The sequence below is a fragment of the Pseudomonas sp. 31-12 genome (genome assembly GCF_003151075.1).
Lineage (GTDB): Bacteria > Pseudomonadota > Gammaproteobacteria > Pseudomonadales > Pseudomonadaceae > Aquipseudomonas.
In genome coordinates, this window is the sequence record NZ_CP029482.1 from 1,999,804 (window position 1) to 2,909,697 (window position 909,894).

Genomic DNA, 909,894 nt, shown 5'->3' on the forward strand with positions numbered 1-909,894 from the left:
CAGGCCCAGCCAAAAGCCACACCTGCCCAAACTCAGGCTGACGGTGAGCTGACGGCGGCGCAGAACTTTGCCGCCGGCATGGCCAGCATGCTCGACGTGCAAGCCGACAAGGACAGCACCAGCCAGGGCGGCGAGAAGGCTTTCAGCGGTCTGATCGATAGCGGCCTCAAGGATTTGACGTCTGCCAGCAGCGACACCCGAGTCGATGACTTCGCCAACCGTCTGGCGGCACTGACTCAGGCGGCCACTCCGAAAACCGCCAATGCCTTGCCGGTGAACCAGCCGATTGCCATGCATCAGAGCGGCTGGACCGAGGAAGTGGTCAACCGCGTCATGTACCTTTCCAGTGCCAACCTCAAGGCAGCCGACATTCAGTTGCAACCGGCGGAACTGGGGCGTCTCGATATCCGGGTCAACATGGTTCCGGACCAGCAAACCCAGGTCACCTTCATGAGCGCCCATCCAAGCGTACGCGAAGCGCTGGACAGCCAGATCCATCGCCTGCGTGACATGTTCACGCAACAGGGCATGGGCCAGGTGGACGTCAACGTGTCCGACCAGTCTCGTGGCTGGCAAGGGCAGGGCCAGGATCAGGCTCAACAGGGGCAGGGCGGTCGGACCAATGCCACCGGCGGACGCCTCGATGGCATGGATGAAGAGGTTGCACCGACCGTCACTGAAGTGGCGGCCACCGCGACCAGCGTGATCGGCTCCAGCGCCGTCGACTATTACGCCTGATCCAACGCAATACCCACTCTGGGAGCGAGCCTGCTCGCGATAGCGGTGTAACAGTCAATGCATATGTTGAATGTTATGGCCTCATCGCGAGCAGGCTCGCTCCCACAGGGGGTTGTGGTGCGCCGCAACTCCCCGCTCAACTCCCTCCCGACACTTCTGGCATAACACTTGCTCTTGCCTTGCCGTGCGACTGTGAAAACTAGAATAGTGACGGATTATTGGCATGGCGAAGAGCGACGCAGTAGTAAAAGACCCCGCAACCAAAGGCAAGATCAAGCTGATCATTGTGATCGTGGTGGCCCTGCTGCTGGCGATCGGCATGTCTGTGGGGGCGACCTGGTTCTTCATGCACAGCGCCCAGAGCAAACCTGCCGCCGCTGAAACTGCTGTCGTCGGCAAGCAGCCCGCGATTTTCGAGCCCATGGCCCCGGCCTTCGTGGCCAACTACAACGTGAGCGGTCGCCAGCGTTACATGCAGGTGAGCATCACCATGCTGGGGCGCAATCAGGCTGATCTGGAAGCGCTCAAAGTGCACATGCCGGTGATCCGCAACAACCTGGTCATGCTGTTCTCCGGTCAGGATTTCGCCACGCTGGCGACCCCGGTCGGCCAGGAGATGTTGCGTCAGAAGGCCACGGCCAGCGTCCAGGAAGTGGCGCAGAAAGAACTCGGCAAAGTGGTTATCGAACAGCTGCTTTTCACTAATTTCGTACTGCAGTAGGAACACGACATGGCCGTGCAGGACCTGCTGTCCCAGGATGAGATCGATGCGCTGTTGCATGGCGTCGACGATGGTCTGGTACAGACCGATACCGCCGCCGAACCCGGCAGCGTAAAAAGCTACGACCTGACCAGCCAGGATCGCATCGTTCGCGGACGCATGCCGACCCTGGAAATGATCAACGAGCGTTTCGCCCGCTACACCCGCATCAGCATGTTCAACATGCTGCGCCGCTCGGCGGACGTTGCCGTCGGTGGTGTGCAGGTGATGAAGTTCGGCGAATACGTACACTCGCTGTACGTACCGACCAGCCTCAACCTGGTCAAGATCAAGCCGTTGCGCGGCACCGCGTTGTTCATCCTCGACGCCAAACTGGTGTTCAAGCTGGTGGACAACTTCTTCGGCGGCGACGGCCGTCACGCCAAGATCGAAGGGCGTGAATTCACCCCTACCGAACTGCGCGTGGTGCGCATGGTGCTGGAGCAGGCCTTCGTCGATTTGAAGGAGGCCTGGCAGGCGATCATGGAAGTGAACTTCGAGTACATCAACTCGGAAGTGAACCCGGCCATGGCCAACATCGTCGGCCCGAGCGAAGCGGTGGTGGTGTCGACGTTCCACATCGAACTCGATGGTGGTGGTGGCGACCTGCACGTGACCATGCCGTACTCGATGATCGAGCCGGTGCGCGAAATGCTCGACGCCGGCTTCCAGTCGGATCTGGATGATCAGGACGAGCGTTGGGTCAACGCCCTGCGCCAGGACGTGCTCGACGTCGACGTGCCGATCGGTGCCACGGTTGCCCGTCGCCAGTTGCGCTTGCGCGACATCCTGCACATGCAGCCGGGGGATGTGATCCCGGTCGAGATGCCCGAAGAAATGATCATGCGCGCCAACGGCGTGCCGGCCTTCAAGGTCAAGATGGGCTCGCACAAAGGCAACCTCGCGTTGCAAGTGATCGAGCCGATCGAGCGCCGCTGACCGGCGCTCCAACCCCCTATTAATTGGCTGCTCTTGATTGAGCAGTTGCCCGCCGAGGACACATGATGAACGACGATATGAACGCCCAGGACGACCAGGCACTGGCTGACGAATGGGCTGCCGCCCTGGAAGAAACCGGTGATGCCGGCCAGGACGATATCGACGCCTTGCTGGCTGCCGACGCCGCCAGTTCTCCGTCCAACCGTCTGCCGATGGAAGAGTTCGGCAGCGTGCCGAAGAACCACGATCCGGTCACCCTCGACGGTCCGAACCTCGATGTGATTCTCGACATCCCGGTGTCGATTTCCATGGAAGTGGGTAGCACCGACATCAACATCCGCAACCTGCTGCAACTCAACCAGGGTTCGGTGATCGAGCTCGATCGCCTGGCCGGTGAGCCGCTGGACGTGCTGGTCAACGGCACCCTGATCGCCCACGGCGAAGTGGTCGTGGTCAACGAGAAGTTCGGCATCCGCCTGACCGACGTGATCAGCCCTAGCGAACGTATCAAGAAGCTGCGCTAAGTGAAAAAGGTTCTGGGGCTTCTGCTTGCGTTGCCGTTCAGTGTTCTGGCAGCCGAACCCGTGGCCACGGTTGCAACGGTCGCTGCTGCACCGGCGACCAGTAGCGGTGTGGCCGGGCAATTGACGCAGTTGGTGTTCGGCTTGCTGCTGGTGCTGGGGTTGATCTTCTTCCTCGCCTGGCTGCTGCGCCGGGTCCAGCAGGCCGGGCCGGCCGGTAAAGGGCAGGTGATCGAGATTGTCGGCTCCCGTGCCTTGGGGCCGCGCGATCGTTTGATGCTGGTGCAGGTCGGCAACGAGCAGATCCTGCTTGGCCTCAGCCCTGGCACGATCACTGCGCTGCATGTGCTTAAAGAGCCGATTGACGTGCCGGCCACCACCGAGAGCGCGACTCCGGAGTTTGCCCAGCATCTGTTGAAGATGCTCGGCAAGGATCAAAAGGATAAGAAGTAATGGGTGCGTTACGCATCGTCTTGACGCTGGCCCTGATGCTGGTCGCGCCGCTGGCGTTCGCCGCCGATCCGTTGTCGATCCCGGCGATCACGCTAGGCACCAACGCCAATGGCGCTCAGGAATATTCGGTCAGCCTGCAAATCCTGCTGATCATGACGGCGCTGAGTTTCATCCCGGCGTTTGTCATGTTGATGACCAGTTTCACCCGGATCATCATCGTCTTTTCGATCCTGCGCCAGGCCCTGGGCCTGCAGCAGACGCCGTCGAACCAGATCCTTACCGGCATGGCCCTGTTCCTGACGCTGTTCATCATGGCGCCGGTATTCGACCGCGTGAATCAGGACGCCTTGCAGCCATACCTGGCGGAAAAGCTCACCGCTCAGGATGCTGTGGCCAAGGCCCAGGTGCCGATCAAGGACTTCATGCTGGCGCAGACGCGCAGCAGCGATCTCGAGCTGTTCATGCGCCTGTCCAAGCGCACTGACATAGCCTCGCCGGATCAGGCGCCGCTGACCATTCTGGTGCCGGCCTTCGTGACCTCGGAGCTGAAAACCGCGTTCCAGATCGGCTTCATGATCTTCATTCCGTTCCTGATCATCGACCTGGTCGTGGCCAGTGTGCTGATGGCGATGGGTATGATGATGCTTTCGCCGCTGATCATTTCCCTGCCGTTCAAGATCATGCTGTTCGTGCTGGTGGATGGCTGGGCGTTGATTATCGGTACCCTGGCGAGCAGCTTCGGTGGTGTGTCGCCATGACGCCGGAAGTGGCGGTAGACATCTTTCGCGAAGCGCTGTGGCTGACCACGATGATGGTTGCCGTGCTGGTGATTCCGAGCCTGCTGGTGGGCCTGCTGGTGGCGATGTTCCAGGCTGCCACGCAGATCAACGAACAGACCCTGAGCTTCCTGCCGCGCTTGCTGGTGATGCTGGTGACGCTGATCGTCGCCGGCCCGTGGCTGGTTCAGACGTTCATGGAATACATCCTGCAGCTGTACGGCAGCATTCCTCAGGTCATCGGCTAAACCATGCCGTCGCTGCTGCAACTGACCGATACCCAGATCAGTACCTGGGTGGCGACGTTCATGTTGCCGCTGTTTCGCATCGGCGCGTTGCTGATGGTCATGCCGGTGTTCGGCACGACCCTGGTGCCCACGCGCGTGCGCCTGTACTTCGCCCTGGCGATCACCGTGGTGATTGCGCCGGGCCTGCCGCCGATGCCACCGATCAATGCACTGGATTTGAGTGCGCTGTTGCTGATCGCCGAGCAGATCCTCATTGGCGCGGTGCTGGGCTTCTCGCTGCAGTTATTCTTCCAGGCCTTCGTGGTCGCCGGGCAGATCGTCTCCATTCAGATGGGTATGGGTTTCGCGTCGATGGTCGACCCTACCAACGGCGTTTCGGTGGCGGTGATCGGGCAGTTCTTCACCATGCTGGTGACGCTGTTGTTTCTGTCCATGAACGGCCATCTGGTGGTCTTCGAAGTCCTGACCGAAAGCTTCACAACGATGCCGGTCGGTAGCGGGTTAATGGTCAATCATTTCTGGGAGCTGGCCGGCAAGCTGGGCTGGGTACTCGGCGCTGCGTTGTTGCTGGTACTGCCGGCGATCACCGCGTTGCTGGTAGTCAACATTGCGTTTGGCGTGATGACCCGTGCCGCGCCGCAACTGAACATCTTTTCCATCGGTTTTCCGCTGACCCTGGTACTCGGGCTATTCATCGTCTGGGTCGGGCTGGCGGACATCATCAATCAGTATCAACCGCTGGCCTCCGAGGCCTTGCAGTTGTTACGCGAACTGGCACGGGCGCGCTGAGTCATGGCTGAGAGCGAAAGCGGTCAGGACAAAACAGAAGACCCCACGGAGAAACGTAAAAAGGACTCCCGGGACAAGGGTGAGATTGCGCGCTCCAAGGAGCTCAACACCCTGGCGGTCATGCTTGCCGGTGCCGGTGCGCTGCTGATTTTCGGCGGCGCGTTGGCCCAGGACCTGATGGAGTTGATGCGGATGAACTTCACGCTGTCGCGGGAAGTGATTCTGGATCAGCGCAACATGGGCACCTTTCTCCTGCACTCGGGGCAGATCGCCCTGCTGTCGATTCAGCCGGTGATGATCACCTTGTTGCTGGCTGCGTTGATCGGCCCGATTTCCCTCGGCGGCTGGCTGTTTGCGGCGAGCTCGATGGCGCCGAAATTCAGTCGCATGAACCCCGGTGCGGGGCTCAAACGAATGTTCTCGGCCAAGGCTCTGGTCGAACTGCTCAAGGCCCTGGCGAAATTTTTCATCGTGCTGTTCGTGGCGCTGGCAGTGTTGTCTTCCGACATCGACGACCTGATGCGCATTGCGCACGAGCCGTTGGACATGGCGATTATTCACAGCCTGCAAGTGGTCGGCTGGAGTACCTTGTGGATGGCCTGCGGGCTGATCATCATCGCCGCCGTCGACGTGCCGGTGCAGCTGTGGGAAAGCCACAAGAAACTGCTGATGACCAAGCAGGAAGTGCGCGACGAGCACAAGGATCAGGAAGGGCGTCCGGAGGTCAAGCAGCGCATTCGCCAGTTGCAGCGCGAGATGTCCCAGCGGAGGATGATGGCGGCCATTCCCGAGGCCGACGTGGTCATCACCAACCCGACACACTACGCTGTCGCCCTCAAGTACGACCCGGACAAGGGCAGTGCGCCGGTGCTGTTGGCCAAGGGTAATGACTTCCTCGCCTTGAAGATTCGTGAAATCGCCGTGGCCAACAATGTGCTGCTACTCGAATCGCCGGCCCTGGCACGTTCGATCTACTACTCCACGGAGCTGGAGCAGGAAATCCCTGGTGGGTTGTATCTGGCGGTTGCCCAGGTATTGGCCTACGTCTACCAGATCCGCCAGTACCGCGCGGGCAAGGGCAAACGCCCGGATCCGCTCAAGGATAATCTGCCGATTCCACCGGATCTGCGCCGCGATTCCTGAGTTTTGCGCTGTCGCTGATGGCCTCTTCGCGAGCAAGCCCGCTCCCACATTTAACCGCGCGCGCTCAGAGAAATGCGGTCGAATGTGGGAGCGGGCTTGCTCGCGAAAGCGCCGGATCAGCCACTGCGATTTCCCTGAGACCCCCTCTATTTCAAGCGCCTGCAAAAGTTGGAAGGTTTCTTGCAATAGCCGCCCTGCGCCTGGTTTGGGCGTCAAAAGTTTGCTTTAAAGAAACGGGGAAAACCGGTGGATCGCTCTCAGTTATTCAACACTGCCCGCACAAACGTTGCCGACTTGAGTCGGGGCAACCTGGGTGTGCCGTTGTTGCTGCTGGTCATGCTGGCAATGATGATGTTGCCGATCCCGCCGTTCCTGCTGGACGTGTTTTTCACGTTCAACATCGCGTTGTCGATCGTCGTCCTGCTGGTTTGCGTCTACGCCTTGCGGCCGCTGGATTTCGCAGTGTTCCCGACCATTCTGCTGGTGGCGACGCTGTTGCGACTGGCGCTGAACGTGGCTTCCACCCGGGTGGTGATGCTTCACGGACAGGACGGTCACGCTTCCGCCGGTAAGGTAATCCAGGCCTTCGGCGAGGTGGTGATCGGCGGTAACTACGTGGTTGGTATCGTGGTCTTCGCGATCTTGATGATCATCAACTTCGTCGTGGTGACCAAGGGTGCCGGGCGGATTTCCGAGGTGAGCGCGCGTTTCACCCTCGATGCGATGCCCGGTAAACAAATGGCGATCGACGCCGATTTGAACGCCGGCCTGATCGACCAGAACCAGGCCAAACTGCGCCGGGTGGAAGTGGCCCAGGAAGCCGAGTTCTACGGCTCAATGGACGGTGCCAGCAAATTCGTGCGCGGTGACGCCATCGCCGGTTTGCTGATTCTGTTCATCAACCTGATCGGCGGCATGGCGGTCGGTATCTTCCAGCACGGCATGACCTTCGGCGACGCCGGCCGGGTGTACGCCTTGCTGACCATCGGTGACGGTTTGGTGGCGCAATTGCCATCACTGCTGTTATCGACAGCGGCGGCGATCATGGTGACCCGTGCGTCCGGTTCGGAAGACATGGGCAAGCAGATCAATCGCCAGATGTTCGCCTCGCCCAAAGCGTTGGCCGTGGCGGCTGGTTTGATGGCGGTGATGGGCCTGGTGCCCGGCATGCCGCACTTCTCCTTTCTGTCCATGGCCGCGTTGGCGGCCGGTGGTGCGTACCTGTTCTGGAAGAAGCAGAACGTCGTCAAGGTTCAGGCCCTGCAAGAGGTCAAGCGTCAGCAAGAGCTGCTGCCATCGCCGGCCCGTGCCATGGAAACCAAGGAGCTGGGCTGGGACGATGTGACGCCGATCGACATGATCGGCCTGGAAGTCGGCTATCGCCTGATTCCGCTGGTGGATCGCAACCAGGGTGGTCAGTTGCTGGCGCGGATCAAGGGTGTGCGCAAGAAGCTGTCCCAGGACCTGGGCTTCCTGATGCCGACTGTGCATATTCGTGACAACCTCGACCTGGCGCCGAGTGCTTACCGCCTGACCCTGATGGGCGTGATCCTGGCCGAAGCCGAGATTTACCCGGATCGCGAACTGGCGATCAACCCGGGGCAAGTCTACGGCACGCTCAACGGCATAACCGCCAAAGATCCGGCTTTTGGCCTGGAAGCGGTGTGGATCGAAATCAGCCAGCGTGCCCAGGCACAATCGCTTGGTTACACCGTCGTGGATGCCAGCACGGTCGTGGCGACGCACTTGAACCAGATTCTGTACAAGCACTCCAGCGAGTTGATCGGTCACGAAGAAGTCCAGCAACTCATGCAATTGCTGGCCAAAAGCTCACCGAAGCTGGCTGAAGAGCTGGTGCCGGGCGTGGTGTCGCTGTCGCAGCTGCTCAAAGTGCTTCAAGCGTTGCTGGCCGAACAGGTGCCCGTGCGGGACATTCGCAGCATCGCCGAGGCCATCGCCAACAATGCGGCCAAGAGTCAAGATACTGCCGCTTTGGTGGCTGCGGTGCGCGTCGGCGTTTCCCGCGCAATCGTCCAAAGCATTGTAGGCACTGACTCCGAGCTACCAGTTATCACGCTGGAGCCAAGGTTGGAACAAATATTGCTCAATAGTCTTCAGAAGGCAGGACAAGGCTCGGAAGAGGGCGTTCTGCTGGAGCCAAGCATGGCTGAGAAGCTGCAGCGTTCGTTGATCGATGCGGCGCAGCGTCAGGAAATGCAAGGTCAACCGGTGATTCTGCTGGTGGCCGGTCCGGTTCGCGCGATGCTTTCGCGATTCGGCCGACTGGCAGTCCCGGGTTTGCATGTGTTGGCTTATCAGGAAATTCCTGACAACAAGCAAGTGACCATCGTTGCGACAGTAGGGCCCAACGGCTGAGGTAGTGGTTTATGCAAGTTAAGCGTTTTTTCGCCGCCGATATGCGTCAGGCCATGAAACTGGTTCGTGATGAGCTGGGCGCTGATGCCGCCATTATTGGCAATCGCCGGATCGCCGGTGGTGTCGAGCTGACGGCTGCGCTGGATTACAAATTGTCGGCGCTGGCCCCGCGTGTTCCGAACATGGAACTCGAGGATGAGCTGCGCAAGACCCAGTCGCGGATCGTCACCGCCCAGGCCGAATTGAGCCTGCGTGGCGAAGGCGAAACCGAAGGCGACAAGACCACCAATCGCCAGTTGTTCGCCGGCCTGCCATTGACCGCTGCCGAGCCGCTGATCGAACCGACCTACGCCGAGCCTCGTCGCTCCGCGCCAGCCCCGGCACCCGCCGCTGGCGGTGTGGACCCACGGGCTTTCGATTCGATGCGTTTCGAGCTCAACAGCCTGCGCGAGCTGATGGAAGTGCAACTCGGCTCCCTGGCCTGGAATCAGCTGCAAGGCAGTCGTCCGGCCCAGGCCAGTCTCTGGCGTCGCCTGCAACGCATCGGCCTGTCCGGCCCGTTGTCCCGCGATTTGCTGGCGATGATTACCGACATTGACGAACCTCGTCAGGCCTGGCGCATGTTGCTGGCGCACCTGGCGCGGATGATCGCCACACCGGAAGTCGAGCCACTGGAAGAGGGCGGCGTGATTGCCATGGTCGGCCCGGCCGGCATGGGCAAGACCACCACCCTGGCCAAGCTCGCGGCCCGCTACGTGCTCAAATACGGCGCGCAAAACATCGCGCTGGTGAGCATGGACAGCTACCGTATCGGTGCTCAGGAACAATTGAAGACCCTGGGCCGGATCCTCAACGTGTCGGTAACTCACGTCGATCCGGGCCAATCGCTGGTGCAGGCGCTGGATCCATTGTTGCGCAAGCGCGTGGTGCTGATCGATACCGCGGGCCTTCAGGCCAGCGATCCGGCCCTGCGCATGCAGCTCGAAAGCCTGGCTGGACGTGGCATCAAGTCAAAAAACTATCTGGTTCTGGCAACCACCAGCCAGAAACAGGTTCTAACGGCCGCTTATCACAGTTACAAGCGCTGCGGGCTAGCTGGCTGCATCCTGACTAAACTGGATGAAACGGCAAGTCTGGGCGAGGTGTTGAGCCTGGCGATCAGTCATGAATTGCCGGTGGCTTACCTGACCGATGGCCCGCGTATTCCAGATGATTTGCATCTGCCGCGTCGTCATCAGTTGGTCAGTCGCGCCGTAAGCGTGCAAATGCAGGAAGAACCCAGCGAAGAAGCCATGGCTGACATGTTCGCTGATATTTACCACAGCCCGACCAGGCAGGTTGGCTGAGGTACTAATGAACAGTTTTTGTACCTACATCGATGGTCTGCCATGCATTGTTCAGTTGATGAACGCGCAGCCAGTAATGTGGCCTCCGTCTATGCAAGACAAGGTAAAGAAATAACATGGGCAGCATGCATCCCGTACAGGTGATCGCGGTGACCGGCGGCAAAGGTGGCGTCGGGAAGACTAACGTGTCAGTGAACTTGTCCCTGGCTCTAGCTGAGCTCGGCCGGCGCGTCATGCTGCTGGACGCCGATCTGGGGCTGGCGAACGTCGACGTCCTGCTAGGGCTGACACCCAAACGTACCCTGGCCGACGTGATCGAAGGCCGCTGTGAGCTGCGCGACGTTCTGTTGCAAGGCCCCGGCGGTATCCGCATCGTCCCGGCCGCGTCCGGCACACAGAGCATGGTTCATTTGAGCCCGGCCCAACACGCCGGCCTGATCCAGGCCTTCAGCGATATCGGCGACAACCTCGACGTCTTGGTGATCGACACCGCTGCGGGTATTGGTGACTCGGTAGTCAGTTTCGTTCGCGCAGCGCAGGAAGTCTTGCTGGTGGTCTGCGACGAGCCGACCTCGATCACGGATGCCTACGCGCTGATCAAACTGCTGAACCGCGATTACGGCATGAACCGTTTCCGCGTCCTGGCCAATATGGCCCAGAGCCCGCAGGAAGGTCGCAACCTGTTCGCCAAGTTGACCAAGGTCACGGACCGCTTCCTCGACGTCGCCCTACAATACGTTGGCGCGGTGCCTTACGACGAAAGCGTGCGCAAGGCTGTGCAGAAGCAGCGCGCCGTCTACGAAGCCTTCCCGCGTTCCAAGTGCGCCCTGGCGTTCAAGGCAATCGCGCAGAAGGTCGACACCTGGCCGTTACCTGCCAACCCGCGTGGGCACCTGGAGTTTTTCGTCGAGCGCCTCGTGCAACAGACCGCAGGACCCGTCCTATGACAGCCAGTGGCTACAACCTCTACAAGAAGTCGGCACGTGACGCGCAGTACGAGCTGATCGAGCGTTACGCGCCACTGGTCAAACGCATTGCTTACCACTTGCTGGCCCGTCTGCCGGCCAGTGTTCAGGTTGAAGACCTGATCCAGGCCGGGATGATCGGCCTGCTTGAAGTATCGACCAAATATGACGCCAGCAAAGGCGCGAGTTTCGAGACGTACGCGGGCATTCGAATCCGTGGCGCGATGCTCGATGAAGTACGCAAGGGGGACTGGGCGCCACGTTCGGTCCACCGCAATACCCGGATGGTCAGCGACGCAATTCGCTCGATTGAAGCTAAAACCGGTCGTGACGCTAAAGATCATGAGGTTGCGGCCGAACTCCAATTGAGTCTCGATGATTATTACGGGATTTTGAACGACACCCTGGGCAGCCGGTTATTCAGTTTCGACGATCTGTTGCAGGACGGCGAACACGAAGGGCTGCACGAGGATGGCGCGAGTGCACATCTGGAGCCGTCACGCGATCTGGAAGATGAACGCTTCCAGGCAGCGCTGGCGGACGCGATTGCCAATTTGCCGGAGCGTGAGCGACTGGTGTTGGCGCTGTACTACGACGAAGAGCTGAACCTCAAGGAAATCGGTGAGGTCCTGGGGGTCAGCGAATCGCGGGTCAGCCAGTTACATAGCCAGTGCGCGGCCCGTTTGCGGGGGCGTTTGGGGGAGTGGCGAGCGCGCTGAAGGCAGTGTGGGGACACTGCGAACGAGACCGGTGGAGTGTTGAACTGCATCGGTCGCGATCTGTTGTGCTCCAGACAGTCATCGAGTGCATTGCCGGATTGATTGAAATGGCGTGTCCAGGTGCTGGGCGCGTTTAAGACTGCTTGGAGGTCGAATTGGACAAGAACATGAAAATCCTCATCGTTGATGACTTCTCAACGATGCGGCGGATCATAAAAAACCTGTTGCGTGACCTTGGGTTCACCAACACGGTCGAGGCTGACGATGGCATCACTGCGATCCCGGTCCTCAACAGCGGCAGCATCGACTTTCTGGTAACGGACTGGAACATGCCTGGCATGACCGGCATCGATCTGCTGCGCCACGTGCGCGCGGATGAAAAGCTCAAGCACCTGCCAGTGCTGATGGTCACCGCTGAAGCCAAGCGCGAGCAGATCATCGAAGCGGCCCAGGCCGGTGTTAACGGCTATGTGGTCAAACCCTTCACGGCCCAGGCGTTGAAAGACAAAATCGAAAAGATTTTCGAACGCATCGGTTGAGCACTGCGTCACCGGGGGAGCTATGGACAATAACGAATCTTCACAGGGCGATTTTGAATCGACCCTGAAAAAACACGCGGTCGAATTGGTCAACAGCCTTGAAAAGGGCAGGTTCGGCGACGCGGTGCAACTGATCCATGAGCTCAATCAGACCCGTGACCGCGGCCTGTATCAGGAAGTGGGCAAGCTCACTCGCGAGCTGCATAGCGCGATCGTCAATTTCCAGATTGACCCGAACATGCCGCAAGCCGAGGAAGTGTCGCAGATCACGGACGCCACCGAGCGCCTGGGGTATGTGGTCAAGCTGACCGAGGCCGCCGCCAACCGCACCATGGACCTGGTGGAAAACGCCACGCCGCTGATCAACAGCCTGAGCGAAGAAGCCCAGTCGTTGAGCACGGATTGGGGTCGGTTCATGCGTCGCGAAGTCGGGGCTGAAGAGTTCCGCGAGCTGGCCCGGCGGGTCGACGGTTTCCTGACGCGCAGCAGCGAGGACAATCGCACGGTGTCGAGCAACCTTAACGACATTCTGCTGGCCCAGGATTACCAGGACCTCACCGGTCAAGTGATCAAGCGCGTGACCCAGTTGGTCACCGAAGTTGAAAGCAACCTGCTCAAACTCGTGCTCATGGCCAGTCAGGTAGACCGCTTTGCGGGTATCGAACATGACCGTGATGCGATGCTCGCTGAAAAAGATCCGCAAAAACATCTCTCTCAGGGTGAAGGTCCGCAGATTCATGCCGATAAAAGAGAAGACGTTGTGTCCGGTCAGGACGATGTGGACGATTTGTTATCCAGCCTAGGATTTTAGAGTTTTAGCATTTTAGGTTTTTTAGGTTTTTAGACCTCAGGAGCACCCCCTTAATGAGCTTCGGCGCCGATGAAGAGATCCTTCAGGATTTCCTGGTTGAGGCCGGCGAGATTCTAGAGCAACTGTCCGAACAGCTGGTCGAGCTGGAAAGCCGACCGGATGATGCGGATTTGCTCAATGCAATTTTTCGCGGTTTTCACACTGTAAAAGGGGGCGCCGGCTTCCTCCAGCTCAACGAGCTGGTGGAGTGCTGTCACATCGCCGAGAACGTGTTCGACATCCTGCGCAAGGGTGAACGTCGCGTCGACTCGGAACTGATGGACGTGGTTCTCGAAGCGCTGGACGCGGTGAACAGCATGTTCACCGAAGTGCGCGAACGCAGCCCTATCACGGCTGCCACGCCTGAATTGCTCGCGGCACTGGCCCGTCTGGCCGAGCCGCAAACGGCTGATGAAGCCGCACCGGTGGCTGAAGTGGTCGAAGCACCGGCCGCTGAAGAATCGGGCGACATCACCGATAACGAATTCGAGCAACTGCTGGACTCGCTGAACGCCGTCAAGGCTCAAGCCGAAGCACCGGCAGCTGCTCCAGTGGCTGCTGCGGATTCCGCGGCCAGCGACGAAATCACCGATGCCGAGTTCGAGTCGTTGCTCGATCAATTGCACGGCAAAGGCCAGTTCGCTGTCGACGCAGTGGCAGCGCCCGCTGCACCGGCTGCCCCGAAAGCGGCAGGCGACAGCTCCGACATCACCGACGACGAATTCGAAGCATTGCTCGACCAGTTGCACGGCAAGGGCAACTTTGCGGTAGAGGCGCTGGAATCGGCCATTGCCGCCGTACCTGCGCCGGCTGCGCCAACCGCTAAAGCGGCTGGTGGCGATCTGATCTCCGATCACGAGTTCGAGTCGCTGCTCGACGAATTGCACGGCAAAGGCAAATTCACCGAAGTCGGTACAGGTGCAGCGGTCGCTGCTCCAGCCGCCAAGGCTGCGGCGCCGAAACCGGTTGCCAAGGCGCCCGAGCCTAAGGCCGAAGCGCCGAAGCCAGCGGCTGCCGCTGCACCGGCTCCAGCCCGTGCACCGTCCGCGCCACCACCGGAAAAACCGGCCAGTGAAGCCGAGACCACCGTGCGGGTTGATACCGCGCGTCTCGACGAAATCATGAACATGGTCGGCGAACTGGTTCTGGTGCGTAACCGCCTGGTCCGTCTGGGCCTCAACAGCGGCGACGAAGCCATGTCCAAGGCCGTGTCGAACCTAGACGTGGTCACGGCCGACTTGCAGACCGCGGTCATGAAGACCCGGATGCAACCGATCAAGAAAGTCTTCGGGCGCTTCCCGCGTCTGGTTCGCGACCTGGCTCGCCAGCTCAAGAAAGAGATCAACCTGGAGCTGGTCGGCGAAGAAACCGACCTCGACAAGAACCTCGTCGAGGCCCTGGCCGACCCGCTGGTCCACTTGGTGCGCAACTCGGTCGACCACGGTATTGAAGAGCCGGCCGAACGCGAAGCGATGGGCAAGCCTCGCAGCGGCAAGGTGATCCTGTCCGCTGAGCAGGAAGGCGACCACATCCTGCTGTCCATCTCCGATGACGGCAAAGGCATGGACGCTGACGTTCTGCGCGGCATCGCCGTGAAGAAAGGCTTGATGGACAAGGATGCAGCCGATCGCCTCAGCGAGTCCGATTGCTTCAACCTGATCTTCGCGCCGGGTTTCTCGACCAAGACCGAAATTTCCGATGTCTCCGGACGCGGCGTGGGCATGGACGTGGTGAAAACCAAAATCGCCCAGCTCAACGGCACCATCAATATCTATTCGACCAAGGGCAAGGGCTCGAAGATCGTCATCAAGGTCCCGTTGACCCTGGCGATCATGCCGACGCTGATGGTCATGCTCGGCAACCAGGCGTTCGCGTTCCCGCTGGTGAACGTCAACGAGATCTTCCACCTCGACCTGTCGCGCACCAACGTGGTGGACGGCCAGGAAGTGGTGATCGTGCGGGACAAGGCACTGCCATTGTTCTACCTCAAGCGCTGGCTGGTCAGCTCCGCCGCTCACGAAGAGCAGCGCGAGGGCCACGTGGTGATCCTTTCGGTGGGCACTCAGCGGATCGGCTTCGTCGTCGACCAGTTGGTGGGCCAGGAAGAAGTGGTCATCAAGCCATTGGGCAAAATGCTCCAGGGAACCCCGGGCATGTCGGGCGCCACCATCACCGGTGACGGTCGCATTGCGCTGATTCTCGATGTACCGAGCATGCTCAAGCGTTACGCCGCACGGCGTATTTGATTCTGGTGGAGCGGGGCGACTGAGCCTCGCTCCGTCCTAACGGAGTGTTTATGGCAGTCAAAGTCCTGGTGGTGGACGATTCGGGGTTTTTCCGCCGCCGCGTCTCGGAAATTCTTTCAGCGGATCCGAATATCCAGGTCGTCGGTACGGCGACCAACGGAAAAGAGGCGATCGATCAGGCGCTGGCCCTCAAGCCAGACGTGATCACCATGGACTACGAGATGCCGATGATGGATGGCATCACGGCGGTGCGGCACATCATGCAGCGCTGCCCGACCCCGGTATTGATGTTCTCCTCGCTGACCCATGAAGGCGCCCGGGTAACCCTCGATGCGCTGGACGCAGGCGCAGTGGATTTCCTGCCGAAGAATTTCGAAGACATCTCCCGTAACCCGGATAAGGTCAAGCAACTGCTGTGCGAGAAGATTCTCAGCATCTCGCGCAGTAACCGTCGTGCCAACACCTACAGCGCACCGGCTCCTGTCGCCGCGCCAGCCCCGACGCCTGCGCCTTCGAGCGTCAGCAGTTACGGCAGCAGCACGCCTGCGCGTCCGGCAGCGGCACCGATTCCGGCGCGTAGCTACGCCCCGGCATCGTCGGGCCCGTCGTCGCCCGCGCCAAAACGCAAAGCCTACAAACTGGTGGCCATCGGCACGTCCACGGGCGGCCCGGTTGCCTTGCAGCGGGTGTTGACCCAGTTGCCGGCCAACTTCCCGGCCCCGATCGTGCTGATCCAGCACATGCCGGCCGCCTTCACCAAGGCTTTCGCCGAACGGCTGGACAAGCTTTGCCGCATCAGCGTCAAGGAAGCCGAGGATGGCGACATCCTGCGTCCGGGCCTGGCGCTGCTGGCGCCGGGTGGCAAGCAAATGATGATCGATGGCCGTGGCGCGGTGAAAATCCTGCCGGGCGACGAGCGTCTGAACTACAAACCGTGCGTGGACATTACCTTCGGTTCCGCCGCCAAGTCCTACGGCGACAAAGTTCTGGCGGTCGTACTGACCGGCATGGGCGCCGACGGTCGTGAAGGCGCGCGCCTGCTCAAGCAGGGCGGCAGTGCGATTTGGGCACAGGATGAAGCCAGCTGCGTGATCTACGGCATGCCGATGGCGATCGTCAAAGCAGACCTCGCCGACGCGATCTACGGCCTGGACGATATTGGCAGACACTTGGTCGAGGCCTGTATCTGATGGATGTTTTAAGCCTTATCGGGATCATCATGGCGTTTGTCGCCATCATTGGCGGCAATTACCTTGAAGGCGGTCACCTCGGCGCATTGGCCAACGGCCCGGCGGCACTGATCGTAATCGGTGGGACCGTCGGCGCGGCGTTGCTGCAATCGCCGATGAGCGCTTTCAAGCGTGCCATGCAAATCGTTGGCTGGATTCTGTTTCCGCCGCGCGTTGACCTGGCCGGCGGTATCGACCGTGTCGTCAACTGGAGCCTGACCGCGCGCAAGGAAGGGCTGCTCGGTCTGGAAGGGGTGGCCGATGCCGAACCTGACAGTTATTCGCGCAAAGGTCTGCAACTGCTGGTGGACGGCGCTGAGCCGGAAGCGATTCGCAGCATTCTGGAAGTGGATTTCTACACCCAGGAATCCCGCGACATCGAAGCGGCCAAAGTGTTTGAAAGCATGGGCGGTTACGCGCCGACCATCGGCATCATCGGTGCGGTAATGGGCCTGATCCATGTCATGGGCAACCTGGCCGATCCGTCGCAACTGGGCAGCGGCATCGCCGTCGCCTTCGTCGCCACCATCTACGGCGTGGCCAGTGCCAACCTGGTGTTGCTGCCGGTTGCCGCCAAGCTCAAGTCCGTTGCCTTGCGCCAGTCGCGTTATCGCGAAATGTTGCTGGAAGGGATCCTGTCGATCGCCGAAGGTGAAAACCCTCGCTCTATTGAGTTGAAGCTTCAGGGCTTCATGGATTGATGGGGGATATGGATCATGGCTCGTCGTCGGCAACCTGAAGAACACGTCAATCACGAACGCTGGCTCGTTTCCTATGCCGACTTCATCACGTTGCTGTTCGCATTCTTCGTGGTCATGTATTCGATTTCTTCGATCAACGAGGGCAAGTACAAGGTCATCTCGCAGGCGTTGATCGGGGTCTTTACGGATGCCGATCGCTCGCTCAAGCCGATTCCGATTGGTGAAGAACGGCCGCAGACCGTGACCCCGGCCAAGCCGCTGGTCAAGGACAGTGAGCAGGTCGATGCCGGTGTTTCCGGTGCCAGCGATCCGCTGAAAAGCATCGCCGATGACATCAGCGCGGCGTTTGGCGACTTGATCAAGTCCAACCAGATGACCGTGCGCGGCAACGAGTTGTGGGTCGAGATCGAACTCAACTCCAGCCTGTTGTTCGGCAGCGGCGACGCCATGCCCAGCGACATGGCGTTCAGCATCATCGACAAGGTTGCCGGCATTCTGAAACCGTTCGACAACCCGATTCACGTCGAAGGCTTTACCGACGATCAACCGATCCGCACCGCGCAATACCCGACCAACTGGGAACTGTCCTCGGCCAGGTCGGCGAGCATCGTGCGCATGCTGGCGATGCAGGGTGTGAACCCTGGCCGCCTGGCATCGGTGGGTTACGGCGAATTCCAGCCAGTAGCCAACAACGCCACTGCCGAGGGCCGGGCACGCAACCGTCGCGTCGTACTGGTCGTGTCTCGAAATCTCGATGTACGCCGCAGCCTCACCGGCACCGGGACCGCCCATGCGCAACCGGATGCGGCGTTGAAGCGTGCTGGCACACAAACTGCACCGACCCCGGTCAAGTCGCCGGTACGAGAGAGCGCCGTCAATTCTCCGTCGCCTGCATTAACACGTTGAGCTATTTCTCGGTCCACCTTGTCGACCGAGTGGAACAATCCGAATGAGAGTCTGGGCCGTTGCCAATCAAAAGGGTGGTGTTGGTAAAACCACTTCCTCTATCGCTTTAGCCGGGTTACTGGCCGAGGCGGGCAAGCGCGTGGTCGTGGTCGATCTCGACCCGCACGGTTCGATGACCAGCTACTTCGGCTACGACCCCGACAGCCTGGAACACAGCAGCTACGACCTGTTCCTGCACAAGGGCAGCGTGCCGCAAGGCTTGCCCGGTCAATTGCTGTTGCCGACCAGTGACGAACGCATTTCGTTGTTGCCTTCGAGCACCGCTCTGGCAACGCTTGAACGTCAGTCGCCGGGCCAGAGTGGCCTGGGCCTGGTGATCGCCAAGAGCCTGGCGCAACTGTGGCAGGACTTCGATTACGCGGTCATCGACAGCCCACCGTTGCTCGGCGTGCTGATGGTCAATGCGCTGGCGGCGAGCCAGCAACTGGTGATCCCGGTGCAGACTGAACACCTGGCCGTCAAAGGCCTGGAGCGCATGGTCAACACCCTGGCGATGATCAACCGCTCACGCAAAGTGGCGTTGCCGTTCACCATCATTCCGACCCTGTTCGACCGCCGCACCCAGGCATCCCTCGGGACCCTTCGCGTGCTGCGCGACAAATACCCGGAAGAAATCTGGCAGGGCTACATCCCGATCGACACGCGTCTGCGGGATGCGAGCCGGGCCGGGCTGACGCCTTCGCAATTCGACGGCAAGAGCCGTGGGGTGCTCGCGTACCGCGCACTGCTCAAGCATTTGCTGGCGGCACAACTTGTCCCGCAGGTGGCCTGAGATGAATCGGCCGGTGAAAATCACCTCGCGTCCGCAACTGGCGCTCCAGTCTTATCTGGATAGCTTGCTGATGGAGGCAACTGAAGAGTTGCCGCTGGAAGTCGAAGCGGTGGCTGAAGTCATTGAGGTCGTTGAAACGGTCGAGGTTGAAGCGGCACTGGACGAGTTCCAGGCAGCAGTGCTTGAAGAGCAGGCGCGTGATGCGCAGAAGTCCGTTGTGGCTGCCGCGCCTGTCGAAGCGCCAGTGCTTGCGCCGGTCGCAAAAGCCCCGGTGGTGATCGAAGAAGCGCCGGCACCGATCCTGGCGCCAGTCTCGACCCTCGCACCGTTGCTGCAAACCCTCGTGCCGCCGTTGGTCGAAGTCCATCTGCCACCGAGCAACACGCCGCCACCGGTGGAAACCGACGGTCGGCCGTCGTGGGCCGCCGAGCCGTTCGAATGCCTGCTGTTCGACGTCGCCGGGTTGACCCTGGCCGTGCCGCTAGTGTGCCTCGGCTCGATTTACTCGCTGGCGGGTCACGAGCTGACGCCGCTGTTCGGTCAGCCGGAATGGTTCCTCGGGATCCTGCCGAGTCAGGTCGGCAACCTGAAAGTCCTGGATACCGCACGCTGGGTCATGCCCGACCGCTACCGCGATGATTTCCGCCAGGGCCTGCAATACGTTATTTCGGTTCAGGGCTACGAGTGGGGGCTGGCGGTGCATCAGGTCAGCCGCTCGTTGCGCCTGGACCCGAATGAAATCAAATGGAGAAGTCACCGAGGTCAGCGGCCATGGCTCGCCGGCACGGTGATTGAGCACATGTGTGCATTGCTGGACGTCTCCGCATTGGCCGAGCTGATCGCCAGCGGCGGGGCAAAGCACATGGGCGGCAGCAAGCCGCTACACAAATCGACATAACAGCCGACATAACAATCATGCGACGGCATTGTTGAATGCCGCCACACAGAACACACGCCGCCAGAAGCGGTTTTTCGAGGGGTCAGGGTATGAGTAATCAAGCGACGAATGCAAAAGGTTCTGAAGATCCGATCCTGCAATGGGTAACCTTCAAACTGGACAATGAAACCTACGGCATCAACGTGATGCGTGTTCAGGAAGTCCTGCGCTACACCGAAATCGCCCCGGTTCCGGGTGCTCCGAGCTACGTGCTGGGCATCATCAACCTGCGCGGTAACGTGGTCACCGTGATCGACACCCGTCAGCGCTTCGGCCTGATGAATGCCGAGATCAGCGACAACACCCGTATCGTCATCATCGAAGCCGACAAGCAAGTGGTCGGGATCATGGTCGACAGCGTGGCCGAAGTGGTTTACCTGCGTCAGTCGGAAATCGAAACCGCGCCAAACGTCGGTAACGAAGAGTCCGCCAAGTTCATTCAAGGCGTGTGCAACAAGAACAACGAACTGCTGATCCTGGTCGAACTGGACAAGATGATGAGCGAAGAAGAATGGTCGGACCTGGAGAACATCTGATTGATTCTTGAGGTAGCGGTCATTGTCCTGTTCCTTTTCTGGGCAGGCACGCTGGCAATGTTCCTGGCGTACATTCGCGCTCAACGGCAAATTGCCGCGCAACAGGCCCAGGGTGATGCGCTGCGCGATCAGCGCATCAAGGACCTGGCCAAGCGCGTTGATGACTATCAGAGCGGCAACGTGCGCATGGGTGAAGACCTGCACGAACTGCGCGCCGTCGTCGGTCCCCTGCCGGACAAACTGGCGCAGCTTGAACAGCGTGATCCGTCGAGCCTGTCGTTTGCCCAGGCGGCACGCCTGGTCGGGATGGGAGCTACCGTTGATGAACTGACTCAGTCTTGCGGGTTGACCCAGGCTGAAGCGGAATTGATGCGCAAGCTGCACAGGAACTGATCATTGCGACTCGGCTGAGATTGCCATCGCGAGCAGGCTCGCTCCTGCATGGGGATGGGGTTGAACACAAATTGTGTGAACACCGCTGAACCCTGTGGGAGTGAGCCTGCTCGCGATGGCATCCGTGAAGTTTTAGTAATCATCCCCGCGTTCGGTAACATCCTTCTCGACCATCACTGCATCCGGATCATGCCCCGCCGGAAACTTGCCCTTCAGGTTCCACGCAAACGCAATAATCTCGGCAATCGTGCGATACAACTCTTCCGGAATACTTTCCCCCAGTTCCATCCGCGCCAGCAGCTTCACCAGCTCGGCGTTTTCATAGATCGGCACTTCATAATCACGGGCAAGCTTCAGAATGGCTTCGGCCAGTGCTTCGTCACCTTTGGCCGTGAGGGTAGGGGCGTGGGTGCCGTCGTATTTGAGGGCGATGGCCTGGCGTGGGGGGTTGGGGTTTCTCATGCGGTTTCGTCGACCCAGCGTTGTTCGAGGCGGGTTTGCGGGCCTTGCGGCGGGGTGCCGAGGTGGCAGTCGAGATCACCGACGTTCAGCCCGGAATCCAGCAAGCGCTGGCGCAGCGCGGCCAGATTGCTTTCGATCAGGCTGGCGGTGTACGGCCGTTCGGCCCACAGCTGGCTGGACAGGCTGCCCTTGATCAGCTGCGCCTGAATCTGCAACGGGCCCAGCGGTTCCATGTCGAACGCCAGGTCCACGCGCCACAGTTGTTGCTTCGGCTCGCGTTCGTCCCGACGTTCGTGCGGCAGTTCTTTCTCCGGCGCTTCTTCGCGCTGGAACTTGACTTGCAACGGCACGATGTCCTGCAAATTGCGCATGGGGATTTCCAGCTGCCACGTGCTGAGCAGTCGACCATCGTCAGTGACGCCGGTCTGCTCAAGACTCGACAATTGATGGCTTTGCAGGCGCGAAACCGCCGCCGCAGCCAGACGCAGTAAATGCTCCAGATCGTTTTCACCGTCCTGGCTTTGCAGCAGGCGTTCGGGCAGCGGGAAACTGGTCGGCAGCGGTTTGGCGCTGACCTGACCGAGCATGCCCAATGCGCTGCGCACGAAACTCGGCATGGACTGGACCAGCGTGTTGGCCGCAATAATCGCGTTGAGATTGGTGTTGGCCGGCAATCCTGGTGTCAGTTGCGCGATCAGCTTGAGCAGATCGCCTTTCATGTCCGGCGCCAGTGTCGGATTTTGCCCGGTCAGCAGTTTCGCTTCGAGGAACACGCCGCTATTGGCCAGCGCCTGGGCCAAACCTTTCGGGGTACTCAGTTGCTGAACGTCCGGCAACCCGGCCAGCAGTTTTTCCACGGCAACCCGCAGGTCGCTGGACGTCTGATCTGACGGTGGCAGGTTTTGCAGGACTTTGATCAAGCCATCCAGCGAGCCTTGGCGGCTCTGCTGACTGACCAATTGCTGGGTGACCGCCAACTGCTCCTGACGATTGCTCAGCGGCACGAATTTCAGGGTTTGCGTGTCCTGCACCAGGGCGCTCAACAACGTGCCGATGCGCAGCGGCGTCGGACTCTCGATGCTCAGCGTGCTGCCGCTCAGCGCAGTGTTCAGCAGGCTCACCATCGAACGAAACACCGTCGGCTGCCCCGACACCTGCGGCAGCACCTGCGAGGTCAGCACTTTGCCTTGCAGCAAGGTGCCGACCGGCAGCTGCGCGGTGTCGATGCGGGTGAGGGTGGCGACGCTGGACGCGATGGCCTGTTGCACCGTGATCGCCAGATTGCTGGCTGACGGCTGGGTGATCGCCAGGCTCGTGCCTTGGGGCAGCGGCTGGGTGCTGGTGGCCTGGACCGTGGTCTGGCGGCCGCTCTCAAGGGTGACTTTGAGCAACAGTTGAAAGGTCTGATCCGCTTGCTTGAGCGACAGCACTTCGGCCTTGGCGGTTTGGCCGGGTGTGATCAGGCCCTCCATCGGCGTCAGCAGCTTGAGCAGATCGCCACTCACCACCAGCGGCCGCGAAGTCGCGGGGGTGGTCTGCGGGAGCGGGAGGATGTTCATTTCGCCTGTCATACGCGGTCACAACCTGAGGAAAATGCACTCTTTAGAGTAGGGCATGGCATGTATAATGCCGCCCGTCTTTCGGGGAGTGGCGAAAACATTGCATTTGTTTGACGCAGCTCTCTAGAACAAGCCGCCAATGCATCTATGCTGCATCTCTTTAGCGGCCGCTCCGCCGCCGACTTGAACCGCAAAAGGCCCGTGATCTCTTGACCAGTCCTGTCCTGCAAACCGTTGCCCTCGCTTGTGAGCGAGACCTTCGGCTGCTCTTCGAAAATCTCGAATTGAGACTGGCCAGTGGCGAAATGGTGCAAATCAGCGGCCCCAACGGCAGTGGCAAGACCAGCCTGCTGCGTCTGTTATCCGGCTTGATGCAACCGACCGCCGGTGAAGTGCTGCTCAATGGCCAGCCGCTGAACGATCAGCGCCTGGAACTGGCGCGCAACCTGTTGTGGATCGGCCATGCCGCCGGCATCAAGGACTTGCTGACGCCGGAGGAGAACCTGACCTGGCTCTGCGCCCTGCATCAACCGGCCCCCCACGAGGCGATCTGGCAAGCGCTGGCCGATGTCGGACTGCGCGGTTTCGAGGATGTTCCCTGTCACACGTTGTCTGCCGGGCAGAAGCGCCGCGTGGCGTTGGCACGGCTGTATCTGGACAGCCCGCCGCTGTGGATCCTCGACGAACCGTTCACCGCGCTCGACAAACAAGGCGTGGCGCAACTCGAAGAACACCTGGCCGCCCACTGCGAGCGCGGCGGCATGGTGGTGCTGACCACTCACCACACGCTGAGCCGCATGCCGGCCAGCTATCGCGATATCGATCTGGGGAAATGGGCCGTATGAGTGTTTTCGGTCTGTTGGTCGCCCGTGAGGCCCGTCTGTTGTTCCGCCGTCCTGCGGAATTGGCCAATCCGCTGGTATTTTTCGCGATCGTCGTTTCGCTGTTCCCTTTGGCGGTCGGACCCGAGTCTCAATTGTTGCAAACCTTGTCTCCGGGACTGGTCTGGGTGGCGGCCCTTTTATCGGTCCTGCTCTCGCTGGACGGGCTCTTTCGCAGTGATTTCGAAGACGGATCGCTTGAACAGTGGGTCCTTTCGTCGCACCCCCTGCCTCTTCTGGTTTTGGCCAAGGTACTGGCACACTGGGCCTTCTCTGGCCTGGCACTGGTTTTGCTCGCTCCACTGCTGGCGTTGATGCTCGGTTTGCCAACCGCCTGTCTGCCGGTGTTGCTGCTTTCTTTATTGCTGGGTACACCGGTGCTGAGCCTGCTTGGTGCGGTGGGCGCAGCCCTGACGGTGGGATTGAAGCGTGGCGGTCTGTTGCTGGCGCTGCTGATTCTGCCGCTGTACATCCCGGTGTTGATTCTCGGCAGTGGTGCCTTGCAGGCAGCGTTGCAGGGCATGCCGACGACCGGTTATCTCTTGTGGCTTGGTAGCCTGACCGCCCTGGCGATAACTCTGACACCGTTTGCAATAGCTGCTGGCCTGAAGATCAGCGTCGGCGAATAATGAGGTCTGGTTAAATTTTGACCACCTCTTTAATAAAAAAAGCAGACCCTTGACTCTTCATAGCGAAGAGCAACCGTGATGGAAACAGTAATGAACTGGACCTGGTTTCATAAGCTCGGCTCGCCCAAATGGTTTTACGGCATCAGTGGCAAACTGCTGCCGTGGCTGAGCATCGCCGCGTTATTGCTGATCGGCATCGGTGTCGTTTGGGGCCTGGCTTTCGCGCCGCCCGACTACCAGCAAGGCAACAGCTTCCGCATCATCTATATCCACGTTCCCGCGGCCATGCTGGCGCAGTCCGTCTACGTGATGCTGGCGGTGTGCGGCATCGTCGGGCTGGTCTGGAAAATGAAACTGGCCGACGTCGCCCTACAATGCGCGGCGCCTATCGGTGCCTGGATGACCGCCGTGGCGCTGGTCACCGGCGCGATCTGGGGCAAACCGACCTGGGGCTCGTGGTGGGTCTGGGATGCGCGACTTACGTCCATGCTTATTCTGCTGTTTCTGTACTTCGGTCTCATTGCGCTGGGCAACGCGATCAGCAATCGTGACAGCGCGGCCAAGGCCTGCGCGGTCCTGGCGATTGTCGGCGTGATCAACATCCCGATCATCAAATACTCGGTGGAGTGGTGGAACACCCTGCACCAGGGCGCGACCTTCACCCTCACCGAAAAACCGGCGATGCCTGCCGAGATGTGGCTGCCACTGCTGCTGACGGTGCTGGGCTTCTACTGTTTCTTCGGCGCGGTGCTGTTGCTGCGCATGCGCCTTGAAGTGCTCAAGCGCGAAGCCCGGGCGAGCTGGGTGAAAGCGGAAGTGCAGAATAGTCTGGAGGCCGTTCGATGAGTTTTGCTTCATTCGGCGACTTCCTCGCCATGGGCCATCACGCCCTGTATGTCTGGTCGGCCTATGGCATCTGCCTGGCGGTGCTGGTCCTCAACGTGGCGGCGCCGATCCTGGGCCGCAAGCGGTATCTGCAACAAGAGGCGCGTCGTCTGCGCCGGGAGAACGGCAAGTGAATCCGCTGCGCAAAAAGCGTCTTATCATCATTCTCGCGATCCTGGTGGGTGTCGGCGCAGCCGTCGGCCTGGCCCTGAGCGCCCTGCAGCAGAACATCAATCTGTTTTACACCCCGACCCAGATCGCCAACGGCGAAGCCCCGCAAGACACGCGCATTCGTGCCGGCGGCATGGTCGAGAAAGGTTCGCTGCAACGTTCCGGCGACTCGCTGGACGTGAAATTCATCGTCACCGACTTCAACAAGTCCGTGACCATCAGCTACCGCGGCATCCTCCCGGACCTGTTCCGCGAAGGACAGGGCATCGTGGCGCTGGGCAAACTGAACGCCGACGGCGTGGTGGTGGCCGACGAAGTGCTGGCCAAGCACGATGAAAAGTACATGCCGCCGGAAGTGACCAAGGCTTTGAAAGACAGTGGTCAATCTGCTCCAACGCCCGCGAAGGAGGGTTGATCGATGACATCCGGACTGTTTATTCCTGAACTCGGCCACCTGGCCATGATCCTGGCGCTTTGCTTCGCGCTGGTTCAGGCCATCGTGCCGTTGCTCGGCGCCTGGCGTGGTGACCGTTTGTGGATGAGCCTCGCGCAGCCGGCCGCCTGGGGTCAGTTCACTTTCCTGGTGTTCGCCTTCGGTTGCCTGACCTACGCGTTCATGGCCGACGACTTCTCCGTCGCCTATGTGGCCAGCAACTCCAACAGCGCCTTGCCTTGGTACTACAAGTTCAGCGCGGTGTGGGGCGCTCACGAAGGTTCGCTGCTGCTGTGGGCCTTGATCCTCGGCGGCTGGACCTTTGCAGTGTCGGTGTTCTCCCGGCAGTTGCCGCAAGTGATGCTGGCCCGCGTGCTGGCCGTGATGGGCATGATCAGTACCGGTTTCCTGCTGTTCCTGATTCTTACTTCGAACCCGTTCAAGCGCATCCTGCCGCAAGTGCCCAGCGATGGCGCGGACCTCAATCCGCTCCTGCAAGACATCGGCCTGATCGTTCACCCGCCGATGCTGTACATGGGTTACGTCGGTTTCTCGGTGGCCTTCGCCTTCGCCATTGCGGCGCTGATGGGCGGTCGTCTTGATGCGGCGTGGGCGCGCTGGTCGCGTCCATGGACCATCGTTGCCTGGGCCTTCCTCGGCATCGGCATCACGCTCGGTTCGTGGTGGGCCTACTACGAACTCGGCTGGGGCGGCTGGTGGTTCTGGGACCCGGTGGAAAACGCCTCGTTCATGCCTTGGCTGGTCGGTACGGCGCTCATTCACTCGTTGGCGGTCACGGAAAAACGTGGCGTGTTCAAGAGCTGGACCGTGTTGCTGGCCATCGCCGCATTCTCGTTGAGCTTGCTCGGGACCTTCCTCGTGCGTTCCGGCGTGTTGACCTCGGTTCACGCGTTTGCGTCCGATCCTGAGCGCGGCGTGTTCATTCTGATTTTCCTGCTGTTCGTGGTCGGCGGTTCGCTGACGCTGTTCGCCCTGCGCGCGCCGGTGGTGAAGAGCCACGTCGGTTTCAACCTGTGGTCCCGGGAAACCCTGCTGCTGGGCAACAACCTGGTGCTGGTGGTGGCGGCGTCGATGATTCTGCTGGGCACGTTGTACCCGCTGATTCTCGATGCGATGACCGGCGCCAAGCTGTCGGTCGGCCCGCCGTACTTCAACGCGCTGTTCATTCCGTTGATGGCGTTGCTGATGATGGTGATGGCGGTCGGCATGCTGGTGCGCTGGAAAGACACCCCGGTCAAATGGCTGATGAGCATGCTCACGCCGGTGTTGCTTGGCAGTGCTGCGTTGGCCGTGGTGGCTGGCGTCGCTTACGGCGATTTCAACTGGGCGGTGATCGCCACGTTCATGCTCGCCGCGTGGGTGTTGCTGGCCGGTGTGCGCGACATCCTCGACAAGACCCGTCACAAAGGCCTGATCAAAGGCCTGCCGACCTTGACCCGCAGCTACTGGGGCATGCAGATCGCGCACTTGGGCATCGCCGTGTGTGCCCTCGGTGTGGTGCTGTCGAGCCAGAACAGTGCCGAGCGCGATTTGCGCCTGGCGCCGGGCGAGTCCATGGACCTGGCCGGTTATCACTTCGTGTTCGAAGGCGCCAAGCACTACGAAGGCCCGAACTTCACCTCCGACAAGGGCACCGTGCGAGTGATCCGCGATGGCAAGGAAGTCAGCGTATTGCACCCGGAAAAACGCCTGTACACCGTGCAGAACTCGGTGATGACCGAAGCCGGGATCGACGCCGGTTTCACCCGTGACATTTACGTCGCACTCGGCGAACCGCTGGGCGATGGCGCCTGGGCTGTGCGCGTGCACGTCAAACCGTTCGTGCGCTGGATCTGGTTCGGCGGGCTGCTGACAGGTTTCGGCGGGTTGCTGGCGGCGATGGATCGCCGTTATCGGGTCAAGGTGAAAAGCCGTGTGCGTGAAGCACTGGGCATGACAGGAGCCACTGCATGAGACGTTGGTTAATGCTGTTGCCACTGGCGATTTTTCTGGTGGTGGCTGTTTTCCTGTATCGCGGGTTGTACCTGGACCCGGCCGAGTTGCCTTCGGCGATGATCGGCAAGCCGTTCCCGGCGTTTTCCCTGCCGACCGTGGAAGGCGACAAGACCCTGACCAAGGCCGACATTCTCGGTAAACCGGCGCTGGTCAACGTCTGGGCCACTTGGTGCATCGCCTGCAAGGTCGAGCACCCGGTACTGAACAAACTGGCCCAGCAGGGCGTGACGATTTATGGCATCAACTACAAGGACGTCAACGCCGACGCGAAGAAGTGGCTGGTGGAATTCCACAACCCTTACCAGTTGGGCATCAGTGATGCGGACGGTTCGCTGGGCTTGAACCTCGGCGTATACGGCGCCCCGGAAACCTTCTTCATCGACGCCAAGGGCATCATCCGCGACAAGTTCGTCGGGGTGATCGACGAGCAGGTCTGGCGCGAAAAACTGGCGGCCCGGTATCAGGCGCTGGTCGACGAGGCCAAGCCATGAAACGCTGGATAGCCGCTGTTGTACTGGGTTTGAGCATGGCCGGCGTCGCGCACGCGGCCATCGACACCTATGAGTTCGCCAAAGAAGGTGATCGCGAGCGTTTTCGCGAGCTGACCAAAGAGCTGCGTTGCCCCAAGTGCCAGAATCAGGACATCGCCGATTCCAACGCACCCATCGCCGCCGACCTGCGCAAAGAGATTTTCCGCATGTTGGGCGAAGGCAAGGACAACCAGCAGATCATCGACTTCATGGTTGATCGCTACGGTGATTTCGTCCGCTACAAACCCGCTCTGAACGCCAAGACCGCCTTGCTCTGGTTCGGCCCTGCCGGCCTGTTGCTGGGCGGTTTTGTGATCATCGCCGTGATCGTCCGCCGTCGTCGCGTGCAACGCACGGACACCAAGGACGAGCTTTCTGCCGAGGAGCGTGAGCGCCTCGACCACCTGTTGGATAAAACCAAGAATGATTGATTTCTGGCTCGCTGCAGGTCTGCTACTTCTGGTTGCCCTGAGTTTTCTGCTGATCCCCGTTTTGCGTGGCCGTCGTGCGCAGCTTGAAGAGGATCGTACTGCCCTGAACGTCGCGCTGTATCAGGAGCGCGTGGCTGAGTTGCAAACCGAACAGGAAGAGGGCGTGCTCAACGCTGCGCAACTGGAAACCGGTCGCGCCGAAGCGGCCCGTGAGTTGCTCGCCGACACCGAAGGCGTCGAGGCACCGCGCGTGGCGCGCCTGGGCAAACCGTTGCCCTTGCTGGCGGCGATTCTGGTGCCGGTCCTGGGGCTGGGCTTGTACCTGCATTACGGTGCCAGCGACAAGGTCGAACTGACTCGCGAATTCGCCCAGGCGCCGCAGTCGATGGAAGAGATGACCCAGCGTCTGGAACGCGCGGTCGCGGCGCAGCCGGATTCGGCTGAAGGCTTGTACTTCCTCGGTCGCACGTACATGGCTCAGGACCGTCCTGGCGACGCGGCGAAGATCTTCGAGCGCACGGTGAACCTGGCCGGTCGTCAGCCGGAGCTGCTCGGTCAATGGGCCCAGGCCCAGTACTTCGCCGATGGCAAAAAGTGGTCGGACAAGATTCAGGCGCTGACTGACGAAGCGCTGAAAGCCGATCCGAAAGAAGTCACCAGCCTTGGCTTGCTGGGTATCGCGGCGTTTGAAAGCCAGCGGTATCAGGACGCCATCGACTACTGGAATCGCCTGTTGGCGCAACTGCCGCCGGAGGACAGTTCCCGTGCCGCGCTGCAAGGCGGGATCACCCGGGCCACCGAGAAACTCGAAGCCAGCGGCGGCAAAGTCGCCCAGGCCCCAGTGGCCAAAGCGGCAGCGAAACTTAAAGTCACTGTCGATCTGGCGCCTGAGCTCAAAGCCAAGGTCCAGCCTGGCGACAGCGTGTTCATTTTTGCCCGCGCCACCTCGGGTCCACCGGCCCCGCTGGCTGCCAAGCGTCTGACCGTGGCCGACTTGCCGGCCACCGTCGAACTGGGCGATGCCGACGCAATGATGCCGCAGTTGAAACTGTCGAACTTCCCTGAAGTCCAACTGGTTGCGCGCATCTCACGCGCCGGCCAACCGACTGCCGGCGAATGGATCGGTCGCAGCCAGCCCCTGGCCAGCAGCACCACTGCGGCGCAAAAACTGACTATCGACAGCCCGGACAAATAACAGCCCGGGATAATTAACAGGAAGCACCGCCATGACCGCCATCGCTCGTATCACCCTGCTCAGTCTGGTTTTGGGGTTAAGCGCTTGTGCGGTCCAACGGCCCCCTGAGCAGCCAACCCCGCCACCGATCCCGCCATCGCAGCCCAGCACCAAACCGGCACCCTCGACGGCCCCGAGCAAACCGACCACCCCGGCCAAACCTGCCAAGCCGCTGCCACGCACTTCCGCGAGCTTTGCGCCACCACCGGGCGGCAACAGCCATTGGGATGCCAAGCTTGGCGTTTACGTGCTGGATGATCAGCCCAATACCTTCTACCGCCAGCGCACCTACTACCGCTGGAACAACGGCTGGAGCCGGTCGATCAGCCCGAACGGGCCATGGGAAGAGACCAATATCCATGGCGTGCCGGGTGGGTTGGGGCGGCAGTTCGGGGAGTAACTATCTGCACAGAACAAGGCGACCTTCGGGGTCGCCTTTTTTGTGCGCGCAGGAAATCGATTCTGGTTTCAACCCAACTCCCTGTGGGAGCGAGCCTGCTCGCGATGATGGCGGCACATCCAACATTAATGTGACTTACAGTCCGCCATCGCTAGCAGGCTAGCTCCCACAGGGGATTTGTGTTGTTGGTCATAACGCGGCTTTGCCGATAGAAGAACCGCCATCGACAAACAAGGTTTGCCCGGTGATAAACCCGCTCTGCTCGGACAGTAAAAACGCAATCGCCGCTGCGATCTCATGCGGCTGCCCCAACCGACCCATCGGCACACCCGCCAGATACCGCGCCTCGCCTTCGCTACCCGGCGGGTTGTTGGCGCGAAACAGCTCCGTTTCCGTCGGCCCCGGCGCCACGGCATTCACGGTCACGCCGGTTTGCGCCAGTTCCAGCGCCCAGGAGCGCGTGAAGCTGATCAGCGCTGCTTTGGCCGCCGCATACGCCGTGCGCTGGGTGATCCCGAGTACGGTCAGGCTGGAAATATTCACCACCCGGCCCCAGCCCTTGGCGCGCATGTTCGGCAGCAGCGCCTGAGTGGCCTGCAACGCCGAATGCAGGTTGACACGCATTACGTCGTCGAAGGTATCGAGGTCGATTTCGCCCAGCACTTGCGGGCGAACCAGGCCGACGTTATTCACTAGCCCATCGAATTCATACGTTCTGGACAAATCCGCCAGCACTTCCTGGGTCAGCGTCCTGTCGCTCAAATCCAGCGGAAACAGAATGCCGGGGAACGACAGGTCCGGGGTTCGGGCAATCCCGACCACCCGATGCCCCGCGCGGTCCAGATGCTCGGCCACTGCCCGGCCAATGCCTTTGCTGGCGCCAGTGATGAGAAAGGTACGTCGGGTCATTGCAAACTCCTTGAAAGAACATGCCGCCGGGGCAGGCAGCCGTTGAACGGGTCAGCCGCGAATCGCATCCAGCATCGCTTCAGGCTCTGGGCGTTGAGTGTAATCCGGGTTGGCCCGGGTCATACACGGATCTGTCGGGACGAGTTTTTGCCCGCGATGTTTTGGGCGCTTTTATGCAGTCGCCAACGAAGCCTTCGGCGAAACGCTCAAGAACCGCAACAACGCCAACAGCGGAAACGCGCTGCCCACGATCACGATCCACAGCCAGCCGCCATGCTCATACACCGCGCTGGCCACCGACGAACCGAACGCGCCGCCGATGAAGATGCTGGTCATGTACAACGCGTTCAAGCGGCTGCGGCTTTTGGCGTCGAGGGCGTAGACCGCGCGTTGGCCGAGGACCATGTTCATCTGCACGCAGAAGTCGAGCACCACACCGGTGACCGCGAGGCCGATGACGCTGTAGACCGGGTGGATGAACGCTGGCAGGAAGCTGAGGCTGGCGAACAGCAGGGCCAGCAATGAGGCGATGCGGGTGTGGCCGGCGTCGGCCAGGCGACCGGCGATAGGCGCTGCAATCGCACCGATGGCACCGACCAGGGCGAAGATCGCGATTTGGGTTTGCGACAGGCCATGATTGCGCGCCAGTTCCAGCGGCACGGCAGTCCAGAACAGGCTGAACGTGGCGAACATGCAGCCCTGGTAGAACGCGCGTTGACGCAACACCGGTTGCTGGCGCAACAGCGTCCATAGAGAACCCAGCAACTGGCCATAAGAGGCGCTGTGATCAGGCTGGCGCTTGGGGATCGTCAGTGCCAGCACCACGCTGATCGCCGCCATCAACACGGCCGCGATCACAAACATCGCGCGCCAGCCGAAGTGGTCAGCCACGAGGCTGGACACCGGCCGCGCCAGCAGAATCCCCAGCAGCAACCCGCCCATGATCCCGCCGACGACCCGACCCCGTGACTCTTCCGGCGCAAGGTGCGCCGCCAGCGGAATCAGGATCTGCACCGACACCGAGCTGAAACCCACCAGCAACGAGATCAGCAAAAACACGTTCGGCTGATCGGTAAACGCCGCACCCAACAAGCTGGCGATCGCCACCACGGTGGTGATGATCATCAGCCGGCGATTTTCCAGCAGATCCCCCAGTGGCACCAGGAAGAACAGGCCCAGCGCGTAACCGATCTGGGTCAGCGAAACGATCAGGCTGGCCATGGTGCTGGTCAGGCCGATGTCCGGCGCGATCAGGCCGATGATCGGCTGGGCGTAGTAGATGTTGGCCACAATCGCGCCGCAGCAGAAGGCGAACAGCAGCACCATGCCTTTGGTCATTGTCGCGGTGCCGTGGGGCACCTGAGTCGCTGGGTTCATAAGGTGTCTCGCTGAACAAAAGGGAATGCGCGCAGGCTAAAGAGCAATCGAATTCGGCAGAAGAGGGATTGGAGTGATAGCAATCATTCCTTTGCGGAATGGGTGACGGACGTGAGTGCTGTCCATCGATGAACCTTGCGTCAAAATATTCAGGTCCGATGATACATTCACTTACATCCTGTTCGATAGCGTGCTTATGTTCTCCTTCACGATTCATAACCGGAAGGCACTTCCATGAATGCGATGTTTCGTCACCTTATTCGCGGCGTTTCAGTGGTCACCTTGATCGGCATGTTCACGGCAGGTTTCGCTCAAGCCGCCGACGCGCCGGGAATGCGCATTGGCGTGCGCGGCGAGATCACCGGGGTGAGCCCCGATGTCTTGAAAGTCCACGTCAATACGGGTGAAAACGTAGTCATCCACCTGACTCAGGACACCAAGGTCCGCGCCGTTACCCTGGCCAATATCGAAGATATCAAACCCGGCAGCTACATTGGTTCGGCGGCCATTCCACAAGACGACGGCACCTTGAAGGCGCTGGAAGTCCACGTCTTTCCACCGGAACTGGCAGGCAGCGGCGACGGGCATCGACCGTTCGACCTGGCCAAGGGCAGCAGCATGACCAATGGCAGCGTGGGCGATCTGGTGGTCAGCAATGGCCGGGTGTTGACAGTCAACTACAAGGGCGGGCAGCAGAAGATCCTGGTGCCGGAGGATGTGCCGATTGTGAACCTGATGCCGGGGGATCGGAGTTTGCTGAAGGTCGGGGTGAAGATCGTCACGTTTGTGACCCAAGGTGCTGACGGGACGCTCACCGCGCAATCGATTTCTGCCGGCAAGGATGGCGTCACACCACCGATGTAAAGCGAATCGAAATCCTTGTGGGAGCGGGCTTGCTCGCGAAAACGGTGTGTCAGTCGACATCAATGTTGAATGGACACACCGCTTTCGAGCAAGCCCTCCCACAGTTGTTCAGTGGACGTGGCTAAAAAACCACAAAAAAAGGCGACCTTATCGGGTCGCCTTTTTGTTGGGCTCAGGAATTACTGACCGCTGTAAATCTGATCAAAGACCCCGCCATCATTGAAGTGGGTCTTCTGCACTGTCCGCCAGTCGCCAAAGGTCTTCTCCACCGACAGGAAGTCCACTTTCGGGAAGCGATCGGTGTACTTGGCCAGCACCGCCGGATCACGCGGGCGCAGGTAGTTGGCTGCGGCAATTTCCTGACCTTCCGGCGACCACAGGTACTTCAGATATTCTTCGGCCGCCGCGCGGGTGCCTTTTTTGTCGACGGTTTTGTCGACCACCGACACCGGCGGCTCGGCTTCAGCGGAGACGCTTGGGTAGATCACTTCAAACTGGTCACGACCAAACTCGCGGGCAATCATTTCCGCTTCGTTTTCGAAGGTCACCAGCACGTCGCCGATCTGGTTGGTCATGAACGTGGTAGTAGCGGCACGGCCGCCGGTATCCAGCACTGGCGCTTGCTTAAACAGTTTGCCGACGAAGTCTTTGGCCTTGTTCTCGTCGCCACCGTTTTTCAGCACATAACCCCAGGCGGACAGGTAGGTGTAGCGACCGTTACCCGAGGTTTTCGGGTTCGGCACGATCACTTGCACGCCATCCTTGAGCAGGTCCGGCCAGTCTTTCAGGGCTTTCGGGTTGCCTTTGCGGACGATGAATACGGTGGCCGAGGTAAACGGTGCGCTGTTGTTCGGCAAGCGGGTGACCCAGTTGTCCGGGATCAGTTTGCCATTGTCCGCCAGGGCATTGATGTCGGTGGCCATGTTCATGGTGATGACGTCAGCCGGCAGGCCATCGATCACCGAACGCGCCTGTTTGCTGGAACCGCCGAAGGACATCTGCAGGGTGATGTTCTCGTTGTGCTCGGCTTGCCAGTGTTTCTGGAACGCAGTGTTGTAGTCCTTGTAGAAATCGCGCATCACGTCGTAAGAAACGTTGAGCAGGGTCGGTGCGGCCTGAGCCATGCTGGTCAGTGCCAGGCCAGCGGCCAGAAGTGAGGCGCCAAAGAGTTTTTTCACTGCGCATTCCTTGTTCTATTTAAAAGTGAGGCAATTTGCCAGCGACTATAGCCGGGCTCGCATAGGCCCTTAAAGATTAAAAAGCTCTTTGCTTATTCCAGTTTCTTAAACAGAGCGTTGCCGCATCGCGAGCAGAATGCCGCACCGTGTTCGTGGCTGTTTTTCTTGCATACCGGGCAATCGTGTTGCAGCTGTTCACCGCGCATGGCATTGGCCAGTTCGGCGGTGAAAATCCCGGTGGGTACGGCGATGATCGAATAACCAGTGATCATCACCAGCGACGAAATCACCTGGCCCAGCGGTGTCTTCGGCACGATGTCGCCGAAGCCCACCGTGGTCAACGTCACGATCGCCCAGTAGATGCCTTTGGGAATGCTGGTGAAGCCGTGTTCCGGGCCTTCGATCACATACATCAGCGTGCCGAACACCGTCACCAGCGTGCAGACGCTGACCAGAAACACCACGATTTTCTGCTTGCTGCCGCGTAGCGCCGACATCAAATAGTTGGCTTGCTTGAGGTACGGGCTGAGCTTGAGGACGCGGAAAATCCGCAGCATCCGGATGATCCGGATAATCAGCAGGTATTGCGCATCGGCGTAATACAGCGCCAGGATCCCGGGCACGATCGCCAGCAGATCCACCAGCCCATAAAAGCTGAACGCATAGCGTAACGGCTTGGGTGAGCAGTACAGACGCAAGCCATATTCGATGGCGAAAATGACGGTGAAACCCCACTCGATGTACGCCAGCACGTCGGCGTAGTTCTTGTGGACCGTGTCGATGCTGTCGAGCATCACGATCACGATACTGGCGAGGATGATCAACAGCAATATGCCGTCGAAGCGCCGCCCCGCCTTGGTGTCGCTCTGGAAAACCATGACGTAAAGCTCTTCACGCCAGTTTTTGCTGCTGTCCATGGATACCGCCTGAACCAATGATCAGCGAAGCCTAGGTTGATTCTCCTCCAGAGTGCAAGGCGTAAGGGCGACAGGAGTCTTGCTGAGCATTTGAACAACGGTGCGGATCAGCCAGCAGGCGAGGATGAACGGCGCGGTCAGCGTTGGCAGACCGATGGCGGCAAACACCGGCGTCAGCAACAGCGCTGATGCAATACCGAGCAGCGGCAGCCAAGGTTTTTGGCGCTGCGAGCTGAAGGCGAGGGCGGCGAGTACGGCGTTGTAGCCACCGAGGCCGATCAATGCGGTATAGAAGTCGTGATGCAGCAGGCTCCAGCCCATGCCCGCGACAGACGCCAATAACGCCCAACAGAATGCGCGGCGATCAGCGATCAGCAAACCCACGGCAATCATCGCGCCGGCCAGGGGATGGCCGAGGAACATCACCTGGCCAAGGCCTTTGAGTGGTGCGATGAGCATGTTCAGCGTATTGATTTCGATCAAGTGTGGAGTTGTCGGGGGCGTGGCGAAGCACAGCAGCAACCAGCCCAGCCCCACAAAGGGCGCGGTGTAGGCAGGCAGGTAGTGGCTGACCCGGACGCGTTTGAGCCACTGTTGAGTGACCATCGCACTCAGCCCACCCGCAGCGATGACCAGCGGTGGCAACAGCGCGGACCAGGGGAAATAGAGGCTCAGCAGCAGGCCGAGCAAGACACCGTTGTAACTGAACAGCCCGGCCTGGCGATCGGCCTTGGCGTAGCCGCGACGTTGTGCGGTGAGCAACCCGGCGACACCGCCCAGCAGTGCACCGCCGAGCAGGGTGGGCGCGGTGAGAAGAATCGCCAACAGGCACAGCAGACCGCACAGCGGATGACGCTGGAGGAAGATCTGGCTGAAACCGTTGAGCAGGGCAGTCGCCCAATCGGGGCAGTGGGTGTTGAAGTGGTTGGCAGGCATGGCAGTTCTAAAAGACAGTGAAACCGAGTCGCCTTCATCGCCAGCAGGCTGGCTCCCACACTGAATCTCAGTTCAGTCTTGATTCAGTGATCGACACAAAACCAATGTGGGAGCCAGCCTGCTGGCGATAAGGCCGGCATGGGCGCTCTAGATCAACGTCTCGATACGCAGTGAGTTAGTCGACCCCGGCTGCCCAAACGGCACACCCGCGGTGATCAACAACGTGTCCCCGCGCTGCGCCATTCCCTGCGCCTGCGCAATCTCCAGCGCCGTCGAGCACACCTCATCCACCTGGCGCAGCCGATCATTGACCACCGAGTGCACGCCCCACGCCACGGTCAAGCGGCGCGCGGTCTGCAGGTTCGGCGTCAGGTTGAGGATCGGCGCGGTCGGCCGTTCCCGCGCCGCACGCAGGCTTGACGTCCCCGACTCGCTGTAATTCACCAGCACCGCCACCGGCAGCACGTTGCTGATGCGCCGGATTGCGCAGCTGATCGCATCGGAAACCGTCGCCTCGGCCTTCGGCCGGCTCACGTCCAGTTGTGCCTGATAATCCGGACCGTTTTCCACTTGGCGAATGATCTTGCTCATCATCTGCACGGCTTCCAGCGGGTACTCGCCGGACGCGGTTTCGGCCGATAGCATCACCGCATCGGCACCTTCGGCCACGGCGTTGGCGACATCGGTGACTTCGGCGCGGGTCGGGGCCGGGGAGAAGCGCATCGATTCGAGCATCTGCGTCGCCACCACCACCGGTTTGCCGAGTTCGCGGCAAATGCTGATGATGTTTTTCTGAATCTGCGGCACGCTTTCGGCCGGGACTTCCACGCCCAGGTCACCGCGAGCGACCATGATCGCGTCGCTCAACTCGGCGATCTCGCGCAGCTGAGTCACGGCCGAGGGCTTCTCGATCTTGGCCATCAAAAACGCTTTGTCGCCGATCAGTTCGCGGGCTTCGCGGATGTCTTCCGGACGCTGCACAAACGACAGCGCCACCCAGTCCACACCCAGTTCCAGACCGAAGCTCAAGTCACGACGATCCTTGGCGGTCAGCGGGCTCAATTCCAGCACCGCTTGCGGCACGTTCACGCCTTTGCGGTCCGAGAGTTCGCCGCCGTTGAGCACGGTGGTATCGATCGCGTCGGCGTACTTGGTGACCACGCGCAGACGCAGCTTGCCGTCGTCCAGCAACAGGTCCATGCCGGGTTCCAGCGCGGCGATGATTTCCGGGTGCGGCAGGTTGACCCGACGCTGATCACCCGGCGTCGTATCGAGGTCCAGGCGCAGGGCCTGGCCGCGGTGCAGTTGCACCTTGCCCTCGGCGAACTTGCCGACCCGCAGTTTCGGGCCTTGCAGGTCCATCAGGATGCCCAGCGGGTAATTCAGCTGGCGCTCGACTTCACGAATCCACTGATAGCGTTGAGCATGGTCGGCGTGATCGCCGTGGCTGAAGTTCAGGCGAAAGATATTGACCCCGGCCTGTACCAGCTCACGGATGTCGTCGATCCCGTCGGTGGCAGGGCCGAGGGTGGCAAGGATTTTAACCTTCTTGTCAGGCGTCATTTTCAGGGCTCTCGAGGATCAGGATGGCGCGGAAGTCGTTGACGTTGGTGCGGGTCGGTTCGGTGACGATCAGTGCGTCCAGCGCTTCGAAATAGCCGTAGCCATTGTTGTTGTCCAACTCGTCGCTGGCGCTCAAGCCGAGGGCGGCGGCGCCGGCGTAGCTGTCCGGGGTCATGATGGCGCCGGCGTTGTCTTCGGAGCCGTCGATGCCGTCGGTGTCACCGGCCAGGGCGTAGACGCCGGGCAAGCCTTTGAGGCTGTCGGTCAGGCTGAGCAGGAATTCGGCGTTGCGTCCGCCACGGCCATTGCCGCGCACGGTGACGGTGGTTTCTCCGCCCGACAAAATCACGCACGGCGCCGCCAATGGCTGGCCATGCAGGACCACCTGGCGGGTGATGCCGGCGTGAACCTTGGCCACTTCGCGGGATTCGCCTTCCAGATCGCCGAGGATCAGCGGACTGAAGCCGGCCTGACGGGCTTTCACCGCGGCCGCTTCAAGGGATTGCTGAGGACGGGCGATCAACTGGAAATGGCTGCGTGCCAGACTCGGATCTCCGGGTTTGACGGTTTCCGATTCCGGGCTCTGCAGCCAGTTGCGCACCGAGGCCGGAACGTCGATGCCGTAGCGTTTGAGGATCGCCAACGCTTCGGCCGAAGTGCTTGGGTCGGCCACGGTGGGGCCGGAAGCGATGACCGTGGCGAGGTCGCCCGGCACATCGGAAATCGCGTAGGTATAAACAGTGGCGGGCCAGCAGGCCTTGCCGAGGCGGCCGCCCTTGATCGCCGAGAGGTGCTTGCGCACGCAATTCATCTCGCCGATGGTGGCGCCGGATTTGAGCAGGGCTTTGTTGATCGATTGCTTGTCGGCCAGGGTGATGCCGGCCGCCGGCAATGCCAGCAGCGCAGAACCGCCGCCCGAGAGCAGGAAGATCACGCGGTCGTCTTCGGTCAGGTTGCTGACCATTTCCAATACCCGTTTGGCTACTGCCAGACCAGCAGCATCAGGCACCGGGTGAGCGGCTTCGACGACTTCGATTTTTTCGCACGGGGCGCCGTGGCCGTAACGGGTGACCACCAGGCCGCAGACTTCACCCTGCCAGCAACGCTCGACGACTTGGGCCATGGCGGCTGCGGCTTTGCCGGCGCCAATGACGATCACCCGACCGCTGCGATCTTGGGGCAAATGGGCTTCGAGGACTTGCTGCGGATGGGCCGCGTCGATGGCTGTGGCAAACAGCTCGCGCAGGAATTGTTGCGGATTGACCGACATGGCGGGCTCCCGGGAATTCTTGTTATTCGAAAGGGCAACTCAGATCCCTGTGGGAGCTAGCCTGCTAGCGATTCAGGCGCCCAGGTCTATCAGACACACCGCGTTGATTTCATCGCTAGCAGGCTAGCTCCCACAGGTTTTGTGCAGGGCTTTGTTACTTATCGCGAATCGAGAAGTTCGCCATGTGTTCCAAGCCCTTGATCAGCGCCGAGTGGTCCCAGTTGCTGCCACCGATGGCCGCGCAAGTGCTGAACACTTGCTGGGCGTTGGCGGTGTTCGGCAGGTTGATGTTCAGCTCTTTGGCGCCTTGCAGGGCCAGGTTCAAATCCTTCTGGTGCAGGCTGATGCGGAAGCCCGGGTCGAAGGTGCCTTTGATCATGCGCTCGCCATGTACTTCGAGGATCTTCGACGAAGCGAAACCGCCCATCAGCGCTTCACGCACCTTGGCCGGATCGGCACCGTTTTTCGCGGCGAACAACAGCGCTTCGGCTACGGCCTGAATGTTCAGCGCGACGATGATCTGGTTCGCCACTTTCGCGGTCTGACCGTCGCCATTGCCACCGACCAGGGTGATGTTCTTGCCCATCGCCTGGAACAAAGGCAGTGCGCGTTCGAAAGCATCGGCATCGCCACCGACCATGATGCTCAGGCTTGCAGCCTTGGCGCCGACTTCACCGCCGGACACTGGCGCATCGAGGTATTGCGCGCCTTTTTCGTTGACCTTGGCCGCAAAGGCCTTGGTGGCGGTCGGCGAGATCGAGCTCATGTCGATGACGATTTTGCCTTTGCCGACACCGGCCGCAACGCCATCGGCGCGGAACAGCACGTCGTCGACCTGCGGGGTATCCGGCACCATGATGATGATGACTTCAGCTTCCTGGGCGACTTCTTTCGGGTTGGCCAGGGCGACGGCGCCACCGGCAACCAGATCGGCCGGTGCGGCGTCGTGGTGCGCCGACAGGAACAGGCTGTGACCGGCTTTCTGCAGGTTCAACGCCATTGGGTGGCCCATGATGCCGGTGCCGATAAATCCGATTTTAGCCATGAGAAATTCCTCTTGTTTTTGTGTAGCCAAATAATGTGCGCGTAGCTGAGGCGACCACTTTCTGTGGCGAGGGAGCTTGCTCCCGCTCGGCTGCGTAGCCGTCGCAAAACCTGAGAACCGGTTCTGCCTGATACACCACGGTGGATGGCTTTGGGGCCGCTTCGCGACCCAGCGGGAGCAAGCTCCCTCACCACAAGTACAAGGCCACAAAAGGCCTGCTTTAGTGTCAGATCGCGTTGTGGGTTTTCAACCACCCCAGGCCCGCTTCAGTGGTGGTCAGCGGCTTGTATTCACAGCCAACCCAACCCTGATAACCGATGCGGTCAAGGTGTTCGAACAGGAAGCGGTAGTTGATTTCACCGGTGCCCGGTTCGTTGCGCCCCGGGTTGTCGGCCAACTGGATATGGTTGATCTCGCCCAGGTGCGCAGCCATGGTGCGGGCCAGGTCGCCCTCCATGATTTGCATGTGGTAGATGTCGTATTGCAGGAACAGATTGGCGCTGCCGACCTGTTCGCGAATCGACAGGGCCTGCGCCGTGTTGTTCAGATAGAAGCCCGGGATGTCGCGGGTGTTGATCGCTTCCATCACCAGTTTGATGCCCGCTGCTTGCAGCTTGTCGGCGGCGTATTTGAGGTTGGCGACGAAGGTTTTTTCCACGGTGGCATCGTCGACGCCTTGTGGACGAATACCGGCCAGGCAGTTGACCTGGGTGTTGCCGAGCACTTGAGCATAAGCGATCGCCAGATCGACACCGGCACGGAACTCTTCGACACGGTCCGGCAGGCACGCGATACCGCGTTCGCCCTTGGCCCAGTCACCGGCCGGCAGATTGAACAGCACCTGGGTCAGGCCACTGGCGTCGAGCTTGGCCTTGATCTCGGCGGAGCTGAAGTCGTAGGGGAACAGGTATTCGACACCACTGAAGCCGGCCTTGGCGGCCGCTTCGAAACGGGCAAGAAAATCCTGCTCAGTGAACAGCATGGACAGGTTGGCTGCGAAACGCGGCATGGTGGTCTCCCGAAAGTATGTGCAGATCCCCCGTGGGAGCCAGCCTGCTGGCGATAGCGGTGGGACAGTCAACATCAATGTTGAATGTGCCGGCCTCATCGCGAGCAGGCTCGCTCCCACAGGGAGAGCGTTCAGCTGTTAATCAAGCAACGAAATCGCGGTCGGCGCGTCGTTGCCGACCAGCGCCAGGTCTTCGAATTCGTTGACGGCGTTGATCTCGGTGCCCATGGAAATGTTGGTCACACGCTCCAGAATAATCTCGACGATCACCGGCACCTTAAACTCTTCGATCAGCTCCTGGGCCTTGCGCAGGGCAGGCTGGATCTGACCCGGTTCGAACACTCGCAGCGCCTTGCAGCCGAGGCCTTCGGCAACCGCGACGTGGTCGACACCGTAACCGTTGAGTTCCGGAGCGTTCAGGTTATCGAAGGACAGCTGCACGCAGTAGTCCATGTCGAAACCGCGCTGGGCCTGACGAATCAGCCCCAGGTACGAATTGTTGACCACGACGTGGATGTACGGCAGCTTGAACTGCGCGCCCACCGCCAACTCTTCGATCATGAACTGGAAATCATAATCGCCCGACAGCGCCACGACCTTGCGGGTCGGATCGGCCTTGACCACGCCCAGTGCTGCCGGAATGGTCCAACCCAACGGACCGGCCTGACCGCAGTTGATCCAGTGACGCGGCTTGTAGACGTGCAGGAACTGCGCGCCGGCAATCTGCGACAGACCGATGGTGCTGACGTAGCAGGTGTCTTTGCCGAACACCTGGTTCATCTCTTCGTACACACGCTGCGGCTTGACCGGCACGTTGTCGAAGTGAGTCTTGCGCTGCAGGCTGGCTTTGCGCTGCTGGCAGTCTTGCAGCCAGGCGCTGCGGTTTTTCAGCTTGCCGGCGGCTTGCCATTCGCGAGCGACTTCGATGAACACGGTCAGCGCGGCAGCGGCGTCGGAAACGATGCCCAGGTCCGGGTTGAACACGCGGCCGATTTGCGTCGGCTCGATGTCGACGTGAATGAACTTGCGGCCTTCGGTGTACACGTCGATCGAACCGGTGTGACGGTTGGCCCAACGGTTGCCGACGCCCAATACCACGTCGGACTTCAGCAGGGTCGCGTTGCCGTAGCGGTGCGAGGTCTGCAAGCCCACCATGCCGACCATCAATGGGTGATCGTCCGGGATCGTGCCCCAGCCCATCAGGGTCGGGATCACCGGAATACCGGTCAGCTCGGCGAATTCAACCAGCAACTCGCTGGCGTCGGCATTGATGATGCCGCCACCGGCTACCAGCAATGGACGCTCGGCCTGGTCGAGCATGGCCAGGGCCTTCTCGATTTGCACGCGGTTGGCGGTTGGCTTGGCCAGCGGCAGTGGTTGGTAAGCATCGATGTCGAATTCGATTTCAGCCATCTGCACGTCGAACGGCAGGTCGATCAGCACCGGGCCCGGACGGCCGGAACGCATTTCGTAGAAGGCTTTCTGGAACGCATACGGCACCTGGCCCGGTTCCATGACGGTGGTTGCCCACTTGGTCACTGGCTTGACGATGGTGGTGATGTCAACGGCCTGGAAGTCTTCCTTGTGCATACGGGCGCGGGGTGCTTGCCCGGTGATGCACAGAATCGGGATCGAGTCGGCCGAGGCGCTGTAGAGCCCGGTGACCATGTCGGTGCCGGCCGGGCCGGAAGTGCCGATGCACACGCCGATGTTGCCGGCCTTGGTGCGGGTGTAACCCTCGGCCATGTGCGAGGCGCCTTCAACGTGGCGCGCGAGGACGTGATCGATGCCACCGACCTTCTGCAAGGCGGAGTACAGCGGGTTGATCGCGGCGCCCGGGATGCCAAAAGCGGTATCAACCCCTTCACGGCGCATCACCAGAACGGCGGCTTCGATTGCTCTCATTTTGCTCATGGTTTTGTGCCTCTTACGTTTTGTAATTGTATACAAGTGGCTTTGCGCAGAGTGTATTCACGGCGGACGGCGCAGGTCAATCCATTTTCTCAAGCGGCCGTTTCATTCGTCGGAAGCCCGTTCTGCTGTGGCTTTTCGTCGCATGTAGCGCTTTTCGAGAATTATTGTATACAAAAAAATAACTCATTGTGTTCTATTTGTTGCATCGGACTGCGGCACAACCGCGCAGGCCACTGGCTTTCCCTATAACAAAATGAGGACGGCACCATGAGCGCTTTAACCTTGAAAGTTGCAGTCAACCTGATCAATCAGGCCATCACCGCCGGGCGTGCAATCTCCGCGGCTCCACTGACCATCGCGGTACTGGATGCCGGCGGGCACGTGATTAGCCTGCAACGCGAAGACGGCGCGAGCCTGCTGCGCCCGCAGGTCGCCATCGGCAAAGCCTGGGGCGCCATCGCCCTCGGCAAAGGCTCACGCCTGCTGGCGCTGGACGCCCAGCAACGCCCGGCCTTCTTCGCCGCGCTGAACAGCCTGGGGCAGGGCAGCGTCGTGCCGGCACCGGGCGGTGTGTTGATTCGGGATCAGGACGGGAACGTGCTGGGGGCGGTGGGGATCAGCGGGGATCTGTCGGATGTTGATGAGCAGTGTGCGATCAGTGCGATCGAGGCGGTGGGGTTGAGGGCGGATGCTGGGGTGGTGGCTTGATTTTGTATTGATTGATCTATCGCCATCGCCAGCAGGCTGGCTCCCACAGGGGATGTTTGTCGCGCACGAATTTTGTGTTCACAGAGATCCAGTGTGGGAGCTAGCCTGCTAGCGATGACGGACTACCAGACACACTCAGCTAAATGTCTGCCCCGCCCTTGGGTGATATCAGGTCTAGCCTTCCAGATGAATTAATCATGCAGGGGCAATGGAATGCCTGATCTACCCGCTTCAAATCGCTTGCGCATCGGCCGCTATACCGAATCCAATCGGATTTACCTGCTGACTACCAATACACACGACCGAAAGCCAATATTCAAAGACTTCACCTTGGGTAGAGTGGTAGTTAATCAATTTCGCTGCGCTCAGGATCAAGGCATCGCGAATTCACTGGCCTGGGTTGTCATGCCCGATCATTTCCATTGGCTGGTCGAGTTACAGCAGGGATCGTTGGGTAATCTGATGCAAAAGACCAAATCACTGAGCACCAAAGCGGTGAATCAGTTCACTGGCCGCAAGGACAATCTCTGGCAGAAAGGCTTTCATGACCGTGCATTGCGGCGGGAAGAGGATTTGGTGAAATTGGCCCGGTATGTCGTGGCAAATCCGTTGCGGGCTGGGCTGGTGGAAAAGCTTGGCGACTATCCGTTGTGGGATGCTGTTTGGGTTTGATCTGAAATCGAGTTGCCTTCATCGCTAGCACGCTAGCTCCCACAGGGGATTGGTGAACGCCACAGATCCAATGTGGGAGCTAGCCTGCTAGCGATAAATGCACCGCGGTCTATCAATCCGGCTCACACCCTTTAAGCACCAACCGGATAATCGTCTGCGCCGCCGCTTCATAGTCCTCTTCATCCAGCTTGGCCTTGCCAGTGATGGCCGTGATCTGCCAGTCAAAGTCGGCGTAGGTCTGGGTCGCGGCCCAGATGCTGAACATCAGGTGGTTGGGATCGATCGGGGCGATTTGCCCGCGGTCGATCCAGGTCTGGATGCAGTCGATGTTGTGCTTGGCCTGGCCGTTAAGCTGTTCGACCAGGTCGGCGCTCAGGTGCGGGGCGCCGTGCATGATTTCGCTGGCGAACACTTTGGAGGCGAAGGGCAGGTCGCGGGAGATGCGGATTTTCGAGCGGATGTAGCCGCTCAGCACTTCGCTGGGCACACCGTCGGCGTTGAACGGCGTCGAGGCCTGCAGAATCGGCTCGATGATGCTTTCCAGGACCTCGCGGTAGAGGTTTTCCTTGGATTTGAAGTAGTAATAGACGTTGGGCTTGGGCAATCCCGCCTTGGCTGCGATATCACTGGTTTTGGTCGCAGCGAAGCCCTTGTCGGCAAATTCTTCACTGGCGGCACGCAGGATCAGTTCTTTGTTGCGCTCGCGGATAGTGCTCATAAACCAGGGGGTTCCTTGCCTGTTCTGGCGGTTGCGCATGGTAGCACCGGCCTCGCGCAGCGCTCAAGAATGCCCCGTGTGGCGCTCGGTCGCGCTATGCTGCGCAGCATTCATTCCAGAAGGACACCTGATTCATGGCAGGAAGCAGTTTGCTGTTGCTGATCGACGACATCGCCGCCGTTCTCGACGATGTGGCGTTGATGACCAAAATGGCCGCCAAGAAGACCGCTGGCGTACTCGGCGATGATCTGGCGCTCAATGCCCAACAGGTTTCCGGCGTACGTGCCGAGCGGGAAATCCCGGTCGTATGGGCGGTGGCCAAGGGCTCGTTTCTCAACAAACTGATCCTGGTGCCGTCAGCCCTGGCCATCAGCGCATTCATTCCGTGGCTGGTCACGCCGTTGTTGATGATCGGCGGCGCGTACCTGTGCTTCGAAGGTTTCGAGAAGCTCGCCCACAAATTCCTGCACAGCAAGGCTGAAGACCAGGCCGAGCATGCGGAGTTGGTCGAAGCGGTGGCCGATCCGGCTGTTGATCTGGTGGCGTTCGAGAAAGACAAGATCAAGGGCGCCATCCGCACTGACTTCATTCTGTCGGCAGAAATCATCGCCATCACCCTCGGCACCGTGGCGGATGCGTCGTTGACCCAACAGGTCATCGTGCTGTCTGGCATCGCTATTGTCATGACCATCGGTGTTTATGGCCTGGTGGCGGGCATCGTCAAGCTTGATGACCTGGGCCTGTGGCTGACCCAAAAGCCTGGGCAGATGGCCAAAAGCATCGGCGGCGGGATTCTGCGCGCAGCGCCGTACATGATGAAAAGCCTGTCCGTGATCGGCACGGCGGCAATGTTCCTGGTGGGCGGCGGGATTCTGACCCATGGCGTGCCGGTGGTTCATCACTGGATTGAGAGCGTCAGTGCAGGGGCGGGCGGTGCCGGGTTTATCGTGCCGACGTTGTTGAATGCCGTGGCGGGGATTGTGGCGGGTGCCGTTGTGTTGGCTGGTGTGATGGTCGTCAGCAAACTCTACAAGGCGCTGAAAGGCTGAAGGCGGACACTGTCCAAATGTGGGAGCGAGCCTGCTCGCGATAGCGGAGTGTCAGTCAGCATAGATGTTGACTGTGCTGGCCCCATCGCGAGCAGGCTCGCTCCCACATTGGTTTTGTAGTGTTTGAAAAATACCCATTAAAAAGGCCATTCGATCCGCATCGAATGGCCTTTTTTGTTGCCGCCGGATTTACTCGGCAATCTGCAACTTGCGTGACTCGGTGTACACGTAACGCACTTTCTCGTACTCGAACGGCGAGTTCAGCTGGCCGTAGCGGAAGCTGTTCTGGTAGCGCTTGTCGACGCCGCGCAGGGCCCAGACTTCAGGATGGTTAGAGCTGACTTCCGAGACGTTCAGGAAGTTGATCGCCGATTCGGCGCTGAAGTCCACCAGCAGGCCGCCGGTGTCGCGGATGTTCGAAGGGCCGAGGATCGGTAACACGAAGTAGGCGCCGCCCGGTACACCGTAGAAGCCCAGGGTCTGACCGAAGTCTTCGGCCTGGCGCGGCAGGCCCATGGAGGTGGCCGGGTCCCACAGGCCGGCAATGCCGATGGTGGTGTTGAGCAGCAGGCGCGCGGTGGTTTCCATCGAACGCTTGCCTTTGAACTGCAGCAGGCTGTTCATCAGGTTCGGCACATCGCCGATGTTATTGAAGAAGTTGCTCACGCCGGTGCGCAGGAAACTTGGGGTGATGTAGCGATAACCGTCGACCACCGGCAGAAACACCCATTGGTCGAAGCGGTAGTTGAAGTGATAAACCCGGCGGTTCCACTCTTCCAGCGGGTCGTAGACGTTCAGCGCGTTGAGCGTGGAACGTTCGAACTCGCGCTGATCCAGCCCCGGGTTGAACTTGAGTTTGCTCAGCGGTTCCTTGAAACCGTCACTGTCGACCACGACAGGGGCGTTGGCTTTGCTGTTGTCTGCATTGGCGACGCCTGCACAGAGTAACGCAGCGATAAGCAGGAGGTATTTAGCCACGGAAGAACTCCAGCATAGCGTCGCTGTTGACGCGGTAATTTAGGTTGCCGCAATGGCCGCCCAGTGGATAAACGGTCAGACGGTCGCCGAAGGTCTTGCGCAGGAAACCGAGGTCGCCTGGGCCGAGGATCACGTCGTCGGCGTTGTGCATGACCGCGATTTTCGGGCTGTCGTGCAGGTAATCCTTGAGGGCATACAGGCTGACCTGATCGATCAGTTGCAGCAGGCTGCCGCCGTCGGTGCGGGCGCGCCACATCGGGATAACCTGCTCGGTGATGTAGCAGTCGAAGTCGCATTGCAGCGCACGCTTGAGGAACGGCGTGAGGCTGGTGCCTTCGGTGATCGGGTATTTCGGCGGGGTGATCAAGCCGCGACGGTTGATCAGGTCCGAGGTGAAGGCAATGTCGGCCGCCGAAAAGCGGAACGAAGTGCCGATCAGCATGGCCATCTGTTCGTTGGTCAGGTGCTGCTTGGACTGCTGGAAGTCGTAGAGCAGGGCATCGTTGAGGTCGATGTAGCCTTTTTGCTGGAAGTAGCGGGTCAGCTTGTTCAGCACCAGTTCATAGAACGTGGTGCTGTTGTTGATGCCCTTGACCTCGGTCTGGACCAGCTTGTCCAGGTTGGTGATCGAGGTGTAGAGGTTGACCGGCGGGTTGAGCAGCAAGACTTTCTTGAAGTTGAAGCTGCGACGGGTTTCGTCCAGGTGCGCGACGAAGGCCGCGTCCAGCGCGCCCAGGCTGTAACCGGTCAGGTAGTAATCAGTGACGGGGACGTTCGGGTTTTGCGCCCGCACGGCCTGCATCACCCGGTACATGTCTTCGGCATCTTCCTTGGTGATACCCGGTGTGGCAAAGCGTGAAGCCGCGCTCATGAAGTCGAAGCTGGTGGGCGACGACAGCTGCACCACGTGATAACCGGCCTTGTAGTAGAGCTTTTTCAGGTACTCGTTGAGGCTGCTGTCATAACGCGCACCGGTGCCGGCGATCAGAAAAATCAGCGGCGCTGCCTTGTCTTGCGTGGCAATGCGGTAGGTCAGCTTTTTGACCGGCCAGAAATTGTCTGGCAGTTCGAATGCACGCTCTGGGCGCAGGGTCACGCTGCGTGTCTGTTGGTCGATGTCGTCGTCCAGCGGCAACTCCGGACGCAGGTCCGGCGGAGTCGTGGCGATAGTCGCCTCGAACGGGTTGGTCAAGGGGTAGCCATAACTGGCGGCGTCGATATCGACCGCCAGTGCGGACGCACTCAAAATAAGGCCGCCAAACAGGGCGGCGAAGCGCAAGGAACGGAGCATGACTAGATCCCTTAGAGGAAGGTGCCGAATGAAGTTCGCAGGCTATGACCACGGGGTTTGCGCCAAAGTGCCATGCTGCGGCACCAATCAGGGCGTATTTCGGATCAATAGTAGCTGGACGATACACTTTGCAGCTATTTCGTGACCAATTATCTGCTATGCGCGTTTGCTAAGTGCTGTCGGGGGATTAAGCTGGCCGCCGTTTTCGTTTATTGGAGTGCTTCATGTCTCGCCGTCTGCCTGTGATTCTGCTACTCGTTCTGCTGCCGTTATGGCTGGCCGCCAGTTATGGCGCGCGTTATGGCTTTATGGAGGATGCGCAGTGGGTTGGCGTCTGTGTGGACGAGTCGAGTCGTTGGGAATGCCAGATTCGTTCGAGCCTGGGCTTGATGATTCACTTCAAGATGTTGGGCTACGCCGCATTGGCCGCCGCGATCATCGGGTTTGTGGTGCCGGGTCGGGCGGGGTGGTGGCTGGCGGTGCTGGCGCTGGTGTTCGGGTTTCCGGCGCTGGCGTTGTACAACACTACTTTGGCTGTTTTTGCGGTGGTGATTGCTGCTCTGCGTCTGGTCAGGGCTTCCCGCAGCGCCTGACAGTCCGTTATCGCGAGCGGGCTCGCTCCCACAGGGATCATCTGAGCGACAGAGATCAACTGTGGGAGCGAGCCTGCTCGCGATGAGGCCGGTAGCCGCGCTGAAGATCAGGCCTTGCGAACCCGCAAACAGCGCCACAACGCGGCAACCATCAACACACTCACCAGAGCCCAACCCCAGGCCTGCTGGTTCTGCAAGCCTTCAACGTACAGCTGCGGCGCAATGCCGGCGCCTATGATGAAGGTCAGCAGGGCGATTTCACGGCGCGGCACGTTCACCGGGCGGCACAGGTAAACCAGTGCCGGCAGGATGAACGCGACACTCGGGAAACTGCGATAACGCGGATCGAACACCAGCTCCAGCATCATCACCGCCGCCGCAAAACCTGCCGCAGCGACCAACCAGCCCGCTCGACGTTCCAGTGCATTGAACGCCCGCTCACGCCAGCCAGTTCGGGCGCTCAGCGTCAGCGCGGCATGCGCCAGTACCAGCAGATTCAACCCCGTCAGCAACGCCACCCACAACCATTCACTCGCAAATCGGGTAGTGACACGCGCCAGATCGCCCCACGCGCCAATCGAGCACGCCGCCAGTGCGCCGAGCAGCGGCAGCACCAAGGCGGCGCGCGTGGTGCGTACACGCCCGCCGAGCATCAGCGTGCCAAGGAAGATCAAACCGCCAACGGCCAGCCACTGCGACCAGTACGGCACGTTCGACACAGGGCCGGCCAGCACGCCTTTGTCCTGGCGATCAGCGTCGAACAGCCCCCAGTAACCACCGACGGCACCTTCGCTGGCGCGTTTCCAGGGTTGGTCGAAGGCTTCGATCAGGTTGTAATGCCAGCCTTGCTGTTCGGCCATGATGACAAAACCACGGATGAACTTGGCTTCGTTAACCCGGCTCGGCAGGGCGGTTTCGCGCTGGCGGCCTTCGCTCGGCCAACCGGTTTCGCCAATCACCACGTCCTTGGGCGCGAATTTGTTGCCGAACACCTGACGCACTTCAGCCACGTGCTGCAGCGCTGCGTCGATGTTCGATGGATCGTCTTCCCAATACGGCAGCAAATGGATGGTCAGGAAATCCACCGCCGGGGCGATTTCCGGGTGCTTGAGCCAAAACTCCCAGACGTCGGCGTAAGTGACCGGCTGCTTGACCTGGCTTTTGACTTTATTGATCAGCTTCGCCAGTTGCGCGCCGGTGATTTCCTTGCGCAGCAGGGTTTCGTTGCCGACGATCACCGACGTCACCACGTCCGCGTTGGCGTTGGCCGAGGCGATCAGCAGGTCGACTTCTTTCTCGGTGTCCACCGGGTTGCTGTTGACCCAGGCGCCGATCATCAGTTTCAGACCATGCTTGCGCGCCAGATCGGGCAGGGCCTCGAGACCGGTCATTGAATAGGTGCGGATGCATTCGAAGCTTTTGGCCAACAGCGCGAGGTCGGCGTCCATGCGCTCGGGGCGCAATTTGAACGGCACGTCGAACGGCGACTGGTCCTTGTCGAACGGGGTATAGGAGGCGCACTGCAGCTTGTGCGTCGCACTGGCCACGTCCGGCAGAACCACCGGTTTGCCGAGGCCGTACCAGAAGCCGCCGAGGGCAAACAGCCCCAGCAGGCAGGCGAAGAGATAAGCCAAAAAAGGAAAGCGTGATGTCGCGGGCATGGTCAGGCCGTCTGGGAGCAAAGCCGCGCATGTTACCTGCATTTACCCCGCGCTTGGGCCCTTGCATGATTTTGACATGCAAAGTTCGGGCGGATTGGCCAGTGTGCTTTCTGTGCACTAAATTAATGGCGATCTGATGTCGTTTCTCGATGCCTTGAGGTCGCTGACAGAGCAGGTCGCGGTTGTCGTCAGGTTGATGATCGACGCATCAGTGCTCTCATTGAAAATCACGCTGATGTTCGAACGAGTTTGCGGTGGGCGTGATGGGGGCGCTGTGCACCATAACAATACGTTGACGCGACTCGGCACCCGTCGAGCGCAGCACTTTCGGGGAAGTAACGATGAAGATGCGACGACTTTTAGGCGCCGGTGCCGCTCTGGTGCTTGCGATTGGCTCCACGATGGCCAATGCCGAGAGCAAAACCCTGAGCATCGGTTACGTTGACGGCTGGTCCGACAGCGTCGCGACCACCCATGTGGCCGCCGAAGTGATCAAGCAAAAGCTGGGTTACGACGTGAAACTTCAAGCCGTCGCCACCGGGATCATGTGGCAGGGTGTGGCCACCGGTAAACTCGACGCCATGTTGTCGGCCTGGCTGCCGGTGACTCACGGCGAATACTGGACCAAGAACAAGGATCAAGTCGTCGATTACGGTCCGAACTTCAAGGATGCAAAAATCGGCTTGATCGTACCGGAATACGTCAAGGCCAAAACCATTGATGATCTGAAAACTGACGACACCTTCAAGAAGCGCATCGTTGGCATCGACGCCGGTTCGGGCGTCATGCTTAAAACCGAACAGGCGATCAAGGATTACGATCTGACCGGGTATCAACTCAAGGCCAGTTCCGGCGCCGGCATGATTGCCGAGCTGACCCGTGCCGAGAAGAAGAACGAATCCATTGCCGTGACCGGTTGGGTGCCGCACTGGATGTTCGCCAAGTGGAAACTGCGCTTCCTGGACGACCCGAAAGGCGTTTATGGCGCGGCTGAAACCGTAAACAACATCGGCAGCAAAGAACTGGCGACCAAGGCACCTGAAGTTGCCAAGTTCCTGAAGAACTTCCAGTGGGCGTCGAAGGACGAAATCGGCGAAGTCATGTTGGCGATTCAAGATGGCGCCAAGCCTGAAGCCGCTGCGAAGGATTGGGTGGCAAAACACCCTGAGCGCGTTGCAGACTGGATCAAGTGATTTGAGCTGAAGCCTCTAATCAGCACCTCTCAAGGCCCTTTGGCAGTTCTGCCAACGGGCCTTTTTCTTTTCCGCAGGAGAAGGGTGCAAAGCTGGCTAATTATTATCTGCTGGAAAATGGCCAGACCGTCATGTCGTTCTAATACTAAGGTCGTCTGGAACCAGTTCCGCAGCCGCATAGAGTGGATAACGTTCCAACTTTAATCTGTGCTGCGAGGATAAAAACAATGAACGACAGCATTTACCTCTCGATTCAAAACAGCCCGCGCTTCAAGGAGCTGGTTAGTAAGCGAGAAAGGTTCGCCTGGATTCTTTCGGCGATCATGCTTGGGCTGTACTCCGGATTCATCCTTTTGATTGCTTACGGGCCGCATATTCTTGGGGCGAAAATCAACCCCGAGTCTTCGATTACCTGGGGGATACCGATTGGTGTCGGGCTGATTCTCTCGGCCTTTGTCCTGACTGCAATCTACGTACGACGCGCCAATGGCGAATTCGACGACCTGAACAATCTGATTCTCAAGGAGGCTCAGCAATGATCCGGCGTCTATTGGCTCTATTGAGCGTTGCAGCATTCGCACCGGGTGCCTGGGCGGCTGAAGCCCTGACCGGCGCCGTGCAGAAACAACCGCTGAACGTCGCCGCGATCCTGATGTTCGTGGCGTTTGTCGGCGCGACTTTGTATATCACCTACTGGGCCTCCAAGAAAAATAACTCGGCGGCCGACTACTATGCGGCCGGCGGCAAGATCACCGGTTTCCAGAATGGTCTGGCGATTGCCGGTGACTACATGTCCGCGGCGTCCTTCCTGGGTATTTCCGCCCTGGTGTTCACCTCCGGCTACGACGGCCTGATCTACTCGATCGGCTTCCTGGTGGGCTGGCCGATCATTCTGTTCCTGATCGCCGAGCGCCTGCGTAACCTGGGTAAGTACACCTTTGCCGATGTGGCGTCCTACCGCCTTGGGCAAACCCAGATTCGCTCGCTGTCTGCTTGCGGTTCGCTGGTGGTGGTGGCGTTCTACCTGATCGCGCAAATGGTCGGTGCCGGCAAGCTGATCCAGCTGCTGTTCGGTCTGGATTACCATGTAGCCGTGATCCTGGTCGGCGTCCTGATGTGCATGTACGTGCTGTTCGGCGGCATGCTGGCGACCACTTGGGTGCAGATCATCAAGGCAGTACTGTTGCTGTCCGGTGCCTCGTTCATGGCGCTGATGGTGATGAAGCATGTCAACTTTGACTTCAACACGCTGTTCTCCGAGGCGATCAAGGTTCACGCCAAAGGCGAAGCGATCATGAGCCCGGGCGGTCTGGTGAAAGATCCGGTGTCCGCGTTCTCCCTCGGCCTGGCACTGATGTTTGGTACCGCTGGCCTGCCGCACATTCTGATGCGCTTCTTCACCGTGAGTGACGCGAAGGAAGCTCGCAAGAGCGTGCTGTACGCAACCGGCTTCATTGGCTACTTCTACATCCTGACCTTCATCATCGGCTTCGGCGCGATCCTGCTGGTCAGCACCAACCCGGCCTTTAAAGATGCTGCTGGCGCGCTGTTGGGCGGCAACAACATGGCGGCGGTGCACCTGGCCAACGCGGTGGGTGGCAGTATTTTCCTGGGCTTCATCTCGGCGGTAGCGTTCGCGACCATTCTGGCAGTGGTTGCCGGTTTGACCCTGGCCGGTGCTTCGGCGGTGTCTCACGACCTGTATGCCAGCGTGATCAAGAAAGGCAAGGCCAACGAGAAGGATGAGATCCGTGTCTCGAAAATCACCACCATCGCTTTGGCGGTGCTGGCGATCGGCCTGGGCATTCTGTTCGAAAGCCAGAACATCGCGTTCATGGTGGGCCTGGCGTTCTCCATCGCGGCGAGCTGTAACTTCCCGGTGCTGCTGCTTTCCATGTACTGGAAGAAACTGACCACTCGCGGTGCGATGATCGGTGGCTGGTTGGGTCTGGTGAGTGCCGTAGGTTTGATGGTGCTTGGGCCAACCATCTGGGTGCAGATCCTGCATCACGAGAAGGCTATCTTCCCGTATGAGTACCCGGCGCTGTTCTCGATGGCCATTGCGTTTGTCGGGATCTGGTTCTTCTCGATCACTGACAAGTCCGCGGCTGGCGTTAATGAGCGTGCGCTGTTCTTCCCGCAGTTTGTTCGTTCGCAGACTGGGTTGGGGGCGAGTGGGGCGGTTTCTCACTAAGGCTTCGAGTTTGTCTGTGTAAGTTGCGTTAAACGAAAAATGCCCCGGTCGAGAGATTGGGGCATTTTTTTGGGCGTTGGGTTGAATCTGTGGGAGCTGGCTTGCCTGCGATGGCGGCCTGATAGCCGACCATGTTCTTTCAGGTGTACATATCCATTCTTGCGGTAACGGCGGCTGGCGGTTTCGCCCTTACGGCGACTCACTTTTTTTTCAAACGCCAAAAAAAAGTAAGCAAAAAAAGGCTCGCCCCGAACGTCCGGCCCCTCGCCTTGGCTCGGCGTTCCTTCGCTCCGGTATCCATCCGGGGACACTGCCCTCCGGTCTGCTTCGCGACGACCTACATGCAGCGTGTTCGACTGCGTCGAACGGCGCTACGCGCCACTCCCCGGATGAACACCTCCACTCAGCCTCCCGAAGGGGCGGGTGGATCAAGATCAAGAGCTGAAGGCGAGCTAACGCTCGGCCTGATGAGTGGTGAGAAGCAGGTGTACGTCGATCTGCTTTATGTGGGAGTGAGCCTGCTCGCGATGGCGGCCTGACAGCCGACCAATCTCTTGCAGGTATACACCGAACCCTGTGGGAGCTGGCTTGCCTGCGAAGGCGGCTTGGTAGCCGACCTGTACTTGCGGATGTACGCAAGCTTCCCGAAGGCTTTGGCTGTGGCTGTGGCTGTGGCTGTGGCTGTGGCTGTGGCTGTGGCTGTGGCTGTGGCTGTGGCTGTGGCTGTGGCTGTGGCTGTGGCTGTGGCTGTGGCTTTGGCTTTTGACGTTGATCTTGATCTTGATCTTGATCTTGATCTCTCGCCCCTTCGGCAGGCCGAGCGTAGGTGTTCATCAGGGGGTTAGGCGCGTAGCGCCGTGCGGCGAAGCCGCACACATCGAGAGGAGGTCGTCGCGAAGCAGACCGTAGGCGATGCCCCCTGATGGACACCGTAGCGAGGGAACGCGGAGCCTCAGCGAGGCGCCGAACGCCGGGGTGAAGCCTTTTGCTTACTTTTCGGCGTCTGGAAAAGTGAGTCGCTGTAAGAGCGAAACCGCCAGTCGCCGTTACCGCAGAAACGGATATGCACCCAACCCAAAACCCAGTCGGCCCACCGGCCGCTGAGACCACTGAAACCGCACAAACAAAAACGGCCTCTATATAAATAGAGGCCGTTCCCGGTACAACTTAAGACGTTATCGCAAGACAGGTCTTATTTGCGGTCTTCCAGCTTGGTAATGTCACGCGACTCGTAGCCAGTGTACAGCTGGCGCGGACGGCCAATCTTGTACGGGCTGGAGAGCATTTCTTTCCAGTGGGAGATCCAGCCGACAGTCCGCGCCAGAGCGAAGATCACGGTGAACATGCTGGTTGGAATGCCGATCGCCTTGAGGATGATCCCCGAGTAGAAGTCGACGTTCGGGTACAGCGAGCGCTCGATGAAGTACGGGTCGGTCAGCGCGATCTCTTCCAGGCGCATAGCCAGTTCGAGTTGCTTGTCGTGCTTGATACCCAGTTCCTTCAGCACTTCGTCGCAAGTCTGCTTCATGACGGTAGCGCGCGGGTCGCGGTTTTTGTAAACGCGGTGACCGAAGCCCATCAGCTTGAACGGATCGTTCTTGTCCTTGGCCTTGGCGATGTACTTGTCGATGTTCGACACATCGCCAATTTCATCGAGCATGGTCAGAACAGCTTCGTTCGCGCCGCCGTGGGCAGGGCCCCACAGTGCAGCGATGCCGGCGGCGATACAGGCAAACGGGTTGGCACCCGAAGAGCCGGCCAGGCGTACAGTGGAAGTCGATGCGTTCTGCTCGTGGTCGGCATGGAGGATGAAAATCTTGTCCATGGCGCTGGCGAGTACCGGGCTGATCGGTTTGATCTCGCACGGGGTGTTGAACATCATGTGCAGGAAGTTTTCCGCGTACGTCAGGTCGTTGCGCGGGTACATCATGGGTTGGCCCATGGAGTACTTGTAAACCATCGCTGCCAGGGTCGGCATCTTGGCAACCAGGCGAATCGCGGATATTTCGCGATGCTGCGGGTTATTGATGTCCAGGGAGTCGTGGTAGAAGGCCGAGAGGGCGCCGACTACACCGCACATGACGGCCATTGGGTGGGCGTCGCGACGGAAGCCGTTGAAGAAGGTCTTCAGCTGCTCGTGAACCATGGTGTGGTTCTTCACGGTGCTGACGAACTGGGCCTTCTGTTCTGCGGTCGGCAATTCGCCGTTGAGCAGCAGATAGCAGGTTTCCAGGTAGTCCGATTTTTCAGCCAGCTGTTCGATCGGGTAACCGCGGTGCAGCAGAATGCCGTTGTCGCCGTCGATATAGGTGATCTTCGACTCGCAGGAAGCTGTCGACATGAAACCAGGGTCAAAGGTGAAACGGCCCGTGGCCGTCAGGCCCCGAACATCGATTACATCGGGACCAACGGTGCCGGTTAAAATGGGCAGCTCGACGGGGGCTGCGCCCTCGATGATCAACTGCGCTTTTTTGTCAGCCATGTGGCCTCCTATTTATGCTTGAAATCATCAGACAGACCCCCCACGCAGGGCCCGCACCACTATAGTGAGATAAATTCGAATGTCAATTTGCCTAAAGTCTTGCTCCAGAAGGCTTTAACCGGACTTTTTCCTCGAAATTGACTGCCATTTACGCCTTTTATCCAACTTGTGCAATGAGCTATTAGGGGAAGGTGAACGCGTTGTCATTAGTAGCCTAACTGTCTATACTCGGCCTCCGACCGCCAGGGGCTTTTGGGCCTGCTTTACTGGGGGTCGCACTCCCTGGGTGGTGGGTACCTGACCAGTGCACTCCCCAACAACTTTGCCCTGATTGTTAGGGGCTCTTCAGTGTGAAAAAAAGCCGTGAATAGCCAACGACCTGTAAACCTAGACCTAAGGACCATCAAACTCCCAGTCACTGCTTACACGTCCATTCTTCACCGAATCTCCGGAATCATCCTCTTCGTCAGCCTGGCCATCATGCTTTATGCATTGGACAAGTCGCTCGACTCGGAAGAAGGCTTCGGTCAGGTGAAAGCGTGTCTGACCAGTCCGCTAGCCAAGCTAGTGATTTGGGGCATCCTGTCCGCCTTGCTGTATCACCTGGTTGCCGGTGTGCGCCATTTGATGATGGACATGGGCATCGGCGAGTCGCTTGAAGGCGGCAAACTGGGCTCGAAAATCGTTATCGCCGTTTCCGTGGTGGTAATCGTTCTGGCAGGAGTCTGGATATGGTAACTAACGTCACGAACCTGTCGCGTTCGGGCCTCTATGACTGGATGGCACAACGTGTGTCTGCGGTCGTTCTCGCGGCTTATTTCATTTTCCTGATCGGATACGTCGTCGCCAACCCTGGCATCGGCTACGCCCAATGGCATGAACTGTTCGCAAGCAACTGGATGCGTATTTTCAGTCTCCTGGCCCTCGTTGCCCTCGGCGCTCACGCCTGGGTCGGCATGTGGACCATCGCGACCGACTACCTGACGCCAATGGCGTTCGGCAAGTCCGCGACTGCAATACGTTTCCTTTTCCAGGCAGTATGCGGCGTTGCGATGTTCGCTTACTTCGTCTGGGGTGTGCAGATTCTCTGGGGTATCTGATTCATGTCTACTACCGTTAATACGCTTTCGTTCGACGCCATCATCATTGGCGGCGGCGGTGCTGGCATGCGCGCTGCGCTGCAGCTGGCACAAGGTGGTCACAAGACTGCCGTGGTTACCAAGGTTTTCCCGACTCGTTCGCACACTGTATCCGCCCAGGGTGGCATCACCTGCGCCATCGCCTCGGCTGATCCGAACGATGACTGGCGCTGGCACATGTACGATACCGTCAAGGGTTCCGACTACATCGGTGACCAGGACGCTATCGAATACATGTGTTCCGTAGGCCCGGAAGCCGTTTTCGAACTCGAGCACATGGGCTTGCCGTTCTCCCGTACCGAACAGGGTCGCATCTATCAGCGTCCGTTCGGCGGTCAGTCGAAAGACTTCGGTAAAGGTGGCCAGGCTGCACGTACGTGCGCCGCTGCCGACCGTACTGGTCACGCGCTGCTGCACACCCTGTATCAGGCCAACCTAAAGGCCGGCACCGTATTCCTCAACGAATACTACGGCGTCGACCTGGTGAAGAACGAAGATGGTGCCTTTGTCGGCATGATCGTCATCTGCATCGAAACTGGCGAAACTTCCTACGTCCGCGCTAACGCCACCGTACTGGCGACTGGCGGTGCAGGTCGTATCTACTCGTCCACCACCAATGCCCTGATCAACACCGGTGACGGCGTCGGCATGGCCCTGCGTGCTGGCGTGCCGGTACAAGACATTGAAATGTGGCAGTTCCACCCGACCGGCATCGCCGGCGCTGGTGTACTGGTTACTGAAGGTTGCCGCGGTGAAGGCGGTTACCTGATCAACAAGCACGGCGAGCGTTTCATGGAGCGTTATGCTCCGAACGCCAAAGACCTGGCTGGTCGTGACGTTGTTGCTCGCTCGATGGTTAAAGAAATCATCGCCGGCAACGGTTGCGGTCCGGATGGCGACCACGTAATGCTGAAACTCGATCACCTCGGTGAAGAAGTTCTGCACAGCCGTCTGCCAGGCATCATGGAACTGTCCAAGACCTTCGCCCACGTCGATCCAGCCGTGGCGCCGATTCCGGTCGTTCCAACCTGCCACTATATGATGGGCGGCGTTGCCACCAACATTCATGGCCAGGCAATCACCCAGGACGCCGACGGCGTCGACCAGATCATTCCTGGTCTGTTCGCAGTGGGCGAAGTGGCGTGCGTATCGGTTCACGGTGCCAACCGTCTGGGCGGCAACTCGCTGCTCGACCTGGTGGTATTCGGCCGTGCGGCCGGCCTGTTCCTGGAGCAGACCCTGAAAGAAGGCGTTGATTACGCCCGTCCTCGCCAGTCCGACATCGACGCAGCCCTGGCTCGTCTCGATGGCCTGAACTCGCGTACCGAAGGCGAAGACGTCGCCACCCTGCGTAAAGAGCTGCAAAGCTGCATGCAGAACTACTTCGGTGTATTCCGTACCGGCGAATACATGCAGAAGGGTATTGCCCAGCTGGCTGATCTGCGTGGCCGTATCGCCAACGTCAAGATCAACGACAAGAGCCAGGCGTTCAACACCGCTCGAATCGAAGCTCTGGAACTGCAGAACCTGCTGGAAGTGGCCGAAGCCACTGCCATCGCTGCAGAGATCCGCAAAGAGTCCCGCGGCGCTCACGCCCGTGAAGACTACGAAGATCGCGACGACGAAAACTGGCTGTGCCACACCCTGTACTTCCCGGGTGACAAGCGCGTGACCAAGCGTGCTGTGAACTTCTCGCCGAAGACTGTTCCGACTTTTGAACCTAAGATTCGGACTTATTAAGGGTGGCCGCCATGTTGCAAGTCAGTGTTTATCGCTACAACCCTGATCAGGACGCTGCGCCGTTCATGCAGGAATTCCAGGTCGACACCGGTGGTAAAGACCTGATGGTGCTGGACGTGCTGGCCCTGATCAAAGAGCAGGACGAAGGTTTCTCCTATCGTCGCTCTTGCCGTGAAGGTGTTTGCGGTTCCGACGGCATGAACATCAACGGCAAAAACGGCCTGGCGTGTGTCACGCCGCTGTCTTCTGTCGTAAAAGGTAACAAGCTGATCGTTCGTCCGTTGCCAGGTTTGCCGGTTATCCGTGACCTGGTCGTCGATATGAGCATCTTCTACAAGCAATACGAGAAGGTTAAGCCATACCTGCAGAACGACACGCCGGCTCCGGCCATCGAGCGTCTGCAGACCCCTGAAGAGCGTGAAAAGCTCGACGGTCTGTACGAGTGCATCCTGTGCGCTTGCTGCTCGACCTCTTGCCCGTCCTTCTGGTGGAACCCGGACAAGTTCCTGGGTCCAGCTGCCCTGCTGCAAGCGTACCGCTTCCTGGCAGACAGCCGCGACACCAAGACTGCCGAGCGTCTGGCTTCGCTGGATGACCCGTTCAGCGTATTCCGCTGCCGCGGGATCATGAACTGCGTCAACGTCTGTCCGAAAGGCCTGAACCCGACTAAGGCCATCGGTCACGTACGTAACATGCTGCTGCAAAGCGGCGTGTGATTCAGCTGTAAAGGCAGGACCGTTGTACCCGTAGATGCTACGGCGCAGGCTTCAACCGGCGCCGTAGTTTTAACCTGAGCAGCAGCTTACAAGGCTGCGGCTCTTATTTTGAAGAAATGAGACAAGCAGGGGCATCCGGGCTGGTACCCGGACTATCAGCGTGATCCTAAGTGGCTTGTTTTGGTCGCTGCATTCGGACTTCTGCAAGTTTGCTCGGTGTCGACGCCGGTGGTGTTCCCCTAACCGAGGGTGACCAAGCATGCAAGAAAGCGTGATGCAGCGCATGTGGAACAGCGCCTACCTTTCAGGTGGAAACGCTGCCTATGTGGAAGAGCTTTATGAGCTCTACCTGCACGACCCTAACGCTGTGCCAGAAGAGTGGCGCACCTACTTTCAGAAGCTGCCTATTGACGGCAACTCTGCCACCGATGTTTCGCACTCCACAATTCGCGATCATTTCGTGCTGCTGGCAAAGAACCAGCGCCGCGCTCAACCGGTTTCCGCCGGGAGCGTGAGCAGTGAGCACGAGAAGAAGCAAGTTGAAGTGCTGCGATTGATCCAGGCCTACCGTATGCGTGGCCACCAGGCAGCCCAGCTTGACCCGCTGGGGCTGTGGCAGCGTCCTGCACCTGCAGACCTGTCGATCAATCATTACGGCTTGACCAATGCCGATCTTGATACGACCTTCCGTGCCGGCGACCTGTTCATCGGCAAAGAGGAGGCGAGCCTACGCGAAATTCACGAAGCGTTGCAGCAGACATATTGCCGCACCATCGGCGCTGAATTTACGCACATCACCGATTCCGAGCAGCGCCAGTGGTTCCAGCAGCGTCTGGAAAGCGTGCGTGGTCGTCCGACGTACTCCGCCGACATCAAGAGCCACTTGCTTGAGCGCGTGACCGCCGGTGAAGGCCTGGAAAAATACCTGGGCACCAAATACCCGGGCACCAAGCGTTTCGGTCTGGAAGGCGGCGAGAGCCTGATTCCGATGCTCGACGAACTGATCCAGCGTTCCGGCTCCTACGGCACCAAGGAAATCGTCATCGGCATGGCCCACCGTGGCCGTCTGAACGTGCTGGTCAACACCTTCGGCAAGAACCCGCGCGAGCTGTTCGACGAGTTCGAAGGCAAGAAGAAGGTCGAGCTGGGTTCCGGTGACGTTAAATATCACCAGGGCTTCTCGTCCAACGTCATGACCACCGGCGGTGAAGTTCACCTCGCGATGGCCTTCAACCCGTCTCACCTGGAAATCGTATCTCCAGTGGTCGAGGGTTCGGTTCGCGCCCGTCAGGATCGTCGTAACGACCCTACCGGCGAGAAGGTTCTGCCGATCTCCATCCACGGTGACGCGGCATTCGCCGGTCAGGGCGTGGTGATGGAAACCTTCCAGATGTCGCAGACCCGCGGTTTCAAGACCGGCGGCACCGTGCACATCGTGATCAACAACCAGGTTGGTTTCACCATCAGCAACCCGCTGGACTCGCGTTCCACCGAGTATGCGACCGACGTTGCGAAAATGATCCAGGCGCCGATCCTCCATGTGAATGGTGATGATCCGGAAGCCGTATTGTTCGTGACCCAGCTCGCCATCGACTACCGCATGCAGTTCAAGCGTGACGTGGTAATCGACCTGGTCTGCTACCGTCGTCGCGGCCACAACGAGGCCGACGAGCCAAGCGGCACCCAGCCGATCATGTATCAGCAGATCACCAAACAGCGCACCACCCGTGAGCTGTATGCCGATCGTCTGACCCAGGGCGGTGTACTCGACGCAGAGCGTGTTCAGGCGAAAGTCGACGAATACCGCAACGCGCTGGACAACGGTCTGCATGTTGTAAAAAGCCTGGTCAAAGAGCCGAACAAAGAGTTGTTCGTAGACTGGCGTCCGTATCTGGGCCACGCCTGGACCGCACGTCATGACACCCGCTTCGACCTGAAAACCTTGCAGGAACTGTCCGCCAAGCTGCTGGAAATTCCGGAAGGCTTCGTGGTTCAGCGCCAGGTTTCGAAAATCTACGAAGACCGTCAGAAGATGCAAGCCGGCGGCCTGCCGATCAACTGGGGTTACGCCGAAACCATGGCGTACGCGACCCTGGCGTTCGAAGGTCACCCGATTCGCATGACGGGTCAGGACATCGGTCGCGGTACGTTCTCGCACCGTCACGCTGTCTTGCACAACCAGAAAGACGCGGGTACCTACGTCCCGCTGCAAAACCTGTACAAGGGCCAGCCACGTTTCGACCTGTACGATTCGTTCCTGTCCGAAGAAGCCGTGCTGGCGTTCGAATACGGTTACTCGACCACCACGCCTGAGGCGCTGGTGATCTGGGAAGCCCAGTTCGGCGACTTCGCCAACGGTGCCCAGGTGGTTATCGACCAGTTCATCACCAGTGGCGAGCACAAGTGGGGCCGTCTCTGCGGTCTGACCATGCTGCTGCCGCACGGTTACGAAGGTCAGGGGCCGGAGCACTCGTCGGCTCGTCTGGAGCGTTACCTGCAACTGTGCGCCGAGCACAACATTCAGGTGGCCGTTCCGACTACCCCGGCTCAGATCTACCATTTGCTGCGTCGTCAGGTGATTCGCCCGCTGCGCAAGCCATTGATCGTTCTGACTCCGAAGTCGCTGCTGCGTCACAAACTGGCCGTATCGACCCTGGAAGATCTGGCCGAAGGTTCGTTCCAGACCGTGATCCCGGAAATCGATGCACTGGACCCGAAAAAGGTCGAGCGCGTTGTTCTGTGTAGCGGCAAGGTCTACTACGACCTGCTGGAAAAACGCCGTGCCGAAGGTCGTGATGACATCGCCATCGTGCGTATCGAGCAGCTGTACCCATTCCCTGAGGACGACTTGAACGAAGTCCTGGCTCCGTACACCAACCTCAAACATATCGTTTGGTGTCAGGAAGAGCCGATGAACCAGGGTGCCTGGTACTGCAGCCAGCATCACATGCGCCGCATCGTTGGCAATCACAACAAGTCGCTCGTACTCGAATACGCCGGCCGTGATGCTTCTGCTGCACCTGCTTGTGGTTATGCATCGATGCACGCTGAGCAGCAGGAAAAACTGCTGCAAGACGCCTTTACTGTTTAACGCCTTCGCGCACCTGAAACCGAATTTAAGGACTCACAGATAATGGCTATCGAAATCAAAGCCCCCACTTTCCCGGAATCGGTTGCCGATGGCACCGTTGCCACCTGGCACAAACAACCGGGCGACGCTGTAAAGCGTGACGACCTGATCGTCGACATCGAAACCGACAAGGTTGTGCTGGAAGTGTTGGCTACCGCCGACGGTGTGCTGGGCGCTATCGTCAAGAACGAAGGCGACACCGTTCTGTCCGACGAAGTCCTGGGCTCCATCGAAGCGGGCGGCGCTGCTGCCGCCCCAGCTGCTGCCGCTGCTCCGGCCGCCGCACAAGCTGCTGCTCCAGCCGCTGAAGGCGAAGACGATCCTGTTGCTGCACCGGCTGCTCGCAAGCTGGCTGAAGAAAACGGCATCAACATCGCCTCCGTTGCCGGCACTGGCAAAGGCGGTCGTGTGACCAAGGAAGACGTGGTTGCAGCCGTTGCTGCCAAGAAAGCCGCTCCGGCTGCCGCGCCTGCCAAGGCTGCAGCCCCGGCTGCCGCTGCTCCTGTGTTCGCCGCTGGCGACCGCATCGAGAAGCGCGTTCCAATGACCCGCGTTCGCGCTACCGTGGCCAAGCGCCTGGTAGAAGCGCAGTCGAACATGGCGATGCTGACCACCTTCAACGAAGTCGACATGACTGAAGTCATGGCCCTGCGTTCGAAGTACAAGGACCTGTTCGAGAAGTCCCACAACGGCGTACGCCTGGGCTTCATGTCGTTCTTCGTCAAGGCTGCCACCGAAGCGCTGAAACGCTTCCCGGCTGTCAACGCGTCGATCGACGGTGCCGACATCGTTTACCACGGCTACGCTGATGTCGGTGTGGCTGTTTCCAGCGACCGCGGCCTGGTTGTACCGGTTCTGCGTAACGCCGAACTGATGAGCCTGGCTGAAATCGAAGGCGGCATCGCCACCTTCGGCAAGAAGGCTCGCGACGGCAAACTGTCGATGGACGAAATGACCGGCGGTACGTTCACCATCACCAACGGTGGTACCTTCGGTTCGATGATGTCGACCCCGATCGTCAACCCGCCACAAGCGGCCATCCTGGGCATGCACAACATTCTGCAGCGTCCTATGGCGATCAACGGTCAGGTCGTAATCCGTCCGATGATGTACCTGGCTCTGTCCTACGATCACCGTCTGATCGATGGCAAAGAAGCTGTGACCTTCCTGGTTACCATCAAGAACCTGCTGGAAGACCCGGCTCGTTTGCTGCTGGATATCTGATTTCGTTGCACGGGCCGGCCAGTGATGGGCGGCCCTCCTGTAATGACCAGCTTCGTCCCACGACAATCCCCAAAAGGGATTGTCCGGTTTGATTCGAGAAGGAATGACACATGACTCAGAAATTCGACGTGGTAGTGATTGGCGCGGGCCCTGGCGGTTACGTGGCTGCCATTAAAGCAGCGCAACTGGGCCTCTCCACTGCCTGCATCGAGAAATACACCGACAAGGAAGGCAAACTGGCCCTCGGCGGTACTTGCCTGAACGTCGGCTGCATTCCATCCAAGGCGCTGCTGGACAGCTCCTGGAAATACAAGGAAGCCAAAGAAGGCTTCGCCATCCACGGTATCAATCACGCTGGCGTGACCATGGACGTGGCGGCAATGGTTGGCCGTAAAGCCAACATCGTCAAAGGCCTGACCTCTGGCGTTGCTACCCTGTTCAAGGCGAACGGCGTCACTTCCCTGCAAGGCCACGGCAAACTGCTGGCCGGCAAGAAAGTTGAACTGACCAAGCCAGACGGCACCGTTGAAATCATCGAAGCCGAGAACGTGATTCTGGCTTCGGGTTCGCGTCCTATCGACATTCCACCGGCTCCGGTTGACCAGAACGTGATCGTCGATTCGACTGGCGCGCTGGAATTCCAATCCGTACCTAAGCGTCTGGGCGTGATCGGCGCTGGCGTCATCGGTCTGGAACTGGGTTCGGTGTGGTCGCGTCTGGGTTCGCAAGTGGTTGTCCTGGAAGCGCTGGAGAAGTTCCTGCCAGCCGCTGACGAAGCCGTTTCCAAGGAAGCCTTCAAGACCCTGACCAAACAAGGTCTGGACATCAAGCTGGGCGCTCGCGTCACCGGTTCCAAAGTGAACGGCGACGAAGTCGTTGTGAACTACACCGATGCCAACGGCGAACAGAACATCACCTTCGACAAGCTGATCGTTGCCGTTGGTCGCCGTCCAGTGACCACCGAACTGTTGGCTGCCGACAGCGGTGTGAACATCGACGAGCGCGGTTTCGTATTCGTTGACGACCAGTGCGCCACCAGCGTGCCGGGCGTTTACGCGATCGGTGACGTGGTTCGCGGCATGATGCTGGCGCACAAGGCGTCCGAAGAAGGCATCATGGTGGTTGAGCGCATCAAGGGCCACAAAGCCCAAATCAACTATGACCTGATCCCGTCTGTTATTTATACTCACCCGGAAATCGCGTGGGTCGGTAAAACCGAGCAGGTCTTGAAGGCTGAAGGCGTTGAAGTTAACGTTGGCACCTTCCCGTTCGCAGCCAGTGGCCGTGCCATGGCAGCCAACGACACCGGCGGTTTCGTGAAAGTCATTGCCGATGCCAAGACTGACCGCGTATTGGGCGTCCACGTGATTGGCCCGAGCGCTGCAGAACTGGTTCAGCAGGGCGCGATCGGCATGGAATTCGGCACCAGCGCTGAAGACCTGGGCATGATGGTTTTCTCCCATCCGACCCTGTCCGAAGCCTTGCACGAAGCAGCTTTGGCTGTGAATGGCGGCGCCATCCACATTGCCAACCGCAAGAAGCGTTAAGACAAGACAATAAGAAACCACGGCGGAAGGCCCGTCGTGAGCCTTGCGTGCAAGACTCACCGCGGAATGTCCGCCGGACGCAGCCTTGCGTAGTCTCACCGGTTATCCGGAACACCTACGCAAGCAGCAGTCACAGGTGGTGCGGCACTTGAACAAGTGCAGCACCGAATGCGCAGTACCTAACGAAGACGGTAATAAGCATGAATCTTCACGAGTATCAGGGTAAGCAGCTGTTCGCTGAATACGGCCTGCCAGTATCCCAGGGTTTCGCCGTAGACACCCCGGAAGCAGCAGCAGAAGCGTGCGACAAAATCGGCGGGACCGAATGGGTTGTCAAAGCCCAGGTTCACGCAGGTGGTCGCGGTAAAGCGGGCGGCGTAAAGCTGGTTCGCAGCAAAGAAGACGCCAAGGCCTTCGCACAGCAGTGGCTGGGCAAGCGTCTGGTGACTTACCAGACTGACGCCAACGGCCAGCCAGTCACCAAGATCCTGGTTGAATCGTGCACTGATATCGCTAAAGAGCTGTACCTGGGCGCTGTCGTTGACCGTTCGAGCCGTCGCATCGTGTTCATGGCTTCCACCGAAGGTGGCGTGGACATCGAGAAAATCGCTCACGACACACCAGAAAAAATTCTGAAAGCCACTATCGATCCACTGGTTGGCGCTCAGCCATTCCAGGGTCGCGAGCTGGCATTCCAGCTGGGTCTGGAAGGCAAGCAAGTTGCTCAGTTCGCCAAGATCTTCGTAGGTCTGGCCAAGCTGTTCAAGGATCACGACCTGGCTCTGCTGGAAGTGAACCCGCTGGTGATCAAGGCTGACGGCGATCTGCATTGCCTCGACGCCAAGATCAACATCGACGCCAACGCCATGTACCGTCAGCCTAAGCTGAAGACTTTCCACGATCCGTCGCAAGACGATCCGCGCGAAGCGCACGCTGCCAAGTTCGAACTGAACTATGTAGCGCTGGAAGGCAACATCGGTTGCATGGTCAACGGTGCTGGCCTGGCCATGGGTACCATGGACATCGTCAACCTGCATGGCGGCAAACCAGCCAACTTCCTCGACGTGGGCGGCGGTGCTACCAAAGAACGCGTTACCGAAGCGTTCAAGATCATCCTGTCCGACACTAACGTCGCTGCAGTACTGGTCAACATCTTCGGCGGCATCGTTCGTTGCGACATGATTGCCGAAGGCATCATTGGCGCCGTGAAAGAAGTCGGCGTGAAAATCCCGGTTGTTGTTCGCCTTGAAGGCAACAACGCTGAGCTGGGCGCTAAAGTACTGGCAGAAAGCGGTTTGAACATCATCGCTGCTACCAGCCTGACCGACGCTGCTCAACAAGTCGTTAAAGCTGCGGAGGGCAAATAATGAGCGTCCTGATCAATAAAGACACCAAAGTTATCTGCCAGGGTATTACCGGTTCGCAAGGTAGTTTCCACACCCAGCAAGCCATCGAATACGGCACCAAGATGGTTGGCGGCGTAACTCCTGGCAAAGGCGGCACCGAGCACCTGGGCCTGCCAGTGTTCAACACCGTGAAAGATGCTGTAGCTGCCACTGGCGCCACCGCCAGCGTGATCTACGTTCCAGCTCCTTTCTGCAAGGACTCCATCCTGGAAGCAGCATTCGGCGGCATCAAGCTGATCGTTTGCATCACTGAAGGCATTCCTACCCTGGACATGCTGGATGCCAAGGTCAAGTGCGACGAACTGGGCGTAGTCCTGATCGGTCCTAACTGCCCAGGCGTGATCACTCCAGGCGAATGCAAGATCGGCATCATGCCAGGTCACATTCACTTGCCAGGCAAGGTCGGTATCGTTTCCCGTTCCGGCACCCTGACCTACGAAGCTGTTAAGCAGACCACTGACGCCGGTTTCGGTCAGTCGACTTGCGTCGGCATCGGCGGTGACCCGATCCCGGGTTCGAACTTCATCGACATCCTGAAGCTGTTCCAGGAAGACCCGAAGACCGAAGCGATCGTAATGATCGGTGAGATCGGCGGTTCGGCTGAAGAAGAAGCGGCTGCCTACATCAAGGCACACGTGACCAAGCCGGTTGTTTCCTACATCGCTGGTGTGACTGCCCCTGCGGGCAAGCGCATGGGCCATGCTGGCGCAATCATCTCTGGCGGCAAAGGCACTGCAGACGAGAAGTTTGCTGCCCTGGAAGACGCAGGCGTTAAAACCGTGCGTTCGCTGGCAGACATCGGCAAGGCTTTGTCCGAGCTGACCGGTTGGGCGATCAAGTAAGCCTCGCGCTTACCTGACGCTTCACCAAACAAAGGCCACCTTCGGGTGGCCTTTGTCGTTTCTGGAGATTGTGATGGGCCGTTGTGGCGAGGCGATTTATCCCCGTTCGACTGCGCAGCAGTCGTAAAACCATTGTATGCGGTGCATCTGATACACCTCGAATTCAGGTTTTGGGGCCGCTTCGCGACCCAACGGGGATAAATCCCCTCGCCACGGGGTTCTGTGCAAGTAAATAAAATATGTAAACGCGACACAGAAATGTCGCGTATCGGATAGATCGCCCCTTAACAGTGCGTTTGTCGGGCAAATTCGTTAGGCTAGCCGCCATTTTTGCGTTTGCGTCCCACAAGGAAGCGTCGCGCTAAACGGGTCAGTCCTATACGGACCGACAGCATTTCCCTCACCCCTCAGGGAAATCCCTCTCTAAATTCCGATTCAGTAGTGTGGTATTTCCTTAATGAAAGTGTTGAAAGGCCAGGACATCCTGGCACTTGGTTTTATGACGTTTGCCCTGTTTGTCGGGGCTGGCAACATCATCTTCCCGCCTATCGTCGGCTTGCAGTCCGGGCCCAATGTCTGGATGGCGGCACTGGGCTTTCTGATCACAGCGGTCGGTCTGCCGGTCATCACGGTGGTTGCACTGGCCAAGGTCGGCGGCGCGATGGATGCGCTGAGCAGCCCGATCGGCAAAGTCGCCGGCGGTTTGCTGGCTGCGGCGTGTTACCTCGCGGTTGGCCCGTTGTTCGCCACGCCGCGCACCGCAACCGTGTCGTTCGAAGTGGGCCTGGCGCCGCTGACCGGCGAAAGCCCGTTGGCGCTGTTCCTCTACAGCTCGGTGTACTTCCTGCTGGTGTTCTTCATTTCGCTGTATCCGGGCCGTTTGCTGGATACCGTGGGACGTTTCCTCGCGCCGCTGAAGATCATCGCCCTGGCCGCCCTCGGCATCGCCGCGTTCGCACTGCCGGCCGGCGATATTGGCGTGGCCACGCCTGAGTATGTCGCGGCACCGTTCTCCCAGGGGTTCATCAATGGTTACCTGACCATGGATACCCTTGGCGCGCTGGTGTTCGGCATCGTCATCGTCAACGCGATCCGCTCCCGTGGCGTCGAGTCTCCAGCGCTGATCACCCGTTACGCGATCATCGCCGGTTTGATCGCTGGCGTGGGCCTGGCGCTGGTGTACGTCAGCCTGTTCCGGCTGGGTTCCGGCAGCCATGAAGTGGCGGCGGGTGCAACCAACGGCGCCGCGGTGCTGCACGCTTATGTTCAGCATACCTTCGGTTCGTTGGGCAGCGGCTTCCTGGCGGTGCTGATCTCCCTGGCCTGTCTGGTCACGGCGGTCGGTCTGACCTGCGCTTGCGCTGAATACTTCAGCCGTGTGCTGCCGTTGTCTTACAAGACATTGGTCATCATCCTCGCCGCATTCTCCCTGCTGGTGTCCAACCTGGGCCTCACCAATCTGATTGCGTTCTCGATCCCGGTGCTGACCGCGATTTATCCGCCGTGTATCGCCTTGGTGGCGCTGAGCTTCTGCAAGGACTTCTGGCATGAACAGGGCCGTATCGTTGGCCCGGTGATGCTGGTGTCGTTCATCTTCGGCATGATCGATGCGCTCAAGGGCGCGGGTCTGGCGGACTGGATGCCGACTCAGCTGTCCCACTTGCCACTGAGCGAGCAGGGCCTGGCGTGGCTGGTGCCGTCGGTGATGACCCTGGTGGTTGCGGTGGTGTGCGACCGTCTGCTGGGCAAGCGCGAAGAAGCGCTGGCTTAAGCGGCTTCATGGCCCGCCACAAGCGGGTCTTGAGCCTCTACAGAAATGCCCCGTATCAATCGATACGGGGCATTTTTTATGCGCGTGATGCGGTGTCTTTTTTTGTCAGCTAACGTCGAAACACTGCAAATCCCCTGTGGGAGCGGGCTTGCTCGCGAGGCGGTGGGTCAGTCGACATCAATGTTGAATGATAAGCCGTCTTCGCGAGCAAGCCCGCTCCCACAGGGTTTCGGTGTACCGATCTCACATCACAAGGACCTGCATGTCGTTCATCCACGCCAACATCATCCACATCCTCGCCGCCGTCTGGTTTGTCATCTGCTGGGGCGGTTACACCCGATACGCCTCGTGGAAAGGCCGCGACACCGCGTGCCTGGCCAGTGTGCTGCACTTGTACCGTGAAGACTGGATGCGCCGTATGCTGCTGCGCGATAACCGCATCGCCGACGCCAGTGTGGTCGGCAACCTTGAGCGTAACGCCTCGTTCTTCGCCTCCAGCACGCTGATTATCCTGGCCGGTATTCTTACGGTGCTCGGCGCGTCCGAACGGGCCGTGTCGTTGCTGGCGGATATTCCGATGGTGCAGCAGGCGTCGCAAGGCATGTCCGAGATCAAGTTGCTGTGTCTGGCGCTGGTGTTTGTCTACGCGTTCTTCACCTTCAGTTGGTGCATGCGCCAGTACAACTTCGCCGCCATTTTGATCGGATCGGCGCCAATGGTTGGCGAGCGCCACGTGTCTGAACAAGAGCGCAAAGCCTTTGCGGCCCGCGCGGCCCGGGTTATCTCCATGGCCGCCAACCAGTTCAACTTTGGCCTGCGTTCTTACTACTTCGGCATGACCATGCTGGCCTGGTTTGTCAGCCCGTGGCTGTTCATGTTGATGAGTGCCGGCGTGGTGCTGGTGTTGTATCGCCGGGAGTTTCATTCCGACGTTCTCGATGTGATGGTCTATACCCCTACAGAGGCGCCATTGCCCGAAGCCAACAAAGAGGCCGCTTGATGAGTATTCCGTTCTGGTGCGTGTTTATCAGCGCCTTGCTGATTTACGTGGCAAAGATTCCGGTGGCCAAGGCCATGAAAGAGCAGGGCGGTTACGACAATCACCTGCCGCGTCAGCAACAAGCGCAACTCACAGGCTTTGGCGCCCGCGCGGTGGCGGCTCATCAAAACTGCTTCGAGGCATTCATATTATTTGCGGTGGGAGTGTTGATGGCGCACACCACGCAAACGGCCGGGTGGCTGATCGATTCGCTGGCAATCATCTTCGTGATCACCCGGATCATTTATTTGCTGTGCTATTGGGCAGATCTTGCCTGGCAGCGGAGTCTGGTGTGGTTCATCGGACTAGTGTGTTCGTTGCTGCTGATGATTAGTCCGACTTTTAGAACTATTTTGCTCTAGCGGGACAAATCACAGGCAAAAGAAAACCCGCACTTGGCGGGTTTTCTTTATCACGCTAAAAACTGTTTTAGTTTTTAGGTGCTTCTTTTGCTGCCGCTGCATCCGATTCAGCCTGAGCTTTGGCGGCTTCGGCGTTTTCTTTCGCAGCGTCGTTCACTTTATCCTGAGCTTTGTTCATGTCTTGCTGAGCTTGCTCGGCATGTTGGTTAGCATCTTGAGCTTTGTCCTCGGATTTTTTATCGCAAGCAGCGAGACCGAGGGAAGCGGTCAACATCAAGGCAATAGCTAAAGTCTTACGCATGGGGTGTATCTCCTTATGGAAAATATCTACTGGCCTTTCGAGCACAGCCATCAGGGTTAAGTTCCTCAATTCGTTCAGATATATAAGATTATTCCCACGGGAACTTTTACGAATACGCTGAATACGATTTTCGAGTACTAAAAAGAGTGTTTATCACATGTCCGAAAACCCCGTTTTTGAGCGCGCGACGCGATTTCTTTCGGCGCTCAGGCATTGTCAGGTATTGGGTTTGCGCGTTCACAGCGCCAGCAGCGACGGACTGACGGTCATCCTGCCGTACAGCCCGCAAATCGTAGGCAATCCGCGAACCGGGGTGATCCATGGCGGTGCGCTGACCTCACTGATGGACACCGCCTGCGGCATGTCGACCCTCTGCGTCCTGCCCGAATTTGAAGTCTGCCCGACCCTCGATTTGCGCATCGACTACATGCACGCCGCCGAGCCTCACAAGGATGTCTACGGTTTCGCCCAATGCTACCGGGTGACCACCGACGTGATCTTCGCCCGCGGCTTTGCCTATCAGGACGATCCCGAGCAGCCGATCGCCCATGTCGTCGGCACATTCATGCGCATGGGCAAGGCCGTCAAAGGCACCAAGGGTTTTGGCGGTGCGATCGCCGGAGGTGCGAAATGACTGACACGTTCAAGGAACAACTTCAGCAGGCCCACGAGCAGGGCGATTACGCCTCGCTGCTGCATTTGCTTCCCTACGCCAAACTGATCGGCATCGAGTGTTCGCGTGTCGGGGATGAGTTGCTGTTTCGCCTGCCGGCCAACAAGGACAACATTGGTAACCCTTTGCTGCCCGCCATCCATGGTGGGGTGATCGCCGGGTTCATGGAGCTGTCCGCAGCGCTGCACCTGCTGATTTTCACCGGCTCGCCCGGTGTGCCGAAGATCATCGACTTCTCCCTCGACTACCTGCGAGCCGGGCAATTTCGCGATACCTGGGCCAAATGTCAGGTTTGCCGCCAGGGCCGGCGCGTGGCAAACGTGGCGATTACGGCCTGGCAAACCACCGAAGCCGAACCAATTGCCACGGCCCGCGGCCATTTCAAAATTGAAGAGCCCTTGAAATCCTGAACTCAGCCCCAAACTCTGATGACAACCCGCCGCCGACCCTCAAGGTCGCGGCCACTGCCATCTGATTGGAGTTTGATGACCATGAGTGTGGAAACTCAAAAGGAAACCCTGGGCTTCCAGACCGAGGTGAAGCAATTGCTGCACCTCATGATCCATTCGCTGTATTCCAACAAGGAAATTTTCCTTCGCGAATTGATCTCGAACGCCTCTGACGCTGTCGACAAATTACGTTTCGAAGCCCTGTCCAAGCCTGAACTGCTGGAAGGTGGCGCCGAACTGAAAATCCGTGTGAGCTTCGACAAGGACGCGAAAACCGTCACCCTCGAAGACAACGGCATCGGCATGAGTCGTGAAGACGCGATCACCCACTTGGGCACGATCGCCAAATCCGGCACTGCCGACTTCATGAAACACCTGTCTGGCGATCAGAAGAAAGACTCGCACCTGATCGGTCAGTTTGGTGTCGGTTTCTACTCGGCCTTCATCGTTGCCGACAAAGTCGACGTGTTCAGCCGCCGTGCCGGTGTTGCCGCCAGCGAAGGCGTGCACTGGTCGTCCAAGGGTGAAGGCGACTTTGAAGTGGCCACCGTCGAGAAAGCCGAGCGCGGTACCCGTATCGTTCTGCACCTGAAGTCCGGTGAAGACGAATTCGCCGATGGCTGGCGCTTGCGCAACATCATCAAGAAGTACTCCGACCACATCGCTTTGCCGATCGAGTTGCCGAAAGAAGTGGCAGCCGTCGAAGGCGAAGAGAAGCCGGCCGTTGAATGGGAAACCGTCAACCGCGCCAGCGCCCTGTGGACCCGTCCTCGCACCGAGATCAAGGACGAGGAATACCAGGAGTTCTACAAGCACATCGCTCACGATTTCGAGAATCCGCTGAGCTGGAGCCACAACAAGGTCGAAGGCAAGCTGGAATACAGCTCGCTGCTGTACGTGCCGACCCGTGCTCCGTTCGACCTGTACCAGCGTGAAGCGCCGAAAGGCCTGAAGCTGTATGTGCAGCGCGTATTCGTCATGGACCAGGCCGAGTCGTTCCTGCCGCTGTACCTGCGCTTCATCAAGGGCGTGGTCGATTCCAACGACCTGTCGCTGAACGTGTCGCGGGAAATTCTGCAGAAAGACCCGATCATCGACTCCATGAAGTCGGCGCTGACCAAGCGTGTTCTGGACATGCTGGAAAAACTGGCGAAGAACGAGCCTGAGCAATACAAAGGCTTCTGGAAGAACTTCGGTCAGGTCATGAAAGAAGGCCCGGCAGAAGACTTCGCCAACAAAGAGAAAATCGCTGGCCTGTTGCGTTTCGCCTCCACTCAGGGCGAAGAAGGTGAGCAGGTTGTGGGTCTGGCGGATTACCTGGCTCGCGCCAAGGAAGGTCAGGACAAGATTTACTACCTGACCGGCGAAACCTACGCGCAAGTCAAAAACAGCCCGCACCTGGAAGTCTTCCGCAAGAAAGGCATCGAAGTGCTGCTGCTGACCGACCGCATCGACGAGTGGCTGATGAGCTACCTCAGCGACTTCGACGGCAAGAGCTTTGTCGACGTGGCCCGCGGTGACCTGGACCTGGGCAACCTGGACTCGGAAGAGGACAAGAAAGCCGCGGAAGAAGTCGCCAAGTCCAAAGAGGGCCTGGTTGAGCGTCTGAAAACCGCGCTGGGCGACTCCGTTGCCGAAGTACGGGTTTCCCACCGTCTGACTGATTCCCCGGCGATTCTGGCCATCGGCGAGCAGGACCTGGGCATGCAGATGCGTCAGATCCTCGAAGCCAGCGGTCAGAAGGTGCCCGATTCGAAGCCGATTTTCGAATTCAACCCGGCTCACCCGCTGATCGAGAAGCTCGACAATGAGCAGAGCGACGAGCGCTTCGGCGACCTGTCGCACATCCTCTTCGATCAGGCGGCCCTGGCGGCCGGCGACAGCTTGAAAGACCCGGCCGCGTATGTGCGCCGCCTCAACAAGCTGCTGGTTGAACTGTCGGTTTAACTGAGTTGTACAAAAACCCGCTTCGGCGGGTTTTTTCATTCTGGTGTCTTTTGCTGGGAGTTAGTCATGAGCCAAATCACTGTTCGTTCCGTCGCTTATCAGATTGATGGCCAGTCGTATGAAAGCCGCCTGGCGTTCGATGCCGGCCACAAAGGCCCACGACCCGGTCTGTTGATGGCGCCAAACTGGATGGGCGTCAGTGCCGGTGCCGAGAAGATTGCCAGGTCGGTGGCAGCGAAGGGTTATGTGGTGCTGATCGCGGACCTGTACGGTCAGTCGGTACGCCCGCAGAACGCCGACGAGGCGGGCGCAGCGATGATGCCGCTGAAGAACGACCGCGGGTTGCTGCGCACGCGCATGCAGGCGGCGTTCGAACAGTTGCAAGGGCAGGGCGAGGCGGCGGTCGATACCTCGAAGCTGGCGACTTTCGGTTTCTGTTTTGGCGGTTGCTGCGCACTGGAACTGGCCCGCACGGGCGCGCCGGTCAAAGCGGCGGTGTCGTTCCATGGCACGCTGGATACGCCGAACGTCAACGATGCGAAAAACATCAAGGGCTCGGTGCTGGTGTTGCACGGCGCGTCCGATCCGTTGGTGCCGAAAGAGCAATTGCCGGTGTTTGAACAGGAAATGAACGCAGCGGGCGTGGATTGGCAACTGCTGAGCTACGGCGGTGCGGTGCATTCGTTTACGGATCCGCATGCGGACGTGCCGGGCAAGATGATGTATGACGCGAAGACGGCGGGGCGGGCGTTTGCCTCGATGCACAATTTGCTGGATGAAGTGTTCAAGGGTTGATTGCTCTTTCGGCCCTGACATCGTTGGTGTCAGTGCCGACCTCATCGCGAGCAGGCTCGCTCCCACAGGGGAAATGCATTCCAGATGTGGGAGCGAGCCTGCTCGCGATGGCGGTGTCACTCACACAGAATATTTCAAGGCAATTCGATTCGCTCAACTTCCCCGGGCACCGTCGGCCAATCCCCGGCCGTCCAGCGTCGCCGCGCTTCATCGATCGCCGCCGGGTCGCTCGCCACAAAATTCCAGTTGATCCGCCGCGGCCCGTCCAGCGGCGCCCCGCCAAACAGCACCGCGTGACAGTCGCTCTCGGCGAACAACGTCATTTCCTCTCCGGCAGGCAACACCACCAGCGCATGCGGTTCCAGCAGTTCGCCATCCAGCTGCGCTTCGCCACTGAGCACATACAGCGCCCGTTCTTCATGCTCGGCCGGAATCAGCAAGGTGGTCGCAGTTTGCAGGTTCAGCTCCGCATACAACGTAGGAGAAAGCACCGGTACCGGCGATTCCAGGCAAAAGCCTGACCCGGCAATCATCCGGATCTTCACGCCAAGGTTATCGCTGACCGGCAACGTCGCCGCCGGGTGATGGCTGTAGTGGCCTGGGCCCTGTTCATGCTCCTTGGGCGATGCCAGCCAGATCTGCAAGCCGTGCATCGTGAAGCCGCTTTCTTTCAAGGCTTCAGGGGTACGTTCAACGTGAGCAATCGCACTGCCCGCCGTCATCCAGCTGACATCACCGGCTTCTACCACCTGATCGGAGCCAAGGCTGTCCTTGTGCTGGATTTTGCCTTCGAACAAGTAGGTGAGCGTGGACAGGCCAATGTGCGGATGCTGACGGATGTTCATGCCTTTACCCGCCGGATAACGGGTTTCGAGCATGTGGTCGAAAAACACGAAAGGCCCGACGCTGCGGCATTTGGCCGACGGCAATGGGCGGAGAATGGGCTGGCCTTCGACATCTTCGGCGCGAGGGCGGATCACGAGCGGAGTGTTCATGGTGCATTCCAGGCTGAGCGGGTGACGCGTGGAGCATAACCCGCTTGCGCAGCCCTTGCCGCTATTGGCTGAAGGCACCTTCGGACAGGTGGGTTTCGATGCTGACTTCAGAGCTGGTCATCAGCTTGTGCACCGGGCAGCGGTCGGCCACGCGGTGCAGCTCGTCGCGCTGTGCGTCGGTGAGCACACCCTTGAGGGTCAGCTTGACGTGCAGGGCGTATTTGCCTTTCTGCTCTTCGCTGTTGTCACGTTTGACTTCGACCGTGACGCCGGTCAGCGGAATGTCTTTCTTCTTCGCGTACATCTTCAGCGTCAGGGCCTTGCAGGCGCCTAGGGCAGCGTCGAAGTAATCGTGTGGCTCAGGGGCCGTGCCTTCGCCGCCGGATGTGGTCGGCACATCGGCAAAGAGTTCGTGGTCATCGATCTGGACGCTGTGGCGAAAACCTTCGGCGGAAACGGTATTGACGGTAACGGTCATGAGAAGCCTCCCAGGCTAAAAAGTCATTCGATCAAAAAAGACCTTGAAGGTATAGAGCATTCCTACTGGTGCGCGTTCCACTTTATTACAGGATGAACCGCTTCGAGTGCGCGGAGGTCTACGTGTTTCCTGCCCCCGGAGATTGCCCGTGCCCTTGTTCCGTTTGAGCCTTGCCTGTTTGCTGGCGCTGTCCAGTGCTTACGCCAATGCACGCGAATACGCCTACAGCGACGCGCACCTGCATTACGTGGACTTTTTCCAGGAAACGGCCGGCATGCCGACATTGCTCAAGGCCATGGACGACAATGCCATTGAGCACGTGATGATTTCCGGCATCCCGGTGGCGAAGAAATGGCACGAAGACGAACCGAAGCGCCCACGCTATTACGCCGGTGATGACGCCGATGCCTATTGGTACAGCGCCACTGATGTGATCGTTGCGGCGGCGGTGAACAAATTGACGCCCGAGCAGCGCCAGCGTTTTCACCCGTTCCTGTCGGGCTTCAACCCCAACGACAAAAACTCCGCGGCCCACATCCAGCGCATGCTCGACCTTAATCCGGGGCTGTGGCAGGGGATTGGCGAAGTGTTTACCCGGCACGATGACCTGACCGCGCTGACTTCCGGTGATACGCCACGGGCCAACAACGAAGCAATGACGCGGATCTATCACCTCGCGGCCGAGAACGACTTGCCGGTGATGCTGCACTCCAACATCACTTCCAAGCGTGAGAAAAATCCGCTGTACCTGTCGGAAGTCGAGGAACCGCTGCGTAATCATCCGCACACGCGATTCATTTGGGCTCACGCGGGCACCAGCGCTGAAGTCCATCGGCATCAGACCCAGCTGGATTTTCTGTTGCCGACCCTGACACGAATGCTCGAGGCTTACCCCAATCTGTACATCGACCTGTCCTGGAGCATGCTGACGCCTTATCTGCTGGATGAGCAGGGCAAACCCTCGCAAGCCTGGCTGAAACTGGTGGAGCGCTTCCCGGATCGCTTCATGCTCGGCTCTGATGTAGTGGGACGATTCAACAAGCTTGGTAAGGAAATGCTCAGCTTCGATCCGTTTCTCGACGCCTTGCCTGAGCAGGTTGCGAGAAAAGTCGCACGGGACAATTTCCTGTCGATTCTGCCGCGTAACCGTTAAGGCGCCAGGCGACCGATTGGCTGCAGGCGGTTGCGGATGACGCAATCCGTGCCTATGTTCCAAGCGAGGCATTATTGGCGACTCGCGTGCGATAACCCGCCGCAGTCGCTGTCCATCCAGTGCGGATTCTCGCAGCGAGGTTACGACATGCCAAACGACTCCCGCCCTGCCGTGCTTGAACTGATCGGCAATACGCCGCTGGTGCGCGTCAGCCGCTTCGATACCGGCCCGTGCACACTGTTTCTCAAACTCGAATCGCAGAACCCCGGCGGTTCGATCAAGGATCGCATCGGCCTGGCGATGATCGACGCCGCCGAACGCGATGGCCGTCTGCAACCCGGCGGCACCATCGTTGAGGCCACCGCCGGCAATACCGGCCTCGGCCTGGCCCTGGTCGGCCGTGCCAAAGGTTATCGAGTGGTGCTGGTGGTGCCGGACAAAATGTCCACCGAGAAGGTCTTGCACCTCAAGGCCATGGGCGCCGAGGTGCACATCACCCGTTCCGACGTCGGCAAGGGCCATCCCGATTACTATCAGGACGTGGCGGCGCGGCTGGCGCAGGAAATTCCCGACGCGTTCTTCGCCGATCAATTCAACAACCCGGCCAACCCGCTGGCCCACGAGTGCAGCACCGCGCCGGAAATCTGGGCGCAGACCCAGCATGATCTGGACGCCATCGTCGTCGGTGTCGGTTCGGCCGGCACGCTGACCGGGCTGACGCGCTTCTTCCAGCGCGTGCAGCCTAACCTGGAAATGGTGCTGGCCGACCCGGTCGGCTCGGTGATGGCCGAGTACAGTCGCAGTGGCATTCTCGGCAAGGCCGGGTCCTGGGCGGTGGAGGGCATCGGTGAGGATTTCATTCCGTCGATTGCAGACCTCTCAAGCGTGCGCCATGCCTATTCGATCAGCGACGAGGAGAGCTTCGATCATGCCCGCCAGTTGCTGCGCGCCGAAGGCATTCTCGGCGGCTCCTCGACCGGCACATTGTTGGCGGCGGCCCTGCGTTACTGCCGTGAGCAAACCGAGCCGAAGCGCGTGGTCAGCTTCGTCTGCGACACCGGCACCCGCTACCTGTCGAAGGTCTACAACGACCAGTGGATGAACGATCAGGGCCTGCTGCAATACAAGCGCTACGGCGATCTGCGCGACCTGATCGCGCGGCGCTTCGAGGATGGCCGCGTGATCAGCGTCGGCCCCGACGACACACTGCTCACGGCCTTCCAGCGCATGCGCCTGGCGGATGTCTCACAACTGCCGGTGCTGGCGGACGGTAAGCGGCTGATCGGTGTGATAGACGAGTCCGACATTCTGCTGGGTGTGCACCAAGACGCTTCGCACTTGCGCATGCCCGTGGCCAGTGCGATGACCGACAAGTTGCAAACCCTGCCGGCGGACGCCAGTCTGGCCGAACTGCAGGCGGAGCTCGATCGCGGGCTGGTGGCGATCATCGCCGATGCCTCGGGCTTCCATGGCTTGATTACGCGAGTCGACATGCTCAATCACTTACGGAGATCCCTTTCATGAGTCAGCACGATGAATCCGGCGCGTCACGTGCCTTCGGCACCCGTGTGATCCATGCCGGACAGACGCCGGATCCTTCCACCGGGGCGCTGATGCCGCCGATTTATGCCAACTCCACGTACTTGCAGCAGAGCCCCGGCGTACACAAGGGCCTCGACTATGGGCGCTCTCATAACCCGACGCGTTTCGCGCTGGAACGTTGCGTGGCAGACCTCGAGGGCGGGACCCGGGCGTTCGCCTTCGCCTCCGGACTGGCGGCGATTTCCACCGTACTGGAGCTGCTCGACGCCAACGCGCACATCGTCTCCGGCAACGACCTGTACGGCGGAACATTCCGACTGTTCGACAAGGTGCGTCAGCGCAGCGCCGGGCATCGGTTCAGCTACGTCGACCTGACCGACCTGTCGGCCTTCGAAGCGGCGTTGCAGGACGACACGCGGATGGTCTGTGTCGAGACGCCGAGCAATCCTTTGCTGCGCCTCTCTGATCTCGCCGCCATTGCGCGCATCTGCCGCGAGCGCGGCATCCTCTGCGTGGCCGACAACACCTTTGCCAGCCCGTGGATACAGCGCCCGCTGGAGCTGGGTTTCGATATCGTGGTGCACTCGACGACCAAGTACCTGAACGGCCACTCAGACGTGATCGGCGGTATCGCGGTGGTCGGGCAGAACGCTGAACTAGCCGAGCGCCTGGGCTTCTTGCAGAACGCGGTGGGCGCTATCGCCGGGCCGTTTGACGCGTTCCTCACCCTGCGTGGGGTGAAGACCCTGGCGTTGCGCATGGAGCGCCATTGCAGCAACGCGCTGGAGCTGGCGCAATGGCTGGAGCGTCAGCCGCAGGTGGCGCGCGTCTACTATCCGGGCCTGCCGTCGCACCCGCAGCATGAACTGGCCCGGCAGCAAATGCGTGGATTCGGCGGGATGATATCCCTCGATCTGAACAGCGACCTGGCCGGCGCCAGGCGCTTCCTTGAAAGTGTGCAGATTTTCGCCCTGGCCGAGAGCCTGGGTGGGGTGGAAAGCCTGATTGAGCACCCAGCGATCATGACCCACGCCACCATCCCGGCAGACACGCGCGCGCAACTCGGCATTGGCGATGCGCTGGTGCGTTTGTCCGTGGGTGTCGAGGATGTCGAAGACCTGCGCGGTGATCTGGCCCAGGCGCTGGCGCGAATTTAGCTTTCAGCAGGCATAAAAAAATCCGGAATCCTTGTCGGATTCCGGATTCTTGTGTCGAACCGGATCAGCTGCCTTTGACGGTCTTGCCGTTGACCTTACCGTCGAGGAGCATGATGTTGTACTCCTTGCCGTCGGTTTCGACCTGTTGCAGGCGGACCAGCAAGTAATCCCAATCCTTGGCGAACCACAGGACGGTGATGCGCTTGCTTTGTGTCGGGTCGCGCACGCGCTCGACCTTGATCGCATCGATCTGGCCAGCCTTGGTGTCGACTTTTTCCGAACCCAGCACACGGAAGTCATAGGTATCGACTTCGCCATCATCAACAACCTGATAGCTCATGCTTTTCTTGCCGGCGGCCACGTCGTGTTGCAAGGCCAGCTGATAGGTGGATTTGTCGACCATGCCGCGATTGAGCGGGATCTTGACCGCGTCACCGCGATCGGTGCCGGTGACCATTTTGTTGGTCCAGTCGAAGTCCAGGTCGGCTTTCTTGGCTTTACCCAGACCGCCGCGTTCGAAGTGGTAGGACTGTGGCAGCAGGGTGTCCTTGTCCACGGTCAGGGTGCTTTCTTCGGTCAGGCTGGCGATCATCATCGAAGCCTTGAAGCTGAGCTTCCAGACACCGTTGGCTTCCTTGGTCAGGCTGCGTTCGGCCGTGCCGCTCATGGGCAGCTGTTTCCAGTCGGCGGTGTAGCTGGCGGAGAACGGTTGAAGTTCTGCAGCCTGCGCAAAAGGCAGTGCGAGCAGAGCGCAAGCGAAGAGCAGGGCGCGACGCATAAAATCTCCTAGTTTCGAATCAAGTGGCCGCTGGCCGCGAGTAACTGTCCATCCAGTAAAGCACCTTGCTCGCCGAGCGATAAACGACCCTCGGCAAACCAGCGTACGGCCATCGGGTAGATCAGGTGTTCCTGAGTGTGGACCCGCTGCGCCAGACTCTGCGGCGAATCGTGCAACTCTACCGGTATTACTGCCTGTACGACCAGTGGTCCGCCATCGAGTTCCTCGGTGACGAAGTGCACGGAGCAGCCGTGTTCCGTGTCGCCGGCTTCCAGCGCGCGCTGATGAGTGTGTAACCCTTTGTATTTGGGCAGCAGCGAGGGATGAATGTTCAGCAGACGACCCGCGTAATGGCGCACGAAGTCGGCGCTGAGAATGCGCATGAAACCGGCCAGTACCACGAGTTTGGGGTTGAAAGCGTCGATCAGTTCGATCAGCGCGGCATCGAAGGCTTCGCGGCCTTCGAAAGCCTTGTGATCCAGGGAGCGGGTGTCAATACCCGCGTCCCTGGCGCGTTGCAGGCCGTAAGCGTCGGCGCGGTTGGAAATCACCGCAGCGATGCGGACCGGGTTGTTGCCGGTCCGCGTGCTGTCGATCAAGGCCTGCAAGTTACTGCCGGTGCCGGACAACAGCACCACCACATCACAGGTCTGGGACATCAATGAGCCTTGAGGTTCTTCAGTTCAACCTGGGCTGCGCCTTCGGCAGCGGTGGCGATCTGACCGATGACCCAAGGCTGCTCGCCGGCTTCACGCAGGACGTTCAGCGCAGTCTCGACGTGCTCCTGGCCAACGCAGATGACCATGCCGACGCCGCAGTTCAGCACGCGGTGCATTTCGTTTTCGTCGACGTTGCCTTTTTCTTGCAGCCAGTCGAACACCGCAGGGCGGGTCCAGCTCGCGACGTCAACCACGGCTTGTGCGCCTTTTGGCAGAACGCGCGGGATGTTGTCCAGCAGGCCGCCACCGGTGATGTGGGCCATGGCTTTGACGGCGCCGGTGTCCTTGATCAGCTTGAGCAACGGCTTCACGTAGATGCGGGTCGGGGCCATCAGCAGGTCGGTCAGCGGTTTGCCGTCGAGCTGGATGTTTTCGATGTCGGCACCGGACACTTCGATGATCTTGCGGATCAGCGAGTAGCCGTTGGAGTGCGGGCCGGAAGACGGCAGGGCGAGCAGGGCATCGCCGGCAGCGACTTTCGAACCGTCGATGATTTCGGATTTTTCCACGACGCCGACGCAGAAGCCGGCCAGGTCGTAGTCTTCGCCTTCGTACATGCCAGGCATTTCAGCGGTTTCGCCGCCGACCAGGGAGCAGCCGGACAATTCACAACCAGCGCCGATACCGGTCACGACCTGGGTCGCGGTTTCGACGTTCAGTTTGCCCGTGGCGTAGTAATCGAGGAAGAACAGCGGCTCGGCGCCGCAGACCACCAGGTCGTTCACGCACATGGCCACCAGGTCGATGCCGATGCTGTCGTGCTTGTTCAGGTTCAGTGCCAGGCGCAGCTTGGTGCCCACGCCGTCGGTGCCGGAAACCAGTACGGGCTGCTTGTAGCCGGCCGGGATTTCGCAGAGGGCGCCGAAACCGCCCAGGCCGCCCATGACTTCCGGGCGCGCAGTGCGCTTGGCGACGCTCTTGATGCGTTCGACCAATGCTTCACCGGCGTCGATGTCTACACCGGCGTCCTTGTAGCTCAGGGAGGGTTGCTTGCTCATGATCCAGGCCTTTAGGGGGGATTCAGGGGTAACGACCGAGTCCAGTGGGACCGCCGAAACAGACGAAGGCGAGTGCCGTCCGCGAATTTCAGGGTGCCCGGCTGTTGCCGGTCTGCGAAGGCGCGCGATTTTATCAGGCTTGAGGGGCAGCGGCCATCCTCACGCCGACGGCAGGGGCATATCGGCTGAAAAAAACCGTTATTGCCCATGTTGGTCGCAGCCGTGATGGCTGTATAAGGTATCGCGATTAACCGTCTATCGTTATGACAGTGCGAAAACTTAGTCAGATCGTGGTGAATGTTTTGCGCAGGGGCGTGGTCACAGCCTTGCTCGATCATCTTCATGCGGTCTGTTCCAGCCGCTCTCGTCGTCAGGAATCTTCCATGCGTTTTTTTTCCAGATTTTTATTCGCAGGCTGTTTGTCACTGGTCAGCCTGGCGAGTCATGCCGAAACCGTCAAAGGCCTGTATCAAGTGCGCGAGCCTGTCAGCAGTCAGTCGGCCGAGGAGCGCGATCAGGCGACCCAGCGCGCGCTGGACACGCTGGTGCTGCGCCTGACCGGCGACCCGAAGGCTGCGCAAAGCCCGGGGTTGGCGGCACTGCGCAAAGACCCGCAACAGATCATCAGTCAATACGGTTTTGACGCCGGCCCGCCGGAAGTGCTGAAAGTCGATTTCGACCCGGCCAGTACCGAACAGGCCTTACGCCGCGCAGGGTTGTCTTTGTGGGGGGCGAATCGGCCTTCGATCCTGAGTTGGTGGCTGAACGATTCCGCCGAGGGTTCCAGCCTGGTGGGGGATGGCCAGGCCAGCGCCGCGCCGTTGCGTCGCGCGGCACAACACCGTGGCCTGCCGTTGCGTCTGCCGCTGGCGGACCTGAGTGAGCAACTGGTCGCTACGGCGCCGAATCTTGAAGGGGCGGATGCCACGCCGCTGCGCAGTGCCTCGGACCGTTACAACGCTGACGCCTTGCTCGCGGTGCATGCCCGGGAAGAGGGTGGCCAGTGGCAGGCCAAGTGGAATTTGTGGCTGGGCGACAAGAAGGAAGCGGGCAGCGTACAGGGGGCGGACCAGGCCGCGGTGGCCGATGCGGTGATGCTGGCGGTGAGTCAGCGTCTGGCGCCGCGGTTTGTCGTCAAGCCGGGGGCTTCGGGGGAACAATTGCTGGAAGTGCAGGGCATGAACCTGGAACGCTACGCCGCCCTTGGTCGTTTGCTGGAGCCTTTTGGGGCGCGCCTGCAAACGGTCGACGGCGATCGCATTCTCTATCGGGTCAATGGCAGTGCCGAGCAGTTACGCTCGCAGCTGTCCCTGGCGAAGTTGCAGGAGGTTCCGGCCGGTGAGGCGCCAGCTCCGGCAGCGCCTGTTCAGCCGGTGGCCGATGGTTCGGCGCCTGTGGTTGCGCCAACCCCGGCACCGGTGCCGCAGTTGAGATTCCGTTGGTAAGGTTTTCTTTCTTTATATAGATGCAGATGGAGTGGTACATGGCCGATACGCGGCGTTGGTTCTGGTTGGGTGGGGTGGTTCTGCTCTGCGTGTTTGTCTGGTTGTTGCATCCGATCCTGACGCCTTTTCTGGTCGCGTTGCTGCTGGCCTATCTGTTCGATCCGCTGGTGGATCGGCTGGAGAGGGCCGGTCTGTCACGGACCTGGGGCGTGGTGGCGGTGTTTGCGCTGTTTACCTTGATCTTCACGACACTGCTGTTGGTGTTGGTGCCGATGCTCGCCAAGCAGTTGTTTCGCTTGTACGAACTGACGCCGCAGATGCTCGATTGGTTGCAGCACACCGCACTGCCGTGGGCGCAATCGAAATTTGGACTGTCGGATAATTTCTGGAAGTTCGACAAGCTCAAGGCTGCGATCAGTGAGCACATGGGCCAAACCACTGACATTGTCGGTGTTGTGCTGAGTCAGGCAACGGCCTCCGGCCTCGCATTGATTGGCTTGCTGGCGAATCTGGTGCTGATCCCGGTGGTGGTCTTCTATTTGCTGCGGGACTGGGACCTGATGATGGCCAAGATCCGCAGCCTGCTGCCCCGTGATCGCGAAGAGCGTGTTGTGACCCTGGCAGGTGAATGCCATGAAGTGCTGGGTGCATTCGTGCGCGGGCAGTTGCTGGTGATGGTGGCGTTGGGCGTGATCTACGCGGCCGGTCTGATGTTGGTAGGACTGGAGCTGGGGCTGTTGATCGGTTTGATCGCCGGTCTGGCGGCGATTGTGCCGTACATGGGGTTTGTCATCGGGATCGGCGCGGCCTTGATTGCCGGTCTGTTTCAGTTCGGTGGCGATCTGTATCCCATGTTCGGTATCGTCGCGGTGTTCATGGTGGGGCAGGCGCTGGAAGGCATGGTGCTGACGCCATTGTTGGTGGGGGACAAGATCGGTCTACACCCGGTGGCGGTGATCTTCGCGATTCTGGCAGGGGGCGAGCTGTTCGGATTTACCGGCGTGCTACTGGCGCTGCCGGTGGCGGCGGTGATCATGGTGCTGGTGCGCCATGTGCATGATTTGTATAAAGATTCTGATATGTACAGCGGTGTTGATGAACCCGAGATTTAAGAGGGCCTGATCAAGCATCGCGGGCAGCCTGGTTCATTGCCAGGTTGACCCGAATCCCTCGCGCTGCTGTCACATGCGCCGCCAAAGAAACTGCCATGAAACCAGGGCGTTAACGCAAACCTTTGATTTTGCTTGTGGTCTGTCGCATTGTGCGACCCGCCCCACGGGTATAAACTTCGCAAACTTTACACAGAGGCCACTAACGGTTCCTTTGGAACTGTTCAGTCAGCATGAAACCGATTCAGCTGCCCCTAGGTGTGCGTCTGCGTGATGACGCTACCTTTATCAATTACTACCCAGGCGCCAATGCCGCTGCACTCGGCTATGTCGAGCGGCTATGCGAAGCCGACGCCGGCTGGACCGAAAGCCTGATTTATCTCTGGGGCAAGGACGGGGTAGGGCGTACGCACTTGTTGCAGGCGGCCTGCCTGCGCTTTGAGCAACTGGGAGAGCCAGCGGTTTATCTGCCGTTGGCCGAGCTGCTGGATCGCGGCATCTCGATTCTCGACAACCTCGAACAATACGAACTGGTCTGCCTCGATGATTTGCAGGCGGTCGCCGGCCGGGCGGATTGGGAAGAGGCGCTGTTCCATCTGTTCAACCGTCTGCGCGACAGCGGCCGGCGTCTGCTGATTGCGGCATCGACCTCGCCACGCGAACTGCCGGTGAAACTCGCCGATTTGAAATCGCGCCTGACCCTGGCCCTGATCTTCCAGATGCGTCCGCTCTCCGACGAAGACAAATTGCGCGCGTTGCAGCTGCGTGCTTCCCGTCGCGGCCTGCACCTGACCGATGAAGTCGGGCATTTCATTTTGACTCGCGGTACCCGCAGCATGAGCGCGCTTTTCGAATTGCTTGAGCGACTCGATCAGGCCTCTCTTCAAGCTCAGCGCAAGCTGACGATTCCCTTCCTTAAAGAAACGCTGGGCTGGTAAGAAAAGTCTGATAAAACCCAAGCCTGGCGCGGGCTTTGGCATATTTCAGGCGCCAGAAAATCCGCTTTCCTACAGGTTGCAGGCAGCGCAGGCGTTTAGAACGGGCTTAAGCGCTTAGATGTAAACCCGGAACCGGGAAGTCACATAAAGTTCGATTGAATTTGCAAATGAGGATGATAGCGGGCATAGTCGCGGCTTCTTTACCCACTATCAGCCACGGTCGTGCCCATGCTAAAGCGCTTCGCACCCCTCGTGCCTCTCGCACTCGTCACCCTGTTGTTCGGTTGCGCTGCCCACTCTCCAGTGCCTCAGCAAGAGCAACAACAGCAGGTCAAGAATTCAGTTACAGCCCAGTCCTCTTCCGTTCTTTTCCAGGAAGATCTTTACCAGGACGGCGTGGCCACCGATAAAGAACTGGCAAACTTCGCCGACGGCAAGTCGTACCAGCTTCCGGTTCTGGCCGACAGCATCCTCGAACGTGGCATGTCCCTGATCGGTACCCGTTACCGTTTCGGCGGCACCTCCGAGGCTGGCTTCGATTGCAGCGGTTTCATCGGTTATCTGTTTCGTGAAGAAGCCGGCATGAACCTGCCGCGCTCCACACGCGAAATGATCAACGTGGACGCTCCGCTGGTGGCTCGCAGCGCGCTGAAGCCGGGCGATCTGCTGTTCTTCGCCACCAATGGTCGTCGCGGTCGTGTCAGTCACGCCGGGATTTACCTGGGCGACAACCAGTTCATCCACTCCAGCAGCCGCAAAAGCGGTGGTGTCCGGGTCGATAGCCTGGGCGACAGCTACTGGAGCAAGACCTTCATCGAAGCCAAGCGCGCTCTCGCGATGGCCCCGACCGTGGTCACTGCACGCAAGTAAGTCGTCGGCTTGTCGCCACGTCAGTGGCGACAAAAAGTCTATTCGCAACGAAGTAGGCGGATAGTTTGTAAGGCGAACTTAAAGTCTTACTTGAAGTTTGGCCGATAGCCGCTAGAATCCAGATCTATTATTGATGGCAAACCGCCTGCGTCCTGCGCAGGCGGTTTTCTTTTCTGCCTTTGCGGCAGGAAAAGCCGCAGCCAGATCAGGATGTTCTGCTTATGACGATGTCGGCCCGCCTCACCATCATGCTCTTCGCAGCCCTGCTCAGCGCCTGCGCCAGTCGCACACCGCCGCCCGCGCCGGTGGTTCGCGCCCCCATTGTTTTCGGTAACCCGCAACCCTTTTCCCCCGAGGCAGAAGACGTGCTGTTCCGCGCGCTTGGCCTGGTGGGCACGCCGTATCGTTGGGGTGGCAATACGCCGGATTCGGGCTTCGATTGCAGCGGCCTGATCGGTTACGTCTACCGTGATGTCACCGGTATTTCCCTGCCGCGTACCACCCGCGAAATGATCAGCATGCAGGCGGCCAGCGTCGGCAAGGAAGGGCTGCAGACCGGTGACTTGATCTTCTTTGCCACCAATGGCGGCTCCCAGGTCAGTCATGCCGGGATCTACGTCGGCGAAGGCCGCTTCGTTCATGCGCCGGCCACTGGCGGCACGGTCAAGCTCGACAGCCTGTCCAAGGCTTACTGGCAGAAAGCGTATCTGAGCGCCAAGCGCGTTCTGCAGCCTGAGCACTTGGCGCGCAACCCGTAGCATTCTGTCCGAAGAGGTTGTCATGACCGCTCGCACGCTCAATCTCGACGATTCCCTGTACCAATACCTGCTCGACGTTTCCCTGAGGGAAACGCCGCTGCTCAAGCGCTTGCGCGACGAAACCCAGGCGCTGCCGATGGCGCGCTGGCAGGTGGCACCGGAGCAGGGGCAGTTCCTCGCGTTACTGGTCAAGCTCATCGGCGCGAAGCGCTTGCTGGAAGTCGGCACGTTCACCGGTTACAGCGCCTTGTGCATGGCTGCAGCGTTATCGGAGGACGGTTCGCTGATCTGCTGTGATATCCCCGGCGACTACAACGCTATCGCACGCCGTTACTGGCAGGAGGCGGGGCTCGCCCATCGTATTGATCTGCGCCTGGCGCCTGCGCTGGCAACCTTGGCTCAGCTGAATCAGCCGGGGCAATTCGATCTGATCTTCATCGATGCCGATAAAGCTAACTATCCGGGCTATCTGGAGCATGCGCTGCGTTTACTGCGCGTTGGCGGGCTAGCAGTGTTCGATAACACGCTGTGGAGCGGGCGGGTGCTTGAGCAGAGTCCCGAGAGTGCAGATACCCGCGCCATCCAGGCGCTCAATCGCGCCTTGAAGGATGACACGCGGGTGGATCTGTCGTTGTTGCCGTTGGGGGATGGTTTAACGCTGTGCCGCAAAAGGTAGGCGCTGAACCGATCTAATGTGGGAGCGGGCTTGCTCGCGAAGACGTCATAACAGTCGACATTGATGTTGAATGTAATGCCGTCTTCGCGAGCAAGCCCGCTCTCATATTGGTTAGATGTTGGCAGTTGAGACCTATTTAGCGGTCGAAACCCGCCACACCTTGTTCCCGACATCATCGGCCACCAGCAAACCTCCCTGCTGATCAATCACCACGCCCACCGGCCGGCCCATAGCCTTCTCATCCTTATTGAGGAAACCAGTCAGCACATCCACCGGTTGCCCGGTCGGCTTGCCTGCGCTGAACGGGACGAAAATCACTTTATAACCACTGTGCGGTTTGCGGTTCCATGACCCGTGCTGGCCGATGAAGGCGCCTTCCTTGAACTGCGCTGGAAGTGTGTTGCCCTCGGCAAACGACAGGCCCAGCGACGCGGTATGCGGGCCCACCGCGTAGTCCGGGGCAATGGCCTTGGCCACCAGGTCCGGGTTTTGCGGCTCGACGCGAATGTCGACGTGCTGGCCGTAATAGCTGAAGGGCCAGCCGTAGAACCCACCGTCCTTCACTGATGTGATGTAGTCCGGCACCAGATCGCTGCCGATTTCGTCGCGCTCATTGACCGCCGTCCACAGCGCGCCGGTCTGCGGTTCCCACGCAAGGCCGTTTGGATTGCGAATCCCCGAGGCGAAGATCCGGTGGTTGCCGGTGGCGCGATCCACTTCCCAGATCGCCGCCCGACCTTCCTCCTGATCCAGACCATTTTCGCCAACGTTGCTGTTGGAGCCGACCGTGACGTACAGCTTGCTCCCATCCTTGCTGGCGATGACGTTTTTGGTCCAGTGATGATTCAGCGTGCCGCCTGGCAGATCGACTACCTTGATTGGTTGCGACTTGATCGCGGTGTCGCCATTTTCATAGTGAAAACGCAGCAAGCGATCGGTGTCGGCGACGTACAGGTCGTTGCCGACGAGCGTCATGCCGAAAGGCGAATTGAGGTTTTCCAGGAACACCGTGCGGGTTTCGGCGATGCCGTCGTGGTCCTTGTCCCGCAGCAGCGTGATGCGGTTCGGGCTGGGAACGCCGGCACCGGCGCGGCCCATGACTTTGCCCATGACCCAGCCGCGAATGCCTTTGCCGTCATCGGGTTTCGGTGGCGCGTTGGTTTCAGCCACCAGCACATCGCCGTTGGGCAGCACGTAGAGCCAGCGCGGGTGATCGAGCCCCTCGGCAAATGCCACCACCTGAGTGCCGGCTGCGGCGGTGGGTTTCGCACCTTCCGGCCAGCCGATCGCCGGGGCGATATTCACCGTCGGGATCAGGGTCTTGTTCGGTTCGGGCAACTTGGGTGACGGGCCGGTGCCGTCGGAGACTTGCAGGCTGGAGGTTTCACCACAAGCGGCGAGCCCTCCGGCGAGCGCGATGACAAGAACGAGCTGGGGCTTGCGCATGCTGGACTTCCCTATGAATGCATTGACTTAATCATAGAGAAGCTTAGACGCGCGATGGTTCAACCGGTCAGCCGCGGGCTTCCTTGAGCAGGACGGCGATGCCAGGGTGATAGTTGCCGGCTTCGTTACGCAACTTGCGATAGGCGTACGGGAAATACCAGGCCACGGCGCAGCTGTGTTCCTTTTGCAGGTCGTCGACCATGTCCTGGAGTTCTTCCGGCGTCGCGCTCTGCTGGGCCTTTTGTGGCGCAACGAACAGGCAGCCGAGTTTCAGGTCGCTGGCGTAGCTGATGCGTTTGGCGTCGCTGGTGATGTCCTGCAATGCCTGGGTCAGGTTCAGGCTATTGACCTTCGGCCAGCGTTGCGTGGCCTGCAGGTAGGCGCGTTCTTCGGCGGTGGCGATAAACAGATCGGCGCGACTGTTGCGTTCGCCTTCTTCGTTCTGTTTACGGGTCGGCGTTTGTTGCAGCGTGACCATTTCCGCCATCCAGGCCGCGGCGGAGAGTAAGCCAAGGTTGGCTTTTTCGTCGTACCAATAAGGCGTGTCGTTATCGCCGCGCACTGCATTGTAGCGGTCAATACAGTCAAACCAGCGTTCCAGCACCGGTCGCAGGAATTCCAGCTTCGGATTGCTGATGATCATGCCTTGCATGTGCTCACCCTTGTAATTTTGTTGTTGGGTTGTGGCTCTTTGATATCACTGCTGGCAGTGTGGTGCAAGTTGGGGTGTCAGTAAATTGACCGGCGGCAGTATATCGCTCGCCCGGGCTTTGTCTTCAATTGACGCTCCACCCCCAACCCTCTAACCTTCGCGCTTGTTTCAGGTGCTCTGTGGCGACGCCGACAGAGTGAAACAGGGAAGCCGGTGAGTGACTATCTTCACGCGACGAAACGTCACGATCCCGGCGCTGCCCCCGCAACGGTAAATGAGTGAAGACTGCGCCTTGAGCCACTGTGTCGACTGTCGACATGGGAAGGCGCGCAGTCCGGCGAATGCTGCTCATGAGCCCGGAGACCGGCCTGATTCATCCAACGGCATCACGGTGGGCGATGCCAGGCTTCTTGCCGTCTATTCTTGTGCCTGCCCGCCGTTATCCAGCCTCAACGGAGAGCTCCCCCATGACTGATTCCCCTGATCGTGACGAACGCCACCTTGCGCGCATGCAGCGCAAAAAAGCCGTGATCGACGAACGCATCGCCAACTCGCCGAACGAGTGCGGCCTGCTGCTGGTGCTGACCGGCAACGGCAAAGGCAAAAGCAGCTCGGCCTTCGGCATGCTCGCCCGCTCCATGGGCCACGGCATGCAGTGCGGCGTGGTGCAGTTCATCAAGGGCCGCAACAGCACTGGCGAAGAACTGTTCTTCCGGCGCTTCCCGGAGCAGGTGCGTTTTCATGTGATGGGCGAGGGCTTCACCTGGGAAACCCAGGACCGTCAGCGCGACATCGCCGCCGCCGAGGCCGCGTGGGCGGTGTCCCAGGAACTGTTGCGTGACCCGTCGATCGGTCTGGTGGTGCTGGATGAGTTGAACATTGCCCTGAAGCACGGCTACCTCGATCTGGATCAGGTACTCAGTGATTTGCAGGCACGTCCGCCGATGCAACACGTGGTGGTCACCGGTCGCGGCGCCAAGCCGGAAATGATCGAACTGGCCGACACGGTCACCGAAATGGGTGTGATCAAGCACGCGTTCCAGGCCGGGATCAAAGCGCAAAAAGGCGTCGAGTTGTGAGCTGCGCTTTATGAATAGCCATCGTCATTGCCCGGCGGTACTGATCGCCGCGCCGGCTTCCGGTCAGGGCAAGACCACCGTCACCGCCGCGCTGGCCCGTTTGCATCGCAATCAGGGACGCAAGGTCCGCGTGTTCAAATGCGGGCCGGACTTTCTCGACCCGATGATTCTCGAGCGCGCCAGCGGTGCGCCGGTGTATCAGCTGGACATGTGGATGGTCGGCGAGCAGGAAAGTCGTCGACTGTTGTGGGAAGCCGCCGGTGAAGCCGACCTGATCCTTATCGAAGGCGTCATGGGGCTGTTCGACGGTACGCCGTCCAGCGCTGACCTGGCGCGGCACTTCGGTGTGCCGGTGCTCGGCGTGATCGATGGCACGGCCATGGCGCAGACCTTTGGAGCGCTGGCGCTGGGTTTGGCGAAGTATCAGCCGGACTTGCCGTTTGCCGGTGTGTTGGCCAACCGTGTGGGCACGCTACGTCATGCGCAATTGCTCGAAGGCAGCCTGACTGAAGGTTTGCGCTGGTACGGCGCGTTGTCGCGGGAAACCGGGATCGAATTGCCGAGCCGTCACCTTGGTTTGGTCCAGGCCAGTGAGTTGAACGATCTCGACCTGCGCCTCGATTCGGCGGCTGAGTCGCTGGCCAGCAGTTGCGATGTGGCGCTGCCGCCCGCCGTGGAATTCGCCGGGCCCGATGTGATCGCCGCCAAGCCTTTGCTTAAAGGCATCCGAATCGCCGTGGCCCGTGATGAAGCATTCGCTTTCACCTACGGCGCGAGCCTGGATTTGCTGCGGGCCATGGGCGCTGAATTGTCGTTCTTCTCGCCGATCCGCGATGCTGATTTGCCGGAGGCGGACAGCCTTTATCTGCCGGGTGGTTATCCGGAACTGCACCATGTGGCGCTGTCACAAAACACCTCGATGCTCGATGCGATCCGCGCCCATCATGCTGCCGGCAAACCGTTGTTGGCCGAGTGTGGCGGGATGTTGTACCTGCTCGACTCCTTGACCGATGTCGAAGGCACTCGCGCCGAACTGGTCGGCTTGCTCAAAGGTGATGCGGTGATGCAAAAGCGTCTTGCTGCGCTGGCGTTGCAAGCGGTTGAGTTGCCGGAAGGTTCGCTGCGCGGGCACACCTATCACCATTCGCTGACCAGCACCGAGCTTGAGCCGATTGCCCGCGGGCTGAGCCCCAATGGCGGGCGTGGGGCTGAGGCGGTTTATCGTGAGGGGCGGATGACCGCCTCTTATGTGCACTATTATTTTCCGTCCAATCCATCGGCGGTTGCAGCGCTATTTGCGCCTGACCAAAACCCTGTGGGAGCGGGCTTGCCCGCGAAGAGGCCATGAGCGACAACGCCTTCTCCGAGGCCGAACGCGAAGCGGTTTATCGGGCAATTGCTGAACGCCGTGACATGCGTCATTTCAGCGGTGGCACGGTCGAGCCCGAGTTACTGCGACGCCTGCTCGAAGCCGCCCACCAGGCGCCGAGCGTCGGCCTGATGCAGCCCTGGCGGTTCATCCGCATCAGCGACCGGACACTGCGCGGCAAGATCCAGCAACTGGTGGAAGAAGAACGCATCCGTACCGCCGAAGCGCTCGGCGAGCGCACCGACGAATTCATGAAGCTCAAGGTCGAAGGCATCAACGACTGTGCCGAGGTGTTGGTCGCCGCGCTGATGGACGATCGCGAGCGCCACATCTTCGGGCGTCGCACCTTGCCGGAAATGGACATGGCCTCGTTGTCCTGCGCGATCCAGAACCTTTGGCTGGCCTCTCGCGCGGAAGGCCTGGGCATGGGCTGGGTGTCGCTGTTCGAGCCGCAAGCGCTGGCGGACTTGCTGGGTTTGCCCGCCGGGGCCAAGCCGTTGGCGGTTCTTTGTCTCGGTCCGGTCAAGGAATTCTATCCGGCGCCGATGCTGGTACTCGAAGGGTGGGCGCAGCCGCGTCCGCTCAGTGAGTTGCTGTATGAAAATTATTGGGGAGTGAGTCAATGAGTGTGGCGTTATTGAGTGTCGCCGCGGTTGCGCTGGACGCGCTGCTGGGTGAACCCAAACGCTGGCATCCGCTGGTGGCGTTCGGCCGTTTTGCCGACCGCATCGAGCAACGTTTCAATGGTGAGGGGCGTGGCTGGCGCAGTCACGGCGTCACCGCTTGGGTGATTGCCGTGTTGCCGCTGACCTTGCTGGCCACGGCGTTTTCCTGGGCGCCTTATGTCGGCTGGATCGTCGAGATCCTTGCGCTCTATTGCGCCCTCGGCATGCGCAGCCTCGGTGAACACGTCGAGCCGGTGGCCAAGGCTCTGCGCAGTGATGATCTGATTGAGGCGCGCATACGCGTGGGCTATCTGGTCAGCCGTCAGACCAGCGAACTGGACAAAACCGAAGTCGCCCGCGCTGCCACCGAATCAGTCCTGGAGAACGGCAGCGATGCGGTGTTCGCCGCGCTGTTCTGGTTTGCCGTGGCCGGCGCGCCTGGCGTGGTGCTCTATCGCTTGAGCAACACCCTTGATGCGATGTGGGGTTATCGCAACGAACGCTTCGAGCGTTTCGGCTGGGCGGCGGCGAAGATCGACGACGTCCTCAACTACATTCCTGCGCGCTTGGTGGCGTTGACCTACGCACTGCTGGGCAAAACCCGACTGGCGTTGAAATGCTGGCGCACCCAGGGCCCGACCTGGGACAGCCCGAACGCCGGGCCGGTGATGGCGGCCGGTGCTGGTGCGCTCGGCGTCGAGTTGGGCGGGGCGGCGATCTATCACGGTGAACTGCATCAGCGTCCGCAACTGGGCGAAGGCATGCCGGCGGATGCCGACTCCATCGACCGTGGCTGGCAATTGGTCCAGCGCGGGGTATGGTTATGGCTGCTGATTCTCTGCGTGGGAGCTGAATTCTATGCTTGAGCACGGTGGCCGGTTGCGCAAGGCGGCGCTCGAATACGGCATTGCCGAAGCCGATTGGCTGGACCTGTCGAGCGGGCTCGCGCCGTGGCCATTTCCGGTTCCGCAGATTCCACTGCGGGCCTGGGCGCGCTTGCCGGAAACCGATGACGGTCTGGAGCAGGCGGCCTGCGATTATTACGGCGCCGCCCAGGTGCTGCCGGTTGCCGGCTCGCAAATGGCCATTCAGTTGTTGCCGCGTTTGCGTCGGGCCGGCAAGGTCGGCGTGCTGTCGCCGTGTTACGCCGAGCACGCGCAAGCCTGGCGGCGTAACGGCTACATCGTGCGCGAAGTGCTGGAGCAGGAAGTCGACTTCTATATTGACAGCCTCGACGTGCTGGTGGTGGTCAACCCCAACAACCCGACGGGCTTGAGCCTGACTCCGAGCCGTCTGCTCGACTGGCATGCCCGGCTGGCGTCGCGCGGTGGCTGGCTGGTGGTGGACGAAGCGTTCATGGACAACACACCGACGCTGAGTCTGGCGCCGTTTGCTCATCTGGTCGGCTTGATTGTGCTGCGTTCCTTCGGCAAGTTCTTTGGCCTGGCCGGTGTGCGGCTGGGCTTTGTGCTGGCTGAGCGCAAGCTGCTCAAATTGCTCGCCGAGCAGGTGGGGCCGTGGGCGGTCAGCGGGCCGACACGCGTGTTGGGCCAAGCCTGTTTGCTGGACACTGAAGGCCATGCAAGGCAGCGGGTGCGCAGCGAAGCGGCCAGCGAGCGTCTGGCATTTTTGCTCGGGCAGTATGGTTTGCAGGCGCAGGGTGGCTGCGCGTTGTTTCAATGGCTGATCACCGAGCATGCTGAAGCGCTTCACGAGTTCATGGCGCGGCGCGGCATTTTGCTGCGGCTGTTCACCCACAACAGCAGCGTGCGTTTCGGCTTGCCTGCCGAGGAGGCCGATTGGCTGCGTCTCGAACAAGCACTTCAGGCCTTCGCCAAGAAAACACAATGTCCACGTTAATGGTGCAAGGCACCACCTCCGACGCCGGTAAAAGCACCCTGGTGACGGCGCTGTGTCGCTGGGTCACGCGTCAGGGTGTGCGCGTCGTGCCGTTCAAGCCGCAAAACATGGCGCTCAACAGTGCCGTGACCGCCGACGGTGGCGAGATCGGTCGCGCGCAAGCGGTGCAGGCCCAGGCGGCCAACCTTGAACCGCACACCGACATGAACCCGGTGCTGCTCAAACCCAACAGCGACACCGGCGCCCAAGTGATCATCCATGGTCGCGCGGTGACGACGATGAACGCGGTCGCCTATCACGACTACAAAACCATCGCCATGCAAGCGGTGCTGGCCTCCCATGGGCGATTGAGCGCGGCGTATCCGGTGGTGATGGTCGAAGGTGCGGGTTCGCCGGCCGAGATCAATCTGCGTGCTGGCGACATCGCCAACATGGGCTTTGCCGAAGCGGTGGATTGCCCGGTGGTGTTAATTGCCGACATCAATCGTGGCGGGGTTTTTGCGCATCTGGTGGGCACGCTGGAACTGCTGTCGCCGACCGAACAGGCGCGGGTCAAAGGCTTCATCATCAACCGTTTTCGTGGCGACATCGCCTTGCTGCAACCTGGTCTCGACTGGCTGGAAGCACGCACCGGCAAACCGGTGATCGGCGTGCTGCCGTATGTGATGGATCTGCACCTGGAGGCCGAGGACGGCATCGATCAGCGCCAGACCGACAAGGCTGAGCGCGTGCTGAAAGTAGTCGTACCGGTGCTGCCGCGCATCAGTAACCACACCGACTTCGATCCGCTGCGCCTGCATCCGCAAGTGGACCTGCAATTCATCGGCCCCGGCCAGGCGATTCCTGCGGCCGACCTGATCATTCTTCCCGGCTCGAAAAGCGTGCGCAGTGACCTTGCGTATTTGCGGGCCAGTGGCTGGGACACGGCCATCAGTCGTCATCTGCGTTATGGCGGCAAAGTGCTGGGGATCTGCGGCGGTCTGCAAATGCTCGGTGAGCAGGTGCACGACCCGCTGGGCCTCGAAGGTGCGCCGGGTTCCAGTACCGGCCTGGGTTTACTGGCGTTCGAAACGCAGCTCGAAGAAGAGAAGCAATTGCGCAATGTGCGCGGTCGTCTGGCGCTGGAAAATGCTGAAGTCAGCGGCTACGAAATCCATGCCGGCGTCACCACTGGGCCGGCACTGAAAAACGCCGCGGTGCAGCTGGACGATGGTCGTTTTGATGGTGCGCAAAGTGCTGACGGGCAGATTTTTGGTACCTACTTGCATGGCCTGTTTGAGTCACCCGCAGCCTGCAGTGCGCTGCTGCGCTGGGCGGGTTTGCAGGATGTGCAAGATGTGGATTACCACGGGTTGCGCGAGCGGGATATCGAGCGGTTGGCGGATCTGGTGGAGAAGCATTTGGATACCCGATTGCTGCGTGAACTCTGTGGGATTTGAGGTGGTTTTGAGTGCCTCATCGCGAGCAGGCTCGCTCCCACATTGGATATATGTCGTACACAAATCCCCTGTGGGAGCGAGCCTGCTCGCGATGACTGAAGTCGCCACGCCGCCAATTAACAGGTAAATGACCATGCTGCAACTGATCCTCGGCGGCGCCCGCTCCGGCAAAAGTCGTCTGGCTGAAAAACTCGCGACAGACAGCCAGCTTCAGGTCACCTACATCGCCACCAGCCAACCACTGGACGGGGAAATGAACGAACGCGTCGCCCACCACCGCGCCCGTCGCCCGGCCGAATGGGCGTTGATCGAAGAGCCTCTGGAACTCGCCCGAGTGCTGCGCGAAAGCGCCCGCGCCGAGCGTTGCCTGCTGGTGGATTGCCTGACCCTGTGGCTGACCAATCTGCTGATGCTCGACGACGCCGAACGTCTCAACGCTGAACGCGAAGCCCTGCTGGACTGCCTGGCCTCGTTGCCGGGTGAAATCATTTTTGTCAGCAACGAGACCGGAATGGGTGTCGTGCCGCTGGGCGAATTGACTCGCCGCTATGTCGATGAAGCCGGTTGGCTGCATCAAGCCCTGGCCGAGCGCTGCCAACGAGTCGTCCTGACCGTCGCCGGCCTGCCCCTGACTTTGAAAGGAACTGCGTTATGACTCAATCCTGGTGGCTGAACCCGTGCAAGCCGGTCGATTCGCAAACCGTCGAACTGGCGCAGGCACGTCAACAGCAACTGACCAAACCCGCCGGTTCCCTCGGTCGACTCGAAGCGGTGGCCGTGCAGTTGGCGGGGCTGCAGGGGCAGGTCAAACCGAGTCTCGATCAGCTATGGATTACCATTTTTGCCGGTGATCATGGCGTGGTGGCGGAGGGCGTGTCGGCGTTCCCTCAGGAAGTCACCGGGCAGATGCTGCATAACTTTGTCAGCGGCGGCGCGGCGATCAGCGTGCTGGCTCGCCGGCTCGGGGCATCCCTGGAAGTGGTCGACCTCGGCACGGTCACGCCGTCGTTGAACCTGCCGGGTGTGCGTCATCTCAACATCGGCGCGGGCACCGCCAATTTCGTCGAAGGCCCGGCCATGACGCAGGCCCAGGGTGAACTCGCTTTGCAGGCCGGTCGCGACAGCGTGCAGCGTGCGGTCGCCGCCGGTGCGCAGCTGTTTATCGGCGGCGAGATGGGCATCGGCAACACCACGGCGGCCAGCGCGCTGGCCTGTGCCTTGCTCGATTGCCCGGTGGTGCATCTGGCTGGGCCGGGTACGGGTCTGGACGCGGCGGGCGTCAGCCACAAAGCCCGGGTCATCGAACGTGCCTTGGCATTGCATGGCGCTCAGCGCGGCGATGCGTTGCAGACGCTGTTCAACCTCGGTGGGTTTGAGATTGCGGCGCTGGTTGGCGCGTATCTGGCGTGCGCCCAAGAGGGTGTTGCGGTGCTGGTGGACGGCTTTATCTGCAGCGTCGCCGCGTTGGTGGCAGTGCGCTTGAACCCGCAATGCCGTGAATGGCTGTTGTTCGGCCATCGCGGCGCCGAGCCGGGTCATCGTCATGTGCTGGAAACACTGAACGCCGAGCCGTTGCTGGATCTCGGCCTGCGTCTGGGCGAGGGCAGTGGTGCTGCGTTGGCTGTGCCGTTACTGCGTTTGGCCTGCGATCTTCACGGGCAGATGGCAACCTTCGCCGAAGCGGCAGTGGCGGACCGCCCGGCATGACGTTGCGTCTGGATCTTCTGCGTCATGGTGAAACCGAACTCGGCGGCGGTCTGCGCGGCAGCCTCGACGATGCGCTGACCGCCAAGGGCTGGGAGCAGATGCGCGCAGCGGTGGTCGAGAAAGGGCCATGGGATCGGTTGATCAGTTCGCCGTTGCAACGTTGTGCGCGGTTTGCTGATGAACTCGGTGCGCAGCTGGGACTGCCCGTGCACCTCGACAAAGATCTGCAAGAACTGCACTTTGGTGCCTGGGAAGGGCAGAGCGCGGCGGCGTTGATGGAAACAGACGCCCAAGGGTTGGGGCTGTTCTGGGCCGACCCCTATTCCTTCACGCCGCTCTTGGGTGAGCCGGTCGGAGATTTTTCGACGCGGGTGCTGACGGCGGTTGAGCGTCTGCACGTGGCGTATGCGGGCGAGCGGGTTTTGCTGATCAGCCATGGCGGCGTCATGCGTTTGTTGCTGGCGCAGGCTCGGGGTTTGCCGCGAGAGCAGTTGCTGAATGTCGAGGTCGGGCATGGCTCGCTGTTTTCGTTGAGCGTCGAGTCAGGCGCCATTCTCAAGGAAACGATCTGAACATGTTGCCCTTCTGGATCGCCCTGCAATTTCTCAGCAGTTTGCCGATTCGTCTGCCCGGCATGCCGGCGCCTCAGGAACTCGGACGTTCGCTGTTGTTTTATCCGCTGGTCGGGCTGCTGTTCGGCGTCATTTTATGGGCGCTGAACTGGCTGTTACTGGGCACGCCGTTGTTGCTTCACGCGGCGCTGTTGCTGACGGTTTGGGTGCTACTCAGCGGCGCGTTGCACCTGGACGGCCTGGCCGATAGCGCCGACGCGTGGCTCGGTGGTTTCGGCGACCGCGAGCGCACGCTGACGATCATGAAAGACCCACGCAGCGGGCCAATTGCGGTGGTAACGCTGGTGCTGGTGTTGCTGCTCAAATTCGCCGCGTTGCTGGCGTTGATCGAGCAGCAGGACACTGTTTTGCTGATCATCGTTCCGCTGATGGGTCGTAGCGCGATGCTGGGGTTGTTTCTGACCACGCCGTATGTGCGTGCCGGCGGGTTGGGGCAGGCGCTGGCCGATCATTTGCCGCGCTCGGCGGGTAAGCAAGTGTTGGCGGTCAGTGCGTTGGCGTGCGTGCTGATCGCAGGGTTCAGCGGTGTCTGGGCGCTTGTTCTGGCGGGCGGGATGTTCGTTTGGTTGCGGCAGGTGATGCTGCGGCGATTGGGCGGGACGACGGGCGATACGGCCGGGGCGATGCTGGAGTTGCTGGAGATGGTGGTGTTGGTGGGTTTGGCGTTGGTCTGATGTTTGTGTGGTGGGTGTGCTGGCCTCCTCGCGAGCAAGCCAGCTCCCACCCTTTGATCGTCGTTGAGTACAAATTCCATGTCCACTGAAGATCCCATGTGGGAGCGGGCTTGCTCGCGAAGGCGGTCTGCCAGACACTCCCATTTTCTGACTGAACCTATCTGTAACTTGATTTAACACACTCGCGGGTATATACACGCACCATGCTCGACTCTCAATGTTTATGCACCAACCTGCGACGCGCCGCCCGTGGCGTCAGCAGGCATTATGACGGCGCTCTCGATGGCTTCGGAATCAACGTCGCCCAGTATTCTTTGCTGTGCAATCTGCAGCGTCTGAATGAACCGAGTATTTCCACCCTGGCCGAAGCCATGGGCCTGGACCGTAGCACCCTGGGGCGCAATCTTCGGGTGCTGGAAGGTGAGGGGCTGGTGGCGCTGGTCGAGGGCGAGGACATGCGTAACCGCATCGTCCGCCTGACCCAGGCGGGTGCTGATCGCCTGACAGCGGCCTTGCCGGCGTGGGAAGCGGCACAGCAGCGGTTGATCGACCGTCTGGGTGCCGAAAAACGCGAAACCTTGTTGCGACTGCTGGACGAACTGGCGTGACGCCGGTTTTTCCGATCATAAGCGGGTATATACCCGCTACCGGAGAATAAGAATGACCTCGATGTGGCGTACATGCGGTTGGGTGTTGGTGGGGAGTGCGCTGATCCTGGCATTGTCTTTGGGCGTGCGTCATGGCTTCGGGCTGTTTCTGGCGCCGATGAGTGCCGAGTTCGGTTGGGGGCGGGAGACGTTTGCGTTTGCCATCGCCTTGCAGAACCTGATCTGGGGCCTGGCGCAGCCGTTCACCGGCGCGCTGGCCGACCGCTTTGGCGCGGCGAAAGTGGTGCTGGTCGGTGGTGTGCTGTACGCCTTGGGCCTGGTGTTCATGGGCTTGTCCGACTCGGCGGTAACTTTGTCCCTGAGTGCGGGCCTGTTGATCGGCATCGGCCTATCGGGCACGTCGTTCTCGGTGATCCTCGGCGTGGTCGGTCGCGCCGTGCCGCCGGAGAAACGCAGCATGGGCATGGGTATCGCCAGCGCCGCCGGTTCGTTTGGTCAGTTCGCCATGTTGCCCGGTACGCTGGGGTTGATCGGCTGGCTGGGCTGGTCCGCGGCATTGCTGGTGTTGGGCCTGCTGGTGGCGCTGATCATTCCATTGGTAAGCATGCTCAAGGACAAACCGCTGCCTGTGCTCGGCCATGAACAGACCCTTTCCGAAGCGCTGCATGAAGCCTGTTCCCATTCGGGTTTCTGGCTGTTGGCGTTCGGCTTTTTTGTCTGCGGTTTCCAGGTGGTGTTCATCGGCGTGCACTTGCCGGCGTATCTGGTGGATCAACACCTTCCCGCCACGGTGGGTACCACGGTGCTGGCGCTGATCGGGCTGTTCAATATCTTCGGCACGTACACCGCAGGATGGCTTGGCGGGCGCATGTCCAAGCCGCGTTTGCTCACCGGTTTGTATCTGCTGCGGGCGGTGGTGATTACGCTGTTCCTGTGGGCACCGGTCACCACGACCACCGCGTACCTGTTCGGCATGGCGATGGGCTTCCTGTGGCTGTCGACCGTGCCATTGACCAACGGCACGGTGGCGACCTTGTTCGGTGTGCGAAACCTGTCCATGCTCGGTGGGATTGTTTTTCTCTTCCACCAGCTCGGCTCGTTCCTCGGCGGCTGGTTGGGCGGGGTGGTGTATGACCGGACCGGGAGCTATGACTTGATCTGGCAAGTGGCAATCCTCTTGAGCCTGTTGGCCGCCGCCCTGAACTGGCCGGTGCGTGAGCAGCCGGTAGCGCGCCTGCAAACCCGGTTGAGTGCGATATGAACAGTCTCTGGCCGCGAATAGCGGTCGCCGCTGTCGGCGCCTTGCTGCTGGCGCTGGCCTGGTGGGGCTGGCATCAAGGCGGGCTGGCGCTGATGCAGTTGGGCATGGGTGCTTGCTAGGAACAGGCGAGGGCGAGTAACTTCGTTTGTGACCATTGATCAAGGATAAACCGACATGCTGATGCGCTGGATTGCAGTCCCCGCGTTGCTGGTGGCGTTTACCGGATTGGCACAAGCGGCCGAGTGCCCGGAGTTGTTGCAGGGTTCGTTGCCCAAGCTGCGCGCCAAGGAATCCATCGACCTGTGCCAGCGGTTTGAGGGTAAACCGCTGGTGGTGGTCAATACCGCAAGCTTCTGTGGTTTCGCCCCGCAGTTCAAAAGCCTTGAGGCGCTGAATCAGCGTTACAAGGATCAGGGCCTTGAGGTGATCGGCGTTCCGTCCAATGACTTCAAGCAGGAGTCCAAGGACGGCGCCGAGACTGCCAAGGTCTGTTACGTGAACTATGGCGTGACCTTCACCATGACCGAGCCGCAGAAAGTCCGCGGTGACGACGCGACTCACCTGTTCAAGGTCCTCGCCAAGCAAACCAGCGCACCGAAGTGGAATTTTTATAAATACGTGGTCGATCGCAAGGGCAAGGTGATTGCCAATTTCTCCAGCCTGACCAAGCCCGACGATCCCGAGTTCATCGAGGCGGTGGAAAAAGCCCTGGCCTCGCAACCCTGATTGACGCCCACTAAAAAGCCCCGCCTCTGTACAAGAGAGCGGGGCTTTTTTGATTCAGGCGGCGAGTGTTTCAGGCTCGCCGTGAATCATCAGAAGCGGTAGGTCGCGCCTACACCGAAACCGTTCGCATAGTTTTCATACTTGGCGTTGTAGTTCTGGCCACGGTTGTTGCTGTTGTCAACTTTGACCGACTCTTCACGCAGGTACGAGTACGCGACGTCGATGGTCAGGTCGTCAGTCGGGCTCCAGCCAGCGCCCAGGCTGAAAATCTTGCGATCGCCAGTCGGAATGCGTGGGGAACGGTCGGTGTTGTTGGTCGGCGCCTGGTCGACGGACAGACCGGTACGCAATACCCATTGCTTGTTCAACTGGTAGGACGCGCCGATGGCGTGAGCCCAGGTGTCGTGCCAGTTCTGTTCTTCGGTGATGGTGCCGAACTGGCCGTTCAGGATCGCCGGAACACCTTTGTTGTCAACGGTGATTTCTTTCAGGCGGCTCCAGCGAGTCCAGGTGCTGCCTGCGTAGAGGGTCCACTTGTCGTCCAGCTGGTGAGTGACCGAGAAGTCCACCGATTCAGGCGTGGTCAGGTCCAGCGAGGCATCGTACTTCTGGCTTGGGTTCTGACCCACGGCAGCGAGGACGTTGTAGTCGACCTTGGTGTTGCCCTCGAGCTTGTACTTCACTTTCGAGTGGTAGGTCAGGCCGACGCGAGTGCTGTCGGTGGCTTGGACCAGCACGCCGATGTTGTAGCCCAGCGCAGTGTCGTCACCTTCGATCTTGACCTTGCCGTCCGGCGCGGCCTGGGTGATCGACAGGTTCGATTCCAGGGTGCCGTCGACGCGGTTGATGGTCGGGCCGAAACCGATGGAGACCTTGTCGTTGAAGGCGTAGCTGACAGTCGGTTGCAGGGTCACGATCTTGACTTCGCTCTTGCTGCCGAAGTAACGGCCGGCAAAGCCTTTCTCGTAGTCGGTCACCAGGCCGAATGGAGCGTAGACGCCGAAACCGACTGCCCAGTGGTCATCGATTGGCTTGACGTAGTAGCCCATCGGCACGCCCATGAAAGGGACCATGTCACCTTTGTTGGTACCGCCATTCGGACTGGAGCTGGCGTCACTGATGTCAGTGTGCGCGTCGATGAATGCAATACCGCCGGTCACTTGTTCGCGCTTGAGGCGGGACATGCCGGCAGGGTTACCAGCAATGGTGGATGCGTCGTCGGCAGAAGAAGATCGCCCGGCAAAACCTGTTCCCATCCCGCTGATGCTTTGTTCGTTGAGGGCAAAGCCACTTGCGAAAATCTGGGTGGATGCCATGGCAACGGCGAGGCTAATGGTGGTTTTGAGCATTACTTTTTTCATTATTAGAACTCCTGGTGATCACCGGGGCGAAAATTACCAACATTTTCGTCCCAGCGCTATAGGCTGTATCGCTTGAGTTAGAGCGGTTTTGTAGGACAATCCAACCAGATTCGCGACCCGTTACAGGATCTTTGGAAACCGGTGGGTCAGCAGGCGACCTGATTCATTGGTGAAACACAGGTTTGCCAAGCGTAGGTGAAGTCGCGAAGGCGACCTTGAGGCTGAAAAGTCTGGCGCCAGATTCGGGCCATTCCCAACAAGTCATCTGCGGCGGGGAGGGGAGTGTTCTGTTCTTCCACCAGCAGCCAGGCGATGGCAGTGGCGTAACGCAGGTTGACGGTCAATTCCAGGTGCGGTCCGCTGAGAAAGGCATGCTGGCTTGCCAAGCCGCGCACGAGACTTGCGCGCTCCGGGTCCAGGGCCAGGTAATGATCCCAGAGAGCCTGGTGGCGGGGTTCGGCAATTCGGTACAGGCCGTGCCCACGGCGGTCATGCAGGGCGGAACCAAGGGCTGACTGACTGGCGGCGATGCCCAGCAGCAAGGATTCGGCAGTTGCGCTATGGCGCCCTAGGTAAATCAAAGTCGGGCGGATCACATAACGGCACAGTTCGCTGGCAGCGATACCCATAAAGCCCTCGGAACATGAAGTGGTCGGCGATACCTGAAGGGAGCGTTGGCAGCTGGTGAATCGAATCAGGCTCGCCGGAAGCGGAACAAGCCGCTTGAGTTGAAGTGTAGTGTCATATTCGCGCTGTAAAGGACTGTTTTTAAAATATTTCCGGCTTCGAGTTATAACCGTTATATCGGTTAGTGCTTAGCCGCAGGCTGCCTGAGGGGAAATAACAGGCAATAAAAAGCCCCGCTTTTTGAGCAGGGCTTTTGAGGTTTGCAGTCTTTCTGGCGTATCAGGCAACCAGTGCCTGACGGGTACGCTCGATCACGGCCTGCAGCGGTTCTGCGCTGGAGTATTGATCGGGGTAGAGGCGTTCGCTGTGACGAGCGATGCCGTGTTCGTTGACCAGAGTGAAGCTGAAGCAGCCTTTGCGAGCAGCCATGATCAGGCAATTCATTGGTGCAAAAGCGTTGGTTAGGGTGCGGATGGCATCCTGGGTGTGGATTTGAGTAGTCATTAAATGGGTGTTCCTACAAGCGACACGGATAAGAGCCGTGCAAAATTAAAACGTTCCAGTGACGACGACCACCATTGGTCGAACGAAGAACCCGACTGGAACAAAGCAGCCAGTTTGAAGCGCTGATAATTGGCGCGCTTGGGCTGGCAGGTAGGTACTTAGGAGGGCAGGCAACACATCAAGGGCAAAGGTTCTGGGCCCGGGGTGAAGATCCTGATCAATTTGCAGGCTGGTTCGGTCAGAGTAAGTGAGCTTCGCAACACCCTTTGCTTTCGATTCAAAGGCTGTGTTGGCGCAAGGTTTACCTGGAAACCATCGAGGTGGTCGATCCCGCTTGTTCGGTAGAGGCTTCCGTTGGGAAGGCTGACCGGGAGGATTTGTTCGACCAGAATTGACTTTCAGCTTGGTACTAACGCCGCGGATACTAACGGATCGAGTGGGCGAAGGGAAGCGTGAAAGCAAAATAATTGCAGAGCCCCGCAATCTCGCTCCGCATTGGGCCGATTTCCGACCACTGGTCATCTGTCCGGCACAAGCCTGGGACAAGGGTTTGCCAAGGTTATCCCCAGAAACGGTCTGCAAAACGCTCCGAAAAAGCGCATCGATATAACTGCCGCGAAGGTACTTGTGCACATAAGTTGCGCAGACTGTAACCGTACTGTCATCCGCGAATCGATCACAGTGGGTGCCTGTATTGAAAATTTAAGTCAATGAAAAACATCGCTTTTTTTTACTGGTGAAAAAATCGTCAGTTTGACTGCGAGCCCCATTCCACAGGGCTTTGCGAGAGTTCAAGGGCGGTTGTCCACTGAGTTATCCACAGCTTCTGTGGATTGTCCCGAGCGCTTGCTCTAGGACGGGCGTGCCGGGTTTTTTTAGGCTTTACCTGTAAGAAAAAAAGAGTAGAGTGGCGCGCCTTCCGATCTGCCCCACAGTGCTTTATGAAGTTTCGCTCCGTATCAGTTTCTGCGACCTCCACACCTCCCGGTGTTACCCCTCCCAAACGCTTTTCGATGCGAGTGGCTGAGTGGTTGCTCGATAGCCCGCGCCTGGGTGAAAACACCAACGTCAAACACTTCGCCGGGCGTTTGCTCAAGCAGCCTGCCCGTGAAGGTGTCGTGGCCGCGCAAAGTCGTCTTGGCCAGCTGATGTGCCGCGAATGCGGCAATGCCCGCGATCGCCGCATTGGCCAGGACCTGCTGCGCCAAGCCGCGCGAGCAGGGGATCGGCGCGCCCTACAGGAACTGGGCCTGGTCGAAGACTGAGCTGTCCAAGTTCTGACGCCTTGGTTACCCTTCAAGCTTTATCTCATCGGCAGGAGTCGCTATGGCTATGGACTTGACCAGCATTTTGCTTGGTCTGGCGGGCGCTGCATTGCCATTGCTGGTACTCGCCTGGCAGATCCAGCGCCGGGCGAGCACGGGGCAGGCCGAGGTGGCCTTGCTGGAAGAGCGTCTGGCCATGTCGCAACTGGCGCAGGACGGTTTGAACGCTCAGCTCGAAGCCTGCCGCGATGAAATCGGTGATCTGAGCCAGGCCAACGGTGCCAAGCAAGCAGAGTTGGCCGCCATGCGCCGTGAAATCGAACTGCTGCAAATCGAGCGCGACGACGCCCGCGATGCATCTCACGCCTGGAACATCGAGCGCGCCGGCAAAGAAGCCGAGCTGCGGCGCCTGGACGCCCGGGCGGCCTCGCTCACCGCCGAACTGCGTGAGCAGCAGGACAGCCATCAACAACGCCTCAACGACCTGCAAGGCTCGCGTGACGAGCTGCGAGCTCAGTTTGCCGAGCTGGCGGGCAAGATCTTCGACGAGCGTGAACAGCGTTTCGCCGAAACCAGCCAGCAGCGCCTGGGCCAATTGCTCGATCCTTTGAAGGAACGCATCCAGTCTTTCGAAAAACGCGTTGAGGAAAGCTATCAGGCCGAAGCCCGCGAACGGTTTTCCCTGGCCAAGGAGCTGGAGCGCCTGCAGCAGCTGAACCTGCGCCTGAGCGACGAAGCCACCAACCTCACCCGCGCCTTGAAAGGGCAGAAAACCCAAGGCAACTGGGGTGAGCTGATTCTTGAGCGCGTGCTTGAACATGCCGGGCTGGAGAAGGGCCGCGAGTACCAGACTCAAGTCACGCTCAAGGGCCCGGACGGTGAGCGCTTCCAGCCGGACGTGATCATTTATCTGCCGGGCGACAAGCAGGTCGTGGTCGACTCCAAGGTCAGCCTCACGGCCTATCAGCAATACGTGGCGGCCGAAGACGATGCCATCGGCCAGATCGCCATCAAGCAGCACGTCCTGTCGCTGCGCAATCACGTCAAAGGCCTGTCGGGCAAGGATTACAAGCGACTCGACGGCTTGCACAGCCTGGATTTCGTCTTGCTGTTCGTGCCGATCGAAGCGGCGTTTTCCGCTGCCTTGCAAGCTGAGCCGACACTGTTCCAGGAAGCCTTCGACCGCAACATCGTCATCGTCAGCCCGACTACGTTGCTGGCGACCCTGCGGGTCATCGACAGCCTGTGGAAGCAAGAGCGCCAGAGTCAGAACGCCCGGGAAATCGCCGAGCGTGCCGGGTGGCTGTACGACAAGTTCGTGTTGTTCATCCAGGATCTGGATGAAGTCGGCAATCGCTTGCAGCAACTGGACAAGGCCTACAGCTCTGCGCGCAACAAGCTGACAGAAGGGCGCGGCAACCTGGTCAGTCGCAGTGAGCAGTTGAAATTGCTGGGTGCGCGCGCCAGCAAGAGCTTGCCGGCTGATCTACTGGAGCGAGCGATGACCGATGTCGATGGATTGGCTGAGTTGCCTGAATAGGTCAAAAGCTTCGCGAGCAAGCCCGCTCCCACAGGTTTTTTGGCTTGCTCACTCGATGTGTGCAACAACTCCGATTCCCTGTGGGAGCGGGCTTGCTCGCGAAGGCGTCAGCACTGCCGCCAAAGAGCTCAAGCCCTCCATCACAACGGCAAATGCCGACTCAACAACGCCCGCAACGCCGCCGGTTTCACCGGTTTGGCCAGGTACTCCAGGCCCGCCGCATGCACCTGGGCCACCGTCTCGGGCCGGCCATCGGCACTGATCACCACCCCCGGCACCGGCTCTCCCAATTGAGTGCGCAACCACGCCATCAACTCGGTCCCGGTCTCGCCATGGTCCAGGTGGTAATCCACCAGCGCCAACTGTGGACGTACACCGTCTTTCAGCAGCGCCGCGCATTCATCGCGGTTGCGCGCGGTCCAGACCTGGCAACCCCAGCGTGTCAGCAAGCTGTTCATGCCGATCAGGATGCTGTCTTCGTTATCGATGCACAGCACCTGCGCGCCGCTCAACACATGGCCATTGAGTTCACTGACCTTGGCCGGCGCGACAGTCTGAGCCCGCGCGAGCGGCACGCTGACACTGAACACGCTGCCACGCCCCGGCCAGGACCGTACGCGCAAGCTGTGACCCAATACGCGACACAGCCCGTCGGCAATCGCCAGTCCCAGACCCAGGCCTTTCTCGGCGCGCGTCTGGTGGCTGTCGAGGCGTTTGAACTCCTCGAAAATCACCTGCAGTTTGTCTTCCGCAATCCCCGGCCCACGGTCCCAGACCTCCAGGCACAACTCGCCCTTGCGCCGCCGGACGCCAAGCAGCACCGGCCCCTTGGCATAGCGGAACGCGTTGGTCAGGAAGTTCTGCAGAATCCGTCGCAGCAGTTTGATGTCGCTGTCGATCCGCAACGTGCTGCCCCGAACCCGGAATTTCAGCCCTTGCTCCTGAGCCAGTGCCTTGAACTCGGCACCGAGCGCATCAAACAGTTCGTTGAGCGCGAAGGGTTTGGGGTCCGGGTTGATCTTGCCGTTTTCCAGGCGGGAAATGTCCAGCAGATCGCTGATCAAGTCCTCGGCAGAACGCAGCGAGCTGTCCAGGTGATGCACCAGTTTCTGCGCCTCGCTGGACAGACCGTCCTCTTGATGGGAAAGAGCGGCGGAGAACAGGCGCGCGGCATTCAGCGGCTGCATCAGGTCATGGCTGACCGCTGCCAGAAAGCGGGTTTTCGACTGGTTGGCCGATTCTGCGGTGCCCTTGGCTTCGGTCAGCGCCACGTTGAGTTGTGACAGTTCATGGGTCCGCTCGGTAACGCGTTGCTCCAGGCCTTCGTTGGCTTCGGTCAGGGCCTGTTCGGCCTCGCGGAACGCGGTGATGTCGGTGAAACTCATGACGAAACCGCCGCCGGGCATCGGGTTGCCGATCAGCTCGATCACACGCCCGTTGGGGAACAGTCGTTCAGAGGTGTGGGCGCGGCCCTGGCGCATCCAGTGCAAACGGCGAGCGACGTGCACTTCGGCCTCGCCGGGGCCGCACAGCCCGCGTTCAGCGTTGTAGCGAATGATGTCGGCAATCGGTCGGCCAAGCCTGATCAGCCCGTCCGGGTAATTGAACAGCTCCAGATAGCGCCGGTTCCAGGCCACCAGTTTCAGCGACTGGTCGACCACGCTGATGCCCTGGGTGATGTTTTCGATAGCGCCTTGCAACAGGGCGCGGTTGAACTGCAGCACCTCCGAGGCTTCATCGGCGATGCGGACGACATCCTCCAGTTGCATTTCCCGACCTTCGATGGCGGCTTTTACCACCGCGCGCGTCGAAGAAGCGCCGAGTACACCGGCCAGCAAACGTTCAGTGTGAGCGATCCATTCACCGTCAGCGTTCTGGTTCGGGTTGAAGCCTTTGCCTTGGCGGTAGGCAAAACGGATGAAGCTCTGCCGCGCCCGTTCTTCACCGACGAAGCGTGCAGCCAGTTGCAGCAAATCGTTGATCTGCACCGCCAACATCGAGCGGGCACTGGGGCGTGCGCTGATTTCCTGGCCGATGAAACGACCGGCCTGCCAGTGCTCCGACACTCGCGTGCGTGACAGCACGGATACCCAGGCGAACAGCGTGAAGTTGGCCGCCAGCGACAGCACCACGCCTTGGGTCAACGGGGTCAGCGGCAGGTTCAGCGGGTTGCTGTGCAACCAGGCCAGCCCTGGAAAGCTACTCAGGGACAAACCGAGGCTGTGGGCGGCGATTGGCAGAATCAGGGTGTAGAACCAGAGGAATGTCCCGGCGGCGAGGCCGGCGAAAACCCCTCGGCGGTTGGCCTGCTTCCAGTACAGCGCGCCGAGCATGGCCGGGGCCAGTTGGGTCACGGCGGCGAAGGCGATCTGGCCGATGGTCGCCAGGCTGGCGGTCGAGCCGAGCAGGCGATAACTGACGTAGGCCAGCAACAGAATCACCACGATGCTGACGCGGCGCACCGAGAGCATCCACTGGCGGAACACTTCGAACGGTCGCTCAGCGTTGTTCCGCCGCAGCAGCCACGGCAGCAACATGTCGTTGGAAACCATGGTCGACAGCGCCACGCTGGCGACGATTACCATGCCGGTCGCCGCTGAGGCGCCACCGATAAAGGCCAGCATCGCCAGGGCCGGGTGGGCTTGGGCCAGCGGCAGGCTGATGACGAAAGAGTCCGGCAGTACCGAGCTGGGCAGCAGCATCTGACCAGCGAGGGCGATCGGTACGACGAACAACGCCGCCAATGCCAGGTAAGCCGGGAACACCCATTTGGCCAAGCGCAAATCCTGAGGATCGATATTTTCCACCACCGTCACATGGAACTGCCGGGGCAGGCAGATGATCGCCATCATCGCCACACCGGTCTGCACCACCATCGACGGCCAGTTGATGGTTTCCTTCCAGTACGCCTCCAGGCGCGGGGCGAGCATGGCCTGGTTGAACAGGTCGTCGAAGCCGTCGTAAAGGCCGTAGGTCACGAACGCACCGACCGCGAGAAACGCGAACAGCTTGACCAGCGATTCGAAGGCAATCGCCAGCACCATGCCGCGGTGGTGTTCCGTGGCATCGAGGTTGCGCGTACCGAAGACAATGGTGAACAGCGCCAACACCAGCGACACGATCAGCGCCGTGTCCTGCGCGCGAGTGCCCATGGCGTCGGCACCGGCGCCGATCAGCAGGTTCACCCCGAGGACGATGCCTTTGAGTTGCAGCGCGATGTAGGGCAACACACCCACCAGGCAGATCAGCGCCACGACCACCGCCAGCGATTGGGATTTGCCGTAGCGGGCGGCGATGAAGTCGGCGATGGAGGTGATGTTCTCCTGTTTGCTGATCATCACCATTTTTTGCAGGACCCACGGCGCGCAGACCAGCAACAGGATCGGCCCGAGGTAGATCGGCAGGAATGACCAGAGCTGCTCGGCGGCCTGGCCGACAGCGCCAAAGAAGGTCCAGCTGGTGCAATAGACCGCCAGCGACAGGCTGTACACCCACGCGCGCACTCGCGGCGGCAACGGTGTGCTGCGACGGTCGCCGTAAAAGGCGATGGCGAACATGATGGCCATATAGGCCAGGGCGACGACGGCGATCAGCCCGCTGGACAGCGACATGGGAACTCCCGGCAAAAGACACCCGGGACTCCCGCCCGGTCAGACAGTCTCGCACGATGGCCGGGGTTAGTCAGTGTCGACCAAGGTCGTGGCGTGGTGGGGTGTCGCAGGGTGTTTGTCAGTTGGATTTTTAGTGTTTGTGCTGGCCTCTTCGCGAGCAAGCCCGCTCCCACATTGGATTTGCGTCGTTCACAAATTCCCTGTGGGAGCGGGCTTGCTCGCGAAGACGGCCTCACTGACTCAACGCAATCTCGATCAACTGATGCAATTCCCCAACCTCCAACGGTGCCGCCGAAAACAGGATGCGAAACACCGTCGGCGCGGCCACCAAATTGATCAATCGATCGACACTCGGCTTCGGCTGATCCGGGTAACGATCCAGAATCGCCTGCAACTGCCCGCCAATGATCGTCACGCAGTAAACCGGTGTGATGCTGCATTGCACGTCGCGCAGCATGTTTCGGCCGGGCTCGGAGCTCATCTCGTCCAGATACTGCTCCGCCCAGGCCCGCACATCACCGCGCAAGCTGCCGGTGACGGCCGGTTCGCTGTCCGGGCGCAGGCGGGCGAGGGCGACGTCGGCCAGCAACACCGACAAATCGCCCCAACGCCGATAGATCGTCGACGGCGTCACCCCCGCGCGCGCAGCGATTTGCGGGACGGTCACGGTGGCGCGATCCTGCTCTTCAAGCAGATCGCGGACAGCCGAATGAATCGACTCTTGCACCCGGGCGCTTCGACCGCCGGGGCGTAAACCTTCTTTAATAGCCATACGGCGGACCTTAACACAAAGAATTTGCTTTAAGCGCTGGCCAGTAGCACACTCCGCAAACGCAATAAATTAGCTTTTGCGGAGTGTGCGCATGTCCAGCTCGATATCAAACCGTTCCAGCCTGTGGTTTCTGCCGATTACTTTACTGAGTTTTCTTGCCGCTTCCACTGCGCCAACGCCGCTGTACCACTTGTATCAGGAACACCTGCAATTCTCGGCAGCGACCCTGACCCTGATCTTCGGCGTCTACGCCATCAGCCTGCTCGCGGCGTTGCTCACCGTCGGTTCGCTGTCGGATTACCTGGGGCGAAAACCGGTGATTTTCACCGCTGTGGTGCTGAACATGCTGGCTATGCTGCTGTTTATCAATGCCGACAGCGTCGCCTGGTTGATCAGCGCCCGAGTGCTTCAAGGCTTTGCTACTGGAATGGCCACGGCTGTATTAGGTGCCGCGCTGCTCGACACTGATCGCCAGCAAGGTCCGCTGGTCAATAGCGTCGCGCCGCTGCTCGGCATGGCGGTGGGTGCCATGGGCTGCGGCTTGTTGGCCGAGTTTGCGCCGTTGCCGCTGCAATTGACCTTTTGGGTGTTGCTCGGACTGTTCGGGTTGCAAGCGCTGTACGTCTGGCGTCTGCCGGAAAGCGTCAGCCCACAAGCGGGGCATTGGCTTCGCTGTTTCCGACCCTGCATGTGCCGGTCCAGGCTCGGCGTGGGTTGTGGCTGGTGCTGCCGCTGAACACCGCCGCGTGGGCGCTCGGCGGCTTCTTTGCCTCCCTCGCGCCGTCCCTTGTACGGACGGCCACCGGATCGACCTCGAATCTGATTGGCGGCGCGACAGTGGCTGCGCTGACCGTCACCGGCGCATTGATGATCTACACCTTGCGCAGTCGCCCGGCTGACAAAGTCTTGCGGATCGGCGCAAGCATTCTGCCCGTGGGTGTAGCGCTGATTTTACTGGCGGTCCACAGCGCCAGCCTGCTGCTGTTTTTCATCGGAACGCTGGTGGCCGGATGCGGTTTCGGGGCCAGTTTCTTGGGTTCGTTGCGCAGTGTCGTGCCGCTGGCCTTGCCTCACGAACGGGCCGGGTTGATGTCGGCGTTTTATGTGCTCAGTTATCTGGCGTTCTGTCTGCCGTCGTTGCTGGCAGGGAACCTGACGCGAGCCTTTGGTCTGGTGGCGACGACCGATGGTTATGGCGCGGTGCTGATTATCCTGTCGGTCAGTGCTCTGCTCGCGTTGATGCGTCAGGAGCCTGTCAAAGTCTGTGGCGCCAATGTTCGATGACCGCTAGCCTTGGCACCGCCACTCATTTCGACGGACCACCCGATGAAGATCATTCGCAGCAAATCCTTCACCGCTGACCGTGCCTGGGGCGCCCTGGATATCGCCAACATGAACGGCATCACCACCCGTTTGCACTGGACCGATCAGCCGTACAAATGGCACGTCAACGATGGGCAGGAAGTATTCGTGGTGCTCGATGGCCAGGTTCAAATGCGCTACCGCGAGGAGGGCGTCGAAAAGGAAACGCTGCTGGACGTGGGCGATATTTTCTATGCGTCGGTCGGCACCGAGCACGTCGCCCATCCGCTAGGTGCGGCGAGGATCCTGGTAATCGAAACTGAAGGCAGCGTTTGATGCTATATCTGCAAAACAGATAACAGTTAGAGATATTACCCGTTATATAGATATTCGATTCGGATCTACCATGAATTCCACCTCACAAGAGGAGAGGAATTCACCATGACATGCCCCAACAGCAGCACCCCCGGTTTAAAACCGCTCAGCCATTTGCAGCACCCGCTTGAAGCCATTCGCCAATTCACGCCCAACTGGTTCGCCGCGACCATGGGCACAGGTGTGCTGGCATTGGCCCTGGCGCAATTGCCCGTCGCCATACCCGGCCTGCACGCAGTGGCCGAAGGTCTCTGGCTGCTCAATATCTGCCTGTTTGTTTTATTCACCGTCGCCTACACGGCACGTTGGGTGTTGTTCTTTGATGAAGCGCGAAGGATTTTTGGCCATTCCACGGTCTCGATGTTCTTCGGCACCATCCCGATGGGGTTGGCGACCATCATCAACGGCTTCCTGGTGTTCGGCCTGCCGCGCTGGGGCGATGGAGTGATTCATGTCGCCGAAGTGCTGTGGTGGCTCGATGTGGCCATGTCCCTGGCCTGCGGCGTGCTGATTCCCTACATGATGTTCACCCGCCAGGAACACAGCATCGACCAAATGACAGCGGTCTGGCTGTTGCCGGTGGTCGCGGCGGAAGTGGCGGCCGCCAGCGGGGGGCTTCTGGCACCACACCTGGCCGATGCCCATTCGCAACTGGTGGTGCTGACGACCAGCTACGTGCTGTGGGCCTTTTCCCTGCCGGTGGCGTTCAGCATTCTGACGATCCTGTTACTGCGCATGGCGTTGCATAAACTGCCTCACGAAAACATGGCCGCCTCCAGCTGGCTGGCGCTGGGGCCAATCGGCACCGGGGCCTTGGGTATGTTGTTGCTGGGCGCCGACGCGCCGGCCATCTTTGTGGCCAACGGTCTGCCGGGTATCGGTGAAATTGCTGAAGGGCTGGGCCTGGTGGCCGGGATCACGCTGTGGGGTTTCGGCTTCTGGTGGATGCTGATGGCGGTGCTGATCACCGTGCGTTACCTGCGCGACGGTATCCCGTTCAACCTGGGCTGGTGGGGCTTCACCTTCCCGCTGGGCGTCTATTCTCTGACGACGTTGAAACTGGGCAGCACTTTGAACCTGGCTTTTTTCAGTGTCTTTGGCTGCGTGCTGGTGGCGATGCTGGCGGTGATGTGGCTGATCGTCTCCAAACGCACGGTGCAGGGCGCGTGGCGCGGCGAGTTGTTTGTCTCGCCGTGCATTGCAGGATTAAACAAATAACCTGCAAAGTTTAGGTAATGTGTGGCCTGGATCGACGTTCGATATTCCAATAACAAATCGCCAAGCCACTCTCTACCCAACATCAGGGACACATGGAAGATGAGCCACCCCTCACAGTTCACCTTGCTTCGCACCCGGCGCTTCCTGCCATTCTTTATTACGCAGTCCCTCGGGGCGTTCAACGACAACATTTTCAAGCAGTCGCTGATCCTCGCCATTCTGTACAAGCTGACTATCGAAGGTGACCGTTCGATCTGGGTCAACCTGTGCGCGCTGCTGTTTATCCTGCCGTTCTTTCTGTTCTCGGCGCTGGCCGGCCAGTTCGGGGAAAAGTTCGCCAAGGACGCGCTGATTCGTCTGATCAAGCTCGGGGAAATCGCCATCATGGCGGTCGGCGCGGTCGGTTTCCTGTTCGATCACCTGTCGCTGATGCTGGTGGCGCTGTTTGCCATGGGCACGCACTCGGCGCTTTTCGGGCCAGTGAAATACTCGATCCTGCCCCAGGCCCTGCGTGAAGAAGAGCTGGTGGGCGGCAACGGGCTGGTGGAAATGGGCACGTTCCTGGCGATCCTCGCCGGCACCATCGGCGCCGGGATCATGATGTCCTCCAGTCATTACGCGCCCATCGTTTCCACCGCGATCATCGGTATCGCGGTGCTCGGCTACCTGGCCAGTCGCAGCATTCCCCGGGCGGCGGCCTCATCGCCGCAAATGCGCCTGAACTGGAACATCTTCAGCCAGTCCTGGGCCACCTTGAAACTGGGCCTGGGGCAAACGCCTGCGGTGTCGCGCTCCATCGTCGGCAACTCGTGGTTCTGGTTTGTCGGGGCGATTTATCTGACGCAGATCCCGGCCTATGCCAAGGAATGGATGCACGGCGACGAGACCGTGGTGACGCTGATTCTGACGGTGTTCTCGGTGGGTATTGCCTTCGGTTCGATGCTTTGCGAAAAACTCTCCGGACGCAAAGTCGAGATCGGCCTGGTGCCGTTCGGTTCCTTTGGGCTGACGGTGTTTGGCTTGCTGCTGTGGTGGCATTCGGGCGGTATTCCAGACAGCGTTGATGGCCATGGCTGGATCGAAATCCTCGGGTTTGGCCACACCTGGCTGGTGCTGATCGACATCCTCGGCCTGGGGATCTTCGGTGGTTTCTACATTGTGCCGCTGTATGCGCTGATTCAGTCGCGCACCCCCGAGAACGAACGGGCGCGGGTGATTGCCGCCAACAACATTCTCAACGCATTGTTTATGGTGGTGTCGGCGATTGTCTCGATCGTTTTGTTGAGCATGGTCGAGCTGTCGATCCCGCAGCTGTTTCTGGTGGTGTCGCTGCTGAACATCGGCGTCAACGCCTACATCTTCAGCATCGTTCCTGAATTCACCATGCGCTTCATGATCTGGCTGCTCAGCCATTCCATGTACCGCGTGGAGCATCGCAACCTCGATCTGATCCCGGATGAAGGCGCGGCGTTGCTGGTCTGCAACCACGTGTCCTTCGTTGATGCGCTGCTGATTGGCGGCGCGGTGCGTCGGCCGATTCGCTTTGTCATGTATTACAAAATCTACAACCTGCCGGTGCTGAACTTTATCTTTCGCACGGCGGGGACGATTCCGATCGCGGGTCGCCAGGAAGACATTCAGATTTACGAAAAGGCCTTCACACGGATTGCTCAATATCTGAAGGACGGTGAGCTGGTGTGCATCTTCCCTGAAGGCAAGTTGACCGCTGACGGGGATATGAGCGAGTTCAAGGGCGGGTTGGTGCGCATTCTCGAAGAGACGCCGGTGCCGGTGATTCCGCTGGCTTTGCAGGGGTTGTGGGGGAGTTTTTTCAGCCGCGATCCGGGCAAGGGGTTGTTTCGTCGGTTGTGGTCGCGGGTGACGTTGGTGGCAGGGCCGGCGGTGGCGGTTGAGGCGGCGGAGCCTTTGAAGTTGCAGCAGTTGGTGGGGGAGCTGCGCGGGACAGTCAGGTAGGCGGTGACTTTGATGGCCTCTTCGCGAGCAAGCCCGCTCCCACACTTGATCGAGTTCTTCCTGAAAGAATGCAATCAAGTGTGGGAGCGGGCTTGCTCGCGAAGGGGGCAGTGGCCTAGGCGCTGACTTTGAGCCCAATCAACCCGGCAATAATCAACGCCACACTGGCCAGCCGGAACAGCGCCATGGATTCACCAAACAAAATGATCCCGGCGATCACCGTGCCCACGGCACCCACACCGGTCCAGATCGCATAGGCCGTGCCCAGCGGCAATTCCTTCATGGCAAGGCCCAGCAAACCAAGGCTGATCGCCATGGCGGCAACGGTCAATGCGGTCGGGAGAGGGCGGCTGAAACCGTCGGTGTACTTCAGGCCAACGGCCCAGCCGACTTCGAACAGGCCGGCGAAAAACAGAATGATCCAGGACATGAGAGACCTCCATCGATTGACGGGGTCGTCCCCAGATTAATGACTCGATCGAGCCGCGAGGTCGTCCTCGCGTTGCGCCATAGAGTGCCCATCATTAATCCGGGGATCAAGTTTGCGGATTACTCGGACGCTTGCTGTGCCGCGGTTTCCCGGTCTTGTTTCTCGCTCATCCGACGGAAATACGTCGAGAGCAACGCCCCGGAAATGTTGTGCCAGACGCTGAATAACGCGCTAGGCACCGCCGCCAGTGGCGAGAAGTGCGCACTGGCCAGCGCGGCGCCCAGACCGGAGTTCTGCATGCCGACTTCCAGCGCCAGGGATTTGCGCTGGGCCAGTGGCAAGTTGAACAGGCGCCCGGTGAAGTAACCCAGCAAATAACCGAAGCTGTTGTGCAGCATGACCACGGCCATGATCAGCAGGCCAGACTCGGCGATCTTCGCCTGGCTGGCGGCCACCACGGCGGTGACGATGATCACGATGCTCACCACCGAAATCAGCGGCAACACTTCCACCGCATGGCGCACTCGATCACCCAGCAGGCGTTGGGCCACCACGCCGAGCACGATCGGTAGCAGCACGACTTGCAGGATCGACCAGAACAGCTCCATGAAGGACACCGGCAGCCACGCCGAAGCCAGCAGCCAGATCAGCGCCGGCGTCAGCAACGGAGCGAGGAGGGTGGTGACAGCGGCGATGGCCACCGACAGCGCCAGGTCACCGCGCGCCAGCCAGGTCATTACGTTCGACGAGGTGCCGCTTGGGCAGCAGCCGACGAGAATCACGCCGACGGCGATTTCCGGCGGCAGGTGAAACGCCTGGCAGAGCAACCACGCCACGCCGGGCATGATCACGAAATGTGCAACCACGCCCAATGCCACGCGCCATGGATGGCGAGCGACTTCGGCGAAGTCTTCGAGTTTGAGGGTCAGGCCCATGCCGAACATCACCAGGCCCAACAGCGGCACGATCGCGCCTTTCAGGCCGATGAACCACGCCGGCTGCAGGAACGCCACGACGGCGAAAATCAGTACCCAGTAAGCGAAGGTGTTGCCGACAAAACGACTCAATGCAGCAAGGGCGCGCATGGCCTGATCCTTTTTATTAAGTAACACCACAAAACCAATGTGGGAGCGGGCTTGCTCGCGAAGAGGCCGGTACATTCAACATTTATGTTGCCTGTAAGACCGCCTTCGCGAGCAAGCCCGCTCCCACATTTAGACCACGTCGGTTTAGATCCCCTGCGGAAGCTCTTCACCGCCCAACGCTTCAACCAGTGCCGGCAGGAAGTCGCCGAAGGTCAGCATCATCAGGGTGAAGCTGGCGTCCAGCTGGCCGAGGGCTTCTTCGCCACCGTCCTGTTCCGCCTGGTCTTGCAGCAGGTCTTCGAACTTCAGGCGCTTGACCACCATCTTGTCGTCGAGGACGAAAGACAGCTTGTCTTGCCAGGCCAGCGACAGCTGAGTCACCACTTTGCCGGTGCTCAAGTGCAGCTGGATTTCTTCGCTGGTCAGGTCCTGGCGCTTGCAACGCACGATGCCACCGTCTTCGTGGGTGTCGCGCAGTTCGCACTCGTCCAGCACAAAGAAGTCGTCCGCGGCTTTCTGGGTGGTGACCCACTCAGTCATGGTCGCGGTCGGCGACATTTTAACGGTCAGTGGACGTACTGGCAGTGTGCCGATCACTTCACGCAAAGTGGACAGCAGGTCTTCGGCACGTTTCGGGCTGGCCGAGTTGACCAGGATCAGGCCCTGTTTCGGCGCAATGGCGGCGAAGGTCGACGAACGACGGATAAAGGCACGCGGCAGGAACGCCTGGATGATTTCATCCTTGATCTGGTCGCGTTCCTTTTTGTAGACCTTGCGCATTTGTTCGGCTTCGATCTCTTCGACCTTTTCCTTCACGGCGTCACGCACGACGCTGCCCGGCAAGATGCGTTCTTCTTTACGGGCGGAGATCAGCAGGAAGTCGCCGCTGACGTGCACCAGGGGGGCATCTTCGCCTTTGCCGAACGGCGCGACGAAACCGTAGGTGGTCAACTCCTGGCTTGCACATGGACGCGCCAGTTTGGTGGCCAGTGCAGTTTCCAACGCCTCGGCATCAAAAGGCAGATCTTGGGTCAGGCGATAGATAAGCAGGTTTTTGAACCACATGGGGCGAGTCTCTCCTTTATACAAAGGGGGGCATTATTCTCTTAGCGAAGCCATAGGCCAACCCTTCTCTAAGCCTTTGGAAGGGCTGCAAAAATTATTTAAAAAAGTGCTTGCCAGAGGTGGGGTCGCTCCGTAGAATGCGCGCCACACCGAAAGTGAAGGGTGATTAGCTCAGCTGGGAGAGCGTCTGCCTTACAAGCAGAATGTCGGCGGTTCGATCCCGTCATCACCCACCATTCGCTTTAGTGTTACGCGCAGCGGTAGTTCAGTCGGTTAGAATACCGGCCTGTCACGCCGGGGGTCGCGGGTTCGAGTCCCGTCCGCTGCGCCATATTCGGTAACCTGGAATGCTGAACGCCAGGTCACCACGGAAAAGCCCGCTAACGCGGGTTTTTTTCTGCCCAAAGTTTGTACGTTGTTCCTGCAGGTCGTGTCGTTTCACCGGATTTCAGATTTTTTTGATAAATTATTCAATTAAATCAACACTTTACGAAAATCTGTGGCACAATGCGCCCCGCAACGAAGGTAACGGGTGATTAGCTCAGCTGGGAGAGCGTCTGCCTTACAAGCAGAATGTCGGCGGTTCGATCCCGTCATCACCCACCACTTACTTTCAACGCTACGCGCAGCGGTAGTTCAGTCGGTTAGAATACCGGCCTGTCACGCCGGGGGTCGCGGGTTCGAGTCCCGTCCGCTGCGCCATATTCGGTAACCTGGAACGCTGAACGCCAGGTCACCACACAGAAAGCCCGCTTTATGCGGGCTTTTTGCTGTCCGGGATTTGGCTTTATTGCTCGGCGTTGCGGCTGTGGCGGTAATCGCTGACCGCTTCGTACACCGCTTTGCGCAAGCGGTTGATGCCACCAATCGGCCGATGAGCCTCAAGCCCGAACCACGGATTGAACGACTGGTTGTCGCATTGCAGGTTCAGCGCCAGCGTATCGAAGTCCTGAGCGGGCAGTTTGATCCGGGCCACGGTTTCGAACGTCGCATCCTTTTCCTTCCATTCGATACTCGTGTCCTCGTTCGGCATGTACTTGCCCGGATCCTGCCGTTGGATCTGCAAGACGAAGCACGCGGGCACCCGATCCGTCGACAATTGCTGATTCAGCGCATTACGCAAAAAATTCGGCAGCTTCTGGTTCTGCGCCGGAAGGGTGTAGGCCGGGCAATTGTCGGGATCCGGCGTCACCCGAAACTTCGCGTTGGCGTCACCAAACTTGTAGGGCGAAACTGAAAAGTATGTCGTCTGCGTCGGACTTTCCGGGGCAGGGGAGAGCGTCGCCAGGGCAATGAACAGATGACGAACCTGCCACGTGCGCGGATCCCAGCCGGGGAAAAACGCCATCAGCTTCTTGCCATCGGCCTGGGCGGCCACATTCTGACGGTATTCGGCGACATCGCTGACGAAGAAGTTCGGGTGGCTGAACATCACAAAGTCTTGTTCACCACGGCTTTTTTGATCGGCGAGCAGTTGTTTGCCGGGCACATCGAGCAACTTGATCGCCATGCCCCGGGCATCGCGGATACTGTCGAACTGTGGATAAGCATTGCCATTGGACAGCCGCACCGTCGCGTTCCAGGTTTTGCCGGGTTCGCTGAACACGCCCTGACGCAGCTCATCCGCCAGATCCGGCAGCACTTGGACTTCGGCCTTCACGCAACCGTGCGCCTTGGCATGCGCATCGCGCAGGTAGCGGGTGTTTTCACGGTGCTGATCGACGATGCGCACGGCCGTCTGGATGATGTCCTGAGTCATCGCCGCTTCGCCGTTCGGGATCAGTTCTTCAGCCGAGACCGGTCCCCGGTGCTGCCAGGCAAACCACGCCGTGGCCAGTGCCCAGCCGAGTAATCCCAGGCCCAGCAACCACAACAGGGTTTTGCCGAGGAACACGCCAAACCACCTCCACAGTCTGCTCATGGCAATTGTGCCTCCAACGGGCCGCCCAACACTTTTAGATATTCCAGCAGCGCCCAGCGCTCCTCCGGTTGCAGCAGGCGACCGATCACGCCGTTGCCGCGCTTGCCAGCCCGGAATTCGTGGCCACTGTTGTGATTGCCGGTGATCCGCGTGTCGAACTTGAAGCCATTGGTGAACGCTTCGGTGCGATAGCCCAGGTGCCTGGGGTCGTACTCGAACGTGCCTTTGTAGAAGGTCGTTGCGCGTTCATCCTGGGGCGAGAGCAGTTGATAGATGCTTGGTACCGAACCGTTGTGCAGAAACGGCGCCGTCGCCCAGACCCCGGCCAATGGTCGGGCTTTGTAGGCGCGCAATTCACGCACGCCAATCGGCAGGCCGAAGCCATCCATGTCCGGGCGCTCGGCCTCGGGAATTTTCGCCTCGCGGTAAGTGCGGTTTCCTACGAATGCGGTGACGTAGGCCAGGCCTTTGGCTGACGAGAGTTTGCTCATGTCCAGCGGCTCGGTGGGCGGCGGCTGCACCTGCACATCCAGTTTCGCCAGCTCTGCCGGGTCCCATTGCAAGGCGCTGAGGTCGAAGCGATGGTCGGCGATGTTGTTGGCGGCGCCCGGGTCTGTGCCGATGTAGTCCACTGGAAGCATTTTCAGGTGCTGCACCCAACGTCCGTTGGTCTGGACCGATCGAGGCACATGGCAACCGGCGCAGTTTTCACTGAACAATTCGCGCCCTTTGGCGGCCAAGGGCTTATCGACAGCGCCGAGCAGGTCTTCCGGCCAGGCAGGTGGTTTGAGCCGTTGCAGGGTTTGTTCGATCTGGTGCAGGTCGCGCAAGCGGACACTCGACGGATAGCGCGCGTCACCTTTCAGCGGTTGGCCGTTGGCATCGAAGAAGCTCAGGGTTGCGCCGACGCCCAGCGCCTCGCCGATGTTGCGGGCCATCGGTTGCTGCGCCGAACCGTTCCATTGCACCCAGTCAAAGGTCCACATGTCCCACAGTTGCGGGTAGTCCACCGGGGCATCCGCCACGCGGTAGTTATCCGCAGAAATCGCGTCGCCGAAGCTGGCATTGGCAATTCGCCCGAAGGCATCGGTGCGGCCGGGGCCTTCCTCGGTCGGGTAGAGCCCGCGATGGGTATCGTTCCACGCCACTTTTACAAAGGTATCAAGCGAGGTCTTGAAGTCTTTTCGTAGTTGTTCGCGGCGGGCGTCGTAGTCCTCGCCAAGCACGTTGCGTGCGAAGCGTTCGAATTTCCACGGGTTGTAGTACGTCGAGGCCAGACTGGCGACAAGCGCTTGTCCGAAACTGCCACCGCGCAATGTAGGAACGCTGGAAGGCAGGACATGCTGCGCCGAACCTCCGTCGATGCGTACGGCCTGGCCGTTGAAACGCAATTCACCGGTGTGGCAGGCAGCGCAGGTGATATCGAGGAACTCGTCCTGACTGTCGGGGTTTTGATGGCGGGCAAACCCCACGGGTAAGTTGCCAGGGTTGTTGTTCGGTGTGTCCTTCTGGTCGCGGTCGATCAGAAAACCAAAGCGCGCGAGATACTCGGGGGCGGCGAATCGTTGTTCCGAGAAGGGCAGTTCAAGTTCCTTGAACCAGTCATAGCGCAAGCCTTTGACTTGGGTGCCTTGGGGGGTGAAGTAGTAAGTCTGGCGGTCGGCGGCGCTCCACTGTTCCAGGTAGTGCACCTGTTGCGCGGGCGACCAGGTCGGCAGTTTCGGGTTGGCGACGTAGTACAGCACCACGGCCAGGCCCAGTCCCAACAGCACAGCAAGCAACACCAGCAGGCGGAATAAGAGGCGCAAGATAAACATCCTTGTCGATTTGTAGCTCTCTTATGCCTCAGTGCCTGAGGTGCGGCAAGTGGCCATTACGTCAGATGCTGTGGGATCCGGTATCTCTCTCTGTGGGCCCAAGATGACAGAAGCTTCATCCTTCCAATCCCGAAATGCGTTAAAACCCCTGAACTTATCAGAAGTTTCCTGCTCTCATGCCGGTAGCCATTGGTCGTGGCCGCCTGATAAGCTCGCGGCTTTACTCGATTGCCCTTTAGGCGCATGAACAAGGAAATAGCATGAAACAGCATCGGTTGGCGGCGGCGGTGGCCCTGGTTAGCCTGGTACTTGCGGGTTGTGATTCGCAGACCAGCGTAGAGCTGAAAACCCCGGCGCAAAAAGCTTCCTACGGAATTGGCCTGAACATGGGCAAGAGCCTGGCTCAGGAAGGCATGGATGACCTGGACTCCAAAGCCGTAGCCCAAGGCATTGAAGATGCCGTCGGCAAGAAAGAACAGAAGCTGAAGGATGACGAGCTGGTTGAAGCCTTCGCAGCACTGCAGAAGCGTGCTGAAGAGCGTATGGCCAAAATGAGCGAAGAGTCGGCAGCCGCCGGCAAGAAATTCCTCGAAGACAACGCCAAGAAAGCGGGTGTCACCACCACTGCTTCGGGCCTGCAATACGAAGTGGTCAAGAAAGCGGATGGCGCACAGCCTAAGCCGACCGACGTAGTGACTGTTCACTACACCGGCAAGCTGACGGACGGCACTACCTTCGACAGCTCCGTCGACCGTGGCAGCCCGATCGATCTGCCGGTCAGCGGCGTGATTCCGGGTTGGGTCGAAGGCCTGCAACTGATGCACGTTGGCGAGAAGTACAAACTGTACATCCCTAGCGAGCTGGCCTACGGGGCCCAAAGCCCAAGCCCGGCGATTCCAGCCAACTCGGTGCTGGTATTCGACCTGGAACTGCTGGCGATCAAGGATCCAGCAAAAGAAGACGCCGCCAAGTAACCAGCGTCTGCTTTAAAAACAACGCCTCGCTTTATGCGGGGCGTTGTTGCATCTGGCGTTCGGCAAGGGTAAACAAAGCGAACGGACGCTGTACGTTGCAGTCATAGCCATTGAGGACGCCGTGCTAGCCGCGCCGACGCGCCAAGTCAATGAAATCTTGGGTTTTTTTATGTGAGTAAAAAACGCCCGATCTGAGTTGAGCCCTTATGAAACGGGGCTTTCAGCCGTGAAATATAGCTCTGTTCACAAGGTTATCCACAATTTGTGTGGATAACATTTCAGCGGGAGGAATGATGAAAGCACCCTGGAATTTTGCTCGTTTCCTGCCACTCGCCGGACGCCTGCTTGCCCGTGGACGCTTGCCGACCCTGCTGTTCGCCGTCGCCAGCAAAGGTGCCAGCCAGGGCAACCGCCTGGGCAAGCTCAAGGACGATTTGCGCCTGTTACAGGCCCTGTGCCTGGCCTACTGGCGTGGCGAGTACCGCGCCATCAGCCCGAAGGCAATAATCTCGGTGGTGGCCGGCCTGATGTACTTCCTCAGCCCGGTGGATGCGATTCCGGACTTCATCCCGATGTTCGGCATGCTCGATGACATCGCCGTGCTGGCCTGGTTGATGAAAGTCCTCGACGACGAACTCAATGCCTTCCGTGCCTGGCGCAAACGCCAAGTGCCGGAGAAGCTTGCGGTGGTCGAACGTCTTCCCGATACCCCTGAGCAACTTCAGCTTCAGGGCCCGAAAAAAACCTGATTCGATTGAGGATCGTCCTTATATTCATACCCCCCGCGACCGTGGCCGCTGTTAGGATTACACTTCTAGGGAAAAGTGCCGACTCGCTAAGTGTCGTTGTCCTACGGGGAAGTCATGGATATTCAGATAATCACACGCGAAGGCGAGCCCGAATACGCGGTTTTGCCGTGGGCTCAGTACCAGGCTCTACTGAAAGCAGCAGGCATCAACCAACAACCGGCGCCCGACACGCCGGTGCGTCACGCAGCATCACCCGACCCGATTCTTCCGGGTCTGGATCAACTACGCAGTTTGCGCGAAGGGAAGGGCATCGCCATTGAGGCGCTGGCCCGCACGGTAGGCATCAGCCCGTCTTATCTGGCCCTGATCGAAAGTGGCGAGCGTCAACCCGACGCTGCGATTCGCCGCAGTCTGGCCTGGGAGCTGACGGTGCCAGGGTGGAGGGATGAATCGTGAGCGTACGCATCAGTCGTCAACATTGGGACGGGTTGCTCGGTGAGCTGGATCAGGCTCGTCGGCAGCGCCATCTGCTGACTTATCGAGCCTTGCTGGAACGTTTGCAATTGCCCACGCCGGCCATGCAAACCCTCACCGCCGCGCTTGAGCACCTGGCCGCGCTGGACGCCAAGGCCGAGCAGCCGCTGCGCAGCTCCCTGGTGATCAGCCAAGGCGCCAGCCGCCTGCCACGCACCGGTTTCTTCGAATGCGTCGAACGTCTGGGGCGTTTCTCCGGTCCGTCCGACGGCGTTGCTGCCGCCTCGTGGCACGCCTCGGAAGTGGTGCGCGTGTTCGAATACGAGTACCCGGAATCGGCGGAGGCCTGAGTGTTTCTGAAGCTCAAGGCACGGGCCGGTTACTGGCTGGCCCGCCGGTTGTTTCACTGGTCGTGGTTCGTGCGTCAGCCGCGCGGCTGGAGCTGGCTCGAAGGCCAGTTCGCCCGCATGGCCAACCTGGGTGACGTCGGCGCGCAAAGCTTCTACGGCCACATCCTGACCTTTCGCGGCGTCGGCCTTGGGGCGCGTGAGGAGGGTGTGCGATTGCTGCGCCTGGCGGCGTTGGCGGGGGATGGCAAAGCGGCGTATCAGGTGGGAGTGATCAGTTTGGCCGGGACACCGAGCAAGGCGCCGGATCCGGATGAAGCGGCGCGGTTTTGGGGGCTCGCAGCGAAGGCCGGGCATCCATTGGCGGAGACGAAGCTTAAAGAGCTGGCGTCTCGCGATTCTGCAAAATAGATCCATAGCTGTTCAACAAATAAACGTGGCGTGAGGGAAACCTCCCGCCACGTTTGCGTTCTGACGTTTCTTTTATTAGCGACGGCGCATTAGAGAATTGCCCTACGCCAACATCGTCCTTTGCTGGCTTCTTTCCTGATTGATCCCCCGCAAAGTGCTGCGCGTTTATTGTTGTGTAAACCCGTCGGAGATTTCCTTCGAGTTGTGGCGGCTTTCATGAACTGGTGCGAAGGAAGTTCACCCGATAGCCTTTGATGGTCACTGAAAACTCAGTGGTGGGGTGTAGGAACCCTTTCAGCATCGGTATTGCGTTAGCGTCGAAACCTGATTTGCGGCCGTCTATGTGCGTCCGTAACATCTGTTGCGGCGGCTGTGCGCGGGCACGCTTCGGCGTGGTCGAGTCTCCGATGCTCGGTATTCCTACCCCGCGTATAGCTGCCACCCAAGCCTGTAGGAAGGCTTTTGGCAGCTCCCATTGTCATCGGAAGGTCTCAAATGCCAACACTTCATCCTGATCCACCCTATGAAAAGCCGGTTTCCCATCCCAAGAACCGCTTCATGGCGCTGACCAGCAACTGCAGCGACATGCCCACCTTGTTCGTCGACACCCATGCGCCGCAGGATATTTTGACCGACGCCGCCCGCTACCGAATCCGAGCCGTCACCCAAGTGCTGGAAAACCTGTCCATGCGCGGTTCGATTGAGTGCGATTCCATGATTCTCAGCGACTTCGCGTTGCTCTGCGCCATTGCGTTGCGTGATGGCTGTGATGTGCTGGATGTGGTTGGGCGGCGGTTGGGGGCGCGGTCAGCGGCTGACTAGATCCTGAGATTTTGGTTGTCTGGTCGGGCCTCTTCGCGGGCAAGCCCGCTCCCACAGGGTTTTGTGTCGTTCACCATAATCACAAACGACACAAAACCCTGTGGGAGCGAGGCTTGCCCGCGAAGGCGTCCGTTCAATCACCGCTGTTCAATGATCAAGTTCACGTCCTGCACCGGCACCACCAAACTATCAATCACATGCACGCTATACCCCGGCACATTTTTCGCGTGATGCTTGGCCTGCGATGCCATCTCCGCCAACTGGCTCGCATCGAGTTGTCCACAGGCCTGTGGATGCAAATGCACCACGCCAATCGACAAGGACAGCAGCGCAAACTCCTGGCGCACGCCCTGGCGATTTGGTGCGATGAAGCAGCCAGCTTCCAGGTGTTCGCTGCGGTAGAAGCGTCGGCACTGGCTCTGGAAGTCGTCCAGCAGCTGGTTCAAACGTCTGCGCCAGTCTTCCGGGCCGAGCACCAGCAGGAAGTCATCCCCGCCGATATGGCCGACAAAGTCGCGGGACGGGTCGACGCGATCGTTCAGGCATTGCGCCAGACACAGCAGGACTTCGTCCCCACGGCCGTAACCGTAGATGTCGTTGAAGGGTTTGAAGCTGTCGATGTCGACGTAGCAGATCACCGATTCCCGCTCCTGTTGCAGCAGCCGCGTCAGGCATTGCTGGATGGGCACGTTGCCCGGCAACAGGGTTAGCGGGTTGGCGTAGCGGGCTTGCTGGATTTTCAGTTCGGTAATCAGCTTGAGCACATCGATCACCCGGCCCAATCCCAGATAACCGCCGTTGAGGGTGATGATGAAATCCTCTTCGATGCGTTGCCGCGCGCGGCTGGTGATCAAGCGGCTGACCTGTTGCAGCGACTGGCTCATTTCCACGGCGAGGAAGTCATCGTTCATCAAGCGGCTGATCGGCTTGCGCGCAAACAGGTCGGTTGCAAAGGGCTTGAGCAACGCGTCCGAGAGCGAATGCCGATGGACGATGCCGCAGGGATGGCCTTGCTCGTCGAGCACCGCCAGTGAGTTCAGGTTGGCCTGGCGGCGGAAGGCTTCCAGCACTGTGGCCGTCGGAGTGTCCCGGGCCACGGCCGGTTGGTCGTTGAGCAAGGCGCTGAGGTCGCAGCCTTCGTCATTCAGCGCCACGGCGGTGCTGTCCTGTTTGGGCATCAAGGCCCGGGCGTCGCGAGGTGGATGTTCCTGGGGGCGGCAAAGCAGATAACCCTGGACCAGATCCACGCCCATCTCGGTCAACACCGCGAGCTCTTCCGGTAGCTCGATTCCTTCGGCAATCACTTTCGCTCGCGAGGCCTTGGCGATTTGCAGGATCGAGCCGACGAACTCACGCTTCAACGCGTCCTGATGAATACCGTCGATGAAATGCCGGTCGATCTTCACATAGTCCGGACGCAGTTCTGACCACAGCCGCAAGCTTGAATAACCAGCGCCCAGATCATCCAGTGCAATGGAAAACCCCATCGCCCGATAGTGATGCAGGGCGTTTTGCAGTAACTGGAAATCGTCGGTCGGGGTCTGTTCCGTGAGCTCGATCACCACCTGGCTCGGTGGGATGCCAAAGTCCTGCAGCAATTGCAGGGTGCGGCCCGGTTGGTGAGCGGCTTCAAGCAGGGATTCCGGAGAGACGTTGAGAAACAGTTTGCCCGGAAGCTGTTGTTCGTTGAAACGTCGGCAAGCGCTTTCACGGCAGGCGATTTCCAGCTCGCTCAAGCGGCCGGCCTGACGGGCGACCGCGAACAACGCGATGGGGGAGTGCAGTGGACTGTTCGAGGGGCCGCGGGTCAGGGCTTCGTAGCCGACAATGCGTCGCTCGGAGAGGGAAATGATCGGCTGGAACAGGCTGTGCAAACCGCTTTGAGTCAGTATTGAACTCAATGCACTCAGCTGTTCGGTCGTGGTCATGGCGATCTCTGGCGATAAAAAAAGGACTGAGCGCCAAAGCGCTCAGTCCTTTATTTCACGACAGAATGATGACTGTATGATGACGCTCCGAAGAGCGTCAGCATTAATTTGCCATCATCTTAATGCTTGGCGACCGCGGTGTTGAGTTTCAGGTAGTCCAACAGAATCCGCCCGGTCTCGCTCAGGTAGGCATCGTCTTCTGGCTTGGTCTTGTCCAGCTCGGCCGCAATCGCGTCTTCGTCTTCTTTCTTGAGCTCTTTGAGCGGTTCTTCGCCCTTGGCCTTGCGACGGAGGTTTTCCATCACCAGTTGCTTGGCTTCGATATCGGCGTGTTGCGCACGACGATCGGCTTCATTGAGGCTGACGGTTTTTTCCGTCATCAGCTTCTGCGCCAGGGCCAGCTTGTCGCGGATGAACACGAACTCTGCGTCTTTGGCCGAACGCACGTCATGCTCGGACTTGAGCTGCGCGATGTACGGTTTGAACGGATCGACCGCCGGCTTGATGGCCGCACGGATGGTGTCCCACGGCATGGCTTCCGGCAGGGCGCTTTCGCCGATTTCCTTGGTGTCGATGATCGACGGGTAATCGATGTCCGGCAGTACGCCCTGATGCTGGGTGCTTTGGCCGGAAACCCGGTAGAACTTGGCCAGGGTCAGTTTCAGTTCGCCATGGTTCAGCGGCTGAATGGTCTGCACGGTGCCTTTACCGAAGGTCTGGCCGCCGATGATCAGCGCGCGGTGGTAGTCCTGCATGGCGCCGGCAAAAATCTCCGAAGCCGAGGCCGACAAGCGGTTGACCAGCAACGCCATCGGGCCTTTGTAGAACGCACCCGGGTTTTCATCTTCCAGCACGTCAACCCGGCCGTCGGCGTTACGCACCAGCACGGTCGGACCTTTGTCGATGAACAGGCTGGTCAGCTCGGTGGCTTCCTGCAAGGAGCCGCCGCCGTTGTTGCGAAGGTCGATGACCACTCCGTCGACTTTTTCTTTCTGCAACTCGGTCAGCAGTTTCTTGACGTCGCGAGTGGTGCTCTTGTAATCCGGATCGCCCGCGCGGAACGCCTTGAAGTCGAGGTAGAAGGCCGGGATCTCGATGACACCGAGCTTGTAGTCCTTGCCATCCTGTTTCAGGTTGAGGACCGACTTCTTCACAGCCTGGTCTTCAAGCTTCACCGCTTCGCGGGTGATCGGCACGATCTTGCTGGTCTGGTCGTTTGGCGCATTGCTGGCCGGAATCACTTCCAGGCGCACCACGGTGCCTTTCGGACCACGGATCAGCTTGACCACTTCGTCCAGGCGCCAGCCGACCACGTCGACCATCTCTTTGTTGCCTTGGGCAACGCCGATGATCTTGTCTGCCGGTGCAACCTGTTTGGTCTTGTCGGCCGGGCCGGCAGGCACCAGACGCACGATTTTTACCTGGTCGTTATCGCTCTGCAACACGGCGCCGATGCCCTCGAGGGACAGGCTCATGTTGATGTCGAAGTTTTCCGCGTTATCCGGCGACAGATAGTTGGTGTGCGGGTCGTAGGACATGGCGAAGGTGTTGATGTACGCCTGGAAGATGTCTTCCGCACGGGTCTGGTCCAGGCGCGCCAACTGGTTCTTGTAGCGCTTGGTCAGGGTTTCCTGAATCTGCTTGGAGTCCTTGCCCGCGATTTTCTGCCGCAAGACTTCGTCCTTGACGCGTTTGCGCCACAGGTCGTCGAGTTCGGCGGTGGACTTGAGCCAAGGGGCGTCCTTGCGATCGATCAGCAAGGTTTCCTTGGTGTTGAAGTCGATTTTGTCGACGCCCTTGTTCAGCTCGGCAAGGGCAAAGTCCAGACGCGCTTTGACGCGGTCCAGGTAGCGCTTGTAGATGGTGAACCCGGCGTTCAGGTCGCCGCTTTTGAGGAAGTCGTCGAACTGGGTTTTCCACTTGTCGAATTCGGCAATGTCGCTGGCCATGAAGTAGCTGCGCGACGGATCCAGCAGCTTGATGTAGCTGTCATAGATGATCACGGAGCGCGCGTCATCGAGCGGCGGCTTGCTGTAGTGATGGCGCTTGAGCAACTCGACGACGTTCAGGCTGGCGATCACTTCGTCACGATCAGGCTGAAGCTTGTCCCAGCTATTGGCTGCGAACGTATTGCTCGACATCGGCATCAGGCCGATACCAATGAACAGGGCTAGGGCGGTGCTGGGGAGAAAATGCTTCATGCTGATTCGACGCGGGGACAATTGATCACGCATATTAGGCCGTCTTTGAAGTCGCCGGTTCCACAAAGGGCCGGTCACATAATGCAAGAAAGCCCGGCGCTACAGCTACGGGCTCAGTCCAGACTCACTATGGAGGCACTGTGAAAGCATTGCAAGGCGTGGAAGGTCAAGTGGAGTGGGTTGAAGAGCCCAGTCCTACATGCGATGTAGGACAAGTTCGAATTCGAGTGGCGGCAGCGGGCCTCAATCGCGCCGATTTGTTACAGAAGGCAGGACTTTATCCGCCACCGCCGGGAGCCAGTCAGGTACTGGGTCTTGAGTGTTCGGGGGTGATCAGCGAGGTCGGTGCGGGCTCGTCCTGGCAGGTCGGCGACCGGGTTTGCGCCTTGCTGGCCGGGGGCGGGATGGCCGAAGAGGTAGTTGTCGACGGACGGCATGTGCTGCCGGTTCCCGACGGTTTGTCCCTGGCCGAGGCCGCTGCGCTGCCGGAAGTTTACGCGACCGTCTGGCTGAATTTGTTTCAACTGGCTGCGCTCAAACCAGGTGAGAAAGTTCTCCTGCACGCCGGAGCAAGTGGAATCGGTTCAGCTGCCATTCAGCTGTGCAAGGCCTTTGGCAACTCGTGCTGGGTCAGCGTTGGTTCTGCCGAGCGTCTGGCGTATTGCGAAGCACTGGGTGCGCAGGGTGGGGTGGTGCGCACCGGCGACCTGGACAGCTTGCGTGATCTGGGGCCGTTCGACGTGATTCTCGACCCGGTCGGCGGCAACTATGCCGCGCTGAATCTGAAAATGCTGGCGCTCGACGGTCGTTGGGTGCTGATCGGTTTGATGGGGGGTCGTGAGGCGAAGCTGGATCTGGCGCAGGTCCTGGCCAAGCGCGTGCAAATACTGGGATCGACCTTGCGCAGTCGCGATGAGCAGTTCAAGGCAGATTTGTTCAGTGATTTGAGCCAGCACGTGTGGCCGCTGTTTGCCGAGGGGCGGTTGAGTCCGCAGTTGGCCAAGACATTCCCGATCAAGGACGCCGAAGCGGCGTTTGCGGAGTTGGCGAGTAATAAGGTGGCGGGGAAGTTAGTGTTGATAATCGACCCAAGCCTGACCTGATCCCCGGCTGAACACAGTCCTGGTGGGAGCGTGGCTTGCCCGCGATTCAGGCGACGCGGTGTATCAGTCAGACCGCGTCATCGTTCATCGCGGGCAAGCCACGCTCCCACAGGGATCTCTGTTACTTCCAGAGATGGATCGGCCAGCCGGCCTTTTCGGCGTGCTCCAGCAACACCGGATCCGGATTCACCACATGTGGGAAATCCACCTTCAATAGCAGCGGCAAATCGTTACGCGAATCGGAATAGAAACTCGCGCCTTCCAGATTTTCCTCTTCCGCATCCAGCCACTCCAGCAATCGAACGATCTTGCCTTCGCGGTACGTCAGCGTTCCAACGGTGTGGCCGCTGTACACCCCGTGCGCCACTTCCAGTTCAATGCCGAGAATCTCGTCGATGCCCAACCGGTCGGCAATCGGCCTGACCAGGTGCGTACCCGACGCCGAAATCACCAGAATCCGGTCGCCGGCCTTGCGATGGGCCGCGATGGCTTTGGTGGCGTCACTGAAAATGATCGGCTCGATATAGTCTTCCACCCAAGGCCCGACCAGATGGTCGACCTCTTCCGGTGTGCGCCCGATCATCGGTTCCAGGCTGAAATCCATGTACTCTTCCATCCGCAACTTGCCGTGGCTGTAAGCGTCCATCAGTTCGTTGTTCTGACGCATGAACGACTCGGGATCGACCCAGCCCAGGCGACCCATTTGCTCGCTCCAGAGGGTGGCGCAGTCGCCGTGAATCAGGGTTTCGTCCAGATCAAAAATTGCCAGGGCCATCAGTGCAGTTCTCTCTTCGACATCAACAAAGGCATCAGGCTACCTCACGCAGGGCCGTCGGATCGATGGAAAGTGCCAGGCGCTGACCATCGGGGTGCAGATCGGCCGCCGAGCGGTTCAGCACATCCACCACCAATTCCACGCCCCGGGCTTCGACCCTATAACGAATCACATTGCCCAGAAGGCTGTGGCTGCGCACTTGCGCATCAAGCTCGCCATTGAGGCTCAGCTCGATGGCTTCCGGACGAATCGCAATGCGATGGTTGATCGGCCGCTGCAGCAGTTTCGAGGCGCTGTCGGCGTCCAGCAGGTTGTAGTTGCCGATGAAACCTGCGGCAAACACATCCACTGGCGCGGTGTAGAGGGTTTCGGCGTCGCCGCTTTGTACGATCTTTCCCTGATTCATCAGGAAAATCCGGTCAGACATGGTCAGCGCTTCTTCCTGGTCGTGTGTGACGAAAATCGTGGTCAGGCCCAGTTCGCGCTGGATCTGACGGATCTGTTCGCGCAGGTGTTTGCGAATCCGCGCATCGAGGGCCGACAGCGGTTCATCCAGCAACAACAGCCGTGGCCGTGTGACCAAGGAGCGGGCGAGGGCCACGCGCTGGCACTGGCCACCCGACAGTTGGTGCGGATATCGCGCGGCGAAGTCCTTCAGTTCCACCAGTGCCAGCACTTCGGCGACGCGCTTTTGGCTGTCGTCGGCGTTGACCTTCTGCATGCGCAAGCCGAAGGCGACGTTTTGCTCTACGGTCATGTTCGGGAACAGCGCGTAGCTCTGGAAGACCATGCCGATCCCGCGTTTCTGCGGGCTCAACGGCACGATGTCGACGCCATCGAGCAGAATCTTGCCGCCATCCACCGACGTCAGGCCGGCGATGCAACGCAACAGCGTGGATTTGCCGCAACCGGAAGGACCGAGGAGGGTGACGAACTCACCTTTCTGGATCTCGCAGTCGATATCGCTGAACACCGTGGTGCCGGCATAGCTTTTTTGCAGGTGTTGGACGCTGACATAGCTCATTCGCTTTTGTCCTTGTTCAAGATATTGGCCGCCCAGGTCAGAACCAGCACAAAGAAGAAGTAAGAAATCACCAGCGCGCTGGTGAAGTGGCCACTGCTGTTACGCATGTTGTTGAGGTAGACCTGCAGGGTTTCGTAGCGGGTGCCGACCAGGATGTTGGCGAACACGAACTCACCGAACAGGAACGAGAACGACAGCAGCAACGCCACCATCAAACCCTTGCGCAGGTTCGGCAGCACCACCAGGAACGCCGCTTGCCAAGCGCTGGCGCCGAGCAACTGCGCGGCGTCCATCAGGTCGCGCAGGTTGATCGCTTGCAGGTTGTTGGTGATCGCCCGGTACATGAATGGCAGCGCGATGGTGAAGTAGCAGCCGATCAGAATCCACGGCGTACCGACCATCGCAAACGGCCCGGAACCATAGAGCTGCAACAGCCCCACCGATGACACTACCGGCGGCACAGCGAAGGGCAGCAGGATCAGGATGTTCATCAGTGCATCAAGTTTCGGGAAGTGGTAATGCACCACGAACAGCAGCGGCAGAATCAGCACCACCGACAAAATCAGCGCACCGACACACACCAGCAGCGACTGCCCGAAGGCATGCAGAAAACGTGGATCGCTCCACAGCTGGATGTACCACTTGAAGGTAAAGCCGCTGGGCAGAATCGTCGCCGACCAACTGCTGGCGATCGAGTAGATCAGCGTCCCGGCCAGCGGCAGCAACAGAATGGCGAACAGCACATACACCACGACGCGGTGATAGACACCGACGGGGCCCAGTTCAGCGCGAGACATGGTAGCTCCTCTTCAACAGCAACTGATGCACGATGGTCACCAGGGTCATCAATGCCACGAGCACCACGGCCAGGGCGCTGGCCAGGTTCGGATCAAGGGAAATGTCGCCGGAGACCATCGCCGCGATGCGGATCGGCAGCACGTTGAAGTTGCCGGTGGTCAGCGCGTAGACCGTGGCGTAGGCGCCAAGGGCGTTGGCCAGCAGGATCACGAAGGTGCCGAGCAGCGCAGGCGTCAGCACTGGCAAGCCGATGTGCCGCCAGAACTGCCAGCCGTTGGCGCCGAGCAGTTCGGCGGACTCACGCCAGTCTTCGCGTAAAGCGTCGAAGGCTGGGTACAACAGCAGCACGCCCAATGGAATCTGGAAGTAGGTGTAGAGAATGATCAACCCGGTTTTCGAGTACAGGTTGAAGTCCTGAATGATCCCGGCCTGCTTGAGCATGATGGTGAAGCTGCCGTTGAAGCCCAGCAGGATGATGAACGCGAAGGCCAAAGGTACACCGGCGAAGTTGCTGGTCATGTTGGCGAAAGCATTCACGAAGTTACGCAGTTTCGAATCGACCCGACGCAGGGAATAGGCGCCGAGTACCGCGATGATGATGCCGAATACGCTGGACCAGAAACTGATCTCGAGGCTGTACTGGATCGCCTGCAAATAGAACTTCGAATTGAAAATCTTGGTGAAGTTGGCCAGGCCCCAGCCGAACTCTTCCGACTGCAAACTGTTGATCATCACCCAGACCAGCGGTGCGATCTCGAACACGATAAAAAACAGGGCGAAAGGTACCAGGCACAACGCTGCCAGCCACTTGCCACGGGTCATGGAGTTCACTTGAGCAGCTCCCGGCAGACAGGTTTGTCGTGGGCCACGCCCAGCAACTCGCAGACAGTGCCGCAGATTTGTGTTTGTTTCGGCGCCGCATCGGCATTGAAACTGAAGGCGTCGCCGAGCACGAACAGCGGCACTTCGCGTTCTTCGGGCAGCAGACCGTTGTGAGAGCGGTCGTTGTTCATGCCATGGTCGGCGGTCACCAGCACCTGATAGCCAGCGTCGAGCCAGCCTTGCAGGTAATCCGCGAGATAGATGTCGGCGAAGCGCGCACTGTTGCGGTATTGCGCAGTGTCGAGGCCGTGCTTGTGCCCGGCGTCGTCGATGTTCATGGGGTGGATCAACAAGAAGTTCGGCGCGTGGCGCAGACGCAGGTTTTCGGCGTCGGCGAACAGGTGCGAATCCGGATAGTGATCGTTCCAGTAGAAGTGACCGTGCTGGATCGGCAGGTCGGGGCTGTCGGTGTGACGATCCCGGGCGGCCACGAACGGCGAGCGGTTATACAGCTCGCTGACCCAGTGATAGGCCGCGGCGGCGGTGGTCAGCCCGGCATCCGTGGCGTAGTGATAAATGCTGCGCTGGTTGGACAGGCGCGAGACGTTGTTGTGGACGATGCCGCTCTCGATCGGCGGGACGCCGGTAAGGATGCATTCGTAAAGCGGTCGGGACAGGGCCGGCAGTTCGCACTCCAGTTTGTAGAGTGCCGCGCGTCCTGCGCCGATATAAGCCTGCAGGTGCCCCATGGCGTGGCGCGCGACCTCGTAGTTGAGGCCGTCGAGCACGACAAGGATGACGTTGTGCTTCATAGGGCAAAACTCCGCGAAACAGATGATTCAGGTACGCAACCAATTCCCCTGTGGGAGCGAGCCTGCTCGCGATGGCGGCGTGTCAGTCAACATATGTGCTGAATGTAAGTTCGCTATCGCGAGCAGGCTCGCTCCCACATTGGATCTCCAGTGGATCTCCAATGTGGGGTTTTACAGGGTTACTTCATCTCGACGAGGACTTCTTCGTTCCACTTCTGCGGCAAAGCCTTGGAAGTCTTTTCCCACGCATCCGCGTCTTTGATCGGCGTGACCTTTTTGTACTGCTCGTTAGGCAGCAGCTTGGCCTGCACGTCAGCCGGCAGCGTGATGTGCTCGGCGCGGATCGGACGGGCGTTGCCTTTCGCCAGGTTGATCTGACCGGCATCGCTGAAGATGTATTCGCGAGTCAGCTTGGCTGCGTTCGGGTTCTTCGCGTATTTGTTGATGATGGTCGTGTAGCCGGAAATCACCGAACCATCGGACGGGATCAGCACCACGTAATCATCCGGGTTGGCCATCTTGGCTTTGTAGCTCAGGCCGTTGAAGTCCCAGACCACGCCGACTTCGATTTCACCCTTTTCCATCGTGGCGATGGTCGGGTTGGCCATGGACAGGCGGCCTTGTTTGGCAATGTCTGCAAACAGCAACAGCGCTGGCTGCAGGTTCTTCTCGTCGCCACCGTTGGCCAATGCTGCGGCCAGAACGCCGTTAGCGGCTTGGGCGGCGGTGCTCACGTCACCGATCGAGACTTTGTATTTGCCGGTTTTCAGGTCAGCCCATTTGGTCGGGGCTTCGGAACCGTGCAGCAACTTCTTGTTGATGATGAACGCGATGGTGCCGGTGTACGCCAGCGCCCAGTTGCCGTCCTTGTCTTTGGCCCAGTCCGGGATCTGATCCCAGGTGCTCGGTTTGTAAGGTTGCACCACGCCTTGTTTGACCGCGATCGGGCCGAAGGCTGCACCAACGTCGCCGATGTCGGCGCTGGCGTTGTCTTTCTCGGCGGCGAACTTGGCGATTTCCTGCGCCGAGCTCATGTCGGTGTCGATGTGTTTCAAGCCGTATTTTGTGGCCAGGTCTGCCCAGGTGCCTTTCCAGTTGGCCCAGTCATCGGGCATGCCGACGCTATTGACCGCGCCTTCCGCTTTCGCAGCGGCTTCCAGGGTTTTCAAATCATCAGCGGCCATGGCGGCGCTGCACATGGCAATGGTCGAGCCTAACAGTGATGCCAGGAAAAGCTTTTTCATCCGAAGCTCCTTTGGGCGTTTTCAACGCTGCGATTGCGGTTGTGTTGGTCTAGGTCAGCAATACCTGAGCCAATTTAGGCGCCGCTGATGACATTTTGATGTCGACGATCGGTCGGCCTACATTTTTCACGCGGTAACGCTCAGGCTTGCGAGTAAGCGTAGACCATGGCTAAAGGGCTGATACGAAAGGACTTGGCCGTGAATTTGCAGGTGTCTTGCGCAACCGTTCGGCGGCTTTGTCATCTGCCAGTCACACGCAGTGCCTAGGCTTGCAGGAAGTTGAAGGAGCCGGTTTGAATCATGGTTTCTGCCCCGAAACAGTGCTGGTCTAGTCCAGATAGGTAACGTTGATGCGCATCGAGACCACCAAAGCGGTGACAGCCATCGGGCAGGTTCTGCAAGAACAGCTCGACCATGGCCTGTTGGCGCCCGGGAGCAAACTGCCGGCCGAGCGCAAGCTCAGTGAGTTGTTCGGTACCACGCGCATTACCGTGCGTGAAGCATTGTTGCAACTGGAAGCCCAAGGGCAGATTTATCGGGAGGAACGCCGTGGCTGGTTCGTGTCGCCACCGCGTCTGGCTTACAACTTGATGCAGCGCAGTCACTTTCACGCGATGGTCAGTGCGCAGGGGCGGGTGCCGTCGACCGAGGTGATCTCGGCGCGGTTACAGCCGGCGTCGGCGGCGGTGTGTGCGTGGTTGCAGTTGCCGGCATTGTCCAGCGTGATCCAGATCTGCCGGGCGAGGTGCATTGATGAGCGGCTGGTGTTGTACGTGGAGCACTACCTGAATCCGCAGTACTTTCCGGGGATTCTTGATTTCGATCTGAATCAGTCGATCACGGAGCTGTACGCCCGGCATTACGACTTGCACTACGGCCGGGTGCGTTTCGAGATCGTGCCGACGGCGTTGTCGGTGGATGCGGCGGCAGCGTTACGGGTGTCGGTGGGGAGCCCGGGGTTGCGGATTGCCCGGGTCAATTACGATCAGCATGAGCGGCTGATCGACTGTGACATGGAGTTTTGGCGGCATGATGCGATTCATGTCGGGGTGGATGTGGTTTGACGGGCGTGGTTTGTCTGTATGACCGTGTCGACCGCATCGCGGGCAAGCCCGCTCCCACAGGAGACGGTGTTGTATCTACAAACGCATATCCTTGTGGGAGCGGGCTTGCCCGCGATGGGGACATGACAGCCACCCTATGAATCAAGTAGCAGACACATCCTTCTGCGGCCCACCACCGGCCGTGATCACCTGCACACTCATCCGTGGTGTCGCCAGATCCATCCCGGCCTCATCCAGATGCCGCTTCAGCGACAAATTGAACGCTCGTGAAACTTCCCACTGTTTGATCGGCGCAGTCTTGAACCGCGCCCGAAGAATCGCATTGCCCGACTCGAAACTCTCGACACCCTGAATCTCCAGCGGCGACCAGATGTTGCGCCGTTGCAGCGGGTCGGTGCGCATTTTCTGGCCGACTTCGCGCATCAGTTTGATCGCCTCGTCGATGTCCATGCTGGCGGGCACCGCCACCCGGAAGATCGCGTAGCCGAATTCCCGGGAGTAGTTCTTGATGCTTTTGATTTCGCTGAACGGAATGGTATGCACGATGCCGTCGATGTCTCGCAGGCGCACGGTGCGGATGGTCAGGCCTTCGACGGTGCCAAGGTGGCCGCCGACGTCCACGTAGTCGTCGATGGCCAGGGAGTCTTCGATGATGATGAACAGGCCGGTGATCAAGTCCGCGACCAGCGACTGCGCACCGAAACCAATGGCCAGGCCGATCACGCCGGCACCGGCCAGCAGTGGCGTGACGTTCATGCCCATGTTCGCCAGCGCGACGATCAGCGCAATGATGAAAATCGCCACGAACAGCACGTTGCGGATCAGCGGCATCATCGTCTGCGCACGGGCGTTGGCCAGGCCTTTGCGCGAGCGGGTGAGGGCGTGATGCACCGCGGTGTCGCTGAGAATCCAGATCAGCCAGGCAAAAATCAGCGTGCCGGCGAGGCTGAACAGTTTGACGCTGACTTCATGGCCTTCGCCTTCAGTGAAGGCAATCAGCGACATGCCCCAGACCCGCAGGCCCAGTTCGATAAAAACCAGCCAGACCACGAGATGGGCGAGGGTGTAGAAGAAGCTTTTCAGGCGCTCCGAATACAACGCATGACGCTTCACACCCCGTTGCGGTTTCAGCGAATGGCGGCGCACCAGGCCGTTGATGACCATGCACAACACCAGCAACACCGTGCAGATCAGTGCCTGACGCAGTGCGGTGCTGGTGTCGCCGGCAGAGACAAACGTGGCGAAGAGCGAGATGCCCACCAGCACCAGAGCCGGTACGTACCAGAAGGTGCCGAGAATATCGATGGTGTCGCTGAGTGCGCGGCGTGTCAGGCGTCGAGACAACGGCTGGTTGCGGATCAAGTGGGCGATCGGCCGGCGGAAGCGCAGGATGAACAACCCGGTGGACAGCGCCGCCAGCACGTTGGCGACGGTGGCGGCGGTGTGAGCCAGGTGACTGCCGAGGCTGGCGACCAGGCGCGGATCGCTAAGCGCTTCACCGAACGCGGCGAAACTGCCGATCAGCCACAGCGGCCGGAAGGCTTGATGGCGCAGGATGTACAAGGCGCGGTGGCGATGCGGGCCGTCGAGCAAGGAAAACGCGATCACGCAGATCGCCGAAAAACAGGTGCCAACCACCAGCGCATAGGCCAGCACCATGGCGAGGCTTTTGCCCAGTGACGAAGGCAAGGCGTAACTCATGTAGACCGTGATGACCAAGGCAATCAGCCACGGCCCGAGTTTGCGCAGTGCGAAGCGCAACATGTCGAGGGCCTTGGGGTGTTGCGGCAGTTCTTCGGTCAGGCCGAAGCGCAGGCGTACCCGGTGACTGACCCAGATCAGCGCAGCGGCCAGCAGGCTCCAGACCATCAGAATCATCGCGAAGGCAAAGATGATCGGCAGCCACTCGCTGGCCGGCAGCATCAGTGCCGCGAGTTCGTCCTTGGCCAGATCAAACTCCTCGGACCAGCGCGTCAGCGGACTGCCCGCTCCGGAGAACTGCTTTTCGAAGGTGGCCAGCGTGCCGCCGATCAGGCCGAGTACGCCTTGTTCAGCGGTCGGCTGGGCTTTTTTGGTGACGTCGCGCAGCTTCTTCAGATCCGCCAGCAGTTTGCTGCGCTGCTGATCGTTCTCCAGCGACTTGATGACTTCGTCCAGCGACTGCCCCAGCGGTTCTTGCGCCTCCGGCTGGGCTTTTGACGAGCTGCCGAGCAGCCCCGGCAAGCCGACCGCCTGGGCAGGCGTCATCGGCAGCAGCGTCATCAGGCAGACAAGGAGGAAACACGGCAGGGCGAAAAGACGAGCGAACACTAGGCGGTCAACCTTGGGATAAACAGATCGGCCGAGTGTACGAGCCCGTCAAAATCAATGCGAGCCAAGGGGGAGGATTTATTCGTTGAGTTTGGCGAGGATCTTGAACACCACGGTGGCGAGGATCGTCAGCATGCCGATCCACATGGCGAACACGCCGGCGTTTTTATCGCGGAAATTGAAGCCGATGGCCAGCATGATCATCCCGGCAAGAATGGGGATGAGCATGGCGTGGAACGAGGACATAGAGATCATGAGCGACTGCCTTGTCGGAGGGAGTATTTAAAGTCTAGGTGGCTTTTGGGCGACCGGTGGTGATGTGAGTCAGAAGTGAGCCTAATGTTGTCGGTTCGATTGCCATCGCGGGCAGCCCGCACCCACAAGGTTTCGCATTAACCTGTGGGAGCAGGCTTGCCCGCGATGCTTTTCAGGGGTTACGGCAATTCCTGGCAGGCGTAGAACGCGCTCAGCACTTTGACCAGGTGGGCCAGGTCATGGCTGCCGCACAGTTCGCGGATCGAGTGCATGGCGAACGTCGGCAGGCCGATGTCCACGGTGCGCACGCCCAGGTGGCTGGCGGTGATCGGGCCGATGGTCGAGCCGCAACCCATGTCACTGCGCACCACGAAGCTTTGCACCGGCACTTCTTCGGCCATGCACAGATGGCGGAAGAACCCGGCGGTTTCGCTGTTGGTGGCGTAGCGCTGGTTGCTGTTGACCTTGATTACCGGGCCGGCGTTGAGTTTCGGGCCGTGGTTGGCGTCGTGCTTTTCCGCATAGTTGGGGTGCACGCCGTGGGCGTTGTCGGCCGAGACCAGCAGGGATTTCTGAATGGTGCGCACGAACTCGTCACCTTCAGGCAGCAGGCGACGCAAGGTTTGCTCAAGCATCGGGCCATCGGCACCGCAAGCCGAGCAGGAGCCGACTTCTTCGTGGTCGTTGCACACCAGCACGCAGGTTTCGTCGGTTTCAGCGGTCAGCAAGGCTTGCAGGCCGGCATAGCACGACAGCAGGTTGTCCAGGCGCGCGCCGGCGATGAAGTCGCCGTGCAGGCCGATGATCGCAGCGCTTTGCGTGTCGTAGAAGCTCAGCTCGTAATCGAGCACCACGTCGGCATTCAAGCCATGTTCCAGCGCCAGCTGATTGGTGAGCACGGCACGGAAGTCCACGCGCTCGTCACCGGCAAATTGCGCGAGGATCGGCGGCAATTCGGTCTGGGCGTTGATGGCCCAGCCCATATTGGCTTCACGGTTGAGGTGAATGGCCAGGTTCGGGATGGTGGCGATCGGTGCCTTGAAGTCGATCAACTGGCTCTCGACTTTGCCGTCGCGGCGGAACGTCACGCGGCCGGCCAAGGACAAATCGCGGTCAAACCACGGCGCCAACAACGCACCGCCGTAGACTTCGACGCCCAGTTGCCAGAAACCCTGGCGCTGCAGTTCCGGCTGCGGCTTGACCCGCAGGCACGGGCTGTCGGTATGGGCGCCGACCAGGCGAATACCGCCATGCAGCGGCGAATGACGCCCCATCTTGACCGCGACAATGGAGGAGTCGTTACGGGTGATGTAGTAACGACCGTTGGCTTCGGTGGTCCAGGGCTCGCGCTCGTCAAGGCGCACAAAACCCGCCGCTTCCAGACGCTGAACAAGGCTGGCAGTGGCATGAAACGGGGTAGGGGAGGCCTTGAGGAAGTCGATCAGGCCTTGGTTCAACTCTTCGCGCATAAGAAGCTCCAGACAGCAGTGGGCGGGAGTTTAACGTATTGGCCGGGGCCTTTGGGCATGACGTGAGCCGGTCACGTCAGCTGGCAGCCTCTACCCGCTTTTTCAGGTACTTCATGATGATCCGCTCATCTTCAGGCTTTTCAGGCTTGGGCAATTGCCGGGGCCAGCCGTTCTGATGGGTCTCCAGCAGCTTTTTCTGTTGCGCCTGGTCCCAACGAAGGATCTCCCGCGAGGCACACTCCCACCATTCGTGGCGGCAGGCCGTGTAGTACGGGTGATCGGGCGCCGCGCTGCCGTAAAGCAGATCGCGGCCGACCTTGCGCAGGGCGCCACTCTGGTTGCGCAGTTTCCATTTGATTTTCAGCCGCTGCCAGGCCGAAGGGAAGGGTTTGACCCGCGGCACGTCCCGGCACAATTCAACCAGCTGCTGGCTGAACCGCTCGCCATGCTGAGAGAAAAAATACGCCTGCATCGCATGGAAAAAGCGTTTTTCCGCAAAGTAGTGATAGATGTATTTTCGGGCTTCATAAATCGGTTTGTCGCGCATGGCGAACGACAAGGCGATCTGCTCGATGGTGTGGATGTCGAAGCCGTCCCGGGTCCATTCGTCGATGTACTTGATGGACTCTTCGAACAGCCCGGCGTCGCGGTCGGTCACGCCACACAATCCGCTGTTGTACAGCTTGAAACCGTTGTCCGCAGTGACGCCGTGAGCGTGCAGGCAACCGCCGAGCTTCACGTATTCGGGGCGCTCACACACGTTCTGCCAGTCGTACTCGAAGCGATCCATCAAGTAGTGCTGCGGCTGGATCTGGTTGAAGATCAGGTTCGGATCGCTGGTGAACAGCGTGTCGGTATCGACGAACAGGGTTTTTTCCGCAAACTGCAGGCCGGCGGCAATCGCGCAGGCCTTGCGGCGATGGTGATAGCCGTTTTCGCCTTGCCACAGGGTCAGGGTTTCCTGGGTCAGCAAGACCGTTTCGACCGGCCAGCCGGCGTAGTCCTGAGGGCGATCCGTGAGGATGCGGATGCTCGGGAGCTTGCCGTTCTTCGCGTGGGACAGCGCGGTCAAGATACTGAATTTGGCTTCGCGCCGGTAAACGTCCTGGCTGCCATAGATCAGGTAGAGCAGTTGATTTCGGGTTTTCTTGACGGGTGTTGCCGGGAATTCGGTAAAGCTCATCGGGATGGGTATCCTTTTGCTAAAGCAGGCGACTGCGTGTCAGGCAGTGCTTAAAACGGTGCGGGGCATTCGAAGCGCAAGCGTTCACCGGTTTGCGGATGGGTGAAGCTGAGCATGCTGGCGTGCAGGCACAAACGCGGCCAGGCGGTCAGGGCCTGTTCGTGGGCATAAAGCCCGTCACCCAGCAGCGGGTGGCCGATGGAAAGCATGTGTACGCGCAGTTGATGGGAACGGCCGGTGATCGGCGTCAGTTCGACGCGGCACCAGTCGCCACAACGTTCCAGCACTCGCCAGAAGGTCAGGGCGTGTTTGCCGAACTCATGATCCACCACGTGGCGTGGCTTGGTCGGCGGATCGTAGCGCAAGGGCAGGTCGATGCTGCCGCTGTCCAGTTCCGGTTGTCCCCAGCACAGGGCGGTGTAGGCTTTTTCGGTTTCGCGGTCGTGAAATTGCCGAGACAGCTCGCGATGTGTGTCTGGGTCGCGGGCCAACAGAATGATTCCGGACGTTTCCCAATCCAGGCGATGGACGATTCGCGCTTCCGGGTAGCCGTTTTCTTGCAGGCGAGTGATCAGGCAGTCCTTGTTGTCATCGGCCCGGCCAGGGACAGAGAGCAGCAGGGTCGGTTTATCCACCACCAGTACGGCGGCGTCCTGATGGATGATGCGGATGTTGGACAACGGCATTAAAACAGCCTCGTAACAAACGCCAACGGCGACTCAGGCCCCTTCCAGTGACAGAAGGGCCCTGAGCCGCCGTGGCTCCCGCTGGATCGACTAGCGATCCGGCAGGGTGATATTGAGTTCCAGAATCGAGCAGCTGCCCTGGTTTTCCAGCGCGACGTGCACGTCGTCGGACCCGATATTGACGTACTTGCGGATCACTTCCACCAGTTCCTTCTGCAAGGCTGGCAAGTAGTCCGGCGTACTGCGCTGGCCGCGTTCATGCGCCACGATGATCTGTAGACGCTCTTTCGCTACCGACGCGGTGCTGACCTTTTTGCTGGCACGAAAGAAGTCAAAAAGATTCATTATCTACCTCCAAACAGGCGCTCGAAGAAGCCCTTCTTCGTCACATCGAGAAAACGATGTTCCACGGATTTGCCCAGCAGACGATCGACCGCATCGCTGTACGCCTGACCGGCGTCGCTCTGGTCGTCGAGAATCACGGGCACGCCCGAGTTGGAGGCCTTGAGTACCGCTTGGGATTCCGGGATGACACCCAGCAGGGCGACCGCCAGGATTTCCTTGACGTCTTCGACGCCGAGCATTTCGCCATCACTGACACGCTGCGGGTTGTAGCGGGTCAGGAGCAAGTGTTCCTTGATCGGGTCTTCGCCCTTTTCGGCGCGACGGGATTTGCTGGCCAGCAGGCCCAGCATGCGGTCCGAGTCACGTACCGAGGACACTTCCGGGTTGGTCACGATAATCGCTTCATCAGCGAAGTACATGGCCAGGTGGGCGCCTTTCTCGATGCCGGCCGGGGAGTCGCAGACCACGTATTCGAAGTCTTCTTTCAACGCCATCAGGACTTTTTCAACGCCTTCCACGGTCAGCGCGTCTTTGTCGCGGGTCTGACTGGCGGCCAGGACGTAGAGGTTTTCCAGGCGTTTGTCTTTGATCAGGGCTTGTTGCAGGTTGGCTTCGCCGTTCACAACGTTGACGAAGTCATACACCACGCGGCGCTCGCAACCCATGATCAGGTCGAGGTTACGCAAACCGACGTCGAAGTCGACGATCACTGTTTTGTGGCCGCGCAGTGCGAGGCCGGTACCGATAGCGGCGCTGGTGGTGGTCTTACCCACACCACCCTTGCCGGATGTAACCACTAGAATCTTGGCCAAGGTGTTTCACCCCTAAGGAAAAGGACTTTTAGCCCCTGAAAAACATCTCTTGAAAAACTACTGCAGTCGGACAGCCTTGGCTGGAATCCGGTCCAGAACAGCGATAAACACTGCGTTTGGCCTTTTTCCTACTTCGTTTGAGCCGTTTTCGCTACGTTTTAGAGATGCTTGGAAAATGCGGCAGTATCCGTTAAAGCCGAATGATGTTCAACACGTCACCTGACAGGCTGACTTGCACGCCCGCCCCCCACAAAGGGTCACGGCGCAAATCCTCGGAAACCTTGTAGTGGCCGGCGATGGAGACCAGTTCAGCGCTCATCTGCTGACAGAAAATCCTGGCTTTCGTGTCGCCTTTGACCCCGGCCAACACGCGACCGCGCATCGGACCGTATACATGGATGTTCCCATCGGCGAGAAGTTCCGCACCCGGGCTGACCGAGGAGATCACCACCAGATCGCAGCCCTGGGCATAAATCTGCTGACCACCGCGTACGGGCGACGTGATGATTTTCGTCGGTTTGATGGTCGGCTCAGGCGGTTTTTCCGGCTTTTTCTTGACGGCGCCTTCGAGCGGATCAAGAGGACGCTCACGGGCGCCGGACGGTGGTAACACCGGCAAATCCACCGCGATGGCGGCGGCGATGTCTTCGATGCGGCTGGCACGGATCGCCAGGGTGCGCAGGCCATGTTGGCGGCACACACGCATCACGCCCGGCAGATCAACGGCGCCTTCACTGGCCGGAAGTTTGTCCAGGGCCAGCACCAGCGGCGCGTTGCTGAAGAAATTGGGCGCCTGGGCGACCTTGGCGGCCAGTTGCCGATCAAGGCTCTCGAGGTCGTTGCGGGCGAGCTCCAGCACCGTAATGGCGAGCATGCTGCCCTTCAACTGGAACACGGGATCCTGGTCTTGCGGTTCGGTTTGGCTCATGGTCGGCATACAACGGCTTGTCACTAAAAGTGCCGAGACTTATAACGAGAACGCCCGCAAGCCGCAAGCCGGGTCGAACGATGTAGAATGCGCGGCCATTGTCTTTCCGGAACCTTTAATGGATCGCCCGCGTTTTCGAAAAACATTTCTTATGCCGCGTTTCTGGCCGCTGTGGTGTGGTTTGGGGCTGTTGTGGCTGATTGTTCAGTTGCCGTATCCGGCGTTGCTGTTTATCGGTCGCCTGCTCGGTGCACTGATGTATCGGCTGGCCGGCGACCGACGGCGCATTGCCAAGCGCAATCTGGAACTGTGTTTCCCTGAAAAGTCCGCCGACGAGCGCAAACGCCTGCTCAAGGAAAACTTCGCCTCCACCGGCATCGCTTTCTTTGAAATGGCCATGAGCTGGTGGTGGTCGCGCGAGCGGCTGGCGAAGCTGGCCCATGTCGAAGGCCTGGAGCATCTGAAAAAGGCCCAGCGCGAAGGCAAGGGCGTGATCCTGATGGCGGTGCATTTCACCACGCTGGAAATCGGCGCGGCGCTGTTGGGGCAGCAGCACACCATCGACGGCATGTACCGCGAGCACAAGAATCCGTTGTTCGACTACATCCAGCGCCGGGGCCGCGAGCGGCACAACCTCGATTCGCTGGCGGTGGAGCGCGACGACGTGCGCGGCATGCTCAAGTTGCTGCGGGCCGGCCGCGCGATCTGGTACGCGCCGGATCAGGACTACGGCGCCAAGCAAAGTATTTTTGTGCCGCTGTTCGGGATTCAGGCGGCGACGGTCACGGCCACCAGCAAATTTGCGCGGCTGGGCAAGGCGCTGGTGGTGCCGTTCACCCAGGAGCGCCTGGCGGACGGCAGCGGTTATCGGTTGATGATCCATGCGCCGCTCGAAGGGTTCCCCGGCGAGACCGAAGAAGCCGATTGCATCCGCATCAATCAGTGGGTCGAAGGCGCCTTGCGCGAGTGCCCTGAGCAATACCTCTGGGCCCATCGGCGCTTCAAGAGCCGTCCACCGGGCGAGCCGAAGCTGTACAAGAAACGCGCCTGAGTCACCCATCCCTTTAAGCACCATGGAGTGTTGCGATGAGTCCTGCTGAACCGGTTACAGGGTTGATTCTTTCCGGCGGCGGGGCTCGGGCGGCGTATCAGGTGGGCGTGCTGGCGGCGATTGCCGAGTTGCTGCCGGTGGGCGCAGACAATCCGTTCCCGGTGATCGTCGGCACCTCGGCCGGGGCGATCAACGCGGTCAGCCTGGCCAGTGGAGCGATGGACTTTCGTGGCGCGATTGAGCGCCTGACCGCTTTCTGGCAAGGCTTTCGCAGTCATTTGGTTCTACGCAGCGACTGGCCGGGCGTGATCCATCAGGCCAGCCGCTTCGTCAGCCACAGTTTGCTCGGCATCGGCGCTCAGGTTCCGGTGGCCTTGCTCAACAGTTCGCCGCTGCGCGGGTTGCTCAACGACAAATTGCACATGAACGGCATTGCCGAGGCCATCGCCCAGAAGCAGTTGCAGGCGGTGGCGGTTACGGCGTTCGGTTACGAGTCCGGGCAGGCCGTCACGTTCTATCAGGGCGGCGGCACCATCGATGCCTGGTTGCGCCATCGGCGGATCGGCGTGCCCACGCAATTGACCGTCGACCACTTGCTGGCCAGTTCAGCCATTCCGCTGTTGTTCGCGCCGGTGAAAATCGGCGAAGAGTATTTCGGCGACGGCGCGGTGCGCCAATCGGCGCCGATCAGCCCGGCCCTGCACCTGGGCGCCAGCCGGGTGCTGGTGGTGGGCGTCAGCGGCAACCCGCGTGGCGTCGACCCGGAGCAGCCACTGCAACGCGCCTACACCGGTCAGCAGCCGACCCTGGCGCAGATCGGCGGGCACATGCTCAACAGTACGTTCATTGACAGCCTGGAAAGTGACATCGAGTTGCTGCAGCGTCTGAATCAGTTCAGTCACTTGTTGCCCGATGGCACGCCGACCCGTGCGCTGGGCGTGGCGCCGGTGGAGGTGCTGGTGATTTCGCCGAGTCAGCCGATCGATGAAATCGCGGCGCGGCATCGGCAGGAATTGCCGGCGGCGCTGCGCCTGTTTCTGCGCGGGCCGGGGGCGACCAAGACGAGCGGGGCGGGGGTGTTGAGTTATCTGCTGTTCGAGGCGGGGTATTGCAGCGAATTGATTGATCTGGGGCGGCGGGATGCGTTGGCCAAGCGCGGGGAGTTGCGCCGGTTTCTGGGGTTGTCGGAGCCGGTGGTTACGGCCTGAGAGCTGCGGTGTTGCTATCGCTAGCAGGCTAGCTCCCACAGTGGATCTTCAGTGTCATTCAGATCAACTGTGGGAGCTAGCCTGCTAGCGATGGCGTCCTTACAGACGCCGCCGGATCAGAAGTGAACCTTGACCAGGAAGCTGGTCACGCTCTGATCAGTCTTGAAACCCTGGCTGTCTTCGATGCCGTACTTGTTTTTCCAGTAGTCATACTCGACGCCGACGTACAACTGCTTTTCGCCCAGGTTCAGTGCCTTGCCCAGGTCGTATTTGACCTGCGGATTGAAGTGCAGGTTGGCGTGATATTCGCCCTTTTTGTTGACGTCGTTGTCGACCACCCAGTCCATGAAACCGTCGATCAGGATGTTCGAATCGCCAACGGGAATGGTGTAGGACCAGACCGGTGTGATCTGCCAGATATCATCACCCGGACGGTCGCCTTCGGTGTGACGGTTGTAGAAGTTCAGCTGGAAGTAGTCGAAACCTGGAATGGCCAGGTCGAAACCAGGACCGATCAGGTAGGACTCGGTATCGTCTTCACCGAACTCATACGTCATGGCCAGCAGCACGTCTTTGACTGGGCCGAATTCGAGTTTCTGGTCGAAGATCTTGTTGAACGACAAGCGTGGGCTGAACTCCCCGTAGTAGGTGTTCTCACCGGCGAAGGCGTCTTCCTTGCCGTTGTAGAAGATCTTGTCGATGAAGAAGAAGTTGTCGCCGTATTTCCAACCATCGGCGTGTTCGAAAGTCACGGTCTGCTGAATGCGCGGGTTGACCTGGAAGTCCTTGCCATACAAGTAAGTCAGGCTGTTGTCCTGCCATTGCAGCAAGTCGCCGGCCATGGCCTGGCCCCCGGCCAGCAGCGATCCCGCGAGCATCAGGCTGGTGCACGTACGTTTCATTCGGTTGCTCCCAAAAAGTAGGTGGTTCCACGTTATTTTTCTAAGGTCGACGCTCTGGTGTGGCGCCTTTTTCTGTAGCGGTAAAAAATCATCCATTCGGTCAGCTTCAGTGCTGTTAGCAAGAGCTGCGCCAAGGCTTTCAAAAAGCAAAAAAACTCCCGCTCGGCGGCTCAAGAGCAGTCGATTGAGAGGGGGGTTGGAGTGCCTTGGAACCGTCCAGAGCCGGGATAAGTTGGCTTTCTGGTCAGGAATTAAATCCGGGCTTTTTTTTAAAGCGGATTCAGGCGGCCGCGGAGAATACTGACTCCTTGGCCAGGTCTCAAGTGCCCCGCAACAGCGCACCGACGACAGGTTTGGAGCACGGTTGCGGGCCATCTTAAAAGTGCACCTTCACCAGCAGGCTGGTGGTGTTTTCATTGGTGTCGAGGTTGCCGTTGTTTTCGATGCCGTACTTGTCTTTCCAATAGCTGTACTCGACGCCGACGTACACCTGTTTCTCCCGCCAGCCGAGGGCTTTGCCCAGGTCGTACTTGATCTGCGGATTGACGTGCAGGTTGGCGTGGTAGGTGCCGTGTGAGTTCTGGTCGTTGTCCACGACCCAATCGATGTAGCCGTCGATCAACAGGTTCGAGTTGCCCAATGGCAGGGAGTAGGACCAGGCCGGCGTGATCTGCCAGACATCGTCGCCAGGGCGCGAGCCTTCGGTCTGGCGATAGTAGAAGTTCAAGGTGAAAAAGTTGAAACCTGGCACCGCGAGGTCGAAGCCGGGGCCGATCAGATAGGCCTCGGTGTCGTCTTCGCCATTCTCGTAGGTCATGGCCAGCAACACGTCCTTGATCGGGCCGAATTCGAAACGGCGGTCGAGGATTTTGCCGAAGGAGAGGCGCGGACTGAACTCGCCGTAATAGGCGTGAACGCCTTTGTTCCGGTCTTTCTCGCCGTTGTAGTAAGTGCTGTCGACGAACAGAAAGTTGTCGCCGTACTTCCAGCGGTCGGCATGCTCAAAGGTTATCGTCTGCTGGATCGACGGGTTGACCGCGAAATCCTTGCCGTACAAATAGCTCAGGCTGTTGGTCTGCCACAGCAATAAATCGCCGGCCATGGCCTGGCTTGCGGCCATGAGACTGCCGCCCAACAGCAGGTTTCTCTGTGTCCGAATCATCTGTTGCTCCCTCTTGTTTTTATTTTTTGAGGCACAGGCAGCCCTGACCTGTGGGAGCGGGCTTGCTCGCGATGGCGTCGGTTCAATCAACATTGATGGTGAATGTGATACCGCTATCGCGAGCAAGCTCGCTCCCACAGGTTTTGGGGCGTTAGTGGTTAGCGCGGGTGAGCGTGGCAGTCGTTGATCGCCGCGCGTTCGCGGCCGCCAAGAATGTTGAACAGCAGGTTCAGCGACAGCGCACTCAGCGTCGCCATCGCGATGCCGCTGTGGGTGATCGGACTCATCCACAACGGCAAGTGCGCGAAGAACTCCGGACGCACCACCGGGATCAGCCCCATGCCGATGCTCACCGCCACCAGCAACTGGTTGCGACGATCACCGATGTCGGCTTCCTGGAGAATCTTGATCCCGGTGGCGGCGACCATGCCGAACATCGCAATCGCCGCGCCGCCCAGCACCGCCGGCGGAATCGATGCCACCAGGAATGCCGCTTTCGGCAGCAGGCTCAGCAGCACCAGCAAACCACCGGCAACGATGGTCACCGAACGGCAACGCACGCCGGTCATCTGCACCAGGCCGATGTTCTGCGCGAAGGAGGAGTGAGTGAAGGTGTTGAAGAAACCGGCGAAGAACGAGGCGCCGGCATCACACAGCAAGCCGCGACGCAGCATCCGTGGGCAGACTTCCTGGCCGGTGATTTTGCCCAGGGCGAGGAACATCCCGGTGGACTCGACGAAGATGATCACCACCACCAGGCACATGGACAGGATCGGTGCGAGTTCAAACTTGGGCATGCCGAAATGCAGTGGGGTGACGATCTGCAGCCATGGCGCATCCGCCATGCCGCTGAGGTCAACCATGCCGATCAGCCCGCAAATCACGTAGCCGAGGCACATGCCGATCAGCACGGAAATATTGACCCAGAACCCTCGCATGAAGCGGTGGACCAGCAGGATGGTGGCCAGCACCAGCGCGGCGATGGCCAGGTAAATCGGTGAGCCGAATTGAGTGGCACCGGCACCGCCGCCCGCCCAGTTGACGGCCACGGGGAACAGCGACAAACCGATCGAGGTGATGACCGTGCCGGTCACCAGCGGCGGGAAGAAGCGCACAACCTTGGACATGAACGGCGCGATGATCATGCCGAAGAAACCGGCGGCGATGGTCGCGCCGAAGATCCCTTGCAGGCCGATGCCCGGCATGCCCGCCATGGCGACCATGCTGCCGACGGCGGCGAAACTGGCACCCATCATCACCGGCATACGGATGCCCATCGGGCCGATGCCCAGCGATTGCACGATGGTGGCGATGCCGGCGACCAGCAGGTCGGCGTTGATCAGGAAGGCGATTTCTTCACGACTCAGGCCGGCGGCCTGCCCGATGATCAGCGGCACCGCGATGGCTCCGCCGTACATCAGCAGAACGTGTTGCAGGCCGACCAGGATCAGTTGCAAAAGGGGCAAACGCTGAATAGCGGGTGCGTCGGGGATGCGCGCTTCGGATAGCTCGGACATGCAACACCTCGGATCTTTTTTATTCTTGTGATTTTTGTATCAGGGGACCGCAGCGCGGCCATTCGCAGGCAAGCCAGCTCCCACAGGATTTAGGTGACCCCTGTGGGAGCGGGCTTGCCCGCGATGCTTTTCAACGGTTAATTGGTCGGCGCTCCCTGAACAATCCACGCACCGATCAGGTCACGTTCCTGCTGGGTCATCTGGGTGATGTTGCCCAGTGGCATGATCTGGCTGGTGACGGCTTGCGCCTGGATCCGCGCGGCGTTCTGGCGGATCTGCTCGGGGGTGTCGAACATCACACCGCCCGGTGCCGCGCTGAACAGCGGGCTGGTCGGTTTGGCCGAATGGCACACCGAGCAACGTTCCTGGATCACGCTGTGCACCTTGTCGAAACTCGGGCCGGCGTTGGACGCCTGCACCGGTGCTTCAGCAGGTTTCGCAGTGGCAGGTTTGGCACCCCCACCGACGGCGGTTTCTGGCAGCGGCTGGTACTCGATGGTGCCGGGTGCCTTGGCGACTTCAGGTGCGCTCGGCATTTGCGCCGGGCCAGTCACGTAGGCCAGGCAGATCATGCCAACAGCCGCGACCGGCAGCGTCCAGGCGAACTTGTGGCTGTCGTGACGGGTGTTGAAGTAGTGACGCACCAACACCGCCAGCACCGCGATCCCGGCCAGGATCAGCCAGTTGTATTGGCTGCCGTAGGTGCTCGGGAAGTGGTTGCTGATCATGATGAACAGCACCGGCAAGGTGAAGTAGTTGTTGTGACGCGAACGCAGCAAGCCTTTGGCCGGCAGCGCCGGATCCGGCGTGCGGTTCTCGGCAATCGCCGCCACCAGCGCGCGTTGCGCCGGCATGATGATGCGGAACACGTTGCCGACCATGATGGTGCCGATGATCGCGCCGACGTGCAGGTACGCACCACGGCCACTGAACACTTTGCTGAAGCCGTAGGCGGCGCCAATGATTAGCACGAACAGGATGAAACCGAGCAGGGCAGGGCGTTTGCCCAGGGCCGAGTCGCAGAGGAAGGAGTAGACGAACCAGCCGACGAACAACGAAGCAATGCCCAGTGCGACCCCTTCAGGGCCGGTCAGGCTGCTGCCGGGTGCCAGCAGGTACAGCGTCGGATTGGAGTAGAACACCACGCACAGCAGCGCGATCCCCGACAGCCAGGTGAAGTAGGCTTCCCATTTGAACCAGTGCAGGTTGTCCGGCATGGTCGGTGGGGCCAGTTTGTATTTTTCCAGGTGGTAGATACCGCCGCCATGGATCGCCCACAGATCGCCGGCCAGACCGCTTTTCGGGTTGACCCGATTGAGGTTGTTTTCCAGCCAGACGAAATAGAACGACGCACCGATCCAGGCCACGCCAGTAATCATGTGAACCCAGCGCACGCTCAGGTTCAGCCATTCCAACAGATGTGCTTCCACAGTCTTTACCTCTCGCCTGTCACTCTGTTGTCGAGTGATCAGACCTTCTCTTATTGGTGGGGGGCAAGGATCAAACGCTCATCCTCTTTGAAAAAATGCTCATCGCAGTTATTGCCTGTGCCACTGCGATCAACCACCAGGAAGTCATCCCGCTTTTCGATCGTCAGCACCGGATGGTGCCAAACGCCGCGATGGTAATTAATGCCCTGCCTGCCGTTGGTGACGAAGGCGCGGACCAAGCCTGATACAGGTTCATCGCCAAGTGGCGCGACCACGATCAGAAAGGGGTTGCCGAGCAGCGGAATGAAAGCCTGGCTGCCCAGCGGGTGACGCTCCAGCATGCAGACGGTCAGCGGCATGTCCTGCGCGTCGGCGCGGAAGATGCTGATGATCGCGTTGTCCTCTGGCGTGGCGGTTTGCACCGTCGCCAGTTTATGGAAGCGCATGGTCGAACCGTTGTTGATCATGAAGTGATCGCTGCCGTCGGTTTCGATCACGTCACCGAAAGGGGCGAAGGCTTCTTTGGTCAGCGGTTCAATCGTCAGTGTGCGCATGCTGGTCTTCTTACCTTGAGTTCTGTGTTGTTTGTTCTATTGCTATCGCTAGCAGGCTAGCTCCCACATTTGGAATGCATTCCCCTGTGGGAGCCAGCCTGCTGGCGATTGGGTTCGGCGCTTATTTAGCGACCTTGCCCAATACCCGCAGGCGGCTAACACCACCATCCGGGAACACGTTCAGGCGGATGTGGGTGATCGGACCCAGCGCCTTGATCTGCTCGGCGAAGGTGTGTTCGGCGTGCATTTCCAGTTTCTGCGCCGGCAGCAATTCGCGCCAGAACAGCGATTGGGTTTCGATCTGGCTGTCGGTGCCGCCCTTCACAAACGCGCCCTGGATTGAGCAGGTGTCCGGGTAGTTGCCCTTGAAGTGCAGGGTGTCGACGATGACTTTTTCGATCTCGCCGGCATGCCCCAGCGCGACGATGACCCAGTCATTGCCTGGCGTGCGACGACGTGCAGTTTCCCAACCGTCGCCCATGTTGATGCCACGGCCCGGGTTGAGGATGTTGCTCATGCGGCCGAAGTGTTCGTCGGAGCAGGCGAGGGCGCGGCCACCGTTGAGGGCTGCAGCCAGGTCAACCTGCTCGTTGTCGCCGACAGCGGACCAGTCGCGGAACGGAATGCCGTACACACGCAGACGGGCCACGCCACCATCCGGATAGATGTTGAAGCGCAGATGGCTGAACGCCTGTTCGTTGCTGATTTCGTGGTAGTGATGGCTGTTGCCTTGCAGCTCGACGGCCGACAGCACTTCAGTCCACTGGGTGTTGTCGTCCGGCTCACCCGAAGCCAGGAAGCAGGCCTCCAGGGACGCCGATGGCGGGAAGTTGCCGGTGAAGAATGAAGTGTCGATGTCCACGCCTTTGATCGAACCCGGTACGCCCAGGCGGATCACCGCGCTGTCGTAGCCTTCGAAGCGCTTGCGGCGCGACTCCCAGCCGTCCATCCACTTGCCGTTGTCATCGAACACGCCTTCTTTCCACACAGCCGGAGTCGGCTGGAACAGGCGGTTGGCATCAGCGAACCAGTCATCGGTGACCGAGATGATTTTGGTGCCCAGACGGGCGTCGGCCAGGTTGACGAACTTCTCGAAAGGTACGGCGTAAGCTTTCATTCTTCTTGTCTGCCTTTAATAAGTTGGCTTGGGATGCTTGCAGGGCCCTGGGAAACGCAAGCGTTCATGAGGTTTCTCGGGCCAGGCTCGCTATAGGGTCAGTAAACGGAACAAGGCGATCTTGTTGATCTCCGCCAGCGCGCATTTGAATTCGGTGTCTGCCGAGTTGTGAATGCGCGTTTCGAACGCCGCGAGGATCTGATGCCGGTTGCTGCCTTTTACCGCCATGATGAAGGGAAACTTGAACTTGGCCTTGTAGGCGTCGTTCAGCTCGGTGAAGCGAGAAAACTCTTCGGCCGTGCATTGGTGAATACCGGCGCCAGCCTGTTCATTCGTACTGGCTTCGGTCAGTTGGCCCTGGACGGCGGCTTTGCCGGCCAGGTCCGGGTGAGCATTGATCAGTGCCAGTTGGCTTTGCTGATCGGCGCTCAACAGGATGTCGCTCATGCGCTGGTGCAGGGTTTCGATCTCGTCGATCGACGCGTCCTGGCCCAAATCGAAGGCCTTCTCGGCCACCCATGGCGAATGTTCGTAGATGTCGGCGAAAGCGGCGACAAACGCGTCGCGGGCCAGGGTCGAGGGTTTCAGCGTTTGAAAGGTGCTCATTTGGCAGCCTCTTGGTACGGGTGGGTTTCGTGCCAGTGGCGAGCGATGTCGACGCGACGGCTAAACCACACCTGTTCATGACTTTTAGCGTATTCGATAAAGCGTTTGAGCGAGGCCAGACGCGCCGGACGGCCGATCAGTCGGCAGTGCAGGCCGATCGACAGCATTTTCGGTGCATCGGCGCCTTCGGCATACAGCACGTCGAAGGCGTCTTTGAGGTATTCAAAGAAGTCGTCGCCCTTGTTGAAACCCTGGACCTGGGTGAAGCGCATGTCGTTGGTGTCCAGCGTGTACGGGATCACCAGGTGCGGCTTGCCGGTCGGGTTGTTCGGTTCCCAGTAGGGCAGGTCGTCGTCGTAGGTGTCGCAGTCGTAGAGGAAACCGCCTTCTTCCATCACCAGGCGACGGGTGTTCGGGCCGGTGCGGCCGGTGTACCAGCCCAGTGGGCGCTCGCCGGTGATTTCGGTGAGGATGCGGATCGCTTCGAGCATGTGCTCGCGTTCCTGCGCTTCGTCCATGTACTGGTAGTCGATCCAGCGATAACCGTGGCTGCAGATTTCGTGGCCGGCCTCGACCATCGCGCGGATCACATCCGGGTGACGCTGGGCGGCCATGGCCACGGCGAAGATGGTCAGCGGAATGTCGAATTCCTTGAACAGTTTCAGAATCCGCCAGACGCCGGCTCGGCTGCCATACTCGTAAAGCGATTCCATGCTCATGTTGCGCTCGCCCTGCAGCGGCTGCGCCGAGACCATCTCCGACAGGAAGGCTTCGGATTCTTTATCGCCGTGCAGGATGTTGCGCTCGCCGCCTTCTTCGTAATTGAGCACGAACGACAGGGCTATGCGGGCATTGCCCGGCCAGTGTGGGTGAGGAGGGTTACTGCCGTAACCGATCAGGTCGCGTGGGTAGTCAGCGCTCACTGCAGTCTTCCTTCTTATTCGTTGACAGGTTGTGTGGCGTGCCTGCAGATGGGAAGTCAGGCTGGCGTCACAGCGATGGGCTGATTGTATACAACTTTATGTTCACTTTGTAAGCCTGATTTTTTGCATTTTTGATGAGCTGTCATTTGTTCATGTTATTGCAAGAAACCTGCCTGAATGGTCAGCTTATGGAGGGAAGATCCTTTGAACGTATGGTTTGGCGTTAGATTTTCCGAATTTCCATGAATGGCAAGGGTAGCGCTAAAAATGTCGTTTTTATTGTGTACAATTTTTCTTAAAAGTGTCTTAATCAATCGCTCGCCGCAGCGTTTCGTGCTCCGAATCGGTGCGGTCTCCTTTTCAACTGACTTCGGGAGGCGCGAGGTCTGACTGCTCCATGCAGCAGGCGCGCAGAATCAATGGGACGTTTGACTACACACGTTTTGGACGCTGCACACGGTTGCCCGGGCAGCTCGATCAAGGTCGAGTTGTACCGCGTTGAAGGCTCGCAGCTGGAATTGGTCGCCAGCGCGATCACCAACAGCGACGGCCGTGTCGATGCACCGTTGCTGCAAGGCGATGACTACCGTTCCGGGGTCTATCAGGTTCAGTTTCATGCGGGCGATTACTACCGCGCCCGTGGCGTTCAGCTGCCGGAGCCGGCGTTTCTGGATGTGGTGGTGCTGCGGTTTGGCATCTCTGCGGAACAGGATCACTACCATGTGCCGTTGCTGATTTCGCCGTACAGCTATTCCACGTACCGCGGCAGCTGATCCCCCAAGCAGCTGCCTCAACCTGGAAGCGACTGCGCATATAGCTTCTTTGGTCTTTCGCCCGCTCACACTGCGGGCTTTTTTTTGCCTGGTGAAACGTGGCGTCCGTGCAGGCGTAATCGCTAGCAGGCTAGCACCCACAGGAGGCTTGCGAACGCCGCAAATCCAATGTGGGAGCTAGCCTGCTAGCGATGCTTTAGACTTTAGCGGCTCAACAACGAAGCCGCACCGGCACCACTGAACAACCCCGCACTCACCCGATTAAACCAACTCTGCCCCTTGCCACTGCGCAAATACCGCGCCGCACCATGCGCACCCAGCCCATAAGCCAACTTGCACAGCAGATCCAGCACGGTCCACGTCGCAATCATCACCAGCAACTGCGGCAGGAAGGGTTGCTCGGCACTCAAAAACTGCGGGAGGAACGCGGCGAAGAACAGAATGTCTTTCGGATTGCTCGCACCCAGCACAAACGCGCGCCCGAACAGTGCGCGAAAGCGTGGCACTGGCGCAGCCTGGGGCACTTCAGCGCCGACCGAGGGCAGCCGCGATTGCTGCCAGCTCTGCCAGGCGAGGTAGAACAGGTACAGGGCGCCGACGATTTTCAGCGCGCTGAACAGCTGTTCCGATGCCAGCAGCAACGCACCCAAGCCAAGTGCGGAAGCGCTTAACAGGCAGATCGAAGCAAACACGCCGCCCAGAAACGCCGGGTAAGAACGGCGCAAACCGTAATTCAGACTGTTGCTGATCATCAGCAAAGACAGGGGCCCCGGGATCAGGATCACCACCAGCGCAGCGGCGCTGAACAGCAGCCAGGTTTCCAGACTCATCACTTTCCTCCATTTGTGCAAAAGCCCCACCCGCCGGGGTGAGGCTGTTTTGAAACACTGTTTTTGAAACGTGGACGGCTTACAAGAAAATGAACTTGGCGATGAAGATCGCGCACAGCACCCACAGACTGACGGAGATTTCCTTGTGCTTACCGGTGAAAGCCTTCAGCACCACGTACGTGATAAAACCCAGCGCGATGCCGTCGGCGACCGAGAAGGTCAGCGGCATCATGATCGCGGTGACGATCGCCGGAATGCTGTCGGTCGCTTCGTCCCACTCGATGTGCGCCATACCGCCCATCATCAGCATCGCCACATAAATCAGCGCACCGGCGGTGGCGTAAGCGGGAATCATGCCAGCCAGCGGTGCGAAAAACATTGCCGCAATAAATAGCACACCTACGGTCACGGCGGTAAGACCAGTCCGACCACCCGCCGCTACACCCGCGGCACTTTCCACGTAGCTGGTGACGGGAGGAACACCCACCACCGCACCAAACACGCTGGACGCACTGTCGGCTTTCATGGCGCGGGAGAGGTTTTCGATGCGGCCGTCAGCGTTCACCAGGTTGGCGCGCTGGGCGACGCCCATCAGGGTGCCGGCGGTGTCGAACATGTGCACGAACAGGAAGGCCAGCACCACGCTGATCATGCTGACGTTGAATACGCCGGCAACATTCATGGCCATCCAGGTCGGCGCCAGGCTCGGCGGGGCAGACATGATGCCTTCGTAGTGGACAAGGCCCAGGCCCCAGCCCGCGAGGGTCACGGTGATGATGCTGATGAGGATTGCGCCGAACACTTTGTGGTAGCTGAGCACGGCTATCATCAGGAAGCAGATGGCGGCCAGCAGCGGGCCGGGTTCGCGCAGAGAGCCGAGTTTGATCAGGGTGGCCGGGCTATCGACGACGATGCCGGCGGTTTTCAGGCCGATCAACCCCAGGAACAGACCTACGCCGGCGCCCATGGCATAACGCAAGCTCACTGGAATGCTGTTGAGCAGCCATTCGCGAATCCGCGAAAAGGTCAGGAACATGAACAACACACCGGAAACAAACACCGCGCCAAGGGCGGTTTCCCAGTTGTAGCCCATGGTGCCGACCACGGTGTAGGTGAAGAACGCGTTCAAACCCATGCCAGGCGCGAGGCCGACCGGCCAGTTGGCGTAAAGGCCCATCAACAGGCAACCCAGGGCAGCAGCGATGCAGGTCGCGACGAACGCGGCACCGTGATCGATCCCGGCGTCGGCCATGATGTTGGGGTTGACGAAGATGATGTACGCCATGGTGATGAAGGTTGTCAGACCGGCAATCAGCTCGGTCTTCACCGTGGTGCCATGCAAGCTGAGTTTGAAGATGCGCTCCAGCCAGCCATTGCGTAACGGCGGCGAGAGTTCCAGCGTCGGGGCTTCGGATTTGCGGCTTTCCACAGCGAATACTCCTCAAGAGTTTTATTTTTATTTCCAGGGCCGGACCCATGAGGGTGGCAGCGGCCCTTTGAGGCACTTGCGATTTGTTGACCGGCTGGTCAGAAACTCGCACGAAGTGGATTATGCTTTTGTATACAAATAAAGCAAATAATGTTTTTGGTTTTGTAGACGAAAAGTTTGGCAATAGGGATATATCGCCGGGAGGGAGGCTTTCGCGAGCCGTCTATCGCCGGTGTGCGGGCGAAAAAAAACCGGCGATCGGCCGGTTTTCTCTGTTCGGGATTTGCAGTGTTGGTGCGGGCCTCATCGCGAGGAAGCCCGCTCCCACAGGTTTTGTGTGCACCACAGATCACTGTGGGAGCGGGCTTGCCCGCGATGGCGTCAGTCAAATCACCACAAAACCATCAGGCCGCTGCGAACCGCTTATCCAGATAATCAATAATCGCCTTGGACTCATACATCCAGGTGGTTTGCCCATTCTCTTCAATGCGCAGGCATGGCACCTTGATCTTGCCGCCTTGCTCCAGCAGGGTCTGGCGATCCTGTTCGTTGTTTTTCGCATCGCGCAATGCCACCGGCACATTCAGGCGACGCAGCGTGCGGCGGGTTTTCACGCAGAACGGGCAGGCGTGGAACTGATACAACGTCAGGTCCTTGGCGGCCGTTTCGACCTGGGCCTGAGCGGCGGCAGGGCGCTGCTTTTTGCCTGGACGGGTGATGAAGTCGATGAAGATGATCAGTTGGCCAAGGCCGACACGAAGCGCTTTTACGAACACGGAATAAGCCTCACAGGGCGAACGGAAGGCGCGCAGCTTACCTGATTTTTCTCGGGCGAAAAAAAACCGGCGATGAATGCCGGTTTTCTTCGTGTAACAAATTACTTGATCAGGCTGAGAAACTCGCTGCGGGTCGCCGCGTTTTCGCGGAACTCACCCAGCATCACCGACGTGATCATCGACGAATTCTGTTTCTCCACACCGCGCATCATCATGCACATGTGCTTGGCCTCGATCACCACTGCAACGCCCAGGGCGCCGGTGACTTGCTGGACCGCATCGGCGATCTGGCGGCTGAGGTTTTCCTGGATCTGCAGGCGGCGGGCGTACATATCGACGATCCGCGCGACTTTCGACAGGCCCAACACTTTGCCGCTCGGGATGTACGCAACGTGCGCCTTGCCGATGAACGGCAGCAGGTGGTGTTCGCACAACGAGTAGAGCTCGATGTCCTTGACCAGCACCATTTCGCTGTTGTCGGAGCTGAACAAGGCACCGTTGGTGACTTCTTCCAGTGTCTGTTCATAGCCGCGGCAAAGGTACTGCATGGCTTTGGCGGCACGCTTTGGCGTGTCGAGCAGGCCCTCGCGGGAGACGTCCTCGCCCAATTGGCCGAGAATCGCGGTGTAATTCTGTTCCAGGGACATGAAACTACCTGTGGGGATTTTCGCAAAGGGCAAGGGTACGGTGGCAAACACGGCGCTGCAAGCGTGAAGCGACAGCTTTACTCGTCACGACCTTCCATCATGGTCCGTTTGAGCATCACATAAACCGCTCCGGCACCGCCGTGTTTCGGTTGGCACGAGGTGAAGCCGAGCACCTGTGAATGCTGACGCAACCAGGTGTTGACGTGGCTTTTGATCATCGGCCGCTTGCCGTCCAGACGCACGGCCTTGCCGTGGGTGACACGCACGCAGCGGATTTCGAATTTGGTCGCTTCGGCCAGGAATGCCCAGAGGGTTTCCCGGGCTTTCTCCACGTTCATGCCATGCAGGTCGAGGCTGCCTTCGAACGGGATCTGTCCGATCTTGAGCTTGCGCATCTGGCTTTCCTGAACACCGTCGCGGGCCCACATCAGTTCGTCTTCCGGACCGACATCGATCACGAACTGGTCAGACAGACCATCAACGGTGGTGGCATCGGTGCGAACGGTCGCGGCCTGGCGTAGCTTGGCGATTTGCGCACGGTCGGCCTTGGGTTTGCCGGTTTCGGCGCGATCGTGCTTGATCGGCTTGACGCCTTGGATCGCACTTTTGAACAGGGAAAAATCGTCGTCTTGCATGTCAGCCTCCGCGAAGGGCGGCCAGTTTACCCAAGTCGAGGCGCTATCCATAACAATTGAGGCCCGCCTGAGCGCCGGGCCTTTGATTCAATCGTGTTTTTTCATCAGGTGCGGGGACATGTTCAGCTCTCGCGACTGGCGCGAGCGGCGACGGCAGCGACGCCACAGCCACACCCCGATATAAAGCACGAACAGGCCAACCGCCAGAATGATCGCCGAGCCCAGCGGGCTGGCATTCAACTCGCCCAGGGCCGGGGGACGGCCCAGCAGACTGGCGGCACCGGCCATGGCCAGCAACACACCGCACGTCGCCAGCAAGGCAGCAAAAGCTGCGCCGAATCGAAAACGCCAGTTGCGTTGGCCCTTGGGCCGCAAGCGGCGTGCATCAAAACCATCGGATAACTTCATTCCGACCTTCCTCAATGGGTATCGGCCCTTCGACCGGGAGTTGTCCGGGTTGTTCCTGAGGCTAAGTCAATTGCAGCAAATGAGAGGCTTTTGCGGATGAGCGGCGGTATTGACCGCTCTTCGAAGCCGATCAAATCAGTTCGTGAGTCAGTGCGAGGGTGGCGAAGTTGTCCGCCATGATCGCCATTTCGGTCTGTTGAACGTGCTCGGCCGTGAGTACACCACCTTTGTAGGGCAAATCGCGCGTCGCGCAGGCGTCTTCAACCAGGGTGCAGCGAAAGCCCAGGTTCTTCGCTGCACGCACGGTAGTGCTGACACTGGAGTGGCTCATGAAGCCGCACACGATCAGGTCCAGGGAACCCAGGTTCTGCAAGCGTTCCAGCAATTCGGTGCCGTGAAACGCACTCGGCAGCAGTTTGCCGATAATGGTTTCGTCCGCCTGTGGCTCCAGGCCCGGGATGAACTCACCGCGTTCGCCCTGTGGATCGAACAGCCCGCCGACAGTGCCGAGATGGCGTACATGCACGATCGGACGACCGGCTGCACGGGCAGCGGCGACCAGTTGCTTGATGTTCGCGACGGCAGCATCCATGCCGCTCAGGGCCAGCGGGCCGCTGAGGTATTCTTTCTGGGCATCGATGATGATGAGGGTCGCTTGGCTCAGTTTGGCCGCCGGGTAACCGCGACCGCTGAGTTGAAACATCGTTTGTGGAACGGACATTCTGGGGCTCCTTGGAGTGGGGCTTTTGCGACATTGTCCTCTGGCTGAGCGGTTCTGTGAATCGCTACTATCGTAGACGCCGTCGTTGCTGGCGTGCAGCCTTGTCAAGATGCAGGTTTTGTTCAATAGCCAACAGCAAAAATGGATGCGTCCTACATCCGATCCGCTGTTTTCCCGCGTCGTCGTGGCGCGTTTTGGCTGTTAGAATCGCCAGTCGTTTTTTCTGGAGTTTACCCCCGTGATCACTTCCCGCCTTCGTACCCTGCGTGACCATATCCGTTGGGCCGTCAGCCACTTCCATGGGGAGGATCTGTTTTTCGGCCATGGGACCGACAACGCCTGGGACGAAGCCCGTCAACTGGTGTTGGGTGCCTTGCACCTGCCGTGGGAAATCGCCGACAGCTACCTCGACTGCAATCTGGAAGAGAACGAGTTGGTCAACCTGCAACGCCTGCTCAAACGTCGCATCGAGGAGCGCATCCCGACTGCTTACCTGCTGGGCGAAGCGTGGTTTTGCGGCATGTCGTTCATCGTCGACGAGCGCGTGCTGATCCCGCGTTCACCGATTGGCGAGCTGATCGAAAAACGCTTTGAACCCTGGCTGGGTGCCGAGCCTGCGCGGATTCTGGACCTGTGCACCGGTTCCGGCTGCATCGGCATCGCCTGCGCATACGAATTCCAGAACGCCGAAGTGGTGCTGGCCGATCTGTCGTTCGAAGCGCTCGAAGTGGCTAACCAGAACATCGAGCGCCATGGCGTTGATGAGCGGGTGTACACCGTTCAGGGTGATGGGTTTGACGGCTTGCCGGGTCAGCGTTTCGACCTGATCGTGTCGAACCCGCCCTACGTCGATGCGGAAGATTTCGCCGACATGCCGGACGAATATCAGCACGAACCCGAGCTAGGCCTGGCCTGCGGTGATGATGGTTTGAACCTGGTACGACGGATGCTCGCCGAGGCGGCAGATCATTTGACCGAGAAGGGCTTGCTGATTGTTGAAGTGGGCAACAGCCAGGTTCACGTCGAGGCGTTGTACCCGGAAGTCGACTTCGCCTGGCTCGATTTCGAACGCGGCGGGCATGGTGTGTTCATGTTGAGCGCAGAGCAGTGCCGCGATCATCAGGCCCTGTTCGCTTCCCGCGTCTGACTGAATTGGCTTTTGTGGCGAGGGGATTTATCCCCGTTGGGCTGCGAAGCGGCCCCCAAAAGAGGGACTGCTACGCAGTCCAACGGGGATAAATCCCCTCGCCACCAAAAGCAATCAGCGGTGCGTAGCAATCCAGATCAACAACCCCGCCTGAAACACCGCAAACGCCACCAGACACGTGATGGTAAAGCGCAGCCCGGCGTCTTCACGCTTGTACTTGCTGACCTTCTCTTCGTGCTTCTTCAGCTTCACTTCCTGCTCGGCCAGATTCTGCTCGGCCTGCTGAAGCATCTGCGCGGCTTCAAGGATTTCCACCAGTTGCAGCTTTTCGCTGTTCCAGTCACCCACAAGGTCTTCGACCTTTACTTCTTTGACGCTGCCTTTCAAATGCTGGGCGTCGGCGTAGACCACTTCAAACCCATGGGCCTTCAGAAAGTGATCGCGGCGCAGGCGGGTGTCTTCGTTCAACGCATCTTTATTGTTCAGATCGGTGCCGTCGACCGTGTAGCCGGGCCAACGCTTCTTCGCCCAAGTGATCCCTTGGGCGGCCATGAACCGGCCGATGCCACGGTTGATCGGTTCAATCTGCAAGCCGCTATCGGGCTCGAAATGCACACGTTTGGTGGTGTGATTGACCCACACGTCCAGGTGATTCTGCTCTTTGCGCACGCGCTGGCCAGGCAACTTGATGCTCATACGCATCAGGCTGTATTCCTTGCTATTGCGGTCGGCGTAACCGAATTCGACGAAGCGCAATGGTCGCCCACCGGTGTTGCGGTCGGTCTGCAGCGGCGCCAGACGGAGCATCTTGTGGTGCTCGACGTGGACGTCCGCCCACGGCAGCTCGACCGCTGGCGGTGCGTCTTTTTCAGCGGTCGTGTCGGGTGAAGTCTGGGTATCAGTCATAACGGCGAGATCCTGTCCAAGCTCTGCTTGTCGCCAGTCATAGCGCTGGCGACAAAGGCTTATCGGCCGTTTTTTTCAGGACTGGAGGGTTAGTAGTGGCTAACTGGTGCGAAGTCCGTCAATAAACCCGAGGATTCGTGCACCAAGTTCGGCGGCCAGGGGCAATTGTGGATCCTTGTACGAGGCCATTTGCCGTTTCACGTCGTTGGGCACGATGCGCATGACGTGGTTCATGCCTTCGATCAGCGCCAGTTCGGCGTCAGGCTTGGCGGCCTTGAGCATTCGGGCGTCACCGACGCCGACCTGGATGTCGTTGCTGCCCTGGATGATCAGCGCCGGCATTTTCAATTTGCTGAACGCCGCCGCCGGATCCTGACGGAACAACGAAATCAGATATGGCTGCACACTCGGGCGGAAGATCACCTGCAACTGCGGTGGCACGTTGTCGTCGGTTTTGCCGGCCTTGAGGCTGTCGAGCAGTTCATTGCTGCGCAGCATCAGCGGCGGTGGCAGGCGATTGCTCAATTGTTGACGCAACACCTCATCGATCGGCCGGGCGCTGCCGGACATGGAGATGACCGCTGCGGCTTCGACGCTCGGTGCCGCGAGGCTGGCAATCAAGGCGCCTTCGCTGTGGCCCAACAGAATCAGCTGGCCAAAGCGCGGATCGGATTTGAGCTTGCGGCCCCAGGCCTCGGCGTCGGCCACATAGGCTTCCACCGACAGATTGCGCTCGTCCGGGGTCGCCGCAAGACTTGCCGCCACGCCGCGCTTGTCATAACGCACGCTGGCGATGTTGTGTTTGGCCAGCACCCAGGCCAGCCGCTTGAGGCTGTCGTTGCGTCCGCCATCGGGGTTATTTCCGTCACGATCCGTAGGACCGGAGCCGGAAATGATCAGGACAACCGGCACCGGGGTCTCGGATTTTGGCAGCAACAGCGAGCCGAAAAGCTCGCCGGTGCCGGTATCCAGAGTGATCGGGCGTTGCAGGACAGTGGCCTGGGCAAAGCCGGTAAACAGGGTAAGGCTCAAGGCTAGAACTCGCAGCATCATCACGCCATCATTCACAAAGGTGCCGGTTGGACTCGCGGGCACCCATAAGGTTCGAGGATGAACTACTTGGGTAGCCTGCGTATACTGGCGCGCATTACGTATTCAGGTTCATTTCACGGAGCGTCCTGCATGTCCGGCAATACCTACGGCAAGCTGTTCACTGTCACCACCGCGGGCGAGAGCCATGGTCCGGCGTTGGTCGCCATTGTCGACGGCTGCCCGCCGGGGCTGGAGATTTCCCTTGAGGATTTGCAGCGCGACCTGGACCGCCGCAAACCCGGCACCAGCCGCCACACCACGCAACGCCAGGAAGCGGACGAAGTCGAAATCCTCAGCGGCGTATTCGAAGGTCGCACCACCGGTTGCGCCATCGGCCTGCTGATCCGCAACACCGACCAGAAGTCCAAGGACTACTCGGCGATCAAGGATCTGTTCCGCCCGGCCCACGCCGACTACACCTACCACCACAAATACGGCGAGCGCGATTACCGCGGCGGTGGTCGCAGCTCCGCCCGTGAAACCGCCATGCGTGTGGCGGCCGGTGCGATTGCCAAGAAATACCTGGCCACCCAGGGCATCGTCATTCGCGGCTACATGAGCCAGCTCGGCCCGATCGAAATCCCGTTCAAGACCTGGGATTCGGTGGAAGACAACGCGTTCTTCAGCCCTGACCCGGACAAGGTGCCGGAGCTGGAGGCCTATATGGACCAGTTGCGCCGTGATCAGGATTCGGTCGGCGCAAAGATCACTGTCGTCGCCGAAGGCGTGATGCCTGGCCTCGGCGAGCCGATCTTCGACCGCCTCGACGCCGAACTGGCCCATGCACTGATGAGCATCAACGCGGTCAAGGGCGTGGAAATCGGCGCCGGTTTCGCCAGCGTTGCCCAGCGCGGCACCGAACACCGCGATGAAATGACCCCGGAAGGTTTCCTCAGCAACAACGCCGGCGGTATTTTGGGCGGCATCTCGTCCGGTCAGCCAATCGTTGCGCACCTCGCGCTTAAGCCGACCTCGAGCATCACCACGCCGGGCCGCTCCATCGACGTTCATGGCAACCCGGTGGATGTCATCACCAAGGGCCGTCACGACCCGTGTGTCGGCATCCGCGCCACGCCGATCGCCGAAGCGATGATGGCCATCGTGCTGATGGATCACCTGTTGCGTCATCGCGGGCAGAACGCCGACGTGCGCGTGAGCACGCCGGTGCTGGGTCAGCTTTGATGGCTGACCTATACGCCGCAGCGGCCTGACGGCCGTGGCGGCACTCCCGTACTGGCGGCTTTCCAGTTTCTATCTGTTCTATTTCGCCTTGCTCGGTTCGACAGCGCCGTTTCTGGCGCTGTACTTCGATCACCTGGGCTTTTCCAGCGCGCGCATCGGCGAGCTGGTGGCGATCCCGATGCTGATGCGCTGCGTGGCGCCGAATATCTGGGGCTGGCTCGGTGACTACACCGGCCGTCGCCTGGCCATCGTGCGCTTCGGCGCCGTCTGCACACTGCTGACGTTTTCGCTGATTTTCGTCAGCAAAACCTACGCCTGGCTGGCGATGGTCATGGCCTTGCATGCGTTCTTCTGGCATGCGGTGTTGCCGCAGTTCGAAGTCATCACCCTCGCGCACCTGAAAGGGCAGACCTCGCGCTACAGTCAGATCCGCCTCTGGGGTTCCATCGGTTTCATCATCACCGTGGTCGCGCTCGGCCGGATGTTCGAATGGCTGAGCCTCGACATTTATCCAGTGGCGCTGGTGCTGATCATGGCCGGCATTGTCGTCAGCAGCCTGTGGGTGCCCAACGCTCAACCGGTTCAGGGCGAGCGAATTGCCGGAGACGGGTTTCTCAAGCAATTGCGCAATCCCGGTGTGTTGGCGTTTTACGGCTGCGTCGCGCTGATGCAGGTGAGCCACGGGCCTTATTACACCTTTTTGACCCTGCACCTTGAACGGCTCGGTTACAGCCGGGGCGTGATCGGCATGCTCTGGGCGGTCGGCGTGGTCGCTGAAGTCCTGATGTTCCTGGCCATGAGCAAGATCCTCGCGCGCTTTTCGGTGCGTCGGGTCCTGTTTGTGAGCTTTCTGCTGGCGGCCGTGCGCTGGTTGCTGCTGGGTTCGTTGGCTGAATTCCTCTGGGTGCTGTTGTTTGCCCAAGTGCTGCACGCCGCAACGTTCGGCAGCTTTCACGCCGCTGCCATCCAGTTCGTGCAACGTAGCTTCGGTGCGCGTCAGCAAGGGCAGGGCCAGGCGCTTTATGCCGCGCTGGCCGGCACCGGCGGCGCATTGGGCGCGTTGTACTCCGGCTACAGCTGGAACGTCCTTGGTGCCACGTTCACCTTTAGTATTGCCAGTCTCGCAGCCTTCGCCGCTGCCGTTATCATTGCCACACGTATGCAAGAGGACAGGCCATGAGCCTTACCCGTGAACACCTCGCCCAGGAAATCATCGACGCCGGGCGTTTTCTCTATAGCCGCGGCTGGTCGCCGGCCACCAGCAGCAATTACTCGACCCGCCTGTCGCCGACCGAGGCGCTGTTGACTGTGTCCGGCAAGCACAAAGGCCAGTTGAGTCCAAATGATGTGCTGGCCACCGACTTGTCCGGCAACAGCCTGGAACCGGGCAAAAAGCCGTCCGCCGAAACCCTGCTGCACACCCAGCTCTACAGCTGGCGCCCGGAGATCGGCGCGGTGCTGCACACCCATTCGGTGAACGCCACGGTGCTGTCGCGCCTGACGCCAGACGCGTTCATCGAGTTCGAAGATTACGAACTGCAAAAGGCCTTCAGCGGCGTCTCGACCCACGAGTCCCGGGTGCGCGTGCCGATTTTCGACAACGATCAGGACATTGCGCGTCTCGCCGCCAAGGTGCAGCCTTGGCTCGAAGCCCATCCCGATTGCGTCGGCTACCTGATTCGCGGCCACGGCCTCTACACCTGGGGCGCGCGGATGAGCGACGCGTTGCGGCAGATTGAAGCGTTTGAATTTCTGTTCGAGTGCGAGTTGAAGATGCGCTCACTCTTGAACCATAAAAGCTGAACCGTTAAGGAGTTGCCCTGATGAGCAGCCTGTCCGTTTACCACGTCTCAAGCCCTGACATTCCGAACAAGGTGCTGACCCATTTCGAAGACATCGCCTCGACCCTGGCCGAGCAGGGCGTGCGTTTCGACCGCTGGCAAGCCACGGCGAAGATCCAGCCCGGCGCCAGCCAGGAAGAAGTGATCGCCGCGTACCAGGAACAGATTGACAAGCTGATGACCGAGCGCGGTTACGTCACCGTCGATGTGATCAGCCTGAACAGCGATCACCCGCAAAAAGCAGAGTTGCGCGCCAAGTTCCTCGACGAACACCGCCATGGCGAAGACGAAGTCCGATTTTTCGTCGCCGGCCGTGGGCTGTTCACCCTGCACATCGACGATTACGTCTACGCCGTGTTGTGCGAGAAGAACGACCTGATCTCGGTCCCTGCCGGCACGCCGCACTGGTTCGACATGGGCGAGCATCCGCACTTCGTCGCGATCCGTCTGTTCAACAACCCTGAAGGCTGGGTGGCCAAGTTCACCGGCGAAGACATCGCCAGCCGCTTCCCGCGTCTTGAGGACTGAGCCGATGCCGATCAAAGCGATTCTCACCGACATCGAAGGCACCACCAGCGCGGTGAGTTTTGTGTTCGACGTGCTGTTCCCATACGCCGCCAAACACCTGCCGGACTTCGTTCGCCAGAACGCCGAGCGCCCGGATGTGGCCGAGCAACTGGCCGCTGTGCGCCGCGACAGCAACGAACCGGACGCTGACGTTGAGCGGGTGATCGAGATCCTGCTGGGCTGGATTGCCGAAGACCGCAAGGCCACGCCGCTGAAAGCATTGCAGGGCATGGTGTGGGAGCAGGGCTATCAGGCCGGGCAGTTGAAAGGCCACGTTTACCCGGACGCCGTCGAAGCGCTCAAGCGCTGGCATCAGGATGGATTCAAACTGTTTGTGTATTCCTCGGGCTCGATCCAGGCGCAAAAGCTGATCTTCGGCTGCTCGGAGGCGGGGGACTTGTCGCCGCTGTTCAGCGGCTACTTCGACACCACGTCGGGGCCCAAGCGTGAAGCGCAGTCTTACGCGCGCATCGCACAGGCTATCGGGGTGGAGGCTGCGCAGATTGTGTTTCTGTCCGACATCGTCGAGGAACTGGATGCCGCGCGCACGGCCGGCATGGCCACGTGCGGGCTGGCCCGAGAGGGCGGAGCGCTGGCGGGGCATGTGACCGTCGACAGCTTTGCGCGGATCGATCCTTCCACCTTCTAAGCAACACCCGCTCCCACAGGGGATTGTGTAAACCCAGAAACTAAACAGGCCGTGGAGCGAAAGCTCTCACGGCCTGTTTGTGTGCAGCGTATTTCTTTACACCACCGCAGGGTTCACGCCGAGTGATAGGTCGGCAGGGCAAACCGTTGCTGGCTTTGCAGCATGGAGATCTGCGGCAGCTCGCTGGCCTGTTCGGCCAGGTCACGGCGAATTGCACTGATCACCCACGACAACTGATCGCCGGCATGCAATTGCTGGTATGAAATCGAACGCTTGAACACTTTGCCTTCGGCGCTGCGCAGGGTCAGCAGAATGCCGCCATCCGGACGTGGTTGGGTGTTCACTTCGAAGTTGGAGAACAGGGAGGTAAATTTTTCTTGGATCAGGCTCATGTCTATCAGCTCCGTTAGCACTTGATTGGCAAGCATGGAGAGGTAGTTGCAGTGATTGTGCCAGCACCTGATATTTTTAAAATGCTTATAAATCAATAAGTTATGTTTTCAGTGGTTTTTTGCTTTCGTGCAATCTGCATGAATGGCCATCGTGCATCCTGCATTTTGCGTGGTCGGCCATGATTCGATGGAACCAATCACCCTCGCTGAGGTTCCCGATCTCGAACGCACCGGGCGCGGATACAAAACATTTCAAAAACCGCGTGTACAGCTCAAGAACCCCTGACGTATTTTCGGGCTCATAGACCGCCACCCGACAATAAAAAGATCGAACGGGAGCAAGCATGAGCGACACGATTACCTGGGGCATGATGCTCCGCAAGCTGCCTTCCATTGCCAAAGCCATTCCGCGAGTGGTGAAAGGCATGAAAGTCGCCAACGTCAAGGACCCGACCCAACCGTGTGGCCTCGGCTGGACGTTCGAGCAAGCGACCTTGCGCAATCCTGACGGCCCAGCGTTGCTGCAGGGCGACGTGACGCTGAGTTATGCACAGGTCAACCAGTGGGCCAATCGCATCGCCCATCACCTGATCTGCGAAGGCATCAGAAAGGGCGATGTGGTCGCGGTTTTTCTTGAGAACCGTCCGGAGTTGCTGGTGACGATATTGGCAGTGGCCAAGGTCGGTGCGATCAGCGCCTTGCTCAATACCTCGCAAACCCGCGACACCCTGGCCCACAGCCTGAACCTCGTGGCACCAGCGGCGATCATTGTCGGCGAAGAACTGGTCCCGGCTTTCAGTGCAGTCCGCGAGCGGGTATCGATCGAGCCGACGCGCACCTGGTTCGTTGCCGATCAAGACACCTACCGGCATCCGGGCAATGCGCCCGACGGTTTCATCAATCTGATGAGTGCCAGCGCCCAAACGTCCAGTGAGAATCCGGCCAGCAGCCAGCAGGTTTTCTTCGACGATCCTTGTTTCTATATCTACACCTCAGGCACCACCGGGTTGCCCAAGGCGGGTGTTTTCAAACACGGTCGCTGGATGCGCAGCTCGGCGAGTTTTGGCCAGATCGCCCTGAATATGCAGCCGCAGGATGTCGTCTATTGCACCTTGCCGCTGTACCACGCCACCGGACTCTGTGTGTGCTGGGGCTCGGCGATCAGCGGCGCCGCAGGATTTGCCATCCGCCGCAAGTTCAGCGCCAGCCAGTTCTGGAATGACGTGCGCAAATACCAGGCGACCACCCTCGGTTATGTCGGCGAATTATGCCGCTACCTGGTGGATCAACCACCCTCGGCCGACGACAACCAGCACCGCGTGACCAAGATGATCGGCAATGGCCTGCGGCCCGGTGCCTGGCGCGAGTTCAAGACGCGCTTTGGCGTTGATCACATCTGCGAGCTGTACGCCGCCAGCGACGGCAACATCGGGTTCACCAACATCCTCAACTTCGACAACACCATCGGTTTTTCCCTGATGGCCTGGGAGCTGGTGGCCTACGACCACGACAGCGGCCTGCCGATTCGGGACGCCAAAGGCTTCATGCGCAAAGTCGCCAAAGGCGAGCAGGGCCTGTTGTTGGCGAGAATCGACGACAAGGCGCCACTGGACGGTTACACCGATCCGCAGAAAACCGAAAAAGTCGTGCTCCACGACGTGTTCACCCAGGGCGACCGCTACTTCAATACGGGCGACCTGCTGCGCAACATTGGTTTTGGCCATGCGCAGTTTGTGGATCGGTTGGGCGACACCTACCGCTGGAAGGGTGAAAACGTCTCGACCACCGAGGTCGAGAACATCCTGCTGCAACATCCGAATATTTCTGAAGCCGTGGCGTATGGCGTGGAAATCCAGAACACCAACGGACGTGCCGGCATGGCCGCGATTACACCGGCGGAATCCTTGGCGACGCTGGACTTCAGCGAGTTGCTGGCGTTCGCCCGTCAGCAAATGCCCGCGTATGCGGTGCCGCTTTTCCTGCGGGTGAAAGTGAAAATGGAAACCACCGGAACCTTCAAATACCAGAAGACCCGGCTCAAGGACGAAGCCTTCGACCCCGGCAAAACCGGCGATGACCCGATCTACGCCTGGCTGCCCGGCACCGAGACTTACGTGCAAGTCACTCCGCAGTTGCTGGCGGATATTCACGGCGGCGCTTTTCGTTATTGAAAGCAGCGCTATTGAATGTGGCTATGACGGCGCTCGAGAAAAAAGAAGTGACAGCCTCGGGGCTGCTCGGGAAACTGTCGGCTTTCCCGAATGACAGAAAGTGGAGTCCCCGATGTCAGACCAAAGCCGCCAGATGACCCCCGAAGAAGCCGCTGAATTTGCCGAACAGGTATTCAACAAGGCGCGCGAGGGCGATGCGGCCATGATGGCTGCGCTGCTGACCAAAGGCCTGCCGCCGAACCTGCGTAACCACAAGGGCGACACCTTGCTGATGCTCGCCGCCTACCACGGCCACGTGGAGACGGTAAAAGTACTGCTGGAGCACAAGGCCGATCCGGAGATCCGCAACGACAACGGCCAGAGCCCGATTGCCGGCGCTGCGTTCAAAGGCGACCTGGCGGTAGTCAAGGCGTTGGTCGAGGGTGGCGCACAGGTGGAAGGTTCGTCCTTCGATGGCCGCACGGCGCTGATGATGGCGGCGATGTTTAACCGCGTTGAAATCGTTGATTACCTGATCAGCAAAGGCGCCGACCCGAAAGCCAAGGATGCCAATGGCGTCACCGCGCTGGATGCCGCGAAAACAATGGGCGCTGTCGATACCACCGCGCAGCTGCAAAAACTGCTGGCCTGATTTCGCACGGTCCCCTGTGGTGGGTCATCCTGTTCACTTAAAATAATCTTCAGTCGAGCAGAATCCTGTGGCGAGGGGGCTTGCCCCCGTCCGGCTGCGAAGCAGTCGCAAAACCGGACAACTCGGTTTGTCTGAGCGGACGCTGGGGGCCGCTTCGCTGCCCAACGGGGGCAAGCTCCCTCGCCACAGGGCGCTCACCATAAGTCCGCTTTTCATGGTTAATGCGCTATCCTTCGCGCCCTCAAAATTCACTCGCTACAGGATCCGCCCCATGAAAGCCGCACTCGTCGAACTCATCACTAAAATCAGCTCCGGGTGCATGAGCGATGACGAAATCCTGAAAGTCGCTGACGAAGCGGCCCAGGCCTACGCCGATCCAGAGGCTTTCCTGACGGCCAATCCGGACATCAACTACGACGACACCTTCCCGATTCCACTGGGCGAGTGGGTGGTGGTCGGCAGCCTGCCGGAAACCGTGCTGTTCCAGGCCGACACCTACGTGGACCTGTTCGCCCAGATCGTCGCTTCGTTTGGCCCCGGTGTTGATTTCAACATCAAGCCCAAGCAACTGGCCAAGACCGAAGCCCTGACCGCGCTCAATCGCATTCAGGTGCAGATGGGCAGCATGAACAAGGAAAACGGCGGTTACACGCTGATGAACTTCAGCCAGTTGCTCGACGACGAACTGCAAGTGGTGCTGGTCTTCGGCAACGACGTACCGCGCGTGCTCGAGTTGTGCGCCGAAGTGGGTATCACCGCCGCACCCTCGCTCGAAGCCCTGAAAATCGCGGTCCACGTTTAAAAAGCGGAACCCTCGCAAGGCCCGGCTATCCTAAGAGTGCACACCACTCTTAGGGAGCGACACCATGGGTTCCACGTTCAACGGCCTGATTGGCCTGATTATTCTTGTCCTGGACATCTGGGCAATCATCAACGTGCTCAAAAGTGGCGCCGACACAGGGATGAAAATCATCTGGGTGCTGCTGATCCTGCTGCTGCCGGTCCTGGGCCTGATCATCTGGGCCATCGCCGGGCCACGGGGCAACGTCCGGATCTGAATACGCAACCAAAGCCATCACTATTCCCCTGTGGGAGCTAGCCTGCTAGCGATAGCGAGTGTCAGCCACAACTTTACTGACTGACACTCCGCTATCGCTAGCAGGCTAGCTCCCACAGGGATTGTGTCGACTCATCAAGTGAGGTTCGACCTGTCATCTTCCGCAACGTAGAATGCGCGCCTTTCCCGGTTAATCGAGTCGATCGATTAGCCGTCATGGGCGGGTAACCGTCCGTTGCCACCGCATTCATCGGAGCACTTCCCATGAGCAACATCACCACCAGCGACTACCTGGAAACCCTCTACGAAGGCTACGGCCAGCGTTTTCGCATGGAAAAACTGCTGCACGAAGTGCGCACCGAACACCAGCATCTGGTGATTTTCGAAAACCCGCGCATGGGCCGGGTCATGGCACTGGACGGTGTGATCCAGACCACCGAAGCCGACGAATTCATCTACCACGAGATGCTCACCCACGTTCCGATCATCGCCCATGGCTCCGCCAAGCGCGTGCTGATCATCGGTGGCGGCGACGGCGGCATGCTGCGTGAAGTGGCCAAGCACCGCAGCATCGAGCACATCACCATGGTCGAGATCGACGGCACCGTGGTCGACATGTGCAAGGAATTCCTGCCGAACCACTCCAAGGGTGCGTTCGATGATCCACGCCTGAACCTGGTGATCGACGACGGCATGCGTTTCGTCGCCACCACCACTGAAAAATTCGACGTGATCATTTCCGACTCCACCGACCCTATCGGTCCGGGTGAAGTGCTGTTCTCGGAAAACTTCTACCAGGCCTGCCGTCGCTGCCTGAACGAAGGCGGCATCCTCGTGACCCAGAACGGCACGCCGTTCATGCAGATCGAAGAAGTCAAAACCACTGCCGGTCGCCTGCGCAGCCTGTTCCCGGACTGGCACTTCTATCAGGCGGCGGTGCCGACCTACATCGGTGGCTCGATGACCTTTGCCTGGGGCGCGACCAACACGGCCTATCGCAAGTTGTCCCGTGAAACCTTGCAGCAGCGTTTCGCCGGCAGCGGCATCATCACCCGCTACTACAACCCGGAAATCCACATCGGCGCCTTCGCCTTGCCGCAATACGTGCTGCAAGCGATCAACAAGCCAAGCAACGACTAAACTCAAGCTGTACGCATAACCCCTTGTGGGAGCGGGCTTGCTCGCGAAAGCGGTTTTCCATTCAACAGTGATGTTGCCTGAAAGACTGCCTTCGCGAGCAAGCCCGCTCCCACAGGTTCTGTGTTTTTCATACTTCTACGCGGTAATCCGTTTGAACGATCACTCAGGCCAAAAGTCCAGATGGTTGTAAGCCCATTTGCGGGTTTGTTCGAGGAGGCACTGATGCAAAAGTGGAAAATCACTTTCGTGGATGATCACGGTGAAACACTCGATGAAGTCTTTGAGTGCGAGGAATGCCCGGACAACGAGCAAGCCGCGAAACTCATCAAGGCCCGGCTCCTTCCTGTCGCCGCCGAACTGGATCTGAACGATCTGGAAGGGCGAACCGCCGACGCAAGCGTCAAAGATCTCAAGACCCAGAACAGCATACAAATCCTCGGCATCACGCCAATCTGAACAACACCTGTCTCATTCTTATCCAGGCCTTGGCAGCGCCTCTGTCTTGGGGCTACTCTGCAAGCGAGATCAGCGAACGGATCGCTAAGGTCTGGTCTTGTCAGCTACATGCTTGCTTCCCACCGGCAACGTTGTTGCCGCATCGCTCGCACCAATCGGTTGCGAGTGCCGGGAATACGGAAAGTCTATCCATCAAGATTGAGGGGGACGTTTCATGAGCACAGCCTATCAAGAAGACATCAGCAGCAGCGTGTTGCGCCGCATGAAAGAAGGCGGTTTCGATTTCTCACGATTCCATCCCATCGAGTTCTACGCCATTTTCCCGGACGAGGAGCGGGCACGCAGGGCGGCAGGGCAATACAAGGGTGAATCGTTGAACGCGCAAATCAGTGTGCGCGATGACGGCGCATGGGCGCTCGAACTGAGCAAAGTCATGTACGCCACCTACGATGACATCGGCGATTTCGAACAGGGTTTCGAGGCGGTGGTTGAGCCTCTGGGCGGTATCATCGAAGGGTGGGGCGTCAAGCAGGAAGTACGAGGGCGACTCGCATAACGTTATGAACAGTGACAACGCTCAGCAACGGCTGACCTTCGGGTTGGCCGTTTTCGTTTATGGCGCCCGGAACATCCCCTCGGCAAAACCCTGAAACAAGAATCCGACGCAAAAAAAACCGCCTGAGCAGGCGGCTAAAGGGAAGTTTTGGTCAGGTTTTGCAGCGAATGCGCGGATTATCCGCAGCGCCGGCCGGGCAGTGAAATCAACTCTGACTATGCTGGTGATAGGCGACACCGTCGCCTTGCAATGAAGCGGGGGCGATCAGGTTGGGGCGTTTGCTGCACAGGATTGGTGCGGTGCAAACGGCGTGATTATCCAACTGGTTGATAACAAAGCGTTTCTGCCGATGGCACGGGCCTTGCGAAGCCTAGATGTCCGGGTGACAAGGAGTACGGCATGATCCGCACCTATTTTGATGAGATGTACGATGCAGGCGGCCAGGTCCGCCCGCATTATCGGGAGTTTGCCCGTTGGCTGGCCGAGACGCCTGACGAGCTTTTGGCACAACGGCGACGCGAGGCCGATCTGTTATTTCATCGCGCCGGGATTACTTTCACGCTCTACGGGGACGAGCAGGGCACAGAGCGCCTGATTCCTTTCGACACCATCCCGCGCAGCATCCCCGCCAGTGAATGGCGGATCGTCGAGCGCGGCTGCATCCAGCGGGTCAAGGCGTTGAACATGTTCCTCGCCGACCTCTACCATGAGCAGCGCATCATCAAGGCCGGCATCATTCCGGCCGAGCAAGTGCTGGCCAACGAGCAATACCAGCTGGCGATGCAAGGGCTCGATCTGCACCGCGATATCTACTCGCACATCTCCGGCGTCGACCTGGTGCGCGATGGTGACGGCACGTACTACGTGCTCGAAGACAATCTTCGTACACCCAGCGGCGTGAGCTACATGCTCGAGGACCGCAAGATGATGATGCGGCTGTTCCCCGAACTGTTCTCGGCCCAGCGCATCGCGCCGATCGATCATTATCCGAACCTGTTGCTCGACACCCTGAAAAGCTCCAGCCCGATCGATAACCCGAGCGTGGTGGTGCTGACGCCGGGTCGCTTCAATAGCGCGTTTTTCGAGCATGCCTTCCTGGCGCGGGAGATGGGCGTCGAGTTGGTTGAGGGCGCGGACCTGTTCGTGCGTGACGACAAGGTGTTCATGCGCACCACGGACGGGCCGAAAGCCGTCGACGTGATTTACCGTCGCCTCGACGATGCGTTCCTTGATCCGCTGGCGTTCAACCCGGACTCGATGCTCGGCGTTCCAGGGCTGCTGTCGTCTTACCGCTCTGGCAACGTGGTGCTGGCGAATGCCATCGGCACCGGGGTGGCGGATGACAAGTCGGTGTATCCGTTTGTCACCGACATGATCCGTTTTTACCTGGACGAAGAACCGATCCTGAAGAACGTGCCGACGTTCCAGTGTCGCAATCCTTCTGAGCTTTCCCACGTACTGGCCAATCTTCCAGACCTGGTGGTCAAGGAAACCCAGGGCTCCGGCGGTTACGGAATGCTGGTGGGGCCGGCGGCGAGCGCGGCGGAAATCGAGTCGTTCCGCGCACGGATAAAAGCCAAGCCCCACGCGTACATCGCGCAACCGACGTTGTCGCTGTCGACCTGTCCGACCTTTGTCGAAAACGGCATCGCGCCACGTCACATCGACCTGCGTCCGTTTGTATTGTCTGGCCGCGAAACCCGGGTTGTGCCCGGTGGTTTGACCCGTGTTGCCCTGCGTGAAGGCTCCCTGGTGGTGAACTCATCCCAGGGCGGCGGCACCAAGGACACCTGGGTGGTCGAGGATTGAAGGAAGCTTGCCATGTTAAGTAGAACTGCCTCGGATTTGTATTGGATGTCGCGTTACCTGGAGCGGGCGGAAAACCTCGCACGGATGCTCGACATCAGTTATTCGCTGTCTCTGATGCCACAGGATGGTCGCGGCGACGGTCTGCACGAACTGGCCATGCCGCTGCTGATCACCGGCACCCTGGACGATTACCTCGAGCGTCACGGAGATTTGCACGCCGAACGGCTGCTGCATTTCTTCGCCCTGGACGCGGCCAACCCGGCGAGCATCTACAGCTGCCTCGGCGCGGCGCGGGCCAGTGCGCATGCGGTGCGTGGGCGAATTACTGCCGACATGTGGGAAAACATCAACGCCACCTGGCTGGAAATTCGCGGGATCGCCGAGCAAGGCTTGAGTCGCTACGGCATGAGCCGTTTCTGCGAGTGGATCAAGGAGCGTTCCCACCTGTTCCGTGGCGCGTCCTACGGCACGATCATGCGCAACGATGCGTTCCGCTTCATTCGCCTGGGGACGTTTATCGAACGGGCGGACAACACGTTGCGCCTGCTTGATGCGCGTTACGAAATGGCCGGCGATCAGGCCGAAGCGGTCAGCGATGGCACGGCGCACGCGTATTACCAGTGGAGCGCTTTGTTAAGGGCGTTGTCGTCGTTCGAGGCCTACACCGAGATCTACCGCGACGCACCCGGCGCCCGGCATGTGGCCGAACTGCTGTTGCTGCGCGCCGATGTGCCACGTTCCTTGCGCGCCTGCACCGAAGAAATCGACCAGATCCTCGCCCAACTGCCGGGGGCCAATGGCCGTCCCGCGCAGCGTCTGGCGGCGGAAATGGACGCGCGTCTGCGCTACACCGGCATCAACGAAATTCTCGACGAAGGGCTGCACGCCTGGCTGACCGAATTCATCCCGCTGGTGCGCCAGTTGGGTAACGCCATTCACAGTTCCTACCTGGAGGCTGCATGAGACTTTCCATTAGCCACGAAACCACCTATCACTACGAAGATCAGGTGCGGGCGAGCATCCAGTACCTGCGACTGACACCCCACGACAGCGAACGCCAGCACGTGCTCAGCTGGCAACTCGACCTGCCGCGCCCGGTGCGTGCGCAACTCGATCCGTTCGGCAACATCCTGCACGTGCTGACCATGGACGAACCCCACGAGGCGATCATCATCGGCGCCCGTGGCCAGGTGGACATCGATGAACTGCGCGAAGCGGAACATGAAAGCCAGTCGGCGTTGCCGTTCCTGCGCTTCACGCGCCTGACAGAAGCCGACGAGGCGTTGCGTGCGTTCGCTGAGAAAGAATGCAAAAAACGCCGGGATCGTACGGCGCTGATCGACTTGATGCATGGCCTGAATTCGCACATGACCTACACGCCGGGCTCAACCGAAGTCGACACTAGCGCCGCCCAGGCCTTCGCCGGGCGTTCCGGCGTCTGTCAGGACCACACCCACGCGTTCCTCGCGTGTGCTCGCAGCCTGGGCATTCCGTCGCGTTATGTGTCGGGTTATTTGTACAGCGAGAACAGCGAACACCTGGCCAGTCACGCCTGGGCGGAAGCCTGGCTGGATGACGCCTGGTACAGTTTCGATGTGACCAACGAACTGGCCCGCCCCGAGCGCCATTTGAAACTGGCCGTGGGCCTGGATTACCTGGACGCCTGCCCGGTACGCGGCATGCGCCGTGGCGGAGGGTGTGAGCAGATGCATGCAAAGGTGTTCGTGTCGCCGACGCCGATGCCGATTATCTCAGTCCAGCAGCAATAACCGCAGCACCACAACCCCCTGTGGGAGCTAGCCTGCTAGCGATAGCGGACTGTCAGTCACAACTGTACTGACTGACGCACCGCTATCGCGAGCAGGCTCGCTCCCACAGGGGAATGGTGTCAGGGCTTAACCTTGCGCCCGGCCATATGCTTCAAATACCCCACCAGCATTTCCAGATCCCCCTCCGGCAATACCGTCGCCGCAAACCCCGGCATCTTCGCCTGAGGCCACTGCCGCAAGCTCTGCGGATCTCGAATGTAGCGCTTTAGAAAATCCGCCCCAAAGTACTCGGTCGGGTTAAACGGAATGTTCAAGTCCGGCCCGAACTGCGCATCCCCGGCACCGTTCAATCGATGGCAGGCCAGGCAATTCTTCTGAAACAACGCAAAGCCTTTATTCACCGGATCATCCGGCTTCAACGCAGGATCAGGCAGCAGGGCAGGGAAGCGCTCGGCCACCGGCGCCATGCGCTTGATGCTCGCCACTTGAAACGGCCATTGCTCAGGGCTGATGTTGCCGGCCTGCGGATCGACCCAAACCAGATAAAACGGCCCGGCGCCGGGTTTCCCTTCGGATAAGGCAGGCCACGGCTTGGCCGGGTCTTCAATCGCCAGCCATGCGCGCGCGCCCTTGGTGTTCAGCAATGGCGCCGCCGACAGTTCTGCGGCAAACCCGTCCAGCGCCACGGCTTGCAGATGATCTTCAGGCTTGATGCCGGTCAACAATGCCGCCAACGGAACTGCGCGATAACTCATCTCCCGCTTGTAGGAAACGTCGTCGCTGATGATGATGGTCTGGGCCTGAGGGTGCTTGAGCAATTCCTCGGTCTGCCAGGTGCGACTGCTCGCGCCCAGCTCGAGATTGAGCTGTGCGGCATACAGAGGCGTGCTGAGCAGCAAGGCCCCGAACAGAATGAGCGTTTTCAAATGATCGCCGTCCATGTCGTGGAAGTGCCGTAAAGGTTGGCACACCCACGCTGGCCCGGGTAGCGAACCAGTCACATTTTTAAGAGGGCGATATAAAAACCTGGCGCCGTATTATTTGAAGTCCGACTAGCCGATCACCTTGGTCAGGTTCGGCAAAATCAACAACAGCGTAGTGGCGAAAAGAATGAGCCCGGCTTGACGTACTTTCGAATGCTTGAACATGGCTTGACCGCCTTTATTGTTATTTCCTGATGCCTGCCTGCATATCTCCATGACGGCAGAGCGCTGAACTTCCTGTAAGACGAGTGCCTCGGCAAAACCCGACGACAACTTCGTATATGTTCACCTTAGAGCCCGCGTCACGCTTGGTTTAGATCCATTTCGTATGGTTTTATCACTTAAAGCTTTTAAAAACGCATGAGGCCTATTGCCAGCTTCTTGGGCGCCCGTCTGCTAGACAGCTTGGTGACGTGAATCGGTTAATCCACACTCGAACGACCGTCCGTCTGAGCGTGACCGTCAACGCCAGTGAGCGCTGCGGTCATTGAATCCATGGCGGCTCGGCCTAAGGTGGAAGCTCAGTATTTACTCACCGCCCAGGTTCGAGGACGTCATGACCCAAGCTTTGATTTTCGACGCGTTACGCACGCCCCGTGGCAAAGGCAAGGCCGATGGCGCCCTGCACAGCGTCAAACCGGTGAATCTGGTGGCCGGGCTGCTCACGGCGTTGCAGCAGCGCACTTCGCTGGATACCAGCCAGGTCGATGACGTGGTGCTCGGCTGTGTCACGCCGATCGGCGATCAGGGCTCGGACATCGCCAAGACCGCGGCACAGGTCGCCGATTGGGACGTCAGTGTGTCCGGCGTGCAGATCAATCGCTTCTGCGCTTCGGGGCTGGAAGCCGTGAACCTCGGCGCGATGAAAGTCCGGTCTGGTTTCGAAGATCTGGTGGTGGTCGGTGGCGTCGAGTCCATGTCCCGCGTACCGATGGGCAGCGATGGCGGCGCTTGGGCGCTGGATCCGGAAACCAATCTGCACAGCCATTTCACCCCGCAAGGCGTCGGCGCCGACCTGATCGCCACGATTGAAGGCTTCAGCCGCGAGGACGTCGATGCCTACGCGCTGCATTCCCAGCAAAAGGCAGCGCGCGCGCGGGCGAACGGCTCGTTCAACAAGTCGCTGGTGCCGGTGCAGGATCAGAACGGCATCATCCTGCTCGATCACGATGAGTTCATCCGCGCCGAATCCACCCTTGAAGGCCTGGGCAAGCTCAAGCCAAGTTTCGAGATGATGGGGCTGATGGGTTTTGACGCCACCGCGTTGCGCGTTTACAGCCAGGTGGAACGGATCAACCACGTCCACACCCCGGGCAACAGCTCCGGCATCGTCGATGGTGCCGCCCTGATGTTGATTGGCTCCGAGGCCAAGGGCCGGGCGCTGGGTCTGCAGCCACGGGCGCGGATCGTCGCCACTGCAGTTACCAGCACCGATCCGACCATCATGCTCACCGGCCCGGCACCGGCCACTCGCAAGGCACTGGCCAAGGCCGGGCTGCGGGTCGAAGACATCGACCTGTTCGAGGTCAACGAAGCCTTCGCCTCGGTGGTGCTGAAATTCATCAAGGACATGGCCATCGACCCGGACAAAGTCAACGTCAACGGCGGCTCCATCGCCATGGGCCATCCGCTGGGCGCCACTGGCTGCGCGATTCTCGGCACGCTGCTCGATGAACTGGAAATCCGGCGCCTGCGCTATGGTCTCGCGACCCTGTGTGTCGGCGGCGGCATGGGCATTGCCACCATCATCGAACGCCTCTGAGCCCCGACCTTAAGGAACAAGTGACATGACCGAAGCCATTCGTTACGAAAAAGGTCAGGACCAGATCGTCGTCCTGACCATCGACATGCCGGGGCAGAGCGCCAACACCATGAACGCGGTCTATCGCGAGGCCATGGCCGCCTGCGTCGCCCGTCTGGTGGCCGAAAAGGACAGCATTGCCGGCGTGATCATCACCTCGGGCAAGAAGACTTTTTTTGCCGGCGGCGACCTCAATGAACTGATCAAGGTTGGCAAACCCGAAGCCAAGGCCTTTTACGACATGGTCCTGACGCTCAAAGGCCAGCTGCGCACCCTGGAAACCCTCGGTAAACCGGTGGTGGCTGCAATTAACGGTGCGGCGCTGGGCGGCGGCTGGGAAATCTGCCTCGCCTGCCATCACCGCGTCGCGCTGGACAATCCATCCGTGCAACTCGGCCTGCCGGAAGTGACCCTCGGTCTGCTTCCGGGGGGTGGCGGTGTAGTGCGCATGGTGCGGATGCTGGGCATTGAAAAAGCCTTGCCGTACCTGCTCGAAGGCAAAAAAGTCCGGCCGCAACAAGCGTTGCAAGCCGGTTTAATCGATGAGCTGGCAGCGGATCGCGATGAATTGCTGAGCAAGGCGCGAGCCTGGATTATTTCCAATCCGGCGGCCGTGCAGCGTTGGGACGTGAAGGGTTATCAGATTCCCGGCGGCACGCCGTCGAACCCGAAAGTCGCGCAAATGCTCGCCATCGCGCCGTCGATCCTGCGCAGTAAAACCCAGGGTTGCATGCCGGCGCCGGAGAAGATTCTCTGTGCCGCCGTTGAAGGCGCCCAGGTGGATTTCGACACCGCACACCTCATCGAAACCCGCTATTTCACGGAACTGACCACCGGCCAGATCTCGAAAAACCTGATTGGCACCTTCTGGTTCCAGCTCAATGAAATCAACGCCGGTGGCTCGCGGCCCAAAGGGTTTGCGCCTTTTGTCACGCAAAAAGTCGGTGTGCTCGGCGCCGGGATGATGGGCGCGGGCATTGCTTTTGTCAGCGCCTCGGCCGGCATCGACGTGGTGCTCAAGGACATCAACCTCGCGGCAGCGGAGAAGGGCAAGGCCCACTCGGCGGCGCTGCTGGACAAGAAAGTCGCGCGCGGCCAGATGCTCCCGGAACAGCGAGAGGCGATTCTGGCGCGGATCCACACCAGCGAAAGCGATGCGGACCTGGCCGGATGCGACCTGATTATTGAAGCGGTCTTCGAAGACCGTGAACTAAAAGCCAAAGTCTCCTCGGCGGCGCGAAAGGTCGTCGGCCCTACCGCCGTGATCGCCTCCAACACCTCGACCTTGCCGATCAGCGGCCTGGCCACCGCGGTGCCGGATCAAGCGAAGTTCATCGGTCTGCATTTCTTCAGCCCGGTGGAGAAAATGCCGCTGGTGGAAATCATCAAGGGCGCCAACACCAGCGACGAAACCCTGGCGCGCGGCTTCGATTTCGTCCTGCAAATCAAGAAAACACCGATTGTGGTCAACGACAGTCGTGGCTTCTTCACTTCGCGAGTGTTCGGCACCTTCACCAATGAAGGCATCGCGATGCTCGGCGAGGGCGTGAGCGCGCCGATGATCGAGACCGAAGCGCGCAAGGCCGGCATGCCGATCGGGCCTCTGGCGATCTCCGATGAAGTTTCCCTCAGCCTCATGAGCCATATCCGCCAGCAAACCGCCAAAGACCTGCAAGCAGAAGGGAAACCGCTGATCGAGCACCCGGCGTTCGCCGTGATTGACTTGCTGCTCAACGAATACAAGCGGCCCGGTAAAGCCGCAGGAGGCGGGTTCTACGAGTACCCGGCCGGTGGCCAGAAACATCTGTGGCCCGAGCTCAAGACCCGTTTCGAGAAAGCCGACGGGCAGATTTCGCCAAAGGATGTGCGCGATCGCCTGTTGTTCGTGCAAGCCATCGAAACCGTGCGTTGCGTGGAGGAGGGCGTGCTGACCTCGACGGCGGACGCCAACGTCGGCTCGATCTTCGGCATCGGCTTCGCGGCCTGGACTGGCGGGGCGCTGCAATTCATCAACCAGTACGGCGTAAAAGACTTCGTTGCCCGCGCGCAATACCTGGCCCGGCAATATGGCGAGCGTTTTGCGCCGCCGGCGTTATTGCTGGAGAAAGCGGCCAAAGGGGAGACCTTCTAAGGGACGTATGACGCCTTCCGGGGCTTGCCTTGTCACGGTGTTTCGAGGCAGGCTCTGGGGTGTGCATTATTCCCATCACGTGTCAGGTATTTTTTATGTCGTTACGCATCTGCATTCTGGAAACCGACATCCTGCGTCCAGAGCTGATCGATCAATATCAGGGTTACGGGCAGATGTTCCAGCATCTGTTTTCGCAGCAGCCTATCGCTGCAGAGTTCACGGTGTACAACGTGGTGCAGGGCGAGTACCCGAGTGATGATTTGACGTTCGATGCCTACCTTGTCACGGGCAGCAAGGCCGATTCCTTCGGCACCGATCCGTGGATTGAAACCCTCAGGGCTTATCTGCTGACTCGCTATAAGCGCGGCGACAAATTGCTGGGCGTGTGCTTCGGCCACCAGTTGCTGGCGCTGTTGTTGGGCGGCAAGAGTGAGCGTGCGACCCAGGGCTGGGGCGTCGGCACTCACCAATACAAACTCGCTGCCAAGGCGCCGTGGATGAGTCCGGTGCGTGAAGAGCTGACGCTGTTGATCAGCCACCAGGACCAGGTGACGTCGCTACCGGAAAACGCCACCGTGATCGCGTCGAGCGATTTCTGCCCGTTTGCCGCGTACCACATCAACGACCAAGTGCTGTGCTTCCAGGGGCACCCGGAATTCATTCACGATTATTCCCGTGCGCTGTTGGAGATTCGGCAGGAGGCGCTGGGCCAGCAGGTGTATACGAAAGGCGTGGCGAGCCTTGAGCAGGAGCATCACGGCACGACCGTTGCGGAGTGGATGATGCGGTTTGTGGCGCACAAGCCAGAAGCTAAAGCGGTTTAAAGCCGTGCAGTGAATGTGTGGCGAGGGAGCTTGCTCCCGCTGGACTGCGAAGCAGGCCCATTTTGGGGCAACTCCGTTGCCCAGCGGGAGCAAGCTCCCTCGCCACAAAAGCGTTTCAAAGCCACCCCGACTTCTTGAAACTCGCCCACAAACTCACGCACCCCACTGCAATAAACCCCAACACCCCGAAATACCCGTAGTGCCAGGTCAACTCCGGCATGTTCTGGAAGTTCATCCCGTAAATCCCCGCCACTGCTGTCGGGAACGCCAGAATCGCCGCCCACGCCGCAAACTTGCGCTGCACCACGCTCTGCCGTGACGCCTCCAGCAACACTCCGACCTCAATGGTCTGGCTGGCAATATCGGCCAGGGTCGTCAGGTCTTCCATCTGCCGTGTTACGTGAATCTGCACATCGCGGAAATACGGGCGCATGTTCTTGTCGATAAACGGAAAGTTCAGCTTCTGCAGTTCCTCACCAATCTCCACCATCGGCGCCGCATAACGACGCAAGCGCAACACGTCCCGGCGCAGGCCATGGAGCTTCTGGATGTCGTGTTCATTCAACGCGCTGCACAGCACGTTGCGCTCCAGCTCATCGATCTCGGCATGGATCGCTTCGCCCATCGGCTGGTAGTTTTCAATCACAAAATCGAGGATGGCATAGAGGACGAAATCTTCCCCGTGCTCCAGCAGGATCGGACGCGCCTCACAACGCTGGCGGACCAGGGCGTAGGACGCCGAGTGACCGTTGCGGGCGGTAATGATGTAACCGTTGCCGGCAAAGATATGAGTCTCGATGAACTCCAGTTTGCCTTCGTGCCGGATCGGCGAATACGTGACGATAAACAAGGCGTCGCCGAAGGTTTCGAGCTTCGGTCGGCTGTGTTTTTCCAGGGCGTCTTCGATGGCCAGTTCGTGCAGGTTGAACTGACGTTGCAGGTTGGTCAGCTCCAGGGCGTTCGGCTCTTCAAGGCCGATCCAGACAAAGTGGCCAGGCTTTGCAGCCCAGGCAGCGCCTTCGTCGAGGGTGATATTGGTGACTTTCTTACCGGCGCTGTAAACCGCAGCAGCAACAACTCTACCCATGATTCAGGTTCACTTCTTATTTGCAGGTGGCAGTGGCAGGCAGTGCTCAGCTTAGCCTTGTCTGCTGCTTGAGAGTCAGTGAAATCTGCCGAGTTCGACGGCAAAAGTCCGCAGGCGAAAAAAACCCGCACTCGGCGGGTTTGTTATCAAGCGGCTTGCAGTTGCCGATCCATCGACTCGATGCACTCACGCATCTGCTCGCGGCACTGGGCCATCAGCAGAGGCATGTCGTCCAGGCTCATTCCCGCCGTAGGAATCGCCGGCAGCGAGCGAATCAGAATTTTCCCACTGCGCCAGCGGTTCAATCGCATGTGTTTGACGTAACTGCTGACACACACCGGCACGATTGGCACGCCCGCGGCGATCGCCATCTGGAACGCGCCTTTCTTGAACGGCAGCAACTCTTCACCGAAGTTGCGCGTGCCTTCGGGAAAGACCCAGATCGAGGTGTCTTCATGCTGCAACGTGTGGGTGGTGGTCAACATCGACTGGCGCGCCTTGTGCGCATTGCCGCGATCGATCAACACATTGCCGGCCAGCCAGAACAACTGCCCGAACAGCGGCACCCACTTCAGGCTCTTCTTGCCAATGCACACGGTGCGGCGGGGCACCACGTTGCCGAACACAAACAGATCGTAGTTGGACTGGTGGTTGGCGACGATCACGCAGCTGTCGGGCTTATCCATCAACGGCCCGACATCGGCCTTCACCCGCAAACGCAAAATACACATCGCCGGCCACGCATACAGGCGCGCGCACAAACGGCTGTTGTCCGGGTTGAACGGACGGCACAGGCCCAGAATCACCCCCAGCACACCGGCCAGAATAAAGTGCAGGCCCATCAATAACATACGAAACACGAACAGCATTTACAGGCCCCACCGGGACAAAAGGTGGCGCAGTGTACGGATGTGCACTGTTTTCGGCAATTGCCGCTATAGAGGGTGGAGATAGGCGATGTTTGTGCGCATGTTTCCGACTTGTGGGTCAGACGCGTCCTAGAGCGGTTGTGAGATTTTCAACAGCGCACGTACGAAAAAGCCCGACACGACGGTCGGGCTTTTCGGTGCAGCGTGTCTGGGCTCAGCCCATGTGTTCCTGATCCAGGATGATCGCGTTGTCCAGCGTATCGAGCAGCGCCTTGCGCACTTTCAGCTTGGTGTTCTTGTGCGCGGTCATGTTGATCTTCTTCAACTGACGCGCCGCTGCCAGCGCAGCACCTTGCAGCTCTTCGGCCGACACCACCAGGTCGAGGAAACCGGCATCCACCGCGCTCTGTGGGTTGAACATCTCACCGTTGATGACGGAGCGGTGGAACGCCGACTTGCGCAGGCGATCACGTGCGATCTCGATACCGGCGTGGTGCATGGTCATGCCGATCTGCACTTCGTTCAGGCCAATGCTGAACGGGCCATCGACACCGATGCGGTAATCCGCCGACAACAGCAGGAACGCGCCCTTGGCCACTGCATGCCCAGGGCACGCCACAATCACCGGGAACGGGTGCGACAACAGACGACGGGCCAGCGTCGAACCGGCCGTCACCAGCGCCACCGCTTCTTTAGGGCCGGAGGTCATCACCTTCAAGTCATAACCGCCGGACAGAATTCCCGGCGTACCGGTAATGATCACTACCGCACGATCAGTCACCGCCTGATCCAGCGCAGCATTAAACGCAGCAATCACGTCCGGGGAGATGGCATTGACCTTGCCATTGCTCAAGGTCAGGGTCGCGATACCGTCTTCGAGGTGGTAGGAAATCAACTCACTCATGACGCTATTCCTTGTATGAAAGTTGGGCAGACGTTACCCACCGCGGCAGGCCAGGTAAAGCGCCGTGACTGACCCGCCAGTCACCGTTTCCCCGCCGGGCAAGCGTAGCCCGCCACTCCTGCCGTGCATTCCTCTCCTTATAGAAGAGGGCGCGAAGCCGGAGATTGGCAGGTTTGCCATCGCCCGGAACCGACAGGAACGACTAAATCGCTAAGCGCATGAAAATTCTGCAAAAAAAGTTTGCCATCAGAAAAGCTTTCGACTACATTAGCGCGCCTCGACAGACAGAACATGTTTGACGAGATACGGTGAAGTGTCCGAGTGGCTTAAGGAGCACGCCTGGAAAGTGTGTATACAAGAAATTGTATCGAGAGTTCGAATCTCTCCTTCACCGCCAAATTCGATGTAACCAGAACCCCTGATTTCGAGAGAAATCAGGGGTTTTGTGGTTTCTGGCGTTAGTATTTGAATCATGGCACCGTTGTTGGCTCAAGCGAATAAGCGAAGTCGCTTCTGAAAATGGTGTAGGAATAGTGAAAGGCGTGTGGGAAGTAACGCAGGAGCGCCAAGCGGATGGGGGCTTCCGACGGTTCAAACGACTCAAATGAACTCTTTCGTGAAGGGGTATTCGTTTCGTACCCCTGGGGTACAAAATGAATCAAAGGCAGCGCATAGGGCGTTCCCCCCACTATTCGGAATGGACCCACGTACGTTATGCAGGAAATGACCATGAAGCAGGCAGAGCTGGAAAAGGTTCATGTGGAAATCGTCAAGCTGATGGCTGAGCAGCGAAAGCTGAACGCTGAAGCCGGCAAGATGACTCGTGAAACCTTCTGGTATCCGGTGGCTGTTGCGACTGGACTGATTGGCACGGTGGCAACCATCACGACGGTGTTGATCAAGCTTCTTTGACTCTGTAAATATGCCTGAAGAACTGTGATACCTGATTATCGAAGCCCAGCCGTTGCTGGGCTTTTTGTTTTCAACGATTGGCCGCAGAGGAATAATGCGTGCCTGAATAAAGAAGGAATTCCCATGATCACCACCACCACCCACGCCATCGAAGGCCGTCAAATCACCGCTTACCTGGACATCGTCAGCGCCGAGTCGGTGCAGGGCGTCAACGTTATCCGCGACATGTTTGCCGGAATGCGGGATTTTTTCGGTGGGCGTTCTCAAACGCTGGAGCGGGCGTTGAAGGAAGCGCGGATTCAGGCGACCGAGGAGATCAAGGAGCGTGCGCGGGCGCTTCAGGCGGATGCGGTGGTCGGGCTCGATTTTGAGATCAGCATGCCGGCCGGAAAGGGCGGGATGGTGGTGGTGTTTGTGACCGGGACGGCGGTCAAGCTGAGGTGAGTGAAGCAATGGGCCTGTTTATTCGCTAGTGGGTTTTGTAGGAAGCGGCGTGGTCCATTCGTCGGGCACGGGGAAATCTGAATTACAAGTCCGGTAATGACCGGCTAGTCTCAAAAGCCTTGGTGGTCGATATTTTTCAGGCAATAGGGCTTGCCGGTATCGATCCCGCTTTGAGAGGGGAAGAGCTATGGCTGATCCGTATATCGAAGACGACGGGGCAGAATTTCCAATCAACAATTGCGTGCAGTGTGGCCAGACGGAGTATGTGGCGAGCTTCGGTGAAGATCAGGTCGAGACCAGCAAAGTCAGATCCGCGGCGACCAAAGTGCTCAGGTCGAAGTTTTTGCCAAAACGAGTGGCATCCAGGAAGTAATGATCAACCGGACGAACCCCACAAATGAGTGGGGTTTTTTTTATTTTTGGAGGGGCTCGATACACGGAAATGGCCCACAGACTCACGATAATTTTTCTGTTGATGTTTTTTCACAAAGTTTTCACACCCGTCTACGTAGTCTCAGCTCATCCGTTAGAAAGCAGTACCCTAGCCCGTTCCCCAGCGGGCTTTTTTTTGCCTGTCATAAAACCTTTTCCATAAAAGCTGTCCAACCGTCGCCAATTGCGAGAAGGGGGGCGATTTTGTGTGGACGTTTCCTCCTCGAAAGCATTCAATCCCCGGCTTTTCGGTTTCCCCCTATTTTTGAGGTTTTTCGTCATGCGTTTAACTCTGCCTGCTCTGGTTCTGGGACTTCTGGTGACTCAAGGTGCGATGGCTGCCGGTGATGGCACCGCTGCGATCGGTGGTGGTCTGGGTGGTGCGTTGGGTAACGTGGTCGGCCAGAGCATGGGCGGCAGCACCGGCGCGGCAATCGGCGCGGGTGTTGCGGGCGCAGCCGGCAGTGCGGTGGCAGCACGTAAAGGCAGCCGCACCAAAGCGGCCATCGGTGGCGGTGTCGGTGCGGCCGGTGGTTCGGTAATCGGCAATAGCCTGGGCGGCAAGACCGGTTCGACCATTGGCGCAGGCTTGGGCGGCGCACTGGGCGGCGGCGTGGGCAGCAATCTGGCCAAAGGTCACAAGCGTCACTGATCCTGATCGATCGGATCGAAAAGCCCGGCTAGATGCCGGGCTTTTCGTATCTGGATGTTTCTTTTTCTCCTACTTCTAATTTACCGCTGTCCAACCTTCATCGCTGGCCGGATTCAGTGAGTGCAGGTGCTAGACTCATGCCCATCCGCAAGGCGTACTTTCACCCCCGATGCGGAATTTGAGGTTCATATCATGCGTTTGACATTGTCCACGTTGTTTCTGGGACTTCTGGTCGCTCAAGGTGCAATGGCTGCCGGTGATGGCACTGCGGCAGTTGGCGGTGGTATTGGCGGTGCACTCGGTAACGTAGTGGGTCAGCAAATGGGCGGCAGCACAGGCGCAGCGATTGGCGCCGGCGTTGGCGGTGCTGCGGGCAGTGCGGTTGGTGCGAACAAGGGCAGTCGCACAGAGGCAGCGATTGGCGGTGGATTAGGCTCGGCAGGCGGATCGGTGATTGGCAATAGCCTCGGCGGTTCTACCGGTTCGACCATTGGCGCAGGCCTGGGCGGCGCAGCAGGTGGGGCAGTAGGCAACAATCTGGGCACCGATAGTGGCAAGTCTCATTCCGGTGGCGGACACAAGCATAAGCACAAGAACAAGCACAGAAACAAAAATCACTGATTCGACATCGAGTGAAACCAGAAACCCGGCCCAGGCCGGGTTTTTCGTATCTGCCTGCAGCGCTCCGGAACGTTTGGCCCCAGGGCGCCTCGAATGTCATACACCCCAAACGTTGTGAGGACTGCCATGACTCCTGAAACCGAAGGCAAGGAAGAAAAAGGCCCGAGTGGGCTTCCGTTCATCAATGACCCCGGCAATGAAGATCCGGGTTCCCTGATGGATGACGCAACGGTACCGCTCAACGATTCCGATGACGCCGGCGATGTGGGAAACCTCGAGTATGAAGACGAGGAAGAAGACGAAGATTGACCTGCATCGTCGCGCAATCGACCGATCGTCCCCCTGATCGAACGCAAGCATTGCCCAGCCCTCGAAATTTCAGGGCCTGCCTTTCAGGCCCTTCGAGAGGTGCTTTATGAACGCTGATCCGAAAGTCGACGATGTCGACGACACCCCTGAATACCCGCTGCCTTCGCCCACCGATTCATTGAGTCGCGATCAGCGCCCGCCTGACGACGACACCGCAGTGGAGCAAGTGCCGACTGATGATGTGAAGCGCGGCGATGTCGAGGCGATCCCCGAAGACCCAGACATTGCCGGTAACGATGGCTCCGGTGAGCCCAGCTGAAAAGCCATTCGTCGATTGAGCGGCACCTTTAAAAAGCCAACGCTGCCAGAAATCAGGTACGCACCTTTTTAAGGAGATGCACCATGATCAGGTCAACATTGATGGTTCTGACGGTGAGCAGCGTGTTGTCGATCAGTTCAATGGCGGCGTTTGCTCAATCTTCCGGCGCGCCGGTTGATAAGGGCGGAATGCCGCCGTCTACTGAAATGAATGCGGGGTCCGGCGATGGGAAGACGCTGCCGCCAGGCTCTATTGGCGGAGGGAACGCTGGTGATGCTAACGGGAGTAGCACCAGCCCGGGGGCGGGAAGCGGGTCGATGAGTGGTGGAAGTTCGACTGGGAGCGGTTCTGGCGGTGGGTCTGGAGGATCCGGTAGTTCTGGTGGTTCGGGAATGAGTGGCGGTGCGAGCGGTGGGAGTTCGGGGAGTGCGGGAGGAGGGACGGGTGGTGCTGGGGGTGGGACTGGTGGTTCGGGTGGTTAATTAGACTTCTTCCCGGGACGATAAGCCCAGTTCTAGCTGGGCTTTTTAGATGAAAGTGGTGTTGCTAAATTAATCTACCCGTCTGTAATTAAGATTTTTATGAGTGTGATCGTTATAACCCCTGACAGCTGATGCTAGTGCGCGAACGATGCGAGCCAACGCTTGTAAAAATCCCTTTGTTGTTGAATGTCAGTTGTGATGTCTTTGTCTTCAAAGTCGAAGATATTAACCACATCTTCAGTTTCAGCGGGCTTTCCCATTTGAAGTTCATACGCCACAATGCCGCCGGCCATTTGCGACGCCATACGCGAGGGATATACATTGAGCTTGGCGCCCTTGCATAGAAAATTTATTTCTGGAAAGTCGGCTCGTAACAGCCCAAAGCATTCGTAAAGATCATGAGCTGTGTACGTTTTTCTGAATCCGTTTTTCGTTGTGAAAAACAACGTCAGATTTTTTCGATCGCATTCAATTGAAACTTTCTCGGTGACACCGCAGGTGTTTATGGTTATTTCTATTGTTTTGGTCATGATCACTTCCTGCGTGGGTTAGGGGTTGAGTAGCCCTTATAGCTGCCATCGGCGTTGACGGGGGTGACGCCGAGAATGTCTCGACTGTCTACTCCTCCAGGCAAAGCTATTTCAACCTCACCTCTATGTGGCGAAATTATGCCCAGTTTTTTATTCACATCTATCCCGCGAATATTTTTTATTACATAGACGAAGCCGTCTTCATACCCGTAGCCCGTTGCAAACTTTATAGCTTCCTTTTCTGAGGTTGAAGTGCTGACAAAGAAGCTGGGAGGGCTTCGATTGTCCAATGCGTGTAAATAGAGGTCCATGCTGTCTCCCAAGGGCTCAAAGCCAGCCTCAAATATCTCCCAAGATTCCCGTGAATCGCCGCGATATAAGTAACGGTTTTTGGGTTTAGGGGATGGGGGGCTGGGCTCACCTTCATCAACCTTAACTGTCCCCGCCGGATCCTCATCCCCAAACGAAGGCCTCTTACACCCATCCCCTCCAGGACAATCATTCAACCCCAGCGGATCAACCCACCCCGTCGGATTGCGCGTGTACTGATACCCGTTTAACCCACCCGCCAACTTGCTCGGATCCGGCGTCAGATACCGTCCCACATCCGGGTTGTAATACCGGTGCCGGTTGTAGTGCAGCCCCGTCTCCGCATCGTAATACTGCCCCTGAAACCTCAACGGCTGATCCAGAACCTGATGGGTATCGCGATTGAGGCGAGTCAGGCGGCCGTAGGTCGTGTATTGCGCGGCCCAGATGATGTCGCCGCTGTAGTCGGTGAGTTCTTGCGGTGTACCGAGGTGGTCGAGTTGGTAGTAGAACGGGCAGGCCTGGCGTGGCCCTCTGCTGTCGAGCATGGCCAGTGGGCGGAAGGTGCCCGGTTCGTAGACGTAACTGCGGTAATGCTCGCTGCCACTTTCGGCGACGAGATTGTCGCCTTGCCAGAAAAACTCGGTGGTGTTGCCATCGACGGTTTTGCTGATGCGGCGGCCGAAGGCGTCGTAGCGGTAGCTGGCGGTGCTGCCGTTCGGGAGCGTGGCGCCGATTAATCGATGCTGGCTGTCGTAGCGGTATTCGGTGACGAGTTTTTGTGCGGTGCCGCGGCGTTCGCGGATCAGGTTGCCAAAGGCGTCATAGTCGAAATGGCGATCGCCTTGCATCAGCAGGCGATTGCCTTTGAGGGTGGCCGGCCCGGGCCGGTCCTGCATCAACAGGTTGCCGGCGGGGTCGTGGGCGAAGCTTTCGGGTTGTTGGTCGCGGGAGTGGCGGACGCGGATCAGGCGGTCGAGCGGATCGTATTGATAGCTGCGTTGGCCATGACGGGTGTCGGCGATGTGTTCGAGATTGCCGTTGGCGCTGTAGGCATAGTCGCGGCGATACAGCTGTTGCTGGGGGTGGCTGATAGCGTGGGCTTTCAGACGACCCTGTTCATCGTAGTCGTATTGGCTCGACAACATGCCTTGCTGACGCTGCAGCTCGCGGCCGGCTTTATACGTATGGCTTGTAAGGCGTGTGCCGTTGAGATCGATGGCTGTCAGCACACCGCCTTTGGCGTGGTGATAGTCGAGCTTGCTGTTGTCCGGCAGACGCAAATGGTTGAGCTTGCCGCAAGCGTCGTAGCCGTAGCGCAACGTGCCCCAACCCTGATGCTCGGTGATCAGCCGATTGTGCTTGTCGTACGCGAACTCCAGCGGATGGTCGTGACCGTCATCGACGCTGGCCAATCGGCCGAGGCTGTCATAGCGATATTCGACGTTGACGCCATCGGGCAGGTTTTTGACCAGCAGGCGTCCGGCCGTATCCCGTTGGTAGCTCGTAAACAGCTGCGAGCCGTCATCGCCGAATTCGGTTTTTTCCAGGAGATGACCATTGAGGTCGTAGGCATACGCCGTGCGTCGGCCATCGAAGCCGGTTTCCTGTCGGATCAATCCACCAGGCGTGTAGTCCAGCCGATAGTGTTCGCCGGATTCGTTTTCGATGTCCGTCAGTAGCAGCCGTGCATTGTCGTAGCGATAACGCAACTGCGTGCCGTCGGGGTTGATCCGGCGACTGACCAGGTGCAAGTCATTGTCGTATTCAAAACGGGTGACGCGCCCCAGCTCATCGCGTTCGGCGGTGATCTTGCCGTAGGCGTTGTAGCTGGACGCGCGGCTGGCGCCGGTAGGATTCACCGTCCTGATCAGTCGGCCAACGGCGTCCCATTGGTGTTGAGTGACGGCGCCGTGTTCGTCCTGACGGGTAATCTGCCGGCACAATACATCGTAGGAAAAACGCCGCTGACTGCCATCCGGCAACGTTTCTTCAATCAGTTGCCCGATTGCATCCCATACGAACACATGACGGCTGTTGTCTGGGTAGCGGATAGGCAGCAACCGTCCTCGAGCATCGTAGTGGTAGTGAGTGATGTGGCCGTCGGGGTCGATTGCCTCGGTGACATCACCCTGAGCATTGCGTTGGTATTTCCACACCGCTTTACCGTGATATCGCGCATGCAGGAAACCGTTGCGATATTCGTAGGACGTTGGCTCTTCTTCAGGAGGAATCAGCGCAATCAGCCGGCCAATCTCGTCGTAGCGGTATTCAGTAGTCGCCCCCAGCGGCCCCTGCTCGGCAATCAACTGGCCTTTTGGGTCGTATGCCTTTAGATACTCGCCGCCATCCGGCTCGACCCGACGCACCAATCGCGCTTTATCGTCATGGACATAGACCTCTTCACTACCATCGGCGTTTTTAACCAGAACCCCGCCGTCGTCGTCCCAGACATAGCGTGTATCCATCTGCGAAAAAGTCGCCCGGTGCCTGACGCATCTGGCGGCTTTGCCGGACCTTTCCCACTCCCAAAAGAAACTGGCCCCACCGGCCAGTTGCCGCTGGAGAATCACGTGTTGATCGTCGTAGTCGTACCGTTCGGCTTCGCCGGCAGCATTGGTCGCTTCGATCAGGCGGTGTCGGGCGTCGTAACGGTAGGCAATCAGCGTTTGCTCTGTATGCCAGGCATCTACCAATCCCTCCGCGGGGTGAAACGACTGATACTCGACCGCCACGATGTGCCTGCGCTCGTAACGCAAAAGCAGTGAGCGGCCTGCGCCGTTGTCGATGCGTTGAATGCGATCCTGGCGGTCGCGGGTGATGTGCAGCCGGTTGTCGTAGGCATCACTGATGGTCGTCAGCCGACCATTCACAAAGTGATAAAACCGCACCTTTGCACCGGCCAGTGCGACCACCAATTCTTCAGGCTTGTTTCCCAGGTAAATCGCGGCCCGCGACAGGCTGTTATGAATTGCCGGACGCGAAAGACTGGGCTGCGGAAACGTCGTACGACGGTTTTCATGGTCGGTCCAGACGACGTGTTCTGCGTCCAGTTCCAGCCGATGTGCCAGTGAATGACTCCAGCCCCGGCCCAGCCCGCAATCGAGTTCTACGGCGCTGGTTCGGTACAACCGGGTAAACGCAAACGGCAGCAAACCGTTCAGCGATCCGTCGTCGAGGGTCAGCAATTCTTCGCCGGTGACCATCGACACCGGGCAACCGTTGGTACAGGTCAACAGCCCGCAATCGGCGCTGTCTCCGTTGGGGTTTTTCGCTTGATCGGGAACGTCGTCACGGTGCTCCTGCCGGCCCAGTCGGGTCATGGCGGCGGATTTGTCACGAGCAATGGCAACCGGGTTTTTCACTAACAAAACCGGCGTAGTGCCCGTGCTGATCTGTAACGGCACGGCGGGCGCGGGGTTCAGAGGAGCATTTCGGACATTGACTGCGAGGGGTTTGAGTACGCCCGCGTGGGTCGTCAGGTCGGACCTGGTGCCAAGCCCGGCCAACCTCAGGCTCGCGGCGGCCAGCCAGTTGCGCGCGCGGTCGGATTTGACCTTGTCCAGCACCTTCGCGCTGATGCCGAACTTCAATCCGGCAGCACCTGTGAAGCGCGCCAGCAGGAAGCCGATCAATATTCCTGTGCGAATCTGCGCCACGACTTCGGCAATGAACTGCGGCGGCAACATCCTCAGCCAACTGGTAATCGCCGCCAGATGAATGAACATCAGCGGTTCATCACTCAACACCAGCAGCAGGTTGGCGATGGATTCCGCCGAAGCCTGCAGCAGTGTTTCAAGTTCGGTTTCGGTCAGGTATTCAAGGAGCTTTTCACTGTTGGCCTGCAGGTTCGCTATCAGCGCGTAGATCTGCTTCACGTCATCCCATAATCCGTTCAACGAAGCCTCGAAACCAAGCCAGTCAGCCTGCTGCAGAAGGCCGTAGCGCTTGATGAAACCGGCTTCGGCGAACTCGGCCCACGAGGGTTCGAACTCAGTCGTCCACTCGTTGCGCAGCCAGCCTTCCAGATCGCTGATGACGCCTTGATAGGAGGCGTAGAGCGCTTTGACATGCTCGGCGGAAACATTCGGGAAGAAGGTGATGCGGTAACGCAGGCTGCGCTCGCACTCTGGGATTTCGAGGATGCCGCTGGAGCCGATCTCGTCATAAACCGGCTCGCCGAATGTGCCGTCAGCGTTCAGAGGCTCAAGCATCACCGGCGTGTTGCCGATCGGCACGAACCGCGCCGCGTCGAACATGTGCACCAGTGTCAGGGGACCTGCTGCCGGGCACGCGGCGACGGTGGAGCTGACGGGAGTGGTGGAGTTTTTCGGCGCGGCCAGGCGAACGTCGTGACCGACCTTGAACACCTGCTCGACATCCAGCGACTGGCCGGTCCAGAAACTTTCAGCCCAGGCGTCGTAGTCATTGAGGCAAAGCCGAAAGTCACTGAGCAATGCTTCGACGTTCGGCTGCTCGGGGTCCATGGCGGCGACCACCAGCAGGCCAATGGCGTTATTCAAGGCCAGTACCTTGTCAGGTACGAACATTCGCAGTCCCTCGCGCAGATCAAGTTTGAGTGCGAGACTTTGCTTGGGATCAACGGGTAAAGAAGTCGGGAAAAGAGGCGTTTTATGTAGGGAAAATCGCTAAATGACGACGAGCACTTTTTGTATCTGTCAGGCATTGCCCGTTGCTCGATGGCTGCCGCGCTCGCTATGCTGCTGAATCCTTTAATCGATCACGGACCCGGCCGCACCTGAGCCGCCTCTGGGATGTCATTAGAAAACGGATCAGATGCGATGAATGCACCGCTGAATGAATTCGGCCCGATCAAGGCCGTGATTTTCGATATGGACGGCTTGCTGCTGGACACCGAGGGCATCTATACCGAGGTTACATCCCTGATTGCTGCGCGTTACGGTCGGGTTTTCGACTGGAGCATCAAACAGAACATCATCGGTCGTGGCGCGGGTGATCTGGCGCGGTATGTGGTCGAGGCGCTGGAGCTGCCCATCACCGCCGAAGAGTTTCTGGTGATTCGCGAGCCGCTGATGCGCGAGCGTTTTCCGCAAGCGCTGGCGATGCCCGGCGCCGAGGAACTGGTCCGGCACTTGAAAGCCAACAACATCCCGATTGCGGTTGGCACCAGTTCTTCGCGCCAGTCGTTCGGCCAGAAAACCACCTTGCATCGCGACTGGTTCGCGCTGTTCGATTTTATTGTGACGGCCGATGACCCTGAAGTCGGCGCGGCCAAACCGGCGCCGGACATCTTTCTGACGGCAGCGCGGCGCTTGGGCGTTGCGCCTGAAGATTGCCTGGTGTTCGAAGATTCGCCGTTCGGGGTTACGGCAGCGAAAGCGGCGGGGATGACGGCGATTGCGATTCCCGATGCGGCGATGGCTGACGAAAAGTACGCACACGCCGATGGGATTCTTCGTACGTTGAAGGCGTTCAAGCCAAGTGCTTGTGGTTTGCCAGCGCTCGAATGGACTTAACGACGATCAATGTGGGAGCGGGCTTGCTCGCGAAGAGGGAGTGTCAGACAACATCAATGTCGCCTGACACTACGCTTTCGCGAGCTAGCCCGCTCCCACATTTGGTTAGCGTTTAAAGCATCAGGCGCCAAAACCACCGTCGATGGTCAGGCTCGCCCCGGTGATGTAACCGGCTTCCGGTCCTACCAGGTAGGCAACGAAGCTGGCGATTTCTTCGGATTTGCCGTAGCGACCCACCGCCATCAGCGGGATCAGGCTCTCGGCGAAGTCGCCACTGGCCGGGTTCATGTCGGTGTCGACCGGGCCCGGTTGCACGTTGTTGATGGTGATGCCGCGTGGGCCCAAGTCGCGGGCCAGGCCTTTGGTCAGGCCAACCAGTGCTGATTTACTCATGGCGTACGGGCCGCCACCGGCGAAGGGCATGCGGTCGGCGTTGGTGCTGCCGATGTTGATGATGCGACCGCCTTCAGTCATGTGTTTGGCGGCGGCCTGGGTGGCGATGAACACGCTGCGCACGTTGATGGCCAATGTCTGGTCGAAATCTTCGAGTTTGAAATCCTCCAGTGGCGCAACAGCCAGCACGCCGGCGTTGTTGACGAGGATGTCCAGGCGGCCAAAGGCTTCTACGGTGGCGTTCACGGCATTGCGAATGGCCTCGGCGTCGGCGCTGTCAGCCTTGATGGCGAGGGCTTTGCCGCCGTTACCGATGATGCTGTTTTGCAAGGCTTCGGCTTTGGCTGTGGAACTGACGTAAGTGAAGGCAACGGTCGCGCCTTCAGCAGCCAGGCGCTGGACAATGGCTGCGCCGATGCCGCGGGACCCGCCTTGAATCAAAGCCACTTTGCCGCTGAGGTTCTGAGTAGTCATGTCGATCTCCAGAGTCCCGAGGCGAGATTGTCTCGGTTGATGGAGCCTAGTATTGATTGAGGATTACACGCTGAGTAGACGGCAATTGCGATAGTCTGTGTAAACCAGAAGTTTATAGTGGTGCCTATGGAAACCTTCAGCAGTATCGAATGCTTCGTGCGCAGCGCCGAGGTTGGCAGCTTCGCCGAAGCCGCGCGACGCTTGAGCCTGACCCCGGCGGCGGTGGGCAAAAGTGTCGCCAAGCTCGAGGCCCGACTGGGTGTGCGGCTGTTCCAGCGCAGCACGCGCAGCCTGACGCTGACTGAGGCCGGTCATCTGTTTCTCGGCGAAGTCAGTTCCAGCCTGCACACGATTCAGAATGCGGTGGCTAACCTCGCCAGCGCCGAAGGGCGGCCGGCGGGAACACTGAAGGTCAGCATGGGTACGGTGTTTGGGCGTCTATATATCGTGCCCTTGCTGGGTGAGTTTCTTCGGCGTTTTCCGGCGATCAACCCGGACTGGCATTTCGATAACCGTCAGGTCGATCTTATCGCTCAGGGTTTCGATGCGGCGATCGGTGGGGGATTCGAACTGCCGCAGGGCGTGGTGGCGCGCAAGCTGACCCCGGCGCATCGGGTGTTGGTGGCATCAACGGATTATCTGGCTGCGCGGCCTGTGATCGTCGAGCCCGATCAACTCAAGGACCACGATGGCATCCTGATTCGCTCCCCACAGACAGGCCGTGTGCGTTCCTGGCAATTGACCAGTCGCACTCAGCAACACAACCCGCTGACGCTCAAGGCGCGAATGACCATGAGCGATTCGGAAGCGGCGTGCGCGACGGCGGCCCAGGGGTTGGGCATTGCATTGGTGAGCATGCCGTTTGCTGTGCAGTATCTGGAGGCCGGGACGTTGCAACGGGTGTTACCTGACTGGTATGTCGACGACGGCAATATTTCTATCTATTACGCAGAACACAAACTGCTGCCGGGCAAGACCCGAGCGTTTGTGGATTTCATTATTGAGCTGTTTGCGGAGCAGGGGTTGGGGCAGCGGTTCAGTGCGGTTTGAGTTTGGCTTGATTGCGAGTAGTCCCCATCGCGGGCAAGCCACGCTCCCACAGGGATTTGTGTCGTTCATAGAACCCTGTGGGAGCGGGCTTGCCCGCGATGGGGTCGACTCGGTCTATCTGCCAAACCGCCCCGGCCAACCAATAATGTTCTTCGGCCGAGGCGTCGCATACGTCCGCACCTTGGAAGTGGACAACCCCAACCGCACCAGCGACTCGGCAATCGTCACCGCCGCCGTCACCCCATCCACCACCGGAACCCCGGTGCGCTGGCGAATCTGTTCATCCAGCCCGGCCATCCCGCCACAGCCGAGGCAAATCACTTCGGCCTTGTCCTCAAGCACGGCCAATTCCGCCTGACGAACAATCGCTTCCAGCGCCCGCTGCGGTTCGGATTCGAGTTCCAGCACCGCCAGGCCACTGGCCCGCACCGACGCGCAGCGGTCCCACAGCCCCGACAGTTTCAGTCGATCCTCGATCAGGGGCACGGTGCGGTCCAGCGTGGTGACCACCGAGTAGGCATGGCCCAGGAACATCGCTGTGCTGGCCGCCGCATCGGTAATGTCCACCACCGGTACGTTGAGCAATTCCTGCAAACCTTCGCGACCGTGCTCGCCATAACCGGCCTGGATCACGGCGTCGAAGGGTTGATCGTAAGCCATCACCCGGTCCATCACCGCGATGGCGGCCAGGTAGCTTTCGAAATTGCCCTCGACGGAGTCGGCGCCAAAGTAGGGCGTCAGACCAATGATTTCGGTACCCGGCGCGGCCACGGCTTGTGCGGAACGAGCGATGGCCTGGGTGATGGATTCGGTGGTGTTGACGTTGACCACGAGTATTCGCATGGAAAATCCTTCTTCGCTGTACAACTACGGCACGTTGATCTGGCCTTTTCGTACAAGCCAGTAGTCGACCGTAGAGCGGCCGAGCAGGGCGCCGAGGCCGGACTTACGGATCTAAGTGTGTGTATGTTTTTAAATGATTGTATACAAAGAATGTATGCGCTTAAGCCAGATCCATGCCAGATACGGATCCATAAAAATCGCTTCTAATTTCGTTTTGTTGATGGATCACAATAAGTGACTGAAAAAAGGCGATATAAATTGACCGGTTGAACAGGTATTTATTTTCCGTCGGAGGATGTGGGAAAGCTCGACTGGGGAAGTCAGGAAAAGAGGGTGTAACCTTTTGGGGCGCACAAATGAAAAGTGCACACAAAAATGGCACCTATGGTGATATTTGTGTACACATCTTTGAGGCAGGTCACAGAACCTGTGGGAACGGGCTTGCTCGCGAAAGCGGTGTCTCAGCAAACGCTGATGTCGACTGAGACGCTCTATTCGCGAGCAAGCCCGCTCCCACATTTGGATCTCCACAAGGCTGGAGGTTATGCCTTGGATTTGCTGATGATATTCCCCGCATGCAACCCGCATTCTTTCTGCGTCGCTTCTTCCCACCACCAACGGCCTTCACGTTCGTGCTGGTTTGGCAGCACCGGGCGGGTGCAGGGTTCGCAGCCAATGCTGATGAAGCCGCGCTCGTGCAGGCTGTTGTACGGCAGTTCGAGCATGCGGATGTAACCCCAGATCTCTTCGCTGGTCATCTGCGCCAGCGGGTTGAACTTGTACAGGGTGCGTTCCGGGGTGGAGAAGGCGGTGTCGATTTCCATCACCGCCACAGCACTGCGGGTACCCGGGCTCTGGTCCCGACGCTGGCCGGTGGCCCAGGCGCTCACGCCCGACAGCTTGCGGCGCAGCGGCTCGATCTTGCGGATGCCGCAGCACTCGCCGTGGCCGTCCTTGTAGAAACTGAACAGGCCTTTTTCCTTCACGAACGGTTCAAGTTTCGTGTAGTCCGGCGACACCAGTTCGATGTTGATCTTGTAGTGCTCACGCACTTGATCGATGAAGCGGTAGGTCTCCGGATGCAAGCGGCCGGTGTCGAGGCTGAACACCTTGACGTTCTTGTTCAGCTTCCAGGCCATGTCCACCAGCACCACGTCCTCGGCGCCGCTGAAAGATATCCACAGGTCATCGCCAAACTCGTCAAACGCGAGTTTCAGGATGTCCTGGGCGGATTTGTTGGCATAGGTCGTGGCGAGTTCCACGACATCGAACGATGGGCTCATCAGGGCGGCTTCCTACAGGTCGGTGGCGCTGGGCGCTCTATATAGGGCCGATGGTAACAAAATCCTGCAACGCCTGGCGCGCCCTCTGCGTTGCGCGGTGCAGCTTGAGTCGCTAGAGTTCGGCAGTCCTTTTACTCGCTCGACTCAATAATCAATACAAATGGGAGTGTCTTGTGGAAATTGCCTGTCTGGATCTCGAAGGTGTACTGGTCCCGGAAATCTGGATCGCGTTCGCTGAAAAAACCGGTATTGAATCCCTGAGGGCGACCACCCGGGACATTCCCGACTACGACGTGCTTATGAAGCAGCGCCTGCGGATTCTCGACGAACACGGCTTGAAACTCACTGACATTCAGGAAGTGATCGCTACGCTGAAGCCACTGGACGGCGCCATCGAGTTCGTCAACTGGCTGCGTGAGCGCTTTCAGGTAGTGATTCTGTCGGACACGTTCTACGAATTTTCCCAGCCGCTGATGCGTCAGCTGGGTTTCCCGACGTTGCTGTGCCATCGCCTGATTACCGACGATTCAGGGCGGGTGACGAGCTATCAGTTGCGTCAGAAAGATCCGAAGCGGCAGTCGGTGCTGGCGTTCAAGAGTCTGTATTACCGGGTGATTGCGGCGGGGGATTCCTACAACGACACCACCATGCTGGGTGAGGCGGATGCGGGGATTCTGTTTCACGCGCCGGACAATGTGATTCGCGAGTTTCCGCAGTTTCCAGCGGTGCACAGCTTTGAGGATTTGAAGCAGGAGTTCATCAAGGCTTCGAATCGGGCCCTAAGTCTGTAAGCACAACCTGTGGCGAGGGAGCTTGCTCCCGCTCGGCTGCGCAGCAGTCGTCAATGCGGCGCACGCGTTCTATCTGACGATGCGCTGTGCCTGGTTTTGGGGGCGCTTCGCACCCCAGCGGGAGCAAGCTCCCTCGCCACAAAAGCCCGGAATCAAAGGTTTTGCAGGGTATCGAGCAGGACCTTCACCTTGGTAATCGACTCTTGATACTCGGCCTGCCACTCCGAGTCCGCAACAATCCCGCCACCGCCCCAGCAGCACACCTGCCCATCCTTGACCAGTAAACTGCGAATGGCGATGGAGCTGTCCATCTCGCCGCGCACGTCCAGGTACAGCAACGAACCGCAATACAACCCACGCCGGGTCGGCTCCAGTTCGTCGATGATTTGCATGGCCCGAATCTTCGGCGCACCGGTAATCGAGCCGCCCGGGAAACTGCCGGCGATCAGGTCCAGCGCGTCCCGGTCATCCGCCAGCTCGCCAGTCACGCTGCTCACCAGGTGATGCACGTTCGGATAGCTTTCCAGGCTGAACAACTCCGGTACCCGCACCGAACCGATGCGGCAGGTGCGGCCGAGGTCGTTGCGCAGCAGGTCGACGATCATCAGGTTTTCCGCACGATCCTTGGGGCTGGCCAGCAGTTCGGCGGCGTTGGCGGCGTCTTCGGCAGTCGTCAGGCCGCGCGGGCGGGTGCCTTTGATCGGGCGGGTTTCCACGTGACGTTCGCTGACTTTGACGAAGCGCTCAGGAGACAGGCTCAACACAGCGCCGCCGTCGGGCAGGCTCTGGAAACCGGAAAACGGTGTCGGGCATGCGGCTCGTAGCGCGACATACGCGGCCCACGGATCGCCTTGGCATTCAGCCCGGAAACGCTGGGCGAAGTTCACCTGATAGCAATCGCCGGCCTGAATGTATTGCTGAATGCGTTCCAGGGCGTGGCGATATTCATCGGTGCTCAGATCGGCCTTCATCGGCGCTTTCAGCTTGAACGGCTCGATCGGTTCAACCGTCGAATGACTGAACAAGGCGATCAAGCGTTGGCGCTCGCTGTCGACCAAGGACGGGTGGAAGACCAACTGACTTGTACTCAATTGGTGATCGCTGATCAATGCCCAGTCATACAGCCCGAAACGCGCGTCGGGCAGTTGCAGGTCGTCCTGCGCCTGGCTCGGCAGATCTTCCAGATGCCGGCCGAAGTCATAACTCAGGTAACCGATCAGGCCACCGGCGAACGGCAGCTCTTCGGGAACGGCCGCTTCGCCGAGTCGCGCCAGATTGTCGCGAAGGCGTTGCAGGAAATGCAGGCCGCTCTCGTCCGGTAATACGGCCAACTGCTCCAGCGGCCAGGCGCTGAGCAGGTCAAAACGCCCGCGATCAGCGGTGGGCCGGCCGCTGTCGAGCAGCACGGCGCCGGGGGCATGACGAATCGCCGCGAAGTACTCGGCGGGGTTGGCGCGATAGGGCAGCGAGTGTACGGAACAGGTCAACATGGGCGGGGCAGATCAGCCATCGAGGCGGGGTGGCGATTGTAGTCCTCTGCAGGATTTGCTCCTAGAGGGGATGTCGGGAACTGACCGATTAGCAGCGGCAATACGAAACCTGTGGCGAGGGAACTTGCTCCCGTTGGGTTGCGAAGCAGCCCCCGGATCATTCACCTTGGGAGTATCAGGCAGATCGCATCAGCCGGTTTACGACTGCTTCGCAGCCGAGCGGGAGCAAGCTCCCTCGCCACAAAGGATCAGCCTTCGACGGCAGGAATATGCCCAAACATCTCCTGAACAAACTCAACCCGCTCCTGAACTGTCTCAACAACCCCGCGCGCCTTCAGCGCTTCCAGCCGCGCTTCAACCGCATGGGTGCGCAGCGTCAGGCCGCAATCGTTGGCAATCTGGATATTCAAACCAGGCCGGGCATTGAGCTCAAGAATCAGCGGGCCCTTTTCCTGGTCGAGCACCATGTCGACACCGATGTAGCCCAAGCCGCACAGCTCATAACAGCCGGCAGCGAGTTTCATGAAACCGTCCCAGTAGGGCAGTTGCACGCCGTCCACCGCATTGGTGGTGTCCGGGTGTTTGGTGATGATGTTGTTCAGCCACGTGCCGCGCAAAGTCTGCCCGGTCGCGAGGTCGACGCCGACGCCGATGGCGCCCTGGTGCAGGTTGGCCTTGCCGCCGGACTGGCGCGTCGGCAAGCGCAACATCGCCATCACCGGATAGCCCATCAACACAATGATGCGAATGTCCGGCACGCCTTCGTAGCTGATGCTTTTGAAGATCTGGTCCGGGATCACGCGGTATTCGATCAGCGCACGGTCGCGGTGACCGCCCAGGGAATACAGGCCGGTGAGGATGCTGGAGACATGGTGCTCGATTTCCTCATGGCTGATGATCTTGCCGGACACCGTGCGATAACGGCCCTCGAAACGGTCGGCAACCACAATGATGCCGTCGCCGCCCGCGCCCTGGGCCGGCTTGATCACGAAGTCGGTGCGCCCGCCGATGATCTTGTCGAGGTTATCGATTTCCTTCTCGGTGGAGATCACGCCATACAGTTCCGGCACATGAATGCCGGCGGCGATTGCGCGCTCCTTGGTGATGATCTTGTCATCGACGATCGGGTACAGGCTGCGCTTGTTGTACTTGAGCACGTAGTCCGCGTTACGCCGATTGATCCCCATGATGCCCCGGGCTTCCAGGGCCTTCCAGGTCTTCCAGAAGCCGAACATCAGGCGTCAGCCTTTTTCAGGAAAGCCTTGAAACGCACCAGTTCGGTCAGGCGGTAACCGCGATAACGACCCATCGCCAGCATGAAGCCCACCAGGATCAGCAGGATCGCCGGGAAGGTGAACACGAAGTACACCAGCTCCGGCACGCTCATGATCAGGTGCGCCAGGGCGGCGGCGAACAGCGTACCGATTGCCACTTTCATCGCATGCCCGGAACCGCGTTCTTCCCAGGTAATCGACAGGCGTTCGATGGTCATGGTCAGAATCACCATCGGGAACAGCGCCACGGACAGCCCGCGTTCCAGGCCGAGTTTATGGCTGAACAGGCTGATCGCCGCGATCAGCACCACCACGAACGTCAGCACCACCGACAGCCTCGGCAGCATCTGCAACTTCAAGTGTTCAAGGTAGGAGCGCAGCGACAGCCCCAGCGCCGTGATGACCGTAAACAGCACGATGCCGAAGCCGAGCTGGGTTTCGCGGAAGGCGAGGGCGATCAGCACCGGGGTAAAGGTGCCAAGGGTCTGCAAGCCGATCAGGTTGCGCAGGATCAGGATCACCAGCACGCCGATCGGGATCATCACCATGATCATGAAGGTCTGCTGAGTTTGCAGCGGCAGACCGTACAGCGAGTATTCGAGGAAGTTGGCGTCGGTGTTTTCGTCGGTCAGCTTGGCCAGGCGAATCGCGTTCATTTCACTGTTGTTCAGGCTGAACGTCACGTTGGCTTTCTTGCCGCCATCGACGGTGATCAGGTTTTCGTCGCCCGTCCACCACAGCAGGCGGTCGGTCGGCAGGCCTTGTTCGCCGGTTTCCGGGTTGAAGTACAGCCAGTCGGTGCCATTGAAACTGCGCAGCCAGAGTTCCGGTGTTTGCGGCTGGTCGGCCACCAGACGAATGGTGTGGACCTTTTCCACCGGCACGTGGGCGATGGACAGGACCAGCTCGACGATTTTCGCTTTGTGTCCAGGGGACGGATCGCCACCCAGCAACAGCTTCACGTTGTCGTCGTTGAGATTGTTGACACGCTTGATGGCTTCGCCGATGAAGGTTTCGACGTCGGCCGAGTGTTGGCGGATTGGCGCGAGCAGCGCTTCGGCGGCGACTTTTTCCGCGCCTTCGACGGCGATGCTGTCGCGGAAGGTCGGGCCTTTGACCTTGGATTTTTCGCCGGTGTAGCGCTTGGTCAGCACCAGGCGGTAATAAAGGGTCTGATTGCCCTTGGCCCGGCGCGCCGACCAGGTCACCTTGCGGTTGCCGTCGACGCGGTTCACGGCCACGCCGTAGTTATTGGAAATGAAACTCTCGTTGAGGCTGACGTAGTCGCGGCTCAGCGGCGGCACGAACATCTGGATCTTGACCGGGTCTTTGGCACTGGCGACGAACTCGACCTTGGCGTCGATGTTCCACAAGTCGTCGGTGGCGTCTTCGGTCACGGGAATGCCGAGCACGAAAATCTGATAGGCCGTAACTGAAATGCCCAGCACCACCAGGATGGCGATCAGGAATTTCAGGTGAAGGGTAAGAGAGCGCATTGGAATTACTCTGCGGTATGTGCGTCGGTGGCGCAGGCGGGTTTGCCAGCAGCGTATTTAAGACTGGGGTCGACCAGCGCGTCGAAGCGTTTCAGCGCTTCGGAGCCGATCAGCAGCGGATATTGGAAGGCACTTCGGTCAGTTAGGTTCACTTCTATGCTGCGTAAAGCCGATCCCATGCAGATATCCAGCTCGATCACCGGACGGGCGGTGTACTTCTTGCCTTCATCCGGGTCGTAGTCGCCAGCACGGCGCTTGATTTTGCTCACACGGGCCAGTGGCCGTTCGATGGGGTGCGAATGCGCGGCGTCGATGGCCAGATAAAAGCGTACCCAGGACTCGCCATTGCGTTTGAAGCGTTTGATATCGCGGGCACTCAAGGACGCTGTTTTCGCCCCGGTGTCGAGTTTGGCGGCGACTTCCAGGTTGATGCCGTTCAGAGACGCGTACTCGTTGAGGCCGTACACGGTCTTTTCCCCCGCCGCGGCGAAACCGGGCAGGCAAAGAAGATAAAGGAAGGTGGGGAAGGGCTTGAGTCTCATAAATCCTGGTGCGCAGCGGTCCGTACTTCGATTCAAGGCCCTGGCATCGCTGCGCAAGCTCCCTCGTATGCCTATCAACTATTTTTGACAAGCCGTGCAGATGTCACAAACAAATGCGGGCGGCATTCTAGCACGGTGGGTTTATGGCGCCACCGCTGGCAGGCGGCTATAAACAGAGGGGCTGCTTCCTTGTGGTGCAGTCGGTTATTAGACGATTGTCGACAATACCTATTTATCCTTTGACTGTTGCGCCTGTTTTCGCTAGTTTTTGCGGCATTGGCTTTCAAGGTGTCGACAATATGCTGGATCAACTCGATCCCCCGGTGATAACGCAAGACGATTCGGAGACGCTGTCCGAAAACGTCTTCCGCCGTATTCAGGCGGCCATCGTCAAAGGCGAGATCGCCCCGGGCAGCAAGATCTCCGAGCCGGAACTGGCCCGTACCTATGGCATCAGCCGCGGGCCGTTGCGCGAGGCGATCCATCGTCTGGAAGGCCAGCGCCTGCTGGTCCGCGTGCCGCACGTCGGGGCGCGGGTGGTTTCGCTGAGCCATGCCGAGCTGCTGGAACTCTACGAGATTCGCGAATCGCTCGAAGGCATGGCTTGCCGCCTGGCGGCCGAGCGCATGACCGTCGAAGAAATCGACGAACTGCGCCGGGTCCTCGAAACCCACGAGCGCGATGAGGCGTTTCAGGCAGGCGTTGGCTATTACCAGCAGGAAGGCGACTTCGACTTCCATTACCGGATCATCCAGGGCAGCGGCAACCGCACCCTCACGCAAATGCTCTGCGGCGAGCTCTATCAGCTGGTGCGCATGTACCGCATCCAGTTTTCCACCACACCCAATCGCCCGCACCAGGCCTTTGCCGAGCACCACCGAATTCTCGACGCCATCGCCGACCGTGACGGTGAGCTAGCCGAGTTGTTGATGCGCCGCCACATCGGCGCCTCCAAACGCAATATCGCCCGTCACTACCAGGACGGCGCTAACCAGACAGCCACTGAACGAGGTGAGTCATGAGTTCCAACAAGAGCACTCCAGGCCAGCGTTTCCGCGATGCGGTCGCCAGCGAACATCCGCTGCAAGTGGTCGGCGCGATCAACGCCAACCACGCGTTGCTGGCCAAGCGCGCCGGTTTCAAGGCTATTTACCTGTCGGGTGGCGGGGTGGCTGCCGGCTCCCTCGGCGTGCCGGACCTGGGCATCACCGGTCTGGACGACGTGCTGACTGACGTGCGTCGCATCACCGACGTGTGCGACCTGCCGCTGCTGGTGGACGTGGACACCGGTTTCGGTTCCTCGGCGTTCAACGTCGCGCGCACCGTCAAGTCGATGATCAAGTTCGGCGCGGCAGCGATTCATATCGAAGACCAGGTCGGCGCCAAGCGCTGCGGTCACCGTCCTAATAAAGAGATCGTGTCGCTGCAGGAAATGGTCGACCGGATCAAGGCGGCTGTTGATGCGCGCACCGACGACAGCTTCGTGATCATGGCCCGCACCGATGCGTTGGCGGTGGAAGGTCTGGAATCTGCTCTGGATCGTGCCGCGGCGTGCATCGAGGCCGGCGCCGACATGATCTTCCCGGAAGCCATCACCGAACTGGACATGTACAAACTGTTCGCCAACCGCGTGAAAGCGCCGATCCTGGCCAACATCACCGAATTCGGCGCGACCCCGCTGTATACCACCGAGCAACTCGCCGCTGCCGACGTGTCGCTGGTGCTGTACCCGCTGTCGGCTTTCCGTGCCATGAACAAGGCCGCGGAAAACGTCTACACCGCGATCCGCCGCGACGGCACGCAACAGAACGTCATCGACACCATGCAAACCCGCATGGAGCTCTACGATCGCATCGACTACCACACCTTCGAGCAGAAGCTCGATGCGTTGTTTGCTGCGAAGAAGTAAGGCACCACTCAACAACTTGCCGATTCCCTAACAAATTCAAGAAAACTGGAGACAGCAATGGCCGAAGCAAAAGTACTCAGTGGCGCCGGGCTCCGTGGCCAGGTTGCCGGGCAAACCGCTCTGTCAACCGTGGGCCAGTCGGGCGCAGGCCTGACCTATCGTGGCTACGACGTTCGCGAACTGGCGGCTGACGCACAGTTCGAAGAAGTGGCTTACCTGCTGCTTTACGGCGAACTGCCAACTAAAGCGCAGCTCGCCGCTTACATCAGCAAACTGGGCAAGCTGCGCGACCTGCCGCAAGCGCTCAAAGAAGTGCTGGAACGCATCCCCGCCGACGCCCACCCGATGGACGTGATGCGCACCGGTTGCTCGTTCCTGGGCAACATCGAACCGGAGAAAGACTTCTCCGAACAACACGACGTGACCGACCGTCTGCTGGCCGCGTTCCCGGCGATCATGTGCTACTGGTATCGCTTCAGCCACGACGGCAAACGCATCAGCTGCGTGAGCGACGAACAATCCATTGGCGGCCACTTCCTGCACTTGCTGCACGACAAGAAGCCGAGCGAGTTGCACGTCAAGGTGATGAACGTTTCGCTGATCCTCTACGCGGAACACGAGTTCAACGCCTCGACGTTCACCGCACGGGTATGCGCTTCGACACTGTCGGACATGTATTCCTGCGTCACTGCCGCCATCGGTTCGCTGCGTGGTCCGTTGCATGGCGGCGCCAACGAAGCGGCGATGGAAATGATCGAGCGCTTCTCGTCGCCTCAAGAGGCCGTTGAGGGCACCCTTGGCATGCTGGCGCGCAAGGACAAGATCATGGGCTTCGGTCACGCGATCTATAAGGACAACGATCCGCGCAATGAGGTGATCAAGGGCTGGTCGAAAAAACTCGCTGAAGAAGTGGGCGACACCGTGCTGTTCCCGGTTTCCGAAGCCATCGACGCCACCATGTGGGAGCAGAAAAAACTGTTCCCGAACGCCGACTTCTACCATGCGTCGACGTACCACTTCATGGGCATCCCGACCAAATTGTTCACACCGATCTTCGTCTGCTCGCGCCTGACTGGCTGGGCAGCGCACGTGTTCGAGCAACGTGCCAACAACCGCATCATCCGCCCAAGCGCCGAGTACGTCGGCGTCGAACAGCGCAAGTTCGTGCCAATCGAACAACGCTGAATGGTGGGGGCCTGAACATCGGTAGCTGAAGGAACCGAAAACCCCTGTGGGAGCGAGCCTGCTCGCGATGACGGACTGACATTCACATCAATGTCGACTGATATACCGCTATCGCGAGCAGGCTCGCTCCTACAAGGGGGCGGTGTGAACTTCAAGCCCTGTGCCAGGCCCCACCTTTTGCAATTACCGTGACCGAGTCCTGACGATGAACACTGAATTCCGCAAACCGCTGCCCGGCAGCCATCTGGATTACTTCGACGTCCGCGCGGCTGTCGAAGCCATCCAGCCCGGCGCCTATGACACCCTGCCGTACACCTCCCGCGTTCTGGCGGAAAACCTGGTGCGTCGCTGCGACCCGGCCACGCTCACCGAATCCCTGAAGCAATTCATCGAGCGCAAACGCGACCTCGACTTCCCGTGGTTCCCGGCCCGCGTGGTCTGCCACGACATCCTCGGCCAGACCGCGCTGGTCGACCTCGCCGGCCTGCGTGACGCCATCGCCCTGCAAGGTGGCGACCCGGCGCAAGTAAACCCGGTGGTGCCGACGCAATTGATCGTCGACCACTCCCTGGCCGTCGAGCGCGGTGGCTTCGATCCGGAGGCGTTCGAGAAGAACCGCGCCATCGAAGACCGTCGCAACGAAGACCGTTTCCACTTCATCAACTGGACCAAAAAGGCCTTCAAGAACGTTGATGTGATTCCACCGGGCAACGGGATCATGCACCAGATCAACCTGGAGAAAATGTCTCCGGTAATCCAGGTGCGTGACGGCGTGGCGTTCCCCGACACGTGCGTCGGCACCGACAGCCACACCCCGCACGTCGATGCGCTGGGCGTGATCGCCATCGGTGTCGGTGGCCTGGAAGCCGAGAGCGTGATGCTCGGCCGCGCTTCCTGGATGCGCCTGCCGGAAAGCGTCGGCGTTGAACTGACCGGCAAGCTGCAACCGGGCATCACCGCCACCGACATGGTGCTGGCGCTGACCGAGTTCCTGCGTCAGCAAAAAGTCGTCGGTGCATGGCTGGAGTTCTTCGGTGAAGGCGCCGCGGCGCTGACCCTGGGCGACCGCGCGACCATCTCCAACATGGCCCCGGAATACGGCGCCACGGCGGCGATGTTCTACATCGATCAGCAAACCATCGACTACCTCAAACTCACCGGCCGTGAAGACGAGCAAGTGCAGTTGGTCGAGAACTACGCCAAGACCACTGGCCTGTGGGCTGACAGCCTGAAAGACGCGCAATACGAGCGCGGCTTGACCTTCGACCTGTCCTCGGTGGTGCGCAACATGGCTGGCCCGAGCAACCCGCACGCCCGTGTCGCGGTGTCGGATCTGGCGGCCAAAGGCATCTCGGGTCAGTGGGATGACGTGCCGGGCCAGATGCCGGACGGCGCGGTAATCATCGCCGCCATCACCAGCTGCACCAACACCAGCAACCCACGCAACGTGATCGCCGCCGGCCTGCTGGCGCGCAACGCGAACAAACTCGGGCTGACCCGCAAGCCGTGGGTCAAATCTTCCCTGGCGCCGGGCTCGAAAACCGTGGCGCTGTACCTCGACGAAGCAGGCCTGACCGACGAACTGGAGCAACTGGGTTTTGGTGTAGTGGCCTTCGCCTGCACCACCTGCAACGGCATGTCCGGCGCGCTCGACCCGGTGATCCAGCAAGAGATCATCGACCGCGACCTTTACGCCACCGCTGTGTTGTCCGGCAACCGCAACTTCGACGGCCGGATTCACCCGTACGCCAAGAACGCGTTCCTGGCTTCGCCGCCATTGGTCGTCGCTTACGCCATCGCCGGGACCATCCGTTTCGACATCGAAAAAGACGTGTTGGGCCTGGACGCAGACGGCAAGGAAATCCGCCTGAAAGACATCTGGCCGAGCGACGAAGAAATCGACGCAGTGGTCAAAGCGTCGGTCAAGCCGGAGCAGTTCCGTCAGGTCTACATTCCGATGTTCGCCATCCACGAAGACACCGGCCCGAAAGTCACGCCGCTGTACGACTGGCGCGAAATGAGCACCTACATCCGCCGTCCGCCGTACTGGGAAGGCGCACTGGCCGGTGCCCGTCCGCTCAAGGGCATGCGCCCGCTGGCGGTGCTGCCGGACAACATCACCACCGATCACCTGTCGCCGTCGAACGCGATCATGCTCGACAGCGCCGCCGGTGAATACCTGGCGAAAATGGGCCTGCCGGAAGAGGACTTCAACTCCTACGCGACCCACCGCGGTGATCACTTGACCGCCCAGCGTGCAACCTTCGCCAACCCGAAACTGTTCAATGAAATGGTTCAGGAAAACGGCAAGGTGAAGCAAGGTTCGCTGGCCCGCGTCGAGCCGGAAGGCCAAGTCATGCGCATGTGGGAAGCCATCGAAACCTACATGGAACGCAAGCAGCCGCTGATCATCATTGCCGGCGCCGACTACGGTCAGGGTTCGTCCCGCGACTGGGCGGCCAAGGGCGTGCGTCTGGCCGGTGTAGAAGCGATCGCCGCCGAAGGTTTCGAGCGCATCCACCGCACCAACCTGGTGGGCATGGGCGTGTTGCCGCTGGAGTTCAAACCGGGCACCGACCGTCACACATTGGGCATCGATGGCAGTGAAACCTACGACGTCATCGGTGAGCGCACACCGCGCGCCGACCTGACGCTGGTGATCAACCGCAAGAACGGCGAACGCGTCGAAGTGCCGGTGACTTGCCGCCTCGATACCGCCGAAGAAGTGTCGATCTACGAGGCCGGCGGCGTGTTGCAGCGCTTCGCGCAGGACTTCCTGGAATCGGCCGTCGCCGTCTAAATCACGACGTGCGGACACGGGATGTTGAGTCCCGTGTCCGCTTTGAAGGAGCACCATGGCTCACGCACCTCAGATCAAAATCCCCGCCACCTACATGCGCGGCGGCACCAGCAAAGGCGTGTTCTTCAGCCTGAAAGACCTGCCCGAAGCGGCACAGATTCCCGGCCCGGCACGCGATGCCTTGTTGCTGCGCGTGATTGGCAGCCCCGACCCGTACGACAAGCAAATCGACGGCATGGGCGGTGCGACCTCCAGCACCAGCAAAACCGTGATCCTGTCGAAAAGCACCAAGGCTGATCACGACGTCGATTACCTGTTCGGTCAGGTCTCGATCGACAAGCCTTTCGTCGACTGGAGCGGTAATTGCGGCAACCTTTCTGCAGCGGTCGGTTCGTTCGCCATCAGCAACGGTCTGGTAGACGCCAGTCGCATTCCGCACAACGGCGTTGCCGTGGTGCGCGTATGGCAAGCCAACATCGGCAAGACCATCATCGCCCACGTGCCGATCACCAATGGTGAAGTGCAGGAAACCGGTGATTTCGAACTCGACGGCGTGACCTTTCCCGCCGCCGAAGTGCAGGTCGAATTCATGGACCCGGCGGCGGAAGAAGAGGGCGGCGGTGGTTCGATGTTCCCCACCGGCAACCTGGTGGATGACCTGGAAGTGCCCGGCGTCGGCACCTTCAAGGCGACCATGATCAACGCCGGCATCCCGACGATTTTCGTCAACGCCGAAGACATCGGTTACACCGGCACCGAGTTGCAGGGCGCGATCAATGGCGATCCGAAAGCGTTGCTGATGTTCGAGACCATCCGTGCTTATGGCGCGCTGCGCATGGGCTTGATCAAGGACCTGGACGAAGCGACCAAGCGTCAGCACACGCCAAAGGTGGCCTTCGTGTCCAAGCCGGCGGACTACGTGGCGTCCAGCGGTAAGGCGATTAAGGCAAGTGATGTCGACCTGCTGGTGCGCGCACTGTCGATGGGCAAACTGCATCACGCGATGATGGGCACGGCGGCGGTTGCAATCGGTACGGCAGCGGCGATTTCCGGCACCTTGGTCAACCTGGCGGCGGGCGGTATCGAACGCAACGCCGTGCGCTTCGGGCATCCGTCCGGCACCTTGCGCGTGGGCGCCGAGGCCAGCCAGGTCAACGGCGAATGGACCGTGAACAAAGCCATCATGAGCCGCAGTGCGCGGGTGTTGATGGAAGGCTTCGTGCGCGTGCCGGGTGATTCGTTCTGACGCAAATCCAGAAATAAACACTAAACCCTGTGGGAGCGAGCCTGCTCGCGATGAGGCCTTCACATTCAACATCTATGTTGGCTGATACACCGCTATCGCGGGCAAGCCCGCTCCCACAGTTGACCGTATTCCAAAATAAGAAAGCAGTATCCCGCTGAGATTGCCCTGAACCGAGGTCCCATCAACGAAGCACTAACCGAGTGAATCGAACATGAGCACCAACGTCGACCTGAACAACCGCCCCGACTACGACACCGTCCTGCAGGACATCGCCGATTACGTCCTCAACTTCAAAATCGAATCCAAGGAAGCGCTGGACACCGCTCGCAACTGCCTGATCGACACCCTCGGCTGCGGCCTGCTGGCCTTGCGTTTCCCCGAATGCACCAAACACCTCGGCCCGATCGTCGAAGGCACCGTCGTCCCGTTCGGCGCGCGGGTTCCCGGCACCCGTTTCCGGCTCGATCCGGTCAAAGCGGCGTGGGACATCGGCTGCATCGTGCGCTGGCTCGACTACAACGACACCTGGCTCGCAGCCGAGTGGGGCCACCCGTCCGATAACCTCGGCGGGATTCTTGCGGTGGCCGACCACGTGTCACAAAAGCGCCTGGCCAATGGCGATGCGCCGCTGACCATCCGCGCGGTGCTCGAAGCCATGATCATGGCCCACGAGATTCAAGGCGTGATCGCCCTGGAAAACTCCTTCAATCGTGTAGGGCTCGATCACGTCATCCTGGTGAAAGTCGCCTCGACCGCCGTCACCGCCAAACTCATGGGCGCCAATCGCGCGCAACTGCTGTCAGCGTTGTCCCACGCCTTTGCCGACGGGCAAGCGCTGCGCACCTATCGGCATGCGCCGAATGCCGGGTCGCGCAAATCCTGGGCAGCGGGCGATGCGTCCAGCCGGGGCGTGCGCCTGGCGGACATTGCGATGCGCGGCGAGATGGGTATTCCCGGCGTGCTGACGGCCAAGCAGTGGGGTTTTTACGACGTGTTGTTTAGCCACACCAACAACGATCTGGCGCTCAAGCCGGGAGACAAGCGCGCGTTCAGCTTCTCCCGCAGCTACGGCACCTACGTGATGGAAAACGTGCTGTTCAAAATCAGTTTTCCAGCGGAATTCCACGCGCAAACCGCCTGCGAAGCGGCGGTGACCCTGCATCCACAGGTTAGAAACCGCCTGCATGAAATCGACAAGATCGTCATCACCACCCACGAATCGGCGATCCGCATCATTTCCAAGGTTGGCCCGTTGGCCAATGCCGCGGACCGCGATCATTGCATTCAGTACATGACTGCCGTGCCGCTGGCGTTTGGCAACCTGGTCGCCGAGCAATACGAAGATGACTTCCATGCGGCGCATCCGATCATCGACGTGCTGCGGGAAAAAATGATCATCGTTGAAGAGCCGCGATTCACCCGCGAATATCTGGAAGCTGACAAGCGCTCCATCGCCAACGCAATACAGGTGTTTTTCAAGGACGGTTCAAGCACCGAGAACGTGGTGGTCGAGTACCCGATTGGCCATCGGCGTCGCCGTGCTGACGGGATTCCGTTGCTGGAGGATAAGTTCAGGGCGAACCTGGCGACACGCTTCACCGCGCAGCGCAGTGAGGAGATTTTCGAGTTGTGCAAGGATCAGGCAGCGCTTGAAGCGACGCCTGTTAATCGGTTTGTGGATTTGTTTGTTATCTAGAGGACCGCGTTATCGTTCAATCGCTAGCAGGCTAGCTCCCACAGTTGATTTGTGTTCACCGCAGATCAACTGTGGGAGCCAGCCTGCTGGCGATGAGGCCATAGCAGGCAATGGAGAGTTACTTGAACCGCCGCTCAACACCTTTTTCGACGAGGATCTTCGCGGAAATTTCTTCTACGGAAAAATGCGTGGAGTTGATGTTGGGAATGTTCTCCCGACGGAACAGGTTTTCCACCTCGCGCACTTCGAACTCGCACTGGGCGTAGCTCGAATAGCGGCTGTTGGGCTTGCGCTCGTTGCGGATGGCGGTGAGACGGTCCGGGTCGATGGTCAGGCCGAACAGCTTGTGCTGGTGAGCACGCAGGGCGTTCGGCAAGGTCAGGCGTTCCATGTCGTCTTCGGTCAGCGGGTAGTTGGCCGCGCGGATGCCGAATTGCATGGCCATGTACAGGCACGTCGGCGTCTTACCACAACGCGACACGCCCACTAGGATCAGGTCGGCCTTGTCGTAATAATGCGTGCGGGCGCCGTCGTCGTTGTCGAGGGCGAAGTTCACCGCCTCGATGCGTTCCATGTAATTGGAGTTGCCGCCAATGGAATGGGACTTGCCGACGGTGTAGGAAGAATGCTCGGTCAGTTCCTGTTCAAGCGGCGCCAGGAAGGTCGAGAAAATGTCGATCATGAAACCATTGGACGTTGCGAGGATCTCACGGATGTCCTGATTGACGATGGTGTCAAAGATAATCGGCCGGAAGCCGTCGGTTTCGGCGGCTTTGTTGATTTGTTGTACCATGGCCCGCGCTTTATCCACGTTATCGATGTACGGACGCGTGAATTTGCTGAAGGTAATGTTTTCGAACTGCGCCAGGAGGCTTTGGCCGAGGGTTTCGGCTGTGATGCCGGTGCCGTCGGAAATAAAGAAAGCAGATCGTTTCATTTGCACCTTGGGCCTTAAGCTAGTGAAGATTTCTGGATATGATAGGCGCGATTTGCCGGCCGCCAGTGGCCCGCATTCTCACTTATTTTCCAGGTCCAGGCCATACAGCCGGTAAACGCTCCCCCGAGCCGCCGGCTTCTGAGCTTTTCCAACACAGTTAGTGGAGAGATCACCTTGGTAGAGTACGTAGTTTCCCTCGATAAGCTCGGCGTCCATGATGTAGAGCACGTAGGGGGCAAGAACGCATCCCTGGGCGAGATGATCAGTAACCTCGCAGGCGCCGGTGTATCGGTGCCCGGTGGCTTCGCCACGACAGCTCAGGCTTATCGTGATTTTCTGGAACTGAGCGGCCTGAACGATCAGATCCACGCCGCCCTCGACGCTCTCGACGTCGACGATGTCAACGCCCTGGCCAAGACTGGCGCCCAGATCCGTCAATGGATCATGGAAGCCGAATTCCCCGAGAAGCTCAACGCCGAGATCCGCACCGCGTTCGCCACGCTGTCGGCCGGCAACCCTGACATGGCAGTGGCCGTGCGCTCTTCCGCTACCGCCGAAGACCTGCCGGACGCTTCCTTCGCCGGTCAGCAAGAAACTTTCCTGAACATCCGTGGTGTCGAAAACGTCATTCGCGCCGCCAAAGAGGTGTTCGCCTCCCTGTTCAACGACCGCGCGATTTCCTACCGCGTCCACCAGGGCTTCGACCACAAGCTGGTGGCCCTGTCGGCTGGTGTGCAGCGCATGGTCCGCTCCGAAACCGGCACTGCCGGCGTGATGTTCACCCTCGATACCGAATCGGGCTTCCGTGACGTGGTGTTTATCACCGGCGCCTACGGCCTGGGTGAAACCGTCGTACAAGGCGCGGTGAACCCGGATGAGTTCTACGTCCACAAAGGCACGCTGGAAGCCGGTCGTCCGGCCATCTTGCGTCGCAACCTGGGCAGCAAGGCCATCAAGATGATCTACGGCGAAGTGGCTACGGCCGGCAAGTCGGTCAAGACCATCGACGTTGACAAGGCTGATCGCGCCCGTTTCTGCCTGACCGACGCCGAAGTCAGCGAACTGGCCAAGCAAGCGATGATCATCGAGAAACACTACAAGTGCCCGATGGACATCGAATGGGCCAAAGACGGCGACGACGGCAAGCTCTACATCGTTCAGGCCCGTCCTGAAACCGTGAAGAGCCGTACCTCGGCCAACGTCATGGAACGCTACCTGTTGAAAGAAACCGGCACCGTACTGGTTGAAGGTCGCGCCATCGGCCAGCGCATCGGCGCCGGCAAGGTCCGCATCATCAAGGACGTGTCCGAGATGGACAAAGTCCAGCCAGGCGACGTACTGGTCTCTGACATGACCGACCCGGACTGGGAACCGGTCATGAAGCGCGCCAGCGCGATCGTCACCAACCGCGGCGGTCGTACCTGCCATGCGGCGATCATTGCTCGCGAACTGGGCATCCCGGCTGTAGTCGGTTGCGGCAACGCCACCCAGCTGTTGAAAGACGGCCAGGGCGTGACCGTGTCCTGTGCTGAAGGCGACACCGGTTACATCTTCGAAGGCGAACTGGGCTTCGACATCAAGAAAAACTCCGTGGACGCCATGCCTGATCTGCCGTTCAAGATCATGATGAACGTCGGCAACCCGGATCGTGCATTCGACTTCGCGCAACTGCCGAACGCCGGTGTGGGCCTGGCCCGCCTGGAATTCATCATCAACCGCATGATTGGTGTCCACCCCAAAGCGCTGTTGAACTACGACGGTCTGCCGCAGGACATCAAGGACAGCGTCGACAAACGCATTGCCGGTTACGACGATCCGGTCGGCTTCTATGTCGATAAACTGGTCGAAGGCATCAGCACCCTGGCCGCTGCGTTCACCCCGAAAAAGGTCATCGTGCGTCTGTCGGACTTCAAGTCCAACGAATACGCGAACCTGATCGGCGGCAAGCTCTACGAGCCGGAAGAAGAAAACCCGATGCTGGGCTTCCGCGGTGCCTCGCGTTACATCAGCGAAGCGTTCCGTGACTGCTTCGAACTCGAATGCCGCGCGCTCAAGCGCGTGCGTAACGAGATGGGCCTGACCAACGTTGAAATCATGGTGCCGTTCGTCCGTACTTTGGGCGAAGCGAGCCAGGTGATCGATCTGCTGGCCGAAAACGGGCTGGCTCGCGGCGAGAACGGTCTGCGCATCATCATGATGTGTGAACTGCCGTCCAACGCGATCCTGGCTGAAGAATTCCTCGAGTTCTTCGACGGCTTCTCCATCGGCTCCAACGACCTGACTCAGCTGACGCTGGGCCTGGACCGTGACTCCGGGATCATCGCTCACCTGTTCGACGAGCGTAATCCGGCGGTCAAGAAGCTGCTGGCCAACGCCATTGCCGCGTGCAACAAGGCCGGCAAATACATCGGCATTTGCGGTCAGGGCCCTTCGGACCACCCTGATCTGGCCAAATGGCTGATGGAGCAGGGCATCGAAAGCGTTTCGCTGAACCCCGATTCCGTACTGGAAACCTGGTTCTTCCTGGCTGAAGGTCAGGCTTCGGCTTGATGTGAATGAAGCCTCGGTCATGTGGCCGAGGCTTTAAGAATCAAGTAGGGCGGGCTCCTCTGGATGCCGCCCTTTTTTGTGCAAGAGCATTATGCAAAGCAGCAGCAACCTATTTCCTGTCGCCCTGATCAGCGCCGAGCGGCGCGGTGATCTGAGCGAAGATGTCTATCGTTTGAAACCCGGTAACAGCCCTGACGGCACCGTCGAACTGGCTGTGACGCGTCTCGGCATGGCCGATGAACCGTCCGTGCGCGGCGTGCCAGTGATTCTGTTGCACGGCAGCTTTTCCAATCGCCGGTTCTGGTTCTCGCCGAAAGGGCTGGGGCTGGGCGCCTACCTGACGCGTCTGGGCTTCGATGTCTGGATTGCGGAGATGCGTGGCCACGGCCTGTCCCAACGCAACCACAACTACCGCAAGAACCGCGTCAGCGACTACGCCCGTTACGATCTGCCGGCCATTGGTGCGTTCGTGCGTGAGCAGAGCGGCCAGGTCCCGCACTGGATCGGTCACTCGCTGGGCGGCATCACGCTGGCGGCGGCACTGGGTGGGGAATACATCGGCGAGCCTGTGGTTGCGTCAGCGGCGTTCTTCGGCACGCAGGTCAGTCGCACTTACTGGCCGTTGAAGATTCCACCAGTGGAGTGGAGCGGGCGCTTCATTCTCAAGCGTTTCGCGCAGCTGTCCGGTTCACGGCTCAAGCGCGGCCCGGAGGACGAGCCGATTGGCCTGGCCCTGGAAAGCATGCGCTGGTATGGCCTGTTCGGACGCTTCGGCGATGCGGACAAGGATTGGTGGGCGGGATTGGCCGAGGTTCAGGTGCCGGTGCTGGCAGTGAGCGCCGCTGGCGATCATCAGGATCCGGCGTGGGCCTGTCGCAAGTTGTTCGATCAAGTGGGTTCCGAACACAAGCAATTCATCAACCTTGGCCGCGAGCAGGGCTTTGGCGATAATTTTGGTCACGTGGAAATGCTCGTCAGCAAAGCCGCTCAAGCCGAAGTCTGGCCGTTGGTGGCGCGTTGGCTGGCGGATCAGCAAACGCCTTTGCTGGGAGAAAAGCCGGATTTGGCCGCGGCAGTCTGAGCCTGATGCTCTAACAAGGGCATTTCGCTCTGTTCGGCTTGAGGCTAAGATATGACGCATTGTGCTGTTCCGGTCACTTTGCGACACACTCGATTGTCTTCCTCTTTACAGGAGTTTCTCGATGAACCATTACCTCACGCCTGACCTGTGCGACGCCTACCCGGAGCTGGTGCAGGTGCTGGAACCGATGTTCAGCAATTTCGGTGGCCGTGATTCGTTCGGCGGCGAAATCGTGACCATCAAGTGCTTCGAAGACAACTCGCTGGTCAAGGAACAAGCCGAGCTCAAGGGCAATGGCAAGGTGTTGGTGGTCGATGGCGGCGGTTCCCTGCGTCGTGCGCTGCTGGGCGACATGATCGCCGAGAAAGCCGCGAAAAACGGTTGGGAAGGGCTGGTCATCTACGGTTGCATCCGTGACGTCGACGTCATCGCGCAAACCGACCTGGGGGTCCAGGCGCTGGCCAGCCACCCGATGAAGACCGACAAGCGCGGGATCGGCGATCTCAACGTGGCGGTAACCTTTGCGGGCGTGACCTTCCATCCGGGCCATTACATCTACGCGGACAACAACGGCGTGATCATCTCGCCAAGCCCGCTGAAGATGCCTGAATAAAGCCGCGAATCAACAAAGGGGTGAGGATGTTCGAGGAAGACAACGCGCAGTGGGGGCTGGTGCATGCCCTGGTGCTGGATGGTAAAGGCGGTGCGCGTTCGATAGCCCGGACTGAACTTGACGACTTGCAGCTGCAGGTCCATGAAAGCCTGTGGCTGCACTGGGATCGCAGTCACCCGCAAACCCAGACCTGGCTGCGCAAATCCAGCGGTCTGAGTGAATTCAGCTGTGACCTGCTGCTTGAAGAGAACACCCGCCCGCGTCTATTGCCGCTGCCGGACTCTGAACTGCTGCTGTTTCTGCGCGGGGTCAACCTGAACCCGGGTGCCGAGCCGGAAGACATGGTCTCGGTGCGGATCTTCGCTTCTGCGCAACGCGTCATTTCCCTGCGTTTGCGCCCATTGCGCGCCACCGATGAGTTGCTGGTGCAGCTGGCTGAAGGCAAAGGGCCGAAAACCGCCTCCGAACTCATCCTTTATATGGCTCAGTACCTCACCAACAAGGTGCAGGATCTGGTCAGTTGCCTCTCGGAAGTGGTCGATGAGGAAGAAGAAAAGCTGGATGCCGACGAACGGTATACGCCCGAGCATGGCGCCATTTTGCAGATCCGTCGAAGGGCTGCCGCACTGAAACGTTTCCTTGCGCCGCAGCGGGAAATTTTCGGGCAGCTGACGCGGATAAAACTGCCGTGGTTCGTCGAAGACGATGGTGATTACTGGAACGAATTGAACAACAGCCTGACCCGTTATCTCGAGGAGCTGGAATTGACCCGGGAGCGGGTGGGGCTGGTCCTCGAGGCCGAGGACAGGCGTTTGAGCGTGCGCATGAACCGCACGATGTACCGCTTCGGGATCATCACCGGGATCTTTTTGCCGATGAGTTTTCTGACCGGTCTGTTGGGCATCAACGTCGGTGGCATTCCGTTCTCGGCAAGCCCTTATGGCTTCCTGATCGCCTGCCTGATGATGGTCTCGGTGGCGCTCGGGCAGTGGTGGTTATTCCGCCGTTTGCGATGGGTGTGACGATGACTCATGTGACCCGGGCAAATTTGACCGCGTCTTTCACAGACATCACGAGAGGTGCGTATGCACGATCCGTTTGAACAGTCTTTGCGCGACATGCTGAACGCTTCGCCGTCCACCCGTGACGACGATGCGTGTCTTGGGCGTGTCCTGAAAACCGCCAACCGCCAGGTCGGCGCTGGCGATCTGTTCAGCCTGCTGGGCCGCTGGTTGCCCGCGCTGATGATTGCCCTCAATAACGGCTCGGCCCACGTCTCGCCGGTATCCCGCCACCGTAAACCTACCGTTCGCACCGCTGATAAGGCTGATTGAATATGGAACTTGATCTCTGGACTCAGAGCCTCGTCACTGCAATGACTGCGTTATGGACCAAGGTGGCAAATTTCATCCCGAACCTGTTCGGCGCACTGGTTGTGTTGCTGTTGGGTTTCGTCGTTGCGAAACTTTTGGACACTTTGCTGTCCAAGTTGCTCGCCAAGCTGGGCCTTGATCGCCTGATGGGTGGCACCGGTCTGACAAAATTACTGTCCCGGGCCGGCCTGCAAGTACCGATCTCGACCCTGATTGGCAAGATTGTCTACTGGTTCGTTCTGCTGATTTTTCTGGTTTCTGCCGCAGAATCCCTTGGACTTGAGCGAGTTTCGGCTACGCTGGATATGCTTGCGCTGTATTTGCCGAAAGTATTTGGCGCCGCGCTGGTGCTGCTGGTGGGTGTTTTGCTGGCGCAACTGGCCAATGGGCTGGTGCGTGGTGCAGCAGAAGGCGTAGGGCTGGATTACGCCGCGGGCCTGGGGCGAATTGCCCAGGGCCTGGTGATTATCATCAGTATTTCTGTCGCAATCAGCCAGTTGGAGGTCAAGACTGACCTGCTCAACCATGTGATTGTGATCGTATTGATTACCGTTGGTCTGGCGGTTGCGCTGGCCATGGGGTTGGGAAGCCGGGAAATTGCCGGTCAGATTCTTGCGGGAATCTATGTGCGTGAGTTGTATCAGGTTGGGCAACAAGTGCGTGTTGGCGAGGTCGAAGGTCAGATCGAAGAGATCGGCACGGTTAAAACCACATTGCTGACCGATGAGGGTGAGCTAGTCTCTCTCTCCAATCGGATCCTCCTGGAGCAGCATGTGAGTAGCCGCTAACCCGGCAAACCCTGCTAATGTATGCCGCCGCAAAGTGCCCTGTAAGGGCTGCGGCGGACATTGACCTGACTGTCGGCCCGACTTGTTTTGAATAAAGCTCAATCGCTCTCCACGCGCTACGACCCCCGCGAGCTCTCTGATGAGGAGTTGGTCGCGCGCTCGCATACCGAGCTGTTTCACGTAACACGCGCCTATGAAGAACTGATGCGGCGTTACCAACGAACATTATTTAACGTCTGCGCACGATATCTGGGGAACGATCGCGACGCAGACGATGTCTGTCAGGAAGTGATGTTGAAGGTGTTGTATGGCCTGAAGAACTTCGAGGGGAAATCGAAGTTCAAGACGTGGCTCTACAGCATCACGTACAACGAATGCATCACGCAGTATCGGAAAGAACGGCGAAAGCGTCGCTTGATGGACGCTTTGAGTCTGGACCCCCTCGAGGAAGCGTCTGAAGAAAAGACGCCGAAACCCGAGGATAAGGGTGGACTTGATCGCTGGCTGGTGTATGTGAACCCGATTGACCGTGAAATTCTGGTGCTACGATTTGTCGCAGAGCTGGAGTTTCAGGAGATCGCAGACATCATGCATATGGGCTTGAGTGCAACAAAAATGCGGTACAAACGTGCTCTAGATAAATTGCGTGAGAAATTTGCAGGCATTGCTGAAACTTAGTTCGGCGCAAATATCTCTTACGTGTAGGCAAGTTCTGATAGACTTGCCGCCGAGTTGTCCCCCGGTTTGCGGGACTGCTTCACAATCACCAGATGGGGATTTAACGGATGAAACTGAAAAACACCTTGGGCTTGGCCATTGGTTCTCTTATTGCTGCCACTTCGTTCGGCGCTCTGGCACAAGGCCAAGGCGCAGTTGAAATCGAAGGCTTCGCTAAGAAAGAACAATTCGACAGCGCTCGTAACTTCAAGAACAACGGCAACCTGTTCGGCGGTTCTGTTGGTTACTTCCTGACCGACGACGTAGAACTGCGTCTGGGCTACGACGAAGTGCACAACGTTCGTTCCGACGACGGCAAGAACATCAAGGGCGCCAACACCGCTCTGGACGCTCTGTACCACTTCAACAACCCAGGTGACATGCTGCGTCCTTACGTCTCTGCCGGTTTCTCGGACCAGAGCATCGACCAGAATGGCAGCAACGGTCGTAACCGTTCCACCTTCGCCAACGTTGGCGGCGGTGCCAAGCTGTACTTCACTGACAACTTCTACGCTCGTGCTGGCGTTGAAGCTCAGTACAACATCGACCAAGGCGACACCGAGTGGGCTCCAAGCGTCGGTATCGGTGTGAACTTCGGTGGCGGCTCCAAGCCTGCTGCTGCTCCAGTTCCAGCACCAGCTGAAGTCTGCTCCGACAGCGACAACGATGGCGTTTGCGACAACGTTGACAAGTGCCCGGACACCCCAGCCAACGTAACTGTTGACGCTGATGGCTGCCCAGCAGTTGCTGAAGTTGTTCGTGTTGAACTGGACGTGAAATTCGACTTCGACAAGTCGGTAGTCAAGCCTAACAGCTACGGCGACATCAAAAACCTCGCTGATTTCATGAAGCAGTACCCATCGACCAGCACCACTGTTGAAGGTCACACTGACTCCGTCGGTCCTGACGCTTACAACCAGAAACTGTCCGAGCGTCGTGCAAACGCCGTTAAGCAAGTTCTGACCAACCAGTACGGTGTTGAATCGTCCCGCGTTCAGTCTGTTGGCTACGGCGAATCCCGCCCAGTTGCTGACAACAAAACTGAAGCTGGTCGCGCTGTAAACCGTCGCGTAGAAGCGCAGGTTGAAGCTAACGCTAAGTAATTAGCGCGCAGCTCTGAGAAAAGCCCGGCTTAGGCCGGGCTTTTCTTTGTCTGCGATTTGGTGAGCGAGGGGGAATCAGGGACATTCAGGCTGATTGATCGGCCGTCATCGCGGGCAAGCTGCGCTCCCACAGAGATGGAGTCGCAACGGCTGCTACAACGCCGATCACCAGAATCGCCGGGCTTTTCAATTCAAAGCTATGGGCATCTTCTTCCATGGCCGTCAGATCGCTCCGACATTCACGTTGGTGCGGCAAAGAAGCGTTTTCAATCATCGCCACCGGCGTATCCGCTGCCATCCCCCCAGCCAGCAGTTGCTCGCGAATCTCGCTCAGCTTCGCCACGCCCATGTAAACCACCAACGTCGTGCCACCCTGGGCCAGGGCCTGCCAGTTCAGGCTGCTGCCATCCTGAGTGTGGGCGGTGACCAGCGTCACGCCACGGGCAACGCCTCTGAGGGTCAGCGGAATATCGCATTGCGTCGCACCCGCCAGCCCGGCAGTGATGCCGTTGACCAGTTCGACTTCAACCCCGCGCTCTCGCAACCACTGCGCTTCTTCGCCGCCACGACCGAAGATGCACGGATCGCCGCCCTTGAGCCGCACCACGCATTTACCCTGGCGGACATAACGCAGCATCAGTCGATGAATAAAGGCTTGAGGCGTGGAGCGACAGCCGCCGCGTTTGCCCACGGGTATGATCCGCGCGCCGGGGCAATGCTCCAGCACCGCGTCATTGACCAGATCGTCGATCAACACCACATCCGCTTCTCTCAACGCCCGAACCGCCTTGAGGGTCAGCAATTCAGGGTCGCCGGGACCCGCACCCACCAGCCAGACTTTTGCGCTCATCGTATTTTCCTCACGAGATGACGGCGATCGGCTGCGCAGTGGCAGCCAGCAAACGCTTGATTTCCGGGACGCAGGAGCCACATTGCGTGCCGCAACCCAATTCTTGTTTCAAACCCTGCAAATCCAGGCCACGGCTGATGCCGGCGCAGACCGCGCCTTGGCTGACGTTCTTGCAGTTGCACAGGATTTTTGTACTCGCTGTGGCAGTTCCAGCGTTGCCCGGTGGCGCGCTCAGCGGTGCCAGCAGCCAGCGCCGCAGTTGTTCGTCGGCGCGCCCCTCAAGCCAAAGGTTTTGCAGCCAGTGTTGGGCGAGGGTTTCGCCGGCCAGGCGAATCGCAGTGATCCGGCCGTTGTCGATCCGCACGCGTTTGCCGATGGCGCGGCGTGGGTCGTCATAGGCCAGTACCGGGCCATCGGTGAGCGCCAGGCATTGATCAATATCGCGCAGCAATTGCGGATCAGGCGCGATGGCGCTGGCAGCGCGTATCAGCAGCGCGGGGCGCTCGCGGCCGACAAGGCTGAGGCTGGCGTAGGAAAACGCCTCACAGAGCGGTCGTAGGGTCTCGAAATGCTGTTGAACATTGCCCTCTACCAGGGCGAATAGCTGCCAAGGCAGGTGCACAGGCTCGATTCGCACGCCGCTGTGTTTCAGTTCCGGTTGTTTCGACAGCGGATCGAAGGCGGGCAGAGTGAGGGTATTTACGCCGCCCTTGAGAAAGCGGTCACCGAAATGCATCGGCAGAAAGGCCTGGCCGGGCCGCATGTTGTCGTCGCTGGCGACCGGCACGATTACCGCGCCTCGCCGACTTTTCAGGCTGATCAGATCGCCGGGTTGCAAGCGATGCCGGCTCAGCTCATCCGGGTGCAGGCTCAACACGGCTTCGCTGACATGTCCGAACAGCTGCGCGGCGGTGCCGGTGCGACTCATGCCGTGCCATTGATCGCGCAAGCGACCGGTGATCAGCGTCAGCGGGAAGTGTGCGCCGCGTTGTTCCTTGGCGGCGCAATACGGATCAGCCACAAACTTCGCGCGCCCGCTGGCAGTCGGGAAAACACCGTCGAGGTACAGGCGCGCAGTGCCTGCGCTGGCGCCAGCAGGGAAAGGCCATTGTTGAGGGCCGAGGCGGTCGATCAGTTCATGGCTGATGCCGGACAAGTCCAGATCACGCCCGCGGGTCAGGTGTTTGTATTCGTCGAAGACCTGCGCCGGCGTTTCAAAGGCAAACAGGCTGTCTTGGCCGGGGCGAAGATGGTGTTCCAGGCGTTGTGCGAAATCCACGGTGATCGCCCAGTCGGCGCGCGCTTCACCCGGTGCGACGATGGCCCGGCGAACGTGGGAAATAAGCCGTTCGGAGTTGGTCACCGTGCCGTCCTTTTCGCCCCAACTGGCGGCGGGCAGCAGCAGGTCGGCGAATGCCGCGGTTTCGGTGGTGCGAAAGGCTTCCTGCAACACCACGAATGGGCAGGCTTCCAGGGCAGCGCGCACAGCGGTCTGGTCCGGCAGCGATTGCGCGGGGTTGGTGCAGGCAATCCACAGGGCTTTGATTTTTCCACTTCGAACCTGCTCAAACAGCTCGATCGCGGTAAGTCCGGTGTTTTCCGGCAGTTGCTCAACGCCCCAATAAGCCGCCACTTCCGCGCGATGCTCTGAATTAGCCGCTTCGCGATGGCCTGGCAGCAGGTTCGACAGACTGCCGGTTTCCCGTCCGCCCATGGCATTTGGCTGACCGGTCAGGGAGAAAGGTCCTGCGCCGGGACGGCCTATTTGCCCGGTGGCCAAGTGCAGGTTGATCAGTGCGCTGTTTTTAGCGCTGCCGGCGGTGGACTGGTTCAGCCCCATGCACCACAGCGACAGAAACGTCTTGGAGGTGCCGACCCATTCGGCGCATTCCTGTAATTGCTCGACCTCGATCCCACACAGTTGCGACACCATTGACGGCGTGTAATCGCGCACCAGGTTTTTCAGTTCGGCCAAGCCTTCGGTGTGAGCCTGGATGAAGTCGCGGTCGATCCAGTCTTCCCAAAGCAGCAGGTGCAGAATCCCATGGAACAACGCGACATCGGTCCCGGGAAGAATCGCCAGGTGCAGGTCAGCCAAATCGCAGGTGTCGGTACGACGGGGGTCGATGACGATGACTTTCATCTGCGGGCGGCGGGACCGGGCTTCTTCCAGGCGGCGAAACAGTACCGGGTGGGCGTAGGCCATGTTACTGCCGACGATCATCACGCAGTCGCTCACTTCCAGGTCTTCGTAGCTGCACGGTGGCGCGTCGGCACCCAGGCTGCGCTTGTAGCCGACCACCGCAGACGACATGCACAGCCGCGAATTACTGTCGATGTTGTTGGTGCCCACCAGCGCCCGCGCCAGTTTGTTGAAGGCGTAATAGTCTTCGGTCAGCAACTGCCCGGAGATGTAGAACGCGACGCTGTCCGGGCCGTGCTCGGTGATGGTTTGAGCGAAGACATTGGCCGCATGATCGAGTGCGGTGTCCCAATCGGTGCGGCTGCGTGCCAGGCCTTTGCCCAGGCGCAGTTCGGGATACAACGCTCGCGCCGTCAGGTCGCCGGTCAGGTGCAGGGTCGAACCCTTGCTGCACAATTTGCCGAAGTTGGCCGGGTGGCTCGGATCGCCGCTGACGCCGAGGATTTGCTCGCCGTCATGCTCGATCAGCACGCCGCAGCCGACCCCGCAGTAGCAGCAGGTGGAAGCGGTGATCTGGTTCATCAGCTTGCTTCCCGGCCGGAGTGTCCTGCGTCGCCGAGGGCCAGCCCCGGAAACGAAGAGCTGCCAAACATCAGGTGGTCGCGAATCTCGTCGATGGCGTGATTCTCACGGATCTGCCGGAAGTACCAACCGCCATCTTCCGTATCGCCATACAGGCAAGCGCCGACCAGCACGTCATCCTTGATCACCAGTTTTTTGTAGATCCCGCTGATCGGGTCGGAGAGGGTGATGGTTTCGGTGCCTTCGCCGCCCATGAAGTCGCCGGCGGAAAACAGATCGATGCCGGTGACTTTCAGTTTGGTCGAGGTCACCGAGCCCTTGTAGGTGGCGAAGCCCAGTTGCGCGAGGTGGTTGGCGCAGACCTTGGCTTGCTCGAACAGCGGCGCGACCAGGCCGTAGGCGGTGCCGCGATGGCTGGCGCATTCGCCGATGGCATAGACCCGAGGGTCGTAGGTTTGCATCGTGTCATTGACCAAGATCCCGCGATGGCAGGGGATGCCGGATTTTTCTGCCAGTTCCGTGCTTGGGCGGATGCCGGCCGCCATGACCACCAGGTCGGCGGGGATAATGTCGCCGTTCTTGAATTCAACCGAGCCGACCCGGCCGTTGCCTGCATCGTGCAGGGCCTGGGTCTGTTCGCTCAGACGAAAATGCAGGCCACGGGCTTCCAGGGCGGTTTGCAGGAGTTGGCCACTGGTTTTGTCCAGTTGCCGTTCCAGCAGCCACTCGCCAATGTGCACCACCGTGACGTGCATGCCGCGCAACATCAGGCCGTTTGCAGCTTCGAGGCCGAGCAGGCCGCCACCGATCACCACGGCGTGCTTGTGGGTTTTCGCGGTGTTGATCATGGCTTGGGTGTCGGCGATGTCGCGGTAGCCGATCACGCCCTGCAAGGTGTTGCCGGGAATCGGCAGGATGAACGGGGTCGAGCCGGTGGCGATCAACAGGCGATCGTACTCGGCCTCGGTGCCGTCATCGGCGATCACGCGGCGTTTGATCCGGTCGATCTCCACCACTTTGCGGTTGAGCAGCAACTTGATGTGGTTGTCCAGGTACCAGTCGAGATCGTTGAGTACGATCTCTTCGAACGTCTGCTCGCCGGCCAGTACCGGCGACAGCAGGATGCGGTTGTAGTTGGTATGGGGTTCGGCGCCGAAGACCGTGATGTCGTACAGTTCGTTACTCAGCTTGAGCAGTTCTTCCAGGGTGCGGACCCCGGCCATGCCGTTGCCGATCATCACCAGTTTTAATTTCTTCATCAGGTTCTCCGGGGAGCTCGGACCCGCCTCATCTGGGCTGTCAGGTCTTGCTCGACATATTTTGCGCAAACAAAAAAAGGCGTCCCGCTAGTTGCCTAGCGAGGACGCCTTTGTCCTGGTCCCGTTCTCTCGGGAAGCGCACCCTTCGTCTTTGAAGGCTGGGCTTTATGTCTGTTGGGAGAGGTAATGCAGTGGTTGTGCCAAGTCGTTCAGGGTTCGGCTTTAGTGGGTTCTGAGTAGGATTTCAGGATCAGAATCACTGTTTCTGCACCGATTCGAGGCGGGCCGCCCGGTCTTGGCGCATGGGGAGCCTGTGGCGAGGGAGCTTGCTCCTGCTGGGCTGCGAAGCAGACCTAAACATTCTGCGACCGCTGCGCGGTCGAACGGGAGCAAGCTCCCTCGCCACAGTGGATCTGGTTCGAGTCAGGATGAGTGAAACAGCAAAACCAATAGCACCAGATTCACCACCAACGACACCAGCGCCAACGTCCGCCAGACCTTCAACGGCTCGCGCTCCAGCAAGGGTCTGGGCCGCACACTCAAACTGCGCCGCTCGCCTTGTTCTAATAGCAGCAACCATTCCTCCGCCGTTTCAAAGCGCTGACCCGGATCCACCGCCACCGCGCGTTCCAGACTTTGCGCGATCCAGTCCGGCAGGTCGGGGCGGTAGCGGCTGGCGCTGACAGGCACGCCAAACCGTGGGCGCTGGAAGGCTTCGATTTCGCCGTAGGGATAATGCCCGGTCAGCAGGAAATACAGGGTTACACCGACTGCGTACAAATCCTGCTGCGGTGTCGGTGCCTCACCGCCAAAGGCTTCCGGCGCGATGTAGCTGGGAGTTCCGGGCAGTGCAGAGGGCTGATCCTCGGACAGACCGGGGCAGTAAGCGAGGCCGAAATCCAGTAGGCGCAACTCACCGTCGTCCCCCAGCAACAGGTTCTCCGGCTTGATGTCGCGATGAAGAATCTGCCGCCGATGCAGCATGCCGACAGCTTTCAGCAGGCGCTCGGCCAGATCCTGCCATTGCGCCAGCGGCAACGCGGCAACCCGTTCGTGCAACTCCGCCAAGGTTGATCCGGAATATTCGCGCATCACGTAGTACAAATGCTGACGGTGACTGGCGGCATGGACTTCAGGAAAATGCCGTCCGGCCACGCGCTTGAGAAACCATTCCTCCGACAGCAATGCCTGCCCGGCCAGATGATCGTCGCGCAGCGCAGCGGGCAAGGTTTTCAGCAGCCAGGGTTGTTGTTGGCTGTCGCGAACCCGATAGAGCAGTGACTGCTGGCTCTGGCCGAGAATCCCTTCGACCTGCCAACCCTCGAACGTATGGCCCGGTTTCAGCGCGGGCGGCAGCGGCCATTGCTGCAAATGAATCAGTGCATCGCCGATGCTCGTTTCACCGAGGGCATCGACCCGCACCAGCAGGGCGCTGGCATTGTCCTGGCTGCCGGCCAGATGCGCCGCGCTGACCAGGGTTTGCGCAGCGCTGTGCAGGTCCGGCTGGTCGCGCAGAATCGCCGCGATAGCCGTGTCACCCAGCACAGCCCAGATACCATCGCTGAGCAGCACAAAGCTCTCATCGAGGCGCAACTCGCCATCGAGGAAGTCCAGGACTAAATGCTGATCGAGCCCCAGCGCACGCTTGAGCACATGCTGCATGCCCGGTTGCTCCCAGACGTGATCCTCGCTGACCCGTTGCAAGGTGTCGGCGTGCCAGCGATAGACCCGGCAATCGCCCACATGCGCCAGGGTAAAACGCCTGCCGCGCATGACCAGGGCACTGACCGTGGTGAGCAGCGGTTGCCCACCGCCATTGGCCTGCAGCCAGCGATTTTGTGCCAACAGCAGGCGGTCCAGCGCTTGCGCGACACCCCAGGTTTCCGGGGTGGCGTAATAGTCCAGCGCCAGAGCCTGCAAGGTCGAACGGGCGGCGAGCCCGCCGTCGGCGCACTGGCTGACCCCATCGGCGATGGCGAACAGGTAACCCTTGCTCGCCGCCAGCGCCGGGGCCGGAGTGACCAGGCGCAGGGCGTCCTGATTTTCCTCGCGAGGACCGATGGCGCTCGCTTCGGCAAAACTCAGTTGCAGGCTCATTGAAGTTTCAGACCCGGGCAGCGGTCACAGCGGCCGAACCCCAGGTGGTTCTCCAGCGACGTTTCACCCCGTGCAGACCGAACCAGGCGAGCACGCCGAGGCTGGCGAACAACCACAAGGCCATTTGATAACTGCCGGTGCTTTGCTTGATCGCACCCATGCCCGCCGCCAGAGCGAAGCCGCCGATGCCGCCGGCCATGCCGATCAAACCGGTCATTACGCCGATCTCCCGACGAAAACGCTGCGGGACCAATTGGAAAACCGCGCCGTTACCCGCACCCAAACCGAGCATGGTGCAAACGAAAAGCGCCAGCGCTGCGTAGGAACTCGGCAGGTTGAAACCCACCGCCGCGATGCAGACCGCTGCGACCGTGTACATCCCCAGCAATGTGCGGATCCCACCAAATCGATCGGCCAGCGCGCCGCCCAATGGACGCATCAGGCTGCCACCGAACACGCAAGCTGCGGTGTAGTAACCAGCGGTCACCGGGCTCAAGCCGTATTGGTCGTTGAAGTAGCCGGGCAGGGCGCTGGCCAGGCCGATGAAACCGCCGAAGGTCACGCTGTAGAAAAACATGAACCACCAACTGTCGCGATCGCCCAACGCCTTCAAGTAATCGGACATAGACTTGGCTTTCGGCCGCTCAGGGGCGTTTTTGGCCAGCCAGGCGAAGACGATGATGGTCAGGATCAGCGGGATCAGGGCGAAACCGAACACGTTGCTCCAGCCGAAGGCGGCCGCCAGCACCGGGGCGATCAATGCGGCGAGCACGGTGCCCGAGTTGCCGGCCCCGGCGATGCCCATGGCCTTGCCTTGGTGTTGCGGCGGATACCATTGCGAGGCCAGCGGCAGGGCGACGGCGAAGGATGCGCCGGCCACACCGAGGAACAAGCCCAATAGCAGCGCTTGTTCGTAACTGTGGATGCCGTGTTTCCAGGCAACGAACAGGGCGCAGATGACGATCACCTGGCCGATCAGGCCAGCGGTCTTGGGCGACAGGCGATCAGCCAGCAAGCCCATCAAAAAGCGCAGTATGGCCCCGGCCAGAATCGGCGTGGCCACCACCAGCCCGCGTTGCTGGGTGGTCAGTTGCAGGTCGGTGGCGATCTGCACCGCCAGTGGGCCGAGCAGGTACCAGACCATGAAGCTCAGGTCGAAATAGAGGAACGCTGCGAACAATGTCGGCGTGTGACCGGATTTCCAGAAGCTTGAATTCATCGCGCACCTCAGCTGTAGGGAGTCTCGAGAAGGAGTCAGGAGCTTGCAGGTGGGGCGCCGCATCGGCCGCACCACCGGCCCCGATCTCTGGGGCCAAAACTAAAAAACGCCGCCACCCGATTCGCCATGGGCAAATGAGGTGAGCGACGTCTTTGTCGTAGGTGGGGCAACCGCCGTTGGTTACCTGTAACGATTACTTAGCCAGATCTGTGCCAACACCCTGCTTTTGTGGCGAGGGGTCAGCCGAGCAATTCGCTCATGGCAATTATCTGCTCCGCCACCTGAATCAGCTTCTGCTGCCGGCTCATGGCCTGGCGGCGCATGAGGGTGTAGGCCTCTTCCTCGTTGCAGTCCTTCATTTTCATCAGCAGCCCCTTGGCCAGCTCGATGCGCTTGCGCTCGGCCAGTTGCTGGTCGCGGGCGTTGAGCTGGGCGCGCAGGGCCTGGTCGCTTTCAAAGCGAGCCATGGCCACGTCGAGAATCGGCTGCAAGCGTTGTGCGTGAATGCCTTCGACGATGTAGGCACTGACCCCGGACTTGATCGCCTGGCGCATCACGTCGGGATCATGTTCATCGGTAAACATCACAATCGGCCGCGGTTGATCGCGGGAAACCAGCACCACTTGCTCCATCACATCGCGGCTCGGTGACTCGGTATCGATCAGAATTACATCAGGACGCACCGTTTCGACGCGCGCGGGCAGGTCAATGGTCAGACCGGATTCATCAATGACCTCAAACCCGGCTTCGGTCAGCGCCGCTTTCAGGCGACCGACTTTCTTCGCTGTGTCGTTGATCAGCAGGATACGCAACATATTCGCAGTCTCCTGTCAGCGGCTGGCGATTCGGTGCGAGCTTTCGCTCATGGCATGCAGCTTGAAACTGCGGGCATAGCCGGCCGGGTCGGAGCCGTCCCAGATTTTGCCGTCGATCAACTGGCTGCTGCGCATTGCCTGGCCCTCGCAGGCAACACCGACTGCGAGGGCGGCCTCTCGGTACAAGTCTAGTTGCTGGACCTGACGGGCCACGCCGAGGTAATCCGGGTCGTCGCGCAACAAACCCCAGCGGCGGAACTGAGTCATGAACCACATGCCGTCGGACAAGTACGGCACGTTGACCTCGCCGTTCGCATGAAAACGCAGCGCGTGCGGGTCCTGCCAACGATTGCCGAGGCCATCGGCGTAGTCGCCGAGCAAGCGCGGTTCGATGCAATCGAGCGGCGCATCGAGGTATTGCGGCGCACTCAACAGCTTCGCGGTGCTGCGGCGGTTTTCGTTGCCGTCTTCGATGAAGCGACTGGCCTCGAGGATCGCCATCACCAACGCCCGAGCGGTGTTGGGGTATTGCTCGACAAAGGCGTGGGTGCAGCCGAGGACTTTTTCCGGGTGGTCGGGCCAGATGGTCTGGCTCGTCGCCATCGTGAACCCCAGGTTCTGTTTCACCGCGCTGGCGGACCACGGCTCGCCGACGCAGAAGCCATCGATGCGCCCGGCTTGCAGGTGCGCGACCATCTGTGGCGGTGGCACCACCACACTGTCTACGTCCTGCAACGGATGAATGCCCTGGCTCGCGAGCCAGTAATACAGCCACATCGCGTGGGTGCCCGTGGGAAATGTCTGGGCGAAGGTCAGTTTTGGGCGACTTTGGTGCACGTGCCGGTCCAGTGCTTCAGGACTGGTCACCCCCAAGGCCTGCAAGCCGTGAGAAAGATTGATGCTCTGGCCGTTCTGGTTCAGGCCCATGAGCACCGCCATGTCGGTCGGCACCACGCCGCCGATGCCCAGGTGCACGGCATAAATCAGGCCATACAGGCTGTGGGCGGCGTCGAGTTCGCCGCTGACCAGTTTGTCTCGCAGGTTGGCCCAGGACGACTGGCGCTTGAGGTTCAGGGTCAGGCCGTAAGGCTGTGCAAAACCTTGCGTGGCCGCGACCACCACCGAGGCACAGTCGCTCAAGGCCATGAAGCCGAGGTTGATTTCAGTCTTTTCCGGGGCATCGCTGCCATTGACCCAGGCCAACGGGCCCGCTGTGGTTTCATTCATGGCTAAACACCTTCCAAAAAAAAGCGCCGTACCGGGCTGCTTGCCAGGGCAAGGCCAAGTGACGACGCCTTTGTCTTTCGACTCATCCCGCCGTTGGCATGAGTGCTGATGTCAGTGTTGGTGCAAGGCATATGCCATCGTCCGCTGATTTTGTTGTGCGCCTCGCTTGCGACCGCGATGCCCGGCTATAATCGCCGCCTCATTTCGCCGCCAATCGAGTCAAAACCGCCCATGTACACCCTGGCCCGTCAGCTGTTGTTCAAACTTTCCCCGGAAACCTCCCACGATCTGTCCCTGGACCTGATCGGCGCGGGCGGACGTTTGGGCCTCAACGGTTTGCTGTGCAAGGCGCCAGCGAAAATGCCGGTGAATGTCATGGGTCTGGAATTTCCGAACCCGGTGGGTCTGGCGGCCGGTCTGGACAAGAACGGCGCGGCCATCGACGGTTTTGCCCAGTTGGGTTTCGGTTTTGTCGAAATCGGCACCATCACCCCGCGTCCGCAGCCGGGCAACCCGAAGCCACGGATTTTCCGTCTGCCGGATGCCGAGGCGATCATCAACCGCATGGGGTTCAACAACCTCGGCGTCGATCACCTGCTGGCCCGCGTGGCGGCGGCCAAGTACAAGGGCGTGCTGGGAATCAACATCGGCAAGAACTTCGATACGCCGGTTGAGCGCGCAGTCGACGATTACCTGATTTGCCTGGACAAGGTCTACGCCCACGCCAGCTACGTGACGGTCAATGTCAGCTCGCCGAACACCCCGGGTCTGCGCAGCCTGCAGTTCGGCGATTCGCTCAAGCAATTGCTGGCTGATCTGGCGACCCGTCGCGCAGAACTGGCGTTGCGCCACGGCAAACATGTACCGCTGGCGATCAAGATCGCACCGGACATGACCGACGAAGAAACCGCGCAGGTCGCGCAAGCGTTGATCGACACCGGGATGGACGCGGTGATTGCCACCAACACCACCCTGAGCCGCGTGGGCGTCGAAGGCATGGAGCATGGTGACGAGGCGGGCGGTCTGTCCGGCGCACCGGTTCGCGAGAAGAGCACCCATACCGTGAAGGTGCTGGCGGCGGAGCTGGCCGGGCGCTTGCCGATCATCGCCGTGGGCGGCATCACTGAAGGCAAGCACGCAGCCGAGAAAATCGCCGCGGGCGCGAGCCTGGTGCAGATCTACTCCGGCTTCATCTACAAAGGCCCGGCGTTGATTCGCGAGTCCGTCGACGCCATCGCCGCCCTGCGCTGAACCCCTGTGGCAAGAGTGCTTCTGGGCTGAGGTGAGTTCTCTGTGGCGAGGGGATTTATCCCCGTTCGGCGGCGAAGCAGTCGCAAATCCGGCCAATGAGTTTTGACTGATTCACCGAGTTGCCTGGGTTTGGGGCCGCTTCGCGACCCAACGGGGATAAATCCCCTCACCACAAAAGCGATTTCCCCAGTGTGTGTTTTTACAGGCATAAAAAAGGGCACCTCGAAGGTGCCCCTGGGCCGGAGCCCGCCGCCCGGATGGGGCGTGCGTGGTAAGTCGTTACGTAATCAGATTGTCGTGTCGGAGTGTTGTGCCCTGTGTTAGCCGACGGCGTGAAGTTCGTTGAGTCTGTGGATTCCCGCAGTGCCGGTCATACCGTCCCAGTTGTCGCCGCGTCCTTCTCGCCAGCCGTTAATCCAGGCTTGGCGTACCGACGGTAGAGTAAATGGGCAAAGCTCACGGGATTTGCCACCAACGCCATATTGATATCCGCGCAAAAATGCTCTTTCCAACGGATCACGCTTAAGTCTTCTCATAGGGTGTTGCCCTCACTTGTTGACTGTATTTATCGCGTCGACCTCAATTGAGGTCTGGCAGAAAAAAACTCCTGCCGTTGGGGCTCGCTGCCGGCGTCGCGAGCCAAGGTGTTGACGCCGTTGCGACGTCAACCTGTGTTGAGTTCTAACCAATGCGTCACATCGAGGGAATGATCGTTTTGTCATAAGAACGTAACCATAAAGATGCTAACGCCATAAGTAACTCGATGTTTGTCCCGTGTTTATTGGTCAAAGCCCTGTATGATCGGCCCCCCGCAGGATGATGGAGTTAATCCTTTAGTGAGAATGTCTCCTGTTGAGCAGGACGACTATTCGACGAAGGGTCGGCTTATGACATTTTGTTGCATCAACTTTTTTATCTGCCTGTGCATCTAAGCTCTTCTAACCTGAGCAGCACAGGTGGGACGGCACACCTTCGTGCCACGCGGGCGCTCTTTTAGAAAAGCGCCTGATTGAAAACCGGGCCGGCAATGCGTTGCCGGTTCACTTAGCTAAAGGCTCTGGAATTACCATGTCCGATCGTTTCGAACTCTTCCTCACTTGCCCAAAAGGTCTTGAAGGCCTGCTTATCGAGGAAGCCGTCGGGCTTGGCCTTGAAGAAGCGCGTGAGCACACCTCGGCTGTGCGCGGCATGGCCACCATGGAAACCGCTTATCGCCTGTGCCTGTGGTCGCGTCTGGCGAACCGGGTCCTGCTGGTGCTCAAGCGTTTCCCGATGAAAGACGCCGAAGACCTGTACCACGGCGTGCTCGACATCGAGTGGCAAGACCACATGCTCAACGACGGCACCCTGGCCGTCGAGTTCAGCGGTCACGGCTCGGGCATCGACAACACCCACTTCGGCGCCTTGAAAGTCAAAGACGCCATCGTCGACAAGCTGCGCACCCCGCAAGGCGACCGTCCGTCCATCGACAAGCTCAACCCGGACCTGCGCATTCACCTGCGCCTGGACCGTGGCGAAGCCATTCTATCCCTCGACCTGTCCGGCCACAGCCTGCACCAGCGCGGTTATCGCTTGCAGCAGGGCGCGGCGCCGCTGAAGGAAAACCTCGCGGCCGCAATCCTGATCCGCTCCGGCTGGCCACGCATTGCGGCCGATGGTGGCGCGCTGGCTGACCCGATGTGCGGTGTCGGTACGTTCCTCGTCGAAGCAGCAATGATCGCCGCCGACATGGCGCCGAACCTGCGTCGCGAGCAGTGGGGCTTCACCGCCTGGCTCGGTCACGTGCCGGCGCTGTGGAAAAAGCTCCACGAAGAAGCCACCGAACGCGCTGCGGCCGGCCTGGCCAAGCCACCGCTGTGGATTCGCGGTTACGAAGCCGACCCGCGCCTGATTCAACCGGGCCGCAACAACGTCGAGCGTGCAGGCCTGAGCGAGTGGATCAAGATCTACCAGGGCGAAGTCGGCACGTTCGAGCCGCGTCCGGACCAGAACCAGAAAGGCCTGGTGATCTGCAACCCGCCGTACGGCGAGCGGCTGGGCGATGAGGCGAGCTTGCTCTACCTCTACCAGAATCTCGGCGAACGTCTGCGCCAGGCGTGCCTGAACTGGGAAGCGGCGGTGTTTACCGGCGCGCCGGACCTGGGCAAGCGCATGGGCATCCGCAGCCACAAACAGTATTCGTTCTGGAACGGCGCCTTGCCGTGCAAATTGCTGCTGATCAAAGTTACCCCGGACCAGTTCGTCACCGGCGAGCGTCGCACCCCGGAACAGCGTCAGGTTGAGCGCGAGCAGGCGGAAGTCGAAGTTGCAGACAACGATGTAGCGCCGGGCAAGTACGAGAAGTACAACAAGAACGGCAACCCGATCAAACCGGCCCCGGTGGTGATCGAGCAACCGCGCTTGAGCGAAGGCGGGCAGATGTTTGCCAACCGCCTGCAAAAGAACCTCAAGGCGTTGGGCAAGTGGGTCAAGCGTGAAGGCATTGATTGCTACCGCGTCTACGATGCCGACATGCCGGAATATTCCATGGCCATCGACCTGTATCAGGATTGGGTCCACGTCCAGGAATACGCCGCACCGAAGTCCATCGACCCGGAAAAAGCCTCGGCGCGCATGTTCGATGCCCTGGCCGCTATTCCCCAGGCGTTGAACATCGACAAGAGTCGTGTGGTGGTCAAGCGTCGCGAGCGTCAGAGCGGCACCAAGCAGTACGAGCGCCAGGCAGCGCAGGGCAAGTTCGTCGAGGTCAACGAAGGCGGCGTGAAGCTGCTGGTCAACCTCACCGACTACCTCGACACCGGGCTGTTCCTCGACCACCGCCCAATGCGGATGCGCATCCAGAAAGAGGCGGCCGGCAAGCGCTTCCTCAATCTGTATTGCTACACCGCGACCGCCAGCGTTCACGCGGCCAAGGGCGGCGCGCGCAGCACCACCAGCGTCGACCTGTCGAAAACCTACCTGGACTGGGCGCGTCGCAACCTGTCGCTGAACGGTTTCTCTGACAAGAACCGCCTGGAGCAGGGTGACGTGATGGCGTGGCTCGACGCCTGCCGTGACGAATACGACCTGATTTTCATCGACCCGCCGACGTTCTCCAACTCCAAGCGCATGGAAGGGATCTTCGACGTGCAGCGCGATCAGGTGCAATTGATCGACCTGGCCATGGCGCGCCTGGCACCGGGCGGTGTTTTGTATTTCTCCAACAACTTCCGTAAGTTCACGCTCGAGGAAAACCTCACCGAGCGTTATGCCGTTGAAGAAATCACCGCCCAGACCATCGATCCGGATTTCGCCCGTAATGGCAAGATCCACCGTGCCTGGAAAATCACAGCCCGTTGACAGATCAGTGATTGGATCCACAGAGCCTTGATTTTTAAAGGCTCTTGGGTTCTTTCTGTGCTGGTCAAATTGATGGCTAATAGCTATAACTCAACTCATGGCCAATGGGCTTTCCCGCACCTGGCGTTTTGAGTTGCGTTTATGTCGTTGCACGCCGTGCGTCCCAAGATCCTGGGTTTTATCAGCGAAGATGTCTCGGCCTGGCTGGTCGCGCTGCTGGTATTGCTCGTCGGCGGGATTCTTACCGGATTGCTGGCCTGGTCGACGCTGAATCTGTATCACCATCAATTACGGCAACGTTTCCAGCTGCTCGCCAGCGAACGTTACAGCCGCATCGAAGAACGTTTCGAAGATCAGGAGCAGCGCCTCGACGGCCTGCGCCGGTTCTTCGCCAATTCCGAGTCGGTCTCCCGCGAGGAGTTCGACGGCTACACCCAACCGTTGCTGCACCGTACTCAGGCGTATTCATTCGCTGCGCGAGTCACCCGCGCCGAGCGGGCAGAGTTCGAGCGCAAGGTGCGCGAAGACGAGGGGTTGAGCGACTTCACCCTGCGTGAGCTCAATGCCGAGGGCCAACTGCAATTGGCCGCCGAGCGGGATGAATACGTGGCGGTGCTCTACAGCCAGACCCGAAGCCGGCTCGGCTCGCCGCTCGGCTACGACTTGTTTGCCCAGCCGTTGCGCCGCGCCACCCTTGATCGGGCCGACAAATCGGGCAGCATGGCGGTGTCGCAACCGATGCATCTGGTCGGCATCGAGCCAGCCTATGCGCGGGGTGTGCTGTTGGTGGCGCCGGTGAAGCGTCAGAGTGATGCGGTGACGCCGGCCGCCAAGCCCTTCGGTTATGTCATGGCTGTGATCAGCATGCGTCAGCTGCTGGCGGACGGGTTGCCGGAGGCCAGCTATGACTACCTCTCGGTACGCATCCTCGACCTGTCCACCGACGACCAGCACGAAGTGCTTTACGAGTCTTTTAACTCGGCAGCGCCCAGCGAATTATCTGCGACACGCTTGTTGCGTATGGCCGACCACGACTATCAAGTCGACATATTACCCAGCGAAGCCTTTCTGAAAGCCAACCATTCCTCGGTGACCAGCCTGGTGGTGCTTGGGGGGTTGCTCAGTGTGCTGCTCAGTGCGTTGCTCTACGTGTTGGTCAGCCAACGCCAGCGTGCGTTGAAAATGGTCGAGCAGCGCACCCAGGAGTTGCACGACCGCGAGCAGGAATTGCGCGGCACTCACGGCCAGTTGCGCGGCGTGCTGGATGCCGCGACGCAAGTGGCGATCATCGCCACCGACCTGCGTGGTGTCATCAGCACCTTCAACGCCGGGGCCGAGCAGATGCTGGGTTACTCCAGCGCTGAAGTGGTCGGGCACATGACCCTGGAAAACCTGCACTTTCCCCGGGAGCTGGTGACTCGCGCGGCGGAGTTGAGTGCGCGCTATGGCAAGCCGATCCCGACCTGTCAGGCGATGTTGGTCGAAGGCGGAGAGGAGGGCGGTCACGAAGCGCGGGAATGGACACTGGTCCGTCAGGACGGCAGCCATTTGACCGTGAACATGCTGGCGACCCCGTTACTCGACGAGCAAGGTCTGTGGATCGGGCATCTGGCAGTCTGCATCGACATCACCGAACGCAAACGCGTTCACGAGGCCCTGGCCGCGCGCGATCTGTTGCTGAAAAAGCTCAGTGCCCATGTGCCCGGTGGCATTTATCAATTCAAGATGGAATTCGACGGTCGTTTCAGCGTGATCTACGCCAGCGACGGGATTCGCGAGATCTACGAGCTCGAACCGGACGTGCTGCTGCTCAACGCGGAAGCGATCTTCACGCGGATTCATCCACAGGACACGACCCGCGTTCGTGCCTCGATTCGCGCGTCGGCGGACACTCTCAGCCCGTGGCGCGAGGAGTACCGAGTGCAACTGCCTCAGCGCGGCCTGCGCTGGGTTCGCGGCGAGGCGACCCCGGAGGAACTGCCTGGCGGCGGCGTGCTCTGGCACGGTTACATCTCGGATATTTCCGACCTCAAGCGGGTGGAAGAAGAGCTGCGGGCGCTGTCGATCACCGACTCGCTGACCGGCATCCATAACCGCCGCTACTTTCAAGAGCGCCTGACCACCGAAATGGCCCGGGTCGAGCGCGGTGGTGGCGAGTTGTCCGTGATCATGCTCGACATCGACCACTTCAAACGCATCAATGACCTGCATGGCCATGCCGTGGGCGACCGGGTGTTGCAAGCCGTGTGCGAGCGCATCGGCCATCGTCTGCGGCGTACTGATGTGTTCTGCCGCCTGGGGGGCGAGGAATTCATGGTGTTGTGCCCGGACATCGATGCCGAACAGGCTCACGTGCTGGCCTTGCAGTTGTGGCAAGGGTTGCGCAGTTCACCGATCGAAGGCGTAGGAACCGTGACCGCGAGTTTCGGGATTGCCAGCTGGCGAGTCGGGGAGGGCGCGGATGCGCTGTTGCTGCGGGCGGATTCAGGAGTGTACGCGGCGAAGCAGGCGGGACGGGATCGGGTCGAGCCGCAAACCAGCTAAAGCCACCTGCAAACCCTGTGGGAGCGGGCTTGCCCGCGATGAGGGTGTGTCAGTCGATATCAATGTTGACTGATACTCCGCTATCGCGAGCAAGCTCGCTCCCACAATGATCTTCAGTGTTTGGAGGGGCGGGTTAGAGCACCGAGGCCGTTTCCGGCACTTTCGGCTGGCGATACAGGTCGAGCAGTACCTGATCCAGCACCGACGATGCGCCAAACGGGGCCTTGTCGTTGAGGATCGCCACCACCGCCCAGGTGTTGCCGTTGACGTCACGGCTGTAACCGGAGATCGCGCGCACGGTGTTCAGGGTGCCGGTCTTGACGTGGGCTTCGCCGCGCATCGCCGTGGTTTTCAGGCGTTTGCGCATGGTGCCGTCGGTGCCGGCAATCGGCATCGAACTGATGAACTCGGCGGAATACGGGCTGCGCCAAGCGGCTTGCAGCATCGCCGCCATTTCACGGGCGCTCACACGTTCGGCGCGGGACAGGCCGGAGCCGTTCTCCATCACCAGGTGCGGCGCGGTGATGCCTTTCTTCGCCAGCCACTGACGCACCACGCGCTGGGCAGCCTTGGCGTCGTCGCCGTCGGCGTCGGTGCGGAATTTCTGGCCCAGGCTCAGGAACAGCTGCTGAGCCATGGTGTTGTTGCTGTATTTGTTGATGTCGCGAATGATTTCCGCCAGATCCGGCGAGTAAGCCCGGGCCAACACCTTGGCGTTGCTCGGCGTCGGAGACAGACGATCCCTGCCCTGAATGCTGCCGCCCAGTTCCTTCCAGATCGCCCGCACGGCCCCGGCGGTGTAGGTCGCGTGGTCAAGCAGCGACAGATAGGTCTGCGAGCTGCAGCCATCGCCCAACTGGCCGCCGACCGTCACGGTCACGCTGCCATCGGGCTGGGTCACCGGGTTGTAACGGACGCCACCGGTGCACTGTTTGGAATTGACCGCTTTGACCTGGTTCTCGATGTTGATGCTGGCAATCGGCGGTTCCACCGACACCAGGACCCGGCCACTGTCATTGCGCGCCACAAAGCGCAGGGCCTTGAGGTTGACCATCAGCGAGTCGGGCTTGACCAGGAACGGCTTGTTGTCGTCATTGCCGTCGTCGTTGAACTCGGGCAGTTGCGGTTGCACGAAGAAGCCGCGGTCGAGCACCAGGTCGCCAGTGATTTGCGTCACGCCGTTGGCGCGCAAGTCACGCATCAGCAGCCAGAGCTTTTCCATGTTCAGTTTCGGATCGCCGCCACCCTTGAGGTAGAGGTTGCCGTTGAGGATGCCGCCGCTGAGGGTGCCGTCGGTGTAGAACTCGGTTTTCCACTGGTGGTTCGGGCCGAGCATTTCCAGCGCGGCATACGTGGTCACCAGCTTCATGGTCGAGGCCGGGTTGACCGACACGTCCGCGTTGTAAATGGTCGGGGTGCCCGGACCGTTCAACGGGATCATCACCAGCGACAAGGCGTTGTCCGGAAGCTTGCTGGCCTTGAGGGCCTTTTCGACATTGGGTGTCAGGCCGGTGTTGATAGTGGCGGCGGAAACGGAGAAGGCCAGAGGAAGAAGGAAACCGGCCAGCAACAATGGACGTAAAGATTTGATCATCTGAAATACAACCCTGCATTCGAGGGGAAAAAAGGCGAGGGCATGAAGATAAATTCCCTCAGTGGTCATGAAAGTGTCGGCATTATGCCCCAAGGTGTAACGGCTTGTGCCTTGCCGTGGCCCTCTAATCCGCAATTTTTTTACCGACGGTCACTGACGCGCCCCAGAGAGTCGGGCAATTAGCGGCTTAAACTGCTAAAGTGCCGCCCGTTATTACTTATGAGGATTGTTCCAATGGCGACTAACCGTTCCCAGCGTCTGCGCAAAAAACTGTGCGTCGATGAATTTCAAGAGCTGGGTTTCGAACTGAACCTGGATTTCAAAGAAGATTTGGCTGATGAAGCCATTGATGCTTTCCTCGACGCGTTCCTGAAAGAAGCCATGGAAGCCAACGGTCTGGGCTATGTTGGCGGCGACGACTTCGGTCTGGTTTGCCTGCAGAAACGTGGCTCGGTGTCCGAAGAGCAGCGCGCTGCTGTTGAAGCCTGGCTCAAAGGCCGCAGCGAACTGACCGAAGCAACCGTCAGCCCGCTGATCGACGTCTGGTACCCGGAAAAGCCGATCAATCCGGTAGCTTGATGTCATAGCTTGATGTCATAAAAGAAGCGGCGACCCAAGGGTCGCCGTTTTTTTATGCCTGCAAGATCAAGAGCTCGCAGCCTCGTTGCACTCGACAGCTGCTACATTGGAATGCGCTCTCTGTAGCAGCTGTCGAGTGAAACGAGGCTGCGTCTTTCAGGCCTTGCGCCAATTCAGAATCACCAGCGTCAACACCCCCGCGACAATCCCCCAGAACGCCGAGCCAATGGAAAACAGCGTCAGCCCCGACGCCGTGACCATAAAGGTAATCAACGCCGCCTCACGTTCCTTCACTTCGGTCATCGCAATGCTCAGGCCATTGATGATCGAGCCGAACAACGCCAGCGCCGCAATCGACAGCACCAGCTCTTTAGGCAGCGCCGCGAACAACGCCGCCAGCGTTGCGCCGAACACACCGGCAATGCCGTAGAAAATCCCGCACCAGACCGCCGCCGTGTAGCGCTTGTTGCGATCCTCATGGGCATGCGGCCCGGTGCAGATCGCCGCGCTGATGGCCGCCAGATTGATGCCGTGGGAGCCGAATGGGGCCAACAGCAGCGAGGCGATGCCGGTGGTGGTGATCAGCGGCGAGGCGGGCACGGTGTAGCCGTCGGCGCGCAATACGGCGATGCCGGGCATGTTCTGCGAGGTCATCGCCACCACAAACAACGGAATGCCGATGCTGATGGTCGCGGCCAGGGAGAAGTGCGGCGTGGTCCAGACCGGCGTCGCCACTTCCAGATGGAAACCGCTGAAATCCAGCAACCCCATAAACCCCGACAGCGCGGTACCGATCAGCAACGCCGCAAGCACCGCATAACGCGGCGACAGGCGCTTGACCAGCAGATAAGTGAAGAACATTCCCAGCACCAGCCCGGTGCGATGCTGCGCGGCGACGAAAATTTCGCTGCCGATCTTGAACAGAATCCCTGCCAGTAGCGCTGCGGCCAATGACGCCGGGATCTTTTTCACCAAGCGTTCGAAGCTGCCGGTCAGGCCGCAAATGGTCACCAGTACTGCGCAAGTGATGTAGGCACCGATGGCTTCGCCGTAGCTCACGCCGCCGAGGCTGGTGATCAGCAACGCTGCGCCTGGGGTCGACCAGGCGATGGTGATCGGCGTGCGATAACGCAGGGACAGGCCGATCGAGCACACCGCCATGCCAATCGAGATCGCCCAGATCCACGAGGAAATCTGCCCGCTGGTCAGGCCCGCCGCTTGTCCGGCCTGAAACATCAGGACCAGGGAGCTGGTGTAGCCGGTCATCATCGCAATGAAACCGGCGACGATCGCCGACGGTGACGTATCGGCCAAGGGGCGGAGCTGCGTGTGCGTGGCGTCGTTCATGACAGCGGTGTTCCTTATGGCTAACGGTGACTTCAGCGTGGCTTTTGTGGCGAGGGAGCTTGCTCCCGCTCGGCGGCGAAGCCGTCGTAAACCCTGCTGACACGTTTTGATTGAAGCTGCGATCAGGTTGGTTTTGGGGCCGCTTCGCAGCCCAGCGGGAGCAAGCTCCCTCGCCACTGAGTTTGTACGGATCTCAAATTTATGGATTCAAGCCTAAACTCAAAAGTAACCAACCGTTGCGATACAGCAGAAGCGACAAACAGCCGTACAGTCGTGTTGCCACCATCCATTGTGTACAATCGCGGTGTTTTTTACGCGATACTTGCCAGCGACCCACTGTGCCGTATTACAGTCACGGTCAATTCGCCGCAGTTCTCCCGACTCGAGTGCCCATGAACGAACAGTTGCAGCCCCTAAAGAAACAACCGCGAGCAGGCAAAGCCGGCCGCAGCGGTACCCAGGACGATATTGTCTACGCGCATATCTTCGAGGCCATCCTCGAACAGCGTCTGGCGCCCGGCACCAAGTTGAGCGAAGAAGCGCTGGGGGAAATTTTCGGGGTCAGTCGCACCATCATTCGCCGCGCGCTATCGCGCCTGGCCCATGAAGGCGTCGTGCTGCTGCGTCCGAATCGCGGCGCTGTCGTTGCCAGCCCGAGTGTCGAAGAGGCCCGTCAGGTGTTCCTCGCGCGGCGTCTGGTCGAGCGCGCGATCACTGAACTGGCGGTTCAGCATGCCACTGCCGAGCAGATTGCCGAGCTGCGGCAGATGGTCGACGACGAACGGGACAGCTTCTCCCGTGGCGATCGCGGTGCCGGCATCCGTCTGTCGGGCGAATTCCACCTGAAACTGGCCGAAGCGGCGAAGAACGCACCGCTGATCAGCTTCCAGCGCAGCCTGGTGTCCCAGACTTCGCTGATCATCGCCCAGTACGAGAGCGGCAACCGTTCCCACTGTTCCTACGACGAGCACACCCAACTGATCGACGCCATTGAAGCGCGCAACGGTGAGTTGGCGGTGAACCTGATGATGCATCACATGGATCACATCGACAGCAAACTCAACCTCGACGAAGAAAGCGCGTCGGATGATTTGCATGCGGTGTTCTCGCATTTGTTGCAGACCAAGAAGCCGGGGCGGCCGGCAGCCAAACTCTGATACCGCGTCGCGCCCATCGCGGGCAAGCCACGCTCCCACAGGATTGCGCAGTAACGCAAATCTTGTGAACCCCACAAATCCTGTGGGAGCGGGCTTGCCCGCGATGGCGGACTGAGAGGCAATAAAAATCCCCCGGGCTGTACAGCGACGGGGGATTTTTTATGGGCGCAACTTTTAGCGCTGATGCACCTGATTACCCGCCGCATACGTCTGCAGAACAGTCCGGTCATCCCCCAGCGTCATCAGCACAAACAACGTCTCGGCAATGTTATTGGCCTGCTTCAAACGATAACTCAGCAACGGCGTGGCGTTGTAATCCAGCACCAGGAAGTCCGCGTCGGTGCCCGGTTGCAGGGTGCCGATCTTGTCTTCCAGACGCAGCGCCTGCGCACCGCCGAGAGTCGCCAGGTACAACGATTTGAACGGGCTCAGTCGAGCACCTTGCATCTGCATGACTTTGTACGCCTCGTTCAACGTTTGCAGCAGCGAGAAACTGGTGCCGCCGCCGACGTCCGTGCCCAAACCGACATTGAGTTTGTGCTTCTCGGCCATCGGCAGGTTGAACAGGCCACTGCCGAGGAAGAAGTTGGAAGTCGGGCAGAACGCAATCGCTGAACCCGTCTCCGCCAGCCGCGCGCATTCGTCGTCGCACAGGTGCACGCCGTGGGCAAACACCGAGCGCTCGCCCAGCAATTGGTAGTGATCGTAAACGTCCAGGTAGCCCTTGCGCTCGGGGAACAGTTCCTTGACCCACTCGACTTCCTTCAGGTTTTCGCTGATGTGGGTCTGCATGTACAGGTCCGGGTATTCACTCAGCAACTGGCCGGCGAGGGTCAGTTGTTCCGGGGTGCTGGTCGGGGCAAAGCGCGGGGTGACCGCGTAGTGCAAGCGGCCCTTGCCGTGCCAGCGCTCGATCAGCGCCTTGCTTTCGACGTAACTGGATTCGGCGGTGTCGGTCAGGTAGTCCGGTGCGTTCCGGTCCATCATCACCTTGCCGGCGATCATCCGCAGGTCCAGCTGTTCGGCGGCCTCGAAGAACGAATTCACCGATTGCGGGTGCACGCTGCCGAACACCAGGGCCGTGGTGGTGCCGTTGCGCAGCAATTCCTTGATGAAAATGTCCGCGACTTCATCGGCGTGAGCCTTGTCGGCGAACTGGCTTTCGCACGGGAAGGTGTAGGTGTTGAGCCAGTCCAGCAACTGCTCGCCGTAGGCGCCGACCATGCCGGTTTGCGGCAGGTGAATGTGGGTGTCGATGAAGCCCGGGGTGATCAGCGCGTCCTGATAATGAGTGATCTCGATATCGGCCGGCAGGGTCGGCAGCAATTCGCTGGCGTGGCCGAGGGCGCTGATCTGGCCGTTATCGACCACCAGCAGGCCGTCTTCGAAATACTCATACGAGGCTTCGATGCCCACTTCGGCAGGGTCGGCGATGCTGTGCAGGATGGCGGCGCGGTAGGCTTTGCGAGTCAAAGGCATGTGATTTCTCAACTGTTGGCTTGGCTGCGGCGTGAAGCAGGCAGCAGTTTGGCAATCGATGATCCGGCGCTGGCGGTTTGCTGGCCGAAACTGGCGTTATAGGTGGCGATGATTTCGCCGGCGATGGAGATGGCGATTTCCACAGGCAACTTGCCTTTGACTTCGCCGATGCCCATCGGGCAGCGCATGCGTTGCAGCACGGCGCTGTCGAAACCACGGTCACGCAAGCGGTGTTCGAACTTCACCCGTTTGGTCTTCGAACCGATCAGGCCGAAGTAGGCGAAGTCGTTGCGCTTGAGGATCGCGGCGGTGAGTTCGAGGTCGAGCTGGTGGTTGTGGGTCATGACGATGCAGTAGCTGCCGGCGGGCAGGTTGTCGATTTCATCCACCGGTTCTTCGGCGACGATTTTGCGCACGCCGTGAGGGATCTGTTCGGGGAATTGCGCTTCCCGCGAATCAATCCAGCGCACCCGGCAGGGCAGGCTGGCGAGCAGCGGCACCAGTGCCCGGCCGACATGGCCGGCGCCGAACACGGCGATCTGCGCCTGGACCTGGCCCATCGGTTCGAACAGCAACACGGTCACGCCGCCGCAGCACTGGCCCAGGCTGGCGCCGAGGCTGAAGCGCTCCAGGTGCGTGTCTTGTTTGCCGCTGGCCAGCATCTCGCGGCCGATCTGCATGGCCTTGTATTCCAGGTGCCCGCCACCGATGGTGTCGAAGGTCTGGGTGGCGCTGATGACCATTTTCGAACCGGCATTGCGCGGCGTGGAGCCGAGCTCTTCGATGATGGTCACCAAGACGCAGGGTTCACCCTGGGATTGCAGGTCGGCGAGGGCGTCGATCCAGTTGTACATATTCACCTCAACATTTCTGTTGTCTGTTCGGGCCTCATCGCTAGCAGGCTAGCTCCCACAAGGGAATGCATTCCAAATGTGGGAGCTAGCCTGCTAGCGATTGGCCGCGCCTCGGTATCAGAGCGAAGCCAACTCCGGCTCAGCCTCAACGGCTTTGGCCGCCTTCAACTGCCGCATCTGCTCACACCCCCACAACACCCGCTCCGGGGTCGCCGGGGCATCGATCTTCGGTTGATGCATGTAGTCACCGAGGCTCGCCACCGCATCTTTGATCGCGCACCACGACGCGATGCCGAGCATGAACGGCGGCTCACCCACGGCCTTGGAATGGAACACCGTGTCTTCCGGGTTCTTGCGGTTCTCAACCAGCTTCACCCGCAGGTCGAGCGGCATGTCGGCCACGGCGGGAATCTTGTAGCTGGCCGGGCCGTTGGTCATCAGCTTGCCCTTGTTGTTCCACACCAGTTCTTCCATGGTCAGCCACCCCATGCCCTGGATGAAACCGCCCTCGACCTGGCCAATGTCGATGGCCGGGTTCAGCGAGTCGCCGACGTCGTGGAGGATGTCGGTACGGAGCATTTTGTACTCGCCGGTCAGGGTGTCGATGATCACCTCGCAACAGGCGGCACCGAACGCGTAGTAATAGAACGGACGACCGCGCGCCTGGCTACGGTCGTAGAAGATTTTCGGGGTCTTGTAGAAGCCGGTGCTCGACAGCGACACCTGGGCGAAATACGCCTGCTGGATCAGCGCTTCGAACGTCAGGATGTGATCGCGAACCCGCACATGGCCGTTGTGGAATTCCACATCTTCTTCGCTGACCTTGTACTGGCGCGCGGCGAATTCCACGAGGCGTTTCTTGATGATCTCAGCGGCGTTCTGTGCAGCTTTACCGTTGAGATCGGCACCACTGGAAGCAGCGGTCGGCGAGGTGTTCGGCACCTTGTCGGTATTGGTGGCGGTGATCTGCACGCGGTCCATTTCCACCTGGAATACTTCGGCCACCACCTGCGCAACTTTGGTGTTCAACCCTTGACCCATTTCAGTGCCGCCATGGTTCAGGTGGATGCTGCCGTCGGTGTACACATGGACGAGCGCACCGGCCTGGTTGAGGAAGCTGGCGGTGAAGGAAATACCGAATTTCACCGGGGTCAGCGCCAGGCCTTTTTTCAGGATCGGGCTGTTCGCGTTGTAACGACGGATCGCTTCGCGGCGCTCGGCGTACTGGCTGCTTTCTTCCAGTTCGGCGGTCATTTCCTCGAGCATGTTGTGCTCGACGGTCTGGTAGTAATGGGTGACGTTGCGCTCGGTCTTGCCGTAGTAGTTGGCCTTGCGCACCGCCAGCGGATCGAGGCCCAGATGACGGGCGATCGCGTCCATCACTTCTTCGATGGCGACCATCCCTTGCGGGCCGCCGAAGCCACGGTAAGCAGTGTTAGACGCGGTGTTGGTCTTGCAGCGATGACCATTGATGGTCGCATCGCCCAGGTAGTACGAGTTGTCGGCGTGAAACATTGCGCGGTCGACAATCGATGCTGACAGGTCCGGCGAGCAGCCGCAGTTGCCGGCCAGTTCCAGGGCGATGCCGTGCAGGCGACCGGTGCTGTCGAAGCCGACGTCATACTCGACGTAAAACGGGTGGCGCTTGCCGGTCATCAGCATGTCTTCGACGCGTGGCAGGCGCATCTTGGTCGGCTGGCCGGTGAGGTGCGCGACCACTGCGCACAGGCACGCCGGGCTCGCGGCCTGGGTTTCCTTGCCACCAAAACCGCCGCCCATGCGGCGCATGTCGACGACGATTTTGTTCATCGACACGTCGAGCACTTCAGCGACAAGCTTCTGCACTTCGGTGGGGTTCTGCGTCGAGCAGTAAACGATCATCCCGCCGTCTTCAGTCGGCATCACCGAAGAGATCTGGGTTTCGAGGTAGAAGTGTTCCTGGCCACCGATGTGCAGCGTGCCTTGAATACGATGTTCAGCGGTCGCCAAGGCGCCGGCCGAATCGCCGCGCTGATGGGTGTGGCTGTCGAGCACGAAATGGCGTTTGCGCAACGCTTCGACCACGTCCAGCACCGGCTCGAGATCTTCGTATTCGATGATCGCGGCCATCGCGGCTTTGCGTGCGGTTTCCAGGTCTTTTGCAGCCACGGCGAGCACCGGTTGACCGACGAATTGCACGTCATCAATCGCCAGCAGCGGATCACCCGGCAGCAACGGACCGATGTCTTTCAGTCCCGGCACGTCTTCGTGGGTAATGACGATGCGCACGCCTTCGAAGGCGTAGCAGGGCTTGGTGTCGATGCTGATAATTTTCGCGTGGGCACGGTCCGACAGGCGTGCGTAAAGGTGCAGCTGATTGGGAAACTCCAGGCGGTCGTCGATGTACTGCGCTTCACCGGACACGTGCTTGGCGGCGCTGTCGTGCTTGACGCTGCGGCCGACACCGGTGGTCAGGTCCTTGGCGAACAGTTCAGCCAGTTCGGCCTGGGTCTTCTCTACGGCGTGATGGTTAGACATAAGCGGTCACCCGAGTCTCGATGTGCGGCGTTTGCAGTTCGATGAAGTATTTGCGCAGCAGGTTTTGCGCGCTGAGCAGGCGATATTCCTTGCTGGCGCGGAAGTCCGAGAGCGGCGTGAAATCTTCGGCCAATGCGGCGCAGGCGCGTTCGACGGTGGCGTGGTTGAACGGTGAGCCGAGCAGCACGGTTTCGCAGTTGTTGGCGCGTTTCGGAATCGCGGCCATGCCACCGAACGCCACACGGGCGTCGGCGATCACGCCGTTTTCGATGCGCAGGTTGAACGCGGCGCAGACGGCGGAAATATCATCGTCCAGGCGTTTGGAAACCTTGTACGCACGGAACAGTTGTTCGGCGCTGGCACGCGGCACGATGATCTTTTCGATGAACTCGCTTTCCTGGCGCGCGGTGACCCGGTAATCGATGAAGTAATCTTCCAGCGCCATCGTCCGGCGGACTTCGCCCTTGCACAAAACGATCTGCGCGCCCAACGCGATCAGCAGGGGAGGCGAGTCACCGATTGGCGAAGCGTTGCCGATGTTGCCGCCGAGGGTGCCCTGGTTGCGGATCTGCAGTGAAGCGAAGCGTTGCAGCAGTTCGCCGAAGTCCGGGTACTCGGCTTTCAAGGCTTCGTAGCAATCGGAGAGGGCCGTCGCGGCGCCGATTTCCAGGCGGTCGTCGAAGCGCTCGATGCGTTTCATTTCAGCGACGTTGCCGACGTAGATCATCACCGGCAATGCGCGGTGGAACTGGGTGACTTCCAGCGCCAGGTCCGTACCGCCGGCCAGCAGCCGGGCCTGTGGATAAGCATCGTAAAGGTCTGCCAGATCGGCCACGGTCAGCGGCACCAGGCAGCGTTTGTCGCCACTGTTGAGTTCGCCGATGTCGGTGGGAGCGATGGCTTTCAGGCGGGCGATGGTGTCGGCTTCGCGAGCGTCGAACTGATCCGTTTGCTTGTCGCAGCAGGATTGTTCGGCGGCGGCCAGAATCGGCCGATAGCCAGTGCAGCGGCAGAGATTGCCGGCCAGCGCTTCGTGGGCTTTATGGGCGTCGGGTTGATCGCTGTTCTTTTGCAGCGCAAACAGCGACATTACGAAGCCCGGGGTGCAGAAGCCGCACTGCGAGCCGTGGCACTCGACCATGGCTTTCTGCACGCTGTGCAGTTCGCCCTGGTGCTTGAGGTCTTCGACGCTGATCAGTTGTTTGCCGTGCAATGACGACACGAACGTCAGGCACGAGTTGAGGCTGCGATAGCGAATGTGTTCGCGGCCATCGTCATCCGTTTGCAGCTCGCCGACCACCACGGTGCAGGCGCCGCAGTCACCGCTGGCGCAGCCTTCTTTGGTGCCGGGTTTGCCCACATGGTCGCGCAGATAATTGAGCACGGTCAGGTTTGGGTCCAGGGCGTGCTCGCTACGGAGTTCCTGGTTAAGTAAAAACTGGATCACGGAAGGCCTCGCAGACTCATTATTGTTGTTAACCGACTTGGACCGAATTTATCAGGTCTGACTTTGCGGTCAATGATTTTCTGACTTAAAGGTCAGGAAACAGCATTTTGTCGATCAACGACTCGTTCCTTCATTATTGACCCTCGCGGGTTAGCCTGCTTTTTGCTTGATTCGTGCCAAAAACCGCTGAGTGGGCACTCCGCCATGACCCTTCATGTGCGCTACACTGCGCCGCTTGTGCAGATCGAAGAATTTGAAGGACACACATGACGTTCAAGGCGCCGGACAGCCTCGCCGAGCAAATCGCCCATCACCTCGCCGAACGCATCATTCGTGGCGAAATGAAGCCGGGAGAGCGCATCCAGGAACAGAAGGTCACGCTGGCCCTCAATGTCAGCCGCGGTTCGGTCCGTGAGGCCTTGCTGATCCTCGAGCGCCGCCACCTGATCGCGATCCTGCCGCGACGCGGTGCCCACGTCACCGAGCTCACCGCCCATAAGGTGCAGAGCCTGTGCACGCTGATGAGCGAGCTCTATATTCTGCTAGGCAATGCCGTGGCCAAAGGCTGGCAGGTCCAGGCCGACATGGCGCCGTTCGTGCAGATCCAGCAGCGCCTGGCCGCGAGCTACGAGCGGCAGGACATCCGCACCTTCGTCGACGACAGCTTCAACGTGATGCGCGCCGCGTACCCGTTTGCCAACAACCCGTACTTGCAGGAAACCGTCGAGAACTTGCAGCCGGCCATGAGTCGCGCGTATTTCCTCGCCCTGGACCAGCGCAAGGCGTCGATGAGCGAGTTCCTCGAACTGTTCGAACGCTTGCTCGCGGCCGTACTGGCCCGTGACTTTCCGCAGATCCGCGAAGTGCTGACGGCCTATGCCCAGCGCAGCAGCGATCTGGTGGTTTCTGCCCTGACGGACGCTTAAGCGTGCGGCTCAAGTGCATAAAACTGGCAGGGTTCAAATCCTTCGTCGACCCGACCACGGTGAACTTCCCGAGCAATATGGCGGCAGTGGTCGGGCCCAATGGCTGCGGCAAGTCGAACATCATCGACGCCGTTCGTTGGGTGATGGGCGAAAGTTCGGCGAAGAACCTCCGTGGCGAGTCGATGACCGACGTCATCTTCAATGGTTCGACCAGCCGTAAGCCAGTGAGCCAGGCGAGTATCGAGCTGGTGTTCGATAACTCTGACGGTACCTTGCTCGGTGAATACGCCGCCTATGCGGAAATTTCCATTCGCCGCAAAGTGACCCGCGACAGCCAGACCACTTACTACCTCAACGGCACCAAATGCCGCCGTCGTGACATCACCGACATTTTCCTCGGCACCGGCCTGGGCCCGCGCAGCTATTCGATCATCGAGCAGGGGATGATCTCCAAGCTGATCGAGTCCAAGCCCGAAGACCTGCGCAACTTCATCGAAGAAGCGGCGGGCATCTCCAAGTACAAGGAACGTCGGCGCGAGACCGAAAACCGTATCCGCCGCACCCATGAAAACCTGGCCCGCCTGACTGACCTGCGCGAAGAGCTCGAGCGTCAGCTTGAGCGTTTGCACCGCCAGGCCGAGGCCGCCAAGAAGTATCAGGAATACAAAGGCGAGGAGCGTCAGCTCAAGGCCCAGCTGTCGGCCCTGCGCTGGCAGGCGTTGAACGAACAGGTCGGGCAGCGCGAAGCGATCATCGGCAATCAGGAAGTCACTTTCGAAGCCTTGGTCGCCGAGCAGCGCAATGCCGATGCGGCTATCGAGCGCTTCCGTGACGGGCACCATGACCTGTCAGAGCGCTTCAATCTGGTGCAGGGACGCTTCTATTCGGTCGGCGGCGACATCGCCCGGGTCGAGCAGAGCATCCAGCACGGTCAGCAGCGCTTGCGGCAATTGCAGGATGATCTGAAAGAAGCCGAGCGCGCGCGCCTGGAAACCGAATCGCACCTGGGCCACGACCGCACCTTGCTGCTGACCCTCGGCGAAGAGCTGGACATGCTCACGCCGGAGCAGGAAGTCACCAGCGCCGCCGCCGAAGAAGCCGCCGCCGCGCTGGAAGAATCCGAGACCACCATGCACGCCTGGCAGGAGCAGTGGGACACGTTCAACCTGACTGCCGCCGAGCCGCGCCGCCAATCCGAAGTTCAGCAGTCTCGCATTCAGCAACTCGAAACCAGCATGGAGCGTCTGGCCGATCGCCAGAAGCGCCTTGGCGAAGAGCGCGCGCTGCTCTCGGCGGACCCGGAAGACGCCGCGATCATGGAACTCAGCGAGCAACTGGCCGCGAGCGAAGCGACGCTAGAAGATTTGCAGGCCAGCGAAGAAGCCCAGGTCGAGCGCCTTGAGCAACTGCGTCAGGAATTGCAGTTGGCTTTGCAAAATCAGCAGCAGGCCCAAGGCGATTTACAGCGCCTTAACGGTCGTCTCGCGTCCCTCGAAGCCTTGCAGCAAGCCGCGCTCGATCCGGGCACCGGCACCGCCGAATGGCTGCGCGAACAGCATCTGGCAGACCGTCCGCGTCTGGCCGAAGGTTTGAAAGTTGAAGCGGGTTGGGAGCTGGCGGTGGAAACCGTGCTCGGCGCCGACCTGCAAGCGGTGCTGGTGGATGACTTCGGCGATTTCGATCTGGCCGGTTTCGCCCAGGGCGATTTGCGTTTGCTCAGCCCGGCCAGCGATGGCGTGCGCGTGCCGGGCAGCCTGCTCGACAAGGTTGAAGCGCGGATCGATCTGTCGCCGTGGCTGGGGCAGGTGAAACCGGTCGAAAGTCTTGAGCAGGCGTTGGCCCTGCGCAGTCAATTGACTGCCGGCCAGAGCCTGATCAGTCGCGACGGCTATTGGGTCGGCCGATACTTTCTGCGTGTGCGCCGGGCCAGCGAAGCGGAGAGCGGCGTGCTCGCTCGTGGTCAGGAAATCCAGCGCCTGAGCATCGAACGCGAAGAGCGCGAAGCCACGGTCGAAACCCTGGAAACCCAACTTCAGAACCTCCGGGCGCAGCAGCGTCAGCAGGAAAACGGTCGCGAACATCTGCGTCGTTTGCTGCAAGACGAAGCGCGTCAGCAAGGCGAATTGAAAGCCCAGTTGTCTGCCGGCAAAGCCAAGGTTGAGCAACTGACGTTGCGTCGTACGCGCCTCGATGAAGAACTCACCGAGCTGGCCGAGCAACGGGCGCTTGAGCACGAAAACATCGGCGAAGCGCGTCTGCAATTGCAGGAAGCCCTCGACGCCATGGCGCTGGACACCGAGCAGCGTGAGTTGCTGCTGGCCCAACGCGACAGCCTGCGCGAGCGACTTGATCGGGTGCGCCAGGAAGCCCGGCAGCATAAGGATCACGCTCATCAACTGGCGGTACGCCTCGGCTCGCTCAAGGCGCAACATGACTCGACGCGTCAGGCGCTGGAACGGCTGGAGATGCAGTCCGAACGCCTGACCGAGAAGCGCGAACAACTGAGTCTCAATCTGGAGGAGGGCGAAGCGCCGCTGGAGGAGTTGCGCCTCAAGCTCGAAGAGTTGCTCGACAAGCGCATGACCGTCGACGAAGAACTCAAGACCGCGCAGATCGCTATGGAAGACGCCGACCGCGAATTGCGCGATGCGGAAAAACGTCGCAACCAGGCCGAGCAGCAATCGCAGTTGATCCGCGGGCAGATGGAAACCCAGCGCATGGAATGGCAAGCCCTGACCGTGCGCCGCAAAACGCTGGAAGATCAGTTGCTGGAAGACGGCTACGACCTGCATGGCGTGCTCGCCACGCTGACCGCCGAGGCCAGCGAGAAGGACGCCGAAGAAGAACTCGAACGCATTGCCGCGCGTATTCAGCGCCTCGGTGCGATCAACCTGGCCGCCATCGACGAATACCAGCAACAATCCGAGCGTAAACGTTATCTGGATGCGCAGAATGACGATCTGGTGGAAGCACTGGACACCCTCGAGAACGTGATTCGCAAGATCGACAAGGAAACCCGCAACCGCTTCAAGGATACCTTTGATCAGATCAATGGCGGTTTACAGGCTCTTTTCCCAAAAGTTTTCGGTGGAGGGCGCGCGTATTTGGAACTGACGGGCGAAGATCTACTCGATACAGGGGTAACGATCATGGCGCAGCCGCCAGGAAAGAAGAACAGCACCATCCATTTGCTCTCCGGTGGCGAAAAAGCCCTGACCGCATTGGCCCTGGTTTTTGCGATCTTCAAGTTGAATCCGGCGCCGTTCTGCATGCTCGATGAAGTGGATGCACCCCTGGATGACGCTAACGTTGGACGCTACGCACGGTTGGTCAAAGAGATGTCGCAGACGGTGCAGTTCATCTACATCACCCACAACAAGATCGCCATGGAAATGGCTGAACAATTGATGGGTGTGACGATGCACGAACCGGGTTGCTCGCGTCTGGTAGCAGTGGATGTCGAGGAGGCGATGGCGATGGTGGAGGCCTGAGTCGGCGCTTGTAGGGCAAGTATTTTGGGTCTGTAGGACTTTTTTACCTGTCTTGACTTGCTGGCCAATCGACATATTCGCGCAAGCCGGTGTGACAGACGGTGTAAAGTTGCCTTTGGTCGTGCTAGTTTAATGTCAATTTTTCGTATACGTGGGCAAAACGCCTGTCAGAACATAGAGTTGGCGCCACGTTTTAAAGCGGTTTACGAGTTGTAAACCCCTTATTTTTCAGCATTTTTTATAGAGGCACGGGATTACATGGAAATCGGTCTGCGCGAGTGGCTGATCGTCATCGGCATTATTGTCATTGCCGGTATTCTTTTCGATGGCTGGCGTCGCATGCGCGGCGGCAAGGGAAAACTGAAATTCCGTCTTGACCGAAGTTTGTCCAATCTGCCGGACGAGGACACCAGCGCCGAGCTGTTGGGCCCGCCCCGCGTGCTGGACACGCATAAAGAACCACAACTGGACGAGCACGATCTGCCGTCGGTGAGCATGCCTGCCCGTGAACCGCGTGAGTCGGGTTCCAAGCGCGGCAAGCGTGGCCACGGCGAACCTTCCCAGGGTGACATGAACCTCAGCCTGGACCTGGACGGCGGCCCGAGCTTCAGCAGCCGTGACGACGATTTCCCGGATGACACCAAGTCCTCGCCTTCGGTCAGCGACAAGGAACAACCGCAAGCCGAAGAAGTGCTGGTGATCAGCGTGATCTGCCGTGACGCTGCCGGCTTCAAGGGCCCGGCGCTGTTGCAGAACATTCTGGAAAGCGGCCTGCGTTTCGGCGAGATGGATATTTTCCACCGCCACGAAAGCATGGCCGGCAACGGTGAAGTCCTGTTCTCCATGGCCAATGCGGTCAAGCCGGGCATCTTTGATCTGGACGACATCGACCACTTCAGCACGCCGGCGGTGAGCTTCTTCCTCGGCCTGCCAGGCCCGCGTCATCCGAAGCAAGCCTTCGACGTGATGGTGGCCGCGGCGCGCAAACTGTCCCAGGAGTTGAACGGCGAACTGAAAGACGACCAGCGCAGCGTGCTGACCGCCCAGACGATTGAGCATTACCGTCAGCGTATCGTTGAGTTCGAACGTCGCGCCCTGACCCAGAAGCGTTGATTCAAAACGAAGCTCTCTATGTCAGGAGAGCTTTTTGTGGCGAGGGAGCTTGCTCCCGCTGGGCTGCGAAGCAGCCCCCTTCATTCAGACACACCGCAATCGCTGGTTTTACGACGGTTTCGCCGCCGAGCGGGAGCAAGCTCCCTCGCCACAGAACATGCGTCGTTACGCTATTGTTTAGAAGATTGAGCAGCCTCGGCTGCTCTTTTGCTTTATGAGAGAACACCCATGACCGCCGCCAAAACCCGCATTCTAGAGCTGCGCGCTGAGCTGGACCAGCACAACTATCGTTATCACGTGCTGGACGAGCCGAGCATTCCGGACGTCGAGTACGACCGGCTGTTCCACGAGCTCAAGGCCCTCGAAGCGGCCAATCCCGACCTGATCACCAGCGACTCGCCGACCCAGCGCGTCGGCAGCGCGGCGCTGTCGGCGTTCACTCAGGTGCGCCACGAAGTGCCGATGCTCAGCCTCGGCAACGCCTTCGAAGAAACCGACATGCGCGAGTTCGATCGCCGGGTGACTGAAGGCCTCGACCTGCCGGTCGGCGACTTGTTTGGTGGCGGCGCGGCGGTGGAATACAGCTGCGAACCGAAGCTCGATGGCCTGGCGGTCAGCTTGCTGTATCAGGACGGCGTGTTGGTGCGCGGCGCAACGCGCGGCGACGGCACCACCGGCGAAGACATCAGCGTCAACGTGCGTACCGTGCGCAATATCCCGCTGAAGCTGCAAGGCACCGGCTGGCCGGCGACCCTGGAAGTGCGCGGCGAAGTGTTCATGTCCAAGGCCGGTTTCGAACGCCTTAACGCCACGCAACTGGAAGTCGGCGGCAAGACCTTTGCCAACCCGCGCAACGCGGCAGCCGGCAGCTTGCGCCAGCTCGATTCGAAGATCACCGCCAACCGTCCGCTGGAATTCTGCTGCTACGGCATCGGCCAGATTTCGGCGGACATTGCCGACACCCACATCGGCAATCTCAAACAGCTCCAGGCGTGGGGCATGCCGATCAGTCGCGAACTGAAACTGGCGCACGGCATCGATGAGTGCCTGGATTACTACCGCGACATCGGTGAGCGCCGTAACGGCCTGGCCTATGAAATCGACGGCGTGGTGTTCAAGGTCAACAGCATCGCGTCCCAGCGTGAACTGGGCTTCCGCGCTCGCGAACCGCGCTGGGCAATTGCCCACAAATTCCCGGCCATGGAGGAGCTCACCGAACTGCTCGACGTGGAATTCCAGGTCGGTCGTACCGGCGCCGTGACGCCTGTGGCGCGCCTGAAACCGGTCAAGGTCGCCGGTGTCACCGTGGCCAATGCGACGTTGCACAACATGGATGAAGTGGCGCGTCTGGGCCTGATGATCGGCGACACCGTGATCATCCGCCGTGCGGGCGACGTGATTCCGCAAGTGGTGCAAGTGGTCATGGAGCGCCGTCCGGATGATGCGCGTCCAGTGCAGATTCCCGAAAAGTGCCCGGTCTGCGGCTCGCATGTCGAGCGCACGCAACTGGTCAAGCGCAGTAAGGGTCGCGAGACCGTCAGCGAGGGCGCGGTGTACCGCTGCGTCGGTCGTCTGGCCTGCGGTGCGCAACTCAAGCAGGCGATCATTCACTTCGTCTCCCGCCGCGCGATGGACATTGAAGGCCTGGGCGACAAGAGTGTCGAACAATTGGTCGATGAAGGTCTGGTGAGTTCTCCTGCCGATCTGTATGCCTTGAAGTTCGATGACATTGTCGATCTGGAGGGCTTTGCCGAGCTGTCGAGCAATAAGCTGCTCGCCGCGATCGAAGACAGCAAGACACCGAGCCTGGCACGGTTTATCTACGCCCTCGGGATTCCCGATGTCGGCGAGGAGACGGCCAAGGTCCTGGCACGGTCTCTCGGCTCGCTGGAGCGGGTTCAGCAGGCGTTGCCGCAAGTGCTCACGTACTTGCCGGATGTCGGCCTGGAAGTGGCTCACGAGATTCACAGCTTCTTTGAAGATGCGCATAACCGGCAGGTGATTGCGGATCTGCTCAAGCACGGTATGCAGATTCAGGATCAGGGCGAGCTGGGTGCCGAGTTTGCTGCCAGCACCACGTTGGGCGGTTTCCTCGACAAGTTGCACATTCCTTCGGTCGGACCGGGCGGGGCGCAGAAACTGGCGGACAAGTTCGGTTCTCTGGAATCGGTCATGAGCGCTGACTGGCTGGACATGCGTCAGGCGCTGCCGGAGAAGCAGGCGAATTCGGTTCGGGATTTTTTTGCGGTTGCTGAAAACCGCCAGATTGCCGAGGCAGCTGAAAAACAGCTGCGCGATTTCGGCATGCATTGGCAGAGCGAGAAAAAAGTCGTCGAAGGCCTGCCGCTTGCCGGCCAGACCTGGGTGTTGACCGGTTCGCTGGAATTGATGAGCCGCGACATCGCCAAGGACAAACTCGAAAGCCTCGGAGCCAAGGTGGCGGGTTCGGTGTCGGCCAAGACTCATTGCGTGGTGGCGGGGCCGGGTGCCGGTTCGAAGCTGACCAAGGCTAACGAATTGGGACTGAAAGTGCTCGATGAAGAAGCGTTCGTCGATTTCCTGAAAAAACACGACATCTCGATCTAACACTGAACTTGTGGTGAGGGGATTTATCCCCGTTCGACGACGAAGTCGTCGCAAGGCCGTTGCCCGCAATCTGTCTGTGATAATGCGGTTGCCGGATCTGGGGTTGCTTCGCAACCCAACGGGGATAAATCCCCTCGCCACAAAAGCAATGCACGCAGGTGTGTTCTCGTGGGAACGATCTTCGCTGGGGAATGATCTAGTCTTGGCAAGCCCCAGGGAGAGATCGTCATGTACCGCTTCTTCGAACAGCTCAGCTCACGCATCGCCGCGCCCTTCGTGGGTGAAAGTACGCGCAACAGCAAGGTCTGGCATTGCCGCTGCGGGCAGTCGCTGTTCTTTCGAAACAGCCAGTGCCTGGCCTGTTCGGCAGCGTTGGGCTATCAGCCGGAGCAAAGTCGCTTGTCCTCGCTGCAACCAGGCTTGCAAGCGGATACCTGGTTGCTCGACGCCGACCCCGAAGCCGGTCTGTTCCGGCGCTGCGCCAACCTCGATTCCCCCGCCGCGTGTAATTGGCTGCTGCCGGCCAATGACCACGATGCGTTGTGCATCGCCTGTAGCCTGAATCGCACCATCCCTGATCTGTCGATTGCCGAAAACCACGAACGCTGGCGCCAGGTCGAAACCGCCAAGCGTCGCCTGGTCGCGCAGTTGATCGGCCTGGGGTTGCAGGTGATTCCCAAAACCGTCGACGAGCAAACCGGTCTGGCCTTCGATTTCATCGGTGTCGACCTTGAAGGCAAACCGCCGACCACGGGTCACGCCAACGGCCTGATCACCCTTGATATCAAGGAAGCCGACGACGCCCACCGTGAAAAGGTCCGGGTGCAAATGCACGAGCCTTATCGCACGCTGCTCGGGCATTTTCGTCATGAGGTCGGTCATTACTACTGGGATCGGCTGATCGCCAACAGTCACTGGCTGGAACCATTTCGCGGGCTGTTCGGCGACGAGCGTGTCAGCTACGCCGACGCCCTCGAACGCCATTATCAGCAAGGCGCGCCGCTCGACTGGCAGCACCAGTGCGTCAGTGCCTACGCCACCATGCATCCGTGGGAAGACTGGGCGGAAACCTGGGCGCATTACCTGCACATGATGGACGCGGTGGACACCGCGCTGGGGTTCGGCATGAGCGCGCGGGAAATGGACTTCGACTACCAGCCGTTTCCGTCCAGCACGCTCTACGATCCGCAGCATCCCGGCGGCGCGGCGTTTCTGTCGTTCGTCAACGCATGGATCGAACTGGCCGGCATGCTCAATGAATTGTCGCGCAGCATGGGCCAGCCCGATTTCTACCCATTCGTCCTGCCGCCGGCAGTGATTACCAAGCTGCACTTCATCCATCTGGTGATCCAGCAAGAGGGCGGCAGGGCGGATGAAGTGTTGCAAGCGCAGTAGCAAGTGCTTGAGCACCTTCATATTTTTAATCCGTCCGAACGGTTGTAACTTCGTCTCAGATAGGTACAATGGCGCGGCTCGCCGTCAGGTGAGCGTCGTTATGGTGACCCCATCGGTCCCCCCGCAACGATTACCCGTGAACCTGGTCAGATCCGGAAGGAAGCAGCCACAGCGGGAACATTGTGTGCCGGGGTGTGGCTGGTGGGGTTACCACCTATTTCTAAGTCCTTGATTTTACAAGGATTTGTCAGTCAAAAATCTCGAAGTGTGACAGCGCTTAGGTACACCTAAGTGGTGCACTGTGCTGGCGATTTTACCTCGAACATTTCTCTCTCGCCATCAAAGCCGTTCAGGTTGCATTGTCATCGTTGAATTCTCGGTGGTTGAGCGAGGGAATTCATAACTCCTTCGTGGTCTTGAAGACGTATAAGGGGCAAATCCCTATCTCTTGACCATGTATAGAAAAGCCCCGAAGATCAAAGTCTTCGGGGCTTTTTCGTTTTTGCATCGTGCGTAAAATTGACCAGCAAAAATTTTAGGATCGGGGAAATTTTGGGTTTCTATTTTTTTTGATCGGCCATGCCTATAAAAAGGGACCCATTAGCCCCTTTACGCCTTTTCTGACAGCATGTAGTCGGGTGCCCGGCCCGTTCAAAGGCTATCGGCGTTACGACACCTCGGGTGCAGGTGAGCCGTTGATGTGGACGGCACTGCGGCTGAGACGACATCGTTAACCTTTGCTGGTAGCGGCTTGCGGTTATCAGTCTGGTTGCATCTACATAGGTCGTTGGGCGAGCCGTAGCATCGCTCCGCCGTGGATCGCTGCTGTTGGATGGCAAGGGGCAGGGAACAACAGCTTCACCTTCCAATCGGGCTCACAGCAGCTAACACTCTTTGAGTTTTGCCAATGACGTGATGAGGTGAAGCGCGTCTATCGACTGGATGTGGTTGTGAACAGTTTTTTCCCTGGACACGCAGTGATGGAATTTTTTACTAAATTCTGAGATGTTATCTCCCGCTTAGGCTTTCACTGCTTAAGTTCCAACGTCTGAGTTTTTCATAACGGATGATGGAATATAACGGAACTGCATGGAGCAAATATAATGGGTGGTTGTTCGGCGCTTTTCTATGATTCAGATAATCAAAATACCCTATTCTCGCGGATATCTCTTTCAGATAAACAGTTAAAAACTGCACGTGAAGGGCGAGATGCTTTATTGGGGTTTGTAAAGCCAAAACTTTCTGAGGTTTTTGATGTTGAAGTCAAACATTGGATACAAGGTTCTCTAAAGAATCATACTTTGATTAGGCCAACATCAAAATTCGAAGAGTTTGATATTGATGTTGGTCTTTACTTGATTGGGGAAGGTGATGAGTCGGGTATTGATGCTGTTGATATTAAATCTGATTTGCATGATGCGATAGTTGATTATTGTCAGTTTGATTCCAATGCACGTGTGCCTGAAGAAGTAAAAGAGCGTTGCGAGCGAGTTGTGTTTTCTGGTGATTTTCATATTGATATGCCAATGTATTATTTTAATTCTCAAAATGATACTGTGGTTTTGGCAACAGAAAATGGTTGGGAACATAGTGATCCAAAAGGTTTTCAAGACTGGTTCGATAACAGCGTCGGTGTTTCTCAGCGACCAATCGTGCGACGTATTATAAAATATCTGAAGGCATGGGCCTCGCTGAAGGCGAACTCATCGCTTGCTAAACCACTTTCATCTATGGCATTGACGATACTCGTTGTAGAATTTATAGAACTTATAGGTTCTTCTGATGATGAGTCGGACTTTGCCGCAGCTGCGCAAAAGATTGTAAACTGTATTTTAGAGTCTGAAAGTGTAATTAATCCACTTACTGGGTCGGATATCCTATCGTTTTCAAAGGCTGATATTGACTATTGGCGTCCGCATTTGCTGGAACTTGAAGAGGTCAGTAACTCTGCAATGAGGATTGAGGATGCATTTGCATCATTCTATCTCTGGGAACGTATATTCGGTCATATGCTGCCGCCGATAAACGAAGCTGCAATTGCTGGCGGGAAAACAGGCTTGCCAGCAGTTACATCACCTGCTCTTACAGAAGTTAGGCATTACGATTCAAAAGGTATTTTGCTGTCTTCTGAAGTGACTTCGTCAGTAATTTGTTATAAGAATGAATCGCTTTCGTTTAGGGTGTTTAACTTCAATGAGTATCATCCCGATGCAAGTATAACTTGGATCGTTCGTAACCAAGGGGGAGATGCAGCGGACTCTAATGATCTTGGGCACAATACACCTCTGAGTATCAGTGAAGAAATATCGCGAAATTGTGCTTATACAGGTGTTCACTATATGGATGCTACAGTGGTATATCGAGGGCAGGTGCTTGGTATTGGGAAGGTTAAAGTAAATATCCAGCCCTACAATAGGCCCGTGAAAAATCCAATTAGAAGAAGAATTTATAAAGGAGGTCGCTAATGTGGGATTTGTTATCTATGAAAGCAAAATCCACTATTGTTGCTTTGTTTACCGCAATATTTGTTTTGGCTTATCCGATTTTGAATATTGGCGTTCCTGATGTTAAATATGAAATTGCCACTGTAAACAGTATTTCAAAATTCGTGTCTCTTTTGACTGCTTATTGGACTTTCATCTATTTGTTTTTTAGATTTTTTGGTATGTTTCTTTGGTCGATACCAGGTCTTTCTAATATTTTGAATAAATATGTTGGTCCAGATCTGCGTGGAGGGTGGACCGCTGACTTTCAATTCAAAGGAGTTAATGGTCAGTCACTTTCAAAAATACTGAGATTTGAAATTACTATGTCGGTTTTTCATTTTTCAATGTCAATGATTTCTGATGATGAATATTCAACTAGTCACGTTGTGTTATCTCGTATTCTAAAAGATGAGATATTCGGTTCGTACGTACTTTACTATGTTTTTGAAAGTGAGGTTGTTAAGCCTCTTGAAACGGACGTAAACTCGTTTCAAGGTGGTGCAAAACTTCGGGTTAAAAGCGGAACGGTTTTGACTGGTACGTACTGGACGAATCGTAATTGGCAGAATCGCATGCAAACAGCGGGCTGTATTAAGCTTGTTCGAAATGTGTAGCCGATCTGAAAATGCAGCCCCAGCATGACCTGCCTCGCTGCTGGATATGAAGCAGGTAGCGTTGATTCTACCTAAAATAGATCGATTGGTCCTAGGTAGTTGGACTAATATCTATACTGTATCTGTAGATTCTTTTGTTTGAATGCGATGCTGAATATAGAATTTTTTTAAATTGTGTTGTTCAACTAGAAGTGCATAGGAGCAAGGCTTGTGGCAAAAGTCGATTTGACATCAAAGATTGAGCGGGTTGAGGCTTTTGAAGAGCGAGTTGGAGTGAGATTCCAGGGGATGTCCGCCTTCTTGGATGCTGATGATGATGACTATATTTCACTACAGGTTCACGGAGAGATACATGCTTCTAGTGGTGCAGAGCTGACGGATGACGTAAACGTAGTTATCGCGGTTTACGATCAGTCGGATAGGGTGATTGGTACGGATACTAGTTATTATGATAGTGAATCATTTTTTGGATTTGAGGCTTTTAGTGAGTCACTGAATATTTCTGTTAAAAATATTTCCAAAATCAGAATTTATCCGAAGAAAGGGTGATTATAATGTTACAGGAAGTTCGCTTGCCTTTGCTGGAAGAAGCACAGCGTTCCCCTCATCTGCTTTCTGATTTGGCAGGTCTAGAGAAGTATGTGGCTGAAAGCTATGACTCTCGATCGTTTATAGAGTTACTTCAGAATGCTGATGATGCAAAGGCTACGAGCTTTCTTGTAAAGAAGATTTATGGATATTTGATAGTTGCAAATAATGGAAATCCATTCACAGTAAATGATTTTGAGTCTATTTGTAGGAGCGCGTCATCTACAAAGTCTCGTGGGAGCAGTATTGGCTATCGAGGAATAGGGTTTAAGTCGGTAGTTGGCTTAGCTGAGGTGGTTCATATTATTAGCGGTGGGCTGGAGGCTACTTTCTCTAGAGATTTGACAGCTAGGGCGGTTCCTCAAGCTAGTCGAGTTCCGCTTATACGAATACCGCATGAGTTGGATGGTGCAACCCGCCAGGCAATTATGCCTGAAGTTGAGATGCTTCGAAAACAAGGCTATGTGACTTTTTTTGTGTTTGGTGACTTTACTGCAAGTGCGATAGATAATGAATTTTTGAATTTTGATGCTACGTCTCTGTTGTTTCTAAGGAATATTCAGAAGTTAAGTCTTGTTGCAGGGGCTGTGGAATCCTACGTGGTCGGTAGGGAGGAATGGGACGGAGCGGTGCGACTGGTGCAGATCAGTTCAGAGCGTGCGGTATCTAATTGGATTGTTGTTGGTAGTCAAGGAGGGGCGGTTGCCTTTTATCAAGACTCCGTTAGCGAGGTGATTGAGAGGCTTCCTGAAAATGACGCGGTAGTTCATGCCTTTCTGCCGACTAATGAGTCTACTGGTCTTGGCGTTAAGCTCAATAGTGATATTAGTACAGACCCTTCAAGGACTAGGATTGTTTTTGATGATAGGACAGATCAAGGAATTTCGGATTTAGCTGCGATATTAGCTGGTTTGGTGAATGATATTATTTTAGATAAGCCAATGCCTGACTCAATCGGAATGCTAAAGGCACTTCTTCCTCTTGATGACCCTAGAATGCATAAATACCAGAAAAGGTCATTTAAGTCAGAGCTATTTAGGAAACTCCAAGAAGTATGTAGGTTGGATATGTTTGTGCTGCGTCCGTCGTGGCTTAACTCCATAGACTTCGAGTTATTGACTAAGTTGAGCGGGCTTGAACCTATGCCTCGATCTATCGAAGGTGTTGAGGGTGCGTCTGCTTTAATGCGATATCTTGGCGCCAAGGACGTCGGCGTTAATGACATATCTAGGTCATTCGTAAGTCAAGATATTTCGCAGAGCGGGTGTTCTGAGATTGTGTCTGAGTTAGTTAGGTTGGCTGATACCAAGCAAATAAGTATTAGTGATATAGATGTGTCTTGGCCCGTTTGGGTGTCTGGAAATAAGAAGCTTTCCATAGCTCAGATTGATGAATGTGAGTCAGTCTTGGATGAGGCTTTCATTGATATGGTAGTTGAAAAAACCGCTGGAGCTGGAGGGATTTTACGTCTGGTGAGTGCCCTTACAAATCAGGGTGTTGCTTCAAGAGTCATTCCTTCTGTTGGTAAGAAAACTGACTCTTTAGATACTGTGCTTCAAAAGAGCTCAGATTGGTCGGTTGATTCTGTTTTAAATCAGGTAACTTCCTTGAGCCTGAAGAAGTGGAGAGGGGCGGAAGAGCAAGTTAAGAATATATTCATTGCACAAGGATGGATTGCTAATGATGTAAGTAGACAGAATCTTGGCTATGATATTGAGTGTGTCGATAAGGAGGGGAGAAAGATTTTTGTTGAGGTCAAGTTGATAGCGTCACCGTCGCAACCATTTACATTGACAAGTAATGAAGAGGCGGTTGCTAGGCAAAATGGTGATTCTTATTATTTGGCGATAGTTCAGCAATTGGGCGATTTTTTGGACGTGTGTTTTATACCTAATCCGGTTGACAAGCTAGAGCTTGTTCGATCTTGTAGGCAGTGGGTGTGGGAGTGTAGTCAATATCCCTTCAATCCTGTTCGATTTGAGCTGTGTTGATAGTTCCTCGGCGGGTTTAGCTCACTTCTAGGGTGGTATTAGTTTCCACCCCGGGGGTATATCCCCAAAGGGGCGGCAGAACATCATGAAGTTAGTTGTGCTAAACACAAGTGGGCACTGATCGCGTCTCAGGCTTTGTTCCAATGACGTTTGACAGTAGCAATGCCAATACCCAGCTCCACCGCTACCTGAGTCTGAGTCATGTCCTGTAACTTGAGTCGTTGCACTGATGCTGTGGTGGTAATGGCTTCAGGTCTACCCAGCTTCTTGCCTTCAGCCTTTGCACGGATCAATCCTTGTTGGGTACGTTCGATCAGCAAGTCACGTTCGAACTCAGCCACAGCCCCGAGCACTTGCATGGTCATCTTGCCTGCTGGGGAGGTAAGGTCTACGCCACCAAGGGCTAAGCAGTGAACACGGATTCCAGTCGAAGCTAGATGCTCTACAGTCTGGCGCACATCCATTGCGTTACGCCCCAATCGGTCAAGCTTGGTAACGATCAGCACGTCACCCGATTCCATACGTTCTAACAGCTTCTGGAAGCCTGCACGTTCCTTTGCAGCAACACTGCCCGACACCGTTTCCTCCACTACACGACTGGACTGTACATCGAAGCCAGCCGCTTTCACTTCCTGGACTTGGTTTTCAGTGAACTGGTTGGAGGTGCTGACTCGGCAGTATAGGAAAGTGCGTGGCATAATATTTGCTCCGGTATCGTTTAACGTGGTATCAGTGTATCAAGGTATCAACAACCGACAAACCCTATATTTATGATGCCTCATGCCGTCCGTCAGATTGGTATCGTTTAACGGTCGTTTGGTGATGCGTTGTTATCATTGTGCCAATCACGTATGGAATTGCTGAGGAGTGAGCAATGGGCATTGCATTGGAAGATTTAAGGCCGACCGGCAAGTGGATGATCATAGATTGCGTGCAAAGCGCGGGTATTGACGTCCGAGCGTGGGGTTTCAGGAAAAAAGATGGCCAGCCAGTCACGCTACCTCAATCAAATGGAGGGTACTGTTATGAATGGTCTTTCCGAAGCATCGATGGACGCATATTGCTGTTGTGCGTTTGGTTCGAAGAAATAGACCTGGACAGCCAAGGACGTGTTTGTTTCGTTGGGAATCTGAGGGCGTATGCAGACACGCTGATCCGACAGCTTGAAAAAGACCCAAAAAACAGAAGCCGAACGATCAAAGATCCGCGCATCAATCGTGCACAGCATTTCAGCTCGACGGTCCAGCTTGCCCATATGAACTCGACGTCGGTACGGGTGGTAATCGTGTCGGGGCCTGTCCGAGAACCAGACGATATTGATGCTGACAATGATCGTGCTGTTGGCCGCTATTTGGACGATGAGTCTTGGCGAGTAGAAAGCTTTGACGATGACACCGGTGCCTTTGTTCTAGTACGTGGGGATAACCGTCGATTGAGTGTAGGGGATGGGACTGACTCTGCCGATATGGTCGACAGTGCAGCCGAAACCGGCGATGTTGATGATGGAAAAATTATTGTGGACCAGTTTCATGCGGATATGCGCCCCTTGGCTTACACCTACAAAGGCGAGCAGAAGTATCGTGACCCAAGGGTCCGAGCGCTCGTACTGGCAAGGTCAAAAGGTCTATGCGAATTGACGTCTGTGCCGGGATTCCAAATGGCGAATGGTGGTGTTTATCTTGAAACCCATCACATCGTTCCACTTTCTGAAGGTGGTCCAGATACAGTTGAAAACGTCATAGCCTTGTCGGCGGATGCACATCGGAGGGCACACCACGCTGTTGGCCGGGATGAGTTGCGTCAACAGTGCTTTGATGTCATCGCTTCTCATTATGTATAAATTTGGTTCGGTTTAAGGCGGGATAAAAGTTGAGGGTGTAAGCCCCGTTTTCTGGGGCTTTTTTCATACGCGTTTATTTCTGAAGGTTATTTGATCTGTTGTATTGTGTCCTCTAGGATACCCCTATTTTATTAGGTCATAGGATGGAATGACTCAGCTTTAAAATATAAAAAGGCACATAAGGCCAGTGCTATGTCGTCTGTTCGTTCTATCATACTATTGTGTAAAGAAATGCCTCTAAATGGCGTATTTTGATGAATTGGTACAATGGTTCTGTCACTTGTCCTTAGGTTTTTAGGCTGTTGTCAGCGAAGGTCGTGGCAAAAAAACAACAAAAAATGCTTTTACATTAATATTTTGTGCTGTTCTATACCGGTTGTGATTTTAGTCAAACTGCATAGCGTTTGATGTAGAACTCCTGGTTAATCCGAGGTAGCGCCGTAGGCAATAGGAACGGATGTGTTTGTTAAAAGTCTAGGCTTTTAAAACATCATAGATGATCGCTAGGGTTATGGTCTGTTAACTTTGATTGCACGAGCTTGCGAGTGCACCCGGTACGGGTGATCAAAATCAATAAAAACCGATATTGCCTTTGGTTTTCTAAATGATTTAATTGCTTTTAGGACGGTTGATGGTGGTTTAAAACCGAAGCCGAAGCCGAAGCCGAAGCCGAAGCCGAAGCCGAAGCCGAAGGCTGAGGGCTGGTTACAGCGGTTTTTAAATCTAGAACTACTATTGTGTTCAAGTCGTTCCAGATACACGCTTCGCGTAGAATGCACTTCGTGCCTTCTGGTTTGATCTGTGTTTAAAATAGCTGTTTGGGTTCTAGACCATGCTTGAGAACTTTAAAAGGCGGCCATATCTCTAAGAAGTATTCTTAGGGTTGCGGCCGTTTTTATGCAGGCTAGCCGCCCAGCTTTCACCGGGCGGAATCAGTATTATACGAAGAACTGTTCCAGGCCTTCGACAGGCTTGACTGGTAAGCTTTCGCGTACGCTCTTTGTCCACGTACGGGCAGTTCTCTCGGCTACCTTCCAAAGCTCCATCACAGCTTTATTGATGTCGGCCTGTTTAAATCCGTTATTGAACCCATGTTTGATGAAATTAATGGCTTTGGTTTTTTCATCGGGTGGGGTTTTAGACCTGCCGTCTGGTTGCGCAGAAATGGTCAACGCCAAACGATGATCAATAATCGCGTCCGTCATATACGTTTGCTTGAAGTAGTTCGCGACTTCTGCATCCTGCACGTAGAAATACACCGGCTTGGTGTTTCCCCAAGTCCGAATTGCGGTGCGGGTGACAGCTTGCAAGCTTGCCTCATGCTTGTTTTTAACGATCCAAGCTTTAATTAGCTCAGTTAAATTAATGTCGTACCTGTCACCTACAACCTTTAGACAGGTTGTATCGTTTGGGCTTGGTTTTCCGGAAAACAACAGTAAGGCAGCGGTACTGTCCTGATAGCAGTTCAATCCGCGACAATCCATCGGGACAAATTTAATTTTAGTATTCGCTTTTTGAGCCTGTGGTTGATATTTTTCGCTGAATTTAGACCACGAGTTCTGAATGACCAAGAAATTTTCATTGGGCGAATGCTGAATTGCTGTTTCAAATACCCGATCAATGATTTGATTATTCTGCCCGTCATGAGTGTATCCCAGGTTTCCTTCTTCATTTGCTAATACTTTTGATTTCGACCAGCTACCATTTAACATTGGATAAATATATATGGGGCAGTTGTACTTGGATGGTTCGGGGGTCAACTTCGAACGTGTGTATTTGTATCCCAGTTTCTTTGCAAAAAGGTCAAACAGTCCTCCATCAATATTTGCAGCCAAGATATGGGTTTCCCTTGCCCGATCAATCTGAGCAAACACGGATTTTTCGACAATAGTGTGGAAGTTGATAATTCCGCCTTTTTCCGTTTCAACGAGCACGATATTTCCGGTCAAGATTGTGTCATAAATCTTGTGTTCAATGGCCGATAATGTAGACGCGTTATCCTTATTCGACATTGACGATTTGTACGTTTTTACCCGAGCCGTTATTTCGGTAAGCAGACCATCCTTGATTCGTAGTTGATTATTAAAAGCTTCGGTGGTTGCAAAGATTGTTTCTGCTTCTTTGGATTTCAAGGTGAAATGATTGATATCCATGAACTCAGGGATTTCATCGATTATCAGGATGTAACCTTTGAGAAGAATCGGGTCGGTGCGCCTCAAAGCATCGTGTGTGACGATAATCAACGGATGAGCCTTGCTCCTAAGAACTTGGGCCAAGACCCTTGTTACTGATGTTTTATTGTGTTTGATTTCATCCTGGTCACTGTTAATGATCAGGGGGGTTAGATTTGCTTTTTTCATTGTTTTCAAGATGTCGTCGTTTAATTTTAACGTTGGAAGTGCCATGACTACTTTGAATCCATTATTAATATAGTCTGGGATTTTATTGACTACGGCCTGCGTCTTCCCTGCACCGGGTGCGGCAATGGCAGTGTAAATAATTTTTTTGGTCATTAGGGTATATACCTTTTTTAGGATGAATTATCCCCGGCTGATAGCGATGACTGTTCATCGCTTTTCAACTGGGAAGTGCGTTTGGATTGACGCTAATATACCGCACGGCGAAGCGATTCTAAACAGTTTCGATGGGTATTTTTACGCTCGGTAAGGATGGGGTAAGGCATGATAACTAACGTGTGGTTGTTCGTGCCAAGTAGTAATTTGATTGAATCGTTATGGTGGTTGTTTTGTTGGTATTGTGGGGTGGTATTAGTTCTATGTTTTTAATTTGATATAATTGTTTGGGGTGCCTTCGTAGGGTTGTAGAACTTTCGCAGGCACCCCTTTTTTATTTGCTGGGTATCAGTCCGGCGGCTTTTGTAATGCTGGAAAGCTTCTGTATTTCCTCTGCCATCCTGGACAAGGGATTCATTCAATAACGGTCACCCTAGTTTGAGTACGCGTGACCGGTGATCCAATCGCTAACCCCTGTGGCGATTCCAACCTGTCTGGCTGGCTGTCGAGGTTATGTCTGCAACGACAAGCGAACCCTTCTTTTCGATCCTCAAAGCAATCTCGTTAACAGTAACGGCTAGGGCCTATTAGTTTTTCAAGCCGGGCGATCATGTCAGCCAGCAAGCGGATGTCATTCATCGCTGGTCTCCATACGCATGGAGGTTTGGTTTGTATAGCCTAGATCTGTTGCTTGGGCTTGAGGTGCAAGTTCGATGTGTCGCAGTGCGTCCGCCATTGCCTTCAATGGGTTGCGACTGCCGTAGATGCTGAACGTCACTGCACCGTGCTCGTGTCCTGCTATTCGCTTGATTAGAGAGTCCTGGACTCCGGAATCCCGAAGATCATCGATCAGAGTATGTCGAAAGCTGTGGAATGTTTTCTTGGGGTCGGTGATCCCGCGTTTCACCTTGTAACGCCCGAACCATTTCGACGGCGCATGGCCCAGCTTCCCCCGAACCGTTTCCAGTTCAGGGAACAGGCGATCCGCACCAGTACTCCTCACCGATTCAACGTGCTGCAACAACCCCAGGTCGATCAGTGCCGGGTGCAACGGGAGAATTCGACGGCTGCTGGAGTTCTTCAGGTTCTGGCCTTCCCTGCTGTCATCGATACGGATGCACTGGACGCCCTGTTGTTCGATAAAATCATCCACACGCAATTGGCAGAGCTCTTCCAGTCGGGCGCCAGTGGCTCGCCCAAGGAACGGCAACCAGTAACGCCAAGGGTGTTTGCGGGCTTGTACCCTGAGTGCAGCCGAATCCAGCAGCGTCGTCAGATCGTGTCGATCAAAAGATGACCGCGCCTCCTTGGCCGATCCCGTCATTACTTTCATGCCCACCAGTGGGTTGTCCGCGATGTACCCGTTTGCCTTGCACCAGCTCAGGAAGGCAGAAAGCTTGCGTAAGCGATTGTTCACGGTGACGGCGGTGATGGTCTTGTAAGTGGCGCCAGACTCCACCACCTGAATAAGAGTCTTGCCTTCATATTCGGGGCGTAGACCGAAGTACTGCGGGCATCGACTCAACCGTTCTTTCAGCAGTCTGGCTTGCTGAGCGTCGAAGGCTTCGACTGGCATGTCACCCATCAGCTCGAACAGATCACGTAGGGAACGTTCCACCTCGAAGGTGCTGACCGTCCGCCATGTACCACCGCGTTTGCCTTCTTCTATATAGATCTTCGACAGGGTAGACAGAGCGGGACCATCAGTGACTAATTTTGCTGGCTTGGCTATGGGCTGGTGTGATCGATGCCAGGAGGATGGGGCAGGGCATGCATCTCGCCATTCAGTGCAAAGCCTACGCAACGTCAGGAGGTCTTCCAGAGGGTGTTCGGATAGGTGTCTATGCACCTGCTGGGCGAGGGAAGTCGCCAGAAATAGGGCGCTCTGACGGTGCCTAATATTCAAGCTCAAACGCAAAGTGTTACAGCGTGGGAAAAGGTGCTTGGGTAGTCGGAGGTTCAGGTAATAGAAGGCTCCGCGTCGGATCAGGTAGGCCATATGTGTGACACCCATGTGTTACAGCAAAGTGTGACAATGCTGGCTACACCCCGAGTGCTGACAGTCCGTGCTGGGTCCTGGAACGGATGATTTGAAGCGACCTTAACAGCCTGAACCCCCCGTAATACATGGCCCCGCAACGATTACCCGTGAACCTGGTCAGATCCGGAAGGAAGCAGCCACAGCGGGAACATTGTGTGCCGGGGTGTGGCTGGTGGGGTTGCCTCCATAACGCACCGCGAGTCCTCTCTCGCGTTATCTATCAAAAAGACTTTTGTTGTGCTGCCATGGCGCTTGTTCCAGGCGGTTTTTTGTCGTTTCCGATTTACCGAATTAACGTAAAAAAGGAGGCCGACGTGTCGTATCAGACACGTCGGCCTCCTTTTTCATTTCCGCCACTAAGGCTTGGACAAGGCCTGGTCAACCGCTGCGATCAGCTTTCCCAGATCCTTCGGGGTGGCTTTGTGGATGACACCGAACAGATATGCCCGCTGTTCCTCTTCATCGCCTAAATCCGCGAAAAAGGCTTTCAGCTTGACGTCCAGCACGTCGGCAAGCAGGAACAAGGCTTCAACGCTGGGGGTATAGGTTCCGGTTTCAAAGCGGCTGATGGTTTTAGGGTCAAAACCGGTTTTTTCGCCGAGTTCAGCCTGAGTAAGCCCCGCGACCTTGCGGTAGCGTCGGATGGCTGGACCCAAACTTGAAATTTGCATCGCTCAATTCCCATTTAGAATCAAGAACTTAACGATAGATTTTTGCATTAGACAACTGCATGATCCATCACCTTGCTTTGCAAAATGTGATGCGTTTCGTAGAATCGCCGCCAATAAGGGGTGATTGGTGACCTGTTTCCCGAAAATGGGCGATGCGAAACCGCCAGCATTGCGCTCCTTTGCGAGCCTTGCACGAGGTTTTTGAGACTAGCTGATCTTCGGTTCTGCGAGTTCATCAAATGCGGGCCATGGAGTGAAAACGTGTTTGCGCAGTCCCACCGCTAGCGACAGCGAGCCTGATTCATGGATGAGAAGTACCGCAGGGCCGTGGATGCCGCCGCCATTTTTTCCGAGACCGACCTGAGCGGCCGGATCACCCACGTCAATGATCAGTTCTGCGCGGTGTCCGGCTATAGCCGCGACGAGTTGCTCGGGCAGAATCATCGTCTCCTCAATTCCGGCGTGCACACCGCGGAGTTCTTCGCCGGCATGTGGCGCACCATCGCGCTGGGCGAAGTCTGGAAAGGCGATATCTGCAATCGCGCCAAGGACGGCAGCCTGTACTGGGTGGAAAGCACCATGGTGCCGGTCCTCGATGACGCCACCGGACGGGTTGATCGATACCTGTCGATTCGTTTCGACATCAGCGAAAAACGCCAGTTGTTGCATTCCCTGCAATGGCGGGTCGGCCATGACGTGCTGACCGGGCTGCCCAATCGCGCATTCCTCTCGGATCTTCTGGATCAGGCGCTGGAGTTTTCCCGGCAGGAAAACATTCCGCTCGCCGTGTGCATGCTCGACCTTGACGGGTTCAAGGCGGTCAACGACGGTTACGGGCACGCCAGTGGCGATCAATTGTTGGTGGAAGTGGCCAAGCGCTTGCGCCAGATCGTGCGCGGCGAAGATGTGGTGGCGCGGCTGGCCGGTGACGAGTTCGTGCTGGTGTTGCGTTACGTGCGGGATCTGCCGGAATTGCGCGCGGCGCTGAACCGGGTGCTGGGGGCGATCTCGGCGCCGTACACCTTGCACGGCAAAGACATCAATGTGTTCGCCAGCATTGGCGTCACGCTGTTTCCCTTCGACAATGAAGACGCCGAAACCCTGCTGCGTCACGCCGATCAGGCCATGTACGTGGCCAAGCAGCGCGGGCGCAACCGCTTCCATCTATTCGATGTGTCCCGGGATCAGGAGGTCAAGGCCACTCACCAGACGGTCGAGCGCGTGCGCCAGGCGCTGGCCGCCGATGAGTTGCGTCTGCATTTCCAGCCCAAGGTCAACATGCGTCTTGGCGTGGTGGTCGGCTTCGAGGCGTTGTTGCACTGGGAACATCCGCAGAACGGCATGGTGCCGGCCCGGGATTTCTTGCCGCTGGTGGAAGAGACCGACTTGATCGTCGACATCGGTGAATGGGTGATGGATCAGGTGCTGACGCAGTTGCACCGCTGGCAGCAGGCGGGGCAGGGCTGGCCGATCAGCATCAACATCGCGGCACGGCATTTTCAGCGCGCGGATTTCGTCGATCGGCTCCGGCAAGTTCTCGCCCGGCATGCCGAGGTTGCGCCGCAGATGCTCGACCTGGAAATCGTCGAGTCGGTGGCGATCGAAAATATCCAGCACGTCAGCGCCTGTCTACAGGCCTGTCAGGAGCTGGGGGTGCAGTTTTCGCTGGGCGACTTCGGCACCGGCTATTCATCGCTGAGCTACCTCAAGCGTTTGCGCACCCAAACCATCAAGATCGATAAATCCTTTGTGCGCGACATTCTGGATGATCGCGATGACCTGGCGCTGACTACGGCAGTGATCGGACTGGCCCGCGCGTTTGGCCGGCAGGTGATTGCCGAAGGGCTGCAAAGTATCGAGCACGGGGAGTTGCTGTTGCGACTGGGGTGTGAAGTGGCTCAAGGTTATTTCATCGCCCGGCCAATGCCGCCCGCCGACGTGCCGGCGTGGGTCGCCGGGTTTGTCGCGCCGCCGCAATGGCAAGCGATGGATCAGGTTGGCTGAAGTCTTGAGATCACCACTGGACTCATGTGGGAGCGGGCCCGAGTTGATTAGAAAGATCGCTAAGGCGCACCAGGCGCCGAACCTATATAAAGCCGGATAATGTCATCAATCTCCCCCGACATTTTCATCCGCAGCAACGTGCGCAATATACGTTGCACCGGCACCTTGGGGTCGTTGCGCATGTAGCAACCGACACTCTGTTCCTGCAGCACCGCCACGCCTTTGAGTTGCTTGTCGGGTAACAGGCGTTGATTGAACCAGTCCAGCGTCCATTGATTGCTCACGGCATAGCGATAGCGCCCGGCGTGGAGTTTTTCCAGCACCTGTTCCTGGTTGCGCGCGTCTTCACGGTGCAGTCGGTCGGTATCGAACAGCGGTTGCAACGTTGGGTAGCTGTAGCCGAGTACGGTGCCGACGGCTTGTCGCGACAGGTTCGCAGGCACTACCGAAGGCAGCGGATCTTGCCGGCTGATCAGCATGTCGCGCTGAAACCAGAGCGGAATGCTCCAGATATAGTCGCCGGACTGATTCGGCAGCCAGGACTGCGCGGCATAGCAGCGGACATCGACCTCACCGTGCTCCATGGCGCCTTGCACCCGCGCCCGCGGCAGCACATGGAACTCGGCCGGAACGCCGACTTGGGTCGCAAGACTGAGCATCACGTCAAACAGGATGCCCTGGGTCACACGCCCGCGTTCCAGTTGCACCATCGGCATCGCCCAACTGTCGGGGACCACGAAACGCAGCGGCGCTTCGGCGGCGGCGACGCTCAGACTTATCCACAGCAGTGCCCCCAAGGCAAAACGCATAAACGCTCCGGCACTTCACAAACCTGAGCCGATAAAAGCCCCCCAAAGTGCATCTTAGCCAGATTAGACGAGCGCACCGGATGCAATTTTGGCCTTGCTCCGCTAGCATTAGCCGCTTGTGTTCCTTCGTTGCGACGGTTTTCGATGAGTTATCAGGTTCTTGCACGTAAATGGCGTCCGCGCTCGTTCCGCGAAATGGTCGGCCAGACCCATGTGCTCAAGGCTCTGATCAATGCCTTGGACAGCCAGCGGCTGCACCACGCCTACCTGTTCACCGGTACACGCGGGGTCGGCAAGACCACCATCGCGCGCATCATCGCCAAATGCCTGAACTGTGAAACAGGTATCACTTCGACGCCTTGCGGCGAGTGCTCGGTATGCCGTGAAATCGATGAAGGGCGCTTCGTCGACCTGATCGAGATCGACGCCGCGAGCCGGACCAAGGTCGAGGACACCCGCGAACTGCTCGACAACGTGCAGTACGCGCCGAGCCGCGGGCGCTTCAAGGTCTACCTGATCGACGAAGTGCACATGCTCTCCAGCCATTCCTTCAATGCGCTGTTGAAAACCCTTGAAGAGCCGCCGCCCTACGTCAAGTTCATCCTGGCGACGACTGACCCGCAGAAACTTCCTGCAACCATTCTGTCGCGGTGCCTGCAGTTCTCCCTGAAGAACATGACCCCGGAGCGCGTGGTCGAGCATTTGACCCACGTGCTGGGTGTCGAGAACGTACCGTTCGAAGACGACGCGCTGTGGTTGCTGGGCCGCGCCGCCGACGGCTCTATGCGTGACGCCATGAGCCTGACTGACCAGGCCATCGCCTTCGGTGAAGGCAAGGTCATGGCCGCCGACGTGCGGGCCATGCTCGGCACGCTTGATCACGGTCAGGTCTACGACGTTCTGCATTCGCTGATCGAAGGCGACGCCAAAGCCTTGCTCGAAGCCGTTCGTCACTTGGCCGAACAAGGCCCGGACTGGAACGGCGTGCTTTCGGAAATTCTCAACGTGCTGCACCGTGTCGCTATCGCCCAGGCCTTGCCTGAAGGCGTCGACAACGGTCACGGCGACCGCGATCGGGTGCTGGCCCTGGCTCAAGCCTTGCCGGCCGAAGACGTGCAGTTTTATTACCAGATGGGCCTGATCGGTCGGCGCGATTTGCCGCTGGCGCCGGACCCGCGTGGTGGCTTCGAGATGGTCCTGCTGCGAATGCTCGCGTTCCGACCGGCGGACACGGCCGACGCCCCGAGGCAACCGCTAAAGCCAGTGGGGATCAGCCAGGCCACAGTTGATTCCGCAAATTCAGTGGCTGCCGCGCCGGTTGTGGCGCCAGTAGTCGCTGCGGCAGTTGCACCCGTTGTGCCCGCGCCTGAACCCGTTGCTGCGGCGGTTGCTGCTCCAGCGCCTGAGCCGGTTGCGCCCGTTGTCGTGACCGAGCACGTGGTCGAGCCTGTCGCGGTTGAAGCGGTGGTCGACTTGCCGTGGAATGACCCGGTTGAGCCCGAACCCGTCCAGCAACCCGCCGTCGAGCCGGTCCTGGAAACCGCCAGCGAACAACCCGATCTGCCGCCCATGCCGTTGCCGACGCCTGACAGCGTGGTGCCGGACGCGCCGGAGTGGGCCGCTGCGCCGATCCCGGAGCCGTCGGTGGCCGAAGTCGATGCCGCCACCCCGGGCGTGGACCTGGATGACGAGCCGCCGCTGGACGAAGACTACATCGAGCCGGACATGGATTCGGCCTACAGTTACCTTGATGAACTGGCCAGCGAACACACCGCTGAACCCGCGCCGGAAGCCGAGCCTGAGCCGGCCGCCATGCCCGCCACCGGTCTGGCGCTGCAATGGCTGGAGCTGTTCCCGAAACTGCCGATCTCCGGCATGACCGGCAGCATCGCCGCCAACTGCACCCTGATCGCCGTCGATGGCGACAATTGGCTGATGCATCTGGACCCGGCTCACAGCGCCTTGTTCAATGCCACCCAGCAACGCCGTCTCAACGATGCGTTGAACCAGTTTCACGGGCGTACGCTGACCCTGACCATGGAGCTGATCAAGCCTGAGCAGGAAACCCCGGCCCAGGCCGCGTCCCGTCGTCGTGCGAACCGTCAGCGCGAGGCCGAGGAGTCGATCCACGGTGATCCGTTCATCCAGCAAATGATGCAGCAGTTCGGTGCGGTGGTCCGCAACGATACTATTGAACCTGTCGAAGCCCTGGTCAGTCAGGGCTAATAACTGAAGGCGCTAGGCCCTTAGGGCCGGGCGCTGTTTAATCCAAGTACTTTTGAGGTGATTCCCATGATGAAAGGTGGCATGGCCGGCCTGATGAAGCAGGCACAGCAGATGCAGGAAAAAATGGCCAAGATGCAGGAAGAACTGGCCAACGCCGAAGTCACCGGTAAAGCCGGCGGCGATATGGTCACCGTGGTGATGACCGGTCGTCACGACGTCAAGCGCGTGACCATCGACCCAAGCCTGGTTGAAGGCCTGAGCGAAGACGACAAAGAGATGCTGGAGGCCGTGTTCGCCGCCGCCGTCAACGACGCCGTGCGCAAGATCGAAGCCAACAGCCAGGACAAAATGGGCAACATGACCGCTGGCATGCAACTGCCACCGGGTATGAAACTGCCGTTCTGATTCGCCAAAGCGCGTCGGATGAGCTACAAAAAAATGCCAGGCATCGCGCCTGGCATTTTTGTTTCTGCCAGGCGAGGTTAATCCCTGTGGCAGCGGGAGCAAGCTCCCTCGCCACAATGAAAGGCAGAAACATCGAACGCCACACCACCACAAAGGTCTTCTCCCCTATACCGCCGAATTCATCGATCACAGGAGACGCTCACATGCCAGACGCATTGACCCTCAACCAACGTATCGTCCTGGCGTCCCGCCCCGTAGGCGCACCGACGCCAGAGAATTTCCGCCTGGAACGGGAGGCCCTGCCGGACCTGGCTGACGGTCAGGTCCTGCTCAAAACGCAATACCTGTCGCTGGATCCCTACATGCGTGGTCGCATGAGTGACGCACCGTCCTACGCCGCACCGGTGGAAATCGGCGAGGTGATGACCGGTGGCGCTGTCAGCCGCGTCGAGCGCTCGCTGAATCCGAAATTCCACGAAGGTGACCTGGTGGTGGGCGCCACCGGTTGGCAGAGCCACAGCATCAGCGATGGCCGCAACATCATTCCGGTGCCGTCCGGGTTGCCGAGCCCATCCATGGCCTTGGGCGTGCTGGGCATGCCGGGCATGACCGCGTACATGGGCCTGATGGACATCGGCCAGCCCAACGCTGGCGAAACCCTGGTGGTCGCGGCGGCGTCGGGTGCGGTGGGTTCGGTGGTCGGCCAGGTGGCGAAGATCAAAGGCCTGCGCGTAGTGGGCGTGGCGGGCGGAGCGGAAAAATGTCGCTACGTGATGGAGACGTTGGGATTCGATGCCTGCGTCGACCACAAGAGCCCGAACTTCGCCGAGGAACTGGCACAAGCGTGCCCCGAGGGCATCGATATCTACTACGAGAACGTCGGTGGCAAGGTGTTCGACGCGGTGGTGCCGCTGCTCAATGCCAAGGCGCGGATTCCGCTCTGCGGCCTCATCGCGTCCTATAACGCCCACGAAGCACCGACCGGCCCGGATCGCCTGCCGCAGTTGCAGCGTACGTTGCTGACCAAGCGCGTACGCATCCAGGGCTTTATCGTGTTCGACGACTACGGTGATCGTCAGCCAGAGTTCGTCAGTGCCATGGCGCCGTGGGTCCGGGACGGCAAGGTCAAGTTCCGCGAAGACGTGGTCGATGGCCTTGAGAATGCCCCCGAGGCGTTCATTGGTCTGCTGGAAGGACGCAACTTCGGCAAACTGGTGGTACGGGTCGCCCAGGACTGAATAATTGACGCTATACAGAGGCGCGGGTATAAACCGCGTCTCGTTGATTTGTCGGACGTTTCCCCATGAGCTTCAGCCCTTTGATTCGCCAACTGATCGATGCCCTGCGAATTTTGCCGGGTGTCGGTCAGAAAACCGCCCAGCGCATGGCGCTGCAACTGCTTGAGCGTGATCGCAGCGGTGGTTCGCGACTGGCGTCGGCACTCAGCCAGGCCATGGAAGGGGTGGGCCATTGCCGGTTATGTCGCACGCTGACCGAAGATGATCTCTGCCCGCAATGTGCCGATACGCGCCGTGACGACACCTTGCTCTGCGTGGTGGAAGGTCCGATGGACGTCTACGCCGTGGAGCAGACCGGGTTCCGGGGTCGCTATTTTGTGCTCAAGGGCCATCTCTCGCCGCTCGACGGCCTGGGACCCGAGGCCATTGGCATTCCGCAGCTGTTGGTGCGGATTGAAGAGGCGGGCACCTTTACCGAAGTCATCCTGGCGACCAACCCGACGGTGGAAGGTGAGGCGACGGCGCATTACATCGCGCAGTTGCTGAGTAATAAAGGCCTGGTTGCTTCGCGTATCGCCCACGGTGTGCCGTTGGGGGGTGAGCTGGAACTGGTGGATGGCGGGACGTTGGCGCATTCGTTTGCGGGGCGTAAGCCGATCGCTTTGTAATGTGCGTTGTTTGGGTTGACGCCTTCGCGAGCAAGCCCGCTCCCACAGGGGGTTCGCATACGCCGAAAGTCCAGTGTGGGAGCGGGCTTGCTCGCGAAGGGTGCGACTCGGTCCAGCTGATTCACACAATCCTGTTGAAAACCAAGCAAGCGCTCGGTTAACTTCGCTGAACCTTCAGTGGAGTTCGCCGATGCCTGCCTTCCAGGAATACTTCGATCCCAGCCACCAATTGGTCCGTGACAGCGTCAGACGTTTCGTCGAACGCGAGATCCTTCCGGACATTGACCAGTGGGAAGAAGCTGAAAGCTTTCCCCGCGAGCTCTATCTCAAGGCCGGTGCGGCGGGCATCCTGGGGATCGGTTATCCCGAATCTTTGGGCGGCAGCCACGAAGGCGACCTGTTCGCCAAGGTCGCGGCCAGCGAAGAACTGATGCGTTGCGGCTCTGGCGGTCTGGTGGCCGGCCTCGGTTCGCTGGACATCGGCCTGCCGCCGATACTCAAGTGGGCCAGTCCCGAAGTCCGTGACCGCGTCGTGCCGCCAGTGCTGGCCGGCGAGAAGATCAGCGCGCTGGCGGTCACCGAACCCAGCGGCGGCTCCGACGTCGCCAACCTGCAAACCCGTGCTGTGCGTGACGGTGATTTCTACCGGGTCAGCGGCAACAAGACCTTTATCACCAGCGGTGTGCGCGCGGATTTCTATACCGTTGCGGTGCGTACCGGCGAGCCGGGTTTCGGCGGAATCAGTCTGCTCCTGATAGAAAAGGGCACACCGGGTTTCACCGTAGGGCGGCAGTTGAAGAAAATGGGCTGGTGGGCGTCGGATACCGCCGAATTGTTCTTCGACGATTGCCGGGTGCCTGTAGGAAATCTGATTGGCGCCGAGAACATGGGCTTCGCCTGCATCATGGGTAACTTCCAGAGCGAACGCCTGGCGTTGGCGTTGATGGCCAACATGACGGCGCAGTTGGCGCTGGAGGAAAGCCTGAAATGGGCGCGTCAGCGTGAAGCCTTTGGCAAACCCATCGGCAAATTCCAGGTGCTCAAGCACCGCCTCGCGGAAATGGCTACGGCGTTGGAGGTGTCGCGGGAGTTCACTTACCGTCAGGCGGCGAAAATGGCGGCGGGGCAGAGCGTGATCAAGGAGATTTCCATGGCGAAGAATTTTGCGACGGACACGGCTGACCGAATTACCACGGATGCGGTGCAGATTTTGGGTGGTTTGGGTTACATGCGTGAAAGCCTGGTGGAGCGGTTGTATCGGGATAACCGGATTCTGTCGATCGGTGGCGGGACGCGGGAAGTGATGAACGAAATCATCAGCAAGCAGATGGGGCTTTAAGTCCTGCGGTGTTGAGGATGGCGCTTTCGCGAGCAAGCCCGCTTCCACATTAGACCGCGTCCGTTTGGGCAACTCGATCAATTGTGGGAGCGGGATTGCTCGCGAAGAGGCCCTTGAGAACGCCGCTTACTTCTCGCTCAACGAAAACTGCGTCAGGCAAAAAGTCGCAATCCCCATCTCTTTCAGCCGTTGCGACCCACCCAGCTCGGGCAGATCAATAATCGCCGCCGCTTCATGAACCCGTGCGCCCATGCGCCGGATCAGGTTCGTCGCTGCGATCAGCGTGCCGCCGGTGGCGATCAAATCATCAAACATCACCACCGAGTCGCCTTCGCACAAGCTGTCGGCGTGTACTTCGAGAAAGGCTTCACCGTATTCGGTCGCATAACCTTCGGATAACACGTCGGCCGGCAGTTTGCCTTGCTTGCGGAACAGCACCAACGGCTTGTTCAACTGATAGGCCAGGATCGAGCCGATGAGGAAACCACGGGCATCCATCGCCCCGATGTGCGTGAAGTCCGCCTCGACATAACGATGGGCGAAGCTGTCCATCACCAGGCGCAGGGCCGTGGGCGACTGGAACAACGGCGTAATGTCGCGAAAGATCACGCCCGGCTTCGGGAAGTCGATCACGGGACGGATGAGGGATTTGATGTCGAAGGCGTCAAAGGCCATGGTCGAAGAATCCTGGCAGGCTGCAAACGTCGCAGTATAACGGCGGCTGAACCGTTTCGCTCAGCCGCAATCGCCAGAATCAGCCTTCGAGGGAACCACCGGCCAAGGCGCAGAGCTGGATCGGGTCGAGGATGTGGATTTCCTTGCCCTCGGCGGCGATCAGTTCGTTTTGCTGGAAGCGCGTGAACACCCTGGACACGGTTTCCACCGCCAGGCCCAGGTAATTGCCGATTTCGTTGCGCGACATGCTCAGGCGGAACTGATTGGCCGAGAAACCCCGCGCGCGAAAGCGTGCCGAGAGGTTGACCAGGAATGTAGCGATGCGCTCGTCGGCGGTTTTCTTCGACAGCAGCAACATCATTTGTTGATCGTCACGAATCTCGCGGCTCATCACTCGCATCAACTGACGGCGCAGTTGCGGCAGTTGCAGGGCCAGTTCGTCGAGGCGTTCGAAAGGGATTTCGCACACCGACGTGGTTTCCAGGGCTTGCGCCGAAACCGGATGCTTCTCAGTGTCCATGCCCGACAGGCCGACCAGTTCGCTTGGCAGGTGGAAACCGGTGAGCTGTTCTTCACCGCCATCGCTCAGGCTGAAGGTCTTGAGAGCCCCAGAGCGAACTGCATAAACGGAATCGAAGGTGTCGCCCTGGCGGAACAGGAACTCGCCTTTTTTCAGCGGACGACCCCGTTTGACGATTTCGTCCAACGCTTCCATGTCTTCCAGATTCAGAGAAAGTGGCAAGCAGAGGGGGGCCAGGCTGCAATCCTTGCAATGGGCCTGGCTGTGAGCGCGCAGTTTTACTGGCTCGGACATTTCTTCAATCCTTGTGGGAAAACACACATAAGCCGTAAGGGTAACTCACGGGAGGACATTCAGGCACGCGGCGATTTTGCCGCAGGGTCGTAAAGCCAGCATTTTGCTAACCGGCAAGTGAGCTGATGACTAGATCACTCGCGAAAACCGCTGGTGATTGTGCTGTTGCAAATAGGCATCGAACACCATGCACACCGAACGCACCAGCAAGCGACCGGCGGGCAGTACGCTGATCCGCTCGTTGTCGAGGCTGATCAAACCGTCATCGGCCATGGTCTGTAGCTGAGGCCACAGTTCACCGAAGTAACCGCGAAAATCGATGTTGAAGGCCTGTTCGATGTCCGCGAACTCCAGGTTGAACGTGCAGATCAACTGTTGAATCACCGCCCGTCGCACGCGGTCATCGGCGTTGCACAGCAAACCACGGCTGGTGGCCAGTTGGGCGGAGGCCAGCGTGTTCTGATACTGATTCAGATCGCTGTTGTTCTGGCAGTAGAGGTCGCCGATCTGACTGATGGCCGACACCCCCAGCCCGATCAAATCGCAATGGCCGTGAGTGGTGTAGCCCTGAAAGTTACGTTGCAGGGTCGATTCTTCCTGGGCAATCGCCAGCTCATCGTCGGGCAAGGCGAAGTGGTCCATGCCGATGTAGCGGTAACCGGCAGCGGTCAGTTGTTCGATGGTGCGCTGGAGCATTTCCAGCTTCTGCGCCGGCGTCGGCAACTCGTTGCTGTTGATCCGCCGCTGCGGCATGAAGCGTTCCGGCAGGTGCGCGTAGTTGAATACCGAGAGCCGATCCGGTTGCAGCGCGATGACTTCGTCGACCGTGCGGGCGAAGTTGTCTGGAGTCTGCTTCGGCAAGCCGTAGATCAGGTCGATGTTGATCGAACGAAATTGCAGGGTCCGGGCGGCGTCGATCACGGCGCGGGTTTCTTCCAGGCTTTGCAGGCGATTGACCGCCCGTTGCACCGCCGGGTCGAGGTCTTGCAGGCCAATGCTGACCCGATTGAAGCCCAGTTCGCGGAGCAGGCCCATGGTCGACCAATCGGCTTCACGCGGGTCGATCTCGATGCCGTAGTCGCCGGAATCGTCGTCCAGCAGGTTGAAGTGCTTGCGCAGATGAGCCATCAACTGGCGCAGTTCGTCGTGGCTGAGAAAAGTCGGGGTGCCGCCGCCGAAGTGCAGTTGCTCGACTTTCTGAGCCGGGTCGAGGTGGCAGGCGATCAGCTGGATTTCCTGCTCAAGGCGCTGCAAATAGGGCAGGGCGCGGCCACGGTCCTTGGTGATGACTTTGTTGCAGGCGCAGTAGTAGCAAATGTTCGCGCAGAACGGCACGTGCACGTACAGCGACAACGGGCGCAGTGCCTTGCGGCTGTCGCGCAGGGCGTGAAACAGGTCGAAGGTGCCGACCTGTCCGTCGAATTGCACGGCGGTGGGGTAAGAGGTGTAGCGCGGCCCCGCCAGGTCGTAACGGCGGATAAGATCAGTGTCCCAACGAATGGCGTCGAGCATCATGCGGGCATTCCCCCGGATAGGCTGGCAGTGTCAGCGAGTCTATGGGGTGGGGCGGCGGGGCATCTTGATTTGCATCAACGGTCATCGGTGGCCGCGGGTGGTTTTGTGGCGAGGGAGCTTGCTCCCGCTGGACTGCGCAGCAGTCCCCCTCTTTTCGGGTAAAGGGTGGGGCCGCTTCGCGCCCCAACGGGAGCAAGCTCCCTCGCCACAGGTTTAGTGCCCCATGAGCCAATGCTGATGCGGCCCCGGCAAGGTCCAGATTCCGAACACCATCACCAGCAACCCACCCGTCATCCGCACATACCGTTTGCGCAACAACGCCGTGACCCGCTCCGCCGCGAGCCCCGTGGCCAGCAGCACCGGCCAGGTGCCGAGCCCGAACGCGAGCATCAGCAGCGCACTGTCCAGCGCATTGCCCTGGCTCGCCGCCCACAGCAACGTGCTGTAAACCAACCCGCACGGCAGCCAGCCCCACAGTGCGCCCAGCAGCAACGCGCGGGGCAGGCTCGATACCGGCAGCAGTTTGTTGGCAACCGGCTGGATATGCCGCCACAGGCCGCGACCGAGGCTTTCGATGCGGGTCAGGCCGCTCCACCAGCCGGCGAGGTACAGGCCCATGGCGATCAATAGCAATCCGGCAATCACGCGCATGAACATGGCCGCCGGACTGTTGGCGACCGCCCAGCCCGCCAGGCCGATCAGAAGACCGGCCGTCGCATAGCTGAGAATTCGCCCCAGGTTGTACGCCAGCAACAGTCGAAAACGCCGGCTGCGTTGCTCCTTGGGAATCGCCAGGGTCAACGCGCCCATCAGGCCGCCGCACATGCCCAGGCAATGCCCGCCGCCGAGCAGGCCGAGAATCACCGCAGACACCAGCAGTGGCGCCAACTCAAGCATGAGGCGGCGCCTTGTCGTCCGGTTTGGCCGGATGGCCGCTGGCTTCGTCGACCGCGGCCTTGTGGTTCGGGTCCTGGTCGTCGAACAGAATGCTGTGGGCCGGGCCGTCGAGGTCGTCGTACTGACCGCTGTCGACCGCCCAGAAGAAGATAAAGATAGCGATGGCCACGATCAGCAGCGCGGCCGGGATCATCACGTAGAGAGCTGGCATCTGGACTCCATGCCCGCGCGGCTCAGGCCGGCAGCGGGCGGGTTTCTGGCGTGGTGTGGGCGGCAGGCGCGCTCGGCAGGCGAGTCAGGCGCAGGGCGTTCAGCACCACGGTCAACGAACTGATGGACATGCCGACCGCAGCCCACACCGGGGTGATCCAGCCGAGGGCGGCGAACGGCAACATGAGGCCATTGTACAGCCCGGCCCACAGCAGGTTCTCGATGATTACCCGGCGGGTGCGCCGCGCCAGGCTGAAGGCTTGCACCAGCGCATCGAGACGGTTGGACAGCAACACCGCATCGGCACTGGTTTTCGCTAGATCGGTGGCCGAACCCATCGCCACGCTGATGTCGGCAGCGGCCAGCACCGGCACGTCATTGACCCCGTCACCGAGCATCAACACCTTGCGGCCTTCCTTGTGCAGCTGTTGCAGGACCTGCAATTTGTCATCGGGGCGCAAACCGCCCCGGGCTTCGTCGATGCCCAGTTCGGCGGCGACGCTGGCGACCATTGGCGAGGTATCGCCCGACAGCAGCAATGTGCGCCAGCCACGGGCCTTGCAGGCTTCCACTAGTGCCGGCGCATCGGCGCGCAAACGGTCATCGAGGACAAACCACGCCAGTGGCCCTTGGCTGTCGCCGAGCAGCAGCCACTGACCCGCTTCGTCGGGCATCACCGGCACGGCGGCGCCACTGAGTTCGCAGACGAAACCCGGCTGGCCAATGCGCAGGCGCTGCGTGCCGACCAAACCTTCGAGGCCCAGCCCCGGCGTGCTGAGGACTTCTTCGGCCGCCAGCGGCGCCCGGCCAAATGCGCGGGCGATCGGGTGTTCGGAACGGTTTTCCAGCGCGGCGGCGAGACTCAGGCATTGATCGCTGTCGAGTGCGCCGAGCGGGCGGATCGAACGCAAGGCCAATCGACCTTCGGTCAACGTGCCGGTCTTGTCGAAAATCACCGTGTCGATCTGGTTCAGACCTTCCAGCACATGACCGCGGGTCAGCAGTAAACCGAGTTTATGCAGCGTGCCGGTGGCGGCGGTGAGGGCGGTCGGTGTGGCCAGCGACAAGGCGCACGGGCACGTCGCAACCAGCATCGCCAGAACAATCCAGAAGGCTCGTGACGAATCCAGTTCCCACCACAACAGGCCAATCGCCGCTGCCGCGATCAATGACAGCAACAGGAACCATTGCGCGGCGCGGTCGGCGATTTCCGCCAGTCGCGGCTTCTCGGCCTGAGCGCGGTCCAGCAGACGGACGATGGCTGACAGCCGCGTGTCCTGACCCAGCGCCAAGACTTCCACGGTCAACGCGCCTTCGACGTTCAAGGTGCCGGCGGTGACCGCATCGCCCTGGGTGCGCGGTTGCGGCAGGTATTCGCCGGTCAGCAGCGATTCGTCGATGCTCGACTGGCCATCGAGGATCTTGCCGTCGGCCGGCAGGATAGCGCCCGGGTGCACCAGCACTTGATCGCCGACACGCAACTCACTAAGCAGGATCCGCTCGCTCTGGCCGTCGGAGCTCAGGCGCAGGCACGAAGCAGGTAACAGGTTTACAAGCTGTGCGGTAGCGGCGGCGGTGCGTTCGCGGGCGCGACGTTCCAGATAACGCCCGGCCAGCAAGAACAGCGCGAACATCCCTACGGCATCGAAATACAGCTCGCCGACGCCGGTGATCGAGGTCCAGATCCCGGCGATGTAGGCACTGCCGATTGCCAGCGACACCGACACATCCATGGTCAGGTGGCGGGTGCGCAAATCGCGCATCGCCCCTTTGAAAAACGGCGCACAGCTGTAGAACACGATCGGTGTGGTGAGGAACAGCGCGACCCAGCGCAGGATGGTGTGCAGCTCGGGGCTGAGGTCGATATTGAATTCCGGCCAGGTGGCCATGGTCGCCATCATCGCCTGGAACCACAGCAGTCCGGCGACACCGAGTTGGCGCAAGGCCAGGCGGTTTTCGCTGGCCAGTTGTTCGCTGGCGCGGTCGGCTTGATAGGGGTGTGCGGCGTAGCCGATGTGGCGCAATTCGCTGAGCACCTGGCTCAACGGCAATTGCGCGTCGGCCCAGCGTACGTGAAGGCGATGGTTGGACAGGTTCAATCGTGCTTCGGCCACCGCGGGCAAGGCGCGCAGGTGTTTTTCGATCAACCAGCCGCAGGCGGCGCAGCTGATGCCTTCCATCAACAGGGTGGTTTCGGCGAGTTCGCCGTCGTGGCGCACGAAAGGCTTTTGCACGTCGGCGCGGTCGTAGAGCGCCAACTCATCCACCAACTGCACCGGCAAGGCTTCGGGGTTGGCCGATGACTCGCTGCGATGCTGGTAATAGCTTTCCAGCCCACCGGCCACAATCGCCTCAGCCACGGCCTGGCAACCCGGGCAGCAGAACTCGCGGGTTTCACCGAGGACCGCAGCGGTGAAGCGGCTGCCGGCCGGGACGGGCAGGGCGCAGTGGTAGCAGGGAGTTGGCGTGGTCATGTCTGTTGCCATGAGAACCATTGTGGCGAGGGAGCTTGCTCCCGTTCGGCTGCGAAGCAGTCGCTATTGCGAACTCGCTATGCCTGAAAGAATCGGTTTGCTGGTTTCAGGGGCGCTTCGCACCCCAGCGGGAGCAAGCTCCCTCGCCACAGTTGACCGAATTCGCTGGATATTACTTCTTCAGGTCTTCCGCGCCTTGCAGCGGCTCGTCACCCAAGAGCAGATCCTTGTCATGGCTGACCAGCTCTTCTTCGAACATGCGCCAGATGTGGTCGTCCTGAGTGCCCAGCAATTCGACGAAACGACGGCCTTCAACCTTGTCACTCAACTGGCCAATATAGCGGCCCTGTTCAGTTTCGCTGCGGGCCAGGGTGATCTTGCGATCCTTCTCCGGCTGGGTCGGCGAGATCAGGTTCAGCTCAAGGGTTTTCGGTTGGCTGTTGCCGCTCAGGCGCAAATCGACTTCGCCGGTCACATCATCCAGATGAACGCTGGCGCGCAGCAACAGGGTCTGGGCCAGCAGCTCGCGGTCAAGGGAGCGGTTGATGCCTTTGCCGGCCTCGTAGTAGTTGTCGTTGACCAGGTTGTCCGGGTTGTTCACCGCGATGGTCACCATGGACAAGGTCAGGGTCACGGAACAGGCCAGGATGGCGATGATGATCCATGGCCAAAGATGCTTGTACCAAGGGCTTGCGGCGTTTGCTGCGGGCATGATCACTTCTCTCAACGAATTTGTGGGCCGATGAATCGGCTCTTGGCTTCAACGTGGACGCTGTCGTCATCGGCATCCTTGAGGATGAATTTCACCTCGTTGGTGCTCGACGGCAGTTTTTCCGGTGCGATCGACAATTCGACCGGCTGGCTGAAAATCTCCCCGGCGGCGACTTTGATCTCGCGCTTGCCTTGCAGCTTCAGGTCCGGCAAACCGGAGGCTTCCAGCACGTAGGTATGGTCGTGCTGGTCTTTGTTCATGATCTTCAGGCTGTAGACGTTTTCGATCCGGCCTTCGGCGTTCTCGCGGTACAGCACGCGGTCCTTGCTGACGTCGAAACCCACCAGCGAACGCATGAAGAACGCGCCCGCCAGCAAGCCCATCATGGCCAGCAGCACCAGGGCATAGCCGATCAGGCGCGGGCGCAGTTTATGGGTTTTTTGCCCGGACAGGTTGTGTTCGGTGGTGTAGCTGATCAACCCGCGGGGGTAGTCCATCTTGTCCATGATGCTGTCGCAGGCATCGATGCACGCCGCGCAGCCGATGCATTCAATCTGCAGACCGTCCCGAATGTCGATCCCGGTCGGGCAGACCTGGACGCACATGGTGCAGTCGATGCAGTCGCCCAGGCCCTGGGCCTTGTAGTCGATGCCTTTCTTGCGCGGGCCGCGGCTTTCACCACGGCGCGGATCGTAGGAAACGATCAGGGTGTCCTTGTCGAACATCACGCTCTGGAAACGCGCATACGGGCACATGTAAATGCACACCTGCTCACGCAACCAGCCGGCGTTGCCGTAGGTGGCGAGGGTGAAGAAACCGACCCAGAAATACGACCAGCCATCGGCTTCGCCGGTGAAGAAGTCGATCGTCAGTTCGCGAATGGGCGAGAAGTAACCGACGAAGGTCATGCCGGTGACGAAGCCGATCAGCAGCCACATCGAGTGCTTGCTGAATTTGCGCAGGAATTTGTTGGCACTCATCGGCGCCTTGTCGAGTTTGATGCGCTGATTGCGGTCGCCTTCGGTGACCTTTTCGCACCACATGAAAATCCACGTCCAGACGCTCTGCGGGCAGGTATAGCCGCACCACACCCGACCGGCGTACACGGTAATGAAGAACAGGCCGAAGGCGCTGACGATCAGGATCCCGGAAAGCAGGATGAAATCCTGAGGCCAGAAGGTCGCCCCGAAGATGAAAAACTTGCGCTCCGGCAGGTTCCACCAGACGGCTTGATGGCCGCCCCAGTTCAGCCAGACCGTGCCGAAATACAGCAGAAACAACCCGGCACCGCCCATCATCCGCAGGTTGCGGAACAGGCCGGTGAAGGCTCGCGTGTAGATTTTTTCCCGAGAGGCGTAGAGGTCGACGCTGGTGTTCGCGTCTTTGGCTGGCGGTGTGACGTCGTGTACCGGAATCTGATTGCTCATCATTGCATCCCACGGCAGTGGAAAAATGCCTCGGTCAGTACATGCCGACCGCGGTCAAAAAGAGGTGTTGCAGTGGCGCAATGATACGCCTGTCGCTCTAGCTCAAGGGTGCGACCTTTGGTCACGTTGGTGGAAATCAACTGACAGTGTAATGACTTGAATCAATTGACTTGTGAATTATGGACGGTTTTGCAGGGCGCGCCGGTCCATCAGCACGGGTTGATCAAATCGCACAGGGCTGGAAGGAGCGTCCGCCACGTTGCGAGTCATTACCTCAGCCTGGGGGGCGCAAATCAGCAGTCACGCTCGTATCGAGCAGGAACATCAGGACAGATCCACAGATCGATGAAGGTGATTGCACGCTCGATTTAGAGGCATCACCAACAAGCAAACAATGGTTGAATTTATGTTCGTTAGTTGGGGGTTTCTCAAATATTTGATAGTTTTAGAAACATAGGTTGTTAATTGCGAGCTTTGCATGGATTTAAAGCGTGGCATAAGTTGTTGGTAGGCTTGTAAGTTGCACGCCTGTTAACTAATCTTGTTATGGAAATGGAATTCTATGTTTTTGACTAAGTGCACCAAGCCACTTACTGTCGTGTTGTTATGTGTTGCCGCGTCGGCTGCCCATGCGAACCCCACCGACTTCTCGCCTCGCCATTTGATATTTACTTCGGATCCGCAATTCCCCTGGACCGAAAGTTCCGATTACGGTTGGGAGGAGTCGGATTCGGACCGAGACAAGCGTTCTCGTTGGTTGATTGAAACCCAGTATTCGGATGTCGCCAGTTTTCGGAGCAACCACAGCCAGGACCCTGGCCATATTCCGGTCATGATCAATGGGGATATGACGGCTTTCGGCCACGGCAGCGAACGCTCCACAACCCAGTCGATTCTGGAGAAGTACCTGGGCGGTGTTTATGACTACGGTCTGGGTAATCACGACTACGAAAACAATATTAATGACTGCAGTTTTCCCGAGAATAATTGCGCCGCTGGTAGCATTGTTGAGTTGCGGGGAAAATATTGGGGGAAGGTCAATACGTTTGATTTTGCAGCTCGGAGCGAGGGGGGTGCAAAAGTTTATTACGGAAGTCTTGCTTATTCAAAGTCTGTGGGTGATGTTCACCTGATACAACTCAATAACGAGCCTACTTACACGGTGAATTTTTCCTCGGGGTTTCCTTTGAATAAGGTTAACTTTGAAATCTCGGATGCGCTGGATTGGCTGGAGCGCGATCTGCTGCAGGCGCGCAATCAGGGTCAGATCATTTTAATTAATATGCACAAACCTGATCGCTGGAAGGGAAGCCCGGAACAGATTGAACGCTTCAAGGCCATGATTGCACGCTACGAGGTCACCGCGGTGTTCGCAGGGCATTTACATAGTGAACCGGGGCGTTTTACCGGATGGAACAGGACGGATTACTTTGGTGACGTTCCGGTGTTCCTGAGTGGCGGCGCTTCCAATCAGACCTACCTGATCGCCAGTTTTGCGCTGGATCGCAAGACGCTGACGGTGCATCAGGTCAACGGTAACAACTGGCCAAGCCGCAAGGAGGTCGAAACCATCGCGGTTCGATAATCCCCACATTCCGGCCCCAAACGAAAACGGCCCCGTCAAATGACGGGGCCGTTTTTTTGTTGCAGCAAGCGTGTGCCTTTACTGAGCGTCTTCCGCCGGCGCTTTCTCACCGTGAGAGAGGCTGTAGACGTAAGCGGCCAGCAGGTGAACCTTGTCGTTGCCTTGCAGCTGTTCTTGCGCAGGCATCTGGCCCTGACGGCCGTAACGGATGGTCTGCTGCAGTTGAGCGAAGCTCGAACCGTAGATGAACGCTGCCGGGTGAGTCAGGTCAGGTGCGCCCATCGCTGGGGTGCCTTTGCCTTCCGGACCGTGGCATACCGCGCAATTGGCGGCGAACAGCTTCTGACCGGCGACCGGATCAGCCTTGGTGCCTTCCGGCAGCTTGCGGCCATCGAGGTTGGTCAGCACGAACGAAGCAACGTCCGCAACGCCTTGCTCGCCGATCACGTCAGCCCACGCTGGCATGACCGCGTGACGGCCACCCATGATGGTGGTCTTGATGGTTTCCGCTTCACCACCCCAGCGCCAGTCGGCGTCGGTCAGGTTCGGGAAGCCATAAGCGCCTTTTGCGTCGGAGCCGTGGCAGACCGAGCAGTTGGAGGCGAACAGGCGGCCACCCATCTTCAGGGCTTGCGGGTCCTTGGCGACTTCTTCAATCGGCATGGAAGCGAACTTGGCGAAGATCGGACCGAACTTGGCGTCCGACTTGGCCATTTCCTTTTCCCACTCGTGAACGCCGGTCCAGCCAGTCTGGCCGTTGGCGAACGCGGTCTGCTTCTCGTTATCCAGGTAGTTGTAACCTGGCAGCAGGCCTTTCCAGTTGCCCAGGCCCGGGTACAGCACCAGGTAGCCCAAGGCGAAGATGATGGTGCCCACGAACAGCATGAACCACCATTTCGGCAGTGGGTTGTCGTACTCCTCGATCCCGTCGAAGGAGTGGCCAACCGTTTCCTCTGTCTGCTCGGCTCGCTGGCCCTTGCGGGTGGACAGCAGCAGCCAGGTCAGGGCGAAGATGGTGCCGAGACTGAGGACTGTGACGTACAGACTCCAGAACGTAGTCATTCTTTGTTACTCCTAGAAGCTTGCTCGACGTGCTTGATGGCTTCGGGATCATCCGCGAAAGGCAGCAAGGTCGCGTCTTCAAACTCCGACTTGCGCTTGGGGCTGAATACCCATAACGCCAGACCGATGAAGGCCACCATCACAACAACGGTGCCCAGGCCACGAATCATCCCGATATCCATCTAAATCACCGTTTGCTTTTGATGATGGTGCCCAGGCCTTGCAGATAGGCCACCAGCGCGTCCATTTCGGTTTTGCCCTTCACAGCATCCTTGGCACCGGCGATGTCTTCGTCGGTGTAAGGGACGCCGAGCGTGCGCAAGACTTCCATTTTCTTGGCGGTGTCTTTGCCGTCGAGCTTGTTTTCCACGAGGAACGGGTAGGCCGGCATTTTCGACTCAGGCACCACGTTGCGCGGGTTGTACAAGTGCGCACGCTGCCAGTCATCGGAGTAACGACCGCCGACACGGGCCAGGTCCGGACCGGTACGCTTGGAACCCCACAGGAACGGGTGGTCCCAGACGCTTTCACCGGCAACGGAGTAGTGGCCGTAACGTTCGGTTTCAGCACGGAACGGGCGGATCATCTGCGAGTGGCAGCCGACACAACCGTTGGCGATGTACACGTCGCGGCCTTCCAGTTCAAGGGCGGTGCGCGGCTTCATGCCTTCGACCGGCTTGTTGGTGACGTCCTGGAAAAACAGCGGAACGATCTGGGTCAGGCCGCCGATGCTGACGGCGATAACCATGAAAAAGGCCAGCAGGCCAATGTTCTTCTCGACTGCTTCATGCTTCATCAGTGAGCTCCAACTACAGCAATCTGAGCGGCGGCTTCGGCTTCAGCCGGGTTCGAGGCACGTACGGTCCGCCATACGTTGTAGGCCATGAACAGCATGCCGCTGGCAAAGAACGCACCGCCCAGGGCGCGAACGATGAAACCAGGGTGGCTGGCTTGCAGGGCTTCGACGAACGAGTAGGTGAGGGTGCCGTCGTCGTTGATTGCACGCCACATCAGGCCCTGGGTGATGCCGTTGACCCACATCGAAGCGATGTACAGAACGGTGCCGATGGTCGCAAGCCAGAAGTGCGCGTTGATCAGGCCGATGCTGTGCATCTGCGCGCGACCGAACAGTTTCGGGATCATGTGATAGATGGCGCCGATCGAGATCATCGCAACCCAGCCCAAGGCGCCGGCGTGTACGTGGCCGATGGTCCAGTCGGTGTAGTGCGACAGCGAGTTCACGGTCTTGATGGCCATCATCGGGCCTTCAAAGGTCGACATGCCGTAGAAGGCCAGCGACACAACCAGGAAGCGCAGGATCGGGTCGGTGCGCAGCTTATGCCAGGCGCCCGACAGGGTCATCATGCCGTTGATCATGCCGCCCCAGCTTGGAGCCAGCAGGATGATCGACATCGCCATGCCCAGGGACTGAGCCCAGTCCGGCAGTGCGGTGTAGTGCAGGTGGTGCGGACCGGCCCAGATGTACAGGGTGATCAGCGCCCAGAAGTGCACGATCGACAGGCGATAGGAGTAGATCGGACGCTCGGCCTGTTTCGGAACGAAGTAATACATCATTCCCAGGAAGCCGGTGGTCAGGAAGAAACCGACCGCGTTGTGGCCGTACCACCACTGGATCATCGCGTCAGTCGCACCGGCGTAGGCCGAGTAGGACTTGAAGAAGCTGACCGGCAGGGACGCGTGGTTGACGATGTGCAGCATCGCCGTCACGACGATGAAGGCACCGTAGAACCAGTTACCCACATAGATATGCTTGGTGTTGCGCTTGGTGATGGTGCCGAAGAACACCAGACCGTAGGACACCCAGACGATGGCCAGCAGAATAGCCAGGGGCCATTCCAGTTCCGCGTATTCCTTGGTGGTGGTGTAACCCAACGGCAAGGTAATGATCGCGCCGACAATGACCGCTTGCCAACCCCAGAAGGTGAAGGCCGCGAGGCTGTCGGAAATCAGTCGCGTTTGGCAGGTTCGCTGCACGACGTAATAAGAAGTGGCAAACAGAGCACAACCACCGAAGGCGAAAATCACCAGGTTGGTGTGCAACGGGCGTAAGCGTCCAAAAGTCGTCCACGGCAGACCGAAGTTCAATTCCGGCCATACAAGCTGTGAGGCGATGAAGACACCAAGCCCCATGCCAAGGATCCCCCAGACCACCGTCATGATGGCGAACTGGCGGACTACCTTATAGTTATAAGCAGTCGGACTGATTGCTGTGCTCATTCTAAGGTTCCACGGTTTGGGTGTTTTATTAGGAGTAAAAATCGGCCGCAAGTATGTAGAAAGCGGGGGGTCATTGCAACGCGCCATGACCTGGGTCAATGCTTTCAAAAGCTGATTCTGCGGCCTTTCCATGCGCCGCGTAAGGACAAAATCGGCCTCGGACAAAATGTCGCAGTGAACGAAAAAGGTGAGGGGGTCAGGTCAGTTGTTACGGGGTGTGTTCAAACACAACGATCGGGTGACCGATGGCAATTGGCACGACAGCCGGTATCTACCAGCCTTTGCGGCCTGTCATCGAGCAGATTCGTCGAACACATCGGGTTGAGTCGACCTGGAACCGGCTCATGCCAGTTCGCATCGGAGCAAGCTTAGACCCGAATCAGGTGAACCGAAAGGAGGACCAACGGAGGGGTGCGACACTTGGTCGCAAAGAGGCAGGGAACTGCCGCATCCGGGGAGAATGCGGCAGTAGAGCGGTCGAGATTTATTCGCGTTTGTCTTCGGCTTGCAGACGGTCGGTGTTCAGACCGTGAGACAGGCTGTAAACGTAGGCGGCCAGCAATTGCACCTTGTCGTTGCCGAGCAGTTCGTTCTGCGCCGGCATATGGCCCTGGCGGCCATGGCGGATGGTCTGTTGCAGTTGCGCCAGGCTTGTACCGTAGATGAATCCGGCCGGTTGCGTCAGGTTCGGCGCGCCCATGGCTTCAGTGCCCTTGCCGGTTGCCCCATGACAGGCTACGCACGTGGTGCTGAACGCTTGCTGTCCAGCGTGCAGATCGGCGGTGTCGTCAGCGGGCAGTGGCAGGCCGGCCAGTTCGTGACGCACATACGCGGCCACGTTCTTCACGCCGGCCTCACCGAGGATTTCACCCCAGGCCGGCATGGCCGCCATGCGACCGCCCATGATTGTGGTCTTGATCATCTCGGCGTCGCCGCCCCAACGCCAGTTGCTGTCGGCCAGGTTCGGGAAGCCGAAAGCGCCCTTGGCATCCGAGCCGTGGCACACCGAGCAGTTGGACGCAAACAGGCGACCACCCATTTTCAGCGCTTGCGGGTCATTGGCCACTTCTTGCACCGGCATGGCGGCGAATTTGGCGAAGATCGGCCCGAACCTGGCGTCTGCCTTGTTCATCTCCTTTTCCCATTCGTGGACGCCGGTCCAGCCGTCCTCGTAACCCGGCAGGATGCCTTTCCAGTTGCCCAGGCCCGGATAAAGAATCAGGTAGCCCACGGCGAATACCAGCGTGCCGGCGAACAGCATGAACCACCACTGCGGCAGCGGATTGTCGTACTCCTCGATGCCGTCGAAGCTGTGGCCCATGGTCTGGTCGACGCTGCCCTTGGTTTCGCCCTTGCGGGTGCCGATCAGCAGCCAGGTCAGGCCGATCAGGCTGCCGATGGTCAGTACGCAGATCCACGTACTCCAGAAGGTGGTCATGGCCGGGTACTCCTTGTTTCAGGTTCTTGGGTGCTATCGGGTTGTGGCTCATCGGCAAACGGCAACAGGCGCGCTTCGGCGAATTCCGGGTTGCGCTTGCTGTTGAACACCCATAGCGTCAGGCCGACGAAGGCCACGAACACGACGACCGTACCGAGACCGCGGATCATTCCACTGCTTATCACGGTCACTATTTCGAAGGGTATGGTCATGGCTCACCTCTTGCTCTTGATGGCAGTGCCGAGCACTTGCAGGTAAGAAACGAGTGCGTCCATTTCGGTCTTGCCCTTGAGGCTGGCGACCGCGCCGCTGATGTCGTCATCGCTGTATGGCACGCCGAGGGTGCGCATGGTGCGGATCTTGGTTTCGGTGTGGCTGCTGTCGACCGCTTGCGTGACCAGCCATGGGTAGGCAGGCATCTTCGATTCGGGTACGACGTTGCGCGGGTTGTACAAGTGCGCGCGGTGCCAGTCATCCGAGTAGCGCGCGCCGACCCGGGCCAGGTCCGGACCGGTACGTTTCGAGCCCCAGAGGAATGGGTGATCCCAGACGCTTTCACCGGCCACCGAGTAGTGGCCGTAACGTTCGGTCTCGGCGCGGAATGGCCGGATCATCTGCGAGTGGCAACCGACGCAGCCTTCGCGGATGTAAATGTCGCGACCTTCCAGTTGCAGCGCGGTGTAGGGCTTCATGCCTTCCACCGGTTTATTGGTCACGTCCTGGAAGAACAGCGGGACGATCTGGGTCAGACCGCCGATGCTCACGGCCAAGACCATCAGCAGCATCAGCAGGCCGACGTTTTTCTCGATTGTTTCGTGTTTCATGGCGGACTCCTCAGGCGATCTGCGCGGCAGCGGTGACTTCGGCAGGCTGCGAGGCCTGCACGGTGCGCCAGGTGTTGTAAGCCATCAGGAACATGCCGCTGAGGAAGATCGCACCGCCCACCAGTCGCACGACGAAGCCTGGGTGGCTGGCCACCAGGGTTTCGACGAAGGAGTAGGTCAGCGTGCCGTCTTCGTTGACTGCGCGCCACATGAGGCCCTGGGCGATGCCGTTGACCCACATCGAGGCGATGTACAGCACGGTGCCGATGGTGGCGAGCCAGAAGTGCGCGTTGATCAGGCCGATGCTGTGCATCTGCGTGCGGCCGAAGATTTTCGGGATCATGTGGTACAGCGCGCCGATTGAAATCATCGCTACCCAACCGAGTGCCCCGGCGTGAACGTGGCCGATGGTCCAGTCGGTGTAGTGGGAGAGGGCGTTGACCGTCTTGATCGCCATCATCGGCCCTTCGAAGGTCGACATGCCGTAGAAGGCCAGCGAGACCACGAGAAAGCGCAGGATCGGGTCGCTGCGCAACTTATGCCAGGCGCCCGACAGGGTCATCATCCCGTTGATCATCCCGCCCCAGCTTGGCGCCAGCAGGATCAGCGACATCACCATGCCCAGCGACTGCGCCCAGTCCGGCAGCGCGGTGTAGTGCAAGTGGTGCGGACCGGCCCAGATGTACAGGGTGATCAGGGCCCAGAAGTGCACGATCGACAAGCGATAGGAATACACCGGACGCTCGGCCTGTTTCGGCACGAAGTAATACATCATCCCGAGGAAACCGGCGGTGAGGAAAAAGCCTACGGCGTTGTGGCCGTACCACCACTGAACCATGGCATCGGTCGCACCGGCGTACACCGAGTACGACTTGGTGAAACTCACCGGCAATTCAACGTTGTTGACGATGTGCAGAATCGCCACGGTGATGATGAACGCACCGAAGAACCAGTTGCCGACGTAGATGTGCTTGGTCTTGCGTTTGGCCAATGTGCCGAAGAACACGATGGCGTAGGCGACCCAGACAATGGTGATCAGGATGTCGATCGGCCATTCCAGCTCGGCGTACTCCTTGGAACTGGTGTAGCCCAGGGGCAGGCTGATCGCCGCCAGCAGGATCACCAATTGCCAGCCCCAGAAGCAGAACGCGGCGATTTTCGGTGCAAACAGCTGGGTCTGGCAGGTGCGTTGCACCGAATAGAATGAACTGGCGAACAGGGCGCAACCGCCGAAGGCGAAGATCACCGCGTTGGTGTGCAGCGGGCGCAACCGGCCGAAACTGGTCCACGGCAAATCGAAGTTGAGTTCAGGCCAGACCAATTGGGCCGCGAGAAAAACCCCGAGCCCCATGCCGACGATGCCCCACACCACCGTCATAATGGCGAATTGGCGGACCACCTTGTAGTTGTAGGCGGTACTGATAGAAGTGTTCATGGTTCCCCATCCACGGTTCAGCCGAAGTGAGCACGCTTGCAACAAAAAGGCAGCGCGTCCTTCGCCTGGAGTTATAGGCAGACTAAAAGCGAGGTAAGCATGGACAAAGAGCACAAGGCCAGTATTGACGGGGATCAATGGGCGCAGTGTGTGCGGGATCATGGATGGTTGTGGAATGCCGCCTCAGGACCTGCATCGGTAACCCTGATCCTCGCCCACGGCGCCGGTGCGCCAATGGACAGCGGCTGGATGAACGACATGGCTGCACGCCTTGCTGCATCTGGGATCAACGTGCTGCGTTTCGAGTTTCCATACATGGCACAACGGCGTATTGACGGGGGTAAGCGTCCACCGAATCCGGCGCCGAAACTGTTGGAATGCTGGCGTGAGGTGTACGCCGAGGTGCGACGCCATGTCACTGGGCGTCTGGCCATTGGCGGCAAGTCCATGGGCGGGCGGATGGCCAGTCTTTTGGCGGATGAGCTGCAGGCGGATGCGTTGGTGTGCCTCGGTTATCCGTTTTATGCGGTGGGTAAACCGGAGAAACCTCGGGTCGAACATTTGTCTTCGTTGAAGACGCCGACATTGATCGTGCAGGGTGAGCGGGATGCGCTGGGCAATCGCGAGGCGGTCGAAGGTTATGAGTTGGCGCCGAGCATCCAGGTGTTCTGGCTGGTGGCGGGGGATCATGATTTGAAGCCGCTGAAGGCTTCCGGGTTTACCCATGAACAGCATTTGGTTGCAGCGGCGCAGAAGGTAACTGGATTTCTTGCGTAATGTTGAAAGGTCCCCCGGCGACTAATCATCCAGATCTGGATAGTGAATCTTGCCAACTACCCAAGGTTCGACAATTTCACAATGCACCGTTCGCAGAAATGAACCCCATTCTCTGCGGTTATGTGCATCCGGGCCGGTGATCGTCAGCAAAAGATACTCATCCCGGAAGGCGTCATAGGCATAGATCAGCCAGAAGTCATTGCCGGGGTCGTCAAGCAGAACCGTTCGATAATATTGACGGTCGATTTTTGCCCAACGTGCTTGAGTTTCCTGAGTGCTGGCCAAATGGATGTGGTGCATATCAATCAGGTCGAGTCGTTCGTCTCGCCCGAAAATGGCTGGCAGTTCATCGCACACTTTGTAGTTGTAGAAGTGTGCGGCGAAGTTCTGCCAGTTGTGGATCTGTTCAAAAAGCGCAGAAATTTTGACGGCTGGCATCCAATGCTACTTTGTAATAGGTAGCTTGCCAGTGATCACAAATTTATCGAACGCTTTCTGCCCATCACGCGCGGCCTGCCGGACATCAAGAAAAGTCAGTTCATCGCGAACGAGCTTTTTGTCGGGTTTGCCAATCTTTCTGGTGGTGGCCATCGGAGGCTCCGAAGGAAATGTATTCATGCTGACCAGCTTAAGTGATTGAGTTTTTGCCAGCAAACAATAGAGTCCGGCCTTGAGGCGGACAAGTCGGCGGATTCCGGTGCGGCTGTAGGCAGTGGCGCAAAGTTGTGTAGCCTGCGATGGTGGGCTTTTGGCATTTGAGCTTTTAAACCGATAATAAAAAACCCGGAAGCTCTCGCCATCCGGGTTTTCTGACTTCACCAAGCCAATCAGCGATTGAACCGCTCCACCAACGAATACTGTGTATTCGCCGTCTTCGTCAGCTCTTCACTTAACAATGCCGAGTGCTGCGCCTGTTCCGACGTCTGATCCGCCAGGTGCGAGATGTTGCTGATGTTACGGCTGATCTCTTCAGCCACCGCACTTTGCTCTTCAGTCGCCGCAGCAATCTGGGTGGTCATGTCGGTGATGTTGGCTACCGCTTCGCTGATCCCCACCAGCGCCTGATCCGCTTCCAGTACCCGCGCCACGCCTTCTTCCGCCTGGCGATGCCCGGCTTCCATGGTTTGCACCGCGGTGCTGGCGGTTTGCTGCAGCTTGGCGATCAGGGCGTGAATCTGCCCGGTAGATTCGCTGGTGCGCTGCGCCAGTTGACGGACTTCGTCAGCCACCACCGCAAAACCACGGCCCATCTCGCCGGCACGGGCTGCTTCAATAGCCGCATTCAGCGCCAGCAGGTTGGTCTGGTCGGCGATGCCTTTGATCACGTCGACCACACCGCCGATTTCGTCGCTGTCCTTGGCCAGTTGGGTCACGGTCGCGCCGGTTTCACCGACCACCACCGACAGGCGCTGGATGGCTTCGCGGGTTTCCCCGGCGATGTCGCGGCCGCGACCGGTCAGGCGATTGGCTTCCTGAGTCGCGTCGGCGGTGCGCTGTACGTGGCTGGCGACTTCCTGCGTGGTGGCGGCCATCTGATTGACGGCGGTGGCCACTTGCTCGGTTTCGACGCGTTGACGTTCCAGGCCAGTGGAGCTGCTGTGAGCCAGGGTGTCGGACTGTTTTGCCTGGTCGCTCAAATGCTCGGCAGTGTCCTGCAAGCGGGTCAGGCAGGTTTTCAGACGCGCTTCCTGGCTGAGGATCGACATCTCCAACCGTGCCTGGGCGCCACGGCTGTCAGTGTACATCTGCGCAATCAGCGGGTCGGAGGTGGTCTGCTCGGCCAAGAGCAGCAAGCGCTTGAGACCACGCTGTTGCCAGCTCAAGCCCAACAGGCCCAACGGCACCGAAAGGCCGGCGGCGAGGGCGAAGCCCCACTGGGAGTTGAGCGACGCACCGATCATGAAGCTCAGTTGGCTGACCAGAATGAACGGCAGCCAGTCCTGAAGCACCGGCAACCATTTGTCTGTCGAAGGAATGGCCGACTTGCCCTGGTTGATGCGTTGGTAGAGCGTTTCGGCACGGCGGATCTGCTCGGCGGTGGGTTTGACCCGCACCGACTCGTAGCCGACCACCTGATTGCCTTCGAACACCGGCGTGACATAGGCGTTAACCCAGTAGTGGTCACCGGTCTTGCAGCGATTCTTGACAATGCCCATCCATGGCAAGCCTTGTTTCAGTGTGCCCCACATGTGTGCGAACACCGCGGCCGGGACGTCGGGGTGACGGACCAGGTTATGCGGCGCACGGATCAGCTCCTCACGAGAAAACCCGCTGATTTCGACGAAGGCGTCGTTGCAGTAGGTGATCACGCCCTTGGCATCGGTGGTGGAAATCAACCGTTGCTGAGCCGGGAAGGTCCGTTCGCGTTGTGTGGTGGGCTGGTTGTTACGCATGGCTTTTTCAATCCGCAAGGCTTTGAGAGGTTGTCGGCGCCGTCAGGAATTTATTGAAATTATTTTTCAGTAATCAGCGGCGCGTCGCAAAACGGCCATTGCCTCAGCCGGCGAGCATCGGGTAGGTGAACAGGGCGAAATGCAGCAGGTTCAAGCCGAAATGGGTGGCGATGGCCGCCCCCAAACCGCCAAAACGGTAGGCTAGACCATAGCCGACACCTGCCAGGCCCGCCAGTAGCACCCAATGCCAACCCGCCCCCACATGCACCAGGCCGAATAACAGCGAGGCGAGCAGCAACGCCAGGTTTTCACCGTGGGGCAGGTGCTTGAAGTGCCGGCTCAGCCCGCCCTGGACGTAACCGCGAAACAACGCTTCCTCCACCAGCGTTACCAGCAGCAAATTGTTCAGCACCCACAACCCGGCTTGATCCGGCCACTTCGGCGCCCAACTGATCATCCCCAGCAAGAGCGCACCGCCCAATGCCAGCACGGCGCTTAACGTGAGCGCCAATGCGGTGGCATAGAGGGAAAGATGCAGTGAGCGCCGGCCGACAATCCATGGGCACACCAGCAACAGCCAGAAGCCGATCAGGGGTTTGTCCTGATTCAGGTACATGGAAAACGGCACGGCATCGACGGTGAAGCGTTGCGGGGCGATGCCGCGACCGTTGTAGAAGCCGGGCAGCCAGTGCATCGCCAGCGCCACGGCGAGGATGATGAACACGCCATGACCGAGGTAGCGTGCAACGGGAATCTTTTGCTGGCGGACAGCGAAACCGGCGACCAGCAGCAACGCGACGGAGATACCGGCCAGCCAGCCGATTTGGCCGTAGGTCAGGGCGAGGGTGTAGCCGAGGGAGAGAAGGGCCAGGTAAGTCCATGGCAGGGCGAGCATTTTAAGTCCTTGTGTCCGAAGTGTTGCGGGTTGGCTCGGTCCATGTGGGAGCGGGCTTGCTCGCGAAGAGGCCATGACATTCACCATCATCGTCGACAGCTAATCCGCTTTCGTGAGCAAGCCCGCTCCCACATTTAGATCAGTGTTGTCTGCACGTTGGGTGCAGGATTATAGAGGCGTAGGCGACTCAAACAAAAACACCGCCCGAAGGCGGTGTCTGTGTCAGCAGGCGGTTACGACGCAATCAGCTGCCGCAACACGTAATGCAAAATCCCCCCTGACTTGAAGTATTCCACTTCATTGAGCGTATCGATCCGGCACAACACCTCGATTTTCTCGCGGCTGCCGTCTTCGCGGGTAATGATCAGTGTCAGGTTCATCCGCGGCGTCAACTCGACGCCGGTCAAACCGAGGATATCCAGCGTTTCTTTGCCGGTGAGGTTGAGGCTCTTGCGGTTCTGATCCAGTTTGAACTGCAACGGCAGCACACCCATGCCCACCAGGTTGGAACGGTGAATCCGCTCGAAGCTTTCAGCGATGACCGCTTTTACACCCAACAGATTGGTGCCCTTGGCCGCCCAGTCGCGGCTTGAGCCGGTGCCGTATTCTTGCCCTGCGATCACCACCAGCGGCGTGCCCGACGCTTGATAACGCATGGCCGCGTCGTAGATCGGCATCCTTTCCCCGGTCGGGATGTAGATCGTGTTGCCGCCTTCTTCGCCGCCGAGCATCTCGTTGCGGATGCGAATATTGGCGAAGGTGCCGCGCATCATCACTTCGTGGTTGCCGCGACGGGAACCGTAAGAGTTGAAGTCCCGCGGCTCCACGCCTTTCTCGCGCAGGTAATGACCGGCCGGGCTGTCGGCCTTGATGTTGCCGGCGGGGGAGATGTGGTCGGTGGTCACCGAATCGCCGAGCAGCGCAAGGACCCTGGCCCCGGCGACGTCCTTGACCACCGGCGGTGGCCCGCCGATGTCATCGAAGAACGGTGGATGCTGGATGTAAGTCGAATCGTCCTGCCACACATAGGTCGCCGCCTGCGGCACTTCAATCGCTTGCCATTGCTCGTCGCCGGCAAACACTTCGGCGTATTCCTTGTGGAACATGGCGGTGTTGACCTGACTCACGGCGTCGGCAATCTCTTGGGTGCTCGGCCAGATGTCCCGCAGGTAAACCGGATTGCCGTCCTTGTCGTTGCCCAATGGCTCGCTGCTAATGTCGGTGCGCACCGTACCGGCCAGCGCATAGGCCACGACCAGTGGTGGGGACGCCAGCCAGTTGGTTTTCACCAGTGGATGCACGCGACCTTCAAAGTTACGGTTGCCCGACAGCACCGAGGCGACGGTCAGGTCGGCGGCCTGGATGGCTTTTTCGATCGGCTCCGGCAAGGGGCCGGAATTGCCGATGCAGGTGGTGCAGCCGTAGCCGACCAAGTCAAAACCCAGTTCATCCAGGTATTGCGTCAGGCCGGCAGCCTTGTAGTAGTCGGTGACCACTTTCGAACCCGGGGCCAGCGAACTCTTGACCCACGGTTTGCGCGTGAGGCCTTTCTCCACCGCTTTTTTCGCCACAAGACCAGCGGCCATCATCACGCTCGGGTTGGAGGTGTTGGTGCAAGAGGTGATCGCGGCGATCACCACCGCGCCGTTTTTCAACCGATAGGTCTGACCGTCGTATTCATAATCGGCTTCGCCCGTCAGATCGGCATTGCCCACCGCCACGCCACCACCGCCTTCACTTTCAAGGCGACCGACTTCCTTGCTGGTGGGTTTGAATTGCAGGTCGATGAAGTCACTGAACGCTTGCGCGACATTCGGCAGCGAAACCCGGTCCTGTGGGCGTTTCGGCCCGGCCAGGCTGGCTTCGACGCTGGCCATGTCCAGCGCCAGGGTGTCGGTGAACACCGGTTCCTGGCCCGGCAGGCGCCACAGGCCCTGGGCTTTACTGTAGGCCTCGACCAGTTTCACGGTTTCAAGCGGGCGACCGGACAGGCGCAGGTACTCCAGCGTGATGTCGTCCACCGGGAAGAAGCCGCAGGTGGCGCCGTATTCGGGGGCCATGTTGGCGATGGTCGCGCGGTCGGCCAGCGGCAGATCGGCGAGGCCATCGCCGTAGAACTCGACGAATTTGCCGACCACGCCTTTCTTGCGCAGCATCTGCGTGACGGTCAGCACCAGGTCGGTGGCGGTGATGCCTTCCTTGAGCTTGCCGGTGAGTTTGAAACCGATCACTTCCGGAATCAGCATCGACACCGGCTGGCCGAGCATCGCCGCTTCCGCTTCGATCCCGCCGACGCCCCAGCCAAGTACGCCGAGGCCGTTGATCATGGTGGTGTGGGAATCGGTGCCGACCAGGGTGTCGGGGAAGGCGTAGGTGCGGCCGTCCTCGTCCTTGGTCCAGACCGTGCGGCCGAGGTATTCCAGATTGACCTGGTGGCAAATGCCAGTGCCCGGCGGCACCACGCTGAAGTTGTCGAAGGCGCTCTGGCCCCAGCGCAGGAACGCGTAACGCTCACCGTTGCGCTGCATTTCGATGTCGACGTTCTGTTCGAAGGCGCTGGAACTGCCGAACTTGTCGACCATCACCGAGTGGTCGATCACCAAATCCACGGGGGACAGCGGATTGATGCGCTGTGGGTCGCCTCCGGCCTTGGCCATGGCGGCGCGCATGGCCGCCAGGTCGACCACGGCAGGCACGCCGGTGAAGTCTTGCATCAAGACGCGGGCAGGGCGGTACTGGATTTCGCGGTCGGAGCGCCGCTCCTTGAGCCAGGCGGCAATCGCCCGGAGGTCGGCGCCGGTGACAGTTTTTTCATCTTCCCAGCGCAGCAGGTTTTCCAGCAGCACTTTCAACGACATGGGCAGTTTGTCGAGATCGCCCAAGCTTTTGGCGGCATCCGGCAAGCTGAAATAGTGATAGGTCTTGTCGTCGACTTGTAAGGTTTTAAGGGTTTTCAGGCTATCGAGGGACGGCATTGCGATCACTCCTTTGAGTCCGCACGGCTACGGACTGAGGGGACGGACAGAGCATTAAAACTAGCCCTGTTTTAAGTAGCTGGCTAATAACTGGACTCTATCGACAAGTCCGAGGTTCCGAACTCGGCTATCATGCGCCGGTTTTCGTGACAGGCTTTGCTTCAACGCAAGCCTGGGCATCGCGCAGTGGCTGAATTCTTCGCCAACTGCCCAGGAGTAAGAATGAACACCCTCTTTATGCACTGCCGGCCGGGCTTCGAAGGCGAAGTCTGTTCCGAGATTTCCGAACACGCCGCACGGCTGAACGTGGCGGGTTATGCCAAGGCCAAGACCGCCAGCGCCTGCGCCGAATTCATTTGCACCGAAGAAGACGGCGCTGAGCGCCTGATGCGCGGTCAGCGTTTTGCCGAGCTGATCTTTCCGCGCCAGTGGGCGCGCGGGATCTTCATCGATCTGCCGGAAACCGACCGCATCAGCGTGATCCTCGCGCACATGGCCGACTTCCCGCTGTGCGGCAGCCTGTGGCTGGAAATGGTCGACACCAACGATGGCAAGGAACTGTCGAACTTCTGCAAAAAGTTCGAAGGCCACCTGCGCAAGGCGCTGATGGCGGCCGGCAAGTTGGTCGAAGACGCGCAGAAGCCGCGTCTGCTGCTGACCTTCAAGAGCGGTCGCGAAGTGTTCATGGGCCTGGCCGAATCCAACAACTCGGCGATGTGGCCGATGGGCATTCCGCGCCTGAAGTTTCCCCGTGAAGCGCCGAGCCGTTCGACGCTGAAGCTGGAAGAGGCCTGGCACCATTTCATCCCTCGCGATCAGTGGGATGAGCGTTTGCACAGCGATATGACCGGCGTCGACCTCGGTGCCGCCCCCGGCGGCTGGACCTGGCAGTTGGTCAACCGTGGCATGCTGGTGACTGCGATCGACAACGGCCCGATGGCTGAAAGTTTGATGGACACCGGTCTGGTGCAACACTTGATGGCGGACGGTTTCACCTTCAAGCCCAAGCAACCGGTGGACTGGATGGTCTGCGACATCGTCGAGAAGCCAGCGCGCAACGCCGCGATGCTGGAAGAATGGATTGGCGAGGGGCATTGCCGCGAAGCGGTGGTCAACCTGAAACTGCCGATGAAGCAGCGTTACGCCGAGGTGAAACGCTTGCTGGAACGGATTGCCGAGGGGTTCAAGGAGCGCGGGATTCGGGTCGAGATCGGCTGCAAGCAGCTGTATCACGACCGTGAAGAGGTGACGTGCCATTTGCGCCGGCTTGACGTGAAGAAACCCAAGTCCCGCTGAAAGGCTTTTGTGGCGAGGGAGCTTGCTCCCGCTGGGCTGCGCAGCAGCCCTAAAATCAGGCACCGAAATCTTCTGATAGACCGCATAGCCAGAATTTGGGCCGCTTCGCGACCCAGCGGGAGCAAGCTCCCTCGCCACAGTTACAGTCAGTACGATTTGTTAAGGCACCCGGCTTTGCGCGACAATGCCGGCCAGTTTCAGGAGTGAATCATGAGTGAAATGCTTGATACGCCGGTAGACGGCACCCTCGACGCCACCGGCCTCAACTGCCCGGAACCGGTGATGATGCTGCACCAGCACATCCGTGACCTGGCACCCGGCGGCCTGCTCAAGGTAATCGCGACCGATCCGTCGACCCGTCGCGACATTCCCAAGTTCTGCGTGTTTCTCGACCATGAACTGGTCGCATGGCACGAAGAGGCAGGCACCTACCTCTACTGGATCCGCAAGAAACTCGCTTAACCCGCCGAATGACTGATGCGGATCCGCTTGCGTGCGCTGCGCGTCAGGCGGATCGACAGCATCAGCGCCGCGCAACTCAAGCCCACGATCAAACCCTGCCACAGCCCGCTCGGGCCGCTCGGCGTGCCGAACCAGTCGGTCAGGCCCAGGGCGTAGCCCACCGGCAAGCCAATCCCCCAGTAGGCGAACAGGGTCAGGATCATCGTCACCCGAGTGTCCTGATAACCACGCAGTGCGCCGGCAGCTGTGACCTGGATCGCATCGGAAAACTGGAACAGCGCCGAATACACAATCAACATCGCCGCCACACGAATCACCGTCGGATCGGCGGTGTAGATCGTTGCAATGTGTTCGCGCAGCAACAGCATCATGCTCGCCGAAATACACGCATAAGCCAGCGCCGTGCCCATGCCGACGCCGGCGGCAAAGCGCGCTTCACGCGGCTCCTGACGACCGAGCGCCTGGCCGACCCGCACGGTCACGGCCATGCCGAGGGAGTAGGGGATCATGAACACCAGCGAGCTGAAGTTCAGGGCGATTTGATGGCCTGCAACCACGGTGGCGCCGAGGCTGCCGATCAGCAGGGCGATCACCGCAAAGATGCTCGACTCGGCGAACACTGCGATGCCGATCGGCAGGCCGATGCCCAGCAGGCGTTTGATCACCGACCATTGCGGCCAGTCGAAACGGCTGAACAACTGACTCGACTGATAGGCCGGTGCCCAGCGCTCCCAGCCGGCCATGCCCAGCGCCATCACCCACATCACAATCGCCGTGGCCCAGCCGCAACCGACGCCGCCCATGGCCGGCACTCCGAAGTGGCCATAGATGAAGATGTAGTTAAGAGGAATGTTCAGCGCCAATCCGCACAAGCCGAGGACCATCGCCGGACGCGTCCGGCCCAGGCCGTCACTGAAGCAGCGCAACACATGGTAGAAGGCGACGGCGGGCAGACCGCTGGCGATGCCGTGCAGGTATTGCATGCACGGGCCGATCAGCTCGGGATCAACCTTCATCAAGTGCAGAATCGGCTCGGCGCTGAGCAGCATGCCGGTCGCCATCAAACCCACCACCAGGGCCAGCCATAACGCCTGACGTACAATCGGGCCGATCTCGCTATGGGTTCCCGCGCCGAAACGCTGGGCGACTTTCGGAGTAGTGGCGAGCAAAGTGCCGGTCATCAACAGGAACACCGGCACCCAGATCGAGTTGCCGAGCGCCACGGCCGCCAGATCACGCGGGCCGACCCGGCCCGCCATCACCGCATCGACGAAGCCCATGGCGGTGGTCGCCAGCTGCGCGACCATGATCGGCAACGCCAGGGCGAGCAGGTTTTTCAGCTCCAGGCGAACCCGGGCAGGGCGGGTGAGGGAAGTAGCGGCGGGGTGATCAGTTACGGAATTCAAGGGCGAAACGTCCAAAGATTTTGATGCACGAGGCGGCGCATTCTACGCCTTGACGCAGTGGTCAGGAAAAGTCCTGTGTTAGCTATTTGTAATCACCTTTCGAACGTTGCGACATTCCCTGTGGCGAGGGAGCTTGCTCCCGCTGGGTCGCGCAGCGGCCCCCCATTCAAGCGACCTGATTTCAACTGATACACCGCCTGCAAAGGTTTTGGGACTGCTGCGCAGTCCAGCGGGAGCAAGCTCCCTCGCCACAGGACCGTGGTGATCCTTAATGCCCGCTGGCCCACTGCAGTCATCTACGCCTACACTGCCAGCCCGCCAAAGGAGCCTGCCATGCTGATTGTTGCCGACGAAAATATTCCGCTGCTCGAGGCCTTCTTCGAAGGTTTCGGCGAAATCCGCCGGGTGCCGGGACGTTCCATCGACCGCGCCACCGTCGAGCAGGCGGATGTGCTGCTGGTGCGTTCCGTGACCAACGTAAATCGCGCGTTGCTCGAGGGCAGCAAGGTGCGCTTTGTCGGCACCTGCACCATCGGCACGGATCATCTGGAACTGGATTACTTCCAGCAGGCCGGCATTACCTGGTCCAGCGCACCCGGTTGCAACGCCCGGGGCGTGGTCGACTATGTGCTCGGCAGTCTGCTGACCCTGGCCGAAATCGAAGGCACCGACCTGACTCGGCGCACTTACGGCGTGGTCGGTGCCGGTGAAGTCGGCGGTCGCCTGGTCAAGGTCCTGCAAGGTCTGGGCTGGAACGTGCTGGTGTGTGATCCGCCACGGCAAGCCGCTGAAGGGGGCGATTACGTCAGCCTCGAACAGATCATCGAGCAATGCGATGTCATCAGCCTGCACACCCCTTTGAAGAAACACGGTTCCCAGTCAACCTGGCACCTGTTCGATAAAAACCGTCTGAATCAACTCAAGCCCGGCACCTGGCTGATCAACGCCAGTCGTGGCCCGGTGGTGGACAACGCTGCCCTGCGCCAGGTTTTGTTGCAGCGCGAAGACCTGCAAGCGGTGCTCGACGTGTGGGAAGGCGAGCCTGAAGTCGATGTGGCGCTGGCCGACCTCTGCGTGCTGGCGACACCGCACATTGCCGGCTACAGCCTCGATGGCAAGCAACGAGGAACGGCGCAGATTTATCAGGCGTATTGCGAATTTATCGGGCAGCCGGCCGAGGTCAGCTTGAGCGATCTACTTCCGGCGCCGTGGTTGTCGCACGTGACCCTGCACGCTGAGAGCGATCCGGCCTGGGCGCTGGCGATGCTGTGCCGCGGCGTGTACGACCCGCGCCGTGACGATGCGGATTTCCGTCGTAGCCTTGTAGGCAATGTGAGCGAGCAGCGTGCGGCGTTTGATGCGTTGCGCAAGCATTACCCGCAGCGGCGCGAGATTGATGGGTTGACGGTGCGGATTGAAGGGAATTCGCCTGAGTTGCTGAAAATTGTGGCGGCATTGGGTGCAACGGCTGTCTGAAGATCGAGTTGACCCCATCGTGGGCAAGCCACGCTCCCACAGGTTTTGGGTCGTCCACCTGTTTTGCGAACAACCCAAATCCTGTAGGAGCGTGGCTTGCCCGCGAATAGCCGCACCGCAAGTCCCGGATAAGCACCCATAAAAAACCCGGCCATCAGGGCCGGGTCAAGAAGACGGTGGCTATATCACTTTTGTTCGGCAGGCTTGACCAATCGCTTTTCCAGTTCGCTGCAGGCTTGCTGGATCATGTCTTCAGTGATCGGTACTTCGCGCCCATCCTTATCAATAATTGAGCAACCCAGAGACTGGTCTGGCTGTGTGCGGATCACTTGAATCTTGTCATCGCTGCTGTTTTGCAAGGACATGGCCTGTCTCCTCATCAGGTTGTGTACCCACTTTAAAACCGCCAGGTGACCGGGCTGTGACAACTCCCTGCGATCTTTCCAGGGCGGCAATATCAGTCCACCAGAAATACCGCAGTGTTGCCACCCGGACTTTAGACCAATAGCGTCTAGGTGCTAGTCGTTGTGGTCATAATTAACCTGACTCATTGTGATTTACAGAGTTCCACCCCACTTAAGCGGTATAGGCTGGCCCCATCACTTGCTTACTGGATAACCCGATGCTCTCTGCCCGTCACCGCCGCGCGATCCGCCTGACCAGCCGTTTTCTTGCACCTTATCGCTGGCCGGCCTTCGGCGCCTTGCTCGCCCTGATCATCACAGCCGGCATCACCTTGTCGATGGGGCAGGGCATTCGTTTGCTGGTGGATCAGGGCTTCATGACCCAGTCGGCGCATCTGCTCAACCAGACGATTGGCTTGTTCATGGTGCTGGTGGTCGGGCTGGCGATCGGCACGTTTGCGCGCTTCTATCTGGTGTCGTGGATTGGTGAGCGCGTGGTCGCGGACATCCGCAAGCAAGTGTTCAACCACCTGGTTTATCTGCACCCCGGTTTCTATGACGACAATCGCAGCTCCGAGATCCAGTCACGGCTGACCGCCGATACTACGTTGCTGCAATCGGTGATCGGCTCTTCGTTGTCGCTGTTCCTGCGAAATTTGCTGATGGTGATCGGCGGGATCATCCTGCTGTTTATCACCAATCCCAAACTCACCAGCATCGTGGTCGTGGCGTTGCCCCTGGTGATCGCGCCGATCCTGATTTTCGGCCGTCGGGTCCGCAGTCTGTCGCGCCTGAGTCAGGACCGGATTGCCGACATCGGCAGCTACGTCTCCGAAACCCTCGGCCAGATCAAAACTGTGCAGGCCTACAACCACCAGATCCAGGACGAGCAGCGCTTTGCCGTGACGGTGGAAGAGGCCTTCAATACCGCGCGCAAACGCATATTTCAACGGGCCTGGCTGATTACGCTGGTGATCGTGCTGGTGCTGGGCGCCGTTGGCGTGATGTTGTGGGTCGGTGGCATGGACGTGATCGCCGGGCGGATCTCGGCAGGTGAACTGGCGGCCTTCGTCTTCTACAGCCTGATCGTCGGCAGTGCCTTCGGCACGTTGAGCGAAGTGATCGGCGAGTTGCAGCGCGCTGCGGGCGCAGCCGAGCGGATTGCCGAATTGCTGCGCTCGGAAAACATTATCCAGCCGCCCACCACAGGCCTGGTGACATTGCCTGACCGGGTGAAGGGCAATCTGGTACTGCACGACGTGCGCTTTTCCTACCCGTCACGTCCAGAAAGTTACGCCGTCGATGGCTTGAGTCTGACTATAAATGCGGGCGAAACCCTCGCCCTGGTCGGTCCGTCCGGAGCCGGCAAGTCCACCGTGTATGACCTGTTGCTGCGTTTTTACGATCCTGCCTCGGGCCAGATCCTGCTCGATGACGTGCCGCTGACCCAGCTCGATCCGCTCGACCTGCGCCGCTGCTTCGCCCTGGTCTCGCAAAATCCGGCGCTGTTCTTCGGCAGCATTGAAGAAAACATCCGCTACGGCAACCCGTCGGCGACCCTGGCCCAGGTTCAAGAAGCGGCAAAAATCGCCTACGCACACGACTTCATCGAGCAAATGCCCAACGGCTACCAGACTCACCTGGGTGACGGCGGCCTCGGGTTGTCCGGCGGCCAGCGCCAACGCCTGGCTATTGCACGGGCGCTGCTGGTGGACGCGCCGATCCTGTTGCTCGATGAAGCCACCAGCGCCCTCGATGCGCAGAGCGAACACCTGATCCAGCAAGCCCTGCCAAGCTTGATGAAGAACCGCACCACCCTGGTCATCGCCCACCGCTTGGCCACGGTGAAAAACGCCGACCGGATTGCGGTGATGGACCAGGGGAAACTGGTGGCGGTAGGGACGCATCAGGAGTTGATTGCGAGTAATGCGTTGTATGCACGGTTGGCGGCGTTGCAGTTTAGTGATGGGAAGGCTGAACTCGGACTTGAACTGTAGGAACTGTCGAGTGAAACGAGGCTGCGATCTTTTGATCTTGTCTTAACAAAAATGCCCGCATCAATCGATGCGGGCATTTTTATTTCCAGTTCAAATCACTATCACTGATCGTCAAAGTACCGCTCATGCCAATCCACCAGCGGCTGTGGCGAGTTGAGTTTCTGGCCGTAGATCACCGAGTACGACAGCACGTTCTGTACATACTGGCGGGTTTCGTCGAACGGGATGCTTTCCACCCACACGTCGAAGCTCAGGTGATCTGCACCGCGCAGCCACTGACGCACACGGCCGGGGCCGGCGTTGTAGGCTGCGGAGGCGAGGACGCGGTTGCCGTTGAACTGGCTGTGGACCTGGCTCAGGTACGCGGCGCCGAGCTGGATGTTCTTGTCCGGGTCGAGCACTTGCTGCGGTGAGGCCAGCGGGATGCTGAACTTGCGCGCGGTTTCCTTGGCGGTGCCGGGCATCAGTTGCATCAGGCCGCTGGCGCCGACGCCGGAGCGGGCGTCGTCCATGAAGGCGCTTTCCTGGCGGGTGATGGCGAACACCCAGCTCGAATGCAGACCACGGACCTTGGCTTCACGCACCAGGGTTTCGCGGTGGGCCATCGGGAAGCGGATGTCCAGATCGTCCCAATACTGCGCCTGACTGATGGTGCGGATCGCCGGGAAATACCATTTCAGGTCGTAGGCCAGTTTCGCCTGGGCGACCATTTCGTCGCGGTTGAAGTGACGGCTGACGTGGTACCACTCGCGACGACCATCGACGATCTGCCCGCGTGCGTGGAATTCAAGGGCGCGACGAATGCCTGGCGTGTTGCGCACCTTGTTGATCAGGGCCTGGCTCAGGACCAAGGGTTTGTTGTTCAACGAATAAGATGATTGCGAACGATCAGCAGCTAGGAAACCATAGAAATCGCGCTCACGGGCGAGGTTCTTGTACAGCGTCTGCGCTTCCGGGTTCTGCGGCTGCGCCAGTTCCAGGCTGCGGGCCTGCCAGTAGCGCCAGCGGTTGGTGGTCGCCAGGTCCTGCGGCAAGCGCCGAGTCAGCTGATAGGCATCGTCCCAGCGGGCCAGACGCAACAGCAGGCGCATACGCCATTCGGACACGGTGTTGTCGCGCAGTTCCGGGTCGTACTTGGTCATCATCTCCAGCGCGCGAGGGTTGAAACGTTTGGCGAGGGTCAGCCCGATTTCACGGGCGATCGCCACTTTTTCATCGCGGGAGAAGTGCATGCTGCTGGCATAGCCGTCGAGCAGGTCCATGGCCTTGTCGGGGTCCTGGCGGGCCAGGCGGCGCAGGCCGAGGCTGACCACGTCAGACATCGGTTCGTCGGCCGGGGTGAAGCGCGATGGCTGGTTCAGCAGTTCAGGTTTCTGCGCGACATCCACCAGCAAGCGACCGCGAGGGGCGAGGGTAGACAGGCCGTTGACCAGGCTGTTGGCCAGCGGATAGTTGCGCGCCTGGGCCGCAAGCTTGACGCGCTCCCAGCGTTTTTGTTCGGTCAGTTGACCTTCCGCGGCCCATTGCCCGAACAGCGCGTCGCAGGCGGCGGGCTGGGATTTGCCGGTCAGCCAGAGTTTGTTGGCGTTGGCGTAGCCTTCGGCTTTCTGGTTGTGACCGATCTGGTACTGCGCGTTCAGGCAATCCAGCTCGGTGAAATTGAGCTTGGGGTCGTAGTACTTGACGAAGGTCGCCCAATCGCCGCGCTCCGCCAGCCAGCGCAACCAGCGCAACTTCATCCAGTTGGCCTGGGGCAGGTCACCGTGTTCGGCGAGGAATTTTTCGATTTCGGCATTGCTGGCGGATTTCAGCCGCGCAGTCAGCTCGTCGTAAGCCAGGTACGGCTCCAGTGGATAATCGCTGAGGGCCTGACTGTAGCGAAAGTAAGGGCCGGTATCGCCCTTGGCCAAGGCACGCTTGGCCTCATCGTAATATTGGCGCTGGGTGGACAGGTCCACCGCCTGAGCGGTTTGAACGGCAGCGGCAGAAAGAAGCAAGCAAGATAAAAGACTGAAGAGGCGACTGCGCATGAGACGTCCGGGCATAGAAATCACGACAAGTGCAGGCATAACCTGCACTGAATTATCTGTAGCTTAGCCTTTTGCCAGCAACGGGCGAAAGCTTTGCCGGCCTCTCGGCACAAGTTCGCAACAATTGTCATGCAGAGTGCTTCGACATTGAAATTGCCGGCCTTCTGAAGCCTCAAGTCAGGTAGAATGCGCGCCCGGTTTTTGGAGAAGCTCATGACCCTGCTCAAATTCAGCGATGTGTCCCTTGCTTTCGGCGCTATGCCGTTGTTGGACAAGGTGTCCTGGCAGATCGCCCGTGGTGAGCGGGTGTGCATCATCGGCCGCAACGGCACTGGCAAGTCCAGCATGATGAAGCTCGTCAAGGGCGACCAGAAGCCCGATGAGGGCTCCGTTTGGCGTGCCCCCGGCCTCAAGATTGGCGAATTGCCGCAAGAATTGCCGGTAGCCGACGAGCGGACCGTGTTCGACGTAGTGGCGGAAGGCCTGGACGGTGTCGGTGAGCTGCTCGCGCAGTACCACCACCTGAGCCAGAACATCGTCACCGACGCCGACCTGGACAAACTGATGCACGTCCAGCACGACCTCGAAGCCCGAGACGGCTGGCGTTTGCAGCAACTGGTGGACAGCACCTTGAGCCGTCTGCAGTTGCCGGCCGACAAGACCCTCGCCGAGCTGTCCGGTGGTTGGCGTCGTCGCGTCCTGCTGGCCCAGGCCCTGGTTTCTGAACCGGACCTGCTGCTGCTCGACGAACCGACCAACCACTTGGACATCGGTGCAATCGCCTGGCTCGAAGAAGCGCTGAAGGATTTCCAGGGCGCCGTGTTGTTCATCACGCACGACCGTTCATTCCTGCAGAACCTCGCGACCCGCATTCTGGAACTGGATCGCGGTGGCTTGATCGACTGGAACGGCGACTACGCCAGCTTCCTGGTGCACAAGGAAGCCTCCCTGGCGGCTGAAGAAACCGCCAATGCGTTGTTCGATAAAAAGCTGGCTCAGGAAGAAGTCTGGATCCGCCAGGGCATCAAGGCCCGTCGCACCCGTAACGAAGGCCGCGTTCGCGCATTGAAGGCTTTGCGCGTTGAGCGTAGCGAGCGTCGCGAACGCACCGGCAAGGCCAACATTCAGTTGGACACCGCTGACAAGTCCGGCAAGCAGGTGATGGTACTCGAGAACGTGAGCTTTGCTCACCCGGGCGGCCCGTTCCTGATCAAGGATTTCTCGATGGTCCTGACGCGCGGCGACCGTATCGGTCTGCTGGGCGCCAACGGTACCGGCAAGACCACACTGCTCAAGCTGATGCTCAGCGGTCTGCAGCCAACCAGCGGCACAGTGGAAGAAGGGACGCGCATCGACGTGGCCTACTTCGACCAGTTGCGCCATCAGCTGGACCTGGAAAAGACTGTGATCGACAACGTGGCCGAAGGTCGTGACTTTATCGATATCGATGGTCAGAGCCGCCACGTGCTGAGCTACCTCGGCGACTTCCTGTTCAGCCCGCAGCGTGCCCGTACGCCGGTGAAGGCGCTGTCGGGTGGTGAGCGTGCGCGTCTGTTGCTGGCGAAACTGTTCAGCAAACCGGCGAACCTGCTGGTCCTCGACGAACCGACCAACGACCTCGACGTTGAAACCCTCGAGCTGCTGGAAGAGGTCTTGCTGACCTTCAACGGCACCGTGCTGATGGTCAGCCACGACCGGGCATTCCTCGACAACGTGGTCACCAGCACCCTGGTCTTCGAAGGTGAAGGCAAGGTTCGTGAATACGTCGGTGGTTACCAGGACTGGCTGCGTCAGGGCGGTTCGCCGCGCCTGCTGGGCGTGACCGAGAGCAAATCCGGCAAGGCCGACCTGACCTCGGCGGTCGTGACGGCGGAAGCGGCACCGGTTGCGGCAGCCGTTGAAGCGCCAGTGGCGAAGAAAAAGCTCAGCTACAAGTTGCAACGTGAGCTGGAAATGTTGCCAGCTCAGATCGAAGCCATGGAACAGCAGATCGCTGCCGTCGAGGCCCAAATGGCCGATGCGGGTTTCTATCAGCGTCCTGCGGCAGAGACCGCTGCGGTGATCGCTCAGCTAGAGCAGTTGCAGGCTGAGCTCGACGTAATGGTCGAGCGTTGGGCCGAGCTGGATGCCTGATTGATCCTGTAATAAAAAAGCCCGGCGTTCAGTGATGAGCGCCGGGCTTTTCGTATGGAATGCGATCTGCACGTTGCTATAGATCTCATGTGGGAGCGGGCTTGCTCGCGAAGAGGAGCTTACATTCAGCATTGATGTCGACTGAATGTCCGCCTTCGCGAGCAAGCCCGCTCCCACATGGTTGTGTGTTGTCAGCTTTTGATCAGGCGCACCGCCAGCACATCACACGGCGCACCGTGCAGCACGTCATTGGCCGTCGAACCCAGCAGCAATGCCAGGCCATGTCGGCCGTGGCTGCCCACCACGATCAGGTCGCAGGTCTGCTCCTTGGCAAGGTGGTGAATTTCCTGGCGGGGCTGGCCGTAGGTCAGGTGGCTGTATTCTTTGGAGAGTTCCGGATACTTGACGATCAGTCGGTCCAGGCGTTCCTTGGCCTGGTCGAACTGCTGTTGTTGCAGTTGTGACAGGTCCATGGGTACGTCACCACCAAAGGCCATGGCCATCGGTTCGACGATGTGGACCAGGGACAATTTTGCGCCATTGCTCACTGAGAGCTCGCGAGCACGGTGGATTACAGGGTCGCACTCTTCGGTTAGATCTACAGCGACCAGAATGTGGTTGTAGGGCATGAGGTGCTCCTCCTGAGGATTGCAATATTGGTAAGTATGGCTGGTTTCAAGCGCAATGGTTCCAAAGTGACTCAAAGCGCCCATCAAGAATCGGGAGTACAGATATGACGGTCTGGATAGTGGTGTCAATCCTGCTGGTGGTCCTGAGTCCGCTGGCATGGTTGCGACCGTCCCGTGGACAGAGCGGGCGCATGGCCCTGCGCATGGAGGCGCGGCGTATCGGCCTGGCCATGCAACTTGCGCCCCAGGAGTGGCCGCACTGGCTGAGCCAGGAGCCGCCAAGCCCTTGCGCCCAGTACCATCGGCCGCGTCGTGGCAATCAGCCGGCGTGCTGGAGTTACTGGCAAAAGTCGCCGGGCGTGTGGGTGAACCAGTGGCAGGAGGTCTGTGAAGATCGAGTGCTACTCAATCATTTCGAAAAATTGCCAGCCAATGTCTACAAGGTCGAGGCGGACAAACAGATGATCACCCTGTATTGGGGCGAGAAGGGCGAGGCGACGGTTTTGCAGGACATCGATGCGGTGCTGAAAGCGCTGGCATGATTCGCAGACATTTCGCGCTGCAATGGCGCGAAATCTCTGACAGACAGGCAATAAAAAGCCCGACATCATCATCGGGCTGGGGTTGGCCAGGCAGGCCGGTAATTCTTTGTGCCGCCGATCTTACGCTTGGCGTTCGCTAAAAGTGTTCAAATTTTTTCTCAAGGTCCCGCCAGCGTAGCTTGTTAAACAAAGGCTGCAGCGAATTAGGGCGACTTTTCTAACTATTGATCCTATGAATGGCCTCACATGCACCTGCGTGTTGTAAACCTTCGTCTTACGGAAATGACTGCAAAGTCGCGTTTCAACCCGCATTTTGGGCGATTGACAATTGCTGGAAATTCCGTGAAGGTGGCGTACCCAAATCAAACGGGCGTATGAATTGAGCGTTTGTATTTAACATCGCTCCTACAGAATCCCGACTATCGCGTTGGCGGGTGTGCCGGGTAGATGGGCGTAGCATTGACGTTAAGCGTCCCTGCCAAGCCATTTGCCTGCGTCCGACGTGTACTGTTCAGCTTCCATATCGTGGAGATCAGTTGATGATTTACGAAGGTAAAGCCATCACGGTTAAGGCTCTTGAAAGTGGCATCGTCGAATTGAAATTCGACCTCAAGGGTGAGTCCGTCAACAAGTTCAACCGTCTAACCCTGAACGAACTGCGTCAGGCCGTAGACACCATCAAGGCAGATGCTTCGATCAAGGGTGTGATCGTCAGCAGTGGCAAGGACGTCTTCATCGTCGGCGCCGACATCACCGAATTTGTCGAGAACTTCAAGCTGCCTGATGTAGAGCTTGTCGCTGGCAACCTCGAAGCCAACAAGATTTTCAGCGATTTCGAAGACCTCAACGTCCCGACTGTCGCCGCGATCAACGGCATCGCGCTGGGTGGCGGTCTGGAAATGTGCCTGGCGGCGGACTTCCGCGTCATGTCCACCAAGGCCAAGATCGGTCTGCCGGAAGTCAAACTGGGCATCTACCCGGGCTTCGGCGGTACCGTGCGTCTGCCGCGCCTGATCGGTGCCGACAACGCCATCGAGTGGATTGCCGCCGGCAAGGAAAACCGCCCTGAAGACGCGCTGAAAGTCGGCGCCGTCGATGCAGTGGTTGCCCCTGAGAAATTGCAGGAAGCGGCCCTGGAGCTGATCAAGCGCGCCATCTCCGGTGAGTTTGACTACAAGGCCAAGCGTCAGCCGAAGCTGGAAAAGCTGAAACTGAACGCCATCGAGCAAATGATGGCCTTCGAAACCGCCAAAGGTTTCGTGGCAGGTCAAGCCGGCCCGAACTACCCGGCACCGGTCGAAGCGATCAAGACCATCCAGAAAGCCGCGAACTTCGGTCGTGACAAGGCGCTGGAAATCGAAGCCGCCGGTTTCGTAAAACTGGCCAAGACCTCTGCCGCGCAGAGCTTGATCGGTCTGTTCCTGAACGATCAGGAACTGAAGAAAAAGGCCAAGGCCTACGACGAAATCGCCAAGGACGTGAAGCAGGCCGCTGTATTGGGCGCTGGCATCATGGGTGGCGGTATCGCTTATCAGTCGGCCTCCAAAGGTACGCCGATCCTGATGAAGGACATCAACGAGCACGGTATCGAGCAAGGCCTGGCGGAAGCCGCCAAGCTGCTGGTCGGCCGCGTTGATAAAGGTCGCATGACCCCGGCGAAAATGGCCGAAGTGCTTAACGGCATTCGTCCGACCCTGTCCTACGGAGATTTCGGTCACGTGGATCTGGTTGTCGAAGCGGTCGTCGAGAACCCGAAGCTCAAGCAAGCCGTTCTGGCCGAAGTCGAAGACAAGGTCAAAGAGGACACCATCCTCGCGTCCAACACCTCGACCATTTCCATCACCTTGCTGGCCAAAGCCCTCAAGCGTCCGGAAAACTTCGTCGGCATGCACTTCTTCAACCCGGTGCACATGATGCCGCTGGTTGAAGTGATTCGTGGCGAGAAGTCCAGCGAGCTGGCCGTTGCCACTACCGTTGCCTACGCCAAGAAAATGGGCAAGAACCCGATCGTCGTCAATGACTGCCCGGGCTTCCTGGTCAACCGCGTCCTGTTCCCGTACTTCGGCGGTTTCGCCAAACTGGTCAGCGCTGGTGTGGACTTCGTCCGTATCGACAAGGTCATGGAAAAATTCGGCTGGCCAATGGGCCCGGCATACCTGATGGACGTGGTCGGCATCGACACCGGCCACCACGGTCGTGACGTGATGGCTGAAGGCTTCCCGGACCGCATGAAAGACGATCGCCGTTCGGCTATCGACGTGCTCTACGAAGCCAAGCGCCTGGGCCAGAAGAATGGCAAGGGTTTCTATGCCTACGAGACCGACAAGAAAGGCAAGCAGAAGAAAGTGGCCGATCCGTCGGTGCTGGAAGTGCTCAAGCCGATCATTCACGAGCAGCGCGAAGTCACCGACGAAGACATCATCAACTGGATGATGATCCCGCTGTGCCTGGAAACCGTGCGTTGCCTGGAAGACGGCATTGTCGAAACCGCCGCCGAAGCCGACATGGGTCTGGTCTACGGTATTGGTTTCCCTCCATTCCGTGGCGGTGCGCTGCGCTACATCGATTCGATCGGTGTTGCCGAGTTCGTTGCCCTGGCTGATCAGTACGCTGATTTGGGCGCGCTGTACCACCCGACCGCAAAACTGCGTGAAATGGCCAAAACCGGCCAACGGTTCTTCGGTTAAGCGTCCCAACACTTGAGCGAGAGTGAAATTTTATGAGCTTGAATCCAAGAGACGTCGTGATTGTCGACTTCGGTCGTACTCCGATGGGCCGCTCCAAGGGCGGCATGCACCGCAACACCCGCGCCGAAGACATGTCGGCGCACCTGATCAGCAAATTGCTGGAGCGCAACGTCAAGGTCGACCCGAATGAAGTCGAAGACGTCATCTGGGGCTGCGTAAACCAGACCCTGGAGCAGGGCTGGAACATCGCCCGCATGGCGTCCCTGATGACGCAGATCCCGCACACTGCGGCCGGCCAGACCGTCAGCCGTCTGTGTGGTTCGTCGATGAGTGCGCTGCACACTGCCGCGCAAGCAATCATGACCGGCAACGGTGACGTGTTCGTGGTTGGCGGCGTCGAGCACATGGGCCACGTGAGCATGATGCACGGTGTCGATCCGAACCCGCACATGTCGCTGTACGCGGCGAAAGCTTCGGGCATGATGGGCCTGACCGCGGAAATGCTGGGCAAAATGCACGGCATCACTCGCGAACAACAGGACGCTTTCGGCGTGCGCTCCCACCAGCTCGCTCACAAGGCGACCCTGGAAGGCAAGTTCAAAGACGAAATCATCCCGATGCAGGGCTACGACGAGAACGGTTTCCTGAAACTGTTTGACTACGACGAAACCATTCGTCCGGAAACCACTCTGGAAAGCCTGGCCGCTTTGAAGCCAGCGTTTAATCCGAAGGGCGGCACCGTGACGGCCGGTACTTCGTCGCAGATCACTGATGGTGCTTCGTGCATGATCGTGATGTCGGCGCAGCGTGCTCAGGACCTGGGCATCCAGCCGCTGGCGGTTATCCGCTCGATGGCAGTGGCAGGTGTGGATCCGGCAATCATGGGCTATGGTCCAGTACCGGCCACTCAAAAAGCACTGAAGCGTGCGGGCCTTGGCATTAACGATATCGACTTCTTCGAGCTCAACGAAGCTTTCGCTGCACAGGCCCTGCCAGTGCTGAAAGATCTGAAAGTGCTCGACAAGATGAACGAGAAGGTTAACCTGCACGGCGGCGCGATCGCCCTGGGTCACCCGTTCGGTTGCTCCGGTGCGCGTATCTCCGGCACCCTGTTGAACGTGATGAAGCAGAATGGCGGCACCTTCGGGGTAGCCACCATGTGCATTGGTCTCGGCCAAGGCATCTCCACCGTCTTCGAACGCGTTTAAGCGTTTCGTTGATGGAAGCCGGGGCCAAGTGCCCCGGTTTTTGTTTTTCTGAATTTATTTTTTGTTTTTATTTTTAAAAGATTTGAGTGAGGGCCAAACCATGCCGATACAACCTGGGCTCTACCAGCATTACAAAGGTCCGCAGTACCGCGTATTCAGCATCGCGCGGCATTCGGAAACCGAAGAAGAAGTGGTCTTCTACCAAGCCCTGTATGGCGATTACGGCTTTTGGGTGCGTCCCTTGAGCATGTTCCTGGAGTCGGTCGAGGTTGACGGCGAACAGGTGCCACGCTTTGCTTTGGTGCAAGCCGAACCGAGCCTTTTTTCGAAGCCATAAGCTGAGTGCGCGCAGGACCCTGCGCTTGACCTCACCTTGTAGCCACTATATATAGCGGTGCCGCGTCAGGCGCCAACCGCCTTTCACTTCTAGAATTCAGGAATTTTCTGATCCATGGGCAAATCGCTGGTCATTGTGGAATCCCCGGCTAAGGCCAAGACCATCAACAAGTATCTGGGTAACCAATACGTGGTGAAGTCGAGTATCGGCCATATCCGAGACCTGCCCACCAGCGGTTCGGCTAGCGCCAGCAAAGAGCCAGCCGCCAAGCGCGGCAAGGCCGCCGCGGGTGAAGGTCCGGTGCTCACGCCGAAAGAGAAGGCGCGCAAGCAGCTGGTCTCGCGCATGGGTGTCGATCCCGATCATGGCTGGAAAGCCAAGTACGAGATCCTCCCGGGCAAGGAAAAGGTCATCGAAGAGCTGCGCCGGCTCGCCAAAGATGCTGACACCATCTATCTCGCAACCGACTTGGATCGCGAGGGGGAAGCCATTGCCTGGCACCTGCGCGAAGCCATCGGTGGTGATGACAGCCGCTACAAGCGCGTGGTGTTCAACGAAATCACCAAGAAAGCGATTCAGGAAGCCTTCTCCAAACCGGGCGAGCTGGACATTGACCGTGTCAACGCCCAACAGGCACGTCGTTTTCTCGACCGCGTGGTGGGTTACATGGTTTCGCCGCTGCTTTGGGCCAAGGTCGCCCGTGGCCTGTCCGCCGGTCGCGTGCAGTCGGTTGCGGTAAAACTGGTCGTTGAGCGTGAGCGTGAAATCCGCGCGTTCAACCCGGAAGAATACTGGGAAGTCCACGCTGACCTCGGTACCACCAAGGGCGCAACCGTGCGCTTTGACGTGGCTCGGGAAAAAGGCGAGGCCTTCAAGCCGCTCAACGAAGCCCAGGCCATGGCCGCGCTGGAGAAGCTCAAGGCTTCCAGCTACAGCATCGTCAAGCGCGAAGACAAACCGACCAGCAGCAAGCCGTCGGCACCGTTCATCACCTCCACCCTGCAACAGGCCGCGAGTAACCGCCTGGGCTTCGGCGTGAAGAAAACCATGATGATGGCCCAGCGTTTGTACGAAGCCGGCTACATCACGTATATGCGTACCGACTCCACCAACCTCTCGGCCGATGCCGTGACGATGGCGCGCACATATATTGAAGGCGAGTTCGGCAAGAAGTACCTGCCGGAAAACCCGAACGTCTACAGCAGCAAGGAAGGCGCACAAGAGGCTCACGAAGCAATTCGTCCGTCTGACGCCAACACCGAGCCAAGCAAGCTGTCGGGCATGGAGCGTGATGCAGAGCGGCTCTACGAGCTGATCTGGCGCCAGTTCCTCGCTTGCCAGATGCTGCCGGCCCAATACCTGTCGACCACGGTCACCGTCGGTGCCGGCGATTTCGAGCTGCGCGCCAAGGGCCGCATCCTGAAATTCGACGGCTACACCCGCGTCATGCCACAAATCGCCAAGCCTGGTGATGACGACGTGCTGCCGGACATGGCCCAGGGCGACGCGATGAAGCTGATCAAGCTTGATCCGACCCAGCACTTCACCAAGCCACCGGCGCGTTATTCGGAAGCGAGCCTGGTAAAAGAAATGGAAAAACGTGGCATCGGTCGTCCTTCGACCTACGCGGCGATCATTTCGACCATCCAGGACCGCGGCTACGTCGCGCTGCACAACCGTCGTTTCTACTCGGAAAAGATGGGCGACATCGTCACCGAACGTCTGGCCGAGAGCTTCTCGAATCTTATGGACTACGGCTTCACCGCCGGCATGGAAGAGAACCTCGATGACGTGGCCCAGGGCGAACGCGACTGGAAAAACGTGCTCGACGAGTTCTACGGCGACTTCAAGAAAAAACTCGAAGTAGCCGAAAGTGCCGAAGGTGGCATGCGCGCCAACCAACCGGTCATGACTGACATTCCGTGCGTGTTGTGCGGTCGTCCGATGCAGATTCGTACCGCATCGACTGGCGTGTTCCTCGGTTGCTCGGGTTACAGCCTGCCGCCGAAAGAACGCTGCAAGGCCACCGTCAACCTGGTGCCGGGCGATGAAATCGCTGCGGACGACGAGGGTGAATCGGAATCCCTGGTGCTGCGTGGCAAGCACCGCTGCCCGATCTGCAGCACGGCAATGGACGCTTACCTGCTGGATGAGAAGCGCAAGCTGCACATCTGCGGTAACAACCCGGATTGCTCAGGCTACGAAATCGAAGAGGGCACCTATCGCATCAAAGGCTACGAAGGTCCGAGCCTGGAATGCGACAAGTGTGGCAGCGAGATGCAGCTCAAGACCGGCCGATTCGGCAAGTTCTTCGGGTGCACCAATCCGACGTGCAAGAACACCCGCAAACTGCTGAAAAGCGGTGACGCGGCGCCGCCGAAGATGGACCCGGTGAAGATGCCTGAGCTGAAATGCGAAAAGGTCAATGACACCTACATCCTGCGCGACGGTGCTTCCGGTCTGTTCCTGGCGGCCAGCCAGTTTCCGAAAAACCGCGAGACGCGTGCTCCGCTGGTCATGGAAATTGTGCCGCACAAGGATGAGATCGATCCGAAGTACCACTTCCTCTGTGAAGCGCCGAAAAAAGATCCGGACGGCCTGCCTGCTGTGATCCGTTACAGCCGCAAGACCAAAGAGCAGTACGTGCAGACAGAAGTCGACGGCAAGCCGACCGGCTGGAAGGCTTACTACGACGGCGGCAAATGGACGGTTGAAGACAAGCGTCCGGCAGCCAAAGCGTAAAAACAGGCTGTACACAAAAGGCCGCATGACAACCCACGGGTTTTCATGCGGCCTTTTTGTTTTGTGCTTGCGGTCAGCTCGGCTGATCCACGACACTGTCTGATCTGCGTGAAGCAATTTTTTCGTTGTGGAGGCTGCCGTCATGGCCCACGAACTCTATACCCGTACTAATCAAAAGATTTATTTCGCCGGCCTGTCGCTCGAAGCGCTTGCCAGAGCCGAAGAGGGGCGGACGATGAATTCCCTGGCGCTGATTCAGGCCGGGCGTGAGTCGGCGTTGTTTCACTTGTACGGCGCGTTGCTGGGGCTGTGCCATGAAATTGCCGGCTTCTATCGCTTGCCGCAGGCCAATGCGCCTCGGGTGGAGATGCTGCTGACTCGGGAAGTGCTGGAAGCCATCGCCATTCCCGAGATGGCTGAGATGGTCGAGCTGGCCCAGAATCCGGAAACCTGGCTGGCCAAGCTGCTGGCGGCTCACGCGGCGATGTTCCAGCCGCCTCGTGCTCCACACAAGCCCAAGGGTGACGTCACTCAGCCGCTCATCCTGGCCGTTAACCTGGATGAAGAAGAGGCGCCAGAGGAGTTGAGTCGCGAAGAGCTGGAGAGCTGGCGCCAGAACCTGAAAGGGTTGGCGATCCGTTTTCGCGAAGGCTTGAACGAGTGCTGATCGACTGAGTGCCGGCGGTGCGATTAAAAGCGCTGCTGGTCAAGTTACCGAGCGAAGCCTGGCCGATGCCTATATAATCCCCGCCTTTCGTGGAGAACAGACCTTTATGCCAACGTCCTTTCTAGAAATTGTCGAGTTACCAGACGGCCGAATCGAGCTGCGCAGGGCTGAGGACGAGGGTTCTCTGGTCACTTTGGATTTCTCCGAGGATGCCAAGGCTTTCCTGCAGGGCCAGCACGTCGAAGTCGCCAAGGCGATGTTGAGCGTCGGTGTTCAGATGGCAGGGCGTCTGGTTGAAGGCGAATTCAATACGGATGAGAGTTCGCGGGTTCTCCACTGATCCCATTCGTCGCTTTCTGCTGATACGGCTTCGGACCGGCTTCTCTATCCTTTGAGAAGCCCCGCGCAATTGATTGCGCGCTTTGTTTACAGGTTAACCCAATCGAATATTCAGGCTCTGCGCATCCCCGGTACGGGCCGCGCTGATCAACTGTTGCCGTGAATTTGTGCTCAAGGGGTTGAGCCAGCTGACAACGGTGTGGCTGCGGCCCAGGCGCAAGGCTTCGCAGGTCAGCTGCTGGGCGCTCTGAGTGCCGCGAGGTTGCAGCAGCAGGATGCGTTCGCGGTTGAGACCGGCGTCCCGCAGCCACGCCTGGGTCAGGCTGGCGGGCGGGGCGATCAGTGTCAGCCATCGCGCGTCCTGATCCTGGCTCAGTTCCCGAAGGATCGGCGCCAAAAGGTTCAGGCAGTTCCCGGCCGCACCACGCAGTGAAAGCTCGCTGAAAACTTCGGGTTCGGCGCTCCAGGGCGTCTCGACCACGTCTTTCAGGATTGGCGCCAACGGTTGCACCATGAATGCCTCGAACAACGGCAGTTGGGCTTGCTGTGATGTGTGTGGGAACTGCATAAAGCCTCCTTTAGCGGCGAATGACGCCGACACTCAAGCCTTCGATCACCAGTTCCTGATCTTTCAGGTTGACTTCGATTGGGGCAAATTCAGGGTTTTCGGCAATCAACCAGACCTTGCTGCCGTCGCGCTTGAAGCGCTTGACGGTCACTTCGTCACCGATCCGTGCCACGACGATCTGGCCATTGCGGGCTTCCCGGGTGGTGTGGACGGCCAACAGGTCGCCGTCAAAAATACCGACGTCCTTCATGCTCATGCCATGAACGCGCAGCAGATAATCAGCGCGCGGATGGAAGAAGGCAGGGTTGATGTTGCAGGACTCTTCGATGTGCTGCTGGGCCAGAATCGGCGCACCGGCAGCGACTCGGCCAATGATCGGCAGAGTAGAATCATCGGCCTTGGCTTCGAAGCCCGGAATGCGAATACCACGGGAAGCGCCCGGGGTCATCTCGATCGCACCTTTGCGGGCAAGCGCCTTGAGGTGTTCTTCCGCCGCGTTGGGCGATTTGAAACCCAGTTCCTGAGCGATTTCCGCACGGGTTGGCGGGTAGCCGTTGTCTTCTAGGCAGCGTTTGATGAAGGCCAGAATCTCTGCTTGGCGTGGCGTCAGCTTTAGCATATTGATCGCTCTGTCTTTTTATACAGTGACTGGGATTATATACAGTGAAACGGTCTTGGCAATGCCCCTTTTTTGGCCGGCCGCTGGACGGTCAATCAGCCTGCTGATTAAAGCCTCGCCGTTGTATGGTTAAATAGCTGACCGACCATTCCCAAAACGAACCGGCAGGCTTGACAATGCACAGGCTGAAACGTATGTTTCAAACAAGTGTTTGTCAGGCGGAGTAGCCATGGCCCAGTCGGAAACCGTTGAACGCATTCTCGATGCTGCCGAGCAGTTGTTCGCGGAAAAAGGTTTCGCCGAAACCTCGTTGCGTCTGATCACCAGCAAGGCCGGAGTCAATCTGGCGGCGGTCAACTATCATTTCGGTTCGAAGAAGGCGCTGATCCAGGCGGTCTTCTCGCGCTTTCTCGGGCCGTTTTGCCTGAGTCTTGATAAAGAGCTGGAACGGCGTCAGTCCAAGCCTGACAACAAGCCGACACTCGAAGAGTTGCTCGAGATTCTCGTTGAGCAAGCCCTCGTCGTGCAGCCTCGCAGCGGCAACGACCTGTCTATCTTCATGCGCTTGCTGGGACTGGCGTTCAGTCAGAGCCAGGGTCACCTGCGTCGTTATCTGGAAGACATGTACGGCAAGGTGTTCCGCCGCTACATGATGCTGGTAAACGAAGCTGCGCCGCGCATTCCACCGATCGAGCTGTTCTGGCGCGTGCACTTCATGCTCGGCGCTGCGGCGTTCAGCATGTCGGGGATCAAGGCGTTGCGAGCGATTGCCGAGACCGATTTCGGCGTCAACACATCCATTGAGCAAGTGATGCGCCTGATGGTGCCGTTCCTGGCTGCAGGCATGCGCGCCGAAACCGGCGTCACCGATGCGGCCATGGCCACTGCGCAACTGCGTCCGCGCAGCAAGTCGACCCCGGCTGCCGCCAAGGTTTAACCGAGCACGGGTGGGCGCGGCGGCTGACATCCGCTAAGCTAGCCGCCCATGCCGACTCTCGTTCTGAACCCGCTCCCCATTGATATCGCCGACCTGCCGGGCACAGCCCAAGGCGGCGAACGCGTGCGAGCCGGGTTTTTCGTTCTCAAGGAATCTCTATGACTGCTGGCCTGCAAGGCTCGTTGATGGTGGACGTCGCCGGTACCTGGCTGACGGCCGAAGATCGCCAATTGTTGCGTCAGCCCGAAGTGGGCGGCCTGATCATTTTCGCCCGCAACATCGAAAGCCCGCGCCAGGTGCGCGAGCTCAGCGCTGCAATCCGCGCCATTCGTCCCGACCTGCTGCTGGCGGTGGATCAGGAAGGTGGTCGCGTTCAGCGTCTGCGCCAAGGCTTCGTCCGGCTGCCGGCCATGCGCGCCATTGCCGACAACCCGAACGCCGAGTACCTGGCCGAGCAGTGCGGCTGGATCATGGCCACCGAAGTGCTGGCCGTTGGGCTCGACCTGAGCTTCGCCCCGGTGCTGGACCTGGATTACCAGCGCAGCGCCGTCGTCGGCACTCGCTCGTTCGAGGGTGATCCGGAGCGCGCAGCCTTGCTCGCGGGTGCATTCATCCGCGGCATGAACAGCGCCGGCATGGCCGCCACCGGCAAGCATTTCCCCGGTCACGGCTGGGCCGAGGCGGATTCCCACGTCGCGATCCCGAACGACGAGCGCAGCCTCGACGAAATTCGCGCCAAAGACCTGGTGCCGTTCGCCAAGTTGAGCAAGCAATTGGCCGCCATCATGCCGGCCCACGTTATTTATCCACAAGTCGATTCCCAGCCCGCAGGCTTCTCACGCCGCTGGTTGCAGGACATCCTGCGCGGCGAGCTGCAATTCGATGGCGTGATCTTCAGCGACGACCTGTCCATGGCCGGTGCCCACGTGGTTGGCGATGCCGCCAGCCGTATCGAAGCCGCGCTGACTGCCGGTTGCGACATGGGCCTGGTATGCAATGACCGCGCTGCGGCGGAGCTGGCGTTGAGTGCCGCCCAGCGCTTGAAAGTCACGCCGTCCGAGCGCATCGCGCGGATGCGTGGCCAGTCGTACGCCAACACTGAATACCGTCAGAACCCGCGCTGGCTGACTGCCATCGGCGCGCTCAAAGAAGCTCAACTGATTGAATAAGGACTTTTCGTTATGACGGTTTACGCGATTATCGGTGGCACCGGCCTGACTCAGCTCGAAGGCCTGAACATTCGTCAGTCACTGGCGGTGGATACGCCCTATGGCGCGCCTTCGGCCGACGTGCAGATCGGTGAATACGCCGGCAAGGAAGTGTTGTTCCTCGCGCGTCACGGTCACCCGCACCGTTTTCCGCCGCATCAAGTGAACTACCGCGCCAACCTCTGGGCGCTGAAACAGGCCGGCGCCGAAGCCATTCTCGCGGTTAACGCCGTGGGCGGAATCCATGCGGCCATGGGCACCGGACATTTTTGCGTGCCGCATCAACTGATCGACTACACCAGCGGTCGTGAACATACCTATTTCGCCGATAACCTGGAACACGTCACCCACATTGACTTCAGCTATCCCTACAGCGAGACGTTGCGTCAGCAATTGATTGCGGCGCTGGCGGCTGAAGGCGTCGATTACAGCAGCCAAGGCGTCTACGCCTGCACCCAGGGCCCACGCCTGGAAACCGTCGCTGAAATCGCGAAGCTGGAGCGTGACGGTTGCGACATCGTCGGCATGACAGGCATGCCGGAAGCGGCGTTGGCCCGTGAGCTGGAACTGGAGTATGCGTGTCTGGCACTGGTGGTGAACCCTGCGGCGGGCAAGTCCGCGGCGGTGATCACCATGGCCGAGATCGAGCAGGCGTTGCATGACGGGATGGGCAAGGTTAAGTCGACGTTGGCGCGGGTGTTAAAAGGCTAGGTTGGTTTCTGATCAGTTTGAAGGCTGGCGGCACAGGTCTGAACCTGACTGCTGCGGATACGGTCATCCATTTCGATCCCTGGTGGAATCCGGCGGTGGAAAACCAGGCGACTGACCGGGCCTACAGGATTGGGCAAAACAAACCGGTGTTCGTCTACAAGCTGATAGCTCGTGGCACCGTAGAAGAAAAAATACAGGCACTGCAGCTGTAGAAGGCGGCATTGGCTGGGGCGGTGCTTGAAGGCGGGACGACTGGCGGGTGGAAGCTTGAGCAGAGTGATATCGAGGCGCTGTTTGCACCGCTGCCAAATCTCAAGTCCTGATTTCCGATCTTAAATGAAACCGAGTTGACGCTATCGCGGGCAAGCCACGCTCCCACAGGATGATCGCTGAACCTGTGGGAGCGGGCTTGCCCGCGAAGGCGATCTACCAGGCGCCGCAGATTTCAGCGCTTCTCCAGCTTATCCGGCAACGGCGCAAACAACGCTTCAATATCATCGCTCTGCAACTTCCAGTCCCCGGTCTTGCGCCCGTCCAGCACGCCCGCCGCCAGATCGGATTTTTCCTTCTGTAGATGCTGAATCTTCTCTTCCACGGTGCCGCGGGCAATCATCTTGTAGACGAACACCGGTTTCTCCTGGCCGATGCGGTACGCCCGGTCAGTCGCCTGATTTTCCGTGGCCGGGTTCCACCACGGATCGTAGTGGATCACCGTGTCCGCCTCGGTCAGGTTCAAACCGACGCCGCCGGCCTTCAGGCTGATCAGAAAAATCTGACGCTTGCCGCTCTGGAAGTCTTTCACCGGCGCCCGTCGGTCCCGGGTCTGACCCGTGAGCAACGCGTATTCAACACCGCGCTTCTTCAGTTCAACTTCGATCAGCGCCAGCATCGAGGTGAACTGTGAAAACAGCAAAATCCGCCGACCTTCCTCAAACAACTCATCCAGCATTTCCATCAGGCTATCGAGCTTGCCCGAGGTGCTGCCGCGCGTCGGCAGTGCGGCATCGTTGACCAGGCGTAAATCGCAGCACACCTGGCGCAGCTTCAGCAGCGCTTCAAGAATGATGATCTGGCTGCGCGCCACGCCTTTGCGGGTGATCTCGTCGCGGACTTTCTTGTCCATCGCCAGGCGCATGGTTTCATACACATCGCGTTGGGCTTCGTTGAGTTCGACCCAATGGATGATTTCGGTCTTGGGTGGCAACTCCGTCGCGACCTGTTCCTTGGTTCTGCGCAACAGGAACGGTTTGATCCGACCATTGAGGTGCTGAAGTCTGACTTCACTGGCGCGCTTTTCAATCGGCACGCGGTAATCGCGGTTGAAGCTTTTGACGTCGCCGAGCCAGCCGGGCAACAGGAAGTGAAACAGCGACCACAGTTCGCCCAAGTGGTTTTCCAGCGGCGTACCACTCAGGCACAGACGCTGACGCGCATTCAACTCGCGGGCCGCCTGGGCAGCCTTGCTGTTGGGGTTCTTGATGTATTGCGCTTCATCCAGCACCAGCACGTGCAGAGGCTGAGCGGCCAGACGTTCGACGTCCTTGGGCAGCAGCGCATAGGTGGTGAGGATCAGGTCGTAATCGGCCAGATGGTCGAAATGCTTTTTGCGACTGGCGCCGTACAGCGCCAGCACGTTGAGTTGCGGCGTAAAGTGCGCCGCTTCGTCGAGCCAGTTCGGGATCAGGCTGGTGGGCATCACCACCATGCACGGCCGGTCGAGGCGCCCGGCGATTTTCTCGCTGAGAATATGCGCCAGGGTCTGTAGGGTTTTACCCAGACCCATGTCGTCCGCGAGAATGCCGCCGACTTCCAGTTGCCGCAACGATTGCATCCAGCTCAGGCCTTCCAGCTGATACGGGCGCAAGGTTGCGTTCAAACCTTCGGGGGCCGTCGCGGTGTAATCCTTGATGTCCCGCAGGCGCTGGGCAAACGTGCGGATCTGCTCGCCACCTTCCCAAAGCAGCGGCATGCCTTCCAACGGGTTCAGGCGTGTCGCGTCGGCCTTGCTCAGGCGCAGCGTGGTTTCGCCGGGCTCTTGCAGGTAGAACTCGCCAAGGGTCGCCAGCACCGGTTTCAACCGGCCGAAGGGCAGGGCGACCTGCAAGGGGCCGTACTCGGAATTCGGGCGGTTGGGGATGTTCACCAGAATCAGTTCGTCGTCACGCCGCCGGGCGAGGCGTTCCGGATTGAGGATTTCGGTGTGGGAGCGCATCAGGTTCAGCAGGATCGGCAGCAAGCTCAGGCGCTCGCCGTTGACGATGATCCCCAGCTCCAGATCAAACCAGTCGCGCTCCGGCGCCTGTTCGACGGTGGCATACCAGTCGTCCACCGCGGTCAGGTCGAAGCCGAAATCTTCGTCGATCTGCAGCTCCCAGCCTTGAGTGCGCAGCTTTGGCAGTTCGTTGAGGGTGAAGGTCAGCCAGGCGCTGTCGTTGACCATCTCATAGAGTTCGCCGGCACTTTCCGGCAAGGCTTTGCTTTGGCGGGTAGCGACTTTGAAACCGAGGATTCGCAGCTGTTCCCTGTAGGTCTGTTCGACTTCCGGGTGGCGTTTTATCCGCAGCGTCTGGGTTTCCTGACGAATCAGGACGTCGGCGTTCTTCTGCCCGGAAACGTATTCATCGAGATAACTGAAAGACAGCGCCGCACGGTGCTGGATGTAGCGCTGCATCTTGCCGTTGCGCGGTTCGAAGGCGCTGAATTCGATGCTCGCCAGCCACAGGCGCGGCACCGGTTGCACGTTATCCACAAGCACTTGGGGCGGCGCCTTCGGACTGCGGTTTTCCAGCACGGCCTGAAGTTTTTCCAGCAGTTCGGCGTCTTGTGCGGCGGCGGGGTAGGCCAGGGTTTCTTGCACCTTCAGCAGCACGGCCGCGCAATGTTTGCAGTTGACGTGAACCGGGCACGTGCACGTGGCGTCGACCATCAGCAAGGTCGCTTTGGCTGACTCGCGCAGGCGGATGGTCTGACGGTAAACGTTACCGCCAGAGCCCTCGCAAGCGGCGATGATCGTGGCGTCGCCGGCCTCGACGATCCTGACGCGGTTTTCCAGTGCGTAGCGACGGCCACGCTCCAGGCTCTGTTCCTTGAATCGGCTGACCCATGAAGGTGCCAGGGGTTTGCTCAGGGTCGCTGACATAAGGACTCAATCAGTCCGGAATTTCATCGGGGACTGGCCGAGGTGCCGGGGCGGTCAGCGAAGTGATCTTGATCAGCAGGCCAAGGTGGCCGTTGTCGAGGAAATTCAGCTGGCCGTTCTTGGTGTGGCTTTCCTGCTTCAGGCGTTCGCTGGCGGTGACCATGCCGTTGGCGTCGATCTGGTTGACCCAGAAGTCGGCGTCGACGTCGGTGAACCGCCCCAGTTTCAAGCTCAACGTGCCCTCGATCGGGAATTGGCCAAATTGTTCGGTGCCTTCGCTGATCGCGACTTTAGTGGCTTCTTCACCGAGCGGTTGCTGCCACGCCTTGTGCAGCAACACCGAGTACTCATTGCTGGCGGTGAGCTTTTCCACTTCGGGATTCAGGCTCGGTGTGCGAAAGCTGTCGGGGCTGATGCGCTGGGCGCCGGCCGCCCAGTCTTCCGGGGCGGCTTTGCTGACAATGGCAGGCACGGCGTTTTGCCGAACCAGGATCATTTCAACCTGGTACAGGTCATCGGCAAATGCCATTGGGGCGACCAGGGTGGTCAGCAAAGTCAGTAAACGAAACAGGCGCATGCGGCGTCCTTCAAGCAGTTTTCGGAATGAGGCACTCAAGCAGCGCCTCTACAGTATTAAAGCGCTCTTGCGGGCTTTCCATCGGGACCATGAATTTAAACATCGTGGCACCTTCGAATTTGTAGCGTTTGGGCTGGCCCTGGATCAGTTTGATCAGGGTCAGCGGGTCGACAGGCGTCTGCGCCGCGAACTCGATCCGGCCGCCTTGCGGGCCACCGTCGACTTTCTTGATGCCCAGCAGTTCGGCTTGCAACTTCAACGCCGTGATGCGCATCAGGTTCTTGGTCGGCTCCGGCAGCAGGCCGAAACGGTCGATCATCTCCACTTGCAGGTCCTTGAGGCCTTCCTCATCGGTGGCCGAGGCAATGCGTTTGTAGAGAATCAGACGGGCGTGCACGTCCGGCAAGTAGTCTTCCGGAATCAGCGCCGGGACGCGCAAATTGACTTCCGGACCACCGCCCAGCGGCTGATCGAGGTTCGGTTGTTCGCCCTTGCGGATCGACTTCACCGCGCGCTCGAGCATTTCCATATACAGGGTGAAGCCGACGGCCTGGATCTGCCCGCTCTGACCGTCGCCCAGCAATTCGCCGGCGCCACGGATTTCCAGGTCGTTGGTGGCGAGCACGAAGCCCGCGCCGAGGTCCTGGGTGTTCGCGATCGCTTCCAGACGCTTTTCCGCGTCCGGGGTGATCTGCTGACGCGGCGGCGTCAGCAAATAAGCATAAGCCTGGTGGTGACTGCGACCGACGCGGCCGCGCAATTGGTGCAACTGCGCCAGGCCGAATTTGTCGGCACGCTCGATGATGATGGTGTTGGCGCTCGGCACGTCGATGCCGGTCTCGATGATGGTCGAGGCGATCAGTACGTTGAAGCGCTTGTGGTAGAAGTCGCTCATCACCTGTTCGAGTTCGCGTTCGCGCATCTGCCCGTGGCCAATGGCGATCCGCGCTTCCGGCACCAGTTCGGCGAGGTCGGCGGCGCATTTCTCGATGGTCTTCACGTCGTTGTGCAGGTAGTAGACCTGACCGCCACGCAGCAACTCACGAAGCAGGGCCTCTTTGACCGTGCTTTTGTTCTGCTCCATGACGAAGGTCCGCACCGACAGGCGACGGGCCGGCGGCGTGGCGATGATCGACAGGTCGCGCATGCCCGACACCGCCATGTTCAGCGTGCGCGGAATCGGCGTGGCGGTGAGCGTGAGGATGTCGACTTCACTGCGCAGGGCCTTGAGTTGTTCCTTCTGACGAACACCAAAGCGGTGCTCTTCGTCGATGATCACCAGCCCGAGGTTTTTGATCTTCACATCATCTTGCAGCAGCTTGTGTGTGCCGATGACGATGTCGATTTTGCCTTCGGCCAGATCCGCAACCGCGGCGTTCACTTCCTTGGTCGACTTGAAGCGGCTCATCACTTCCACGCTCACCGGCCAGTCGGCGAAGCGGTCGCGGAAGCTGTTGTAATGCTGTTGGGCGAGGAGGGTGGTCGGCACCAGAATCGCCACCTGACGACCGCCGTGCACCGCGATGAACGCCGCGCGCATGGCCACTTCGGTCTTGCCGAAGCCCACATCGCCGCAGACCAGGCGATCCATCGGCTTCGGTGCGAGCATGTCGGCGCGCACTGCATCGATGGTGGTTTGCTGGTCTGGTGTCTCTTCGAACGGGAAGCCGGCGCTGAACGTCGCGTAATCGGCTTTCGGGTCTTCGAAGGCATAACCTTCGCGAGCGGCGCGACGGGCATAGATGTCGAGCAATTCGGCGGCGACGTCGCGCACCTGTTCGGCGGCTTTGCGTTTGGCTTTCTGCCAGGTTTCCGAGCCGAGGCGGTGCAGCGGGGCCAAGGCGTCATCGCTACCGGTGTAACGCGCAATCAGGTGCAGGTTAGCCACCGGCACGTAAAGCTTGGCGCCTTCGGCATATTGCAGCGTGAGGAACTCGGCGGCTTGATCGTCGATTTCCAGGGTTGCGAGCCCCAGATAGCGACCGACACCGTGATCGATATGCACGACCGGCGCGCCTTCGCGCAGCTCGGTAAGGTTTTTGATCACTGCGTCATTGTTGGCGTCGGCGCGTTTTTCGCGGCGGCGACGCTGCATCACGCGCTGACCGAACAACGGGCTTTCGGCCACCAGCGCCAGGGCCGGATTGTCGAGCACCAAGCCCTCGTCGAGCGGTGCGATGGTGATCGCCAGGCGCTCCTTGCTCGCGACAAAGTCCGGCCAGCTGTCGACGGTTTTCGGTCGCAGCTTCAGGCGTTCGAGCAATTCCAGCAGCACTTCACGGCGGCCCGCAGACTCGGCGGTGAACAATACGCGGCCGGGGAACTCGTCGAGGAAGCCGGCCAGCGCCGCCAATGGCTGGGTAGCCTTGGCTTCGATGGCCAGGTTCGGCAGTTCGCGCGCCGGGAAACGCTCGCGGCCGACGCCGGTTTCCACGTCCTGTTGACTGGCCACCACACGCGGCCAGTTCTTCAGGCGGGCAAAGCAGTCTTCCACCGGCAGGAACAGCTCGGCCGGTGGCAATAAAGGACGGGAAGGATCGACGCGGCGCTCTTCATAGCGGTTGCGCACATCGTTCCAGAAGTTTTCCGCCGCCTGCTCGATGCCCGGCAGGGAAAACACTTGGGTGTCCTGGGGCAGGTAATCGAACAGCGTCGAGGTTTCGTCGAAGAACAGCGGCAGGTAGTACTCGATACCGGCCGGCGTGATCCCGCTGCTCAAATCCTGGAAGATCGGGCAGCGACGGAAGTCGACATCGAAACGCTCACGGAAGCGCGCCTTGAAACGGGTGACCGCGTCTTTCTGCAGCGGGAATTCCCGCGCGGGCAACAGGCGAACGGTGTCGACTTTATCGATGGAGCGCTGGTTTTCCGGATCGAAGGTACGCAGCGTCTCAATTTCGTCGTCGAACAGGTCGATACGGAAGGGCAGTTTGCTGCCCATCGGGAACAGGTCGATCAGCGAGCCGCGGACGGTGAATTCGCCGTGTTCGTACACCGTGTCGACGTAGCGATAGCCGCTGGCTTCAAGTCGGGTGCGCATCTGCTCGACGTCGAGCTTCTGGCCAACGTCCAGCACCAGGCTGCTGCCGAGCAGGAACTTGGTCGGCGCCAGGCGGTGCAGCGCGGTGGTGATCGGCACGACCAATACGCCATGACTCAGCTCCGGCAACCTGTACAAGGCTGCGATGCGCTGGGAAATGATGTCCTGGTGTGGCGAAAACAGATCGTAGGGCAGGGTTTCCCAGTCCGGGAAATGCAGTACGGGCAAATCCGGGGCGAAGAAACTCAGCTCCTGTTCCAGCCGTTCGGCACTTTGGCTGTCGGCAGTCAGCAGCAGGGTAAAGCGCTTGGCAGCGCTGGCGGCCTCGGCAATGGCCAGGCTCAGGGCGGCACCGGGCAGGTTGCCCCAGTGCTGTTTACCTGCCGCGGCAGGGAGAAGCGGTAGACGCAGAACGGGCACGGAAGGTTGAGCTCCAAGCGTTGCGACAAAGTCGGTAATTGTAGCGGCCCCGGGTGCCGCCTGTCAGTTGCAGATGTGTCTATTACGCCGGTTTGGCGAAATGTAGTGGTAAAGACAAAATTCGCCGGTTTTTTGCTGAAAATTGATGATTATGTAGTGGCAAAACGACCGAGTGTTACGGAGGGTTACGGATAAGACAGCGGTGTCTCCAAAAAATTGACTGCGCTGAAAGCCGCGGTTTTACTGGGCTTTAGCGGTGCGTAATTTTTTTGAACAGGAATTTGTTACGGATCGCGCGACAGGCGCGCATTGCTACGAGAGGCACTCGGCGGCATAATGTAGCCCCTTTTTTCTGCCCCTACATGTGGAAGGTTCCCGTGACTCAGAAGCCCGACCAGTGTCTTGGTGAATGGATCGACCGTGAAGCACTCGCAGAAGCGATGATTCCGCTTATCGGTCAGCTCTACCGCAATAACAACGTGGTGAGCTCGATCTATGGCCGCAGCCTGATCAATCGTTCAGTCATTGCGATTCTCAAAGCTCACCGCTTTGCTCGTCATCGTCAGTCCGATGACAGCGAATTGTCCGTCCACGAAACATTCCCGCTGCTCAAGGCGATGAGCGAGCTCAAGCTCGGCGCCGCTTCGGTTGACCTGGGCAAGCTTGCGGTCAAGTTCAAAGCCGAAGGCAATGGCCGCACTGCCGAGCAGTTCGTCCGCGAAGAACTGGCTGACGTCGTTGGCCAGCAAAACGTTGCCGCCCGCAAAGGCACCGACGTTGTCCTGTACGGCTTCGGTCGTATCGGTCGTCTGCTGGCGCGCATCCTGATCGAGAAAACCGGTGGTGGCGACGGCCTGCGTCTGCGCGCCATCGTTGTCCGCAAGGGCGCCGAGAACGATCTGGTCAAGCGTGCAAGCCTGTTGCGTCGTGACTCGGTTCATGGTCCGTTCGATGGCACCATCACCATTGATGAAGCCAACAACACCATCACCGCCAACGGCAACCTGATCCAGGTGATCTACGCGAAGAACCCGACTGAAGTGGATTACACCCAGTACGGCATCAAAGACGCGCTGCTGGTGGACAACACCGGTGTATGGCGTGACGCCGATGGCCTGGGCCAGCATCTGGCTTGCCCGGGTATCGATCGCGTTGTTCTGACCGCGCCGGGCAAAGGCAAGCTGAAGAACATCGTTCACGGCATCAACCACGGTGAAATCACCGCTGATGACAAGATCGTTTCGGCCGCTTCCTGCACCACCAACGCCATCGTGCCGGTACTGAAGGCTGTCAACGACAAGTTCGGCATCATCAATGGCCACGTCGAAACCGTTCACTCGTACACCAACGACCAGAACCTGATCGACAACTTCCACAAAGGCGATCGCCGTGGCCGTAGTGCCGCGCTGAACATGGTGATCACCGAGACCGGTGCTGCCACCGCTGCTGCCAAGGCTCTGCCTGAGCTGGCCGGGAAGCTGACCGGTAACGCGATCCGCGTTCCGACGCCAAACGTGTCGATGGCCATTCTCAACCTGAACCTTGAGAAAGCCGCGACCCGTGAAGAGATGAACGATTACCTGCGCTACATGGCGTTGCACTCCGATCTGCATAAGCAAATCGACTACGTCAATTCGCAGGAGGTGGTTTCCACCGACTTCGTTGGCTCGCGCCACGCAGGCGTTGTGGACGCTGAAGCGACCATCACCCAAGACAACCGCGTTGTTCTGTACGTTTGGTACGACAACGAATTCGGTTACAGCTGCCAGGTGGTTCGTGTGATGGAAGACATGGCCGGTGTAAACCCGCCAGCATTCCCGCGCTAAGCCTTAGCTGCACATGAAAACGCCCCGACTTTGGTCGGGGCGTTTTTGTTTGTGGCGGTTGTCAGTGGGAGATGTGTTGTTTGTGCTGGCCTCTTCGCGGGCAAGCCCGCTCCCACAGGTTTGGTGGTGTTCACTCGATGGTGTTCGCGCAACAGATCCCTGTGGGAGCGGGCTTGCCCGCGAAAGCGATTTGTCAGGCGCCGCCGACCACAGCGGCCTGCGCCGTCCGCAGTTCATGCCGATTGCCTTTGAACAACACCAGCGTCGCGATCAACCCCAACACCGCCGCGCCACTGAGCCAGATCCCCGGCGCCGCCTTGTTGTCCAGCACGTGGATCAGGTACGTGCACGCCGCCGGTGTAAACCCGCCGAACGTTGCAGTCGCCAGGCTGTAGGCCAAGGAGAAACCAGTCGTACGAACTTCCACCGGCATGATCTCGGTCAGCGCCACAACCATGGCGCCGTTGTACGAGCCGTACAGGAACGACAGCCACAACTCGACGATCAGCAAATGGCTGAAGCTCGGGTTCGCCACCAGCCACGACAGGGCAGGATAGGCGGTGAGGATCGCCAGAATGGTCGCCGCCAACAGTAGGGGTTTACGCCCGACTTTGTCGGACACAGCACCCATCACCGGCAGCCAGAAAAAGTTCGACAGACCGATACACACCGTCACCAGCAACGCATCCAGATCCGACAGGTGCAGTTCGGCTTTGCCGAAGGTCGGGGTGTAGGCGGTGATCAGGTAGAACGACACGGTGGTCATCACCACCAGCGCCATGCCAGCGATGACGATACCGAAGTTCTGACGGATCGAGCGGACGACGTCTCGCAGGGTAGGGCGGTGTTTACGCGCCTGGAACTCCGGCGTTTCTTCCAGTGAACGACGAATCACGAAAATCACCGGCACAATCATGCAACCGATCAGGAACGGCACGCGCCAGCCCCAGTCACCCATCTCTTCCGGGCTGAGCCAGTGATTCAAACCGACGCCCAGCAGGCCGGCGAATACCACTGCGGCTTGCTGACTGGCAGACTGCCAACTGACAAAGAAGCCCTTGCGACCCGGCGTGGAAATCTCCGCCAGGTACACCGACACCCCGCCCAGTTCCACGCCGGCCGAGAAGCCTTGCAACAGGCGGCCGAACAGCACGAGCAACGGCGCGGCGACGCCGAGGGTGGCGTAACCCGGCACGCAGGCAATCAGCACCGTACCGGCAGCCATCATCGCCAGGGTGATGATCAAGCCTTTGCGGCGGCCGTGACGGTCAATATAGGCGCCCAGGAAGATCGCCCCCAGTGGACGCATCAGGAAGCCGGCACCGAACGTGGCCAGCGACAACATCAGGGAAGCGAAAGCGCTGTCGGCAGGAAAGAAGGTTTTGGCGATGGCCGTGGCGTAAAAGCCATAGACCATAAAGTCGAACATTTCGAGAAAGTTACCGCTGACAACACGAAAAATCGCTTTGCCTTTGCTCGTATTGGAAGACATTTTCAGGTACTCACGCTTGTAAGTCTTGCTTGAAACGCTGGACCTGTGGGAGAGAGCAGGCTCACTCCCACAGGTTTTGCGTCTTGCTGATGGGCACTGGCAGACCTCGCTCCCATGCGCTCTGAGGCCCATAATGGCGGGCGCGGTTTTGAGGGGGGATGAAGATTTGTTAACTGGACGGTGGGGTGGACTTGTGGTGCTGGCCGGCGTTTTGTCCGGTTGTGGCAACGGCGACAGCCTGGAGCGCTTCGACGGCCCGACCATGGGCAGTCGTTATTCCATTCAATACGTAAGACATTCCTCCACGCCCGGGCCGAAAGCGGTGCAGGCGCAAGTAGAAAAAATCCTCGCAGACGTCGATCAGCAAATGTCGACCTATCGCAGCGACTCCGACATCGAGCGCTTCAACGACTTGCCTGCCAATCGCTGTCAGAAAATGCCAGCCTCAATCCTCAAACTGGTACGCGTCGGCGAGCAACTCTCAGAACAAAGCGAAGGCTCCTACGACCTGACGGTGGAACCGTTGCTCAACCTTTGGGGGTTCGGCCCGCAGGCCCGCGAGGAAAAAGTCCCCGCAGCTCAAGCGCTCGCCGAAGTAAGGCAGCGGGTCGGCTACCAACACCTGCGCATCGACCGTGATCAGTTGTGCAAGGACGCCGCCGTCGAAGTCGACTTCAACAGCATCGCCGCCGGTTACGCCGTCGACACCATTGCCGAAAAACTCGAAGCGATGGGAATCCACAACTACCTCGCCGAAGTGACCGGCGAGCTGAAGGCTGCGGGCAAAAAGCTCGATGGCTCAGCCTGGAAGATCGCGCTGGAAGAACCCCGTGACGACCAGCAAGTGGCCGAACGCATCATCTCCATCGACGGCTACGGTCTGTCCACCTCCGGTGACTACCGCAATTATTTTCAGCAGGACGGCAAGCGCTATTCCCACACCTTCGATGCCCGCACTGGTGCACCGGTCGCACACACCCTGGCGTCAGTCACGGTGATTAATCCTTCCGCGTTAATGGCCGATGGCTTATCGACGCTGTTGCTGATTCTCGGCCCGGAGCGCGGTTGGGACTACGCAGAAAAACACGATATCGGCGCATTTTTTGTGATTCGTGCCGATACAGGTTTCGTCACACGAACCAATCAGGCTTTTGAGCGCCTCAGTGGTGGTAAAACCAAATGATTGCGGCGATCAGCGCATTGAAGACTGGCGTTGTAGTGCAGGCAAAACTAGCCTACGACGCGACCAAGGGTTAATGTGCCCGGCGTTGACGCTTCTATAGACTGTGTCCGGGTTCTGCATTGGCCCCAAATTGTTCCTTCACGCCACAGATCGGCGTGATTTAGCCGCAGGTGCCGAGGGCGCCGCGGCCTGTTCTGAGGAGTACGCATGGCTGTCTACAACTACGACGTGGTGGTACTGGGTTCCGGCCCGGCGGGAGAAGGCGCGGCAATGAACGCCGCCAAAGCAGGGCGCAAGGTGGCGATGGTCGATAGCCGTCGCCAGGTTGGCGGCAACTGCACCCACCTGGGTACCATCCCGTCCAAGGCACTGCGTCACTCGGTCCGGCAGATCATGCAGTTCAATACCAACCCGATGTTCCGGGCGATTGGTGAGCCGCGCTGGTTCTCGTTCCCGGACGTGCTGAAAAGCGCAGAAAAAGTCATTTCCAAACAAGTCGCCTCGCGCACCGGCTACTACGCCCGTAACCGCGTCGACGTGTTCTTCGGCACCGGCAGCTTCGCCGACGAGCAAACCATCGAAGTGGTCTGCGCCAACGGCGTGGTCGAAAAACTGGTGGCCAAGCACATCATCATCGCCACCGGCTCGCGTCCTTATCGCCCGGCCGACATCGATTTCCATCACCCGCGTATCTACGATAGCGACACCATCCTCAGCCTCGGCCACACCCCGCGCAAACTCATTGTTTACGGCGCTGGTGTGATCGGTTGCGAGTACGCGTCGATCTTCAGTGGCCTGGGTGTACTGGTCGAGCTGGTGGACAACCGTGGTCAGTTGCTGAGCTTCCTGGACTCGGAAATTTCCCAGGCCCTGAGCTATCACTTCAGCAACAACAACATCACGGTTCGCCACAACGAAGACTACGACCGCGTCGAAGGCGTGGACAACGGCGTGATTCTGCACCTCAAGTCCGGCAAGAAGATCAAGGCCGACGCCTTGCTCTGGTGCAACGGCCGTACCGGCAACACCGATCAGCTGGGTCTGGAAAATATCGGCGTGAAGGTCAACAGCCGTGGCCAGATCGAAGTCGACGAAGCCTACCGCACCTGCGTACCGAATATTTACGGTGCCGGTGACGTGATCGGCTGGCCGAGCCTGGCCAGTGCCGCGCATGACCAGGGTCGTTCGGCCGCTGGCAGCATCGTCGATAACAGCAGCTGGCGCTTCGTGAATGACGTGCCGACCGGCATCTACACCATTCCCGAGATCAGCTCGATCGGCAAGAACGAGCAGGAGCTGACCCAGGCCAAGGTGCCGTACGAAGTGGGCAAGGCGTTCTTCAAGAGCATGGCGCGTGCACAGATTGCCGGCGAGCCTCAGGGCATGCTGAAAATCCTGTTCCACCGCGAGACCCTGGAAGTGCTGGGCGTTCACTGCTTCGGTTATCAGGCGTCGGAGATCGTTCACATCGGTCAGGCGATCATGAGTCAGCCGGGCGAATTGAACACGCTGAAATATTTCGTCAACACGACGTTCAACTACCCGACCATGGCCGAAGCCTATCGGGTAGCGGCGTACGATGGCCTCAACCGGCTTTTTTGAGCGGCTCCGGCCGGTGGCCTGAGCCGGCCGGGGAGACCGATTTCAGCAACTCTCGAGGGTGGCGCTGGCCAAACCGGGAAAGTCTGTAATCAGGCTGTCAACGCCGAAGTCGGCGAGTCTGCGCATCAGCGCGGGCTCGTTGACTGTCCACACCGACACATGCAGCCCCTGACGCTGCGCCTTCTGCAGGCGTTCCGGCGTACACAGGGTCCAGTTCAGCGCCAGAATCTCACAGCCATAACTTTGCGCGACCTTCAACGGGTCCAGCCACGCATACTCGGCCACCAATCCACGGGACACGTCCGGCACCAGGTCGAGCGCGGCTTTCAGTACTTCACGTGAGCTCGACGTGATCGTGACCTTGTCGAGCAGGCCGAAACGCTGGGCCATTTCGCGAATCGCCAGCACGGTCGTCGCGGCGCGGGTGCGTGAAGCGCTTTTGACTTCCAGCTGCCAGTGCTCGAAATCGCATTTCTCGAACAGTTCTTCCAGCGTTGGGATCGGGCAGGGCTTGATCCAGCCCGGACCGCCCTTGCGTGCGTCGTAGGTCACCAGTTCTGCCGCCGTGTGCTCGACGACCTTGCCGCGTCGGTCGGTAGTGCGTTTGAGCGTCGGGTCGTGGATGACCATCAACTCGTTGTCCATGGACAGGTTCAGGTCCAGTTCGCAGCGGCGCACGCCGTGCTTGAGGCATTGCTGAAAACTGGTCAGCGTGTTTTCCGGTGCTTCGCCCTTGGCGCCGCGATGGCCGTAGATGAGAGTCACGGTTCTTCCTTAAATTAAATGCCTGATTCGTTTTCGCGGGCCAGACGTCGTTCCTGGGCCTGCTTCTGCAAAATGTAGCGGGCGAGCAATTGGCGCTGGGCATCGGTCGGGTATTCGAACTCGGTGCCGACGTCGTAGGCACCCGCCTTGCGATCGCAATGCGTGACCTTGGCCCGCAGCAACAGGCCGAGGGCTTGCGGCATCAGTACCAGCTTGACCGACAGGTGCGCGCCCACGGCGATGGGTGTCGGGTATTGAAAGTCGATGCCGCCTTCGGAAATGATCACCGGCTGCGGCTCGCCGATCTGCCCGAGCACGGTGATGGCGATCACCTGGCTCAGCAGATCGATGCGTTTGTTCTGGGATTTCAGGAACGCTGCGAGGTTGCGGTCGCGCTCACTGATCTGGCGCAGCAGGTGCTGCGACTCGAATTCGCTCAGGTGCAGTTCGCTGAGCAAGTTGAACAGAGGGGAAGCATCCTGCAACACTTCCTGGCCTGCAGCTTCGGGAGCGGACAGGGGCCGAATTTCCAGTGCGATCGTGTCCTCGATACGGTAGTATTCGCGGCGATCTTCTTCATCTAATGTCGACATGGCGAACCCATGGTAGCGGCGGTGGTCTGAGTGTAAAGCTGGTTATCGACCCCCGCCACAAGGACGTTCCTTTTCCCTCCGAACAAGCCCCGACATGTTCAGACCTCTCTTCGTATTTATTGGCACGCGTTATACCCGTGCAAAGCGCCGCAATCATTTTGTGTCATTCATTTCCCTGACCTCGATGATCGGACTCGCCCTCGGCGTAGTCGTGATGATCGTCGTGCTTTCGGTCATGAACGGCTTCGATCATGAGATGCGCACCCGCGTGTTGGGCATGGTGCCCCACGCGACCATCGAGTCCGGTGAACCGATCAGCGACTGGCAAAGCCTGGCCGCCAAGGTCAAGCAGAACCCGCAGGTGACGGCCGTGGCGCCGTTCACTCAGATGCAGGGCTTGCTGACCAACAACGGCAAGGTCTCCAAAGTCCTGCTCAATGCCATCGACCCTGCGCTGGAACGCCAGGTCTCGATCATTGATAACTTCATGCAGCAGGGCAAACTCGACGATCTCACGCCGGGCAGTTTTGGCATCGTTATCGGCGACAAGGCGGCCGCCAAGCTCGGCGCGGCCATCGGCGACAAGCTGACCTTCGTCGCGCCGGAAGTCACCGTGACCCCGGCCGGGATGTTCCCGCGCATGAAACGCTTCACCGTGGTCGGCATCTTCCATGTCGGCGCCGGCGAGATCGATGGCTATCTGGGCGTCACCAATCTGCAGGATCTGGCAAAGTTGCATCGCTGGAAACCGGATCAGGTCCAGGGGATCCGCCTGAAGTTCGACGACCTGTTCCAGGCCCCGCGCACGGCGTGGAACATCGCCCAGCAACTTGGCGAAGACCATTTCTATGCCCGGGACTGGACACGCACCCATGGCAATCTGTATCAGGCGATCCGCATGGAAAAAGCCATGATCGGCCTGCTGTTGCTGCTGATCGTCGCCGTCGCCGCGTTCAACATCATTTCTACACTGGTGATGGTGGTGAACGACAAGAAGGGCGACATCGCGATTCTGCGCACCCTGGGCTCCACGCCGGGGCAGATCATGGCGATCTTCATGGTCCAGGGCACGGTCATTGGCGTGATCGGTACGCTGATCGGCGCCGTGGTCGGGATTTTCGCCGCGCTGAACGTCAGCGCCGCTATTTCAGCCCTCGAAGGGTTGATCGGCCATAAGTTCCTCAACGCCGACGTCTACTTCATCGATTACCTGCCGTCGCAAGTGCAGAGCCAGGACGTATTGATGGTCTGCGCCGCCGCGTTGGTCCTGAGTTTCCTCGCCACCCTGTATCCAGCATGGCGTGCTGCGCGCACCCAGCCTGCGGAGGCGCTACGTTATGAGTGAGTTGGGTATGAGTGATAAAGCAATCTTGAGCTGCCGCGACCTGGGCAAATCCTACGAGGAAGGCCCGGAGTCGGTCGAAGTGCTGGCCGGCCTGCAACTGGAGCTGCATCCGGGTGAGCGCGTGGCGATTGTCGGCACCTCGGGTTCGGGCAAAAGTACCTTGCTCAACCTGTTGGGCGGTCTCGACACGCCGACCAAGGGCAGCGTCTGGCTCGACGGCGAAGAGTTGTCGGCCCTGAGCGAGAAGAATCGCGGTCTGTTGCGCAATCGATCGCTGGGTTTCGTTTACCAGTTCCACCATTTGCTGCCTGAGTTCACCGCGCTGGAAAACGTCTGCATGCCGCTGCTGATCGGCAAGACCGCGATCCCGGAAGCGCGTCAGCGTGCGACCGCGTTGCTGGAGCGGGTAGGGCTGGGCCATCGCCTGGAGCACAAACCGGCCGAACTGTCCGGCGGCGAGCGTCAGCGTGTGGCCATCGCCCGCGCGCTGGTGAACAAGCCAGGCCTGGTGATGCTCGACGAACCGACCGGCAACCTCGACTCCCACACCGCCCAGGGCATTCAGGATTTGATGCTGGAACTCAGCACCTCGATGCGCACGGCGTTCCTGGTGGTGACTCACGACATGAACCTGGCCCGCCAGATGGACCGCGTCCTGCATTTGCAGGAAGGTTGCCTGACGCCCATCTGATTGACCGAAACCCGACGTGTGAGAACGCGTCGGGTCTTTTATTTTTATACGGTGCCCCAGCGAATGTTCAGACCGTTATCGATCTTTATCGGCACGCGCTATACCCGCGCCAAGCGCCGCAATCGCTTTGTTTCCTTCATCTCGATGACCTCGATGATCGGCCTCGCCCTCGGTGTGCTGGCGATGATCGTGGTGCTGTCGGTGATGAACGGCTTCCAACGCGAGATGAGCTCGCGCATCCTCGGCATGGTGCCGCACGCGACCATCGTTGGCGTGAAGCCGATCGACGATTGGCACCCCGTGGCCGCCGCCGCGATGAAAAATCCGGAAGTCACCGCTGCCGTGCCGTTCACCGAGATGGAAGGCATGCTCTCCTATAAAGGCACGATGCAGCCGATCCAGGTCAGCGGTGTTGATCCGGCGCTGGAAGGCAAGGTCTCTATTGTCGCCAAGCACATTGTTCAGGGCCGTCTCGATGCCTTGAAACCGGGCGAGTTTGGCGTGGTGATCGGCGAAATCACTGCGCGACGTTTCCGCTTGAACGTCGGCGACAAGATCACTCTGGTCGTGCCGGAAATCAGCAGCGCACCGGGGGGCATCACCCCGCGCATGCAGCGGCTGAATGTGGTCGGCGTGTTCAAGGTCGGCGCCGAGCTGGATGGCTCGATGGCGCTGATCCACGTCGCCGATGCCGCGCAGATGCAGCACTGGGAACCGAACCAGGTGCAGAGCGTGCGTTTGGCGGTGAAGGATTTGTACGCGGCGCCGAAGGTCTCCAGTGATGTTGCCAGCGGGCTGGGCACTGCTTACAGGGCTGACGACTGGACCCACACCCAGGGCAGCCTGTTCAGCGCGATGAAGATGGAAAAAACCATGATCGGTCTGCTGTTGCTGATGATCGTCGCGGTGGCGGCGTTCAACATCATCGCAACGCTGATCATGGTGGTGAACGACAAGGGCGCGGACATCGCGATCCTGCGCACCATCGGCGCGACACCGCGGCAGATCATGGCGATCTTCATGGTGCAGGGCACGGTGATCGGGGTTGTCGGCACCTTGATCGGTGGCGTGCTCGGCGTGATTGCGGCGTTGAACGTCAGTGAGCTGGTGGGCTGGATGGAGCGGGTCAGTGGCCAGCACATCTTCAGTTCCGACGTGTATTTCGTCAGCAACCTGCCTTCGGAACTGCAGGGTGGGGATGTGCTGTTGATCTGCTCGGCGGGGTTCGTCTTGAGCTTCCTGGCGACGGTATACCCGGCTTGGCGTGCGGCGAAGATCGAGCCGGCTCACGCGTTGCGGTATTCGTAAGCCCTGATACCGCCTTCGCGAGCAAGCCCGCTCCCACAGTGATCGAGTTGAATCACAATATTGTGAACGGCTCGAAACCCTGTGGGAGCGGGCTTGCTCGCGAAGGGGCCAGGCCTGCTGGCCTCAATCCCCCTTCGGCAACTCAATCACAAACCGCGTCCACCCATTCTCCGATTCACATCGAATCTGTCCACCATGGGCACGAATGATCGACTGCGTAATCGCCAACCCCAACCCCGCATGTTCACTGCTGCCTTCCTGGCGCGCCGGATCACCCCGATAAAACCGGTCAAACAATCGCGGCAGCAACGCCGCATCAATGCCTTCGCCACTGTTCTCAACCGTCAAACTCAAGCCGTTGACCTGATCGACAATCCGCACCCGAACCTCGCCATCAGCGGGCGTAAACCGCATCGCGTTATCCAGCAGATTGGACAGCGCCCGCCGCAACATGCTGCGGTCGCCCGCCATCCGCGCGCAGCCGTCACGGCTCATTGTCACCCGGGCGTCTTCCGCCAACGGCGCAAAGAACTCCAATAACACATCCGCTTCTTCTGCCAGTTCCAGGGGTTCGTGCTTGGGCGTCAGCAAACCATGGTCAGCCTTGGCCAGGTACAGCATGTCGTTGACCAGTTGCGCCATCCATTGCAGTTCTTCGAGATTGCTGTGCAGCGCTTCGCGATAATCCTCTATCGGCCGAGGGCGGGTGAGGGTGACCTGGGTGTGGGTTAGCAGGTTTGACAGTGGCGTGCGCAGTTCATGGGCGATGTCAGCGGAAAACGCCGAAAGACGTTGAAACGAGTCGTCGAGGCGTCCGAGCATGGCGTTGAAGCTGTGGGCCAATTCCGTGAGTTCCGACGGCATATTCGCTTCGGGCAGCCGGGCATTGAGCGATTGTGCCGATACGCCGCTGGCAATCGCACTCATACGCCGCAACGGGCGCAAGCCACTGCGGGCTGCCCATGCACCGAGCAGCGCGGTGGCCAGCGCTGACAAACCGACAGTTAGCCAGATCAGGTGCTGCATGCGTTGAAGAAAGTGCTGGTGATGGGTGATGTCCAGCAGCAAGGTCAGTTGTGGTGAATCGGGGCGGTCGACAAATAACGGCGCATTCAGCACGCGATAATCGGTGCCGTCATCGTTCAGCGTGGATAAACCCGGTTTTTGCGGGGTTTTTTGCGGCAGCCGCGCCGAGCTGTCATACCAGCGCTGGCCATCGCTGCCGGTGATTCGCAGCGACAGATCCGCCTGCTGGCTCAGCTCGTCAGCCAGTTTGACTTCGCTTTCACTCGACTGAATGTCGTGCAGCGCCCGACGCAAACCAATCAACTTGCCCTCCAGCAACTGCTGGTCGAGCTCAATGAAGTGCGCCTCACTGGCGCGACTGAACAATACCCCGGCAAACAATGAAACCACGGCGGTACAGGCCGCAAACAGCAGCGCCAGACGGCTGCTCAGCGAAAGTCGACGCATCAGGCAGGGCGCTCTTCAAGGACATAACCCATGCCGCGCACGGTATGAATCAGCTTGTTGGGGAACTCATCGTCGACCTTCAGGCGCAAACGGCGGATCGCGACCTCGATGACATTGGTGTCGCTGTCGAAATTCATGTCCCAGACCTGGGAGGCGATCAGCGATTTGGGCAACACTTCGCCCTGGCGCCGCAGGAGCATTTCCAGCAGCGCGAATTCCTTGGCTGTCAGGTCGATGCGCTGACCGCCTCGCTCTACCCGGCGGCGGATCAAATCCATGCGCAAGTCGGCCAGTTGCAGGCTGGTTTCCTGCGGCGAAGCACTGCCACGTCGCAACAAGCTGCGGACCCGCGCCAGCAACTCGGAGAAGGCGAACGGCTTGACCAGGTAATCGTCGGCACCCAATTCGAGGCCGTGGACTCTGTCCTCCACCGCATCTCGCGCCGTCAGAAAAAGGACCGGCGTATCGAGACCGGCGCCGCGCACCGCTCGCAGAATTTGCCAGCCATCGCGGCCCGGTAGCATCACATCAAGGATCAACAGCGCGTAATCGCCACTCAACGCCAGTTGTTGCCCGGTATTGCCGTCGGCCGCCAGCTCAGTGGTGAAACCGGCCTCGGTCAGGCCCTGGCGCAGGTAGTGGCCGGTTTTCGGTTGGTCTTCGACGATCAGCAGTTTCATGGGCGACTCGAGGCAAATGGAACGAACGCTTTATACCGTGGGCGGCGTTGATACAGCTCAACCTGACAGAGTTGTAATCTGGCTGTCAGGTTGTGGGCAGTGGCGACAGTTTAGAGTTTTCCACAGGCTGAATCTTATCTTGTTGGAGTACGACTATGTTTTTGCGCAAACCTTTGGGGCTGGCCGCGAGTTTGCTGGCACTGAGCTCGCCGGTGTGGGCATCACCGGCGCCTACCTACGATTTCGGTCAACCGGCCCCGGCGGCCAAGGCGACCCGCAGTGTCGAGGTGGTGATGGGCGACATGTCGTTCACGTCCAAGGCAATCGATATCAAGGCCGGTGAGACGGTTCGTTTTGTGTTGGTGAATAAAGGCCAGTTGCTGCATGAATTCAACCTCGGCGACGCAGCGATGCATGCCCGGCATCAGCAGGAAATGTTGAAGATGCAGCAGAGCGGCATGCTCACGCCTACAGGCATGAAGGAAATGGATCACGGTTCGATGGCCGGCATGGATCACGGAATGATGAAACACGATGACCCGAACAGCGTCCTCGTGGAACCGGGTAAAACCGCCGGGCTGACCTGGACCTTCACCAAGGCCACCAGCCTGGAATTTGCCTGCAATATTCCCGGTCACTATCAGGCGGGCATGGTCGGCAAACTGACTGTCAGTCAGTAAGCACTCAAAGGCGGGCGCAAAGGCTGGTAGAATCCGCTGATTCTTCAGTCAGGTTTCCGCCATGCATCCCGCAGCCGAACACTCGCCGCTGGGCAAATCCAGCGAATACATCGCCACCTATACGCCGTCCCTGCTGTTCCCGATCCCGCGCACTGCGAAATGGGCCGAGTTGGGCCTGACGGCGCAGACCCTGCCCTACAAAGGTGTGGACATCTGGAACTGCTTCGAGCTGTCGTGGCTGTTGCCGTCCGGCAAACCGGTGGTGGCGATTGGCGAATTCAGCATCCCGGCGGATTCGCCGAACATCATCGAGTCGAAGTCGTTCAAGCTGTACCTGAACTCGTTGAACCAGACGCCTTTTGCCGACACCGCGACCCTTGAAGCGACGCTGGTGGAAGACCTGTCGGCCGCTGCCGGCAAGCCGGTTGGAGTGCGAATTCGTAGCCTCAAGGATGTTGAAGCCGAAGGCGTTGTGGCGTTGCCGGGCGTGTGCATCGATGACCTGGAAATCAGCGTCAGCAACTACGAGCATCCGCGTCCGGAGCTGCTGCGTTGCGACGATTCGCGCATTGTCGAAGAGAGCGTGCACAGCCATTTGCTCAAATCCAACTGCCCGGTCACCAGCCAGCCGGACTGGGGCAGCGTGGCGGTGGAATACCGCGGCGCAGCGCTGGATCACGCGAGTCTGCTGGAATACATCGTGAGCTTCCGTCAGCACTCGGACTTTCATGAACAGTGCGTGGAGCGGATTTTCCTCGACTTGCAGCGGTTGCTGAAACCGGAAAAGTTGACGGTCTATGCGCGATATGTGCGGCGTGGTGGGCTGGACATCAACCCGTATCGCAGCACTGAAGACGTGCAATTGCCGAACCATCGGTTGGTCCGCCAATAAAGCCCGCTCCCACAAGGGAAAGCATTTCCTAGAAATGAAAAAGCCCCGCTAGCGATAGCGGGGCTTTTTTGCATCTGGAGGGTTCAGATCCCCATGTTGGCCAAGGCTTGCACGATGTTGCGCAAGGTGCCAGCAAGGGTAGGGTGTTCAATTTCGAAGCGCTCGACGGCCAGGTTCACATTGTCGGCGAGGCTGGAGTCCTGGGTTTTGGTTTCGATCTCGAGCTCCAATTCGATCTGTTGCATCAGCGCGTGCAGGTCTTCGCGCTCGGCTTCCGTCAGGGGCGGATTCTGTTCCAATTGCTCGCGCAGAGTATTGAGCTGTTCTTGCAGTTCGCGGGCAGGCATGGCGTTCTTCCTTTTATCGATAGGCACTGGCATAGACCGCAGCAGCGCGCCAAAGGTCTATGGCTTGCCTTTAGATTAATCCACTCCTGTGCAACGTGCATGATCTCGATCAGGGCTTTTCGCCCTTGAGCCGACGCAGGCTGATGTCGGCCAGGCAGGTATCGAGTTCGCCCAAGTGATCGATCACCGAATGTACGCCCAGACTGAACAGCTGCACGGTCGCTTTACCGCGCCGATGCTCGCGTTCCTTTTGGCTCAAGGCCTGCCATGCGCTGGGTGCCAACCCGCAAAGCGAGCCGCAGGACGCCAGGCCGATCGTCCACAGCCCGGCGTTCAGTCCCGATTGCAGCAATCGCGGTTCGCCGCTGACCAGCACGCAACCGTCCAGTCGTTGGACATTCAAGGTCATCAAGGCTTGCCAACAGGCGTTCGGCGCCGGCCAAGGATTGATTGTTGCGTGGTGTTGCGAGGGTTTGATCCACGCAGGCAGGGCGCCGGCCAGCGAATGGCTGAGGGCGGGGGACAACTCGTCCAGCCAGGCACAAGGAATCTGCTGACGCTGCAAGCCGTTCAGGCTGTCCAGCGCGCCAGGTGTGAGCTCGGCATGTTCGAGCGTGTGAGCATCGTTCTGGCGTATCCGGGCGCCGAAGTCCACCAGGCAACCGCTGAGCCCGAACAATACGGCGGTCAGGCTGGGTGCAGCGAGGGGCAAGGCTTCGGCGTGCGGCATATCAACGTCCCTGAAATAGCGACAAGCCTATGCGTTGCCGGTGACAGTTGAGTGACACTGATATGAAGCGCTCTCAATCAGGGTGAATCATCCACAGGCCAATGCGCGCGAGGCTGCCCTAAATCGGCTTTTCCGTCTTATACTAGCCAGCTTATCGCCTGGGCCAAGTGCCCATGTCAGTACAATCCAAGGAGTTTTCTATGCGCTGGAGCAATCGTCTAGCTCAGCTTAGTGTGTGTGCCAGCGTGTTGCTGGTTCCGTTTGCAGCCCAGGCCGCCACGGAAGAAGACCCTTGGGAAAGCGTCAATCGTCCTATCTTCCAGTTTAATGATTTCGTCGACACCTATGCACTGAAGCCAATCGCTCAGGGTTATCAGTTCGTGACGCCGCAGTTTCTGGAAGACGGGATTCACAACATGTTTCGCAACGTCGGTGATGTCACCAACCTTGCCAACAACGTCCTGCAGGTCAAACCGGCAGCCGCGGGCGTAGACACGGCGCGACTGATCTTCAACACCACCTTCGGCTTGCTGGGCTTCTTCGATGTCGGCACGAAGATGGGCCTGAATCGTAGCGATGAAGACTTTGGCCAGACGCTCGGCTACTGGGGCGTGGGCAGCGGCCCGTACGTCATGCTGCCACTGTTGGGTCCAAGCACGTTGCGTGACGCACCCTCCAAGTACGTCGACGGCTACACCGGCCCGTACCGCTATATCAACGACGTGCCCGTGCGTAACTCGATCTTCGGCCTGAACATCGTCGATACCCGCGCCAGCTTGCTGTCGAGCGAGAAGCTGATCACCGGCGACAAGTACACCTTCATCCGCAATGCGTACTTGCAGAACCGCGAGTTCAAAGTCAAAGACGGCCAGGTCGAAGACGATTTTTGATCTCGACCGGTAAATGAAGAAGGCGGCCAATCGGCCGCCTTCTTTCGTTTGGGTCAGGGCTTATTTCATCTTCAAGATTGTAAGCCCGAGTTTCTGACTGCCACCGTCCTGTTCCTTTACCCAGACCACTTCGGTGTCGGCTTCAAGGCCTTTGAGCGCAGCGTGGTCGGAATCGATGCGCACGTTGATCCGGTCACCGACCTTGAACAGGCGGGGTGCCTCGACCTGCATGCCGCTGCTGGAGAGGTCGATGCAGACGGCTGGCACCTCATCACCTTCGTGAATCAGCGACACATCGGCATCGACCCGCATGCGGATGAAATCGCGCTTTTCGCTGTAGTCCCGATCGGTTTGGCTCATGAGCTTCATCCTTCCATTGGGTTACGGATTTGCCTGTTCTTATAACTCCCGGTGATTTGACAAGTAAAGACGTCAAGCGACCATCGGCGTGAGCTTGAAACGCCCCGCGGATGGGAGTACCGTCTGCGCCTTAGAAGGGCACCTCTGGTGTACCTGTGTGTAGGGCAAATGCCCGATAACGGTGCGACAGAGAGGCTAGTAAGCGAATCCAGTAGTGTGAGCCGGGTTAAACCCCGTGCCTGCTACGCCAACCTAATTCTGGCGCCGTTTGCCCACATGCCAAAAACCAGTGCCACGCTGCTGATAATCGATGATGACGAAGTAGTGCGCGCGAGCCTCGCGGCCTACTTGGAAGACAGTGGTTTCAGTGTCCTGCAGGCCAGCAATGGTCAGCAGGGTCTTCAGGTATTCGAGCAAGACAAGCCCGACTTGGTCATCTGCGATCTGCGCATGCCGCAGATGGGCGGACTCGAACTCATTCGCCAGGTCACGGAGCTGTCGCCGCAAACCCCGGTGATTGTGGTTTCGGGTGCCGGTGTGATGAACGACGCGGTCGAGGCTTTGCGCCTGGGCGCGGCGGACTACCTGATCAAGCCTCTCGAGGATCTGGCTGTGCTCGAGCATTCTGTGCGCCGGGCCCTGGATCGCGCGCGTCTGCTGCTGGAAAACCAGCGCTACCGCGAGAAGCTGGAAAAGGCCAACCGCGAGCTCGCCGCCAGCCTGAACCTGCTCCAGGAAGACCAGAACGCCGGTCGCCAGGTGCAGATGAACATGCTGCCGGTCAGCCCCTGGACCATCGACGAGTTCCAGTTTGCCCACCAGATCATCCCGTCGCTGTACCTGTCGGGTGATTTCGTTGACTACTTTCGGGTCGACGAGCGTCGGGTAGCCTTCTACCTGGCGGACGTTTCCGGTCATGGCGCCTCTTCAGCCTTCGTCACCGTGCTGCTGAAATTCATGACCACGCGCCTGCTGTTCGAATCCAAGCGCAGCGGCACATTGCCGGAATTCAAGCCTTCAGAGGTCCTTGGTCATATCAACCGGGGCCTGATCAGTTGTAAGCTGGGTAAACACGTCACAATGGTCGGTGGAGTCATCGACGAGGAGACAGGTTTGTTGACCTATAGCATCGGTGGTCATTTGCCGTTGCCTGTGTTGTACACGCCAGACAGTGTTCGTTATCTGGAAGGACGTGGTCTGCCGGTGGGCCTCTTTAATGAAGCCACCTATGAAGACCACGTGCTGGAACTGCCGCCGACGTTCAGCCTGACGCTGATGTCCGATGGCATTCTGGACCTTTTGCCAGAACCTACACTCAAAGAAAAAGAAGCGGCTTTGCCCCAGCGGGTCAAGGCAGCGGGCGGCAGCCTGGATGGTCTGCGGCAGGTTTTTGGATTGGCCACGCTAGGGGAGATGCCGGATGATATCGCCCTGTTGGTGTTGAGCAGGAATCTTTGATGAGTACCGGTAGAATCCAGTTCGCCGAGCAGGATGGCACCTTCGTCCTGAAGTTCGTCGGTGAAGTTCGCCTGACCCTGTGTTCGGCGTTGGATGCGACTATTGAGCGGATCTTCACCGCGTTGAACTTCAACGCGATCGTGATCGACCTGACCGAAACCCGCAGCATCGACAGCACCACCCTTGGCCTGCTGGCCAAACTGTCGATCCTGTCGCGGCAAAAGGTCGGCTTGCTGCCGACCGTCGTCACCACCCATGAAGACATCACCCGTTTGCTGCAGTCCATGGGCTTCGAGCAAGTGTTTAACATCGTTGACCGCCCGATCCCGTGCCCTGAGTGCCTGACCGACTTGCCAGACCAGGATCAGTCCGAAGAAGTGGTGCGGATCAAAGTGCTTGAGGCACACAAAATCCTCATGGGCCTGAATGACTCTAATCGTGAAGCATTCCATGACCTGGTGAATGCCCTAGAGCGCCACTAATCTCTATGTGGCGAGGGAGCTTGCTCCCGCTGGGCTGCGAAGCGGCCCCAAAATCTACGCATAAAAAAGGGCGAACCCGTTAAGGTTCGCCCTTTTTGCGTTTGCTCTTGCTGAATCAGAGCTTGGCTTGCAGCAGTGCTTCGAGTTTTTCCTGGTCGCGAGCGAACTGACGAATCCCCTCAGCCAGTTTCTCGGTCGCCATTGCATCTTCGTTGGATAACCACCGGAACTGCGCTTCATTCAGGCTCAAGCGCGCCTCACCCGCATGGCCCGGGGCCAATTTACGCTCCAGTTTGCCAGTGTCCGCTGCCAGCTTCTCCAGCAGGTCCGGGCTGATGGTCAGGCGATCACACCCCGCCAACTGCTCGATCTGATTCAGGTTACGGAAGCTCGCACCCATGACCACGGTCTTGTAGTCATTGGCCTTGTAGTAGTTGTAGATGCGCGTGACGGACTGCACGCCCGGATCATCCGCGCCGGTGTAGTCGTTGCCGTTGGCTTTCTTGTACCAGTCGTAGATGCGGCCTACGAATGGCGAAATCAGGAACACGCCAGCGTCAGCACACGCTGCAGCCTGAGCAAACGAGAACAGCAGCGTCAGGTTGGTTTGAATGCCTTCTTTTTCCAGTTTCTCGGCGGCGCGAATGCCTTCCCAGGTGGAGGCGATCTTGATCAGCACGCGATCGCGGCCAATGCCGGCCTTGTCGTACAGCTCGATCAAACGGTGCGCACGCTTCAATACGGCGTCAGTGTCGAACGAAAGGCGTGCATCCACTTCGGTGGAAATACGGCCTGGTACAACTTTCAGAATTTCTTGCCCTACCGCCACGCCAAATCGGTCGCTGGCCAGGCCCACATCACCCTTGCAGTCGTGAACGCAGGCGTTGAGCAGTTCGGCATAACCGGGGATGGCGGCCGCTTTCAGCAGCAGGGAAGGGTTGGTGGTAGCGTCGACGGGTTTTACGCGAGCGATAGCTTCGAAGTCGCCGGTGTCGGCAACGACGGTGGTCATTTGTTTGAGTTGTTCCAGCTTGGAAGTCATGGGCGTGCTCTGTCCTATGGGTCTAATGACATTACCCGAGCGCTGACAGCCACTCAAGGGTGCATGTACGTATCGGTGGCCCCGTGGGCAACATCCGCGAAACGGATGTTTGAAAGGCGGGGCGCGGGTATCGGTTAATACGATGCCAAAACGCGGCGCAGGTTCAAAGCAACTGACCGTTGACGGCTCTCGGGCAACGCCGGCGCCTGACCTGTCATGCCTGCATGGCGGTGTCCGTGAGTGTTAAAAATGGTCAAGTTCAGACGTTATAAGAAGTCAAAAAGAGCCGCTCGGATGGCGTGTAATGTGGCGCGCATAAATGCAGGTGTTGGATGAGAAGATGATTTCACAGGAGGAACGGGTGTCCGCCATGGTGGAGGCCTTCGATGATCTTATTCTCGGTTATGCCTTGAAAAAGTTGACCAGCGTGTTTGAAGAGTTGATGGCCGCTTCAAAGAAAAACCACCCGGACAATCTAAAGGGGCTGGTGGAGATGGGCAGGGTGAAAGCAACAAAGAAAATCCCTGGCTGGCTGAAACGAGTAAAACACAGTATGCCCAGGCAAGTCACAGGCGTGCTGATGAAGCAAATAAGCGATTCGCAGATGTTCAAACATGACCTGCGCCTCGAAGCGCAAGTCGTATTGTTCGAAGTGCTGGTGGAGGCATCACTGGCAATGGACGCTGCGAGTTATGCGGAGTTGATTAATAGAAGCCAGATTTAACGTAGCGCGGCTTCATTCACCGGGCGACGTTAATAACATTTTGACGGCTGTTTCCGCAGGTTTTGATTGTCCATCAGACGACTTCAATCCGAAACTTCTCTCGCGATCATTACTGCCAGAGTCGCTGTTTTTCCACTCGTAAAGGGAGGTCAGCGGGATATTTAGATTTTTGACATCCGAGATGAATCTTGTGATGCGTGATGCTTGTCCGGCGGTGCCTCCGATGGAACTGAGCGATGGCACACCCCATTCGGTAATGACCCCCGGCACATGGAAGTTCTCAAGGATAAACGCTTGAGTAGTGCTGATCTGCGTGCCCGACATGCCATAGGGGTGGTAAGAAACAGCACTGAGGCATTGCGGATAATCCTTCAGGATTTTAGTCAGTGCGACGGTCGCCTTGGAGTCTTTGGTGGGTGCCTTTGCGAACCCGAACCCGATCAGTGGTGTTGAGTGATCGCGCTTTTGCAGTGTGCTGCACACTGAGCTCATGAAAGGCACAAACGTTACTTCAAAATCCTGGGTAGGCCAGTATTTTGGCAAGTCTGGTTCATTCCAGATTTCAATGGCCACAAGCTGCGTGCTGAAGGCGTTTTCAAGGCCGATGACCGAGTTCGCGAAGGCGTCTCCCGCTGCGGCGAGATCACTGTCACTGCTTTGCGTCTTGTGGGTTAACGCTTTGGTTGAGCGAACAGTCATCAATACCGGTAGATCGGCGGATTTGGCGGAAGCGAAGGCTTCATCAATCTGGTGTTGGTACGCCGGGTTGCCCAGGCTGTTCGTCCATACGCCAAAGCGTACGAATCCGAACCCGGAGGCTTTGATCTGGTGGGCGTCGGCGGCTGAGAAATTCTGAATCTTGACCTGGACGCCTATTGTCTTGTTGTCTTGCGCTAGTGTTGAAAAAGCCTCGCTGGCATCAGCGTGGCTGCATGCGCCAAGTAAAAATAGTGTTGAAGTGGCAATCAGTCGCAAACGCGGGGAGGGCATAGCTGGATTTCCTGATGATTCAATGTGAGCCGGGTGAAAATAGCATTAGTCAGTTAATACAGCGATATCATCATTCCTCTATTCCAGGCGCTTCATTGTTAATTTTTGTCGGATAAACAACTTCCATATCTCAATTGTTATTTATGGTCCGTCTTTCCGGTTGGGCGTTTTTTAGGTGTCGTGGTATTTAATACGAAAGTATTTTCATGATGGATCCCTCTCCGGATGCGGGATGATCTTATCGGTTCAATAAACTCCTCGCTATACGTGGGCCGATTCGACACTACACGGGAAGAGTAGCCTTGTTCAGAAAGATTCTTGTGGTGTGCGTCGGCAATATTTGCCGAAGTCCGACCGCTGAACTGTTGCTTCGTCATGCGCTGCAACCTTCAGGTATTTCAGTGACCTCCGCGGGATTGAACGCGCGGGTGGGTGAGTCTATGGAGCCCGACGCACTTCGGGTTCTGGAAGAGCAAGGGCATGCAGCCCAAGGGTTTAAAGCGCGGCAGATCACGCCAGCCATTGTTAATGAATCAGACCTGATTCTGGTCATGGAAAAAGAGCATGTGCAGGGCGTACTAAAGATTGCATCACACGCCAGGGGCAAAGTGTTTCTTCTGGGGAAGTGGCAAAGCGAGCGCGAAATAAAGGACCCGTATCGTCAAGGAACAGCTGCTTTTGTCCATGCCCACGCATTGATTGAAGATGCCGTTTGCTCATGGGCGCAGCGCCTCGGACGTTGATGGACGAATTTTCAGATTAGTAATAATGGTAAAAGAATAGACCTTATGCAGTTACCGTCAGTAATCAACACCCGGGATCAAGATAAAGACGAAATTGATCTGCTCGGTTTATTAGGCACATTGATTGACCATAAATGGTTGATCGGGGCCATCACCGGGGCGTTCATGGTGACCGGTGCCGCGTATTCGGTTTTATCGCCACCCGTGTATCTGGCGAACGCGCTGGTTCAGGTCGAGCCGAAAAAGAACGACATGCTGGGGTTCTCGGATATTAGCAGCATGCTCGGTGGGCAATCACCGGCGGCAACTGAGATCGGCATCATCAAGTCCCGCGCGGTCATCGGTAAAACGGTCGATGATCTGCGTCTTGATATTGTGATCACCCCCAACACCTTTCCCGTTATCGGCGGCTTTCTCGCACGGCGATATAAAAGTACGCCAACGGAAACGGTTTCGCCGCCGCGCTTTGGCATGAGCAGTTATGCATGGGGCGGCGAGCGCCTTGATATCGAACAGCTGCATCTGCCGAATGAGCTGCTGGGCAAGAAACTGACGCTGGTTGCCGAAGAGCGCAATCGGTTCAAGCTCTACGACGACAATGGCGGTTTGTTGGCCGACGGAGTTACAGGCGAGTCCGTCGCGCAGGAGGGTGTCGAGGTGCTCATCGCGAGCATGATCGCGAATCCAGGCACTAAATTTGAAGTGGTGCGCAATCCACGTATCGTCACCATTCAGAATTACCAGGACGCCCTCGAAGTCTCCGAGCAAGGTAAAGAGTCGGGCATTATAAGCCTGGCCCTGGCCAGCACCGATTACGCCATGGCGGTGAAGATTCTCAACAAGATCTCAAGGCTTTACGTGCAGCAGAATGTGCAACGCACTTCTGCCGAGGCGGCCCAGAGTCTGGAGTTTCTGCAGGCGCAACTTCCGCAAGTCAAAGACGATCTGGTCAAAGCCAGCAACGCGCTGAACAGCTATCAAACCCGCGGCAATACGGTAAACATCTCGCTCGAAACCAAGTCTGTCCTGGAACAGATTGTGGTGCTGGATACGCGCATTTCGGACCTGAAACTCCAGCAAGCGGACATGGATCGAAAGTTCACCCGAGAGCACCCGGCCTACCGTGCCTTGATGGCTCAGATGGGTGATTTGAACAAGCAGCGACAAGGGTTGGAAAAGAAGGTCCAAGGGCTGCCAGCGACACAGCAGGAACTGTTAAACCTGACCCGTGACGTGGAAGTAGCAACACAGATCTATACCCAACTTCTGAATAAATCCCAGGAGCTGGACATCGTCAGGGCAGGGGCGGTCGGCAATGCGCGGCTGATTGATACGGCGGACGTCGACATCACCACCCCGGTCAAACCCCGCAAAGCCCTGATCGTCCTGATTGCAACTTTCCTGGGGGGCTTTGTCGGTGTTGCCCTGGTGTTAGTGCGTAAATCGCTGGGCAGAGGACTCGAAGGGCCGGAAGCCATCGAGCAACTTGGGCTGCCCGTTTATGCCTCCATTCCTTACAGCACCCTGCAACAGGAAGAGGACACTAAAAAAGTCCGGCTCGACGACGGCGACAACAGCCAGTCGTTTCTATTGGCCCTGCGTAACCCCACCGACCTGTCGATCGAATCGATACGCAGCCTGCGAACTTGCCTGCACTTTGCCGGGCTGGATGCGACCAACAACCGGATCATGATTTCCGGTCCGAGCCCTCAGGTTGGCAAGACGTTTGTCTCTTCTAACCTGGCCGCGGTCATTGCGCAAAGCGGGCAGAGGGTCGTCCTGATCGATGCTGATATGCGCAAAGGTCATCTGCACAAAACGTTAGCGACTCCAATCAGCAATGGCTTGTCCGATCTGTTGACCAAGCGCTGCAGCATTGAGCAAGCGATCAATAAGCTAGAAATCGAAAACCTGCATTTCATCAGCCGTGGACAGGTGCCGCCCAACCCGTCAGAGCTGTTGATGCATGCCAACTTCAGAGCGCTACTCGCAGAACTAAGCGAACTCTACGACGTGGTGATCATCGACACGCCACCTCTTCTGGCCGTGACCGATGCGGCAATCGTTGGTCGAGAAGCCGCCATTAATCTGATCGTGACGCGCTTCGGTGTAAATCCAGCCAAAGAGATCGAATTGACGATTCGTCGATTTGCTCAAAACGGTATCGAATTGAAAGGTGCGATTTTTAACGGTGTCGAGAAGCGGGCGTCCAGTTATTACGGTAATGGCAGCTACGGCTATTACAACTATGAATACGCCTCTGACAAGTCGTGATGCGAGTGCTATCTGCCAGGTAATCAGGTTGAGAGTGGATTAACGATCGTTAACCACTTTCCGGGTTTCTTTTGCCCTGCGAATACGTTCATGGAATTGGGTGGATTGTGAAAAAAATATTACACGTAGCAGAAACGATCAAAGGTGGCGTTGCGACGGTCATTCGGACGATATCGACCCCCCCTGAGGACGACGTCCAGCAGTATGAACTGGTCTATTTGATCCCGTTCGACCAGAAGAAAGAACTGCATGGCATTGACGAAAAAGACATCAGGACGTTCTCTCGGAACAAGAGAGATGTTGTCTCCCTGCTGCGGTTTGCCTGGCAACTCATCCGAGTGATCTTCAAGGAAAAACCTGATGTCGTGCACTTGCACAGCACGTTTTCCGGCGTCATAGGTCGATGCGTCTGCCTGGTCATGCGCCCTTGGCGGTCACCGAAAATCATCTATTGCCCGCACGCGTTTTCGTTCTTGATGGAAAGCTCTCCGGCCAAACAGAAAGTGTATTCGCTGATTGAGCGGCTTTTGCAGAAAGTGACGGATGTCATTATCTGTGTCAGCCAATATGAACTGGATAAAGCGGCCTCGTTTGGTATCGACCGTCACCGCATGAAACTGATCTACAACGGCATTCATTATAAAAACGATGAGAGCCTGTCCGATCAGCGTACGGATATTCAGCTCTTGTTTGTGGGGCGACTGGACTACCAGAAGGGCTTTGATGTTTTGCTCAAGGCGTTCACGGACGTCGAGCGCACCGACTTGAAACTGACGGTTGTTGGCAGTGCCGTGAATGAGGAGTCGGTGGAGTGCCCCGTCATTGACGCCGTGGAATACCTGCCTTGGGTGACCCCGGCCGAAGTAAATGCCCTCTATAAAACGGCCGATGCCCTGATTGTCCCCAGTCGCTGGGAAGGTTTTGCCATGGTCCCTCTCGAAGGAATGGCCATGGGCGTCCCCGTTATTGCCAGTGACTGTACATCCCTGCCTGAACTGGTGACGCACAACGTCACGGGCTACATATTTTCAACGGGCGATCACCAAGCGCTGACCAACATTTTAGTGAATATCAAGAAACAGAAGTTGCTGGAACTCGGCACCGAAAGCCGCAAGCGGGTGCGCGAACGGTTCAGCGCATCGCTGATGATCCAGCAAACCTACGACGTGTATTCCGCTCAAACTTATTAAGTAGATATCAAGCTATGAACGTAACTATTTTGCATGGCTACAGTGCATCCAATTCAGGTGACGGCCTTCTCGTGGATTTGGCTATCGCCCTGGTGCTGCGAAACTTTGGTGCTGACACGTTAATCAACGTCGTTGCGTCCGACCCCAAATCATTCAGTTATCTTCCGTATAAGCGGTATGACGCGCCGGTCATGGCGGCTAAAGGGCTGGGGCGCGTAAAAGAAGCGGTGTTCCTTAAACAGTCTTACGCGCCGCTCGCTGACCTCTTGAGCACTACCGATCTGATTGTCGGGGTGGGCGGCGGGTACATGCGGTCAAAAAGCGCCTTTGAACACATCAAGCTGAAACTGGGTCATGCCAAACAACTCGAAACGGCGATCTTGAGCAAGGTGCCGTCGGTTTACCTGCCGCAAAGTATTGGCCCGTTCCACGGTGAGAGCAGTGCCATCGTAAAACACTACGCCAGCGCCGATGCGGTGTTTGTCCGTGACAACAGGTCTTCGGCCATTTTCGAAGCCAATGAAAATGTCTATCGAGCGCCAGACCTGGCGGTCCAGGCGTTGGCGAAAAAGATGTTGATGCAACCCAAGTTCACTCGATGTGCGTCATCGCCTGCCGTGGTTTGCGTGGTTTTACGCAAACCGCCGGAATGGAGCAAAGAGAAGAAAGTTGCCTATGTTGCCAACCTGAAGCTTCTGTTGAAGCGACTAAGGGCGAAGAGCAAAGTGGTCTGCGCTGTCCAGAGCGCCGTCCGTGGCAACGATGACGGGGCGTTCTACCGGGAACTCGGTATTACCGAGGACCTCCTGCCCCTGAAGGCGACACTGGCCAAGTATCAGCCTGATCTGGTCATTTCCGTGAGGCTGCACGGAGCCATTGAATCGCTCCTCGCCGGCGTGCCTGCGTTCCATATCAGCTATGAACGAAAAGGCTTTGGCGCCTATCAGGATATGGGCGTGGAAGACTGGGTGATCAACGGTGGAGATATCAATGTCGACACCATTATCGACACTGTTTACGCGCCAAACGCCTTGTCCCGATTCGGTAAGAAGCTGACGGATACCTGCAAAGAAATCGAAGCCAAAACGGAGCTGATGGACACTATCATCAAAGGGATTGTTCGATGATATTTCGGTTGTTGCTACGGGGAGGGGCATTAGGCGCGAAGTTTTTGCTGGTGTTGGCCATCACTCATTACCTGGGTTATGACGCATTGGGTTTCTACGGTGTGGTGGTCGCTGCCTCTTTGATCGCCTCCAAGTTTTACAGCGTCGGCTTCAGCTCTGAAATCAATCGGCTGATCAGCGTGGGAGGCAGTACAAGGCTCGTCGTTGATAAGGTGCTGATTCTGTACCTGGCCGTTGGTTTGTTGTTATCGGTGGTCACGGTCGCACTCTATTCACTGTTCAGCGATGTTGAGGCGAGTGCCGCGTTGATCGCGTGCGTCACGCTGTTGCTGCTCACCGAGCATCTTTCCTTCGAAATAAACTCGTTTGTCTTTTCCGCACAAAAAGCCAACTGGGGCGCGTTGTTGTTTTTCATCAAGACCGGCCTCTGGGCGCTCGTTGCCGTGGGCGGACTCATGGCGGGCGTGGTGTCCACCATCGCCAGTGTGCTTTGGTTATGGGTGGCGACCAACCTTATGGTGATCGTGGCCGGTTACTTGATTGTGGTTAACGTTCACAAGGGGCGGGACATCAGTGCCGTCACCACGGTTTCGGTGTGGCGGGCAGGGCTGCCCTTTTATCTGGGCGGTGGGCTGATCGCATTAAGTCAGTACGCTGAACGTTTTCTGATTCTGGACTTGGAACCGTATGCCAGCCTCGGCAAGTACGTGTATTCCTGGTCCGCCGCCAATACGTTGCAAGCGCTGTCCTACGCGGTTGTCGCAGTCGTGGGCATTCCCGTGCTCGCCAAGCGTTATAAAGACAACCAGCAGGCGCTGACGGTCCGGCAGTTATTCGTCAATCAATGGGTGCTGCGTTCACTCATTGTTTCCTGCGCGGTGGCTGTGCTGATTTATGCCTTCTTTAACATCCTGCTCGATTACGTGGCCGCGGCAGTTCCGCGTCCGGATAACCGGATTTTAGCGATTCTGATTTTCTCTTTTGCCCTGCGCGCCGTCGGCGACATCGTATGGGGGGGGCTTATCGCCTCCAGGAACAGTCGGGTTTCATTAGCGAGTGCGGCGATCTGCCTGCTGATTTCGTTGCCTGTCAGTTATGTGCTCATCAAGCACTATTCAATTTATGGCGCGGCGTGGGGCAATGTCTTTTCAATTACGGTGCAACTGGCCGTTATTGCGTTGCTGACCAGGTTTGCCCGGGCGAAGGGGAGCTTGTAATGGCTATCTCTCTACCGTCCATAGAGTTTCGCGGAAGAAAACTCGATTCGCCCATTTCATTCCTGATTCTGCTCTGTGGTCTTTTTCTGTCTATTGCGATGCCGCTATTGATGCACCGCGATCCGGGTCCTGATGCAATGACCTTGTGGACGTCATACGTACGTTCAGACAACTGCAATTTCTGGAATCCGTTTTCACCAGACCGGTCCTCTTACGAATGTTCCGCCTACCTGTTGCGTCCCACCGGTATCAACCTGACCAATGCGTGGGCATACGGGATGCTGTGCAATCTGTTTCTGACCTCTATCCCGATCTTCATCTTCAAACGAATACCGATAACGATCTTCCTGACCTTGTGCCTGTGGGGCGTTGTCAGGTCATTTTTCCTGGACAACCTGACCAAGGAAATCATTGTCTCGGTGGCGGTGATCGCCATTTTGTTTTTTTCCTTTTCGAAACGATACCGAGCGGGCTTTTTCCTTTCTGCGCTGTTTTACGGCGTGTTGATTCGCCCTTACTGGATATTGTTTTCACTGGTCTGGGTCGGTGTGTGCTTCATGAAAAAGCATGTATCGCGTTTCAGCTTTTTCGTGATGTTGTTCATGTTCTATCTGGTGATCGCGACGGCGATTCAATTGCTGGTCGGCTATTCCGTCTCGTCCATTCGCGCCAGTAACAATGAACAGCGGACCCTCGGTGAAGAGGGGTCAAAGTCGTTGATCGTGTCGTGGCTCAGTGGCGGTGATTTCGTGTCGCAGGCTGTGGACTCGATGAGCATCTTTTTCAGGCTGTCGTTCCCGGTAGAGTTGATTCTGCTCTCCGGCCTGGGGCAGATCATATTCGTCGTCCTGATGATGATGACCTCGTTGCTGATGTTCAAAATGATGACGTCGAGTCATTACAAGGGCGCAACCATCGCGCCGAAAGTCAAAGAGCTGATTGCGATCCCACTGTCCTTTTTATTGGTGCAGGGTTTGTTCGAGCCTGACTTCGGCTCGTTCGCCCGACATTTCTCCATGGTGGTGCCGGTGCTGTTTCTGGGGCTGGGATTGCAGTTGCGCTCAAGAACACCTGAGTCGGTTGAATCAAGCGTGTTGCGCTGAGGTTTGCGGTTTATGCAAAGCAAGAAAAAATCGTTGGAAATAGAAACGCTCAGGGGCCTGGCGTGCCTGTTGCTGGTGCTCTATCACGTGATAGGTCCGCTGGGTGGCGGACTGAAAATAGACCTGGGCTCGCCATTTCGGATTCTCGCGGATTCGATGGTGTACGTCAGGATGCCGCTGTTCACCTTTATCTCGGGCTATATCTATTCGATTTACAAAATCCGGGGCAATGACTTCTCCGCTTACTGCGTTGGCAAGGTGAGACGGTTGATCGTGCCTTTGTTTTTTGTCGGTATCCCTTTCTCGGTGCTGCAGGTTGTCGGGCCAGGTGTGAACAAGGACCTCGGTTTAATAGACGCCTTGTTGTCGTTCTACGTGCCGGTTAACCATTTCTGGTTTTTGCAGGCGGTTTTTATCATCTTTATGTTTGTCGGGTTTTTACAGTGGCGCGGTCTGTTGCAGACGGCGACGCGGCTGTACCTGCTGTTTTTGTTCTCGGCGGTGGTGTTCTTGCTGCCGTTGTTTCCGGTCGATGCGTTTGGCATCAATGGCGCTGTCTATTTGCTGCCGTTCTTCGTGACGGGGATGATTTGCCACGAAAAGGTCAGTGTTTTAAAGCAGTCACTCAAAGTGACCGGGCCGGTCGTGTTCGTCTTGATATCGGTTGCGCTGCTTTATATCGCCGCGGTGGATCGCGAACTCATTGTCGATCGCCGAAGTCTTGTCGGTTTGCTCGTTGGCTGTACGTCCTGTGTCGCGCTACTGTCGAGTGACATGCGCTCCAAAGCACTGATCTGGCTCGGCGGATATTCTTACGCCATCTTCCTCTTTCACGTGTTGTTTGCCGCCAGTTCACGGTTCGCCTTGGGGCGTTTGGGCGTTACGGACGAAAGCGTTCTGGTCGTCGGCGGTGTGTTGTGCGGGTTGTTGGGGCCGGTGGTGCTGTCGACTATTTTCAGCCGTTTTGCCATGACTTCAGTTCTGTTTTTGGGCGAACGTTCAAGCAGCAAAAAGATTCCAGTGTCAGGGCTCAAGGTGTCTCAATCCTGAGCGCCGATTCTGCCGACCTGCTTATAGATAGATGGATGAGCCAATGGACTATGTCGAAGATGTACGACCCGTTTCGGCTCCGGTGATCGAAGTGAGCCGTCCACGCGAACGGCTTGCCGCAATGGCCAAGGGTAAAGCGGGGGAGGTACTGGCCATCTCGGTGATCGGCGACAGCTACAGCGCCGGGCAGGACTTTTACTTGAATGATCTCACTCAACACCTGGCGAAAGATTTCGGTTTCGCCGGACCCGGTTATGTCGGGTTCAATCACGGCGCCGCACTCGGTGGCTCGAATTTCAAATACACCCGCAGCAGCAAGAAGCACTTCGGTGGGGATTGGGACGTTTCCAGTCTTGGCCAGGCAAGTCCGGACAGCCGCACCGTTTCCGGGCAACCGGGTGCTTATCTAGAAGTGGATTCCAACGAAACGGCGGTCATCAATACCTCCATCGCCCAAGCCAAATTGCTGTATCTGGGCGATGGCAAAACCAGTGAGATGCGCTACCGGTGGTCACCTTCGGACGACTGGCATCCTTTGACGATGACGGGGTCAGGGGTTCAGGAAGTGCAACTAAGCGTTCCCGCCAAGGCTGAATGGGCGCTAAGGCTCGAAGTGGTGAAAGGTGCGCCGACGTTGTTTGGTCTGTGGCTGGCTAATAATCGTGGCGGCGTCAGGGTCTCCAAACTCGCCGCTTCCGGTGCCGCCTCAGGTGACTTTTATAAAAGCGATCGCCAATGGCAGACCCAATGGAAGGCCGTCGTTTCGAAGATACCGGCGGACGTTTACCTGATCATGTTAGGCGGTAATGACCAGGGATTTGGCGTAAAGCCCAAGGACTACCTGGAGAACATGAAAGGGTTGGTACGGATGATTCGTGAAGTTCATCCGGCGGCGAGCATCAACGTGATCCTGCGTCAGGACACGACACGCTCCAGTGCCTATCCGATGACGGAGTACGCCCAGGTGCTTGAACCCTGGGCGCGTTCGCAAAACATCGCGTATTCGAGTTTGCAGTGCACGTTCGGACCCGACTTCAAACGCTACGCCAATGACGGGCCGACCCCCATGATTGGCCCGGACAAAATACACCCGATCCCGGGGGCGGGCGGCCGGCTTATCTCCGATTACGTGTATCGCTTGATTGTCGGTGGAGTCAGTGAATGCGATTCTGCGTTGAAGTAATCACTCACCGTTCAAAGTGTTCCAGATGGCTCAGCAGCTCTGCGGTCTTCACTGGCATCAAGTCAGGATCACGTCGGGTTTCAACATTGATAACGATTGCCGGGTCGCTGTAACGGACGCGAACCCGGAATCGCCAATCGTTGAGAATCACTTTGAGTCCGTCGCGATCATCCATATCCAGAGCCTGGTGCGCGTACAGACTTTTCAGGTGGTCCAAGAGCGCAAAGGGATTGCTGACCGGGCGATGGATATCGCCCGAAGAGGGGAACACCCCGATGCGCTCAACCAGTAAGGGTGTACCAAACCAGGCAGCCGAGGTGGAAGATAACGACGGGTTTTTTGACAGCCAGGCCATCACCCCGAAGTTGCTCGCTTTGTGTTCGATGTCTGCCGAGCGTTTTGCAGTGGTCATAGTGGCCTGCCTGGGTGAATGGGTCGGGTTAAAGACCGTTGAGATACAGCTGCTCGTAGCAAAAGTTGGTGGCGTCGATATAGCCTTCTGCACCACCGCAATCAAAGCGCATTCCTTCGAACTTGTAGGCCAGTACGCAGCCATTTTGCGCCTGCTTCATCAGCGCGTCGGTGATCTGGATTTCACCGCCCTTGCCTGGTTGGGTGTCGGCGATCAGATCAAAAATATCCGGGGTCAGAATGTAACGGCCAATGATTGCCAGGTTGGACGGTGCGTCTTCGGGCGCCGGCTTCTCGACCATGCTGTTGACCCGGTAGATGCCTTCGGAAATCAGCTCGCCGGCGATCACGCCGTATTTGTGCGTCTGATCCCGTGGGACTTCTTGAATGGCCACGATCGAGCAGCGGAATTTTTTGTAGAGCTTGATCATCTGCGCCAGTACGCCGTCACCTTGCAGGTTCAGGCACAAGTCATCCGCCAGCACCACGGCAAAAGGTTCGTCGCCGATCAAGGGGCGACCGCTGAGAATCGCATGCCCCAGGCCCTTCATTTCGACCTGGCGGGTGTAGGCGAACGTGCAGGTTTCAATCAGCTCCCGCGTGCCGGCCAGAAACTTTTCCTTCTCGGTGCCGCGAATCTGGTGTTCCAGTTCATAGCTGATATCGAAATGGTCTTCCAGCGCACGTTTGCCCCGGCCGGTCACAATCGCCATGTGTTGCAGACCGGCGTCCCGTGCTTCTTCAACGGCGTACTGGATTAAAGGCTTGTTGACGATCGGCAGCATTTCCTTCGGCATTGCTTTAGTAGCAGGCAAGAAACGCGTGCCATAACCGGCGGCAGGGAACAAGCATTTACGAATCATAGATATATCCTGGAAAGTCATTGTCCACAGCCATACAGAGAGCAGTGTCGGGAATGGCCGTGAGTTTTGATGTATTGCTGAAGTTGTACTTTAATACCTGAGTGGGGGGTTATTGGCAATTATTAGCGGGTGCAGAGTAGGGTAAATGTTATTAGTTGTCGGGCTTGAGGTTGTTTAGTTAGTTTTAGTCGGTGTCTATCAATAGTGTCGGTTGTTTTGAAGTGCTAATAAGTGTTCGGCGTCACTTCGTTACGTGCGCATCAAACATTGCATGTAATCGAGCACTTCAATACCCCACTATGGACCGCTCTATGAAGATTCTGGTAACGGGTGGAACCGGTTATATCGGTTCTCACACCACACTTGCGCTGCTTGAGGCGGGCTTCGACGTGGTTGTGCTGGACAACCTTTGCAACAGCTCTGACGCGTCGCTGCACGCCATTGAAGCCATCTGCGGCAAAACCCCGTTGATGATTCGCGGGGATGTGTGCGACCGGGCATTGCTGGACCGGATTTTTCAGGAGCACTGCATCGATGCTGTCCTGCATTTTGCCGGGCTCAAAGCCGTAGGCGAGAGCGTGCGCAAGCCGCTTGAGTATTACGAAGCCAACGTCTGCGGGAGCATTACGCTGTGCCAGGCGATGTCCGCGGCCGGTGTATTCCGCTTGGTGTTCAGTTCATCGGCGACGGTGTACGGCGCGCCGGAGCAGATGCCAATTCACGAAGATTTTCCTACAGGCACGCCGACCAATCCTTACGGGCAATCCAAGCTGTTCATCGAAAACGTGCTGCAGGATCTGTGTGCGGCAGAGCCGCGCTGGAGCATTGCGCTGCTGCGCTATTTCAACCCGATCGGCGCACACGCCAGCGGCCATATGGGCGAAGACCCCAACGGGATTCCCAATAATCTGGTGCCTTACATCAGCCAGGTTGCCGTCGGCAGCCTGCAGGAACTGTCGATATTCGGTGACGATTACCCCACCGTCGATGGCACCGGCGTGCGCGACTACATCCACGTGGTGGATCTGGCGGACGGGCACCTCAAGGCATTGCAGTCGATCTCGTCGTGCACCGGCATCAATATCTGGAACCTGGGCACGGGCGACGGTTACAGCGTTCTCGAGGTCCTGCGGGCATTCGAGCAGGCTTCGGGGCGGCCAGTGCCTTATCGCGTGATGCCGCGACGTTCCGGCGATGTCGCCGAGTGTTGGGCCGATCCTTCCAAAGCGGCAAAGGAGCTTGGCTGGAAGGCCACGCGGAGTTTGCAGGAGATGATGGCGGACACCTGGCGTTGGCAATCGAACCATCCCAGGGGCTACATCGACTAATGCTTGAGGGGCCCTTCAACCCATGGTTTTTCTGCTGAACTGTTATATCAGGGCGCGATGTTAATTATGGTCGGGAAAATTGACTGGAAACACAACCGGCAAGTCCGTAGATATAAAGAACACGCAGGAAGGAGTTTGATATGAAAAAGATGATGGTAATTGCCGCGCTGTCCATGATGAGCAGCGGGGCGTTTGCGGTAGAAGCACCTCTTACGCTGGATACAAAAGTGCTGGGTGATGTAACAGCGGCACAAGCTGCACTGGCTAGCACTGCCCTGGTTTCAGGTGCAGTGGCTGCTTCCAGCAGCGGTGGAAGTTCCAACGGCGGAACCACCGGAAGTACCGGGACAACTGGCACTACCGGGACCACCGGCACAAACTGAAAAAATACCGCAGGTGTCACACAAGATTGCCCGGCTAACACTGGGCGATCTTGTTTTGGGTTTGCCCTTGAATAGCGTAGTGCCATTATGATTCGTAGTGTTCCTTTTTTAATGCTGGCAAGTATTGCTTTGCAAGGTTGTATGTTTTCGCCGGGGCAACATATGAGCACCAGCGATATCACTCGCGAAGGCGCCAGTGAAAACAGTCGGGTCGAGCTTATTCCGATTACCCCCAAGCTCATCGCCATGGACAGGGCCACTCAGACACATGAGTCATTGCCTCCGGAATTGCTGACCACGCCCGACGAATACCGCATTGGCAACAACGATGTCTTGTACATCACGGTATGGGATCACCCCGAGCTGACCGCACCTTCTGGCGCGCAACAGCAGATCGATGCGAACGGCCGTCTTGTGCGTTCCGATGGCACGCTTTATTACCCCTACATCAAAGAAGTCCAGGCAGCCGGAAAGACCATCCAGCAACTGCGATCCGACATCGCCGAGAAGTTATCGACCTTCATCTCGGACCCACAAGTGGACGTCGCCGTATTGCGCTTTGCCAGTCAGAAAGTGGTGGTGTCGGGCGCCGTATTGAGAGCTGGCCCGCAAGCGATTTCCACCAACCCGCTCAATGTGGTCGAAGCCTTGGGTTCGGCCGGTGTCGATCCGCTGAATGCGGATTTGTCCGGGTTGCTGTTGACGCGAAATGGACGGAGCTATCCGCTGAATCTCGATGGGCTCAATCAGCAGAATGCCGAGTTGCAAAACGTTTACCTCAGAGGCGGCGATCAGTTGTACTTGCCGTACAACGACAGCAAAAAGATTTACGTGATGGGCGAGGTCAATCAGCCGCGTGCGTTGACGTTCAAGACCCGCACCATGAATCTTTCTGACGTCATTGGCTCGGTAGGCGGATTGAACCAGACCACCTCCAACGGCAACGCCGTGTACGTCATTCGTGGGGTGGAAAACCTCGATGTCGAACCCGCCAAGATCTATCAGCTGCAAGCCGAGTCGCCGTCCGCCATGGCGCTCGCCACTCACTTCGATGTTCGTCCCCAGGACATTGTTTACGTAGGCCCTGCCAACGTCACCCGCTGGAACCGCTTCATCAGTCAATTGGTGCCATCGGCCTCGATTCTCGGCATGGGCGCGGCGGCACAAAACAATTTAAGTGAAGCCAACAGCAGATAAGGTCTGGTCCCACTGTGAGAACGTTGAAAGTTAGCGTCTGCTTGATGGCGGCCTTGCTGTTGTGTGGATGTAATCCGCTGATGAAGGCCACGTTGGCCAACTTCAAAGCCGTGGCCACCGGGCCCGACGACCTGGAGTTGACCCCGGCGCAAGTGGCCGAAGTTCAGTATCCGCAACTCAAATTGTCCACCCCTTCTGGTGAAGGGGTGTTGGCGATGGTGCGTGAGCGAGGCGACTTGCAGTACTGGGTCGCGTCCGGCAAGCAGGTGCTGTTGCTGCGCGACGGCCTGGCGGTTCGTACTGTCGGACTGGGCTTCGAAGGTGACCTGGACGGGACCCGTATCGAAGCGGATTCGCCGTTCAAGCAAGGCCTTCACCGATTGCCCGATGGCTACACCAGCCAGCGCTGGATCGATCTTTATCGCGGATACGAAGTGGGTGTGGTCGTGCGCAGTCGCTTCAACCGAAAACCCATGGAGACCATCAGGATCCTGGACAAGGAATACGCCGTGCTGCGTGTCGATGAGCAGATAGAGGCTCCGGCCATTGGCCTGCGCGCGACCAATCATTATTGGGTCGACCCGGCTAACGGTTTCATCCTCCAGAGTGAGCAGCAACTGACGGGGCAACTCAGGGTGAAGATCGTGCAGTTGACCTCTGAACGCAGGGCTGTCCGTTGAAGTTTCCCAAGGTGTTATGGACGTGCCTGTTGTTGATCGCCGGCGGCGCGAATGCGGCCGTCACCGTCAGCGGCGATGTGCGCAATCCGGGGCCGGTCGAACTGCAACCCGGGGGCCGCGTGCTGGACGTGATGCGTGTCGCGCAACCCAATCCTGAAAGCTACTGGCTGGCGGCCGCCTGGCTGCGACACTCATTGATCGAGGAGCAGACTCGGCTCAAAGCCGGGGTCTTGTTCGATTTGAAGGTGCTGCAACGCACCGCATTGCTCTTCGATCGCCCGAGCCGGGCGGCATTGGCGTTGCGGTTGTACGAGCACGTCAGCCGATTGCCGGTCACCGGGCGTCAGGTGGCGGTGCTGGATCCGGTCGCGGTCGAGGTCGGGTTCGCGCGCAACTTCCGACTCGATGATGGCGACAGCCTGATCTATCCGATGCGTTCCGATGGGGTTGAAGTGCTGGGCGCTGTCGCCGAACCGTGCCGGCTCGCTTATCGCCCGCTGCAGGAAGCCCGCGATTACCTGCAAGGGTGTTCGCCTTTGGTCGATGCCGACGCCGATTACCTCTGGATCATTCAGCCCGATGGTGTCACCCGCCGGGTCGGCATTGCGCCGTGGAATCGCGAAAGCGGGCAGGTGCCTGCGGCCGGTAGCAAAATCCTGGTTCCTGTCAAAACCGATGATCTTAATCCGCCTATACCTGAACTGAATCAGCAGTTGGCCGAATTTCTTGCCACGCAACTGGCTGAGGTGGTTCCTTGAATTTACGTTTTGCTGCAGTGCTGCTGTTGCCGTGTGGTTTGGCTCACGCAGAGCCGCGATTGACTCAAAATGATTTCGGCGGCGTGGGCTTGATGCAGACGCCGACGGCCCGAATGGCCCCGGCCGGTGAACTGAGCGTGAATGCCAGTCGAACCGATCCCTATACCCGTTACAGCGTTTCATTGCAGCCGTTTGAATGGCTGGAAGGTTCGTTTCGCTACACCGCGATCACCAACCGCCGGTATGGCCCCGAGTCGTTGAGCGGCGACCAGAGTTATAAAGACAAGGCCGTGGACCTCAAGGTCCGCCTGTGGCAAGAAAGCCACTGGGCGCCTGAGCTGGCCCTGGGCTTTCGCGACATCGGCGGTACCGGCCTGTTCTCCAGTGAATTCCTGGTCGCCAACAAACGCTATGACGACTTTGATTTCAGCGCCGGTATCGCCTGGGGATACATCGGCAATCGAGGCGATTTCGACAACCCGCTGGGTTGGGCGGCGGATCGCTTCAACACCCGGCCGGACGGCGAGGGCACCGGTGACGTCAACACCAATGCCTATTTCCGTGGGCGACCTTCATTGTTTGGCGGCGTCACCTACCAGACACCGTGGGACCCGCTCAGCCTGAAGCTCGAGTACGAAGGCAACGACTACAAAAACGAGCCGAAAGACAATGCCATCAAGCAAGATTCGCCCATCAATATCGGCGCAGTGTTCAAGCTGACCGATTCGGTGGATCTCAGTGCGGGTTGGGAGCGCGGCAATACCGCGATGTTCGGCATCACACTGCATACCAACTTCGTCAGCCGCAAGACGCCGGCCAAGACTTACGATCCGCCGGCGGAGCGTTTGCCGACACAGGCACCCGCCACCCCTCCGGATCAGGTCAATTGGGCCAACGTGTCCCAACGCTTGCAGAAAAATGCTGGCTACAAAGTCGAGCGCATCACCCAGCGCGGCCCCGAGTTGTTTGTGTACGGCGAGCAGACCAATTATTTCCATTCAGCCAAAGCTGTCGGCCGCGCCAGCCGGATCCTGGACAACAGCGTCAATGACGATATCGACTGGTTCACCTTGGTGAACAAGCGCTACGACATGCCGCTGGAAGAAACCAGCGTGCCTCGCCAGACCTTTCGCGAAGTGGTCAATAACGAGGAGCCGCTGCAAACGTTGCACCGCACGACCGAGGTCAATGGGGCGATGCCGCACAACGAGACCACGCTCTTTACTGCGGCGCGCGATCCGTTCAACTACGGCATCGGGCTGGGCTACAAACAGAACGTCGGTGGCCCTGACGGTTTGCTCTATCAGTTGAGTGCCGATGCGGACGCCGAGTATCGCTTCACGCGCAATACCTGGTGGAGCGGCCTGCTCAGTGCCAACCTGGTGAACAACTACGACAACTTTACCTACGACGCACCGAGTGGCTTGCCTCGAGTACGGACGGACCTGCGCAAGTACCTCACGACCTCTGACGTCACCATGCCCACGTTCCAACTCACCCATGCCGAGCAGTTGGATAAAGACCTGTACGGCATGGTCTACGGCGGCTATCTGGAGTCGATGTTTGCCGGGGTTGGCGGTGAGGTACTGTTTCGTCCGGCAGGCCAGCGCTGGTCGGTGGGTGCAGACCTGAACTACGTGCGTCAGCGCGAGTTCAACCAGGGCTTTGGCCTGCGTGATTACTCAACCGTGACCGGCCACATCACCGGCTATACCGATTTGCCTTTCGATACCCAGGCAGCCGTCAGTGTCGGCCGTTACCTGGCGCGGGATTGGGGCGCCACCGTCGACCTGTCGCGGGAGTTCCGTAATGGTGTGCGATTCGGTGCCTGGGCCACGCTCACCACCGCGACAAAAGAGGAATACGGCGAAGGCAGCTTCGACAAGGGCATCTACATCTCCATTCCTTTCGACGAACTGATGAGCATGTCGACCATGCGTCGCGCCAATATCGTCTGGTCTCCGCTGACCCGGGACGGCGGTGCGCGGCTCAATCGCAGCTACTGGCTGCATTCCATGACCGATAGCCGTGACAGCGATTTGTTCTACCGCAACTTCGACAAAATCACTGAGTGAAGGCGGGCGAACTACAGGGCGACAGGCGTTGTAGTTCGCGACGCGGTCAACCGGAAGGGTGATGCCCGGAAGGTTTTACAGTGAGGACACTTCTGCGCAGGATTCCCTGCGTTATCCCACCTATTCACAACGGTAAGCAGGGGGCTCGCATAGATCCCCTGTTAATGGTCTTGAGTCCGTATCCAAGCCTGATAGACGCCCACGAAAAAGGGGACTTTCGTCCCCTTGTCGTTTTGCGGTTTCTGATTTCTAAGCCATCAATAAATGTCTTTTGACAGCAAGGTGAAAGGTGTCTTTACCAAGATCTTCAGGTCCAGCCACAACGACCAGTTATTGATGTACTTGAGATCGATCTCCACACGCTTCTGCATTTTGTCGATGGTGTCGGTCTCGCCGCGGCAACCGTTGATTTGAGCCAACCCGGTAATCCCCGGTTTGATTCGGTGACGCGCCATGTAGGCGAGAATTTTCCCGGAGTAGTAATCATTGTGCGCAACGGCGTGGGGACGCGGCCCGACCAAAGCCATATGGCCTTGCAGCACATTGATCAGTTGCGGCAACTCATCGAGGGACGTACGGCGGATAAAGCGTCCAACCGGAGTGATCCTTGAATCGTTACGACTGGCCTGCTTGACCTCAAGATCGTCATGCACGCGCATCGAGCGAAACTTCCAGACCTGGATCACCTTGCCATTCCAGCCGTGACGGTCTTGCTTGAAAAACACCGGGCCCGGGGAGTTGAGTTTAACGGCCAGGGCAATCAGCAACAGCAGCGGGCTCAGAAGCACAATGGCCAACAGCGCCACGCTCTTTTCCAGCAGGCTCTTACTCAGTGCCGCGGTCGGCTGGCTGGTCAACGGGCTTTCATTCAAGTAGATCGCCGGCAGGCCGTCCACGACTCTTACCGAGTGGTTGAGCAGCGTCAGACTGTTCAAGTCCGGTACCCAGACCACGTCTACGTTGGCACCCAGCAAATCGATATACATCGCTTCGATTTTTGCCGCTTCACTCAGGGGCAGCGTGATGTACAAACGTCGGATGTCATGGGCCTTGATCAACTCCAGCAGCTGCTCCTGCGGGCCTACGATCGGCGGTGAGCCCATCGCCAGCGGGAGCGTGGTGTCGGTGCTGACCAACCCCACCAGTGGGAAGTGTTCAAGGCTACGCAGCTTCCTGGCGAGTCCCAATGCCAACTCGCCGGTACCGACGATCAGGGTTTTATGCTCGCTTTGAAGTGAGCGTTGATAGTATTGCGAGAAGCCGTGCAGCGGAACGTAAAACAGTGCCTGCCCGATGTAACCGCAGGCGGCCCATACCAGAATCAGTTGACGGGAAAACAGTTCATCAGCCTTGCAGATGAACGCCACACAGGCCAATGCCGCCAGGGTCATTGTCCAGCCCATCAACAAACGTCCCAATCCCTCCAGGTAGTTATCTTTCTTCGCATAGACGCCACACCAGGTATAGGCGGGAACCGAAGCAAGTACCGTCAGAATTGCGCACACTCGATAATAGAACTCTACCGTTCCGGTCTGGTAATAAACCAATAGAAACAACAGGGCTACAACAAAGCCCTGACCCAGTGCCCATTGTCCCCAGAAGGTCAATCCTTTGAGGTGGGTATTTCGATTGATACGAAGATTGTTAACCATGCGATATCCCCAAAATACGTCCATTCGCGCGTCGACAGACAACAGCCAAGTTGATGTAACAAACATTATTATTTTTATAAGAGGGCAAAACATTGACGGTCGAAACGCCACTGTGCGGCGCGCTCGTCAGTGAATAGATTAATTTATTGGGCTGAAAGCTGTCTGACGACTTTTAACGGGTGAGTTATTCGTTTGACGGTTATGTTGGGGGTGGCGAGGTGTTAGAAATAGTCGAGAATTTAAGTTGTTTGAGGGGAGGTTCAAGCGGGATTTATTTGAGAGGAGAGAGGTGCTGAAAAGATGAAGTGGTGGGGTGCTTTTGTTGTTTTTGTATGCACTACCATGGTGGTCATTTCATTGGCTCAGGTGAGGCTTTTCCCCCGAATGATTTTTTGAATCAGGCAATAGCCGCGATTTCTAACCGCTCGGAAAAGACGTTCACCATTACTGGCATTTTTAAACTTTTCCTGTAGCCGGCTCAGGCACATTTCCAAGCCTCGATAGTGTTCGGGTTCTCTGCCAATGCTCCGAATAAGGTCATCTTTACTGACTACCCGGTCATCATGGTGCAGCATCTTTTTGACCAGTGTGGCCTCCAGGCCAGTCAAGACAATTTCGACGTCGTCTTTAATCAAAGCGCCATTGACATTGCTGAGTCGCCAGGCTTCGGTATAAGGGTAGTGGGGGCTGGTCGACACATTGGACGGGGAGTCCCGGGTGTCATCTCGGTCTTCATCTGCCAGTGAAGATCTGTTATTAAACCGTGTTTCTGACTGCGCCGCTCGCCACTCGGATTCGAAGGTCGAGAGTATGCGCTGTGTATCATGTTTGATAACAGGAGGGACAAACCTGTCAAGGTGAGGGGAAATAAACTCCATTAGCTTAGGGGCGGAAGAAGGTAGGGCAACACCTTCGACAAACATCTTTGCCTGCGACGTACCGAATGAATTATATCGCTCGCTCGATAGTAATGCCTCAAGCTCAAGTTGTAATGCCGGGCTATGAGTAACGACGACAAAATATTTTCTGGGGAGGGGTGTACTGCTTTCCATGTCTCTCTCCTGAAGGGGTGCACTCGGATTTTAGTTTAATAGGATGTCGGCAGGGGAGTAATGGCTCCCTTGAAAGTAATCAAAAGGTAATGCGCGTGCCAGTATATGGCTAGCCGCATGCTCGACTCTGTCAGCTATAAACGCGACTTTGGTGGTGTGAGTCAGCATGGTCATGCGTTCGTGCAGACGATTGAATAAATCGGGGTTGCCCGTCAGTTTAAGGCTCAAGTCTAGGGCTGAAAGAGGAATCTTTATATAGTCGAAAAGATTCAGGGTTGTAAATATTTCGATACTTTCGTTTTCGATGTTATAGCCATCGAACGCGATTTCTACACCGTGATCTTTCAACAGATATACGTTGTTGAGGATTTTCTTTTTATCAATAAAGCTGACCGCCGAAAGGGGTAACTCATTGAACGCGATAACCAGTGTCTGGCCAAAGTTGCGAAGGGCGTCGCTGGACTGTATCAACTCTTCCGTGAGTGCGGAATCGGCCAGATCTGACTGCCCAGCGCAAACGAATCGACGGCTTAAGTATTTGTTTTTGCTAGAAATATTATGGTCCTTTAGCGAAAAGGCAATCAGCCGAGTCTGCATGAGAACTTCACTGTAAATGCCGTTTATCTCTTGCGGTACAGCATAGGATGCATGAGTCTGACTGGCGTCAAACTGAATTCTGATCTCACTGCCAAATGGGCAGTCGTCGCGAGTGAGGATCAATTGTCGAGACAGATAATGACTCGCACGATAGATGTGTGACGCGCTCATCGTAGCGTTCATATTGCAATAACTCCCTGCATATTAATCATCAGGCGGTCGAGATCAGACCCCTGACAAGACGATATCCATGCCCACGAATACTTTGAATGGCGTTGGTGCCATACATACCTTTTATCTTTCCGCGAAGGCGGCTGATAGATTTTTCCAAGGCTCTTGGGTCATAAAACGTTATATTCAGACCCATGATTCTGGCGATTTCATCATGGCTCAATATTTGATTTTTCGTTTCGGAAAAAGCTTCAAGGATTTTCATTTCCGGAAACGATACATCCAGCTTCTTGTAGTCTCCAATCAAGCACATGCGCGTCGGATCCAAGAGCAAATTGTGCTGCTTGTGCCATTCTGCGCTATTAAAGAACTCGGAAAGTGCGTCCGTGTTTTCTTCAGGAGTCATGCTGAATTTAATACAATGGTCGGCCCCTGCAAGATAGTATTTCATCTTGTTATAAGTGCCTTTGCCGGTGATGGCCACAAAGATAATAAGGGCGTGGTTGTCGGCACGCATATTTTCCACGAGGGCGAGGCTTTCATCGAATGCCTGAGGGCTATCAATGACTATGAATGCTGCACGGTATGAATAGAGTTCCTTGTTTTTTTTAAACGAGTTGTTGTAGCACATCGTATCAACGGGTATATCCTGCGCTACGTAACTTGCAACTGATGTCTTGAAACCCTCAGCTAAACTATGGGTCCGCCCAATGGTGAGAATACCCGTCACCTCCTTTGCGTGGCTGTGGCTGGTATTCGTTAATTTCCCTGTAAGCATCATGCTTTGACTCGGCTGGGTGCTGACATTTGGATGTTAAAGCACCAATTCTCATTTGTGACTGACAATTGGTAACATTTCACGGATTTTTCAAGCAGGCGTCACAAATTTTTTAACATTGCTGTCAATCTGACGAGATCCTTTGTGCTGCGTGCGCTTGGTTCGCGCAGTGGCAAAGGAGTATCATTGTGCCATCTTTTCGCTCAATGCCCCGCTTTTCCAGTTCAATAAGCATGGCGCCGGTGGCTAGAGCATCCGTAGTTGAATTGGTTAAATGGGTATTATGAGTTGACGTAACTAGTCTGATTTATGTGTCGTTTTGGGCCTGTCGTTAGTTTTGAACTAGGTGATATTGGTTGTTATATAACACCCCGGTTGATGTTGTGGTCATGGACGATTGTTAACGTTGAGTTTTAATAGAAGGCTAAATGCGCTTTACTGACGCGTTGGCGCTAAATTAGAAGTTCGTCAGCGGATTTGCTTTTGTCGATGAGGGGGATTAATGGATTTTTGGACTACCGTAACGGTATTGATTTTAGGCGTGGTGGAAGGGCTGACGGAGTTTTTGCCTATATCCAGTACTGGGCACCAGATCATTGTGGCGGACCTGCTCGACTTCGGCGGTGAGCGAGCGATGGCCTTCAACATCATCATTCAACTGGGCGCCATCCTTGCTGTGGTATGGGAGTTTCGCCGCAAGATCCTCGAGATCTTCACAGGCCTGCCAATCCAACGCAATGCACAACGTTTTACCTTGAACTTATTGATCGGTTTTATGCCGGCCGTCGTCTTGGGCGTATTGTTCGCCGATAAGATTCATGAGTATCTGTTCAACCCAATCACCGTGGCGACTGCATTGGTTGTGGGCGGCATCATCATGTTGTGGGCTGAGCAGCGGGAACATGTGGTGTATGTCGACCATGTCGACGACATGCGCTGGTCTGACGCGTTAAAGGTTGGTTTCGCTCAATGCCTGGCGATGATACCGGGCACCTCACGCTCTGGGTCGACCATTATCGGTGGGTTGCTGTTTGGACTGTCGCGCAAGGCGGCCACCGAGTTCTCGTTCTTCCTGGCCATGCCGACCATGGTCGGTGCGGCGGTCTACTCAGGCTACAAGTATCGCGATCTGTTCCAGGCCGGCGACCTGCCAGTCTTCGCCTTGGGCTTCGTCACCGCGTTCTTTTTCGCCATGATCGCCGTGCGCGGCTTGCTCAAGTTTATCGCCAGCCATAGCTACGCCGCATTCGCCTGGTACCGGATCGCATTCGGTTTGCTGATCCTGGCGACTTGGGTATTCGGTTGGGTTAACTGGACTGAAGCAGCAGCGCTCTGACACTTGAACCAGGCTGCGGACCCGCCAGCCTGGTATTTATAAAGATAAAACGGATTAACGCCCTTCTAGCAACTCCGCCGCCTGATCCAGCAACGCCAAAGGCTCTTTAGCCTTGTGAATATCCACCGACAACAACTGCCGAAACTTGCGCGCCCCCGGAAACCCGGTGCCCAGTCCCAGCACATGCCGGGTGATATGGTGCATTGAACCACCCGCATCAATATGCGCCGCTATATAAGGCCGCAACTGCGCCAGCGCCTCCGCTCGAGTGATCACCGGCGCCGTGCTGCCAAACAACTGCTGATCCACCTCAGCCATCACATAAGGATTGTGATACGCCTCACGGCCCAACATCACGCCGTCGAACGTCAGCAAATGCGCATGACACGCCTCCAGCGTCTTGATCCCGCCGTTGAGAATAATCTCCAATTCCGGAAAATCCTCCTTCAACCGCGCCGCCACGTCATAACGCAGAGGCGGAATGTCACGGTTCTCCTTCGGCGACAACCCCTCCAGAATCGCAATCCGCGCATGCACCGTAAAACTCGTGCACCCGGCATCCCGAACCGTCCCGACGAAATCACACAACTCTTCGTAACTATCCCGCCCATTAATCCCGATCCGATGCTTCACCGTCACCGGAATCGACACTGCGTCCCGCATCGCCTTCACACAATCCGCCACCAACTGCGGGTGCCCCATCAGGCACGCGCCAATCATATTGTTCTGTACCCGATCACTCGGGCAGCCGACATTCAGATTCACCTCGTCGTAACCGTGGTCCTGGGCCATACGGGCGCAGGCGGCCAGGTCCAACGGAACACTACCGCCGAGTTGCAGGGCGAGCGGGTGTTCGGCTTCGCTGTGACGGAGGAAGCGGTCGTGATCACCGTTGAGGAGCGCGCCGGTGGTCACCATTTCGGTGTAGAGGAGGGCGTGCTTGGAGAGTAGCCGTAGGAAAAAGCGGCAGTGGCGGTCAGTCCAATCCATCATCGGGGCGACGGAGAAGCGGCGGGAGAGCGGGGCGGGTGTGGCGGTGATTGAGGGCATTGGGGATCTGGAATCGGTGGGGCTGGGTGGTGGAGGAGTTTATCAGGAATGGGCTTTTGAGGTTGAGGCGAGTCTGACTTGGGGGCGTTGCGGTAGAAGAGAGCGCCCTTTTTTACATCCAAAAACCGCCATAGCTGAACCAATGCTGTCGCACGGTCAGGTTTCATAATGTCTGACGAATCGGCGTCTTAGGATGAGGAGTAGCCGAACTACCACGCTTGCAGTCCCCCAGGAACCTGAAAAATGATCTCAAACCTCTTCAAAGTCGTGATGATCACCAGCGCTTTGCTGCTAAGCGCCTGCTCAGGCGTCAGCACCCGCACCTGTTTTTCAGAAGGCTGCCAATCGTTCGATGGCCATGGCGCCAACAAGTTGAACCTCGGCGCAAGCGCGATCGGTAGCAGTTTCAGCGAGTACAGCTCGGGGTTGCTACACGATGACTAAGGCATGATGCAACGGCGGAAGATGTTTCCGCCGGGGCGCGTTGTTATCTGATGCACCATGGGGGGCTGACTTTGCGACTGCTTCGCAGCCGAACGCAGGCTTCGCCAGCTGTTACAGGGGGCGTGGTGTGGCGGCTATTTGGAGGCGGGCGTTGCGATCCATTGGCTCAGGACTTTCTGATAGGTGCCGGTCACTTTGGCCAAGTGCAGCCATTGATCGACATATAACTTCCAGGTCATGTCATCGCGGGGCAACAAGTAGGCCTTTTCACCGTACTGCATAAACTGGCTCGGATTCACTGCACACAACCCGGGTTTAAGTTTCTGCTGATACAGCGCTTCCGACGCATCGGTAATCATCACATCGGCCTTCTTATCCAACAGTTCCTGAAAGATGGTCACGTTGTCGTGAAGTCTCAGTTGCGCCTTGGGCAGAAACGCGTGAACAAACGCTTCGTTGGTGCCGCCGGCCGGTTCAACCAAACGAACAGAAGGCTGGTTGATTTGTTCGACGGTCTGGTACTGCGCCTGATCTTCGCAGCGCACTAATGGGATTTTGCCGTCGACATCCAGTGTTGTGCTGAAGAAGGCTTTTTTCTGGCGGTCCAGGGTGACCGAGATGCCGCCGACGCCGATGTCGCATTTGCCGGCCAGCATGTCGGGCATCAGCGTTTTCCACGTGGTCTGCACCCACTCAACCTTGACGCCCAGGCTGTCGGCCAATGAGCGGGCCATGGCGATGTCGATCCCCGAATATTCGCCGTTTTCGGCTTTGGAGGTATAGGGTTTGTAGTCGCCCGTCGTACACACGCGCAGTTGGCCTTGCTGGATGATGCTGTCCAGATGCGAAGGGCCGTCCTGTGCCTGAGCGCCGAAGGAGAGCGCGAGCAGGCCACCGAGCATCATAGTGCGTTTTATGGTTTTCATTTTTGGCGGACTTTTATGAGGGTGGGTTTGAAGAAAATGGAGTGTAGTGAAACAGTTTCTCGGCGGCTATCCACGACGAAAAAGGGCGCTCATTGTGGGAGCGCCCTTTTTGTGTTTGCAAAATGCGGTCTGGCCTCGATGTCATCCTGACCGTTCGGACTCAGTGACAGCAGCAACTGGAACCGCCGCACCCTGACTTTTTCTTGATGTTTTCGGGGCTTTCCCCCGTCAACACGCTTGCCGGATACCCAGCCTCATTCAGTGCCGATAACAGGGCATTGCTGTCGGTGTCCCCGGTCACTTTGACCCGGCCGGACGCCAGATCGACAGTCACTTCACCAACCCCGGCCAGCGGCAGCAACGCAGCGTTGACGTGTTTGACGCAGCTGCCGCAGCTCATGCCTTCGACTTGCAGTTCAGTACTGTTCATTACGTAAACCTCTTTTACGGTGAGTGGCAGGTGGTGTGATGACGTGCATCGTGGTTGAACTTGCCACGATGGCAAGGTCAAGCGCTTCTTTCAGGCGGTTACTGCGCCATCGGCATCTTCATCATGCTCGACTGCTGATCCATCATTTTCATCATCATGCCCATCATCTGTTCTGAGTGGTCCTTACCGGCGGACATGCCTTTGCCCATGCCCATACCCATGCCTTGGCAATGGTTGTGCATCATGCCCATGCTGGCCTTCATCGTGGCCATGCCTTCTTGCATGGCGGCCTGGCGCTCGGCCGGGGTTTTGGCGGCGATCATTTTTTCGTGGGCCGCCTGCATTTTTTCCATCTGTTCGCTCATGGCCTTGTCTTGCGTGGCGGCGGTGGCGGTGGCCGGTGTGGCTGGCGCTGTGTCGGGGTGATGTTCCTCGACGGCCATAGCAACCAATGGGCTACTGATGAGCAGTGCGGCGACGAGTGCTTTGAAGTGCGTATGCATGGCAATCTCCAGTGAGTCAGGGACGTACAGGAACTATTGAGCCGCGCTAAAGAGGCGAAGCCAAAGGGGGGGCGGCCGGAACTCCGGACGCTCGAAGAGTGGTTTTAATCGTTGAAGCGAACGAATCGCAGACGCGCTGGCGGCCGGGGTGGCGCCGGGCGGTGTAGGGTGAGAAACGCGAACCGAGTCTGGGAGCGGGCACTCAGAATCAGTGCAGGCAGCAGAAACAGGACGGCCCAAAGGGTGTGTTCGAAGGTGGGCAGGGTCAGAGTGGGGCTCAGCGCTGTGGAGCTGTGTTCGCAGTACTGCAGGCAGCCGCTGGCATGCAGCTCATGACTGTCGACAGGGTCGGCGCTGTGGGTAATTTCATGGGTGGCGGTCAGGTCATGAGGCGGCAGGCTCAGGCATCCCTGGCTCGCCGCTACTGCAAAGGCCAGCAGCCACAGTGCGAGCACTTGGCGGATCAGCAGCGGTAGGTGAGTGCGGAGCCAGAGCATTGTGTGTACCTGATCTGAAGGCTTTTCTTGAGCTTAGCCCCGAGCAAGAGGCCATCATTGATCCATATCAACTGGTGCCCCTTTACGTGACTCCGCGCTCACTTCCATCTCTGGACTCAACGTCCCCAACCAGGCAACCAAACCCACAATCAACACCGCCGCCATCAACTCCACTACCACACTGCGCTGCAATGCATTCGCCGCCACCCGAAATTGCCCCTTGCGCAACGCCAGTTGCAGAGCCGGTCCAAGGTGAAACCGGTTCAACGCGGCGAGCACCAGCATCCCCGTAAACAAGGCGACTTTGATAAACAGCAAAATCCCGTAAGTGCTTAGAAATACTTCATCAAGCTTAAGCCCGACGATGAAGAGATAGTTCACAACACCCGTGACGGTGATGACGACCACAATCAACGCACCCACCGATTCAAACCGTTTCACTGCGCGGGCCAGCAGCCGGATGCGCTCTTCGGTCGGCAGAACATTTTTCGCCATCAACGCAAGCGCCACCAGCGCTCCCAGCCACACGCCAGCAGCCAGCAAGTGCAGGATGTCGGTAGTGAAATGCCAGACACGGCGGATGCCTTCATCCATCGCCCCATGTCCGTTCCAGGCGAGAGAGGCGAGAGCGATACCGCCAGCAATCGCCGCAACCAGCAAGCTAAAGCCGGGGGCACGATGGTTTAGCGTCACCGCCAATCCTCCAACAACCAGTGCGACAAGACGCACGACCCAGGCCAGGCCCATGTCCGTTTCCAACACCATCATCTCGATGTGTGGACGCAACTCGGCAAAGTCCGTTTCACCGCTCATGCCGCTCGCCATCACCACCATGCTCGCGATAGACAACAGCAACCCAAGCGCCGCCGTCCCCGCCAGCATCAACCGAAATGGCAACACAGCGCCCGACACGCGTTCCCGCCCTCTAAGGCTGTAAAACCCAAACAGCGGCAATCCCACCAGCAGCATCAAATCCACATACAAGCCAAACCGCAGGGCAATGCCGATCGAGTCGCTCATTAATCACTTCACTTTGAACGTAACGTTGCCGGTGATCGGGTGTGTGTCCGAAGAGACCGCGCGCCATTCGACTTTGTAGGTGCCGATGGGCAGTGGCGAAAGCGGGGTGATGACCATGGTTTTCGGGTCGCTGCCGCCGGAGACTTTGGCCTTCATCGGCATGGGGGCGTGGGCCATGCCGGGCATTTCGGTCATGACCAGTTTCGCGCCAGAAAACTGGGTCATGAGATTTTCGGAAAAGCGCAGTTCGATTTTGGCGGGTGCTGCGCCGTCTGCACCTTCAGCGGGGGAGGAGGACAGTAGTTTCGGATGGGCTTGAGCGAGTGCGCTCATCAGCAGCCCCAGGGCAACAAGGGTGGTTTTGATCATGCGCATGCGAGGCCTCTTACCGTTTTAAACGGTTGGTTTTTGGTTTTTGTTGAAGCGTTCAGAACCACAGCCGAACGCCGAGGACCAGGCGCGCTTCGCTGCGATCCTCGCCTTCATCGTTGGCGTAGTCGGCGGTTTTGCCGTAAGTGCGGTTCCAGGTTACGCCGATGTAGGGCGCGAATTCCCGGCGGATTTCGTAGCGCAGCCGCAGGCCAGCCTCGGTGTTGGATAACCCGGAACCGATACCCCGTTGCGGGTCGTTTTTGCCGTAGAAGTTGAGTTCGGCTGTCGGCTGCAAAATCAGCCGATTGGTCAGCAGGATGTCGTAGTCGCCTTCCAGTCGTGCGGCGGTTTGGCCACCTTCGCCGATGAAGGCTGTGGCTTCGGTCTCAAGGTTGTACAGCGCCATGCCTTGCACACCGAAGGCGGCCCAGGTTTGTGGTGCGCCGGGTTTGAAATCCTGGCGCACGCCGCTCACCACGTCCCACCACGGGGAGATCGCGTGGCCCCACAGTGCCTGGATTTCGGCGTCTTCGGTCTTGCCGTTGATGCGTTCGCCCTCGGAGCGCAGCCACAGACGGTCGATGTCGCCGCCGACCCAGCCTGATAAATCCCAGGCCAGGGCGCTGCCGTTGTCCGCGTCCTGCCATTCGAGTTTGTCGGCGAGGAAGTAATAGTTGAGTGCGGTGTCATGCACGCCGTGCCCGGTCGGGCTGGCGTACACGGCGGCGCGGTCGGCATCGGTCAGCGTCGGGATCGGCGTGCGGCTTTCGGTCGGCGCGGCGGGCTGCATCTGGCCGTCATCCATGCTTTGCATCTGGCCGTCATCCATGCTTTGCATTTGGCTGTGGTCCATGCCAGTCATCTGGCTATGGTCCATGCCCTGCATGTCGTCGGTGGCGGCCATTGCCGAAGAAAGTGTCAGGCCCGCGGTCACGAGTGCTAAAGAGAGGGGAGTCAATCTGGTCATGGGATGCGCCTCATTCTTCCACGCGAACTTCACGGAACATGCCCATTTCCATGTGGTACAGGAGATGGCAGTGATAGGCCCAGCGGCCCAGCGCATCGGCGGTGACCCGATAGCTGCGCCGGGAGCCGGGCGGCATGTCGATGGTGTGTTTGCGCACCATGAACTCGCCGTTCTCGTCTTCGAGGTCGCTCCACATGCCGTGCAGGTGAATGGGGTGGGTCATCATCGTGTCGTTGACCAACACCACGCGGACCCGCTCGCCGTACTTGAGGCGCAGCGGCTCGGCGTCGGAGAATTTCACGCCGTTGAACGACCAGGCGAATTTCTCCATGTGGCCGGTGAGATGCAGCTCAATGGTGCGGCCGGGTTCGCGGCCGTCCGGGTCTTCGAAGGTGCTGCGCAGGTCGGAGTAGGTCAGGACTCGGCGCCCGTTGTTACGCAGGCCCAGTCCGGGATCGTCGAGCTTGGGCGAGGTGGTCATGGCTTGCATGTCCACCAACGGGTTGTCTTTTTCGGTGTCCGGGTGAGATTGCATACCGGCCATACTGCTGTGATCCATGCCTGCCATATCGCCCATGCTGCCGTGGTCCATCCCGCCCATGCCCATGTCATCCATGGTCACCAACGGACGAGGGTCCAGCGCGGGGATCGGTGCCGACAAACCAGGCTTCGTTGCCAGCGTGCCCCGTGCAAACCCCGTGCGATCCATCGATTGCGCGAACAGGGTGTAAGCCGCTTCGGTCGGCTCGACAATCACGTCAAACGTCTCTGCAACCGCGATGCGAAACTCGTCGACGCTCACCGGTTTGATGTGCAGGCCGTCGGCTGCGACCACCGTCATTTTCAGCCCGGGAATGCGCACGTCGAAGTAGCTCATGGCGGAGCCATTGATAAACCGCAGCCGCAACTTCTCGCCGGGGCGGAATACACCGGTCCAGTTCATGTCGGGTGCCTGGCCGTTCATCAAGTAGGTGTAAGTGGCGCCGCTGACGTCGGCGATGTCCGTGGGGTTCATCTTCATCTCGGCCCACATCGTTCGGTCCGCGACCGTGGCCCCCCAACCTTTTTCGCTGACGTCGTGGATGAAATCACCCACGGTGCGCTTGTTGTAGTTGTAGTAATCCGCCTGCTTTTTCAGCGTCTTCATCAGGCCGACGGCGTCTTCGTCGGTCCAGTCGGTCAACATCACCACGTAATCGCGGTCGTACTGGAACGGCTCTGGCTCCTTGGCATCGATGACCAACGGGCCGTAAACGCCGGACTGTTCCTGAAAGCCCGAATGGCTGTGATACCAGTAAGTGCCGTTCTGACGGACTGTGAATTGGTAGACGTACAGGCCGCCCGGTTCGATGCCGTGAAAACTCAGGCCTGGTACGCCGTCCATGTTGGCCGGCAGCAAGATGCCGTGCCAGTGAATGGACGTGTCGACCTTGAGCTTGTTCCGCACCCGCAACGTCACAGTGTCGCCTTCGCGCCAGCGCAGCAGCGGGCCGGGAATGCCGCCGTTGATGACCATGGCGCTGCGCGGGGTGCCGGTGATGTTGACTGGGGTTTCGCCAATCGACAGATCGAAGTCGGTGCCCGTCAACACCTGGGGTTCGCCAGGGCTGGTAATTGCCCAGACCGGCGTGCGCCATAAGCCGAGACCGCCAAGCAGCCCCCCCGCAGCGAGCCCTTTCACGAAGGTGCGTCTTGTAGTGTTGGAATGCATGCCGTTGTGTTCCCCGTCCGTCAGCCTGGAGCTAGCTTGACGTCGAGGCTAACGAGCGGCACCTTTCAGAAGGCTGAGGCCAAGATTACAATTTTGACAGTTTCGCCGGTGTAGGCGCGTTGAAGCAGGAGGGAGGCGCCACTGAACGGGCGCCTTTTCTTAAAGGTGTTTTTTGGGCCCGGATGTATCAGCCACGGTGCCGCTGCCACAATTGATATACGAAGATGACTTCAACCAACGCTGATCCGGATAGTAAGAAAACAACAGCTGCCCACCCTTCATCGAATCAATCAGGCGGCGAGCAACCGCCGGTCTGACCGCCGGGCAACCGAGGCTCCTGCCAATCCGCCCATTTGCACGGGCCAGGACCGGACTCACATAAGGCGCGCCATGAATCACGATGGCGCGGTCAAACGCGTTGTCATTGAAACCCGGCTCCAGGCCTTCCATGCGCAGCGAGTAGCCATTCTGCCCGACATAACTTGACTGCGTACGGTACAAGCCGAGACTGGTAGCGAAGCTTTCGTTTTGATTGGAAAAGTTGACTGCCATGTTCTCGCCGCTGTTTCGTCCATGGGCGACCAGTTCATGAAACAGCAACTTGCGCTTCTTTAAATCGAACACCCAGAGCCGCTGTTCGGTTGAAGGCAGGGAATAGTCGATGACCGCAAGCCTTTGGGCAGGCGCTTTGCCTTGAGCGATGCTGCATTGAGAGGCGCGAACGGCGAGGTTGATGACGTTGGCGTTAGCTTTCGGCGCCGCTTTGATGAGGGCGGCCGCGAGAGAATCGGCGTAGGCTGACGGTACGGACATTGCAGTCAGTAGCAGGGCCGATAGTAGATAGCCAATACGTAGTGGCGCCATATAGATGTCTCATCATGTTAAGTTCGAGTCTAGCAGTGCGTTGGCAGCCAGGCGTTGAATGCGGGAGATTAAGGATTATTCATGGTGCTTTTAACAAGGTTATTCGTCATAAGCCGCGTATTTTTTATGGGCTTTCTGATCAGCGGCACGGCGCTCGCGGAAACTTCGTCGATTGAGCCTGTAAATGCGCCTAGCTCCATGATCGAGGCTGCAGCGGACGATAACGTCGGTCAAGCGATCCAGGCCTCGCTTGAGCCGTTGAAAACCGCATTTCCGCCGTTGCTCACCGCACCACGCAATCGGCGGGTAGACGTGAGCCATCTGGTCATGGATTTTTATACCCATCGTGCCTATCGCGCGGCGTGGACGAATGACAGCGATGTCGCGCAATTGATCGCCAGCCTGAACGCGACCGAGGCTGACGGCTTGACCCCGGCGGACTTTCATATCGATGAATTGATCCGGTCCCAGACCACGATGCAGACCACGCCGGTAACGCCCGAGCAGCGGGCGGCTTTCGATTTGGCGACAACTCATACTTTCATCACCGCGCTGCTGCAGTTGCGTCGCGGCAAGGTTGACCCTTCGCGGCTCGATATTCACTGGAATTTTGATTCGAATGGCGTCGATCCACGTGACGACGTCAATGCTTTCTTTGCCGCGCTCGACAGTCACGACGTGGCCAAGGCGTTTGCCCAGGCACCGCCGCAAGAGGCGGTGTACGTCGGTTTGCGTCAGGCCCTGGCGCAATTGCGCGGTATCCGCGATCGGGGCGGCTGGCCGAAAGTGGTGGTCGACCATTCGCTCAAACCGGGCATGGACGAACCCGCTATCGCGCATTTGCGCGCGAGGCTGGTCGCGGCCGGTTTCCTCGATCCGCGACTGATCCACGGCACCCAGTACGACGGTGCCGTCACCGCAGCGGTGAAAAAGTATCAAAACGAGCAATACCTGGGCGCGGACGGCATGGCGGGGGCGACGACACTGGCGGCGCTGAACGTGCCGGTTGAGGCGCGCATCGACCAGGTCCGGGTGAACATGGAGCGGGCGCGCTGGCTGCTCTACAAACTCCAGGGCACGTTCGTCATCGTCGATATCGCCGGCTACAAGGTGGCGATGTACCGCGATGGCCTGCCGATCTGGCGATCCCGGGTGCAGGTCGGTAAAGCGGCGCGCAATACCCCAATCTTCCAGGCGCAGATTACCTACATCACGTTTAACCCGACCTGGACCGTACCGCCAACGATCCTCAAGGAAGATATGCTGCCGAAGGTTCAGAGCAATCCCGGCTACCTCGCGGCCAACCGGATTCGAGTGCTGGATCGCGAAGGCAATGTGCTTGATCCGTCGACCGTCGACTGGACTAATCCTCGCGGCCTCACGTTACGTCAGGACGCTGGGCCCGACAGCTCGCTCGGCCAAGTGGTGATCCGGTTCCCCAACGACTATGCGATTTACCTCCACGACACGCCGCATCGCGAGTTGTTTGCCAAAACCGTCCGCGCGACCAGCTCGGGCTGCATTCGGGTAGAGAATCCGCTGCAACTGGTGGAGTTGTTGTTCAACGACCCGGTCCGATGGAACAGCGAAGGCATTCAAAAGCAGTTGGCCAGTGGCAAGACCGAGAACATTCGGCTGCCAGTGAAAGTGCCGGTGTTGCTGGCGTACTGGACCGTGGATTTGGGCAGCGACGGGCGAGTGGCGTTCAAGCCTGATGTGTATGGCTACGATGCGCCGGTGTTGCGGGCGTTGAATCGGCCTTCGCCCGCGCCTGTGATGGAGTTGCACACGGCGGTGGGGTCGGTGGTAGCGGCAGGGCCGGCGCGGCAGTAGGGGCGTGGGCTTGTTTTAATAAGTCCGCCCCCTTTCCGGTTTTTGGTGCAGGCTCTCTAAAGCCCTAGTCCTTCTTGCACCACCGCCAGCAAGTTGTGCTCAGTCAGTGCAACCGCATCCAGTTGCTGTCCGGCCTGCTCTATCGCCTGCAGCCACCAATGCGTCTCGCCATGCTCGTCCACCGTGCGCAGCAATGCGAGTTCTTTGCCTTTGGAGTGAATCTCGACACGCCCGGCGCCATCTTCAGTGAAGCGCGCAACAGGGTCGAAGGTGATGTCATTGCCTTCGATCAGCAATTGATCGATCGCGTAATCGAAAGTCGTACCGTTCGAATCGCTTTCGCACACGTGAGTGGAATTACGCCGCAGTATCAGACCCACCTCGATCAGCGGCAGCAGCCACGCCTCGATCTGCTCATACAGCTCGTAGACTTGGCCGGGCCAGCTGTCGATCATCTGATCCGCGCTGGTAGGCCGGGTATGTTTCAGCTTTGCCGCGAGTTCGTCTGCCTTACTCATTTCGATTCCCTGTCGTGATGTAAGAGTAATCGTAGCTCCTTCAATGCCATCCGGGCTTTGCCCTGCGTCATGTCAGTGACACAAGCGTGACAAATCATTTCTGCTCAACAGTCAGTTGCCCGAGACCGCCAGTTCTCCCCGCAAAAACTCCACCAGATCCCGCTGCAACCCCGTCAACGCTCCCTCGCGGCTGATCAACGCCAACTCCGTCGGCGGCAACTCCGGCAGGTCAGTACACACGCTGTGCTCCGGCAACACTGCCGAAGCCGGCAGCACGGAAATCCCCAACCCCGAAGCCACCGCCGCCTGGATCCCGGTCAAACTGTGGCTGCCAAACGCCACCCGCCAGGGGCGCTGCGCCACGTCCAGCAAACGAATCGCCCGCTGCCGATAAATGCACCCTTGCGGAAACAACGCCAATGGCAACACGCCGTTGGCCGAGTCCACGCCCGCGCCTTTGACCCACACCAGCACTTCCGGCCACGCCGCCCAGCACGGCCCGCTGTCCGGTTCGCGTTTGACCAGGGCGATGTCGATCTCACCCGATGCGAGTTTCTGTTTCAGATCCGTGCTCATGCCGCTGACCGTTTCCAGCCGGGCTTGCGGCCGCGCGCGATTGAAGCCGGCCAGGATCAGCGCCATGCGCCGCGCATCGAAGTCTTCCGGTACGCCGATGCGCAGGATCTCCAGATCCAGGTCGCTGGCCAGCGCTTCAACGGCTTCAGATGACAGGGCCAACAAGCGCCGGGCGTAGTGAATCAGCAGTTCGCCATGCTCGGTGACGTTGACGTTCTGCCCGGTGCGGTCACGCAACAGCAGCGGATGACCGACCAATTCTTCCAGTTTGCGAACCTGCTGGCTCACGGTGGATTGGGTTCGATGCACGCGTTCGGCAGCACGGGTGAAGCTGCCTTCATCGACCACGCAGACGAAAGTCTTGAGCAGTTCAAGGTCAAGCATGGTGGTCTCCTTGATATTTGATTTGCCACTGACGGATCAGTATTAATTTAATTTCACACTATCATCAACGGCTCGTAATCTGAAGATCACCCTTCAGAGGATGCCAACATGACACTCAACAACACCCCGCGCCCCGAATGGCTGACCTTCGATTGCTACGGCACGTTGATCCAGTGGGATGAAGGTCTCAAGGCCGTGGTCGCCGAAATCCTGCACGACAAAGGTGACCACAGCGTTGAAGTCGCTCGTCTGATCGAGGTCTACGACTGCCATGAACATCGGCTGGAGCAGATGCCGCCGCATCGCTCGTTTCGCCAACTGAGCACGCTCGGGTTGCAGCTCGCCCTGGAGGAGTTGGGGTTGGCGAGCCTGCCCGAAGACAGTCAACGTTTGGCCGGCGCGATTCCGCGGATGCCGCCGTTCCCGGAAGTGATCGAGACCCTCGCGAAACTCAAGGCAATGGGTTTCAAACTATGCATCGTTTCCAACACTGACGACGACATCATCGCCGGCAACGTTGCGCAACTGGGCGGGCATATTGATCGTGTGATCACCGCGCAACAGGCGGGGGCCTACAAGCCGAATCCGCGGTTGTTTGACTACGCTCATGAACAGCTCGGTGTCAGCCGTGATCAAGTGGTGCACATCTGCGCCAGCCCGACGCTGGATCACACCGCCGCCCGGGACATGCACTTTCGCTGCGTGTGGATCGACCGTGGCACCGGTCGGCAATTGCTGCCGGACTACCGACCCGATGCGATATTGAGCACGCTGGATCAAGTCGTGCCTCTGTTCACATCCCGGGGCTGGTAAAAACACGGAGACTTCGCCATGGCACACACCCTTGCAGGCCGTTCGCGTGCCGCGCGTTATGCCGACCTCAACCTGGATTCGCAAGCCGTCATCACGGCCCGCACGGAGCTGGCCGCGTGTTTTCAACTGGCCGCGCTGCATGGCCTGGAGGAGGGCATCTGCAACCATTTTTCGGCGATGGTGCCGGGGCGCGATGATTTGTTTTTTGTGAATCCCTACGGGTACGCGTTCGCCGAGGTGACGGCGCAGAATCTGCTGGTGTGTGACTTCCACGGCAACGTCGTCGATGGTGAGGGGCAGCCCGAGGCGACTGCGTTTTACATCCATGCCCGCCTGCATAAACAGCTGCCGAGGGTGAAAGTGGCGTTCCATACCCACATGCCTCACGCCACGGCGTTGTGCTTGCTGCAAGGGCCGCCGCTGTTGTGGTTGGGCCAGACGGCGCTGAAGTTTTACGGTCGCACGGCGGTGGACGAGAACTACAATGGCCTGGCCCTCGATGAATCCGAAGGTGACCGGATTGCCAGTGTCATGGGCGACGCCGACGTCCTGTTCCTCAAGAACCACGGGGTGATCGTCGCCGGGCCGACCATCGCCGAAGCCTGGGATGATTTGTATTACCTGGAACGTGCCGCGCAAGTGCAGCTGATGGCGATGGCAACCCAACGTGACCTCAAGCCGGTGCCCCATGACATTGCCCTGCGGGCCTACGAGCAAATGCGCCGGGGCGATGCCGAAAGCGCACGGGCGCATTTGCACAGTGCGATGCGGCAGCTATCCAAAGGACAATTGCCCCCCATTACTGCGTAGACTAAGCTCACAAAATATAAGGGCTTTGGGCCTTCGCCCATGCCTTGCCCTTACAGGACGAGCTTTGCCAATCCTCACTCAAGACCCACAGCAAACCCCAGGCGGCGCTTTGAAACGGTTATCCCTGCTCAAGGCAGCGGTGCTGTTTATCGCCACGGTGTGCCTGTGTCTCTTTGCTCTGCTTTACCTGCAGCTGGAGCAATCGCGTCGCCACGCGCTGGCAGTGGCGCAAGTCTCGTCGTCGAACCTGGCGCGCGCGATGGCGCAGCAGGCTGAAGACACGTTCATGAAAGCCGACCTGGTGTTGACCAGCCTGGTGGACTGGATTCAGGCCGATGGCTACGGCGCGGCACAAAAACCACGCTTGCAGAAAACCTTCGCCCGGCGGGTGCAGGCACTGGGTCAATTGCACGGGATCTTTCTGTTCGACAAACAAGGGCAGTGGGTCGTGACCTCGTTTGAGGATTTGAATCGTGGTCCGGGCGTGGCGGATCGGGAGTACTTCAAGTTCCACCAGCAGAACGTGTCCACCCTCGCGCACATCGGGCCGGCACTTCGCAGTCGGGAGAATGGCGACTGGATCATTCCGGTCTCCAAACGGTTGAACGACAAGAAAGGCAACTTCCAGGGCGTGGTGTTGGCCGGGATCAAAATGGCCTACTTCGATCAGTTCTTCAAAAGCTTCAGCATCGATGACAACGGCTCGATGTTTTTGGCGTTGACTGACGGCACGTTACTGGCGCGAAGGCCGTTTGTGGAATCACAGATCGGCACGTCCCTGGCCAAGGGCGAAATCTTCCAGAAGCACTTGCCCACTGCGCCTGCCGGCAACGCGATGATCAGCTCGGTGGTCGATGGCGTCGTACGTTTGTATGGCTACCGTCAGCTCGATGCCTATCCGCTGGTGGTCTCGGCGGCATCGTCCAGGGATTCGATACTCAAGGAATGGTACGGCACCGCCTTTCAATCCAGCATTATCGTTGCCCTGGTGGTATTGGGTATCGGTCTGTTTGGATGGGTATTCGTTCGCCAAGTGCGCGTCGGTGTGCGGGTCGAAGCTGATTTGCGCAAGGCCAAGGACGCCCTGAAGCTGATCGCCACTCACGATAGCCTGACCGGCCTGGCCAATCGCCGGCTGTTCGAGCAGGCGCTGGACATCGAGTTTGGCCGAGGCGCCCGGCAGTCGAGTTCGCTGAGCCTGGTCATGCTCGATATTGATTACTTCAAGCGCTACAACGATGCATATGGCCATGTAGCGGGGGATCATTGCCTGGCAGAAGTGGCGCGGGCGGTGAAGGGGTGCTGCCATCGCAAAGCCGATCTGGCGGTGCGTTATGGCGGCGAGGAGTTTGCGGTGTTGCTGCCCGACACCGACCTTCATGGCGCGCTGGTGATTGCCGAACAGATCCGTCGTAGCGTCATGGACAAGAACATCACCCACAGCGGTTCGCCCACGGGTTACGTGACGGTCAGTCTTGGCTGTTACGCGTTTGTACCGACCGGGCACGACAGCATCGAAGTGTTCATAGAGCGCGCGGATGCAGCGCTTTATCAGGCCAAGCATTCGGGTCGAAACCGTTCGGCGGTGCTGTCGATGGAGGGTGGCGTGGAGGCGTTGATGCGCTCTGATCGTTGAAACATTTGTGCCGTTGTTTCAGTGCTGCAACAGTTCATCGTCCGTTTGTCTACCTGTCAGGTCCATCTGCTTTGATCGTCTAGAGTTCCGGTAGCTCTGCTGAACCCGTCAGGTCTCCCCACAGCACGGACGATCGCCAAAATGTTGATACCTCAAGCATTGACAGCCGTTGCTCTAACCCTTGCAGCCTGCGCTGTCTTTCCGCTGGCCAGCCAGGCTCAATCGAATATCTCGCCGCAGGAAGCCAACGCCTTTGTGACGGTGCCTCAGTACCCGTCCGAAGATTTCAAAGCCGTGGTGCAGTCGAATGTCGACACGTTGTATTCGATTGCCTGGCTCGATTTGACCAAAGAGCCGCTGGTGATCACCGCGCCGGACACCACCGGGCATTTTTACGTGTTGCCCATGCTCGACATGTGGAGCGATGTGTTCGCCGCGCCGGGTGGATATGCGACGGACACACAGGCCAGTGAGTTTCTGCTGACGCCACCGGGATGGACCGGAACGGTGCCGGCAGGACTGAATCATTTACCGGCGCCCACGCCCTTCGTCTGGGTCGTCGGTCGCACCGACGTCAGCGGAGCGGTGGACTATGCGACGGTAAACAGGATTCAGGCGGGCTACACCGTGACGCCGTTGTCGCAGGCCGGCAAAAAAACGGAGCCGGTCGCAATCCATGCTCGAGTGGTCACGGCGGGTCGATGAGTGCCGACACTCTCGGCGGGTATGGCAACTACGTTAAGCACACTGAGTAGAGAGCAGCCGAAGATTTCCCGTCATTGGCCGCTTCTACGCGTCCAGCTGCCGGTCCCGCCTCCTGCACCGCCGGTCCCACCGCCGGCAGCGCCCGTGCCGCCGCCCGCACCCGAGCCACTGTTCCCGGCATTTCCACCATTGCCTTCTCTCGATGAGCCGTATCCGCCTTTTTCCCCGTCAGAGGTATATCGCCCTGAGGGTTGATCCGGAGAGTGATTGGGCGACAGGATCGAGCGGCCGCCAGACCAGGGCCGTGTCTCGCTCGCCTCATTGTCGTTGCCGGAGGCTGCGTAAGTGACCCCTGTTGCTGCGGCCAGCAACCCCGTCAACAACAGCGTGGTGATTTTGATATTCATCTGCGCACGTCTCCCAGGATCAGTCGTTACCTGCTGATGGTGTAACGGGGACGGCGGAGGGTGTTGGCGGGATGACGAATGGTGATGACGCCTTCGCGAGCCGGCTCGCTTGTCTCCCGCAGGGATTGCGCTGAACCTGTGGGCGCGAACCTGCTCGCGATGGCGCTATCAAGCGTGACTCAAGCCTCGGGAACACCGTTCTCCCACGCCGACCAATTGTTCAAGATGTCCTGCACCAACGGATTCCCCGTCCGATACAGGTTCTCCAGCGCCGGCACAAACCCGCCCTGATCCGCATACTTGAGCAGGTTATCCACCTCACTCTGACCCGGTGCCGGTCGATCAAAATCGGAACCGGCACGCACCACTGCCAGGCGTTGCACATCCACCAACCCCTCGCGACTGGCGCGCAGCAGCGCTTCATAGGTGGAGTTGTCTTCCTGTTGCGTCGTGCAGTATTCGCCTTTGTTGTCGGTCAGGAGTTTGGTCCAGACCTCGGCACGCTCACTCAAGCGCGTCCCGGAAAACCAGGTGTTGCCCGCCAGCGTGTCGCACCGGGTGACTACCGGCGGCTGATTGGCCGGGGCCGACGGGTACTTCAGACGCCACGCCGCCGATTCCTTGCTCTCGCTCAGTTCAACGTTGTGAGTCAGCGCGAACGCCTTGGCCTGCAACTTCGGATTGAGCTCGAACACTTCGGTCTTGTAATCCAGCGGCGGTTTTTCGTTCGGGCCTTTGGTGTTGATGCCGATGTACCCGGTCGGCCAGTCCTTCGGCGCGTCGCGCGAATCCAGTTCCCACTGGGTGCCGAACTCCACCAGATAATGCGCCCACGCGGCCGTGCCGATGGTCCCGTGTTTCGGGCTGATGCCGGCAATCCCGGCGATCAGGAAATAGCTTTTACGCAGATCGAATTTTGGCGACAGCGCCAGGGCCAGTGTCGAAGCCGCAGCGTTGGTCTGGCCCATGCCGGTGACCATCAGGCACACCTGTTGCGTGTTGCAGCGAATAGTCGGGTACTCGGCGGACAGGCCCGGCACCCGGACTTCCTGCTTGAGTTCCAGGCGATCAATCCAGTTTTGCGCCTCAGGGGCGAACATGGTGATCAGCATCACTTTCGGCTGGATCGGCGCTTCGCTCGCCCAGGCAGTGGAAGAGAGCAGGGCGGCACAGGCCAGGGAAACACGCGTCATTGCATTCATAAAACCTCCAGGTTCAATCAAGCCTCAAAACTGATAACCGATGCCGGCGTAGTAACCCCAGCCATTGGAGCGAGCGCGGAAGTCGCCGTCGCCGAAATTCAACTCGCTGCCATCGTCCCAGTTGCCGCCGTTGTGGAAATAACGGCCGACCAGGGTGAAGCGCAAATGGGTGAACGAGTACAGCAACACGTTGGTGGCGACGGTGGCGTTGGCGGTGCGGGCCGGGTTGTCCTTGTGCAGGTCCGAGCCGAAATCGAAGTTGGTAAAGCCGATGTACGTCAGCGACGCCCCGTTGCTGAAACTGCTGATCGGCACGATGTATTTGAGTTGGGCGCGGTAGCCGTCCCACGAATACTCGTTGCTGGCGCCGTAGTTTTCCCACTGATAACGCCCGTAGAAATTCGCCGACAGATTGACTCGCGAGTGGGTGTCGATGTCGGTGCCCAGGCCGCTGTACAGCGTATTGGCGCGGTTGGCGCTGTTGCTGCCGTGGTCGTAGATCCAGTCGAACGCCACGTAAAGGTTTCTTACCACCCATGGGCACACATAGTGCGCCGTTGTCATGGACATTGAGTTTCTGAGCTTAGGAGCACTCAATGATCCATCGGCGACTTCTCAACTGTCCTAATTCGCACTCCTCTATCCTCAGTAATGAATGGGCTCTTGGTCACTCCATGGGGGCAGCCGTCTCCGATATTCACTTGCCTTGTGCATTTCCACAGGAATCTTATTCATATGATTTTCCCGATGGGAAAGGCTTGCTTTCCTACGTAAGTGCGGTTCGCCCCCAAGCAACGTATATATCCCCTAGCAGGATCTATTCATAAGAAATTGATGCCAATCGAAGTCCTAATTTATGAGCGGTGGTGAGAATCTTGGGGCTTTTTAGGCGGGAGGGGAGAGAAAACCGACTTGAATTCATTGTTTTTTACACTGACAAATTGTAATTGTGTTTTTAACTTATTGATTTATAACGACATTTATTGTCATAGTGTTTTATATAATATTGTATTAACTAAGTTTTTAAAAAGTTGCTTGAAAAAAGAAATAAGTATCTTTAGGGTATGTTGCGTGGAGCTGTTTATCGAGTTTGCAAGAGACTAAAAAATTTCTTGAAGTTGGTTGGCTTTTTTGGTTGGTTGAGATGGCAAGAATTGAGTTCATTAAGTTTGTAGATAAAGAGTTGAATGTTGAGGCGGGGGGTGTTGTTGAGCGGTCAGTGTATGTAAAGACGACTTCTGGGTTCAAAGAAAGAATTGTAGAAAACCTTCCGCAGCTTTATTGGAAAGACGGCACGCCTTGGCGTGAGGCAAATTTGTGGGCAGTAGAGCGCGCTCGGAAAATACTCAGCCGAAATATAAAAATATTTACCATTCAAAATGATTTTTACTCACTGCTTCACTATATGAATTTTTTAGAAGAGAGTGAGATTAGATGGTGGTTTTTTCCCGAACGAAAATCAGAGCGTTGCCTATATCTCTATCGGGGTTATCTAATTGCTTGTCGTGATGAGTATCGAATTCTAGCGCCGTCCACTGCTACAGCTCGAATGAATGACGTATGTAAATTCTACTGCTGGGTTATGAAGAAGCAATTAATTAATTCTGATGCAGTTCCCTATGAGGAAATTCCTGCATCACTGAAGATTATAAATACATACGGCCTATTGCGAACGGTCGATGTAATGAGCAGTGACCTTAGAATTCCAAACGTATCGCGAGAGCGAGATAAACTTGAAGATGGAGCGGTTCCAGTAAGTGAAGGTATGCGAGATCGGATCTTAGATCTAGCGCATCGTTTCAGCTCTGTAGAAATTTACCTGATGTTATTGCTTGGGTTTACAACGGGAATGAGAATTGGGTCAATATGCGATCTGAAAAGATTGACTTTGATTAACGCAGTTAGGGATGTAAAGCAAGGCTCTTATCATTACCTTAAGGTTGGGCCTTCTATTGCGAATGCGCCCGTTGCTACTAAAGGCAATGTAGATGGAGAGGTTATTATTCCATCGGATATTCTTGAGGTTCTAAAGCAATACTTGAGCAGTCCTCGCAGATTAAAGCGAGTTGCCAAAGCTGATCCAGCAGACAAGGATCTTCTTTTCTTGAATTACAATGGAAAACCTTACACTAGGTTGGGTGGAAACAGGAGTAGCGTTGTTAATTTGGAAATTTTTAAGCTTCGAAAAATGTCAAAACTTTGTGGAGAAGATGTGGGGGATTTTAATTTTCACCAAACGCGAGCGACATTTGGGACGCTATTTGTTTTTGGTGCAATGAAGGATGGGGCTAATCTTAATTTCATCCTAAGTACGTTGAAGGGGCTGCTCTTGCATAAGCATGAACGTACCACGATGCTATATATTAAGTTTGTCCAGTCTCATAGTGTAAAGGAAAAATGGGCTAATCGATACACGGAATGCACACTGAGGGATGTTGACTTTAAATGAGTGCCTATCTAAGTATGGATTTCTCCGAGGTGTACGATTACGAAAATAGAACGCCATTAGATCTGAACGTATTTCTCTTTATTGGGGGCGCCTCTAGCAAAGCTAAATCAGTGCAAAAAGCTATTACTTCTGATGGGTTGGGTGAAGTCAGAAAAACAAGATTGCATTTGGTCAGGAAAATTTATGAGTGTTTGAAAGCCAGGCTTGTAAGCGGGTATAAGTTCGTATCTGTTGAATCAGCATTTATTGATCTTCGTTGGTTTTATCGATATGTTGATTCGCTAGAACTCGATCCTACGGTCGAAAATATAATGACCTGTTATATGGGTTGGTCGGTCTCTATTTATAAAAGACAGTTAGAGCATAAAATTTCTGAATCTGTGGGCTTCAAGCAAGTTCGCAGCGTAGGGAAGCTTTTGGAGGACGCCTTAGGGATTTCCCCAGGCAGCCTTACAAAAAAAATCGTTGTGTTAGCCGGGTCTACAAAAAAAAATACCCTTTCAATTGCTGATGATAAGAAGGTCTTGTCCGATTCGATTGTTTTCGGAAGAAATATGGCTGATATAGCTCGATGTCTCACGATGGAGGTTTTCAATGGAAGCCCTCCATTTGAAATTAAATTCGCTGATGGCGCTAGGTTTCAGTACTTTAATAGAAATTCGAAAGCGATTATTTTTAATGGAGATAGCTCACCAGTTATCAATTGTCGAGAGGGCTTTGAATGCTCTTGGTCAGTTGGTCAGTGGAATTCATTTATCAATCTTCGTGTAGAAGCAGAGCTAGAGATTTTCATTTCTCAAACGGGCGCGAATAGTGGTCAGGTTGTCGGGCTTTCCAGAGAAGGAATTCAGATTGGTAGATTTCTGAATGTTTGGAACTTGAAAGCATATAAGCCTCGGCGAGGGGGGGAGGTGATTTACGAGGTTTTTTCTGAGTATCAAAAGCATTTTAAGAAGTATTTAGATTTTTATGATCAGTGCTTTCCCGATGTAAAAGATGGCCCTCTTTTTCCATTGGTTGGCCACAGCGGGTTATCGTTTCGTAAAAAATACACAGGTAATAAAATTCGAAATTTCCTTACGAAATTAGGAAAAAAATATATTGCTTCGAGCTTTAGGCGAAATACACGGGAAAATTGGATAGCACGAAGTAGCGAAGACCCATTTCTCGCTGCAAATATGGCGAATCACTCTTTAGAAACACACGTAAAATCGTACTCTCGCCCGAATCTGATAGTGGCTAGCAAAGAATTTACTGAGTTCTTTTCAATCCAGCACGAATTGCTAATTTCAGTAGATTCAGGTGGATGTGAGGGCTCGTCGCAGCGAGCGAGTTTTGCCAGTGAATTTGCTCCCGCTCCTGATTGTCGTAACGCAGCAGGATGTCTTTTTTGTACCTCTTACAAAGGTATTAACTCATTTGATTATGTTTGGTCCTTGGTGAGTTATCGTAAAATGAAAAATCTAGAGTTGGCAGGAAGCTTCTCTATTAATGCCTCAGACAGTAGCGCTACAGCGGTGTTAGCTAGGATTAAAGAGTTGTTGCAGCAGTTTGTTAGTTTGGGTGATGAGAACAGAGGTTGGTATAGGGATGCAGTAATGCGTGTTGAAGAAGGGAGTTACCATCAGCGTTGGTCTATAGTAATTCAAATTATGGAAAATCTGTAATGGCAGAATATTTTCTTAAAGTTATTGATTGTATCCGATCTGCGGATGCACCAAACTTTGTGTTGCCTTCTTTTCCACCAGCATTAGATTTTCCGGTATCTGTTAACTTTGAGGGCGATGTGGTGTCAAGGTTTGGTTTTGATGTGTGGGATGTAACACAGATGTCAGGACAAGCGAACTCGTTTCATTTTGGAGAATTCGATACACACAGGTCAAAAGCTTGGCAAGACGGAGAGAGTGCTCTTTGTTTTAGGTTGATCATTGCTTACCTTAAGTGGGGTGATAGGCATAGAGTAAAGATGTCTACCATTATTTACTATTACACAAGTCTTAAATCGTTGTTCAAGTATTGTGCGTCAGTTGGGGTTTGTGTTTTAGATCTTCACAAGCGAAACGACTTGGTAAAAGCTATGCCAAGCTTTATTAAAGGGGATTTTCGTAAAACGTTGCATTTGCTTACTGAGTTATATTCGGTGAGAGAGCTTCTTGGTTTTTTTATACTTACGCCATGGCAAATCAGCTCGTTGCTTGAAGTCACCCAAGCTAAGGATTGCAACCAAACTGCTTTCATTCCAGAACGAATTTGGTGTTATCAAGCCAATCGCTGTCTGGAAATGCTTAGAGAGGTCTCAGAAAATAAAGACCGGATTGGTGAGATGTTCAGGTTTTGCGTTGAGGCTTGTATAAAAAATAACGGCGAAATGTCGCGTTGGGAAGGGAAGAAAAAATGGATATCACCATTTGGAGTTATGTCTAAAAGATTTACTAAGGCCACTTATGTTGGAGCTTTCGTAGAAGTTGCTCAATCCTTTGGGCTTAAGGATCTAATGGAAAAATGGATATGCAGGCCAGGAAGAAAACTGGAAGATCTTGCATCCATGGGGGCAGTTCCCTTCTCTACATTTCTTTCTGCTGTGGGGAAGGTAGGTGCGATAACTTTAGTTAATTTTAGCGGTATGCGAGAGGGTGAGGTTATTAAGCTGCGTGCGAATTGTTTTGTCGAGGATGAAGATGAAGATTTTGGTAAGTTTTGTTATTTGCAAGGAGAAACTACCAAGACGATAGAAGAATTCGATGCTCGTTGGGTTACGTCGCCTGCGATGAAAGAAGTTGTTGAGACGATGGCATACATTTCGAAATTAAGAATGGAATGTCTTGAGGCTTTTCCAAATGTAAGTTTTGAAGAGGATGAATTTGAAAATCCTTATCTTCTTCTCCGTAGTTACGAACCCTGGGGGTTGGTTCGGGGAAAAGAAAGAGATACGCCCACCAGCATTCGTACGCATTTGCACTATCGTGAATGGGTTGATTTTTGTCCTGGATTATTTGATCCCTTAAATTTGGTAATTACCGAGGGTGATCTCGCAGTCGCGCAGGCAATTACTCCTACATTGGATTCTTCGCTGTTTGAAGTCGGGAAAATCTGGCCGCTGAGGATGCACCAACTCAGACGAACACTCGTTGTAAACGCAGCTCGGTCAGGAAAAGTGAGTGATAAATCGCTACAGTTTCAGCTTAAACATCTCTATTTAGAAATGAGTCTTTACTATGCGAGGAACTCATCCTTGCTAGGATTCAATTCTGCTATCCGAAAGGAATATGTAGATGCGAGTTTTGAAGCAATTGCAGTTAAGGCTAAACAAGTGTTATCAGACGGGTTTGTATCTTTGCTAAGTGATAAGCACAAGGAAAAACTAGTCGAGTTCATGAATCAATTGGATTTTAATCAATTGATCAGTTTGGCGAGGGAAAGCAAAATTCACATAAGGGAGACGATTTTGGGCGTCTGCATGAACCCTCAGCCTTGTCCTTATGGTGGCTTCGATAACGTAGCGCCATGCGCAGACTGTCTACATGGGTTGGTTAATAGAGAACACCGGCCGATGATTGAAAAGCTGGATAGCTTTTTAGAGAGTCAACTGGCAGGCGAATTGAAGGCTGGGCCGCAGAGAGAAAGTTTTGAGGCGCAGTATAAAGTGACTCAGAGGGTCTTAGATGTTATTGCAATCAGTTAATTTGGTATTTGATACAGCCGAAGCAGCCTTCAGAGCAGCTTTTATAAGACTTAAAATTGATGAGCCGTTAATCCTACCGAAAGGTAGTAAAGTGAGTCAGGCTAATATCGCGAGAGAGGCTGGTTGTGACCCTTCCGCTTTGAAAAAGGATCGATATCCTTTACTCATTCAAGAAATTCAAGATTGGATCAAAGGTAACAACTCTGCCTCTCCAGTTGCAAAGCTAACACTTTCCGCACAACTTAAGGCTAGCAGGGCGCGAAATAGTGAGCTAACAGCCAGGATCATAACTCTTGAAGCGGATCGCGATCATGCGCAAAGTGAAGTGCTTCGTGCGCACGCTCTCATTTTGGAACTGAGCAGTGAGTTGATTAAGTTGCGACCTGAATCGAACGTAAAGGATTTCGAAGCCTTCGCTCGTCAAAGGGCAATGTCGGCGTTTGATGACTTGCTCGATTGATTTGCTTAGTAGGCACGTTCCTAACATTTCTGCGAGTTTCTTCAACGATGCCAGTATGAATTGACCAACCCACTTCAGTCATCATGGAAAGTTTTCACACCATCATTTTCCTCGGCAATGGGCAGCATGCCGGGGATCCAATCTGGGGGCTAAGCATACGTGGTTGCTCTGACGCTCGCACAGGATTGAAGCCTTGAAGGGGGCCATCGATGATGCGTCATAGAGCCGTCTCCTCATGACCTATCGAAGCCCGATAAGCCCTTCAGAGCATCCTATGGATCGAGGCCCCTAAGGCGGAATGTCACCTGTCGCTGTGTATCGATGGCGTAGATGCCTCACCCGTGGTACACAAAGGCTCGAAAGGTGGCTTTTCGCCATCAAACACGGGGTGGGGCAGGGATGCAATTCGTAACGAACGGTCCAGATATCCCAGATGAGCTGCTTCAGGCCCATGAAGAAGGTAGGGTCATCTTCTTTTGTGGGGCCGGTATTTCATATCCAGCTGGGCTCCTGGATTTCAAAGGTTTGGTGCGGCTCATCTACAAGGAGGCGTCGACCACCTTCGATAGCGCCGAGCAGAAAGCTTTTGATAACTATCAGTTCGATGCCACGTTGGATCTACTTGAGCGTCGCTTGCCGAACGGGCGCGCTGCTGTTCGAGATGCTTTGGCGCGGGCTCTCAAGCCCAACATCCGACTCAAAGGCGCGACAGACACGCACGCAGCATTGCTGAGGCTGGGAAAGTGCCGGACCGGTGAAGTGCGTCTTGTAACCACAAACTTCGACCGAGTGTTCGATGCCGCAGGTCGACGCACAAAACAGCGTTTCAATTATTACTCAGCCCCAATGCTTCCTCTTCCCAAAAAAAGTCGATGGGATGGAGTCGTTTATCTGCACGGCCTACTGCCGGATAAACCTACCATTTCCGAACTCAATCGACTGGTCATTACAAGTGGTGACTTTGGACTTGCTTACCTGACTGAGCGTTGGGCTGCCCGATTCGTAAGCGAATTGTTCCGCAACTACGTTGTTTGCTTCATCGGGTACAGTGTCAGCGATCCAGTTCTGCGCTACATGATGGACGCGTTGGCTGCTGACAGAATGCTGGGAGAGATTACCCCTCAGGCATGGGCATTTGGATCTTGTGCGCCAGGAGAGGAAAGCCTGAAGACAGCTGAGTGGAAGGCAAAAGGGGTTTTCCCCATCCTGTACAACACTCAACCTGGGGCAAACTCGCATAGGGGATTGCATCAAACTCTGAAAGCTTGGGCAGAGACATACAGTGACGGAACGACGGGTAAGGAGCGGATCGTCACCACTCACGCTCTTTCCAGGCCTTCGGCCAGCACCCGGCAAGATGATTTCGTGGGGCGTCTGCTATGGGCGCTTTCTGACAAGTCAGGGCTACCGGCGCGCCGGTTTGCAGATTTCAATCCTGCTCCGCCCTTGGAGTGGCTGCTGGGCGCCTTTAGTGACCCCCGGTACTGCTACTCGGATCTCGCGCGCTTTGGTGTTCCTGCTCATGCTGAACATGATCCTAAGCTCAGCTTCAGTCTGGTTCAAAGACCTTCGCCTTACCACTTGGCAGCGCAGATGACGCTGGTGAGCGGGCGCACGGGTCACTGGGATAATGTGATGTTCCAGATCGCTCGGTGGCTTGTTCGGCATCTCGACGATCCAGACCTTCTACTTTGGCTTACTACGCGGGGCGGATGTATCCACGAGCGGCTTGCATTTCTTATTGAGGATCAACTGGGGCGCATTGCCAAGCTTCAGAGCGAAGGAAACACCGCTGAGCTGGATGCGCTTCGCAAAAGCTCACCTAACGCGATACCTGGGCCTCACATGCGCAAACTGTGGGGACTGTTCCTGGCTGAGCGGATCAAGTCGCCTTGGAGAGACCTAGACCTCTATAGCTGGTTGGAGCGGTTGAAGCGAGATGGCCTGACTGCCAGTCTTCGACTGCAACTCAGGGAGTTGCTCTCGCCTGTGGTGTCAATCTCTCGGCCGTTTCGATTTTCAGAAGACCAGGATGTCTCAGCAAAACACCTGCGCGATTTGGTGAATTGGGAGTTGGTTTTAGTCTCCGGCCATGTGCGATCCACGCTCTCCGAGTCGTCTCGTTCGGAGTGGGCACCGGTCTTGCCTTTGCTGCTGGAGGATCTCCAGGCATTGGTTCGTGATGCATTGGATCTTTTGCGAGAACTGGAAAGCGCCAACTCCTTCGAGGATCGTTCGTATTGGGATCTACCGTCTGTTAGTCCTCATTGGCAGAATCGTGGTTTCCGCGAGTGGGTCGTGCTCGTTGAGTTGCTGAGGGATTCGTGGCTGACTAATTTCGAAGAACATCCGGAGGTTGCGGCGAAGATCGCGCACAGGTGGTTTGAGATTCCATATCCAACATTCAAACGCTTGGCGTTCTTTGCAGCCAGTCAGGATGGTGCCATTTCTGCTGATGAGTGGGCTGAATGGCTACTTGTCGAGAATGGTCATTGGTTGTGGTCCACCTCCACTAAACGCGAGGTCTACCGCCTGCTTGTGTTGCAAGGGCGCATGCTGCCCCTTGCCGCTCAAGAAAGGTTAGAGACGGAGATTCTGGCCGGACCTCCTAGAGCAAACTTCGTGGCAGACATTACGGATGATCGCTATCAAGAACACGTAGACCGGGCGATTTGGAGGGTCTTGGCGAAGCTTCAGTACGGTGGGCTTGTGCTGGGTGATCAGGCTCAGCAAAGACTTGATGCGCTGTCCGCAGCCTACCCACATCTGCGCTTGGCAGACAATGAGAGCGACGAGTTTTCTCATTGGATGAGTGGGACCGGAGACCCTGATTATCAGCAGCAGCGTGTTGTCAGGCCTGCACCTTACAAACGTGAGGCACTGGTCCAATGGCTTCGAAATATCCCGGCAGCTGATGAGTATTTCGATGAAGACACTTGGAGAGATGTGTGCCGAAAGCACCTTCTCAACAGCTTGTTTGCTTTGGGTGACCTAGCGGAGGATGGCCAATGGCTCTTGGGTCGCTGGAGGGAAGCTTTCCAAGCATGGAGCGAATCTGGCATTGCTCGAAAATCATGGCGTTATGTTGCTCCGTGGATCAATAGGATGCCAGATCGTGAACTTGAGCAGATTATTCATTACGTAACTCGATGGCTAGATGAGGTATCCAAAGCAGAACTTCAAGATATGGATATGTTTTTGGGGCTTATCCGAAGGGTGATGCATCTGCCCCTGGCAGCGGATACGGGGATGACCAGTAATGGCGAACCGTTAAATCAGCCAGTCACTGAAGCCATCAATCACCCCATTGGGCACGCTACCCAGTCTCTGTTGAATATTTGGGAGAGATCAAGCCTCAGCGACGGTGATGGTCTGCCAGAGAGGATGGGGCAGATTTTCACCGAGCTGTGCGACCCGCAAGTGGAACGATACCGTCATGGCAGGGTACTGCTTGCTTCTAGACTTATCGCTCTGTTCAGGGTAGATGGGGCTTGGACAAGAACAAATCTGCTTCCTCATTTCAGCTGGGCTCGCAATCCTGCTGAGGCTAGAAGGGTCTGGGAAGGCTTCTTGTGGTCGCCCCGCCTGTACCGTCCACTTCTATTGGCCTTCAAAGCCGAGTTTCTCGATACCGCAAGCCATTACGCGGATCTGGGTGAGCACGGGGAGCAATTCGCGGCTATTTTCACTTATGCAGCCTTAGGTCCACTTGATGGGTATACCACGGATGAATTCCGTGATGCCTTCGCGACGTTTCCACTGAAGGCGTTACAGGAGGCGGCTCAAGCTCTATCACAAGCGCTGGAAGGCGCTGGGGAACAGCGGGAGGAGTATTGGCAGACTCGGGTTCAGCCCTTTTGGCAACATATTTGGCCAAAATCCAGGGACCTAGTGACATCTAATATCGCTGAATCATTGACCCGGATGTCCATTGCGGGCGGAAGATCATTCCCGGACATCATTAATGCAATTCACGACTGGCTAGTGCCCATCGGGCATTTGCACTATGTCATCCACCTGCTTGATGAGTCAGGCATGTGCATGGTTTTCCCTGAATCAGCGTTGCGCCTGCTGGCTGCGGTGGTTGGTGAGCAGACTTGGCCGCCTTCTGAGCTGCGCTCTTGTCTTGAATCGATTGCACAGGCCCAGATCGACCTTGCTGAGCGTCCAGAATACCGCAGGCTGACGGAGTACCTGCGTCGTCGTGGTCAGCCATAGTGCGAAGAACCGCTGGTGCAGCGGGCCAGTTGATTTCCTGCAAGGGAAAAAGATGCAGGATGATTGAATCGCGGCTAATGGGTAAAGCAGGGCAAGTAAGAGGTGAGTTTTGTCCGCTCTACAAACACGGCTACGTTAGTGCGATCAAGAAGGTGCTTGCTGAGATTAAGTGATACCTCTGATGAGTAGGGGGGCAACCTAATCGGATACGCTGGGCTCATTCGGGGCGTAGGCCTCGGTCAATACCCGCTTAGGTGGGATGAGTCCAGCGGGTGGTGGTCTTGGTGGTCGTTGCGCTCCCGTTCTTAGTCACCCAGTACTGCGGGGCCAACCAATTTCACCTCAAGTCCATAAGCTCTGTCGGCGCTGATTGAAAACTGACCCACCCTGCCGATTGAAAATTGACCCAGGGCGGATTGCTGATTTTGGCATCAGCAATTGTGGATAAGCTTAGCAGTCGTGTCCCGGTGGAAGAGGCATTAAAGTCCCACCGCATGTGGGCATGCGGCAGGGTATTTTCGGTGCAGATCAAAACAGCTCATCGTCCTCGGCACCATCATTGTCTTTGCGCTTTCGTTCACGTGATTTGATCTTGGTCTGGGCGACCAAGCTGCTGTGTTGCAGGCGGTAGGACTCGTTGCCCGTTTCGACGATGTGGCAGTGGTGTGTCAGCCGATCCAGCAACGCCGTGGTCATCTTGGCGTCACCAAACACACTCGACCATTCCGAGAAGCTGAGGTTGGTGGTGATCACCACGCTGGTGTGCTCGTACAGCTTGGACAGCAAGTGAAATAACAGGGCACCACCGCTCTGGCTGAAGGGCAAATACCCCAGTTCATCGAGTATCACCAGGTCTGTTCGTAACAGCCCTTGAGCGATGCGGCCCGTCTTGCCATCGTACTTTTCGCGCTCCAGCAGATTGACCAGATCCACCGTGGAGTAGAAGCGCACGCGTTTGTGATGCGTCGTGATCCCGGACACAGCCAAGGCGGTGGCGAGGTGTGTTTTGCCTGTTCCAGGCCCGCCGATGAATACGACATTCTGCGCGGTATCGGTGAACTCCAGGTTGGACAGATCCCTGACCAGGCGGGCGTCTGCGCTGGAAGCGCTAAAGTCGAAGCCGGCCAAATCACGATGCATGGGGAGTTTGGCCATATTCATCTGGTGGTTCACTGAGCGCACCGCTCGATCCGCATGTTCTTGTTGGAGAAGATGCTCAAGCAGCCATTTCGACGAGGTTGTTGAGGCTTCGCCTTGCGAGGCCAGTTCTTCCCAGGCGCTGGCCATACCATGCAGACGCAGTTCTTTGAGTTCCGCCTTAAGATCACGCATTGCGAGTCTCCTCATCGGTGGTACGGAGCCGGTCGTAACGTGCCGTATTGGCAACAGGCACTATCTTGAGTTGAAGGCTGGTTTCGGCGGACGGAGGGGCTGCTGTCGATGTCAGTCGAGCCAGGACATTCAGGATGTGGTCAGCACTCAAGCTGCCTGATTCAAGTACCAACTCCACAGCCACTAACACCGCATCGAGCCCGGCGATGGGAACAGCCGCCAGTACCTGCGTCATGATTCGATCACCGTTGGTGTGACGCCTCAGACCGCGTTTTAGCAGTTGCAAAGGCTTCGGCAGATCAGCAAACGGAGCGCCATTGCGCAGCGCTCCGGGCTTGCGCTCGATAAGCGGGATGTAATGCTGCCAGTCAAAACTGACCTGATCTCGATCAAACAGGCGCTCATGACTGGCAATCGTCGTTTCATCGACGATGACTACAATCCGGGAAGGATACAGACGGCTGCTGACCCACTGGCCGACCCGCTCACACGGCACCGAATAGCGATTTCGCGCCACGCTGATCAGGCAGGTGCTGGAGACCCGCACGGTGCGCTCGACGTAGCCATCAAAGGCAGTCGGCATCGGCATCAATTCAGCGCGTTCCAGCTCCAGGACGTCCGCCACGGTCAGCCCGTTGTACTGCGGGTGCAGCAGTTCGCCCCAGAGTGCACGGCAGCGTTGGCCGAGCCAGGCATTCAATTCCTCGAAGGTGTGGAACATGCAGTTTTGAGCATCGAGCCAGATGCGCCGTCGGCTGTCTTGGACGTTCTTTTCAACGATGCCTTTTTCCCAGCCGGAAGCGACGTTGCAGAAGTCCGGGTCGAACAGGTAGTGCGCACACATCACGGCAAACCGAGCATTGACCGTGCGGCCCTTACCCTTGTTGACCTTGTCGACAGCGGTCTTCATGTTGTCGTAGATGCCGCGACGCGGCACCCCACCTAACGCGCCAAACGAGCGGGTATGGGCATCGAACAACATCTCGTGGCCTTGGCTGGGATACGCAACCAACCAAAATGCGCGACTGGCGCACAGCTTCATATGGGAGACCTGGATGCGTCGGAACAGGCCGCCGATCAGCAGACCTTCTTCGCTCCAGTCGAATTGAAAAGCCTCCCCGAGTGCAAAGGTCAGCGGCACAAAGGCTCGTAAAGACTTGCCTTGCTCGCCGCGCCACGAGCGTATAAAGGCGGTGAGCTGGCTGTAGCCGCCGTCGTACCCCTCGGCCTTGATCTGTTCGAAGAGTGCTTTGGCACTTCTGCGGTTGTGCTTTGCCCGAAACGAATCGGCCTTGAGCGCCTGCTCCAGCGTCTCGTGAAATGGACTGAGTTTGTTGAAGGTTGCGCACCGTTGGTACGCCGGCTGAGTGGCTTCGGGTGCTCTGACCCATTTTCGAATGGTGTTTCTCGACAGCCCGGTACGCTTGGCTATCTGATGCAGCGAGAGCTTGTCGCGGAAGTACATCCGCCGGATTTTTCCCAACATTTCCATGCTGATCACCCTGTGTTCTCCTGCTCGAAAAGTGAGCAGAAGCAGTTGAACACCTGGGTCAGTTTTCAGTCGGCAGAACAGCCTTTACTGGGTCAGTTTTCGGTCAGCGGCAACAAGCTACTGAAAGCCGCAGGGTCGTAGCGACAACTGATGGATGGCAGATGAACTGTTTACGAGGTCTCCAGCGAGTACCCGCTTCGCGGAAGTAATCCACAGGGTCTCGCTAGTTAATAGGCGCCGAAGGAGCAGTTTACGTTCGTCTAGTTTGTTCGGTCCTATCGCATCATGTGGTGCAAAGTGGGTGACTGCACAGACTTGCCCACCTACTTGCATTCGGCCTGACCAGTCATTTGCATCGGATTTGACCAGCACAATCCGCAGACATGACTGGCAGAGAACGACCCATAGCCGCCAGTCAGGGGGCAAAGAGAATAGCCGAAAAATGCCATCCACAGTTGTCCGAAGACGGGGAGAATTCGGTTCTTTTACCTTATAGCTGTTAAGATTTTAAATGGTTTCTATCAAATTAAAAAGATTCACTCGAATGGACTGGATTCACACGCCAATCTATCTGTGGAACCTGAGTCGGGTAGCGATAGGGCTGGTATCACTTGCGTCGATGAACGCATTTTCTGGTTGGATAACGTAGAGTTACATTAACAGAAGAGAGAGCTGAAGTTAAACCAATTACAGTGACGAAAAGTCTAACGAAAAGTTTCGAAAGCACTCACTATAGTAAGTATTTCCGGTGATTGGTTTGCCTAGTCATGACAAATTCTAATTTTCTTATTGGTGGAGTCGACGCGTGAACGAAATGAAAATTGCTCTGCCCAATTGCAAACTTGATCGGCCCTGATTGGTTTTGAGATGCCATAACCTTGCGCCATATCACACCCGAGTTGCTTTAATTTAACACAGTGCTCCTCTGTTTCAACACCTTCAGCAACTACTTTCCGGCCAAAAGTTCTTGCAATTCCTATGATGACTTCAGTGAGTGCAAGATCGTCTTTATCTAATAGCATATTACGTATAAATGACTGGTCAATTTTTATTGTTTCTGTGGGTAAAAGCTTTAGATAACTGAGCGACGAATAACCAGTACCGAAGTCATCCAGCGAAAAAGTTACGCCGAGTTTTCGGCAGTTGGAAAGGCACTGAGCCACTTGTTCAAAATTGTCTAGCAACACCGACTCCACAATTTCAATGTCCAACAATTTTGGTGATATGCATGGGTGACAGCTCAATATTTCCTGTAAGCGGTTAGCAAAATTTCGCTTCTGAAAATGAAAGGCAGAAATATTGACACTAATTTGCCATGTATGGCCCATTTTACACCATAATGTAATCTGATCCAGAGCCTGATGAATGGCCCACTCACCTATTTTAACGATAAGATCAGTACGCTCTATCCGCGGCAAAAAAGCCGATGGAAGAACCATTCCCTCCTGCGGATGCTGCCAACGAAGCAATGCTTCAAATCCGATAACAGCCCCGCTGCGCAGATCGACCTTGGGTTGATAGTGCAGCAACATTTCGTTAGCTTCTAAAGCCAAGTCAATTCTTGCAACCGTATCAAAGGCGATTTTCTCTTCTTTTTCCGATGAAACATCAAAGTAACAAACACAATTGCGGCCATTTCTCTTTGCCTGATACATCGCTTGATCAGCATGGCGAAGTAGAGTGTCGGAGTCTTCATTGTCCGCAGGAAACATGGTAACTCCGACACTCGCGGAGATATTTATACCGAAGCCATCAATAAAATAGATCGATGAAATCTCGCCCATGACGCGGTGAATAGCATTTTTCAGCTCTTCAATGTTACTCACGTTCAAGATTAAAACAAATTCGTCGCCTCCTAGGCGGGCCACTATATCATATCCGCGTATAGCTTTTGTCAGGCGTTGGGCTACCGCAATAAGAAGTCGATCCCCGATGGCATGTCCATAAGAATCATTAACTTTTTTGAATCCATCCAAGTCAAGAACCCCTATTGCGAGAGGTTGTTTGTGCCTCGTGGAAATAATCTGGTCTAGTCGTTCGGTCAACAACAGACGATTTGGAAGATCTGTCAGTACATCATGCCCTGCGCGCCATTCCAGAGCTTTAACTAGTTGGTGCTTGTCGGTGACATCAAAACGGATGGCGACATATTTAAGTGCGCAATTTGTTTCTAAGTCGATTAACGCTAATATAGTGCAATCCACCCAGTATAAAGTGCCGTTTTTGGCACGATTACATATCTCACCTTTCCATATTCTTCTATGCAATATGGTGTTCCATAACTCAATAAAAAATTCTGGTGAATGGAAGCCAGAGTTTAATATTCGGTGGTTTTTCCCATACAATTCTTCAGCAGAATAACCGGAAATGGCACAGAATTTGTCGTTCACAAATGTGATATTTCCTGCTAGATCGGTTTCCGAGAAAATGGCGGCCGCATCCACTGCTAAGCGATAACTTTTATACATTTTTTTTCCGCCACGGTGAGGTATGCGCCTAAATCGATATTTGCTATTAAATTGAAGTCGATTGAGAAATTATCTATACGTACATCAGGGTGCACATTGGGTCTGAACTAGAAATGTAGATATTTTCTGAATGAGATGCATTATATGTGTTAAGCAAAAGTTGACATTATCCTAATGTAGGCTAGTTCTCATTTTGAGTTATGTCAAGTATGCGATTTATTGAGATAAAGGAATAGCTTAAATAGCTTTTAGCAATATTAATTACTGAGCATAAATTCTTTTATTTTTACCAAATTTTTTATCGGTTTTGATAGCTCACCGGCAGATCGTCAGATACGTCCGAGCTAAGATTGTCAGGAATTGAAACCTCTTTCAGTTGCCGCAACAACTTAGGCCTAAACGATACCGGCTTGAATTTGCAAAAGCAGTCCCGAGATTCTTCACGGCGTGCACCGTGATTACTCTTGGACGCTATGACTTCAAAACCCAGGCCTTCAATGTGAGAACACCGCAGGGTCGTGGCGGACCCTTCCCGGCTGCCTTTTTCAGGAATATTGGTGACCCTGGTTTGGTGCATGGGTCTGGCTCTAGTAACTTTGAACGAACCGTTTCTGCGACAAGAGCTTACCAAGTCTCTCCGCGCAGCTGGGCTGTTCGAGAAAGCGTGATCGAAGAATCTTTGAAAGACATCTATCTAAGCTCGTTCAGAAGTTTGAAAAGACACGGATCTCTCTATGCATCCCTGGTCTTAGCGTTTTCTGTCGTCCAAAGTAGATGCGGGCCGCTCATTAGGATGGGCATATTGCCTTGCTGGCCACCTTTCAATTCAAGTCGCAAGTTCAAGCTGTTTGTCGATGTGAATCTTTCAGGTATGAATCTAATTTGGGTAACTTGAATGGCCGCTTTTGGCCGATTCTGTTGAAAAAGTCGACCATGGTTTCCGCAGTTGAAAAGTACGCGTCCGAGATTGAAATCTTTACTTTTAGCAGAGGTTTCCAGACGCAGATTTCACGTAGCAGCGTGTAAAAAAGACGTTTTCACCGGTCAATGATCAGGCAGCTTTGGATGACCGACTTTTTGAACAGAATCGGCCGATTGCTGCTGGCCGCAAACGGACCTAGTCGACCTTCAAAAAGGGATTTAGGGCGCTACATGATGTTGTACAAAAACCATTTTCTCCAGAATTTCTTACAGAACCTAAAGATTAAAAAATTGATTTCGACCCCGTTCTTTAGCTATGTAGAGAGCCTTATCGGCTCGGTCCAGTAGTACGTTGTACGGGTGCAGTGGAGCAAATGTATGTACTGAAAAACCAACGCTTATAGTTAAGTGTCCTGTGCTGGAAACTGAGTGCGGTATTCTCAAGTCTCGCACTAGTTGGCATAGAGTTTCGACGTGTCGAGCTGATTGGTCTTTCGTCATGCCGCTGGAAAGAATTACAAATTCTTCACCGCCATACCTGGCTGCAAAATCAGAGCCTCGCTGAAAAGACTTATTCAAACTATCAGCGACACGTATTAATGCTTCGTCGCCAGCTTGATGCCCATAAATATCATTGAATGACTTGAAGTTATCGACATCAATCATGGCGAGAGTCAATGAGTCGCTGTTGCGGCATGCAATTTTACATTGAATTTCGAACTGGGTATCAAAAAAACGACGATTGTAAATGCCTGTCAGCCCATCTTTTATGGATAGTTGTTCGAAGTGTACTTTCATTTCCCTGAGGGACTGGTGTTCGTCGCGAAGTTGCTGCTGTATTAGCATGCGAGGTGTTACATCTTTTTGTATACCTAAAAAATTGCTCACCACGCCATTTTCATCATGAATTGGAGATATGCTTAGCTCATTCCAGAACATCGTTCCATCCTTGCGGTAGTTTCGCAAGGTTACGAGGCAGTATTCCCCTTTTTTAACGGCGTTGTGAATAATTTCAAGCTCAGGCTGTTCTCGATCATTTTTTTGTAGGTATCGGCAGTTAATGTTAGTGATTTCTTCAAACGAGTAGCCGGTCATGCGCTCAAAAGCAGGATTTACAAAAATCAGTGGATTGTCGTCGATAGAATTATCGGAGATGGTGATGCCATCTCGTGAATCCATAACTGCTTGCTTAAGAATTTCAATTTTCATGCAAATTCCGTCGACAGGATTGATTGGAATAGCACTGTTTAAAAAAGGTATAGAATCAAGATGGTACAGCTAATTAACTTGCTTGATGTATAAGTGTAGTCGTTGGAGAAATACAATGTCTGTTTTTTTATGCTTTCGATAGCCGTTGCGATTGATTTCAGTCAATAGCTCCGCAGAAATGGCCCTGGCTGGCTGATTGCGTCAGAAATGACCTGCATCAGGGCATCAGTATTATGGCTTAACTGTTCACTTCTTTTTCGCGCGACCGCTTGCTGGCCGACATCTTTTGGCCGGGGCCGACCCGCTATGAGCGTCCGTATGGCTTCTGAACGGTGTGCAGCAGCATCCTCCGAAAACATTCACTTCGAAGCTGTCTCGATATCGCTTTGATCACCAATTGCTGCAAGAGATATGGTTAAGTCGCGCAGCTTGGCGACGGGAGATCGGAACGCATCATCGCTGATGTGATGAAAGAGCGGGGCGGCGATAGGCCTTTCATCGCGACCAAAGCGGGAAGGCGGTTAGCACCTCATGTTGCTCAAGGATACTCGCGGGCAAATCTGAACGACTTTGTCGAACGATCCCTTATAAACCTGGCCACGGATTGTTTGGACTTAGTACAACTGCATTGCCCACCGACGGAGGTCTATTACCAGCCGGACGTTTTTCAAGTTATGGAGGATATGGTGACCGCTGGCAAGATCCGCAATTACGGGGTCTCAGTGGAAAAAGTCGAGGAAGGCTTGAAGGCTATCGAATATCCAGGGGTTGCGTCCGTTCAGCTGATCTACAACATTTTCCGTCAGAGGCCTGATCAGCTGTTCATGCAGGAAGCCAAACGACGTGGGGTTGCCGTTATCGTTCGCGTGCCTCTAGCCTCCGGTCTGCTTACAGGGAAAATGACCAAGGCAACCACCTTCTCTAAGGATGATCACCGTCAGTTCAATCGACACGGCGAAGCTTTCGATAAAGGTGAAACGTTCGCGGGTGTGCCTTATGACACCGCGTTGGAGGCAATTGAGCAAATTCGTCCGTTCGTACCGGAAGGAGTCACGATGGCCCAGTTCGCTCTGCGGTGGATCTTGATGGAGAGCGGGGTAACCACCGTTATTCCTGGAGCAAAGAATTTACAGCAAGCCAAAGCCAACAGCGCGTCTAGCTCCTTACCGCCTATTCCTGACAAAACTATGCGCGTACTTCTTGATCTGTATAACCGTGAGATTTCGTCCCACGTGCATCATCAATGGTGATCTCTTCGGAGTGCTGAAACTTTAGGCAACCGCGTGATTGCGTCCGACTGACCCTAAGGTGTGAGCTACTTGGCTGACTCTAGCCGGGTAGTCTGCCTAGCCCTTCGACGTAGACATTTCCGTTCTGAAACACCATGACGCTCACCGCCTTCGGTCTCGCCATCACCAGACGCATGCCGACAGGTGCGCCGTAATCTTGCATGAACAGGCTGTATTGCTTGAGCCCGACTACATCTGTGAAGTGTGCAATCAGTGTTGCGTAGTGTTCAAACGTGTATGTGAACTGATCTGGAGTGGGCGCGTCGCTGTTACCAAAGCCTGGGTAGTCCGGCGCAATGAGGTGAAAGCGGTCGCCCAATTGACGCATCAGCCCTTCATACATCCGTGACGAACTTGGCACCCCGTGAAGTAAAAGAACGGAGGGAGCGTTGACGTTGCCTATCTCCCGATAGGCGATGCTCACGCCATCGACCTTCACTTGGCGATAAGACATTTTCGGCATTTCCGCCTGGGCGTGGCCGATGCTTAACATTAGTGGCAATACCAGCAACGTGAAATATTTGAATAGGGGCATCGCCGGTACTCCTGTGAGGTGCACAGCTGTTTTGCGGAGAGGTTTAGGCCAGAGGTGGTTACGCGCTCACACGAATTATCGACAGATCTTCCGATTGGAGGAATGGCTACCAATGACAACACGCTATTTCACAAAGTGAAAGAGTTTCGTCCAAGTTGGCGATGGCAGTCTAGGCGGGTATTCACTGAAAAATGAGATCAAAAGCAAGACGCTGTCGACGAATATGTTTCGCAAAGTTCTTTTGTGTTTTCGGTAGTCTTTACATCGCCTGTGAATTTTGCCGTACCGAAAATGCCGTAGCTAGACGACTTGATTCCCTCGCCGAGCGTCTGTCCATCCAGCTGGAATTTGCGATCCTGAGTTGAGGTCGAGGAAATTCTTCCGTCGACTTCAGCGGGTAAGCGGTCGTTTCTTGGTGCCGGGCTTGTTGTTAGATGAAACATGTAGGTAGGACAGTACACTCTCTGTAAGCTCGGCCGACAATGTTACGGCTTCCTTATTCCGCGTCATAACGGCAGCGACCAAGCCCTCGATCAACGCTAAAACGGCTGAGTTTGAGCTGATCAGTACGGGATGGTTTGCCGCAGCGAACAGTGTGTGATGGCAGATGTTGGCCAGAGGTGATGCGGGCGAATCAGTGATAGCTAACACTGACGCTCCACGCTCTTTGGCAAATCGCGCTAATTGCAGCGTGTCCTGAGAGTAGCGGGGCAATGAGATCGCTAGAAGAACGTCGGCGGGCGTGATGGAGGCCAATCGATAGGCTGCGTTCTCGTTGCCTCCTTCCATACTGATTGCCTGCGCATCAGCAATGAAGGGAATCAGGTTGGAGGCGGCCAGTCCTGCCATGTACGCGCTGTTTCCAAAACCAAGGATGTAGATTTTGCGGGCCTGGATGAGGGCACTGACAAAGGCTTCGAACATCTCTGAAGGATTGTTGGTGTTAGTCGTGCTCAGGTTGCTGGTTGCGATTTGAAGTTGTTCGGTCAAGCCGAATTCGCCCGAGGGTCGATGGGCCATCTCATTGCGCAATTTGTCGACAGGAGAAACCATGTCCTGCAAGGTCGCAACCAGTTCGACCTTCAATTGCGTGTAGCCCTTCAGGCCTATGGCGCGCGCGAGCCGATTGACCGCTGCCGGTGAAGTCAACGACTCCTGGGCCAGCTCCTCGATTGTCAGGGTCGCGGCCTTCAGTGGATGACGCAGGATAAAGTCAGCCACCTTGCGCAGAGAAGGTTGCAAATCCGGTGCAGCCTCGGCGAGGTTGCGCATGATGGGCGCTGTGTAAACGGTGGCATTGCGAGGAGGTTGGAGCATAAGTTGGGCAGGCCTGTCGATCAGTTGCCCCAGTGTATCTGAAGCGAGCGAATTCACGGGAGTGTCGCCTCAATCGGTCAAGAGGCGCCCTTGACGAATGGGTTCGCTACCAGTGACCTTGGCTAGCCAAAGGCCGGGTTGAGCAAACCGCAAGCGCTCACGGGCGTAGAGCACGCCATTCGTGGTGGCGCAAACTCGTGTATGGCGGTCAGTGATTGGATCGAAGACGTCAAACAGCGCGTCCCCTTTGTTTACCCGTGCACCCAATGGTTTCAGGAAAGAGACGACCCCCGCGTGTGGTGCATAAGCATACTGCGCGCCTGCAAATGGCGTAGCTTCACAGGACGAGGAGGGTACTTTGGGCCAGTCACCGCTGATCATCTTCAGGCCCCCCAAGTACGCCAGTATGGCTTCTGCGTGAACTTCGGCCGCGACGTGACCGGTGTCCGCCATACCGCCCAGTTCTATGGTCGTGGCCGTGCAGGCTATCGGAATGGCAGCGTCTGGAAATTGCTTGGCCAACTGGAGCCAAGGGGTGGAGCATGCTTCGTCGAAGGAATCGCCGCCGGCTGATTCGGCCAGTAAAGCCGCACCGGCGCCGAGGCGGTTTGCCAATGGCTCAAGTGAGTCCCAAAGCTGTGGCAGGCTATAAAGCAGAAGAATGGACTCAAAGTCGCAATGCAGATCAAGCACCACATCCGCATCACAGGCGTGAGTCAACAAAAGGCGTTGCAACCCTTCAAGCGTTGAGTTCGCTTGAGGCAGCTCGTTCAGCACTTCGTGCATGGCTGCCCTGATGACCTCCACATTATCCTTGGCCTTGCCGTTCAGGCGCCCGCTAACCCGCGTAGCCACCGCTTCCCCGAGTGACGGGAAATCCCGATTGAAATTTTTGCCGCTGGCAAAGTCGAATCGACCCTGATGAGTGGCTTGAAACATCTGTGACAGCCCTATGGGATTGGCCACCGGAACCAGTTCAATCGTCGCGTTCAGCCGACCCTCTTGCTCCAGCTCGCGCAAGCGCTTTTTCAGCTCGACCGCAACGCGCATACCTGGCAACTCATCCGCGTGCAGCGATGCCTGAATGTAGGCTTTGCGAGGTCCGCTACCAAAACGAAAAACTGACAGACGTCGCTCGATACCCGGGCTGCCCCAGGGCAGCAAGTGCTCAATGTGTTCCATGGAGAGTTCCTGAAGAAAACAAGCAGGAGTCGCAGAATCACAACTCCTGCGCAAGTGATCAGCCGCCGTAGATGTCGTAGTTGAAATACTTGTTCTGAATCTTTTGGTAAGTGCCGTCTGCGCGAACGGCGTCGATAGCGGCATTGAGTTTTTCAGCGGTCGCGGAATCGCTTTTGCGTACTGCAATACCAGCGCCGTTGCCAAAGTATTTTTTGTCGGTGAAGTCGGGGCCTACCAATGCGAAGCCCTTGCCAGCGTCAGTCTTGATGAAGCCTTCATCGATGTTGACGATGTCGGCAAGGGTGGCATCCAGGCGACCGGACGCCAGGTCCAGGAACGCTTCACCTTGGGAGCCGTAGCGCACGACTTCAATACCCGCCGCGGCGAATTTGTCACTGGCATAGCGATCGTAGGTTGACGCGCGCTGAACGCCTACTCGCTTGCCTTTGAGGTCAACCAGCGGATCGTTGATGACGGTGCCGGCCTTCATCGCCAGTTTGCCGGGGGTGTGATAGTACTTTTTGCTGAAATCGACCGATTTAAGGCGGTCGGGCGTGATCGACATGGAGGAGAGGATAGCGTCGATCTTGCGAACCTTCAGTGATGGAATCAATCCGTCGAACTGCTGTTCCGTCCATACGCATTTGACCGCCATTTTCTCGCACAGCGCATTGCCAATGTCGTAGTCGAAACCGGTGATCGCGCCGTCTGCTGTCTTGGACGCGAAGGGCGGATAGGCCGCTTCGATACCTATGCGCAGTGTCTGTTCTTCTGCCATAGCGAATGCGCTCATGGCGCTCATGGCGGTCAGCGCCACGGCGCCGAGAAGTGTGATTGTTTTCATTTTACTACTCCTTACAGCGGGTATCAGGGAGGGTGAATGCGGTCGACGAGCGCGTATGGCGGTTGAGCCGGATCGGGTACGGCACCAGTGATAATGAAACGATTATTTTCACGAAATGTAAAATAAGAAAAATAATATTCTTTGATGGGTGAGGCGATAGTTTTTATTAAAGTGATATAAATAATTGAAAATTAACGATTAATTATTTTTTTGTTACAGCTGTGTGAGTTATTTAGCTCAGATCAGTGGTCTTGATCAGCAAAAAAATGCGGCGTATAAGATTTCGAACTATCTAAGCCTGATAGAGAAATTTTCAGATTGGCGCTTTCAGGATTGTCTGTGAAGCCATTGATGTTCTCCCCACAAAAAGAGCAATACGGATGAGCAAAGTGAGAAAGGGAAGGGTGTTGGTCGCGTTGGCTATCGCTTCTTCGGCGACGTCGGTGCTCGCGGATGGCCATTTACTGGCGGTGGGGGGCATGTTGAGGGCTAGCAATTTGCCCGTGTATCACAAGTTCGTGGATCTGGCGGGCGGGGCTGGCGCGGCAAAGATTGTGATTTTCCCCACCGCCAGTGGCAGCCTGGGTTCGAGCAAACGCTTTCAAGCCGAGCTGGTGGCATTGGGTGTGCCGGCTTCGCACGTCACGATTGCGTCGATCGATAGCAAAAACTACGCGCAAACCATGAATAATCCCGAGGCCGTCAAACCGATCACTGAGGCAAGCGCTGTATGGTTTGTGGGCGGGGACCAAGCGAGAATTGCCAAAGCGCTGTTTAACGCCGATGGAAGTGATTCGCTGGCGATGCAAGCAGTGCGCAAGGTGTATGAGCAGGGCGGAGTCATCGGTGGCACGAGCGCGGGCGCAAGTATTCTCGGCGCGCAGATGCCGACGGCTTACGGGGTTGTCATGGATACGCTGGACTTTGGTGTAGCGAAGTCTGCCGGGCAGCGTGGTGCGGCATTGCTCAAAGGCTCTGGCTTGTTCAAGGCCGGGATAATCGATCAGCACCTGGATCAGCTCGAAGAGACCAGTACCGGGCGAGCCGCGCGCATGGCTAGTTATCTGGTGGGCGATCAGCGTGGCAAGGGGTTCGGGTTGGATACTAACACTGCCATGTGGGTAAAGCCTGACGGTCAGATCGAGGTTATTGGCGAAGGTTATTTGACAGTGATGGACGCCAGCCATGCAACCAAGCAGTTCGGCATCTACGGTACTGAATTGCATAACGTGCAGCTCGCGATGCTTGGCAACGGCGATCACTACAACCTTTCGACAAATGCAGTCTCACCGGCTGAAGGCAAGGAGGTCATCAAGCCGGGCGATGAATACTTGGCAGGTAACCAACTGATCACGGACTTATCTGCTGTGGCAGCGATGCGTCGGGCAGTGCTGTATGGTTTGGCGGATAACACAGCTACGCGTCAGTCGGGTTTGATGACTCGATACAATCCTTCCAATGGATACCATTACGGGTATCGGTTTGATTTCACCAAGGCCCCAGGTTTTGTTGCTCACAGCAAGACTTATGACTCATTGACCAACTACACCGCCCAGGGCGTGAGTCTGGATGTCACGCCGGTTGACGCGTGGTTGAGTCCTCCACAAAAAAATCTGCCCACCGACATCCCGGCGAATCAAGCATCCGATGCGGTGCGAGCGGTGGTTTTTCGCGGGCTCATGACCTGTAACGAGGCCAATGCCTTTGAGCCGGCCCGTGCCATTACCCGAGGGGAGTTAGCCAACACGTTGCAGATGACCTTGGCCGGTGAAATGAAGGTCGACAAGCGAACAGTCTTCACTGATCTGCCGGCGGATTCCCCTTTGTCTGATCAAGTCGGGATCGTGGTTTCCAATGGCTGGATGAAAAGTGGACCAGCGTTCGAAGCGAACAAACCGGTCACCCGGGAAGAGTGGGTTGAAGCCGCCAAAGTTTTGGTAGCTCAAGGTCGCGTAACAACGGTGGTGTCTGATTCGCATAAGGGCGCGACCGTGCGCCGTGATGAAGTGGCCGAACTGATCTCCCGGGCTTACGGCCTTGGAGACAAATCTTGAAGTCGGCTGTGATTCGGCTGCGCAGTCCATGCGCGCTGGCTAAATGAAGTGATTCCGATGCCCCTCGACCAGATTGAGATTTTCGCGCTCTCTAACCTGTTTGCTGGTGAAGAAATAGGTTCGGCTTCGGCTAAGAGTGATAGCCCAATGTTTCGAGTGATTGCGCGCGAGAAAACCAACGCTGGCTTTTACTCGATCATTCAGTGTTCGCTAGAGGGGCGATTGGCAATTGAAGTGAAGGAGCGGTGCTGGACATTCGATCATGCTTCGCTGAGTCAGCGGGGCGTTTTTGTCTGTTGGTCCGATGACAACCAGGCTTTGTGTTTGGAAGCATTCAGTTGTTCGGGTGGATGGCCTGATGTGCTTTTGCCCCAGCAATTGCGTCTCGTGAGCTGCGCCTAGAGCAGACTTCATCGGCAAGCATGTCGATACATCAGGCGCTAACCTCGCGACCTAAGAGGCTCAAGCACTTAGGCAAAGAAAAGCCCGCGTGGGGAGCGCGGGCTAAAGGATTTATAAGGAGCAGAGATCAACGTATCAGATGCGGGTGAAAAATCTGTGAATCAAGCGTATCTGTTACTTTCCAATAACAGGCCGCTGCCCGTCGGTGAACCTCATGGCAGCTATTTCAAGTTTATTTTGCCGCCTTCTCAATCAGGTTAGCCACGGCCTTTGGATTGGACACCATAACAACGTGTGAGCCACCCTTGACCACAACAGTTTGCTTGGAGTGCGCACGCTCAGCCATGAATGCCAGGGCTTGAGGTGGGATGTTCTTGTCTTTGTCGCCGTAAACAAACCACGATGGAACGGTTTTCCAAGCTGGCGTGGTGGCTGCTTCATTCAAAGCAGCGACGGTGACAGGGCGCTGACCAGCAGCCATCAGCCGAGCATCAGCTTCGGATACATCGGCAGCAAACTGGTCGTGGAACTTATCTTGCTGGATGTAGAGATCTTTCCCACCGTCAGCAAGATCAACTGGTGCAGCTAGAGCAGATGCAAGAGTTCCGCCTGGGAAGCGCCCAGACAATTCCGCTGCCGTTTCGCCAGCCTCTGGCGCAAACGCTGCGACGAATACCAAGCTCTTCACGTTTGAGTTGCCATAAGCGGCTTCAGAAATCACAGGTCCACCGTACGAGTGACCGACAAGGACAACAGGCGTCTTGATGCTTTTGATGATGCTTGCAACGGACTGAGCGTCACTTGTAACACCACGCAGTGGATTCGCCGCTGCGATGACGGGGTAGCCGTCCTTTTCCAGAATTTTCACAACACCATTCCAGCTCGACGAATCAGCGAAAGCGCCGTGCACAAGGATCACTGTTGGCTTTACGTCAGCAGCGTGTGCAACGCTTGCGGCAGTGATGGCAGTTGCGAGAGCCAAACCCGAGAGGATCTTTTTCATTTGAATATCTACCAGTGAGGGGGGACGGCGGAATATGTATTGTGCGCTAATTAATCGCTCTAGTAATAATCGTGCAGCATGTAAAATATTTTGTCAATAGCTTGCGATTGAATCGCGCACGTAATAATTTGCTTTCCTAGGTAGCAAGGGAGAAGCAGGTGACCAAATTAAAAATTCCGGAAGACGATTTCGCGCCACTGGATGAGTTTTTATGCTTCACGATCTACTCAACGGGACATGCGCTTACGCAGTTCTACCGTCCGATATTGGAGGCAATAGGCCTAACGTATCCGCAGTATTTGCTGATGGTGGCGCTTTGGGCGAAGGATGATCAGATCATCAAGGATCTGGGTAGCAGGCTATTTCTGGAGTCGAGCACACTAACGCCATTAGTTAAGCGTATGGAAAGCGCGGGACTTATAAGCCGTTGCCGGGATCCAAAAGATGAGCGTCAGGTGCGGGTCAGACTGACGGACAAGGGCAGGACATTGAAGTCGGATGCACTCAAGGTTCCAGGCTGCATTCAGTCGGCAGTAGGGATGACAGCAGAAAATGTCATGGAGATTCAGGCTGCGGTTGCTGGTATCCGTGACCGGTTAATTGAGGGGAGATAACCTTATCTTGTTGGCGCTGATTGAAAATTGACCCACAAGGCATGCGGCAGGGTGTTTATGGTGCAGATCAAGACGGTTTATCGTCCTCGATACTCCTAGGGCACTTACCAACTGGTAAGTACTAGAAAAGCGCCTACCCATTATTCGACAATGACTTCTCAAAACGACCAGAGACTTAATGATCATGAATGGGCAAAACAATCTAGAATTTGCGCAGAACTTCTTACAAAAACTGGGTGCTGGAGACTCTCAAGCACTGGCGCATCTATTTGCTGAGGACGCGCGTTGGGAAATTGCGGGTGATGAGGGGGCACTGCCATGGCTTGGTAAAAAAACAGGCCGAGAGGCTATTGTTGACTTCGTAAGAGATACTGCGGCGTTGATAACAAGCGAGAGTCTCAACGTCCACGATATCCTTGCGAATGAGCATCGCGCATTGATACTTGGTGACCTTGCGTCAGTCGTAAAAGCCACGGGTAAACGTATTGAAACGTCATTTGTACTGGTGCTAGAGGTAGATGACGGATTGATTACGAGCTTTCGAATGTTGGAGGATAGCTTTACCGTATCCCAAGCCGCACGAGGCTAATAAATCTTCCTCATCGTCCGGCATATGGAAATGTCGGAGATGTTACATCCCCCGTCTCACTCTCCCAGGTGCTTCACCGTATATTTCCTTGAGTTCTTTGCTGAAAGCCGCTTGGGATTGATACCCGACTTAGGAAGTAATGTCGCTCAAACCCAAATGTGAATGGTTTAGCAGGTTGACCGCCAACTCCATTCGGACCTGAGTCAATAATACCCAAGGTGAAACTCCAGCCACCCGTACGAAGGCTAGCATAAACGTTGCGCGAGACATGCTTGCGGTTTCAGCGAGACCGTCAACGGTCCACTCATGCGCAGGATCCGCCAGCATGGACTGCCAATCGCGACCTAGCCGCTTATCAGACAGCAACGCCAAGGTGCATGTGTGTTGGCCATGGCTCGCGATGTGCGCGCGGAGGAATTTGACCTTAAAGTACTTTTAGCCCATGTCGATAAAGTAGGGACAAAAAAGGAGACTCTCATGGAAATCAATGCCACTACACGCGCTTCGACTAGAATCACAGAACCCGCAAATACTCCCAAGGCTGTGCCGAGCGAGGCTCCAGGTAACTCCGACCTATCGGCAGTTACCGAAGGTGTAAAAGTGACCTTGTCCGCTGAAGGGGCAGCGAAAGCGTCAAGTGAGAGTGAAAAAAATGCGGACATCGATGCTAGCAATCTGCCGGATGGTGTGAAAAAAATTCTCAAAGTGATCAGAGACATCCAAGAAAAAATTCAAAAGAAAATGGAGGAGTTGGATGCCATTAAGAACGATCACTCTCTGAGCGAAAAAGATCGTGAAGGAAAGGTTCAGGGCATTTTGGCGGAGTTAGGTATTCTCACTAGCCAGCTCACCACTACAACGAATGATCTGCACCGTACAGAAAACGAAATGAAGCTTTCGTCGTCGATGAAAAAACTTTCGAACTCCCTTTCAGCTCCGAGGGACTGACGCACAATGCCGCTGATTGACCCTTCACTACACGTCGCTGGAAAGCTGTGGAGGCGTAACCTGCTTTCAAGGCACCATCGACAGAAGGTTGGTGTACATCTCACTCGCTAATCATTGGCCCCACTGACACGGTCTAGGGCTATCGGTTGAATTGCGACCAACCCCGCCAGTTGACCCCACCGTACCCACGTCGACAGTCATGCGTAAGCGATCTCATGCTACGTATCGCTCTGGGTCTTTTGGACGGGTAGGTTGGATGCGTGTTCGCAAAGCTCTATTAACATTGTTTCACCCTGCACAATTAAGCCATGACATATCTGCCCATTCTCTAAAGCGCCTTTGTTGGTGAAACTGATCCTAGAAGCGATCAACCACTGGAGTTGTCGCAGCGTTCTCCATAACTGGGAGATTCCAATGTTCGGCACTACTCAATCCTGCCCTGGCGGCTCCTATCCGGATACTTCGATCGTTCTTCATCGTGAGCACGAAGCGGGCTTTTTGCTTCCCCAATTCATGGGAGCTTTGGCAAGCGAGGCTAGCGGATTAGGCATGACTGATATGTGCCAACCACGTTCAGACGAAGGTTTTTTTTCAAGGCTTTGTGCCTCACTGATGAAGTCGCTGAAGCTCCGGTTGTTATTCATAAAATGATATTGGACAGCCGGGTGCTGTGCATTCTTACAGAGAACTGAAATGAGCCACGACTTCGATCTATTTGTCATTGGTGCCGGCTCGGGTGGAGTACGGGCTGCACGGTTTGCAGCAGGTTTTGGTGCAAAAGTAGCGGTTGCCGAAAGTCGATACTTAGGCGGCACATGTGTAAATGTCGGCTGCGTTCCAAAAAAGTTGTTGGTTTACGGTGCCCATTTTGCTGACGACTTCCAACAGGCTGAAAGCTTCGGCTGGACAGCTGGCAAGGCGAATTTCGACTGGCCATCGCTTATTGCGAACAAGAACCGTGAGATCGACCGTCTCAATGGCATCTACCGTAAGCTTTTGATTAACAGCGGCGTCACGTTGCTCGAAGGCCATGCACGATTAGCAGATGCGAACCATGTCGATGTAAACGGCCAGCGTTTCAGCGCTGAGCGGATTTTGATTGCGACTGGCGGGTGGCCGCAGATTCCGAAAATTCCGGGACATGAATATGCGATCACTTCAAATGAAGCGTTCTTCCTGGAAGAGCTGCCCAAGCGAATCTTGGTGGTCGGAGGTGGTTATATTGCTGTGGAATTCGCTGGCATTTTCAACGGGCTAGGAGCCGATACTCGGCTGCTGTATCGAGGCGATCTGTTTTTGCGAGGATTCGATCAATCAGTGCGTATTCATTTGGCAGAGGAGCTGACTAAGCGCGGTCTGCGATTAGATTTCAATACTGACATTGTCCAAATTGAGAAGCAGGCCGATGGAAGCTTGCTCGCGACGCTTAAGGATGGGACGCAATTGGAAACTGACAGCATCTTCTATGCCACTGGTCGTAGGCCAATGCTCGATAACCTGGGGTTGGAAAATACGCGCGTAGAGTTCAACGAGGCTGGCTACATTGACGTGAATGAGCACTTTGAAACTCGCGAGCCTTCCATTTTGGCTCTGGGTGATGTCATTGGCGGTGTCCAGTTGACACCCGTTGCGACAGCAGAGGGCATGGCAGTTGCCCGTCGGTTGTTCAAGCCTGAGCAGTATCGACCGGTCGACTATCGCCATATTCCAACTGCTGTGTTCAGCCAGCCAAATATTGGTACGGTAGGACTCACCGAACAGCAAGCGATTGAGCAAGGCCACAAAGTGGTGGTGTTCGAGAACCGGTTCCGACCCATGAAATTGACTCTCACCCAGTCGCCTGAACAGACGCTGATGAAGCTGGTAGTGGACGCAGAATCTGATCGAGTGTTGGGATGCCACATGGTCGGTCCGGACGCGGGGGATATCATTCAAGGCTTAGCGATTGCTCTTAAGGCGGGTGCCACCAAACGACTTTTTGATGACACTATTGGCGTTCATCCGACCTCCGCAGAAGAGTTCGTTACCCTCCGTGAGGCGGTTAGTAGCAGGTGACGGAGGATGGCGATTCCTATACATTTTGCGGCCGCCTCTTGATGGTAAACCTGCTCCATGTCTCTCGCGCTCGAACAACTAGTCGCTGGTACACAGATCCCTTTCGCTGGTAGTCGTGTGACTGTCGTCAGCCCCGAACTGGCAGCGCGTTTCCAGCCGGGGGACCATTTGCTGGTAGAGCAAGTCAGTGGCGAGCTATTGCTGATCCCCCTGCACTCACGACGGCTCAGTTAGCTCAACTGGATTTTGCTTTGCTGACCTCTGACTTCGCTACGCGCATTTGTATCGATGAGTACTTCACCAACGCGAAAATCACGCCAAAGGTGACGATTCAGGTCAACTCCGTAAACACGTTGCTTGAAGTCATCCGAAACACCGCGGTCGCTACCATCCTTCCGAAACCCATCGCCATGCAGGATCGCGCTCTTCAAAAACTGGCCTTGCTCGATAAGGCGCCTCAACGTGGCGTGTCGATTCTCAGGCGGAAAAATAACTACCACAGTACAGCGGCGGTCGCGTTCATGAATTTGATGCTTGGATCCCCGGCAGTGGACTGAGAATAGAGTGCTGACCATTACTCCCAGTGAAATGCTGGATTGTAAATAATGGTAATTCCGCTGTTTGGTAGGGAAGAGCAAGATGACGCCATCGACACGATCACCGGGTCGAATCCAAAAACAACCGGAGTACGTCATGTCCCAACAACCAATCAAGCTTTATCGTCACCCATTGTCTGGCCACGCGCATCGTGTCGAATTGATGCTCTCACTGCTCGGCCAGCCAACAGAGTTGATATTTGTGGATCTGATGAAGGGCGCGCACAAGATGCCCGAATTCTTAGCGCTCAACAGCTTCGGCCAAGTACCGGTGATCGATGATAACGGCACCGTTCTAGCTGACTCGAACGCGATTCTGGTCTATCTCGCTGCTAAATACGGCAACGGTGAGTGGCTGCCCAGTGATCCCTTAGCGCAAGCAAAAGTACAACGCTGGTTGTCAGTCGCGGCCGGTCAGATCAACTCAGGCCCGGCTACGGCTCGACTGATTACCGTGTTCGGTGCCGGTTACAATGCGGAAGATGCGATCAGCAAGTCCCACAGCTTGCTCACGGTCATGGAGCAAGAGTTGGGTAAAAGTAAATTCCTGGCTGGCGATAAACCGACCGTCGCTGATGTAGCAGCTTATACCTACGTGTCCCACGCCCCGGAAGGTAATGTTGCACTGACTGACTATCCTGACGTCCGTGCTTGGTTGAGCAGTATAGAGGCATTGCCAAATTTCGTTGGTATGCAACGTACTGCTACGGGCTTGCAGCAAGCTTGATCGAAATGACGGAGCTACCCGGGAAACATTCCGGGTAAGCTCTGCTGATCGTCTGCGATTTGTCTTCGAATTTTTTGCCTGTCGCGCTAGTCATCTGGACAGGGTTTGCGCGGGTCGCCATTGGCGACACTCTTGGCATTTATGTCTGCTCGCTCTCGCGTTCAGATCTTGCTGTCCCTACGCCACGGCAGAGTCGCCTATGGATCGCTTTCAAGAAATGCAGATATTCATGACGGTGGCTGAAGAAGAAGGCTTTGCCGCCGCCGCACGTCGTCTAGATATTTCACCCCCCAGCGTTACTCGTGCCATTGCTGCCATGGAGGAACGCATCGGCACTCAGCTGCTCTCACGGACCACACGTAGCCTGCACTTGACAGAGGCCGGGCAACGATACTTGGATGATTGCCGGCGAATACTCGGTGAGGTCGATGAAGCGGAGGAGGCTGCTGCTGGCAGCTACTCAATTCCATGTGGGCATCTGACTGTGACAGCTCCCGTGCTTTTTGGTGAGTTGTACATTGCGCCTTTGCTAGCTGAGTATTTGGATCAATTTCCTTCGGTACATCTCAACGCGTTACTGGTTGACCGCGTGACGAGCATGGTTGATGAAGGTATCGATGTGGCGATCCGTATCGGCCATCTGCACGAGAATAATCAGCACGGCATCAAGGTTGGCGAGGTGCGCCAAGTGATTTGTGGCACCCCCGACTATTTTGAGCGATTCGGCAGGCCCCGCCACCCTGGCGAATTAAGCTCCGCCAAAATCGTTATGTCGTCCGCGAGCCATTTGTTAAGCGATTGGCAATTTGAGAATGACGGGAATGCATTGAGCTTTCGCTTCGATCCGCGGTTGGTCGTGACCGCCAATCAAGCTGCTATCAATATTGCCTGCTTGGGCTGGGGCGTGACACGTGTGTTGTCCTACCAGGTGGCTAGTCAGGTAGCGGCCGGTGAATTGGAGGTAGTGCTCCAGGATTTTGAACCACCCGCTTTGCCCATCCAGGTTGTTTATCTTAAGAGCACTCGCGTACCAGCGAAGGTACGTACCTTTGTGGATTTCCTCACGGAACGTCTGGGATGTGATACAGCGCTTAGACCCACTGTTAAAAGTACGCTTTGATGGACCGCTATCATGAAATGCTCATGTTTGAAGCGCTCTCAGAGCGCCCAAGCCTAGCAGGGGCAGCGCGCCGTCTTAATGTCTCTGGCCCGACGGTAGTTCGCGCGATTGCCCGGTTGGAGACGCGTCTCGGAGTGCCGTTATTGCAGCGAAGCACTCGTGGAGTGTCGTTGACTGAGTCGGGTGCGGCATTCATGGCCGATTGCTCCCGCATCCTCAAGGAAATCGAAGACGCAGAAGCATCTGCGAAAGGCCTTCATGTTCAGGCCCAGGGAAATCTGACCGTGTTGCTTCCACTTCTTTTCAGCCGCTATGTGATGACGCCTTTACTCGCGAATTACATGGAGGTTTATCCCGAAGTAAAAGTATTCGCTCATTACCATGATCGTTTTCCGAACATGAACGAGGAAGGTCTTGACGTGGCAGTGCTGGTGGGACATTTGCCCAGTTCATCGTTGATCGCTAGGCCTGTTGGCCATGTTCGTTCGATCGTTTGTGGCAGTCCTGCATACCTCGAAGCCCATGGTGTGCCCGCCGAGCCGGAGGACCTCAAAAGTCATCGGTTGATTGGCATACAAGCTTATCGGGAGAAGATCCACTGGGAGTTTTCCAAACAAGGCATTCAGAACACCATTAAGGCCCGATCACGGGTCAGTTGCACCACTGTTCAAGCTGCCATGGATGCGGCTGCTCATGGTGCGGGGCTTACGCGCTGCTTGAGTTATCCAGCCTACGATTATTTGAATTGCGGTCGATTGCGCCGGGTACTGCAACCTTTCGAGCTGCCAGCGCTTCCAGTACATGTCGTTTACCGAGAAAGGCGTAGGGCCTCGATGAGAGTGCGCAGTTTTGTCGACTACATTGTCGAGGGCCTGCGCGAACATCCGGCAATGCTACCGGATGCTCTTTGAACGATCAGCGACTCACTTTGGCTAGCTGTGTCCCGTATGTGTCCAGGTTTACAGTGTTACGCGTGGAAACGTGTCTGATACCACCTTTGCTACAAACCGACAAACGCACTCCAGCATTTCAGTGAGCGAAACATTGGATTGTGTTTTGTGTTCATTCTCATCGAAGCGATTAAAGCGGAGCATGCGTTTCAAGCAGTTTATTTAAAGCCTCACCGCGGAGATTACTACCCGATGAAACGAGTACTCATGCTGCTAGCCAATGGCGTCGAGCCGATGGAAATGGCTGCGTTTACCGACGTGCTCGGCTGGGCCGATTTGCTCGGTGATTTTCCTCTTGAGTTAGCAAATGCAGGCCTTCGTAGAAAGATCGTAACCACGTTTGGTCTTACGATTAATCCACGTTTTTTGTTGCGCGATTTGGATATCAGTAGCTTTGACGCTTTGGCATTGCCGGGTGGTTTTGAACCGTCGGGATTTTATGAAGAAGCTTTAAGTGAGCCCTTTCTGGAGACCATTCGCTATTTTGTCGAAGCCGGCAAACCCGTTGCCAGCGTTTGTGTGTCGTCGGTATGTCTGGGTGTAGCGGGCGTGTTGCGTGACAGAAATGCGACGACCTATCACCAGGAAGGTGGAAAGCGGAAGAATCAGTTAGTGGAAACAGGTGCTCTGTTCGTCGATCGACCTGTCGTGGTTGACGACAACATCATTACTTCGAGCGGACCAGGCACGGCCACTGAAGTCGCTTTTTTGCTGCTGGAAAAACTCACAGGTTCTGAGAACGCGACGTTTATCCGTCAGAAAATGCGCTTTGCCACTCCTGATCGTAACTGGTTTGAGACGCCACAAGTTCCCGAGGCCCTTATTCAGTAATCAAAAGAGACCGAGCGACTGGAGAAGGTAATGGAGCAGCAGTTGAGCCATCAGCCGTTCATAGCAGGCGAGTATTCGATCGCTGACATGGCGATCTAGCCATGGTTGCTTCAACACGAGAAACAAGGAATGCATTGGACGCCTACCCGCACATTTCCACTTGGCTAGCGAAAATCACTGATCGTCTGGCGGTGATCCGGGCCTACGCTAAAGGAGAGGAAGTTCGTCCATCAGGTCACACCGGTGAAGACAGGAAAAAGTTCTAAAGCTGTCATAGGCACGGTCGCGGGCGACTGATGTAAATGATGTAAATGATGTAAATGATGTAAAGGCGCGCGGGACGCCGTTGTGTCTCGCAAAACCGTGCAGTGCTCCGACCTGCAAGACGCTGGGTTGATGGTATCTAGTGGATGTGTGGTTAGACACATCACGGGGCATCAATCAATACACGTTGGGCGGTGAGTGAACTGCACCTGTTTACGAATACGTAGAGGTGATCATGAATAAAACTGACGAGCCGGGGGGGTCACCTTGGCATGCCGGTGAGCGGCACTTGCAGGAAAGCGTCGGCGTGGCGCAGCAGATGGAGCAATTTGGGCGAAAGGTTGTACGTGACTACATGCCGGATCAGCATCGTTCATTTTACAGCCAGCTCCCGTATCTAGTCCTAGGTGCTGTCGATGAAAAAGGCATTCCTTGGGCGACGTTAATAGAGGGCCCTCCAGGGTTCGTTAACTCTCCCGATTCACGCATTTTGCAAATCGACCGGCTTCCCGCGGATGGTGATCCAGTCAAAGGAGCATTAGATACCGGTGCCGCAGTCGGGCTGCTCGGCATCGATCTAAAGACCAGAAGGCGCAATCGAATGAACGGCAATATCAGCACCGTCTCATCTGGCGGTGTTGCCGTTTCTGTCGTGCACGCTTTCGGCAACTGTCCGCAATACATCCAGTTGCGAAGTGTTGAGCCGGTTAGCGTTGGTCGTTCCTCATCCGATGTTGCAGCGGAATGCCTGAGCGAATTGGACGAGGCTGCAAAAGAGATGATTCGAAAAGCCGATACATTCTTTCTCACCAGCTACGTCGACCTGGACGGCGACTCATCCAGGCGCTCGGTGGACGTTTCGCACCGCGGTGGTAACCCAGGTTTTGTCAGGGTCAAAGGCAATGTGCTGACGATTCCCGATTTTGCCGGCAATCTGCATTTCAATACGTTGGGCAACTTGTTGCTCAATCCCAAGGCCGGTCTGGTTTTTGTCGATTTCTCGTCAGGTGATGTGCTTCAGGTGGCCGGACGCACGGAGCTTATTCTTGAGGGGCCGGAAATCGCAGCATTCCAAGGTTCCGAAAGACTCTGGACCTTAACGGTGGAGCAGGTCGTCAGAAGGCGCGCAGTGCTGGCCCTGCGCTGGGCATTCGAAGGTTTCTCGCCTAACAGTTTGATGACCGGCAGTTGGGAGAAAGCAGAGGGTCGTTTACAGGCTGATGCCCTGCGCGATCAATGGCGGCATCTGCGCGTGACCCGTATCGTTGAAGAGAGCAGCACCATCAGCTCTTTTTATCTGGAACCTGACGATGGCGCGGGGTTGCCGCGTTTCGAGGCGGGGCAGCATTTACCGGTACGGTTTAGCCTGGTTGAAGGGCAGCCTCCCCTTGTCAGAACTTACAGTTTGTCGAGCGCACCTTCTGACAACTTCTTCCGGATCAGCGTCAAGCGCGATGGGTTGATTTCGTCGCATTTGCACGACCAGATTCGGGTCGGGGATATCATCGAAGCCCGCGCCCCTCAGGGACGATTCACAGTGCAGGCCGATGAACATCGGCCATTGGTTCTATTGGCGGCCGGCGTGGGGGTCACGCCCCTGCTATCGATGCTGCGCGAAGTCATTTATGAAGGAGAGCGAATTCGGCGCACCCGGCCGACCTGGTTTATCCAGAGCGCGCGTAGCCTGGCGGAGCTGGCATTTCGGGACGAACTGTTTGAACTGGCGACCCGTGCGAAAGACAAGATTCGCGCCTTGCGACTTTTGAGTCAGCCCGAGCAGCACGCCCGAGAGGGCGAAGACTTCGAGTTGGCCGGTCGTGTGGATGTCGCGCTGCTCAAGGCGCTGTTGCCACTGGACGATTATGATTTTTACTTGTGTGGTCCGGGCGCGTTCACCCAGGCTTTATACGATGGGCTGCGTGAATTACGCATTGGCGACGATCGCATTCACGCTGAGACTTTCGGCCCTTCGACGCTGGTGCGGTTGCGCGACCAGTTGACACCGGCAGTCGAGCAAGTCCCGGCGGCCAGTAGCCCGGTCAAAGTGCTGTTCTCGACGTCTGCGAAGGAGGCGCGTTGGGAGCCGGGAAACGGCAGCTTGCTGGAACTGGCTGAGAGTAGGGGGTTGAACCCGGACTTCAGTTGCCGCGGCGGCTCGTGTGGAACCTGTCGTACGAAGTTGATCAGCGGGCAGGTGCACTATCTGAACTTGCCCGCCGAGATGCCGGAGCAGGGAGAGGTGTTGATTTGTTGCGCAGTCCCTGCGCAGAGCAAGGAGGGCGATGCCCCCCTGGTGCTGGACTTGTAAACGAAACAACGACGGTCTGTTCATCCTGCTGGATGCGGCTGGAGAGCTTCGGCCAATCCGCCTTCGCGCTGGAGTTGGGCCAAATCGTCGTAACCTCCGACATGGCGGTCCCTATGAAAATCTCGGGGACCGTACGCCGACTACTGCGTTTCACCATTTCCTGCTTGATGTTTTGAGTTCCCACATTGGTTTCTGTGTACGGGATCCCTTTGGAGTCCAGCAGCTGCTTCGTACCATTGCAGTACGGGCAGGTACTGGTTGTATACATCGTGACTTTACGCATGAAGAGTACTCCTCGTTTTCGATTACTTTTAGGCAGCGGTTTTTTTTAAGCGGGCTTGTACAGCACAGGCATGGGAGTGCACATGAACGTTGAAAACTCGGAAGCAATACTGCTGATTCCTGGCGGCTACTGGGTTTGGATTGATGTGGATGAGGCCAGCATCGGTGGAACAGGTACTGCTATGCGCTTCGAGTTGCCCTTGCATGCTCACAACCTGCCGTTGATGCATAGCCACGAAACAAAGCTCGTAGTGGCGCTAAGGGGGGAGCTGGATATTCGTATTGGTCGACATAGAATTGCATTGCTGCACGAGGGCGATGCCATACAACTTGAACCGGGAATTGCGCACCGCATCCATCAAGCCGGATCAACCCCGAGTATCGTTGGTGCAGTGCTCTGGCCTGGCGCAGTTGAAGGAGCTTTCCGAGAAATTGCCGCGTTGGTCGAGCGAGGCACCTATCAACGTAGCGAGATGATTCGAATCCTCTCTCGATACGGCGTGATTTGGGCTGAACAACCCCTAACAAATAGTCATCAAACAGTTGTTGTTCGACCTTTCTTCGATTTCATGCGCGAAATGCCTAGTCCGCTGGCTCATGCGCTTGAGCAAATATGGAAATAAGGGGGTGTTTTATCAATTTAGCGTTCAGGGATAGCAAGAGAAAAGAGCCCGCGGATGGCGGGCTCAGTGGCAACAACTGCATCTATTGGGGGGAGGGGGCGTGCAGTCGGTTTCCTCTAACTTCGACCTGTTGACCGATGGCAAACTCTTTGCGCGGCGAGCGCACCACTCGTTCTTCACCGGTATTGCTTCGGACAGCGTAGGCTCGCTCCTCTAGACCTGTAGCCTTTTGCACTTCCCTGCCACCGAAAATCCCTAGTGCAGCTCCGATTAATGCGCCTAAAGGGCCGCCAGCGGCTCCGCCAATTAGAACGCCAGTGCCTGCACCAAATGCTGCCCCTGCCGTAGTGTCCTCAGCTTGCGAGAGGACTTCGTCAGCGCTTGCGTGAGAGAGTGGGAACAGGGAAATTCCAATTGAGAGAGTGACTGCATAAAATTGTCTCATGCTACCTCCGATTGATTAGCATGACAGTATTAGCCATGCAGATCTGGTTAGCGTGCTAATCAACTCGCCGTCTAGCGCTGCTTTTCTATGCGTCTTCGTCAGTTAGCGCAGGTACTCCGCCCTCCTCAAAGACCCAGGTCGGAAAGGCTTGGATGGTCATCCGGGCGACGGCCCAGAGGCCAATGAAACTTTCGTTCTGACTCTTTGATGGGCATGTCGTTGATGCACGCAAAACGGTGCGCCATCAAACCGTTCTCTGCGAACTCCCAGTTTTCATTTCCGTATGAGCGATACCAATTCCCGGAATCGTCGCGCCACTCATAGGCGTATCGCACAGCAATACGGTTTTCGGTGAACGCCCATAACTCCTTGATAAGTCGATACTCCAACTCCTTATTCCATTTTCGCGTAAGGAGCGCCTGAGCCTCAGCCCGGTTGACTGCAAAATCGACGCGATTGCGCCATCTGGTGTCGGGGGTGTAGGCCAATGCGACTTTTTCCGCATCTCGACTGTTCCATCCATCTTCAGCCAGACGAACTTTGAGTGTCGCAGACTCACGGTCAAACGGCGGTAGGGGGGGGCGGGTCTCAGATTCAGCCATGATGACTACTCCACATTGAGGTACATCGGGGATAAAATTTATGGTTCGCTAGAAGCTTAGTTAGGTTAGGAACGATTGGGGCATCTATCGAACATGTTTAGACTAAATAAATCAGCTGGTGTGAAAAGCGACTTCTGGAAGTGATAAACCTTCAGTTAATGCTCCATTGCTTGCACTCAATGTACAAGTAGGTTTTTAGTAATGATGTTAGGGTGGCGGTTTAGAGCAGTCAAAGAACCGAAAGAACTAATGCTGGTTTGGTTATGTAAGATAGGTCTAACGTAAGTTAAGCTTCGTGCTAGATAACATACAGCTGGATGGCATGCTAGCAGTTTCATCTTTCACTTAGTGCAATAGTGAGGGGGTTTACTATTCAATTGATGAGCAAAATATTATGCTGCTTCCTTGGCTGAAACAAGGTGCCCGATGGCTGCACCTTTTTCACAAAGATGACTACTGATACGGGAACGTAACCAGCGTTCACCAGGATCCGTATCTGAAGTCGCACTCCATGACATCGATAGGTCGTCCCCGAAGAGGGCGTTTCGTCGCAATGTCGTAATGTCTATACCTGATCCTACCAACTGGCTTGGTAATTGCTCGCATGGTTGTACTCACCATTCGTTGAGTAGTCGAAACGGGAGATTAGCCTTGTGGAAACGTGCTCAGCTTATCGTGGTTACCCTTGGAATTGGAGTCCTTACATTCGGTTTGGCTGTCAGCACTGTCCTTATGCAATGGCAGCTGAGATAACCAATTGACGCAACCGTTCAGGTGAAGTCCTGCGTCACGGCTGGATTGGCTTGAGTGGCGCCTAGATCTGTTTTGAAAAAATTGCAGATCCAGAAACTGCATGTCAGATACTTTTGTTTAAGGTCGGTAATATTGGCTTAATTCAGGCTGTGTTTTAGCGCATCACTCGGCCATTGGGGTCGACTTCATCCGATTGTAAGAGCCATTTGCAGCGACTACACTCCAGCCCATGAAACGCTATCTGCGGTTTTGCATCATCTTCATGATTAGCTTGGCGCTTCCCCTCAGCGGGATGGCGGGCGTCCAAGCACCGACGGAACCTTGTCCCATGAAGACGATGGGCATGGTGATGATGGATGACATGGGGATGGACTGCTGCAACGAAATGAAAAGCCCTACCGAGCACGGCAAGCCTTGTAAGCCGGGTCAGGAGTGCAAGACGGGCGGCATGCTGCAAGTCTCAATCTTCAAGCCTCCTGTAACTGTATTCAGCCCTGTAGTGCTTTCCTTTTTCATCGATTCCCTACCCGTACAGCCCCCGTCCGGGGTATGGCGACCGCCTCGCGTTTAATTCCTGTCCCATATAAAGCCTCATTCCGCATTAGCGGGATCGACTAGGTGCGCGCATGTCTTTTGACGCGTGCAGTGGATGATCACAGGAATCGTAAACATGAACTCCAAGTGCTATTGCACAGGCTGGTCCTTCGTGGCCGGTCTGGCGGCAAGCGTACTGGCATTGCCGAGCTTCGCTGCCGCATTGACACTCGATGAAGCGTTGCGGCTGGCCGAAAACAATGCACCGTCGCTGACCGCACAAGACGCCAAAATTCAGGCTGCCAGCAGCGCGGCTATACCAGCCGGTGAGCTACCCGACCCCAAGCTGCTGCTGGGTGTTCAGAACTACCCCGTTGGCGGTCCGGATCGCTGGAGCATCGACCAGGACTTCATGACCATGCAAATGGTCGGAATCAGGCAAGAGATGCCCAACAGCGACAAGCGCAAAGCGCGGATTGAGGTCGCCGATGCGGCCGTTGATCGCGCCGCTGCGGAGCGTCGAGTCGAACGTCTGAAGGTACGCCAGTCCACCGCGTTGGCTTGGATCAGTAGCTACTCGGTTGAGCGCAAAGATGCGCTTTTCCAGGACTTCTACAAAGAAAACCGCCTGTTAACCGATACCGTCCGGGCCCAGATTGCCGGTGGTCGCGCTCAACCCGCTGATGCAGTGACACCCAAGCAGGAAGCGGTTCAACTGGCGGAGCAACAGGACGATCTAATTCTCCAAAGAGCACAGGCCCGAGCGGCCCTCAAACGCTGGATTGGTTCCGCCGCCAACGACAAGCCTGTGGGCAGCCTGCCTGAATGGCCTGTCGAAACCTCAAGCTACGCTCATAAACTGCAACACCATCCCGAGTTGGCCGCGTTTGCGCCGATGACCCGTGAAGCGCAAGCCAAAGTCAATGAAGCGGTATCGGAGAAGCAGTCGGACTGGAGCTGGGAACTGGATTACCAGCGCCGAGGCCGTGAGTTCGGCGATATGGTCAGCGTGCAATTTTCCTGGGACCTGCCGCTGTTTCCTGACTCCCGCCAAAACCCCAAAATTGCAGCCAAACAGGCTGAACTCAATCAGCTTGAGGCCGAGCGCGAAGCCCTGTCTCGCGAGCACACCCAGCAACTGGAAAACGAACTCGCTGACTATGAGCGTCTGAATCGTGCTGTGCGCCGCAACCAGGAAAGCCTGTTGCCGCTGGCCAAGGAAAAGGTCGAACTCAGCATGGCCAGTTATCGCTCGGGCAAAGGCGATTTAAACGCCGTTGTTGCCGCCCGGCGTGAACTCATAGAGGCCCGCCTCAAACAGACCGACGTGGAAGAGCAGCGAGCGCTGACCAGTGCGCGTCTGTATTTTGCTTATGGGGAGTCCAGCCAATGATCCTTAAAAAAGGGAACGGGGCATTGCTGGTAGGCATCTCGCTGGCATTAGGTGTTGCCGGGGGTTACTGGGTGGCGCATCAGCGCATGAGTGGACTACCAAATACCACACAGGAGCAGAGCCTCAATTCACCGGGCGAACGCAAAGCACTGTATTGGTACGACCCCATGTACCCGCAACAAAAGTTCGATAAGCCCGGTAAGTCCCCCTTCATGGACATGCAACTGGTCCCTCAATACGCCAGCGGCGCAGGGGATCGTGCGAGCGTCAGCATCGATCCGAGTCTGACCCAAAATCTCGGGCTGCGTTTTGCGACTGTCACCCGTGGGATCTTTGATTCCAGCCTCGACGTGACAGGTGTCTTGGTGTTCAACGAACGTGATGTCGCTGTGATTCAGGCGCGCACCACTGGCTTTGTGGAGCGGGTCTATGCCCATGCTCCCGGTGATGTGCTCAAAGCCAACGCGGCGTTGGCGGATATCTTGGTGCCGGAATGGGCCGCTGCCCAGACAGAGTTTCTTGCCCTGAAGCGCAGCGGGGATGCTGACCTGTTGGCTGCGGCCCGTCAGCGACTGCGGCTCACCGGTATGCCAGCAGCATTGATTGCTCAGGTAGAGCGTGGCGGCAAGGTTCAACCCTACCTGACGCTCACCAGCCCTATTGGTGGTGTGCTGCAAGAATTGAATGTACGTGCGGGTATGACTGTGGCGACTGGCGATACTCTGGCACGCGTCAATGGCTTGAGCAGTGTCTGGCTTGCCGTGGCCGTTCCAGAATCGGATGCCGGAGCGATCACCGTGGGGCAGGCGGTCGAAGTGCGTCTACCAGCCTTCCCCGGGACAATGCTCAGTGGCAAAGTCAGCGCGATTTTGCCCGAGACCAACCCGGACAGCCGCACTCTTCGCGTGCGGGTGGAACTCCCCAATCCCGACGGACGCCTCAGACCGGGTTTGACGGCACAGGTACGCCTGACTCGCTCGACCGGGCAAAGGGTGTTGTGGGTGCCGAGCGAGGCCGTCATCCGCACTGGCCGACGCGCCTTGGTGATGCTCGCCGAAGACGCGGGCCGCTACCGTCCAGTCGAAGTGCACCTCGGGCAGGAAAACGATGGCAAGACGGCGATAGTGACAGGTCTGGAAGAAGGCCAGAAGGTGGTTACGTCTGGCCAGTTCCTGCTCGATTCGGAGGCCAGTCTTAAGGGAATCGTTGCAAACTCGGAGGAAGCGTCACTGCCCAGCGCAGCAACTTCCAGTTTTCATGAGGCGGATGGGCAGATTGTTGAGATCAACGACAAAGAAGTCATGCTCGCCCATGGCCCTTTCAAGACGCTGGGCATGCCTGGCATGACGATGACGTTCCCACTCGCTAACCCGGCGCTGATACAGGGCCTAAAAACGGGTGACAAGGTTCGGATCGCGGTGAGCCAGACCGATGATGGATTGCGTGTTGAGCGCCTGGATAAATCGAGGAGCCAGCCATGATTGCCGCCCTGATTCGTTGGTCAGTGGCCAACCGATTCCTGGTGCTACTGGCGACACTGTTTGTCACGGCTTGGGGTATTTGGTCGGTGCAGAGCACGCCCATCGATGCGCTGCCGGATCTCTCCGATGTTCAGGTAATCATCCGCACTCCTTTTCCGGGACAAGCGCCGCAGATTGTCGAGAACCAGGTGACGTATCCGTTGGCCACCACGATGCTCTCAGTACCGGGAGCCAAGACGGTGCGTGGCTATTCCTTCTTCGGCGACAGCTTCGTTTACGTGCTGTTCGAAGACGGCACTGACTTGTACTGGGCTCGCTCGCGGGTGTTGGAGTACCTGAGCCAAATACAAAGTCGGTTGCCGGCCAGCGCCAAGCCGGCGTTGGGACCGGATGCGACGGGCGTGGGCTGGATCTATCAGTACGCATTGGTAGATCGCAGTGGCGGACACGATCTGGCACAGCTTCGTGCGCTTCAGGATTGGTTTCTAAAGTTCGAACTCAAGACCCTGCCGAACGTTGCGGAGGTGGCCACTGTGGGGGGTATGGTCAAGCAGTACCAGGTGCAGCTTGATCCGCTCAAACTGGCCAGCCTCGGTATCACTCAGGCTGAGGTGACCGACGCTATCGGCAAGGCCAATCAGGAAACCGGTGGTGCCGTGCTGGAGATGGCAGAGACCGAGTTCATCGTGCGCGCTTCCGGATACTTGAAGACGCTTAATGACTTTCGGGCGATCCCGCTCAAACTGGGTTCCGGCGGTGTGCCGGTAACCCTTGGCGATGTGGCCACGATTCAGTTGGGACCGGAAATGCGGCGTGGCATTACTGAACTCGACGGCGAAGGCGAGACCGTCGGCGGCGTGGTGATTTTGCGCAGCGGCAAGAATGCTCGCGAGACCATTGCGGCGGTCAAAACCAAACTCGACGAACTGAAAAGCAGCCTGCCGGCCGGGGTGGAAATCGTCACGACCTACGACCGCAGCAAGCTGATTGACCGCGCGGTGGAAAATCTCAGCCACAAGCTCATCGAAGAGTTCATCGTCGTCGCGCTGGTGTGTGGGATCTTCCTCTGGCACCTGCGTTCATCCCTGGTGGCGATCATTTCGCTGCCGGTGGGGGTGCTGATTGCCTTCATCGTCATGCGCTATCAGGGCCTCAACGCCAACATCATGTCCTTGGGCGGAATAGCCATCGCCATCGGCGCCATGGTCGATGCCGCCGTGGTGATGATCGAGAACGCCCACAAGAAGATTGAGGCTTGGCACGCTGCCAATCCGGGGGAAGAATTGAAGGGTGAGCATCATTGGCATGTAATGACTGAGGCGGCGGCAGAGGTAGGCCCGGCGCTATTCTTCTGTTTGTTGATCATCACTCTGTCGTTCATCCCGGTGTTCACGCTGGAAGCCCAGGAGGGTCGGCTGTTTGGCCCTTTGGCTTTCACCAAGACCTACGCCATGGCCGCAGCGGCGGTATTGTCAGTGACCTTGGTGCCAGTGCTGATGGGCTATTGGATCAGAGGACGAATCCCCAATGAGCAACAGAACCCGTTGAACCGTTGGTTGATCAGGATCTATCAGCCAGCCTTGGATGCGGTGCTACGCCGCCCCAAAGTCACGCTACTGGTGGCGCTGTTGGTTTTTGTCAGTGCGCTGTGGCCAATTTCTCGATTGGGTGGTGAGTTTCTTCCACCGCTGGACGAAGGCGATCTGCTCTATATGCCTTCGGCTTTGCCGGGGCTGTCGGCGCAGAAGGCCGCGCAACTGCTGCAACAGACCGACCGTTTGATCAAGACCGTCCCAGAGGTCGAACATGTCTTCGGTAAAGCCGGACGCGCTGAAACCGCCACCGACCCAGCACCGCTGGAGATGTTCGAAACCACCATCCAGTTCAAGCCGCACGAGCAATGGCGTGCGGGCATGACCCAGGAAAAGTTGGTGGAAGAACTGGATCGAGTGGTACGAGTTCCTGGACTAACCAATATCTGGATACCACCGATTCGCAACCGTATCGACATGCTGGCGACCGGGATCAAGAGTCCCATCGGCGTGAAAGTTGCCGGTACCAACCTGGCGGAAATTGATGCTGCGACTCAGGCGGTTGAGCGAGTAGCCAAGGGCGTGTCCGGCGTCAGTTCGGCTCTGGCCGAGCGTCTGACCGGTGGCCGCTATATCGACGTGGATATCGACCGCAAAGCCGCCGCTCGCTACGGACTGAATATCGCCGATGTTCAGTCCATCGTGGCCGGCGCTATCGGCGGTGAAAATGTTGGTGAGACCATTGAAGGGCTCGCACGCTTCCCGATCAACGTGCGTTACCCACGGGAGTGGCGTGACTCGCTCGGTGCCTTGGAGCAATTGCCGATCTATACCCCGCTAGGTAGCCAGATCACCCTCGGTACAGTGGCGAAGGTCAAAGTTACTGACGGTCCGCCGATGCTCAAGAGCGAGAACGCGCGGCCCTCTGGTTGGGTATACATCGACGTGCGTGGTCGGGACATTGCCTCGGTAGTTGCTGATCTACGCCGGGTCGTCAATGAGCAGGTCAAGTTGCAGCCCGGCATGAGTCTGAGTTACTCAGGGCAGTTCGAGTTTCTCGAACGGGCCAACGCACGACTCAAGCTGGTGGTGCCTGCCACGCTGTTGATCATCTTCGTGTTGCTCTACCTGACGTTTGCCCGCTTCGATGAGGCCTTGCTGATCATGGCCACGCTGCCATTCGCACTGACGGGCGGGGCATGGTTCCTCTATCTGTTGGGATTCAATCTTTCGGTCGCCACCGGCGTTGGCTTTATCGCCTTGGCCGGGGTTTCTGCCGAGTTTGGCGTGATCATGCTGCTCTATCTGAAGAACGCCTGGGCCGAACGTGAAGACCTCGGCGACAGCACTGAGCGTGGATTAGTCGCGGCGATTCGTGAAGGCGCTGTGCAGCGTGTCCGACCCAAGGCCATGACTGTGGCCGTCATCATTGCCGGTCTGTTGCCCATCCTGTTGGGCAGCGGGACCGGCAGCGAAGTGATGAGCCGCATCGCTGCGCCCATGGTTGGCGGCATGATCACGGCGCCCTTGCTGTCCCTGTTTGTCATTCCGGCGGCCTACCGCCTAATGCGGCGACGGCACCTCTCAGTTGAACCCATCAACCCTCAAGGAAAAGTCGTATGAAGCTGACTCTGATTGCATTTACCAGCACCATTATTGCACTGTCAATTTCAGCGCAGGCAGATGACATGCCGGGCATGAAAGTGGACGGTATGGAGGGCATGCAGATGAAGCAGGAAACAACGCAGGCTCCAGTCGCCACCGCCGACGGAACGATCAAGGCTACCGATACTACGAAGCGAACGGTGACCATCGCTCACGTCGCAGCAGCGATTAAGTTAGAATTCGCCCAATGAATCCGACCCATCTGTTGCTCCTGAAGCGCTACGGTCGATACTGAGTTCTTAGGCATTCAATACTGATCAACCAACAAGAGCACACGAGACACCTGCATGAACGAGAATCTGAGCGAAGAAGAAATGCGCCAAGCGCTTTTCGGCACGACGAACAATGATGCCGTACTGGAAGCTCCTGATTTGCGAGTTATGTCAGATCAACAGCATGTCTCGAAAGCCCGGCCGGCTCCGACTTCTCGCTCTCCGAAATTGAAGGTGACGCTTCGTGTAACGGCGGAATTTGAGGGCAAAGCTGAGATGTTTGTTTACGAGGCGAGCACGCTGAGTAGCCTCATTGCTGAGCAGGAAGCGAAGGCGGAAGCGAAGAAGCGCAAGTTTAAGTACTTCGAACTGGTTTCGATTGAATCTGTTTAACTACTTTGCTCGCATCGCCTTAGATTCTCGTTTCAACCAGCAGCTGCGACAGGGCCCGTCAAAAAATTATTGATGCATTGTTGAGTACCAAGCGAGGTAGTGAAAAAGCTGTATATCGTCAGGGGCTATGGCCGAAACCTGTCAAGCGGTTCGCTCGCACAGAAAAGTCGGATGGGAATTTTCCAATCTCGCCACAGTCATTTAGATAACATCAACTGAAAGCGACTTGCGGGTTTCCATTTTGCCTTTGTTTGTTCAGAGCGCAGTCTCCGGTATCGGGTGGTGCTCAGGATAGATGCAGTAATGAGCCGCGCAAGACCTGCTAGATTATCTTTACCACTTGGCTGGAGCCGCTTTCACGAGGCGCGAAAGCAAACTTAACTAGCAGTGACCATTCGACCTGAGGAGCATTACATGTCCAAGCTTTCAGAATATCGTCAGTTAGAAAAACATCTGGCCGAGCAGTTAGAGGCACTTGAAGCACTGAAGGGTGACGCCGGGCTGAAAAAAGAAATTGAATTTGAAACGAAGCTTCGCGATTTACTTGCGAAATATGGCTTCAGTCTCAAGGACGTCGTTAACCTTTTGGACCCAAAAGGCGTACGTCGGGGGGCTGGCGCTGGCGCTGCCGCTGATGCGCCGAAAGCTGGGACTCGGAGACCGCGCGAGGTGAAAATCTATGAACATCCGAAAACGGGTGAGCGCGTTGAAACAAAAGGTGGTAACCACAAGATTTTGAAGCAGTGGAAATCTGAGCATGGGTCTGCGACCGTCGAGTCGTGGCTCAAGAAGTAAAGAACGCGACTTTGACAAAAGGCCCTGTGGGGCCTTTTTTCTGGTCTGAAATCGGTCTGGAATGACTGTGGTGGCTCCCAATAACCTCAATTTTTATGCCTGAACGTTCAGGAGAATTGATAGTCACGCAGCAGGGATGGGTGGCGCCGCAAGCAGAATTTATAGGGAATTATAGAGCGATTATATAGAGGTGCTGGAGATGGCTTTTTCACGACACTGGCCGGTTATCTGTGAGCTATTGATCTTTTCTTGACTCGCGAACTCTGGATGGTACGGGGCGGTGAGTGGTCGCGAGATCGAAGCTCATAAGCGCTCTGGTATGACATATAGCTCCTTGGAGTATGGGGCGCGTGCCAAGGGTCGAAGGTAATTACTCACCAGTGAGCGAGAGTACGTTCACACCGCCACTTCACCTCTGTGCTGAAAAGTGTTCATCAAATGGCAGATTTGTACGAAGAGCGTTGGGACTGGTATCTAAATTTCACGCATTCAGCGTGTAGCCTAGGACTGATCGCCATCCTTTTTCCTAGGCGCGCCGGCAATCATTTCCATCCTGACCTCGCTCATGGCTTTTCCCACCAGGATCTCGATGCTTTTGGATTGATCGCGGTAGAGATAGCACTGGAGTACAAGCGCCAGGGGCGATACACCCATCACCTCGGCCAGATTATCGATCACCTCCAAGCTGGGCGAACGTAGCCCGCGCTCCAGCAGACTGACGTGTTCCCTGCTGACCTTTGGTGGAAAGTCCACCTGAGCGAGATTGGCCTTGAGTCTCATGTCCCTTAAGGCCTTTCCAAACGCTTCATTCAGCTCCCGCATGCGCCACTCCCAAAAAGGAGTATATGGCCACATTGAGAAAATGTTAGCAGCGTACTATAGTACGCATTGCAATGTTCTGGAGACATAATATGTTCGAAACCCGCTCGCAAGCCCGATTGCAGAGTCCGTTTTTCGTCTTGGAAGAAGGGGCGCAACGGTGGGCCTATATCTCACAAACGTCCAATGACGAGTGGTTATTCGTTACGTACGAGACCGTGGATCAACAAATCTCCTCGCAGCAACAGTTCATGATTTCGAGAATACAGTTCTTCTTGGAGCTAGCCACAAGGGACACTCCCGAGCAATTCATTCGCCAAGTGCAGCTCGTATCGCCACCGTGGTTGAATCAAAAAGGTGCCTGGCTGATGGAGCCTCTTTCTGCGATTGGTAGGGTCGATGAGCGGGTCTGCTACGAGCTGATGGACGGACAGGTGTATCCATCAAAATTGCGAGGTCAGACCCGCGTCCCGTTGTGGTCAAAGCGGGCAATGGGTAATGAATAATTTCATCGAAAGGCTTCTCGCAAATCAGTACCGCACTCTGCTCTTCCCGAAAGACTTTTCCGGGGATGCAGTCTTCGGTTTTGAATGCAATGACGGGTGGGCGAATCTCATCGAAGCGACTCTTCGCCTGACCCGGCGACATGCCGAGCTAAAGGCGCTCGACGTGAAGGTTACCCAGGCGAAAGAAAAGTTCGGTCAGCTTCGGATCTACCACAGCGGAAGCGATGAGGATATCGGTTCGGTTTTTGAAATCGCGCAGCTTGCCTCAGGCTGTATCTGTGAGCTGTGCGGCAAGCCTGGCGAAGTGGTAAGTCTTGAGGGGTGGCTCGTAGCTCGGTGCGGGAAACACTCCGCGAGGGGGCATCTCGATCCGATTGAAGCCCACATCGCGGATGAAAAATACATCACCAGCTACACACAAGCCGTGGACGCGATTTTGGCATTTTTCGGAGCCGGCGCAGTGCATTGGGTACAAGAAGAACGCACTGCTTTTGCAGGGCGTCACCCCAGCGAAATGCTGGCGACAGAAGAGGGGTGCCAGGCGATTTTCACTTTTCTGAAGCGGTTAGAACATGGGGTTGGCGTGTGACTTTATGGAACTGATTACTGCCCCAACTGTGGTGATGGCGGATCATCCAAATCTACAGGATCATTTGCGCCGCAAACTGGAATGGGAATTCAGCCAAGGTCCAGTAGATTTGAGGTATGTGCGAAGTCTCGTATCGTCACCGAGGTTGAGGTCGTTCTTCGTCCGTGCTTTCAGCCATTCCGCACTAGCCGAAGCTGGCGACACGTTTCTGGATTCTCGAACGCTGTTGGCGGACTACCCTCAAAAAACCATGGCCATATCGCTCACGAATTATCTGCTTTTGGAGGACGCGGTAGAGGTCGTCGATGAATACAGACCCAACGACTCGTCGCTGATGAAGCTTCAAGTCTGGCCATTCGAGCCAGGAGATCTGAATGAGTTTGCTATGGCGGTCGCGGTGGCGTTGAGTTACACGCCTGCGGAGCTGATGGCCGAGTCGAGGATTTCACTCGCATTAGATGACTTGGTCGGCAAATGGGGTTTCTTTACCGATGAGTTCTGAGCCGATCGATTGAAAAGATTTCGCCTGGTCACAGGGCCGATCGTGCATCGGACAAGTTCGGCGAATCGGATGCCGAGGGCTCCTTGGGGCCGGCAATCCTACCGAGTTAAAATTCATTTCCCTCCGATGCCATTTCTTCCCAAGCTTCGTCTCGATTGTTCTCGGGAGTTTCTGCTAGCAGGCTCTCCAGGGAAAGCCTAGTAGGCTTCAATGGCGCCACAGAATGGACCTGGATCGATGAGCCGGTGGGCGGCTTAACTCTTGGGTCTTCAGGTAGGATCTGTGATGGTTTACGGGTCATGGGTTTGCTCCCCTTGCTCATACGAGTTTAGTGTCCCGCCGGGGGAGCAGGGCTTCAAGGGGATGAATGGCAGGAGCCCTTCAGCCACTGTTGCCTTCGGCGAACCATCGACCAGTGGTGCGAACGCATTAGGACGCTACCGGCACATCCAGATACTCAGGCGGTACCAAAGCGCCCGCGCAGATAAACCTCATTTTCATCTGGAGACGGCTCCAGACCTCGCTATCCCAAGGCGACGCCTTGAGCAAATCACAATACTCGCGAAGCGACTCTTCGAGCGCAGATAGAAATCGTGTGGCATCGATCACCAAGTTTTTCGCGTCAAACAGTTGAGAAGTATCTCTTCGAATTCGCCACCCACCGGTTGTTTCGCCTTGGTGCATGATTCCGCATCGGACGTGCTTGTAGAAGAGTCTGCCGTGCTCTCGCAGGGATGAAAAATGATCAACACGGTCGAAGAAGTGGTTGAAAGCAACTCCGCTGAGACCCGACTTTGCGGAGCCAGTCCAGAAAGCCTCTAGCGTTTCGATCATGAGGCACGCACATGCGATCATCGCGAAGCCGTGCTTATGCTCCTTAGACTCGAAGGGCCTGAGATAGCGCTCCTGAAATCGTTGGTATACAAAATCAGCAATGCTTTCCTTGTCCTTTGCCCGTTTGAAAGCTCGGTAGTCGGCTACGGTAACTGTGCTTGATAGCAGAACAGCTGAGGGGGCGCGTTTGTCCATGATGCGTTGATCCCAGGAGTGTTGATAACTGTAGGAACTAAGTCGTAAGCGTCCGGCCAACACACCTTCCTGATCCAACGCTTAGGGCGATGGTGGACATCTATTTTAAGTGCGCGCCATGTCCTTGCTTCGCAGAGCGGGCTAGATGACTTGGCCGGACCCACTGACTCGACCCGGGCAGGAGTTTGACAGAGTGGATTGACCGAACTTTAATCATGACGCGTTTCCATGGTTTGGAACCGCGTAACAGGGAGAAATTCTCTTTGAGAATTTCAGTAAATACGGAATGAATAAGGAAATTAAGATGTCTCAGTCAACCCAAGAAAAAAGCCAGCAATTAGATCAAGCGCCGGCCCAAACCTTCACGCTGTTCACCCAAAACGGAATCCGGATCACCTTGGATTTGCCCGCCGCATTGCAGATCAACCAGAACAGGCAAGAGCTTTTCTCCTCCGCACCAATCTTGCACAACGACACGACCTTCCCAATTGAATCTGCGACGTTCACCATAAAACTGGAGGACGTGATAGATGCTTCATCCAACGTAATCGCGAACGTGCGTTGGTGGAACAACCAAGTTTTCGAGGGGAAACAGATCATGGAGTTCACTTGTAAAGCGGTTAAGCCCGGCGGAACGGACACGTGTATTCCTGCCTCTTCTGGATACTCTCAAGTCCGGTGGAGCACCTCGGTGTCGAGCGGGCGCGGCACTGAGACCTTCACGAATACCTTGAGCCTTGTCTCGCTCACATACGGACCTTTTCCTCCGAATCATCCGACTGGGCCCACTGGGCCGATTGTCCAGATTGGCTAGCTGATCTGCCACCGCGGCGCCCGGAGTTCCGGGCCTCGCGGTCGTCCTCGGAGCTGCGGTGTAAAGCTAGCTCCTCGCACTCAGCCATGCGTGAAAGCCAAGGGCGAACCATGGGCGCTCGCCTGTTATCAAAAGTCATGGTTGCCAGACGCTGGTTTCCACTTTGGTTTCCAGGGTTTTGCAGTGGTTTCTATGTATGCGTCCGGGCATCCCGTCTTTCGTAACTAAACCGGTTGCCACCGACCCGAACCTCACAGAGAAAGCTACAGCTGCGAACGCGCTGATTGACCCGAATGCGGCAACCAAGCCTATGCGTCCGGCCATCACGCCCTGCGTGATTAAACCGGTTGCCACTTATGCGGCAACAACTGATCGATTTCATTCGCCCGCTGCGTCGGCAGGCGTGTGAGTACATCTTTCAAGTAAGCATACGGATCATGCCCATTCAGCCGCGCAGACTGGATCAAACTCATGATCGCTGCCGCACGTTTTCCGCTGCGCAGCGACCCTGCGAAGAGCCAATTTTTACGTCCAAGAGCCCAAGGGCGGATCTGGTTCTCACACCAGTTGTTATCTATGGGTACGGCCCCGTCACCAAGGTAGCGCGACAGCGCTGCCCAGCGTTTCAGGCTGTAATCGAGTGCTCTGCTGATGGCCGAGCCTTCGGGCACGAGGTCACGCTGGGCGATCATCCAGGCATGCAGCATATTCATCACTGGGACGGCTTTTTCTTGCCGTATTCGGCGCCTTAAATCCGGCTCCAGGTCGCGGACTTCTCTTTCGATTTCGTACAACAACTGGATATAGCGCAGGGCTTGCTCGGCGAGCGTGCTTTTATTCGTAGCGTGCAGTTCGAAGAACTTGCGCCGTGCATGGGCCATGCACCCAATCTCGGTCACGCCGAGTTCAAAGCTGGCCTTGTAGCCGCCAAAATCGTCGCAGACCAGCTTGCCCCTCCAGTCTTGCAGGAAGTTGCGAGCATGCTCACCGGCACGGCTGGGACTGAAGTCATAAACCACCGCTGCCAAGTCCGAGAACTGGCTGGTGGCGTAGGCCCACACATAGGAACGGTGAGTTTTCTTTGTTCCCGGCATGAGCATCTGCACCGGTGTTTCATCGGCGTGGATGACTTGTTGCCCAAGCACTACGTCGCGCAGCGCGTCGACCAGAGGCTGCAACTGCACGCCCGTCACGCCAACCCATTGAGCCAATGTTGAACGTGGAATCGCCAAGCCTGCTCGACCGAAGATCGATTCCTGACGGTAAAGCGGCAGATGGTCAGCAAACTTGGCAATCATGACGTGTGCAAGTAGGCCCGCAGTCGGGATGCCCTTATCAATAACCTGCGCCGGAACCGGTGCCTGGATCAGCGTTTCGCAGTCATCGCAGACCCACTTGCCACGGACATGGCGTTCGACGGTGAACACGCCGGGCATGTAGTCCAGCTTCTCGCTAACGTCCTCACCGATGCGCTTGAGGGCGCAGCCGCATGGGCAGTGAGTGTTGTCCGGTTCGTGATGGATCAGTGTGCGTGGAAACTCAGCCGGTAATGCAGTGCGCTTGGGTTTCTGCTTTTTCTCGGTCGCCGCTGGCACTGTCTGCAAGGCCTGAAGCTCTGCTTCAATCGCTGCGATATCGGTATCGATCAGGTCATCGAGCAAACTGGCCTGCTCAGAATTCATCTGCTCGCTGCGCTTGGCAAACTTCAAACGCTTGAGCTGGGCGATCTCGTGGGTCAGCTTCTCGATCACCGTCTGATCGCGGTTGATCTTCTTGCCCATCGTCTCAACGGTTTTACCCATCGTCTCTACCGTCTTGCCCAGCGTGTCGACCTGGTGGTCGAGCGTTTCGACACGCTGCATCAACTGCGCCGCCAAGGCGCGCAGTTGTTCAGGGGGCAGGTGATCGAGATTGGGTAGCGAAGTCATGGGGCCGATTTTGCCAGAGCAGGCAATTCGCGACGATAGACCGATAGGCTAATGGCAGCCGTTAAAGCAGTGTGATCGAGCCTTCAGAACCTGCGCGTTGCCATGGCAGACCCAGCACCAATGCCTGAAGTTGCTCGGCATCCAGTTCCATCTCAGAACCATGGCGAATGCCAGGCCAGTGGAACTTGCCTTGGTTCAACCGGCGCGCCGCCAGCCATATTCCGAAGCCGTCATGCACCAGCACTTTCATGCGATTGGCGCGGCGGTTGGCGAACAGATAAGCGCAGTGCGGCTGCGCCGCACCGAACACTGCGATCACCTTGGCTAACGCCGTTTCGGTGCCTGCGCGCATGTCCATCGGTTCGGTGGCGAGCCAGATGGAGTCGATGCGAATCATCGCAAAAGGTCTCGAAGAAAAGTCGCACAGGCGGCAGCACTTTCAGTTGGCCAGTTCACTTTGATGGTGCCGCGCGGGTGCTGTATTTCAACGCAGATATTCGATGATGCTGGATGGGAGTTTGCCCCGGCCAGCGGCATGGCTAACGGAATAAATGCAGGTGGGAGCGCCGGGCTTTTCTGCGCTTGCAGCCGAATCCATTTGTGGACGAGGTTTGCGTTGAGGCTATGGCCGAGCGCGACGCTGGCAATCGAAGCGCCGGGCTGTGCACACTCTTGAATGACCTGGGCCTTGAAGGACTTGGAATAGGAACGGCGTGTTGGCTGCATGAAATACCCGCTTAAAAGGCTAGAACTGGTGCCCACTTAAATTTAAGTGCACACCATGTCTTGGCTTTGCGGGGCTGGGTAGATGACTTGGCCGGACGGTTACACTAAGTCGGCCAAGAGCCCGGATACTAAAGGATGTCTCGAAGCTGACGAGCAACCAAATCCATGCGGAAAGTTCGCTTGCCCACTCAGTTTTGCACCGAACGCCGTCAGTCAGATACGGGAATGACGATTTCCTATCTCGCGATGAAGGACTATTTCAAGGCTCGAAAAGTCTTTCATAAATCAATGCCCTGAGAAGGGCGAGAGCACCTAGGTGTCTAATCTAATCAGTCAAGTCCTTTGGTCGTTAGAAAGAGTAAGAGGGGCCGTAATTTCACGCTTACCCGCTGTGCGTCAATCAAGCAAGCGTCCGATGGAGCGATAGCTGTTGCCGGGCAAGCGGCAACAGCTCAGTTCCGTAGCTGTTGAGATCCAGATGTACCAAGCCCCCTATGGACGACCTACACCAGCGTCGCTCCAGGGAAGGTCGGTGCACGTTGAAGCTGCCATTCAATTTGTCGACGTGCTGTGGAAATAATGTCTGTAAACAATAGGCAGCTGACACCTGGTTCAAGTTCTCGGGAGGGGAAGCCATCAATCCGTCCTCCTATTACTAGAATTTTTATTGGCTTACCGGTATATCCGGAAAGCTCATTCCGATACCTAGTTGCTTGCTGGTAGTCCATATAGCTCAGAGAGTGGGAAGGACGCTTAAACTCGATCAGCAAGAACTCCCCAAGCAGGCTTTCATTCAGCAATAAGTCCGGACGAGTCGTGCCTTGTGCCCCAGAATACTTCTGATCCAGTAGCTCTTCGATCTGCCGTTTCAACGTGATATTGGAGCTGAAGATTGTGAACGCAGCGCCCAAAATCCAAAGGTTCACTTCTATAGCTTTGTGTACCGTCGACTCAAGGCAGGCTTCATTTCGGACTAGGCGTTCCAAGTCGTCCAAGAACTGCAATCTGGCCTTGGCTTGATCGACTAGAACGGCCATGTCTGCAAGACCAAAACTCTCCAGTGCATCAGCAAGGTTCACGATATCACCGCGATTTGCTTCAGCGAGGTGCTCGACGATAGAGCGGTATTCGGTACGCTCTACGGCCTCAAGAACGACAAATGCCAGAGCCTGTACCTTGTGGGCAGGTTCGTCGTAATACTTCTTCAAAACTTTTTTGATTGCTCGATCCGCGAACTCGCGCTTGTGCTGCGGCAGCTTTTCCAATCGGCCGGAGACTGCTTTTTGCAAGCGAGCGTGCGCCATCCGCATTTCCATGCCGTGCGTGGCGCGGAAAGCCTCAACCAAATTCTGTTGTACGAAGGCGACGATCTGTAGGTAGGCCTCACTGTTTTCGATTACCGAGTCCCAACCTGCTGTCACATAATCGATCAGCCCGTCGGCCTCGACCTCGCCATACAGCTTCTTTAACAGGCGAGCAGGAATCTCATCGTTATTCTCCAGGCCAAAAGAACCAGGCTTGCCGACCGCTTTTCCTTCCACCATCAGATTAATGCCGGGGCGTCTCAGGCCACTTTTCTTTTTGCTGATCGCGAAACGAAGAATCACCTCTCCTGCATGGGGAAATGTGCCCCGCACCTCAGCAAATTCGCCCTCAAGGTCATCAATACCCAGGGGTTTGCCATTGATGATGATCTTGAAGTCCTTTTGTCGACCGTACTCCATGATCAGCTCTTGGCGCAGGCGGTCAGCACTTGGGTAACGAAGCCCCTGGCGAAGATGCGTCAGTGTCACGCAGGTTCCGTGGTCTTCGGAGCTGCAATCGCTCACCTCTAACGGCAACGTCAAGTGCTCGATATCAGACGCCGACTCAAGATCCTGAATGCCGAGCGTGAACGAAATCTGCTGGCCACGAGCCTTTGTTGTGAGGCACATTACCGAAGCGGACATGAGCCCGGCGAACTTTCCGATCCCTTTCTTACCTTTGATCGGGCGCCGCTTTTTTGATGTGCGTCCATCATTCCGCATCCGCCGATCAGACGCGATTTTCAAATAGTGAGACTCAAGCTCCTGACGCGTCATCCCGTTGCCATTGTCACTCACGACTATCGGACCATCAGTCAATGGCTCAGGCAGTTCTATCACCACCTCTTCAGCATCTGCATCCCATGCGTTATCAACCAGCTCTTTAAGAGCTTTTTCTGTCGTCGAGTAGTCTTGGCTGAGCAACGTTGCCAGTCGGGAGTCAACCTGAAAGTTTGCTTGCTGCATCTCGTATTCCATCACGGAAGGTCGTTGGCCCTCAGGCACATCCAGGACATGCGCGAAAGGCTGTTTCAGCTCATTCTACACGGATGGCCTAATGATGGCTCGATGCGTATGAGAAGTGCGGGCCGTATCGAAATCAATCTTTCAACGTTCAGCCTTAGACGTTGAACCGCGCCGCTGAATCGAGTCCGTCAATGTCGCCTTCTTCAATTTTTAGATCCAGCATCTGGATAACGAGGTCAGCCATGTCGTCTTTAAAATTACGTTCCCCGTCATGGTTAAGAATTCGACCTATCGCTCCAGCGATCACATCTGACAATTGGATCAGAGCGCTATTTTTTGACGAGGCGGTCTGTAACGAGGTCAGTCGCAGCTTATCCTCATACCGTTTTTTGAAGGTTTCCCCTACACGGTCTCTTAGGTCAGAAATAACAAAGGAGTCCAGCGATTGCTCTTCATCCACAGTTACTTCCATCTCTCTGGGTAGATCTATCCTTCCACTTTCTAGCTCATGAGCAGCACCACGCGCAAGCATCAGCTCATGCAGCTTGAGAATTGTTTCTTCAATTGGACGATTGGTTTTTGCTCGCTCGACTGCTATATATTTAAATCCCAGATACTCACGATTTTCTACAATTATTCCAAGGTATGATTTAAGGGTTTCGTAATCGCTTTTACCAAATTTTGTAAAATGAACTTCTCTATTTTTCCATATGGATTTAGCTTTCCATTCGCTTATGGCTTTGCTGATGGCGAATACCGCTCTGCCATTGAGAACCCAAACGGATGCGACAATTACGAATTTGTGCGTTTTCCCTGTTTCATCTGAAAATATATGCACCTTCTTGACGGGTGGGGAGTCATCAATGACTGCCCCTTCCATTTTCTCTTCATTTCTTCTGCGGCCTTTCTTGATTTCACTGTCTGCTAAAAATAGCTCGTACTCGTTTTGTATTTTAGCGCGGGCACGGACTATGTAATGAAGCCGTTCCAGCTTGAAAAGATCTTTCGGTTGAATCCCGCTTTCTTTGTACAGGTCTGGTTGGAATATTTCCCAGTATTTCAATGAAAGTGAAATATCGCTGTTTCGAGTGTGAGGATAAAGGTTGAGTACGTATGCAACTCTAGGCTTCAAGGAAGAAAAATCAGCGGCAGCTACCGAAGATAGAAGCTCTTTTTTCTCCTTCTCAATTTTTTCGTCCTTGGTTAAAACCTTCTTCTCCGATTTTTTCTCGCCATCATCAGGTGGCAGCGGAACAGCTTCTTCAATGGGATAAACCGTGCTCATTACACATTCCTTGTTTTCAAGCTGTACGGGTTTTCGTTGAGTGCTTACAGGTGCAGTATTCCTTGATGATAGCCTATGGCTTGCATTACGTTAGGTGGGCTTTTCAGCTAGCCCGTAGCTAACGGCTGCCGGCAGTATGGTTCGATATAGAGCGTTTCATTGTAGGGGTAGGCATGAAGATTTGGGCGTGTGCGAAGGGTGCTAACGGCTTCATCAATCGGGAGGACGGTCGGTACAAGCTGTTCTTCATTTGGCAAGTCCTCAAGATGCGCCGCCTGAACCCTGCCGAATTCAGCGCGCTTACCTTCTTCAGTACCCATTCCCGCGTAGAGAAGCGCCGTGAGATGGTCGCCGTCAAGAATGGGTATTTTCGGTACAAGAGCGTCGATGTTCAGGCTACTCGATCTGATGATAGCGACGGAGAATCCCTTCCACACGCCTATCTGATAGCCATCCTCTCCCAGCTTCAAACGATCAATTTCAAGATTGGTGATGAGGTCGTCCCATTCACGTTCACACGCCTTGTAGCAGAGGAAACCCGGCTGCGATTCGGGAACGGCAATGTCTACGTTCCGGATCTATATGGCGAGTTCACCTCTGATAACCCCTTCTACCAGAGGTGGGACTGTAGTGGTCAACTAATCCCGGACACGACGTTAAGTTTTTCCTCGGCCCGCGCTGGAGCCAACCCATCGTTGAATTGATGAGGCCGAATCCAGTTGTAGCGATGCATCAAAAAATGGCTGATATCGCGCTGTGCTTCCTGCGCAGTTCGATAGCCCACGGTCGGTATCCATTCTGTTTTCAAGCTGCGAAATACGCGCTCCATCGGTGCGTTATCCCAGCAGTTTCCTCGTCGACTCATGCTTTGGCGCATGCGGTATCGCCACAACCGCTGGCGAAAGAGTCGGCTTGCATATTGCGATCCCTGGTCTGAGTGGAATAGCAGATCCGAAGGCCTGCCACGCTGCTCGTAAGCCATATCCAGCGCTTTGATCACCAGCTCAGCGTCTGGCTTTTCCGACAGCGCCCAGCCCACGATCCGACGCGTACAAAGATCCAGGACGACAGCCAGGTAATGCCACTTTCCTTGCGCCCAAATGTAGGTGATATCGCCGCACCAGACTTGATTGGGCGCAGGCACGTCGAACTCGCGGTTCAATGTGTTCGGGATATCCAGTCTTTCAACTGTTGCTCGTTTGTAGGCATGGGAGCCGGGTTGTTTGCTGACTAAATCAAGCTCGCGCATCAAGCTACGCACTTTGAATCGACCGAGTTGCTCACCGTCTTCACGCATCAGTGACAGGATGCTGCGACTGCCCGCAGAGCTGCGACTTTGCGAGAACAGCTCACTTACGCGACTACGCAATCGAAGCCGTTCAACATCCGGCGTGCGGCGCCGCAGGCGCTGGGCGTAGTAACACGAGCGAGTGACATCAAACACCTTGCACAGCCAATCAACCGGCTCATGTGCCCTCAACTGGTCAATCAGCGCGAACGCTCGTGATCTTCCGACATCAAGAGCGCGGTAGCCTTTTTTAGTATTGATTTCTCTCGCTCAAGCCGAGCAATCCGGGCTTCCAGCTCCTGAATTTTTTGCTGTTCCGGAGTCAGTGCCTTGCTCTGCGGGGTGACGCCTTTATGTTCTTTCTGAATCTGGTCAACCCAGCGGCGTAATGCCGATTCACCAATGCCGAGTGAACGGCTGGCTTCGATGTAGCTGTAGTTTTGTTTGAGCACAAGGTCGGCAGCCTCGCGCTTGAATTCAGGAGTAAAGGAGCGGCGTTGTTTGGTCATCTGACACCTCGATCTGGCGAGCATTCTCGCCTAAATGGGTGTCCGGTTTCATTAGACCACTACAGGCGGCAAGCTGGCGATTGAGATCCGCTACTCCAATTCGTGCAGCATGCAAAAGATCGTCGATTTCCGTGACCACGGGATCCCCATTATCGAAATCAAGATTGCCAAAAGCATTAATATTGAGACCTATATTGATAAAAATGACATTGAGGGAAGCATTGAGCGGGGATATCAGAAAATTAACGACATCGCTTCAACCCAGTTGTTTTGCAGAGTCCTCTCTAACCCAGTGAGTATTGAGTTTCATCAGGATTATGTTAGGCAAACTGAAAAGAATCGATTGGAGCAGGCAGAGAAAAACAGACATGACATGCTGGAAGTTGCCAGGAAGTACCGAGAGGCAGAATCTCTTGCTGCTGATGTTTCCAGGCAGCGAGACAATATTGCTGAAGCAAAAGATTTGCTGGCAAAGGACATGGCGGCTTTGGCGGTTTCAAATGATGGTCTGACGCAAACCGTGCAACAACTAAACGTCGAGCTGGGGGAATACAAGACGGCATATACGAGCAGGGTCAATGAGATCAAAAGCTTGAAGGGCGAATTGGAGAATGCCCAGGCGGGGTTTTGGACGAAAGTCTGGCGGGCTATCAGCTCTGAGAAGGTGTAATCGAAAGCACCTACAAGGGGCTTTTGGGTTTACAGATTATGTTTTTACCTTTTGCTTGGTTTTTTTCTTACTCGATAGCACTGATAATTTCGCTGAAAATACGGAATCGTTTACCCCGTAAGCTCCTTTCAAAGCAATCTTGAATGGGTCGCTCGGTTTCAGGCTCCGTATTGGCTGAGCGACCAGCATTGCGCGTTTTCAACATTGCAACCGAAAAGAACAAAAAATCTACGGAAGCCGGCATATAGGCTGCACCGCTCGATCCTAAGACCTTCGCCTCGATCCGCTTTCCGAAATTGAGGATGACTGCCTAGGCTGGATCAGAAAGATCAGAAAAGGCTGAGGTACGTATTTATGACGCCGATGCGTTGATCAGTGTCTTCCAAACAGGAAGTGATGGGAGTGGGGCCCCCGGCTTTTTTAAGACCTGAGGCGTCGTGGCAAATCGTGGACATGGCACTGATGCGAGTAAACCCTTGCAGGCACGGTGTTTCACGCTTGTCCGTCCATGAGTGATAAACCTTTGCACTCCTACCATTCCTTGAACGGCCCAATGGCCAGGCTGCGGCCGGCGAGGTAGTCGATGGAGATGCGCGGTTCGTGCTCCATGAACACAGGTGAACCGTGGTCCCATGCGCCTTTGTCATGACTGTTGCCGATGTCGAAGATCTTCGGGATGTCGATGTAGCCGTACAACTCGAACGGCCCCTTGCGCCCGAAGTACTCGTACTCCAGGTAAATGTCGTCGGCCGGTTGCGGGCCGAAACTGATGTCTTTGCTGCCGATGACGGTCAAGTCCTGGTTGAACCAGTCCGACAGGTAGACGCCTTTTTTCGGCGGGCTGGCTTCGGGGCTGAGGGTTTCGCCCTGGGCGGATTCTTCGGCGGGGGCCGGTTGCGCCAAAACGGTGCTGCTGAGTAGTCCTGTAACGCTGGCCAACAGCAAGGAAACAGCAAAGGTGCGCGAGCAAGTCACGCGGCTGGACGTGCGGTGCATTAAAAGTCCCTTTTCGTGCGGATCGAAGGCCCGATTCTTCGGGCTTGCGCAGTAATGTCGCGAAAACGTCTGTATCAGCGACTCGCAAACGTTTGCACAAGAGATGCCAATTATTTCAATTCCATGAAAAATAGATGAATTCAGAGTTTTTATTGTCGTTTTGGTCAGGTACGTGGGTAGCTGCTACAAAGCGTGTGGTGTTGCGCCTTGGATTGGCCGCCAATGCTAGACTCGCCCCCATTGTCTTCACGAGGTTATTCCCCCATGAGCGAGCCGATTCGTCTGACTCAATACAGCCACGGCGCAGGCTGTGGCTGCAAGATTTCGCCGCAGGTGCTGGAGGTGATTCTGGCCGGCAGCGGGGCGCAGAATCTGGACCCCAAACTCTGGGTCGGCAACGCTTCGCGCGATGACGCGGCGGTGTATGCGATCGACGACGAACGCGGCGTGGTCTCGACCACCGACTTCTTCATGCCGATCGTCGATGACCCGTTCGATTTCGGCCGCATCGCCGCCACCAATGCCATCAGCGATATCTACGCCATGGGCGGTGATCCGTTGATGGCGATTGCGATCCTCGGCTGGCCGGTGAATGTGCTGGCGCCGGAGATTGCCCGGGAAGTGATTCGCGGCGGTCGCTCGGTGTGTGACGAGGCGGGTATTCCGTTGGCCGGTGGGCATTCCATCGACGCGCCGGAGCCTATTTTCGGCCTGGCGGTGACCGGGCTTGTGCAAAAACGCCACATGAAGCGCAACGACACTGCCACCGCCGGCTGCCTGCTCTATCTGACCAAACCGTTGGGCATCGGCATCCTCACCACCGCCGAGAAGAAGGGCAAGTTGCGCACGACCGACATCGGCCTGGCCCGCGACTGGATGTGCACCCTGAACAAACCCGGCAGCCGCTTCGGCAAGCTCGACGGCGTAACCGCAATGACCGACGTCACTGGCTTCGGTTTACTGGGTCATCTGGTGGAAATGGCCGATGGCAGCAACGTCACCGCGCGCATCGAATACAACCGTGTGCCGCGTCTGCCGGGGGTCGAGTATTACCTCGATCTGGGCTGCGTACCGGGCGGCACCTTGCGTAATTTCGACAGCTACGCCAGCAAGGTCGGGCGCGTGCAGGAACTGCATAAACGGGTGCTGTGCGATCCGCAGACCAGCGGTGGCCTGCTGGTTGCGGTCACGCCGGAAGGCAACGAACAGTTCCTCAAAGTGGCCAGCGAACTGGGCCTGTCCCTTGAGCCGATCGGTGAGCTGGTTGAGCGACAGACCAACGCGGTCGAGGTGTATTGATGTCAATCGACTTCACCGATTACCGCGACATCTTCCTCAACGACCGGCCGATGATGGATACCCGCGCGCCGGTCGAATTCCACAAGGGTGCATTCCCCGGTGTGGTCAATCTGCCGCTGATGAATGACCACGAGCGGCAACGGATCGGCACCTGCTACAAACAACACGGCCAGCAAGCGGCGATCACCCTGGGGCATCAACTGGTGTCCGGCGAGATCAAGGCAGAACGGATCCAGGCCTGGGCCGATTTTGCCCGGGCGCATCCTGAGGGTTATCTGTATTGTTTTCGCGGCGGCTTGCGTTCGCAGATCGTCCAGCAGTGGCTCAAGGACGAGGCCGGCATCGACTATCCACGCGTCGGTGGCGGCTACAAGGCGATGCGCAGCTTCCTGCTGGACACGATCGATCAAGCCGTTGCTCAGTGCGATTTCGTGTTGCTGGGTGGCATGACCGGCACCGGCAAGACCGAGGTGCTCACGCAGCTGCGCAACGGCCTCGATCTCGAAGGTCACGCCAATCACCGCGGTTCCAGCTTCGGCAAACGTGCCACCGGCCAACCCTCCAATATCGACTTTGAAAACCGCCTGGCGGTGGACGTGCTGAAGAAGCGCGCCCATGGCATCGAGCAGTTTGTGCTGGAAGACGAAAGCCGCGCGATCGGAAGCTGCGCGTTGCCGTTGCCGCTGTTTCAAGGCATGCAGCAGTTCCCGATGGTCTGGCTGGAAGACAGTCTGCAAGGGCGGGTCGAACGGATCTTGCGCGATTACGTCGTGGACCTGTGTGCCGAATTCATCAGCGTGCATGGCGATGAGGGTTTTGCGCTGTTTTCCGAGCGTCTGCTGGAGAGCCTGAACAACGTGCAGAAGCGTCTGGGCGGTGAACGGCATCGGCGGATGTTGATCTTGATGGAAGACGCGCTGGCGGAGCAGGCGAATAGCGGGGTGGTGGATTTGCACCGGGGCTGGATCGAAGGGTTGCTGCGTGAGTATTACGATCCGATGTATGCGTTTCAGCGGGAGAAGAAGGGCGCGCGGATTGAGTTTGTCGGGGAGAAGGGCGCGGTTCTTGAGTACCTGCGCGAGCGTGCTATCCAGCGAGGATAACGTTGTTTTTGCCGGCCTCATCGCGGGCAAGCCCGCTCCCACAGGGTTTGTGTTCACCACGGATCCCTGTGGGAGCGGGCTTGCCCGCGATGAGGCCCAAACAGGCGCTATAAACTTTAATGCCGGGAAGGGGCCCGACAGCTTAAGTCGGACACGTCTCCCGTCCATTATCCAGCCCTTGCTTATAACTGTGGCTCTGCAGACTCGCCTTGCCGTTGTGCCACGTCAGCGTAAGCACAAACAGCGAGTCGTAGTCGCTGGATTCCCAGTCTTCAGTGATCTTCTGTTTCTTGCCGACCGCGTCGCCCGCGACCTTGTTGATCAGCTCGGGCAGGTAACCGTGGGACCAGGCCGTGTAGATGACCGAGTTGTGATACTTGTCGTGGAGTAATTCGTCCGCCAGGTCGCTGGTGTCGTTGGCCGAAAAGTTGATGTTCACTGGCAAGCCGAGCTTGATCGCGCTGGGGCTGATGGTCATCAGCGGGCGGATGTAGCTGTAGGAATTGTCCAGTTCGCCTTCCTCGACATTGCGGGTCGGGTTGGCGGCAAAGACATAATTGGCCTTGCCGAATTTTTCCGGCAGCAAGGTGGCCAGATCGATGGCGCGGTTCAAGCCCTGGCAATTGAGCTGGCCCAGGCCGCCTTCGGGTTTTTCCGCGTGACGCAGGAACACCAGGGTCTGGGTGCCGTCTGCCGGTTGGGCGCGGCTCTCGCTGGACTCCAGGGAAAGGAACAACGCGCTCACCGCCAGCAGGGAGGGCAGGACGACATACGCACGTTGCTTGAAGCGATTGGCAAATTTCAAAAGGTTCATCATTTGAATAGGTGATCTTCAGCTTATTCGGTTAAGGCTGACAAACCTTTACACCACGAGCTCCCCGCATCGGGTGTTTTCCATGTCGTTGGGCCGGTCCGTTTCCGAAAGGGCAGTTCTCAGAGTCCTCTGAAGCCCATTTGGTTCGATTCCGGCGAGTGCACCGCAATGTACCGGTTACCTTGCATGGGTTGGATCAGAGGTTATCGACAGGATGTTGCGGATTTATGGACACGGTACACGTAGAGGCGCCGAAGAAAGACTGCAATGTTTTGATCTTGTTCATCAGCAAGATTGATACGAAAAAAGCCGGCTCCTCCATTATGATCAGCGCTACTTTTCCCTGTGGATGCTCCCATGACCGATCTGTCCGCGTTCCCGATTACCCACAAATGGCCGGCTCAATACCCAGACTGGATCCAGCTGTACTCCTTGCCGACCCCCAACGGCGTCAAGGTGTCGATCATGCTCGAAGAGATTGGTCTGCCTTACGAGCCCCATCGCGTGGGCTTCGACACCAACGATCAAATGTCCCCTGCGTTTCTGTCGCTGAACCCCAACAACAAGATCCCGGCGATCCTCGACCCCCACGGTCCCGATGACAAACCCCTGTCGTTGTTCGAATCCGGCGCGATCCTGATTTACCTCGCCGACAAGAGCGGCCAGTTGCTGGCGCAGGAATCGGCGGCGCGTTACGAGACGATCCAGTGGTTGATGTTCCAGATGGGCGGCATCGGGCCGATGTTCGGCCAACTCGGTTTCTTCAACAAATTCGCCGGCAAGGACTACGAAGACAAGCGTCCGCGTGACCGTTACGTCGACGAAAGCAAGCGCCTGCTCAAAGTGCTGGATGGCCGTCTGGACGGACGCGACTGGATCATGGGCGAACGCTACACCATCGCCGACATCGCGACCTTTCCGTGGGTGCGCAACCTGATCGGCTTCTATGAAGCCGGCGATCTGGTGGGCATCAAGGATTTCCCCAATGTCACACGCGTACTGGAGCGTTTCCTGGCGCGGCCGGCGGTGATCCGAGGGCTGGAAATTCCCAAGTAAACCTCTTCGACTTTCTCAAGACCAAGGCAGGCAATGAGCTCATACGATTTCAAGCAAGTGGATGTCTTCAGCCGGGTTGCGCTCAAGGGCAATCCGTTGGCGGTCGTATTTGGCGCAGACAGGCTCAGTGATGAACGCATGGCGGCGTTCGCGACCTGGACCAACCTCAGCGAAACCACGTTCATCCTCGAACCGCGCGACCCTCGCGCGGACTATCGGGTACGGATCTTCACCACCCTGAACGAGTTGCCGTTTGCCGGTCACCCGACGCTCGGCACCTGCCACGCATGGCTTGAAGCCGGTGGCGTGCCCAAGGGCGACGAGATCATTCAGGAGTGCGGCGTCGGTCTGGTGCGGGTCCGCAGGCAAGGCGCGGAGCTGGCCTTTCTTGCGCCGCCACTGATCAGGACCGGGCCGGTGGACGCCGACGTGGTCGAGCGCGTGCGCCGTGGGCTGCGGTTGGAGCCGGGTGCGATTGTCCGGGCTCAGTGGGTCGATAACGGAGCCGGCTGGTTGGCGGTGATGGTCGAGGATCGCCGGCAGGTCCTGGATTTGCAACCGGATCATTCACAAATGCTCGGCCTGGCCGTCGGCGTGATTGCGCCGTGGCACCCCGAGCGCGATGGCGATAACGCGCAGTTTGAAGTGCGCGCCTTCATCTCCGGCGACGGCATGCCGGAAGACCCGGCCACCGGAAGCCTGAACGCCGGGATTGCGCAGTGGTTGCTTGCTGAAGGCCTGGCGCCGGCGTCTTACGTGGTCAGCCAGGGCCTGACCATGGGGCGCGCGGGGCGCATTCAAGTGGAGCAGGTGGGGGATGAGATCTGGATTGGCGGGTCTGTGGTGACCTGCATAAGCGGCACATTGACGCTTTAACCCTTAACCCTGTGGGAGCGGGCTTGCCCGCTCCCACAGGGTTTTGTACTGGACGCGCGATTGTTGCCGAACCGGTAACGGTGTGTTTTGCGCCTGAGGTTTGTGCCCTGCGCCTCGCAGGGCATAAGCTTCGCCCCCTACGACTTTCGTCTTGCCCTCGGTTTTTCAGGAACCCCTCATGTCCAGCCAGTTCCCCGAAGCACGTCCACGCCGTTTGCGCCGCAATGCGAGCCTGCGCAGCTTGTTCCAGGAAACCGAGTTCAGCCTGAACGACCTGGTGCTGCCGATTTTCGTCGAGGAAGAAATCGATGATTTCGTGCCGATCAAGAGCATGCCGGGCGTGATGCGCATTCCGGAGTCGAAACTGGCTGGCGAGATCGAACGCTACGCCCGCGCCGGGATCAAGTCGGTGATGACGTTCGGCGTGTCCCATCATCTGGACAGCAGCGGCAGTGATACCTGGAACGACAACGGCCTGGTGTCGCGCATGTCCCGTATTGCCAAGGATTCGGTGCCGGAGATGATCGTGATGTCCGACACCTGCTTTTGCGAATACACCGATCACGGCCATTGTGGCGTGATGCACAACCACGAAGTCGACAACGACCAGACCCTGATCAACCTCGGCAAACAAGCCGTGGCGGCAGCCCGGGCGGGGGCTGATGTGATTGCTCCGTCAGCGGCCATGGACGGGCAGGTCCAGGCCATTCGCCGGGCACTCGACGCAGCCGGTTTCACCCAGACTGCGATCATGGCCTATTCGACCAAGTTCGCGTCCGCGCTTTACGGCCCGTTCCGCGAAGCCGGCGGCAGCGCGCTCAAAGGCGACCGCAAAAGCTACCAGATGAACCCGATGAACCGCCGCGAAGCGGTGCGCGAGTCGCTGATGGACGAGCAGGAAGGCGCCGATGCGTTGATGGTCAAGCCGGCCGGCGCGTACCTGGACATCATCCGCGACATTCGCGAAGTTTCGCGTTTGCCGCTGTCGGCGTATCAGGTCAGCGGCGAGTACGCGATGATCAAGTTCGCCGCACAGGCCGGGGCGATTGATGAGGATCGCGTGGTGCGTGAAAGCCTTGGGGCGATCAAGCGTGCGGGGGCGGACCTGATCTTCACCTACTTCGCGATGGACCTGGCGCTGGCCGGGATCTAACGGCTAGCACTCATCCCTGTGGGAGCGGGCCTTTGTGGCGAGGGGGCTTGCCCCCGTTGGACTGCGTAGCAGTCCCATAACCTGAAAGCGCGGTGTGTCAAATTTGGCCCGAGCTCAGATATTGGGGCCGCTTCGCGACCCAACGGGGGCAAGCCCCCTCGCCACAAAAGCCCGCTCCCACAGGGATTTTGGGTGTCTTCAGGGGCTGCCAATAAACGGCCGGATTCCGTGCTCCTTGAAGTAGCGCTCAATCACCTTGGGATCGGCCGAGTTGTCGGCAATCGCCACATACGTATCCGGCCGCAGCAGGTAAAACCCGTTACGCCCCAACCCCGCTGCTTCAAACGCCGGCCGCCAGTCGAACACGTGCAACGGCACGTGATGCTCGTGGCACCAGGCGATCATTTCGTCGCTGGTGTCGCCATACACATGCACTTGCCAGGTCAGGCACTTCAATGATTCGAAATTGTCCCCCTCACCGTCGTGCGCCCAGGGCAGGCGATCGCCGCCATGAACATGGCCGGAGACACCCGTGCTCAAGGCTGTCCCACGATAGTTCAGGGTGATCTGCGACACGGTGCGAAACAGAAACTCGCGGGAGGTCTCGAATGAGGCCATTTTCGGGATCAGGAACGGCGCCAGGCGGGTGCGCAGCAAATCGGCCAGGCGCCCTTCGGCGGTGACGAAGGTGAACACCCGGTCGGTGGTGGCCACCAGTTTTCGGGCAAAAGCGATGCGTTCGGTTTCGTAGGAGTCGAGCAGCGTGGCCGTGGCGCCGCCGCTTAAGACGGCCGCGAGTTTCCAGGCCAGGTTGATGGCATCGCCGATCCCGGTGTTCATGCCCTGGCCACCCGCCGGGCTGTGGACGTGGGCCGCGTCGCCCAATAGAAAGGCGCGACCGTTGCGAAAGTGATCCGCCACGCGGTGATGCACCCGATAAGTCGAGAACCAGTTCACCTGATCAATCTGCACCTTCATATGCTCGATGGCCCGGCTGCTGACGTCCTCAAATTGCAGGGTCTCAGCACGGTCGGCGCGCTCGTCGCGCACGGTGCCGATCAAGCGGGCGCGGCCTTCACCGGCTAACGGAAACACCGCGAGAAAGTCCGCTTCATCCAGGTCCAGGTGCAGTTCACCGTTGAACGTCGGCCCGCGAGCCTGGACGTCGGCCACGTAGAAAATCTGCTGGTAGGTGCCGCCGGGAAAACCGGTGTCCAGGGTTTTGCGCACGATCGACCGGGCGCCGTCGCATCCCGCCAGATAACACGCCTGGCAGATTTCCTGCTGGCCATCGGGCAAACGCAGCCTTGCGCTGATGCCATCGCCGGTTTCTTCAAAATTTTCCAGTTCGGTGTTGCGCTCGACCTTGATGCCGAACCCTTCGAGGCGTTCAATCAGCAACTGTTCGTGTTCGTCCTGAGGGAACATCTCGAGAAACGCGTAAGGCGTCAGCCCCTCGCCGATACCGGTCAATGGCAGGCGCGCCACGGGCTCGCCCTTGACCCAGAAATTCGCCGCGTCCACTCGATGACCTTTCTGTACCACGGCATTGCTGAGGTCGAGCTGGCGATAAAGCTCCAGCGTCCGCGCCTGGACCGCCAGCGCCCGCGACGTGGTGCCGGGGGCCGACGTCTTGTCGATAATCCGTACCCGAATTCCCAGTTTGCTCAGCCACAGCGCCAGTACCAGCCCGGTCGGGCCAGCGCCGACGATCAGTACGTCACTACGGTTCATGAGCCTGTCCTCCTCGGTGTGTGGCTCCAGTATGGTCTAGCACGGGCATATGAAAAGGCCGGCCGCCCAACGGAAAAAGGCCCCGCAACCGTGAAGTGGCGGGGAGATGCCGGGCAAGGGGAACGGGGCGTTGCGGCAGGAGTCATAGCCTGCGCCATGCCTTTGATCGTATGGTTAACCCGGTTCAGCAGCGTTGATGGAGCACCATGCAAGCCAATCGATTGATCATGAGCGTCGCTGCATTGCTGGTGCTGGCCGGTTGCGGCACCCAGCGCACTCAGGAGTTGCCGGCCCGAAAACCCGCCGAGGTCAAGGCCGAGATCGTGCGCCTGCTGCCGGCGAAAACCGTCGACCGCCAAGGCTGGGCCACGGACATCTACGCTGCTTTCGCCGCGCAGAACATCTATCCGTCCACGCAAAACCTGTGTTCGGTACTCGCGGTCACCGAGCAAGAATCGACCTTTCAGGTCGACCCACCCGTGCCGGGCCTGGGCAAGATTGCCCGCGAAGAGATCGACCGTCGTGCCGCCAAAGTGCATATCCCCAGCCTGCTGGTCAGCGGTGCACTGCAGGTCAGTTCATCCAACGGTAAAAGCTACAGCGACCGGTTGAATGCGGCGCGCAGCGAAAAAGAGCTCAGCGCGATTTTCGATGACTTCATCGGCATTGTGCCCATGGGGCGAACCTTGTTTGCAGGGCTCAACCCGGTGCACACCGGTGGGCCGATGCAGGTCAGCATCGATTTTGCCGAGCAGCAGGCGCGGGATTATCCGTATCCGGTGGACGGCTCGATCCGTCGTGAAGTGTTCAGCCGTCGCGGCGGCATGTACTTCGGCATTGCTCACTTGCTCGGGTACCCCGTGAGCTACAAGCAACCGCTGTATCGCTTCGCCGATTTCAATGCCGGCTGGTACGCCAGCCGCAATGCGGCGTTTCAGAACGCGGTGAGTCGTGCAACAGGTATCCCTTTGGCGCTGGATGGGGACCTGGTGCGTTACGACGCGATCATGCCGGGCACTACGGAGTTGGCAGTGCGTACGTTGGGCAAACAACTGGGCATGCGCAACACGACCATTCGGGATCAATTGGAGGAGGGCAAAAACCTCCAGTTCGAAGATACCCAGCTCTATTCGCGGGTGTTCGACCTGGCCGAGAAGGCGCAAGGTCGCCGGTTACCTAGGGCGGTGTTGCCGGGAATCGTGCTGCAAAGCCCGAAAATCACCCGCAAACTCACGACAGCGTGGTTTGCCAAGCGGGTCGATGAGCGTTATCAGCGATGCATGACGCGGGTGGGCAAGTGATCGGTCGCAAAAAACAGGCGTAAAAAAACCCGGCTGATAAGGCCGGGTTTTTCGTCGAGTACTGCGGTGAAACCAATCATTTATGCAGCGCGGCTTTCGATCAGGCGGTCAGAGCCACCTTCAGCAACGCGGTTTTCGATCAGACGGTCGGAACCACCTTCAGCAACGCGGTTTTCGATCAGACGGTCGGAACCACCTTCAGCAACGCGGTTTTCGATCAGACGGTCGGAACCACCTTCAGCGACGCGATTCTCGATCAGACGATCCGAGCCACCTTCAGCAACGCGATTCTCGATCAGACGATCCGAACCACCTTCAGCGACGCGGTTTTCGATCAGGCGGTCGGAACCACCTTCAGCCACACGGCTTTCAATCAGACGATCCGAGCCGCCTTCAGCGACAACCGGGTGAGCAGAAGAAGCGGCGAAAGCGTTAACTGCGAAAACCGAGAAAGCGATGCTGAGAAGGATTTGGCGTTTCATGATGGTGTGCTCCGGGGTGTAGTTGTTTGGTATGGAGCCGATCTTACGCCGCGGATTTTTTATGAGAACTTCATTGAGGTGATGGTGAACATCGACGGCAATGATAGGTCGCGCGATACCCCCTCGTGGGCGTGATGGTTCAGTCGTCGGATGGTCGCGATTGGATTGAGCGGCGCTTCTACACTGGATAGCTGGCGCGTGCCCTTGCCCTTGAGGAGTCAATCATGAATGCCAGTGCCTACGTTCCAGCCCACACCGGCCTGCTGCTGGTGGATCCTTACAACGACTTCCTCAGCGAAGGCGGCAAGCTCCACGGCCGCGCTCAACCTGTGGCTGACAGCGTCGGTACGCTGGCCAACCTGAAGAACGTGGTGGCGGCCGCTCGCAAGGCCGGCATCCAGGTTTTCTACGTTCCGCATCACCGCGCCGAACCAGATGAACTGGCGCGCTGGAAACACCCGAGCCCCTATCAACAAGGTGCCAGCCGTGCGCAAGTGTTTGCGCTCGGAACCTGGGGCGGAGAGTGGCACCCGGACTTTCAGCCCGCGGCCGGTGACGTGCTCGTCAAGGAACACTGGGGCGGCAGTGGTTTCGCCAACACCGATCTGGATTACCTGCTCAAACAACACGGGATCGACAAGGTCGTGGTGGTAGGAATGCTCGCCAATACGTGCATCGAAAGCACCGCCAGATTCGCCGCTGAACTGGGCTATCACGTGACGCTGGTGCGCGACGCCACTGCCGCTTTCAGTACCGAGGCCATGCACGCCGCCCATGAGATCAACGGGCCGACCTATGCCCACTCGATTGTCACGACGGCGGAGTTGATCGCGGCGCTCGCCTGATCGCGGTCAGATGACTTTCACTGCCCGTCCGATGAACTGGATCGGTCCGGTGGGCTTGCCGATCGGTGAGCCCTGCGGGTTTTCCAGAGTCAGTTCGAACAGTTGGTTGGGTTGCAGCGGCGGCAATTTGTCGAGCGGGATGGACAGCGTCTGTCCCGGTTTGACCAACCCCAGTGACACCGGTCCTTGCCAGCCATCGGCCTTGGTCCAGAACTCCAGCGCCTTGTCGGCCGGGACCTCGACGATGCCCAGCGGAATCAGCTGGATTTCCCGCGGGTTGCTGGCCTGGATCACCCAGCCCGGTGCCTTGTCCTGGGGGCCGACCAACACCACCAGGTAGGTCGGCTTGACGGTGGTCTGCGTCAGCATCAATGCGCCGAGCAGCAACGTGGCAGCCAGACCTGCACCGGCGAGCCCGCGCCAGAGCGGCAACAGATTCCACCAGGATGAAGACTGAGCCGCGACAGGCGAAGTCGGCCGATTCACGTTATTCACGCTGCGCTCGATACGCTGCCAAAGGTGGGGTGACGGCGGGTGAGGCGCGGCCAGATCGGTCAGGCCGAGCAGTCGACGTTCCCAGGCATCCACGGCGGCCCTTAGCTCAGGTTCGTCGCGCAGGCGCTGCCGGACCTGAGTGCGAAGCTCTGCCGACAGTGTGCCCAACACATATTCGCTGGCCAGTTCATCGAGTTCTTCCGGGGTTTCATTCGTTGGTTTGCTGATCATCCCATGCACTCCCGCAATGCCGTCAGGCTCCGCTTGATCCAGGCTTTGACGGTGCCCAGCGGGGTGCCGAGTTTGTGTGAGATTTCAGCGTGAGAGTACCCGTCGACGTAGGCATGCAGGATACAGACGCGCCTTGCAGGGTCCAGTTGTTCCAGGCAGTGATAAATGCGCCCCGAATGAGCCTCAGCATCGAGTGTTGCGGTGTCCTCCACCTCATCGAAATCGCTTTGAATCTCGCGGCTGTTGTCACGGATGAAGTTCAGTGCCAGATGCCGCGTCAAACTGAACATCCAGCCCCGTGCCGAGCCTCGCGCCGGATCGAACTGCGCGGCGCCATTCCATATCTTGATGAAGGCGTCGTGGACGATGTCTTCCGCCAGCGCAGTGTCACGCACCAGGCGTTTGGCAACGCCCAGCAGGCGCTGACTCTCCTGCACATACAAATCACGCAGGGCCTGACGTTCACCGCGGGCGCAGGCGGCGATGTGGGCTTCGTAATCGAAAAGAGTTTCGGGCAAGGACACTGTATTCAGCCGTCAATAATGGGTCGCAGCCCCGGGCCACAGGACCGGGGCCAGTGCTGAGCAGCGTAGACCAATTTCCCGCAGGCCTTGTTTCAGTTGGCCGCCCAGAAAATGTAATCCGCCTGGTACTTCACCACTTCTTGCTTGCCCTTGTTGGCGGTCGAACATTCAGTGCTCGGGGCCACGCCACCTTTGAGGGCGACGCGCTGGATGTAGCTGACGCCGGTCATCGCACCTTTGCCTTCAGCCGGATTAGCCTTGACCAGTTGGTAGGGCAGGTTGCCCGGACTCGAAGGCGCGACAGCCAACTGGGTGCCGGTGACTTTCGAGCCATCTTTCGCCTGCCAGGTAGCTGGCGGCCCGAAATAGGTGCCGATCTGTTTGCCGCTGCGATCATTGAGTACCGCTTTGGGACCGACAAACAACCATTCGGTCTGGCCGGCAGGATTGATCTTGCATTCGTAAGTAATCTCGCCGACACCGGTGGTTTCGAGGGCGACCTTGTGCCCGTCCGGGACCTTGATGCTGTCGGGCACGCCTGGCTGGGCGTAGGCCATGGAACCTGCGACGAACAAACCGGCAAGGCAAATCAGCTGTCTGGCGTTCATGAATAGCGCTCCGTAAATGAGTAATCTGCTCGGCAGCCTCAGGGCTGCTACAGGTACTACCCATCGGAAAGCGATTTGGATGCAGTGGTATAAAAAGAAATTTTCCAGCATGGTCAGTATCAGATGCTACAACGAGACAATCTTGAAGGGGGGTGCTTATGTATCAGCTCTACGGACACCAGAACTCCGGCGCCGCCGCGATAGAAGCCGCCCTCGAGCTCTGTGAAATCCCTTATCGCTTCATCGACGTCGAGTCGTCTGCAGAGGCCGCCAAAGCCCTGGAGAAACTCAACCCGCTCAAGCAGATTCCCACCTTGCAACTGCCCGACGGCAGCATTCTCACCGAGAGCGCGGCGATCCTGATTCATCTGGCGCTGGCGTTTCCCGAGTCGAACCTGCTGTCGAAAACCCCCGCCGAGCGGGATCAGGCCATCCGCGGCCTCGCGTTCATCGTCAGCAATTGCTACGCGGCCATCGGCATCATCGATTACCCCGAGCGCTGGCTGATCGAGGCGAATCAATCGGCCATGGAAAACCTCATGACCGGCGCCCGTCGACGGTTGCACTGGAGTTGGGAGGTGTTTGCCGATCAGTTCTCGGGCGAGTTGTACCTGGACGACGAGACGCCGGGCGCACTGGATGTGCTGGCGGCGGTAGTGACGCGGTGGGCGGGCAGTCGCGAGCATCTGCGCAATGCCCGACCCGGTTTTTATGCCTGGCTGACACGCATCGACCGCCATCCCACGCTGGCCCCCGTCTTCGCCCGCCACTGGCCAACCTGAAAACACCACCAACCCAATGTGGGAGCGACCTGTGGAGAGGGGATTTATCCCCGTTGGGTCGCGAAGCGGCCCCAAAACCTGCAGCCGCCGTCATTCAGGTAAACCACTTGCATAGGTTTTACGACTGCTTCGCAGCCGAACGGGGATAAATCCCCTCGCCACAGTTCGCTCCCACAGGGATATGTGGTGTGTTGGAATCACTCGCCGCGAATGTACTGCTCCAACTGGCGAATCAATTCAGCCTGTTCGGCGATGGCTTCCTTGACCAGGTCGCCGATTGACAGCAAGCCGATCAACTTGCCGTTTTCCACCACTGGCAGGTGGCGCAGGCGTCTGTCGGACATGATGCCCAGGCAGGTATCGACGGTTTGATGGGTGTCCACGGTGATCACCGGCGACACCATGATGTCGCGAACCGGCGTGCCCACCGAAGAACGGCCATGCAGCACCAGTTTGCGCGCGTAGTCCCGCTCGCTGATGATGCCCAGCACTTCGTCATTCTCCACCACCAGCAAGGCGCCGACGTTCTTTTCGGCCATCTTCATCAGGGCTTCCAGCACCATGTGATCGGGTTTGATCTGGTGCACTTCCTGATTTTTCTGATCTTTCAACTTGAGCAGTTGGGCGACGGTTTTCATGATGGCTTCTCAGGTGTTGTCGTTGTTCTTGAAGAATCGTAGACCCGAGCGCAGAGGGCAAGGCAGAAAGCGGCAGATAACGCGCAAAAAACGTCATTTGGCGGTTTTTCTTCGGTAAACCGGAAGTTTATCGCTAATCCATGGGCTGAACTCAATCCTGTGGGAGCGGGCTTGCGTCCACCTCGCAGAGGGGGCTATCCCCCGCAATGACGCGTAGAATTGCCGCCTGAATCAAATCTTGAGGTTGCAGTGGTGGATTTACAGCAGGGTTTCGTCCTGACCCGGCATTGGCGCGACACCCCGGCCGGTACGCACGTCGAGTTCTGGCTGGCGACGGACACCGGTCCCCAGCGTATCCGTCTGCCTCATCAACCGTCGGTGGCGTTCATCCCGGCTGTCCAGCGCGAGCAGGCCGAAGCCGTTTTGCGCGGCGAAAAAAATGTCGAGCTAAAGCCATTGGCCCTTCAGGACTTCGAGCACCGCCCGGTACTCGGCCTGTATTGCCAGCAACACGGTCAGTTGATGCGCCTGGAAACCGCGCTGCGCAAAGCCGGCGTCGAGATGTTCGAGGCCGACGTGCGCCCGCCGGAACGCTACATGATGGAGCGCTTCATCACCGCACCTGTCCTGTTCGGCGGCACGCCAGGCGACGACGGTCTGCTGCTCGACGCACAGATGAAACCGGCTCCCGACTACCGGCCCAACCTCCGGCTGGTGTCCCTGGACATCGAAACCACCGCTCAGGGCGAGTTGTATTCCATCGCCCTGGAAGGCTGCGGCGAGCGCCAGGTCTACATGCTTGGCCCGCCGAATGGCGACGACAGCGCGGTGGATTTCCAGCTCGACTACTGCGACTCGCGAACCGTGCTGCTCAAAAAGCTCAACGAGTGGTTCGCCCGCCATGACCCCGACGCGATCATCGGCTGGAATGTCGTGCAGTTCGACTTGCGGGTGCTGCACCAGCACGCCCGACAGCTGGGCGTCCCGCTGAAACTGGGGCGTGGCGGTGAAGAAATGCAGTGGCGCGAGCACGGCAGTCGCAACCATTACTTCGCCTCGGCCGCCGGCCGGTTGATCATCGACGGCATCGAGTCCCTGCGCTCGGCGACCTGGAGCTTCCCCTCGTTCAGCCTGGAAAACGTCGCGCAAACCCTGCTCGGCGAGGGCAAGGCGATCAGCACGCCGTATCAGCGCATGGACGAAATCAATCGCATGTTCGCCGAGGACAAACCGGCACTCGCCACGTACAACCTCAAGGACTGCGAGCTGGTAACGCGGATTTTCGCCAAGACCGAATTGCTGACGTTCCTGCTGGAACGCGCCAGTGTCACCGGTTTGCCGGCGGACCGCAGCGGCGGTTCGGTGGCGGCGTTCACGCACCTGTACATGCCGCTGATGCACCGCCAGGGATTCGTGGCGCCGAATCTAGGGAACAAGCCTGCGCAGGCCAGCCCCGGTGGCTTCGTCATGGACTCGCAACCGGGTCTGTACGAGTCGGTGCTGGTGCTCGACTACAAAAGCCTCTATCCGTCGATCATCCGCACCTTCCTGATCGACCCGGTCGGGCTGATCGAAGGCTTGCAGCATCCCGATGACAGCGAGTCCGTACCGGGTTTCCGTGGCGCGCGTTTTTCCAGGACCCGGCACTGCCTGCCATCGATCGTCGCCCGGGTGGCCGAAGGCCGCGAGACCGCCAAGCGCGAACACAACGCGCCGCTGTCGCAAGCGCTGAAGATCATCATGAACGCCTTCTATGGCGTGCTCGGTTCCAGCGGCTGCCGCTTCTTCGACACGCGACTGGCGTCGTCCATCACCTTGCGTGGCCACGAGATCATGCTGCGTACCCGGCAGTTGATTGAAGCCCAGGGGCACACGGTGATTTACGGCGACACCGACTCGACCTTCGTCTGGCTCCGTCGTGCCCACGGCCAGGAAGAAGCGGCGCAGATTGGCCGCGCGCTGGTGGACCACGTCAACCAGTGGTGGCGTGAGCATGTGCGGCAGGAATACGGGTTGGAAAGTGCCCTGGAATTGCAGTTCGAGACCCACTACAAACGCTTTCTGATGCCGACCATTCGCGGCGCCGAGGAGGGCAGCAAGAAGCGTTACGCAGGGCTGGTCACCCGCGCCGATGGCACTGACGAAATGGTCTACAAGGGCCTGGAAACCGTGCGCACCGACTGGTCTCCGTTGGCCCGGCAATTCCAGCAGGAGCTGTACTCGCGGATTTTCCATCGTCAGCCGTATCAGGATTATGTGCGCGACTACGTGCGCAAAACCCTGGCCGGCGAGTTCGACGACCGCCTGATCTATCGCAAGCGCCTGCGCCGTACCCTGGACGACTATGAGCGTAACGTGCCGCCCCACGTTCGCGCAGCGCGGATCGCCGATGACTACAACGATCAGCAGGGCCGCCCCCGGCAATACCAGAACGGCGGCTGGATCAGCTACGTGATCAGCGTCGCCGGGCCCGAGCCGCTGGAGATTCGCAGCGCGCCCATCGACTACGACCATTACGTCACCCGGCAATTGCAGCCGGTGGCGGATGCAATTCTGCCCTTCGTGGACGACGACTTCTCAACCTTGATTGGTGGGCAACTGGGCCTGTTTTGAGTCCAGCAGCTGCAGCGTCCAGTCATCCCGTATGCCGTGGAAATACTGATCCAGTGCCTTATGGAACACGCTGCCTTTGGGGGCGATCTGGGCGAACAGGGTCATCGACGAGTGAAACTTGAGGTTGTCGGGATGTCCGAAAATCTCGGTAATCGTGCGCTGTTTGCTGTCCAGGACCAATTGCGTGCAGGTTCGCAGGCGGGCGCCCAGCTTTGGATGTTCAAGGTAGGCCGCGGCTTCTTCGCGGGAACGGATTGCATAATGTCGGGACATCTCGCTACCGCCCAGTCCGGCGAATTGCGGAAAGACGAACCACATCCAGTGCCGGCGCTTGCGGCCGGCTTTCAACTCTTCCTGGACCCACTCGAACACCGGGTCTTGCGCTTGCACAAAGCGTGGCAAATTGAAGTCGTCGAGCTGATCAGTGCTTCTCATGCAGAAGCCCTCTGACAGTACCGCGATGGCTTAGACCATGGCCAACCGGTGCTTGCGTTGTGGCGCGTGAAACGCGTGGTCCAGCGCCTTCAGGTCCTCGTCTTCGAGCCGCAATTGCGCGGCCTGCGCATTCAGTTGCACATGTTCAGGTCTGACCGCCTTGGGGATGGCGATCACGTCTCTTTGTCGCAGAATCCATGCCAGTGCTACTTGAGCCGGCGTCACGGCGTGATGGGTGGCGATCTGCTTGAGCGCCGTATGAGCCAGCATCGTTCCTCCCTGACCGATAGGACAGTATGCCATCAACGGCTGCCGATGCTGTTGGCACCAGGGCAACAGGTCAAATTCGATGCCGCGCTCTTCCAGGTTGTACAGCACCTGGTTGGTGGCGCAGGCCGGCGAGTTCAATTCCTGCAGATCGTCTATGTCGAAGTTGGACACGCCCCAACGGCCGATCTTGCCTTCTTCACGCAGGCGTTCGAAGGCTTCGACAGTTTCCGCGAGCGGATACTGGCCGCGCCAGTGCAGCAGGTATAAATCGATGTAGTCGGTATTCAGACGGCGCAGGCTGCGTTCGCAGGCCTGGGGGATGCCTTTGCGGCTGGCGTTGTGCGGGTAGACCTTGCTGACCAGAAAGACCTTGTCGCGCAGACCGGCGATGGCTTCACCCACCACTTCCTCGGCGCCGCCTTCGGCATACATCTCGGCGGTGTCGATCAGGGTCATGCCCAACTCGATGCCCAGACGCAGCGCGGCGACTTCCTTGCTGTATTGCGAGGGATCTTCGCCCATGCGCCAGGTGCCTTGGCCGATGACCGGTACGTTGACGCCGGCCAATTCGAGGGTCCGCATGAAAACCTCCTTTTTCCAATCGATAAGTGCTCTCTGGTTGGCAGCAGAATAGCCCGGTGGTTCCGTAGATGTGTAGCTGCCCTGTGGCGAGGGGATTTATCCCCGTTCGGCTGCGAAGCAGTCGTTAAACCAGCAAGCGCTTTACGTCTGAAGGAATATAGGGGCCGCTTCGCAGCCCAACGGGGATAAATCCCCGCGCCACACAAGCCCGCTCCCACAGGTGGGGCAGGCTCGGAAGCTGCATCGAGTGATGCCGGAGGTTTAGTTAGCCGAAAACTTCAGCACGGTGCTCTGGGTATAGGTTTTACCCGGGTCGAGTCGCGTGGACGGGAAGTTCGGCTGGTTTGGCGAGTCGGGATAGTGCTGAGTCTCCAGCGTGAACGCGCCCCAATGCGGATAAACCTTGCCACCCTTGCCCTTGACCGTGCCATCGAGGAAGTTGCTGGTGTAGAACTGCACGCCGGGTTCGCTGGTGTAGAGCTGCAAGCGGCGCCCCGATTGCGGATCACTGACATCGGCGGCCAGTTTGCCAACGTCACCCTTGGCGTCCAGGACCCAGTTGAAATCGAAACCGCCTTGTTTGGGCTCGGCGAATTTCAGTTGCGGGTGATCGGCCTTGATGTTTTTACCAATGGCGGTGGGCTGCGTGAAGTCCATCGGCGTACCGGCGACCGGAGCCAGTTCGCCGGTCGGAATCAGCTTGGCGGTGACCGGCGTGTAGTGGGTCGAATGCAGGGTGACGAGCTGTTTCAGCACATCCCCGTTGCCGGCGCCGGCGAGGTTGAAGTAGCTGTGGTTGGTCAGGTTCAGCACGGTCGGTTTATCGGTGCTGGCCTTGTAGTCGATGCGCAACTCATTGTTCTCGGTGAGGCTGTAGGTGACCTCGGTTTTGAGGTTGCCGGGGAAGCCCATTTCACCGTCCGCCGACAGATATGTCAGGGTTACGCCCACCGAATCCTTGCCTTTGCTCGGCTGGGCTTTCCACACGTGTTTGTCAAACCCTTGCGGGCCGCCGTGCAGCGAGTTGGAGCCGTCATTAAGCGGCACTTGATAGCGTTTGCCATCCAGTTCGAACGCGCCGTTGGCCAGGCGATTTCCGAAACGCCCGATGGTCGCGCCAAAGTACGCGGTGCCGCTCTGATAGCCCTGCACATCGTCGAAACCCAACACCACATCGTCGAGCTTGCCGTTTTTGTCCGGTACTTTCAGCGACTGCAAGATGCCGCCGTAGGTGATGACCGTGGCTTGCAGGCCATGGCTGTTGCGCAAGACGTATTGCTCGACGGGGGTGCCGTCGTTGGTCTTGCCGAAGACTTTGTGTTCGCTGGACAGGCCAGCCGCTTGAGCGGTGAGGGTGGCGATCATCAGGGACAGTCCGAGGCCGGAGAGCAGGTGTCGGGATTGCAGCATGGTTGACCTTCCTTCTTGTTGTTTTTGGTATGTAGTCATACTAATGATCGATTTAACAGGCGATCAAGGAAGGATTTATAGCCTATGTGCAACGCGTTGCAATTAAAAAGTATGACTAATGTGATAGTAGTCGTTCTGGACGCCAAGGTTTACGGACCATCGGCACTGCACTTTTTCAGCTTTGGCGGCTCTATCCTTGGCCAGCCTGCGGCGATCCCCTCCGCCGGCCAATGCCCAAGTTCAAGCACCCATGGCTCGAGTTTTACCCTGTTTCACTTCATCAATCCGTCGCCAATGCCTGCTGCTGGCCAGCCTGTCGATGCTCTTCGCCAGCGGTTGCAGCCAGCAACAGGGCAGCGACTTCGTCAGCCAGTTCCGCGAGGGCAGCCCCCAGGAATTCCTCCAGACCAGCGTCGACCGCATGGCGACCCTGGCGATGCGCGACAACCTCGACAGCCTCTACTTGCTGATGAGCAAGCTCTACCTGCGCAACCCGGACGAGTTGAAAAAATCCGGCTTCCTCGACGCCCGCACCGCAGGCAAGCAAGTGCGCCTGGCCATCGAACAACAACAGCCGCTGCCCACCCTCGGGGGCAAGAAAGACCTGGCGGCGCTGAGTTATGCCATGAGTCCGGAGTTTCTCGGCGACCGGGTCGGCGCCTTCATCTACGCCATCGGCAGCATGTTGGTCACGGCCCACGGCAATCGCCTCGAGTTCTACATGACCGATGCGATCAACCCGACCTTCGTCAACAACGCTGCACGCAACATCGAGAAAGCCACCTGGATCCTGAGCCAGCGGCAAAACAAAAACGGTGAGCCCTTGCTGTTCTCCAACGAAATTTCGGAGGAGGGCAGCAACCTCAGTTTTGCCGTGGAGTTCGGCAAGATCGTCGCGCGGCTGGACCTGCTGACGCAGATGCTGGACGAGCGCTACCGGCGGATCGGTCTGAACTACGCGCAGAGCTTGCTGTTCTTGAATTTCTTGCCTGTGCAGTAAATCAACCCACCGCACTCCTGACACAGCAGATCCCCTGTAGGAGCGAGCCTGCTCGCGATAGCGTTGGCACATTCAATATCAATGTGACTGAAACACCGCCATCGCGAGCAGGCTCGCTCCCACAGGGGATTTGCGTAAACAGGAAGAATAGTAAGTTGTGGAATAACGATAGTCCGCATCGATATAAGTGGTTATAAGAAAAATCGCTATGCTGCGGGCAGTTTTTTCATGCGTTTTTTGCGGGCGTGTTAATGGATTTCGTTAACTTCGGGTTGGTGGTTGCAGGATTGGTCGTCGGCTTTATCGTCGGCATGACTGGCGTGGGCGGAGGGTCGTTGATGACCCCGATTCTGTTGTGGTTCGGGATCAATCCGGCCACGGCGGTGGGCACCGACTTGCTGTACGCGGCCATTACCAAATCCAGCGGTGTGCTGGTCCATCGCAAGAACAACAACATCGACTGGGCGATTACCGGTTGGCTTACTCTCGGCAGTGTGCCGGCGGTGGCGCTGACGCTGTGGTTCCTCAGCAGTTTGCAGACTTCACCCGATGCGATGAACGCCGTCATCAAACAGGCGCTCGGCTTCGTTCTGTTTGCCACGGCCCTGGCGATTTTCTTCAAAAAACGCCTGCTCGACTTCGCCCACAAACGGGCGGGCGGCCATTACAACCCCAGCGGTTCGCGCCTGAATTTTCTGACGGTCATCACCGGCCTGGTCCTGGGCAGCATGGTCGCGCTGACCTCGATCGGTGCCGGCGCCCTCGGCACCGTAGCGCTGTTCATCCTCTATCCGTTGCTGCCGACACGCCGCCTCGTCGGCACGGAAATCGCCCACGCCGTGCCCCTGACCCTGGTCGCCGGCCTGGGTCACGCGAGCATGGGCAACATGGATTGGCACGTGTTGGGTTACTTGCTGATCGGTTCGCTGCCGGGGATTTACCTGGGCAGTCACTTGACCGGTCGCATCTCTGACGAAGTGCTGCGTCCGTGCCTGGCCACGATGCTGGTGCTGATCGGCTACAAACTGGCGTTCTGAGCCGGCACGGCTTGCCGCATCAGGGCCGTGTGAGAATCTCCAGCAGATGCCCGTCCGGGTCATCGAAATAAACCCGCCGGCCACCGCCGTAATCGTTGATCTCGTACGGCCGTTGCTTGCCGGGATCAGCCCACCAGGGTTGCTTGCGCGCTTGCAGGCGTGCGAAGGCCGCATCGAAATCCTCATCGCCGATCAAAAACGCATAGTGCTGGGAAGCGATGGGCGGGTCGTTGTCATAGAAATCCAGCGACACGCCATTGTCGAACTTGACGACCAGCATCGGCCCGAACGGCTCGGGAGCGGGCAGGCCGAGGATCTCGGCGAGGTAATGGGCCGAGATCTGCTTGTCTCGGCACCAGACAATGGTGTGGTTTAACTGAGCGCTCATGCTGGGGGCCTCACGGCGGATCAGGTGGGTCGTTATGGGTGTGAGATTAGCTCAGCCTGTTGCGCAATGACTGCCCTGACCTAAGCTTGGGTCAAGGCGGAACACAATTGCGGTGCGTCACCCGGAACGATCGCCGCGATGCGCAATCATTAGAGCGTGGATATCAAAAGGAGATGCGCATGCTCATCAGGTCTTTGACCCTGACTACCTTGCTGGCTTTCGCCGGCCCCTTGCTCGCCGCCGAAGACGGCTCGCCTCTGGACATTGACAAGGGCAGGGCCCGGCCACTGATTGTGATTGCGCCCAGCACCGTAGACCCGGTCTGGACGGGCCTGAAAAAGTCGCTGAGTGATCCGGCCAACAAGGACGGTATCGCCCAACGCAATATCAGGGTGTACACGGTGCTGAACATGTTCGGTCAACAGGACGGCAAGGACCTCGGCCAACAGGACACCATGGCGCTGATCCGTTCGCTGAAGCTCGGCGCGGGGGCGTTGCCCAAAGTCATCCTGGTGGGCAAGGACGGCGAGAAGAAGTTCGAGAGTTCGGGGGATGAATCAAGGTCGGTCGATTTGAAGAAAATCTTCGACACCATCGACGCCCTGCCGGCGACCGAGAAAGAAGCCGCGCCGCCGACAGTCGCAACGCCCGTCGTCGCCGAACCGGCCGCCAAAGGCGCCAAGGGCGCAAAACCGGGTAAACCGGCGAAACCGGCCAAGCCCCCTGAAATGCCGGACGATTGAACACCCACTGACTCCTGTGGGAACCGGCCCGGTCTTTGTGCGCGCCGCCAACCCCTTGTGGGAGCGGGCTTGCTCGCGAAGGCGTCAGTTCAATCGATATCAATGTTGAATGTGCCGGCCTCTTCGCGAGCAAGCCCGCTCCCACAGGGTTGATGTCGTTACCAGGTGTAGCGATAGCCGACCGTCACTGCCCAAGGCTGTTCGATATCGTTGCCTTTGGTATAGCCCGCTTCGGCGAAGAAGTTGTGTTTTTCAGCCGCCGTCACCCTGACGCCACCCCCCACCTCGGCCCGTGAGCCCGGCAAGCTGCTCGGCAGTTGCTACAAAAAAAAGCGTGTTCGGCGCGGAGATGTCTTGGTTTCATTGGTCTCGGAAATTTCCTGCAAGTCCTGTCGGACTTCATGAACTGGTTTCTGTCAGAGCGCGCCGTTAGCCTTCGTCAGCCACCGCACAAATCGCGGTCGGACGTGGGAATCCGCAACACTGAGGGATCCAGGGACGAAAAAACCAATGGCCAGAAAGGAGCCTCGTCTATGAAGAAGTTCGGCAAGAATGATCCGCAACGCCCAACCGATGCCAGTCACCTGAAGCTCGTCAGGCTGGGAGAAACGACCGGGCACGGCACCAGCATTCGCGTGCGCAAGCCAAGGCGTTCCGTCCCGATCAACCAAATCTTGTCAGTTGCCCCGGGCGTCGACACCATCACCCTCTTGCATCAGGCCTGCGAGACCCTTGCTTCGCTGAATGCCGTGATTATGAGTTTTGCCGACAAGCTGGATGGCTCGAACCGAGCGATGTTGGGGGCGATTCAGCAACTGACAGGGATTGCGGAGTTGATGGTGAATCAGGTTCGGGGCAACCTTGATCCGAGGAACGATGCGCCTGACCCTCAGACGCCGACCCGGCATTGAGCTGACGTAATAACGACAATGGGCGACCTCAAGAGGTCGCCCATTTTTATTGTCAGCATTGACCCCTGTGGCGAGGGAGCTTGCTCCCGTTGGGCAGCGAAGCGGCCCCAAGACCATTTACCTCGGTGTATCTGATAAACCGTGCTGAATGGTTTTGGGTTGGCTGCGCCACCCAACGGGAGCAAGCTCCCTCGCCACAGTTAAGCAGCGTGGGTTATTCGGTCAGGGCACTCAGTATGTTGTGAGCCAGCTTTATTCGCTCCGAGTTCGGGTAATTCTTGTTCGCCAGAATAACGATACCGATATCTTCCGAAGGCACGAACGCGACATAAGCCCCGAAACCACCCGTCGACCCGGTCTTGTTGAACCATGCCGCGTCTTGCGCAGGTTGCGGTGGGTTCAGCCACTGGACTTTATGCGCCGCCATCGCCATCTCCGTCGAGTTGCCATTCAGCAACGTATCGAGGCTGGCCGGATAGTGGTAGTGCTCCCATCCCAACCCCTGCGTCATCTTGCCCACGGTGTAGTAACCGCTGTGAGTCAGGGCGATCGCTTGCTGCAATGGCTTCTCCAGCGTCGCCGGTTTCAGGTTCGCTTCAACATAACGAAGCAAATCCGCCGCGCTGGTTTTTACGCCATAGGCCTCCGAATCCAGTGCGCCCGGGCTCACCCGCACCGGACTGCCATCCTTGCCGTAACCCTGGGCATAAAGCCCCATCTGATCCTGCGGCACTTTGAGGTAGGTGTGCTTGAGGCCGAGTTTCGGTAGCAGGGTTTTTTCCATCAACTCATCAAACGGCTGGCCCATGCTTTTGGCCGCCAGATAACCGGACAGCCCAAGGCTGGGGTTTGAATACTGGCGGTGGGTGCCTGCGGCATACACCGGTTTCCATTGTTTGAAATAGGCCAGCATTTTGTCTGGACGATCGGCCTCGTCAGGGAACTGCAGCGGCAGCCCGCCAGCGGTGTAGGTGGCGAGTTGCAACACGCTGATAGTGTCGAACGCACTGCCTCGCAAGTCAGGCCACACCTGGCTGGCCCGGTCAGACAGGGACAACTTGCCGCTGGCCTGGGCATAAGCTGCCAACGTCGTGGCGAAGGTTTTACTCACCGAACCAATTTCGAACAGGGTGTCTTGGCTGACCGGTTTGCCGTCCTCTTTCGAGGCCACGCCGTAGTTAAAGTAATGCTGTTGGCCATTCAGGGTGATCGCGACGGCTACGCCGGGAATATTCTGTTGTTGCATGACCGGGCCGATGGCGGCTTTCACCAGGGCATCGAGTTGATCGTCGGATTTTGTGGCGGCCATACAGTGACTTGCGCCGAGCAACAGGGCGAAAGCGCTGAAGGACGCCAATCTTGGCAGATGAAATTTGTACATGATTGGAACCACTCTCCATGAGTTGCCATTACTTTAACCGCTACACTCCGAACGGATTGAAAACCGGACGGCTAACGGGCGCGCCAAATCTAGGCAGTCGGGCGACAATCGACAAACGACGATATTTCGGGTTAGCCATTAGAAAAATTTGGGAGTGGACATGATTCGTCCTCATCTGCCGCTGAATGCATTGCGCGCCTTCGAGGCTTCCGCGCGCCATTTGAGCTTCACTCGGGCGGCGGTGGAGTTGTTCGTCACGCCAGCGGCGGTCAGTCATCAAGTCAAAAGCCTTGAAGCCCAGCTTAACGTGACGCTGTTCAAACGCTTGCCCCGCGGCCTGATGATGACCAGTGAGGGTGAAACCTTGCTGCCGGTATTGCGCGAGTCTTTCGACCGGATTGCCGAAACCCTTGAGCGTTTCGAAGGGGGGCATTTTCGTGAAGTGTTGACGGTGGGCGCGGTGGGAACGTTTGCGGTGGGTTGGCTGTTGCCGCGACTGGCGGACTTCCAGTCGAAACATCCGTTCATAGATTTGCGCCTGTCGACCAACAACAACCGGGTGGACGTGGCCGCCGAAGGGCTGGATTACGCCATCCGATTTGGCGCCGGCGCCTGGCACGGGATCGAAGCGCTAAAACTGATTGAGGCGCCGTTGTCGGTGCTCTGCGTTCCGGAAATAGCCGGGCAGTTGCAAGAACCTGCCGATCTGCTCAAGCAGACGCTGTTGCGTTCCTACCGCACGGATGAGTGGCCCGAATGGTTTCTGGCTGCCGGGTTGCCAGCCAATACGCCGGCGCCGAAAAGCATTGTCTTCGACTCTTCGCTGGCCATGATGGAAGCCGCCCTACAGGGCGCCGGCATCGCCTTGGCGCCGCCACTGATGTTTGCCCGGCAACTGGCGGCGGGGGCGATCGAGCAACCGTTCGACATCGGCATCACCACCGGCAGTTATTGGCTGACTCGTTTGCAGTCGCGCCCTGAAACGTCGGCGATGACGATGTTCAAGGAGTGGCTGCTGCAAGCTTCGGGCTGATACAAAAACCTGTGGGAGCGGGCTTGCTCGCGAAGGGGCCATAACATTCAACATCAATGCCGACTGTACGGACGCCTTCGCGAGCAAGCCCGCTCCCACAGGGAATGAGGGGGTGTCGAAAGGTCAGCGCACCAGGCACGGCCGCTTGTTATCGAACTGCCATCCCGGAATCAGAAACTGCATCGCCACGCTGTCATCCCGCGCGCCCAGTCCCATGCCTTTGTACAACTCATGGGCCTTGGCCAGTTGATCCAGATCCAGCTCAACCCCCAGCCCCGGTTTCTTCGGCACCTGCACGCAACCACCGACAATTTGAAGCGGAGCCTTGGTCAGGCGCTGGCCGTCCTGCCAGATCCAGTGCGTGTCGATGGCGGTGATATCACCCGGCGCGGCCGCGGCGACATGGGTGAACATCGCCAGGGAAATATCGAAATGGTTGTTGGAATGCGAGCCCCAGGTCAGGCCCCATTCGTGGCACATCTGCGCCACGCGAACCGAACCCTGCATGGTCCAGAAATGCGGGTCGGCCAGCGGGATGTCCACCGATTGCAGCTGGATCGCATGACCCATTTCCCGCCAGTCGGTGGCGATCATGTTAGTCGCGGTTTTCAGGCCCGTGGCACGGCGGAACTCGGCCATGACTTCACGACCCGAATAACCGTTTTCCGCCCCGCACGGATCTTCAGCGTAGGCGAGCACGCGATGCTGATCACGGCACAGGCGGATGGCTTCCTTGAGTGACCACGCACCATTCGGATCGAGGGTAATGCGCGCATCAGGGAAGCGTTCGGCCAGCGCGGTGACGGCTTCGATTTCTTCGTCGCCACTGAGCACGCCGCCCTTGAGTTTGAAATCCTTGAAGCCGTAGCGAGCGTGCGCGGCCTCGGCCAGGCGCACCACGGCGTCGACGCTCATGGCTTTCTCGTGGCGCACGCGGAACCAGTCGTTGTCGGCGTCCGCTTCGCTGCGATAAGCCAGGTCGGTTTCATTGCGGTCACCGACATAAAACAGATAACCGAGCATCTTCACTTCGTCGCGCTGCTGGCCTTCGCCAAGCAGGGCGGCGACCGGCACGTCCAGATGCTGGCCGAGCAGGTCGAGGAGGGCGGCTTCCAGGCCCGTGACCGCGTGAATGGTGATGCGCAGGTCGAAGGTCTGCAAGCCGCGACCGCCGGCATCGCGGTCGGCGAAGGTCTGGCGCACCTGATTGAGGATCTTCTGATAAGTGCCGATCGGACTGCCGACCACCAGCGAACGTGCGTCTTCCAGCGTCTGGCGAATGCGCTCGCCGCCCGGTACTTCGCCGACCCCGGTGTGCCCGGCGTTGTCCTTGAGGATCACGATGTTGCGGGTGAAAAACGGGCCGTGGGCGCCGCTCAGATTGAGCAACATACCGTCATGACCGGCCACTGGAACCACCTGCATGCTGGTGATGATCGGGGCTTTGGCGGTGTCTTGTGGGTTCATTGTCTTGTCCTTCAAAACAGAGATTCAGGCGTGATTGGACGCTGGTTTGCCCAAGGCAACGACAGGTGCGGTTTTCGGTGTGTTGCGTGCGGCGAAGACGATGATCGCGGCGATGATCGACGTTGCGGCCAGGCCATACAGCCCGCCCTGAATGGAGCCGGTGTGTTCTTCAAGCAGGCCGAAGGTGGTCGGCGCAACGAAGCCGCCGAGGTTGCCCACCGAGTTGATCAGCGCGATCACACCCGCCGCGATCCGCGCATCCAGATAAGCCTGAGGGATCGGCCAGAACAGCGACGACGCGGACTTGAAACCCAGCGCCGCGAAGCAAATCGCCACGAAGGCAAAGATCGGCCCGCCGGTGGTGGACATGAACATCCCGGCTGCCGCAATCAGCAGTGCAGCGGCGACCCAGGCTTGCTGGTGTTTCCATTTCGCCGACAGCGAAGCGAAGGCGTACATGCCGACGATCGAGAGCAGCCACGGGATCGAGTTGAACAGCCCGACCTGAATGTCGCTGAGGTCGCCCATCTTTTTGATGATGCTCGGCAGCCAGAAGGTCGCGGCATAAATGGTCAGCTGGATGAAGAAGTAGATCAGGCAGAACAGGATGATCTGGCGATCCTTGAGCAGCGTGCCCAGCGACGGCTTGATCGGTGTCGCCGCTTCCCGGGCCAGTTGTTCGTCATCGATGGCTTTGACCAGCGCATCTTGCTCGGCACGGGTCAGCCATTTGGCGTCGTGGGGTTTGGAATCCAGCCAGAACCATAAGAACACGCAGAGCCCGACTGAAAACATCCCCTCGATGAAATACATCCATTGCCAGCCGTGCATGCCGAATCCGCTGATCTGCAACAGCAACCCGGACAGCGGGCCGGAGATCAGCGAAGCAATGGCCGAACCGCTGAGGAAAATGGCAATCGCCTTGCCGCGCTCGACGCCAGGCAACCAGCGTGTGAAGTAATAAATCACCCCGGGAAAGAACCCCGCTTCAGCCACGCCCAGCAGGAATCGCAGGATATAGAAGTGGGTTTCGTTCTGGATGAAGGCCATGCAGGCGGCGACCAGGCCCCAGGTCAGCATGATGCGGGTCAGCCAGATGCGGGCGCCGACTTTTTGCAGAAGCATGTTGGAGGGGACTTCGAACAATGCGTAACCGATGAAGAACAGGCCGGCACCGAGGCCGTAGGCGGCAGCGCCGATGCCCAGGTCCTGTTCCATGTGGGCGCGGACGAAGCCGATGTTCACGCGGTCAATGTAGTTGACGATGAACATGATGACGAACAGCGGCAGGACATGGCGTTTCACTTTCGAGATGGCGGACTTCAGGACCGAATCGGCGCCCTCGTGCATCCCGGATACGGATGTATTCACTTGGTTTTCTCCCACTGATTATTTTTATGCGGGGTGTAGCTGGATGTTGCGGTGTTGATAGACATCATACAACTAGCTTTTTTCGTCTTGCAAGCACTGCTGTCCAGCTAAATGGCGCTTTAATGCCGATTTCTTATTCTTTTTGCGGTTTCGTCTGATCTTCTGGAAGGCCATTTACGTCCACTTGTTGAGTGTTGTCATACAAGTGCTGGGTTGATTTCTTGGGGATTCCAGCCAAGCGCAGTGCTACGATTCCGTTAGCCCAGCTTCCGGATGATCGCCATGCAAGAAGACCTCGACGCGCCCGCGCGCAAGCGCACCCACAACCTCGCTCATGACCTGGTGGCCAAGCTGAGCCAGAGCATCTTGCTCGGGCAGATGTTGCCGGGAGACAAGCTGCCGTCGGAGAACACGATTGTTCAGGAGCACGGGGTCAGTCGCACGGTGGTGCGTGAGGCGATCTCGAAGTTGCAGGCATCAGGCCTGGTGGAAACCCGTCACGGCATCGGCACCTTTGTGCTGGAGCGCGCACCGGAGCAGGGGCTGCGATTGAATGTCGATACCGCGCTGGGGGTACGCAGCATTCTGGAGTTGCGCATGGGCCTGGAAACCCAGGCCGCCGCACTGGCGGCTAGCCGTCGCACCGAGCAGCAGTTGATGCAGATGCGCGAAGCGCTCGATGACTATCAAAGTTTGCTCGCCAACAACGACAGCTGCGTCGAGGCCGACAAGCGCTTCCACCTGCTGATCGCCGAAGCCACCGGCAACGTGTGCTTCACCGAAATCATGCAGCATCTGGGCAGCGCCATGATTCCGCGGACCCGGGTCAACGCCGCCGAGCGTGGCGCCGCGGATCTGAGCAAGCTCGGGCAACTGGCCAACCTCGAGCACGAGGCGATTCTCAACGCGATCAAACGGCAAGACCCGGACGCCGCGCGCGCCGCCATGTGGCTGCACCTGACCAACAGCCGCGACCGGTTTTCGGCCGGTGTCTGACGACCGTTTGTCTACTCGATAGCACGCCATTCGCGCGCCTGCTTCCAACGAGTACGGCCCAGATTTGCTGGACCTCATCAGTGAGGTGCGTCATGGCTAACGACTCAATGTTCCAGGGTGGAACACCCAATACCGACCCCACCAGACCCATGCCAGGCACCGACGAGCCGACGCTGGATCACGATGCTCCGCCCGGCAGGGACCCGTCGCTGGACCCGGCTGCCGCAAACGCTGATCGACCTGAAGACTGGAAGGATCCGACTGCTGACGAGGACGTTCCGCCAGCGGATGAGCCAACCCCTTTGTCCGACGACAGGCGATAAAGAGAACCCGGCCAATGTGCCGGGTTTAATGAGATGGTCAGCGATGGCCGGGCAGGCTGGTCGCGATGACGGTGGGACGCCGCTCCAGATTCAACGCCAGCACACTGATCAGCACCACCACCGCACCGACCCCGACCATCAACGTCGGCTGTTCACCCAGGGCAAACGCTGCAATGACCATGGCCGTCGGCGGAATCAGATACAGCGTCATGGTTGCCCGACTCAAATCGATGTGGGCCAGCACAAACGCCCAGGCCAGGTAGGCGAGGGCGCTGGGGAACACACCCAATGCGATCACTGCCATTTGCACCGGCATCGGCGCACTGACGACCTTGCCGGCCAACCCCGGCAGATAAATCAGCAACAGCGCGGTGCCCGACCAGACCGTGTAGCAGACCAGCGTCAAACCGTCGTAGCGCCCGGAATGATGCTTCTGCAACGCGAAGTAGAAACTCCACGACACCGCCGCCAGCAAGATCAGCAACCCGTGCGCATCAAGGCTGCCCAGCCCACGATCACCGGCCACCACAATCACCACGCCGATCAATCCCAACAACACACACGCCCAGCGCCAGGCGCTGACCCGGTCCTTGAACACGAAGCGCGCCAGCAAGGTGCTGAACAGCGGTGTCGATTGCGCCAACACACTGGAGGCGCCGGCGCTGACACTTTGCTGGCCGATATTCAGGGCGACGTGGTGCAGGCTCACGGCAAAGAAACCCAGGACGAGCAGCAGCGGCAAATCGCCAAGCCTCGGCAGGCTGATGCCTTTGAACGCGGCGACGACAGCCATGAATACCGACGCAATCAGAAAGCGCAGCAGCGCCAGGTGGCCGGGGTCATAGGCCTGCAAACCAATGTGAATGCCGGTTGGTGAGTAACCCCAGCAGGCGACGATAAACGCCATGGCCAGGAGAATTTTGAGCGTGTGTGTGGAGGGCTTCATGGTCGATCACCGGTGGGTTGATGCACCGAGTATCGGAAGCCTGATCATTCGCCACAACTGACTTATACTGCGCAAACTGTTCACTTTTGGTGATGTATGGAGCTGGCGCAGATTCGCATGTTCAAGACCGTTGCCGAGGTCGGCAGCATCGCCCGGGCGGCGGAGCTGTTGCATTGCGTGCCGTCGAACATCACGGCACGCATCAAGGCGCTGGAAGCGGAGTTGGGGGTGGCGTTGTTTCTGCGCGAGGGTCGAGGTTTGCGCATCAGCCCGGCGGGGCAGACGTTTCTGTCTTACGCCTCGAAGATTCTGGCGCTGACCGTTGAAGCCAAACGCGCCGTTGACCCTTCGGCCGAACCTTCCGGCCCGCTGCGTATCGGTGCCATCGAGTCCTCGGCCACCGGTCGTCTGCCGCGCCTGCTGGCCAAGTTTCACAAGCGTTATCCCGGCGTCGCGTTGGAACTGACCACCGGCCCCTGGAGCCAACTGCTCGATGAGACCCTCAATCATCGGCTCGACGGTGCAATCGTGGCGGTGGATGTCGAGCGCTCGCAACTCAAACGCACGCCCATGTACCGCGAAGAGCTGCTGCTGATTGCCTCGACATCCCTGGGGCCGGTACGCGATATCTCGGATTTGCAGGACAAGACCGTGTTCATGTGGCCCCAAGGCTGTCCTTACCGGGCGGCGCTGGAGCACTGGTTGCTGCGCCAAGGTCATGCGCTGCCGATTGTCAGCCTGGCCAGTTACGGCGCGATTGTCGGGTGTGTCAGCGCCGGGGCCGGTGTCGCGCTGGTGCCCAAAGGCGTGTTCGATCAGTACGCCAAAGGGGCGGGGTGCGCGGGGTTTGAGTTCCCTGAGCTGACGGCCATCGACAACCTGTTTTACTGGCATGAAAACGCCGGGGTTCACCCGGCGCGGGAAGCGTTTGTGGCGATGTTGCGTGAGGAGTTCGTTTGATCTACGCCCTGACATCCCGCATCAACAACCCGAACCGCAAATCCACCGCATCCGGAATCGGCACATACACCGTATGTCCATCCCCCGGCGCCACTTCGATCGCTTCACCTTTGCCGTTCTGCATCTGATGCAGATCGAAGTGGAAGTTACCCTGGGGCGTCATCAGTTCCATGTGATCGCCCAGGCCAAAGCGGTTCTTCACCTTCACTTGCGCAAAGCGATCACGACGCTCACCGGTCAACTCTCCAACAAACTGCTGGCGCTCTGAAACCGAGCTGCCGTGCTGATAGTTCTGGTATTCGTCATGCACATGTCGGCGCAGGAAACCTTCCGTGTAGCCGCGCTGGGCCAGGGACTCCAGATCCGTCATCAAGCCGCGATCAAATTCGCGACCGGCCACGGCATCATCAATCGCGCGGCGATAGACCTGCGTGGTGCGCGCGCAATAGAAGTGCGATTTGGTCCGGCCTTCGATTTTCAGCGAGTGCACGCCCATCTGCGTCAGGCGTGCGACATGCTGCACGGCGCGCAGGTCCTTGGCGTTCATGATGTAAGTGCCGTGCTCGTCTTCGAAGGCCGGCATCAGTTCATCCGGGCGATTGGCTTCCTGCAACAGGAACACCTGATCGGTCGGCGCTCCGATGCCCAGGGTCGGTTCAGGCCGGAACTGCTGGACGATTTCACCGAGCTGATTTTCCATGGCTTGCGTCGCCGAATACTTCCAGCGACAGGCGTTGGTGCAACTGCCCTGATTGGCGTCGCGCTTGTTCATGTAACCCGATAACAGGCAGCGGCCGGAATAGGCCATGCACAGCGCGCCATGGACAAACACCTCAAGCTCCATCGCCGGGACGTGCTGGCGGATCTCGGCGATTTCTTCCAGCGACAGTTCCCGCGACAGGATGATCCGGCTCAAGCCCTGTTGCTGCCAGAACTCGACGCTGGCCCAGTTCACCGTGTTGGCCTGCACCGACAGGTGGATCGGCATCTGCGGGAAGTGCCGGCGCACCAGCATGATCAGGCCCGGGTCGGACATGATCAACGCGTCCGGGGCCATGGCAATCACGGGGGCCAGGTCATTGAGGAAGGTCTTGAGCTTGGCGTTGTGCGGCGCAATGTTCACCACCACATAGAAGCGCTTGCCTTGGGCCTGTGCCTCTTTGATGCCGAGCGCGAGATTGGCGTGGTCAAATTCGTTGTTGCGCACCCGCAGGCTGTAACGCGGCTGGCCGGCGTAGACCGCATCGGCACCGTAGGCGAAGGCGTATCGCATGTTTTTCAAGGTGCCGGCGGGAGCGAGCAGTTCGGGAGCAAGGAGCGTCATGGCAGTGTCGATCGCAAAAGTCCGCGAGGGTAATCGGCTTGCCCATGGGGTTCATTGATCTGGATCTATGCTTGATGAATAAACGGATGGCACTCGCGCGAACCGTGGCGGACTAAGCATCAGCACGGCTCTTCAATACGAGAGCGCACTGACATGGATCGGACATGAACGAACAGACGGTACACAACAAATCGCTGGTGATCTTGCTCGGGGTGGTCACCGCCGCCTTTATCTGGATTTTGCTGCCGTTCTACGGCGCGGTGTTCTGGGCGGTGATCCTCGGGATTCTGTTCGCGCCGCTGCAACGCCGGATACAACTGAAGTTCAGCTGGCCGCGCAACCTGACGTCGTTGCTCACCCTGAGCATCTGCCTGGTAATCGCGATCCTGCCGGTGATTATCCTCAGCATCTTGCTGGTTCAGGAAGGGGCTGCGCTGTACAAGAGCATCGAAAGCGGCGAGCTGGACATCGCGGGGTATGTGACGCATTTCAAACACAGCCTGCCGCCGTACTTCCAGCATTTGCTGGATCGGGCCGGGCTCGGCGAGCTGGACGGGCTGCGGGAGAAAATCATCAAGAGTGCGGTGACGGGCAATGAGTTTGTCGCCACGCAAGTCTTCAGTTTCGGTCAGGGCACGTTCGATTTTGTGGTGGGTTTTTTCATCATGCTCTACCTGCTGTTCTTCTTCCTGCGAGACGGTGCGGAACTGGCGCGTAAAGTTCGCTCCGCCGTCCCGTTGCAGGAGCACCAGAAACGCCGTTTGCAGCTGAAGTTCAACCGTGTGGTGCGGGCGACCGTAAAGGGCAACCTGCTGGTGGCGATTACTCAGGGCGCATTGGGCGGTTTGATTTTCTGGTTTCTGGACATCCCGAGCGCGTTGCTCTGGGCGGTATTGATGGCGTTTCTATCGCTGTTGCCAGCCGTGGGGGCGGGGATTGTGTGGGCGCCGGTGGCGGCGTTCTTCCTGTTCACCGGGGCGATCTGGCAGGGCGTGGTGCTGGGGTTGTTCGGGGTTTTCGTGATCGGCCTGGTGGATAACGTGCTGCGACCGATCCTGGTGGGCAAGGACACGAAGATGCCGGACTATCTGATCCTCATCTCGACCCTGGGCGGCCTGGCGATTTTCGGCCTGAACGGCTTTGTCATCGGGCCGCTGATTGCAGCGCTGTTCATGTCGAGCTGGGCGATCTTCATCGAAACCAAACCAAGGGTGCAGCTGCCTTAAGCGCTGAGCTGCCCCTGGCCGATTTGTTGCGACAGTGCCTTGGCGGCTGGCAGCGAAGTGAGCGGTCCGCTGATCGGTTCGCCGTCCTGAACCAGATACCAACAGGCGAGCAATCCTAGCTCTCTGAGCGGTGCGGGAACGGCGCTGCCGATGACGGACATGATTTGAACCTGGGCCATAAGTACCTCCACTAATCTATGGAGCCACCTTACGGACCAGCCACTAAAACGGACAATCAACACTTTCGATAGTCGTCATTGATGACAGTGAGTCTTGGGATCAGTCGACCACCAGATCAAGCATGTGGACCACTTCCTGCTCGTTGAGCAGGCCTTTGCGCACCAGGTTTTCGGCCAGCAGCGAAAGAAACTTGGCGCTGCGATGGCCTTCCAGGTGCTTGAGTTCGGTCAACGCGTTGTACACCTTGCTGGAAGTGCACAAGCCGACGATGCGGTGCGGGTTTTGCGTGGGCATGAGGTCGTCCTTGTTTTTATCAACCTGTTGTTTACGGACAGATCCAAGCTTGCGGACCTGGCGTGACATAAATATGACCGTTTTACCCAATGCGGGGGAAGGGCGGGCGCGTCAATCTTGCCAACTTGAACCGCCCACACTGTCCCGACAGCGACCTTGACGCGATTTTTCCAGACCTTTGCCGACGAACGGTCACAAAAAAGCCCCGCTGATAAGGCGGGGCCTGATCGAGGCTGTTACCAGCGGCCATACCCGTGGGGATGGCCGTAGTAGCCGCGCGGTGGACCGTAATAGCCACGTGGCGGGCCGTAGTAAACCGGCGGTGGCGCGTAGTAGACCGGTTGCTGCACGTAGACCGGCGCAGGCTGGTAATAAACCGGTGGCGGTTGTTGTACATAAACCGGCTGTGGCTGGGCGTAGACCGGTTGCTGTACGTAGACAGGCCGGTTGCTGTTGATGATGGCCGAGCCGACGATTGCCGAACCAACGATCGCGCCAAATACCGCTGGACCCTGCCAACCGTGACCGCCGCCAGCCTCTGCCTGCCCTGTGATAGCAAGAGCACCGAGCAGCAAGGCAACTGTGGGGATTTTACGGATCATGATAATTCCTCGGTTCTTCGACCCGGCGCTTGCGTCTGCAATAGACCCAAGGATCGTCGCGGGGATACATCTAAGACAGCGTTTTCTTGAAAATCAGCACAGCCGTTGGGTAAATTTTGTGTAAGGTCTGTACCGGCTTCTTTACGGCCCTTGCGAACCTGCACTGGCACGCCTTAATGATCGATCAGAACGCGATGGAATGGCTAATCCCGTCCATCTGAAAGTGCTTATAGAAGGAGATGTTTCATGCAGATGAACCCCAACCGAGACACCCAACTGTGCATGTCGCTGTCCGGGCGCCCCGGCAACTTCGGCCTGCGGTTTCACAATCATCTGTATGAACAATTGGGCCTGAATTTCTACTACAAGGCGTTCAGCAGTCAGGATCTGCCGGGTGCCGTTGGCGGCATTCGTGCACTGGGCATTCGTGGTTGCGGCGTGTCGATGCCGTTCAAGGAAGCCTGCATTGCGCTGGTCGATGAGCTGGACGCGTCCGCAGCGGCCATTCAATCGATCAATACGATCGTCAACACCGACGGCCATCTCAAGGCCTACAACACTGATTACATCGCCATCGCCCAACTGCTTGATACCCATCGGGTGCCGAAGGAGTCGACTTTTGCCCTGCGCGGCAGCGGCGGCATGGCCAAGGCCGTGGCCAGTGCCTTGCGCGATGGCGGCTATAAAAACGGCCTGATCGTGGCCCGCAATGAGCGCGCCGGTCGGGCGTTGGCTGAATCGCTGGGTTATCAGTGGCAGGCAGAACTGGGTGCCCAGCGTCCGCAGATGTTGATCAACGTCACGCCGATTGGCATGAGCGGTGGTCCTGAGGCCGATCAACTGGCGTTCGACGCTGAAACCATCGCTAGTGCCGAGACTGTCTTCGATGTGGTGGCGATACCCTCGGAAACACCGCTGATCGTGCGCGGTCGCGCCGAGGGCAAGCGCGTCATTACCGGGCTGGAAGTGATCGCGATCCAGGCGCTGGAGCAGTTTGTCCTGTACACCGGTGTGCGGCCGACGGATGAGCAGTTCAAGAAAGCGGTGGAGTTTGCTCGGGGCTGAATCCTCAGATTATTGGTTGCCCGTACAGGCCCCTTCGCGAGCAGGCTCGCTCCAAATGGATTGGTGTCGTACACACATGTTGTGATCGACAGAGACCCTGTGGGAGCGAGCTTGCTCGCGAATGCCGCACCTCGGTCCCCAGGCAAGCCCAATCAGTGGCCGCCACTTTCCCCGCCTATACTCCCCGCCAGCCAGCAAAGACTTGCCGTCCCAACCAACAAACCGTGCCCGAGGTTCCCATGCATCCCCCCATTCTCAACCTGAATCAGGTCGAACTCGAACCGCTGCCGGAAGCCCTGGCGCCCACCGGTGAAACCGCCGGCCGCTACCATCAGAAAATGGCCCGCGTCGGCCAGCAACTGGGCGCGCAAAAGCTCGGTTATCGGCTGTACGTTCTGGAGCCGGGCATGCGTGGCAGCCCGTTTCACAGCCATCGGGTCAACGAGGAGATGTTTTATGTCGTGGCCGGGGAAGGGGAGGTGCGCCTCGGTGCCGAGCGTTTTCCGATCCGCGCCGGCGACGTGATCGCCTGCCCAGCGGGCGGTCCTGAAGCTGCGCACCAGATCATCAACACCAGCAAGGGTGAACTGCGCTACCTGGCGGTCAGCACCCAGCAATCGCCGGAGATTTGCGAGTACCCGGATTCCGGCAAATACGCGGTGATGGACGATTTCAAGATCGACGCCGAAGGCAATGCCTCAGGCTTCGTCGCCATCGCCCGGCCGGGTGACGGCGTTGATTACTGGGATGGCGAGTAGCCCCCCATATCCACTGTGGGAGCGGGCTTGCTCGCGAAGGGGCCATGACATTCACCGTCATCGGTGACTGTTACACCGCTTTCGCGAGCAAGCCCGCTCCCACATTGGGATGTGTGTTGCCGGGTTATTCGAGGCGAGCCAGGCGTTCTTCCAGCGCTGAAATCCGTGCCTCAAGCTCTTCGATCCGCTCTACGGAGACGCCGCTGCTGGTGCCACGTTCGGCCGGGTTTTGCCGGGCGGCGAGGATGACTTCGATATCCGCCGGATCGCCCAGCGCATGCATATATCGGTCTTCGCGCTGCCCGGCCTGGCGCGGAATCAACAACGCCAGCCCACGAGCAATCAAGCGTTCCAGTTGATGCACCACCTGCTCGGCGTCTTCGAAATCATGCATGCGGCCGCTGCGGGTCAGCAGTTCATTGACCGTCTGCGGCCCGCGCAGAAACAGCAGTCCCGCCAGAATCACCTGGGCTGGCACCAGTTCCAGCGCCTTGTCGACCTTGTGCTCCCAGCGATCGGCACGGCTGCCCATCACCAGTTTGGTAAAGCCGCGACCTTCAAGGGCGCGCAGGCTTTGGCCGACCTGGCCTTGTGTCAGGTTCATCACCGGTTCACGACTGGTTTTCTGGTTGCAGGCGATCACCAGTGCATTAAGGGTCAGCGGATAGGTTTCCGGGCTGGTGGCCTGCTTCTCGATCAACGAGCCCAGAATGCGGATTTCCGTGCTGTTGAGCCGCGGTTCGTCGAAGGTCGTTTCTTGCTCAGTGCTCATCGCGCTTTTCCCTATGCAGTCGAAGCATGCAGTCGAAGCCGCCTAGCCTAATCCTTGCTGGATAAAAGACAAGCCGCAGGAGGGGTGGGCATGGCTATAATCGGCCCACGTTTTCCTCCTGTCACCACATGAGACTGTCATGACTATTTCCCTGTATGCCGCTTCCGTTCCTGTTTTCAAACAAATGCTCAACGCCCTGAGCGACGTTCTGAACAAGGCCGAGGCCCACGCCACCGCCAAGAACATCGACCCGAACGCGTTCCTGCAAGCCCGCCTGTACCCGGACATGTTCCCGCTGGTGCGTCAGGTGCAGATCGCCGTTGATTTCGCCAAAGGCGTTTCCTCGCGCCTGGCCGAGATCGAAGTGCCGAAGTACGACGACACCGAAACCACCTTCGCTGAACTGCAAGCCCTGATCGCCAAGGTTCTGGCTTACATCGGCGAGATCAAGCCTGAGCAGATCGACGGCAAGGAAGGCATCGAGATCGTCACCCGTCCAGGTACGCCGAAAGAGAAGCGCTTCAGTGGCCAGGCTTATCTGTTGAGCTATGGCCTACCGCAGTTCTTCTTCCACGTCACCACCACTTACGCACTGCTGCGTCACAACGGTGTGGAAGTGGGCAAGCGCGATTACATGGGCGCGTTCTAAACCGCCCAGGTACAAAAAAGCCCCCGCAGCCTGAGGTTGCGGGGGCTTTTTCATGGGAGTGCACTTTTCACCTGCACCGCAGAACCTGTGGGAGCGGGCTTGCTCGCGAATGGGCCATCCGCTTCAACATAAACGTTGACTGATACACCGCTTTCGCGAGCAAGCCGACTTCCACAGGATAGGGGGTTACGCCAACCGTTCTGCTTTTGCTTCTTCACCCAGGCAAGCCGCGGCGGTGAACAGCACGTCAGTGGAGGAGTTCAGCGCAGTCTCCGCAGAGTCCTGCAACACCCCTATAATGAAACCTACTGCCACCACCTGCATGGCGATTTCACTCGGAATGCCAAACAGGCCGCACGCCAGCGGAATCAGCAACAACGAACCGCCGGCCACGCCCGAAGCGCCACACGCACAGATCGCTGCCACCATACTGAGCAGAATGGCTGTCGGAATATCCACGGCGATGCCCAGGGTATGCACGGCCGCCAAGGTCAGCACGGTGATGGTGATCGCCGCGCCGGCCATGTTGATGGTGGCGCCCAGCGGAATCGATACCGAATAAGTGTCTTCGTGTAGGCCCAGGCGCTTGCTCAATTCCAGGTTGACCGGAATATTCGCCGCCGAGCTGCGGGTAAAGAACGCGGTGATGCCGCTTTCCCGCAAGCACATCAGCACCAGCGGATACGGGTTGCGACGCAGTTTCCAGAACACGATCACCGGGTTCATCACCAGCGCCACAAACAACATGCAGCCCAGCAGCACGGCCAGCAGATGCACGTAGCCGATCAACGCACCGAAGCCGGAGGTGGCAAGGGTCGACGCGACAAGGCCGAAGATCCCCAGCGGCGCGAAACGAATCACCAGGCGCACGATCAGGGTCACGCCATTGGACAGGTCGCCGAGCACCTCGCGGGTCGTGTCACCGGCATGGCGAATCGCAACACCCATGCCAATCGCCCAGGCCAGAATGCCGATGAAGTTGGCGTTCATCAGCGCACTGACCGGGTTGTCGACCACGCTGAGCAGCAGACTCTGCAACACTTCGCTAATGCCACCCGGCGCAGTCACGGCGACGTCATGGGTAGACAGCACCAGACTGGACGGAAACATCATGCTGGCAACCACCGCGACCACCGCGGCGGCAAACGTGCCCAGTAAGTACAAAAACAGAATCGGCCGGATGTGGGTTTCCTGGCCGTGCTTATGGTTGGCGATCGAGGCCATGACCAGCACGAACACCAGAATCGGCGCGACGGCTTTCAGTGCCGAGACGAAGACTTTGCCGATGAACGCCGTGGACTTCGCCACCTCAGGCGCGATCAGCGCCAGGGCAATCCCGGCGATCAGGCCGATGACGATTTGCGAGACCAGGCTCAAGCGTTTCAAGCGTTGCAATAGCGAAGGGGATGAAGCAGTCATAAAACGGCATCTCTGATTATTAGGTGCGGGGGTATCGCGACATCAATGCCAGTGAATGGCCGATGATCAAGGTGTACGTATCGCAGGGCGCGGACTTTATCACAGCGTGGTCTTGATCCTTCAGACCTGTGACGATCTGCCACCCGCACGTTCAACGAGATCGGCAGGTTCGTGCAACCCTGATCGGAAACACTCTGTTAAGATTGCGCATCCTCATTTCAAAGTCATGCCAGTGGGCCTTCGGGCTATCGCTGGTGTCGTCGTTTTCTGGAGTTCTGCATGCTGTTGCCCATCCTTCTGTTGTCAGCCGCCGGTTTTACCGTGCTGACCACGGAATTCATCATCGTCGGCCTGTTGCCGGCGATTGCCCGAGACCTTGAAGTCAGCATTCCCCAAGCGGGTTTGCTGGTGACTTTGTTCGCCTTCACCGTCGCCGCGTTCGGGCCGTTCCTGACCGCCTACTTCGCAAGGTTCGAGCGGCGCAAGCTGTTCATCTCGGTGCTGATCATGTTCGGCCTGGCCAACACCCTCGCGGCGTTTGCGCCGAACATCTGGGTAATGGCCATCGCCCGGTTGATCCCCGCGCTGGGGCTGCCGGTGTTCTGGGCGTTGGCCAGTGAAACCGCGGTTGACATCGTCGGGCCGGATTTCGCCGGGCGGGCGATTGCCAAGATCGGGTTCGGCATTGTCTGCGCCACAGTGTTCGGCATTCCGGTGGGCACGCTGATTTCCGATGCGTTCGGCTGGCGCAGTGCCTTTGGCATTCTGGCGGTGATCGCGTTTGCCAAGGCGTTGCTGCTGTTTATCTACCTGCCGAAAACCAACCTGCACCAGCATCAGGTGAGCTTTCGTTCGCAGTTCAAGATCCTGCGCAGCCCGTTGATGCTGGGCCATGTGCTGCTGTCGATACTGGTGTTCAGCGGCATGTTCACCGCTTACACCTACCTGGCGGACATCCTTGAACGCCTCGCCGGTTTCAACGGCACGGTGGTCGGTTGGTGCCTGATGGGCTTTGGCGCAGTCGGGCTGATTGGCAACTCGTTGGGCGGTCGTGCGGTGGATCGTCATCCGCTGATGGCTTCGGTGATGTTCTGCGCGTTCATGATCGCCGGCATGGTGGCGTTGGTGCCGAACATTCATTCGCCGCTGGGCCTGGCGGCGGCGATGGGGATTTGGGGCGTGACCCAGGCCGCGCTGTTCCTGGTCAGCCATGTGCGATTGATGAAGGTCGCGCCCGAGGCGCCGGCCTTTGCGGCGTCGCTGAACATCGCCGGGGCCAACCTCGGGATTGGCTTGGGCGCGATGGTTGGCGGGCGGGTGATCGACAGCGTTGGCCTGGGCGGGCTGGGTTTTGCAGCCGCCGCGTTTATCCTTGTGTCGATTCTCTTGGCCATGGCGCTGATGACCATGAAGCCGCGCGAAGTCTGCGCCTGACCTTTCACACCTCGGTGAACAGTTCGCGTCGCGCACCTTCGGTAATCGCCACGATGCCGGGGTGCTTGACCTTGCGTTCCACTGAAATGGCGTAGAACGACTCCGTCACGGCGTCGGTCTGGCCAATCAACTCCACGCCGTATTGGCGTTTCACCTCGTCGGCAATCACGCTCGGACCGATGAAAATCCCGCTGCCGGACTGACCGAAAGCCTGCATCAGGGCGCTGTCGTCGAACTCGCCGACGATGCGTGGCTGGATCTGCTGCTCGGCAAACCAGCGTTGCAAGCGGCTGCGCACCACGGTTTCCGGCCCGGGAATCAGCAGCGGTGCGCCATGCAGGCTGCGTGGGAAATCCTGACCGTACTGCGCCGCCAGTTCAGCTGTGGCGAAGAAGCTGATCCCGCATTCACCGAGTTTCTGGCTGTAACCCTTGATGTCCAGGTGCGACGGCATCGGGCTGTCGGAAATCACCAGGTCCAGGCGTTGGATCGCCAGGTCGGCGAGCAAACGTTCGAGTTTGTCTTCGCGACAGGTGATGCGCAGCGGTTCACTCAATTCCATGGTCGGCGCGATGAGGCGATAGACGATGGATTTGGGCACCACATCGGCGACGCCCACCCGGAACAGGATCTGCTGTTCGTTGGGTTGCGCCCGCAGCATCAATTCCAGTTCGCCGCCCAGCTGAAACATTTGCTCGGCGTAGGGCAGGGTCTGACGCCCGGCCTCCGTCAGTTCAAGCTGCCGACCGACTCGTCGGAACAGCTCGATGCCATAGGTTTGTTCGAGCAAGGATATCTGCCCGCTGATGGTCTGCGGTGTCAGATTCAGTTGCTCGCAGGCGCGTACGATGCTACCGGTCTTGGCTACCACCCAGAAATAATGCAATTGCCGATAGTTGAGCATGACGACCTACAGTTCGTAAAAACCGAAGTATAGCTGCTAAAAATACGAATTTTCCTGAAGTGTTTGCCTCCCTAGAATGCCTCGCTATCAACGGGCCATCGTTTCGGCCCGTTCTGTTCATCGAGGAAGGCATCATGAAGCTTAAAACCACGGCACTGCTGATCGCGTCTTTACTGGTACTGGCCGGTTGCGACCAGGCCGAGAAAAGCGCGCAGCAATTGATGGGCAAGGCTGCCGAAACCGCCAAACAGGCGATCGACGACACCCACAAGGCCGCCGAACAAGCGATCAGTGATGCCACCGGCGGCCTGATCAGCAAGAAAGAACCATCGGCCGAAGACAAGCGCAAAACCGAATCTTCGTCCCAGGAAATCTAAACCGTCACAACGAGTCAGGACTGACCCATGGAATACCTTTTAGAACTTGCTGCAAGCCCCACCGCCTGGGTCGCCCTGGCCACGTTGATCGTGATGGAAATCGTGCTCGGCATCGATAACCTGATCTTCATCTCGATCCTGACCAACAAACTGCCCGAGCAGCATCGGCAGAAAGCACGCCGCATCGGTATCGGCATGGCGTTGATTCTGCGACTGGGCCTGTTGAGCACCATCGCGTTCATCGTCCAGTTGACTGAGCCGGTGATCGATATTCTCGGCCACGCGTTCTCCTGGAAGGACATGATCCTGATCGCCGGTGGCCTGTTCCTGTTGTGGAAGGCGACTACCGAGATCCATCACAGCATGGACCCGGCCCCGGATGATCCGATGTCGGCGACCTCGACCGTGACCCTGGGCTTTGCTGCCGCGATCGGTCAGATCCTGATGCTGGACATGGTGTTCTCCATCGACAGCATCATTACCGCAGTGGGCATGACCGAGCACTTGCCAATCATGATCATCGCCGTGGTGGTGTCGGTGCTGGTGATGTTGCTGGCGGCTGATCCTCTGGCCAAATTCATCAACGACAACCCGACGGTGGTGATGCTGGCGCTGGGCTTCCTGATCATGATCGGCATGACGCTGATCGCTGAAGGTTTCGGTGCTCACGTGCCTAAGGGCTACGTCTATGCAGCCATGGCCTTCTCGGCGACGATCGAGGGCTTGAACATGATGTCGCGTCGGGCCAGGCAGAAGAAAATAGCGGCTGAAGCTTAACCCGCGAAAAACGAAACGGCCGCCTGCGCTCGAAAGAGCCCAGGCGGCCGTTTTTGTTGGCGAATCCGAAAGGATCAGTGCGCGGTCGCGTGGTGGACCGGTGGTTTATCGGTCTTGGCCAAAGGCGCCGATTGAACGGGGTGGTGATGGTGCCGACGGGTAATCCGCAAAACGCCCCACAACATGGCGGCGGCCACGGCCAGCCAGCCGGAAATCAACATCACGATTGTCATTGTCAGGCTCATCAGTGCCTCCTCTTTGCCCTGCCTCGGGCACACACTCTTTGCAAATGACAGTCTAGTCGCTGCTGTGTTTCAGGCTATTGACCAAAGGTCGGCTGTCATCAACCAGTTCGCTCTATCGAACGCACTCAACTGCGGTTTAAGGCTATACCGCCGCTGCGTGGCGTCCTATGATCGACGGCCAAGCCGGGAGCGTTTTGCCTGGCGTCTGAACAAGAGAGTGATGATCGTGCGGGTATTTTCTCGAATTCGAACGGCGGCGCTGATAGTCGGCTGCGTTGCAGGTTTGGCCGGATGCGCGGGGAGTGTGGTGCCGGAGATCAAGCGACTGCCGGAACGCGTCGAACTCAGCGGCACGTTCTACCGGGGCCAAGACCATCAAAGCGGGCCTCAGGTGCTGGCCAGCCTGTTGTCGCAGCAGGGCATCGTGATTACGCCTGGATTGCTCGAAAAACCCCTGCACTTGCCGGGCGCCGAGGCCCAGTTGCAGCAGAACATGCAAAACCTGGCGCGTGAGTACGGGATGGTGGTGTATCCCCTCGACAGCAATTTGCCGGCGCTGTTGACCCAGGTCGCGGCCGGCTATCCAGTGATGGTGCGCTTCACTGAAGGCTCGGCGCTCTGGGCTGAGCCGCGTTATGCCCTTCTCGCCGGATACAATCGCCAGAAGCAGACGGTGTTGCTGCGTGCCGGGATGAATCGCCGGAACTTGATGAGCTTCAGTTCATTTGAGTCGGCGTTCAAGGATGCTGGCGGCTGGGCCGTCCTCATCCAGAAACCCAATCAGATCCCCGCCAATGTCGATCAGCAGCGCTGGCTCAAGGCAGCGAGTGATCTTGGCCAGGCCGGTCAGGAACAGGCCGCTGCCCGTGCGAAGAAGGCGCTGACCGCGCAATAACGTTCCGTTCGTCATGTGCCCGGCACCGCCGGGCATACCTGGCCTCTAAAGGACAAGACCCGGTTTCTCCGGGCCAGATCCCAGGAGGCGCCCCCATGGCACATTCCAATACCCCCGACGGTCCGCATTCATCCGAGCATTCTTCGGGTGACGAGTTGGGGTTCGACCCCGATTCGCCGGATCTCGCTGACCCTCAGGTCGATCCCATCGGCCCCGCCAAGGCGCCCCGGGATGTGAAGCCGGGCGACAATCCCAAGGCTCCGGCGAAGCCTTACGACCCACTCGCTGATCTGAAACCCTAACCCTTGGTGAGGTGCGTATGTCTACTGATTCGAGTTTCAACGACAAACGTCCGGACAGTGTTCCTACAACCCCTGAAAAGGGTGTTGATCCGGTGATGGATCCTGATGACCCGCTAAGAGATCCGTTGGCGCGTCCGATGGTGGTTCCGACGGAGCATCCCCATGGCATGAAAGATCCAAGCGCCGGCGATGGTATTCCGGATGACGATCAGATGCCGTTGCCCAACGATTAATGCTAGACGAAAAAAAGCCCCGAATGGTCGGGGCTTTGTTTTTGCTATCGCTGACTTACTTTGACGCTTCAACCACACCGCTCTGACGGTGCTTGAGGTTCTTGTCCGACTTGTACTGCAAGGCTACCGACGGCACGTCTGCGCCTTTGCCGGTTTCCACCCAACTGCGGATGCGGGCGGCATCGGCAAAATGCGTGTACTTGCCGAAGGCGTCGAGGATCACCAGCGCTACCTGGCGATTGCCCATGCTGGTCACCAACACCAGGCAGTGACCGGCTTCATTGGTGAACCCGGTCTTGGTCAGCTTGATGTCCCAGTTTGGCTTGCGGACCAAATGGTCGGTGTTGCGGAAACCCAGGCTGTAGTTGGGTTTGCGGAAGGTGACGGTTTTTTCCTTGGTGGTACTCAACTCGGTCAATAACGGGTACTTGTGCGCGGCGATCAGCAACTTGCTCAGGTCGCGGGCGGTAGAGACGTTACGAGGGGAGAGGCCCGTCGGCTCGACGAAGTGGGTGCTGGTCATGCCCAGCGCCTTGGCCTTGGCGTTCATCGCGGCAATGAATGCGACATAGCCGCCCGGATAGTGATGGGCCAGGCTCGCGGCAGCACGGTTTTCCGAGGACATCAGGGCGATCAGCAGCATTTCCCTGCGCGGCAATTCGCTTTTGAGTTTGACTCGGGAAAACACGCCTTTCATTTCTGGCGTGTCGCTGATGTTGATATTGATGTACTCGTCCATGTTCTGTCGGGCTTCAACCACAATCAGGCCGGTCATCAATTTGCTGACGGAGGCGATAGGGACAACCACATCGGGGTTGCTGGCATAAATGACTTTGTTGGTCTGCATATCCAGCAGCAAAGAGCTGCCGGAAGCGAGCTTGAGTTGTTTCGTGTCTCGGGGTGCCGCGGTGGTCTCCGCAGCGCTGGCGATTGGCGTGATGAACGTCCCTGTAAATGCAAAAAATAGGCTCAGGATGGAAAGACGGATTTTCACGCTGGCAGACTCATAAGGTGTTGATAAGCCGTTATGTAACGGGCTATTTCGTAAAAGCGCGACATTCTGGAGTATGGCTGAATAACTGTCGATGGTTGTTCAAGCAGGACGTAAAAGTCCTTGGGAACATGAAAAAAAAGTCATTTTCCGGCGGATGGTCGATCTTTTACTTCAGGCAAAAAGAACCCCGCCATTGGCGGGGTTCTTTTATTCGTCGCTTATGCCAAAACGGGCACTCAGCTGTGCAGTGTTTCCGCAGCGTACAACGTGTTTTCCAGCAGGCAGGCGCGCGTCATCGGGCCCACTCCACCCGGTACCGGAGTGATCCAGCCGGCGCGAGGCAGGGCGGTTTCGTAGATCACGTCACCGACCAGTTTGCCGTCTTCCTGGCGATTGATGCCGACGTCGATCACGATCGCGCCTTCCTTGATCCACTCACCTTTGACCAAGCCCGGCTTGCCGGCGGCGACGACGACCAGATCGGCACGGCCGACGTGGTCCGCCAGATCCTTGGTGAATCGGTGGGTGACGGTCACGGTGCAGCCGGCCAGCAGCAACTCCATCGCCATCGGACGGCCAACAATGTTGGACGCTCCGACGACCACGGCATTCATCCCGTAAAGGCAAGCACCGGTGCTTTCCAGCAGGGTCATGATGCCTTTGGGGGTGCACGGACGTAGCAGCGGGATGCGCTGTGCCAGGCGACCGACGTTATAAGGGTGGAAACCGTCGACGTCTTTATCCGGACGAATGCGCTCCAGCAATTTGGAGGCATCCAGGTGTTCAGGTAAAGGAAGCTGAAGCAGAACGCCGTCAATTGCCGGATCGTCGTTCAGGCGATCGATCAGATCGGTCAGTGCTTCTTGAGTGGTTTCGGAAGGCAGGTCGTAGGCTTGGGAAATGAAGCCGACCTCTTCACAGTCTTTACGCTTGTGCGAGACATAAACCTGAGAGGCAGGATCGCTGCCGACCAGGATCACCGCGAGGCCCGGCGTGCGCAGGCCTTGCTCGCGACGCTCGTTGACCCGTTTGGCGATCTGCTGGCGCAGGCTGGCGGCGATCGATTTGCCGTCGATTAGTTGTGCAGTCATTGCGCGTGATTAACCATCGAGAGGGGAAAAAAAGAGAACGCATTCTCGCATGTCATGCGGTGAGGGCAAAGGCGCTTGGTCTGCAAATTCCTCTAAGCCCTTTAATTAAATGAATTTTTTATAAAAAGGATTTGACGACCCTCGGGGCGCTCTATACTATTCGTCGCACTTGTCGGGCACAGCCTAGCACTGGATGAGAAGGTCGAGCGGAATTACGGTTCTGCGAGGCTGGAAAGCTCTTAGTTTGTAGTCCTCCAAGAGTACAGATTAATAAGGCGCCCGTAGCTCAGCTGGATAGAGCATCCGCCTTCTAAGCGGATGGTCGCAGGTTCGAGTCCTGCCGGGTGCGCCATTAGGCAGCTTTGGCACAAGTAGCGCAATATGGTGGGCGTAGCTCAGTTGGTAGAGCACGGGATTGTGACTCCCGTTGTCGAGGGTTCGATCCCCTTCGTCCACCCCATATTTCGAAAGGCGCCAGATTAACAGTCTGGCGCCTTTGCTTTAACAGCTTCAAACGCGGATGTGGTGGAATTGGTAGACACACTGGATTTAGGTTCCAGCGCCGCAAGGTGTAAGAGTTCGAGTCTCTTCATCCGCACCAAATAAGCTTCACTCAGGCCGGCTGGCTTGATTGGGGCGCAGCAAGGGAGTTGTTTGGCTTCTTTGCAAGGCAATATGGTGGGCGTAGCTCAGTTGGTAGAGCACGGGATTGTGACTCCCGTTGTCGAGGGTTCGATCCCCTTCGTCCACCCCATATTTCGAGAGGCGCCAGATTTAACAGTCTGGCGCCTTTTTTGTTTTAGCGGTTCGAGTATCAAGCGGCTGCATGTTCTGGGTCGCAGGGGTGGGGTGTTTCATCGTATTTATGTTTCTCGATGATGCCGCGCCGCCCGCCGGCCTTGCTCGCAAGACCGGCTGTCAGGGAGATGATTGGCAACTTCTTCTATATATAGAAGGATGGGTGCAGGGCCCTGGCGTGACTGGCTGTATTTGCTAACAGGGCGAGGCACAACCGTTTGTCCCTCGCCTATAAATTGCCTGCTGCTTTTTTACCCGTTTTCAGTAGGGTGACTTCTTGAGTTTGACCCACTAGAATGCATGCCCTTGATTCTGGGGTCGGAAACGGCCGGCTAACGTCTGTGCAACGAGGAATATCCATGCAAGTTTCTGTTGAAAATACTACTGCTCTCGAGCGCCGCCTGAGCATCACCGTGCCGGCAGAGCGTATTGAGACTGCGGTCAACAAGCGTCTGCAGCAGACTGCCCAAAAGGCCAAGATTGCTGGCTTCCGTCCAGGCAAAGTGCCAATGAGCGAAATCAAGCGCCGTTTCGGTGCCGATGCGCGCCAGGAAGCCGTGGGCGATGTGATCCAGTCTTCGTTCTACGAAGCGGTTGTCGAGCAGAAGCTGAACCCGGCTGGCGCTCCTTCGATCGAGCCTAAATCGATGGAAGCTGGCAAAGATCTGGAATACGTTGCAGTTTTCGAAGTGTTCCCTGAGTTCACCGTTGCTGGCTTCGACGGTATCACCGTAGAGCGCCTGAGCGCTGACGTGGCTGATGCTGATCTGGACAAAATGCTTGACGTGCTGCGCAAGCAGAACACCCGTTTCGAAGTGGCCGATCGCGCTGCCCAGAACGAAGACCAGTTGAACATCGATTTCGTTGGCAAGGTTGACGGTGAAGTGTTCGCTGGCGGTTCCGCCAAAGGTACTCAGCTGGTGCTGGGTTCTGGCCGCATGATCCCTGGTTTCGAAGACGGTCTGGTTGGCGCTAAAGCCGGCGAAGAGCGCGTTCTGAACCTGACCTTCCCAGAGGACTATCAGAACCTCGACCTGGCGGGCAAAACCGCTGAGTTCACCGTGACTGTGAACACTGTTTCCGAGCCAAAACTGCCAGAGCTGAACGAAGAATTCTTCGCTCAATTCGGCATCAAGGAAACCGGTCTGGAAGGCTTCCGCACCGAAGTTCGCAAGAACATGGAGCGCGAACTGCGTCAGGCGATCAAATCCAAGGTCAAGAATCAGGTAATGGACGGTCTGCTGGCCACCAACCCGATCGAAGTGCCTAAGGCTCTGCTGTCCAACGAAGTTGACCGTCTGCGTGTGCAGGCTGTTCAGCAGTTCGGCGGCAACATCAAGCCTGATCAACTGCCGGCCGAGCTGTTCGAAGAACAGGCCAAGCGCCGCGTTGTGCTGGGTCTGATCGTGGCGGAAGTGGTCAAGCAATTCGACCTCAAGCCAGACGAAGCCCGCGTTCGTGAAATGATTCAGGAAATGGCTTCGGCCTACCAGGAGCCTGAGCAGGTTGTGTCTTGGTACTACAAGAACGACCAGCAACTGAACGAAGTCCGTTCGGTTGTGCTGGAAGAACAAGTTGTGGATACTGTTCTGCAGAAAGCTAGCGTGACCGACAAATCGGTCTCTTACGAAGAAGCAGTCAAGCCGGTAGAAGCTCCACAAGCCGACTGATCGTTTTTGCGATAAGAAGTACACACCATAAGCCAGCCTTCGTGCTGGCTTATGCGTATTCAAGACATAACTATTTGGGAGTGACTGCAGAGCATGTTCCGTAATTCGTATATTCAGCAGAACTCTGATATCCAGGCCGCAGGCGGCCTGGTCCCGATGGTTGTCGAGCAGTCTGCTCGTGGCGAGCGCGCCTATGACATTTACTCGCGCCTTCTCAAGGAACGAGTGATCTTTCTGGTTGGTCCGGTAGAGGACTACATGGCCAACCTGATCTGTGCGCAACTGCTGTTCCTTGAAGCGGAAAACCCGGACAAGGACATCCATCTCTATATCAACTCCCCGGGCGGTTCGGTGACAGCAGGCATGTCGATCTACGACACCATGCAGTTCATCAAACCCAACGTATCGACCACCTGTATCGGCCAGGCGTGCAGCATGGGCGCGTTTCTGCTGACCGCCGGTGCTGCCGGCAAGCGTTATTGCCTGCCGAATTCGCGCGTGATGATTCACCAGCCGCTGGGCGGTTTCCAGGGGCAGGCGTCGGATATCGAAATCCATGCCAAGGAAATTCTCTTCATTCGTGAGCGTCTCAACACGCTGATGGCCAAGCACAGCGGCCACACTCTTGAAGAAATCGAGCGCGACACCAACCGCGATAACTTCATGAGTGCAGAAGCTGCGCGTGAGTACGGGTTGATCGATGAAGTGATCGCCCAGCGCCCAGCTTAAAAATAAGCAGCTCAAAATAGGCTTGGTCGGCTGGTCTGATCATTAGCGGGCTTGAAAAAGCCCGCAATAGCCTTCATCTTGTGTTGCAAGCCTATCGGATTTGGATCGAACGAATGACTGACACCCGCAACGGCGAGGACAACGGCAAGCTGCTCTATTGCTCCTTCTGTGGCAAAAGCCAGCATGAAGTGCGCAAATTGATTGCCGGCCCCTCGGTCTTTATCTGCGACGAGTGCGTCGACCTGTGCAATGACATCATCCGAGAGGAGGTGCAGGAAGCCCAGGCCGAAAGCAGCGCGCATAAATTGCCTTCGCCTAAAGAAATCAGCGGCATCCTTGATCAGTACGTGATTGGTCAGGAGCGTGCGAAAAAGGTTCTGGCCGTAGCGGTGTACAACCACTACAAGCGTCTGAATCAGCGTGACAAAAAGAATGACGACGTCGAGCTCGGCAAGAGCAACATCTTGCTGATCGGCCCGACAGGCTCGGGTAAAACCCTGCTTGCCGAAACACTGGCCCGTTTGCTGAACGTTCCGTTCACCATCGCTGACGCAACCACCCTCACCGAGGCGGGTTACGTGGGTGAAGATGTCGAGAACATCATTCAGAAGCTGCTGCAGAAGTGCGATTACGACGTAGAAAAAGCCCAGATGGGCATTGTCTACATCGATGAGATCGACAAGATCTCGCGCAAGTCTGACAACCCGTCGATCACCCGGGACGTTTCCGGTGAAGGCGTGCAGCAGGCCCTGCTCAAGTTGATCGAAGGCACGGTCGCTTCCGTTCCGCCGCAAGGTGGTCGCAAGCATCCGCAGCAGGAATTCCTTCAGGTCGACACCCGTAACATTCTGTTCATCTGCGGTGGTGCGTTCTCCGGTCTGGAAAAGGTTATTCAAAACCGTTCGACCAAGGGCGGCATCGGTTTCAACGCGGAAGTTCGTAGCAAGGAAGAAGGCAAGAAAGTCGGTGAATCCCTGCGTGAAGTCGAGCCTGACGATCTGGTCAAGTTCGGTCTGATCCCGGAATTCGTCGGTCGTCTGCCGGTCCTTGCCACGCTGGACGAGCTTGATGAGGCTGCATTGATGCAGATTCTCACCGAGCCGAAAAATGCTCTGACCAAGCAGTATGCCAAGCTGTTCGAGATGGAAGGTGTGGACCTGGAATTCCGGGCCGACGCGCTGAAATCGGTCGCCAAACGTGCCCTGGAACGCAAGACCGGTGCCCGTGGACTGCGCTCGATTCTCGAAGGTGTATTGCTCGACACTATGTATGAAATCCCCTCGCAGTCCGAGGTGAGTAAAGTAGTGATCGACGAAAGCGTGATAGAAGGCAAGTCCAAGCCACTGTATATCTACGAAAACAGTGAGCCGGCTGCCAAGGCTGCGCCAGACGCTTAAGCGTCAGGCAGCTGGAATAAAGAAGGGGCCTTCGGGCCCCTTTTCTTTTAAAGAGTTTTTAACACCCTCATTGCGCTTGTTTTTTTTCAAAGCAGCCCCCATCTTGGTTTCAAGCTTACTTCCATCTGTTTACGGCCTTATGGCCGCCGTAGAGGCGAAATCATGAAGACAACCATCGAATTGCCTCTCCTGCCATTGCGTGATGTTGTGGTTTATCCGCACATGGTTATCCCGCTGTTCGTGGGGCGCGAGAAATCCATCGAAGCCCTCGAGGCTGCGATGACGGGCGACAAGCAGATCCTTCTGCTGGCTCAGAGAAACCCTGCTGACGACGATCCCGGTGAAGATGCACTTTATCGCGTAGGTACAATTGCGACCGTTCTGCAGCTGCTCAAGCTGCCTGACGGCACGGTCAAGGTTTTGGTCGAAGGCGAGCAGCGGGGCGCCGTGGAGCGCTTCAGCGAAGTGGACGGCCACTGCCGTGCCGAAGTCTCGCTGATCGACGAAGTCGACGCGCCAGAGCGCGAGTCGGAAGTATTTGTCCGTAGCCTGCTGGCTCAGTTCGAACAATATGTGCAGCTGGGCAAGAAAGTCCCGGCTGAAGTCCTCTCGTCGCTCAATAGCATCGACGAGCCAGGTCGCCTGGTCGACACCATGGCCGCGCACATGGCCCTGAAGATCGAGCAGAAGCAGGAAATTCTCGAAATCATCGATTTGTCGGCCCGGGTCGAGCACGTCCTGGCGTTGCTGGATGCCGAGATCGATCTGCTGCAAGTCGAAAAACGCATTCGCGGTCGCGTCAAGAAACAAATGGAGCGCAGCCAGCGCGAGTACTACCTGAATGAGCAGATGAAGGCCATTCAGAAAGAGCTCGGCGACAGCGACGAAGGCCACAACGAAATCGAAGAGCTGAAAAAGCGCATCGATGCCGCCGGCCTGCCGAAAGATGCCTTGGCCAAAGCCCAGGGTGAACTGAACAAGTTGAAACAAATGTCGCCAATGTCCGCGGAAGCGACCGTGGTGCGTTCGTACATCGACTGGCTTGTTCAGGTGCCGTGGAAGGCCCAGAGCAAAGTGCGCCTGGACCTTGCTCGCGCAGAAGACATTCTCGATGCAGACCACTATGGTCTCGAAGAAGTCAAAGAGCGGATCCTCGAATACCTCGCCGTGCAAAAGCGCGTGAAGAAAATTCGCGGTCCTGTGTTGTGCCTGGTCGGTCCTCCGGGGGTGGGTAAAACCTCTCTGGCGGAGTCGATCGCTCACGCCACCAACCGCAAATTCGTCCGTATGGCCCTTGGTGGCGTGCGTGACGAAGCGGAAATTCGTGGTCATCGCCGGACTTACATCGGTTCGATGCCAGGAAGATTGATTCAAAAAATGACAAAAGTGGGCGTCCGCAACCCGCTGTTCCTGCTCGATGAGATCGACAAAATGGGCAGCGACATGCGTGGCGATCCGGCGTCGGCGTTGCTGGAAGTGCTCGATCCTGAGCAGAACCACAACTTCAACGATCACTATCTGGAGGTCGACTACGACCTGTCCGATGTGATGTTCCTTTGCACCTCCAACTCCATGAACATTCCGCCGGCGCTGCTCGACCGGATGGAAGTGATTCGTCTGCCGGGCTACACCGAAGACGAGAAGATCAACATCGCCGTCAAATACCTTTCGCCAAAGCAGATTACGGCCAACGGCTTGAAGAAAGGCGAGCTGGAATTCGACGCTGAAGCGATCCGCGACATCATCCGCTACTACACCCGCGAAGCCGGTGTACGTGGGCTGGAGCGCCAGATTGCCAAGGTTTGCCGCAAGGCAGTCAAAGAGCATGCAATGGAAAAACGCTTCTCTGTGAAGGTCACTGCCGAGATGCTGGAACACTTCCTGGGCGTGCGCAAATTCCGCTACGGTCTGGCCGAATCGCAGGATCAGATAGGTCAAGTGACCGGGCTGGCATGGACTCAGGTGGGTGGCGAATTGCTGACCATCGAAGCAGCTGTCGTGCCGGGTAAAGGCCAGTTGATCAAGACCGGTTCGCTGGGCGATGTGATGGTCGAGTCGATCACCGCCGCGCTGACCGTTGTCCGCAGCCGCGCGAAGAGCCTGGGGATCCCCCTGGACTTCCACGAGAAGCGCGACACGCACATCCACATGCCGGAAGGGGCGACTCCGAAAGACGGCCCTAGCGCCGGTGTAGGTATGTGCACGGCCCTGGTGTCGGCATTGACCGGGATCCCGGTGCGTGCGGATGTCGCCATGACAGGTGAAATCACCCTTCGTGGCCAAGTGTTGGCAATCGGCGGTCTGAAGGAAAAACTGCTGGCGGCTCACCGTGGTGGAATCAAGACCGTGATCATTCCTGAAGAGAACGTACGCGATCTGAAGGAAATTCCTGACAATATCAAGCAAGATCTGCAGATTAAACCGGTTAAATGGATTGACGAGGTCCTGCAAATTGCGCTGCAATACGCGCCGGAACCGCTGCCTGATGTGGTTCCAGAGATAGTTGCAAAGGATGAAAAACGCGAGTCTGACTCTAAGGAAAGAATTAGCACGCATTAGTACGCATTTGCCTGAGTGGCTTGTTGACAGCTTTTTAGAGCCCTTGTTATAAAGCGGCTCTTAAGTGTCTGTAGGCCATTCAGCACACGTTTTTGCTTTCACCAAAAAACTTAGAATCATACTCAAATAGATATAAGGGGACTTAGAGTGAACAAGTCGGAACTGATTGATGCTATCGCTGCATCCGCTGATATCCCGAAAGCTGCTGCTGGCCGTGCGCTGGACGCTGTAATCGAATCCGTCACTGGCGCTCTCAAGGCTGGCGACTCTGTTGTTCTGGTTGGTTTCGGTACCTTCTCCGTTACCGATCGTCCAGCTCGCATTGGTCGTAACCCACAGACCGGTAAGACGCTGGAAATCGCTGCAGCCAAAAAACCAGGTTTCAAAGCCGGTAAAGCACTGAAAGAAGCTGTCAACTAAGTTCGCTTCAGGTTTTTGCCTATCCGGGTCGGGGTCATGCCTGACCTGGCAGCGGAGCGGTAGTCCAGTCGGCAATTTGCCGGTCCGAGACACCGAGGGTCGCAAGTTCGAACCCTTGGTCCGCTCCGCCAGTTACGAGAAGGCGCATCCTCGGATGCGCCTTTCTTCTATCCGGATTCTACCCACGCTCCACGGTTGCCTAATTTTGAAGTTCAACCGTTTCTGGGGGACGCATGCTGCAGAATATCAGGGACAATTCACAAGGCTGGATTGCCAAGACCATTATCGGGATCATCGTTGTACTGATGGCTTTCACCGGTATCGAGGCCATTTTCCAAGCTACGACCAACAGCCAGGATGCGGCCAAGGTCAATGGCGAAGAAATCAGCCAGAACGAGCTGAGCCAGGCGGTCGATATGCAACGCCGTCAGCTGATGCAACAGCTGGGCAAGGATTTCGACGCTTCCTTGCTCGACGAAAAAATGCTGCGCGAATCGGCCCTCAAAGGCCTGATTGATCGCAAACTGCTGCTGCAAGGCGCAGAAGAATCGAAATTCGCTTTCTCCGAAGCGGCTTTGGACCAAGTGATCCTGCAAACGCCTGAGTTTCAGGTGGATGGCAAGTTCAGTCCCGATCGTTTCGACCAGGTGATCCGTCAGCTCGGCTACAGCCGCATGCAATTTCGCCAGATGCTGGCTCAGGAAATGCTGATCGGTCAGCTGCGTGCTGGTTTGGCGGGTAGCGGTTTCGTCACCGACGCACAGGTTCTGGCGTTCGCCCGTCTGGAAAAACAGACCCGCGATTTCGCTTCCCTGAACGTCAAGGTTGACCCGGCAGCGGTGAAGCTGACCGACGATGAGGTCAAGGCTTACTACGACGAACACGCCAAGGAATTCATGACGCCGGATCAGGTGGTCATCGACTACCTGGAATTGAAGAAGTCTTCCTTCTTTGATCAGGTCGCCGTCAAGGACGAAGACCTGCAAGCGGCGTATCAGAAAGAAATCGCGAACCTGTCCGAGCAACGCCGGGCTGCGCACATTCTGATCGAAGTGAACGACAAGGTGACCGAAGCGCAAGCCAAGGCCAAGATCGAAGAAGTTCAGGCGCGCCTGGCCAAAGGCGAGAAATTCGAGGCCCTGGCCAAGGAGTTCTCCCAGGATCCGGGTTCGGCGAACAACGGCGGTGATCTGGGCTACGCAGGCCCTGGCGTTTACGATCCAGCATTCGAAACCGCGCTGTATGCGTTGGCCAAGGATCAGGTGTCGGCACCGGTTCGCACTGACTTCGGTTTCCACCTGATCAAACTGTTGGGCGTTGAAGCACCTGAAGTGCCGACGCTGGCCAGCCTGAAAGACAAGCTGACCCGCGAGCTGAAAACCCAGCAGGTCGAGCAGCGCTTCGTCGAGGCGACCAAGCAACTGGAAGACTCCTCTTTTGAATCTTCCGATCTGGCCCAGCCGGCGCAAGACCTCAAGCTGACCGTTCATACCTCCAAGCCGTTCGGCCGCGAGGGTGGCGAAGGTGTTACGGCCAACCGTGCCGTGGTCACCGCTGCGTTCAGCCCTGAAGTGCTGGATGAAGGTGCCAACAGCACCGCCATCGAACTGGACCCGGAAACCGTGATCGTGCTGCGCGCCAAGGAGCACCTGAAGCCTGCGCAACTGCCGCTTGAAAGCGTCAATGCCAGCATTCGTGCGCAATTGGCCAAGGAGCACGCCAGTGCTGCCGCCAAGACCAAGGCTGATGAGCTGATCGCCAGCCTGCGCGACGGCAAGACGCCACTGGACAAGGCGATTGACGGCCAGAGCTGGAAAGTCACCGCAGCAGCGACTCGCGCTCAGGAAGGGATTGACCCAACCGTGCTGCAAGCACTGTTCCGCATGCCTAAACCTGTCGCCAAGGACAAGCCGACCTTCAGCAGCGTGACCCTGGCCGATGGTAGCCTGGTGATCGTGCGCCTGAACGGCGTGAACGAAGCCGCCGCGCCGACCGAAGAAGAGAAGGCTCAGTACCGTCGCTTCCTCGCCTCGCGCATTGGCCAGCAGGACTTTGCGGCTTACCGCAAGCAGCTGGAAAGCGAGGCCGAGATCAAGCGTTTCTGATGCTTGATTGAGTTGTCCGCTACACAAAGACCCCGGCCGAAAGGCCGGGGTTTTTTATGGAAGAAGCAAAAGCATATTGGCGATCCGTCGGCTGCGTATGTACCGCCCGACTTTTTCCTGTAAATGACCGTCAGTAGATTTGTAAACGTTTTAAGACACTAATCGATGCTCCGCTAAGCATCGATCTGTTGCACAATACGCCCCGGATCGTTTTCCTCAGGATGTTCAATGTTTAAATCAATTCCCATGCGTGTTGCCGGGCTGGCGCTGATGCTGGCCACTGCTGCCGGCTGCTCGTCAAAGAAAGCCCCCATCTATGAGCATGAGAACTTCGATGACTCCGGGACGTTTTCGCGCAATTACCCGGTGACGGATGCGCAAACCTGCGAAGCCGCCCGTCGGGCGTTGCTCAGCCAGGGCTACATCATCACCAGCGCCGACCCGAAACTGGTCAGCGGGCACAAAAGCTTCCAGCAGACCGGCGAGACCCACATGGAGATCAGCTTCAGTGTGGTCTGTGCCGATGACGGCAGCGAAGGGCATCATGCGACCATGTTCGCCAACGCCCTGCAGGACCGCTATGCGCTGAAGAAAACCAATAACTCCGCCAGTGTAGGTGTAGGCGTGTTGGGTTCGGTATCGATGCCGATCGGCTCATCCGACGATTCGATGGTCAAGGTCGCCAGCGAAACCGTCTCGTCGGCCAAGTTCTACGAGCGATTCTTTGCGCTGGTCGAGTTGTTCCTGCCGCCGGAAGCAAAGAAGGCTGCGCACATCCCCGAGAAACCCAAGACCGACCTGGGCATGCCTGAGGCCAAGGCTGCTCCGGCGCCTTTGGCCCCAACGCCGGCTCCTGCGGCGGAACCCGCGCCAGCGCCTGCGGCTGAACCAGCTCCAGCTCCAGCACCTACTGCCTCGGAACCCGTCGCACCGCCGCCTGAAACAGCGCCGATCACCCCGGTTGAAAACCCGGAACCGGCGCCGTCCTCGGAAACCGTTACGCCACCGCCGCAATCCAGCCTGCCGCCACCGAGCGAGCCTATTTCGGCCATGCCTGGCGCTAGTCAGTAATCGATCTACATTTCGGGACCGTGTCAGATGACACCGTTCCCGAAATGGCTTTTTGATTGATCCGCGTCAACCCGGGCTGCAGTCCTACAGCCTCTATCGAAAAAATCCTGTGATAAATTCCTGACCGCCTGCTACGTTTTATAAGTAGCCGCTGAGCGGTGCGCCCGCGTCATTTTTCTTTCACGTGGGCACTTTATGCTCAAGGCGTTGGTCATTTATTCAGGCATTTTTTAAACGAGCGGCAGGGGGATTTCACAATGGACGATTATCAAGAAGAGCTGCTCGAGTATCAGGCGTTTGAACTGGACCCATTGGAGCCAGCGGAAGACGCCACAGAGCTGTAAGCATCACGCGGATTGGCGATGACTGCGGCGAAACTCGCCGGGGGTCTGGCCGTTCCAGCGTTTAAAGGCCCGTTGGAACGCTTCGGCTGAGGCGAAACCCAGCAGGTAGGCGATTTCACCGAACGCCAGTTCCGTGTCGCGAATGTAGGTCATGGCCAGGTCGCGCCGCGTGTCGTTGAGAATCGCGCGAAATTGCGTGCCTTCTTCGGCGAGTTTGCGACGCAAAGTCCAGGTCGGCAGCTTCAGGCGTGCCGCCACTTCTTCCAGGTCGGGTTCCCGGCCACCATTGAGCAACGGCCCCAGCAACTGAGTGATCCGTTCACGCAGGCTGCGGGTGCGTGTCAGTTGCTCCAGTTCCCGTTCACAGAGTTGCAGCAAGTGTCGCCAGGTACTCGGGCAGTGCTCCGGGTTGCGTTGGGCGAGGCTGGCCAGGCTCAGGCGCAGTTGATTCTGTTCGGCGCCGAACTGAATCGGGCAATCGCCCAGCGCGGCATACGCCTCACGATAATCCGGTTCGGCAAACTCGATCTCGATACGCTCGGCGCGTAGCGGGGCAGGGCTCACGCTGGACAATTGGTGCAGCCAGCCGGCGATGATCGAATCCACCACGAAGCGGTTGTAGGCGTTGTAGGGGCTGATGGAATAGAACCGCAGCCACGCGCCCTGAGCGTCTTCATGAAAGCTCGATTGGCCACGATAGTTGGAGCCATACAAGGCTTCGAAGCGAATCAGGCACCGCGCCGCTTCTCGAACCGTCGGTGCCTGGGCGGCGGTGACCCCGGCCAGACCGGCCTGACTCAGACGACTGAGCTGGCCCATGCGCAAACCCAGCGCCGGGTCGTCGGTCAACTGAATGGCACCGTGGCCCAGGCGCATGTAGCGCGGGATCGACAGCCGGGCGCCTGCCTCGGCCAAACGCGCGGCATCGAGGCCGTATTGCTCAAGCAACGGTTGCGGGTCCACACCGTGGCTGCGCACGGCGTCGGCCAGGCTATGAACAAAGCCCACCGACAGATCCCCAAGGCGCATCGGCAGCGGTTTCATGGTTTACAACCAGAGGTTCAGCAAACGCGCGCCACGGGCATTGCCGTCGGCGAATTGTTGCCCGTTGTTGCTGAGGAAACTTTGCCCGGCGCTACCCTTGTCCCAGAACTGACCGCGCAGGAACACGCTCATGCCGGCAATGGCCTGGCTGCTGGGCGGTTGGCCGGTCAGTGTCAGGCGATGCCAGGCCTGGCCTTCACTGAGTTCACCGGCCTTGAGGCTGACGGAGCCTGGCGTCGACAGCCCCTTGTAACCCCGCCACGGTTTGTCCCAGGTGTCGCGGCCGACGACATACGCAGGAACCGCCACCAGATGGGCGCCCTGGGCGTCGAGTTTGCGGTAGTTGTCCGGGTACCAGCTGTCGCTGCCGATCAGTACGCCCAGGCGTCCTGCCGGGGTGTCGACGACGTTGAGCGTGTGCTCGCCATTGGCTTCGATAACGTCTTTTTCAGCGAAGACCGGATGCATCTGGCGTTGCGGCTGGCCTAGTGGCAGCCCGTCGCGGCCGAACACCACGCTGCTGTTATACAACGCACCGTGGCCGACCTTCAGCGTGCCGTCGATGATGCTCGGCTCGGGCAACACAATCGTGCCGGCCACCAGGGTCACGTTGAACGCCTTCGCCAGCCCGCCGAACAGTGCCTGATAGTCCTTGGCCATGCCTTTGGCCTTCATCCGCAAGTGAGCGTCGTCGAGACGGCTTTCGCCCTTGGCGCTGATCAGCGCACGGACGAACTGCACGGGATTGCTCACCGCCAGCCAGTTCATCGCTTCCTTGAGGGTGGTCGCCTGGTACAGCTCATCTTTCTCGCCACTGACCATCAGCCAGGTGCCGATGTGTTCGGGCAGCACGACGATGGTCTTTTCATTGAGCAGGCCTTGGTCCTGAGCCTGCTGCAAATAGGCGGCGAGCTTACGGTGCAGGCGTTCGGGGCTTTGATAGTCGGTGGGGAACAGCTCGGGCTGGATGCCCAGTAGATTGCCGCGATCCGCGGGCGTGCCTTGATCGACCGCGAGGTGGATACGCAGGTCCGACAGGTAATGACCCGCCGGACGGTCCGCAGCCCACATGGCGTAGGTCGTCAGGGCGGCAATCAATGCCATGGAGAAAGTCAGGTACAGAAGTTTGCGCATGGGGAAACAGTCGACAGCCGTGTGCAGGGTTCGCGACTAGGGTAGGGCGCATGCCGGCGCTTGCCAAGGGGCGCTGCACATTTGGATCAATAAGTTGTCAGTTTCGGTCATTGAGTGACAAGGGCGCGACTCTTAGTCTGTCCAACATGACTGACGGGGGCCGAAGAGCTCCTGCATATTTTCCGTGATCGCTCGATGTGGAGTTACAAATGCCCGCCGCTCATTACCCGCACCTGTTGGCCCCGCTGGACCTGGGTTTCACCACGCTGCGCAACCGCACCCTGATGGGTTCGATGCACACCGGTCTGGAAGAGAAACCCGGCGGTTTCGAACGCATGGCGGCGTACTTCGCCGAGCGTGCTCGCGGCGGTGTGGGCTTGATGGTCACCGGCGGCATTGGCCCGAACGATGAGGGCGGGGTGTATTCCGGCGCGGCCAAACTGACCACCGAAGAAGAAGCGCTCAAGCACCAGATCGTGACCCGTGCGGTGCACGAGGCGGGCGGCAAGATCTGCATGCAGATCCTCCACGCCGGCCGTTATGCCTACAGCCCGAAACAGGTCGCGCCGAGTGCCATTCAGGCGCCGATCAACCCGTTCAAGCCAAAAGAGCTGGACGAGGAAGGCATCGAGAAGCAGATCAGCGATTTCGTCACTTGCTCGACCCTGGCGCAAAAAGCCGAGTACGACGGCGTCGAGATCATGGGTTCGGAAGGTTATTTCATTAACCAGTTCCTCGCCGCCCACACCAACCACCGCACCGACCGTTGGGGCGGCAGCTACGAAAACCGTATGCGCCTGCCGGTGGAAATCGTCCGTCGGGTACGTGAAGCGGTCGGCCCGAACTTCATCATTATCTTCCGCTTGTCGATGCTCGATCTGGTGGAAGGCGGCAGCAGCTGGGAAGAGATCGTGACTCTGGCCAAAGCCATCGAGCAGGCCGGTGCGACCATCATCAATACCGGCATCGGCTGGCACGAAGCGCGGATTCCGACCATCGCCACCAAGGTGCCGCGTGCGGCGTTCAGCAAGGTCACGGCCAAGCTGCGCGGTTCGGTGAGCATTCCGCTGATCACCACTAACCGCATCAACACCCCGGAAGTGGCCGAGCAGATTCTGGCCGAGGGCGACGCCGACATGGTGTCCATGGCGCGGCCGTTCCTCGCCGACCCGGACTTCGTCAACAAGGCGGCCGCTGGCCGTGGCGATGAAATCAACACCTGCATCGGTTGCAACCAGGCGTGCCTGGACCACACCTTCGGCGGCAAGTTGACCAGCTGCCTGGTGAACCCACGCGCTTGCCATGAAACCGAACTCAACTACCTGCCGGTGCAGCAGATCAAGAAAATCGCCGTGGTCGGAGCCGGTCCTGCGGGCCTGTCCGCTGCCACAGTGGCGGCGGAGCGTGGGCACTCGGTGACGCTGTTCGATTCGGCCAGTGAGATTGGCGGCCAGTTCAACATTGCCAAGCGTGTACCGGGCAAGGAAGAGTTTTTCGAAACCCTGCGCTATTTCAACCGCAAGTTGCAGACCACCAATGTCGAGGTGTGCCTGAACACCCGTGTCGATGTGGCGAAACTGGTGGAGGGCGGTTATGACGAAATCATCCTGGCCACCGGCATTGCCCCAAGAACCCCGGCGATTCCCGGCGTTGAGAACGCCAAGGTGCTGAGCTACCTCGACGTGATCCTGGAGCGTAAACCGGTGGGCAAGCGCGTCGCGGTGATTGGCGCAGGCGGTATCGGTTTCGACGTATCGGAATTCCTCGTTCACCAAGGCGTGGCCACCAGTCAGGACCGCGAGGCGTTCTGGAAAGAGTGGGGCATCGACACGCATCTGGAAGCGCGCGGCGGTGTTGCCGGCATCAAGGCTGAACCGCATGCACCGGCGCGTGAGGTGTTCCTGCTGCAACGCAAGAAATCCAAGGTCGGTGACGGCCTGGGCAAGACCACTGGCTGGATTCACCGGACCGGTCTGAAAAACAAGCAGGTGCAGATGCTCAACAGCGTCGAATACCTGAAGATCGACGATGAAGGCCTGCACATCCGCATCGGTGAAACCGGTGAGCCGCAGGTGCTGCCGGTGGACAACATCGTGATCTGCGCCGGGCAGGACCCTCTGCGTGAATTGCAGGATGGCTTGGTCGCAGCGGGGCAGAACGTGCATTTGATTGGTGGCGCGGACGTGGCGGCGGAGCTGGATGCCAAGCGCGCGATCAACCAGGGTTCGCGTCTGGCTGCTGAGTTGTAATCAACTCAATCCCTGTGGCGAGGGAGCTTGCCCCCGTTGGAGTCCGAAGGACTCCCTCTATCAGCGATCGTGGTGTGTCAGGTTCATCACTGTCGCCGGTTTGCGGCCGCTGCGCAGCCGAGCGGGAGCAAGCTCCCTCGCCACACATTGGCTGCTAAGATGCCGGTTCTTCAAACAGAGCCGGCATCAATGTTTCTCCCCTCAAACGACTGGCTCCCCCAAGCCCCACTCCAACCCCTGCACCTCGACTGGCTCACCACAGCCAACATCGAAGTCGCCATCCTGCGCCTCGACCAGATCGACCCGCTGATCAGCGGCAACAAGTGGTTCAAGCTCATCGAGCATCTCAAAGCCGCTGACCAGATCGGCGCCCAAGGCATCATCAGCCTCGGCGGTGCGCATTCAAATCATCTGCATGCACTGGCCGCCGCCGGCAAACGCTTCGGTTTCAAAACGGTCGGCCTGCTGCGCGGTCATCCGCAGGAAACGCCGACGGTGAAGGACTTGCAGGCGTTCGGCATGCAGTTGCACTGGCTGGGTTATGGCGGCTATCGCGCGCGGCACGAGGCGGATTTCTGGCTGCCATGGCAGGCGCAATATCCCGACCTGCACCCGGTGCCTGAAGGTGGCGGTGGTCTGCGTGGGGCGCGTGGCTGCATGCAGTTGAAGGCGATGGTCCTTGAGCAACTGGGCAATTTGGGCTGGAGCGATTACGACGGTTGGTGGCTGGCCTGCGGAACTGGCACGACCCTGGCCGGCCTGGCGCTGGCCGAGGCGGGCGAACATCCGGTGTATGGCGCGCTCGCCGTGCCCGACGATCATGGTGTGGCACAGCAGGTTGAATCAATTGTCCGAGAGGCCGGTTTGCAGGAACCGGCTTATGAGCTGTTCGATGCCAGCCGTGGCGGCTTTGCCAAAGTCGATCCGTTGTTACTCGACTTCATCGACCAGACCGAGCAGGTCACGGGTATTTCGTTTGAACCGCTGTACACCGGCAAGGCGTTGCTGATGCTCAAGCAGCACGTCGAGGCTGGAAAATTTGAAAAGGGCACGCGCCTGATCTTCATCCACACTGGCGGTTTGCAGGGCCGTCGGGGGTTCAGTTCAACACTGTAAAAGACACCGAATGCTTTTGTGGCGAGGGAGCAAGCTCCCTCGCCACAAGGTTGGTTACCGCTCACCCGCGCTTGGGCATCATCCGCAGCAGCGTGTTATCGCGCACCACATAATGGTGATAAATCCCCGCCGCCGCGTGCAGGCCGATCAGCCAGTAACCAATGGTGCCACCGAGCTCATGCCAGCCCTCGATTTGCTTGGCCAGTACTTTGTCCTCCGAGATCAGCAACGGCAAATCAAAGCCGTAAAACATCACCTGATGCCCCTTGGCACTGGTCACCAGCCAACCGAGGATCGGCATCGCGATCATGAATATGTACAACGCCCAGTGCATCAACCTGGCGAGCACCGTCTGCCACCGGGGCGAGGCCGGGAAGATTTGAGGCGCGGGGCCCAGGCTGCGGGCGAACAGCCGCAGCCAAACCAATACGAACACCGTCAAACCGAGCATGAAGTGCGATTCGGTGATCAGCGTCCGGCCACCGCTGCCTTTGGGGAAGAACCCGCGAAGCTCGATACAGGCGTAAACCAGCGCCAGCAGAACCAGCATCAACCAATGCAGCGTGATCGACACGGTGCTGTAGCGTGAGTCGGAGTTCTTCCACGGCATACGGTGTTCCTCACAGGGTGGTCTAAAGCGCACCGTTCTTGTTCGACGATGTTCTTTAACTGTAATCCCCTTTGATGGATTTGCCTGTGGCAATTGCAGCGTTCAATGCTCTGGCTCAAGTCTTCGCATAAAAAAAGCGCCAGTTCCGAAACGGAGCTGGCGCTTTTTTGTGGAGCAAGAAACGTTATCAGCTGCTTTGCGGCATCTCACCCTTGGCCAGACGCTTGTTGATGTCGACGATCACTTGCGGCAAGTCGGTGATGGTGTCGATCATGTAGTGCGGCCGCGAACCTTCGAACATGGCGTGGATGCGTTTGCGTTCACTCTCGAGTTGGTCGCTGCCCAAGGCGCGGAAGCCTTCGTAATCCAGACCCAGCGCGTTACCCGAGCAGATCAGCGCCACGGTCCACATGCCGGCGCGACGGCCTTCGAGAATGCCTGGCACGGTGTCATCGATCTTCACGCAAGCCGCGACGTCGTCGATGCCCAGCGCAATCACGTTGGCCAGTGCCTGAGCAGGCCATGGGCGGCCGTTCGGCACTTCATCGGTGGCGACCACGTGATCGGCCACGTAACCGTTGGTGGCGGCCAGTTCGACCACCTTGTCCATGACCTGTTTCGGGTAGCCGGAGCAGGAACCGATCTTGATCCCTTGCTGACGCAGGTTGGCGATGGTATCGAGTGCACCCGGAATCAGCGCCGAGTGCTCTGCGATTTTCTCGATCTGCAGCGGCATGAAACGTTTGTAGATGGCGGTGACGTCATCGTCGGTCGGCGTGCGGCCGAACACGGCACGATAGCGCTCGGCGACTTCCGGCTGATCGCACAGGGTGCGGATGTGGTCCCACTTGCCCATGCCCATCGGCCCGCGGGCTTCTTCGATGGAGACCTGGACGTCGAACTCGGCGAAGGCTTCGACAAAAATCTGCGTCGGCGCGAAAGAGCCGAAGTCGACCACGGTGCCGGCCCAGTCGAGGATGGCGGCCTGGAGTTTGGTTGGGTTTGCGTAGTTCATGGTGATCAGATTCCTGTAATGGCTGGCTAGTCGGTTCTTTGTGGGAGCGGGCTTGCTCGCGAAGGCGGTGTGTCAGTCGACATCAATGTTGAATGTCAGGCCTCTTTCGCGAGCAAGCCCGCTCCCACAGGGGAAATGCGGTGTGGTTCAGATTTCGAGGACTTCCATCTCGCGCAGCACTTCGGCGACCGCCGCCACGGCCGCGTGCATCTCGGCCTGGTTGACGTGTCCGATGCAGCCGACGCGGAAGGTTTCGACCTGGGTCAATTTGCCGGGGTAGAGGATGAAACCCTTGGCCTTGACGCGTTCGTAGAATTCCTTGAACTGGTAGCGCGGGTCTTTCGGCGCGTGGAACGTGACGATGATCGGCGCCTGGATCTCAGCGGGCAGGAAGCTGCGCAAGCCGAGTTTGGCCATGTCATCGAGCAGCACCTGGCAATTGTTGGCGTAGCGCTGATGCCGCGCCGGCAAACCGCCTTCTTCGTTGTATTGCAGCAGGGCTTCGTGCAGCGCGGCGACCACGTGGGTCGGCGGTGTGAAGCGCCATTGGCCGGTCTTGGCCATGTAGGTGTGCTGGTCGTACAAATCCATCGCCAGGGAGTGAGAGTTGCCGGCCGCGTTGGCCAGCGCGTCTTTGCGGGCGAAGACAAAACCCATGCCCGGCACGCCTTCCAGGCATTTGCCCGAGGCGGCGATCATCGCGTCGAAGGGCACCTGTTGTGCGTCGACCGGCAAGGCGCCGAAGGAGCTCATGGCATCGATGATCAGGCGTTTGCCGTGTTGCGCGATGACGTGGGCGATTTCCGGCAGCGGGTTGAGGATGCCGGTGCTGGTTTCGCAGTGAATCAGCGCGACGTGGGTGATGCTGGCGTCGGCGTGCAGCAGACGGTCGACGTCGGCGGCGGTGGTCGGTTCGTCTTCGGCGGTTTCGAAGGTGCTGAACGGGCGACCAAGTACTTCGCAGATTTTTGCCAGGCGTTTGCCGTAGGCGCCGTTGATCAGCACCAGCACTTTGCCGTCGCGGGGTACCAGGGTGCCGATTGCCGCCTCGACGGCAAAGGTGCCGCTGCCTTGCAGGGGCACGCAGTGGTGGCTGTTGCCGCCGTTGATGATTGCCAGCAATTGTTCGCACAGGCTGGCGGTCAGTTGATTGAAGCGATCATCCCATGAACCCCAGTCGACCATCATCGCCTGACGGGTGCGGGCCGATGTGGTCAGTGGGCCGGGGGTGAGCAGGATTGGCTCGGCAGTGCTCATTCTTGTGTCCTCGCAAAAGCTCTCTGTGGGATGAAGCTACGGGACATAAATTGCAATTTCGGGTGCTATCAATCAAATTGTTTGTTGTTATGCCAGCCATCAGTGAGAGTTATCCATGAACCTGTTCCAGCTTCGAGCGTTCGACGCCGTGGCCCGCGAAGGCAGCTTCACCCGCGCGGCCGAGCGGCTGTTCATCAGCCAACCGGCGGTCACCGGGCACATCAAGGCTCTGGAAGAGCATTACCAGATCACCTTGTTGCGCCGCACTGCGCGACGCGTGGAGCTGACGGAAGAGGGCACCAAACTGGCGGCGATCACTCGGGCGATGTTCGGCCTGGCCGAAGAAGCGCAAGTGCTGCTGGAGGCGAATCGGCAGTTGCTGACCGGGCGTCTGGAGGTCGCAGCGGACGGGCCGCACATGGTGATGCCGATGCTGGCCAGTCTGCGTGCGCGCTATCCGGGGATTACTGTGAACCTGCGCTTGGGCAATGCTCAGGAAACCTTGTCGGCGTTGTTGTCCGAGCACGCCGACGTGGCGGTGTTGACTGAAGTCGAGCCGCGCAAAGGCCTGCATCTGCAAGCGTTGAGCGAATCACGGATTTGCGCGCTGGTGCCTGACAGTCATCCCTGGGCCAAGGCGTCCAAGGGCGTGAAGCTCAAGGAGCTGGATCAGGTGATCATGGTGTTGCGCGAGCCGAGCTCGATTACCCGACGGACATTCGATGAGGCTTGCGCGATGGCGTCGGTCAATCCTCGGGTGCTGTTAGAACTGGACAGCCGCGAGGCGGTGACCGAGGCCGTTGCGGCCGAGTTGGGGGTTGGCGTGGTGTCGTCGGTGGAGGTCAGCCACGACCCGCGGGTGGTGGCGGTGCCGATTCAGGGTGAAGGGTTGGTTAACCGGCACATGATCGGGTGCATGGAACGGCGGCGGGATTTGCGTTTGATTCGGGCGTTTTTTGAGTTGGCGCCTACCCGATAGACCGAGGCGCGGCCTTCGCGGGCAAGCCACGCTCCCACAGGGTTTTATGCTGGCCGCAGATCTTGTATACGACGCATAACCTGTGGGAGCGTGGCTTGGCCGCGAAGCGGCCAGACCTGCCTACACCAGACTCTCGCGCACCATCTCCAGAAACGTCGCCACCACCCGCCGCGAACTCTGCTCGCGCAAGCACACCAGCGTCTCTGTCAGGCGCCGTGTGCAATCGGTGATCGGCAACGCACACACCCGCGAATCCGCGCCAAACTCGGCGGCCGACACCACGCCAACCCCAATCCCCACGACCACCGCCTCACGCGCGGCTTCCCGACCTTCCACCTGGATCGCCGGGCGGATGGAAAACCCGGCCTGGGCCATTTCCTCTTCCAGTGTCTGGCGCGTCACCGAACCGATTTCCCGCAGTACCAGTGGTGTGTCGTGCAAATCCGCCAGGCAAATCGATTCGCGATCTGCCCACGGATGATTGCGTGAGACGAAAGCGACCATCGGGTCATTGCGCAGCGGCAGCGAGATCAGCCGCTCGTCACTCACCTCCCGACCCAGCAACGCCAGGTCGGCCTGATAGTTGAACAGGCGAAACAGCGATTCGTCGGTGTTGCCGGTTTCGATTTTCACGCTGATGCCGGGGTAGCGCTCACAGAACCGCGCAATCTGCGGCAACACATGCACCGGCGCATCCACGGCGAGAATCAGGGTGCCGGTTTGCAAGGCCCTGGAGTCGTGCAAGAGCTCCTGCGCCTCGGCCTCGATGACGAACAGCCGTTGGGTAATGGTCAACAAGCGCTCGCCCAGATCAGTGAGGCGCACCGAGCGTTTGTTGCGGTGGAACAGCAGCACACCGAAGCGCTCTTCGAGCTTGCGCACTTGGTCGGAGATCGCCGGTTGCGTGAGAAAAAGCCGCTCGGCGGCTTTGGTAAAGCTTCCGTGGACGGCCACGGCGTGGAAGGCTTTGAGCTGGGCGTGGGAAACCGACATCGGAACCTCCAGTAACAAGCTGAGCTTATATTGGAAATACGATAAATCGATTTCACTTATTAATCAGTAATTGTTTTTATCGACCTCAGCCCCGGTGACTGGTCAGTCGAACAGCATCGGCGGCCATGAGCCTGTGCGTGCAATTGCAGGCCTCATCTGACCGGTATCGCCAAAGGGAAGCCGCGGTATCGAAGTGCTCAACAATAAAAAAACAGGCGTTATTTCTCAATTTCTGCCGGCACACTCACACCCTGAGGTCAGAACCACAATGAACAAGCACATCGGCACTATCAAGCGTTGGCGCGTGCAGATCTTCGCGATCACCTGGCTCGCTTACGCCGCTTTCTACTTCACCCGCAAAGCTTTTTCCGTGGCAAAACTGGGGATCGCCGAAGACCCCACCTTCATGCTCGACAAAATGGCCATGGCCAACCTCGACGCCATCTACCTGACGGCTTACGCCATCGGGCAATTCACCTGGGGCATCCTGGCCGATCGCTTTGGCCCAAGGGTCGTAGTGTTTGGCGGGTTGCTGATTTCAGCGGCAGCAGCCTTGGTGATGGGCAGTTTTGCGACGTTACCAATCTTCGCCACCTGCATGTTGATTCAAGGGTTTGCTCAGTCCACCGGCTGGTCCGGGCTGTGCAAGAACCTCGGTAGCTTCTTTCCCTCTGAACAGCGCGGGCGGGTGCTGGGGTTGTGGAGTTCCTGCTACGCCTTTGGCGGGTTGGTGGCTTCGCCGTTTGCAGGCTGGTGGGCGTATACGCTGATCGGCACCTGGCATGCGGCGTTCTTTTCCAGTGCGGCGGTGGTTGGGCTGGTCGCCGTGCTGTTTTTTATTTTTCAACGCAACAAACCGGAAGACGTTGGCTTGCCGGCGGTGGAACCGGAGCCGCAACTGACGGCGCAAGAGGCCGACGCGCAAAGCAAGATCAGCATGCTGGAACCGTTAAAAGAAATTCTGCGCAACCGCACCGTGCTGGTTCTGGGCCTCGCGTACTTTCTGCTGAAACCGGCGCGCTACGCGATTCTGCTCTGGGGGCCGGTGATCGTCTTCGAGCAGATGCCCTCGGTGGGCAAGGTCGGCGCGGCGATCATTCCCACCGCGTTCGAACTGGCCGGGCTGCTGGGGCCGATCCTGCTCGGGCTGGCCTCAGACAAACTGTTCGGCGCCCGACGCATGCCGGCGTGTGTGCTCAGCCTGTTGGCGCTGACCGTGACCTTGACCTTGTTCATGGGCGCCCTGCATACCGGCAGCGTGATGCTGGTGGTGGCGCTGCTGTTCGTCATGGGCCTGACCCTGTACGGACCGGACTCGATGATCAGCGGCGCGGCCGCGATCGATTTCGGCACCGCCAAGGCGGGTGCCACAGCGGCCGGTTTCGTCAACGGTTGCGGCTCCGTCGGGGCGATTCTCGGCGGATTGCTGCCGGGCTACTTCGACTCGGTCACCGTGTTCATCGTCTTCGCCGGCTGCGCGTTGTTCTCCGCCCTGGTGCTGATCCCCCATTGGAACAGCCGTCCGGCTGGCCTGCTGATCAAAAGCGCTTTCGTGCCTAACCAGGCAATGACCGTAAAACCCCTGCGTACCTGAGGAAAAACCGATGAGACCTTTCTGGCTAGAACAGGCGCTGGAGGCTGAGTCCTGCGTGCCGTGTGAACCTTTGGCTCGTAATACCCGGGCTGACGTGTGCATCGTCGGCGGTGGCTACACCGGGTTGTGGACCGCGATCATGCTCAAGGAGCAGAACCCCGAGCTGGATGTGCTGCTGATCGAAGCGGACATCTGCGGAGCCGGCGCCAGCGGGCGAAACGGTGGCTGTGCATTGTCGTGGTCGGCCAAGTATTTCACCCTGGAAAGGTTGTTCGGCGTCGAGGAGGCGGTGCGGCTGGTCAAGGAATCCGAACGCAGCATTTATGCGATCGGCACCTTCTGCGAACAGTACGGCGTGGACGCCGATTACCGCCTCGATGGCACGCTCTACACCGCCACCAACCGCGCGCAATGCGGCTCGACCGATGCGGTTATCGCGGCGCTGGAGCGCAACGGCATCAACTCCTTCACGCAAAGGCCGGTCGCTGACGTGCAACGGATGGCCGGCTCCAGCAAGCACCTGGAAGGCTGGTTTTCCCCGGCGGCGGCAAGTGTGCAGCCGGGCAAACTGGTGCGCGGTTTGCGCCGGGTTGCCTTGCAACTGGGCGTGAGGATTCATGAGAACACGGCGATGACCGGCCTGGAGGAGGGCCGGCCGGCGAGGATTCAAACCCCCAACGCCACCATCCACGCTGACCGGGTGGTGTTGGCCATGAACGCCTGGATGGCCCGCGCGTTCCCGCAATTCGAGCGCAGCGTGGCGATCGTTTCCAGCGACATGCTGATCACCGAACCGCGGCCCGATCTGCTCAACGAAATCGGTTTGACCAGCGGCGTCACGGTGCTCGATTCGCGGATTTTCGTGCACTACTACCACAACACCCCGGACGGTCGGATCATGCTTGGTAAAGGTGGCAATACCTTTGCCTACGGCGGGCGAATGTTGCCGGTGTTCGATCAACCGTCACCCTGTGCCGGTTTGTTGAAACACAGCCTGAGCGAGTTCTTCCCGGCGTTTGCCGAGGTCAAGGTCGATGCCACCTGGAATGGCCCCTCGGACCGTTCGGTGACCGGTTTGCCGTTCTTCGGCCAGATGAGTGCCAGCGGTAACGTGTTTTACGGTTTCGGTTATTCCGGCAGCGGCGTCGGCCCGTGCCATATGGGCGGGCAGATCCTCGCCTCGATGGTTCAGGGGCTGGACAATGCCTGGACTCGCTCGCCCTTGGTCAATGGCCCGTTGGGTTTCTTTCCGCCGGAACCGATTCGTTACCTCGGCTCATTGTTGGTGCGCAACGCCATCCGCCGCAAGGAGCGCGCCGAGGATCACGGACGCCGGCCACGGCATCTGGATGTGCGACTGGCCAAATTCGCGGCGGCTGCGGGCAAGGCTGACAAGGGCTGATCAATCCTGACGGTTGACCAGCCAATCGAGCAGAAGTCGGCCGTCACTGCGGGGCTGGCGAGCGAGTCGAGGCGCGGGCGGGTTGCTCGCCGCGACGCAAAGCACCGGGCGATCCGGGTCGCTGTCGAGAAAACTGATCAGCACCTCGGTGCCCGCGAGCGGCAGCCTCGACGGATCGATCCGACCGTCCGCCGCGGCGAGTGCCACGGGTAGCCAAAGGCCGGTGGATTGATCGTCATCGGCCGGCGCTGTGGGCCACAACCGAACCTCAATGCGCCCCTGTGCATCCAGCACCGCCGGTTGACCGGCAGGGCCCAACACTCGCGCCGGTTGATAGCCCGGAATGCTCGGCCTGGCCTCAGTCAGCGCGGGGCGGAACACCGTTGACCACGCAATGGCTGTGAATTGGTTGCAGTAACGCCGGGTCATGTTGAAGGTGTCCTCGGCGAGAATCGACGGCTGTTGGCCCTGATGCCGGATTTCGGTGAGCAGCCACTGATCGTTGAAGTTCGCGATGGGATGTTCCGATACTTGCACGATGCAGCCACTGCGCAATTCACTGTGGTTACTTTGCCCCTGTATCTGCCGATGTTGGCAGCGCAGGCGTTCGAGTAAGCGACGACTCGATTGCTCACGCTCGAGCTGTTGCGGCGCAGGCGCCACGGTCAGTGGGGGCGAGGCATGACGCTGGAACAACTCACTGATCACCGGCGCGTGGGTGCCTTGAGTTGATTCGTCGTAAAACGGCATCAACAGCGGTTCCTGGGGAAAGCTCAGGCTGTCATCCGCCAGCACCAGCACATGGCCGTCGCGCTGATGTTCGAAGTGATAGTGGATGCCTTCCTCTTCGCAGAGCCGTTGCAGGAAGGCCAGGTCGGTCTCGTCAAACTGAATGCAAAACGGTCGCACCGGATAACGCCCGTTCGGTAGTTCAAGACGGTAGCTGTGTTCGGGAATTGCGTTGTCGACGAGCAACTGGTGCAAGATGTCGGGCACGCCGAGTTGATGAAACACCCGACGGCAAGGGCGATGGTCCAGTTGTTGAAGCCAGGGCACCAGCACCAGGTCGTAGCCGACCCGGTGCGGGCCACGGTATTCGCGACTGGCGGTGTGCAAGATGCCGTGAATGCCGGTTTCATCCCCCAGGCTCAGGAACGCCGGTTGCTGCAGCAACTGCGTAAGGTTCATGGCCGGTGCCAGGCCGATCACTTCGATCTCGAAACGATAGGGCTGATTGAGACGTTCACGGCCACTGAACCGCAACACCTGCAGACTCAATCCACTGTCCAGGAGGGTCAGGGTGTAGGGACTTTCCTTGTCGTTGTGCATCGAACGCGCTTCTGCCATGGGATATGGGCGCAGAGGGTACGAAACCACGGCCCCTTATAGTCACCGCAAATCGACTTTTCAGAATCGCCCTACAAGCACTGGTGAATATGTCGATTGGTCACGCCGGTGGGCCGGGTGGAATTTTTGGTCGATTGCCAACTTTAGGCCGTATAAACTTGGCGCCATGCGTCGGCCAATAGATGTCTCGGCGCCACAGATCAAGAGAGTGAGTAATGGGCGCACAGTGGAAGGTTAAACACAAAGAAGCGGCATCTAACGCCAAGGGCAAGATCTTCGGCAAACTGGTGAAAGAAATCACCATAGCTGCCCGCAACGGTGCCGATACTGCCACCAACGCACACCTGCGCCTGGTGGTCGAGCAGGCCAAGAAAGCCTCGATGCCCAAGGAAACCCTGGATCGCGCGATCAAGAAAGGCGCGGGCCTGTTGGGCGAAACCGTGCAGTACCATCGCGTGACCTACGAAGGTTTCGCCCCGCATCAGGTACCACTGATCGTTGAGTGCGTGACCGACAACATCAACCGCACCGTCGCGGAAATCCGCGTGGCCTTCCGCAAGGGCCAATTGGGCGCGTCCGGTTCGGTGGCGTGGGACTTCAACCATGTGGGCATGATCGAAGCGTCCCCGGACAGCCCTGACGCCGATCCGGAAATGGCCGCGATCGAAGCTGGAGCCCAGGATTTCGAGCCAGGTGAAGAAGAGGGCACCACCCTGTTCCTGACCGAACCTGGTGACCTGGACGCCGTTCAGAAAGCGCTGCCTGAGCAAGGCTTTACCGTGTTGGCGGCCAAGCTGGGTTATCAGCCGAAAAACCCGGTGAGCGGTTTGAGCGACGAGCAGATGGCTGAAGTCGAGGCGTTCCTGGAAGGCCTCGATAACCATGATGATGTGCAGGATATGTTTGTTGGGTTGGCCGGTTAAGCCGAACTGTTTGTGATTCTATTGTGGCGAGGGAGCTTGCTCCCGCTCGGGTGCGCAGCAGCCGTCGTTTTTGGGACGGCTCCGCCGTCCAGCGGGAGCAAGCTCCCTCGCCACAGGTTTTGTATTTGCCTTCAGCTCAGTGGGAGGCAGCTAACTCCAGTCCTATCTCCCTGAACCCCGGCCGCGCCAACACCTGCGCCTGACAGCAACGCCGTTGCAATTCCTCCAGCTGAACACGCCCGTCATCACTCAACCCCGAATCGATCCGCGCCAGCAATTCCCCCAGCAACACCCCAAATGCCCGCACTTCAATGCGTTGCAGCGCACGGCTTTCAAGGCTGTCGGATGTCGCATGGAACGACGCCGCGCCAAAGTCCCCCAGCAAGCAATCCCCGTGCTCGTTCCACAAGATATTGTGGCCATAGAGATCGCCGTGGGTGATGCCTTGGCGGTGCAAATGCTCCGCCACCGAGGCGATGCCACGGGCTATGCGCAGCGCCACCTCAGCACTGAAACGGGTGTCATCGGCATAGACGTCACGGGTGCAGGACGCCAGGCTCGGCAGCCCGGCGAGATTGCGATAACTCGGATCAATCAGTTGCATCACCAGCCCGGCCTGCTGTTCGGGATGCCCGACGATGCGGCCTTCGACCCGGATCAGATTGGGGTGAATGCCGGCGGTGATGCAGGCGTTCATTTCGTGCAGCGGTGAACCATCGCTGGTCATTTCGCCTTTGTAGAGTTTGACCGCGACTTGAGTGGCCGGTTGGCCCGGTCGTCCCCACGTGGCCCGATGAATCACCCCCGAAGCGCCTTCGCCCAATTGTTGCTCCAGGCGCAGCCCGGACCACGGGATGCTCGCCGTGGCATTGAGGGCCGCCGCATCGGCTTCGGTTTCCAGGGGATTACCGGCGTAGGCCAGCCAGGTCAGGCTCGGCAGGGTCAGCAGCCACTCGGGCAGCTCGGTCAGCTGATTGGCAGCGATGCGGATCAGTTCAAGTCGATGGCATTGGCTCAGGCTTTCGGGCAGGCGCTGCAAGCGGTTGCCGGCAAGCATGAGTTTTTGCAGGTGTGGGCGATGACCCAACTCGGCGGGCAGTTCACGCAGGCGGTTATCGGTCAGGATCAGCCAGCGCAACAGCGGCGGCAGTGCAGCGGCGGGGACCATTTCGATGGCATTGGCCTTGAAGCCGATCATCGTCAGCGCGGCGCATTGGCCGAGGCACGCGGGCAGTTCGGTGAACCGGTTGTCCGAGCAAAACAGCACGCGCAAACGGGTCAGGCGATGCAGGTCATCCGGCAGGCAGCTCAAGGCGTTGCCGCTGAGGTTGAGCACTTCCAGTGAGTCCGCCAGATCGAAGATTTCGCGTGGAAATTCGGTCAGGCCGCAAGCCAGGTCCAGACGGGTGATGCCTGTCAGTTGACCGGCGCGCAGTTGGGCGAGGGTATCCATGGGCGGGTTCGCTTTTGATCGAGGGAGGGCGCGGGGGCCTGGAAATGGGCGACATGATAGCGGCAAAGGCAGGTTGCCTGTGAGGCCGCCTTCGCGAGCAAGCCCGCTCCCACATGAGTCCGAGTCCACCCAGGCAACTCGGTCACCAGTGGGAGCGGGCTTGCTCGCGAAGAGGCCGAAACTGCGACACAAAAACTACGGCTCCCTGACCTCCATCAACTGCCCCAACCGACTCCGCGTACGCGCAAAGTCAATCGCATCGCCCCCCAGGCTTTCACGCAACGACTGCTCACCGACCAACGTCAGGTGCTTGTCCTGATCGTACAAAACGTCAATCAGATTGACGCTGTTGCGCCGCCATCGAGCACGCTGCCAGGTTGGGCAGCTGGTCGATGGTCCAGTCATCGAAACGCCGGCACAGCTCCAGGTAATCCATGACTGCCGTGGGGTGTTCGCACAGGTCGTCAAAGGTAAAACCGATGCTGCGGTCTTCGCAGCGTCGCGCTTGAAGGTGCCGTGCGCCGACCGGCAGTTGCAGGGCCGGTGCGCCACGTTCCGGCAGTTTCAACGCCTGACGTTGCTCCACGGTGCCCGGCCAGACGTACCGTCCCTGGGTAAACACCTGATGCGCGTGGGTTTTCATCTGACTGCGGTAGTCATGGGGCCCGCCGACTTCCATGACCTGCATGCGCGCGTGGATCAAGTCGATCACCGGTTTGAACCGGGCGTGGTAGAGCGGGTTGGGCAACAAACCTTCCGGCGGATAATTGGAGGTCACCAGCAGCAGGATACCCCGTTGGAACAAAGCCTTGAACAGGCGCGTGATGAGCATCGCATCGCCGATGTCGTGGACGTGGAACTCGTCGAAGCACAACACGCGGCAGTCGTTCAGCAACTCATCAAGGGTGACGGCCAGCGCATCGGGCTGATCACGGTGAGTGAACATGCCCTGGTGCAGCCGGGCAAAGAACTGATGAAAGTGCAGGCGCTGTTTTTCCGTGATCGGGATGGCCTGGAAAAACCCGTCGAGCAACCAGCTCTTGCCGCGACCGACCGCACCATGCAAGTAAAGGCCGGGGAGTGTTTTCGCCGATGCACCGAGCAGTGCCGTGGCGTGCTGCGCCATGCAGTCGATCACGCGCTGTTGGCTGTGGCTGAGGGTGTACCCCTGGGCGTGAGCCTTGTGGCGGAAGTAGTCGTGGATCACTCGACCGGACGCACTGGCTGGCGTAGCCGACACCTTGCCGAACAAGCGGCGAAGCGCGGGCCAGCGCGGTGTGAGTCGAGAACGGTTGGGCGGTCGAACAGCCACTGTGAGGTCACCCCGTAATCGTCAGGCAGGCTGCCCGAGCTGCGGCGGAGTAGTGTAACCAAAGGCTGAATTTGCCTGCCAGTGCTGTCGACCGATGACCCGATATCTCAACAGGATTCTTTGGGTTGTAGAGCTTTTTTAAGCCGTTATATCGGTGTTATTCCGCCAAATCCCGGTAGAAAACGCCTGTTGCAGAGGTGCATTGACGATCAGCGGCTGGCGAAATTCGGGTCCATTGCTACCCTGATGTCTAGTAGCCACCCCACACAAGGAAATGGGACCGTGAAAGGAATTAGGGTCGTGGCAATTATAGGTCTGGCGCTCAGCGCGCAAGTGTTTGCCGCCGAACTTCAGGTCGACGTGCGCATCGACGTGCAGCGTGGTTGCCAGGTGATTGGGCAGCAACACCGAGCAGGAATCGAGCAACTGGGCGTGCTCGACTTCGGCAGCACCGCGCGACTGGATGACCCGGCCGGAACGCTGGGCGCGGCGCTGATGAATGAGCGACTGCCACGGCTCGAATGCAACCCCGACACCCCTTATCAATTACGCGTCGACGGCGGCCTGCACGGTGGTGTCGGTGACGTGCGCTACATGGCCGGTTCCGCCGGCAGCAAACCCATCCCTTATCGGCTCTACCAGGACCGGGCGCGACTGATCCCGCTGGCGGTGAATGTCCCGGTGAGTGGTCGTGTACCGGATTCCGGTTCAGTGGATTTGCCCTTGTATGCCCGTATCGAACGGCTCGCGGAGATTCCCCGTGTCAGCCGCTATTCAGACGTGGTGAAAGTGACGGTCACCTGGTAACGAGGAGTGGGTTGGCGCCATGACAAACAGGCACTGGAGGGTGATCGCCGCGAGCTTGCTGGTTCTGCTGGCCGAAGACGCGCAAGCCGCGGTCAGCGGGCAGATTCATGCGCGGCTGACCATTACCTCCGGATGTGAAGTCACCAATGGTGCTGAACCTGGCAGTGCGCCCAGCGATTTCGGCACGCTTGATTTCGGCCAGCAAGGCCCGACCTGGAATCGTCCGATCAACGCCAGCCTGGGCGACGACGGTAACGGCAGGCTGAACGTCGTGTGCAATCCGTCGGTCACCGGGTTCACCGTTACCATTGATGGCGGCGCCCATGGCGACGGCACGACTCGTCGCCTGAGCAACGGCAGCGAGACCGTCCCTTATCAGTTGTTCCTCGATGCGTCCGGAAGCCAGCGCTACAGCATCGGCCAACAACACAATTTCGCTGTCACCAGCGGGGCCCGGATACCGATCCCGGTATTTGGCTCGGTGGTGGCGAATGCCCGAGCGCTACCGGCCGGTGTCTATACCGACACCCTGACGGTAACGCTGGATTGGTAACCCCGTAGAGGACGGACACCATGCACATGCTCGTATCAAGGATAGGTTTGTCATTGCTCGGCCTGACGCTGGTGTCCAGTGCCCATGCCGCGACCACGGTCACCGGCCAGATCACCTCCAGCCTGATCCTGACCAACAGTTGTCAGGTCAACGGTGCCGGTGGTTCCAGCGGCCTGAACTTCGGTGCTTTGAATTTCGGCACCGAAAACAGCCTGTTCACCACCGCCAATGCGCAAGTGCTGGGCGGCGGTGGCGGGGCGTTGTCGATCCTCTGTTCCAGCGGCACCACGCCGGCGGTGAAGGTCCGGGCGGGTGCCAATGACGGCCTTTCTGCCGGCGGTACCCGGGCGCTGGCAGATGGCAGTGGCAACTACGTGCCGTATGACCTGTACACCGACTCCGGGCATTCGCAGATTCTGGCCATCGACGGGGTGATCAACCTTGCGACCAGCACCGGGGTGGCGCAGACCGTGAACCTCTACGGAAAAGCCGTGGGCAAGGCCGGACTGCCGGCCGGCACCTACACCGACACCGTTGCCGTCGAACTGACGTTCTAGCGCGATGACCCAAAAGCACGGCTATGCGGCACTGATCCTGCTGTGTGCGGGGAGCGTGCCGTTGCCGCTGGCGGCGGTGACCAGCCAGAGTTTTCAGGTCAGCGCCACGATCACCGCCGGGTGCCTGGTGGTGGGCGGCGTATCGAATTACGGCAGTCTCGACTTCGGCAGTCAGTCAGCCCTGGCCACCGACACGGTGCAGGTGGCGTTGAGCGCTGGTGTGCAGTTGCAATGCACACCGGGGGTGACGATGAACATGAGTGTCGATGGTGGCCAGTACAACAACAGCGGGCGGCATATGCAGCTCACCACCGGCAGTAACCGTGTGGCGTATCAGCTGTTTCGCGATGCGGCTTTCAGCCAGAGCCTGGGGATTGGCCAGAGTGTTGCCGTGGCCTACAGCGATGCCAATAACATCAGCCTGCCGATTTATGGACGGGTGCAATTACCGGGCAATCAGCCTGGGGGGACGTACAGCGATGTGTTGCAGGTGCAGCTGTCGTGGTAACGCGTCGTTTTGAATAAGGAGCAGGCCTATGAGTTCACCTTCGCAGCGGCATTCAGTCATGCGTTGTGTGGTGTTGATGTGGGTGTTACTGGGGACGGTCGAGGTGCAAGCCGCCAGTTCGGTGCTGATCTGGCCGATCGACCCGGTGCTGGAGGCCGATCAACAGGCCAGTGCCTTGTGGCTGGAAAACCGCGGCAATGAGACCGCCAACCTGCAGATCCGGGTATTCGCCTGGAGCCAGAGCGGCTTCAACGATCAGTATCAGAATCAGCGCGATGTGATTGGCAGCCCACCGGTGGCGAAGATTGAACCGGGTCAGAAACAACTGGTGCGCCTGACCCGCACCCGGGAGATTCCACCGGGGCAGGAACTGGCTTACCGCATCATCATCGATGAAATTCCCTCGGCTAAAACCCCGGCTTCCGAAAACGGCAAGACCGCTGCGGCGATTCGTTTTCAGATGCGTTATTCCGTCCCGTTGTTCGCCTATGGCGCCGGGCTGTGGAGCAAGGAAGACACCACCCGCCAACGCGATCCCAAAGGCGTCGGCTTGCCCGATCTGAGCTGGCGTACGGTGGCGGTGGACGGTCGGCCCTATGTCGAAGTGCGCAATCAGGGCGCAGTGCATGCTCGGCTGACCGATGTGGCACTCAAGCAAGGCGGCCAGACCCAACCCCTGGTGGAAGGCCTGCTGGGTTACGTGTTGCCCGGCGCAATCATGCGCTGGCCGGCACCGGGACCGATGGCCGCCAATCCGGCGTTGCAGGTGCGGATCAATGGCGCGCCGCAGGTTCAGAGCATCACGCCGGCACGTTGACCACATTCCCTGTAGCAGCTGGCGAAGCCTGCGTTCGGCTGCGAAGCAGTCGCAAAACGGTCTCCGCGATTTACCTGAATAACCCCGGTGCCTGATCAAGCGACTGCTACGCAGCCGAACGCAGCCTTCGGCAGCTGCTACAGGTCGTGTGTGCTGTGACAAGGAGGGATCTGTCCATAGACGGACCTAATGCGCGAATGAGCCAACGCCTGGCTCGCAGTTTCCAGCGGCCGTTGTGGGCATTGAGCTGCGCGTGCTGGTTGGTGTTCAACTCTCAGGCCCGGGCCGGTGATCTGCCGCCCCCGCCCAGCGGCATGGAGGCTGTGGCCGATGCACAGTTGTTTCTGGAATTGGTGGTCAATCAGATGAATACCGGACGAATCGTGGCGGTGGAGCAGCGGGGCGGACGCTTCTTTTTGAGCGCCAGCGCATTGCGCGACAGCGGCATCAAGCTGCCTGAAAACACCGGCACCGAAGTCGACCTCGACAGCCTGCCGGGCCTGCGCAGCGAGTACGACAGCGGCGCTCAACGGCTGCTGCTGGAGGTGCCGCCGGACTGGCTGCCGGAGCAGTTCGTCGGCAACCGCCAAGCCTATCCGCGAACGCCAGCGCTGAGCAGTTTCGGGGCCTTGCTCAACTACGACCTGTACCTCAACGACACCGATGACGCCGGCACCTACCTTGCGGCGTGGAACGAAGTAAGGCTGTTCGACAGCTGGGGCACGCTGTCCAACACCGGGCAATACCGCCGCACCTTGTCGGGGAATGCGGTCAGCACACTGAACAACGGTTACCTGCGCTACGACACCACCTGGCGTTACTCCGACGACGAGCGATTGCTCACTTATGAGGCCGGCGACCTGGTCAGCGGCGCCTTGCCCTGGAGCAGTTCGGTGCGCCTGGGCGGTGTGCAGGTGTCTCGCGACTTCGGCGTGCGCCCGGACCTGGTGACCTATCCGTTACCGCAATTTGCCGGGGAAGCGGCAGTGCCGTCCTCGGTGGACCTGTTCATCAACGGCTACAAATCCAGCAGCGCCGAACTGCAGCCCGGGCCTTACACACTGACCAATATCCCGTTCATCAACGGCGCCGGTGAAGCGGTCGTGGTGACGACGGATGCACTCGGCCGACAGGTCTCGACCACGGTGCCGTTCTACGTCACCAGCAGCTTGCTGCAAAAAGGCTTGAGCGATTTTTCAGTGACGGCGGGCACCTTGCGGCGGGACTACGGAATACGAGATTTCAGCTACGGCCCCGGTGTCACTTCCGGCAGCCTGCGTTACGGCTTGAGCGATAACCTCACCCTGGAAAGCCATGCCGAGGCTTCGGATTCCCTGAGTCTCGGTGGCGTGGGCGGTAACCTGCGGCTGGGCAATTTCGGGGTGCTCAATACCGCGCTCAGCCAAAGCCGTTTCGAGGGCGAAAGCGGTCAGCAATTGAGCCTCGGTTATCAGTACAGCAGCCAGCGCTACAGCTTCTCCTGGCAACGCCTGCAACGTCGCGACCACTACGCCGACCTGACCGTGATCGACAGCCCTTACACCACCCTGAGCACACGCAGCGAACAAGCGACCCTGAGCCTCAACCTCGACACCTGGGGCAGCCTCGGTGTCGGTTATTTCGACGTGCGTGCGGCGGATGATTCGCGCACCCGGCTGCTCAACATGACCTGGAGCAAACCCTTGTGGCGCAACAGCAGTTTCTACCTGTCGGCCAACCGCGAAATCGGTGACAGCAACTGGGCGGTGCAGGCGCAACTGGTGATCCCCTTCGATCTGCGCGGCAGCCTGGCCATCAGCAGCGAGCGCAGCAAGAACGGGCAAAACCAGCAGCGGGTCAACTACAGCCGCGCGGTGCCCACCGAAGGCGGGGTGGGTTTCAACCTCGGTTACGCCCAGGGCGACGGCCCGGATTATCGTCAGGCCGACCTGACCTGGCGCCTGCAATCGGTGCAGTTGCAGGCGGGTGTCTACGGCAACAGCGACGCTGAAACCCGTTGGGCCGATGCCAGCGGTTCGCTGGTGTGGATGGACCGTCAGGTCTTCGCGGCCAACCGGATCGACGACGCGTTCGTGGTGGTCAGCACCGAGGGTTTCGCCGACATTCCCGTGCGCTACGAAAACCAGCAGGTCGGCCAGACGGATCGCAACGGCCACTTGCTGGTGCCGTGGAGCAGCGCCTATTACCGCGGCAAATACGAGATCGATCCGCTGAATTTGCCGGCCAACGTGCGCAGCCCCAATGTCGAGCAGCGGATCGCGGTACGCCGGGGCAGCGGTTATCTGCTGGCGTTTCCACTCAGCAAGGTGATTGCGGCGAGCATCGTGCTGGTGGATGCGCAGCAACAGGAATTGCTTTTGGGCAGCAACGTTGTGCACGAGCAGAGCGGCGCACAAACCGTGGTCGGCTGGGACGGTCTGGTGTATCTGGAAAACCTTCAGAAGCAGAACAGCTTGCGGGTGTCCCTGGGGGATGGAAAGACCTGTCAGGTGCAGTTCGCCGTGGACTTGAATCAGGATCAGATTCCGTTGATCGGTCCGTTGGTGTGCCAATGAAATGGCTGGTGTTTTTGGCACTGTGGCTGCCGGGTGGCGCCTGGGCGCTGTGCTCTGTGGTCAGCACCACAGCGGCGGGGTTCGGTTCCCAGAGTTCGATTGCGGTGCGCACCACGGCTCAAACCAGTTCCACCCCCAATGCGGGGTTGAGTTGCAGCGGTTCACTGCTGTCTTTGCTGACCAATAATGACCACTTCTACGCAACAGTCTCATCGACTCAATCCGGCTTGCTCGGGCCGACCGGGGACGTCATCGGCTACACGTTGTACGCCGACAACAGCACCAGCTATCCGATCAACCGGGCCGTGGCATTCGATTTCGCCCGCAATGGCATCATCGACGCCCTCGGCCTGCTGGGCAGCGTGATACCGAAAACCGTGCCCGTTTATTTGCGAACGACCATTGGCAGCAACGTGGCGGCGGGCGTCTACAGCGAGACCCTGAGTATTTTCTGGAACTGGAATTATTGCGCGGGCGTCGGTGCCGGCAGCATCTGCCTGGGGCGCGACATCGGCAGTGGCACTGCGACGTTAACCGTTAACATGACCGTGGCCAACGACTGCACCATCACCGCGCCGAACATCAGTTTCGGCAGTGCGCCGGTGGTCAGCGCCTTCACCGCCGTCACCGGCCAGACCATCAACCTGGCCTGCACCAAGGGCAGCGCGTACACCGTGGGGCTGGACGACGGCCAGCATGCGGCCGGTATCGGCGGGCGTCGTCAGATGATCTCCGGGGCCAATTACCTGGCCTACGACATCTTCAAGAGCGCCGGCACCACCCGCTGGGGCAATGTCGGCAGTGCGCGCCGGGCCAGTTCCGATGCGGAGGTCAACCCAGGCAATGGCTTGGGCACGGGCAGCCAGGTGTTTAACTACAACGCAAAAATCTACACCGACCAGACCACACCGCCGGCCGGGACGTATCTGGACAGCGTGATCCTTGATGTCGGGTTCTAAGGGGCAGGCCGATGTCTTGTGGCGAGGGAGCTTGCTCCCGCTGGGCTGCGAAGCGGCCCCAAAACCATTCACCACGGTTTATCTGAAACACCGAAGTGAATGGTTTGGGGACTGCTGCGCAGTCCAACGGGAGCAAGCTCCCTCGCCACAGTTTCTGTGGTGCTTGTTCGATATCAGGGGGGCAGTGACTACCGCTCGATACTGCGATTCCACCGCGCATTCCACGCCGGGCGCTGTTCGTTGACCTGATCCCAATCAATCGCAATCGCGGTGGTCAGGTACTGCTTCATCGCCTCGACCTGGCCACGTGTCTTGTCGGTGGTCGGCGTGTTCGGGTTGGACGGGATCTGGTCGCCATCCTCCAGCGCAGCGGCCTGGGCTTCAGGTGTCAGCAAAAACGCAGCGAGTTTCTGCGCCAGCTCCGGTTGGGTGTTGTTGGCGATGGCGCACTCGGCCACGTTGAGCACCACGGAGCCTTCCTTCGGCTGCGCATATTCCACCGGCATGCCTTTGAGTTTCAGCGCGGTGACTTGAGTGGGCGTTAACGGGAACAGCGCCGCTTCGTCGGTCTGGAGCATTTCGGAAATCTTCGCCGAACTTGGAATGTACTCCAGCACGTTGCGCCCGACGGTATTCGGCCAAGCCTTGAAGCCCGGTTCGACGTCGGTTTCGCTGCCGCCCTGAATCCGGTTGAACATCAGGAAGCCGTGCAGGCCGAAGGTCGAGGAGGCCATCGACTGGAACACCAGTTTGTCCTTGAAGCGCGGGTCGGCCATGTCCATCCACGACGTCGGCGCGGCCCAGCCGTTCTCCTTGAACAGGCGCGTGTTGTACGCCAGCCCGGTCACGCCGAGACTGACCGCCACGGCTTGATCCTTGATGCGACCCTTGGCCGGAATCTGCGAAAGCGGCGCGCTGTCTTCGAGTTTGTCGCACAAGCCCATGGCGATGGCGCGGTACATAATGCCGTCGTCGAGGAACATCACGTGCATCTGCGGGTTGCCCTTGCTGGCCTGGACCTTGGCCAGGATATCGGCGGAAGTCCCCGGCACGATCACCACTTTGACGTTGTTGGCTTTCTCGAACACCGGCAGCACCTTGTCGGCGTAGAGCCGCTCCATGGTCCCGCCGTTCATGCCCAGATAAAGCGTGGGTTCGGCCTGGGCCTGGGTGACTGTGAACAGGGCAGTCAGACAGGAGAAACCGAGCAGTGCAGTGCGTTTGACGTTATTCATTGGCGCGACCTTCCTCTATCAAGCAACGGAGATGGAGTGAAACCGGGTGATGGAAAACGCATCCAGTGGCGTCTTGGAGGCGCCGCTGCAGATGATCTCGGTGAGCGCCAGGCCCACCGCCGGACCGATCTGGAAACCCGCGCCGGCAAAGCCGAAAGCGTGCAACAGACCGGGCCGGGTGCTGCTATGCCCGATCACCGGTTGGCGATCAGGCAGATAACCTTCGGTGCCGCTCCAGGTACGAATCGCCTGGGCACCTTCAAGAAACGGGTAGAGCTCGACGGCCTGGCGCAAGATCTCGATCACGGCGTGCTGGCCGGGGCGGGCGCGCGCGTCATCGAGGGCAAAACCCTGGCCGCCGCCGAGCACGCAATTGCCGCGCGCCACCTGGCGGGCGTAGATGCCGCCACCCTCGACGCCGGTGCTGGCATTCATCACCAGCGGCAATGGCTCGGTGACCAGCATCGCCGGGTGGCCGGCGTGCATGGGCACCGCTTCGCCAAACTGTGCGGCCAGGTGTCCGGCCCAGGCCCCAGCGCAGTTCAGCAACCAGGGCGCGTGCAATTCGAGGCCGGTTTGAGTGCTGACACGAAAGCGCTGACCGTCGTGTTCCACCGCCGTTACGGCGCATTGTTCATGGACTTGCGCGCCGTGCCGACGAGCCGTTTGCGCGAAGGCGGGGGACACCAGTCGCGGGTTGGCGTGGCCGTCGTCCGGGCAAAACGATGCGCCCACTGCGACGTCGCCGACCCACGGAAAACGCGCGCGCAATTCGCGTCGGTCGAGCACCTGCAAATCGAGACCGAAGCCCTGGCTACTGACGGCATAGTGCTGCAAGGCATGCAGATCGCTGAGGCTGCGGGCCAGTTTCAAGTGACCGCTGCGCTGGTATTCGCCGTCGATGCCGATCAGTTGCGGCAACTGTCCCCATAGCTCGTGGGCCCGTTGCGACAATGGCAACTGCGACAGCGGACGGCCCTGGCGTCGCACGCCGCCGTAGTTCACGCCGCTGGAATGCGAGCCGCAAAAGTCGCGCTCCAGCAGCGCGACACGACGGCCGGCCTTGCTCAGAAACAGTGCGGCCGAGGCCCCGACAATGCCGCCGCCAATGATCACCGCATCGACTTCGATCATGGCTCGACCTCCAGACCAAACGGCAGCGGTTTGATCGGCGCCTGCGCCCGTAATCGACCGATTTCCGACACCGGGCGCCGGCTTTCGCAGGCAATGATTTCCGCCGCTGCGGCACCGCACATCCGCCCCTGGCAGCGACCCATGCCAATGCGGCAATGCGCCTTGACCCGATTGATCTCCCAGTGACCTTCACGCACCACCTGGCGGATCTCGCCGGCGCGCACTTCTTCGCAGCGGCAGACGACCACCTCATCGGCGGTTTCGTTGGCCCAGTGCTCGGGAAAGGCGAAGGCGCGCTCCAGTCCGTGGCGGAATTCGCCGATGCGTTGCAGGGAGCGTTCAAGGTTATCGGGACGTTGCGGTGGAATCAGGTAGCCGATGTCTTCGAGCAACGCCAACGCCGCGCGTTCGCCCGCCATTTCAGCGGCATCGGCGCCCATGATGCCGGCGCCATCACCAGCCAGATAAACCTCGGCGACACTGCTGCGGCCGGCGTGGTCGCGCTGCGGCAACCAGGCGCGGTTGAGTGGGTTCCAGGCGAATGCGCAACCCAGCAAATCGGCGAGTTGGGTTTCACTGCGCAGGCCATGGGCGAAGGCGACGGCGTCACAATCGATCTGCTGTTCACCTTTGGCGTTGGACCAGTCCAGCGAGTGCACGCGTTGTTCGCCGTTGATGCGTTTCAGGGTTGCGCCCTGATGCACCGGGATGCCGTGGGCGGTCAGCCAGCTGCGGTAATAGATGCCTTTGGCCAGCGTCGACGGTTGCGCGAGAAGGCCGGGCAGGGCGCGGGCCTGCGCGCTGAAAGGGGAGCTGTCGAGCACCGCGACCACCTTCGCGCCGGCCTTGGCGTATTGATACGCCACCAGGTACAGCAACGGGCCGCTGCCGGCGAACACCACGCGTTCGCCGATGGCGCAGCCCTGGAATTTGAGCGCGATCTGCGCAGCGCCGAGGCTGTACACACCCGGTAGCGTCCAGCCCGACACCGGAAGAATCCGGTCGGTGGCACCGGTGGCGACGATCACGCGGGAGAATTCCAGTCGTGCGGCACGGCCCACATGCAAGGTGTCCAGCGCACCGTCTTCGGCGTTCCAGACTAGCGTCTCGGGGCGGTAGTCGAGGTGTTCGCGCAGCGCGTCGATCGTCTGATGCAACGCACTGGCCTTACTCGCCTCGAAGCCATACAGCTTGACCGCCGAGCGCTTGAAATTCTCCGGCTGGCGCCGATAAATCTGCCCGCCACCGCGCGCCGCTTCGTCCAACAGAACCGGACGAACCCCATGCGCCACCAACGTCTGCGCCGCACGAATCCCCGCCGGGCCAGCGCCGATGATGACCACCGAATTCATACCCACCTCATGTGTGAACGCCGCTGAACCCCTGTGGGAACGAGCTTGCTCGCGATGACGGCGGTACAGTCAACAGATGTGGTGTCAGACAGTCCGCTATCGCGAGCAAGCTCGCTCCCACAGGGGATCCGGTTTCTGCTGGTAGGAAATGTGTTCATAGGCTGCGCCCCGGTTCGCGGCTGATGTGTTGGCCGGCTTCAAGCAGTGTTGAACAGGCGCGTACGCGGCGGCCATCGCCCAGGCGCACCCAGCAGTCCTGGCAGGCGCCCATCAGGCAGAAGCCGGCGCGGGGTTCGGCGCTGAAGTCGCTGCCGCGCAGGTGTTCGCTGCAGGTCAGCACGGCGGTCAGCAGCGTGTCGCCGAGCAGGCCGGTCGCCGGTTTCCCGTCGAGGGTAAATTCCACAGCCGGGCGGTCGCCTTCGGCCAGTCGTTTCAGCAGTGCCATGGCGCCCTCATTGTTTACCCACCAGCACCCGATCCAGGCCATACACCCGATCGAGCAGAATCATCGTCAGCGCAGTCAGCCCGATCACCAGTGCCGACACCGCCGCCATCATCGGATCGATGGATTCGGTGGCGTACACATACATGCGCACCGGCAGGGTTTGCGTGGCCGGCGAGGTGACGAAAATCGACAGCGTGACCTCGTCAAAACTGTTGATGAACGCCAGCAGCCAACCGCCGGCGACCCCCGGCAGAATCATCGGCAAGGTGATTTCCCGGAACAGCGTGAAACGCCCGGCACCGAGCGATTGCGCCGCGTGTTCGGCGCTGCGATCCAGGCCAATGGCCGAGGCCAACACCAACCGCAACACATACGGCGTAATCACCAGCACATGGGCGAAGATCAGCCAGGCGAAGCTACCGTTGACGCCCATCAGCGCAAACAAACGCAGCAATGCGACACCCAGCACCAGGTGCGGAATGATGATCGGTGACAGAAACAAACCGTTGAGAAAATCCCGGCCCGGAAACTCGAAACGCGTGATCGCCAGCGCCGCCGGCACCGCAATCAGCGTCGCGATACTGGCCGCGCAAAATGCCAGAATCAGACTGTTGTAGAACGCATCGACAAAGTCGGCGCGCTCGAACACCGCGCGGAACCAGCGCAGGGAAAACTCCGTGGTGGGCAGGCTCAGGGTGTTTTCCGGGGTGAAGGCCACGAGGCACACCACCACCAGCGGCGCGAGCATGAACAGCACCACCAGGGCATGGAACAGCAGGGCGAAAGGACCGTTCTTGGACATGACGAGTTATCCCAATGACTTCTTGTATCGGCCTTCGATCATCCGGTTCCACGACAGCATGATCAGCAGGTTGAGCAACAGCAGCGCCACGGCGATGGCTGCGCCCATCGGCCAGTTGAGCTCCGACAGGTATTGGTCGTAGATCAGCGTGGCGACCATCTTCAGGCGTCGTCCGCCGAGCAGACCAGGAATGGCAAAGGAACTGGCGGCGAGGCCGAATACGATCAAGGTGCCCGACAGCACGCCCGGCATGATCTGCGGCAATACCACCTGGCGCATCACGGTGAAGTGGCTGGCGCCCAGCGACAGCGCGGCCTGCTCGGCGGCGGGGTCGAGTTTCTGCAGCGAGGTCCAGACCGGAATAATCATGAACGGCAGCATCACGTGGACCAGCGCAATCACCACTGCGAACGGCGTGTACAGCAACTTCATCGGCGAGCCGCCGAAGGCTTGCAGGGTCTGGTTGACTAGCCCGTCGGCACCGAGCAGCAGGCTCCAGCCGAAGGCGCGCACCACCACTGATATCAGCAGCGGCGTGAGGATCAGAATCAGGAAAATCGAGCGCCAAGGCGCGCCCATGCGGCTGAGGATGTAGGCCTCTGGCACACCGATCACCACGCAGAGCAGGGTGGTCAAGGCGCTGATCCACATTGTGCGCAGGAAGATTTCGTAGAAGTACGGATCGCCCAGCAAGCTGCTGTAGTGATCAAAAGTGAAAGCGTCGCCATTGATCCCCGAGCTGTAGTCAAAGACGTTGAACGACAGCACCAGGGTCAGCAGCAGCGGGATGATCAGCAGCCCGAGGTACAACGCCAGGGCCGGTGCCGACAGCCAGTAACCCTGGCGCCCTTGGCGAATGGCGGCAAGCGTACTCATGCCGGCACCTCATCGACAGTCAGCACCCGCAGCAACGTTGCGTCCCAATCGAGCCCGACTGCCGTGCCTTCGGTCAGCGGTGCCGAACCGTCGTTGCGGCGCACCACGCTGAGTTCGCCCAAGGTCGTCGAGACGCCGTATAACCATTGGCTGCCGAGGAAGAAACGGCTGACAATCTTGCCTTGCAGGCGACCCTGGCCCTGGTCGCGCAAATCGATTTTTTCCGGGCGCAGGCTCAGGGTCAGGTCACCGTCTCTTTGCACCTGGACCACGCCGGCGGCATCACGCTCGCCGGGCAGCAAATTGGCTTTGCCGACGAAGCCGGAAATGAACTCGGTGCGCGGGTGTTCGTAAAGGGTGTAGGGCGCATCGATCTGGGTGATGCGCCCGGCCTGCATCACCACCACGCGGTCGCTGATCGACAGCGCTTCGGATTGATCGTGGGTCACCATCAATGTGGTGATCCCGACTTCGCGCTGGATGCGGCGGATCTCGAATTGCATCTCTTCGCGCAAGTTGGCGTCGAGGTTGGACAGCGGCTCATCGAGCAGCAGCACCGGCGGCTCGATCACCAGGGCCCGGGCCAGTGCAACACGCTGGCGTTGGCCGCCGGAGAGTTCCCGAGGGTAACGCTCGGCGTGCTGATTGAGGCGCACCAGTTTGAGCACGCGATCGACCCGCTGTTGCAACTCGGCAGCGGGCACTTTGCGCATCCGCAAGCCAAAGGCGACGTTGTCTTTGACGGTCATGTGCGGGAACAGCGCGTAACTCTGGAACACCACGCCCAAACCACGGCTGGCGGGTTTGGCGTGGGTGATGTCGCGACCGTCGAGCAGGATGCGCCCGCTGCTGACTTCGACGAAGCCGGCGATCATTTGCAGGGTGGTGGTTTTGCCGCAGCCGGAGGGGCCGAGCAGGGACACGAATTCGCCTTTCTCGACCGAGAGGTCGGTGGCGACGACGGCGTCGATCTCGCCGTAACGTTTGCCGAGTCCTTCAAGTTGCACAAAAGCCATGACTGCGCTCCACCTGAGATTGTTATGCGTCGCCCGAAGGCGCGCTTTTTTGTATGGGCAGATACGAAAGGTGTTGCTGGGTGCGTTGGCGCTCGACTTCAGTCGGCTGCCGCTGTTGTTCGAATCGCCCCTGTCTGGACGCAGAGTAGGACGAAGCCTAGGATGGGCTCAATGGCCTATTTCACTGAAGCGATGACTATTTTCAGTTTCATTCAGTGAGTAAATTTATTGTCGAGAAATCACATGCCTGATTCCATTGAGCGGAATGAAAACAAAAATGAAGTCGGTGTCGGGGCTGTTTCCAGACTGTTTGCGGTATTGCGCAGCCTGGGTGACACCGTCGAGGGCGGGGAACGAGTGACGCAACTGGCGCAGCGCATCGGGCTGTCGCAACCGACCACCCACCGCTTGTTGCGCAGTTTGATGGACGAAGGCATGGTCGAGCAGGATGCACGCAGTAAACGCTATCGCCTGAGCCTGGAGTTTTTCGCGTTGGCGGCGCGGGCCGGCAACACCGGAAACCTGCGCGAACTGGTGCGGCCGTCGTTATTGCGGCTGTCGGCTTCGTTGGGGGATTCGTTGTTTTTGCTGGCGCGCAGCGGCTTTGATGCGATCTGTCTGGACCGCAGCGAAGGGCCGTTTCCGATTCGCACCTTTACCGGCGATATCGGTGGGCGGGTGGCGCTGGGTGTGGGGCAGGGCAGCTTGGCGATTCTGGCGTTTCTGCCGGAGGAGGAGCGCGATACGGTGATCCATTACAACTTGCCGCGGCTCAAGGATTTTCACCTGTACGACGAGGTGTTCCTGCGTTCGGAAGTCGAGAATGTGCGCACGCTGGGTTACGCCGGGCGCAACACTGGCGTGCTGCAAGGCATGGCCGGGGTGGCAGTGCCGATTCTGGATCGCGAGGGGCGGGCCGTGGCGGCGTTGAGCGTAGCCACGGTGAGTGATCGCCTGGGGCCGGATCGTTTGCCGACGGTGGTGGAGATGCTCAAGCGCGAAGCGGCGTTGATCGGGCCGCGGATCAATCCGTTTGATCCGTTGTTGCGCAGGCCATCCCAAGTATTCGGGCAGGGCTGACTACAGGCCAAAATCCACCACATGTCCCTGTGGGAGCGGGCTTGCCCGCGATAGCGCTGGATCAGTCACCATCATTGGTGGATGTGCAACCGCTATCGCGGGCAAGCCCGCTCCCACAGGGTATGTGGTGTGGTCAGAACTGGGTGGTCTGCTTGAGCATCTGCGCCGCCGGTGTATCGCTCGGGCTGACCATCGCATAGTTGTAACCGGCGCCGGACCAATACTCGGCCTGTAATTCACCATCGCTGCGACTGCCCCGAGGCAGCAGGTTGTTTTTCGGCCCGGGTGGTCGCACGTAGAAGCTGATCTTGTGCCCGCCCTGATCCTCGTAAACCACCATCGCCGCCGGCCCTTGCTCGGTGCTGAGCAAACGGCCGCTGACCGGTTTGAATCCCGAATCCGACAAGTCCGGCAGGCGATTGGCGTGAGAGAAATAGCGGTCGAGCCAACCCTGCATGTCGCCGTCGTCGCTGACCTTGTAGTCGGCCGGCAGGATGCCTTGCTGGGCGATCAAACGGTAAGCCTGCATCGCATCGGTCATCGGCGGTGACGCGCTGACCAGCGTCATTTCCCGCGCCTGCCAGCCGCTCAATCCGCCCACGCTGACGGCGATCAACAGCACCGCAGCGCTGGCCAGATGACGGCGGGACTGGCGTTTGATTCGTTGGCGGATCAACGCCGGGTCGAGGTCCGGGTTGGCCGTGTAGTGCAACGCGCCGCTCATGGCCGCGCGCAGTTGTTGGGCGTCCTGCTGCCAGTCGCGCACTTGCGCGGCGGTTTCCGGATTGCTCGCCAAGTAAGTCTCGACCAGGCGTCGGTCGGCGTCGTTGAGTTGATGATCGACGTAGGCGTGCAGGTCGCGTTCGCTCGGGGGCATGCTGATCATTTGAGTATCCGCAGAGAAGGGCTGGTGATTTCGCCGTCGCTGAGTTGGCGCAGGGCCTGACGGGCGCGGGACAGGCGGGACATCACGGTGCCGGTCGGGACGTCGAGAATCTCGGCGACCTCTTTATAACTCAAACCTTCCACCGACACCCAGAGCAGCAGCGCGCGCTGTTCAGTGGTGAGCTGGTCGAAGGCTTGCAGGGTGGATTGGGCAATCACGGTGCGTTCTACCGACGGCTCGGCATCGTCACGGCCGGTAAAGAATTCGAGCATCCGCGCGTAACGCCGGGTGCGCCGATGAGCGTCGAGAAATTGCCGGTAAAGAATAGAAAACAGCCAGGCGCGCAAGTCGCCCTCGGCGCGTTTGTCGCCCCAACTCGACAGGGCGCGCTCCAGGCTCGACTGCACCAGATCGTCTGCGCTGCTGGGATTGCGTGTCAACGACACGGCAAACCGGCGCAGTCTGGGAATGATTTCTCTGAGTTGTTCGTCGATATCGTTCATGAAGTTCTGACTAGTCACTACGCTGTGGTGAGTGTCAGGGAGACGCCCGCCATTGGAGGTTATTCCACGCCTGAAAAAATAAATACCGGGCGATGGAATAAAGCGGTGTGGCGTACGTCTGCTTGTTTCTTCTCACTTGTGGCCGATGGCCCTGGAGTCATTCATGGTAGATCGCTCATCTCCGCCCACCCGGCCACCCTTGAGTGCCGCGAGCCGGGCATTTCGCCTGGCCGGCATTGCTGTGGTCGTCGCTGTTTTGGCCGGGGCTTTTGCCTACGTCAACGGCACACTCGACCCACAGCGCTTGACGCCGAAAAAGCTGATCAATGTGCTGGAAACCAACAACGGCGTGCACCCGGGGTTTCGCCGTAACCACTCCAAAGGGGTGTGCGTGATCGGGCATTTCGAGAGCAGTGGCGAGGCACGCAGCTATTCCAGCGCCCAGGTCTTCAGCGAGCCGCAGACCCCGGTGGTCGGGCGTTTCGCATTGCCTGCGGGCAATCCCTACGCGCCTGACAACAGCGTGCCGATCCGCAGCATGGCGTTGCGTTTCACCCAGGCTAACGGTCAGCAATGGCGCACCGGGATGAACAGCATGCCGGTGTTCCCGGTGGGCACGCCTGAAGCGTTCTATCAATTGCAGCAAGCGCAATCGCCGGACCCGGCCACCGGCAAGCCGAACCCCGCGGCGGTTCCGGCCTTCTTTGGCGCTCACCCGGAAGCCGCGCCGTTCCTGGCCTGGATCAAGACTGCCAAGCCGTCGGCCAGTTATGCGACGGAGACCTACAACAGTGTCAACGCGTTTTACCTGGTGAACGCGGCCGGTCAGCGCCAGGCGGTGCGTTGGAGCATGACGCCGATTGCTCAGGATGCGGCGGGTGCCACGGCGCCTGAAGGGGCTGACTTCCTGGAAAAAGACCTGGTGCAACGTTTGTCCGCCGGGCCGCTGCGTTGGCAGTTGAACATCACCCTGGCGAACGCCGGTGATCCGGTCAACGACGCCAGCAAGGCCTGGCCTGACGGCCGCAAAGTGGTGAACGCCGGCACCTTGGTGCTGGAACGCACGCAACCGCAACTCGACGGCGAATGCCGTGACATCAACTACGACCCCCTCGTATTGCCGGCCGGTATCGAAGGTTCCGACGACCCATTGCTCGCCGCGCGCTCGGCGGGGTACGCCAGTTCCTACCTGCGCCGCACCAGTGAAGTCAAACAGTTGCCTGCCGCCAACGCTAAACAGGAGGCTCATCAATGAGCGCTCAACCTAACCATTTCGCACCGTTGGCGCGGCTGCTGCATTGGCTGATGGCGCTGATGATCATCGCAATGCTGTTTATCGGCGCGGGCATGGTGGCCTCGGTGTCCGAGCGGCATGAATGGCTGATCCATCTGCACGAACCCTTGGGCATCGCGATTCTGTTGCTGGTGATTGTGCGGCTGGTGGTGCGTTTTTCCACGCAGCAACCCCCGTTGCCGGCGGACTTGCCCGGTTGGCAGGTGATAGCGGCGAAGGCTTCGCATGTTTTGCTGTACGCGTTGATGCTGGTTTTGCCGCTGCTGGGCTGGGCGATGATTTCGGCGGCGGGGGACCCGGTGATGCTCAGCAATTCGATTCAGTTGCCGTCGATCCTGCCGGCCAATGCACAGATGTTTGCGTTTCTGCGCAAGGCTCATGGGTATCTGGCGTATCTGCTGTTTCTAACCGTGCTGTTGCATCTGGCAGCAGCGTTGTTTCACGGTTGGGTGCGACGTGATGAGGTGCTGGATAGCATGTTGCGCGGGAAGGATCGCTGATGACCTGTAGCAGCTGGCGCAGCCTGCGTTCGGCTGCGAAGCGGTCGTAATTCGGACACCTCGGTTGATATGAAAGACCGCGGTGTTTGGTTTTACGACTGCTTCGCAGCCGGACGCAGCCTTCGGCAGCTGCTACATGGACCGCGTTGTCAGCGCAGGGTATCGACCATATCGGCAACGGTCGTCAGCACGTCCTTGCCCAATTGCTTGGAGCGCTTGCCCGACCAACCAGTCAGTGCGTTGGGCGCGTCGTTGTTGTCCTTGAAGGGCATTTCCAGGGTCAGCGACAGGCAGTCGTACTTCTGACCAACACTGTTACAGGCCAGCGTCATGTTGGCCTTGCCCGGTTCGTCGCGGGTGTAGCCGTGCTTGGTCTGGAAGTCCTTGGTCAGGTGTTTCAGATGATCGCGGAAGTGGGTTTCGAGTTTTTCAATCCGCGGCGTATAACCCGGGTTGCCTTCGCAACCGGCGGTGAACACGTAGGGGATTTCCTCATCGCCATGGATGTCGAGGAACAAGTCGACGCCGTACGCTTCCATTTGTTGCTGAACGAACAGCACTTCCGGGCTGATTTCCTGGCTGGCGCTCTGCCAGGCGCGGTTCAGGTCCTGGCCCATGGCGTTGGTGCGCAGGTGACCGTGAAAGGCACCGTCCGGGTTCATGTTCGGCACCAGGTACAGGTCGGCGCTGGCCAGCAGTTTGTTCAGGACCGGGTCGTCGTGCTTTTCCAGACGTTCGATCACACCTTCCATGAACCACTCGGCCATGTGTTCGCCGGGGTGTTGCTGGGCAATCATCCAGACCTTGCGCTGACCTTCGGCGCCGGTGCCTTTACGCAATAACTGGATGTCACGACCTTCCGCGCTTTTGCCGGTCGCCAGCAGCTCGGCGCCGGCCTTGGTCTGCGCCTGTTCGATCAGCCAGTCATGACGGCCACGGCTGTAGGGTTCGAAATAGGCAAACCAGGCGTGGGTGGCCGTGGCTTCGAGGCTGAAACGCAGGCAGTCGCCTTCGAAGATGGTCGGCACGCGGAACCAGTTGACGTGGTCGTAGGACGCCACGGCCTGATAACCGTCCCAGGCCTTGTTATACGAGGACTTGCTGGCATTGTTCAGTCGAAACCAGTGCTCTTGACCGACGTGCAGACCGCTGGCCTTGAAATGGAACCACTGGAAATGTTGGCTGCGGGTGTCGGGTTTGATGGCGAGCAGGGCTTGAAGTGGATTGCTGATGTCCAGCACTTCAATGTTGCCGCTGTCGAAATTGGCGCTGATGTCGAAAGAAGATTTAGCCACGGTCATAGTCGATTCCTGAATATGATTTTTATGGCTGCTACTTTACACGCTGGGAGGGGAAAAACCGGGGGAAATTGCGGGTTAAAAGGGGGGCGTCTTCCTTGACGCAGACGCAGCTTAGAGACTGTGCTAGTGATTCTCAAGTGCTATTTTTCTTTAGTTTGGGCCAATGATGCCGGGCTTCTCTTGCCAATGGATATTCTTTTGATATCATCCGCGCCAATCGAATTCGCAACACTTGAAGACTTCATTAGCCTGAAGCCAAAGCCAGAATAACTGGCAAAAAAAAGACCCGGCAAAAAGCCGGGTCAAAAACCGTGATTAGCCTGATGAGGAGATAGTCCAGGAGACCGACCTAAGGTCTCTTGGTCCATCGACTGATCTCGCGATCAGCTGAATGCAATAATAATCATTCTCGTTTGCAAGTCAAATGATTTTATCTGCTCGATTGGAAAATTCTTTTCCGTCTTCCTCAGCAGAGCGTCCGACTCAGACGCTCTGATGCCCCTGTAAAGAGCGATCAATCATCGCCTTGGCCATGTCGATCATATGCACCGTCGAAAAGGCCAGATCGCGCCTTGCGCCGTTCAGGTTGCTGGCCGACTCGTAGGCCGTCGCCGCGGCACACCGCAACAGATCCGACGCATGCACCAGCGCCTCTTCACCGCTGACGGCAGGGTTCACATCAAAAAATCGCTCCTCGACCACCGCTTCTGACACAGTTGGTTTCAAGTAATAGTCCAAGGCTTTTTGCGCGGCGGCGTTACCTTTGGGCGAGGTGAGGGTGGTGTCCATTTGCATATCCGACAGGTCATTGCTGGGTAACGTCATGGCGATGGCAAGCTCCGTGATAGATTCAGATCCGTGAAACAATCCTAGTACGAACTGTATTTGTGACGAGAATTTAAATACTACAATTTGTGTTTTGTTGCTCGGAGTCCGCGACGTATCGTGCCGCCCATGGATAAATGGATTGAGTTGGTCAAAGCCAAGATGAGTGAACTCAAAGTCACTCAGGAAGTACTCGCCGATCGCCTCGGGATGTCCCAGGGTGGCGTGGGTCATTGGCTGAATAAACGCCGTCAGCCGAGCATCGAAGACATGAATCGTGTCTTGCGCGCGCTCGGGATGGATTTTCTGGAAGTGGCGATGGTGATCCGGGAACCCGTGGTGCTGCAGGACGACGAGATGTCCCTGACGCACAAGTACAACCCGTACTTCCGTTACCCGGTCAGTGACTGGCGCCTGCCTGCCGAGGTGCGTGACGGCGAGCTCTCGGTCTACGGCAAGCCGCGATTCGAACTGACCGATTACCACGCTCAGGGCGCGGCCTTCTGGCTCGAAGTGGTCGGCGACGCTATGACCGCGCCGAGCGGAATCAGCATTGCCGAGGGCATGATGATCCTGGTGGACCCGGCCATTGTGCCGGAACCCGGAAAACTGGTGATCGCGCAATGGGCGGACAGCGTCGAAGCGATCTTTCGCAAGCTGATCGAGGAGGGCGGGCAGCGTTACCTGGTCCCGCTCAATCCGACGTATCCGAAAGCCCTGTTCACCGAAGAGTGTCGAATCCTCGGCGTAGTGGTTCAGGCAACGGCTAAATTCTAGTCAGATCGGTCCTCGCAATGCGTAGGACCGATCTTCATTTCACGCTTCTTCCAACTCGACCAACGCACTGCCTTCGCTGACCATCTCGCCTTCCTGGCAATACAGCGCCTTGATCACCCCGGCGTGAGGCGCGCGAATGCTGTGCTCCATCTTCATCGCTTCCAGCACCACCAGTTGCGCCCCGGCTTCGACCGTTTGCCCGGCCTCGACCAGTACGCGCACGATACTGCCGTTCATGGGCGCGGTGAGCCCACCTTGATGGCTGTGGCTGGCTTCGACGGCACTGATCGGGTCGTAGGCCTCGATGCGGCGCAGTTCACCTTCCCATTGCAGATACACCACCTCGCCACGACGGATTGCCCGGTGCTGGCGACGCACGCCGTCGTGTTCGGTCAGCAACTGCTCACCCTTGAGCTGTGCGGTGTGGGTGTCAACGTTACCCAGCGTCAGCGCCCGGTCCTGTCCTTCACAACTCAAATGAAGGGTGGTTTCTCTTGGCAGTCCAGCCCGGAAACCATTGCCCACAGCCCAAGGCGAACTCAGGTCATCAGCCCGCGGAGTACCCGGCTGGCTCTGCGCAAACGCCTGGGCGGCGGCTTGCCAGAACTCATCACTGAGGTCCGCAGGCTCTGGCAACAATTGCTCCTGATAACGCGGAATAAACCCGGTATCCAGTTGCGCCGCAGCGAATGCCGGGTGAGCGATGATCCGGCGCAGGAAGTTGATGTTGGTCTTCAGCCCGCCGATCGCAAACTCATCGAGCATGCTCAACAATCGCAGTCGCGCCTGCTCACGGTCCTCGCCCCAGGCAATCAGCTTGCCGAGCATCGGGTCGTAGAACGGCGAAATCTCATCGCCTTCTTCGACGCCACTGTCGACCCGACGTCCCGGGCCTTCGGCTGATTCGCGATACAGCGCCAGGCGCCCGGTGGCCGGCAGGAAATCATGGCTTGGGTCTTCGGCATACAGCCGCACTTCAATCGCATGGCCGATCAACGGAACCTGTTCTTGAGTCATCGGCAACGCTTCACCGCGCGCCACACGAATCTGCCACGCCACCAGATCGAGGCCGGTGATCGCTTCGGTGACCGGGTGCTCGACCTGCAGGCGCGTGTTCATCTCCATGAAGAAAAACTCGCCGCGCGAATCCAGCAAAAACTCCACGGTGCCGGCGCCGACATAGCCGATGGCCTGTGCCGAACGCACGGCGGCTTCGCCCATGGCGCGACGCAGTTCCGGGCTCAAGCCGGGAGCGGGCGCTTCTTCGACGACTTTCTGATGGCGACGCTGGATCGAACAGTCACGTTCGTTGAGGTACAGGCAGTTGCCGTGTTGATCGGCGAACACCTGGATTTCCACATGACGCGGCTTGAGCAGGTATTTCTCCACCAGCATCCGCGAATCGCCAAACGAGGATTTCGCTTCACGTTGCGCAGAGGCCAGGGCTTCGGCCAACTGGCTGACGTCCTCAACCACTTTCATGCCTTTGCCGCCGCCGCCCGCCGTGGCCTTGAGCAGCACCGGATAACCGATGCGTTCGCAGGCGTCGCGGAAGGTGTCGAAGTCCTGGGCTTCGCCGTGATAGCCGGGCACCAGGGGCACGCCGGCGGTTTCCATCAAGGCCTTGGCGGCGGACTTGCTGCCCATCGCGTCAATGGCCGAGGCAGGCGGGCCGAGAAAGATCAGGCCGGCGTCTTCAATGGCACGGGCGAACCCGGCGTTCTCGGACAAAAAACCATAACCGGGATGAATCGCCTGAGCGCCGCTGGCCTTGGCCGCCGCGATCAATTTATCGATTTGCAGATAGCTGTCAGCCGCTTTGCTGCCGCCGAGGTCGACGCGGATATCCGCTTCGCGGCTGTGCCGGGCGTCACGGTCCGTGGCGCTGTGCACGGCCACGGTGGTCAGGCCCAGCGCCTTGGCGGTGCGCATCACCCGGCAGGCGATTTCGCCACGGTTGGCCACCAGCAGGGTGGTGAGAACAGGTGCGCTCATCAACGCGGCTCCTTGGTGGTGGTCGGGGCTTGCCAGCTCGGCGGACGCTTCTGCAGAAAGGCGCGCAGGCCCTCCTGGCCTTCGGGGCTGACGCGGATGCGGGCGATGGCATTCTCGGTGTAACGACGTAGCGCCGGGGTCAGCGCGCCGTTGCCGACTTCGCGCAGCAAGTCCTTGCTGACGCGCATGGCGGCCGGGCTGTTGAGCAGCAGGTTGTCGATCCACTTTCCCACGTTCTGTTCCAGCTCAGCGACCGGATAGCTCTCCGATAACAGGCCAATCTCCCGTGCCCGTTGCCCGCCGAAACGCTCGGCGGTCAGCGCATAGCGACGTGCCGCGCGTTCGCCAATGGCTTGCACCACGAATGGGCTGATGACCGCCGGCGCCAGGCCGATGCGTACTTCCGACAGGCAAAACTGCGCGTCATCGGCGCCAATCGCCATGTCGCAGCAACTGATCAGGCCCAGCGCGCCGCCATAAGCCGCGCCCTGAACCACGGCCAGGGTCGGGATTTTCAGTTTGGCGAGGTTGTACATCAACTCCGCCAGTTCCCGGGCGTCGTCGAGGTTGGTGTGGTAATCGAGCTCGGCCGATTGCTGCATCCAGGCCAGGTCGGCACCGGCGCTGAAATGCTTGCCGCGGCCGCGCACCAGCAGAAACCGCAGGCTGGAATCGGTCGACACCTTGTCCAGCGCGAGGATCAGTTCGCGGATCATCTCGGCGTTGAACGCGTTGTTCTTTTCTTCACGGCTGAGCCACAGGGTCGCGAAACCTCGTGGGTCGGTCAGCAGTTCGAGGGTGTTGAAGTCGCTCATGATTTTCTCCCGATCACATCCGGAACACGCCAAAGCGGCTCGGTTCGATTGGCGCGTTCAGCGACGCAGACAAGGCCAGGGCCAACACGTCGCGGGTTTGCGCCGGGTCGATGACACCGTCGTCCCACAGCCGTGCGCTGGAGTAGTAAGGGTGGCCCTGTTCTTCGTATTGATCGAGGATCGGCTGCTTGATCTCGGCTTCCTGCTCGGCGCTGAAACCCTGGCCACTGCGCTCGGCTTGCTCGCGTTTGACCTGGACCAACACGCCTGCCGCCTGTTCGGCGCCCATCACGCCGATGCGCGCGTTCGGCCACATCCACAGGAAACGCGGATCGTAAGCCCGCCCGCACATCCCGTAATTACCGGCGCCAAAACTGCCGCCAATGATCACGGTAAATTTCGGCACCTTGGCGCACGCCACCGCGGTCACCAGTTTCGCGCCGTGCTTGGCGATGCCACCAGCCTCGTATTTCTGGCCGACCATGAAACCGGTGATGTTTTGCAGGAACAGCAACGGAATGCCGCGCTGGCAGGCCAGTTCGATGAAGTGCGCGCCTTTCTGCGCGGCTTCGGCGAACAGGATGCCGTTGTTGGCGAGGATTGCGATCGGGTACCCGTGCAGATGCGCGAAGCCGCACACCAATGTGGTCCCGAACAGCGCCTTGAATTCGTCGAACACCGAACCGTCAACCAGCCGCGAGATCACTTCGCGCACATCGAACGGTTGTTTGGCGTCGGCCGAGACCACGCCGTACAACTCGTCGCTGGCGTAGAGCGGGGCGATCGGCGTGCGCAGTTGCAGTTCGCCCAGTTTGCGCCAGTTGAGATTGGCAACACTGCGTCGCGCAATGGCCAAGGCGTGTTCATCGCTTTCAGCGTAATGGTCGGCAACACCGGAAATCTTGCAGTGCACATCGGCGCCGCCCAGATCTTCAGCGCTGACCACTTCACCGGTCGCGGCTTTCACCAGCGGCGGACCAGCGAGGAAAATGGTGGCCTGCTGGCGCACCATGATCGCTTCGTCAGCCATCGCTGGCACGTAAGCGCCACCGGCGGTGCAGGAGCCCATGACCACCGCGATTTGCGGAATGCCCATGGCGCTCATGTTGGCCTGGTTAAAGAAGATCCGCCCAAAATGCTCACGGTCCGGAAACACTTCATCCTGACGCGGCAGGTTGGCGCCGCCGGAGTCCACCAGATAGATGCACGGCAAGCGGTTTTGCTGAGCGATGGTCTGCGCGCGCAGGTGTTTTTTCACGGTCAGCGGGTAATACGAGCCACCTTTCACGGTGGCGTCGTTGGCGACGATCATGCATTCGACGCCTTCCACACGGCCGATCCCGGCAATCACGCCAGCCGCCGGAACGTCTTCGCCGTACACCGCGTAGGCCGCCAGTTGGCTGATCTCGAGAAACGGTGAACCCGGGTCGAGCAGACGATTGATCCGCTCACGCGGCAGCAGTTTGCCGCGCGAGGTATGGCGTTCTTGCGCCTTCGGGCCGCCGCCTTGCTGCACTTGGGCGAGCAGGGTGTGCAGGGCGTCGACCTGTTTGAGCATCGCCGCGCTGTTGGCCGCGAACTCCGCCGAACGGGGGTTGAGCTGGGTATGCAGGATAGCCATGGACAGCTCCGTTTAGCGGGTTTCGTTGAACAGTTCGCGACCGATCAGCATGCGACGAATCTCACTGGTGCCTGCGCCGATTTCGTACAGCTTGGCGTCACGCAGCAGACGACCCGCTGGGAATTCATTGATGTAGCCGTTTCCGCCGAGAATCTGGATCGCGTCGAGGGCCATTTGCGTGGCGCGTTCGGCGCTGTAGAGGATCACGCCGGCGGCGTCCTTGCGGGTGGTTTCGCCACGCTCACAGGCCTGGGCCACCGCATAAAGGTAGGCGCGGCTGGCGTTGAGTTGGGTGTACATGTCGGCGACTTTGCCCTGGATCAGCTGGAACTCGCCGATGCTTTGGCCGAATTGCTTGCGGTCGTGGATGTACGGAACGATCAGGTCCATGCAGGCTTGCATGATGCCGGTCGGGCCGCCGGACAGCACGACGCGTTCGTAGTCGAGTCCGCTCATCAGCACTTTCACGCCGCCGTTGAGCATGCCGAGGATGTTTTCTTCCGGTACCTCGACGTCATCGAAGAACAGCTCGCAGGTGTTGGAGCCGCGCATGCCGAGCTTGTCGAATTTGTTGCTGCGGCTGAAGCCTTTCCAGTCACGTTCGACGATGAATGCGGTGATGCCGTGGGGACCTTTTTCCAGGTCGGTCTTGGCGTAGATCACGTAGGTGTTGGCGTCCGGACCGTTGGTGATCCAGGTTTTGCTGCCGTTGAGAACGTAGTGATCGCCACGTTTATCGGCGCGAAGTTTCATCGACACCACGTCGGAACCGGCATTCGGTTCGCTCATGGCCAGGGCGCCGATGTGTTCGCCGCTGATCAGCTTGGGCAAGTACTTGGTTTTCTGTTCGTGATTGCCGTTGCGGTTGATCTGGTTGACGCAGAGGTTGGAATGCGCGCCGTAGGACAGGGCGACCGACGCCGAGCCGCGGCTGATTTCTTCCATGATCACTACGTGCGCCAGATAGCCCAGGCCAGCACCGCCGTATTCTTCCGGCACGGTAACGCCGAGCAGGCCCATGTCGCCGAATTTGCGCCACAGGTCGGCCGGGAACAGATTGTCGATGTCGATCTGAGCGGCGCGCGGGGCGATCTCTTTGGCGACGAAGGACTGAACCTGATCGCGCAACATATCGATGGTTTCACCGAGGGCAAAGTTCAGGGATGGGTAGCTCATGGGTCACCTTTTGGCTTTTTTGTAGGGTGGGGAGGGCAGTGTTTCGGCTCTCACCTTTACGTTAACGTAAGCCTGTGACGAATGGCTGTCAATCACCCTTTACGTTAACGTCAACTTGAGCGACAGTAGGGCCAGTTCATAGAAGGCGAGCCAACCCTGTGGAGGCCGCCCAACACCCACTAATAAAGACAATAGGGGTCGTCATGGATCAACCCAGTGCAAGCCCGCAGCGCAGCTATACCCGTGGTTCCCAGGACAAAGCCTTGCTAGCGATGACCATCGGCGAGAAGTTCGATCAGACCGTCACGCAATACCCGGACGGGGAGGCGCTGGTCGTGCGCCATCAGCAGTTGCGCTACACCTGGCAGCAACTGGCCGATGCCGTCGACCTGCACGCCAGAGCCCTGTTGGCGCTGGGCTTGCAGGCCGGCGACCGCCTCGGCATCTGGGCACCGAATTGCGCGCAGTGGTGCATCAGCCAGTTTGCCAGCGCGAAGATCGGCGTGATTCTGGTCAACATTAATCCGGCGTATCGCAGCTCCGAACTCGAATACGTATTGAAGCAATCCGGCTGCCAATGGCTGGTCTGCGCCGGTGCCTTCAAGACCTCCGACTATCACGGCATGCTGCAAGGCCTGGTGCCTGAATTGGCGGAGGAATCCATCGGAAAGCTGCACAGCGAACGCCTGCCGGAATTGCGCGGCGTCATCAGCCTGGATGCGCAACCACCGTCGGGTTTCCTGCCGTGGTCGCAATTGGGCGATCTCGCTGCCAGCGTGTCCGCTGAACAATTGCGCGAACGCCAGGACAGCTTGAACTTCGACCAAGCGGTGAACATCCAGTACACCTCCGGCACCACCGGTTTCCCGAAAGGCGCGACCCTCAGTCACTACAATATTCTCAACAACGGTTACATGGTCGGCGAAAGCCTCGGGCTGACCGCCGATGATCGCTTGGTGATCCCGGTACCGTTGTATCACTGCTTCGGCATGGTCATGGGCAATCTCGGCTGCATCACCCACGGCAGCACCATGATTTACCCCAACGATGCGTTCGATCCGCTCTTGACCCTGACCACGGTAGCCGAAGAAAAAGCCACCGCGCTCTACGGCGTGCCGACCATGTTCATCGCGATGCTCGATCAACCCAAGCGCGCCGAGTTCGATCTGTCGAGCCTGCGCACCGGGATCATGGCCGGGGCGACGTGTCCGATCGAGGTCATGCGCCGGGTCATCAATGAAATGCACATGAGCGAAGTGCAGATTGCCTACGGCATGACGGAAACCAGCCCCGTGTCTTTGCAGACCGGTCCTTCAGACGAGCTGGAATTGCGCGTCACCACCGTCGGCCGCACCCAGCCGCAACTGGAAAGCAAGATCATCGACGAAGCGGGCAACCTGGTGCCGCGCGGCACCATTGGCGAACTCTGCACCCGCGGTTACAGCGTGATGCTCGGCTACTGGAACAACCCGCAAGGCACCGCCGAAGCCATCGATCAAGCGGGCTGGATGCACACCGGCGACCTGGCGAGCATGAACGACGAGGGTTACGTATGCATTGCCGGGCGTAACAAGGACATGATCATCCGCGGCGGTGAGAACATTTACCCGCGTGAACTGGAAGAGTTCTTCTTCACCCACCCGGCGGTGGCGGACGTGCAGGTGATCGGGATTCCGTGTTCGCGCTATGGCGAAGAGATTGTTGCCTGGATCAAGTTCCACCCGGGCCACAGTGCGACCGAGCAAGAGCTGCAAGCCTGGTGCAAGGAACGCATCGCGCACTTCAAGACGCCGCGTTACTTCAAGTTTGTGGAAGAGTTTCCGATGACCGTGACCGGCAAGATCCAGAAATTCCGGATGCGCGAGATCAGTATCGAGGAACTGCGCGAAAAGCAGGTCTGACAACTTCTCCCTTGTGGGAGCCGGCCTGTTGGCGATAGCGGAGTGTGCGAACCACCGCGATCGCCAGCAGGCTGGCTCCCACAGGGGCGGTGGTGAAAATCTGAATCGCAGAAAGCACAAAGGGGAGCCGAAGCTCCCCTTTAATTTTCGTTGCGCGTGCTCTTTTTTTATTATTGAGGGGCGGCCTGTTGTTGTTTTTAGTGACCGTGGCCCTTTACCGCTGTTTTTGTCGATCCCCATCCGGGATCAAGAGCAAACGTATTTTTTTGAGCGCTGATCTACTTTTTCGCTGAGCGATCCAACCAGTTCGGGAGCTACCTGAAGGTAGTTTTATTGTTCTCTGTCCGGTTGCGGGTTACTCCGAAAAGCACCCTGAAAAGCACATCCTCTCCAAAAAAATCTGTTAGCTGCGTCTCTGCCGTGTTGTTTTTGTTATGTCAGAGTCGTTACGTCTTATTTTTATTAGGTTTGCCGCTTTTTTTGTTCTTGTTATGCAGTAGAGATAGCAGAAGCCGTGCCAACTTTTAAAAATCGTTATAAATCAAATAGTTAAGATTTTGTCGGATTTTTCCTTCGGGCGAATCCAGACAATTTGTTTCCGTGTTACTCGCTTACGCCCCACGTTTCAGGCGCAGCGGTAACACCTCACGCCTCACTGTGCGCTACGAGCCTTGGCCACGCGCGAGCCGGTTGGTCGCCCCAGCACTGCGCAAATCTGCTGACCGGCCAGAATCAACGCGTCCAGGTCAATGCCGGTCTTAATTCCCAGGCCGTTGAGCAGGTAAACCACGTCTTCGGTGGCGACGTTGCCGCTGGCGCCCTTGGCGTACGGGCAGCCGCCGAGGCCGGCGATGGAGCTGTCGAACACCGAGATGCCTTCCAGCAGGCTCGCATAGATGTTGGCCATGGCCTGGCCATAGGTGTCGTGGAAGTGCCCGGCGAGTTTTTCACGCGGTACATCGGCCGAGACCACGTCGAACATTTTGCGGGTCGCGCCGGCGGTACCGGTGCCGATGGTGTCGCCGAGGGAGACTTCGTAGCAGCCCATGGCGTAAAGCTCGCGGGCGACCCGGGCGACTTGTTCCGGCGCGACGTTACCCTCGTAGGGGCAGCCCAACACGCACGACACGTAACCGCGCACGCTGACGCCGTTTTGTTTGGCCGCTTCCATGATCGGCACGAAGCGCTCCAGGCTTTCGCTGATCGAGCAATTGATGTTGCGTTGGGAAAACGCTTCGGACGCCGCCGCGAACACCGCGACTTCCTTGACCCCGGCCGTGATCGCATCCTCAAACCCGCGCAGGTTGGGGGCGAGGGCGCCATAGGTCACGCCCGGTTTGCGCTGGATCTGCGCGAACACTTCGGCGGAACCGGCCATTTGCGGCACCCACTTGGGCGAAACGAAACTGCCGACTTCTATATAGCCAAGGCCCGCTGCGGTCAGCGCGTCGACCAGTTGCACCTTGTCGGCAACGCTGATGGGTTGGGCTTCGTTTTGCAGACCGTCGCGGGGACCGACTTCGACCAGGCGTACGTGGGTGGGGAGAGGCATGGGGATTCACCTGTGATAGTGGGTGAACGACGATCTACTGTGGGAGCGGGCTTGCTCGCGAAAGCGTCAGGTCTGTCGAAATCAGTGTTGAATGACACACCGCTTTCGCGAGCAAGCCCGCTCCCACACTGGATCTTCGTACGATTATTGGACGGCCTGCTGGCTCTTGATCGTCTGCTCCAGCGCCTGGGTGCAGCGTTCCTGCGCCGTGTCCAGTTCCAGCTTCATCTGCTCGATGTCGAGCATCTGCTGCTCCAGCTGTTCGCGGCGCTCGGCGATCTTGCTCAGCATGGTTTGCAGTTGTTTCTGGTTGCCGCCGGTCGGGTCGTAGAGTTCGATCAGCTCGCGGCATTCGGCCAGGGAAAAGCCAATGCGCTTGCCCCGCAGGATCAGCTTCAGGCTGACCTTGTCACGGGGCGTGTACACGCGTTCCTGGCCACGCCGCTCAGGGCTGAGCAGGCCTTGCTCTTCATAAAAGCGAATGGCCCGCGTGGTGATGTCGAGCTCGCGGGCGAGGTCGGAAATGCTATAGGTCTGGCTGCTCATGGAAGCGCTCGAAGAAGGTCATGGCGCTAAGCTAATGGCAGGTTGACGTTTACGTCAAGGGGCAGGGATCTTCATTGATATCACTGGCCTCTTCGCGGGCAAGCCCGCTCCCACAGAGATCGCGTTATACCTGTGGGAGCGGGCTTGCCCGCGAAGAACGATAACGCGGTCCAAAGCCCTAAACCTTATCGAGCTTCTTCTCATGCGCCGTCACTTGCTGGCACAACTCAATCATTTGTTCGCGCATCCAGCGGTTGGCCGGGTCCTGGTCGGTGCTTTCGTGCCAATAGAGGTGCGTTTCCACCGGCGGCACGTCGTTGACCGGCAAGTTCACCGAGTACAAGTCATGACGACGGGCAAAGCGCTCCGGCACGGTCATGACCATGTCGGTCTGCTGCAACACCTGGGACGCCATCAGGTAATGCTGCGAGCGCAGGGCGATCTTGCGCTGGATGCCCATTTTCCCCAGGGCCAGGTCGACATGCCCCAGGCCGCTGCGGCGGCTGGAAATATGAATGTGCGTCAGCGACAGATAATCATCGAGGGTGAATTTCTCCTTGCCCGCCAGCGGATGACCCTTGCGCATCGCACACACGTAGCGGTCTTCCATCAACTTGACGTGACGCACCTGAGGGTCGGTGTTGAGCGGCGCATCCACTGCGAAGTCGAGACGCCCGGCGGCCAGTTCCTTGGTGGTCTCACGGCGCTTGGACAGAAAACTTTCGATGATCACCGTCGGCGCCAGGCGGCGCAGGCGCTGGAACAGCGGCGGCAGAATGACCGCTTCGGTCAGGTCGGTCATGCTGATGCGATACGTCTTGACCGCCTGCAACGGGTTGAAGATCCGGCTTTCCTGCACCGACACGCGCAACAGGGAGAGGGCGTTACGCACCGGCCCGATGATGTTCTGCGCCATCGGCGTCGGCACCATGCCCTGCGCAGTACGCACGAACAACGGGTCGTTGAAGGTCTCGCGCAGGCGGGCCAGAGCGTTTGAAACGGCTGGCTGGGTAATGCCGACAATCTGCCCGGCGCGGGTCAGGTTGGCTTCGGTGTAGATCGCGTCGAAGACGATGAAAAGGTTGAGGTCGACCTTGCTCAGATTCATTACGCGGCTCTCTTGTTGTAGGGGCGTTTTTGGCCTTGATGATCAGCCGATCATATATCGGTGATGAATGTTAATACACGCCGAGAATAGGCTAGGTAAATTTTCGTAGCTGTTCTAGCATCGATTACATGACCTGAACAACTCCTCTGAACCCAGTCAAAAAGGTAGAGCTGCCCATGGATTTCGCTTATTCGCCCAAGGTGCAAGAACTGCGTGAGCGCGTGACCGCGTTCATGGACACCTACGTTTATCCCGCCGAAGCGGTGTTCGAGCGCCAGGTCGCCGAAGGCGATCGCTGGCAGCCGACCGCGATCATGGAAGAGCTCAAACTCAAGGCCAAGGCTGAAGGGTTGTGGAATTTGTTTCTGCCGGAGTCCGAACTCGGCGCCGGCCTGACCAACCTCGAATACGCGCCATTGGCGGAAATCATGGGCCGTTCGCTGCTCGGTCCTGAGCCTTTCAACTGCTCCGCGCCGGACACCGGCAACATGGAAGTGCTGGTGCGTTACGCCAACGAAGAGCAGAAGCAACGCTGGCTCGAACCGCTGCTGCGCGGCGAAATTCGCTCGGCGTTTGCCATGACCGAACCGGACGTCGCTTCGTCCGACGCCACCAACATGGCCGCCCGCGCTGTGCGTGATGGCGACGAGTGGGTGATCAATGGCAAGAAATGGTGGACCTCAGGTGCCTGCGACCCGCGCTGCAAGATCCTGATCTTCATGGGCCTGAGCAATCCCGACGCGCCGCGCCATGCCCAGCACTCGATGATTCTGGTACCGGTGGATGCCCCTGGCGTGAAGATCGTTCGTCCGTTGCCGGTGTTCGGCTACGACGACGCGCCTCACGGCCACGCCGAAGTGCTGTTTGAAAACGTCCGGGTGCCGTACGAAAACGTTCTGCTGGGCGAAGGGCGCGGCTTCGAAATCGCTCAAGGTCGCCTTGGCCCTGGCCGCATTCACCACTGCATGCGTTCGATCGGCATGGCCGAACGTGCGCTGGAGTTGATGTGTAAACGTGCGGTGAGCCGTACCGCATTCGGAAAACCGCTGGCCCGTCTGGGCGGCAACATCGACAAGATCGCCGACTCGCGGATGGAAATCGACATGGCACGCCTGCTGACGTTGAAAGCGGCGTACATGATGGACACCGTCGGCAACAAAGTGGCCAAGAGCGAGATCGCGCAGATCAAAGTCGTCGCGCCGAACGTGGCCTTGCGGGTGATCGACCGGGCGATCCAGATGCATGGCGGAGCAGGGGTTTCCAACGATTTCCCGCTGGCCTACATGTATGCCATGCAGCGCACCCTGCGCCTGGCCGACGGCCCGGACGAAGTGCACCGCGCGGCGATCGGCAAGTTCGAGATCGGCAAGTACGTGCCGAAAGAGATGATGCGTAGCGGGCAGTAACCCTGTGGGCTGTTGTGGCGAGGGAGCTTGCTCCCGCTGGGGCTCGAAGCGGCCCTGAAATACGGCAACCCGGTGTTTCAGATGTACCGGGTTGCCTGATTTTGCGACTGCTGCGCAGCCGAGCGGGAGCAAGCTCCCTCGCCACATTTGCTCGCATGCAGGTTCAATATACCCAAACCTCAACCCGCCGATTCTTGATCCGCCCCTCATCCGCGCTATTCGCCGCCACCGGCATCTCGGCGCCAAAACCGCGGATCTCGCGAAACACCACACCGCTTTTCACCAGTTCCCGCCGCACTGCCATCGCCCGCAGCTTCGACAACAGATCGGCACGCGCCGGATCGCTCTTGGCATCACCAAACCCAACCAGCGTCACCTGTCGATTGGTTTTGTCGCGCTGCTTTATATAGTCGAGCACCCGCGACAAGTCTTGCCGGGCCTTGTTGTCCAGCGTCGCGCTGCCTTCCTCGAAGCGGAAATTCACCGACAACCGTTGGGCGTGGCGACTTAGCGCTTGATAACCCTCGGGCATCAAGGCGTTCGGCGTGACACTCATGGCTTGCACGGTCTGCGCGATAAAACCGTTAGACGCGACGATTTCCTGCCCTTTGCTGCTTTGCGCGAACGCCACCAACGCTTGTGCCCACGGATTTTTCCCGTTGGGTGGCAGGTAAAAGAACAACCGCCGGGACAGCGGATAATCTTCCGTGGCAATCAGGTTATTGAGCGGCAACATGGCCTGGGACTGGCCATCGGCGATCGCCACGGCTTTGGCCTGGCGCACGTATGGCAAACCGATAAAACCGATGCCTTGCGGATCCTGGCTGACGGCGTCGGACAATTGCTCGCTGGATTCGAAGCGTTTCGCGGCGCTACTCAGCGTTTTCCCACGACGACTGAGGACCAATTCCTTGAAGGTGTCGTACGTGCCCGACTGATCATCACGTGCATACAGATGAATCGTCCCACCACGGCCGCCGAGTTCTTCCCAGGTTTTTGCCTCGCCGCTGAAGATTCGCGCCAGTTGTTCGGTGGTGAGTGGGTTCAGCGGATTTTGCGGATGGAGGATGATCGCCAGTCCATCGATGGCGATGACTTGTTCCGCGCCGGGGCTTTTAAAGTCGCCCAAGGATTTGAGGTCTTCCCGTTCGCTGTCCTTGATCGGGCGCGAGGAGGCAGCAAGATCGGCGGAGGCGGTTTTCAGGGCGCTGAACCCGGTGCTGGAACCATGGGCCGCGACTTCCACCACAACCCGACGCCCCTGAACGGTTTCGCCGACGATGCGTTGTTCGTTGGCTTTATCCGGGATTTCGCTGTGGACCTTGATGAGGCCCTGTTCGCGCATCAGGCCTTCGACCAGCGCCGGCCCCAATGCGGCGCCGATGGTGTTGGAGCCCTGGATGCGCAGGACCGGGCCGTTTTCGGGTGTCGGCAAATCGCCGGCCGAAGCCGTCAATGGCAAACAGGCGCACAGCATCAACAGGAACGATATGCGCAGCGTCATGCCGGCACCTTGTTTGGCCAAAGGAAGTGCCGGGAGAATAAGTCAGTAAGATTTCTAAAAGATGACAGCTGCTAAATGTGGGAGCGAGCCTGTGGTGAGGGGATTTATCCCCGTTGGGGCGCGAAGCGGTCCTGAACCTGTGATTACGGTCTCTCAGAAGAACCGCATTCTCCGGTTTTACGACTGCTTCGCAGCCGAACGGGGATAAATCCCCTCGCCACAGTTCGCTCCCACAGTTGATTTATGTAGATGTCGAGAGGATCAGCTCAACTCAAGCCAGATCGGCGCATGATCGGACGGTTTTTCCATCCCGCGCAGTTCGTAATCCACGCCTGCATCCTTCACCCGCGGCAACAGTCCATGGGACGCCATGATCAGGTCGATCCGCAGCCCGCGCTTGGGCTCGTCCTCGAAGCCGCGGCTGCGGTAGTCGAACCAGCTGAAACGGTCGGCCACGTCCGGGTTCAAGTGGCGGAAGCTGTCCACCAGGCCCCAGTTCTTCAGGCGGGCCATCCACTCGCGTTCTTCCGGCAAGAAGCTGCATTTACCGGTTTTCAGCCAGCGTTTCATGTTGTCCGGGCCGATGCCGATGTCGCAGTCTTCCGGGGAAATGTTCACGTCGCCCATTACCACCACCGGCTGTTCATTGCTGAATTGGCTTTCCAGCAACTGTTGCAAGTCGCCGTAGAAACGCTCCTTGGCCGGGAACTTGGTCGGGTGATCGCGGCTTTCGCCCTGTGGGAAATAGCCGTTCATTATGGTCACCGGCACGCCATTGGCGTCGGCGAAAGAGCCCCAGATGAAGCGGCGCTGGGCGTCTTCTTCATCGGTCGCGAAACCTTTATGCAGCGCAATCGGTTCTCTACGGGAGAGCAGGGCGACGCCGTAATGGCCTTTCTGCCCGTGGAAATACACGTGATAACCCAGCGCCTGAACCTCGGCCAGCGGGAACTGGTCGTCGTGGACCTTGGTTTCCTGCAGCCCGATCACGTCCGGCTGGTGCTTTTCGATCAGCGCCGCCAGCTGATGCGGGCGAGCGCGCAGCCCGTTGATGTTGAAGGAGACGATCTTCATGGTCGGCAGTCCTGGCAAAAGGGCGATGCTAGCTGACCTGTAGGAATCGGGCCAGTGTTGGGGTGAGGGGATTCACTTTGTTCTGTCAGATCTGTATTGGCAGTCAGGGCCTCATCGCGGGCAAGCCACGCTCCCACAGGGTTCTCGAGTGAATACTAAATTTATGTAAGCCACAGAACCTGTGGGAGCGGGCTTGCCCGCGATGAGGCCAGTCCAGTCGATGAAGATCCAGCCTTGGTCTATACCTGTGGGGGAACTGTATTACCACCCAAAGGCTCGTACCAATAAGAGCGCCGCCATTTTGAGTGGCGCCCCCGGGGAGATCTACCGTTATGCCCGAAACCTCGACCGCCATTGCCGATATCCACATGCTCGACAGCGGCTACGCCCACGAAGCGCGCTCCCTGCTTTACCACGCTTACCGGCACGAACCGACCTTCGGCTACCTGTTCGAGGCTGAACGCCCCGGCTACGAGCATCGCGTGCGGGCGACCGTGCGGGAACTGGTCAAACAACACTTTCTCCAGGACTTGCCGGCGATCGGCCTACTAGTCAACGACCGCCTGATCGGCATTGCCCTGATCGCCCCGCCGCAACGCCGACTGGGCATCACTGAAAGCTGGGCCTGGCGCTTGCGCATGGTGCTCAGCACTGGTTTCCGTTGCACCCGCCGCTACCTGGATTACCACGCCGCCGTTGCCGCTTGCGTGCCGTCCGACTCGGTGCACGTTCTGCCACTGCTGGGGATTCATCCGCAGTTCCAGGGCAAGCACTTTGGCGAGCAACTGCTGCAAGCGGTGCACAACTGGTGCGCCGTGGATGAAACTTCCAAGGGCGTGATCCTTGATACCGGGAATCCACGTTATCTGGAGTTCTATAAACGGCAGGGCTACGAGGAAATCGGCGAGGTCGCCGTTGGACCGATCCGCGAACACGTGTTTTTCCACGCCAATCCCCAGGTGTTACAAACAGCAACGGCATAAAGGTAGAACTTTCACGCCACGCCAGGCTCTATCACGCTCCCAAGCTCGTGATAGCATCCGCGCCTATGAAGTTTCCAGGAAGAATTACCAGTGGCGTGCTGATGCTGATCACCAGCTGCGCGGCACTGGCGCAAAGTGAATTGGATGTGCGGATCAAACCGTCCAACGATGAACTGAAAGCCAATATAGAGGGCTATATCGGCAGCCTCGGCGATCGTGACGAAGAAGCCTTGCTGCGCTTCAGTCGTGGCGCCGAGGAACAGGCGCGCAAGGCCGCCCAGGCCTTGGGGTATTACCAGCCGCAGATCGACAGCGACGTGAAGGGCGGCAAGACGCCGCGCCTGATCCTCAACATCGATCCTGGCGAGCCCGTGCATTTGCGCAATGTCACGATTCGCGTCGACGGCCCGGCGGCCTCGCTCAAATCCTTTCGTGTCCCCAAAAGCGCTGCGCTGACAACCGGCGCGGTGCTTAACCATGGCCGTTATGAAGACGCCAAGAAACTGATCCAGAATCAGGCCTCGCGTTATGGCTTTTTCAGCGGCCACTTCACTCATCAAACATTGTCGGTGGACCCGCGTGCCGGCGTCGCCGACATCGACCTCGTCTACGACAGCGGTCCGCGCTATGCGCTGGGCAAGGTCAGTTTCGAGGGTGACACGCCGTTCGATGAAGACCTGCTGCGGCGCATGGTGCCGTTCAAGGAAGGCGCACCCTACGACTCCGAACTGATCGCCGAGCTCAATCAGGCGATGCAATCGAGCGGCTATTTTGAAAGTGTGCGGGTGGATGCGGCACCGACCGCGTCGAAGAACGACGTGATCCCGGTCGATGTCAAACTCGAAACCCGCAAGCCACGGACCATGGGCCTGGGGCTTGGCTATTCCACCGACGTCGGCCCCCGGGTCAAGGCCAACTGGACCCGGCACTGGGTCAACCCGCAGGGGCACAGCTATGGCTGGGAGACCGAAGTTTCTGCGCCAAGGCAGAACGTGGGTGTGTTTTACGACATTCCCCTGGACCCGCCGCTGACCGACAAATTGCGTTTCGCCGGCGGTTACCAAAACGAAGAAATTGCCGACAAGGACTCCCTCAGCAAACTCTTGACCCTCGGCCCTGAGTGGCACAGCAAGTTGCCCAGCGGTTGGCAGCGCGTGGTGTCGCTCAAGTGGCAGCGCGAGGAATACCGGCTCGGCGACGACTCGGGGCTCAGCACATTGCTGATGCCCGGCGTCAGCTATTCCTACCTGAAAAGTGACAACCGCATCGACCCGCACAACGGTTATCGCCTGGAATTCGAAACCAAAGTGGCCAAGGAAGGTTTGGGGTCGGACACCAACCTGGTTTACGGCACTGCGCTGGCCAAAGGCTTGACCACGGTCTTCGATAAACACCGTTTCCTTGGTCGAGTGCAGGTCGGCGGCAGCGCCACCAACGGCTACAAATCCGTGCCGCCGTCGCTGCGCTTTTTCGCCGGTGGCGATCAGAGCGTGCGCGGCTATGACTATCAAAGCCTGTCCCCGGAAAACTCCGACGGCGACCGCATCGGTGGCCGCTACATGATCGCCGGTAGCGTCGAATATCAGTATTCCGTGGCCGAAAAATGGCGGGTCGCGACCTTCGTTGACCAGGGCAACTCCTTCAATACACTCGAACTGCCGAACCTCAAGACCGGCGTGGGCATCGGCGTGCGCTGGGTTTCCCCGGTGGGGCCGATTCGTCTCGACCTGGCCCACGCGATGGACGACGACGGCGGCATTCGACTGCACTTTTCCATGGGGCCTGAGCTGTGAAGCGTGGTTTGAAAATAACGCTGCTGGCGATTCTGGCGCTGCTGATGCTGGTCATCGTCGCCGTGACCACGGTGCTGGGCACAGCGACGGGCAGCCGTTGGGCGCTCGGCTGGGTGCCGGGTCTCACTGTGGAGAATTTCCAGGGCCGACTGGGCGGGCAGTGGAGTGCCGATCATCTGCTGTGGCAGCAGGACACCAGCCGGGTTGAGCTGAGCAAACCGATATTCGCCTGGTCGCCGCTGTGCCTGTTGCGCATGACCTTGTGCATCGAGCAACTGAAGGCCGATCAGGTCAGCCTGCAATTCCCGCCGGGCACCGAAGAAGACAGCGACGGGCCGATCACGCTTCCGGATCTGGACTTGCCCCTGGCGATCGAACTGGGTGATGTGCAGGTCGGCAGTCTGTTGTTCAACGGCAGCGAAGAACTCAAGGGCTTGCAACTGGCCGCGCACTGGACGGCGCAGGGCTTGCAGATCGACTCGGTGAAGTTGCAGCGTGACGAACTCAGCCTGAACCTGTCCGGCCTGCTGCAACCCAGCGGCAACTGGCCGCTCAAGGCCGAAGGCACGTTGACCTTGCCGGCTCCCGAGCCTTGGAGCCTGGCGTTGAAGGTCGACGGCGACCTGCTGAAAACCCTGAACCTGAAAGCCGACAGCAGCGGTTACTTGAATGGCCAGCTGACTGGCGAGCTGCAACCGCTGGTCGACAACCTTCCGGCGAAAGTACGGATCACCGCCGACGGCTTCAAGCCCAGCGCCGATTTGCCGGAAACCTTGCAACTCAATCAACTGGAGCTCACGGGCGACGGCGACCTGAAAAACGGTTACCAGTTGCTCGGCAAAGCCACGCTGCCTGCTGAAAAAGGCCCGGTGGCCCTGGTGCTGCAAGGCAAGGTCGACGCCAACGGCGCACAGATTGCTGCCCTCGACCTGACCGCCAACGACAAGCAAAACCTCAAACTCACCGGTAACCTCGACTGGAGCAAAGGCCTGAGCGCCGACGCGAAAATCGATTGGCTGGATTTCCCCTGGCACCGTCTCTATCCGCTGATCGACGAGCCAGAAGTGGCATTGCGCAGCTTCAATGGTGAAGTTTCCTACACCGACGGAAAATACATCGGTCACTTCAAATCGGCACTCGATGGCCCGGCAGGTGCGTTCAGCCTCGAAAGCCCGTTCAGCGGCGACCTGACAAAAATCTATCTGCAACAAATTCAACTCGAAGCCGGGCAGGGTAAGGCGGTCGGGCATCTGAACCTGCAATTTGCCGACGGCATCGCCTGGGACACCGCGCTCGACCTCTCGGCGATCAACCCGGCGTATTGGGTCGCGGAGTTGCCGGGGACGCTGGCCGGACCCTTGCGCAGCAAAGGCGAGATGAAGAATGAAAAACTCAGCCTGAACGCCGACCTCGACCTCAAAGGCAAACTGCGCGGACAACCGGCGGTGATCCAGGCCAAGGCCGATGGCGCCGGTGAACAATGGAACCTCAACGCGCTGCACATCCGCCTCGGTGACAACAGCATCAACGGCAAGGGCAGCCTGCAACAGAAGCTCGCCGGCCAGATCGACATCAAGCTGCCGCGCCTGGCCCAACTCTGGCCGCAACTGCGCGGTCAGCTCAACGGTCGCCTCGACGTCGCCGGCACGCTCAAAGCGCCGCAAGGCAAGCTCGGGCTGCAAGGCACGCAACTGGCCTTCCAGGACAATCGCCTGCAAAGCCTGAACCTGGACGCGACCCTCGATAGCGCGCAACGGGCGAAAATCGACCTCAAGGGCAGCGGCATTCAGGCCGGTGACACCTCGCTGGGCACGCTGACGGCCAGCGGCCAGGGCGATATCAAGAACCAGAAACTCACCCTGGATCTGCAAGGGCCGAAGCTGAAACTGGCGCTCGGCCTGGACGGCAATCTGGACAAGGGCAACTGGCGCGGACGCCTGGCCAGCGGCGATATCCAGGCCGGCGGTCAGGACTGGAAGCTGCAAGGCCCGGCGAAACTTGAACGGCTGGCGGACGGCAAGATCAACTTTGGCGCCCATTGCTGGATGTCTGGCGCGGCCAGTCTGTGTGGCGAAGACCAGCGTCTGATGCCGGAGCCGAAGCTGCGTTATCACCTCAAGCAATTCCCGATTGAAAGCCTCGCGCAATGGTTGCCGAAGGAGTTCGCCTGGAAGGGCCGGCTCAATGCCGACCTGCAACTGGACCTGCCGGCCAGCGGCCCGAACGGCCAGATCAGCGTCGATGCCAGCGGTGGCACGTTGCGCATGAAGGAAAAGGATCAGTGGCTGGACTTCCCGTACCAGACCCTGCAACTCACCAGCAAACTCACGCCTAAACGCATCGACACCGATCTCAATTTCGTCGGCGGCAAGCTCGGCGAACTGATGGTGCAGGCGCAGATCAATCCGCTGCCGAAAAACAAACCGCTTACCGGTTCGTTCCGTCTCACCGGACTGGATCTGTCGGTGGCGCGGCCGTTTGTGCCGATGGTCGAGAAACTCACCGGGCGTTTGAATGGTAGCGGCACGCTCTCCGGCGATCTGCTGGCGCCGCAGGTAAACGGCAATCTGCTGCTCAGCGACGGCGAAGTGTCCGGGCCTGAACTGCCGATGGAGTTGCAGGGCTTGCAGCTTCAAGCGCAGATCGCCGGCGAAGCGGTGCAATTGAACGGTGGCTGGAAAAGCGGCAAAAGCGGGCAGGGCAGTCTTGACGGCAACATCGCCTGGGGTCAGGCGCTGGTGGTGGATCTGACGCTCAAGGGCTCGCAATTGCCCGTCACCGTCGAACCGTACGCCAAGCTGGAAGTGGCGCCGGACCTGAAAATCTCGATGAAGGATGAGCAACTGGCGATCGCCGGCAAAGTGCGGGTGCCCAAGGGCGAGATCACCGTGCGCGAGTTGCCTCCGTCCACGGTCAAGGTCTCCGATGACACGGTGATCATTGGCCAGCAGACCGAAGAGGGCAAACCGCCGCTGGCCATGAAGATGGACATCGACGTGGTGGTGGGTGAGGACAAACTCAGCTTCGCCGGGTTTGGCCTGACCGCCAACCTGCAAGGGCACGTGCACATCGGCGACAACATGGACACCCGCGGCGAGCTCTGGCTTAACGACGGCCGTTACCGGGCGTACGGTCAGCGGCTGACGGTGCGCCGTGCGCGGCTGCTGTTCGCCGGGCCGATCGATCAGCCGTATCTGGACATCGAGGCCATTCGCCAGACCGACGACGTGATCGCCGGCATTCGCCTCAGCGGTAGCGCCGAGCAGCCGACCACGCAGATCTTCTCCGAGCCGGCGATGAGCCAGGAGCAGGCGTTGTCCTATCTGGTGCTGGGGCGTCCGCTGAGCAGCAACGGCGAAGACAACAACATGCTGGCCCAGGCGGCGCTCGGGTTGGGCTTAATGGGCAGCTCTGGGGTGACCGGCAAACTGGCCAACGACCTGGGGATTCAGGACTTCCAGCTCGATACTCAGGGCAGCGGCAACACCACCAGCGTCGTGGCCAGCGGCAATATCTCCGAGAAGCTCAGCCTGCGTTATGGCGTGGGCGTGTTCGAGCCGGCCAACACCATTGCCTTGCGCTACAAGCTGAGCAAAAAGGTCTACCTCGAAGCCGCCGGCGGCGTGGCCAGTTCGCTGGATATCTTCTACAAGCGGGATTTCTAAGTCCCTCCTGTCCGGGTGCGGTCCCCTGTGGCGAGGGGGCTTGCCCCCGTCGGGCCGCGCAGCGGCCCCAAAACCTGCAACTTCATTCCTTCTGAAATTCGAGAAGCGACGACTGCTGCGCAGCCGAACGGGGGCAAGCCCCCTCTCCACAAGGGATTTGTGAACCGCCATTTATCAGCTCAATAGCAAGCAACCTAACTATTACGTTGACATTCGCTGCCTAGGCAGTAACATCTCGACATACATTCTCTGCCTAGGCAGCTAATTGGTGGTCAGATGAAACACTTCACCCCAGACGAATTCCACACTTGCCATCTCGGCCTCCTGCTCGGGCGCGCTGCGCTGCTCAAGGACCGGATCATCGACACGCACATGGAACCCCACGGCATCACCGCCGCGCAGTTCAAAGTGCTGATCATCATGGCCCAGTTCGGCGTCGATACCCCGGCCGAGCTGTGCCGGCACCTGTCGCTGGACAGCGGTTCGATGACTCGCATGCTCGACCGTCTGGAACAGAAAGGTTTCCTCGCCCGCCAACGTTCCGAGGCGGATCGCCGTCAGGTGCAACTGGTGCTGACCGAACAAGGCCAGCAATTGACTGACCGCCTGCCGGAGATCGGCGCTGATGCCATGAATGAACTGGCTGGCGCGATCACCCCGGATGAGCTGAAAACCCTGGAACAGATCCTCAAGAAAATCCTTGTGGCGGCCGGTGACTCGATCACCTTGCTGCGGGTAGGTGACAAATGAGCAGTAAAACCCTGCGTGTCGGCCTGAGCCTGGTGCTGGCGGCCATGACCCTGGCCGGTTGCGCCAGTTACAGCGGCCTGAATACCGAAGGCGTCAGCCTTGATGCGAAAAACCTCAAGGCCGGGCAATCCCTCAGCGGCGTGACCCTGTCGCCCGCGGCCTGGCCGAAAAGCGACTGGTGGGCAAGCCTCGGCGACCCGCAACTCGACGGCCTGATCCGCGAAGCCTTGCACGACAGTCCCGACATGCAAATCGCCGACGCTCGCGCCCATCAGGCCAGCGCCGCCGCGTACGCCGCCGATGCCGCGCGCATGCCGACCCTCGATGCCAGCGCCGGTGTCAGCCGTTCGCGTCTGGCCCGCGATCAAGACCCGAGCGGGCAGGGCGGCACGTATTCCACCGTGCGTAACATCGGCGCCAGTTTCAATTACAACTTCGACCTCTGGGGCGGTCAGCGTGACGCCTGGGAAGCTGCGTTGGGTGAGGCCCGTGCGGCCGAAGTCGATCAGCAGGCCGCACAACTGACCTTGTCCGCCGACGTCGCCCGCGCCTACAGCGATCTGGGCCAGGCGCACATCGTCTACGACCTGGCCAACGAAGACCTCAAGCGCACCAAACAAATGCTCGACCTGAGCCAGCGTCGCCTGAGCTCGGGGATCGACAGCCAATACCAGTTCCAGCAAACCGAAAGCCTGGAAGCCAGCTCCGAAGCGAGCCTGATCGACGCCGAAAAACGCCTGCAAAGCGCGAAGATTGCGTTGGCCGTGCTGCTCGGCAAAGGCCCGGATCGCGGCAACGAAATTGCTCGGCCGAAGATCCTGCAAGCCAGCGCCGTGGCATTGCCGTCGGTATTGCCCGCCGAGTTGCTCGGTCGTCGTCCAGACCTGGTCGCCGCGCGCTGGCGGGTCGAGGCCGCGAGCAAGAACATCGCCGCCGGTAAAACCCAGTTCTACCCCAACCTCAACCTGAGCGCAGCGGCCGGTGCCGAGTCGTTGCTGGGTGATGCAATGTTCGGTTCGGCCAGTCGTTTCTTCAATATTGCGCCGACGATTTCCGTGCCGATTTTCGACGGCGGCCGCTTGCGTGCCGACCTTGATTCCCGCGACGCCGATTACGACCTCGCGGTGGCGCAGTACAACAAAAGCCTGGTGAAAGCCCTGGGTGATGTCAGTGACACCATCAACCAGTTGCGCGATATCGGCCGGCAGATCGGGGCGCAGCAACACGCCACCGACATTGCCCAGGATTCTTACAACACCGTGGTCCAGCGGTACGGTTCCGGCATCGGTAACTACCTGGACGTACTCAGCATCGAGCAGCAATTGCTCCAAGCCCAGCGTCAGTTGGCCAACCTGAATGCCGAGCAGATCGACCTGTCGATCCAACTGATGCAAGCGCTGGGCGGCGGCTTCCAGGGCGAAACCCTGACCGCAGCCAACGCACTCCCAGCCACGCAGCACAACTAATTCAAGGTATTTGTCATGGCCACTGCCGAAACGACAACACAAACTCCTGACAATGCTCAAGACACCAGCAACCCGCGCAAACGCAAAGTCATGCTGGTGATACTCGCGATCGTGGTGATCCTCGCCGGTGTCGGTGTCTGGGGTTATCACGAACTCTACGGCCGCTGGAACGAAAGCACCGACGATGCCTATGTGAACGGCAACGTGGTGGAAATCACCCCGCTGGTCACCGGCACCGTGGTCAGCATCGGCGCCGACGATGGCGATCTGGTCCATGAAGGCCAGGTGCTGGTCAATTTCGACCCGAACGACGCCCAGGTCGGTCTGCAAAGTGCCCAGGCCAACCTGGCCCGCACCGTGCGTCAGGTGCGCGGCTTGTACAGCAACGTCGATGGCATGAAAGCCCAAGTCAACGCCCAGCAGGCCGAAGTGCAAAAGGCCCAGGACAACTTCAATCGCCGGAAAAACCTCGCCGCTGGCGGGGCGATTTCCCAGGAAGAACTGTCCCACGCCCGTGACGACCTGACCTCGGCGCAAAACGCCCTGGCCAACGCCGAGCAGCAACTGAAAACCACCAGCGCGTTGGTGGATGACACGGTGGTCTCGTCGCATCCGGACGTGATGGCGGCGGCTGCGCAATTGCGTCAGGCCTACTTGAACAATTCCCGCAGTACCTTGATCGCGCCGGTCACCGGTTACGTGGCCAAACGCTCTGTGCAACTGGGCCAGCGTGTCCAGCCGGGCACGGCGCTGATGGCGGTTATTCCGCTGGATCAGCTGTGGATCGACGCCAACTTCAAGGAAACCCAGCTACGTGACATGCGCATCGGCCAACCGGTCGATATCGAAGCCGACCTCTACGGCAGCGACGTGAAGTTCAGTGGCACCATCGACAGCCTCGGCGCCGGCACCGGCAGCGCGTTTGCCCTGCTGCCGGCGCAGAACGCCACCGGTAACTGGATCAAGATCGTGCAGCGGGTGCCGGTGCGGATTCACATCAACGCCGAACAACTGGCCAAGCACCCGTTGCGCGTAGGCCTGTCGACCCAGGTTGATGTGAACCTGCATGACCAGAGCGGCCCGGTGCTGGCGCAACAGCCGCCGCAAAAGGCGTCCTTCAGCACCAACGTCTACGACCGTCAGTTGGCTGAAGCCGACGCGATGATCACGCAGTTGATCCACGACAACAGCGCAGCGGTCAGCAAAACCGCGCAGCGCTGATTCGCCATCACACCAACCCTGTGGGAGCGAGCTTCTGTGGTGAGGGGATTTATCCCCGTTGGGTCGCGAAGCGGCCCCAAAAGCTTTGCGACTGCTTCGCAGCCGAACGGGGATAAATCCCCTCGCCACACAAGCGCCCTCACCACAAAGGCTTGCTCCCACAAGGTCAGCTGCGTCTGTAACAGGCGCAGCGTCCATCAGGTTTCAAAGGATTTGCGATGAGCAATAACGCGTCTTTCACGCCGCCCAGTCTGCTGCTCAGCACCATCGGCCTGTCGCTGGCGACTTTCATGCAAGTGCTCGACACGACCATTGCCAACGTGGCGCTGCCGACGATTTCCGGCAACCTGGGCGTGAGTTCGGAGCAGGGCACCTGGGTGATCACTTCGTTTGCGGTGAGCAACGCCATCGCGCTGCCGCTGACCGGTTGGCTCAGCCGGCGCTTTGGTGAAGTGAAGCTGTTTCTCTGGGCGACCATTCTGTTTGTGCTGGCCTCGTTTCTCTGCGGCATCTCGACCTCGATGCCCGAGCTGATCGGCTTCCGGGTGTTGCAAGGCCTGGTGGCCGGTCCGTTGTACCCGATGACCCAGACGCTGCTGATTGCGGTCTATCCGCCGGCCAGGCGTGGCATGGCCCTGGCGTTGCTGGCGATGGTCACGGTGGTCGCGCCGATTGCCGGCCCGATCCTCGGCGGCTGGATTACCGACAGTTACAGCTGGCCGTGGATCTTCTTCATCAACGTGCCAATCGGCATCTTCGCGGTGATGGTGGTGCGTCAGCAACTCAAGGCACGCCCGGTGGAAACCAGCCGTCAACCGATGGATTACGTCGGGCTGATCACTTTGATCATCGGCGTCGGCGCGTTGCAGGTGATCCTCGACAAGGGCAATGACCTCGACTGGTTCGAATCGAACTTCATCCTCATCGGCGCGGCGATTTCAGTGATCGCGCTGGCGGTGTTCGTGATCTGGGAAATGACCGACAAGCATCCGGTGGTCAACCTGCGGCTGTTTGCGTATCGCAACTTCCGCATCGGCACCATCGTGCTGGTGCTGGGTTATGCCGGGTTCTTCGGCATCAACCTGATCCTGCCGCAATGGCTGCAAACCCAGATGGGCTACACGGCAACATGGGCGGGACTGGCGGTGGCGCCGATCGGGATTCTGCCGGTGTTGATGTCGCCGTTTGTCGGCAAATATGCGCACAAGTTCGACCTGCGGCTGCTGGCCGGTCTGGCGTTTTTGGCGATTGGCCTGAGCTGTTTCATGCGCGCCGGGTTCACCAACGAAGTGGACTTCCAGCACATCGCGCTGGTGCAGCTGTTCATGGGTATTGGCGTGGCGTTGTTCTTCATGCCGACCTTGAGCATCCTGATGTCGGACCTGCCACCGAGCCAGATCGCCGACGGCGCTGGTCTGGCGACGTTTCTGCGGACGTTGGGCGGTAGTTTTGCGGCGTCGCTGACCACATGGATCTGGATTCGCCGAGCGGATCAGCATCACGCCTATATGAGCGAAAGCATCACCACTTATGAACCGGCGACCCGTGAGGCACTGAATGCGCTGGGCGGGGCGGGCAACCCGGCGTATGCGCAGCTGGATCATGTGCTGACCAGCCAGGCGTACATGCTCTCCACCGTGGATTACTTCACGTTGCTGGGGTGGGCGTTCATGGGCTTGATCGTGATTGTGTGGCTGGCGAAACCGCCGTTTGCGGCGAAGGCGGGGCCGGCGGCGTCTGGGCATTGAGTGTACGGCTCAGGAGCCACCCCTCACCCTAACCCTCTCCCCGGAGGGGCGAGGGGACTGACCGAGTTGTTCTTTTGATTTACATCGACCTGGAAGCCCGAGTCGAACTCAGGTCTGGAAAATGATGGAGATCTGCTCCCTTTCCCCCTCTCCCCACTGGGGAGAGGGCTGGGGTGAGGGGTGGCGCTCAGCCGTTTGGCAATGCCAATTGTGGCGGCGTACCAAAATCAAACGGCGCCAGGGCAAACCCTTGCTCATCCACCTGCAACGCCCAGCCCTGACGATCCCAATCCCCCAGCACAATGCGCTTGGCTGCTTGCTCGCCAATCTGCAACTTGTGGATGGCGGGGCGATGGGTGTGGCCATGGATCAAGGTCTTCACGCCATATTCCTGCATGATCCGTGGCACTTCTTCCGGCGTGACATCGACAATGTCATTGGCCTTCATCCGCGTCTGCGCCCGGCTTTCGCTGCGCAGTTTGCGCGCCAGTTTATGCCGTGCGCGCAGTGGCAAGTGCCGCAGGATGAACAGGGTGATCGGGTTGCGCAGATAGCGACGCAGCTTCATGTAAGCCTCGTCGCGGGTGCAGAGGCTGTCGCCGTGCATCAAGAGCACCGGCTCGCCGTTGAACTGCACGACACTCGGGTCCTTCAGCAATGTGCAGCCGGCCTGTTTGCAAAAGGCCTGGCCGAGCATGAAGTCGCGATTGCCGTGCATCAGAAAAATCGCCGTGCCGCTGTCGCTAAGGGTGCGCAGGGCCTGGCAGATGGAACGCTGGAATGGCGTCATGGCATCGTCGCCAATCCACGCCTCGAAAAAGTCGCCCAGAATGTACAGCGCACTCGCCGAGCGGGCGCGTCCGGCGAGCAAATCCAGAAACGCCCGGGTAATGTCCGGGCGCTCCTCTTCCAGATGCAAGTCTGAAATCAGCAGTATCACGCTTCGATGATCTCGGCTTTCTCGATGATCACGTCTTCTGCTGGCACGTCCTGGTGGCCGGACTTCATGGTGGTGGAAACACCTTTGATCTTGTCGACAACGTCGGTGCCTTCAACGACTTTGGCGAATACGGCGTAGCCCCAGCCCTGAGTGGTCTTGGCGCTGTGGTTCAGGAAGCTGTTGTCAGCCACGTTGATGAAGAACTGGGCGGAAGCCGAATGCGGCTCCATGGTGCGAGCCATGGCGACGGTGTATTTGTCGTTCGGCAGGCCGTTGTCGGCTTCGTTCTGGATGCTTGGGCGCTTGTCTTTCTTTTCTTTCATGCCTGGCTCGAAACCGCCGCCCTGGATCATGAAGTTACCGATGACGCGGTGGAAAACGGTGTTTTCGTAGTGACCGGCGTTGACGTACTCGATGAAGTTGGCAACGGTCAGCGGTGCCTTTTCAGCGTTCAGTTCCAGGACGATGTCGCCATGGTTGGTGGTGAGTTTGACTTGGGTCATGATCGTGGACTCTTTTAGGAGATGCGTTTTATATGAATTCGTGGGTTTCGGGGCGTTACAGCCCCCAACCGGTCTGGCCAGCAACAGCCAAGGTGCGCAGTTTAGCGTGCCGGGCGCGAATTTCGAGGCTGTTTTTCATTTGCATCCGATTAAATGCAGCCGTTTTCGGGCCTGCTCTGTCAGCGACTTGACGGCATCGGCTATGATAAGCCCCTTTGTTTTAACAGCCGCTTTGATTTGGCCAACTGGCCGCGCACTTGTACGTTCAAGGATCCTATGAGCAAGCCCACTGTCGACCCTACCTCGAATTCCAAGACCGGCCCTGCCGTGCCGGTCAATTTCCTGCGCCCGATCATCCAGGCGGACCTGGACTCGGGTAAGCACACGCAGATCGTCACCCGTTTCCCGCCTGAGCCCAACGGCTACCTGCACATCGGTCACGCCAAGTCGATTTGCGTGAACTTCGGCCTGGCCCAGGAATTTGGCGGCGTCACGCACCTGCGTTTCGACGACACCAACCCGGCCAAGGAAGACCAGGAATACATCGACGCGATCGAAAGCGACGTCAAATGGCTGGGCTTCGAATGGTCCGGTGAAGTGCGCTATGCCTCGCAGTATTTCGACCAGCTGCACGACTGGGCCGTCGAGCTGATCAAGGCCGGCAAGGCCTACGTCGACGACCTGAGCCCGGAACAGGCCAAGGAATATCGTGGCACGCTGACAGAGCCAGGCAAGAACAGCCCGTTCCGTGACCGCTCCGTGGAAGAAAACCTCGACTGGTTCGCCCGCATGCGTGCCGGCGAATTCCCGGACGGCGCACGCGTGCTGCGGGCCAAGATCGACATGGCTTCGCCGAACATGAACCTGCGCGACCCGATCATGTACCGCATCCGTCACGCGCATCACCACCAGACCGGCGACAAGTGGTGCATCTACCCGAACTATGACTTCACCCACGGTCAGTCGGACGCCATCGAAGGCATCACCCACTCGATCTGCACCCTGGAGTTCGAAAGCCACCGTCCGCTGTACGAGTGGTTCCTGGAGAACCTGCCGGTCCCGGCGAACCCGCGTCAGTACGAATTCAGCCGCCTGAACCTGAACTACACCATCACCAGCAAGCGCAAGCTCAAGCAACTGGTCGATGAAAAGCATGTGTTCGGCTGGGACGATCCACGCATGTCCACGCTGTCGGGCTTCCGCCGCCGTGGCTACACGCCGAAATCGATCCGCAACTTCTGCGAAATGGTCGGCACCAACCGTTCCGACGGCGTGGTCGACTTCGGCATGCTCGAATTCAGCATCCGTGACGACCTCGACCACAGCGCCCCGCGTGCCATGTGCGTGCTGCGTCCGCTGAAAGTCGTGATCACCAACTACCCGGAAGGCCAGGTCGAGAACCTCGAACTGCCGTGCCACCCGAAAGAAGACATGGGCATGCGCGTTCTGCCGTTCGCCCGTGAGCTCTACATCGACCGTGAAGACTTCATGGAAGAGCCGCCAAAAGGCTACAAGCGCCTGGAGCCGAACGGCGAAGTGCGTCTGCGCGGCAGCTACGTGATTCGTGCCGACGAAGCGATCAAGGACGCCGACGGCAACATCGTTGAACTGCGTTGCTCCTATGACCCGGAAACCCTCGGCAAGAACCCTGAAGGCCGCAAGGTCAAAGGCGTGGTGCACTGGGTGCCGGCCGCGGCCAGCGTCGAGTGCGAAGTGCGTCTTTACGATCGCCTGTTCCGCTCTGCGAACCCTGAGAAGGCCGAAGACAGCGCCAGTTTCCTGGACAACATCAACCCTGACTCGCTGCAAGTCCTCACCGGTTGTCGTGCTGAGCCTTCGCTGGGCAATGCACAGCCGGAAGACCGTTTCCAGTTCGAGCGCGAAGGTTACTTCTGCGCGGATATCAAGGACTCGAAACCAGGTGCTCCGGTATTCAACCGTACCGTGACCTTGCGTGATTCGTGGGGCCAGTGATTCAAGGAACCTCTAACGTGCTTTCGATCTACAACACGCTCACCAAGAGCAAGGAAGTTTTCAAGCCGCTGGATGGCAACAATGTGCGCATGTACGTCTGCGGGATGACCGTGTACGACTACTGCCACATTGGCCATGGCCGCAGCATGGTCGCGTTCGACCTGGTGACCCGCTGGTTGCGGTTCAGCGGTTATAACCTGACGTATGTGCGCAACATCACCGACATCGAAGACAAGATCATCAATCGTGCCAAGGAGAACGGCGAGCCGTTCGACGTGCTGACCGAGCGCATGATCACCGCGATGCACGAGGACGAGGCGCGCCTCAACATCCTCAAGCCGGACATGGAACCGCGGGCCACCGATCATATTCCGGGCATGCTGAGCATGATCCAGACCTTGATCGACAAGGGTTACGCCTACGCCCCGGGCAATGGCGACGTCTACTACCGCGTCGCCAAGTTCATGGGTTACGGCAAGCTGTCGCGCAAGAAGATCGAAGACCTGCGCATCGGCGCACGGATCGAAGTCGACGAGTCGAAACAGGATCCGCTGGACTTCGTGCTGTGGAAAGCCACCAAGCCGGGCGAACCGAGCTGGGAATCGCCGTGGGGCGCCGGGCGTCCGGGTTGGCACATCGAATGCTCGGTGATGTCGACCTGCTGCCTGGGCGAGACCTTCGACATTCATGGCGGCGGCAGCGACCTCGAGTTCCCGCACCACGAAAACGAAATCGCCCAGAGCGAAGCGGCCACCGGCAAGACCTACGCCAACGCGTGGATGCATTGCGGCATGATTCGCATCAATGGCGAGAAGATGTCCAAGTCCTTGAACAACTTCTTCACCATTCGCGACGTGCTGGAAAAGTACCACCCGGAAGTCGTGCGTTACCTGCTGGTGTCGAGCCACTACCGCAGCGCGATCAACTATTCGGAAGACAACCTCAAGGACGCCAAAGGCGCACTCGAGCGTTTCTACCATGCGTTGAAAGGCCTGCCGAACGTGGCGCCGGCTGGCGGCGAAGCCTTTGTCGAGCGTTTCACCCAGGTGATGAACGACGACTTCGGCACGCCGGAAGCCTGCGCGGTGCTGTTCGAGATGGTGCGCGAGATCAACCGTCTGCGTGAGAGCGATCTTGATGCGGCGGCGGGTCTGGCGGCGCGCTTGAAGGAACTGGCCAGCGTGCTGGGCGTGTTGCAGCTTGAGGCGGATGACTTCCTGCAGGCCGGTGCCGAAGGGCGGGTGGATGCGGCTGAGGTTGATGCGCTGATTGCTGCGCGTCTGGCGGCCCGTGCGGGTAAGGACTGGGCTGAGTCCGACCGTATCCGCGACCAGTTGACCGCCATGGGCGTGGTACTGGAAGACGGGAAGGGCGGCACGACCTGGCGTCTGGCTGACTGATTGCTGTGTTTGCTACAAACAAAACCCGCCTTGTGCGGGTTTTTGTTTTTTGGGTAGCTGCAAGTCTGGTGGCGCCTCGACTGGCGCCATCGCGAGCAGGCTCGCTCCCACATTGGGTCTTCGCCAGGTTGAGCTCTGTGTTCGACACCATTCCCTGTGGGAGCGAGCCTGCTCGCGATGGTCTCCAGCCGAACGCAAACAGTGCGGCCTGCTTGTCATTCAGCCTGGCGCAACCGCTTGTATAAGGTGTTGCGGCTGACTCCGAGACGCCGGGCGAGGTGCGAAATATTCCCCCCAGCCGCCTGCAACAACCGATTCAAATCCTCGGCATCATTCAAATCCACCGCCAGCGGCTCTTGCGATTCCACCGGCTCCATCTCCAGATCGACAAAAAAATCATCCGGCAAATGCTCCGGCCGTACCGGTTGTTCTTCGGCCATGGCCAGCGCCACCTGCATCACGCTGCTGACCTGACGTAAATTCCCTGGCCACGGGTGGCGGCCGAACAACTCCATCACTTCACGGCTCAATCCGGCCCACTGCGATGGCTCGCGATGCTGTTCCCACAAGCGCTTGAACAGCGCCTGTTTGTCACTGCGTTCCCTGAGCGGCGGTAATTCCAGGGTCAAGCCGCCGATCCGGTAATAAAGATCCTCACGAAACCGGCCGAGCTGCACCTGTTCGCGCAACGAACGGTTGGTCGCCGAGATGATGCGGATGTCCACCGGGAACAGCTCGCTACTGCCCACCGGTTGCACGCAACGTTCCTGCAACACCCTCAGCAGCCGTGCCTGGGTCGGTAGCGGCATGTCGCCGATTTCATCGAGAAAGAGGGTGCCTTTGTCAGCCTTGCGGATCAGACCGATGCTGCCTTTCTGGTTGGCGCCGGTGAATGCACCTTTCTCGTAGCCAAATAACTCGGATTCCACCAGTTCAGCGGGGATCGCTGCACAGTTGACGGCAATGAACGGTTGTTTGCTTCGCGAACTGGCCTGATGCAGGGCTTTGACGAAGACTTCCTTGCCGACCCCGGTTTCACCGTGGATCAACAGCGGAATGTCTTTTTCCAGCAAGCGCTCGGCCTGGCGTACGGCTTTTTCCACGCGACTGTCGCCGAAATGCAGGGTATTTAGGCTGATCGCAGCGGGCGCGGCCACGGCCGGTTCCGCGCTTTTGGTTTCAGAAAACAGTCTAGCTTGAATCGGCATCTGTTTCGGCCGTTTCAACAGGCATTGAAAACGGTTGCGCCCGGAGGCTTGCAGCGCAAAAGGCAGGCCTTCCGGCTGGTTCAGCAATTCCAGCAGCGACACCTTGAATAGGCTCTCGACACTGACCCGGGACAGGCTGATACCCAGCAGATTGTCAGCCCGGCGATTGGCGGACAGCACCTGGCCGGTTTCATCGAAGATCAACAAGCCGGCCCATTGGCTGTCGAGGTTGTTCAACCCGGTGTTGAAGGTCAGTTGAAAATGCTGGCCGTGGAAGAGGTTGAGGATCAGCCGGTTTTCCACGGTCTGGCTCATCATCTTGACCATGCCGAGGGTGTGGGACGGCGGAAGGTAGCTGTCGCTGGACACGTCCAGCACCGCGATCACCTTGCGTTCGGCATCGAAAATCGGCGCGGCGGAACCGGTCATGAAGCGGTTGGCCTTGAGGAAATGCTCATCGTGCTCGATGTGCACCGCTTGCTCGCAGGCCAGGGCAGTGCCGATCGCGTTGGTGCCGCTGCAACGCTCCATCCAGCTGGCGCCGGCGCTAAAGCCGCGGGTCAGGCTCGGCTCGATAAAACGCTGGGTGCCCCAGGACGTCAGCACCTGGCCCTGATTGTCGGCGAGCATGATCAGGCAATTGGAGTTGCTCAGGATATTTTCGTAGTACGGCAGGACTTCCTGGTGGGTGGTCTGCACCAGGGAATGCTGGCTTTCCAGCAACTGGGCGATGCCTTCGGCCGGGAGCTGATCGAACGCCGGGGCGCTTTGATGGTTGAGGCCGAACGCGCGACAGCGGGACCAGGAGTCCTGGATGATGGTGTCGTGGGACAAAACGGGGGCAGGTGCGGCCATGACAGTCAGCCTCTGAATAACGCTTTTATTGTTGTTATAGGTATTTCCCTTGTGGGAGCGGGCTTGCTCGCGAAAGCAGTGGGGCAGTCGACATCAACATTGACTGATCTACCGCTTTCGCGAGCAAGCCCGCTCCCACAGGTTCTGTAATTCTGGCCTTGCTTAAAGGGAGGCACAAAGCCCCAGTAGAGTGTTGTTCACTATTGTTCATTGTCAACGGCTGGATTGTTCAATTGTTCAGTCGCGGTTGTTCATTTCTGTTCAGCAACGAAAGCGGTTTTGTCGCTGCCTTGAACATTTTCAAGGTAGTTCAACAACTTACATTTTTTGGCATGAAACTCGCTCTACAGCCTGGGTCGCTTGACTCCAAATAATAAAAAGGCCGAGCCATGTCATTAACCCTGGAGCACGTCAGCCGCACCGTCGAGGGCCAGACCTGGATCGACGATGCGTGCCTGAGTTTCGAACCCGGATCCTTCAACGTTTTGCTCGGGCGCACGCTGTCCGGCAAGACCAGTCTCATGCGCCTGATGGCCGGGCTGGACAAGCCTGACAGCGGCCGCATCCTGATGAACGGCGTCGACGTCACGCAGCGCCCGGTGCGTTTGCGCAATGTGTCGATGGTCTATCAGCAGTTCATCAACTACCCGACCATGACCGTCTTCGACAACATCGCTTCGCCATTGCGCCAGGGCGGTGTTTCCAACGAGCTGATCCAGAGCAAAGTGCTGGAAACCGCGAAGATGCTGCGCATCGAGAAGTTTCTTCAGCGCTATCCGCTGGAACTCTCCGGCGGCCAGCAACAACGTACTGCGATGGCCCGAGCGTTGGTCAAGGATGCCGAACTGATCCTGTTCGACGAGCCGCTGGTCAACCTCGACTACAAGTTGCGCGAAGAACTGCGTCAGGAAATGCGCGAGCTGTTCAAGGCCCGGCACACCATTGCCATCTACGCCACCACCGAACCCAATGAAGCGCTGGCCCTGGGCGGCACCACCACCATTCTTCACGAAGGCCGGGTGATCCAGAGCGGCAAATCCTCGGAGGTCTATCACCAGCCAAAAACCGTGCTGGCTGCCGAATTGTTCTCCGAGCCGCCGATCAATCTGATGCCGGGCCGCATCGCCGGAAACGAAGTGAGCTTCGCCAATTTCGTGCATTTCCCATTGAATGTGGATTTGCGCCCTGTCGGCGAGGGCGAGTTCCGTTTCGGCGTGCGCCCAAGCCATATCTCACTGGTGCCGAGCAACGACGATGACCTCGAACTCGCGGTGACCGTCGAGGTCGCCGAGATCAGCGGTTCGGAAACCTTCCTGCATGTGCGCAACGAGCATTTCCTGCTGGTGCTGCACTTGCCCGGCGTTCACGAATACGACGTCGATGCGCCGATCCGGATCTATATCCCGACCCATAAACTGTTTGTGTTCGATGCGCAGGGGCGGCTGGTCCAGGCGCCCGGTCGCCGCATCGCGAGGGTTGCCTGATGGCCGAAATCCGTTTGCAGAACCTCGCCCACAGCTACACCAGCACGCCGACCGGTCCCGAGGATTACGCGATCCGCGAGATGGACCACGTCTGGGAGCAGGGCGGTGCTTATGCCTTGCTCGGGCCTTCGGGCTGCGGCAAGTCGACGTTGCTCAACATCATTTCCGGGTTGCTCAGCCCGTCCCAGGGCCAGGTGCTGTTCGACAGCAAAGTGGTCAATGACCTGACTCCCGAGAAGCGCAATATCGCCCAGGTTTTCCAGTTTCCGGTGGTGTACGACACCATGACGGTGTTCGACAACCTGGCGTTCCCGCTACGCAATCAAGGCATGGCCGAAGCAAAAATTCACAGCAAGGTGCAGGAAATTGCCGAGGTCCTTGACCTTCAAGCGCTGCTGAGCAAAAAGGCGCGCAACCTCACTGCCGATGAAAAACAGAAAGTCTCCATGGGCCGTGGGCTGGTGCGCGACGACGTCTCGGCGATCCTGTTTGATGAGCCGCTGACGGTAATCGACCCGCACCTGAAGTGGAAACTGCGGCGCAAGCTCAAGCAGATCCACGAGCAGTTCAACATCACCATGGTCTACGTCACCCATGATCAGCTCGAAGCCTCGACCTTCGCCGACAAGATCGCGGTGATGTACGGCGGCCAGATCGTGCAATTCGGCACCCCGCGGGAATTGTTCGAGCGGCCGACCCACACCTTTGTCGGCTATTTCATCGGCAGTCCGGGAATGAACCTGATCGAGGTGCAGCCACAACCGGGCGGCGTCGGTTTTGCTTCGACGCACCTGCCTTTGTCCGACGCGCAACAGAAACGCATCGCCGAATCGGAATGGAAAACCCTGAAGGTCGGCATCCGTCCGGAGTTCGTGCACGTGTGGGACGAGCCGTTCGATGACGCGATGCAGGCACAAGTCGTACACGTCGAAGACCTCGGCACCTACAAGATCATGACCCTGAACCTCGACGGCGCGCCGTTGAAAGTGCGTCTGGCCGAAGACAAACCGGTGCCGGAAGGCACGGCCTGGATCAGCTTCCCGGCGCAGTGGTTGATGGTCTATGCGGACGATTACCTTCTGCCAGCGCAAGCCAATCATGAGGTGCAGCCATGAACAAGGTGCAGAACAACAAGGCCTGGTGGCTGGTGCTGCCGGTGTTTCTGCTGGTGGCGTTCAGTGCGGTGATCCCGATGATGACCGTGGTCAACTACTCGGTGCAGGACATCTTCGACCAGTCCAGCCGCTACTTCGTCGGCGCCGACTGGTACAAGCAGGTGCTGCTCGATCCACGGTTGCACGACTCGCTGCTGCGGCAATTCATCTATTCCGCCTGCGTATTGCTGATCGAAATCCCCCTGGGCATCGCCATCGCCCTGACCATGCCGACCAAGGGCCGCTGGTCGTCGCTGGTGCTGATTATCCTGGCGATTCCGCTGCTGATTCCGTGGAACGTGGTCGGCACTATCTGGCAGATTTTCGGTCGTGCGGACATCGGTCTGCTCGGGGCCAGCCTCAAGGCGATGGGCATCAACTACAACTACGCGGCCAACACCATGGACGCCTGGGTCACGGTGCTGGTGATGGACGTCTGGCATTGGACGTCGCTGGTGGCGCTTTTGTGCTTCTCCGGGTTGCGGGCGATTCCGGACGTGTATTACCAGGCCGCGCGGATTGACCGGGCATCGGCCTGGGCGGTTTTCCGACACATCCAGTTGCCCAAGCTCAAGAGCGTGCTGCTGATCGCGGTGATGCTGCGCTTCATGGACAGTTTCATGATCTACACCGAGCCCTTCGTCCTCACGGGCGGCGGACCGGGGAATGCCACGACCTTCTTGAGTCAGACCTTGACTCAGATGGCTGTAGGGCAATTCGACCTCGGCCCGGCGGCAGCTTTCTCGCTGGTGTACTTCCTGATCATCCTGTTGGTGTCCTGGCTGTTCTACACCGCCATGACTCACTCTGACGCCAACCGCTGAGGTCCGCCATGAGCAAGAGAAAGCTGATTCCGTTGCTGATCTACATCCTGTTCCTGCTGGTGCCGATCTACTGGCTGCTGAACATGTCCTTCAAGAGCAACACCGAAATCCTCGGCGGTCTGACGCTGTTTCCGCAGGATTTCACCTTTGCCAACTACAAGGTGATCTTCACCGATCCGAGTTGGTACAACGGTTACCTCAACTCGCTGTACTACGTGAGCCTGAACACGATCATTTCCCTGAGCGTGGCGTTGCCGGCGGCCTACGCGTTCTCGCGCTATCGCTTTCTGGGTGACAAGCACCTGTTTTTCTGGCTGCTGACCAACCGCATGGCGCCACCGGCGGTGTTCCTGTTGCCGTTCTTCCAGCTGTATTCCTCGATCGGTTTGTTCGACACGCACATCGCGGTGGCCCTGGCCCACTGCCTGTTCAACGTGCCGTTGGCGGTGTGGATTCTTGAAGGCTTCATGTCCGGCGTTCCGAAAGAAATCGACGAAACCGCTTACATTGACGGCTACAGTTTCCCCAAGTTCTTCGTGAAGATCTTCGTCCCGCTGATCGGCTCGGGGATCGGCGTCACGGCGTTCTTCTGCTTCATGTTTTCCTGGGTCGAACTGCTGCTGGCACGGACGCTGACATCGGTGAACGCCAAACCGATTGCGGCGGTGATGACCCGCACGGTCTCGGCGTCCGGCATCGACTGGGGCGTGCTGGCGGCGGCGGGGGTATTGACCATCCTGCCGGGCATGCTGGTGATCTGGTTTGTTCGCAACCACGTGGCCAAGGGCTTTGCCCTGGGCCGGGTCTGAGGAGCTGATGATGGAATGGATGAGCTGGACTGTCCCCACGGCGGCGTTCTTCATCGCCATTGGCCTGATCCTGGCGGGCATGACGACCTGGGAATTACGTTCGCCGAGTGTCCCTCGGCGTGGTTTCTTGCCGATTGCCACCACCCGTGGCGATCGGCTGTTTATCGGTCTTCTCGGCAGCGCCTACCTGCATTTGCTGGTAATCGGCGTCACCGACTGGAGCATCTGGGTTGCGTTCGCGTTGTCCCTGGTGTGGCTGTTGGCTGTGATGCGTTGGGGCTAGTCGAAATCGATCGGCAATGTTGCTCCGAAAATCAAACAGGAGGTCTCTATGTTCGACAAAAACAATAAGCTGCGACATAGCATTTCATTGGCAGCCATGCTGGCACTCAGCGGTCTGAGCGCTTCGGCCTGGGCCGATGCCTACGAAGACGCCGCGAAGAAATGGATCGGCAGCGAATTCAAACCGTCCACCCTCACGCCCGAGCAGCAGCTCGAAGAGCTGAAGTGGTTCATCAAGGCCGCGGAGCCTTTTCGCGGGATGAGCATCAAGGTGGTTTCGGAAACCATCGCGACCCACGAATATGAATCCAAAACCCTGGCCAAGGCCTTCACCGAAATCACCGGGATCAAGCTGACCCACGACTTGCTGCAGGAAGGCGACGTGGTGGAAAAGCTGCAAACCCAGATGCAGTCGGACAAAAACATCTATGACGGTTGGGTCAACGACTCGGACCTGATCGGTACGCACTTTCGCTACGGCAAGACCGAATCGATCACCGACCTGATGGCCAACGAAGGCAAGAACTTCACTTCGCCGACCCTGGACCTCAAGGACTTTATCGGCATTTCGTTCACCACTGCACCGGACGGCAAGATCTATCAATTGCCTGACCAACAGTTCGCCAACCTGTACTGGTTCCGCGCCGACTGGTTCGAACGGCCGGAGCTCAAAGCCAAGTTCAAGGAAAAGTACGGCTACGAATTGGGTGTGCCGGTGAACTGGTCGGCCTATGAAGACATCGCCAAGTTCTTCAGCGAAGACGTCAAGGAGATCGACGGCAAACGTGTCTACGGGCACATGGACTACGGCAAGAAAGACCCGTCTCTCGGCTGGCGCTTCACCGATGCCTGGTTCTCCATGGCCGGTGCCGGCGACAAAGGCATTCCCAATGGCTTGCCGGTGGACGAGTGGGGCATCCGCGTCGAGGATTGCCACCCGGTCGGTTCCAGCGTGACCCGTGGCGGCGACACCAACGGCCCGGCGGCGGTCTATGCGACGCAGAAATACGTCGACTGGCTCAAGGCCTACGCACCACCGGAAGCGGCAGGCATGACCTTCTCCGAATCCGGCCCGGTGCCGTCCCAAGGCAACATCGCCCAACAGATCTTCTGGTACACCGCGTTCACCGCCGACATGACCAAACCGGGCCTGCCGGTAATGAACGCCGACGGCACGCCGAAATGGCGGATGGCGCCATCTCCACGCGGACCGTATTGGGAGGAGGGCATGAAGCTGGGGTATCAGGATGTGGGTTCCTGGACGTTCATGAAATCCACGCCTGAGAAGCAGAAACTGGCGGCCTGGCTCTATGCGCAATTCGTGACCTCGAAAACTGTGTCGCTGAAGAAAACCATCGTCGGCCTGACGCCGATTCGTGAGTCGGACATCAACTCGCAAGCCATGACCGACCTGGCACCGAAACTCGGCGGCCTGGTCGAGTTCTATCGCAGTCCGGCCCGCGTGCAATGGACCCCGACCGGGACCAACGTGCCGGACTATCCACGCTTGGCACAACTGTGGTGGAGCCACATCGCGGAAGCGGCCAGTGGCGAGAAGACTCCGCAACAGGCGCTGGATGGCCTGGCCAAGGATCAGGACGCGATCATGGCGCGTCTGGAACGCTCGAAGGCGCAAGCCACCTGCGCACCGAAAATGAACCCGGAGCGCGATGCTCAATACTGGTTCGATCAGCCGGGTGCTCCGAAGCCGAAACTGGCGAACGAGAAGCCTAAAGGTGAAACCGTGAGCTATGCCGAACTGCTGAAATCGTGGGAGGCGGCGCGCAAGTAACAGACCATCTGCACTGTTGAACGGCACCTTCGGGTGCCGTTCTTGTTTAACGCTCACTTTCACGTTTCAGCGACTGGCGCACGGCTTTCAGAATCGGGAGGTCGAAGGCATTGTGTCCGGCGAAGAGTAGCCGGCACCGCAGCGGCTGGCGCTGCCGAAGCCACCGCACGCTGGACATGCCGAAGGTGTCTCTGATGCCTTGGATCACTTCAGTATGGGCATCAAGCGAAGGCGCTTCGTCCGTGCATGTGAAGAAGTACTGGTTTACGTGGTAATGCAATTCCAGGCGGATAGCGCGCACGGCTTCGTCGTCCACGAATTCTTCGAGTGCGCTCGGCTGCATCGATTGTCCGCTCAATTGCAAAGTCGCCCTTAACCAGTGGAGGGCCGCCTGACGCTGCTGGATTGCGCAGCCATTGTCCAGGAGTTGGTAGATCGCACCGGCACTGACGGCGCATGCCCCATGTGCCATGGCCGACAGGCCGTCATTCAAGGTTTGATCGTAGGCATTTACGTTGGCTGCAAACGGTACGAATACTGAGACCAGTGTGGTTTTCAGAACGGCCTCTGGATAGCGTTGCTGGTATTGAATGGCCAGCCAGCTGCCCCATGAGACGCCGAGCATGCTGATTTTTTCGAACCCCAGATGCTGCCGCAGGGCGTCGATGTCTTCGACGCAAAGCCCGGTGTCGTTGTGTTGGCGTTCGCCGTGGGGAACGGAGCGGCCGCAGCCGCGCTGGTCGAACAGGATAATGTCGAAACAGCGTTCATCGAAGAACTCGAGATGACGGCTGTCGCTGCAACCCCCCGGTCCGCCATGCAGGAAAAATATCGGTTCGCCACCGGGTGTGCCGTGCCGCTCCCAATAGAGTTGGTGACCGTCGCCGGTCGAGTAGTAGCCACTGTTCACCATTAGGCGGGTGTCCTCAGCCTGTAGAATTGAAACAGTTCTGTGTGGCCGGGCCGGGCCGCTACGCTGGATATCAGTTCAAGCTTCAGCGCCTGCGCCATATAGGGCACGGCGATCAGTACCGGCGTATGGCCGAAAAGGAAAATCGTGCCACCCGGTTTAACGCCGGCTGCCATATCGAGGAGCGCTCGCTGCGCGTCCTTGCGCGTCATCACTTCGGCATTGAGGAAACGAATGATCAGCACATCGCATTGAATACCTGTTGTCGCGATGTGGTGGGCATCGGCCAGGTAGAACCGGGCGGCTGAAGTGCCATGATGCTTTTTGGCATAGTCAATCATCGACGCTGAGCGATCAGACCCCAGGCATTGGCGATCCGGGAGTTCGCCAGCGAGGTGCGCGATGAACTCGCCCGTCGAACACGCCGGGTCATGGATCACCGCGCCGGGTGATGACAGGTTTTTGAGCAGGCTTGTGCAATGCTGGCGAAAATGCCCTTCGTCAGCATCCAGCTGTGTGGCGAGCGATTCATTGCATTGCCAATACTCGGGCGGGCAGACGCACTCTCGGCCGCTGTCATCCATGGCAGGAAACGGAAAACTCACTTCGCTGCCCGACTGCGTCAATGCGTTATGGAACGCGGTTTCTTTCTCCTGCGCAGATACTGCACGGAAATAGATCACGGTGCCTTGATTGCCCCAATGCCATTGCACCAGCGGTCCGAGCAGCATCCAGGGTTGGAGCACGCTGCTGATGTGCCAGCCGACCGTCTCGCAGTATTGCAGGACTTTGCGGCCGACCCATTCGTTGCCGCCGACACGCAATACAAACACATGATGCAGGCCTGAGCCGAAGGGTTCGATGAAACGATCGAGCTCGCCCGGCGATGCCTCGCGCCGGGGGAATGATTGAGCGAGGTGGTGTTCTCGACAAAGGGCAGGGGTCATGCTGCTACTCCCTGATTCCTTTGCAGGCGCCGCCCTCGTGCCTGCGGTATCACCACATTGCCACTGGACACCACAAAAAAACGCTCCAGCCCCGGAATGACGACGTTGACCAGCGTGGTCCCCAACGAGGTTTGATGGAGTTGGGTGACCCCCAGCGCGCGTCCATGCTGGTGGAGATCTTCTGCCAGCAAGTTGATTTGCTCGGCCAACGGGCGTTCATTGATTGTTTCGGGTAAGTCGACCGTGACTTGCTCGCACAAGGTAAGCAGTGGATACAGGTCGAATTGCAGGCAGCGGAGCAGGCGAGGAAATTTGCTCAAGTGCCGTTGCGCGTTACTCAGGTAGTGTTGCAGTCCTGGCTCCGAGGCCCCGTGATGGAGTTGGACGAGTTCGGTCAGCGCCCGCCAGGCGCCATGTCGGGCGCTGATCGAACTACCGCTGCCAAACACGCGAGGATGGGAGGCGGGTTCGGTTGAGAACGCCAGAAAGGTGTGTGGCAGGAATTCAGTGCTGATGTCGATCAGGATGATTTCCGCTCCGATCTCCGCTTCGGCATCCGACCACAGTTGGCCCAATTGTTCGTGATCTGCCACGCGACCGACCCGGCGCAGCACAGGCCGGTTCTCGTAGTAAAAATGCTCCAGCAGAAACAACGAAACCGCATCGCGCTCGATGCATTCATTTGCCGCATGCAAGACCGCTTCGTCGTAGCTCGCGCCAATGGCCGTTCCACTGTTAGAGGCATAGCGCCGTAATACGCCGTAGTTCGTAGAGTCTTGTTCCAGTGGCTGGCGTGAATAGTCGGGAGTGCATAATGCAACGGGGTAAGAGAATAAAGTTTTTTTGAATATGTCCGTGTAAGTTCTGCAGGCTGTCAAAGCATCGGGTTGGTCGGTGAGAGTAGAAAGAACCGTGTCATCGAAAAATAGTGGAGAGTCAGAAAAGTAATGCGGGGCAATACAGTGAATATCGCAGGCGCTGAAATGATCACTTAGATGGTGTTCCAGTGTTTCGTAAAGTGCACCCACCTGGGCGTGATGGAGGTAACCTTTTCCCGCTCCCCTGGCGATGCCCTGTTGATTGCCAGCACTCGCCGAGACATGCACCGCGACAATTTTTTGCCCGAGTATGCGGGGTTCTGCGCGAAGCCCCAGGTTTTCCAGTTCGGCGTGAATCCTCTTTTCAGCCTGCGCAAGGGTGAGTTCTCGTTCTACACGTGTAAAGTTATCCATCGTTCCCTCCCTTGAAAAAAACGGGGGGCATTTGCCCCCCGCTTTCTTAAACGGCTTCCAGTTCTGCTTGTTCATCCTCGGTCAGTTGCAGTTGTTCAATTTGCTCTGCTGTGGGGGTGTCCTGTTGTTCCAGGTCGATAACTTTGTTTGCGTTCCAGCTGACAAGGTAACCCATAGGTAAACTCTCTTTTTTGTTGGATAGTGGAGTGCTTAATCAAGCACGGAGCAACTGTATAAGTTGAAAGTTGGTCGGTCAAAAGTGACGGGGAGTTACGGTGTCGTTATTTCTGGTGTGAGGAAATACATACACATTAATCCGCGATTGACGACTTTGATTCGTAAACAGGGGCGGACGCCGAATAAACGCCGCATTTGCTGCAGCGAAGGGGGAAATGGGATGTGGGAAAATTCAGATAGTTGGGTAGCCAAATTGCAATGATGAGTCTGTTTTCGTTCCTTTACAGATATGCGCGGAGATTTTTCCTACCGCGTTTGAAGTCTCCTCAGACGGCGACGCGTGTTTACCCCTCGAATTCAACCGGCAGAAGTCTTTGCTTTCTGCACAAATGAAAACGCCCCGAACAAGTCGGGGCGTTTGCTTGAGACCACCTTCAGTGCTTTTTCACTCAGTCTTGAGAGGTGCCGTTTTTGTTTGTGCCAGTTCCAGCGCTTTAGCGAGCAGGTCCGTCACTGCGGGCAACGATCCAATGAACGAGCAATTAAAATGGTGCAGACAATTCAAGTCAGTGCAGCCAGTTGCGCTACTGTCTCCGGAAAACGCTCAACCAGGCGGATCAGTGTCGTGGCTTGGGCATTGGGAATTGCCCGTCCCTGCTCCCAATTCTCGAGGGTTCGGGTGTTGGTGCGCAGATACATGGCGAACACGGAACGGGAGAGGTTGAGCTGTTGGCGGATGGCTACCACTTCCTCGGCAGTGATGGGCACCAGCTTTGGCAACTGAACCTTGTGTGTTCGCAATGTGATCTTGCCTAGGCGCTCATCCGCCAGGGCTTCGAGGCCATCCATCAGTTCGGGCGTCAGAGCCATCCTTTTCGTTCCCGATTTCAACGGTAGACCCCGGTCGTAAAAACACCTGTAGGAGAAGTCGACCAGTACGGTGAGCGCATTCGATAAAGGGGAGGAATACCTGGCAGTGGGGCTGGTCTGAAAACGGTGTGTCAATCGATGTCTGAAAACCGCTATACCAAACGCAAAAACGGCACCCGAAGGTGCCGTTTTTTGTGCCTAATAGTCCGCCATCGCGAGCAGGCTCACTCCTACAGTATTGCGAGGTGCCAGCAGGCTTCGTGTACACCGCTAAAGCTGTGGGAGCCGGGCTTGCCCGCGATAGCGGTGGGGCAGTCGATAAAGATGCTGGATGGGCCGGCCCTTTGGCGGGCAAGCCTGAGCGGGCTTGGTATTTCCGTGCACCACAGTTCGTATTTCAATGCTGTATGTTTAAGCGTTTAGGTGTATGAGCAGAACCGTCCCACAATGTTTTCAGGTTGTCCGTCGGACGTCCGTTCTCTAGCCTGTGCACGTCGTTGCCAAATCAGCGATCGGGATTGGAACCCCGCGACTCCACTGAAAGCAAAAGCACCTTTCATGACGTATGCTTGCGCACCTTGATGGTGTGCACTCCGTTATGGCGGCTGTGCGCGGGAGACTTCGAGTCTGTCGGGTTTTCGGTGGCCCGGGTTCCAACCTGCGTACAGCTGCCACCCCTTCGATTGGAACCGAATGGGCCAGCTCCATAGCCACACACCGGAGTTACTTATGAAAAAGCCAACACCCAACCCTCCCGAAGCAGACGCCGTTGCGGACGCCGACTCAACATCCCCTTATGCTTCCGTTGACACCCGAAAACTCCACGAAGCCGCCGACCGCGCGCTCGACTACTACCTCAACCCCACCGCCCAAATCATGGCCGCGCCATACACCCCCAACGAAATGTTCTTCGTAAACCCCAAAGCAGACACAGAGTCGTTGCTGGCCAATGCCTGTGAATCCCTGGCATCGGCCACGGTCATGCTCGGTGACTTTGCTGCGCTGCTGGAAGGCACGCATCGCAGAACGCTGTTGGGGATCGCACAGGTGGTGATGTTGGGCGAACTGGCGGTGAACAAGGCGTTGGACAACGTCGACCCCGCTGGCTGATCAGCGGGACTGAGCAGACACAAAAAAACGCGGCGCCAGAAGGTCCGCGTTTTTACTGAATGGCTGACAGTCGGTTTCGCTTCTGTCAGGCAAGTACCCCAAAGAGTGTTCCGCCGAGATAGGTCACGCAATAGCCTAGAAAAGAATAACCAAGCAATCGAGCGGAAATGATGACCCAGCGTCGTGCGGGTAATGGGAAACTAGCGATCTCGTTTATTGCGTCCGGATCACTTCCCGACAAAAAATCATGGTCCAGTAAAAGTATGGGCGAGATCAGGGAGGATCATAGATAACCCGTAACATTGATCCAGACAAGTATTAAAAAAAACCACAAGGCGCAAATTGTGTTGATGTGACCGGGAATGACCACCCAAGGGCGCAACGTTTTTGGAAAGATCTCTACCTCATCAATCGAGTCTGGATCCATATTGCGAAAGAATTTCAAGGTTAGTAGGGCATATATAATCTCCAGATTTCCTACTTTGAAGATGATCGCAGTATTCTTGTCTCCTCGATGAGATGCGACGAAACGAGAGTTGGTGAAGTGGCTTTGAATCTCTTCTAGTTTGTGGGTTGCTACGTACGCTGAGAATAAGTAGTTCACAAAAAACAATACGAAAAGTGGGACTCCGGATAAGCCAATTAATTGGTCAAAGGTCATTGCTGGTTCACCTCGTACAGTTTTTCGCCGATAAATTCTCCAGCTTGACCACCGCTATCTCCCATTTGTGCGGCAAGCATACCGCTCACAACTAACATGCACGCTAATCCTCCAGTACCAACTGTTCCCACCCCAATCGCAGCACATGTCATTTGTGCAAAAACTGGCGCCAGTCGGCTAGCAATCATTCCGCCTGCAACGTTTCCAGATAGTTTCGAGCCCTCCACATATTTTGCCTGACGACATTCCTCCTCGCGTCCGGTGCGACATGCCTCGTGAATCTTCATCGCCGCTGAACCAGCACCTAGACCAATCGCCACATAACCGCCCGCCTTTATGTATTTAGAGGCTCGCGCCACGCCTTCGATATGAGTTGCATAGCCCGGCAGTTGAGTCGGTACGCCAGCCTTGTTCCAGTTGTGCACGATTCTTCGCGTTGACAAACCTAGCGCCCGTTTAAGTTTCGGATGATCCGGAATACCCGTTGTCTTGCGAACCAAAGGCCCTAAATCGACATCCAGTTTCGTCATCAGCCTTTTGCGTTTCGCAAAAAAATCCGGGGATTTCAGATGGCCATACTGGCGGTACTGCTCCATGTGTAACCGCTCCAGTTCTTTAAGTGTGTTTTTTAGCGTTTCCATATGCTGACCCACCATAAATGACGCTACACCCAACGCTCCGGAAGAAACTCCCAAAAACGGTTCAATCACTTCATGATGCTCAACCATGAACGAAGCCTCTTCATCAGTCAGATCCTTCAGCGCTTCATTCACTTTTTCCGCAGCCGCCATCATCTGCGCCTCTTCGCGTCGGCACATGTAGTTGCGCGAGTCGCTAAAGATGACCATTTGCCCCGGTTTTACCTGTTCACCGAGATGGCGATTGAGCGAGCGGAACTCGCGGCGCAGCACATCGCTGGGTGTAACTTCGTACAGCGAGCGTTCCTGCGCTTCGAGGGTCATGGGTGTCTGGACGATGTGGAAGCCGGACTCTGCCGGTTTGGGCAGAGTGAAGGCGTGTTCTTCTACCAGATGGTGTGCGGGTGCTGGCTCGGGTTTGGGTTTGAAGGCGTTCCAGGAGGCACCGCCGCTATCACCAGTAACGCGCGGTTTCACCAGTGCCCAGTCACCGTTACTGACGGCATCGATGAGTTTTCGTTGGTTGACACCCTGCAGGTAATTGGAGCGATGGAGGCCTACCGCGTTTAGCAGATCGTCGAAGCCGGGCAGATCGTCGGGGCGATTCAGAGACTGGCGGAACTCTTCCATGGCTTGGTAAGGGTCGAGTAGTTGGCTACGTTGGCCATTGAGTTCGCTTTTGGGGATGAGTCTAGTCACGTTCGTGTCCCGATTCGTAAAACGGGGACTTTGGCGAGCAGCCTCAATTTTAAATGCCGGGTGATTCCGTTTTAGGTGTAGGGAAAGTCCGATTTATCCCCAAAGAATTAGCTTTTCCAAAGGAACCGACAATCCCGCATGAGCTTTCAGGGATTGCAGAAGGAGGGCAGGGCAGCGGTAACAAATCCCACAAATGCAAAAACGGCACCCGAAGGTGCCGTTCTTGTTTGTAGCCAGATATCGCCGAGCGATCAGCCCGCCAGACCCGACTGCTGAACCAGCGTCAGCAGCGGTTGTGGGTAGACGCCGAGGAAGAATGCCACCAGAGCGATGGCCAGCAGCATCACGCCGCCTGCACGTTGTTCCCAGTGCAGTTGCGCATCGTGGCGACGCAGGTTCGGCTCGATCAGGTACAAAGTGACCATGACGCGCAGGTAGTAGAAGACGCCGATGGCGCTGCCCAGTACCAGGGAACCGACCAGCCACCATTGGTGCGACTCGACACCGGTGGCGATGATGTAGAACTTGCCGATGAAGCCCGCGGTGAGCGGGATACCGGCCAGGGACAGCATCATCACGGTCAGGACGGCGGTCAGGTACGGACGACGCCAGAACAGGCCGCGGTATTCGTACAGGGCATCCGCGTCACGGCCGTTGTACGGCGAGGACATCAGCGTGATCACACCGAACGCGCCGAGGCTGGTGATCACGTAGGTGACCAGGTACACGCCGATGGCTTCCACGGCCAGACCCTTGCTCGCCACCAGGGCGATCAGCAGGTAGCCGAAGTGAGCGATGGACGAGTAACCCAGCAGACGCTTGAGGTTGCTCTGGGTCAGTGCCAGCAGGTTACCGAACAGGATCGACGCAATGGCGATGATGGTCAGCACGTCGCTCAGCACACCGCTGCTTGCTGCAGGCGAGATCTGGAACAGACGCACCATCACGGCAAACACGGCCACTTTCGAAGCAGTGGCCAGGAACGCCGCCACCGGTGCCGGAGCACCTTCGTAAACGTCCGGGGTCCAGAGGTGGAACGGTACCAGCGACAGTTTGAACGCCAGACCGATCAGCATCATGCCCAGGCCCAGTTGCGCCAGCGAGCTCGGCAAGCCGGTGGCGGCCAGCGCTTGGCCGATACCGACAAAGCTCAGGCTGCCGGAGTCGGCGTAGAGCAGGGCCATCCCGAACAGCAGGAACGCGGAACCGGCAGCCGACAGCACCATGTACTTGATACCGGCTTCCAGCGAACGCTTGTTGAAGAAGGCATAAGCCACCAGACCGTAGACCGGTACCGAGAGCAGTTCCAGACCGATGAACAACCCGGCCAGGTGCTGCGCGCTGACCAGCACCAAGCCACCGGCGGCGGCCATCAGGATCAGCAGGTAAAGTTCTTCACGGTTGCCCGGGTAACCCGAACCGCCATCGCCGAGGTAGGCGTGGGCGAGGGTGACACAGGCGAGGGTGGCGACCAGGATCAGCGCCATGTACAAGCAGGCGAAGGTGTCGATCTGCAGCAACGGAGTCACGGCCAGAGGCGCGACTTTCAGGGCTGGCAGGATCGACAGCAACGCCAGGTTCAGACCTGCCACGGAAATCAGGAAGGTCTGCGAGTGGTTGCGGCGCCAGGCAATCGCCAGCATCACCACGATGATCGTGGCGCTGGTGATCAACAACGGCGCAAGCGCGATAAAGTGTTGAGTCGTGAATTCCATAGCGCTCTTACCGGGCCGAAGCGAGTTGAGTGAAGGCGGTGCCGAGCCACTGCTGCACGCCATGCATCGTCGCGGCAGAGGTGTCGAGGAACGGTTGCGGGTACACGCCGATGTAAATCAGCAATGCCGCCAGACCGACCACCATGATCAGTTCGCGACCATCCATGCCATGCAACACCGCGTCCGACTTGGACGGGCCGAAGTAGGCACGGTGGATCATGATCAGCGAGTAGACCGAACCGAACACCAGACCGGACGTCGCGATGATGGTGATCCATGGGGCGGCCGGGAACGTGCCGATCAGAATCAGGAACTCACCGACGAAGTTACCGGTGCCCGGCAAGCCCAGGGACGCGGCGGCAAAGAACAGGCTGATGGCCGGCAGGTAAGCGATCTTCGACCACAGGCCACCCATTTCACGCATGTCGCGGGTGTGGGTGCGCTCGTACAGCTGACCGCTGAGGATAAAGAGTGCCGCGGCCGACAGACCGTGCGCCAGCATCTGCATCACTGCACCCTGCAGCGCCAGTTGGCTGCCGGAGTAGATGCCGATCAACACGAAACCCATGTGGGAAACGGAGGAGTAGGCGATCAGACGCTTGATGTCGGTTTGTGCAAAGGCCAGGAACGCACCGTAGAAGATCCCGATCAGACCCAGGGTCATGGCGATCGGCGCAAACTCGGCCGAGGCATTCGGGAACAGCGGCAGGGCGAAACGCAGGAGGCCGTAAGCCGCCGTCTTCAACAAGATACCGGCCAGGTCGACCGAACCCGCTGTTGGCGCCTGGGCGTGAGCATCAGGCAGCCAGGAGTGGAACGGTACGACTGGCAGCTTCACCGCGAAGGCGATGAAGAAGCCGAGCATCAGGATGTACTCGGTAGTGAGCGACATCTTGGTTTTCAGCAGATCGGCGTAGTTGAACGTGATCACGCCGGTGCTGTTGAAGTTGACCAGCACCAGGCCCAGGATCGCCACCAACATGATCAGGCCGGACGCCTGAGTGAAGATGAAGAACTTGGTCGCCGCGTAGATCCGGGTTTTCTTGCCGTCCGAAGAACTGTGACCCCAGAGCGCGATGAGGAAGTACATCGGCACCAGCATCATTTCCCAGAAGAAGAAGAACATGAACAGGTCGAGGGCGAGGAACACGCCGACGACACCGCCCAGGATCCACATCAGGTTCAAGTGGAAGAAGCCAACGTGACGCTGGATCTCTTTCCACGAGCAGAGTACCGAGAGGATACCCAGCAGACCGGTCAACAGGATCATCAACAGCGACAGGCCGTCGAGGGCCAGGTGCACGCTGATGCCGAAGCGCTCGATCCAGATGTGCTTGAACTCAAGCGCCCAGGTCGGATCGGCGCCAGGCGCCGGAGCAAATGAATAATCACCGTGGGCCCACAGCCAGAGGCCGAGCGCGAGTTCCAGGGTCATGGTCAACAGCGCAATCCAGCGGGGGAGGGTAGCGCCGAAGCGCTCACCCATCCAGCACAGCAGGCCGCCGATGAAGGGGATCAGGATTAGCCAAGGCAGAATCATGACGGGCTCAATTCCTTTCGCAAGTTCGCAAGGTTCATATCAGACCGCTACCAGCACGATGGCGCCGATGACCAGCACGGAGCCGGCTGCCATCGATGCCGCGTACCAACGCAGTTGACCGGTTTCGGTACGGCTCAGGGCGGTGTGACCGCCTTTGGCCATACGCGGGATCAGACCGATGGTCTGGTCGAGCGGGTCTCTGCGCAGTGCGTGGCTGATCGCAAGGTATGGCTTGACGAACAGTTTGTCGTAGATCCAGTCGAAGCCCCAGGCAGCGAACCACCAGGCCGAAAGGAAGCGGCCGATGCCGCTGTTGGCGATTGCAGTGACGAAACGACGCTTGCCGAGGAACAGCAGCGCGGCCAGCAGGATACCGGCCAGGGCGATGGCGCCCGAGGCGATTTCCAGACTGTGCTTGGCTTCGCCGCCGGCATGGCCGACGCTTTCCGGCAGCACACCGTGCAGTGGCGGAACGATCATGGCGCCGACGAAGGTCGACAGCACGATCAGCACCGACAGCGGCAACCAGTGAGCGATGCCGTGACCGGCGTGCGCTTCGGTCTTCGCTTCACCGTGGAACGCGATGAAGATCAGGCGGAAGGTGTACAGCGAAGTCATGAACGCGCCCACCAGACCTGCGTAAAGCAGACCGTGGTTGCCGCTGGCAAACGCTTCCCAAAGGATTTCGTCCTTGGAGTAGAAGCCTGCGGTCACCAGTGGCAGGGCCGACAGTGCCGCGCCGCCGACGATGAAGCTGGCGTAGGCCAGTGGCAGTTTCTTCCACAGGCCGCCCATCTTGAAGATGTTCTGCTCGTGGTGGCAGGCAACGATCACCGCACCGGACGCAAGGAACAGCAGCGCCTTGAAGAAGGCGTGGGTCATCAGGTGGAAGATCGCGCCATCCCATGCGCCAACGCCCAGCGCCAGGAACATGTAGCCGATCTGGCTCATGGTCGAGTAGGCGAGGATACGTTTGATGTCGGTCTGAACCAGTGCGGCAAAACCGGCCAGCACCAGGGTCACACCGCCAACGACGCCAACGAGGTGCAGGATGTCCGGCGCCAGGGCAAACAGACCGTGGGTACGGGCGATCAGGTAGACACCGGCGGTTACCATCGTTGCGGCGTGAATCAGTGCCGAAACCGGAGTAGGACCGGCCATCGCGTCCGCCAGCCAGGTTTGCAGCGGCAGTTGCGCGGATTTACCGACAGCGCCGCCCAGCAGCATCAGGGTGGCCATGACCATCCAGAAGTCGCCGGCCTGGAATTTCTGCGGTGCCAGCACCAGCAATTCCTGGATGTTCAGCGTGCCCAACTGTTGGAACAGGATGAACAGGCCGATCGCCATGAACACGTCACCGATACGGGTGACGATAAAGGCTTTCAGTGCCGCGTTACCGTTGTTGCGGTTGCTGTAGTAGAAACCGATCAACAGGTACGAGCACAGGCCCACACCTTCCCAACCGAAGTACAGGAACAACAGGTTATCGCCCAGGACCAGGAACAGCATGCTGGCGATAAACAGGTTGGTGTAGGCGAAGAAGCGCGAGTAACCGGCTTCACCGCGCATGTACCAGGACGCGAACAGGTGGATCAGGAAGCCGACGCCGACGACCACACCGAGCATGGTCAGGGACAGACCATCCAGGTACAGCGCGAAGTTAGGCGTGAAGCCTTCCACCGCCATCCACTGCCACAACACCTGGGTGTAGTGACCGCCTTCAGGTGGCGCGACGTTGAATTGCCAGATCACGTAAGCCGTGACGATCGCAGACAGGCCGATGGAACCGACGCCAATCAGCGCCGACAGGTTTTCCGAAAAGCGGCCGCGTGAGAACGACAGCAGCAGGAAACCTATGAGAGGGAATACGAAAGTCAGATAGAGAAGATTCATCCGCGCATCTCGCTGGCAGCGTCGATATCGAGAGTGTGGAAGCGGCGATACAGCTGCAACAGAATCGCCAGGCCAATACTGGCCTCGGCGGCTGCCAGGCTGATCACCAGGATGAACATGATCTGTCCATCCGGCTGACCCCAGCGGCTACCGGCGACGATGAAGGCCAAGGCGGAGGCATTCATCATGATCTCCAGGCTCATCAGCACGAAGAGAATGTTGCGGCGGACCATCAGGCCGACCAGACCGAGGCAGAACAGGATGCCGGCGACCGCCAGACCATGCTCCAAAGGGATAGCAGGCATCGTCATTGCTCCTTGGCTTCGTTACGGCCCAAGTGGAACGCCGTGACGGCTGCGGCAAGCAGCAGCATCGAGGCGAGTTCGACCACCAGCAGGTAAGGACCGAACAGGCTGATGCCCACGGCCTTGGCGTCTACGGTGGTGTGGCCGATGGCCTCACCGCTGGAGTGGCTGAACAGCACGTACAGCAGTTCAACCAGCAGCAGGGTGCCGAGGGCGACCGGGCCGAGCCAGATGCCGGGCTTGAGCCAGACGCGCTCTTGCTGAACCGAGGCGGGACCGAGGTTCAGCATCATCACCACGAACACGAACAGCACCATGATGGCGCCAGCGTAGGCGATCACTTCCAGAACACCGGCAAACGGTGCGCCGAGGGCGAAGAACGTCATGGCCACGGCGATCAGCGAAATGATCAGGTAGAGCAGGGCGTGCACAGGGTTGGTGTTGGTGATCACGCGAAGCGTGGACACCACAGCGATACCCGATGCGAAATAGAAAGCGAATTCCATCTTTCTTCCTTAAGGCAGCAAGCTCTTCACGTTGATCGGCTGGGCTTCATTCTGCGCGGAGCCTTTCGGCTTCCCGGCAATCGCCATACCTGCAACACGATAGAAGTTGTAATCAGGGTTTTTGCCGGGGCCGGAGATCAACAGATCTTCTTTCTCGTAAACCAGGTCCTGACGTTTGAACTCGGCCATCTCGAAATCCGGTGTCAGCTGGATCGCGGTGGTCGGGCAGGCTTCCTCGCAGAGGCCGCAGAAAATGCAGCGCGAGAAGTTGATGCGGAAGAAGTCCGGGTACCAGCGACCGTCTTCGGTTTCAGCTTTCTGCAGCGAGATGCAGCCAACCGGGCACGCCACGGCGCACAGGTTGCAGGCAACACAACGCTCTTCGCCATCAGGGTCGCGGGTCAGGACGATACGCCCACGAAAGCGCGGCGGCAGGTACACGGCTTCTTCCGGGTACTGCAGCGTGTCGCGCTTGCGGAAGGCATGGCCGAAGATCATCACCAGGCTGCGAAGCTGGGTGAAGAAGCCATGCACGATGTCAAATATGTACTTCATGATTCTCTATCCTCACTGAGCCGCGACGGCGGGCGTGTTGAGCAACACGATCGCAGCGGTCACCAGCATGTTGACGAGGGTCAGCGGCAGGCAGAACTTCCAGCTGAAATCCATCACTTGGTCATACCGTGGGCGCGGGATCGAGGCGCGCAGCAGGATGAAGAACATGATGAAGAACGCGGTTTTCAGCGCGAACCAGATGAACGGGATCTGCGGCAGAATGCCGAACGGGCCGTGCCAGCCACCGAAGAACAAGGTCACCAGCAGCGCCGAAATCAACACGATGCCGATGTACTCGCCGACGAAGAACATGCCCCATTTCATGCCGGCATATTCAATGTGGTAACCGTCGGCCAGTTCCTGCTCCGCTTCCGGCTGGTCGAACGGGTGACGGTGAGTCACGGCGACGCCGGCAATGAAGAAGGTCAGGAAACCGAAGATCTGCGGAATCACGAACCACAGGTTCTGCGCTTGATATTCAACGATGTCGCGCATGTTGAACGAGCCGACCTGGATCACGATGCCCATCAGCGACAGGCCCATGAACACTTCGTACGACACGGTTTGCGCCGAGGCCCGCAAGCTGCCCAGCAGGGCGAACTTGTTGTTGCTGGACCAGCCGGCGAACAGCACCGCGTAGACCGACAGACCAGCCATGGCGAAGAAGAACAGGATGCCGATGTTGATGTCCGCTACACCCCAGGTCGGGGTGATCGGGATGATCGCGAAGGCAATCAGCAAGGCGCTCATGGCCACGACCGGCGCCAACGTGAAGATCACCTTGTCGGCGAACGGCGGGGTCCAGTCTTCCTTGAAGAACATCTTGATCATGTCGGCCGCGATCTGGAACGCGCCGAACGGGCCGACGCGGTTCGGACCGTAACGGTCCTGCCAGAGGGCGAGCAGACGACGCTCGACCCAGCTCAGCAGCGCGCCGCACACCACCACGGCGAGCAGAATCACGATGGCTTTTAGGACCGCGATGATCACGTCAATCACTTCAGGCGTGAACCAGGTCATTGAGCTGCCTCCTGCAGACCGTCAACGGATTTGCCAAAGATCGCGGGCGGAATGCCGGCGATACCGGCCGGCAATGCGACCAGGCCGGCACCCAGCTCTTCGTTGATGCGCAGCGGCAGACGCAAGGTCTGGCCAGCGACGTTCAAACTGAGCAAGGCGCCGTCATTGACACCCAGGCGATCGGCTTCGGATTTGGCCAGCGACACGTAAGCGGCCGGAATGCGTTCCTGAACCGGCGCGGCTTTGGAAGAGTTCTCTTCGCTGCCGAACAGGTGGAAGAACGGTACGACTTGCCAGGTGCCCGGTGCCGGGTTGAACGCACGCGGAACAGCAGCGAACCAGTTCAGCGAATCACCGGTGCTTTCGATCAGGCGGGTGCCCGGGTCGCCAGCGCGGATGTGACCACCGACTTCGTCCTGGAACTTGTTCCAGGCTTGCGGCGAGTTCCAGCCCGGAGACCAGGCGAATGGCACTTGCTGACGCGGTTCGACCGAGCCCGAGTAACCTTCCATGGAGAACGAGAACGCAGTGTCGTTATCCTGGGAAGTACGCGGTTCGTGCACGCTGATGTCGGCGCGCATGGCGGTACGACCGGAGTAACGCAGCGGTTCGCGCGCCAGTTTCAGGCCTTTGATACGGAACGCGGCAGACGGTGCGGCATCGACGATGCGCGCCAGTTGCGGCGTGCTGGCGGCGCAGGCAGCAGTGACGTGGTCCAGTTGGGTCCAGTCGATCGGCTGGTTCAACAGGGTTGCGCGCAGGGCATGCAGCCAGCGCCAGCCTTCGTGAACCAGGATGCTCGCGTCGAGGTAAGTCGGGTCGAAGACCTGGAAGAAACGCTGGGCGCGGCCTTCCTGGCTGACCAGCGTACCGTCGCCTTCAGCGAAGCTGGCGGCTGGCAGGACCAGGTGCGCGCGATCGCTGGTGGCGGTCTTCTGATGGTCCGCCACGATCACCACTTTCGCGGCGTTCAGGGCAGCATCGACACGGGCTTTGTCGGTGCGGGTGTACAGATCGTTTTCCAGCACGACGATGGCGTCGGCTTTACCGTCGATCACCGCTTGCAGCGCTTCGTCGACCGAGTTGCCACCGAGCATGGCCAGGCCAAGGCTGTTGGCCTCTGGCACGATCAGGCTGATGGAACCGTTCTTCTCGCGCAGCTTCAAGGCTTTGGCGATGTTGGCGGCGGCTTCGATCAGCGCCTTGGAACCCAACGAGGTGCCGGCGATGATCAATGGACGCTTGGCCGCGAGCAGGGCGTCAGCAATGCGCTTGGCCAGCTCGAGGGCTTCAGTGTCGAGGCCTTCAACCGCTGGAGCGCTGGCGTCGAGGGCGTGAGCCACGGCGAAACCGATGCGGGCCAGGTCGTCCGGTGCTGCGTGAACGCATTCTTCAGCAATGTCGTCGAGCTTGGTTTCAGCCAGGCTGGCGATGAACAGCGGGTTCAGCGCGTGCTGACCGATGTTTTTCACTGCAGCGTCGAGCCAAGGTTGAACGCGCATGGCATCGGCCATGTCTTCGGCTTTGCCCTTGACCGATTGACGCAGGGACAGCGCCATACGGGCAGCGGTCTGGGTCAGGTCTTCGCCAAGCACGAAGATCGCATCGTGATCTTCGATGTCGCGCATGTTCGGGATTGGCAGCGGGCTGTCTTTCAACACCTGCATGACCAGACGAATGCGTTCCAGCTCGGCGGCTTCGATACCGGAGTAGAAGTGCTCGGCGCCGACCAGTTCGCGCAACGCGTAGTTGCTTTCGAGGCTGGCACGGGGCGAACCGATACCGACGATGTTGCGACCGCGCAGCAGGTCAGCGGCTTTATCCAGTGCTTCGTCGAGGGTCAGCTTGGCGCCGTTGGCCAGCTTCGGCTGACGCGGGCGGTCTTCGCGGTTGACGTAGCCGTAGCCGAAACGGCCACGGTCGCACAGGAAGTACTGGTTTACCGAACCGTTGAAACGGTTTTCGATACGACGCAGTTCACCGTAGCGCTCGCCCGGAGAGATGTTGCAACCGCTGGAGCAGCCATGGCAGATGCTCGGCGAGAACTGCATGTCCCACTTGCGGTTGTAGCGCTCGGAGTGAGTCTTGTCGGTGAATACACCGGTCGGGCAGACCTCGGTAAGGTTGCCGGAGAACTCGCTTTCCAGGGTGCCGTCTTCAACGCGACCGAAGTACACGTTGTCGTGGGCGCCGAACACACCGAGGTCGGTGCCGCCGGCGTAATCCTTATAGAAGCGCACGCAGCGGTAGCAAGCGATGCAGCGGTTCATTTCGTGGGAAATGAACGGGCCCAGTTGCTGGTTCTGGTGAGTACGCTTGGTGAAGCGATAACGGCGCTCGTTGTGGCCGGTCATCACGGTCATGTCTTGCAGGTGGCAGTGACCGCCTTCTTCACAGACCGGGCAGTCGTGAGGGTGGTTGGTCATCAGCCATTCAACGACGCTGGCGCGAAACACTTTCGCTTCTTCGTCGTCGATGGAGATCCAGCTACCGTCGGTCGCTGGCGTCATGCACGACATGACGATCCGACCGCGTTTATCGTTTTCGTCGGTGTACTGCTTGACCGCGCACTGGCGGCAAGCGCCAACGCTGCCAAGGGCGGGGTGCCAGCAGAAATAAGGGATATCGAGGCCTAGCGACAGACATGCCTGTAACAGGTTGTCTGCCCCATCGACTTCGAGCTCTTTGCCGTCTACGTGGATAGTGGCCATGGTTCAAAGTTCTTCGTTGGCCCGGTGTCAGCGGGCGTGGCTAATGGAATCTTGTTATTCGTCCGAATCCAAACAGCCCATAAAAGGCGTCATCGAACGAGAAGGCGAAGGGCACGGACCCTTCGCCTTTTTAAGCGTTTACGCGCCGACTACGATCGGCCTTGCCAGAGGCGGGACGACGGCGCTGGTAGGCGCGATGCCGGCTTCGAACTCTGGACGGAAGTATTTGATTGCGCTGCCCAACGGCTCCACGGCGCCCGGTGCGTGAGCACAGAAGGTCTTGCCCGGGCCGAGGAAACCGACCAGACCCAGCAGGGTCTCGATATCGCCGGCTTGCCCTTCACCGTTCTCGATCGCGCGCAGCAGCTTGACGCTCCACGGCAGACCGTCACGGCACGGGGTGCAGAAACCGCACGACTCACGGGAGAAGAACTCTTCCATGTTGCGCAGCAGGGAAACCATGTTGACGCTGTCGTCCACCGCCATGGCCAGGCCGGTACCCATACGGGTGCCCACTTTGGCGATGCCGCCGGCGTACATTTGTGCGTCGAGGTGTTCAGGCAACAGGAAACCGGTACCGGCGCCGCCTGGCTGCCAGCACTTGAGCGTGTAACCGTCGCGCATGCCACCAGCGTAGTCTTCGAACAACTCGCGACCGGTGACGCCGAATGGCAATTCCCACAGGCCCGGGTTCTTCACCTTGCCGGAGAAGCCCATGAGCTTGGTGCCCATGTCTTCGCTGCCTTCGCGGGCCAACGATTTGTACCAGTCCACGCCGTCGGCAATGATCGCCGGCACGTTGCACAGGGTTTCAACGTTGTTCACGCAAGTCGGCTTGCCCCACACGCCAACGGCGGCCGGGAAGGGCGGCTTGGAGCGCGGGTTGGCGCGGCGGCCTTCGAGGGAGTTGATCAGTGCGGTTTCTTCACCGCAGATGTAACGCCCGGCGCCGGTGTGGACAAACAGCTCGAAATCGAAGCCGCTGCCCAGGATGTTTTTACCCAGCAGGCCCGCTGCCTTGGCTTCTTCCACCGCACGGTTGAGGTGCTTGGCGGCGGTGGTGTATTCGCCACGCAGGAAGATGTAGCCACGGTAGGTTTTCAGCGCGCGAGCACTGATCAGCATGCCTTCGATCAGCAGATGGGGCAGTTGCTCCATCAGCATGCGGTCTTTCCAGGTGTTCGGTTCCATCTCGTCCGCGTTGCACAGCAGGTAGCGGATGTTGATGGATTCGTCTTTGGGCATCAGGCCCCACTTCACGCCAGTGGGGAAGCCTGCACCACCGCGACCTTTAAGGCCGGAGTCTTTCACGGTCTGGACGATGTCGTCCTGAGCCATGTCGGCGAAGGCTTTGCGCGCGGCGGCGTAACCGTTCTTGGCCTGGTACTCGTCAAGCCAGACAGCTTCGCCGTCGTCGCGCAGACGCCAGGTCAGCGGGTGAGTCTCGGCCGAACGCTTGATGCGGTTGGCAGGACCGAAGGAAGTCAGGGTCATACGTAGCCCTCGAGCAATTTGGCAACGCCGGCAGGCTGCACATCACCGAAAGTGTCGTCGTCAATCATCAACGCCGGCGCCTTGTCACAGTTGCCGAGGCAGCAGACCGGCAGCAGGGTGAAACGACCGTCGGCGGTAGTCTGACCCAGGCCGATGCCCAGATTGTTCTGGATTTCGCTGACTACCGATTCATGGCCGCCGATGTAGCAGACCATGCTGTCGCAGACGCGAATGATGTGGCGACCGACCGGCTGACGGAAGATCTGGCTATAGAACGTCGCCACGCCTTCAACGTCGCTGGCCGGGATGCCGAGGATCTCGCCGATGGCGTAGAGCGCGCCGTCAGGCACCCAGCCACGTTCCTTCTGGACGATCTTCAGGGCTTCGATCGACGCCGCGCGCGGGTCTTCGTAGTGATGCAGCTCGTGCTCGATGGCCGAGCGCTCGGTTTCACTCAAGGTGAAACGGTCTGTCTGGATAAGCGTGCTGTTCATGCTTAGCGGTCCACGTCGGCCATAACGAAATCGATACTACCCAGGTACGCGATCAAGTCCGCGACCATGCTGCCTTTGATCACCGAAGGGATCTGCTGCAGGTGCGGGAAGCTTGGAGTACGAATCCGGGTGCGGTAGCTCATGGTGCCGCCATCGCTCGTCAGGTAATAACTGTTGATGCCCTTGGTCGCTTCAATCATCTGGAAGGATTCGTTGGCCGGCATGACCGGGCCCCACGAAACTTGCAGGAAGTGCGTGATCAGGGTCTCGATGTGCTGCAGCGTGCGCTCTTTCGGTGGCGGCGTGGTCAGCGGGTGATCCGCCTTGTACGGGCCTGCCGGCATGTTGCGCATGCACTGCTCGATGATCTTGATGCTCTGGCGCATTTCTTCGACGCGCACGATGCAACGATCGTAGGCATCGCCATTGACGGCCAGTGGCACTTCGAATTCGAAGTTCTCGTAACCGGAGTACGGGCGCGCCTTACGCAGGTCGAAGTCGCAACCGGTCGAACGCAAGCCTGCACCGGTGACGCCCCATTCGAAGGCTTCCTTGGTGTTGTAGGCAGCGACGCCGATGGTCCGGCCTTTGAGGATGCTGTTGTCCAGCGCGGCCTTCTGGTATTCGTCCAGACGCTTTGGCATCCACTCGACGAAGTCTTTGACCAGTTTTTCCCAGCCGCGCGGCAGGTCGTGAGCGACGCCACCGATGCGGTACCAGGCCGGGTGCAGACGGAAACCGGTAATGGCTTCGATCACCGTGTACGCCTTCTGACGGTCGGTGAACGTGAAGAACACCGGGGTCATGGCGCCGACGTCCTGGATGTAAGTCCCCAGGAACAGCAGGTGGCTGGTGATCCGGAAGAACTCGGCCATCATGATGCGGATGACGTCGACCTTCTCGGGCACCTTGATGCCGGCCAGCTTCTCGACCGAGAGCACGTACGGCAGGTTGTTCATCACACCGCCGAGGTAGTCGATACGGTCGGTATACGGGATGAAGCTGTGCCAGGACTGACGCTCGGCCATCTTCTCGGCACCACGGTGGTGGTAACCGACGTCTGGCACGCAGTCGACGATCTCTTCACCGTCCAGCTGCAGGATGATGCGGAACGCACCGTGCGCGGAAGGGTGGTTGGGACCGAGGTTGAGGAACATGTAGTCCTCGTTCGCACCGGAACGCTTCATGCCCCAGTCTTCAGGCTTGAAGCGCGCGGCTTCTTCCTCAAGCTGTTGCTTGGCCAGGGTCAGGCTGAACGGATCGAACTCGGTGGCACGGGCTGGGAAGTCCTTGCGCAGCGGGTGACCTTCCCAGGTCGGCGGCATCATGATGCGGGTCAGGTGCGGGTGGCCGGCGAAATTGATGCCGTACATGTCCCACACTTCACGCTCGTACCAGTTGGCGTTCGGCCAGATACCGGTCACGGTCGGCACGCTAAGGTCGCTCTCGGACAAGGCGACCTTGATCATTACGTCACTATTACGTTCGATCGACATCAAGTGATAGAACACTGTGAAGTCGGCGCCGCTTGGCAGCCCTTGACGCTTGGTGCGCAGGCGCTCGTCCACGCCGTGCAGGTCATAGAGCATGACGTACGGCTTGGGCAGGTTGCGCAGGAAGGTCAGGACTTCGACGAGTTTGGCGCGGGCAACCCAAAGCACCGGCATGCCGGTGCGGGTAGGCTGGGCGGTGAACGCCTCGGGGCCAAAACGGTTGTTCAGTTCGACGACCACATCCTGGTCGTCTGCCTTATAAGGCGGGATGTACAGAGCACTGCCTGTAGTCATGGTTATTTATCGCTTTCGGTCAACGTAAAGAATGAAGCCAGTGTCTCGTTCTATAAAAGAAGCAGATCTGGATCAGACTTCGTCGGGGCTGCGCAGGTTGGTGACTGCGATTCGCTGTTCGCGGCGCTGTTCCTTTTGCGAAGGCATCTCGGCGCGGTACACGCCTTGATCACCGACGACCCAGGAAAGCGGACGACGCTCCTGTCCAATCGACTCTTGCAAGAGCATCAAGCCTTGCAGGAAAGCTTCAGGACGGGGCGGGCAGCCAGGCACGTAGACGTCCACGGGCAGGAACTTGTCCACCCCTTGAACGACAGAGTAGATGTCGTACATGCCACCGGAGTTGGCGCACGAACCCATGGAGATAACCCATTTAGGTTCGAGCATTTGCTCGTAGAGACGCTGAATGATCGGCGCCATCTTGATGAAGCAGGTACCGGCGATAACCATGAAATCCGCCTGGCGCGGCGATGCCCGGATAACCTCGGCGCCAAAGCGCGCGATGTCGTGGGGCGCCGTGAAGGCGGTGGTCATTTCCACGTAGCAGCACGAAAGACCGAAGTTATACGGCCACAGGGAGTTCTTGCGCCCCCAGTTGATCGTGCCGTTAAGCACGTCTTCGAGCTTGCCCATGAAGATGTTTTTGTGGACTTGATCTTCTAACGGATCGGAAACGGTTTCCCGTTCGCCAATCGGATACTGCTCGTTAGGAGCATCGGGGTCGATCCTGGTGAGATTGTATTGCATTGCCAAAGCCTCATTGTTTCAGCTTCGCCTGCCGCTTGCGACGAGCTTCCGGAGCCCAGTCAAGGGCGCCCACTCGGAACAGGTAGACAAGACCTGCCAACAGAATTGCTATGAAAACGAGAGCTTCGACGAATCCGGTCCAGCCGCTTTCGCGGACGGACACAGACCAGGCAAAGAGAAAGAGGGCTTCGATATCGAAGATCACGAAGAGCATCGCGACCAGATAGAATTTGGCTGAGAGCCGCAAGCGGGCGCCACCTGTAGGTAGCATGCCGGACTCGAACGGTTCGTTTTTGCTGCGGCCCCAGGCTTTTGACCCGAGGAGGCTGGAGACGCCGAGCATGAAGGCGCAAAGGCCGACGACGCCCAGAAGGAAAATGGCAAAGCCCCAGTTGTGGGCCATGAGTCCTGTCGCTTCGGGCATGCTGGTAATCCTTAACAGAGAGCAAAGGTCTCTGAGCTTGAAAAGAAACAAAGCAGTGACGATATGTCGCAGCAATCAATCCCGCTGATTTTATGGCACAACACGGTGCAAGTAAAATTCAGATAGCGAAATTATTTAATGGAATAAGGACATAGCGCACCTCCGAAGCCCCGCAGCCCATGCGTTGCGGGCATTAGCCGGGTTTTCATCAATATTGTTTTGTAGGGAATGTAACGAACATAGTTGTAGCTAAATGATAATCAATATTGTTTGGCTTGGTTTTTAAACTGTTTAACGGCTGGGTGACTGGGAAGTTGTCTTATATGGCTGTTACTACAAGTAGCGGAGATGGACGTTTTACCTCGGTTTTCTGCGCGCGGTACCGCTCTGGATCAATGTTTTTCGTAGGACTTGAAGGTGCATGCATTCCTGTGGGAGTCGGGCTTGCCCGCGATGGCGGCCTTTCAGTCGACATCTGCAGTGACTGACACACCGTCATCGCGAGCAAGCCCGCTCCCACAGGGTTATGTGGTGTTTGGTAAATCGCGGGCAAAAAAACGCCCCGAACCAGTCGGGGCGTCAGATGTGCGGCGTTGCGGTTAGCTTTCTATTCGGTCCGCAACGGCCGTTAGCTCAGGCGAAGCAGATCAGTGGAACTGTTCTTCTTCAGTCGAACCGGTCAGCGCGGTCACCGAAGACGAGCCACCTTGAATCACGGTGGTCATGTCGTCGAAGTAGCCGGTGCCCACTTCCTGCTGGTGAGCCACGAAGGTGTAGCCCTTCGAAGCGTCAGCGAATTCCTGCTCTTGCAGCTTCACGTAGGCAGTCATGTCGTTGCGGGCGTAGTCGTGCGCCAGGTTGAACATGCTGTGCCACATGTTGTGAATGCCGGCCAGGGTGATGAACTGGTGCTTGTAACCCATGGCGGACAGTTCGCGCTGGAACTTGGCGATGGTCGCGTCGTCCAGGTTTTTCTTCCAGTTGAAGGAAGGCGAGCAGTTGTACGACAGCAGTTGGTCCGGGTATTCCTTTTTGATCGCTTCAGCGAAGCGACGAGCCTCGTCCAGATCCGGCTTGGCGGTTTCGCACCAGATCAGGTCGGCGTACGGCGCGTAAGCCAGGCCGCGAGCGATCGCCTGGTCCAGGCCGGCGCGCACTTTGTAGAAGCCTTCCTGAGTGCGTTCGCCAGTCACGAACGGCTGGTCGTACGGGTCGCAATCAGAGGTCAGCAGGTCAGCTGCGTTAGCGTCGGTACGGGCCAGGATGATGGTCGGAGTACCGGCAACGTCAGCCGCCAGACGGGCAGCGGTCAGCTTCTGTACAGCTTCCTGGGTAGGAACCAGTACCTTGCCGCCCATGTGGCCGCATTTTTTCACGGAAGCCAGTTGGTCTTCGAAGTGAACGCCGGCGGCGCCTGCTTCGATCATACTCTTCATCAGCTCGTAAGCGTTCAGAACGCCGCCGAAACCGGCCTCGGCGTCAGCAACGATGGGTGCGAAGTAGTCGATGTAGCCTTCGTCGCCCGGGCCTTTGCCGGCTTTCCACTGGATCTGGTCAGCACGACGGAACGAGTTGTTGATGCGCTTGACCACGGTTGGAACCGAGTCCACCGGGTACAGCGACTGGTCCGGGTACATCGATTCGGCGGAGTTGTTGTCCGCAGCCACTTGCCAGCCCGACAGGTAGATTGCCTGGATGCCGGCTTTGACTTGTTGTACAGCCTGGCCGCCGGTCAGGGCGCCCATGCAGTTGACGAAATCTTTATCAGGACGGAAGGATGGCTTGGCGCCCTGGGTCACCAGGTTCCACAGCTTCTCGGCGCCCAGTTTTGCAAAGGTGTGCTCAGGTTGAACCGAGCCACGCAGGCGGACGACGTCAGCAGCGGAGTAAGCGCGTGTCACGCCTTTCCAGCGTGGGTTTTCAGCCCAATCTTTTTCGAGGGCTGCAATTTGCTGTTCGCGTGTCAGTGCCATGGAGATAAACCTCGTCGCATAGGTCTGGGGTGGAAAATTCCTGCTCCTGCCAACTACGCAAATTAAAGAAGCGTAAAAGGCTGCTCGCTGACCAGAAGCTTAGGTGGTCAAGTCGGATTCGGCGGGGTTGGCGACGGGATGAACGATGGGCTCGAGGGGAAGTGAGCAGGTAAGGGCGAACTGGCGAGCGGATTCGGGCGTCGTGGGCCTTTATACGAACTTCAGTGTGGAGCCGGGTTACCTAATTACGCTTCCGTCCCTCGGGACAACTTCGTTCCAGTCGGCAACCTCGTCAAACACACCTTGTGGGCGGTACAGACACGAAACGGCTCGCTGGGGTAGATGCGAGCGGCGCCTCGAAGGCCCTTGCCAGGGCCCCTGATTAGCGGGAGCGAGGCCATCATGCCTTTGCTTTTTTCGATCGTCAAACGTTTTGTAGTGCTTTTTTTCAAGCACTACATCTTTGGTCTAATACGACTAATCAGTCAGTTTCCGGTGGTTTAGTCCAAAGTATCGACTTTCACCCGCAGGGTCATGTCATCCCGGCCTTGAGTCGAGTAGCTGCGGGTCAGACCCTGTTTGTCGGCTTGAGTCTGACGGTTCACGCCGGCCAGGGTGATCCACTCGCCCAAGCGTCCCGTGACAGTTGTGTCGGTACTTTGCACATTCACTACATCGGGACGTTCCTGGCTCATACGGTCACGGTTAGTACTGATCGACAAGTGAACGATGTCGCCGGTGACGCTGGCGGTGACATAGAAACCCTGGGTGACGTTGCGGTATTCGGTCTGGCTGCGCAGATCGCCGTAGGAATCGGTCTGGCTGCTGGTGAGCGGCACGCTCTGGCCGACCTGAATCAGTGCCGGTGCGCCTTCGCTGGCCTGAATCTGCTGGATGCCGCCATCGCGGCTGTCGGTGCTGCGGTTGATGATGCGCGTCTGGCTCGGCTTGGCGCCGTTGACTGAGTAACCCTGGTCGCCCTGGAAGTTGTTTTCGTTGGTGTCGACGGTGATGAGCAGGCGCTTGGCGGCAACGTCGAGTTGCGTAACAAGGGCCTTAAGTTCGTCGATCTTGCGCTGATCGGCATTAACGATCAGCTGGTTGCCGTAGGCGCTGACCTGGCCATCCTTGCCGATGAAATCCTGTGCCATCGGCAACATATCGGCACTGGTGCGGTAGTTCAGGGGCACGATCTCGGTGGCCGCCATGGCTGAAAAACTGCACGTCAGCAGCAGCGTGGTGAGCAGGGTGCGTAGGGACATATCCGTTATCTCCGACATCTTGAAGTGTTGATATTGCCAGTTTGTCGGCCCGGCGTGGGGCAAGTTGAATCGCAGACAGCAAAACGCCCCGGCATCGGTCGATGGCGGGGCGTTTTGTGGTGTTCTTGTGGGCCTTTGTGGCGAGGGAGCAAGCTCCCTCGCCACAGGTGTCAAGCGGAGTGCCGCACCATGTCCACATGCGGAATCCCGGCTTCCAGGAACTCCTCACTGACCAGGCTGAAACCCAAGCGCTCATAGAACGCCGTGGCCTGGACCTGTGCGCTCAGCATCTGCTGCTTCAGTCCACGCTTCTCGGCTTCACCGATCACCGCTTGCATCAGCGCATCGCCGACTTTCAGGCCGCGCCAGTCTTTAAGCACCGACACCCGGCCGACGTGACCATCGGGCAACAGGCGTGCGGTGCCGATCGGAAAGTCGCCTTCGAAGGCCAGGAAATGCACTGCCGTAGCGTCATCGGCATCCCATTCAAGCTCGGGTGGAACGGATTGCTCGGCAATAAACACCGTCTCACGAATGCGCCGGATCTCGGCGTTGTCCTTTTGCCAGTCTGCGACACGTACGTGAATTTTATTCATCAGCGAACCCCAGGCTCCCTTGCTTGATCAGTTCGCACAGCAGGCCGCGACCGTCTTCGTCGCTCAGCCATTCGCCCAGGTTGTCGCTGTGCAGGGCGTCGGCAGCGCAGATCATTTTCAGCAGCTCGCGCAGCTTGCCTGGCAGATAACGGCTCTGGCCGCTGGCGAACAGCAGCAGGTCGTCATCGACTTCGGACCAGGCCAGGCGCGCGCTCGGGTTGCGGATCAACACAGCGCCTTGTTCGAGGCTGGCGAGGAAGTCTTCTTCTTCGATTTCTTCCGGGCCGGCAACCAGTTCCGGGTAGCGCGGCTCGGTCATGTACTGGCCGAACCAGGTCAGCAGCAGGCGCTCGTCGCTCATGTGCTCGGCCAGCAAGGCTTTCAGGCGATCAAGGGCGTCGTGCTGGATCTGATGCGGATCGACAGCAGGCACTGCGTCGGCGTCGGTGTAACGCTCTTCGTCGGTCAGGAACTGGCTGAGGAAGTCGGTGAAGTGTGTTAGCACTTCCGAGGCGCTTGGGGCGCGGAAGCCGACCGAGTAGGTCAGGCAGTCATCGACGGCCACGCCGCAATGGGCCAGGCGCGGCGGCAGGTAGAGCATGTCGCCCGGTTCCAGGATCCACTCATCGGTGGCTTCGAAATCAGCGAGGATGCGCAAGTCCGCGTGTTGCAGCAACTTGCTCTCGGAATCGCACATCTGGCCGATTTTCCAGTTGCGCTTACCGTGCCCCTGCAGCAGGAACACATCATAGTTATCGAAGTGCGGACCGACGCTGCCACCCGGGGCGGCAAAGCTGATCATCACGTCGTCGACGCGCCAGCTCGGCAAGAAGCGGAAGTTCTCCAGCAGCTCAGCGACTTCCGGTACGAATTGGTCAACCGCTTGAACCAGCAGGGTCCAGTCGCGTTCCGGCAGTTTGCTGAATTCATCTTCGGCGAAGGGGCCGCGGCGCAATTCCCAAGGACGCTCGCCGTTCTCGATCACCAGGCGCGACTCGACTTCTTCTTCCAGCGCCAGGCCGGCCAGTTCGTCGGCGTCGATCGGGCTTTCGAATTCAGGAATCGCCTGACGGATCAGCAGGGGTTTTTTCTGCCAGTAGTCGCGCAGGAATTCGCGCGCCGTGATGCCGCCCAGAAGTTGAAGAGGAATGTCAGGATTCATGTGTAACCTATTGAAAAAATGCACTTTTCAGACGGGAATAAAAACGCCCGGCGCTGCCGGGCGTCTCAAACGGGTAAAGCGGTCGATCAGATGCGTTTGGCTTGTGCCACAGCGTTACCGATGTAGTTCGCCGGGGTGAGCAGTTTCAGCTCGGCCTTGGCGGCGGCTGGCATGTCCAGGCCGTCGATGAAAGTTTGCAGTGCTTCAGGGCTGATGCCCTTGCCGCGGGTCAACTCTTTCAGCTTTTCATACGGGTTTTCGATGTTGTAGCGGCGCATTACGGTCTGGATCGGCTCGGCCAATACTTCCCAGCACGCGTCCAGGTCAGCGGCGATCTTCTGCGCGTTGAGCTCCAGTTTGCTGATGCCTTTGAGGCTGGCTTCGTACGCGATCACGCTGTGGGCAAAGCCGACACCGAGGTTGCGCAGCACGGTGGAGTCGGTCAGGTCACGCTGCCAGCGGGAGATCGGCAGCTTGCTCGCCAAATGCTGGAACAATGCGTTGGCGATACCCAGGTTGCCTTCGGAGTTTTCGAAGTCGATCGGGTTGACTTTGTGCGGCATGGTCGACGAACCGATTTCGCCAGCGATGGTGCGCTGTTTGAAATAGCCCAGGGAGATGTAGCCCCAGATGTCGCGGTCGAAGTCGATCAGGATGGTGTTGAAGCGCGCGATCGCGTCGAACAGCTCGGCAATGTAGTCGTGCGGTTCGATCTGCGTGGTGTACGGGTTGAAGCCAAGGCCCAGTTCGTCTTCGATGAAGGCGCGGGCGTTTTCTTCCCAGTCGATCTCAGGGTAGGCCGACAGGTGAGCGTTGTAGTTGCCGACAGCGCCGTTGATCTTGCCCAGCAGCGGAACGGCAGCGACCTGAGCGATTTGACGCTCCAGTCGGTAAACCACGTTCGCCAGCTCTTTGCCCAGAGTGGTCGGGGAGGCCGGTTGACCGTGGGTGCGCGACAGCATCGGCACGTCAGCGAAACGGATGGCCAGCTCGCGGATGGCGTCGCAGGTCTGGCGCATCAGCGGCAGCATCACGTCATCACGGCCTTCGCGCAGCATCAGGGCGTGGGACAGGTTGTTGATGTCCTCGCTGGTGCAGGCAAAGTGGATGAACTCGCTGACCTTGGCCAGTTCCGGCAGCTTGGCCGCTTGTTCCTTGAGCAGGTACTCAATGGCTTTGACGTCGTGGTTGGTGGTGCGCTCGATCTCTTTGACGCGCTCGGCGTGCTCCAGAGCGAAGTTGTCCGCCAGGGTGTTCAGCACCGCGTTGGCTTCGGCGGAGAACGCCGGCACTTCGCTGATGCCTGGATGAGCGGCCAGGCGCTGGAGCCAGCGCACTTCAACCAGAACGCGAGCACGGATCAGGCCGTACTCACTGAAAATTGGGCGCAGGGCCTGGGTTTTGCCGGCGTAGCGGCCGTCAACAGGGGAAACCGCAGTGAGCGAAGAAAGCTGCATGGGGTGTTCTCGGACAGTCGGGCAACGAAATGGGGCGCGTATCATACATGAAAAAATCCGCCGGTCCGTTGCCAACTGACCGGCGTATTACGCGTTACAGATCTAAAGCGGTATTGCGGGCGCGGTTCAGCTGCTGCGCATCAGCGGGTAAAGCTCTTTGAGCAACTTGCGGCGGCTGATCACCAACTGCCAGCGATGACCGCCCAACTGCCGCCACAGACGCGCGGAACGAATCCCGGCCAGCAACAGGGCGCGGATCTTCGAGGCGTTGCTCGGTTGCTGCAGGTTGCGCATGTCGCCGTGGACCTGAATTCGTTGGCGCAAGGTGCTCAGGGTGTCCTGGTACAGCGCGCCGCAAGCAGCAATCACGTTTTCATGCGCCGGGCCGAAGTGCTCGACCTGGGATTGAATCTGCGGCAGACGCTTGCCGATCACATCAAGCATGTCATCGCGCTTGGCCAGTTGACGTTCAAGGCCCAGCATGGCCAGGGCGTAGCGCAGCGGTTCGCGCTGCAGGGTGCTCGGGTCGCGCTCCAGGGCGCCGATCAATGCGCGATAGCCTTCGCGCAGATTGATGTCGTCGCCGCCGTACACTTCCAGGGTGTCCTTGGGGTCGCGGATCAGCAGACTGCCGAGCATGCAGGTCAGGCCGGCTTCGGTGGTCTGGCCGGTCTTGGCAATCTTGTCGACGAGGACCGCGGCGAGAAACACGCCGCCCAGCGCCGTCAGTTGCTCCTGAGTGGGGTTCATGCCTTGCTGCTCCATGGCTCTGCGACTTCAATCACGCCGCCGCCCAGGCAGATTTCACCGTCATAGAACACCACCGACTGGCCCGGGGTGACCGCGCGTTGCGGGTCATCGAATGTGGCGCGGTAGCCGGTGGCGGTTTTTTCCAGCGTGCACGGTTGATCGCTTTGGCGATAACGAACCTTGGCGGTCAGCTTGCGCGGCTCGGTCAGATCGATCGGGTTGACCCAATAGATGTCCGAGGCGAGCAGGGCGCGGGAGAACAGGTAAGGGTGGTCGTTGCCCTGGCCGACGATCAGCTCGTTGTTTTCCAGGTCCTTGATCAGCACGTACCACGGCTCGTCGCCGGCGTCTTTCAAGCCGCCGATGCCCAGGCCCTGACGCTGGCCGATAGTGTGGTACATCAAGCCGTGGTGACGGCCGATGACTTCACCTTCGGTGGTCTTGATCTCGCCCGGTTGTGCCGGCAGGTATTGCTTGAGGAAGTCGCTGAAGCGGCGTTCGCCGATAAAGCAGATCCCGGTGGAGTCCTTTTTCTTCGCGGTCGCCAGGTCGTGTTTCTCGGCAATCGCGCGCACTTCGGGTTTTTCCAGTTCGCCGACCGGGAACAGGGTCTTGGCGATCTGTTCGCCGCCGACAGCGTGCAGGAAATAGCTCTGGTCCTTGTTCGGGTCCAGGCCCTTGAGCAGCTCGGTGCGACCATCGATGTCGCGGCGGCGCACGTAGTGGCCGGTGGCGATCAGGTCGGCACCGAGCATCATGGCGTAGTCGAGGAACGCCTTGAACTTGATCTCGCGGTTGCACAGGATGTCCGGGTTCGGCGTGCGCCCGGCCTTGTATTCGGCCAGGAAATGCTCGAACACGTTGTCCCAGTACTCGGCGGCGAAGTTGGCGGTGTGCAGCTTGATGCCAATCTTGTCGCACACGGCCTGGGCGTCCGCCAGGTCGTCCATGGCGGTGCAGTATTCCGTTCCATCGTCTTCTTCCCAGTTCTTCATGAACAGGCCTTCCACCTCATAACCCTGCTCGATCAGCAGGAGAGCGGAAACGGAAGAGTCCACGCCGCCGGACATGCCGACAATGACGCGCTTCTTTTGTGTGTCAGAAGGGGCTGGATCACGCATAGGGATTCAATGAGTGTCTTTAAAAAGGACGCGATTCTAACAGGCCGAAGCCCGCAAGGCTAAAGAGAAGGGCGGATCAGTTCGAGACCGAAGTGAAAGCCTCCCAGATAATCATCGATACAGCGGATGATCAGCTCACTGCGCCAGTTTGCGCGCTGTGCCAGCAATTCGTCACGCGTCAGCCATTTTGCGCCGATGATGCCGTCATCCATTTGATAGTCGGGGTGATGTTTGAGCGGTTTCGCGGTGAAACAGACCCGTTGGTAGGTCACGCCGTTGCTCGGGGCGGTATAGAGATAAATGCCCACCACGCCTGTCGGTTCGACGTCCCAGCCGGTTTCTTCCAGGGTTTCGCGCACGGCGGCTTCGATCAGGGTTTCGTCCGGGTCGAGGTGGCCGGCGGGTTGATTGAGCACCGTTCGTCCGTGCTTGGATTCTTCGACCATCAGGAAGCGGCCGTTGTCTTCGACGATGGTGGCGACGGTGATGTGGGGTTTCCAGTCCATGAGGCATCCTCATATTCGAATAGTGAAACACGGACCCTGTGGGAGCGGGCTTGCTCGGGAAAGCGGTGGGTCAGTCAATGGAAATGTTGAATGTTAAACCGTATTCGCGAGCAAGCCCGCTCCCACATGGGTTCTGTGGTGAGGTCAGAAACAGAAACCCCGGCACTAGGCCGGGGCTTCTTTGCATCCTTGCAACCTTAAACCAGCGCAGCGATCGCGACGTTGAAAGTGTTGCTCGGGCGCATGGCCTTGCTGATCAGCTCGGCATTGGCGTGGTAGTAACCGCCGATGTCCACTGGCTTGCCCTGAACGGCGTTGAGCTCGGCAACGATGGTTGCTTCGTTCTCGGTCAGGGTCTTGGCCAGTTGGCCGAACTGCGCTTGCAGTGCGGTGTCTTCGGTCTGGGCCGCCAGGGCTTGAGCCCAGTACAGCGCCAGGTAGAAGTGGCTGCCGCGGTTGTCGATGTTGCCGACTTTGCGCGATGGCGACTTGTTGTTGTCCAGGAACTGGCCAGTGGCCTGATCCAGAGTCTTGGCCAGAACCAGCGCTTTCGGGTTGTTATAAGTAACACCCAGATGCTCGAGGGAAGCGGCCAGGGCCAGGAATTCGCCCAGGGAATCCCAGCGCAGGAAGTTCTCTTCCAGCAGCTGCTGAACGTGCTTCGGTGCCGAACCGCCGGCGCCGGTTTCGAACAGGCCACCGCCATTCATCAGCGGAACGATCGACAGCATCTTGGCGCTGGTGCCCAGTTCCATGATCGGGAACAGGTCAGTCAGGTAGTCGCGCAGTACGTTGCCGGTCACCGAGATGGTGTCCTTGCCTTCGCGAGTGCGGTCCAGGGTGAACTTCATCGCGTCGACAGGCGCCATGATCTGGATGTCCAGACCGGCAGTGTCGTGATCCTTCAGGTAAGCCTGAACTTTCTCGATCACCACGCCGTCGTGGGCGCGCATCGGGTCCAGCCAGAAAATAGCCGGGGTTGCGCTTGCACGGGCACGGTTGACGGCCAGTTTGACCCAGTCCTGGATCGGCGCGTCTTTGGTCTGGCACATGCGGAAGATGTCGCCGGCTTCAACCGACTGCTCCAGCAAGGTGCGGCCAGCGCCATCGGAAACCCGAACGACGCCGTTGGCCTTGATCTGGAAAGTCTTGTCGTGCGAGCCGTACTCTTCGGCCTTCTTCGCCATCAGGCCAACGTTTGGCACGCTGCCCATGGTGGTCGGATCGAAAGCACCGTTTACCTTGCAGTCTTCGATGACCGCTTGGTAGATGGTCGCGTAGCAGCGATCCGGGATCACAGCCTTGGTGTCGTGCAGCTGACCGTCAGTGCCCCACATTTTGCCGGAGTCACGGATCATGGCCGGCATCGAGGCGTCGACGATCACGTCGCTCGGCACGTGCAGGTTGGTGATGCCTTTGTCGGAGTTGACCATGGCCAACGACGGACGAACGGCGTAGACCGCCTGGATGTCTGCTTCGATCTGCGCTTGCTGTTCAGCCGGCAAAGCCTTGATGCGAGCGTACAGGTCGCCGATGCCGTTGTTCAGGTTGAAGCCGATCTGTGCCAGCACGTCAGCGTGCTTGGCCAGTGCGTCTTTATAGAACTCGGCAACGATCTGGCCGAACATGATCGGGTCGGAGACCTTCATCATGGTGGCTTTCAAGTGAACCGACAGCAGCACGCCTTTTTGCTTGGCGTCTTCGATTTCGGCAGCGATGAAGCTGCGCAGAGCGTTTTTGCTCATGACCGCGCAATCGAGGATCTCACCGGCTTGCACGGTAGTTTTTTCTTTCAGGACGGTGGTGGTGCCGTCTTGAGCGATCAGTTCGATTTTGACGGCGTCAGCGGCGTCGATCAGGGCAGCTTTTTCGCTGCCGTAGAAATCGCCGGTGCTCATGTGCGCGACGTGGGACTTGGAGTCCGCAGCCCAGGCGCCCATTTTGTGCGGGTGCTTGCGCGCGTAATTCTTGACCGACAGCGGCGCGCGACGATCGGAGTTGCCTTCGCGCAGAACCGGGTTTACGGCGCTGCCCTTGATCTTGTCGTAGCGCGACTTGGCGAGCTTGTCGGCGTCGCTGGTCACGGTTTCCGGGTAGTCCGGCAGAGCGAAGCCCTGGGCTTGCAGCTCTTTGATCGCGGCTTGCAGTTGCGGAACCGAGGCGCTGATGTTCGGCAGCTTGATGATGTTGGCTTCAGGCGTAACGGCCAGGTCGCCTAGTTCGGCGAGGTGATCGGCTACGGCTTTGTCACCCAATTGCTCGGGGAAGCTGGCCAGGATGCGCCCTGCAAGAGAGATATCGCGAGTTTCCACGGCGATATCAGCGGAGGCGGTGAAGGCCTCTACGATAGGCAACAGTGAATAGGTGGCGAGGGCGGGAGCTTCGTCGGTGAAGGTATAGATGATCTTCGAGCGGGTGGGCATATTCGGATTAACTCTCTCTTCTTTGCTAAAGCGTGCGCAGAAAAACTCGAGGGGCGCCGGGTAAGCGCGTTCGTTCAAAGTCGTCCATGAGCCGAATGTCGAGATTTGTGCGCGGTGATGTTGGGTGCATCAGTCGAGCGTCAAGCGGGTGGGTTGCGGTAACAACCCTGCTTTTTCAGGCCCAAGTCTCGGCTACTTATTCAGTTGCAGGAAAGGTTGGCCGTCGTGACTCTGTGGTCAGCGGGCGGCATTATACATAGGTAGCTGGCAATCTGCCGATGGTTCATACGTAACGATTCTCGTCCATTGGTCTAAAGGTCGCAGGGGCGAGTGGGGCGTAGAGTCTTGCACCGTGCTTGAGTTTGGCGCTTTTCCCTTTGCTTTCAGGCTTGTACGTCGCGAACTGTGCAGCTTTGCGGCAGATGGTTGGAACATAGGGTTTGCGTGCCGATTTAACTGGGGTACGCTCGAACGAAGCCAGATGTTCAATCCAAACAATGGAGTTCAGCATGGGATACAAGAAGATTCAGGTTCCAGCAGTCGGCGACAAAATCACCGTCAACGCGGACCATTCTCTCAATGTTCCTAACAACCCGATCATCCCCTTCATCGAAGGCGATGGTATCGGCGTTGATATCAGCCCGGTCATGATCAAGGTTGTCGATGCTGCTGTTAAGAAGGCTTACGGCGGCGAGCGCAAAATTTCCTGGATGGAAGTCTACGCCGGGGAGAAAGCGACTCAGGTTTACGATCAGGACACCTGGCTACCTCAGGAAACCCTGGACGCAGTTAAAGATTACGTGGTTTCCATCAAGGGCCCTCTGACCACCCCGGTCGGTGGCGGCATCCGTTCCCTGAACGTGGCCCTGCGTCAACAACTCGACCTGTATGTCTGCCTGCGCCCGGTGCGCTGGTTCGAAGGCGTGCCTAGCCCGGTCAAGAAGCCAGGCGACGTCGACATGACGATCTTCCGTGAGAACTCGGAAGACATCTACGCCGGTATCGAGTGGAAGGCAGGTTCGCCGGAAGCGACCAAGGTCATCAAGTTCCTTAAAGATGAAATGGGCGTCACCAAGATCCGTTTCGACGAAAACTGCGGTATCGGCATCAAGCCGGTTTCGCTGCAAGGCACCAAGCGTCTGGCGCGAAAAGCGCTGCAGTATGTAGTCGACAACGACCGCGACTCGCTGACCATCGTGCACAAAGGCAACATCATGAAGTTCACCGAAGGTGCCTTCAAGGAATGGGCCTACGAAGTGGCCGCTGAAGAATTCGGCGCGACCCTGCTCGACGGCGGTCCGTGGATGCAGTTCAAAAACCCGAAAACCGGCAAGAACGTTATCGTCAAGGATGCCATCGCCGACGCCATGCTCCAGCAGATCCTGCTGCGCCCGGCCGAATACGATGTGATCGCGACCCTGAACCTGAACGGCGACTATCTCTCTGACGCCCTGGCGGCGGAAGTGGGTGGTATCGGTATCGCACCGGGTGCCAACCTGTCCGACACCATTGCCATGTTCGAAGCGACCCACGGTACTGCGCCGAAGTACGCCGGCAAGGACCAGGTCAACCCGGGCTCGCTGATCCTGTCCGCGGAGATGATGCTGCGCCACATGGGCTGGACCGAAGCGGCTGATCTGATCATCAAGGGCACCAACGGCGCGATTTCCGCCAAGACCGTGACCTATGACTTCGAACGTCTGATGGAGGGCGCGAAACTGCTGTCTTCTTCGGCGTTTGGTGATGCGCTCATCTCGCATATGTAAGCGAATCGGCATAAAAAAACCGCCCTCGGGCGGTTTTTTTTTGACTGGATGACGGGGAGCTTCAGCTCGACACTTTCTCCTGCTGGATGGCAGGGGCAGCCTTTTCATTCTCGACAGGGGCGGTTGTAATGTTTACCGCGTGCAGCCCTTTGGGGCCCTGGATGATCTCGAAACTTACGATTTGCCCGGCCTTCAGTGTCCTGTACCCGTTCATATCGATGGCCGAGTAGTGGGCAAAGAAATCAATAAGACCACCGTCCTCGTCACGACCTTCTCTGGCATCGGTGTTAATGAAACCGAACCCCTTGGCATTGTTGAACCATTTCACCTTACCGACTGACATACCCATATCCCTCTGCAACAGACTCCATCACTGGAGTATCATCCAGTACATCCGCAGTCAGATCTTTAAATAAGATTGACTCCGCGGACCTTTTTTACCCACTGTGGGCTCTATTGGTTGTAACACCGTTTTGCCGATAGTCAAGGTGACCGGGCGGTCGGAGTTGAAATCGTCCATAGCCGCCCCCACCACTGTATTTGAACAACTGACGAACCTTTCTTTCCATGCATGCAATCAGCCAGATTCGACTAACATTCAATCAGGATCGCCCGGCTCTCCAAAAAGATCACCCGGAGCCCCACGACGACGATTCCGCAGGCATTGCTGTTCAGGAGGCAAAGCCTGCTTTACAGGCGCCGCCGATGTACAAGGTGGTTTTGTTCAACGATGACTACACACCGATGGATTTCGTCGTCGAAGTGCTCGAGGTGTTTTTTAACCTGAATCGGGAGCTGGCGACCAAGGTCATGCTGGCCGTCCACACAGAAGGACGGGCAGTATGTGGAGTGTTTACCCGCGACATCGCCGAGACTAAGGCCATGCAGGTCAACCAGTACGCCAGGGAAAGCCAGCATCCGCTACTCTGTGAAATCGAGAAGGACGGTTAATCGCCGACCACTTGGGTATGAGGTGAAGCTATGTTAAACCGCGAGCTCGAAGTCACCCTCAATCTTGCCTTCAAGGAGGCTAGATCGAAGCGTCATGAATTCATGACCGTCGAACACCTCCTGCTGGCCCTATTGGACAATGAGGCTGCCGCCACCGTTTTGCGTGCCTGCGGCGCAAACCTCGACAAACTCAAGCACGATCTGCAGGAGTTCATCGACTCCACCACGCCATTGATCCCTGTCCATGACGAGGATCGCGAAACCCAGCCAACCCTGGGCTTCCAGCGTGTACTGCAACGTGCTGTTTTCCACGTACAGAGCTCGGGCAAGCGCGAAGTGACTGGCGCTAACGTGCTGGTCGCCATCTTCAGTGAGCAAGAGAGTCAGGCAGTGTTCCTGCTGAAACAGCAGAGCGTTGCGCGCATTGATGTCGTCAACTACATCGCCCATGGCATTTCCAAAGTGCCTGGGCATGGCGATCACTCTGAAGGTGAGCAAGATATGCAGGACGACGAGGGCGGTGAGTCTTCTTCTTCAGGCAATCCTCTGGATGCTTATGCCAGCAACCTCAACGAACTCGCGCGCCAGGGTCGTATCGATCCGTTGGTCGGCCGTGAGCTGGAAGTCGAGCGCGTCGCGCAGATCCTGGCGCGTCGTCGCAAAAACAATCCGCTGCTGGTGGGCGAGGCGGGCGTGGGTAAAACCGCGATTGCCGAAGGCCTGGCCAAACGCATTGTCGACAACCAGGTGCCGGACTTGCTGGCCAACAGCGTGGTGTATTCCCTCGACTTGGGCGCCTTGCTGGCCGGGACCAAATACCGTGGCGATTTCGAGAAGCGCTTCAAGGCGCTGCTCAATGAGCTGAAAAAACGTCCGCAGGCGATCCTGTTCATCGACGAAATCCACACCATTATCGGTGCGGGTGCTGCGTCCGGTGGCGTCATGGATGCCTCGAACCTGCTCAAGCCGCTGCTGTCGTCGGGCGATATTCGTTGCATCGGATCGACCACGTTCCAGGAATTCCGCGGGATCTTCGAGAAGGACCGTGCCTTGGCCCGGCGCTTCCAGAAGGTCGACGTGTCGGAGCCTTCGGTGGAAGACACCATTGGCATCCTGCGCGGCCTGAAAGGTCGTTTCGAAGCGCACCACAACATCGAATACAGCGATGAAGCGTTGCGTGCCGCCGCTGAACTGGCGTCGCGCTACATCAATGACCGGCACATGCCGGACAAGGCCATCGACGTCATCGACGAGGCCGGCGCCTATCAGCGTCTGCAGCCAATCGAGAAACGCGTGAAACGCATCGAAGTTCCTCAGGTCGAGGACATCGTTGCGAAAATCGCGCGGATTCCACCTAAGCACGTCACCAGCTCCGACAAAGAGCTGCTGCGTAACCTTGAGCGTGACCTGAAGCTGACCGTATTTGGCCAGGATGCCGCGATCGACTCGCTGTCGACCGCGATCAAACTGTCCCGTGCCGGCCTCAAGTCGCCTGACAAGCCTGTCGGTTCGTTCCTGTTCGCCGGTCCTACCGGTGTCGGTAAAACCGAAGCGGCACGTCAGCTGGCCAAGGCGTTGGGCATCGAGCTGGTTCGTTTCGACATGTCCGAGTACATGGAGCGCCACACCGTATCGCGTCTGATCGGTGCGCCTCCAGGCTACGTCGGGTTCGATCAGGGCGGTCTGCTGACCGAAGCCATCACCAAGCAGCCTCACTGCGTGCTGTTGCTCGATGAGATCGAGAAGGCGCATCCGGAAGTCTTCAACCTGCTGCTGCAGGTCATGGACCACGGTACGCTGACCGATAACAACGGGCGCAAGGCGGATTTCCGTAACGTGATCGTTATCATGACGACCAACGCCGGTGCCGAAACAGCTGCTCGCGCTTCGATCGGTTTCACCCATCAGGACCACTCGTCTGATGCGATGGAAGTGATCAAGAAGAGCTTCACGCCGGAGTTCCGCAACCGTCTGGACACCATTATCCAGTTTGGTCGCCTCAGTCATGAGGTCATCAAAAGCGTGGTGGACAAGTTCCTTACTGAGCTTCAGGCGCAGCTGGAAGACAAGCGGGTGCAGCTGGAAGTGACCGACGCAGCGCGAAGCTGGCTGGCAGCCGGTGGCTACGACTCGGCGATGGGTGCTCGACCAATGGCGCGTTTGATCCAGGACAAGATCAAGCGTCCGCTGGCGGAAGAGATCCTCTTCGGCGAACTGGCCGACCATGGCGGCGTGGTGCACATCGACCTCAAGGACGGCGAGCTGACCTTCGAGTTCGAAACCACGGCTGAAATGGCCTGACGTTAACCGCAACAAAGCAAAAGGCGCCGAGAGGCGCCTTTTTGCTGTCTGGGGTTTGTACACCGCACCCTGTGGGAGCGAGCCTGCTCGCGATGAGGCCCGCACATTCAACATCAATGCAAGCTGATCCACCGCTATCGCGAGCAGGCTCGCTCCCACAGGGGGCAGAGTTGATCCATCAAATCGCAGACAAACAAAAACGCCCGGCATAAACCGGGCGTTTTGTATTGACTTGATTAGCGAGCGCGGTAAGTGATGCGCCCTTTGCTCAAGTCATAGGGCGTCAGCTCGACGCGCACTTTGTCACCGGTAAGAATACGAATGTAGTTCTTGCGCATCTTGCCGGAGATATGCGCGGTTACGACGTGCCCATTTTCCAACTCCACACGAAACATGGTGTTGGGCAGGGTGTCGACGACAGTGCCTTCCATTTCGAAGCTGTCTTCTTTCGACATGCAGTAAAGCCCTCGGTGTCCAATGAATGGCCCGGTGCAACTGCGCCAGGCAAAAGCGGCGTGCATTGTGCCCGAAAAATGGGGTTTAAGCCAAGGGGTTCTAGTTCAGGATGACCCAGCGCTGATTAATCAGCAGTTCGATAGGCCGATATTGCGTCTTGTAGCTCATCTTTTTGCAGTTTTTGATCCAGTAGCCGAGGTAGACGGCTTCCAGCCCGAGGCGCTGGGCCTCGGCGATTTGCCAGAGGATCGCGTAGCGACCCAGGCTGCGGCGTTCTTCATCGGGTTCGTAGAAGGTGTAGACCGCCGATAGACCGTTCGGCAGCAAGTCGGTCACGGCCACCGCCAGCAGTCGGCCTTCGAGACGAAATTCGTAAAAACGCGAGAACGGCAGGTCACGTACCAGGAACGTCGAAAACTGGTCGCGACTCGGTGGGTACATGTCGCCATCGGCGTGACGCTGTTCGATGTAGCGCTGATAGAGATCGAAATACTCTTCGCTGAATGTCGGCCGGGCCGGGCGCACTTGCAGGTCGGCGTTGCGTTTGAAGATGCGTTTCTGCTGACGGTTGGGTGCAAATTGCGCCACAGGGATGCGCGCCGGGACGCACGCATTGCAATTCTGGCAATGAGGCCGGTAGAGATGATCGCCGCTGCGACGAAAACCCATCTCAGACAGGTCTGCGTAGACATGCACATCCATGGGCTGACTAGGGTCGAGGAACAGCGTCGTGGCCTGCTCCTCGGGCAGATAACTGCAAGAGTGGGGCTGAGTGGCATAAAACTTCAAACGCGCCAACTCGGTCATGATCAACCCTCGGGAATAAGCTTTGGATTAAGTGTAAGCCACGCGCGCAAAAGTCGCTCAGCAAACCCAGGTGGCGCGGCTGGGTTGATCCAGATGCTGCGCGAGGAAGTTGGCGAAATCGCGTCTAGGAATCGCTCGGGCGCCGAGACTGTGCAGATGGTCGGTCGGCATCTGGCAGTCGATTAGCACAAAACCTGAATCTTTCAGATGTCGCACCAGAGTGGCAAAGCCATATTTCGAGGCATTATCAGCGCGGCTGAACATCGATTCGCCGAAGAACAGCTGACCCATCGCCAGGCCATAGAGCCCGCCGACCAGCACGCCATCATCCCAAACCTCCACGGAATGCGCGTAGCCACGCTTGTGCAGTTCGAGGTAAGCCGTCTGCATCGCGTCAGTGATCCAGGTGCCGTCGGCATACTCCCGGGGTGCGGCGCAGGCGCTGATCACCGAGGCAAAATCCTGATCAAAGGTCACTTGATAGCGTTGCTGGCGCAGCAATTTATTCAGGCTGCGCGAGACATGCAGTTCGTCGGGAAAAAGAACGGTGCGCGGATCGGGCGACCACCAAAGGATCGGCTGGCCTTCCGAGAACCATGGAAAGCAGCCGTGGCGATAAGCCTGAATCAGGCGATCGGCGGACAGATCGCCACCCGCGGCCAACAATCCGTTGGGGTCGCGCATGGCTTTTTCCAGCGGAGGGAAGCTCAGGGTGTTGCGTTGTAACCAAGTCAGCATGGCATCCGGGCTTGCAGAAGGGGAGGGCGGTGGCGGGCTGGAGGGCCCGCCGTAAAGTGTGCCGTCAAACGGTGGGGATGTCGTCGAGGTATTTCTCGGCGTCCAGCGCGGCCATGCAGCCAGCCCCGGCGGAGGTCACGGCCTGGCGGTAAACGTGGTCGGCCACGTCGCCGGCGGCGAACACCCCCGGGATCTCGGTGGCCGTGGCATCGCCTTCGCTGCCACCCCTGACCAGCAGATAACCGTCACGCATTTTCAGCTGGCCCTCGAACAGGTCGGTATTGGGCTTGTGACCGATGGCGATGAACACACCAGCCACCGCCAATTCACTGGTTTCGCCAGTATGACTGTCGCGCAGACGGGCGCCGGTCACGCCGCTGGCATCACCCAATACTTCATCGAGATTCTGATTCCAGTGCAGGCGGATATTGCCGTTGGCGGCTTTTTCGAAGAGCTTGTCCTGGAGAATCTTCTCCGAGCGCAACTTGTCGCGCCGGTGAATCAAGTGGACTTCCTTGGCGATGTTCGACAGGTACAGCGCCTCTTCAACCGCTGTGTTGCCACCGCCGACAACCGCGACCACATGATTGCGATAAAAGAACCCGTCGCAGGTGGCGCAGGCTGAAACCCCACGGCCGGCAAAGGTTTCTTCCGATGGCAGCCCCAGGTACTGCGCTGAAGCGCCGGTCGCGATAATCAGGGCGTCGCAGGTGTAAGTGTCGCCATCACCGATCAGCTCGAACGGCCGTTGCTGCAACTTGGCGGTGTGGATGTGGTCGTAAACGATCTCGGTGGCAAAGCGCTCGGCGTGTTTTTGCATGCGTTCCATCAGCACCGGACCGGTGAGGCCTTCGACGTCGCCAGGCCAGTTGTCGACTTCAACGGTGGTGGTCAGCTGGCCACCTGCCTGTATGCCGGTGATGACAACGGGTTTGAGGTTGGCGCGGGCGGCATAAACGGCTGCGCTGTATCCGGCAGGGCCGGAACCCAGAATGATCAGGCGGGAATGCTTCGGTTCGCTCATAAAAACACCTCATAAGCCTTTGTCACAAAAGAGAATGCATGCTCAAATTGAACCGCGCGTAACGTGCTGCTGGCTATGCTACACCGAAGGGCTTCAAGCATGGCATCGGGCGAACAAACCCGTACAATGCCGTCTGTAACAGTGGTTGTAACAAAATAAGCTGTGCGTGCCGTGTTTATAAAAACCGGGGTGCAGTGTTAAAAGTAGTCCCAGTTGTGCGTGTTAACTTTTTTACCTGCCTGGATTGGGCAGTTTTTATAGTCATTCAACAGATGGACGCGCCACAGGCGCAGGAAAAGAAGCGTTTTGAAGAAATCCACCGCAGCACCTAAACCAGCCGTCGTTCCACTTTGGCGCCAGCATTTGCACTACCGGCTCAAGGAAGGTGCATTGATCGCCATCGGCGGCTTGTGCCTGTTCCTGATGATGGCCTTGTTGACCTATGGCAAGGACGATCCAGGCTGGAGCCATAACAGCAAGATCGACGACGTGCAGAACTTCGGCGGACCGGTCGGCTCCTACAGCGCCGACATCCTGTTCATGGTGCTGGGTTACTTCGCCTACATCTTCCCGCTGTTGCTGGCGATCAAGGCCTATCAGATCTTCCGTCAGCGCCACGAACAGTGGCAGTGGAGCGGCTGGCTGTTCTCCTGGCGCCTGATCGGCCTGGTGTTTCTGGTGCTGTCGGGCGCCGCTTTGGCGCATATCCATTTCCATGCGGCCACCGGTCTGCCGGCCGGTGCTGGCGGCGCGTTGGGCGAAAGCCTTGGCGACCTGGCCAGGAACGCGCTGAACATCCAGGGCAGCACGCTGTTGTTCATCGCACTGTTCCTGTTCGGCCTGACCGTATTCACCGACCTGTCGTGGTTCAAGGTGATGGACGTCACCGGCAAGATCACCCTCGACCTGTTCGAACTGTTCCAGGGCGCGGCCAATCGCTGGTGGGCCGCCCGTGTCGAGCGCAAACAGCTGGTTGCGCAGTTGCGTGAAGTCGACGATCGCGTGCATGACGTGGTCGCCCCGACGGTGACCGACAAACGCGAGCAAGCCAAGGTCAAGGAACGCCTGATCGAACGTGAGCAGGCCCTGAGCAAGCACATGTCGGACCGCGAAAAGCAGGTGCCGCCTGTCATCGCACCTGCGCCGCCCAAGCCGGCAGCGCCGAGCAAGCGCGTAGAGAAAGAGAAGCAGGCGCCGTTGTTCGTTGACAGCGCCGTCGAAGGCACCTTGCCGCCGATCTCGATTCTCGACCCGGCCGAAAAGAAACAACTCAATTATTCGCCAGAGTCGCTGGCCGCCGTCGGCCACTTGCTGGAAATCAAGCTCAAGGAATTCGGCGTCGAAGTCTCGGTGGATTCGATCCATCCGGGCCCGGTCATTACCCGTTACGAAATCCAGCCGGCCGCCGGCGTCAAAGTCAGCCGCATCTCCAACCTGGCGAAAGACTTGGCGCGATCCCTGGCCGTGACCAGCGTTCGTGTGGTGGAAGTGATTCCGGGCAAGACCACCGTCGGTATCGAGATTCCCAACGAGGACCGCCAGATCGTGCGTTTCTCCGAAGTGCTGTCGACGCCTGAGTACGACAACTTCAAGTCGCCGGTCACCCTGGCCCTGGGCCACGACATCGGCGGCAAGCCGGTCATCACCGACCTGGCGAAAATGCCGCACTTGCTGGTGGCCGGTACGACCGGTTCCGGTAAGTCGGTGGGTGTGAATGCGATGATCCTGTCGATCCTGTTCAAGTCCGGCCCGGAAGACGCCAAGCTGATCATGATCGACCCGAAAATGCTCGAGCTGTCGATCTACGAAGGCATTCCGCACCTGCTGTGCCCGGTCGTGACCGACATGAAGGACGCGGCCAACGCGCTGCGTTGGAGCGTGGCGGAGATGGAGCGTCGCTACAAACTGATGGCGAAGATGGGCGTACGAAACCTGTCGGGCTTCAACGCCAAGGTCAAGGAAGCCCAGGACGCCGGCACGCCGCTGACCGACCCTTTGTACAAACGCGAAAGCATCCACGACGAAGCGCCGCTGCTGACCAAGCTGCCGACCATCGTCGTGGTGGTCGACGAATTCGCCGACATGATGATGATCGTCGGCAAGAAGGTTGAAGAACTGATCGCCCGTATCGCCCAGAAGGCCCGTGCGGCCGGTATCCACTTGATCCTCGCGACCCAGCGTCCGTCGGTGGACGTGATCACCGGTCTGATCAAGGCCAACATCCCGACGCGTATGGCGTTCCAGGTGTCGAGCAAGATCGACTCCCGGACCATCATCGACCAGGGCGGCGCCGAGCAACTGCTGGGCCACGGTGACATGCTCTACATGCCGCCGGGCACCAGCCTGCCGATTCGTGTCCATGGTGCGTTCGTGTCCGATGACGAGGTTCACCGGGTGGTTGAAGCCTGGAAACTGCGTGGCGCGCCGGAGTACAACGACGAAATCCTGGCCGGTGTTGAAGAGGCCGGTAGCGGTTTCGACGGCGGCAGTGGCGGTGGCGACGAAGACAGCGAATCCGATGCGCTTTATGACGAAGCGGTGCAGTTCGTCCTGGAAAGCCGTCGTGCGTCCATCTCTGCGGTTCAGCGCAAGCTGAAAATCGGCTACAACCGCGCTGCGCGCATGATCGAAGCCATGGAAATGGCCGGGGTCGTGACGTCCATGAATACCAACGGTTCGCGTGAAGTCCTGGCGCCTGGCCCGGTACGCGACTGATTTGATTTTGAAAGGATGGCGCAGAGATGCGCCACCCGAACTCCCACGAATGTTATGAGGACTCCCATGCGTCTTATCCGCATGCTGTTGCTGCCGGTACTGGCTTTGACCACGCTCTCGGCCCACGCCGATGACAAGGACGTGGCGCGTCTGACCCAACTGCTCGAAAAATCCCAGACCCTGACTGCGCGTTTCTCTCAGCTGACGCTGGACGGCAGCGGCACCCAGTTGCAGGAAACCGCGGGTGAAATGTCCTTGCAGCGTCCTGGCTTGTTCTACTGGCACACCAACGCGCCAGCCGAACAGACGATGGTTTCCGACGGCAAGAAGGTAACGTTGTGGGATCCGGACCTGGAGCAGGCCACCATCAAGAACCTCGACCAGCGTCTGACCCAGACGCCGGCACTGTTGTTGTCCGGTGACGTGTCCAAGATCAGCCAGAGCTTCGACATCAGCGCCAAGGAAGCCGGCGGCGTGATCGATTTCACCTTGAAGCCGAAAACCAAGGACACCCTGTTCGACAGCTTGCGTCTGTCGTTCCGCAACGGCCTGGTCAATGACATGCAGATGATCGACAGCGTCGGTCAGCGCACCAACATCCTGTTCACCGGCGTGAAGGCCAACGAGCCGATCCCGGCCTCCAAGTTCAAGTTCGACATCCCTAAAGGCGCGGACGTCATCCAAGAGTAAAACGCAAAACCTGTGGGAGCGGGCTTGTGTGGCGAGGGAGCTTGCTCCCGCTGGGGCGCGAAGCGCCCCCCAAAATGGGACTGCTGCGCAGTCCAGCGGGAGCAAGCTCCCTCGCCACAGGATTTCGCCAGACTTGAGAACTGCGTAATAAAGCGAGGTTTCAACCGCACGTGATGGACCTGTTTCGCAGCGCCCCGATAGCTCAACCATTGGCAGCACGCCTGCGCGCAGCCAATCTGGACGAGTACGTCGGTCAGGAACACCTGCTCGCTCGCGGCAAGCCTTTGCGCGAAGCGCTGGAGCAGGGTGCCTTGCACTCGATGATCTTCTGGGGGCCGCCGGGCGTGGGCAAGACCACCTTGGCGCGGTTGCTTGCGGAAGTCTCGGATGCGCACTTCGAAACGGTCTCGGCGGTGCTGGCCGGCGTTAAGGAAATCCGTCAGGCGGTGGAGATCGCCAAGCAGCAGGCCGGCCAGTACGGCAAGCGAACCATCCTGTTCGTCGATGAGGTGCATCGCTTCAACAAGTCGCAGCAGGATGCATTCCTGCCGTACGTCGAAGACGGCACACTGATTTTCATCGGCGCGACCACGGAAAATCCCTCGTTCGAACTCAACAACGCGTTGCTCTCCCGGGCACGCGTCTACGTGCTCAAAAGCCTCGACGAATCGGCCCTGCGCAAACTGGTGAGTCGGGCGTTGACCGAAGAGCGTGGCTTGGGCAAGCGGCAACTGACCCTCAGCGATGAAGGCTTCCAGATGCTGTTGTCCGCCGCCGATGGTGATGGTCGGCGCCTGCTCAACCTGTTGGAAAACGCTTCCGACCTGGCCGAAGACAACAGCGAGATCGGTGTCGATCTGCTGCAAAGTCTGCTCGGGGATACCCGTCGGCGTTTCGACAAGGGCGGCGAAGCGTTCTACGACCAGATTTCCGCGCTGCATAAATCGGTGCGCGGCTCCAATCCCGACGGTGCGCTGTACTGGTTCGCGCGCATGATCGACGGCGGTTGCGATCCGCTGTACCTGGCCCGGCGCGTGGTGCGCATGGCCAGCGAAGATATCGGCAATGCCGACCCGCGTGCCCTGAGCCTGTGCCTGGCGGCGTGGGAAGTGCAGGAACGCCTCGGCAGCCCCGAAGGTGAATTGGCGGTGGCCCAGGCCATAACCTATCTGGCTTGCGCGCCGAAAAGCAACGCGGTGTACATGGGCTTCAAGGCCGCCATGCGCAGCGCCACCGAACACGGTTCGCTTGAAGTGCCGCTGCACCTGCGCAACGCGCCGACCAAACTGATGAAGCAATTGGGTTACGGCGATGAATACCGTTATGCCCACGATGAGCCGGATGCTTATGCCGCCGGCGAAGACTATTTCCCGGAAGAACTCGAGCCGCAACCGTTCTATCAGCCCGTGCCCCGTGGCCTGGAGCTGAAAATCGGCGAAAAGCTCAATCACCTCGCACAACTTGACCGTCTAAGCCCCCGGCAGCGGAGAAAATAAGTGATTCCTTTAGTCATTGCGGTCTCCGTCGGCGGTGTCGCCGGAACATTGTTGCGCTTTGCCACCGGTAATTGGGTCAACGCTAATTGGCCGCGGCACTTCTATACCGCAACGCTGGCCGTTAATATCGTCGGCTGTTTGCTGATCGGCGTTCTATACGGTCTGTTTTTGTTACGCCCGGAGGTGCCGATCGAGGTGCGCGCCGGGTTGATGGTCGGCTTCCTCGGGGGGCTGACGACTTTTTCATCCTTTTCACTGGATACGGTGCGCCTGCTCGAAACCGGGCAAATGCCGCTGGCCCTGGGCTATGCTGCCATCAGCGTATTCGGCGGGCTGCTCGCCACCTGGGCTGGCCTGTCCTTGACCAAACTTTGATAACGAGAGACCGATATGCTCGATTCCAAACTGTTACGTAGCAACCTTCAGGACGTAGCGGACCGCCTGGCATCCCGTGGCTACACGCTGGATGTTGCGCGCATCGAAGCGCTGGAAGAACAGCGCAAGACCGTCCAGACCCGCACCGAAGCACTGCAGGCTGAACGTAATGCGCGCTCAAAATCCATCGGTCAGGCCAAGCAGCGCGGCGAAGACATCGCGCCGCTGATGGCCGACGTCGAGCGCATGGCGAACGAATTGAGCGCCGGTAAAGTCGAGCTGGACGCGATCCAGACCGATCTGGATTCGATCCTGCTCGGTATCCCGAACCTGCCGCACGAATCCGTGCCGATCGGTGATGACGAAGACGGCAACGTCGAAGTGCGCCGCTGGGGCACCCCGACCGCTTTCGATTTTCCGGTTCAGGATCACGTGGCCCTGGGCGAGAAGTTCGGCTGGCTGGACTTCGAAACCGCCGCCAAGCTGTCTGGCGCCCGTTTCGCCTTGTTGCGCGGCCCGATCGCCCGTATGCACCGCGCCCTGGCGCAGTTCATGATCAACCTGCACACCAGCGAACACGGTTACGAAGAGGCTTACACGCCGTATCTGGTCCAGGCGCCAGCACTGCAAGGCACTGGTCAGCTGCCGAAGTTCGAAGAAGACCTGTTCAAGATCAGCCGTGAAGGCGAAGCGGATCTGTACCTGATCCCGACCGCTGAAGTGTCGCTGACCAACATCGTCGCCGGCGAGATCGTCGATTCTAAACTGTTGCCGATCAAGTTCGTTGCTCACACGCCGTGCTTCCGCAGTGAAGCCGGTGCGTCGGGCCGTGACACCCGCGGCATGATCCGCCAGCACCAGTTCGACAAGGTTGAGATGGTGCAGATCGTTGAGCCGTCGACGTCGATGGAAGCACTGGAAGGCCTGACCGCCAACGCTGAAAAAGTCCTGCAACTGCTGGAACTGCCTTATCGCACGATTGCCCTGTGCACCGGCGACATGGGCTTCAGCGCGGTCAAGACTTACGATCTGGAAGTGTGGATCCCGAGCCAGGACAAGTACCGCGAGATCTCGTCGTGCTCCAACTGCGGCGACTTCCAGGCCCGTCGTATGCAAGCGCGTTTCCGCAATCCGGAAACCGGCAAGCCTGAACTGGTTCACACCCTCAACGGTTCGGGCCTGGCAGTCGGTCGTACGCTGGTGGCAGTGCTGGAAAATTACCAGCAGGCCGACGGTTCGATCCGTGTGCCAGAAGTGCTGAAGCCGTACATGGGTGGCCTTGAGGTCATCGGCTAAATGGACTATCTGCCGCTGTTTCATAACCTTCGCGGCAGTCGTGTGTTGGTCGTCGGCGGCGGGGAGATTGCCTTGCGCAAATCCCGCCTGCTGGCCGAAGCCGGTGCGCTGCTGCGGGTGGTTGCACCTGAAATCGAACCGCAACTGCGCGAGCTGGTTGTCGGCAGCGGTGGCGAGTGTCTGGTGCGTGGCTACGTCGAAGCGGACCTGGATGGTTGCGGGCTGATCATTGCCGCCACCGATGACGAACCGCTGAACGCGCAAGTCTCCGCCGATGCCCATCGGCGTTGCGTGCCGGTCAACGTGGTGGATGCGCCGGCCTTGTGCAGCGTGATCTTCCCGGCGATCGTCGACCGTTCCCCCTTGATTATCGCGGTGTCTAGCGGCGGCGATGCTCCGGTGCTGGCGCGGCTGATCCGCGCCAAGCTGGAAACCTGGATTCCTTCCACCTACGGTCAACTGGCCGGTCTGGCGGCGCGTTTTCGCAGCCAGGTCAAACGCCTGTTCCCGGATGTGCAGCAGCGTCGGGCATTCTGGGAAGATGTGTTCCAGGGGCCGATTGCCGACCGCCAACTGGCCGGGCAAGGCACCGAAGCCGAGCGCTTGATGCTCGCCAAGATCAATGGCGAAGCGCCGGTCGCCACGGGTGAAGTGTATTTGGTCGGCGCAGGTCCAGGTGATCCGGACTTGCTGACCTTCCGTGCCTTGCGCCTGATGCAGCAAGCCGATGTGGTGCTCTACGACCGCCTGGTCGCCCCGGCGATTCTCGATTTGTGCCGTCGCGATGCCGAGCGGGTCTATGTTGGCAAGCGTCGCGCCGATCACGCCGTGCCTCAGGACCAGATCAATCAGCAATTGGTGGATCTGGCCAAGCAGGGCAAGCGGGTCGTGCGATTGAAGGGCGGTGATCCGTTCATCTTCGGTCGCGGCGGTGAAGAGATCGAAGAGCTGGCGGCCCATGGCATCCCGTTCCAGGTGGTGCCGGGTATCACGGCCGCCAGCGGTTGCGCGGCGTACGCCGGGATTCCGCTGACTCACCGTGATTACGCGCAGTCGGTGCGATTTGTCACCGGGCATTTGAAGGACGGCTCCACCGATTTGCCGTGGGCCGACCTGGTCGCGCCGGCGCAAACCCTGGTGTTTTACATGGGGTTGGTGGGCTTGCCGATCATCTGCGAGCAGTTGATCAAGCACGGTCGCGGGGCGGACACCCCGGCGGCGTTGATCCAGCAGGGCACCACGGTCAATCAGCGGGTGTTTACCGGCACGCTGGCTGATCTTCCTCGACTGGTGGCGGAGCATGAAGTGCATGCGCCCACGCTGGTGATTGTTGGGGAAGTGGTGCAACTGCGCGAGAAACTGGCGTGGTTTGAAGGGGCTCAGGCGCAAGTCTGAACACTGAGTCGCCCCAATCGCTAGCAGGCTAGCTCCCACAGGGGATTTGTGAACGACACAAATCCAGTGTGGGAGCTAGCCTGCTAGCGATTGGGGTCCTCAAAAACGGTACAAACCTCAGGCCCTGCGCCATACCCCTTTCCCACTCAACCGCGCTCGATCATGAGCCGCGGTGAAATCCTGCGCCGGCCCCTTCGGCACAACCCCGGTCGGGTTGATGGTCTTGTGGCTGCCGTAGTAGTGATTTTTGATGTGCTGGAAATCCACCGTCTCGGCAATCCCCGGCCACTGATACATCTCCCGCAGCCAGTTCGACAGATTCGGATAATCGGCGATCCGCCGCAGGTTGCACTTGAAGTGGCCGTGGTACACCGCATCAAAGCGAATCAGCGTGGTGAACAGCCGAATATCAGCTTCGGTCAGGTATTCACCGGCCAGGTAACGATTGGCATCCAACAGCTGCTCCAGTCGATCCAGTTCGGCAAACACATCATCGAACGCTTCTTCATACGCCTGCTGTGAGGTGGCAAACCCGGCGCGGTAAACGCCGTTGTTCACGGCCGGGTAAATCCGCTCGTTCAACGCATCGATCTCACCGCGCAGGGGCGCCGGATAGAAATCCAGGTCATTGCCGGTCAGGTCGTCAAAGGCGCCATTGAACATGCGGATGATCTCCGCCGATTCATTGTTGACGATGCGATTCTGCTGTTTGTCCCAGAGCACCGGCACGGTGACACGACCAGTGTAATCGGCGGTATCGGCGGTGTAGCGCTGGTGCATGAAATCGAAATGATCGAGCTTGTCGCCGGTCGATCCGAGGTTCTGGTCGAAGGTCCAGCCGTTTTCCAGCATCAGCCAGCTGACCACCGAGACGTCGATGAGGCTTTCGAGGCCTTTGAGTTTGCGCAAAATCAGCGTGCGATGCGCCCACGGACAGGCGAGGGACACGTAGAGATGATAACGACCGGCCTCGGCTGCAAAACCACCGACACCTGTGGGGCCGGGCTTGCCGTCGACGGTCAGCCAGTTGCGACGTTGCGCCTGTTCACGCTGGAACGCGCCGTCCTTGCTGCTTTCATACCACTGGTCCTGCCAGCGACCTTCAACTAACAAACCCATGTTCAAGACTCCTCAACCGATAAGCGTTGGAGAGGAGTCTATTCGCATAGGTTCGATAAAATAGCGCAAAGGTTCGGGGGTTATGATCGGTTAAATCGATCTGTCCCGAGCGTCCCAATACTGCTGGGCGGTTTTGAAGGCCTGTTCGCGTGTCTGACCGAGGCCGCGCAGCGCGAGGGCCATGGTCGAGATCAAGGCCATTTGCGGGTAGCTGTCGACCACATCACCACGCCAGACGGCTTTCAAATGCTCGGGATCGAGCGCGGCGGGTTTGACGTGGCGCTGGCTCGACAACTGCGGCCATTCCTCGTCCCAGCTTTCGCCGCCGGTGGTGCCGTACAAGTGGCTGTCGGCGTCCGGGTTGATCTCGATTTCGCCACCGTCGCCCTTGACCACAATCGCCGTGTCGCCGAGCAAGCCGCTGGCATCGCGATGCACCGCCTGGTAACCGGGGTGGAAAATGCTTTGCAGGCCGCAACGAGCGCCCAACGGATTGAGGATCCGGGTGAGGGAATGGATCGGCGAGCGCAGGCCCAAAGTGTTGCGCAGGTCGATCATGCGCTGAAGTTGCGGCGCCCAGTCCACCAGCGGCATGAACGCCAGGCCACCGTTATCGAGTGCCGTGCCGACCTGCTGCCAGTCGCGGCACAACGGAATGTTCAACCCGTCCAGCAATTGCTCGCTGTACAGCCGACCGGCCGTGTGCGCGCCAGCGCCATGCATGAAGATGCGCACACCGTTCTGCGCCAGGCATTTGGCCGCCAGCAAGTACCACGGCAGGTGACGCTTCTTGCCGGCATACGTCGGCCAGTCCAGGTCTACCGCCAGGGCTGGCGGGTTCAACCGTTCACGCAGGGCTTCGGTGAAGCCGGCCATTTCCTCGGCGCTTTCTTCCTTGTGCCGCAACAGCATCAAGAACGCACCGAGCTGGGTGTCCTCGACCTTGTCGTCGAGCACCATGCCCATGGCTTCCCGCGCTTCAGCCCGGGTCAGGTCGCGGGCGCCACGCTTGCCCTTGCCGAGGATGCGCACGAACTGGGCAAACGGGTGTTCGGCGGGCGTTTCGAGAGTCAGCGCTGGAAAGTCGGTCATAAGCAATTCGTCGGTTTGGGCAGGCCCGCCAGTTTCGCGGCGAGTTTGGCAGGGGTGCCTTTGAACAGTTTATTCAGGTGCAGGCTGTTGCCTTTTTCCGGGCCGAGCTTCAACGCGGTGTACTTGATCAGCGGGCGGGTGGCCGGGGACAGCTGGAATTCGGCGTAGAAACTGCGCAGCAATTCGAGGATTTCCCAGTGGTCTGGACTCAGCTCGATGTCTTCGGCGGCGGCGAGGGCGGTGGCCACCTCGTTCGACCAGTCGCTCAGTTCGACCAGGAAACCGTCCTTGTCCAATTCGATGGCGCGAGCGCCGACGGTCATTGAATTCATAACCAGCTGTTGACCTTGTCGTAGTGAATCGACAGCTCGACGAAGGCTGGGTAATCAATGGCTTCGGCTGCGGCGGGAATCTCCAGCGCCCGGGCCTGGGCGTCTTCGGCCAGTACGAACAGTTTCAACGGGCGAGCAGTCAGCGCGTTGAACGGCGTGGTGCCCGGCTGCAACGCGTATACCGCGTCACCGGTCAGCAACAGCGCGTCGTTCGTGCCGATCACGCGCAGGCAACTGGTCAGGCGGTCATCGCCGAACGGGGAATGAGACAACACATGCAAAGTCGACATCAGAGGGTGATCACCTGGTCGTAACGGTCAATAAGTGCAGTGATTTCCTGAGCGGCCAGCACTTGGGCTTCTTCAAGCGAGCGACCGTTGAGGTCCAGACCCCGTTCAGCAGCGCTGTCGCCACAGACAAACAGGTCTTCAACACCGAACATCGGCAGCGCTTGCAGGTTGGCGCTCAGGTCTTTCTGTTGCAGCGCCTTGGCGTTCTGTTTCGCAGCGAGCTGGAACACCCCGTCATCGAGAAACAACAAGCCGATGGGCAGGTCGAACGCGCCGCCGGCCAGCACGATGTCCAGTGCTTCCCGGGCGCTCGGTCCGGACCACGGGGCCTGACGGCTGATGATCAGCAGGGATTTAGCCATCTCAAGCGCCTCCGAAACAGATCAGGCGGTCAGCGTCTTGCACCGCGTCATGCAACTGGCCGAGGCCGGACAATTCCCACGGCGCGCCCACGGCAACGGCGTCACGCTGATAGCGTCCGGCTTCCTCTGCGTTCAACACACCACGGCGCAGGGCTGCGGCGATGCACACCACGCCGTCCAGCTGATGCTCGGTGACAAAGGCGCGCCATTGCTTGGGCAGGTCCTGCTCATCCTGCGGGGTGACTACGCTGCCGGAGGCGTTGTAGACGCCGTCCTGATAGAAAAACAGCCGGACAATCTCATGCCCGCCGGCCAGTGCAGCCTCGGCAAACAGCAAGGCACGGCGCGAGGAGGGCGCATGGGCGGCGGAAAACAGCGCGATGGCGAACTTCATGACGGACTCGATCAGCAAAACTGTGGCCATGATAAAGCTTTATCGGCGGGGCGGCGAAGGGCGTTTACTCCTAGACCGAGTCGCGGCCATCGCGAGCAGGCTCGCTCCCACAAGGGATTTGTGTCGTACACGAAATCGAAATTCTCTACAAAACCCTGTGGGAGCGAGCCTGCTCGCGATGGCTGACTCTCAGGCACCGCTCAACGCGGCATATACCCCAACTGCCACCGCCGCGGAATCTTCAGCGACAGCAACCCGATCGCCCCCGCCAGCAACCCGCTGACAAACATCGCTTTAAGCCCAAGGTAATGTTCCAGCACTGCGCCGAGCACCGCACCGGCAAACATCCCGGTCCAGGGAATCAACTGAACCCGCCAGCCATTACGCCGCTCACCGAGCATCCACCGTCCCAGCCCACGGCCGAAGCGCGACAGGGCGCCGGTGACGTAGGTGAGGCCGACCGGCAGGCCATTCACTTCTTCCACCGCGGCATTGAGCATGCCCATGGCGATGATGGCTGCCAGCAGCGCCGGCAACTGTTCTTCATAAGGCCATGCCGCGGTGCCGCAGAGCAGCATCGCGATGCACAGCAGCAAGGGCAGCGCCCGGCGACCAGCGAGGCGGCTGACGACAATGCCCAAGGCGTTACCGACGACGAAGGTCGCCACAAGAATCAACAGACGCAGTGTCAGCCCGAGATCGCCGTCGCTGATGGCCACGGCGAGGCGGGTGGTGTTGCCGCTCATGAAGGAGACAAAATCGCCGCTGGCCATGAAGCCGATGGCGTCGGTCATGCCGGCGAGTACCGAAAGGGCGGCCACCAGCACCATGCCGATGCGTCCGCGCCATTTCTGTATATGCAGGTGGCCCGGACTGGCGCGAGAAGTCGAAAGGGATGGCAACATCGGCGGAGGTCGTCCTCAGGCAGCGACCGTCACGGTCACTTGGTCAAACCATATAACTCGCAATAGTCCAGCCAGTCCATACCAGCCATCTCGGCCACTTCCTTGTGCACTTCCCTACGCTGGGCCTCGTAGTCTTCAGGCGTCGCGGCAGTCAGTTGCAAGGTCAGCTCCCAGGCAAACAGACCCAGGCGCTCGGCCTCGGCTTCGAAGGCCTCATGCAGGCGCTCGTCGCGGTACTGCGCTGCGGTCTCGCCCTTGGCCTGAGCCAATAGCGGGTTGAGGTTGTCGAGTTCGACCCGCAGTTCAGGGCGCTCATCGAGAAACTTCTTCAGCGCCTGTTCGTGTTGCTGTTCGGTTGCCGCCATGGTCGTTCCTTGAGGCTGGGGTTACGAAGATTGCTTCTTGCTGGCTTTGGCCGCAGCGGCCAGGCACTCGAGGGCAAACTGCTCGGGGTAGGTCATCTGGATCGGCGTGGTTTCGCCTTTGACGGTGCGTTCGCCGTCGAGGATGTAACGAATCCGTTTGTCGGTGACCCCAATTCGCTTGGCGATCCAGGACGGTGTCTGACCAATCTGGCTGATCAGCTTGTCCGCGTATTCGGCGGTCGGTTTGTAATACTCGGCGTTGGGTGTCATGACCTTTCCAGAAAAATGAGCCCGGAAAAATGGGCGATGCAACGTTAATGGCGCGACAGGGTGCGCGAATCGTCACGCGGTGTCGCGGTATAAATGAAGTAAAGCAGAACGATACGCCGTGCCACGGTGATACAGTCCGCTTTTTCTTGATGAGCGAACACAATGCGAATTCTGATGGTGGCGCTGGCCGCAACGTTGCTGGCGGGATGCGCCGGCTCGGTGATGAACGATGCCCGCACCAAAGCCCCGTACAAGACCCTGAACTCGGACAAACCGGAAAAAGTCGTTGCCCAGTGCGTGCAGTTTTCCTGGCAGGACGAGGCGGTGTTCGGTGTTGATGCCGGCGCTTATTTGCAGCCGGGTGAGAAGGGTGGCTCCACCGTCTACACGCGTTCGGCGGAGTCGTTTGTCGACGTGACGACCGATGCTTCCGGTACCGTGCTGAGTTACTACGCGCAGCAGGATGACTTCGTGGCCAAGCGCCGCCTCGCGGCGCTCGCGACCTGCCTCTGATCTGAAGGCTGACGCAATTCCCCCTGTGGGAGCGGGCTTGCTCGCGAAGAGGCCGTGTCCGTCGACATAGATGTTGTCTGACACACTGCGTTCGCGAGCAAGCCCGCTCCCACAGGGGTTTGGTGTGAAGCGCATAAAGGGTTACACGTCGTTGATCAGGCGCTTCTGGAAAAACAGGCGCTTGTGCCCCGGCGGATAGTCGACGATCTGCCCCAACTCGCTATAACCCAACTTCTTGTAGAACTCCGGCGCCTGGAAGTCGAAGGTGTCGAGCCATACCCCGACGCATGCCTTCTCCCGCGCAAGGTCTTCGGCCATTCGCATCAGCTTTGAGCCCAGGCCTTGTCCCCGGGCCTGCTCAGGCACTGATAGCAATTCGATAAACATCCATTGGTAAAACACTCGACCGTAGAGACCACCGAGGATCTCGCCGTTGTCGTCACGCACCAGCAAGGCAAATGTCTCCTGCGTCGAGACACCGGCCTTTGAGGCGTTATAGGCACGCAACGGCAGCAGGATCGCTTGCCGTTCTTCATCCGTGGGGTTCAGCGATTGTTCGATACGCAGGGTCATCCGCTACATCCTTATGGCTTTGGAAAAAAACAGGCCCAAGCCTATCGCGCCAAGCAGCCGTAGTTCCAGCGCTTCAGGTGGAACCCTCGCTCGCGCCTGGATGTCTAGCCTAAACAGCGTCATTCCTGAACGCGGCCAATGAGGATCACCCCGTGAATATTTTTGAAGCCCTGCGTGAAAGTCACGACCGCCAGCGCACCTACGCCAAAGCCCTCATCAAGACCAGCGGTGACACCCCGGAGCGGGTTGAGGCTTACAAACAGCTCAAGTCCGAACTCCAGGCCCACGAAACCGCTGAAGAACGCCACTTCTACATTCCGCTGATGGAGTTTGACAATGGCGTCGATCTCAGCCGCCACGCCATCTCCGAGCACCACGAGATGGACGAAATGATGGAAGAGCTGGATGAGACGGAAATGTCCAGCCCGTCCTGGCTGGCGACCGCCAAGAAGCTGTCCGTTAAGGTTCATCATCACTTGGAAGAGGAAGAGCAGAAATTCTTCCAGATGGCCGGCAAGCTGCTCGACGACAAGCAGAAAGAGACCCTGGCTGGCCAATACGAAAAGGAATACAAGGCACAGCTTTCCTAAGCGTCACCATGACCCCGATTGCTGCCTTTCGTTGTAATCCTTTTGCTACACAGGGCGTAGGATTTGAATCAGGACACTGGTTATATATCCAGTATTTGCAGGTGATCAGCCAAAGCGGCCTCATCCGGGCCACAAATGGGTCGATGGACAAAAAAACCAGCTCCGTTAGGTTGAAGGCCTCTCCTCAGGAAGGAGAGTTCTTAAATCAACGGAGTGAAAAAAATGAACCAACCACAGACTCAACCGCAACTTCGACACGGTCGTGTCACCTCTCCCTCCAGCCGCGGTGCGGTCGCCGTCGAGCTGGGGCTGCTGGGTAACTGGCAAGTCAACGAAATGGAAGGCGGCAAGAACTTCCCATCGCTGACGGCGGGGCCATTTGCGGTGCCGTATCAAACCGACAGCGACAGCGTCACGCCCCCCGCAGATGGCAACATCCTCAGCGGTGGCAAGACGGATGCCCGTGACTGCATCAACTTCACTAACGAAGAAATGAGCCTCAAGCTTGGCCGCCCGTTCACCTGGCCTTTGCTGAACGTCGATCCGGGTCAGACCTTCAAGGTCACCTGGGAATACACCGCGCCCCACGTGACCCGCGGCTACAGCTGGTTCATCACCAAGGATGGCTGGAACCCGAAACAGCGCATCAACCGTGCGCAACTGGAGCCGAAATCGTTCTTCGACGACTTCTATACCCAGGTCCCGTACTTCAGCCATTCCGCTGAAATGAAGGCCAAGGTCAACCACGAAGTGAAACTGCCCGGCAACAAAAAAGGCCATCACGTCATCGTGCTGATGTGGATCGTGGCCAATACCGGCAACGCCTTCTACCAAGCGTTCGACGTGGACTTCAAGTAAGCCTTTGGTGTTCAAACCCCACACGTTCAAGGAATAGAACATGTCAACTTTCGACTTTACGTCACTGAAATCGCCACTCGCCGACGCCGCTTCGTTGATGCCGAGCATTGCCGGCAAAAAGATCCTCATGGGCTTCTGGCACAACTGGCCCGCTGGCCCGAGCGACGGTTACCAGCGGGGCCAGTTCGGCAACATTTCGCTGCAGGATGTGCCCAAGGATTACAACGTGGTGGCCGTGGCCTTCATGAAGGGCAACGGCATCCCGACCTTCAAGCCATACAACCTGTCCGACGCCGAGTTCCGTCGCCAGGTCGGTGTGCTGAATAGCCAGGGCAGGGCGGTGCTGATTTCCCTCGGTGGCGCCGACGCGCACATCGAGTTGCACAAAGGCAACGAACAACCGCTGGCCAACGAAATCATCCGTCTGGTGGAAACCTACGGCTTCGATGGGCTGGACATCGATCTTGAACAGAGCGCGATTGATTTCGCCGACAACAAGAGCGTCCTGCCTGCCGCGCTGAAGCTGGTCAAGGACCATTACGCCGGTGAAGGCAAGCACTTCATCATCAGCATGGCCCCGGAGTTCCCATACCTGACCACTGCCGGCAAATATGTCGGTTACCTTCAGGCCCTGGAAGGCTACTACGACTTCATCGCCCCGCAGTATTACAACCAGGGCGGCGACGGAATCTGGGTGCCGGAAGCCAATAACGGCAATGGCGCGTGGATCGCGCAGAACAACGACGCGCTGAAAGAGGACTTCCTGTTTTACCTGACCGAAAGTCTGGTGAGTGGCACTCGTGGGTTCACGAAGATCCCAGCGGACAAATTCGTGATCGGCCTGCCCGCCAACGTCGATGCGGCGGCCACCGGCTACGTGATCAACCCGGCGGCAGTGGTGAATGCCTTCAAGCGTCTCGACGCCAAGGGGCTTGCGATCAAGGGCCTGATGACCTGGTCGGTGAATTGGGACAACGGGGTCAATAGGGACCGCGTGCCTTACAACTGGGAGTTCAGCCGTCGTTACGGGCCGATGATCAATGGCAAGCAGCTCTCTTCACAGGAAGACAGCGCGCTGCCTGACGTCGCCAGCCAGCTGTAAAAGAAGCCCGGCAGAGATGCCGGGCTTTTTCGTTTTCGCCTACCATGTGGATCTTCTGACGAAAAAAAGGATGCGTTGTGATGGCGAACACAGCCGAAAGGGTCAACATCATTGAGTCCCAGGTGTTGTCCCACGACTGGTACCTGCTGAAGAAAATCACCTTCGACTATCTGCGTAACAATGGCGATTGGCAGCGCCAGACTCGCGAGGTGTACGACCGTGGCAATGGCGTGGCGATTCTGCTGTTCAATCGCGAGAAAAGAACCGTGGTGCTGACGCGTCAGTTTCGGTTGCCGGTGTTCGTCAACGGCCATGATGGTTTGCTGATTGAAGTGGCGGCGGGGCTGCTCGAAGGCGCTGCACCTGAAGAGCGCATTCGCGCCGAAGCCGAAGAAGAAACCGGCTATCGCGTTCACCACGTGCAAAAGGTCTTCGAGGCCTACATGAGCCCAGGCTCGGTAACCGAAAAACTGCACTTCTTCATCGCCGAATATGACGCTGCGTCGAAAGTCAGCGAGGGCGGCGGGCTGGAAGAAGAGACCGAAGAACTGGAAGTGCTGGAGTGGACATTCGACGAAGCGCTCGAGGCGTTTTATCGCGGTGAGATCTGCGATGCGAAGACCATCATGTTGCTGCAGTTTGCGGCGATGAAAAATATCTTCGCAGAGTCCTGAATTTGACTCAGTCCAGTGTGGCGAGCGAGCTTGCTCGCGCTGGGCTGCGAAGCGGCCCCAAAATATTGGCTTCATCGCAGATTTTTGCCAGCGCCGCGCACTGGAGCGGGAGCAAGCTCCCTCGCCACAGAGGTTCCGGGGGATCTGGTTAAAACAGATCGCCCGTTCGGCTAACCCCTGACCACTCGCAACCCTCCAGCGTCAACAACCGCTCCTTCGCCTCAAGCCCACCCGCAAACCCGGTTAACTTCCCCGACGCCCCAATCACCCGATGGCACGGCGCAATAATCGAAATCGGGTTCCTGCCATTCGCCGCGCCCACCGCCCGCACCGCACTCGGGTTGCCAATCTGTTCGGCGATTTCGCTGTAACTGCGCGTCTCGCCAAACGGAATGGTCAGCAGCGCCTGCCACACCTTCTTCTGAAAGTCCGTTCCGGCAAAATCCAGTTCCAGCTCGAAGCGATTCCGCGTGCCGGCGAAGTATTCCTGCAGCTGTTGAACGGCGCGCACGAGGATCGGATTGTCCGGGGCTTCGCTCATCGGCCCGAGCCGTACGCGGTTCGGCTTGTCGTTTTCCCAGAGGATGGCGGCCAGTCTTGAATCTTTCGCAACCAGCTTCAGCTCGCCGACCGGAGACGCCAGGGTGGTGAAGGTGTAGGTCATGCCGGCGAACTCCGCGCAAGGGCTGGACAGAGGCCAAGCATACTGCCTCGACGGGGAGGCGCAATACGCAATCCCAGCCATACTTGCCTCTGCTTTGAAACGTTTCCTCCGTTTTTAAACAGAGCCAAAAAACAAAAAGAGACCGACTCATGAAGTTCGAACCTTTTGCCAAATCGCTGATTGCGACCTCCTTGGCGCTCAGCTGCCTCAGTGCTTACGCGGCCTCGGTGGCCCCGGTAGCGGCCGAAAACGGCATGGTCGTCACGGCCCAGCATCTGGCCTCCCATGTGGGCGTCGACGTACTCAAGAACGGTGGCAACGCCGTCGATGCCGCAGTCGCGGTGGGTTATGCGCTGGCGGTGGTTTATCCCGCTGCGGGTAACCTGGGTGGTGGCGGTTTCATGACCGTTCAACTGGCGGACGGGCGCAAGACTTTCCTCGATTTTCGCGAAAAAGCCCCACTGGCTGCCACCGCCAACATGTACCTCGATAAAGAGGGTAATGTCGTGCCGGAGCTGAGCACCCGTGGCCACTTGGCGGTTGGCGTGCCCGGCACCGTATCCGGCATGGAACTGGCGCTGAAGAAATACGGCACCAAACCGCGCAAGGAAGTGATAGCCCCGGCGATCAAGCTCGCCGAAGACGGATTCGTGCTGGAGCAGGGCGATGTCGAATTGCTGGAATACGCCACCGACGTGTTCAAGAAGGACATCAAGGATTCCGGCGCGATCTTCTTGAGCAATGGCGAGCCGATGCAAGTCGGGCAAAAACTGGTACAGAAGGATCTGGCGAAAACCCTGCGGGAAATTTCCGAGAAGGGCGAAGACGGTTTCTACAAAGGCTGGGTGGCCGACGCTATCGTCACCTCCAGCCAGGCCAACAAGGGCATCATCACCCAGGCCGACCTCGACAAATACAAGACCCGTGAACTGGCGCCGATCGAGTGCGACTACCGGGGTTATCACGTGGTCTCGGCACCGCCGCCCAGCTCCGGTGGTGTGGTGATCTGCGAGATCATGAACATCCTCGAAGGCTACCCGATGAAAGACCTGGGCTACCACTCGGCCCAAGGCATGCATTACCAGATCGAAGCGATGCGCCACGCCTATGTGGACCGCAACAGCTACCTCGGCGACCCGGACTTCGTGAAAAATCCGATCGCCCACCTGCTGGATAAAAACTACGCGACTAAAATCCGTGCCGCGATTGATCCCAAGAAGGCCGCCGTATCGAGCGAACTCAAACCCGGCGTAGCGCCCCATGAAGGCAGCAACACCACGCATTACTCCATCGTCGATAAATGGGGCAACGCGGTATCGGTGACCTACACCCTCAACGACTGGTTCGGCGCCGGTGTCATGGCCAGCAAAACCGGGGTCATCCTCAACGACGAAATGGACGACTTCACCTCGAAAATCGGCGTGCCCAACATGTACGGCCTGGTGCAAGGCGAAGCCAACGCCATCGCACCCGGCAAGGCACCGCTGTCGTCCATGAGCCCGACCATCGTCACCAAGGACGGCAAGGTTGTGATGGTCGTCGGCACCCCCGGCGGCAGTCGCATCATCACCGCGACCTTGCTGACGATCCTCAACGTGATCGACTACGGCATGAACATCCAGGAAGCGGTCGATGCGCCCCGTTTCCACCAGCAATGGCTGCCGGAAGAGACCAACCTGGAAACCTTCACCACCAGTCCGGACACGGTGAAGATGCTCGAAAGCTGGGGCCACAAGTTCGCCGGGCCGCAAGATGCCAACCATGTGGCAGCGATCCTGGTGGGCGCGCCTTCGCTGGAAGGCAAACCAGTGGGCAACAATCGCTTCTATGGGGCCAATGACCCGCGCAGGAATACCGGATTGTCGCTCGGTTATTAAGGGTTGTTTTTCAAAGGGGACAGATCTATTTTCTGTCCCCTGATCCACCGACCTCTCAAGGAAGGAACCATGACTACTGCACTGCTGATCATCGACGTCCAGCATGCCTTGTGCACTGGCGAGTACGAATGCTTTGAGATCAAGCGCGTCATCGAGAAAATCAACGGCCTGAGCGCCAAGGCCCGAGAGGCCAAGATACCGGTCATCCTCATCCAGCACGAAGAAAAGGGCGACCTGCTGCAACAGGGTTCTGAAGGCTGGCAACTGGCCGAAAGCCTGATGACTTCACCGCAAGACCTTCGCGTGCGAAAAACCACGCGAGACTCGTTCTACAAGACCCACTTGCAAGCCCAACTGCAAGATTTTGCCATCGACCGCCTGATCATCTGCGGGCTGCAAACCGACTATTGCGTCAACGCCACCGTCCGCCAGGCCCTGAACCTGGGCTATGACGTGGTGCTCGCCGCCGACGCGCATTCCACCGTCGACAACGGCAACCTCGCCGCCGAAGACATCATCGCCGAGCACAACGCAGACCTGGCGCACTTGACGGGGCCCGTTGCACGGATCGACGTCATCCCGGCCAGCGAAATAGCGATCAAGAACTGAAGATATCGATCAGCTCGCTCAGAAACGCGCTGACCAAATCGCGCTGCCGCGCCGAATGCCGAACCGCCGCATGAAAGCCGACCTCATAACGCAACAGCTCAGGGTTGAGCGGATGCAACTGTCCCAGCTGTTCATGCTTCGCCGCATAGTGCTGCGGCAGAAAGCCCAGGTGCTGGCCCGACAGAATGAGCAGCGCCGCGCCGTCCATGCTGTCGGTGAGCACGGTCAGGCGTTCGATCGAGGTGGGCGCGGGCATTTCCGGCAAGGGGTGGCTGGGCCATACCCAGTCGTAGTCACTGACGTCATCCCGGGTCAGCTCGCCCACCTTCTCGAACAACGGGTGGGCCGGGGCGCAGTAGGCGATCTGGGTTTCCTGGAACAAGGGGAAGTAATCGATGTTGGGCAAGCGGTGCCAGAAGTAACCGATCGCCAGATCGATATGGCTGTTGATGATTTTCTCTTCCAGCAGCGACGACGACAGTTCCGTGAAGTGGAAATACAGGCCTTCATGGCGGGCCCTTAAACGCGCGATGGCCAGGGCGATTTTCTTGTTGGCAACGGGGTCGATCTGACCGAGCAAACCGATGTTGATGTTGCCCGACACCTTGCGATTGATGTGCTGGACCTCAACCCGAAAACCTTCAGCCGCCGCCAGCAACCGGCGGGCCGCCTCGACAAACTGTCCGCCCTTGGGCGTCACCGAAAAACCGCCGCGCCCGCGCTCGCACAGACGAAATCCCACCCGCGCTTCCAGCGTCGCCAATTGCGCACTGATGGTGGGCTGGGTGGTGTTTAGCGCGGTTTGCGCAGCCGAGATGCCGCCCGCCTCAACGACGGTCAGAAAGACCCGGATCAAACGCAGATCCAGCTCCGATACAGTGCCCAGCATGGGGTGTCCCTCAATGTTCATTCACATAGATTCGGATCTATGTAAACAGTGTGCCCGCGATATTTTACAGCCCTGTCTGAGGCCCTACATTGCAATGAAACCGGCGCTTTGCCCATAAAAACAACAATCAACTGCATAGGAACAATCGTATGTCAGGGTCTCCTCATTCTGCGCACGCCCTCGAGGCGAGTGGCGGGTTGGCCATCGAAGGCCACTCGATCGATTACATTCCGGAAAACGAACGTCACGCCAAGCTCAGCAGCCAAGGCCCTTTCTGGTTTTTGGGCAACTTCCACTTCTTCACCATCTCCATCGGCTTTGTCGGCCCAAGCCTCGGATTGTCGGCGCTGTGGACGATGCTGGCCGGTGCGCTCGGGATCATGTTCGGCACGATCTTCATGGCCTTTCACGGCTCGCAAGGTCCCGAAATGGGCCTCCCGCAAATGATCCAGTCCCGCGCCCAGTTCGGTTATCGCGGTGTGATCCTGGCCTTGATGGCGACGATGTTTGTGTTCGTCGGCTTCAACGTGGTGAACATCTCGCTGATCATGAACGGCCTCGAACACGTCTTTGGCATCGACCCGACCATCGTCGCCGTTGCGGTGGTGCTGATTGGTGCGCTGCTGTCGATCTACGGCCACGACCTGATGCACAAAGCCTTCAAATGGGCGTTGCTGGCGACCTTACCGCTGTATGCGCTGGTCACCATCGCCTTGATGTTCGGCGCCGGCCAAGAGGGCGTCGCCCCGGCGACCGATTTGGGCTTCAACTGGGTAGCATTCGCCACGCTGTTTGCCATCGGCGCGAGCTACAACATTTCCTATGCGCCCTATGTCTCCGACTATTCCCGCTACCTGCCGAAAAACACCAGCCGACCAAAACTGATCGCCGCCATCTTCATCGGCGCATCGTTGTCGGGCGGCTGGATGATCGGCCTCGGCGCCTGGCTCGCGCAGCAGTTAAAAGCGGCGGATGCGCTGGTGGCGCTTAACCAGGTCGGATCGTCGATGATCCCGGGCTTGGGCAATGTGCTGGTCATCGTCTCGGTGGCGGGCTTCCTGCCGATCATCGCGCTCAACACCTACAGCGCGATGCTGACGTTATTGACGGGCGTCGACTCGATCAAAAAGATCACGCCGACACCCCGCGCCCGGGTCATGTCGATCTCCGCGATCAGCCTCATCCTGTTGACCTGCGTGCTCTCGATCAAAGGCGACGGCATCGCGCTGTTGAACACCTTCCTCGTGCTGCTGTTGTACTTCCTCGTGCCCTGGACCGCGGTCAATCTGGTCGACTACTTTTTCGTGCGCAAAGGCCGCTACGCGATCCCGCACTTCTTCACGCCGAAGGGCATCTATGGCGCCTGGCAATTCCGCGGGATCGTCTCGTACCTGATCGGCTTTGCCGCAATGGTGCCATTCTTCTACATCTTCGATGCCGCCGCCGGCAAAGAAGTGTTCGTCGGACCACTGGCGCGCATGCTCGAAGGCGTGGACATCGCCTGGCTGGTGGGCCTGGTGGTTTCAGGCCTGACGTATTACCTGCTCAGCCGTTCGATCGACCTCGAATACGAACGCCGAATCATCGACTCCATCACCGAGAGCGACATTGTTTCCATGGCGCATCAACCAGTGGAGGAGGGACGTTGAACAGCGTGAAAAATACCGTGGTCGCCTGCTGCCAGGTGGCACCGAAAATAGGCGACCTCGCTTACAACCGGACCCTGACAGAACGTGCGATTCGCTCGGCGGCGTTGCAAGGTGCCCAAGTGGTGGTGCTGCCTGAACTGGTGCAGAGCGGCTACCTGTTTGCTGACCATGACGAAGCGTTGTCCTTGTCCGAAACAACCGACGGACCAACCTTGCGTCTGTGGACGGCGCTGGCGAAGGAATTGAACGTCGTTGTAGTGGGCGGATTCTGCGAGCGACTGCAAGGCGATGAACTGGCCAACAGCGCGGCGATGATCGATCCCCAGGGCCTGCGCGCCGTGTACCGCAAAGCACACCTGTGGGACGCCGAGAGCGAAATCTTCAGCCCCGGCAACGACGCGCCGCCAGTGGTCGAAACGGTCCATGGACGGATCGGCATGCTGATTTGCTACGACCTGGAGTTTCCGGAATGGGTGCGCCTGCCGGCACTGGCCGGCGCAGAGTTGCTCTGCGCGCCCGTCAATTGGCCCGATGGACCGAGGCCGCCAACTGAGCGTCCGGCGGAAGTGGTGCGGGTTCAGGCTAATGCGTCGGTGAACCGGATGTTCATTGCCGCGTGTGATCGGCATGGGCATGAGCGTGGGGTTGGTTGGGTGCAGGGTTCGGTGATTGTTGATGCGGATGGTTATCCGCTGGCAGGGCCGGCGGAGCAGGGTGGGGAGCAGATTTTGTTGGCGACGCTTAACCTTGCTGAGGCGCGGAATAAGCGGATTAGTGCGCGTAACGATTTGCATCGGGATCGGCGGTTGGGGTTGTATGGATGTGTTGAGGGGTGAAGCGGTATCCCGTTCCTGTTTTGGCATATCAGATGCCGAGGTAGGGAGGGGGCGACTTCTACTTTTTTGTGTAAACCGCTCATGAGTTTTTTAGCGACGTACTGTTCAGGGGCGGGATCTGCCTTACTGCCCACACATCTTCTGGCCGATTTCTGCCTGATACGAAGGACAGAAATCGGCCAATACCTGCCATTAGCTTCGGCAATTTAGGCCTATTCTAAATTGCCTCACTAACCAAAGGACACAGGATGCTCATCGTCTTCAGCGGCCTACCCGGTACGGGAAAAACGACTATCGCAAATGACCTTGCCGTCAGAACAAGTGCCGTGTATCTGCGGATCGATACGATTGAGCAGGCTATCCGAAACTCCGGCGTTCTGGAGAGAGATGTCGGGCGAAGCGGTTATATGGTCGCTAATGAGCTTGCTCTCAGCAATCTTCGTTTCGGAAGCACTGTGGTAGTCGACTGTGTTAATCCAGTCATGGAAAGCCGAAATGCGTGGACCGAAGTCGCTACACGCTCGGGTGCTCTTTTAGTGAATATCCAGGTGGTTTGCTCTGATAAATATGAGCACCGCCGACGGGTAGAAACCAGGAAGATTGATATTCCTGGGCTGACGCCACCAACTTGGCAGTCTGTGTTGGATCATGAGTATGAGCCGTGGGATAACTCTACGTTTGATATAGATACTGCCCTGACGTCTCCGGCGGAGGCAGTGGCAATGATTACTAAACGTTTCTTAATCGAGGAATAGCTTCAGCCAAATGCCCAACGTCGCAAGGGGTGATCACCAGACGCTTACTGCTTTTGACATACGCTTGTGGTCGTGAGCGGCTGCTTTCGGCCGAGGCTGTGTAAAAACGTTTTTCAGCGCGACAGATACTCAAAACCGGACTGGAAATCGCGCTTCTACGCAAAATCCACATCTGCTGACGTGCCGATAAATTTCAGATTTAACGTAGACGCGCACATCTCAATTTTAGCGAAGCGTTTTTACACACTCTGGGCCAAAAGCTGTCATTCCGCGTCGGTTGTTTTCGACCCAGGCTGTGTGAAAACGTTTTAGAGCAAGTTATAGCCAGAATCGGAACGAAACTCGCGTTCCTACGTAAACTTCAGGTCTGCCGACTACTGGCAGATTTACGTAGCAATGCAGACTTCAAAACGGTGGATGCGTTCTAACACAGCCTGGGTCGATTGCTGCCCTTCAAGATGGACACCAATCGGCCAGAAGCGCACGCATAGATTTATCGAGGCCAGCGCGACTCACGCGGGGCCATTAGGAGGCCTCTCTGATCATTTTGAGCGGCCCGCAAATTTCTGAATCAGATGAGTCGAGCCAGAGACGATGAGTAAATCGCCTGGCAGGATCAGGGTGCTCGGCGTGGCATGCTGGAAGTCTTCGTTGGCGCGCTTGAGCCCTACGACCGTTACGCCATATTTTTCACGAATATTGGCGTCGGCAAGTGTGTTGTTTTGAGTCGGCAGCGGGGCGTGAATTTTGGCGATTGCAAAGCCGTCATCAAACTCGATGAAATCAATCATCCGCCCGGAAATGAGGTGCGCGACACGTTCCCCCATATCCGCCTCCGGGTAGACAACATGATGGGCGCCAATACGCTGAGCAAGATGTCCATGTTCGGCAGTCAGTGCTTTGACCCAGATATCCTTGATGCCCAGTTCGGTCAACGCCATGATGGTCATCAGGCTGGCTGCCAAATCGGTACCGATCCCCACGATGGCATGGGCAAAGTCGGCAACGCCCAGTTGGCGCAAGACCATGAGGTTGGTGGAGTCGGCCTGGACTGTATGAGTCAAGAGATCCGCCCAGTCATGGACAGGTTCAGCATCCCTGTCGATGCCCATGACGTCATGGCCCAACCGCATCAACGATTGGGCCACAGAGCTGCCGAAGCGGCCGAGGCCGATCACCACAACGCTATCGCCTTTGGAAAAAGAAAACTGCTCTGTAAACAGAAATTTAGCCAACAATTGGATGCTCCTCTGGATAGCGATAGGGCATGCGGTGCTCGCCCAGGGCCAGTGACGCTGCAAGCGTGATGGTGCCGACCCGCCCGACATACATCAGCAGAGTCAGCATCAATTGGCTCGACTCAGGAAGATTGCCAGTGATTCCGGTGGAAAGGCCGACTGTGCCAAACGCAGAGATGACTTCGAATATGACCTGGTCGGTGGGGAAATCAGTCTCGCGCAAGATAACCAGCGTCCCCAACACAATCATGGCACTGGCAAGCACGAGCACCGTGATGGCTTGGCGTTGTGCTGAGGCGCCGACTCTCCGGCCAAATGCCTCACTGTCACTGTGGCCTCGAATTTCAGCAATAATCAGTATGGCGAGGATGGCGGCGGTACCGACTTTGACACCACCAGCGGTTCCCGCACTACCGCCCCCCACAAACATCAGTAAGTAGTGCATTGCCCAACTTTCTTGGGTCAGCGCGCCGACATCAACAGAGTTAAACCCGGCTGTACGTGCAGAAACAGAAGCAAATGCCGCCGAGAGAACTTTATCGGCAAACGGCATGGGGCCGAGTGTTGCCGAGTTGGACCACTCAAACACCAGCAAAGTAAAAAAACCGCCCAGCAGCAGTATTGTCGTACCAATCAAAGTGAGCTTGGTATGCAGAGACCAATGGCGGGGATCGTTAAATCTGCTACGCAAGTCATGCAGGACGGGAAAGCCGATGCCACCGATAACAATCGCGGTCATGACCGGTAGCAAGATAGATGCGTCGGTGGCATAGCGCATCAGGCTGTCCGGATGGATGGAGAAGCCCGCATTATTGAATGCCGATACGGCATGAAACAGACCGCTCCACGCTGCTTCAGCCCATGACAGGTCATAGGCCAGATGTAATCGGAGGGTGAGCGACAGGGCAATAATGAGCTCCAGGGCAAACGTCACCACAAGCACGAGTTTGGCCACACTGGCAATGTCGCCCATCCCCAATGAGCGTGACTCGAACTGGGCGACCATTTTGGTGCGTAGACGAAAGGAGCTATTGACCATCAAGCCCAGCAAGGTCGCCACAGTCATCATGCCGAAGCCGCCTAGCTGGAACAGCAGCAGAATCACCGACTGACCGAAGGTTGACCAGTAAGTGCCGGTGTCCACTACTACCAGACCGGTAACGCATACGGCCGATACCGCTGTAAAGAATGCAGTCACCCAGGGCGCAGCAGTACCTCCGGCGTGGGATATCGGGAGCATCAGAAGGGCGCTGCCGACGAGTATTGCGGCCAGAAAAACCAGAGCGACAGCCCTGGCTGGATGAAGCAATGATTTCATTTAACGGTCGCCAGCAAGGTCGGGAGGCACGGGCGAGAGCGTATGCGCATCAAGGGCCTCTCAAAATAGGTACAACGGTAGCTCACAGGCACGGTACATTCAGCCGTGTTCCAGAGCATAACCCTGATGCTGGGCGCGAACCCGGGAGCAAGAGGCTCTTTTCTGCGAGAGCCAATTCAGGTGCCGGATGCTACCCCAGATTCAATACCTACATGTATTGCACGGCTGAATGTGGGGCGAAAATTTACTATTTTTTTACGCGCCGTCGGTCCCTTTGTATCAGAGCTTTATGTCAATCACTCAAAAAAGGTGCTAGCCATGTGGAAAGCCCGGGGCCGGAAACGCGGATGACAACAAGCTCATAAATATTTGATTTATCTAGGTTTTACGGTTTTTTTTGGACTTCCCTGGAAGACAAAATGGTGGGCGGGGTAATCTGAACCTACTTTTATCATATTGATTTTTATAGTTGGAATACCAACTGGAATACCTTGCGAAATTACACTCCACTTGACCGCCCGCTTGAACTCAATCTGACAACCAATAGCATCAAAGCTGACCAGCTTGCTTTGTATCCATTATCAGCAGTGAATTGCGCATAGCTGCCGGTGGCGACAGGCTGGAATTGGCCGATAGCTGACTGATTCAAGAGAGCACGTTGCTTTCACACTTGCGACGGTCATCTTGTAAATTCGGCAGTGGCTTCCTGAGTTTTTTCGAAGCTTCCACCGCCTGTAGGAAGTGCGTATCAGCTTTTTCAACAACTCTAGAGGGTGCGTGTTTAAACGCCCTCAAGGTTACGTCCTGAAAGCTACAAAACCTTGCGCCGTTGCCTACGGCTGCACCAGAATCCGCCGGCTTGTGCGCTTTTGGGACGCTCGGTAACTTGATTCGTGTCACTGCCCTTCAGTGATCGGGTTTAGCAGCCCGTCGTGACGAAGCGCATCTGCATCCAGACAGTCAGGTCATTTCATGCCTGCACTTTATGGTAGCTGTGCGCAGGGCGCCCTCGGGCGCGCCGGAGTTCGTCTCTGCCGGTCTGCTAACCTGCACACAGCTGCCACCTTACGTTTAGCAGCGTTCGGTGATGGCTCCATATGTTGGAGACAGAAATATGTTTAAGGCCACACCGAATCCACCAGACACCGATCCAGTTTCCCCCTACGAACCCGATTCAAAAAAACTCAACGAAGCCGCCGAACGCGCCCTCGACTTCCACTTCCCATCAAACGCCGATATCAAAGCCGCCCCGCGTACCTCCAGCAAGCTGTTTTCCGTGGACCCAGAAGCCACTGCCGAAACCCTGGCAGTTTTCTTGGTCGAGACGCTGGCGTCGGTCGATGTGATGGTTCATCAGTTGGTGGATCATTTGGAGGGGGGGTCGCGTTATGCCTTGCTGGGCATTTCAAACAGCATCATGGTGGCGGAAATTACGGCGAACCGGGTGTTGGATAGGGTTGAGCCGTCTAAGTAGTCGCTGACCTGTGGCGAGGGGGATTGCTTCGACTGGATAGCGGGGCGGGCCTAACAGATGGGCCTGCTGCGCAGGCCAGCGGGAGCAAGCTCCCTCGCCACAGGTTGTTTGTTGTTTGTGCTATTTGTGTTCGTAAAAAACGGGACGCTTGGCGTCCCGTTTTTTGGTGGTGGTATCAGCCTCCAGCGCGTTTATTCAACGCCTCTACCGCAGCAGCGCCTGCGCGAGCCAGCAGTCAAGTAGCGGCAAGCCCTCCATCAATCAGGTAGATCGCGAAGGAAAACGTCACGATCGACAGCACGGTGCTGACCAGAATGGAGGTCGCTGCTTCGCTTTGATAGGCGCCGGTCTGGTTCGCAAACATCGCCGGGATCGTCGCCGATGGAAGGGCGCAAAGCAGGATCATCTGTTGTGCGTACAGGCCATGAGTGCCGAGCAGTACCGTGGCGCCGAACATTAACACCGGGTGAATGAGCAGCTTGAGCCCAAGGTTGCCCCAGACTTCACCGGACATTTTCAGTTTCTCCGACGACATGATCAGTCCCAGGCACAGCAGGGATACACCCGGCGTGGCCTTGCCGAGAAGGGTGAAAGACTCCGCCGCAAGCGCAGGCAACTCGACCTGCAGCACGGAAAGCAGAATCCCCAAGGCCGGCGCCCACATCAGCGGACGACGTACCGCCCCTGAAAGGCTCGACAAAAACGCCTGGCCGCCACTGGCCTTTCCATCGGCGATGGTGAGCAACATGGTCGTCAGTGGGATCATCACCAGGCTCGCGACCAGGTTCAGCACCAGCACCGAATAGATGCTGCCCGCGCCGTACATTGCACCCAGGATCGGGATGCCCATGAAGGCGGCGTCGGGATAACCGTTCACGAAGCCCTTGAGCGTTGCCACCTTGAGATCGCGAGTGCTGAACCAGCCGATTGCCAGCGCTATCGTGTACATGCCCATGATGCCGATGAACGTCGCCACGATGAACTTGAAGTCGAAGAGCTGTTCACGGGGCGTGCTCGCCATCCCGACAAAAAGCAACGCCGGGAATATCCAGCCCAGCACCAGCCGGCTGATCAGCAGGCTGTCCGAATGGGTCAGCCGTCCGCGCTTGCCGGCGATGTAGCCCAGCGCGATCACAAAGGCGACGGGCAAGATGGGTCCTACGATCCTGTCTAACATGTCATCAATCCTCGTATTTATTTTTATCAAGAATGTCGTCATGGCTGATCGAGGCCGACACGTCGGCGTCGATCAACGCTGCAATGAACCAGCGGCTTATGGGGTCAAGGTTTGAAGCGGTAGTCCCGGATGACGTCCTGGTCCGGCTCGATGCCGAGCCCCGGCCCTTGAGGTACGTCGATGCGTCCGTCACGCGGAATGATGGCGTCGCCATAGAGTTGCGCTTCGAGATCGAAGTAACGCCATTCGACCAGTGACTTGGCGCCGCCCAGGGCCGCACTTCCATGCACCGCCGCCAGCAGGCCGGGGCCGTCATAAAAGGCGTGGACCATCACGGTGACGCCATGGGCGTTGGCCAGTGCATAGACTTTTTGCAGTTCGGTGATGCCGCCCATTTTGGCGGGGCTCGGCTGCACGAAATCCACCGCGCCGGCCTCAAGCAGGTGCTGGAAGTCCATGAGCGTCGAGGCATTCTCGCCAGCCGCAACCGGGATGCCGCCGTGCGCGCGCACCCTTGCCAGCCCCGAGTAGTCTTCCGGCGGCCACACCGGTTCTTCGATCCAGCGCAGGTTCAACGGGCGAAGTTTTTCGGTCATGTCCAGCGCTTCGCGCACCGTCCACGGAGCGTTGACGTCGAGGGTGATTTCCACGCCGGGACCGGCGGCTTCGCACGCAGCGCGGATGACGTCGATATCCACTTCGTGCAGCTTGAGGTGACGGAAACCGCTGTTGACTGCGCGCTGCACATTGACGCGGATGAGTTCGGGATCGGCATACCGGATCAGGCTTGCATACGCCGCAAGAGACGTGGCCTCACTGCCGCCCAGCAACTGGTAGATCGGTTTTTCGGCGGTTTTGCCCGCGATGTCCCACAGCGCGATGTCAATCGCCGAGAGGCCATAGATGAACGCGCCGCTGCGACCGAAAACATGAAACTTCTTCTGCAGATCGCCCTGTAATTTCTCCCGTCGAGTGACATCGCTGCCAATCAGTTCAGGCGCAAGGATGGTGTCGATCACCACTTTTACCGCAGGGATCGCGGTGAAGCCGAAGGTTTCGCCCCAGCCAACGATGCCGTCATCGGTAGTGATCTTGACCACGAGAGAGTCGACCATTTGCAGGTCTTTCGGCCCCCAGACCCCGCCGGCCGACGGGCCACCCGTGGTGAAGGGAATACGAAGCGGAATGGTTTCAATGCTGGCAATTTTCATAGGATTGCGCCTCAGGCGGGTTGCGAAGCTGGCACGGCGATTTTTTTATTCGTCCGTGCCAGGTTGAGGGCAACGTACATCACATCCTGTTGTCCTTCAACAGAACAGCTGCGCCATTTCGGCAGATTTTGAACTGCTCTTTCTATAAGTAATTGTTTTAATTGAATAATGTGTTTTGTGCGTTCAGCGAATTTCAGTTTCAACTGTCAGGAACAAGTCTTCTGATGTAGATTAAGAAGACAAGTGAGGGGAGAAAAAAGAATGAGTGAAATGAATGTGCAACCCGTAACCCGCCGACCTCATCTGGCCGAGCACATCGCCCGCTCGCTGAGCGACGAGATTGCTTCCGGGCGGCTGCGGCCGGGAGACCGTTTGCCCACTGAACAGTTTCTCTCGCAGAACTTCGGCGTCAGCCGCAACGTGGTGCGCGAGGGCATCGCCACGCTGCGGGCGCAGGGGCTGATTCAGTCTCGCCAGGGCGTAGGTGTGTTCGTCTCCGCCACCTCCCAAGCGTCAGAGCCTTTGGCACCACAGGCGAGTGCGCCGATGCTGGACGGTGACAACACCATCCGAAACATGTTTGAAGTGCGGGCCGTCCTGGAAAGCCAGGCCGCCGCGCTCACCGCGTCGCACATGACTCCGGCCAAGCTGAAAGTCATTCAGGCCGCGGTCCTGCGCATGCAATACGAAGGCGAACCGACCCTGGAAACCGTCAACGCCGACCTCGATTTTCACAGGGCCGTTGCGGCAGCGTCGGGCAACGATTATCTCGAGACGATGATTCGCACAGTGCTCGAGCCAATGCGCGCACTGATCACCATGAACTTCGCGCGGCGAGGCCCGGTGTTCAGCAACATTCCGCATGCAGCGCGCGGGGAGCATGAAGAACTCGTGCAGGCGTTTATCGATCGAAATGCGACGGCGGCACGCCAGATCATGGGGGAACATATCGTCAACGCAGCCTCGCGATTCGGCTACGAAATCACATTTTTCTGATGGTTTGAGTCGAGCGGATCTTGTTTCGTTGTTCTACAACCTGGTCAGGTTGTTCCTTTGGCCTTCCGAGCATCTCGAACACGTCTGTTCCATCAGGAGAGAAGGCGAGGGAATAAGGATGACTTGTCTCTGGTCAGGCACTCGGCACTCCTGTACCAGACGCAAACATCGGCAAGCGTTGCAACATCCAGTTCAGCAGCTCTTGAGCAGGGGCGGCCAACGGTCGGCCGGACTTCACCAACAGTTTTGCTTCAACCCCAAGAAACAACGGATGGTCGATCGGCACCGCCGCCAGGCTGCCATTAGCGATTTCCCGATAGGCCGCGAATTCACCGAGCAACGAAGCAAAACCGCCGTCCTCCACCATGCGCTTGAGCGCCGCGAGGGAGTTGCTGACGAGTACCGGGCGGATCTCGATTTTCTCGGCATACTCGAGCATCTTGATCGCATGACCGATACCGAACGTCGTGGGCGTCAGGACCAGTTGGCAGGCGAGGATATCCTCGACGGTTGCCGCCGCGCCCCGCGATGCCAGCGGATGATCCGGGCGAACCAACAGCATCACTGGTTGCGAAAACGTCGCGCGGTAGTCGATGTGCGGATGCGGCGGCGGATTGTACGCAAGGCCGATGTGCGCACGGTTTTCGGCGACTTCGTTGAGGACATCGTCGACGGGCAGGATGTCCAGCCGCACATCAAGTTTGGGGTACTGCTTGCAGAACGGCGCGAGCACGTTGTCGACCAACGCATCGACATAGCCCTCGCTGATGACGACGCGCACATGGCCTTGCTGCAGGCCCTTGATCGCTTGCAACTGATCTTCGAGTTTCTCTTGGTGCGATCGATAGCCGCGCCAGAACTCCAGTAGGTGCGCCGCAGCCTCGGTGGGCTGAACGCCCCGTGCCTGGCGCTCGAACAGTTTTGCGCCGATTTCCTCTTCCAGCAGCTTGATCTGGCGCGTGATCACTGAGGGCGACGTATTGATGTTGTCGGCCGCGCCACGAATCGATCCGTGAGTCAGCACCTCATGAAAATACCGAAGCCGTTGTTGATTGATTTCGCGCATGCCAGGAACTCTCTCCAGAGATGTAGCGTTGCCTATAAAGCAACACTACACGAACTTAGTTGCTCTTGCTGGTCCTGAGGTGCCGGTGCAACATTCTTTGGCACGAACGCGGACCAACAAGAATAACGGGAGATTCGCATGTCAATTCTTCAGGCGCAGGCACGAAGTGATGCCCTTTCAGCCCTTTACCGCAAACTCAACTGGCGGCTGCTGCCGCTGCTGTTCATCTGTTACGTATTTGCGTATCTGGACCGGATCAACGTCGGCTTCGCCAAACTGCAGATGCAAAATGACCTTGGGCTTTCCGATGCGGCCTATGGCGCGGGCGCCGGTATTTTCTTTCTGGGGTATGTGTTGTTCGAGTTGCCGAGCAACCTGATGCTGCCGAAGGTCGGCGCACGGAAAACCTTCAGCCGTATTCTGGTGTGTTGGGGCATCACCTCGGCCTGCATGTTGTTCGTGCGCAACGTGCCGATGTTTTACGCCATGCGCTTTCTGCTGGGTGTGTTCGAAGCCGGTTTTGCACCGGCATGATTTATTACCTGTCCTGCTGGTACGGTCCCAAGCGTATGGCGCGGGCCATTGCGATCGTGTTTATCGCTGGCCCCATTGGCGGCATTGTGGGTGGCCCCCTGTCTGCGTGGTTGATCACCACGTTCGAAGGCGTTGGCGGTCTGGCCGGCTGGCAGTGGATGTTTTTGATTGAAGGCTTGCCGTGCGTTTTCCTCGGTGTGCTGACTTATTTCATCCTTTCCAATCGACCCGCTGAGGCGCGCTGGCTGAGCCATGAAGAGAAGGGCTTGCTGGCCAGTGAGCTGGGTGAATCGACCGGGCGCGTCTATTCGTTCCGTGCGGTGTTGCGCGACCCGAAAATCTACATTCTCGCCAGCGCCTATTTCTGCATCATCTTCTCGATCTACGCCATGAGTTTCTGGCTGCCGGCAATCCTCAAGGCCCAGGGCGTCAACGACACCATGCAACTGGGCTGGTACGCCGCGATTCCCTATGTCGCCGCCGCTTGCGGCATGTACTGGATAGGGCGCCGATCCGACCGTGTCGGTGAAAGGCGCTATCACTGCGCAGTGCCTGCGGGGATCGGCGCGATCCTGCTGCTTCTGTACCCCTTTGCCGACGGCAACCTGACGGCCGCGTTGGCACTGCTGACCCTGGCAACCGCCATGATGTTCATGGCCTACACCGTGTTGTGGGCGATGCCCTCCGAACACATCAAGGGCGAGGCGGCGGCAGGCGGTATTGCCTTGATCAATACCATCGGTCTTTCCGGCGGCTTCTGGGGGCCGGCCATAATCGGCTGGGCAAAAACCGCAACCGGCAGCGCGAATCTTGGCATCGTTATCGTGGGTGGCGTATTTCTGTGCGCAGCGTTGGTGATCCTGTCGACCAAGCCGAAAACGCGTGACGGCGCGGTGCCTGAATACAGTGCGGGTTGATCTGTCACCTCCCGCGTTCTATGTCATGTTCCGCAAGGAACCCTTTAAAAGAGAGAACTCAAATGCTTTTACACCTGTCGACCTGGGCCGAGATCGGCCAATTTCTTCAACGCAGCCGCACCATCGTGATCCCGATCGGTTCGAACGAACAACACGGTCCTACCGGTCTTCTGGGGACCGACTGGATGTGCCCGGAAATCATTGCCGGTGAAGCGCAAAAAAACGCAGACATCCTGATTGCACCGACCTTCAATATCGGCATGGCCCAGCACCATCTTGGGTTCCCTGGAACCATCTCGCTGCGTCCGTCGACCTTCATTGCGGCGATTGGCGATTGGGTGCGCTCGCTGGCCGCTCACGGGTTTGAAAAAATCCTCTTCCTCAATGGACACGGTGGCAACGTTGCATCGATTGAGGCGGCGTTCTCTGAGCTCTACGCCGAAGCCAGCTTCGCTCGACGCCCAGCAGGGTTCGCGCTGAAGTTGTGCAATTGGTGGGACCTTGAGGGGGTAGGGGAGCTTGCGCGCGAGCAGTTCCCTACGGGGCACGGCGTTCACGCCACGCCGTCCGAGATCGCGGTCACACAATGGGCCTACCCGGACTCGATCAAATCGGCTGAATACTCGCCGCAGATCGCCCCCTGGGGCCCGATCCGCGAAGCGATGGACTTCCGCGCACGCCATCCTGATGGCCGCATGGGCTCGGACCCGGCGCTGGCGACGCCAGAAAAAGGTCGTGACCTGGTCATGCTGGCAGCACAGAGCCTGGTGCGGGAGTTGGACGCTTTCAGCCGCGAATCAATGCCTGGCTAAACCATCGCATCAAGTCTTTTCCATTGGCCAACGCCCGGTATTTCCGGGCGTTGGCACGTCCTGTTTGAGGAAATCCCTATGATCGTTGATACGGAGGGTTATCCATGCCCCGGAGTTTGCACCGAGAAAATTTCAACCACAGGCCTAGCACTTCAGCGACAGCAAGTCCCCACTATTGATTACTCGGTGTAATAAGTGAAATTCAATTCAGGGGCTCTATCACTGTCTGCTCTAGTAATAAGATGGCGCCAACAAACCATTGCTACTGGATAATCGCGTGAAAAAAACCATTATTGCCGCCCTGCTAACCGCTGCCGCTAACTATGCCAACGCCGGCACGGTATTGGTTGTACTGTCGGATCAGGCTCAACTGGACCTGAAAGACGGCAAGGTCATGCAAACAGGCTTCTTCCTGAACGAATTAATGCAACCGGTGCAGACCTTCATCGAGGCGGGTCAAACCGTCGTATTTGCCACCCCTAGCGGCAAGGCGCCAACCGCGGACCAGAAATCCAATGATGTGAGCTTCTGGGGCGGCGATGAAAAGGCCCGTCAGGAAAGTCTTGCGCTGCTGGACACGCTGAAGCTGACCTCGAAGAGCGGCTCGCCGGCAATCAGCTTCGCGCAGGTTCAGAAAATCGGCTACGACAAGTTCGATGCCGTATTCGTGCCTGGCGGCCATATCCCGATGCAGGATCTGCTGAAGGACAAGCAACTGGGCCAACTGCTGACCAACTTCCATGAAAAAGGCAAGGTCACCGGCTTCACCTGCCATGGCACCATAGCCATGTTGTCGGCGATCCCGGACGCGCACGGTTTTGTCTCCGCGCTGGAATCGGGCAAACAGCCGGCAGCGCCAGCCAATTGGATTTACAAGGGCTACAAAGTCACCGCCTTCACCGACGCGGAAGAGGAGCAGGCCAAAGGTTTCCTCGGCGGCGGCCATATGAAACTGTTCCCGCAGGATGGCCTGACGGCAGCCGGTGCTAACTTCTCCGAAGCCAAGCCATGGAGCGAGAACGTGATCGAAGACCGAGAAGTCATTTCCGGCCAGAACCCACAATCGGCCAAGGCAGTCGCCGTAGCCATGCTGGCGAAACTGAAGTAATTCTGGGCGGCCGTCCCGGGCAATCCGGGCCGTAGGTGCTGGGGGTCGATCTGCTTTGGCTCCAGCACCACCGTCTATCCCTTGGTATTGGGCCTCGTACCCAGTACCGGATTGGTCCGAGCCGAAGTCAAGATGTGATCGATAATCTGCCAAGTCGCATCTCACCTGCCTACTTATATGCGTTCGACCTGACCAATTATTTGCATTGCACCTGACTAACCAGATACCAAAGTCGTAAGCGACCGGAATCGACCCGGTGAGGCTGGTGACAGACAGAAATCGGCCATAACCGGCCGCTCGAAAGACGCCTGAGAACATCAAGTCGGAGCTTCGGATGATGTGTTTCTGCTTTGATCATGAGCCAATACAAAACCTCGCGCTGTCAGCCTGGCAGTTAGGAAGCTTAATGCTCGACGGAAGACCGGATGACAGTCGGCATACGGCAAATTATCGAGCGGAGCCCAAAAAAAGCTGAAGGTATGGCCATGGTCATCGAGCGTGTGATGAGTCCATTGCTCCGGCAAGGATGCCCGCGTGAAACACAGCTGGAATGACCATATCTGGTCGAGATGCCCGGCGTCCCAGCAGCCCATTTGCTGACAACCGAGGCGGCTATGCCTGATTCTTCGCTTAATTCGCGCAGAGCGGTCTCAGCTGGAGTTTCACCTTTCTCGATTGTCCCTTTGACCAGTTGTACGCCTGCTATTGGATGGCGGAACAGAAGGATGTGTGCACCAGGAATGCTGGAGAGGATGACGGGGCAAGCCTTGTTCGGTGACATGGCGATTTCCTTATCGACAACGAAGCACACATCTTGCGACCTTAGCCTCGATGTTCAGCTTGAATAAAGCGCTTCATGGGCAATCCTTGCGATGAAATCCTCAGAAATCATAGAAGGGTTCTCGACAATGTTTTGTTCACGATTTCAGCCAAAAATATATCCTACACTTGATCTATTCTGGATCGTGACAACAGACGCAAAGCTTGTTTCCTTCAGGGTCTCGAAAGTACGCCCCATAAAAATTCGGGTGGTATTCGGGTCGCAGGCCCGGAGTGCCTTCGCATGTTCCATCCAATACCAACGCCAAAGCATGGGCGTTGTGTACGATCTGTCGATTAGGTGCTAGCAGAGCAATCATTTGCCCATTTCCTAGCGTCGTAGATTCGCCGTCGAACGGTTTGCCCACCACGAAAAGAGGGCGTGCAGTGTCGGGGTGTTTCCAGCCAGCCCATGGGCGTTCAAGGTCTGTGAACTTGAGATCAAGTCCGAGTATCTGCATGACCCCTTGATAAAACACAAGTGCTCTATTGAAGTCATTCACTCCGATGAATACATGTGAAATCATTTTTGTCCTAAAAAGAGGAAGCCTTCTCGCACCATACCAAGAATTTTCAGGCTGTTTTTAATTCCTAACCTGAAACATACTCCGTCGACCTTGGAAGCTGTTTTTACACAAACTGGGCCGATTGCTGCCTGTTGTGAAGGGCTGCTATCGACCCAGGCTGTGTGAAAGCACAAGCAGCATTTTGAAGTCCTCGCCTTTACGTAAAATCTGCCAGCGTTCGGTCAGTCGGCGAACTTGGAGTTTGCTCAGAAACGCGATGTCCACTCCGATTACAATCGCCGCCGCTGATCGAAAGCGTTTTTCGATTGGTACCCTGTACCTATTCCCGAAGCTGCTTGCGTTACATCCGGCCATCGAGAATGGGTCCCAGGCCTAGTTTCTGAAACGAGCCCGAAACCCTCTCTCTAAAAATAAGCCGCTCTCCATAAAATGATACGTGTGCCGACTACATCGGAGGACGTTGCAATTTGACCCACTCCTGTACGGTTGGTCGTTGCCATTGGCGCTGCGCGTACTCCACCAGCGCGGGTGGTACGGAGTCACCATTGAATATCAGCCGGTTGAGCATCAAGGCCAGATCCACATCGGCGATCGACCATTGGCCGAACAGGTACTCGGGGCTGTCGGCCAGTAGCGTTTGTGCGGCACCGAACAGCTTGCGCGCTGCCGACTCGGCAGCTGGCGACAAGGGGTTTGATTTGAGTCCATAAAACACAACCAATGTGGATCGTTCCTGCCGAATGGGCAGCAGGTCACTTCGCACCCATGCCTGGACTTGTCGTGCCTTTGCATGCTGCATCAGGTCTTGTGGGTAAACCGGCGCCTGGGGGAAAACGTCTTCTAGGTACTCAGTGATCGCCGACGATTCAGATAAGGCGAAGTCGCCGTGCACAAGTGTGGGTACCCGCTGGGTCTGCGAGAGGCTGGCATAGTCCTCTGACTGGTTTTCGGATGCGTCGAGGTCTAGCGGGATCATTTCAAATTCGATGCCCTTTTCGCGGAGTACCACGAAAGCCGACATGGCATAGGGGCTGGAAAATTGAGAGTCAACGTACAAGCGCAGGCGGGAATTATTCACAGGGTCATCTCCTTATGCAGAAGGAGGCACGCTACGAGATCCACAGTGATAAATAAAATTCATGATTTTCATGGGCGTATTCCTGACCGGAATACCTTGTTGCCGCCCGCCCTCGTCTGGCTTCCTTCAGATTGGGCGCGCTCGGTTTTGAGGGTGTTTACCCCGCCACGACAGGTCGCCCGGCTTATCATTCAGCGGTCGTGCTGAAGATCTGTCTCACGGCTATCTCAATCGGATTCAGTCCAGCCGCCAGCTTGAACGGGAGGCCGAGCGCAACCCACGGGGACCAGAGCCCCCTGAGTCGGTCCACGCATCCACATACCGGTCTGAATGGTCTGCGTGGACCAATCGGGTACTTCTTTTTCCAACCCCTCAGGTGAGCTGCGCAAGTTCTAGCGTTTAATTCATCCAGCGAGATTTCACACAGCCTTGGCCGATTGCTGCCCATCGCCAAGGGTTGCTCTGGGTCGAATAGCGACCACCACTCATTGTGACTGATCCACCCTTGTCCTCCCTGAGCGTGGAGGACAAGCCATGAACACTATTGCTACATACAGCCATCAGCCTTGGAACAAGGGAAAGATTGTCGGGCAGAAAGCCCCATTGCGGCAAAAGATTTGTAGGTTGAGCCCGCCAGACACGTCGATGATCTAGAATCGCTCTTGGAAATAAAAGGCGAAGGGAGACGCTGATGAGATTTGAGCTAGATCGATATAATGGAGTCGTGATCGATCCGACTTCACTGCCGGCAGACATTAATAATCTGATCATTGATCTCGAAGAATTAATCACCTATTTGATTCGGCAGCGAAAATCGCTTGCCTGGATCTCAGTCCCGATCGCGTCCGCAGCAAGCATTCCTCTTTTCATCAATGCAGGCTTTACGTTCCATAGCTGCCTGCGAGATGAGCTGACTTTGGTTCGACAACCGGAATATCCAACCTTCGTACCGTTTGTGCCAACACATACCATTGGTGCAGGTGCAATCGTTCTGAGCGACACAAACGAAATTTTGGTCGTGAAAGAACGGGGTAGCAAAGGATTCAAGCTGCCCGGCGGTCACGTCGAAGCAACGGAACGAATTCAAGATTCAATCCAGCGAGAAGTGCTGGAAGAAACAGGAATCGATGCAAAATTTGAGTCAATTGTCGGTTTTACGTCCAAACACCCCTATCAGTTTGGCAAATCCAACCTCCATTTCATCTGCCAGATGAGAGCCTTGACGCATGCTATTAACATCTTGGACGTTGATGAGATCGAGGACGCAAAATGGATTTCGCTGAACGCGTACATTTCGGACCCCACCAACAGCCTCTCAAATCGCGAGATGATTAGCCGTGTTGCTTTCAGCTCAGGGCTGATGGCAACGGACGTTTCAGGGAATAACGGACCGCACCGCAAACATGAAATTTTTATGGCCGTGCCTGCGGTCGTGGCCCATCTTTAACGCCGTTCTCAGAGTGCTCATATCAAATATGACCGCTTTGGGTCGTTCATTTGTGTCTATAAAATCCAGGGACCATTCGGCGAATAGTAGCGGGAGTAAAAGGTGCTTTCAGACAGCTTGCGGAATGTGAACCAGCAAATCGAAAAAACTATCGCTGCAATTCGAGACAAATGCATCGCATCTGATGAAGTCGTCGTAGCTGATTACTTAAAGCAGTACGAGGCAAGCTTGGCGCTAATCGGTACTGGCTCAAAACAAAAGCTGGAGGCGAGCTTGAAGGGGCTCTTGAACTGCACGCGAGGCTACCTGGAAACCATCAGTCATTATGATCAGGAATTTCTCGGTGAAATGTGTGAGACGGAACGACTGATCAAGCAGCTGCTGAAGGACAAACTGCTGTGAGTTGGTGAAAAAGCCTGACATCTACCAAAAAAATATCTTCCCAAGTACGGGCTTATTGGCGGGGAAGACCGTCCGCTTCTGGCCGAAAGCGGTCCTTTCTGATGGGTGTTTTTTGGCCGAAGGGGGGTAGCTTGCACTGGTTTGTAGACCCGTACGCGAGTAGACCGGCAGGCTCGAAAGCGCCCTGTGCATGACAACCATCAAACCGGGTTGAATGAACGCCCCAACGGTGTGTTGCCTCCCTTTTTGTATATCGCAGGGCCAATCAATCTCATCTTCCCCACAGCAACCTTTCAACCTCATCAAATTTGCCGGCGACCTTCAAATAAGTCTCAGCCCATCCACTACTCATGCCCAGCTCCTGCAACGGTCCGGTGGGCGCAAACAACACGGCGACGTTCAACCGCTCAGGCAAGGTACCGGTTTTTAATGAGTGGATCAGGGCGTGTAGTTCAGCTTTCGCCTTGAACTCATCAGCCCAATACGACCAGCAGAAATCATTTCCCGGAATCGACACCAGTTCAACAGCGGCCTCAAGTATGAGGATGAGAGACTCGACAGCGGAATTACACTCCGCTGTTCCCTGGAGTAAGCGATGCAGGTGGCGGGTTTCCATGGGGTATTCCAGGACAGTTTGGACGATAAAAAGTGGGCGAAACATGATCAAACCACCGTGGGCCGCAACTCCTGCGCCAGTTCAATCAGTGCGCGCAATCGCGCCGGCACGAAGCGATGGCCCGAGTAGTAGAGCCTCAACCCGCCAAACGACGGGCACCACGGCATCAACACCGGCACCAGGGCGCCGCTCGCCAGTTCTTCCTGGATGAACCACTCGGAAATGAAACCAATGCCAAGGCCCAACACCACGGCCTGTTTGATGGCCAGCACTTCGTTGGAGGCGAAGCGCACCGGCAGATCCATCTGCACCTTCTGGCCATCGCGCTCCAATTCCCACTGGTAGAGGCCACCATGGGCCATGCGCATGCCGATGCTCCGGTGGGTGAGTAGATCTCGCGGATGCTCGGGCACGCCGTGGCGTTCGAGGTACTCGGGCGTTGCTACCACGAGCATCCGGATGTCACCTGACAGTGCCACGGCAATCATGTCTTGCGGCACAGACTCTGCCAAGCGAATCCCGGCGTCGAAGCCACCGGCGATGATGTCGACCATGCTTGATTCGCTGACGATGTCGATGCGCACTTCGGGATAGCGCTGAGCGTACTGCTTCAATAGCGGATCCAACAGCAGGTAGGCCGCGCCATGCGGTGCATTGATGCGCAATGTGCCGCTGGGTTCATCGGGGCCGACGCTGGCTTCTTCGCCGGCACTTTTGATCTGCGCCAACGCAGGTGCGATGCGTGCCACATAGCGTTGCCCGATGTCGGTGAGGGCCACGCTGCGCGTGGAGCGATTGAACAGGCGCACTTTCAGGCGTGCTTCCAGGCTGGCCACCGCGCTGCTCACGGCGGTAGTGGACATGCCCAACTCCTGTGCTGCGCCGCGAAAACTGCTGCGGCGCGCAACGGCCAGAACCACTTCCAGCTCGGTCATTCCTGTTCTGTGCATGGATTGTCCTGAATATAAGGATGCTTCATAAGCCAAAGGATGGCTTATCGGAATAATGAACCCTTCTTAGACTTCATCACAGAGGCTCGATTCAGGCGAGTCATTTTGAGCGAGGAGTCGCCATGCAACGCAATGAACATATCTACATCAACGGCGAGTTCGTCATTCCACACGGTCAGGAATGGTTCGACCTTCATAACCCGAGCACCGAGAAAGTCATTGGTCAGGTTCGATTGGGCGATGCACTGGACGCTCAGCGTGCCATCGCAGCAGCCAAGGCTGCGTTCCCGGCGTGGGCTCGTACAAGCAGGGAAGAACGAATTTCGGCATTGCAACGCATGCACCAGGCCGTGGCGGCAAAGGAGGAAGAGCTGCTGGAAGCCATCCTCACGGAATACGGTGCGCCTGCGGCTCGCGGGCGCTCGATGGCGACTTATCCGGCCGACGTGATCGCGCAAGCAATCGGTGCCCTGCAGGCGTTCGATTTCGAGGAGCAGGTCGGTATGGCCAGGGTCATTCTCACGCCCGTGGGCGTTGCCGGTCTGATCACCCCCTGGAACAGCAATGCGGGCTTCATCTGCAACAAGCTGGCCACCGCGCTGGCAGCAGGCTGCACTGCCGTCATCAAGCCAAGCGAGATGAGCGCGTTACAGACGCAGGTCGTGGTCAGGGCATTGCATGAGGCGGGTCTGCCACCGGGTGTATTCAATATCGTCAACGGACGAGGCGATGTAGTAGGTGAGGAAATCGCCCGTCATCCCGACGTTGCCAAAATCTCGTTCACGGGCTCGTCCGCTGTCGGTCAGCATCTGGTAAGAACCGGTGCCGACACCATGAAGCGCGTGACGCTCGAGCTCGGCGGCAAGTCGCCCACCGTGGTGCTTGACGATGCGGATTTCCAGGCAGTCATGCCGCTGGTGCTGCAAGCCGGATTTCTCAACAGCGGCCAGGCTTGCATCGCCGGCACTCGTATCCTCGTGTCGCGCAGCCGGTTGGCAGAGTTCGAGCGGATTGCGAAGGAGGGTGTCTCACAGATTCAATCGGGCGATCCACGCAACGTCGACACCGACATCGGTCCGATGGTGAGCCAGAAACAATGGGAACGGGTGCAGCGCTACATCCGTACCGGCCAGGAAGAAGGCGCGAGGTTGTTGGCGGGTGGCGAAGGTCGACCGGAAGGCTTGCATGCCGGATGGTTCGTGAAGCCCACGATCTTCACTGATGCCCACAACCGGATGCGCATCGCGCGTGAGGAAATCTTCGGGCCCGTGTTGACGATCATCCCCTACGAGGATGATGCCGATGCGATCAGCATTGCCAACGATACGGACTACGGTCTGAGCGCCCTGGTGCTGGGGAAAAACTCCGAACGTTGTATGAACGTCGCCCGTCAGATCGATGCGGGACGCGTGCTCATCAACACCCTGGCCCACGAACCGCGTGCCCCCTTCGGTGGATTCAAGCATTCAGGCCTTGGGCGCGAAATGGGCAGGTGGGGGATGAGCGCGTATTTGGAGCCGAAGACGTTGATCAGGTATGACCCGTTGAAATGACTGGGTTCTATCCCGGCAGCCGTAGAGCTCGTTCTCCTTGCCGCCTCGTTTGTGACACAAAACGCCGTTCGCGAATTTCCGTCGCCTTACGCACCGGTGGCGATCATCCAGACGGCTCTTCAATAATGGGGAACAATATGACTTGGCTCAGTGGAAAAGTGCCATTGTCACCGGCACCGGTGCCCATGCGCCGCGTTAGTAGAAAGCCTCACCGCGTAGAGCATTCAGAACGAGTGAGAAGGCTGGAGTTGGCAAACGACGGCTTGGGTAGTACAGGTGATAACCCGAGAACAAAGGACACCAGTCTTCCAGTACTCGTATCAAGCGGCCATCCTCAATATGCGGTGCAAATTCTTCCTCCGGTAAATAGGCGATGCCTAATCCGTTAACTGCCGCAGCCGGGACGTGTGCGCTGGTGTTCACAATGACCTGGCCAACGACACGCACGTTGATCTTGCGACCGCGTTTTTCGAATTCCCAGGCATCAAGTCCGCCAAGGGTTGGATAGCGTATGTCGATGCAGCTGTGATTCACCAAATCTTGCGGATTCTTTGGCACACGATTGCTCGCAAAATAGGAAGGCGAGGCCACTGCTGCCATCCGTACCTTGGGACCGATTGGAACGGCGATCATATCTTTATCGACGGTGTCGCCAAATCTGATGCCCGCATCGAAGCGGTCAGCAACGATGTCTCGAAAACCGTAGTTGATATCAAACTCAACCTTGATATCGGGGTATTCAAGGAGCAAAGGCGTGAGTCGCGGAAGGAGGATTGTCTTCAGGATAAAATCACCACAGGTGATGCGCACGGTGCCCGCCGGCTTGTCACGAAGCTCGGTCAAAGCATCCAGTTCGGCCTCGATCTCGTCGAAACGATGACCAATGGCGTGCATCAGGCGTTCACCCGCGCTAGTCGGCGAAACGCTGCGAGTGGTGCGCGTAAGAAGACGAATCTTCAGGCGCTTTTCAAGCCCGGAAACAGCCTGGCTCAGGGCGGACTGCGTAACACCCAAGTGGGCAGCCGCTCGGGTAAAACTGCCTTCTCTGGCGACCGTCACAAAGGCCAGAAGGTCGTTCAGGTTATGTCGTGGCATCGAAGCCCGCCTATCCAGATTGATTAGCTGTGCTTATAACTACAACAAGCTTTCATTAGATTATCAAGCATGACGCATTCCCGGAGAATGGGGCAAGCCTCACCTGTAATCACAGGCGTGGCTCATACCTCTCGCTGATCCAGACCCATTAATCAGGTCGATCAGCACCTGTTCACTGATGGGAGCACCTCATGAGAAAACTCGTTATTTTGCTCGGCCTTTTGATGGCGTCGCTCTCCGCACTGGGAGCCGACATGTCTAACGGAGCCGATAACTTTTATAAAAGTGAGAAGGTCACGGTGAAGAAGGTGACCTTCCACAATCAGTACCAGATGAAAACTGCAGGAAATCTGTTTGTCCCTAAAGATTTGAAACCCGGGAGCAAAAGCGCAGCGATCATCGTTGGCCATCCCATGGGCGCAGTCAAAGAGCAGAGTTCGAATCTGTATGCCCAGAAACTGGCGGAGCAAGGATTCGTGGCCCTTGCCATCGATCTGTCGTTCTGGGGCGAAAGTGATGGGCAACCGCGCAACGCGGTTTCGCCGGAAATCTATGCTGAAGACTTCAGTGCAGCCGTAGATTACCTTGGCACGCAGACATTCGTTGATCGAAACCGGATCGGTGTCCTGGGCATTTGTGGCAGCGGGAGCTTCGTCATCAGCGCTGCCAAGATCGACCCTCGGATGAAGGCCATTGCCACGGTCAGCATGTACGACATGGGCGCAGCCAACCGAAACGGCTTGAAGCACTCCGTCACTGTCGAGCAAAGGAAGCAAGCTATCGCCGCGGCTGCCGAGCAGCGCTATGCCGAGTTCACCGGAGGCGAAACCAAGTACACCAGCGGAACTGTCCATGAGCTGACGGACAAGTCCAACGCTATCGAGCGCGAGTTCTACGATTTCTACCGCACGCCACGCGGTGAGTTCACTCCCAAAGGCCAGTCACCGTTACTGACCACTCACCCGACGCTGACCAGCAATACCAAGTTCATGAATTTCTATCCGTTCAACGATATCGAAACGATCTCGCCGCGCCCGATGCTGTTCATCGCCGGCGTAAATGCTCACTCCCGTGAGTTCAGTGAAGAGGCCTATCGTCTGGCTGGTCAACCCAAAGAGCTTGTCATCATTCCAGGTGCGGGCCACGTGGATCTCTATGATCGGGTCGATCTTATCCCGTTTGCCAAGCTGACCTCGTTCTTCCAAACCAACCTTAAGTGACACGGATTTGTGAGCTACCAAGCCATGCGCTCTTCGCGGGCGTTGGCGCTTTACGTATTGAAGGAGATCAGATGAGCAGCACTGCCTTACCTATTCAAGCCGCGAGCCGACAGGTATGGGGAGCCGTCCTGGCGATGTCGCTGTGCGCCTTCGCCCTGGTGACTTCGGAGTTTCTGCCGGTGAGCTTGCTCACACCGATTGCGACCGATCTCGCGCTGACAGAGGGGCAGGCCGGACAAGCGATTTCAATTTCTGGCCTCTTCGCGGTCGTCACCAGTCTGTTCACCTCTTCAGTCATTCGCCGGCTCGACCGAAGACCCGTTTTGCTTTTCCTGACAGCCTTGATGATTGCCTCTGGCACGCTCGTCGCTTTTGCCCCGAACTACTCGACCCTGATGGTGGGTCGAGCCATTTTGGGGATCGCCATTGGTGGCAGTTGGTCAATGTCGACCGCCGTCATGATGCGGATTGCACCCGAGAGTTTCGTGCCTAAAGCCATCGCTTTGATCCAGGGCGGTACCGCGCTCGCCACTGCAGTCGCAGCTCCCATTGGCAGTTTCATGGGCGGGCTGATCGGCTGGCGAGGTGCATTCTTCTGCGTGGTTCCGGTCGCCGCTCTGGCGCTCTGTTGGCAGGCATTCACGTTGCCGAAAATGCCTGACCAAAATGAGTCTGAATCTGCACTTGATGTGTTTCGGCTGTTAGGTAGCGCCAAAGTCTCGCTGGGCATGGCCGCAGTGGCATTTTTGTTTATGGGGCAGTTCGCGTTATTCACCTATCTGCGTCCGTTTCTAGAGTTGGTGACCCGCGTTGATGTGTCTGGACTCTCCCTGCTATTGCTGATTATCGGAATGGCCGGATTGGTGGGCACCATGGTGATCGGCTCGGTGTTGAACAGAAGCCTTTATCGAGTGCTGATGATCATTCCACTCCTGATGTCGGGGATTGCTGCGGCTCTACTCGTCTTCGGCAGCTCGATGTGGGCGACAGCCGCTTTGCTGGGTGTGTGGGGTCTGATTGCTACGTGCGCGCCTGTGGGCTGGTTCACCTGGCTATCACGCACGCTTCCCCGTGATGCCGAAACCGGAGGCGGTTTGATGGTGGCGGTTATTCAGTTGGCTATCACGCTCGGCGCGACGCTGGGTGGGCTGCTTTATGACGGAGCTGGCTACCAGGCTACGTTCATCGCGAGTGGACTATTTCTTCTGGTGGCTGCCGTGCTTGCACTGTTCGTATCACGATCGGATCGGCCCCCATTACGATGACAATGCCGCTGTTGCGTAGGGGGAAGTGTGTGAATTTGGGAAGAAACTCCGTGCATTGATGGCGGCAGGGAAAACGGGACGCTTGGCGTCCCGTTTTTTATGGCGGTGGTATCAGCCTCCCGCGCGTTTGTTCAACGCCTCTTCCGCTGCAGCGATTTCAGCCTGGCGCCTGATGATCACGTCGCCTATCGGCGGTCCCTGGAAGCGGCGGGCTTCGAAACCGAACCAGACAATGGCGGTCAGCACCAGGAAGCCAATGGTGATGTACAGCGCCCAATCGTTCGGTGGCTGGATGCCGATGATGAAGATGATCACCATCGAGAGGATCGAGAGCAGGGCAAACACGGTGAACCAGAAGCGCCCCATGTTCCACGGTCCCATGGTCGGCCATTTCGACGTCCCGTAGGTGAACAGGCCGAGCACGATGGGGATGACGAAGGAGAAGAACAGGAAGATCACCGTGCAGGACACGACGATGGTGTAGACCGGTGTTTCACCGATTGAGATCACCGACGATCCCCAGACGAACAGCACCGCGAGGGTGGCGCCGGTCCAGATCGCTGCGACCGGGCTGCGCAGGGTCGGCGAGACCGAGGCCAGTGCTCTGGAGAAGGGCAGGCCGCCGTCGCGGGAGAAGGCGAAGATCATCCGTGACACCGAGGTCACGGTCGCCAGTCCGCAGAGGAATTGCGAGATGAAAATGGCCACGTACAGCGCCGTTTTTACCGTCGGGTTCACTTGCGTATCCATCGCCCAGAAGAACACGGTCCAGCCATGCTTCGCGGCCTCGTCCATGCTTGGCAGCATCAGCACAAAGGAGCTGAGCATGACCCAGCCGAACAGCAACGACCAGACCACCGACATAACCATGCCGCGGGGCACCGACATGGCGGCGTTGCGGGTCTCTTCCGAGGTGTGCGCGGAGGCGTCGTAACCGGTGATGGTGTAGATCGGCAAGAGCAGGCCAAGCATGAAAACCCAGCCGTTCGAGACCTGCGGCCAGACGCTGCCGCCCGCTTCGCCGGAGTAGTTGCTGAAGGTCCACAACCGGGCGAACTCATAGCTGGGCGCCGAGATCAGGCAGACGATGGTCAGCGCCAGTGCCGTGGCGAAGATCAGGTAGCCCGAGAAGTCGGTGAGCTTCGCGGTCAGGCCGATGCCCAGATGGTTACACAAGGCTTGGAGACCCGTGAGGATCGCCAGGAAAATCACCCGTGTCGTGGTGGTGTCTTCCATGCCCATTGCCGGTCCGAAGGCGCCGAAAAAGAAGTAATAAGTACCGACGTTGATCGCGCCGAGCACGGTCACCAGCCCTAGCAAGTTGAACCAGGCCGTCAGCCAGCCGGTGAAGCGGTTACCGAGAATCGAGCCCCAGTGATAGAGGCCGCCAGCGGTGGGGTAGGCGGAGGAGATCTGCGCCATGGCCATGGCGAAAACCCCGGAGATCAGGCAGCCGATTGGCCAGCCGATACCGATGGCCGCGCCGCCTGCGCCGGAGGTGCCCTGGGCGAGTGAGTTGATGCCACCCGAGAGGATGCAGATGATCGAAAAGGAAATGGCAAAGTTGGAGAAAACGCCCATGCGTCGCGAGAGCTGCTGGGCGTAGCCCATGCTGTGCAACACCTTGACGTCATCGTCTTGCGGCTCGCTCGTGCCGGGCTGACTTGCTGGATTCATGTTGTGTGCCCCTTCAGGTTTTGATACGCATCCATCCGGGTCCCGGACGGCCTGGCTTTCAACCCCTTGTCGTACTGCTCCTTTTCCAACCGCTACACACTGTCCATGCCTTATGTCTGGACAGACAACTGCTCTAAATACGGCCGTGATAAGCCGCCGCGAAAATGTTTGCCGCGCCTTCCCGGGTCAATGGCAATGGATTGCCGCCGGCAGAGGGATCGACAATGGCCATGTCCGCGATCAAGTCTGCTTGCCGATCATCCACGCCCAATTCAACCAGCGTGTGCGGCACGCCGATGTCTTTGCGCAGTTTGAGGATGAAGGCCAGAAAGCTGTCGAACCCGGGCGAGGGCAGGCGCAGATAAGCCGCCAGGCGTGTGATGCGCTCTTCGATGGCCGGGCGATTGAATTGCAGGACGTAGGGCATGAAGGTGGCGTTGGTCATGCCGTGATGGGTGTCGTACAGCGCGCCGACCGGGTGCGAGAGGGCGTGCATGCCGCCCAGGCCTTTCTGGAATGCCGTGGCGCCCATCGCGGCGGCGGCGAGCATTTGCGCACGTGCATCAAGGTCGGAAGGGGTGTGGACGGCCCGCACCAGGGCGCTGGCTACCAGGCGCATGCCTTCCACCGCGATGCCATCGGCCAGCGGGTGAAAACCAGGCGCACAGTAGGCTTCCAGGCAATGCGCCAAGGCGTCCATGCCCGTACCGGCGGTGACTTTTGCCGGCATGCCGACGGTCAGGGCCGGGTCGCTGATGACCACGCGAGGCATCATTTTCGGGTGGAAGATGATGCGTTTGGTGTGGGTGCGCTCGTCGATGATCACCGCCGCGCGACCGACTTCCGAACCGGTGCCTGCGGTGGTCGGCACCGCGATTACCGGGGCGATGCTGCTTTCGTCGGCGCGTGTCCAGTAGTCGCCGATGTCTTCGAAATCCCAGACCGGCCGGGTCTGGCCGCTCATGAAGGCGATGAGCTTGCCCATGTCCAGGCCGCTGCCGCCGCCGAAGGCGACCACGCCATCGTGTTTGCCGGCGCGCCAGGCATCGAGCCCGCCCGCGAGGTTGGCTTCGACGGGATTGGGCTTGAGGTCGCAAAACAGCGCGACACCGAGGCCGGCATCACGCAAGGCGTCCAGCGCCGCCGTGGTGATCGGGGCGCGCGCCAGGCCGCTGTCGGTGACCAGTAACGGTCGCTGGATACCCTGGCTGCGACAGACCTCGGCCAGCTCGCTGATGCGGCCGACGCCGAAGCGGATGCTCGTGGGGTAGTTCCAGTTCCCGGTCAGGCTCATGGCTCAGATCTCATGGCGCAAATGGAAGGATTTCGCTCGGGTCAGATGCTCGTAACCCAGGCGCGACAGGGTCACGCCGCGGCCGCTGTTTTTCACGCCGGTCCAGGCCAGGGCCGGGTCGAGGTAATCGCAGCGGTTCATGAACACGGTGCCGGTGTCGATCTCGTTGCCGAGGCGTTCGGCGGCGGCGAGGTCCTGGGTCCAGAGGGAAGCGCTGAGCCCGAACTCGCTGTCGTTCATCAAAGCGATGGCGTCGTCATCGCCGGCCACCGGCATGATGCCGACTACCGGACCAAAGCTTTCCTCGCGCATCACCGACATTTGATGAGTGACGTCGACCAAGACCTGTGGTGCGAGGTAGGCGCTGCCCGGCGCGTCGAAGGGGAAGGCCTTCGGATCGATCAATGCCTTGGCGCCTTTTGCCAGCGCATCGGCGATCTGTCCACGGACGAATTCAGCAGCGCCCGGGTTCACCAGTGGGCCGAGCGTGGTGGCTTCATCCAGTGGATTGCCCAGCACGTATTGATTCGTCAGCACGACGAAGCGCTCGACAAAGGCCGGGTAGATTTTTTCATCGACATAGATGCGCTCCACGGCACAGCAGCTTTGCCCGGAGTTGAAGAAGCTGCCGTCCACCAGGTTTTCCACCGTGTGGTCGAGGTTGGCATCTGCGCGAACGTAGGCCGGGTCCTTGCCGCCGAGTTCCAGGCCCAGGCCGAGGAAGCGGCCCGTGGCGGCGGTTTCCATGGCTTTGCCGGCGTCGACCGAACCGGTGAAGTTCACCTGGTGCACGCGGCCGGAGGCGATGATCTCGCCAGTCTGGCGATGATCGAGCAGCAGGTTCTGGAACAGGCTTTCGGGCAGATTGGCGCGGCGAAATGCTTCGGCGAACCGTTCACCCACCAGCAGCGTTTGCGAAGCGTGTTTGAGGGTGACGCTGTTGCCGGCCATCAACGCCGGAATGATCGTATTCACTGCCGTCAGATAGGGGTAATTCCACGGGGCGACGACCAGCACCGTACCGAGCGGCTCACGTTTGATGTGTCGTCGAAAACCGGCGACAGGCGTGGGTTCAACGGCTGCCAATGCGTCAGGCGCAATGGCGATCATGTGCCGGGCGCGCTCTTCGAAGCCGCGCAGTTCGCCCGCGCCAAAGCGCACCGGGCGGCCCATCTGCCAGGCCAGCTCCGGGACGATTTCGTCTTTCATGGCCAGCATCGCGTCCACCGCAGCGCTGCAAAATGCGGCGCGCTCGCTCAGTGGCCGGCGTCTCCATAAAGCCTGGGCCGTTGCGGCTGCCGTCAGTGCCTGTTCGAGTTGAGTCTCATCGGCACAGCGACGTTCGACATAGACCCGGCCATCGACCGGTGAGATGAGTTGAATCGTTGCAGTCATGATGTCGGTCTCAATAGCGCTCGAAACCGCGCTGCAATTCCCAGTCGGTGATACGCCGGTCGTACTCTTTCTGCTCCCATTCGGCGGTGTGCACGTAGTGGTCGATCACTTCATCACCGAACGCTTCGCGCAACATCGTCGAGCTCTGGAGCGCGGCGCAGGCTTCGCGCAAAGTCTTCGACACCTCCGGCAGATGTTCGTCAACGTAGGCATCGCCTTCGAAGGGCGGCGTGAGGTTGAGCTTCTCGTCGATACCCGCCAGGCCCGCGGCAATCAACGCGGCGAACGCAAGATAAGGGTTGAGATCGGCGCCGCCGATGCGGCATTCGATGCGGATGGATTTGCTGCTTTCCGCACACAGACGAAAGCCTGCGGTGCGATTGTCGCGACTCCAGACCGCCCGGGTCGGCGCAAAGGTGCCGGCCTGGAAACGCTTGTAGGAGTTGATATAGGGCGCGAGAAAGCAGGTGATGTCGTTGGCATATTTCAGCTGCCCGGCCACCCACGCACGCATGAGTTTCGACATGCCGAACTCAGCCTTGGCGTCGAAGAACAGCGGTTTTTTGCCGTTCTTGTCCCATAGCGAATTGTGGATATGGCTGCTGGAACCGGCGGCGTCATACCGCCACTTGGCCATGAACGTGATCGCCTTGCCTTGCAGCTGCGCGATCTCTTTGCAGGCGTGCTTGATGATGACGTGGTGGTCGGCCATGGTCAGCGCATCGGCGTAACGAATGTTGATCTCTTCCTGGCCCGGGCCCCATTCACCCTTGGAGTTTTCCACGGGAATGCCGGACGCCTGCAGATGCTTGCGAATCGCCCGCAGCACCGGCTCCTCGCGAGTGGTCTGGAGGATGTTGTAATCCTCGATGTAGTGGCCGGCAGTCTTCGGCTTGAGGTAATTGCGTTTGTGGATAGCCTCGTAGCTTTCGTCGAACAGATAGAACTCAAGTTCCGAGGCGAACATGCCGGTGTAGCCGCGTTCGCGCAGTCGCTCGATCTGCTTTTTCAGGATCGCCCTCGGGCTGTGCGGCAGGTCGCGCCGATGGTGGTGATCGAGCACGTCGCACAACACCAGCGCCGTGCATTCGAGCCAGGGCACTCGCCGCAACGTCGACATGTCAGGCTTGAGGACAAAGTCGCCGTAGCCTTTGCTCCAACTGGCAGCGGCGTAACCCGGCACGGGTTCCATGTCGATGTCGTCGGCCAACAGGTAATTGCAGCAGTGGGTTTCTTCATGGCCGCTGTCGATGAAAAACTCGACCTGGAATCGCTTGCCGACCAGTCGGCCTTGCATGTCGACCATGCAAACAAGAACAGTATCAATTTCGCCGGAGGCGGCAGCACGCTTGAGTTGATCAAAACTGAGGAGGGGCTCGGTCATCACGTAGTCCTGCGTGAAATGGTTGGGCCTGTCTGAAATAGCTGTTGCAGACGCTCTCCAGAACAACCCAAAACCTGCAGACGCGAGCATCGTGTGCAATAAGCTGCTCTAAGCTTAGCCTACGGTTGCTGAACGCAAGTTTGGCGATCGACGCCAAGTGAATAGGGCTGGGCCTGTGCGCCTATACCGCCCCGCGCCAGAAACAGCGCAATTTTTAAACCTTTCATGTCGTTCACCTTTTCGTCTTGATTGAGCCGGGCTCACCGGGTAGAGACGATGCTAGGGGCTTGGCGCTTCCCCAAATAGCGGTCCGCTGGACAAACACTGTTGCCGGATCGGGCATGAATGGCAGGCGTCGAAAAAGCCAATGGCGCTGCGTCTGCGCCTATGGCATCGTCGAAACAATAAGTCGTACAGCAAACAGGATCAGCACGATGAAGGAGGGTGATGAGGTCGGCGCGCAGCCGTCGATGGCAACGCTCAAGGCGTTCAATCGTTGCGTGCTGCACCTGGGGCGGCTGGCTCGGGAGCGCGGCGCCTCGCAGTTCATCGCTGAAGGCCTGCAAGCGTTCCGCCAACTGGTGCCCTTTGCGTCGGCGTGGTGGGGCGAGATGTCCGCGTCAGCCGGCAACGCACCGCCTAAAAGCTGGATGCACGGGCGCATTAACCTGCCCGAATCGTTTGCCGTTGAATGGCACAAGAGTGCGGGCAGCGACAAATTTTCCCACGACACCTTGAGCCAACCCGGTGCGGTGGTGCGCGACAGCGGCTTCACCGATCCTGATGAAGCGGTGGACGCCTTTGCCCGGCGCCATGACCTCTATCATCCGATGTGCATCACCTTCGAGTTGCCCGAAAGCGGCTTGATGTTTTTCGTCTGCCTCTATCGTGGCATGGATGCTCCGGCGTTCAGCGATAGCGAGGCCGCGTTGTTTTCGGCCTTCTGCGATCACCTGTTGCAGCTGTGGCGATTTCAGGTGCAAGACATGATCCGCGTCGACACGGGCAACGGCGCGAGCGACTTCGGTGTGGCGCGCATGGACGGCAGTCTGCTGTACGTGGGCGCCAGCCTGTGCGCCGCCATCCAGCGCGAGTTGCCCGGGTGGAGCGGTTCGATGCTGCCGGCCGAGGTGATCGGGCAACTGCAAAAGGCCCCTTGCGTGATGCGTCTGGGCCGGTGTGCGCTGACGCTGAGTCCCAACGCAGAGCATGTGATTCTGTCGCTCGAAGCGCAGTCGCGCGCAGCAGTACTCCCGCCACGGGAACGGACGGCGGCGATGCTGTTTGCGGCGGGTCATTCCTATAAAGAAATTGCGAAAATCCTGACCCTGAGCCCGGCGACCGTGCGCACTTATCTGCGCAACTGCTACTTGCAGCTCGGCGTGAAAAGCAAGGTCGAACTGGGTTCCGTCCTGCGAGACGCCACACGCCGCGATTAACGCCACAAATCTCTCCAACTAAAATACAGGCCCCATGTGGGAGCGGGCTTGCTCGCGAAAGCGGTGTATCAATCAACGTTAATGTTGAATTTGATTGCCTCTTCGCGAGCAAGCCCGCTCCCACAAGGGGAAATTGTTGCTGGGCTATTTTTGTTGCCCCTCCTCATTTGTGGAGGTCCCGCAGGCGGCGGCGCTCTATAGGGTATGCCCTGCATATCAGGGGCTTGCACGGCAGTCTGTCCGGGCCACTTCCAAAACTATAAGAACAGAGGTGAGGCAGTTGAAATTTTCCAGGCTGTTTATCGCGGTTGCGACCACTACGGCACTTGCTTCCATGGCGCTCGTGGGGTGCCAGACCCAAAGCACGACGCCCGCCGACACGGTGATGCGCAACGGCTACGTCTACACCGTCGATGGCCAGAACTCCGTGCAGCAGGCGATTGCCGTTTCGGGCGGGAAGATCGTTTATGTCGGCAGCGACGAAGGGGTTTCTGCGTACATCGGCAAGCAGACCCAGTTGATCGATCTGGCCGGGCGCATGCTGATGCCGGGTTTCATTGATGCGCACATGCACCCGGGGGACGGCGGTCGCGCCATGACCTTGTGCGACCTGAAATACCAGACGATGACGCGCAAGGTATTCCAGGAAACCATTCAAGCCTGTCTGGACGCCGACAAGGACAAGGGCCCCGACGTCTGGCTCGAAGTCGGCAGCTGGGATCGCATGGGCATGGACGGACTCGACGGCGACCCGGACAAATCAACGCTGGACGCGCTCAAGACCCAGCGTCCGATCCAGGTCCGCTCCACCGACTTCCATACCGTGCTGACCAACTCCCGCGGCCTGGCCGTGGCCGGCATCAACAAAAACACCGCCAATCCGAGCGATGGCAAATACGTGCGTGACAGCGCCGGCAACCCGAACGGCATCTGCGAAGACGGCGCGGCCGATGCCATGGCCGCCGTGGTGCCGCCCGCCACCGACGCCGAAAAACTCAACCAGACCCGCGCCGCGCTCGACGCGATGCGCCAGCAAGGCATCACCAGTTTCTTCGATGCCTTGTCAGGGCCCGAAAACGGCAAGGCGTTCACCAGCCTGCAGCAGTCGGGCGAGCTGACCGCCCGGGCCTTGCTGGCGATCAAACTGGCCCCGGCCGCTGCTGCTGCGGATCCAACAAAAACCATCGCCGAAGCCAAGGCATTGGCCACGACTTACGATCAGGGCGAAGCCAAAGTCGCGCCGGGCGTGAGCATGCGCCACGTCAAATTGTTCATGGACGGCATCATCAATGCCCCGGCGGACACCGGGGCAATGCTGACGCCGTACTTGAAAAATGCCGGAACCGAAAAGGCACCGAAGTGGACAGCGGGCAAGAACGTCGGTGAGCTGTACTTCCCGTCGCAAGTGCTCAAGCCGTTGCTGTTGCAAGCCGTACAGGCCGGCCTCGACCCGCACCTGCACGCCACCGGTGACCGCGCGGTGCGTGACTCGCTGAACGGCATCGAATACGTACGTCAGCAATTGCCTGGCAATGGTTTTCGCCCGGCGATCACTCACAACGAGTCCGTGGACCCTGCCGACTATCCACGCTTCAAGGCCCTCGACGTGACCGCCAACATGTCCTTCCAGTGGGCCCAGCAGGCACCGTCCACCATCGACGGCACCAGCGATCACCTCGGTGCCCAGCGTTTCGCTCGCATGGAACCGTCGGGCAGCATCGCCCGGGCCGGCGGTCGCGTGGCGTATGGCAGTGACTGGCCTGTCGACCCGCTCGACGAGTTCCTCGCGTTGAAGATCGGCGTCACCCGCTCAGGCGATCCGCAAAACCCACACAGCTACGGCCCCAAGTACGCCGGCCGGCTGAATGCCGACCCGGCACTGTCGCGCACGGAGGTGCTGCGCACCATCACCATCAACGCTGCCGAACAGCTGAAACTGGACGCGGTGGTCGGCTCGGTGGAAGTGGGCAAGTTCGCCGACCTGATCGTCCTGGACAAGAACTTCATGCAAGTGCCTGAGGATGAATTGGCCCGAAATGAAGTGCTGATGACGGTGGTCGGCGGCAAGGTTGTGTGGGCCAAGGCGCCGCTTGTGGCTGGCGTACAAAAGCCGATCCAATAAAGGCCAAACACAAAACCCTTGTGGGAGCGAGCCTGCTCGCGATAGCGGTGTGTCAGCCAGCATAAATGTCGACTGACACTCCCTCATCGCGAGCAGGCTCGCTCCCACAGGTTCTGCGCCATAGATGATCGTCAGTAGCGTCCACCCATAACAAGAGAACACCGTAATGACCCAACAACGAAGTCCCCTGATCGAGACCCGTTCGATCGATTTCATCCCCGAGGCCGAGCGTCATGGCAGCCTCTACAGCCAGTTCACCCTGTGGCTCGGTGCCAACCTGCAAATCACCGCCATCGTCACCGGCGCACTGGCCGTGGTGCTGGGCGGTGACGTGTTCTGGTCGCTCATCGGCTTGCTGATCGGCCAGGTGCTCGGCGGCGCGGTCGTGGCCTTGCACGCCGCCCAGGGACCTAAGCTCGGGCTGCCGCAGATGATCTCCAGTCGTGTGCAATTCGGAGTCTATGGGGCGGCGATCCCGATTGTGCTGGTGTGCCTGATGTACCTCGGTTTCAGCGCCACCGGCGCGGTCCTGTCGGGGCAAGCCATTGCGCAACTGATCCATGTCAGCGACAGCGCCGGCATCCTGATTTTCGCCGCCTGCATCGCGTTTCTGACGATCTTCGGCTATCGGGTCATTCATCTGGTCGGACGGGTGGCCAGCGTGTTGGGCATCATTGCCTTTGCCTATCTGTTTACCCGGCTGATGACGCTCAATGATATCGGCCTGTTGCTGGAAAACCGTCACTTCGGCTGGAGCACCTTCCTGCTGGCCGTGTCGCTGTCCGCGTCCTGGCAAATCGCCTTCGGCCCCTACGTGGCCGACTACTCACGCTACTTGCCGAGCAAAACCTCGTCCTGGAAGACCTTCGCTGCCGTCGGCCTGGGCACCGTGCTCGGCGCCCAGGCGTCCATGGTGCTGGGTGTGTTTGCCGCAGCGTTGGCCGGCGTGAATTTTCGCGGTCATGAAGTGGCAACCATCGTCGGCCTGGGCAGTACCGGGGTGATGGCCTCGCTGCTGTACTTGAGCGTGGTGTTCGGCAAGGTCACGGTGTCGACGCTCAACGCGTATGGCAGCTTCATGTGCGTGGCGACGATCATCAGTGGCTTTCGCAGCCGTCTCGAAATCACCGCCCGCCAGCGCATGGTGTTTGTGCTGTTGATTGTCGCGGCGTCCACCACGTTGGCGCTGCTGGGGCAGTACTCGTTCCTAAACTCGTTCAAGTACTTCATCCTGTTTCTACTGACCTTTTTCACGCCGTGGAGCGCGATCAACCTGGTGGATTACTACTTCATCAACAAGGAACGCTACGACATTCCGGCGTTGTCCGATCCGGCAGGCCGTTATGGTCGCTGGAACGTACGCGGGATCAGCGTGTATGTCATCGGCGTATTGATCCAGTTGCCTTTCGTCGACACGCATTTTTACTCCGGACCGATGGTCGCGCAGCTCGGTGGTGTCGATATTTCCTGGATCGTCGGGCTGGTGGTGCCGGGCATTCTCTACTACCTGCTGGCGAGAACATCAGCGGTGGCGGTGGTGCCTGAGGAGCCTTCAAAGGCCTGAATCAACGACTTACAAAGTGAATGCGCCGGTCTCCGGCAGGTCTTGAAGCGTCTCCTATACTGATCCGCGTTGACAGGTTCAACACAGATCCCGAACGCCGTTGGAACCGCGACTCGCGTTCCGACGGCTTCCCTACGAACTCACCCTCAGGAGAACAATCATGACCATCCGCATTGGCGACGAAGCACCGGACTTTACCGTCGAAAGCACCGAAGGCACGCTGCATTTCCATGAGTGGATCGGCGACAAGTGGGCAATTCTGTTCTCGCATCCCAAGGACTTCACCCCGGTGTGCACCACTGAACTCGGTTACATGGCAGCGCTCAAGCCGGAGTTCGACAAACGCAACACCAAGGTGGTCGGCCTCAGCGTCGACCCCGTCAGTAACCATGCAAGCTGGGCCAAGGACATCGAAGAAACCCAGGGGCATGCGGTCAACTACCCCATGATCGGCGACGAGAACCTGGTGGTGGCCAAGCTCTACGACATGATCCATCCAAATGCCAGCGGCGGCGCACGCACGGCCGTGGACAACGCCACGGTGCGTTCCGTGTTCATCATCGGGCCGGACAAAAAGGTCAAGGCGATGCTCATCTACCCGATGAGCGCCGGGCGCAACTTTGATGAGGTACTGCGCCTGCTCGATGCGCTGCAATTGAATGCCAAGCACACCGTTGCCACCCCGGTTAACTGGCGTCCGGGTGAAGATGTGATCATTCCGACTTCGGTGTCCGATGAGGACGCGAAGAAGAAATACCCGGATGGTTTCAAAACGGTGAAACCTTATTTGCGCACGGTGGCGCAACCGAAGTAACTCATACGTACGGAGACCCTCAGCATGGCCGTTCAAGTCTTGCGCGTCGACACAACGCACATCGACAAAATCGCGAGTCTCTTCGACGCTTATCGAGGCTTTTACGGCCAGCCTTCGAACTTGCAGCAGTCCCGCGGTTTCATCGCCGAACGTATTGACCGGGACGAATCCGTGATCTTTTTCACATCGGACCTTTCCGGTAATGCGTTGGGGTTCGTCCAGCTGTACCCAACATTTTCCTCCATCGACGCCCACCGGACCTGGCTGCTCAGCGACCTGTTCACCGCTCCCGAAGCACGGGGGCAGGGTGTGGGGAGGCTACTGATGAAAGCTGCCCGAGACTTTGCGCTATCGACTGGCGCCAAGGGCATGGTGCTGGAAACGGCTACGGATAATTTCGGCGCTCAGCGGTTGTATGAGTCGTTGGGTTACGTGCGCGACACCGGTTATTACACCTACTGCCTCGACTTGAAGCAGGGTTGACTGAGTCACGTTACCCCTGTTGCCACTGGCGAAGCCTGCGCAGACTCGGCAGCTACACGGCAGGCGGTGATTTTGGCACCAGAAAGATGACCCCATGCGCTTCGGCAATCTCGAGTATCCGCGGCAAATCCTCCGGCACCCTTAATTGATCCACCGCCGCAAAAAACTGCCCGCCCCGTGGATCCGACACCACGCCAATCATCTTCGCGGTAGGGCTGATGTTCTTGTAGGCATGGATGGATCCGCCGGGGATATGCACGTACCCCCCGGCAGAGACAGTGGTGGACTTGCCCGCCACAGTCACTTCGACCTGGCCGTCGACCACGTAGAACGCTTCGTCCCAAGGATGAAAATGCGGCGGCGGTCCACCGCCTTGCACGCCTTCCTGAATATGCATTTCAAAGGGCTTGCTCAGGTCGCCGCCCGCGAGAATCGTGATCGCCTCGCCCACGACATTCACCGGCGCAGGCGCTTGTTCGATGACGTGCACCGTTCGCATGATTACTCTCCGAAGATGAGTCAACACCCACTGAGTATATGCCTGGCGCGTCAGCCAAGCGGCGCCCCCACAAGCCCGTCCGTCAGGGCAAATTCAACGCCAATTGAATTTTTATCCAGGCAAATCGCTCTGCTGATGTAGAGACCTGTTGATTCAGCGTCCTGCCACTGGCCTCAGACCGAGAGATGCGCCCATGACTGCCCTGACACGACTTGAATCGCGGACTGCCGACGAACACCCGATCCCGGACGCCGGAAGCCTGAAACAAGCCTATGAACAACTGCTACTGAGCGACGACCCCGAGCAACGGCGCGCACTTGCCCGAAGCTTTCTTGAGGCGCAGATCGAACACGCCACCGACCTGCCTCAGGAGATGCCGACGGACCTGTCGGCGCTGCAATCGTTCGTCGAGCAGCACAGCGTCGAGGTCGCCCGCCAATACGCCGACTACTTGCAACAACGCAAGGCAGGCGGGCCGCGCCAGTTCTTTACGAACAAGGCGCACGCGCTGTTTTTCCTGCAAGCCGTGGCTCCGACCAAACTGGTTGACGGCGCCTGGCTGTACGGCCTGTTACGTCAGTGGCGCGACCCGCGTTTTGAAGGGCTGATTTGCACTTATCTGGAAGAGTTGGGCGACGGCAACCCGGCGCAGAATCACGTGGTGATCTACCGCAAGCTGCTCGCCGAACATGGCCTGCAAGACACCGGGGTGATCGCCGACGAGCATTATCTGCAAGGCGCGATGCAACTGGCGCTGGGCGAATCCGCCGACGAGTTTCTGCCGGAGGTGATCGGCTACAACCTCGGCTACGAACAACTGCCGCTGCATTTGCTGATCAGCGCCTATGAACTCAGCGAACTGGGTATCGATCCGTATTACTTCACCCTGCACGTGACCATCGACAACGCCAGCACCGGCCACGCGCACAAGGCCGTGCAGTCGGTGCTGCAGCTGCTGCCGGTGGAGGGCGATCGTGAAGACTTTCTGCGCCGGGTCGGGTTGGGTTATCGGCTTAATGATCTGGGGCAGGGCAGTCGCGCGATCATCGAATCGTTCGATCTCGACACCGAGCTGCTCAACATGCTTGAGCGCAAGCGTCCGTTCGGCCAGCACATGCATTCCGACTACTGCCGCTTCGAAGGCAAGACCGTCAACCAATGGCTGTCGGCACCCGAGCAGTTGCCCGGTTTCCTCACCGCCATGGAAAACAAAGGCTGGATCAAGCGTCAGCAGGACCCGCAAGCCAGCCGGTTCTGGCAGTTGATCGAGGGTGACGGTGCCGCGATGTTCGGGGTGTTCAGCCCTTACGAAAAACAGCTGTTGCATGACTGGATCGCCGGCGACTGGACGCCTGAGCACCCGGCCAAAGCGGTTCGCCGGGGCACGAGCGTCGCGACAGAACCGCCGGTGCCCGAAAACGATCCGGACATCCAGAGCCTGCAAACCTCGCTGGACGGGCTTGCCGCACACGAACAGATGCCGGTGTTGATCCCATGGTTGTCGGCGCATCGGCATTCTCATCCGGCCGGCCTGATGGCCACGCGACGGTTCATCGAACTCAAATCCCGCCTGCGATAGGAGCACGGCATGAATCAGGAAGAGCAACTGGGCACGGCCGATCTGGCGCTGGTGCAACTGGGGCGCCGCTTGCAGGCCGATGGCTACCGGTTCATCACCCCGACGCCGCTCACCCATCAGCGGGTCAACGACCGCGCTTTCGGACAGAGCGCTCGGACCCTGCGTGATGTGTTCGGTTGGTCGCGCTCATTCGAACCGGGCCTGCTGTCGACGGATGAACAGTTGCAGTTAGAGCAGGCGGGTGTCCTTCAAGAAAGCAACGGCCGACTCAAAAGCCGCGTGCGCTGGTCCAGTCTGGATGACCTGCTGTTCGTGCATTCAGGGTTTCCGACTGACGCCGCCGATGCGGTGTTCTTCGGCCCGGACACCTACCGTTTCGCGCAGCTGATCCACGCCCATCTGCAGCAAACCTTCGCGCCCATCCGACGCGCCGTGGACATCGGCTGCGGCGCGGGTGTCGGGGCGATTGTGATTGCCCGCGCACGCCGTGAAGCCGAAGTGCTGGCCGTGGACATCAACCCCGCGGCGCTACGCTTGACGGCCGTCAACGCAGCGCTGGCCGAAGTCGCTAACGTTACGGTCGAGGCCAGCGATGTGTTGCAAGACGTCGACGGCAATTTCGATCTGATCGTTGCTAATCCGCCCTACATGGCCGACCCAGCCGAGCGTGCTTACCGCCATGGCGGCGGCGAATTCGGTGAGCAATTGTCCTTGCGCATTGTCGAGCAGGCGTTGTATCGCCTGGCGCCGGGCGGCTCTTTGGTGCTGTACACCGGGGTGGCAATGATCGATGGCCAGGACCCGTTTATCGAGGCGCTGACCCCGCATCTCGAGGCGTCGATGTTCGGCTGGACCTACCGCGAACTCGATCCCGATGTGTTCGGTGAAGAGTTGCTGACACCGGGCTATCAACGGGTGGAGCGGATTGCGGTCGTGGCCTTGATCGTCACGCGCATCGGCTCTGGCATTGGGGGAAGCGTTGAGCCAGCAGGTGCGCCATGAGCAAGAATCTCGACGACTACAACCGCATGCGCGATTTCTCGGCGACCTCTGAACCCGCCGCGAAACGCTCGGGCAAAAAAGCCGCGAAAGACCACGCCTTGCAGTTCTGTATCCAGAAGCACGATGCCTCGCGCCTGCACTATGACTTTCGCCTGGAACTCGACGGTGCATTGAAGAGTTGGGCAGTGCCCAAAGGCCCTTCGCTGGACCCCAAGGTCAAGCGCCTGGCGGTCCACGTTGAAGACCATCCGATCGATTACGCCACGTTCGAGGGCAGCATTCCAGAAGGGCATTACGGCGCCGGCGACGTGATTGTCTGGGACCGGGGCGTATGGATTCCGCAGGAAGACCCGGCCAAGGCCTACGCCAAGGGAAAACTCAAGTTCGAACTCAAAGGCGAGAAACTCGGCGGCCTGTGGAATCTGGTGCGCACGCACATGCCCGGCAAGCAGGAGCAATGGTTTCTGATCAAGCACCAGGACAGTGCGGCGAAACCCGAAAGCGATTACGACGTGGTCGTCGCCGAACCGGACAGCGTGTTGAGCGACCGAACCATCGTCCCCAGGAAGGCAAAGGCCGAGGCTAAACCCAAACCGGTCAAGAAGCCTGCGCGCAAGGTCACGCCGAAAGAACAGTCAGCGCAACTCACCGGCGCGCACAAGGCCAAGCTGCCTGACCAGCTCAAACCGGAATTGGCGACGCTGGTGGAAAAAGCCCCGCAGGGCGAGTGGAGCTATGAGATCAAGTTCGACGGCTACCGGATCATGGCCCGCATCGACCACGACGAGGTGAAACTCTTCACCCGCAACGGCCACGACTGGACCCACAAGCTGCCGAAACAGGCCGAGGCGCTGGCGGCGCTGGGCCTGGAATCCGCCTGGCTCGACGGTGAAATGGTGGTGGCCAACGAGCAGGGCGTGCCGGACTTTCAGGCGCTGCAAAATGCCTTCGAAGCCAACCGCAGTGGCAACATCCTTTACTACCTGTTCGACATGCCGTACCTCAATGGCGTGGACCTGCGCGAAGTACCGGTCGAGGAGCGGCGGGTCGCGCTGGCGACGGTGCTCAAACCCAATCAAAACCCGCTGTTGCGCTTCTCCGACGCGTTCGGCGAAGAACCGGAAGCCTTGCTCAACAGTGCGTGCCAGATGCAGATGGAAGGGCTGATCGGCAAGCGCCTGGGTTCGCCTTACGTGTCCCGGCGCAGCAACGACTGGATCAAGCTCAAGTGCAAGCATCGGCAGGAGTTCGTTGTGGTCGGTTTCACCGATCCCAAAGGTGCGCGCAATGCCTTCGGTGCGTTGCTGTTGGGCCTGCATGACCGTGACAGCGGCGAGTTGCGCTACACCGGCAAGGTCGGCACCGGGTTCAACGAGACCACGCTCAAGCACATCTACGAACAGCTGAAACCGTTGCAGGTGAAAAAGCCGGCAGTGGTCAATCCACCGACCGGTTTTGACGCCAAGGGCGTGCATTGGCTCAAACCGGTTTTGCTCGCCGAAGTTGCGTTCGCCGAGATGACCAAGGACGGGTCGGTACGCCACGCGGTGTTCCATGGCTTGCGCGATGACAAACCCGCCGAAGACATCACTGAGGAGCGTCCGAAAGCCGTGAAAGCCCAGACCAGCAAGAAAGCCGCTGCTGACAAGCCTGCCGCCGCGGCGAAAAAGAAACCGGCCAAGGCAGCGCCCGCGCCCTCACAAATCGGCCTCGGCGAAGGCAAGGTGCGCATCACCCATCCAGACCGGGTAATCGATGCCAGCAGCGGCACCACCAAAGTGCAGCTGGCGGAGTATTACGCCAGTGTTGCCGAATGGATCTTGCCCGAGCTCAAGGACCGGCCAGTGGCGCTGGTGCGCGCCCCGGACGGCATCTCCGGCGAGCTGTTCTTTCAGAAAAACGCCGAGCGCCTGGCCATTCCAGGCATCACTACGCTGGACAAGGACGTAACCGGCCAACCGGTGATGATCATCAACAACGCCGAAGCCTTGATCGGTGCGGTGCAGATGAGCACCGTCGAGCTGCACACCTGGAACGCCACTTCGGACAATCTCGACAAGCCTGACCGCTTCGTCCTCGACCTCGACCCGGACCCGGCGCTGCCGTGGAAAAGCATGGTCGAGGCGACTCAATTGACGCTGTCGGTGCTTGATGAATTGGGGCTCAAGGCCTTTCTCAAGACCAGCGGCGGCAAGGGGATTCACCTGGTGGTGCCGCTGACTCGCAAATTGGGTTGGGACGAGGTGAAGGACTTCAGCCATGCGATTGTCAGCCACATGGCCAAGTTGCTGCCGGAACGTTTTTCTGCGGTGTCGGGGCCGAAGAATCGAGTCGGGCGGATCTTCATCGATTACCTGCGCAATGGTCTGGGCGCCACCACCATTTGCGCCTATGCCGCCCGCACCCGCGAAGGCCTGCCGGTGTCAGTGCCGATCTTTCGCGAAGAGGTCGCCGAGTTGAAAGGCGGTAATCAGTGGAACATCCACAACGTGCAGGAACGACTGGCGGAAGTGGGCGATGAGCCCTGGGCGGACCTGAAGAAAACCCGGCAAGCGATTACCGCCGACATGCGTCGGCGGGTCGGGATGAAAAAATAGCGCCCGGCACAGGTTGCTACCGGATAAACGCCTGCAAATCGCTGGTCAGTTTATCGATCGCCACTTTGAAATCCTTGGCAGTGATTTTCTGGCTGGCGTTTTCCAGTGTGCTGCCAAACACCTTGCGCACCACCTTGGCCACGGTCTGGTTGTTGCTGGGATCGATAAATTCAGCCTCGATGAACAGCGTGGTGTCCTGATCCCGATGCCCGCTGGCTGCGGAAACGCCACCGACGACAGCCGCGACAGGCACCACTTCATACCATTTCATGCCTTCGTTTTCCGCATTCACCCCGGTGATCGCCGCGCGCATGATCAGCTTTTTTGAACCGGCCGGCGCTGACTGTTCGCTCGACACCACCCGGTATCTCTGGCCCAGCACGCCTTTGGTCTTGCTGGTCATGTAGCTCTGCAGTTCATCCAGGGTTTGCCGATTGACCCGCTCGTTGGGCTTGGGCGCCGGATAGAGCTCAAGCTTATTGAAGACGACGGTGTCATAGGCTTTTGGATTCCATGACGGGCTGACCCAGCGCATGGCGGTCTCGCCGCTGCTGGTGGTGACTTGCTGCAAGTTGTTGTAGTTGGACAGGAAGCCTGAGTACTGGTCTTTTTCCGTGACTTTCGAGGTGCACCCGCCGAGCAACAGGCTGGCAAGTGCAGCGCCGATGAACAGTTTCTTCGACAGGTTCATATGTTTTCTACTCCGTAGGTTCAGCGCAGGGTCGGCCCGGTCAGTCCAGGCCGGGGCAAACCCTGGCTCAAACCGGATCCTTCGCCATGAGCGTAGGTTCGGTCGCAGAATTTTCCAGTCGGTTTCAGTGGTTCGACAGAGGATGGGGCGGCGAGCAACATCCGCCGCCCCGATGACAGCTATTTGCCGACCGTACCTGCCAGCAGCGGTGCCATTTGTTCATCGGTCAATGCCGCCTGGACGTCCATCTTCATGATGTCGTTCCACTCCAGCACCCACTTCTGAATAAGCACCAGATCATTGGCTTCTGCGATGCCAAAACCGCTCGAACCACCGACGGCATGCCAACGCCCGAGCATCTGCACGCCGGCCGGTGGGACGGCGCCGGACTTGAGGAAGCGCTCGATCGCTTTGTTACGGTTGTCCGAATTTATCGACCAGCTGACGATGAATAACATTTGCCACCTCCTGTTACGGATTGGCACCTGTTTGTCTGCACGCACCGGGTTGGCGCCGGGACCACGGTGACGCTGTGTCTAGCGCTACTTGCCCCCTGTGAAGGCATAGCAGCGCCCGGCCGTGTGCGTACGACCGCTGATCCTCTTTAATGGCTTTTTTCGAGGTTTGAGCGACGCCTGTTTCACCAGCGAAACATTGGCAGCGGCTTGAGCGGGGAGCGCAGGAATTGCCGCGCGGTTTGCCGGAGCAGCATCCCGTGAAAGCCATGATTGGGCAGCGCCAACTTCACTGATTTGATGTAGGCCCGTGGCAGACCGAACGTCAGCAGGCCGAGGGACACATCAATGACATCGGCGCGTCGGAAGGGCTCGACGCTGAGCGCATGGTCGGCAGCGTAAGGCCGCACTTTGTGGTGCTCCAGAATCAGCGCCGTCACTTCGCCACTCAGGTGCGACAGTTGCCGCTTGGCGAGGTAGTCGGTGGCCAGGCGAACCGAGGGTTCCAGGTAATCGATGGTCTGGTCGGTCCAGATGCCCAGGTCGTGAAACGCCCCCGCGATCTGCACGGCTTCGGAGGGCAGGCCTTCAATACCGCTGATCGCGCGGTAGAAGTTCAGCACCCGGTAAATGTGATTGCGATAACCCGGCAGATCGGTGCCGATCGCCAGCGCATAGGACGTGAGTATTTCGTCGGTAACGGGGAATTCGAGAAGGAGGTTCATCGGTGCGGACCTCAGGCGTCGCGCAACAGGTCATTGGCGTTGAGGATCTCGAAGGCGATCTCCGGGCGCTTCTCCAGGCTGCGACGAATCGCGGCCGGGATCGACTGCCGGGTCTTGCGACACAGACCGGGCAATTCGCCGAGGGTGATGCCGATGCCGCGCATGGTGCGTACTTCGTTGAAGCTGGGGACGATGTCCACGCGGATGCCCAATTGTTCGTACATGCGGTTTTGCAAGCGTTCGAGGTCAGCCAGGCTTTGCAGGTTTTCCAGACGATCGAGCAGACGCTTTTCTTCCTGCCGGGTCAGAAACAGGATGCGCACGTCCGCCCCCGGTGTTTCCAGCAACGGGTCTCGCCCGCAGATGCAGGCGCCGGGCGGGCAGGGTGAGCGGATCGGGGTCGAGGTCGTCATGGGCCTTAATCATAGAGCGGCCCGGACAAATCGTCAGTCGGAAATATCGCTCACAGGAATGATCTGTTCGCCATCGGGCTGAGTCCCGGTGGCGGTTTTCTTTTCCCGACGATCATTGATCCAGTTGTCCACCTGGGCGCCGAACTCGGCCGGGGCTTTGCGCCCGACCCTGCGGGCAAGGTCGAGAATGGTCTGCTGGGCGAGGGCATCTTCCATGCGTTGCTGTGCGGTCATCATCACCGCGTGAACCGAGCAATGTCCTTCCACGGCCCACGTCGGCGGGGAACCGTCAAACAGCGCGCAACGCCCGCGGATATCACGACAATCGAAGATGAGTTTCTGGCCGTCGATGGCGTTGACGATGTCCAGCACGCTGATTTCATCCGCCGGCCGCGCCAGTTTGAACCCGCCGCGCACACCCTCGGTCGCCACCACCAGTTTGGCCTTGGCCAGCTTGGTAAAGATTTTTGCCAGGTAGTCCAGGGGCACGCCTTGCAGTTCAGCGAGGTCGCGCACGCTTGCCTCACGGCTATCGCCGTAATCGCCCACCAGAAAAAGCAGGCAGTGAATGCCGTACTCAACGCCCGCGCTGTAAAGAGACATGGTTATCTCCGACTGAATGAGTCGCCAATGTTACCAGCCGATGGTCAGTGCTGCAACGAGCCATCGGCATGGCTTGAACACCTTTATGCACTGCGAAGCTTGTGGGTAGAAGCTCGCGTGAGGACGGCCGAGGTATCTGTATGAGTGATGATAACCATCGATAGAAGGTCATTGCTTACGTTAACTCGGATCATTATAGTCGCCGTTGTCAGCTCAGCAACGAGTTCAGTCTTTAGTCTTCTTCGGAGTTAAAACAATGAAACAGCACATTCTGGTAATAGGCGCAGGTTTCGGTGGCATGTGGACGGCATTGAGCGCCACGCGCCTGTTGGACATTCACGATCACAACCACGTAGAAGTCACGGTACTGGCGCCTCAGGCCGAGCTGCGGGTACGTCCGCGCTTCTACGAGCCGAATGCTCATCAACTCGCTGCACCCCTCGGCGACCTGTTCGATGCGGTCGGTGTGAAGTTCATCAAGGGCGCCGCAGAAACCATCGACGTGCAGCAAAAACGCGTCGGCTACACCGATGCGTCGGGTGCCAAACAAGTGTGCAGCTACGACAAACTCGTTCTGGCCACCGGCAGCGGTCTCGCGCTGCCCAACACCCCGGGCGTGGCCAAACACGCCTTCGACGTGGACCAGATCGAACAAGCCGTGCGCCTGGAAAACCATCTGAAATCCCTGGCCAACCTGCCGCAAAGCAAAGCCCGCAACACCGTCGTGGTGGCCGGCGGTGGTTTCACCGGGATTGAAACAGCGACCGAAATGCCGGCGCGACTGCGGGCCATCCTCGGTGAAGACGCCGACATCGAAGTGATCATCGTTGATCGCGGCGAAAAAGTCGGGGCGTCCATGGGCAGCGAAATCAGCCATTCAATCGCCGAAGCCAGCTCTGAGCTGGGGGTGAAATGGCGCTTGAAGTCGTCGGTAGTGGCCGTCGATGAAAACGGTGTGACCCTGGACAATGGCCAGCGCATCGACGCCAAAACCGTGGTCTGGACCACCGGTGTACGGGCCAGCTCGCTCACCGAGCAGATCCCGGCCGAACGCGATCACCTCGGCCGCCTGCACGTCGATGCGCATCTGAAAGTCATCGGTCAGGACGACATTTTCGCCACGGGTGATGTGGCCTATGCCGCCACTGACGACATCGGCAACTACGCCTTGATGACCTGCCAACACGCGATCTCGCTGGGGCGTCACGCCGGCAACAACGTTGCTGCGCAAATTCTGGGCGTGGATCCGAAGGCGTACAGTCAGCCCAAGTACGTTACCTGTCTGGATCTGGGGGCGTGGGGCGCGGTGTACACCGAGGGCTGGGATCGCCAGGTGAAACTGGTCAAGGAGGAAGGCAAATCGCTGAAGACCCAGATCAACACGGTGTGGATCTACCCGCCGGCGGCTGACCGTGCAACAGCGCTGGCGGCAGCGGATCCGATGATTCCGGTTGTGGCCTGAGAGGTTGGCAGCGGTGTCTCGATGATACGGCCTGCCTGAAAAAATCCCGCTCAAGTGATCTTTGGCGGGATTTTTTATCAGATGCGGAAGGCTTGTCGGCCTACCAGCAACCATTTGCCAGCCTTCTTCTGCCAGATCTGGAAGTTCTCGATTTCAGTCGGGACCAGCTCAGTGCCCTTGATCGCCTGTGCCGAAAAATGATGGCGAACCAACGCAACATCACCCGAGACGGTGATGGTCTGGTTCTGCATTTCCAGGGTTTTGAAAGCGCTCTTGCCCGTTTCGATATCGGCGATGAAGTCTTTCTTGTCCTGGACCTTGCCGCTGGAGTGCCCGTAGGTCAGGTTTTCAGCGGTCAACGCTTTCAGTTCGGGGATGTTCTTGTGGAGCATGGCTTGCGTCAGATGGTCCACAGCGTCCGCGACATCCTTCTCGCCCGCCGCCGGGGCCGCTGCCACGTAGCCACTGAACAGGCACAGAAAACCAATCAGCACGTTCACTTTTTTCATGGGTATTTCCTTGTTGTTATGAATGACTCGTCGGTCATCGTATAACTTGGCAGAATTAAAATGAAGAGTGGCAAAACGACGAAGCAAGACTTCTATGCTGATAGAAGTCTTGCCGGGTAAAGGGAAGGGCGTCTGGATTACAGCTTCAGGCCAGCATCGACAGCAGAGCACCTTGACGGTCCAGTTTGGCCAGGTCGTCGAAGCCTCCTACATGGGTGTCACCGATGAAAATCTGCGGCACGCTGCGACGACCGCTGCGGGTGAGCATCTCCTGGAATTTGCCGGGTTCCGATTGAACGTTTATTTCCCGGGTGGCGATCCCTTTGCTGGCCAGCAACGCCTTCGCATTGCGGCAATAGGGGCAGGTGTCAGTGGTGTAAAGCGTCACAGTATTCATGGTGTGTACTCCTCGAATTAGAGATCCGCTTCAAGCGTCGATGGCCGGGAAGTCGATGTCGGTCAGCGCCAGATTGTTCAGGTAGTTGGTCAGGGTCTGCGAGGCAATGTGGGCGACCACCTCGATGATCTTGGCGTCGGAGATGCCGGCTGAGCGCGCCGCTTCAATCTGCTCGTTGCTCACGTGGCCGCGACTTTCGGTGATCTGCCGGGCAAGCGTGGCAAATGCGTTGAGTTGGCCGTGTCGGGCGCTGACGATGTCTTGCGCAGACAACCCGGCCTTGCCGGCAAACAGCGTGTGCGCCGCCAGGCAGTAATCGCAGCCGTTGACTTGCGAGGTGGCCAGGAAGATGGCTTCTTTTTCAGGCGCGCTCAGGGACGTTTTGCCCAGGGCCACCGACTGTTGCAGATAGGCAGACAGCACAGCGGGGGCATGGGCCAACGTCTTGAAGACGTTGGGCAAAAAGCCGATTTTCTTTTGCACGCCTTCCAGCAGCGGGCGAGTGGTTTCGGTGGCTTGGTCAAGGCTCAGGGTGTTGATGCGGCTCATGGTGAGACTCCGTCGATTCAAGCGCGGTATGCGCTGGGTACGGGGTCCATGCTAGGGATCTGTGCTGGCTTTGAGGGTGCAAATCGTCGAGGATATGCGACAGATCGTCCAAATATGCTCCCGGGGAGTCGTTCCATGGATCGCTTGTCCACCTTGCTCACGCATTTCGGTGTCAGTGCCGGAACCTTCCACAGCGGGGATTTTTGCGGCGTCACGGCGTTTGATGGCGACCAGGCCACCGGACACATGCATTTGCTTCAGGCCGGCGAACTGACGCTCAAACTCGCGGATGGGCGAGACCTGCAACTCAATGAGCCGACGTTGATTTTCTTCCCGCGACCTTATCGCCATCGGTTGCTCGCCAACGAAACGTCGGGCACTCAATTGGTCTGTGCCACCCTGGAATTCGATGGCGGGGCGGGCAATGCCCTGGCGGCCGCGCTGCCTGATTACCTGGTGCTCGAACTCGAGAGCATCCCGACCCTGGCCGGCACGCTGGACTGGTTGTTTAGCGAAGCCTTCGGCGGCATTTGTGGTCGCGAGGCGATGATGGACCGGCTGTTCGAACTGCTGGTGATTCAGTTATTGCGGCACATTCTGACCAGCCGCGATCAGACGCCCGGGATGATGGCCGGCCTTGCCGATCCACGCCTGGCGCGTCCCTTGAGCCTGATGCATGACTCGCCCGGCAAAGCCTGGACGGTGGCTGAACTGTCGGCAGCGGCCAATATGTCCCGGGCCAGTTTTGCTGAATACTTTCGTTCCGTGGTGGGGCAGACGCCGGTCGACTATCTGGTGAGCTGGCGTATCAGTCTGGCGCAGAAACGTTTGCGTGAAGGCAAATCCATCGCACTGATCGCCGATGAAGTCGGCTACGAAAGCCCCTCGGCGCTGGCCCGGGCGTTCCGGCGCAAAACCGGCACCAGCCCGCGCGAATGGGTGCAGGACGCCAAGCGCCCGCGGTGACCACTCCAGCCGACTGAGCGCATTCCAGTGAGGGAGCGGCGGTGCGGCGATCGGGATTGTGCTCAATCGCCGGGCTGTTTGGTGGGCGTGAGATAGACTCATCAACGGGCATCGAACCGTGGGAGTGACACCTGTGGCGCAATTCAAATGGATTCGTTGATCACCGCTGCAGCGCACGCACTCGCGGCGGGTGATCCCCTCGGCGCGTTGAACCGGGTTGCCTTGCGCGACGATGCCCCTGCGCTGGCACTTCGCGGCATCGCCATGGCGCAGTTGGGCGATCTGGTCCGGGCCAAGGCATTGGTGCGCAGCGCCGCACGCGCCTTCGGTCCGAAAGCGCCGGTAGCCCGGGCGCGGTGCGTGGTCGCCGAAGCCGAAATCGCCCTGGCTTCGCGGGATCTGGCTTGGCCAGTGAAGACGCTCGAAGCGGCGCGAGTGACGCTGGAGGCCCATGGCGATCACTCGAACGCGGCCCATGCGCGGTATTTGCAGATTCGCCGTTTGTTGCTGATCGGGCATCTGGATGAGGTCGAAGGGATGCTCGCCGAGCTCGACCCTGCGCCGCTGCCGCCGGCATTGCGTGCCGTTCATGAACTGGTGGTGGCCGGGATCGCCGTGCGGCGACTCGAAACAAAAAAGGCGCGGTCTGCGCTCGAAAGGGCTCAACGTGCTGCGTTCGACGCCGGCATTCCCGCGCTGACCGCCGAGGTCGAACACGCCGCACAGGTCCTCGACACTCCCGTGGCACGACGGATTGCCCGTGGTGAAGAGCGCCCCCTGTTGCTGGATGAAGTGGAAGCGCTGCTGAGTTCACCGTCACTGGTGGTGGACGCGTGTCGATACGGCGTACGCGGCGCGGGGATGTCGATATCCCTGGCCAAACGCCCGGTGCTTTTTACCCTCGCGCGGGCATTGGCCGAAGCCTGGCCCGCGGATGTGGCGCGGGAAACGCTGATCACCCAGGCCTTTCGCTTGAAGCTCACCGACGAGTCCCATCGCGCACGGTTGCGCGTCGAAATCGGTCGGCTTCGTGCGGCGCTGAAGCCTCTGGCCGGTGTCAGTGCGACGAAGCGCGGGTTTGCGCTGCAACCGCAGATTGCTGACGAGGTTATGGTGCTGGCGCGGCCCGTCGAAGAGCCGCAAGCGGCGCTGCTCGCTTTCCTGGCCGACGGCGAGTCGTGGTCGAGTTCGGCGCTCGCCCTGGCGCTGAAGGCCAGTCAGCGCACGGTGCAACGGGCACTCGATTCGCTGGCGGCGGCGGGCAAAGTGCAGTCCTTTGGCCGCGGGCGAGCACGGCGCTGGATGATGCCGCCGCTGCCCGGATTCGCGACGACTTTGTTACTCACAGCTTGGGTGCCGGGTGACTAGGATCCATTCCACCACCCAACGAAGAGGATGCAACCATGAAGCAATCATCTGCCGAAATCATCCGCGAATACGGACCCTTTCCGGGCGTCGACAGCGTGCATGGCGTGTCTTATGACGGTCAGCACGTCTGGTTCGCTTCCGGAGAAAAACTCAATGCCCTCGACCCGACTAGCGGGAAGACACTGCGCTCGCTTGATATCGCCGCACATGCCGGGACCGCCTTTGACGGCCAGCACCTGTTCCAGATCGCCGAGGATCGCATCCAGAAGATCGATCCTTCGAACGGCCGGGTACTCGGCAGCATTCCTGCGCCTGGCGGCGGTGGCGATTCAGGGCTCGCGTGGGCGGAAGGAACACTGTGGGTCGGGCAGTATCAGGAACGCAAGATCCATCAGATCGACCCGGACACCGGCAAGATTCTTCGCACAATCGAGTCCAACCGCTTCGTCACCGGCGTGACCTGGGTGGAAGGTGCTCTCTGGCACGGCACATGGGAAGGAGAGGAAGGGGAATTGCGGCGAGTAGACCCGAACACCGGCGAGGTGCTGGAAAGCCTTACGCTGCCGACCGGTGTCGGCGTATCGGGGCTTGAGTCCGACGGCGCGGAGCGGTTTTTCTGCGGCGGAGGGAACAGCGGCAAGGTGCGGGCCGTTCGTCGGCCCGCCTCATCCTAGAACGTGAACGCGCGGGACGACCGAGGCGCGCTTTGAGCCAATTCGATCTCCAGCAGGTGTTCAACCAAAACGTCATTGAGAAACCGGAACTGATCGTTGAGCCCGACCACTTCATTGTTGAAGTGGTTGGCGGCGGCCGGTATCAGCAATGCCTCGAAGTTTTTGTCGAACACCAGCGACAGCACCTTGCGAGAGACGAATGGCTGCGAATAGAAGTTGTTGCCGAACACCGGGAAGCTGACGGAGAGGGTAATGGCGTGGATCATGATCTGCGCTCCTCGGCGAGGACAATGTAGGAAAAAACGGTCAAGGTCACGGCCGTCAGGGCCAGACAGGTCAGTAGATGGATCAACATGATTTTCCCCTCCGGTGTGGGGTTTTGCCTTGGGATGGGTTGATCCTGCGCCTGGCGGTTTTTTAGCGGAAGGCAATCATCGCGATGGTGAATATCGACGCCGTTGATGGTGGATTTTTTGGTGTTCTGGAGGGCCTCATCGCGAGCAGGCTCGCTCCCACAATGGTCTTTGGTGAACCACAGATTGGCGAACGACGCTAATCCCTGTGGGAGCGAGCCTGCTCGCGATGAGGCCCATGAAAAATCACTACCAATCCCAAGCGAACAAACCCCGCCACCTATACTCAAATAAATAGGCTTTTCGAGCACCGGACATACCGCCCGGGGAACACTGTAGGAACCGCGATCTTGAACCTGCGTTCGCTGATCGTCGCCGTGATGGTGGTGTTGGCGGGATGCGCCACGCCCCCGCGTGCCCCGGTGGTAGCGCCGATCGTGGTGGTGTCCGAAAGCACCTGGCGCCAAGTGGATCAGGAGATTGTCGCAGCCTCCCAATCGGCCACCGAACAGACCAAAATCTACGCTCGCGGCGCCATGGATTACTGGCGTACCCGGGTCTACCAACTGACCGAAGAGAACTTCATTCCCTGGTTCAGCAGTTACTGGACCCAGGAATGGCTGTCGATGAAGGTCAGCTGGTACAGCCTCAGTGCCCAGGGCGAGCAGGATGCCTCGGCCAAGCGCCTGGCCGCCTATCTGCTGGAGCAATACCAGAAGCGCGTGCTGGCGCCGGTCGCGGTGGAGATCGATCCCGACGCGATTCTCGGCCTGGCAACGGCCTTCTACGTGGACATTGTTCAGGAAGAGCTGCAGCGAATCTCTCAGCGCCACGGCATACCGATGACCCAGCTCAACGGCCGCATCCAGAAAATCCCCGCCATTGCACTGGGCCCGCCGCCCGCCCGGGACGCTTCGCTGTATCAAGTGGTGCGCACCCAGCCGTTGAACAGCTTGCCGGCGTATGCGGCGCTGATCGAGAAGATCCACAAGGCGGGCGGCGACAAAGGGGTGGATAACACGGAGACCGCCATGGCACCGGTGGCCAAGCGCGCCAGTAAACGGATAGAAGCGGAAATGGCCCCGCGAGGAGCGGCCAGTGCGGTGGCGGCGGCCGCCGGGAAACTGGCCGGCGCCCTGATTTCGGTGGGGGTAGCGGGCGTTCGGGCGATTATCCAGGCCAACGATCGGCCGGACAGCGAGGCGCTGATTCGCAGCAGCCTGGGCAACACGTTCGACAAAGCCTGGACGAAACTGGTGCAGAACCCGACCACCGGCGTGATGGCGGGGACGTTGTACATGGCGGCGCAGATCGAGGGCAACCTGGCGGGGAGCGCCGACGTACCGTCGGTCAGTTCGAGCAGCGGCGCTGTCGATTGGAGCCCGATGGAAACGACTAGCCAGCAGACCGTTCCATAACCGAAGGAGAAACACCATGTCCTACGTTGATGGCTTCCTTGCTGCCGTACCCACCGCCAATCGCGAAAAATTCAAGAAACACGCCGAAACCGCCGCAGTCATTTTCAAGGAAAGCGGCGCGCTCAGCGTCGCTGAATGCTGGGGCGACGATGTGCCTGAGGGCAAAGTGACTTCGTTTCCCATGGCGGTAAAACTCAAGGAAGACGAAACCGTAGTCTTCAGCTGGATCATCTGGCCAGACAAGGCCACCCGTGATGCGGGTATGGACAAACTCATGAACGATCCGCGGATGCAGCCGGACGTCAATCCGATGCCCTTCGATGGCCAGCGCCTGGTCTATGGTGGTTTCGAGATGATTGTGAAGGCCTGATCCCGACGAAAGGATCACTCCGGCGACGGGGTGATCCTGCAGCTTTTGCGGTTGCGGATCTCGCTGTCCGTCGGCCGCTCCCTGACGAACTCGAAGCGCGGCTCACCTTCGCTATAGTGAACCAGCCAGCCCCATTCCAGCTCGGACTCATCCTGCCCCGGTTTCGGTGGCGTCGCCCACCATGGCTCTTTGCTGATGATTGCTCGCATGGCCCCCTCCCGTTGATTCGGTTGGTTCAACTATAACGTGCATGTCAGGAGCTGCCAGGCATGACTGACGAATCCCATGAACCGTCCAAACGGCTGTTCTTTGCGCTGAATTGCCCGCCGGAGCAACGCAAGGCCATTGCCCAATGGCGCAGCGCCCTTGAGCTGCGCAGCGGGCGCCCGGTGCCGGCGGACAACTTTCACCTGACGTTGTTGTTTTTAGGGGCTGTCGGCGTGGCGCAGATCGGCGAGATCTGTGTGGCGGCTGCGAAGGTTCGCGTACCGGGTGCGCCACTGAGCCTGGCGCTGGATCGGCTGGATGTCTGGCGCAGGGCAGGGGTGTTGGTGCTGGCGCCAGAACAGGCACCACCGAAGTTGTTGCGTCTGGTGTATGCGCTCGAGCAGGCGATGCTGCCGTTTGGTTTTGAGGAAGCGTCGAAAGAGTTTCGGCCGCATTTGACGTTGATGCGCGACTATCGACTGCCGGTGCCTGAATCTGCGGCGCCACCCGAGTTTTTCCTGCGCGCCGATCGTTTTGTCTTGTTTGAATCCCATAAGGGACGGTATCGGGCGCTGGCGGAATGGTCTCTCGTTCCCGCATAAAAAAGGCGCCCGAGGAGGGCGCCTGAATTCACCTGAACCGAGGAAGCCAGGTGAGGCCGTTCGTCAGAGAGGGTGCAGCGGTGGTAAGTCGCTGCGTGAACGGAAACGGTAATACCTGCCAGCATTGATGGTGAAAGCTCTGGCCTCATCGCGAGCAGGCTCGCTCCCACATTATTCCGTGGTGGAACACAGGCTTGTGAACGACACGAATCCCCTGTGGGAGCGAGCCTGCTCGCGATGGCGGTTTCAAATTCAGCAATTACTTCCCGAGCTTCACCCGCGTCCAGCCCCGGGTCATCACCCGTTGAACACCGATCGGCATATCCGGAATCGCATACAACGTCGCCATCACCGCTTGCGGCGGGTACGACCCCGGGTCATTCCGGATCGCCTCATCCACCAGCGGTGTGGCCGCTGCGTTGGCGTTGCTGTAGCCGATGTTGTTGGTGATCTCGGCGATGATGTCCGGGCGCATCAGGAAGTTCATGAACAGGTAGGCGTTCTCGACGTTTGCCGCGTCCCGCGGGATCGCGACCATGTCGTAGAAGCTGCCGGCCCCTTCTTTCGGAATGCTGTAGTCAATCTTCACCTTGTCGCCCGCTTCCTGGGCGCGCGCTTTGGCCTGCAGCACGTCGCCGGAGTACCCGACCGCGACGCAGATATTGCCGTTGGCCAGGTCGGAGATGTATTTCGACGAATGGAAATACGCCACCGACGGCCGAATCTTCATGAACAGCGCTTCGGCTTCGGCGATCTGCGCCTTGTCCTGGGAGTTCACCGGGTAGCCCAGGTAGTGCAGGGCGGCCGGCAGCATTTCCGTCGGCGAATCAAGGAAACTGATACCGCAGGCTTTCAGCTTTTCCGCGTTTTCCGGTTTAAACAGCAAGTCCCAGGAGTTGGTCGGTGCGTTGGCGCCGAGCACTTCCTTGACCTTGGCCGGGTTGAAACCAATGCCGATCGAGCCCCACATGTACGGGAAGGCGTGGCCGTTATCCGGGTCGCTCGCGGACGCGTTTTTCAGCAGCACCGGATTGAGGTTTTTCCAGTTCGACAGCTTCGACTTGTCCAATTCCTGGTAGACACCGGCTTTGATCTGCTTGGCCAGGAAACTGTTGGACGGCACAACGATGTCATAGCCTGATTTGCCTGCGAGCAGCCGCGCCTCAAGGGTTTCATTGCTGTCGAACACATCGTAGGTCACGCGGATGCCGGTCTCGTCTTCGAACTTCTTGACCGTGTCCGGGGCGATGTAATCCGACCAGTTATAGACGCGCAGAATCTTGTCATTGGCCTGGGCGCCAGTAGCCATTGCGCCCAATAAGGACAGTGTCAGCAGAGTCCTGCCAAACATTTTCATCGGTACAACTCCATTTCTTTTTTATTCAAATCACACAGCAAAATGCAGTGAACACAAAACCCTGCAGTAAGGGGATTTACCTGTAGTGAAGGGATCTATTTGTGGCGAGGGGATTTATCCCCGTTCGGCTGCGAAGCAGTCGTAAAACCATCACACGCGGTGTACCTGATACACCTCGGTTGCAGGTTTTGGGGCCGCTTCGCGACCCAACGGGGATAAATCCCCTCGCCACAGGTTTTGTGTGTATTCCACAGTTTTTGTGTTCACTCACCTCATCAACAACGGCACTACGCCGTCGCTTCTACCCTTCGCTTTTCAGGTTGCTGCCACGACTCGCTCGCGGTCTGGTCCATCGCTTCCTGAATCGCCCGTTTACGGGTGGCTTCGGCGCGACGGCTGAAGTACCAGACCATGAACGTCACGATCGATACCGCCAACAGAATCAAACTGGCCACGGCATTGATCTCAGGCTTCACCCCCAGACGCACCGCCGAGAACACTTCCATCGGCAGGGTCGTTGAACCCGGACCGGACACGAAGCTCGCCAGCACCAGGTCATCCAGCGACAAGGCAAACGACATCATGCCGCCGGCCGCCAGTGAAGGCGCAATCATCGGAATGGTGATCAGGAAAAACACCTTGAACGGCTTCGCCCCAAGATCCATGGCCGCTTCTTCGATGGACAGATCCAGCTCTCGCAAACGCGCCGAGACCACCACCGCCACATACGCCGCACAGAACGTGGTGTGGGCGATCCAGATGGTGACGATGCCACGCTCCATCGGCCAGCCGATCAACTGCGCCATCGCCACAAACAGCAGCAACAGCGACAGACCGGTAATCACTTCCGGCATCACCAGCGGCGCCGTCACCAAACCACCGAACAACGTGCGTCCCTTGAAGCGCGTCACCCGAGTCAATACAAACGCGGCCAACGTCCCCAACGCTACAGCGGCAATCGCGGTGTAGCAGGCGATTTCCAGCGAACGCACCACCGAGCCCATCAGTTGCGTATTGTCGAGCAAACCGGCGTACCACTTGAACGACCAGCCGCCCCAAACGGTGACCAGCTTGGAGGCGTTGAACGAGTAAATCACCAGAATCAGCATCGGCAGGTAGATAAACGACAGGCCGAAAATCAGCATGAACTTTGAAAATCCGAAGCGTTTCATCCCCGACCCTCCATCTCTTTGGCCTGGCTACGGTTGAACAACAGGATCGGCACAATCAGGATCAACAGCATCACCACCGCCAGGGCAGACGCCACCGGCCAGTCGCGGTTGTTGAAGAACTCTTGCCACAGCACACGGCCAATCATCAGCGTCTCCGGGCCGCCCAACAGTTCCGGAATCACGAACTCACCGACCACCGGAATGAACACCAGCATGCAGCCGGCAATGATCCCGTTCTTGGCCAGCGGCACAGTGATTTTCCAGAAGTTGTTGAAGTTGCTCGAACCCAGGTCGGACGCGGCTTCCAGCAAGCTTTGATCGTGCTTGACCAGGTTGGCGTACAGCGGCAGCACCATGAACGGCAGATACGCATACACCACGCCGATATACACGGCAGTGTTGGTGTTGAGGATCTCGATCGGGTGATCCGTCAGCCCGGTCCACATCAAAAACCCGTTGAGCAAACCGTTGTTGCTGAGAATGCCCATCCATGCATACACGCGGATCAGGATCGCGGTCCAGGTCGGCATCATGATCAGCAACAGCAAAACGTTTTGCGTTTCCTTGTTCGCCTTGGTGATCGCGTAGGCCATCGGGAAACCGATCACCAGGCACATCAGCGTGCTTAAAAACGCGACCTTCAACGAGCCGAAGTAGGCCGAGATGTACAACTCATCTTCGGTCAGCAGCGAGTAGTTGCCGATGTTCAGCAGCAGCTGGAATTTCTGCTCGGCGAAGGTGTAGATCTCGGAGTAGGGAGGAATGGCCAGGGCCGCTTCCGAGAAGCTGATCTTCATCACCAGGAAGAACGGCAACAGGAAAAACAGGCACAGCCACAGGAAAGGAATCCCGATGACGAGCTTTCGACCACTCGGCATCAGCCGCATGAACTGCTGATTGAGTGTTTTCATGAGCGCAGTACCACGCCGCTGTCGTCTTCCCACCACACGTAGACCTTGTCGTCCCAGGTCGGACGGGCGCCACGGCGTTCGGCGTTGGCCATGAACGATTGCACGACTTTGCCGCCAGGCAGCTCGACGTAAAACACCGAGTGACCGCCGAGGTAAGCGATGTCATGCACCTTGCCTTCGGACCAGTTGTAACGGGTGTCCGGCTTGAGGGTGCTGACCAGCATTTTTTCCGGACGGATCGCGTAGGTGATCGACTTGTCCTGCACCGAAGTGCTGACGCCGTGACCGACGTAAATCTTCTGCTCCAGGTCCGGGCTGTGAATGATCGCGTGACCTTCCAGGTCTTCTACCACCGTGCCTTCAAAGGCGTTCACGTTGCCGATGAATTCGCAGACCATGCGGCTGACCGGCGCTTCATAAATGTCGATCGGGCTGCCGATCTGCGCGATCCAGCCCAGGTGCATGATCGCGATGCGCTGGGCCATGGTCATGGCCTCTTCCTGGTCGTGGGTCACCATCACGCAGGTCACGCCGACGCGCTCGATGATTTCCACCAACTCCAGTTGCATCTGCGAGCGCAGCTTTTTATCCAGTGCGCCCATCGGTTCGTCGAGCAACAGCAACTTCGGACGCTTGGCCAGGGAGCGGGCGAGGGCCACGCGCTGACGCTGACCGCCGGACAACTGATGAGGTTTGCGTTTAGCGTATTGAGTCATGTGCACCAGGCGCAGCATCTCTTCAACGCGGGCGTCGATTTCGCTGGCGGGCAAACGGTCCTGTTTGAGGCCGAAGGCAATGTTCTGCGCCACGGTCATGTGCGGGAACAGGGCGTACGACTGGAACATCATGTTGATCGGCCGTTCGTACGGCGGCATGTCGGTGATGTCGACACCGTCGAGGAAAATCCGTCCTTCGGTCGGGCGCTCGAAGCCGGCGAGCATGCGCAGCAGGGTCGATTTTCCGGAGCCGGAACCACCGAGCAGGGCGAAGATTTCCCCTTGATGAATCTCAAGCGAGACATCGTCTACGGCGCAGGTTTCGTCGAACTTCTTGGTGACGCGGTCGACTTTCACCAACACCTTTTTCGATGTCTGGTGACCTTCAAGAGCCTTCCTGTAAGTGCTGGAGGCGTTTGCCATGTGAAACTCCCAACAGGTTTCAGTCGTCGGGCCAACTCGGCCTGACTTAAGAGTGGATTGCTAGCCCGGGGCGTGTGGTGCCAGTGAATCCAGCAGTGGCCACCTGTGGGAGCTAGCCTGCTAGCGATGGCGGTGTGTCAGTCGACATTAATGTGACTGGGCCGCCCTCATCGCTAGCAGGCTAGCTCCCACAGGGGGGATTGCGTTTGCTTCACTGGCATCGCCCGGCCTGGGCTAATTCGGCGCCGCCATCCTGGCTGCCTGGGTCGTACTTGTTGTTATTGCAGTGTGTTGTTTCGCAAGTCACGGACGCGCAAAGGCACGCCCGCCGGACTCGCGGGGGCAGTAAAGGGGTGTTTTAAGTCAGCGGGTTTTACGCAGCGCGGCCCGTTGCCGGCACGCATCGCCGAACGCCTGGAAAATACTTAAATAGGGTGGATTCGAAAGGACCTGCCATTCCGGATGCCATTGTACGCCGACGGCAAACGCCTTGCTGTGTTCCACCGAAATCGCCTCGATCAAGCCGTCCGGCGCAACTGCTTCCGAGCGCAATCCCGGCGCCAGTCGGTCAATGCCTTGGCTGTGAATCGAATTGACCATGAACTCCGCCGGCAACTCCAGCGCTTCGAATACACCACCCGGCTGCACCGTCACCGCATGGGCCGGTGCGTATTGCACCGCCAGCTCGGGACTGTCCGCTTCCCGGTGATCGAGCATGCCCGGCAGTTCATGCACCTTCTGATGCAGGCTGCCGCCGAACGCCACGTTCATTTCCTGGAAGCCGCGGCAGATGCCGAGCACCGGAACGCCCGCCGCAATGGCTGCACGCAATAAAGGAAGGGTAGTGGCGTCCCGCGCCGGATCGTGATCCGTGCCGGGGGCACTGGCCGGGCCTTGATAGTGGAAAGGTTCCACGTTTGAAGGAGAGCCGGTCAGCAGCAGACCGTCGAGATGCGCCAGCACATCTTCGATTTCAGTCAAATCGCCTAAGGAAGGAATGACCACGGGCAGCCCCAAAGCCGCAACGCTGACAGCACGCAAGTACTTGTCGCCGCTGATGTGGTAGGGGTGCAGGCCAATCTGTTTGACGCACGCTGTAACGCCGATCAATGGCTTGAATGCCATTTTTATCACCTCGAAGTTTCACACTTGAACGAGCTTTTCTGGAGCTTAGCCTTGTTGATTTTAATTAACAACTCTCATGTAAAAAATTCTAAACGCCGCACGTCTGATCATCAGGGTTTACGCAGTGCGCATGACTAAATTGGCACTCTCGTCCCCCAAAAAGGCCTGAAAATAAAGGTTGAGAGGCCAGGTGTTCGCTATTGACTTCACTTTGCCGTTCGGGTTGACTGGGCTCGCAACAAGGTAGTGAACATAATAATTAACAGCTAATAGGTGCATCATGTCGGTCCCTCTGCGTACCGTTCAACTCAACGAAGCAAACGCATTCCTTAAGAAATATCCTGAGGTTTTGTACGTCGACCTTCTGATTGCGGATATGAACGGTGTGGTGCGCGGCAAGCGCATCGAACGCACCAGTCTTCATAAGGTTTACGAGAAAGGCATCAACCTCCCGGCGTCACTGTTTGCTCTGGACATCAACGGTTCTACGGTGGAAAGCACCGGCCTGGGTCTGGACATCGGCGACTCGGACCGAATCTGCTTCCCCATCCCGGGCACCCTGAGCATCGAGCCGTGGCAGAAGCGCCCAACCGCTCAGTTGCTGATGACCATGCATGAACTGGAAGGCGAGGCGTTCTTCGCCGATCCGCGCGAAGTGCTGGCCAATGTGGTGCGCAAGTTCGATGAGCTTGGCCTGACCATTTGCGCGGCATTCGAACTCGAGTTTTATCTGATCGACCAGGACAACGTGAACGGTCGTCCACAGTCGCCGCGTTCGCCGGTGTCGGGCAAGCGTCCGGTGTCGACCCAGGTCTACCTGATCGACGACCTCGACGAGTACGTCGATTGCCTGCAAGACATCCTCGAAGGCGCGAAAGAGCAGGGCATTCCTGCTGACGCCATCGTCAAGGAAAGTGCTCCGGCGCAGTTCGAAGTGAACCTGCATCACGTTAACGACCCGATCAAGGCCTGCGACTACGCGGTGCTGCTCAAGCGTCTGGTGAAGAACATCGCCTACGACCACGAGATGGACACCACGTTTATGGCCAAGCCGTATCCGGGCCAGGCGGGCAACGGTTTGCACGTGCACATTTCGATTCTCGACAAAGAGGGCAACAACATCTTTGCCAGCGAGGATCCCGAGCAGAACGCCGCGCTGCGACACGCGATCGGCGGTGTGCTCGAGACCCTGCCGGCGCAGATGGCTTTCCTGTGCCCGAACGTCAACTCGTACCGTCGCTTCGGCGCGCAGTTCTATGTGCCGAACTCGCCGAGCTGGGGCATCGACAACCGTACCGTTGCAGTGCGTGTACCGACCGGTTCGCCGGACTCCGTGCGCATCGAGCATCGCGTAGCCGGCGCCGATGCCAACCCGTACTTGCTGATGGCGTCGGTGCTGGCCGGTATTCACCACGGCCTGACCAACGAAATCGAGCCGGGCGCCCCGGTGGAAGGCAACAGCTACGAGCAAAACGAGCAGAGCCTGCCAAACAACCTGCGCGATGCCCTGCGCGAACTGGACGACAGCGAAGTCATGTCGCGCTACATCGACCCGCTATACATCGACGTGTTCGTGGCGTGCAAGGAAAGCGAGCTGGCCGAGTTCGAGAACTCCATCTCGGACCTTGAGTACAACTGGTATTTGCACACCGTTTGAGTCTGAAAGGCCCTCACCCTAACCCTCTCCCAGAGGGAGAGGGGACTGACCGAGTTATCTCAGGACATTCAGCGACCTGACCGATCCAGTCGATTATGGAGTCGGTACAAAAGCTTCAGGTCGCAGGAGTTCCCGAGCATCCCCCGATCAGTCCCCTCTCCCCCCGGGAGAGGGCTAGGGTGAGGGCTGGACCCCAAGCCAAACACATCAGCCAGACACCCCCCCAATTTCCTCTGCGTCGAGTCACAACCATGACAAACACTCGCAGCGACTGGGAGCAACGCTTCCAGTCCCTCACCATCGAAAGCCGCGCCTTCATCGACGGCCAATACCGCCCGGCACTCAGCGGTGACACTTTCGAATGCATCAGCCCGGTCGACGGCCGCTTCCTGGCCAACGTCGCCAGCACCGACGAAGCCGACGCCAACGAAGCCGTGGCCGTCGCGCGCCGCACTTTCGAATCAGGCATCTGGGCCAACCTTGCCCCGGCCGAGCGCAAGCGCATCCTGATCCGCTTCGCCGACCTGATCCTGGCCAACCAGCAAGAACTGGCCCTGCTCGAAACCCTCGACATGGGCAAGCCGATCAACGATTCGATGAACATCGACATCCCGGCGACCGCCAACGCGATCCGCTGGAGCGCCGAGGCCATCGACAAGATCTACGACGAAGTCGCCGCCACGCCGCACGACCAGTTGGGCCTCATCACCCGCGAACCTGCGGGCGTGGTCGCCGCGATTGTGCCGTGGAACTTCCCGTTGATCATGGCCAGCTGGAAGTTCGCCCCGGCCCTGGCCGCCGGCAACTCGTTCATCCTCAAGCCTTCGGAAAAGTCGCCACTGACCGCGATCCGTATCGCTCAGTTGGCGCTGGACGCCGGCATCCCCAAAGGCGTGTTCAACGTCCTGCCAGGCTACGGTCACACCGTCGGGAAGGCGCTGGCGTTGCACATGGACGTCGACGTGCTGGCCTTCACCGGCTCCACCGCGATTGCCAAGCAACTGCTGATCTACGCCGGGCAAAGCAACATGAAACGCGTCTGGCTCGAAGCAGGGGGGAAGAGTCCAAACGTGGTGTTCGCCGACGCGCCGGATTTGCGCGCGGCAGCACAAGCGGCGGCCGGTGCGATTGCCTTCAACCAGGGCGAAGTCTGCACTGCCGGTTCGCGCTTGCTGGTGGAGCGTTCGATCCGCGAGCAGTTCATTCCGCTGCTGGTGGAAGCACTGCAAGCCTGGAAACCGGGACACGCTTTGGACCCGGAAACCACCGTCGGCGCGGTCGTCGATCAGCGTCAACTGGACAACGTGCTGCGCTACATCCAGGTCGGCAAAGACCAGGGCGCGCAATTGATCGCGGGCGGTAGCCGCACCCTCGAAGACACCGGTGGCCTGTACGTGGAACCGGCGATTTTCGACGGCGTGACCAACGCCATGACCATCGCCCGTGAAGAAATCTTTGGCCCGGTGCTGTCGCTGATCACCTTCGACACCGAGGAAGAAGCGCTGGCGATTGCCAACGACAGCATCTTCGGCCTGGCGGCAGGCGTGTGGACCAGCAACCTGAGCAAGGCCCACACCTTCGCCCGTGGCTTGCGTGCCGGCAGCGTCTGGGTCAACCAGTACGACGGCGGCGACATGACTGCGCCGTTCGGCGGGTACAAGCAGTCGGGTAACGGTCGGGACAAATCGCTGCACGCGTTCGACAAATACACCGAACTCAAAGCGACCTGGATCAAGCTCTAATACCTATAAAAAAGCGACGGTCGCCGGCACGCTGCCGGTGGCCATCGGAGAAAGCTATGAAACAAGATTCTGTGAAACAAACCCACGTAAACAGCTACTACGCCGCCACCCGCAACTTCACCGGCGATTTCCCGGTATTGGAGCAAGCGGTGGATTGCGACGTCTGCGTGATCGGCGCCGGCTACACCGGTTTGTCCTCGGCGCTGTTCCTCTGCGAAGCGGGCTACAGCGTGACCGTGCTGGAAGCCGCCAAAGTCGGTTTCGGCGCCAGCGGTCGCAACGGCGGCCAACTGGTCAACTCCTACAGCCGCGATGTCGATGTGATCGAAGAACGCTACGGCGACAAGACCGCCGAGGTCCTCGGCAGCATGATCTTCGAAGGCGCCGACATCATTCGTCAGCGCATACAACACTACGACATCCAGTGCGACTACAAGCCGGGCGGCATCTTCGCTGCGTTGAACAAGAAGCAGCTCAAAGGCCTGGCCGAGCAGAAAAGCAGCTGGGAACGTTACGGCAACAAAAACCTGAAAATGCTCGACGCCGCGGATATCAAGCGCGAAGTCGGTTGCGACAACTACGTCGGCGGCCTGCTCGACATGCAGGGCGGCCACATCCACCCGCTGAACCTGGCCCTCGGCGAAGCCTCGGCCATCATCGGCCTGGGCGGCAAAATCTACGAACAATCGGCAGCCGTGGAAATCACCTACGGCGAACCGATCACCGTGCGCACCGCCAAAGGCCTGGTCCGCGCCAAGTACTTGTTGATCGCCGGTAACGCCTACCTGCCGCAGGGCCTCGACAATCGCGTGACCAGCAAAAGCATGCCGTGCGGCTCGCAAATCGTCGTCACCGAGCCGTTGTCCGAGCAAGTCGCGCGCAGCCTGATCAAAAACAACTACTGCGTCGAAGACTGCAACTACCTGCTCGATTACTACCGCCTCACCGCCGACAACCGTCTGCTCTACGGCGGCGGCGTGGTCTACGGCGCGCGCGAACCGGACGACATCGAGCAACTGATCAAACCGAAGATCCTCAAGACCTTCCCGCAACTGAAGGACGTGAAAATCGATTACCGCTGGACCGGCAACTTCCTGCTGACCATGTCGCGCATGCCGCAATTCGGCCGCATCGAGAAAAATGCCTACTACATGCAAGGCTACAGCGGCCACGGCGTCACCTGCTCGCACCTGGCCGGCAAACTGATCTCGGAAATGATCCGCGGCGACGCCGAACGCTTCGATGCCTTCGCCTCGCTGCCGCACATGCCCATGCTCGGCGGCCGCACCTTCCAGGCCCCACTCACCGCCATGGGCGCCGCGTATTACGCACTGCGGGACCGGTTTGGCATCTAACCCCAACGCGATCCCTGTAGGAGCCAAGCTTGCTGGCGAAGACGGCGGCACAGTCAACATCGATGTCGCCAGAACCACCGCCATCGCGAGCAGGCTCACTCCCACAGGGATTAGCGGTGTACACAAACTCGGCTAACGCACAGATCAATCTGTGGGAGCGAGCCTGCTCGCGATGAGGCCCTATCAGTCACCATCGATATCGCCTGACTCACGCTCATCACAAGCAGACTCAATCCCGCAGCTTGCGTCGCTGAACTGGCTGGCATCAGCGCCCAACAACCTTTTTACCCAACCACTTATCGAACCTGCTGAGCAACACCACCAAACGTGATTTAATACCCGCCTTTCACATTTCCGGGACAGGGAAGCGGTACTTTCGCGGCCAAAAGTCGCCCGCCATCCACCCCCATAACCCTTAAGTATTCCTCGCATAAGGCTGTCATGGACACGGGCTCACGACTCAAACTAGTACGCGAAAGCTACAAACTCTCCCAGCGCGAGCTGGCCCGGCGTAGCGGCGTCACCAATGCCACCATCTCCCTGATCGAACAGAATCGCGTCAGTCCCTCCGTCAGCTCCCTGAAAAAACTGCTGGAAGGCATTCCCATGTCCCTGGCGGACTTCTTCACCTTCGACCAACCGCCGCGCGAGCACCAATACGTATTCCGTGCCAATGAACAGCCGGATCTCGGGCGACATGGCCTGCGGTTGCTGCTGATTGGCGCTTCCGTGCCGAGCCGGCAGATGCGCCTGTTGCGGGAGCAATACGCACCGGGGGCGAGCTCGGGGGAAGAGCCGATTGTGCATTCGGAAGGGGAGGAGTGTGGGCTTGTGACTCGGGGCACTGTTGAGCTGACGGTTGATGGGCAGATCAGTGTTCTCAACGCGGGCGACGGGTATTACTTTCCGACGACGCTGCCTCACAAGTTTCGCAATATCGGCCAGGATGAAGCTGAAATCATCAGTGCCAACACGCCGGCTAACTTCTGATAGCAAAACGGACACCCTGTAGCACCTGCCGTAGGCTGCATCCGCAGCCAACGCCGATGGGCAGTTGCTGCTACAGGGTTTAAACAAAGTAAATGGACTTCACTTCATGACTGCACATCGCATCCGCCCCCTCGCACTCTGCATCTTCCATCACGACGGCAAGATACTGGTCAACGAAGCTCACGACCCCGTTACGGGAAAGCCATTCTTGCGCCCAATCGGTGGCGGAATCGAGTTTGGTGAAACCAGCGCCCAAGCCGTAATACGTGAAGTCGATGAAGAACTCGGTTTATCCATCACCGAAGTTCGCCTGCTCGGCACGCTCGAAAACATCTTCACCTATGCCGGCACGCCCGGGCACGAAATCGTTCAGGTCTACGATGCGAAATTCGTGGATGCCAGCGTCTATGAGCGGCCCCACTTGAACGCTCACGAAAGCGATGGCGCTGCCTTTATTGCGAAGTGGCTGCCGCTCGACAGCATTACTGGCGATACGCCGCTGGTTCCTGCCGGGTTGTATGAGCTGCTAAAGAAGGTTGCACTGCTGGACTGATGCTCGGCCATTAGCAATGGCGCTGTTTGACTTATCGATCGTCAGGATGCGATCACCTTTCAAGGAGCGAAAATGACATTGACTGCTGAAAAGCTGGTCAGCCTGGCGATGGCCAACCCAATAAACGCTGAAATCACCGCACGCTTGCCTTCACTCGGTTTGAATCAATGCATGCTCACGGCTGGCTGCCTTTTCCAGGCTGTCTGGAATCATCAGTCAAACCTGTCGCCAGCGTGGGGGATCAAGGATTACGACGTTTTTTACTTCGATGAGGATTTGTCGTGGGAGGCCGAGAATGAGGTCATCAACTCGGCACAGCGCCTCTTTCAGGATCTTGGCGTTAGCGTCGAGATCAAGAACCAAGCTCGCGTCCACCTGTGGTACAGCCAGCGGTTCGGCGGATCTTATCCTCGGCTTCAGTCAACTACCGACGGCATTGATCGCTACCTGATCGCCGGCACGTGTATCGGGCTGGATATTGAAACGGGTGAGGTCTATGCACCCAACGGTCTGGCCGACACGGAGCAGGGGATTCTTCGCATTAACCCGAAAACTCCCCAGCCGGATTTATTTGAACAGAAGGCGAAGAGTTATCAGGCTCGCTGGCCTTGGCTCAGGATTCATGAGCACGGGTTCATGACTTAGCTTGTAAAAGTGTTGAAAGGTGACTTTCAGGTGTAGGCCAACAGTCGACCGCAGAACACCACGCTGACCCATAACATAATCGAAAAGATCGCCTGGATTTTTGCTATTCCAGGCGCCGCGATGTCGGTGTTCCACCGGTCTACTGAACGGAAGACACCCACATGAAAAAGAGCCGCATTGAGGCCCGCAATACCGATCAAGCAAAGCTTAAGAATAAAAACGCCGTTGGATGCGAAGTCGTGCGGATGGGCTGAAAACATCATCAGCCCTGCCGGGACGATCAATAGCAGGGCCGCCACGCCCCACCTCAGGAGGTGACGAGCCAGTGCCGTCACCGGAAGAGCTCTCGACAGCCCGAGAACCCGCAGATCGAACATGACGACCGAGCCTACCAGCACCACGAAACCAAGGATGTGAACCACCTCGACGATCGGATACAGCCATAACTCGCTTCGCATGGCCGACCCGAGTGGCGAGTCACCCACATAGTCCAGCCAGCCGTCCAGAGCCGATCCACCGCTGGTGCCAGTTGATTGCATCAACGTAACTCGGTGGTTTTGTTGTCGACCGTGATCCGCTCTGCACGCAGTTCATCGGGGTTACTGCGATTCTGATAGCCCACCACCGTAGCCCGTTTGCTAACACTCAGCATTTCCTTGGAAAGACCACGGTTCTCCATGCGCGAGGGTGGCGCCAGCACGACGTTCCAGGTCTTGTCGTCTGTCTTCAGGCGAACGAACCCATGCGGGTGGGAATAACCGGACTCCTCGATCGTTCCGTCCAGCTGCAAGGCTTTGCTCGAGTCGTACTCACTCCAGCCGTGATGAGCAAACACCGCCGATGCCACCAGTAACAATGAGAATCCAAAGGACCCAAGCAAGCGCTTCATGATGCGATCTCCTGTTACGGATTATTGATGACCGTCAGCCTGTTCTGATCAGGAACAGGTCAATCCAGAGAATCTATAAAAATAGTACAAATTCGTGACGAGGGGAGGCCGACCTATTCCCCCTCAAAATTGACAACCCGGATCATTCAAAACACTATCGACCCATGACCTACATCCGCCGCATGAACATGATGTGCTCCTCCATGACCGCCGCTGGCGGGCCGTGAGGTCACGCGTTCATCAGATTTGACGTAGTTACCCAAGGCCCCGCCAGAAATGGACGGGGCTTTTTAGTTCTCCGTCCACCGATTGCTCAAGGAGAACGAAATGTTTGAGATCAGACGCGCCCAGCCAAGCGATGCCCAAACCGCATTCGATATCCGCCTTCAAGCGATACGGCACCAATGCATTGGTGCCTATACCACGGAACAAATGCTTGCCTGGACAGCCGGAGCCTCCAAGGATGGGTATGGCGATTTAATGGATAAGCACTTTTACCTGGGCTGTATTCAGGGTGAACCGGTGGCGACAGGGATGCTTGATCTGGAGAACAGCGAAATCGGCGCGATCTTTGTGCTGCCGGAATTCATGGGGCAAGGTATCGGCTTGAAGATGCTCAACCATCTGGAATGCCTGGCGCGGGAGTTGGGCCTGAAGGCAGTCAATCTGGACGCCACGTTGAACGCGGCTGATTTTTACCGGCGCTGCGGTTTCGTGGGTGACGAACCTGCTATTTACCATTCACCTTCAGGGCTTCAGTTGGCGTGTGTGCCGATGGTGAAGGGGCTTTTGCGTTAATCGGGAAAGGCGGGCAGGGGTAAAAAAAGGTCATGAAAAACCCGCAGTGATGCGGGTTTTTTGTGGCTGAAAAACGCGGACAAGATCTGTTCACTTTTTAATGGCTAGGCCACTTAAGATTCCACCACCTCAATCGTCCATTCTGCCTGCACGTTCTTCGTGACGTATTGGAACGGCACAAACATTCCATATGCTTCGAGGTAGACGTAAATGTCGGTGCTGTATTGGTAAGCATCTTGTACGCAGCTGATTACCTTGGCAGTCCCGGTCAAACTCGGGTGAAACGTGCTGGCGGGTTTCTGCGACTGCACCTCACAGCTGTATCTGTTGTCGACCGGCACCAAGGCTCTGGGACCTTTCCCGTTGTTGGTATAAAGAAGCTGCATATCCTGCGCCGTGTATCGCAGGAGGGCGCCGACCGGCATGTGCGCCCAGTCGCCCTCGAAGCTGAGGTTCGTCAGCGCCTTATCCTCAATCGATATCTCACCTGCACGAGTGCTGAATTCACTTTCCGCCAGGACAATTAGGCCTCGGAACGTGGCTTTGACCCAATGACCGCGTCGGTCTTCATAACGCTCCGTCAGTTGATTGCCTGCCTCGCTTGAAAGGTATGTCGAGTCACGCCCGTTGAGCCGCAAGCCTTCATCTGAATACTGTCTTGGCTCGGAGTTATCCTTGAACACCCGACGCAGGTGCTGAATGCTTTTCTCCGGTTTAGGCATATTCAATGCCTCGATGGCTTTCAACACCGGGGCAGCAACGACGGGGGCCGGTGGTTCGAAGGGCGACTGCTCACGCCCTTCAAATGGTTTGTATTGGTCAAGCGATTGCGGTGTGCCACAGGCCACTTGAATCAGCTGACGCTCATCGGCGCCGAGGCTTTGCAGGCCGATGGCTTTAGGTTCCGTCTGCATGCTTCCAGCGAGCACACGACTGTGAGTATCAAGGTAGAAATGGCTTAACGCAGTCAGTTGTTGCAGGCCGCAGTTGGCCGTCCACCGCTGGCGTACCTGCCCATACAAGGCGTTTTTGCCGGGCATCAACATCTCGCCGGGCAGTACCCGAGCCGTCCAGAAAGTCACCTCATCACCTTTTACTGTCAGGCTGCTGCGGTCGATCATCTGCCAATCCTGATGATCGGGTGCTGACAACACGCGCCATTGAGGAGGTGTTGTCTGGGCACACACCTGCTTCAACTGCGCACTTTGCAGGTACTGACTCTTTTGTTCAGCAGGCAATTGCCGGGCGTCCTCCGAACGCCCCCGCGGGTTGGCGGCGAATAGCGACATTCCCGCTTTGCTGCGGTAAGCCATTTGCGCATCCGGCTGGCTGCAGTGGGCGTCGAAACGTGCCAGATAGTGGAGATCCGGACTTGGGGACGAAGTCACTAGATAGGTGATCCGATCGCCCTCGCGCACGATCGAGTTCGGCTCCGGTGTCTCGAGCAGCACACTGTTGAAAACCGCAAAACCCGGCTGGGCCTCAGGTGTTTTGATTTGAGCGGGTGTTGTTGCTTGGCATCCAGAGAGGATCACGGCAACGGTCAGCAGTGAAAAAAAGCTGAAAGGGCGGAGGAACGTGGCATCCATGCGGGTGTACTTCATTGATAGGGTGATGGCATATTAACATGAGTGCTGGCTGCCAAATAGAACGGCGCTTACAGCGACAAACAGGCATCTGGAGTTCAGGGCTGCGACTCAAACTATGGAGAGGCAAAGATGACTGGGCAGGTTTTGAAGTCGAAGTTGGTGAATTTTCTGCTGGCCGATGCCGATGTGAATTACGACAACGTGGACAATATATATTCCATTGCTGAGGCGGGCAATGTGGGCGCGTTAGGCGATGTGCTGGAGGCTTTCAAGGAAGCCTACGGAGGACTTTGGGTTGGCGGGAAGATGGAGCTGATCCAATCGATGGTTCGTTTGAGTGCCAATGCCATGAATCGCCTCGTTCAGGATGGGACACTGGATATTGAACTCCCACTGGCATTAATCCGGAAGGTCACGATTGAAGGCGGGTTCATGACGAAGATCATCCGACTGGATACCGGCGCTGGCAGCGTTAAGTTTCGGTGTTTTGGTGCGAAGGATGTTGCTGCGATGATAGAGAAGACAATCCTCTTGCCAACTCGACAGGGCTGAACAACACAAAAAACCGCAACTCAATGCGGTTTTTTTTACGATTTAACTTTGATCACTGACTCTTTGGTACATCAAACCCCCGCTGCTCAATCACCCGAAACACATCGCTCACATCCTGGACCATGATCCGGGCGATGTTGGTGACGGTGTTGATGTCGTGTTCGGCGTAGTCGGGGAGGCTGGTGCAGGCCATGAGGTTGAGGTATTTGAGGACGGCGTTGAGGCGTTCGCTGACGCAGTTGTGGAGTTCGCGCAGTGGCGCGTCGTAGTCGATGAGCAGGACGGGGTAGTCGGTGGCGAGTTGGGACATTGGGGTGAAGCGGCGGGGCGTGTTGTTCGTGGTCATTGGGTAGTTCTCTACGAGAGTAAATAGAGGCTCCACCTTTTTGCTGCGAAACAAGTGGGTGGCAGCTGTACGCGGGTTCGCAGACCGAGATGACCTAAACCCGGCAGACTCGAAAGTCTCCCACGCACAACCGCCATGAAATGAAACGCGGGCGAATTTTGCCAGAATTTTCATTCGACGGTTAAGGCCATCTCTTTTTTGGGCTGCGAAACCCTATCGCTAACTTTGGTCAGCGACGGGTCGAATATAGGCGGCGATTTTGGCGTCTGCAAACGGGGTTGTAGGACCGAAATCCGGATTTTGTAGGTGATGGTGGAGACTGCGTTTGGCTGAGTAATTGACGTGAATCCAGAGGTGTTTAGTGCCAGGTGAACCGTGCGCGCCGGGATTGCGGCTGCTGCGCAGCCGAACGCAGGCTTCGCCAGCTGCTACAGGATGTGGACACGTTTAAAAGTTTGGCGGGGTTTGGGGCGGCTTCGCCGCCCAGCGGGAGCAAGCTCCCTCGCCACGGAGGGTGGTTTCCTACACGATTTTCGGAAGGCAAAATCAAAAGATTATGGCTGTCGGCGGCTCATACGCTGATCGAATGGCCAGAAACAACAAAGCCCCAAATCATCGGGGCTTTGTCATTTTGAATTGTGCAGTTTCCAAATCGTTATCGCGGACCATCCGACCTCATTGTCTAGCCTGCGGTGAATGCGGGTTGTGTTCGGTGTGTTTCGGCCCTGCCAACGCCCACGCCACCAGCCCGATCAGCGGCACAAACACGATCACCACGATCCACAGGAGTTTGTTGCTCGATTTGCCTTGGGCTTTGCGCACTCGGTTGATGGCCCATAGTTCGACCAGCAAAAGAACGGCTGTGAGTACGATCCAGATTGTTTCGATTTGCATGGGTCACCCTCCAGATAGTCTCTCTGTTAGGTGGGGTGTGCTGGGCAGGGTTCATTTAATTTTGGGGAGACGTAAGTGGGGCTGCTCGCGATGGAGGTCTGTCAGTCAAATTGATATTGGCTGTCAGGGCCTCATCGCGAGCAGGCTCGCTCCCACAGGGGATTGGGGGATTAGTTAGATCGAGTTGGCCAGTTTTCCGGTCGAGAGGCGGCGTTTGTAGGCGGTGTCGCGGTTGGCCAGCCAATAGTAGAGCGGGGAGGTGATGAGCAAACCGACTAGCCAGGACAGGTCAGCGCCGTTGATGTGTTCGGAGATCGGGCCGACGTACAGCGGCGTGTTCATGAACGGAATCTGCACCGCGATCCCGATCGCATACGCCAGCAATGCCTGCGGGTTGTACCGGCCGTAGATTCCGCCATCGACCTGGAAGATCGATTTGATGTCGTACTGACCTTTGTGAATCGCGTAGAAGTCGATCAGGTTGATCGCGGTCCACGGCACCAGCACCACGAGCAGCACCAGCACCATGTCGACGAAGTGGCCGATGAAGTTGGCGGACGCACCGACGGCGGCGAAGCAGCAGGCGGCGAGGATGATGAGGGACAGGACTGCTCGGCTTTTGGCGGTGGGGATCCAGCGGTAGGCGAAGGTTTGCACCAGAGTGATCAGCGACAGCACGGCGCCGTAGAGGTTGAGGGCGTTGTGGCTGATGACGCTAAGCAGGAACAGCACGAGCATCAGCGGGCCGATGGACCCGGTGGCGAGTTTGACGGCGTCCATGGTGTCCATGCCGACGGGCGTGGCGAGCACGGCGACGGCGCCGAAGATGAACGAGAGGCTGGAGCCGAGGACGGTGCCCAGGTAAGTGGTCCAGAACGTCGCGGCCACGGGCACGTTGGCCGGCAGGTAGCGCGAGTAGTCGGAGACGTACGGCGCGAAGGCGATCTGCCAGAGCGCGGCCAGCGACACGGTGGCGAGCCAGCCGGAGATGTTGAAGCTGCCGCGGGTGAGGAAGTCGGCGGTTTGCACGTGGGTGAAGATGTAGCCGAAGCCGAGCACGATGCCGGCGCCGAGTACCCAGGTGCCGATGCGGTTGAGCACGTGGATGAAGCGGTAGCCGATGATGCCGATGATGCCCGAGCCGAGGGCGCCGATGACGATGCCCACCGGCACCGGAATGCTGTCGACCACGCCGTGCAGGGATTTGCCGGCGAGGACGATGTTGGAGGCGAAGAAGCCGATGTACATGATGCCGGCGATCAGCACCACCAACAGTGCGCCGAGGGAGCCGAACTGGGCGCGGCTCTGGATCATTTGCGGGATGCCCATCTGCGGACCTTGCGCCGAGTGCAACGCCATCAGCACGCCGCCGACCAGGTGGCCGACGAGGATGGCGACGATGCCCCACACCAGGTTGAGGTGGAACATCTGCACGCCGAGGGCGCCGGTGACGATGGGCAGCGGGGCGATGTTGCCGCCGAACCAGAGGGTGAACAGGTCGCGGGTTTTGCCGTGGCGATCTTCGGGCGGCACGTAGCCGATGGTGTGTTTCTCGATGAGCGGGGCGGCGGTTGTTGCTGTGGTAACCATGACGGACTCCAAGGCAATTTGAGTACGTGGACGTACTTCGGTGAGCGCCACGCGGGGGCGACGCTTTTCTTGTTGGAGTGGATGATGTGCGGTGGGGGCGGATAGATAAATTAGTAAGATTGTGGGTATAGACGTTAAAAAATGTATGTCGCCGGGTCGCCGAAAAACCTGTGGGAGCTAGCTAGCTAGCTTGCTGGCGATAGCGGTTTGACAGTCAACATTGATTTGGCTGACAGATCGCTATCGCTAGCAGGCTAGCTCCCACAGGGGGTTTTTTGGGGGTTCAAGATCTTTGCTATTCGGTGATCGATAGCAGCATCCGTTGCAGCATGGTGTCGCAGGCAGTGAGTTGTTCGAGGCTGACGAATTCGTCGGGTTTGTGGCCCTGGTCCATGCTGCCGGGGCCGCAGACGACGGTGGGGATTCCGGCGGCGTCGAACAGGCCGCCTTCGGTGCCGAAAGCCACGGTGCCGAACTCCCGGGAGTCGCAGAACATGGCGATCAACTCGGCCGCTTCGCTGTGCACATCGGTGGCCAATCCGGGATACGCCGACAACTGGCTAAACCGAATCTCGCTCTGTTCACTCACCGCACGCATACGCGGTAAAACCTGCTGCTCGGCGTAGACCTTCAACGCCTGCGCAACCTCACCTGGATCATGCGAAGGCAGCGCGCGGATTTCGAAGTCGAAGCGGCAATCGGTGGGGACGATGTTCAGTGCTTTGCCACCGGAAATCACCCCGGTTTGCACGGTGCTGAACGGCGGATCAAACCGCGTGTCGTGATGCTCAGGCGCTTTGAGTCGGTTGCCGATCCGCCCCAGTTCACCGATCAGTTCGGCGGCGTATTCAATGGCGTTGACCCCAAGCGGCGCGTACGCCGAATGGCATGCTTCACCGTGAACATCACAGCGCATCGCCAGTTTGCCTTTATGCCCGAGCACCGGTTTCAGTTCGGTCGGTTCACCAATGATGCAGAGCATCGGTTTGACCGGACGCTGCTCCAGTTCCGCCAGCAACGAGCGCACGCCGAGGCAACCGACCTCTTCATCGTAGGACAGCGCGATGTGCACCGGCAGCCGCAACCGGGCGTTCACCAACGACGGCACCAAGGCCAGTACGCAAGCGATGTAGCCCTTCATGTCCGCCGTACCGCGCCCGAACAATTTTCCATCGCGCTCGGTGAGTTGAAACGGCGCAACCGTCCACGGCTGGCCGTCGACGGGCACCACGTCGGTGTGCCCCGACAGCACGATGCCCGGCCGAGCCGCCGGGCCAATCGTCGCGAACAGATTGGCCTTGCTGCGCTGCTCGTTGTGGATCAGTTCGCACGGCACATCGAAACCCGCGAGGTAGTCTCGAACAAACTCAATGAGGTGCAGATTCGATTCGCGGCTGGTGGTGTCGAACGCCACCAGGGTTTTCAGCAAATCGCGGCTTGCGCTCATCGGTCGTCTCCGGCAACGCCGTAGCCTGGGGATTTGTCGGGGGCGAGGGCGCGGTCGATGTAGTCCTGAACTTGCGGGCGATAGGCGTCCCAGAGTTTTTCCAACTGGCCGATCGGGTTTTCATCGGCCCAATCCACACGCAGGTTGATGATCGGCCAGGTCAGTTCGCCCACCACCACCAGCGCCGCCGAATGCACCGGCCCGGCTTCGCCACCGGCGGCAATGGCCGCTTTCATCGCAGCGAGCAAGCGGTCGGCGAGTTGGCCTTCGCCGTGTTCGAACGCTTCGACCATGGCTTCGATCACCGCACGATCCGCGAGCATGTTGCCGGCAGCGACGCATTGTTCTCCCGACACCGCGTTGTGGTTGCCGAGGGTTTGCGCGCCACTGAAATGCGCGGTCTGGCCGAGGTGGTCAATGGCGGTGATCTGGCGGTATTGGCTGTAGCCGTTGCGGGTCAACACCTTGTCCAGCGCCTCGGCGGGGGCGAGGCCCTGCTCCATGAGGGCGAGGACTTCCGGGCCTAACGAGGGCAGGGTGATGTTTTGTGTGGAGACGGCGCCGACACCCGGCAGCAGCCATGGGCAACGGGCGCCGACGGCGATGCTGGAGGAACTGATCGCAATGCCGAACTGACCGGTTTCGGGGCAACGGGCGGTGATGGAGAAGGTCATGGGTTTTGCTCCTTGGTTGGCCTTGGCAAATAAAGTGTCTGTGCGGGCCTCATCGCGAGCAGGCTCGCTCCCACAGGGGTTCTTCGGCGAACACAGATTTTGTGTACGACGACTAACCCTGTGGGAGCTGGCCTGCCAGCGATGGCCGCGACTCGGTCTACTCAGGAATCACCGCAATCACATCAATCTCCATCAACCACTGCGGTTGCCCCAGCGCCGACACCACCAGTCCGGTCGAAATCGGAAACACACCTTTCAGCCACTTGCCGACTTCCTGATAAACCGGCTCGCGATACCGCGGATCAATCAGATAAGTCGTGGTTTTCACGATGTGGCTGAGGTCACTGCCAGCCTCTTCCAGCAACTGCTTGACGTTGCGCATGGCCTGCTCGGTTTGCGCGCGCGGATCACCGAGACCTACCAGTCGGCCCTCGAAATCGGTCCCGACCTGGCCGCGAACATAAACGGTATTACCGGCCCGGACCGCTTGGCACAAGTCGTTGTCCAGGCTCTGGTTCGGGTAGGTTTCCTTGGTGTTGAACATGCGAATTCGGGTATGGGTTGGCGTGGACATGTTTAGCTCCTGACAGAAAAAGGCTTAGGCACTGACTGTGGTTTTATGGGCGACCGCGGCCTGTTCAGCCTCGCGTTGCGCCGCATCGTGGTAGTCGAGATAAGAGCGCTGGATGGCGATGTGATCAGCCACGTACTTCGCGTCATGCCACACGCCCCAGATGAACGAAGAGCCGCGACGCGACTGCCACGGCAGGCCAAGGAAATACACGCCAGCTTCGCTCGATACGCCGCGCTGATGCTGCGGCTTGCCGTTGTCGTCGAAGGCATCGACCTTGAGCCAGCTGTAATCGGTGGCAAAACCGGTGGCCCAGATGATCGAGGTGACGCCGGCCATGGTCAGGTCGAGTTCAAGAATCGGATGGGTCACGCATTCGGGATCCGGGAACACGTGGCGGGCTTCAGGTTCTTCCGGCAAGTCCAGACCGTTGCGTTCGATATAGGCGTCGGCGGCATTCAGCAGCGCCAGGTAGTTCTCATCGCCACGGGCCAGGTTGTCGGCCAGGTTCGGCTGGAACGTCGCCACGCCACCGTTGAACGATTGAGTCAGACCGACCAGCGTCATGCCGCGATGAGCCAATCCACGGAAGTCCACGGTGCGGCCGCCATGGGCGCCGCTGACCGCGATGGTCACGTGTTCCCGGCCCGGTTTCATCGCCGCCTGATCCCACTCGCCCAGCACCCCGAGCCACCAGCAGAAATCACGGTTGCGATAAGCGCGAGGAGGGCGGTCGTGAGCGCCGACCGAGAGGTAGACCTTCTTGCCGGCGCGCTGCAATTCATCGGCAATCTGCACGCCGGACGAACCCGCGCCGACCACCAGCACCGCGCCTTCAGGCAGCTGCGCCGGGTTGCGGTAGTCGGCGGAGTGGATCTGCATGAAAGGCTGATCTTTGGGCGCAATCGGCGGAATCACCGGCCGCTGGAAAGGCCCGGTGGCCGCGACTACGCGGTTGGCTTCAATCACGCCTTCGGAGGTTTCAATGGTGAAGCCCGGGCGACCGACATTGCGCTCGACTTTGAGCACGTCGACGCCGGTGCGGATCGGCGCGTTGAATTTCCTGGCGTAGGCTTCGAAGTAATCGGCGACGCGTTCTTTCGGGGCAAATTCGTCGGGGCTGAGGTCGTCAAAATCAAGACCGGGAAAGCGGTCATGCCACGCCGGACCATTCGCCACCAGCGAATCCCAGCGCCCGGTACGCCAGCGCTCGGCAATGCGGCTGCGCTCCAGCACCAGGTGCGGCACGCCAAGTTTGCTCAGGTGTTCACTCATGGCCACGCCAGCCTGACCGGCGCCAACAATCAGCGTATCTGTTTTTATTTTTTCAGTGGTCATCTCAATACCCTTCGAAGTTGGAGTGAGGTCGCGAACGACCTGCCATTTCTTGGGCTCAAGACTAGGGATGACCCTGGTATCGGTAAAATATTATTAAGCTGGCATTTGAGTATAAATAACTGAGGCAGCGGGTTTGCTTGCGCTCTATCGAGCGTACGCCGTAGTGGCGTTGCGGGGTAAGATGGCGCTTTATCAAAGCACCAGACAACCTGTTCGGTAACGTAATGGAGTGGGGCGAGCATTGATCGAACGACGCCAATTTAGCGGAGGCATGAAGGGCAAAAACCTTCGCTACCTGAATGAGCACCCGGATGGGATCCAGCAAACGGTCCGCGCAGGATTCCTGCTGCTCGAACATTTCTCGCTGCCTGCGTTCACCCAGGCGCTGGACACGGTGGTTACCGCCAATCTGCTGCGGCCGGAGTCGTTTTCTTCGCGCACGTTCGGCTTGAACGACGGCGAAGTCATCAGCGATCTGGGCCTGGTCATTCGGCCCGATGCCCGTATCGATTGTTCGGCGGTCAAAGAGTTGGACCTGCTGGTGATTTGCGGCGGCTACAGGACAGAACTCAAGGCCAGCGAAGGCTTGATCAGTCTGTTGCGCACGGCATCGGACCAGGGCATCAGCCTGGCCGGTTTGTGGAACGGTGCATGGTTTTTGGGGAAGGCCGGTTTGCTCGACGGTTACCGTTGCGCGATTCACCCGGAACATCGCCCGGCGCTGGCGGATTTCTGCAAGGCCACGCAGGTCAGCAGCGAGCCCTACATCATTGATCGGGACCGGCTGACGGCGTCCAGTCCTTCCGGGGCCTTCCACATGGCGCTGGACTGGATCAAGGGGCTGTATGGCAAAGCGCTCGTCGAGGGAATCGAGGACATCCTGGCGTTCGAGGAATCTCGCTACCGGCGCATCAAACCGACGGAAAATGTCTGTGTGAGCGCGCCGTTGCGCGAGGTGGTGAAGCTGATGGACGCCAACCTCGAAGAGCCGCTGGAGTTGGAGCAACTGGCGGTTTACGCCGGCCGCTCACGGCGACAACTCGAGCGCTTGTTCAAGGAGCAACTGGGCACCACGCCGCAGCGCTATTACATGGAGCTGCGGATTACCGAAGCGCGGCGGTTGCTCCAGCATACGGAGCTGTCCCAAGTGGACGTGCTGGTGGCGTGTGGCTTTGTGTCGCCGAGTCATTTCAGCAAGTGCTACAGCTCGTATTTCGGCTACCGGCCATCCAAGGAGAAGCGACTCGTTAAATAAGACTCGCTCGGCCACAGAAACCCTATCCTTAATTTAATGCTGTTCACTCAAGACAATGTTCAGCCGAGCATAAAACCTCTGCCGAGGGGGCTTTTGTGGCGAGGGGGCTTGCCCCCGTTCGGCTGCGAAGCAGTCGCAAATCCGGACAACTCGTTTTGTCTGAATGGACGCGGGGGCCGCTTCGCGACCCAACGGGGGCAAGCCCCCTCGCCACAAACGCTCCACCAGGCCACAAATATGGGTGGCATTGCTTGGGAGAGCAGCGTTAATGCATCTTGCTGTGATCAGCCATGCCCAGTGCTCGGGCCTCGGCGTCCACCTTAACGGTCTCTTTCTCGCCCTTGGCGTTTTCCACGGTCAGGGTCAGCGGCACTTTATCGCCTTCCTTCACCTGCGCCGTCAGGTCCATCAGCATCACGTGGTAGCCGTGGGGATCAAAGCTCACCGGCTTGCCGGCCGGCAGCGCGACGGACTCGACCTGACGCATGCTCATCACATCGTCTTTCATGCTGGATTGGTGAATTTGCACGGTGTTGGCGACAGGCGATTGCACGCTGAGCAACTTGCTGTCGCTGTCGGCCTGCAGGGTCATGAACGCACCGGTCGATGGCTGGCCGGCCACGGTTGCGCGGACCCAGGCGTCGTCGACTCGGGTTTGCGCCGATACCTGCCAGGCCATGCCGATCAGGGCGCAGCCCAGGACCAGTTGCTGGACGCGTCGCGAGAACGCGGTGTTTGCGTGAATCGAATTCATTAGCAGACTTCCATGACGGTGAGCAGGTCTTCTGCGCACTCTTTAGCCGTAAGGGACGCGGACAGCCCCAGGCGCAGGTTGCCCCGGGAGTCGAAGACGTAGCTGGTCGCGGTGTGGGAGAGGGTGTAGGTCGAACCGCTCGGGATCTTTTCAAAGAACACACCGAACTCTTTGGCGGTGGCGGCGGTTTCTTCCAGCGTGCCGTGCAGCGCCTCGAAACTCGGATCGAACGATTTGACGTAGGCATCGAGCATTTGCGGGGTGTCGCGTTCGGGGTCGAGGGTGATGAAGATCACCTGCAACTTCTCGCCATCGCGGCCCATCAGTTTCTTGGCTTGCGCCGCACGGGCCAGGGTCGTGGGGCAGACCGCCGGGCATTGGGTGAAACCGAAGAACACCATCGGCATCAGGCCGCGATAGCTGGTGAGCATCTTCGTTTCGCCCTGGGCGTCTTTGAGCTTGAAGGTACGTCCCATGATCTTGTCGCTGAGGTCTTTGCCATACTTGAACGACAGCTTGGGGCTGTCATCGCAGCCGGCGAGCAGGCCAAGCCCCAACAAGCCCATACCGCGCAGGACCGTGCGACGGGTAAACAACGTACTCATGAAAAAACATTCCTGTGTTGCGACGTGAAATCTGCAGCGCCTGATGAGTCAGACGAAAAAAACGCGTGGATATTAACAAACTGTGGCCGTACGTCGCGCATTGTTGGACGAGGGGTGGGTTTGCTACAGGTTATGCGTTGCGGTTGATGGCGAGTATTGGACACATTGTCGCGCGGACACATTCCAGATACATAAGTGCGCTTTGATGGGCACGTCCCCCCATCACAATGAGAGCGTTGCCATGTTCCGTAAACTGCAACAAGCCGCCCGCGTCCTCCGCCAGAGCGCACGTTTGATGGTCGGCGTCCCCGATTACGACAACTACGTCGCCCAGATGGCGCTCAAACACCCGGAAGAACCGGTGATGAGCTATTCGGCGTTTCTTCGTGAGCGTCAGGAAGCCCGCTACGGCGGCAAGCAATGCACCACGCGTTGCTGCTGAATGCCGCCGGGAATGCGCTGATCAGCACAATCTCCTCGCCATTGCGTAACGGCTGCTAAGCTTCGACGTTGCAGCGTCCGAGTCTTCCCGGGATCGGGCGTTGAGCGTGGCCATGGAGTACGACTTCAGTATCAATATCCACTTCTGACAGGGGTGGCGAACGATTGTCGGTAACCTGCACGGAGGCAGGCAATGGTGATCAAGCACGTAGGCCATTCGAGTGCCGAGGGTATTCCCGAGCCACTCGATCGTGAAGAGATGGAACGGGTGCTGGCGTTGTTGCTGGCCAGTCCGGTGTTTGCCAAGTCCAGGCGCATGGGCAGTTTGTTGCGGTTCCTGGTCGATCACGATCTTCAATTTTCCAACATTCCGCTCACTGAACATGCCATCGGCATTGCGGTGTTTCGCCGTGACCCGGCGGTTTACTGCACGGGCGATGACCCGGTGGTGCGCGTCCAGGTGGGCCGGTTGCGGCGCAAGCTCGCGACCCATTACGCCACCCTGGGGCAGCAGGATCCGGTCCGTCTGAGCATACCGGCCGGTTGTTATCGGCTGGCTTACCAGCGACTCAGGCCCAAAAGCACCGCGACTCGCCATCCAGTCCTACAGATTCAGCCGTTTACCTGCATCACCCGCGACGGCGATGACTTCACCCGGGGCTTGTGTGAAGAGCTGAGCTGCCGGCTGTTCGAGTCGTTCGAGCAGACGCAAAGCCATGGTAACCATGTGTTGATGAAGGTGCCGCGAAGCAGCATTAAGGCACTGGACGTTATGCGAGCCGGGCGCGGTAACTATTCCCTTGAAGGCAGCGTGAGGGTGGAGCCGAGCCGTGTCCGGACGTCGGTGCGCCTGATTGATGTCGCTCAGGGGCGCATCCGCTGGTCCGAGCAGTTCGATCGCAATCGACCTTACGGCATCGCGACCCAGGAAGACCTGGCGGAATCTATCTGTCGATCATTGACGGGCTATTTCGCCCGGGGCGGTGGTGACGTTTCCTGAGTAGAAGGGGCAACCGCGAGGTTGCCCCTCGATGCGACGGTTATATCGTTTTCCATTCGCCGCCTTCGTAGAGGCGGGCTGCATCATTAGCGAAGGTAAGGTCGATTTCGATGGACTTAGAGCGTGAGGTGCTGAACATGGTGCTGGTCTGCATATTCTGTTCGAACCACACGAGAATGGTCTCGACGGGGGTCAAAACGGTGTTGCCGGTGACGACCTGGTTGACGGCTACGTAGATGGGTGTACTGATCTGAGTGCCATCGATGCCCGTAGACAACTGGTTAACTCCTGGGTGAATGGGCGCGTAGTTGTTCACCATTGTGAAGGAGGTGGCAGGGCCGCCTGTCACCGCAGGGCCCATCACACCACTGGAATCGAGTATCGCGGTTTGCCCAAGGCCAATGTCAACGGGTTTGGTTGAGGCTTTGACTGTTACGTTGTCCTTGAACACGTTGGAGGCAAACAACTGATACTGAGGCGTCCAGCTGAAGTCGTTGTTGCTCAGGTATGCGTCATAGGACTGCCAGACCACGTTGTAATCTTCGGTACCCACCTTTTTGGCAAAGCACAGCTTGTATTTAGACTGCTTGAGCATTTTCAGATCAGCGTCGGCGATCTCGATCGTGACCACTTTTTGAGTAGCTGCCAGAGTCGACCTCAACACCTTGCCATAGTCGGCAGGGCTCAAGGCCGTGGTGGCTCCAAGAATCGCCTGGACGGCCTCTTGCACGTCATTTTGAAGTTGTTGGCTACGATTGCTTACTGCGGTTGACTTGCTCATGGTTTCCCTCTTCCTTGGTTGTGTTGGGCAATCAATGGGCAGCGGGCAGCGAATCCGACAAGTGATCGGGCAGCACCCTCTAAACACATTGACGGCTTCACAGTAGGCGCACGATTCAGGGCGGCGAAGTGTCTTGGCGTTACAGCGGGAGGGGGGTTGAGCCGGCGAGGTAACAGCCTGCGTAACCGGGTTGTATCAAGGAGTCTGCGAGGTGAAACAGCGGGGCGGCCGCGCGACCGCCCCACCGTGGCCTCATGCCGCCGGGCTGCTCACCTTCGCGTCGGCCCAGACGAAGTTCCAGCTGGTTCGTTTGCCTTTGGCAATCTCGATCAGCTTGTTCTCATACACGGTGTGATTGACCGTGCCGGTGTAAGTCAGCTTCCGGGCCGCGTTGGTCCCGGTGACTTCCCCGGGTTTGCCGCCAGAGTCGGTCATGGCCTTTTTCATATCGGCTTCCGACGGGGCGCTGCTCTGGTTTTTTTCAACGGTTACGAAACTCATGGTGTCACCTCTTCCGTGATGGGGGGATCGGTGGACTGCCGGGTCGAAACATTCTCGAACCGGCCAACACACCGAAGCCAATACTCTATTGGCCCGCCGGGCACCGCAGAAGTGACAACACGCTCGGTAAGGTAACAACGCGGATACAGCAAAAAGCGCGATGTAACGGCTACGTATCAGCCAGCGACATCACTTCGCTTTCCAGTGCCCACCGCCCGATTCGCAATCAATCTTCGATTGGTTCAAGTGTTCCGCGCCGTAGTAATAGGTGGTCACCTGGGCGTTGTCGGGGATGTTGAGCGACTTGCTGTTCTTGTCCTTGCTGGTGGAGTGAGGGTTGGCCAGGGATTCCTGGGTCAAGGTCGCGATGCAGGTGGCCTGGTAATGGTCGTCACACTGTTCGACTTTTTTCTTGGTGCTGCTGAGCATTTCCTTGCTTTCGTTGCTGCATGACCAATCGATGGCGTTCACCGGCATGCCTTCGTACTCATAACAGCTATGGGACTCGACCACCGGAACGGAAGGACTTTGGGATCGGGTCAGGACGTCACAGCCTTCAGCGAATACCAGCGTGGGGCTCAGGCTGGCGAGCAGAAACAGCAGTCTACGGTTCATCGGGATTACCTCTCCAATGGCGCTGCTCAAGATCAAAGATCGGCGCTTATAGGGTTTCGAAAACGTGAAGAGGCGTGGGGTTCAATTCGTTTTGTGATCCCGCAGAAGGACTGCCCTCTCGCTCGCACGAGAGGGCAGGTGCCAGGCTCAGGTGTGATGAATCTCCCGATCCTTGGTTTCCGGCATGAAGCATATGCCCAGAACGGCGGTCATCACGGCGATGACAATCGGGTACCAGAGGCCGTAGTAGATATCACCCGTGGCCGCGACCATGGCGAACGCCACTGTCGGCAGGAAGCCGCCGAACCAGCCGTTGCCGATGTGGTACGGCAGCGACATCGAGGTATAGCGGATGCGCGCCGGGAACAGTTCCACCAGCCAGGCGGCGATCGGGCCGTAGACCATGGTCACGTAGATCACGAGGATGGTCAGGAGCAGCAGGACCATTGGGTAATTGGTCTTGGCCGGGTCGGCTTTCTCGGGGTAGCCGGCCTCTTTGAGCGAGGTGCCGAGGGCGGCGGTGAAGGCGTCGTTCTTGGCCTTGAAGTCGGCGGCCGGCATGCCGGTGCCCTCGAAGCTCTGGATCACCTTGTCGCCGATGCGTACTTGCGCGACGGTGCCCGGTTCGGCTTTCTCGTTCTTGTAGGGGATGGCCCGCTTCGCCAGCACCGTCTTGGCGAGGTCGCAGGAGCTGGTGAATTTGGCCTTGCCCACCGGGTCGAACTGGAACGAGCACTGGTCGGGATCGGCGATCACCGTGACCGGGTTCTTCTCTTGCGCGACGAACACGTCGGGGTTTCCGTATTGGGTCAACGCATGGAAGATCGGGAAGTAGGTCAGCGCTGCGATGATGCAGCCGGCCATGATGATGCCCTTGCGGCCGATGCGATCGGACAGGCTGCCGAAGATGACGAAGAACGGCGTGCCGATCAGCAGCGAGCCGGCAATCAGCAGGTTCGCGGTCTGTGGGTCGATCTTCAGCGTCTGCAGGAGGAAGAACAGCGCATAGAACTGCCCGGTGTACCAGACAACTGCCTGGCCAGCCGTACCGCCGAGCAGAGCCATGATGACGATTTTCAAGTTGTCCCAGCGGGCGAAGGATTCGGTCAGCGGCGCCTTCGAGGACTTGCCCTCAGCCTTCATTTTCACGAACACCGGCGACTCGCTCAGTTGCAAGCGGATGTACACCGAGACAATCAGCAGCAGGATCGACAGCAGGAACGGAATCCGCCAGCCCCAGGCCTCGAAGGCTTCGTTGCCGAGGATCGTCCGGCAAGCAAGGATCACCAGTAGGGAAAGGAACAGGCCCAGGGTCGCGGTGGTTTGAATCCACGAGGTGAAATAACCGCGTTTGCCTTTCGGCGCATGCTCGGCGACGTAGGTCGCCGCGCCGCCGTACTCGCCACCCAGCGCCAGGCCTTGCAACAGGCGCAAGGTGATCAGGATGATCGGCGCCGCCACGCCGATCGTCGCGTAGCCGGGCAGAAAGCCCACGATGGCGGTGGAGATACCCATGATCACAATGGTGATGAGGAAGGTGTGCTTGCGCCCGATCATGTCGCCCAGTCGACCGAACACGATCGCGCCGAAGGGACGCACCGCGAAGCCCGCGGCGAACGCGAGCAGCGCGAAGATGAAGGACGTTGTCTCGTTGACGCCTGCGAAGAAGTGCTTGGCGATGATCGCGGCCAGGGAGCCGTAAAGGTAAAAGTCGTACCACTCGAATACGGTGCCCAGGGACGAGGCGAAGATAACCTTGCGCTCCTCCTTGGTGATGCCGTGGTGGGGCGCGCTGCCCGTGGAAGTGTTGTCGATTGCGGCCATGAGTCTTCTCCGTCGTTCTTGTTATAGGCCGGAGTACCTAATACCTCTTTGCCGCACCCAGGCCCTTGGGCTGATGTCGTCGGATTACGGATTTCGCGAAGCATGCACACAGGTTGACGGCCTCGCATCGCTGCAAGGTTTCCTGAAGCATAATCGGCTTCGCGCAGATATCCACTCGCCATCACTTTCAACCGCTGGATCAGGCCGCAGGGCTCACTTCGCAACCATTCGTTTAATCAATAATCACCATCAAGGAAGGCAAGTTCCGTTTTTCTGTCATGAGAGGAGGATAGCGTCATACCAAAGTCGCCTCTGAAGGAACCTGCGCGATGAGAATCTCTACCATGTTGGCCCTGGCCGCCGTTTTGACCGGCAGTGTTGCCGCCACCGCACCGGCCTACGCGGCTGACCCGTCCTGCCATTTCCTGCCGATGGCCGACAGCCCCGCCAGCTTGCAGCACACTCAATCGGTGGGCGTGCTCTACAGCGAAAACACCCTCAACACCCTCGAATACCTTGAGCAGTACCATTCTGTCGCACTGAACGGCGCGAAGAACCCTGCGCTGGATTCGCGCATCAGCAACGCCTTCGTCAACAGCTCCGATCCGAAGCGGGCGATCAACTGGCTGATGGGCTCGCTGCAAAAACAATTCGCTTCGGTGACCGTCTACGACAACCTCGACGCCGTGGTGCAAGCCCATCCCGATGTGGTGGTGATGCTGGACACCTACAATCGCCTGGTGTCAAAGCGCAACAACCAGGTCGAAGCGCGCTTCCTGGCCAAGTTCTACGACTCGAACCTGCAATACATCGGCAAGGCCGAAGGCTCACGTGAACAGCAGATGCCTTCGGTCTGGGTGCAAGGCAAAGCGGCCCCGGAGATTGCCGCGCAGATTGACCAGCAAAACATGGTGCAGGTGAATGCGTTGAAGCAGTTTGATGCGTCGTTGAAGGCGTTGGTGACGTCTGGTAATGGGGCGCAAGTCGCCAGCTACTGATGCACATTCAACGTGATCCGTTAATCCGCCAAATTTGTGAATTTTCCACATCGAGGTCTGACTGCGCACAATCCTGTGGCGAGGGGGTTTACCCCCGTTCGGCTGCGCAGCAGTCGCAAATCCTGCGCACGCGGTTTATCTGAATAAATGCGGTGGCAGGTTTTGGGGCCGCTGCGCGACCCAACGGGGGCAAGCCCCCTCGCCACAGGTTTTGTGTGCTCCCCTGCATTGAGGTATTGCCGCCCCCCTTGAGGCGGAGGTCGGACAGATGATTCTCGGATCTAATCAAGCGCCGCGCTCATCAGGTGGCGCACGACCTGGGCCTCCACAGCGCCTTCCTCTCCACCTTCACGAAAAACCGCGCAACTCGCCGTGCGGCCGCCATCGACGCAGCGGTAGACCGCAACGACGCTGCCCGGTCCAGCTCCCGTGTGACCGCTCAAGGTGAGCCCACCCTCCACAGTGCCCTGCATCAAACCAAGGCCGTAACCCGGAGCAACCCAGGGACGTCCAGCCATCGGTCCGCCCAGCGTGCGTACGGTTTGCATCTCCCGCAGCAATGCTTGCGGCAACAGATCTCCACCCAACAACCGGTCCAGGCACAGGGCCGCGTCAGCAAGCGAACCGACCAGCAAACCGTGATAGACCCAACCCGGATCGTAACTCGCGGCCGCTCCCATCTTCACGCCATCCAGATCGCCGCGCTTCGTGGCCAGGCGCACCCGCGATAAACCGAGAGGGGACAACACGCGTTGCGTCAGTGCTTCCTCAAGCGCGAGACCTGTCACGCGCTCAATGAGTCTGGCGATGTACAGGTAGCCAACGTTCGAATATCGCCAGCCGTCTCCCGGTGCATAGCGCAACCGGGCGGCATCCAGCCGCTGCAGCATTTCAGCGGCTGGCCAAGATGCCTCATGGCGAGAAACAGCGGCGTGGTAGTCAGCGAGTTCACCATAATCCGCCAACCCCGCCTCATGCCGCAGCAGTTGACGCAACGTGAAAGGACCTTCAGGCACAACATCGTCCAGACCGATCAATCCATCACGCACCAACGACAACGCCGCGGCGGCGAGCACCGTCTTGGTGAAACTCCACCACGGCACGGTTATGTCGGGCTGTTCAAGCGTGAGGAGTGAACCGTTTGAGACAAGGGCGAAATGCATGGGGTGAATGCTCTCGATGGACGCGCCGGGGAGTTTGCCAGAAAACAAAACCGCGATTGTGTTTGCGCAGCGCTTTGGCTAATCTCGCACAAACACGCAAAATCAGGCACAAACATGCAAGATCAGCATTTGGCAAATGAGCTTCCTTCCGTGCGCCGGCAAAAAATCCTTCTGATTCTTGAGCGCGACGGCAAGGTCATGGCCTCGGAATTGAGCCAGCATTTCGCCGTTTCAGAAGACACCATTCGCCGCGACCTGTCGGAGCTGCACAGCGCCGGTCTGGTGCAACGCGTGCACGGTGGGGCGCTGCCTCGTCCCAAGGACACGGGCAAGGATTTCCTCACTCGGGTGGGTGAAACCGATGAGGTGAAAGTGCACCTCGCACAACTCGCCGCGCGACACGTCCGGGACGGTCAGATCGTGATGTTCGATTCGGGAAGCACCACGCTGCAGATCGCCCGGTCCTTGCCTTCGACTATTTCCATCACGGCCATCACCACATCGCCGTTGACCGCGATCACCCTCGCGGAATACCCAGGCATCAAGGTGATTCTGGCGGGTGGGCAACTTAACCTGGCGACGATGTCGGTCAGCGGTCACGAAACCGTGCGTTTGTTGCAGGGCATCAAGGCTGACGTGCTGTTTACCGGGGTGTGTGCGATTCATCCGGAGGTCGGCATCAGCTCGCTGCATTTTGATGAGGTGCCCGTGAAGCAGGCGCTGTTCGACAGTGCCTCTCAAGTGATCGCCGTCACCACGGCCGACAAACTGGGGGCGGTGGAACCGTACATCGTCGTGCCGTGCTCACGTTTGCATACCCTGATTACCGAGCGTCACGTGGCGTCGGGCGACATCGACGACTATCGCAAGCTGGGAATCGAAGTGGTGCAAGCGCACGCCTGAGCGATCAGCCATGCCCCAGCGCAATCGCAAACGACACCACGATCAAGCACGCAAACGCAAAATTGATGTTCATGAAGCTTTCGCCCGAATTATCAGAGGTGGCGCCATCCTGAACTCGCCGCTGAAAAATAAAAAATTCGGCTTCATGATTTAAAAGATCGAAGCAATTGATAGCTGGGTCGCCCACACCTGCAAACAACCCCAAAGATCGCCGCCTCGTTTCACTCGACAGCTGCTACAAGCAACCGGTGTAGCAGCTGTCGAGTGAAACGAGGCTGCGATCTTTCGAACTTAAATCAGGTATTTGTTGAACCAGGCCACTGTCCTGTCCCACGCGAGTTTCGCCGCGGCTTCATCGTAGCGAGGCGTGGAGTCGTTATGAAAACCGTGATTGCAGCCTGCATAAATGTAGGCCTCGTAGGTCTTGCCCGACGCTTTCAACGCTTTTTCATACGCCGGCCATCCTTCATTGATGCCCTTGTCCAGTTCACCGTAATGCAGCAGCAACGGTGCCTTGATTTTCGGCACATCCTCAGCCTTTGGCTGACGGCCATAAAAGGGCACGGCCGCCGCCAGTTCCGGGTAGGCCACCGCCGCCGCATTGGAAACGCCGCCGCCATAGCAGAACCCGGTAATGCCGACTTTCCCGGTGGTCTTGTCGTTTTTCATCAGCCATTCAATCGCCGCGAAAAAGTCATTCATCAGTTTTTCCGGGTCGACAGCCGCTTGTAATTCCTTGCCTTTTTCATCGTTGCCCGGATAGCCGCCCACCGAACTCAGGCCATCGGGGGCGAGGGCGATGAACCCTGCCTTGGCAACGCGTCGGGCGACGTCCTCGATGTAAGGATTGAGCCCACGGTTTTCATGCACCACCACCACCGCCGGCACCTTGCCGGTGGCTTTGGTCGGTCGCACCAGATAGCCGCGGACATTGCCGTGGCCCTTGGGCGATGGATAGGACATGTACTCGGCGAGGATGTCCGGGTCGGTGAATTCAACCTGCTCGGCGAGCGCGTAGTTCGGGCTCAGGGCGGCGAGGAGGGCGCTGGCCGTCAGACCGCCCAACGTGAACAGCGCCGCCCGATCAAGAAACTCGCGTCGGTTGATCTTGCCGTGCGCGTAGTAGTCGTAGAGCTCAAGCAATTCCGGGGCGAAGTCTTTGGCGGTGAGACGGTCCATGGGGGCGCTTCCCGTTGGTTCAGGATCTGAATCAGTAAAGCAGTGTTTGGCGCACGGGCTCAGTTTTCGAAGCACGACGCCAGAAAAACCCATCACCGCCTGCACCGACGGGGTGTGCCGGATATCGCTGTGCACCACCAGCCAGACTTCACGCGCAAGGTCCGCACCCACAGTCTCCATCGCTTGCAAGCCGTAGTGCTCGCCCAGGAAGTATGGCAATGCCGCAACGCCGATGGTCGCCTGGATATTCAGATCATTGCTGTGCAGCAGGATCGGTCGATCGCCCACTTGTTGCTTGAGCCAGAGCTGTTGCGGAGTTTGCTCCATGGTCTGGTCGTAGGCGATGAAGGCCAGATCTTCCGGGGCTGTCTTGGCCAGATAGTCCGCCGAGCCGTACAGGTGGAACTGCACGGTCGCGACCTTGCGTGCCACCAGGTCCGGTTCCTTGGGCCGGCTCAGGCGTACGGCTATGTCGGCTTCGCGCCGCGACAATGAGGTGTGGGAAGCTGGCACCAGGTGAATAAACATCGCCGCAGAGTCTTTGTTTAAACGTCCCCAAGGTTAGCGATTTCGCTCCACGCCCTTCGGCTTTCGATTACTGGGTTGACACAGTCAACTATGACCGTGCTGCCGAAACGAAGATTGCTCAAAGCAAGCTCATTAGCGACAGCACTCGCCCGTTGAGTCGGCAGGCGCGTGAGAACATCTTTCAGATAAGCATAGGGATCATAATGCAAAGGCAGGATCGAAATAATCAGGCCGCCACCTTATTTCCTGTCACGCCATCGACTTCGGGCATGCAGATAGGCAGTCAAATCGCTGTAGCCCAATTGAGCTGCAATCTCCGTTAACGACTCTCCTTGCAACTCAAGATGCAGTTCCAGTTCTGCACGAATCTGATCGAGTAATTGTCTGAAGGTCGTGCCTTGCTCTTCCAGGCGTCTGCGTAGAGTCCTGGGCGTCTGGTGCAGCGCCTTTGCCAGATTTTCCAGGTTAGGAGTTTCACCCCTCGCCAGAGAACGTCGCGCACCTTCGGCAACCTTGGCTGACCAGCCGCTGAAATTGCGATGCGCGGCAATTCGTCGATCTAGCTCCTGAGTCAATAACTCCAACATCCCGTGATGACGGGTCTGCATCGGCAGGCTCAAGCTTTGCGCATGGAAATAGAAGCAGTTAACCGGGCAGTCAAACTCGATACGGTCTCCAAACCACTGGGTGTATTGCTTGTAATACGGCGGACGCGAATGAACGAATTTTGCCAGAATCGGCTGCACATCCTGCCCCGTTCCACGTCGCAATTGCGCGATGGACATCACGCCGTAGTGTTCGATGACATACCGCGCCAACTCTCCTGGTGCATCGACGCAAACCTCGATCCCGACGCCATTTTCATCATTCACCAACCTCACAATGTCTGTGTCCGATGCAAGCGGTGCGTACCGGGCCCAAAGGTGCATGGACGACAAAACGTCGGGGCTATACAGGCAAAGATAAGCCAGGACGTGCCAGTCCTGAGGCGTGAACAGCGCGAACAGTTTTAACCCGATAGCCGGATCAATGCGCGCCGCCTCGCGCCAAAGCTGATTCAGCTCGATCAGGCTGTAATCCGTGCTTTGTCGGGAAACCTGGCTGTCAAGGAAGCGCTCCAGCACTTGGCCCAGCTTGCCTCGATGAAAGCGCTGGGGCGGGCGATTGGCCGGTTCTAGCTCAATTCTGTCCATTTCGCGCATTGGGAAGGCTGACTCCTGAGTTTCTAATGACAAGGCATTGCCCACAAGGGCCTAAATCGAGAGTGCCATGAATATAACAATGCTCGCCAATAACCCTGCTGTGATAGTGGCCGGGATTTTCCTTGCCTTCATTTTGCTAGAGCTTGCCTGTTCCTCGTTTCGTCAGTCGTCAGGCGGCAAACGTGACGTACTTATTGAAGTCGTCGGTTCTGGAATACTGCTGGCGGTCACATTCCCTTTAGTCATGTGGCTAAGTGGCAAGATGTTAAATCAGGCTGTACCGGACATGAAGGACGCGTTGGCCGGAATTCCGTGGATTGCAGGATTTGTATTGTTCTTACTGCTGGATGACATGACCCAATATTGGTGGCACCGTCTGACTCACCGGGTTCCTGCACTTTATGCATTGCATCGTGCGCATCATTCCGCGCCTTACATGAGTGTTCGCATCGTCTATCGCAATAACAGTTTCTACTATCTTCTGATGCCCGGCATCTGGTTGTCTGGCATGCTGATTTATCTTGGGCTTGCTCCTGTTTATTATGTTTATTTGATTTTGAAAATGACCGTGATCTTCGCTGCACATAGCAGCATCGCGTGGGACGACAAACTTTATCGCATCCCCGCGTTACGCCCAATTATTTGGGTTTTGGAGCGAACCTTCTCCACACCGTCCACTCACTCTGCGCATCACGGTTTGACTGCAGAGGATGGCGTTACGCATTACAAAGGCAATTTCGGCAACCTGTTATTTCTCTGGGACGTACTGTTCGGAACCGCAAAAATTACCCGTCGGCGTCCGCCAGCCTACGGAATCGAACACTTGTCAGCGATAAGCTGGAAAGAAGAATTGTTCTGGCCAATCGTGCGCTCCCGCCGTACCGCCCCCAAGGTAGACGCTAACCAGAAGGTGGCGCGATGAGTCGTCATATCGTTTTGCTGTCTGGATCGAACAGATCAAATAGTCAATCAGTCAAGGTCGCCAGGTTTCTGCGCGATCGATTAGAGAAACTTGAGCTTTGTGACTCAAGTGAATTGATAGACCTGGCTTCTCATCGGTTACCGCTTTGGCCAGAAGAAGACACCGAGAGAGTCTGGAATGCCCAGCAATCCATCCTCCAAAGAGCAACTGCACTGATCGTGATCAGCCCTGAATGGAATGGCATGGCTTGCCCAGCCCTGAAAAACTTCTTTTTGTACGCAGGGCTCAATGAACTTGGACATAAGCCTGCGCTCTTGGTGGGCGTTTCAGCAGGGCTTGGCGGGGCATATCCAATTGCTGAGTTACGTGCATCGAGCTACAAAAATAGCCGGATCATGTATTTGCCTGAACAACTCATCATTAGAAACGTAGAGTCGATGTTAAACAGCGAAGAGCCTTCAGATGAAAATGATAGTCGCATTCGGGCACGTGCCGACTGGGCTCTGCAAATACTATGTCGATACGATGCAGCCTTACTCACCCTACGATCTGCAATCGAACACCCGCCAGAGTTCTCTGCCGGAATGTAAAGCCCCGGATGCTGAAGATCGAAAGATCGCAGCCTTCGGCAGCTCACGTTCCACCGTCGGACGGGAGTGGGCGTCAGCCTGTCTGGCCAGCAATTTGATGGGCGTTCAGGCGGCCGTTGCCGGTGGTTTGGGAATTACGGCGTTGGGAACGTCGTTTTTGCAGGAAGGGATGCGGATACTGGAACCGTCGGAAAAGTTACCGGCCTTGCCCTGCACCGAAGTGGCGGTGATTGGCGATGATGTTCGGACTCAGCACTTGGTGCAGCCGTTGATGTCGTTGCTGACGGAGGGGGTTGATGTCGGGGAGCCGTCTGACTTGAGTCGCGTGTTGCAAGCCATAACCCGGGCAACTCGCCCGGGTTATGGACCGTTTGACGTCTAGTGCCCGCCCACCACCATGCTGCTGAACGGCGCCACATACGCCTGCAACGTCACCAATCCACCGACCAGAATCGCCAGCACAATCGAGTGGAAGAACACATAACGCAGAATCTCCCCTTCATGCCCGTACCAGCGAGTCGCCGTGGACGCGACCACGATCGACTGCGCGTCGACCATTTTGCCCATGACCCCGCCGGAACTGTTGGCCGCGGCCATCAGCACCGGGCTGATCCCCAGTTGCTCGGCGGTCACTCGTTGCAAGCCGCCGAACAACACGTTGGAAGCCGTATCGGAGCCGGTCAACGCCACGCCGAGCCAGCCGAGGAGGGTGCCGAACATGGGGTAGAAAATGCCGGTCGCGGCGAAGGCCAGGCCCATGGTCGCGTCGAGGCCCGAGTAACGGGTAAGGAAACCGAGCGCGAGCATGGCCACGATCGTGATGAGTGAGTAACGCACCACCCACAGCGTTCGCAGGTATTGGCGTGCCAGTTGCGGGATGGAATAGCCCATCAGCAGGCCGCCGACGATGGCCGCCAGGAGGATGCCGCTGCCGGTGCTGGTCAACCAGGTGAACTTGTAGACCGCTTCCTCGGTTTTAGCCGTGGGCACCACAGGTGGCACCTTCTCGATCTGCTGGTGAATGGTGGTGAAAGTCACGACCGGGGCGAAGATCGGGTTGGCTTCGCGCATCGGTTTACCTTGTGGATCGAGCTTGGCCGAGTTGGTGGCCGGATCGATCGCCGGACGGGTATCGAACATGTTTTTGAAGCTTTGGGTGCCCCAGGCGAACACGAAGACCGTGAGGATGATCCACGGCATCCACGCGCGCATCACCGCCGGTTTGGCGTCGCTGGCGAAGGCCCCGCTGGCCTCGGGTTTTTGCTGATGCTCCTCGTCGATCTTCGAGTTGTCGACGCGCCCGGACAGGGCGGCGGAGGTGTGGATCGTGGCCGGTTTCCAGACCTTGAGGAAACCGGTCAGGCATGCCATGGAGATCAGCGCGGCGATCACGTCCACCAGCATCGGCCCGTGGTAGTTGGACACCAGGAACTGCGGCACGGCGAAACTGACCCCGGCCACCAGAATGGCCGGCCAGATTTCCAGCATCTTGCGCCAGCCGGCAAAAGCCCAGATCAACCAGAACGGTACGAGCACCGAGAAGAACGGCAATTGTCGGCCGACCATCATCGACAGCTCCATTTCATCCAGGCCGGTGACCTTGGCCAGCGTGATGATGGGCGTACCCAGCGCGCCGAACGCCACCGGTGCGGTGTTGGCGATCAACGCCAGGCCGGAGGCGGCCAGCGGCGAGAAGCCCAGCCCGATCAGAATCGCCCCGGTCACCGCCACTGGCGTGCCGAACCCGGCAGCCCCTTCGAAGAAGGCGCCGAAGCAGAAGGCAATCAGCAGCAGTTGCAGGCGTCGATCGTCGGTGATACGCGCCAGGGAATCCTGCAGCACTTTGAATGAGCCGTTTTCGGTGGTCAGCCGGTGCAGGAAGATGATGTTGAGCACAATCCAGCCAATCGGCAGCAAGCCGTTGGCGGCGCCGTAAAGTGCCGCCGAGCCGGCCATGTTCGCGGGCATGCCGAAGGCGAAGATGGCGATCAATAGTGCCGAGCCAAGGGCCAGCAGGGCCGCCAGATGCGCCTTGATATGGAAAAACGCCAGGGATGCCAGCATCACCACCACGGGCACTGCCGCCATGAGGGTTGAGAGCACCGGGTTACCAAAGGGATCGTAGATTTGCTGCCAGACCATGTTCCACCTCTGCTTTTTATTGTTGGTAGTGCAGGCCCCGGGCGGGGTTGGTGGCATGGAGTATAGGTGGCATTACGCCGCTGTCCTGTGAGGTTCATTTCCGATAACGCCGAGCGTCGGCGTCCAGCGTTTATCCCGGCCGAACTTCTACTACGCTCAGAAAGAATGACTGCAAACCCTGTCCATTCACCACGAGAGGGAGACAGCGATGACTGAACGCCATGAGGAACACAAGGAAACGCTTTCCAACGGATGCAGGATCGAGGTGAAAGCCGAAATATTGAAAGACGGCTCCCTGAAGATGTTCATCGGAGTCTACCGGCCGGACGGCTCGGTCATTGAAGAGGACAATCGCCCGTCCCCCCATATGCTGGACATGGAGGCGGCGTTGGAATGGGCAATCGAAAAAGCCAAAGACATCGGTAACCAACAACATACGTTGTAAGAGCGGTGAACCACCGCTCTTGCCACCGCCGTTATTGCGTACCGAACATGGCGGTCCAATAAATCCCGGCGTCACTCTTTGGATCAACCGCATAGGCCGCGCCCAGTTCGCGGAACTTCGGGTTCATCAGGTTGGCGCAATGCCCGGCGCTGGCCAGCCAGCCATCGACGACCTTGCGCGGGGTGTCTTGCCCGGCAGCGATGTTCTCGCCGATCTCCTGAAAGTTGTAACCCGCCAGTTCCGCGCGGTCACCCGGCGTGCGGCCGTCGCGGTCCTTGTGGTCGAAGAAATTGTTATTGGCCATCGACCGGGAATGTTCCTGGGCCGCAGTCGCCAGCGTTGCGTTCCAGGCCAGCGGCGTGGTTGCGGCGAACGGTTGACCGCCGCACTGGCGCGGCTGGGTGCGGGCGGCGTTGAGCATTTCCAGGAGCTTCTGGCCTTCAACCGCGGCGTCGCCCAGGCGTGCGGTCAATAGGGGGCGCGCGAGCACAATGCGCCAGTCGCGTCCCTCGTGGCTGACACCGACGTCGACGAACTGCGAGTCCAGCACCACTTGGCAGAAACTCTCCTTGATCGCCGTGATGGCGGACTGCGCATCACGCGGCCCGGACAAGGTGATCGCCTGCACGTTGACCATCGGGTACGACGCCCGGGCCATGGCTTGCTGCAAGTCGACGGGCCCGCTGGCCGATAAAACCAGACGCTGATCGCTCGTCAGCGGTGGCAATTCCTGTGACGCCTGACCGGCACACTTTTGCGCCTGGCTGCGGTAAGCGTTGATCGACTCGACCAGTTGCGTTTCTTCGGTGGCCACGGCAGTGGCGGCGAATACCAACCCCAGCGGCAACACGGCAAAACGCACAGCGGATGACAGGACGCGCATGGAATTCTCCCTTGAATTGACTGCGCCCATGATGCGCGATTCCACCCCATGCCGCGCAATGCCTTTTTGTGCTTTGTTGCCAGCGTTTGACATGATTTGGCTACTACACTGAAGCCAAGTCGCCAGACGGGCGCTTCCCTCGACGCCACACAGAGTGTCTCCATCATGTCCTTCAAATGGTCCGTTGTGATTCTTGTGGTTACCCTTGTCGCAGGCCAGGTTATTGCCGACGACCAGCAGCAGAAAAAAGAAGTGGCTGAAGACAAGGCCCAAGTGCTTGAGCACAAGGCCGCTGAGAAGGGCGGCGATCTGCCCGTACCGAAATCCGAGGCGATCACTCAGTCCGAAGTCCAGGCCGTCGACCCGGCCGGCAAGTCCCCGCTGGACGATGCGATTACCTGCATGGCACGCTCCATCTATTGGGAAGCCAAAGGCAAAAACACGGCCGACATGGAAGCGGTCGCCAACGTGGTTATGAACCGCCTCGGCCACGAAGGTTTCCCCGACACGGTGTGCGCGGTGGTCAAGCAAGGTTCCGAAACCAAGAGCTGCCAGTTTTCGTGGTGGTGCGATGGGAAATCGGACACGGTCCAGGAAGAAACCCAATATGCCCTCGCCAAGGAAATCGCGCGCAAGGCGTTGAACAAGCAGCTGCCCGACCGCACCGGCGGCGCGATGTATTTCCATGACCGCACGGTGAAACCGGACTGGGCCAGGTCGTACACCAAAACCTTTGAGACCAAGATGTTCCGGTTTTACAAACCGCATGATGGGTCGGCGAAGTAGGCCGACAGCCATCTGCTTTTTTGATCTACGGCTGATTCCATTTTGGAGGGCGTGGGGTTTTACTACGATGGCTTGAAACCCGTCATGCCACGTAATCGGACAGCCGCCATGCACACCATCGGACTCATCGTTTACCCCGGCTTCCAGGTGCTGGGCCTCGCCATGTGCGCCACCTTCGAGTTGGCCAACATGGCAGCCGACGAGCCGGTGTACAGCATCGCGTTACTTTCCGAGCACGGCGGCACGGTGAAAACCTCTGCCGGATTCGGCGTGGAAACCAGCGCATTCGACCAGCGGATGTTCGATACGCTGCTGGTGATGGGCGACAACCTGATCCGCCCGACATCACCGGGCATGGTCGAGTTTTTGCGCAATGCCAGCCTGACCACTCGACGTCTGGGTTCTATCTGCACCGGCGCGATTGCGCTGGCGGAGGCCGGTTTGCTGGATGGTCGGCGGGCGACGACTCACTGGTGTCATGCGCCGGCCTTGCAGCGGGCGTATCCGAAAGTGAAGGTCGAAGAAGACCGCATCTTCATCAACGACGGCCACATCTGGACTGCTGCGGGCATGAGCGCTTGCGTCGACCTGGCTTTGGCCCTGGTGGAAAAGGATTTGGGCGCGGACGTCGCCCGTCGGGTGGCCCGGCAACTGGTGGTGTATCACCGACGGTCGGGAGGGCAGTCGCAGTTTTCCGTGATGCTCGAACTGGAGCCCAAGACCGACCGCATCCAGGCCGCGCTGACCTACGCCAAACACAACCTCAAATCAGCGTTGTCGGTCGAAGAACTGGCCAACGCCGCCCATCTCAGCCCACGGCAGTTCAGTCGGGTGTTCCAGGCTGAAACTGGCCAATCCCCGGCCAAAGCCATCGAAAACCTGCGGGTGGAAGCGGCCCGGCTGATGATGGAAACCGGCCGGCACTCGATTGATGTGGTGGCCACCGACACCGGTTTTGGCGATCGCGAGCGCATGCGTCGGGCGTTTATCCGTGCGTTCGGGCAGCCGCCGCAGGCGATCCAGCGCGCCCATCGTGCGTGACGTTAGTTGTGTCCTAAAAGGTGGTGTATTCGGCATTTGAGACAAAATATGATTGCCGTAATCTAGATCTCATCGAAGTCCAACCCTCAATGAGATCACCGCCATGACCCTCGTCAAAGCCGCCGCCGTACAAATCAGCCCGGTGCTCTACAGCCGCGAAGGCACCGTCAATAAAGTCGTACAGAAGATTCTGGAGCTCGGCGACCAAGGCGTTCAGTTCGCCGTGTTCCCGGAAACCATCGTGCCGTACTACCCGTACTTTTCCTTCGTGCAGTCGCCGTTCGAAATGGGCGCCGAGCACCTCAAACTGCTGGATCAGGCCGTCACGGTGCCTTCGGACGCCACCGATACCATCGGCGCCGCGGCCAAACAAGCCGGCATGGTCGTGTCGATCGGCGTCAATGAACGTGACGGCGGCACGCTGTACAACGCGCAGTTGCTGTTCGACGCCGATGGCACGCTGATCCAGCATCGCCGCAAAATCTCCCCGACTTACCACGAACGGATGATCTGGGGCATGGGCGATGGCTCTGGCCTGCGCGCCACCGACAGTTCGGTCGGGCGCATCGGTCAACTGGCGTGCTGGGAGCATTACAACCCGCTGGCCCGTTACGCCTTGATGGCCGACGGCGAACAGATTCACGCCTCGATGTACCCGGGGTCGTTTGCGGGACCTCTGTTCACGTCGCAAATGGAAGTCAACATCCGTCAGCATGCCCTCGAATCGGCATGCTTCGTGGTCAACTCCACGGCGTGGCTCAACCCTGAGCAGCAGGCACAAATCATGGCCGACACCGGCTGCCCGATCGGCCCGATTTCCGGTGGTTGCTTCACGGCGATCATCAGCCCGGATGGCGTGGTACTGGGTTCCCTGCAGGAAGGCGAGGGCGAGGTGATCGTCGACCTCGACATGAGCCTGATCGACAAGCGCAAACGCATGATGGATTCCCGAGGCCACTACAGCCGCCCGGAATTACTCAGCCTGCTGATCGACCGTACGCCGGCAGCCCATGTGCATGAGCGTGGTGCTCATCCGCAGGTGGCGGTGATTGATTCTGTGGAAGAGATCAGCCGCTGATTGGCTTGAGACCGCGCCGCCCCCTTCGCGGGCAAGCCTCGCTCCTACAGGTCATACGCCACATCAAAATGGGCGCATGACCTGTAGGAGCGAGGCTTGCCCGCGAAGAGGCCATCACAGGCGCAACAAAAAAAGGGACTTGTCTTTACAGTTCCTGCCCCAAAAAGATCAACGTATTGCCATGGGCCTCAGCCGCGGCACGCTGGTTGTAACTGTCGCGGTGCGAGCAGTTGAAACCATGCTCGGCCTCCGGATACACGACAATTTCCACGTTGTCGTTATTCTCGAAACGCTCGGCGATTTTCTCCACGGCTTCCAGGGAAATGTGGCTGTCCTGCTCACCGAAGTGCATCAGCAACGGCACCTCGATTTCATCGGCGCGGTCCAGATAATTCTGGATGCCGCCGCCGTAGTAGGCGATGGCCACATCCACCAGGCCATTGGTGGCGGTCAAGTAGGACAGCAAGCCGCCAAAGCAGTAACCGATGGACGCGATCCCGCCTTCCAGGCCAGGTTGCGCATCCAGCGCGTCGATGGCCAGTTTGATGTCGGCCTGTGCCTTGTCGATGTCGGTGGCGTTCATCAGTTCGACGGCGCGTTTCCAGCCGGCTTCGTCGTAAGTCAGCTCGATACGGTGGCCGTTGCGCCAGAACAGGTCCGGCGCGATCACCAGGTAACCATCGGCGGCGTATTGCTCCGCGACCGATCGGATGTGTTCATTCACGCCGAAGATCTCCTGGATCAACACGATCCCCGGGCCTTTGCGGGTATGCGGAATCGCCAGGTAAGCGCCGAAGGTGCCTTCGTCGCTGTCGATCTCGATCCATTGGGTGGTCACGCTCATGGTGGCTCCTGTCTACGCAAGTGAGAGGGGAAAGCTTATTGCGGTGGTGTGGCCTGAAAGCTCGGCAATGCCTGAACCCGTTTCCACCAGTCATCGAAGCCATTAACGGCAAACACCTGCGGTGCATCCGGGGTCATTGCCATGTAAGCACAAGCCGGTGCCAGGTAAAAGTCACCGAGGCTCGGATCCTGGCCGGCGACGAAGGGGTCGGAGCCTTTGATTTTCATCAATTCACGCAGGACCATTTTCGAGGTCTCGATGCCTTTGCGACGGGATTCTTCGTTCTTTCCGCCGATAAAGTCGGGGAACAAGTGATAGCCGAACACCGAGCCTAGTGCACCGTAGCCATAAGAATCGTAAATTCCCATGACCATATGTGTGCGGGCACGGTCGTGGGCATTGTCGGGCGTCAGGGAAGGGCCCGGCAGGACTTCGTCCAGATAGGCCACGATCGCGTCGGTTTCGATGATCCGGAAACCGTCGTGATCGATGACCGGCACCTTGCCGAATGGATGGCGCGCCAGGTGTTCGGGCAGGTGCGGTTCGCCTTTCATCACATTGACCTGCAACTGGTCGAAATCCGCACCTTTTTCCGCAAGCAGCATCTTCACTGTGCGCACATACGTACTGCCGTCAAAACCGTAGAGAGTGAGGCTCATGGCGAATGCTCCGTGTTTATGGGAGTGGAGGACGCGCCGGGCTCTGGTCGGTCAACGGTTATGGCGACGCCAGAAGAATCGAGCCAACAGTGCATCCAGGCTGAGCTTGCCGGCACCCGAGAGCAACAGTGGCATAAGGGCGGCGAGGTAGATCAGCGGCAGTTTGAAGTTGCCGTGGCCCTTATTGCTGATGGAGTAACCCTGGGCAAGCTCACTCAATGTAGACCAATCGGCCGGCCAGTGAACGGCGGCGGTCGCGACGATGGTGACAACAATCAGAATGATGGCCGATACCCGTGTTCCGAGGCCGACCAGGATGGCCAGGGCGCAGATCAGTTCAGCCCACATCGACAGTTCCCAGTTCAGCGTGGCCGGCACGTGGTTGAACGGAAACGGGAAGGCGTCCTGGATGTCGGCGAACCAGTTCTCGCCGTTCCATTTTTCCAGGCCCGACTCGAAAAATTCCCAGGCAATGAACAGCCGCAGCGTCAAAGGCGCGAGCCAGCTGCCGGCACGGTCGAGGTTCAGGTGCAGGCCTTTGACGGCCGATGAAATTGAGGTGTTCATGAGCTTGATCTCCGTTCAGTCAGGTGTGCGGGGCAGCAATGGCCCCGCGGCAATGAATTACTCGCCGGAACCGCACTTGCCTTCACCGCATTTGCCTTCAGCGGGTTTTTCCGCGGAGTCGGCCTGGGCCTGGCTGTAGCCGTGGGCCAGTTGCTTCATGCTGAACGCTTCGGATTCGGAAGCCGAAACCACGTTGGACAAGGCCAGGCCGCCGGCAATGATCAGGCCGAGGGTCAGGGAAGAAGTCGAGAGTTTGAACATGGTGATACTCCGTAGCGTTGAGTGAGTTGAGTGCTTTGATCGGCTTGGCCAATCGACAGGCACAGTTCATCAAGCGGGTGTATCTGCGATGTGTCGTTGGTGCGGGGTTTTATGGATGGGGTGTGTCGCAGGCGGGTCTGTACACACTGCGATACATAGCTACTAAAACCTCGAGCTGATGCCCCCCCCTGTGGGAGCTAGCCTGCTAGCGATAGCTGACGGTCAGTCGACATTGATGGTGTCTGACACACCGCTATCGCGAGCAGGCTCGCTCCCACAGGGGGCATGGGTGATTTTGAGATTGTGGTCGGTCAATCTGTGGCCTGGCGCCAGCCAACAGCGTCTAGCCTCCGTGTCCCCGCAATCCCTCGGGGCGAGACTTCGGAACCCGGCATGCAAGCGCTGTTGAACGAGATCCTTGACGCTGTCCGGCCGCTGATCGGTCAGGGCAAGGTGGCTGACTACATTCCCGCCCTCGGCACGGTGCCGGCCAATCAGTTGGGCATTGCCGTGTATGGCAACGACGGCGAGCTGTATTGCGCGGGCGATGCCGACACGCCGTTCTCGGTGCAGAGTATTTCCAAGGTGTTCAGCCTGGTGCAGGCCATCGATCACTCCGGCGAAGCGATCTGGGAACGCCTCGGTCACGAACCCTCCGGTCAACCGTTCAACTCGCTGGTGCAGCTGGAATTCGAGCGCGGCCGCCCGCGCAATCCGTTCATCAACGCCGGTGCCCTGGTGATCTGCGACATCAACCAGTCACGCTTCGCCGCACCGGCGTTGTCGATGCGCGACTTTGTCCGTCGGCTGTCCGGCAACCCGCAGGTCATGGTGGACGGCAAGGTCGCCGAATCCGAATACCAGCACCGCGCGCGCAACGCGGCCATGGCGTACCTGATGCAATCCTTCGGCAACTTTCACAACGACGTCGAGGCCGTGCTGCGCAGCTACTTCAGCCATTGCGCGGTGCGCATGAACTGCGTGGACCTGGCCCGGGCGTTCTGCTTCCTGGCCAACGACGGGTTCTGCAAACACAGCGGCGAACAGATCCTCACCGCGCGCCAGACCCAGCAGGTCAACTCAATCATGGCCACCAGCGGGCTGTACGACGAAGCCGGCAACTTTGCTTATCGCGTCGGCTTGCCGGGCAAGAGCGGCGTCGGCGGCGGGATTGTCGCGGTGGTGCCGGGGCAGTTCACGGTGTGCGTCTGGTCACCGGAATTGAACGCCGCTGGCAACTCGCTGGCCGGCATGGCGGCACTGGAGTTGTTGAGCCAGCGGATTGGCTGGTCGGTGTTCTAAGGCATAGGGGCTGGCGCGGTTAATGACGTTCCGTGGATTTTCCTATACATTTTCCAGCCGCCCCCTGCATGGTGAAACCGCTTCATGTCTCTTGCGCTCGAACGTCTAGTCGCTGGCACGCCGATCCCTTTTGCCGGTAATCGTGTCACTGTCGTCAGCCCCGAACTGGCCGAGCGCTTTCAGCCCGGGGACCACCTGCTGGTGGAGCAGGTCAGCGGCGAGTTGTTGCTGATTCCGGTGGCTGACCAGCAAGCGGCGGCCGTCGCCATCGAGCGCGCCGAAGCAGCATTCACCGCACTGTCCAGCGTCTCGGATCAGGCGATCAGCGCGTTCTTCGATCTCTTCGCTCAGCGCTTGGAAAACCCGGATTGCTGGGCCTTGATCGAGGCCGCCAACCTGGCTGACATCGAACGCGCCAAGGCCCGCGGACGTTCCACCACGCGCTTGCTGGCCGACGAACGCATGCGCCGTGACATGATCGCCGGCCTGCGGGCCTGGCGCGATGCGTCGGCGACTCGCGGCAAGGTCATCAGTTGCGTCGAGCACGACGGCTGGAAGGTCGAGCAAGTGGTGTCGCCGCTGGGCATCGTCGCGTTTGTGTTCGAAGGCCGACCGAATGTGTTCGCCGACGCCGCTGGTGTGTTGCGCACCGGCAACACCGCCGTGCTGCGTATTGGCAGCGATGCGCTGGGCACCGCTCAGGCCATCGTCACTCACGCACTGAACCCGGCCCTCAGCGACGCCGGTTTGCCGACCGGCGCGGTGTCCTTGGTGGAAAGCGTCAATCACGCCGCCGGTTGGGCGATGTTTGCCGACCGCCGTTTATCGCTGGCCGTGGCCCGGGGTTCGGGCCGTGCGGTCAGCCAACTGGGCAGCATCGCCCAGCAGGCCGGCACCGCGGTCAGCCTGCACGGCACCGGTGGCGCCTGGCTGATTGCTGATAAAGACGCTGACGCCCAGCGCTTCGCCGCCGTGGTGCGCAATTCTCTGGACCGCAAGGTCTGCAACACCCTGAACGTCTGCCTGATCCAGCGCGACCGTGCCGCAGAACTGGTGCCGTTGTTCCTCGACGCACTGCAACAGGCCGGCACCGCTCGGGGCCAGGGCTGCAAGTTGCACATCGTCGAGGGCAGCGAGTCGTGGCTGCCGACTGAATGGCAAACCGGCAGCGTCGAGGTGTACCGCGCCGAAGGCTACCAGACCGAAGCGCTGACCGAACCGTTGCCAGAAGATCAGTTGGGCCGCGAGTGGGAGTGGGAAGAAACCCCGGAAGTCAGCCTGAAAATCGTTGATGACCTGGACAGCGCCATCGCCTTGTTCAATCGCTACAGCCCGCAGTTCACCGTGTCGCTGATCAGTGAAGAGGGCGCGGCGCATGAGCGTTTCTACAATGCGGTCAACGCACCTTTTGTCGGCAACGGGATTACTCGCTGGGTCGATGGGCAGTACGCGCTGAACAAGCCGGAACTGGGGCTTTCGAACTGGGAGAGCGGTCGCCTGTTCGCCCGCAGCGCGATTCTTTCGGGAGATGGCGTGTTCACTATCCGTAGCCGCATGACCCAGACGGATCTGTCGGTCAAACGCTGAGCATTCCGGGCGCAGGCAACGATCGCACTATAATTAAGGGTGTGTTTGCGTCTGTGTTCTGAGTGAGGGCTGCGTCATGAAACTTCATTCTTTTCGGAATTACTCCCACGATCTGGAAACGGTCGTCCACGACACATGGATTACCACCAAGGTGAAATCTGCCCTGACCAGGGCCGAGCCGGCCCTTGGCATGAATATCCATGTCAAAACCCATGCGGGCACGGTCTCACTGAGCGGTCGCGTCAACACGCACCGCCAGTGTGAGCAGGTGGTTGCACTGGCCCGGTCGGTGCCGGGTGTCGTCGAAATCGACGCCCGGGACTTGCTGACCCACGTGTTCACGCCTGGCAGTCATCCAGTTCCCCCCAACGCCGAAGAAACTACCGAGCGTCGGCCTTCATCGGAAGACCAGGACGACCACTGATCAGGGCAACCGTGTGAATGCGGCGCTCCCGTGAACCGGGAGCGCCGCGATGCGGGCATTTCAGTTCAAGCAACAATGGATTGCGTTTTCTGGGTGTTCTCTCATGTAAGGCAAAGGCCGACTATCGGCCGATCCCTGAGAGGTGTACCCGATGAAACGCGTCCTCATGTTGTTGGCCAACGGTGTTGAACCGCTGGAAATGGCGGCTTTTACCGATGTGCTCGGTTGGGCCAATCTGCTTGGCGACCAACCCGTGGAATTGATCAATGCCGGCCTGCGGCCGCAGATCGTGACGACCTTCGGGCTGTCCCTCAACCCGGCTCATTTGTTGAGGGACCTTGACCTGGACAGCTTCGATGCCTTGGCATTGCCCGGAGGTTTCGAACCGTCGGGCTTTTATGAAGAAGCCTTGAGTGAGCCGTTTCTGGAGGCCATCCGGCACTTTGTCGCGGCCGGTAAAACCGTCGCCAGTGTCTGCGTGTCTTCGGTGTGCCTGGGCGTTGCCGGGGTGCTGAAAGGCAAAGACGCCACGACCTATCACCAGGTGGGTGGCAAGCGCAAAAACCAGCTGGTGGAAAGCGGTGCGCGTTTTGTCGACTGGCCTGTTGTAGTCGATGGCCGCATCATCACCTCAAGCGGTCCCGGCACGGCAACGGAAGTCGCCTTCGTGCTGCTGGAACAGCTGAGCAGCCCCGCGAACGCCGCGCATATCCGGCAGAAAATGCGATTCCCGACGCCGTCTCGCCAATGGTATGAAACGCCGCAAGTGCCTTGATCTGGCCCGTACATCCGACGACCCGCCACAGGCCGTTTTAGCGAACTACGCTTGAACGCCTGAGCCACAAAAGCCATCACGGGCTTTCGGGCGAAAGACACCTGTTTACGAAGGCGTAGAGGTCGTCATGAATCAGTCGCAGGAGCAGGGCGCGTCACCTTGGCACGCGGGCGAACGGCAGTTGCAGGAAAGCGTCGGTGTGGCCGAGCGCATGGAGGTGTTCGGGCGCAAGGTGGTGCGCGATTACCTGCCCGAGCAGCATCAATTGTTCTACGCGCACCTGCCTTATTTACTGGTGGGCGCCGTCGATGAACACGGCGTGCCATGGGCGACCCTGATTGAAGGGCCGCCCGGATTTGCGCATTCGCCTGATCCCCGTCAGTTGTTACTCGACCGCCTGCCCGCCGAAGGCGATCCCGTCAGGCCCGCGCTCAAGGCGGGTGCCTCGGTGGGGCTACTCGGTATCGACCTGAAAACCCGCCGACGCAACCGAATGAATGGTCGCATCAGCACCGCCACCCAAGACGGTTTTGCCGTGGCCGTCGAACACGCCTTCGGCAATTGCCCGCAATACATTCAACTGCGCGCCGTCGACCCCGGGTCAGTGGGCCGCGCTTCGTCTGCTGTGGCGGTCGAGCGATTGGATGAGCTCGACGAAGCCGCCCGGGCGACCATCGGCAACGCCGATACCTTTTTCCTTACCAGCTACGTAGACCTTGATGGCGACCCGACAAAACGTTCGGTGGATGTCTCGCACCGTGGCGGCAATGCCGGCTTCGTGCGGGTCGAGGGCAACGTGCTGACGATCCCCGATTTCGCCGGCAACCTGCATTTCAATACCCTGGGCAATCTGCTGCTTAATCCGCAGGTGGGCCTGCTGTTTGTCGACTTCGAATCCGGTGATGTGCTGCAAGTCGCGGGGCGCACCGAGATCATCCTGGAAGGCCCGGAAATAGCAGCGTTCCAGGGCGCCGAACGGCTCTGGCGAATGACTGTGGAACACGTCGTGCGTCGCGCCGGTGTGCTGTCGCTGCGCTGGCAATTCGAAGGGTTCTCGCCCAACAGCCTGATGACCGGCAGTTGGCAGCAGGCCGAAGGGCGTTTGCAGGCCGATGCCCTGCGCGATCAATGGCGGTTGCTGCGCGTGACCCGCATCGTTGAAGAAAGCACCCGTATCCGTTCGTTCTATCTGGAGCCGACCGACGATGCGGGCTTGCCGCGCTTCGAGGCCGGGCAGCATTTGCCCGTGCGCTTTTGCCTGGCGGAGGGGCAGGCGCCTTTGGTGCGCACGTACAGTCTGTCGAGCGCACCGTCGGACAGCTTTTTCCGGATCAGCGTCAAGCGTGAAGGCCTGATTTCATCGCATCTGCACGAGCGTGTCCGCGAGGGCGATCTCATTGAAGCCCGCGCGCCACAGGGCCGGTTCACGGTGAAAGCGGATGAGCGTCGACCGCTGGTGCTGCTGGCCGCCGGCGTCGGCGTGACGCCCTTGTTGTCGATGCTGCGCGAAGTGATCTACGAAGGCGAACGCATCCGCCGCACTCGACCGACCTGGTTTATTCAAAGTGCCCGCAGCCTCGCCGAACTCGCGTTTCGCGATGAGCTGTACGAACTGGCCACTCGTGCCAAGGACTCGGTGCGAGCGCTGCGCCTGCTCAGCCAACCCGAGGATCATGCCCGTGAAGGTGAGGATTTCGAGGTGGCGGGGCGCGTTGACATCGAGTTGCTCAAGGCGTTACTGCCGCTGGACGATTACGATTTCTACCTGTGCGGCCCCGGTGCATTTACCCAGGGAATTTACGACAGCTTGCGGGCCTTGCGCATTGGCGACGAGCGCATTCATGCGGAGACGTTCGGGCCTTCCACGTTGGTCCGTCTGCGCGACCAACTCAGCCCGGCCCCGGCACAGGTGCCGGCAGCGGACAGCCCGGTGAAAGTGGTGTTTTCCGGGTCGGCGAAGGAGGCGCGGTGGGAGCCGGGTGGCGGGAGTTTGCTGGAACTGGCTGAAAGCCGTGGCTTGAATCCGGACTTCAGTTGCCGTGGAGGTTCGTGCGGGACGTGCCGCACCCGGTTACTCAGCGGGCAGGTGCATTATCTGAACATACCCGCCGAGCTGCCGGCGCCAGGGGAAGTGCTGATCTGCTGCGCGGTGCCGGCCAAGGGTGATGAGCCCTTGGTGCTAGAGATCTAACGCGGCCACCCATCAAGCAGCTTCGACCGCTTTGCCATACACGGCGCAGGTGGTCGGGTGATCGGCGAGCGACACAAACGCGCGGCTGCCGGCCTCCAGGGCGTCGATCGAACCGGTCTCGATGTCGTAGACCCAGCCATGCAGGTTCAGCTGACCTTTTTCCTGGGCCAGGCGCACGCTCGGGTGCGTCTGGATGTTGGCCAGTTGCGCGATGACGTTCTCCCGGACCATCGAACTCACCTTCGCCGCGTCATCGGCGTGAGGGCGGGATTCGTTGATGACCTTGGCGGATTCGGCGTGTTGCAACCAGCCGCTGACGGCGGGCAGGTGATCCATGCATGTGCACTTGGCGATGGCGGTCATGGCGCCGCAGTCCGAGTGGCCGCAGATCACGATGTCCGTCACGCCCAGTACTGCGACTGCGTATTCGACCGTGGCCGAGACACCGCCCGGATGCGGGCTGTAGGAGGGCACGATGTTGCCGGCATTGCGGATCACAAACAATTCGCCGGGTTCTTGCTGGGTCAGCAGTTCCGGGACCACGCGGCTGTCGGAACAGGTGATGAACAACGTGCCGGGATGCTGGGTGGTGGCCAGGTGTTTGAACAGGTCGGTGCGTTGCGGGAACGCTTCGTTCTGGAACTTCAAGAAACCTTCGATGAGCGCTTTCATGGTGACGTCCTCATAAGTGATGAACAGTGGCTACTCAGTTCGAGCAACCGGTGCCGAATTCGCTGTATTGCAGAATGTGAGTCGCGCCTTTGGAGTCGAGGTAAGTCATCTCCACCGGAACCACGCCGCAGACATCAGCGGCCGGGGTGATTGCGACGACGTGGGCGATGTCCAGGTTCATGCCGTATTGGTAGGCAACGGCGGCGTCCTGGGCTTGAGCCTGGGCCGATACGCCCGCTATCAACGAAAGAACCAGCAGCATTTTTTTCATGGGGCATCCTCCAGACGAATGTGGTGGCTGACAAAGTGTTTGGGGTGTCGGGTCTGGCCCGCACCGGAGTGCGGACCGGTATCAACTCAGAAAGGACGCAGTGGCAGGAACTTGCCGTCGAGGGTGATGACTGCGCGGTGGCCGCCTTCCGGGTCTTCGACTTTCTTCATGTCGAGCTTGAAGTTGATCGCGCTGATGATGCCGTCGCCGAACTGCTCATGAACCAGGGCTTTGAGCGTGGTGCCGTAGATCTGGATCATTTCATAGAAGCGGTAGATGGTCGGGTCGGTCGGCACGCCGGAGAGGCTGCCGCGCAGTGGAATGATTTGCAGGCGGGCCACGGCGTCGGCGTCCAGGTCGAGTTTTTCGCCGACCACTTTGGCGGCGGATTCCGGCAGCGGGTGCTGGCCGAGCAGGGCTGCGGTGACGTAGGCCAGGCTCAGGCCGGTGCCCTCGGCCATGTCTTCGAATGACAGGTTTTTGCGAGCTTTGGCGTCCAGAATTTTGGCGGTCAGTTCGAGGTTGGTGTCGTTATAAGCGTGGGACTGTTGCACGGTGCTTCTCCTATCGGCGTTGTGTTGCTTGGGTGTGAAGCAATCTTCTGCCGATTGATCCATAGCGTCCAAGACCGATATACAATGCTTTGCATAAGTCCTGCCTATAGATGGTGTTCACCATGTTGCTGCGACATCTGCGTTACTTGCTGGCGGTTGCCGACCACGGCGGCTTCACCCGCGCCGCCGAGGCGCTGCACGTTTCACAACCGACCCTGTCCCAGCAGATCCGCCAACTGGAAGAAACTCTGGGCGTGAGCCTGTTCGACCGAACGTCGCGCACGGTCAAGCCGACCGATGCGGGCGAGGCCTACATCGAATGTGCACGTCGAGTGTTGGTGGAACTGGAGGCCGGCAAACGGGCGCTGCATGACGTGAAGGATTTGTCGCGCGGCACCTTGCGCCTGGCCATGACGCCCACGTTCATGGCGTATCTGGTGGGACCGTTGGTGCGCGACTACGTGGCACGATTTCCCAACATCCACCTGCAGATTTTCGAGTTGTCGATGGATGACATTGAGGCGGGGCTGGCGGATGACTCGCTGGACATCGCCATCGCCTTTACTCAGGTGCGAAATGCCGACATCGAGTCGATCCCGGCGTTTACCGAAACCCTTGGGGTGATGGTAGGGCGGGATCACCCGTTATATGAACGCCAGGTCGCGTTGTCCGCTGAAGAGGTGGCGCAACTGGACTTTGCGCTGTTGGCCCAGGACTTCGTCACCCGCACTCGCATCGATGAATATTTTGCCCAGGAGCAAATCACGCCCAAGGTGGTGATTGAGGTCAACTCGGTGAGCACCTTGCTGGAGGTGATTCGACATACGGGCATCGCCACCATTCTCCCTGAGCCTATTGCCACTCAGGACCGGGCACTGCGCAGAATTCCGTTGCTGGGTGAAGCGCCTACGCGCGGGGCGGCGCTGCTTCGGCGCAAGAACAACTATCACAGCGCGGCGTCGGTGGCGTTCATGAATCTGGTGTTGGGCGCGGTGGCGACGGAGTCAGTCGTCCAGTGATTGGCAAACGCCGTTGGGGGCCTTGCCCGTGGAGCTTACGGTCACCGAGTCATCATCGGCGAGAACGATCGAAATCGTCACGCCTGATCCCTTGGCTTCGAAGCTGCGCTCTTTGATCATGGCTTTGGTTTCGGCTTCTACGTTGTTGATCAACACCGGTCCGTCCTGATCCGCGTGAACGATGATTTTTCCGGGGCATTCGACATCGAATGATGGAACACCTTCGATCTTGTTTGCGTGAGCAATCGTTGCAGTGGATAGCAACAGCAGAAATGTCAGGGCATTTTTCATCGCAAGTCTCCATGGGCACAGCAGCGAATACGCTTAACGATAGCTGCATTTGCCGCGCACGAGACAAACAAAAAAAGGCCCCGCTCGATATTACGAGCGGGGCCTTTTTATTGTTGAGCGGCGGGGGAGATATCAGTAGAACCGGTCAATCACCCGAACTTCGTTCTGGTTCTGCATCGAGGCCCACGCCTGTTTCAGCGTTTGCAGAACATGACCGATGAAGTCCTTGTCGGCTGCGGCTTTCTTGCCGACATAGCCTTGGCCGCGACGGTACATCTTCAGTCGGGCCAGCAGGTTCTGGTTGTTCTGGTCGAACTCCGCTTCATGGGCGTGTGGCGACAGGCAATCGATATGAACCTGGCCCGATTTGCTGATCCACAGAATGTGGCTGTCGTGGCTGTCTTTTTGCGCCGCGAAGATGCGAGCCAGTTCATCGATAGTAGGTTGATTGTTCAGATTCATAATATGCCCCTTGACCATTTGGTGATCTTTCAAAGTTGATTCGCTAATACAGGTAGCCCATCGGTTAGTTGATCCCTGGCACCGAAACCAGGACGTCAGCGGTCAGCCGTCAATTCGACGGGGTCTCGCGTCTGTTGCATGTAGTCGTGTTGAATAACTGCTACGCAATAGCGTCACAACGAAGAGAAGCAGCGAAAACCTGGAGGCCACCGCCGACTTTTGAGGGTCGGCCACAAGCTTCATGAGGATTGATCGCCAGCGCTTCTCGTCTTTGTACTGGACGTTCGGGCCAGGTCAGCTTCTTCAATCTGCCTTGTGGGCAGCGTGTATCCGGGAAAAACAGCTCGGCGGTCAGACGAGCTTGCTCAAACATGTTGCCTTACTCCCGATCGGGGAGATGTCTGCATCATGCAAGGGCAAATCGGAGGCGTCAACCGTTATGTAGTGATTATTTTCAGTCACTACATATTGTCGGACAAAGCGCTTTGGAATTAAAAACGGGAGTCGCGAGGTGCCAGTCAGGACGATGGCAGCGGGTGTTGGAAGCGGTAGAAGGTGCAAGGATAACCGTCTACCGGCAGCTGATGCAGGGTGAATCCATCGTCCGCGAGTTCAGGCATCACCGTGGCCCAGAACCGCCGTGCAGGCAGGTTCGCGTCGATGTGGAAAATCTGCCATTGACCGGGGAACCGGCTCAAGAGGGTAGACACGACAAACTTCGCGACACCTTGGCCACGAAAGCGCCGACTGACAAACAAGTAGCCGATGTTGTGCTCGGCGCCGTCGATATGCGTGTCGTCGTCCACGGTCACGAAACCGGCGAGTTCACCGCCCACCTTGACCAGAAATGGCTGGGTCCCAGGCTTGCGCCAGTAATCTTGGTTGGATCGGATGTCGAAGAAACCGTGCTCGCCGAGTTTCAGCGGTAGAAACTCGCTGAAGTCGTGCATGTAGAACTGCATCAGGTTTTCGATCGTTTCCAGTTCGTCGCGGTGTGCGGCGTGCAGTTCAATCGAAGGCATGCTGGGCATCTCTCCAGATGCGGGCCGTCCGTGGCCCTTTCGGGATCACTCAGTGGGGCGCGAAGTCGTACGTGCCACCCGTCTTCAACGCCGCCGCGTAAGCAGGACGTGCCTGGAAGCGTTCAACCCAGGCCGTTACATGAGGGTAGTTGCCCAGCTTGCCCTGGGCGCGGGCAATCTCACCGATAAAGCTCATCTGGATGTCGGCGGCGCTGAACTCGTCACCGAGCAGGTAATCGGACTGGCTCAAGGCCGTGTCGAGGTAGCCGAGGTAGTTGGCCACTTCCGAGTTGATACGCGGATGCAGCGGCGCACCGGCCTCACCCAGGCGCCCGACGTACAGGTTCAGCATCAGCGGCAGCATGGCCGAACCTTCGGCGAAGTGCAGCCACTGGACGTATTCGTCGTAGGCGGCGGTGGACGGGTCCGGTTGCAGGCGGCCTTGGCCATGACGGCGGATCAGGTAGTCAATGATGGCCGAGGATTCGATCAGCTTTTGCGCGCCATCTTCGATGACCGGCGATTTGCCCAGGGCGTTGATCGCTTTCAATTCCGGCGGGGCCAGATTAGTTTTCGGGTCACGCTGATAGCGTTTCAGCTCATAAGGAATGGCCAGTTCTTCCAGCAGCCAGAGAATCCGTTGGGAGCGGGAGTTGTTCAGGTGGTGCACGATAATCATAAACAAGATTCCTGTAGCAGCTGTCGAGTGAAACGAGGCTGCGTTGCTTTTTAGAAAAGGGGGCCATCGCCGGGCTTGAAGAACACTAGACCATCACGGCCCATCCGAAGTGCCCTCACGCTTTGCTGGTCGGTTTCGCCGCGCGCTTGGTGCCCGTCGCTGGCTTGCGCTTGGCAGTTTTTCGTTTGTTTTTCCACGGTGTGGCACCCCGTCCGGCCGGGCTCGCCGGCCCGCTGATGGTCAGGCTCAGGCCGGCGCAACGGGCGACCTGCTTGCTCATCCACGCGGCCTGCTTGGTGACGAATTCTTCCAGACTCATCTCGCCGCTCTGCACCATGTCCAGCGCCTGTTCCCAGATCGCCGTAGTGCCGGGATCGGCAATCGCGCGCGGCACCGCATCGATCAGGCTGAAGGCGGCCGGAGTCGCGGCCAGGGCCTTGCCGTTCTTGATCAGATAGCCGCGGTCGAGCAGGCCCTGGATGATCGAGGCGCGAGTCGCTTCGGTGCCAATGCCGGTGGTGTCCTTGAGCTTCTGTTTGAGCAGCGGGTCTTCCACCAGTTTGGCGACGTTCTTCATCGCCTTGATCAGGTCGCCTTCGGTGAATGGCTTGGGCGGTTGCGTCCAGAGGTCCTTGAGCTTCACGTCGGCCACCGCGTAGTCCCGCCCTTCGGCCAATGCCGGCAGGGTTTGCGGTGCCGGTGCCTCGCGACCCTTGGCCGGGGCGAGCGCTTCAGGCAGGGCGCGTTTCCAGCCCGGCTCGACGATCTGCTTGCCGACGGCACGCAAGGCTTCACCGGCGCAATCGAAGTCCGCCTGGGTGCGGTCGTATTCATGGTTGGGAAGGAACTGCGCCAGATAACGCGCACGGATCAGCGTGTAGACCGCTCGTTGCTTGCCCACCAGTCGATCAAGATTCTTTGCGGCAGCCGTGGGGATGATGCCGTGGTGAGCCGTGACCTTGGCATCGTTCCAGGCCCGTGAACGGCGCTGTGGCTCCAGGTGATCGTTCAAGGCGTCAAGAGACGGATCGGCCTGCCGGAGCGCGGCGAGAATGCCCGGGGCTTCGCTGTGCTGGCTCAACGGCAGGAAACCGCAATCGCTGCGCGGGTAGGTGATGACCTTGTGGGTTTCGTAGAGCGCCTGGGCGATGTCGAGGGTTTCCTGGGCGCCGAGCCCGAGCTTCTTCGAACAGACTTCCTGCAAGGTGCCCAGGTCGAACGGAAGGGGCGCGATTTCACGCATCCGCTCGGTGCGCAACTTGATCACCCGGGCGCTCGCCGCGCTGCTGATGGCGGCGGCCGCTTGCTGGGCCAGCGCCTGATTCAGGCAGCGATCCTGATCGTCACAGACGTCGGAGGCCGCACGCCACTGGGCGGTGAACGCCGTGCCGTCGTGCAACAACTGCACGTCGATGGCCCAATAGGCGACCGGCACGAAATCGGCAATGCTGCGATCGCGATCCACCACCAGCCGCAAGGTTGGTGTCTGCACCCGGCCCACCGGCAACACGCCCTGATAACCGGACTGCCGGCCCAGCAACGTGAACAAGCGGCTCATGTTCATCCCGATCAGCCAGTCGGCCCGGGAACGCCCCAGCGCCGAATGATAAAGGCTGAACGTCTCGGCCCCCGGCTTGAGCGCCGCCAGCGCCTTGCGTATCGACGCATCGTCCAGCGCCGACAGCCACAGTCGCCGGATCGGCCCGCGATAGCGGCAATGCTCCACCAGCTCCCGGGCAATCATCTCGCCCTCACGGTCGGCGTCGGTGGCGATGACCAGTTCATCAGCCTCGCCGAGCAAGCGTTTGACCGCCTTGTACTGGCTGGCCGTGCGCGGTTTGACCGTCATCTTCCATTTTTCCGGAATGATCGGCAGGTCCGCCAATACCCAGCGCTTGTAGCGTGCGTCGTAGGCATCCGGCGGCGCGGTTTCCAGCAGATGGCCGATGCACCAGGTCACCGTGACGTCCGTCCCCAGCCAGCAACCGTCGCCCCGACGCTTGGCGCCGAGTACCGCCGCGATGTCTTTGGCCTGGGAAGGTTTTTCACAGAGGTACAGCTGCATAACCACCATCGTTCATCAAGTGTGCAAGAGGCGCACAGAATGGCCGGTGATGAGCAATGGATCAATCATTATCTGTATGGATGTACAGCAAAGCTGTTGCGTTTGTTTGCGGCAGCCAAAACACCCCGTTCGGCTGCGAAGCCGTCGTGTCGGCGAATTTTGGGTTATACCTGACACTTCGCAGTCTCAGATTCTGAGGCCGCTGCGCAGATGAGAGGGAGCAAGCTCCCTCGCTACATGAGCGGGGCGTAAATCTTGCCCCACAGGTCCATCACCGTCATGAGGAATGCATTCCATGAGCACCGGTCCCAGTCCTGTCATCACCATCGCCGAGCAGCCGGGCTGCCTGTTGGTGAAGTTTCACGGTATTCAAGTGGCCGCGTCGACGCGTGCGCTGGTGCTGCTGGAGGCCAATTATCCTCCGGTGTATTACGTGCCCTGGGAGGACATCGCCGAAGAGTATTACGCCCGGACCGACCACACGAGCTATTGCCCGTACAAGGGTGATGCCACTTATTACAGTTTGCAGATCCCGGGGCATGAGGGCGCTAATGCGGTGTGGCGCTATGAGAATCCCAAAGTGTCGGTGGATCAGATTCGCGGGTATGTGGCGTTCTATCCCGATCAGGTCACGTTTGAGGTGCTCAAAGACGTTGAGTGAACCGCATTGACGGCAACGCAGTGCTCTCAAACCATCCTTGTCGAACACAAAACCTGTGGCGAGGGGATTTATCCCCGTTGGGCTGCGAAGCGGCCCCCTGCGTCCGTTCAGACCGACCGAGTTGTCTGGATTTACGACTGCTTCGCAGCCGAACGGGGATAAATCCCCTCGCCACAAGGGCCCCTTGCCACAAACGTTAAGTAAACGACATTGCCCGCACCCTCAGCGAACAGCTCCCACCAACGTCGATTCATCAATCTGACCAATCGAAGTTACCCCGGTCAGCGTCATGGCCACGCGCATTTCCTTGGCGAAAATATCCAGCATGTTCTCCACCCCGCGTTGCCCATCGGCGGCCAGCGCATAGGCCATGGATCGCCCGAGCAATACGCCTTTCGCGCCCATGGCCAGCATCCGCACAACATCCAGCCCCGAGCGGATGCCCGAGTCGACCAGCACCGTCAAATCATTGCCCACCGCCTGCATGATCGGCGGCAACGCCTTGGTGGTGGAGAGCACGCCGTCCAGCTGCCGTCCGCCATGGTTCGACACCACAATGCCATCCGCGCCGAAACTGACCGCGTCCTTGGCATCCTGAGGGTCGAGGATGCCCTTGATGATCATCGGGCCTTTCCAGAATTCACGAATCCACTCCAGATCGCTCCAGCTGATCGACGGGTCGAAATTGTTGGCCAGCCAGCCCATGTAGTCTTCGAGCGTGACGGCTTTGCCCAGGTACTTCGAGATGTTGCCCAGGTCGTGCGGACGGCCCATGACGCCGACGTTGAACGCCCAGTCGGGTTTGGTCATGGCCTGAAGCATTCGCCGCGATGACGCAAATGGCCCCGACATGCCTGAATGCGCGTCCCGGTAGCGGGCGCCGGGGGTAGGCATGTCGACGGTAAACACCAGATTTTTCACGCCGGCGGCCTTCGCGCGCTCCAGCGCGTTTTTCATGAAGCCCCGGTCTTTCAATACGTACAACTGAAACCAGATGGATTGCTGGCTCTGCGCCGCGACTTCCTCGATCGAACACACCGACACCGTTGAAAGGCACAGGGGAATGCCTTTGTTCTCTGCCGCTCTGACCGCCTGTACTTCACCTCGGCGGGCGAACATGCCCGTCAGGCCGACCGGCGCCAATATGACGGGCATTGAAAGTGGTTGATCGAAAAGGGTGGTTTCCAGGCTCAGGGTTTCGACGTTTTTCAGAATGCGTTGACGCAGGCTGATGCCTGTCAGGTCGGCGCTGTTGGCCCGTAGCGTGTGCTCGGCATAAGCCCCGCCATCGATGTAATCGAACAGAAAACGGGGGAGTTTGCGGCGTGCTGCCTCGCGGTAGTCGGATGCGGATGAAATGATCATGGTGCCTCGGTCTGGTGAGTGTCGGGGCTGTAGAGACCGTTGAGCTTACCTGTGGTGAGGGGATTTATCCCCGTTGGGCTGCGAAGCGGCCCCAGCGTTCTTTCATACTGAATGAGTTGTCTGGATTTACGACTGCTTCGCAGCCGAACGGGGATAAATCCCCTCGCCACAAAAGCCCCCTCGCCACAAATGTGTCGCCCCGGGCTTGAGTGAACAGTATCACCGCAGCGCGGGGCGTTATTTCACGGTCGCTATCAGTTGGTATCCAGATCCACGTTTTTCGTCTCACGCAGGCAAATCATCCCCACCACCAAACTCACGGCGGTAATCACCACCGGGTACCACAGCCCGTAGAAGATGTCCCCGGTATACACCACCAACGCAAAGGACACGGTCGGCAGGAACCCGCCAAACCAGCCGTTGCCGATGTGGTAGGGCAGGGACATCGAGGTGTAGCGGATGCGCGTCGGAAACAGTTCGACCATCAGCGCCGCCAGCGGGCCGTAGCACATGGCGGAAATAATGATCAGCACCACCATCAGCCCCACGATCATCGGCTTGTTGACCTGTTGCGTATCGGCTTGTGACGGATACCCCGCCAATGTCACCGCGCCACGCAAGGCCGCTTCGTCGAAGCCATCCAGTTTCACGTCACCGACGCTGACTTGCACGGCGCTACCGGCCGGGGCCGCTTCGCTCTTGTAAGGCAGGCCCTGTTTCACCAGGAAGGTTTTGACCTTGTCGCACGGGCTGTCAAATTTCGCCTTGCCCACCGGGTCGAACTGGAAGGTGCAGGTGGCCGGGTCGGCCAGTACGGTGATCGGTGCCTGACGGCTGGCCTGGTCAATGGCCGGGTTGGCGTAGTGGGCGATGGACTTGAAGATCGGGAAGTACAGCGCGGTCGCCAGCAGCAAGCCGATCATCAACACCGGTTTGCGCCCGACCTTGTCCGACAGCCAGCCAAAAAAGATGAAGAACGGCGCGCCGATGATCACGCTGACAATCAGCAGGCTGTTGGCCAGGGCCGGGTCCATCTTCAGGAACTGGGTGAGGAAAAACAGCACGTAGAACTGCGCCGCATAGAAGGTCACGGCTTGCCCGGCGTTGATGCTGAACAGGGCAATCAGAACGACTTTGAGGTTTTCCCATTTACCGAAGGAATCGCGCAGCGGCGACTTGCAAAGCTTGCCTTCCTCTTTCATTTTCACGAAGGCCGGCGACTCGTGCAGGCTCAAGCGAATCCAGGTCGAGATGCCCAGCAGCACGATGGAAAACAGAAACGGAATCCGCCAGCCCCAGACTTCAAACTGGTCACCGGTGAAGTAACGGCAGCCGAGCACCACCAGCAGCGACAGCAGCAACCCGAGGGTCGCGGTGGACTGAATCCAGCTGGTGTGGAAACCACGTTTACCCATCGGCGCGTGTTCCGCGACGTACGTCGCAGCACCGCCGTACTCACCGCCCAGGGCCAGGCCCTGGAGCATGCGCAGCACCACGAGGATGATCGGCGCGGCGATGCCGATGCTGGCGTAGGTCGGTAGTAACCCGACGCAGAAGGTCGCCAGGCCCATGAGGACGATGGTCGCGAGGAACGTGTATTTACGCCCGATCATGTCCCCCAATCGCCCAAACACCAGCGCACCGAATGGCCGCACGATGAAACCGGCGGCAAACGCCATCAGCGCAAAGATAAACGCCGTGGTGTCGTTGACCCCGGCGAAAAACTGCTTGCTGATTACCGCCGCGAGGGCGCCATAGAGAAAAAAGTCGTACCACTCGAAAACCGTCCCGAGCGACGACGCGAAGATGACCTTGCGGGTGTCGGGGCTGGTGTCGACGCTGAGCGTGGCGTCCAGCGGCTGAACATGTTCTGACATATCGGTATCCCTCACAGTGATTGTTTTTGTTGTTCCACTGGTGTTGCGTGTTCCTTGCAGCGGGTAATTTTCTACGTCCGTAAATCTGATGCGATCCCCTGTGGGAGCGGGCTTGCCCGCGATGGCGGAGTGTCAGTGCACATCAATGTTGAAGATCCACCGCTTCCGCGGGCAAGCCCGCTCCCACAGGTTCGGTGTGTACTGCAGGGTTGAGGATCAGTTGCGCAGCCTTTTCGGCAATCATCAACGTAGGCGAACAGGTATTGCCCGAGGTGATGCGGGGCATGATCGAAGCATCAGCAACGCGCAGACCGGGAATCCCATGAACGCGAAGCTCGGCATCCACCACCGCATCCCCATCATTGCCCATGCGGCAGGTGCCCACCGGATGGAAAATCGTCGTGCCAATCCGCGCCGCGGCTTCGTGCAGTTCTTCTTCCGTCTGCAAGCTGTCGCCGGGCAAATACTCAATAGGTTTGAACGCTTGCAGGGCAGGGGCGGCGACGATGCGCCGGGTCAGGCGAATAGCATCAGCCGCAACCCGCAAATCCTCCGGATGGCTCAAATAATTGGGTTGAATCAACGGCGCTTCCTGCGGATCAGTGGAACGAATTTCCACGCGCCCGCGACTCTGCGGCCTCAGATCGCAAACCGACGCCGTAAAAGCAGGAAACGCATGCAACGGCTCGCCAAACCGCTCCAGCGACAACGGCTGCACGTGGTATTCAAGATTGGCCGACGTCTGCTCCGGCCCCGACCGGGCAAACGCCCCGAGCTGACTCGGCGCCATCGACAGCGGGCCGCTGCGGTCATACAGATAACGTAGGCCCATGCCCATCTTGCCCCACACGCTGCCGGCGATCTGGTTCAACGTGCGCGCATTTTCCAGTTTGTAGATCAGCCGCAGTTGCAGGTGATCCTGCAAACTACCGCCCACCCCGGGCAGCTCATGGGCCACGCCGATGCCCAGTTTTTCAAGCAGCGGGCGAGGGCCGATCCCGGAGCGTTGCAGGATGCTCGGCGAGCCGACGGAGCCTGCGCACAACACAATTTCCTTGCGTGCCTTAAAGGTTTTCGCCTGACCTTGATAACGCGTACTGACCGCCGAAGCCCGGCCGTTTTCCAGCAGCACGCGGTCCACTTCGACGTCGGTCAGCACGGTGAGATTGACGCGGTTACGGATCGGTTTGAGAAACGCCTTGGCCGCGTTCCAGCGAATCCCGGCCTTCTGATTGACCTGGAAATAGCCGCAGCCTTCGTTATCGCCCTGGTTGAAGTCATCGATGCTGGCAATGCCGGCTTGCGCGGCGGCGCTGCGGAACGCGTCCAGAATCGGCCACGACAGCCGTTGACGCTCGATCCGCCATTCCCCGGCGGCGCCGTGAAATTCCGAGTCGCCGGCAAAATGGTTTTCACTTTTCTTGAACAGCGGCAGGACGTCGTTCCAGCTCCAGCCCGGATTGCCATCGGCGGCCCAGCTGTCATAGTCGCCGGCCTGGCCGCGCATGTAGATCATGCCGTTGATCGAGGAGCAGCCGCCCAGCACTTTGCCGCGCGGGTAACTCAAGGCGCGACCTTGCAGGCCGGGTTGCGCTTCGGTCTTGAAGCACCAGTCGGTGCGCGGGTTGCCGATGCAGAACAGGTAACCCACGGGGATGTGAATCCACGCATAGTTATCGCGGCCGCCGGCTTCGAGCAGCAATACGCGGTGTTGCGGGTTGGCCGACAGCCGATTGGCCAGCAAACACCCGGCCGGCCCGGCGCCGACCACGATGTAGTCGAATTCATCAAGGGAAGTCTGCATCCCTGACCTCGTATTGTTGTTCTTGTTGTCGGTCATCCTAGTTGTTAGCTTTCGTCAAAAGAATGTTAGTTTTTGCGCAGCCGCTGTGCGTTTTTAGACAGCACCTCACCCAGCGTAGACCCAAGGACGACTCATGTTCGACTGGAATGACCTGCGGTTTTTTCTCGAATTGCAGCGCAGCGGGCGTTTGCTCACCGCCGCCCGCCGTTTGAACACCACGCACGCCACCGTCGCCCGGCACATCGAGGCCATCGAAAAGAGCCTCGGCACCGCGCTGTTTGTCCAGCACGCCCAGGGCTACGAACTGACCCCGGCCGGCGAAGCGCTGCTCAAACACGCCGAAGCCATGGAAAACGTCGCGTTGCTGGCGCAAGAGGAAATCACCCAGTCCACCGCGCCACTGGGCAAAATCCGCGTCGGCGTCACCGAAGGGCTGGGCATCATGTTCCTCGCCAGCCGCATGAACGGCCTGTTCGAACGCTACCCCGGACTGGAAGTGGAACTGGTGGCGGTGCCGCGCTTCGTCAGCATCCTCAACCGCGAAGCCGAGATCAGCATCCACCTCGAACGCCCGGCCGCCGACATGCTGGTCACGCGCAAACTCACCGACTATCGCCTGGCGCTCTACGCCAGCCAGGCCTACCTCGACAAGGCGCCCCCGCTGCACAGCCGCGAAGACCTCGGCCGGCACGCGTGGATCGGCTACGTCGACGATTTGCTGTTCAGCCAGGAATTGATGTTCCTCAACAGCTTCTGCCGCAACCCGCAGGTGGTGTTCCACAGCACCAGCGTCATCGCCCAGCAACAAGCGGCGCGCTCGGGATTGGGGATCGCGGTGCTGCCGTGCTACATGGCCAGCGCCGACCCGGAGCTGGTGCCGCTGTTTCCGGATGAGAGCATTGAGCGCAGCTACTGGATCAGCACGCGGCGGGAGTTGCACAAGTCGGTGAGATTGCGGGTGATGTGGGATTACGTAGTGGAGTTGTGTGAGGCGGAGCAGGGGTTGTTGATGGGATAGCCAGGCAGCCCATCACAACACTCTGATCAGCCAAGCAACGAAGCAACCAACACAACCCCTGTGGCGAGGGAGCTTGCTCCCGCTGGGTCGCGCAGCGGCCCCGTCTCTCCCGAAAACACAGGGGACTGCTGCGCAGTCCAGCGGGAGCAAGCTCCCTCGCCACGGGTGGGAGAGTGCCAGATACATTTTCCCAATTGCTCACTCACGCCTCAGAGTCTGCCGATACTCGTTGTCCTGAAAGCCAACTTAACAATGTTGTTGGGATTGCCCTGCCACTTCTGCACGTCGGTCGGGATCGTCTCGTTGCGCACAATACACTTCCATTCCACATCTTTGCCGTCGTCCGCGCCTGGGAACTCTACCCTGCCGGTCCAGGTAGGGTACGCAACAGGACCGAGCTTCACGGCCTTGGCCGGATCCCAGTCCCCTAACTTCGGATGGTTGCCGACAACATAGACGCTGTAGCCCTGCGCCGTGATGCCGTTGTCGCACTGAAAGTTCACTTCGTCTGTTAAGGGCGCCCACACGCCACCTTGGGCCTCGCGGAGCATCGGCAGCATCGCCAACAAGCAAAGGCCCAATGGCAACAGGTAACGATTGCGAAACATGATGAACACCTCAATTCACTCCAATGAACGCAGCGTATCCCCGACCAAACTAAAAATGACCTGTAAGAACTGACAGTTCGTTAGAGCACTTCGCGATAGCTTCCCTCTTTGCTTATCAACCAAGGGCTTGTCCCCACTGGACTGCACCGTCTTCTGGAGTTCAATTCGTGGGCAGTGACTCATTTTTTCTGCATGAAGGCCGATGAAGTTCAAACGATTTCAACGGATGCAGTTCATGAACAAGGCTGTTGCTTTACTGGCGTTCACTGCTCTCATTGCAGGATGCCAATCCATCCTCCTTCCAAGCGGTCTGGACAATAAAGTTTCCCCCGGCTTGCGTTGCTTTGGTTACTGGGGTCATGAGTCCACCAACGCGCTGGAGGCCGCCTATATCCAGGAACTTAGCAAAAGCGGCGATAGCTTATGCAGATCGATCCTCGGCAGTCTTTACGAGAATGGCCATGGTGTGCCCCAGGACATACCGAAAGCCAAGGCTATCTATCAGTCCTTGGCCGACGCCGATCCGAGGGCCTATGGCGAACTCGGCCGCATGGCGGAAAAAGGCATTGGCGGGCCGCCCAACCTGGTTGAGGCCCGACAGTTTTATCAGCGTGCCGTCGCCAAACCCGGGGCTCCCGACAATGAAGTCAAACTGGCTGAGTTCATGGAGTACGGCATAGGTGGCCCCCAGGACTTCCAAGGTGCGCTGAAGCATTACTTGAATTCCGCCGGAGTCATCGACAGCGCCTCATGGGAAGGTGTGGCACGGATGCGCGCCAAAGGGCTGCCCCTGACGACTGAACAGCAGCAGCGCTACAACTACGTCTTCGCCAGCCGCGTGCAGGACGGCGTCAGAAAGAAGAGCGAGGCCATCAAGGAGACCCTGGCGGCGGAGCACACGCCGGTGCCTGCCAGCAAACGTGTGCAAGTACAGCTGGTATATACGCCGGGGTCGGTGGTTCCTGCGATCTCGTTGCTGGAAAGTTCGGGTAATAGAGCAATCGACCAAAAGGTAATGCAGGGCTTCAGCGACTATCGATTCCCCGCCGATCCAATAATGCCCCCGAGCCAGAAGACTTATAAGGCGATTGGTACCCTTAATGGAGAGTTGAAGTGACAGGCTCCAGCCAACACCGCTGAGTTACTCGCAATGACGAGGCGGGTCGAGTGAAGGCGGGGCAGGGTGGTTGCCGGAATTGCACTTGGCGTCCAATCTTAGGCGTGACGACAAGGAGCGTTATCCGACACTCCGTCGCGAAACAGGGAGCTTGCAACATGAGCGAAGAGACAAAAGTGAAAGGCCCGGCGTCGTACTTCCCGTCCATCGAGAAAAAGTACGGCCAGCCGATCAGCCATTGGCTGGATCTGCTTGGGACAGTGAGTGGCAAGAAGCATATGGAAATGGTGGCTTGGCTGAAGGATGAGCACGGTATGGGGCATGGCCATGCCAATGCGTTGGTGGCGCATTATTTGGCGAGTGCTAAAAAGTGAGGCAGCTGTTAACGGCTGGCTAAGTTGTATGGCAATGACTTCAAGGCTGGATGTGCCACCGCCATCGCGAGCAGGCTCGCTCCCACATTGGTTCGGTGTCGTTCGCGAGTGTTGTGGTCGACACCGGCCCCTGTGGGAGTGAGCCTGCTCGCGATGGCGTCGGATCTGACACACCGCATTCAGGCGAGGATTACTCGCTCGGCGGTATCGGGATCACTCAAGCACTCGGCGGCAACTCGCGGGTGGTGCGCTGCAGCGGATCGCGGGGCTGGCTGTCGGGAATGGACAGCGTCGCGCACAACCCACCTTCGGGGCGGTTGGCCAGCGTGATGTGTCCGCCCATCCGCGTTGCGATGGTGTTGACGATGGTCAGGCCCAGACCCGCTCCATGGGCATTCCCTCGGCTGTAAAAACGTTCGAACAACCGCGCGCGATCCGCTTCGTCGATGCCGGGCCCCTGATCCTCGACGCTCAACGAATAGAAACCGTCCGCCTGACTCAACTGCACCGTGATAACGCCATGTGCGGGAGAAAAGTTGGCTGCGTTGCTGATCAGGTTGTTGAGGGCGATGTCGATGGCGGCGGCGTCGGCCACCACTTCAAAAGGGCGATCCGTAACGTCGAAGGCCAGCTCAAGGTTTTTGCTCAGCAACCAGGGCGTCAGTTGCACGAGGCTGTCGCGCACGGTGGCGGCCAGGTCGATGCGCTGCAACACCGGGTCCATGCCTTTGGGTTCGAGGCGGGCCATGGTCAGCAGTTGATTGACCAGCCGGCTGGTGCGGTCGACACCGGCGATCAGGAATTCCAGTGATTCACGGCGTTCCTGTTCAGTGCCGGCCTCCAGCAGGTTTTGCGCATGCACACGCAGCACGGCCAGCGGGGTGCGCATTTCATGGGCGGCGTCGGCGATGAAGCGCCGTTCGCGGCCCAGCACTTCCTGAATCTGCGCGAGCATGCGGTTGAGCGCCGCTTGCATCGGCTCCAGTTCACTGGGCAACGGCGTCAGTTGCAGCGGCTCCAGCGAACCGCTGTGCCGCGCGCGCAAGGTCGCCGCCATGTCTTCCAGTGGCTTGAGGCCCCAGCCGATGGCCATCCAGATCATCGCTGCCAGAATCAGGCTGCCCAGCACATTGGGCCACAAGGTGTGCCGCACGATCCGGTCCACCAGGTCCGAACGCACGTCGTCCCGTTCGCCCACCCAGATTCTCAGGTCGTTCTGTTTGTCTTCCAGCAGGAACGCGCGCCAGTCGCGGTTGTTCAGGTCCACCACGTCGCTGAAACCGGGTTTGGTCGGCGGCGCGTTGAAGGAGGGCGCGCTGGCGGTGTGCACCAGCACTTCACCGTTGCGGTTCCACACCTGAAAGGCCATTTTGGATTCGTAGGGATGGCCGTCAACCCGAGGCTCCGCTTCGCCCAGCGCCTTGTTGAAGGCCTGATACAGATCGGCGTGTTCCTTGCTGGCCATCGGCATGCGCATCACGCCCTGCAACAGCCGGGCGTTTTGCGCGAGTTGCGCATCGTAGACTTCGGCGATTTCGTGGTTGCTGTCGTGCAGGTTGAACAGACTGATCACCGCCACCCCCACCAGCATCAGGCCAATGATCAACGTGAGGGTGCGGCGCCGGATCGACGTCATCGACGCTCCTCCACCAGGTAACCGACACCGCGAATGGTGCGGATCAGGTCGGTGGAGAATTTTTTGCGCAGGTGATGAATGTGCACTTCGAGGGTGTTGCTTTCGGCTTCTTCGTTCCAGCCATACAGCAACTGCATCAGGTGATCGCGGGTCATGACCCGGCCCGGCGGCGAAAGTAATTCGTGGAGCAACTGATATTCCTTGGGCGTCAGCGCCACTGGCTCGCCCTGATAACTGACTTGCTGGGTGCCGGGGTTCAGGCTGATGCCAGCGTGTTCGATCAGCACCTGGGCGCGGCCGGCACTGCGACGCAACAAGGCCCGCAAGCGAGCCTTCAGTTCCGCCAGATCAAACGGCTTGATCAGGTAATCGTCGGCCCCGGCATCCAGTCCGGCAATGCGGTCTTCGGTCGCGTCCCGCGCGGTGAGAATCAGCACCGGCAGGTTGGAACCGCTGTCGCGCAAGCGCCGCAGCACTTCCAGCCCGTCCATGCGCGGCAGACCGAGGTCGAGCACCGCCAGGTCAAAGGTTTCACTGAGCAGCGCATGCAAGGCGCTGGCGCCGTCCTTTAGCCAGTCGACGGTGTAGCCTTCGCGGCCGAGGGCCTGATGGATGCCCTCGCCGAGCGCAACGTCGTCCTCAATCAGTAATAAGCGCACACGGACTCCTGTCAGTTAAGTTTCTTGTTCACGTCCACCAGCAACGTTTCGATCTCTTTGCGTCGCCCGGCGTCGGCGAGTTCCCGGCCTGGTCTTGGGGCGGCTTGCAGGGCCTTTTTCAATGCGGCCTGCGCTTCGTTGTAGCGTTTTTGACGGTAGAGGTGATCGCCCCAGAAGTACAGACTATCGATGCCCTCCGGGTTGAGTTGCAAGGCCTGTTTGAGTAACTGTTCGGCCTTGTCCGAGTCGCCGAAACCGATCGGCCAGCCGGGGACGCGGTCATACAACGCGCCGAGGCTGGTGTAGGCCGAGCCTTGCAGGGCTTTGGGGTCCAGCGTCATGGCTTTTTCCAGATCGGCTTTCGCCGCTTTCACCTTGCTCAGCGCACCGAGTCCACCCTGCGCACCGGCCCAACTGCTGCTGACGATACCGGACCAGATCCACGCTTCCGCCACCGATTGGCGTTCCTGAGTGAACGCGGAGGCCTGGGCCGCCAGCTTCTCGAAGGCGGCGGTGCGTTGCGCTTCCGGGACTTCGTATTGAATGTGCGCCCAGCTTTGCTGGATGCCCTGAAGGCGTTGCTGGTCGGCGGGTTCCAGTGCCCAGACGCTTTGGCTCAGGGCCCCCAGCAGCAGGCACGCGATGATTTTTTTCATGGTTTGAGGTTCTCGTTGTCAGGCTTTTGACTCAGGCGACGGATCAGCGGCAATTGCTTGCGCAAGCCCCGGTCCACCAGATTGGGCAGCAAGCTGTTCAGGCGCACGAAAAAGCGCTCCGGCCAGCCCAGGTACAAGTCGCGGCGGTCACCGGCAATCGCATGCATCACCGCAGCGGCGACGGTTTGCGGATCATCGACGTTGGCCTTGAGCGCATCGTTCAACGCCTGCGCGGCCGGGCTGTTCATGCTGGTGCGGGTGGCGCGTGGGGCGACGTAGAGCACGCTGACCCGGGTGTCCGCCAGCTCCCGGCGCAAGGCTTCGGAAAACCCGCGCAAGGCAAACTTGGTGGCGCAATAACTGGCGTAACCGGGGTAGCCGATGGAGCCGTAAGTCGAGCCGACGTTCACCACCATCGCGCTCTCGGCTTGCTTGAGCAGCGGCAGCAGGGTTTTGGTCAGGCAGATCGGCGCGCTGATGTTCACCGCCAGCATCGCGTGGACGTCGCTGTCCTCCAGCTGTTCGAGCATGGCGAAGTGATTGACCCCGGCGGCGTTGATCAGCAGGTTGACTCCGCCAATCGCTTCGGCCGCGCTCAGCACCTTGCGCCGGTCGGACAGCACGGTCAGGTCCGCACCGATCCAGCACAGGTGTTGCGGATAGCGCTCAAGCAAAGGCAGCAGCGGTTCCTGGTGCCGCGCCACCGCCAGCACCCGGGCGCCACTGGCACACAGCGCGGTCGCGATCGCCAGGCCGATGCCGCCGCTGGCGCCGGTCAGCACCACGCGAGCTTCATGCAACTTCATGCAGGGCCTCCCCGTCACGCGGCAAGCCGCGGAACATGTCGGTGTAAAGCCTGTACACCACTTTGGAAGCGTGAATCACCGCCGCCTGGTCCGCCGGATCGTCAAGGGTGTTCATCAACCGGCGATAGGTTTGCATGTGCTCGATGTCCAGCGAGCCATGGGAACTCAGGTAGCTGAAGGCGTTTTCCGGCAACGCCAGACGCTCGCGAATGCTGCCGGCTGCGTGGGTGGCCAGGGCAATGCTGGTGCCTTCCAGCACGTTGACCATGCCGAACAGACCGACCGGGTTATCGCGAGCAATCAGGTCGTAGAGGTAGCTGACCATCAATTCAATCGGCAGGCTCGGACGACCGTCGCGCACGGCAATGCGGTCGCCGCCGCAGGCTTCGATATCGTCCAGCACCCACTGCTCGTGACCGTATTCCTCCTCGATGTACTCGCACACCGCTTTACGCAGCCATTCCAGGCGCGACGGCAATTTCGCCCCGCACGCCATCATCAACGGCACCGTGTGGCGCACGTGGTAATAGGCTTGCGCCAGGAAAGCCCGGTAGCTTTCGAGGCTGACCTTGCCCTCAAGGGCATCGCGGATGACCGGCAGGTTGAACAGTTCATGGCGTTCGTGTTGCGTGGCTTCTTGCAGCGTGTCGAAAAAACTCATGATGCGGATTCCTCGGAAAATACAGATTCAGTCAGTTGCGCCCGGTAGCGCTCGACGATGGCGTCACGGCGCGGGCGGCCATTGGCGGTAAGCAGGCCATTGGCGGGGGTGAACGGTTGATCGAGACGGGTCCAGTGATGGACCTGCGCATAACCGGGCAGGGCCTCGTTGGCCTCGGCGACGGCGGCAGCCAGTTCGGCGTCGGTGCAGTCCGGGCGATGGGGCCAGAGCAGCGCGTGGTTGTGCGGCATGGCTTCGCCGTAGACGAAGGCCTGTGCGATATGGCGGCGCTGGGTCAGTTCGGCCTCGACCCATTCCGGGTTGACGTTGCGCCCGAAACTGGTGACGAATTGATGCTTCTTGCGCCCCTTGAGGTAGAGAAAACCGTCCGGGTCGAACTCGCCGAGATCGCCGGTCGGCCACCATTCATCGCTGTGCGGCGCCTCGCCCAGATAACCGAGCAAGGTCGAACCCTTGACCAGCACTTCGCCGTCCTCGGCGAGGCGAATCGTGACGTGGGGCAGGGGCTTGCCAACACTGCCGGCACGGCGCGCTTCGGGGCGATTGAGGCACACCACCGAGGCGCATTCCGACAGCCCATAACCTTCATAAACGGGGATGCCGATGCGTTGTGCACGATGCAGCAACTCCTCGGACACCCGAGCGCCACCCACCGCGGCGAAACGCAACGAATAGGGGCTGAAGGCTTTCTGCTCGGCGGCGCTGACCAGCATCAGCAACAACTGCGGCACCAGGATCAGGCTCTCGGGCGCACGGGTCGCCAGGCAACCCAGCAACCGCGGCACATCAACACCGCTGGCCCCCTGAATCCCCAAGGTTTTCTGACTGGGCAAACTCAACTTGGCACCGGCATACAACGCCGCGTAGCACCCGAGGTTTTCCAGCAAAATCGCCAACGGCAGCAGGGCCAGGTGATGCTGCGGATCGCTGGGTTTGCTGGCCTGGTTCAGTTCGCGAGCGACCGTCAACAGGCTCTCGGCGCTGAGGCACACGCCTTTGGGCGTGCCCGTGGTGCCCGAGGTGAAGGTCAGTTTGGCGGTCCCTTGCGGCATACGGTTCGGGCCGCTGAACGTGCGGCGCCAGAATTCCCCGTTTTTCTCGTAACCGGCCGTTTGCAGCTCGTCGTCCAGCGCAGGCTCGGCAATCACCCGTTCCGCCTGACTTTGTTCCAGGCAATGGGCACGTTGAGCCGGGCTGAAAAACGGCGGCAGCGTCAGGCACGCCAAGCCTTCAAACAGCGCCGCTAGGTCCCAGAGCATCGCTTCGACGCCATTGTCCAACGCCAGCGCGATCACCTTGACCTGCTCATCGCGCAGCCGTTGCTGGCGATACACCACCTCGGCGTACAGCGTGGCGTAATCCACCGTCTGCTGGTCACCCCACAACGCGATGGCGCTGGTCTTGCGCTCAGCGTGGCTGCGCAGGGTCTGTTTGAAACGCTCGGTTTCAGGCGACATGGCTGGATTCCTCAACGGACGTCGGCAAACCCAGGCGATTGAACATCCCGATGTTGCGCAAATGAATGAAACCGGCGCGGATGTTGCCGACGTGCACCCAAGGCTTGCTCTCGTAATAACTGCCCCAGTGCTGGCGCTCATCCCCCAGCCGCTCAGGGTCGGCCGCGCACAGCGTCACCGGTTTCAAACCGAGGCGATGAAAGCTGTTGACCAGGCCGATGTTGCCGGTGAACGCCACCCACTCCAGGCCGCCCATGGCCAGCAAGTAAGTGATGGCGATGATGCTCATCCGCGCGCTGCCGGTGTCGCTGGCGGCCAGATTGCCAACCTCGACAATGCCGGCGCGATCCACCGGGCGGTCAGCCGCAGCACTGATCAGCGGCTCGATCGACTCGTCCAGATAACGTTCCAGAAACAACGATTCAGCATTGGCCATGCGCACACCGGCCACCGCACACAGCGTGCCGGCGGCATCGCTCATGCCGAACAGCTCCGGCATGAAGTGGCGGATATCGGCGCCATGAGCCTTACGAAAACGTTGCTGGATAAAGCCTTCGAAGACAGGCCGCTCGACGTCGTCCGGCAACGCTCTGGCCAGGTTCATCGGCGCGGTCTCGGCCTGGCCGAAGCGCAGGGGTAGAGGAATATTCCATTCAAAGTCAGGCATTGGAAGACGCCTCCCGGGTAAGTGTGGGAGGAGTATCGGAGGCATTTCTTAACGGAGTCTGAAGGTGGCAAAAAGACCATAAGTCGCTGTCTTCAGATTGCCTTAAGACTCGGCGGGCAGGGTGTGGCCCGTCGGTGCGGTGACACACCGGACCCCGGCCGCACGAATGACTCGGCAGCCGGCAATGACATTCAAGAGGCCCGTTATGACCCGCGAATCAATGACCCATCGCTATGGAAAACTTTCAATCACCTTGCACTGGCTGATGCTGGCGTTGTTCGTGGGCGTGTATGCCTGCATCGAAATCAAAGGCCTGCTGCCCAAAGGGCATGCCTTAAGGGGAATGTTTCTCGGGCTGCACGGCCTGTTCGGCTTGAGCATATTTGCCCTGGTGTGGATCCGCCTGCTCGGACGCCTGACGCCCCGGCCACCGATTACCCCGGCACTGCCCAAATGGCAGACCGGCGTTTCGCACCTGATGCATCTGGCGTTGTACGTCTTGATGATCGCCACACCGTTATTGGCCTGGCTGATGCTCTCGGCCGGCGGCAAGCCGATGCCCTATTTCGAGTTCTACCTGCCATCGCCGGTGGCGGTCGATCCGGACCTGGCCAAGCAATTCAAGTACTGGCATGAACTGCTCGGCAGCGCGGGTTACTGGCTGATCGGCTTGCATGCGGCGGCGGGGTTGTTCCATCACTACTGGGTCCGCGACAACACCCTGACCCGCATGCTGCCCGGCCGGTCCGACAATGTGGTTAACCAGCGTCAGCTATAAACCCGAACCCGGTGTCGACCAGACACCGGCCATTTCCATTGCCAGCCCGAGACCTCGAATTCACCCCTAACCCCCTGTGGGAGCGAGCCTGCTCGCGATGGCGTCATCCCAGACGCCATCAATTCCAGCCAAGGATTCCCACTTCGATATTCACTGCCTTAAACATGTTTGAGCACCTACGTTTAGAGACACTCAGTGTTACGTCCCAACGGCTACAACGCCTTGCGTCATTACCTACGCGTACGCCAGAATCCGCCGGCTTGTGCGCCTGTGGGGCGGGCTATATCGTTTCCCGGTCACTGAAAAACAGTGATCGGGTTTGGTAGCCCGCTTGTGACAGTCGCATGGCGACACCTTTCACAGTCTCCTTTTTTGGACGCTGCTTTTATGGTGGTCATGCGTGGGGCTCCTTTGCGAGCGCCGGGTTTCCTGTCGCAACCGGTCTACCAACCCACGTATGGCCGCCACTCTTCGTTTGGTAGCGAGGGTGATGGCTCCTTAAATTTGCGATGGGAGCTTCATCTATGATCAAACCAACACCAAACCCACCGGACACCAATCCGGCATCCCCCTACGAATCCCTCGATTCCAAAAAACTCCACGAAGCCGCCGAACGCGCCCTCGACCACTACCTCAACCCAGGTGCCAACATCATGGCCAGCACCCACGAACCCGAACCCATGTTCCTCGCCAACCCCAATTACGACACCGAATCCCTGCTGGCCAACGCCAGCTAATCACTGGGTTCGGCGACGACCATGCTCAGCAATTTCGCAGCGTTGCTGGATAACTCGCACCGCAAGACGCTGCTGGGGATTACGCAGGTGGTGATGTTGGGGGAATTGGCGGTGAATCAGGCGTTGGATAAGGTTGAAGTGAAGGAGTGATTCACTAACCCTCCGTGGCGATCGGGACCTCCGTCGCCATAGAGGGGAGGTTAGTAAGTCAGTAACCGTATGTCGAAGCCTTCGGGTGAAATCGGATCAATGTTGGCTGCTATCGACCAGAAACGGATATTCGCCACAGAGTCGCAATCGACCTATTCGTTAATTCGACCCACAGACTCCTCGCCGGATTATTTGATGGCTAGCCGGCTCCGGCTGATTCGTGCAAAGATCGGAACCGTCTATGGCTTTATGCCGCCATGCTCCCGGCCTTGGAGCATTTTTGCGCGCACGATAGGGAAGTCCAAGTGAACATTGACACTGGTTTTTTTGCCTATGCATCTTATCCCGCAGATATTGGACAAGTTATTGAAAACGCTATGGAAAGCGTTGGTAAACATAATAAAGCTGTATCGGTTGATACCTGGAAAGCCCTTGATATTGCAGGGCATTTCATAGCCGGAGAAGTCTTAGGTGGGATAGATGGCGCAGATTTCTTTCTGGCTGATATTTCAATATTGAACTTCAATGTTACATATGAGATCGGGTATGCAATCGGTAAGTCGAAAAGAGTGCTGCTCGTTAAGAACAAAAGCTTGGCACCTCAAGGGGAGAAAATTTCTGACGTTGGAATATTTGACACTCTAGGATATCGGGAATATCAGAACTCTGCTGAACTGATCAGTATTGTTAACAGTGCAAATTTTACAAAACCAATTGAAATTTCAAATACACCAAATGTTAAAGCCCCGATTTATTTGTTAGATACTCCATTCAAGACGGATTGGTCAACTAGGATAATTTCAAGAATAAAAAAAGCGGGTTTTATATTTAGAAATTTTGACCCAAATGAAATGCCGCGCCTTTCAGCATACGATGCGATATCACAAGTGTCTCAGTCGCACGGTGTAGTAGTTCCACTTCTTTCTTCAAATTCTGCGGGCCATCAAATTCATAATCTACGAGCAGCATTCATCGCCGGCTTAGCTGATGGAATGGGAAAAGCTCTCAGCATTTTGCAAGCTGGTGATGACCCTGTCCCTCTGGACTATAGAGATTTTGTACACGTTACCTATCATCCTGATGATGTTAATCAAGCAATCGAACTCTTCGCTAGCGAGGTGACTCAGGCCTTTCAAAAGCTTGAGCCAAGTAGTAGTAAACAAGAGCGATCATTTCTTAAAAAGTTAAATCTTGGCGCTACCTCCGCAGAAAATGAAATGCGTGATCTAGATAAATATTATTTAGAGACTGATCAGTTTTTAAAGTCTTTAAGGGGTGAGGCCCATCTCGTAGTTGGAAGAAAGGGATCAGGAAAATCCGCGATTTTTCTGCAGATTCGAGACGGTGAACGCGATAAAAATCGAAACAAGAATATTGTTCTTGACTTGAAACCGGATGGTTACAAGCTAATAAAATTTAAAGAAAGGATACTTAGTTTTCTCGAAGAAGGTACATACCAGCACACGGTTACGGCGTTTTGGGAATATGTGCTCTTACTAGAGATTTGTTACAAGATTCTAGAAAAAGATAAAACACGACACATTCATGACCACCGCCTTTACGATGGCTACCGTGAGTTATCAGAACTATTTCATTCTGAAGGGTACGACTATCAAGGCGATTTTTCAGAGCGTATGTCTGTTTTGATGGAGCGAATATATTCGGAATACCAATCAAAATTTGGAGAGGCGAGCAAAGTCAGCTTGTCATCTTCTCAGGTCACCGAGCTTATATATACTCATGATGTTAAGCAACTCAAAACTAAACTTGGCTCCTATTTGGAAAACAAAGAGCTTCTGTGGCTGCTTTTTGATAATCTCGATAATGGCTGGCCAACCTCAGGCCTCCAGCATGAAGACCTTCTAATAATTAGAGCATTAATTGAGGCCACTAGAAAAATAGAAAGACAATTCAGTCGGTCGAACTTTAATGTTAAGACAGTAGTATTCTTAAGAAATGATGTATATGAGCTCCTTGTTAAGGAGACATCAGATCGTGGCAAAGAAGCAAGCGTAGTGCTCGACTGGACAGATCCTGATTTGCTTCGAGAGTTGGTGCGATTACGTATTATTTCTAATGGTCTTGATAGTGGGCTGGACTTCAAAAATGCCTGGCTACGTGTATTTACAAGTCATTTCAGAGGAGAAGAAACATCGCAATATCTAATAGATAGGTCACTGATGCGCCCTCGTTTTTTGTTGAATCTAATCAATCACTGTAAAAGTTTTGCCATTAATTTAAATCATGACCTGGTAGAAAGTGCGGATATAGAAAAAGGAGTTGCAGCCTACTCCTCCGATCTCCTTCGAGATATCGGATACGAGTTAAGGGATATTTCAAAGGAAACAGAGAGTGTGCTGTATGCCTTTATTGCTTCTCCCTCTGAACTTAGCGAAGCAGAAGTGACGGAGACCCTCGTAGCGTCTGGGCTTGATTTGCCGCAGGCAATTAGCGTAATGGACTTATTACTTTGGTACGGATTTCTAGGGATTAGAATAAACTCCGATGAACCTAAATTCATATATGACTTCAATTACAACAAGACATTGATGGATGGAGTAAAGCGCAAGTCGAAACAAGCCGTTAACCTGGTGATTAATCAAGCTTTTTGGCCAGCATTGATGATTGAATGACTATCAATATATTGACGGGTGAGAACTGCAAATTCCATTTGTTGAAGTGCGCAGCCTATTCAAACATAAATACTGCTTAAATATACTTGATGTCAGGTGATATATGGCTAAGAATGATCAGATTTTACTTGATGGAATAATAGATGATCGAATGGAGATAAAGCTTCCATCTGATCGGCGAGACGAAGTTTTCGAATATCTAGCATTCGAACAAATTCTGAAAAATTATGCACTGTCCAAAGATGAAATTGAAGCTGGCTGGGTAGACGGTAGAAATGATGGCGGCATTGATGGGTTTTACATATTTGTTAACGGGAACTTTTTATCTGAGCCCGAGAGTTTTGTGTGGCCGAAGTCAGGATCACAATTAGAGGTTTGGATTGTGACGTGCAAACATCACGATACTTTCAAGCAGGCTACTCTTGATAATCTAGTTGCTACTATTTCCGAGTTGCTCGATTTATCTGTGGCGAGCAATGAACTGCAGGGCGCTTATTCTGATCTTATACTGCGGGCTCGGGAAAATTTAAAACTGGCGTATAAAAAGCTTTCCTCAAAATTAACTGAGTTTTCGTTTAATTTTGCCTATGCCTCTAGAGGCGATACGACCTCAATCGGTGAATCAATCCTGTCCAGGGCGCAGCAAATTGTTTCGCTTACAAAGAATTCATTTAGCTCGTGCGCAGCCAATTTTGTGTTTTTTGGAAGTAGTGAACTCGTAGAGCTATATAGAAAAAAGCCAAATTATTCCCTGGATTTGGAGTTTAATGAGTCACTTTCAAGAGGAGAAAAATATGTTTTGCTGACAAGTCTAAAAGATTATTATCGTTTTATAACCGATGATAATGCCCTGCGCAGGTACCTTTTTGATTCCAATGTAAGAGATTTTATGGGGGCAAATAGGGTCAATGAAGATATAAAATCAACGTTGGAAAGTGACGAGGGACCTGACTTTTGGTCTCTCAATAATGGGGTTACAATACTAACAACCTCTGCCAGCATTATTGGTAAATCCATACGGCTGGATGACATACAGATTGTAAATGGACTTCAAACGACGGAGTCTATATTTCGTTATTTTCAATCTGGGGGTGTTGATAAGGAAAATCGTTCAGTTCTCGTTAAAATCATAGTTTCAACTGAGGATTATGTTCGAGACGCAATAATTCGAGCTACAAATAATCAAACTGTAGTAGAGCTAGCATCACTCCATGCCACTGATAAAATACAACGCGACATAGAAGAAGTGTTGGAGAGAAGCGGCTACCACTATGAGAGACGAACTAATTATTACAAAAACCTAGGGCATCCTCCCGCACTAATTGTGACACCTCTATATTTGGCCTCGGGATTTGTTAGTTTGATATTGAAGTCTCCGCATACTGCAAGATCTCTTAAGTCAAGGTTTATGAGGTCAGATGAATCCTATGATATGGTTTTTTCGCAGAGCGCTCCTATAAATGTCTGGTCGAAGATTGCTGCAATATTAAAGTTCATAGATTTAAACTTGGAGGGCTTTCGTCCGTTGGGGACAAGTGCGAACGAACGATTTCTAAAGAACTGGAGGCATTTGGTAAGTTTTATTTTTGCAGCGAGAAAGTTAAACTCTTTTGACTATAGCGCAAAAGATCTTGCAAGTTTTGATATCGAGAAAATGAATGGCTCAGAAGTTAGGGATGTTTGGGAGTTCATACTAAAAAATTATTCACTAACTCCTTCGGATAATATACACAAGAAAAAGAGCTTTTATGTTGAGGTCGCGAGATTGGCGTCGGAGGAATTTAGCATTCCAGGATTCGATCGAGTGGAAAAGCTTGCTCGATTTGGAGTACAGAAAAAGCCACCTGTGGCTACGCCTCTCCAACAACAAAGAATCCCTAAGGTAAGTTTAGAATTCGCGCTTAGACTGAACGATTACTTACCACCTCAGCCTTGGAAGCCTGGTATTCATCGTGAAGTCTGCAAGTTTTTTAGCTGTTCTAGCAATGATTATTTTGACGCGGTAGGTATTTTAATCAGTGAGGGCTTAAGAAATATCCAGAAAGATGGAGTTGTTTACGATGGTGACGGTAACGTTATCGCTTTTGACTCTGAACGAGTAGACCCCAACTCCTTGGGGCTTTTAAAGAAGTTCGATTAATTATAGTATTCAAATTGAATATATGAATGCTCGCTACTTTGGATCTATTGCTACGGTTCATGAGAGGATGCTTTCGACCCAACGCGGATGTTCGTGAAAAGCAGTAATTGACCGAAAGACCAGGCGCTAACGTTTAGGGCAGAGGAGGCTCTAACATTTGCAGTTTTTGTGCAAATGTCATGATAGCCCCCAACAACGCCTATTAGAGGCCTGCCACGAGATTCGAGCCGAATTCAACTATATGTGTTGCGCTTACAGTTCAGCCTATGTCTATTTGATGCACAGAGCAGGCCATCCGTATTCGATGCGCCAACATGTCTCAACTAGATCCCGACTATGCTTTTCAGCGATTAGTGTCCGAAGAAATTGCCGATCCTCAGGCCCTAGATCCTTCAATTGATCGATCATTCCTTCGTGGAAAAAACTCGCTCGCCATTTTTTGTTACTTAGCGGATAGCGAGAGATTCCGAGCGCTCCGGTTCCAGTATTCTGCTCAGTTAAGGAAAAGTGTAGTCTTAGACGAGAAAAAACGCGTCCTTCCTGACCACTATATACCACATTTAGCTGCTCTCCCTGTGGCGTATATATGTCTGAGGGGGCTAGCCGGTTTTTGTTAAATCGAGCCACCTCATTAAATTTTGTTGCCTTCGCTGGAAGGTTGGAGGGCAAGCTGAGTTTCTCTAATTCGTCTAGCGTAATATCAGATTCAAACCAATACCAGCCAGGCCGGTTCGCCCACAATTCAGCATTCTTATTGCCAACCCACGAGTGCAGAAATGTATTTTCATTCCATTCAGATGAACAACCAAAATCTATCGATCTTCGATTGGACCAAACAACGTTTGCAAGTTTTTTGAGCGTGACCATCAGACTTCTCTGTAGTTATAACTTTTGATTAAGAGGCAGGATTTAACCTGTCTAAATGAGCGCAACGAACGTTTTAAAGCCGTTATGTTGAAATCGTGCGAAGTAACTAAAAAGCACTTGCCCACCGCTCGTATTCTGGACGGAACTCGCCATTTTTCATCATCATCATTTCGGCTTTTAAGAGTTGTTGATCAAGAAGATTTAGATTGAGGTTTAGCCAGTTGCATGCTTGATGAAAGTCGTGGATTTGCTTCTCTCCAATGTTGATTTCTAGCCCTGTGTCGGTGCTTATAGGATAGTTTTTTCTTTTGATGCCTTGAATGACATGTTCGATAAAACCTAGCAGGGTTGTGCCGGAAAAAGGTGAAAGGCTGCATATGTCATGGCGCAAATTATAGTCTCGCCTTATGCGTTTGGGATGAGCCCAGTATCTAGCATGAAGCAGTTTAAGTCTTAATTCGTAATGCTTGATTACTTCTGTATTTACAAAGTCCTTCGTAGATTCTTTGAATTCTTCGAAATTTGCTAGGGTGATATTGGTATTTCTTACGCACTCAAGAGCAGCTTTCTGAAAGCCTTTGTTTGAAATTATGAAACCTCTGTCAGCACCTATGTCTTGGACGATGCTAAGCAAGGCCATTACCTTTTCTTTAGACACATTATTAGACCAGTTCTTGGCTTCGACAATCCAAGTTATCTCTTTGCCGAAGAATTTTGGACTAACCAATATATCAATATCATGACTTGCGCGCGCGCCTTGGGTTCTCACGTTTGTGCGTGCAATTGCGCCAAGAGACTCGAAGTGTTCTTTGATTTTTTCTTGGAACTTATACCAGTCGGAGTTTTTTCTTTTTTGGCTCATGCCGATTCTGATCCTGCTGCACAAAACTATAAATAGACGCCACATGGCGCATTTAAACGTGCCATGTGGTGAGCATTGCGTATAGAGAACAGCGCAACTACTCCGGAATAGAGAGGGCAAGGTGAAGGGTGGATTACGTGCACCATTTCCTGCAGTTCCCTTAGCTGGTGGTGTTTAGGCTTTCGTAAGGCTAACCTCGGAGAGAACCGATCACAATCTCTGACCCTCTGATCAATTTCGCTTGGCTGCTTTTCACCGATTACAGCCTGCCGTAAATCCTGAGATCGACCTTAAGCGGACGGCGCAATGGGCTAATTTATTTGTTGCGATAATGCGGCAGGTCAGGCTTAACACTATCGCGAGCAAGCTTTGCTCCCACAAAAGAGCAGTATGTTTCAGGCAAGAATTTCGAAAGAGGTGCTGGCTAGGCGTTCGCCATTCACCAGAATGTGCACTGCGTGATTGCCTACGTAGTGCTTCCTAGTGGTGAGCTCCTTGATCTGTTGACCACGGCTGACCCGTTCAGTCGCCTTGCCAGCCAACGTCAACGCCTTAAGCTTGAACACCTTCGCCGAAGTGCTGCCATTGGCTTTGACGTAATCAATCGCATAATCAATCACCAACCGCTGACTCTCCGCCACCGTGGATTTCACCGCAAACGACAGGGTGATTTTCTCCCCCAACCGAATCACCGCCGGCTCGACCTTCACCCCAACAATCTCAACCTCAGCCTTGCCACTCGCCCCAATAATCGCCAACGCCCGCTGGTTTCCCTGCTTGATCAAGCTGCGCAGCGCATGCTTAGCAATCCACGCGGTGTGCTTGTTCTCCAGCGACCACCCCTCAATCAAGTCCAGCACCCACTCCGGATGGTCCTTGGTAATGTCATTCAGGTGATTGGCTACCGACTTGCGCACGTAAAGGCTTTCATCCGCCTTGAGGTTGTCGAGAATCGCCGCCGCCAACGTAGGATCACTCTGAATCTGCTCCAACCGAAACGACCACGGCAAGCGCGGTCGACTGCCTTCGCTGGCCAGACGCCGAACATGCTCATTCTCATCCCGAGACCATGCCTGCATCAGCGCCAACGACCGCTCCAGATCGCTGCGCAGAAAATACCGAATCGCAAATTCCGCAGAGCCAAACGCGGTGAAGTATTTGAGCGCTTCCATCGAGCGCTCGAAATCATGCGCGCCATACATCGCCACGTAATGCGGCAGGGAGATGCTGACAAACCCGCTGTTCAGGCGCGGGGCGAGGGCGCGCAGCACTTCGAGGGATTTGTCGTAGTCCAGCGGCAGCACGGCGTGCAGGCATTCGCTGACGCGGGCCATGCGCTGCATGATCGACAGGTCGGCGAGGCCGTCGTTGGCCATTTTCAGGAAGGCTTTGGCGTTGAATGCCGGGTAGACCGCCGTCATTTCAGTTGCGATGTGTTTGAGGCGTTCGGCGTTGAAGATTTCCTTCAGGGCCGGGGCAGGTTGTTCGGCGGCGGTCATGGTCGGGTCCGTTCGAGGGGGCCGGTCAGGTTATCGGGGTACTGATGAAAGCCTCAAGCTTTTCTGTCTGTGCGGCGAATTCCGTGATAGTGGCAGGCTCACGGGTCAAATCATTCCCCTGGGGGATCGACGTTCGCTGACGCTGACGATGGACGCTCGGGCCGGTTCAGGAGGGGAGTTGAGTGGGTCCATACGGACGGTGCCTGTGAAGTACGCTTCCGGGCCGTTTATCGAGGGTTGCGAGCCTGCGCGCTTGAGGATCATGATCCGGTCCTATTGATAAATGAACAGGAAATTTTATGGGCCTCACGCTCCACATACACTCTATGCATATCCTGGAGTAAAGCGCGCCATGGAAGCCAACCGATTGGGTGACATCGCTGCATTTGTCTGCGCCGTAAAGGCTGGAAGCTTTACTGCGGCGGCGGCTTCTCTTGGCCTGACCCGGTCGGCGGTGGGGAAAAGTATAGTTCGCCTGGAAAGCCGGATGGGCGCACGGCTTCTCAATCGCACGACGCGCAAACTGAGTCTGACTGACGAGGGACAGGTCGCCTATGAGCGCTGGCGTCAGATTCTTGAAGACCTGGATGAAGTGGAAGCGACCATGGCCTTGCGTCGTGGGCGGCCCACCGGGACCTTTAAGCTCACGGCACCGCTGTCCTTTGGTCAGCGCCACATTCTGTCGATTCTGGATGCTTATCTGAAGCAGTGGCCTGAACTGCGGGCGGATGTCTGGTTTACCGACCGCTTTGTTGATCTGGTCGAGGAGGGCATCGACATCGCCATACGAATTGGCACGCCCAAAGATGACTCCCAATTATTTACTCGTACCGTGGCTTGGCAGCAATTCGCGACGTGTGCATCGCCTGCTTATCTGGCCCAACGCGGCGTGCCGCAAACGCCCGCTGACCTTGTCGGGCATGACACCATCGCGTTGTTCAGTGGCGAGCGGCCGACCGTCTGGCGTTACCAGACACCTGCCGGCCTTCATCTTTACGAACAGCCGGGGCGACTGAACATCGACAGTTCAGAAGCCACGCGAGAAGCGGCGCTGGCAGGCATCGGCCTGATTCATCTGCCGACCTACATTACGGGTAACGACCTGCGCGATGGCACGTTAGTGGAAGTGTTGAAACCCTATCGCGCACCTCCTGATCCCATCCGAGTCGTCTACACCAGCAAGCGTCACCTGTCCCCCCGCGTTCGCAGGTTTATTGACCTGTTGATCGAGCGTTGGGAAACAGGCGTGCCTTGGGAAAGATAGCGATATTGGGGACTCAGCGGACCGTGTAACGGTCGCGAACTGCTGTTTATCCAGCCTGAGGAATCAATAAATATGTCAGTCATCGTCACTCACGGGACTGCCATTATGACTACCGCCACCCACTTCTCGCCGCCAGCTCAACCGGCCACTTTACCGACCGCCCATCCTTCGCTTGAGCGCCATCCCGGGTTTCAACGCTTGTTTAAACCGCAGGCGCTCACGATTGGCCTGATTTTGCCCCTCGAAACCCACCCGGGCAGACCGGCGCCGACCATGCGTGATCACGTGGAGATGGCGCAACGCGCCGAAGCGCTGGGCTTTGGTGCCTTGTGGATGCGCGACATACCTTTCTACGACCCGGATTATGGCGATGTGGCGCAGATCTTTGAGCCGCTGGTCTACATCGGTTACCTGGCCGCCGCCACCCGCAGCATTGTCCTGGGCACCACGGGTATTGTGCTGCCGACCCGTGATCCGATGTATCTGGCCAAGCAAGCGACGTCCCTCGATCAACTCAGTGAAGGTCGACTGGTGTTGGGGCTGTCCTCGGGTGATCGATACAGTGATTACCCGATGCTGGGCATCGATTATGAATCCCGTGGCGATCGCTACCGTGACGCCTTTTCGGTGTTTCGAACCCTGATCGAGCAGAGCTTTCCGCGTTTTCGCTCCGAGCGATTCGGTGGCTCACACGGAAACCTGGACCTGGTGCCGAAGGCGCCGTATGGCCGCGTCCCGTCAATTGCTGTCGGCCAGGCGCAACAGAGCGTTGAATGGTTGGCTCAGCATCTTGATGGCTATCTTGCCGGCGTCCAAAGCCCGGAGCGGTTGCCATCGTTGGGAGAGACCTGGCACGCCGCCGTGCAGGAGGCAGAGAACCGCAACGCTTTCAAACCGTTGGGCCTGGGCGGCTATTTCGACCTCAGCGACAACCCGGATCAGCCATTCCAGCGCATCCAGGGTGGCTTCCGGGCAGGGCGCAATGGTCTGCGCAATTACCTGGAGCACGCGCAATCTGCCGGTGTCTCGCATATCGCGCTCAACCCCAAGGTCAGCCGTCAACCCTATGGCGAAATCCTCGATGAACTCGGCGAGTACGTTCTGCCGTACTTCCCGTCACATGCCTGAGATCACGCGGAGGAATCACTCATGTCATCACTTTTCGAATCTTATGACCTTGCGGGTCAGCAGTTGCCCAATCGCATCGTCATGGCGCCGATGACCCGCGCTCGCGTCGAGGGCACCGTGCCCTCTGAAGACATGGCGACCTATTACGCCCAGCGCGCCGGAGCCGGCCTGATCATCAGTGAAAGCGCGCAGGTGTCTCCACAGGGACGCGGCTACCTGTATACCCCGGGGATCCACAGCGCAGCGCAAATTGAAGGCTGGAAGCGCGTGACTGATGCGGTTCATCAAGCCGGGGGACGCATGTTCCTCCAGCTCTGGCATGTGGGGCGCGTCTCGCATTCTTCCTTGTTGGACGGACGCTCACCTGTCGCGCCTGTGGCCATGCCCGCCGGTCAAACGCTGGTGCATGCCTACGACAGCGACGGCAAGCCTGCGCAAGTTCCGGTGAGTGCGCCCGTGGCGTTGGATGCCGAGGGGATCCGGCAGGTCATTGCAGACTTTCGCCTGGCCTCGGCCAATGCAATGTCGGCAGGTTTTGACGGCGTCGAAATTCACGCCGGCAACGGGTATCTGTTTGAACAGTTCATCAACGGCGTCTTCAACACGCGTGAAGACCGTTACGGTGGTGCACCGATCGCGAATCGCCTGCGATTGCTGCTTGAGACGGTCGATGCGGTGAGTGCGCAGATCGGCAGTTCGAAGGTGGGTGTGCGCGTGTCGCCTTTTGCCCACCTGGCGGATCTGCACCCGTTCGATGGCGAAGAGGCCACTTGGCTCGCTCTGGCCGGAGCACTGTCGCAACGCCAGATTGCCTACTTGCATGCGAGCCATCTCGGCACGCCGGACTTTCAAAAAGACTTCCGCGCAGCTTACGACGGCACCTTGATGGTGTCGGGCGGGTTCACCCTTGAAACCGCGCAGCAGGCCATCGAAGAAGGTTTAAGCGACCTGGTGGTTTTTGGCCGGCCGTTTATAGCCAATCCCGATCTGGTCAATCGCTTGCGCCATGGCTGGCCACTGGCCGAAGCGGGAAGGGAGGCTTACTACGGCGGGGGAGCGCATGGCTACATCGATTATCCCGCGTACTCGTCGCCAGTCGCAGAAAGTGCATAGTGGACCCGTCGTGCAGCGCCGGGGCAGGTTGTTCGGCGGCGGTCATGGTCGGGTCCGTTCGAGGGGGCCGGTCAGGTTATCGGGGTACTGATGAAAGCCTCAAGCTTTTCTGCCTGCGCGGTGAATTCGGCTATACGCGGGAAGCGTGTGGCATCGACTTGATCCGGTGTCACCAGGTTGGTGAAGCTCCAGGCGACGGCGAGGGTGATGCCGTCTTGTTCGATCAAGGCACCGTTTGCCAGAGGCTGTTTTTCCAGTTCGCGTTCAAGCGCTGAATAGGCTGCGGCGAGTTGGCCTTCGACCCGCTCAACCCAAGGCTGGTATTGAATCTCGGCGGGGCGCAGGTTGCGTTCGTAGTAAAGCTGAACGGACTTTTCGCACGCTGCCAACCCGAGCCCGATCAGACGCCATGCGCGCAGTCGCTGCTTAAGGTCGCCGGGCATCAGGCTTTTGCCGGGACCGGCCAAGGCTTCGAGGTAGTCGATGATCAGTGTCGAGTCGATCAACACTTCGCCGTCGTCCAGCACCAGGGTCGGGGCCTTGACCACGGGGTTGATCTGCTGGAAGTGCTCGAAGTGGCGGAACACGGAAACCGACTCGTGCTCCAGGTCGATGCCCAAATGCTTAGCGGAAATGGCCACGCGCCGCACGTAGGGCGAATCCAGCATGCCGATCAGTTTCATTGCGCCACTCCTTCAGGTGTCCATGTCGGGATGGACTACCTTAGCTGAGGTTCGGCGACCTGCAAACGGCGCGGGGCTAATCCTCGAAACCGACCTGTTCGTGAATCTCGTCGACCTTCAGTTCCAGGCGATAGGCCACGGCGATGAACAGCGCCTGGCACAGGCACAAGGTCGCGCTCAACGAGCGGAAGGCGAACGAGCTGCCTTCATTGACCAGCAGCACGGTGTTGGCGCGTTTGGCCAGCGGCGAGAGGTTGCTGTCGGTGATGATCAGGGTTTTCGCCTGGTTGTGCTGGGCGATGCGCAGGCAGTGTTGGGTTTCTTTGCCGTACGGGGTGAAGCTGATGGCGATGACCAAGTCATTGGCGCGCACGCTGCGCATCTGCTCGCGGTAGCTGCCGCCGAGGCCGGAGACCAGATGGATGCGTTTGTTGGTGTGTTGCAGGTTGTAGACCAGGTAATCGGCCACGGCGAACGAGCGGCGCACGCCGACCACGTAGATGTTGTCGGCATTGACCACCAGGTCCACGGCTTTGTCGAAGGCTTCGTCATCGAGCTCTTGCCCCAGTCGCTCGATGCCGGACAGGGTCGCGTCGATGCATTCGCGGGCGAGGTCGCCGCCGCTGGCTTTCTGCGATTTGTTGGCGATCATGCTGCGAATGCGCTGCTGGTAGTTCTGCACCGGCGTGGTTTTGTGCGTGTACGCCTCGCGGAACAGGGCCTGCATTTCGCTGAAACCGCTGAACCCGAAGCGCTGGGAGAACCGCACGATGGCCGACGGGTGCACTTCGCACTCGCGGGCGATGTCGCTGATGCGGTCGACCATGATCCGGTCGCTTTGCTGGCTCATGTAGCTGGCGATGCGTTTGAGCTGGCGCGGCAGGCTTTCGTATTCGTTGGTGATCAGCTGCAGCAGACGCTCGGCATTGATCGGGGGGCTGACGAGATCGCTGTCGGGCGTGCTCTCGGTCGTAGCCGGCTGATCGGTGCGGGACATAGGGAATCCTTCTGGCTTGTTCTTATAGGGCTGACTTGCGTGTCATCCCCTGACAATAGGTTGGCTGTGCGCAGTCTACAGGGTAGGCCGGAATAAAATCTTGAGCTTGCGGCCGGCGTGAGGTTTGCTGAAACGATGCACTGTGTCTGGAATGCTTTTGTAAAAGTTTATTGGAAAAAATATTCCACGTAAAAATTATTTGGAATAATTATTGATTATTCGGTCCCGGTCGTTTTAGTCTGCATCCCACCAAGAGCGTTCGGCGCCTGAAACGCCCCGAACGCAGGCTGATAAAAATAACAGGAGCCAGCATGGGCCAGACTCGTTTTGCCAGTGGGCGTCAATTGGATCTGATTTGCCTGGGGCGCCTTGGCGTCGACCTCTATGCGCAGCAAGTCGGGGCGCGGCTGGAGGATGTTTCAAGCTTCGCCAAGTACCTTGGCGGATCGTCCGCCAACATCGCTTTCGGCACCGCTCGGCTGGGGCTGAAATCGGCGATGCTGAGCCGGGTAGGGGACGACCACATGGGTCGGTTCCTGCTGGAATCCCTGGCGCGTGAAGGCTGTGATGTCAGCGGCGTCAAAGTCGATCCGGAGCGCCTGACCGCGATGGTCCTGCTGGGTCTCAAGGACCGCGAAACCTTTCCTTTAGTCTTCTACCGCGAAAACTGCGCCGACATGGCGTTGCGGGCCGAGGACATCAACGAAGCCTTTATTGCCTCCAGCAAAGCCTTGCTGATCACCGGCACCCATTTCTCCACCGACGGCGTCTACAAGGCGAGCATCCAGGCGCTGGATTACGCCGAGAAGCACAGCGTCAAACGGGTGCTGGATATCGACTATCGCCCGGTGCTGTGGGGGCTGGCCGGTAAGGCTGATGGCGAGACGCGATTCGTCGCCGATCAGAATGTCAGCCAGCATGTGCAGAAAATCCTGCCGCGTTTTGATCTGATTGTTGGCACTGAAGAAGAGTTTTTGATTGCTGGCGGTTCGGAGGATTTGCTCACGGCGTTGCGTAATGTCCGGCGTTTGAGCGATGCAACGTTAGTGGTGAAGCTCGGGCCGCAGGGTTGCACGGTGATTCACGGGGCGATTCCGGTGCGCCTTGAAGACGGGGCGATTTACCCTGGCGTTCGGGTGGAAGTGCTCAACGTGTTGGGGGCCGGCGATGCCTTTATGTCGGGCTTCCTCAGTGGTTGGCTGGAGGATGCCAGTGACGAGCGCTGCTGCCAGTTGGCCAATGCCTGCGGCGGTCTGGTGGTGTCGCGTCATGCTTGCGCCCCGGCGATGCCGACCCGCGCCGAACTCGATTACCTGTTTAACAGCCCGGTGCCGATTACCCGGCCGGATCAGGACGCGGTGTTGCAGCGGCTGCACCAGGTCAGCGTGCCGCGCAAACAGTGGCGGCAGCTGTTCATCTTTGCCTTTGATCATCGTGGGCAACTGGTGGAACTGGCGCACAAGGGCGGCCGAGACCTGAATGCTATCTGCGAGCTCAAGCAACTCTTTATCAAAGCCGTGGAGCGGGTTGAAACCGATTTGCGTGAGCAGGGTATTGATGCCGATGTCGGGCTGCTGGCTGATCAGCGTTTCGGCCAGGACTCGCTGAATGCCGCCACCGGTCGTGGCTGGTGGGTGGCGCGGCCGGTGGAAGTGCAGGGATCGCGGCCGTTGGCGTTCGAACATGGACGCTCGATTGGCAGCAACCTGATTGCCTGGCCGCAAGAGCAGATCATCAAGTGCCTGGTGCAATTCCATCCCGATGATGAGCCGTTGCTGCGCCTGGAGCAGGAAGCGCAGATCAAGGGTTTGTATCAGGCCTCCCAAGTCAGTGGGCATGAACTGCTGCTGGAAATCATCCCGCCGAAGGATCATCCGTCGACCCACCCGGACGTGCTGTATCGCGCGCTGAAGCGACTCTACAACCTGGGGATTTACCCGGCGTGGTGGAAGATCGAAGCGCAGAGTGCCGAGGAGTGGAAGCAACTTGATGAGCTGATTCAGGAGCGCGACCCGTATTGCCGCGGCGTGGTGTTGTTGGGGTTGAATGCGCCGGCGTCTGCGCTGGCCGAAGGGTTTCAGCAAGCGAGCCAGAGCCAGACCTGTCGCGGGTTCGCGGTGGGGAGGACGATTTTCCAGGAACCGAGCCGCGCGTGGCTGGCTGGTGAAATCGATGATGAGGAGCTGATCCGCCAAGTGCAGGGCACCTTCGTCGAACTCATCGATGCCTGGCGCACAGCCCGCGCCTGAACAAAGTTATGGGGTTGATTGGGCTTGTTGTGGCGAGGGGGCTTGCCCCCGTTCGAGTGCGTAGCACTCGCTATTTTGGGACCGCTTCGCGCTCCAGCGGGGGCAAGCCCCCTCGCCACAAAAGCACCACTGGCCACAAATGATTGGCCGAACATTTTAGAAAAAACAACAAAAGGTGCAGCCATGCCCGCTATCCGAATTGGCATCAACCCGATTTCCTGGAGCAACGACGACTTGCCGTCCCTCGGTGGCGAGACGCCGCTGAGCACTGCGTTGAGCGAAGGCAAGGAGATCGGTTACGAAGGTTTCGAACTCAACGGCAAATTCCCCAAGGATGCCAAAGGCGTCGGTGACGTGTTGCGGCCCTATGATCTGGCGTTGGTCTCGGGCTGGTATTCCAGCCGTCTGGCCCGTCGTTCGGTGGCGGAAGAAATCGACGCCATCGGCAGCCATGTCGAGCTGCTGGCGAAGAACGGCGCCAAGGTCCTGGTTTACGGTGAAGTGGCGGACTCGATCCAGGGCCAACGCATTCCCTTGGTCGAACGCCCGCGCTTCCACACCGAACAGGCCTGGCAGGAATACGCCGACAAGCTCACCGAACTGGCACGTTTCACCCTGTCCCAAGGCGTGCGCCTGGCGTATCACCACCACATGGGCGCTTACGTCGAATCCCCGGCCGACATCGACAAGCTGATGGCGCTGACCGGCAGCGAAGTCGGTCTGCTGTTCGATTCGGGCCATTGCTATATGGGTGGTGGCGAGCCGTTGCAGGTGCTGCGCAAACACATCGAACGCATCTGCCACGTGCATTTCAAGGACGTGCGCAAACCGGTGGTGCAACTGGCGCGCAACAATCTGTGGAGCTTTCCGGACTGCATCATCAACGGCACTTTCACCGTGCCCGGCGATGGTGACATCGACTTTGCCGCGCTGCTCGATGTGTTGCTGGCCAACGATTACCACGGCTGGCTGGTGGTCGAGGCCGAGCAAGACCCGGCCGTGGCCCCGAGCTACGTCTACGCGAAAAAGGGCTACGACACCCTGCGTGCGTTGCTCGACGAGAGGATTGCCTTATGAGCCTGCTGGTCAAAAGCAACGCCCGTGGCCGGACCATGGTCGAGTTGGGCGAGGGTGAACTGGAATACGTCGGCTTCGCCGCATACCGCTTGAGCCTGGGCGAAACCTTGCCGGTGGCGGCGGGTGATAAAGAACTGTGCCTGGTGCTGCTCAGCGGCCGGATCAGCATCAAGGGCGAAGCGCCGGGGCAGGGCGCCTTCGACTGGGACAACCTCGGCGATCGCCAGTCGGTGTTCGAAGACAAATCGCCGTTCGCTGCTTATTTGCCGCCGGGCAGTCAGGCGCAAGTCGTTGCGCTGAGCGATGTGCAGATCGCCGTCTGCGCCGCCCCGGGCTCAGCCGAAAAGGGCCTCGGCCCCCGTCTGATCAAACCCGACACCATGAAGCGCAGCGTGCGCGGCAAGGGTGCCAACACCCGTTACGTCTGCGACATCTTGCCGGATACCGAGCCCGCCCATTCGCTGCTGGTGGTGGAAGTGCGCACGCCGTCGGGACACTCGTCGAGCTATCCGCCGCACAAACACGACACCGACGACCTGCCGCACCAGAGCTTTCTCGAAGAAACCTATTACCACCAGATCAACCCGCCCCAGGGCTTCGTGTTCCAGCGCGTCTACACCGACGACCGCAGCATCGATCAAGCCATGGCCGTGGAAAACAGCGACCTCGTGGTCGTGCCCAAGGGCTATCACCCGGTCAGCGTGCCGTATGGCTACGAGTCGTATTACCTGAACGTGATGGCCGGCCCGAAACGCGTCTGGCAGTTCCATAACGATCCGCAGCACAGTTGGCTGCTCGACCTCTGATTTCACTTTCTGCACGGAGAACAAGAACAATGAGCAACGCCCCGGTCATCGGCCATTACCTCGACGGTCAAGTGCAAGACAGCGGCAGCGAGCGGTTCAGCAATGTCTTCAACCCGGCGACCGGCGAGGTGCAAGCGCGCGTCGGGCTGGCCAGTCAGAAAACCGTCGATGACGCCGTTGCCTCGGCCCTGAAAGCATTCCCGGCCTGGTCCGAGCAATCGTCCTTGCGCCGTTCGCGGGTGATGTTCAAGTTCAAGGAACTGCTCGACCGTCATCACGATGAACTGGCGGAAATCATCAGCCGCGAACACGGCAAGGTATTCTCCGACGCAAAGGGCGAAGTCACCCGTGGCATCGAAATCGTTGAATACGCCTGCGGTGCGCCGAGCCTGCTGAAAACCGAGTTCAGCGACAACATCGGCGGCGGCATCGACAACTGGAACCTGCGCCAGCCACTGGGCGTGTGCGCCGGCGTCACGCCGTTCAATTTCCCGGTGATGGTGCCGCTGTGGATGATCCCGCTGGCGTTGGTCACCGGTAACTGCTTCATCCTCAAAACCTCCGAGCGCGACCCGTCCGCCAGTTTGCTGATGGCCCGCTTGCTGACCGAAGCCGGGTTGCCGGACGGCGTGTTCAGCGTGGTCCAGGGCGACAAGACCGCCGTCGATGCGCTGCTGCAACATCCGGACATCGAGGCGATTTCCTTTGTCGGCTCGACGCCGATTGCCGAGTACATTCACCAGCAAGCCACCTCGCGCGGCAAGCGGGTTCAGGCGCTGGGCGGTGCGAAGAATCACATGATCGTCATGCCCGATGCGGATCTGGATCAGGCCGCAGACGCCTTGATCGGCGCGGCTTTCGGTTCGGCGGGCGAGCGCTGCATGGCGATCTCGATTGCCGTTGCGGTGGGCGATGTTGGCGACCAGTTGATTGCCAAGCTGCTGCCGCGCATCGATCAGCTCAAGGTTGGCAATGGCATGCAGGGCGACAGCGACATGGGGCCGTTGGTGACGGCCGAACACAAGGCCAAGGTCGAAGGCTTCATAGATGAAGGCGTGGCCCAAGGCGCGCAGCTGATTGTCGACGGTCGCGGGTTCAAGGTGCCGGGCGCGGAGAACGGCTTCTTCGTCGGCGCGACGCTGTTCGATAACGTGACCACCGAAATGAGCATCTATCAGCAAGAGATCTTCGGCCCGGTGCTGGGCATCGTCCGCGTCCCGGATTTCGCCAGCGCCGTCGCTTTGATCAACGCCCACGAATTCGGCAACGGCGTGTCGTGTTTCACCAGCGACGGCGGCATCGCCCGCGCGTTTGCTCGCACCATCAAGGTCGGCATGGTCGGCATCAACGTGCCGATTCCGGTGCCCATGGCCTGGCACTCGTTCGGTGGCTGGAAGCGCTCGCTGTTTGGTGATCATCACGCCTATGGCGAGGAAGGCATTCGCTTCTACAGCCGCTACAAAAGCGTGATGCAGCGCTGGCCCGACAGCATCGCCAAGGGCCCTGAGTTCAGCATGCCGACAGCCAAATAATTCACCTGTGCGGAGAACAACAATAATGAGCAAGCCCCTGCGTTTCGCCCTGAACCGTATGGTCGCCCCACGTTTGTCACTGCCCGCGTTCATCGACCTGGCGGTGGCCCTCAAGGCCGATGCCATCGAGATTCGTAACGACCTTAAAGGCGTCGAGATCGAAGACGGTACTTCGGCCGAGCATGTCCGTGAATTGTGCGTGGCCCAAGGCATCACCGTGCTGTCGATCAACGCGCTGTATCCGTTTGATGTGTGGAGTGACGAGCGCCGGGTTCAGGCCTTGAAACTGGCGGCTTATGCCCGGGATTGCGGCGCGCAGGGTTTGGTCATGTGTCCGCTGAATGATCGTACCGATACGCGCAACGAAGCCGAACGCGCCGCCGGCTTGCGCACCGCGTTGAGTGAACTGGCGCCGATCCTGCGTGATCACGGCATTCTCGGTTTCATCGAGCCGCTGGGGTTTGAAGAATGCTCACTGCGCCTCAAGCGCACGGCGGTGGAGGCGATCAAGGCTGTCGGTGGGCTGGATGTGTTCCGGCTGGTTCACGACACCTTTCACCATCACCTTGCCGGCGAGTCCGAGTTTTTTCCCGAGTTGACCGGGCTGGTGCACATCTCTGGCGTGGAGGATGCCGAGGTGCCGCTGGCGACCATTCGCGACGGCCATCGCGTGCTGGTGGGCGAGGGCGACATTCTTGGCAACGCCGCGCAGATCGACACCTTGCTCAGCAGCGGTTACAGCGGCTACCTGTCGTTCGAACCGTTTGCCGACAGCGTCCATGGCCTGGCCAATATCCAGCAGGCCATCGGCGCAAGCATGGATCACCTGAACAAATCCCAGGCCTGACATCGTATTCGAATTGATGGAGATCAACTGTGGGAGCGAGCCTGCTCGCGATGACGGCGGCACATGCAAAATTAATGTCGCCTGAAACACCGCCATCGCGAGCAGGCTCGCTCCCACAGTGATCGCATTTCACAGCACACACCGGATTCAGCTTCAAAGGAAGGTGCCGCATGACCACAACAAGACTGACCATGGCCCAGGCCCTGGTGAAATTCCTCGATAACCAGTACATCGAGGTCGATGGCGTCCAGAGCAAATTCGTCGCCGGGATCTTTACCATTTTCGGCCACGGCAACGTGCTGGGCCTGGGGCAAGCCCTGGAGCAGGACAGCGGCGACCTGATCGTCCATCAGGGCCGCAACGAGCAAGGCATGGCCCATGCCGCCATCGGTTTCGCCAAGCAACACCTGCGGCGCAAGATCTACGCCTGCTCCTCATCCGTCGGCCCGGGCGCGGCGAACATGCTGACCGCCGCCGCGACGGCCACCGCCAACCGTATTCCCTTGCTGTTGTTGCCCGGTGATGTCTACGCCTGCCGCCAGCCGGACCCGGTGCTGCAACAGATCGAACAGTTCCACGACTTGAGCATCAGCACCAACGACGCGTTCAAGGCCGTGAGCAAATACTGGGACCGCATCAACCGCCCCGAGCAGTTGATGACCGCGGCGATCCACGCCATGCGCGTGCTCACCGACCCTGCCGAAACCGGCGCCGTGACCCTGGCCTTGCCGCAAGACGTGCAAGGCGAGGCCTACGACTATCCTGATTACTTTCTGCAAAAACGCGTGCACCGCATCGAGCGTCGTCCGGCCACCGAAGCGATGCTCGGCGATGCCTTGGCGCTGTTCAAAGGCAAGCGCAAACCGCTGATCATCTGCGGTGGCGGGGTTCGTTATTCCGGTGCCAACGAAGCGTTGCAGGCGTTTGCCGAGCGTTTCGATATTCCCTTCGCTGAAACCCAGGCCGGCAAGAGTGCGGTGGTGTCCAGCCATCCGTTGAACGTCGGCGGAATTGGCGAAACCGGTTGTTTGGCGGCGAATCTGCTGGCCAAAGAGGCGGACCTGATCATCGGCATCGGCACCCGCTACAGCGATTTCACCACCGCGTCGAAATCTCTGTTTCAGCATCCGGACGTGCAATTTCTCAACCTCAACATCAGCCCGTGCGATGCCCTGAAACTGGATGGCGTGCAACTGCTGGCGGATGCGAAAGCCGGTTTGCAGGCCTTGACCGATGCCTTGGGCGATTACCGTTCCGCGTGGGGCGATCAACCGCGCCAGGCCAAGGCGCAACTGGACGAGGAGGTCGATCGTCTCTATCAGGTCGAGTACCAGACCCAAGACTTCTCCCCGGAAATCAACGACCACATGGACCCGGCGGTCCTGCGTGAATTCATCGAGCTGACTGGCTCCTGCCTGACCCAGAGCCGCGTGCTCGGCGTGCTCAACGAAACCCTCGACGATGACGCCGTGATCGTCGCCGCCGCCGGCAGTCTGCCCGGTGACTTGCAGCGCAGCTGGCGCAGCAAGGGCGTGAACACCTATCACGTCGAATACGGTTATTCCTGCATGGGTTACGAGGTCAACGCCGCACTGGGCGTGAAGCTCGCCGAACCCGAGCGCGAGGTCTATGCGCTGGTCGGCGACGGCTCTTACATGATGCTGCACTCGGAACTGGCGACCTCGATCCAGGAGCGACGCAAGATCAATGTGGTGCTGCTGGACAACATGACCTTCGGCTGTATCAACAACTTGCAGATGGGCAACGGCATGGACAGCTTCGGCACCGAATTCCGTTTCCGCAATCCGGACACCGGCAAGCTCGATGGTGGTTTTGTGCCGGTGGATTTCGCCATGAGTGCGGCGGCCTATGGCTGCAAGACTTACAAAGTGAACACCGCTGACGAGCTGAAATCCGCGCTGGCGGATGCGCGCTTGCAGACCGTGTCGACGCTGATCGACATCAAGGTCCTGCCCAAAACCATGATTCATGGCTACCTGTCGTGGTGGCGGGTCGGCGTGGCGCAAGTCTCCACCAGCGCCCGCACCAACGCGGTGGCCAAGACCCTGAATGAACGACTGGCCAAGGCCCGTCAGTACTGATTGCCCTGAATCGAACACCAAGGAGTCCTTACATGTCATTAAAGTTAGGCGTCATCGGCACCGGGGCCATCGGCCAGGACCACATTCGTCGTTGCAGCCAGACCTTGCTCAACAGCCAGGTGGTCGCTGTCACCGACATCAATTTGCAGCAAGCGGTCAAGGTCGTTGCCGACCTGAAGCTGACCGCCGAGGTCTACCCGGACGGCCTGGCGCTGATCAACGCGCCAGAAGTCGAAGCGATCCTCGTCACCTCCTGGGGGCCGAGCCACGAAGCGTTTGTATTGGCGGCGATTGCGGCGGGTAAACCGGTGTTCTGCGAGAAGCCGCTGGCCGTCACCGCTGAAGGCTGCCGCAACATCGTCGAGGCCGAAGTGGCCCACGGCAAGCGCCTGGTCCAAGTGGGTTTCATGCGCCCCTATGACGAAGGGTATCGCGCCCTCAAAGCGGTGATCGACAGCGGCCAGATCGGCGAACCGCTGATGCTCCACTGCGCCCATCGCAACCCGACCGTGGGCGAGAATTACAAGACCGACATGGCCATCACCGACACGCTGATCCATGAACTCGACGTACTGCGCTGGTTGCTCGACGACGATTACGTGTCGGTGCAAGTGGTGTTTCCGCGCAAGAGCAGCAAGGCCCTCGCACATTTGAAAGACCCGCAAATCGTGCTGCTGGAAACCGCCAAAGGCACGCGCATCGACGTGGAAGTGTTCGTCAATTGCCAATACGGCTACGACATTCAGTGCGAAGTGGTGGGGGAGACCGGCATCGCCAAACTGCCGGAGCCTTCGCAGGTGCAACTGCGCAGCGGGGCGAAGCTGTCCAACGCGATTTTGATGGACTGGAAGGATCGCTTCATTGCCGCCTACGACGTTGAGTTGCAGGCGTTCATCGACGGCGTGCGTGCCGGGCAAGTGGGCGGTCCGTCGGCATGGGACGGCTTCGCCGCCGCAGTAGCTGCCGACGCCTGCATCGAAGCCCAAAACAGCGGCCAGATCGTAAAAGTCGCACTCCCTGACCGCCCCCACTTCTACGGTTGAGCACCGTCCCCTGTGGGAGCGAGCCTGCTCGCGATAGCGCCAGCACATTCAATATTAATGTCGACTGACACTCCGCTATCGCGAGCAGGCTCGCTCCCACAGGGGGCGTGTACATCCGGCAGCTATTTATAAGGAGAACATTTTCATGCGCATCGGACTTGTCGGCTACGGCCACGGCGGCCGGTTTTTCCATGCTCCGCTGATCAGCAGCCTCCCAGCAACGACGTTCGTGGGCGTGGTCACTCGCTCCCCGGAACGCCGACAACTGCTGGCGACTGAGCACCCGAGCGTACCGGCCTTCGACAGCATCGGCCAACTGGTGGAGGCCGGGATCGATGTGCTGGTGGTGTCCACGCCGCTCAAGGGCCGTCCGGCACTGGTGCTCGATGGCATCGAGCACGGTGTGGCGGTGGTCAGCGACAAACCGTTCGCCGCCGATGCGCAGCAAGCCCAGACCCTGATCACCATGGCCGAGCGCCAGGGCGTACAACTCAGCGTCTACCAGAACCGCCGCTGGGACTCGGACTTCCTCACCGTGCGCAAACTCGTCGAGTCCGGCGCCCTGGGCCCCATCACCCGTTTCGAATCACGGATCGAGCGTTACTCGCCGCAGTCGGTGAACAACGGCAGTGGCGGCGGCTTCCTGCGCGATTTGGGCAGCCACCTGGTGGATCAGGCGTTGCTGCTGTTCGGCCCGGTGACCCGGGTGTACGCCGAACTGGATTACCTGGAAAAAGACCAGGCCTTCGACAACGGCTTCTTTGTGTCCCTGACCCACGCCAACGGAGTGATCTCGCGCCTGGGCGGCAGTTGCCTGCAAAACACCCCCGGCCCGCGTTTTCGCGTGACGGGCACCCAAGGTTGTTACAGCGTCGATGGCCTGGACGGGCAGGAAGCTTCAGCGCTCGCCGGGCTCTCGCCGAAATCCGAGGGTGAGCGCTGGGGCGTAGAAGAGCATCGGCGCTGGGGCTGGTTCGAACAGGGCGAAGTGCGCGAGCGGGTTCCCTCGGAGCGCGGGTGCTGGAACCAGTTCTATTTGCAGCTACAAACCGCGTTACAGAGCGGTGGCCCACTGCCTGTGGAGGCCCGTGATGCACTGGCGACCACCCGCGTTCTAGACGCTGCGCGGTTGAGTTTCGAACGGCGTAAGGTGGTGGAATTGAGCCCGTTTGAGAGCCATGGAACAAAATCAGAATAAAATTCTAAAATGAGTTGATATAGAAATAATATTCCAATAAAGTCATTTCCAGCGAACTGCCTCTCGCTCGTTTTCTCAGCTCTCCCGCTTGCCTGCTTACTGAAAATCGTCACGCCTCATCCATAAAACCAACAAGAATGTGGAGAAAGACTTTTCATGAAGACCAAGATCCGTTTTGCCTCACTGGCCTTGTCCCTGATGTTCGCCAGTGGCGCTGCCCTCGCCGACATGAAGATCGGCGTCAGCATGTCCCAGTTCGATGACACCTGGCTGACCTACCTGCGCGAATCCATGGACAAGAAAGCCAAGTCCTATCCCGACGGCGTGCAGTTGCAGTTCGAAGACGCCCGCAGCGACGTGGTCAAGCAGTTGAGCCAGGTCGAAAGCTTCATCAGCCAGAAAGTCGATGCCATCGTGGTTAACCCGGTGGACACCGCCGCCACCAAGAAAATCACCGAAGCCGCCGTCAAGGCCGGCATCCCGCTGGTCTACGTCAACCGTCGCCCCGATGACCTGAAGCTGCCCAAAGGCGTGGTCACGGTGGCCTCCAACGACCTCGAAGCCGGTGAAATGCAGATGCAATACCTGGCCGACAAGATGGGCGGCAAGGGCGATATCGTGATTCTGTTGGGCGACCTTGCGAACAACTCCACCACTAACCGCACCAAAGGCGTCAAAGAGGTGCTGGCCAAATACCCGAACATCAAGATCGAACAAGAACAGACCGGCACCTGGCTGCGGGATAAAGGCATGACCCTGGTCAACGATTGGCTGACCCAGGGCCGCAAGTTCGATGCGGTCGTGGCCAACAACGACGAAATGGCCATTGGTGCCGCGATGGCCCTGCAACAGGCCGGCGTCGACAAGGGCAGTGTGCTGATCGCCGGTGTCGACGGTACGCCGGACGGCTTGAACGCGATCAAGAAAGGCAGCCTGGCGGTTTCAGTGTTCCAGGACGCGAAAGGTCAGGCCGACGGCTCCATTGACACGGCAGTGAAAATGGCCAAAAACGAGCCGGTTGAACAGGCCGTATGGGTGCCATATCGCTTGATCACTCCGCAAAACGTCGACACGTTCAAATAGCTCGTCCGCCCCATAACAACAATAAGCACGCAAGGTCGCCACCGCGACCTTGCTGATGGAGTACCTGATCATGTTCGCTTCAGCGACTGCTTCAAGCACCCCGTTGGTGGGTATCCAGCCAACCGCAACACTTGTCGATGAGCCGTACCTGCTGGAGATCATCAACGTCAGCAAGGGTTTTCCCGGTGTGGTGGCGTTGTCCGACGTGCAGCTGCGGGTTCGCCCCGGCTCCGTGCTGGCGCTGATGGGCGAGAACGGCGCGGGCAAATCGACCCTGATGAAAATCATCGCCGGCATCTACCAGCCGGACGCAGGCGAACTGCGCCTTCGGGGCAAACCGGTGGTGTTCGACACGCCGCTGGCCGCGCTCCAGGCCGGGATCGCGATGATCCACCAGGAACTCAACCTGATGCCGCACATGAGCATCGCCGAGAACATCTGGATCGGCCGCGAGCAGCTCAACAGCCTGCACATGATCGACCATCGCGAGATGCACCGCTGCACCGCGAAATTGCTCGAACGCCTGCGGATCAACCTCGACCCGGAGGAGCAGGTCGGCAACCTGAGCATCGCCGAACGGCAGATGGTCGAGATCGCCAAGGCCGTGTCCTACGACTCCGACATCCTGATCATGGACGAACCGACCTCGGCCATTACCGACAAGGAAGTCGCGCACCTGTTCTCGATCATTGCCGACCTCAAGAGCCAGGGCAAAGGCATCATCTACATCACTCACAAAATGAACGAAGTGTTCGCCATCGCCGATGAAGTGGCGGTGTTTCGTGACGGCGCCTACATCGGCCTGCAACGGGCCGACAGCATGGACGGCGACAGCCTGATTTCGATGATGGTCGGCCGCGAGTTGAGCCAGTTGTTTCCGGTGCGTGAAAAACCCATCGGCGATCTGTTGCTGTCGGTGCGCGACCTCAAGCTGGAGGGGATTTTCAAAGGCGTGTCCTTCGACTTGCATGCGGGCGAGATTCTTGGCATCGCCGGGCTGATGGGCTCGGGTCGCACCAACGTTGCCGAAGCGATTTTCGGCATCACTCCTAGCGACGGTGGCGAGATTCGCCTCGACGGCGAAGTGGTGCGCATCAGCGATCCGCACATGGCGATCGAGAAGGGCTTCGCGCTGCTGACCGAGGATCGCAAGCTCAGCGGCCTGTTCCCGTGCCTGTCGGTGCTGGAGAACATGGAGATGGCAGTGCTGCCGCATTACGCCGGCCACGGCTTCATCCAGCAGAAAGCCTTGCGCGTGTTGTGTGAAGACATGTGCAAGAAACTGCGGGTGAAAACCCCGTCGCTGGAGCAGTGCATCGACACCTTGTCCGGCGGTAACCAGCAGAAAGCCTTGCTGGCGCGCTGGCTGATGACCAATCCACGGATCCTGATCCTCGACGAGCCGACCCGCGGCATCGATGTCGGCGCCAAGGCCGAGATCTACCGGCTCATTTCCTACCTCGCCAGCGAAGGCATGGCAGTGATCATGATTTCTTCGGAACTGCCGGAAGTGCTCGGCATGAGCGACCGGGTGATGGTCATGCACGAGGGCGACCTGATGGGCACCCTCGACCGCAGCGAAGCGACCCAGGAACGAGTCATGCAACTGGCCTCGGGTATGTCCGTACGCCATTGAATCAAGGGTGAGCAGAGTCCAGGGGTGAGCTGAGTTCAGTGGTGATCAGGGATTCTGTGGCGAGGGGATTTATCCCCGTTGGGCTGCGAAGCGGCCCCAAAAGAATGGGACTGCTGCGCAGTCCAACGGGGATAAATCCCCTCGCCACGAACAAGCTCTCTCGCCACATGCATTTTATTTAAAGGGTGGGTTATGAACGCAATTCTGGAAAACAAGCCAGCAACGGCACCGGTCAAGAGTCGCCGGCGCTTTCCGACCGAGTTAAGTATTTTCCTGGTGCTGATTGGTATCGGCCTGGTCTTCGAAGTGTTCGGCTGGATCGTGCGCGACCAGAGCTTCCTGATGAACTCCCAGCGCCTGGTGCTGATGATCCTGCAAGTGTCGATCATCGGCCTGCTCGCGATTGGCGTGACCCAGGTAATCATCACCACCGGTATCGACCTGTCCTCCGGTTCGGTGCTGGCGCTGTCGGCGATGATCGCGGCCAGCCTGGCGCAGACTTCGGACTTCTCCCGTGCGGTGTTTCCGTCACTGACTGACTTGCCGGTATGGATACCGGTGATCGTCGGGCTCGGCGTAGGACTGCTGGCGGGCGCGATCAACGGCAGCATCATTGCCATCACCGGCATTCCGCCGTTCATTGCCACCCTCGGCATGATGGTCTCAGCCCGTGGCCTGGCGCGTTACTACACCGAAGGTCAGCCGGTGAGCATGCTCTCGGATTCCTACACGGCCATCGGGCATGGCGCCATGCCGGTGATCATTTTCCTGGTGGTCGCGGTGATCTTTCACATAGCCCTGCGCTACACCAAGTACGGCAAGTACACCTACGCCATCGGCGGCAACATGCAGGCGGCGCGCACTTCGGGGATCAACGTCAAGCGTCATCTGGTGATCGTCTACAGCATCGCCGGTTTGCTGGCCGGCCTGGCGGGAGTGGTGGCCTCGGCACGTGCCGCGACCGGGCAGGCGGGGATGGGCATGTCTTATGAGCTGGACGCGATTGCCGCGGCGGTGATCGGCGGCACCAGCCTGGCCGGTGGCGTCGGGCGCATCACCGGCACCGTGATCGGCGCGTTGATTCTCGGGGTGATGGCCAGCGGGTTTACCTTTGTCGGGGTTGATGCGTATATTCAGGACATCATCAAGGGACTGATTATTGTGGTAGCGGTGGTGATCGACCAATACCGCAACAAGCGTAAACTCAAGCGCTGAGTCGTAGAACAGACAGCCAATGCGCCACGCCTGACCCGCGTGGCGCAGCCGTTTGTCTTCTCTATACAGCCGCTCGATTGAATTTCTTGCTATAAACGCACTCCGATAACCACCGCAAAGACTGCCATAGAGCACTTTCCGGGCTTTGTCGGACAAATTCGCTGTCTTTTCAGTTGCTGAGGCCTCAAGTCGGCCTTAGACTGCCGGCCCTCGTAAATTGAGTGCCGGGTGGCGCTTGGAATAAACGGCGCCTTTGCGACGGCCAGACCTGGTCCGCCGGAACGCTCCCTAATTCGCCTTAATGCACGTTTTTTTATAGAGATATCAATGACAAAGGACAAGTTGCTGGCCATGCCGGCGGATGACTACATGAATGCCGAGCAACATGCTTTCTTCTCCGAGCTGTTGCAGAACATGAAAGTCGAAACCCATGAGCGCATCGAACAGAACCGCATCGCCATCGAGAGCCTGGACACCCCAGCCGATCCGGCCGACGCTGCTTCTGTTGAAGAAGAGCGCACCTGGCTGGTGAACGCGATCGATCGCGACCAGCGCATGCTGCCTCAGTTGGAACAGGCTCTGGAACGCATCAAAGAAGACAGCTTCGGCTGGTGCGACGACAGCGGCGAGGCCATCGGCCTGAAACGCCTGCTGATCAGCCCGACCACCAAGTACTGCATCGAAGCTCAAGAGCGTCACGAACAGATCGACAAGCACCAGCGTCAGGCCTGATTTCGTAGCGCCCCGCATCGCGGGCAATCCCGCTCCCACGGTTCACGATGAACCTGGAGTGAGGCTTGCCCGCGATGCTTTTTGCTGTCTGCGAAAACCTCAAGCACTTCTATTGATCTGCTGCAACGCCCACTACTAATGGACCATAGATAATGGCCCTGTAGTGGCGTTTAATGCATGCACAACAATTAGAAGGTTCATGGGGTGACGAAGATGACGAGAGACGGATCTCTGGTTGCGGCAGTGCCTGCACCAGTGTTTTTGCCGAAAAACCCTTGGCTGACGCCAACCCTGCAAAGCGTCGCCCTGATGCTCTTGCTGTGCGGCATGGCGCTGGGTGGCTGGTCGCTTTACCTTTGCCTGCCACTGGCGGTGCTGGTGATCTGGCTGCCTCGACTGCGCACGCGCGCCACTCCCGAAGCAACGGCTGTCGACGGCGCCAGCGCCATCGCCGAGTTGACTCGCGATCTTTCCTACACCACCAGTCATAACGCCTTGTCGGCCGCAGGCGTCGCCTTTTCGGTCAAGCAACTGGCGGACAAACTGCAATCGCAACTCGACGCGGCGGCGCGAATCGTCAGCAACGCCGAAGTGATGATCGCGACCGAAAAAGCCACCTCGACACTTAGCCGCGAAGCCCTCAGTGCCGCCAGCGAAGCTCATCAGAGCAGCGCAGCCGGGCGCACGGAACTGATCAAGTCCATCAGCCGCATGCATCAGCTCAGTCAGCGCGCCAGTAACAGCCGCGAACTGATCGAGGCCCTGAGCCTGCGCAGTGACGATATCCAGCGGGTCACGTTGGTGATTCAGTCCATCGCCAGCCAGACCAACTTGCTGGCGTTGAACGCCGCGATCGAAGCGGCCCGGGCCGGGGAGCACGGTCGTGGATTTGCGGTGGTGGCGGATGAGGTTCGCGGTCTGGCGGCGCGCACGGCGACGGCGACTGGTGAAGTCGGGGAGATGGTCGCCGATATCCAGCAACGCACGGCGCAAGTGGTGGAGCAGATCCGCCAACTGTCCAGCGACCTCGACATCGGTGTCCAGCAGGTCGAGCACACTGGCCAGCACCTGGAAAACATTGCGCGCCTGGCCGCTGGCGTCGAGAGTCAGGTCGGAGAAATCGCCAAGGGCGCGGACACCAACCGCGAGCAACTCGACAGCCTGTTCCACGCCATCGAACAAATGCGCAGTGACCTGGCGGTCAGTGACCAACAGACCCAGCGACTGGCCCAGGCGGCGGTGCAAATGGAAGGTCAGGCCGAAACCATCAGCGAGCGTCTCGCCGAAGTCGGACTGGATGACTACCACCAACGGATTTATGACCTGGCCCGCGAAGGCGCCAGCCAGATTGCCGCGCGTTTCGAAGCGGATATCGATCAGGGTCGGGTCAGCCTCGATGACCTGTTCGATCGCAGTTACCAGCCGATCCCCAACACCAGCCCGGCCAAGTTTCAGACCCGCTTTGATCGCTACACCGATCAGGTTTTGCCGGTCATCCAGGAACCGTTGCTGCCGCGTCATGAAGGTCTGGTGTTTGCCATCGCCTGCACCCAGCAGGGTTACGTGCCGACCCATAACAAAATTTTCAGTCAGCCGCTGACTGGCGATGCGCAGGTTGATACGGTGCAAAATCGCACCAAACGCAAATTCGCCGACCGCACCGGCATCCGCTGCGGCAGCCATCAACAGCCGGTGTTGTTGCAGACCTACACCCGCGACACGGGCGAACTGATGCACGACCTCTCGGTGCCGATCATGGTCAAGGGGCGGCATTGGGGTGGGTTGCGGTTGGGTTATAAACCCGAGAGTCCTCGCTAGAAGCCTGATAACCGGTGAGCGAGCCTGACACTGAACTGTGGCGAGGGAGCTTGCTCCCGTTGGGCTGCGAAGCGGCCCGAAGATGGGACTGCTGCGCGGTCCAGCGGGAGCAAGCTCCCTCGCCACAGGTTATTGTTGACGCAAGACAGCCGAGCTAGTGAACCTGATGCATACGCAGGTTCAGGTCATCGACCACCCGCGCCCAATCGGCGTCTTCACGTAATTGTTCTTTGAGGAAGCCGGCTTGTTGCGGCGTCCAGAACTCGGCATCGATCAATTTCTTGTCGTCGGCCAAAGGCGAATGGCGGGCGATGAAATCGTCGATGGCTTTCTCGCTGGAGTTCAGGCCGAGCTGGTCGAACAAGCCTTTCAAGTCGTGTGTAGGTGAATCCATCTTTATCTCCTTGCGGTCGCGATCTGAGGTGCGGCTTCATTGCATCTGAGGGGGCCGCGCGTCAGGAGTTCGAAAGCGGTGTTGGAAAGCAGGAGAGAGCATAGACGGCAAATCCGACGATCAGGCTTTCAATGCACCGTTATCGACAGCAGTTTTCAGAGCCTGGGCAGCTTCTTTGGCGGCGATGGCAGCGACGTCCGAGGTTTTGAACCAGCGATCCTTCTCGACCTGGTGATACGTCACCGCGGTCAAGGGAGGTTTGGCACGCATGACAATGACTGCCTGGAATTCGCCTTCGACCTCTCTGGCTTCGCCCCGGATAAAAAATTCACCGATATCAAATTCCGTCACGTAGCTGCCTTCCCTTGGAAATATGTTGTTGTATTGAACGCCGTCCGTCCTGGGGACGGATTTCATTGGTCGGGCAGTATGGCAGCAGTTGCCTGCCGGCGGCTGAGTTAAGTCGCCGGTGTGACGAAACGTCTATAGGCATGAAGACAGACGAGGGCGTCAGCCGCGTAGCTCGAATGAGCGGGCGAGGGCGCAGGCTTCGTTATGGCAGCCACGGAAACCTCTTACACGACCCGTGGAAATTTCCTTGATATGGAAGAAGGAACTGCCCGCCAGCACGACCTGAAAGCGCGGCAGCAGAAGGCTTTCAGGCTGCAACTCATGGGGCTGGTACATCGCCGGGTGCAAGGGGGCGGAGCTGTTTGCGCGCGTTGCCTGCGAGGAAGCGAAGTGAGTCATGGTGCACATGTGAAGTCCTTTTCATTGTTTTACCGACGTGTGTACGTCGTTTTGGGTAGTCTCGGTGAGCATGGCTGCTCTAGAATCACCAACACCGGTTGGCGAATGGTGTTCATCTAAAGCAATTTTTTACTGGCGATATGTCGGAAAAGTGCTTTTTTTAGAGAGAAACTTCCCTAAAGTTGGTAATCCGGTTTCCTCTGGCTGCAAGAAGGGCGTTTTCCTTCAACACCTGACGACTTTCACAGAGGACGGCGCGAGGGGTATTCCAGTAATCTCACTGTCCTCGCGAGGCATGAGCACTCTGCTCGGCTCAGGATTTCAATTCGGGTCTTACGGTAAAACTTCGGCATGGCCGCTTTTTTCTGCTGTGCGCTTTTTCTGCGTGCGGCATCAATTTCAGATGTGGGGATGTTTCCTTGGCAGTAAGTAATCTCGATATGCATGCTTTGTTCGTGCTGGGTGATTTGCGCGCAAAGCTGGTTAAACAGTTCCAGTCACGTTTCGTTTACATCACCGAACAGAACGCTGAAGGCATTTACATTGCCGAGATCGACACCGAAGAGGCGTTGGTGGTCGATGACAAGCCAGGGCTCAAGCTCAAGGTCGGTGATCATTTCAGTGCTTCGGTATTGCCCAGTCGTGAAGGCGGCAAGCTCGACATCAAGTTCCGTGAAATCAAACTGACGGTGTACGGGCTGGGCGATTACGCCTTTGTCACCACCGCAGACGGTCACGCGATTGTGTTCAAGGAAGGTCATAGCGTGGTGATGGTCTTCGCCGCCCACCAGCAGTTGCAGGAAGGCCTGACCAAAACCCTGAAAGCCGTAACCGCCAAAGCCGCCAAGTGGCGCAAGGGCGAACTGGTGACGTTCAAGGCCAGCGAGTAATGACCCTGGCCCGCGCCGATTTCCACGAACAGAACCAGGCCAGTGCGCAAGTCGAAGCCCGGCGACTGTTCGAGCAGAAGGCTGTTCTGCAGGGAGGCTGGCTGAATTGGGTGGCGTCACAGATCTACACGCTGCGCCCGGCGGCGTACGCCAGCATGGTAAGAAGAGAGCTGGCAAGCTTGCAGGAAACTTCCGAAAAGTAATTCATGCCCTCTCGAAAGCAGGAACCTCTACTACAGTCAGTTGACTGAGTATTCAGAGGCTTGCGGTCTTCTGTCAGGCCATCCTGCTATTGCTGTGAACAGCACGAGGTGCAAAAGCATGAAAGGATTTCGACGGTTGCTGGCCGTTGCCCTGGCCACGTTGGGTGTGTTGAGTTCACCCGTTCCGGTATCCGCTGCCCAGGCGCCGATTCACTTCGCCGACCTGAACTGGGAAAGCGGCAGCCTGATCACCGACATCCTGCGGATCATCGTCGAGAAGGGCTACGGCCTGCCGACCGACACCTTGCCCGGGACCACCATCACCCTGGAAACCGCCTTGGCCAACAATGACATTCAGGTCATTGGCGAAGAGTGGGCCGGTCGCAGTCCGGTCTGGGTCAAAGCTGAAGCCGAGGGCAAAGTCGTGAGCCTGGGCGATACGGTCAAGGGCGCGACTGAAGGCTGGTGGGTGCCCGAATATGTGATCAAGGGCGACCCGGCCAAAGGTATCAAGCCGCTGGCCCCGGGTTTGCGAAGTGTCAGCGACCTGCCCAAGTACAAGGACGTGTTCAGCGATCCGGAAAGCCCGGGCAAGGGACGCTTCCTCAACAGCCCGATTGGCTGGACATCGGAAGTGGTGAACAAGCAGAAACTCACCGCCTATGGCCTGAACGACAGCTATGTGAATTTCCGTAGCGGTTCCGGGGCGGCGCTGGATGCAGAGATCAGTTCGTCGATCCGTCGTGGCAAGCCGGTGCTGTTTTATTACTGGTCACCGACGCCGTTGCTTGGGCGCTTCAAGCTGATTCAGCTGGAGGAACCGCCCTTTGATGCCGAAGCCTGGAAAACCCTGACGGACGCTGACAATCCCAATCCGAAACCGACGCGCTCGCTGGCCTCGAAGCTGTCGATCGGCGTGTCCACGCCCTTCCAGAAACAGTATCCGCAGATTGCCGATTTCTTCAGCAAGGTCGATTTTCCGATCGAACCCTTGAACAAGGCACTGGCCGAAATGAGCGAAAAACACACCCCGCCACGGCAGGCGGCAGAGGCGTTCATGAAGGCGCACCCAGAGGTTTGGCAGGCATGGTTGCCGAAGGATGTGGCGGATAAAGTCTCCGCCGAGTTGAAGTGATGAGTTTGATACCGCCTTCGTGAACTGGCTCGCTCACACATTGGATCTGCTGTGTTCACAAAAAACACGACGCAGCGATAAAGCAACGCGGCCATCTATGTGCGAGCAGTGCGGGCGAGTTTCATTCAGCGGCGCTTTACCGGCGTCGATAACAAATACCCTTACAAAAACGTTCAAGGAGGTTCATCCTGCTGCGACATTTCACGCTGGATGTCTGAATATGAGCCTGATGATCGCGCAAGGGATGGCTGCCATCTTCCTGTTGATCAGCCTGATCCACCTTTACTGGGCGGCAGGCGGCAAGTTGGGTAGCGAGGCGGCGGTGCCGCGAATATCGCCAGAGGGCGGCGGGGAACCCAGGCCGGCGTTCAAGCCGTCGGGGTTTGCCACGTTGCTGGTCGCGGTGGGATTGCTGTTGATCGCGATGCTGGTGTGCCTGCGGGTCGGGCTGTATTTGCCGACGGTGCAGCACTGGGCGCTGCAATGGGTGATCAGCGCCATTGCGATGCTGATGTTTGCCCGGGCGATCGGCGATTCGAATCTGGTCGGGTTCTTCAAGCAGGTCAAGGATTCGAAGTTTGCCCGGCTCGACACCTGGGCGTATTCGCCGTTGTGTGTGGTGTTGGGGGCGGGGTTGTTGGCAGTTGCCTGGATCTGAGTCGTTGCAGTAATAGCCATCGCGAGCAGGCTCGCTCCCACATTGGATTTTCAGTGAACACAGATTTTGTGTCTGACAGAGATCAACTGTGGGAGCGAGCCTGCTCGCGATGAGGCCCGCCCAATCAACAAAAACGTCTGAACCTAACTCCCGCTTTCCGTGCGCCGGCTACTCACCTCAGCCGGCACATCATCCCCCGCCATGCGCTTGCGAAACAGCGCCGCCCGCGCCAGCAGCAATGTTGTTACCGGCACCGTGATCGACAACAAGATCGGAATCAGCCAGGCATGCAGCACCGGCCCGGACTTGAGCGCCGAAAAGTAAATGATCGACGCCAGCGCCACACACCACGCCCCCAATGTCGAAGCCAGCGCCGGCGGGTGCATGCGCTGGAAATAATCCTTCATACGCACCAGGCCAATGGCGCCGATCAGCGCAAACACGCTGCCAAGCACCAGCAGGATCGCCACCGCAATCTCAATCCACAGAGACAGTTGCGTGTTCATTCGATCACCTCGCCACGCAGCAGGAATTTGGCCAGGGCAAACGAGCCGACGAAGCCGAACAGGGCGATCAGCAGCGCCGCCTCGAAGTAAGTGTCACTGGCATAACGAATGCCCAGCGCCAGCATCATCAGCATCGCAATGATGTACAGGTAGTCCAGCGCCAGAACCCGGTCCTGGGCCGACGGGCCTTTGAACAGGCGAATCAGGGTCAGAATCATCGCCAGGGAAAAAATGAACAGGCTCAGCAGGATCGCGTTCGACAGCAATTCGCTCATTCGAAGATCTCCATCAGGGGGCGCTCATAAGTCACCTTGAAGTGCTCGATAAACAGCGCTTCATCGTCCAGATCGAACACGTGCAGCAACAGGATGCTGCGGTCCAGCGCCAGTTCCGACCAGACGGTGCCGGGCACCACCGTGCAGATCATCGACAGCGCCGCGAGGCCGTTGGCGTCGCGCAAAGCCAGCGGTACTTTAACGAAACGCGAGCGCGGTGGGCGGCGACCAGCGTTGAGCACGCCCCAGGCGACGACGAGGTTGGACACCAGCACGTCGCGACCGACCATAAAGAACAAGCGCAGGATCACCCCTGGTCGACGAATTCGGATCGGCAGCGGCCGCAGCTTGCGCATCATCAGCGGCGCGCAGAGCCCCAGCATCGCGCCGAGCAACAGATTGCCGGGGCTCAGCGAGAGGTTCAGCAGCAGCCACAGCAGCCACAACGCCAGTGACAACCACGGTGCCGGAAACAGATGCTTCATGGCTGCACCTCCAGCATCGCCGCACGGGCTTCCGGGCTCGGCACCACACGCGTACCCAGCACCGCCATGACGTATTGCTGCGGATTGTTCAACGCATTAGCGGCCGCCTGGGTGTAGCGCAGCAGGGGTTCGGCCTTGAAGGTCAGCGCAACGCTCAGCCCCAGCAGGACGATGATTGGCACGCATTCGAAACGGCGCAGCAAGGGTGACGGCCGTTCTTCGGGGGTCCAGAAACGCTGGATGCCCAAGCGTGAGAAGGCAATCAGCGACGCCAGCCCGGACAGAATCAACAACGCCAGCAAGCCCCACGCCGCATTCGACACCGGTTCATCAGCGCCATTGCCCAACCCCAGCGGGTTAAGCAGGGCGCTGAGCAGGCTGAGTTTGCCGATAAACCCGGACAGCGGTGGCATGCCGATGATGAGCAGCGCGCAGGCAATGAAGCTCAAGCCGAGGAACGCCACGGTCCAGGGAATCACCTGGCCGACCACGGCTTTCTGCTCGTCATCGAGGTTGATGCCTTTGGGCGGTTGCAGGGATTCCATCGGCCGTGGCAGCAGGTCGCCGTCGTCGAACAGCGGCATTTCGTTGGCCGAACGGGAGCGCTCGATCAACTCGGCCAGAAGGAACAGCGCGCTCAACGCCAGGGTCGAGCTGACCAGATAGAACAGCGCCGCACCGATCAGGTTCGGCTGGGCGAAACCGATGGCCGACAGCAGGATCCCGGCCGACACCAGAATGCTCAGGCTGGCCAGGCGTTCCAGCCGTTGCGCGGCGAGGATCGCCACGCCGGCGCAGGCGATGGTCGCCATGCCGCCGTAGATCAGCCAGTCTCCGCCAAAGTACGCCGACGCCCCGGCCTGCCCGGAAAACAGCAGGGTCCACAAGCGCAGCAAGGTGTACACGCCGACCTTGGTCATGATCGCGAACATCGCCGCCACCGGCGCGCTGGCCGCCGAATAGGCCGGCACCAGCCAGAAGTTCAGCGGCCACATCCCGGCCTTGGCCAGGAACGCTACGGCGAGAATTCCCGCGCCGGCATGCAGCAGGCCGCGATCGGCTTCCGGCACCAGCGGGATTTTCAGCGCCAGGTCGGCCATGTTCAGCGTGCCAGTGACGCCATAGATCAGCGCCGCGCCGATCAGAAACAGCGACGACGCCAGCAGGTTGATCGAGATGTAATGCAACCCCGACGACACCCGCGCCCGGCCCGAACCGTGGAGCATCAGGCCGTAGGAGGCTGCCAGCAGCACCTCGAAGAACACGAACAGGTTGAACAGGTCCGCCGTCAGGAACGCGCCGTAAAGTCCCATCATCTGAATCTGGAACAACGCATGGAAACTCGAACCGGCGCCGTCCCAACGGGCCATGGCAAACAGCAAGGCGCTGACGCCGATGATCCCGGTCAGCACCAGCATCAACGCCGACAGGCGATCGACCACCAGCACGATACCAAACGGCACCTGCCAGTTGCCCGGCAGGTAGACACCGATCGAGCCCGGCACGCCGGTGGTTTGCGTCCATTGCAGCAACAGCACGGAAATCCCCAGGCCCAGCAGGCTGGAGAACAGGTTGATCTTGGCTTTCAACGGGCGGTGTTTCTCGCCGAGCATCAGCATGATGGCGGCGGTCAGCAGCGGCAGCAGAATCGGTGCAGCGATCAGGTGCGTCATCGCAGTCATTCTTTAGGCTCCCGGCCATCGACATGGTCGGTCCCGGTCAAGCCCCGGGAGGCGAGCAACACCACTAGAAACAGCGCGGTCATGGCGAAGCTGATCACGATGGCGGTCAGCACCAGCGCTTGCGGCAAGGGGTCGGTGTAATGCAGCAAGTCCTGCGGCACGCCGTCCTTGATGATCGGCTCCTTTCCGATAAACAGGCTGCCCATGCTGAAGATGAACAGGTTGACGCCGTAGGACAGCAGGCACAGGCCCATCACCACCTGAAACGTCCGTGGTCGCAGGATCAGCCAGACGCCGGACGCGGCCAGTACGCCGATGGCGATTGCGATGACTTCTTCCATCAGACGGCTCCTTTGGTGGCGACGGATCTGGGCAGGGCTGCGGTCTTGTGACCCCGAACCGATTGGTGGGCGAGGGCGGTGAGGATCAACAGCGTCGAACCGACCACCACGGCGTACACGCCGATGTCGAAGAACAGTGCGCTGGCGATGTGAATGTCGCCGAGCACTGGCAGTTCGAAATGCCAGGTGTGGGTGGTCAGGAACGGATACCCGACCGCCATCGCACCGAGCCCGGTGACCGTGGCGAACAGCAGGCCGGTACCCATCCAGCGCAGCGGTCGCAAGCTCATTTGCGCCTCGACCCACTGGGTGCCGGCGACCATGTATTGCAGGATGAACGCGACCGACATCACCAACCCGGCGACAAACCCGCCGCCCGGTTGGTTGTGCCCGCGCATGAACAGGTAGAAGGACACCACCACTGCAATCGGCAACAGCAGGCGCACCAGCACCGCCGGAACCATCATGAAGCCGAGCGCGGTGTCGCTGGCGTGACGCGGGTTGACCAGGTCGGTGACGACGTCGGGTGCGAGCAGGCGTTGCTGGGCCGGTAACTGCAGGCTTTCTTTCGGCGGACGGAAGCGTCGCAGCAGGGCGAATACGGTCAGGGCTACGGCCGCCAATACGGTGATTTCACCGAGGGTGTCAAAACCGCGGAAGTCCACCAGCATCACGTTGACCACGTTGCTGCCGCCGCCTTCGGGCAGGGCGCGGCTGAGGTAGAACGAGGAAATGTGGTTCGGCGTCTGGCGCGTCAGCATCGCGTAGGACAGCAACGCCATGCCGCCACCGACCACGGTCGACAGCAGCAAGTCGCGGATACGCCGCACGCGCGCCTTGCGCAGGGTGCTCGGCAGTGGCGACACCTCTTCGATCCGGCGGGGCAACCAGCGCAGACCGAGCAGGATCAATACCGTGGTCACCACTTCGACCACCAGTTGCGTCAGCGCCAGGTCCGGCGCCGAGAACCACACGAATGTGACGCAAGTCATCAGGCCGCAGACGCTGACCATGGTCAGGGCCGCGAGCCGGTGATACTTGGCCTGCCACGCCGCGCCGAGGGCACAGGCAATCGCCAGCAGCCAGAGGGTCACGAACACGATCGAGCCGGGAATCTTCGGCCGGTCGCCCCAGCTCAGGCTGCTGTGCAGCATCGGGATCAATCCGGCAAACACCGCTGCGAGGACCACCAGGAATAATTGGGTTTGCAGGCGTTTGGTGCTGACCCGCCGCTCCAGCCGACGGGCCAGGCGCATCATGATCACCAGGCTGCGCTCGAACTGGCGCTTGCCGTTGAACCGGCCAATGATCGGCGGGTATTTGAAGCGCCCGAGTTTGAGCTGATTGCGCAACAGCAGATAGAGCAAGATGCCGCAGGACATGGCGATCAGGCTCATGATCATCGGCGCGTTCCAGCCGTGCCAGATCGCCAGGCTGTATTCGGGCAAGGTTCCGCCCACCACTGGCAGGGCCGCCGCGGCCAGCAACGGGCCGACCACTTGCGCCGGGAAAATCCCCACGATCAGACACGCGAACACCAGCAACTCGACCGGCGCGCGCATCCAGCGTGGCGGTTCGTGCGGGGTGTGGGGCAGGTCGGTGGCGGTCGGGCCGAAGAACACGTCAACGGTGAAGCGCAGCGAGTAGGCGACGCTGAAGGTGCCGGCGATGGTCGCAACGATCGGCAAGGTCATCTCGACCCAGGCCGTGGCGTTGATGAACACGGTTTCGGCGAAGAACATTTCTTTTGACAGGAAGCCGTTGAGCAGCGGCACACCGGCCATCGAGGCGCTGGCGACCATGGCCAGGGTAGCGGTGAACGGGATCAGCTTGATCAGGCCACTGAGCTTGCGAATGTCACGGGTGCCGCTTTCGTGGTCGATGATCCCGGCGGCCATGAACAGCGAGGCCTTGAAGGTCGCATGGTTGAGGATGTGAAACACGGCGGCCACGGCGGCCAGTGGGCTGTTCAGGCCCAAAAGCAGGGTGATCAGGCCGAGGTGGCTGATGGTCGAGTAGGCCAGCAAACCCTTGAGGTCGTTCTGGAACATCGCGCAGTACGCGCCGAGCAACAGGGTGCACGCGCCGGCGCCGCTGACGATGTAGAACCATTCTTCACTGCCGGACAGCGACGGCCAAAGTCGCGCGAGCAGGAACACCCCGGCCTTGACCATGGTTGCCGAGTGCAAATAGGCCGAAACCGGTGTCGGTGCCGCCATCGCATGGGGCAGCCAGAAGTGGAAGGGGAATTGCGCACTTTTACTCAGGGCGCCGATCAGGATCAGGGGTAGCAGGATAGGGTAGAGGTGGTTCGCGCGAATCAGGTCGCCGGCGGCCAGGACCTTGTCCAGGTCATAGCTGCCGACCACATGGCCGAGCAGCATGACCCCCGCCAGCAAGCACAAGCCGCCGGCACCGGTGACCATCAATGCCATATAGGCGCCGCGTCGCGCATCGGCGCGGTGATGCCAGTAGCCGATCAACAGGAAGGAAAAGAGGCTGGTCAGCTCCCAGAAAAACACGATCTGGATCAGGTTGCCGGAGATCACCAACCCAAGCATCGCGCCCATGAACGCCAGGAAAAAAGCGAAGAACCGCGGCACCGGATCGTCCGGCGACATGTAATAGCGGGCGTATAAAGAAACCAGCGTGCCGATGCCCAGCACCAGCATCGAGAACAGCCAGGCGAAACCGTCCATGCGCAGGACGAAGTTCAGGCCCAGGCTGGGCAGCCAGAAGAACTCTTCACGAATGACGCCGCCATCGGCGATTTGCGGGTACAGAAGGGCAACCTGCACGGTGCCTATCAAGGCAACCAGGCCAGCCAACAAAGATTCGGTGTTACGCGCGTTGTGAGGCAGCAATGCCGCCAGACAGCTGCCGATAAAAGGCAGAAGCAGTAGAACTATCAGGGACATAGGCTTCTAATCTGCGGAAGTTTGTGAAGCATCATACGTGCCAGCTCCCCGATCACCAAACGCCAAGCTGTCGCAGAATCCTACAAGGTAGACGGAAAAACCCTGATTCACATTGTTTCAACGGGCTGTATTCAGCAGGTCTGGCCTCTTCGCGAGCAAGCCTGCTTCCACAGTGGATTTACTGTGTACACATAACCTGGGCACAACACAGTTCCAGTGTGGGAGCGGGCTTGCTCGCGAAGGCGATCTACCATACGCCACAGATAATGCGGCTTAACCCTGAGTTTCGCGTTCCAGCTCTTCCTCCGCCGCAGCCGCCTTACCCTTGGTCTTCAACTCACTCACAATCACCGCCGCCACAATCAAACCCGCACCCACCAGCGCAATCGCCGGCAACCGCTCCCCGGCGATCCGCCCGACAATCCCGGCCCACACCGGCTCGCCCGCATAGATCAGCGTCGCCCGGGTCGGCGAAACGCTTTTCTGCGCCCAGTTCATCGCCACCTGGATCGCCGCACTCGCCGCGCCCAAGCCCAGCGCACTGCACAGCAACAACCATGAGAAATCCGGAATCACTTCCTGAGTCGGCACCACCATCAGGAACGACAGCACCGACGTGGTTGCCAGTTGCACCACCGTTACCCGCCGCACATCGACCTGGCCGGCATAGGTGCTGATCAAAATGATCTCCGCCGCAATCGCCACGGCGCTGATCAACGTGGCGATTTCACCGGGACTGAAATTAAAGGAAGCACCAGCCGGCCCGGACAGCAGCATCAACCCGGTAAACGCCAGCATGATGCCGATGCTCGGCATCAGCCCCGGACGCCGCCCCAGCACCAGCCATTGCAGCAATGGTACGAAGGGCACGTACAACGCGGTGATAAACGCCGACTGACTGCTGGGAATGCTCTGCAAACCCACGGTCTGCAAGCCGTAGCCAAGCATGATCGCCACGCCGATAAAGGCACCGGCCTTGAGTTCGAACAGGGTCAGTTCCCGCAGATAACGCCAGGAGAACAGCGCAACAATGATCGCCGCCGCGGCAAAGCGCAGGCCGACGAAAAACATCGGTCCGCTGACGGTCATCGCATGCTGCACCAGCAAGAATGTCCCGCCCCAGACCATGGTGATCAGCACGAGCACGCACTCGGCTTTGCTGAACCGCGAGAAACGGGAAGAAGTGTTCACAGACGTCATGACCTTGCGTACTACCTGAGGGCGACGCACAATGCGCCGAATGTTGCGCAGTATACTGCCCAACCCCACCGAGTGAGCAATATAGTGCACAAAGATTCTCCCCAGCGGGCTTCGGTCCTCCAGCACGTCAGCCAGAACGTCCGACGCCTGCGCCATGCCGCCGACATGAGCCAGACCGCGCTGGCCGAAAAGTCCGGGGTCAGTCGCCGCATGCTGGTGGCCATCGAGGCCGGCGAGAAGAACGTCAGCCTGACCACCCTCGACCGCGTGGCCGAAGCGCTGGACGTGGCGTTCAGCGATCTGATCCAGGCCCCGGATGCCCGCGACCCGAGCCGCATCAACGAAGTCGCCTGGGCCGGGACGATTCCTGGCAGCAAAGCCGTTTTGCTGTCCAAAGCCACCGCCACTCGCGAAGTGGAACAGTGGGAGTGGTGCCTGCAACCGGGGGAGGTTTATCCGTCGCAGCCGGATGCGGAGGGCTGGAGTGAACAGATCTATGTGTTCGAAGGCTGCCTGACGTTGATGCTGGGCGATACCCCCCATGAGATCGCGGCCGGCGAGTTCTACATGTTTGCCAGCGACCAGCCCCATGCCTATCGCAACGAGGGGCCGGTGGCGGCGCGATTTGTGCGAAACGTGGTGATCTAAGCCCTGATTACCGCTCATCGGAAATGAGCGCATACCTGTTATTTCTGACAGTAGACGTTAAACGTCATTGAGCTCTCAATAGCGTTCAGCGCTTCATAACTTCAGCGGTGCAAATTATCTGCTGATAGCGCTTCTCTCGAACGTGTACTAGAAGGAATCAGGAAATGGATTTGGACCCGCTTAAAATTAAAGAAGCTATCGATGGGGTGATCACGATGTCGGCGGTCGAAGAGGGCGGGACGGCTATTATTCCTCCTCTGACTAATCCAAGACCTAATGATGAATGTGAAATTTTCATTAACGGAAAACCTGTTGTCTCCATTTCTTTCCCGGAGCCGGACGATGAAGAAAGAACAGTGCTGATACCAAAACAGGCCTTCCTAGATAACTCCGGTCAGGGGCCGGTACCATTTCGATATGTTATCTATTCGGGAGGCATGGGTAACGACATCCCATCCAAATCAGTTGATTATAAAATTCAGTTGGCTTGAGGTCGGTTTAAGCCTTCCTGTCTTTAAGCAGAGAGGCTACGAAATTAATTTTGACTGTGGTTCAACTGAATGCCCGGCGCTCTGTCAACCAGAGCGCTGAGTATTTCCTTTACATGCTGTTGCTCAAGCAACAGGTAAACGTCAGTTCGCTGCATATTCTTTATCGGATAATGCATGTTTTTTTGCATAACCAGTTGAATAATAAGGAATAGATATTCTGGCACGACTTGTGAAAGAGATCTCGGGTACTTACCCGAAATCCGGAGTCGGCCCATGACAACCTCTGTCCAAACCTCTCGCACCGCCCACGTCATCCACTCTGACGCCGAAGCCATCGCCGTCGCTCACAAGCTCGCCGCACGCTTCGCCGTCGAGGCCAGTGTCCGCGACCGTGAACGACGCCTGCCCGTCGCCGAGCTCGACGAGTTCTCCGCCAGCGGTCTCTGGGGCATCACCGTTCCCAAGCCATACGGCGGCGCCGGCGTTTCCTACGTGACCGTCGCCGAAGTGATCAAGATTATTTCCGTCGCCGACTCATCCCTTGGCCAAATTCCGCAAAACCACCTCGGCGTCCTCGACATCCTGCTGCAAACCGCCACCGAAGAGCAGAGGCGCTACTACTTCGGCAAAGTGCTGCAGGGCTATCGTTTCGGTAATGCCTTCTCCGAATCCAAAAGCAAAAACGCCGGTGCCTTCGAAACCCGCATTCGTTTCGACAAAGCCGGCACGGATTTCGAGATCCACAAACGGCTCAAGCAGAACATCCTCGACAAGGGCAAAAGCGACCTAAAGGACCTGAAGAATTTCGGCAGCGTCTACTACAACTCCGGGCTGGTGAACGCCGCCGTAATGGTTGAAGCGATCCGCACCGCCCAAGGCAAGTTCGGCAAGCGCCCGCTCAATGGCGAGGAAGGGCGCTGGGGACTGGAACACTTGAACATCGACGATGCGCGGCTCAAGGACATGGGCTACTTCGGTTTGATGCAGAACCTCAAGCTGTCCTGCAAGGATCACGAGGGTGGCGGGTCGGCGCGGGTCCAGCAGTGGGACGGCGCCAACTGGACGGTGATCAGCGACTGGATCGCGGCCGACCGCGCGCTGTTGCGGCCATTGATCGACGAGAGATCCACCGCCTTCGCCAAGGAAAAAGGCCTTACGCCACGCACCTGCACCGGGGATGAATAAACCATGAGCCACGCCGCCAGCGACATTGCTGCCCAGGACCTGTTGCAGGTCAAAGACATCGAGGTGATTTACGACGGTGCGATCCTGGCCGTGGCGGGCGTGTCGCTGACGGTGCCCAAGGGCGGCATCGTTGCGTTGCTCGGTGCCAACGGCGCGGGCAAAAGCACCACGCTCAAGGCGATTTCCGGGTTGGTGCGCGCCGAGCGGGCAGAGGTCAGTCATGGGAGCATCGAGTTTCTCGGGCGCGATACGGCCGGTGTCGATCCCAACCTGCGGGTGCGCCAGGGCATGGTCCATGTGCTGGAAGGTCGCCATGTGTTCCCGCAACTGACGGTCGAGGACAACCTGCGCAGCGGCGGGTTTGTCCGGCGTTTGAGCCGTCAGGACATGGCCCGTGATCTGGAGCGCATCTACGCTTGGTTTCCGCGCCTGAAAACCAAGCGCAAGACCCAGGCCGGGCTGACATCCGGCGGCGAGCAGCAGATGGTCGCCATCGGTCGGGCGTTGATGACGCGTCCTACTTTGGTACTGCTTGATGAACCTTCCATGGGTTTGGCGCCTATTATCGTCCAGGAGATTTTCGAGATCGTCGCGCCACTCAATCGCGACGAGCAGGTGAGCTTCCTGATTGCCGAGCAAAACATTAACGTGGCACTCAACTACGCATCGACGGCCTACGTCCTCGACACCGGTCGAGTGGTGCTGTCCGGGAGCAGCGAGGCACTGCTGGTGCGGGGCGATCTGCACGATTTCTATTTAGGTAAACATTGACCAGTGAGAGCGCCATGACTCAAACCCAACGCGCACAGGCGACCGACGCCATCCGCCACGCGGACATCCTGATCGTCGGCGGCGGCCTCAGCGGCGCGATGCTGGCGGCGCAGTTGCTGCGATTGCCCGGCAAGCGTTCGGTGCTGGTGATTGAGCCGCGCGCTGAACTTGGCCGGGGCGAGGCGTACAGCGCGGTCGAGCTGGGCCATACGCTCAACGGCAACGCCGCCCGTATGAGCGTGGAACCAGACAACGCCGACGACCTGACCCAATGGCTGACCGAGCACATCGCGGCGGGTGGCTGGCCGGAGTCGGATGAGCAGCATGTGCCGGTCAGCGAATTGTTCCCGCCTCGGGGGCTGTTCGGTGTGTATGTGCAGCAGCGTCTGGCCGAGGCGCAAGCGGTGGGGGCGGTGAACGGTTCAACGGTCGAGCATGTGCGGGCCGAGGTGGTTGATCTGCAAACCCGCGATGATTCGGTGTTGCTGACCTTGAGTGACGGGCAACGCTTGCAAGGCGCCTACGCGGTGCTGGCCACAGGGATGTTTCCCGCTGCGCGCACACCGCAGACCGAGTCCAGCGGCTTGAACGCTGCGGCGCTGGACCCGTGGGACGTCGCGGCCATGCGCCGGTTGGACCCGCAGTCGACGGTGCTGATCATCGGCTCGGGCCTGACCATGGTCGATGCCGTGGTGTCGCTGGAGCAGGCCGGGCATCGCGGGCCGATCGAAGTGTTTTCCCGTCACGGCTTGCTGCCACATGTGCGCCGGCAACCGCCGGCCTGGGTGGATTTTCTCGCCGAGGATCAAAGCATTCGCACACCTCGACAGTTGGTGCGCGAGCTGCGCTGGCACTGCCGGGACGCCATCGCTCAAGGCATCGACTGGCAGGCGCCGCTCGACACCGTGCGGGCACATATTGGCCGGTTGTGGAATCAGGCGACGGACGTGCAGCGACGGCAATTTGTGCGGCATGTGCGGCCATGGTGGGAAAGCCATCACCACCGCTCGCCACCGTTGAGTGCCGAACTGGTTGCACGGCTGCACGAGGAAGGGCGGTTGCGGATTCAGGCGGCGTCGTTCAAAGGGCTGGAATCGACGGTCGAGGGGCGGGTGAGCATTCGCATCCGCCGTCGTGGTGAGGTTGAAACCACGGTTGTGAGCGGCGCGGCGTTGATCAATTCCAGCGGCATTGAATACGACTGGCGCCGGGTGGCTCGACCGTTACCGCAGCAACTGTTGGCTCGCGGGCTGATTCAACCGGGGCCGTTGGCGTTGGGGATTGCGGCTGCAGTTGATGGCGCAGTGCTGGACGCTGACGGGAAGATCGCCGAACGCCTGTTCGCCATGGGCCCGCCGTTGCGCGGCATGTGGTGGGAAAGCACGGCTGTCACCGACGTGGCGAGCCAGGCCAAAGCCCTCGCCGAACGACTCGCCCGGATTTTGTAGCAGCTGCCGTTGTGGCGAGGGGATAAATCCCCTCGCCACAATGCAAGCTCGACAGCTGTTACGGGATCAATGATCACCTGAAATGAAGAAACCCCGGGTAGATCGGATCTACCCGGGGTTTCTTGTTTCAAGCAGGCCAAAGCCGTTAATCAATAACGCTGATACTTCGAGCCAAACTCAGGGCGGTTTTCAGCGACGTAGAGTTTGCTGGCCTGGCTGTCTTTGTGATCAACGCCGACAGTGTTTACGTTCACTGTTGCCGGTTGGCTGACTTTAGCGGCTGCAACAATTTGCGAGGTGGCGTGTGGGGCAGCGATGGCGGAAGTAGCGCCAAGGACCGACAGGGCGAAACCGAGACCGATGATGCTTTTCATGATGTTGCTCCAGTAGAGTGGGGAGAAGATGTGGCCACTGTAGGGCTGGAGCGTCGCAATGAGAAAACACCTTTGCGCATAGTTGTTATCACGCGCGTTGATCCACGGTCAGCGGGGCAGGTTATCGCTGAGCCAGCGTTGCTTGAGTTGTTCGAGGCGTCCGTCGCGGCTCATTTCCTCCAGGGCCTGCTGCCAGCGCGCCACCTGACGGGCATCGATGAGCGGAGAAAACGCAATGTAGGCGCCTTGCTTCATCAGCGGCATCTGGTAATGCAATTGACTCGGCGCCAGGCCTTCTTCCCGCGCCAGGGCGGCGATGGAGAGGGTGTCCGCCACCACGAATTCGGTACGGCCGAGGCGCGCCAGACGCATCATTTGTTCGGGCGTTTCCACGCCGTATAGGTTGTTCAAACCCTGCTTCTGCAAGTAGCTGTAGACCAGCCATTTTCGTGGGACAACGATGCGGCCCACGCTAACGGCGTCCTGCAAGCTGCGCACCGGTTGTTGGGCGTCATTGGCGGAGTAGAGCGCCGTTTCCACTTCCATCAACGGGCCGACCCATTGGTACTGGCCATCGCGCTCGGCGGTGCGCAACACGGTAAACACCGCGGTGGCCGGCTCGGTGGCGGCGACACGCAAGGCGCGCAGTAAAGGGACTTGTTGAAAATGCACCTGATCGCCGGCGCTTTCGGCCAGCGCCTGCACCACATCCACACCAAACCCCACCAGTTGGTTGCCTTGCTGGAAATGCAGGGGCGGATGGTTGTCGGTGAGCAGGTCCAGATCGGCCGCCACCGCAGTGAATGTCAGGAAAGACAGCAGGCAACCGGCAATGCGCTTCATGAATCGTCCTTGATTGAATGAGGTGCAAATCTTAGTACGGGCTCATTCAGCTGTCTCGGGAATTTGTCGGACTATTTCGACAGATTTCAGGATTTATGGCTTTAGTGCAGGAACATAGGCAAAACACTAAACAACTGTGGGAGCGGGCTTGCTCGCGAAGAGGTCCTGTCAGTCGACATCATTGCCGTCTGACACACCGCTTTCGCGAGCAAGCCCGCTCCCACATTTCGATCTCTGCTGTGTTGTCGAGCTTGCTCAGTAGCGCTGATATTTCGAACCGAACTCAGGGCGGTTTTCCGCGACGACCACACCCCCTTGTACGGCATTCTTCGGGCTGATCAGCGCGACACGTTCGCGCAGTTCTTGCAGACGATCAGCGCCACCTTCGGCGACGCGATTCTCGATCAGGCGATCGGAGCCGCCTTCAGCGATACGGTTCTTTTGCAGGTTTTCAGAGCCATATTCAGCGACGCGATTCTGTTGCAGGCGGTCCGAACCACCTTCCACCAGCAGTTGCTGGATCTGGCTGTGGGACGCAGCGCTTGAGGTATTCGCCGATGCCAGGTTCGACAGGCCGAGACCGCCTACCAGTGCCAGACCGAGTGCCAGGGACGAGACTTTCGAGAAGTTGAACATGGTTGATTCTCCGTGCGCTTGAGTGTGTGGGTCGGTAGCTGCTGCTATCCGGTGAACACAGTTAAACGCCGGGGTGTATCGGTGATGTGTGCTTGAACGAGCTGAAATCGGCTTCTACGTATCCGTTCGGGGTTCTTATACAGACGGATACAAAACCCTTCGATTTTCTACTCCTGTAGCAGCTGCTACAGGGTTTGTGGCGGGAGGGTGAGTTCAGCGCACAAACCGCCGCCTTCGCGGTTGCTCAAGGTCAGCGAGCCGCCGATGGCCAGGGCCAGTTGTTGCGCGATGGCCAGGCCCAGGCCGGTGCCGCCGGTGCTGCGGTTGCGCGAGTTTTCGACGCGGTAGAACGGCATCAGGACTTGCGCCAATTCTTCTTCGGCAATCCCCGGCCCTCGGTCCAGCACCTTTATTGAATGGCTGCCGTCGGCCTTCGATACCACCTGCAATTCGGCGGCACCGGCGAACTTCAGCGCGTTATCCGTCAGGTTGACCAGTACCCGGCGCAGGGCATGCGGGCGCGTGTCGATGACCCCGGCGTTGTCGCCGCTAAGCTCCACGGCCTTGCCCATGTCCTGATAGTCGTAGACCAGGCTGTTGAGGAACGAGTCCAGATTGATCCGGCAACTGGCTTCGGTGGAACCGTGAACGCTGCGGGCATAGGCCACGCCTTCGCGCACCAGGTGCTCGATTTCGCTGAGGTCGTTGGAGAGTTTTTCTTTCTCGCTGGAATCGTCCATGAATTCGGCCCGCAGTTTCATGCGGGTGATCGGGGTTTGCAGGTCATGGGAAATCGCCGCCAGCAGCTGCATGCGTTCTTTCAGGTAGGCGGCAATGCGCGCCTGCATGGCATTGAACGCCCTGGCGGCATGGGCGACTTCGGTCGGGCCTTTTTCGTCCAGATGCACCGCGTGGGTGTTCGGGTCCAGGGTGTCGACTGCTTGAGCGAGGCGGGTTAGGGGGCGGATGGCGACCCGTACCGCGAGCCAGGTGCAGATCAATAGAAGGGTCAGTTGCACCAATAGCACCATCGGCAACCAGGAGGACAACGGCATCACCGACGGCCGGACATCGATGGTCAGCGGGCTGCCGTCGGCGAGTTTCAGATGGGCCTGGAAATGCTGCTGCGCGCCTTCGATGCGAGTGAAGGTGAGGGCATATTGCTCGCCGACAGCGTCCTGGATGGACTGCACCGCGTCGTGGGCATCCTTGAGATTGATTGGCGTGCCTGGCAGGCCTTCGCCCAGCGAGTAGCGATAGGTGCGGCGCTCGAAGCGGGGCACCCAATCAGCGCGCTCGGCGGCCGGCAAGCGGTCGAGGATCGAGACCGCGATCGACACGTCATTTTCCAGGTTGCCCAGCAGCATGGCTTCGGCGCTGCGATAACGCTCGTAGAACTGCACGCCGAACGACAGGCCATGGGCGACGATCAGGCCGGCCAGGAAAATCAGCGACAACCGGGACGCCAGCGTACGCGGCCAATACAGGGCTAGCTTCATGATTCTGTGCCGAGCAATTCCACGGGGTAGGAGAAGACGTAGCCTTCGCTGCGCACGGTCTTGATGTAGGTCGACTCCCGGGAGTCATCCATCAGCCGTTGGCGCAGGCGGCTCACCAGCAAGTCGATGGAACGGTCGAACAGGTCGGCGTCGCGGCCCTGGGTGAGGTTGAGCAACTGGTCGCGACTGAGCACGCGCTGCGGGTGATCGAGGAACACCCGGAGCAAGCGGTATTCGGCGCCACTGAGCGCGACCATCGTGCCGTCTTCGTCCAGCAGATGGCGGGCGGTGGTGTCCAGGCGCCAGCGGCCGAAACCCAGCAACCGGCCGCTTTCGGTGATCAGCAGGTTGGGCGGCAGCATCCGGGTGCGGCGCAGCACGGCGTTGATCCGTGCCAACAGTTCGCGGGCGGCGAACGGTTTGGTCAGGTAGTCGTCGGCGCCCATTTCCAGGCCGAGGATGCGGTCGGTTTCGTCGTTGCGGGCGGTGAGCATCAGGATCGGCGTGGCCTTGTGCTTGCCCGAGCGCAGCTCGCGGCACAGCAGCAGGCCGTCATCGCCGGGCATCATGATGTCGAGCACGATCAGGTCCACGGTGTTGGTTTCGAGAAAGCTGCGCATCTGCCGGCCGTCGGCGACCACCGTGGTGCGCAGGCCGTTCTTCTTCAGGTAATTACCGACCAGTTCGCGGATCTCGCGATCGTCGTCAACGATCAGGATGTGGTTCACGTGTTCCATTGTTCAACCCTCTTGTTATTCGCACGTCGCGCATTCTAGGGAGCCGCATCGCGCCTGCCTGCCGGCCTTTGTATCTCACTGTATCTGGAGGCGACTTTGATACATGGGCATACAAGGCGGCTTTTTTCAGGTGTGGGTGTATCGAACTGTATCGGGTGCGCTGTGTGACACCTTACACCTTGATAATCCCGGTTTTGCGACACATGGCAGATACCTCGGGCCGGTTAAATGGGTTCCATCGAGGCAGGATGACTTGCCTCGCTCCACTGCCCATCGACTTAGAGGACATGATCATGAATTGGAACAGATTGGTTGCCGCTGGCTTCTTTGCTGTCCTGAGCGTTGCGGCGTTTTCGGCGCATGCGGATGTTCAGGCTCGCAGCAGCCACCTGGACATCAAGAAGGTGATTTCAACTGTAGAAGATGGCGGGGCGAATTGCGGGATTGTGAATGCGCGGATGACGTATCTGGATTCGAGCGGTACGCAGAAGGTGCTGGATTACAGCAAGTTCGCGGCGTGTGGCAATCAGGGCGGTTGACCTTGGCGGCCTTCGGGCCGACCAGGTTTCCCCCAGGTGTACAGACATTCCCTGTGGGAGCTGGCTTGCCTGCGATGGCGGCCTGAAAGCCGACCAATTTCTAGCGGATGTACACCAAACCTTGTGGGAACGGGCTTGCTCGCGAAGGCGGTGTGCCATTCAACATTAATGTTGGTTGACACTCCACCATCGTAAGCAGGCTCGCTCCTACAAGGGTATTGGGTGTTTGTCAGACGCCATTTATCACGCAACCACCCGGTAACACGGAACATAAGCCGCGCCACCCGGCAGTTTCATCCGATGCTGCGCAACAAACGCCTTGAGCAGTTGATCAAGCGGATGCATGACCGCCGCATCGCCACGGATCTGATACGGCCCGTGTTCTTCGATCAGGCGGATACCCTTGTCCTTGACGTTGCCGGCGACGATGCCGGAGAACGCGCGGCGCAGGTTGGCGGCCAGTTCGTGAGGGGGCAGGTCGCGGCTGAGTTTCAGGTTGGCCATGTTTTCGTGGGTCGGGTCGAACGGGCGCTGGAAGCCTTCGTCGATTTTCAGCAGCCAGTTGAAATGGAACGCGTCATTGCGCTCGCGGCGGAACTGTTTGACCGCCTTGAGGCCTTGGGTCATGTGGCGCGCGACTTCAGCCGGGTCATCGATGATGATTTCGTAGTGTTGTTTGGCGGCGTCACCCAGTGTCGCGCCGACGAACGCGTCCAGTTGTTCCAGATACGGCGCCGCATGTTTCGGCCCGGTGAGGACGACCGGGAAGGGCACGCCGGCGTTGTCCGGGTGCATCAGGATGCCGAGCAGGTACAGGAACTCTTCGGCCGTGCCGGCGCCGCCCGGGAAAATGATGATGCCGTGGCCCACGCGCACGAAGGCTTCCAGACGTTTTTCGATGTCTGGCAGGATCACCAGTTCGTTGACGATCGGGTTCGGCGCTTCGGCGGCGATGATGCCGGGCTCGGTCAGGCCGAGGTAGCGGCCACCGTGGATACGCTGTTTGGCGTGGGCGATGGTCGCGCCTTTCATCGGGCCTTTCATCACGCCAGGGCCGCAACCGGTGCAGATGTCGAGGCTGCGCAGGCCCAGTTCGTGGCCGACTTTCTTGGTGTATTTGTATTCTTCAGTGTTGATCGAGTGGCCGCCCCAACACACCACGATCTTCGGTTCGACGCCGGGGCGCAGGGTGCGGGCGTTGCGCAGCAGGTGGAAGACGTAGTCGCTGATGCCTTGGGAGGTGCTCAGGTCGATGCGCTGGGCGTCGAGTTCGTTTTCGGTGTAGACGATGTCACGCAGGGCGCTGAACAGCATTTCCCGGGTGCTGGCGATCATTTCGCCGTCGACGAAGGCGTCGGCCGGGGCGTTCAGCAGTTCCAGGCGCACGCCTCGGTCCTGCTGATGGATGCGGATTTCGAAGTCTTTATAGGCTTCGAGGATGGTCTTGGCGTTATCAACATGGGCGCCGGTATTGAGGATGGCCAGGGCGCACTGGCGAAATAGGGTGTAGGTGCTGCCGGATCCGGCTTCGCTCAGTTGCTGTACTTCACGTTGAGAAAGGGTTTCCAGGCTGCCTTTAGGGCTGACGGAGGCGTTGATTACTTGTCGTTGGGTCATTCAATGATCCTTAAAACGATGCCGTTCATACCCGCAAATGGCATCCGAATAGTATGTATCCATGAAAGAAGATGGCACGAACTGCGCGGTATCGCCATGTTCCCCGATTGACGATGAAAAGATGAAGAGGCGCCCAGCATAGCTAAATCCTGCGCAGGGGCGATAATGCCCCGCAGTCTTTTTGCTCACCGAGCCTTTTACCATTGATGCAAGGAACCCCGTCACGATGTTCGAAATCCAGCCGATGAACGCCGAACGCTTTCGACAACAGACGCGACGCAGTACGGTGATTATTGCCCTGATTTTCCTGGCCCTGGCGATGGTGCTGTCCACCACGGCGGTGGCGTTGTTCGGTGAACCCGGGGGCGACAATCTGCGGTTTAACGTCGGCGGCGTGTTTGTCGCGGTGTTGGCGATGGTGGCGCTGATGCGCGGCACGTTCTGGTCTCAGGCGTGGATGGCGCCGGCGGTGTATGGCTGGCAGCTCAAGCGCAGCCTGATGAGCATCACCAATGTGATGCATCAGTTGACGGCGGCGGTAGAGGCGGGTGATCCGACGGCCATGAAACTGCTGCGTTTCTACCACCTTGGCTTGAGCCAGATGCACGAACTGGATGGCAATTCCAGCGATCATGGCCAGTTGAGCCGGGAAATGGAGCAACACAAGGCGCGGATGGAAGCGCTGGGCCTCGACACCGAACAGACGCAGTTGAATCCCGCCTGGCTTGAAGCGGTCAAGCAGACGTCGAATTAAAATCCGTGGTGTGGCTCATCACCCCGACATAAACCCTTCACAACGCTAACAGATCGCCTATCTTGTTTCTGATGGGGCACCGCGATCCACAACTGGATGGGGCTAAAAGGGCGAACGGGAAAAGTCGCCATGTCATAACGATTCAGGGAGCGTCATGGGACATCCGTCCATCAACGACCGAATTGAACACACCCGGCCCACCGTGCCTTGGGAGCCCGAACCGATTGAGTCCCGGGTCAGGGTTCGCTATGCGGTTGTCCTGCTGGTGGCGGTGTGTCTGTCGTTAACGACCATTGTGATCTGGGAAGCCTGGAGCTCACGTCAGTACCATTTGCATGACAAAGAAGTGGCGATGTCCAACCTGGCCCAGACCTTGGCATCGCAAGCGCAATCGTCGATCAAGCAGGCCGATACGCTGCTGTTTACCTTGGTGGACCGCATCGAAAACGAGGGCTTGAACCCGGTGCAGTTGCCCAGATTCAGACGTTTGCTCGCCACCCAGCGCAGTGAGCTGGCCCAGCTCCATGGCTTGTTCGTATTTGACGAAAAAGGCGGGTGGATCGCCAATTCCAACGGCGCGGATATGCCCGGTGCGAACAATTCCGACCGTGAATATTTCATTTACCATCGTGATCATCCTGACCGAGGCCCCCATATCGGTCCGTCGATCAAGAGTCGCTCGACCAGCGAATGGATCATGACCGTGTCACGCAGGATCAACCACCCGGATGGCAGTTTCGCCGGTGTGGCGCTGGCAACGATCTACCTCAACCATTTCCTCGGGCTGTACGACAGCATCGACATGGGCAAGAACGGCGTGATCAACCTGATCGCCGACGACGCCAGCATCGTCGTTCGCCGACCATTCAACGAAGCAGAAGTGGGCACCAGCGTCGCCAAGGGGCCGCTGTTCATGCAGCTGTTGCCCAAGGGCAATTCCGGCACAGCCACCGTCCAGTCTTATGTGGATGGTGTCGAGCGCGTGGTCGGGTTCCGAAGAGTCGATGGTTATCCGCTGATCGTCTTCGCCGGCCTGGACAAGCAAGACGTCCTGGCCGGTTGGCGCGAGGAGTCAATCCTCAGCGCCGGCATCGTGCTATTGCTGCTGGTGTTCCTGGGAGGGCTCGGTTATCGCCTGATTCGCTTCATGAAGCAGCAGAATCACATTCAAAGCGTATTGCTCGATGCCCAAGAGAAGCTCATCGAGGTCAACCGCAGCCTTGAATTGCTGGCGCTCGAAGACGCACTGACCGGGCTTTCCAACCGGCGTCAGTTCGATCTGTTTATTCTCGCGGAAATGGGCCGTGCCCGGCGCACGGTGACTCACCTCGCCATGCTGATGATCGATGTCGATCACTTCAAGAGCTTCAACGATCGATACGGGCACGTGGCAGGCGATGAGTGCCTGCGCAAAATCAGCGCGATCATCAAGGACAACATAAAGCGCCCCGGCGATCTGGCCGCCCGCTATGGCGGCGAGGAGTTTACGGTGGTGCTGCCCGGCACCGATTATGTGGGGGCGTTCCTGGTCGCTGAAAAAATCCGCCGCGCGGTCCAGCAGGCCGGTATCGAACACAGCGAATGCCCGGAAGGGACGGTGACCGTCAGTGTCGGGGTGTGCGCCTACAACCCGTCCTCCCAGGATCAGCCCGACGACCTGGTCAGCGCTGCGGACAAGGCCTTGTATGTGGCCAAGGCCAGTGGGCGGAACATGAGCGTCATTGCCAACTGAATTCAAACGAAGCGATCACTACTTTTTCTCTCTGTTCTCGGCGGGTGTTTCAGGCGGCTCGGCGTAACTTCCACAACCTGATCAGCCGAAGATAGACCACGACGTTGATCGCCAGCACCACACTGCCCAGCGCCAGTTGAATCGCGGGTGTCAGCCCGGCCGGGTAGATGACCGGCCACACGTAATGTTCAATGAAACCACCGCCGTAACCGGTTTGCCCGGCGGCCTGGCGCATGAGGTTTTCCCATTGCGTCAGCGGGCATGGCAGGTGAAAAACCTCCACACTCACGCCCCACACAGCCGCGGGCAGGTGCCACCAGATCAGGGGGCGCCATTTGAGCACCAGCAGCCCGCCGAACAGCACGAACAGAATGAACAGCAAGTGAAACAGCACCAGCCCATCGGCTGCGATCCGGTAAAGCATGTCGACTCCCTGACGCGTTAGGCGAATGGCTCCATGGTACTCGCGTTCTCTTCATTACAGCGGTTCAGCGCCATTCGGCAGGCGTTGCCCGCAAGTGCGCAAGATTGTTCAAGCCATCGACCGCAACTGCTGGCACAGTCTGGCGTCTTTCCCTGGTTGTAGAGCGTTATGTCGAACTCACTCATGCCGCGCAGTGCCTTTCTTCGCGGCGCCGTAGCGATCATGCCGTTGTCCCTGGCGACTGCGCCCTGGGGGTTGCTGGCCGGGTCCATGGCCATCGAGGCCAATCTCACGCCGCTGCAAGGTCAGGGCTTGTCGAGCATCGTGTTTGCCGGTGCAGCGCAACTGGTGGCCATCGGCATGCTCAAGGGCGGTGCCGGGATCTTTTCGATTCTGCTGACCACGCTGCTGCTGACCTCGCAGCATTTGCTGTACGGGATGAGCATGCGTTCGGTGATTTCACCGCTGCCGGGCCGTTGGCGTGTGGGGCTGGGCTTTTTGCTCACTGATGAGCTGTTCGCCCTGACCAGCCAGCATGACAAGCAGCAGTTCAATCGCTGGTATGCCCTGGGCGTGGGCCTGACGTTCTACATCGCCTGGAACCTGTTCACGCTCGCGGGCATCGTCCTGGGCAGCAGCATTCCCGGACTCGAACACCTGGGGCTGGACTTTTCCATTGCCGCGACTTTTATCGCCCTGATCACCCCGGTGGTGCGCAGCGTTCCCACGGTGGTCTGCGTCGCGGTTTCGCTGTTTTGTTCAGTGCTGTTCAGCTACTGGCAATGGGGCTCGGCGCTGGTGCTGTCGGGGTTGGCGGGCATGACTGCAGGTTTCATCTGCAACAAACTCTACATGGGGCGCACATGATGGTCTGGGCTGTGATTATCGGGATGGGCGTGCTCGTCTTTCTGAACCGCTACGTGTTCCTCGAACCTCGACTGCCGCTGCGCCTGAGCAGCAATGCCCGGCAGTTCCTCGGTTTTGCCGTGCCGGGGATGTTGACCGCGATCTGCGGACCGATCGTGTTCATGCCGGACAAACAGCTGAATCTGCAGTGGGACAATCCGTACCTGATCAGTTCGCTGGTGGCGGTGGGGTTGGTGCTGTACACCCGCAATACTTTGCTCAGCATGTTGTTGAGCATGGGGTTTTTCTTTTTGCTGCGTTGGTGGCTTTGAGTCGGGCTTTGGAAATTGTTCTACGCTTAAAGGGGTAATCCTTCAGGAAGAGAGGTGAGCATGGCTAACGAAACCAAGGGTACGGATCTGGATGAAGAAGAGGATGACCCCACGGAGGAAGAACTCGAGCGGCAGAGGCGTTCAAGCCAGACCTGGAAACATGACGACAGTCGAGAGCTGTCAGACCGTGACGAAGAGCGTCCACTGAAGCCTTGAGCGGTCAGCACAAACCAAAAGCTCGCGATCAAGCGCAATGTTGTTCACTCAATCTTCAATCGAGCAAGAAACCTGTGGCGAGGGAGCTTGCTCCCGCTTGAGTGCGCAGCACTCACAACAATCGGCATGGTTATCACATTTTGGGGCCGCTACGCAGCCCAGCGGGAGCAAGCTCCCTCGCCACAAAGACAGGCGTGCCTGAAGTACTGTGATGAGTGAACAGCGCTGCGCAATCAAGCGCAGCGGATGAAGGGGTCAGATCGCCTCATTCCAGCGTATCTGCGTGATGCCCAATTGTTGAGCGCTCAAGCGCGCCGCTTCGAGAGAGGCATGTGCGGCGATCTTTCGCTCGGATTGCGGAAAGGCATGCGCGGAGGCCGAATGAATCGCGTCCACGTCGGAGAACTGTTCAGCCAGTTTGAAAAAGTGCTGACGAACGCCGTCGAGCAAATAATGCACGGCATAGGGAACGAGTTCGCTCATGTATTCCTCCTTAACTGCGCAGGGCTTTGGTTCAGTCTTCGAATGGGTCATTGAAAAAGTCTGCGGTGTCATCCTTGCGCAGATAATGAGGGTTGAAAAAAAGAGGCCCGGTGGCCTCTTCTTCAGAGTGCAAGGGTTTCCGGTTCGTTCAGTCGTGAGTTGAACTGAACCGCGCATCACTTCAAAGATCTTCCAGTGGCGGAAAATCCGGGTGGGAGGCCCGATAGCCCAACGTCTTGTCGAACCAGGCATTCAGCTCGTTGACCATGACCGGCGGTTTGCCGGAGTAGGCCGCGAGGGTGGAACGCAGGATGTCGTTAATATTGGGAATGGAACGCAGGTTTCGGGTCTTTATGTATTGCCCGATAAAACAGTCAAGTTGAAAGCGTTCTGTCAACGACAGGTACACGCAGTCCAGACCGCTGACTTGATTAATTACAAGATCGTCGCGCAACTTAGTTCTCTGCAAGGCTTGTTAAATTTCGGGATTTCCTTGTTTATTGACTCTTTGGTCAATGGGGTGCTGCCGAGGGAAATGCGGCGCGCATGCTAGCTGTAGCGTTTCTAAATGTATGCACGATGATTCAATTGTCAGACAAGCGGTTAATGCGTCCTTTTGCCGCATTCCGGCAAGTGTTTCTATTATGAAACAGTCTGCGTAACGTCTATCTCGTTTGGTTATTCAGGCTCAGGAATGGATCCACTTTAAACCAGCTTGTTAATCAAAATCGCACCCTGGTTCCTGACATTTCCCACCGCTTTATCGACCCTGTACCACTCGAACACTTCGCTGGCTTCACCTTGCATCAGCACCATCTGCTCGGCGCGCTCTTTGGGTGTGGCCGGGTCCAGCCATTCACGGGCCAGTTCCGCTGACAACACCACCGGTCGCCGGTCATGAATGTCGAGCATGCCGCCGGCGCTGTCCGCGGTGATGATGACAAAACCGTCGCCTTCCTTTTGCTCGCTGCCACTCGATGGGAACTGGCCGATCGCCGCGCAGCAGATCGGCGCCCGATCCCGTCGACGAATCAGCCACGGTTGCCTCGTCGAATCGCCGGCATCCACCCATTCGAACCAGTTGTCAATCGGCACAATCGCACGGTGCGGCCAGATCGCCCGGAAAAACGGGCCATGAGCGACTTTCTCGACGCGGGCGTTGATCGGCGCCGCGCGATCCGTCGCCCAATGCGGCCGCCATCCCCAGCGCAACGAATCGGCGTGCAACCCGTCGGGCTCAAGGTGCAGCAGGGCGAGCTGGGTAGTAGGCGCGGCATTGTAGCGGGCCAGCGGTTCATCACCGACATGGTTGATCAGCGCGTCGGGAATGCTCAGCACCGCGACAAAGTCGTGGATGCCACGGTACTGCGAGAGTCGTCCGCACATCGGCTGATCTCCGGCTGGAAAGCGCTGGCTGGAGCGTTCAGCTTAGTCTTCAAATCACAGGGGCACGCTGCAACTCGGTCAGCGACAACGCCTTCAGTTGCGCGAGCAACGGGTCTCGCCGGTCACGAGGATGTGGCAATTCCACAGCCAGCTCCTGACGAATGCTGCTCGGGCGAGCTACGAGGGTGAGCGCTGGAACCAAACACTGTGTAACCTGATCCAACCTCGTCCCGTAGCCACCTGCGGGCCGACAATGGATCAATGGGCGAAGGGTTTTTGCCGTTTAACGTGATGACCTTAACGGTCTGGCCCAAGGCAAACCATGAAACAGCTGTTCAAGGTTCTCTGTGCGCTCGCCATCGCTGTCGCGCTGGCTGGCTGCATTGCCTCACCGATCGAGCTGACCCCGCAGACCGAACAGCGTTTGCGCGAGCAACCACCGATCCGCTTCCTGCTAACCTTCGACGACGGTCCCAGCGCGTCGAGCTTCTGGAACCCGAGCATGACGGTGCTCGACAGCCTTGCGCAGAACCCGGTGCAACCGGGGATCAAAGCAGTGTTCTTCGTCCAGACCGGCGCGCCACGGGCCGGCGACAGCGACATCGGACGCGCAGTCATGCGCCGGGAACAGGCGGAAGGGCATGTGCTGGGTTTCCACACGGCGACTCATTCGCACACCAATCACCGCTCGCTCAGCCCGCAAGAGCTGGAGCAGTCGCTGAGCAAAGGCAGTGCCGACATCGCCGCGATCACCGGCGCGCCGCCTACCCTGGTGCGTCCGCCATTCTGGAATTACGACAAACGTGTGTTCGCCGCCTACCAGCGCCACGGCATGCAACTGTTGCTGACGGACCTGAGCGCCAACGACGGCAAGATCTGGGGCTTCAACGCCAGCCCGCGTCGGCGGGCCAACATGCTGCTGCAACTGTCGGAAGTTCGTGAACGCATTGCGCTGGGCGAGCTGCCGACGGTGGACGGTGTGGTGCCGGTGGTGGTGACCTTTCATGACCTGAATCGCTATACCGCCCGGCATGCCCGCGAATATCTGCAAATCCTCCTGGACAGCGCCCGTGACACCGGGGTGACGGTGGCGCAAAAGCCGTTTTACGATGACACGGCGGCGCTGCGACGGGCGGCGTTGGCGCGCACCGTCACCGACAGTTCCCAGCCAGTGGAATTACCGGGGATCTGGAACTGGCTTTGGGATGGGGATTCTCATTAGAGCGTGAGAAATATGAGAAACGGCCCGTAGGAGCGTAATACTGTTCACTCAAACGCGAGCCCACACATTTGTGGCGAGGGGATTTATCCCCGTTGGGCTGCGAAGCGGCCCCAGCGTCATTTCAGGCAGAATAAGTTGTCTGGATTTACGACTGCTTCGCAGCCGAACGGGGATAAATCCCCTCGCCACAGGTCATTTTTTGGCTGCTCCATCACCGGGGCAGCAACTCATCAATCATTTTCAAGCAATGATTCAACCCCGGCGTCACATCGCCCACGCGCCGGCTGAGGATGATCGGTGAGGTCGCGTTGTCTTCCAGCAGCGGGGTAAAACCAATGTCATCTCGGTGCAGCAACTGCACCGACGCGGGTACCAGCGTGACGCCGATTCCAGCCCCCACCAGACCAATCGCCGTTTGCAGTTCATTGGTCCATTGCGCCACGTGAATGCTCACGCCGTAGGATTCGAACAGTGCAATCACATGATCGGCGTAGCTGGGGCGCGGGTTGCCGGGGTACAGCACAAAGGGTTCCTTGGCCAGTTGGCGCAGGCTGATCGGCCCGGCCAGTAGCGGATGGCCGGCGGGCAGGGCGGCGACCAGCCGGTCTTCGGTCAATACGGTCTGAATGATCGCCGGGTCGTCGATGCGAATCCGCCCGAACCCGATGTCGATGCGCCCGGCCTTGAGCGCCTGTACCTGTTGCAATGTGGTCATTTCCGAAAGCCCGAGCTCAAGCTCCAGGGGCTCGCCACTGCGTAAACGGCGGATCAGTTCCGGCAGCACGCCGTAGAGGGTCGATGGCGCAAAGCCGATGCCCAGCCAGGTCTTTTCCCCCAGACCGATGCGCTTGGTGTTGTCGCATACCTTGGCCAGCTGTTCGAGCAGGGCGGTGGAGTGTTCATGGAAGAAGCGCCCGGCGTCGGTCAGCTTCAGCGGACGGCCGCGCTCAAGCAATAACACCCCGAGTTCATCTTCCAGTTGCTGGATCTGCCGGCTCAGGGGCGGCTGGGCAATGTGCAGCAGCTCGGCGGCGCGGGTGAAGTTGAGGGTTTGAGCCAACACCTGAAAATACCGCAGGTGACGCAGTTCCATGGGGCCTCCAGGCATTGATCAGTTGAATACCTTTAAGGTATCGAGCCAGACCAATTCTATATTGGCCGTGGGGAAAAAGCCGTACGAGAATCCATTTCAGAACTTCAAGAACCTGACGGGTATCGACATGCGTGCAACTGCCATTGAATCGATCGAGACGATCATCGTCGATCTGCCGACCATTCGCCCGCACAAACTGGCCATGCACACCATGCAGAACCAGACCCTGGTGATCATCCGCGTGCGCTGCGCCGATGGCATCGAAGGCATTGGCGAGTCCACCACCATCGGTGGCCTGGCCTATGGCAACGAAAGCCCGGACAGCATCAAGACCAACATCGACAAACACTTCGCGCCCCTGCTGATCGGTGAGGACAGCGGCAATGTGAACGCCGCGATGTTGCGCCTGGAACGCAGCATCCGTGGCAACACTTTCGCTAAATCCGGTATCGAAACCGCCTTGCTCGACGCCCATGGCAAACGCCTTGGCCTGCCGGTCAGCGAGTTGCTGGGCGGTCGCGTTCGTGATGCGCTGCCGGTGGCCTGGACCCTGGCCAGCGGCGACACCGACAAGGACATCGCCGAAGCAGAAAAAATGCTCGACCTGCGGCGCCACCGGATCTTCAAACTGAAAATCGGTGCCGGCGAAGTCAATCGCGACCTGGCCCACGTCATCGCCATCAAGAAAGCCCTGGGCGACCGTGCCAGCGTGCGGGTCGATGTCAATCAGGCCTGGGACGAGGCGGTCGCACTGCGCGCCTGCCGGATCCTGGGCAGCAATGGCATCGACCTGATCGAACAGCCGATCTCGCGCAACAACCGTAGCGGCATGGCACGCCTGAATGCCGTGAGCCCGGCGCCGATCATGGCCGATGAATCCATCGAGTGTGTGGAAGACGCCTTCAACCTGGCGCGCGAAGGGGCCGCTTCGGTGTTCGCCCTGAAGATCGCCAAGAACGGCGGGCCACGCGCCGTGTTGCGCACCGCCGCCATCGCCGAGGCCGCCGGTATCGGCCTGTACGGCGGCACTATGCTGGAAGGCGGGATCGGCACGCTGGCCTCGGCGCATGCCTTTGTCACCCTGAATAAACTGGCCTGGGACACCGAGTTGTTCGGCCCGTTGCTGCTGACGGAAGACATCCTCAGCGAGCCGCTGGTCTATCGCGATTTTGCGCTGCATGTCCCGCAAACACCGGGCCTTGGCCTGAGCCTGGATGAAGAGCGCCTGGCGTTTTATCGCCGCGACAAAACATCCACTTCCGTTCATCAAGCCTGAGGAGAGCATCATGCTATTCCACGTAAAAATGACCGTGAACCTGCCGGTCGACATGAATCCTGAAACAGCCACCAAGCTGAAGTCCGACGAGAAAGCCCTGGCCCAGCGCCTGCAAGAGCAAGGCAAATGGCGTCACCTGTGGCGCATCGCCGGGCACTATGCCAATTACAGCGTTTTCGACGTCGACAGCGTTCAGGAATTGCACGACCTGCTCATGCAATTGCCGCTGTTTCCGTACATGGCGATCGAGGTCGACGCGATGTGCCGGCATCCTTCTTCCATTCGAGACGATGACCGCTGAACCCAGCCTGTTCAGTTCGCTACGCTAATAATTACAAGATGAGGAACCGCCAAAAATGAACGTCAAGATTTCCCACACTGCCAGCGCCCAGAAGTTTCTCGAAGATGCCAGCGGCTTGCTCAACGACGCTGGCGACCCACGGGTCAAAGCCCTGATTTACCGCATTCTGCGTGATTCGGTGAACATCATCGAAGACCTCGCCGTGACCCCGGAAGAATTCTGGAAAGCCGTCAACTACCTCAACGTACTGGGCGCGCGTCAGGAAGCCGGTTTGCTGGTGGCCGGGCTCGGCCTGGAACACTACCTGGACTTGCTGATGGACGCCGAAGACGAGCAGGCCGGGAAGGCGGGCGGTACGCCGCGGACCATCGAAGGTCCGTTGTATGTGGCGGGTGCGCCGCTGTCTGACGGTGAGGCGCGACTGGATGATGGCGTTGATCCGGGCGTGGTTCTGTTCATGCAGGGCCAAGTGCGCAATACCGCTGGCGAGCCGTTGGCCGGCGCGGTGGTGGATGTCTGGCACGCCAACACCGGCGGCACTTACTCTTACTTCGATGCCACGCAATCGGAGTTCAACCTGCGCCGCCGTATCGTCACCGATGCCGAGGGTCGCTATCGCTTCCGCAGCATCGTGCCGTCGGGCTACGGTTGCCCGCCGGACGGTCCGACCCAGCAACTGCTCGATCAACTGGGCCGTCATGGCCAGCGTCCGGCGCATATTCACTTCTTCATCTCCGCGCCGGATCACCGTCACCTGACCACTCAGATCAACCTCGACGGCGACCAATACCTGCACGATGATTTTGCCTATGCCACTCGCGATGAACTGATCGCCCACATCGCTTTCAGCGACGATCCGCAACGTGCGGCGGCCCATGGCGTCAGTGGCCGGTTTGCCGAGATCGAATTCGATTTCACCTTGCAGACCTCTGCGCAACCTGACGAACAACAGCGTCACGAACGGGTTCGTGCACTCGAGGATTGATTGCTGCGCCTTGTGGGAGTGGGCCTGCTTGCGAAAGCGGAGTGTCAGTCAACGTTGATGTGAGGCTGATGGCCCTATCGCGAGCAGGCTCGCTCCCACATTTTGACCGCGTTGGCCCTGAAGAAACCCGGCCAACTGTGGGAGCGGGCTTGCTCGCGAAGGGGCCAGAAGCTTCCACAGGTCAGCCCACTGACACACCGTTGCAGCTACTGCCTTAGAATGGCCCGACAACACCTATAACAACAACGAGAGTGACCCGATGATGCACGCGCAACTATTGAGTCAGCGCAGCAGAATATTCGACCACGCCGACCCTTACGCGGTGTCGGGTTATGTGAATCAGCATGTCGGCAACCATTGCATCCTCATGCCCAGGGCCGGCAGTCCGCTGGCCAGCCTCGGTCATCGCAAATTCGCCAGCCTCGACCTGTGCCGTATCAGCTACGGCGCCAGTGTGCGAGTGACCTCCGGCGCGCTGGAAACGATCTATCACCTGCAAGTGTTGCTGCGCGGCAACTGCCTGTGGCGCGGGCACGGTCAGGAGCATTACTTTGCGCCGGGCGAATTGCTGCTGATCAACCCCGACGACCCGGTGGACCTGACGTACTCCGACGATTGCGAAAAATTCATCCTCAAAGTGCCGACCCGACTGTTTGAGTCGGTGTGCGAGGAGCAGCGCTGGCGCTATCCGGGGCAGGGCGTGCGGTTTCTGGAAAACCGTTATCAGCTCGATCAACTGGAAGGCTTCGTCGGCCTGCTGGCGATGATTTGCCAGGAAGCCGAAGCCACCGAGCAGATCCCACGGGTGCAGGAACACTACGCGCAGATCATCGTCAGCAAGATGCTCAGCCTGATGAAAACCAACGTCATTCGCAGCAGCCTCGGTTCGTCGTCGGCGACGTTCGAGGGGATTGCCGATTACATCGCGCGCAACCTCAAGCAGGACTTCGACAGTGAAGAACTGGCGCGCCAGGCCAGTATGAGCCTGCGTTCGCTGTACGGCTTGTTCGAGCGCAACGCCGGCACCTCGCCGCAAAACTACATCCGGCAGAAGAAACTCGAACGCATCAACCTGTGCCTGAGCGACCCGACCTGCAACGTGCGCAACGTCACGGAAGTGGCCATGGATTACGGCTTCCTGCACTTGGGGCGGTTCTCCGACAACTACCGCAAACAATTCGGCGAATTGCCGTCGGACACCCTCAAGCGCCGGCACTGACTGCAGACGACGAGCACCTGTGGCGAGGGAGCTTGCTCCCGCTCGACTGCGCAGCAGTCGCAAACCTGTGACCCCGGTTTTACAGAATGATCGCGGTTGCAGGTTTTGGGGCCGCTTCGCAGCCCAGCGGGAGCAAGCTCCCTCGCCACAAAGTCAGCGTCGCCCATAGACATCACCCATTGCAGTAATCGGATACACGTCTGCACCTATCGGATAGTCCGCCACATCCCCCCGTCCTAGCATGGCCCTGCCTGAATAAAAACAATGGAGGCGGCGGCCATGTCCCTGCGACCCGAATACCTTCACTCCCTGCTCGAAGACGACAAAGAACAGGGCATCTACCGCTGCAAGCGCGAGATGTTCACTGACCCACGGCTGTTCGACCTGGAGATGAAACACATCTTCGAAGGCAACTGGCTGTACCTGGCGCACGAAAGCCAGATCCCCAACATCAATGACTTCTACACCACCACCATGGGGCGCCAGTCGATCTTCATCGCGCGCAACAAGGAGGGTGTGCTCAACGCCTTCATCAACGCTTGCAGCCATCGCGGCGCGACGCTGTGCCGGCACAAGACCGGCAACAAGAGTTCCTACACCTGCCCGTTCCACGGCTGGACCTTCAACAACTCCGGCAAACTGCTCAAGGTCAAAGACCCGGCAGCTGCGGGTTACCCCGCGAGCTTCAACTGCGAAGGCTCCCACGACCTGACAAAAGTCGCGCGTTTCGAGTCCTATCGCGGCTTCCTGTTCGGCAGCCTCAATGCCGATGTCGTGCCGCTGGTTGAGCACCTGGGCGAGTCGGCCAAGATCATCGACATGATCGTCGATCAGTCCGCCGATGGCCTCGAAGTGCTGCGCGGCTCCTCAAGCTACATCTACGAAGGCAACTGGAAACTCACGGCGGAAAACGGCGCCGACGGCTACCACGTCAGCTCCGTGCACTGGAACTACGCCGCCACCCAGAATCAGCGCAAACAGCGTGAAGCCGGTGACAGCAATCCGACCATGAGCGCCGGGACCTGGGCCAAGCAGGGCGGGGGGTTCTACTCGTTCGACAAGGGCCACATGCTGCTCTGGACCCGCTGGTCCAACCCTGAGGATCGTCCGCTCTACGAGCGCCGCGACGAACTGTCCCGGGACTTCGGCCAGGCCCGCGCCGACTGGATGATCGAGAACTCGCGCAACCTGTGCCTGTACCCGAACGTGTACCTGATGGACCAGTTCAGCTCGCAGATCCGCATCGCCCGGCCGATCTCGGTCGACCGCACGGAAATCACCATTTACTGCATCGCCCCCAAAGGCGAAAGCGACCACGCCCGGTCGAGCCGGATTCGTCAGTACGAGGATTTCTTCAACGTCAGTGGTATGGCCACCCCCGATGATCTGGAAGAGTTCCGCTCGTGCCAGACCAGCTATCAGGGCAGCGTCACGACGTGGAACGACATGTCCCGCGGTGCCGAGCACTGGGTCGAAGGTGCCGATGAGGCGGCCAAGGAAATTGAGCTGCATCCGCTGCTCAGCGGCGTGCGCACCGAAGACGAAGGCCTGTTCGTGCTGCAACACAAGTATTGGCAGCAAACCATGCTCAAGGCCCTGGCCGCCGAACAGTCCGAATTGATCGCAGTGGAGGCCGTGCAATGACCATCACTTATGACGCCGTGCGCGATTTCCTCTACCGCGAAGCACGCTACCTCGACGACAAGCAATGGGACGACTGGCTGGAAATGTACGCCGCCGATGCCTCGTTCTGGATGCCGTCATGGGACGACAACGACGAGTTGACCGAAGACCCGCAGCGCGAGATTTCGCTGATCTGGTACGGCAACCGCACCGGCCTGGAAGATCGCATCTTCCGGATCAAGACCGAGCGCTCCAGCGCGAGCATTCCGGACACCCGCACCTCGCACAACATCAGCAACATCGAGCTGCTCGAACAGGCTGACGGTCTGTGCAAGGTGCGCTTCAACTGGCACACCTTGAGCTTTCGCTACAAGACCGTCGACAGCTATTTCGGCAGCAGTTTCTACACCCTTGATGTGCGCGGTGAAAACCCGCTGATCAAGGCCAAGAAAGTGATCCTGAAGAACGATTACGTTCGCCAGGTCATCGATGTCTACCACCTCTGAGGCGGCCGTCATGACTCATTCCATTGCATTCAATTTTGAAGACGGCGTCACCCGGTTCATCGACGCCGATGTGGGCGAAACCGTGGCCGATGCTGCGTACCGCCAGGGCATCAATATTCCGCTGGATTGCCGCGACGGCGCGTGCGGCACTTGCAAGTGTTTCGCCGAGGCCGGCCGTTACGATTTGGGCGAGGAATACATCGAAGACGCGCTCAGCGCCGAGGAAGCGCAGCAGGGTTTTGTCCTGACTTGCCAGATGCGCGCCCAGAGCGATTGCGTGGTGCGCGTGCCGACTTCATCGCAGGTGTGCCGTACCCAGCAGGCCAGTTATGACGCCACGATCAGCGCCGTGCGGCAGCTGTCCGACAGCACGATCGCGCTGTCGATCAAAGGCGAATCGCTGAGCAAACTGGCGTTTCTGCCGGGCCAGTATGTGAACCTCGGGATTCCCGGCAGCGAGCAGACCCGCGCGTATTCGTTCAGCTCGTTGCAGCGTGACGGCGAGGTCAGTTTCCTGATCCGCAACGTGCCCGGCGGCTTGATGAGCAGCTTCCTGACCGGCATGGCCAAGGCCGGCGACAGCATGCGCCTGGCCGGGCCGTTGGGCAGTTTCTATCTGCGCGATATCCGCCGGCCGTTGTTGCTGCTGGCTGGCGGTACGGGCCTGGCGCCTTTCACTGCGATGCTGGAAAAAATCGCCGAGCAGGGCAGTGAGCATCCGCTGCATTTGATCTACGGCGTGACCAACGATTTCGACTTGGTGGAACTGGATCGGCTTGAAGCGTTCGCCGCGCGAATTCCGAATTTCAGCTTCAGTGCCTGCGTCGCCAACCCCGACAGCCAGCACCCGCTCAAGGGCTACGTAACCCAGCACATCGAGCCACGGCATTTGAACGATGGCGACGTCGACGTCTACCTGTGCGGCCCGCCGCCGATGGTCGAAGCGGTCAGCCAGTTCATTCGCGAACAGGGCGTCGCCCCGGCGAACTTCTACTACGAGAAATTCGCCGCCAGCGCGGCTTGAGTATCAGCAACGACACCGTCTCTGTAGCAACTGCCGAGCCTGCTACAGAGATAGCCGTTCCCGCGAAATTGATTTTCGTATTGAGGTGACCATGAACAGATTTCACGAAAAAGTCGCGCTGATCACTGGCGCGGCGCAAGGCATCGGTCGGCGGGTGGCGGAGCGCATGGCCGCTGAGGGTGCGCGATTGATTCTAGTTGATCGCTCGGACCTGGTGTTCGAGGTGCAGCAACACTTGGCGCAGGACAGTCAGGTGCTTGCCCTGACCGCTGACCTTGAGCAATACAGCGAATGCAGCCGTGTGATGCGCACCGCCGTCGAGCGTTTCGGGCGTCTGGATGTGCTGGTGAACAACGTGGGCGGCACGATCTGGGCCAAGCCTTTCGAGCACTACGAAGAGCAGCAGATCGAGGCTGAAATCCGCCGTTCGCTGTTTCCGACGTTATGGTGCTGCCATGCCGCGCTGCCGTTCATGCTGGAGCAGGGCAGCGGCGCCATCGTCAACGTATCCTCCATCGCCACCCGCAGCATCAATCGCGTGCCGTACGGCGCGGCGAAGGGCGGCGTCAACGCGCTGACCGCCTGCCTGGCGTTTGAAACCGCCGGGCGAGGGGTTCGGGTCAATGCCACTGCGCCCGGTGGCACGGAAGCGCCGCCACGGGTCATCCCGCGAAACAGTGAAGAGCAGAGCACCGAAGAAAAGGTCTGGTACCAACAGATCGTCGACCAGACGCTCGACAGCAGTTTGATGAAACGCTACGGCACGCTGGATGAGCAGGCAGGCGCTATCCTGTTTCTGGCCAGCGACGAAGCGTCGTACATCACCGGCATGATCATGCCGGTGGGCGGCGGCGACCAGGGCTGAGATGACTGCACAAACTTACAGGCGACGCTGAAAGGCTCTGACGATCTTGAGCGTGGCGTCGCTGGTGTTCAGGTTTTGAACCGCGTCCAGCGGATACCACATGCAATCGAAGATTTCATTTTGCGGCCGGGCTTCGTCCGAATTGAGCACCGACGCCTCATAAACATGGTGTCGGGTGCTGCCCGTTTCCAGCTCCATCAGGTACAGCATGCCGTCGACCCCCAGCCCTGTTTCTTCCTGCAGTTCGCGCATGGCCGCACCTGCCGTGGTTTCACCGCGCTCGACTTTTCCTCCGGGCAAGGTCCAGCGGCACCTGGGTTTGCGCACCAGGAGAACATGCCGATCCTGCTCGCAAATGACTGTTGCCCGTACTTTCATGTGTTACTAAACCGTCGCTTGTCATAAAACAGTCATAAAAATGCAATATTCAGGCCGAGGCCCGTGTTTCAAGGGTTGGAGTCGTGGGAGCTGCAGAAAGTGCAAAGGAATGTCGTAAACCCGGCGCGACGTCTGGTCGGCACTTGGGCGAAGGTCGGGTGTAAGGTAGCCAAGTCAATCGTGGCTTATCACTGCCGAAAAGGAGGTGACTATGAGCGTTCCGATGCTGAATAAAATGCACATGAACGGTTATGACGTACTCAGCGTAAACAACGGCCCCTGGCGGGTGTGCACCAAAGGCGACCGGCTCGGAGCCTTTGGCAGCAGAGAGGAGGCACTGGCGTTTGCAGCCGCTCTTCCCGCCTACAAAGCTAGAGCGGGTCGATCGACTGCAAGCCAGAAATCAGAATGAGCGAGCGTTTGAAGCCCTGGTATGCCGGGGCTTTTTTTTGTCTTCAAACCAGGGGCGGGAGGATTTTAAACGTGACATTTGGGTGATAGGGTGGCCGCTTTCAATTCAAGGAAGAAAGCATGTTGAAAGGTCGCTGGGCTGCTCTGGCAATGTTGTCTGCTCTTTGCCTCGCGGGTGTCAGTCAGGCTCACGCCCAGACGCAAGGCGAGATTCACACCAATCAAAAGGTCTGCGATGTTTTCCGTGTTTTGGCCGGATCGATCATGCAGTCCCGGCAAAATGGGGAATCGAAAGAAAGTCTGCTGGCGGTGAAGTCGGGTAATCCCGAGCATGACAAGTTGGGCGCAATGTTGATCAACGAAGCTTACAAAGAGCCCGTTCTCGATTCTCCTGACCTCAAAAGCGAAAAGATCACTTCGTTCGCGGATAAATGGCGAGACACTTGTAATAAACCTGTTTCCGGCTAGCCCGGTACGCCGCACTGGCTAGTAACCTCCACCGCCAGCACGACGACCAGCGCGAATAGAAGCTTGTTCATGACAAGGCTCCCGCTATCGCGCTTTTTGAGTTTTAGTCCGACTGATGATTTTGGCTTTCACTTCTTCGGCATAGCCCGCCAGTCGCTCTTCATCGCCTTGAAATAGATTGCACAACTTCATGGCCGCTTGCGCATCAACATCATTGCCAGCCAGGCGTAGTTGCTCTGCAATGCGCAAGAGTTCCACCGCCGACCACCTCAGGTCTGACGCAAGTCCTTGCAGATCACGCCGAAGTTCATTTTCATCCTCGTTAAGCCACATGATGACCTCCTGCAAATACCCCGCTACAAAAGAGTAGTCCCAATTAACGGACAAGGCGTCTGTTCGTCGGCTGCTCAATGAATGGAAGACGCACCGCTTGTCGGGAGAATGAGCGCGAACGAACAGACGTGATGTCGTACTGAGGTGGCGAATTTTCGCTAGGGCAAGGGAACCTCAAATGACCAGTACCGATGATTTCAGATTCCATGCACATGAGTTGATTGTTGACCTGGACGCAGCCACCACGGAGATGATGAAGCTGATTACGGCCCATCAGTTGAGCGGGCCGGAGTGGGAACGGGTCACTCTATGGCAGCATGAAGCGTATGAGCGATGGATGACGTATTTGAACGAACGGTCTTATCCAGCGCCCGGCGATCACAATGCGGCTCCCTGAGGGCTGATTCTATTGATGGATGTCCGGTCCGCTACGCGCTACATTTCCCGTTTTTCAGGATAAGGAAGCGTCATGCGAATGTTGATTGGGGGATTAGCGATGACGATGCTGGCGGGTTGTTCATTGCCGGCATCCCTGGTTCCAGGTGAGCCTAACGTCAGCAAGTACAGTAATAAACCGCCCAAAGAGTACGCCGCGTGTCTTTTGCCATTATGGCAACAGGAAGTCTCCAGAACGACTCAGACTGCGATTTCCAATGGTTACCGGATCAACGCGCCCAGCATCATCACGGCTGACGAGATTCTGGACATCGTGAAATACAAGGACGGCAGTCGCGTATCGCTGTATCAGGGGCCGCCATGGGCCAAGTCGGACGCGATGCGTAAAGCGGTTCGCAGCTGCTTGTAACACTCGCTTCTTCTGAGCTTCATAGATAAGCGCCGTACGTCGGAATCGAGGAACGGTCATTCATTCAGAAACTTCCAAGTGAAAAACTGGCCTTGGAGGTGGGTGATGAATGACGATCAAAAGAAACAAGCCCTGGCGGCCTGGTACAAACTTCTGAACGAGCCGGAAATTCGCATGGATGTTGAAGAGCAGTACGACGAGTTGCTCAAGACCGCCGACGAGATGGAACGTATCGGGCTGATCAACAGCACGGAATGGCGCAAGTTAGTGAAGGAAGCGGGTACTGCATTTGCAAAAGCGATAGAGGGTGTGGACGGCGGCACGTAGGTGGGCCGCACACTGGCGTTTAAGGTAACTCCTCCCAATTGACCTGTATCAAGCCATGTTCCTGTGCATGGCTGCGCACAGCATCGAAATTTTGTTGGTCGTGATTGTCCCCGTACGAAAGCCCGATTCCCGAATGCAGGCAGGCGTAGTACCAAGCGTCTGCCTCAGTCATGTGGGAGTCGGGTTGTACAAAAATATGCCGAGTCTTGTTGAAGCCATACGTGATTTGAAAATATCGAGGGCGGGTCATCCGAATCTCCAGGTGCTGCCACTACGACATTGATGGCGTAGTGCCAGTTCCTTCTATTTTCGGACTTTTGTCTGCTTCAACAAAACGCCAGGTTTTTCCGGCATTCACTCATGCACGCGCTCATGGCGTGTTCTCGCGGGGGCGCTCAGCCAGCATGCATTGAAGGCACTCAGTGTTGAGCTGCAAGCATTCCTTGTCGGCCTCTATCCGTGTCAGGTAGGTGGTGGGAAGTCTTCGTTTTTCTTCATTGTCGTAGAGGTTGAACCCGATGGGGGCGGTTTTGCAGTAGAAGCGCGTTCCGTTGCGCGTTGATCCCGTTTCCGTGGGTATTGCAGGAACAACAACGAATCTTGGAATCATCCTCGCGTACTCCTTCCGAATTCACCTTAACGTGTAGCGGCTACTGGCCACCACCGCAAGGGAGCGCTTGAAGTATCCGATGAACAGAGCAGATCTGTTGAACTGTACGGACAGAAGCCATCAGGAAGTCGGGCGGCGGCGCTCGACGCCAGAAGGGTTTCCGGTGTCTATCAGCCTTCGCTCTGCCAGGACATTATCAAGAGCCTGGCGGGCATTGCGGTCCAGCTCATTCTCTCTCTCTTTGAGTGCAAGCAAGATTGGGTTGGACCAGGCGCGATAGGTTTTCTCGGCTTTGTAAATGGACGTCATCTATCCTCCTTGATCACGCGCCCGCTGGGGAAGCAGGGCCTCTCGATTCGGTAGAAACCCTAGTCGAGGAAACGGCTTTGCGCCAGTGAGGCGCACTGCAATGGTGCGCCTGGGGGGAGCGTTGCTTGCTCTCTACAGGAGCGCCATTTCGCTTTGATTAGAGGTTTAGAGGCGTAAATCAAATACACAGCAACGATCAGGGATGAACCGGGTAATCACGTTCCGGGGCGACGAGCAAACGATCCAGCTCAACGTGCATGGCCGCCTGCAAAGTAACAACGCCGACACCTTGCGCGAAGCGGCAATCGCGGGCGGCGGCGTGACCCTGCTGGCCGACTGGCTGGTGCGCGACGATGTCGCCGCAGGCCGGCTGACCCGTTTGCTGGAACATTACGAAGTCAATCCCGGCAGTGCGAGCAGTTGCATCAATGCGCTGTATTTACCCAATCACCGGGGTTCCAGCCGCATCAATGTATTCATCGACTTTCTGGAGGAGATCCTCACGCCGCTCACTCCGTGTACCGTCAACCCTTGAGCTCGCGCGGGTCGCTGATCAACATCACTTTGCCCTGAATAGCGGCCAAGGTGTATTCGAGCAATGACGTGCCCCCGTCCCAGTGTCGCGGCCTTGTCCTGCTCCAGTGCCTGTTGCAGAACGACGAGGAAATTTTGCGTCTTCGAGGCCGAGGCAGGGATCACATTGTCCTCTTCCAAATGCCCCTTTACGTATTTGGAAATGCGCGTGGACTGGCTCGCCGAATGGCTGACGGAGGCTTCGACCAACTCACCTTCGACATAACCGATGCGGCTGGTGCTGCAGGCCTGATCGTTGATCTGGTAGTACCGGTAATTCTGCGATTCCGAGTCAGTGGTCAGTTCCAGCTTTTGCCCGGCATACAGTGGCTTATGGTACTGGGCTGTCAGATGTGATTGCTGGTTCTGGACAAGGGTGCGGTTGAGCCGATTCAGACCTTTGGATTGCGTGGCTTGGGAAAAGTCGTAGCTAAACGAATCGAGCTCGCCAGGCCGTGCGGGATTGCCATTTACAGTCTTCTCGGTGACCGTAGCGCTGAAATCGGCGAGGCCGGAGAGTAAGCTGCGGTCGGTGTCTGTCAGGTGGTTCGAGCCTGGGGGCTGCTGCACGGTCACCGCTCATGCGCACGCGGCGCTGGCTTACATCGGCATGCAGATCAAGGGCCTGCGTGCTGTCATCGCTGAGTTTGAACCGTGTGACCAGATCGACCGAAGAAAACACCTTGGAATCGAACTGCATCAGCGCGTCCAGCTTGAGTTGCGGCGGCACCGCAGTCAGTCCTTGAATGGCCGACTCAAAGCCATCCGCCATTGCGCCCAGCGCAGCCAGTTCTTCTTTGCTCAGATCGTGACAACTTGAGGTTTGGGTGCGGGAGGTAAACCTGCGAATTGAAACTTTGAACACCTTCCATCGCGACCGGCCTAATCCTCTATATGAATCAGGAGGGCATGATCATGTCCGAAGCCGCCAGTTATTTCGCGATTGCCGTAGCAGTGATCATCTTGCTCGTTGACCTATGGGCAATTGTCAGTGTGTTCCGCAGTGACAAGCCTGTGGGCATCAAAGCCGCTTGGGCCATCGGGTTGATCGTTTTCCCGGTGCTCGGATTGATTGTCTGGGGGATTGCCGGACCGCGCGGGATCAAGGAAGGGCCTACATCACCTGAACACAGCAAGGGGTGAGCCGATTCAGACGGAGCAAAAAAATCGCCTGATCGCCGGGCCTTTTTCGCCGTTCGTCCAATGCCTGGCACTTGCTCTGCGCTCTCTGCTCTCAATTACTAGCACGGACATCCCGCGCATCAGAACGGAGAACCCGCATGGACATTGATGAAAATGCACCTGGAAACATTTCTCAGGCAGGCGTAACGAGGGGCACGGATAACGAAGCAGGTCACGATCCCAAGGGGAAGGACCCTGAGGTTGCGCTGCCGCCTGTCGATGAAGAGAGGGCGGACGTGGACGCCAACAACTCGGTGTCGAGCGAGCATCCCAGGCCGTAAAGATTTCCAACGCCATGGCAAGACGTCCCGCTGACGGCGATGACATTGGCGACCAAGCCGAAAGGGGCAAGTGTGTCCTGCGCACTTGTCGACCACGTTGATTCTGGTTTTTATCTAAGGTATCGCATAGACCTTGAAGAGCTTTCTGGCCGTCTCGCTGACGCCACCGAGGTACTTGTCGAATGCCTGCTCAATCTCGCCCGACCTGTACATTTCACTGAGCGCAGTATCAACCAGCAAACGGAAATTCTCATCGTTTCGGTCCACTGCCATTGCGGTGGGTGAGTACTCAAAAATGCGTTCGAGCAGCACCAGGCTGGTTGCCGACTTATCTGTGGCGAGGAGGTTCCGGAGCATCATGCGTTCGGCGAAGAACGCGTCGGCTTTGCCTTCGGAGACCAGCGTGAGGCCTGCGGCGGTGTTTTCGACGGTGACCAGAGTGGCCACCACGCCCAGTAGTCGCATCTGCTGACGAATCCATGTTTCGGTGACACCGCCAGCCGTGGCGGCATACGTTTGGTTGGACAGCCCATGGTTGACCGTCGCTCGCCAGGTTGGCCCGGTCCGAGCCACCTTGCCATTCAGCACATTGAGCAACGCCTCTGATGCATCTTGGCGCACCACGGCCGAGAGGCCGGCCGTGTAGATCGGTACCGAGTAGCTCACTACCTTGCGCCGCTCCAGTGTGGGGGGCGTCGGCGTACAAAGAATATCGACCGTCCCCGAGCTGACGGCGCTCATCTCGTCGGTGACCGTGACGGGCAGGTAACGTATTTGCAAGCCGGGCAAACCCAACTCAGTCTTCACCTTGTCGGCGATTTTCAGGCAGAGATCGATGGCATAACCGCTGGCTTTATCGGCTGCCTGGACACTGAAAGGTGCAAAGTCCGGCAGGTAACCGAGGGTGAAGGTATTGCTCGCCCGCACGCGTTCAAGGGTATTGGCATTGGCCAGTACGGACACCAGCATGAGCAAGCAGACGAGCAGCAGGTTGTTGGTGTTGGTCAGTTTCACGTTCATATCCTGATTCCCCGAATTCAGATGTCTGTGCAGTTCTGAAATCAACGGTCAAGGGGTGTCGGCCCGGGTCTGCGCGGCGGGAGATGCCTCGACACTACGTTTGGCGAGGAAACCATAAAGCAGGTAGCCGAACACCAGGACGAGGGTGCCGCCGAACACGGCGTCTCTGCCGCAGGCATACAGGGCGTACAACGAATAGGCCACGGCGACCAATAACAATAGGGTGTTGCGGGTGTACACGCCGAAACCGACTTTGGCTTTGTACATCATGATCAGCAGGCCGGTGGCCGCCGTCACGTAGGGGATGAGGTTGGTCACTGCCGCCAGGCTGACAAGTTTTGCGAATTGGGCACTGGCATTGGGCGAGATGGTCGATAGCGCCAGCAACGTCTGCAACACACCGCAGACCAGCATTCCGACTATAGGGGCATTCCGTGCGCTGACCTTGGCGAACAGTTTCAGGAACATACCCTGGTCAGCCGTCATCTTGGCGGTTTGCGCCAAGGTGAACTGCCAGCCCAGCAGCGAACCGACACAGGCCATCACCGCCAGCGCCATGATGATGTTGCCCACCGTGGGGTTGAACATGTGTGCATAGACGAGCGCGAAAGGGGCCGATGAGTTGGCCAGTTCGGCATTGGGGATGATGCCTTGAATAACGGTTGTCGACAGCACATAAACCACTGCCGCACCCAGCGTGCCAAACAGGCACGCCAGCGGTACCGTGCGTTTGGGATCTTCCACTGCATCGGAGGCCTGTGCTGCCGATTCCATGCCGAGGAAGGCCCACAGGGTCAGGGGAATCGCCTTGCTGATGGCTTCAGAGATGGGCAAGTCGTTCGGGTTCCAGGCGGCAGCCAGCACATCGGGCTTGAACCAGAACCAGCCGATGATGCTCAAGCCGGCCACCGGGATGATCACACCCCACACGGTAATCGCACCGATCTTGCCCGTGATGTCGGGGCCGCCAAAGTTGGCCACGGTGGTCAACCAGAGCAAGCCGACCGTTCCGATGAACAGCGGAATGGCGCCGCTCCCCAGCCACGGCACGAACGATGTCATATACCCCACTGCGGAGATGGCGACCGCCACGTTGGCGATGGCCAGCGAAAGGAAGTACAGATACGAGCAAAGGAAGAACCCTGATTTGGCGTGCGCCTCTTCGGTATAGGCGGATAACCCGCCTGGACGCGGACAGTAGATGCCACACTGGGAAAAGCAATACGCGATGGCCATGGAACCGACGGCAGTGACGATCCACGACAACAATGAAACAGCGCCGAGCTGAGCCATGCTTGTCGGTAACATGATGATGCCCGAGCCCATCATGTTAACTGTCACCAGTGTGGTGAGCCCCATGAGGCTCATTTTCTTGCTTGAGTCGGCCATCGAAAACTCCTTGATCTGCTCAACGCATTGAGCCTGAATCCGGCGTTTGATTACGTGTTGTCGGGCAAGGGGCCGTCCAGAGAAAACACGGCGCCAGCACCATCGGTATAGTCGGTTTGATCGAGAGCGGAAATCTTTGTGAAAGTGCGAAAGCAAATTTCATATTTAGTTGGCGACCGCTTGCTTGAAGGCGCAGAGATAAGCAGGTTGAATTCGTCAGTTGTTGAGTCATCTGATTTGAATCAATCAATCGACAGATTCTTTCCTCCTCGCATTTGAAATCCACACAAAAAATCAGACTTCAACGGGTCTCGAACATCTCGCGAATCAAGTTAGGCGTGCTGCCGGTCCAGCGCTTGAAGGAGCGCCGAAAGTTCGCCGCATCGTTGAATCTCAGGTAGTCCGCGACTTCTTCGTTACTGAATCCCTTGATCTGATAGAGGTACAGCGCCACATGCTTGCGCACCAAATCCACCTGCTGTTGAAATCCTGTGTCGTGTTTTTGCAGTTTGCGCTTGAGCGTGGCGGGGCTCATGGCGAAGGCCAGGGCGGCCTGTTCGAGGTTGGGGGCTTGGCGAACATGGGTTTGAAGGTAGCGATAAACACAGTCGATGAAGCTTGAGGCAAATCCCAATTGTTCGATTTGTCGGTGGGCTTCCTGGCGGGCAACCTGGCCTGCTGTGGCCGAGGCGTCGGGCCAGGACTGAGTGAGATATTCCCGGGGGATGCGCATTTGGTCCAGCGGGCGCTTGAACTGTGTGTGCTCACCCAGATGCACCCAGTATTGCTCGACATAACGTGGCTCGGCATGGCTGAAGCTGCATTCCCACGGCAGGCGCTGGCCACTCTGTGACCGGCTCATGGCCACGATCGAGGTCATGCTTGCCTCCAGCACAAAACGCCACTGTTCACCCGCTCCGCAGCTGTCCAGCCAGTAGAAATAGGCGTGTTTTTCATCCAGCACCAGTCGCGGGGTGGCCAGCGGGCTGAGCAGCGCCTGTAGCTGCACCAGCGTGTCGAGGGCCTGGTGCAGGTTTTGGGCGTGGCGCAGGGCGTGGCTGGCGGGGCCGTAATGCCCCGGTAGCAGGCGCTGGCCGAACAAAAAGCTGCTGTCGTCGGCATCCAGTAAGCGCCGGCTGTTGCCGATCAACCCGAGAAACTGCTGCGGGCTGAGGCGAGTCTGGCCGGCCAGGATGTCGTCATGAAACAGTCCGGTGCCGCGTAACAGACGATGGCTGTCGATTCCCCGGGACAGCGCCAGATCGATCAGGGTTGCTGGCTGGTAATGCCCGGGAATGAAACGGCTGTCGGTTTCGTACCAAGTGGTTTTCAGGGTCATGGCCGGGTCTCAGGCCGTTCTGGCCAGAGGCTGCTTGGCCCGGGCCAGCGCCAGGTTAAGGCGCTTGAGCAGGGCGTCTGGTGACTCGTTCAGTGCCATCACCACCGCCGTGCTCGCCGACAGTTGCAAGCGTTCGCCGTGCTGCCGGGTTTTGTGCGCCAGGCCCTGAACCGCTTGCTGCAGTTCCAGCGCCAGCAACCGTGCCTGGCTCTCGCCGGTGTTGGGCAGTAGCACCACGAAACGGTCGCCGGCCAGTCGGCAGAGCAAGTCCTGTCGGCGCAGGTTGAGCAGCAGCAAATGACTGAGTGCTTGCAGCACGGCGTCGCCTTCGGCATGCCCGAAGGCCTGATTGATGGCCGAGAAGTTGTCCAGGTCCAGCGCCAACAATGATAGCGGCTGTTGTTGACCATGACTTTCCTCAAGACTGCCGGTCAGTTGCCGCTTGAGGTAATCGGCGCCGCCCAATGGCGTGAGTTTGTCGAACAACCGATGCTCGCGGAACAGCCGCTCGCGTTTCTCCATCTGTGCGCTGATTGCCAGTTGTTCGCGGTGCCAGTGATAGATGCCGAGGGTCAGCAATATCATGCCCACCGGCATCGGCCCGGACTCGAGCCAGTGATCCCAGGTGATGCTGTCGGGCAGGCGGATGAACTCGTCGAGGCTGTCGATCCACCAGGAGAAAAAGATGCAACTCAAACCCAGCACCAGGTAATGGGTGACGCGCCCGGCCGGCCGACTCTTGAGCACCAGTCCCAGCCAGACCAGCGCGAGCAGCGCCGAACCGCCTTCACCGACGATGTCCAGCCAGACCCATTCGCTGACCGGTTTGACCTCGCCGCAGGCCAGATGCACAAGCAACCCCAGGTTGGCGGCCAACAGCAGCAGGGCGAGTTTCCAACGGTGAGGTTTGAGCACTGAGAACATGGCCGCGATCCTTTGGCGAAGAAGCAATTCGCGCCAGCACAGCAGATGTTTGTGACACTCGGGTGACTGGGGTGTGAGGTCGAATCAGCTCATGGTCCTGTGGGATTTTCTGGCGAGTGAGGACCTGTGGCGAGGGAGCTTGCTCCCGCTGAAGTGCGCAGCGCTCCCCAACTTCAGTGGGTCATGTAAAACTCATGCGGCCGCTGCGCGACCGAGCGGGAGCAAGCTCCCTCGCCACAGAGCCCGTGTCGATCGGATGCAAACAAGTCATTTCAGCTCACTTCCCTCCCCGAAACCCGGCAAAACCCCGGTTTACCGCACCTCCCGCCAACCCCTGTCACAGAACCGTCATCCCCCGTGCCTAGCGTGCCCTCCCAGTTGCCGGGCCACTTGCCTGGCGTTATCGGACTCTTGGGGGAGGACCACCATGTATAAGCGCAGCAGCACCGCTGGAGTCGTCGGCTTCACGCTCACCGCCCTGGCTATGGCAATCGCCAGTGAACGCCTGAGCGCCGCCGAAGCCGTGGCGAACACCGAACACGTCGAAGTGGTGGGCCAGGCGGCGAGCATTGATCAGGCGCTCAAGGAGCAGCGCAGTTCCGACAGCATCAAGAGCGTGGTGCATGCCGACGGCGTGGCGCAGTTGCCGGACGAAAACGTCGCCGAAGCGGTGCAGCGTCTGCCGGGCGTCAGCGTCGAGCGCGACCAGGGCGAAGGGCGGTTTGTCAGCGTGCGCGGCCTCGGTCCGGATCTGAACAGCGTGACCATCAACGGCACACTGGTGCCATCGCCGGAAAGCGAACGGCGGGCCGTGGCCCTCGATGTGCTGCCCTCGGAATTGGTGCAGTCATTGTCGGTGATCAAAACCCTGACACCGGACATGGACGCCAACTCCCTGGGCGGCACCGTGGATGTTAAAAGCCTCTCGGCCTTTGATCACAAAGGGCTGTTCTACACCGGCAGCAGCGAAGCCAGTTACGACAAAAACACTCACCAGACCAGCCCGAAATTTTCCGGTGCCATCAGTGATCGCTTCAGCCTTGGCGACGGCATCGACAACTTCGGCGTCGCTGCGGCGCTGAGCTGGCAGAAGCGCGACTTCGGCTCGGACAACGTCGAAACCGGCGGCGCCTGGGACTTCGAGCAAGGCGCCAAATTGCAGGAGTTCGAGCAACGCGATTACGACATCAGCCGTGAACGCTCCGGTGGCGGCCTGAACTTCGATTACAAACCCGACGACCTCAGCAGCTATTACCTGCGCACCCTGTACAGCCGCTACAAGGACAGCGAGACGCGCAATTCCACCAGCCTGGAATTCGCCGACCCACTGGCGGCGGGGGAGTTGGGCGATGCCGAAGGCGCCCGAAAACTCAAACAACGGGAAGAGACCCAGGAAATCCAGTCTTACGTATTGGGCGGCGAACGTATGTTCGGCCTCTGGACCCTCAGCGGCCAGGCCGGCTACAGCCGCTCCAGTGAAGACAGCCCGGGTCATATCGCCAACGCCGCGTTCAATGGCACCGACGACTTCGCCGACAGCGGTTTCTACGACACCAAAAAACCGCGACCCCTGATCGGTCAGGGCTTCTACAACCCGGACAACTTCAGCCTCGACAAGGTCGATTGGGAAAAACAGAAAACCACCGACACCGAGAAAAACCTGCGACTGGACCTGGCCCGCGACTACGACCTCAGCGGCTATGCGTCCCAGGTCAAATTCGGCGGCAAGGTCAGCCGCCGCAACAAAGACAACAACCTCGATGCCTGGGTCTATGAAGATTTCGACGATCTGGGTTTCAGCGATGAACAGCTCAACCTCAGCCGATTCCAGAAAGGCACCGTGGACTATCGCCTCGGCCAGTTCGGCCCGGGCATCAGCGGCAGCGGCATCAAGCAGTTGATCGGTGGCCTGAATCAAGCGGACTTCTATGACGAGACCGAATCGCGGGTCAACGACTTCAAGATCAGCGAAGACATCGACGCCGGCTACCTGATGAACACCATCGATATCGATGACTGGCGTTTCATTGCCGGCATGCGCTACGAAGGCACCGAGTTCGAAGCCAAGGGCACGGGCGCCACCGATGGCGAGTTCCAGTCCACCGAAACCAAACGCCGTTATCACCACTGGCTGCCGGGCTTGCATGCGCGCTATCAACTGGACAAGAACACTCAGGTGCGCGCGGCCTGGACCAAGTCCGTGGTGCGCCCGACGTTCGGCCAACTGGCGCCGGGTTTTGTCATCGACGATGACGAGGCGACCTTCGGCAACCCGGACCTCAAGCCGCTGGAATCCAGCAACCTCGACCTGGGCATCGAGCACTACATGGGCCATGCCGGCACGGTCTCGGCGTTCGTGTTCTACAAAGACATCAAGAACTTCGTCTACAACACTGACCTGGCGGGCACCGGCGCCTGGGCCGATTTCTCCGAGGCTCATACGTTTGCCAATGGCGACAGCGCCAAGCTCTATGGCCTGGAACTGGCCTACTCGCAAAAATTCGACTGGCTGCCGGCGCCCTGGAATGGTCTGCTGCTGGGCGCCAACACCACCTTCAGCCGCTCCGATGCCGAAATCGAAGGCTTCGACGCCGCCAGCGGTATCGACCGCAAGCGCAGCATCGATTTGCCCAACCAGTCGGACACTGTCGGCAACCTGATGCTCGGTTGGGAAGATGACAAGTTGAGCCTGCGCCTGTCGGCCAACTACAAGTCCGATTACCTCTTTGAGCTGGCCTCGATCAACGACAAAGCTCACGACCTGCACGTCGATGCCCAGACCTTCGTCGATTTCAGTGCGCGGTATTCGCTGACCAAAAACCTGCAAGTCAGCTTCGAGGCGCAGAACCTCACCGACGAGCCGTATTTCGTCTACACCGGTAACCGCTCCTATAACGGCCAATACGAAGAATACGGCCCGACCTACAAGCTCGGCCTGACCTTTACCCACTTCTAAGCCCCGGGGCGGCAGCCCGGTGCTGCCGCCGTGATGGATGCACGACAAGGACTTTGCCTGTTCATGAGTATTTCGTGGTTACCCAAACACGGTCTGCTGACCACCCTGATCAGCTTGACCATCGGCCAGGCCATGGCGGCCGCGCCGAACCTGAGCCTCACACCCTGGGCGCCGAACCTGGCAGTCGACGCGGTAGCGTTTTTGCCCGCTGAGATTGGCCCTGAACGCCTGGCCGCCAGCGAACGCGACGGCTTGCTGCTGCTCGACGCGCAAGGCAAAGAGTTGGCGCGCCTGAAAGGTTCGTTCAGTAGCCTGGACAGCCGCGCCGCCGGTCAACACGTCTTGGTGGCCAGCCTCGACAACGCTCGCCAACAAGCGTTGCTGGTCAGCCTCGATCCGGCCAAGCGCAGTTGGGGGCAACCGGTGTATCTGCCAACGCGGGATTACCCGGTGAACGGTTTGTGCCTGTACCGCGACGAAGCCAGCAATCTGTTCCTGTTTCTGGTGGGCGAGGAGGGCAAGGGTGAGCAATGGCTGGTGGGCAACGGCGCCACTTTGAACCCGCAACCGCAACCGCAACGGGTGCGCGGTCTGCCACTGCCGCCGTCGGCACAGTTCTGTCAGGTCGACGACGCGGCCAATCAACTGGTGGTCAATGAAGAGAACGCCGGTTGGTGGGCCTACCCGGCGCATGCCGAGGCAGATGTAACACGCACACCTGTGGCGATGCGCGAACCGTTCGGCGAGATCAAACAGGCCGCGGGTGCGATGGCCCTGGTGCCGGGTGGCATCGTCGGACTCGATCCGAAAGCCGCGCAACTGCATCTCTATCAGCAGCAGGGCGAACGCTGGACGGCTCAGGCCACCTTGGCGTTGCCAGGCTTGAGCGAGCCGGAAAACCTCGCCCTGCGCCCGACGGCCAAAGGCTTGCAAGTACTGTTGCGCGACGATGAAAACGGCCTTCTGTATCAGGGCGAACTCAACTGGCAAGCCACGCCGGTGCCCTTGGCGCCGGCGCTGCCGAACGTAAAAGCAGTCAGCCAAAGCGACCCGGTTGGGCGCCAGGGTGATGCCGCGGATGATCCGGCGATCTGGATTCATCCGCAGCAAGCCGCCCTGAGTCGGGTGCTGGGCACCAATAAAAAGCAGGGGCTGATGGCGTACGACCTGCAAGGCAAACTGCTGCAGGAGTTGCCGGTAGGCCGCCTGAACAACGTCGACATACGGCCGAATTTCAAGCTCGGTCAGCAGACCGTCGACCTCGCGGTGGCGAGCAATCGCGATCGAAACAGCCTCAGCCTGTTCAGCATCGACCGCACCAACGGTGAGTTGCGCGAAGCCGGTGAGATCCCCACGCCGCTCAAGGACATCTACGGCATCTGCCTGTTTCAACCGGCCAGCGGCGAACTTTACGCGATCGCCAACGGCAAGGATGGCACCTTCCTGCAATACCGCCTGAGCGCGCCGAACGGCAGCGTACAGGGCGAGCTGGTGCGCCAGTTCAAGGTCGACAGCCAACCTGAAGGCTGCGTCGCCGACGACCAGCGCCAGCGCCTGTTTCTCGGTGAAGAGGACGTCGGCGTCTGGGCGGTGGACGCCCGCGCCGATCAGCCGGCGACACTCAGCAGCGTGATCAAAGTCGGCGCGCAGTTGCAGGCAGATGTGGAAGGGCTGGCGCTTTATCAAAGCGCGGCGCAGGACTATCTGGTGATCTCAAGCCAAGGCAACGACAGCTATGTGGTGCTCGATGCCGAACCGCCGTTTGCGTCTCGCGGTGCATTGCGCGTAGGGCTGAACGCCGAGCTTGGTATCGACGGTGCGTCGGAAACCGACGGCCTGGAAGTCACCTCGGTGAACCTTGGCGGGCGTTGGAGCCAAGGCCTGCTGGTGGTGCAGGACGGCCGTAAACGCATGCCCGAGCAAACCCAGAACTTCAAATTCGTGCCCTGGGCCGAAGTCACCCGGGCCCTGAAGTTGCCTTGACCCGGTCTGTCATCAACGCGTCATCACATTTTCATCGAATAGCTCAACGGCCGTCGCGCATCGGCGGCCCGAGAGCATCAGACAAGGAGTTTCACCATGCAGGCCACACTCGAACACATGACGATCTGGGGGCAGATCAGCGACGCCAGCCTGTTGGTCAAGGCGGTCATGCTCACCCTGTTGCTGGCCTCGTTACTCAGTTGGTACCTGATCATGCAGCGCAGCCTCGTGCTGCAACAGCGCGAACGGCAGATGAATGCGTTTGTGAAGCGCTTTCGCAGCAGCTCGGATCTGCTGCCGCTGTACCGGGACACTACTGACAGCGAGAACGGCGTCGAGCCGATATTTCACGCCGGGCTTCACGAGTTCAACCATCTTCATCAGCACACGGGCAATGCCGCCGACGTGGTGCTCGAAGGTGTGGAACGCGCGCTGTACGTCGCCATCAGCGAGCAGGAAGTGCAGCTGGAGAAAGGCTTGCAGTTTCTCGCGACCGTGGGTTCGGTCAGCCCTTACATCGGTTTGTTTGGCACGGTTTGGGGAATCATGAATTCGTTTCTCGGCTTGTCTCAGGTACAGCAAGCGACGCTGTCGACCGTGGCCCCGGGCATCGCCGAAGCGCTGATCGCCACGGCCATCGGCCTTTTTGCGGCGATTCCGGCGGTGATTGCCTACAACCGCTTTTCCTCGCGCAGCCAGACCTTGCTCACCCGTTACTACGCCTTCGGCAATGAGCTTCAAGTGCGCCTGCATCGCACGTTGCATGGCAAGCCGTTGAACCTGGCCGCCGCAGCCTGAGAGGAGAATGAAGATGCTGGTCAGACCGCAACGCAAGCACGGGCCCAAGGCCGAAATGAACGTGGTGCCCTACATCGATGTGATGCTGGTGCTGCTGGTGATTTTCATGGTCACCGCACCGATGCTCACCCAGGGCGTGAAGATCGAATTGCCCAAGGTCGCCAGTGAAGCGTTGGCCACCGATACCCGCCAGCAAATCCTTACCCTGTCGGTGAAGGCCGAGGGCAGCTACTACTGGAACCTCGGCGGAGAACTGGATACGCAGCACCAGACCGACAGTGCGGTGGGGCTCGATGAGATGCGGGCCAAGGTCGCGCAAATCGTTGCCGAGCGTCATGACACTCAGGTTTACATTCGCGCCGACAAGGACGCCGGTTACGGCAGCGTGGTCGCGGCCATGGCGGCACTGCAACAGGGCGGGGTCAGCAACCTCGGGCTGGTGACCGAGGCTGCGCAATGACGGCGATGATCATGCACGACTCCACCATGACGTTGCCGCGCAGTGCTCCCGGCGGGTTCTGGCAGAACAGTCTGGCGGCGGGCCTGGCCGTGGCGCTGCACGTCATCGTTCTGGCGTTGTTGGTACACGGCTGGTCGCTGGAGAAAACACCAGTCAGTCAGCCGGCAGTTTTGAAAACCCAATTGGTGATGTTGCCGCCGGAACCTCAGGTGCAGGCTCCCGAACGGGCACCCGCAATCGAGCAGCCAGCACCTCCTGAGCCCGTTGCAGCCGCACCCGTCGAGCCGATCAAACCTGCTGTCGATCCACAACTCCAGGCTCAAAAACGCGAACAGGCGGCTTTGGCGCGAAAACGGGTCGAAGATAAAAAACTCGAGCAGCAAGCCGAGCAGCAACGCGAGCGACTGGAGACGCAACGACGTGACCGGGAGACCCAGCAGCGGCAACTCGCCCAGCAGCAAGAACAACGTGCCGAGCAGGCCAGACTGGCTGCCGAACGCTCGCGCCGACCAGCCGCACAGAACGCTGCCGACATTCGTCAGTATTTACCTCTGAGCAAGGAAGCACCGGACTATCCGCAGCGGGCTCTGGACAAGAACATAGAGGGCGATTGCTCGGTGGAATACACCGTCAACCCACAAGGCAAAGTCGAGAATCCCAGGGTGCTTGATGGTTGCCATCCGCTGTTCATTCGACCATCGCTGGCAGCCGCTAACACCTTCCGTTACCAACCGCGAGTCGTCGACGGCCAAGCCGTTGCGGTGCCGGCTGTGCGCAATACGTTCCATTACCGGATCAAATAAGTGCCCAGCCCTCAAATCATTCACTTTGCTCGGGTCTGCTCGATGGTTTCGACAAATGCCTTGACCAGCGGGCTGCGTTCGCGTTTGCGCGTCAATATCAGCAAGGGTGCGGTGGCCCCGGGTTCAGCCAGGGGCCGATAGGTCACGCCGCGCTTGACCAGGGTCTGGGTGCATTGGGGCACCACGGCGACGCCACGGCCTGCGGCGACCAGGGCGATGATGGAGGTGATCTGCTTGCCCTTCGGCGCGGGCAGGGGGATCAGCGCCTGGCGCCGATATAGCGCCTCGATGATCTCGTTCAACCCGGAACCGTAGTCGGTCGGGAAGGCGATCAACGGGTAGGCGCTCAAATCGGCGAGTGTCACCTGTTCTTTCCGGGTGAGCGGGCTGTCACTGGCAATGGCCGCGACCAGCGGCTCGTTGTCCAGGCAGATGGCTTGAATCTCGGCATCGTCGGCGGGCGGCTGCATACGGCTCATGCCGATATCCAGACGTCCCTCGATGAGCTGCGACCATTGGGTGCTGGACGCGCCTTCTTCCACCGTCAGTTGCACATCCGGGTACGCCGAGCAGAAGGTCTGAATGGTCTGGCTGAAAATGTCCGACAGCGCAATCGAACTGGCGTAGCCCACCGCGAGATGACCCGCGGACCCCGCCGCCAGCTTGCTGGTAATGCTCGCCGTCAGATCGACTTGCTCCAGCACCGCCCGGGCGTAGGGCAGAAAGTGCCGGCCCTCGGAGGTGAGCCTGACATTGCGGGTGCTGCGATCGAACAGGCGAAAACCCAGATCCGCCTCCAGTGCCGAAATCTGCCGCGTCAGCGGCGGTTGGGCAATGTGCAGGCGTGCCGCGGCACGGCCAAAGTGCAGCTCGTCGCTGACGAGCAGGAAGTAGCGCAGGCGGCGGAGGTCAATCATCGTCATCCTTGAGGTATCAATCGGTCAGAAATAGGTATTGGATCCTTTCGACGGTCTATCTTATAAAATTGTAAAAATACATTACAGATAATCCAGGGAATCGTCGCGTGAGTTGTCCTCGAGTTGCCTTGTTTCTGGCTGGGTGCGCCGCTTTTATCAACCTTTATGCCACACAAGGGCTGCTCAACGAGTTGGCTGCGGCGTTTCACATTTCCGCCAGGCAAGCGAGCTGGAGCATCACCGTCACCACCCTGGCCGTGGCAATCACCGCTCCCTTTGTCGGCCGGTTGACGGCGCGGGGCGAGCAGCACCGGGTCATCGCCGTGGCCGCGATATTGCTGGCACTGCCTGCGGTGATGGCGGCCTGCTCGGGCAGTTTCAGCGAGCTGCTGCTCTGGCGAGCGGTGCAAGGCATGCTGATCCCGGTGGTGTTTGCCACCAGCGTCGCCTACATCGGCGTGCGCTGGAGCGGCGAGTCAGTGACGGAAATGACCAGCCTCTATGTCGCGGGCACGGTTCTGGGCGGCTTTAGCGGGCGCTTTTTGTCCGGCCTGGTGACCGAGTTCGATGATTGGCGCCTGGCGTTGGCAGTGCTGGCCGGCTTGAATCTGATCATCGGTCTGGGGATTTTCCTGCTGTTGCCGCGCAATCTTCGGTCACCCGTACAAACGCCTGCCGATCGCAAGGCGATGCGCAGCGAATTGCTAAGCAGGCCGTTGCTGGCCACCTACGCCGTGGGTTTCTGCGTGCTGTTCGCCCAAGTCGCAATGTTTACCTATGTCGGCTTACACCTGAGCCGGGCGCCGTTTGCGCTGGGCACCGCTGCGCTTGGTTCGATTTATGCGGTGTTCCTGCTGGCACTGGTGGTGGTGCCGATCGCCGGGCGCATGAGCAAGGCCCGCCCTCGCAGTGAATGGGTGAGGGTGGCGGCATGGCTGGGCGTCAGCGGCTCGGTGCTGACCCTGTGGCCATCGTTGTGGCTGATCGTTGCCGGTCTGGCGCTCAGTTGCACCGGCGTGTTTCTCGCCCAGTCCGCGGCCAATGCCTTTATCACCGCTCATGCCCGGCAAAACAAGGCCGGCGCCGTGGGCGTGTATCTGACCTGCTACTACCTGGGCGGCAGCTTCGGCGCGTTTGTGCCTGGCGTGCTGTGGGAGCAATGGGGCTGGCCTGGCTGTATCGCGTTGATCGCGGTTTTCCAGTTGCTGCCGCTGCTGATCGTGCGCAGTGGCTGGAAGTATTCCCCATTGCCATCAATGCCGCTCCCGCGCCCGCGCCCGTGAATGTGCCTGAAATCATCATCCAACAAGGAAAAAAGAGATGACCGTGAGTAACCTGCTGACGCTGCAAAGCCAGTTGTTGAACGTGATAGAACCGGTGCTGGAGCTGATGCCGGCCGGGGTTTTGAAGCAAGCGTTGGTGGATGCGTTTCGCAGCCAGGAATCGGAATTGCTGGACATCGAAAGTACGTTTCAGACGCTCACCTCACGCCGCCATGCGGCGCCGCAGTTGCGCAAGTTCTTTGGCAGTTGGTCGAAAACCAACAACTCGGCGGCCAGTGTGTCCGGCCTGGCCAACCGCATCACGCTGCTGGCGCGTTCCGAGCAGTGGGGCGAAGCGGCGCAACGGCTCTACCGAATCTGCGGCAACCTGCAACGGATCACCGACGAGGACCTCGGCGCACTGAGCAACACGCTGCATTCCGAACTTTTTTACAACATGGCAACGCGGATCTGCGGTGACGATCAGTGGCTGCTGACAGGCAATTGCCTGCCATCGGCGCAGGCCTTCAAGGACTGGACGGACGCGCAACGCCTGCGTGACCGCGACCTGTTGCAGGGGCTGTTGGTCACCCTGGTTCACGAGGTCTACACCCACGGTGAAGTGGAGTTCATTCATCCGCTGTTCAAGCAATGGTTCGAACGTGACATGGGCGTGCCGCCCGCGAAGGTACGGGCCACCGTTGCCTGGGTCACCGTGCACACCGGCGGCACCGAAAGCAATCACTTCGCCCACGCGGTGGCAGCGGTCGAGGAGTTCGTCGATGTCATGGGCATCGTGGTGGTCAAGTTCGCCGCCCAGGAAATCTTCGGCCAATACCTGCAGCGCAAGGCTGCGGTGATGCGTGAGTGCGGCCAATACCTGGGCTGACAGACCACGATCTGACCAGCGCTTGGGAAAGTATCAATAACGACGGCATCGGTATTGGCCTGTCCTTCAGGTTTTTATCAAGATACTGAGGCTCCGGATCCGGCGTGGATGTGATGTGCCTGAAGTTGGAGATTTACAAACTATGGAAGATTGCAAGGAAAGCCGCATGCAGCTCATTGTTTTTTGCCCGCCGAAAATTCTTTTCCAGCACTCTGCCGCGAGCTGGTCTGCCGCGCTTGGCCAGGGGGGCATGCTGTTGAGCTGTGCCTCGCGATCTCAAGAGATTGCGGCGCATCTGGGCCATACCGTCCACTTTCAGCTCTTCGACAACTTTAACGACAGCGCGCTGGTCGAGATCGATGTCTATGAGCTTGCACGGGAGCTCCATGCGCCGCTGTGTGTGGCGCTGGCCGAGATCGATGTGCTGCGGGTGGCGCGCATCAATGATCGGCTCGGGATTACGGTGGGTGCCGAGGATCGCGCCTCGTTTTACCGGGACAAGTTCCTGATGAAACAACGCACCAGGGACTGCGGGTTTGCCATCGCCGAAATGGCATTGATCAGCAATGCCACGCAAGCGGTTCGCTTCAGCGAGCGCTTCGGTTTCCCGGTGGTCATCAAGCCTTGCGATGGCCGCGGCTCGAACGGCGTGGAGGTGCTCGACGATGCGCAGCAGCTGCGCGAATGGCTGGCCGGGCGCACTTCAAGCACGTTCCACAACCTGATGATCGAAAGCTATGTACGTGGCCGCCATTACATCGTCAATGGCCTGTACATCGATGGCCGCCCGATCCTGGTTTCACCGGTTCGGGTCATGACCTCGGCGCTGGATTTCCTCGGCGGCAAATCACATGACCTGCACATGCTCGACGCCGAGAACCCGATGCGCGACAGGCTGGTTCGCTATGCGCGTTCGCTGGTTGAAGAGGTGCTGCCATCTGATCCGACCATGCTGTTTCATCTCGAACTTTTCGTGGATGGAAATGACGAGATCGTCCTCTGCGAAATCGCCTCGCGGTTGGGTGGGGTGTTCTTCAATCAGGAGCTGACCCACGCCTGGGGCATTGATCCGCGGATGAGCTTCCTGCGCGCGCTGCATGATCCGTTCTACCGTCCTGAGCCAATGGCCGCGCCGCTGCGGATGGTCGGGCATATCAGCATCCCGCCACGGGTCGGTCTGCTGCGCGACGTTCCGCAAACCTGCCCGCTCGACGGTGTCCTGGAGTACCGGATTTCCGCCAGGAAGATGACTTCCTATGGCGGCATGGAATTCACCAACTCGGAAATCCTCAACGCCATCGTGGCAGGTCGGGATGAGGCCGAGTTGCGCGACAAGCTGCATCAGGTCGAGGCCTGGTTCCACGAGAGTTGCGACTGGTCGGACAGCGAAATCGCCGCCGCGATATAGACCCTGCCGTACTCTCATTCGACATTAATCGAGCTGACCTCCCTGGGCTGGACGGACTCGTCACGCCTGCAGAAAAGTGGATATCCAATGAAGACAGTGTTTGAAAGCCTTATCCCGATTCCCGTGGCGGCCCTGGGCGCATGGCTCGGTTACCTGACCGGGCTTCCACTGGGTGAGCTGATCGGCGCGATCTGCCTGGTCACGGCGCTCAGTAAAATGGGCGTGCGCATGCGCATGCCGTATCCGTTCGTGGCCACCGTGCAGTTGCTGCTCGGGGTCAGTGTCGGCTCCATCGTCACCGCCTCGATGATGCATGAGCTGACGGACTTCAGCATTCTGGTCGGTCTGCTCATCTGCATGACCACGCAGGTTTTCGTCGGCTACAACTGGCTACGGCGCATGGAGCGCTGGGGGCATATAGAAAGCCTGCTCGGGTCGATTCCCGGCGCAATGGCGGCGGTGATGACCGTCTCGGGAGAGGAGGGCCCGGCCTCCGGGCGCATCGCGTTCGTGCACATTGTCCGCTTGCTCGCGCTGTTGCTGGTGGTGACGATCATTGCCGGTGGGCACGCCGAAAGCGCGGCGCCGGTACTGGGCACGCTTGATAATTACCTTGGCGTGATCCCTCCGGCGATCGCGGCGGTGGTGGCCGGTTATCTGCTGGAGCGCTTCGATGTTCCCGCGCCTTACATGTTGACCGGGCTAGTTTGCAGCGCGGCGGTCAACGTCGGTTTTCCTCAAGTCCATCTGCATGTTCCCGATCCGCTGGCGATCGTTGCGCTGATCCTGCTCGGCGGCCTGATCGGCATTCGCCTCAAGGACATCACGTTTAAGGATTTCGTGCGTTACATCCGCGCCGGGCTGGTGGTTACTGCCCTGACGTTCTGCACGACACTGCTGGTCGCCTTCGCGTTCAGCAAGCTGACTGGCAAGCCGTTTCTTTCGCTGTTCATGTCGTGGGTTCCGGGCGGTGTCGAGGTGATGACCGCAGCGGCTTTGCTGCTCAAGCTCGATCCTGCCTTTGTGATGCTCAATCACGTGGTGCGGATGTCGATCATCCATATTTCGCCGGCGTTCCTGCCCAAACGGCTGCTGCAGGAAAAACCCTCAGCCTGAACGTAATGGCTGCAAAAAACTTCGAATGACAAGGACTTGATCTCGATGAGTATTGCAATTCACGACCCAACGCTGCGCGACGGAAATCATGCTGTCTCCCATACGCTGAGCCTGCAGGACATTGCCGCCTACTGCCGCGCGGTCGATGGCTGCGGCCTCAGCGTTGTAGAAGTCGGCCACGGAAATGGCCTGGGTGCGTCCTCCCTGCAACTCGGACTTGCGCGCTACAAAGACAGCGAGATGCTCGAAACGGCGCGAGCCAACCTGACGCATTCCAGGCTCGGCATCCACATGATTCCCGGGTTTGCCAGGCTGAGCGATATTGATACCGCACTGCAGATCGGCGTCGACGTACTGCGCATCGCGTCCCATTGCACCGAGGCCAGCCTGACCGAGAGCTACATTGAGCATGCGCGGTCCAAGGGCGCGTACGTCCAGGGCGTGCTGATGATGACTCACATGGCCAGCCCCGAAACGTTGCTCGAAGAAGCATTGAAGCAGCAGGGCTATGGCGCCAATGCCCTGGTTCTGATGGATTCGGCGGGGCACTTTGACCCGGACAGCACCCGCGAAAAAATCGGCCTGCTGGTCAGGGAGCTTGCTATTCCCGTGGGCTTCCATGGCCACAACAATCTTGGATTGGCGGTCGCCAACTCGCTGGCAGCCGCCCAGGCCGGGGCGACCATCATTGATGGCTGCATGCGCGGATTTGGCGCGGGTGCCGGCAATACCCAGCTGGAGGTGCTGTGCGCGGTGCTTGAACGCTACAAATTCGAGACCGGGGTGAAGGTTTTTGACCTTTGCCGCGCCGTCGAGAGCCTTGAGGACTCAGCTCCGGTCAGGACTCCCACGGTGGTGAAGACTGCCAATCTGATCAGCGGCCTCTACGGCGTTTGCAGCGGGTTCGAGAAGCACGTCGCGCGCGCGGCGGCGGAATTTCACGTCGAGCCGCGAAAAATCTATGAAGAGCTTGCGCGATGCAACGCAGTGGCCGGCCAGGAAGACCTGATCATCTCGGTGGCCAGCCGCCTTTCACAACCCGTCGTCGCCTGACTCTGGAGCTGAAAAAAAATGACTTTGAAAACCGCCATCATCGGCAGTGGCAATATCGGCTGCGACATCCTGTGCAAGGTGCTGGCCCATCCGAATCTGGATTGCACGCTGGTTGCCGGTCGCTCCTTGCACTCATCAGGCCTTGCGTTTGCCCGTGAGCGCGGGGTCGCCACCACCGCGGACGGCATCGACGGCCTGTTTGCCCGGATCAACGAATTTGATCTGGTGTTCGATGCCACCTCGGCTGCCGACCATGAAGCCCACGCACCGCGCCTGATCGAGGCCGGGAAAGCGATCATCAACCTGACCCCGGCCTCTCTGGGCGCGTTGTGCGTGCCGTCCCTCAACGGCGAGGAGCTGACCGAGGCGAGCAATATCAACATGATCACCTGTGGTGGCCAGGCTTCCATCCCGCTTGCGGCCGCGATCGCCCGGGCTAATCCGGGCGTGCGCTACATCGAAGTGGTGTCATCGATCAGCGCCGAAAGCGCCGGCCCGGCCACTCGGCGAAACCTGAGCAACTACATCACTACCACCGAGCATGCGCTGAGCCATTTCACCGGCTGCAAGGACGTCAAGGCGATCCTCAACATCAATCCGGCCAAGCCGAATGTCTTTATGCAGACCGCGGTTTCGGCGCTGATCGAGACGGTGGATCTGGCCGCCACCCGTCGTGAAGTGGAACGTGCCGTGGCCCAGGTGCAGTCTGCCGTGCCTGGGTATCAGGTCATCGTCGATTTGCATTACAGCGAGGGCCGCTTGTTCACCATGGTGCGCGTTGAAGGGGCAGGGGACTTTCTCGATCCAAGCGCCGGCAACCTCGACATCATCACGGCGACCGCCACTCACATGGCCGCGCTTATGGCCCGAGCCCGCGTGACCGAACGCGCAGCCTGACTCAGCGTCACGGAGCCACTTTTATGCCTACTCTTTCGCCAGATCTCGAATTTGCACGGTTTTGCCCGATCCTGGGTGTCGTTCAGAAAGTCAGGGAAACCCTGCATCCAGTGATCGATCTCGGTGTCGGTGTGCCGGGTTTTCTTCCGGCGCCGCACATCGTCGAAGCGGCCGTCAAAGCTGCCTGCGAACACACCGGCGGTTATGGCTCAAGCCGCGGAGATGAAGCGCTGCTGGCGGCGTATCTGGGTTACCTGCATGGACAGGGGTTCACGCACTATCGCGAGCAGAATCTGGTGGCCGGCCTCGGCGCCAAGCACCTGTTGTTCAGTGTGCTGCGCGCGATCATCCGCCCCGGCGACGAGATCCTCGTGTCCACCCCTTGCTGGCCGACCTATTTCGACATTGCCGATCTGGTCGGAGCGGGCGTGGTCAACGTCACCTGCTCGGCGCAAACCGGTTTCAAGATGACGGCGCAAGCCCTTGAAGAAGCCTTGTCCGACAAGGTGCAGGTGGTGATGCTGAACTCGCCGGGCAACCCTACCGGCGCCGTGTATTGCGCCGAGGAACTCGCTGCGTTGGCACAGGTGCTGCGTAAAAAGGATGTCTGGATCATTTCGGATGACGTCTATCAGCGATTCGTCTACGACATGGATAGCTGCCCCAGTCTGCTGTCGGTCGCACCGGATCTGAGCGACCGCATCATCAAGATCGACAGCGTATCCAAACTCTATGGAATGCCGGGCTGGCGCGTCGGGCTGTTGGCGGCCAATGAACGAATTGCCGCCGCAGTCACCACGCTCAATTCCAACTCGATCTCCAATATCCCGCCGATCGCGGCGGCTGCGGCAGCGGCGGCCTTCAGCGGTGACCAGGCGTTCTCCTACGCCGCAAGAGACCGCTTGTACAGTCAGCGCCAGGCATTGCTCGCCGACTTGCAGGGGGCGCCACACCTGAGGTTCTGCGAACCAGCGGGGGCGTTTTATCTGTTCATGGATATCAGCCAGGTCCTGGGCAAATCCCTGCACGGCAGGTTGATCGCCGATGACGAGGCATTTTGCGCCTTGCTGCTGGAGGAATACGGCGTCGCGCTGATTCCCGGCAGCTTTTTTGGCGCACCGGGTCATGCGCGATTGTCGTACTCCAGCGATGTCGAGCAGGTCAGGTCCGGGGCCGCGCGCTTGAGAGAGTTCCTGTCTGCCGTTTCGTGATTACCGGTCTGGCAGGGGCGAGGTCTGGCGACGTTGAAGTGTCCTGGAACGGGGGGGGCTGGCTGCGCCACGTCTGCTGCCGGGAGGAAACACACGTAAGGGAAGCGGTTCACTATAAGGAAATACCTTGATGAAAAATGCCTTTGCAATCGTAGGCTGCGGCGCGACGGCTATCGCATTCCTGCAACGTCACCTGGATCGCGTCGCGGCATGCAACGCACCGGCCGGGACCATTTACCTCTTCGAAAAACGCGAAGACTTCGGGCGCGGCGCGGCATATGAGGCTGATTTGCAGAGCAACATCCTCAATACCAAGACAGGTTTCATTACGCCCTATCCGCATCTCCTTGGTCATTTCCAGCGTTGGTTAGAGGACCATCCCGGGGCGTGGCGGCATGCCTTTCCCGAGTTTTGTCCGACCCCGGAGAGCTTTGCTCCGCGGGCCTTGTTCGGCGTTTATTTGCAGCACCAGATCAAGAAGATCGTATTGCGTGGCGCCTCGCTCGGCTGCCAATTGGTGCTGATGAATGCCGAGGTCTGCGCTATCGATCTGATTGACGGAATGGAGACCGTGCGGACGCAATGCGGGCTGAGTATCGCCACGCACAAGGTCTTGCTGTTCTGCGGGCCGTTGGCCAAGAAAATTGATCCGGACCAGCACGACGAGCGCGTCCTGGCGACACCCTATCCGGTTGCGCGCCTGCTCAAAACAATCTCCCCGGACGAGCGGGTGGCCGTCATCGGTGCGCGGTTGAGCGCCATTGACACGGTGATCGCGCTGATCGAGGGCGGGCATCGCGAGTTGATTCGCATGCATTCGCGTAGCGGCTATTTCCCCGTGGTTCGCGCAACCCAGGAGCGCGTCGAGCTCCAGCACCTGACCCGCGAGGGTGTTCGCGCGCTGGTCGCGCAAAACGGGCCTTTGCAGATTAGTGATCTGGTCGCACTGTTTCGCAAGGAACTGGCCGCCCACGACCCGGCCTCGGCGAGTGCCGTGATCCCTCTGCCAGCACCGCCGGCTGACGTCATCAGCTTCATCGAAAACGAGATCAATGCCTCGCAAGCACCGCGTATCTGGCAGGCCATCCTCTATGCAACCAACGGCTTCATCGAACACCTTTGGCAGGCGCTGGACGACACTGCACAAGCCAGGTTCATGAAAGAGTATTTCAGCTTCTTCATGGCTTACCGCGTCTCCATCCCGGCGGAAAACGCGCGCAAGATCCTCGGTTACCTGCGAAGCGGCCAGCTGGAGTTCATCCCCGGTGCGTTTACCGCACCCGAGCCAGTTGATGTGCCGGGACTGAGCATTCGGGTGGCGGGCTGTGAGCATGTCTATGATCGGGTGATCTACGCAACGGGCTTTCCTCGAGATGCGAACCTCATTGAGTCGACCTTGCTGAGCTCGCTGATCAACAACGGCACGGCCACCTGTCATCCTATGGGGGGCATCTGCGTCGACCCGGATACCTACCGCATTCAGGGCCGGACGGGCTCGGCGCGGCAGATTTATGCGGTTGGCGAGCTGACCGTGGGACAGTTCTTCTTCACCTCTGCGCTGGAAATCAACGGGCGACACGCCTTCTGTTGCGCGGACGCGCTGCAATGGCGCGAAGAAACGCACAGGGTTGAGCGCGTGGAAGAGCATGTCTGAAAATCAGCGGCGCGGCAGTGGTGAGTGGCCTGACATTCCGAACGTCTGCCTCTACACACTGGCGGACAGTTATCGAGAGTGGGCAAAGACCTATTTGAAGTCAGAACACGATGAGAATCGAGTTTGAAACAGGTGAAATGAAGCGTCATGAAAAAGACAACCCTGGCCTTCAGTCGCGTCTCACCCAGCCAGGCATTTACTCAAGTATGGCTTTTCACGCAGGGCGGCGAGTTCGGCTGGTATCCCTGGATGGCGGACACCCGAATTGACGACTGTATTCTCGGCTGAATTGCGATGGGCTTTCGTAGCCCACTCGATAACATGCACTCGCCACATCCAGCCCTTCGCCGAGCATCAGACGGCGGGCTTCCTGCAGACGGAGTTGCTTCTGATACTGCAGCGGACTCATGGCCGTCACTGCCTTGAAGCGGTGATGCAAAGTAGAGCTGCCCAAATTGGCTACCCGGGCAAGCTCTTCGATGCGTAATGGTTGGGTGTAGTGGTTATTCAACCAATCGATTGCTCGCGTCACCCGCCGCGTTTGCGAATCACCGAGGGCCAGCTCATACAGACGGCGGCCGTGTACACCTCGTACGAGGCGATAATACAGTTCCCGCAAGGCAAGCGGCGCCAGCATGCCGATGTCCCGTGGCGTCTCTAGCAATCGCACCAGCCGAAGCATTGTTTCCAGCAGGGGAACATCGACTTTTTCAAGGAAAAGACCAAGTTCCGGTTCGTCCGGGACTCCCGTCGGAGGAGCATCGGCGATGACCTGAGCGATGTCCGTAGCCTCGAAATCAAAACGGATACACAGATAGGGCGCCTCGGGGCTGGCCACCAGCACACGACCAGAAACCGGAAGTGTCACCGATACCACCAGGTAACTGAGTGGGTCGTACAGGTAACGGTCGTCACCCAGGCCGATTTCCTTTTGCCCTTGCACGATCAGGCAAAGTGCCGGCTTGTGAACGGTATGGATAAGCTCGGAGGGAGTGTCAAAACGAATGACATGCAGAGGCGCTATGGCGGTCTCATAGAGACCCGGCGCCGGAAACCGTTGTGTCAGTAGACGGACCAGTTCGTCGCGGTAAATGGCTGTGTTTTGAAGGATGAAAGCATCGCTTTGTTCCATTTCAAAGCTCTCACAAATGTTTAATAGGGCCTGCCTGGGGCTGTCCAGGCAGACGGCATACACCCGACATCATCAAATCGCTCATTGCCGAAAAAGAACCATGCCGGCGTGATACAGCACATCGTCCTGAAAATACCCATCGGCGGTGAAGCCGCTATCGTCCCAGTACTGGATGTAGTTGCCCACCATTTCGTAGCGGCCTTGATAGGCGCTCCTGTTTTTACCACGGGCCTCATCGTAACGCCCAGTCTCCAGAAGCTCGTGACGGATGAACCCATCAGCAGTGACCCACATGCCTGCGTAACGATGATCGTGAACGGCGTCTTTGGCATTTTTCATAAGGTGCTCTCCTCGATTCATTGACGTTGCTCAGCTGAGGGGCCTGCCGTGGCCTGTTTCTGCATCCGTTGCGTGTTTTCAGATTACGTAGCTGAGTGGAGCGGCGTTAGATCGAAACTGTCGCAGATTTGCCTGATCCTCTCGGGATCGCCGGCAATGCCTGGCAGGTTCATTGCTGCGGCTGTTCACCCGGCAGTCACGGTCATGCCGCCGTCGGCCATGACCACCGAGCCGACCAGGAAACTGGCCCGATCCGAGGCGACGAAGGCGACCACTTCAGCGATTTCCTCCGGTTGTGCTGCGCGGCCGATGGGGGCGGCTTCACCGTGTCTGGCAAGAAATGCAGGGCCATCGTCGACCACCTCGTTGAGGATATTGGTCACCACATCCCCCACGCCGATGGCATTGACACGGATGCCGTGGGCAATGACCTCGAGCGCCAGGGTGCGCGTCAGTTGGGCAAGCGCACCTTTGGAGGCGGTGTAGGCTGAAATGGTAGGGAAAGCGAAATACGATGCGTAGGACGCGATGTTGACAATCGAACCGGATTGATTAGGGATCATCGCTTTGACCGCTTCGCGACTATGCAGGAATGCCGCCGTGGCATTGACCGCTTGAATGCGCTCCCAATCTTCACGGGTCATGTCGATGACCAGTTTGTTGATGATGATGCCGGCGTTATTGACCAGGATGTCCAGCCGACCGAATTGTTCGACAGCCAATGCGACCGCGCGCTCCGCGGCGCCGTCCTGAGTGATGTCGGCTACCAGGGGGACGAGGCCCGGGCGAGCCAGCGTCTCCACCTCGGGGTTCATATCTTCGGCGATGACCTTCGCCCCGCGGGCGTGCAGCAAAAGCGCGATCGCCTTGCCGATGCCACTGGCCGCGCCAGTTACCAGAGCGACTTTGCCTGCTACTTCGTTTGGCGTGCTGTTGTTGATATCGGTCATGATGTTCTCCAGCGTTGTGATCCAGTAAGGGTGTGCCGTTCCTGCGCCTGCAAGGCGCTGTCATCGGCGACAGGTGTACTTTCACGCAACGAGGGGAAGCCGGCTTTCGCGGGTTTGCCGAAGCTGTCGGAGTTTTGCGCTGAATGTAATTGGGCAAGGCTTGGCGCTCTGTTCAATGAGCGGGAGAAGCGCACCTGGCTTTGCGTAACCGAGTTGAAAAGGACATGTTCATGGCGAATACCGAGCGGCCGTCCCTGGAACAGGCGTCGACATCCTCCCCAGGCATACGCATCACTGGGGAGTCGATGCGTGAATACCTGCCAGGCGAGCCGCAGGCTTTATCCGCGCACCCGGAAATCAAGGACATTGTGATTCAGTTGTTCACCCATTGCAGCGTCATTGAACCCATTCTGGTGCCTGCGGTGGTGGAGCCGCTGCTCGTACTGGTGCTGGCGGGGGCGGCGAGGGTGGAGGAGCGCGTACTGGGTGGAGAGTGGGAAGCGGCAGATGTCAGCGCTGGCGATTTCTTCCTCACCAGTTCCGATGAGCCGTATGAAATGCGCTGGCAGACTCGCGGGGGCGATACCTTCGAAGTCATGCACCTCTATCTGGGTTTACCGCTGATCGAGCAAGCTTCGAGGGAGCTGCTGGGTGAACACGTAAGGGCTGTACGGTTGCGCGATGTATCAGGTGCACGGGACGCACGAGTTGCGTTTGTCATGGAGCAGTTGCGCACTGAGTGGGTCGAAGAGCGCTCGCCCAGCTCCCTTTTCGCCCGCTCTCTGGCACAAGCGCTGGCAGTACATCTTGTGCGCACCTATCTCTGCGACATCCAGCCTGGGCGTCGGGTCAACGCATTACAAGCGTACAAGCTGCGCAAAGTCACTGACGCGATGACTGCGCATCTGAGCGCTGAATTCAGCCTGGCAAAGCTGGCAAGGCTCGCCGAGCTAAGTGACTACCACTTCAGCCGCATGTTCAAGCGTGCTACGGGACTGTCGCCTTCACAGTATTTCATTCGCTTGCGCATGGTCCGCGCGCGGCAGCTGTTGCTTGAGACCCGGCGTAGCGTCATCGACGTCGGACTGGAGGTCGGCTACTCAAGCCCAAGTCACTTCTCCCAGGTGTTTCGTCGTGAGGTTGGCGTAACGCCCAGCGAGTTTCGTGGGGCTTGAGTGCCGCCCCTTAAGCCAGACGATACCATCATGTGCCAGCCCCTGCGCACAGACACGAATAGGCAAAGATTGCGCAGGTTTCGGCACGCGTCGATCAGGCAAGTGCCCTTAACCTTTTCGACGTACCCAGCAGCCGTGCCCGCGCTACCAGCGGTCAGCGCTGACATTCAATGCATAGAGCAGGAGATAAGGATATGTCGAGCATCCACAACAAAGTCGTACTGATTACCGGGGCAAGCAGTGGTATTGGCGAAGCTGCGGCCAGGCTGATCGCAGCCAAAGGTGCCAGCGTGGTGCTTGGTGCCCGTCGTACTGAGCGTCTGGAAAAACTTGTGAGCGAGATCCGGGCCGAAGGTGGCTCGGCAAGTGCCTGCGCGCTGGACGTTACGGATTTGAGTGCAATGCAGGCGTTCGTGGATTTTGCCAAGGCGCAATACGGCAAGGTGGATGTGATCATCAACAATGCCGGCGTGATGCCGCTGTCTCCTCTGGCCTCGTTGAAGGTCGCGGAATGGAACCAGATGCTCGACGTCAACGTTCGCGGGGTGCTGCATGGCATTGCCGCCGTCTTGCCGGGCATGGAGGCGCAAGGGTACGGGCAGGTCATCAATATTTCATCGATCGGCGGCCTTGCGGTGTCCCCGACAGCCGCAGTGTATTGCGCTACAAAGTTCGCGGTCAGGGCTATCTCGGATGGCTTGCGACAGGAAACGGACAAGATTCGGGTAACCGTGGTCTGCCCGGGAGTTGTCGAATCCGAACTGGCCGATTCGATTTCCGATGAGGTGGCGCGAGAGGAAATGAGAGCCTTCCGTCGCGTGGCGCTCAACGCAGATGCCATTGCGCGAGCGCTCGCCTATGCCATCGAACAGCCCGACGATGTTGATGTCAGTGAAATTGTCGTTCGTCCTACTGCTAGCCCGCATTGAGCAGTCTTGGGGAGAAAGCCTGCTTTTTTGACTCGGGCAATTTCAGTTGACCGCAAAGCGCTAGAGTCAGGGTGGGGCTGGGCAAATTACGGAAAAAATGCGGAAACGGGCCATGACGACGTAACAGGAATCGTCTGCCCCAGAAACGACAAAGCCCTGAATAATCAGGGCTTTGTCGGTACAAATATGGCGGAGGCGATGGGATTCGAACTCATGGACCTGTTACAGTCGACGGTTTTCAAGACCGTTGCCTTAAACCACTCGGCCACACCTCCGTTTGCGTTGCGGGCGCCATAATACCTGAATGAAACACACTGTCAAACTCTCTGCATGGCTTGTTACAGAGCGTCTGTTATGATCTTTGCGACTGAACGTTTCAAACCAACAGGAGTGTCGCCATGCGCGAACAGGATTACGCAGTTAATAACAGCGTGCAGGCTGAGCAGCTAGAGGTTAGCCGCGTCCTGCGCAACACATACGGCTTGCTCGCTCTCACCCTCGCATTCAGCGGCGTGATGGCGTTCGTCGCTCAGCAGATGCGTGTCGGCTACCCGAATATTTTCGTGGTGCTGATCGGTTTCTACGGGCTTTTCTTCCTCACCAACAAGCTCCGTGACTCGGCCTGGGGCCTGGTGTCGGCATTTGCCCTGACTGGTTTCATGGGGTTCCTGCTCGGCCCGATCCTCAACCGGTACCTGGGCATGCAGGGCGGCGCTGAAGTCGTCAGTTCGGCTTTCGCGATGACAGCGCTGGTGTTCGGTGGTCTGTCGGCTTACGTGCTGATCACCCGTAAGGACATGAGCTTCCTCGGTGGTTTCATCACGGCAGGCTTCTTTGTGCTGCTGGGCGCGACGCTGGCGAGCTTCTTCTTCCAGATCAGCGGTCTGCAACTGGCGATCAGCGCAGGTTTCGTGCTGTTCTCCTCGGTCTGCATTCTGTTCCAGACCAGCGCCATCATTCATGGCGGCGAGCGTAACTACATCATGGCGACCATCAGCCTGTATGTATCGATCTACAACCTGTTCGTCAGCTTGTTGCAGCTGTTCGGCATCATGAGCCGCGATGATTAATCGCAGGCTCTAAGTAAAAAACCCGCTCAGGCGGGTTTTTTATTGCCCGGAATTAGGGCTCATTCCGTGATGATAATGCTGCCATCGGCCTGCTGGCGGTAGATTGTATAGGGCAGGAGCAACGTATCGAGGGCGCCGGAAATGACTACGTCGATGAGGACAATGGCCGGAGCACTGTCATGCACCTGCGCATCCCGTCCTTTTTGCAGGGGGGCATTGAGCATGCAGAAATCGTAAGTCACGCCGCTGTAGATACGGGGAACGGCACCGCAGTAACTTTTGTACTCCTTGAGATCCTTCGCCGCCACTTCGTCACCGCGAAGCACAGTCTGTACCGTACCGCAACCCGTCAGCATCAACGCCGCGAGTAAAACCACCTGAATTTTCATACCGCCAATCCTTCGCCGGAAAACTGTCAATTTACGCGTTTCCAATCAAAACCGCACTCATGCCATCGGTGGCAAGCGGCGCTTGACCGGTGTCTTCTTGACGATGGCGGTGTTGGTTTCGGCGTGGGTGTTGAGGCGATCGAGCAGGGTGTCCAGTTGTTCCATCGAGCGTACATGCAGGCGCGCGATGAAGCAGTCGTCGCCGGTGACCTTGTCGCACTCGGTGAACTCGGGGATGGCCTGAATCTGCCGCTCGACTTCCTGCAACTGGCCCGGCAACGGGCGTATCCGTACGATGGCCTGGAGTTGATAGCCGAAGCATTTCGGGTCGATTTCGACGGTGTAACCCTTGAGCACGCCACGCTCTTCCAGCCTGCGCAAACGCTCGGCAACGCTGGGTGAGGACAAGCCGCTGATCTGCGCCAGGGCCTTGAGCGAACGGCGGGAATCTTCCATCAATGCGCTGATGAGCACTTGGTCGATGTTGTCGGTCATGGCAAATCCCCTGTTAGGCAGTTGACGGAATACGCCTTGATAAAAAAGGCAGAAACCGAGTTTAGCCTGCTTTTTGCGCTGGAGAAGCCCTTGGGCGGATTGTCATAATTTGGGCTCAATCACAGGAGTCTGATGATGGACAAAACAATACGTCGCGGTTCATTTGAAATGACCGCCGCCATGCTGATCTCCGGGACCATCGGTTGGTTCGTGCTGGTGTCCGGGCAGCCCGTGCTGGACGTGGTGTTCTGGCGGTGCGTGTTCGGCGCCGGCACGCTGTTGCTGATCTGCGCGGCATTCGGCTTTCTGCGCCCGGGCATCCTCACCCGCACCACGTTCTTGCTGGCGGTGCTCAGCGGCGTGGCGATTGTCGGCAACTGGGTGCTGTTGTTCGCCTCTTATTCTCGTGCATCGATTGCCATCGGCACGGCGGTTTATAACGTTCAACCGTTCATGCTGGTGGGGTTGGCGGCGCTGTTCCTGGGCGAGAAAATCACCCTGCAAAAGCTGTTCTGGCTGGGTATTTCGTTTCTCGGGATGCTGGCGATTGTCAGCGCACATGGCGAGCAGGGCGCGAGTGGCAACGATTACCTGATGGGCATCGGCCTGGCGTTGGGCGCTGCGTTTCTGTACGCGATTGCGGCGTTGATCATCAAACACCTGACCGGCACGCCGCCGCACTTGATTGCCCTGATCCAGGTCAGCACCGGCGTGCTGTTACTCGCACCTTTCGCGCATTTTTCGGCATTGCCACAAGCGCCAAGCGCCTGGGCCAGCCTGGTGACGCTGGGTATCGTTCACACCGGCGTGATGTATGTGCTGCTGTACGGCGCGATTCAGAAACTGCCGACGGCATTGACCGGCGCGTTGTCGTTCATCTACCCGATTGCGGCGATTTTCGTGGACTGGTTTGCCTTCGGCCACCGCCTGGAGCCGCTGCAATGGATCGGTGTTGCCGCGATTCTGCTGGCCGCCGCTGGCATGCAGCAGGGCTGGGGCCTGAAGACTCGTCGCGCGGTCACCCAATAAACAGGCGTCAGATGTTCCAGCGCGGCGCGGTCTTGGCCAGTCGCTGGCGCATCTCGCCGATGTTCGATGCGAACTGGCGGATCAATAACCGATACCCGTCCAGCGCGTTATAAACGGGCGCTTCGAGACTTGAATCAACCGGCACATCGACGGGGCGACTGAGGCGCTGTGATGCGCCGGTTTTCAGCGCCCGGGCCATGCCGATCAGTTGCACGCGAATCTGTCGGTGCTCGGCTTTGAAACTCGATTGCAGATGGGCCATGGCGTCGCGATCGTTGGCATCGGGCCGGGTGTTGCCGAGGATCTCCAGGGTGCTGACGCACATCCGCAAATTGCGCTGGATGGCATCGAGCTCAGTCATGGAAATCTTCACTTCCTTGGACACCGACGGCATCAGCGAACGCAGTTGCACCATCGCTGCGTTCAGGCGATTCATGAGCTTCAGGTGTTCGTCATCGGAGACGGACTGACCATCGATGATGCGCCCGTAAATCGTCGCGCAATCGCGCAGCGAGTTGGCCAGGTTGTAGCGCCAGGAATAAACCGCATACGACGGCAGGGCGAAGGAAAAGGCCAGGGCCAACGCCACGCCAATCAGAATATCCACGCCGCGCCACAGTCCGTCGGAGATCGGGTTGTCACCATGCCCGGCGACAATAAACACCGTGATCCCCGCCAGCAACGCGGTGTAACCGCCCTTGCCGATGGCGTGATACGAGAAGAATCCGCACACCACCGACATCACAAAATAGGTCAGCCACGGCATTCCGAGCCAGGCCTGTTGCGCCACCAACAGCAAGCCGATGGTGGCGCCGATCAACGTGCCGACGGCGCGCTCGGCGGCTTTTTTGCCGATGTTGCCGTGGTGCTGCAAACCGCCGATCACCACCAGCATCGTCACCGACGCCCACTCACCGTGGGGCAGGTTGATGCCGGTGGTCAGCATGATCGATGCCAGCAACCCCAGCGACACGCGGACCGCGTGGATCAGCTTGGCGTAGCGATAGCGCCGATACGGGTCCAGCAACGGACGCAGTAGCCGACGCAGCAGCGGTGGCAGTCGATGGGCTCTGAACGTGTTCAGGCTTGGTGTCCTCAGAAGATGTAATCGGTGGTCAGGAAACTCGAACTGCGTCCGCTGATGATCTCGCTGATGAGTTCCTTGTTGGTTTCCTGGAATTTGGTGGCCACCAGCGTGCGAATCGAGAACACTCGCAACGCGTCATGTACCGACAGCGTGCCTTCGGCGGAGTTTTTGCGGCCGTTGAAAGGATAGGTGTCCGGGCCGCGTTGGCACTGGGCGTTGAGGTTGATCCGGCCGACCTGGTTGGCAAAGGTGTCCACCAGCCGACCGACCGCCACCGGGTTGGTGCCGAAGATACTCAACTGCTGGCCGAAGTCCGATTCCAGGACGTAGTCGATCACCGTGTCGAGATGCCGGTAAGGCACGATTGGCACCACCGGGCCAAACTGCTCTTCCTGATAGACGCGCATCTGCGGCGTCACCGGGAACAACACCGCCGGGTAGAAGAACGACGCCCGCGCCTCACCGCCATTCGGGTTCACCACCTTGGCGCCTTTGCTGACCGCGTCCGCGACCAGCGAGTGCAGGTAATCGACCTTGCTCGCTTCCGGCAGCGGCGTCAGCGCAACACCGCTTTCCCACGGCATACCCGGTTTCAGGGTGGCCAGTTTGGCGTTGAATTTCTCGATGAACGATTCGACCACGTCTTCATGGACGAAGAGGATTTTCAGGGCGGTGCAACGCTGACCGTTGAACGACAGCGAGCCGGTCACTGCTTCGTTGACCGCGTTGTCCAGATCGACCTCCGGCAACACGATCCCCGGGTTCTTCGCATCCAGCCCCAGTGCCGCGCGCAAGCGGTGGGGTTTCGGGTGGAGTTTTTTCAGGTCGCTGGCGGCTTTGTTGGTGCCGATAAACGCAAAGATATCGATCTTGCCGCTGGCCATCAGTGCGCTGACGGTCTCGCGGCCGCTGCCGTAGATCACGTTGATCACTCCGGCCGGGAAGCTGTCGCGAAAAGCTTCCAGCAGCGGACGAATCAACAGCACGCCCAGCTTGGCCGGTTTGAACACCACGGTGTTGCCCATGATCAGCGCCGGAATCAGCGTGGTGAAGGTTTCGTTCAGTGGGTAGTTGTAAGGGCCCATGCACAAGGCGACGCCCAGTGGAACGCGGCGGATCTGCCCGAGCGTGTCCTGTTCCAGCTCGAAGCGGCTGGAGCGGCGGTCGAGTTCCTTGAGGGCGTTGATGGTGTCGACAATGTAATCGCAAGTGCGATCGAACTCTTTCTCGGAGTCCTTGAGGTTCTTGCCGATCTCCCACATCAGCAGCTTGACCACCGCCTCACGCTGTTCGCGCATGAGGCCCAGAAATGTTTCGACGTGCTGGATGCGTTCGGCCACGCGCATGGTCGGCCACAGTCCCTGACCCCGGTCATAGGCGCGGACGGCGGCGTCCAGCGCGGTCAATGCAGTTTCAGCGTCGAGCAGCGGCGTGCTGCCGAGGATCACTTGTTCGTCGCCATTTTCGCCGGTCAGGTACACCGGGCTGCGGACTTGGGCGAGGGGGCCGGACCAGGTTTTCAGTTCGCCATCGACCAGGTATTCACGCTGCTCGGTCTGACCGTCGAGGCGGTATTTTTCCGGGATGTCACTTGAATCGGGAAACAGGTTGCCAAGGATATGTGCTGTGGTCA

General features: G+C 58.6%; 851 protein-coding genes, 10 tRNA genes, 2 other RNA genes, 24 pseudogenes and 1 riboswitch (2 of these 888 cut by a window edge). Of the genes and pseudogenes, 473 read left to right on the top strand and 414 right to left on the bottom strand.

All coding sequences use genetic code 11. The annotated features are described in order from the left end of the window. The 23 genes from DJ564_RS09235 to DJ564_RS09345 all read left to right on the top strand — a co-directional run. Positions 1 to 738 carry the 3' portion of a flagellar hook-length control protein FliK gene (locus DJ564_RS09235; RefSeq protein WP_109628588.1) on the top strand. The gene continues 639 nt to the left of window position 1, outside the view, so 738 of the gene's 1,377 nt are visible here — the last part of the coding sequence; its start codon lies beyond the left edge, outside the window; the stop codon is at positions 736 to 738. A 223-nt stretch (positions 739 to 961) separates the two neighbouring features. Then, positions 962 to 1,459, top strand: a complete 498-nt coding sequence (fliL, locus tag DJ564_RS09240; RefSeq protein WP_109628589.1) for a flagellar basal body-associated protein FliL — start codon at positions 962 to 964, stop codon at positions 1,457 to 1,459. Between the two features lie 9 nt (positions 1,460 to 1,468). Beyond that, the gene (fliM, locus tag DJ564_RS09245) at positions 1,469 to 2,437 is read left to right on the top strand and encodes a flagellar motor switch protein FliM (protein ID WP_109628590.1); all 969 of its coding nucleotides are present in this window, start codon (positions 1,469 to 1,471) and stop codon (positions 2,435 to 2,437) included. A gap of 65 nt (positions 2,438 to 2,502) precedes the next feature. Next, positions 2,503 to 2,961 (top strand): flagellar motor switch protein FliN, encoded by a 459-nt coding sequence (gene fliN, locus DJ564_RS09250; protein ID WP_109628591.1) that lies wholly within the window; start codon positions 2,503 to 2,505, stop codon positions 2,959 to 2,961. Further along, positions 2,962 to 3,411: a flagellar biosynthetic protein FliO gene (fliO, locus tag DJ564_RS09255; RefSeq protein WP_109628592.1), complete on the top strand. Its 450-nt coding sequence runs from the start codon at positions 2,962 to 2,964 to the stop codon at positions 3,409 to 3,411. Then, a complete protein-coding gene (gene fliP, locus DJ564_RS09260; RefSeq protein WP_010456947.1) occupies positions 3,411 to 4,169 on the top strand; it encodes a flagellar type III secretion system pore protein FliP in 759 nt (252 codons plus the stop codon). The genes fliO and fliP overlap by 1 nt, the downstream gene beginning before the upstream one ends. Beyond that, complete coding sequence (fliQ, locus tag DJ564_RS09265) at positions 4,166 to 4,435, top strand: flagellar biosynthesis protein FliQ (protein WP_007948918.1); 270 nt, start codon at positions 4,166 to 4,168, stop codon at positions 4,433 to 4,435. The genes fliP and fliQ overlap by 4 nt, the downstream gene beginning before the upstream one ends. Before the next feature lie 3 nt (positions 4,436 to 4,438). Beyond that, on the top strand, positions 4,439 to 5,224 hold the full coding sequence (gene fliR, locus DJ564_RS09270; RefSeq protein WP_109628593.1) for a flagellar biosynthetic protein FliR: 786 nt from the start codon (positions 4,439 to 4,441) through the stop codon (positions 5,222 to 5,224). Between the two features lie 3 nt (positions 5,225 to 5,227). Further along, complete coding sequence (gene flhB, locus DJ564_RS09275; protein ID WP_109628594.1) at positions 5,228 to 6,367, top strand: flagellar biosynthesis protein FlhB; 1,140 nt, start codon at positions 5,228 to 5,230, stop codon at positions 6,365 to 6,367. A gap of 246 nt (positions 6,368 to 6,613) precedes the next feature. Beyond that, complete coding sequence (flhA, locus tag DJ564_RS09280) at positions 6,614 to 8,743, top strand: flagellar biosynthesis protein FlhA (protein WP_109628595.1); 2,130 nt, start codon at positions 6,614 to 6,616, stop codon at positions 8,741 to 8,743. Between the two features lie 11 nt (positions 8,744 to 8,754). Continuing rightward, the gene (gene flhF, locus DJ564_RS09285; RefSeq protein ID WP_109628596.1) at positions 8,755 to 10,089 is read left to right on the top strand and encodes a flagellar biosynthesis protein FlhF; all 1,335 of its coding nucleotides are present in this window, start codon (positions 8,755 to 8,757) and stop codon (positions 10,087 to 10,089) included. Between the two features lie 116 nt (positions 10,090 to 10,205). Beyond that, complete coding sequence (gene fleN, locus DJ564_RS09290; RefSeq protein WP_003222917.1) at positions 10,206 to 11,036, top strand: flagellar synthesis regulator FleN; 831 nt, start codon at positions 10,206 to 10,208, stop codon at positions 11,034 to 11,036. Beyond that, positions 11,033 to 11,773, top strand: a complete 741-nt coding sequence (gene fliA, locus DJ564_RS09295; protein ID WP_007894214.1) for an RNA polymerase sigma factor FliA — start codon at positions 11,033 to 11,035, stop codon at positions 11,771 to 11,773. The genes fleN and fliA overlap by 4 nt, the downstream gene beginning before the upstream one ends. Positions 11,774 to 11,940: 167 nt before the next feature. Then, the gene (locus DJ564_RS09300) at positions 11,941 to 12,312 is read left to right on the top strand and encodes a chemotaxis response regulator CheY (protein WP_008072643.1); all 372 of its coding nucleotides are present in this window, start codon (positions 11,941 to 11,943) and stop codon (positions 12,310 to 12,312) included. A 22-nt stretch (positions 12,313 to 12,334) separates the two neighbouring features. Continuing rightward, positions 12,335 to 13,123, top strand: a complete 789-nt coding sequence (locus DJ564_RS09305) for a protein phosphatase CheZ (RefSeq protein ID WP_109628597.1) — start codon at positions 12,335 to 12,337, stop codon at positions 13,121 to 13,123. Between the two features lie 53 nt (positions 13,124 to 13,176). Continuing rightward, entirely contained in the window at positions 13,177 to 15,408 is a 2,232-nt protein-coding gene (locus DJ564_RS09310) for a chemotaxis protein CheA (protein WP_109628598.1), read from the top strand. 50 nt (positions 15,409 to 15,458) lie between these two features. After that, positions 15,459 to 16,598 (top strand): chemotaxis response regulator protein-glutamate methylesterase, encoded by a 1,140-nt coding sequence (locus DJ564_RS09315; RefSeq protein ID WP_109628599.1) that lies wholly within the window; start codon positions 15,459 to 15,461, stop codon positions 16,596 to 16,598. Continuing rightward, positions 16,598 to 17,338, top strand: coding sequence for a flagellar motor protein (locus DJ564_RS09320; protein ID WP_109628600.1), 741 nt, complete (start codon positions 16,598 to 16,600; stop codon positions 17,336 to 17,338). The genes DJ564_RS09315 and DJ564_RS09320 overlap by 1 nt, the downstream gene beginning before the upstream one ends. A 12-nt stretch (positions 17,339 to 17,350) precedes the next feature. Beyond that, positions 17,351 to 18,244, top strand: coding sequence for a flagellar motor protein MotD (gene motD, locus DJ564_RS09325; protein ID WP_371922077.1), 894 nt, complete (start codon positions 17,351 to 17,353; stop codon positions 18,242 to 18,244). A 43-nt stretch (positions 18,245 to 18,287) separates the two neighbouring features. Then, complete coding sequence (locus DJ564_RS09330) at positions 18,288 to 19,076, top strand: ParA family protein (protein WP_109628602.1); 789 nt, start codon at positions 18,288 to 18,290, stop codon at positions 19,074 to 19,076. A 1-nt stretch (position 19,077) separates the two neighbouring features. Beyond that, positions 19,078 to 19,974, top strand: coding sequence for a CheW domain-containing protein (locus DJ564_RS09335; protein ID WP_109628603.1), 897 nt, complete (start codon positions 19,078 to 19,080; stop codon positions 19,972 to 19,974). Between the two features lie 89 nt (positions 19,975 to 20,063). Further along, on the top strand, positions 20,064 to 20,549 hold the full coding sequence (locus tag DJ564_RS09340) for a chemotaxis protein CheW (protein WP_008155806.1): 486 nt from the start codon (positions 20,064 to 20,066) through the stop codon (positions 20,547 to 20,549). After that, positions 20,550 to 20,942 carry a DUF2802 domain-containing protein gene (locus DJ564_RS09345; RefSeq protein WP_109628604.1) on the top strand — a complete coding sequence of 131 codons (393 nt, stop codon included), beginning with the start codon at positions 20,550 to 20,552 and terminating at the stop codon, positions 20,940 to 20,942. It begins immediately after the preceding gene. Positions 20,943 to 21,074: 132 nt separating this feature from the next. Here DJ564_RS09345 and DJ564_RS09350 read toward each other — a convergent pair whose 3' ends face one another. Both DJ564_RS09350 and DJ564_RS09355 read right to left on the bottom strand, forming a co-directional pair. Continuing rightward, positions 21,075 to 21,404: an EscU/YscU/HrcU family type III secretion system export apparatus switch protein gene (locus DJ564_RS09350; RefSeq protein ID WP_109628605.1), complete on the bottom strand. Its 330-nt coding sequence runs from the start codon at positions 21,402 to 21,404 to the stop codon at positions 21,075 to 21,077. Then, positions 21,401 to 22,975: a flagellar hook-length control protein FliK gene (locus DJ564_RS09355; protein WP_109628606.1), complete on the bottom strand. Its 1,575-nt coding sequence runs from the start codon at positions 22,973 to 22,975 to the stop codon at positions 21,401 to 21,403. The genes DJ564_RS09350 and DJ564_RS09355 overlap by 4 nt, the downstream gene beginning before the upstream one ends. A gap of 197 nt (positions 22,976 to 23,172) precedes the next feature. Between DJ564_RS09355 and ccmA the strand changes: the two genes are divergently transcribed. From ccmA to DJ564_RS09405, 10 genes are all read left to right on the top strand, one after another. Further along, positions 23,173 to 23,808 carry a cytochrome c biogenesis heme-transporting ATPase CcmA gene (gene ccmA, locus DJ564_RS09360; protein ID WP_109628607.1) on the top strand — a complete coding sequence of 212 codons (636 nt, stop codon included), beginning with the start codon at positions 23,173 to 23,175 and terminating at the stop codon, positions 23,806 to 23,808. Continuing rightward, entirely contained in the window at positions 23,805 to 24,473 is a 669-nt protein-coding gene (gene ccmB / locus DJ564_RS09365) for a heme exporter protein CcmB (RefSeq protein ID WP_109635981.1), read from the top strand. Before ccmA ends, ccmB begins: the two co-directional genes overlap by 4 nt. A 90-nt stretch (positions 24,474 to 24,563) precedes the next feature. Next, the gene (locus DJ564_RS09370; protein WP_109628608.1) at positions 24,564 to 25,319 is read left to right on the top strand and encodes a heme ABC transporter permease; all 756 of its coding nucleotides are present in this window, start codon (positions 24,564 to 24,566) and stop codon (positions 25,317 to 25,319) included. Further along, positions 25,316 to 25,492 carry a heme exporter protein CcmD gene (ccmD, locus tag DJ564_RS09375; RefSeq protein WP_109628609.1) on the top strand — a complete coding sequence of 59 codons (177 nt, stop codon included), beginning with the start codon at positions 25,316 to 25,318 and terminating at the stop codon, positions 25,490 to 25,492. Before DJ564_RS09370 ends, ccmD begins: the two co-directional genes overlap by 4 nt. Next, entirely contained in the window at positions 25,489 to 25,944 is a 456-nt protein-coding gene (gene ccmE / locus DJ564_RS09380) for a cytochrome c maturation protein CcmE (RefSeq protein ID WP_008026817.1), read from the top strand. Before ccmD ends, ccmE begins: the two co-directional genes overlap by 4 nt. A gap of 3 nt (positions 25,945 to 25,947) precedes the next feature. Next, positions 25,948 to 27,936: a heme lyase CcmF/NrfE family subunit gene (locus DJ564_RS09385; protein ID WP_109628610.1), complete on the top strand. Its 1,989-nt coding sequence runs from the start codon at positions 25,948 to 25,950 to the stop codon at positions 27,934 to 27,936. Further along, a complete protein-coding gene (locus DJ564_RS09390) occupies positions 27,933 to 28,469 on the top strand; it encodes a DsbE family thiol:disulfide interchange protein (protein WP_083375996.1) in 537 nt (178 codons plus the stop codon). Before DJ564_RS09385 ends, DJ564_RS09390 begins: the two co-directional genes overlap by 4 nt. Further along, positions 28,466 to 28,939 (top strand): cytochrome c-type biogenesis protein, encoded by a 474-nt coding sequence (locus DJ564_RS09395; protein WP_109628611.1) that lies wholly within the window; start codon positions 28,466 to 28,468, stop codon positions 28,937 to 28,939. The genes DJ564_RS09390 and DJ564_RS09395 overlap by 4 nt, the downstream gene beginning before the upstream one ends. After that, positions 28,932 to 30,134 carry a c-type cytochrome biogenesis protein CcmI gene (gene ccmI, locus DJ564_RS09400; RefSeq protein WP_077748640.1) on the top strand — a complete coding sequence of 401 codons (1,203 nt, stop codon included), beginning with the start codon at positions 28,932 to 28,934 and terminating at the stop codon, positions 30,132 to 30,134. The genes DJ564_RS09395 and ccmI overlap by 8 nt, the downstream gene beginning before the upstream one ends. 31 nt (positions 30,135 to 30,165) lie before the next feature. After that, positions 30,166 to 30,573 (top strand): hypothetical protein, encoded by a 408-nt coding sequence (locus DJ564_RS09405; RefSeq protein WP_109628612.1) that lies wholly within the window; start codon positions 30,166 to 30,168, stop codon positions 30,571 to 30,573. Positions 30,574 to 30,762: 189 nt separating this feature from the next. Here DJ564_RS09405 and DJ564_RS09410 read toward each other — a convergent pair whose 3' ends face one another. Further along, positions 30,763 to 31,482, bottom strand: coding sequence for an SDR family oxidoreductase (locus DJ564_RS09410; protein ID WP_109628613.1), 720 nt, complete (start codon positions 31,480 to 31,482; stop codon positions 30,763 to 30,765). 171 nt (positions 31,483 to 31,653) lie between these two features. Continuing rightward, complete coding sequence (locus DJ564_RS09415; RefSeq protein WP_109628614.1) at positions 31,654 to 32,859, bottom strand: MFS transporter; 1,206 nt, start codon at positions 32,857 to 32,859, stop codon at positions 31,654 to 31,656. Positions 32,860 to 33,093: 234 nt separating this feature from the next. On the opposite strand from DJ564_RS09415, the gene DJ564_RS09420 reads away from it, so the two are divergent. Beyond that, positions 33,094 to 33,723 carry a hypothetical protein gene (locus DJ564_RS09420; RefSeq protein ID WP_109628615.1) on the top strand — a complete coding sequence of 210 codons (630 nt, stop codon included), beginning with the start codon at positions 33,094 to 33,096 and terminating at the stop codon, positions 33,721 to 33,723. A gap of 179 nt (positions 33,724 to 33,902) precedes the next feature. Here the strand turns inward: DJ564_RS09420 and DJ564_RS09425 are convergent, their stop codons facing one another. The 8 genes from DJ564_RS09425 to gcl all read right to left on the bottom strand — a co-directional run bounded on the left by DJ564_RS09425 (position 33,903) and on the right by gcl (position 43,555). Continuing rightward, complete coding sequence (locus tag DJ564_RS09425; RefSeq protein ID WP_109628616.1) at positions 33,903 to 34,901, bottom strand: sulfate ABC transporter substrate-binding protein; 999 nt, start codon at positions 34,899 to 34,901, stop codon at positions 33,903 to 33,905. Between the two features lie 92 nt (positions 34,902 to 34,993). Further along, positions 34,994 to 35,818, bottom strand: coding sequence for an ion transporter (locus tag DJ564_RS09430; protein ID WP_109628617.1), 825 nt, complete (start codon positions 35,816 to 35,818; stop codon positions 34,994 to 34,996). Positions 35,819 to 35,839: 21 nt separating this feature from the next. After that, positions 35,840 to 36,754 (bottom strand): urea transporter, encoded by a 915-nt coding sequence (locus tag DJ564_RS09435; RefSeq protein WP_109628618.1) that lies wholly within the window; start codon positions 36,752 to 36,754, stop codon positions 35,840 to 35,842. Between the two features lie 147 nt (positions 36,755 to 36,901). Further along, positions 36,902 to 38,317 carry a pyruvate kinase gene (gene pyk / locus DJ564_RS09440; RefSeq protein WP_109628619.1) on the bottom strand — a complete coding sequence of 472 codons (1,416 nt, stop codon included), beginning with the start codon at positions 38,315 to 38,317 and terminating at the stop codon, positions 36,902 to 36,904. Next, positions 38,307 to 39,587, bottom strand: coding sequence for a glycerate kinase (locus DJ564_RS09445; protein ID WP_109628620.1), 1,281 nt, complete (start codon positions 39,585 to 39,587; stop codon positions 38,307 to 38,309). Before DJ564_RS09445 ends, pyk begins: the two co-directional genes overlap by 11 nt. A gap of 154 nt (positions 39,588 to 39,741) precedes the next feature. Then, positions 39,742 to 40,632 carry a 2-hydroxy-3-oxopropionate reductase gene (locus DJ564_RS09450; RefSeq protein WP_109628621.1) on the bottom strand — a complete coding sequence of 297 codons (891 nt, stop codon included), beginning with the start codon at positions 40,630 to 40,632 and terminating at the stop codon, positions 39,742 to 39,744. A 226-nt stretch (positions 40,633 to 40,858) separates the two neighbouring features. Beyond that, positions 40,859 to 41,641 (bottom strand): hydroxypyruvate isomerase, encoded by a 783-nt coding sequence (gene hyi / locus DJ564_RS09455; RefSeq protein ID WP_109628622.1) that lies wholly within the window; start codon positions 41,639 to 41,641, stop codon positions 40,859 to 40,861. A 138-nt stretch (positions 41,642 to 41,779) separates the two neighbouring features. Further along, positions 41,780 to 43,555 carry a glyoxylate carboligase gene (gene gcl, locus DJ564_RS09465; protein ID WP_109628623.1) on the bottom strand — a complete coding sequence of 592 codons (1,776 nt, stop codon included), beginning with the start codon at positions 43,553 to 43,555 and terminating at the stop codon, positions 41,780 to 41,782. Positions 43,556 to 43,822: 267 nt separating this feature from the next. Here gcl and DJ564_RS09470 point away from each other — a divergent pair, with 267 nt between their 5' ends. Beyond that, a complete protein-coding gene (locus DJ564_RS09470; protein WP_109628624.1) occupies positions 43,823 to 44,263 on the top strand; it encodes a heme-binding protein in 441 nt (146 codons plus the stop codon). A 213-nt stretch (positions 44,264 to 44,476) separates the two neighbouring features. Continuing rightward, positions 44,477 to 44,935 (top strand): transposase, encoded by a 459-nt coding sequence (locus tag DJ564_RS09475; protein ID WP_109628625.1) that lies wholly within the window; start codon positions 44,477 to 44,479, stop codon positions 44,933 to 44,935. A gap of 112 nt (positions 44,936 to 45,047) precedes the next feature. Here DJ564_RS09475 and DJ564_RS09480 read toward each other — a convergent pair whose 3' ends face one another. Further along, a complete protein-coding gene (locus DJ564_RS09480) occupies positions 45,048 to 45,653 on the bottom strand; it encodes a TetR/AcrR family transcriptional regulator (protein WP_077748647.1) in 606 nt (201 codons plus the stop codon). Positions 45,654 to 45,787: 134 nt separating this feature from the next. Between DJ564_RS09480 and DJ564_RS09485 the strand changes: the two genes are divergently transcribed. Continuing rightward, complete coding sequence (locus DJ564_RS09485) at positions 45,788 to 46,702, top strand: DUF808 domain-containing protein (RefSeq protein WP_109628626.1); 915 nt, start codon at positions 45,788 to 45,790, stop codon at positions 46,700 to 46,702. 189 nt (positions 46,703 to 46,891) lie between these two features. Here the strand turns inward: DJ564_RS09485 and DJ564_RS09490 are convergent, their stop codons facing one another. Beyond that, entirely contained in the window at positions 46,892 to 47,680 is a 789-nt protein-coding gene (locus tag DJ564_RS09490) for a VacJ family lipoprotein (protein WP_109628627.1), read from the bottom strand. Next, the gene (locus DJ564_RS09495) at positions 47,673 to 48,971 is read right to left on the bottom strand and encodes a serine/threonine protein kinase (protein ID WP_109628628.1); all 1,299 of its coding nucleotides are present in this window, start codon (positions 48,969 to 48,971) and stop codon (positions 47,673 to 47,675) included. Before DJ564_RS09495 ends, DJ564_RS09490 begins: the two co-directional genes overlap by 8 nt. Positions 48,972 to 49,195: 224 nt before the next feature. Between DJ564_RS09495 and DJ564_RS09500 the strand changes: the two genes are divergently transcribed. Further along, positions 49,196 to 49,564, top strand: coding sequence for a hypothetical protein (locus DJ564_RS09500; protein ID WP_109628629.1), 369 nt, complete (start codon positions 49,196 to 49,198; stop codon positions 49,562 to 49,564). Positions 49,565 to 49,671: 107 nt separating this feature from the next. Here the strand turns inward: DJ564_RS09500 and DJ564_RS09505 are convergent, their stop codons facing one another. Further along, positions 49,672 to 51,267 (bottom strand): beta (1-6) glucans synthase, encoded by a 1,596-nt coding sequence (locus tag DJ564_RS09505; RefSeq protein ID WP_109628630.1) that lies wholly within the window; start codon positions 51,265 to 51,267, stop codon positions 49,672 to 49,674. A 299-nt stretch (positions 51,268 to 51,566) separates the two neighbouring features. Here DJ564_RS09505 and DJ564_RS09515 point away from each other — a divergent pair, with 299 nt between their 5' ends. From DJ564_RS09515 to DJ564_RS31950, 4 genes are all read left to right on the top strand, one after another. Beyond that, positions 51,567 to 52,418, top strand: coding sequence for a glycine betaine ABC transporter substrate-binding protein (locus tag DJ564_RS09515; protein ID WP_109628631.1), 852 nt, complete (start codon positions 51,567 to 51,569; stop codon positions 52,416 to 52,418). A gap of 227 nt (positions 52,419 to 52,645) precedes the next feature. Then, positions 52,646 to 52,957 carry a DUF485 domain-containing protein gene (locus tag DJ564_RS09520; protein WP_109628632.1) on the top strand — a complete coding sequence of 104 codons (312 nt, stop codon included), beginning with the start codon at positions 52,646 to 52,648 and terminating at the stop codon, positions 52,955 to 52,957. Continuing rightward, the gene (locus DJ564_RS09525) at positions 52,954 to 54,612 is read left to right on the top strand and encodes a cation acetate symporter (protein ID WP_109628633.1); all 1,659 of its coding nucleotides are present in this window, start codon (positions 52,954 to 52,956) and stop codon (positions 54,610 to 54,612) included. Before DJ564_RS09520 ends, DJ564_RS09525 begins: the two co-directional genes overlap by 4 nt. Positions 54,613 to 54,743: 131 nt before the next feature. Further along, positions 54,744 to 55,151, top strand: coding sequence for a hypothetical protein (locus DJ564_RS31950; RefSeq protein ID WP_162556142.1), 408 nt, complete (start codon positions 54,744 to 54,746; stop codon positions 55,149 to 55,151). Positions 55,152 to 55,804: 653 nt separating this feature from the next. Here the strand turns inward: DJ564_RS31950 and gltA are convergent. Further along, positions 55,805 to 57,094: a citrate synthase gene (gltA, locus tag DJ564_RS09540; protein ID WP_109628635.1), complete on the bottom strand. Its 1,290-nt coding sequence runs from the start codon at positions 57,092 to 57,094 to the stop codon at positions 55,805 to 55,807. Positions 57,095 to 57,457: 363 nt separating this feature from the next. On the opposite strand from gltA, the gene sdhC reads away from it, so the two are divergent. The 12 genes from sdhC (at position 57,458) to DJ564_RS09600 (ending at position 72,010) form a co-directional block, all read left to right on the top strand. Then, entirely contained in the window at positions 57,458 to 57,832 is a 375-nt protein-coding gene (gene sdhC, locus DJ564_RS09545) for a succinate dehydrogenase, cytochrome b556 subunit (RefSeq protein WP_082555868.1), read from the top strand. Further along, on the top strand, positions 57,826 to 58,194 hold the full coding sequence (gene sdhD, locus DJ564_RS09550) for a succinate dehydrogenase, hydrophobic membrane anchor protein (RefSeq protein ID WP_007945134.1): 369 nt from the start codon (positions 57,826 to 57,828) through the stop codon (positions 58,192 to 58,194). The genes sdhC and sdhD overlap by 7 nt, the downstream gene beginning before the upstream one ends. Positions 58,195 to 58,197: 3 nt before the next feature. Beyond that, positions 58,198 to 59,973 (top strand): succinate dehydrogenase flavoprotein subunit, encoded by a 1,776-nt coding sequence (gene sdhA, locus DJ564_RS09555; RefSeq protein ID WP_008032662.1) that lies wholly within the window; start codon positions 58,198 to 58,200, stop codon positions 59,971 to 59,973. A gap of 11 nt (positions 59,974 to 59,984) precedes the next feature. Beyond that, the gene (locus DJ564_RS09560; protein ID WP_010456852.1) at positions 59,985 to 60,689 is read left to right on the top strand and encodes a succinate dehydrogenase iron-sulfur subunit; all 705 of its coding nucleotides are present in this window, start codon (positions 59,985 to 59,987) and stop codon (positions 60,687 to 60,689) included. A gap of 259 nt (positions 60,690 to 60,948) precedes the next feature. After that, on the top strand, positions 60,949 to 63,780 hold the full coding sequence (locus DJ564_RS09565; protein ID WP_109628636.1) for a 2-oxoglutarate dehydrogenase E1 component: 2,832 nt from the start codon (positions 60,949 to 60,951) through the stop codon (positions 63,778 to 63,780). Between the two features lie 42 nt (positions 63,781 to 63,822). Continuing rightward, the gene (odhB, locus tag DJ564_RS09570) at positions 63,823 to 65,043 is read left to right on the top strand and encodes a 2-oxoglutarate dehydrogenase complex dihydrolipoyllysine-residue succinyltransferase (protein WP_033056077.1); all 1,221 of its coding nucleotides are present in this window, start codon (positions 63,823 to 63,825) and stop codon (positions 65,041 to 65,043) included. Between the two features lie 110 nt (positions 65,044 to 65,153). After that, positions 65,154 to 66,590: a dihydrolipoyl dehydrogenase gene (lpdA, locus tag DJ564_RS09575; RefSeq protein WP_077749772.1), complete on the top strand. Its 1,437-nt coding sequence runs from the start codon at positions 65,154 to 65,156 to the stop codon at positions 66,588 to 66,590. A gap of 200 nt (positions 66,591 to 66,790) precedes the next feature. Beyond that, positions 66,791 to 67,957, top strand: coding sequence for an ADP-forming succinate--CoA ligase subunit beta (gene sucC / locus DJ564_RS09580; RefSeq protein WP_008148602.1), 1,167 nt, complete (start codon positions 66,791 to 66,793; stop codon positions 67,955 to 67,957). Further along, the gene (gene sucD, locus DJ564_RS09585) at positions 67,957 to 68,838 is read left to right on the top strand and encodes a succinate--CoA ligase subunit alpha (RefSeq protein ID WP_008148605.1); all 882 of its coding nucleotides are present in this window, start codon (positions 67,957 to 67,959) and stop codon (positions 68,836 to 68,838) included. Before sucC ends, sucD begins: the two co-directional genes overlap by 1 nt. 457 nt (positions 68,839 to 69,295) lie before the next feature. After that, positions 69,296 to 70,609 carry a branched-chain amino acid transport system II carrier protein gene (gene brnQ / locus DJ564_RS09590; protein WP_109628637.1) on the top strand — a complete coding sequence of 438 codons (1,314 nt, stop codon included), beginning with the start codon at positions 69,296 to 69,298 and terminating at the stop codon, positions 70,607 to 70,609. A gap of 262 nt (positions 70,610 to 70,871) precedes the next feature. After that, positions 70,872 to 71,609: a DUF599 domain-containing protein gene (locus tag DJ564_RS09595; RefSeq protein WP_109628638.1), complete on the top strand. Its 738-nt coding sequence runs from the start codon at positions 70,872 to 70,874 to the stop codon at positions 71,607 to 71,609. Beyond that, the gene (locus DJ564_RS09600; protein ID WP_109628639.1) at positions 71,609 to 72,010 is read left to right on the top strand and encodes an MAPEG family protein; all 402 of its coding nucleotides are present in this window, start codon (positions 71,609 to 71,611) and stop codon (positions 72,008 to 72,010) included. Before DJ564_RS09595 ends, DJ564_RS09600 begins: the two co-directional genes overlap by 1 nt. Positions 72,011 to 72,077: 67 nt before the next feature. Here the strand turns inward: DJ564_RS09600 and DJ564_RS09605 are convergent, their stop codons facing one another. Beyond that, positions 72,078 to 72,311, bottom strand: coding sequence for a hypothetical protein (locus tag DJ564_RS09605; protein ID WP_109635983.1), 234 nt, complete (start codon positions 72,309 to 72,311; stop codon positions 72,078 to 72,080). A gap of 157 nt (positions 72,312 to 72,468) precedes the next feature. Here DJ564_RS09605 and DJ564_RS09610 point away from each other — a divergent pair, with 157 nt between their 5' ends. From DJ564_RS09610 to DJ564_RS09625, 4 genes are all read left to right on the top strand, one after another. Next, complete coding sequence (locus DJ564_RS09610; RefSeq protein ID WP_109628640.1) at positions 72,469 to 72,945, top strand: PaaI family thioesterase; 477 nt, start codon at positions 72,469 to 72,471, stop codon at positions 72,943 to 72,945. Next, the gene (locus tag DJ564_RS09615) at positions 72,942 to 73,394 is read left to right on the top strand and encodes a PaaI family thioesterase (protein WP_109628641.1); all 453 of its coding nucleotides are present in this window, start codon (positions 72,942 to 72,944) and stop codon (positions 73,392 to 73,394) included. Before DJ564_RS09610 ends, DJ564_RS09615 begins: the two co-directional genes overlap by 4 nt. 81 nt (positions 73,395 to 73,475) lie before the next feature. After that, positions 73,476 to 75,380, top strand: coding sequence for a molecular chaperone HtpG (gene htpG / locus DJ564_RS09620; RefSeq protein ID WP_109635985.1), 1,905 nt, complete (start codon positions 73,476 to 73,478; stop codon positions 75,378 to 75,380). Between the two features lie 66 nt (positions 75,381 to 75,446). Continuing rightward, complete coding sequence (locus tag DJ564_RS09625) at positions 75,447 to 76,175, top strand: dienelactone hydrolase family protein (RefSeq protein WP_109628642.1); 729 nt, start codon at positions 75,447 to 75,449, stop codon at positions 76,173 to 76,175. Between the two features lie 134 nt (positions 76,176 to 76,309). On the opposite strand, the gene DJ564_RS09630 is transcribed toward DJ564_RS09625, so the two are convergent. Both DJ564_RS09630 and DJ564_RS09635 read right to left on the bottom strand, forming a co-directional pair. Beyond that, positions 76,310 to 77,170, bottom strand: a complete 861-nt coding sequence (locus DJ564_RS09630) for a pirin family protein (protein ID WP_109628643.1) — start codon at positions 77,168 to 77,170, stop codon at positions 76,310 to 76,312. A gap of 61 nt (positions 77,171 to 77,231) precedes the next feature. Then, on the bottom strand, positions 77,232 to 77,648 hold the full coding sequence (locus DJ564_RS09635; protein WP_109628644.1) for an OsmC family protein: 417 nt from the start codon (positions 77,646 to 77,648) through the stop codon (positions 77,232 to 77,234). Positions 77,649 to 77,796: 148 nt separating this feature from the next. Between DJ564_RS09635 and DJ564_RS09640 the strand changes: the two genes are divergently transcribed. The 3 genes from DJ564_RS09640 to DJ564_RS09650 all read left to right on the top strand — a co-directional run bounded on the left by DJ564_RS09640 (position 77,797) and on the right by DJ564_RS09650 (position 81,500). Continuing rightward, positions 77,797 to 78,801 (top strand): amidohydrolase family protein, encoded by a 1,005-nt coding sequence (locus DJ564_RS09640; protein ID WP_109628645.1) that lies wholly within the window; start codon positions 77,797 to 77,799, stop codon positions 78,799 to 78,801. A 147-nt stretch (positions 78,802 to 78,948) separates the two neighbouring features. Next, positions 78,949 to 80,325, top strand: coding sequence for a pyridoxal-phosphate dependent enzyme (locus DJ564_RS09645; protein WP_109628646.1), 1,377 nt, complete (start codon positions 78,949 to 78,951; stop codon positions 80,323 to 80,325). Next, positions 80,322 to 81,500: a PLP-dependent aspartate aminotransferase family protein gene (locus DJ564_RS09650; protein ID WP_109628647.1), complete on the top strand. Its 1,179-nt coding sequence runs from the start codon at positions 80,322 to 80,324 to the stop codon at positions 81,498 to 81,500. Before DJ564_RS09645 ends, DJ564_RS09650 begins: the two co-directional genes overlap by 4 nt. A 64-nt stretch (positions 81,501 to 81,564) precedes the next feature. Here DJ564_RS09650 and DJ564_RS09655 read toward each other — a convergent pair whose 3' ends face one another. The 3 genes from DJ564_RS09655 to purM are packed head-to-tail and all read right to left on the bottom strand — an operon-like array spanning position 81,565 to position 83,995. Then, the gene (locus DJ564_RS09655; RefSeq protein ID WP_109628648.1) at positions 81,565 to 82,278 is read right to left on the bottom strand and encodes a DUF3108 domain-containing protein; all 714 of its coding nucleotides are present in this window, start codon (positions 82,276 to 82,278) and stop codon (positions 81,565 to 81,567) included. Positions 82,279 to 82,286: 8 nt separating this feature from the next. Then, positions 82,287 to 82,937, bottom strand: a complete 651-nt coding sequence (gene purN / locus DJ564_RS09660; protein WP_109628649.1) for a phosphoribosylglycinamide formyltransferase — start codon at positions 82,935 to 82,937, stop codon at positions 82,287 to 82,289. Next, a complete protein-coding gene (gene purM, locus DJ564_RS09665; protein ID WP_109628650.1) occupies positions 82,937 to 83,995 on the bottom strand; it encodes a phosphoribosylformylglycinamidine cyclo-ligase in 1,059 nt (352 codons plus the stop codon). Before purM ends, purN begins: the two co-directional genes overlap by 1 nt. Positions 83,996 to 84,378: 383 nt before the next feature. Between purM and DJ564_RS09670 the strand changes: the two genes are divergently transcribed. From DJ564_RS09670 to DJ564_RS09695, 6 genes are all read left to right on the top strand, one after another. Beyond that, positions 84,379 to 85,440 (top strand): DUF2066 domain-containing protein, encoded by a 1,062-nt coding sequence (locus tag DJ564_RS09670; protein WP_109628651.1) that lies wholly within the window; start codon positions 84,379 to 84,381, stop codon positions 85,438 to 85,440. A gap of 38 nt (positions 85,441 to 85,478) precedes the next feature. Beyond that, the gene (locus tag DJ564_RS09675) at positions 85,479 to 86,552 is read left to right on the top strand and encodes an AI-2E family transporter (protein ID WP_109628652.1); all 1,074 of its coding nucleotides are present in this window, start codon (positions 85,479 to 85,481) and stop codon (positions 86,550 to 86,552) included. Between the two features lie 230 nt (positions 86,553 to 86,782). Further along, positions 86,783 to 87,487, top strand: a complete 705-nt coding sequence (gene hda, locus DJ564_RS09680) for a DnaA regulatory inactivator Hda (protein ID WP_010456804.1) — start codon at positions 86,783 to 86,785, stop codon at positions 87,485 to 87,487. A gap of 228 nt (positions 87,488 to 87,715) precedes the next feature. Continuing rightward, a complete protein-coding gene (locus DJ564_RS09685; RefSeq protein WP_109628653.1) occupies positions 87,716 to 88,357 on the top strand; it encodes a C40 family peptidase in 642 nt (213 codons plus the stop codon). A gap of 221 nt (positions 88,358 to 88,578) precedes the next feature. Further along, entirely contained in the window at positions 88,579 to 89,115 is a 537-nt protein-coding gene (locus DJ564_RS09690; protein ID WP_109628654.1) for a C40 family peptidase, read from the top strand. Positions 89,116 to 89,137: 22 nt separating this feature from the next. Beyond that, positions 89,138 to 89,791 carry a class I SAM-dependent methyltransferase gene (locus tag DJ564_RS09695; RefSeq protein WP_109628655.1) on the top strand — a complete coding sequence of 218 codons (654 nt, stop codon included), beginning with the start codon at positions 89,138 to 89,140 and terminating at the stop codon, positions 89,789 to 89,791. 132 nt (positions 89,792 to 89,923) lie between these two features. On the opposite strand, the gene DJ564_RS09700 is transcribed toward DJ564_RS09695, so the two are convergent. Together DJ564_RS09700 and DJ564_RS09705 are read right to left on the bottom strand one after the other, a co-directional pair. Further along, complete coding sequence (locus tag DJ564_RS09700) at positions 89,924 to 91,237, bottom strand: sorbosone dehydrogenase family protein (protein ID WP_109628656.1); 1,314 nt, start codon at positions 91,235 to 91,237, stop codon at positions 89,924 to 89,926. 67 nt (positions 91,238 to 91,304) lie between these two features. Next, on the bottom strand, positions 91,305 to 91,889 hold the full coding sequence (locus tag DJ564_RS09705; protein ID WP_109628657.1) for a hypothetical protein: 585 nt from the start codon (positions 91,887 to 91,889) through the stop codon (positions 91,305 to 91,307). Between the two features lie 153 nt (positions 91,890 to 92,042). Further along, positions 92,043 to 92,276, top strand: a riboswitch (cobalamin riboswitch). 80 nt (positions 92,277 to 92,356) lie between these two features. Here DJ564_RS09705 and cobO point away from each other — a divergent pair. The 14 genes from cobO (at position 92,357) to DJ564_RS09770 (ending at position 103,909) form a co-directional block, all read left to right on the top strand. Further along, the gene (gene cobO, locus DJ564_RS09710) at positions 92,357 to 92,968 is read left to right on the top strand and encodes a cob(I)yrinic acid a,c-diamide adenosyltransferase (RefSeq protein WP_010456792.1); all 612 of its coding nucleotides are present in this window, start codon (positions 92,357 to 92,359) and stop codon (positions 92,966 to 92,968) included. Positions 92,969 to 92,978: 10 nt separating this feature from the next. Next, positions 92,979 to 94,316: a cobyrinate a,c-diamide synthase gene (locus DJ564_RS09715; protein ID WP_109628658.1), complete on the top strand. Its 1,338-nt coding sequence runs from the start codon at positions 92,979 to 92,981 to the stop codon at positions 94,314 to 94,316. Continuing rightward, complete coding sequence (bluB, locus tag DJ564_RS09720) at positions 94,313 to 94,963, top strand: 5,6-dimethylbenzimidazole synthase (protein WP_109628659.1); 651 nt, start codon at positions 94,313 to 94,315, stop codon at positions 94,961 to 94,963. Before DJ564_RS09715 ends, bluB begins: the two co-directional genes overlap by 4 nt. Beyond that, positions 94,960 to 95,868, top strand: a complete 909-nt coding sequence (cbiB, locus tag DJ564_RS09725; RefSeq protein ID WP_109628660.1) for an adenosylcobinamide-phosphate synthase CbiB — start codon at positions 94,960 to 94,962, stop codon at positions 95,866 to 95,868. The genes bluB and cbiB overlap by 4 nt, the downstream gene beginning before the upstream one ends. Continuing rightward, entirely contained in the window at positions 95,861 to 96,862 is a 1,002-nt protein-coding gene (cobD, locus tag DJ564_RS09730) for a threonine-phosphate decarboxylase CobD (RefSeq protein ID WP_109628661.1), read from the top strand. The genes cbiB and cobD overlap by 8 nt, the downstream gene beginning before the upstream one ends. Then, positions 96,850 to 98,301: a cobyric acid synthase gene (locus DJ564_RS09735; RefSeq protein WP_109628662.1), complete on the top strand. Its 1,452-nt coding sequence runs from the start codon at positions 96,850 to 96,852 to the stop codon at positions 98,299 to 98,301. The genes cobD and DJ564_RS09735 overlap by 13 nt, the downstream gene beginning before the upstream one ends. 133 nt (positions 98,302 to 98,434) lie before the next feature. Beyond that, positions 98,435 to 98,956 carry a bifunctional adenosylcobinamide kinase/adenosylcobinamide-phosphate guanylyltransferase gene (cobU, locus tag DJ564_RS09740; protein ID WP_109628663.1) on the top strand — a complete coding sequence of 174 codons (522 nt, stop codon included), beginning with the start codon at positions 98,435 to 98,437 and terminating at the stop codon, positions 98,954 to 98,956. Next, complete coding sequence (gene cobT / locus DJ564_RS09745) at positions 98,953 to 100,008, top strand: nicotinate-nucleotide--dimethylbenzimidazole phosphoribosyltransferase (RefSeq protein ID WP_109628664.1); 1,056 nt, start codon at positions 98,953 to 98,955, stop codon at positions 100,006 to 100,008. Before cobU ends, cobT begins: the two co-directional genes overlap by 4 nt. Continuing rightward, a complete protein-coding gene (gene cobC / locus DJ564_RS09750) occupies positions 100,005 to 100,580 on the top strand; it encodes an alpha-ribazole phosphatase family protein (protein ID WP_109628665.1) in 576 nt (191 codons plus the stop codon). Before cobT ends, cobC begins: the two co-directional genes overlap by 4 nt. A 2-nt stretch (positions 100,581 to 100,582) precedes the next feature. Next, complete coding sequence (locus tag DJ564_RS09755) at positions 100,583 to 101,314, top strand: adenosylcobinamide-GDP ribazoletransferase (RefSeq protein ID WP_109628666.1); 732 nt, start codon at positions 100,583 to 100,585, stop codon at positions 101,312 to 101,314. Between the two features lie 203 nt (positions 101,315 to 101,517). Further along, positions 101,518 to 101,922 (top strand): MarR family winged helix-turn-helix transcriptional regulator, encoded by a 405-nt coding sequence (locus tag DJ564_RS09760; protein WP_109628667.1) that lies wholly within the window; start codon positions 101,518 to 101,520, stop codon positions 101,920 to 101,922. 52 nt (positions 101,923 to 101,974) lie between these two features. Further along, a complete protein-coding gene (locus DJ564_RS09765; RefSeq protein WP_109628668.1) occupies positions 101,975 to 103,183 on the top strand; it encodes an MFS transporter in 1,209 nt (402 codons plus the stop codon). Continuing rightward, positions 103,180 to 103,302, top strand: a complete 123-nt coding sequence (locus tag DJ564_RS32345; protein WP_256597486.1) for a hypothetical protein — start codon at positions 103,180 to 103,182, stop codon at positions 103,300 to 103,302. The genes DJ564_RS09765 and DJ564_RS32345 overlap by 4 nt, the downstream gene beginning before the upstream one ends. A 55-nt stretch (positions 103,303 to 103,357) precedes the next feature. Then, positions 103,358 to 103,909: a glutathione peroxidase gene (locus DJ564_RS09770; protein ID WP_109628669.1), complete on the top strand. Its 552-nt coding sequence runs from the start codon at positions 103,358 to 103,360 to the stop codon at positions 103,907 to 103,909. Between the two features lie 89 nt (positions 103,910 to 103,998). Here the strand turns inward: DJ564_RS09770 and DJ564_RS09775 are convergent, their stop codons facing one another. The 3 genes from DJ564_RS09775 to DJ564_RS09785 form a co-directional block, all read right to left on the bottom strand. Continuing rightward, positions 103,999 to 105,270, bottom strand: a complete 1,272-nt coding sequence (locus tag DJ564_RS09775) for an OmpP1/FadL family transporter (RefSeq protein WP_109628670.1) — start codon at positions 105,268 to 105,270, stop codon at positions 103,999 to 104,001. Between the two features lie 146 nt (positions 105,271 to 105,416). After that, complete coding sequence (locus DJ564_RS09780; RefSeq protein WP_109628671.1) at positions 105,417 to 105,899, bottom strand: hypothetical protein; 483 nt, start codon at positions 105,897 to 105,899, stop codon at positions 105,417 to 105,419. Positions 105,900 to 106,176: 277 nt separating this feature from the next. Then, a complete protein-coding gene (locus DJ564_RS09785; protein ID WP_008031832.1) occupies positions 106,177 to 106,401 on the bottom strand; it encodes a hypothetical protein in 225 nt (74 codons plus the stop codon). Positions 106,402 to 107,342: 941 nt separating this feature from the next. Here DJ564_RS09785 and DJ564_RS09795 point away from each other — a divergent pair. Together DJ564_RS09795 and rmuC are read left to right on the top strand one after the other, a co-directional pair. Further along, positions 107,343 to 107,666: a hypothetical protein gene (locus DJ564_RS09795; protein WP_109628672.1), complete on the top strand. Its 324-nt coding sequence runs from the start codon at positions 107,343 to 107,345 to the stop codon at positions 107,664 to 107,666. A gap of 175 nt (positions 107,667 to 107,841) precedes the next feature. After that, the gene (rmuC, locus tag DJ564_RS09800) at positions 107,842 to 109,206 is read left to right on the top strand and encodes a DNA recombination protein RmuC (RefSeq protein WP_178082342.1); all 1,365 of its coding nucleotides are present in this window, start codon (positions 107,842 to 107,844) and stop codon (positions 109,204 to 109,206) included. A gap of 140 nt (positions 109,207 to 109,346) precedes the next feature. On the opposite strand, the gene DJ564_RS09805 is transcribed toward rmuC, so the two are convergent. Together DJ564_RS09805 and DJ564_RS09810 are read right to left on the bottom strand one after the other, a co-directional pair. Beyond that, complete coding sequence (locus DJ564_RS09805) at positions 109,347 to 112,817, bottom strand: hybrid sensor histidine kinase/response regulator (RefSeq protein ID WP_109628674.1); 3,471 nt, start codon at positions 112,815 to 112,817, stop codon at positions 109,347 to 109,349. A gap of 232 nt (positions 112,818 to 113,049) precedes the next feature. Further along, entirely contained in the window at positions 113,050 to 113,589 is a 540-nt protein-coding gene (locus DJ564_RS09810; RefSeq protein WP_109628675.1) for a TetR/AcrR family transcriptional regulator, read from the bottom strand. Between the two features lie 91 nt (positions 113,590 to 113,680). Here DJ564_RS09810 and DJ564_RS09815 point away from each other — a divergent pair. From DJ564_RS09815 to DJ564_RS09830, 4 genes and pseudogenes are all read left to right on the top strand, one after another. Further along, positions 113,681 to 114,873 (top strand): annotated as a pseudogene (locus DJ564_RS09815) (MFS transporter). 42 nt (positions 114,874 to 114,915) lie between these two features. Beyond that, on the top strand, positions 114,916 to 115,227 hold the full coding sequence (locus DJ564_RS09820) for a cupin (protein ID WP_109628676.1): 312 nt from the start codon (positions 114,916 to 114,918) through the stop codon (positions 115,225 to 115,227). Positions 115,228 to 115,332: 105 nt separating this feature from the next. Continuing rightward, a complete protein-coding gene (locus DJ564_RS09825; protein ID WP_109628677.1) occupies positions 115,333 to 116,484 on the top strand; it encodes a TDT family transporter in 1,152 nt (383 codons plus the stop codon). 99 nt (positions 116,485 to 116,583) lie between these two features. Next, positions 116,584 to 118,458, top strand: a complete 1,875-nt coding sequence (locus tag DJ564_RS09830; protein ID WP_109628678.1) for an MFS transporter — start codon at positions 116,584 to 116,586, stop codon at positions 118,456 to 118,458. A 115-nt stretch (positions 118,459 to 118,573) separates the two neighbouring features. On the opposite strand, the gene sugE is transcribed toward DJ564_RS09830, so the two are convergent. From sugE to rdgC, 3 genes are all read right to left on the bottom strand, one after another. Then, positions 118,574 to 118,888, bottom strand: a complete 315-nt coding sequence (gene sugE / locus DJ564_RS09835) for a quaternary ammonium compound efflux SMR transporter SugE (protein WP_010456757.1) — start codon at positions 118,886 to 118,888, stop codon at positions 118,574 to 118,576. Between the two features lie 119 nt (positions 118,889 to 119,007). Continuing rightward, positions 119,008 to 119,973: a bile acid:sodium symporter family protein gene (locus DJ564_RS09840; RefSeq protein WP_109628679.1), complete on the bottom strand. Its 966-nt coding sequence runs from the start codon at positions 119,971 to 119,973 to the stop codon at positions 119,008 to 119,010. Between the two features lie 144 nt (positions 119,974 to 120,117). Continuing rightward, complete coding sequence (gene rdgC / locus DJ564_RS09845) at positions 120,118 to 121,038, bottom strand: recombination-associated protein RdgC (protein ID WP_109628681.1); 921 nt, start codon at positions 121,036 to 121,038, stop codon at positions 120,118 to 120,120. A 160-nt stretch (positions 121,039 to 121,198) separates the two neighbouring features. On the opposite strand from rdgC, the gene DJ564_RS09850 reads away from it, so the two are divergent. The 4 genes from DJ564_RS09850 to DJ564_RS09865 all read left to right on the top strand — a co-directional run bounded on the left by DJ564_RS09850 (position 121,199) and on the right by DJ564_RS09865 (position 121,740). Then, positions 121,199 to 121,274, top strand: a tRNA-Val gene (locus DJ564_RS09850). Between the two features lie 18 nt (positions 121,275 to 121,292). Further along, positions 121,293 to 121,369: transfer RNA gene (locus DJ564_RS09855), tRNA-Asp, on the top strand. A 199-nt stretch (positions 121,370 to 121,568) separates the two neighbouring features. Continuing rightward, a tRNA-Val gene (locus DJ564_RS09860) sits at positions 121,569 to 121,644 on the top strand. Positions 121,645 to 121,663: 19 nt separating this feature from the next. Continuing rightward, a tRNA-Asp gene (locus tag DJ564_RS09865) sits at positions 121,664 to 121,740 on the top strand. Between the two features lie 85 nt (positions 121,741 to 121,825). Here DJ564_RS09865 and DJ564_RS09870 read toward each other — a convergent pair. Together DJ564_RS09870 and DJ564_RS09875 are read right to left on the bottom strand one after the other, a co-directional pair. After that, positions 121,826 to 122,959, bottom strand: coding sequence for a catalase family protein (locus DJ564_RS09870; RefSeq protein WP_109628682.1), 1,134 nt, complete (start codon positions 122,957 to 122,959; stop codon positions 121,826 to 121,828). After that, positions 122,956 to 124,767 carry a di-heme-cytochrome C peroxidase gene (locus DJ564_RS09875; RefSeq protein ID WP_109628684.1) on the bottom strand — a complete coding sequence of 604 codons (1,812 nt, stop codon included), beginning with the start codon at positions 124,765 to 124,767 and terminating at the stop codon, positions 122,956 to 122,958. The genes DJ564_RS09870 and DJ564_RS09875 overlap by 4 nt, the downstream gene beginning before the upstream one ends. 269 nt (positions 124,768 to 125,036) lie before the next feature. Between DJ564_RS09875 and DJ564_RS09880 the strand changes: the two genes are divergently transcribed. The 6 genes from DJ564_RS09880 (at position 125,037) to DJ564_RS09905 (ending at position 128,553) form a co-directional block, all read left to right on the top strand. Next, positions 125,037 to 125,750 carry an FKBP-type peptidyl-prolyl cis-trans isomerase gene (locus DJ564_RS09880; RefSeq protein ID WP_109628686.1) on the top strand — a complete coding sequence of 238 codons (714 nt, stop codon included), beginning with the start codon at positions 125,037 to 125,039 and terminating at the stop codon, positions 125,748 to 125,750. A 293-nt stretch (positions 125,751 to 126,043) separates the two neighbouring features. After that, positions 126,044 to 126,499 carry a YkvA family protein gene (locus DJ564_RS09885; protein WP_109628688.1) on the top strand — a complete coding sequence of 152 codons (456 nt, stop codon included), beginning with the start codon at positions 126,044 to 126,046 and terminating at the stop codon, positions 126,497 to 126,499. 114 nt (positions 126,500 to 126,613) lie between these two features. Beyond that, positions 126,614 to 126,955, top strand: coding sequence for a helix-turn-helix domain-containing protein (locus tag DJ564_RS09890; RefSeq protein ID WP_109628690.1), 342 nt, complete (start codon positions 126,614 to 126,616; stop codon positions 126,953 to 126,955). Further along, positions 126,952 to 127,323, top strand: a complete 372-nt coding sequence (locus DJ564_RS09895; protein WP_003223109.1) for a hypothetical protein — start codon at positions 126,952 to 126,954, stop codon at positions 127,321 to 127,323. The genes DJ564_RS09890 and DJ564_RS09895 overlap by 4 nt, the downstream gene beginning before the upstream one ends. Continuing rightward, positions 127,324 to 127,731 (top strand): sel1 repeat family protein, encoded by a 408-nt coding sequence (locus DJ564_RS09900; protein ID WP_109628692.1) that lies wholly within the window; start codon positions 127,324 to 127,326, stop codon positions 127,729 to 127,731. Between the two features lie 495 nt (positions 127,732 to 128,226). Beyond that, positions 128,227 to 128,553, top strand: a complete 327-nt coding sequence (locus DJ564_RS09905) for a hypothetical protein (protein ID WP_109628694.1) — start codon at positions 128,227 to 128,229, stop codon at positions 128,551 to 128,553. A 137-nt stretch (positions 128,554 to 128,690) separates the two neighbouring features. Here DJ564_RS09905 and DJ564_RS09910 read toward each other — a convergent pair whose 3' ends face one another. Continuing rightward, the gene (locus DJ564_RS09910; protein WP_109628696.1) at positions 128,691 to 130,481 is read right to left on the bottom strand and encodes a bifunctional diguanylate cyclase/phosphodiesterase; all 1,791 of its coding nucleotides are present in this window, start codon (positions 130,479 to 130,481) and stop codon (positions 128,691 to 128,693) included. Between the two features lie 119 nt (positions 130,482 to 130,600). Then, positions 130,601 to 132,682: a carboxy terminal-processing peptidase gene (locus DJ564_RS09915; protein WP_162556189.1), complete on the bottom strand. Its 2,082-nt coding sequence runs from the start codon at positions 132,680 to 132,682 to the stop codon at positions 130,601 to 130,603. Between the two features lie 140 nt (positions 132,683 to 132,822). Between DJ564_RS09915 and DJ564_RS09920 the strand changes: the two genes are divergently transcribed. Next, on the top strand, positions 132,823 to 133,785 hold the full coding sequence (locus DJ564_RS09920; protein ID WP_109628700.1) for a zinc-binding dehydrogenase: 963 nt from the start codon (positions 132,823 to 132,825) through the stop codon (positions 133,783 to 133,785). A 121-nt stretch (positions 133,786 to 133,906) separates the two neighbouring features. On the opposite strand, the gene DJ564_RS09925 is transcribed toward DJ564_RS09920, so the two are convergent. The 6 genes from DJ564_RS09925 to DJ564_RS09950 all read right to left on the bottom strand — a co-directional run bounded on the left by DJ564_RS09925 (position 133,907) and on the right by DJ564_RS09950 (position 139,260). Further along, positions 133,907 to 134,560, bottom strand: coding sequence for an HAD family phosphatase (locus tag DJ564_RS09925; protein WP_109628702.1), 654 nt, complete (start codon positions 134,558 to 134,560; stop codon positions 133,907 to 133,909). A 34-nt stretch (positions 134,561 to 134,594) separates the two neighbouring features. After that, positions 134,595 to 135,584: an ABC transporter ATP-binding protein gene (locus DJ564_RS09930; RefSeq protein WP_109628704.1), complete on the bottom strand. Its 990-nt coding sequence runs from the start codon at positions 135,582 to 135,584 to the stop codon at positions 134,595 to 134,597. Continuing rightward, the gene (locus tag DJ564_RS09935) at positions 135,581 to 136,381 is read right to left on the bottom strand and encodes an ABC transporter permease (RefSeq protein WP_109628706.1); all 801 of its coding nucleotides are present in this window, start codon (positions 136,379 to 136,381) and stop codon (positions 135,581 to 135,583) included. The genes DJ564_RS09930 and DJ564_RS09935 overlap by 4 nt, the downstream gene beginning before the upstream one ends. Then, on the bottom strand, positions 136,368 to 137,204 hold the full coding sequence (locus DJ564_RS09940; protein WP_154501365.1) for an ABC transporter permease subunit: 837 nt from the start codon (positions 137,202 to 137,204) through the stop codon (positions 136,368 to 136,370). Before DJ564_RS09940 ends, DJ564_RS09935 begins: the two co-directional genes overlap by 14 nt. 5 nt (positions 137,205 to 137,209) lie before the next feature. Further along, a complete protein-coding gene (locus DJ564_RS09945; protein ID WP_109628710.1) occupies positions 137,210 to 138,016 on the bottom strand; it encodes an alkaline phosphatase family protein in 807 nt (268 codons plus the stop codon). A gap of 179 nt (positions 138,017 to 138,195) precedes the next feature. Continuing rightward, entirely contained in the window at positions 138,196 to 139,260 is a 1,065-nt protein-coding gene (locus DJ564_RS09950) for an ABC transporter substrate-binding protein (RefSeq protein ID WP_109628712.1), read from the bottom strand. Between the two features lie 350 nt (positions 139,261 to 139,610). On the opposite strand from DJ564_RS09950, the gene DJ564_RS09955 reads away from it, so the two are divergent. Continuing rightward, positions 139,611 to 140,324, top strand: coding sequence for a UTRA domain-containing protein (locus tag DJ564_RS09955; RefSeq protein WP_109628714.1), 714 nt, complete (start codon positions 139,611 to 139,613; stop codon positions 140,322 to 140,324). Between the two features lie 141 nt (positions 140,325 to 140,465). Here the strand turns inward: DJ564_RS09955 and DJ564_RS09960 are convergent, their stop codons facing one another. The 8 genes from DJ564_RS09960 to minC all read right to left on the bottom strand — a co-directional run bounded on the left by DJ564_RS09960 (position 140,466) and on the right by minC (position 148,312). After that, positions 140,466 to 142,634, bottom strand: coding sequence for a mechanosensitive ion channel family protein (locus tag DJ564_RS09960; protein ID WP_109628716.1), 2,169 nt, complete (start codon positions 142,632 to 142,634; stop codon positions 140,466 to 140,468). A gap of 78 nt (positions 142,635 to 142,712) precedes the next feature. Then, a complete protein-coding gene (locus DJ564_RS32155) occupies positions 142,713 to 142,889 on the bottom strand; it encodes a hypothetical protein (RefSeq protein ID WP_178082289.1) in 177 nt (58 codons plus the stop codon). Between the two features lie 179 nt (positions 142,890 to 143,068). Further along, the gene (locus tag DJ564_RS09965; protein ID WP_109628718.1) at positions 143,069 to 144,358 is read right to left on the bottom strand and encodes a M18 family aminopeptidase; all 1,290 of its coding nucleotides are present in this window, start codon (positions 144,356 to 144,358) and stop codon (positions 143,069 to 143,071) included. Positions 144,359 to 144,434: 76 nt separating this feature from the next. Further along, positions 144,435 to 145,541: a hypothetical protein gene (locus tag DJ564_RS09970; protein ID WP_109628720.1), complete on the bottom strand. Its 1,107-nt coding sequence runs from the start codon at positions 145,539 to 145,541 to the stop codon at positions 144,435 to 144,437. A 50-nt stretch (positions 145,542 to 145,591) separates the two neighbouring features. Beyond that, positions 145,592 to 146,227: an RluA family pseudouridine synthase gene (locus DJ564_RS09975; protein ID WP_109628722.1), complete on the bottom strand. Its 636-nt coding sequence runs from the start codon at positions 146,225 to 146,227 to the stop codon at positions 145,592 to 145,594. A gap of 90 nt (positions 146,228 to 146,317) precedes the next feature. Beyond that, on the bottom strand, positions 146,318 to 146,572 hold the full coding sequence (gene minE, locus DJ564_RS09980) for a cell division topological specificity factor MinE (RefSeq protein WP_007898843.1): 255 nt from the start codon (positions 146,570 to 146,572) through the stop codon (positions 146,318 to 146,320). Continuing rightward, on the bottom strand, positions 146,572 to 147,384 hold the full coding sequence (gene minD, locus DJ564_RS09985; RefSeq protein WP_109628724.1) for a septum site-determining protein MinD: 813 nt from the start codon (positions 147,382 to 147,384) through the stop codon (positions 146,572 to 146,574). The genes minE and minD overlap by 1 nt, the downstream gene beginning before the upstream one ends. 190 nt (positions 147,385 to 147,574) lie before the next feature. Next, positions 147,575 to 148,312 carry a septum site-determining protein MinC gene (gene minC / locus DJ564_RS09990; protein ID WP_109635986.1) on the bottom strand — a complete coding sequence of 246 codons (738 nt, stop codon included), beginning with the start codon at positions 148,310 to 148,312 and terminating at the stop codon, positions 147,575 to 147,577. 118 nt (positions 148,313 to 148,430) lie between these two features. On the opposite strand from minC, the gene DJ564_RS09995 reads away from it, so the two are divergent. Together DJ564_RS09995 and DJ564_RS10000 are read left to right on the top strand one after the other, a co-directional pair. After that, positions 148,431 to 149,363, top strand: a complete 933-nt coding sequence (locus DJ564_RS09995; RefSeq protein ID WP_109628726.1) for a lipid A biosynthesis lauroyl acyltransferase — start codon at positions 148,431 to 148,433, stop codon at positions 149,361 to 149,363. A 35-nt stretch (positions 149,364 to 149,398) separates the two neighbouring features. Beyond that, positions 149,399 to 150,571 (top strand): patatin-like phospholipase family protein, encoded by a 1,173-nt coding sequence (locus tag DJ564_RS10000; RefSeq protein WP_109628728.1) that lies wholly within the window; start codon positions 149,399 to 149,401, stop codon positions 150,569 to 150,571. A gap of 116 nt (positions 150,572 to 150,687) precedes the next feature. On the opposite strand, the gene DJ564_RS10005 is transcribed toward DJ564_RS10000, so the two are convergent. The 8 genes from DJ564_RS10005 to puuE form a co-directional block, all read right to left on the bottom strand. Continuing rightward, on the bottom strand, positions 150,688 to 151,473 hold the full coding sequence (locus tag DJ564_RS10005) for an outer membrane protein OmpK (RefSeq protein ID WP_109628730.1): 786 nt from the start codon (positions 151,471 to 151,473) through the stop codon (positions 150,688 to 150,690). 376 nt (positions 151,474 to 151,849) lie between these two features. Then, positions 151,850 to 152,635: an outer membrane protein OmpK gene (locus DJ564_RS10010; RefSeq protein ID WP_109628732.1), complete on the bottom strand. Its 786-nt coding sequence runs from the start codon at positions 152,633 to 152,635 to the stop codon at positions 151,850 to 151,852. Between the two features lie 158 nt (positions 152,636 to 152,793). Then, a complete protein-coding gene (locus DJ564_RS10020) occupies positions 152,794 to 154,152 on the bottom strand; it encodes a nucleobase:cation symporter-2 family protein (protein WP_109628733.1) in 1,359 nt (452 codons plus the stop codon). A gap of 137 nt (positions 154,153 to 154,289) precedes the next feature. Further along, positions 154,290 to 155,582: a urate hydroxylase PuuD gene (locus DJ564_RS10025; protein ID WP_109628735.1), complete on the bottom strand. Its 1,293-nt coding sequence runs from the start codon at positions 155,580 to 155,582 to the stop codon at positions 154,290 to 154,292. 50 nt (positions 155,583 to 155,632) lie between these two features. Continuing rightward, on the bottom strand, positions 155,633 to 156,136 hold the full coding sequence (locus tag DJ564_RS10030; protein WP_109628737.1) for an ureidoglycolate lyase: 504 nt from the start codon (positions 156,134 to 156,136) through the stop codon (positions 155,633 to 155,635). A gap of 121 nt (positions 156,137 to 156,257) precedes the next feature. After that, complete coding sequence (gene alc, locus DJ564_RS10035; RefSeq protein WP_109628739.1) at positions 156,258 to 157,253, bottom strand: allantoicase; 996 nt, start codon at positions 157,251 to 157,253, stop codon at positions 156,258 to 156,260. A 90-nt stretch (positions 157,254 to 157,343) separates the two neighbouring features. Continuing rightward, positions 157,344 to 157,859, bottom strand: a complete 516-nt coding sequence (uraD, locus tag DJ564_RS10040; RefSeq protein WP_109628741.1) for a 2-oxo-4-hydroxy-4-carboxy-5-ureidoimidazoline decarboxylase — start codon at positions 157,857 to 157,859, stop codon at positions 157,344 to 157,346. After that, complete coding sequence (puuE, locus tag DJ564_RS10045; protein ID WP_109628743.1) at positions 157,856 to 158,782, bottom strand: allantoinase PuuE; 927 nt, start codon at positions 158,780 to 158,782, stop codon at positions 157,856 to 157,858. Before puuE ends, uraD begins: the two co-directional genes overlap by 4 nt. 419 nt (positions 158,783 to 159,201) lie before the next feature. Between puuE and uraH the strand changes: the two genes are divergently transcribed. Continuing rightward, positions 159,202 to 159,555: a hydroxyisourate hydrolase gene (uraH, locus tag DJ564_RS10050; RefSeq protein ID WP_010456673.1), complete on the top strand. Its 354-nt coding sequence runs from the start codon at positions 159,202 to 159,204 to the stop codon at positions 159,553 to 159,555. A 203-nt stretch (positions 159,556 to 159,758) separates the two neighbouring features. Here uraH and DJ564_RS10055 read toward each other — a convergent pair whose 3' ends face one another. From DJ564_RS10055 to DJ564_RS10085, 7 genes are all read right to left on the bottom strand, one after another. Beyond that, complete coding sequence (locus tag DJ564_RS10055) at positions 159,759 to 160,385, bottom strand: LysE family translocator (protein ID WP_109628745.1); 627 nt, start codon at positions 160,383 to 160,385, stop codon at positions 159,759 to 159,761. Positions 160,386 to 160,464: 79 nt separating this feature from the next. Next, the gene (locus DJ564_RS10060; RefSeq protein WP_109628747.1) at positions 160,465 to 161,814 is read right to left on the bottom strand and encodes an NCS2 family permease; all 1,350 of its coding nucleotides are present in this window, start codon (positions 161,812 to 161,814) and stop codon (positions 160,465 to 160,467) included. A gap of 404 nt (positions 161,815 to 162,218) precedes the next feature. After that, entirely contained in the window at positions 162,219 to 162,590 is a 372-nt protein-coding gene (locus DJ564_RS10065) for a glutathione S-transferase N-terminal domain-containing protein (RefSeq protein ID WP_109628749.1), read from the bottom strand. Between the two features lie 101 nt (positions 162,591 to 162,691). Next, on the bottom strand, positions 162,692 to 163,237 hold the full coding sequence (gene folE, locus DJ564_RS10070; protein ID WP_003204506.1) for a GTP cyclohydrolase I FolE: 546 nt from the start codon (positions 163,235 to 163,237) through the stop codon (positions 162,692 to 162,694). A gap of 77 nt (positions 163,238 to 163,314) precedes the next feature. Beyond that, positions 163,315 to 163,872 (bottom strand): Smr/MutS family protein, encoded by a 558-nt coding sequence (locus DJ564_RS10075; RefSeq protein ID WP_007898817.1) that lies wholly within the window; start codon positions 163,870 to 163,872, stop codon positions 163,315 to 163,317. 87 nt (positions 163,873 to 163,959) lie between these two features. Then, entirely contained in the window at positions 163,960 to 164,280 is a 321-nt protein-coding gene (locus DJ564_RS10080) for a hypothetical protein (RefSeq protein ID WP_010456650.1), read from the bottom strand. A 130-nt stretch (positions 164,281 to 164,410) separates the two neighbouring features. After that, positions 164,411 to 165,001 carry a cysteine hydrolase family protein gene (locus DJ564_RS10085; protein ID WP_109628751.1) on the bottom strand — a complete coding sequence of 197 codons (591 nt, stop codon included), beginning with the start codon at positions 164,999 to 165,001 and terminating at the stop codon, positions 164,411 to 164,413. A 238-nt stretch (positions 165,002 to 165,239) separates the two neighbouring features. On the opposite strand from DJ564_RS10085, the gene prmB reads away from it, so the two are divergent. Further along, positions 165,240 to 166,148: a 50S ribosomal protein L3 N(5)-glutamine methyltransferase gene (prmB, locus tag DJ564_RS10090; protein WP_109628753.1), complete on the top strand. Its 909-nt coding sequence runs from the start codon at positions 165,240 to 165,242 to the stop codon at positions 166,146 to 166,148. Between the two features lie 114 nt (positions 166,149 to 166,262). Here prmB and DJ564_RS10095 read toward each other — a convergent pair whose 3' ends face one another. Both DJ564_RS10095 and DJ564_RS10100 read right to left on the bottom strand, forming a co-directional pair. Further along, positions 166,263 to 167,054, bottom strand: coding sequence for a hypothetical protein (locus DJ564_RS10095; protein WP_109628754.1), 792 nt, complete (start codon positions 167,052 to 167,054; stop codon positions 166,263 to 166,265). A 99-nt stretch (positions 167,055 to 167,153) separates the two neighbouring features. Then, a pseudogene (locus DJ564_RS10100) lies at positions 167,154 to 168,153 on the bottom strand (alpha/beta hydrolase). A gap of 83 nt (positions 168,154 to 168,236) precedes the next feature. Between DJ564_RS10100 and aroC the strand changes: the two are divergent. The 5 genes from aroC to mtnC are packed head-to-tail and all read left to right on the top strand — an operon-like array spanning position 168,237 to position 172,385. Further along, entirely contained in the window at positions 168,237 to 169,328 is a 1,092-nt protein-coding gene (gene aroC, locus DJ564_RS10105; protein ID WP_109628758.1) for a chorismate synthase, read from the top strand. A 34-nt stretch (positions 169,329 to 169,362) separates the two neighbouring features. Beyond that, positions 169,363 to 170,508: an MFS transporter gene (locus tag DJ564_RS10110; RefSeq protein ID WP_109628760.1), complete on the top strand. Its 1,146-nt coding sequence runs from the start codon at positions 169,363 to 169,365 to the stop codon at positions 170,506 to 170,508. Beyond that, on the top strand, positions 170,505 to 171,131 hold the full coding sequence (locus DJ564_RS10115; RefSeq protein WP_109628762.1) for a methylthioribulose 1-phosphate dehydratase: 627 nt from the start codon (positions 170,505 to 170,507) through the stop codon (positions 171,129 to 171,131). Before DJ564_RS10110 ends, DJ564_RS10115 begins: the two co-directional genes overlap by 4 nt. 20 nt (positions 171,132 to 171,151) lie before the next feature. After that, positions 171,152 to 171,697, top strand: a complete 546-nt coding sequence (locus tag DJ564_RS10120; RefSeq protein WP_109628764.1) for an acireductone dioxygenase — start codon at positions 171,152 to 171,154, stop codon at positions 171,695 to 171,697. A 4-nt stretch (positions 171,698 to 171,701) separates the two neighbouring features. Then, positions 171,702 to 172,385, top strand: a complete 684-nt coding sequence (gene mtnC, locus DJ564_RS10125; protein WP_109628766.1) for an acireductone synthase — start codon at positions 171,702 to 171,704, stop codon at positions 172,383 to 172,385. Positions 172,386 to 172,498: 113 nt separating this feature from the next. Here mtnC and DJ564_RS10130 read toward each other — a convergent pair whose 3' ends face one another. Next, positions 172,499 to 172,777: a DUF3509 domain-containing protein gene (locus DJ564_RS10130; protein WP_109628767.1), complete on the bottom strand. Its 279-nt coding sequence runs from the start codon at positions 172,775 to 172,777 to the stop codon at positions 172,499 to 172,501. Positions 172,778 to 173,121: 344 nt separating this feature from the next. On the opposite strand from DJ564_RS10130, the gene DJ564_RS10135 reads away from it, so the two are divergent. From DJ564_RS10135 to DJ564_RS10180, 10 genes are all read left to right on the top strand, one after another. Further along, entirely contained in the window at positions 173,122 to 174,948 is a 1,827-nt protein-coding gene (locus DJ564_RS10135) for a long-chain-acyl-CoA synthetase (protein ID WP_109628769.1), read from the top strand. Positions 174,949 to 175,060: 112 nt separating this feature from the next. Next, the gene (locus tag DJ564_RS10140) at positions 175,061 to 175,579 is read left to right on the top strand and encodes an ankyrin repeat domain-containing protein (RefSeq protein WP_010456625.1); all 519 of its coding nucleotides are present in this window, start codon (positions 175,061 to 175,063) and stop codon (positions 175,577 to 175,579) included. A gap of 271 nt (positions 175,580 to 175,850) precedes the next feature. Continuing rightward, positions 175,851 to 176,381 (top strand): hypothetical protein, encoded by a 531-nt coding sequence (locus DJ564_RS10145; RefSeq protein WP_109628771.1) that lies wholly within the window; start codon positions 175,851 to 175,853, stop codon positions 176,379 to 176,381. Between the two features lie 64 nt (positions 176,382 to 176,445). Continuing rightward, entirely contained in the window at positions 176,446 to 176,637 is a 192-nt protein-coding gene (locus tag DJ564_RS10150; protein ID WP_010456621.1) for a PLDc N-terminal domain-containing protein, read from the top strand. Between the two features lie 263 nt (positions 176,638 to 176,900). Then, positions 176,901 to 177,776 (top strand): polyamine aminopropyltransferase, encoded by an 876-nt coding sequence (speE, locus tag DJ564_RS10155; RefSeq protein WP_109628773.1) that lies wholly within the window; start codon positions 176,901 to 176,903, stop codon positions 177,774 to 177,776. 222 nt (positions 177,777 to 177,998) lie between these two features. After that, entirely contained in the window at positions 177,999 to 178,232 is a 234-nt protein-coding gene (locus DJ564_RS10160; RefSeq protein ID WP_109628775.1) for a hypothetical protein, read from the top strand. A 214-nt stretch (positions 178,233 to 178,446) separates the two neighbouring features. Then, positions 178,447 to 178,788, top strand: a complete 342-nt coding sequence (locus DJ564_RS10165; RefSeq protein ID WP_109628776.1) for a ribonuclease E inhibitor RraB — start codon at positions 178,447 to 178,449, stop codon at positions 178,786 to 178,788. A gap of 399 nt (positions 178,789 to 179,187) precedes the next feature. Next, on the top strand, positions 179,188 to 180,597 hold the full coding sequence (locus DJ564_RS10170; RefSeq protein WP_109628778.1) for a circularly permuted type 2 ATP-grasp protein: 1,410 nt from the start codon (positions 179,188 to 179,190) through the stop codon (positions 180,595 to 180,597). Between the two features lie 12 nt (positions 180,598 to 180,609). After that, positions 180,610 to 181,560: an alpha-E domain-containing protein gene (locus DJ564_RS10175; RefSeq protein WP_010456611.1), complete on the top strand. Its 951-nt coding sequence runs from the start codon at positions 180,610 to 180,612 to the stop codon at positions 181,558 to 181,560. Then, positions 181,557 to 182,366, top strand: coding sequence for a transglutaminase family protein (locus DJ564_RS10180; protein ID WP_109628780.1), 810 nt, complete (start codon positions 181,557 to 181,559; stop codon positions 182,364 to 182,366). Before DJ564_RS10175 ends, DJ564_RS10180 begins: the two co-directional genes overlap by 4 nt. Before the next feature lie 119 nt (positions 182,367 to 182,485). Here DJ564_RS10180 and DJ564_RS10185 read toward each other — a convergent pair whose 3' ends face one another. Then, positions 182,486 to 183,307, bottom strand: coding sequence for a cytochrome c (locus DJ564_RS10185; protein ID WP_109628782.1), 822 nt, complete (start codon positions 183,305 to 183,307; stop codon positions 182,486 to 182,488). Positions 183,308 to 183,905: 598 nt separating this feature from the next. Between DJ564_RS10185 and DJ564_RS10190 the strand changes: the two genes are divergently transcribed. From DJ564_RS10190 to DJ564_RS10200, 3 genes are all read left to right on the top strand, one after another. Next, positions 183,906 to 185,111, top strand: coding sequence for an acetyl-CoA C-acetyltransferase (locus DJ564_RS10190; protein ID WP_109628784.1), 1,206 nt, complete (start codon positions 183,906 to 183,908; stop codon positions 185,109 to 185,111). Between the two features lie 25 nt (positions 185,112 to 185,136). Further along, positions 185,137 to 187,281, top strand: a complete 2,145-nt coding sequence (locus tag DJ564_RS10195) for a 3-hydroxyacyl-CoA dehydrogenase NAD-binding domain-containing protein (protein ID WP_109628786.1) — start codon at positions 185,137 to 185,139, stop codon at positions 187,279 to 187,281. 95 nt (positions 187,282 to 187,376) lie between these two features. After that, on the top strand, positions 187,377 to 188,105 hold the full coding sequence (locus DJ564_RS10200) for an amidotransferase (protein WP_109628788.1): 729 nt from the start codon (positions 187,377 to 187,379) through the stop codon (positions 188,103 to 188,105). Between the two features lie 115 nt (positions 188,106 to 188,220). Here the strand turns inward: DJ564_RS10200 and DJ564_RS10205 are convergent, their stop codons facing one another. From DJ564_RS10205 to DJ564_RS10215, 3 genes are all read right to left on the bottom strand, one after another. After that, a complete protein-coding gene (locus tag DJ564_RS10205) occupies positions 188,221 to 189,192 on the bottom strand; it encodes a magnesium and cobalt transport protein CorA (RefSeq protein WP_109628790.1) in 972 nt (323 codons plus the stop codon). A gap of 146 nt (positions 189,193 to 189,338) precedes the next feature. Next, a complete protein-coding gene (locus DJ564_RS10210; RefSeq protein WP_109628791.1) occupies positions 189,339 to 190,061 on the bottom strand; it encodes a 1-acyl-sn-glycerol-3-phosphate acyltransferase in 723 nt (240 codons plus the stop codon). 214 nt (positions 190,062 to 190,275) lie between these two features. After that, complete coding sequence (locus DJ564_RS10215) at positions 190,276 to 190,965, bottom strand: crotonase/enoyl-CoA hydratase family protein (protein WP_109628793.1); 690 nt, start codon at positions 190,963 to 190,965, stop codon at positions 190,276 to 190,278. A gap of 307 nt (positions 190,966 to 191,272) precedes the next feature. Between DJ564_RS10215 and DJ564_RS10220 the strand changes: the two genes are divergently transcribed. The 8 genes from DJ564_RS10220 to DJ564_RS10255 all read left to right on the top strand — a co-directional run bounded on the left by DJ564_RS10220 (position 191,273) and on the right by DJ564_RS10255 (position 194,654). Further along, positions 191,273 to 191,362: transfer RNA gene (locus DJ564_RS10220), tRNA-Ser, on the top strand. A gap of 332 nt (positions 191,363 to 191,694) precedes the next feature. Beyond that, positions 191,695 to 191,877 (top strand): hypothetical protein, encoded by a 183-nt coding sequence (locus DJ564_RS10225; protein WP_109635988.1) that lies wholly within the window; start codon positions 191,695 to 191,697, stop codon positions 191,875 to 191,877. 123 nt (positions 191,878 to 192,000) lie between these two features. Continuing rightward, entirely contained in the window at positions 192,001 to 192,321 is a 321-nt protein-coding gene (locus DJ564_RS10230; protein WP_109628795.1) for a YbjQ family protein, read from the top strand. Between the two features lie 187 nt (positions 192,322 to 192,508). Next, complete coding sequence (locus DJ564_RS32350; RefSeq protein ID WP_109628797.1) at positions 192,509 to 192,694, top strand: hypothetical protein; 186 nt, start codon at positions 192,509 to 192,511, stop codon at positions 192,692 to 192,694. A 339-nt stretch (positions 192,695 to 193,033) separates the two neighbouring features. Beyond that, positions 193,034 to 193,405, top strand: coding sequence for a hypothetical protein (locus DJ564_RS10240; protein WP_010456583.1), 372 nt, complete (start codon positions 193,034 to 193,036; stop codon positions 193,403 to 193,405). Between the two features lie 192 nt (positions 193,406 to 193,597). Continuing rightward, entirely contained in the window at positions 193,598 to 194,026 is a 429-nt protein-coding gene (locus DJ564_RS10245) for a glycine zipper domain-containing protein (protein WP_109628799.1), read from the top strand. 126 nt (positions 194,027 to 194,152) lie between these two features. Continuing rightward, the gene (locus DJ564_RS10250; RefSeq protein ID WP_109628801.1) at positions 194,153 to 194,335 is read left to right on the top strand and encodes a hypothetical protein; all 183 of its coding nucleotides are present in this window, start codon (positions 194,153 to 194,155) and stop codon (positions 194,333 to 194,335) included. Positions 194,336 to 194,441: 106 nt separating this feature from the next. Then, a complete protein-coding gene (locus tag DJ564_RS10255; RefSeq protein WP_109628803.1) occupies positions 194,442 to 194,654 on the top strand; it encodes a hypothetical protein in 213 nt (70 codons plus the stop codon). Positions 194,655 to 195,270: 616 nt separating this feature from the next. Here DJ564_RS10255 and DJ564_RS10265 read toward each other — a convergent pair. Together DJ564_RS10265 and DJ564_RS10270 are read right to left on the bottom strand one after the other, a co-directional pair. Beyond that, positions 195,271 to 195,666, bottom strand: a complete 396-nt coding sequence (locus DJ564_RS10265; protein WP_109628807.1) for a hypothetical protein — start codon at positions 195,664 to 195,666, stop codon at positions 195,271 to 195,273. 2 nt (positions 195,667 to 195,668) lie between these two features. Next, positions 195,669 to 200,525 carry an RHS repeat-associated core domain-containing protein gene (locus DJ564_RS10270; RefSeq protein WP_109628809.1) on the bottom strand — a complete coding sequence of 1,619 codons (4,857 nt, stop codon included), beginning with the start codon at positions 200,523 to 200,525 and terminating at the stop codon, positions 195,669 to 195,671. 252 nt (positions 200,526 to 200,777) lie between these two features. On the opposite strand from DJ564_RS10270, the gene DJ564_RS10275 reads away from it, so the two are divergent. Then, positions 200,778 to 201,473: an HAD-IA family hydrolase gene (locus DJ564_RS10275; protein WP_109628810.1), complete on the top strand. Its 696-nt coding sequence runs from the start codon at positions 200,778 to 200,780 to the stop codon at positions 201,471 to 201,473. Positions 201,474 to 201,593: 120 nt separating this feature from the next. Here DJ564_RS10275 and DJ564_RS10280 read toward each other — a convergent pair whose 3' ends face one another. After that, on the bottom strand, positions 201,594 to 202,340 hold the full coding sequence (locus DJ564_RS10280; protein ID WP_109628812.1) for a 3-oxoacyl-ACP reductase family protein: 747 nt from the start codon (positions 202,338 to 202,340) through the stop codon (positions 201,594 to 201,596). 126 nt (positions 202,341 to 202,466) lie between these two features. Between DJ564_RS10280 and DJ564_RS10285 the strand changes: the two genes are divergently transcribed. Further along, positions 202,467 to 203,390 (top strand): LysR family transcriptional regulator, encoded by a 924-nt coding sequence (locus DJ564_RS10285; protein WP_109628814.1) that lies wholly within the window; start codon positions 202,467 to 202,469, stop codon positions 203,388 to 203,390. A 114-nt stretch (positions 203,391 to 203,504) separates the two neighbouring features. Here DJ564_RS10285 and DJ564_RS10290 read toward each other — a convergent pair whose 3' ends face one another. Together DJ564_RS10290 and DJ564_RS10300 are read right to left on the bottom strand one after the other, a co-directional pair. Beyond that, a complete protein-coding gene (locus DJ564_RS10290; protein WP_109628816.1) occupies positions 203,505 to 204,233 on the bottom strand; it encodes an aspartate/glutamate racemase family protein in 729 nt (242 codons plus the stop codon). Positions 204,234 to 204,775: 542 nt separating this feature from the next. After that, entirely contained in the window at positions 204,776 to 205,516 is a 741-nt protein-coding gene (locus DJ564_RS10300; RefSeq protein WP_109628819.1) for a phosphoadenylyl-sulfate reductase, read from the bottom strand. A gap of 173 nt (positions 205,517 to 205,689) precedes the next feature. Between DJ564_RS10300 and thrH the strand changes: the two genes are divergently transcribed. Then, positions 205,690 to 206,307 carry a bifunctional phosphoserine phosphatase/homoserine phosphotransferase ThrH gene (gene thrH, locus DJ564_RS10305; RefSeq protein WP_109628821.1) on the top strand — a complete coding sequence of 206 codons (618 nt, stop codon included), beginning with the start codon at positions 205,690 to 205,692 and terminating at the stop codon, positions 206,305 to 206,307. A gap of 152 nt (positions 206,308 to 206,459) precedes the next feature. Here thrH and pabB read toward each other — a convergent pair whose 3' ends face one another. The 4 genes from pabB to DJ564_RS10330 all read right to left on the bottom strand — a co-directional run bounded on the left by pabB (position 206,460) and on the right by DJ564_RS10330 (position 211,109). Further along, a complete protein-coding gene (gene pabB / locus DJ564_RS10310; RefSeq protein WP_109628823.1) occupies positions 206,460 to 207,797 on the bottom strand; it encodes an aminodeoxychorismate synthase component I in 1,338 nt (445 codons plus the stop codon). Positions 207,798 to 208,045: 248 nt separating this feature from the next. Further along, entirely contained in the window at positions 208,046 to 209,032 is a 987-nt protein-coding gene (locus DJ564_RS10320; protein WP_109628825.1) for an alpha-L-glutamate ligase-like protein, read from the bottom strand. Further along, on the bottom strand, positions 209,032 to 210,567 hold the full coding sequence (locus tag DJ564_RS10325) for an inactive transglutaminase family protein (protein WP_109628827.1): 1,536 nt from the start codon (positions 210,565 to 210,567) through the stop codon (positions 209,032 to 209,034). The genes DJ564_RS10320 and DJ564_RS10325 overlap by 1 nt, the downstream gene beginning before the upstream one ends. Before the next feature lie 5 nt (positions 210,568 to 210,572). Next, positions 210,573 to 211,109: an ATP-dependent zinc protease gene (locus DJ564_RS10330; protein WP_109628829.1), complete on the bottom strand. Its 537-nt coding sequence runs from the start codon at positions 211,107 to 211,109 to the stop codon at positions 210,573 to 210,575. A 302-nt stretch (positions 211,110 to 211,411) separates the two neighbouring features. Between DJ564_RS10330 and DJ564_RS10335 the strand changes: the two genes are divergently transcribed. The 6 genes from DJ564_RS10335 to prpD all read left to right on the top strand — a co-directional run bounded on the left by DJ564_RS10335 (position 211,412) and on the right by prpD (position 219,945). Next, entirely contained in the window at positions 211,412 to 212,131 is a 720-nt protein-coding gene (locus DJ564_RS10335; protein ID WP_178082343.1) for a GntR family transcriptional regulator, read from the top strand. Next, positions 212,128 to 213,018 carry a methylisocitrate lyase gene (prpB, locus tag DJ564_RS10340; protein WP_010456549.1) on the top strand — a complete coding sequence of 297 codons (891 nt, stop codon included), beginning with the start codon at positions 212,128 to 212,130 and terminating at the stop codon, positions 213,016 to 213,018. The genes DJ564_RS10335 and prpB overlap by 4 nt, the downstream gene beginning before the upstream one ends. A gap of 57 nt (positions 213,019 to 213,075) precedes the next feature. Further along, entirely contained in the window at positions 213,076 to 214,203 is a 1,128-nt protein-coding gene (prpC, locus tag DJ564_RS10345; RefSeq protein ID WP_109628833.1) for a 2-methylcitrate synthase, read from the top strand. A 205-nt stretch (positions 214,204 to 214,408) separates the two neighbouring features. Then, positions 214,409 to 217,003: a Fe/S-dependent 2-methylisocitrate dehydratase AcnD gene (gene acnD / locus DJ564_RS10350; RefSeq protein ID WP_109628835.1), complete on the top strand. Its 2,595-nt coding sequence runs from the start codon at positions 214,409 to 214,411 to the stop codon at positions 217,001 to 217,003. A gap of 55 nt (positions 217,004 to 217,058) precedes the next feature. Then, the gene (gene prpF, locus DJ564_RS10355) at positions 217,059 to 218,249 is read left to right on the top strand and encodes a 2-methylaconitate cis-trans isomerase PrpF (protein WP_109628837.1); all 1,191 of its coding nucleotides are present in this window, start codon (positions 217,059 to 217,061) and stop codon (positions 218,247 to 218,249) included. Between the two features lie 211 nt (positions 218,250 to 218,460). Beyond that, positions 218,461 to 219,945: a 2-methylcitrate dehydratase gene (gene prpD / locus DJ564_RS10360; RefSeq protein WP_109628840.1), complete on the top strand. Its 1,485-nt coding sequence runs from the start codon at positions 218,461 to 218,463 to the stop codon at positions 219,943 to 219,945. 118 nt (positions 219,946 to 220,063) lie between these two features. On the opposite strand, the gene DJ564_RS10365 is transcribed toward prpD, so the two are convergent. Further along, complete coding sequence (locus DJ564_RS10365; RefSeq protein WP_084318745.1) at positions 220,064 to 220,882, bottom strand: pyruvate, water dikinase regulatory protein; 819 nt, start codon at positions 220,880 to 220,882, stop codon at positions 220,064 to 220,066. A gap of 174 nt (positions 220,883 to 221,056) precedes the next feature. On the opposite strand from DJ564_RS10365, the gene ppsA reads away from it, so the two are divergent. The 8 genes from ppsA to DJ564_RS10405 all read left to right on the top strand — a co-directional run bounded on the left by ppsA (position 221,057) and on the right by DJ564_RS10405 (position 229,107). Then, the gene (gene ppsA, locus DJ564_RS10370) at positions 221,057 to 223,432 is read left to right on the top strand and encodes a phosphoenolpyruvate synthase (RefSeq protein ID WP_109628842.1); all 2,376 of its coding nucleotides are present in this window, start codon (positions 221,057 to 221,059) and stop codon (positions 223,430 to 223,432) included. A 91-nt stretch (positions 223,433 to 223,523) separates the two neighbouring features. Further along, complete coding sequence (locus DJ564_RS10375) at positions 223,524 to 224,513, top strand: alpha/beta fold hydrolase (protein WP_109628843.1); 990 nt, start codon at positions 223,524 to 223,526, stop codon at positions 224,511 to 224,513. Positions 224,514 to 224,634: 121 nt separating this feature from the next. After that, positions 224,635 to 225,126, top strand: a complete 492-nt coding sequence (gene rraA, locus DJ564_RS10380) for a ribonuclease E activity regulator RraA (RefSeq protein ID WP_027922555.1) — start codon at positions 224,635 to 224,637, stop codon at positions 225,124 to 225,126. A 26-nt stretch (positions 225,127 to 225,152) separates the two neighbouring features. Further along, positions 225,153 to 226,148, top strand: coding sequence for a zinc transporter ZntB (locus tag DJ564_RS10385; protein WP_109628845.1), 996 nt, complete (start codon positions 225,153 to 225,155; stop codon positions 226,146 to 226,148). A 63-nt stretch (positions 226,149 to 226,211) separates the two neighbouring features. Beyond that, the gene (locus DJ564_RS10390; protein WP_007944521.1) at positions 226,212 to 226,460 is read left to right on the top strand and encodes a hypothetical protein; all 249 of its coding nucleotides are present in this window, start codon (positions 226,212 to 226,214) and stop codon (positions 226,458 to 226,460) included. Positions 226,461 to 226,462: 2 nt separating this feature from the next. Then, entirely contained in the window at positions 226,463 to 227,287 is an 825-nt protein-coding gene (locus DJ564_RS10395) for a mechanosensitive ion channel domain-containing protein (RefSeq protein ID WP_008027407.1), read from the top strand. A gap of 87 nt (positions 227,288 to 227,374) precedes the next feature. Then, complete coding sequence (gene sigX / locus DJ564_RS10400; RefSeq protein WP_010456518.1) at positions 227,375 to 227,965, top strand: RNA polymerase sigma factor SigX; 591 nt, start codon at positions 227,375 to 227,377, stop codon at positions 227,963 to 227,965. Positions 227,966 to 228,072: 107 nt separating this feature from the next. Beyond that, positions 228,073 to 229,107, top strand: coding sequence for an OmpA family protein (locus DJ564_RS10405; RefSeq protein ID WP_109628847.1), 1,035 nt, complete (start codon positions 228,073 to 228,075; stop codon positions 229,105 to 229,107). Between the two features lie 85 nt (positions 229,108 to 229,192). On the opposite strand, the gene cobA is transcribed toward DJ564_RS10405, so the two are convergent. The 7 genes and pseudogenes from cobA to DJ564_RS10440 all read right to left on the bottom strand — a co-directional run bounded on the left by cobA (position 229,193) and on the right by DJ564_RS10440 (position 239,299). Then, entirely contained in the window at positions 229,193 to 229,957 is a 765-nt protein-coding gene (cobA, locus tag DJ564_RS10410; RefSeq protein WP_109628849.1) for a uroporphyrinogen-III C-methyltransferase, read from the bottom strand. 10 nt (positions 229,958 to 229,967) lie between these two features. Beyond that, positions 229,968 to 232,682, bottom strand: coding sequence for a molybdopterin-dependent oxidoreductase (locus tag DJ564_RS10415; protein WP_371922061.1), 2,715 nt, complete (start codon positions 232,680 to 232,682; stop codon positions 229,968 to 229,970). 2 nt (positions 232,683 to 232,684) lie between these two features. Continuing rightward, positions 232,685 to 233,941, bottom strand: a pseudogene (locus DJ564_RS10420) (NAD(P)/FAD-dependent oxidoreductase); the annotation flags it as partial. A gap of 423 nt (positions 233,942 to 234,364) precedes the next feature. Beyond that, the gene (locus tag DJ564_RS10425; RefSeq protein WP_109628852.1) at positions 234,365 to 236,038 is read right to left on the bottom strand and encodes a bifunctional protein-serine/threonine kinase/phosphatase; all 1,674 of its coding nucleotides are present in this window, start codon (positions 236,036 to 236,038) and stop codon (positions 234,365 to 234,367) included. A gap of 7 nt (positions 236,039 to 236,045) precedes the next feature. Next, positions 236,046 to 237,257: a NarK/NasA family nitrate transporter gene (locus tag DJ564_RS10430; protein ID WP_109628854.1), complete on the bottom strand. Its 1,212-nt coding sequence runs from the start codon at positions 237,255 to 237,257 to the stop codon at positions 236,046 to 236,048. A gap of 239 nt (positions 237,258 to 237,496) precedes the next feature. Continuing rightward, complete coding sequence (locus tag DJ564_RS10435) at positions 237,497 to 238,072, bottom strand: ANTAR domain-containing response regulator (protein WP_008146285.1); 576 nt, start codon at positions 238,070 to 238,072, stop codon at positions 237,497 to 237,499. A 15-nt stretch (positions 238,073 to 238,087) separates the two neighbouring features. Further along, positions 238,088 to 239,299 (bottom strand): CmpA/NrtA family ABC transporter substrate-binding protein, encoded by a 1,212-nt coding sequence (locus DJ564_RS10440; protein WP_109628856.1) that lies wholly within the window; start codon positions 239,297 to 239,299, stop codon positions 238,088 to 238,090. Between the two features lie 231 nt (positions 239,300 to 239,530). Here DJ564_RS10440 and DJ564_RS10445 point away from each other — a divergent pair, with 231 nt between their 5' ends. Continuing rightward, on the top strand, positions 239,531 to 240,550 hold the full coding sequence (locus DJ564_RS10445) for a quinone-dependent dihydroorotate dehydrogenase (protein WP_109635990.1): 1,020 nt from the start codon (positions 239,531 to 239,533) through the stop codon (positions 240,548 to 240,550). Between the two features lie 320 nt (positions 240,551 to 240,870). On the opposite strand, the gene rmf is transcribed toward DJ564_RS10445, so the two are convergent. After that, a complete protein-coding gene (gene rmf / locus DJ564_RS10450) occupies positions 240,871 to 241,086 on the bottom strand; it encodes a ribosome modulation factor (RefSeq protein WP_003223300.1) in 216 nt (71 codons plus the stop codon). A 532-nt stretch (positions 241,087 to 241,618) separates the two neighbouring features. Between rmf and rlmKL the strand changes: the two genes are divergently transcribed. Continuing rightward, positions 241,619 to 243,889, top strand: coding sequence for a bifunctional 23S rRNA (guanine(2069)-N(7))-methyltransferase RlmK/23S rRNA (guanine(2445)-N(2))-methyltransferase RlmL (rlmKL, locus tag DJ564_RS10455; RefSeq protein ID WP_084318668.1), 2,271 nt, complete (start codon positions 241,619 to 241,621; stop codon positions 243,887 to 243,889). 141 nt (positions 243,890 to 244,030) lie between these two features. Beyond that, the gene (locus DJ564_RS10460; protein WP_109628858.1) at positions 244,031 to 246,433 is read left to right on the top strand and encodes a GGDEF domain-containing protein; all 2,403 of its coding nucleotides are present in this window, start codon (positions 244,031 to 244,033) and stop codon (positions 246,431 to 246,433) included. Positions 246,434 to 246,566: 133 nt separating this feature from the next. Here the strand turns inward: DJ564_RS10460 and dacB are convergent, their stop codons facing one another. After that, the gene (dacB, locus tag DJ564_RS10470; RefSeq protein ID WP_109628862.1) at positions 246,567 to 248,027 is read right to left on the bottom strand and encodes a D-alanyl-D-alanine carboxypeptidase/D-alanyl-D-alanine-endopeptidase; all 1,461 of its coding nucleotides are present in this window, start codon (positions 248,025 to 248,027) and stop codon (positions 246,567 to 246,569) included. A gap of 234 nt (positions 248,028 to 248,261) precedes the next feature. On the opposite strand from dacB, the gene DJ564_RS10475 reads away from it, so the two are divergent. Then, entirely contained in the window at positions 248,262 to 248,606 is a 345-nt protein-coding gene (locus tag DJ564_RS10475; protein ID WP_007896965.1) for a YggL family protein, read from the top strand. Between the two features lie 156 nt (positions 248,607 to 248,762). On the opposite strand, the gene DJ564_RS10480 is transcribed toward DJ564_RS10475, so the two are convergent. Further along, complete coding sequence (locus tag DJ564_RS10480) at positions 248,763 to 249,953, bottom strand: benzoate/H(+) symporter BenE family transporter (RefSeq protein ID WP_109628864.1); 1,191 nt, start codon at positions 249,951 to 249,953, stop codon at positions 248,763 to 248,765. A 392-nt stretch (positions 249,954 to 250,345) separates the two neighbouring features. Here DJ564_RS10480 and DJ564_RS10485 point away from each other — a divergent pair, with 392 nt between their 5' ends. Further along, a complete protein-coding gene (locus tag DJ564_RS10485) occupies positions 250,346 to 251,110 on the top strand; it encodes a GntR family transcriptional regulator (RefSeq protein WP_109628866.1) in 765 nt (254 codons plus the stop codon). Between the two features lie 174 nt (positions 251,111 to 251,284). Here the strand turns inward: DJ564_RS10485 and guaD are convergent, their stop codons facing one another. The 4 genes from guaD to xdhA all read right to left on the bottom strand — a co-directional run bounded on the left by guaD (position 251,285) and on the right by xdhA (position 257,407). Further along, positions 251,285 to 252,589 carry a guanine deaminase gene (gene guaD, locus DJ564_RS10490; protein ID WP_109628868.1) on the bottom strand — a complete coding sequence of 435 codons (1,305 nt, stop codon included), beginning with the start codon at positions 252,587 to 252,589 and terminating at the stop codon, positions 251,285 to 251,287. Positions 252,590 to 252,597: 8 nt separating this feature from the next. Next, entirely contained in the window at positions 252,598 to 253,443 is an 846-nt protein-coding gene (xdhC, locus tag DJ564_RS10495; protein ID WP_109628870.1) for a xanthine dehydrogenase accessory protein XdhC, read from the bottom strand. A 117-nt stretch (positions 253,444 to 253,560) separates the two neighbouring features. Next, positions 253,561 to 255,960 (bottom strand): xanthine dehydrogenase molybdopterin binding subunit, encoded by a 2,400-nt coding sequence (xdhB, locus tag DJ564_RS10500; RefSeq protein WP_109628872.1) that lies wholly within the window; start codon positions 255,958 to 255,960, stop codon positions 253,561 to 253,563. Further along, positions 255,953 to 257,407, bottom strand: coding sequence for a xanthine dehydrogenase small subunit (gene xdhA, locus DJ564_RS10505; protein ID WP_109628874.1), 1,455 nt, complete (start codon positions 257,405 to 257,407; stop codon positions 255,953 to 255,955). The genes xdhB and xdhA overlap by 8 nt, the downstream gene beginning before the upstream one ends. A 266-nt stretch (positions 257,408 to 257,673) precedes the next feature. Here xdhA and DJ564_RS10510 point away from each other — a divergent pair, with 266 nt between their 5' ends. The 10 genes from DJ564_RS10510 to DJ564_RS10555 all read left to right on the top strand — a co-directional run bounded on the left by DJ564_RS10510 (position 257,674) and on the right by DJ564_RS10555 (position 272,597). Beyond that, complete coding sequence (locus DJ564_RS10510; RefSeq protein WP_109628876.1) at positions 257,674 to 258,333, top strand: GntR family transcriptional regulator; 660 nt, start codon at positions 257,674 to 257,676, stop codon at positions 258,331 to 258,333. Positions 258,334 to 258,335: 2 nt separating this feature from the next. Then, on the top strand, positions 258,336 to 261,824 hold the full coding sequence (gene smc / locus DJ564_RS10515; RefSeq protein WP_109628878.1) for a chromosome segregation protein SMC: 3,489 nt from the start codon (positions 258,336 to 258,338) through the stop codon (positions 261,822 to 261,824). Positions 261,825 to 262,082: 258 nt separating this feature from the next. After that, positions 262,083 to 262,937, top strand: coding sequence for a cell division protein ZipA (gene zipA / locus DJ564_RS10520; RefSeq protein ID WP_109628880.1), 855 nt, complete (start codon positions 262,083 to 262,085; stop codon positions 262,935 to 262,937). Positions 262,938 to 263,165: 228 nt separating this feature from the next. Further along, positions 263,166 to 265,523: an NAD-dependent DNA ligase LigA gene (gene ligA, locus DJ564_RS10525; protein WP_109628881.1), complete on the top strand. Its 2,358-nt coding sequence runs from the start codon at positions 263,166 to 263,168 to the stop codon at positions 265,521 to 265,523. Between the two features lie 228 nt (positions 265,524 to 265,751). Beyond that, positions 265,752 to 266,918 carry a putative zinc-binding metallopeptidase gene (locus DJ564_RS10530; RefSeq protein ID WP_109628883.1) on the top strand — a complete coding sequence of 389 codons (1,167 nt, stop codon included), beginning with the start codon at positions 265,752 to 265,754 and terminating at the stop codon, positions 266,916 to 266,918. Positions 266,919 to 267,028: 110 nt separating this feature from the next. Then, positions 267,029 to 267,125, top strand: an RNA gene (ffs, locus tag DJ564_RS10535) — signal recognition particle sRNA small type. 896 nt (positions 267,126 to 268,021) lie between these two features. Continuing rightward, entirely contained in the window at positions 268,022 to 269,383 is a 1,362-nt protein-coding gene (locus DJ564_RS31955) for a nucleotidyltransferase (protein ID WP_162556190.1), read from the top strand. Beyond that, positions 269,383 to 270,018 carry a hypothetical protein gene (locus tag DJ564_RS10545; RefSeq protein ID WP_109628887.1) on the top strand — a complete coding sequence of 212 codons (636 nt, stop codon included), beginning with the start codon at positions 269,383 to 269,385 and terminating at the stop codon, positions 270,016 to 270,018. The genes DJ564_RS31955 and DJ564_RS10545 overlap by 1 nt, the downstream gene beginning before the upstream one ends. 210 nt (positions 270,019 to 270,228) lie before the next feature. Then, a complete protein-coding gene (locus DJ564_RS10550; protein WP_109628889.1) occupies positions 270,229 to 270,567 on the top strand; it encodes a hypothetical protein in 339 nt (112 codons plus the stop codon). A gap of 23 nt (positions 270,568 to 270,590) precedes the next feature. Then, positions 270,591 to 272,597 (top strand): DUF3883 domain-containing protein, encoded by a 2,007-nt coding sequence (locus DJ564_RS10555; protein ID WP_162556191.1) that lies wholly within the window; start codon positions 270,591 to 270,593, stop codon positions 272,595 to 272,597. 128 nt (positions 272,598 to 272,725) lie between these two features. Here DJ564_RS10555 and DJ564_RS10560 read toward each other — a convergent pair whose 3' ends face one another. Beyond that, entirely contained in the window at positions 272,726 to 273,295 is a 570-nt protein-coding gene (locus DJ564_RS10560; protein ID WP_109628893.1) for a recombinase family protein, read from the bottom strand. A gap of 176 nt (positions 273,296 to 273,471) precedes the next feature. On the opposite strand from DJ564_RS10560, the gene DJ564_RS10565 reads away from it, so the two are divergent. Beyond that, positions 273,472 to 274,437 carry an HNH endonuclease signature motif containing protein gene (locus DJ564_RS10565; RefSeq protein WP_109628895.1) on the top strand — a complete coding sequence of 322 codons (966 nt, stop codon included), beginning with the start codon at positions 273,472 to 273,474 and terminating at the stop codon, positions 274,435 to 274,437. 938 nt (positions 274,438 to 275,375) lie between these two features. On the opposite strand, the gene DJ564_RS10575 is transcribed toward DJ564_RS10565, so the two are convergent. Both DJ564_RS10575 and DJ564_RS10580 read right to left on the bottom strand, forming a co-directional pair. Continuing rightward, positions 275,376 to 276,950 (bottom strand): hypothetical protein, encoded by a 1,575-nt coding sequence (locus tag DJ564_RS10575; RefSeq protein WP_109628899.1) that lies wholly within the window; start codon positions 276,948 to 276,950, stop codon positions 275,376 to 275,378. Positions 276,951 to 277,581: 631 nt separating this feature from the next. Continuing rightward, a complete protein-coding gene (locus DJ564_RS10580) occupies positions 277,582 to 278,949 on the bottom strand; it encodes a site-specific integrase (protein ID WP_109628901.1) in 1,368 nt (455 codons plus the stop codon). Between the two features lie 128 nt (positions 278,950 to 279,077). Here DJ564_RS10580 and ffs (DJ564_RS10585) point away from each other — a divergent pair. Continuing rightward, an RNA gene (ffs, locus tag DJ564_RS10585) (signal recognition particle sRNA small type) lies at positions 279,078 to 279,162 on the top strand. Between the two features lie 185 nt (positions 279,163 to 279,347). Here the strand turns inward: ffs (DJ564_RS10585) and DJ564_RS10590 are convergent. After that, positions 279,348 to 279,662, bottom strand: a complete 315-nt coding sequence (locus DJ564_RS10590; protein ID WP_109628903.1) for a helix-turn-helix domain-containing protein — start codon at positions 279,660 to 279,662, stop codon at positions 279,348 to 279,350. A gap of 303 nt (positions 279,663 to 279,965) precedes the next feature. Between DJ564_RS10590 and DJ564_RS10595 the strand changes: the two genes are divergently transcribed. Further along, the gene (locus tag DJ564_RS10595) at positions 279,966 to 281,666 is read left to right on the top strand and encodes a bifunctional diguanylate cyclase/phosphodiesterase (RefSeq protein WP_109628905.1); all 1,701 of its coding nucleotides are present in this window, start codon (positions 279,966 to 279,968) and stop codon (positions 281,664 to 281,666) included. Positions 281,667 to 281,725: 59 nt separating this feature from the next. Here the strand turns inward: DJ564_RS10595 and DJ564_RS10600 are convergent, their stop codons facing one another. After that, positions 281,726 to 282,475, bottom strand: a complete 750-nt coding sequence (locus DJ564_RS10600; protein ID WP_109628907.1) for an ABC transporter substrate-binding protein — start codon at positions 282,473 to 282,475, stop codon at positions 281,726 to 281,728. Between the two features lie 144 nt (positions 282,476 to 282,619). Here DJ564_RS10600 and dnaX point away from each other — a divergent pair, with 144 nt between their 5' ends. From dnaX to DJ564_RS10625, 5 genes are all read left to right on the top strand, one after another. Beyond that, positions 282,620 to 284,701 (top strand): DNA polymerase III subunit gamma/tau, encoded by a 2,082-nt coding sequence (dnaX, locus tag DJ564_RS10605; RefSeq protein ID WP_109628909.1) that lies wholly within the window; start codon positions 282,620 to 282,622, stop codon positions 284,699 to 284,701. Positions 284,702 to 284,767: 66 nt separating this feature from the next. Then, entirely contained in the window at positions 284,768 to 285,106 is a 339-nt protein-coding gene (locus DJ564_RS10610; RefSeq protein ID WP_109628912.1) for a YbaB/EbfC family nucleoid-associated protein, read from the top strand. Between the two features lie 203 nt (positions 285,107 to 285,309). Next, positions 285,310 to 286,344, top strand: a complete 1,035-nt coding sequence (locus DJ564_RS10615; protein WP_109628914.1) for an NADP-dependent oxidoreductase — start codon at positions 285,310 to 285,312, stop codon at positions 286,342 to 286,344. Between the two features lie 65 nt (positions 286,345 to 286,409). After that, positions 286,410 to 287,012: a recombination mediator RecR gene (recR, locus tag DJ564_RS10620; RefSeq protein ID WP_109628916.1), complete on the top strand. Its 603-nt coding sequence runs from the start codon at positions 286,410 to 286,412 to the stop codon at positions 287,010 to 287,012. A gap of 190 nt (positions 287,013 to 287,202) precedes the next feature. Beyond that, positions 287,203 to 288,351, top strand: a complete 1,149-nt coding sequence (locus DJ564_RS10625) for an acyl-CoA dehydrogenase family protein (RefSeq protein ID WP_109628918.1) — start codon at positions 287,203 to 287,205, stop codon at positions 288,349 to 288,351. 126 nt (positions 288,352 to 288,477) lie between these two features. Here DJ564_RS10625 and DJ564_RS10630 read toward each other — a convergent pair whose 3' ends face one another. The 8 genes from DJ564_RS10630 to ccoG form a co-directional block, all read right to left on the bottom strand. Continuing rightward, complete coding sequence (locus tag DJ564_RS10630; protein WP_109628920.1) at positions 288,478 to 289,026, bottom strand: adenine phosphoribosyltransferase; 549 nt, start codon at positions 289,024 to 289,026, stop codon at positions 288,478 to 288,480. A 79-nt stretch (positions 289,027 to 289,105) separates the two neighbouring features. Further along, the gene (fnr, locus tag DJ564_RS10635; protein ID WP_109628922.1) at positions 289,106 to 289,840 is read right to left on the bottom strand and encodes a fumarate/nitrate reduction transcriptional regulator Fnr; all 735 of its coding nucleotides are present in this window, start codon (positions 289,838 to 289,840) and stop codon (positions 289,106 to 289,108) included. Between the two features lie 129 nt (positions 289,841 to 289,969). Next, positions 289,970 to 291,352: an oxygen-independent coproporphyrinogen III oxidase gene (gene hemN / locus DJ564_RS10640; RefSeq protein ID WP_109635992.1), complete on the bottom strand. Its 1,383-nt coding sequence runs from the start codon at positions 291,350 to 291,352 to the stop codon at positions 289,970 to 289,972. A 216-nt stretch (positions 291,353 to 291,568) separates the two neighbouring features. Beyond that, positions 291,569 to 292,252, bottom strand: a complete 684-nt coding sequence (locus tag DJ564_RS10645) for a sulfite exporter TauE/SafE family protein (RefSeq protein WP_109628924.1) — start codon at positions 292,250 to 292,252, stop codon at positions 291,569 to 291,571. Continuing rightward, positions 292,245 to 292,463, bottom strand: a complete 219-nt coding sequence (gene ccoS / locus DJ564_RS10650) for a cbb3-type cytochrome oxidase assembly protein CcoS (RefSeq protein WP_109628926.1) — start codon at positions 292,461 to 292,463, stop codon at positions 292,245 to 292,247. Before ccoS ends, DJ564_RS10645 begins: the two co-directional genes overlap by 8 nt. Before the next feature lie 22 nt (positions 292,464 to 292,485). Further along, on the bottom strand, positions 292,486 to 294,936 hold the full coding sequence (locus DJ564_RS10655; RefSeq protein WP_109628928.1) for a heavy metal translocating P-type ATPase: 2,451 nt from the start codon (positions 294,934 to 294,936) through the stop codon (positions 292,486 to 292,488). 172 nt (positions 294,937 to 295,108) lie between these two features. Beyond that, complete coding sequence (locus DJ564_RS10665; protein WP_109628930.1) at positions 295,109 to 295,648, bottom strand: FixH family protein; 540 nt, start codon at positions 295,646 to 295,648, stop codon at positions 295,109 to 295,111. A gap of 11 nt (positions 295,649 to 295,659) precedes the next feature. Beyond that, positions 295,660 to 297,075: a cytochrome c oxidase accessory protein CcoG gene (gene ccoG / locus DJ564_RS10670; RefSeq protein ID WP_109628932.1), complete on the bottom strand. Its 1,416-nt coding sequence runs from the start codon at positions 297,073 to 297,075 to the stop codon at positions 295,660 to 295,662. A 562-nt stretch (positions 297,076 to 297,637) separates the two neighbouring features. Here ccoG and DJ564_RS10675 point away from each other — a divergent pair. Continuing rightward, positions 297,638 to 298,660, top strand: coding sequence for a metallophosphoesterase (locus tag DJ564_RS10675; RefSeq protein ID WP_109628934.1), 1,023 nt, complete (start codon positions 297,638 to 297,640; stop codon positions 298,658 to 298,660). Positions 298,661 to 298,738: 78 nt separating this feature from the next. Here the strand turns inward: DJ564_RS10675 and ccoP (DJ564_RS10680) are convergent, their stop codons facing one another. The 8 genes from ccoP (DJ564_RS10680) to ccoN (DJ564_RS10715) form a co-directional block, all read right to left on the bottom strand. Continuing rightward, complete coding sequence (gene ccoP / locus DJ564_RS10680) at positions 298,739 to 299,722, bottom strand: cytochrome-c oxidase, cbb3-type subunit III (protein WP_109628936.1); 984 nt, start codon at positions 299,720 to 299,722, stop codon at positions 298,739 to 298,741. Next, positions 299,719 to 299,904 (bottom strand): CcoQ/FixQ family Cbb3-type cytochrome c oxidase assembly chaperone, encoded by a 186-nt coding sequence (locus DJ564_RS10685; RefSeq protein ID WP_003175465.1) that lies wholly within the window; start codon positions 299,902 to 299,904, stop codon positions 299,719 to 299,721. Before DJ564_RS10685 ends, ccoP (DJ564_RS10680) begins: the two co-directional genes overlap by 4 nt. A gap of 5 nt (positions 299,905 to 299,909) precedes the next feature. Further along, complete coding sequence (gene ccoO / locus DJ564_RS10690) at positions 299,910 to 300,518, bottom strand: cytochrome-c oxidase, cbb3-type subunit II (RefSeq protein ID WP_009042961.1); 609 nt, start codon at positions 300,516 to 300,518, stop codon at positions 299,910 to 299,912. Then, positions 300,518 to 301,960: a cytochrome-c oxidase, cbb3-type subunit I gene (ccoN, locus tag DJ564_RS10695; protein ID WP_109628938.1), complete on the bottom strand. Its 1,443-nt coding sequence runs from the start codon at positions 301,958 to 301,960 to the stop codon at positions 300,518 to 300,520. Before ccoN (DJ564_RS10695) ends, ccoO (DJ564_RS10690) begins: the two co-directional genes overlap by 1 nt. Before the next feature lie 484 nt (positions 301,961 to 302,444). Next, entirely contained in the window at positions 302,445 to 303,398 is a 954-nt protein-coding gene (ccoP, locus tag DJ564_RS10700; protein ID WP_109628940.1) for a cytochrome-c oxidase, cbb3-type subunit III, read from the bottom strand. Further along, complete coding sequence (locus DJ564_RS10705; protein WP_256597487.1) at positions 303,395 to 303,610, bottom strand: cbb3-type cytochrome c oxidase subunit 3; 216 nt, start codon at positions 303,608 to 303,610, stop codon at positions 303,395 to 303,397. Before DJ564_RS10705 ends, ccoP (DJ564_RS10700) begins: the two co-directional genes overlap by 4 nt. A 3-nt stretch (positions 303,611 to 303,613) precedes the next feature. Next, positions 303,614 to 304,222 (bottom strand): cytochrome-c oxidase, cbb3-type subunit II, encoded by a 609-nt coding sequence (gene ccoO / locus DJ564_RS10710; protein WP_109628942.1) that lies wholly within the window; start codon positions 304,220 to 304,222, stop codon positions 303,614 to 303,616. Between the two features lie 10 nt (positions 304,223 to 304,232). After that, the gene (gene ccoN / locus DJ564_RS10715; RefSeq protein ID WP_109628944.1) at positions 304,233 to 305,657 is read right to left on the bottom strand and encodes a cytochrome-c oxidase, cbb3-type subunit I; all 1,425 of its coding nucleotides are present in this window, start codon (positions 305,655 to 305,657) and stop codon (positions 304,233 to 304,235) included. 99 nt (positions 305,658 to 305,756) lie between these two features. On the opposite strand from ccoN (DJ564_RS10715), the gene DJ564_RS10720 reads away from it, so the two are divergent. Next, a complete protein-coding gene (locus DJ564_RS10720; protein WP_109628946.1) occupies positions 305,757 to 306,434 on the top strand; it encodes an alpha/beta family hydrolase in 678 nt (225 codons plus the stop codon). Positions 306,435 to 306,455: 21 nt separating this feature from the next. On the opposite strand, the gene DJ564_RS10725 is transcribed toward DJ564_RS10720, so the two are convergent. The 5 genes from DJ564_RS10725 to acnA form a co-directional block, all read right to left on the bottom strand. Beyond that, complete coding sequence (locus tag DJ564_RS10725) at positions 306,456 to 306,872, bottom strand: type II toxin-antitoxin system YafO family toxin (RefSeq protein WP_109628948.1); 417 nt, start codon at positions 306,870 to 306,872, stop codon at positions 306,456 to 306,458. 6 nt (positions 306,873 to 306,878) lie between these two features. Further along, positions 306,879 to 307,253 (bottom strand): hypothetical protein, encoded by a 375-nt coding sequence (locus DJ564_RS31960; protein ID WP_162556144.1) that lies wholly within the window; start codon positions 307,251 to 307,253, stop codon positions 306,879 to 306,881. An 8-nt stretch (positions 307,254 to 307,261) separates the two neighbouring features. Next, positions 307,262 to 308,827, bottom strand: coding sequence for a PAS domain-containing methyl-accepting chemotaxis protein (locus DJ564_RS10730; protein ID WP_109628950.1), 1,566 nt, complete (start codon positions 308,825 to 308,827; stop codon positions 307,262 to 307,264). A gap of 103 nt (positions 308,828 to 308,930) precedes the next feature. Continuing rightward, the gene (locus DJ564_RS10735) at positions 308,931 to 309,722 is read right to left on the bottom strand and encodes a CPBP family intramembrane glutamic endopeptidase (RefSeq protein ID WP_109628951.1); all 792 of its coding nucleotides are present in this window, start codon (positions 309,720 to 309,722) and stop codon (positions 308,931 to 308,933) included. Positions 309,723 to 309,955: 233 nt separating this feature from the next. Further along, the gene (gene acnA, locus DJ564_RS10740) at positions 309,956 to 312,697 is read right to left on the bottom strand and encodes an aconitate hydratase AcnA (RefSeq protein WP_109628953.1); all 2,742 of its coding nucleotides are present in this window, start codon (positions 312,695 to 312,697) and stop codon (positions 309,956 to 309,958) included. Between the two features lie 222 nt (positions 312,698 to 312,919). On the opposite strand from acnA, the gene rlmM reads away from it, so the two are divergent. Together rlmM and tusA are read left to right on the top strand one after the other, a co-directional pair. Next, positions 312,920 to 313,993: a 23S rRNA (cytidine(2498)-2'-O)-methyltransferase RlmM gene (rlmM, locus tag DJ564_RS10745; protein ID WP_109628955.1), complete on the top strand. Its 1,074-nt coding sequence runs from the start codon at positions 312,920 to 312,922 to the stop codon at positions 313,991 to 313,993. A 210-nt stretch (positions 313,994 to 314,203) separates the two neighbouring features. Then, positions 314,204 to 314,455: a sulfurtransferase TusA gene (tusA, locus tag DJ564_RS10750; RefSeq protein ID WP_109628957.1), complete on the top strand. Its 252-nt coding sequence runs from the start codon at positions 314,204 to 314,206 to the stop codon at positions 314,453 to 314,455. Here the strand turns inward: tusA and DJ564_RS10755 are convergent. After that, positions 314,452 to 315,861, bottom strand: coding sequence for an MATE family efflux transporter (locus DJ564_RS10755; RefSeq protein WP_109628959.1), 1,410 nt, complete (start codon positions 315,859 to 315,861; stop codon positions 314,452 to 314,454). The genes tusA and DJ564_RS10755 overlap by 4 nt on opposite strands. A gap of 333 nt (positions 315,862 to 316,194) precedes the next feature. Here DJ564_RS10755 and pdxB point away from each other — a divergent pair, with 333 nt between their 5' ends. Continuing rightward, positions 316,195 to 317,337 carry a 4-phosphoerythronate dehydrogenase PdxB gene (gene pdxB / locus DJ564_RS10760; protein WP_109628961.1) on the top strand — a complete coding sequence of 381 codons (1,143 nt, stop codon included), beginning with the start codon at positions 316,195 to 316,197 and terminating at the stop codon, positions 317,335 to 317,337. A gap of 185 nt (positions 317,338 to 317,522) precedes the next feature. Here pdxB and DJ564_RS10765 read toward each other — a convergent pair whose 3' ends face one another. Further along, the gene (locus DJ564_RS10765) at positions 317,523 to 317,702 is read right to left on the bottom strand and encodes a PA1571 family protein (protein ID WP_109628963.1); all 180 of its coding nucleotides are present in this window, start codon (positions 317,700 to 317,702) and stop codon (positions 317,523 to 317,525) included. Between the two features lie 257 nt (positions 317,703 to 317,959). On the opposite strand from DJ564_RS10765, the gene DJ564_RS10770 reads away from it, so the two are divergent. Continuing rightward, complete coding sequence (locus DJ564_RS10770; protein WP_109628965.1) at positions 317,960 to 319,738, top strand: ABC transporter transmembrane domain-containing protein; 1,779 nt, start codon at positions 317,960 to 317,962, stop codon at positions 319,736 to 319,738. A gap of 101 nt (positions 319,739 to 319,839) precedes the next feature. Here the strand turns inward: DJ564_RS10770 and DJ564_RS10775 are convergent, their stop codons facing one another. Then, on the bottom strand, positions 319,840 to 321,768 hold the full coding sequence (locus tag DJ564_RS10775; protein WP_109628967.1) for a transglycosylase SLT domain-containing protein: 1,929 nt from the start codon (positions 321,766 to 321,768) through the stop codon (positions 319,840 to 319,842). Between the two features lie 213 nt (positions 321,769 to 321,981). Here DJ564_RS10775 and DJ564_RS10785 point away from each other — a divergent pair, with 213 nt between their 5' ends. Beyond that, positions 321,982 to 323,901, top strand: a complete 1,920-nt coding sequence (locus DJ564_RS10785) for an ATP-binding cassette domain-containing protein (RefSeq protein ID WP_109628971.1) — start codon at positions 321,982 to 321,984, stop codon at positions 323,899 to 323,901. A 191-nt stretch (positions 323,902 to 324,092) separates the two neighbouring features. Here the strand turns inward: DJ564_RS10785 and DJ564_RS10795 are convergent, their stop codons facing one another. Beyond that, positions 324,093 to 324,530, bottom strand: a complete 438-nt coding sequence (locus tag DJ564_RS10795) for a universal stress protein (protein ID WP_008151425.1) — start codon at positions 324,528 to 324,530, stop codon at positions 324,093 to 324,095. A gap of 104 nt (positions 324,531 to 324,634) precedes the next feature. Between DJ564_RS10795 and DJ564_RS10800 the strand changes: the two genes are divergently transcribed. From DJ564_RS10800 to DJ564_RS10830, 7 genes are all read left to right on the top strand, one after another. Then, positions 324,635 to 325,072: a hypothetical protein gene (locus DJ564_RS10800; protein ID WP_109628973.1), complete on the top strand. Its 438-nt coding sequence runs from the start codon at positions 324,635 to 324,637 to the stop codon at positions 325,070 to 325,072. A gap of 539 nt (positions 325,073 to 325,611) precedes the next feature. Next, complete coding sequence (gene fadB, locus DJ564_RS10805; protein ID WP_109628975.1) at positions 325,612 to 327,759, top strand: fatty acid oxidation complex subunit alpha FadB; 2,148 nt, start codon at positions 325,612 to 325,614, stop codon at positions 327,757 to 327,759. A 32-nt stretch (positions 327,760 to 327,791) separates the two neighbouring features. Next, positions 327,792 to 328,967, top strand: a complete 1,176-nt coding sequence (gene fadA, locus DJ564_RS10810) for an acetyl-CoA C-acyltransferase FadA (protein ID WP_010456360.1) — start codon at positions 327,792 to 327,794, stop codon at positions 328,965 to 328,967. Positions 328,968 to 329,067: 100 nt separating this feature from the next. Continuing rightward, positions 329,068 to 329,304 (top strand): DUF1653 domain-containing protein, encoded by a 237-nt coding sequence (locus DJ564_RS10815; protein WP_046047845.1) that lies wholly within the window; start codon positions 329,068 to 329,070, stop codon positions 329,302 to 329,304. Positions 329,305 to 329,418: 114 nt separating this feature from the next. Beyond that, positions 329,419 to 332,046, top strand: a complete 2,628-nt coding sequence (topA, locus tag DJ564_RS10820) for a type I DNA topoisomerase (protein WP_109628976.1) — start codon at positions 329,419 to 329,421, stop codon at positions 332,044 to 332,046. 142 nt (positions 332,047 to 332,188) lie between these two features. Then, positions 332,189 to 332,713 (top strand): DUF6586 family protein, encoded by a 525-nt coding sequence (locus tag DJ564_RS10825; RefSeq protein WP_109628978.1) that lies wholly within the window; start codon positions 332,189 to 332,191, stop codon positions 332,711 to 332,713. A gap of 106 nt (positions 332,714 to 332,819) precedes the next feature. After that, on the top strand, positions 332,820 to 333,053 hold the full coding sequence (locus DJ564_RS10830; protein WP_010456352.1) for a hypothetical protein: 234 nt from the start codon (positions 332,820 to 332,822) through the stop codon (positions 333,051 to 333,053). A gap of 93 nt (positions 333,054 to 333,146) precedes the next feature. Here DJ564_RS10830 and sulA read toward each other — a convergent pair whose 3' ends face one another. Both sulA and lexA read right to left on the bottom strand, forming a co-directional pair. Next, positions 333,147 to 333,620, bottom strand: coding sequence for an SOS-induced cell division inhibitor SulA (sulA, locus tag DJ564_RS10835; RefSeq protein WP_109628980.1), 474 nt, complete (start codon positions 333,618 to 333,620; stop codon positions 333,147 to 333,149). Between the two features lie 10 nt (positions 333,621 to 333,630). After that, positions 333,631 to 334,239, bottom strand: a complete 609-nt coding sequence (gene lexA, locus DJ564_RS10840) for a transcriptional repressor LexA (protein ID WP_046026989.1) — start codon at positions 334,237 to 334,239, stop codon at positions 333,631 to 333,633. 229 nt (positions 334,240 to 334,468) lie between these two features. Between lexA and DJ564_RS10845 the strand changes: the two genes are divergently transcribed. The 4 genes and pseudogenes from DJ564_RS10845 to DJ564_RS10860 all read left to right on the top strand — a co-directional run. Next, positions 334,469 to 335,176: a TetR/AcrR family transcriptional regulator gene (locus DJ564_RS10845; RefSeq protein ID WP_109628982.1), complete on the top strand. Its 708-nt coding sequence runs from the start codon at positions 334,469 to 334,471 to the stop codon at positions 335,174 to 335,176. A 170-nt stretch (positions 335,177 to 335,346) separates the two neighbouring features. Then, positions 335,347 to 336,345, top strand: a complete 999-nt coding sequence (gene nagZ, locus DJ564_RS10850; protein ID WP_178082344.1) for a beta-N-acetylhexosaminidase — start codon at positions 335,347 to 335,349, stop codon at positions 336,343 to 336,345. A gap of 12 nt (positions 336,346 to 336,357) precedes the next feature. Then, entirely contained in the window at positions 336,358 to 337,095 is a 738-nt protein-coding gene (locus tag DJ564_RS10855) for an S-methyl-5'-thioinosine phosphorylase (protein ID WP_109628986.1), read from the top strand. Between the two features lie 5 nt (positions 337,096 to 337,100). Beyond that, positions 337,101 to 337,418, top strand: a pseudogene (locus DJ564_RS10860) (helicase-related protein); the annotation flags it as partial. Between the two features lie 122 nt (positions 337,419 to 337,540). Here DJ564_RS10860 and DJ564_RS10865 read toward each other — a convergent pair. The 3 genes from DJ564_RS10865 to mfd are packed head-to-tail and all read right to left on the bottom strand — an operon-like array spanning position 337,541 to position 344,271. Beyond that, complete coding sequence (locus tag DJ564_RS10865; RefSeq protein WP_109628988.1) at positions 337,541 to 340,234, bottom strand: DEAD/DEAH box helicase; 2,694 nt, start codon at positions 340,232 to 340,234, stop codon at positions 337,541 to 337,543. Between the two features lie 10 nt (positions 340,235 to 340,244). Beyond that, positions 340,245 to 340,811, bottom strand: coding sequence for a CsiV family protein (locus tag DJ564_RS10870; RefSeq protein WP_109628990.1), 567 nt, complete (start codon positions 340,809 to 340,811; stop codon positions 340,245 to 340,247). A gap of 10 nt (positions 340,812 to 340,821) precedes the next feature. Beyond that, positions 340,822 to 344,271 carry a transcription-repair coupling factor gene (gene mfd / locus DJ564_RS10875; RefSeq protein WP_109628992.1) on the bottom strand — a complete coding sequence of 1,150 codons (3,450 nt, stop codon included), beginning with the start codon at positions 344,269 to 344,271 and terminating at the stop codon, positions 340,822 to 340,824. Between the two features lie 362 nt (positions 344,272 to 344,633). Here mfd and DJ564_RS10880 point away from each other — a divergent pair, with 362 nt between their 5' ends. Then, positions 344,634 to 346,097, top strand: a complete 1,464-nt coding sequence (locus DJ564_RS10880) for a glyceraldehyde-3-phosphate dehydrogenase (protein WP_109628993.1) — start codon at positions 344,634 to 344,636, stop codon at positions 346,095 to 346,097. A gap of 193 nt (positions 346,098 to 346,290) precedes the next feature. Here the strand turns inward: DJ564_RS10880 and DJ564_RS10885 are convergent, their stop codons facing one another. Continuing rightward, positions 346,291 to 347,589 carry an MFS transporter gene (locus tag DJ564_RS10885; RefSeq protein WP_109628995.1) on the bottom strand — a complete coding sequence of 433 codons (1,299 nt, stop codon included), beginning with the start codon at positions 347,587 to 347,589 and terminating at the stop codon, positions 346,291 to 346,293. Between the two features lie 196 nt (positions 347,590 to 347,785). On the opposite strand from DJ564_RS10885, the gene DJ564_RS10890 reads away from it, so the two are divergent. Further along, positions 347,786 to 348,772, top strand: coding sequence for an FAD:protein FMN transferase (locus DJ564_RS10890; RefSeq protein WP_256597491.1), 987 nt, complete (start codon positions 347,786 to 347,788; stop codon positions 348,770 to 348,772). 207 nt (positions 348,773 to 348,979) lie between these two features. Then, on the top strand, positions 348,980 to 350,374 hold the full coding sequence (sthA, locus tag DJ564_RS10895; protein ID WP_109628999.1) for a Si-specific NAD(P)(+) transhydrogenase: 1,395 nt from the start codon (positions 348,980 to 348,982) through the stop codon (positions 350,372 to 350,374). A 42-nt stretch (positions 350,375 to 350,416) separates the two neighbouring features. Here sthA and DJ564_RS10900 read toward each other — a convergent pair whose 3' ends face one another. Both DJ564_RS10900 and DJ564_RS10905 read right to left on the bottom strand, forming a co-directional pair. Continuing rightward, positions 350,417 to 351,139 (bottom strand): glycerophosphodiester phosphodiesterase family protein, encoded by a 723-nt coding sequence (locus DJ564_RS10900; protein WP_109629001.1) that lies wholly within the window; start codon positions 351,137 to 351,139, stop codon positions 350,417 to 350,419. 14 nt (positions 351,140 to 351,153) lie between these two features. Further along, positions 351,154 to 351,732, bottom strand: coding sequence for a PilZ domain-containing protein (locus tag DJ564_RS10905; RefSeq protein WP_109629003.1), 579 nt, complete (start codon positions 351,730 to 351,732; stop codon positions 351,154 to 351,156). A gap of 94 nt (positions 351,733 to 351,826) precedes the next feature. Here DJ564_RS10905 and DJ564_RS10910 point away from each other — a divergent pair, with 94 nt between their 5' ends. The 3 genes from DJ564_RS10910 (at position 351,827) to DJ564_RS10920 (ending at position 355,076) form a co-directional block, all read left to right on the top strand. Continuing rightward, positions 351,827 to 353,077, top strand: coding sequence for a lipoprotein-releasing ABC transporter permease subunit (locus tag DJ564_RS10910; RefSeq protein WP_109629005.1), 1,251 nt, complete (start codon positions 351,827 to 351,829; stop codon positions 353,075 to 353,077). A 7-nt stretch (positions 353,078 to 353,084) separates the two neighbouring features. Then, complete coding sequence (lolD, locus tag DJ564_RS10915; protein WP_178082290.1) at positions 353,085 to 353,768, top strand: lipoprotein-releasing ABC transporter ATP-binding protein LolD; 684 nt, start codon at positions 353,085 to 353,087, stop codon at positions 353,766 to 353,768. A 63-nt stretch (positions 353,769 to 353,831) separates the two neighbouring features. Then, positions 353,832 to 355,076 (top strand): lipoprotein-releasing ABC transporter permease subunit, encoded by a 1,245-nt coding sequence (locus DJ564_RS10920; protein WP_109629009.1) that lies wholly within the window; start codon positions 353,832 to 353,834, stop codon positions 355,074 to 355,076. Positions 355,077 to 355,199: 123 nt separating this feature from the next. Here DJ564_RS10920 and DJ564_RS10925 read toward each other — a convergent pair whose 3' ends face one another. Next, positions 355,200 to 356,549 carry a heavy metal sensor histidine kinase gene (locus tag DJ564_RS10925; protein WP_109629011.1) on the bottom strand — a complete coding sequence of 450 codons (1,350 nt, stop codon included), beginning with the start codon at positions 356,547 to 356,549 and terminating at the stop codon, positions 355,200 to 355,202. Further along, complete coding sequence (locus DJ564_RS10930) at positions 356,549 to 357,229, bottom strand: heavy metal response regulator transcription factor (protein ID WP_109629013.1); 681 nt, start codon at positions 357,227 to 357,229, stop codon at positions 356,549 to 356,551. Before DJ564_RS10930 ends, DJ564_RS10925 begins: the two co-directional genes overlap by 1 nt. A 155-nt stretch (positions 357,230 to 357,384) precedes the next feature. Between DJ564_RS10930 and DJ564_RS10935 the strand changes: the two genes are divergently transcribed. Beyond that, positions 357,385 to 357,909 carry a plastocyanin/azurin family copper-binding protein gene (locus DJ564_RS10935; protein ID WP_109629015.1) on the top strand — a complete coding sequence of 175 codons (525 nt, stop codon included), beginning with the start codon at positions 357,385 to 357,387 and terminating at the stop codon, positions 357,907 to 357,909. Between the two features lie 61 nt (positions 357,910 to 357,970). Beyond that, positions 357,971 to 358,801 (top strand): NADPH-dependent 7-cyano-7-deazaguanine reductase QueF, encoded by an 831-nt coding sequence (gene queF / locus DJ564_RS10940; RefSeq protein ID WP_109629017.1) that lies wholly within the window; start codon positions 357,971 to 357,973, stop codon positions 358,799 to 358,801. Positions 358,802 to 358,884: 83 nt separating this feature from the next. On the opposite strand, the gene DJ564_RS10945 is transcribed toward queF, so the two are convergent. After that, positions 358,885 to 359,148: a DUF4404 family protein gene (locus DJ564_RS10945; RefSeq protein ID WP_109629019.1), complete on the bottom strand. Its 264-nt coding sequence runs from the start codon at positions 359,146 to 359,148 to the stop codon at positions 358,885 to 358,887. Positions 359,149 to 359,257: 109 nt separating this feature from the next. Continuing rightward, entirely contained in the window at positions 359,258 to 359,878 is a 621-nt protein-coding gene (locus DJ564_RS10950; protein ID WP_109629021.1) for a phosphatase, read from the bottom strand. Positions 359,879 to 360,078: 200 nt separating this feature from the next. On the opposite strand from DJ564_RS10950, the gene DJ564_RS10955 reads away from it, so the two are divergent. After that, positions 360,079 to 360,768, top strand: coding sequence for a VacJ family lipoprotein (locus DJ564_RS10955; protein WP_109629023.1), 690 nt, complete (start codon positions 360,079 to 360,081; stop codon positions 360,766 to 360,768). 60 nt (positions 360,769 to 360,828) lie between these two features. Here DJ564_RS10955 and DJ564_RS10960 read toward each other — a convergent pair whose 3' ends face one another. After that, a complete protein-coding gene (locus tag DJ564_RS10960; RefSeq protein ID WP_109629025.1) occupies positions 360,829 to 361,128 on the bottom strand; it encodes a PilZ domain-containing protein in 300 nt (99 codons plus the stop codon). Between the two features lie 276 nt (positions 361,129 to 361,404). Between DJ564_RS10960 and rssB the strand changes: the two genes are divergently transcribed. Both rssB and rssC read left to right on the top strand, forming a co-directional pair. Further along, positions 361,405 to 362,586, top strand: coding sequence for a two-component system response regulator RssB (gene rssB / locus DJ564_RS10965; protein WP_010456296.1), 1,182 nt, complete (start codon positions 361,405 to 361,407; stop codon positions 362,584 to 362,586). Then, positions 362,586 to 363,068 carry an anti-sigma factor antagonist RssC gene (gene rssC, locus DJ564_RS10970; RefSeq protein WP_007935262.1) on the top strand — a complete coding sequence of 161 codons (483 nt, stop codon included), beginning with the start codon at positions 362,586 to 362,588 and terminating at the stop codon, positions 363,066 to 363,068. Before rssB ends, rssC begins: the two co-directional genes overlap by 1 nt. Before the next feature lie 115 nt (positions 363,069 to 363,183). Here rssC and tal read toward each other — a convergent pair whose 3' ends face one another. Further along, positions 363,184 to 364,110 carry a transaldolase gene (tal, locus tag DJ564_RS10975; RefSeq protein WP_109629027.1) on the bottom strand — a complete coding sequence of 309 codons (927 nt, stop codon included), beginning with the start codon at positions 364,108 to 364,110 and terminating at the stop codon, positions 363,184 to 363,186. Positions 364,111 to 364,429: 319 nt separating this feature from the next. Here tal and DJ564_RS10980 point away from each other — a divergent pair, with 319 nt between their 5' ends. Beyond that, on the top strand, positions 364,430 to 364,834 hold the full coding sequence (locus DJ564_RS10980; RefSeq protein WP_256597492.1) for a hypothetical protein: 405 nt from the start codon (positions 364,430 to 364,432) through the stop codon (positions 364,832 to 364,834). A gap of 12 nt (positions 364,835 to 364,846) precedes the next feature. On the opposite strand, the gene DJ564_RS10985 is transcribed toward DJ564_RS10980, so the two are convergent. Then, complete coding sequence (locus DJ564_RS10985; RefSeq protein ID WP_109629028.1) at positions 364,847 to 365,824, bottom strand: glycosyl hydrolase family 5; 978 nt, start codon at positions 365,822 to 365,824, stop codon at positions 364,847 to 364,849. A 302-nt stretch (positions 365,825 to 366,126) separates the two neighbouring features. Between DJ564_RS10985 and DJ564_RS10990 the strand changes: the two genes are divergently transcribed. The 8 genes from DJ564_RS10990 (at position 366,127) to DJ564_RS11025 (ending at position 375,711) form a co-directional block, all read left to right on the top strand. After that, positions 366,127 to 366,567, top strand: a complete 441-nt coding sequence (locus tag DJ564_RS10990; protein ID WP_109629030.1) for a low molecular weight protein-tyrosine-phosphatase — start codon at positions 366,127 to 366,129, stop codon at positions 366,565 to 366,567. A gap of 45 nt (positions 366,568 to 366,612) precedes the next feature. Then, the gene (locus DJ564_RS10995; RefSeq protein ID WP_109629032.1) at positions 366,613 to 368,841 is read left to right on the top strand and encodes a polysaccharide biosynthesis tyrosine autokinase; all 2,229 of its coding nucleotides are present in this window, start codon (positions 366,613 to 366,615) and stop codon (positions 368,839 to 368,841) included. Between the two features lie 107 nt (positions 368,842 to 368,948). After that, positions 368,949 to 370,031 carry a glycosyltransferase gene (locus DJ564_RS11000; RefSeq protein WP_109629034.1) on the top strand — a complete coding sequence of 361 codons (1,083 nt, stop codon included), beginning with the start codon at positions 368,949 to 368,951 and terminating at the stop codon, positions 370,029 to 370,031. A 14-nt stretch (positions 370,032 to 370,045) separates the two neighbouring features. After that, positions 370,046 to 371,158, top strand: coding sequence for a polysaccharide pyruvyl transferase family protein (locus tag DJ564_RS11005; RefSeq protein WP_109629036.1), 1,113 nt, complete (start codon positions 370,046 to 370,048; stop codon positions 371,156 to 371,158). Further along, positions 371,155 to 372,375: a phosphoribosylaminoimidazole carboxylase gene (locus DJ564_RS11010; protein ID WP_109629037.1), complete on the top strand. Its 1,221-nt coding sequence runs from the start codon at positions 371,155 to 371,157 to the stop codon at positions 372,373 to 372,375. Before DJ564_RS11005 ends, DJ564_RS11010 begins: the two co-directional genes overlap by 4 nt. Further along, positions 372,375 to 373,478 carry a hypothetical protein gene (locus DJ564_RS11015; RefSeq protein ID WP_109629039.1) on the top strand — a complete coding sequence of 368 codons (1,104 nt, stop codon included), beginning with the start codon at positions 372,375 to 372,377 and terminating at the stop codon, positions 373,476 to 373,478. Before DJ564_RS11010 ends, DJ564_RS11015 begins: the two co-directional genes overlap by 1 nt. Positions 373,479 to 373,490: 12 nt before the next feature. Further along, positions 373,491 to 374,528: an acyltransferase family protein gene (locus DJ564_RS11020; protein WP_109629041.1), complete on the top strand. Its 1,038-nt coding sequence runs from the start codon at positions 373,491 to 373,493 to the stop codon at positions 374,526 to 374,528. 43 nt (positions 374,529 to 374,571) lie between these two features. Further along, positions 374,572 to 375,711, top strand: coding sequence for an SGNH/GDSL hydrolase family protein (locus DJ564_RS11025; RefSeq protein WP_109629043.1), 1,140 nt, complete (start codon positions 374,572 to 374,574; stop codon positions 375,709 to 375,711). Between the two features lie 4 nt (positions 375,712 to 375,715). Here the strand turns inward: DJ564_RS11025 and DJ564_RS11030 are convergent, their stop codons facing one another. Together DJ564_RS11030 and galU are read right to left on the bottom strand one after the other, a co-directional pair. Continuing rightward, positions 375,716 to 376,123, bottom strand: coding sequence for a mannose-1-phosphate guanylyltransferase (locus DJ564_RS11030; RefSeq protein WP_109629045.1), 408 nt, complete (start codon positions 376,121 to 376,123; stop codon positions 375,716 to 375,718). A 28-nt stretch (positions 376,124 to 376,151) separates the two neighbouring features. Continuing rightward, a complete protein-coding gene (gene galU, locus DJ564_RS11035; RefSeq protein WP_109629047.1) occupies positions 376,152 to 376,985 on the bottom strand; it encodes a UTP--glucose-1-phosphate uridylyltransferase GalU in 834 nt (277 codons plus the stop codon). Positions 376,986 to 377,296: 311 nt separating this feature from the next. Here galU and galE point away from each other — a divergent pair, with 311 nt between their 5' ends. The 6 genes from galE (at position 377,297) to DJ564_RS11065 (ending at position 383,406) form a co-directional block, all read left to right on the top strand. Then, positions 377,297 to 378,313: a UDP-glucose 4-epimerase GalE gene (galE, locus tag DJ564_RS11040; RefSeq protein WP_109629049.1), complete on the top strand. Its 1,017-nt coding sequence runs from the start codon at positions 377,297 to 377,299 to the stop codon at positions 378,311 to 378,313. Between the two features lie 140 nt (positions 378,314 to 378,453). Continuing rightward, entirely contained in the window at positions 378,454 to 378,696 is a 243-nt protein-coding gene (locus DJ564_RS11045; protein ID WP_109629051.1) for a hypothetical protein, read from the top strand. Positions 378,697 to 378,837: 141 nt separating this feature from the next. Then, positions 378,838 to 379,893 (top strand): polysaccharide biosynthesis/export family protein, encoded by a 1,056-nt coding sequence (locus tag DJ564_RS11050; protein ID WP_109629053.1) that lies wholly within the window; start codon positions 378,838 to 378,840, stop codon positions 379,891 to 379,893. A gap of 14 nt (positions 379,894 to 379,907) precedes the next feature. Further along, positions 379,908 to 380,573, top strand: a complete 666-nt coding sequence (locus DJ564_RS11055; RefSeq protein WP_109629055.1) for a YjbF family lipoprotein — start codon at positions 379,908 to 379,910, stop codon at positions 380,571 to 380,573. After that, complete coding sequence (locus DJ564_RS11060; RefSeq protein ID WP_109629057.1) at positions 380,570 to 381,331, top strand: capsule biosynthesis GfcC family protein; 762 nt, start codon at positions 380,570 to 380,572, stop codon at positions 381,329 to 381,331. The genes DJ564_RS11055 and DJ564_RS11060 overlap by 4 nt, the downstream gene beginning before the upstream one ends. Further along, positions 381,328 to 383,406 carry a YjbH domain-containing protein gene (locus DJ564_RS11065; RefSeq protein ID WP_109629058.1) on the top strand — a complete coding sequence of 693 codons (2,079 nt, stop codon included), beginning with the start codon at positions 381,328 to 381,330 and terminating at the stop codon, positions 383,404 to 383,406. Before DJ564_RS11060 ends, DJ564_RS11065 begins: the two co-directional genes overlap by 4 nt. 257 nt (positions 383,407 to 383,663) lie before the next feature. Here the strand turns inward: DJ564_RS11065 and DJ564_RS11070 are convergent, their stop codons facing one another. The 4 genes from DJ564_RS11070 to DJ564_RS11085 form a co-directional block, all read right to left on the bottom strand. Continuing rightward, a complete protein-coding gene (locus DJ564_RS11070; RefSeq protein WP_109629060.1) occupies positions 383,664 to 385,058 on the bottom strand; it encodes an undecaprenyl-phosphate glucose phosphotransferase in 1,395 nt (464 codons plus the stop codon). Between the two features lie 362 nt (positions 385,059 to 385,420). After that, the gene (locus DJ564_RS11075) at positions 385,421 to 386,110 is read right to left on the bottom strand and encodes a helix-turn-helix domain-containing protein (protein ID WP_109629062.1); all 690 of its coding nucleotides are present in this window, start codon (positions 386,108 to 386,110) and stop codon (positions 385,421 to 385,423) included. A gap of 30 nt (positions 386,111 to 386,140) precedes the next feature. After that, the gene (locus DJ564_RS11080; protein ID WP_109629064.1) at positions 386,141 to 386,890 is read right to left on the bottom strand and encodes an EAL domain-containing protein; all 750 of its coding nucleotides are present in this window, start codon (positions 386,888 to 386,890) and stop codon (positions 386,141 to 386,143) included. 28 nt (positions 386,891 to 386,918) lie between these two features. After that, positions 386,919 to 387,659, bottom strand: coding sequence for a winged helix-turn-helix domain-containing protein (locus DJ564_RS11085; protein WP_109629066.1), 741 nt, complete (start codon positions 387,657 to 387,659; stop codon positions 386,919 to 386,921). A gap of 499 nt (positions 387,660 to 388,158) precedes the next feature. Between DJ564_RS11085 and DJ564_RS11090 the strand changes: the two genes are divergently transcribed. Further along, a complete protein-coding gene (locus tag DJ564_RS11090; RefSeq protein WP_109629068.1) occupies positions 388,159 to 388,992 on the top strand; it encodes an undecaprenyl-diphosphate phosphatase in 834 nt (277 codons plus the stop codon). 54 nt (positions 388,993 to 389,046) lie between these two features. On the opposite strand, the gene dusA is transcribed toward DJ564_RS11090, so the two are convergent. Continuing rightward, on the bottom strand, positions 389,047 to 390,042 hold the full coding sequence (gene dusA, locus DJ564_RS11095) for a tRNA dihydrouridine(20/20a) synthase DusA (RefSeq protein ID WP_109629070.1): 996 nt from the start codon (positions 390,040 to 390,042) through the stop codon (positions 389,047 to 389,049). 243 nt (positions 390,043 to 390,285) lie between these two features. Between dusA and DJ564_RS11100 the strand changes: the two genes are divergently transcribed. After that, the gene (locus DJ564_RS11100; protein WP_109629071.1) at positions 390,286 to 390,486 is read left to right on the top strand and encodes a hypothetical protein; all 201 of its coding nucleotides are present in this window, start codon (positions 390,286 to 390,288) and stop codon (positions 390,484 to 390,486) included. Between the two features lie 134 nt (positions 390,487 to 390,620). On the opposite strand, the gene DJ564_RS11105 is transcribed toward DJ564_RS11100, so the two are convergent. The 9 genes from DJ564_RS11105 to DJ564_RS11145 all read right to left on the bottom strand — a co-directional run bounded on the left by DJ564_RS11105 (position 390,621) and on the right by DJ564_RS11145 (position 397,776). Continuing rightward, positions 390,621 to 391,412 carry a transporter substrate-binding domain-containing protein gene (locus tag DJ564_RS11105; RefSeq protein WP_109629073.1) on the bottom strand — a complete coding sequence of 264 codons (792 nt, stop codon included), beginning with the start codon at positions 391,410 to 391,412 and terminating at the stop codon, positions 390,621 to 390,623. 160 nt (positions 391,413 to 391,572) lie between these two features. Continuing rightward, positions 391,573 to 391,842: a heavy-metal-associated domain-containing protein gene (locus DJ564_RS11110; RefSeq protein ID WP_109629075.1), complete on the bottom strand. Its 270-nt coding sequence runs from the start codon at positions 391,840 to 391,842 to the stop codon at positions 391,573 to 391,575. A gap of 98 nt (positions 391,843 to 391,940) precedes the next feature. Continuing rightward, a complete protein-coding gene (locus DJ564_RS11115) occupies positions 391,941 to 392,345 on the bottom strand; it encodes a hypothetical protein (protein ID WP_109629077.1) in 405 nt (134 codons plus the stop codon). A 104-nt stretch (positions 392,346 to 392,449) separates the two neighbouring features. Beyond that, positions 392,450 to 392,842, bottom strand: a complete 393-nt coding sequence (locus tag DJ564_RS11120) for a hypothetical protein (RefSeq protein ID WP_109629079.1) — start codon at positions 392,840 to 392,842, stop codon at positions 392,450 to 392,452. Between the two features lie 54 nt (positions 392,843 to 392,896). Further along, the gene (gene copD / locus DJ564_RS11125; protein WP_109629080.1) at positions 392,897 to 393,862 is read right to left on the bottom strand and encodes a copper homeostasis membrane protein CopD; all 966 of its coding nucleotides are present in this window, start codon (positions 393,860 to 393,862) and stop codon (positions 392,897 to 392,899) included. Positions 393,863 to 393,865: 3 nt separating this feature from the next. After that, positions 393,866 to 394,237, bottom strand: coding sequence for a copper homeostasis periplasmic binding protein CopC (gene copC / locus DJ564_RS11130; protein ID WP_109629082.1), 372 nt, complete (start codon positions 394,235 to 394,237; stop codon positions 393,866 to 393,868). A gap of 52 nt (positions 394,238 to 394,289) precedes the next feature. Beyond that, positions 394,290 to 395,201: a copper resistance protein B gene (locus tag DJ564_RS11135; protein WP_109629084.1), complete on the bottom strand. Its 912-nt coding sequence runs from the start codon at positions 395,199 to 395,201 to the stop codon at positions 394,290 to 394,292. Positions 395,202 to 395,211: 10 nt separating this feature from the next. Further along, positions 395,212 to 396,912, bottom strand: coding sequence for a copper resistance system multicopper oxidase (locus tag DJ564_RS11140; protein WP_109629086.1), 1,701 nt, complete (start codon positions 396,910 to 396,912; stop codon positions 395,212 to 395,214). A gap of 159 nt (positions 396,913 to 397,071) precedes the next feature. Continuing rightward, positions 397,072 to 397,776: a murein L,D-transpeptidase catalytic domain family protein gene (locus tag DJ564_RS11145; protein WP_109629087.1), complete on the bottom strand. Its 705-nt coding sequence runs from the start codon at positions 397,774 to 397,776 to the stop codon at positions 397,072 to 397,074. A gap of 81 nt (positions 397,777 to 397,857) precedes the next feature. Between DJ564_RS11145 and DJ564_RS11150 the strand changes: the two genes are divergently transcribed. Then, a complete protein-coding gene (locus DJ564_RS11150; protein WP_109629089.1) occupies positions 397,858 to 399,609 on the top strand; it encodes a murein L,D-transpeptidase in 1,752 nt (583 codons plus the stop codon). Positions 399,610 to 399,665: 56 nt separating this feature from the next. Here DJ564_RS11150 and DJ564_RS11155 read toward each other — a convergent pair whose 3' ends face one another. Continuing rightward, entirely contained in the window at positions 399,666 to 400,127 is a 462-nt protein-coding gene (locus DJ564_RS11155; RefSeq protein ID WP_109629090.1) for a hypothetical protein, read from the bottom strand. A gap of 111 nt (positions 400,128 to 400,238) precedes the next feature. Further along, positions 400,239 to 401,087, bottom strand: coding sequence for a LysR substrate-binding domain-containing protein (locus tag DJ564_RS11160; protein ID WP_109629092.1), 849 nt, complete (start codon positions 401,085 to 401,087; stop codon positions 400,239 to 400,241). 108 nt (positions 401,088 to 401,195) lie between these two features. Between DJ564_RS11160 and DJ564_RS11165 the strand changes: the two genes are divergently transcribed. The 4 genes from DJ564_RS11165 (at position 401,196) to DJ564_RS11180 (ending at position 405,051) form a co-directional block, all read left to right on the top strand. Further along, positions 401,196 to 401,900: a haloacid dehalogenase type II gene (locus DJ564_RS11165; protein WP_109629094.1), complete on the top strand. Its 705-nt coding sequence runs from the start codon at positions 401,196 to 401,198 to the stop codon at positions 401,898 to 401,900. A gap of 18 nt (positions 401,901 to 401,918) precedes the next feature. Continuing rightward, positions 401,919 to 402,710 carry an aldolase gene (locus DJ564_RS11170; RefSeq protein ID WP_109629096.1) on the top strand — a complete coding sequence of 264 codons (792 nt, stop codon included), beginning with the start codon at positions 401,919 to 401,921 and terminating at the stop codon, positions 402,708 to 402,710. A gap of 64 nt (positions 402,711 to 402,774) precedes the next feature. Then, complete coding sequence (locus tag DJ564_RS11175) at positions 402,775 to 404,346, top strand: GGDEF domain-containing protein (RefSeq protein WP_109629097.1); 1,572 nt, start codon at positions 402,775 to 402,777, stop codon at positions 404,344 to 404,346. 141 nt (positions 404,347 to 404,487) lie between these two features. Further along, positions 404,488 to 405,051 (top strand): DUF1254 domain-containing protein, encoded by a 564-nt coding sequence (locus DJ564_RS11180; RefSeq protein WP_109629099.1) that lies wholly within the window; start codon positions 404,488 to 404,490, stop codon positions 405,049 to 405,051. Positions 405,052 to 405,637: 586 nt separating this feature from the next. Here DJ564_RS11180 and DJ564_RS11190 read toward each other — a convergent pair. Beyond that, on the bottom strand, positions 405,638 to 406,660 hold the full coding sequence (locus DJ564_RS11190) for a purine nucleoside permease (protein WP_109629103.1): 1,023 nt from the start codon (positions 406,658 to 406,660) through the stop codon (positions 405,638 to 405,640). Positions 406,661 to 406,684: 24 nt separating this feature from the next. After that, a complete protein-coding gene (locus tag DJ564_RS11195; protein ID WP_256597494.1) occupies positions 406,685 to 407,230 on the bottom strand; it encodes an outer membrane protein OmpK in 546 nt (181 codons plus the stop codon). A 520-nt stretch (positions 407,231 to 407,750) separates the two neighbouring features. Here DJ564_RS11195 and DJ564_RS11200 point away from each other — a divergent pair. The 5 genes from DJ564_RS11200 to dsr1 all read left to right on the top strand — a co-directional run bounded on the left by DJ564_RS11200 (position 407,751) and on the right by dsr1 (position 417,469). Further along, a complete protein-coding gene (locus DJ564_RS11200; RefSeq protein ID WP_109629105.1) occupies positions 407,751 to 409,109 on the top strand; it encodes a site-specific integrase in 1,359 nt (452 codons plus the stop codon). Continuing rightward, positions 409,106 to 410,776 carry a hypothetical protein gene (locus DJ564_RS31965; RefSeq protein WP_162556192.1) on the top strand — a complete coding sequence of 557 codons (1,671 nt, stop codon included), beginning with the start codon at positions 409,106 to 409,108 and terminating at the stop codon, positions 410,774 to 410,776. Before DJ564_RS11200 ends, DJ564_RS31965 begins: the two co-directional genes overlap by 4 nt. Further along, positions 410,776 to 412,791, top strand: a complete 2,016-nt coding sequence (locus DJ564_RS11205; RefSeq protein ID WP_109629107.1) for a hypothetical protein — start codon at positions 410,776 to 410,778, stop codon at positions 412,789 to 412,791. The genes DJ564_RS31965 and DJ564_RS11205 overlap by 1 nt, the downstream gene beginning before the upstream one ends. After that, positions 412,772 to 413,251 (top strand): hypothetical protein, encoded by a 480-nt coding sequence (locus tag DJ564_RS11210; RefSeq protein WP_178082291.1) that lies wholly within the window; start codon positions 412,772 to 412,774, stop codon positions 413,249 to 413,251. Before DJ564_RS11205 ends, DJ564_RS11210 begins: the two co-directional genes overlap by 20 nt. A 399-nt stretch (positions 413,252 to 413,650) precedes the next feature. Further along, the gene (gene dsr1, locus DJ564_RS11215) at positions 413,651 to 417,469 is read left to right on the top strand and encodes an anti-phage defense-associated sirtuin Dsr1 (protein WP_109629109.1); all 3,819 of its coding nucleotides are present in this window, start codon (positions 413,651 to 413,653) and stop codon (positions 417,467 to 417,469) included. 528 nt (positions 417,470 to 417,997) lie between these two features. Here the strand turns inward: dsr1 and istB are convergent. From istB to DJ564_RS11240, 4 genes are all read right to left on the bottom strand, one after another. After that, positions 417,998 to 418,801, bottom strand: a complete 804-nt coding sequence (gene istB, locus DJ564_RS11225; RefSeq protein WP_090321778.1) for an IS21-like element helper ATPase IstB — start codon at positions 418,799 to 418,801, stop codon at positions 417,998 to 418,000. Continuing rightward, positions 418,794 to 420,293, bottom strand: coding sequence for an IS21-like element ISPpu27 family transposase (gene istA / locus DJ564_RS11230; RefSeq protein ID WP_109635997.1), 1,500 nt, complete (start codon positions 420,291 to 420,293; stop codon positions 418,794 to 418,796). Before istA ends, istB begins: the two co-directional genes overlap by 8 nt. A gap of 761 nt (positions 420,294 to 421,054) precedes the next feature. Then, entirely contained in the window at positions 421,055 to 422,761 is a 1,707-nt protein-coding gene (locus tag DJ564_RS11235) for a bifunctional diguanylate cyclase/phosphodiesterase (RefSeq protein ID WP_109629115.1), read from the bottom strand. A gap of 1,197 nt (positions 422,762 to 423,958) precedes the next feature. Next, entirely contained in the window at positions 423,959 to 424,891 is a 933-nt protein-coding gene (locus tag DJ564_RS11240; RefSeq protein ID WP_109629117.1) for a GGDEF domain-containing protein, read from the bottom strand. Between the two features lie 443 nt (positions 424,892 to 425,334). On the opposite strand from DJ564_RS11240, the pseudogene DJ564_RS11245 reads away from it, so the two are divergent. Further along, positions 425,335 to 426,141, top strand: a pseudogene (locus tag DJ564_RS11245) (aldo/keto reductase); the annotation flags it as partial. 79 nt (positions 426,142 to 426,220) lie between these two features. Here the strand turns inward: DJ564_RS11245 and DJ564_RS11250 are convergent. From DJ564_RS11250 to DJ564_RS11265, 4 genes are all read right to left on the bottom strand, one after another. Then, a complete protein-coding gene (locus DJ564_RS11250) occupies positions 426,221 to 426,715 on the bottom strand; it encodes an alpha/beta fold hydrolase (RefSeq protein WP_218277779.1) in 495 nt (164 codons plus the stop codon). Positions 426,716 to 427,105: 390 nt separating this feature from the next. Beyond that, positions 427,106 to 428,032, bottom strand: a complete 927-nt coding sequence (locus DJ564_RS11255; protein WP_109636000.1) for a MurR/RpiR family transcriptional regulator — start codon at positions 428,030 to 428,032, stop codon at positions 427,106 to 427,108. 69 nt (positions 428,033 to 428,101) lie between these two features. Further along, positions 428,102 to 429,214 carry a succinylglutamate desuccinylase/aspartoacylase family protein gene (locus DJ564_RS11260; protein ID WP_109629120.1) on the bottom strand — a complete coding sequence of 371 codons (1,113 nt, stop codon included), beginning with the start codon at positions 429,212 to 429,214 and terminating at the stop codon, positions 428,102 to 428,104. 58 nt (positions 429,215 to 429,272) lie between these two features. After that, positions 429,273 to 430,058: an ABC transporter substrate-binding protein gene (locus tag DJ564_RS11265; RefSeq protein ID WP_109629122.1), complete on the bottom strand. Its 786-nt coding sequence runs from the start codon at positions 430,056 to 430,058 to the stop codon at positions 429,273 to 429,275. Between the two features lie 380 nt (positions 430,059 to 430,438). On the opposite strand from DJ564_RS11265, the gene DJ564_RS11270 reads away from it, so the two are divergent. Both DJ564_RS11270 and DJ564_RS11275 read left to right on the top strand, forming a co-directional pair. Beyond that, the gene (locus tag DJ564_RS11270) at positions 430,439 to 432,112 is read left to right on the top strand and encodes a cyanophycinase (RefSeq protein ID WP_109629124.1); all 1,674 of its coding nucleotides are present in this window, start codon (positions 430,439 to 430,441) and stop codon (positions 432,110 to 432,112) included. A 57-nt stretch (positions 432,113 to 432,169) separates the two neighbouring features. Next, a complete protein-coding gene (locus DJ564_RS11275; protein ID WP_109629126.1) occupies positions 432,170 to 432,514 on the top strand; it encodes a hypothetical protein in 345 nt (114 codons plus the stop codon). A gap of 232 nt (positions 432,515 to 432,746) precedes the next feature. Here the strand turns inward: DJ564_RS11275 and DJ564_RS11280 are convergent, their stop codons facing one another. After that, complete coding sequence (locus DJ564_RS11280; RefSeq protein ID WP_109629128.1) at positions 432,747 to 433,517, bottom strand: alpha/beta fold hydrolase; 771 nt, start codon at positions 433,515 to 433,517, stop codon at positions 432,747 to 432,749. Between the two features lie 158 nt (positions 433,518 to 433,675). Between DJ564_RS11280 and DJ564_RS11285 the strand changes: the two genes are divergently transcribed. Both DJ564_RS11285 and DJ564_RS11290 read left to right on the top strand, forming a co-directional pair. Continuing rightward, complete coding sequence (locus DJ564_RS11285; protein ID WP_109629130.1) at positions 433,676 to 434,131, top strand: MarR family winged helix-turn-helix transcriptional regulator; 456 nt, start codon at positions 433,676 to 433,678, stop codon at positions 434,129 to 434,131. Positions 434,132 to 434,315: 184 nt separating this feature from the next. Beyond that, positions 434,316 to 434,720: a nuclear transport factor 2 family protein gene (locus DJ564_RS11290; RefSeq protein WP_109636002.1), complete on the top strand. Its 405-nt coding sequence runs from the start codon at positions 434,316 to 434,318 to the stop codon at positions 434,718 to 434,720. A 42-nt stretch (positions 434,721 to 434,762) separates the two neighbouring features. Here the strand turns inward: DJ564_RS11290 and DJ564_RS32365 are convergent. Next, positions 434,763 to 435,134: pseudogene (locus tag DJ564_RS32365) on the bottom strand (helix-turn-helix transcriptional regulator); the annotation flags it as partial. A gap of 63 nt (positions 435,135 to 435,197) precedes the next feature. Between DJ564_RS32365 and DJ564_RS11300 the strand changes: the two are divergent. The 10 genes and pseudogenes from DJ564_RS11300 to DJ564_RS11340 all read left to right on the top strand — a co-directional run bounded on the left by DJ564_RS11300 (position 435,198) and on the right by DJ564_RS11340 (position 444,519). Further along, entirely contained in the window at positions 435,198 to 435,668 is a 471-nt protein-coding gene (locus DJ564_RS11300) for a hypothetical protein (protein WP_162556193.1), read from the top strand. A 414-nt stretch (positions 435,669 to 436,082) separates the two neighbouring features. Then, positions 436,083 to 436,319, top strand: coding sequence for a hypothetical protein (locus DJ564_RS31970; RefSeq protein ID WP_162556194.1), 237 nt, complete (start codon positions 436,083 to 436,085; stop codon positions 436,317 to 436,319). Positions 436,320 to 436,361: 42 nt separating this feature from the next. Beyond that, positions 436,362 to 437,723: a glutathione-disulfide reductase gene (gene gorA / locus DJ564_RS11305; RefSeq protein ID WP_109629134.1), complete on the top strand. Its 1,362-nt coding sequence runs from the start codon at positions 436,362 to 436,364 to the stop codon at positions 437,721 to 437,723. A 57-nt stretch (positions 437,724 to 437,780) separates the two neighbouring features. Beyond that, positions 437,781 to 437,936 (top strand): annotated as a pseudogene (locus DJ564_RS11310) (glutamate-5-semialdehyde dehydrogenase); the annotation flags it as partial. A gap of 17 nt (positions 437,937 to 437,953) precedes the next feature. Further along, positions 437,954 to 438,280: pseudogene (locus DJ564_RS11315) on the top strand (LysR substrate-binding domain-containing protein); the annotation flags it as partial. A 136-nt stretch (positions 438,281 to 438,416) separates the two neighbouring features. After that, positions 438,417 to 439,046, top strand: coding sequence for a glutathione S-transferase family protein (locus DJ564_RS11320; RefSeq protein ID WP_109629137.1), 630 nt, complete (start codon positions 438,417 to 438,419; stop codon positions 439,044 to 439,046). Between the two features lie 199 nt (positions 439,047 to 439,245). Continuing rightward, positions 439,246 to 440,166, top strand: a complete 921-nt coding sequence (locus tag DJ564_RS11325) for a LysR family transcriptional regulator (protein WP_109629139.1) — start codon at positions 439,246 to 439,248, stop codon at positions 440,164 to 440,166. Beyond that, on the top strand, positions 440,166 to 441,077 hold the full coding sequence (locus DJ564_RS11330) for a LysR family transcriptional regulator (protein WP_109629141.1): 912 nt from the start codon (positions 440,166 to 440,168) through the stop codon (positions 441,075 to 441,077). Before DJ564_RS11325 ends, DJ564_RS11330 begins: the two co-directional genes overlap by 1 nt. Before the next feature lie 147 nt (positions 441,078 to 441,224). Continuing rightward, complete coding sequence (locus DJ564_RS11335) at positions 441,225 to 441,947, top strand: DJ-1/PfpI family protein (RefSeq protein WP_256597495.1); 723 nt, start codon at positions 441,225 to 441,227, stop codon at positions 441,945 to 441,947. Between the two features lie 499 nt (positions 441,948 to 442,446). Then, a complete protein-coding gene (locus DJ564_RS11340) occupies positions 442,447 to 444,519 on the top strand; it encodes a pyridoxamine 5'-phosphate oxidase family protein (protein WP_109629143.1) in 2,073 nt (690 codons plus the stop codon). A gap of 20 nt (positions 444,520 to 444,539) precedes the next feature. Here the strand turns inward: DJ564_RS11340 and grxC (DJ564_RS11345) are convergent. Then, a pseudogene (grxC, locus tag DJ564_RS11345) lies at positions 444,540 to 444,802 on the bottom strand (glutaredoxin 3). 82 nt (positions 444,803 to 444,884) lie between these two features. Here grxC (DJ564_RS11345) and DJ564_RS11350 point away from each other — a divergent pair. Continuing rightward, complete coding sequence (locus tag DJ564_RS11350; RefSeq protein WP_109629145.1) at positions 444,885 to 445,424, top strand: cupin domain-containing protein; 540 nt, start codon at positions 444,885 to 444,887, stop codon at positions 445,422 to 445,424. 570 nt (positions 445,425 to 445,994) lie between these two features. Here DJ564_RS11350 and DJ564_RS11360 read toward each other — a convergent pair. Beyond that, positions 445,995 to 446,471 (bottom strand): nuclear transport factor 2 family protein, encoded by a 477-nt coding sequence (locus tag DJ564_RS11360; protein ID WP_109629148.1) that lies wholly within the window; start codon positions 446,469 to 446,471, stop codon positions 445,995 to 445,997. A gap of 982 nt (positions 446,472 to 447,453) precedes the next feature. Here DJ564_RS11360 and DJ564_RS32370 point away from each other — a divergent pair. The 7 genes and pseudogenes from DJ564_RS32370 (at position 447,454) to DJ564_RS11395 (ending at position 455,229) form a co-directional block, all read left to right on the top strand. Then, positions 447,454 to 447,795 (top strand): hypothetical protein, encoded by a 342-nt coding sequence (locus DJ564_RS32370; RefSeq protein WP_109629150.1) that lies wholly within the window; start codon positions 447,454 to 447,456, stop codon positions 447,793 to 447,795. A 99-nt stretch (positions 447,796 to 447,894) separates the two neighbouring features. Then, positions 447,895 to 449,151, top strand: a complete 1,257-nt coding sequence (locus DJ564_RS11370) for a TolC family protein (RefSeq protein WP_109629152.1) — start codon at positions 447,895 to 447,897, stop codon at positions 449,149 to 449,151. After that, positions 449,148 to 450,632 (top strand): efflux RND transporter periplasmic adaptor subunit, encoded by a 1,485-nt coding sequence (locus tag DJ564_RS11375; RefSeq protein ID WP_109629153.1) that lies wholly within the window; start codon positions 449,148 to 449,150, stop codon positions 450,630 to 450,632. Before DJ564_RS11370 ends, DJ564_RS11375 begins: the two co-directional genes overlap by 4 nt. After that, positions 450,629 to 453,787, top strand: coding sequence for an efflux RND transporter permease subunit (locus tag DJ564_RS11380; protein ID WP_109629155.1), 3,159 nt, complete (start codon positions 450,629 to 450,631; stop codon positions 453,785 to 453,787). Before DJ564_RS11375 ends, DJ564_RS11380 begins: the two co-directional genes overlap by 4 nt. After that, a pseudogene (locus DJ564_RS11385) lies at positions 453,784 to 453,990 on the top strand (heat-shock protein HtpX); the annotation flags it as partial. The gene DJ564_RS11380 and the pseudogene DJ564_RS11385, both read left to right, overlap by 4 nt. A 126-nt stretch (positions 453,991 to 454,116) precedes the next feature. Then, positions 454,117 to 454,434 (top strand): hypothetical protein, encoded by a 318-nt coding sequence (locus DJ564_RS11390; RefSeq protein ID WP_109629157.1) that lies wholly within the window; start codon positions 454,117 to 454,119, stop codon positions 454,432 to 454,434. A gap of 414 nt (positions 454,435 to 454,848) precedes the next feature. Continuing rightward, the gene (locus DJ564_RS11395; RefSeq protein ID WP_109629159.1) at positions 454,849 to 455,229 is read left to right on the top strand and encodes a histone-like nucleoid-structuring protein, MvaT/MvaU family; all 381 of its coding nucleotides are present in this window, start codon (positions 454,849 to 454,851) and stop codon (positions 455,227 to 455,229) included. Positions 455,230 to 455,730: 501 nt separating this feature from the next. On the opposite strand, the gene DJ564_RS11400 is transcribed toward DJ564_RS11395, so the two are convergent. Continuing rightward, positions 455,731 to 456,051: a helix-turn-helix domain-containing protein gene (locus tag DJ564_RS11400; protein WP_162556195.1), complete on the bottom strand. Its 321-nt coding sequence runs from the start codon at positions 456,049 to 456,051 to the stop codon at positions 455,731 to 455,733. Between the two features lie 89 nt (positions 456,052 to 456,140). On the opposite strand from DJ564_RS11400, the gene DJ564_RS11405 reads away from it, so the two are divergent. The 3 genes from DJ564_RS11405 to DJ564_RS11415 are packed head-to-tail and all read left to right on the top strand — an operon-like array spanning position 456,141 to position 457,645. Continuing rightward, positions 456,141 to 456,554, top strand: a complete 414-nt coding sequence (locus tag DJ564_RS11405; RefSeq protein ID WP_109629163.1) for a hypothetical protein — start codon at positions 456,141 to 456,143, stop codon at positions 456,552 to 456,554. Further along, complete coding sequence (locus DJ564_RS11410) at positions 456,547 to 457,143, top strand: antitoxin Xre/MbcA/ParS toxin-binding domain-containing protein (RefSeq protein ID WP_109629165.1); 597 nt, start codon at positions 456,547 to 456,549, stop codon at positions 457,141 to 457,143. The genes DJ564_RS11405 and DJ564_RS11410 overlap by 8 nt, the downstream gene beginning before the upstream one ends. Before the next feature lie 4 nt (positions 457,144 to 457,147). Further along, complete coding sequence (locus DJ564_RS11415; protein WP_162556196.1) at positions 457,148 to 457,645, top strand: hypothetical protein; 498 nt, start codon at positions 457,148 to 457,150, stop codon at positions 457,643 to 457,645. Between the two features lie 429 nt (positions 457,646 to 458,074). Here DJ564_RS11415 and DJ564_RS11420 read toward each other — a convergent pair whose 3' ends face one another. After that, complete coding sequence (locus tag DJ564_RS11420; RefSeq protein WP_109629169.1) at positions 458,075 to 458,674, bottom strand: hypothetical protein; 600 nt, start codon at positions 458,672 to 458,674, stop codon at positions 458,075 to 458,077. 304 nt (positions 458,675 to 458,978) lie between these two features. Between DJ564_RS11420 and DJ564_RS11425 the strand changes: the two genes are divergently transcribed. Beyond that, entirely contained in the window at positions 458,979 to 459,488 is a 510-nt protein-coding gene (locus tag DJ564_RS11425) for a hypothetical protein (RefSeq protein WP_109629171.1), read from the top strand. 338 nt (positions 459,489 to 459,826) lie between these two features. Here DJ564_RS11425 and DJ564_RS11430 read toward each other — a convergent pair whose 3' ends face one another. From DJ564_RS11430 to DJ564_RS11455, 5 genes are all read right to left on the bottom strand, one after another. After that, positions 459,827 to 461,416: an IS66 family transposase gene (locus DJ564_RS11430; RefSeq protein WP_109629173.1), complete on the bottom strand. Its 1,590-nt coding sequence runs from the start codon at positions 461,414 to 461,416 to the stop codon at positions 459,827 to 459,829. 61 nt (positions 461,417 to 461,477) lie between these two features. Further along, positions 461,478 to 461,813: an IS66 family insertion sequence element accessory protein TnpB gene (gene tnpB, locus DJ564_RS32375; RefSeq protein WP_109629175.1), complete on the bottom strand. Its 336-nt coding sequence runs from the start codon at positions 461,811 to 461,813 to the stop codon at positions 461,478 to 461,480. Beyond that, the gene (locus DJ564_RS11440) at positions 461,810 to 462,142 is read right to left on the bottom strand and encodes a transposase (RefSeq protein ID WP_256597419.1); all 333 of its coding nucleotides are present in this window, start codon (positions 462,140 to 462,142) and stop codon (positions 461,810 to 461,812) included. Before DJ564_RS11440 ends, tnpB begins: the two co-directional genes overlap by 4 nt. A gap of 503 nt (positions 462,143 to 462,645) precedes the next feature. Further along, entirely contained in the window at positions 462,646 to 464,412 is a 1,767-nt protein-coding gene (locus DJ564_RS11450) for an ATP-binding protein (RefSeq protein ID WP_109629179.1), read from the bottom strand. A gap of 154 nt (positions 464,413 to 464,566) precedes the next feature. Continuing rightward, positions 464,567 to 465,697 (bottom strand): DUF3800 domain-containing protein, encoded by a 1,131-nt coding sequence (locus DJ564_RS11455; RefSeq protein ID WP_109629181.1) that lies wholly within the window; start codon positions 465,695 to 465,697, stop codon positions 464,567 to 464,569. 173 nt (positions 465,698 to 465,870) lie between these two features. On the opposite strand from DJ564_RS11455, the gene DJ564_RS11460 reads away from it, so the two are divergent. Beyond that, complete coding sequence (locus DJ564_RS11460) at positions 465,871 to 466,401, top strand: hypothetical protein (RefSeq protein WP_109629183.1); 531 nt, start codon at positions 465,871 to 465,873, stop codon at positions 466,399 to 466,401. Here DJ564_RS11460 and DJ564_RS11465 read toward each other — a convergent pair. Then, positions 466,332 to 467,494, bottom strand: a protein-coding gene (locus tag DJ564_RS11465; RefSeq protein WP_109627876.1) for an IS3 family transposase whose coding sequence is annotated in 2 segments (ribosomal slippage) — positions 466,332 to 467,239 and positions 467,239 to 467,494 — 1,164 coding nt in all. Because the reading frame shifts where the segments join, the coding sequence is not laid out codon by codon here. The genes DJ564_RS11460 and DJ564_RS11465 overlap by 70 nt on opposite strands. Positions 467,495 to 467,603: 109 nt before the next feature. Here DJ564_RS11465 and DJ564_RS11470 point away from each other — a divergent pair. Beyond that, positions 467,604 to 468,164 (top strand): hypothetical protein, encoded by a 561-nt coding sequence (locus DJ564_RS11470; protein ID WP_109629185.1) that lies wholly within the window; start codon positions 467,604 to 467,606, stop codon positions 468,162 to 468,164. A gap of 534 nt (positions 468,165 to 468,698) precedes the next feature. Here the strand turns inward: DJ564_RS11470 and DJ564_RS11475 are convergent. Beyond that, positions 468,699 to 469,160 (bottom strand): annotated as a pseudogene (locus DJ564_RS11475) (outer membrane protein OmpK); the annotation flags it as partial. 264 nt (positions 469,161 to 469,424) lie between these two features. Here DJ564_RS11475 and selD point away from each other — a divergent pair. Beyond that, a complete protein-coding gene (gene selD, locus DJ564_RS11480) occupies positions 469,425 to 470,459 on the top strand; it encodes a selenide, water dikinase SelD (RefSeq protein ID WP_109629187.1) in 1,035 nt (344 codons plus the stop codon). Continuing rightward, entirely contained in the window at positions 470,459 to 471,562 is a 1,104-nt protein-coding gene (gene mnmH, locus DJ564_RS11485; RefSeq protein WP_109629189.1) for a tRNA 2-selenouridine(34) synthase MnmH, read from the top strand. Before selD ends, mnmH begins: the two co-directional genes overlap by 1 nt. Before the next feature lie 142 nt (positions 471,563 to 471,704). Here mnmH and DJ564_RS11490 read toward each other — a convergent pair whose 3' ends face one another. Continuing rightward, complete coding sequence (locus tag DJ564_RS11490) at positions 471,705 to 472,379, bottom strand: histidine phosphatase family protein (protein ID WP_109629191.1); 675 nt, start codon at positions 472,377 to 472,379, stop codon at positions 471,705 to 471,707. Between the two features lie 354 nt (positions 472,380 to 472,733). On the opposite strand from DJ564_RS11490, the gene DJ564_RS11495 reads away from it, so the two are divergent. The 3 genes from DJ564_RS11495 (at position 472,734) to hemB (ending at position 475,461) form a co-directional block, all read left to right on the top strand. Next, complete coding sequence (locus tag DJ564_RS11495; protein WP_109629193.1) at positions 472,734 to 473,432, top strand: glutathione binding-like protein; 699 nt, start codon at positions 472,734 to 472,736, stop codon at positions 473,430 to 473,432. 33 nt (positions 473,433 to 473,465) lie between these two features. Continuing rightward, positions 473,466 to 474,308 carry a PhzF family phenazine biosynthesis protein gene (locus DJ564_RS11500; RefSeq protein WP_109629194.1) on the top strand — a complete coding sequence of 281 codons (843 nt, stop codon included), beginning with the start codon at positions 473,466 to 473,468 and terminating at the stop codon, positions 474,306 to 474,308. A gap of 178 nt (positions 474,309 to 474,486) precedes the next feature. Beyond that, positions 474,487 to 475,461 (top strand): porphobilinogen synthase, encoded by a 975-nt coding sequence (gene hemB / locus DJ564_RS11505; protein WP_109629196.1) that lies wholly within the window; start codon positions 474,487 to 474,489, stop codon positions 475,459 to 475,461. Between the two features lie 198 nt (positions 475,462 to 475,659). Here the strand turns inward: hemB and DJ564_RS11515 are convergent, their stop codons facing one another. Continuing rightward, on the bottom strand, positions 475,660 to 477,195 hold the full coding sequence (locus DJ564_RS11515; protein WP_109629198.1) for an FAD-dependent oxidoreductase: 1,536 nt from the start codon (positions 477,193 to 477,195) through the stop codon (positions 475,660 to 475,662). A gap of 206 nt (positions 477,196 to 477,401) precedes the next feature. Here DJ564_RS11515 and DJ564_RS11520 point away from each other — a divergent pair, with 206 nt between their 5' ends. Continuing rightward, the gene (locus tag DJ564_RS11520; RefSeq protein WP_109629200.1) at positions 477,402 to 478,496 is read left to right on the top strand and encodes a DUF1615 domain-containing protein; all 1,095 of its coding nucleotides are present in this window, start codon (positions 477,402 to 477,404) and stop codon (positions 478,494 to 478,496) included. A gap of 80 nt (positions 478,497 to 478,576) precedes the next feature. Here DJ564_RS11520 and DJ564_RS11525 read toward each other — a convergent pair whose 3' ends face one another. Next, positions 478,577 to 478,978 carry a hypothetical protein gene (locus DJ564_RS11525; protein ID WP_083377053.1) on the bottom strand — a complete coding sequence of 134 codons (402 nt, stop codon included), beginning with the start codon at positions 478,976 to 478,978 and terminating at the stop codon, positions 478,577 to 478,579. 224 nt (positions 478,979 to 479,202) lie between these two features. Here DJ564_RS11525 and DJ564_RS11530 point away from each other — a divergent pair, with 224 nt between their 5' ends. Further along, the gene (locus tag DJ564_RS11530; RefSeq protein WP_109629202.1) at positions 479,203 to 479,823 is read left to right on the top strand and encodes an isochorismatase family cysteine hydrolase; all 621 of its coding nucleotides are present in this window, start codon (positions 479,203 to 479,205) and stop codon (positions 479,821 to 479,823) included. A 6-nt stretch (positions 479,824 to 479,829) separates the two neighbouring features. Here the strand turns inward: DJ564_RS11530 and DJ564_RS11535 are convergent, their stop codons facing one another. The 3 genes from DJ564_RS11535 to DJ564_RS11545 all read right to left on the bottom strand — a co-directional run bounded on the left by DJ564_RS11535 (position 479,830) and on the right by DJ564_RS11545 (position 481,681). Next, positions 479,830 to 480,549 carry an anti-sigma factor domain-containing protein gene (locus DJ564_RS11535; RefSeq protein ID WP_109629203.1) on the bottom strand — a complete coding sequence of 240 codons (720 nt, stop codon included), beginning with the start codon at positions 480,547 to 480,549 and terminating at the stop codon, positions 479,830 to 479,832. Continuing rightward, positions 480,546 to 481,067, bottom strand: coding sequence for a sigma-70 family RNA polymerase sigma factor (locus tag DJ564_RS11540; RefSeq protein WP_371922062.1), 522 nt, complete (start codon positions 481,065 to 481,067; stop codon positions 480,546 to 480,548). The genes DJ564_RS11535 and DJ564_RS11540 overlap by 4 nt, the downstream gene beginning before the upstream one ends. A 98-nt stretch (positions 481,068 to 481,165) precedes the next feature. After that, on the bottom strand, positions 481,166 to 481,681 hold the full coding sequence (locus tag DJ564_RS11545) for a DUF3455 domain-containing protein (RefSeq protein WP_109629207.1): 516 nt from the start codon (positions 481,679 to 481,681) through the stop codon (positions 481,166 to 481,168). Positions 481,682 to 481,839: 158 nt separating this feature from the next. Here DJ564_RS11545 and DJ564_RS11550 point away from each other — a divergent pair, with 158 nt between their 5' ends. Then, complete coding sequence (locus DJ564_RS11550; protein WP_109629209.1) at positions 481,840 to 482,463, top strand: glutathione S-transferase; 624 nt, start codon at positions 481,840 to 481,842, stop codon at positions 482,461 to 482,463. Between the two features lie 197 nt (positions 482,464 to 482,660). Here the strand turns inward: DJ564_RS11550 and DJ564_RS11555 are convergent, their stop codons facing one another. Then, positions 482,661 to 483,101, bottom strand: a complete 441-nt coding sequence (locus tag DJ564_RS11555) for a CBS domain-containing protein (protein WP_007944798.1) — start codon at positions 483,099 to 483,101, stop codon at positions 482,661 to 482,663. Positions 483,102 to 483,353: 252 nt separating this feature from the next. On the opposite strand from DJ564_RS11555, the gene DJ564_RS11560 reads away from it, so the two are divergent. Continuing rightward, a complete protein-coding gene (locus tag DJ564_RS11560; protein WP_162556197.1) occupies positions 483,354 to 485,714 on the top strand; it encodes a DNA polymerase II in 2,361 nt (786 codons plus the stop codon). Here the strand turns inward: DJ564_RS11560 and DJ564_RS11565 are convergent. The 3 genes from DJ564_RS11565 to DJ564_RS11575 all read right to left on the bottom strand — a co-directional run bounded on the left by DJ564_RS11565 (position 485,679) and on the right by DJ564_RS11575 (position 488,411). Further along, positions 485,679 to 486,149 carry a DUF1810 domain-containing protein gene (locus tag DJ564_RS11565; protein WP_109629212.1) on the bottom strand — a complete coding sequence of 157 codons (471 nt, stop codon included), beginning with the start codon at positions 486,147 to 486,149 and terminating at the stop codon, positions 485,679 to 485,681. The genes DJ564_RS11560 and DJ564_RS11565 overlap by 36 nt on opposite strands. Before the next feature lie 30 nt (positions 486,150 to 486,179). Next, on the bottom strand, positions 486,180 to 487,001 hold the full coding sequence (locus tag DJ564_RS11570; protein WP_109629214.1) for an aldo/keto reductase: 822 nt from the start codon (positions 486,999 to 487,001) through the stop codon (positions 486,180 to 486,182). 261 nt (positions 487,002 to 487,262) lie between these two features. Continuing rightward, entirely contained in the window at positions 487,263 to 488,411 is a 1,149-nt protein-coding gene (locus DJ564_RS11575; protein WP_109629216.1) for an aldose epimerase family protein, read from the bottom strand. A 250-nt stretch (positions 488,412 to 488,661) separates the two neighbouring features. Here DJ564_RS11575 and DJ564_RS11580 point away from each other — a divergent pair, with 250 nt between their 5' ends. Beyond that, positions 488,662 to 489,411: a hypothetical protein gene (locus tag DJ564_RS11580; RefSeq protein WP_109629218.1), complete on the top strand. Its 750-nt coding sequence runs from the start codon at positions 488,662 to 488,664 to the stop codon at positions 489,409 to 489,411. A 251-nt stretch (positions 489,412 to 489,662) separates the two neighbouring features. Beyond that, positions 489,663 to 490,448 (top strand): sulfite exporter TauE/SafE family protein, encoded by a 786-nt coding sequence (locus DJ564_RS11585; RefSeq protein WP_109629220.1) that lies wholly within the window; start codon positions 489,663 to 489,665, stop codon positions 490,446 to 490,448. Between the two features lie 19 nt (positions 490,449 to 490,467). On the opposite strand, the gene DJ564_RS11590 is transcribed toward DJ564_RS11585, so the two are convergent. Beyond that, positions 490,468 to 490,836, bottom strand: a complete 369-nt coding sequence (locus DJ564_RS11590) for a VOC family protein (RefSeq protein ID WP_109629221.1) — start codon at positions 490,834 to 490,836, stop codon at positions 490,468 to 490,470. A gap of 179 nt (positions 490,837 to 491,015) precedes the next feature. Here DJ564_RS11590 and DJ564_RS11595 point away from each other — a divergent pair, with 179 nt between their 5' ends. Beyond that, on the top strand, positions 491,016 to 491,579 hold the full coding sequence (locus DJ564_RS11595) for a DUF4174 domain-containing protein (protein WP_109629223.1): 564 nt from the start codon (positions 491,016 to 491,018) through the stop codon (positions 491,577 to 491,579). Between the two features lie 158 nt (positions 491,580 to 491,737). On the opposite strand, the gene DJ564_RS11600 is transcribed toward DJ564_RS11595, so the two are convergent. Continuing rightward, on the bottom strand, positions 491,738 to 491,884 hold the full coding sequence (locus DJ564_RS11600; RefSeq protein WP_256597496.1) for an autotransporter outer membrane beta-barrel domain-containing protein: 147 nt from the start codon (positions 491,882 to 491,884) through the stop codon (positions 491,738 to 491,740). Positions 491,885 to 492,112: 228 nt separating this feature from the next. Here DJ564_RS11600 and DJ564_RS11605 point away from each other — a divergent pair, with 228 nt between their 5' ends. Continuing rightward, complete coding sequence (locus DJ564_RS11605) at positions 492,113 to 492,490, top strand: DUF6124 family protein (protein ID WP_109629227.1); 378 nt, start codon at positions 492,113 to 492,115, stop codon at positions 492,488 to 492,490. Positions 492,491 to 492,704: 214 nt separating this feature from the next. Here DJ564_RS11605 and ampC read toward each other — a convergent pair whose 3' ends face one another. After that, positions 492,705 to 493,871 carry a class C beta-lactamase gene (gene ampC, locus DJ564_RS11610; RefSeq protein WP_109629229.1) on the bottom strand — a complete coding sequence of 389 codons (1,167 nt, stop codon included), beginning with the start codon at positions 493,869 to 493,871 and terminating at the stop codon, positions 492,705 to 492,707. A gap of 160 nt (positions 493,872 to 494,031) precedes the next feature. On the opposite strand from ampC, the gene DJ564_RS11615 reads away from it, so the two are divergent. Continuing rightward, positions 494,032 to 494,904, top strand: coding sequence for a LysR family transcriptional regulator (locus DJ564_RS11615; RefSeq protein WP_109629230.1), 873 nt, complete (start codon positions 494,032 to 494,034; stop codon positions 494,902 to 494,904). Positions 494,905 to 495,027: 123 nt separating this feature from the next. Here the strand turns inward: DJ564_RS11615 and gudD are convergent, their stop codons facing one another. Next, positions 495,028 to 496,371 (bottom strand): glucarate dehydratase, encoded by a 1,344-nt coding sequence (gudD, locus tag DJ564_RS11620; protein ID WP_109629232.1) that lies wholly within the window; start codon positions 496,369 to 496,371, stop codon positions 495,028 to 495,030. A gap of 24 nt (positions 496,372 to 496,395) precedes the next feature. Beyond that, positions 496,396 to 497,742, bottom strand: coding sequence for an MFS transporter (locus tag DJ564_RS11625; RefSeq protein ID WP_109629234.1), 1,347 nt, complete (start codon positions 497,740 to 497,742; stop codon positions 496,396 to 496,398). Between the two features lie 282 nt (positions 497,743 to 498,024). Here DJ564_RS11625 and DJ564_RS11630 point away from each other — a divergent pair, with 282 nt between their 5' ends. Both DJ564_RS11630 and DJ564_RS11635 read left to right on the top strand, forming a co-directional pair. Further along, complete coding sequence (locus DJ564_RS11630) at positions 498,025 to 498,738, top strand: FadR/GntR family transcriptional regulator (RefSeq protein WP_109629236.1); 714 nt, start codon at positions 498,025 to 498,027, stop codon at positions 498,736 to 498,738. Between the two features lie 92 nt (positions 498,739 to 498,830). Further along, positions 498,831 to 499,061 carry a hypothetical protein gene (locus DJ564_RS11635; protein WP_109629238.1) on the top strand — a complete coding sequence of 77 codons (231 nt, stop codon included), beginning with the start codon at positions 498,831 to 498,833 and terminating at the stop codon, positions 499,059 to 499,061. A gap of 37 nt (positions 499,062 to 499,098) precedes the next feature. Here the strand turns inward: DJ564_RS11635 and DJ564_RS11640 are convergent, their stop codons facing one another. Further along, complete coding sequence (locus DJ564_RS11640; RefSeq protein ID WP_109629240.1) at positions 499,099 to 500,007, bottom strand: DMT family transporter; 909 nt, start codon at positions 500,005 to 500,007, stop codon at positions 499,099 to 499,101. A 96-nt stretch (positions 500,008 to 500,103) separates the two neighbouring features. Here DJ564_RS11640 and DJ564_RS11645 point away from each other — a divergent pair, with 96 nt between their 5' ends. Further along, positions 500,104 to 500,967: a LysR substrate-binding domain-containing protein gene (locus DJ564_RS11645; RefSeq protein ID WP_109629242.1), complete on the top strand. Its 864-nt coding sequence runs from the start codon at positions 500,104 to 500,106 to the stop codon at positions 500,965 to 500,967. Between the two features lies 1 nt (position 500,968). Here the strand turns inward: DJ564_RS11645 and yegQ are convergent, their stop codons facing one another. After that, entirely contained in the window at positions 500,969 to 502,291 is a 1,323-nt protein-coding gene (yegQ, locus tag DJ564_RS11650; RefSeq protein WP_109629244.1) for a tRNA 5-hydroxyuridine modification protein YegQ, read from the bottom strand. A gap of 164 nt (positions 502,292 to 502,455) precedes the next feature. Here yegQ and DJ564_RS11655 point away from each other — a divergent pair, with 164 nt between their 5' ends. Beyond that, complete coding sequence (locus DJ564_RS11655; protein ID WP_077749986.1) at positions 502,456 to 503,517, top strand: AI-2E family transporter; 1,062 nt, start codon at positions 502,456 to 502,458, stop codon at positions 503,515 to 503,517. Here DJ564_RS11655 and DJ564_RS11660 read toward each other — a convergent pair. From DJ564_RS11660 to DJ564_RS11670, 3 genes are all read right to left on the bottom strand, one after another. Then, entirely contained in the window at positions 503,514 to 503,696 is a 183-nt protein-coding gene (locus tag DJ564_RS11660) for a hypothetical protein (protein ID WP_109629246.1), read from the bottom strand. The two genes, DJ564_RS11655 and DJ564_RS11660, sit on opposite strands and share 4 nt — an antisense overlap. A 100-nt stretch (positions 503,697 to 503,796) precedes the next feature. Beyond that, positions 503,797 to 503,991 (bottom strand): hypothetical protein, encoded by a 195-nt coding sequence (locus tag DJ564_RS11665; RefSeq protein ID WP_003179723.1) that lies wholly within the window; start codon positions 503,989 to 503,991, stop codon positions 503,797 to 503,799. A 236-nt stretch (positions 503,992 to 504,227) separates the two neighbouring features. Continuing rightward, a complete protein-coding gene (locus tag DJ564_RS11670) occupies positions 504,228 to 504,593 on the bottom strand; it encodes a hypothetical protein (RefSeq protein WP_109629248.1) in 366 nt (121 codons plus the stop codon). Positions 504,594 to 504,839: 246 nt separating this feature from the next. On the opposite strand from DJ564_RS11670, the gene DJ564_RS11675 reads away from it, so the two are divergent. Then, positions 504,840 to 505,658 (top strand): shikimate 5-dehydrogenase, encoded by an 819-nt coding sequence (locus DJ564_RS11675; RefSeq protein ID WP_109629250.1) that lies wholly within the window; start codon positions 504,840 to 504,842, stop codon positions 505,656 to 505,658. Positions 505,659 to 505,897: 239 nt separating this feature from the next. Next, the gene (locus tag DJ564_RS11680; RefSeq protein WP_109629252.1) at positions 505,898 to 506,416 is read left to right on the top strand and encodes a cupin domain-containing protein; all 519 of its coding nucleotides are present in this window, start codon (positions 505,898 to 505,900) and stop codon (positions 506,414 to 506,416) included. 124 nt (positions 506,417 to 506,540) lie between these two features. Here DJ564_RS11680 and DJ564_RS11685 read toward each other — a convergent pair whose 3' ends face one another. Further along, a complete protein-coding gene (locus DJ564_RS11685; protein WP_109629254.1) occupies positions 506,541 to 507,188 on the bottom strand; it encodes a YceH family protein in 648 nt (215 codons plus the stop codon). Between the two features lie 139 nt (positions 507,189 to 507,327). On the opposite strand from DJ564_RS11685, the gene DJ564_RS11690 reads away from it, so the two are divergent. Further along, entirely contained in the window at positions 507,328 to 507,837 is a 510-nt protein-coding gene (locus DJ564_RS11690; protein ID WP_109629256.1) for a DUF1993 family protein, read from the top strand. 186 nt (positions 507,838 to 508,023) lie between these two features. On the opposite strand, the gene sstT is transcribed toward DJ564_RS11690, so the two are convergent. Next, positions 508,024 to 509,256, bottom strand: a complete 1,233-nt coding sequence (gene sstT, locus DJ564_RS11695) for a serine/threonine transporter SstT (protein WP_109629257.1) — start codon at positions 509,254 to 509,256, stop codon at positions 508,024 to 508,026. A gap of 279 nt (positions 509,257 to 509,535) precedes the next feature. Here sstT and DJ564_RS11700 point away from each other — a divergent pair, with 279 nt between their 5' ends. After that, positions 509,536 to 510,690, top strand: coding sequence for an MFS transporter (locus DJ564_RS11700; protein WP_109629259.1), 1,155 nt, complete (start codon positions 509,536 to 509,538; stop codon positions 510,688 to 510,690). 4 nt (positions 510,691 to 510,694) lie between these two features. Here DJ564_RS11700 and nhaR read toward each other — a convergent pair whose 3' ends face one another. Then, positions 510,695 to 511,594 (bottom strand): transcriptional activator NhaR, encoded by a 900-nt coding sequence (gene nhaR, locus DJ564_RS11705; RefSeq protein WP_109629261.1) that lies wholly within the window; start codon positions 511,592 to 511,594, stop codon positions 510,695 to 510,697. Between the two features lie 134 nt (positions 511,595 to 511,728). Here nhaR and DJ564_RS11710 point away from each other — a divergent pair, with 134 nt between their 5' ends. Then, a complete protein-coding gene (locus DJ564_RS11710) occupies positions 511,729 to 511,971 on the top strand; it encodes a hypothetical protein (protein WP_109629263.1) in 243 nt (80 codons plus the stop codon). A 27-nt stretch (positions 511,972 to 511,998) separates the two neighbouring features. After that, positions 511,999 to 512,748 carry a TerC family protein gene (locus tag DJ564_RS11715; RefSeq protein ID WP_109629265.1) on the top strand — a complete coding sequence of 250 codons (750 nt, stop codon included), beginning with the start codon at positions 511,999 to 512,001 and terminating at the stop codon, positions 512,746 to 512,748. A gap of 74 nt (positions 512,749 to 512,822) precedes the next feature. Here the strand turns inward: DJ564_RS11715 and DJ564_RS32160 are convergent, their stop codons facing one another. Then, a complete protein-coding gene (locus DJ564_RS32160; protein ID WP_178082292.1) occupies positions 512,823 to 512,993 on the bottom strand; it encodes a hypothetical protein in 171 nt (56 codons plus the stop codon). Between the two features lie 167 nt (positions 512,994 to 513,160). Here DJ564_RS32160 and DJ564_RS11720 point away from each other — a divergent pair. The 3 genes and pseudogenes from DJ564_RS11720 (at position 513,161) to DJ564_RS11730 (ending at position 514,423) form a co-directional block, all read left to right on the top strand. Beyond that, a pseudogene (locus DJ564_RS11720) lies at positions 513,161 to 513,888 on the top strand (peptidase C39 family protein). 95 nt (positions 513,889 to 513,983) lie between these two features. Continuing rightward, positions 513,984 to 514,190, top strand: coding sequence for a DUF6021 family protein (locus DJ564_RS11725; protein WP_010458694.1), 207 nt, complete (start codon positions 513,984 to 513,986; stop codon positions 514,188 to 514,190). A 17-nt stretch (positions 514,191 to 514,207) separates the two neighbouring features. Next, entirely contained in the window at positions 514,208 to 514,423 is a 216-nt protein-coding gene (locus tag DJ564_RS11730) for a hypothetical protein (RefSeq protein ID WP_109629269.1), read from the top strand. Positions 514,424 to 514,478: 55 nt separating this feature from the next. Here DJ564_RS11730 and pbpG read toward each other — a convergent pair whose 3' ends face one another. Together pbpG and folD are read right to left on the bottom strand one after the other, a co-directional pair. Continuing rightward, the gene (gene pbpG, locus DJ564_RS11735; RefSeq protein WP_109629271.1) at positions 514,479 to 515,417 is read right to left on the bottom strand and encodes a D-alanyl-D-alanine endopeptidase; all 939 of its coding nucleotides are present in this window, start codon (positions 515,415 to 515,417) and stop codon (positions 514,479 to 514,481) included. A gap of 236 nt (positions 515,418 to 515,653) precedes the next feature. Beyond that, complete coding sequence (gene folD, locus DJ564_RS11740; RefSeq protein ID WP_109629273.1) at positions 515,654 to 516,508, bottom strand: bifunctional methylenetetrahydrofolate dehydrogenase/methenyltetrahydrofolate cyclohydrolase FolD; 855 nt, start codon at positions 516,506 to 516,508, stop codon at positions 515,654 to 515,656. A gap of 275 nt (positions 516,509 to 516,783) precedes the next feature. On the opposite strand from folD, the gene DJ564_RS11745 reads away from it, so the two are divergent. The 11 genes from DJ564_RS11745 (at position 516,784) to DJ564_RS11795 (ending at position 527,257) form a co-directional block, all read left to right on the top strand. Beyond that, positions 516,784 to 516,860: transfer RNA gene (locus DJ564_RS11745), tRNA-Arg, on the top strand. Positions 516,861 to 516,892: 32 nt separating this feature from the next. Next, positions 516,893 to 516,968 (top strand) — tRNA-His (locus DJ564_RS11750). 56 nt (positions 516,969 to 517,024) lie between these two features. After that, positions 517,025 to 517,109: transfer RNA gene (locus DJ564_RS11755), tRNA-Leu, on the top strand. A gap of 77 nt (positions 517,110 to 517,186) precedes the next feature. Further along, a tRNA-His gene (locus tag DJ564_RS11760) sits at positions 517,187 to 517,262 on the top strand. Positions 517,263 to 517,665: 403 nt separating this feature from the next. After that, positions 517,666 to 518,976, top strand: a complete 1,311-nt coding sequence (tig, locus tag DJ564_RS11765) for a trigger factor (protein ID WP_109629275.1) — start codon at positions 517,666 to 517,668, stop codon at positions 518,974 to 518,976. 93 nt (positions 518,977 to 519,069) lie between these two features. Further along, entirely contained in the window at positions 519,070 to 519,705 is a 636-nt protein-coding gene (clpP, locus tag DJ564_RS11770) for an ATP-dependent Clp endopeptidase proteolytic subunit ClpP (RefSeq protein ID WP_095167796.1), read from the top strand. Between the two features lie 113 nt (positions 519,706 to 519,818). Further along, the gene (clpX, locus tag DJ564_RS11775) at positions 519,819 to 521,102 is read left to right on the top strand and encodes an ATP-dependent Clp protease ATP-binding subunit ClpX (RefSeq protein WP_007946893.1); all 1,284 of its coding nucleotides are present in this window, start codon (positions 519,819 to 519,821) and stop codon (positions 521,100 to 521,102) included. A 162-nt stretch (positions 521,103 to 521,264) separates the two neighbouring features. Continuing rightward, a complete protein-coding gene (gene lon / locus DJ564_RS11780) occupies positions 521,265 to 523,661 on the top strand; it encodes an endopeptidase La (RefSeq protein ID WP_007946894.1) in 2,397 nt (798 codons plus the stop codon). 147 nt (positions 523,662 to 523,808) lie between these two features. After that, positions 523,809 to 524,081: an HU family DNA-binding protein gene (locus DJ564_RS11785; RefSeq protein WP_002552737.1), complete on the top strand. Its 273-nt coding sequence runs from the start codon at positions 523,809 to 523,811 to the stop codon at positions 524,079 to 524,081. 233 nt (positions 524,082 to 524,314) lie between these two features. Continuing rightward, a complete protein-coding gene (locus tag DJ564_RS11790) occupies positions 524,315 to 526,186 on the top strand; it encodes a SurA N-terminal domain-containing protein (RefSeq protein ID WP_109629277.1) in 1,872 nt (623 codons plus the stop codon). 228 nt (positions 526,187 to 526,414) lie between these two features. Next, positions 526,415 to 527,257, top strand: coding sequence for a DUF2242 domain-containing protein (locus tag DJ564_RS11795; RefSeq protein WP_109629279.1), 843 nt, complete (start codon positions 526,415 to 526,417; stop codon positions 527,255 to 527,257). A gap of 347 nt (positions 527,258 to 527,604) precedes the next feature. Here DJ564_RS11795 and DJ564_RS11800 read toward each other — a convergent pair whose 3' ends face one another. Beyond that, positions 527,605 to 528,645, bottom strand: a complete 1,041-nt coding sequence (locus DJ564_RS11800) for an AraC family transcriptional regulator (protein ID WP_109629281.1) — start codon at positions 528,643 to 528,645, stop codon at positions 527,605 to 527,607. Positions 528,646 to 528,648: 3 nt separating this feature from the next. Next, entirely contained in the window at positions 528,649 to 529,779 is a 1,131-nt protein-coding gene (locus DJ564_RS11805; protein WP_109629283.1) for a carbon-nitrogen hydrolase family protein, read from the bottom strand. A gap of 209 nt (positions 529,780 to 529,988) precedes the next feature. Between DJ564_RS11805 and DJ564_RS11810 the strand changes: the two genes are divergently transcribed. Both DJ564_RS11810 and DJ564_RS11815 read left to right on the top strand, forming a co-directional pair. Next, positions 529,989 to 532,028, top strand: a complete 2,040-nt coding sequence (locus tag DJ564_RS11810; RefSeq protein ID WP_109629285.1) for an FAD-dependent oxidoreductase — start codon at positions 529,989 to 529,991, stop codon at positions 532,026 to 532,028. A gap of 189 nt (positions 532,029 to 532,217) precedes the next feature. Next, complete coding sequence (locus tag DJ564_RS11815) at positions 532,218 to 533,144, top strand: 1-aminocyclopropane-1-carboxylate deaminase/D-cysteine desulfhydrase (RefSeq protein ID WP_109629287.1); 927 nt, start codon at positions 532,218 to 532,220, stop codon at positions 533,142 to 533,144. A 61-nt stretch (positions 533,145 to 533,205) separates the two neighbouring features. Here the strand turns inward: DJ564_RS11815 and DJ564_RS11820 are convergent, their stop codons facing one another. From DJ564_RS11820 to DJ564_RS11835, 3 genes are all read right to left on the bottom strand, one after another. After that, complete coding sequence (locus DJ564_RS11820) at positions 533,206 to 533,754, bottom strand: cytochrome b (RefSeq protein WP_109629289.1); 549 nt, start codon at positions 533,752 to 533,754, stop codon at positions 533,206 to 533,208. Between the two features lie 187 nt (positions 533,755 to 533,941). Continuing rightward, positions 533,942 to 534,769 (bottom strand): phosphonoacetaldehyde hydrolase, encoded by an 828-nt coding sequence (gene phnX, locus DJ564_RS11825; RefSeq protein ID WP_109629290.1) that lies wholly within the window; start codon positions 534,767 to 534,769, stop codon positions 533,942 to 533,944. Between the two features lie 147 nt (positions 534,770 to 534,916). Further along, complete coding sequence (locus DJ564_RS11835) at positions 534,917 to 536,026, bottom strand: 2-aminoethylphosphonate--pyruvate transaminase (protein WP_109629292.1); 1,110 nt, start codon at positions 536,024 to 536,026, stop codon at positions 534,917 to 534,919. 115 nt (positions 536,027 to 536,141) lie between these two features. On the opposite strand from DJ564_RS11835, the gene DJ564_RS11840 reads away from it, so the two are divergent. Continuing rightward, the gene (locus DJ564_RS11840) at positions 536,142 to 537,005 is read left to right on the top strand and encodes a LysR substrate-binding domain-containing protein (RefSeq protein WP_109629294.1); all 864 of its coding nucleotides are present in this window, start codon (positions 536,142 to 536,144) and stop codon (positions 537,003 to 537,005) included. 120 nt (positions 537,006 to 537,125) lie between these two features. Here DJ564_RS11840 and DJ564_RS11845 read toward each other — a convergent pair whose 3' ends face one another. Next, positions 537,126 to 537,998 (bottom strand): LysR family transcriptional regulator, encoded by an 873-nt coding sequence (locus DJ564_RS11845; RefSeq protein ID WP_109629296.1) that lies wholly within the window; start codon positions 537,996 to 537,998, stop codon positions 537,126 to 537,128. A gap of 268 nt (positions 537,999 to 538,266) precedes the next feature. Here DJ564_RS11845 and DJ564_RS11850 point away from each other — a divergent pair, with 268 nt between their 5' ends. Both DJ564_RS11850 and DJ564_RS11855 read left to right on the top strand, forming a co-directional pair. Beyond that, positions 538,267 to 539,592, top strand: a complete 1,326-nt coding sequence (locus DJ564_RS11850; protein ID WP_109629298.1) for an MFS transporter — start codon at positions 538,267 to 538,269, stop codon at positions 539,590 to 539,592. A gap of 10 nt (positions 539,593 to 539,602) precedes the next feature. Next, positions 539,603 to 540,994, top strand: a complete 1,392-nt coding sequence (locus DJ564_RS11855) for an FAD-dependent oxidoreductase (protein WP_109629300.1) — start codon at positions 539,603 to 539,605, stop codon at positions 540,992 to 540,994. Here DJ564_RS11855 and DJ564_RS11860 read toward each other — a convergent pair whose 3' ends face one another. Continuing rightward, the gene (locus DJ564_RS11860; protein WP_109636005.1) at positions 540,995 to 542,323 is read right to left on the bottom strand and encodes a type VI secretion system Vgr family protein; all 1,329 of its coding nucleotides are present in this window, start codon (positions 542,321 to 542,323) and stop codon (positions 540,995 to 540,997) included. A gap of 233 nt (positions 542,324 to 542,556) precedes the next feature. On the opposite strand from DJ564_RS11860, the gene DJ564_RS11865 reads away from it, so the two are divergent. After that, complete coding sequence (locus DJ564_RS11865; protein WP_109629301.1) at positions 542,557 to 543,264, top strand: YebC/PmpR family DNA-binding transcriptional regulator; 708 nt, start codon at positions 542,557 to 542,559, stop codon at positions 543,262 to 543,264. A 136-nt stretch (positions 543,265 to 543,400) separates the two neighbouring features. On the opposite strand, the gene DJ564_RS11870 is transcribed toward DJ564_RS11865, so the two are convergent. Further along, positions 543,401 to 544,717: a leucine-rich repeat-containing protein kinase family protein gene (locus tag DJ564_RS11870; protein ID WP_109629303.1), complete on the bottom strand. Its 1,317-nt coding sequence runs from the start codon at positions 544,715 to 544,717 to the stop codon at positions 543,401 to 543,403. A 195-nt stretch (positions 544,718 to 544,912) separates the two neighbouring features. Continuing rightward, positions 544,913 to 546,029, bottom strand: a pseudogene (gene zapE, locus DJ564_RS11875) (cell division protein ZapE). Between the two features lie 300 nt (positions 546,030 to 546,329). Here zapE and DJ564_RS11880 point away from each other — a divergent pair. From DJ564_RS11880 to DJ564_RS11910, 7 genes are all read left to right on the top strand, one after another. Next, entirely contained in the window at positions 546,330 to 546,836 is a 507-nt protein-coding gene (locus tag DJ564_RS11880; RefSeq protein WP_371922063.1) for a spore coat U domain-containing protein, read from the top strand. Positions 546,837 to 546,855: 19 nt separating this feature from the next. Beyond that, positions 546,856 to 547,389 carry a spore coat U domain-containing protein gene (locus DJ564_RS11885; protein ID WP_109629305.1) on the top strand — a complete coding sequence of 178 codons (534 nt, stop codon included), beginning with the start codon at positions 546,856 to 546,858 and terminating at the stop codon, positions 547,387 to 547,389. A gap of 20 nt (positions 547,390 to 547,409) precedes the next feature. Further along, positions 547,410 to 547,946: a spore coat U domain-containing protein gene (locus tag DJ564_RS11890; protein ID WP_109629307.1), complete on the top strand. Its 537-nt coding sequence runs from the start codon at positions 547,410 to 547,412 to the stop codon at positions 547,944 to 547,946. Positions 547,947 to 547,950: 4 nt separating this feature from the next. Continuing rightward, positions 547,951 to 548,454 (top strand): spore coat U domain-containing protein, encoded by a 504-nt coding sequence (locus DJ564_RS11895; RefSeq protein ID WP_109629309.1) that lies wholly within the window; start codon positions 547,951 to 547,953, stop codon positions 548,452 to 548,454. Between the two features lie 28 nt (positions 548,455 to 548,482). Beyond that, complete coding sequence (locus DJ564_RS11900) at positions 548,483 to 549,271, top strand: molecular chaperone (RefSeq protein ID WP_109629311.1); 789 nt, start codon at positions 548,483 to 548,485, stop codon at positions 549,269 to 549,271. Positions 549,272 to 549,468: 197 nt separating this feature from the next. Further along, a complete protein-coding gene (locus DJ564_RS11905; protein ID WP_109629313.1) occupies positions 549,469 to 551,826 on the top strand; it encodes a fimbria/pilus outer membrane usher protein in 2,358 nt (785 codons plus the stop codon). After that, positions 551,823 to 552,785, top strand: a complete 963-nt coding sequence (locus DJ564_RS11910) for a spore coat U domain-containing protein (protein WP_109629315.1) — start codon at positions 551,823 to 551,825, stop codon at positions 552,783 to 552,785. Before DJ564_RS11905 ends, DJ564_RS11910 begins: the two co-directional genes overlap by 4 nt. A gap of 188 nt (positions 552,786 to 552,973) precedes the next feature. Here the strand turns inward: DJ564_RS11910 and DJ564_RS11920 are convergent, their stop codons facing one another. The 7 genes from DJ564_RS11920 to DJ564_RS11950 all read right to left on the bottom strand — a co-directional run bounded on the left by DJ564_RS11920 (position 552,974) and on the right by DJ564_RS11950 (position 559,645). Continuing rightward, entirely contained in the window at positions 552,974 to 554,020 is a 1,047-nt protein-coding gene (locus DJ564_RS11920) for an ABC transporter substrate-binding protein (protein ID WP_109629317.1), read from the bottom strand. Positions 554,021 to 554,038: 18 nt separating this feature from the next. Beyond that, positions 554,039 to 555,154 carry an FAD-binding oxidoreductase gene (locus tag DJ564_RS11925; protein ID WP_109629319.1) on the bottom strand — a complete coding sequence of 372 codons (1,116 nt, stop codon included), beginning with the start codon at positions 555,152 to 555,154 and terminating at the stop codon, positions 554,039 to 554,041. Further along, a complete protein-coding gene (locus DJ564_RS11930) occupies positions 555,151 to 556,506 on the bottom strand; it encodes an NAD(P)/FAD-dependent oxidoreductase (protein ID WP_109629320.1) in 1,356 nt (451 codons plus the stop codon). The genes DJ564_RS11925 and DJ564_RS11930 overlap by 4 nt, the downstream gene beginning before the upstream one ends. A 154-nt stretch (positions 556,507 to 556,660) precedes the next feature. Beyond that, positions 556,661 to 556,951, bottom strand: coding sequence for a (2Fe-2S)-binding protein (locus DJ564_RS11935; RefSeq protein WP_109629322.1), 291 nt, complete (start codon positions 556,949 to 556,951; stop codon positions 556,661 to 556,663). A gap of 7 nt (positions 556,952 to 556,958) precedes the next feature. Continuing rightward, positions 556,959 to 557,753, bottom strand: a complete 795-nt coding sequence (locus tag DJ564_RS11940) for an ABC transporter permease (protein WP_077749753.1) — start codon at positions 557,751 to 557,753, stop codon at positions 556,959 to 556,961. A gap of 6 nt (positions 557,754 to 557,759) precedes the next feature. Next, positions 557,760 to 558,629, bottom strand: coding sequence for an ABC transporter permease (locus DJ564_RS11945; RefSeq protein ID WP_109629324.1), 870 nt, complete (start codon positions 558,627 to 558,629; stop codon positions 557,760 to 557,762). Beyond that, positions 558,626 to 559,645, bottom strand: a complete 1,020-nt coding sequence (locus DJ564_RS11950; RefSeq protein WP_109629326.1) for an ABC transporter ATP-binding protein — start codon at positions 559,643 to 559,645, stop codon at positions 558,626 to 558,628. Before DJ564_RS11950 ends, DJ564_RS11945 begins: the two co-directional genes overlap by 4 nt. Before the next feature lie 243 nt (positions 559,646 to 559,888). Between DJ564_RS11950 and DJ564_RS11960 the strand changes: the two genes are divergently transcribed. Further along, on the top strand, positions 559,889 to 560,725 hold the full coding sequence (locus DJ564_RS11960; RefSeq protein WP_109629330.1) for an IclR family transcriptional regulator: 837 nt from the start codon (positions 559,889 to 559,891) through the stop codon (positions 560,723 to 560,725). A 133-nt stretch (positions 560,726 to 560,858) separates the two neighbouring features. Here DJ564_RS11960 and DJ564_RS11970 read toward each other — a convergent pair whose 3' ends face one another. Together DJ564_RS11970 and DJ564_RS11975 are read right to left on the bottom strand one after the other, a co-directional pair. Continuing rightward, the gene (locus tag DJ564_RS11970; RefSeq protein WP_109629331.1) at positions 560,859 to 561,611 is read right to left on the bottom strand and encodes an anti-sigma factor; all 753 of its coding nucleotides are present in this window, start codon (positions 561,609 to 561,611) and stop codon (positions 560,859 to 560,861) included. After that, on the bottom strand, positions 561,608 to 562,114 hold the full coding sequence (locus DJ564_RS11975) for an RNA polymerase sigma factor (RefSeq protein WP_109629333.1): 507 nt from the start codon (positions 562,112 to 562,114) through the stop codon (positions 561,608 to 561,610). Before DJ564_RS11975 ends, DJ564_RS11970 begins: the two co-directional genes overlap by 4 nt. A 163-nt stretch (positions 562,115 to 562,277) precedes the next feature. Here DJ564_RS11975 and DJ564_RS11980 point away from each other — a divergent pair, with 163 nt between their 5' ends. After that, a complete protein-coding gene (locus DJ564_RS11980; RefSeq protein WP_109629335.1) occupies positions 562,278 to 563,369 on the top strand; it encodes a catalase family peroxidase in 1,092 nt (363 codons plus the stop codon). Further along, positions 563,366 to 563,908, top strand: coding sequence for a cytochrome b (locus DJ564_RS11985; protein WP_109629337.1), 543 nt, complete (start codon positions 563,366 to 563,368; stop codon positions 563,906 to 563,908). The genes DJ564_RS11980 and DJ564_RS11985 overlap by 4 nt, the downstream gene beginning before the upstream one ends. Positions 563,909 to 564,057: 149 nt before the next feature. Here the strand turns inward: DJ564_RS11985 and DJ564_RS11990 are convergent, their stop codons facing one another. Beyond that, positions 564,058 to 565,209, bottom strand: coding sequence for a M14-type cytosolic carboxypeptidase (locus DJ564_RS11990; protein WP_109629339.1), 1,152 nt, complete (start codon positions 565,207 to 565,209; stop codon positions 564,058 to 564,060). 483 nt (positions 565,210 to 565,692) lie between these two features. After that, positions 565,693 to 566,034: a DUF6124 family protein gene (locus DJ564_RS11995; RefSeq protein ID WP_109629340.1), complete on the bottom strand. Its 342-nt coding sequence runs from the start codon at positions 566,032 to 566,034 to the stop codon at positions 565,693 to 565,695. A gap of 129 nt (positions 566,035 to 566,163) precedes the next feature. Here DJ564_RS11995 and DJ564_RS12000 point away from each other — a divergent pair, with 129 nt between their 5' ends. Beyond that, the gene (locus DJ564_RS12000; protein ID WP_109629342.1) at positions 566,164 to 566,811 is read left to right on the top strand and encodes a LexA family transcriptional regulator; all 648 of its coding nucleotides are present in this window, start codon (positions 566,164 to 566,166) and stop codon (positions 566,809 to 566,811) included. Positions 566,812 to 566,850: 39 nt separating this feature from the next. Here DJ564_RS12000 and DJ564_RS12005 read toward each other — a convergent pair whose 3' ends face one another. The 4 genes from DJ564_RS12005 to DJ564_RS12020 are packed head-to-tail and all read right to left on the bottom strand — an operon-like array spanning position 566,851 to position 572,418. Further along, a complete protein-coding gene (locus tag DJ564_RS12005) occupies positions 566,851 to 568,806 on the bottom strand; it encodes an acetyl/propionyl/methylcrotonyl-CoA carboxylase subunit alpha (RefSeq protein WP_109629344.1) in 1,956 nt (651 codons plus the stop codon). Continuing rightward, complete coding sequence (locus tag DJ564_RS12010) at positions 568,806 to 569,621, bottom strand: gamma-carboxygeranoyl-CoA hydratase (RefSeq protein ID WP_109629346.1); 816 nt, start codon at positions 569,619 to 569,621, stop codon at positions 568,806 to 568,808. Before DJ564_RS12010 ends, DJ564_RS12005 begins: the two co-directional genes overlap by 1 nt. A gap of 13 nt (positions 569,622 to 569,634) precedes the next feature. Beyond that, positions 569,635 to 571,242, bottom strand: coding sequence for a carboxyl transferase domain-containing protein (locus DJ564_RS12015; protein ID WP_109629348.1), 1,608 nt, complete (start codon positions 571,240 to 571,242; stop codon positions 569,635 to 569,637). A 12-nt stretch (positions 571,243 to 571,254) separates the two neighbouring features. Beyond that, positions 571,255 to 572,418: an isovaleryl-CoA dehydrogenase gene (locus DJ564_RS12020; RefSeq protein ID WP_109629350.1), complete on the bottom strand. Its 1,164-nt coding sequence runs from the start codon at positions 572,416 to 572,418 to the stop codon at positions 571,255 to 571,257. Between the two features lie 203 nt (positions 572,419 to 572,621). On the opposite strand from DJ564_RS12020, the gene DJ564_RS12025 reads away from it, so the two are divergent. Beyond that, positions 572,622 to 574,319 carry an AMP-binding protein gene (locus DJ564_RS12025; RefSeq protein ID WP_109629352.1) on the top strand — a complete coding sequence of 566 codons (1,698 nt, stop codon included), beginning with the start codon at positions 572,622 to 572,624 and terminating at the stop codon, positions 574,317 to 574,319. Positions 574,320 to 574,971: 652 nt separating this feature from the next. Here the strand turns inward: DJ564_RS12025 and DJ564_RS12030 are convergent. The 3 genes from DJ564_RS12030 to DJ564_RS12040 all read right to left on the bottom strand — a co-directional run bounded on the left by DJ564_RS12030 (position 574,972) and on the right by DJ564_RS12040 (position 577,525). Beyond that, complete coding sequence (locus tag DJ564_RS12030) at positions 574,972 to 575,871, bottom strand: hydroxymethylglutaryl-CoA lyase (RefSeq protein WP_109629354.1); 900 nt, start codon at positions 575,869 to 575,871, stop codon at positions 574,972 to 574,974. Positions 575,872 to 576,015: 144 nt separating this feature from the next. Continuing rightward, positions 576,016 to 576,417, bottom strand: a complete 402-nt coding sequence (locus DJ564_RS12035; protein ID WP_109629356.1) for a MerR family DNA-binding transcriptional regulator — start codon at positions 576,415 to 576,417, stop codon at positions 576,016 to 576,018. A gap of 178 nt (positions 576,418 to 576,595) precedes the next feature. Beyond that, on the bottom strand, positions 576,596 to 577,525 hold the full coding sequence (locus tag DJ564_RS12040) for a LysR family transcriptional regulator (RefSeq protein ID WP_008148497.1): 930 nt from the start codon (positions 577,523 to 577,525) through the stop codon (positions 576,596 to 576,598). Between the two features lie 176 nt (positions 577,526 to 577,701). Here DJ564_RS12040 and DJ564_RS12045 point away from each other — a divergent pair, with 176 nt between their 5' ends. Then, positions 577,702 to 578,931, top strand: a complete 1,230-nt coding sequence (locus DJ564_RS12045) for an acyl-CoA dehydrogenase (RefSeq protein WP_010458791.1) — start codon at positions 577,702 to 577,704, stop codon at positions 578,929 to 578,931. A gap of 163 nt (positions 578,932 to 579,094) precedes the next feature. Here DJ564_RS12045 and DJ564_RS12050 read toward each other — a convergent pair whose 3' ends face one another. Both DJ564_RS12050 and xthA read right to left on the bottom strand, forming a co-directional pair. Further along, complete coding sequence (locus DJ564_RS12050) at positions 579,095 to 580,435, bottom strand: substrate-binding domain-containing protein (protein WP_109629358.1); 1,341 nt, start codon at positions 580,433 to 580,435, stop codon at positions 579,095 to 579,097. A gap of 261 nt (positions 580,436 to 580,696) precedes the next feature. After that, positions 580,697 to 581,509, bottom strand: coding sequence for an exodeoxyribonuclease III (gene xthA / locus DJ564_RS12055; RefSeq protein ID WP_109629360.1), 813 nt, complete (start codon positions 581,507 to 581,509; stop codon positions 580,697 to 580,699). 332 nt (positions 581,510 to 581,841) lie between these two features. On the opposite strand from xthA, the gene DJ564_RS12060 reads away from it, so the two are divergent. From DJ564_RS12060 to DJ564_RS12090, 7 genes are all read left to right on the top strand, one after another. Further along, positions 581,842 to 582,492 (top strand): N-acetyltransferase, encoded by a 651-nt coding sequence (locus DJ564_RS12060; RefSeq protein WP_109629362.1) that lies wholly within the window; start codon positions 581,842 to 581,844, stop codon positions 582,490 to 582,492. Positions 582,493 to 582,557: 65 nt separating this feature from the next. Continuing rightward, positions 582,558 to 584,285 (top strand): autotransporter assembly complex family protein, encoded by a 1,728-nt coding sequence (locus tag DJ564_RS12065; protein WP_109629364.1) that lies wholly within the window; start codon positions 582,558 to 582,560, stop codon positions 584,283 to 584,285. Next, positions 584,282 to 587,950 carry a translocation/assembly module TamB domain-containing protein gene (locus DJ564_RS12070; protein ID WP_109629366.1) on the top strand — a complete coding sequence of 1,223 codons (3,669 nt, stop codon included), beginning with the start codon at positions 584,282 to 584,284 and terminating at the stop codon, positions 587,948 to 587,950. The genes DJ564_RS12065 and DJ564_RS12070 overlap by 4 nt, the downstream gene beginning before the upstream one ends. 276 nt (positions 587,951 to 588,226) lie before the next feature. Beyond that, positions 588,227 to 588,700, top strand: coding sequence for a MarR family winged helix-turn-helix transcriptional regulator (locus DJ564_RS12075; RefSeq protein WP_010458806.1), 474 nt, complete (start codon positions 588,227 to 588,229; stop codon positions 588,698 to 588,700). Then, complete coding sequence (locus DJ564_RS12080) at positions 588,697 to 590,166, top strand: efflux transporter outer membrane subunit (protein ID WP_109629368.1); 1,470 nt, start codon at positions 588,697 to 588,699, stop codon at positions 590,164 to 590,166. Before DJ564_RS12075 ends, DJ564_RS12080 begins: the two co-directional genes overlap by 4 nt. 15 nt (positions 590,167 to 590,181) lie before the next feature. Then, positions 590,182 to 591,387, top strand: coding sequence for an efflux RND transporter periplasmic adaptor subunit (locus DJ564_RS12085; protein WP_109629370.1), 1,206 nt, complete (start codon positions 590,182 to 590,184; stop codon positions 591,385 to 591,387). 218 nt (positions 591,388 to 591,605) lie between these two features. After that, entirely contained in the window at positions 591,606 to 593,135 is a 1,530-nt protein-coding gene (locus tag DJ564_RS12090) for a DHA2 family efflux MFS transporter permease subunit (protein WP_109629372.1), read from the top strand. Between the two features lie 187 nt (positions 593,136 to 593,322). Here the strand turns inward: DJ564_RS12090 and lpxH are convergent, their stop codons facing one another. Beyond that, complete coding sequence (lpxH, locus tag DJ564_RS12095; protein ID WP_109629374.1) at positions 593,323 to 594,075, bottom strand: UDP-2,3-diacylglucosamine diphosphatase; 753 nt, start codon at positions 594,073 to 594,075, stop codon at positions 593,323 to 593,325. After that, a complete protein-coding gene (locus DJ564_RS12100) occupies positions 594,072 to 594,578 on the bottom strand; it encodes a peptidylprolyl isomerase (protein WP_109629376.1) in 507 nt (168 codons plus the stop codon). Before DJ564_RS12100 ends, lpxH begins: the two co-directional genes overlap by 4 nt. A gap of 276 nt (positions 594,579 to 594,854) precedes the next feature. Between DJ564_RS12100 and DJ564_RS12105 the strand changes: the two genes are divergently transcribed. Then, positions 594,855 to 596,552, top strand: a complete 1,698-nt coding sequence (locus tag DJ564_RS12105) for a glutamine--tRNA ligase/YqeY domain fusion protein (protein WP_109629377.1) — start codon at positions 594,855 to 594,857, stop codon at positions 596,550 to 596,552. 17 nt (positions 596,553 to 596,569) lie between these two features. Beyond that, the gene (gene cysS, locus DJ564_RS12110; protein WP_109629379.1) at positions 596,570 to 597,952 is read left to right on the top strand and encodes a cysteine--tRNA ligase; all 1,383 of its coding nucleotides are present in this window, start codon (positions 596,570 to 596,572) and stop codon (positions 597,950 to 597,952) included. 215 nt (positions 597,953 to 598,167) lie between these two features. Here cysS and DJ564_RS12115 read toward each other — a convergent pair whose 3' ends face one another. After that, positions 598,168 to 600,015, bottom strand: coding sequence for a sigma-54-dependent Fis family transcriptional regulator (locus DJ564_RS12115; RefSeq protein WP_109629381.1), 1,848 nt, complete (start codon positions 600,013 to 600,015; stop codon positions 598,168 to 598,170). Positions 600,016 to 600,404: 389 nt separating this feature from the next. On the opposite strand from DJ564_RS12115, the gene DJ564_RS12120 reads away from it, so the two are divergent. Genes DJ564_RS12120 through DJ564_RS12145 form a run of 6 tightly spaced genes read left to right on the top strand, consistent with a single transcriptional unit; the run spans position 600,405 to position 606,360 of the window. After that, positions 600,405 to 601,499 (top strand): ABC transporter ATP-binding protein, encoded by a 1,095-nt coding sequence (locus tag DJ564_RS12120; RefSeq protein WP_109629383.1) that lies wholly within the window; start codon positions 600,405 to 600,407, stop codon positions 601,497 to 601,499. Next, complete coding sequence (locus tag DJ564_RS12125) at positions 601,499 to 602,614, top strand: ABC transporter ATP-binding protein (protein WP_109629385.1); 1,116 nt, start codon at positions 601,499 to 601,501, stop codon at positions 602,612 to 602,614. Before DJ564_RS12120 ends, DJ564_RS12125 begins: the two co-directional genes overlap by 1 nt. After that, complete coding sequence (locus tag DJ564_RS12130; protein ID WP_102595558.1) at positions 602,611 to 603,477, top strand: carbohydrate ABC transporter permease; 867 nt, start codon at positions 602,611 to 602,613, stop codon at positions 603,475 to 603,477. The genes DJ564_RS12125 and DJ564_RS12130 overlap by 4 nt, the downstream gene beginning before the upstream one ends. Before the next feature lie 8 nt (positions 603,478 to 603,485). After that, entirely contained in the window at positions 603,486 to 604,286 is an 801-nt protein-coding gene (locus tag DJ564_RS12135) for a carbohydrate ABC transporter permease (RefSeq protein ID WP_010458825.1), read from the top strand. 10 nt (positions 604,287 to 604,296) lie between these two features. Continuing rightward, positions 604,297 to 604,569 (top strand): DUF2160 domain-containing protein, encoded by a 273-nt coding sequence (locus DJ564_RS12140; RefSeq protein WP_109629387.1) that lies wholly within the window; start codon positions 604,297 to 604,299, stop codon positions 604,567 to 604,569. A gap of 48 nt (positions 604,570 to 604,617) precedes the next feature. Further along, positions 604,618 to 606,360, top strand: coding sequence for an ABC transporter substrate-binding protein (locus DJ564_RS12145; protein ID WP_109629389.1), 1,743 nt, complete (start codon positions 604,618 to 604,620; stop codon positions 606,358 to 606,360). Between the two features lie 46 nt (positions 606,361 to 606,406). Here the strand turns inward: DJ564_RS12145 and DJ564_RS12150 are convergent, their stop codons facing one another. The 5 genes from DJ564_RS12150 to DJ564_RS12165 all read right to left on the bottom strand — a co-directional run bounded on the left by DJ564_RS12150 (position 606,407) and on the right by DJ564_RS12165 (position 610,496). Next, on the bottom strand, positions 606,407 to 607,273 hold the full coding sequence (locus DJ564_RS12150) for an alpha/beta fold hydrolase (RefSeq protein ID WP_109629391.1): 867 nt from the start codon (positions 607,271 to 607,273) through the stop codon (positions 606,407 to 606,409). After that, positions 607,273 to 608,217 (bottom strand): trans-aconitate 2-methyltransferase, encoded by a 945-nt coding sequence (locus DJ564_RS12155; RefSeq protein WP_109629393.1) that lies wholly within the window; start codon positions 608,215 to 608,217, stop codon positions 607,273 to 607,275. The genes DJ564_RS12150 and DJ564_RS12155 overlap by 1 nt, the downstream gene beginning before the upstream one ends. Continuing rightward, complete coding sequence (locus DJ564_RS12160; protein ID WP_109629395.1) at positions 608,214 to 609,449, bottom strand: YcaO-like family protein; 1,236 nt, start codon at positions 609,447 to 609,449, stop codon at positions 608,214 to 608,216. Before DJ564_RS12160 ends, DJ564_RS12155 begins: the two co-directional genes overlap by 4 nt. Positions 609,450 to 609,495: 46 nt before the next feature. Then, complete coding sequence (locus tag DJ564_RS32380; protein ID WP_256597498.1) at positions 609,496 to 609,624, bottom strand: hypothetical protein; 129 nt, start codon at positions 609,622 to 609,624, stop codon at positions 609,496 to 609,498. A 563-nt stretch (positions 609,625 to 610,187) separates the two neighbouring features. Then, on the bottom strand, positions 610,188 to 610,496 hold the full coding sequence (locus DJ564_RS12165) for a DNA-binding transcriptional regulator (protein ID WP_109629397.1): 309 nt from the start codon (positions 610,494 to 610,496) through the stop codon (positions 610,188 to 610,190). A gap of 729 nt (positions 610,497 to 611,225) precedes the next feature. Between DJ564_RS12165 and DJ564_RS12170 the strand changes: the two genes are divergently transcribed. Next, positions 611,226 to 611,606: a DUF6124 family protein gene (locus DJ564_RS12170; protein ID WP_109629398.1), complete on the top strand. Its 381-nt coding sequence runs from the start codon at positions 611,226 to 611,228 to the stop codon at positions 611,604 to 611,606. Between the two features lie 283 nt (positions 611,607 to 611,889). Here DJ564_RS12170 and DJ564_RS12175 read toward each other — a convergent pair whose 3' ends face one another. From DJ564_RS12175 to DJ564_RS12295, 24 genes are all read right to left on the bottom strand, one after another. Next, positions 611,890 to 612,267 carry a hypothetical protein gene (locus DJ564_RS12175; RefSeq protein ID WP_109629400.1) on the bottom strand — a complete coding sequence of 126 codons (378 nt, stop codon included), beginning with the start codon at positions 612,265 to 612,267 and terminating at the stop codon, positions 611,890 to 611,892. After that, positions 612,264 to 613,604 (bottom strand): hypothetical protein, encoded by a 1,341-nt coding sequence (locus DJ564_RS31975; RefSeq protein ID WP_162556198.1) that lies wholly within the window; start codon positions 613,602 to 613,604, stop codon positions 612,264 to 612,266. Before DJ564_RS31975 ends, DJ564_RS12175 begins: the two co-directional genes overlap by 4 nt. Before the next feature lie 251 nt (positions 613,605 to 613,855). Continuing rightward, positions 613,856 to 615,319: an NADH-quinone oxidoreductase subunit NuoN gene (gene nuoN, locus DJ564_RS12190; RefSeq protein ID WP_109629405.1), complete on the bottom strand. Its 1,464-nt coding sequence runs from the start codon at positions 615,317 to 615,319 to the stop codon at positions 613,856 to 613,858. Between the two features lie 7 nt (positions 615,320 to 615,326). After that, positions 615,327 to 616,859, bottom strand: coding sequence for an NADH-quinone oxidoreductase subunit M (nuoM, locus tag DJ564_RS12195; protein WP_109629406.1), 1,533 nt, complete (start codon positions 616,857 to 616,859; stop codon positions 615,327 to 615,329). Positions 616,860 to 616,898: 39 nt separating this feature from the next. Then, positions 616,899 to 618,752 (bottom strand): NADH-quinone oxidoreductase subunit L, encoded by a 1,854-nt coding sequence (gene nuoL / locus DJ564_RS12200; protein ID WP_109629409.1) that lies wholly within the window; start codon positions 618,750 to 618,752, stop codon positions 616,899 to 616,901. Beyond that, positions 618,749 to 619,057, bottom strand: coding sequence for an NADH-quinone oxidoreductase subunit NuoK (gene nuoK, locus DJ564_RS12205; RefSeq protein ID WP_010458852.1), 309 nt, complete (start codon positions 619,055 to 619,057; stop codon positions 618,749 to 618,751). Before nuoK ends, nuoL begins: the two co-directional genes overlap by 4 nt. Positions 619,058 to 619,059: 2 nt before the next feature. Then, positions 619,060 to 619,563 carry an NADH-quinone oxidoreductase subunit J gene (gene nuoJ / locus DJ564_RS12210; protein WP_109629413.1) on the bottom strand — a complete coding sequence of 168 codons (504 nt, stop codon included), beginning with the start codon at positions 619,561 to 619,563 and terminating at the stop codon, positions 619,060 to 619,062. A 9-nt stretch (positions 619,564 to 619,572) separates the two neighbouring features. Beyond that, positions 619,573 to 620,118, bottom strand: a complete 546-nt coding sequence (gene nuoI / locus DJ564_RS12215) for an NADH-quinone oxidoreductase subunit NuoI (protein ID WP_007905075.1) — start codon at positions 620,116 to 620,118, stop codon at positions 619,573 to 619,575. Between the two features lie 12 nt (positions 620,119 to 620,130). After that, a complete protein-coding gene (gene nuoH / locus DJ564_RS12220; protein ID WP_008146046.1) occupies positions 620,131 to 621,138 on the bottom strand; it encodes an NADH-quinone oxidoreductase subunit NuoH in 1,008 nt (335 codons plus the stop codon). Continuing rightward, on the bottom strand, positions 621,135 to 623,849 hold the full coding sequence (nuoG, locus tag DJ564_RS12225; protein WP_109629415.1) for an NADH-quinone oxidoreductase subunit NuoG: 2,715 nt from the start codon (positions 623,847 to 623,849) through the stop codon (positions 621,135 to 621,137). The genes nuoH and nuoG overlap by 4 nt, the downstream gene beginning before the upstream one ends. A 138-nt stretch (positions 623,850 to 623,987) precedes the next feature. Then, positions 623,988 to 625,343: an NADH-quinone oxidoreductase subunit NuoF gene (gene nuoF, locus DJ564_RS12230; protein ID WP_109629418.1), complete on the bottom strand. Its 1,356-nt coding sequence runs from the start codon at positions 625,341 to 625,343 to the stop codon at positions 623,988 to 623,990. Beyond that, positions 625,340 to 625,837: an NADH-quinone oxidoreductase subunit NuoE gene (nuoE, locus tag DJ564_RS12235; protein WP_003223804.1), complete on the bottom strand. Its 498-nt coding sequence runs from the start codon at positions 625,835 to 625,837 to the stop codon at positions 625,340 to 625,342. The genes nuoF and nuoE overlap by 4 nt, the downstream gene beginning before the upstream one ends. 2 nt (positions 625,838 to 625,839) lie before the next feature. Continuing rightward, positions 625,840 to 627,624 carry an NADH-quinone oxidoreductase subunit C/D gene (gene nuoC / locus DJ564_RS12240; protein ID WP_109629421.1) on the bottom strand — a complete coding sequence of 595 codons (1,785 nt, stop codon included), beginning with the start codon at positions 627,622 to 627,624 and terminating at the stop codon, positions 625,840 to 625,842. A gap of 72 nt (positions 627,625 to 627,696) precedes the next feature. Further along, positions 627,697 to 628,371: an NADH-quinone oxidoreductase subunit B family protein gene (locus DJ564_RS12245; protein WP_008146035.1), complete on the bottom strand. Its 675-nt coding sequence runs from the start codon at positions 628,369 to 628,371 to the stop codon at positions 627,697 to 627,699. 10 nt (positions 628,372 to 628,381) lie between these two features. Beyond that, a complete protein-coding gene (locus tag DJ564_RS12250) occupies positions 628,382 to 628,795 on the bottom strand; it encodes an NADH-quinone oxidoreductase subunit A (RefSeq protein WP_003223812.1) in 414 nt (137 codons plus the stop codon). A gap of 647 nt (positions 628,796 to 629,442) precedes the next feature. Continuing rightward, entirely contained in the window at positions 629,443 to 630,768 is a 1,326-nt protein-coding gene (gene aceA / locus DJ564_RS12255) for an isocitrate lyase (protein ID WP_033057066.1), read from the bottom strand. Between the two features lie 500 nt (positions 630,769 to 631,268). Then, positions 631,269 to 632,030 (bottom strand): secretin N-terminal domain-containing protein, encoded by a 762-nt coding sequence (locus DJ564_RS12260; protein WP_109629424.1) that lies wholly within the window; start codon positions 632,028 to 632,030, stop codon positions 631,269 to 631,271. A 170-nt stretch (positions 632,031 to 632,200) separates the two neighbouring features. Beyond that, positions 632,201 to 632,626, bottom strand: coding sequence for a GNAT family N-acetyltransferase (locus DJ564_RS12265; RefSeq protein WP_017339601.1), 426 nt, complete (start codon positions 632,624 to 632,626; stop codon positions 632,201 to 632,203). Further along, a complete protein-coding gene (locus tag DJ564_RS12270) occupies positions 632,619 to 633,788 on the bottom strand; it encodes a cupin domain-containing protein (RefSeq protein ID WP_109629427.1) in 1,170 nt (389 codons plus the stop codon). Before DJ564_RS12270 ends, DJ564_RS12265 begins: the two co-directional genes overlap by 8 nt. 86 nt (positions 633,789 to 633,874) lie before the next feature. Further along, positions 633,875 to 635,245 (bottom strand): adenylosuccinate lyase, encoded by a 1,371-nt coding sequence (gene purB, locus DJ564_RS12275; RefSeq protein WP_109629430.1) that lies wholly within the window; start codon positions 635,243 to 635,245, stop codon positions 633,875 to 633,877. Between the two features lie 126 nt (positions 635,246 to 635,371). Then, positions 635,372 to 635,995, bottom strand: coding sequence for a high frequency lysogenization protein HflD (gene hflD / locus DJ564_RS12280; RefSeq protein WP_109629433.1), 624 nt, complete (start codon positions 635,993 to 635,995; stop codon positions 635,372 to 635,374). After that, the gene (gene mnmA / locus DJ564_RS12285; RefSeq protein WP_109629435.1) at positions 635,992 to 637,116 is read right to left on the bottom strand and encodes a tRNA 2-thiouridine(34) synthase MnmA; all 1,125 of its coding nucleotides are present in this window, start codon (positions 637,114 to 637,116) and stop codon (positions 635,992 to 635,994) included. Before mnmA ends, hflD begins: the two co-directional genes overlap by 4 nt. Positions 637,117 to 637,175: 59 nt before the next feature. Then, complete coding sequence (locus tag DJ564_RS12290; RefSeq protein WP_109629438.1) at positions 637,176 to 637,622, bottom strand: NUDIX hydrolase; 447 nt, start codon at positions 637,620 to 637,622, stop codon at positions 637,176 to 637,178. Positions 637,623 to 637,819: 197 nt separating this feature from the next. Next, the gene (locus DJ564_RS12295) at positions 637,820 to 640,045 is read right to left on the bottom strand and encodes an NADP-dependent isocitrate dehydrogenase (RefSeq protein ID WP_109629441.1); all 2,226 of its coding nucleotides are present in this window, start codon (positions 640,043 to 640,045) and stop codon (positions 637,820 to 637,822) included. 509 nt (positions 640,046 to 640,554) lie between these two features. On the opposite strand from DJ564_RS12295, the gene icd reads away from it, so the two are divergent. Then, the gene (icd, locus tag DJ564_RS12305; RefSeq protein ID WP_008146904.1) at positions 640,555 to 641,811 is read left to right on the top strand and encodes an NADP-dependent isocitrate dehydrogenase; all 1,257 of its coding nucleotides are present in this window, start codon (positions 640,555 to 640,557) and stop codon (positions 641,809 to 641,811) included. A 61-nt stretch (positions 641,812 to 641,872) separates the two neighbouring features. Here the strand turns inward: icd and DJ564_RS12310 are convergent, their stop codons facing one another. After that, positions 641,873 to 642,154, bottom strand: coding sequence for a cold shock domain-containing protein (locus DJ564_RS12310; protein WP_109636008.1), 282 nt, complete (start codon positions 642,152 to 642,154; stop codon positions 641,873 to 641,875). Between the two features lie 224 nt (positions 642,155 to 642,378). Here DJ564_RS12310 and clpS point away from each other — a divergent pair, with 224 nt between their 5' ends. After that, the gene (clpS, locus tag DJ564_RS12315) at positions 642,379 to 642,762 is read left to right on the top strand and encodes an ATP-dependent Clp protease adapter ClpS (protein ID WP_010458899.1); all 384 of its coding nucleotides are present in this window, start codon (positions 642,379 to 642,381) and stop codon (positions 642,760 to 642,762) included. Between the two features lie 30 nt (positions 642,763 to 642,792). Further along, entirely contained in the window at positions 642,793 to 645,063 is a 2,271-nt protein-coding gene (gene clpA, locus DJ564_RS12320; RefSeq protein ID WP_007946437.1) for an ATP-dependent Clp protease ATP-binding subunit ClpA, read from the top strand. Between the two features lie 236 nt (positions 645,064 to 645,299). On the opposite strand, the gene infA is transcribed toward clpA, so the two are convergent. The 4 genes from infA to trxB form a co-directional block, all read right to left on the bottom strand. After that, positions 645,300 to 645,518 carry a translation initiation factor IF-1 gene (gene infA / locus DJ564_RS12325; protein WP_002553999.1) on the bottom strand — a complete coding sequence of 73 codons (219 nt, stop codon included), beginning with the start codon at positions 645,516 to 645,518 and terminating at the stop codon, positions 645,300 to 645,302. A gap of 100 nt (positions 645,519 to 645,618) precedes the next feature. Beyond that, positions 645,619 to 646,326: an arginyltransferase gene (locus DJ564_RS12330; RefSeq protein ID WP_109629446.1), complete on the bottom strand. Its 708-nt coding sequence runs from the start codon at positions 646,324 to 646,326 to the stop codon at positions 645,619 to 645,621. Positions 646,327 to 646,383: 57 nt separating this feature from the next. Continuing rightward, a complete protein-coding gene (gene aat, locus DJ564_RS12335) occupies positions 646,384 to 647,064 on the bottom strand; it encodes a leucyl/phenylalanyl-tRNA--protein transferase (protein ID WP_109629449.1) in 681 nt (226 codons plus the stop codon). Between the two features lie 64 nt (positions 647,065 to 647,128). Next, positions 647,129 to 648,088, bottom strand: coding sequence for a thioredoxin-disulfide reductase (gene trxB, locus DJ564_RS12340; protein ID WP_109629452.1), 960 nt, complete (start codon positions 648,086 to 648,088; stop codon positions 647,129 to 647,131). 306 nt (positions 648,089 to 648,394) lie between these two features. On the opposite strand from trxB, the gene DJ564_RS12345 reads away from it, so the two are divergent. The 6 genes from DJ564_RS12345 (at position 648,395) to cysG (ending at position 656,055) form a co-directional block, all read left to right on the top strand. Continuing rightward, positions 648,395 to 650,803, top strand: a complete 2,409-nt coding sequence (locus tag DJ564_RS12345) for a DNA translocase FtsK (protein WP_109629455.1) — start codon at positions 648,395 to 648,397, stop codon at positions 650,801 to 650,803. Between the two features lie 66 nt (positions 650,804 to 650,869). Then, positions 650,870 to 651,493 (top strand): outer membrane lipoprotein chaperone LolA, encoded by a 624-nt coding sequence (gene lolA / locus DJ564_RS12350; RefSeq protein WP_008154853.1) that lies wholly within the window; start codon positions 650,870 to 650,872, stop codon positions 651,491 to 651,493. A 173-nt stretch (positions 651,494 to 651,666) separates the two neighbouring features. Next, a complete protein-coding gene (locus DJ564_RS12355; RefSeq protein ID WP_109629457.1) occupies positions 651,667 to 652,989 on the top strand; it encodes a replication-associated recombination protein A in 1,323 nt (440 codons plus the stop codon). After that, the gene (gene crcB / locus DJ564_RS12360; protein WP_010458911.1) at positions 652,990 to 653,364 is read left to right on the top strand and encodes a fluoride efflux transporter CrcB; all 375 of its coding nucleotides are present in this window, start codon (positions 652,990 to 652,992) and stop codon (positions 653,362 to 653,364) included. 15 nt (positions 653,365 to 653,379) lie between these two features. Then, positions 653,380 to 654,660, top strand: a complete 1,281-nt coding sequence (serS, locus tag DJ564_RS12365) for a serine--tRNA ligase (protein ID WP_109629460.1) — start codon at positions 653,380 to 653,382, stop codon at positions 654,658 to 654,660. Beyond that, positions 654,661 to 656,055: a siroheme synthase CysG gene (cysG, locus tag DJ564_RS12370; RefSeq protein ID WP_109629463.1), complete on the top strand. Its 1,395-nt coding sequence runs from the start codon at positions 654,661 to 654,663 to the stop codon at positions 656,053 to 656,055. Positions 656,056 to 656,172: 117 nt separating this feature from the next. Here the strand turns inward: cysG and DJ564_RS12375 are convergent, their stop codons facing one another. From DJ564_RS12375 to DJ564_RS12415, 9 genes are all read right to left on the bottom strand, one after another. Beyond that, positions 656,173 to 657,174 carry a glutathione S-transferase family protein gene (locus DJ564_RS12375; RefSeq protein WP_109629466.1) on the bottom strand — a complete coding sequence of 334 codons (1,002 nt, stop codon included), beginning with the start codon at positions 657,172 to 657,174 and terminating at the stop codon, positions 656,173 to 656,175. 90 nt (positions 657,175 to 657,264) lie between these two features. Beyond that, complete coding sequence (locus tag DJ564_RS12380) at positions 657,265 to 658,266, bottom strand: glycosyl transferase family protein (protein WP_109629469.1); 1,002 nt, start codon at positions 658,264 to 658,266, stop codon at positions 657,265 to 657,267. Next, positions 658,263 to 658,598 carry a TusE/DsrC/DsvC family sulfur relay protein gene (locus DJ564_RS12385; RefSeq protein ID WP_109629474.1) on the bottom strand — a complete coding sequence of 112 codons (336 nt, stop codon included), beginning with the start codon at positions 658,596 to 658,598 and terminating at the stop codon, positions 658,263 to 658,265. The genes DJ564_RS12380 and DJ564_RS12385 overlap by 4 nt, the downstream gene beginning before the upstream one ends. Then, entirely contained in the window at positions 658,595 to 658,888 is a 294-nt protein-coding gene (gene tusB, locus DJ564_RS12390) for a sulfurtransferase complex subunit TusB (RefSeq protein WP_109629476.1), read from the bottom strand. The genes DJ564_RS12385 and tusB overlap by 4 nt, the downstream gene beginning before the upstream one ends. Next, positions 658,888 to 659,250, bottom strand: coding sequence for a sulfurtransferase complex subunit TusC (gene tusC, locus DJ564_RS12395; protein WP_109629479.1), 363 nt, complete (start codon positions 659,248 to 659,250; stop codon positions 658,888 to 658,890). The genes tusB and tusC overlap by 1 nt, the downstream gene beginning before the upstream one ends. A gap of 1 nt (position 659,251) precedes the next feature. After that, positions 659,252 to 659,644 carry a sulfurtransferase complex subunit TusD gene (gene tusD / locus DJ564_RS12400; protein ID WP_109636010.1) on the bottom strand — a complete coding sequence of 131 codons (393 nt, stop codon included), beginning with the start codon at positions 659,642 to 659,644 and terminating at the stop codon, positions 659,252 to 659,254. Positions 659,645 to 659,844: 200 nt separating this feature from the next. Next, complete coding sequence (locus tag DJ564_RS12405; protein WP_109629481.1) at positions 659,845 to 660,549, bottom strand: YoaK family protein; 705 nt, start codon at positions 660,547 to 660,549, stop codon at positions 659,845 to 659,847. A 35-nt stretch (positions 660,550 to 660,584) separates the two neighbouring features. Next, positions 660,585 to 660,914 (bottom strand): DUF6388 family protein, encoded by a 330-nt coding sequence (locus DJ564_RS12410; protein WP_109629484.1) that lies wholly within the window; start codon positions 660,912 to 660,914, stop codon positions 660,585 to 660,587. A 21-nt stretch (positions 660,915 to 660,935) separates the two neighbouring features. Continuing rightward, complete coding sequence (locus DJ564_RS12415) at positions 660,936 to 661,184, bottom strand: hypothetical protein (RefSeq protein WP_008154823.1); 249 nt, start codon at positions 661,182 to 661,184, stop codon at positions 660,936 to 660,938. Positions 661,185 to 661,346: 162 nt separating this feature from the next. Between DJ564_RS12415 and DJ564_RS12425 the strand changes: the two genes are divergently transcribed. Beyond that, on the top strand, positions 661,347 to 661,697 hold the full coding sequence (locus DJ564_RS12425) for a hypothetical protein (RefSeq protein WP_109629487.1): 351 nt from the start codon (positions 661,347 to 661,349) through the stop codon (positions 661,695 to 661,697). Between the two features lie 141 nt (positions 661,698 to 661,838). Here the strand turns inward: DJ564_RS12425 and DJ564_RS12430 are convergent, their stop codons facing one another. Then, complete coding sequence (locus DJ564_RS12430; protein WP_109629490.1) at positions 661,839 to 662,270, bottom strand: GNAT family N-acetyltransferase; 432 nt, start codon at positions 662,268 to 662,270, stop codon at positions 661,839 to 661,841. A 152-nt stretch (positions 662,271 to 662,422) separates the two neighbouring features. On the opposite strand from DJ564_RS12430, the gene DJ564_RS12435 reads away from it, so the two are divergent. From DJ564_RS12435 to DJ564_RS12450, 4 genes and pseudogenes are all read left to right on the top strand, one after another. After that, positions 662,423 to 662,860 (top strand): hemerythrin domain-containing protein, encoded by a 438-nt coding sequence (locus DJ564_RS12435; RefSeq protein WP_109629493.1) that lies wholly within the window; start codon positions 662,423 to 662,425, stop codon positions 662,858 to 662,860. A 222-nt stretch (positions 662,861 to 663,082) separates the two neighbouring features. After that, complete coding sequence (locus tag DJ564_RS12440; protein ID WP_109629496.1) at positions 663,083 to 663,718, top strand: lytic polysaccharide monooxygenase auxiliary activity family 9 protein; 636 nt, start codon at positions 663,083 to 663,085, stop codon at positions 663,716 to 663,718. A 40-nt stretch (positions 663,719 to 663,758) separates the two neighbouring features. Next, positions 663,759 to 664,793, top strand: a pseudogene (locus DJ564_RS12445) (chitinase); the annotation flags it as partial. A gap of 107 nt (positions 664,794 to 664,900) precedes the next feature. Continuing rightward, on the top strand, positions 664,901 to 665,494 hold the full coding sequence (locus DJ564_RS12450; protein WP_109629501.1) for an NUDIX domain-containing protein: 594 nt from the start codon (positions 664,901 to 664,903) through the stop codon (positions 665,492 to 665,494). Between the two features lie 148 nt (positions 665,495 to 665,642). Here the strand turns inward: DJ564_RS12450 and DJ564_RS12455 are convergent, their stop codons facing one another. Then, positions 665,643 to 666,158 carry a methylated-DNA--[protein]-cysteine S-methyltransferase gene (locus tag DJ564_RS12455; protein ID WP_109629503.1) on the bottom strand — a complete coding sequence of 172 codons (516 nt, stop codon included), beginning with the start codon at positions 666,156 to 666,158 and terminating at the stop codon, positions 665,643 to 665,645. Positions 666,159 to 666,307: 149 nt separating this feature from the next. Here DJ564_RS12455 and ggt point away from each other — a divergent pair, with 149 nt between their 5' ends. Beyond that, positions 666,308 to 668,035, top strand: coding sequence for a gamma-glutamyltransferase (gene ggt / locus DJ564_RS12460; protein ID WP_109629505.1), 1,728 nt, complete (start codon positions 666,308 to 666,310; stop codon positions 668,033 to 668,035). 69 nt (positions 668,036 to 668,104) lie between these two features. Next, positions 668,105 to 668,644, top strand: a complete 540-nt coding sequence (locus DJ564_RS12465; RefSeq protein WP_109629508.1) for a cysteine hydrolase family protein — start codon at positions 668,105 to 668,107, stop codon at positions 668,642 to 668,644. Here the strand turns inward: DJ564_RS12465 and DJ564_RS12470 are convergent. Then, positions 668,634 to 669,533, bottom strand: a complete 900-nt coding sequence (locus DJ564_RS12470) for a LysR family transcriptional regulator (RefSeq protein WP_109629510.1) — start codon at positions 669,531 to 669,533, stop codon at positions 668,634 to 668,636. The genes DJ564_RS12465 and DJ564_RS12470 overlap by 11 nt on opposite strands. 149 nt (positions 669,534 to 669,682) lie before the next feature. On the opposite strand from DJ564_RS12470, the gene DJ564_RS12475 reads away from it, so the two are divergent. The 3 genes from DJ564_RS12475 to DJ564_RS12485 all read left to right on the top strand — a co-directional run bounded on the left by DJ564_RS12475 (position 669,683) and on the right by DJ564_RS12485 (position 672,773). Further along, complete coding sequence (locus DJ564_RS12475; RefSeq protein WP_109629513.1) at positions 669,683 to 671,182, top strand: cytosine permease; 1,500 nt, start codon at positions 669,683 to 669,685, stop codon at positions 671,180 to 671,182. Beyond that, entirely contained in the window at positions 671,179 to 672,018 is an 840-nt protein-coding gene (locus tag DJ564_RS12480) for a nitrilase family protein (protein WP_109629516.1), read from the top strand. The genes DJ564_RS12475 and DJ564_RS12480 overlap by 4 nt, the downstream gene beginning before the upstream one ends. A gap of 248 nt (positions 672,019 to 672,266) precedes the next feature. Continuing rightward, entirely contained in the window at positions 672,267 to 672,773 is a 507-nt protein-coding gene (locus tag DJ564_RS12485; protein ID WP_109629519.1) for an AAA family ATPase, read from the top strand. 542 nt (positions 672,774 to 673,315) lie between these two features. Here the strand turns inward: DJ564_RS12485 and DJ564_RS12490 are convergent. Together DJ564_RS12490 and DJ564_RS12495 are read right to left on the bottom strand one after the other, a co-directional pair. Beyond that, on the bottom strand, positions 673,316 to 674,011 hold the full coding sequence (locus DJ564_RS12490; protein ID WP_178082293.1) for a TrkA family potassium uptake protein: 696 nt from the start codon (positions 674,009 to 674,011) through the stop codon (positions 673,316 to 673,318). Continuing rightward, the gene (locus DJ564_RS12495) at positions 674,001 to 675,329 is read right to left on the bottom strand and encodes a TrkH family potassium uptake protein (RefSeq protein WP_109629522.1); all 1,329 of its coding nucleotides are present in this window, start codon (positions 675,327 to 675,329) and stop codon (positions 674,001 to 674,003) included. The genes DJ564_RS12490 and DJ564_RS12495 overlap by 11 nt, the downstream gene beginning before the upstream one ends. A 1,114-nt stretch (positions 675,330 to 676,443) precedes the next feature. On the opposite strand from DJ564_RS12495, the gene DJ564_RS12500 reads away from it, so the two are divergent. After that, the gene (locus DJ564_RS12500) at positions 676,444 to 676,803 is read left to right on the top strand and encodes a DUF6124 family protein (RefSeq protein WP_109629526.1); all 360 of its coding nucleotides are present in this window, start codon (positions 676,444 to 676,446) and stop codon (positions 676,801 to 676,803) included. A gap of 235 nt (positions 676,804 to 677,038) precedes the next feature. On the opposite strand, the gene DJ564_RS12505 is transcribed toward DJ564_RS12500, so the two are convergent. From DJ564_RS12505 to DJ564_RS31980, 3 genes are all read right to left on the bottom strand, one after another. Beyond that, positions 677,039 to 678,022: an AEC family transporter gene (locus tag DJ564_RS12505; RefSeq protein ID WP_371922064.1), complete on the bottom strand. Its 984-nt coding sequence runs from the start codon at positions 678,020 to 678,022 to the stop codon at positions 677,039 to 677,041. A gap of 62 nt (positions 678,023 to 678,084) precedes the next feature. Next, complete coding sequence (locus DJ564_RS12510; protein ID WP_109629531.1) at positions 678,085 to 679,191, bottom strand: mandelate racemase/muconate lactonizing enzyme family protein; 1,107 nt, start codon at positions 679,189 to 679,191, stop codon at positions 678,085 to 678,087. Positions 679,192 to 679,202: 11 nt separating this feature from the next. Further along, on the bottom strand, positions 679,203 to 679,394 hold the full coding sequence (locus tag DJ564_RS31980; RefSeq protein WP_162556199.1) for a hypothetical protein: 192 nt from the start codon (positions 679,392 to 679,394) through the stop codon (positions 679,203 to 679,205). Positions 679,395 to 679,452: 58 nt separating this feature from the next. Between DJ564_RS31980 and DJ564_RS12515 the strand changes: the two genes are divergently transcribed. Next, positions 679,453 to 680,187, top strand: a complete 735-nt coding sequence (locus DJ564_RS12515; protein WP_010458990.1) for a FadR/GntR family transcriptional regulator — start codon at positions 679,453 to 679,455, stop codon at positions 680,185 to 680,187. Between the two features lie 133 nt (positions 680,188 to 680,320). On the opposite strand, the gene DJ564_RS12520 is transcribed toward DJ564_RS12515, so the two are convergent. Continuing rightward, complete coding sequence (locus DJ564_RS12520; RefSeq protein ID WP_109629534.1) at positions 680,321 to 681,253, bottom strand: LysR family transcriptional regulator; 933 nt, start codon at positions 681,251 to 681,253, stop codon at positions 680,321 to 680,323. A 138-nt stretch (positions 681,254 to 681,391) separates the two neighbouring features. Here DJ564_RS12520 and DJ564_RS12525 point away from each other — a divergent pair. The 3 genes and pseudogenes from DJ564_RS12525 (at position 681,392) to DJ564_RS12535 (ending at position 684,624) form a co-directional block, all read left to right on the top strand. Next, positions 681,392 to 682,704: pseudogene (locus tag DJ564_RS12525) on the top strand (MFS transporter). A gap of 62 nt (positions 682,705 to 682,766) precedes the next feature. Then, on the top strand, positions 682,767 to 683,516 hold the full coding sequence (locus DJ564_RS12530) for a creatininase family protein (RefSeq protein WP_109629537.1): 750 nt from the start codon (positions 682,767 to 682,769) through the stop codon (positions 683,514 to 683,516). 277 nt (positions 683,517 to 683,793) lie between these two features. Then, entirely contained in the window at positions 683,794 to 684,624 is an 831-nt protein-coding gene (locus DJ564_RS12535) for a type 1 glutamine amidotransferase domain-containing protein (RefSeq protein WP_109629539.1), read from the top strand. 317 nt (positions 684,625 to 684,941) lie between these two features. Here DJ564_RS12535 and DJ564_RS12540 read toward each other — a convergent pair. Beyond that, positions 684,942 to 685,405 (bottom strand): annotated as a pseudogene (locus tag DJ564_RS12540) (NUDIX domain-containing protein). 1,010 nt (positions 685,406 to 686,415) lie between these two features. Next, positions 686,416 to 687,048: a glutathione transferase gene (gene yfcF / locus DJ564_RS12550; RefSeq protein ID WP_109629543.1), complete on the bottom strand. Its 633-nt coding sequence runs from the start codon at positions 687,046 to 687,048 to the stop codon at positions 686,416 to 686,418. A gap of 131 nt (positions 687,049 to 687,179) precedes the next feature. Between yfcF and DJ564_RS12555 the strand changes: the two are divergent. The 4 genes and pseudogenes from DJ564_RS12555 to DJ564_RS12565 all read left to right on the top strand — a co-directional run. Further along, positions 687,180 to 687,325 (top strand): annotated as a pseudogene (locus tag DJ564_RS12555) (transposase); the annotation flags it as partial. Positions 687,326 to 687,582: 257 nt separating this feature from the next. Next, positions 687,583 to 687,663: pseudogene (locus DJ564_RS32775) on the top strand (integrase); the annotation flags it as partial. A 76-nt stretch (positions 687,664 to 687,739) separates the two neighbouring features. Next, positions 687,740 to 688,495: an NUDIX domain-containing protein gene (locus tag DJ564_RS12560; RefSeq protein ID WP_109629545.1), complete on the top strand. Its 756-nt coding sequence runs from the start codon at positions 687,740 to 687,742 to the stop codon at positions 688,493 to 688,495. A gap of 102 nt (positions 688,496 to 688,597) precedes the next feature. After that, positions 688,598 to 688,897, top strand: coding sequence for a hypothetical protein (locus DJ564_RS12565; RefSeq protein ID WP_109629548.1), 300 nt, complete (start codon positions 688,598 to 688,600; stop codon positions 688,895 to 688,897). 271 nt (positions 688,898 to 689,168) lie between these two features. Here DJ564_RS12565 and DJ564_RS12570 read toward each other — a convergent pair whose 3' ends face one another. Together DJ564_RS12570 and DJ564_RS12575 are read right to left on the bottom strand one after the other, a co-directional pair. Then, the gene (locus DJ564_RS12570; protein ID WP_109636014.1) at positions 689,169 to 689,513 is read right to left on the bottom strand and encodes a hypothetical protein; all 345 of its coding nucleotides are present in this window, start codon (positions 689,511 to 689,513) and stop codon (positions 689,169 to 689,171) included. 47 nt (positions 689,514 to 689,560) lie between these two features. Then, positions 689,561 to 690,463: a LysR family transcriptional regulator gene (locus DJ564_RS12575; protein WP_178082294.1), complete on the bottom strand. Its 903-nt coding sequence runs from the start codon at positions 690,461 to 690,463 to the stop codon at positions 689,561 to 689,563. 122 nt (positions 690,464 to 690,585) lie between these two features. On the opposite strand from DJ564_RS12575, the gene DJ564_RS12580 reads away from it, so the two are divergent. Then, positions 690,586 to 692,016 (top strand): aldehyde dehydrogenase family protein, encoded by a 1,431-nt coding sequence (locus DJ564_RS12580; RefSeq protein WP_109629554.1) that lies wholly within the window; start codon positions 690,586 to 690,588, stop codon positions 692,014 to 692,016. 195 nt (positions 692,017 to 692,211) lie between these two features. Here DJ564_RS12580 and DJ564_RS12585 read toward each other — a convergent pair whose 3' ends face one another. Beyond that, the gene (locus DJ564_RS12585) at positions 692,212 to 693,111 is read right to left on the bottom strand and encodes a LysR family transcriptional regulator (RefSeq protein ID WP_109629557.1); all 900 of its coding nucleotides are present in this window, start codon (positions 693,109 to 693,111) and stop codon (positions 692,212 to 692,214) included. A gap of 191 nt (positions 693,112 to 693,302) precedes the next feature. On the opposite strand from DJ564_RS12585, the gene DJ564_RS12590 reads away from it, so the two are divergent. After that, positions 693,303 to 694,331 carry an alpha/beta hydrolase gene (locus DJ564_RS12590; protein ID WP_109629560.1) on the top strand — a complete coding sequence of 343 codons (1,029 nt, stop codon included), beginning with the start codon at positions 693,303 to 693,305 and terminating at the stop codon, positions 694,329 to 694,331. Between the two features lie 71 nt (positions 694,332 to 694,402). Further along, positions 694,403 to 695,596 carry an MFS transporter gene (locus tag DJ564_RS12595; RefSeq protein ID WP_109629563.1) on the top strand — a complete coding sequence of 398 codons (1,194 nt, stop codon included), beginning with the start codon at positions 694,403 to 694,405 and terminating at the stop codon, positions 695,594 to 695,596. Positions 695,597 to 695,707: 111 nt separating this feature from the next. Here the strand turns inward: DJ564_RS12595 and DJ564_RS12600 are convergent, their stop codons facing one another. From DJ564_RS12600 to DJ564_RS12615, 4 genes are all read right to left on the bottom strand, one after another. Beyond that, the gene (locus tag DJ564_RS12600) at positions 695,708 to 697,273 is read right to left on the bottom strand and encodes an amino acid permease (protein WP_109629566.1); all 1,566 of its coding nucleotides are present in this window, start codon (positions 697,271 to 697,273) and stop codon (positions 695,708 to 695,710) included. 133 nt (positions 697,274 to 697,406) lie between these two features. Continuing rightward, a complete protein-coding gene (locus DJ564_RS12605; RefSeq protein ID WP_109629569.1) occupies positions 697,407 to 698,567 on the bottom strand; it encodes an iron-containing alcohol dehydrogenase in 1,161 nt (386 codons plus the stop codon). A 3-nt stretch (positions 698,568 to 698,570) separates the two neighbouring features. Further along, positions 698,571 to 699,962 carry an aldehyde dehydrogenase family protein gene (locus DJ564_RS12610; protein ID WP_109629572.1) on the bottom strand — a complete coding sequence of 464 codons (1,392 nt, stop codon included), beginning with the start codon at positions 699,960 to 699,962 and terminating at the stop codon, positions 698,571 to 698,573. A gap of 10 nt (positions 699,963 to 699,972) precedes the next feature. After that, positions 699,973 to 701,346, bottom strand: coding sequence for a glutamine synthetase family protein (locus tag DJ564_RS12615; protein WP_109629574.1), 1,374 nt, complete (start codon positions 701,344 to 701,346; stop codon positions 699,973 to 699,975). A gap of 434 nt (positions 701,347 to 701,780) precedes the next feature. Here DJ564_RS12615 and DJ564_RS12620 point away from each other — a divergent pair, with 434 nt between their 5' ends. The 5 genes from DJ564_RS12620 (at position 701,781) to DJ564_RS12650 (ending at position 707,768) form a co-directional block, all read left to right on the top strand. Beyond that, on the top strand, positions 701,781 to 702,785 hold the full coding sequence (locus DJ564_RS12620; RefSeq protein ID WP_109629576.1) for a helix-turn-helix transcriptional regulator: 1,005 nt from the start codon (positions 701,781 to 701,783) through the stop codon (positions 702,783 to 702,785). Between the two features lie 280 nt (positions 702,786 to 703,065). Beyond that, complete coding sequence (locus DJ564_RS12630) at positions 703,066 to 704,907, top strand: amidohydrolase (protein ID WP_109629579.1); 1,842 nt, start codon at positions 703,066 to 703,068, stop codon at positions 704,905 to 704,907. A 166-nt stretch (positions 704,908 to 705,073) separates the two neighbouring features. After that, the gene (locus tag DJ564_RS12640; RefSeq protein WP_109629582.1) at positions 705,074 to 706,471 is read left to right on the top strand and encodes a cytosine permease; all 1,398 of its coding nucleotides are present in this window, start codon (positions 705,074 to 705,076) and stop codon (positions 706,469 to 706,471) included. 160 nt (positions 706,472 to 706,631) lie between these two features. After that, complete coding sequence (locus DJ564_RS12645; RefSeq protein WP_094467986.1) at positions 706,632 to 707,285, top strand: peroxiredoxin; 654 nt, start codon at positions 706,632 to 706,634, stop codon at positions 707,283 to 707,285. 24 nt (positions 707,286 to 707,309) lie between these two features. Further along, the gene (locus tag DJ564_RS12650) at positions 707,310 to 707,768 is read left to right on the top strand and encodes an N-acetyltransferase (protein WP_109629586.1); all 459 of its coding nucleotides are present in this window, start codon (positions 707,310 to 707,312) and stop codon (positions 707,766 to 707,768) included. Positions 707,769 to 707,820: 52 nt separating this feature from the next. Here DJ564_RS12650 and DJ564_RS12655 read toward each other — a convergent pair whose 3' ends face one another. After that, positions 707,821 to 708,267 carry a cupin domain-containing protein gene (locus tag DJ564_RS12655; RefSeq protein WP_109629589.1) on the bottom strand — a complete coding sequence of 149 codons (447 nt, stop codon included), beginning with the start codon at positions 708,265 to 708,267 and terminating at the stop codon, positions 707,821 to 707,823. Positions 708,268 to 708,460: 193 nt separating this feature from the next. Between DJ564_RS12655 and DJ564_RS12660 the strand changes: the two genes are divergently transcribed. From DJ564_RS12660 to ligD, 3 genes are read left to right on the top strand one after another with little or no spacing between them, the layout of a single operon-like run. Further along, positions 708,461 to 709,846, top strand: a complete 1,386-nt coding sequence (locus tag DJ564_RS12660; protein WP_109629592.1) for an iron-containing redox enzyme family protein — start codon at positions 708,461 to 708,463, stop codon at positions 709,844 to 709,846. A 9-nt stretch (positions 709,847 to 709,855) separates the two neighbouring features. Next, a complete protein-coding gene (locus DJ564_RS12665) occupies positions 709,856 to 710,848 on the top strand; it encodes a class I SAM-dependent methyltransferase (RefSeq protein WP_109629594.1) in 993 nt (330 codons plus the stop codon). Then, entirely contained in the window at positions 710,845 to 713,445 is a 2,601-nt protein-coding gene (gene ligD, locus DJ564_RS12670; protein ID WP_109629597.1) for a DNA ligase D, read from the top strand. Before DJ564_RS12665 ends, ligD begins: the two co-directional genes overlap by 4 nt. A 16-nt stretch (positions 713,446 to 713,461) precedes the next feature. Here ligD and DJ564_RS12675 read toward each other — a convergent pair whose 3' ends face one another. From DJ564_RS12675 to DJ564_RS12695, 5 genes are all read right to left on the bottom strand, one after another. Then, a complete protein-coding gene (locus DJ564_RS12675; protein WP_109629602.1) occupies positions 713,462 to 714,136 on the bottom strand; it encodes a DUF3313 domain-containing protein in 675 nt (224 codons plus the stop codon). Between the two features lie 179 nt (positions 714,137 to 714,315). Next, a complete protein-coding gene (locus tag DJ564_RS12680; RefSeq protein ID WP_109629606.1) occupies positions 714,316 to 714,594 on the bottom strand; it encodes a DUF3303 domain-containing protein in 279 nt (92 codons plus the stop codon). 182 nt (positions 714,595 to 714,776) lie between these two features. Beyond that, positions 714,777 to 715,316, bottom strand: coding sequence for an HD domain-containing protein (locus DJ564_RS12685; protein ID WP_109629609.1), 540 nt, complete (start codon positions 715,314 to 715,316; stop codon positions 714,777 to 714,779). 11 nt (positions 715,317 to 715,327) lie between these two features. After that, positions 715,328 to 715,729: a hypothetical protein gene (locus DJ564_RS12690; RefSeq protein WP_109629612.1), complete on the bottom strand. Its 402-nt coding sequence runs from the start codon at positions 715,727 to 715,729 to the stop codon at positions 715,328 to 715,330. A 33-nt stretch (positions 715,730 to 715,762) separates the two neighbouring features. After that, positions 715,763 to 716,332 (bottom strand): Rrf2 family transcriptional regulator, encoded by a 570-nt coding sequence (locus DJ564_RS12695; protein WP_109629614.1) that lies wholly within the window; start codon positions 716,330 to 716,332, stop codon positions 715,763 to 715,765. 256 nt (positions 716,333 to 716,588) lie between these two features. Between DJ564_RS12695 and DJ564_RS12700 the strand changes: the two genes are divergently transcribed. Next, complete coding sequence (locus DJ564_RS12700) at positions 716,589 to 717,794, top strand: NAD(P)/FAD-dependent oxidoreductase (RefSeq protein ID WP_109629617.1); 1,206 nt, start codon at positions 716,589 to 716,591, stop codon at positions 717,792 to 717,794. 77 nt (positions 717,795 to 717,871) lie between these two features. Here the strand turns inward: DJ564_RS12700 and DJ564_RS12705 are convergent, their stop codons facing one another. The 3 genes from DJ564_RS12705 to DJ564_RS12715 all read right to left on the bottom strand — a co-directional run bounded on the left by DJ564_RS12705 (position 717,872) and on the right by DJ564_RS12715 (position 719,249). After that, complete coding sequence (locus tag DJ564_RS12705; protein ID WP_109629619.1) at positions 717,872 to 718,303, bottom strand: nuclear transport factor 2 family protein; 432 nt, start codon at positions 718,301 to 718,303, stop codon at positions 717,872 to 717,874. 145 nt (positions 718,304 to 718,448) lie between these two features. Next, positions 718,449 to 718,700, bottom strand: coding sequence for a glutaredoxin 3 (gene grxC, locus DJ564_RS12710; protein WP_109629622.1), 252 nt, complete (start codon positions 718,698 to 718,700; stop codon positions 718,449 to 718,451). A 30-nt stretch (positions 718,701 to 718,730) separates the two neighbouring features. Beyond that, entirely contained in the window at positions 718,731 to 719,249 is a 519-nt protein-coding gene (locus tag DJ564_RS12715; RefSeq protein ID WP_109629625.1) for a carboxymuconolactone decarboxylase family protein, read from the bottom strand. A 135-nt stretch (positions 719,250 to 719,384) separates the two neighbouring features. Between DJ564_RS12715 and DJ564_RS12720 the strand changes: the two genes are divergently transcribed. The 3 genes from DJ564_RS12720 to DJ564_RS12730 all read left to right on the top strand — a co-directional run bounded on the left by DJ564_RS12720 (position 719,385) and on the right by DJ564_RS12730 (position 722,257). Then, positions 719,385 to 720,215 (top strand): AraC family transcriptional regulator, encoded by an 831-nt coding sequence (locus tag DJ564_RS12720; protein WP_109629628.1) that lies wholly within the window; start codon positions 719,385 to 719,387, stop codon positions 720,213 to 720,215. Positions 720,216 to 720,362: 147 nt separating this feature from the next. Next, positions 720,363 to 721,583 (top strand): helix-turn-helix domain-containing protein, encoded by a 1,221-nt coding sequence (locus DJ564_RS12725; protein ID WP_109629631.1) that lies wholly within the window; start codon positions 720,363 to 720,365, stop codon positions 721,581 to 721,583. 35 nt (positions 721,584 to 721,618) lie between these two features. Further along, positions 721,619 to 722,257 (top strand): DUF5074 domain-containing protein, encoded by a 639-nt coding sequence (locus DJ564_RS12730; protein WP_109629634.1) that lies wholly within the window; start codon positions 721,619 to 721,621, stop codon positions 722,255 to 722,257. On the opposite strand, the gene DJ564_RS12735 is transcribed toward DJ564_RS12730, so the two are convergent. Together DJ564_RS12735 and DJ564_RS31985 are read right to left on the bottom strand one after the other, a co-directional pair. Next, entirely contained in the window at positions 722,254 to 722,523 is a 270-nt protein-coding gene (locus DJ564_RS12735; protein WP_109629637.1) for a hypothetical protein, read from the bottom strand. The genes DJ564_RS12730 and DJ564_RS12735 overlap by 4 nt on opposite strands. Further along, entirely contained in the window at positions 722,520 to 722,921 is a 402-nt protein-coding gene (locus DJ564_RS31985) for a hypothetical protein (RefSeq protein ID WP_162556146.1), read from the bottom strand. Before DJ564_RS31985 ends, DJ564_RS12735 begins: the two co-directional genes overlap by 4 nt. Before the next feature lie 39 nt (positions 722,922 to 722,960). Between DJ564_RS31985 and DJ564_RS12740 the strand changes: the two genes are divergently transcribed. Next, positions 722,961 to 724,028, top strand: coding sequence for a hypothetical protein (locus DJ564_RS12740; RefSeq protein ID WP_109629640.1), 1,068 nt, complete (start codon positions 722,961 to 722,963; stop codon positions 724,026 to 724,028). 16 nt (positions 724,029 to 724,044) lie between these two features. Continuing rightward, the gene (locus DJ564_RS12745; RefSeq protein ID WP_109629643.1) at positions 724,045 to 724,398 is read left to right on the top strand and encodes a DUF1428 domain-containing protein; all 354 of its coding nucleotides are present in this window, start codon (positions 724,045 to 724,047) and stop codon (positions 724,396 to 724,398) included. A gap of 14 nt (positions 724,399 to 724,412) precedes the next feature. Here the strand turns inward: DJ564_RS12745 and DJ564_RS12750 are convergent, their stop codons facing one another. After that, entirely contained in the window at positions 724,413 to 724,607 is a 195-nt protein-coding gene (locus DJ564_RS12750; protein ID WP_109629645.1) for a hypothetical protein, read from the bottom strand. 60 nt (positions 724,608 to 724,667) lie between these two features. Between DJ564_RS12750 and thpR the strand changes: the two genes are divergently transcribed. Continuing rightward, positions 724,668 to 725,207 (top strand): RNA 2',3'-cyclic phosphodiesterase, encoded by a 540-nt coding sequence (thpR, locus tag DJ564_RS12755; RefSeq protein ID WP_109629648.1) that lies wholly within the window; start codon positions 724,668 to 724,670, stop codon positions 725,205 to 725,207. A 259-nt stretch (positions 725,208 to 725,466) separates the two neighbouring features. On the opposite strand, the gene DJ564_RS12760 is transcribed toward thpR, so the two are convergent. The 5 genes from DJ564_RS12760 to DJ564_RS12780 form a co-directional block, all read right to left on the bottom strand. Next, the gene (locus DJ564_RS12760) at positions 725,467 to 726,564 is read right to left on the bottom strand and encodes a polyamine ABC transporter substrate-binding protein (protein WP_109629651.1); all 1,098 of its coding nucleotides are present in this window, start codon (positions 726,562 to 726,564) and stop codon (positions 725,467 to 725,469) included. Positions 726,565 to 726,851: 287 nt separating this feature from the next. After that, positions 726,852 to 727,736, bottom strand: coding sequence for an ABC transporter permease subunit (locus DJ564_RS12765; protein WP_109629654.1), 885 nt, complete (start codon positions 727,734 to 727,736; stop codon positions 726,852 to 726,854). Continuing rightward, a complete protein-coding gene (locus tag DJ564_RS12770) occupies positions 727,733 to 728,614 on the bottom strand; it encodes an ABC transporter permease subunit (protein ID WP_162556267.1) in 882 nt (293 codons plus the stop codon). The genes DJ564_RS12765 and DJ564_RS12770 overlap by 4 nt, the downstream gene beginning before the upstream one ends. Positions 728,615 to 728,643: 29 nt before the next feature. Beyond that, on the bottom strand, positions 728,644 to 729,786 hold the full coding sequence (potA, locus tag DJ564_RS12775) for a polyamine ABC transporter ATP-binding protein (protein WP_109629660.1): 1,143 nt from the start codon (positions 729,784 to 729,786) through the stop codon (positions 728,644 to 728,646). A 363-nt stretch (positions 729,787 to 730,149) separates the two neighbouring features. Then, positions 730,150 to 730,911 carry a gamma-glutamyl-gamma-aminobutyrate hydrolase family protein gene (locus tag DJ564_RS12780; RefSeq protein ID WP_109629663.1) on the bottom strand — a complete coding sequence of 254 codons (762 nt, stop codon included), beginning with the start codon at positions 730,909 to 730,911 and terminating at the stop codon, positions 730,150 to 730,152. Positions 730,912 to 731,191: 280 nt separating this feature from the next. Between DJ564_RS12780 and DJ564_RS12785 the strand changes: the two genes are divergently transcribed. The 6 genes from DJ564_RS12785 to DJ564_RS12810 all read left to right on the top strand — a co-directional run bounded on the left by DJ564_RS12785 (position 731,192) and on the right by DJ564_RS12810 (position 737,853). Beyond that, positions 731,192 to 732,568, top strand: a complete 1,377-nt coding sequence (locus DJ564_RS12785) for a glutamine synthetase family protein (protein WP_109629666.1) — start codon at positions 731,192 to 731,194, stop codon at positions 732,566 to 732,568. A 251-nt stretch (positions 732,569 to 732,819) separates the two neighbouring features. Next, complete coding sequence (locus tag DJ564_RS12790) at positions 732,820 to 734,310, top strand: aldehyde dehydrogenase (RefSeq protein WP_109629668.1); 1,491 nt, start codon at positions 732,820 to 732,822, stop codon at positions 734,308 to 734,310. A 71-nt stretch (positions 734,311 to 734,381) separates the two neighbouring features. Further along, complete coding sequence (locus DJ564_RS12795; RefSeq protein WP_109636016.1) at positions 734,382 to 735,665, top strand: FAD-binding oxidoreductase; 1,284 nt, start codon at positions 734,382 to 734,384, stop codon at positions 735,663 to 735,665. A gap of 441 nt (positions 735,666 to 736,106) precedes the next feature. Further along, entirely contained in the window at positions 736,107 to 736,655 is a 549-nt protein-coding gene (locus tag DJ564_RS12800) for a cupin domain-containing protein (RefSeq protein WP_007946335.1), read from the top strand. Between the two features lie 106 nt (positions 736,656 to 736,761). Further along, positions 736,762 to 737,208, top strand: coding sequence for an NUDIX hydrolase (locus DJ564_RS12805; RefSeq protein WP_109629671.1), 447 nt, complete (start codon positions 736,762 to 736,764; stop codon positions 737,206 to 737,208). A gap of 72 nt (positions 737,209 to 737,280) precedes the next feature. Then, positions 737,281 to 737,853, top strand: a complete 573-nt coding sequence (locus DJ564_RS12810; protein WP_109629674.1) for a nucleotidyltransferase family protein — start codon at positions 737,281 to 737,283, stop codon at positions 737,851 to 737,853. A 26-nt stretch (positions 737,854 to 737,879) separates the two neighbouring features. Here DJ564_RS12810 and DJ564_RS12815 read toward each other — a convergent pair whose 3' ends face one another. Beyond that, complete coding sequence (locus DJ564_RS12815; RefSeq protein ID WP_109629677.1) at positions 737,880 to 738,392, bottom strand: DUF6644 family protein; 513 nt, start codon at positions 738,390 to 738,392, stop codon at positions 737,880 to 737,882. After that, positions 738,392 to 738,742 (bottom strand): DUF6152 family protein, encoded by a 351-nt coding sequence (locus tag DJ564_RS12820; protein WP_109629680.1) that lies wholly within the window; start codon positions 738,740 to 738,742, stop codon positions 738,392 to 738,394. The genes DJ564_RS12815 and DJ564_RS12820 overlap by 1 nt, the downstream gene beginning before the upstream one ends. A gap of 327 nt (positions 738,743 to 739,069) precedes the next feature. On the opposite strand from DJ564_RS12820, the gene DJ564_RS12825 reads away from it, so the two are divergent. Continuing rightward, positions 739,070 to 739,540, top strand: coding sequence for a GNAT family N-acetyltransferase (locus DJ564_RS12825; RefSeq protein ID WP_109629683.1), 471 nt, complete (start codon positions 739,070 to 739,072; stop codon positions 739,538 to 739,540). Between the two features lie 113 nt (positions 739,541 to 739,653). On the opposite strand, the gene DJ564_RS12830 is transcribed toward DJ564_RS12825, so the two are convergent. Next, positions 739,654 to 741,129: a hypothetical protein gene (locus tag DJ564_RS12830; RefSeq protein WP_109629686.1), complete on the bottom strand. Its 1,476-nt coding sequence runs from the start codon at positions 741,127 to 741,129 to the stop codon at positions 739,654 to 739,656. A 129-nt stretch (positions 741,130 to 741,258) separates the two neighbouring features. On the opposite strand from DJ564_RS12830, the gene DJ564_RS12835 reads away from it, so the two are divergent. Then, positions 741,259 to 741,681, top strand: coding sequence for a hypothetical protein (locus tag DJ564_RS12835; RefSeq protein WP_109629689.1), 423 nt, complete (start codon positions 741,259 to 741,261; stop codon positions 741,679 to 741,681). A 52-nt stretch (positions 741,682 to 741,733) separates the two neighbouring features. On the opposite strand, the gene DJ564_RS12840 is transcribed toward DJ564_RS12835, so the two are convergent. From DJ564_RS12840 to DJ564_RS12870, 7 genes are all read right to left on the bottom strand, one after another. Further along, positions 741,734 to 742,027 carry a fructose-bisphosphate aldolase gene (locus DJ564_RS12840; protein ID WP_109629692.1) on the bottom strand — a complete coding sequence of 98 codons (294 nt, stop codon included), beginning with the start codon at positions 742,025 to 742,027 and terminating at the stop codon, positions 741,734 to 741,736. A 675-nt stretch (positions 742,028 to 742,702) separates the two neighbouring features. Continuing rightward, on the bottom strand, positions 742,703 to 742,921 hold the full coding sequence (locus DJ564_RS12845; RefSeq protein WP_109629695.1) for a PLD nuclease N-terminal domain-containing protein: 219 nt from the start codon (positions 742,919 to 742,921) through the stop codon (positions 742,703 to 742,705). Positions 742,922 to 743,095: 174 nt separating this feature from the next. Beyond that, complete coding sequence (locus DJ564_RS12850; RefSeq protein WP_109629698.1) at positions 743,096 to 744,511, bottom strand: cytosine permease; 1,416 nt, start codon at positions 744,509 to 744,511, stop codon at positions 743,096 to 743,098. Between the two features lie 295 nt (positions 744,512 to 744,806). Continuing rightward, a complete protein-coding gene (argE, locus tag DJ564_RS12855) occupies positions 744,807 to 745,958 on the bottom strand; it encodes an acetylornithine deacetylase (RefSeq protein WP_109629701.1) in 1,152 nt (383 codons plus the stop codon). Continuing rightward, positions 745,955 to 746,632 (bottom strand): DUF1028 domain-containing protein, encoded by a 678-nt coding sequence (locus DJ564_RS12860; RefSeq protein ID WP_109629704.1) that lies wholly within the window; start codon positions 746,630 to 746,632, stop codon positions 745,955 to 745,957. Before DJ564_RS12860 ends, argE begins: the two co-directional genes overlap by 4 nt. Positions 746,633 to 746,789: 157 nt before the next feature. Beyond that, a complete protein-coding gene (locus DJ564_RS12865) occupies positions 746,790 to 747,206 on the bottom strand; it encodes a RidA family protein (protein ID WP_008038953.1) in 417 nt (138 codons plus the stop codon). A gap of 24 nt (positions 747,207 to 747,230) precedes the next feature. After that, entirely contained in the window at positions 747,231 to 748,541 is a 1,311-nt protein-coding gene (locus DJ564_RS12870) for an NAD(P)/FAD-dependent oxidoreductase (RefSeq protein ID WP_109629707.1), read from the bottom strand. A 271-nt stretch (positions 748,542 to 748,812) separates the two neighbouring features. Here DJ564_RS12870 and DJ564_RS12875 point away from each other — a divergent pair, with 271 nt between their 5' ends. After that, on the top strand, positions 748,813 to 749,796 hold the full coding sequence (locus DJ564_RS12875) for a GlxA family transcriptional regulator (RefSeq protein WP_109629710.1): 984 nt from the start codon (positions 748,813 to 748,815) through the stop codon (positions 749,794 to 749,796). Positions 749,797 to 750,061: 265 nt separating this feature from the next. Here DJ564_RS12875 and DJ564_RS12880 read toward each other — a convergent pair whose 3' ends face one another. Then, positions 750,062 to 750,550 carry a copper chaperone PCu(A)C gene (locus DJ564_RS12880; RefSeq protein WP_109629713.1) on the bottom strand — a complete coding sequence of 163 codons (489 nt, stop codon included), beginning with the start codon at positions 750,548 to 750,550 and terminating at the stop codon, positions 750,062 to 750,064. Next, complete coding sequence (locus DJ564_RS12885; RefSeq protein WP_109629716.1) at positions 750,550 to 751,155, bottom strand: SCO family protein; 606 nt, start codon at positions 751,153 to 751,155, stop codon at positions 750,550 to 750,552. The genes DJ564_RS12880 and DJ564_RS12885 overlap by 1 nt, the downstream gene beginning before the upstream one ends. A 241-nt stretch (positions 751,156 to 751,396) precedes the next feature. On the opposite strand from DJ564_RS12885, the gene DJ564_RS12890 reads away from it, so the two are divergent. Together DJ564_RS12890 and DJ564_RS12895 are read left to right on the top strand one after the other, a co-directional pair. Next, positions 751,397 to 751,597: a YbdD/YjiX family protein gene (locus DJ564_RS12890; RefSeq protein ID WP_109629718.1), complete on the top strand. Its 201-nt coding sequence runs from the start codon at positions 751,397 to 751,399 to the stop codon at positions 751,595 to 751,597. 192 nt (positions 751,598 to 751,789) lie between these two features. Continuing rightward, positions 751,790 to 752,596 carry a hypothetical protein gene (locus DJ564_RS12895; protein WP_109629721.1) on the top strand — a complete coding sequence of 269 codons (807 nt, stop codon included), beginning with the start codon at positions 751,790 to 751,792 and terminating at the stop codon, positions 752,594 to 752,596. A 40-nt stretch (positions 752,597 to 752,636) separates the two neighbouring features. Here DJ564_RS12895 and DJ564_RS12900 read toward each other — a convergent pair whose 3' ends face one another. The 4 genes from DJ564_RS12900 to DJ564_RS12915 all read right to left on the bottom strand — a co-directional run bounded on the left by DJ564_RS12900 (position 752,637) and on the right by DJ564_RS12915 (position 756,317). Continuing rightward, positions 752,637 to 753,377: a hypothetical protein gene (locus tag DJ564_RS12900; RefSeq protein WP_109629724.1), complete on the bottom strand. Its 741-nt coding sequence runs from the start codon at positions 753,375 to 753,377 to the stop codon at positions 752,637 to 752,639. Between the two features lie 252 nt (positions 753,378 to 753,629). After that, complete coding sequence (locus tag DJ564_RS12905; protein WP_109629727.1) at positions 753,630 to 753,878, bottom strand: hypothetical protein; 249 nt, start codon at positions 753,876 to 753,878, stop codon at positions 753,630 to 753,632. Between the two features lie 189 nt (positions 753,879 to 754,067). Then, the gene (locus DJ564_RS12910; RefSeq protein WP_109629730.1) at positions 754,068 to 754,493 is read right to left on the bottom strand and encodes a hypothetical protein; all 426 of its coding nucleotides are present in this window, start codon (positions 754,491 to 754,493) and stop codon (positions 754,068 to 754,070) included. Between the two features lie 147 nt (positions 754,494 to 754,640). After that, positions 754,641 to 756,317, bottom strand: a complete 1,677-nt coding sequence (locus tag DJ564_RS12915; RefSeq protein ID WP_109629733.1) for an MFS transporter — start codon at positions 756,315 to 756,317, stop codon at positions 754,641 to 754,643. 329 nt (positions 756,318 to 756,646) lie between these two features. On the opposite strand from DJ564_RS12915, the gene DJ564_RS12920 reads away from it, so the two are divergent. Next, complete coding sequence (locus DJ564_RS12920) at positions 756,647 to 757,315, top strand: ATPase (protein ID WP_109629736.1); 669 nt, start codon at positions 756,647 to 756,649, stop codon at positions 757,313 to 757,315. 281 nt (positions 757,316 to 757,596) lie between these two features. Here DJ564_RS12920 and DJ564_RS12925 read toward each other — a convergent pair whose 3' ends face one another. Continuing rightward, a complete protein-coding gene (locus DJ564_RS12925; protein WP_109629739.1) occupies positions 757,597 to 758,478 on the bottom strand; it encodes a serine hydrolase in 882 nt (293 codons plus the stop codon). 114 nt (positions 758,479 to 758,592) lie between these two features. On the opposite strand from DJ564_RS12925, the gene DJ564_RS12930 reads away from it, so the two are divergent. Further along, positions 758,593 to 759,381: a DeoR/GlpR family DNA-binding transcription regulator gene (locus tag DJ564_RS12930; RefSeq protein WP_109629742.1), complete on the top strand. Its 789-nt coding sequence runs from the start codon at positions 758,593 to 758,595 to the stop codon at positions 759,379 to 759,381. 4 nt (positions 759,382 to 759,385) lie between these two features. Here the strand turns inward: DJ564_RS12930 and DJ564_RS31990 are convergent, their stop codons facing one another. From DJ564_RS31990 to DJ564_RS12945, 6 genes and pseudogenes are all read right to left on the bottom strand, one after another. After that, entirely contained in the window at positions 759,386 to 759,586 is a 201-nt protein-coding gene (locus DJ564_RS31990) for a hypothetical protein (protein ID WP_162556148.1), read from the bottom strand. Positions 759,587 to 759,672: 86 nt separating this feature from the next. Beyond that, positions 759,673 to 760,560 (bottom strand): YghX family hydrolase, encoded by an 888-nt coding sequence (gene yghX, locus DJ564_RS32245; protein WP_218277782.1) that lies wholly within the window; start codon positions 760,558 to 760,560, stop codon positions 759,673 to 759,675. 144 nt (positions 760,561 to 760,704) lie between these two features. After that, positions 760,705 to 761,088: pseudogene (locus tag DJ564_RS32250) on the bottom strand (LysR substrate-binding domain-containing protein); the annotation flags it as partial. A 35-nt stretch (positions 761,089 to 761,123) separates the two neighbouring features. Then, positions 761,124 to 761,228 (bottom strand): annotated as a pseudogene (locus DJ564_RS32385) (kinase); the annotation flags it as partial. Continuing rightward, positions 761,214 to 761,291, bottom strand: a pseudogene (locus tag DJ564_RS32780) (transposase domain-containing protein); the annotation flags it as partial. The pseudogenes DJ564_RS32385 and DJ564_RS32780, both read right to left, overlap by 15 nt. A gap of 36 nt (positions 761,292 to 761,327) precedes the next feature. Then, positions 761,328 to 762,290, bottom strand: a complete 963-nt coding sequence (locus DJ564_RS12945) for an AraC family transcriptional regulator ligand-binding domain-containing protein (protein WP_109629748.1) — start codon at positions 762,288 to 762,290, stop codon at positions 761,328 to 761,330. 67 nt (positions 762,291 to 762,357) lie between these two features. On the opposite strand from DJ564_RS12945, the gene DJ564_RS12950 reads away from it, so the two are divergent. The 3 genes from DJ564_RS12950 (at position 762,358) to DJ564_RS12960 (ending at position 764,184) form a co-directional block, all read left to right on the top strand. Then, positions 762,358 to 763,212 carry a sterol desaturase family protein gene (locus DJ564_RS12950; RefSeq protein ID WP_109629751.1) on the top strand — a complete coding sequence of 285 codons (855 nt, stop codon included), beginning with the start codon at positions 762,358 to 762,360 and terminating at the stop codon, positions 763,210 to 763,212. Next, positions 763,209 to 763,802, top strand: a complete 594-nt coding sequence (locus tag DJ564_RS12955) for an NADPH-dependent FMN reductase (RefSeq protein ID WP_109629754.1) — start codon at positions 763,209 to 763,211, stop codon at positions 763,800 to 763,802. Before DJ564_RS12950 ends, DJ564_RS12955 begins: the two co-directional genes overlap by 4 nt. 97 nt (positions 763,803 to 763,899) lie before the next feature. Next, positions 763,900 to 764,184 carry a hypothetical protein gene (locus DJ564_RS12960; protein ID WP_178082296.1) on the top strand — a complete coding sequence of 95 codons (285 nt, stop codon included), beginning with the start codon at positions 763,900 to 763,902 and terminating at the stop codon, positions 764,182 to 764,184. Here DJ564_RS12960 and DJ564_RS12965 read toward each other — a convergent pair. Next, the gene (locus tag DJ564_RS12965) at positions 764,181 to 765,944 is read right to left on the bottom strand and encodes an L-lactate permease (RefSeq protein ID WP_109629757.1); all 1,764 of its coding nucleotides are present in this window, start codon (positions 765,942 to 765,944) and stop codon (positions 764,181 to 764,183) included. The two genes, DJ564_RS12960 and DJ564_RS12965, sit on opposite strands and share 4 nt — an antisense overlap. 208 nt (positions 765,945 to 766,152) lie before the next feature. On the opposite strand from DJ564_RS12965, the gene DJ564_RS12970 reads away from it, so the two are divergent. Next, positions 766,153 to 766,389, top strand: coding sequence for a hypothetical protein (locus tag DJ564_RS12970; protein ID WP_109629760.1), 237 nt, complete (start codon positions 766,153 to 766,155; stop codon positions 766,387 to 766,389). A gap of 31 nt (positions 766,390 to 766,420) precedes the next feature. Here the strand turns inward: DJ564_RS12970 and DJ564_RS12975 are convergent, their stop codons facing one another. Further along, complete coding sequence (locus DJ564_RS12975; RefSeq protein ID WP_109629762.1) at positions 766,421 to 767,272, bottom strand: CAP domain-containing protein; 852 nt, start codon at positions 767,270 to 767,272, stop codon at positions 766,421 to 766,423. 165 nt (positions 767,273 to 767,437) lie between these two features. Here DJ564_RS12975 and DJ564_RS12980 point away from each other — a divergent pair, with 165 nt between their 5' ends. From DJ564_RS12980 to DJ564_RS12990, 3 genes are all read left to right on the top strand, one after another. Next, complete coding sequence (locus tag DJ564_RS12980) at positions 767,438 to 768,058, top strand: cell wall hydrolase (protein WP_109629765.1); 621 nt, start codon at positions 767,438 to 767,440, stop codon at positions 768,056 to 768,058. Between the two features lie 108 nt (positions 768,059 to 768,166). Next, the gene (locus DJ564_RS12985) at positions 768,167 to 769,099 is read left to right on the top strand and encodes a GlxA family transcriptional regulator (RefSeq protein WP_109629768.1); all 933 of its coding nucleotides are present in this window, start codon (positions 768,167 to 768,169) and stop codon (positions 769,097 to 769,099) included. 103 nt (positions 769,100 to 769,202) lie between these two features. Continuing rightward, positions 769,203 to 770,177, top strand: a complete 975-nt coding sequence (locus DJ564_RS12990; protein ID WP_109629771.1) for a nitrilase-related carbon-nitrogen hydrolase — start codon at positions 769,203 to 769,205, stop codon at positions 770,175 to 770,177. A 145-nt stretch (positions 770,178 to 770,322) separates the two neighbouring features. On the opposite strand, the gene DJ564_RS12995 is transcribed toward DJ564_RS12990, so the two are convergent. Genes DJ564_RS12995 through DJ564_RS13010 form a run of 4 tightly spaced genes read right to left on the bottom strand, consistent with a single transcriptional unit; the run spans position 770,323 to position 772,508 of the window. Then, positions 770,323 to 771,021, bottom strand: a complete 699-nt coding sequence (locus DJ564_RS12995; protein WP_109629774.1) for a dienelactone hydrolase family protein — start codon at positions 771,019 to 771,021, stop codon at positions 770,323 to 770,325. Positions 771,022 to 771,056: 35 nt separating this feature from the next. Then, entirely contained in the window at positions 771,057 to 771,680 is a 624-nt protein-coding gene (locus DJ564_RS13000) for a glutathione S-transferase family protein (RefSeq protein WP_109629777.1), read from the bottom strand. Positions 771,681 to 771,731: 51 nt separating this feature from the next. Continuing rightward, the gene (locus DJ564_RS13005; protein WP_109629779.1) at positions 771,732 to 772,247 is read right to left on the bottom strand and encodes a DoxX family protein; all 516 of its coding nucleotides are present in this window, start codon (positions 772,245 to 772,247) and stop codon (positions 771,732 to 771,734) included. 57 nt (positions 772,248 to 772,304) lie between these two features. Next, positions 772,305 to 772,508: a hypothetical protein gene (locus DJ564_RS13010; protein WP_109629782.1), complete on the bottom strand. Its 204-nt coding sequence runs from the start codon at positions 772,506 to 772,508 to the stop codon at positions 772,305 to 772,307. Between the two features lie 393 nt (positions 772,509 to 772,901). Between DJ564_RS13010 and glsB the strand changes: the two genes are divergently transcribed. The 5 genes from glsB (at position 772,902) to DJ564_RS13040 (ending at position 778,787) form a co-directional block, all read left to right on the top strand. Further along, positions 772,902 to 773,810, top strand: a complete 909-nt coding sequence (gene glsB, locus DJ564_RS13020; protein WP_010459549.1) for a glutaminase B — start codon at positions 772,902 to 772,904, stop codon at positions 773,808 to 773,810. An 84-nt stretch (positions 773,811 to 773,894) separates the two neighbouring features. Then, positions 773,895 to 775,397, top strand: coding sequence for an aldehyde dehydrogenase family protein (locus DJ564_RS13025; protein ID WP_109629785.1), 1,503 nt, complete (start codon positions 773,895 to 773,897; stop codon positions 775,395 to 775,397). A gap of 76 nt (positions 775,398 to 775,473) precedes the next feature. Continuing rightward, positions 775,474 to 775,821: a BON domain-containing protein gene (locus DJ564_RS13030; RefSeq protein WP_109629788.1), complete on the top strand. Its 348-nt coding sequence runs from the start codon at positions 775,474 to 775,476 to the stop codon at positions 775,819 to 775,821. Positions 775,822 to 775,972: 151 nt separating this feature from the next. After that, complete coding sequence (locus DJ564_RS13035; RefSeq protein ID WP_109629791.1) at positions 775,973 to 776,596, top strand: DJ-1/PfpI family protein; 624 nt, start codon at positions 775,973 to 775,975, stop codon at positions 776,594 to 776,596. A gap of 127 nt (positions 776,597 to 776,723) precedes the next feature. Then, positions 776,724 to 778,787 carry a pyridoxamine 5'-phosphate oxidase family protein gene (locus tag DJ564_RS13040; protein ID WP_109629794.1) on the top strand — a complete coding sequence of 688 codons (2,064 nt, stop codon included), beginning with the start codon at positions 776,724 to 776,726 and terminating at the stop codon, positions 778,785 to 778,787. A 12-nt stretch (positions 778,788 to 778,799) separates the two neighbouring features. Here the strand turns inward: DJ564_RS13040 and DJ564_RS13045 are convergent, their stop codons facing one another. The 3 genes from DJ564_RS13045 to cynS all read right to left on the bottom strand — a co-directional run bounded on the left by DJ564_RS13045 (position 778,800) and on the right by cynS (position 780,284). Then, complete coding sequence (locus tag DJ564_RS13045; protein ID WP_109629797.1) at positions 778,800 to 779,459, bottom strand: carbonic anhydrase; 660 nt, start codon at positions 779,457 to 779,459, stop codon at positions 778,800 to 778,802. A gap of 34 nt (positions 779,460 to 779,493) precedes the next feature. Continuing rightward, entirely contained in the window at positions 779,494 to 779,730 is a 237-nt protein-coding gene (locus tag DJ564_RS13050; RefSeq protein WP_109629800.1) for a DUF2790 domain-containing protein, read from the bottom strand. An 86-nt stretch (positions 779,731 to 779,816) separates the two neighbouring features. Continuing rightward, positions 779,817 to 780,284, bottom strand: a complete 468-nt coding sequence (gene cynS / locus DJ564_RS13055; protein WP_109629803.1) for a cyanase — start codon at positions 780,282 to 780,284, stop codon at positions 779,817 to 779,819. A 122-nt stretch (positions 780,285 to 780,406) separates the two neighbouring features. Between cynS and cynR the strand changes: the two genes are divergently transcribed. Then, a complete protein-coding gene (gene cynR / locus DJ564_RS13060; protein WP_109636018.1) occupies positions 780,407 to 781,303 on the top strand; it encodes a transcriptional regulator CynR in 897 nt (298 codons plus the stop codon). Here the strand turns inward: cynR and DJ564_RS13065 are convergent. The 6 genes from DJ564_RS13065 to DJ564_RS13085 form a co-directional block, all read right to left on the bottom strand. After that, a complete protein-coding gene (locus DJ564_RS13065) occupies positions 781,289 to 781,594 on the bottom strand; it encodes a hypothetical protein (RefSeq protein ID WP_010459562.1) in 306 nt (101 codons plus the stop codon). The genes cynR and DJ564_RS13065 overlap by 15 nt on opposite strands. 132 nt (positions 781,595 to 781,726) lie before the next feature. Continuing rightward, on the bottom strand, positions 781,727 to 782,056 hold the full coding sequence (locus tag DJ564_RS13070) for a hypothetical protein (protein ID WP_109636020.1): 330 nt from the start codon (positions 782,054 to 782,056) through the stop codon (positions 781,727 to 781,729). Positions 782,057 to 782,216: 160 nt separating this feature from the next. After that, positions 782,217 to 782,429: a hypothetical protein gene (locus DJ564_RS31995; RefSeq protein WP_162556200.1), complete on the bottom strand. Its 213-nt coding sequence runs from the start codon at positions 782,427 to 782,429 to the stop codon at positions 782,217 to 782,219. A gap of 145 nt (positions 782,430 to 782,574) precedes the next feature. Next, positions 782,575 to 783,078 carry a GNAT family N-acetyltransferase gene (locus DJ564_RS13075; protein ID WP_109629806.1) on the bottom strand — a complete coding sequence of 168 codons (504 nt, stop codon included), beginning with the start codon at positions 783,076 to 783,078 and terminating at the stop codon, positions 782,575 to 782,577. 49 nt (positions 783,079 to 783,127) lie between these two features. Continuing rightward, the gene (locus DJ564_RS13080) at positions 783,128 to 783,757 is read right to left on the bottom strand and encodes a glutathione S-transferase family protein (protein WP_109629810.1); all 630 of its coding nucleotides are present in this window, start codon (positions 783,755 to 783,757) and stop codon (positions 783,128 to 783,130) included. 115 nt (positions 783,758 to 783,872) lie between these two features. Continuing rightward, positions 783,873 to 785,822 (bottom strand): DNA topoisomerase III, encoded by a 1,950-nt coding sequence (locus DJ564_RS13085; RefSeq protein ID WP_109629813.1) that lies wholly within the window; start codon positions 785,820 to 785,822, stop codon positions 783,873 to 783,875. A 295-nt stretch (positions 785,823 to 786,117) separates the two neighbouring features. Between DJ564_RS13085 and DJ564_RS13090 the strand changes: the two genes are divergently transcribed. After that, positions 786,118 to 786,483: a DUF427 domain-containing protein gene (locus DJ564_RS13090; protein WP_109629816.1), complete on the top strand. Its 366-nt coding sequence runs from the start codon at positions 786,118 to 786,120 to the stop codon at positions 786,481 to 786,483. A 222-nt stretch (positions 786,484 to 786,705) separates the two neighbouring features. Here the strand turns inward: DJ564_RS13090 and lldD are convergent, their stop codons facing one another. The 3 genes from lldD to DJ564_RS13105 form a co-directional block, all read right to left on the bottom strand. Continuing rightward, positions 786,706 to 787,848 carry an FMN-dependent L-lactate dehydrogenase LldD gene (gene lldD / locus DJ564_RS13095; RefSeq protein WP_109629819.1) on the bottom strand — a complete coding sequence of 381 codons (1,143 nt, stop codon included), beginning with the start codon at positions 787,846 to 787,848 and terminating at the stop codon, positions 786,706 to 786,708. 254 nt (positions 787,849 to 788,102) lie between these two features. Continuing rightward, entirely contained in the window at positions 788,103 to 789,725 is a 1,623-nt protein-coding gene (locus DJ564_RS13100) for an MFS transporter (protein ID WP_109629822.1), read from the bottom strand. A gap of 142 nt (positions 789,726 to 789,867) precedes the next feature. Then, entirely contained in the window at positions 789,868 to 791,529 is a 1,662-nt protein-coding gene (locus DJ564_RS13105; RefSeq protein ID WP_109629825.1) for a GMC family oxidoreductase, read from the bottom strand. A 133-nt stretch (positions 791,530 to 791,662) separates the two neighbouring features. Here DJ564_RS13105 and DJ564_RS13110 point away from each other — a divergent pair, with 133 nt between their 5' ends. Then, positions 791,663 to 792,547: a LysR family transcriptional regulator gene (locus tag DJ564_RS13110; RefSeq protein ID WP_109629829.1), complete on the top strand. Its 885-nt coding sequence runs from the start codon at positions 791,663 to 791,665 to the stop codon at positions 792,545 to 792,547. A 209-nt stretch (positions 792,548 to 792,756) separates the two neighbouring features. On the opposite strand, the gene DJ564_RS13115 is transcribed toward DJ564_RS13110, so the two are convergent. Beyond that, a complete protein-coding gene (locus tag DJ564_RS13115) occupies positions 792,757 to 793,155 on the bottom strand; it encodes a carbohydrate-binding module family 20 domain-containing protein (RefSeq protein ID WP_178082297.1) in 399 nt (132 codons plus the stop codon). A gap of 202 nt (positions 793,156 to 793,357) precedes the next feature. Between DJ564_RS13115 and DJ564_RS13120 the strand changes: the two genes are divergently transcribed. Beyond that, positions 793,358 to 794,272 carry a tetratricopeptide repeat protein gene (locus DJ564_RS13120; protein WP_256597499.1) on the top strand — a complete coding sequence of 305 codons (915 nt, stop codon included), beginning with the start codon at positions 793,358 to 793,360 and terminating at the stop codon, positions 794,270 to 794,272. 158 nt (positions 794,273 to 794,430) lie between these two features. Next, on the top strand, positions 794,431 to 794,646 hold the full coding sequence (locus DJ564_RS13125) for a DUF4287 domain-containing protein (protein ID WP_109629835.1): 216 nt from the start codon (positions 794,431 to 794,433) through the stop codon (positions 794,644 to 794,646). Between the two features lie 217 nt (positions 794,647 to 794,863). On the opposite strand, the gene DJ564_RS13130 is transcribed toward DJ564_RS13125, so the two are convergent. Genes DJ564_RS13130 through DJ564_RS13160 form a run of 7 tightly spaced genes read right to left on the bottom strand, consistent with a single transcriptional unit; the run spans position 794,864 to position 801,209 of the window. Continuing rightward, entirely contained in the window at positions 794,864 to 796,282 is a 1,419-nt protein-coding gene (locus DJ564_RS13130; RefSeq protein ID WP_109629838.1) for an ATP-binding protein, read from the bottom strand. Continuing rightward, a complete protein-coding gene (locus tag DJ564_RS13135) occupies positions 796,279 to 796,941 on the bottom strand; it encodes a response regulator (RefSeq protein ID WP_109629839.1) in 663 nt (220 codons plus the stop codon). Before DJ564_RS13135 ends, DJ564_RS13130 begins: the two co-directional genes overlap by 4 nt. A gap of 11 nt (positions 796,942 to 796,952) precedes the next feature. Further along, on the bottom strand, positions 796,953 to 797,597 hold the full coding sequence (locus tag DJ564_RS13140; protein ID WP_109629842.1) for a tetratricopeptide repeat protein: 645 nt from the start codon (positions 797,595 to 797,597) through the stop codon (positions 796,953 to 796,955). Continuing rightward, complete coding sequence (locus DJ564_RS13145) at positions 797,594 to 798,403, bottom strand: SDR family oxidoreductase (protein WP_109629845.1); 810 nt, start codon at positions 798,401 to 798,403, stop codon at positions 797,594 to 797,596. The genes DJ564_RS13140 and DJ564_RS13145 overlap by 4 nt, the downstream gene beginning before the upstream one ends. Then, positions 798,390 to 799,064 carry a TenA family transcriptional regulator gene (locus DJ564_RS13150; protein ID WP_109629847.1) on the bottom strand — a complete coding sequence of 225 codons (675 nt, stop codon included), beginning with the start codon at positions 799,062 to 799,064 and terminating at the stop codon, positions 798,390 to 798,392. Before DJ564_RS13150 ends, DJ564_RS13145 begins: the two co-directional genes overlap by 14 nt. Next, the gene (locus tag DJ564_RS13155) at positions 799,061 to 800,542 is read right to left on the bottom strand and encodes an AMP-binding protein (protein WP_109629852.1); all 1,482 of its coding nucleotides are present in this window, start codon (positions 800,540 to 800,542) and stop codon (positions 799,061 to 799,063) included. The genes DJ564_RS13150 and DJ564_RS13155 overlap by 4 nt, the downstream gene beginning before the upstream one ends. Beyond that, a complete protein-coding gene (locus DJ564_RS13160) occupies positions 800,532 to 801,209 on the bottom strand; it encodes a thermostable hemolysin (RefSeq protein WP_109629855.1) in 678 nt (225 codons plus the stop codon). Before DJ564_RS13160 ends, DJ564_RS13155 begins: the two co-directional genes overlap by 11 nt. 205 nt (positions 801,210 to 801,414) lie before the next feature. Here DJ564_RS13160 and DJ564_RS13165 point away from each other — a divergent pair, with 205 nt between their 5' ends. The 4 genes and pseudogenes from DJ564_RS13165 to DJ564_RS13185 all read left to right on the top strand — a co-directional run bounded on the left by DJ564_RS13165 (position 801,415) and on the right by DJ564_RS13185 (position 807,647). Next, the gene (locus tag DJ564_RS13165) at positions 801,415 to 801,987 is read left to right on the top strand and encodes a cytochrome b (protein WP_109629858.1); all 573 of its coding nucleotides are present in this window, start codon (positions 801,415 to 801,417) and stop codon (positions 801,985 to 801,987) included. 524 nt (positions 801,988 to 802,511) lie between these two features. Beyond that, positions 802,512 to 802,874, top strand: a pseudogene (locus tag DJ564_RS13175) (DUF6124 family protein). Between the two features lie 305 nt (positions 802,875 to 803,179). Further along, positions 803,180 to 805,507 carry a P-loop ATPase, Sll1717 family gene (locus DJ564_RS13180; RefSeq protein WP_109636023.1) on the top strand — a complete coding sequence of 776 codons (2,328 nt, stop codon included), beginning with the start codon at positions 803,180 to 803,182 and terminating at the stop codon, positions 805,505 to 805,507. Between the two features lie 103 nt (positions 805,508 to 805,610). Beyond that, the gene (locus DJ564_RS13185) at positions 805,611 to 807,647 is read left to right on the top strand and encodes an AIPR family protein (protein ID WP_109629860.1); all 2,037 of its coding nucleotides are present in this window, start codon (positions 805,611 to 805,613) and stop codon (positions 807,645 to 807,647) included. A gap of 270 nt (positions 807,648 to 807,917) precedes the next feature. On the opposite strand, the gene DJ564_RS32000 is transcribed toward DJ564_RS13185, so the two are convergent. From DJ564_RS32000 to DJ564_RS13195, 3 genes are all read right to left on the bottom strand, one after another. Next, a complete protein-coding gene (locus tag DJ564_RS32000; protein WP_162556201.1) occupies positions 807,918 to 808,514 on the bottom strand; it encodes a hypothetical protein in 597 nt (198 codons plus the stop codon). Between the two features lie 106 nt (positions 808,515 to 808,620). Beyond that, complete coding sequence (locus DJ564_RS13190) at positions 808,621 to 809,376, bottom strand: restriction endonuclease (RefSeq protein WP_109629863.1); 756 nt, start codon at positions 809,374 to 809,376, stop codon at positions 808,621 to 808,623. A gap of 395 nt (positions 809,377 to 809,771) precedes the next feature. Further along, on the bottom strand, positions 809,772 to 810,875 hold the full coding sequence (locus tag DJ564_RS13195; protein ID WP_109629866.1) for a DNA alkylation repair protein: 1,104 nt from the start codon (positions 810,873 to 810,875) through the stop codon (positions 809,772 to 809,774). 352 nt (positions 810,876 to 811,227) lie between these two features. On the opposite strand from DJ564_RS13195, the gene DJ564_RS13205 reads away from it, so the two are divergent. The 3 genes from DJ564_RS13205 (at position 811,228) to DJ564_RS13215 (ending at position 814,380) form a co-directional block, all read left to right on the top strand. Next, on the top strand, positions 811,228 to 812,139 hold the full coding sequence (locus tag DJ564_RS13205; RefSeq protein ID WP_109629869.1) for a LysR family transcriptional regulator: 912 nt from the start codon (positions 811,228 to 811,230) through the stop codon (positions 812,137 to 812,139). Between the two features lie 105 nt (positions 812,140 to 812,244). Then, a complete protein-coding gene (locus tag DJ564_RS13210) occupies positions 812,245 to 813,267 on the top strand; it encodes an LLM class oxidoreductase (protein WP_256597500.1) in 1,023 nt (340 codons plus the stop codon). A gap of 21 nt (positions 813,268 to 813,288) precedes the next feature. Continuing rightward, positions 813,289 to 814,380, top strand: coding sequence for an alkene reductase (locus tag DJ564_RS13215; protein WP_109629874.1), 1,092 nt, complete (start codon positions 813,289 to 813,291; stop codon positions 814,378 to 814,380). 71 nt (positions 814,381 to 814,451) lie between these two features. On the opposite strand, the gene DJ564_RS13220 is transcribed toward DJ564_RS13215, so the two are convergent. Both DJ564_RS13220 and DJ564_RS13225 read right to left on the bottom strand, forming a co-directional pair. Next, the gene (locus DJ564_RS13220) at positions 814,452 to 815,063 is read right to left on the bottom strand and encodes a glutathione S-transferase (protein WP_109629877.1); all 612 of its coding nucleotides are present in this window, start codon (positions 815,061 to 815,063) and stop codon (positions 814,452 to 814,454) included. Between the two features lie 76 nt (positions 815,064 to 815,139). Next, positions 815,140 to 816,060, bottom strand: a complete 921-nt coding sequence (locus DJ564_RS13225) for a MurR/RpiR family transcriptional regulator (RefSeq protein ID WP_109629879.1) — start codon at positions 816,058 to 816,060, stop codon at positions 815,140 to 815,142. Between the two features lie 311 nt (positions 816,061 to 816,371). Between DJ564_RS13225 and iolC the strand changes: the two genes are divergently transcribed. From iolC to DJ564_RS13290, 13 genes are all read left to right on the top strand, one after another. After that, positions 816,372 to 818,309: a 5-dehydro-2-deoxygluconokinase gene (gene iolC / locus DJ564_RS13230; protein WP_109629882.1), complete on the top strand. Its 1,938-nt coding sequence runs from the start codon at positions 816,372 to 816,374 to the stop codon at positions 818,307 to 818,309. A 183-nt stretch (positions 818,310 to 818,492) separates the two neighbouring features. Then, on the top strand, positions 818,493 to 819,386 hold the full coding sequence (iolE, locus tag DJ564_RS13235) for a myo-inosose-2 dehydratase (RefSeq protein WP_109629884.1): 894 nt from the start codon (positions 818,493 to 818,495) through the stop codon (positions 819,384 to 819,386). Next, complete coding sequence (gene iolB, locus DJ564_RS13240) at positions 819,383 to 820,192, top strand: 5-deoxy-glucuronate isomerase (RefSeq protein ID WP_109629887.1); 810 nt, start codon at positions 819,383 to 819,385, stop codon at positions 820,190 to 820,192. Before iolE ends, iolB begins: the two co-directional genes overlap by 4 nt. Positions 820,193 to 820,221: 29 nt before the next feature. Next, positions 820,222 to 821,724 carry a CoA-acylating methylmalonate-semialdehyde dehydrogenase gene (locus DJ564_RS13245; RefSeq protein ID WP_109629890.1) on the top strand — a complete coding sequence of 501 codons (1,503 nt, stop codon included), beginning with the start codon at positions 820,222 to 820,224 and terminating at the stop codon, positions 821,722 to 821,724. A 25-nt stretch (positions 821,725 to 821,749) separates the two neighbouring features. Further along, positions 821,750 to 822,571: a TIM barrel protein gene (locus DJ564_RS13250; RefSeq protein WP_109629893.1), complete on the top strand. Its 822-nt coding sequence runs from the start codon at positions 821,750 to 821,752 to the stop codon at positions 822,569 to 822,571. A gap of 170 nt (positions 822,572 to 822,741) precedes the next feature. Further along, entirely contained in the window at positions 822,742 to 824,673 is a 1,932-nt protein-coding gene (gene iolD, locus DJ564_RS13255) for a 3D-(3,5/4)-trihydroxycyclohexane-1,2-dione acylhydrolase (decyclizing) (RefSeq protein ID WP_109629897.1), read from the top strand. Between the two features lie 32 nt (positions 824,674 to 824,705). Beyond that, positions 824,706 to 825,716: a Gfo/Idh/MocA family protein gene (locus tag DJ564_RS13260; protein WP_109629901.1), complete on the top strand. Its 1,011-nt coding sequence runs from the start codon at positions 824,706 to 824,708 to the stop codon at positions 825,714 to 825,716. 145 nt (positions 825,717 to 825,861) lie between these two features. After that, a complete protein-coding gene (locus DJ564_RS13265; protein ID WP_109629904.1) occupies positions 825,862 to 826,914 on the top strand; it encodes a Gfo/Idh/MocA family protein in 1,053 nt (350 codons plus the stop codon). A 156-nt stretch (positions 826,915 to 827,070) separates the two neighbouring features. After that, entirely contained in the window at positions 827,071 to 827,997 is a 927-nt protein-coding gene (locus tag DJ564_RS13270) for a sugar ABC transporter substrate-binding protein (protein ID WP_010459630.1), read from the top strand. A 70-nt stretch (positions 827,998 to 828,067) separates the two neighbouring features. Continuing rightward, positions 828,068 to 829,633 carry a sugar ABC transporter ATP-binding protein gene (locus DJ564_RS13275; protein ID WP_109629907.1) on the top strand — a complete coding sequence of 522 codons (1,566 nt, stop codon included), beginning with the start codon at positions 828,068 to 828,070 and terminating at the stop codon, positions 829,631 to 829,633. Between the two features lie 192 nt (positions 829,634 to 829,825). Next, positions 829,826 to 830,848, top strand: a complete 1,023-nt coding sequence (locus tag DJ564_RS13280) for an ABC transporter permease (protein ID WP_109629909.1) — start codon at positions 829,826 to 829,828, stop codon at positions 830,846 to 830,848. Positions 830,849 to 831,175: 327 nt separating this feature from the next. Continuing rightward, the gene (locus tag DJ564_RS13285) at positions 831,176 to 831,580 is read left to right on the top strand and encodes a TraR/DksA family transcriptional regulator (protein ID WP_007907888.1); all 405 of its coding nucleotides are present in this window, start codon (positions 831,176 to 831,178) and stop codon (positions 831,578 to 831,580) included. A 594-nt stretch (positions 831,581 to 832,174) separates the two neighbouring features. Next, a complete protein-coding gene (locus DJ564_RS13290) occupies positions 832,175 to 833,398 on the top strand; it encodes a methyl-accepting chemotaxis protein (RefSeq protein WP_371922078.1) in 1,224 nt (407 codons plus the stop codon). 154 nt (positions 833,399 to 833,552) lie between these two features. Here DJ564_RS13290 and DJ564_RS13300 read toward each other — a convergent pair whose 3' ends face one another. The 3 genes from DJ564_RS13300 to DJ564_RS13310 form a co-directional block, all read right to left on the bottom strand. After that, positions 833,553 to 833,792 (bottom strand): DUF2789 domain-containing protein, encoded by a 240-nt coding sequence (locus DJ564_RS13300; RefSeq protein ID WP_109629915.1) that lies wholly within the window; start codon positions 833,790 to 833,792, stop codon positions 833,553 to 833,555. Positions 833,793 to 833,912: 120 nt separating this feature from the next. After that, positions 833,913 to 834,143 carry a hypothetical protein gene (locus tag DJ564_RS13305; RefSeq protein WP_109629917.1) on the bottom strand — a complete coding sequence of 77 codons (231 nt, stop codon included), beginning with the start codon at positions 834,141 to 834,143 and terminating at the stop codon, positions 833,913 to 833,915. A 159-nt stretch (positions 834,144 to 834,302) separates the two neighbouring features. Further along, on the bottom strand, positions 834,303 to 834,551 hold the full coding sequence (locus DJ564_RS13310) for a hypothetical protein (RefSeq protein WP_109629920.1): 249 nt from the start codon (positions 834,549 to 834,551) through the stop codon (positions 834,303 to 834,305). 410 nt (positions 834,552 to 834,961) lie between these two features. Between DJ564_RS13310 and DJ564_RS13315 the strand changes: the two genes are divergently transcribed. The 4 genes from DJ564_RS13315 to DJ564_RS13330 all read left to right on the top strand — a co-directional run bounded on the left by DJ564_RS13315 (position 834,962) and on the right by DJ564_RS13330 (position 837,428). After that, a complete protein-coding gene (locus DJ564_RS13315; RefSeq protein ID WP_109629923.1) occupies positions 834,962 to 835,432 on the top strand; it encodes a hypothetical protein in 471 nt (156 codons plus the stop codon). Beyond that, on the top strand, positions 835,432 to 835,635 hold the full coding sequence (locus tag DJ564_RS13320) for a hypothetical protein (RefSeq protein WP_109629926.1): 204 nt from the start codon (positions 835,432 to 835,434) through the stop codon (positions 835,633 to 835,635). The genes DJ564_RS13315 and DJ564_RS13320 overlap by 1 nt, the downstream gene beginning before the upstream one ends. A gap of 118 nt (positions 835,636 to 835,753) precedes the next feature. After that, positions 835,754 to 836,770 (top strand): ABC transporter substrate-binding protein, encoded by a 1,017-nt coding sequence (locus DJ564_RS13325; RefSeq protein WP_109629928.1) that lies wholly within the window; start codon positions 835,754 to 835,756, stop codon positions 836,768 to 836,770. 220 nt (positions 836,771 to 836,990) lie between these two features. Next, positions 836,991 to 837,428 (top strand): DUF3995 domain-containing protein, encoded by a 438-nt coding sequence (locus tag DJ564_RS13330; protein ID WP_109629931.1) that lies wholly within the window; start codon positions 836,991 to 836,993, stop codon positions 837,426 to 837,428. A 143-nt stretch (positions 837,429 to 837,571) separates the two neighbouring features. On the opposite strand, the gene DJ564_RS13335 is transcribed toward DJ564_RS13330, so the two are convergent. From DJ564_RS13335 to DJ564_RS13365, 7 genes are all read right to left on the bottom strand, one after another. Next, positions 837,572 to 837,934, bottom strand: coding sequence for a Na+/H+ antiporter subunit G (locus tag DJ564_RS13335; protein WP_109629933.1), 363 nt, complete (start codon positions 837,932 to 837,934; stop codon positions 837,572 to 837,574). Further along, positions 837,931 to 838,209 (bottom strand): K+/H+ antiporter subunit F, encoded by a 279-nt coding sequence (locus DJ564_RS13340; protein WP_007935991.1) that lies wholly within the window; start codon positions 838,207 to 838,209, stop codon positions 837,931 to 837,933. The genes DJ564_RS13335 and DJ564_RS13340 overlap by 4 nt, the downstream gene beginning before the upstream one ends. Further along, positions 838,206 to 838,694 (bottom strand): Na+/H+ antiporter subunit E, encoded by a 489-nt coding sequence (locus DJ564_RS13345; RefSeq protein ID WP_109629936.1) that lies wholly within the window; start codon positions 838,692 to 838,694, stop codon positions 838,206 to 838,208. The genes DJ564_RS13340 and DJ564_RS13345 overlap by 4 nt, the downstream gene beginning before the upstream one ends. Next, entirely contained in the window at positions 838,691 to 840,376 is a 1,686-nt protein-coding gene (locus tag DJ564_RS13350) for a monovalent cation/H+ antiporter subunit D (protein WP_109629939.1), read from the bottom strand. Before DJ564_RS13350 ends, DJ564_RS13345 begins: the two co-directional genes overlap by 4 nt. Further along, the gene (locus tag DJ564_RS13355) at positions 840,373 to 840,717 is read right to left on the bottom strand and encodes a Na+/H+ antiporter subunit C (RefSeq protein WP_007986256.1); all 345 of its coding nucleotides are present in this window, start codon (positions 840,715 to 840,717) and stop codon (positions 840,373 to 840,375) included. The genes DJ564_RS13350 and DJ564_RS13355 overlap by 4 nt, the downstream gene beginning before the upstream one ends. Continuing rightward, complete coding sequence (locus DJ564_RS13360) at positions 840,717 to 843,635, bottom strand: monovalent cation/H+ antiporter subunit A (RefSeq protein ID WP_109629941.1); 2,919 nt, start codon at positions 843,633 to 843,635, stop codon at positions 840,717 to 840,719. Before DJ564_RS13360 ends, DJ564_RS13355 begins: the two co-directional genes overlap by 1 nt. Before the next feature lie 273 nt (positions 843,636 to 843,908). After that, positions 843,909 to 844,925, bottom strand: coding sequence for a DMT family transporter (locus tag DJ564_RS13365; protein ID WP_109629944.1), 1,017 nt, complete (start codon positions 844,923 to 844,925; stop codon positions 843,909 to 843,911). Between DJ564_RS13365 and DJ564_RS13370 the strand changes: the two genes are divergently transcribed. The 5 genes from DJ564_RS13370 (at position 844,920) to DJ564_RS13400 (ending at position 849,378) form a co-directional block, all read left to right on the top strand. Further along, on the top strand, positions 844,920 to 845,483 hold the full coding sequence (locus DJ564_RS13370) for a helix-turn-helix domain-containing protein (RefSeq protein ID WP_109629947.1): 564 nt from the start codon (positions 844,920 to 844,922) through the stop codon (positions 845,481 to 845,483). The genes DJ564_RS13365 and DJ564_RS13370 overlap by 6 nt on opposite strands. Positions 845,484 to 845,647: 164 nt before the next feature. Beyond that, a complete protein-coding gene (locus DJ564_RS13375) occupies positions 845,648 to 845,974 on the top strand; it encodes a hypothetical protein (protein ID WP_109629949.1) in 327 nt (108 codons plus the stop codon). A 273-nt stretch (positions 845,975 to 846,247) separates the two neighbouring features. Next, positions 846,248 to 847,159, top strand: a complete 912-nt coding sequence (locus tag DJ564_RS32785; protein ID WP_371922065.1) for an acyl-CoA dehydrogenase family protein — start codon at positions 846,248 to 846,250, stop codon at positions 847,157 to 847,159. A 3-nt stretch (positions 847,160 to 847,162) separates the two neighbouring features. Continuing rightward, positions 847,163 to 847,930: an ABC transporter ATP-binding protein gene (locus tag DJ564_RS13395; protein WP_109629954.1), complete on the top strand. Its 768-nt coding sequence runs from the start codon at positions 847,163 to 847,165 to the stop codon at positions 847,928 to 847,930. 14 nt (positions 847,931 to 847,944) lie between these two features. Further along, positions 847,945 to 849,378, top strand: a complete 1,434-nt coding sequence (locus tag DJ564_RS13400; RefSeq protein WP_109629957.1) for an FAD/NAD(P)-binding protein — start codon at positions 847,945 to 847,947, stop codon at positions 849,376 to 849,378. Between the two features lie 149 nt (positions 849,379 to 849,527). On the opposite strand, the gene DJ564_RS13405 is transcribed toward DJ564_RS13400, so the two are convergent. The 5 genes from DJ564_RS13405 to DJ564_RS13430 all read right to left on the bottom strand — a co-directional run bounded on the left by DJ564_RS13405 (position 849,528) and on the right by DJ564_RS13430 (position 853,467). Continuing rightward, complete coding sequence (locus DJ564_RS13405; protein ID WP_109629960.1) at positions 849,528 to 849,752, bottom strand: hypothetical protein; 225 nt, start codon at positions 849,750 to 849,752, stop codon at positions 849,528 to 849,530. A 108-nt stretch (positions 849,753 to 849,860) separates the two neighbouring features. After that, the gene (locus DJ564_RS13410) at positions 849,861 to 850,595 is read right to left on the bottom strand and encodes an ABC transporter substrate-binding protein (protein WP_109629963.1); all 735 of its coding nucleotides are present in this window, start codon (positions 850,593 to 850,595) and stop codon (positions 849,861 to 849,863) included. 255 nt (positions 850,596 to 850,850) lie between these two features. Further along, a complete protein-coding gene (locus tag DJ564_RS13420) occupies positions 850,851 to 851,231 on the bottom strand; it encodes a hypothetical protein (protein WP_109629965.1) in 381 nt (126 codons plus the stop codon). Positions 851,232 to 851,416: 185 nt separating this feature from the next. Next, entirely contained in the window at positions 851,417 to 852,730 is a 1,314-nt protein-coding gene (locus DJ564_RS13425; RefSeq protein WP_109629968.1) for an ATP-binding protein, read from the bottom strand. Continuing rightward, on the bottom strand, positions 852,727 to 853,467 hold the full coding sequence (locus DJ564_RS13430) for a response regulator (RefSeq protein WP_109629971.1): 741 nt from the start codon (positions 853,465 to 853,467) through the stop codon (positions 852,727 to 852,729). The genes DJ564_RS13425 and DJ564_RS13430 overlap by 4 nt, the downstream gene beginning before the upstream one ends. 293 nt (positions 853,468 to 853,760) lie before the next feature. On the opposite strand from DJ564_RS13430, the gene DJ564_RS13435 reads away from it, so the two are divergent. Further along, positions 853,761 to 854,006: a DUF2790 domain-containing protein gene (locus DJ564_RS13435; protein ID WP_109636025.1), complete on the top strand. Its 246-nt coding sequence runs from the start codon at positions 853,761 to 853,763 to the stop codon at positions 854,004 to 854,006. Between the two features lie 243 nt (positions 854,007 to 854,249). Here the strand turns inward: DJ564_RS13435 and ppnN are convergent, their stop codons facing one another. Beyond that, the gene (ppnN, locus tag DJ564_RS13440) at positions 854,250 to 855,623 is read right to left on the bottom strand and encodes a nucleotide 5'-monophosphate nucleosidase PpnN (RefSeq protein WP_109629974.1); all 1,374 of its coding nucleotides are present in this window, start codon (positions 855,621 to 855,623) and stop codon (positions 854,250 to 854,252) included. Positions 855,624 to 855,849: 226 nt separating this feature from the next. Between ppnN and DJ564_RS13445 the strand changes: the two genes are divergently transcribed. Together DJ564_RS13445 and DJ564_RS13450 are read left to right on the top strand one after the other, a co-directional pair. Further along, complete coding sequence (locus DJ564_RS13445; protein ID WP_109629976.1) at positions 855,850 to 856,377, top strand: DUF3087 domain-containing protein; 528 nt, start codon at positions 855,850 to 855,852, stop codon at positions 856,375 to 856,377. A 154-nt stretch (positions 856,378 to 856,531) separates the two neighbouring features. Further along, positions 856,532 to 858,109 (top strand): sensor domain-containing diguanylate cyclase, encoded by a 1,578-nt coding sequence (locus tag DJ564_RS13450; protein ID WP_109629979.1) that lies wholly within the window; start codon positions 856,532 to 856,534, stop codon positions 858,107 to 858,109. Positions 858,110 to 858,158: 49 nt separating this feature from the next. On the opposite strand, the gene DJ564_RS13455 is transcribed toward DJ564_RS13450, so the two are convergent. Then, positions 858,159 to 858,533, bottom strand: coding sequence for a DUF2784 domain-containing protein (locus DJ564_RS13455; RefSeq protein ID WP_109629982.1), 375 nt, complete (start codon positions 858,531 to 858,533; stop codon positions 858,159 to 858,161). 168 nt (positions 858,534 to 858,701) lie between these two features. Here DJ564_RS13455 and DJ564_RS13460 point away from each other — a divergent pair, with 168 nt between their 5' ends. Genes DJ564_RS13460 through DJ564_RS32165 form a run of 3 tightly spaced genes read left to right on the top strand, consistent with a single transcriptional unit; the run spans position 858,702 to position 859,927 of the window. After that, positions 858,702 to 859,400, top strand: a complete 699-nt coding sequence (locus DJ564_RS13460) for an AzlC family ABC transporter permease (RefSeq protein WP_109629984.1) — start codon at positions 858,702 to 858,704, stop codon at positions 859,398 to 859,400. Then, complete coding sequence (locus DJ564_RS13465; protein ID WP_010455066.1) at positions 859,400 to 859,711, top strand: AzlD domain-containing protein; 312 nt, start codon at positions 859,400 to 859,402, stop codon at positions 859,709 to 859,711. Before DJ564_RS13460 ends, DJ564_RS13465 begins: the two co-directional genes overlap by 1 nt. A 60-nt stretch (positions 859,712 to 859,771) precedes the next feature. After that, positions 859,772 to 859,927 carry a hypothetical protein gene (locus DJ564_RS32165; RefSeq protein ID WP_178082298.1) on the top strand — a complete coding sequence of 52 codons (156 nt, stop codon included), beginning with the start codon at positions 859,772 to 859,774 and terminating at the stop codon, positions 859,925 to 859,927. 255 nt (positions 859,928 to 860,182) lie between these two features. On the opposite strand, the gene DJ564_RS13470 is transcribed toward DJ564_RS32165, so the two are convergent. From DJ564_RS13470 to DJ564_RS13485, 4 genes and pseudogenes are all read right to left on the bottom strand, one after another. Next, positions 860,183 to 860,410 (bottom strand): DUF6555 family protein, encoded by a 228-nt coding sequence (locus DJ564_RS13470; RefSeq protein ID WP_109629987.1) that lies wholly within the window; start codon positions 860,408 to 860,410, stop codon positions 860,183 to 860,185. A gap of 181 nt (positions 860,411 to 860,591) precedes the next feature. Further along, the gene (locus tag DJ564_RS13475) at positions 860,592 to 860,864 is read right to left on the bottom strand and encodes a hypothetical protein (protein WP_109629990.1); all 273 of its coding nucleotides are present in this window, start codon (positions 860,862 to 860,864) and stop codon (positions 860,592 to 860,594) included. Positions 860,865 to 861,115: 251 nt separating this feature from the next. After that, positions 861,116 to 861,796, bottom strand: coding sequence for an SOS response-associated peptidase (locus DJ564_RS13480; RefSeq protein WP_109629992.1), 681 nt, complete (start codon positions 861,794 to 861,796; stop codon positions 861,116 to 861,118). Positions 861,797 to 861,845: 49 nt separating this feature from the next. Continuing rightward, positions 861,846 to 861,986: pseudogene (locus DJ564_RS13485) on the bottom strand (ABC transporter ATP-binding protein); the annotation flags it as partial. Positions 861,987 to 862,118: 132 nt separating this feature from the next. Between DJ564_RS13485 and DJ564_RS13490 the strand changes: the two are divergent. Continuing rightward, complete coding sequence (locus DJ564_RS13490; RefSeq protein WP_109629995.1) at positions 862,119 to 863,018, top strand: polysaccharide deacetylase family protein; 900 nt, start codon at positions 862,119 to 862,121, stop codon at positions 863,016 to 863,018. A 211-nt stretch (positions 863,019 to 863,229) separates the two neighbouring features. Here DJ564_RS13490 and DJ564_RS13495 read toward each other — a convergent pair whose 3' ends face one another. After that, complete coding sequence (locus DJ564_RS13495; RefSeq protein ID WP_077749269.1) at positions 863,230 to 864,111, bottom strand: LysR family transcriptional regulator; 882 nt, start codon at positions 864,109 to 864,111, stop codon at positions 863,230 to 863,232. 127 nt (positions 864,112 to 864,238) lie between these two features. Here DJ564_RS13495 and DJ564_RS13500 point away from each other — a divergent pair, with 127 nt between their 5' ends. The 8 genes from DJ564_RS13500 to DJ564_RS13535 all read left to right on the top strand — a co-directional run bounded on the left by DJ564_RS13500 (position 864,239) and on the right by DJ564_RS13535 (position 871,910). Further along, positions 864,239 to 865,387 carry a muconate cycloisomerase family protein gene (locus tag DJ564_RS13500; protein WP_162556202.1) on the top strand — a complete coding sequence of 383 codons (1,149 nt, stop codon included), beginning with the start codon at positions 864,239 to 864,241 and terminating at the stop codon, positions 865,385 to 865,387. Positions 865,388 to 865,397: 10 nt separating this feature from the next. Next, the gene (catC, locus tag DJ564_RS13505; RefSeq protein ID WP_109629998.1) at positions 865,398 to 865,688 is read left to right on the top strand and encodes a muconolactone Delta-isomerase; all 291 of its coding nucleotides are present in this window, start codon (positions 865,398 to 865,400) and stop codon (positions 865,686 to 865,688) included. Positions 865,689 to 865,743: 55 nt separating this feature from the next. Further along, the gene (gene catA, locus DJ564_RS13510) at positions 865,744 to 866,673 is read left to right on the top strand and encodes a catechol 1,2-dioxygenase (protein ID WP_109630000.1); all 930 of its coding nucleotides are present in this window, start codon (positions 865,744 to 865,746) and stop codon (positions 866,671 to 866,673) included. A 259-nt stretch (positions 866,674 to 866,932) separates the two neighbouring features. Beyond that, complete coding sequence (locus DJ564_RS13515) at positions 866,933 to 867,892, top strand: AraC family transcriptional regulator (RefSeq protein WP_109630003.1); 960 nt, start codon at positions 866,933 to 866,935, stop codon at positions 867,890 to 867,892. Between the two features lie 279 nt (positions 867,893 to 868,171). After that, complete coding sequence (gene benA, locus DJ564_RS13520; RefSeq protein WP_109630006.1) at positions 868,172 to 869,536, top strand: benzoate 1,2-dioxygenase large subunit; 1,365 nt, start codon at positions 868,172 to 868,174, stop codon at positions 869,534 to 869,536. Then, complete coding sequence (benB, locus tag DJ564_RS13525) at positions 869,533 to 870,021, top strand: benzoate 1,2-dioxygenase small subunit (RefSeq protein WP_109630009.1); 489 nt, start codon at positions 869,533 to 869,535, stop codon at positions 870,019 to 870,021. Before benA ends, benB begins: the two co-directional genes overlap by 4 nt. A gap of 10 nt (positions 870,022 to 870,031) precedes the next feature. Then, positions 870,032 to 871,045, top strand: a complete 1,014-nt coding sequence (gene benC, locus DJ564_RS13530) for a benzoate 1,2-dioxygenase electron transfer component BenC (protein WP_109630011.1) — start codon at positions 870,032 to 870,034, stop codon at positions 871,043 to 871,045. Between the two features lie 91 nt (positions 871,046 to 871,136). Next, positions 871,137 to 871,910, top strand: a complete 774-nt coding sequence (locus DJ564_RS13535) for a 1,6-dihydroxycyclohexa-2,4-diene-1-carboxylate dehydrogenase (RefSeq protein ID WP_109630014.1) — start codon at positions 871,137 to 871,139, stop codon at positions 871,908 to 871,910. A gap of 15 nt (positions 871,911 to 871,925) precedes the next feature. On the opposite strand, the gene DJ564_RS13540 is transcribed toward DJ564_RS13535, so the two are convergent. Beyond that, positions 871,926 to 872,288: an NUDIX hydrolase gene (locus tag DJ564_RS13540; RefSeq protein ID WP_109630016.1), complete on the bottom strand. Its 363-nt coding sequence runs from the start codon at positions 872,286 to 872,288 to the stop codon at positions 871,926 to 871,928. 211 nt (positions 872,289 to 872,499) lie between these two features. On the opposite strand from DJ564_RS13540, the gene DJ564_RS13545 reads away from it, so the two are divergent. Together DJ564_RS13545 and DJ564_RS13550 are read left to right on the top strand one after the other, a co-directional pair. Further along, complete coding sequence (locus DJ564_RS13545) at positions 872,500 to 872,700, top strand: DUF2188 domain-containing protein (RefSeq protein WP_109630019.1); 201 nt, start codon at positions 872,500 to 872,502, stop codon at positions 872,698 to 872,700. Between the two features lie 119 nt (positions 872,701 to 872,819). Then, positions 872,820 to 873,167, top strand: a complete 348-nt coding sequence (locus tag DJ564_RS13550) for a hypothetical protein (RefSeq protein WP_109630022.1) — start codon at positions 872,820 to 872,822, stop codon at positions 873,165 to 873,167. An 84-nt stretch (positions 873,168 to 873,251) separates the two neighbouring features. On the opposite strand, the gene DJ564_RS13555 is transcribed toward DJ564_RS13550, so the two are convergent. After that, positions 873,252 to 873,500 (bottom strand): hypothetical protein, encoded by a 249-nt coding sequence (locus DJ564_RS13555; RefSeq protein WP_109630025.1) that lies wholly within the window; start codon positions 873,498 to 873,500, stop codon positions 873,252 to 873,254. Positions 873,501 to 873,678: 178 nt separating this feature from the next. On the opposite strand from DJ564_RS13555, the gene DJ564_RS13560 reads away from it, so the two are divergent. The 3 genes from DJ564_RS13560 to DJ564_RS13570 all read left to right on the top strand — a co-directional run bounded on the left by DJ564_RS13560 (position 873,679) and on the right by DJ564_RS13570 (position 874,632). Next, complete coding sequence (locus tag DJ564_RS13560) at positions 873,679 to 873,897, top strand: hypothetical protein (protein WP_109630027.1); 219 nt, start codon at positions 873,679 to 873,681, stop codon at positions 873,895 to 873,897. Positions 873,898 to 873,969: 72 nt separating this feature from the next. After that, complete coding sequence (locus DJ564_RS13565) at positions 873,970 to 874,305, top strand: hypothetical protein (protein ID WP_109630030.1); 336 nt, start codon at positions 873,970 to 873,972, stop codon at positions 874,303 to 874,305. A 105-nt stretch (positions 874,306 to 874,410) separates the two neighbouring features. After that, a complete protein-coding gene (locus DJ564_RS13570) occupies positions 874,411 to 874,632 on the top strand; it encodes a hypothetical protein (RefSeq protein WP_109630033.1) in 222 nt (73 codons plus the stop codon). A gap of 19 nt (positions 874,633 to 874,651) precedes the next feature. Here DJ564_RS13570 and DJ564_RS32790 read toward each other — a convergent pair whose 3' ends face one another. From DJ564_RS32790 to DJ564_RS13585, 3 genes are all read right to left on the bottom strand, one after another. Then, positions 874,652 to 874,882, bottom strand: a complete 231-nt coding sequence (locus DJ564_RS32790) for a DUF6555 family protein (protein WP_109630035.1) — start codon at positions 874,880 to 874,882, stop codon at positions 874,652 to 874,654. Between the two features lie 120 nt (positions 874,883 to 875,002). After that, positions 875,003 to 875,242 carry a hypothetical protein gene (locus DJ564_RS13580; protein WP_109630037.1) on the bottom strand — a complete coding sequence of 80 codons (240 nt, stop codon included), beginning with the start codon at positions 875,240 to 875,242 and terminating at the stop codon, positions 875,003 to 875,005. Between the two features lie 120 nt (positions 875,243 to 875,362). Beyond that, entirely contained in the window at positions 875,363 to 875,551 is a 189-nt protein-coding gene (locus DJ564_RS13585) for a hypothetical protein (protein WP_109630039.1), read from the bottom strand. A gap of 217 nt (positions 875,552 to 875,768) precedes the next feature. Between DJ564_RS13585 and DJ564_RS13590 the strand changes: the two are divergent. Then, a pseudogene (locus DJ564_RS13590) lies at positions 875,769 to 876,086 on the top strand (LysR substrate-binding domain-containing protein); the annotation flags it as partial. On the opposite strand, the gene DJ564_RS32005 reads toward DJ564_RS13590, so the two are convergent. Beyond that, positions 875,999 to 876,694, bottom strand: coding sequence for a hypothetical protein (locus DJ564_RS32005; protein WP_162556203.1), 696 nt, complete (start codon positions 876,692 to 876,694; stop codon positions 875,999 to 876,001). The pseudogene DJ564_RS13590 and the gene DJ564_RS32005 sit on opposite strands and share 88 nt — an antisense overlap. A 40-nt stretch (positions 876,695 to 876,734) precedes the next feature. Here DJ564_RS32005 and DJ564_RS32010 point away from each other — a divergent pair, with 40 nt between their 5' ends. The 3 genes from DJ564_RS32010 to DJ564_RS13610 all read left to right on the top strand — a co-directional run bounded on the left by DJ564_RS32010 (position 876,735) and on the right by DJ564_RS13610 (position 877,587). Then, positions 876,735 to 876,944 carry a hypothetical protein gene (locus tag DJ564_RS32010; RefSeq protein WP_162556204.1) on the top strand — a complete coding sequence of 70 codons (210 nt, stop codon included), beginning with the start codon at positions 876,735 to 876,737 and terminating at the stop codon, positions 876,942 to 876,944. 95 nt (positions 876,945 to 877,039) lie between these two features. Next, positions 877,040 to 877,267 (top strand): PLD nuclease N-terminal domain-containing protein, encoded by a 228-nt coding sequence (locus DJ564_RS13605; protein ID WP_109636028.1) that lies wholly within the window; start codon positions 877,040 to 877,042, stop codon positions 877,265 to 877,267. A 137-nt stretch (positions 877,268 to 877,404) separates the two neighbouring features. Next, on the top strand, positions 877,405 to 877,587 hold the full coding sequence (locus tag DJ564_RS13610; protein WP_109630048.1) for a hypothetical protein: 183 nt from the start codon (positions 877,405 to 877,407) through the stop codon (positions 877,585 to 877,587). Positions 877,588 to 877,701: 114 nt separating this feature from the next. On the opposite strand, the gene DJ564_RS13615 is transcribed toward DJ564_RS13610, so the two are convergent. From DJ564_RS13615 to DJ564_RS13630, 4 genes are all read right to left on the bottom strand, one after another. Beyond that, positions 877,702 to 878,607: an amino acid ABC transporter substrate-binding protein gene (locus DJ564_RS13615; RefSeq protein ID WP_109630051.1), complete on the bottom strand. Its 906-nt coding sequence runs from the start codon at positions 878,605 to 878,607 to the stop codon at positions 877,702 to 877,704. A 48-nt stretch (positions 878,608 to 878,655) separates the two neighbouring features. Next, a complete protein-coding gene (gene potE / locus DJ564_RS13620) occupies positions 878,656 to 879,996 on the bottom strand; it encodes a putrescine-ornithine antiporter (protein WP_109630054.1) in 1,341 nt (446 codons plus the stop codon). Positions 879,997 to 880,297: 301 nt separating this feature from the next. Beyond that, positions 880,298 to 881,335 carry an AraC family transcriptional regulator gene (locus tag DJ564_RS13625; RefSeq protein WP_109630057.1) on the bottom strand — a complete coding sequence of 346 codons (1,038 nt, stop codon included), beginning with the start codon at positions 881,333 to 881,335 and terminating at the stop codon, positions 880,298 to 880,300. Positions 881,336 to 881,344: 9 nt separating this feature from the next. After that, positions 881,345 to 882,259 carry a GGDEF domain-containing protein gene (locus tag DJ564_RS13630; RefSeq protein ID WP_109630060.1) on the bottom strand — a complete coding sequence of 305 codons (915 nt, stop codon included), beginning with the start codon at positions 882,257 to 882,259 and terminating at the stop codon, positions 881,345 to 881,347. Between the two features lie 427 nt (positions 882,260 to 882,686). Between DJ564_RS13630 and DJ564_RS13635 the strand changes: the two genes are divergently transcribed. The 5 genes from DJ564_RS13635 to DJ564_RS13655 all read left to right on the top strand — a co-directional run bounded on the left by DJ564_RS13635 (position 882,687) and on the right by DJ564_RS13655 (position 889,259). After that, complete coding sequence (locus tag DJ564_RS13635) at positions 882,687 to 885,215, top strand: TonB-dependent receptor (RefSeq protein ID WP_109630061.1); 2,529 nt, start codon at positions 882,687 to 882,689, stop codon at positions 885,213 to 885,215. Between the two features lie 63 nt (positions 885,216 to 885,278). Continuing rightward, entirely contained in the window at positions 885,279 to 887,198 is a 1,920-nt protein-coding gene (locus DJ564_RS13640; protein WP_109630064.1) for a phytase, read from the top strand. Positions 887,199 to 887,294: 96 nt separating this feature from the next. Beyond that, positions 887,295 to 887,996, top strand: coding sequence for a protein TolQ (gene tolQ, locus DJ564_RS13645; RefSeq protein ID WP_109630067.1), 702 nt, complete (start codon positions 887,295 to 887,297; stop codon positions 887,994 to 887,996). Between the two features lie 13 nt (positions 887,997 to 888,009). Further along, a complete protein-coding gene (tolR, locus tag DJ564_RS13650) occupies positions 888,010 to 888,456 on the top strand; it encodes a protein TolR (protein WP_109630070.1) in 447 nt (148 codons plus the stop codon). After that, positions 888,453 to 889,259: an energy transducer TonB gene (locus DJ564_RS13655; protein ID WP_109630073.1), complete on the top strand. Its 807-nt coding sequence runs from the start codon at positions 888,453 to 888,455 to the stop codon at positions 889,257 to 889,259. Before tolR ends, DJ564_RS13655 begins: the two co-directional genes overlap by 4 nt. A gap of 20 nt (positions 889,260 to 889,279) precedes the next feature. Here DJ564_RS13655 and DJ564_RS13660 read toward each other — a convergent pair whose 3' ends face one another. Continuing rightward, on the bottom strand, positions 889,280 to 890,176 hold the full coding sequence (locus DJ564_RS13660) for a LysR family transcriptional regulator (protein ID WP_109630076.1): 897 nt from the start codon (positions 890,174 to 890,176) through the stop codon (positions 889,280 to 889,282). Positions 890,177 to 890,283: 107 nt separating this feature from the next. Here DJ564_RS13660 and DJ564_RS13665 point away from each other — a divergent pair, with 107 nt between their 5' ends. The 8 genes from DJ564_RS13665 to DJ564_RS13700 all read left to right on the top strand — a co-directional run bounded on the left by DJ564_RS13665 (position 890,284) and on the right by DJ564_RS13700 (position 899,666). Next, positions 890,284 to 891,459 carry an MFS transporter gene (locus tag DJ564_RS13665; protein WP_256597501.1) on the top strand — a complete coding sequence of 392 codons (1,176 nt, stop codon included), beginning with the start codon at positions 890,284 to 890,286 and terminating at the stop codon, positions 891,457 to 891,459. 43 nt (positions 891,460 to 891,502) lie between these two features. Continuing rightward, positions 891,503 to 892,327: a hypothetical protein gene (locus DJ564_RS13670; protein WP_256597513.1), complete on the top strand. Its 825-nt coding sequence runs from the start codon at positions 891,503 to 891,505 to the stop codon at positions 892,325 to 892,327. Positions 892,328 to 892,493: 166 nt separating this feature from the next. Beyond that, the gene (locus tag DJ564_RS13675) at positions 892,494 to 893,735 is read left to right on the top strand and encodes an acetyl-CoA carboxylase biotin carboxylase subunit family protein (RefSeq protein WP_109630084.1); all 1,242 of its coding nucleotides are present in this window, start codon (positions 892,494 to 892,496) and stop codon (positions 893,733 to 893,735) included. Between the two features lie 87 nt (positions 893,736 to 893,822). Next, complete coding sequence (locus tag DJ564_RS13680) at positions 893,823 to 894,851, top strand: AbrB family transcriptional regulator (RefSeq protein WP_109630087.1); 1,029 nt, start codon at positions 893,823 to 893,825, stop codon at positions 894,849 to 894,851. Positions 894,852 to 894,896: 45 nt separating this feature from the next. Continuing rightward, a complete protein-coding gene (dmpG, locus tag DJ564_RS13685; protein WP_109630090.1) occupies positions 894,897 to 895,904 on the top strand; it encodes a 4-hydroxy-2-oxovalerate aldolase in 1,008 nt (335 codons plus the stop codon). A gap of 18 nt (positions 895,905 to 895,922) precedes the next feature. Next, on the top strand, positions 895,923 to 896,801 hold the full coding sequence (locus DJ564_RS13690) for an acetaldehyde dehydrogenase (acetylating) (protein ID WP_109630093.1): 879 nt from the start codon (positions 895,923 to 895,925) through the stop codon (positions 896,799 to 896,801). 23 nt (positions 896,802 to 896,824) lie between these two features. Continuing rightward, positions 896,825 to 898,012, top strand: a complete 1,188-nt coding sequence (locus DJ564_RS13695; RefSeq protein WP_109630095.1) for an aminotransferase class I/II-fold pyridoxal phosphate-dependent enzyme — start codon at positions 896,825 to 896,827, stop codon at positions 898,010 to 898,012. 130 nt (positions 898,013 to 898,142) lie between these two features. Continuing rightward, positions 898,143 to 899,666 carry an FAD/NAD(P)-binding protein gene (locus tag DJ564_RS13700; RefSeq protein ID WP_109630098.1) on the top strand — a complete coding sequence of 508 codons (1,524 nt, stop codon included), beginning with the start codon at positions 898,143 to 898,145 and terminating at the stop codon, positions 899,664 to 899,666. A gap of 214 nt (positions 899,667 to 899,880) precedes the next feature. On the opposite strand, the gene DJ564_RS13705 is transcribed toward DJ564_RS13700, so the two are convergent. The 3 genes from DJ564_RS13705 to DJ564_RS13715 all read right to left on the bottom strand — a co-directional run bounded on the left by DJ564_RS13705 (position 899,881) and on the right by DJ564_RS13715 (position 902,087). Beyond that, on the bottom strand, positions 899,881 to 900,798 hold the full coding sequence (locus tag DJ564_RS13705) for an AraC family transcriptional regulator (RefSeq protein ID WP_109630100.1): 918 nt from the start codon (positions 900,796 to 900,798) through the stop codon (positions 899,881 to 899,883). An 81-nt stretch (positions 900,799 to 900,879) separates the two neighbouring features. Further along, positions 900,880 to 901,137: an Atu4866 domain-containing protein gene (locus DJ564_RS13710; protein WP_109630103.1), complete on the bottom strand. Its 258-nt coding sequence runs from the start codon at positions 901,135 to 901,137 to the stop codon at positions 900,880 to 900,882. Positions 901,138 to 901,322: 185 nt separating this feature from the next. After that, positions 901,323 to 902,087, bottom strand: coding sequence for an SDR family NAD(P)-dependent oxidoreductase (locus tag DJ564_RS13715; protein WP_109630106.1), 765 nt, complete (start codon positions 902,085 to 902,087; stop codon positions 901,323 to 901,325). A gap of 230 nt (positions 902,088 to 902,317) precedes the next feature. Here DJ564_RS13715 and DJ564_RS13720 point away from each other — a divergent pair, with 230 nt between their 5' ends. Both DJ564_RS13720 and DJ564_RS13725 read left to right on the top strand, forming a co-directional pair. Beyond that, positions 902,318 to 903,262, top strand: coding sequence for a helix-turn-helix domain-containing protein (locus tag DJ564_RS13720; protein WP_109630109.1), 945 nt, complete (start codon positions 902,318 to 902,320; stop codon positions 903,260 to 903,262). Between the two features lie 194 nt (positions 903,263 to 903,456). Beyond that, a complete protein-coding gene (locus DJ564_RS13725; protein WP_109630111.1) occupies positions 903,457 to 904,191 on the top strand; it encodes an SDR family oxidoreductase in 735 nt (244 codons plus the stop codon). Positions 904,192 to 904,378: 187 nt separating this feature from the next. On the opposite strand, the gene DJ564_RS13730 is transcribed toward DJ564_RS13725, so the two are convergent. Beyond that, positions 904,379 to 904,466: transfer RNA gene (locus tag DJ564_RS13730), tRNA-Ser, on the bottom strand. 123 nt (positions 904,467 to 904,589) lie between these two features. Between DJ564_RS13730 and DJ564_RS13735 the strand changes: the two genes are divergently transcribed. Further along, positions 904,590 to 905,261: a Bax inhibitor-1/YccA family protein gene (locus DJ564_RS13735; protein WP_008006561.1), complete on the top strand. Its 672-nt coding sequence runs from the start codon at positions 904,590 to 904,592 to the stop codon at positions 905,259 to 905,261. Between the two features lie 59 nt (positions 905,262 to 905,320). On the opposite strand, the gene DJ564_RS13740 is transcribed toward DJ564_RS13735, so the two are convergent. Together DJ564_RS13740 and DJ564_RS13745 are read right to left on the bottom strand one after the other, a co-directional pair. Beyond that, a complete protein-coding gene (locus tag DJ564_RS13740) occupies positions 905,321 to 905,650 on the bottom strand; it encodes a YceK/YidQ family lipoprotein (RefSeq protein WP_109630114.1) in 330 nt (109 codons plus the stop codon). Positions 905,651 to 905,707: 57 nt separating this feature from the next. Then, a complete protein-coding gene (locus DJ564_RS13745; protein WP_109630117.1) occupies positions 905,708 to 906,145 on the bottom strand; it encodes an Lrp/AsnC family transcriptional regulator in 438 nt (145 codons plus the stop codon). A gap of 135 nt (positions 906,146 to 906,280) precedes the next feature. Between DJ564_RS13745 and DJ564_RS13750 the strand changes: the two genes are divergently transcribed. Then, positions 906,281 to 907,174 carry a DMT family transporter gene (locus DJ564_RS13750; protein ID WP_109630120.1) on the top strand — a complete coding sequence of 298 codons (894 nt, stop codon included), beginning with the start codon at positions 906,281 to 906,283 and terminating at the stop codon, positions 907,172 to 907,174. Between the two features lie 7 nt (positions 907,175 to 907,181). Here DJ564_RS13750 and DJ564_RS13755 read toward each other — a convergent pair whose 3' ends face one another. Beyond that, positions 907,182 to 908,201 (bottom strand): FUSC family protein, encoded by a 1,020-nt coding sequence (locus DJ564_RS13755; protein WP_178082299.1) that lies wholly within the window; start codon positions 908,199 to 908,201, stop codon positions 907,182 to 907,184. A gap of 68 nt (positions 908,202 to 908,269) precedes the next feature. Beyond that, positions 908,270 to 909,894 carry the 3' portion of an NADP-dependent glyceraldehyde-3-phosphate dehydrogenase gene (locus tag DJ564_RS13760; RefSeq protein ID WP_109630126.1) on the bottom strand. Its footprint extends 1 nt past the window's final position, so the window shows 1,625 of its 1,626 coding nt (coding positions 2-1,626); its start codon straddles the right edge of the window (only 2 of its three bases are visible, at positions 909,893 to 909,894); it ends in the stop codon at positions 908,270 to 908,272.

Coding starts and splice junctions, on each gene's coding strand:
- DJ564_RS13125 (WP_109629835.1), top strand. CDS start 794,431: ATGAGCGAAGAGACAAAAGTGAAAGGCCCGGCGTCGTACTTCCCGTCC.
- DJ564_RS12815 (WP_109629677.1), bottom strand. CDS start 738,392: ATGCAATCAACTGGCACCAGCGGTGGATCGGCTCTGGACGGCTGGCTG.
- DJ564_RS11590 (WP_109629221.1), bottom strand. CDS start 490,836: ATGAGCGCTCAGTTAAACCACACCATTGTCTGGTGCCGAGACAAGCAG.
- DJ564_RS12915 (WP_109629733.1), bottom strand. CDS start 756,317: ATGGCCGCAATCGACAACACTTCCACGGGCAGCGCGCCCCACCACGGC.
- DJ564_RS11180 (WP_109629099.1), top strand. CDS start 404,488: ATGTTGATACCTCAAGCATTGACAGCCGTTGCTCTAACCCTTGCAGCC.
- DJ564_RS12155 (WP_109629393.1), bottom strand. CDS start 608,217: ATGACCCCTGCCCTTTGTCGAGAACACCACCTCGCTCAATCATTCCCC.
- nuoJ (WP_109629413.1), bottom strand. CDS start 619,563: ATGGAATTCGCTTTCTATTTCGCATCGGGTATCGCTGTGGTGTCCACG.
- DJ564_RS09625 (WP_109628642.1), top strand. CDS start 75,447: ATGAGCCAAATCACTGTTCGTTCCGTCGCTTATCAGATTGATGGCCAG.
- DJ564_RS09445 (WP_109628620.1), bottom strand. CDS start 39,587: ATGTCGGTCAATCCGCAACAATTCCTGCGCGAGCTGTTTGCCACAGCC.
- DJ564_RS12295 (WP_109629441.1), bottom strand. CDS start 640,045: ATGCCCACCCGCTCGAAGATCATCTATACCTTCACCGACGAAGCTCCC.
- DJ564_RS10580 (WP_109628901.1), bottom strand. CDS start 278,949: ATGGCCTACCTGATCCGACGCGGAGCCTTCTATTACCTGAACCTCCGA.
- DJ564_RS13290 (WP_371922078.1), top strand. CDS start 832,175: ATGATCGCGACCGAAAAAGCCACCTCGACACTTAGCCGCGAAGCCCTC.
- tusB (WP_109629476.1), bottom strand. CDS start 658,888: ATGTCGACTTTGCATGTGTTGTCTCATTCCCCGTTCGGCGATGACCGC.
- DJ564_RS10160 (WP_109628775.1), top strand. CDS start 177,999: ATGCAAAAGTGGAAAATCACTTTCGTGGATGATCACGGTGAAACACTC.
- DJ564_RS12100 (WP_109629376.1), bottom strand. CDS start 594,578: ATGACCCAAGTCAAACTCACCACCAACCATGGCGACATCGTCCTGGAA.
- fleN (WP_003222917.1), top strand. CDS start 10,206: ATGGGCAGCATGCATCCCGTACAGGTGATCGCGGTGACCGGCGGCAAA.
- DJ564_RS13395 (WP_109629954.1), top strand. CDS start 847,163: ATGAGCCACGCCGCCAGCGACATTGCTGCCCAGGACCTGTTGCAGGTC.
- DJ564_RS11290 (WP_109636002.1), top strand. CDS start 434,316: ATGAATGGGCAAAACAATCTAGAATTTGCGCAGAACTTCTTACAAAAA.
- DJ564_RS10645 (WP_109628924.1), bottom strand. CDS start 292,252: ATGCTTGAGTTGGCGCCACTGCTGGTGTCTGCGGTGATTCTCGGCCTG.
- DJ564_RS11920 (WP_109629317.1), bottom strand. CDS start 554,020: ATGAATAACGTCAAACGCACTGCACTGCTCGGTTTCTCCTGTCTGACT.
- pdxB (WP_109628961.1), top strand. CDS start 316,195: ATGCTGATTGTTGCCGACGAAAATATTCCGCTGCTCGAGGCCTTCTTC.
- DJ564_RS12510 (WP_109629531.1), bottom strand. CDS start 679,191: ATGAAAATTGCCAGCATTGAAACCATTCCGCTTCGTATTCCCTTCACC.
- DJ564_RS09775 (WP_109628670.1), bottom strand. CDS start 105,270: ATGAAAAAAGTAATGCTCAAAACCACCATTAGCCTCGCCGTTGCCATG.
- DJ564_RS13165 (WP_109629858.1), top strand. CDS start 801,415: ATGACCCGCGAATCAATGACCCATCGCTATGGAAAACTTTCAATCACC.
- DJ564_RS11495 (WP_109629193.1), top strand. CDS start 472,734: ATGACCGATCTGTCCGCGTTCCCGATTACCCACAAATGGCCGGCTCAA.
- DJ564_RS09830 (WP_109628678.1), top strand. CDS start 116,584: ATGAGCCACCCCTCACAGTTCACCTTGCTTCGCACCCGGCGCTTCCTG.
- DJ564_RS09415 (WP_109628614.1), bottom strand. CDS start 32,859: ATGAACCCAGCGACTCAGGTGCCCCACGGCACCGCGACAATGACCAAA.
- DJ564_RS12425 (WP_109629487.1), top strand. CDS start 661,347: ATGCGAATTCTGATGGTGGCGCTGGCCGCAACGTTGCTGGCGGGATGC.
- DJ564_RS11790 (WP_109629277.1), top strand. CDS start 524,315: ATGCTGCAGAATATCAGGGACAATTCACAAGGCTGGATTGCCAAGACC.
- DJ564_RS11325 (WP_109629139.1), top strand. CDS start 439,246: ATGGATCGCTTTCAAGAAATGCAGATATTCATGACGGTGGCTGAAGAA.
- DJ564_RS10920 (WP_109629009.1), top strand. CDS start 353,832: ATGTTCAGACCGTTATCGATCTTTATCGGCACGCGCTATACCCGCGCC.
- infA (WP_002553999.1), bottom strand. CDS start 645,518: ATGTCGAAAGAAGACAGCTTCGAAATGGAAGGCACTGTCGTCGACACC.
- DJ564_RS11900 (WP_109629311.1), top strand. CDS start 548,483: ATGAGTTCACCTTCGCAGCGGCATTCAGTCATGCGTTGTGTGGTGTTG.
- DJ564_RS11145 (WP_109629087.1), bottom strand. CDS start 397,776: ATGGCGCCACTACGTATTGGCTATCTACTATCGGCCCTGCTACTGACT.
- DJ564_RS13040 (WP_109629794.1), top strand. CDS start 776,724: ATGAATCAGTCGCAGGAGCAGGGCGCGTCACCTTGGCACGCGGGCGAA.
- DJ564_RS10395 (WP_008027407.1), top strand. CDS start 226,463: ATGGAACTTGATCTCTGGACTCAGAGCCTCGTCACTGCAATGACTGCG.
- DJ564_RS11340 (WP_109629143.1), top strand. CDS start 442,447: ATGAATAAAACTGACGAGCCGGGGGGGTCACCTTGGCATGCCGGTGAG.
- uraD (WP_109628741.1), bottom strand. CDS start 157,859: ATGAGCACCTTTCAAACGCTGAAACCCTCGACCCTGGCCCGCGACGCG.
- DJ564_RS12605 (WP_109629569.1), bottom strand. CDS start 698,567: ATGAGCCTGACCGGGAACTGGAACTACCCCACGAGCATCCGCTTCGGC.
- DJ564_RS32345 (WP_256597486.1), top strand. CDS start 103,180: ATGAACAGTCTCTGGCCGCGAATAGCGGTCGCCGCTGTCGGCGCCTTG.
- tolR (WP_109630070.1), top strand. CDS start 888,010: ATGCTGGTCAGACCGCAACGCAAGCACGGGCCCAAGGCCGAAATGAAC.
- DJ564_RS11685 (WP_109629254.1), bottom strand. CDS start 507,188: ATGAGCACTGAGCAAGAAACGACCTTCGACGAACCGCGGCTCAACAGC.
- DJ564_RS11440 (WP_256597419.1), bottom strand. CDS start 462,142: ATGCAGCCAACACGCCGTTCCTATTCCAAGTCCTTCAAGGCCCAGGTC.
- tnpB (WP_109629175.1), bottom strand. CDS start 461,813: ATGATTCGCATCGACTCCATCTGGCTCGCCACCGAACCGATGGACATG.
- DJ564_RS11350 (WP_109629145.1), top strand. CDS start 444,885: ATGAACGTTGAAAACTCGGAAGCAATACTGCTGATTCCTGGCGGCTAC.
- DJ564_RS11005 (WP_109629036.1), top strand. CDS start 370,046: ATGAACGTAACTATTTTGCATGGCTACAGTGCATCCAATTCAGGTGAC.
- prpB (WP_010456549.1), top strand. CDS start 212,128: ATGAGTTCCAACAAGAGCACTCCAGGCCAGCGTTTCCGCGATGCGGTC.
- DJ564_RS09420 (WP_109628615.1), top strand. CDS start 33,094: ATGAATGCGATGTTTCGTCACCTTATTCGCGGCGTTTCAGTGGTCACC.
- DJ564_RS13735 (WP_008006561.1), top strand. CDS start 904,590: ATGCGCGAACAGGATTACGCAGTTAATAACAGCGTGCAGGCTGAGCAG.
- fliQ (WP_007948918.1), top strand. CDS start 4,166: ATGACGCCGGAAGTGGCGGTAGACATCTTTCGCGAAGCGCTGTGGCTG.
- ccmI (WP_077748640.1), top strand. CDS start 28,932: ATGATTGATTTCTGGCTCGCTGCAGGTCTGCTACTTCTGGTTGCCCTG.
- DJ564_RS12660 (WP_109629592.1), top strand. CDS start 708,461: ATGACTGCCCTGACACGACTTGAATCGCGGACTGCCGACGAACACCCG.
- DJ564_RS10730 (WP_109628950.1), bottom strand. CDS start 308,827: ATGCGTAACAACCAGCCCACCACACAACGCGAACGGACCTTCCCGGCT.
- DJ564_RS13265 (WP_109629904.1), top strand. CDS start 825,862: ATGCGCATCGGACTTGTCGGCTACGGCCACGGCGGCCGGTTTTTCCAT.
- gcl (WP_109628623.1), bottom strand. CDS start 43,555: ATGAGCAAAATGAGAGCAATCGAAGCCGCCGTTCTGGTGATGCGCCGT.
- DJ564_RS11520 (WP_109629200.1), top strand. CDS start 477,402: ATGCAAGCCAATCGATTGATCATGAGCGTCGCTGCATTGCTGGTGCTG.
- DJ564_RS09525 (WP_109628633.1), top strand. CDS start 52,954: ATGATCCGGCGTCTATTGGCTCTATTGAGCGTTGCAGCATTCGCACCG.
- minC (WP_109635986.1), bottom strand. CDS start 148,312: ATGAGCCAAACCGAACCGCAAGACCAGGATCCCGTGTTCCAGTTGAAG.
- DJ564_RS11855 (WP_109629300.1), top strand. CDS start 539,603: ATGAGACCTTTCTGGCTAGAACAGGCGCTGGAGGCTGAGTCCTGCGTG.
- ccoG (WP_109628932.1), bottom strand. CDS start 297,075: ATGAGCAATCAGATTCCGGTACACGACGTCACACCGCCAGCCAAAGAC.
- DJ564_RS09785 (WP_008031832.1), bottom strand. CDS start 106,401: ATGACTACTCAAATCCACACCCAGGATGCCATCCGCACCCTAACCAAC.
- DJ564_RS13455 (WP_109629982.1), bottom strand. CDS start 858,533: ATGCTTTACCGGATCGCAGCCGATGGGCTGGTGCTGTTTCACTTGCTG.
- nuoM (WP_109629406.1), bottom strand. CDS start 616,859: ATGATTCTGCCTTGGCTAATCCTGATCCCCTTCATCGGCGGCCTGCTG.
- DJ564_RS12135 (WP_010458825.1), top strand. CDS start 603,486: ATGAGCAAGAGAAAGCTGATTCCGTTGCTGATCTACATCCTGTTCCTG.
- DJ564_RS13705 (WP_109630100.1), bottom strand. CDS start 900,798: ATGGAACAAAGCGATGCTTTCATCCTTCAAAACACAGCCATTTACCGC.
- sucD (WP_008148605.1), top strand. CDS start 67,957: ATGAGCGTCCTGATCAATAAAGACACCAAAGTTATCTGCCAGGGTATT.
- DJ564_RS10855 (WP_109628986.1), top strand. CDS start 336,358: ATGACGGTTTACGCGATTATCGGTGGCACCGGCCTGACTCAGCTCGAA.
- DJ564_RS12310 (WP_109636008.1), bottom strand. CDS start 642,154: ATGTCAGTCGGTAAGGTGAAATGGTTCAACAATGCCAAGGGGTTCGGT.
- DJ564_RS13690 (WP_109630093.1), top strand. CDS start 895,923: ATGACTTTGAAAACCGCCATCATCGGCAGTGGCAATATCGGCTGCGAC.
- DJ564_RS10055 (WP_109628745.1), bottom strand. CDS start 160,385: ATGAGTCTGGAAACCTGGCTGCTGTTCAGCGCCGCTGCGCTGGTGGTG.
- DJ564_RS11015 (WP_109629039.1), top strand. CDS start 372,375: ATGGCTATCTCTCTACCGTCCATAGAGTTTCGCGGAAGAAAACTCGAT.
- DJ564_RS12845 (WP_109629695.1), bottom strand. CDS start 742,921: ATGCAAATCGAAACAATCTGGATCGTACTCACAGCCGTTCTTTTGCTG.
- DJ564_RS12580 (WP_109629554.1), top strand. CDS start 690,586: ATGCAACGCAATGAACATATCTACATCAACGGCGAGTTCGTCATTCCA.
- DJ564_RS10625 (WP_109628918.1), top strand. CDS start 287,203: ATGCCTGCCTTCCAGGAATACTTCGATCCCAGCCACCAATTGGTCCGT.
- DJ564_RS11585 (WP_109629220.1), top strand. CDS start 489,663: ATGGATTTCGTTAACTTCGGGTTGGTGGTTGCAGGATTGGTCGTCGGC.
- cobO (WP_010456792.1), top strand. CDS start 92,357: ATGACTGATTCCCCTGATCGTGACGAACGCCACCTTGCGCGCATGCAG.
- DJ564_RS11210 (WP_178082291.1), top strand. CDS start 412,772: ATGTTATTGCAATCAGTTAATTTGGTATTTGATACAGCCGAAGCAGCC.
- DJ564_RS11195 (WP_256597494.1), bottom strand. CDS start 407,230: ATGTCCATGACAACGGCGCACTATGTGTGCCCATGGGTGGTAAGAAAC.
- iolB (WP_109629887.1), top strand. CDS start 819,383: ATGAGCCTGCTGGTCAAAAGCAACGCCCGTGGCCGGACCATGGTCGAG.
- DJ564_RS10475 (WP_007896965.1), top strand. CDS start 248,262: ATGGCGACTAACCGTTCCCAGCGTCTGCGCAAAAAACTGTGCGTCGAT.
- prpF (WP_109628837.1), top strand. CDS start 217,059: ATGGCTCACGCACCTCAGATCAAAATCCCCGCCACCTACATGCGCGGC.
- DJ564_RS13570 (WP_109630033.1), top strand. CDS start 874,411: ATGAATGACGATCAAAAGAAACAAGCCCTGGCGGCCTGGTACAAACTT.
- DJ564_RS11075 (WP_109629062.1), bottom strand. CDS start 386,110: ATGGAAAGCAGTACACCCCTCCCCAGAAAATATTTTGTCGTCGTTACT.
- DJ564_RS09350 (WP_109628605.1), bottom strand. CDS start 21,404: ATGAGAAACCCCAACCCCCCACGCCAGGCCATCGCCCTCAAATACGAC.
- dmpG (WP_109630090.1), top strand. CDS start 894,897: ATGAGTATTGCAATTCACGACCCAACGCTGCGCGACGGAAATCATGCT.
- sdhD (WP_007945134.1), top strand. CDS start 57,826: ATGGTAACTAACGTCACGAACCTGTCGCGTTCGGGCCTCTATGACTGG.
- DJ564_RS10480 (WP_109628864.1), bottom strand. CDS start 249,953: ATGAACGACGCCACGCACACGCAGCTCCGCCCCTTGGCCGATACGTCA.
- DJ564_RS09500 (WP_109628629.1), top strand. CDS start 49,196: ATGTCTCGCCGTCTGCCTGTGATTCTGCTACTCGTTCTGCTGCCGTTA.
- DJ564_RS10285 (WP_109628814.1), top strand. CDS start 202,467: ATGGAAACCTTCAGCAGTATCGAATGCTTCGTGCGCAGCGCCGAGGTT.
- DJ564_RS12655 (WP_109629589.1), bottom strand. CDS start 708,267: ATGCGAACGGTGCACGTCATCGAACAAGCGCCTGCGCCGGTGAATGTC.
- cobC (WP_109628665.1), top strand. CDS start 100,005: ATGACGTTGCGTCTGGATCTTCTGCGTCATGGTGAAACCGAACTCGGC.
- DJ564_RS10655 (WP_109628928.1), bottom strand. CDS start 294,936: ATGACCACGCCAACTCCCTGCTACCACTGCGCCCTGCCCGTCCCGGCC.
- DJ564_RS09370 (WP_109628608.1), top strand. CDS start 24,564: ATGAACTGGACCTGGTTTCATAAGCTCGGCTCGCCCAAATGGTTTTAC.
- DJ564_RS13030 (WP_109629788.1), top strand. CDS start 775,474: ATGAAACTTCATTCTTTTCGGAATTACTCCCACGATCTGGAAACGGTC.
- DJ564_RS11670 (WP_109629248.1), bottom strand. CDS start 504,593: ATGATCCGTAAAATCCCCACAGTTGCCTTGCTGCTCGGTGCTCTTGCT.
- queF (WP_109629017.1), top strand. CDS start 357,971: ATGCATCCCGCAGCCGAACACTCGCCGCTGGGCAAATCCAGCGAATAC.
- DJ564_RS11280 (WP_109629128.1), bottom strand. CDS start 433,517: ATGAAAAAGATCCTCTCGGGTTTGGCTCTCGCAACTGCCATCACTGCC.
- DJ564_RS13535 (WP_109630014.1), top strand. CDS start 871,137: ATGAACAGATTTCACGAAAAAGTCGCGCTGATCACTGGCGCGGCGCAA.
- DJ564_RS09715 (WP_109628658.1), top strand. CDS start 92,979: ATGAATAGCCATCGTCATTGCCCGGCGGTACTGATCGCCGCGCCGGCT.
- DJ564_RS12990 (WP_109629771.1), top strand. CDS start 769,203: ATGACCCTCGTCAAAGCCGCCGCCGTACAAATCAGCCCGGTGCTCTAC.
- purN (WP_109628649.1), bottom strand. CDS start 82,937: ATGTCCCAGACCTGTGATGTGGTGGTGCTGTTGTCCGGCACCGGCAGT.
- DJ564_RS09760 (WP_109628667.1), top strand. CDS start 101,518: ATGCTCGACTCTCAATGTTTATGCACCAACCTGCGACGCGCCGCCCGT.
- DJ564_RS12820 (WP_109629680.1), bottom strand. CDS start 738,742: ATGAAGCGCTTGCTTGGGTCCTTTGGATTCTCATTGTTACTGGTGGCA.
- DJ564_RS12130 (WP_102595558.1), top strand. CDS start 602,611: ATGAACAAGGTGCAGAACAACAAGGCCTGGTGGCTGGTGCTGCCGGTG.
- lolA (WP_008154853.1), top strand. CDS start 650,870: ATGCGTCTTATCCGCATGCTGTTGCTGCCGGTACTGGCTTTGACCACG.
- DJ564_RS10205 (WP_109628790.1), bottom strand. CDS start 189,192: ATGGGTAGAGTTGTTGCTGCTGCGGTTTACAGCGCCGGTAAGAAAGTC.
- DJ564_RS12735 (WP_109629637.1), bottom strand. CDS start 722,523: ATGATCCACGCCATTACCCTCTCCGTCAGCTTCCCGGTGTTCGGCAAC.
- DJ564_RS09335 (WP_109628603.1), top strand. CDS start 19,078: ATGAATCGGCCGGTGAAAATCACCTCGCGTCCGCAACTGGCGCTCCAG.
- DJ564_RS09880 (WP_109628686.1), top strand. CDS start 125,037: ATGAAACAGCATCGGTTGGCGGCGGCGGTGGCCCTGGTTAGCCTGGTA.
- DJ564_RS31955 (WP_162556190.1), top strand. CDS start 268,022: ATGGGTGGTTGTTCGGCGCTTTTCTATGATTCAGATAATCAAAATACC.
- dusA (WP_109629070.1), bottom strand. CDS start 390,042: ATGCCCTCAATCACCGCCACACCCGCCCCGCTCTCCCGCCGCTTCTCC.
- DJ564_RS11690 (WP_109629256.1), top strand. CDS start 507,328: ATGACTATTTCCCTGTATGCCGCTTCCGTTCCTGTTTTCAAACAAATG.
- DJ564_RS09600 (WP_109628639.1), top strand. CDS start 71,609: ATGAGTATTCCGTTCTGGTGCGTGTTTATCAGCGCCTTGCTGATTTAC.
- DJ564_RS12380 (WP_109629469.1), bottom strand. CDS start 658,266: ATGACCGACTTTCCAGCGCTGACTCTCGAAACGCCCGCCGAACACCCG.
- recR (WP_109628916.1), top strand. CDS start 286,410: ATGAGCTTCAGCCCTTTGATTCGCCAACTGATCGATGCCCTGCGAATT.
- DJ564_RS12645 (WP_094467986.1), top strand. CDS start 706,632: ATGACCATCCGCATTGGCGACGAAGCACCGGACTTTACCGTCGAAAGC.
- DJ564_RS11150 (WP_109629089.1), top strand. CDS start 397,858: ATGGTGCTTTTAACAAGGTTATTCGTCATAAGCCGCGTATTTTTTATG.
- DJ564_RS11885 (WP_109629305.1), top strand. CDS start 546,856: ATGACAAACAGGCACTGGAGGGTGATCGCCGCGAGCTTGCTGGTTCTG.
- fliP (WP_010456947.1), top strand. CDS start 3,411: ATGGGTGCGTTACGCATCGTCTTGACGCTGGCCCTGATGCTGGTCGCG.
- istA (WP_109635997.1), bottom strand. CDS start 420,293: ATGGAAATGTTGGGAAAAATCCGGCGGATGTACTTCCGCGACAAGCTC.
- DJ564_RS13410 (WP_109629963.1), bottom strand. CDS start 850,595: ATGAAGCGCATTGCCGGTTGCCTGCTGTCTTTCCTGACATTCACTGCG.
- DJ564_RS12770 (WP_162556267.1), bottom strand. CDS start 728,614: ATGCCGAGTGGTCGAAAGCTCGTCATCGGGATTCCTTTCCTGTGGCTG.
- DJ564_RS09910 (WP_109628696.1), bottom strand. CDS start 130,481: ATGACCACGACCGAACAGCTGAGTGCATTGAGTTCAATACTGACTCAA.
- DJ564_RS09635 (WP_109628644.1), bottom strand. CDS start 77,648: ATGACCGTTACCGTCAATACCGTTTCCGCCGAAGGTTTTCGCCACAGC.
- DJ564_RS12355 (WP_109629457.1), top strand. CDS start 651,667: ATGGACCTGTTTCGCAGCGCCCCGATAGCTCAACCATTGGCAGCACGC.
- DJ564_RS12140 (WP_109629387.1), top strand. CDS start 604,297: ATGGAATGGATGAGCTGGACTGTCCCCACGGCGGCGTTCTTCATCGCC.
- DJ564_RS11595 (WP_109629223.1), top strand. CDS start 491,016: ATGCTCATCAGGTCTTTGACCCTGACTACCTTGCTGGCTTTCGCCGGC.
- selD (WP_109629187.1), top strand. CDS start 469,425: ATGAGCGAGCCGATTCGTCTGACTCAATACAGCCACGGCGCAGGCTGT.
- DJ564_RS13630 (WP_109630060.1), bottom strand. CDS start 882,259: ATGTTCTCAGTGCTCAAACCTCACCGTTGGAAACTCGCCCTGCTGCTG.
- DJ564_RS10800 (WP_109628973.1), top strand. CDS start 324,635: ATGACGGTCTGGATAGTGGTGTCAATCCTGCTGGTGGTCCTGAGTCCG.
- DJ564_RS13465 (WP_010455066.1), top strand. CDS start 859,400: ATGGTCTGGGCTGTGATTATCGGGATGGGCGTGCTCGTCTTTCTGAAC.
- DJ564_RS13355 (WP_007986256.1), bottom strand. CDS start 840,717: ATGGAAGAAGTCATCGCAATCGCCATCGGCGTACTGGCCGCGTCCGGC.
- DJ564_RS13715 (WP_109630106.1), bottom strand. CDS start 902,087: ATGACCGATATCAACAACAGCACGCCAAACGAAGTAGCAGGCAAAGTC.
- DJ564_RS09935 (WP_109628706.1), bottom strand. CDS start 136,381: ATGTCTCGCGCTGAACTGGGCCCCGTCGGTGTCTATCACCGCGTCGTG.
- DJ564_RS13710 (WP_109630103.1), bottom strand. CDS start 901,137: ATGAAAAATGCCAAAGACGCCGTTCACGATCATCGTTACGCAGGCATG.
- DJ564_RS31950 (WP_162556142.1), top strand. CDS start 54,744: ATGTTCTTTCAGGTGTACATATCCATTCTTGCGGTAACGGCGGCTGGC.
- sucC (WP_008148602.1), top strand. CDS start 66,791: ATGAATCTTCACGAGTATCAGGGTAAGCAGCTGTTCGCTGAATACGGC.
- DJ564_RS11945 (WP_109629324.1), bottom strand. CDS start 558,629: ATGAGTACGCTTGCCGCCATTCGCCAAGGGCGCCAGGGTTACTGGCTG.
- DJ564_RS11390 (WP_109629157.1), top strand. CDS start 454,117: ATGAACGAGAATCTGAGCGAAGAAGAAATGCGCCAAGCGCTTTTCGGC.
- DJ564_RS12995 (WP_109629774.1), bottom strand. CDS start 771,021: ATGAGCGTGACCACCCAATGGATCGAGATCGACAGCGACGAAGGCACC.
- DJ564_RS12125 (WP_109629385.1), top strand. CDS start 601,499: ATGGCCGAAATCCGTTTGCAGAACCTCGCCCACAGCTACACCAGCACG.
- DJ564_RS13145 (WP_109629845.1), bottom strand. CDS start 798,403: ATGAAGTTGCATGAAGCTCGCGTGGTGCTGACCGGCGCCAGCGGCGGC.
- DJ564_RS11275 (WP_109629126.1), top strand. CDS start 432,170: ATGCCCCTCGACCAGATTGAGATTTTCGCGCTCTCTAACCTGTTTGCT.
- DJ564_RS13330 (WP_109629931.1), top strand. CDS start 836,991: ATGAGCCTGATGATCGCGCAAGGGATGGCTGCCATCTTCCTGTTGATC.
- DJ564_RS11910 (WP_109629315.1), top strand. CDS start 551,823: ATGAAATGGCTGGTGTTTTTGGCACTGTGGCTGCCGGGTGGCGCCTGG.
- folE (WP_003204506.1), bottom strand. CDS start 163,237: ATGTCCCTGGAACAGAATTACACCGCGATTCTCGGCCAATTGGGCGAG.
- DJ564_RS13360 (WP_109629941.1), bottom strand. CDS start 843,635: ATGTCCCTGATAGTTCTACTGCTTCTGCCTTTTATCGGCAGCTGTCTG.
- DJ564_RS09995 (WP_109628726.1), top strand. CDS start 148,431: ATGGATCGCCCGCGTTTTCGAAAAACATTTCTTATGCCGCGTTTCTGG.
- DJ564_RS11660 (WP_109629246.1), bottom strand. CDS start 503,696: ATGGCCCAGGTTCAAATCATGTCCGTCATCGGCAGCGCCGTTCCCGCA.
- cobU (WP_109628663.1), top strand. CDS start 98,435: ATGCTGCAACTGATCCTCGGCGGCGCCCGCTCCGGCAAAAGTCGTCTG.
- DJ564_RS12885 (WP_109629716.1), bottom strand. CDS start 751,155: ATGAGTACGTTGTTTACCCGTCGCACGGTCCTGCGCGGTATGGGCTTG.
- DJ564_RS13075 (WP_109629806.1), bottom strand. CDS start 783,078: ATGCCTTCGATTGAACTGCACGCCGCACACCGCGACGAACTGGAAACG.
- DJ564_RS31965 (WP_162556192.1), top strand. CDS start 409,106: ATGAGTGCCTATCTAAGTATGGATTTCTCCGAGGTGTACGATTACGAA.
- DJ564_RS10735 (WP_109628951.1), bottom strand. CDS start 309,722: ATGCTCGCCCTGCCATGGACTTACCTGGCCCTTCTCTCCCTCGGCTAC.
- cysG (WP_109629463.1), top strand. CDS start 654,661: ATGGACTATCTGCCGCTGTTTCATAACCTTCGCGGCAGTCGTGTGTTG.
- DJ564_RS10200 (WP_109628788.1), top strand. CDS start 187,377: ATGTCGTTACGCATCTGCATTCTGGAAACCGACATCCTGCGTCCAGAG.
- DJ564_RS10165 (WP_109628776.1), top strand. CDS start 178,447: ATGAGCACAGCCTATCAAGAAGACATCAGCAGCAGCGTGTTGCGCCGC.
- ccoO (WP_009042961.1), bottom strand. CDS start 300,518: ATGAAGCATGAAGCAGTCGAGAAGAACATTGGCCTGCTGGCCTTTTTC.
- DJ564_RS10185 (WP_109628782.1), bottom strand. CDS start 183,307: ATGGACGGCGATCATTTGAAAACGCTCATTCTGTTCGGGGCCTTGCTG.
- DJ564_RS13585 (WP_109630039.1), bottom strand. CDS start 875,551: ATGACGTCCATTTACAAAGCCGAGAAAACCTATCGCGCCTGGTCCAAC.
- DJ564_RS09675 (WP_109628652.1), top strand. CDS start 85,479: ATGGCCGATACGCGGCGTTGGTTCTGGTTGGGTGGGGTGGTTCTGCTC.
- DJ564_RS11730 (WP_109629269.1), top strand. CDS start 514,208: ATGTCTACTGATTCGAGTTTCAACGACAAACGTCCGGACAGTGTTCCT.
- nhaR (WP_109629261.1), bottom strand. CDS start 511,594: ATGCTCAACTATCGGCAATTGCATTATTTCTGGGTGGTAGCCAAGACC.
- DJ564_RS12015 (WP_109629348.1), bottom strand. CDS start 571,242: ATGGCTATCCTGCATACCCAGCTCAACCCCCGTTCGGCGGAGTTCGCG.
- DJ564_RS13275 (WP_109629907.1), top strand. CDS start 828,068: ATGTTCGCTTCAGCGACTGCTTCAAGCACCCCGTTGGTGGGTATCCAG.
- DJ564_RS13470 (WP_109629987.1), bottom strand. CDS start 860,410: ATGAGCGAACTCGTTCCCTATGCCGTGCATTATTTGCTCGACGGCGTT.
- DJ564_RS11270 (WP_109629124.1), top strand. CDS start 430,439: ATGAGCAAAGTGAGAAAGGGAAGGGTGTTGGTCGCGTTGGCTATCGCT.
- DJ564_RS13280 (WP_109629909.1), top strand. CDS start 829,826: ATGAACGCAATTCTGGAAAACAAGCCAGCAACGGCACCGGTCAAGAGT.
- DJ564_RS12075 (WP_010458806.1), top strand. CDS start 588,227: ATGAAACACTTCACCCCAGACGAATTCCACACTTGCCATCTCGGCCTC.
- cbiB (WP_109628660.1), top strand. CDS start 94,960: ATGAGTGTGGCGTTATTGAGTGTCGCCGCGGTTGCGCTGGACGCGCTG.
- DJ564_RS11895 (WP_109629309.1), top strand. CDS start 547,951: ATGACCCAAAAGCACGGCTATGCGGCACTGATCCTGCTGTGTGCGGGG.
- hemB (WP_109629196.1), top strand. CDS start 474,487: ATGTCCAGCCAGTTCCCCGAAGCACGTCCACGCCGTTTGCGCCGCAAT.
- DJ564_RS12610 (WP_109629572.1), bottom strand. CDS start 699,962: ATGACTGCAACGATTCAACTCATCTCACCGGTCGATGGCCGGGTCTAT.
- DJ564_RS12685 (WP_109629609.1), bottom strand. CDS start 715,316: ATGAACCTCCTTCTCGAATTCCCCGTTACCGACGAAATACTCACGTCC.
- gudD (WP_109629232.1), bottom strand. CDS start 496,371: ATGAACCCACAAGACACCGCCAAAGCCCCGATCATCACCAGCATGCAG.
- benA (WP_109630006.1), top strand. CDS start 868,172: ATGTCCCTGCGACCCGAATACCTTCACTCCCTGCTCGAAGACGACAAA.
- DJ564_RS11320 (WP_109629137.1), top strand. CDS start 438,417: ATGTCCCAACAACCAATCAAGCTTTATCGTCACCCATTGTCTGGCCAC.
- DJ564_RS10095 (WP_109628754.1), bottom strand. CDS start 167,054: ATGACTGATACCCAGACTTCACCCGACACGACCGCTGAAAAAGACGCA.
- DJ564_RS13480 (WP_109629992.1), bottom strand. CDS start 861,796: ATGTGCGGACGACTCTCGCAGTACCGTGGCATCCACGACTTTGTCGCG.
- DJ564_RS13545 (WP_109630019.1), top strand. CDS start 872,500: ATGAGCGTTCCGATGCTGAATAAAATGCACATGAACGGTTATGACGTA.
- DJ564_RS13310 (WP_109629920.1), bottom strand. CDS start 834,551: ATGTGCACCATGACTCACTTCGCTTCCTCGCAGGCAACGCGCGCAAAC.
- nuoL (WP_109629409.1), bottom strand. CDS start 618,752: ATGAATCTTCTCTATCTGACTTTCGTATTCCCTCTCATAGGTTTCCTG.
- DJ564_RS13540 (WP_109630016.1), bottom strand. CDS start 872,288: ATGAAAGTACGGGCAACAGTCATTTGCGAGCAGGATCGGCATGTTCTC.
- grxC (WP_109629622.1), bottom strand. CDS start 718,700: ATGAATACTGTGACGCTTTACACCACTGACACCTGCCCCTATTGCCGC.
- DJ564_RS13640 (WP_109630064.1), top strand. CDS start 885,279: ATGAGTATTTCGTGGTTACCCAAACACGGTCTGCTGACCACCCTGATC.
- DJ564_RS12955 (WP_109629754.1), top strand. CDS start 763,209: ATGAGTCGTCATATCGTTTTGCTGTCTGGATCGAACAGATCAAATAGT.
- DJ564_RS09795 (WP_109628672.1), top strand. CDS start 107,343: ATGAAGTTTCGCTCCGTATCAGTTTCTGCGACCTCCACACCTCCCGGT.
- DJ564_RS12600 (WP_109629566.1), bottom strand. CDS start 697,273: ATGAATCCAGCAAGTCAGCCCGGCACGAGCGAGCCGCAAGACGATGAC.
- DJ564_RS12330 (WP_109629446.1), bottom strand. CDS start 646,326: ATGACCGAGTTGGCGCGTTTGAAGTTTTATGCCACTCAGCCCCACTCT.
- DJ564_RS09655 (WP_109628648.1), bottom strand. CDS start 82,278: ATGCGTCGCGCCCTGCTCTTCGCTTGCGCTCTGCTCGCACTGCCTTTT.
- DJ564_RS10140 (WP_010456625.1), top strand. CDS start 175,061: ATGTCAGACCAAAGCCGCCAGATGACCCCCGAAGAAGCCGCTGAATTT.
- DJ564_RS11890 (WP_109629307.1), top strand. CDS start 547,410: ATGCACATGCTCGTATCAAGGATAGGTTTGTCATTGCTCGGCCTGACG.
- ccoS (WP_109628926.1), bottom strand. CDS start 292,463: ATGCCAGCTCTCTACGTGATGATCCCGGCCGCGCTGCTGATCGTGGCC.
- DJ564_RS10595 (WP_109628905.1), top strand. CDS start 279,966: ATGGATGAGAAGTACCGCAGGGCCGTGGATGCCGCCGCCATTTTTTCC.
- DJ564_RS13205 (WP_109629869.1), top strand. CDS start 811,228: ATGGAAGCCAACCGATTGGGTGACATCGCTGCATTTGTCTGCGCCGTA.
- gorA (WP_109629134.1), top strand. CDS start 436,362: ATGAGCCACGACTTCGATCTATTTGTCATTGGTGCCGGCTCGGGTGGA.
- rraA (WP_027922555.1), top strand. CDS start 224,635: ATGAACCATTACCTCACGCCTGACCTGTGCGACGCCTACCCGGAGCTG.
- DJ564_RS11115 (WP_109629077.1), bottom strand. CDS start 392,345: ATGCATACGCACTTCAAAGCACTCGTCGCCGCACTGCTCATCAGTAGC.
- DJ564_RS12115 (WP_109629381.1), bottom strand. CDS start 600,015: ATGGCCGCACCTGCCCCCGTTTTGTCCCACGACACCATCATCCAGGAC.
- DJ564_RS11840 (WP_109629294.1), top strand. CDS start 536,142: ATGAACCTGTTCCAGCTTCGAGCGTTCGACGCCGTGGCCCGCGAAGGC.
- DJ564_RS10135 (WP_109628769.1), top strand. CDS start 173,122: ATGAGCGACACGATTACCTGGGGCATGATGCTCCGCAAGCTGCCTTCC.
- purB (WP_109629430.1), bottom strand. CDS start 635,245: ATGCAGCTTTCTTCGCTCACTGCGGTTTCCCCTGTTGACGGCCGCTAC.
- topA (WP_109628976.1), top strand. CDS start 329,419: ATGGGCAAATCGCTGGTCATTGTGGAATCCCCGGCTAAGGCCAAGACC.
- sthA (WP_109628999.1), top strand. CDS start 348,980: ATGGCTGTCTACAACTACGACGTGGTGGTACTGGGTTCCGGCCCGGCG.
- speE (WP_109628773.1), top strand. CDS start 176,901: ATGAGCAACATCACCACCAGCGACTACCTGGAAACCCTCTACGAAGGC.
- DJ564_RS09840 (WP_109628679.1), bottom strand. CDS start 119,973: ATGCGCGCCCTTGCTGCATTGAGTCGTTTTGTCGGCAACACCTTCGCT.
- DJ564_RS12585 (WP_109629557.1), bottom strand. CDS start 693,111: ATGCCACGACATAACCTGAACGACCTTCTGGCCTTTGTGACGGTCGCC.
- DJ564_RS13260 (WP_109629901.1), top strand. CDS start 824,706: ATGTCATTAAAGTTAGGCGTCATCGGCACCGGGGCCATCGGCCAGGAC.
- DJ564_RS13210 (WP_256597500.1), top strand. CDS start 812,245: ATGACTACCGCCACCCACTTCTCGCCGCCAGCTCAACCGGCCACTTTA.
- DJ564_RS11420 (WP_109629169.1), bottom strand. CDS start 458,674: ATGGACAAACGCGCCCCCTCAGCTGTTCTGCTATCAAGCACAGTTACC.
- phnX (WP_109629290.1), bottom strand. CDS start 534,769: ATGAACTACGCAAACCCAACCAAACTCCAGGCCGCCATCCTCGACTGG.
- odhB (WP_033056077.1), top strand. CDS start 63,823: ATGGCTATCGAAATCAAAGCCCCCACTTTCCCGGAATCGGTTGCCGAT.
- DJ564_RS12050 (WP_109629358.1), bottom strand. CDS start 580,435: ATGACGCTGCGCATATCGTTCCTGTTGATGCTGTGCGCCTGTTTGCCA.
- DJ564_RS13680 (WP_109630087.1), top strand. CDS start 893,823: ATGAAGACAGTGTTTGAAAGCCTTATCCCGATTCCCGTGGCGGCCCTG.
- DJ564_RS12985 (WP_109629768.1), top strand. CDS start 768,167: ATGCACACCATCGGACTCATCGTTTACCCCGGCTTCCAGGTGCTGGGC.
- DJ564_RS09495 (WP_109628628.1), bottom strand. CDS start 48,971: ATGCTCCGTTCCTTGCGCTTCGCCGCCCTGTTTGGCGGCCTTATTTTG.
- rlmM (WP_109628955.1), top strand. CDS start 312,920: ATGAACACCCTCTTTATGCACTGCCGGCCGGGCTTCGAAGGCGAAGTC.
- DJ564_RS09810 (WP_109628675.1), bottom strand. CDS start 113,589: ATGGCTATTAAAGAAGGTTTACGCCCCGGCGGTCGAAGCGCCCGGGTG.
- DJ564_RS11975 (WP_109629333.1), bottom strand. CDS start 562,114: ATGAACGATATCGACGAACAACTCAGAGAAATCATTCCCAGACTGCGC.
- DJ564_RS13100 (WP_109629822.1), bottom strand. CDS start 789,725: ATGTCAGAACATGTTCAGCCGCTGGACGCCACGCTCAGCGTCGACACC.
- DJ564_RS09485 (WP_109628626.1), top strand. CDS start 45,788: ATGGCAGGAAGCAGTTTGCTGTTGCTGATCGACGACATCGCCGCCGTT.
- guaD (WP_109628868.1), bottom strand. CDS start 252,589: ATGCCTTTGACTCGCAAAGCCTACCGCGCCGCCATCCTGCACAGCATC.
- DJ564_RS09805 (WP_109628674.1), bottom strand. CDS start 112,817: ATGTCGCTGTCCAGCGGGCTGATCGCCGTCGTCGCCCTGGCCTATATG.
- DJ564_RS09695 (WP_109628655.1), top strand. CDS start 89,138: ATGACCGCTCGCACGCTCAATCTCGACGATTCCCTGTACCAATACCTG.
- iolE (WP_109629884.1), top strand. CDS start 818,493: ATGCCCGCTATCCGAATTGGCATCAACCCGATTTCCTGGAGCAACGAC.
- DJ564_RS12495 (WP_109629522.1), bottom strand. CDS start 675,329: ATGAAATCATTGCTTCATCCAGCCAGGGCTGTCGCTCTGGTTTTTCTG.
- mnmH (WP_109629189.1), top strand. CDS start 470,459: ATGTCAATCGACTTCACCGATTACCGCGACATCTTCCTCAACGACCGG.
- DJ564_RS10985 (WP_109629028.1), bottom strand. CDS start 365,824: ATGCCCTCCCCGCGTTTGCGACTGATTGCCACTTCAACACTATTTTTA.
- DJ564_RS11170 (WP_109629096.1), top strand. CDS start 401,919: ATGGCACACACCCTTGCAGGCCGTTCGCGTGCCGCGCGTTATGCCGAC.
- DJ564_RS10080 (WP_010456650.1), bottom strand. CDS start 164,280: ATGAAGTTATCCGATGGTTTTGATGCACGCCGCTTGCGGCCCAAGGGC.
- DJ564_RS13160 (WP_109629855.1), bottom strand. CDS start 801,209: ATGCCTGACTTTGAATGGAATATTCCTCTACCCCTGCGCTTCGGCCAG.
- DJ564_RS13000 (WP_109629777.1), bottom strand. CDS start 771,680: ATGAGCCTCACTCTCTACGGTTTTGACGGCAGTACGTATGTGCGCACA.
- DJ564_RS10770 (WP_109628965.1), top strand. CDS start 317,960: ATGCTCTCTGCCCGTCACCGCCGCGCGATCCGCCTGACCAGCCGTTTT.
- DJ564_RS32155 (WP_178082289.1), bottom strand. CDS start 142,889: ATGATCTCTATGTCCTCGTTCCACGCCATGCTCATCCCCATTCTTGCC.
- DJ564_RS12175 (WP_109629400.1), bottom strand. CDS start 612,267: ATGACCTTTGACCAATTAATTGGCTTATCCGGAGTCCCACTTTTCGTA.
- DJ564_RS11710 (WP_109629263.1), top strand. CDS start 511,729: ATGAAGCTTAAAACCACGGCACTGCTGATCGCGTCTTTACTGGTACTG.
- DJ564_RS12250 (WP_003223812.1), bottom strand. CDS start 628,795: ATGCCCGAAGCGACAGGACTCATGGCCCACAACTGGGGCTTTGCCATT.
- cobD (WP_109628661.1), top strand. CDS start 95,861: ATGCTTGAGCACGGTGGCCGGTTGCGCAAGGCGGCGCTCGAATACGGC.
- DJ564_RS10195 (WP_109628786.1), top strand. CDS start 185,137: ATGACCGAAGCCATTCGTTACGAAAAAGGTCAGGACCAGATCGTCGTC.
- DJ564_RS11250 (WP_218277779.1), bottom strand. CDS start 426,715: ATGCCCCTATTCAAATATTTCACGTTGCTGGTATTGCCACTAATGTTA.
- galU (WP_109629047.1), bottom strand. CDS start 376,985: ATGATTCGTAAATGCTTGTTCCCTGCCGCCGGTTATGGCACGCGTTTC.
- DJ564_RS12265 (WP_017339601.1), bottom strand. CDS start 632,626: ATGAATAAAATTCACGTACGTGTCGCAGACTGGCAAAAGGACAACGCC.
- DJ564_RS13050 (WP_109629800.1), bottom strand. CDS start 779,730: ATGAAAAAAATGCTGCTGGTTCTTTCGTTGATAGCGGGCGTATCGGCC.
- DJ564_RS12800 (WP_007946335.1), top strand. CDS start 736,107: ATGGACACGGGCTCACGACTCAAACTAGTACGCGAAAGCTACAAACTC.
- DJ564_RS10375 (WP_109628843.1), top strand. CDS start 223,524: ATGCAAAGCAGCAGCAACCTATTTCCTGTCGCCCTGATCAGCGCCGAG.
- DJ564_RS11300 (WP_162556193.1), top strand. CDS start 435,198: ATGGAAATCAATGCCACTACACGCGCTTCGACTAGAATCACAGAACCC.
- DJ564_RS11190 (WP_109629103.1), bottom strand. CDS start 406,660: ATGAATGCAATGACGCGTGTTTCCCTGGCCTGTGCCGCCCTGCTCTCT.
- DJ564_RS12760 (WP_109629651.1), bottom strand. CDS start 726,564: ATGAAAATGTTTGGCAGGACTCTGCTGACACTGTCCTTATTGGGCGCA.
- DJ564_RS13580 (WP_109630037.1), bottom strand. CDS start 875,242: ATGATTCCAAGATTCGTTGTTGTTCCTGCAATACCCACGGAAACGGGA.
- DJ564_RS11630 (WP_109629236.1), top strand. CDS start 498,025: ATGCAAGAAGACCTCGACGCGCCCGCGCGCAAGCGCACCCACAACCTC.
- DJ564_RS13700 (WP_109630098.1), top strand. CDS start 898,143: ATGAAAAATGCCTTTGCAATCGTAGGCTGCGGCGCGACGGCTATCGCA.
- DJ564_RS11870 (WP_109629303.1), bottom strand. CDS start 544,717: ATGGATACCCTCGCCCAACTGCGCGCCGGTCAACTGACAGGCATCACC.
- catC (WP_109629998.1), top strand. CDS start 865,398: ATGCTATTCCACGTAAAAATGACCGTGAACCTGCCGGTCGACATGAAT.
- DJ564_RS09475 (WP_109628625.1), top strand. CDS start 44,477: ATGCCTGATCTACCCGCTTCAAATCGCTTGCGCATCGGCCGCTATACC.
- DJ564_RS12895 (WP_109629721.1), top strand. CDS start 751,790: ATGGTGATCAAGCACGTAGGCCATTCGAGTGCCGAGGGTATTCCCGAG.
- DJ564_RS10955 (WP_109629023.1), top strand. CDS start 360,079: ATGCGCTGGAGCAATCGTCTAGCTCAGCTTAGTGTGTGTGCCAGCGTG.
- tusC (WP_109629479.1), bottom strand. CDS start 659,250: ATGGCTAAATCCCTGCTGATCATCAGCCGTCAGGCCCCGTGGTCCGGA.
- fnr (WP_109628922.1), bottom strand. CDS start 289,840: ATGTCCGAGCCAGTAAAACTGCGCGCTCACAGCCAGGCCCATTGCAAG.
- DJ564_RS10170 (WP_109628778.1), top strand. CDS start 179,188: ATGATCCGCACCTATTTTGATGAGATGTACGATGCAGGCGGCCAGGTC.
- DJ564_RS11470 (WP_109629185.1), top strand. CDS start 467,604: ATGCAAAAGATCGTCGATTTCCGTGACCACGGGATCCCCATTATCGAA.
- DJ564_RS09330 (WP_109628602.1), top strand. CDS start 18,288: ATGAGAGTCTGGGCCGTTGCCAATCAAAAGGGTGGTGTTGGTAAAACC.
- DJ564_RS11645 (WP_109629242.1), top strand. CDS start 500,104: ATGGAGCTGGCGCAGATTCGCATGTTCAAGACCGTTGCCGAGGTCGGC.
- DJ564_RS12470 (WP_109629510.1), bottom strand. CDS start 669,533: ATGCTGGGCACTGTATCGGAGCTGGATCTGCGTTTGATCCGGGTCTTT.
- DJ564_RS10930 (WP_109629013.1), bottom strand. CDS start 357,229: ATGAAACTGCTGATCGTCGAAGACCAACCGAAAACCGGCCACTACCTG.
- DJ564_RS13560 (WP_109630027.1), top strand. CDS start 873,679: ATGACCAGTACCGATGATTTCAGATTCCATGCACATGAGTTGATTGTT.
- DJ564_RS13605 (WP_109636028.1), top strand. CDS start 877,040: ATGTCCGAAGCCGCCAGTTATTTCGCGATTGCCGTAGCAGTGATCATC.
- DJ564_RS13340 (WP_007935991.1), bottom strand. CDS start 838,209: ATGAGCGAATTGCTGTCGAACGCGATCCTGCTGAGCCTGTTCATTTTT.
- DJ564_RS12705 (WP_109629619.1), bottom strand. CDS start 718,303: ATGAAAAAAGTGAACGTGCTGATTGGTTTTCTGTGCCTGTTCAGTGGC.
- DJ564_RS10675 (WP_109628934.1), top strand. CDS start 297,638: ATGTTTTTGACTAAGTGCACCAAGCCACTTACTGTCGTGTTGTTATGT.
- DJ564_RS11700 (WP_109629259.1), top strand. CDS start 509,536: ATGCTGTTGCCCATCCTTCTGTTGTCAGCCGCCGGTTTTACCGTGCTG.
- DJ564_RS12160 (WP_109629395.1), bottom strand. CDS start 609,449: ATGGATAACTTTACACGTGTAGAACGAGAACTCACCCTTGCGCAGGCT.
- DJ564_RS09650 (WP_109628647.1), top strand. CDS start 80,322: ATGAGTCAGCACGATGAATCCGGCGCGTCACGTGCCTTCGGCACCCGT.
- sulA (WP_109628980.1), bottom strand. CDS start 333,620: ATGCAGTTCCCACACACATCACAGCAAGCCCAACTGCCGTTGTTCGAG.
- DJ564_RS10565 (WP_109628895.1), top strand. CDS start 273,472: ATGGGCATTGCATTGGAAGATTTAAGGCCGACCGGCAAGTGGATGATC.
- flhF (WP_109628596.1), top strand. CDS start 8,755: ATGCAAGTTAAGCGTTTTTTCGCCGCCGATATGCGTCAGGCCATGAAA.
- DJ564_RS10865 (WP_109628988.1), bottom strand. CDS start 340,234: ATGTCAGCGACCCTGAGCAAACCCCTGGCACCTTCATGGGTCAGCCGA.
- DJ564_RS12090 (WP_109629372.1), top strand. CDS start 591,606: ATGAGCAATAACGCGTCTTTCACGCCGCCCAGTCTGCTGCTCAGCACC.
- cynR (WP_109636018.1), top strand. CDS start 780,407: ATGTTGCTGCGACATCTGCGTTACTTGCTGGCGGTTGCCGACCACGGC.
- DJ564_RS10545 (WP_109628887.1), top strand. CDS start 269,383: ATGTGGGATTTGTTATCTATGAAAGCAAAATCCACTATTGTTGCTTTG.
- DJ564_RS10275 (WP_109628810.1), top strand. CDS start 200,778: ATGAATGCACCGCTGAATGAATTCGGCCCGATCAAGGCCGTGATTTTC.
- DJ564_RS09975 (WP_109628722.1), bottom strand. CDS start 146,227: ATGCCGTTGTCCAACATCCGCATCATCCATCAGGACGCCGCCGTACTG.
- DJ564_RS11615 (WP_109629230.1), top strand. CDS start 494,032: ATGATTCGTCCTCATCTGCCGCTGAATGCATTGCGCGCCTTCGAGGCT.
- DJ564_RS09390 (WP_083375996.1), top strand. CDS start 27,933: ATGAGACGTTGGTTAATGCTGTTGCCACTGGCGATTTTTCTGGTGGTG.
- DJ564_RS12515 (WP_010458990.1), top strand. CDS start 679,453: ATGAGTGAAATGAATGTGCAACCCGTAACCCGCCGACCTCATCTGGCC.
- DJ564_RS12715 (WP_109629625.1), bottom strand. CDS start 719,249: ATGAGCCGCATCAACACCCTGAGCCTTGACCAAGCCACCGAAACCACT.
- DJ564_RS09395 (WP_109628611.1), top strand. CDS start 28,466: ATGAAACGCTGGATAGCCGCTGTTGTACTGGGTTTGAGCATGGCCGGC.
- tusA (WP_109628957.1), top strand. CDS start 314,204: ATGAGTGAAATGCTTGATACGCCGGTAGACGGCACCCTCGACGCCACC.
- xdhB (WP_109628872.1), bottom strand. CDS start 255,960: ATGTCTAACCATCACGCCGTAGAGAAGACCCAGGCCGAACTGGCTGAA.
- DJ564_RS13225 (WP_109629879.1), bottom strand. CDS start 816,060: ATGTCCCGCACCGATCAGCCGGCTACGACCGAGAGCACGCCCGACAGC.
- DJ564_RS11460 (WP_109629183.1), top strand. CDS start 465,871: ATGAAGATTTGGGCGTGTGCGAAGGGTGCTAACGGCTTCATCAATCGG.
- DJ564_RS13495 (WP_077749269.1), bottom strand. CDS start 864,111: ATGGAACTGCGTCACCTGCGGTATTTTCAGGTGTTGGCTCAAACCCTC.
- DJ564_RS12145 (WP_109629389.1), top strand. CDS start 604,618: ATGTTCGACAAAAACAATAAGCTGCGACATAGCATTTCATTGGCAGCC.
- DJ564_RS13555 (WP_109630025.1), bottom strand. CDS start 873,500: ATGTGGCTTAACGAGGATGAAAATGAACTTCGGCGTGATCTGCAAGGA.
- DJ564_RS11045 (WP_109629051.1), top strand. CDS start 378,454: ATGAAAAAGATGATGGTAATTGCCGCGCTGTCCATGATGAGCAGCGGG.
- DJ564_RS10120 (WP_109628764.1), top strand. CDS start 171,152: ATGAGCAGCCTGTCCGTTTACCACGTCTCAAGCCCTGACATTCCGAAC.
- DJ564_RS11450 (WP_109629179.1), bottom strand. CDS start 464,412: ATGCAGCAAGCAAACTTTCAGGTTGACTCCCGACTGGCAACGTTGCTC.
- DJ564_RS13345 (WP_109629936.1), bottom strand. CDS start 838,694: ATGAAGCATCTGTTTCCGGCACCGTGGTTGTCACTGGCGTTGTGGCTG.
- DJ564_RS12790 (WP_109629668.1), top strand. CDS start 732,820: ATGACAAACACTCGCAGCGACTGGGAGCAACGCTTCCAGTCCCTCACC.
- DJ564_RS13245 (WP_109629890.1), top strand. CDS start 820,222: ATGAGCAACGCCCCGGTCATCGGCCATTACCTCGACGGTCAAGTGCAA.
- DJ564_RS12960 (WP_178082296.1), top strand. CDS start 763,900: ATGGGCGTTCAGGCGGCCGTTGCCGGTGGTTTGGGAATTACGGCGTTG.
- DJ564_RS10115 (WP_109628762.1), top strand. CDS start 170,505: ATGAGCCTTACCCGTGAACACCTCGCCCAGGAAATCATCGACGCCGGG.
- DJ564_RS11025 (WP_109629043.1), top strand. CDS start 374,572: ATGGACTATGTCGAAGATGTACGACCCGTTTCGGCTCCGGTGATCGAA.
- DJ564_RS10830 (WP_010456352.1), top strand. CDS start 332,820: ATGCCAACGTCCTTTCTAGAAATTGTCGAGTTACCAGACGGCCGAATC.
- DJ564_RS11165 (WP_109629094.1), top strand. CDS start 401,196: ATGACACTCAACAACACCCCGCGCCCCGAATGGCTGACCTTCGATTGC.
- DJ564_RS11575 (WP_109629216.1), bottom strand. CDS start 488,411: ATGCTGCAATCCCGACACCTGCTCTCCGGCCTCGGACTGTCCCTGATG.
- DJ564_RS12165 (WP_109629397.1), bottom strand. CDS start 610,496: ATGGCTCTGACGCCCGAACTGATGGATGGCCTCGAAGCCCTGGCGGAT.
- DJ564_RS10530 (WP_109628883.1), top strand. CDS start 265,752: ATGTACCGCTTCTTCGAACAGCTCAGCTCACGCATCGCCGCGCCCTTC.
- DJ564_RS10795 (WP_008151425.1), bottom strand. CDS start 324,530: ATGCCCTACAACCACATTCTGGTCGCTGTAGATCTAACCGAAGAGTGC.
- DJ564_RS32165 (WP_178082298.1), top strand. CDS start 859,772: ATGGCTAACGAAACCAAGGGTACGGATCTGGATGAAGAAGAGGATGAC.
- DJ564_RS09645 (WP_109628646.1), top strand. CDS start 78,949: ATGCCAAACGACTCCCGCCCTGCCGTGCTTGAACTGATCGGCAATACG.
- DJ564_RS10445 (WP_109635990.1), top strand. CDS start 239,531: ATGTACACCCTGGCCCGTCAGCTGTTGTTCAAACTTTCCCCGGAAACC.
- copD (WP_109629080.1), bottom strand. CDS start 393,862: ATGAGCGACTCGATCGGCATTGCCCTGCGGTTTGGCTTGTATGTGGAT.
- DJ564_RS11985 (WP_109629337.1), top strand. CDS start 563,366: ATGAGCGCTCAACCTAACCATTTCGCACCGTTGGCGCGGCTGCTGCAT.
- DJ564_RS12375 (WP_109629466.1), bottom strand. CDS start 657,174: ATGGGTTTGTTAGTTGAAGGTCGCTGGCAGGACCAGTGGTATGAAAGC.
- folD (WP_109629273.1), bottom strand. CDS start 516,508: ATGACTGCACAACTAATCGACGGCAAATCGATCGCCGCCAGCCTGCGC.
- DJ564_RS11810 (WP_109629285.1), top strand. CDS start 529,989: ATGCCCGCCGCTCATTACCCGCACCTGTTGGCCCCGCTGGACCTGGGT.
- aat (WP_109629449.1), bottom strand. CDS start 647,064: ATGCTGACTTGGTTACAACGCAACACCCTGAGCTTCCCTCCGCTGGAA.
- DJ564_RS09630 (WP_109628643.1), bottom strand. CDS start 77,170: ATGAACACTCCGCTCGTGATCCGCCCTCGCGCCGAAGATGTCGAAGGC.
- DJ564_RS32785 (WP_371922065.1), top strand. CDS start 846,248: ATGACAACCTCTGTCCAAACCTCTCGCACCGCCCACGTCATCCACTCT.
- DJ564_RS13110 (WP_109629829.1), top strand. CDS start 791,663: ATGTTCGACTGGAATGACCTGCGGTTTTTTCTCGAATTGCAGCGCAGC.
- nuoE (WP_003223804.1), bottom strand. CDS start 625,837: ATGAACAGCACGCTTATCCAGACAGACCGTTTCACCTTGAGTGAAACC.
- DJ564_RS12570 (WP_109636014.1), bottom strand. CDS start 689,513: ATGGAAACCCGCCACCTGCATCGCTTACTCCAGGGAACAGCGGAGTGT.
- tusD (WP_109636010.1), bottom strand. CDS start 659,644: ATGAAGTTCGCCATCGCGCTGTTTTCCGCCGCCCATGCGCCCTCCTCG.
- DJ564_RS09965 (WP_109628718.1), bottom strand. CDS start 144,358: ATGCGCGAAGAGTTGAACCAAGGCCTGATCGACTTCCTCAAGGCCTCC.
- DJ564_RS13270 (WP_010459630.1), top strand. CDS start 827,071: ATGAAGACCAAGATCCGTTTTGCCTCACTGGCCTTGTCCCTGATGTTC.
- DJ564_RS12920 (WP_109629736.1), top strand. CDS start 756,647: ATGAGAATCTCTACCATGTTGGCCCTGGCCGCCGTTTTGACCGGCAGT.
- DJ564_RS11415 (WP_162556196.1), top strand. CDS start 457,148: ATGGAACTGATTACTGCCCCAACTGTGGTGATGGCGGATCATCCAAAT.
- DJ564_RS10145 (WP_109628771.1), top strand. CDS start 175,851: ATGAAAGCCGCACTCGTCGAACTCATCACTAAAATCAGCTCCGGGTGC.
- DJ564_RS12695 (WP_109629614.1), bottom strand. CDS start 716,332: ATGTCTCTTTACAGCGCGGGCGTTGAGTACGGCATTCACTGCCTGCTT.
- iolC (WP_109629882.1), top strand. CDS start 816,372: ATGGGCCAGACTCGTTTTGCCAGTGGGCGTCAATTGGATCTGATTTGC.
- DJ564_RS11380 (WP_109629155.1), top strand. CDS start 450,629: ATGATTGCCGCCCTGATTCGTTGGTCAGTGGCCAACCGATTCCTGGTG.
- DJ564_RS09560 (WP_010456852.1), top strand. CDS start 59,985: ATGTTGCAAGTCAGTGTTTATCGCTACAACCCTGATCAGGACGCTGCG.
- acnD (WP_109628835.1), top strand. CDS start 214,409: ATGAACACTGAATTCCGCAAACCGCTGCCCGGCAGCCATCTGGATTAC.
- lon (WP_007946894.1), top strand. CDS start 521,265: ATGAAGACAACCATCGAATTGCCTCTCCTGCCATTGCGTGATGTTGTG.
- DJ564_RS09915 (WP_162556189.1), bottom strand. CDS start 132,682: ATGAAGCATTTTCTCCCCAGCACCGCCCTAGCCCTGTTCATTGGTATC.
- dnaX (WP_109628909.1), top strand. CDS start 282,620: ATGAGTTATCAGGTTCTTGCACGTAAATGGCGTCCGCGCTCGTTCCGC.
- DJ564_RS13490 (WP_109629995.1), top strand. CDS start 862,119: ATGAAACAGCTGTTCAAGGTTCTCTGTGCGCTCGCCATCGCTGTCGCG.
- DJ564_RS09450 (WP_109628621.1), bottom strand. CDS start 40,632: ATGGCTAAAATCGGATTTATCGGCACCGGCATCATGGGCCACCCAATG.
- DJ564_RS13115 (WP_178082297.1), bottom strand. CDS start 793,155: ATGTTTCGCAATCGTTACCTGTTGCCATTGGGCCTTTGCTTGTTGGCG.
- DJ564_RS13140 (WP_109629842.1), bottom strand. CDS start 797,597: ATGAAAAAAATCATCGCGTGCCTGCTGCTGGGGGCCCTGAGCCAAAGC.
- DJ564_RS09520 (WP_109628632.1), top strand. CDS start 52,646: ATGAACGACAGCATTTACCTCTCGATTCAAAACAGCCCGCGCTTCAAG.
- DJ564_RS10255 (WP_109628803.1), top strand. CDS start 194,442: ATGAACGCTGATCCGAAAGTCGACGATGTCGACGACACCCCTGAATAC.
- DJ564_RS12965 (WP_109629757.1), bottom strand. CDS start 765,944: ATGGTCTGGCAGCAAATCTACGATCCCTTTGGTAACCCGGTGCTCTCA.
- DJ564_RS13420 (WP_109629965.1), bottom strand. CDS start 851,231: ATGTTCAACTTCTCGAAAGTCTCGTCCCTGGCACTCGGTCTGGCACTG.
- lldD (WP_109629819.1), bottom strand. CDS start 787,848: ATGATCATTTCATCCGCATCCGACTACCGCGAGGCAGCACGCCGCAAA.
- DJ564_RS10870 (WP_109628990.1), bottom strand. CDS start 340,811: ATGCGCCTGTTTCGTTTACTGACTTTGCTGACCACCCTGGTCGCCCCA.
- DJ564_RS12860 (WP_109629704.1), bottom strand. CDS start 746,632: ATGACCTTCTCCATCACCGCCCGTTGCCCCGAAACCGGTCAGTTCGGC.
- thpR (WP_109629648.1), top strand. CDS start 724,668: ATGACTGACGAATCCCATGAACCGTCCAAACGGCTGTTCTTTGCGCTG.
- mtnC (WP_109628766.1), top strand. CDS start 171,702: ATGCCGATCAAAGCGATTCTCACCGACATCGAAGGCACCACCAGCGCG.
- nuoC (WP_109629421.1), bottom strand. CDS start 627,624: ATGACTACAGGCAGTGCTCTGTACATCCCGCCTTATAAGGCAGACGAC.
- DJ564_RS09890 (WP_109628690.1), top strand. CDS start 126,614: ATGGATATTCAGATAATCACACGCGAAGGCGAGCCCGAATACGCGGTT.
- DJ564_RS12025 (WP_109629352.1), top strand. CDS start 572,622: ATGGATCAACCCAGTGCAAGCCCGCAGCGCAGCTATACCCGTGGTTCC.
- DJ564_RS10610 (WP_109628912.1), top strand. CDS start 284,768: ATGATGAAAGGTGGCATGGCCGGCCTGATGAAGCAGGCACAGCAGATG.
- DJ564_RS13750 (WP_109630120.1), top strand. CDS start 906,281: ATGGACAAAACAATACGTCGCGGTTCATTTGAAATGACCGCCGCCATG.
- DJ564_RS09385 (WP_109628610.1), top strand. CDS start 25,948: ATGACATCCGGACTGTTTATTCCTGAACTCGGCCACCTGGCCATGATC.
- DJ564_RS12675 (WP_109629602.1), bottom strand. CDS start 714,136: ATGAACCTGTCGAAGAAACTGTTCATCGGCGCTGCACTTGCCAGCCTG.
- DJ564_RS12005 (WP_109629344.1), bottom strand. CDS start 568,806: ATGAGCGCACCTGTTCTCACCACCCTGCTGGTGGCCAACCGTGGCGAA.
- DJ564_RS12615 (WP_109629574.1), bottom strand. CDS start 701,346: ATGACCGAGCCCCTCCTCAGTTTTGATCAACTCAAGCGTGCTGCCGCC.
- DJ564_RS10325 (WP_109628827.1), bottom strand. CDS start 210,567: ATGCGCTCTCTTACCCTTCACCTGAAATTCCTGATCGCCATCCTGGTG.
- DJ564_RS11160 (WP_109629092.1), bottom strand. CDS start 401,087: ATGCTTGACCTTGAACTGCTCAAGACTTTCGTCTGCGTGGTCGATGAA.
- DJ564_RS11085 (WP_109629066.1), bottom strand. CDS start 387,659: ATGATGCTTACAGGGAAATTAACGAATACCAGCCACAGCCACGCAAAG.
- DJ564_RS12105 (WP_109629377.1), top strand. CDS start 594,855: ATGAGCAAGCCCACTGTCGACCCTACCTCGAATTCCAAGACCGGCCCT.
- DJ564_RS12455 (WP_109629503.1), bottom strand. CDS start 666,158: ATGACCTACACCTTCACCACCCTGGCGTCTCCGGTCGGCGAGCTGAAG.
- rssC (WP_007935262.1), top strand. CDS start 362,586: ATGAGTACCGGTAGAATCCAGTTCGCCGAGCAGGATGGCACCTTCGTC.
- DJ564_RS11605 (WP_109629227.1), top strand. CDS start 492,113: ATGAAGAAGTTCGGCAAGAATGATCCGCAACGCCCAACCGATGCCAGT.
- DJ564_RS09300 (WP_008072643.1), top strand. CDS start 11,941: ATGAAAATCCTCATCGTTGATGACTTCTCAACGATGCGGCGGATCATA.
- sdhA (WP_008032662.1), top strand. CDS start 58,198: ATGTCTACTACCGTTAATACGCTTTCGTTCGACGCCATCATCATTGGC.
- DJ564_RS11240 (WP_109629117.1), bottom strand. CDS start 424,891: ATGAAAATTGAAATTCTTAAGCAAGCAGTTATGGATTCACGAGATGGC.
- ppnN (WP_109629974.1), bottom strand. CDS start 855,623: ATGACCCAACGACAAGTAATCAACGCCTCCGTCAGCCCTAAAGGCAGC.
- DJ564_RS13085 (WP_109629813.1), bottom strand. CDS start 785,822: ATGCAGCTGTACCTCTGTGAAAAACCTTCCCAGGCCAAAGACATCGCG.
- DJ564_RS13725 (WP_109630111.1), top strand. CDS start 903,457: ATGTCGAGCATCCACAACAAAGTCGTACTGATTACCGGGGCAAGCAGT.
- DJ564_RS11050 (WP_109629053.1), top strand. CDS start 378,838: ATGTTTTCGCCGGGGCAACATATGAGCACCAGCGATATCACTCGCGAA.
- DJ564_RS10005 (WP_109628730.1), bottom strand. CDS start 151,473: ATGAAACGTACGTGCACCAGCCTGATGCTCGCGGGATCGCTGCTGGCC.
- DJ564_RS11635 (WP_109629238.1), top strand. CDS start 498,831: ATGGCTAACGACTCAATGTTCCAGGGTGGAACACCCAATACCGACCCC.
- DJ564_RS11565 (WP_109629212.1), bottom strand. CDS start 486,149: ATGAGAAGCACTGATCAGCTCGACGACTTCAATTTGCCACGCTTTGTG.
- prpD (WP_109628840.1), top strand. CDS start 218,461: ATGAGCACCAACGTCGACCTGAACAACCGCCCCGACTACGACACCGTC.
- ccoN (WP_109628944.1), bottom strand. CDS start 305,657: ATGAACACTTCTATCAGTACCGCCTACAACTACAAGGTGGTCCGCCAA.
- DJ564_RS11970 (WP_109629331.1), bottom strand. CDS start 561,611: ATGATCAGCATGCCCCCGAGCGAACGCGACCTGCACGCCTACGTCGAT.
- DJ564_RS11020 (WP_109629041.1), top strand. CDS start 373,491: ATGCAAAGCAAGAAAAAATCGTTGGAAATAGAAACGCTCAGGGGCCTG.
- DJ564_RS11405 (WP_109629163.1), top strand. CDS start 456,141: ATGTTCGAAACCCGCTCGCAAGCCCGATTGCAGAGTCCGTTTTTCGTC.
- DJ564_RS10225 (WP_109635988.1), top strand. CDS start 191,695: ATGAAGCAGGCAGAGCTGGAAAAGGTTCATGTGGAAATCGTCAAGCTG.
- alc (WP_109628739.1), bottom strand. CDS start 157,253: ATGAAAGCTTACGCCGTACCTTTCGAGAAGTTCGTCAACCTGGCCGAC.
- DJ564_RS11090 (WP_109629068.1), top strand. CDS start 388,159: ATGGATTTTTGGACTACCGTAACGGTATTGATTTTAGGCGTGGTGGAA.
- DJ564_RS11430 (WP_109629173.1), bottom strand. CDS start 461,416: ATGACTTCGCTACCCAATCTCGATCACCTGCCCCCTGAACAACTGCGC.
- DJ564_RS13515 (WP_109630003.1), top strand. CDS start 866,933: ATGATGCACGCGCAACTATTGAGTCAGCGCAGCAGAATATTCGACCAC.
- DJ564_RS09970 (WP_109628720.1), bottom strand. CDS start 145,541: ATGAGCTTTACCGAATTCCCGGCAACACCCGTCAAGAAAACCCGAAAT.
- nuoK (WP_010458852.1), bottom strand. CDS start 619,057: ATGCCTGCTATCCCTTTGGAGCATGGTCTGGCGGTCGCCGGCATCCTG.
- DJ564_RS12410 (WP_109629484.1), bottom strand. CDS start 660,914: ATGGCGGCAACCGAACAGCAACACGAACAGGCGCTGAAGAAGTTTCTC.
- acnA (WP_109628953.1), bottom strand. CDS start 312,697: ATGCCGTCCCTCGATAGCCTGAAAACCCTTAAAACCTTACAAGTCGAC.
- DJ564_RS10230 (WP_109628795.1), top strand. CDS start 192,001: ATGATCACCACCACCACCCACGCCATCGAAGGCCGTCAAATCACCGCT.
- DJ564_RS09310 (WP_109628598.1), top strand. CDS start 13,177: ATGAGCTTCGGCGCCGATGAAGAGATCCTTCAGGATTTCCTGGTTGAG.
- DJ564_RS09320 (WP_109628600.1), top strand. CDS start 16,598: ATGGATGTTTTAAGCCTTATCGGGATCATCATGGCGTTTGTCGCCATC.
- lpdA (WP_077749772.1), top strand. CDS start 65,154: ATGACTCAGAAATTCGACGTGGTAGTGATTGGCGCGGGCCCTGGCGGT.
- aceA (WP_033057066.1), bottom strand. CDS start 630,768: ATGGCACTGACACGCGAACAGCAAATTGCAGCCCTCGAAAAAGATTGG.
- DJ564_RS10435 (WP_008146285.1), bottom strand. CDS start 238,072: ATGTTGCGTATCCTGCTGATCAACGACACAGCGAAGAAAGTCGGTCGC.
- DJ564_RS11980 (WP_109629335.1), top strand. CDS start 562,278: ATGGTAGATCGCTCATCTCCGCCCACCCGGCCACCCTTGAGTGCCGCG.
- DJ564_RS09690 (WP_109628654.1), top strand. CDS start 88,579: ATGACGATGTCGGCCCGCCTCACCATCATGCTCTTCGCAGCCCTGCTC.
- DJ564_RS11940 (WP_077749753.1), bottom strand. CDS start 557,753: ATGTCCAAGAACGGTCCTTTCGCCCTGCTGTTCCATGCCCTGGTGGTG.
- DJ564_RS11925 (WP_109629319.1), bottom strand. CDS start 555,154: ATGATCGAAGTCGATGCGGTGATCATTGGCGGCGGCATTGTCGGGGCC.
- DJ564_RS09315 (WP_109628599.1), top strand. CDS start 15,459: ATGGCAGTCAAAGTCCTGGTGGTGGACGATTCGGGGTTTTTCCGCCGC.
- DJ564_RS10905 (WP_109629003.1), bottom strand. CDS start 351,732: ATGTCGACATTAGATGAAGAAGATCGCCGCGAATACTACCGTATCGAG.
- yegQ (WP_109629244.1), bottom strand. CDS start 502,291: ATGACGCTCCTTGCTCCCGAACTGCTCGCTCCCGCCGGCACCTTGAAA.
- ccmB (WP_109635981.1), top strand. CDS start 23,805: ATGAGTGTTTTCGGTCTGTTGGTCGCCCGTGAGGCCCGTCTGTTGTTC.
- clpX (WP_007946893.1), top strand. CDS start 519,819: ATGACTGACACCCGCAACGGCGAGGACAACGGCAAGCTGCTCTATTGC.
- DJ564_RS11930 (WP_109629320.1), bottom strand. CDS start 556,506: ATGAATTCGGTGGTCATCATCGGCGCTGGCCCGGCGGGGATTCGTGCG.
- DJ564_RS11110 (WP_109629075.1), bottom strand. CDS start 391,842: ATGAACAGTACTGAACTGCAAGTCGAAGGCATGAGCTGCGGCAGCTGC.
- DJ564_RS12765 (WP_109629654.1), bottom strand. CDS start 727,736: ATGAAACGCTTCGGATTTTCAAAGTTCATGCTGATTTTCGGCCTGTCG.
- ligD (WP_109629597.1), top strand. CDS start 710,845: ATGAGCAAGAATCTCGACGACTACAACCGCATGCGCGATTTCTCGGCG.
- DJ564_RS12835 (WP_109629689.1), top strand. CDS start 741,259: ATGACTGGGCAGGTTTTGAAGTCGAAGTTGGTGAATTTTCTGCTGGCC.
- DJ564_RS09945 (WP_109628710.1), bottom strand. CDS start 138,016: ATGAAGCACAACGTCATCCTTGTCGTGCTCGACGGCCTCAACTACGAG.
- DJ564_RS10630 (WP_109628920.1), bottom strand. CDS start 289,026: ATGGCCTTTGACGCCTTCGACATCAAATCCCTCATCCGTCCCGTGATC.
- DJ564_RS11815 (WP_109629287.1), top strand. CDS start 532,218: ATGTTTCTCCCCTCAAACGACTGGCTCCCCCAAGCCCCACTCCAACCC.
- DJ564_RS11665 (WP_003179723.1), bottom strand. CDS start 503,991: ATGCCCACGCAAAACCCGCACCGCATCGTCGGCTTGTGCACTTCCAGC.
- DJ564_RS13120 (WP_256597499.1), top strand. CDS start 793,358: ATGAAGTTCAAACGATTTCAACGGATGCAGTTCATGAACAAGGCTGTT.
- DJ564_RS13010 (WP_109629782.1), bottom strand. CDS start 772,508: ATGTTCAAACTCTCGACTTCTTCCCTGACCCTCGGCCTGATCATTGCC.
- DJ564_RS12690 (WP_109629612.1), bottom strand. CDS start 715,729: ATGACGACCTCGACCCCGATCCGCTCACCCTGCCCGCCCGGCGCCTGC.
- DJ564_RS12900 (WP_109629724.1), bottom strand. CDS start 753,377: ATGAGCAAGTCAACCGCAGTAAGCAATCGTAGCCAACAACTTCAAAAT.
- DJ564_RS10785 (WP_109628971.1), top strand. CDS start 321,982: ATGACCCTGCTCAAATTCAGCGATGTGTCCCTTGCTTTCGGCGCTATG.
- DJ564_RS32790 (WP_109630035.1), bottom strand. CDS start 874,882: ATGACCCGCCCTCGATATTTTCAAATCACGTATGGCTTCAACAAGACT.
- serS (WP_109629460.1), top strand. CDS start 653,380: ATGCTCGATTCCAAACTGTTACGTAGCAACCTTCAGGACGTAGCGGAC.
- DJ564_RS13500 (WP_162556202.1), top strand. CDS start 864,239: ATGCGTGCAACTGCCATTGAATCGATCGAGACGATCATCGTCGATCTG.
- DJ564_RS10510 (WP_109628876.1), top strand. CDS start 257,674: ATGACGTTCAAGGCGCCGGACAGCCTCGCCGAGCAAATCGCCCATCAC.
- DJ564_RS10460 (WP_109628858.1), top strand. CDS start 244,031: ATGTCGTTGCACGCCGTGCGTCCCAAGATCCTGGGTTTTATCAGCGAA.
- DJ564_RS13655 (WP_109630073.1), top strand. CDS start 888,453: ATGACGGCGATGATCATGCACGACTCCACCATGACGTTGCCGCGCAGT.
- dsr1 (WP_109629109.1), top strand. CDS start 413,651: ATGCAATTCGTAACGAACGGTCCAGATATCCCAGATGAGCTGCTTCAG.
- DJ564_RS13660 (WP_109630076.1), bottom strand. CDS start 890,176: ATGATTGACCTCCGCCGCCTGCGCTACTTCCTGCTCGTCAGCGACGAG.
- DJ564_RS13335 (WP_109629933.1), bottom strand. CDS start 837,934: ATGAACACGCAACTGTCTCTGTGGATTGAGATTGCGGTGGCGATCCTG.
- DJ564_RS11135 (WP_109629084.1), bottom strand. CDS start 395,201: ATGACCAGATTGACTCCCCTCTCTTTAGCACTCGTGACCGCGGGCCTG.
- DJ564_RS12875 (WP_109629710.1), top strand. CDS start 748,813: ATGAAGGGCAAAAACCTTCGCTACCTGAATGAGCACCCGGATGGGATC.
- DJ564_RS11265 (WP_109629122.1), bottom strand. CDS start 430,058: ATGAAAACAATCACACTTCTCGGCGCCGTGGCGCTGACCGCCATGAGC.
- fliN (WP_109628591.1), top strand. CDS start 2,503: ATGAACGACGATATGAACGCCCAGGACGACCAGGCACTGGCTGACGAA.
- fadA (WP_010456360.1), top strand. CDS start 327,792: ATGAGCTTGAATCCAAGAGACGTCGTGATTGTCGACTTCGGTCGTACT.
- DJ564_RS13350 (WP_109629939.1), bottom strand. CDS start 840,376: ATGACTGCGATGACGCACCTGATCGCTGCACCGATTCTGCTGCCGCTG.
- istB (WP_090321778.1), bottom strand. CDS start 418,801: ATGCGTGATCTTAAGGCGGAACTCAAAGAACTGCGTCTGCATGGTATG.
- DJ564_RS13080 (WP_109629810.1), bottom strand. CDS start 783,757: ATGATTATCGTGCACCACCTGAACAACTCCCGCTCCCAACGGATTCTC.
- DJ564_RS32350 (WP_109628797.1), top strand. CDS start 192,509: ATGGCTGATCCGTATATCGAAGACGACGGGGCAGAATTTCCAATCAAC.
- ccoP (WP_109628936.1), bottom strand. CDS start 299,722: ATGACTACGTTCTGGAGTCTGTACGTCACAGTCCTCAGTCTCGGCACC.
- DJ564_RS13045 (WP_109629797.1), bottom strand. CDS start 779,459: ATGAAAGCGCTCATCGAAGGTTTCTTGAAGTTCCAGAACGAAGCGTTC.
- DJ564_RS10995 (WP_109629032.1), top strand. CDS start 366,613: ATGCAGTTACCGTCAGTAATCAACACCCGGGATCAAGATAAAGACGAA.
- DJ564_RS10265 (WP_109628807.1), bottom strand. CDS start 195,666: ATGACCAAAACAATAGAAATAACCATAAACACCTGCGGTGTCACCGAG.
- DJ564_RS10390 (WP_007944521.1), top strand. CDS start 226,212: ATGCACGATCCGTTTGAACAGTCTTTGCGCGACATGCTGAACGCTTCG.
- benB (WP_109630009.1), top strand. CDS start 869,533: ATGACCATCACTTATGACGCCGTGCGCGATTTCCTCTACCGCGAAGCA.
- DJ564_RS13745 (WP_109630117.1), bottom strand. CDS start 906,145: ATGACCGACAACATCGACCAAGTGCTCATCAGCGCATTGATGGAAGAT.
- DJ564_RS13430 (WP_109629971.1), bottom strand. CDS start 853,467: ATGGAACACGTGAACCACATCCTGATCGTTGACGACGATCGCGAGATC.
- DJ564_RS12290 (WP_109629438.1), bottom strand. CDS start 637,622: ATGGACTGGAAACCCCACATCACCGTCGCCACCATCGTCGAAGACAAC.
- DJ564_RS13070 (WP_109636020.1), bottom strand. CDS start 782,056: ATGAATCTGAACAATCAACCTACTATCGATGAACTGGCTCGCATCTTC.
- potE (WP_109630054.1), bottom strand. CDS start 879,996: ATGGCCGACTCAAGCAAGAAAATGAGCCTCATGGGGCTCACCACACTG.
- nuoG (WP_109629415.1), bottom strand. CDS start 623,849: ATGGCCACTATCCACGTAGACGGCAAAGAGCTCGAAGTCGATGGGGCA.
- DJ564_RS11795 (WP_109629279.1), top strand. CDS start 526,415: ATGTTTAAATCAATTCCCATGCGTGTTGCCGGGCTGGCGCTGATGCTG.
- DJ564_RS12700 (WP_109629617.1), top strand. CDS start 716,589: ATGAAACAGCACATTCTGGTAATAGGCGCAGGTTTCGGTGGCATGTGG.
- DJ564_RS10725 (WP_109628948.1), bottom strand. CDS start 306,872: ATGCCAGCCGTCAAAATTTCTGCGCTTTTTGAACAGATCCACAACTGG.
- DJ564_RS11375 (WP_109629153.1), top strand. CDS start 449,148: ATGATCCTTAAAAAAGGGAACGGGGCATTGCTGGTAGGCATCTCGCTG.
- ccoN (WP_109628938.1), bottom strand. CDS start 301,960: ATGAGCACAGCAATCAGTCCGACTGCTTATAACTATAAGGTAGTCCGC.
- DJ564_RS11725 (WP_010458694.1), top strand. CDS start 513,984: ATGGCACATTCCAATACCCCCGACGGTCCGCATTCATCCGAGCATTCT.
- fadB (WP_109628975.1), top strand. CDS start 325,612: ATGATTTACGAAGGTAAAGCCATCACGGTTAAGGCTCTTGAAAGTGGC.
- DJ564_RS12520 (WP_109629534.1), bottom strand. CDS start 681,253: ATGCGCGAAATCAATCAACAACGGCTTCGGTATTTTCATGAGGTGCTG.
- DJ564_RS12785 (WP_109629666.1), top strand. CDS start 731,192: ATGTCGGTCCCTCTGCGTACCGTTCAACTCAACGAAGCAAACGCATTC.
- minE (WP_007898843.1), bottom strand. CDS start 146,572: ATGAATCTTTTTGACTTCTTTCGTGCCAGCAAAAAGGTCAGCACCGCG.
- DJ564_RS12415 (WP_008154823.1), bottom strand. CDS start 661,184: ATGACACCCAACGCCGAGTATTACAAACCGACCGCCGAATACGCGGAC.
- DJ564_RS10560 (WP_109628893.1), bottom strand. CDS start 273,295: ATGCCACGCACTTTCCTATACTGCCGAGTCAGCACCTCCAACCAGTTC.
- DJ564_RS12260 (WP_109629424.1), bottom strand. CDS start 632,030: ATGTCCCTACGCACCCTGCTCACCACGCTGCTGCTGACGTGCAGTTTT.
- lolD (WP_178082290.1), top strand. CDS start 353,085: ATGAGTGATAAAGCAATCTTGAGCTGCCGCGACCTGGGCAAATCCTAC.
- DJ564_RS10880 (WP_109628993.1), top strand. CDS start 344,634: ATGTGGAAGGTTCCCGTGACTCAGAAGCCCGACCAGTGTCTTGGTGAA.
- potA (WP_109629660.1), bottom strand. CDS start 729,786: ATGGCAAACGCCTCCAGCACTTACAGGAAGGCTCTTGAAGGTCACCAG.
- DJ564_RS13610 (WP_109630048.1), top strand. CDS start 877,405: ATGGACATTGATGAAAATGCACCTGGAAACATTTCTCAGGCAGGCGTA.
- rssB (WP_010456296.1), top strand. CDS start 361,405: ATGCCAAAAACCAGTGCCACGCTGCTGATAATCGATGATGACGAAGTA.
- dacB (WP_109628862.1), bottom strand. CDS start 248,027: ATGATCAAATCTTTACGTCCATTGTTGCTGGCCGGTTTCCTTCTTCCT.
- DJ564_RS13250 (WP_109629893.1), top strand. CDS start 821,750: ATGAGCAAGCCCCTGCGTTTCGCCCTGAACCGTATGGTCGCCCCACGT.
- DJ564_RS12040 (WP_008148497.1), bottom strand. CDS start 577,525: ATGAATCTGAGCAAGGTCGACCTCAACCTTTTCATCGTCTTCGACGCG.
- DJ564_RS12750 (WP_109629645.1), bottom strand. CDS start 724,607: ATGCGAGCAATCATCAGCAAAGAGCCATGGTGGGCGACGCCACCGAAA.
- DJ564_RS11640 (WP_109629240.1), bottom strand. CDS start 500,007: ATGAAGCCCTCCACACACACGCTCAAAATTCTCCTGGCCATGGCGTTT.
- DJ564_RS09940 (WP_154501365.1), bottom strand. CDS start 137,204: ATGACCCGTGGCAAGTGGCTGGCAGCGTTGTGCCTGGTACCTTTCGCC.
- DJ564_RS11030 (WP_109629045.1), bottom strand. CDS start 376,123: ATGACCACTGCAAAACGCTCGGCAGACATCGAACACAAAGCGAGCAAC.
- DJ564_RS10685 (WP_003175465.1), bottom strand. CDS start 299,904: ATGGATATCGGGATGATTCGTGGCCTGGGCACCGTTGTTGTGATGGTG.
- DJ564_RS10075 (WP_007898817.1), bottom strand. CDS start 163,872: ATGCAAGACGACGATTTTTCCCTGTTCAAAAGTGCGATCCAAGGCGTC.
- DJ564_RS09340 (WP_008155806.1), top strand. CDS start 20,064: ATGAGTAATCAAGCGACGAATGCAAAAGGTTCTGAAGATCCGATCCTG.
- lexA (WP_046026989.1), bottom strand. CDS start 334,239: ATGCTAAAGCTGACGCCACGCCAAGCAGAGATTCTGGCCTTCATCAAA.
- DJ564_RS10330 (WP_109628829.1), bottom strand. CDS start 211,109: ATGAGACTCAAGCCCTTCCCCACCTTCCTTTATCTTCTTTGCCTGCCC.
- DJ564_RS10085 (WP_109628751.1), bottom strand. CDS start 165,001: ATGTCCGTTCCACAAACGATGTTTCAACTCAGCGGTCGCGGTTACCCG.
- icd (WP_008146904.1), top strand. CDS start 640,555: ATGGGATACAAGAAGATTCAGGTTCCAGCAGTCGGCGACAAAATCACC.
- DJ564_RS12725 (WP_109629631.1), top strand. CDS start 720,363: ATGGATTCGTTGATCACCGCTGCAGCGCACGCACTCGCGGCGGGTGAT.
- DJ564_RS10215 (WP_109628793.1), bottom strand. CDS start 190,965: ATGAGTGAGTTGATTTCCTACCACCTCGAAGACGGTATCGCGACCCTG.
- DJ564_RS31995 (WP_162556200.1), bottom strand. CDS start 782,429: ATGTTTGAGCAAGCTCGTCTGACCGCCGAGCTGTTTTTCCCGGATACA.
- DJ564_RS11410 (WP_109629165.1), top strand. CDS start 456,547: ATGAATAATTTCATCGAAAGGCTTCTCGCAAATCAGTACCGCACTCTG.
- ampC (WP_109629229.1), bottom strand. CDS start 493,871: ATGTACAAATTTCATCTGCCAAGATTGGCGTCCTTCAGCGCTTTCGCC.
- DJ564_RS10175 (WP_010456611.1), top strand. CDS start 180,610: ATGTTAAGTAGAACTGCCTCGGATTTGTATTGGATGTCGCGTTACCTG.
- DJ564_RS12010 (WP_109629346.1), bottom strand. CDS start 569,621: ATGAGCGACTTCAACACCCTCGAACTGCTGACCGACCCACGAGGTTTC.
- DJ564_RS10815 (WP_046047845.1), top strand. CDS start 329,068: ATGCCGATACAACCTGGGCTCTACCAGCATTACAAAGGTCCGCAGTAC.
- DJ564_RS13435 (WP_109636025.1), top strand. CDS start 853,761: ATGAATTGGAACAGATTGGTTGCCGCTGGCTTCTTTGCTGTCCTGAGC.
- iolD (WP_109629897.1), top strand. CDS start 822,742: ATGACCACAACAAGACTGACCATGGCCCAGGCCCTGGTGAAATTCCTC.
- rmf (WP_003223300.1), bottom strand. CDS start 241,086: ATGAGAAGACTTAAGCGTGATCCGTTGGAAAGAGCATTTTTGCGCGGA.
- DJ564_RS10415 (WP_371922061.1), bottom strand. CDS start 232,682: ATGAACCAGATCACCGCTTCCACCTGCTGCTACTGCGGGGTCGGCTGC.
- DJ564_RS09605 (WP_109635983.1), bottom strand. CDS start 72,311: ATGCGTAAGACTTTAGCTATTGCCTTGATGTTGACCGCTTCCCTCGGT.
- DJ564_RS11555 (WP_007944798.1), bottom strand. CDS start 483,101: ATGAAAACCGTCGCCCAACTGCTCAAGTTGAAAGATCAGAAAAATCAG.
- DJ564_RS12950 (WP_109629751.1), top strand. CDS start 762,358: ATGAATATAACAATGCTCGCCAATAACCCTGCTGTGATAGTGGCCGGG.
- DJ564_RS11990 (WP_109629339.1), bottom strand. CDS start 565,209: ATGACCGTGGCTAAATCTTCTTTCGACATCAGCGCCAATTTCGACAGC.
- prpC (WP_109628833.1), top strand. CDS start 213,076: ATGGCCGAAGCAAAAGTACTCAGTGGCGCCGGGCTCCGTGGCCAGGTT.
- DJ564_RS10430 (WP_109628854.1), bottom strand. CDS start 237,257: ATGAATTCAAGCTTCTGGAAATCCGGTCACACGCCGACATTGTTCGCA.
- ccoP (WP_109628940.1), bottom strand. CDS start 303,398: ATGACCACCTTCTGGAGTACGTGGATCTGCGTACTGACCATCGGCAGC.
- DJ564_RS12640 (WP_109629582.1), top strand. CDS start 705,074: ATGACCCAACAACGAAGTCCCCTGATCGAGACCCGTTCGATCGATTTC.
- DJ564_RS10250 (WP_109628801.1), top strand. CDS start 194,153: ATGACTCCTGAAACCGAAGGCAAGGAAGAAAAAGGCCCGAGTGGGCTT.
- DJ564_RS10845 (WP_109628982.1), top strand. CDS start 334,469: ATGGCCCAGTCGGAAACCGTTGAACGCATTCTCGATGCTGCCGAGCAG.
- DJ564_RS13635 (WP_109630061.1), top strand. CDS start 882,687: ATGTATAAGCGCAGCAGCACCGCTGGAGTCGTCGGCTTCACGCTCACC.
- DJ564_RS13025 (WP_109629785.1), top strand. CDS start 773,895: ATGTCTCTTGCGCTCGAACGTCTAGTCGCTGGCACGCCGATCCCTTTT.
- DJ564_RS10775 (WP_109628967.1), bottom strand. CDS start 321,768: ATGCGCAGTCGCCTCTTCAGTCTTTTATCTTGCTTGCTTCTTTCTGCC.
- DJ564_RS13090 (WP_109629816.1), top strand. CDS start 786,118: ATGAGCACCGGTCCCAGTCCTGTCATCACCATCGCCGAGCAGCCGGGC.
- DJ564_RS10925 (WP_109629011.1), bottom strand. CDS start 356,549: ATGCGTCGACTTTCGCTGAGCAGCCGTCTGGCGCTGCTGTTTGCGGCC.
- pyk (WP_109628619.1), bottom strand. CDS start 38,317: ATGACGCCTGACAAGAAGGTTAAAATCCTTGCCACCCTCGGCCCTGCC.
- DJ564_RS32370 (WP_109629150.1), top strand. CDS start 447,454: ATGAAACGCTATCTGCGGTTTTGCATCATCTTCATGATTAGCTTGGCG.
- DJ564_RS10020 (WP_109628733.1), bottom strand. CDS start 154,152: ATGTCCGAGCTATCCGAAGCGCGCATCCCCGACGCACCCGCTATTCAG.
- DJ564_RS10575 (WP_109628899.1), bottom strand. CDS start 276,950: ATGACCAAAAAAATTATTTACACTGCCATTGCCGCACCCGGTGCAGGG.
- DJ564_RS11905 (WP_109629313.1), top strand. CDS start 549,469: ATGAGCCAACGCCTGGCTCGCAGTTTCCAGCGGCCGTTGTGGGCATTG.
- DJ564_RS12970 (WP_109629760.1), top strand. CDS start 766,153: ATGACTGAACGCCATGAGGAACACAAGGAAACGCTTTCCAACGGATGC.
- DJ564_RS11120 (WP_109629079.1), bottom strand. CDS start 392,842: ATGCTCTGGCTCCGCACTCACCTACCGCTGCTGATCCGCCAAGTGCTC.
- argE (WP_109629701.1), bottom strand. CDS start 745,958: ATGAGCGCAAGCCGCGATTTGCTGAAAACCCTGGTGGCGTTCGACACC.
- DJ564_RS10590 (WP_109628903.1), bottom strand. CDS start 279,662: ATGCAAATTTCAAGTTTGGGTCCAGCCATCCGACGCTACCGCAAGGTC.
- DJ564_RS09765 (WP_109628668.1), top strand. CDS start 101,975: ATGACCTCGATGTGGCGTACATGCGGTTGGGTGTTGGTGGGGAGTGCG.
- DJ564_RS12020 (WP_109629350.1), bottom strand. CDS start 572,418: ATGAGCTACCCATCCCTGAACTTTGCCCTCGGTGAAACCATCGATATG.
- DJ564_RS11500 (WP_109629194.1), top strand. CDS start 473,466: ATGAGCTCATACGATTTCAAGCAAGTGGATGTCTTCAGCCGGGTTGCG.
- DJ564_RS11100 (WP_109629071.1), top strand. CDS start 390,286: ATGATCTCAAACCTCTTCAAAGTCGTGATGATCACCAGCGCTTTGCTG.
- DJ564_RS10385 (WP_109628845.1), top strand. CDS start 225,153: ATGTTCGAGGAAGACAACGCGCAGTGGGGGCTGGTGCATGCCCTGGTG.
- DJ564_RS11860 (WP_109636005.1), bottom strand. CDS start 542,323: ATGCACAACGACAAGGAAAGTCCCTACACCCTGACCCTCCTGGACAGT.
- DJ564_RS09905 (WP_109628694.1), top strand. CDS start 128,227: ATGCCAACACTTCATCCTGATCCACCCTATGAAAAGCCGGTTTCCCAT.
- DJ564_RS13720 (WP_109630109.1), top strand. CDS start 902,318: ATGGCGAATACCGAGCGGCCGTCCCTGGAACAGGCGTCGACATCCTCC.
- DJ564_RS10030 (WP_109628737.1), bottom strand. CDS start 156,136: ATGCGCACACTGACGATTGAACCGCTGACCAAAGAAGCCTTCGCCCCT.
- DJ564_RS13285 (WP_007907888.1), top strand. CDS start 831,176: ATGACAAAGGACAAGTTGCTGGCCATGCCGGCGGATGACTACATGAAT.
- DJ564_RS12665 (WP_109629594.1), top strand. CDS start 709,856: ATGAATCAGGAAGAGCAACTGGGCACGGCCGATCTGGCGCTGGTGCAA.
- DJ564_RS10825 (WP_109628978.1), top strand. CDS start 332,189: ATGGCCCACGAACTCTATACCCGTACTAATCAAAAGATTTATTTCGCC.
- DJ564_RS12000 (WP_109629342.1), top strand. CDS start 566,164: ATGGATAAATGGATTGAGTTGGTCAAAGCCAAGATGAGTGAACTCAAA.
- DJ564_RS09430 (WP_109628617.1), bottom strand. CDS start 35,818: ATGGACAGCAGCAAAAACTGGCGTGAAGAGCTTTACGTCATGGTTTTC.
- clpA (WP_007946437.1), top strand. CDS start 642,793: ATGTTAAACCGCGAGCTCGAAGTCACCCTCAATCTTGCCTTCAAGGAG.
- DJ564_RS09355 (WP_109628606.1), bottom strand. CDS start 22,975: ATGACAGGCGAAATGAACATCCTCCCGCTCCCGCAGACCACCCCCGCG.
- htpG (WP_109635985.1), top strand. CDS start 73,476: ATGAGTGTGGAAACTCAAAAGGAAACCCTGGGCTTCCAGACCGAGGTG.
- DJ564_RS13400 (WP_109629957.1), top strand. CDS start 847,945: ATGACTCAAACCCAACGCGCACAGGCGACCGACGCCATCCGCCACGCG.
- xdhC (WP_109628870.1), bottom strand. CDS start 253,443: ATGTACAACTGGATCGACGCCCTCGCCGACCTGCAATCCCAGGGTGAA.
- DJ564_RS10960 (WP_109629025.1), bottom strand. CDS start 361,128: ATGAGCCAAACCGATCGGGACTACAGCGAAAAGCGCGATTTCATCCGC.
- DJ564_RS11490 (WP_109629191.1), bottom strand. CDS start 472,379: ATGATGAACCTTTTGAAATTTGCCAATCGCTTCAAGCAACGTGCGTAT.
- DJ564_RS12780 (WP_109629663.1), bottom strand. CDS start 730,911: ATGGCATTCAAGCCATTGATCGGCGTTACAGCGTGCGTCAAACAGATT.
- DJ564_RS10010 (WP_109628732.1), bottom strand. CDS start 152,635: ATGATTCGGACACAGAGAAACCTGCTGTTGGGCGGCAGTCTCATGGCC.
- DJ564_RS09685 (WP_109628653.1), top strand. CDS start 87,716: ATGCTAAAGCGCTTCGCACCCCTCGTGCCTCTCGCACTCGTCACCCTG.
- DJ564_RS13105 (WP_109629825.1), bottom strand. CDS start 791,529: ATGCAGACTTCCCTTGATGAATTCGACTACATCGTGGTCGGCGCCGGG.
- DJ564_RS10180 (WP_109628780.1), top strand. CDS start 181,557: ATGAGACTTTCCATTAGCCACGAAACCACCTATCACTACGAAGATCAG.
- DJ564_RS11960 (WP_109629330.1), top strand. CDS start 559,889: ATGCCTGATTCCATTGAGCGGAATGAAAACAAAAATGAAGTCGGTGTC.
- DJ564_RS12850 (WP_109629698.1), bottom strand. CDS start 744,511: ATGGTTACCACAGCAACAACCGCCGCCCCGCTCATCGAGAAACACACC.
- DJ564_RS09925 (WP_109628702.1), bottom strand. CDS start 134,560: ATGGCCCTGGCAATTTTTGATCTGGACGAAACCCTGATTCACGGCGAC.
- bluB (WP_109628659.1), top strand. CDS start 94,313: ATGAGCGACAACGCCTTCTCCGAGGCCGAACGCGAAGCGGTTTATCGG.
- DJ564_RS12650 (WP_109629586.1), top strand. CDS start 707,310: ATGGCCGTTCAAGTCTTGCGCGTCGACACAACGCACATCGACAAAATC.
- DJ564_RS12980 (WP_109629765.1), top strand. CDS start 767,438: ATGTCCTTCAAATGGTCCGTTGTGATTCTTGTGGTTACCCTTGTCGCA.
- DJ564_RS11820 (WP_109629289.1), bottom strand. CDS start 533,754: ATGCCGTGGAAGAACTCCGACTCACGCTACAGCACCGTGTCGATCACG.
- DJ564_RS12045 (WP_010458791.1), top strand. CDS start 577,702: ATGGATTTCGCTTATTCGCCCAAGGTGCAAGAACTGCGTGAGCGCGTG.
- DJ564_RS13450 (WP_109629979.1), top strand. CDS start 856,532: ATGGGACATCCGTCCATCAACGACCGAATTGAACACACCCGGCCCACC.
- DJ564_RS12620 (WP_109629576.1), top strand. CDS start 701,781: ATGAAGGAGGGTGATGAGGTCGGCGCGCAGCCGTCGATGGCAACGCTC.
- DJ564_RS10245 (WP_109628799.1), top strand. CDS start 193,598: ATGCGTTTGACATTGTCCACGTTGTTTCTGGGACTTCTGGTCGCTCAA.
- DJ564_RS11260 (WP_109629120.1), bottom strand. CDS start 429,214: ATGGAACACATTGAGCACTTGCTGCCCTGGGGCAGCCCGGGTATCGAG.
- DJ564_RS13130 (WP_109629838.1), bottom strand. CDS start 796,282: ATGACGTCGATCCGGCGCCGCACCCTCACGTTGATCATTGGCCTGATG.
- DJ564_RS10705 (WP_256597487.1), bottom strand. CDS start 303,610: ATGACCATACCCTTCGAAATAGTGACCGTGATAAGCAGTGGAATGATC.
- DJ564_RS12830 (WP_109629686.1), bottom strand. CDS start 741,129: ATGGATGCCACGTTCCTCCGCCCTTTCAGCTTTTTTTCACTGCTGACC.
- DJ564_RS12730 (WP_109629634.1), top strand. CDS start 721,619: ATGAAGCAATCATCTGCCGAAATCATCCGCGAATACGGACCCTTTCCG.
- DJ564_RS09470 (WP_109628624.1), top strand. CDS start 43,823: ATGAGCGCTTTAACCTTGAAAGTTGCAGTCAACCTGATCAATCAGGCC.
- DJ564_RS13195 (WP_109629866.1), bottom strand. CDS start 810,875: ATGACCGCCGCCGAACAACCTGCCCCGGCCCTGAAGGAAATCTTCAAC.
- DJ564_RS12825 (WP_109629683.1), top strand. CDS start 739,070: ATGTTTGAGATCAGACGCGCCCAGCCAAGCGATGCCCAAACCGCATTC.
- DJ564_RS12925 (WP_109629739.1), bottom strand. CDS start 758,478: ATGCATTTCGCCCTTGTCTCAAACGGTTCACTCCTCACGCTTGAACAG.
- DJ564_RS13215 (WP_109629874.1), top strand. CDS start 813,289: ATGTCATCACTTTTCGAATCTTATGACCTTGCGGGTCAGCAGTTGCCC.
- DJ564_RS10945 (WP_109629019.1), bottom strand. CDS start 359,148: ATGCCTGCCCGCGAACTGCAAGAACAGCTCAATACTCTGCGCGAGCAA.
- DJ564_RS10365 (WP_084318745.1), bottom strand. CDS start 220,882: ATGAAACGATCTGCTTTCTTTATTTCCGACGGCACCGGCATCACAGCC.
- DJ564_RS11140 (WP_109629086.1), bottom strand. CDS start 396,912: ATGCATTCCAACACTACAAGACGCACCTTCGTGAAAGGGCTCGCTGCG.
- DJ564_RS09825 (WP_109628677.1), top strand. CDS start 115,333: ATGACATGCCCCAACAGCAGCACCCCCGGTTTAAAACCGCTCAGCCAT.
- DJ564_RS09670 (WP_109628651.1), top strand. CDS start 84,379: ATGCGTTTTTTTTCCAGATTTTTATTCGCAGGCTGTTTGTCACTGGTC.
- DJ564_RS11395 (WP_109629159.1), top strand. CDS start 454,849: ATGTCCAAGCTTTCAGAATATCGTCAGTTAGAAAAACATCTGGCCGAG.
- DJ564_RS12905 (WP_109629727.1), bottom strand. CDS start 753,878: ATGAGTTTCGTAACCGTTGAAAAAAACCAGAGCAGCGCCCCGTCGGAA.
- DJ564_RS12865 (WP_008038953.1), bottom strand. CDS start 747,206: ATGTCCACGCCAACCCATACCCGAATTCGCATGTTCAACACCAAGGAA.
- DJ564_RS10440 (WP_109628856.1), bottom strand. CDS start 239,299: ATGAATGAAACCACAGCGGGCCCGTTGGCCTGGGTCAATGGCAGCGAT.
- DJ564_RS11370 (WP_109629152.1), top strand. CDS start 447,895: ATGAACTCCAAGTGCTATTGCACAGGCTGGTCCTTCGTGGCCGGTCTG.
- benC (WP_109630011.1), top strand. CDS start 870,032: ATGACTCATTCCATTGCATTCAATTTTGAAGACGGCGTCACCCGGTTC.
- DJ564_RS11655 (WP_077749986.1), top strand. CDS start 502,456: ATGAACGAACAGACGGTACACAACAAATCGCTGGTGATCTTGCTCGGG.
- DJ564_RS11550 (WP_109629209.1), top strand. CDS start 481,840: ATGTATCAGCTCTACGGACACCAGAACTCCGGCGCCGCCGCGATAGAA.
- uraH (WP_010456673.1), top strand. CDS start 159,202: ATGGGACGTTTGACTACACACGTTTTGGACGCTGCACACGGTTGCCCG.
- DJ564_RS12385 (WP_109629474.1), bottom strand. CDS start 658,598: ATGAATTCAATGACCGTCGGCGCTCGCGCCATCGAATTGGACAAGGAC.
- DJ564_RS12890 (WP_109629718.1), top strand. CDS start 751,397: ATGTTCCGTAAACTGCAACAAGCCGCCCGCGTCCTCCGCCAGAGCGCA.
- DJ564_RS12430 (WP_109629490.1), bottom strand. CDS start 662,270: ATGACCCTGCGTATCGAACAATCGCTGAACCCCACGGATGAAGAACGG.
- DJ564_RS11205 (WP_109629107.1), top strand. CDS start 410,776: ATGGCAGAATATTTTCTTAAAGTTATTGATTGTATCCGATCTGCGGAT.
- DJ564_RS09435 (WP_109628618.1), bottom strand. CDS start 36,754: ATGCCTGCCAACCACTTCAACACCCACTGCCCCGATTGGGCGACTGCC.
- DJ564_RS11010 (WP_109629037.1), top strand. CDS start 371,155: ATGATATTTCGGTTGTTGCTACGGGGAGGGGCATTAGGCGCGAAGTTT.
- DJ564_RS12680 (WP_109629606.1), bottom strand. CDS start 714,594: ATGTTATTCATCGTCAGCTGGTCGATAAATTCGGACAACCGTAACAAA.
- xthA (WP_109629360.1), bottom strand. CDS start 581,509: ATGAAGATCGTCTCCTTCAACATCAACGGGCTGCGCGCTCGCCCGCAT.
- DJ564_RS12035 (WP_109629356.1), bottom strand. CDS start 576,417: ATGAGCAGCCAGACCTATAGCATTTCCGACCTCGCCCGCGAGCTCGAC.
- DJ564_RS12245 (WP_008146035.1), bottom strand. CDS start 628,371: ATGCAATACAATCTCACCAGGATCGACCCCGATGCTCCTAACGAGCAG.
- DJ564_RS13325 (WP_109629928.1), top strand. CDS start 835,754: ATGAAAGGATTTCGACGGTTGCTGGCCGTTGCCCTGGCCACGTTGGGT.
- DJ564_RS09770 (WP_109628669.1), top strand. CDS start 103,358: ATGCTGATGCGCTGGATTGCAGTCCCCGCGTTGCTGGTGGCGTTTACC.
- DJ564_RS13035 (WP_109629791.1), top strand. CDS start 775,973: ATGAAACGCGTCCTCATGTTGTTGGCCAACGGTGTTGAACCGCTGGAA.
- DJ564_RS13615 (WP_109630051.1), bottom strand. CDS start 878,607: ATGAACGTGAAACTGACCAACACCAACAACCTGCTGCTCGTCTGCTTG.
- DJ564_RS10280 (WP_109628812.1), bottom strand. CDS start 202,340: ATGACTACTCAGAACCTCAGCGGCAAAGTGGCTTTGATTCAAGGCGGG.
- DJ564_RS11530 (WP_109629202.1), top strand. CDS start 479,203: ATGAATGCCAGTGCCTACGTTCCAGCCCACACCGGCCTGCTGCTGGTG.
- DJ564_RS32160 (WP_178082292.1), bottom strand. CDS start 512,993: ATGAGCCTGACAATGACAATCGTGATGTTGATTTCCGGCTGGCTGGCC.
- DJ564_RS09930 (WP_109628704.1), bottom strand. CDS start 135,584: ATGAGCTATGTCAGCGTCCAACACCTGCAAAAAAGCTATGCCGGCACC.
- DJ564_RS12475 (WP_109629513.1), top strand. CDS start 669,683: ATGTCAGGGTCTCCTCATTCTGCGCACGCCCTCGAGGCGAGTGGCGGG.
- ggt (WP_109629505.1), top strand. CDS start 666,308: ATGAAGTTCGAACCTTTTGCCAAATCGCTGATTGCGACCTCCTTGGCG.
- DJ564_RS09700 (WP_109628656.1), bottom strand. CDS start 91,237: ATGCGCAAGCCCCAGCTCGTTCTTGTCATCGCGCTCGCCGGAGGGCTC.
- DJ564_RS10300 (WP_109628819.1), bottom strand. CDS start 205,516: ATGAGCCCATCGTTCGATGTCGTGGAACTCGCCACGACCTATGCCAAC.
- DJ564_RS09610 (WP_109628640.1), top strand. CDS start 72,469: ATGTCCGAAAACCCCGTTTTTGAGCGCGCGACGCGATTTCTTTCGGCG.
- DJ564_RS11255 (WP_109636000.1), bottom strand. CDS start 428,032: ATGCTCCAACCTCCTCGCAATGCCACCGTTTACACAGCGCCCATCATG.
- DJ564_RS13150 (WP_109629847.1), bottom strand. CDS start 799,064: ATGAGTTTTTTCGACACGCTGCAAGAAGCCACGCAACACGAACGCCAT.
- tolQ (WP_109630067.1), top strand. CDS start 887,295: ATGCAGGCCACACTCGAACACATGACGATCTGGGGGCAGATCAGCGAC.
- DJ564_RS13405 (WP_109629960.1), bottom strand. CDS start 849,752: ATGAAAAGCATCATCGGTCTCGGTTTCGCCCTGTCGGTCCTTGGCGCT.
- DJ564_RS12030 (WP_109629354.1), bottom strand. CDS start 575,871: ATGCCTCTCCCCACCCACGTACGCCTGGTCGAAGTCGGTCCCCGCGAC.
- glsB (WP_010459549.1), top strand. CDS start 772,902: ATGCAAGCGCTGTTGAACGAGATCCTTGACGCTGTCCGGCCGCTGATC.
- trxB (WP_109629452.1), bottom strand. CDS start 648,088: ATGAGCGAACCGAAGCATTCCCGCCTGATCATTCTGGGTTCCGGCCCT.
- cobA (WP_109628849.1), bottom strand. CDS start 229,957: ATGAGCGCAAAAGTCTGGCTGGTGGGTGCGGGTCCCGGCGACCCTGAA.
- DJ564_RS11865 (WP_109629301.1), top strand. CDS start 542,557: ATGGGCGCACAGTGGAAGGTTAAACACAAAGAAGCGGCATCTAACGCC.
- nuoH (WP_008146046.1), bottom strand. CDS start 621,138: ATGACCTGGTTCACGCCTGAAGTGATTGACGTGATCATCGCGGTCCTA.
- pabB (WP_109628823.1), bottom strand. CDS start 207,797: ATGTTGACCTGTTCCGTACACTCGCTGCCCTATCGCGCCAACCCCGCC.
- DJ564_RS11515 (WP_109629198.1), bottom strand. CDS start 477,195: ATGAACCGTAGTGACGTACTGATCGTCGGCGCTGGCCCGACCGGGCTG.
- DJ564_RS11995 (WP_109629340.1), bottom strand. CDS start 566,034: ATGACGTTACCCAGCAATGACCTGTCGGATATGCAAATGGACACCACC.
- DJ564_RS12975 (WP_109629762.1), bottom strand. CDS start 767,272: ATGCGCGTCCTGTCATCCGCTGTGCGTTTTGCCGTGTTGCCGCTGGGG.
- flhB (WP_109628594.1), top strand. CDS start 5,228: ATGGCTGAGAGCGAAAGCGGTCAGGACAAAACAGAAGACCCCACGGAG.
- DJ564_RS10935 (WP_109629015.1), top strand. CDS start 357,385: ATGTTTTTGCGCAAACCTTTGGGGCTGGCCGCGAGTTTGCTGGCACTG.
- DJ564_RS10720 (WP_109628946.1), top strand. CDS start 305,757: ATGGACAAAGAGCACAAGGCCAGTATTGACGGGGATCAATGGGCGCAG.
- nuoN (WP_109629405.1), bottom strand. CDS start 615,319: ATGGAATTCACGACTCAACACTTTATCGCGCTTGCGCCGTTGTTGATC.
- DJ564_RS12880 (WP_109629713.1), bottom strand. CDS start 750,550: ATGAATTCGATTCACGCAAACACCGCGTTCTCGCGACGCGTCCAGCAA.
- DJ564_RS11545 (WP_109629207.1), bottom strand. CDS start 481,681: ATGAACGCCAGACAGCTGATTTGCCTTGCCGGTTTGTTCGTCGCAGGT.
- DJ564_RS09515 (WP_109628631.1), top strand. CDS start 51,567: ATGAAGATGCGACGACTTTTAGGCGCCGGTGCCGCTCTGGTGCTTGCG.
- DJ564_RS09405 (WP_109628612.1), top strand. CDS start 30,166: ATGACCGCCATCGCTCGTATCACCCTGCTCAGTCTGGTTTTGGGGTTA.
- DJ564_RS11235 (WP_109629115.1), bottom strand. CDS start 422,761: ATGTATAAAAGTTATCGCTTAGCAGTGGATGCGGCCGCCATTTTCTCG.
- DJ564_RS11070 (WP_109629060.1), bottom strand. CDS start 385,058: ATGGTTAACAATCTTCGTATCAATCGAAATACCCACCTCAAAGGATTG.
- DJ564_RS10615 (WP_109628914.1), top strand. CDS start 285,310: ATGCCAGACGCATTGACCCTCAACCAACGTATCGTCCTGGCGTCCCGC.
- DJ564_RS10980 (WP_256597492.1), top strand. CDS start 364,430: ATGCAGGTGTTGGATGAGAAGATGATTTCACAGGAGGAACGGGTGTCC.
- DJ564_RS12440 (WP_109629496.1), top strand. CDS start 663,083: ATGAACCAACCACAGACTCAACCGCAACTTCGACACGGTCGTGTCACC.
- DJ564_RS09565 (WP_109628636.1), top strand. CDS start 60,949: ATGCAAGAAAGCGTGATGCAGCGCATGTGGAACAGCGCCTACCTTTCA.
- DJ564_RS11360 (WP_109629148.1), bottom strand. CDS start 446,471: ATGGCTGAATCTGAGACCCGCCCCCCCCTACCGCCGTTTGACCGTGAG.
- DJ564_RS11570 (WP_109629214.1), bottom strand. CDS start 487,001: ATGCGGACCCTCGAATTGGCCGGCGTCAACGTACCGGTCATCGGCCAA.
- DJ564_RS11835 (WP_109629292.1), bottom strand. CDS start 536,026: ATGAGCACTGCCGAGCCAATCCTGCTCACCCCCGGCCCACTGACCACA.
- hemN (WP_109635992.1), bottom strand. CDS start 291,352: ATGCTCGACGCCATTCGTTGGGACACTGATCTTATCCGCCGTTACGAC.
- copC (WP_109629082.1), bottom strand. CDS start 394,237: ATGCGCATGATCAAAACCACCCTTGTTGCCCTGGGGCTGCTGATGAGC.
- purM (WP_109628650.1), bottom strand. CDS start 83,995: ATGAGCAAGCAACCCTCCCTGAGCTACAAGGACGCCGGTGTAGACATC.
- DJ564_RS10190 (WP_109628784.1), top strand. CDS start 183,906: ATGACCCAAGCTTTGATTTTCGACGCGTTACGCACGCCCCGTGGCAAA.
- DJ564_RS12485 (WP_109629519.1), top strand. CDS start 672,267: ATGCTCATCGTCTTCAGCGGCCTACCCGGTACGGGAAAAACGACTATC.
- yghX (WP_218277782.1), bottom strand. CDS start 760,560: ATGGACCGTCTCACCGCCAAAGACTTCGCCCCGGAATTGCTTGAGCTC.
- hflD (WP_109629433.1), bottom strand. CDS start 635,995: ATGAACCCCACTCAGGAGCAACTGACGGCGCTGGGCGGCGTGTTTCTC.
- DJ564_RS12530 (WP_109629537.1), top strand. CDS start 682,767: ATGCTTTTACACCTGTCGACCTGGGCCGAGATCGGCCAATTTCTTCAA.
- DJ564_RS12150 (WP_109629391.1), bottom strand. CDS start 607,273: ATGGTGAACAGTGGCTACTACTCGACCGGCGACGGTCACCAACTCTAT.
- fliL (WP_109628589.1), top strand. CDS start 962: ATGGCGAAGAGCGACGCAGTAGTAAAAGACCCCGCAACCAAAGGCAAG.
- ligA (WP_109628881.1), top strand. CDS start 263,166: ATGACCGCCGCCAAAACCCGCATTCTAGAGCTGCGCGCTGAGCTGGAC.
- DJ564_RS11805 (WP_109629283.1), bottom strand. CDS start 529,779: ATGCGCAAACTTCTGTACCTGACTTTCTCCATGGCATTGATTGCCGCC.
- DJ564_RS11425 (WP_109629171.1), top strand. CDS start 458,979: ATGTCTCAGTCAACCCAAGAAAAAAGCCAGCAATTAGATCAAGCGCCG.
- DJ564_RS09595 (WP_109628638.1), top strand. CDS start 70,872: ATGTCGTTCATCCACGCCAACATCATCCACATCCTCGCCGCCGTCTGG.
- DJ564_RS11535 (WP_109629203.1), bottom strand. CDS start 480,549: ATGATCAGCAAACCAACGAATGAAACCCCGGAAGAACTCGATGAACTG.
- DJ564_RS11935 (WP_109629322.1), bottom strand. CDS start 556,951: ATGGCACTGCTGAAACGACTGGCCGAAGGCGACCGCCCGGCTGTGGAA.
- rdgC (WP_109628681.1), bottom strand. CDS start 121,038: ATGTGGTTCAAAAACCTGCTTATCTATCGCCTGACCCAAGATCTGCCT.
- sstT (WP_109629257.1), bottom strand. CDS start 509,256: ATGACTGCTTCATCCCCTTCGCTATTGCAACGCTTGAAACGCTTGAGC.
- tig (WP_109629275.1), top strand. CDS start 517,666: ATGCAAGTTTCTGTTGAAAATACTACTGCTCTCGAGCGCCGCCTGAGC.
- clpP (WP_095167796.1), top strand. CDS start 519,070: ATGTTCCGTAATTCGTATATTCAGCAGAACTCTGATATCCAGGCCGCA.
- DJ564_RS09820 (WP_109628676.1), top strand. CDS start 114,916: ATGAAGATCATTCGCAGCAAATCCTTCACCGCTGACCGTGCCTGGGGC.
- fliR (WP_109628593.1), top strand. CDS start 4,439: ATGCCGTCGCTGCTGCAACTGACCGATACCCAGATCAGTACCTGGGTG.
- DJ564_RS11155 (WP_109629090.1), bottom strand. CDS start 400,127: ATGAGTAAGGCAGACGAACTCGCGGCAAAGCTGAAACATACCCGGCCT.
- DJ564_RS12870 (WP_109629707.1), bottom strand. CDS start 748,541: ATGACCACTGAAAAAATAAAAACAGATACGCTGATTGTTGGCGCCGGT.
- DJ564_RS12805 (WP_109629671.1), top strand. CDS start 736,762: ATGACTGCACATCGCATCCGCCCCCTCGCACTCTGCATCTTCCATCAC.
- hda (WP_010456804.1), top strand. CDS start 86,783: ATGAAACCGATTCAGCTGCCCCTAGGTGTGCGTCTGCGTGATGACGCT.
- aroC (WP_109628758.1), top strand. CDS start 168,237: ATGTCCGGCAATACCTACGGCAAGCTGTTCACTGTCACCACCGCGGGC.
- galE (WP_109629049.1), top strand. CDS start 377,297: ATGAAGATTCTGGTAACGGGTGGAACCGGTTATATCGGTTCTCACACC.
- DJ564_RS09735 (WP_109628662.1), top strand. CDS start 96,850: ATGTCCACGTTAATGGTGCAAGGCACCACCTCCGACGCCGGTAAAAGC.
- ccoO (WP_109628942.1), bottom strand. CDS start 304,222: ATGAAACACGAAACAATCGAGAAAAACGTCGGCCTGCTGATGCTGCTG.
- DJ564_RS12270 (WP_109629427.1), bottom strand. CDS start 633,788: ATGAATCCTGACATTCCTCTTCAACTTCTGGGCGGCATCACGGCGCGC.
- DJ564_RS10405 (WP_109628847.1), top strand. CDS start 228,073: ATGAAACTGAAAAACACCTTGGGCTTGGCCATTGGTTCTCTTATTGCT.
- DJ564_RS10270 (WP_109628809.1), bottom strand. CDS start 200,525: ATGTTCGTACCTGACAAGGTACTGGCCTTGAATAACGCCATTGGCCTG.
- DJ564_RS11580 (WP_109629218.1), top strand. CDS start 488,662: ATGGCTCGAGTTTTACCCTGTTTCACTTCATCAATCCGTCGCCAATGC.
- DJ564_RS09705 (WP_109628657.1), bottom strand. CDS start 91,889: ATGCAAGGCATGATCATCAGCAATCCGAAGCTGGAATTCCTGCGACCG.
- DJ564_RS09780 (WP_109628671.1), bottom strand. CDS start 105,899: ATGGGTATCGCTGCCAGCGAACTGTGCCGTTATGTGATCCGCCCGACT.
- DJ564_RS11455 (WP_109629181.1), bottom strand. CDS start 465,697: ATGAGCACGGTTTATCCCATTGAAGAAGCTGTTCCGCTGCCACCTGAT.
- DJ564_RS10150 (WP_010456621.1), top strand. CDS start 176,446: ATGGGTTCCACGTTCAACGGCCTGATTGGCCTGATTATTCTTGTCCTG.
- DJ564_RS13185 (WP_109629860.1), top strand. CDS start 805,611: ATGGCTAAGAATGATCAGATTTTACTTGATGGAATAATAGATGATCGA.
- DJ564_RS13460 (WP_109629984.1), top strand. CDS start 858,702: ATGTCGAACTCACTCATGCCGCGCAGTGCCTTTCTTCGCGGCGCCGTA.
- DJ564_RS11715 (WP_109629265.1), top strand. CDS start 511,999: ATGGAATACCTTTTAGAACTTGCTGCAAGCCCCACCGCCTGGGTCGCC.
- DJ564_RS12590 (WP_109629560.1), top strand. CDS start 693,303: ATGAGAAAACTCGTTATTTTGCTCGGCCTTTTGATGGCGTCGCTCTCC.
- ccmD (WP_109628609.1), top strand. CDS start 25,316: ATGAGTTTTGCTTCATTCGGCGACTTCCTCGCCATGGGCCATCACGCC.
- DJ564_RS13300 (WP_109629915.1), bottom strand. CDS start 833,792: ATGGATTCACCTACACACGACTTGAAAGGCTTGTTCGACCAGCTCGGC.
- DJ564_RS12085 (WP_109629370.1), top strand. CDS start 590,182: ATGGCCACTGCCGAAACGACAACACAAACTCCTGACAATGCTCAAGAC.
- DJ564_RS13625 (WP_109630057.1), bottom strand. CDS start 881,335: ATGACCCTGAAAACCACTTGGTACGAAACCGACAGCCGTTTCATTCCC.
- DJ564_RS10000 (WP_109628728.1), top strand. CDS start 149,399: ATGAGTCCTGCTGAACCGGTTACAGGGTTGATTCTTTCCGGCGGCGGG.
- catA (WP_109630000.1), top strand. CDS start 865,744: ATGAACGTCAAGATTTCCCACACTGCCAGCGCCCAGAAGTTTCTCGAA.
- DJ564_RS32380 (WP_256597498.1), bottom strand. CDS start 609,624: ATGGGTTACCTTGTCAGCTGGAACGCAAACAAAGTTATCGACCTGGAA.
- DJ564_RS11950 (WP_109629326.1), bottom strand. CDS start 559,645: ATGGCTTTTGTGCAACTTGAAGGACTCGGCAAACGTTACGGCGAGATC.
- DJ564_RS10240 (WP_010456583.1), top strand. CDS start 193,034: ATGCGTTTAACTCTGCCTGCTCTGGTTCTGGGACTTCTGGTGACTCAA.
- sugE (WP_010456757.1), bottom strand. CDS start 118,888: ATGTCCTGGATCATTCTGTTTTTCGCCGGCCTGTTCGAAGTCGGCTGG.
- DJ564_RS13320 (WP_109629926.1), top strand. CDS start 835,432: ATGACCCTGGCCCGCGCCGATTTCCACGAACAGAACCAGGCCAGTGCG.
- DJ564_RS13740 (WP_109630114.1), bottom strand. CDS start 905,650: ATGAAAATTCAGGTGGTTTTACTCGCGGCGTTGATGCTGACGGGTTGC.
- DJ564_RS11105 (WP_109629073.1), bottom strand. CDS start 391,412: ATGAAAACCATAAAACGCACTATGATGCTCGGTGGCCTGCTCGCGCTC.
- nuoF (WP_109629418.1), bottom strand. CDS start 625,343: ATGACCCTGACTTCCTTCGGTCCTGCCAACCGCATCAAGCGTTCGGCC.
- DJ564_RS12595 (WP_109629563.1), top strand. CDS start 694,403: ATGAGCAGCACTGCCTTACCTATTCAAGCCGCGAGCCGACAGGTATGG.
- DJ564_RS12080 (WP_109629368.1), top strand. CDS start 588,697: ATGAGCAGTAAAACCCTGCGTGTCGGCCTGAGCCTGGTGCTGGCGGCC.
- DJ564_RS10600 (WP_109628907.1), bottom strand. CDS start 282,475: ATGCGTTTTGCCTTGGGGGCACTGCTGTGGATAAGTCTGAGCGTCGCC.
- DJ564_RS11800 (WP_109629281.1), bottom strand. CDS start 528,645: ATGAAACCGCTGCCGATGCGCCTTGGGGATCTGTCGGTGGGCTTTGTT.
- DJ564_RS32010 (WP_162556204.1), top strand. CDS start 876,735: ATGCAGATCAAGGGCCTGCGTGCTGTCATCGCTGAGTTTGAACCGTGT.
- DJ564_RS13005 (WP_109629779.1), bottom strand. CDS start 772,247: ATGAACACCTCAATTTCATCGGCCGTCAAAGGCCTGCACCTGAACCTC.
- hyi (WP_109628622.1), bottom strand. CDS start 41,641: ATGCCGCGTTTCGCAGCCAACCTGTCCATGCTGTTCACTGAGCAGGAT.
- DJ564_RS11850 (WP_109629298.1), top strand. CDS start 538,267: ATGAACAAGCACATCGGCACTATCAAGCGTTGGCGCGTGCAGATCTTC.
- DJ564_RS13065 (WP_010459562.1), bottom strand. CDS start 781,594: ATGAAAAATGCCCTGACATTTCTGCTGTTGCTATCCACTGCAACGATT.
- DJ564_RS13375 (WP_109629949.1), top strand. CDS start 845,648: ATGGATTTGGACCCGCTTAAAATTAAAGAAGCTATCGATGGGGTGATC.
- DJ564_RS10765 (WP_109628963.1), bottom strand. CDS start 317,702: ATGTCCTTGCAAAACAGCAGCGATGACAAGATTCAAGTGATCCGCACA.
- DJ564_RS12065 (WP_109629364.1), top strand. CDS start 582,558: ATGAAGTTTCCAGGAAGAATTACCAGTGGCGTGCTGATGCTGATCACC.
- DJ564_RS11400 (WP_162556195.1), bottom strand. CDS start 456,051: ATGCGGGAGCTGAATGAAGCGTTTGGAAAGGCCTTAAGGGACATGAGA.
- DJ564_RS12450 (WP_109629501.1), top strand. CDS start 664,901: ATGGCGAACACAGCCGAAAGGGTCAACATCATTGAGTCCCAGGTGTTG.
- mnmA (WP_109629435.1), bottom strand. CDS start 637,116: ATGCGTGATCCAGCCCCTTCTGACACACAAAAGAAGCGCGTCATTGTC.
- clpS (WP_010458899.1), top strand. CDS start 642,379: ATGCATGCAATCAGCCAGATTCGACTAACATTCAATCAGGATCGCCCG.
- DJ564_RS11675 (WP_109629250.1), top strand. CDS start 504,840: ATGCAGATGAACCCCAACCGAGACACCCAACTGTGCATGTCGCTGTCC.
- DJ564_RS12505 (WP_371922064.1), bottom strand. CDS start 678,022: ATGACGACATTCTTGATAAAAATAAATACGAGGATTGATGACATGTTA.
- nuoI (WP_007905075.1), bottom strand. CDS start 620,118: ATGAAGTACATATTTGACATCGTGCATGGCTTCTTCACCCAGCTTCGC.
- DJ564_RS13695 (WP_109630095.1), top strand. CDS start 896,825: ATGCCTACTCTTTCGCCAGATCTCGAATTTGCACGGTTTTGCCCGATC.
- DJ564_RS09870 (WP_109628682.1), bottom strand. CDS start 122,959: ATGAGCAGACTGTGGAGGTGGTTTGGCGTGTTCCTCGGCAAAACCCTG.
- cobT (WP_109628664.1), top strand. CDS start 98,953: ATGACTCAATCCTGGTGGCTGAACCCGTGCAAGCCGGTCGATTCGCAA.
- DJ564_RS09505 (WP_109628630.1), bottom strand. CDS start 51,267: ATGCAGGTAACATGCGCGGCTTTGCTCCCAGACGGCCTGACCATGCCC.
- DJ564_RS12910 (WP_109629730.1), bottom strand. CDS start 754,493: ATGAACCGTAGACTGCTGTTTCTGCTCGCCAGCCTGAGCCCCACGCTG.
- DJ564_RS13675 (WP_109630084.1), top strand. CDS start 892,494: ATGCAGCTCATTGTTTTTTGCCCGCCGAAAATTCTTTTCCAGCACTCT.
- fliM (WP_109628590.1), top strand. CDS start 1,469: ATGGCCGTGCAGGACCTGCTGTCCCAGGATGAGATCGATGCGCTGTTG.
- DJ564_RS09955 (WP_109628714.1), top strand. CDS start 139,611: ATGCGCATCGAGACCACCAAAGCGGTGACAGCCATCGGGCAGGTTCTG.
- DJ564_RS13220 (WP_109629877.1), bottom strand. CDS start 815,063: ATGAAACTGATCGGCATGCTGGATTCGCCCTACGTGCGGCGCGTGGCC.
- DJ564_RS10210 (WP_109628791.1), bottom strand. CDS start 190,061: ATGCTGTTCGTGTTTCGTATGTTATTGATGGGCCTGCACTTTATTCTG.
- DJ564_RS13445 (WP_109629976.1), top strand. CDS start 855,850: ATGTTCGAAATCCAGCCGATGAACGCCGAACGCTTTCGACAACAGACG.
- DJ564_RS12745 (WP_109629643.1), top strand. CDS start 724,045: ATGTCCTACGTTGATGGCTTCCTTGCTGCCGTACCCACCGCCAATCGC.
- DJ564_RS12560 (WP_109629545.1), top strand. CDS start 687,740: ATGAGATTTGAGCTAGATCGATATAATGGAGTCGTGATCGATCCGACT.
- DJ564_RS12810 (WP_109629674.1), top strand. CDS start 737,281: ATGACATTGACTGCTGAAAAGCTGGTCAGCCTGGCGATGGCCAACCCA.
- DJ564_RS09950 (WP_109628712.1), bottom strand. CDS start 139,260: ATGAAAAAGCTTTTCCTGGCATCACTGTTAGGCTCGACCATTGCCATG.
- DJ564_RS11330 (WP_109629141.1), top strand. CDS start 440,166: ATGGACCGCTATCATGAAATGCTCATGTTTGAAGCGCTCTCAGAGCGC.
- DJ564_RS10950 (WP_109629021.1), bottom strand. CDS start 359,878: ATGCCGCACGCCGAAGCCTTGCCCCTCGCTGCACCCAGCCTGACCGCC.
- DJ564_RS12120 (WP_109629383.1), top strand. CDS start 600,405: ATGTCATTAACCCTGGAGCACGTCAGCCGCACCGTCGAGGGCCAGACC.
- DJ564_RS10665 (WP_109628930.1), bottom strand. CDS start 295,648: ATGCCCGCAGCAAACGCCGCAAGCCCTTGGTACAAGCATCTTTGGCCA.
- brnQ (WP_109628637.1), top strand. CDS start 69,296: ATGAAAGTGTTGAAAGGCCAGGACATCCTGGCACTTGGTTTTATGACG.
- DJ564_RS12930 (WP_109629742.1), top strand. CDS start 758,593: ATGCAAGATCAGCATTTGGCAAATGAGCTTCCTTCCGTGCGCCGGCAA.
- DJ564_RS31970 (WP_162556194.1), top strand. CDS start 436,083: ATGTTCGGCACTACTCAATCCTGCCCTGGCGGCTCCTATCCGGATACT.
- DJ564_RS12945 (WP_109629748.1), bottom strand. CDS start 762,290: ATGCGCGAAATGGACAGAATTGAGCTAGAACCGGCCAATCGCCCGCCC.
- DJ564_RS13565 (WP_109630030.1), top strand. CDS start 873,970: ATGCGAATGTTGATTGGGGGATTAGCGATGACGATGCTGGCGGGTTGT.
- DJ564_RS09480 (WP_077748647.1), bottom strand. CDS start 45,653: ATGAGCACTATCCGCGAGCGCAACAAAGAACTGATCCTGCGTGCCGCC.
- DJ564_RS11080 (WP_109629064.1), bottom strand. CDS start 386,890: ATGAACGCTACGATGAGCGCGTCACACATCTATCGTGCGAGTCATTAT.
- DJ564_RS09305 (WP_109628597.1), top strand. CDS start 12,335: ATGGACAATAACGAATCTTCACAGGGCGATTTTGAATCGACCCTGAAA.
- DJ564_RS10885 (WP_109628995.1), bottom strand. CDS start 347,589: ATGTCTTCCAATACGAGCAAAGGCAAAGCGATTTTTCGTGTTGTCAGC.
- DJ564_RS12500 (WP_109629526.1), top strand. CDS start 676,444: ATGTTTAAGGCCACACCGAATCCACCAGACACCGATCCAGTTTCCCCC.
- DJ564_RS09755 (WP_109628666.1), top strand. CDS start 100,583: ATGTTGCCCTTCTGGATCGCCCTGCAATTTCTCAGCAGTTTGCCGATT.
- DJ564_RS09410 (WP_109628613.1), bottom strand. CDS start 31,482: ATGACCCGACGTACCTTTCTCATCACTGGCGCCAGCAAAGGCATTGGC.
- DJ564_RS11525 (WP_083377053.1), bottom strand. CDS start 478,978: ATGAAACGCCAAATCCTTCTCAGCATCGCTTTCTCGGTTTTCGCAGTT.
- DJ564_RS10130 (WP_109628767.1), bottom strand. CDS start 172,777: ATGAGCCTGATCCAAGAAAAATTTACCTCCCTGTTCTCCAACTTCGAA.
- DJ564_RS13155 (WP_109629852.1), bottom strand. CDS start 800,542: ATGTCGCCTGAAACCGAGCGTTTCAAACAGACCCTGCGCAGCCACGCT.
- gltA (WP_109628635.1), bottom strand. CDS start 57,094: ATGGCTGACAAAAAAGCGCAGTTGATCATCGAGGGCGCAGCCCCCGTC.
- DJ564_RS13190 (WP_109629863.1), bottom strand. CDS start 809,376: ATGAGCCAAAAAAGAAAAAACTCCGACTGGTATAAGTTCCAAGAAAAA.
- DJ564_RS13550 (WP_109630022.1), top strand. CDS start 872,820: ATGTTGAAAGGTCGCTGGGCTGCTCTGGCAATGTTGTCTGCTCTTTGC.
- DJ564_RS09885 (WP_109628688.1), top strand. CDS start 126,044: ATGAAAGCACCCTGGAATTTTGCTCGTTTCCTGCCACTCGCCGGACGC.
- DJ564_RS10320 (WP_109628825.1), bottom strand. CDS start 209,032: ATGTTCGGCTTCTGGAAGACCTGGAAGGCCCTGGAAGCCCGGGGCATC.
- DJ564_RS13425 (WP_109629968.1), bottom strand. CDS start 852,730: ATGAAGCTAGCCCTGTATTGGCCGCGTACGCTGGCGTCCCGGTTGTCG.
- DJ564_RS12170 (WP_109629398.1), top strand. CDS start 611,226: ATGAAAAAGCCAACACCCAACCCTCCCGAAGCAGACGCCGTTGCGGAC.
- DJ564_RS12060 (WP_109629362.1), top strand. CDS start 581,842: ATGCCCGAAACCTCGACCGCCATTGCCGATATCCACATGCTCGACAGC.
- DJ564_RS09615 (WP_109628641.1), top strand. CDS start 72,942: ATGACTGACACGTTCAAGGAACAACTTCAGCAGGCCCACGAGCAGGGC.
- fliA (WP_007894214.1), top strand. CDS start 11,033: ATGACAGCCAGTGGCTACAACCTCTACAAGAAGTCGGCACGTGACGCG.
- DJ564_RS12720 (WP_109629628.1), top strand. CDS start 719,385: ATGGATCGCTTGTCCACCTTGCTCACGCATTTCGGTGTCAGTGCCGGA.
- rlmKL (WP_084318668.1), top strand. CDS start 241,619: ATGTCCGATCGTTTCGAACTCTTCCTCACTTGCCCAAAAGGTCTTGAA.
- tal (WP_109629027.1), bottom strand. CDS start 364,110: ATGACTTCCAAGCTGGAACAACTCAAACAAATGACCACCGTCGTTGCC.
- DJ564_RS10910 (WP_109629005.1), top strand. CDS start 351,827: ATGTTCAGACCTCTCTTCGTATTTATTGGCACGCGTTATACCCGTGCA.
- DJ564_RS11845 (WP_109629296.1), bottom strand. CDS start 537,998: ATGTCGGTTTCCCACGCCCAGCTCAAAGCCTTCCACGCCGTGGCCGTC.
- DJ564_RS10425 (WP_109628852.1), bottom strand. CDS start 236,038: ATGAGCCTGCAACTGAGTTTTGCCGAAGCGAGCGCCATCGGTCCTCGC.
- DJ564_RS12575 (WP_178082294.1), bottom strand. CDS start 690,463: ATGCACAGAACAGGAATGACCGAGCTGGAAGTGGTTCTGGCCGTTGCG.
- DJ564_RS10485 (WP_109628866.1), top strand. CDS start 250,346: ATGAACGAACAGTTGCAGCCCCTAAAGAAACAACCGCGAGCAGGCAAA.
- DJ564_RS11680 (WP_109629252.1), top strand. CDS start 505,898: ATGCATCCCCCCATTCTCAACCTGAATCAGGTCGAACTCGAACCGCTG.
- DJ564_RS10290 (WP_109628816.1), bottom strand. CDS start 204,233: ATGCGAATACTCGTGGTCAACGTCAACACCACCGAATCCATCACCCAG.
- DJ564_RS12840 (WP_109629692.1), bottom strand. CDS start 742,027: ATGACCACGAACAACACGCCCCGCCGCTTCACCCCAATGTCCCAACTC.
- zipA (WP_109628880.1), top strand. CDS start 262,083: ATGGAAATCGGTCTGCGCGAGTGGCTGATCGTCATCGGCATTATTGTC.
- DJ564_RS12405 (WP_109629481.1), bottom strand. CDS start 660,549: ATGTTGCCATCCCTTTCGACTTCTCGCGCCAGTCCGGGCCACCTGCAT.
- DJ564_RS12465 (WP_109629508.1), top strand. CDS start 668,105: ATGACTACTGCACTGCTGATCATCGACGTCCAGCATGCCTTGTGCACT.
- DJ564_RS32000 (WP_162556201.1), bottom strand. CDS start 808,514: ATGGTCACGCTCAAAAAACTTGCAAACGTTGTTTGGTCCAATCGAAGA.